General features: G+C 66.0%; 827 protein-coding genes, 9 tRNA genes, 3 rRNA genes, 5 pseudogenes and 2 riboswitches (1 of these 846 only partly in view). Of the genes and pseudogenes, 490 read left to right on the forward strand and 354 right to left on the reverse strand.

Annotated features, from left to right (window positions below; all coding sequences use genetic code 11):
* Positions 1-272: 272 nt before the first annotated feature.
* From ACNR9O_RS00005 to rrf, 5 genes are all read left to right on the forward strand, one after another.
* Positions 273-1,817, forward strand: a 16S ribosomal RNA gene (locus ACNR9O_RS00005).
* A 112-nt stretch (positions 1,818-1,929) separates the two neighbouring features.
* A tRNA-Ile gene (locus tag ACNR9O_RS00010) sits at positions 1,930-2,006 on the forward strand.
* Between the two features lie 6 nt (positions 2,007-2,012).
* Positions 2,013-2,088: transfer RNA gene (locus tag ACNR9O_RS00015), tRNA-Ala, on the forward strand.
* Positions 2,089-2,300: 212 nt separating this feature from the next.
* Positions 2,301-5,178, forward strand: a 23S ribosomal RNA gene (locus tag ACNR9O_RS00020).
* Positions 5,179-5,297: 119 nt separating this feature from the next.
* Positions 5,298-5,410 (forward strand): 5S ribosomal RNA (gene rrf, locus ACNR9O_RS00025).
* Together the 16S, 23S and 5S rRNA genes with 2 tRNA genes alongside form the textbook arrangement of a ribosomal RNA operon.
* A 358-nt stretch (positions 5,411-5,768) precedes the next feature.
* On the opposite strand, the gene ACNR9O_RS00030 is transcribed toward rrf, so the two are convergent.
* Positions 5,769-6,704 (reverse strand): carbohydrate kinase family protein, encoded by a 936-nt coding sequence (locus ACNR9O_RS00030; RefSeq protein ID WP_473684199.1) that lies wholly within the window; start codon positions 6,702-6,704, stop codon positions 5,769-5,771.
* A 274-nt stretch (positions 6,705-6,978) separates the two neighbouring features.
* Here ACNR9O_RS00030 and ACNR9O_RS00035 point away from each other — a divergent pair, with 274 nt between their 5' ends.
* The 14 genes from ACNR9O_RS00035 to ACNR9O_RS00100 all read left to right on the forward strand — a co-directional run bounded on the left by ACNR9O_RS00035 (position 6,979) and on the right by ACNR9O_RS00100 (position 22,175).
* Entirely contained in the window at positions 6,979-8,025 is a 1,047-nt protein-coding gene (locus ACNR9O_RS00035; RefSeq protein WP_311839986.1) for a rod shape-determining protein, read from the forward strand.
* 19 nt (positions 8,026-8,044) lie between these two features.
* The gene (gene mreC, locus ACNR9O_RS00040) at positions 8,045-9,028 is read left to right on the forward strand and encodes a rod shape-determining protein MreC (RefSeq protein WP_473684197.1); all 984 of its coding nucleotides are present in this window, start codon (positions 8,045-8,047) and stop codon (positions 9,026-9,028) included.
* A complete protein-coding gene (mreD, locus tag ACNR9O_RS00045; protein ID WP_473684195.1) occupies positions 9,025-9,513 on the forward strand; it encodes a rod shape-determining protein MreD in 489 nt (162 codons plus the stop codon). The genes mreC and mreD overlap by 4 nt, the downstream gene beginning before the upstream one ends.
* Before the next feature lie 4 nt (positions 9,514-9,517).
* Positions 9,518-11,536: a penicillin-binding protein 2 gene (gene mrdA, locus ACNR9O_RS00050; RefSeq protein ID WP_473684193.1), complete on the forward strand. Its 2,019-nt coding sequence runs from the start codon at positions 9,518-9,520 to the stop codon at positions 11,534-11,536.
* Complete coding sequence (gene rodA, locus ACNR9O_RS00055; protein WP_473684191.1) at positions 11,533-12,651, forward strand: rod shape-determining protein RodA; 1,119 nt, start codon at positions 11,533-11,535, stop codon at positions 12,649-12,651. The genes mrdA and rodA overlap by 4 nt, the downstream gene beginning before the upstream one ends.
* A 108-nt stretch (positions 12,652-12,759) precedes the next feature.
* Positions 12,760-13,770 (forward strand): lytic murein transglycosylase B, encoded by a 1,011-nt coding sequence (mltB, locus tag ACNR9O_RS00060; protein ID WP_473700690.1) that lies wholly within the window; start codon positions 12,760-12,762, stop codon positions 13,768-13,770.
* The gene (locus ACNR9O_RS00065; RefSeq protein ID WP_473684187.1) at positions 13,767-14,711 is read left to right on the forward strand and encodes a septal ring lytic transglycosylase RlpA family protein; all 945 of its coding nucleotides are present in this window, start codon (positions 13,767-13,769) and stop codon (positions 14,709-14,711) included. Before mltB ends, ACNR9O_RS00065 begins: the two co-directional genes overlap by 4 nt.
* Positions 14,712-14,769: 58 nt before the next feature.
* Complete coding sequence (locus ACNR9O_RS00070; RefSeq protein ID WP_473684185.1) at positions 14,770-16,008, forward strand: D-alanyl-D-alanine carboxypeptidase family protein; 1,239 nt, start codon at positions 14,770-14,772, stop codon at positions 16,006-16,008.
* Between the two features lie 9 nt (positions 16,009-16,017).
* Positions 16,018-16,308, forward strand: a complete 291-nt coding sequence (locus ACNR9O_RS00075; RefSeq protein ID WP_473684183.1) for a YbeD family protein — start codon at positions 16,018-16,020, stop codon at positions 16,306-16,308.
* A 144-nt stretch (positions 16,309-16,452) separates the two neighbouring features.
* The gene (lipB, locus tag ACNR9O_RS00080) at positions 16,453-17,121 is read left to right on the forward strand and encodes a lipoyl(octanoyl) transferase LipB (RefSeq protein ID WP_473684181.1); all 669 of its coding nucleotides are present in this window, start codon (positions 16,453-16,455) and stop codon (positions 17,119-17,121) included.
* A gap of 10 nt (positions 17,122-17,131) precedes the next feature.
* Entirely contained in the window at positions 17,132-18,136 is a 1,005-nt protein-coding gene (gene lipA, locus ACNR9O_RS00085) for a lipoyl synthase (protein ID WP_473684179.1), read from the forward strand.
* A 10-nt stretch (positions 18,137-18,146) separates the two neighbouring features.
* Positions 18,147-20,399, forward strand: a complete 2,253-nt coding sequence (locus ACNR9O_RS00090; protein ID WP_473684177.1) for a carboxy terminal-processing peptidase — start codon at positions 18,147-18,149, stop codon at positions 20,397-20,399.
* Between the two features lie 124 nt (positions 20,400-20,523).
* On the forward strand, positions 20,524-21,486 hold the full coding sequence (locus ACNR9O_RS00095; RefSeq protein WP_473684175.1) for a glutathione S-transferase family protein: 963 nt from the start codon (positions 20,524-20,526) through the stop codon (positions 21,484-21,486).
* 59 nt (positions 21,487-21,545) lie between these two features.
* Positions 21,546-22,175, forward strand: a complete 630-nt coding sequence (locus ACNR9O_RS00100) for a DUF4126 domain-containing protein (protein ID WP_473684174.1) — start codon at positions 21,546-21,548, stop codon at positions 22,173-22,175.
* A gap of 62 nt (positions 22,176-22,237) precedes the next feature.
* Here the strand turns inward: ACNR9O_RS00100 and ACNR9O_RS00105 are convergent, their stop codons facing one another.
* Complete coding sequence (locus tag ACNR9O_RS00105; protein ID WP_473684173.1) at positions 22,238-24,001, reverse strand: M1 family metallopeptidase; 1,764 nt, start codon at positions 23,999-24,001, stop codon at positions 22,238-22,240.
* A gap of 223 nt (positions 24,002-24,224) precedes the next feature.
* Here ACNR9O_RS00105 and ACNR9O_RS00110 point away from each other — a divergent pair, with 223 nt between their 5' ends.
* On the forward strand, positions 24,225-24,590 hold the full coding sequence (locus ACNR9O_RS00110) for a DUF559 domain-containing protein (protein ID WP_473684171.1): 366 nt from the start codon (positions 24,225-24,227) through the stop codon (positions 24,588-24,590).
* Between the two features lie 63 nt (positions 24,591-24,653).
* Here the strand turns inward: ACNR9O_RS00110 and ACNR9O_RS00115 are convergent, their stop codons facing one another.
* The 4 genes from ACNR9O_RS00115 to ACNR9O_RS00130 all read right to left on the reverse strand — a co-directional run bounded on the left by ACNR9O_RS00115 (position 24,654) and on the right by ACNR9O_RS00130 (position 30,145).
* Entirely contained in the window at positions 24,654-26,033 is a 1,380-nt protein-coding gene (locus ACNR9O_RS00115) for a leucyl aminopeptidase family protein (RefSeq protein ID WP_473684169.1), read from the reverse strand.
* 275 nt (positions 26,034-26,308) lie between these two features.
* On the reverse strand, positions 26,309-27,007 hold the full coding sequence (locus ACNR9O_RS00120) for an HAD family hydrolase (protein WP_473684167.1): 699 nt from the start codon (positions 27,005-27,007) through the stop codon (positions 26,309-26,311).
* Positions 27,008-27,012: 5 nt separating this feature from the next.
* Positions 27,013-28,290, reverse strand: coding sequence for a LysM peptidoglycan-binding domain-containing protein (locus tag ACNR9O_RS00125; protein ID WP_473684165.1), 1,278 nt, complete (start codon positions 28,288-28,290; stop codon positions 27,013-27,015).
* Positions 28,291-28,771: 481 nt separating this feature from the next.
* A complete protein-coding gene (locus ACNR9O_RS00130; protein WP_473684163.1) occupies positions 28,772-30,145 on the reverse strand; it encodes a DegQ family serine endoprotease in 1,374 nt (457 codons plus the stop codon).
* A gap of 504 nt (positions 30,146-30,649) precedes the next feature.
* On the opposite strand from ACNR9O_RS00130, the gene ACNR9O_RS00135 reads away from it, so the two are divergent.
* The 11 genes from ACNR9O_RS00135 to ACNR9O_RS00185 all read left to right on the forward strand — a co-directional run bounded on the left by ACNR9O_RS00135 (position 30,650) and on the right by ACNR9O_RS00185 (position 41,192).
* Entirely contained in the window at positions 30,650-32,812 is a 2,163-nt protein-coding gene (locus ACNR9O_RS00135) for an adenosylcobalamin-dependent ribonucleoside-diphosphate reductase (protein ID WP_473684161.1), read from the forward strand.
* A gap of 115 nt (positions 32,813-32,927) precedes the next feature.
* Positions 32,928-33,461, forward strand: a complete 534-nt coding sequence (locus tag ACNR9O_RS00140; RefSeq protein WP_473684159.1) for a hypothetical protein — start codon at positions 32,928-32,930, stop codon at positions 33,459-33,461.
* Positions 33,462-33,563: 102 nt separating this feature from the next.
* Entirely contained in the window at positions 33,564-34,340 is a 777-nt protein-coding gene (locus tag ACNR9O_RS00145) for a TSCPD domain-containing protein (protein WP_473684157.1), read from the forward strand.
* Between the two features lie 93 nt (positions 34,341-34,433).
* The gene (locus tag ACNR9O_RS00150; RefSeq protein WP_473684155.1) at positions 34,434-35,564 is read left to right on the forward strand and encodes a GmrSD restriction endonuclease domain-containing protein; all 1,131 of its coding nucleotides are present in this window, start codon (positions 34,434-34,436) and stop codon (positions 35,562-35,564) included.
* Positions 35,565-35,611: 47 nt separating this feature from the next.
* Positions 35,612-36,178, forward strand: a complete 567-nt coding sequence (locus ACNR9O_RS00155; protein ID WP_473684153.1) for a hypothetical protein — start codon at positions 35,612-35,614, stop codon at positions 36,176-36,178.
* A gap of 355 nt (positions 36,179-36,533) precedes the next feature.
* Positions 36,534-37,130, forward strand: coding sequence for a hypothetical protein (locus tag ACNR9O_RS00160; RefSeq protein ID WP_473684151.1), 597 nt, complete (start codon positions 36,534-36,536; stop codon positions 37,128-37,130).
* A 925-nt stretch (positions 37,131-38,055) separates the two neighbouring features.
* Entirely contained in the window at positions 38,056-38,976 is a 921-nt protein-coding gene (locus ACNR9O_RS00165) for an ADP-ribosylglycohydrolase family protein (protein WP_473700691.1), read from the forward strand.
* 73 nt (positions 38,977-39,049) lie between these two features.
* Positions 39,050-39,787: an ATP-grasp domain-containing protein gene (locus tag ACNR9O_RS00170; protein WP_473684147.1), complete on the forward strand. Its 738-nt coding sequence runs from the start codon at positions 39,050-39,052 to the stop codon at positions 39,785-39,787.
* A 114-nt stretch (positions 39,788-39,901) separates the two neighbouring features.
* Positions 39,902-40,357, forward strand: a complete 456-nt coding sequence (locus ACNR9O_RS00175) for a hypothetical protein (RefSeq protein WP_473684145.1) — start codon at positions 39,902-39,904, stop codon at positions 40,355-40,357.
* A 77-nt stretch (positions 40,358-40,434) separates the two neighbouring features.
* Positions 40,435-40,875, forward strand: coding sequence for a hypothetical protein (locus tag ACNR9O_RS00180; protein ID WP_473684143.1), 441 nt, complete (start codon positions 40,435-40,437; stop codon positions 40,873-40,875).
* An 80-nt stretch (positions 40,876-40,955) separates the two neighbouring features.
* A complete protein-coding gene (locus tag ACNR9O_RS00185; protein ID WP_473684141.1) occupies positions 40,956-41,192 on the forward strand; it encodes a hypothetical protein in 237 nt (78 codons plus the stop codon).
* A 77-nt stretch (positions 41,193-41,269) separates the two neighbouring features.
* Here ACNR9O_RS00185 and ACNR9O_RS00190 read toward each other — a convergent pair whose 3' ends face one another.
* Positions 41,270-41,575 carry a hypothetical protein gene (locus ACNR9O_RS00190; protein ID WP_473684139.1) on the reverse strand — a complete coding sequence of 102 codons (306 nt, stop codon included), beginning with the start codon at positions 41,573-41,575 and terminating at the stop codon, positions 41,270-41,272.
* A 1,449-nt stretch (positions 41,576-43,024) separates the two neighbouring features.
* Between ACNR9O_RS00190 and ACNR9O_RS00195 the strand changes: the two genes are divergently transcribed.
* The 9 genes from ACNR9O_RS00195 to ACNR9O_RS00235 all read left to right on the forward strand — a co-directional run bounded on the left by ACNR9O_RS00195 (position 43,025) and on the right by ACNR9O_RS00235 (position 53,302).
* Entirely contained in the window at positions 43,025-43,534 is a 510-nt protein-coding gene (locus ACNR9O_RS00195; protein ID WP_473684137.1) for a hypothetical protein, read from the forward strand.
* Positions 43,531-47,265, forward strand: a complete 3,735-nt coding sequence (locus ACNR9O_RS00200; protein ID WP_473684135.1) for a hypothetical protein — start codon at positions 43,531-43,533, stop codon at positions 47,263-47,265. Before ACNR9O_RS00195 ends, ACNR9O_RS00200 begins: the two co-directional genes overlap by 4 nt.
* A 22-nt stretch (positions 47,266-47,287) precedes the next feature.
* Positions 47,288-47,797 carry a hypothetical protein gene (locus tag ACNR9O_RS00205; protein WP_473684133.1) on the forward strand — a complete coding sequence of 170 codons (510 nt, stop codon included), beginning with the start codon at positions 47,288-47,290 and terminating at the stop codon, positions 47,795-47,797.
* A 192-nt stretch (positions 47,798-47,989) separates the two neighbouring features.
* Complete coding sequence (locus ACNR9O_RS00210; RefSeq protein WP_473684131.1) at positions 47,990-48,436, forward strand: lysozyme inhibitor LprI family protein; 447 nt, start codon at positions 47,990-47,992, stop codon at positions 48,434-48,436.
* A gap of 742 nt (positions 48,437-49,178) precedes the next feature.
* Positions 49,179-50,390, forward strand: coding sequence for a glycosyl hydrolase family 28-related protein (locus ACNR9O_RS00215; RefSeq protein WP_473684129.1), 1,212 nt, complete (start codon positions 49,179-49,181; stop codon positions 50,388-50,390).
* A 200-nt stretch (positions 50,391-50,590) separates the two neighbouring features.
* Entirely contained in the window at positions 50,591-51,322 is a 732-nt protein-coding gene (locus ACNR9O_RS00220) for a lysostaphin resistance A-like protein (protein WP_473684127.1), read from the forward strand.
* A 203-nt stretch (positions 51,323-51,525) separates the two neighbouring features.
* Positions 51,526-52,137 (forward strand): hypothetical protein, encoded by a 612-nt coding sequence (locus tag ACNR9O_RS00225; protein WP_473684125.1) that lies wholly within the window; start codon positions 51,526-51,528, stop codon positions 52,135-52,137.
* Between the two features lie 76 nt (positions 52,138-52,213).
* Positions 52,214-52,753, forward strand: a complete 540-nt coding sequence (locus tag ACNR9O_RS00230; protein WP_473684123.1) for a hypothetical protein — start codon at positions 52,214-52,216, stop codon at positions 52,751-52,753.
* Between the two features lie 96 nt (positions 52,754-52,849).
* Positions 52,850-53,302, forward strand: a complete 453-nt coding sequence (locus tag ACNR9O_RS00235) for a hypothetical protein (protein ID WP_473684121.1) — start codon at positions 52,850-52,852, stop codon at positions 53,300-53,302.
* A gap of 521 nt (positions 53,303-53,823) precedes the next feature.
* Here ACNR9O_RS00235 and ACNR9O_RS00240 read toward each other — a convergent pair.
* From ACNR9O_RS00240 to ACNR9O_RS00250, 3 genes are all read right to left on the reverse strand, one after another.
* Complete coding sequence (locus tag ACNR9O_RS00240) at positions 53,824-54,156, reverse strand: hypothetical protein (RefSeq protein WP_473684119.1); 333 nt, start codon at positions 54,154-54,156, stop codon at positions 53,824-53,826.
* Between the two features lie 21 nt (positions 54,157-54,177).
* On the reverse strand, positions 54,178-56,007 hold the full coding sequence (locus ACNR9O_RS00245) for a S53 family peptidase (protein ID WP_473684117.1): 1,830 nt from the start codon (positions 56,005-56,007) through the stop codon (positions 54,178-54,180).
* Between the two features lie 279 nt (positions 56,008-56,286).
* A complete protein-coding gene (locus ACNR9O_RS00250; RefSeq protein ID WP_473684115.1) occupies positions 56,287-56,472 on the reverse strand; it encodes a hypothetical protein in 186 nt (61 codons plus the stop codon).
* 332 nt (positions 56,473-56,804) lie between these two features.
* Here ACNR9O_RS00250 and ACNR9O_RS00255 point away from each other — a divergent pair, with 332 nt between their 5' ends.
* The 7 genes from ACNR9O_RS00255 (at position 56,805) to ACNR9O_RS00285 (ending at position 61,357) form a co-directional block, all read left to right on the forward strand.
* Complete coding sequence (locus tag ACNR9O_RS00255; RefSeq protein WP_473684113.1) at positions 56,805-57,602, forward strand: hypothetical protein; 798 nt, start codon at positions 56,805-56,807, stop codon at positions 57,600-57,602.
* A complete protein-coding gene (locus ACNR9O_RS00260) occupies positions 57,599-57,961 on the forward strand; it encodes a DHCW motif cupin fold protein (RefSeq protein WP_473684111.1) in 363 nt (120 codons plus the stop codon). Before ACNR9O_RS00255 ends, ACNR9O_RS00260 begins: the two co-directional genes overlap by 4 nt.
* A gap of 50 nt (positions 57,962-58,011) precedes the next feature.
* Complete coding sequence (locus ACNR9O_RS00265; RefSeq protein ID WP_473684109.1) at positions 58,012-58,491, forward strand: hypothetical protein; 480 nt, start codon at positions 58,012-58,014, stop codon at positions 58,489-58,491.
* Positions 58,492-58,548: 57 nt separating this feature from the next.
* Positions 58,549-58,866 carry a hypothetical protein gene (locus ACNR9O_RS00270; protein ID WP_473684107.1) on the forward strand — a complete coding sequence of 106 codons (318 nt, stop codon included), beginning with the start codon at positions 58,549-58,551 and terminating at the stop codon, positions 58,864-58,866.
* A 187-nt stretch (positions 58,867-59,053) separates the two neighbouring features.
* Entirely contained in the window at positions 59,054-60,376 is a 1,323-nt protein-coding gene (locus ACNR9O_RS00275) for a hypothetical protein (protein WP_473684105.1), read from the forward strand.
* A 31-nt stretch (positions 60,377-60,407) separates the two neighbouring features.
* Entirely contained in the window at positions 60,408-60,854 is a 447-nt protein-coding gene (locus ACNR9O_RS00280) for a hypothetical protein (protein ID WP_473684103.1), read from the forward strand.
* A 239-nt stretch (positions 60,855-61,093) separates the two neighbouring features.
* Positions 61,094-61,357, forward strand: a complete 264-nt coding sequence (locus ACNR9O_RS00285) for a hypothetical protein (protein ID WP_473684101.1) — start codon at positions 61,094-61,096, stop codon at positions 61,355-61,357.
* A gap of 128 nt (positions 61,358-61,485) precedes the next feature.
* Here the strand turns inward: ACNR9O_RS00285 and ACNR9O_RS00290 are convergent, their stop codons facing one another.
* Positions 61,486-63,609: a hypothetical protein gene (locus ACNR9O_RS00290; protein ID WP_473684099.1), complete on the reverse strand. Its 2,124-nt coding sequence runs from the start codon at positions 63,607-63,609 to the stop codon at positions 61,486-61,488.
* A gap of 193 nt (positions 63,610-63,802) precedes the next feature.
* Between ACNR9O_RS00290 and ACNR9O_RS00295 the strand changes: the two genes are divergently transcribed.
* On the forward strand, positions 63,803-64,969 hold the full coding sequence (locus ACNR9O_RS00295; RefSeq protein ID WP_473684097.1) for a M23 family metallopeptidase: 1,167 nt from the start codon (positions 63,803-63,805) through the stop codon (positions 64,967-64,969).
* Between the two features lie 152 nt (positions 64,970-65,121).
* Here the strand turns inward: ACNR9O_RS00295 and ACNR9O_RS00300 are convergent, their stop codons facing one another.
* Entirely contained in the window at positions 65,122-66,654 is a 1,533-nt protein-coding gene (locus ACNR9O_RS00300; RefSeq protein WP_473684095.1) for an MFS transporter, read from the reverse strand.
* 257 nt (positions 66,655-66,911) lie between these two features.
* Here ACNR9O_RS00300 and ACNR9O_RS00305 point away from each other — a divergent pair, with 257 nt between their 5' ends.
* Positions 66,912-67,781, forward strand: coding sequence for a LysR family transcriptional regulator (locus ACNR9O_RS00305; protein ID WP_473684093.1), 870 nt, complete (start codon positions 66,912-66,914; stop codon positions 67,779-67,781).
* 50 nt (positions 67,782-67,831) lie between these two features.
* Here the strand turns inward: ACNR9O_RS00305 and ACNR9O_RS00310 are convergent, their stop codons facing one another.
* Complete coding sequence (locus tag ACNR9O_RS00310; RefSeq protein WP_473684091.1) at positions 67,832-68,470, reverse strand: YceI family protein; 639 nt, start codon at positions 68,468-68,470, stop codon at positions 67,832-67,834.
* Positions 68,471-68,708: 238 nt separating this feature from the next.
* Here ACNR9O_RS00310 and ACNR9O_RS00315 point away from each other — a divergent pair, with 238 nt between their 5' ends.
* Both ACNR9O_RS00315 and ACNR9O_RS00320 read left to right on the forward strand, forming a co-directional pair.
* Entirely contained in the window at positions 68,709-69,620 is a 912-nt protein-coding gene (locus tag ACNR9O_RS00315; protein ID WP_473684089.1) for a winged helix-turn-helix domain-containing protein, read from the forward strand.
* 5 nt (positions 69,621-69,625) lie between these two features.
* Positions 69,626-70,207 carry a hypothetical protein gene (locus ACNR9O_RS00320; protein WP_473684087.1) on the forward strand — a complete coding sequence of 194 codons (582 nt, stop codon included), beginning with the start codon at positions 69,626-69,628 and terminating at the stop codon, positions 70,205-70,207.
* Between the two features lie 18 nt (positions 70,208-70,225).
* On the opposite strand, the gene ACNR9O_RS00325 is transcribed toward ACNR9O_RS00320, so the two are convergent.
* The 3 genes from ACNR9O_RS00325 to ACNR9O_RS00335 all read right to left on the reverse strand — a co-directional run bounded on the left by ACNR9O_RS00325 (position 70,226) and on the right by ACNR9O_RS00335 (position 73,118).
* A complete protein-coding gene (locus ACNR9O_RS00325; RefSeq protein ID WP_473684085.1) occupies positions 70,226-71,047 on the reverse strand; it encodes a hypothetical protein in 822 nt (273 codons plus the stop codon).
* Between the two features lie 83 nt (positions 71,048-71,130).
* Positions 71,131-72,603, reverse strand: a complete 1,473-nt coding sequence (locus ACNR9O_RS00330; RefSeq protein WP_473684082.1) for an XVIPCD domain-containing protein — start codon at positions 72,601-72,603, stop codon at positions 71,131-71,133.
* A gap of 11 nt (positions 72,604-72,614) precedes the next feature.
* Positions 72,615-73,118 carry a hypothetical protein gene (locus tag ACNR9O_RS00335; RefSeq protein WP_473684079.1) on the reverse strand — a complete coding sequence of 168 codons (504 nt, stop codon included), beginning with the start codon at positions 73,116-73,118 and terminating at the stop codon, positions 72,615-72,617.
* A 372-nt stretch (positions 73,119-73,490) separates the two neighbouring features.
* Between ACNR9O_RS00335 and ACNR9O_RS00340 the strand changes: the two genes are divergently transcribed.
* Positions 73,491-74,072, forward strand: coding sequence for a hypothetical protein (locus ACNR9O_RS00340; protein ID WP_473684077.1), 582 nt, complete (start codon positions 73,491-73,493; stop codon positions 74,070-74,072).
* Between the two features lie 68 nt (positions 74,073-74,140).
* A complete protein-coding gene (locus tag ACNR9O_RS00345) occupies positions 74,141-74,626 on the forward strand; it encodes a hypothetical protein (RefSeq protein ID WP_473684075.1) in 486 nt (161 codons plus the stop codon).
* 43 nt (positions 74,627-74,669) lie between these two features.
* Here ACNR9O_RS00345 and ACNR9O_RS00350 read toward each other — a convergent pair whose 3' ends face one another.
* Positions 74,670-76,823, reverse strand: a complete 2,154-nt coding sequence (locus tag ACNR9O_RS00350; protein ID WP_473684073.1) for a prolyl oligopeptidase family serine peptidase — start codon at positions 76,821-76,823, stop codon at positions 74,670-74,672.
* A 575-nt stretch (positions 76,824-77,398) separates the two neighbouring features.
* Between ACNR9O_RS00350 and ACNR9O_RS00355 the strand changes: the two genes are divergently transcribed.
* From ACNR9O_RS00355 to ACNR9O_RS00375, 5 genes and pseudogenes are all read left to right on the forward strand, one after another.
* Positions 77,399-77,587 carry a DUF6229 family protein gene (locus tag ACNR9O_RS00355; RefSeq protein ID WP_473684071.1) on the forward strand — a complete coding sequence of 63 codons (189 nt, stop codon included), beginning with the start codon at positions 77,399-77,401 and terminating at the stop codon, positions 77,585-77,587.
* 165 nt (positions 77,588-77,752) lie between these two features.
* Positions 77,753-80,389: pseudogene (locus ACNR9O_RS00360) on the forward strand (type 2 lanthipeptide synthetase LanM family protein); the annotation flags it as partial.
* Positions 80,390-80,549: 160 nt separating this feature from the next.
* Complete coding sequence (locus ACNR9O_RS00365; RefSeq protein WP_473684069.1) at positions 80,550-82,217, forward strand: cyclic peptide export ABC transporter; 1,668 nt, start codon at positions 80,550-80,552, stop codon at positions 82,215-82,217.
* 371 nt (positions 82,218-82,588) lie between these two features.
* Positions 82,589-83,203 (forward strand): porin family protein, encoded by a 615-nt coding sequence (locus ACNR9O_RS00370; protein ID WP_473684067.1) that lies wholly within the window; start codon positions 82,589-82,591, stop codon positions 83,201-83,203.
* A gap of 91 nt (positions 83,204-83,294) precedes the next feature.
* On the forward strand, positions 83,295-83,735 hold the full coding sequence (locus tag ACNR9O_RS00375) for a hypothetical protein (RefSeq protein ID WP_473684065.1): 441 nt from the start codon (positions 83,295-83,297) through the stop codon (positions 83,733-83,735).
* A gap of 7 nt (positions 83,736-83,742) precedes the next feature.
* Here the strand turns inward: ACNR9O_RS00375 and ACNR9O_RS00380 are convergent, their stop codons facing one another.
* Positions 83,743-84,663, reverse strand: coding sequence for a LysR family transcriptional regulator (locus tag ACNR9O_RS00380; protein ID WP_473684063.1), 921 nt, complete (start codon positions 84,661-84,663; stop codon positions 83,743-83,745).
* 144 nt (positions 84,664-84,807) lie between these two features.
* On the opposite strand from ACNR9O_RS00380, the gene ACNR9O_RS00385 reads away from it, so the two are divergent.
* From ACNR9O_RS00385 to ACNR9O_RS00415, 7 genes are all read left to right on the forward strand, one after another.
* Positions 84,808-86,187, forward strand: a complete 1,380-nt coding sequence (locus ACNR9O_RS00385) for an MFS transporter (protein ID WP_473684061.1) — start codon at positions 84,808-84,810, stop codon at positions 86,185-86,187.
* A 17-nt stretch (positions 86,188-86,204) separates the two neighbouring features.
* Positions 86,205-86,603, forward strand: a complete 399-nt coding sequence (locus ACNR9O_RS00390) for a hypothetical protein (protein ID WP_473684059.1) — start codon at positions 86,205-86,207, stop codon at positions 86,601-86,603.
* Positions 86,604-86,661: 58 nt separating this feature from the next.
* The gene (locus ACNR9O_RS00395; RefSeq protein ID WP_473684057.1) at positions 86,662-87,504 is read left to right on the forward strand and encodes a class I SAM-dependent methyltransferase; all 843 of its coding nucleotides are present in this window, start codon (positions 86,662-86,664) and stop codon (positions 87,502-87,504) included.
* A gap of 24 nt (positions 87,505-87,528) precedes the next feature.
* Complete coding sequence (locus tag ACNR9O_RS00400; RefSeq protein ID WP_473684055.1) at positions 87,529-87,894, forward strand: hypothetical protein; 366 nt, start codon at positions 87,529-87,531, stop codon at positions 87,892-87,894.
* Between the two features lie 195 nt (positions 87,895-88,089).
* Positions 88,090-89,010, forward strand: a complete 921-nt coding sequence (locus ACNR9O_RS00405; RefSeq protein ID WP_473684053.1) for a M14 family metallopeptidase — start codon at positions 88,090-88,092, stop codon at positions 89,008-89,010.
* A 38-nt stretch (positions 89,011-89,048) separates the two neighbouring features.
* Positions 89,049-89,399: a hypothetical protein gene (locus tag ACNR9O_RS00410; protein ID WP_473684051.1), complete on the forward strand. Its 351-nt coding sequence runs from the start codon at positions 89,049-89,051 to the stop codon at positions 89,397-89,399.
* Positions 89,400-89,514: 115 nt separating this feature from the next.
* Complete coding sequence (locus ACNR9O_RS00415; RefSeq protein ID WP_473684049.1) at positions 89,515-90,045, forward strand: hypothetical protein; 531 nt, start codon at positions 89,515-89,517, stop codon at positions 90,043-90,045.
* 106 nt (positions 90,046-90,151) lie between these two features.
* Here ACNR9O_RS00415 and ACNR9O_RS00420 read toward each other — a convergent pair whose 3' ends face one another.
* Positions 90,152-92,791, reverse strand: a complete 2,640-nt coding sequence (locus tag ACNR9O_RS00420; protein ID WP_473684047.1) for a TonB-dependent receptor — start codon at positions 92,789-92,791, stop codon at positions 90,152-90,154.
* A 578-nt stretch (positions 92,792-93,369) separates the two neighbouring features.
* The gene (locus ACNR9O_RS00425; protein WP_473684045.1) at positions 93,370-93,738 is read right to left on the reverse strand and encodes a nuclear transport factor 2 family protein; all 369 of its coding nucleotides are present in this window, start codon (positions 93,736-93,738) and stop codon (positions 93,370-93,372) included.
* 195 nt (positions 93,739-93,933) lie between these two features.
* On the opposite strand from ACNR9O_RS00425, the gene ACNR9O_RS00430 reads away from it, so the two are divergent.
* The 3 genes from ACNR9O_RS00430 to ACNR9O_RS00440 all read left to right on the forward strand — a co-directional run bounded on the left by ACNR9O_RS00430 (position 93,934) and on the right by ACNR9O_RS00440 (position 96,338).
* A complete protein-coding gene (locus ACNR9O_RS00430; RefSeq protein ID WP_473684043.1) occupies positions 93,934-94,680 on the forward strand; it encodes a suppressor of fused domain protein in 747 nt (248 codons plus the stop codon).
* A gap of 75 nt (positions 94,681-94,755) precedes the next feature.
* A complete protein-coding gene (locus tag ACNR9O_RS00435; protein ID WP_473684041.1) occupies positions 94,756-95,220 on the forward strand; it encodes a hypothetical protein in 465 nt (154 codons plus the stop codon).
* Between the two features lie 77 nt (positions 95,221-95,297).
* A complete protein-coding gene (locus ACNR9O_RS00440) occupies positions 95,298-96,338 on the forward strand; it encodes an alpha/beta hydrolase (protein ID WP_473684039.1) in 1,041 nt (346 codons plus the stop codon).
* Positions 96,339-96,411: 73 nt separating this feature from the next.
* On the opposite strand, the gene ACNR9O_RS00445 is transcribed toward ACNR9O_RS00440, so the two are convergent.
* From ACNR9O_RS00445 to ACNR9O_RS00455, 3 genes are all read right to left on the reverse strand, one after another.
* On the reverse strand, positions 96,412-97,980 hold the full coding sequence (locus ACNR9O_RS00445; protein WP_473684037.1) for an oleate hydratase: 1,569 nt from the start codon (positions 97,978-97,980) through the stop codon (positions 96,412-96,414).
* A 150-nt stretch (positions 97,981-98,130) separates the two neighbouring features.
* Positions 98,131-98,304, reverse strand: coding sequence for a hypothetical protein (locus ACNR9O_RS00450; protein WP_473684035.1), 174 nt, complete (start codon positions 98,302-98,304; stop codon positions 98,131-98,133).
* Between the two features lie 96 nt (positions 98,305-98,400).
* A complete protein-coding gene (locus tag ACNR9O_RS00455) occupies positions 98,401-99,015 on the reverse strand; it encodes a TetR/AcrR family transcriptional regulator (RefSeq protein WP_473684033.1) in 615 nt (204 codons plus the stop codon).
* Between the two features lie 88 nt (positions 99,016-99,103).
* Here ACNR9O_RS00455 and ACNR9O_RS00460 point away from each other — a divergent pair, with 88 nt between their 5' ends.
* Together ACNR9O_RS00460 and ACNR9O_RS00465 are read left to right on the forward strand one after the other, a co-directional pair.
* A complete protein-coding gene (locus tag ACNR9O_RS00460) occupies positions 99,104-100,222 on the forward strand; it encodes an MBL fold metallo-hydrolase (protein WP_473684030.1) in 1,119 nt (372 codons plus the stop codon).
* Positions 100,223-100,324: 102 nt separating this feature from the next.
* Complete coding sequence (locus ACNR9O_RS00465) at positions 100,325-100,798, forward strand: cupin domain-containing protein (protein WP_473684028.1); 474 nt, start codon at positions 100,325-100,327, stop codon at positions 100,796-100,798.
* Positions 100,799-100,810: 12 nt separating this feature from the next.
* On the opposite strand, the gene pgaD is transcribed toward ACNR9O_RS00465, so the two are convergent.
* From pgaD to ACNR9O_RS00490, 5 genes are all read right to left on the reverse strand, one after another.
* Positions 100,811-101,278, reverse strand: coding sequence for a poly-beta-1,6-N-acetyl-D-glucosamine biosynthesis protein PgaD (gene pgaD / locus ACNR9O_RS00470; RefSeq protein WP_473684027.1), 468 nt, complete (start codon positions 101,276-101,278; stop codon positions 100,811-100,813).
* The gene (gene pgaC, locus ACNR9O_RS00475; protein ID WP_473684025.1) at positions 101,275-102,522 is read right to left on the reverse strand and encodes a poly-beta-1,6-N-acetyl-D-glucosamine synthase; all 1,248 of its coding nucleotides are present in this window, start codon (positions 102,520-102,522) and stop codon (positions 101,275-101,277) included. The genes pgaD and pgaC overlap by 4 nt, the downstream gene beginning before the upstream one ends.
* Before the next feature lie 9 nt (positions 102,523-102,531).
* On the reverse strand, positions 102,532-104,394 hold the full coding sequence (pgaB, locus tag ACNR9O_RS00480) for a poly-beta-1,6-N-acetyl-D-glucosamine N-deacetylase PgaB (protein ID WP_473684023.1): 1,863 nt from the start codon (positions 104,392-104,394) through the stop codon (positions 102,532-102,534).
* Between the two features lie 43 nt (positions 104,395-104,437).
* Positions 104,438-106,573: a poly-beta-1,6 N-acetyl-D-glucosamine export porin PgaA gene (pgaA, locus tag ACNR9O_RS00485; protein WP_473688417.1), complete on the reverse strand. Its 2,136-nt coding sequence runs from the start codon at positions 106,571-106,573 to the stop codon at positions 104,438-104,440.
* Between the two features lie 346 nt (positions 106,574-106,919).
* Positions 106,920-107,351 (reverse strand): hypothetical protein, encoded by a 432-nt coding sequence (locus tag ACNR9O_RS00490; RefSeq protein WP_473684021.1) that lies wholly within the window; start codon positions 107,349-107,351, stop codon positions 106,920-106,922.
* Between the two features lie 263 nt (positions 107,352-107,614).
* Between ACNR9O_RS00490 and ACNR9O_RS00495 the strand changes: the two genes are divergently transcribed.
* Positions 107,615-108,295, forward strand: a complete 681-nt coding sequence (locus ACNR9O_RS00495) for a response regulator (RefSeq protein ID WP_473684019.1) — start codon at positions 107,615-107,617, stop codon at positions 108,293-108,295.
* A gap of 12 nt (positions 108,296-108,307) precedes the next feature.
* Entirely contained in the window at positions 108,308-109,348 is a 1,041-nt protein-coding gene (locus tag ACNR9O_RS00500; protein ID WP_473684017.1) for an Hpt domain-containing protein, read from the forward strand.
* On the opposite strand, the gene ACNR9O_RS00505 is transcribed toward ACNR9O_RS00500, so the two are convergent.
* Together ACNR9O_RS00505 and ACNR9O_RS00510 are read right to left on the reverse strand one after the other, a co-directional pair.
* Complete coding sequence (locus ACNR9O_RS00505) at positions 109,345-110,052, reverse strand: aspartyl/asparaginyl beta-hydroxylase domain-containing protein (protein WP_473684015.1); 708 nt, start codon at positions 110,050-110,052, stop codon at positions 109,345-109,347. The genes ACNR9O_RS00500 and ACNR9O_RS00505 overlap by 4 nt on opposite strands.
* Before the next feature lie 125 nt (positions 110,053-110,177).
* Positions 110,178-111,491, reverse strand: a complete 1,314-nt coding sequence (locus ACNR9O_RS00510; protein WP_473684013.1) for a carbohydrate-binding protein — start codon at positions 111,489-111,491, stop codon at positions 110,178-110,180.
* Between the two features lie 388 nt (positions 111,492-111,879).
* Here ACNR9O_RS00510 and ACNR9O_RS00515 point away from each other — a divergent pair, with 388 nt between their 5' ends.
* A complete protein-coding gene (locus tag ACNR9O_RS00515; protein WP_473684011.1) occupies positions 111,880-112,260 on the forward strand; it encodes a YciI family protein in 381 nt (126 codons plus the stop codon).
* Positions 112,261-112,327: 67 nt separating this feature from the next.
* Here the strand turns inward: ACNR9O_RS00515 and ACNR9O_RS00520 are convergent, their stop codons facing one another.
* A complete protein-coding gene (locus ACNR9O_RS00520; RefSeq protein WP_473684009.1) occupies positions 112,328-113,164 on the reverse strand; it encodes a DUF4377 domain-containing protein in 837 nt (278 codons plus the stop codon).
* Between the two features lie 221 nt (positions 113,165-113,385).
* On the opposite strand from ACNR9O_RS00520, the gene ACNR9O_RS00525 reads away from it, so the two are divergent.
* The gene (locus tag ACNR9O_RS00525) at positions 113,386-114,075 is read left to right on the forward strand and encodes an alpha/beta fold hydrolase (RefSeq protein ID WP_473684007.1); all 690 of its coding nucleotides are present in this window, start codon (positions 113,386-113,388) and stop codon (positions 114,073-114,075) included.
* A 10-nt stretch (positions 114,076-114,085) separates the two neighbouring features.
* Here the strand turns inward: ACNR9O_RS00525 and ACNR9O_RS00530 are convergent, their stop codons facing one another.
* Entirely contained in the window at positions 114,086-114,985 is a 900-nt protein-coding gene (locus ACNR9O_RS00530) for a sulfotransferase family protein (protein ID WP_473684005.1), read from the reverse strand.
* Between the two features lie 196 nt (positions 114,986-115,181).
* Between ACNR9O_RS00530 and ACNR9O_RS00535 the strand changes: the two genes are divergently transcribed.
* Entirely contained in the window at positions 115,182-115,649 is a 468-nt protein-coding gene (locus ACNR9O_RS00535) for a putative toxin-antitoxin system toxin component, PIN family (protein WP_473684003.1), read from the forward strand.
* Between the two features lie 9 nt (positions 115,650-115,658).
* Positions 115,659-115,847, forward strand: coding sequence for a CPXCG motif-containing cysteine-rich protein (locus tag ACNR9O_RS00540; RefSeq protein ID WP_473684001.1), 189 nt, complete (start codon positions 115,659-115,661; stop codon positions 115,845-115,847).
* A 6-nt stretch (positions 115,848-115,853) separates the two neighbouring features.
* Here ACNR9O_RS00540 and ACNR9O_RS00545 read toward each other — a convergent pair whose 3' ends face one another.
* On the reverse strand, positions 115,854-116,507 hold the full coding sequence (locus ACNR9O_RS00545; protein WP_473683999.1) for a nicotinamidase: 654 nt from the start codon (positions 116,505-116,507) through the stop codon (positions 115,854-115,856).
* Between the two features lie 186 nt (positions 116,508-116,693).
* Between ACNR9O_RS00545 and ACNR9O_RS00550 the strand changes: the two genes are divergently transcribed.
* Positions 116,694-117,080, forward strand: coding sequence for a hypothetical protein (locus ACNR9O_RS00550; protein WP_473683997.1), 387 nt, complete (start codon positions 116,694-116,696; stop codon positions 117,078-117,080).
* A gap of 84 nt (positions 117,081-117,164) precedes the next feature.
* Here ACNR9O_RS00550 and ACNR9O_RS00555 read toward each other — a convergent pair whose 3' ends face one another.
* Positions 117,165-118,097: a LysR family transcriptional regulator gene (locus tag ACNR9O_RS00555; protein WP_473683995.1), complete on the reverse strand. Its 933-nt coding sequence runs from the start codon at positions 118,095-118,097 to the stop codon at positions 117,165-117,167.
* Between the two features lie 96 nt (positions 118,098-118,193).
* On the opposite strand from ACNR9O_RS00555, the gene ACNR9O_RS00560 reads away from it, so the two are divergent.
* The 3 genes from ACNR9O_RS00560 to ACNR9O_RS00570 are packed head-to-tail and all read left to right on the forward strand — an operon-like array spanning position 118,194 to position 121,553.
* Complete coding sequence (locus tag ACNR9O_RS00560) at positions 118,194-119,435, forward strand: MFS transporter (protein WP_473683993.1); 1,242 nt, start codon at positions 118,194-118,196, stop codon at positions 119,433-119,435.
* A gap of 21 nt (positions 119,436-119,456) precedes the next feature.
* On the forward strand, positions 119,457-120,512 hold the full coding sequence (locus ACNR9O_RS00565) for an SDR family oxidoreductase (RefSeq protein ID WP_473683990.1): 1,056 nt from the start codon (positions 119,457-119,459) through the stop codon (positions 120,510-120,512).
* Between the two features lie 24 nt (positions 120,513-120,536).
* Positions 120,537-121,553: a zinc-binding alcohol dehydrogenase family protein gene (locus tag ACNR9O_RS00570; protein WP_473683988.1), complete on the forward strand. Its 1,017-nt coding sequence runs from the start codon at positions 120,537-120,539 to the stop codon at positions 121,551-121,553.
* Between the two features lie 51 nt (positions 121,554-121,604).
* Here ACNR9O_RS00570 and ACNR9O_RS00575 read toward each other — a convergent pair whose 3' ends face one another.
* On the reverse strand, positions 121,605-122,972 hold the full coding sequence (locus ACNR9O_RS00575) for an FAD/NAD(P)-binding protein (RefSeq protein WP_473683986.1): 1,368 nt from the start codon (positions 122,970-122,972) through the stop codon (positions 121,605-121,607).
* Positions 122,973-123,019: 47 nt separating this feature from the next.
* Positions 123,020-123,598, reverse strand: coding sequence for a cysteine dioxygenase (locus ACNR9O_RS00580; protein ID WP_473683984.1), 579 nt, complete (start codon positions 123,596-123,598; stop codon positions 123,020-123,022).
* A gap of 174 nt (positions 123,599-123,772) precedes the next feature.
* Here ACNR9O_RS00580 and ACNR9O_RS00585 point away from each other — a divergent pair, with 174 nt between their 5' ends.
* A complete protein-coding gene (locus ACNR9O_RS00585) occupies positions 123,773-124,060 on the forward strand; it encodes a hypothetical protein (RefSeq protein ID WP_473683982.1) in 288 nt (95 codons plus the stop codon).
* 111 nt (positions 124,061-124,171) lie between these two features.
* Here the strand turns inward: ACNR9O_RS00585 and ACNR9O_RS00590 are convergent, their stop codons facing one another.
* Both ACNR9O_RS00590 and ACNR9O_RS00595 read right to left on the reverse strand, forming a co-directional pair.
* On the reverse strand, positions 124,172-124,849 hold the full coding sequence (locus ACNR9O_RS00590; RefSeq protein ID WP_473683980.1) for an energy transducer TonB: 678 nt from the start codon (positions 124,847-124,849) through the stop codon (positions 124,172-124,174).
* 187 nt (positions 124,850-125,036) lie between these two features.
* Positions 125,037-125,867 carry a universal stress protein gene (locus ACNR9O_RS00595; protein ID WP_473683978.1) on the reverse strand — a complete coding sequence of 277 codons (831 nt, stop codon included), beginning with the start codon at positions 125,865-125,867 and terminating at the stop codon, positions 125,037-125,039.
* A gap of 273 nt (positions 125,868-126,140) precedes the next feature.
* Here ACNR9O_RS00595 and ACNR9O_RS00600 point away from each other — a divergent pair, with 273 nt between their 5' ends.
* From ACNR9O_RS00600 to ACNR9O_RS00610, 3 genes are all read left to right on the forward strand, one after another.
* On the forward strand, positions 126,141-126,572 hold the full coding sequence (locus ACNR9O_RS00600) for a hypothetical protein (RefSeq protein ID WP_473683976.1): 432 nt from the start codon (positions 126,141-126,143) through the stop codon (positions 126,570-126,572).
* A gap of 98 nt (positions 126,573-126,670) precedes the next feature.
* On the forward strand, positions 126,671-127,339 hold the full coding sequence (trhA, locus tag ACNR9O_RS00605; RefSeq protein WP_473683974.1) for a PAQR family membrane homeostasis protein TrhA: 669 nt from the start codon (positions 126,671-126,673) through the stop codon (positions 127,337-127,339).
* Entirely contained in the window at positions 127,336-127,692 is a 357-nt protein-coding gene (locus ACNR9O_RS00610; RefSeq protein ID WP_473683970.1) for a TfoX/Sxy family protein, read from the forward strand. The genes trhA and ACNR9O_RS00610 overlap by 4 nt, the downstream gene beginning before the upstream one ends.
* Positions 127,693-127,719: 27 nt before the next feature.
* On the opposite strand, the gene ACNR9O_RS00615 is transcribed toward ACNR9O_RS00610, so the two are convergent.
* Both ACNR9O_RS00615 and ACNR9O_RS00620 read right to left on the reverse strand, forming a co-directional pair.
* Positions 127,720-129,495 carry a DUF885 domain-containing protein gene (locus tag ACNR9O_RS00615; protein ID WP_473683968.1) on the reverse strand — a complete coding sequence of 592 codons (1,776 nt, stop codon included), beginning with the start codon at positions 129,493-129,495 and terminating at the stop codon, positions 127,720-127,722.
* Positions 129,496-129,619: 124 nt separating this feature from the next.
* Positions 129,620-130,102 carry a DUF456 domain-containing protein gene (locus tag ACNR9O_RS00620; protein WP_473683966.1) on the reverse strand — a complete coding sequence of 161 codons (483 nt, stop codon included), beginning with the start codon at positions 130,100-130,102 and terminating at the stop codon, positions 129,620-129,622.
* Positions 130,103-130,250: 148 nt separating this feature from the next.
* Between ACNR9O_RS00620 and ACNR9O_RS00625 the strand changes: the two genes are divergently transcribed.
* On the forward strand, positions 130,251-130,904 hold the full coding sequence (locus tag ACNR9O_RS00625) for a protein kinase family protein (protein ID WP_473683964.1): 654 nt from the start codon (positions 130,251-130,253) through the stop codon (positions 130,902-130,904).
* Between the two features lie 16 nt (positions 130,905-130,920).
* Here the strand turns inward: ACNR9O_RS00625 and ACNR9O_RS00630 are convergent, their stop codons facing one another.
* Entirely contained in the window at positions 130,921-131,697 is a 777-nt protein-coding gene (locus ACNR9O_RS00630; protein ID WP_473683962.1) for a ferredoxin--NADP reductase, read from the reverse strand.
* A 469-nt stretch (positions 131,698-132,166) separates the two neighbouring features.
* Between ACNR9O_RS00630 and ACNR9O_RS00635 the strand changes: the two genes are divergently transcribed.
* The 3 genes from ACNR9O_RS00635 to ACNR9O_RS00645 all read left to right on the forward strand — a co-directional run bounded on the left by ACNR9O_RS00635 (position 132,167) and on the right by ACNR9O_RS00645 (position 137,444).
* Positions 132,167-132,991, forward strand: a complete 825-nt coding sequence (locus ACNR9O_RS00635; RefSeq protein WP_473683960.1) for a response regulator — start codon at positions 132,167-132,169, stop codon at positions 132,989-132,991.
* Positions 132,992-133,134: 143 nt separating this feature from the next.
* On the forward strand, positions 133,135-133,386 hold the full coding sequence (locus ACNR9O_RS00640; RefSeq protein ID WP_473683958.1) for a hypothetical protein: 252 nt from the start codon (positions 133,135-133,137) through the stop codon (positions 133,384-133,386).
* A 161-nt stretch (positions 133,387-133,547) separates the two neighbouring features.
* Positions 133,548-137,444 (forward strand): transporter substrate-binding domain-containing protein, encoded by a 3,897-nt coding sequence (locus tag ACNR9O_RS00645; RefSeq protein WP_473683956.1) that lies wholly within the window; start codon positions 133,548-133,550, stop codon positions 137,442-137,444.
* Positions 137,445-137,453: 9 nt separating this feature from the next.
* Here ACNR9O_RS00645 and ACNR9O_RS00650 read toward each other — a convergent pair whose 3' ends face one another.
* The 5 genes from ACNR9O_RS00650 to ACNR9O_RS00670 form a co-directional block, all read right to left on the reverse strand.
* Positions 137,454-140,549: an error-prone DNA polymerase gene (locus tag ACNR9O_RS00650; protein WP_473683954.1), complete on the reverse strand. Its 3,096-nt coding sequence runs from the start codon at positions 140,547-140,549 to the stop codon at positions 137,454-137,456.
* A complete protein-coding gene (locus ACNR9O_RS00655) occupies positions 140,546-141,955 on the reverse strand; it encodes a Y-family DNA polymerase (protein WP_473683952.1) in 1,410 nt (469 codons plus the stop codon). The genes ACNR9O_RS00650 and ACNR9O_RS00655 overlap by 4 nt, the downstream gene beginning before the upstream one ends.
* A gap of 4 nt (positions 141,956-141,959) precedes the next feature.
* A complete protein-coding gene (gene imuA, locus ACNR9O_RS00660; RefSeq protein WP_473683950.1) occupies positions 141,960-142,607 on the reverse strand; it encodes a translesion DNA synthesis-associated protein ImuA in 648 nt (215 codons plus the stop codon).
* A 7-nt stretch (positions 142,608-142,614) separates the two neighbouring features.
* Positions 142,615-143,184 (reverse strand): LexA family protein, encoded by a 570-nt coding sequence (locus ACNR9O_RS00665; protein WP_473683948.1) that lies wholly within the window; start codon positions 143,182-143,184, stop codon positions 142,615-142,617.
* Between the two features lie 322 nt (positions 143,185-143,506).
* Positions 143,507-144,829 (reverse strand): alpha/beta fold hydrolase, encoded by a 1,323-nt coding sequence (locus ACNR9O_RS00670; protein WP_473683946.1) that lies wholly within the window; start codon positions 144,827-144,829, stop codon positions 143,507-143,509.
* A 441-nt stretch (positions 144,830-145,270) separates the two neighbouring features.
* On the opposite strand from ACNR9O_RS00670, the gene ACNR9O_RS00675 reads away from it, so the two are divergent.
* The 3 genes from ACNR9O_RS00675 (at position 145,271) to ACNR9O_RS00685 (ending at position 146,629) form a co-directional block, all read left to right on the forward strand.
* Positions 145,271-145,627, forward strand: a complete 357-nt coding sequence (locus ACNR9O_RS00675) for a DUF1428 domain-containing protein (protein WP_473683944.1) — start codon at positions 145,271-145,273, stop codon at positions 145,625-145,627.
* Between the two features lie 264 nt (positions 145,628-145,891).
* Positions 145,892-146,299 (forward strand): HIT family protein, encoded by a 408-nt coding sequence (locus ACNR9O_RS00680; protein WP_473700730.1) that lies wholly within the window; start codon positions 145,892-145,894, stop codon positions 146,297-146,299.
* A 72-nt stretch (positions 146,300-146,371) separates the two neighbouring features.
* Entirely contained in the window at positions 146,372-146,629 is a 258-nt protein-coding gene (locus ACNR9O_RS00685) for a hypothetical protein (protein WP_473683940.1), read from the forward strand.
* A gap of 162 nt (positions 146,630-146,791) precedes the next feature.
* On the opposite strand, the gene ACNR9O_RS00690 is transcribed toward ACNR9O_RS00685, so the two are convergent.
* Together ACNR9O_RS00690 and ACNR9O_RS00695 are read right to left on the reverse strand one after the other, a co-directional pair.
* Positions 146,792-147,232, reverse strand: a complete 441-nt coding sequence (locus ACNR9O_RS00690; RefSeq protein ID WP_473683938.1) for an alpha/beta fold hydrolase — start codon at positions 147,230-147,232, stop codon at positions 146,792-146,794.
* On the reverse strand, positions 147,202-147,618 hold the full coding sequence (locus ACNR9O_RS00695) for an alpha/beta fold hydrolase (RefSeq protein WP_473683936.1): 417 nt from the start codon (positions 147,616-147,618) through the stop codon (positions 147,202-147,204). Before ACNR9O_RS00695 ends, ACNR9O_RS00690 begins: the two co-directional genes overlap by 31 nt.
* Positions 147,619-148,170: 552 nt before the next feature.
* Here ACNR9O_RS00695 and dusA point away from each other — a divergent pair.
* From dusA to ACNR9O_RS00715, 4 genes are all read left to right on the forward strand, one after another.
* Positions 148,171-149,154 (forward strand): tRNA dihydrouridine(20/20a) synthase DusA, encoded by a 984-nt coding sequence (gene dusA / locus ACNR9O_RS00700; RefSeq protein WP_473683934.1) that lies wholly within the window; start codon positions 148,171-148,173, stop codon positions 149,152-149,154.
* Positions 149,155-149,241: 87 nt separating this feature from the next.
* Positions 149,242-149,556 carry a PepSY domain-containing protein gene (locus tag ACNR9O_RS00705; RefSeq protein WP_473683932.1) on the forward strand — a complete coding sequence of 105 codons (315 nt, stop codon included), beginning with the start codon at positions 149,242-149,244 and terminating at the stop codon, positions 149,554-149,556.
* Positions 149,556-150,248 (forward strand): response regulator transcription factor, encoded by a 693-nt coding sequence (locus ACNR9O_RS00710; RefSeq protein ID WP_473683930.1) that lies wholly within the window; start codon positions 149,556-149,558, stop codon positions 150,246-150,248. Before ACNR9O_RS00705 ends, ACNR9O_RS00710 begins: the two co-directional genes overlap by 1 nt.
* Complete coding sequence (locus tag ACNR9O_RS00715) at positions 150,214-151,632, forward strand: ATP-binding protein (RefSeq protein ID WP_473683928.1); 1,419 nt, start codon at positions 150,214-150,216, stop codon at positions 151,630-151,632. Before ACNR9O_RS00710 ends, ACNR9O_RS00715 begins: the two co-directional genes overlap by 35 nt.
* Position 151,633: 1 nt before the next feature.
* On the opposite strand, the gene ACNR9O_RS00720 is transcribed toward ACNR9O_RS00715, so the two are convergent.
* Together ACNR9O_RS00720 and ACNR9O_RS00725 are read right to left on the reverse strand one after the other, a co-directional pair.
* Entirely contained in the window at positions 151,634-152,401 is a 768-nt protein-coding gene (locus ACNR9O_RS00720) for a M90 family metallopeptidase (RefSeq protein ID WP_473683926.1), read from the reverse strand.
* Between the two features lie 9 nt (positions 152,402-152,410).
* The gene (locus ACNR9O_RS00725) at positions 152,411-152,722 is read right to left on the reverse strand and encodes a hypothetical protein (RefSeq protein ID WP_473683924.1); all 312 of its coding nucleotides are present in this window, start codon (positions 152,720-152,722) and stop codon (positions 152,411-152,413) included.
* Positions 152,723-152,962: 240 nt separating this feature from the next.
* Between ACNR9O_RS00725 and ACNR9O_RS00730 the strand changes: the two genes are divergently transcribed.
* From ACNR9O_RS00730 to ACNR9O_RS00775, 10 genes are all read left to right on the forward strand, one after another.
* Positions 152,963-153,934 carry a biotin--[acetyl-CoA-carboxylase] ligase gene (locus ACNR9O_RS00730; protein ID WP_473683922.1) on the forward strand — a complete coding sequence of 324 codons (972 nt, stop codon included), beginning with the start codon at positions 152,963-152,965 and terminating at the stop codon, positions 153,932-153,934.
* The gene (locus tag ACNR9O_RS00735) at positions 153,931-154,689 is read left to right on the forward strand and encodes a type III pantothenate kinase (RefSeq protein WP_473683920.1); all 759 of its coding nucleotides are present in this window, start codon (positions 153,931-153,933) and stop codon (positions 154,687-154,689) included. Before ACNR9O_RS00730 ends, ACNR9O_RS00735 begins: the two co-directional genes overlap by 4 nt.
* A 43-nt stretch (positions 154,690-154,732) precedes the next feature.
* A complete protein-coding gene (locus ACNR9O_RS00740) occupies positions 154,733-155,470 on the forward strand; it encodes an SPOR domain-containing protein (RefSeq protein WP_473683918.1) in 738 nt (245 codons plus the stop codon).
* Between the two features lie 57 nt (positions 155,471-155,527).
* Positions 155,528-155,603, forward strand: a tRNA-Thr gene (locus ACNR9O_RS00745).
* 202 nt (positions 155,604-155,805) lie between these two features.
* A complete protein-coding gene (locus ACNR9O_RS00750) occupies positions 155,806-157,938 on the forward strand; it encodes a diguanylate cyclase domain-containing protein (protein WP_473683916.1) in 2,133 nt (710 codons plus the stop codon).
* A gap of 52 nt (positions 157,939-157,990) precedes the next feature.
* Positions 157,991-159,013: a patatin-like phospholipase family protein gene (locus ACNR9O_RS00755; RefSeq protein ID WP_473683914.1), complete on the forward strand. Its 1,023-nt coding sequence runs from the start codon at positions 157,991-157,993 to the stop codon at positions 159,011-159,013.
* Between the two features lie 161 nt (positions 159,014-159,174).
* Positions 159,175-159,558, forward strand: coding sequence for a rhodanese-like domain-containing protein (locus ACNR9O_RS00760; RefSeq protein ID WP_473683912.1), 384 nt, complete (start codon positions 159,175-159,177; stop codon positions 159,556-159,558).
* A 26-nt stretch (positions 159,559-159,584) separates the two neighbouring features.
* Positions 159,585-160,499: an arginase gene (gene rocF / locus ACNR9O_RS00765; protein ID WP_473683910.1), complete on the forward strand. Its 915-nt coding sequence runs from the start codon at positions 159,585-159,587 to the stop codon at positions 160,497-160,499.
* 33 nt (positions 160,500-160,532) lie between these two features.
* The gene (locus ACNR9O_RS00770; RefSeq protein WP_473683908.1) at positions 160,533-161,897 is read left to right on the forward strand and encodes a tryptophan--tRNA ligase; all 1,365 of its coding nucleotides are present in this window, start codon (positions 160,533-160,535) and stop codon (positions 161,895-161,897) included.
* A 32-nt stretch (positions 161,898-161,929) separates the two neighbouring features.
* Positions 161,930-162,253, forward strand: coding sequence for a hypothetical protein (locus ACNR9O_RS00775; protein ID WP_473683906.1), 324 nt, complete (start codon positions 161,930-161,932; stop codon positions 162,251-162,253).
* Between the two features lie 19 nt (positions 162,254-162,272).
* Here ACNR9O_RS00775 and ACNR9O_RS00780 read toward each other — a convergent pair whose 3' ends face one another.
* Positions 162,273-162,656 carry a VOC family protein gene (locus ACNR9O_RS00780; RefSeq protein ID WP_473683904.1) on the reverse strand — a complete coding sequence of 128 codons (384 nt, stop codon included), beginning with the start codon at positions 162,654-162,656 and terminating at the stop codon, positions 162,273-162,275.
* Positions 162,657-162,806: 150 nt separating this feature from the next.
* Between ACNR9O_RS00780 and ACNR9O_RS00785 the strand changes: the two genes are divergently transcribed.
* The 5 genes from ACNR9O_RS00785 to ACNR9O_RS00805 all read left to right on the forward strand — a co-directional run bounded on the left by ACNR9O_RS00785 (position 162,807) and on the right by ACNR9O_RS00805 (position 168,702).
* Positions 162,807-164,285 carry a methyl-accepting chemotaxis protein gene (locus tag ACNR9O_RS00785; RefSeq protein WP_473683902.1) on the forward strand — a complete coding sequence of 493 codons (1,479 nt, stop codon included), beginning with the start codon at positions 162,807-162,809 and terminating at the stop codon, positions 164,283-164,285.
* A gap of 51 nt (positions 164,286-164,336) precedes the next feature.
* Positions 164,337-164,975 (forward strand): MHYT domain-containing protein, encoded by a 639-nt coding sequence (locus tag ACNR9O_RS00790; protein ID WP_473683900.1) that lies wholly within the window; start codon positions 164,337-164,339, stop codon positions 164,973-164,975.
* Positions 164,976-165,381: 406 nt separating this feature from the next.
* Positions 165,382-165,642 carry a hypothetical protein gene (locus tag ACNR9O_RS00795; RefSeq protein ID WP_473683898.1) on the forward strand — a complete coding sequence of 87 codons (261 nt, stop codon included), beginning with the start codon at positions 165,382-165,384 and terminating at the stop codon, positions 165,640-165,642.
* Between the two features lie 90 nt (positions 165,643-165,732).
* A complete protein-coding gene (locus tag ACNR9O_RS00800) occupies positions 165,733-167,679 on the forward strand; it encodes a hypothetical protein (protein WP_473683896.1) in 1,947 nt (648 codons plus the stop codon).
* 285 nt (positions 167,680-167,964) lie between these two features.
* Positions 167,965-168,702, forward strand: a complete 738-nt coding sequence (locus tag ACNR9O_RS00805; protein ID WP_473683894.1) for a fimbrial biogenesis chaperone — start codon at positions 167,965-167,967, stop codon at positions 168,700-168,702.
* Between the two features lie 68 nt (positions 168,703-168,770).
* Here the strand turns inward: ACNR9O_RS00805 and ACNR9O_RS00810 are convergent, their stop codons facing one another.
* The 3 genes from ACNR9O_RS00810 to pdhA are packed head-to-tail and all read right to left on the reverse strand — an operon-like array spanning position 168,771 to position 172,270.
* Positions 168,771-170,156 carry a dihydrolipoamide acetyltransferase family protein gene (locus tag ACNR9O_RS00810; RefSeq protein WP_473683892.1) on the reverse strand — a complete coding sequence of 462 codons (1,386 nt, stop codon included), beginning with the start codon at positions 170,154-170,156 and terminating at the stop codon, positions 168,771-168,773.
* A 44-nt stretch (positions 170,157-170,200) separates the two neighbouring features.
* Positions 170,201-171,181: an alpha-ketoacid dehydrogenase subunit beta gene (locus ACNR9O_RS00815; RefSeq protein WP_473683890.1), complete on the reverse strand. Its 981-nt coding sequence runs from the start codon at positions 171,179-171,181 to the stop codon at positions 170,201-170,203.
* Between the two features lie 3 nt (positions 171,182-171,184).
* A complete protein-coding gene (gene pdhA, locus ACNR9O_RS00820; RefSeq protein WP_473683888.1) occupies positions 171,185-172,270 on the reverse strand; it encodes a pyruvate dehydrogenase (acetyl-transferring) E1 component subunit alpha in 1,086 nt (361 codons plus the stop codon).
* Between the two features lie 218 nt (positions 172,271-172,488).
* Here pdhA and ACNR9O_RS00825 point away from each other — a divergent pair, with 218 nt between their 5' ends.
* Complete coding sequence (locus ACNR9O_RS00825; protein WP_473683886.1) at positions 172,489-173,337, forward strand: tryptophan 2,3-dioxygenase; 849 nt, start codon at positions 172,489-172,491, stop codon at positions 173,335-173,337.
* Positions 173,338-173,562: 225 nt separating this feature from the next.
* Positions 173,563-175,074: a peptide MFS transporter gene (locus ACNR9O_RS00830; protein WP_473683884.1), complete on the forward strand. Its 1,512-nt coding sequence runs from the start codon at positions 173,563-173,565 to the stop codon at positions 175,072-175,074.
* Between the two features lie 51 nt (positions 175,075-175,125).
* Here ACNR9O_RS00830 and ACNR9O_RS00835 read toward each other — a convergent pair whose 3' ends face one another.
* Positions 175,126-175,653 carry a MarR family winged helix-turn-helix transcriptional regulator gene (locus tag ACNR9O_RS00835; protein ID WP_473700692.1) on the reverse strand — a complete coding sequence of 176 codons (528 nt, stop codon included), beginning with the start codon at positions 175,651-175,653 and terminating at the stop codon, positions 175,126-175,128.
* Between the two features lie 97 nt (positions 175,654-175,750).
* Here ACNR9O_RS00835 and hppD point away from each other — a divergent pair, with 97 nt between their 5' ends.
* The 19 genes from hppD (at position 175,751) to ACNR9O_RS00930 (ending at position 198,196) form a co-directional block, all read left to right on the forward strand.
* Positions 175,751-176,845 (forward strand): 4-hydroxyphenylpyruvate dioxygenase, encoded by a 1,095-nt coding sequence (hppD, locus tag ACNR9O_RS00840; protein WP_473683880.1) that lies wholly within the window; start codon positions 175,751-175,753, stop codon positions 176,843-176,845.
* Positions 176,846-176,952: 107 nt separating this feature from the next.
* On the forward strand, positions 176,953-178,245 hold the full coding sequence (hmgA, locus tag ACNR9O_RS00845) for a homogentisate 1,2-dioxygenase (protein WP_473683878.1): 1,293 nt from the start codon (positions 176,953-176,955) through the stop codon (positions 178,243-178,245).
* Between the two features lie 4 nt (positions 178,246-178,249).
* Positions 178,250-178,846 (forward strand): hypothetical protein, encoded by a 597-nt coding sequence (locus ACNR9O_RS00850; protein ID WP_473683876.1) that lies wholly within the window; start codon positions 178,250-178,252, stop codon positions 178,844-178,846.
* Positions 178,847-178,868: 22 nt separating this feature from the next.
* Positions 178,869-179,855 carry a fumarylacetoacetate hydrolase family protein gene (locus ACNR9O_RS00855; protein ID WP_473683874.1) on the forward strand — a complete coding sequence of 329 codons (987 nt, stop codon included), beginning with the start codon at positions 178,869-178,871 and terminating at the stop codon, positions 179,853-179,855.
* Positions 179,856-180,140: 285 nt separating this feature from the next.
* Positions 180,141-180,605 (forward strand): low molecular weight protein-tyrosine-phosphatase, encoded by a 465-nt coding sequence (locus tag ACNR9O_RS00860; protein WP_473683872.1) that lies wholly within the window; start codon positions 180,141-180,143, stop codon positions 180,603-180,605.
* On the forward strand, positions 180,602-182,803 hold the full coding sequence (locus ACNR9O_RS00865; protein WP_473683870.1) for a polysaccharide biosynthesis tyrosine autokinase: 2,202 nt from the start codon (positions 180,602-180,604) through the stop codon (positions 182,801-182,803). Before ACNR9O_RS00860 ends, ACNR9O_RS00865 begins: the two co-directional genes overlap by 4 nt.
* Before the next feature lie 297 nt (positions 182,804-183,100).
* A complete protein-coding gene (tviB, locus tag ACNR9O_RS00870; protein WP_473683868.1) occupies positions 183,101-184,378 on the forward strand; it encodes a Vi polysaccharide biosynthesis UDP-N-acetylglucosamine C-6 dehydrogenase TviB in 1,278 nt (425 codons plus the stop codon).
* Positions 184,378-185,421 carry an NAD-dependent epimerase gene (locus tag ACNR9O_RS00875; protein WP_473683866.1) on the forward strand — a complete coding sequence of 348 codons (1,044 nt, stop codon included), beginning with the start codon at positions 184,378-184,380 and terminating at the stop codon, positions 185,419-185,421. The genes tviB and ACNR9O_RS00875 overlap by 1 nt, the downstream gene beginning before the upstream one ends.
* The gene (locus ACNR9O_RS00880; RefSeq protein ID WP_473683864.1) at positions 185,421-186,374 is read left to right on the forward strand and encodes a Gfo/Idh/MocA family oxidoreductase; all 954 of its coding nucleotides are present in this window, start codon (positions 185,421-185,423) and stop codon (positions 186,372-186,374) included. Before ACNR9O_RS00875 ends, ACNR9O_RS00880 begins: the two co-directional genes overlap by 1 nt.
* Before the next feature lie 7 nt (positions 186,375-186,381).
* Positions 186,382-186,555, forward strand: a complete 174-nt coding sequence (locus ACNR9O_RS00885) for a hypothetical protein (protein ID WP_473683862.1) — start codon at positions 186,382-186,384, stop codon at positions 186,553-186,555.
* The gene (locus tag ACNR9O_RS00890; RefSeq protein ID WP_473683860.1) at positions 186,552-187,043 is read left to right on the forward strand and encodes an acyltransferase; all 492 of its coding nucleotides are present in this window, start codon (positions 186,552-186,554) and stop codon (positions 187,041-187,043) included. Before ACNR9O_RS00885 ends, ACNR9O_RS00890 begins: the two co-directional genes overlap by 4 nt.
* A 4-nt stretch (positions 187,044-187,047) precedes the next feature.
* The gene (locus tag ACNR9O_RS00895) at positions 187,048-188,298 is read left to right on the forward strand and encodes a glycosyltransferase (RefSeq protein WP_473683858.1); all 1,251 of its coding nucleotides are present in this window, start codon (positions 187,048-187,050) and stop codon (positions 188,296-188,298) included.
* Positions 188,295-189,764, forward strand: a complete 1,470-nt coding sequence (locus ACNR9O_RS00900) for a lipopolysaccharide biosynthesis protein (protein ID WP_473683856.1) — start codon at positions 188,295-188,297, stop codon at positions 189,762-189,764. The genes ACNR9O_RS00895 and ACNR9O_RS00900 overlap by 4 nt, the downstream gene beginning before the upstream one ends.
* Complete coding sequence (locus ACNR9O_RS00905; protein WP_473683854.1) at positions 189,761-191,023, forward strand: glycosyltransferase; 1,263 nt, start codon at positions 189,761-189,763, stop codon at positions 191,021-191,023. The genes ACNR9O_RS00900 and ACNR9O_RS00905 overlap by 4 nt, the downstream gene beginning before the upstream one ends.
* A complete protein-coding gene (locus tag ACNR9O_RS00910; RefSeq protein WP_473683852.1) occupies positions 191,020-192,327 on the forward strand; it encodes a hypothetical protein in 1,308 nt (435 codons plus the stop codon). Before ACNR9O_RS00905 ends, ACNR9O_RS00910 begins: the two co-directional genes overlap by 4 nt.
* Positions 192,324-193,409, forward strand: a complete 1,086-nt coding sequence (locus tag ACNR9O_RS00915) for a glycosyltransferase family 4 protein (RefSeq protein ID WP_473683850.1) — start codon at positions 192,324-192,326, stop codon at positions 193,407-193,409. The genes ACNR9O_RS00910 and ACNR9O_RS00915 overlap by 4 nt, the downstream gene beginning before the upstream one ends.
* Complete coding sequence (asnB, locus tag ACNR9O_RS00920) at positions 193,409-195,376, forward strand: asparagine synthase (glutamine-hydrolyzing) (RefSeq protein WP_473683848.1); 1,968 nt, start codon at positions 193,409-193,411, stop codon at positions 195,374-195,376. Before ACNR9O_RS00915 ends, asnB begins: the two co-directional genes overlap by 1 nt.
* Before the next feature lie 84 nt (positions 195,377-195,460).
* Complete coding sequence (locus tag ACNR9O_RS00925; protein WP_473683846.1) at positions 195,461-196,615, forward strand: glycosyltransferase family 4 protein; 1,155 nt, start codon at positions 195,461-195,463, stop codon at positions 196,613-196,615.
* Positions 196,616-196,759: 144 nt separating this feature from the next.
* Entirely contained in the window at positions 196,760-198,196 is a 1,437-nt protein-coding gene (locus ACNR9O_RS00930) for a glycoside hydrolase family protein (RefSeq protein ID WP_473683844.1), read from the forward strand.
* Between the two features lie 13 nt (positions 198,197-198,209).
* Here ACNR9O_RS00930 and ACNR9O_RS00935 read toward each other — a convergent pair whose 3' ends face one another.
* The 3 genes from ACNR9O_RS00935 to ACNR9O_RS00945 form a co-directional block, all read right to left on the reverse strand.
* Positions 198,210-198,944, reverse strand: coding sequence for a YdcF family protein (locus ACNR9O_RS00935; RefSeq protein ID WP_473683842.1), 735 nt, complete (start codon positions 198,942-198,944; stop codon positions 198,210-198,212).
* Positions 198,945-198,981: 37 nt separating this feature from the next.
* Positions 198,982-200,034, reverse strand: a complete 1,053-nt coding sequence (locus ACNR9O_RS00940; RefSeq protein ID WP_473683840.1) for a hypothetical protein — start codon at positions 200,032-200,034, stop codon at positions 198,982-198,984.
* 126 nt (positions 200,035-200,160) lie between these two features.
* Positions 200,161-200,784, reverse strand: coding sequence for a hypothetical protein (locus ACNR9O_RS00945; RefSeq protein ID WP_473683838.1), 624 nt, complete (start codon positions 200,782-200,784; stop codon positions 200,161-200,163).
* A 149-nt stretch (positions 200,785-200,933) separates the two neighbouring features.
* On the opposite strand from ACNR9O_RS00945, the gene ACNR9O_RS00950 reads away from it, so the two are divergent.
* From ACNR9O_RS00950 to tpx, 5 genes are all read left to right on the forward strand, one after another.
* Positions 200,934-201,956 carry a polysaccharide biosynthesis/export family protein gene (locus ACNR9O_RS00950; protein ID WP_473683836.1) on the forward strand — a complete coding sequence of 341 codons (1,023 nt, stop codon included), beginning with the start codon at positions 200,934-200,936 and terminating at the stop codon, positions 201,954-201,956.
* A 98-nt stretch (positions 201,957-202,054) separates the two neighbouring features.
* Positions 202,055-202,639 (forward strand): YjbF family lipoprotein, encoded by a 585-nt coding sequence (locus tag ACNR9O_RS00955; protein WP_473683834.1) that lies wholly within the window; start codon positions 202,055-202,057, stop codon positions 202,637-202,639.
* Positions 202,636-203,415, forward strand: a complete 780-nt coding sequence (locus ACNR9O_RS00960; RefSeq protein WP_473683832.1) for a capsule biosynthesis GfcC family protein — start codon at positions 202,636-202,638, stop codon at positions 203,413-203,415. Before ACNR9O_RS00955 ends, ACNR9O_RS00960 begins: the two co-directional genes overlap by 4 nt.
* Positions 203,412-205,580, forward strand: a complete 2,169-nt coding sequence (locus tag ACNR9O_RS00965) for a YjbH domain-containing protein (protein ID WP_473683830.1) — start codon at positions 203,412-203,414, stop codon at positions 205,578-205,580. The genes ACNR9O_RS00960 and ACNR9O_RS00965 overlap by 4 nt, the downstream gene beginning before the upstream one ends.
* 64 nt (positions 205,581-205,644) lie before the next feature.
* The gene (gene tpx, locus ACNR9O_RS00970) at positions 205,645-206,145 is read left to right on the forward strand and encodes a thiol peroxidase (protein WP_473683828.1); all 501 of its coding nucleotides are present in this window, start codon (positions 205,645-205,647) and stop codon (positions 206,143-206,145) included.
* 18 nt (positions 206,146-206,163) lie between these two features.
* Here tpx and ACNR9O_RS00975 read toward each other — a convergent pair whose 3' ends face one another.
* Positions 206,164-206,571: a group III truncated hemoglobin gene (locus ACNR9O_RS00975; protein ID WP_473683826.1), complete on the reverse strand. Its 408-nt coding sequence runs from the start codon at positions 206,569-206,571 to the stop codon at positions 206,164-206,166.
* Between the two features lie 103 nt (positions 206,572-206,674).
* On the reverse strand, positions 206,675-207,688 hold the full coding sequence (gap, locus tag ACNR9O_RS00980; RefSeq protein WP_473683824.1) for a type I glyceraldehyde-3-phosphate dehydrogenase: 1,014 nt from the start codon (positions 207,686-207,688) through the stop codon (positions 206,675-206,677).
* A gap of 168 nt (positions 207,689-207,856) precedes the next feature.
* Here gap and ACNR9O_RS00985 point away from each other — a divergent pair, with 168 nt between their 5' ends.
* The 5 genes from ACNR9O_RS00985 (at position 207,857) to ACNR9O_RS01005 (ending at position 212,786) form a co-directional block, all read left to right on the forward strand.
* A complete protein-coding gene (locus ACNR9O_RS00985; RefSeq protein ID WP_473683822.1) occupies positions 207,857-208,327 on the forward strand; it encodes an OsmC family protein in 471 nt (156 codons plus the stop codon).
* A 109-nt stretch (positions 208,328-208,436) separates the two neighbouring features.
* Positions 208,437-209,246 (forward strand): S1/P1 nuclease, encoded by an 810-nt coding sequence (locus ACNR9O_RS00990; RefSeq protein WP_473683820.1) that lies wholly within the window; start codon positions 208,437-208,439, stop codon positions 209,244-209,246.
* Between the two features lie 340 nt (positions 209,247-209,586).
* Complete coding sequence (gene pyk, locus ACNR9O_RS00995) at positions 209,587-211,062, forward strand: pyruvate kinase (RefSeq protein ID WP_473683818.1); 1,476 nt, start codon at positions 209,587-209,589, stop codon at positions 211,060-211,062.
* Between the two features lie 86 nt (positions 211,063-211,148).
* Positions 211,149-211,610 (forward strand): hypothetical protein, encoded by a 462-nt coding sequence (locus ACNR9O_RS01000; protein WP_473683816.1) that lies wholly within the window; start codon positions 211,149-211,151, stop codon positions 211,608-211,610.
* A 171-nt stretch (positions 211,611-211,781) separates the two neighbouring features.
* Complete coding sequence (locus tag ACNR9O_RS01005; protein WP_473683814.1) at positions 211,782-212,786, forward strand: class I fructose-bisphosphate aldolase; 1,005 nt, start codon at positions 211,782-211,784, stop codon at positions 212,784-212,786.
* A gap of 147 nt (positions 212,787-212,933) precedes the next feature.
* On the opposite strand, the gene ACNR9O_RS01010 is transcribed toward ACNR9O_RS01005, so the two are convergent.
* Entirely contained in the window at positions 212,934-213,527 is a 594-nt protein-coding gene (locus ACNR9O_RS01010) for a porin family protein (RefSeq protein WP_473683812.1), read from the reverse strand.
* Between the two features lie 243 nt (positions 213,528-213,770).
* On the reverse strand, positions 213,771-214,508 hold the full coding sequence (locus ACNR9O_RS01015; protein WP_473683810.1) for an outer membrane protein: 738 nt from the start codon (positions 214,506-214,508) through the stop codon (positions 213,771-213,773).
* 257 nt (positions 214,509-214,765) lie between these two features.
* Here ACNR9O_RS01015 and tkt point away from each other — a divergent pair, with 257 nt between their 5' ends.
* Entirely contained in the window at positions 214,766-216,775 is a 2,010-nt protein-coding gene (tkt, locus tag ACNR9O_RS01020) for a transketolase (RefSeq protein ID WP_473683808.1), read from the forward strand.
* Positions 216,776-216,868: 93 nt separating this feature from the next.
* Here the strand turns inward: tkt and ACNR9O_RS01025 are convergent, their stop codons facing one another.
* Together ACNR9O_RS01025 and ACNR9O_RS01030 are read right to left on the reverse strand one after the other, a co-directional pair.
* The gene (locus ACNR9O_RS01025) at positions 216,869-217,501 is read right to left on the reverse strand and encodes an HAD hydrolase-like protein (protein WP_473700731.1); all 633 of its coding nucleotides are present in this window, start codon (positions 217,499-217,501) and stop codon (positions 216,869-216,871) included.
* A gap of 11 nt (positions 217,502-217,512) precedes the next feature.
* Positions 217,513-218,691 carry a phosphoglycerate kinase gene (locus ACNR9O_RS01030; protein ID WP_473683804.1) on the reverse strand — a complete coding sequence of 393 codons (1,179 nt, stop codon included), beginning with the start codon at positions 218,689-218,691 and terminating at the stop codon, positions 217,513-217,515.
* Between the two features lie 146 nt (positions 218,692-218,837).
* On the opposite strand from ACNR9O_RS01030, the gene maiA reads away from it, so the two are divergent.
* Positions 218,838-219,506: a maleylacetoacetate isomerase gene (maiA, locus tag ACNR9O_RS01035; RefSeq protein ID WP_473683802.1), complete on the forward strand. Its 669-nt coding sequence runs from the start codon at positions 218,838-218,840 to the stop codon at positions 219,504-219,506.
* Positions 219,507-219,571: 65 nt separating this feature from the next.
* Here the strand turns inward: maiA and ACNR9O_RS01040 are convergent, their stop codons facing one another.
* Complete coding sequence (locus tag ACNR9O_RS01040; RefSeq protein WP_473683800.1) at positions 219,572-220,687, reverse strand: PilT/PilU family type 4a pilus ATPase; 1,116 nt, start codon at positions 220,685-220,687, stop codon at positions 219,572-219,574.
* Between the two features lie 88 nt (positions 220,688-220,775).
* Between ACNR9O_RS01040 and ACNR9O_RS01045 the strand changes: the two genes are divergently transcribed.
* From ACNR9O_RS01045 to glmS, 5 genes are all read left to right on the forward strand, one after another.
* Positions 220,776-221,360, forward strand: a complete 585-nt coding sequence (locus ACNR9O_RS01045; protein ID WP_473683798.1) for a DUF4398 domain-containing protein — start codon at positions 220,776-220,778, stop codon at positions 221,358-221,360.
* Positions 221,357-221,983, forward strand: a complete 627-nt coding sequence (locus tag ACNR9O_RS01050; protein WP_473683796.1) for a hypothetical protein — start codon at positions 221,357-221,359, stop codon at positions 221,981-221,983. Before ACNR9O_RS01045 ends, ACNR9O_RS01050 begins: the two co-directional genes overlap by 4 nt.
* Positions 221,984-222,353: 370 nt before the next feature.
* On the forward strand, positions 222,354-222,584 hold the full coding sequence (locus ACNR9O_RS01055; RefSeq protein WP_473683794.1) for a YdcH family protein: 231 nt from the start codon (positions 222,354-222,356) through the stop codon (positions 222,582-222,584).
* A 154-nt stretch (positions 222,585-222,738) separates the two neighbouring features.
* A complete protein-coding gene (locus ACNR9O_RS01060; RefSeq protein ID WP_473683792.1) occupies positions 222,739-224,109 on the forward strand; it encodes a pyridoxal-phosphate dependent enzyme in 1,371 nt (456 codons plus the stop codon).
* Between the two features lie 196 nt (positions 224,110-224,305).
* Complete coding sequence (gene glmS, locus ACNR9O_RS01065; protein ID WP_473683790.1) at positions 224,306-226,135, forward strand: glutamine--fructose-6-phosphate transaminase (isomerizing); 1,830 nt, start codon at positions 224,306-224,308, stop codon at positions 226,133-226,135.
* A gap of 56 nt (positions 226,136-226,191) precedes the next feature.
* On the opposite strand, the gene ACNR9O_RS01070 is transcribed toward glmS, so the two are convergent.
* The 5 genes from ACNR9O_RS01070 to rfbB are packed head-to-tail and all read right to left on the reverse strand — an operon-like array spanning position 226,192 to position 231,030.
* Positions 226,192-227,604 carry a mannose-1-phosphate guanylyltransferase/mannose-6-phosphate isomerase gene (locus tag ACNR9O_RS01070; protein WP_473683788.1) on the reverse strand — a complete coding sequence of 471 codons (1,413 nt, stop codon included), beginning with the start codon at positions 227,602-227,604 and terminating at the stop codon, positions 226,192-226,194.
* Positions 227,605-227,607: 3 nt separating this feature from the next.
* Positions 227,608-228,543, reverse strand: coding sequence for a dTDP-4-dehydrorhamnose reductase (gene rfbD, locus ACNR9O_RS01075; RefSeq protein WP_473700693.1), 936 nt, complete (start codon positions 228,541-228,543; stop codon positions 227,608-227,610).
* Positions 228,540-229,097 carry a dTDP-4-dehydrorhamnose 3,5-epimerase gene (rfbC, locus tag ACNR9O_RS01080; protein WP_473683786.1) on the reverse strand — a complete coding sequence of 186 codons (558 nt, stop codon included), beginning with the start codon at positions 229,095-229,097 and terminating at the stop codon, positions 228,540-228,542. Before rfbC ends, rfbD begins: the two co-directional genes overlap by 4 nt.
* A complete protein-coding gene (rfbA, locus tag ACNR9O_RS01085; RefSeq protein ID WP_473683784.1) occupies positions 229,094-229,984 on the reverse strand; it encodes a glucose-1-phosphate thymidylyltransferase RfbA in 891 nt (296 codons plus the stop codon). Before rfbA ends, rfbC begins: the two co-directional genes overlap by 4 nt.
* Entirely contained in the window at positions 229,981-231,030 is a 1,050-nt protein-coding gene (gene rfbB / locus ACNR9O_RS01090; protein ID WP_473683782.1) for a dTDP-glucose 4,6-dehydratase, read from the reverse strand. The genes rfbA and rfbB overlap by 4 nt, the downstream gene beginning before the upstream one ends.
* A 314-nt stretch (positions 231,031-231,344) precedes the next feature.
* On the opposite strand from rfbB, the gene ACNR9O_RS01095 reads away from it, so the two are divergent.
* The 7 genes from ACNR9O_RS01095 (at position 231,345) to ACNR9O_RS01125 (ending at position 241,791) form a co-directional block, all read left to right on the forward strand.
* Positions 231,345-232,529: a cystathionine gamma-synthase gene (locus ACNR9O_RS01095; protein ID WP_473683780.1), complete on the forward strand. Its 1,185-nt coding sequence runs from the start codon at positions 231,345-231,347 to the stop codon at positions 232,527-232,529.
* Between the two features lie 36 nt (positions 232,530-232,565).
* Positions 232,566-233,351, forward strand: coding sequence for an ABC transporter permease (locus tag ACNR9O_RS01100; RefSeq protein WP_473683778.1), 786 nt, complete (start codon positions 232,566-232,568; stop codon positions 233,349-233,351).
* Between the two features lie 27 nt (positions 233,352-233,378).
* The gene (locus ACNR9O_RS01105) at positions 233,379-233,984 is read left to right on the forward strand and encodes an acyltransferase (RefSeq protein WP_473683776.1); all 606 of its coding nucleotides are present in this window, start codon (positions 233,379-233,381) and stop codon (positions 233,982-233,984) included.
* The gene (locus ACNR9O_RS01110; protein WP_473683774.1) at positions 233,985-235,247 is read left to right on the forward strand and encodes a glycosyltransferase; all 1,263 of its coding nucleotides are present in this window, start codon (positions 233,985-233,987) and stop codon (positions 235,245-235,247) included. It abuts the gene before it with no gap.
* Positions 235,240-236,574: an ABC transporter ATP-binding protein gene (locus ACNR9O_RS01115; protein WP_473683772.1), complete on the forward strand. Its 1,335-nt coding sequence runs from the start codon at positions 235,240-235,242 to the stop codon at positions 236,572-236,574. Before ACNR9O_RS01110 ends, ACNR9O_RS01115 begins: the two co-directional genes overlap by 8 nt.
* Positions 236,571-240,368 (forward strand): polysaccharide pyruvyl transferase family protein, encoded by a 3,798-nt coding sequence (locus tag ACNR9O_RS01120; RefSeq protein ID WP_473683770.1) that lies wholly within the window; start codon positions 236,571-236,573, stop codon positions 240,366-240,368. The genes ACNR9O_RS01115 and ACNR9O_RS01120 overlap by 4 nt, the downstream gene beginning before the upstream one ends.
* Positions 240,369-240,663: 295 nt before the next feature.
* The gene (locus tag ACNR9O_RS01125; protein WP_473688413.1) at positions 240,664-241,791 is read left to right on the forward strand and encodes a glycosyltransferase; all 1,128 of its coding nucleotides are present in this window, start codon (positions 240,664-240,666) and stop codon (positions 241,789-241,791) included.
* Between the two features lie 6 nt (positions 241,792-241,797).
* On the opposite strand, the pseudogene ACNR9O_RS01130 reads toward ACNR9O_RS01125, so the two are convergent.
* From ACNR9O_RS01130 to ACNR9O_RS01155, 6 genes and pseudogenes are all read right to left on the reverse strand, one after another.
* A pseudogene (locus ACNR9O_RS01130) lies at positions 241,798-241,998 on the reverse strand (hypothetical protein); the annotation flags it as partial.
* Positions 241,999-242,204: 206 nt separating this feature from the next.
* Positions 242,205-243,146 carry an electron transfer flavoprotein subunit alpha/FixB family protein gene (locus ACNR9O_RS01135; protein ID WP_473683768.1) on the reverse strand — a complete coding sequence of 314 codons (942 nt, stop codon included), beginning with the start codon at positions 243,144-243,146 and terminating at the stop codon, positions 242,205-242,207.
* A gap of 22 nt (positions 243,147-243,168) precedes the next feature.
* Positions 243,169-243,915, reverse strand: a complete 747-nt coding sequence (locus ACNR9O_RS01140; protein ID WP_473683766.1) for an electron transfer flavoprotein subunit beta/FixA family protein — start codon at positions 243,913-243,915, stop codon at positions 243,169-243,171.
* A gap of 202 nt (positions 243,916-244,117) precedes the next feature.
* Positions 244,118-246,127: a glycoside hydrolase family 99-like domain-containing protein gene (locus ACNR9O_RS01145; RefSeq protein WP_473683764.1), complete on the reverse strand. Its 2,010-nt coding sequence runs from the start codon at positions 246,125-246,127 to the stop codon at positions 244,118-244,120.
* A 27-nt stretch (positions 246,128-246,154) separates the two neighbouring features.
* Positions 246,155-248,188, reverse strand: a complete 2,034-nt coding sequence (locus tag ACNR9O_RS01150; RefSeq protein ID WP_473683762.1) for a glycosyltransferase — start codon at positions 248,186-248,188, stop codon at positions 246,155-246,157.
* 81 nt (positions 248,189-248,269) lie between these two features.
* Entirely contained in the window at positions 248,270-249,871 is a 1,602-nt protein-coding gene (locus ACNR9O_RS01155) for an electron transfer flavoprotein-ubiquinone oxidoreductase (RefSeq protein WP_473683760.1), read from the reverse strand.
* 213 nt (positions 249,872-250,084) lie between these two features.
* Here ACNR9O_RS01155 and ACNR9O_RS01160 point away from each other — a divergent pair, with 213 nt between their 5' ends.
* A complete protein-coding gene (locus ACNR9O_RS01160) occupies positions 250,085-251,494 on the forward strand; it encodes an amidase (RefSeq protein WP_473683758.1) in 1,410 nt (469 codons plus the stop codon).
* Positions 251,491-252,114 carry an alpha-ketoglutarate-dependent dioxygenase AlkB family protein gene (locus ACNR9O_RS01165; RefSeq protein ID WP_473683756.1) on the forward strand — a complete coding sequence of 208 codons (624 nt, stop codon included), beginning with the start codon at positions 251,491-251,493 and terminating at the stop codon, positions 252,112-252,114. The genes ACNR9O_RS01160 and ACNR9O_RS01165 overlap by 4 nt, the downstream gene beginning before the upstream one ends.
* Positions 252,115-252,127: 13 nt before the next feature.
* On the opposite strand, the gene ACNR9O_RS01170 is transcribed toward ACNR9O_RS01165, so the two are convergent.
* From ACNR9O_RS01170 to ACNR9O_RS01185, 4 genes are read right to left on the reverse strand one after another with little or no spacing between them, the layout of a single operon-like run.
* The gene (locus tag ACNR9O_RS01170) at positions 252,128-252,745 is read right to left on the reverse strand and encodes an ABC-type transport auxiliary lipoprotein family protein (protein WP_473683754.1); all 618 of its coding nucleotides are present in this window, start codon (positions 252,743-252,745) and stop codon (positions 252,128-252,130) included.
* Positions 252,742-253,680: an MlaD family protein gene (locus ACNR9O_RS01175; RefSeq protein WP_473683752.1), complete on the reverse strand. Its 939-nt coding sequence runs from the start codon at positions 253,678-253,680 to the stop codon at positions 252,742-252,744. Before ACNR9O_RS01175 ends, ACNR9O_RS01170 begins: the two co-directional genes overlap by 4 nt.
* A 1-nt stretch (position 253,681) precedes the next feature.
* Positions 253,682-254,491 (reverse strand): ABC transporter ATP-binding protein, encoded by an 810-nt coding sequence (locus ACNR9O_RS01180; RefSeq protein ID WP_473683750.1) that lies wholly within the window; start codon positions 254,489-254,491, stop codon positions 253,682-253,684.
* A complete protein-coding gene (locus ACNR9O_RS01185; protein WP_473683748.1) occupies positions 254,488-255,633 on the reverse strand; it encodes an ABC transporter permease in 1,146 nt (381 codons plus the stop codon). Before ACNR9O_RS01185 ends, ACNR9O_RS01180 begins: the two co-directional genes overlap by 4 nt.
* 135 nt (positions 255,634-255,768) lie before the next feature.
* Between ACNR9O_RS01185 and gcvT the strand changes: the two genes are divergently transcribed.
* From gcvT to ACNR9O_RS01205, 4 genes are all read left to right on the forward strand, one after another.
* Positions 255,769-256,869 carry a glycine cleavage system aminomethyltransferase GcvT gene (gene gcvT, locus ACNR9O_RS01190; protein ID WP_473683745.1) on the forward strand — a complete coding sequence of 367 codons (1,101 nt, stop codon included), beginning with the start codon at positions 255,769-255,771 and terminating at the stop codon, positions 256,867-256,869.
* 76 nt (positions 256,870-256,945) lie between these two features.
* Complete coding sequence (gene gcvH, locus ACNR9O_RS01195; RefSeq protein WP_473683743.1) at positions 256,946-257,341, forward strand: glycine cleavage system protein GcvH; 396 nt, start codon at positions 256,946-256,948, stop codon at positions 257,339-257,341.
* Between the two features lie 524 nt (positions 257,342-257,865).
* Complete coding sequence (gene metJ / locus ACNR9O_RS01200; RefSeq protein WP_473683741.1) at positions 257,866-258,420, forward strand: met regulon transcriptional regulator MetJ; 555 nt, start codon at positions 257,866-257,868, stop codon at positions 258,418-258,420.
* Positions 258,421-258,752: 332 nt separating this feature from the next.
* Positions 258,753-259,787: an energy transducer TonB gene (locus ACNR9O_RS01205; RefSeq protein WP_473683739.1), complete on the forward strand. Its 1,035-nt coding sequence runs from the start codon at positions 258,753-258,755 to the stop codon at positions 259,785-259,787.
* Positions 259,788-259,886: 99 nt separating this feature from the next.
* Here the strand turns inward: ACNR9O_RS01205 and ACNR9O_RS01210 are convergent, their stop codons facing one another.
* Positions 259,887-261,224, reverse strand: coding sequence for a serine hydrolase domain-containing protein (locus ACNR9O_RS01210; RefSeq protein WP_473683737.1), 1,338 nt, complete (start codon positions 261,222-261,224; stop codon positions 259,887-259,889).
* 55 nt (positions 261,225-261,279) lie between these two features.
* Between ACNR9O_RS01210 and ACNR9O_RS01215 the strand changes: the two genes are divergently transcribed.
* The gene (locus tag ACNR9O_RS01215; RefSeq protein WP_473683735.1) at positions 261,280-261,867 is read left to right on the forward strand and encodes a LemA family protein; all 588 of its coding nucleotides are present in this window, start codon (positions 261,280-261,282) and stop codon (positions 261,865-261,867) included.
* A gap of 41 nt (positions 261,868-261,908) precedes the next feature.
* Positions 261,909-263,831 (forward strand): M48 family metallopeptidase, encoded by a 1,923-nt coding sequence (locus ACNR9O_RS01220; RefSeq protein WP_473683733.1) that lies wholly within the window; start codon positions 261,909-261,911, stop codon positions 263,829-263,831.
* Here ACNR9O_RS01220 and ACNR9O_RS01225 read toward each other — a convergent pair whose 3' ends face one another.
* Positions 263,832-265,433 carry a GMC family oxidoreductase gene (locus tag ACNR9O_RS01225; RefSeq protein ID WP_473700732.1) on the reverse strand — a complete coding sequence of 534 codons (1,602 nt, stop codon included), beginning with the start codon at positions 265,431-265,433 and terminating at the stop codon, positions 263,832-263,834.
* Positions 265,434-265,518: 85 nt separating this feature from the next.
* Between ACNR9O_RS01225 and ACNR9O_RS01230 the strand changes: the two genes are divergently transcribed.
* The gene (locus ACNR9O_RS01230; protein ID WP_473683730.1) at positions 265,519-266,826 is read left to right on the forward strand and encodes an NTP/NDP exchange transporter; all 1,308 of its coding nucleotides are present in this window, start codon (positions 265,519-265,521) and stop codon (positions 266,824-266,826) included.
* Between the two features lie 19 nt (positions 266,827-266,845).
* Here ACNR9O_RS01230 and ACNR9O_RS01235 read toward each other — a convergent pair whose 3' ends face one another.
* The 3 genes from ACNR9O_RS01235 to mtgA all read right to left on the reverse strand — a co-directional run bounded on the left by ACNR9O_RS01235 (position 266,846) and on the right by mtgA (position 269,116).
* Positions 266,846-267,274 (reverse strand): CBS domain-containing protein, encoded by a 429-nt coding sequence (locus ACNR9O_RS01235; protein ID WP_473683728.1) that lies wholly within the window; start codon positions 267,272-267,274, stop codon positions 266,846-266,848.
* A gap of 101 nt (positions 267,275-267,375) precedes the next feature.
* Positions 267,376-268,311 (reverse strand): glycosyltransferase family 2 protein, encoded by a 936-nt coding sequence (locus ACNR9O_RS01240; RefSeq protein ID WP_473683726.1) that lies wholly within the window; start codon positions 268,309-268,311, stop codon positions 267,376-267,378.
* Positions 268,312-268,378: 67 nt separating this feature from the next.
* On the reverse strand, positions 268,379-269,116 hold the full coding sequence (mtgA, locus tag ACNR9O_RS01245) for a monofunctional biosynthetic peptidoglycan transglycosylase (protein WP_473683724.1): 738 nt from the start codon (positions 269,114-269,116) through the stop codon (positions 268,379-268,381).
* A gap of 192 nt (positions 269,117-269,308) precedes the next feature.
* On the opposite strand from mtgA, the gene hslO reads away from it, so the two are divergent.
* Positions 269,309-270,205 (forward strand): Hsp33 family molecular chaperone HslO, encoded by an 897-nt coding sequence (gene hslO / locus ACNR9O_RS01250; RefSeq protein WP_473683722.1) that lies wholly within the window; start codon positions 269,309-269,311, stop codon positions 270,203-270,205.
* 9 nt (positions 270,206-270,214) lie between these two features.
* Here hslO and ACNR9O_RS01255 read toward each other — a convergent pair whose 3' ends face one another.
* The gene (locus ACNR9O_RS01255) at positions 270,215-273,109 is read right to left on the reverse strand and encodes a bifunctional diguanylate cyclase/phosphodiesterase (protein WP_473683720.1); all 2,895 of its coding nucleotides are present in this window, start codon (positions 273,107-273,109) and stop codon (positions 270,215-270,217) included.
* 261 nt (positions 273,110-273,370) lie between these two features.
* Between ACNR9O_RS01255 and ACNR9O_RS01260 the strand changes: the two genes are divergently transcribed.
* Complete coding sequence (locus tag ACNR9O_RS01260; RefSeq protein WP_473683718.1) at positions 273,371-274,282, forward strand: hypothetical protein; 912 nt, start codon at positions 273,371-273,373, stop codon at positions 274,280-274,282.
* A gap of 80 nt (positions 274,283-274,362) precedes the next feature.
* Here ACNR9O_RS01260 and ACNR9O_RS01265 read toward each other — a convergent pair whose 3' ends face one another.
* The 5 genes from ACNR9O_RS01265 to ACNR9O_RS01285 form a co-directional block, all read right to left on the reverse strand.
* On the reverse strand, positions 274,363-275,265 hold the full coding sequence (locus ACNR9O_RS01265; protein ID WP_473683716.1) for a DUF4097 family beta strand repeat-containing protein: 903 nt from the start codon (positions 275,263-275,265) through the stop codon (positions 274,363-274,365).
* Positions 275,266-275,280: 15 nt separating this feature from the next.
* Entirely contained in the window at positions 275,281-275,706 is a 426-nt protein-coding gene (locus ACNR9O_RS01270; RefSeq protein ID WP_473683714.1) for a hypothetical protein, read from the reverse strand.
* A complete protein-coding gene (locus ACNR9O_RS01275; RefSeq protein ID WP_473683712.1) occupies positions 275,703-276,269 on the reverse strand; it encodes an RNA polymerase sigma factor in 567 nt (188 codons plus the stop codon). Before ACNR9O_RS01275 ends, ACNR9O_RS01270 begins: the two co-directional genes overlap by 4 nt.
* Positions 276,270-276,403: 134 nt before the next feature.
* Positions 276,404-278,179 (reverse strand): phosphoenolpyruvate carboxykinase (GTP), encoded by a 1,776-nt coding sequence (locus tag ACNR9O_RS01280; RefSeq protein ID WP_473683710.1) that lies wholly within the window; start codon positions 278,177-278,179, stop codon positions 276,404-276,406.
* A gap of 127 nt (positions 278,180-278,306) precedes the next feature.
* Positions 278,307-278,885 carry a TetR/AcrR family transcriptional regulator gene (locus ACNR9O_RS01285; RefSeq protein WP_473683708.1) on the reverse strand — a complete coding sequence of 193 codons (579 nt, stop codon included), beginning with the start codon at positions 278,883-278,885 and terminating at the stop codon, positions 278,307-278,309.
* A 152-nt stretch (positions 278,886-279,037) separates the two neighbouring features.
* Here ACNR9O_RS01285 and ACNR9O_RS01290 point away from each other — a divergent pair, with 152 nt between their 5' ends.
* The gene (locus ACNR9O_RS01290; RefSeq protein ID WP_473700733.1) at positions 279,038-279,916 is read left to right on the forward strand and encodes an alpha/beta fold hydrolase; all 879 of its coding nucleotides are present in this window, start codon (positions 279,038-279,040) and stop codon (positions 279,914-279,916) included.
* Positions 279,917-279,965: 49 nt separating this feature from the next.
* Positions 279,966-282,431 (forward strand): acyl-CoA dehydrogenase, encoded by a 2,466-nt coding sequence (locus ACNR9O_RS01295; RefSeq protein WP_473683704.1) that lies wholly within the window; start codon positions 279,966-279,968, stop codon positions 282,429-282,431.
* A gap of 75 nt (positions 282,432-282,506) precedes the next feature.
* On the opposite strand, the gene ACNR9O_RS01300 is transcribed toward ACNR9O_RS01295, so the two are convergent.
* The 10 genes from ACNR9O_RS01300 to ACNR9O_RS01345 form a co-directional block, all read right to left on the reverse strand.
* Positions 282,507-283,502, reverse strand: a complete 996-nt coding sequence (locus tag ACNR9O_RS01300; protein ID WP_473683702.1) for a diguanylate cyclase domain-containing protein — start codon at positions 283,500-283,502, stop codon at positions 282,507-282,509.
* Complete coding sequence (locus ACNR9O_RS01305) at positions 283,499-284,068, reverse strand: chemotaxis protein CheB (protein ID WP_473683700.1); 570 nt, start codon at positions 284,066-284,068, stop codon at positions 283,499-283,501. Before ACNR9O_RS01305 ends, ACNR9O_RS01300 begins: the two co-directional genes overlap by 4 nt.
* A gap of 1 nt (position 284,069) precedes the next feature.
* Positions 284,070-284,927 carry a CheR family methyltransferase gene (locus tag ACNR9O_RS01310; RefSeq protein WP_473683698.1) on the reverse strand — a complete coding sequence of 286 codons (858 nt, stop codon included), beginning with the start codon at positions 284,925-284,927 and terminating at the stop codon, positions 284,070-284,072.
* Positions 284,924-288,562 (reverse strand): response regulator, encoded by a 3,639-nt coding sequence (locus ACNR9O_RS01315; protein WP_473683696.1) that lies wholly within the window; start codon positions 288,560-288,562, stop codon positions 284,924-284,926. Before ACNR9O_RS01315 ends, ACNR9O_RS01310 begins: the two co-directional genes overlap by 4 nt.
* A gap of 73 nt (positions 288,563-288,635) precedes the next feature.
* Positions 288,636-289,574 carry a lysostaphin resistance A-like protein gene (locus ACNR9O_RS01320; RefSeq protein ID WP_473683694.1) on the reverse strand — a complete coding sequence of 313 codons (939 nt, stop codon included), beginning with the start codon at positions 289,572-289,574 and terminating at the stop codon, positions 288,636-288,638.
* A 49-nt stretch (positions 289,575-289,623) separates the two neighbouring features.
* On the reverse strand, positions 289,624-291,225 hold the full coding sequence (locus tag ACNR9O_RS01325) for a peptide chain release factor 3 (RefSeq protein WP_473683692.1): 1,602 nt from the start codon (positions 291,223-291,225) through the stop codon (positions 289,624-289,626).
* Positions 291,226-291,282: 57 nt separating this feature from the next.
* Positions 291,283-291,789: a GFA family protein gene (locus tag ACNR9O_RS01330; protein ID WP_473683690.1), complete on the reverse strand. Its 507-nt coding sequence runs from the start codon at positions 291,787-291,789 to the stop codon at positions 291,283-291,285.
* A gap of 31 nt (positions 291,790-291,820) precedes the next feature.
* Positions 291,821-292,492, reverse strand: coding sequence for a M24 family metallopeptidase (locus ACNR9O_RS01335; protein ID WP_473683688.1), 672 nt, complete (start codon positions 292,490-292,492; stop codon positions 291,821-291,823).
* 4 nt (positions 292,493-292,496) lie between these two features.
* The gene (locus ACNR9O_RS01340; protein ID WP_473683686.1) at positions 292,497-292,850 is read right to left on the reverse strand and encodes a DUF1304 domain-containing protein; all 354 of its coding nucleotides are present in this window, start codon (positions 292,848-292,850) and stop codon (positions 292,497-292,499) included.
* A gap of 44 nt (positions 292,851-292,894) precedes the next feature.
* Complete coding sequence (locus ACNR9O_RS01345) at positions 292,895-293,629, reverse strand: 2OG-Fe dioxygenase family protein (protein ID WP_473683684.1); 735 nt, start codon at positions 293,627-293,629, stop codon at positions 292,895-292,897.
* A 221-nt stretch (positions 293,630-293,850) separates the two neighbouring features.
* Positions 293,851-293,966, forward strand: a riboswitch (SAM riboswitch).
* A gap of 79 nt (positions 293,967-294,045) precedes the next feature.
* Between ACNR9O_RS01345 and metX the strand changes: the two genes are divergently transcribed.
* Genes metX through ACNR9O_RS01360 form a run of 3 tightly spaced genes read left to right on the forward strand, consistent with a single transcriptional unit; the run spans position 294,046 to position 297,404 of the window.
* Complete coding sequence (gene metX, locus ACNR9O_RS01350; RefSeq protein WP_473683682.1) at positions 294,046-295,065, forward strand: homoserine O-succinyltransferase MetX; 1,020 nt, start codon at positions 294,046-294,048, stop codon at positions 295,063-295,065.
* A gap of 54 nt (positions 295,066-295,119) precedes the next feature.
* Positions 295,120-296,319, forward strand: coding sequence for a cystathionine gamma-synthase (metB, locus tag ACNR9O_RS01355; protein WP_473683680.1), 1,200 nt, complete (start codon positions 295,120-295,122; stop codon positions 296,317-296,319).
* Positions 296,316-297,404, forward strand: a complete 1,089-nt coding sequence (locus ACNR9O_RS01360; RefSeq protein WP_473683677.1) for a homoserine dehydrogenase family protein — start codon at positions 296,316-296,318, stop codon at positions 297,402-297,404. The genes metB and ACNR9O_RS01360 overlap by 4 nt, the downstream gene beginning before the upstream one ends.
* Positions 297,405-297,525: 121 nt before the next feature.
* Here the strand turns inward: ACNR9O_RS01360 and ACNR9O_RS01365 are convergent, their stop codons facing one another.
* The 3 genes from ACNR9O_RS01365 to ACNR9O_RS01375 all read right to left on the reverse strand — a co-directional run bounded on the left by ACNR9O_RS01365 (position 297,526) and on the right by ACNR9O_RS01375 (position 303,788).
* On the reverse strand, positions 297,526-299,190 hold the full coding sequence (locus ACNR9O_RS01365) for an APC family permease (protein ID WP_473683675.1): 1,665 nt from the start codon (positions 299,188-299,190) through the stop codon (positions 297,526-297,528).
* A 262-nt stretch (positions 299,191-299,452) separates the two neighbouring features.
* On the reverse strand, positions 299,453-302,218 hold the full coding sequence (locus tag ACNR9O_RS01370) for a LysM peptidoglycan-binding domain-containing protein (protein ID WP_473683673.1): 2,766 nt from the start codon (positions 302,216-302,218) through the stop codon (positions 299,453-299,455).
* Between the two features lie 187 nt (positions 302,219-302,405).
* Positions 302,406-303,788, reverse strand: coding sequence for an L-serine ammonia-lyase (locus tag ACNR9O_RS01375; RefSeq protein WP_473683671.1), 1,383 nt, complete (start codon positions 303,786-303,788; stop codon positions 302,406-302,408).
* An 84-nt stretch (positions 303,789-303,872) separates the two neighbouring features.
* Between ACNR9O_RS01375 and ACNR9O_RS01380 the strand changes: the two genes are divergently transcribed.
* On the forward strand, positions 303,873-304,112 hold the full coding sequence (locus tag ACNR9O_RS01380; RefSeq protein WP_473683669.1) for a glutaredoxin family protein: 240 nt from the start codon (positions 303,873-303,875) through the stop codon (positions 304,110-304,112).
* Here ACNR9O_RS01380 and ACNR9O_RS01385 read toward each other — a convergent pair.
* From ACNR9O_RS01385 to ACNR9O_RS01405, 5 genes are all read right to left on the reverse strand, one after another.
* Positions 304,099-305,451 carry a DUF697 domain-containing protein gene (locus ACNR9O_RS01385; RefSeq protein WP_473683667.1) on the reverse strand — a complete coding sequence of 451 codons (1,353 nt, stop codon included), beginning with the start codon at positions 305,449-305,451 and terminating at the stop codon, positions 304,099-304,101. The two genes, ACNR9O_RS01380 and ACNR9O_RS01385, sit on opposite strands and share 14 nt — an antisense overlap.
* 4 nt (positions 305,452-305,455) lie before the next feature.
* On the reverse strand, positions 305,456-306,010 hold the full coding sequence (locus tag ACNR9O_RS01390) for a YceI family protein (RefSeq protein WP_473683665.1): 555 nt from the start codon (positions 306,008-306,010) through the stop codon (positions 305,456-305,458).
* Positions 306,007-306,588, reverse strand: coding sequence for a cytochrome b (locus ACNR9O_RS01395; protein WP_473683663.1), 582 nt, complete (start codon positions 306,586-306,588; stop codon positions 306,007-306,009). Before ACNR9O_RS01395 ends, ACNR9O_RS01390 begins: the two co-directional genes overlap by 4 nt.
* A complete protein-coding gene (locus ACNR9O_RS01400; protein WP_473683661.1) occupies positions 306,585-307,226 on the reverse strand; it encodes a YceI family protein in 642 nt (213 codons plus the stop codon). The genes ACNR9O_RS01395 and ACNR9O_RS01400 overlap by 4 nt, the downstream gene beginning before the upstream one ends.
* Positions 307,227-307,377: 151 nt before the next feature.
* On the reverse strand, positions 307,378-308,841 hold the full coding sequence (locus ACNR9O_RS01405) for a GTPase (RefSeq protein ID WP_473683659.1): 1,464 nt from the start codon (positions 308,839-308,841) through the stop codon (positions 307,378-307,380).
* 149 nt (positions 308,842-308,990) lie between these two features.
* Here ACNR9O_RS01405 and ACNR9O_RS01410 point away from each other — a divergent pair, with 149 nt between their 5' ends.
* Positions 308,991-312,545: a hybrid sensor histidine kinase/response regulator gene (locus ACNR9O_RS01410; protein ID WP_473683657.1), complete on the forward strand. Its 3,555-nt coding sequence runs from the start codon at positions 308,991-308,993 to the stop codon at positions 312,543-312,545.
* Positions 312,546-312,560: 15 nt separating this feature from the next.
* On the opposite strand, the gene ACNR9O_RS01415 is transcribed toward ACNR9O_RS01410, so the two are convergent.
* Positions 312,561-312,983 (reverse strand): DNA polymerase III subunit chi, encoded by a 423-nt coding sequence (locus tag ACNR9O_RS01415; protein WP_473683655.1) that lies wholly within the window; start codon positions 312,981-312,983, stop codon positions 312,561-312,563.
* 79 nt (positions 312,984-313,062) lie between these two features.
* A complete protein-coding gene (locus tag ACNR9O_RS01420) occupies positions 313,063-314,553 on the reverse strand; it encodes a leucyl aminopeptidase (RefSeq protein WP_473683653.1) in 1,491 nt (496 codons plus the stop codon).
* A 100-nt stretch (positions 314,554-314,653) separates the two neighbouring features.
* Here ACNR9O_RS01420 and lptF point away from each other — a divergent pair, with 100 nt between their 5' ends.
* Positions 314,654-315,763 carry an LPS export ABC transporter permease LptF gene (gene lptF, locus ACNR9O_RS01425; RefSeq protein WP_473683651.1) on the forward strand — a complete coding sequence of 370 codons (1,110 nt, stop codon included), beginning with the start codon at positions 314,654-314,656 and terminating at the stop codon, positions 315,761-315,763.
* Positions 315,763-316,866, forward strand: coding sequence for an LPS export ABC transporter permease LptG (gene lptG, locus ACNR9O_RS01430; protein ID WP_473683649.1), 1,104 nt, complete (start codon positions 315,763-315,765; stop codon positions 316,864-316,866). The genes lptF and lptG overlap by 1 nt, the downstream gene beginning before the upstream one ends.
* Before the next feature lie 456 nt (positions 316,867-317,322).
* Here lptG and ACNR9O_RS01435 read toward each other — a convergent pair whose 3' ends face one another.
* From ACNR9O_RS01435 to ACNR9O_RS01445, 3 genes are all read right to left on the reverse strand, one after another.
* Positions 317,323-319,077: a glucan ABC transporter ATP-binding protein/ permease gene (locus ACNR9O_RS01435; RefSeq protein ID WP_473683647.1), complete on the reverse strand. Its 1,755-nt coding sequence runs from the start codon at positions 319,075-319,077 to the stop codon at positions 317,323-317,325.
* Positions 319,078-319,172: 95 nt separating this feature from the next.
* Complete coding sequence (locus tag ACNR9O_RS01440) at positions 319,173-319,460, reverse strand: DUF3011 domain-containing protein (protein WP_473683645.1); 288 nt, start codon at positions 319,458-319,460, stop codon at positions 319,173-319,175.
* Between the two features lie 17 nt (positions 319,461-319,477).
* Entirely contained in the window at positions 319,478-320,299 is an 822-nt protein-coding gene (locus ACNR9O_RS01445; RefSeq protein WP_473683643.1) for a MipA/OmpV family protein, read from the reverse strand.
* Between the two features lie 198 nt (positions 320,300-320,497).
* Between ACNR9O_RS01445 and ACNR9O_RS01450 the strand changes: the two genes are divergently transcribed.
* The 6 genes from ACNR9O_RS01450 (at position 320,498) to ACNR9O_RS01475 (ending at position 340,697) form a co-directional block, all read left to right on the forward strand.
* Entirely contained in the window at positions 320,498-321,205 is a 708-nt protein-coding gene (locus tag ACNR9O_RS01450) for a response regulator (protein ID WP_473683641.1), read from the forward strand.
* Between the two features lie 7 nt (positions 321,206-321,212).
* Positions 321,213-322,520, forward strand: coding sequence for an ATP-binding protein (locus ACNR9O_RS01455; RefSeq protein ID WP_473683639.1), 1,308 nt, complete (start codon positions 321,213-321,215; stop codon positions 322,518-322,520).
* Positions 322,521-322,741: 221 nt separating this feature from the next.
* Positions 322,742-326,035 (forward strand): TonB-dependent receptor, encoded by a 3,294-nt coding sequence (locus ACNR9O_RS01460; RefSeq protein WP_473683637.1) that lies wholly within the window; start codon positions 322,742-322,744, stop codon positions 326,033-326,035.
* 432 nt (positions 326,036-326,467) lie between these two features.
* A complete protein-coding gene (locus ACNR9O_RS01465) occupies positions 326,468-328,129 on the forward strand; it encodes a ShlB/FhaC/HecB family hemolysin secretion/activation protein (RefSeq protein ID WP_473683635.1) in 1,662 nt (553 codons plus the stop codon).
* A gap of 59 nt (positions 328,130-328,188) precedes the next feature.
* On the forward strand, positions 328,189-340,272 hold the full coding sequence (locus ACNR9O_RS01470) for a hemagglutinin repeat-containing protein (protein ID WP_473683633.1): 12,084 nt from the start codon (positions 328,189-328,191) through the stop codon (positions 340,270-340,272).
* On the forward strand, positions 340,272-340,697 hold the full coding sequence (locus ACNR9O_RS01475; protein WP_473683631.1) for a hypothetical protein: 426 nt from the start codon (positions 340,272-340,274) through the stop codon (positions 340,695-340,697). Before ACNR9O_RS01470 ends, ACNR9O_RS01475 begins: the two co-directional genes overlap by 1 nt.
* Before the next feature lie 8 nt (positions 340,698-340,705).
* Here ACNR9O_RS01475 and ACNR9O_RS01480 read toward each other — a convergent pair whose 3' ends face one another.
* Both ACNR9O_RS01480 and ACNR9O_RS01485 read right to left on the reverse strand, forming a co-directional pair.
* Positions 340,706-341,260 carry an RNA 2'-phosphotransferase gene (locus ACNR9O_RS01480; RefSeq protein ID WP_473683629.1) on the reverse strand — a complete coding sequence of 185 codons (555 nt, stop codon included), beginning with the start codon at positions 341,258-341,260 and terminating at the stop codon, positions 340,706-340,708.
* A 215-nt stretch (positions 341,261-341,475) separates the two neighbouring features.
* The gene (locus ACNR9O_RS01485; protein ID WP_473683627.1) at positions 341,476-341,622 is read right to left on the reverse strand and encodes an integrase core domain-containing protein; all 147 of its coding nucleotides are present in this window, start codon (positions 341,620-341,622) and stop codon (positions 341,476-341,478) included.
* A gap of 424 nt (positions 341,623-342,046) precedes the next feature.
* On the opposite strand from ACNR9O_RS01485, the gene ACNR9O_RS01490 reads away from it, so the two are divergent.
* The 5 genes and pseudogenes from ACNR9O_RS01490 (at position 342,047) to ACNR9O_RS01510 (ending at position 345,630) form a co-directional block, all read left to right on the forward strand.
* Positions 342,047-342,448 (forward strand): hypothetical protein, encoded by a 402-nt coding sequence (locus ACNR9O_RS01490; RefSeq protein ID WP_473683625.1) that lies wholly within the window; start codon positions 342,047-342,049, stop codon positions 342,446-342,448.
* Between the two features lie 348 nt (positions 342,449-342,796).
* Positions 342,797-343,027 (forward strand): annotated as a pseudogene (locus ACNR9O_RS01495) (hypothetical protein); the annotation flags it as partial.
* A 668-nt stretch (positions 343,028-343,695) separates the two neighbouring features.
* Positions 343,696-344,421 carry a hypothetical protein gene (locus tag ACNR9O_RS01500; RefSeq protein WP_473683623.1) on the forward strand — a complete coding sequence of 242 codons (726 nt, stop codon included), beginning with the start codon at positions 343,696-343,698 and terminating at the stop codon, positions 344,419-344,421.
* Positions 344,422-344,885: 464 nt separating this feature from the next.
* The gene (locus tag ACNR9O_RS01505) at positions 344,886-345,344 is read left to right on the forward strand and encodes a hypothetical protein (protein ID WP_473683621.1); all 459 of its coding nucleotides are present in this window, start codon (positions 344,886-344,888) and stop codon (positions 345,342-345,344) included.
* Complete coding sequence (locus ACNR9O_RS01510) at positions 345,313-345,630, forward strand: hypothetical protein (RefSeq protein WP_473683619.1); 318 nt, start codon at positions 345,313-345,315, stop codon at positions 345,628-345,630. Before ACNR9O_RS01505 ends, ACNR9O_RS01510 begins: the two co-directional genes overlap by 32 nt.
* A gap of 141 nt (positions 345,631-345,771) precedes the next feature.
* Here the strand turns inward: ACNR9O_RS01510 and ACNR9O_RS01515 are convergent, their stop codons facing one another.
* Entirely contained in the window at positions 345,772-346,461 is a 690-nt protein-coding gene (locus tag ACNR9O_RS01515; protein ID WP_473683617.1) for a transposase, read from the reverse strand.
* A gap of 680 nt (positions 346,462-347,141) precedes the next feature.
* Complete coding sequence (locus ACNR9O_RS01520) at positions 347,142-347,468, reverse strand: transposase (protein ID WP_473683615.1); 327 nt, start codon at positions 347,466-347,468, stop codon at positions 347,142-347,144.
* Between the two features lie 116 nt (positions 347,469-347,584).
* On the opposite strand from ACNR9O_RS01520, the gene ACNR9O_RS01525 reads away from it, so the two are divergent.
* From ACNR9O_RS01525 to ACNR9O_RS01560, 8 genes are all read left to right on the forward strand, one after another.
* Entirely contained in the window at positions 347,585-348,112 is a 528-nt protein-coding gene (locus tag ACNR9O_RS01525) for a hypothetical protein (protein WP_473683613.1), read from the forward strand.
* Between the two features lie 252 nt (positions 348,113-348,364).
* Entirely contained in the window at positions 348,365-348,763 is a 399-nt protein-coding gene (locus tag ACNR9O_RS01530; protein WP_473683611.1) for a hypothetical protein, read from the forward strand.
* A gap of 242 nt (positions 348,764-349,005) precedes the next feature.
* Positions 349,006-349,446, forward strand: a complete 441-nt coding sequence (locus ACNR9O_RS01535; RefSeq protein WP_473683609.1) for a hypothetical protein — start codon at positions 349,006-349,008, stop codon at positions 349,444-349,446.
* 546 nt (positions 349,447-349,992) lie between these two features.
* Entirely contained in the window at positions 349,993-350,403 is a 411-nt protein-coding gene (locus ACNR9O_RS01540) for a hypothetical protein (RefSeq protein WP_473683607.1), read from the forward strand.
* A gap of 151 nt (positions 350,404-350,554) precedes the next feature.
* A complete protein-coding gene (locus ACNR9O_RS01545) occupies positions 350,555-350,758 on the forward strand; it encodes a DUF596 domain-containing protein (RefSeq protein WP_473700734.1) in 204 nt (67 codons plus the stop codon).
* Between the two features lie 171 nt (positions 350,759-350,929).
* The gene (locus ACNR9O_RS01550) at positions 350,930-351,520 is read left to right on the forward strand and encodes a hypothetical protein (RefSeq protein WP_473683602.1); all 591 of its coding nucleotides are present in this window, start codon (positions 350,930-350,932) and stop codon (positions 351,518-351,520) included.
* Positions 351,521-351,617: 97 nt separating this feature from the next.
* Positions 351,618-352,088, forward strand: a complete 471-nt coding sequence (locus ACNR9O_RS01555) for a hypothetical protein (RefSeq protein WP_473683600.1) — start codon at positions 351,618-351,620, stop codon at positions 352,086-352,088.
* 146 nt (positions 352,089-352,234) lie between these two features.
* Entirely contained in the window at positions 352,235-352,708 is a 474-nt protein-coding gene (locus ACNR9O_RS01560; protein WP_473683599.1) for an Imm6 family immunity protein, read from the forward strand.
* Between the two features lie 121 nt (positions 352,709-352,829).
* Here the strand turns inward: ACNR9O_RS01560 and ACNR9O_RS01565 are convergent, their stop codons facing one another.
* Positions 352,830-353,168, reverse strand: coding sequence for a hypothetical protein (locus tag ACNR9O_RS01565; RefSeq protein ID WP_473683597.1), 339 nt, complete (start codon positions 353,166-353,168; stop codon positions 352,830-352,832).
* A 727-nt stretch (positions 353,169-353,895) separates the two neighbouring features.
* Here ACNR9O_RS01565 and ACNR9O_RS01570 point away from each other — a divergent pair.
* The 5 genes from ACNR9O_RS01570 (at position 353,896) to ltaE (ending at position 361,317) form a co-directional block, all read left to right on the forward strand.
* Positions 353,896-355,065, forward strand: a complete 1,170-nt coding sequence (locus tag ACNR9O_RS01570; protein WP_473700735.1) for an efflux RND transporter periplasmic adaptor subunit — start codon at positions 353,896-353,898, stop codon at positions 355,063-355,065.
* A 12-nt stretch (positions 355,066-355,077) separates the two neighbouring features.
* Complete coding sequence (locus ACNR9O_RS01575; protein WP_473683593.1) at positions 355,078-358,221, forward strand: efflux RND transporter permease subunit; 3,144 nt, start codon at positions 355,078-355,080, stop codon at positions 358,219-358,221.
* Positions 358,214-359,614: an efflux transporter outer membrane subunit gene (locus ACNR9O_RS01580; RefSeq protein ID WP_473683591.1), complete on the forward strand. Its 1,401-nt coding sequence runs from the start codon at positions 358,214-358,216 to the stop codon at positions 359,612-359,614. Before ACNR9O_RS01575 ends, ACNR9O_RS01580 begins: the two co-directional genes overlap by 8 nt.
* Positions 359,611-360,234 carry a TetR/AcrR family transcriptional regulator gene (locus ACNR9O_RS01585; protein ID WP_473683589.1) on the forward strand — a complete coding sequence of 208 codons (624 nt, stop codon included), beginning with the start codon at positions 359,611-359,613 and terminating at the stop codon, positions 360,232-360,234. Before ACNR9O_RS01580 ends, ACNR9O_RS01585 begins: the two co-directional genes overlap by 4 nt.
* Positions 360,235-360,300: 66 nt before the next feature.
* Entirely contained in the window at positions 360,301-361,317 is a 1,017-nt protein-coding gene (ltaE, locus tag ACNR9O_RS01590; RefSeq protein ID WP_473683587.1) for a low-specificity L-threonine aldolase, read from the forward strand.
* 51 nt (positions 361,318-361,368) lie between these two features.
* On the opposite strand, the gene ACNR9O_RS01595 is transcribed toward ltaE, so the two are convergent.
* The 3 genes from ACNR9O_RS01595 to ACNR9O_RS01605 form a co-directional block, all read right to left on the reverse strand.
* Entirely contained in the window at positions 361,369-362,622 is a 1,254-nt protein-coding gene (locus ACNR9O_RS01595) for a polyhydroxyalkanoate depolymerase (protein WP_473683585.1), read from the reverse strand.
* Positions 362,623-362,744: 122 nt separating this feature from the next.
* Positions 362,745-363,494 carry a class I SAM-dependent methyltransferase gene (locus tag ACNR9O_RS01600; protein ID WP_473683583.1) on the reverse strand — a complete coding sequence of 250 codons (750 nt, stop codon included), beginning with the start codon at positions 363,492-363,494 and terminating at the stop codon, positions 362,745-362,747.
* 62 nt (positions 363,495-363,556) lie between these two features.
* The gene (locus tag ACNR9O_RS01605) at positions 363,557-364,066 is read right to left on the reverse strand and encodes an RDD family protein (protein WP_473683581.1); all 510 of its coding nucleotides are present in this window, start codon (positions 364,064-364,066) and stop codon (positions 363,557-363,559) included.
* A 44-nt stretch (positions 364,067-364,110) separates the two neighbouring features.
* Between ACNR9O_RS01605 and xerD the strand changes: the two genes are divergently transcribed.
* From xerD to ACNR9O_RS01645, 8 genes and pseudogenes are all read left to right on the forward strand, one after another.
* Positions 364,111-365,022 (forward strand): site-specific tyrosine recombinase XerD, encoded by a 912-nt coding sequence (gene xerD / locus ACNR9O_RS01610; protein ID WP_473683579.1) that lies wholly within the window; start codon positions 364,111-364,113, stop codon positions 365,020-365,022.
* A gap of 107 nt (positions 365,023-365,129) precedes the next feature.
* Positions 365,130-365,909, forward strand: coding sequence for a DsbC family protein (locus tag ACNR9O_RS01615; RefSeq protein ID WP_473683576.1), 780 nt, complete (start codon positions 365,130-365,132; stop codon positions 365,907-365,909).
* Between the two features lie 103 nt (positions 365,910-366,012).
* Complete coding sequence (gene purL / locus ACNR9O_RS01620) at positions 366,013-369,873, forward strand: phosphoribosylformylglycinamidine synthase (RefSeq protein WP_473683574.1); 3,861 nt, start codon at positions 366,013-366,015, stop codon at positions 369,871-369,873.
* A 37-nt stretch (positions 369,874-369,910) separates the two neighbouring features.
* On the forward strand, positions 369,911-370,672 hold the full coding sequence (locus ACNR9O_RS01625; RefSeq protein WP_473683572.1) for a hypothetical protein: 762 nt from the start codon (positions 369,911-369,913) through the stop codon (positions 370,670-370,672).
* Positions 370,673-370,742: 70 nt separating this feature from the next.
* Positions 370,743-371,648: a glycosyltransferase family 2 protein gene (locus ACNR9O_RS01630; RefSeq protein ID WP_473683570.1), complete on the forward strand. Its 906-nt coding sequence runs from the start codon at positions 370,743-370,745 to the stop codon at positions 371,646-371,648.
* The gene (locus tag ACNR9O_RS01635) at positions 371,645-372,547 is read left to right on the forward strand and encodes a DMT family transporter (protein ID WP_473683568.1); all 903 of its coding nucleotides are present in this window, start codon (positions 371,645-371,647) and stop codon (positions 372,545-372,547) included. The genes ACNR9O_RS01630 and ACNR9O_RS01635 overlap by 4 nt, the downstream gene beginning before the upstream one ends.
* A 278-nt stretch (positions 372,548-372,825) precedes the next feature.
* Positions 372,826-372,927 (forward strand): annotated as a pseudogene (locus ACNR9O_RS01640) (phosphatidate cytidylyltransferase); the annotation flags it as partial.
* A gap of 12 nt (positions 372,928-372,939) precedes the next feature.
* Positions 372,940-373,395 carry a hypothetical protein gene (locus ACNR9O_RS01645; RefSeq protein ID WP_473683564.1) on the forward strand — a complete coding sequence of 152 codons (456 nt, stop codon included), beginning with the start codon at positions 372,940-372,942 and terminating at the stop codon, positions 373,393-373,395.
* 7 nt (positions 373,396-373,402) lie between these two features.
* On the opposite strand, the gene ACNR9O_RS01650 is transcribed toward ACNR9O_RS01645, so the two are convergent.
* The 4 genes from ACNR9O_RS01650 to ACNR9O_RS01665 all read right to left on the reverse strand — a co-directional run bounded on the left by ACNR9O_RS01650 (position 373,403) and on the right by ACNR9O_RS01665 (position 380,060).
* On the reverse strand, positions 373,403-373,918 hold the full coding sequence (locus ACNR9O_RS01650) for a DUF2127 domain-containing protein (protein WP_473683562.1): 516 nt from the start codon (positions 373,916-373,918) through the stop codon (positions 373,403-373,405).
* Positions 373,919-374,069: 151 nt separating this feature from the next.
* Positions 374,070-374,264, reverse strand: a complete 195-nt coding sequence (locus ACNR9O_RS01655; protein WP_473683560.1) for a YbdD/YjiX family protein — start codon at positions 374,262-374,264, stop codon at positions 374,070-374,072.
* Between the two features lie 10 nt (positions 374,265-374,274).
* Complete coding sequence (locus ACNR9O_RS01660; protein ID WP_473683558.1) at positions 374,275-376,350, reverse strand: carbon starvation CstA family protein; 2,076 nt, start codon at positions 376,348-376,350, stop codon at positions 374,275-374,277.
* 143 nt (positions 376,351-376,493) lie between these two features.
* Entirely contained in the window at positions 376,494-380,060 is a 3,567-nt protein-coding gene (locus ACNR9O_RS01665; protein ID WP_473683555.1) for a hybrid sensor histidine kinase/response regulator, read from the reverse strand.
* Between the two features lie 231 nt (positions 380,061-380,291).
* On the opposite strand from ACNR9O_RS01665, the gene def reads away from it, so the two are divergent.
* Positions 380,292-380,831, forward strand: a complete 540-nt coding sequence (gene def, locus ACNR9O_RS01670) for a peptide deformylase (protein ID WP_473683553.1) — start codon at positions 380,292-380,294, stop codon at positions 380,829-380,831.
* A 72-nt stretch (positions 380,832-380,903) separates the two neighbouring features.
* Here def and ACNR9O_RS01675 read toward each other — a convergent pair whose 3' ends face one another.
* Complete coding sequence (locus ACNR9O_RS01675; protein ID WP_473683551.1) at positions 380,904-382,313, reverse strand: sensor histidine kinase; 1,410 nt, start codon at positions 382,311-382,313, stop codon at positions 380,904-380,906.
* Positions 382,314-382,667: 354 nt separating this feature from the next.
* Here ACNR9O_RS01675 and ACNR9O_RS01680 point away from each other — a divergent pair, with 354 nt between their 5' ends.
* On the forward strand, positions 382,668-383,192 hold the full coding sequence (locus ACNR9O_RS01680; protein WP_473683549.1) for a DUF3617 domain-containing protein: 525 nt from the start codon (positions 382,668-382,670) through the stop codon (positions 383,190-383,192).
* Positions 383,193-383,240: 48 nt separating this feature from the next.
* Here ACNR9O_RS01680 and phnD read toward each other — a convergent pair whose 3' ends face one another.
* The 7 genes from phnD to ACNR9O_RS01715 all read right to left on the reverse strand — a co-directional run bounded on the left by phnD (position 383,241) and on the right by ACNR9O_RS01715 (position 391,499).
* Complete coding sequence (phnD, locus tag ACNR9O_RS01685) at positions 383,241-384,299, reverse strand: phosphate/phosphite/phosphonate ABC transporter substrate-binding protein (RefSeq protein WP_473683547.1); 1,059 nt, start codon at positions 384,297-384,299, stop codon at positions 383,241-383,243.
* A gap of 140 nt (positions 384,300-384,439) precedes the next feature.
* Positions 384,440-385,105 carry a LuxR C-terminal-related transcriptional regulator gene (locus ACNR9O_RS01690; RefSeq protein WP_473683545.1) on the reverse strand — a complete coding sequence of 222 codons (666 nt, stop codon included), beginning with the start codon at positions 385,103-385,105 and terminating at the stop codon, positions 384,440-384,442.
* A gap of 139 nt (positions 385,106-385,244) precedes the next feature.
* Positions 385,245-387,092, reverse strand: a complete 1,848-nt coding sequence (locus tag ACNR9O_RS01695; RefSeq protein WP_473683543.1) for a sensor histidine kinase — start codon at positions 387,090-387,092, stop codon at positions 385,245-385,247.
* A 177-nt stretch (positions 387,093-387,269) separates the two neighbouring features.
* On the reverse strand, positions 387,270-387,995 hold the full coding sequence (locus tag ACNR9O_RS01700) for a TVP38/TMEM64 family protein (RefSeq protein WP_473683541.1): 726 nt from the start codon (positions 387,993-387,995) through the stop codon (positions 387,270-387,272).
* Positions 387,992-388,549: a nucleoside deaminase gene (locus ACNR9O_RS01705; protein WP_473683539.1), complete on the reverse strand. Its 558-nt coding sequence runs from the start codon at positions 388,547-388,549 to the stop codon at positions 387,992-387,994. The genes ACNR9O_RS01700 and ACNR9O_RS01705 overlap by 4 nt, the downstream gene beginning before the upstream one ends.
* Before the next feature lie 2 nt (positions 388,550-388,551).
* Entirely contained in the window at positions 388,552-390,318 is a 1,767-nt protein-coding gene (locus tag ACNR9O_RS01710) for a glutamine--tRNA ligase/YqeY domain fusion protein (RefSeq protein ID WP_473683537.1), read from the reverse strand.
* A 98-nt stretch (positions 390,319-390,416) separates the two neighbouring features.
* Positions 390,417-391,499, reverse strand: coding sequence for a diguanylate cyclase (locus ACNR9O_RS01715; protein WP_473683535.1), 1,083 nt, complete (start codon positions 391,497-391,499; stop codon positions 390,417-390,419).
* Between the two features lie 128 nt (positions 391,500-391,627).
* Between ACNR9O_RS01715 and ACNR9O_RS01720 the strand changes: the two genes are divergently transcribed.
* From ACNR9O_RS01720 to msrA, 3 genes are all read left to right on the forward strand, one after another.
* Positions 391,628-391,903, forward strand: coding sequence for a putative signal transducing protein (locus ACNR9O_RS01720; RefSeq protein ID WP_473683533.1), 276 nt, complete (start codon positions 391,628-391,630; stop codon positions 391,901-391,903).
* Between the two features lie 68 nt (positions 391,904-391,971).
* Positions 391,972-392,490 (forward strand): adenine phosphoribosyltransferase, encoded by a 519-nt coding sequence (locus ACNR9O_RS01725; RefSeq protein WP_473683531.1) that lies wholly within the window; start codon positions 391,972-391,974, stop codon positions 392,488-392,490.
* Between the two features lie 74 nt (positions 392,491-392,564).
* Complete coding sequence (msrA, locus tag ACNR9O_RS01730) at positions 392,565-393,215, forward strand: peptide-methionine (S)-S-oxide reductase MsrA (RefSeq protein ID WP_473683529.1); 651 nt, start codon at positions 392,565-392,567, stop codon at positions 393,213-393,215.
* Between the two features lie 36 nt (positions 393,216-393,251).
* Here msrA and ACNR9O_RS01735 read toward each other — a convergent pair whose 3' ends face one another.
* The 3 genes from ACNR9O_RS01735 to oxyR all read right to left on the reverse strand — a co-directional run bounded on the left by ACNR9O_RS01735 (position 393,252) and on the right by oxyR (position 396,205).
* Positions 393,252-394,022 (reverse strand): formyl transferase, encoded by a 771-nt coding sequence (locus ACNR9O_RS01735; RefSeq protein ID WP_473683527.1) that lies wholly within the window; start codon positions 394,020-394,022, stop codon positions 393,252-393,254.
* Positions 394,012-394,995 carry a polysaccharide deacetylase family protein gene (locus ACNR9O_RS01740; protein ID WP_473683524.1) on the reverse strand — a complete coding sequence of 328 codons (984 nt, stop codon included), beginning with the start codon at positions 394,993-394,995 and terminating at the stop codon, positions 394,012-394,014. The genes ACNR9O_RS01735 and ACNR9O_RS01740 overlap by 11 nt, the downstream gene beginning before the upstream one ends.
* A 256-nt stretch (positions 394,996-395,251) precedes the next feature.
* A complete protein-coding gene (gene oxyR, locus ACNR9O_RS01745) occupies positions 395,252-396,205 on the reverse strand; it encodes a DNA-binding transcriptional regulator OxyR (protein ID WP_473683522.1) in 954 nt (317 codons plus the stop codon).
* Between the two features lie 324 nt (positions 396,206-396,529).
* Here oxyR and ACNR9O_RS01750 point away from each other — a divergent pair, with 324 nt between their 5' ends.
* The 4 genes from ACNR9O_RS01750 (at position 396,530) to ACNR9O_RS01765 (ending at position 406,746) form a co-directional block, all read left to right on the forward strand.
* Positions 396,530-399,214 carry a M1 family metallopeptidase gene (locus ACNR9O_RS01750; RefSeq protein WP_473683520.1) on the forward strand — a complete coding sequence of 895 codons (2,685 nt, stop codon included), beginning with the start codon at positions 396,530-396,532 and terminating at the stop codon, positions 399,212-399,214.
* 183 nt (positions 399,215-399,397) lie between these two features.
* Positions 399,398-403,543, forward strand: coding sequence for a hypothetical protein (locus tag ACNR9O_RS01755; protein WP_473683518.1), 4,146 nt, complete (start codon positions 399,398-399,400; stop codon positions 403,541-403,543).
* Positions 403,536-404,357, forward strand: coding sequence for a peptide chain release factor N(5)-glutamine methyltransferase (gene prmC / locus ACNR9O_RS01760; protein ID WP_473683516.1), 822 nt, complete (start codon positions 403,536-403,538; stop codon positions 404,355-404,357). The genes ACNR9O_RS01755 and prmC overlap by 8 nt, the downstream gene beginning before the upstream one ends.
* Before the next feature lie 331 nt (positions 404,358-404,688).
* Entirely contained in the window at positions 404,689-406,746 is a 2,058-nt protein-coding gene (locus ACNR9O_RS01765) for a glycosyl hydrolase family 18 protein (RefSeq protein WP_473683514.1), read from the forward strand.
* 71 nt (positions 406,747-406,817) lie between these two features.
* Here the strand turns inward: ACNR9O_RS01765 and dxs are convergent, their stop codons facing one another.
* Entirely contained in the window at positions 406,818-408,701 is a 1,884-nt protein-coding gene (gene dxs, locus ACNR9O_RS01770; RefSeq protein WP_473683512.1) for a 1-deoxy-D-xylulose-5-phosphate synthase, read from the reverse strand.
* 156 nt (positions 408,702-408,857) lie between these two features.
* Here dxs and ACNR9O_RS01775 point away from each other — a divergent pair, with 156 nt between their 5' ends.
* Positions 408,858-409,286, forward strand: coding sequence for a low affinity iron permease family protein (locus tag ACNR9O_RS01775; RefSeq protein WP_473683510.1), 429 nt, complete (start codon positions 408,858-408,860; stop codon positions 409,284-409,286).
* A 4-nt stretch (positions 409,287-409,290) separates the two neighbouring features.
* Here ACNR9O_RS01775 and ACNR9O_RS01780 read toward each other — a convergent pair whose 3' ends face one another.
* Positions 409,291-409,914, reverse strand: coding sequence for an HNH endonuclease (locus tag ACNR9O_RS01780; protein ID WP_473700695.1), 624 nt, complete (start codon positions 409,912-409,914; stop codon positions 409,291-409,293).
* Between the two features lie 270 nt (positions 409,915-410,184).
* Between ACNR9O_RS01780 and ACNR9O_RS01785 the strand changes: the two genes are divergently transcribed.
* Positions 410,185-410,943 carry a SapC family protein gene (locus tag ACNR9O_RS01785; protein WP_473683506.1) on the forward strand — a complete coding sequence of 253 codons (759 nt, stop codon included), beginning with the start codon at positions 410,185-410,187 and terminating at the stop codon, positions 410,941-410,943.
* A 58-nt stretch (positions 410,944-411,001) separates the two neighbouring features.
* Here ACNR9O_RS01785 and ACNR9O_RS01790 read toward each other — a convergent pair whose 3' ends face one another.
* The 4 genes from ACNR9O_RS01790 to ACNR9O_RS01805 all read right to left on the reverse strand — a co-directional run bounded on the left by ACNR9O_RS01790 (position 411,002) and on the right by ACNR9O_RS01805 (position 416,051).
* Positions 411,002-411,499 (reverse strand): RidA family protein, encoded by a 498-nt coding sequence (locus ACNR9O_RS01790; RefSeq protein WP_473683504.1) that lies wholly within the window; start codon positions 411,497-411,499, stop codon positions 411,002-411,004.
* Between the two features lie 25 nt (positions 411,500-411,524).
* Positions 411,525-411,971, reverse strand: coding sequence for a c-type cytochrome (locus tag ACNR9O_RS01795; RefSeq protein ID WP_473683502.1), 447 nt, complete (start codon positions 411,969-411,971; stop codon positions 411,525-411,527).
* Positions 411,971-413,545, reverse strand: coding sequence for a flavin monoamine oxidase family protein (locus tag ACNR9O_RS01800; RefSeq protein WP_473683500.1), 1,575 nt, complete (start codon positions 413,543-413,545; stop codon positions 411,971-411,973). The genes ACNR9O_RS01795 and ACNR9O_RS01800 overlap by 1 nt, the downstream gene beginning before the upstream one ends.
* A gap of 133 nt (positions 413,546-413,678) precedes the next feature.
* Entirely contained in the window at positions 413,679-416,051 is a 2,373-nt protein-coding gene (locus ACNR9O_RS01805) for a TonB-dependent receptor plug domain-containing protein (protein WP_473700736.1), read from the reverse strand.
* 305 nt (positions 416,052-416,356) lie between these two features.
* On the opposite strand from ACNR9O_RS01805, the gene ACNR9O_RS01810 reads away from it, so the two are divergent.
* Genes ACNR9O_RS01810 through ACNR9O_RS01820 form a run of 3 tightly spaced genes read left to right on the forward strand, consistent with a single transcriptional unit; the run spans position 416,357 to position 421,869 of the window.
* A complete protein-coding gene (locus ACNR9O_RS01810; RefSeq protein ID WP_473683496.1) occupies positions 416,357-417,802 on the forward strand; it encodes a TolC family protein in 1,446 nt (481 codons plus the stop codon).
* A complete protein-coding gene (locus tag ACNR9O_RS01815; protein ID WP_473683494.1) occupies positions 417,799-418,740 on the forward strand; it encodes a hypothetical protein in 942 nt (313 codons plus the stop codon). Before ACNR9O_RS01810 ends, ACNR9O_RS01815 begins: the two co-directional genes overlap by 4 nt.
* A 3-nt stretch (positions 418,741-418,743) precedes the next feature.
* Entirely contained in the window at positions 418,744-421,869 is a 3,126-nt protein-coding gene (locus ACNR9O_RS01820; RefSeq protein ID WP_473683492.1) for an efflux RND transporter permease subunit, read from the forward strand.
* Here ACNR9O_RS01820 and ACNR9O_RS01825 read toward each other — a convergent pair.
* The 3 genes from ACNR9O_RS01825 to ACNR9O_RS01835 form a co-directional block, all read right to left on the reverse strand.
* Entirely contained in the window at positions 421,827-422,300 is a 474-nt protein-coding gene (locus tag ACNR9O_RS01825) for a GNAT family N-acetyltransferase (protein ID WP_473683490.1), read from the reverse strand. The genes ACNR9O_RS01820 and ACNR9O_RS01825 overlap by 43 nt on opposite strands.
* Before the next feature lie 138 nt (positions 422,301-422,438).
* Positions 422,439-424,214: an acyl-CoA dehydrogenase C-terminal domain-containing protein gene (locus ACNR9O_RS01830; protein WP_473683488.1), complete on the reverse strand. Its 1,776-nt coding sequence runs from the start codon at positions 424,212-424,214 to the stop codon at positions 422,439-422,441.
* 38 nt (positions 424,215-424,252) lie between these two features.
* A complete protein-coding gene (locus ACNR9O_RS01835) occupies positions 424,253-424,735 on the reverse strand; it encodes a hypothetical protein (RefSeq protein ID WP_473683486.1) in 483 nt (160 codons plus the stop codon).
* A gap of 172 nt (positions 424,736-424,907) precedes the next feature.
* Between ACNR9O_RS01835 and ACNR9O_RS01840 the strand changes: the two genes are divergently transcribed.
* From ACNR9O_RS01840 to ACNR9O_RS01875, 8 genes are all read left to right on the forward strand, one after another.
* Positions 424,908-425,375 (forward strand): SET domain-containing protein, encoded by a 468-nt coding sequence (locus ACNR9O_RS01840; RefSeq protein ID WP_473683484.1) that lies wholly within the window; start codon positions 424,908-424,910, stop codon positions 425,373-425,375.
* A 195-nt stretch (positions 425,376-425,570) separates the two neighbouring features.
* Positions 425,571-426,056 carry an RDD family protein gene (locus tag ACNR9O_RS01845; protein WP_473683482.1) on the forward strand — a complete coding sequence of 162 codons (486 nt, stop codon included), beginning with the start codon at positions 425,571-425,573 and terminating at the stop codon, positions 426,054-426,056.
* Positions 426,056-426,736 (forward strand): RDD family protein, encoded by a 681-nt coding sequence (locus tag ACNR9O_RS01850; RefSeq protein ID WP_473683480.1) that lies wholly within the window; start codon positions 426,056-426,058, stop codon positions 426,734-426,736. The genes ACNR9O_RS01845 and ACNR9O_RS01850 overlap by 1 nt, the downstream gene beginning before the upstream one ends.
* Complete coding sequence (locus tag ACNR9O_RS01855; protein WP_473683478.1) at positions 426,733-427,725, forward strand: stage II sporulation protein M; 993 nt, start codon at positions 426,733-426,735, stop codon at positions 427,723-427,725. The genes ACNR9O_RS01850 and ACNR9O_RS01855 overlap by 4 nt, the downstream gene beginning before the upstream one ends.
* The gene (locus ACNR9O_RS01860; protein ID WP_473683476.1) at positions 427,715-429,238 is read left to right on the forward strand and encodes a hypothetical protein; all 1,524 of its coding nucleotides are present in this window, start codon (positions 427,715-427,717) and stop codon (positions 429,236-429,238) included. Before ACNR9O_RS01855 ends, ACNR9O_RS01860 begins: the two co-directional genes overlap by 11 nt.
* The gene (locus ACNR9O_RS01865) at positions 429,235-430,350 is read left to right on the forward strand and encodes a hypothetical protein (RefSeq protein ID WP_473683474.1); all 1,116 of its coding nucleotides are present in this window, start codon (positions 429,235-429,237) and stop codon (positions 430,348-430,350) included. Before ACNR9O_RS01860 ends, ACNR9O_RS01865 begins: the two co-directional genes overlap by 4 nt.
* Positions 430,347-431,360 carry an AAA family ATPase gene (locus ACNR9O_RS01870; protein WP_473683472.1) on the forward strand — a complete coding sequence of 338 codons (1,014 nt, stop codon included), beginning with the start codon at positions 430,347-430,349 and terminating at the stop codon, positions 431,358-431,360. Before ACNR9O_RS01865 ends, ACNR9O_RS01870 begins: the two co-directional genes overlap by 4 nt.
* The gene (locus tag ACNR9O_RS01875; protein ID WP_473700737.1) at positions 431,360-432,667 is read left to right on the forward strand and encodes a DUF58 domain-containing protein; all 1,308 of its coding nucleotides are present in this window, start codon (positions 431,360-431,362) and stop codon (positions 432,665-432,667) included. Before ACNR9O_RS01870 ends, ACNR9O_RS01875 begins: the two co-directional genes overlap by 1 nt.
* A gap of 8 nt (positions 432,668-432,675) precedes the next feature.
* Here ACNR9O_RS01875 and ACNR9O_RS01880 read toward each other — a convergent pair whose 3' ends face one another.
* Both ACNR9O_RS01880 and fusA (ACNR9O_RS01885) read right to left on the reverse strand, forming a co-directional pair.
* Positions 432,676-433,182, reverse strand: coding sequence for a GreA/GreB family elongation factor (locus tag ACNR9O_RS01880; protein WP_473683468.1), 507 nt, complete (start codon positions 433,180-433,182; stop codon positions 432,676-432,678).
* 102 nt (positions 433,183-433,284) lie between these two features.
* Positions 433,285-435,324, reverse strand: coding sequence for an elongation factor G (gene fusA, locus ACNR9O_RS01885; RefSeq protein ID WP_473683465.1), 2,040 nt, complete (start codon positions 435,322-435,324; stop codon positions 433,285-433,287).
* A 238-nt stretch (positions 435,325-435,562) separates the two neighbouring features.
* Between fusA (ACNR9O_RS01885) and ACNR9O_RS01890 the strand changes: the two genes are divergently transcribed.
* Positions 435,563-436,606, forward strand: coding sequence for a hypothetical protein (locus ACNR9O_RS01890; RefSeq protein WP_473683463.1), 1,044 nt, complete (start codon positions 435,563-435,565; stop codon positions 436,604-436,606).
* Between the two features lie 63 nt (positions 436,607-436,669).
* On the forward strand, positions 436,670-438,613 hold the full coding sequence (locus tag ACNR9O_RS01895) for a hypothetical protein (protein WP_473683461.1): 1,944 nt from the start codon (positions 436,670-436,672) through the stop codon (positions 438,611-438,613).
* Positions 438,614-438,673: 60 nt separating this feature from the next.
* Here ACNR9O_RS01895 and ACNR9O_RS01900 read toward each other — a convergent pair whose 3' ends face one another.
* The 5 genes from ACNR9O_RS01900 to ACNR9O_RS01920 all read right to left on the reverse strand — a co-directional run bounded on the left by ACNR9O_RS01900 (position 438,674) and on the right by ACNR9O_RS01920 (position 447,618).
* Entirely contained in the window at positions 438,674-441,094 is a 2,421-nt protein-coding gene (locus ACNR9O_RS01900) for a TonB-dependent receptor plug domain-containing protein (RefSeq protein WP_473683459.1), read from the reverse strand.
* Between the two features lie 180 nt (positions 441,095-441,274).
* Entirely contained in the window at positions 441,275-443,554 is a 2,280-nt protein-coding gene (locus ACNR9O_RS01905) for a xanthine dehydrogenase family protein molybdopterin-binding subunit (RefSeq protein WP_473683457.1), read from the reverse strand.
* Positions 443,551-444,084 carry a (2Fe-2S)-binding protein gene (locus ACNR9O_RS01910; RefSeq protein WP_473683455.1) on the reverse strand — a complete coding sequence of 178 codons (534 nt, stop codon included), beginning with the start codon at positions 444,082-444,084 and terminating at the stop codon, positions 443,551-443,553. The genes ACNR9O_RS01905 and ACNR9O_RS01910 overlap by 4 nt, the downstream gene beginning before the upstream one ends.
* A 125-nt stretch (positions 444,085-444,209) precedes the next feature.
* On the reverse strand, positions 444,210-445,538 hold the full coding sequence (locus ACNR9O_RS01915) for an APC family permease (RefSeq protein ID WP_473683453.1): 1,329 nt from the start codon (positions 445,536-445,538) through the stop codon (positions 444,210-444,212).
* A 151-nt stretch (positions 445,539-445,689) separates the two neighbouring features.
* A complete protein-coding gene (locus ACNR9O_RS01920; protein ID WP_473683451.1) occupies positions 445,690-447,618 on the reverse strand; it encodes a S53 family peptidase in 1,929 nt (642 codons plus the stop codon).
* A gap of 381 nt (positions 447,619-447,999) precedes the next feature.
* Between ACNR9O_RS01920 and ACNR9O_RS01925 the strand changes: the two genes are divergently transcribed.
* The 7 genes from ACNR9O_RS01925 to ACNR9O_RS01955 all read left to right on the forward strand — a co-directional run bounded on the left by ACNR9O_RS01925 (position 448,000) and on the right by ACNR9O_RS01955 (position 457,036).
* A complete protein-coding gene (locus tag ACNR9O_RS01925; RefSeq protein ID WP_473683449.1) occupies positions 448,000-448,614 on the forward strand; it encodes an outer membrane protein in 615 nt (204 codons plus the stop codon).
* 199 nt (positions 448,615-448,813) lie between these two features.
* Positions 448,814-450,328, forward strand: coding sequence for a fumarate hydratase (locus tag ACNR9O_RS01930; protein ID WP_473683447.1), 1,515 nt, complete (start codon positions 448,814-448,816; stop codon positions 450,326-450,328).
* Positions 450,329-450,625: 297 nt separating this feature from the next.
* Entirely contained in the window at positions 450,626-453,238 is a 2,613-nt protein-coding gene (locus ACNR9O_RS01935) for a bifunctional aspartate kinase/diaminopimelate decarboxylase (RefSeq protein WP_473683445.1), read from the forward strand.
* 98 nt (positions 453,239-453,336) lie between these two features.
* Positions 453,337-453,813, forward strand: a complete 477-nt coding sequence (locus tag ACNR9O_RS01940; protein ID WP_473683443.1) for an endonuclease domain-containing protein — start codon at positions 453,337-453,339, stop codon at positions 453,811-453,813.
* The gene (gene murL / locus ACNR9O_RS01945; RefSeq protein ID WP_473683441.1) at positions 453,813-455,156 is read left to right on the forward strand and encodes a UDP-N-acetyl-alpha-D-muramoyl-L-alanyl-L-glutamate epimerase; all 1,344 of its coding nucleotides are present in this window, start codon (positions 453,813-453,815) and stop codon (positions 455,154-455,156) included. The genes ACNR9O_RS01940 and murL overlap by 1 nt, the downstream gene beginning before the upstream one ends.
* A 9-nt stretch (positions 455,157-455,165) precedes the next feature.
* On the forward strand, positions 455,166-456,524 hold the full coding sequence (gene murD, locus ACNR9O_RS01950; protein WP_473683439.1) for a UDP-N-acetylmuramoyl-L-alanine--D-glutamate ligase: 1,359 nt from the start codon (positions 455,166-455,168) through the stop codon (positions 456,522-456,524).
* Positions 456,525-456,631: 107 nt separating this feature from the next.
* Positions 456,632-457,036 (forward strand): OsmC family protein, encoded by a 405-nt coding sequence (locus ACNR9O_RS01955; protein ID WP_473683437.1) that lies wholly within the window; start codon positions 456,632-456,634, stop codon positions 457,034-457,036.
* A 6-nt stretch (positions 457,037-457,042) separates the two neighbouring features.
* On the opposite strand, the gene ACNR9O_RS01960 is transcribed toward ACNR9O_RS01955, so the two are convergent.
* Positions 457,043-457,819 (reverse strand): N-acetylmuramoyl-L-alanine amidase, encoded by a 777-nt coding sequence (locus tag ACNR9O_RS01960; protein WP_473683435.1) that lies wholly within the window; start codon positions 457,817-457,819, stop codon positions 457,043-457,045.
* 352 nt (positions 457,820-458,171) lie between these two features.
* Between ACNR9O_RS01960 and ACNR9O_RS01965 the strand changes: the two genes are divergently transcribed.
* The 7 genes from ACNR9O_RS01965 (at position 458,172) to ACNR9O_RS01995 (ending at position 462,522) form a co-directional block, all read left to right on the forward strand.
* Positions 458,172-458,630: a GNAT family N-acetyltransferase gene (locus ACNR9O_RS01965; RefSeq protein ID WP_473683433.1), complete on the forward strand. Its 459-nt coding sequence runs from the start codon at positions 458,172-458,174 to the stop codon at positions 458,628-458,630.
* A gap of 93 nt (positions 458,631-458,723) precedes the next feature.
* The gene (locus tag ACNR9O_RS01970) at positions 458,724-459,899 is read left to right on the forward strand and encodes a GGDEF domain-containing protein (protein ID WP_473683431.1); all 1,176 of its coding nucleotides are present in this window, start codon (positions 458,724-458,726) and stop codon (positions 459,897-459,899) included.
* 59 nt (positions 459,900-459,958) lie between these two features.
* A complete protein-coding gene (locus ACNR9O_RS01975) occupies positions 459,959-460,306 on the forward strand; it encodes an ArsR/SmtB family transcription factor (RefSeq protein WP_473683429.1) in 348 nt (115 codons plus the stop codon).
* Positions 460,303-460,758, forward strand: coding sequence for an ArsI/CadI family heavy metal resistance metalloenzyme (locus tag ACNR9O_RS01980; protein WP_473683427.1), 456 nt, complete (start codon positions 460,303-460,305; stop codon positions 460,756-460,758). Before ACNR9O_RS01975 ends, ACNR9O_RS01980 begins: the two co-directional genes overlap by 4 nt.
* A gap of 12 nt (positions 460,759-460,770) precedes the next feature.
* Positions 460,771-461,157: an arsenate reductase ArsC gene (locus ACNR9O_RS01985; RefSeq protein WP_473683425.1), complete on the forward strand. Its 387-nt coding sequence runs from the start codon at positions 460,771-460,773 to the stop codon at positions 461,155-461,157.
* Between the two features lie 89 nt (positions 461,158-461,246).
* Entirely contained in the window at positions 461,247-461,621 is a 375-nt protein-coding gene (locus tag ACNR9O_RS01990) for a nuclear transport factor 2 family protein (protein WP_473683423.1), read from the forward strand.
* Between the two features lie 88 nt (positions 461,622-461,709).
* On the forward strand, positions 461,710-462,522 hold the full coding sequence (locus ACNR9O_RS01995) for a helix-turn-helix domain-containing protein (RefSeq protein ID WP_473683421.1): 813 nt from the start codon (positions 461,710-461,712) through the stop codon (positions 462,520-462,522).
* A 56-nt stretch (positions 462,523-462,578) separates the two neighbouring features.
* On the opposite strand, the gene ACNR9O_RS02000 is transcribed toward ACNR9O_RS01995, so the two are convergent.
* The gene (locus tag ACNR9O_RS02000; protein WP_473688411.1) at positions 462,579-465,212 is read right to left on the reverse strand and encodes a glycoside hydrolase family 3 C-terminal domain-containing protein; all 2,634 of its coding nucleotides are present in this window, start codon (positions 465,210-465,212) and stop codon (positions 462,579-462,581) included.
* A gap of 187 nt (positions 465,213-465,399) precedes the next feature.
* Here ACNR9O_RS02000 and ACNR9O_RS02005 point away from each other — a divergent pair, with 187 nt between their 5' ends.
* Positions 465,400-465,750, forward strand: coding sequence for a DUF3147 family protein (locus ACNR9O_RS02005; protein ID WP_473683419.1), 351 nt, complete (start codon positions 465,400-465,402; stop codon positions 465,748-465,750).
* A gap of 21 nt (positions 465,751-465,771) precedes the next feature.
* On the opposite strand, the gene ACNR9O_RS02010 is transcribed toward ACNR9O_RS02005, so the two are convergent.
* The 3 genes from ACNR9O_RS02010 to ACNR9O_RS02020 form a co-directional block, all read right to left on the reverse strand.
* The gene (locus ACNR9O_RS02010) at positions 465,772-466,878 is read right to left on the reverse strand and encodes a serine hydrolase domain-containing protein (protein ID WP_473683417.1); all 1,107 of its coding nucleotides are present in this window, start codon (positions 466,876-466,878) and stop codon (positions 465,772-465,774) included.
* A gap of 88 nt (positions 466,879-466,966) precedes the next feature.
* Positions 466,967-467,110: a hypothetical protein gene (locus ACNR9O_RS02015; protein WP_473683408.1), complete on the reverse strand. Its 144-nt coding sequence runs from the start codon at positions 467,108-467,110 to the stop codon at positions 466,967-466,969.
* Between the two features lie 183 nt (positions 467,111-467,293).
* Positions 467,294-468,235 carry an alpha/beta fold hydrolase gene (locus ACNR9O_RS02020; protein ID WP_473683406.1) on the reverse strand — a complete coding sequence of 314 codons (942 nt, stop codon included), beginning with the start codon at positions 468,233-468,235 and terminating at the stop codon, positions 467,294-467,296.
* Between the two features lie 81 nt (positions 468,236-468,316).
* Here ACNR9O_RS02020 and ACNR9O_RS02025 point away from each other — a divergent pair, with 81 nt between their 5' ends.
* Positions 468,317-469,195 (forward strand): LysR substrate-binding domain-containing protein, encoded by an 879-nt coding sequence (locus ACNR9O_RS02025; protein ID WP_473700696.1) that lies wholly within the window; start codon positions 468,317-468,319, stop codon positions 469,193-469,195.
* A gap of 198 nt (positions 469,196-469,393) precedes the next feature.
* Positions 469,394-470,359 carry an MBL fold metallo-hydrolase gene (locus ACNR9O_RS02030; RefSeq protein WP_473683402.1) on the forward strand — a complete coding sequence of 322 codons (966 nt, stop codon included), beginning with the start codon at positions 469,394-469,396 and terminating at the stop codon, positions 470,357-470,359.
* A gap of 34 nt (positions 470,360-470,393) precedes the next feature.
* Here the strand turns inward: ACNR9O_RS02030 and ACNR9O_RS02035 are convergent, their stop codons facing one another.
* Both ACNR9O_RS02035 and ACNR9O_RS02040 read right to left on the reverse strand, forming a co-directional pair.
* Positions 470,394-471,776, reverse strand: coding sequence for an SH3 domain-containing protein (locus ACNR9O_RS02035; RefSeq protein ID WP_473683400.1), 1,383 nt, complete (start codon positions 471,774-471,776; stop codon positions 470,394-470,396).
* Between the two features lie 19 nt (positions 471,777-471,795).
* Positions 471,796-471,939 (reverse strand): hypothetical protein, encoded by a 144-nt coding sequence (locus tag ACNR9O_RS02040; RefSeq protein WP_473683398.1) that lies wholly within the window; start codon positions 471,937-471,939, stop codon positions 471,796-471,798.
* Positions 471,940-472,232: 293 nt separating this feature from the next.
* Here ACNR9O_RS02040 and ACNR9O_RS02045 point away from each other — a divergent pair, with 293 nt between their 5' ends.
* From ACNR9O_RS02045 to ACNR9O_RS02065, 5 genes are all read left to right on the forward strand, one after another.
* A complete protein-coding gene (locus tag ACNR9O_RS02045; RefSeq protein WP_473683396.1) occupies positions 472,233-473,015 on the forward strand; it encodes a suppressor of fused domain protein in 783 nt (260 codons plus the stop codon).
* Positions 473,016-473,030: 15 nt separating this feature from the next.
* The gene (locus tag ACNR9O_RS02050) at positions 473,031-473,378 is read left to right on the forward strand and encodes a hypothetical protein (RefSeq protein ID WP_473683394.1); all 348 of its coding nucleotides are present in this window, start codon (positions 473,031-473,033) and stop codon (positions 473,376-473,378) included.
* Positions 473,375-474,019 carry a DUF4272 domain-containing protein gene (locus ACNR9O_RS02055; RefSeq protein WP_473683392.1) on the forward strand — a complete coding sequence of 215 codons (645 nt, stop codon included), beginning with the start codon at positions 473,375-473,377 and terminating at the stop codon, positions 474,017-474,019. The genes ACNR9O_RS02050 and ACNR9O_RS02055 overlap by 4 nt, the downstream gene beginning before the upstream one ends.
* A 306-nt stretch (positions 474,020-474,325) precedes the next feature.
* The gene (locus tag ACNR9O_RS02060; protein WP_473683390.1) at positions 474,326-474,658 is read left to right on the forward strand and encodes an SMR family transporter; all 333 of its coding nucleotides are present in this window, start codon (positions 474,326-474,328) and stop codon (positions 474,656-474,658) included.
* A 97-nt stretch (positions 474,659-474,755) separates the two neighbouring features.
* Positions 474,756-475,457 carry a DUF1963 domain-containing protein gene (locus tag ACNR9O_RS02065; protein ID WP_473683388.1) on the forward strand — a complete coding sequence of 234 codons (702 nt, stop codon included), beginning with the start codon at positions 474,756-474,758 and terminating at the stop codon, positions 475,455-475,457.
* Positions 475,458-475,466: 9 nt separating this feature from the next.
* Here ACNR9O_RS02065 and ACNR9O_RS02070 read toward each other — a convergent pair whose 3' ends face one another.
* Positions 475,467-475,688: a hypothetical protein gene (locus ACNR9O_RS02070; protein ID WP_473683386.1), complete on the reverse strand. Its 222-nt coding sequence runs from the start codon at positions 475,686-475,688 to the stop codon at positions 475,467-475,469.
* Between the two features lie 58 nt (positions 475,689-475,746).
* The gene (locus tag ACNR9O_RS02075; RefSeq protein ID WP_473683384.1) at positions 475,747-476,739 is read right to left on the reverse strand and encodes an alpha/beta fold hydrolase; all 993 of its coding nucleotides are present in this window, start codon (positions 476,737-476,739) and stop codon (positions 475,747-475,749) included.
* A 162-nt stretch (positions 476,740-476,901) separates the two neighbouring features.
* Between ACNR9O_RS02075 and ACNR9O_RS02080 the strand changes: the two genes are divergently transcribed.
* Positions 476,902-477,702 carry a helix-turn-helix domain-containing protein gene (locus ACNR9O_RS02080; RefSeq protein ID WP_473683382.1) on the forward strand — a complete coding sequence of 267 codons (801 nt, stop codon included), beginning with the start codon at positions 476,902-476,904 and terminating at the stop codon, positions 477,700-477,702.
* A 6-nt stretch (positions 477,703-477,708) separates the two neighbouring features.
* Here ACNR9O_RS02080 and ACNR9O_RS02085 read toward each other — a convergent pair whose 3' ends face one another.
* Both ACNR9O_RS02085 and ACNR9O_RS02090 read right to left on the reverse strand, forming a co-directional pair.
* The gene (locus tag ACNR9O_RS02085; protein WP_473683380.1) at positions 477,709-478,140 is read right to left on the reverse strand and encodes a universal stress protein; all 432 of its coding nucleotides are present in this window, start codon (positions 478,138-478,140) and stop codon (positions 477,709-477,711) included.
* 205 nt (positions 478,141-478,345) lie between these two features.
* Positions 478,346-480,397 (reverse strand): M13 family metallopeptidase, encoded by a 2,052-nt coding sequence (locus ACNR9O_RS02090; RefSeq protein ID WP_473683378.1) that lies wholly within the window; start codon positions 480,395-480,397, stop codon positions 478,346-478,348.
* A gap of 251 nt (positions 480,398-480,648) precedes the next feature.
* On the opposite strand from ACNR9O_RS02090, the gene ACNR9O_RS02095 reads away from it, so the two are divergent.
* The 3 genes from ACNR9O_RS02095 to ACNR9O_RS02105 all read left to right on the forward strand — a co-directional run bounded on the left by ACNR9O_RS02095 (position 480,649) and on the right by ACNR9O_RS02105 (position 483,572).
* Entirely contained in the window at positions 480,649-481,794 is a 1,146-nt protein-coding gene (locus ACNR9O_RS02095; RefSeq protein WP_473683376.1) for an alpha/beta fold hydrolase, read from the forward strand.
* A gap of 35 nt (positions 481,795-481,829) precedes the next feature.
* Positions 481,830-482,432: a TetR/AcrR family transcriptional regulator gene (locus tag ACNR9O_RS02100; RefSeq protein WP_473683374.1), complete on the forward strand. Its 603-nt coding sequence runs from the start codon at positions 481,830-481,832 to the stop codon at positions 482,430-482,432.
* A gap of 105 nt (positions 482,433-482,537) precedes the next feature.
* Positions 482,538-483,572: an NADP-dependent oxidoreductase gene (locus tag ACNR9O_RS02105; RefSeq protein ID WP_473683372.1), complete on the forward strand. Its 1,035-nt coding sequence runs from the start codon at positions 482,538-482,540 to the stop codon at positions 483,570-483,572.
* Positions 483,573-483,633: 61 nt separating this feature from the next.
* On the opposite strand, the gene ACNR9O_RS02110 is transcribed toward ACNR9O_RS02105, so the two are convergent.
* Both ACNR9O_RS02110 and ACNR9O_RS02115 read right to left on the reverse strand, forming a co-directional pair.
* Positions 483,634-484,989, reverse strand: coding sequence for a serine hydrolase domain-containing protein (locus ACNR9O_RS02110; protein ID WP_473683370.1), 1,356 nt, complete (start codon positions 484,987-484,989; stop codon positions 483,634-483,636).
* Between the two features lie 56 nt (positions 484,990-485,045).
* Positions 485,046-488,393: a GH92 family glycosyl hydrolase gene (locus ACNR9O_RS02115; RefSeq protein ID WP_473683368.1), complete on the reverse strand. Its 3,348-nt coding sequence runs from the start codon at positions 488,391-488,393 to the stop codon at positions 485,046-485,048.
* 429 nt (positions 488,394-488,822) lie between these two features.
* On the opposite strand from ACNR9O_RS02115, the gene ACNR9O_RS02120 reads away from it, so the two are divergent.
* Both ACNR9O_RS02120 and ACNR9O_RS02125 read left to right on the forward strand, forming a co-directional pair.
* On the forward strand, positions 488,823-490,289 hold the full coding sequence (locus ACNR9O_RS02120; protein WP_473683366.1) for an MFS transporter: 1,467 nt from the start codon (positions 488,823-488,825) through the stop codon (positions 490,287-490,289).
* Positions 490,290-490,309: 20 nt separating this feature from the next.
* On the forward strand, positions 490,310-491,047 hold the full coding sequence (locus ACNR9O_RS02125) for a DUF899 domain-containing protein (RefSeq protein WP_473683364.1): 738 nt from the start codon (positions 490,310-490,312) through the stop codon (positions 491,045-491,047).
* 42 nt (positions 491,048-491,089) lie between these two features.
* Here the strand turns inward: ACNR9O_RS02125 and ACNR9O_RS02130 are convergent, their stop codons facing one another.
* From ACNR9O_RS02130 to ACNR9O_RS02145, 4 genes are all read right to left on the reverse strand, one after another.
* Positions 491,090-494,836: a translocation/assembly module TamB domain-containing protein gene (locus tag ACNR9O_RS02130; RefSeq protein ID WP_473683362.1), complete on the reverse strand. Its 3,747-nt coding sequence runs from the start codon at positions 494,834-494,836 to the stop codon at positions 491,090-491,092.
* A 10-nt stretch (positions 494,837-494,846) separates the two neighbouring features.
* Positions 494,847-496,613 carry an autotransporter assembly complex protein TamA gene (locus ACNR9O_RS02135; protein ID WP_473683360.1) on the reverse strand — a complete coding sequence of 589 codons (1,767 nt, stop codon included), beginning with the start codon at positions 496,611-496,613 and terminating at the stop codon, positions 494,847-494,849.
* Between the two features lie 149 nt (positions 496,614-496,762).
* Positions 496,763-499,363 carry a glycosyltransferase family 2 protein gene (locus ACNR9O_RS02140; protein ID WP_473683358.1) on the reverse strand — a complete coding sequence of 867 codons (2,601 nt, stop codon included), beginning with the start codon at positions 499,361-499,363 and terminating at the stop codon, positions 496,763-496,765.
* Between the two features lie 148 nt (positions 499,364-499,511).
* Entirely contained in the window at positions 499,512-499,979 is a 468-nt protein-coding gene (locus ACNR9O_RS02145; RefSeq protein WP_473683356.1) for a Dps family protein, read from the reverse strand.
* Between the two features lie 140 nt (positions 499,980-500,119).
* Between ACNR9O_RS02145 and hrpA the strand changes: the two genes are divergently transcribed.
* The 6 genes from hrpA to ACNR9O_RS02175 all read left to right on the forward strand — a co-directional run bounded on the left by hrpA (position 500,120) and on the right by ACNR9O_RS02175 (position 511,978).
* On the forward strand, positions 500,120-504,163 hold the full coding sequence (gene hrpA, locus ACNR9O_RS02150) for an ATP-dependent RNA helicase HrpA (RefSeq protein WP_473683354.1): 4,044 nt from the start codon (positions 500,120-500,122) through the stop codon (positions 504,161-504,163).
* A gap of 49 nt (positions 504,164-504,212) precedes the next feature.
* Positions 504,213-506,360 carry a RelA/SpoT family protein gene (locus ACNR9O_RS02155; RefSeq protein WP_473700697.1) on the forward strand — a complete coding sequence of 716 codons (2,148 nt, stop codon included), beginning with the start codon at positions 504,213-504,215 and terminating at the stop codon, positions 506,358-506,360.
* Positions 506,361-506,435: 75 nt separating this feature from the next.
* Entirely contained in the window at positions 506,436-508,130 is a 1,695-nt protein-coding gene (locus ACNR9O_RS02160; RefSeq protein WP_473683350.1) for a hypothetical protein, read from the forward strand.
* Positions 508,131-508,138: 8 nt separating this feature from the next.
* Positions 508,139-508,978 carry an SDR family oxidoreductase gene (locus ACNR9O_RS02165; protein ID WP_473683347.1) on the forward strand — a complete coding sequence of 280 codons (840 nt, stop codon included), beginning with the start codon at positions 508,139-508,141 and terminating at the stop codon, positions 508,976-508,978.
* A 136-nt stretch (positions 508,979-509,114) separates the two neighbouring features.
* Positions 509,115-511,442 carry a penicillin-binding protein 1B gene (gene mrcB / locus ACNR9O_RS02170; protein ID WP_473683345.1) on the forward strand — a complete coding sequence of 776 codons (2,328 nt, stop codon included), beginning with the start codon at positions 509,115-509,117 and terminating at the stop codon, positions 511,440-511,442.
* Positions 511,443-511,444: 2 nt separating this feature from the next.
* On the forward strand, positions 511,445-511,978 hold the full coding sequence (locus ACNR9O_RS02175) for a tetratricopeptide repeat protein (protein WP_473683343.1): 534 nt from the start codon (positions 511,445-511,447) through the stop codon (positions 511,976-511,978).
* 33 nt (positions 511,979-512,011) lie between these two features.
* Here the strand turns inward: ACNR9O_RS02175 and ACNR9O_RS02180 are convergent, their stop codons facing one another.
* Genes ACNR9O_RS02180 through ACNR9O_RS02190 form a run of 3 tightly spaced genes read right to left on the reverse strand, consistent with a single transcriptional unit; the run spans position 512,012 to position 513,850 of the window.
* Entirely contained in the window at positions 512,012-512,671 is a 660-nt protein-coding gene (locus tag ACNR9O_RS02180; protein ID WP_473683341.1) for a hypothetical protein, read from the reverse strand.
* Positions 512,658-513,623 (reverse strand): MbnB/TglH/ChrH family RiPP precursor modification enzyme, encoded by a 966-nt coding sequence (locus ACNR9O_RS02185; protein WP_473683339.1) that lies wholly within the window; start codon positions 513,621-513,623, stop codon positions 512,658-512,660. The genes ACNR9O_RS02180 and ACNR9O_RS02185 overlap by 14 nt, the downstream gene beginning before the upstream one ends.
* Before the next feature lie 8 nt (positions 513,624-513,631).
* On the reverse strand, positions 513,632-513,850 hold the full coding sequence (locus ACNR9O_RS02190) for a hypothetical protein (protein ID WP_473683337.1): 219 nt from the start codon (positions 513,848-513,850) through the stop codon (positions 513,632-513,634).
* Positions 513,851-514,151: 301 nt separating this feature from the next.
* Here ACNR9O_RS02190 and ACNR9O_RS02195 point away from each other — a divergent pair, with 301 nt between their 5' ends.
* Entirely contained in the window at positions 514,152-516,086 is a 1,935-nt protein-coding gene (locus ACNR9O_RS02195) for an ATP-dependent DNA helicase (RefSeq protein WP_473683335.1), read from the forward strand.
* A 10-nt stretch (positions 516,087-516,096) separates the two neighbouring features.
* Here the strand turns inward: ACNR9O_RS02195 and ACNR9O_RS02200 are convergent, their stop codons facing one another.
* From ACNR9O_RS02200 to ACNR9O_RS02210, 3 genes are all read right to left on the reverse strand, one after another.
* Entirely contained in the window at positions 516,097-517,365 is a 1,269-nt protein-coding gene (locus tag ACNR9O_RS02200; protein ID WP_473683333.1) for an RNA polymerase sigma factor, read from the reverse strand.
* A 161-nt stretch (positions 517,366-517,526) separates the two neighbouring features.
* Positions 517,527-517,946, reverse strand: a complete 420-nt coding sequence (locus ACNR9O_RS02205) for a VOC family protein (protein WP_473683331.1) — start codon at positions 517,944-517,946, stop codon at positions 517,527-517,529.
* A 34-nt stretch (positions 517,947-517,980) separates the two neighbouring features.
* Positions 517,981-518,412: a YciI family protein gene (locus ACNR9O_RS02210; protein WP_473683329.1), complete on the reverse strand. Its 432-nt coding sequence runs from the start codon at positions 518,410-518,412 to the stop codon at positions 517,981-517,983.
* 205 nt (positions 518,413-518,617) lie between these two features.
* Here ACNR9O_RS02210 and tsaB point away from each other — a divergent pair, with 205 nt between their 5' ends.
* Positions 518,618-519,307 carry a tRNA (adenosine(37)-N6)-threonylcarbamoyltransferase complex dimerization subunit type 1 TsaB gene (gene tsaB / locus ACNR9O_RS02215; RefSeq protein ID WP_473683327.1) on the forward strand — a complete coding sequence of 230 codons (690 nt, stop codon included), beginning with the start codon at positions 518,618-518,620 and terminating at the stop codon, positions 519,305-519,307.
* A 15-nt stretch (positions 519,308-519,322) separates the two neighbouring features.
* Here tsaB and ACNR9O_RS02220 read toward each other — a convergent pair whose 3' ends face one another.
* Entirely contained in the window at positions 519,323-520,348 is a 1,026-nt protein-coding gene (locus ACNR9O_RS02220; RefSeq protein ID WP_473683325.1) for a YeiH family protein, read from the reverse strand.
* Positions 520,349-520,436: 88 nt separating this feature from the next.
* Between ACNR9O_RS02220 and ACNR9O_RS02225 the strand changes: the two genes are divergently transcribed.
* On the forward strand, positions 520,437-521,330 hold the full coding sequence (locus tag ACNR9O_RS02225; RefSeq protein WP_473683323.1) for a LysR family transcriptional regulator: 894 nt from the start codon (positions 520,437-520,439) through the stop codon (positions 521,328-521,330).
* Here the strand turns inward: ACNR9O_RS02225 and ptsP are convergent.
* From ptsP to ACNR9O_RS02285, 12 genes are all read right to left on the reverse strand, one after another.
* Positions 521,320-523,050: a phosphoenolpyruvate--protein phosphotransferase gene (gene ptsP, locus ACNR9O_RS02230; RefSeq protein WP_473683321.1), complete on the reverse strand. Its 1,731-nt coding sequence runs from the start codon at positions 523,048-523,050 to the stop codon at positions 521,320-521,322. The two genes, ACNR9O_RS02225 and ptsP, sit on opposite strands and share 11 nt — an antisense overlap.
* Positions 523,051-523,170: 120 nt before the next feature.
* Positions 523,171-523,440 (reverse strand): HPr family phosphocarrier protein, encoded by a 270-nt coding sequence (locus ACNR9O_RS02235; protein WP_473683319.1) that lies wholly within the window; start codon positions 523,438-523,440, stop codon positions 523,171-523,173.
* Complete coding sequence (locus tag ACNR9O_RS02240; protein ID WP_473683317.1) at positions 523,433-523,825, reverse strand: PTS sugar transporter subunit IIA; 393 nt, start codon at positions 523,823-523,825, stop codon at positions 523,433-523,435. The genes ACNR9O_RS02235 and ACNR9O_RS02240 overlap by 8 nt, the downstream gene beginning before the upstream one ends.
* A gap of 43 nt (positions 523,826-523,868) precedes the next feature.
* A complete protein-coding gene (rapZ, locus tag ACNR9O_RS02245) occupies positions 523,869-524,771 on the reverse strand; it encodes an RNase adapter RapZ (protein ID WP_473683315.1) in 903 nt (300 codons plus the stop codon).
* A gap of 4 nt (positions 524,772-524,775) precedes the next feature.
* Positions 524,776-525,726 (reverse strand): HPr(Ser) kinase/phosphatase, encoded by a 951-nt coding sequence (gene hprK / locus ACNR9O_RS02250; protein WP_473683313.1) that lies wholly within the window; start codon positions 525,724-525,726, stop codon positions 524,776-524,778.
* Between the two features lie 152 nt (positions 525,727-525,878).
* Complete coding sequence (gene hpf / locus ACNR9O_RS02255; protein ID WP_473683311.1) at positions 525,879-526,205, reverse strand: ribosome hibernation-promoting factor, HPF/YfiA family; 327 nt, start codon at positions 526,203-526,205, stop codon at positions 525,879-525,881.
* Between the two features lie 159 nt (positions 526,206-526,364).
* Complete coding sequence (locus ACNR9O_RS02260) at positions 526,365-527,819, reverse strand: RNA polymerase factor sigma-54 (RefSeq protein ID WP_473683309.1); 1,455 nt, start codon at positions 527,817-527,819, stop codon at positions 526,365-526,367.
* Between the two features lie 136 nt (positions 527,820-527,955).
* Positions 527,956-528,675, reverse strand: a complete 720-nt coding sequence (gene lptB / locus ACNR9O_RS02265; protein WP_473683307.1) for an LPS export ABC transporter ATP-binding protein — start codon at positions 528,673-528,675, stop codon at positions 527,956-527,958.
* 3 nt (positions 528,676-528,678) lie between these two features.
* The gene (lptA, locus tag ACNR9O_RS02270; RefSeq protein ID WP_473683305.1) at positions 528,679-529,269 is read right to left on the reverse strand and encodes a lipopolysaccharide transport periplasmic protein LptA; all 591 of its coding nucleotides are present in this window, start codon (positions 529,267-529,269) and stop codon (positions 528,679-528,681) included.
* On the reverse strand, positions 529,226-529,828 hold the full coding sequence (gene lptC, locus ACNR9O_RS02275) for an LPS export ABC transporter periplasmic protein LptC (protein ID WP_473683303.1): 603 nt from the start codon (positions 529,826-529,828) through the stop codon (positions 529,226-529,228). The genes lptA and lptC overlap by 44 nt, the downstream gene beginning before the upstream one ends.
* A complete protein-coding gene (locus ACNR9O_RS02280) occupies positions 529,825-530,370 on the reverse strand; it encodes a KdsC family phosphatase (RefSeq protein ID WP_473683301.1) in 546 nt (181 codons plus the stop codon). Before ACNR9O_RS02280 ends, lptC begins: the two co-directional genes overlap by 4 nt.
* Before the next feature lie 130 nt (positions 530,371-530,500).
* Positions 530,501-531,514 carry a KpsF/GutQ family sugar-phosphate isomerase gene (locus tag ACNR9O_RS02285; protein ID WP_473683299.1) on the reverse strand — a complete coding sequence of 338 codons (1,014 nt, stop codon included), beginning with the start codon at positions 531,512-531,514 and terminating at the stop codon, positions 530,501-530,503.
* Between the two features lie 244 nt (positions 531,515-531,758).
* Here ACNR9O_RS02285 and ACNR9O_RS02290 point away from each other — a divergent pair, with 244 nt between their 5' ends.
* Together ACNR9O_RS02290 and murA are read left to right on the forward strand one after the other, a co-directional pair.
* Positions 531,759-531,998: a BolA family protein gene (locus ACNR9O_RS02290; RefSeq protein ID WP_473683297.1), complete on the forward strand. Its 240-nt coding sequence runs from the start codon at positions 531,759-531,761 to the stop codon at positions 531,996-531,998.
* A 37-nt stretch (positions 531,999-532,035) separates the two neighbouring features.
* Positions 532,036-533,295 (forward strand): UDP-N-acetylglucosamine 1-carboxyvinyltransferase, encoded by a 1,260-nt coding sequence (murA, locus tag ACNR9O_RS02295; protein ID WP_473683295.1) that lies wholly within the window; start codon positions 532,036-532,038, stop codon positions 533,293-533,295.
* Between the two features lie 82 nt (positions 533,296-533,377).
* Here murA and ACNR9O_RS02300 read toward each other — a convergent pair whose 3' ends face one another.
* From ACNR9O_RS02300 to purM, 3 genes are all read right to left on the reverse strand, one after another.
* Positions 533,378-534,091, reverse strand: coding sequence for a DUF3108 domain-containing protein (locus tag ACNR9O_RS02300; protein WP_473683293.1), 714 nt, complete (start codon positions 534,089-534,091; stop codon positions 533,378-533,380).
* A gap of 91 nt (positions 534,092-534,182) precedes the next feature.
* Entirely contained in the window at positions 534,183-534,848 is a 666-nt protein-coding gene (gene purN, locus ACNR9O_RS02305) for a phosphoribosylglycinamide formyltransferase (RefSeq protein ID WP_473683291.1), read from the reverse strand.
* Between the two features lie 76 nt (positions 534,849-534,924).
* Complete coding sequence (purM, locus tag ACNR9O_RS02310) at positions 534,925-535,953, reverse strand: phosphoribosylformylglycinamidine cyclo-ligase (protein WP_473683289.1); 1,029 nt, start codon at positions 535,951-535,953, stop codon at positions 534,925-534,927.
* Positions 535,954-536,046: 93 nt separating this feature from the next.
* On the opposite strand from purM, the gene ACNR9O_RS02315 reads away from it, so the two are divergent.
* From ACNR9O_RS02315 to hda, 4 genes are all read left to right on the forward strand, one after another.
* On the forward strand, positions 536,047-537,042 hold the full coding sequence (locus ACNR9O_RS02315) for a DUF2066 domain-containing protein (protein WP_473683287.1): 996 nt from the start codon (positions 536,047-536,049) through the stop codon (positions 537,040-537,042).
* A 25-nt stretch (positions 537,043-537,067) separates the two neighbouring features.
* Positions 537,068-537,646 carry a CDP-alcohol phosphatidyltransferase family protein gene (locus ACNR9O_RS02320; RefSeq protein WP_473683285.1) on the forward strand — a complete coding sequence of 193 codons (579 nt, stop codon included), beginning with the start codon at positions 537,068-537,070 and terminating at the stop codon, positions 537,644-537,646.
* 82 nt (positions 537,647-537,728) lie between these two features.
* Positions 537,729-538,898 carry an AI-2E family transporter gene (locus ACNR9O_RS02325; RefSeq protein WP_473683283.1) on the forward strand — a complete coding sequence of 390 codons (1,170 nt, stop codon included), beginning with the start codon at positions 537,729-537,731 and terminating at the stop codon, positions 538,896-538,898.
* Positions 538,899-538,903: 5 nt separating this feature from the next.
* Positions 538,904-539,614 carry a DnaA regulatory inactivator Hda gene (hda, locus tag ACNR9O_RS02330; protein WP_473683281.1) on the forward strand — a complete coding sequence of 237 codons (711 nt, stop codon included), beginning with the start codon at positions 538,904-538,906 and terminating at the stop codon, positions 539,612-539,614.
* A gap of 60 nt (positions 539,615-539,674) precedes the next feature.
* On the opposite strand, the gene ACNR9O_RS02335 is transcribed toward hda, so the two are convergent.
* Positions 539,675-540,478, reverse strand: coding sequence for an inositol monophosphatase family protein (locus tag ACNR9O_RS02335; RefSeq protein ID WP_473683279.1), 804 nt, complete (start codon positions 540,476-540,478; stop codon positions 539,675-539,677).
* A gap of 174 nt (positions 540,479-540,652) precedes the next feature.
* Between ACNR9O_RS02335 and ACNR9O_RS02340 the strand changes: the two genes are divergently transcribed.
* Positions 540,653-541,420, forward strand: coding sequence for an RNA methyltransferase (locus ACNR9O_RS02340; RefSeq protein ID WP_473683277.1), 768 nt, complete (start codon positions 540,653-540,655; stop codon positions 541,418-541,420).
* Positions 541,421-541,426: 6 nt separating this feature from the next.
* On the opposite strand, the gene ACNR9O_RS02345 is transcribed toward ACNR9O_RS02340, so the two are convergent.
* Positions 541,427-542,749, reverse strand: a complete 1,323-nt coding sequence (locus ACNR9O_RS02345) for a hemolysin family protein (RefSeq protein WP_473683275.1) — start codon at positions 542,747-542,749, stop codon at positions 541,427-541,429.
* Between the two features lie 146 nt (positions 542,750-542,895).
* Here ACNR9O_RS02345 and ACNR9O_RS02350 point away from each other — a divergent pair, with 146 nt between their 5' ends.
* Entirely contained in the window at positions 542,896-543,525 is a 630-nt protein-coding gene (locus ACNR9O_RS02350) for a DUF47 domain-containing protein (protein ID WP_473683273.1), read from the forward strand.
* A 10-nt stretch (positions 543,526-543,535) separates the two neighbouring features.
* A complete protein-coding gene (locus ACNR9O_RS02355) occupies positions 543,536-544,654 on the forward strand; it encodes an anion permease (RefSeq protein ID WP_473683271.1) in 1,119 nt (372 codons plus the stop codon).
* A 10-nt stretch (positions 544,655-544,664) separates the two neighbouring features.
* On the opposite strand, the gene ACNR9O_RS02360 is transcribed toward ACNR9O_RS02355, so the two are convergent.
* Positions 544,665-545,069: a hypothetical protein gene (locus tag ACNR9O_RS02360; protein ID WP_473683269.1), complete on the reverse strand. Its 405-nt coding sequence runs from the start codon at positions 545,067-545,069 to the stop codon at positions 544,665-544,667.
* Between the two features lie 121 nt (positions 545,070-545,190).
* On the opposite strand from ACNR9O_RS02360, the gene ACNR9O_RS02365 reads away from it, so the two are divergent.
* The 3 genes from ACNR9O_RS02365 (at position 545,191) to ACNR9O_RS02375 (ending at position 549,367) form a co-directional block, all read left to right on the forward strand.
* Positions 545,191-545,532: an MGMT family protein gene (locus ACNR9O_RS02365; RefSeq protein WP_473683267.1), complete on the forward strand. Its 342-nt coding sequence runs from the start codon at positions 545,191-545,193 to the stop codon at positions 545,530-545,532.
* A gap of 108 nt (positions 545,533-545,640) precedes the next feature.
* Positions 545,641-547,455, forward strand: a complete 1,815-nt coding sequence (recQ, locus tag ACNR9O_RS02370) for a DNA helicase RecQ (protein ID WP_473683265.1) — start codon at positions 545,641-545,643, stop codon at positions 547,453-547,455.
* 226 nt (positions 547,456-547,681) lie between these two features.
* Positions 547,682-549,367: a cation:proton antiporter domain-containing protein gene (locus ACNR9O_RS02375; RefSeq protein ID WP_473683262.1), complete on the forward strand. Its 1,686-nt coding sequence runs from the start codon at positions 547,682-547,684 to the stop codon at positions 549,365-549,367.
* A 22-nt stretch (positions 549,368-549,389) separates the two neighbouring features.
* Here ACNR9O_RS02375 and ACNR9O_RS02380 read toward each other — a convergent pair whose 3' ends face one another.
* The 4 genes from ACNR9O_RS02380 to betI form a co-directional block, all read right to left on the reverse strand.
* Positions 549,390-549,650 (reverse strand): hypothetical protein, encoded by a 261-nt coding sequence (locus ACNR9O_RS02380; RefSeq protein ID WP_473683260.1) that lies wholly within the window; start codon positions 549,648-549,650, stop codon positions 549,390-549,392.
* A 161-nt stretch (positions 549,651-549,811) separates the two neighbouring features.
* Positions 549,812-551,506 (reverse strand): choline dehydrogenase, encoded by a 1,695-nt coding sequence (gene betA, locus ACNR9O_RS02385; protein ID WP_473683258.1) that lies wholly within the window; start codon positions 551,504-551,506, stop codon positions 549,812-549,814.
* A gap of 77 nt (positions 551,507-551,583) precedes the next feature.
* On the reverse strand, positions 551,584-553,056 hold the full coding sequence (gene betB / locus ACNR9O_RS02390; protein ID WP_473683256.1) for a betaine-aldehyde dehydrogenase: 1,473 nt from the start codon (positions 553,054-553,056) through the stop codon (positions 551,584-551,586).
* 26 nt (positions 553,057-553,082) lie between these two features.
* Positions 553,083-553,673 (reverse strand): transcriptional regulator BetI, encoded by a 591-nt coding sequence (gene betI, locus ACNR9O_RS02395; protein WP_473683254.1) that lies wholly within the window; start codon positions 553,671-553,673, stop codon positions 553,083-553,085.
* Between the two features lie 302 nt (positions 553,674-553,975).
* Here betI and ACNR9O_RS02400 point away from each other — a divergent pair, with 302 nt between their 5' ends.
* Both ACNR9O_RS02400 and ACNR9O_RS02405 read left to right on the forward strand, forming a co-directional pair.
* On the forward strand, positions 553,976-555,514 hold the full coding sequence (locus tag ACNR9O_RS02400) for a BCCT family transporter (protein WP_473683252.1): 1,539 nt from the start codon (positions 553,976-553,978) through the stop codon (positions 555,512-555,514).
* Positions 555,511-556,299 (forward strand): TorF family putative porin, encoded by a 789-nt coding sequence (locus tag ACNR9O_RS02405; protein ID WP_473683250.1) that lies wholly within the window; start codon positions 555,511-555,513, stop codon positions 556,297-556,299. Before ACNR9O_RS02400 ends, ACNR9O_RS02405 begins: the two co-directional genes overlap by 4 nt.
* Before the next feature lie 76 nt (positions 556,300-556,375).
* Here the strand turns inward: ACNR9O_RS02405 and ACNR9O_RS02410 are convergent, their stop codons facing one another.
* The 10 genes from ACNR9O_RS02410 to ftsY form a co-directional block, all read right to left on the reverse strand.
* On the reverse strand, positions 556,376-558,028 hold the full coding sequence (locus ACNR9O_RS02410; RefSeq protein ID WP_473683248.1) for a M28 family metallopeptidase: 1,653 nt from the start codon (positions 558,026-558,028) through the stop codon (positions 556,376-556,378).
* Positions 558,029-558,329: 301 nt separating this feature from the next.
* Complete coding sequence (locus tag ACNR9O_RS02415; protein WP_473683246.1) at positions 558,330-558,746, reverse strand: PepSY domain-containing protein; 417 nt, start codon at positions 558,744-558,746, stop codon at positions 558,330-558,332.
* Positions 558,747-558,909: 163 nt separating this feature from the next.
* Entirely contained in the window at positions 558,910-559,611 is a 702-nt protein-coding gene (locus tag ACNR9O_RS02420; protein WP_473683244.1) for a class I SAM-dependent methyltransferase, read from the reverse strand.
* A gap of 482 nt (positions 559,612-560,093) precedes the next feature.
* A complete protein-coding gene (locus ACNR9O_RS02425; protein WP_473683242.1) occupies positions 560,094-560,462 on the reverse strand; it encodes a DUF4180 domain-containing protein in 369 nt (122 codons plus the stop codon).
* A 118-nt stretch (positions 560,463-560,580) separates the two neighbouring features.
* Entirely contained in the window at positions 560,581-560,826 is a 246-nt protein-coding gene (locus ACNR9O_RS02430) for a hypothetical protein (protein WP_473683241.1), read from the reverse strand.
* 71 nt (positions 560,827-560,897) lie between these two features.
* Positions 560,898-560,973: transfer RNA gene (locus ACNR9O_RS02435), tRNA-Phe, on the reverse strand.
* A 72-nt stretch (positions 560,974-561,045) separates the two neighbouring features.
* The gene (locus tag ACNR9O_RS02440; protein ID WP_473683239.1) at positions 561,046-561,324 is read right to left on the reverse strand and encodes an oxidative damage protection protein; all 279 of its coding nucleotides are present in this window, start codon (positions 561,322-561,324) and stop codon (positions 561,046-561,048) included.
* 10 nt (positions 561,325-561,334) lie between these two features.
* On the reverse strand, positions 561,335-562,381 hold the full coding sequence (mutY, locus tag ACNR9O_RS02445) for an A/G-specific adenine glycosylase (protein ID WP_473683237.1): 1,047 nt from the start codon (positions 562,379-562,381) through the stop codon (positions 561,335-561,337).
* Positions 562,378-563,457 carry an AsmA family protein gene (locus ACNR9O_RS02450; protein ID WP_473683235.1) on the reverse strand — a complete coding sequence of 360 codons (1,080 nt, stop codon included), beginning with the start codon at positions 563,455-563,457 and terminating at the stop codon, positions 562,378-562,380. The genes mutY and ACNR9O_RS02450 overlap by 4 nt, the downstream gene beginning before the upstream one ends.
* 4 nt (positions 563,458-563,461) lie before the next feature.
* The gene (gene ftsY / locus ACNR9O_RS02455; protein WP_473683233.1) at positions 563,462-564,595 is read right to left on the reverse strand and encodes a signal recognition particle-docking protein FtsY; all 1,134 of its coding nucleotides are present in this window, start codon (positions 564,593-564,595) and stop codon (positions 563,462-563,464) included.
* Positions 564,596-564,684: 89 nt separating this feature from the next.
* Here ftsY and rsmD point away from each other — a divergent pair, with 89 nt between their 5' ends.
* From rsmD to glpK, 10 genes are all read left to right on the forward strand, one after another.
* Positions 564,685-565,245 carry a 16S rRNA (guanine(966)-N(2))-methyltransferase RsmD gene (gene rsmD, locus ACNR9O_RS02460; protein WP_473683231.1) on the forward strand — a complete coding sequence of 187 codons (561 nt, stop codon included), beginning with the start codon at positions 564,685-564,687 and terminating at the stop codon, positions 565,243-565,245.
* Positions 565,246-565,321: 76 nt separating this feature from the next.
* The gene (gene coaD, locus ACNR9O_RS02465; protein WP_473683229.1) at positions 565,322-565,822 is read left to right on the forward strand and encodes a pantetheine-phosphate adenylyltransferase; all 501 of its coding nucleotides are present in this window, start codon (positions 565,322-565,324) and stop codon (positions 565,820-565,822) included.
* 186 nt (positions 565,823-566,008) lie between these two features.
* Positions 566,009-566,512: a hypothetical protein gene (locus tag ACNR9O_RS02470; RefSeq protein WP_473683227.1), complete on the forward strand. Its 504-nt coding sequence runs from the start codon at positions 566,009-566,011 to the stop codon at positions 566,510-566,512.
* A 177-nt stretch (positions 566,513-566,689) separates the two neighbouring features.
* The gene (locus ACNR9O_RS02475; protein ID WP_473683225.1) at positions 566,690-566,947 is read left to right on the forward strand and encodes a YfhL family 4Fe-4S dicluster ferredoxin; all 258 of its coding nucleotides are present in this window, start codon (positions 566,690-566,692) and stop codon (positions 566,945-566,947) included.
* Positions 566,944-568,680 carry a gamma-glutamyltransferase gene (gene ggt / locus ACNR9O_RS02480; protein WP_473683223.1) on the forward strand — a complete coding sequence of 579 codons (1,737 nt, stop codon included), beginning with the start codon at positions 566,944-566,946 and terminating at the stop codon, positions 568,678-568,680. The genes ACNR9O_RS02475 and ggt overlap by 4 nt, the downstream gene beginning before the upstream one ends.
* Positions 568,681-568,751: 71 nt before the next feature.
* Positions 568,752-569,606 carry an MBL fold metallo-hydrolase gene (locus ACNR9O_RS02485; RefSeq protein ID WP_473683221.1) on the forward strand — a complete coding sequence of 285 codons (855 nt, stop codon included), beginning with the start codon at positions 568,752-568,754 and terminating at the stop codon, positions 569,604-569,606.
* Positions 569,603-570,643: a TMEM43 family protein gene (locus ACNR9O_RS02490; protein ID WP_473683219.1), complete on the forward strand. Its 1,041-nt coding sequence runs from the start codon at positions 569,603-569,605 to the stop codon at positions 570,641-570,643. The genes ACNR9O_RS02485 and ACNR9O_RS02490 overlap by 4 nt, the downstream gene beginning before the upstream one ends.
* A gap of 50 nt (positions 570,644-570,693) precedes the next feature.
* Positions 570,694-572,199 carry a glycerol-3-phosphate dehydrogenase gene (gene glpD / locus ACNR9O_RS02495; protein ID WP_473683217.1) on the forward strand — a complete coding sequence of 502 codons (1,506 nt, stop codon included), beginning with the start codon at positions 570,694-570,696 and terminating at the stop codon, positions 572,197-572,199.
* Between the two features lie 56 nt (positions 572,200-572,255).
* Positions 572,256-573,104: an MIP/aquaporin family protein gene (locus ACNR9O_RS02500; RefSeq protein WP_473683215.1), complete on the forward strand. Its 849-nt coding sequence runs from the start codon at positions 572,256-572,258 to the stop codon at positions 573,102-573,104.
* A 12-nt stretch (positions 573,105-573,116) separates the two neighbouring features.
* Positions 573,117-574,619 carry a glycerol kinase GlpK gene (gene glpK, locus ACNR9O_RS02505; protein WP_473683213.1) on the forward strand — a complete coding sequence of 501 codons (1,503 nt, stop codon included), beginning with the start codon at positions 573,117-573,119 and terminating at the stop codon, positions 574,617-574,619.
* 116 nt (positions 574,620-574,735) lie between these two features.
* On the opposite strand, the gene ACNR9O_RS02510 is transcribed toward glpK, so the two are convergent.
* The 5 genes from ACNR9O_RS02510 to ACNR9O_RS02530 form a co-directional block, all read right to left on the reverse strand.
* Positions 574,736-576,007 (reverse strand): EAL and HDOD domain-containing protein, encoded by a 1,272-nt coding sequence (locus ACNR9O_RS02510; protein ID WP_473683210.1) that lies wholly within the window; start codon positions 576,005-576,007, stop codon positions 574,736-574,738.
* 95 nt (positions 576,008-576,102) lie between these two features.
* Complete coding sequence (locus ACNR9O_RS02515; RefSeq protein ID WP_473683208.1) at positions 576,103-576,546, reverse strand: flagella synthesis protein FlgN; 444 nt, start codon at positions 576,544-576,546, stop codon at positions 576,103-576,105.
* A complete protein-coding gene (gene flgM / locus ACNR9O_RS02520) occupies positions 576,543-576,851 on the reverse strand; it encodes a flagellar biosynthesis anti-sigma factor FlgM (protein WP_473683206.1) in 309 nt (102 codons plus the stop codon). The genes ACNR9O_RS02515 and flgM overlap by 4 nt, the downstream gene beginning before the upstream one ends.
* Positions 576,852-576,933: 82 nt before the next feature.
* On the reverse strand, positions 576,934-577,623 hold the full coding sequence (gene flgA, locus ACNR9O_RS02525; protein WP_473683204.1) for a flagellar basal body P-ring formation chaperone FlgA: 690 nt from the start codon (positions 577,621-577,623) through the stop codon (positions 576,934-576,936).
* Positions 577,620-578,930 carry a methyl-accepting chemotaxis protein gene (locus tag ACNR9O_RS02530; protein WP_473683202.1) on the reverse strand — a complete coding sequence of 437 codons (1,311 nt, stop codon included), beginning with the start codon at positions 578,928-578,930 and terminating at the stop codon, positions 577,620-577,622. Before ACNR9O_RS02530 ends, flgA begins: the two co-directional genes overlap by 4 nt.
* Before the next feature lie 717 nt (positions 578,931-579,647).
* On the opposite strand from ACNR9O_RS02530, the gene flgB reads away from it, so the two are divergent.
* The 24 genes from flgB to ACNR9O_RS02650 all read left to right on the forward strand — a co-directional run bounded on the left by flgB (position 579,648) and on the right by ACNR9O_RS02650 (position 604,011).
* Entirely contained in the window at positions 579,648-580,046 is a 399-nt protein-coding gene (gene flgB / locus ACNR9O_RS02535; protein WP_473683200.1) for a flagellar basal body rod protein FlgB, read from the forward strand.
* The gene (flgC, locus tag ACNR9O_RS02540; RefSeq protein ID WP_473683198.1) at positions 580,046-580,480 is read left to right on the forward strand and encodes a flagellar basal body rod protein FlgC; all 435 of its coding nucleotides are present in this window, start codon (positions 580,046-580,048) and stop codon (positions 580,478-580,480) included. The genes flgB and flgC overlap by 1 nt, the downstream gene beginning before the upstream one ends.
* 18 nt (positions 580,481-580,498) lie before the next feature.
* On the forward strand, positions 580,499-581,152 hold the full coding sequence (locus tag ACNR9O_RS02545; RefSeq protein WP_473683196.1) for a flagellar hook assembly protein FlgD: 654 nt from the start codon (positions 580,499-580,501) through the stop codon (positions 581,150-581,152).
* 52 nt (positions 581,153-581,204) lie between these two features.
* Positions 581,205-582,425, forward strand: coding sequence for a flagellar hook protein FlgE (gene flgE, locus ACNR9O_RS02550; RefSeq protein ID WP_473683194.1), 1,221 nt, complete (start codon positions 581,205-581,207; stop codon positions 582,423-582,425).
* A 68-nt stretch (positions 582,426-582,493) separates the two neighbouring features.
* A complete protein-coding gene (gene flgF / locus ACNR9O_RS02555; RefSeq protein ID WP_473683191.1) occupies positions 582,494-583,234 on the forward strand; it encodes a flagellar basal-body rod protein FlgF in 741 nt (246 codons plus the stop codon).
* Between the two features lie 38 nt (positions 583,235-583,272).
* The gene (gene flgG / locus ACNR9O_RS02560; protein ID WP_473683189.1) at positions 583,273-584,058 is read left to right on the forward strand and encodes a flagellar basal-body rod protein FlgG; all 786 of its coding nucleotides are present in this window, start codon (positions 583,273-583,275) and stop codon (positions 584,056-584,058) included.
* A gap of 8 nt (positions 584,059-584,066) precedes the next feature.
* Entirely contained in the window at positions 584,067-584,753 is a 687-nt protein-coding gene (flgH, locus tag ACNR9O_RS02565) for a flagellar basal body L-ring protein FlgH (protein ID WP_473683187.1), read from the forward strand.
* Positions 584,754-584,983: 230 nt separating this feature from the next.
* A complete protein-coding gene (locus tag ACNR9O_RS02570; protein ID WP_473683185.1) occupies positions 584,984-586,090 on the forward strand; it encodes a flagellar basal body P-ring protein FlgI in 1,107 nt (368 codons plus the stop codon).
* Position 586,091: 1 nt separating this feature from the next.
* Positions 586,092-587,057: a flagellar assembly peptidoglycan hydrolase FlgJ gene (gene flgJ, locus ACNR9O_RS02575; protein WP_473683183.1), complete on the forward strand. Its 966-nt coding sequence runs from the start codon at positions 586,092-586,094 to the stop codon at positions 587,055-587,057.
* Between the two features lie 48 nt (positions 587,058-587,105).
* Positions 587,106-588,983, forward strand: a complete 1,878-nt coding sequence (flgK, locus tag ACNR9O_RS02580) for a flagellar hook-associated protein FlgK (protein ID WP_473683181.1) — start codon at positions 587,106-587,108, stop codon at positions 588,981-588,983.
* A gap of 11 nt (positions 588,984-588,994) precedes the next feature.
* A complete protein-coding gene (gene flgL, locus ACNR9O_RS02585; protein ID WP_473683179.1) occupies positions 588,995-590,185 on the forward strand; it encodes a flagellar hook-associated protein FlgL in 1,191 nt (396 codons plus the stop codon).
* A gap of 132 nt (positions 590,186-590,317) precedes the next feature.
* Positions 590,318-591,454 (forward strand): flagellin, encoded by a 1,137-nt coding sequence (locus tag ACNR9O_RS02590; RefSeq protein WP_473683177.1) that lies wholly within the window; start codon positions 590,318-590,320, stop codon positions 591,452-591,454.
* Between the two features lie 62 nt (positions 591,455-591,516).
* Positions 591,517-592,902 carry a flagellar filament capping protein FliD gene (fliD, locus tag ACNR9O_RS02595; protein WP_473683175.1) on the forward strand — a complete coding sequence of 462 codons (1,386 nt, stop codon included), beginning with the start codon at positions 591,517-591,519 and terminating at the stop codon, positions 592,900-592,902.
* 15 nt (positions 592,903-592,917) lie between these two features.
* Entirely contained in the window at positions 592,918-593,337 is a 420-nt protein-coding gene (gene fliS, locus ACNR9O_RS02600) for a flagellar export chaperone FliS (RefSeq protein WP_473683173.1), read from the forward strand.
* The gene (locus tag ACNR9O_RS02605) at positions 593,334-593,615 is read left to right on the forward strand and encodes a flagellar protein FliT (protein WP_473683171.1); all 282 of its coding nucleotides are present in this window, start codon (positions 593,334-593,336) and stop codon (positions 593,613-593,615) included. The genes fliS and ACNR9O_RS02605 overlap by 4 nt, the downstream gene beginning before the upstream one ends.
* 144 nt (positions 593,616-593,759) lie before the next feature.
* Positions 593,760-594,323 (forward strand): PilZ domain-containing protein, encoded by a 564-nt coding sequence (locus tag ACNR9O_RS02610; RefSeq protein ID WP_473683169.1) that lies wholly within the window; start codon positions 593,760-593,762, stop codon positions 594,321-594,323.
* A 360-nt stretch (positions 594,324-594,683) separates the two neighbouring features.
* Positions 594,684-596,153 carry a sigma-54 dependent transcriptional regulator gene (locus tag ACNR9O_RS02615; protein ID WP_473683167.1) on the forward strand — a complete coding sequence of 490 codons (1,470 nt, stop codon included), beginning with the start codon at positions 594,684-594,686 and terminating at the stop codon, positions 596,151-596,153.
* Between the two features lie 1,027 nt (positions 596,154-597,180).
* Complete coding sequence (fliE, locus tag ACNR9O_RS02620; protein WP_473683165.1) at positions 597,181-597,513, forward strand: flagellar hook-basal body complex protein FliE; 333 nt, start codon at positions 597,181-597,183, stop codon at positions 597,511-597,513.
* A 57-nt stretch (positions 597,514-597,570) separates the two neighbouring features.
* Positions 597,571-599,265, forward strand: coding sequence for a flagellar basal-body MS-ring/collar protein FliF (fliF, locus tag ACNR9O_RS02625; RefSeq protein WP_473683163.1), 1,695 nt, complete (start codon positions 597,571-597,573; stop codon positions 599,263-599,265).
* Between the two features lie 272 nt (positions 599,266-599,537).
* On the forward strand, positions 599,538-600,527 hold the full coding sequence (fliG, locus tag ACNR9O_RS02630; protein ID WP_473700738.1) for a flagellar motor switch protein FliG: 990 nt from the start codon (positions 599,538-599,540) through the stop codon (positions 600,525-600,527).
* The gene (locus ACNR9O_RS02635; RefSeq protein WP_473683159.1) at positions 600,527-601,171 is read left to right on the forward strand and encodes a FliH/SctL family protein; all 645 of its coding nucleotides are present in this window, start codon (positions 600,527-600,529) and stop codon (positions 601,169-601,171) included. The genes fliG and ACNR9O_RS02635 overlap by 1 nt, the downstream gene beginning before the upstream one ends.
* Entirely contained in the window at positions 601,168-602,520 is a 1,353-nt protein-coding gene (gene fliI, locus ACNR9O_RS02640) for a flagellar protein export ATPase FliI (protein ID WP_473683157.1), read from the forward strand. Before ACNR9O_RS02635 ends, fliI begins: the two co-directional genes overlap by 4 nt.
* Positions 602,517-602,948 (forward strand): flagellar export protein FliJ, encoded by a 432-nt coding sequence (gene fliJ, locus ACNR9O_RS02645; RefSeq protein WP_473683155.1) that lies wholly within the window; start codon positions 602,517-602,519, stop codon positions 602,946-602,948. The genes fliI and fliJ overlap by 4 nt, the downstream gene beginning before the upstream one ends.
* Positions 602,949-602,961: 13 nt before the next feature.
* Positions 602,962-604,011 (forward strand): flagellar hook-length control protein FliK, encoded by a 1,050-nt coding sequence (locus ACNR9O_RS02650; protein ID WP_473683153.1) that lies wholly within the window; start codon positions 602,962-602,964, stop codon positions 604,009-604,011.
* Positions 604,012-604,047: 36 nt separating this feature from the next.
* Here ACNR9O_RS02650 and ACNR9O_RS02655 read toward each other — a convergent pair whose 3' ends face one another.
* Both ACNR9O_RS02655 and ACNR9O_RS02660 read right to left on the reverse strand, forming a co-directional pair.
* Positions 604,048-604,941, reverse strand: coding sequence for a hypothetical protein (locus tag ACNR9O_RS02655; RefSeq protein ID WP_473683151.1), 894 nt, complete (start codon positions 604,939-604,941; stop codon positions 604,048-604,050).
* Positions 604,942-605,153: 212 nt separating this feature from the next.
* A complete protein-coding gene (locus ACNR9O_RS02660; RefSeq protein ID WP_473683149.1) occupies positions 605,154-605,672 on the reverse strand; it encodes a hypothetical protein in 519 nt (172 codons plus the stop codon).
* A gap of 720 nt (positions 605,673-606,392) precedes the next feature.
* Between ACNR9O_RS02660 and ACNR9O_RS02665 the strand changes: the two genes are divergently transcribed.
* The 20 genes from ACNR9O_RS02665 to cls all read left to right on the forward strand — a co-directional run bounded on the left by ACNR9O_RS02665 (position 606,393) and on the right by cls (position 624,555).
* On the forward strand, positions 606,393-606,902 hold the full coding sequence (locus ACNR9O_RS02665) for a flagellar basal body-associated FliL family protein (RefSeq protein WP_473683147.1): 510 nt from the start codon (positions 606,393-606,395) through the stop codon (positions 606,900-606,902).
* A 7-nt stretch (positions 606,903-606,909) separates the two neighbouring features.
* Positions 606,910-607,926, forward strand: coding sequence for a flagellar motor switch protein FliM (gene fliM, locus ACNR9O_RS02670; RefSeq protein WP_473683145.1), 1,017 nt, complete (start codon positions 606,910-606,912; stop codon positions 607,924-607,926).
* 62 nt (positions 607,927-607,988) lie between these two features.
* Positions 607,989-608,276 (forward strand): flagellar motor switch protein FliN, encoded by a 288-nt coding sequence (gene fliN / locus ACNR9O_RS02675; RefSeq protein WP_311842349.1) that lies wholly within the window; start codon positions 607,989-607,991, stop codon positions 608,274-608,276.
* Between the two features lies 1 nt (position 608,277).
* The gene (locus ACNR9O_RS02680) at positions 608,278-608,649 is read left to right on the forward strand and encodes a FliO/MopB family protein (RefSeq protein ID WP_473683141.1); all 372 of its coding nucleotides are present in this window, start codon (positions 608,278-608,280) and stop codon (positions 608,647-608,649) included.
* Positions 608,649-609,389: a flagellar type III secretion system pore protein FliP gene (fliP, locus tag ACNR9O_RS02685; protein ID WP_473683139.1), complete on the forward strand. Its 741-nt coding sequence runs from the start codon at positions 608,649-608,651 to the stop codon at positions 609,387-609,389. The genes ACNR9O_RS02680 and fliP overlap by 1 nt, the downstream gene beginning before the upstream one ends.
* A 583-nt stretch (positions 609,390-609,972) precedes the next feature.
* On the forward strand, positions 609,973-610,242 hold the full coding sequence (gene fliQ, locus ACNR9O_RS02690; protein ID WP_473683137.1) for a flagellar biosynthesis protein FliQ: 270 nt from the start codon (positions 609,973-609,975) through the stop codon (positions 610,240-610,242).
* Positions 610,239-611,009 carry a flagellar biosynthetic protein FliR gene (gene fliR / locus ACNR9O_RS02695; RefSeq protein WP_473683135.1) on the forward strand — a complete coding sequence of 257 codons (771 nt, stop codon included), beginning with the start codon at positions 610,239-610,241 and terminating at the stop codon, positions 611,007-611,009. The genes fliQ and fliR overlap by 4 nt, the downstream gene beginning before the upstream one ends.
* Before the next feature lies 1 nt (position 611,010).
* Positions 611,011-612,144, forward strand: coding sequence for a flagellar biosynthesis protein FlhB (gene flhB, locus ACNR9O_RS02700; protein WP_473683133.1), 1,134 nt, complete (start codon positions 611,011-611,013; stop codon positions 612,142-612,144).
* 22 nt (positions 612,145-612,166) lie between these two features.
* A complete protein-coding gene (gene flhA, locus ACNR9O_RS02705) occupies positions 612,167-614,266 on the forward strand; it encodes a flagellar biosynthesis protein FlhA (protein WP_473683131.1) in 2,100 nt (699 codons plus the stop codon).
* Positions 614,267-614,299: 33 nt separating this feature from the next.
* On the forward strand, positions 614,300-615,568 hold the full coding sequence (gene flhF, locus ACNR9O_RS02710; protein WP_473683129.1) for a flagellar biosynthesis protein FlhF: 1,269 nt from the start codon (positions 614,300-614,302) through the stop codon (positions 615,566-615,568).
* Entirely contained in the window at positions 615,565-616,509 is a 945-nt protein-coding gene (locus ACNR9O_RS02715) for a MinD/ParA family protein (RefSeq protein ID WP_473683127.1), read from the forward strand. The genes flhF and ACNR9O_RS02715 overlap by 4 nt, the downstream gene beginning before the upstream one ends.
* 1 nt (position 616,510) lies before the next feature.
* Positions 616,511-617,305: an RNA polymerase sigma factor FliA gene (locus ACNR9O_RS02720; RefSeq protein ID WP_473683125.1), complete on the forward strand. Its 795-nt coding sequence runs from the start codon at positions 616,511-616,513 to the stop codon at positions 617,303-617,305.
* A 59-nt stretch (positions 617,306-617,364) separates the two neighbouring features.
* Entirely contained in the window at positions 617,365-617,772 is a 408-nt protein-coding gene (cheY, locus tag ACNR9O_RS02725; RefSeq protein WP_473700698.1) for a chemotaxis response regulator CheY, read from the forward strand.
* Complete coding sequence (locus tag ACNR9O_RS02730; protein WP_473683121.1) at positions 617,769-618,410, forward strand: protein phosphatase CheZ; 642 nt, start codon at positions 617,769-617,771, stop codon at positions 618,408-618,410. Before cheY ends, ACNR9O_RS02730 begins: the two co-directional genes overlap by 4 nt.
* A 13-nt stretch (positions 618,411-618,423) precedes the next feature.
* Positions 618,424-620,391 (forward strand): chemotaxis protein CheA, encoded by a 1,968-nt coding sequence (locus ACNR9O_RS02735; RefSeq protein WP_473683119.1) that lies wholly within the window; start codon positions 618,424-618,426, stop codon positions 620,389-620,391.
* A gap of 1 nt (position 620,392) precedes the next feature.
* Complete coding sequence (locus ACNR9O_RS02740) at positions 620,393-621,133, forward strand: flagellar motor protein (protein ID WP_473683117.1); 741 nt, start codon at positions 620,393-620,395, stop codon at positions 621,131-621,133.
* The gene (motD, locus tag ACNR9O_RS02745) at positions 621,130-622,116 is read left to right on the forward strand and encodes a flagellar motor protein MotD (protein WP_473683115.1); all 987 of its coding nucleotides are present in this window, start codon (positions 621,130-621,132) and stop codon (positions 622,114-622,116) included. The genes ACNR9O_RS02740 and motD overlap by 4 nt, the downstream gene beginning before the upstream one ends.
* A 37-nt stretch (positions 622,117-622,153) precedes the next feature.
* Positions 622,154-622,627: a chemotaxis protein CheW gene (locus tag ACNR9O_RS02750; RefSeq protein ID WP_473683113.1), complete on the forward strand. Its 474-nt coding sequence runs from the start codon at positions 622,154-622,156 to the stop codon at positions 622,625-622,627.
* Complete coding sequence (locus tag ACNR9O_RS02755) at positions 622,617-623,036, forward strand: DUF2802 domain-containing protein (protein WP_473683111.1); 420 nt, start codon at positions 622,617-622,619, stop codon at positions 623,034-623,036. The genes ACNR9O_RS02750 and ACNR9O_RS02755 overlap by 11 nt, the downstream gene beginning before the upstream one ends.
* Before the next feature lie 94 nt (positions 623,037-623,130).
* Positions 623,131-624,555 (forward strand): cardiolipin synthase, encoded by a 1,425-nt coding sequence (cls, locus tag ACNR9O_RS02760; RefSeq protein ID WP_473683109.1) that lies wholly within the window; start codon positions 623,131-623,133, stop codon positions 624,553-624,555.
* A 22-nt stretch (positions 624,556-624,577) separates the two neighbouring features.
* On the opposite strand, the gene ACNR9O_RS02765 is transcribed toward cls, so the two are convergent.
* The 4 genes from ACNR9O_RS02765 to fliK all read right to left on the reverse strand — a co-directional run bounded on the left by ACNR9O_RS02765 (position 624,578) and on the right by fliK (position 626,833).
* Positions 624,578-624,985, reverse strand: coding sequence for a helix-turn-helix domain-containing protein (locus tag ACNR9O_RS02765; protein ID WP_473683107.1), 408 nt, complete (start codon positions 624,983-624,985; stop codon positions 624,578-624,580).
* A complete protein-coding gene (locus tag ACNR9O_RS02770) occupies positions 624,982-625,266 on the reverse strand; it encodes a type II toxin-antitoxin system HigB family toxin (protein ID WP_473683105.1) in 285 nt (94 codons plus the stop codon). Before ACNR9O_RS02770 ends, ACNR9O_RS02765 begins: the two co-directional genes overlap by 4 nt.
* 167 nt (positions 625,267-625,433) lie before the next feature.
* Complete coding sequence (locus ACNR9O_RS02775) at positions 625,434-625,697, reverse strand: hypothetical protein (RefSeq protein ID WP_473683103.1); 264 nt, start codon at positions 625,695-625,697, stop codon at positions 625,434-625,436.
* Positions 625,694-626,833, reverse strand: coding sequence for a flagellar hook-length control protein FliK (gene fliK / locus ACNR9O_RS02780; RefSeq protein WP_473683101.1), 1,140 nt, complete (start codon positions 626,831-626,833; stop codon positions 625,694-625,696). Before fliK ends, ACNR9O_RS02775 begins: the two co-directional genes overlap by 4 nt.
* A 239-nt stretch (positions 626,834-627,072) precedes the next feature.
* Here fliK and ACNR9O_RS02785 point away from each other — a divergent pair, with 239 nt between their 5' ends.
* The 11 genes from ACNR9O_RS02785 to ACNR9O_RS02835 all read left to right on the forward strand — a co-directional run bounded on the left by ACNR9O_RS02785 (position 627,073) and on the right by ACNR9O_RS02835 (position 639,129).
* Entirely contained in the window at positions 627,073-627,384 is a 312-nt protein-coding gene (locus tag ACNR9O_RS02785) for an STAS domain-containing protein (protein ID WP_473683099.1), read from the forward strand.
* An 11-nt stretch (positions 627,385-627,395) separates the two neighbouring features.
* Complete coding sequence (locus ACNR9O_RS02790; protein WP_473683097.1) at positions 627,396-627,758, forward strand: response regulator; 363 nt, start codon at positions 627,396-627,398, stop codon at positions 627,756-627,758.
* A 14-nt stretch (positions 627,759-627,772) separates the two neighbouring features.
* Positions 627,773-629,743: a chemotaxis protein CheA gene (locus ACNR9O_RS02795; RefSeq protein ID WP_473683095.1), complete on the forward strand. Its 1,971-nt coding sequence runs from the start codon at positions 627,773-627,775 to the stop codon at positions 629,741-629,743.
* Positions 629,744-630,748: 1,005 nt separating this feature from the next.
* Positions 630,749-631,273, forward strand: coding sequence for a chemotaxis protein CheW (locus tag ACNR9O_RS02800; RefSeq protein WP_473683093.1), 525 nt, complete (start codon positions 630,749-630,751; stop codon positions 631,271-631,273).
* Between the two features lie 9 nt (positions 631,274-631,282).
* The gene (locus tag ACNR9O_RS02805; RefSeq protein ID WP_473683091.1) at positions 631,283-633,004 is read left to right on the forward strand and encodes a methyl-accepting chemotaxis protein; all 1,722 of its coding nucleotides are present in this window, start codon (positions 631,283-631,285) and stop codon (positions 633,002-633,004) included.
* Between the two features lie 129 nt (positions 633,005-633,133).
* Positions 633,134-634,828, forward strand: coding sequence for a methyl-accepting chemotaxis protein (locus ACNR9O_RS02810; protein ID WP_473683089.1), 1,695 nt, complete (start codon positions 633,134-633,136; stop codon positions 634,826-634,828).
* Between the two features lie 3 nt (positions 634,829-634,831).
* Positions 634,832-635,701 (forward strand): CheR family methyltransferase, encoded by an 870-nt coding sequence (locus tag ACNR9O_RS02815; RefSeq protein WP_473683087.1) that lies wholly within the window; start codon positions 634,832-634,834, stop codon positions 635,699-635,701.
* Positions 635,698-636,333: a chemoreceptor glutamine deamidase CheD gene (cheD, locus tag ACNR9O_RS02820; RefSeq protein WP_473683085.1), complete on the forward strand. Its 636-nt coding sequence runs from the start codon at positions 635,698-635,700 to the stop codon at positions 636,331-636,333. Before ACNR9O_RS02815 ends, cheD begins: the two co-directional genes overlap by 4 nt.
* Before the next feature lie 169 nt (positions 636,334-636,502).
* Complete coding sequence (locus ACNR9O_RS02825; protein WP_473683083.1) at positions 636,503-637,603, forward strand: protein-glutamate methylesterase/protein-glutamine glutaminase; 1,101 nt, start codon at positions 636,503-636,505, stop codon at positions 637,601-637,603.
* Positions 637,604-637,616: 13 nt separating this feature from the next.
* The gene (locus ACNR9O_RS02830; protein ID WP_473683081.1) at positions 637,617-638,798 is read left to right on the forward strand and encodes a methyl-accepting chemotaxis protein; all 1,182 of its coding nucleotides are present in this window, start codon (positions 637,617-637,619) and stop codon (positions 638,796-638,798) included.
* Positions 638,799-638,826: 28 nt separating this feature from the next.
* The gene (locus ACNR9O_RS02835; RefSeq protein WP_473683079.1) at positions 638,827-639,129 is read left to right on the forward strand and encodes an STAS domain-containing protein; all 303 of its coding nucleotides are present in this window, start codon (positions 638,827-638,829) and stop codon (positions 639,127-639,129) included.
* Between the two features lie 142 nt (positions 639,130-639,271).
* Here the strand turns inward: ACNR9O_RS02835 and ACNR9O_RS02840 are convergent, their stop codons facing one another.
* From ACNR9O_RS02840 to cdd, 7 genes are all read right to left on the reverse strand, one after another.
* Positions 639,272-639,634, reverse strand: coding sequence for a hypothetical protein (locus ACNR9O_RS02840; RefSeq protein ID WP_473683077.1), 363 nt, complete (start codon positions 639,632-639,634; stop codon positions 639,272-639,274).
* 276 nt (positions 639,635-639,910) lie between these two features.
* Entirely contained in the window at positions 639,911-640,480 is a 570-nt protein-coding gene (locus tag ACNR9O_RS02845; RefSeq protein WP_473683075.1) for an NUDIX hydrolase, read from the reverse strand.
* 52 nt (positions 640,481-640,532) lie between these two features.
* Positions 640,533-641,501 (reverse strand): DMT family transporter, encoded by a 969-nt coding sequence (locus tag ACNR9O_RS02850; RefSeq protein WP_473683073.1) that lies wholly within the window; start codon positions 641,499-641,501, stop codon positions 640,533-640,535.
* A gap of 46 nt (positions 641,502-641,547) precedes the next feature.
* The gene (locus tag ACNR9O_RS02855; protein ID WP_473683071.1) at positions 641,548-642,372 is read right to left on the reverse strand and encodes an AraC family transcriptional regulator; all 825 of its coding nucleotides are present in this window, start codon (positions 642,370-642,372) and stop codon (positions 641,548-641,550) included.
* A 26-nt stretch (positions 642,373-642,398) separates the two neighbouring features.
* Entirely contained in the window at positions 642,399-643,286 is an 888-nt protein-coding gene (locus ACNR9O_RS02860) for a 5'-3' exonuclease (protein WP_473683069.1), read from the reverse strand.
* The gene (locus ACNR9O_RS02865) at positions 643,283-643,852 is read right to left on the reverse strand and encodes a nitroreductase family protein (protein WP_473683067.1); all 570 of its coding nucleotides are present in this window, start codon (positions 643,850-643,852) and stop codon (positions 643,283-643,285) included. Before ACNR9O_RS02865 ends, ACNR9O_RS02860 begins: the two co-directional genes overlap by 4 nt.
* A gap of 66 nt (positions 643,853-643,918) precedes the next feature.
* Entirely contained in the window at positions 643,919-644,332 is a 414-nt protein-coding gene (gene cdd, locus ACNR9O_RS02870) for a cytidine deaminase (RefSeq protein WP_473683065.1), read from the reverse strand.
* A gap of 158 nt (positions 644,333-644,490) precedes the next feature.
* Here cdd and ACNR9O_RS02875 point away from each other — a divergent pair, with 158 nt between their 5' ends.
* The gene (locus ACNR9O_RS02875; protein WP_473683063.1) at positions 644,491-645,591 is read left to right on the forward strand and encodes an NAD(P) transhydrogenase subunit alpha; all 1,101 of its coding nucleotides are present in this window, start codon (positions 644,491-644,493) and stop codon (positions 645,589-645,591) included.
* A 63-nt stretch (positions 645,592-645,654) separates the two neighbouring features.
* On the opposite strand, the gene ACNR9O_RS02880 is transcribed toward ACNR9O_RS02875, so the two are convergent.
* From ACNR9O_RS02880 to ACNR9O_RS02890, 3 genes are read right to left on the reverse strand one after another with little or no spacing between them, the layout of a single operon-like run.
* Positions 645,655-646,215: a DUF3106 domain-containing protein gene (locus tag ACNR9O_RS02880; protein WP_473683061.1), complete on the reverse strand. Its 561-nt coding sequence runs from the start codon at positions 646,213-646,215 to the stop codon at positions 645,655-645,657.
* Between the two features lie 3 nt (positions 646,216-646,218).
* Positions 646,219-646,602 (reverse strand): hypothetical protein, encoded by a 384-nt coding sequence (locus ACNR9O_RS02885; RefSeq protein WP_473683059.1) that lies wholly within the window; start codon positions 646,600-646,602, stop codon positions 646,219-646,221.
* A complete protein-coding gene (locus ACNR9O_RS02890; protein WP_473683057.1) occupies positions 646,599-647,186 on the reverse strand; it encodes an RNA polymerase sigma factor in 588 nt (195 codons plus the stop codon). Before ACNR9O_RS02890 ends, ACNR9O_RS02885 begins: the two co-directional genes overlap by 4 nt.
* Positions 647,187-647,324: 138 nt before the next feature.
* On the opposite strand from ACNR9O_RS02890, the gene ACNR9O_RS02895 reads away from it, so the two are divergent.
* On the forward strand, positions 647,325-647,627 hold the full coding sequence (locus ACNR9O_RS02895) for an NAD(P) transhydrogenase subunit alpha part 2 (protein WP_473683055.1): 303 nt from the start codon (positions 647,325-647,327) through the stop codon (positions 647,625-647,627).
* Entirely contained in the window at positions 647,627-649,054 is a 1,428-nt protein-coding gene (locus ACNR9O_RS02900) for an NAD(P)(+) transhydrogenase (Re/Si-specific) subunit beta (RefSeq protein ID WP_473683053.1), read from the forward strand. Before ACNR9O_RS02895 ends, ACNR9O_RS02900 begins: the two co-directional genes overlap by 1 nt.
* A gap of 4 nt (positions 649,055-649,058) precedes the next feature.
* Here ACNR9O_RS02900 and ACNR9O_RS02905 read toward each other — a convergent pair whose 3' ends face one another.
* A complete protein-coding gene (locus tag ACNR9O_RS02905; protein ID WP_473683051.1) occupies positions 649,059-649,490 on the reverse strand; it encodes a hypothetical protein in 432 nt (143 codons plus the stop codon).
* A gap of 201 nt (positions 649,491-649,691) precedes the next feature.
* Here ACNR9O_RS02905 and sufT point away from each other — a divergent pair, with 201 nt between their 5' ends.
* Positions 649,692-650,246, forward strand: a complete 555-nt coding sequence (gene sufT, locus ACNR9O_RS02910; protein WP_473683048.1) for a putative Fe-S cluster assembly protein SufT — start codon at positions 649,692-649,694, stop codon at positions 650,244-650,246.
* Positions 650,247-650,894: 648 nt separating this feature from the next.
* A complete protein-coding gene (locus ACNR9O_RS02915) occupies positions 650,895-653,519 on the forward strand; it encodes a protease pro-enzyme activation domain-containing protein (RefSeq protein ID WP_473683046.1) in 2,625 nt (874 codons plus the stop codon).
* A 155-nt stretch (positions 653,520-653,674) separates the two neighbouring features.
* Here ACNR9O_RS02915 and ACNR9O_RS02920 read toward each other — a convergent pair whose 3' ends face one another.
* From ACNR9O_RS02920 to wrbA, 4 genes are all read right to left on the reverse strand, one after another.
* Complete coding sequence (locus ACNR9O_RS02920) at positions 653,675-654,166, reverse strand: asparaginase domain-containing protein (protein ID WP_473683044.1); 492 nt, start codon at positions 654,164-654,166, stop codon at positions 653,675-653,677.
* Positions 654,167-654,288: 122 nt separating this feature from the next.
* Entirely contained in the window at positions 654,289-655,929 is a 1,641-nt protein-coding gene (locus ACNR9O_RS02925; protein WP_473683042.1) for an acyl-CoA dehydrogenase family protein, read from the reverse strand.
* 76 nt (positions 655,930-656,005) lie between these two features.
* On the reverse strand, positions 656,006-656,359 hold the full coding sequence (locus ACNR9O_RS02930; RefSeq protein ID WP_473683040.1) for a DUF2069 domain-containing protein: 354 nt from the start codon (positions 656,357-656,359) through the stop codon (positions 656,006-656,008).
* The gene (wrbA, locus tag ACNR9O_RS02935; protein WP_473683038.1) at positions 656,356-656,958 is read right to left on the reverse strand and encodes an NAD(P)H:quinone oxidoreductase; all 603 of its coding nucleotides are present in this window, start codon (positions 656,956-656,958) and stop codon (positions 656,356-656,358) included. The genes ACNR9O_RS02930 and wrbA overlap by 4 nt, the downstream gene beginning before the upstream one ends.
* Positions 656,959-657,061: 103 nt before the next feature.
* Between wrbA and ACNR9O_RS02940 the strand changes: the two genes are divergently transcribed.
* The 3 genes from ACNR9O_RS02940 to ACNR9O_RS02950 are packed head-to-tail and all read left to right on the forward strand — an operon-like array spanning position 657,062 to position 659,089.
* A complete protein-coding gene (locus tag ACNR9O_RS02940) occupies positions 657,062-658,333 on the forward strand; it encodes a YihY family inner membrane protein (protein ID WP_473683036.1) in 1,272 nt (423 codons plus the stop codon).
* Positions 658,330-658,815 (forward strand): TlpA family protein disulfide reductase, encoded by a 486-nt coding sequence (locus ACNR9O_RS02945; RefSeq protein WP_473683034.1) that lies wholly within the window; start codon positions 658,330-658,332, stop codon positions 658,813-658,815. Before ACNR9O_RS02940 ends, ACNR9O_RS02945 begins: the two co-directional genes overlap by 4 nt.
* A 7-nt stretch (positions 658,816-658,822) precedes the next feature.
* Complete coding sequence (locus ACNR9O_RS02950; RefSeq protein ID WP_473683032.1) at positions 658,823-659,089, forward strand: acylphosphatase; 267 nt, start codon at positions 658,823-658,825, stop codon at positions 659,087-659,089.
* 9 nt (positions 659,090-659,098) lie between these two features.
* On the opposite strand, the gene ppk2 is transcribed toward ACNR9O_RS02950, so the two are convergent.
* The 4 genes from ppk2 to hemA all read right to left on the reverse strand — a co-directional run bounded on the left by ppk2 (position 659,099) and on the right by hemA (position 664,526).
* Positions 659,099-659,887 (reverse strand): polyphosphate kinase 2, encoded by a 789-nt coding sequence (ppk2, locus tag ACNR9O_RS02955; RefSeq protein WP_473683030.1) that lies wholly within the window; start codon positions 659,885-659,887, stop codon positions 659,099-659,101.
* Positions 659,888-659,898: 11 nt separating this feature from the next.
* Positions 659,899-662,007: an O-linked N-acetylglucosamine transferase family protein gene (locus ACNR9O_RS02960; RefSeq protein ID WP_473683028.1), complete on the reverse strand. Its 2,109-nt coding sequence runs from the start codon at positions 662,005-662,007 to the stop codon at positions 659,899-659,901.
* 101 nt (positions 662,008-662,108) lie between these two features.
* Entirely contained in the window at positions 662,109-663,182 is a 1,074-nt protein-coding gene (prfA, locus tag ACNR9O_RS02965) for a peptide chain release factor 1 (RefSeq protein WP_473683026.1), read from the reverse strand.
* A 69-nt stretch (positions 663,183-663,251) separates the two neighbouring features.
* On the reverse strand, positions 663,252-664,526 hold the full coding sequence (hemA, locus tag ACNR9O_RS02970) for a glutamyl-tRNA reductase (protein ID WP_473683024.1): 1,275 nt from the start codon (positions 664,524-664,526) through the stop codon (positions 663,252-663,254).
* 109 nt (positions 664,527-664,635) lie between these two features.
* Here hemA and ACNR9O_RS02975 point away from each other — a divergent pair, with 109 nt between their 5' ends.
* From ACNR9O_RS02975 to ACNR9O_RS03250, 56 genes are all read left to right on the forward strand, one after another.
* The gene (locus tag ACNR9O_RS02975) at positions 664,636-666,375 is read left to right on the forward strand and encodes a tetratricopeptide repeat protein (RefSeq protein ID WP_473683022.1); all 1,740 of its coding nucleotides are present in this window, start codon (positions 664,636-664,638) and stop codon (positions 666,373-666,375) included.
* Positions 666,372-666,980 (forward strand): lipoprotein insertase outer membrane protein LolB, encoded by a 609-nt coding sequence (gene lolB, locus ACNR9O_RS02980; RefSeq protein ID WP_473683020.1) that lies wholly within the window; start codon positions 666,372-666,374, stop codon positions 666,978-666,980. The genes ACNR9O_RS02975 and lolB overlap by 4 nt, the downstream gene beginning before the upstream one ends.
* Positions 666,981-667,049: 69 nt before the next feature.
* On the forward strand, positions 667,050-668,432 hold the full coding sequence (gene ispE, locus ACNR9O_RS02985) for a 4-(cytidine 5'-diphospho)-2-C-methyl-D-erythritol kinase (RefSeq protein ID WP_473683018.1): 1,383 nt from the start codon (positions 667,050-667,052) through the stop codon (positions 668,430-668,432).
* A gap of 29 nt (positions 668,433-668,461) precedes the next feature.
* A tRNA-Gln gene (locus tag ACNR9O_RS02990) sits at positions 668,462-668,538 on the forward strand.
* Between the two features lie 55 nt (positions 668,539-668,593).
* Complete coding sequence (locus ACNR9O_RS02995) at positions 668,594-669,532, forward strand: ribose-phosphate diphosphokinase (RefSeq protein WP_473700739.1); 939 nt, start codon at positions 668,594-668,596, stop codon at positions 669,530-669,532.
* Between the two features lie 102 nt (positions 669,533-669,634).
* On the forward strand, positions 669,635-670,288 hold the full coding sequence (locus ACNR9O_RS03000; RefSeq protein WP_473683014.1) for a 50S ribosomal protein L25/general stress protein Ctc: 654 nt from the start codon (positions 669,635-669,637) through the stop codon (positions 670,286-670,288).
* Between the two features lie 60 nt (positions 670,289-670,348).
* A complete protein-coding gene (pth, locus tag ACNR9O_RS03005; RefSeq protein ID WP_473683012.1) occupies positions 670,349-670,930 on the forward strand; it encodes an aminoacyl-tRNA hydrolase in 582 nt (193 codons plus the stop codon).
* Between the two features lie 70 nt (positions 670,931-671,000).
* Positions 671,001-672,092, forward strand: a complete 1,092-nt coding sequence (ychF, locus tag ACNR9O_RS03010; RefSeq protein ID WP_473683010.1) for a redox-regulated ATPase YchF — start codon at positions 671,001-671,003, stop codon at positions 672,090-672,092.
* 166 nt (positions 672,093-672,258) lie between these two features.
* Positions 672,259-672,729: a GNAT family N-acetyltransferase gene (locus tag ACNR9O_RS03015; protein ID WP_473683008.1), complete on the forward strand. Its 471-nt coding sequence runs from the start codon at positions 672,259-672,261 to the stop codon at positions 672,727-672,729.
* A 76-nt stretch (positions 672,730-672,805) separates the two neighbouring features.
* Positions 672,806-673,294 (forward strand): acyl-CoA thioesterase, encoded by a 489-nt coding sequence (locus ACNR9O_RS03020; RefSeq protein ID WP_473683006.1) that lies wholly within the window; start codon positions 672,806-672,808, stop codon positions 673,292-673,294.
* A gap of 105 nt (positions 673,295-673,399) precedes the next feature.
* Positions 673,400-673,485, forward strand: a tRNA-Tyr gene (locus tag ACNR9O_RS03025).
* Between the two features lie 17 nt (positions 673,486-673,502).
* Positions 673,503-673,576: transfer RNA gene (locus ACNR9O_RS03030), tRNA-Gly, on the forward strand.
* 24 nt (positions 673,577-673,600) lie between these two features.
* Positions 673,601-673,676, forward strand: a tRNA-Thr gene (locus ACNR9O_RS03035).
* Positions 673,677-673,747: 71 nt separating this feature from the next.
* Entirely contained in the window at positions 673,748-674,938 is a 1,191-nt protein-coding gene (tuf, locus tag ACNR9O_RS03040) for an elongation factor Tu (RefSeq protein ID WP_473682983.1), read from the forward strand.
* A 137-nt stretch (positions 674,939-675,075) separates the two neighbouring features.
* Positions 675,076-675,151, forward strand: a tRNA-Trp gene (locus ACNR9O_RS03045).
* A gap of 82 nt (positions 675,152-675,233) precedes the next feature.
* Positions 675,234-675,644 carry a preprotein translocase subunit SecE gene (gene secE, locus ACNR9O_RS03050; protein ID WP_473683004.1) on the forward strand — a complete coding sequence of 137 codons (411 nt, stop codon included), beginning with the start codon at positions 675,234-675,236 and terminating at the stop codon, positions 675,642-675,644.
* Between the two features lie 10 nt (positions 675,645-675,654).
* On the forward strand, positions 675,655-676,215 hold the full coding sequence (nusG, locus tag ACNR9O_RS03055; protein ID WP_473683002.1) for a transcription termination/antitermination protein NusG: 561 nt from the start codon (positions 675,655-675,657) through the stop codon (positions 676,213-676,215).
* Between the two features lie 182 nt (positions 676,216-676,397).
* Entirely contained in the window at positions 676,398-676,826 is a 429-nt protein-coding gene (gene rplK, locus ACNR9O_RS03060) for a 50S ribosomal protein L11 (RefSeq protein WP_115480003.1), read from the forward strand.
* Positions 676,827-676,829: 3 nt separating this feature from the next.
* Entirely contained in the window at positions 676,830-677,537 is a 708-nt protein-coding gene (gene rplA, locus ACNR9O_RS03065) for a 50S ribosomal protein L1 (protein ID WP_473682999.1), read from the forward strand.
* Positions 677,538-677,884: 347 nt separating this feature from the next.
* A complete protein-coding gene (gene rplJ / locus ACNR9O_RS03070) occupies positions 677,885-678,409 on the forward strand; it encodes a 50S ribosomal protein L10 (RefSeq protein ID WP_473700740.1) in 525 nt (174 codons plus the stop codon).
* Between the two features lie 52 nt (positions 678,410-678,461).
* Complete coding sequence (gene rplL, locus ACNR9O_RS03075; RefSeq protein WP_473682995.1) at positions 678,462-678,833, forward strand: 50S ribosomal protein L7/L12; 372 nt, start codon at positions 678,462-678,464, stop codon at positions 678,831-678,833.
* A 233-nt stretch (positions 678,834-679,066) separates the two neighbouring features.
* On the forward strand, positions 679,067-683,224 hold the full coding sequence (gene rpoB, locus ACNR9O_RS03080) for a DNA-directed RNA polymerase subunit beta (protein WP_473682993.1): 4,158 nt from the start codon (positions 679,067-679,069) through the stop codon (positions 683,222-683,224).
* Positions 683,225-683,249: 25 nt separating this feature from the next.
* Positions 683,250-687,464, forward strand: a complete 4,215-nt coding sequence (gene rpoC, locus ACNR9O_RS03085; protein ID WP_473682991.1) for a DNA-directed RNA polymerase subunit beta' — start codon at positions 683,250-683,252, stop codon at positions 687,462-687,464.
* Between the two features lie 179 nt (positions 687,465-687,643).
* On the forward strand, positions 687,644-688,018 hold the full coding sequence (gene rpsL / locus ACNR9O_RS03090) for a 30S ribosomal protein S12 (RefSeq protein WP_473682989.1): 375 nt from the start codon (positions 687,644-687,646) through the stop codon (positions 688,016-688,018).
* 20 nt (positions 688,019-688,038) lie between these two features.
* Positions 688,039-688,506: a 30S ribosomal protein S7 gene (gene rpsG, locus ACNR9O_RS03095; RefSeq protein WP_473682987.1), complete on the forward strand. Its 468-nt coding sequence runs from the start codon at positions 688,039-688,041 to the stop codon at positions 688,504-688,506.
* Between the two features lie 27 nt (positions 688,507-688,533).
* Positions 688,534-690,651, forward strand: coding sequence for an elongation factor G (fusA, locus tag ACNR9O_RS03100; RefSeq protein ID WP_473682985.1), 2,118 nt, complete (start codon positions 688,534-688,536; stop codon positions 690,649-690,651).
* Between the two features lie 46 nt (positions 690,652-690,697).
* Positions 690,698-691,888, forward strand: coding sequence for an elongation factor Tu (gene tuf, locus ACNR9O_RS03105; protein ID WP_473682983.1), 1,191 nt, complete (start codon positions 690,698-690,700; stop codon positions 691,886-691,888).
* A 437-nt stretch (positions 691,889-692,325) separates the two neighbouring features.
* Positions 692,326-692,637, forward strand: a complete 312-nt coding sequence (rpsJ, locus tag ACNR9O_RS03110) for a 30S ribosomal protein S10 (RefSeq protein WP_014402136.1) — start codon at positions 692,326-692,328, stop codon at positions 692,635-692,637.
* Between the two features lie 20 nt (positions 692,638-692,657).
* Positions 692,658-693,299, forward strand: a complete 642-nt coding sequence (gene rplC, locus ACNR9O_RS03115; RefSeq protein ID WP_243039444.1) for a 50S ribosomal protein L3 — start codon at positions 692,658-692,660, stop codon at positions 693,297-693,299.
* An 11-nt stretch (positions 693,300-693,310) separates the two neighbouring features.
* On the forward strand, positions 693,311-693,913 hold the full coding sequence (rplD, locus tag ACNR9O_RS03120; protein WP_473682979.1) for a 50S ribosomal protein L4: 603 nt from the start codon (positions 693,311-693,313) through the stop codon (positions 693,911-693,913).
* The gene (gene rplW / locus ACNR9O_RS03125) at positions 693,910-694,203 is read left to right on the forward strand and encodes a 50S ribosomal protein L23 (protein ID WP_473682977.1); all 294 of its coding nucleotides are present in this window, start codon (positions 693,910-693,912) and stop codon (positions 694,201-694,203) included. Before rplD ends, rplW begins: the two co-directional genes overlap by 4 nt.
* An 18-nt stretch (positions 694,204-694,221) precedes the next feature.
* Positions 694,222-695,043 carry a 50S ribosomal protein L2 gene (gene rplB, locus ACNR9O_RS03130; protein ID WP_473682975.1) on the forward strand — a complete coding sequence of 274 codons (822 nt, stop codon included), beginning with the start codon at positions 694,222-694,224 and terminating at the stop codon, positions 695,041-695,043.
* A 12-nt stretch (positions 695,044-695,055) separates the two neighbouring features.
* Entirely contained in the window at positions 695,056-695,328 is a 273-nt protein-coding gene (rpsS, locus tag ACNR9O_RS03135; protein WP_026635835.1) for a 30S ribosomal protein S19, read from the forward strand.
* Positions 695,328-695,663 carry a 50S ribosomal protein L22 gene (gene rplV, locus ACNR9O_RS03140; RefSeq protein ID WP_074547432.1) on the forward strand — a complete coding sequence of 112 codons (336 nt, stop codon included), beginning with the start codon at positions 695,328-695,330 and terminating at the stop codon, positions 695,661-695,663. The genes rpsS and rplV overlap by 1 nt, the downstream gene beginning before the upstream one ends.
* Before the next feature lie 15 nt (positions 695,664-695,678).
* The gene (gene rpsC, locus ACNR9O_RS03145) at positions 695,679-696,434 is read left to right on the forward strand and encodes a 30S ribosomal protein S3 (protein ID WP_473682973.1); all 756 of its coding nucleotides are present in this window, start codon (positions 695,679-695,681) and stop codon (positions 696,432-696,434) included.
* Positions 696,435-696,446: 12 nt separating this feature from the next.
* The gene (rplP, locus tag ACNR9O_RS03150; RefSeq protein WP_126673170.1) at positions 696,447-696,860 is read left to right on the forward strand and encodes a 50S ribosomal protein L16; all 414 of its coding nucleotides are present in this window, start codon (positions 696,447-696,449) and stop codon (positions 696,858-696,860) included.
* On the forward strand, positions 696,860-697,045 hold the full coding sequence (gene rpmC, locus ACNR9O_RS03155; protein WP_311841504.1) for a 50S ribosomal protein L29: 186 nt from the start codon (positions 696,860-696,862) through the stop codon (positions 697,043-697,045). The genes rplP and rpmC overlap by 1 nt, the downstream gene beginning before the upstream one ends.
* An 11-nt stretch (positions 697,046-697,056) precedes the next feature.
* Positions 697,057-697,317, forward strand: coding sequence for a 30S ribosomal protein S17 (rpsQ, locus tag ACNR9O_RS03160; protein WP_473682968.1), 261 nt, complete (start codon positions 697,057-697,059; stop codon positions 697,315-697,317).
* Between the two features lie 14 nt (positions 697,318-697,331).
* The gene (rplN, locus tag ACNR9O_RS03165; protein ID WP_007513359.1) at positions 697,332-697,700 is read left to right on the forward strand and encodes a 50S ribosomal protein L14; all 369 of its coding nucleotides are present in this window, start codon (positions 697,332-697,334) and stop codon (positions 697,698-697,700) included.
* A gap of 14 nt (positions 697,701-697,714) precedes the next feature.
* Positions 697,715-698,029: a 50S ribosomal protein L24 gene (gene rplX, locus ACNR9O_RS03170; RefSeq protein ID WP_473682965.1), complete on the forward strand. Its 315-nt coding sequence runs from the start codon at positions 697,715-697,717 to the stop codon at positions 698,027-698,029.
* Positions 698,030-698,041: 12 nt separating this feature from the next.
* Positions 698,042-698,584: a 50S ribosomal protein L5 gene (gene rplE / locus ACNR9O_RS03175; protein ID WP_038620419.1), complete on the forward strand. Its 543-nt coding sequence runs from the start codon at positions 698,042-698,044 to the stop codon at positions 698,582-698,584.
* 18 nt (positions 698,585-698,602) lie between these two features.
* Complete coding sequence (gene rpsN / locus ACNR9O_RS03180; protein WP_473682962.1) at positions 698,603-698,908, forward strand: 30S ribosomal protein S14; 306 nt, start codon at positions 698,603-698,605, stop codon at positions 698,906-698,908.
* A gap of 231 nt (positions 698,909-699,139) precedes the next feature.
* The gene (gene rpsH, locus ACNR9O_RS03185) at positions 699,140-699,535 is read left to right on the forward strand and encodes a 30S ribosomal protein S8 (protein WP_473682960.1); all 396 of its coding nucleotides are present in this window, start codon (positions 699,140-699,142) and stop codon (positions 699,533-699,535) included.
* 10 nt (positions 699,536-699,545) lie between these two features.
* Positions 699,546-700,073 (forward strand): 50S ribosomal protein L6, encoded by a 528-nt coding sequence (gene rplF, locus ACNR9O_RS03190; RefSeq protein WP_473682958.1) that lies wholly within the window; start codon positions 699,546-699,548, stop codon positions 700,071-700,073.
* A 44-nt stretch (positions 700,074-700,117) separates the two neighbouring features.
* Positions 700,118-700,471: a 50S ribosomal protein L18 gene (gene rplR / locus ACNR9O_RS03195; RefSeq protein ID WP_473682956.1), complete on the forward strand. Its 354-nt coding sequence runs from the start codon at positions 700,118-700,120 to the stop codon at positions 700,469-700,471.
* A 113-nt stretch (positions 700,472-700,584) separates the two neighbouring features.
* A complete protein-coding gene (rpsE, locus tag ACNR9O_RS03200) occupies positions 700,585-701,094 on the forward strand; it encodes a 30S ribosomal protein S5 (RefSeq protein ID WP_473682954.1) in 510 nt (169 codons plus the stop codon).
* Entirely contained in the window at positions 701,087-701,275 is a 189-nt protein-coding gene (gene rpmD / locus ACNR9O_RS03205) for a 50S ribosomal protein L30 (protein ID WP_026635849.1), read from the forward strand. The genes rpsE and rpmD overlap by 8 nt, the downstream gene beginning before the upstream one ends.
* 5 nt (positions 701,276-701,280) lie before the next feature.
* Positions 701,281-701,712: a 50S ribosomal protein L15 gene (gene rplO, locus ACNR9O_RS03210; RefSeq protein ID WP_473682952.1), complete on the forward strand. Its 432-nt coding sequence runs from the start codon at positions 701,281-701,283 to the stop codon at positions 701,710-701,712.
* A gap of 4 nt (positions 701,713-701,716) precedes the next feature.
* Positions 701,717-703,042 carry a preprotein translocase subunit SecY gene (secY, locus tag ACNR9O_RS03215; protein WP_473682950.1) on the forward strand — a complete coding sequence of 442 codons (1,326 nt, stop codon included), beginning with the start codon at positions 701,717-701,719 and terminating at the stop codon, positions 703,040-703,042.
* 131 nt (positions 703,043-703,173) lie between these two features.
* Entirely contained in the window at positions 703,174-703,530 is a 357-nt protein-coding gene (rpsM, locus tag ACNR9O_RS03220; RefSeq protein WP_167257911.1) for a 30S ribosomal protein S13, read from the forward strand.
* Between the two features lie 12 nt (positions 703,531-703,542).
* Entirely contained in the window at positions 703,543-703,929 is a 387-nt protein-coding gene (gene rpsK / locus ACNR9O_RS03225; protein WP_007513384.1) for a 30S ribosomal protein S11, read from the forward strand.
* Between the two features lie 13 nt (positions 703,930-703,942).
* Positions 703,943-704,569, forward strand: coding sequence for a 30S ribosomal protein S4 (gene rpsD, locus ACNR9O_RS03230; protein ID WP_026635853.1), 627 nt, complete (start codon positions 703,943-703,945; stop codon positions 704,567-704,569).
* A gap of 16 nt (positions 704,570-704,585) precedes the next feature.
* Positions 704,586-705,584 carry a DNA-directed RNA polymerase subunit alpha gene (locus ACNR9O_RS03235; protein ID WP_473682944.1) on the forward strand — a complete coding sequence of 333 codons (999 nt, stop codon included), beginning with the start codon at positions 704,586-704,588 and terminating at the stop codon, positions 705,582-705,584.
* Between the two features lie 210 nt (positions 705,585-705,794).
* Positions 705,795-706,181: a 50S ribosomal protein L17 gene (rplQ, locus tag ACNR9O_RS03240; protein ID WP_473682942.1), complete on the forward strand. Its 387-nt coding sequence runs from the start codon at positions 705,795-705,797 to the stop codon at positions 706,179-706,181.
* A 183-nt stretch (positions 706,182-706,364) separates the two neighbouring features.
* Positions 706,365-706,868 (forward strand): disulfide bond formation protein B, encoded by a 504-nt coding sequence (locus ACNR9O_RS03245; protein ID WP_473682940.1) that lies wholly within the window; start codon positions 706,365-706,367, stop codon positions 706,866-706,868.
* A gap of 43 nt (positions 706,869-706,911) precedes the next feature.
* Positions 706,912-708,282: a class II 3-deoxy-7-phosphoheptulonate synthase gene (locus ACNR9O_RS03250; protein ID WP_473682938.1), complete on the forward strand. Its 1,371-nt coding sequence runs from the start codon at positions 706,912-706,914 to the stop codon at positions 708,280-708,282.
* A gap of 82 nt (positions 708,283-708,364) precedes the next feature.
* Here ACNR9O_RS03250 and ACNR9O_RS03255 read toward each other — a convergent pair whose 3' ends face one another.
* On the reverse strand, positions 708,365-709,975 hold the full coding sequence (locus tag ACNR9O_RS03255; RefSeq protein WP_473682936.1) for an amidase: 1,611 nt from the start codon (positions 709,973-709,975) through the stop codon (positions 708,365-708,367).
* 91 nt (positions 709,976-710,066) lie between these two features.
* Between ACNR9O_RS03255 and ACNR9O_RS03260 the strand changes: the two genes are divergently transcribed.
* Both ACNR9O_RS03260 and ACNR9O_RS03265 read left to right on the forward strand, forming a co-directional pair.
* Positions 710,067-710,822 (forward strand): c-type cytochrome, encoded by a 756-nt coding sequence (locus ACNR9O_RS03260; protein ID WP_473682934.1) that lies wholly within the window; start codon positions 710,067-710,069, stop codon positions 710,820-710,822.
* Positions 710,819-712,108 carry a c-type cytochrome gene (locus tag ACNR9O_RS03265; protein ID WP_473682932.1) on the forward strand — a complete coding sequence of 430 codons (1,290 nt, stop codon included), beginning with the start codon at positions 710,819-710,821 and terminating at the stop codon, positions 712,106-712,108. Before ACNR9O_RS03260 ends, ACNR9O_RS03265 begins: the two co-directional genes overlap by 4 nt.
* 57 nt (positions 712,109-712,165) lie before the next feature.
* Here ACNR9O_RS03265 and ACNR9O_RS03270 read toward each other — a convergent pair whose 3' ends face one another.
* Genes ACNR9O_RS03270 through ACNR9O_RS03280 form a run of 3 tightly spaced genes read right to left on the reverse strand, consistent with a single transcriptional unit; the run spans position 712,166 to position 713,794 of the window.
* Positions 712,166-712,510, reverse strand: coding sequence for a GFA family protein (locus ACNR9O_RS03270; protein WP_473682930.1), 345 nt, complete (start codon positions 712,508-712,510; stop codon positions 712,166-712,168).
* A 44-nt stretch (positions 712,511-712,554) separates the two neighbouring features.
* The gene (locus ACNR9O_RS03275; protein ID WP_473682928.1) at positions 712,555-713,097 is read right to left on the reverse strand and encodes a mismatch-specific DNA-glycosylase; all 543 of its coding nucleotides are present in this window, start codon (positions 713,095-713,097) and stop codon (positions 712,555-712,557) included.
* Positions 713,084-713,794, reverse strand: coding sequence for a Dph6-related ATP pyrophosphatase (locus ACNR9O_RS03280; protein ID WP_473682926.1), 711 nt, complete (start codon positions 713,792-713,794; stop codon positions 713,084-713,086). Before ACNR9O_RS03280 ends, ACNR9O_RS03275 begins: the two co-directional genes overlap by 14 nt.
* 70 nt (positions 713,795-713,864) lie before the next feature.
* On the opposite strand from ACNR9O_RS03280, the gene ACNR9O_RS03285 reads away from it, so the two are divergent.
* Positions 713,865-714,947: a mechanosensitive ion channel family protein gene (locus tag ACNR9O_RS03285; protein ID WP_473682924.1), complete on the forward strand. Its 1,083-nt coding sequence runs from the start codon at positions 713,865-713,867 to the stop codon at positions 714,945-714,947.
* Here the strand turns inward: ACNR9O_RS03285 and ACNR9O_RS03290 are convergent.
* Both ACNR9O_RS03290 and ACNR9O_RS03295 read right to left on the reverse strand, forming a co-directional pair.
* On the reverse strand, positions 714,944-716,332 hold the full coding sequence (locus ACNR9O_RS03290; protein WP_473682922.1) for an ATP-binding protein: 1,389 nt from the start codon (positions 716,330-716,332) through the stop codon (positions 714,944-714,946). The two genes, ACNR9O_RS03285 and ACNR9O_RS03290, sit on opposite strands and share 4 nt — an antisense overlap.
* Positions 716,329-716,994, reverse strand: a complete 666-nt coding sequence (locus ACNR9O_RS03295; protein WP_473682920.1) for a response regulator transcription factor — start codon at positions 716,992-716,994, stop codon at positions 716,329-716,331. The genes ACNR9O_RS03290 and ACNR9O_RS03295 overlap by 4 nt, the downstream gene beginning before the upstream one ends.
* A gap of 139 nt (positions 716,995-717,133) precedes the next feature.
* Here ACNR9O_RS03295 and rng point away from each other — a divergent pair, with 139 nt between their 5' ends.
* Entirely contained in the window at positions 717,134-718,621 is a 1,488-nt protein-coding gene (gene rng / locus ACNR9O_RS03300; RefSeq protein ID WP_473682917.1) for a ribonuclease G, read from the forward strand.
* Between the two features lie 24 nt (positions 718,622-718,645).
* Complete coding sequence (locus ACNR9O_RS03305; protein WP_473682915.1) at positions 718,646-722,488, forward strand: YhdP family protein; 3,843 nt, start codon at positions 718,646-718,648, stop codon at positions 722,486-722,488.
* Between the two features lie 7 nt (positions 722,489-722,495).
* On the opposite strand, the gene ACNR9O_RS03310 is transcribed toward ACNR9O_RS03305, so the two are convergent.
* On the reverse strand, positions 722,496-723,707 hold the full coding sequence (locus tag ACNR9O_RS03310) for a sterol desaturase family protein (RefSeq protein ID WP_473682913.1): 1,212 nt from the start codon (positions 723,705-723,707) through the stop codon (positions 722,496-722,498).
* Between the two features lie 138 nt (positions 723,708-723,845).
* Here ACNR9O_RS03310 and tldD point away from each other — a divergent pair, with 138 nt between their 5' ends.
* Positions 723,846-725,285, forward strand: a complete 1,440-nt coding sequence (gene tldD / locus ACNR9O_RS03315) for a metalloprotease TldD (protein ID WP_473682911.1) — start codon at positions 723,846-723,848, stop codon at positions 725,283-725,285.
* Positions 725,286-725,358: 73 nt separating this feature from the next.
* Here tldD and yjgA read toward each other — a convergent pair whose 3' ends face one another.
* Positions 725,359-725,928, reverse strand: a complete 570-nt coding sequence (yjgA, locus tag ACNR9O_RS03320; protein WP_473682909.1) for a ribosome biogenesis factor YjgA — start codon at positions 725,926-725,928, stop codon at positions 725,359-725,361.
* Between the two features lie 20 nt (positions 725,929-725,948).
* Positions 725,949-726,203, reverse strand: coding sequence for a DUF1653 domain-containing protein (locus ACNR9O_RS03325; protein ID WP_473682907.1), 255 nt, complete (start codon positions 726,201-726,203; stop codon positions 725,949-725,951).
* Positions 726,204-726,312: 109 nt separating this feature from the next.
* Here ACNR9O_RS03325 and pmbA point away from each other — a divergent pair, with 109 nt between their 5' ends.
* Positions 726,313-727,680, forward strand: coding sequence for a metalloprotease PmbA (pmbA, locus tag ACNR9O_RS03330; RefSeq protein WP_473682905.1), 1,368 nt, complete (start codon positions 726,313-726,315; stop codon positions 727,678-727,680).
* A 108-nt stretch (positions 727,681-727,788) separates the two neighbouring features.
* Complete coding sequence (locus ACNR9O_RS03335; RefSeq protein ID WP_473682903.1) at positions 727,789-728,241, forward strand: DUF4870 domain-containing protein; 453 nt, start codon at positions 727,789-727,791, stop codon at positions 728,239-728,241.
* Positions 728,242-728,316: 75 nt separating this feature from the next.
* Here ACNR9O_RS03335 and ACNR9O_RS03340 read toward each other — a convergent pair whose 3' ends face one another.
* From ACNR9O_RS03340 to dnaE, 7 genes are all read right to left on the reverse strand, one after another.
* Entirely contained in the window at positions 728,317-729,207 is an 891-nt protein-coding gene (locus ACNR9O_RS03340) for a polyprenyl synthetase family protein (RefSeq protein WP_473682901.1), read from the reverse strand.
* Positions 729,191-729,448: an exodeoxyribonuclease VII small subunit gene (locus tag ACNR9O_RS03345; RefSeq protein ID WP_473682899.1), complete on the reverse strand. Its 258-nt coding sequence runs from the start codon at positions 729,446-729,448 to the stop codon at positions 729,191-729,193. The genes ACNR9O_RS03340 and ACNR9O_RS03345 overlap by 17 nt, the downstream gene beginning before the upstream one ends.
* A 75-nt stretch (positions 729,449-729,523) precedes the next feature.
* Entirely contained in the window at positions 729,524-729,973 is a 450-nt protein-coding gene (locus ACNR9O_RS03350) for a hypothetical protein (protein ID WP_473682897.1), read from the reverse strand.
* An 86-nt stretch (positions 729,974-730,059) separates the two neighbouring features.
* The gene (gene tilS / locus ACNR9O_RS03355; RefSeq protein ID WP_473682895.1) at positions 730,060-731,364 is read right to left on the reverse strand and encodes a tRNA lysidine(34) synthetase TilS; all 1,305 of its coding nucleotides are present in this window, start codon (positions 731,362-731,364) and stop codon (positions 730,060-730,062) included.
* The gene (locus ACNR9O_RS03360) at positions 731,357-732,109 is read right to left on the reverse strand and encodes an NYN domain-containing protein (RefSeq protein WP_473682893.1); all 753 of its coding nucleotides are present in this window, start codon (positions 732,107-732,109) and stop codon (positions 731,357-731,359) included. Before ACNR9O_RS03360 ends, tilS begins: the two co-directional genes overlap by 8 nt.
* Positions 732,110-732,200: 91 nt before the next feature.
* On the reverse strand, positions 732,201-733,157 hold the full coding sequence (locus tag ACNR9O_RS03365; RefSeq protein WP_473682891.1) for an acetyl-CoA carboxylase carboxyltransferase subunit alpha: 957 nt from the start codon (positions 733,155-733,157) through the stop codon (positions 732,201-732,203).
* Positions 733,158-733,275: 118 nt separating this feature from the next.
* Positions 733,276-736,830, reverse strand: a complete 3,555-nt coding sequence (dnaE, locus tag ACNR9O_RS03370; protein WP_473682889.1) for a DNA polymerase III subunit alpha — start codon at positions 736,828-736,830, stop codon at positions 733,276-733,278.
* A gap of 237 nt (positions 736,831-737,067) precedes the next feature.
* Between dnaE and ACNR9O_RS03375 the strand changes: the two genes are divergently transcribed.
* A complete protein-coding gene (locus ACNR9O_RS03375) occupies positions 737,068-738,507 on the forward strand; it encodes an amino acid permease (protein WP_473682887.1) in 1,440 nt (479 codons plus the stop codon).
* Positions 738,508-738,530: 23 nt separating this feature from the next.
* On the opposite strand, the gene ACNR9O_RS03380 is transcribed toward ACNR9O_RS03375, so the two are convergent.
* From ACNR9O_RS03380 to rpsB, 15 genes are all read right to left on the reverse strand, one after another.
* The gene (locus tag ACNR9O_RS03380) at positions 738,531-738,743 is read right to left on the reverse strand and encodes a hypothetical protein (RefSeq protein WP_473682885.1); all 213 of its coding nucleotides are present in this window, start codon (positions 738,741-738,743) and stop codon (positions 738,531-738,533) included.
* Positions 738,744-739,143: 400 nt separating this feature from the next.
* A complete protein-coding gene (gene rnhB / locus ACNR9O_RS03385; protein WP_473682884.1) occupies positions 739,144-739,743 on the reverse strand; it encodes a ribonuclease HII in 600 nt (199 codons plus the stop codon).
* Entirely contained in the window at positions 739,740-740,945 is a 1,206-nt protein-coding gene (gene lpxB, locus ACNR9O_RS03390; protein ID WP_473682882.1) for a lipid-A-disaccharide synthase, read from the reverse strand. Before lpxB ends, rnhB begins: the two co-directional genes overlap by 4 nt.
* A 57-nt stretch (positions 740,946-741,002) precedes the next feature.
* Positions 741,003-741,776, reverse strand: coding sequence for an acyl-ACP--UDP-N-acetylglucosamine O-acyltransferase (gene lpxA / locus ACNR9O_RS03395; RefSeq protein WP_473682880.1), 774 nt, complete (start codon positions 741,774-741,776; stop codon positions 741,003-741,005).
* Complete coding sequence (fabZ, locus tag ACNR9O_RS03400; protein ID WP_473682878.1) at positions 741,773-742,246, reverse strand: 3-hydroxyacyl-ACP dehydratase FabZ; 474 nt, start codon at positions 742,244-742,246, stop codon at positions 741,773-741,775. The genes lpxA and fabZ overlap by 4 nt, the downstream gene beginning before the upstream one ends.
* Entirely contained in the window at positions 742,239-743,267 is a 1,029-nt protein-coding gene (gene lpxD / locus ACNR9O_RS03405) for a UDP-3-O-(3-hydroxymyristoyl)glucosamine N-acyltransferase (RefSeq protein WP_473682876.1), read from the reverse strand. Before lpxD ends, fabZ begins: the two co-directional genes overlap by 8 nt.
* A gap of 119 nt (positions 743,268-743,386) precedes the next feature.
* Positions 743,387-745,828 (reverse strand): outer membrane protein assembly factor BamA, encoded by a 2,442-nt coding sequence (gene bamA / locus ACNR9O_RS03410; protein WP_473682874.1) that lies wholly within the window; start codon positions 745,826-745,828, stop codon positions 743,387-743,389.
* Between the two features lie 215 nt (positions 745,829-746,043).
* Complete coding sequence (gene rseP / locus ACNR9O_RS03415; protein ID WP_473682872.1) at positions 746,044-747,390, reverse strand: RIP metalloprotease RseP; 1,347 nt, start codon at positions 747,388-747,390, stop codon at positions 746,044-746,046.
* A 13-nt stretch (positions 747,391-747,403) separates the two neighbouring features.
* Positions 747,404-748,588, reverse strand: a complete 1,185-nt coding sequence (locus ACNR9O_RS03420) for a 1-deoxy-D-xylulose-5-phosphate reductoisomerase (RefSeq protein WP_473682870.1) — start codon at positions 748,586-748,588, stop codon at positions 747,404-747,406.
* Entirely contained in the window at positions 748,585-749,403 is an 819-nt protein-coding gene (locus ACNR9O_RS03425; protein WP_473682868.1) for a phosphatidate cytidylyltransferase, read from the reverse strand. The genes ACNR9O_RS03420 and ACNR9O_RS03425 overlap by 4 nt, the downstream gene beginning before the upstream one ends.
* A gap of 25 nt (positions 749,404-749,428) precedes the next feature.
* The gene (uppS, locus tag ACNR9O_RS03430; protein WP_473682866.1) at positions 749,429-750,163 is read right to left on the reverse strand and encodes a polyprenyl diphosphate synthase; all 735 of its coding nucleotides are present in this window, start codon (positions 750,161-750,163) and stop codon (positions 749,429-749,431) included.
* Between the two features lie 20 nt (positions 750,164-750,183).
* Positions 750,184-750,741 carry a ribosome recycling factor gene (gene frr, locus ACNR9O_RS03435; protein ID WP_473682864.1) on the reverse strand — a complete coding sequence of 186 codons (558 nt, stop codon included), beginning with the start codon at positions 750,739-750,741 and terminating at the stop codon, positions 750,184-750,186.
* Positions 750,742-750,885: 144 nt separating this feature from the next.
* Complete coding sequence (gene pyrH / locus ACNR9O_RS03440; RefSeq protein ID WP_473682862.1) at positions 750,886-751,608, reverse strand: UMP kinase; 723 nt, start codon at positions 751,606-751,608, stop codon at positions 750,886-750,888.
* A gap of 245 nt (positions 751,609-751,853) precedes the next feature.
* Positions 751,854-752,732 (reverse strand): translation elongation factor Ts, encoded by an 879-nt coding sequence (tsf, locus tag ACNR9O_RS03445; RefSeq protein WP_473682860.1) that lies wholly within the window; start codon positions 752,730-752,732, stop codon positions 751,854-751,856.
* Between the two features lie 59 nt (positions 752,733-752,791).
* Complete coding sequence (gene rpsB, locus ACNR9O_RS03450) at positions 752,792-753,679, reverse strand: 30S ribosomal protein S2 (RefSeq protein ID WP_473682858.1); 888 nt, start codon at positions 753,677-753,679, stop codon at positions 752,792-752,794.
* A gap of 330 nt (positions 753,680-754,009) precedes the next feature.
* Between rpsB and map the strand changes: the two genes are divergently transcribed.
* The 9 genes from map (at position 754,010) to ACNR9O_RS03495 (ending at position 764,194) form a co-directional block, all read left to right on the forward strand.
* On the forward strand, positions 754,010-754,774 hold the full coding sequence (map, locus tag ACNR9O_RS03455; protein ID WP_473682856.1) for a type I methionyl aminopeptidase: 765 nt from the start codon (positions 754,010-754,012) through the stop codon (positions 754,772-754,774).
* A gap of 99 nt (positions 754,775-754,873) precedes the next feature.
* Complete coding sequence (locus ACNR9O_RS03460; RefSeq protein ID WP_473682855.1) at positions 754,874-755,236, forward strand: hypothetical protein; 363 nt, start codon at positions 754,874-754,876, stop codon at positions 755,234-755,236.
* Between the two features lie 99 nt (positions 755,237-755,335).
* On the forward strand, positions 755,336-757,993 hold the full coding sequence (gene glnD / locus ACNR9O_RS03465) for a [protein-PII] uridylyltransferase (protein ID WP_473682853.1): 2,658 nt from the start codon (positions 755,336-755,338) through the stop codon (positions 757,991-757,993).
* Positions 757,994-758,095: 102 nt separating this feature from the next.
* Positions 758,096-758,923 carry a 2,3,4,5-tetrahydropyridine-2,6-dicarboxylate N-succinyltransferase gene (gene dapD, locus ACNR9O_RS03470; protein WP_473682851.1) on the forward strand — a complete coding sequence of 276 codons (828 nt, stop codon included), beginning with the start codon at positions 758,096-758,098 and terminating at the stop codon, positions 758,921-758,923.
* Complete coding sequence (locus ACNR9O_RS03475; RefSeq protein WP_473682849.1) at positions 758,920-759,276, forward strand: Spx/MgsR family RNA polymerase-binding regulatory protein; 357 nt, start codon at positions 758,920-758,922, stop codon at positions 759,274-759,276. Before dapD ends, ACNR9O_RS03475 begins: the two co-directional genes overlap by 4 nt.
* A 1-nt stretch (position 759,277) precedes the next feature.
* Positions 759,278-759,772 (forward strand): DUF2165 family protein, encoded by a 495-nt coding sequence (locus ACNR9O_RS03480; protein WP_473682848.1) that lies wholly within the window; start codon positions 759,278-759,280, stop codon positions 759,770-759,772.
* The gene (locus ACNR9O_RS03485) at positions 759,769-760,833 is read left to right on the forward strand and encodes a VIT1/CCC1 transporter family protein (RefSeq protein WP_473682846.1); all 1,065 of its coding nucleotides are present in this window, start codon (positions 759,769-759,771) and stop codon (positions 760,831-760,833) included. The genes ACNR9O_RS03480 and ACNR9O_RS03485 overlap by 4 nt, the downstream gene beginning before the upstream one ends.
* An 82-nt stretch (positions 760,834-760,915) precedes the next feature.
* Complete coding sequence (gene dapE / locus ACNR9O_RS03490; RefSeq protein ID WP_473682844.1) at positions 760,916-762,049, forward strand: succinyl-diaminopimelate desuccinylase; 1,134 nt, start codon at positions 760,916-760,918, stop codon at positions 762,047-762,049.
* A gap of 111 nt (positions 762,050-762,160) precedes the next feature.
* Positions 762,161-764,194 carry a S9 family peptidase gene (locus ACNR9O_RS03495; protein WP_473682842.1) on the forward strand — a complete coding sequence of 678 codons (2,034 nt, stop codon included), beginning with the start codon at positions 762,161-762,163 and terminating at the stop codon, positions 764,192-764,194.
* Between the two features lie 67 nt (positions 764,195-764,261).
* Here the strand turns inward: ACNR9O_RS03495 and ACNR9O_RS03500 are convergent, their stop codons facing one another.
* The 3 genes from ACNR9O_RS03500 to ACNR9O_RS03510 form a co-directional block, all read right to left on the reverse strand.
* Entirely contained in the window at positions 764,262-764,783 is a 522-nt protein-coding gene (locus ACNR9O_RS03500; protein ID WP_473682840.1) for a DUF4019 domain-containing protein, read from the reverse strand.
* Positions 764,784-764,954: 171 nt separating this feature from the next.
* Positions 764,955-767,375 carry a penicillin acylase family protein gene (locus tag ACNR9O_RS03505; RefSeq protein WP_473682838.1) on the reverse strand — a complete coding sequence of 807 codons (2,421 nt, stop codon included), beginning with the start codon at positions 767,373-767,375 and terminating at the stop codon, positions 764,955-764,957.
* Between the two features lie 80 nt (positions 767,376-767,455).
* Complete coding sequence (locus ACNR9O_RS03510; RefSeq protein ID WP_473682836.1) at positions 767,456-768,271, reverse strand: phosphodiester glycosidase family protein; 816 nt, start codon at positions 768,269-768,271, stop codon at positions 767,456-767,458.
* Positions 768,272-768,370: 99 nt separating this feature from the next.
* Between ACNR9O_RS03510 and ACNR9O_RS03515 the strand changes: the two genes are divergently transcribed.
* Together ACNR9O_RS03515 and ACNR9O_RS03520 are read left to right on the forward strand one after the other, a co-directional pair.
* Positions 768,371-768,859 (forward strand): NUDIX hydrolase, encoded by a 489-nt coding sequence (locus tag ACNR9O_RS03515; protein WP_473682834.1) that lies wholly within the window; start codon positions 768,371-768,373, stop codon positions 768,857-768,859.
* On the forward strand, positions 768,856-769,266 hold the full coding sequence (locus ACNR9O_RS03520) for an NUDIX hydrolase (RefSeq protein WP_473682832.1): 411 nt from the start codon (positions 768,856-768,858) through the stop codon (positions 769,264-769,266). Before ACNR9O_RS03515 ends, ACNR9O_RS03520 begins: the two co-directional genes overlap by 4 nt.
* Before the next feature lie 35 nt (positions 769,267-769,301).
* Here ACNR9O_RS03520 and ACNR9O_RS03525 read toward each other — a convergent pair whose 3' ends face one another.
* The 3 genes from ACNR9O_RS03525 to ACNR9O_RS03535 form a co-directional block, all read right to left on the reverse strand.
* On the reverse strand, positions 769,302-769,592 hold the full coding sequence (locus ACNR9O_RS03525) for a hypothetical protein (protein WP_473682830.1): 291 nt from the start codon (positions 769,590-769,592) through the stop codon (positions 769,302-769,304).
* A 131-nt stretch (positions 769,593-769,723) separates the two neighbouring features.
* Positions 769,724-770,938 carry a beta-ketoacyl-[acyl-carrier-protein] synthase family protein gene (locus ACNR9O_RS03530; RefSeq protein WP_473682828.1) on the reverse strand — a complete coding sequence of 405 codons (1,215 nt, stop codon included), beginning with the start codon at positions 770,936-770,938 and terminating at the stop codon, positions 769,724-769,726.
* 8 nt (positions 770,939-770,946) lie between these two features.
* Positions 770,947-771,198, reverse strand: coding sequence for an acyl carrier protein (locus ACNR9O_RS03535; protein WP_473682826.1), 252 nt, complete (start codon positions 771,196-771,198; stop codon positions 770,947-770,949).
* Between the two features lie 318 nt (positions 771,199-771,516).
* Between ACNR9O_RS03535 and ACNR9O_RS03540 the strand changes: the two genes are divergently transcribed.
* Entirely contained in the window at positions 771,517-772,581 is a 1,065-nt protein-coding gene (locus ACNR9O_RS03540; protein ID WP_473682824.1) for a GNAT family N-acetyltransferase, read from the forward strand.
* Positions 772,568-773,443 (forward strand): arginase family protein, encoded by an 876-nt coding sequence (locus tag ACNR9O_RS03545; RefSeq protein WP_473682822.1) that lies wholly within the window; start codon positions 772,568-772,570, stop codon positions 773,441-773,443. Before ACNR9O_RS03540 ends, ACNR9O_RS03545 begins: the two co-directional genes overlap by 14 nt.
* Before the next feature lie 98 nt (positions 773,444-773,541).
* Here ACNR9O_RS03545 and ACNR9O_RS03550 read toward each other — a convergent pair whose 3' ends face one another.
* The 6 genes from ACNR9O_RS03550 to ACNR9O_RS03575 are packed head-to-tail and all read right to left on the reverse strand — an operon-like array spanning position 773,542 to position 779,884.
* Positions 773,542-776,709 carry a pilus assembly protein gene (locus ACNR9O_RS03550; protein ID WP_473682820.1) on the reverse strand — a complete coding sequence of 1,056 codons (3,168 nt, stop codon included), beginning with the start codon at positions 776,707-776,709 and terminating at the stop codon, positions 773,542-773,544.
* A gap of 32 nt (positions 776,710-776,741) precedes the next feature.
* Entirely contained in the window at positions 776,742-777,296 is a 555-nt protein-coding gene (locus tag ACNR9O_RS03555) for a pilus assembly PilX family protein (RefSeq protein WP_473682818.1), read from the reverse strand.
* A 1-nt stretch (position 777,297) separates the two neighbouring features.
* Positions 777,298-778,332: a PilW family protein gene (locus ACNR9O_RS03560; protein WP_473682816.1), complete on the reverse strand. Its 1,035-nt coding sequence runs from the start codon at positions 778,330-778,332 to the stop codon at positions 777,298-777,300.
* A gap of 29 nt (positions 778,333-778,361) precedes the next feature.
* On the reverse strand, positions 778,362-778,916 hold the full coding sequence (gene pilV, locus ACNR9O_RS03565) for a type IV pilus modification protein PilV (protein ID WP_473682814.1): 555 nt from the start codon (positions 778,914-778,916) through the stop codon (positions 778,362-778,364).
* Positions 778,913-779,401: a GspH/FimT family pseudopilin gene (locus ACNR9O_RS03570; RefSeq protein ID WP_473682812.1), complete on the reverse strand. Its 489-nt coding sequence runs from the start codon at positions 779,399-779,401 to the stop codon at positions 778,913-778,915. Before ACNR9O_RS03570 ends, pilV begins: the two co-directional genes overlap by 4 nt.
* A 3-nt stretch (positions 779,402-779,404) precedes the next feature.
* On the reverse strand, positions 779,405-779,884 hold the full coding sequence (locus ACNR9O_RS03575) for a type IV pilin protein (RefSeq protein WP_473682810.1): 480 nt from the start codon (positions 779,882-779,884) through the stop codon (positions 779,405-779,407).
* 506 nt (positions 779,885-780,390) lie between these two features.
* On the opposite strand from ACNR9O_RS03575, the gene ACNR9O_RS03580 reads away from it, so the two are divergent.
* The 3 genes from ACNR9O_RS03580 to ACNR9O_RS03590 all read left to right on the forward strand — a co-directional run bounded on the left by ACNR9O_RS03580 (position 780,391) and on the right by ACNR9O_RS03590 (position 783,963).
* Positions 780,391-781,155, forward strand: a complete 765-nt coding sequence (locus ACNR9O_RS03580; RefSeq protein WP_473682808.1) for a hypothetical protein — start codon at positions 780,391-780,393, stop codon at positions 781,153-781,155.
* Positions 781,156-781,233: 78 nt separating this feature from the next.
* On the forward strand, positions 781,234-782,079 hold the full coding sequence (locus ACNR9O_RS03585; RefSeq protein WP_473682806.1) for a transporter: 846 nt from the start codon (positions 781,234-781,236) through the stop codon (positions 782,077-782,079).
* A gap of 291 nt (positions 782,080-782,370) precedes the next feature.
* Positions 782,371-783,963, forward strand: coding sequence for a hypothetical protein (locus ACNR9O_RS03590; protein WP_473682804.1), 1,593 nt, complete (start codon positions 782,371-782,373; stop codon positions 783,961-783,963).
* 78 nt (positions 783,964-784,041) lie between these two features.
* On the opposite strand, the gene ACNR9O_RS03595 is transcribed toward ACNR9O_RS03590, so the two are convergent.
* From ACNR9O_RS03595 to crcB, 13 genes are all read right to left on the reverse strand, one after another.
* On the reverse strand, positions 784,042-785,244 hold the full coding sequence (locus ACNR9O_RS03595) for a DegT/DnrJ/EryC1/StrS family aminotransferase (protein WP_473682802.1): 1,203 nt from the start codon (positions 785,242-785,244) through the stop codon (positions 784,042-784,044).
* A gap of 5 nt (positions 785,245-785,249) precedes the next feature.
* Positions 785,250-785,702, reverse strand: a complete 453-nt coding sequence (locus ACNR9O_RS03600) for a DMT family transporter (protein ID WP_473682800.1) — start codon at positions 785,700-785,702, stop codon at positions 785,250-785,252.
* Positions 785,703-785,706: 4 nt separating this feature from the next.
* A complete protein-coding gene (locus ACNR9O_RS03605) occupies positions 785,707-786,072 on the reverse strand; it encodes an EamA family transporter (protein ID WP_473682798.1) in 366 nt (121 codons plus the stop codon).
* 13 nt (positions 786,073-786,085) lie between these two features.
* Positions 786,086-786,928 (reverse strand): alpha/beta hydrolase, encoded by an 843-nt coding sequence (locus tag ACNR9O_RS03610; protein ID WP_473682795.1) that lies wholly within the window; start codon positions 786,926-786,928, stop codon positions 786,086-786,088.
* A 166-nt stretch (positions 786,929-787,094) separates the two neighbouring features.
* Entirely contained in the window at positions 787,095-787,580 is a 486-nt protein-coding gene (locus tag ACNR9O_RS03615) for a hypothetical protein (protein WP_473682793.1), read from the reverse strand.
* A 99-nt stretch (positions 787,581-787,679) separates the two neighbouring features.
* Complete coding sequence (locus tag ACNR9O_RS03620; protein ID WP_473700699.1) at positions 787,680-788,456, reverse strand: lipoate--protein ligase family protein; 777 nt, start codon at positions 788,454-788,456, stop codon at positions 787,680-787,682.
* Entirely contained in the window at positions 788,453-788,743 is a 291-nt protein-coding gene (locus ACNR9O_RS03625; RefSeq protein ID WP_473700700.1) for a biotin--protein ligase, read from the reverse strand. Before ACNR9O_RS03625 ends, ACNR9O_RS03620 begins: the two co-directional genes overlap by 4 nt.
* Before the next feature lie 58 nt (positions 788,744-788,801).
* Positions 788,802-791,042, reverse strand: a complete 2,241-nt coding sequence (parC, locus tag ACNR9O_RS03630) for a DNA topoisomerase IV subunit A (protein WP_473682790.1) — start codon at positions 791,040-791,042, stop codon at positions 788,802-788,804.
* A 118-nt stretch (positions 791,043-791,160) separates the two neighbouring features.
* Positions 791,161-792,030, reverse strand: coding sequence for a TraB/GumN family protein (locus ACNR9O_RS03635; RefSeq protein ID WP_473682788.1), 870 nt, complete (start codon positions 792,028-792,030; stop codon positions 791,161-791,163).
* Between the two features lie 62 nt (positions 792,031-792,092).
* The gene (locus ACNR9O_RS03640; protein WP_473682786.1) at positions 792,093-793,136 is read right to left on the reverse strand and encodes a proline iminopeptidase-family hydrolase; all 1,044 of its coding nucleotides are present in this window, start codon (positions 793,134-793,136) and stop codon (positions 792,093-792,095) included.
* Positions 793,137-793,198: 62 nt separating this feature from the next.
* Entirely contained in the window at positions 793,199-794,317 is a 1,119-nt protein-coding gene (gene cfa, locus ACNR9O_RS03645) for a cyclopropane fatty acyl phospholipid synthase (protein WP_473682784.1), read from the reverse strand.
* A gap of 32 nt (positions 794,318-794,349) precedes the next feature.
* Entirely contained in the window at positions 794,350-794,679 is a 330-nt protein-coding gene (locus ACNR9O_RS03650) for a DUF190 domain-containing protein (protein ID WP_473682782.1), read from the reverse strand.
* A gap of 11 nt (positions 794,680-794,690) precedes the next feature.
* The gene (gene crcB, locus ACNR9O_RS03655; protein ID WP_473682780.1) at positions 794,691-795,077 is read right to left on the reverse strand and encodes a fluoride efflux transporter CrcB; all 387 of its coding nucleotides are present in this window, start codon (positions 795,075-795,077) and stop codon (positions 794,691-794,693) included.
* Positions 795,078-795,139: 62 nt separating this feature from the next.
* Positions 795,140-795,235, reverse strand: a riboswitch (Fluoride riboswitch).
* Positions 795,236-795,349: 114 nt separating this feature from the next.
* Here crcB and ACNR9O_RS03660 point away from each other — a divergent pair.
* The gene (locus tag ACNR9O_RS03660; RefSeq protein ID WP_473682778.1) at positions 795,350-796,579 is read left to right on the forward strand and encodes a multidrug effflux MFS transporter; all 1,230 of its coding nucleotides are present in this window, start codon (positions 795,350-795,352) and stop codon (positions 796,577-796,579) included.
* Position 796,580: 1 nt separating this feature from the next.
* Here the strand turns inward: ACNR9O_RS03660 and ACNR9O_RS03665 are convergent, their stop codons facing one another.
* From ACNR9O_RS03665 to ACNR9O_RS03685, 5 genes are all read right to left on the reverse strand, one after another.
* Positions 796,581-797,096: a hypothetical protein gene (locus ACNR9O_RS03665; RefSeq protein ID WP_473682776.1), complete on the reverse strand. Its 516-nt coding sequence runs from the start codon at positions 797,094-797,096 to the stop codon at positions 796,581-796,583.
* A 90-nt stretch (positions 797,097-797,186) separates the two neighbouring features.
* Entirely contained in the window at positions 797,187-797,471 is a 285-nt protein-coding gene (gene minE / locus ACNR9O_RS03670; protein WP_473682774.1) for a cell division topological specificity factor MinE, read from the reverse strand.
* Positions 797,472-797,476: 5 nt separating this feature from the next.
* Positions 797,477-798,292, reverse strand: a complete 816-nt coding sequence (gene minD, locus ACNR9O_RS03675) for a septum site-determining protein MinD (protein ID WP_473682772.1) — start codon at positions 798,290-798,292, stop codon at positions 797,477-797,479.
* Between the two features lie 81 nt (positions 798,293-798,373).
* Positions 798,374-799,150 carry a septum site-determining protein MinC gene (gene minC, locus ACNR9O_RS03680; RefSeq protein ID WP_473682770.1) on the reverse strand — a complete coding sequence of 259 codons (777 nt, stop codon included), beginning with the start codon at positions 799,148-799,150 and terminating at the stop codon, positions 798,374-798,376.
* 8 nt (positions 799,151-799,158) lie between these two features.
* Positions 799,159-799,776, reverse strand: coding sequence for a GNAT family N-acetyltransferase (locus ACNR9O_RS03685; protein ID WP_473682768.1), 618 nt, complete (start codon positions 799,774-799,776; stop codon positions 799,159-799,161).
* A 212-nt stretch (positions 799,777-799,988) separates the two neighbouring features.
* Between ACNR9O_RS03685 and ACNR9O_RS03690 the strand changes: the two genes are divergently transcribed.
* From ACNR9O_RS03690 to ACNR9O_RS03720, 7 genes and pseudogenes are all read left to right on the forward strand, one after another.
* Entirely contained in the window at positions 799,989-801,218 is a 1,230-nt protein-coding gene (locus ACNR9O_RS03690) for a sensor histidine kinase (protein ID WP_473682766.1), read from the forward strand.
* A gap of 118 nt (positions 801,219-801,336) precedes the next feature.
* Positions 801,337-801,978 carry a response regulator gene (locus ACNR9O_RS03695; RefSeq protein WP_026635939.1) on the forward strand — a complete coding sequence of 214 codons (642 nt, stop codon included), beginning with the start codon at positions 801,337-801,339 and terminating at the stop codon, positions 801,976-801,978.
* Positions 801,979-802,204: 226 nt separating this feature from the next.
* The gene (locus ACNR9O_RS03700; protein ID WP_473682764.1) at positions 802,205-803,551 is read left to right on the forward strand and encodes a hypothetical protein; all 1,347 of its coding nucleotides are present in this window, start codon (positions 802,205-802,207) and stop codon (positions 803,549-803,551) included.
* Between the two features lie 246 nt (positions 803,552-803,797).
* A pseudogene (locus tag ACNR9O_RS03705) lies at positions 803,798-804,685 on the forward strand (ABC transporter ATP-binding protein); the annotation flags it as partial.
* Positions 804,682-805,416: an ABC transporter permease subunit gene (locus ACNR9O_RS03710; protein WP_473682762.1), complete on the forward strand. Its 735-nt coding sequence runs from the start codon at positions 804,682-804,684 to the stop codon at positions 805,414-805,416. The pseudogene ACNR9O_RS03705 and the gene ACNR9O_RS03710, both read left to right, overlap by 4 nt.
* A gap of 3 nt (positions 805,417-805,419) precedes the next feature.
* Positions 805,420-807,312 (forward strand): Gldg family protein, encoded by a 1,893-nt coding sequence (locus ACNR9O_RS03715; RefSeq protein ID WP_473682760.1) that lies wholly within the window; start codon positions 805,420-805,422, stop codon positions 807,310-807,312.
* 64 nt (positions 807,313-807,376) lie between these two features.
* Complete coding sequence (locus tag ACNR9O_RS03720) at positions 807,377-808,231, forward strand: cytochrome c oxidase assembly protein (protein ID WP_473682758.1); 855 nt, start codon at positions 807,377-807,379, stop codon at positions 808,229-808,231.
* Positions 808,232-808,243: 12 nt separating this feature from the next.
* Here ACNR9O_RS03720 and ACNR9O_RS03725 read toward each other — a convergent pair whose 3' ends face one another.
* Positions 808,244-808,711 (reverse strand): copper chaperone PCu(A)C, encoded by a 468-nt coding sequence (locus ACNR9O_RS03725; protein ID WP_473682756.1) that lies wholly within the window; start codon positions 808,709-808,711, stop codon positions 808,244-808,246.
* A complete protein-coding gene (locus ACNR9O_RS03730) occupies positions 808,708-809,343 on the reverse strand; it encodes an SCO family protein (protein ID WP_473682754.1) in 636 nt (211 codons plus the stop codon). The genes ACNR9O_RS03725 and ACNR9O_RS03730 overlap by 4 nt, the downstream gene beginning before the upstream one ends.
* Positions 809,344-809,415: 72 nt before the next feature.
* Here ACNR9O_RS03730 and ACNR9O_RS03735 point away from each other — a divergent pair, with 72 nt between their 5' ends.
* Positions 809,416-809,793, forward strand: coding sequence for a DUF423 domain-containing protein (locus tag ACNR9O_RS03735; protein WP_473682752.1), 378 nt, complete (start codon positions 809,416-809,418; stop codon positions 809,791-809,793).
* 6 nt (positions 809,794-809,799) lie between these two features.
* Here ACNR9O_RS03735 and ACNR9O_RS03740 read toward each other — a convergent pair whose 3' ends face one another.
* The 5 genes from ACNR9O_RS03740 to ACNR9O_RS03760 are packed head-to-tail and all read right to left on the reverse strand — an operon-like array spanning position 809,800 to position 813,668.
* A complete protein-coding gene (locus ACNR9O_RS03740; protein WP_473682750.1) occupies positions 809,800-810,579 on the reverse strand; it encodes a CPBP family intramembrane glutamic endopeptidase in 780 nt (259 codons plus the stop codon).
* A gap of 10 nt (positions 810,580-810,589) precedes the next feature.
* Positions 810,590-810,976, reverse strand: a complete 387-nt coding sequence (locus ACNR9O_RS03745; RefSeq protein WP_473682748.1) for a DUF3887 domain-containing protein — start codon at positions 810,974-810,976, stop codon at positions 810,590-810,592.
* A gap of 29 nt (positions 810,977-811,005) precedes the next feature.
* Positions 811,006-811,200 carry a type II toxin-antitoxin system antitoxin gene (locus ACNR9O_RS03750; RefSeq protein WP_473682746.1) on the reverse strand — a complete coding sequence of 65 codons (195 nt, stop codon included), beginning with the start codon at positions 811,198-811,200 and terminating at the stop codon, positions 811,006-811,008.
* Between the two features lie 11 nt (positions 811,201-811,211).
* On the reverse strand, positions 811,212-812,081 hold the full coding sequence (locus ACNR9O_RS03755) for an SPFH domain-containing protein (protein ID WP_473682744.1): 870 nt from the start codon (positions 812,079-812,081) through the stop codon (positions 811,212-811,214).
* A gap of 60 nt (positions 812,082-812,141) precedes the next feature.
* The gene (locus ACNR9O_RS03760) at positions 812,142-813,668 is read right to left on the reverse strand and encodes a transglutaminase domain-containing protein (protein ID WP_473682742.1); all 1,527 of its coding nucleotides are present in this window, start codon (positions 813,666-813,668) and stop codon (positions 812,142-812,144) included.
* A 149-nt stretch (positions 813,669-813,817) separates the two neighbouring features.
* Here ACNR9O_RS03760 and purT point away from each other — a divergent pair, with 149 nt between their 5' ends.
* The 3 genes from purT to ACNR9O_RS03775 all read left to right on the forward strand — a co-directional run bounded on the left by purT (position 813,818) and on the right by ACNR9O_RS03775 (position 816,953).
* Positions 813,818-814,999, forward strand: a complete 1,182-nt coding sequence (gene purT, locus ACNR9O_RS03765) for a formate-dependent phosphoribosylglycinamide formyltransferase (RefSeq protein ID WP_473682740.1) — start codon at positions 813,818-813,820, stop codon at positions 814,997-814,999.
* Positions 815,000-815,146: 147 nt separating this feature from the next.
* Positions 815,147-816,673, forward strand: a complete 1,527-nt coding sequence (locus ACNR9O_RS03770; RefSeq protein WP_473682738.1) for an FMN-binding glutamate synthase family protein — start codon at positions 815,147-815,149, stop codon at positions 816,671-816,673.
* A gap of 103 nt (positions 816,674-816,776) precedes the next feature.
* A complete protein-coding gene (locus tag ACNR9O_RS03775) occupies positions 816,777-816,953 on the forward strand; it encodes a hypothetical protein (protein WP_473682736.1) in 177 nt (58 codons plus the stop codon).
* Positions 816,954-817,090: 137 nt separating this feature from the next.
* Here the strand turns inward: ACNR9O_RS03775 and ACNR9O_RS03780 are convergent, their stop codons facing one another.
* The 4 genes from ACNR9O_RS03780 to ACNR9O_RS03795 all read right to left on the reverse strand — a co-directional run bounded on the left by ACNR9O_RS03780 (position 817,091) and on the right by ACNR9O_RS03795 (position 819,835).
* Positions 817,091-818,008 (reverse strand): arginyltransferase, encoded by a 918-nt coding sequence (locus tag ACNR9O_RS03780; RefSeq protein ID WP_473700741.1) that lies wholly within the window; start codon positions 818,006-818,008, stop codon positions 817,091-817,093.
* Entirely contained in the window at positions 817,905-818,297 is a 393-nt protein-coding gene (locus ACNR9O_RS03785; RefSeq protein ID WP_473682732.1) for a putative signal transducing protein, read from the reverse strand. The genes ACNR9O_RS03780 and ACNR9O_RS03785 overlap by 104 nt, the downstream gene beginning before the upstream one ends.
* A gap of 10 nt (positions 818,298-818,307) precedes the next feature.
* Positions 818,308-819,189 (reverse strand): acyl-CoA thioesterase II, encoded by an 882-nt coding sequence (gene tesB, locus ACNR9O_RS03790; RefSeq protein ID WP_473682730.1) that lies wholly within the window; start codon positions 819,187-819,189, stop codon positions 818,308-818,310.
* Between the two features lie 70 nt (positions 819,190-819,259).
* The gene (locus tag ACNR9O_RS03795) at positions 819,260-819,835 is read right to left on the reverse strand and encodes an N-acetylmuramoyl-L-alanine amidase (RefSeq protein ID WP_473682728.1); all 576 of its coding nucleotides are present in this window, start codon (positions 819,833-819,835) and stop codon (positions 819,260-819,262) included.
* 65 nt (positions 819,836-819,900) lie between these two features.
* Between ACNR9O_RS03795 and ACNR9O_RS03800 the strand changes: the two genes are divergently transcribed.
* The 3 genes from ACNR9O_RS03800 (at position 819,901) to ACNR9O_RS03810 (ending at position 823,092) form a co-directional block, all read left to right on the forward strand.
* Complete coding sequence (locus ACNR9O_RS03800) at positions 819,901-820,428, forward strand: alpha/beta fold hydrolase (RefSeq protein ID WP_473682726.1); 528 nt, start codon at positions 819,901-819,903, stop codon at positions 820,426-820,428.
* Entirely contained in the window at positions 820,425-822,620 is a 2,196-nt protein-coding gene (rlmKL, locus tag ACNR9O_RS03805; RefSeq protein WP_473682724.1) for a bifunctional 23S rRNA (guanine(2069)-N(7))-methyltransferase RlmK/23S rRNA (guanine(2445)-N(2))-methyltransferase RlmL, read from the forward strand. Before ACNR9O_RS03800 ends, rlmKL begins: the two co-directional genes overlap by 4 nt.
* A 112-nt stretch (positions 822,621-822,732) precedes the next feature.
* Positions 822,733-823,092, forward strand: a complete 360-nt coding sequence (locus ACNR9O_RS03810; protein WP_473682722.1) for a hypothetical protein — start codon at positions 822,733-822,735, stop codon at positions 823,090-823,092.
* 83 nt (positions 823,093-823,175) lie between these two features.
* Here the strand turns inward: ACNR9O_RS03810 and ACNR9O_RS03815 are convergent, their stop codons facing one another.
* Positions 823,176-823,622, reverse strand: coding sequence for a DUF6491 family protein (locus ACNR9O_RS03815; protein WP_473682720.1), 447 nt, complete (start codon positions 823,620-823,622; stop codon positions 823,176-823,178).
* Positions 823,623-823,852: 230 nt separating this feature from the next.
* On the opposite strand from ACNR9O_RS03815, the gene egtB reads away from it, so the two are divergent.
* Both egtB and egtD read left to right on the forward strand, forming a co-directional pair.
* Positions 823,853-825,106, forward strand: coding sequence for an ergothioneine biosynthesis protein EgtB (gene egtB, locus ACNR9O_RS03820; RefSeq protein WP_473682718.1), 1,254 nt, complete (start codon positions 823,853-823,855; stop codon positions 825,104-825,106).
* Between the two features lie 13 nt (positions 825,107-825,119).
* On the forward strand, positions 825,120-826,097 hold the full coding sequence (gene egtD, locus ACNR9O_RS03825; protein WP_473682716.1) for an L-histidine N(alpha)-methyltransferase: 978 nt from the start codon (positions 825,120-825,122) through the stop codon (positions 826,095-826,097).
* 119 nt (positions 826,098-826,216) lie between these two features.
* On the opposite strand, the gene mfd is transcribed toward egtD, so the two are convergent.
* Both mfd and ACNR9O_RS03835 read right to left on the reverse strand, forming a co-directional pair.
* Positions 826,217-829,675: a transcription-repair coupling factor gene (gene mfd / locus ACNR9O_RS03830; RefSeq protein WP_473682714.1), complete on the reverse strand. Its 3,459-nt coding sequence runs from the start codon at positions 829,673-829,675 to the stop codon at positions 826,217-826,219.
* 134 nt (positions 829,676-829,809) lie between these two features.
* Positions 829,810-830,403, reverse strand: coding sequence for a GNAT family N-acetyltransferase (locus tag ACNR9O_RS03835; protein WP_473682712.1), 594 nt, complete (start codon positions 830,401-830,403; stop codon positions 829,810-829,812).
* A 202-nt stretch (positions 830,404-830,605) separates the two neighbouring features.
* Between ACNR9O_RS03835 and ACNR9O_RS03840 the strand changes: the two genes are divergently transcribed.
* Entirely contained in the window at positions 830,606-830,992 is a 387-nt protein-coding gene (locus tag ACNR9O_RS03840) for an MmcQ/YjbR family DNA-binding protein (protein ID WP_473682710.1), read from the forward strand.
* Between the two features lie 16 nt (positions 830,993-831,008).
* Positions 831,009-831,398 carry a VOC family protein gene (locus ACNR9O_RS03845; protein WP_473682708.1) on the forward strand — a complete coding sequence of 130 codons (390 nt, stop codon included), beginning with the start codon at positions 831,009-831,011 and terminating at the stop codon, positions 831,396-831,398.
* 12 nt (positions 831,399-831,410) lie between these two features.
* On the opposite strand, the gene ACNR9O_RS03850 is transcribed toward ACNR9O_RS03845, so the two are convergent.
* The 3 genes from ACNR9O_RS03850 to ACNR9O_RS03860 form a co-directional block, all read right to left on the reverse strand.
* The gene (locus ACNR9O_RS03850; RefSeq protein ID WP_473682706.1) at positions 831,411-832,319 is read right to left on the reverse strand and encodes a cation diffusion facilitator family transporter; all 909 of its coding nucleotides are present in this window, start codon (positions 832,317-832,319) and stop codon (positions 831,411-831,413) included.
* A 57-nt stretch (positions 832,320-832,376) separates the two neighbouring features.
* The gene (locus tag ACNR9O_RS03855) at positions 832,377-832,889 is read right to left on the reverse strand and encodes a Slp family lipoprotein (protein WP_473682704.1); all 513 of its coding nucleotides are present in this window, start codon (positions 832,887-832,889) and stop codon (positions 832,377-832,379) included.
* Positions 832,890-832,977: 88 nt separating this feature from the next.
* Positions 832,978-833,856 carry a 23S rRNA (adenine(2030)-N(6))-methyltransferase RlmJ gene (locus tag ACNR9O_RS03860; RefSeq protein ID WP_473682702.1) on the reverse strand — a complete coding sequence of 293 codons (879 nt, stop codon included), beginning with the start codon at positions 833,854-833,856 and terminating at the stop codon, positions 832,978-832,980.
* Positions 833,857-833,948: 92 nt separating this feature from the next.
* Here ACNR9O_RS03860 and ACNR9O_RS03865 point away from each other — a divergent pair, with 92 nt between their 5' ends.
* The 4 genes from ACNR9O_RS03865 (at position 833,949) to ACNR9O_RS03880 (ending at position 837,711) form a co-directional block, all read left to right on the forward strand.
* On the forward strand, positions 833,949-834,332 hold the full coding sequence (locus ACNR9O_RS03865) for a hypothetical protein (protein ID WP_473682700.1): 384 nt from the start codon (positions 833,949-833,951) through the stop codon (positions 834,330-834,332).
* Positions 834,333-834,413: 81 nt separating this feature from the next.
* Positions 834,414-836,156: a copper resistance system multicopper oxidase gene (locus ACNR9O_RS03870; RefSeq protein WP_473682698.1), complete on the forward strand. Its 1,743-nt coding sequence runs from the start codon at positions 834,414-834,416 to the stop codon at positions 836,154-836,156.
* A complete protein-coding gene (locus ACNR9O_RS03875) occupies positions 836,153-837,106 on the forward strand; it encodes a copper resistance protein B (protein ID WP_473682696.1) in 954 nt (317 codons plus the stop codon). Before ACNR9O_RS03870 ends, ACNR9O_RS03875 begins: the two co-directional genes overlap by 4 nt.
* A 14-nt stretch (positions 837,107-837,120) precedes the next feature.
* On the forward strand, positions 837,121-837,711 hold the full coding sequence (locus ACNR9O_RS03880) for a c-type cytochrome (protein ID WP_473682694.1): 591 nt from the start codon (positions 837,121-837,123) through the stop codon (positions 837,709-837,711).
* An 86-nt stretch (positions 837,712-837,797) separates the two neighbouring features.
* Here ACNR9O_RS03880 and ACNR9O_RS03885 read toward each other — a convergent pair whose 3' ends face one another.
* Entirely contained in the window at positions 837,798-838,439 is a 642-nt protein-coding gene (locus tag ACNR9O_RS03885; protein WP_473682692.1) for an NAD(P)-dependent oxidoreductase, read from the reverse strand.
* A gap of 142 nt (positions 838,440-838,581) precedes the next feature.
* On the opposite strand from ACNR9O_RS03885, the gene ACNR9O_RS03890 reads away from it, so the two are divergent.
* Positions 838,582-839,481: a LysR family transcriptional regulator gene (locus ACNR9O_RS03890; protein ID WP_473682690.1), complete on the forward strand. Its 900-nt coding sequence runs from the start codon at positions 838,582-838,584 to the stop codon at positions 839,479-839,481.
* On the opposite strand, the gene ACNR9O_RS03895 is transcribed toward ACNR9O_RS03890, so the two are convergent.
* The 5 genes from ACNR9O_RS03895 to ACNR9O_RS03915 all read right to left on the reverse strand — a co-directional run bounded on the left by ACNR9O_RS03895 (position 839,471) and on the right by ACNR9O_RS03915 (position 844,687).
* The gene (locus ACNR9O_RS03895; RefSeq protein WP_473682688.1) at positions 839,471-840,394 is read right to left on the reverse strand and encodes a DMT family transporter; all 924 of its coding nucleotides are present in this window, start codon (positions 840,392-840,394) and stop codon (positions 839,471-839,473) included. The two genes, ACNR9O_RS03890 and ACNR9O_RS03895, sit on opposite strands and share 11 nt — an antisense overlap.
* Positions 840,395-840,482: 88 nt before the next feature.
* Entirely contained in the window at positions 840,483-841,274 is a 792-nt protein-coding gene (locus ACNR9O_RS03900) for a siderophore-interacting protein (protein WP_473682686.1), read from the reverse strand.
* 124 nt (positions 841,275-841,398) lie between these two features.
* On the reverse strand, positions 841,399-841,779 hold the full coding sequence (locus ACNR9O_RS03905) for a transcriptional repressor (protein WP_473682684.1): 381 nt from the start codon (positions 841,777-841,779) through the stop codon (positions 841,399-841,401).
* On the reverse strand, positions 841,772-842,476 hold the full coding sequence (locus ACNR9O_RS03910) for a PadR family transcriptional regulator (RefSeq protein WP_473682682.1): 705 nt from the start codon (positions 842,474-842,476) through the stop codon (positions 841,772-841,774). The genes ACNR9O_RS03905 and ACNR9O_RS03910 overlap by 8 nt, the downstream gene beginning before the upstream one ends.
* Positions 842,477-842,551: 75 nt before the next feature.
* On the reverse strand, positions 842,552-844,687 hold the full coding sequence (locus ACNR9O_RS03915; protein WP_473682680.1) for an AsmA family protein: 2,136 nt from the start codon (positions 844,685-844,687) through the stop codon (positions 842,552-842,554).
* Between the two features lie 194 nt (positions 844,688-844,881).
* Between ACNR9O_RS03915 and ACNR9O_RS03920 the strand changes: the two genes are divergently transcribed.
* Positions 844,882-845,316: a globin gene (locus ACNR9O_RS03920; RefSeq protein WP_473682678.1), complete on the forward strand. Its 435-nt coding sequence runs from the start codon at positions 844,882-844,884 to the stop codon at positions 845,314-845,316.
* Positions 845,317-845,371: 55 nt separating this feature from the next.
* Here the strand turns inward: ACNR9O_RS03920 and ACNR9O_RS03925 are convergent, their stop codons facing one another.
* From ACNR9O_RS03925 to ACNR9O_RS03935, 3 genes are all read right to left on the reverse strand, one after another.
* Complete coding sequence (locus tag ACNR9O_RS03925) at positions 845,372-846,307, reverse strand: peptidylprolyl isomerase (protein WP_473682676.1); 936 nt, start codon at positions 846,305-846,307, stop codon at positions 845,372-845,374.
* Between the two features lie 87 nt (positions 846,308-846,394).
* Complete coding sequence (locus ACNR9O_RS03930; RefSeq protein ID WP_473682674.1) at positions 846,395-847,498, reverse strand: alginate lyase family protein; 1,104 nt, start codon at positions 847,496-847,498, stop codon at positions 846,395-846,397.
* Positions 847,499-847,585: 87 nt separating this feature from the next.
* On the reverse strand, positions 847,586-847,951 hold the full coding sequence (locus ACNR9O_RS03935; protein WP_473682672.1) for a hypothetical protein: 366 nt from the start codon (positions 847,949-847,951) through the stop codon (positions 847,586-847,588).
* A 168-nt stretch (positions 847,952-848,119) separates the two neighbouring features.
* Here ACNR9O_RS03935 and ACNR9O_RS03940 point away from each other — a divergent pair, with 168 nt between their 5' ends.
* The 4 genes from ACNR9O_RS03940 to ACNR9O_RS03955 all read left to right on the forward strand — a co-directional run bounded on the left by ACNR9O_RS03940 (position 848,120) and on the right by ACNR9O_RS03955 (position 850,508).
* Positions 848,120-849,049, forward strand: coding sequence for a hypothetical protein (locus tag ACNR9O_RS03940; protein WP_473682670.1), 930 nt, complete (start codon positions 848,120-848,122; stop codon positions 849,047-849,049).
* A 62-nt stretch (positions 849,050-849,111) separates the two neighbouring features.
* Entirely contained in the window at positions 849,112-849,549 is a 438-nt protein-coding gene (locus tag ACNR9O_RS03945) for a tetratricopeptide repeat protein (protein WP_473682668.1), read from the forward strand.
* A gap of 24 nt (positions 849,550-849,573) precedes the next feature.
* Complete coding sequence (locus ACNR9O_RS03950; RefSeq protein ID WP_473682666.1) at positions 849,574-849,996, forward strand: hypothetical protein; 423 nt, start codon at positions 849,574-849,576, stop codon at positions 849,994-849,996.
* Between the two features lie 80 nt (positions 849,997-850,076).
* The gene (locus ACNR9O_RS03955) at positions 850,077-850,508 is read left to right on the forward strand and encodes a hypothetical protein (protein ID WP_473682664.1); all 432 of its coding nucleotides are present in this window, start codon (positions 850,077-850,079) and stop codon (positions 850,506-850,508) included.
* Positions 850,509-850,518: 10 nt separating this feature from the next.
* On the opposite strand, the gene ACNR9O_RS03960 is transcribed toward ACNR9O_RS03955, so the two are convergent.
* From ACNR9O_RS03960 to ACNR9O_RS03990, 7 genes are all read right to left on the reverse strand, one after another.
* On the reverse strand, positions 850,519-851,268 hold the full coding sequence (locus ACNR9O_RS03960) for an HvfC/BufC family peptide modification chaperone (RefSeq protein WP_473682662.1): 750 nt from the start codon (positions 851,266-851,268) through the stop codon (positions 850,519-850,521).
* Positions 851,265-852,110, reverse strand: a complete 846-nt coding sequence (bufB, locus tag ACNR9O_RS03965) for an MNIO family bufferin maturase (RefSeq protein ID WP_473682660.1) — start codon at positions 852,108-852,110, stop codon at positions 851,265-851,267. The genes ACNR9O_RS03960 and bufB overlap by 4 nt, the downstream gene beginning before the upstream one ends.
* 63 nt (positions 852,111-852,173) lie before the next feature.
* Entirely contained in the window at positions 852,174-852,458 is a 285-nt protein-coding gene (gene bufA2, locus ACNR9O_RS03970; protein ID WP_473682658.1) for a BufA2 family periplasmic bufferin-type metallophore, read from the reverse strand.
* A gap of 54 nt (positions 852,459-852,512) precedes the next feature.
* On the reverse strand, positions 852,513-853,268 hold the full coding sequence (locus ACNR9O_RS03975) for an alpha/beta hydrolase (protein ID WP_473682656.1): 756 nt from the start codon (positions 853,266-853,268) through the stop codon (positions 852,513-852,515).
* Between the two features lie 36 nt (positions 853,269-853,304).
* Entirely contained in the window at positions 853,305-853,736 is a 432-nt protein-coding gene (locus ACNR9O_RS03980; RefSeq protein ID WP_473682654.1) for a DoxX family protein, read from the reverse strand.
* Positions 853,733-854,011: a BufA1 family periplasmic bufferin-type metallophore gene (locus ACNR9O_RS03985; RefSeq protein ID WP_473682652.1), complete on the reverse strand. Its 279-nt coding sequence runs from the start codon at positions 854,009-854,011 to the stop codon at positions 853,733-853,735. Before ACNR9O_RS03985 ends, ACNR9O_RS03980 begins: the two co-directional genes overlap by 4 nt.
* A 43-nt stretch (positions 854,012-854,054) precedes the next feature.
* Positions 854,055-854,468, reverse strand: coding sequence for an organic hydroperoxide resistance protein (locus ACNR9O_RS03990; protein WP_473682650.1), 414 nt, complete (start codon positions 854,466-854,468; stop codon positions 854,055-854,057).
* Positions 854,469-854,887: 419 nt separating this feature from the next.
* On the opposite strand from ACNR9O_RS03990, the gene ACNR9O_RS03995 reads away from it, so the two are divergent.
* A complete protein-coding gene (locus tag ACNR9O_RS03995) occupies positions 854,888-855,331 on the forward strand; it encodes a lysozyme inhibitor LprI family protein (protein ID WP_473682648.1) in 444 nt (147 codons plus the stop codon).
* A gap of 34 nt (positions 855,332-855,365) precedes the next feature.
* Positions 855,366-856,910, forward strand: coding sequence for an XVIPCD domain-containing protein (locus ACNR9O_RS04000; protein ID WP_473682646.1), 1,545 nt, complete (start codon positions 855,366-855,368; stop codon positions 856,908-856,910).
* Positions 856,911-856,982: 72 nt separating this feature from the next.
* Here ACNR9O_RS04000 and ACNR9O_RS04005 read toward each other — a convergent pair whose 3' ends face one another.
* Both ACNR9O_RS04005 and ACNR9O_RS04010 read right to left on the reverse strand, forming a co-directional pair.
* Positions 856,983-857,315: a putative quinol monooxygenase gene (locus ACNR9O_RS04005; RefSeq protein ID WP_473682644.1), complete on the reverse strand. Its 333-nt coding sequence runs from the start codon at positions 857,313-857,315 to the stop codon at positions 856,983-856,985.
* 10 nt (positions 857,316-857,325) lie between these two features.
* Complete coding sequence (locus ACNR9O_RS04010; protein WP_473682642.1) at positions 857,326-857,967, reverse strand: GTP cyclohydrolase II; 642 nt, start codon at positions 857,965-857,967, stop codon at positions 857,326-857,328.
* 194 nt (positions 857,968-858,161) lie between these two features.
* Here ACNR9O_RS04010 and ACNR9O_RS04015 point away from each other — a divergent pair, with 194 nt between their 5' ends.
* The 3 genes from ACNR9O_RS04015 to ACNR9O_RS04025 all read left to right on the forward strand — a co-directional run bounded on the left by ACNR9O_RS04015 (position 858,162) and on the right by ACNR9O_RS04025 (position 860,968).
* On the forward strand, positions 858,162-858,791 hold the full coding sequence (locus ACNR9O_RS04015; protein WP_473682640.1) for a TetR/AcrR family transcriptional regulator: 630 nt from the start codon (positions 858,162-858,164) through the stop codon (positions 858,789-858,791).
* 241 nt (positions 858,792-859,032) lie between these two features.
* The gene (locus tag ACNR9O_RS04020) at positions 859,033-860,055 is read left to right on the forward strand and encodes a hypothetical protein (RefSeq protein ID WP_473682638.1); all 1,023 of its coding nucleotides are present in this window, start codon (positions 859,033-859,035) and stop codon (positions 860,053-860,055) included.
* Between the two features lie 103 nt (positions 860,056-860,158).
* Entirely contained in the window at positions 860,159-860,968 is an 810-nt protein-coding gene (locus ACNR9O_RS04025) for a hypothetical protein (RefSeq protein ID WP_473682636.1), read from the forward strand.
* 28 nt (positions 860,969-860,996) lie between these two features.
* Here ACNR9O_RS04025 and ACNR9O_RS04030 read toward each other — a convergent pair whose 3' ends face one another.
* On the reverse strand, positions 860,997-861,362 hold the full coding sequence (locus ACNR9O_RS04030; RefSeq protein WP_473682634.1) for a hypothetical protein: 366 nt from the start codon (positions 861,360-861,362) through the stop codon (positions 860,997-860,999).
* A 256-nt stretch (positions 861,363-861,618) separates the two neighbouring features.
* On the opposite strand from ACNR9O_RS04030, the gene ACNR9O_RS04035 reads away from it, so the two are divergent.
* The 3 genes from ACNR9O_RS04035 (at position 861,619) to ACNR9O_RS04045 (ending at position 864,077) form a co-directional block, all read left to right on the forward strand.
* Entirely contained in the window at positions 861,619-861,945 is a 327-nt protein-coding gene (locus ACNR9O_RS04035) for a carboxymuconolactone decarboxylase family protein (RefSeq protein WP_473682632.1), read from the forward strand.
* Between the two features lie 105 nt (positions 861,946-862,050).
* A complete protein-coding gene (locus ACNR9O_RS04040) occupies positions 862,051-862,716 on the forward strand; it encodes a response regulator (RefSeq protein ID WP_473682630.1) in 666 nt (221 codons plus the stop codon).
* A complete protein-coding gene (locus tag ACNR9O_RS04045) occupies positions 862,713-864,077 on the forward strand; it encodes an ATP-binding protein (protein ID WP_473682628.1) in 1,365 nt (454 codons plus the stop codon). Before ACNR9O_RS04040 ends, ACNR9O_RS04045 begins: the two co-directional genes overlap by 4 nt.
* A gap of 66 nt (positions 864,078-864,143) precedes the next feature.
* Here the strand turns inward: ACNR9O_RS04045 and ACNR9O_RS04050 are convergent, their stop codons facing one another.
* The 5 genes from ACNR9O_RS04050 to ACNR9O_RS04070 form a co-directional block, all read right to left on the reverse strand.
* Positions 864,144-864,881 (reverse strand): SDR family NAD(P)-dependent oxidoreductase, encoded by a 738-nt coding sequence (locus ACNR9O_RS04050; RefSeq protein ID WP_473682626.1) that lies wholly within the window; start codon positions 864,879-864,881, stop codon positions 864,144-864,146.
* A gap of 157 nt (positions 864,882-865,038) precedes the next feature.
* A complete protein-coding gene (locus tag ACNR9O_RS04055; RefSeq protein WP_473682624.1) occupies positions 865,039-866,292 on the reverse strand; it encodes a DUF4785 domain-containing protein in 1,254 nt (417 codons plus the stop codon).
* Between the two features lie 6 nt (positions 866,293-866,298).
* Entirely contained in the window at positions 866,299-867,156 is an 858-nt protein-coding gene (locus ACNR9O_RS04060; protein ID WP_473682622.1) for a hypothetical protein, read from the reverse strand.
* Positions 867,157-867,467: 311 nt separating this feature from the next.
* Positions 867,468-868,100, reverse strand: coding sequence for a DNA-3-methyladenine glycosylase (locus tag ACNR9O_RS04065; protein WP_473700742.1), 633 nt, complete (start codon positions 868,098-868,100; stop codon positions 867,468-867,470).
* Positions 868,101-868,243: 143 nt separating this feature from the next.
* Positions 868,244-869,590: a hypothetical protein gene (locus tag ACNR9O_RS04070; protein ID WP_473682618.1), complete on the reverse strand. Its 1,347-nt coding sequence runs from the start codon at positions 869,588-869,590 to the stop codon at positions 868,244-868,246.
* Positions 869,591-869,815: 225 nt separating this feature from the next.
* Here ACNR9O_RS04070 and ACNR9O_RS04075 point away from each other — a divergent pair, with 225 nt between their 5' ends.
* Positions 869,816-870,193, forward strand: coding sequence for a YciI family protein (locus tag ACNR9O_RS04075; RefSeq protein ID WP_473682616.1), 378 nt, complete (start codon positions 869,816-869,818; stop codon positions 870,191-870,193).
* A 17-nt stretch (positions 870,194-870,210) separates the two neighbouring features.
* Here ACNR9O_RS04075 and ACNR9O_RS04080 read toward each other — a convergent pair whose 3' ends face one another.
* The gene (locus ACNR9O_RS04080; protein ID WP_473682614.1) at positions 870,211-870,684 is read right to left on the reverse strand and encodes a CYTH domain-containing protein; all 474 of its coding nucleotides are present in this window, start codon (positions 870,682-870,684) and stop codon (positions 870,211-870,213) included.
* A gap of 221 nt (positions 870,685-870,905) precedes the next feature.
* On the opposite strand from ACNR9O_RS04080, the gene ACNR9O_RS04085 reads away from it, so the two are divergent.
* From ACNR9O_RS04085 to ACNR9O_RS04100, 4 genes are all read left to right on the forward strand, one after another.
* Positions 870,906-872,147: an autotransporter outer membrane beta-barrel domain-containing protein gene (locus ACNR9O_RS04085; RefSeq protein WP_473682612.1), complete on the forward strand. Its 1,242-nt coding sequence runs from the start codon at positions 870,906-870,908 to the stop codon at positions 872,145-872,147.
* A gap of 235 nt (positions 872,148-872,382) precedes the next feature.
* Complete coding sequence (locus ACNR9O_RS04090; RefSeq protein WP_473682610.1) at positions 872,383-872,526, forward strand: hypothetical protein; 144 nt, start codon at positions 872,383-872,385, stop codon at positions 872,524-872,526.
* 500 nt (positions 872,527-873,026) lie between these two features.
* The gene (locus ACNR9O_RS04095; RefSeq protein WP_473682608.1) at positions 873,027-876,188 is read left to right on the forward strand and encodes a TonB-dependent receptor; all 3,162 of its coding nucleotides are present in this window, start codon (positions 873,027-873,029) and stop codon (positions 876,186-876,188) included.
* Between the two features lie 62 nt (positions 876,189-876,250).
* Positions 876,251-878,620, forward strand: coding sequence for a GH92 family glycosyl hydrolase (locus tag ACNR9O_RS04100; protein ID WP_473682606.1), 2,370 nt, complete (start codon positions 876,251-876,253; stop codon positions 878,618-878,620).
* A 50-nt stretch (positions 878,621-878,670) separates the two neighbouring features.
* Here ACNR9O_RS04100 and ACNR9O_RS04105 read toward each other — a convergent pair whose 3' ends face one another.
* The 6 genes from ACNR9O_RS04105 to ACNR9O_RS04130 form a co-directional block, all read right to left on the reverse strand.
* Complete coding sequence (locus ACNR9O_RS04105) at positions 878,671-879,684, reverse strand: hypothetical protein (protein WP_473682604.1); 1,014 nt, start codon at positions 879,682-879,684, stop codon at positions 878,671-878,673.
* A 167-nt stretch (positions 879,685-879,851) separates the two neighbouring features.
* The gene (locus tag ACNR9O_RS04110) at positions 879,852-879,980 is read right to left on the reverse strand and encodes a hypothetical protein (protein ID WP_473682602.1); all 129 of its coding nucleotides are present in this window, start codon (positions 879,978-879,980) and stop codon (positions 879,852-879,854) included.
* A 190-nt stretch (positions 879,981-880,170) separates the two neighbouring features.
* The gene (locus ACNR9O_RS04115; protein ID WP_473682600.1) at positions 880,171-880,491 is read right to left on the reverse strand and encodes a YkgJ family cysteine cluster protein; all 321 of its coding nucleotides are present in this window, start codon (positions 880,489-880,491) and stop codon (positions 880,171-880,173) included.
* Positions 880,488-880,682, reverse strand: coding sequence for a hypothetical protein (locus ACNR9O_RS04120; protein WP_473682598.1), 195 nt, complete (start codon positions 880,680-880,682; stop codon positions 880,488-880,490). The genes ACNR9O_RS04115 and ACNR9O_RS04120 overlap by 4 nt, the downstream gene beginning before the upstream one ends.
* A gap of 244 nt (positions 880,683-880,926) precedes the next feature.
* A complete protein-coding gene (locus tag ACNR9O_RS04125) occupies positions 880,927-881,835 on the reverse strand; it encodes a DUF1259 domain-containing protein (RefSeq protein WP_473682596.1) in 909 nt (302 codons plus the stop codon).
* Positions 881,832-882,734 (reverse strand): chromate resistance protein ChrB domain-containing protein, encoded by a 903-nt coding sequence (locus ACNR9O_RS04130; RefSeq protein ID WP_473682594.1) that lies wholly within the window; start codon positions 882,732-882,734, stop codon positions 881,832-881,834. Before ACNR9O_RS04130 ends, ACNR9O_RS04125 begins: the two co-directional genes overlap by 4 nt.
* A 176-nt stretch (positions 882,735-882,910) precedes the next feature.
* Between ACNR9O_RS04130 and ACNR9O_RS04135 the strand changes: the two genes are divergently transcribed.
* The 6 genes from ACNR9O_RS04135 (at position 882,911) to ACNR9O_RS04160 (ending at position 890,180) form a co-directional block, all read left to right on the forward strand.
* Entirely contained in the window at positions 882,911-883,936 is a 1,026-nt protein-coding gene (locus ACNR9O_RS04135) for a YncE family protein (RefSeq protein ID WP_473682592.1), read from the forward strand.
* 241 nt (positions 883,937-884,177) lie between these two features.
* Entirely contained in the window at positions 884,178-884,705 is a 528-nt protein-coding gene (locus ACNR9O_RS04140; protein ID WP_473682590.1) for a YdeI/OmpD-associated family protein, read from the forward strand.
* A 232-nt stretch (positions 884,706-884,937) separates the two neighbouring features.
* Entirely contained in the window at positions 884,938-886,431 is a 1,494-nt protein-coding gene (locus ACNR9O_RS04145) for a DUF7125 family protein (protein WP_473700701.1), read from the forward strand.
* Positions 886,424-888,478 carry a hybrid sensor histidine kinase/response regulator gene (locus tag ACNR9O_RS04150; protein WP_473682586.1) on the forward strand — a complete coding sequence of 685 codons (2,055 nt, stop codon included), beginning with the start codon at positions 886,424-886,426 and terminating at the stop codon, positions 888,476-888,478. Before ACNR9O_RS04145 ends, ACNR9O_RS04150 begins: the two co-directional genes overlap by 8 nt.
* A gap of 176 nt (positions 888,479-888,654) precedes the next feature.
* The gene (locus ACNR9O_RS04155) at positions 888,655-888,840 is read left to right on the forward strand and encodes a hypothetical protein (protein ID WP_473682584.1); all 186 of its coding nucleotides are present in this window, start codon (positions 888,655-888,657) and stop codon (positions 888,838-888,840) included.
* 1,127 nt (positions 888,841-889,967) lie between these two features.
* Positions 889,968-890,180, forward strand: a complete 213-nt coding sequence (locus ACNR9O_RS04160) for a cold-shock protein (RefSeq protein WP_473682582.1) — start codon at positions 889,968-889,970, stop codon at positions 890,178-890,180.
* Between the two features lie 379 nt (positions 890,181-890,559).
* On the opposite strand, the gene ACNR9O_RS04165 is transcribed toward ACNR9O_RS04160, so the two are convergent.
* From ACNR9O_RS04165 to ACNR9O_RS04180, 4 genes are all read right to left on the reverse strand, one after another.
* A complete protein-coding gene (locus ACNR9O_RS04165; RefSeq protein WP_473682580.1) occupies positions 890,560-890,781 on the reverse strand; it encodes a hypothetical protein in 222 nt (73 codons plus the stop codon).
* 642 nt (positions 890,782-891,423) lie between these two features.
* Positions 891,424-892,101 carry an alkylmercury lyase family protein gene (locus ACNR9O_RS04170; RefSeq protein WP_473682578.1) on the reverse strand — a complete coding sequence of 226 codons (678 nt, stop codon included), beginning with the start codon at positions 892,099-892,101 and terminating at the stop codon, positions 891,424-891,426.
* 217 nt (positions 892,102-892,318) lie between these two features.
* Complete coding sequence (locus ACNR9O_RS04175) at positions 892,319-892,945, reverse strand: hypothetical protein (RefSeq protein WP_473682576.1); 627 nt, start codon at positions 892,943-892,945, stop codon at positions 892,319-892,321.
* Between the two features lie 189 nt (positions 892,946-893,134).
* Positions 893,135-893,854 carry a glutathione S-transferase family protein gene (locus ACNR9O_RS04180; protein ID WP_473682574.1) on the reverse strand — a complete coding sequence of 240 codons (720 nt, stop codon included), beginning with the start codon at positions 893,852-893,854 and terminating at the stop codon, positions 893,135-893,137.
* A 131-nt stretch (positions 893,855-893,985) separates the two neighbouring features.
* Between ACNR9O_RS04180 and ACNR9O_RS04185 the strand changes: the two genes are divergently transcribed.
* The 3 genes from ACNR9O_RS04185 (at position 893,986) to ACNR9O_RS04195 (ending at position 895,150) form a co-directional block, all read left to right on the forward strand.
* On the forward strand, positions 893,986-894,273 hold the full coding sequence (locus ACNR9O_RS04185) for a winged helix-turn-helix transcriptional regulator (RefSeq protein WP_473682572.1): 288 nt from the start codon (positions 893,986-893,988) through the stop codon (positions 894,271-894,273).
* Positions 894,274-894,605: 332 nt separating this feature from the next.
* Positions 894,606-894,878, forward strand: coding sequence for a barstar family protein (locus ACNR9O_RS04190; RefSeq protein ID WP_473682570.1), 273 nt, complete (start codon positions 894,606-894,608; stop codon positions 894,876-894,878).
* Between the two features lie 50 nt (positions 894,879-894,928).
* Positions 894,929-895,150, forward strand: coding sequence for a hypothetical protein (locus ACNR9O_RS04195; protein ID WP_473682568.1), 222 nt, complete (start codon positions 894,929-894,931; stop codon positions 895,148-895,150).
* Positions 895,151-895,414: 264 nt separating this feature from the next.
* Here ACNR9O_RS04195 and ACNR9O_RS04200 read toward each other — a convergent pair whose 3' ends face one another.
* Both ACNR9O_RS04200 and ACNR9O_RS04205 read right to left on the reverse strand, forming a co-directional pair.
* Positions 895,415-896,023 (reverse strand): pentapeptide repeat-containing protein, encoded by a 609-nt coding sequence (locus tag ACNR9O_RS04200; RefSeq protein WP_473682566.1) that lies wholly within the window; start codon positions 896,021-896,023, stop codon positions 895,415-895,417.
* Positions 896,024-896,388: 365 nt separating this feature from the next.
* Entirely contained in the window at positions 896,389-896,742 is a 354-nt protein-coding gene (locus ACNR9O_RS04205) for a hypothetical protein (RefSeq protein WP_473682564.1), read from the reverse strand.
* 627 nt (positions 896,743-897,369) lie between these two features.
* Between ACNR9O_RS04205 and ACNR9O_RS04210 the strand changes: the two genes are divergently transcribed.
* The 3 genes from ACNR9O_RS04210 to ACNR9O_RS04220 form a co-directional block, all read left to right on the forward strand.
* Positions 897,370-898,926 carry a HEAT repeat domain-containing protein gene (locus ACNR9O_RS04210; RefSeq protein ID WP_473682562.1) on the forward strand — a complete coding sequence of 519 codons (1,557 nt, stop codon included), beginning with the start codon at positions 897,370-897,372 and terminating at the stop codon, positions 898,924-898,926.
* Positions 898,927-899,645: 719 nt separating this feature from the next.
* Complete coding sequence (locus tag ACNR9O_RS04215; protein WP_473682560.1) at positions 899,646-900,407, forward strand: DUF1828 domain-containing protein; 762 nt, start codon at positions 899,646-899,648, stop codon at positions 900,405-900,407.
* A gap of 520 nt (positions 900,408-900,927) precedes the next feature.
* Positions 900,928-901,566, forward strand: partial view of a nitrilase-related carbon-nitrogen hydrolase gene (locus ACNR9O_RS04220; protein ID WP_473682558.1) — the 5' portion only. The gene runs 762 nt beyond the window's last position; the window shows 639 of its 1,401 coding nt (coding positions 1-639); the start codon lies at positions 900,928-900,930; the stop codon falls past the right edge of the window.

A 901,566-nucleotide genomic window follows, 5' to 3' on the forward strand; every position in this document is an offset into this window, starting at 1 on the left:
AAAATCTTCTTCGAAGGTGTTGACGGATAGGAAAGACGATGTATAGTAAGCGGCTCACCCGGGACGAAACGCCTCGGGGCGATCTGAAGAAAGGATCGCAAGTGATTGATCTTTGACAGTGTGCGCAGGTGACTTGTGTGGGCGCCTTGCGGTGGATGGGAAATCTGTCCATATATGCAAGCGTCTAACCTAAGAGTCAATTCAAAAGCTTGACGTTTTACGGTTAGGACAACGCTTCAGAAAGATAGATCGACTTCGGTTGATCGAAAACTTAAGTGAAGAGTTTGATCCTGGCTCAGATTGAACGCTGGCGGCATGCCTAACACATGCAAGTCGAACGGCAGCACAGTGGAGCTTGCTCCATGGGTGGCGAGTGGCGGACGGGTGAGGAATACATCGGGACCTGCCCAGACGTGGGGGATAACGTAGGGAAACTTACGCTAATACCGCATACGTCCTACGGGAGAAAGCGGGGGATCTTCGGACCTCGCGCGGTTGGATGGACCGATGTTCGATTAGCTAGTTGGTGAGGTAATGGCTCACCAAGGCGACGATCGATAGCTGGTCTGAGAGGATGATCAGCCACACTGGGACTGAGACACGGCCCAGACTCCTACGGGAGGCAGCAGTGGGGAATATTGGACAATGGGCGAAAGCCTGATCCAGCAATGCCGCGTGTGTGAAGAAGGCCTTCGGGTTGTAAAGCACTTTTATCAGGAGCGAAATGCCATTGGCTAATACCCGGTGGAGCTGACGGTACCTGAGGAATAAGCACCGGCTAACTTCGTGCCAGCAGCCGCGGTAATACGAAGGGTGCAAGCGTTAATCGGAATTACTGGGCGTAAAGCGTGCGTAGGCGGTTTCTTAAGTCTGCTGTGAAATCCCCGGGCTCAACCTGGGAATGGCAGTGGATACTGGGAAGCTAGAGTGTGATAGAGGATGGTGGAATTCCCGGTGTAGCGGTGAAATGCGTAGAGATCGGGAGGAACATCAGTGGCGAAGGCGGCCATCTGGATCAACACTGACGCTGAGGCACGAAAGCGTGGGGAGCAAACAGGATTAGATACCCTGGTAGTCCACGCCCTAAACGATGCGAACTGGATGTTGGTCTCAACTCGGAGATCAGTGTCGAAGCTAACGCGTTAAGTTCGCCGCCTGGGGAGTACGGTCGCAAGACTGAAACTCAAAGGAATTGACGGGGGCCCGCACAAGCGGTGGAGTATGTGGTTTAATTCGATGCAACGCGAAGAACCTTACCTGGCCTTGACATGTCTGGAATCCTGCAGAGATGCGGGAGTGCCTTCGGGAATCAGAACACAGGTGCTGCATGGCTGTCGTCAGCTCGTGTCGTGAGATGTTGGGTTAAGTCCCGCAACGAGCGCAACCCTTGTCCTTAGTTGCCAGCACGTAATGGTGGGAACTCTAAGGAGACTGCCGGTGACAAACCGGAGGAAGGTGGGGATGACGTCAAGTCATCATGGCCCTTACGGCCAGGGCTACACACGTACTACAATGGTCGGTACAGAGGGTTGCAATACCGCGAGGTGGAGCCAATCCCAGAAAGCCGATCCCAGTCCGGATCGAAGTCTGCAACTCGACTTCGTGAAGTCGGAATCGCTAGTAATCGCAGATCAGCTATGCTGCGGTGAATACGTTCCCGGGCCTTGTACACACCGCCCGTCACACCATGGGAGTGAGTTGCTCCAGAAGCCGTTAGCCTAACCGCAAGGAGGGCGACGACCACGGAGTGGTTCATGACTGGGGTGAAGTCGTAACAAGGTAGCCGTATCGGAAGGTGCGGCTGGATCACCTCCTTTCGAGAACGACAGATCCTCCTCCGCAAGACGTCCACACAAGACACCTGCACATCCCGCATGCCGACTGGCATGCCTGGCCCATCCCATCTGATGTGGGGGCCTATAGCTTTATGGGTCTGTAGCTCAGGTGGTTAGAGCGCACCCCTGATAAGGGTGAGGCCGGTGGTTCGAGTCCTCCCAGACCCACCACTTTATGGGGCCATAGCTCAGCTGGGAGAGCACCTGCTTTGCAAGCAGGGGGTCGTCGGTTCGATCCCGACTGGCTCCACCAGTGACCAGGCTGTAAGCGGATGTGTAGCGCACACGACAAGATTTGAAACGAGACGGCACTGTGGCCGGTCTTGTGTTCTTTGAAAATGTAAACGAGTGACAAGCGTCTTGGTTCGAAACCGAATCGAGATGTGTCGTTGAGGCAATTAAGCGAACGCGTTGTTTGGCATGCCATTCGAAAGAATGGAGCCCTGAGGCGACTTGGGGTTATATGGTCAAGCGACCAAGCGTATACGGTGGATGCCTTGGCGGTCAGAGGCGATGAAGGACGTGGCAGCCTGCGAAAAGTGTCGGGGAGCTGGCAACAAGCTTTGATCCGGCAATGTCCGAATGGGGAAACCCACTGCGTAAGCAGTATCCAGCACTGAATTCATAGGTGTTGGAAGCGAACCCGGGGAACTGAAATATCTAAGTACCCGGAGGAAAAGAAATCAACCGAGATTCCGTCAGTAGCGACGAGCGAACGCGGACTAGCCCAAAAGCACAGCATGTTTTAGCCGAACGGTTTGGAAAGGCCGGCCATAGCAGGTGATAGCCCTGTAGGCGAAAAGGCACGTTGTGTGAAATTGAGTAAGGCGGGGCACGTGAAACCCTGTCTGAACATGGGGGGACCATCCTCCAAGGCTAAATACTCCTGACCGACCGATAGCGAACAAGTACCGTGAGGGAAAGGCGAAAAGAACCCCGGAGAGGGGAGTGAAATAGACCCTGAAACCGTATACGTACAAGCAGTGGAAGCCCGCAAGGGTGACTGCGTACCTTTTGTATAATGGGTCAGCGACTTACTGTCAGTGGCGAGCTTAACCGTCTAGGGGAGGCGAAGGGAAACCGAGTCTGAATAGGGCGCATAGTCTCTGGCAGTAGACCCGAAACCGAGTGATCTATCCTTGGCCAGGTTGAAGGTGCGGTAACACGCACTGGAGGACCGAACCCACATCTGTTGCAATAGATGGGGATGAGCTGAGGATAGGAGTGAAAGGCTAAACAAACTCGGAGATAGCTGGTTCTCCTCGAAAGCTATTTAGGTAGCGCCTCGTATGTATCTTCCTGGGGGTAGAGCACTGTTATGGCTAGCGGGTCATCGCGACTTAGCAAACCATGGCAAACTCCGAATACCAGGACAGACTGTACGGGAGACACACGGCGGGTGCTAACGTCCGTCGTGAAAAGGGAAACAACCCAGACCCGCAGCTAAGGTCCCAAAGTTAGTGCTAAGTGGAAAACGATGTGGGAAGGCATAGACAGCCAGGAGGTTGGCTTAGAAGCAGCCACCCTTTAAAGAAAGCGTAATAGCTCACTGGTCGAGTCGGCCTGCGCGGAAGATTTAACGGGGCTAAGCACTACACCGAAGCTCGGGGTGCACACGCAAGTGTGCGCGGTAGAGGAGCGTTCCGTAAGCCTGTGAAGGTGGGTTGAGAAGCCTGCTGGAGGTATCGGAAGTGCGAATGCTGACATGAGTAACGATAATGCGGGTGAAAAGCCCGCACGCCGAAAGCCCAAGGTTTCCTCGCGCAACGTTCATCGGCGCAGGGTGAGTCGGCCCCTAAGGCGAGGCAGAAATGCGTAGTCGATGGGAAGCCGGTTAATATTCCGGCACTTGTCTGCAGTGCGATGTGGGGACGGAGAAAGTTAGGTCTACCGGGCGTTGGTTGTCCCGGGGAAAGGCGGTAGGTGGTGATCTTTGGCAAATCCGGGATCACATACACCGAGCACCGAGACGAGCCCTTTTGGGCGAAGTGACTGATACTACGCTTCCAGGAAAAGCCACTAAGCTTCAGCTGCAGAGAAACCGTACCGTAAACCGACACTGGTAGGCAGGGTGAGAATCCCAAGGCGCTTGAGAGAACTCGGGTGAAGGAACTAGGCAAAATGGCACCGTAACTTCGGGAGAAGGTGCGCCCTTTTTTGGCTACATGCGTAGCTGAGCTGAGAAGGGTCGCAGTAACCTGGCCGCTGCGACTGTTTATCAAAAACACAGCACTCTGCAAACACGAAAGTGGACGTATAGGGTGTGACGCCTGCCCGGTGCTGGAAGGTTAATTGATGGGGTCAGCCGCAAGGCGAAGCTCTTGATCGAAGCCCCAGTAAACGGCGGCCGTAACTATAACGGTCCTAAGGTAGCGAAATTCCTTGTCGGGTAAGTTCCGACCTGCACGAATGGCGTAACGACAGCGGCGCTGTCTCCACCCGAGACTCAGTGAAATTGAAATCGCTGTGAAGATGCAGCGTTCCCGCGGCAAGACGGAAAGACCCCGTGAACCTTTACTACAGCTTCACACTGAACGTTGAGTTCTTCTGTGTAGGATAGGTGGGAGGCTATGAAACCGAGACGCTAGTTTCGGTGGAGCCATCCTTGAAATACCACCCTGAAGTGCTTGACGTTCTAACCTAGGTCCGTAATCCGGATCAGGGACCGTGTGTGGTGGGTAGTTTGACTGGGGCGGTCTCCTCCCAAAGAGTAACGGAGGAGCACGAAGGTACGCTCAGCGCGGTCGGACATCGCGCACTGTGTGCAAAGGCATAAGCGTGCTTGACTGCGAGATCGACGGATCAAGCAGGTACGAAAGTAGGTCTTAGTGATCCGGTGGTTCTGTATGGAAGGGCCATCGCTCAACGGATAAAAGGTACTCCGGGGATAACAGGCTGATACCGCCCAAGAGTTCATATCGACGGCGGTGTTTGGCACCTCGATGTCGGCTCATCACATCCTGGGGCTGTAGTCGGTCCCAAGGGTATGGCTGTTCGCCATTTAAAGTGGTACGCGAGCTGGGTTCAGAACGTCGTGAGACAGTTCGGTCCCTATCTGTCGTGGGCGTTGGAGATTTGAGGGGGGCTGCTCCTAGTACGAGAGGACCGGAGTGGACGTTCCGCTGGTGTTCGGGTTGTCATGCCCATGGCATTGCCCGGTAGCTACGAACGGAAGTGATAACCGCTGAAAGCATCTAAGCGGGAAGCACGCCCCAAGATGAGATCTCCCGAGTCCCAGAGACTCCTTAAGGCCCCATCTAGACTAGGTGGTTGATAGGCGCGGTGTGGAAGTGCAGCAATGCATTGAGCTTACGCGTACTAATGAGCCGTGCGGCTTGACCATATAACCCCAAGACGCTTCGTGAGACGTCGCTTCAACTCACATCCCGATTCACCAGACGCTTGTCACTCGTTTACCCCTTCTGCCGGACCGGCGCTCATAGCGCTGTCCTGCACCCTTTCCCTGGCGACGATAGCGCTGTGGCCCCACCCGATCCCATCCCGAACTCGGAAGTGAAACGCAGCTGCGCCGATGGTAGTGTGGCTTGCCATGCAAGAGTAGGTCATCGCCAGGGGCTTTATCCTTAAAACCCTCACCTCATCGGTGAGGGTTTTTTCTTTTTGCTCAGCCTCTCTTGCCACCGCGCACTTTCTTGCCACAAGAAGCCAAGGGCGGCTCGAGCTTCGTTTGACATGCGCCGCTATGCGCATGGGACGGTATGCATCCTCGGTCACTCTGATTCCCAGAAGAGATCGTGGCCGACGCCTTCAAACATCGTGTTGGGAAGGTCTGTGTTTACGAGCTGGCGTCAATGCGTTGCGCTTTTGCGACAACGCTTGGAGAGAATTTCTCAGGCGAAGCTACCTGACATACCCAATAAAAAGGCCTCCGTAAGGAGGCCTTTCATGCAAAACCGGATTTGAGCAGAAAGCTCAATCGAGCCCGTATCCGAACTGCTCCTCGAACTCCGCCGCAAACTGCGCGTAATCGAAGCGCTGGTTCTGCGTCCCCGGATACTCGACCTTCAGCGCGCCCATCAGCGACGCCATGCGTCCGACCGTCGGCCAATCCTTGCCTCGCATGATGCCGAAAATCAGGCCCGCACGATAAGCATCGCCGCAACCCGTCGGGTCGACGATCTTGCGCTCGCGCGCAGGCGGAATCTCATGGACCGTCCCGTCAGTATGAATCAGCGAGCCGCGCGGACCGAGCGTGACGATATAGGCCTCCACGCGCTGGGCGATATCTTCCGCGCTCCAGCCCGTACGCGATTGCAGCAACTGGGATTCGTAGTCGTTGACGATCACATAGGTCGACTTGTCGATCATCGACCGGAACTCTTCGCCATTGAACAGCGGCATCGCCTGGCCGGGATCGAAGATGAAAGGCACGCCGCGCGAGGCGAATTCGTCCACGTGCTGAAGCATCGCCTCACGGCTGTCCGGTGCGACGATGGCGAAGCTGATTTCGGGAATATCGCGGACGTGATTCTCGTGCGCGCTCAACATCGCGCCCGGGTGGAAGGCAGTGATCTGGTTGTTATCCAGGTCTGTCGTGATGAAGCACTGCGGCGTGAACTGGTCACCGAACTCGCGTACATAATCCAGGCGGATCCCGCATTGCTGCATGTGCGCCCGGTAGGGGCCGAAATCCTGACCCACCGTGGCCACGGGCAGCGGATCGGCACCCAGCAGCTTGAGGTTGTATGCGATGTTGCCGGCGCAGCCGCCGAACTCGCGACGCATCCGAGGCACCAGGAACGACACGTTCAGGATGTGCACCTGGTCGGGCAGGATGTGATTTTTGAACTGGTCCTGGAAGACCATGATGGTGTCGTATGCCAACGAACCGCAGATGACGGCAGACATGGTGCGTGGTTGTCCCCGGGCTAGTGAACAGGCCGCGCGAGCGCGGTCGGACCGAACGGCCGGACAGGGCGTCCGGCCAAAGCTCCGAATTTTACCGATATCTGATCGTCAGGGCGACTTCTCTTCGGCGTTGCCAGCTCACGCGACCTGATCGAAAGTACGCATATCACCGCGTCCTACAAGGCTTTCTTAACGATATTGTCCTTGCGCGCAAGGTGCCGCCTCTTTAGACTGGCGCGCTTACTTTTTAGCCAGATCGACGCACGGCGGCCCCATGTTCAAGAAGTTTCGCGGGATTTTCTCCAACGACATCTCCATCGATCTCGGCACGGCCAATACCCTGATTTATGTACGCGGCCAGGGCATCGTCCTCAACGAGCCGTCGGTCGTCGCGATTCGCCAGGATCGCGGTCCGGGCGGTCCCCGCGCCGTTGCCGCCGTCGGCAGCGATGCGAAGAAGATGCTGGGCCGCACCCCAGGCAATATCGCGACCGTTCGTCCCATGAAGGATGGCGTGATCGCCAACTTTTCCATGACCGAAGCGATGCTGCAGCACTTCATCAAGCAGGTGCATCGCTCGCGTCTGCTGCGTCCCAGCCCCCGCGTGCTGGTCTGCGTGCCCTGCGGCTCCACTCAGGTCGAGCGCCGGGCCATCAAGGAATCGGCCGAAGGCGCCGGTGCCCGCGACGTGTTTCTGATCGAGGAGCCGATGGCCGCCGCGATCGGCGCCGGCATCCCGGTGCATGAAGCCCGCGGCTCGATGGTGCTGGATATCGGCGGCGGTACCTCCGAAGTGGCGGTCATCTCGCTCAACGGTATCGTCTATTCGCAGTCGGTCCGCGTCGGCGGCGATCGCTTCGACGAGGCGATCATCAACTACGTACGCCGCAACCACGGCACGCTGATCGGCGAATCCACGGCCGAGCGCATCAAGATGGAAATCGGCTGCGCGTTCCCGCAGACCGACGTACGCGAGATCGAAATCTCCGGCCGCAACCTGGCCGAGGGCGTGCCGCGCATGTTCACCATCAATTCCAACGAGGTGCTGGAAGCACTGCACGAGCCGCTCTCCGGCATCGTGGCCGCGGTGAAGTCAGCGCTCGAGCAGACCCCGCCGGAACTGTGCTCCGACGTCGCCGAGCGCGGCATCGTGCTCACCGGCGGCGGTGCGCTGCTGCGCGACCTGGATCGCCTGATCTCCGAGGAAACCGGCCTGCACGTGCAGGTGGCCGAGGAGCCGCTCACCTGCGTCGCGCGCGGTGGTGGCAAGGCGCTGGAGCTGATCGATCAGCACGGCAGCGACTTCTTCGCCGCCGAATAAGCACTGACGGGGGCAGGGGATGGCACTCGCTCGCGAGGACTCCTCGCCCCTGTTTGCCGGCACGGTAGCCGGCACCCTGCGGCTCATTCTCTATCTTGCCCTCGCCATGGTGCTGATGGTCCTGGACCATCGCAACGGCTGGATGTGGCGCGTCCGCTATGCCGCTTCCATCGTGGTGGAACCCGTCTACAAGCTCGCCGGCATGCCCGCTGCGGGCATGCGCACGCTCAGCGTCGCCTTCGCCGACCGCAAGCTGCTCACCGAGCAGAATCAGCGTCTGCGTGAAGACTTGCTGCTGGCCAACGCCAAGCTTAACCGCATGGCGGCCGTGGCCGAGCAGAACGAACGCCTGAAGGAACTCCTCGCCACCCAGCACAGCCTGGAGCTCAACGTGCAATTGGCGCGCGTCGTCGATGTGGACCTGGGCAGCTACCGCCACCGCATGCTGCTCAATGTCGGCGCGAACAATGGCGTGAAGAAGGGGCAGGTGGTGATCGACGCACACGGCGTGATGGGGCAGGTGGTGGAAGTGATGCCGCGCACGTCACTGGTGATGCTGATCACCGATCCCGACCATGCCATCCCGGTCGTCGTCGAGCGCACCGGCCTGCGCACGGTCGCCTATGGTTCGCGCGAGGGCGACCTGCTCAGCCTGCCCAATATTTCCATGGCCGCGGACGTGCGCCCCGGCGACAAGCTGCTGACTTCCGGCCTGGGCGGCCGCTTTCCGCCGGGATTCCCGGTTGGCGAGATTCAGCGCGTGGAACCGGCGGCTTCCGGCATGTTCCTGGAAGGACGCGCCCGCCCGACGGCGGACCTGGACCGTAGCGAAGATGTGCTCCTGCTGCACGACCAGGCTGAGCCGGTCGGTCCGCCCGAGCTGCCCGCGCCGGCCGGCCCGCCGGCGGACCTCGCCCCGGCGCCTGGTGCCAGCACCGCGCCGCCGCCGCGTCCGGCAGCGGTTCCTGCAGTCTCCGCGTCCTCGCCGGGAACGACGCCATGAGCAAGCAACGTGTCGGCACACTCTGGTTTGTGGGCTCGCTCGCCTTCGCCCTGCTGTCCATGCTCGTGCCGCTGCCTGGCGCGCTGCAGCCGTTCAAGCCGTACTGGCCGGCGCTGTTCCTGCTCTATTGGGCATTGGAGGCAGGCGACCAGCGTGTGAGCCTGGGGTTGGCTTTCTGCATCGGTCTGTGTGCGGATCTGCTCGACGGCGTGCTGCTCGGCGAGCAGGCCATGCGTCTGTGCGCCATGGTATTCATTGCCTTGCGCTTCCGCTCGCGGCTGCGCTTCTTCCCGATGTGGCAGCAGACCCTGGCGGTGCTGGCACTGCTGCTCAATGATCGCGTGGTGCTGCTGATCGTGCGCACGTTCGCGGGCGAATCGGTGCCGCCCGCCACCTGGTGGTTCTCGCCCTTCGTCGGCGCCGCGCTGTGGCCGTTCCTGTTCCTTCTCATGGACGACCTGCGCACGCGCTTGCGCCTGCAGTAGGGCCATGGCTCTCCGTCGCCGCTCGATCAAGGATTCCCGGGGCGAAAGCACCCTGTTCAGGGTGCGCGCGCTGGTCGGTTTCGCACTGATTCTGCTGGGCCTGAGCGCCCTGGTCAGCCGCTACTTCTATCTGCAGGTCCAGCGCCACGACGAGTTCGCCCTGCGCTCGGAGAACAATCGCGTGAAGCCGCGCGCGATTCCGCCGGCGCGTGGACTCATCTACGACCGCAGCGGCGTGCTGCTGGCCGACAACGTCCCGGCGTTCCGGCTGGAAGTGGTGCCCGAGCAGGTGCCCGACATGAAAGCAATGCTGGCCAGCATTCGCGACGTGGTGCCACTGGGCGACGACGATGTCGAGGCCTTCAAGAAGCAGCTCAAGCAGAACCGTCGTTTCGACAGCGTGCCGCTGAAGCTGCACCTGACCGAGGACGACATCGCGCGTTTTGCCGTCAACCGCTGGCGTTTCCCCGGGCTGGACGTGGTGCCGTACCTGACCCGCCGCTATCCGTACGGGCCGCTGTTCGCACACATCGTCGGCTACGTCGGCCGCATCGATGCCGATGACATGAACCGGCTCGACGCCGACCGCTACAAAGGCACCAGCCATGTGGGGCGCAGTGGCCTGGAGCGTTCCTACGAGGATGTGCTGCACGGCGAACCCGGCTACGAGCTGGTCGAGGTCAACGCCGACGGCCGCGTGCAGCGCGTGCTGGAAACGCACCCGCCCAAGCCCGGCAAGAACCTCTACCTGAGCATCGACCTGAAAGTGCAGAAGGCGGCGACCGACGCCTTCGACGGCCGGCCCGGTTCGGCCGTGGCGATCGATCCGCGCAACGGCCAGGTCATGGCGATGGTCAGCGTGCCGAGCTTCGATCCCAACCTGTTCGTCAACGGCATCAGCAAGGCCGACTACACCGCCTACACCACCGCCGAAGACAAGCCCCTGCTCAATCGCGCGCTGAAGAGCGCCTATCCGCCCGGCTCCACGGTCAAGCCGTTCCTGGCGCTGGGCGGCCTCGAGTACGGCATCCGCCGGCCCGAGGACACGGTGCTCTCCACCGGTGAGTTCTGCATTGCGGGCCAGCAGCGCTGCTATCGCGATGATGTACGCGGCGGCAATGGCGTGGTGAACATGGTCAGGGCGATCCAGCTATCTACCAACACCTACTTCTACAAACTAGCCCTGGACATGGGCATCGACCGCCTCAGCGCGTGGATGGGCAGCCTTGGTTTCGGCAGGAAGACCGGCATCGACCTGCTGGGCGAAGTGGAAGGCATCCTACCCTCGCGCGAGTGGAAGGCGACTCGCAGCAAGTACGGCTGGTTCCCGGGCGAGACCATCCTCGCGGGCATCGGCCAAGGCTACTGGAACGTGACGCCGCTGCAGCTCGCACATGCGACGGCCACATTCGCCGGTCACGGCATACCCTATGCACCGCGCCTGGTGATGGCCACCTCCGCGGTGAAGGAGCGCCCTGTGCCGCTACCCAACCCACCCACCGGTCCGAGCCTGATCCACAAGGACAGCCACTGGAACGTAGTGAATCAAGGCATGGAAGCAGTGGTGAGTGGCGGTACCGCAAAAACGCAGTTCATCGGCTTTCCGTATGTCGTAGCGGGCAAGAGCGGTACCGCCGAGCGCTTTTCCCGCCGAACCAATGATTACGACACCAACAAGAACAGCGCCTACCTGGCGTCGCGTCACCGCGCGTGGTTCATCGGCTATACCCCGGCCGACGCACCGCGCATCGCAGTAGCCGCGATGCTGGAGCAGGGCGCCTGGGGTGCCCAGGACGCTGGCCCTATCGTGCGTCGGATCATGGAAGCGTGGCTCGCCGCGCAGGGCGGTGCGGTGCCCGGCAAGACGGTGACGGAGCAGCTCTCTCCGATCACTTCCGGTACGACACCCCAAACACCGCCTGACGGCCCCGAAGACACGCCCATGGCCACGCCTGCCGACACCCCTGCCTCCATCCCGTCCGACAACGGCGGCGACAACCAGGACGACGGAGGCAACCCATGATCGACGAACTCCAGGTCCGCCTGCAGCGCTTCCTGCGCCGTGTCATGACGCGCCCGCGCATCGACTTGCCGCTCGCCTTCGGCCTGTTCCTGCTGGCCGTCACCGGCCTGGTGACGCTGTACAGCGCCAGCGGCGGCAGCATGCCGATGATCGTCGGACAGGCCGCCCGCTTCGTGATGGGCGGCATCCTGGTGCTGCTGATCTCGCGCATTCCTCCGCCGGTATTGCGCGGCTGGACGCCCTGGCTCTACTCCGGCAGCGTGTGCCTCTTGCTGGTAGTCGCGGCGGTGGGCGAGATCCGCAGCGGCTCCAAGCGCTGGCTGGATCTGGGCGTGGTGTCGTTCCAGCCTTCCGAACTGCTCAAGCTTACCGTGCCGATGATGGTGGCGTGGTATCTGCACCCGCGTCAGCTGCCGCCGTCGTGGAAGGACATCATCGCCGTCGGCATGATCATCGCCATCCCCGCCGGACTGATCGCCGAGCAGCCGGACCTTGGCACGGCCCTGCTGGTGTCCGGCGCCGGCGCCTTCGCGCTGTTCCTCTCGGGCATGGCCTGGTGGAAGATCGGCAGCCTGCTGGCCGCCGTCGGCGGCATGATTCCGGTCGCCTGGCATTTCCTGCACGAATACCAGCGCAATCGCGTGCGCACCCTGCTCGATCCGGAATCGGATCCGCTGGGCAACGGCTGGCACATCATCCAGTCGCAGATCGCGGTCGGTTCCGGTGGCGTGTTCGGCAAAGGCTGGCAGCACGGTACGCAGTCGCGCCTGGATTTCCTGCCCGAGCACACCACCGATTTCATCTTCGCCGTGTTCTCCGAAGAGTTCGGCCTGGTCGGCGTGATCGCCGTGATGGCGCTGTATGCCTTCATCATCGGCCGCTGCCTGTGGATCGCGATGGAGGCGCGCGACACCTATTCGCGTCTGCTCGCCGGCGCCATCGGCATGAGCTTCTTCGTCTACGTCTTCGTCAATGGCGGCATGGTCGCCGGCATGCTGCCGGTGGTCGGCGTGCCGATGCCGTTGGTGAGCTACGGCGGCACGTCTGCCGTGTCGCTGCTTACCGGCTTTGGCGTGCTCATGGCCATTCATGCCAACCGCAAGATGCACGACTGAACCACTGCCCCGGCGCGCCTCGATTCCGCCCGGGTTTGCGCCGCCATGCGTGCTAGGCTCTGCGCGCATGCCTTATGGCAATAAGTTTTTCGCCAGCGAAGTAGCCTGATGACCGAGATCGCCATGCCTCGTCCCCTGCAATGGATTGCCGCCCTGGGTTTCACTCTTGCCGCTGCCGCGATGCCGGCATGGGCCGATACTCATCCCGGACAGGCACAGCTGATCAATGAGGTGGCCAAGGAAACCGGCAAGGATCCCGCCGCGCTGAACCGCTTGCTGGATGGCGCGAAGAAGCAGCAGAGCATCCTCGATGCGATCAGCCGTCCGGCCGAGGCCAAGCCCTGGAAGGACTACCGGCCCATCTTTGTCACCGACAAGCGCATCAACGACGGCGTCGCGTTCTATCTGGAGCACCGCGACCTGCTCGAACGCATCGGCCGCCAATACGGCGTGGCGCCGGAATACATCGTGGCCATCGTCGGCGTCGAAACCTTCTACGGCCGCAATACCGGCAAGTACAAAGTGCTCGATGCGCTGGTCACGCTCGGTCTGTATTACCCGCCGCGCGCGACGTTTTTCCGCGAGCAGCTGAAGGTGCTGCTGAGTCTGCCGGACCGCATGCTCGGCGGTCCGCTGGATACGCTCACCGGCTCCTATGCCGGCGCGCAGGGCTGGGGTCAGTTCATGCCTTCGAGCGTCCGCGACTTCGGCGTGGACGAGGACGGCGACGGACACATCGATCTGCACGATTCGCTGCCGGATATCCTTGGCAGCGTCGCCAACTATTTCGCCAAGCACGGCTGGGTCACCGGCGCGCCGGTGGTGGCGCGCGCGCAACCCGATGCCGCGCCGCGGCCTATCCAGGTCAAGGACTCCAAGCCCCAGTGGCCGCTGGAGCAGCTCATGGCCTGGGGCTATGCACCATTGACGCCGCTGGATCCGGGTCTGCCCAGCAGCCTGCAGAGCCTGGAAGGGCCGGCGGGCACCGAATACTGGTTCACCTTCCAGAACTTCTACGTGATCACTCGCTACAACCGCAGTCCGCTCTACGCATTGGCCGTGCACCAGCTGGCGCAGGCCATCGCCGAGGGCGTGCGGGAGCATGAGGCCACGCGATGAGGCATCGCGCGCTAGCGCTGTCGCTGCTGGCGATCACCGCGTTGGCGCTGGTCGGGTGCAGCGGCAGCAAGCCGCGCCCAGCCAAGTCGGGAGGCGGCTACACGCCTGGCCGCAGTGCTGGCGGCGCGACTCGGTCGAGCGATGGCAGCCGCCGCGGCGGCATCAGCGACGATGTCACGCGTCCCCAGAGCAGTCGCTATCGCGATAACGCGGACAGCGTGCCGGATGGGCCGCCGCCGGACATCAGCAAGCTGGTTGAGCCCGTGCCCAAGGTCGAGCCGCGCGCACTCTATGGCAACAAGTCCCCGTACTCGGTGCTCGGCCAGACCTATACCGTGCTGCCCAGCGCCAGCGGCTACGTGGAGCGCGGCATCGCGTCGTTCTACGGCAACAAGTTCCACGGGTACAAGACCTCGAGCCTCGAGGAATACGACATGTACCAGTTCAGCGCCGCGCACAAGACGCTGCCGCTGCCCAGCTACGCGCGCGTCACCAACCTGGACAATGGCAAGAGCGTGATCGTGCGTATCAACGATCGCGGCCCGTTCCACGACAACCGCCTGATCGACCTCTCCTTCGCCGCCGCCGTGAAGATCGGCGTGTATCCCAAGGGCACTGGCCTGGTCGAGGTGCGTGCCATCACGCCAGGTGAGCCCTTGCAGGACCTGCCGCCGCCACCGCCGCCGGTCGCCGCCGGCGCGCCCAAGCCCGGCATCTACCTGCAGGTGGGCGCGTTTGCCGACGGCGCCAATGCCGAACGCGTGGCGCGCCAGCTGCGTTCGGCGAACTTTGCGCCGGTCCAGGTGGTCGATGCGCAGATCAACGGCCGCAGTGTGCGGCGCGTGCGCGTGGGGCCGCTTGCCGACGTCGACAGCGCCGACCAGGTGACCGCCAAGATCGAGAACATGGGCCTGCCGCGCCCGCAGGTCGCGGTAGACTGACACTTTTCCTTTTCGGCGCTCCGGCGCCAGCCACATCAAGACCGGATTGCACAGAACGATGAACCTTCTCCGCCGTACCCTCGCCCCGCTCGCCGTCGCCGCCCTGGTGATGGGCACCGCCGCTGTCGCCCAGCAGACCCCACCCAAGCCGGCGCCCGTGCCGCGGCCGGTGGTGGCCGAAGCGCCGGTGCCGCCGCCGCCGGATGTGGACGGCAAGAGCTGGGTGCTGATGGATTACGCCACCGGCCAGGTGCTCGCCGCCAAGGATCCGGACGTCCGCCTGGAGCCGGCCTCGATCACCAAAGTGATGACCGATTACGTGGTGTCCGCCGAGATCGCCAACGGCAAGATCCACATGAACGACCAGGTCACCATCAGCGAGAACGCCTGGCGCAGCGGCGGCGCCGGCACCGACGGCTCCACCAGCTTCCTCAAGCTCAACAGCCAGGTGCCGCTGAAGGATCTGCTGTCCGGCATGATCATCCAGTCCGGCAACGACGCCGCCATCGCCCTGGCCGAGCACACCGCCGGTTCCGAAGGCGCGTTCGCCAACCTGATGAATGCCTACGCCAAGCAGCTGGGCATGGTGAATTCCAACTTCCAGAACGCCTCCGGCTATCCCATCGCCAACCACTACACCACCGCCCGCGACATCGCGATCCTGTCGCGCGCGTTGATTCACGACTTCCCGGAGGACTACGCCATCTCCGCCGTGAAGGACTTCGAGTGGAACGGCATCAAGCAGCACAACCGCAACCTGCTGTTGTGGCGCGATCCCAGTGTCGACGGCATCAAGACCGGCCACACCGCGGCCGCCGGTTTCTGTCTGGCCGCCTCGGCCAAGCAGGGCGAGGCGCGCATGATCGCCATCGTGATGGGCGCCAGCAGCGAGAAGGCGCGCGCCGATGCCGCGCTGGCGCTGATGAACTACGGGTTCCGCTTCTACGAGACCCACAAGCTCTATGACGCCAACAAGCCGCTGGCGACGCCGCGTCTGTGGAAGGGCAAGCCGAGCGAGCTGCCGCTGGGCGTGGCCGAGAACGTGCTGGTCACCGTCAAGCGCGGCGACTACGAGAAGCTGAAGGCTGACGTGGACGTGCCCGCCACCCTGATCGCCCCGTTCACCAAGGGCCAGCAGGTCGGCACGCTGCGTATTACCCTGGACGGGCAGCCGGTCCAGAACCTGCCCCTGGTGGCGCTGGAGGACGCGCCCCAGGCCGGCTTCTTCGGCCGCCTGTGGGACAGCATCATGCTGTGGTTCCACAGCGACAAAAAGCCTGACGAAGCGAAGAAGTGAGGTAGCGCGATGCAGGACATAGATTCGATCCAGCCGCAGAACGAAGGCCAGGGCTTCCAGTTCCCGGGCGAGTTCGAGATCACCGCCATGGGCAACGCCGGCGCCGACCTGCCCAAGCGGGTCCCGGCGATCCTCGAAAGCATCGGGCTGCACGTGCTGCACGAGACCGTGAAGCATCGCCAGTCCCGCGAGGGCAATTTCCTCTCGGTGACGGTCAGCTTCCGCTGCGACACGCGTGAGCAGTACGACCTGGCCCACGCCACCCTGCGTGCGGATCCGGACATCCGCTTCACCCTCTGAACGCGCGCGGCGGGCCGGGTTTTCCGGCCCGCCGCCGTTTTGGGTCCGCACAGTATCCGCGCCGCGGAGACCGTGCTCCGGCACCTTGCAAGCCCGGGCCGCTGGCCGCACGTTCATCCAACCCCTCGTTTTTCCGGTTTCCCCATGTCCCAGCCGTTGAAAATCCGCCGCCTCGGCCGCCAGCCCTACGAGGCGACCTGGAAGGCCATGAGCGCCTTCACCGACCAGCGCGGCCCCGACACCATCGACGAGCTCTGGCTGCTGGAACACGACCCGGTATTCACCCTCGGCCAGGCCGGCAAGATGGAGCACGTGCTGACGCCGGGCGACATCCCGGTGGTGCCGGTGGATCGCGGCGGCCAGGTCACCTACCACGGCCCCGGCCAGATCGTGGGCTATCCGCTGATCGATCTGCGTCGTGCCGGCGTGGGCGTGCGCGAGATGGTCAACAAGATCGAGCAATCCATTATCGACACCCTGGGCCACTGGAATATCGGCGCCGAGCGCCTGGAAGGGGCCCCTGGCGTCTACGTGGCCGGCGCCAAGGTGGCCGCCCTGGGCCTGCGCGTGCGCCGCGGCTGCAGCTTCCACGGGCTGGCCTTCAACGTCGACATGGACCTGGAGCCTTACCACCGCATCAACCCTTGTGGCTACAAGGGTTTGGCCGTCACCCAGGTGCTAGACTTGGGCGGTCCGTCGCGGCTGGCGGAAGTGGAAGACGCATTGGTGGAAGAGTTCTGCCGCCAGTTCGATTTCACGGCCGAGCCCGCCGCTCCCGTCCTTCCCGAACTCCCCGCTCGCGTAGCGGTCTGAGCTTGCCTACATGAGCGAAATGTCTCCCTCCAAGGTCATCCCGATCAGCGTCGTCAGCGGCACGCCCGCGGTCGAGAAGCAACTGGGCAACGACAAGATCGCGCGCAACCGCGCCGGCTTCGACACCGATACGCCGGCCCTGCGCAAACCCAGCTGGATTCGCGTGCGCCTGCCGCAAGGCAACGCCGTGCAGCAGCTCAAGGCGCGTCTGCGCGAGAACGCGCTGGTCACGGTGTGCGAGGAAGCCTCCTGCCCGAACATCCACGAGTGCTTCAGCAAGGGCACGGCCACCTTCATGATCCTCGGCGAGGTGTGCACCCGCCGCTGCTCGTTCTGCGACGTGGCCCATGGTCGTCCGGCGGCACCGGATCCGCTCGAGCCCGCGCGTCTGGCCGAGACCATCCGCGACATGCGGCTGAAGTACGTGGTCATCACCTCGGTGGACCGCGACGACCTGCGCGACGGCGGTGCCGAGCATTTCGCCGCATGCATCCGCGCGACACGCCACGCCAGCCCGAACATCAAGATCGAGATCCTCACGCCCGACTTCCGCGGCAAGGGCCGCATGGAGCGCGCGCTCGAGGTGCTCAAGGACTTCCCGCCGGACGTGTTCAACCACAACCTGGAAACCGTCCCGCACCTCTATCGCGAGGTGCGCCCGGGCGCCGACTACCAGTGGTCGCTGGATCTGCTCAAGCGCTTCAAGGCGCAGCATCCGGACGTGCCGACCAAGTCCGGCATCATGCTGGGCCTGGGCGAGACCATGGACCAGGTGCTGGAAACGATGCGGGATCTACGCGCCCATGACGTGGACATGATCACCATCGGCCAGTACCTGCAGCCCACGCCACATCACCACCCCGTGGTGCGCTACTGGACGCCGGAAGAATTCGACGCGCTGCGCGAAGCTGGCGAGGCGATGGGCTTCGGCCACGTCGCCTCCGGCCCGCTGGTGCGTTCGTCCTACCACGCCGACCTTCAGGCCCACGCCGCCGGTGTCACCGAGCATGCCTAAAGAGAAACTCATGAAACTGCGTACCGTCTCGCTCGCGCTGCTGCTCGCCTTCACCGTCGGCGGCGCGCAAGCGCAGTCTGCCGCCGACCTCGGCGCGGGCACCACCGGCCGCAAGGCTTCCTCGCTGCCGCTCAAGCCTTCGCTCACGCAGGCGCAGGCCGCGCAGCTGTCCGCGCGCTTTCTCACGCGCTTCCACTACGACGCCCAGCCGCTCGACGACGCGATGTCGGCCAAGATCTACAAGGCCTACTTCGATTCGCTCGACAGCGAGAAGGTGTTCTTCACCCAGGCCGACATGGCCAAGTTCGCGCCGCTGAAGTCGCAGTTCGACGACGCGATCTGGAACCAGGACCTGTCCGGTCCGTTCTCGGTGTTCAACCTCTACATCCAGCGCGCGGTCGACCGCATGAGCTATGCGCGCGAGCTGCTGAAGAAGGGCGTGGATCTCAATACCAACGAGAGCTACACCTACGACCGCAAGAAGGCCGACTGGCCCAAGGACCAGGCCGAGCTCGACACCCTGTGGCGCCAGCGCACCACCAACGACTGGCTGCGCCTGAAGCTCGCCGGCAAGAGCGACGATGAAATCCGCAAGACGCTGGACAAGCGCTACGCCAGCTACATCGAGCGCGTGCGCCAGCTCGACGGCGAGGACGCGTTCCAGACCTTCATGAACGCCTATGCCGAGTCCACCGACCCGCACACCGACTACCTCGGCCCGCGTGCGGCGGAGAACTTCGACATCTCCATGAAGCTGTCGCTGGAAGGCATTGGCGCGGTGCTGCAGGCGCGCGACGAATACACCGCCATCCGCGAGGTCGTGCCCGCCGGTCCGGCCGCCAAGTCCGGCAAGGTCCACGTGGGCGACCGCATCGTGGCGATCGGCCAGGGCACCGACGGCCCGATGGTCGACGTGATCGGCTGGCGCCTGGACGATGTGGTCAACCGCATCCGCGGCAAGAAGGACACCACCGTGCGGCTGGAGATCCTTCCCTCCGATGCGGGCCTGGACGGCAAGCACGAGATCGTCACCCTGGTGCGCCAGAAGGTGAGCATCGAAGAGCAGGCCGCCAAGAAGAAGATCATCGACATCAAGGACGGCAACGTCAGCCGCAAGATCGGCGTGATCGAGCTGCCCACCTTCTATTCGGACTTCGGCGCGCGCCGCGACGGCGACAAGAACTTCAAGAGCGCCACGCGCGACGTCGCCAAGCTGCTGGGTGAGCTCAAGCAGGCCGGCGTGGAAGGCGTGATCATGGACCTGCGCAACAACGGCGGCGGTTCGCTCACCGAGGCCAACGAACTCACCGGCCTGTTCATCGACAAGGGCCCGGTCGTGCAGGTGCGCGACGCGCGCGGCCAGGTGGATGTGCAGGGCGACGACGATCCGGGCATGGCCTGGTCGGGCCCGATGGCGGTGCTGGTCAATCGCGGTTCCGCCTCGGCATCGGAGATCTTCGCCGCCGCCATCCAGGACTACGGCCGCGGCCTGATCGTCGGCCAGCCGACCTTCGGCAAGGGCACGGTGCAGAACCTGGTCGACCTCGACCGCTTCGCCAGCCGCACGAAGGAGAAGCCGCAGCTGGGCGAGCTGAAGATGACCATCGCCGAGTTCTTCCGCATCAACGGCGGCTCCACCCAGCTCAAGGGCGTGACGCCGGACATCAACTTCCCGAAGAACGGCGACGAGAAGGACTTCGGCGAATCCACCTACGACAACGCGCTGCAGTGGACGCAGATCGCGCCCGCGCCGGAGTACAAGCCGGTGGCGGACCTGAAGGCCTACCTGGGCCAGCTGCAAGCCAAGCACGATGCGCGCGTGGTCAAGTCGCCGTCGTGGAAGCTGATGCTCGACGAGCTGGCGCAGTACCGGAAGATGCGCGACAAGACCGCCATCTCGCTCAACCTTGCCCAGCGTCAGACCGAGCGCAAGGATCAGGACGCGCTTCAGGCCGATTTCCGCAACCGTCACAAGGCGATCGACGGCAATTCGGTCGACGATGATCGCGACAACCTGGACGACGGCCTCAACCCGAACGAGCGCAGCCTCAAGAGCGAGCTCAAGCAGGAGAAGGAAGCCAAGAAGGCCGCCGATCCGCAGCTCGACGAAACGGCGCACATCCTGTTCGACGCCGTGGGCCTGATCAAGAGCGATGCCAAGCTGGCCTCCGAAGTGCTGCCGTACGGTGGCCGCTTCTCCGCCAATGCCACGGCGGCGGCGGTCTCGCCGCCGGACCAGCCGGCGAGCCCTGGCGCCCACTGAGCGGCGTTCGACCGAAGACAGAAAGCGGCGCGCAAGCGCCGCTTTTTTTTTCGCGATCATCCCCGCCCTGGCTTGTAGTTCATACGGACGGTCCCCATCCCGGCGCAGTACAAAGGGAGGCGTCATGATCGAGCTCTACAAGCTGCACTGGTCGCACTACGTGGAAAAAGTGCGTTGGGCCTTGGACTTCAAACGGCTGCCCTGGCAGGGCATCGACATCGTTGCATTCACCAAGAAGGAAATGCGGCGGTTCGACTGCCCGCAAACGGTGCCGCTGATCCACGACACCGCCACGAGCGTGGCCATCAGCGATTCCTCGCCGATCATCCGCTACCTGGAGGACACCTATCCGGAGCCGCGGCTGTTTCCCGCCGAGCCGGCGGATCGCGACGAGGTGTGGCAGTGGATGCTCCGGCTCGATTCCACGCTTGGTCTCTACGCGCGCCGCCTCGGCTATACGCAGCTCATCATGGAATGCCCCCAGACGCTGGCGCAGCTGTTCATGCCCAACGTCTGCGGCGGCCTGTTCACTCGCCGCGGCTGGCGCCGGCTGGCCGCCCCGGTGCTGGGCATGATGCTGACCCTGCGCTTTCGCTTCCATCGCAATCGGCAAGATCGCATCTACGAAAAACTGGAAGCGCTGCTGCTTCCCATCGAACGTCAATTGGCACGCGAAGGTTTCCTGGCAGGCGGTCGCTTCACCGCGGCGGATCTCACGCTGGCCTCGCTGCTGCGCCCGTTGCGCATCGTTCCGCATTTCAGCCACCACCCGCGTTTGCAGGCGCTGTTCGTATGGCAGGAGCAGCTGTTCCGCGCCCATGGCCGCGACGTCACCTTCCCCTATGAAGACGCCATCCGCGAGGCACGGCAGCGCCGCGGCACCATGCGTGGCCTGGTGAGCTGGATGAAAACGCGCGCCGACGCGGGTCTCGATACGGCCGAGGCGATGCTGCAGGTCGCAAAGAACGACCAGCAGCCGGTCAGTCGCTGGACCCTGATCACCGGCCTGCCGGCCTATCTCAAGTTGCGCTGGTTCAACGGTATCGGCCGGATGCCCTACGCACCACCGGTGTATAGCGCCGGATGAGGTGGACTTGCCGCCCCGCCGGGCGTACATAGGCGCTGCCCCTTTCGCTTGAGGCCGCCATGGACACGTTATCGAACGTCGCGCTCGCCGGCGGCCTGGCCTGGGCCAGCGGCATCCGCCTCTACGCCACCGTGTTCCTGGCCGGCCTGCTCGGCCGCCTCGGCTATGTGCATCTGCCGCCGGGCCTGGACGTGCTCGCCGACAGCTGGATGCTCGGCATCTCCGGCGTGCTGATGGTCGGGGAATTCCTGGCCGACAAGGTGCCCGCCTTCGACAGCGTGTGGGATGCCATCCACACCTTCATTCGCATCCCCGCCGGCACGCTGCTGGCCTGGGGCGTCTTCAAGGATGCCTCGCCCGCGATGCAGACCGCCGCGGCCTTGCTCGGCGGCGCGCTGGTATCGGGCACACACCTGACCAAGGCCGGCGGCCGCGCGCTCATCAATACCTCGCCGGAGCCCTTCAGCAACTGGGGCGCCAGCGTGGGCGAAGACCTCACCTGGGCCGGCATGTTCTACCTGATGTGGCAGCACCCGATGGCGCTGCTGGTGGTGCTGGGTCTGTTCGTGCTGCTGATGCTGTGGCTGCTGCCGAAAATCGTGCGCGGCCTGCGCGCGGTATTCCGAACGTTGCGCCGCCTGTTCGGCGCAACGGAGCCAGTACCTCTGGAACGCCTGCCGCCCCCGTGAGTCCCGACGCCGGTTGGGGTGAGCCGCGCCGGCGACCCCCAACCCGCGCAAGGCAGCGAAGCTCAGCCCTTCTTCTCCGCCGCCTTCTTCTTGTCCTTCTCCATCTGCTCCTTCCGCCACTGCTGGAACTCCGGAATATGCGGCAGCTCGCGCAGCACCTTGCTGCGCGGATCGACGATCACCAGTGCGCCGGCTGGCGCCGCCAGCGTGCCGCTGCCGTTGGTCATCGGCAGCGTGTGCAAGGTGTCGCCCACCTGTACTTCCACGGGCAGCGGGAACGGCTTGTCGTGCGGCACTTTCCAGCGCACCGTCAGCGTGTCGCCCTCGTGCTTGACGTCCAGCGCCGGCAGCGCGGCTTCGTACAGGTACACGTCGAAGAACCAGCGCAGGTCCTTGCCCGTCACCTGATTCACGATGTCGATGTAGTCGCGCGTAGTCGCGTAATGCGGCGCGAAATTGCCGGGCTTCGGGTCCATCCGCCCGTACACCAGCTGGCGCACCGTCTCGAAGAACGCCTTGTCGCCGATCAGCTGCCGCAGCGTGTGCAGCATCAGCGAGCCCTTGTAGTAGATGTCGTTGCCCGGCCCGTGGTCGGCGTCGTACACCTCATGCTCGAACTGGCTGCGCCCCGCCACGACAGGGTAGGTGTTCATCACTGCCCTGCGCTCGGTCTGCAGCATCGCGAAGTAGGGCATGTCGCCGTAGAGGTATTGCCCGTACAGCGGCTGCATGTAGGTGCCGAAGCTCTCGTGGATCCACATGTCGTCCCAGTCGGCGTTGGTCACCTGGTTGCCGAACCACTCGTGGGAAAACTCGTGCTGCAGCAGCCAGTCGAAACCGAACTCGCTGCGCGGATAGCCATTGCCGTAGGCGTTGATGGTCTGGTGCTCCATGCCCAGGTGCGGCGTTTCCACCACGCCCATCTTTTCGTCGCCGAACGGATAGGGGCCGATCTGCTCCTCGAAGAAATCCAGCATGCGCGGGAACTCGCCGAACAGCTGCTTGGCTTGCGCCTCGTGGCCGCGCAGGTACCACATCTGCATCGGGATGGTGTTGCCGTAGCGGCTCTTGTAGTCGCCCTTGAGCACGTCGAACGGGCCGATGTTGAGCGAGATCGCGTACGTCGTCGGGTGCTTGGCCCGCCAGTGATAGATGTGGTTGGCGCCTTTGTCCTTGATGTCCACCAGCGTGCCGTTGCCCGGTGCGGCCAGCGACTTGGGCACGGTGATGTAGGTGTCCACCAGGTCCGGCTTGCCCATCGGATGGTCGATGCACGGCCAGAACAGATCGCAGCCTTCGCCTTCCACCGCGGTGGCGACCCACGGCTGGCCGTCCTCGGTCTTGGACCAGACGAAGCCGCCATCCCACGGCGCGCGCTTGGCCACATGCGGCTTGCCGCCGTAGCGAATGTCCACCGTGGCCTTGTCGCCCTTCGCCAGCGGCTTTGTCAGGGAAATCCGCAGACGGCCGTCAGGGTTGCTCCATGCCGTGCTGGCCAGCGCCTTGCCGTCCAGCGTGATGGCGCTGATCGTGAAGTTGGGGTCCAGGTCCAGCAGCAGCACGTCCGTCGCCTCGCGCGCGCTGAAGGTCAGGCGGGCGGTGGCGTCCAGCGTCTGCTTGGCGATGTCCGGCGCGAAATGCAGCTCGGCATGATCGAAGTTCAGCCGTTTCTGCTCGGCTGGCATCGGCCCGCCGGAGCGCTGCGTCTGTGCGCTGAGCGGCGGCTGCTCCGGCGCCTTGGCCGGCGTGTCGGCGGCCAGCGCGGCGTGCGTGCCGAGCAGGGTGGCCAGGCCCAGGGCGAGCAGGCGAGGGCGAAGGATCGGCATGGACGGCTCCCTATGGACAAAGCTCATAGCATGGCAGCGAACTCCCGGGGGCGACATCGCCGAAGGTCATACCCACGCGATGGCGGTCCGCGCCGTCGGCGGCGTGGCGTATCGCCCGCCCTGCCTGTCGGTGTGGGCTGACGCCGTGCGGCTCGTGCGGCCGATGGTGGGGCACGGCCCCGGGGCGGCTAACTCTCCTGCAGTCCATCGCAAGGAGCGACCCATGCACTACCTACGCCGCCAGATCGAACGCCGCCAGGATCACTACCTCCACGCCGAACGCCATCTGTGGCTGGCCCTGCAAGGCGAGATCAGCGTCCGTTACCGCTTCCGCCGCCATCACCTCATCGGGGGCTATCTGGTCGACATGGTGTGCATTCCCGGACGGCTGATCGTGGAGATCGACGACGGCCGCGTGAAGGCTGCACCGTCCTACCATTCCGCCCGCGCCGCGGTGCTGGAACAGCTCGGCTACCGCCTGCGCCGCTTCCAGAGCGAGGAAGTGCTGTTGCGCGAGCCGCGCGTGCTGGCCGAGATCTGGCGCGAGCTGGGGCGCGAGAAGCGGATGCCGCGGCTGGTCTCGATGTGATCCGCACCGCGCAAAAAAAATGGCCCGCCGATCGGCGGGCCATGTTCCCACGAGAGCCGGACTTCAGCGTGGTGCGTACCGTTGCTGCAGCAACGCGAACATCGCGCGCAGGCCCATCGCCTCGCCGCCGCGCGGGCGGCCCGGACGGTCGCCGTCGTTCCATGCGTAGGTATCCAGGTGCAGCCACGGCGTGCCGTCGGCCACGAAGCGCTCCAGGTACAGCGCCGCGGTGATCGCGCCGGCGTGCCGCGAGGCGCCGCTGTTGGCGAAGTCGGCGAGGTACGACTCCAGCATCTTCCGGTACGGCCGCCACAGCGGCAGGCGCCACAGCGGGTCGTTGGTCGCACGGCCGGCGGCCAGCGCCTGCTCGGCCAGCTCGTCACGGTTGGCGAACAGCGCCGGCAGGTCCGGGCCCAGCGCCACGCGCGCGGCGCCGGTCAGCGTGGCGAAGTCCACGATCAGGTCCGGCTGCTGCTCGCCGGCGTAGGCCAGCGCGTCGCACAGCACCAGGCGGCCCTCGGCGTCGGTGTTGTCGATCTCCACGCTGTGGCCGGCGCGCGTAACCACTACTTCGCCCGGACGCAGCGCGTTGCCGCTCACCGCGTTCTCCACCGCGGGGATCAGCAAGGTCAGGCGCACCGGCAGCTTCGCTTCCATGATCAGGCGCGCCAGCGCGATCGCGTGCGCGGCGCCGCCCATATCCTTCTTCATCCAGCGCATGCCGTCGGCCGGCTTCAGGTCCAGACCGCCGGTGTCGAAGCACACGCCCTTGCCGATCACCACCAGCTTCGGATCGCCGTTCTTGCCCCAGCTCAGCTCCACGAGGCGCGGCGAGCGGTGGCTGGCGCGGCCCACGGCGTGGATGGTGGGGAAGTTGTCCTTGAGCAGTTCGTCGCCCACCCACTCGCGCACCTTCGCCTTGTGCGCCTTGCCCAGCTGGTTCACCGCTTCGGCGAGCTGCTTGGGGCCCATGTCTTCGGTCGGGGTGTTGACCAGGTCGCGCACCTGCGCGGTCGCTTCCACCAGCGGCGTCAGCGTCTTCAGCTCGGCGGCCGGCACGGCCAGCGTCGCCGGCGCGCGCCTGGCCTTGCGGTAGCGGGTGAACTCGTAGGCGCCCAGCGCCCAGCCCAGCGCGGCCTGGCCCTTATCGGCCAGCACGCCCTCGTCGGCCAGGTAGTACGTGCCTTCAGGCAGCACGCGGGGCAGGTGAGCGATCGCATTCAGCGCATCGGCCGCATCCACACCCGCCAGCACGCGCGCCAGCTTGCCGTTGGCGTCGGCCAGCAGCGCGATCGTGCCCGGCGCACCCTCGAAGCCGGTCTGCTCCAGCCACCGCCGCTGCGCGGCGCTCAGTCGCTTCTTCGTCGCGGCGAGGCGGCTGGCATCGGTGGTTTCGATGGCGACGCTCTGGCGGTCGCCGGCTTTGCGTTCGATCAGGGACATGAGACTCCATTCGGCGCGCGGCGCGCGCCAGGATTGCGGGACATTAGCGCGCGATGATGCGCGCTTTTTGGTGGAGCGGCGACACCGCTTCGCATCCTCTCCCCTCAACGCCGCTCCCTCTCCCCTCTGGGGAGAGGGCTGGGGTGAGGGGCCGGGCGGAGCGTAGAAGCGGAGCCTCAAAAAGAGCAGCTAGTCGCTCCGTAGAACCTCTTTCTCGAGCACCCACCCCTCATCCGCCTGTCGGCACCTTCTCCCCGAAGGGGAGAAGGGAGGCACTAGGGGCCGCCTTGCAACGCCAGCCAATCCGCCAGCGCCGCCATATCGGCCAGATCCAGATCCGGCGCCGCCCCCAGCTCTTCCGGCCACGCCACGCGTGCACGATTGATCCATGCCGTCCGCAATCCCGCATCGCGCGCGCCGACCACGTCCAGCACCGGGTCGTCGCCCACGTGCAGGATCTCGCTGGGCGCCACGCCCAGCCGCTCCGCCGCCGTGGAAAAGATGCGCGGGTCGGGCTTGGCGACGCCGGCGTCGCGCGCGCAAATGTGATGCGCGAAATGCGCGCGGATGCCGATCATGTCCAGGTCCGCGTTGCCGTTGGTCAGGCTGGCCACGGGATGGGTCGTGGTGATGCGTTCGAGCGCCGGCAGGCTATCGGCGTACAACTCCACGCTGTTGCGCGCGGTGAAGTAGATGTCCCACAGCACATCCAGCGGCGCCTCGTCCATGCCGCAGGCGGCGAATGCGCGCTGCATGGTCAGGTGGCGCTGGGCGGTGAAATCGTGGGCGAGGTCCAGGCGTTCTTGCGCCACCTGGGCGCGCAGGGCGCGCATGGCCGGGATGGGCCATGCGCGCGCTACGTCGGGATAGTGCTGGCGCAGGTAGGCGTCCAGCTCGCGGTCGGCACGCTCCAGCGCGGGAAGTACTGGCCAGAGCGTGTCGTCCAGGTCCAGCGTGACAGCGCGGATGCGCAAGGGGGTCAGAGACCCACCTTCAGCACCTGGCCGATGCGGACGTTGTCGTTCTTCAGGCTGTTCCAGCTGCGCAGGTCGGCCACGGTCACCGAGTACTTCTTGGCGATCACCGACAGCGTGTCGCCCTTGGTCACGGTGTAGTTCTTGTCCGCGGCCGCCGAGGTGGCGGCGGCGGTCGCGTTCGCGGTGGCGGCGGCGCTGGCTTCGGCCTTCTTCTCGACGTTTTCGGCGTTGCGCGTCTGCATGTCCTGCTTGGACTGCTGGGTCAGCTCCGAGGTCGGCGAGATCGCGGCGCGCGAGGCATACATCGCGCCCGGTGCGGCGACAGGCGTCGGGGTCGGCTCGACCGGCATCGGGCGGGCGCCCACCTCGGCCAGGATCTTCGGACGGCGCGACGCATCCAGCTCGGCCAGCGCCGGGGCTTCGTCGTACGGCACCAGGTCGTGCTTGCGCGCCACGTCGCGCGCCGGCTCGGTCGCCAGGAAGTCCATGAAGTTCTTCAGCTGCTCAGCCTTCGGGCTGCTCTGGCTGGTGATCAGGTAGACCGGGATGAACAGCGGGTAGCTGCCGTCCTTCACCGTCGCCGGGCTCGGCGGCGTGCCGTTGATGCTGATCGCCTTCACCTTGCGGTTGCCGGTGACGCCGGCCAGCGTGGTCACGCCCAGCGCCTTCGGATCCAGCGTCACCGCCTCTTCGAGCTTGGCGGTATTCACGTACAGGCGCGGCGCGGCCACCGGCTGGCTGCCGCGGCCGAACAGCAGCTTGCGCAGGCTGTATTCCACACCGTCGCCCGGGCTGGCCACGGCGTACAGGTTGATCGGCTCGTCATTGCCGCCAACGTCCTTCCAGTTGGTGACCTTGCCGTAGTAGATATCGTGCACCTGCTTGAGCGTCAGGCTGTTCACCGGGTTGGACGGGTAGGTGATCATCACCAGCGCGTCCCACGCGACCGGCGTGAACACCAGGCTGGCTTCGCTGGAGCCGTCCGGGCCGCGGGCCGAGCCGGCGAAGTCCGCCGTGCCCTTGGCCACGGCATCCAGGCCCGAGGCGGTGTTGAATGGCTGCACTTCGATCTTGCCCTTCTTGGACTTCTCGAAGGCTTTGGCCACGTCCGTCACCAGACCGCGCGCGGTGGCGACGTCGCCGCGCCACACCAGCGTGGGGATGGCCGGCGCGGCGGCTTTCTTGGTGGAGGCCTTGGCCTTGGGGGCGGCGTGCACCGCGGTGACGGCGGCGACGCCGAACAGGGCGACGGAAAGGATGCGTGCGAGACGGAAGGACATATGTGTGGGAAACCCCAGGGTTCGACTTAAGAAGGACCGCGTACTGCCGTCATGGCGCGCATGCGTTGGATGAAGCTGCGGTATTTCATCCGGCTGCCTGAGAACAATCAAGCGAATCGATGCGTCATCGGGCCATAAAAAACGCCCGGAATCTCCCTCACCCGGCATCGTGGCGCAAGAAGGCGAAACGGTGGCTGACGGACGGGGTGCATATCAGGGGTTGTTGCGACGCGCGTCGCGGTTCCGTGGCGCGTCTTCACGGAAGTGTGAAAGCCCCACGCCAGCGCACCCTTTACCCCCTCTCCCCTCCGGGGAGAGGGCTGGGGTGAGGGGCCGGGCGGAGCGCGAGGCTGACGTTCGCGGGAAGCCAAAAAACCTCTTTGCTCGTCGCCCCGTCGAACCGCTACCGCGAGCACCCGCCCCTCATCCGCCTGCCGGCACCTTCTCCCCGACGGGGAGAAGGAACTCACGTTGGAATGTCTCAACGCACATCCACATACCGCACGCCATCGTCCCCTGACACCACCAGCACCAGCTGCCGCGGCTTCACCCCCGCCAGCCGCTTCAGCGTCGCCAGGTTCGGAATCCGCGCATTACCCACGCCGATCACGATATCCCCCTCGCTCAACCCCGCCTGCGCGGCGCGGCTGCCGGCCTTCACGCCCTGCACCGCGACGCCCGCCACGCCCTGGCTGCGCAGGTTCTGCGCCAGTTCGCTGAAGGTCACCCCGGCCAGGCGCGCGTCCAGCGTGGCGCCATCCACGCTGGCCAGCTTCTCCGGTGTGAGCTTGGCGGTGACTTCGCGGCTGGTGCCGTTGCGCTGCACGGTCAGCTTCACCGAGCTGCCCACCGGCAGCAGGCCCTCGGCGTTGCGCAGCTCCTGCGCGTTGCGCAGCGGCTTGCCGTCGATGGCGGTGATCACGTCGCCCACCTCGATCTCCGCACCCTCCGCGGCGGAGCCCGTACTCACCCGCGTCACCACCGCGCCGTTGGTGTTCTTCAGGTTCAGCACCTGGGCGATGCGCGGGGTGATGTCCTGCGTCTCCACGCCCAGGTTGCCGCGGCTCACCTTGCCGTGTGCGATCAGCTGCTGCATCACGTCGCGGCTGAGATTGGTGGGGATGGCGAAGCCGATGCCCACGTTGCCGCCCGAGGGCGAGAAGATCATCGTGTTGATGCCCACCAGCTCGCCGCGCAGATTTACCAGCGCGCCGCCGGAGTTGCCGGGATTGATCGAGGCATCGGTCTGGATGAAGTTCTGGTAGCCCGTACCGCCCAGCCCCGAGCGGCCCAGTGCCGACACGATGCCCGATGTCACCGTCTGGCTCAGTCCGAACGGGTCGCCCACCGCCACCACGAAATCGCCCACGCGCAGCTTGCTGGAATCGGCGATCGGCAGCGCCTGCAGCCCCGTGGCCTGGATCTGCACCACCGCCACGTCCGTATCCGGATCGGTACCGATCAGCTTGCCCTTGAAGTCGCGCCCGTCCTGCAGGCTCACCGTGATGTCATCCGCGCCGCCCACCACATGGTTGTTGGTGAGGATGTAGCCCTTGGCCGCATCCACGATCACACCCGACCCCAGGCTCTGCGCCACCCGCTCGCGCTGCTGGCCGGGCAGGCCGAAGAACTGGCGGAACATCGGGTCGTCGAAAAACGGATCGCGCACCTGCACGCGCGTCTTGGTCGAGATGTTCACCACCGCCGGCGTCACCTTCTCCAGCATCGGCGCCAGCGAAGGCAGCGGCTGGCCATCCACCGCGGGCGGCAGAGAGGCATGGCCGGCCAGCGGCACGGCGGCGCCCAGCAGGGCGGCGAACAGGGCAGCAAGCGGACGGATACGGCGATGCGACATGGAAAACGGCTCCCTATCGTTTGGATGTATCGAGATGAATGCGATGGTTCGTAACCAGCGCCAGGCGGCATCTTAAGCCGCTCGGCGCATCACTTTCCGGTGCTCTGCGTGAGGGCGCCGCACGTGTCAGGCAAGCCTGACTTAAGTCTCGGCACGCACCGACACGCCCGCCGAAAACACGCCCACACAGCCACCGGAAAGCCGCTCACTTCGACGCAGCACGACGCCGACAGTTCCGAATGTGATCCCCCTCAAAAATCTTTGACATCGGGCGACCACGGGGGTAACTTGCACCTCCGTTCGCACCACAACATCTTGTGTATAGGCGCCGGCGCTCTAACTAATGCTGGTGCCAAGCTGACAGCTCTAGGGGGAGCTGTCTCAGGACTCGGCAGGGGGACGTCAGGCACGGCCTCGCACAGAGCGACGTACGAGCGGGCGATCACACCAAGACAAGAAGAAACCAACGGGGCCGTGAGGCCAAACCGGGAGGTCAGGAAGCCGATGAGCACTGTGCGTGCACCAGCCGTGGGTCCGGAAATCAATCGAGATGGCGTCGCCATGATTCCGCTGCAGCCTGCGTCCTACGACATCTGGGACAAGAAGTACCGACTGAAGGCCAAGACCGGCGAGCCGGTCGACGGCAACGTCGATGAAACCTATCAGCGCATCGCGCGCGCGCTCGCCGAAGTGGAAGCCACGCCGGAGCTGCGCCAGCACTGGTTCGAGCGCTTCCTGTGGGCGCTGCGCCGCGGCGCCATTCCGGCCGGCCGCATCACCTCCAACGCGGGCGCGCTGGAGCACAAGCCGGCCACGTCCACGATCAACTGCACCGTGTCCGGCACCATCCACGACTCCATGGACGACATCCTGGAGAAGGTGCACGAAGCGGGCCTCACCCTGAAGGCCGGCTGCGGCATCGGCTACGAGTTCTCGACGCTGCGTCCGCGCGGCGCGTACGTCTCGGGCGCTGGCGCCTACACCAGCGGCCCGCTGTCCTTCATGGATATCTACGACAAGATGTGCTTCACCGTCTCGTCCGCCGGCGGTCGCCGCGGCGCGCAGATGGGCACGTTCGACGTCAGCCATCCGGACGTGAAGGAATTCATCCGCGCCAAGCGCGAAGACGGCCGCCTGCGCCAGTTCAACCTGAGCCTGCTCATCACCGACGGCTTCATGCAGGCGGTGGAGCACGACCAGGATTGGCCGCTGGTCTTCCCGGTGCACGTGAAGGAACAGACCGAGGTCGATCTCAACGATCCGGCCCAGGTCGTGTGGCGCGAGTGGCCCACCCACCAGAACTACGTGTCCCGCGAGGACGGCCTGGTCGCCTGCAAGATCTACGGCCACATCCGCGCCCGCCACCTGTGGGACATGATCATGGTCTCGACGTACGACTACGCCGAGCCCGGGTTCATCCTGATCGACAAGGTCAACGAGATGAACAACAACTGGTGGTGCGAGCACATCCGCGCCACCAACCCCTGCGGCGAGCAGCCCCTGCCGCCGTACGGCTCGTGCCTGCTCGGCTCGATCAACCTCACCACCTTCGTGCGCGATCCCTTCGGCCCCAAAGCCCGCTTCGACTGGGACGAATACCGCGAAGTGGTGAAGGTGTTCACCCGCATGCTCGACAACGTGGTGGAGATCAACGGCCTGCCGCTGGAACAGCAGCGCAACGAGATCCTCTCCAAGCGCCGCCACGGCATGGGCTTCCTGGGGCTGGGTTCCACCATCACCATGCTCAAGATGCGCTACGGCAACGCCGACGCGGTGGCCTTCACCGAGGACGTCTCGCGCGAAATGGCCGTGGCCGGCTGGGAAGTGGCGCTGGACCTGGCCAAGGAAAAGGGCCCCGCCCCGATCCTCGCCCAGGAGTTCACTGTCACCGGCGACATGCTGCGCAAGCGCCCGGAAATGGTCGCCGACGGCTGGAAAGTGGGCGACGCCATCCCCGGCCGCGTGCTGCACGCCAAGTACAGCCGCTACATGCAGCGCGTGGCCTCGGTGGCCCCCAACCTCGTGGCTGAGCTCGCCGAAGTCGGCGCCCGCTTCACCCACCACAGCTCGATCGCGCCCACCGGCACCATCTCGCTCTCGCTGGCCAACAATGCCAGCAACGGCATCGAGCCGAGCTTTGCCCACCACTATTCGCGCAATGTCATCCGCGAAGGCCGCAAGACCAAGGAAAAGGTCGAGGTGTACAGCTACGAGCTGCTCGCCTACCGCGGCCTGATCAACGCCGCCGCCATGCCGTTCACCGACGACCCCCTGGCCAAGCTGCCGGATTACTTCGTCGCCGCCGACGACATCACGCCCAAAGAGCACGTGGATATCCAGGCCGCCTCGCAGAAATGGATCGATTCCTCGATCTCCAAGACCGCGAACGTGCCGACCGACTATCCGTACGAAGATTTCAAGGACATCTACTTCTACGCCTATAAACAGGGCCTCAAAGGCTGCACCACCTTCCGTTTCAACCCTGCCGCATTCCAGGGTGTGCTCGTGAAGGAAGCCGATCTTGAGAGCACCCTCTACCGCTTCGAATTGGAAGACGGTAGCGTTATCGAACTGAAAGGCAACGAAGAAGTGGAATACGACGGGGAGCTGCATACCGCCGCAAACCTTTTTGATGCCTTGAAGGAAGGCTATTACGGCAAGTTCTGAGTAAAGGCCGGCGGTTGCTTTGCAACCGTCGGCCTGTGCCCGGTGAGCTGTTTTGACGCCTTGATACACGCAGGCCCACGCCAAGTACTGAACTCACGTCGGAGGGGAAACCCAGATGTCCATTGATACCGATTTCGATTCGATTGCCACCCCGGCCGCGCCGGAAGTCCCGGCTGCTGCCGAAGCCCCGGCCGCCCCCAAGAAGGCGCGCAAGACGGCCAAGAAGGCTGCCAAGAAGGCCGCTCCGGCCAAGAAGGCGGCTAAGAAGGCCGTCAAGAAGGCTGCGAAGAAAGCCGCAGGCAAGAAGACTGCCAAGAAAGCCGCCAAGAAGGCGGTGAAGAAGGCTGGCGCCAAGAAGACGGCCAAGAAGGCCGTCAAGAAAGCCGCTGCCAAGAAGGTCGCCAAGAAGGCGGTCAAGAAGGCCGGCGCCAAGAAGACCGCCAAGAAGGCCGTGAAGAAGACGGCCCGCAAGGCTGCAAAGAAGGTCAGCAGCAAGAAGACGGCCAAAAAGGCCGTGAAGAAGACGGCCAAGAAGGCCGCAGGTAAGAAGGTCGCCAAGAAGGCGGTCAAGAGGTCCACTGCCAGCAAGAAGGCAGCCGTCAAGTCCGCGCGCAAGCCGGCCAAGAAGGTCGCCCGCAAGAAGAAGTAAGCCGTACCGCGTACCGGCCCGGCGTTCGCGCCGGGCCGGTGCCGTTTCAAGGCTCCTGCGCGCCACCGTTCTCCCGCCAACACTGAAAAAAGAAGCATCCCCATGGCGATCAAGATCGAAAAGAAGATCAAGGGCTACAACGTCGTCAAGCCCGAGGACAAGGCCGCGCCCGCAGTAGCCGCCGCTCCCGCCGCGCCTAAAGAGGCGCCCAAGGCGGAAGTCATCCAGATGCACGAGAGCCTGGAGCGCCCCGACACGCTCGTCGGCTCCACCTACAAGATCAAGTCGCCGCTGTTCGAGCATGCGTTGTACGTCACCGTCAACGACATCGTGCTCAACGCCGGCACGCCCCACGAGCAGCGCCGCCCCTTCGAGATCTTCATCAACTCGAAGAACATGGACCACTTCCAGTGGATCGTCGCGCTCACCCGCATCATCTCCGCCGTGTTCCGCAAGGGCGGCGACGTCACCTTCCTGGTGGAAGAGATGAAAGCGGTGTTCGACCCCCGCGGCGGCTACTTCAAGCCCGGCGGCATCTACATGCCCAGCATCGTCGCCGAGATCGGCGCGGTGATCGAGCAGCATATGAAGACCATCGGCCTGATCCACGATCCGGAGATGGATGAGTCGACCAAGCGGTTGATTGCCGAGAAACGCGCTGCCTATGAGGCTGGCGCGGCAAAAAAAAACGGTGACGTGAGCCAGGTGGCGCCGGTGGGTGGCGCTGCGGCGTCCGCTGCCGCCGATACGGTCGCTAGCGATTCAAGCAATGGGTTCCCGCCGGGGGCGACCTTGTGCGCCAAGTGCAATACGAAGGCGCTGGTGCTGATGGATGGGTGTCAGACTTGTTTGAATTGTGGGTATAGCAAGTGTGGGTAACCACGCAATAAACAGGCACTCTTCATATTGTTAGGGCGACATATGGTCGCCCTTTGTTTTTAAGCTCGACTGGACCCAGGCTAAGGATAATGTATGAGCGATATGATCGAGATCATTCCCGACGATCAACAGGAAGATGAAAACGATCTTGGGCAACGTATTTCATTCAAAGATGCAGTTGTATTGAATGCCGACTGGACGATAGAAACAATCAATCTGCAGATTAAGAAAGGCAACATTGATCTCCAGCCAGGCTTTCAGCGAAGGGTCGCTTGGGATGACATTCGCAAGAGTAGGCTGTTGGAATCAATTATCGTAGGAATGCCTGTTCCTAATATCGTGTTGGCCGAAAACAAAGACCATCGTGGGCGCTTTATTGTAATTGATGGTAAGCAAAGGCTCGTCGCAATTAGCGAATTTATGAGTGGCGAGTATAAGCTAAAGGGTCTCGATATTAGGTCGGACCTAAATGATAAGCGTATCCAGGAACTTCCTACCGAAGACCGGGAGTATTTGGAGAATGCGACACTTCGATCCACGGTAATTAGAAATTGGAACGATCAGAATTTTTTGTATGCAATCTTCTATCGCTTGAATAGCGGTAGCTTGCCCCTTTCTCCCCAGGAGCTTCGTAAGGCTTTAATTGGCGGTAATCTGCTTGATACAATTGAAAAATACTTAGAGAGCAGTGCGCCGTTCAAGCGTATATTTGGCGAGGCTCTAGACAAGCGCATGCGTGACTCTGAACTCGTATTGCGCTTTATCGCTTATGATCGCGATTTGAAATCCTATCGAGGCGACTTTAAAGATTTTCTTGATGCCACTACCAAGTATTTCGAGTCTGATTGGACTGTTCGCGAAGATGATTTGGTTGGTGCATTAAAGGGCTTGGATCGCGCATTAGATCTCGCATTTTATATATTCGGCCCTGACGCCTTTAAGAAGTGGCTGGGTGATAAATATGAAAGAGTAATAAATAGAGCAATTTTTGATTGTATAGCCAGATTTTTCTCTAGTGAGATTGTTGCCGATGCGGCAAAAGAGAAGAAAGAGCAAGTTGTTGCTATTTACAAAAAGGTATGCCTAGAGCGTGATTTCAAGGATTCTATTGAGAAAACGCCAAAAACTGTACATGCGACCTTCACGCGGATTGATCGCTGGGGAGTAGAGCTGGCTGATTGCTTGGGTCTGAATTACGATCAAGAGAGTCATCGGATTATCTAAATATGGCGAACCAGTGTCCGCACTTTCGCTTGCTTAACGATCGATTCTTGGAGCTTTCAAAGAAGTTCGTTGATGACCAGGTTCTGGGCGAAAGTAACGATCCGGCGTCTTTCAAGCCGGATTTAGATAGGTTGGCTGCATACAGACTCTTAGTGCATGCCGAGATTGAAGACTTCCTTGAGCAAAAAGCGAGGGAGAATTTAATCGCAATGGAAGCAGAGTTGACGGCGGGGACTTCCTGGGTTGGGCGTTCAGAGGATTATGTTGTTATCCTTGCGATATTCAGAGAGTTGCGCGCAAATTATGATCAGCTGGATTCAGTCAATTTTGAAAAATTACTTCGTGAGCTAATCGCATTAGGCAAAGATGCGATAGCAAAGAATAATGGCGTAAAGTCGGCCTCCTTTCAGCTTCTTTCTTTCTTGTCAGGCAAAAAGCCCGATGAGATTGACACAGTGCTCAGTGCTGGGCTCAATAGTTACGGCAAAGATAGAGGGGACGTGGCGCATAAGAGCGTGACTAGATCTACTACATTGCTTGCCCCTTCTGCGGAATTCAATGCCGCCAAGAATCTCATTAGCGGAGTTGCTATTTATTTCGATGTCTGTCCCTGATTATCGGTGCAAATAACGGGGTCGCCAAAGAACGGAAAGAACGGGGTCAGGTTCACTTCCATGGGGCTGCGGTTAGAAAAAAAGACCGGAGATAGTTAAGAGAGCGGCACCAGTAACCTCCACCGGCAAGATTAAGCAGGGACGTCACATCAAACCACTTCGGTACGGAGACTGAAGACAAATGCTTGGATGGTTTCGTAGGGGAACACTTCTAGGCAGCGAGCTTACTCAGTGGCAGTTCGACTGCTTCGGCTGGCTGCTTCGACACACCGGTGGAATTGAGGCGCTCAAGCAGCGTCCATTGGTTCAACCCACGCCGCACTTTTTCCCAGAACGGGGCTTGCGAGGGCATGCCATGGCGGAAGCCGTCTTCGCCCGCGTGCGTGGATACGCCGGCATGGCTGAGTGGCCGTGCGAGCTGCAGGTGCAGGAGGCCGATCCCAACCCTGTCGTGGCACCAACGCTTTTGGTGAAGAACAGCCCATCGTCTCCGGCGGGCACCTTCCGTGCCACGGAAAGTGGGGCGCTCATCACTTACCATCCTGACCGTGTCGACGATCCGATGAGTTTGGTGGCTACATTCGCGCACGAACTGGCGCACTACAGGACGGTCGGTTTTTCCGAGCCGCCACCCGGCGGTTGGGAAGTGTGGGAGCATGCAACGGATCTCGCCGCCGTGTTCCTTGGGTTCGGTCTCTTCCTCGCCAACTCGCGATTCAACTTCTCCCAGTTCTCCGATGGACAAACGATGGGTTGGCGGTGGCAGCAGCAGGGTTACCTGTCCGAGCCGGAGATCCTTCATATGCATGCCATTCGTTGTGTGCTTCTAGGCACTCCGGAACGCGATACGCTGGGCCACCTTAAGCCAGCTTTGCGCGGCATCTATAAACGCGTACAACGCGAGGTTGCTGGATCAAAATTTGAAGTCGACCGCTTGAGTCGCACCGGATAGGGCGCTTTACGTCGTGAGGGGCGAACACACCAAGAACGGGGTCAGGTTGGACTACTCCCATGGGGTTGCAGCTAGCGTCGCTATGTCGAACGGCGACTCACGAAGAATGACCTTGGAGCGATCGGATGACGCTGGGAAGGATTCGAGAGCGACTACTAGATCAGGATGTATGTGAGTGGTGCTATGTACCTATCACACTCCTATTCCTCGCCTCTCTAGCGATCTTCTTCATATGTTCGTATCAGATCACCTGCGTGTATGCCGTCGAACGCAACGTGACCTTAAGTGAGCCATTCACGGTATGCGAGCAGCCCCTTGGCAATAGATGCAGGACGGAATATATGGCCGCCTCATCGGACGGACGAAGGTTGTTTTCGCCCTACCTATTCGAGTTCGGGCGTCACGTGCTCCACTATGGCCTCAAGATAGAAAAAGCTAAGTACAGCTTTAAATACCGACTGGATGGTAACGAACAAGTTTGGTCTAACCTGCCCAGGCTGGGTACGGCCTGGATAGTCAGTCTGATGGGAATCATCATGTGGTCTCTCCTGGCTGGCCCGAAGCATTTCGGTCGATTCATGCGCCGAGGAGAGGATTGAAAGGGGACACTTCAGGAGCTGGAGGTAGTTAAGAACGCGCGGCTACTTCCGTCCCCCGCAATCAAGGATCAAAGAACGGGGTCAGGTTCACTTCCATGGCGCTCGAAGGCCAACCTGACCCCGTCCTCGCCGTCCGCGTATTGCTATTCATCACTGACTGGATGGACGCAAATCTGTCGCGTTAAAGCGTTAGGGAAGAACGGGATCGGTTGACACCGACCCTGTCTGCACCTTGATAGAGTCCACTTCAATGCACGTGGACATCAGATTCGGGGAGCCAATCGGACATGGCGAGTCATGGGAGCGCAGATGAGCGGCGGAATCGAATGGCGGGAGGCCTTCAAGGATTGCTCATAGGTGATGCGCTTGGTGTTCCTTACGAGTTCCACGAGGCCTCAGGGCTGCCACCGCTGTCATTGATCGATTTCGATCCTCCGGCTGGTTTTCGGCGCTCTCATAATGGCGTTCCGCCCGGAACATGGTCTGACGATGGCGCCCAGGCGCTCTGCCTGCTGGCGTCGTTGCTTGATTGCGAAGGCCTGGACCTAGCTAATTTTGCGGGTCGCCTTCTCAATTGGGCCTATTGGGGATATCTGGCCGTGGATGGCCATGTCTTCGATGTGGGCGTACAGACTCAGCGTGCTCTCGATGCGCTCAGGGACGGAGAGGCACCTGAGCGGGCTGGGCCTGCGGGCGAATACGACAACGGCAATGGGGCTTTGATGCGCGTACTGCCGCTCGCCCTGTGGCATATCGGAGATGATCTGTCGCTGATCTCTATGGCCGCCAGGCAGTGCTTGCCAACTCACGGGCACCCGCGTTCGGCGGTAGCGTGCGCCATGCTCTGTCTCTGGGCTCGCGCTGAGCTGTCCTCGGTCCCGTCGAGCTGGGAATCGGCCGCTACGCGTCTGCGAGCGCTAGGGCCAAGCGCTGCTCTGCCTCCTGAGGAGATTGATCTTGTTCTCGACCCGGCTCATCTTGAGCGAGTGAAGGGGACCGGATACGTGTTGGACACCCTTTGGTCGGCGCGGTACGCCCTTGAAGGTGCAGGGGACTTCGCTGAGGCCGTCAGGCGAGCCATTGCGCTCGGAAACGATACGGACACCACGGCGGCGGTTGCCGGTGGTGTCGCAGGCATTCGCTATGGCCTTTCGGGCATTCCAAAAACGTGGCGTGACCGCCTAAGGGGACGAGAGATACTGAGCGGCCTAGAGGCAGAGCTGCTTTCGCGGGCAGCGAACGGCTAGTTCAAGATCTTCCCACACGATATGCCCGCCAGTAAGCAAGGCGGGCTAGGCCCAAGATAACCAGCGCACTCAAATGACAACACTGATCCTCACGCCTCGATACACGGATGATTCTCAAGCTCTGTGGAAAGCCGCAGCACAGTTGGGCTGGGCCGTCGAGAGGTTGACCGGATGGCGTGTGCCAGACCACCTTCGTGTCCTGGATGACGTCGCGCTCTATGTGGAGGCGCTCTTTGGGCAGACGATTGCCGATCAACTCGACGTCGAGCTCCTGAATCCACCTGAGGACTGGCTGGTAACGCTCCCGTTCGAGTACAAGTTGCGGAATATCCAGCTTACGACCCTTGGCATCGCGAGGCAGTCCGAGGCCATTGCCTTCGTCAAACCTCCCAATGACAAAAGTTTCCCTGCGCGCGTGTATGTGGGCAGTTCATTGCCCAGCGAATACGACGACGACATGCCGGTACTGGTATCGGATGTAGTGTCGTGGGAAACCGAGTTTCGGTGCTTCGTCCTGGACAGGGCGCTAGTCACCTATTCCATCTACTCAAGGAACGGAGAACTTCAAAGGGACTCTGAATTTCAGAGTGAGGCGGCGGAGGATCAAAGCCTTGAGGAGTTCATGGCGGGATTGCTGACCGACCCAAGGGTTGATCTTCCCGAGGCAGCGGTGGTTGATGTCGGCTACATCAAAGGTTTGGGCTGGGCATGCGTAGAGCAGAATGCCGCCTGGGGAGCGGGCATATATGGGTGTGACCCCAGGAAGGTACTTGAGGTTGTTCGTCGAGCGTCTGTTAGATCTGCCGGGTAGTTCTTCGGTCTTTCCAAGAACGGGGGCCGGTTCACTTTCCATGAGTTTGAAAGCCAACCTGCCCCCGACTGAAGTTGCCAGCCCCAAGCGTTGTGTTTCCCTAGAGTGCATGTCGTGACCGCCCCCATTCCTTCCGCCTACGCGCATCTCCTTGAAGTGCTGGAGCGCTCTGACGCCTCGGCATGCGTGGAATTGAATGAGCAGCTGCCGCCGAATATCGCCAGCCTGATCCTGTCGGCTGACGAGCCAACGAGGGGAGCGGCGGCGGCCGCGTCCCTGGCTTCGCTACTGAAGGCGCGCATAGCGGTCATGCAGGCGGCCTTCGATACCCGGTTGGTGGCTGATGAGCTACGCCGTTACCAGAAGTACGCCAAGCCGGGTAAACCGGAGCCTCATATCGTCCAGCTTCGGCGCAAGCAGGCCGCAGCGCGACAAGCCAGTAGCGTGGCGCGGCAGTCGTTGATCAGGGCGGCCACGGTGTTCGTGCGCGACGCCGGTCTGGATGTTCCTCCGCGGGTTGCGCTGGATGTATTCATCACGGACTGGATGGACGCACATCTGGCACGCTAAAGCGTCGGAGAGGAATGGGTCAGATTCCATGGGCTCGAAAGCCAGGTTGCCTCGCTATCGATAGATGGACGTTAGTCATGCATAGGCAAGATAGGGCGTGGTTCCTCCTCAATGTCGCGATCATTGCGAGCTGCGCAATCGTTGCGCCTTTGCAGGTGATCCTGTCAGGTGCGCCTCCCGGCTTTGACAAGGGCTCATGGTCGTTCCCATGGCTGATAGGGGGATTTAGCCTGTTTGCCGTGGTGATCCTCGTGGGGATGCAAGCGATCAATCCATGGAGTGAGGGGCGATGGATGCGTCCAACGCTTTATACGAGGCCCCTGCGATTCGATGAGCCACTTCAGACGTTCTACATGGGAGCGTTGTGCGCCATGGCGGCTGGTGTTGGCTACTTGGTGCTGGGGATATTTGACGCCTCGGTCCGGTGGCTCTGGGAACTGCCGCTGTCGGTTGGCGTTGGCGTGTGGCTAGGTGTTCGGTTGTGTATCTGGGGTTTCCCGAAGCGATTCGAGATGTAAAACAGAGTGGGTCAGGTTCACTGGCGGGCATTCCGATGGTTGAGAGCCCAGGGGCAAAAGGAATTCGTTCGGAGGGATTTGTGACGAGCTATCAACGGATTGCCATGCTGGCGCTGCGGCTGATTGGGGCTATCTGGACCGCATTCTTCGTATTCGTCTGGGGCATCTATCTCGTCGAGATGGTGTTTGGCATGGAAGTGCAGCGCTACCCGTTACACACCGTCATCGGCAACATGGCCTACGTGGTTTTTGGGTTGCTGCTGATGATCCTCTCCAGGCCGTTGGGGCGTTTGATCGCCCGAGGCTTGGACACGTAGTTGGAAACAAGGTGTGAGGGGACGGAGGTGAATATGGCGGCCTCCGTCCCGCGAATGGGAGGGCAAAGAGAGACCCGCTACGGCGCCACCACCGTGCGCTTGATGTCTTCCTGCACCCGCTCCCACTGCATCCGCAGATGCCCTTGCGCCGCACTGCGCGCGCCCATCTCGATAAACGCTCCAATACCTTCCAGCATGATCGTCAACCGACGCGCATCCGGGCTGCCGCGCTCGTGGGTCAGCTCCGTCAGCACGTGAACGGCGCAACGCGCGTACTGCAACCACTCGGTCGCGTCGTTCAACAGCGCCTCCGCGCCGGCGTCGGGATCGGAGAAGTAGGTGGTGTGCCGGACGATCCAGGGTTCGCCAAAAACGTGGTTCATAAGCAACTCCTTGCTAGCGCCGCCACCTCGCGCCGAGAACGGCACGCCGCCAACCGCACGACGTGCCGCGATCACACGGACTGGAGGTCTCACCGACAGCCCATGCCTGGGCGCCGGGCGGCTTGATGGAGGAAGTAGGGTGTGGCCTCAGTGCATGTCGCCGTCGCGCAGAGCGACGCGCCGGGTAGAACGGCTTGGGCTCATGCCTGCGAATGCACTTAGGTCGCGGTTCTTCAACCGTGTCCGCGAGGTCGTCGGACAACCCGGATAAGCGGTGAGGATGTCGCCGAGGGGATCGGTGGGCGTGCGGGTGCCGTATGATCTGGGGTAGCCATGATCAACTCTCGTCTAGTTGGTGATGGTCAGCGGGTCAGGGGTGTTGACGCACCCTTGGCCCGCGCTTCTCACAGCATTGCTGCCATGGTCACCCGCGACGCGCATTGCACCACCTCGCGGGTAACGCCATCGACACTAGCAAAACGATTTTTGATTGTCTGTAGGCGCCTGCACGCGCAACGCGTGCATGCCGCGCTTTGCGGAGATGTCCGATGGCTTTGCGTCCATCTACACGAAACATTGACGGTCTCAGGCTGCGTGCCTGCATCGCGAAGCGAATGAAAGCCGCCAACGAGCCGTCGAGCGCACTTCCTGTAAGGACTACAGATATGGGGCGCGTGAAGAGGGGTGCCTCCTACAGACACGCGCGCCCGAATCTGTGATTCTTTCGCCACCCCGAGGGGAGAGATCTATCGCTCTGTCACCGCGTTGGAAGCACGGCTGATACCGAGTGCGATACCGAAGAAGGCGAATATTCGCCCAGACGATCGGGCGCGGCATGGAAGTGAGGTATTCACTGCATGATGTTGCCGTTTGAACCCGAAGGGCCCATCGCGTTCAACGCGTTGCATGGCATCGAAATGCGTTAGCCACATATCATGTCTGGCACTTGTGCTTGCTCGATCGGTGGCGCCGAGAGAAAGAAGCAATGAAGCACACTGACTTGGCATGGCATTGAGATTCAAAATCAAGCATAGGAGAGGGCTGGATATGACATTGAAGTTCACCTTGAACGAATCGGTGGCCTCGGATCCGAAGCTTGGTATCGACATCTATAGCCCGCGTGTAGAGCCTGTTGGCAATACATCAGAGCGCGAGTACCAATACAGACTCGCGGAAGCCTTCCTGAAAAGGAAGTGATGGCGAAAAGGCTTGAGCGGTCTATGGTGACGCGTGGCGTTGAGGCACGGGAGAAGAACTACGTTGGTGCACTCGAAGACATCATATGGAACGCCGGCAGCGAGACCTACATGCGGAACGCGATAGCTTCCGATCGCCCCATTCGAGGCTTTGTCGAGAACGCCCCGCTCAATCGTGGTTTCACCAACTTCGAGCTGCCTACGGCGCTTAAATGGCGCCACGACACGGAAGTAATGAAATGGAGGCCGTAGCATGACATTGAAATTTGAAGCTAAAGGCTCTGTCGCGGTTGAGCCTAGGTACGGCGTGGAAATCCGGCGGCCGCGTATAGAGCCGGGCACAACGCCCGACGAAGTGGGGTATGAGTACTACTTTTTGATCCGAGGCGAACTCGACGGCTTAGGGTTCTTCGGGACTTACGCAAGGCGTGACGACCAGGGTGTGATGGTCGGTGTCTGGGAGCTTTATCTGGCGCCGGATCGTGTGTTGGAGCGGATTATTGGCTTGCAACGCAAGATTGGAGATGTAGATACACCATGGTGCTTCCTTTGTGCATTTGCCAAAGGGCTCATTACGGTCTTCGAGTCAGGAATTTTCAATTATGAAAACTCGCGCTACATCGTGTTGGCCGATGCGGATGCGCTGAGCCGTCAGGGCATCAATTTTCCTGCATCGGCCGTACGCGCTAACGACGGCAGGGTCATTCTCGCGGAACTTGATGTGCCTTATGAGGAGGAAGCATCGTCTGGGGCTCAGCCATGAGTATCAATTTCGATGCTTCCGTTCGTACAACCATGGGGGCAGCCATGGACTTAGCACGAGGAGCTCCTCTTGATGTGGCACAGAGACAGCAGGTAGCGGACTATTTGCGCTCGTCCGGTTCAGGTATCGACGCACATTCCAGCTTCGAAGACTTTGTTCGCCACCACATTGAGATCAACAGTCCAAGGCTGCCGGATGGAATGGATTACGTTGTTTACGCCGGTAAGGATAGCGCAGGAAGAAAGAACTTCGATAATGCGATGGACTACATCAACGCGCGAGGTGGCGCGGGTTTGATTGGTCATACCCCCTGGGGGCAGTTCATCGAAGGCTCGGCCAATGATCCGCAATACAAAATTATCAGCGACAAGCTAAAGGCCTTCATGGCGAAGGAAGGCTTCGAGCCCTATGGGAAAGACTATATAGGCGCGCTGAAGGACGTGATGTGGAATGCTGGCAGTGAGTCTTTTATCGACAATGCTATTGCTAGTGGGCGGCCCATACGCGGCTTTGTCGAAAATGCTACGCCGGATCGTGGTTTTACAAATTTTGAGCTGCCTACGGCGCTCGCCAGCCCCGATACCATCTTCAACGGCCATCCCATGCGCGCCTTCCATGGCGACGTCGTTGTGTACGCGAGTCAATCGGCCACTGAACTGCAGAACGTCGAAAATCGGTTGGTGGCTGTGACTGCACAGCACAGCGGCCACGCGGTTTCCCTGGACGACGTGCGCATGAGGGTCGATGTGCTCCGCGGCTACGATGGCGTGCAGAAGACGCTCTTTGGCCGTCCATTGGAAGCTTTTGACCAAGCCAGCCTCAACGAGCTGGCGAAGGTAAACGATGCTTGGCTGGCTTCGCGCCTCGCTCCTCCGGTTCCGGAAGGACGTGCCGCCGAGATCAAAGCTGCCGAAATCCGGTTGCATCCGCCGACAGGGCCACCCGCAACATCCCTTCCGGAAGCAGTCGCCGCCCCGCATACCATGAAGTTGTCCGCGCCGGGCGCCTCCGGGATGGCGACAGGCGCGCTTCACGTTGCCGGCACCGCGTTCATTGCATACGACTCCACGCACACGGTTCTCAAGACCTCAGACTTGCTGCACCAGGGCAGCCTGACGGGCGCCCAATCGGGCCTGGTGCACTTCGGTACTCGCACCCTCGGTTGGATCGGCGGCGCGCAGCTGGTGGGCGGAGCTCTAGCATTGGCTGGCTCGGAAACCGGGCCGGGTGCGTTCCTCTTCGGTACGGCCGGCGCCCTGGTTGGTGGCTGGGCCGGCGATAAAGTCGCCGACCGCATCGATCAGTATCAGATCACGCATCAGCGAGATGCCGAAGGCCAGCCTTGGCGCTATGAAGACGGCCGGGGTTGGGTCTCGGATCTGCCACCCCTGCCTGGTGTAGCGCCGCTCGTGGCCGACGCTGCGCTCCAGAACCAGCTGGATTACCAGGCGTCGACCAGAGCCGTCGAATTGCGCCTGGCCAACCCCGGCGAGCTTGCCGATCCCTATAAGCAGCCGCCTGGCGGCAGTGATACCCCGCGTCTGCAATCGAGCGATTGGACGCGCGATCCGCAAACCCATCAATGGTCGCGCCACTTTGTCAGCGATGTGGTCGATCGGGCGATCATTCGCGGATCGGAAGTGGCGTCCCCTGTGCGGGCCGCCGAACTCGAGCAGGCTGCGGCGCGGACTATGGCGCACAATCGTTTGATGTCGCCGGAGGGCGTTGCGCAGACCTACGCGAACTATCACCACGCGCGCGGCTGGGATGCCGTGGGTCCGATGCCCGATAGCGTGATCCATGCGCTGCGAGATCACGTCACCTTTGTGCGTGCCGCTTCGTCTTCATCCGACGGCTCGTCCAGTTCGAGCGATGCCGCACCTATGATCCAAGGAAAGGTGCTTACGCCAAGCCATACCCACCAGGCCCACGCGGCGCAGTGGGCCGCGATCGTAGGCGGCGATGCCGCGGCTCAACGGCAAGCCGCGAACATCTTGAGCGACGCTCAAAAGATCCATGCACCAGCACCCCATGAAGGGCATCTGTCGAACAGCGTGCCTGACGCAGGGCACGCGAGGGCAGCCATCGACCACGAAGCCGACAGGCACGCGCGTCATGCGGCGGAGAGGCAGGCGCTAGAGCCCTCGTTACGCGACGTCGAGCAGGATCACCTGCGGATCCAGATTCAAGAGCAAGCGCGGGTACACCAAGCGACCGAGCAGCGGCCTGAGGCCGAGCAAGCACGGGATGAGCGCTCTGCACAGGCCCGTGCTGCCGAACAACGAGTGGCGGATGGTCAGCGGCAAGAAGCGCACGCCCGCGAGCGCGAGCACCAGGTACAGCACGATCGCACGCAGGCGCAGGAAGAGCCCGACAAGGCGGACGCGCGAGCGGGTGAGGCTCGTAAGGTAAGCGCTGGCTCCTCGGCAGCGCCGGAGAGGGTGCAAGACGCCGGGCAGTTCGACGCCGCTCAACATGCGCCCCAGCCGAAGGTGCATGCCCAACCCCGTCTCGGGTCAGAACGGGCCGCTCCTGCCCTGACTGCGGCAGGGGCCAGCGCGCCTGAAGCTGGTCAAGTTATGGCGACGCGCCATGCGCAGGAGCTTCCCATGCCCGATGCCTCGGCATGGCCGGCTCAACGTGATGAGACCCATCCGGCAGCGGCGCAGAGAAGCGCGACCACACCGCAGCCGTTGGCCTATGCATCAGACCCCTCTGCCGTCCACTCCGATGGGGCGGCACTCCCTTCAGAGCCCGCTCAATCCGTGCGAGCGAACTCGGAAGAGCGCGTACAGGAGGCAACGCGCGAGCAAGTCGGCGCGGAGCCGTCCAAGGGCGAAGCGGACCGAGTGCGCTCGCAACCAGACGTGCCTGAAGAATCTCAGCGCGAAGAGCCGGCTCTCCGCCGTGCGGTATTCGAAGAGCGTATGCGGGAAAAAGCCCATGCTGAAGCCAGCCAGCAGGCTTCGGAACCTCCGCCAGCTGCGACCCGTGAAGAGCGCGGCCAGGAGGTCAGCCGACCTGAGCCCAAAGCGCCGACCATGATGGACTCGGCATCGCGACGTACCGGACCATCGTCACACGCGATGCACGCGGAGATAGCGCCGGCGGCGAGCGTGCAGCAGAAAAGATGGCATGACGAATCGATCAAGCCGGCAGCTTCCGCGCTCGAATCCACGTCACCGTTGCAGGAATCCCGCGAAGGTCGGGAGAAATCGATCGGGGCCACTGCCAATTCCATGGCACAACTGACCTCCCTTGCTAGGGCCTCGCAGATCGAGGTGACCCCGATGCCGCCGGGCACGCATCCCAGCGTGTCGGATCGGGAGTCGCGCAATCCCTTTGGACCCGGATCGGCGATGGAGGACAAAGAAATCGCTGATCTGTGGTTTGCGCTCCATGCCAAGAACCCACTGACGATCGACGCTGCCTGCGAGCGGCTAGGCGCACGGCCGGAAGCGCAGCAACTTCTCAAGCAGGCCGATGACTACATGGTGGCCATCGAAACCGAGCAGTTGAAACAGCGCATCGCGATGGCGCCGGATGACATGGCGCCAATGGTCGTGGCACAAGCTACCAGCAAAGCATCGCCCGAAGTCCAGCACGCTGCGCCGATGATGATCATGACCTTGCTCAACAACCCACCCGGCGCGGGCGGTGGTGCGGGGGGAGGTGATGGTGGCGGAGGCGGCTCAGGCGGGGGAGGGGGTGGTGGCGGAGGTGGTGGTTGAGGCAACGGAACGGAGACGATGCATGGAAGAGAACCGCACATCCGACGTGGCACGAGAAGCTATCGCGACGATCGCCATGCTTCGATCGTCCCTGAAAGAACAAGCCGCTGAAACGCGGAACACCTTGCGAGGAGAGGTGCGCCAGGCGGGCGCGGCGTTCAAGGGCGAGATGGATCTGGCCGGGCAGGCGCTTCAGCGCCGCATGGAGGCTGTTCTAGATAAGGCGGACCGTGCCGCTTCGGCGTTCGCCACGGCACAAGACGCGCTGGCCGCACAGCGACGAAAGAACTTCTGGATTCTCGGCATCGTCCTGGCGCTCTGCCTCGCCAGTTTGATCACCACGTACTTGTGCCTCTACGGGTTCTATCAAGCGCGCTACGACGAGTTGAGAGCGAAGGTGTCGTATCTCGATGCCATCAATCGCTCCGACGTCGTTCCCTGTGGTGATGGAAAACTATGTGCGCGCGTGGACGACAAGGCCCCCCGCTACGGCGATAAGAAGGACTACCGCGTAGTAGCGCCTCGGCCGTAGGTCTCATGGAAGTGGCCTCTGGACCTTTTCGAAGAATGGGGTCGGGTGAGCGTGGTCATGGAGGCGATCGCCTACAGACGCGGAAGTCTAAATGGGCAATCCTTGGGCTTCCTGTTAGCTGCAAGAGCGGCAGCCAAGGGACGCACCCTTCGCCAAGCCATGACTCTTCAGCGTTGAATCAAAGGAGGGGATATGAAGTTCTTGAGCCCATTGGCCCTGTTGTTTGTCTTCGCCATCGCTTTCCATAGCCCGGCGAGCGCTCAGGACACCGAGGCCAGCTACATCGAGAAACATGCCCCGCCGGGGATATCCGCGACGTTCTATGCCTGTGTCAACAAAGCCAACACGAACGTAGTCGCCGCCGGCGCATGCCTGACCACCGAGCACGACTATCAGGACAAGCGATTGAACGTCGCATACAAGAAGCTTCTTGGTGCGCTTAACCAGAAGGAGCGGCCAATGCTGGTGGCCGCTGAGCGGGCCTGGATCAGCCTGCAAGACAAGGATGGGGCGTTGGAAGCAGCCCTGTATGGCGACGATCAGATTTACAGCATGCAGCAGGACCAGAACGAGATATTTCGGATCTGCGAAAGGGCTAACGCCTTGGAACGGTATCTGGACATCGTAAAGAACAAGTAACGGGGTGCTTAGCGCCCCATTCTTTTGCACTGTGAGGTGTTGTAGTTAGGGAGGGGGGCTCACTTGGGTGTCCCGCCGTATTTCAGGGCCCATAACGACGTCGCTCTTGGTCGCAATAGATGAGATTGCCCCATGATCTCTTGAGAGTGTGCCGGTCCTGGCACGTTGCCTTTCGGTGGACATATGGTGCTAGTAGAACAATTGACTCCCGTCGCCAAGCTTCTTCTCGAGGCGTCAAGATCGCGAGACACGGTGCCCTTTAGAGAGTTTCACGAACTCTTTGATGTAAAGGCCTCCGAAAAGGACAAATATGACACGTTGGAAGCTGCTTCCCGAGCACTTTGCTCTACGGATGTCGCAGTTTACAGCGCAGTGTTGGCTAAGGTGAGGACTGGCTGCCCTGGCGATGGTTTTTTTGACATCTTCAAGAACCGGCGACCCGAAGAGTATCGAGAGATTGCAGGTCAGTCCCTGACGATAGAGTTGACCGTCGATCAAATGAGAGAGATTGCGTTACTCGAGCGGGAACGCGTATACGAGCATACGGAACGGAATTTCCTCTTGGACTAAATGGCAGATGCAACTGTTTCGAATGGATCCCGTCGTATTTGATCGAGTGAATTAGTTGCACGGCAGAGTGCGATGTCGTTTTGTGCAAGGAATCATCTTTGCATCTTCCTGTTATCCGAGGCGCTGGGATGGTCCAGCCAAATGTTTCATAGATGATCAGCGAGGAAAATTCATGGATAGGCGCAATTTTCTAGGTTCATTACCTGTGGCCTTCGCGGCCGGTACATCCCTATTTGGTGCAGCTCAGTCTTCCAGTGCACAAAGCGCAGCTACGTCGCAGGTGGCTAACGTCCTGGACTTCGGGGCTGTTGGTAATGGAGTCCACGACGATACAGGCGCGGTGCAATCTGCATTCACCTCGGTTGCCGGTGGCGGAACTGTTTTGTTTCCACCTGGCCGCTACCTGATAACCAGTGCGGTATCCGTCACCATGGACGCAGGCAAGGCATTGTTCATTCAAGGGTACGGACAAGATTCGACGGTGCTCTATTTTCCTTCGGGCGGCGGCATGGTCGTATCGTTCTCCAATCAGTTCTGTTCCGTGCATGTCAGAGACATGTCGTTTACGACCGGCAGAGCGGGCCCCGGGGATACCGCGCTAGCACTGAAGCAACTTGTGACGTGCGATTCCAATCCTGCGCTTAATCCGATTTCTGACCTTAGTTACGTTACTTTCCGCGGAGACGATGGTTACGGTGTATCTGACTACTGGGGTACGGGCGTTAACGTTATTGATGTTTCCAATATCAATTTTACCGGTGTTGGATATTTTGGCTCAGGTGTTCTTGGGAACGGGGTGATTCTTAGCGGCGTTGATAAATACGGCCCTTGCGGAGGTACCGTGGCGTACGGGGTTGTCTATAATTTCTACGGCTGTGTTTTCGAAAGCTTCAATGCGGGGATTGTTTATGGTACCGACATACAGGGTGTGGCGGTGGTTTCATGCAATTTCACACACGGTAACATGGGCGTGTACACCCCGGCAGGAGGTTTGAATCTCGATCAACTGACCATTGTGTCGAGCCAGTTTGGGAGCTTAAACAATGCGGTCAACATTCAAAGTAAGTTGAATTCGACTATTATTACTGGAAATTTATTCATTTTTTCCGCAAATCAAAATGGCATCGTCCTTAATAGCGACTCTTCGTGCATCACTGGTAACGTCTTTGCTGGTGACGGGGCAAGTAATAACAATGGAGTGTTTATTACGAGTTCGATTCAATGTATTGTCACGGGCAATTCATTCAGTGACTCTACGACAGGCGTGGCGTTGATGTCTGGGGCGTCTGGCGTCAACATTCAATCCAATAGCTACCGCAATATTCCAACGCCTGTTTTCAATAACGGCGGCGCCGGAAATACGGTTGGTGGCGGTTCGCCATAACAGCTGGTTCAAGAAGGAGACGGGTTGGTGAGATTAATCACCATTCCGTTTGTCTCCTTGCTTTCGACTAATCTCCGCCAGTGGATATCGTCCGGTATAAAGGGCCGGAGGTGATTAGCCTTGCGGATTCTTTGCAATCACGACGGCCTCATCAAAGGGCCGTCTCTCGTTAATAAGAAGAATGAACCCAGGTTCTTATCATGCGGCCTTTTCTTATACCGTCTTTGTGCCTTGCGATCATTGGCTGGGCCGTCCTACTGGTTGCCAAGGCGATAACCGGCCACAAATTGCCTCTTCGAAACAATGCCATTCTGGCGATGATGGCGCTGGTGGTGGAATGCCTTTGCCTGTATGCAGGGATGATGCTGGATCAGAGGTTCGGCACTCCTGGCATACCATGGGTCGGCAAGGTCTTTAGCATTCTCGGGCTACTTGTTTTCACCGGTGTTGTCTTTAAGAGGAGCTGGTCAAAAGAGATAGGCTTTTGCTTTCCTTTGCCTAAGAGTTGGGTGGCTACCTTAGCGTCACTGATTGCCTTGGGCTTGATGAACTGGGTTGTCGTGCATTACGCCTCGCTCCATCAGCCATTCTCAGCGAGTCGATTGCTCTTTATGATGCTTCTGTCTGGAGTCGATGAGGAGTTAGTGTTCAGAGGTCTTATGCCTTCACTATTGCTCAGATCTGGCGACGATGGATATAAGGGCGGGCGCTTTGAGACTTTCCTTGCTTTAGCAACGCCAACGCTTATCTTCGCTCTTATTCACGCGTGGCGCTTTCAGGGTGGATATTCTCATTTCAACATTCTCTTGTTCGTCTTTTCAGGTATCGGCGGATGCTTGCTTATGTACGTCAGGCGTCGGTCCGGAAGTCTGCTAAGCAGCGTACTAGTGCATAACGTTGCTAATGCAGCGACAGTAGCTTTTCTGGCATGAGGTTAGAGGCTGAGGTGCATCAATAGCTTGCCGGTCCCAGCGACGTCCCCCGCTACCGAAAGCGGGGGACGTCGCGCCTAGAGCCATTTGCCGGAACCTCCAGTTCCATGGCAAACATATCCCCCGACTTTCGATTAATCTTCGCAACGGATTTGATCCGGGGCTCTGCTGCCGCATAAGCCCCAACGCACAAGGAGGTTGCCATGGGCTTGAGTATTCAAGTGGGTGGGTTTGAGGACCCCGGGATGTACGAGGGGCTATCGGAAGCGCTGGTGCAGGCGGGCCTTTCTCCCCATAAGGAGCCGGATGGTCTTGGTGACGATCCGGCGTTTTCGTGCCAGATGCGGGGCTACTCGGGCTTGCACTATCTGCGGCGGCTAGCGGCCTATATCGGCCTGGGCCGGGGCGTTCCGGTGCCGGGAACGGGGGATGCGACCGAGGATCCAGTGCTGGAGGAGTACTACGACGAGCTGGCGCCCGGGTTTGAGCATCTTCTGCTGCACAGTGATGCCGAAGGCTTCTATGTGCCGCAGGATTTCGAGGACGTGGTCTTTCCGGACGATGCGCTGCGGATTCCGGGCGGCATGATCGGGTCCTCGCCGCGCCTCTTGGACGAGTGCAAGCGATTGGCCGAATGGCTGGAGCTGCCTCTCGATACAGACCCGGAAAGCGACGAAGTCTGGGACGCCGCCGACGCGCCGCCATCGGACGGCCCCAAGTGGAAGCGTTACGGCAACGAGTCGTTTAGTTGCATCCGCCTGATCAGGGCGGCGGAGGCTTCCATCGAGTCCGGCGCGGCCATCGTTTTCTGCTGATCTGCAGCGCTGCCGTTCCAGTACAAAGAGCATGAACATCTTGGGTTGGCTTGATCGCCAACGATCTGGGGGGTAAATGCATTCTTTGTGGCTGGCACTGATTGCCTTAGGTACGACAAACCCATCGGCCGACGCTTGCGCTTCTTTGGTACCGCCGGCGCTTGAGCGCAGGCTAGAGGAGAGCTTCCCCGATACCAGGCTCCCCACGACGACAGATTCGGATGGCGAACGTCGTCGATATGCGGCCACGCAAGGAAAGGCCTGTCTTCTGATCGCTCAGGCGGATGTCGACGGCGACGGGCGCCCTGACCTGGCCCTGATACTCCCCACCAGGAATGCGGATGGATACCGGCTGGTCGCGGCCCTCAACGAGCCGGCGGGATTCGAGATTCGCGAGCTTGGGGCCTGGAAAGGACCCGTGACGAACCTCTATGTCGACGTGGCGGCTGCCGGCACTTACTGGCATACGGAGGCCTACCCTTTTCGGCCATTACCTGGCGTCGTTGAGCAAATCAGCAGCAAGCAGCCGGGCTTCTATTTCGGAACCATCGAATCCGCTGCCGATGTTTACTTCCTCGATCACGGTCGATGGCTTCTCGTACACGTGATGGACTAGGGATTGGCGATCAGGTTCCGAGATGGCTATCTCGCTGATGGGTCTTTGACTTCACCAATGCGCTAAGCGCTGCCGAAATTTGCATAAGGAGATGCCATGAATTCCCCCAGACTGACTTCCATCGACATAGATGGCTGGATGGTTGACGACGGAGAGGTCGCGCACGCGGCATCGCCCGATACCTACTGGATCCCCTCATTGGCCGACCGCTTATCTCTTCGCCCCGGAGATATGGCGAAGCTGCGGTTCTATATCCGTGTCGTCGGCGAGGATGGCGACACCGCCGATGAGGGGAGCGCATGTGGGTCTGGATCACCGGGTGCCTTGGGCATTGGTATCGCGGCCAGCTTGATAACCAACCCTGTTGCACCGATGACATCGGCCCCGGACTCGAGGTCTGGTTCCAGGCCAGGCACGTCATTGACGTCATTCGTTTCGAAGAGATTCCCGAGGATTCTCGCCGCTTCATTTCCTGATGCCGACGGATCCGAAAGAGTTTCGATCCATGGCTATCGCGTGAACATGCATGGACAGATCGCTCTCAGTTAACGCTGCAGTTGATCAACTGCCTGTCAACGGGGGCAGGTGCATCGTCGTCCATGGCATTCTCCATTTTCGCTTTGAAGACGTATCGCTTCGGCACTACCCAGTCTCCGAGTGCCGCGATAACGAGTATGACTCCGCTATCTGGTTGAGCGAGGGCACCGGAAGTATCCGGTTCAACAGGCCTGTCCTCGCACGTTGGCGTGGGAAGAGAGTGGTTGTTGCAGGGACAGTTTACGGTCCGAGCAGGGGATTTCGTGGCTGCGGCCACATGTCTCTGTTCGCAGCGGAGATGCTGGTGACGTCCATCGATCGGATGTCGCCAGACATATGACAACAAGCCGCATCGAGAGGCTTCCCGGGCCAGCCCTGCTCCTCATGGCGACTATCAGGGAAGCGACCCCCTTGGCGTCTTTAGACGCGCAACAAAAGACCGGAGGCAGCGAATCACCTCCGGTCTGCTTTTCCCGATGAAAAGCCCGCAAGCAGGCAGCATTCCTGGGCTCCCGGCAAACCCTCATGCCCCCTCAGTTCTCCTGAAAATAATTCCAAAGCCCTTCATCGGTAATCCACCGGGCCTTGCTCCTGGCAAGGGACATGGTTTCGGCCTTCTTCCTCGCTTGCGCGATGGCCGCCAGGTCATGGCCGGCCATCGCCGCCTCCAGTGCCACGCTCGCCTGTGTCATGAAGTCCGCCAAACCGTCTTCGAGCAACCAGACCGCTTCATCGAATGGCTGTAGCTTCGACGTGGACGCGGAGAACCGGCCAAGCGCATCCTGCAGGCTGGCGATGTGCTCTGGATAGTCTTTGAGCAGCTCGCGGAGCTTCTCAGGAACCGGCGGTGCCGTGCGTTTCGACATGATGATTTCCCTGCGCGGGCATCAAAGCCCCCAGTGCGTCGTCACATAGCCATCGAACTTCCCGATATCCAGGCTTCCCCAGCCGGCGCAAGGCGTCCACCCGGTGTTGGTGCAGCTGGCGTTCTGCCACGGTTCGCCGTTGCCGAAGTTGTGCAGCGGACTGCGGTCGCTGGCGAAGTTCGCGTACATCTGCGGCGTCGGCAAGCCTAGCCGGTTGCCATGCGCCGATTCGATGCGCGCGAACAAGCCGGTAAAGATACTCGTTGCCAGTTCCGAGCCATTGAACAGATGCTGCTCGGCGCCGTTGACGATGATGCGCGCGCCGGTAGTGGCCGGCAGTACCTGGGTCGAATCCCAGTCGTCGGGTACGGTCTTGACCGCATCGAACACGAGGTCGGGAGCCAGCCGGCCTGTGACCGGCGGCTGCGGGCTGCCGGGCAGCGGATTGCCCAGCGGGGTCTGCCAGAACGGCACCGGTGCATAGGTGCTGGGGCCGGAAGGGCTGAGCCAGTAGTTGTAGTAGGTGCGGCTCCCTGGGAAGGCGGAGCTCGACATCTCGTACCAGGGCGATTCGGTCGACCAGTGGCCGGCACCGTCGGCACCCACCGAGGAGCCACCTACCGCCACCACGTTAGGCGACGTCGACGGCTCGAACGGCGGCGCGTAGATCGTGAAGTTCTGCACGTCCAGGAACAGGTTGCTGCCGGCGGTAGCCATCACCACCTGTCCTTGCGCGCGGGCCGCCAGGAAGATCGCATCGTCGATCACCTGCTGGCCGGTGCGGTGCGAGCTTTCCTCGTCCAATGACCACGAGGTCTGGATGATCTTCACCGCGTTGTCCGCCACCGCCCGGCTGTAAGCAGCCGTGACCTCCGCCTGGTTCGGCTTCGCGCCGATCGGTGCGATAGCGTAGAACACCATCTGCTTCAGCTGCCCGGCCGTGGCGGCGATGACCTGGCTCTCGTCCTGCGCGCCATCCGTGCCGAACGTGCCATGGCCGACCTGCACCACGCGCGTGTCTACGCGCGGCAGGGTTTCGCGATCGGTGAAGGTGTTCAAGTCGGCGATGGTTTGCGTCATGTCGCCGGCCGCGATGATGCCCACCGTGGTGTCATGCGCGGTGCTTACCGCGTCGGCGTTGTAGATCGTGCTGTACGCATGCGGGTTGCGGCCATAGCCGGCGATCGGGCCAGGCGGCGGCGGTTGATAGTCGCCATGATGGTTGTCCGGCGCCGACAGGGCATCGGTAAGTCCCAGCACGCCGACAACGATGCCGCCCAACGCGTCCGGCACCTGCGCCGGGCCCACATTGACCGTGTAGTGCTGCACTGGATTCGTGCTGCTGTCGGTCAACGTCGCCATGGTCAGGTTGAACGCGGAGGACACGCCGCCGGCGGTGCCATCGGCCGTGATGGTCAGGTGATTGGAGGCCACCTCGATCCCGCTGAAGCCATGCTGGGCGAGATAGGTGACGACGGCGGCCACCTGTGCATCCGTGGGCGCGTAGTCGCGCATGAACGCATCGCGGTCGAGGTACTGCGCATAGACCGGCGAGCCCGGCTGCGTCACGTCGTGCAGATAGGTTTCCAGCTGGGGCCGGTTGCGCAGCTGCAGGCCGAGGGTGATGTGCAACGGTGCCGTAGCGGTCATCGTCACGACGCTGGCCGGATCGAAGCAGCGTGGGGAGTAGAAGTTCAGTTCGTACTTGGCGCCGCAATCGGCATTGGGCGGCGGCGTGAGGACGGTCTGCGTCGCGGTGGTCGACCAGGTGGTATCGGCCCATGCCGGCGCCGCGCCAAACAGCGCCGCGCAGGCGGTGGCGAGGAGCAGGCTGATGCTTGACCGGCGCATGACATGCAAGCGAAAGGGATGTGGGACGGAGCAACGGCGCATGACTACCTCCGATGACGGGCAATCCGACTATGCGGCGTTTGCCCGCGCGTGGCGGTCATCCGGTCCCCGTGTCCGGCGGCGAGTCTAGGTCGGCCGTTCCGCCGCATTCTGAGCACTGGTTGGTGTTGGCTGGGAACGCTCGGTTCAGGTGGCGCGGGTGTCGGGTACCAGTCAGCATAAAAAGTGCCAGCGCGAAGACACTCGAACGTTGAGTGTCTTACTTGCGCTTCGCAGGATTCAGCGCCGTCGCACCGGGTAGCTGTCGCGCACCGCGTGCCAATCCCCGCCATGGGTCGCGAAAAACGCGTAGTGCGTGTCCAACGTCTCCCACAGGAAATCGACGTTCCGCAGCGAATCGCGGTCGGTGAGCTCGCCGGCGGTAGCGCAAACCTTGGGCAGTTGTTCGAGCCGATCGACGGTCATTCCGGACACGATGAGATGCCAGACCTGGCCGGACCTTGCTTCATCGGCGGCTCAATCGCCGAAGCTGCCTCCGTGGGAACCCTGGGATACCGCCGAACCGCGGGGAGTCCGGCAAGGTGGGCGAGCGGAGGGGAAGTGCTGCTCGTCCGTGTCTGGGGGCTATTGAGCGGTAGATGGCTCGTCTTGGTCGGATGGCATGGCATCTTGCGGCGAGCGAATGGGATGGCGGTTCAAGCTCTCGCTTTCGTCCAGACGCGAATGTTGGCAGGATTGCGGCCGAGAGGTCTGCCAATCCTGCTGGCCGTTCTTCACCTTAAGGATAAGGAAATCACATGTCGCTCTTCCGCCGCTTCAAGGCGAAGCCGCCCGCGGACCTCACGGTTCTCGTGAATGGTATGGAGCTGTGCACCTTTCACGCCGACGAGTTGCCGGTCGAGAAGAATCCGTCCGTGCGAATCGGCGTAGACGCGTCGGTTTCCTTCATCGACTCGAGCAATGTCGTCCACACGCACGTGCTAGGCCAGGCCTTTGGCTGGGCACATTTCTCGATACGATTGCACGCGAACAAAGGCTGTCAGGCCGATTGCGTCATCAGCGATTCGCCGACGTTTGATCCTGGCGCGCTGGGCCAGGGCAAGGCCATCGGCATTCGATTTCAGCCCTTTTTCCTGTCTGGCGCGGCCGTTGCCAACGCGGAATTTACGGGAAAGGGTCTCTTTGGCCGAGGCCTGCATTTCAGCGGATCGGTGACGCCGGGTAGCGTGCTTCTATCGTGTGAGTGCGACCGTTGCCATCGCAGTTTCCTGATTCGCTCATACCATGCGGGATTCAGCGAGTCGGGCTATTTCTACTCGGACTCCGGCAAGTACACGATTACCGTCAGCACGCGGGTGCCGGGCAGTCCTGTACCCCTGTCGACACCGGATCCTGAAGCACTCGCCAAGCTCGAGCAGTCGCTTCCCGAGGCGCCTGATGGGTCGCGCTATCGCTACCTCAATCCTTTTCGTTGCCCGCATTGTCGCGAGCCCTATATCAATTTTGCCGATAATCCCGGCATGCGCGAGAACGAGTATTACGGGAATTACTTCGCTCAGGCGCAGCTGCTGCGGTATGAGCCTGTAGAGGCGTGAAAGCGTTCGTTTATGCCAAAGGGGATGCGATGAAGATGTCAGATATTCCGTTCGGCACGACCGACTGGTCGTCGATTGCGCCGATAGAACATCGAGGCGAGTCAGGAGCGGCCTATTGGCGAACCCGGCATGTCGGCGAGATACGAGTGCGGATGGTCGACTACTCGCCGGGTTATGTCGCGGACCACTGGTGCACCAAAGGCCACATTCTGTTGTGTCTGGAAGGCGAGCTTCATACCGAGCTTGAGGATGGTCGCCGGTTCACTCTCAAGCCCGGCATGAGCTATCAGGTCGCCGATGGCGCCGAGCCGCATCGGTCCCATACGGAGATCGGCGCCAAGCTGTTCGTGGTCGACTAGCCTGCGAGGATGGCGAGTCATCGATACTTTCCATCAGAAACGAAATCATCATGCATGACGTCAAGGCGCTCATTGCCGACGAATCCCATCTACGCCAGACGATGGCGGCTCTTTCCAATGCCGTGATCTGCCCACTGGGGGACGGCTTCGCCTTGGTGCCCATCACGGATGGGCTGACTGCCGAACTGGCGCAATTCGCGCCGAGTGCCGAGGCTTCATGGCTACCGGACATGAAGCCTGGTGTGCGCCAGATAGCGCTGCGCATATCCAGCGATTCGCCGGTGGCCTATGTCTCCACCGAGTACTTCGGCGGCGACGGCGGCCAGGACGCCATGGCCTGGTCGCAAGGCGAAGTCATCTTCTCGCCCCAAAGCCAAGGCTACGGCGAGGCCTGGCCGAACACGTCCATCAGTCGTGCGCTGCGCGCCATCGGCGTCATTGCCGAGCAGGGCAAGGACGAATTCGACACGCTCGGGCTGGGGCGCCATCGTGAAACCCATCGCTGGGCAGAGGCCTACGCATCGACCTGATCTGTGCGAAGGGCATGCCGCTTGCCATCTCCCGAATCCATAAAGGACTACCGATTCATGCTTCCCAGCGACTACGCCGACCTGTCACGAATGGACAAGATCACCCACTGGGCCGGCGTCATCCAGCGCCATATGCGATGGATGGGTGAAAGCGGCAAGGACGAGATGCTGGTCTTCGGCCCCAAGTTGCTGGCCGATCTCCGGTCCGCCGATCTATCCATCGATGCGCTCATGCCGGCGATCCTGACTTACGTATCGCGCATGTGGCTCGAACCGCCGGCCACTTTCCTGAGCATGGTCAACTCGCGCATGGGCACGGACTACCCGGTTGACGAAGCGCTGGCCGTGATGACATTTGGAACGTCCGCCCATTAAGCGAGGCAGGGCTCAGATTTCAGGGGTGGCGTGGCGTAAAAGGTTTCTCGCACTCCACCGGCCCGCCCGATCCCTATATAGTGACGAACCAGCAACAGATCGCGCGCTTTCGGCATGAGTCGCCCGTCTCGCAGCGTCAGGCGGGCCCTTCCACTACCGCCATCCTGAAAAGAAAAAAGGGCTACCCATGCGCCATTCCCGCCTGTGCCTGCTCTGCGCTTGCCTCATCGCCGCTCATGCGCCGGTCCATGCCGAAGACAGCTTCGACGATATCTTCGACAAAGGGCACGTCGACGGCGAACTACGTCTCTACAACTTCAACCGGCTCTACGACACCGCCGGCACGCCCGATGCACGTGCGCTGTCGCTCGCAGCATTGATCAATGCCCAGACAGGTACGGTATTCGGCGGGCTGAGCGCGGGTGGTTCGTTCGTCACGGCCAATATGCTGGGCACGAAGCCGGACACCCTCGCCAAGACCGACACCTCGCTGATGGGCCCCCACAGTTCGCTGGGCGCCTGGAGCCAGGCCTACTTGCAGTTCCAGCGCGGCTGGTTCCTGTTTCGCGGCGGCTACCAGTACCTCAACACGCCGTGGATGGGCGGCAACGACTCGCGCGTGATTCCCTCCTCGTACAACGCCGCGCAGATCGCTCTGACGCCGGCAAAGGGATGGAACATCTATGCCATCCGCACGTTCAGCTGGAAGAGCCGCACGTCGCAGGGCATGTACAACGACAACCTGTACTACCCGTCGAAGTACGACGGCGACTCCATGTACGGCAACAACGGCGCGCTGCCCGGCACGGCACCGCAGGCCAATGGCGCCTGGGCGGCCGGCACCACCTACGCCGATGGCGGCCTGAAAGCCGAAGCCTGGTACTACAACTTCCTGCGCTTCGCGCGCATGGGCTACGTCGCCGGCAACTATGCGTTCAAGACCGGCACGGCATTCGATCCTTACGTGGCCGTGCAGTGGCTCAACGAGAACGGTGGCAGCGACAACATCCTGGTGGGTACGCATACCAAGCTGGTCGGTGTGGCGGGTAGCCGGGTGAAGGCCGAAGCGTGGGGTGCGCGTGTTGGCACGACTATCTACGAAGGCAGCATCGACGTCGCCTACAACAAGCTCGATGGCGAGGCCGGTGCGGTAGGCGAAGGGGCGTTGATCTCGCCGTACACCTCCAGCTACGCCACCGATCCGCTGTTCACCACGTCGATGATCCGCGGCCTGGTGGAAGAGGGGCCGGGCCATGCTTGGAAAGCGCGGGCGCAGTACAACTTCTTCGACAAGAAGCTGCAGATCGTCGCCGCTTACGCGAAGTACACCACGCTGGAACGCGGCAGCAGCCACGACATCTACGTCGACATCATCTACAACCTGGACAGCCTGCTCAAAGGCCTCCAGGTGCGCGACCGCTGGGAGCGCTCGGTAGGCGGCATCGCCAACCTCAATCCGGGCAATGAGCCTTTTACGTATAACCGCTTGATGATTGCGTACAAGTTCTGAGTAGCGTCGCCATCAGCGATGGATGCCCTGCATGAGCTCGAAGCGAAGCCAGGTCCCCGGCGCTAAGGAATGGGCCGGCTACGAAGCCGACCACGATATTCGCTATGCGCGCAAGCTTCTCGGCGGAAAGTCGATCTCCGAGGCCGTGGGGTACTTTGCGAGTGGACGAAGCATCGAGCGCGGCCACGAGCTGCGCCACATGCCTCGCGCTGCATTCCAGTACTACGTCTTCGCGTTCGTGGCGTATCTCCATTCCGCGGAAGCCGTGGGCGACGCGGATGCGGCGAGCGTATTCCTGAGGCTGCTGCTCGACCGGGAGGAAAGAGATCCCGGAAGTGTACGGTCGATCTATCCGGAACTTCGCCAGTGCGTCCGGTTTGCCTCGGGCGGCCAGGAGTACTTCGAGGCGTCGCCGGATATCTACGGCAGCTTTAGCGAACTGGGTAGGAAGATCGATGACGCATGCGCATCGGAGTGAGGGCGGCTTGCTGGTGTGTGAAATCGGGCAGCGATTGACTTGCATGCGAGATGCGGCCTCGACATGGCGCTGTCTTGATCCTGATGTCGAAAACTCTGGCAAAAATGGCAGGGTTTCCACCTCGGGTTGGCGCCACGGCGCTCTAGGTTGATGCCACGGTCGTCCTGTAGGCCGTCGTCGGTTTCCATCAGCAGCTTGTGGTGGAATCCATTCCATCGCACCCATCAAGGAGTGAAACTGTGTTCAATCCTTTCATCATCCGCATGTCATCCCGTCGTTCCGATCTCCGGCCGTGGCAGCACTTGATCATCGGGCTGGCGGCGCTCGTCAGTGCCTTCCTGGTATTCGTGTTCGAACTGGGGCTGAAAGATGCTGCCCGGGTTGCCGATACGCCCCTGAAGGTGAGCGCAGTGGTCATGCTCTTCTTCGTTTACTTCGGAGCCAAGCTCTACTACAGCCGTCAGATCGTGCGGAGCGCGCGGATGCTGATGGGGTGGTACTAGCCAGGCGATGCGCTTCGTTCGGGGAGCGGCTGACCGGCTTTCCGGACGAAGCGCGACTCGCCATGCCATCAAGAAATTGGCGTGGCGAGGCGTGCGTCCAGGTGTGCCTTTCGGTGTCCCGCCGCTCGCTAGGGACTCGTCGAAGAGCCACTCCTTTTCGTGGCCTTGCGCTCTTCCATCGCCTGCCGGCACGCGGCGTAGCCTTGATCAGGCTGCTCCGCGCCATGCTCGCGCAGCCATGCCGCGGCATGCTCCGCCTCATAGCAACGCGCCAGCGCCAGCATGCTGAAGCCGTTGGGATCGGTCAGTTTGAGGTTGAGCGGCTTGGCGCTCTGCATCGCGTCGAGCATGTCCGCGCGGTCGTCCATGATGGCGTAGGTGAAGTAGGGGAATTTCTCGTTATCGAGCGCATTGGGGTCGGCACCATAGCGCACCAGAACCTTCACCACGTCGGCGCTGTGAGGGCCGCTGTTGCCGAGCGCGATGCCGAGCGGGCTGTACTTGCAATCGGTGCAGGGCTTGCCGGTCGCGGCGTTGTTGTGCCGCTTGAGCATGGCTTCGACGACGTCGGCGCGCGGGCCTTCGGGCAGCCAGTTGATCCTGAGCGTCAAATAGCGGCTGAGCAACGCCTGGCCGCCGAGCGGATATGCCAGGTCGACGCGCAGGCCATGGTTCAATAGATCCAGGAAGCGATCCGGCGCGCTGCGCGCGAAGTAGGCGAGGGAGTCGCGGTCGTCGGTTACGCCCATGAAGCTGCGCGACAGGTCGCCACCTTGCTTGAGCAGCGGATCGAGCTTGCTCCAGTCGATCGCCTTCTCCCGGTCCTTGAACAGCGCCGCCTGAACCAGCGGATCGATGACTTCGGGACGCAGCTTGCCACCGCTGCCCTTGGCTTGCTTGAGGGCCGCTTCCTGGAGGAGCGCATAGACCTTGGGATAATCGCGCGCGCGCAGCAGCACGGTGGCGTCGCTCGGGTCCATGCCATGCCGGAGCAGGCGGTTGACGCTGGTCGTGTCGTCCTTGCCGAGGTGGAGGGCGGTGAGAAAAAGGTCGCGCGCATCCGCCTGCGGGGGCTTGGCGACGTTCCACAGGAACTCGAACACCGCGTCGGAGACCGTCGGCGAAAGTGCCCGTGTCACCCCGCCGCGTGCGACGCTGCTGCCGGCGACCCGTATGTCCAGCGCGCCTGTCGCCTGTAACCGGGTGAGCGCCTGAAGCGCCTGCGCCTCGGGCATTTCCAGCGTGTAGCGAACCACGTCCGACACGCTCTGCGTATCGTCGGCTGGCGCCTTGGGCAGATGCGGCAGGATGTCTTCGTTGAAGGTAGTGAAGTACTCGGCCTTGAGCGGCACCGGCGGGCTGTTGTCCAGCACCGGGGTGTTGCGCATCAGCCAATGGCGCGACGCACTCCACCAGGTGGCGCGGCCGTCCTCGTCGCGCGGCGTTTCGCCGGCCTTGAGCAGGATCTTTGCCTCGGCGAGCGTGGCGGCGCGATCCGCATCCAGGTCCACCGAGGTAAACGTATCGAGGCTGAGCAGATCGTTGAGCCGTTGCCCGCAGATCACTTCGGCCTGCGATGCCGGCTTCATGCCCTGGAAGCGCTTGCGGTAATCGGCAGGCAGCGCATCGAAGGCCGCCTGGCTCATCGCCGCCGCCGGACCGCCCGGGCAGGAGAAGCTGCTCGCCTCCTTGCCCGGTGCGGCCCTGGCCAGCGGCTTCGGAGGCGGCGGCGACGCGTCTTTGGCCGCCACCCGGTACAGATCCTGGCCATTGACCTGGAAGCCCTGCATCGCGAGCAAGAGCGAGTCGGTGCCCATATGGAACGTGCCGAAGTTCTGGCCGGTGATGGCGGTGGCCTGGTAGGCCGTGCCTTTCGGCGCCTTGATAAAGAGCGCGCCATCGCCGGCCAGCACGCAACCATGCTGTGCCATCGGCACGTCGAGCTCGGGTTCGTGCGTGACGTCCTTCAGCTCGACGGTTTGCGCGCTCCATTGGCCGTCTTCCTTGCCGCGAAGCACGAAGCCTTGCTTGCCGTGCTCGATGCGCAGCTGGGCGGGATCGGTCGCTTTGCCGGCGTAGTCGCCCACCCAGGCTTCGCAACCCTGCGAGGAGGTCGCGGCATGAAGGCCAAGGGGCATCAGTCCCAGTACGAACAGGCCGCATAGAGGCAGCCGCAGCGAGCGGTGCGAGGTGAAAAGACGACCGGCGCGGGCCGGGTGAGCGGGGCTTACGGCGGGATACGAGGTCTTCAAGACAACAGTCCTTTGTTCGATCGACTTGGCTTTCCTTGGTGCCGGGCATGGCCGGCGTGTCCATGGTAAACGACCAGCGCCAGGTTCCACGGATTTTCCCTGCCGGTGACGCGTACATGGGCGCAGAAGTGCTGGGTATTTCACGTACCATCCTGGCGGATGGCCTGACGTGTCTATCCACAGGGGATGCCGCATGAACCGCAAGTCTGTCGCCACGGTCGTACTCGCCCTGGCGTGTTGCCTGTCGTACTTGCACGCGGAGGAAGCGCTCGCTCCAGTCGAGGCCAGAGTGCCTTTCGCGCCGAGTCCATTTACCGGCAGCGACGGCCTGCTTCATCTGGCCTACGAGCTGCACGTCACCAATTTCTATGGCGACACCGGTCCGTTGAAGCCGAAGGGGTTGCAGGTCTTCGGCGACGACGCCACCACGCCGCTGCTCGCCCTGGACGGCGATAGCCTCTCCGGCATGGTTCGCCCGGCGCCGGCGGAACACGCCGCGGTATCGATTCTTCCGGGAAAGCGCGCCGTGATGTACGTCTGGATCACGTTGCCGTCGAACGCCGCCGTGCCGCATCGCCTGCGCCACCGCATCGTTTTCGATACGGACAAACAGGTCGCCGTGACGCTGGATGGCGCGACAGTCCAAGTCGATAGCCAGCAACTGATGACACTGGGGCCGCCCTTGCGTGGCGGACATTGGCTTGCGCACGAAGGGCCGGGCGCGGCGCAGTCGCACCATTGGGGCAGTCTGGTCGCCGTCAACGGCGCGCTGACGATTCCCCAGCGCTATGCGCTCGATCTGGTCGGGGTCGATGCGTCGGGACACGCGCTGCGTTCGGGCGTGAAGAACATTCAGCAGACCGCGTATGCGGACTGGATCGGCTACGGCGCAGACGTGCTCGCCGTGGCCGATGGCGTGGTGATCGATACCCGCGACGGCGAGCAGGAACACAAGCCGCTCAGTCCGCAGCCCGAGCCGGCGTCTTTGACGGCGCATGGCCTGTTCGGCAACTACGTCGTGCTGCAAGTGGCGCCCGGCGTCTTCGCCAGCTACGCCCATCTGCAGAAGGGCAGCGTGAAGGTGAAGCCGGGCGAGCACGTGCATCGCGGCCAGGTGCTGGCGCATCTAGGCCAGTCCGGCAATTCGGCGGCGCCGCATCTGCATTTCCAGCTCTCCAACGCGGCGACGTTCGAAGGCTCGGAGGGGCTGCCTTATGTGTTCGAGAGCTTCGATGTCCTCGGCCCTGAAACGGAGGCGCAGCTGTTCGGGCAGGGCGAGCCATGGAAAGCGACCGCGGCCGAACGGCGCCACCAGCAGCTACCCTTGAACGACGTGGTCATCCGCTTTGCGGAGCCTTGAGCCCGATCGGCGACGGCTTTGCATGGTGGGCGCCTAGGTCGGGGTGAGCGCAGCGAACCCCAACTGGCTTCTACGCTATCGCATCGTTCGGGTTCGCTGCGCTCACCCCAACCTACGCACGCCTCCGTGCAATGCGATACGGCAGCTGACCGTCAGTCGGACTGCACCTGACAGCTCAGCGGCATCGTCGCCGTGCGATGGGCTCCAAACGTCACGAAGCTCGCGATAGCCAACACCCAGGCGCCGGCGCCGCCGTACAGCATCACCCACTGAAAGCCATGGACCAGCGCCTCATGCGCCGCGGCCGCCACCTGTGCGGTCGTACCAGACGACGAGGGCAGGCTGCCTGATGCAATGCTGTTGGCCGCATCGCGCAGCGTCGCCGCATCGAATTGACCAGGCAAAGCCCGCCGGAGCGACGCCAAGATCCCCTCGATCAACAGAAACCCCATCAGCGCGATATTGATCGCCAAGGTAATCAGCCGCGCACTCATGTCGATCCCCGACGCCATCCCCGCGCGTGCGGTCGGCACGGCGCCGGTCGTGGTGTTGGTCACCGGCGTATTGGTCATGCCCAGCCCGATGCCTGCCAGCACGCAGCCGGCCAGCAGCGCGGACAAGCCGAATCCCGCGCCGTGCAGCAGCATCACGAAGAACCCCAGGCCGATGGTGAACAATCCTGCCGGGATGACGGCGCGCGGCTGATAGCGCACGGCCATGCGCTCGGCGAGTGGCGGTACGACCAGCGTCGGCAAGGTATAGGCGAGCAGGGCCAGCCCGGAGGTCACCACGTCGTAGCCGAGCACCGACTGGAAATAGATCGGCAGGTAAATCATGAAAGGCCAGAAGCTGAAGTTCATGCCCATCGAGCCGTACAGCGCACCTGAAAAGGCGCGGATGCGGAACACCGAGAAATCGAACATCGGATGTGCGCGGTGCTTCTCCACGTAGAGAAACGCCGCGAAGCTGATGGCCGTCACCAGCAACGCGCCATAGGCCAGCGGATGCCCCAGGCCGAGCGCGGGCCCCTGCGTGATGAAGAACGTCAGGCCGAACACGGCCAGCGACATCGACACGATGCCCGCCAGGTCCAGGTGCTTGGCGTCCGGATCGCGCGATTCGTCGACGCTCCACGCGATCAGCGCCAGCGTGAGCAGCGCCAGCGGCACCTGGATCAGGAACACCCAGGTCCAGTCGAGCAGCACCGCGATGGCGCTCCCGATCATCGGCCCGAAGCCCAGCCCCACGCCGAAGATGATGCCCCACGCGGCGAACGCGCGGCTGCGCGACGGCCCTTCCTGGAACTGGTGCGACAGCGCGGCGATCTGGCAGATCACCATCGCGCCGCCGGCCATGCCTTGCAGAAAGCGGCTGACGATCAGCACGGACGCGTCGCGCGCCAACCCGCAGGCAAGCGAGGTGATGCCGAAGGCGAGCACGCTCAGCAGAAGCACGCGCTTGCGCCCGTAGCGGTCGGCCAGCGTGCCGGCGGCCATCAGCACGGTGGTGCAGGCGATGGTGTAGGCGTTCATGATCCACTGCGCGCCGCTGAAGCCGGCATGCAGGACGTTCTCGACAGTGGGCAGCACGGCCGGCACGCTGGATATCTCCAGGCCGAACATCAATGCGGCGAGGCAGATGGCGACAGCGGCGACGCCGTTGCGATGGGAAGGGGAAAGAGACACGACGGAGGCTCCGGGCCGAAAGGGCGAATACGGCAGCGCGGCCAGGCAGGCGCCAGCCGGCGGTACGTATCCGCGTGACTCATTGATCGCAGGGAAACAGGCGATGCGCGCCGGATAGGCCGGCGCCAGCTCTTCGACGAGCCCTGCGCGTTGGTGTGCTTGGGCGGGTGCGGCCATTGTCGGCAGGCGCAGCCCATGATGGAAATGAATTGTTTTTGTGGTCACCATGATGGCCCGTCATCAATGCGGTCACCGCCATGGACTTCGATCCCGCCCTGCTGCGTGCCTTCGTCGCCGTCACCGAAGCCGGCGGCTTCACCCGCGCCGCCCAGCGGCTCAACCTCACGCAGTCCGCGATCAGCCATCAGATCCGGCGACTGGAGGAGCAGGTCGGCTGCCAGTTGCTCTACCGCACCACGCGCGCACTGACACTCACCGAAGACGGCCAGGATTTCCTGCAATACGCGCAGAAGATCCTCGACACGCTGGACACCATGGCGCGGCGCTTCCGCCCGTCGCCGATCTCCGGCGTGGTGCGCTTCGGCGTGCTGGAGAATTTCCTCGGCGATCGCCTGCCCACCTTGCTGTGCCAGTTCGGCCGTGCCTTTCCCTCGGTGCGGCTGGACGTGAGCGTGGGCATGAATCTCGACCTGATGCCGATGATCAAGGCAGGCGAACTGGACCTTGCCGTCGTCATGACCGCGCCAGGCGACAAGGAAGGCACGCCACTGCGCCGCACGCAGTTCGTATGGGTCGCGGCCGATACCTTCGATGCCGCCCCCGGCGCATCGCTGCCCTTCGCCTTCTTCCCTTCGCCGTGCATCAACCGCAAGGTCGGCATCGCCGCGCTGGAAGGCAAGGACGTCCCCTGGCACGTGGTGTTCACCTCGCAGAGCCAGCAAGGCATCCGCGCCGCCATCCTCGCCGGGCTCGCGGTCACCGTGCTCGCGCGCGACGACGTCGAACCCGGCATGAAGATCATCGACGGCCAGTACGGCCTGCCGTCGCTGTCCAAGGTGGACTTCACCCTGGTGTGGAGCGCCGGCGGCAAGACGCCGGCGGCGGTGGAGTTCGGGCGGATGATCGAGCAGATGACGGGAGCGGCGAAGGGGCCTGGGCGCGGCTGACCGGGCCGGCACCTGATGTCGCTGGCGGGCCGCCGCGCTTTCCGGGTGGATCATTTTCTCGCCTTGGCGGCTTCCGCGGCGGCCTCTTCGGCATCCGCCTTCAGATAGGCCGCATAGCCCTTGGCCTCATCCGCCTGCGTGGTGATGTGCAACGTCACCTCGTCGCTGACCTGCGGCACGAACTTGCCCAGGCCGAAGTCGGAGCGCTTGAGTGTCGTCGTGGCGTCGAAGCCGACCGCAGGCAGGTGCAGGCGCGGGTTCGTGCCGATCTTGTTGATCGTGACGTCGAGCGTGACGGGCCGGGTCACGCCGCGCAGGGTCAGCTCGCCGATGACTTTGAGGCGATGGGGCGTGCCGGTGGGTTCGACCCGGGTGCTCTTGAAGGTGGCCGTGGGGAAGCGGGCGAGGTCGAAGAATGCGGGCGAGCGGAAATCGTCGTCCAGGTCGGGGATGCCGCTGCTGAGCGTGGCCAGCGGGATGGTCACCAGCACGCTGGCCTTGCGCGGTTCGGCCGGATCGAACACCAGCGTCCCCTCGACCTGGCTGAACTGCGCGGTGGGGTAAGCGAAATCCAGATGGCTCCAGCGGACCGTGCCCACCGTGTGCCTGGGTTCCAGCGTGTACGTGGTGGCCCCCAGCGGACAGGTGGCGAGGGCGAGCGCAAGGGCGAAGGCAGTGCGGCGGATCATGGGCGGGGCTCCTGGTGAGATGGGCGGCACGCGGCAGGCGTGCCCCGGCAATCTGCGCGGAGCCTTGGCGGGAAGTCCTGAAAACAGCGCTGAAATAGCCTGAAAACTTCTGAGCGGACGCCCGCGGCCTTCGGTTGTCGCTCCTTGGCGTTGATGCCACCATCCGGAAGCTATCCACTGGCGGTGATGAACGATGGGGAACGGATCGTCTGATGCTGATCGCTCAATCCGGGGAACCTTGCGTGTCGGCGACTGGCGCGTCGATTCGGCGACGGACCAGCTGTCGCGCGACAGCACCACGGTTCGCGTGGAGGCCCGCACGATGCGGCTGTTGCTGTGCCTGGCCGATCGTGCCGGCGAGGTGGTCAGCATCGACGAGTTGCTGGGGGAGGTCTGGGCCGGTGTCATCGTCACGCCCGATTCGGTCTACCAGGCAGTGACGTCATTGCGCCGCTTGCTGGGGGACGACCCGAAACAGCCGACTTATATCGCTACCGTGCCGCGGCGCGGCTATCGGTTGATCGCACCGGTCGACCTGCAAGCGGACAAGGCGCAGTCGCCCGCGCAGATGCCTGTCGCCAGCACAGTCGAGGCTGTGCAGCCCGATGGCGGTGAAGCCCCGACGAAACGGCAGGCGCTGTCGATGCGCGCTTTGCTTGCCTTTGCGGTCCTTGTGCTCGCCTGCGGCGCGGTCTCGGCCTATTGGCTGGCGCGCGACCACTCCGGCACCGCGTCGACGGCCGCTCTCCCGGGCGCATCGAATCCGCGTTCCATCGCTGTGCTGCCCTTCCTCGATCTCACCGATGCGATGAGCGAGGAACCATTCGCCGACGGCATGACCGAGGAGCTGATCGACAAGCTCAGCACCTTCCCTGGCATGCAGGTATCGGCGCCGACGTCCTCGTTCTACTACAAGAACAAGCAGGTCCCGGTCGCCGACATCGCCCGCTCGCTCGGCGTCGCCTACATCCTCGACGGCAGCGTGCGCCGCTCCGGGACCACCATGCGTGTGGCGGCGCGCCTGGTGCGCGCGGCGGACGGTTTCGTGGTGTGGTCCGCGACGTACGACCGGCCGGCCGGCGACAAGCTCAAGGTGCAGGACGATATCGCGGGCGAGGCGGCGAAGGCATTGACGCCGGCGATAAGGTAGCGGTCATGCTGAAACGATGGATGCGTTATCTGGCGGGAAAGCAGCATGCGGGCGTCCCCATGGATTGCGAGGCTACGATCCGTTGGGTGGCTGCATCCATCCGCGACGAAGCCGAATTTCCCAAGCGGGCGTCTGTAGCGGCGCAGCGGCTGGGGCCGACAGCGATTCTCGAGCTGATGTACCTGTTCCATAGCGAAAGCACGCCGCCTGCGGAGCTCGCAGATCGCTTTCCAGGGCTTGGTGATTGGATGGCCGCGCGCCAGTTCGCCATCTTTGAAATCCTGTATGTCCTGGGAGAACCATCTCTGCCGGCGCTGCGCGAGGTCGCCTTCGGGGAGTACGACTGGACTCAGGGAAATGCCATCGAAATCCTCTGTCGCCTCGCCGCCGATGGCATGCAGCGCGAGGCCATCATCGAAGAGCTGAAGCGCGAACTGCCGCACTTGCGCGAAGAGGCGCTTCTCTACGCCTTCGGTCCGCTGCTGTGGCGAGCGAAGACGAACGCGTCATTGCTTGAAGTCATCGATGAGCTGTCGTCGGTCCCGGAAGTGGCTGATGCGCGGGAACGTCTTCTCAAGAGAAAGTGACCTTCGCAACGCGACTTATCAGCGTTGCTGGGCCGCTGGAACGCCTTTCGCCACTTGTGCCTCCGGCAGCGTGTCGTTCACTCGTCCATCGAAGTCGCGACTATCGACGACTTCGACGCCGACGCGATCATGCGGCAGAAAAACCAGCACGTAGGCTTTGTTCCAGCGCGATCCGTAATGCGGCAGAGTCACCCGCGCCTGCAGCAGTTCGCCGTCGCCGCCGCAATGCGTCACGACCGCAGCGCCACAGGGGGCGACGCGCTGCCATGACACCAGCACGGTCCGTTTGGCCGACCAGCCCGGCGTAACGGTTTCGCTGGGCTGCAGTTCGACCGGCAGATCCGGCGTGAAGTGCTGCCATGCGTAGCCGTCGGGTGCTTGGGTGGGATCCATGAAGAAGCTGATGCTGGAGATGTCGTCCGGTGACCGGTTGGCGATGGCCCAGTGCAGATGCCGGGCTTGCTGCAGTCGCTCATAGGCAGCGCGTCCGCCGAAATGCCAGAGACCGAAGCCCAGCGTGGCGGCGAGCGCCGCGACCGGCAGCAACGACAGCGGGAACCACAAGAACGTAAAGCGCCGGCGGCGCCGCTTGCGCAGCCAGCAACCGCCGAGCACGCCCCCTGCGAGGATCAGCAGCGGCGTGCCGATCGCAATGCCATAGAGCAGGGCCAGCGCGGCGCCCAGCGAGCTCCACGAACCTTGCTGATGGTGTACATCCTCATAGATCGAGACGCCGAAGAACGCCGCGATCGCCAGCAGCAACGCGAAGACCAGGCCGATGAGCAGGCCCAGCCCGATGGCGCGTGGAAGAGAGCGGGGCGAGTCGATCGGCATGGACATGATGGCGGTGAGCGGGATGAGGACTGGCGTGGCCGTTCGTTGCGCAGGTGTCCCGCGGGCCACCGGCCCGCGGGACCGCCCCGTCAGCGACCGCCGATCTGCTGCACCGGTGCCGAATGCTGCTGGCCCTGTGCCTGCGATGGCTGCTGTTGCTGCGCCTGAGCCTGTTGCTGCCCCTGCGCCTGTTCGTGCTGCTGGTACTTGTCCATCGCCTGCGGCCACTGCGCGGCGCTTTGCTCCATCGACGTGTTGGCGGCCGCGGTAGGCACGCTGGTCTGCTTGTCGAAGAAGTGGTCGCGCATGCCGGGCGGCGTCTGCACGGCGAACAGCTTGCTGCCGTCCTGGCTGAGAGCGACCTGGTCGATGCGGCTGAGCCCATCGGCGCGCGCGGAGACCGTGACCGCCGAAGCGAGGTTGTCGCTGTGCTGGTCCGGTGCGCGGCCCAGCTGGCGATCCAGCGCGTGCACGTGTTCGCGCGCCTGCTGGAACATGCCGTGGTCGGGGTGCGACGGATTATCCAGCCGGGTCGCCTTCTGCGGATCGGGCACGTACTTGTTGTCCTCGCGCGTGTCGTGGAAGTGCGACGGCGTCGGCGGGTTGGTGCTCTTGTCGAGGAAGGGCATGGGGCTGCGGTCGACGCCGAGCTGGAGGCCATTCTGCTCGAGCGTCTTGCGGTCCAGCCCGAGCTCGGCGAGGTTGATGCTCATCTGCGACTGTTGATCGGTCGGTCGACCCACGTTGTAGGCGCGTTCGGCCTTGACCGCCTCGCTCACCAGGTCGACACCGTACCAGTTGCCGTACTCCGATGTCCCGCTGGGACCCATCGCCAGACGGTTGTCGGTGAGGATGTTCTTGGTGATGCCTTCGACGTTGCGGTCGTCCAGCGGCATCGTCAGATCGGGGTTGAGGTGGATGTTGGGCTTGAGCGTGTAGGTGTACTTGCCGTTCTGATCGGGCGCGCGATCGATGAAGTTCTGGGCATCGTTGCCATTGCGCTGGTAGATGTCCTCCAGCGTCAGCGGCCCGCGCTTGGCTTCGGCGAACTCCTTGCGCGCCGCGCTCACGTCCGCGTTCCAGCCCGAGACCTGTCCGCTCGCTTCGTCGCGCAGATTCTCCTTGAGCATCTTGCCGATCGCCTGGGTGTAGTCGTGATCGCGCTGCGGAGAGCTGGCGACACGCTCCAGATCTTTCTCGAACGTCTGTCGGGCGCGCTCGATGCGCTCGGCATTCAAGGCGTGCTGCACCTCGTGCCCCAGCGTATTGGTCAGCCCTTCGCGGGCTTGCTGGTAGGCCGGATCGCTGGAGTTGGCGAGGGCGAAGGGCTGGACCTGGACGCTGCGCGTCGCAGGGTCGTACTGGCCGGCGGTTCCGGGATCGCGGCCGTCCATCAGCTGGAAGCTTTCCAGCCGGCCTTCCTTCACGGCGCGGTTGATCTCGTCCGTCATCGCCGGCGAGCGGTCGATCGCGCGACGCAGGTTCTGTTCGTGTTCCGGCAGCACGCCGGGTTGCCTGCCAAAGTCGTCGACGATGGCAAGGGCTTCGGGGGAAAGCGGCATGTGGGGTCTCCTTACCTCACCAGCACGCGGCGGACACAGCGCGTGCCCAGTGCGTTGGCGTCATCCTTGGCCTGGGCATACATGGGATACACCTCGACACGCATGCCCGGCTTGTCGAAGGAGTCGAACTTCCAGCGGCCGTGTTCACCGTACGCGGGATGGCGCATGAAACCCATGCTTTCCAGCGAGGTGGTGAATGCGGCGTAATCCGGATCGCAGCTTTCTACTTCTGTCGCGCCGGCATTCGGCACCGGATCGAAACCCAGTTCCATCTGTGGCACGTCGTGCGGCCGCTGCAGATACCACTGCAGGCCGACGGCCCAGTCGCCGGACAGGCGCTGGCCGAAGCCGAAGCTGCCTTCGCCGGTGTCGTGGACTTGTTTGCCCATCACCCGCGCCATCAGGTCCGGGGTCACGTCCTTCACGTGGTGAATGCCGCGGATCAGCTCCAGCATGCGCTGGAGCGCCTGCGTCGCAGTGAGTTCCTGGGCGGGAGGGGAATTCGGTGTGGTCATCGCGTCATGGTCCTTCACGTCTGCATGAAACATCGCCGGTGAGGCGTCGGGAAACGACAAGGTGCCCGCTACGACAAGGGCACCCATCACCAGCAAGCGTCGGCCTAACCCTGGCCTGGGCGGGTTCACGGGTGTCATGGTGGCACATTCTGGTTGGCATCGAATGGCGGGCGCAACACCTCAGGCCGATCGCGAGCAGGCGTGCGAGGGCCGAAAATGTGAATCAACGCACAGGCTTGCACCTGCTAAGGTTGCCACGAGCCGGCGCGCGCCGGCCGCCATCGGGGGGATGGATGACGTACTTCGAAGTGACGCTTTCGGGGCGCAGGCACGGTCGGCGGGCATCCGGCGCCGATGCGTAAGTGGGGCTTCTTGCTGCTCCTGGTCGTCGTCGGCTGGGGCGCATTGCACTGGTGGCGACATCGGCCGGTGGCCGCACCGCCCGGCGTGCTCGCGCCGGAAGCGCCTGAGCAGGTCGATCTCGATCACGGCGTCCGTTTGCAACGCGGCGATGTCACGCTCACCACGCGCGCGCACTTCGAATTGACCGCGCGCGTACTGTCGCGCGAAGACTATCGCTTCGACGCCGGCGCTTCGCTCGCGCCCGTCGATCTCGTGCTCGGCTGGGGGCGCATGTCCGACAGCGCGGTACTGGCGAAAATCGCCATCTCGCAGTCGAATCGTTTCTACTACTGGCGCGTCGAATCCTTTCCGATCCCGCAACGCGAGATCGAGATCTCCAGCGCCAACATGCACATGATTCCTGCCGACGAGACGGTGCGCCGCGCGCTGGAGCGAATCCGCTCAGGCCAAGTGATTCACCTGGGGGGGGTCCTCGTCGATGCCGACCGGCCGGACGGCTGGCGCTGGCGCACCTCGATGACGCGCGAGGACACGGGCAGCGGGGCGTGCGAGCTGGTGTACGTGGAGGAGATCGGTGCGGTAAGTCCGTGATCGAGACGGGCGTGCGCGCCTCACTTTGCCGTACCCTGCGGGGCACCCCGAACCCACGGAGCATCCCCATGAAAGCCCGGTTCGCCGTTCTGCCGTTCGTCCTCGCAATGCACAGCGCCACGGCGCTCGCGCAACCTCCGGCGGCCTCTCCGTTGCTGGGCCAGTGGGCGGTCGATGTCTCGCGCCTGCCGATGGCGCCGGAGGCGCGGCCCAAGAGCGTCACCTTCACCTTCGCTGACGCTGGCGAAGGCAAGTGGGCGGCGGAGGTCGCGATCGTCGATCCCGCCGGCGTGCAGCTGCGCTCCTTCGCCACCGTCGCTCTCGACGGAACGTCCGTGCCGATCAAGGGCGCCACTCTCGAAGCCGACACGGTGGCCTTGAAGCAGCCGGTGCCGAACGTGCTGATCATGGCGCTGGCCAAAGATGGCCATCCGGCATCGACGCGCATTTACTCAGTCGCCGCCGACGGCAAGACGCTGGTGGAAACCTCCGTCTATGCCGATGACAAAGGCGTACCGATCATGCGCACCTATGAACTGACGCGTATCCGCTAGGCATGCCAGTGGCGCCGCGCCGGAGCGCGGCGCCCGTGGTTGCTCAAGGCACCGGCAGCTGCGCATCCATGAAGGCGAAGATATCCGCATACTCGGCCGCTTCCGCGCCGAGCGAGGTCTGGATGCCGTGGCCGCCGTTCGCGTTGGTGCGAATCCAGATCGGCCGTCCGCTGGTATTGGCGGCGCGGAGTTTCGCGGCGAACTTGCCGGTCTCCCAGGGCGCGACCCGGCTGTCGTTGAGACCCACGTTCAGCATGACCGCGGGATACGCGGTATGCGGCTTGATCTGCTGGTACGGATCCATCGCCAGGATGAAGGGGAAATCCGTCGCTTGCCGCGGGTCGCCCATCTCGCCGATCTGGTTGGCACCGTTGGGTGCTTGCAACAGCCGCACCGGATTGAGCATGGCCACGCGCACCACCGCGGCGCCGAACGCTCCGGGATCATTCACCAGCGCGCCGCCGATCAACAGGCCGCCGGCGCTGCCGGCGCTCAGGCCGGTGCGCTGAGGGCGGCTGTAGCCCAGTTCGCTCAGGCGCGCCACGCCGGCGACGAAATCTTCCACGCCCTTGTGCTTGTTGGCGCCCTTGCCGGCCTGATGCCAGGCCTCGCCTTTCTCGCCGCCGCCGCGCACGTGCGCGATGGCCAGCACGTTGCCGTGCTTGACCCATTCCAGCCGCACGGGAAGAAACGCGGGCGTGATGGGCAGGCCATAGCTGCCGTAGCCGTAGAGGATGGCGCGGTGGCTGCCGTCCAGTGCGGCGTCCTTGCGATGCAGGATGGTCAGCGGCACATGCGTGCCGTCCTTGCTGATCAGCTCGGTCTCGGTCGCCTCGATCATGCTGTAGTCGGCTGGGCTGGCTTCGTCCTGGCCGAGGCTGGCGAACTTGCCGTTGGCCGGGTCGTAGCGCCACGACTTGGGAGGCGTTGTCCAGCCGCGCAGTTCGAGCAGGAAGCCGTCGTGGCGGCTGTCGCCCTGGAACAGCGAAGCGCTGCCGGGGAAAGGCAACGGTACGTTCTGCGCCTTGCCGCTGCGGTAATCGATGCGGCGGACGCCATCGATGCCGTTGCGCGCCACCTTCAGGTACAACGCGTCGCGCGCGGCGATGATGGCCTTGGTGTCGGTGAGCGTCATGCCGACGATGATGTCGTCGTCGTCGAGCGGGAGGACGGGACGCGCATCGGCGAGCGTGGCGTCCGGGCGCGAGAGGTCCAGCGCGAGGAGTTCGCCGTTGGAGTGCTTGCGGCTGGAGATCAGGTAGAGCGTGTCGCCATGCAGGGTGGCGGATTGCACCTGGTCGCTCAGTTGGGCCAGGCAGCGCCATGTCGCGCCGGGCTTGATCGCATCGGCCTGCGGCGCGACGCAATACTGGGTCTCCGGCTGCGCGCCCGTGGCCGTGGCGAGGGCCCAGCGCGAACCGGCAGGGAAATCGACGTCCGGAAAGCGGTTGGAAGGAATCGCGAATGAGGCATTGGCGCCTTCGCCCTTGCCCGCGCGCAGCAGGATGGGATCCTGTGCCGGTGGCGTGCCCAGGCGGTGGAAGCGCAGGCGCATGTCCTGCAGCGGATCGCCGCCGGTGCGCTGGTCGGGCGGTGCCATCTGGGTGTAGGCGAACCCGCTGCCGTCGGGCAGCCAGTCGGCGCCGAACTCGCCCCACACCGGTTCGAGCGCGTCGCCGGTGGGCTTGCCGCTCTTCACGTCGAACACTTCCAGGCGCGTGACCTCGTTGCCGCCCCGGTCGGTATTCACCGCCACTTTGCTGCCGTCCGGCGACGGCGCGTACAGCGTGATCGAGGCATGCGTGCCCTCGCCGAGCGTGGCCGGGTCGAGCAGCACGCGCTCTGTACCGTCGGCCTCGCGCACCATCAGCGCGCCGCTGCCCTGCGCGCTCTGACGGATGAAGAACAGCCGGCCGCTGACCTGGCGCTGAGCGCGATGGATGACGGTGGCGCCGTTGATCTTCTGCAGCGTTTCCTGCCATGCCTTCAGCGTCGGCAGCGCGTCGAGCTTCGCGCGCGTGTCGTCGCCCTGCGCGGCGAGCCATTGCTGGAACTCGGTGTTCTTCTCGCCTTCCATCCAGCGGTAGGGATCGCTCACGGTATGGCCGAACAGCGATTCGACGACATCGACCGTGCGCGCCTTGGGCGGCGCGCTCTCGTGTTGCGCCGCCAGGGCAGGAAGCGAGGCGGCGACCATGCACGTGGCGGCGGCAAGGCATCGGGGGAGGAGCCGGGACTGCGAGAGAGCGAAGCGCATGGCAGGTCCTTGGTGCGCGGAAAGAGTGGGCGAGCTTAGGCGCGGCGCGCGCCGGCACGACATCTGCCAAGCGTCATGTGACGCGTGCCGAATGTGATCGGGATCGCACTGCGCATGGCCGTGCGAACGGCCGCAGTATCGCCGAAGAGCGGGCCAGGCCAAGCGCCATGCGGGATCACATTCCTTTCACGGGGCTGGGTGATTGATAACCGCTCGGATATAACGCGCCTTAAGCACAGGGGTCGTGCTGGATGACCTCGCCTACGCATGCGGGGGGCATTGCGTGATGGAGCAGGCAGGGCAAGTCGGAACGCCGCGACAGGGGAAATCATGAGTACGCATGGGCAGCGAGGCGTGTCGCCTTGCGCTCGCGCGTGCGCGATCGATACAACGCCGCGCCGTTACGTCGCCCGGCGCAATGCACGGACCAGTTTCATCGCAGCCGCGCTCACTGCGATCAAAGCAGTGCGTTCGACCTGAGCGCTTACCCAAACCAAACGTAAGGAGTGACACCAATGCAGACCGACAACATTCTGGAAGGTTGGCTGAAGGGCTCCGATAGCGTGAACGGCTACGCCAATCCGGCGGGCCCGCTGTACACCGAAGGCCAGGCCGCGACGATCGCCGCCGTGACCAGCCCGGAAATCGCGCTGGATACTCGCTGCAGCGGCTGCACGGCTTCGCGCCCGGGCCTCTGCTGTTGATGTGACTTCGCCGCAGCCGTGGCTTGCCACGGCTGCGGACGAGCGATTTCTCATTTCTGCCGGGTGTTGAATATGGGCGACGCGCCGTCGAACGATACGTTCCTTGGGATCATCGATTACCTCACGGCCGACGCCAGGCAATCGATCGCCGAACGCCTCCGCGCGATGTCCGGGCTGAGCGACGACGAAAGCGCGTTGCTGGTGCGCGACGCACAGCAGGCGCTGCGCGACAACGCCGAACGCAAGCTCAATCGCATCCTGCTGCTGGAATTGCACGCCGCCAAGCTCGGCGGGCAGCTCACCGCTACCGACGAGCGGGGCAAGTTCGCGCAATTCGTCGAACTGGCGATGCAGGACGCATTCAAAGCCGCGTTGCGGCGCCGCTACCCGGTACTCGACGAACGGCTCGGCCGCGCGCTCGGCCAGCAGAGCCAGGCCATTGTGACGCTGGTGCAGCGCATGGTCGCCGATCGCGAGGCACTCGCCGAGCTGCTGGGCCAGCCTGCCGGCGCGCTGCGCGGCATCCGGCTCGGGCGTGGCGACGTGCACGAAGGCGGCCAGGCGGTAGCGCAGCTGACCTTCGATGGCGGCAAGGTGATGTACAAGCCGCGGTCGGTACGCATCGACCAGGCGCTGGAAACGTTCCTCGCCGATATCTTTTCCGAAGTGCCGGATCGTATCCGGGTGCCCGCCGCGCTCGATCGCGGAAGCTACGGCTGGACCACGTTCGTCGAGCACCGCTATTGCGCGGGCGAGGACGAACTGAAGACCTTCTATCGCAACATCGGCCATTGGCTTGCGGTGCTGCGCCTGCTCGGCGGCACCGATGTGCATCACGAGAACCTGATCGCCTGCGGTCCCGTGCCTTGCGTGGTGGATATGGAGAGCCTGTTCGTGCCCGAACCGCCGCCGCAAGCATCCGGCCTGGGGCAGGCGGTGGATCTGGCCGACGCGATGATCCGCTCGTCGGTGCTGCGCACGGGGCTGGTGCCGTTCCGCGCGCCGGCGCTGGGTCTGGACGGCGTGGACATCTCGGCGATCGGTGCGCTGCCGGGGCAGCAACCGAAGATCCGCGTGCCGGAAATTGTCAACCACGGCACCACCGAGGCGCGCGTGGGCCTGGTCAGTGTCGACATCGACATGGCCAGCAACCATCCTTGCGAAAACCCGGACATCTCGCGCTACTGGTCGGACATCGTGGCGGGGTTCCAGGCGCTCACCGGCCGTTTCCTCGCCATGCATCGCGAAGGCGCACTGGCGCCCAAGCTCGCGGGTTTCCTCGGCTGCCGCATCCGGCAGATCCAGCGGCCGACGCATATCTACGTCGAGATCATGCGCATGCTGTGGCATCCGGCATCGCTGCACGACGAGCCGGCTGCGATCGAGCGCGCGCGCGATTTGCTGGAAAAGAACTCGGCCGTCTCGCTGGTGGCGTCGAAGGACCCGGTGGTGATCGCGGCCGAGATCGACGATATGCGTTATGGCGACGTGCCAGTGTTCGTCAATGAACTGGACCAGGCGCAGCTCGACGAGATCTTTGGCGCGTGGCAGGCGATGCGGCTCGATCTGGAGGAACTCACCATCCGCGGCGCGCTGGTGACGGCGCATCTCAATGCGCGGCTGAATGACGACAAGCGCGCGCCGTACGACCTGCGCCCGCGTCATCCGAGCGCGAAGGATCTGGATCGCCGGCGGCGCACCATGGCGGCGCTGACCGTGAAGGAGCTGCTCGAACTGTCCGTGCGCGGCGGCGACGGCACGATCACCTGGATCAGCCCGATCCTGGGCCGCAGCGGCTGGGCCATGCGCAGCCTTCAGCCCAACCTGTACGTCGGCCTGTGCGGCGTGGCGACCACACTGGCGGCCTACCGCCGCGAGATGCGCGCGCAGCGCACCGATCCGGTCGAGGGCGTGCAGGAAGCACTCGATGGCGTGCTCAAGGTGCTGCGTGCCACCGAAGAAGCGCGTCCGGTGGAAGCGGTGGGCGGGTATATCGGGGTGGGTTCGCAGATCCTGTCCTGGCTCACCTTGCACGGTTTCCAGCCGCAGTCGGATTTCCTCGCCATGGCGATCCGCCAGGGTGTGGCGATGGCGCAGCGAGACTTCGGCGCGGACCGCAACTTCGACATTCTGGAAGGTGTCGCCGGCGCGATCGTACCGCTGCTGCATCTGGCCGACGCAACTGGCGAGGCCCGCTGGCTAGAGCTGGCGGCGAAGGCTGCGTGGCGGCTGGAAGAAACCGCCATCGTCGATGCGCGCGGCGCGCGCTGGCCAGCCGCCGTGCACGACGAGCCGCTGGGCGGGTTCGCCCACGGTTCCACCGGCATCGGCTGGGTATTGAGCCGCATCGGCCTGAGCCAGGCCGGCACGCGCGCGGATCGCGAGCGCTGGCTGGCGTTGGCCGAGCGCGCGTTCGATTTCGAGGAATCGCTGTATCTGCCCGAGTTCGGCAACTGGCTCGACGTGCGCAAACCCGAGAGCCGCGACTTCCCCAATACCTGGTGCCATGGCAGCGTCGGGATCGGCCTGGCGGCCTGCGATCTGTATGCGCGCACCGGCAGCGAGCGCCATCTGGATACGTTGCGCCGCGCGGTGCAGGCGGCCCGGCGCGGCGGCTGGGGCTACAGCCACACGCTGTGCCACGGCGATCTGAGCATGTGGGAGCTGATGATGCGCGCGAGCAAGCTCGCGCCGGAGCTGCTGCCACCGGAGGCGATGCCGGGCAGCGCGGTGATCCTGTCGAGCATCGAGGAGCACGGCATCGTCGGCGGCCTGGCCAGGGACGCGTTCACGCCGGGCCTGATGAGCGGCATTTCCGGTTCGATCCATCAGCTGCTGCGCATGCATCCGGATTGCGACATTCCTTCGCCCCTGCTGATGGAATGCCGTCCTGGCGAATACGCGCGCAACCGCGTGTTCGAAGCGGAACTGTTGACGGCCTGAATCCGGTGGCGACTTGCCCATGATCCTGCAGCGCTTTCTACGCCGGCACTACGGTGCGCTGATCGGCGCGGCGCTGCTCTCCTGCGCCAGCGCCGGCTGCACGGTGGCACTGCTGTCGCACATCAACCGGCTTGCTTCGCAGGGCCTGCGCGGCGAGGCGGCGCATCCGCTACTGGTGGGGCTGCTGTGGCTGGTGGCGCTGCTGGCCACCAACGCGCTGTCGCAAGTGCTGCTGGCGCGGCTGGGCGGCAACCTGGTGGCGCAGCTGCGCACGGAGCTGTCCCGGCGTTTCATCGAGCTGGAGTACGAGAAGCTCGCCGACCGCAAACACACGGTGTTCGGCTCGCTGATCGACGACGTCGCCAACATCGCGCCGTTGGCGCTGGTGGCGCCGCTGCTGGCCTACAACGCGCTGCTGGCGGTGCTGTACGCGTGCTACCTGGCGACGGTGTCGCCGGTACTGCTCGCCATCCTTGGCGCGTTCCTGGCGACAACGTTCGCCGCATCGCTGCTGCTGGCGCGCGTCATGCGCGGCCAGCTGGACGAGTTGCGCCGCGCCAACGAGAAGGTGTTCGAGTATTTCCGCTTCATCAGCGACGGCAAGAAGGAAATGACCCTCAATGCTGCGCGCGCCGCGCATTTCACGCACGAGCTGATGGACCCGGCGATTGTGCGCGCGCGGCGGCTGATGGTGCGCGCGCATGCCGGGCTCGGGCTCAACGAGGCGTGGTCGATGGCCGTGCTGTACGGCTCGATCTTCCTGATCGTGTATCTGGGCTATGCGGTGCTGGGTCTGACGCAGGACACGATCATCCACTTCGTGATCGGTGCGGTGTTCCTGGGCGGACCCGTGGGTTTTCTGGTGAGCGCGGGGCGGCAAGTGGCAGTGGGCGCGGCGAGCCTGCGCCATCTGGAGCGCATGGGGCTGGATACTGCCGGCGCGGCGGAGGAAGGCCGCGCGACACTGGTGCAGCAGAGCACGCCTTTGCGCTGGCACAGCATCCGCCTGGAAGGCGTGTGCTACAGCTATCCCGGCCGCGACGCGGCGAAGCCGACCGTCGGGCCGATCGATCTGGCCATCGCGCGCGGCGAGATGGTGTTCATCGTGGGCGGCAACGGTAGCGGCAAGTCGACGCTGCTGCTTCTGCTCAGTTCCTTGCTGACGCCGCGCAGGGGCACGCTCCGCATCGACGGCGCGCCAGTGGAAGCGGACTTGCGCGCGTATCGGGATCGCTTCACCGGCGTGTTCGGCGATTTCTTTCTGTTTCCGCACGTACTGGACGCGGCGGGCACGCCGCTATCCGACGAACGCATCGGGCAGCTGCTCGACGTGCTCGATCTCGATGCGCAGGTGGAAGCGCACGAGGGCGAGCTGTCGCGGCTGGCCTTGTCCACCGGGCAGCGCAAGCGGCTGGCGCTGCTGCAATGCTACGCGGAGGACCGCGACATCTTTTTCTTCGACGAGTGGGCGGCCGATCAGGACATCCATTTCCGCGACTACTTCTACCGCAGCCTGCTGCCGGCGCTGAAGGCGGGCGGGAAGACGGTGATCGCGATCAGCCACGACGACCGGTATTTCCATATGGCCGATCGGGTGATCACGTTGGAGGCGGGGCTGGTTGTTTCGGATGTGCGCCAAGGCCCATCCCTTTGCCCCTCCGGGGAGAAGGTGCCGCTAGGCGGATGAGGGGCGGGTGCTCGAGAAAGAGGTGCTATGTAGCGAGGCCTGCTTTGAAGCTCCCGCGTCTACGCTCCGCAGGTCCCCCTCACCCCAGCCCTCTCCCCGCAGGGGAGAGGGAGTCAAGTGCTTCGCTCGCGCCTGTGCCCGCTTGCTGCTAATGTCTTGCGCCGGACTGGCAAGCCGCCGGTCATGTCAGGGGAAGCAAGGATGCGCTCTCGGCCAGTGGGATGGCTGTTTCATGCCGTCAGGTCACGTCGCCAGGACGCCGTCCGCTACCGCGGAAACCGGTGCGCGTGCTCGCGCGTCTTCTCCGCGACCTGCCAAGGGATTTCACTCGCGCCGCAAGCGCACTTCAACCTCACTAGGGACAGGTACTCATGCGTCATTTGTTTCTGACCGCCTCGCTGGGCGTCGCCCTGGCCGCTTCCTCGTTCGCCGCGCATGCGGGCAATGCGGATCCGGACCATATGTTCGTCAATGTCGGCGCGGGCGTGTCGCACTCCAACGTCTCCGGCCTCACCGACAAGAACAGCTGGGGCTACAACCTCAACTTCGGCTACCGCTGGCAGGACACCTGGGGTATCGAAGGCGGCTACGTCGACCTGGGCAAGCCCAAGGTGCAGGCGTTCTACTTCGGCCCGCCCTTCAACGACCCCTACGGCGTGCCCTTCAAGTACGAGCTGCACGTCACCGGCTGGACGCTGGGCGCCAACGGCCGCTGGAGCTTCGGCGAAAACTGGCACGCCAGCGCGCGCCTGGGCGCGTTCTTCTCCAAGTCGAAGGTGACCGCCAACGGCGCCTTCATCGGCGAGGACTCGGCCACCGACACCAACCTGTACGTCGGCGCCGGCATCGGTTACGACTTCAGCCCGCAGCTGAGCCTGGGCCTGAACGTCGACCGCTACCGCGCCAAGGCCAAGGGCATCATCAACGGCACCAATAGCCCGTACATGGCGTCGGCGACGCTGGAGTATCGTTTCAACATTCATTGATCGATCGCTCCGTCCGGCATGCCTGCCGGCGGTCCCATGGCCAGGACGCTGCCGCGACTGGTCATGGGATGAGCGACGAAGGGGATGCGTCATGTGGCCGTTGCTGGTTTTTGCCGTGGCCTTGGTGTTGATCCCGATCTTCACGGGCGGGTTGTCATGGAGCAGCCGGGCCGAATCTCTGCTAGAGGCGTCTTTCGCCAGGCAGCGCCCCATCGTGCACGGCGCGGAGGTTCCGGCCACCAGCCTGCGCGTGCTGCATCGCTGGCGCACGCACGTGATGAGCGGGAACCAGGGCGGCCTGTACGAAATCGACGCCAACTGGCTGTGCCGAACCCCGGATGGCTTGTTCGTGGTCGCGATAGGGCAGGGAGAGCCCGATTGGAGCAAGGCGACCTTCCTTTCTCTGCGCAGGCCATTCGAGATCCGCTGGACCTGGCGCAGCCTTTCGAAGGAACGGGTGCGGCAGCTGCTGACTGCGACGCCCGATGTCTACCGGGATGTGTTCGGCGAGCATCCAGCCGCGCCGCACTGAACCGGCGCTATGGCGTGCCGGTGGCTCCCACGTAAGCCTTCATGAAATCCACCCACGTCCGCACCTTCCGCGGCACGTGCGGCTGCGACAGATACAGCGCGTAGATGCCCTGCGTGGGGAAGCGGTAACCCGGCAGCGCGTCGATCAGCGTGCCGTCGGCCAGGTCCTCGCGTACCAGCCAATCGGGCAACAGCGCCACGCCGGCGCCGCGGCGCGCGAGCAGGCGCAGTACGGACGCGTTGTCTACCGTGAGTGGCGGATTCGCGGAGGGTTCGTAGCGATGGGATGCGCCGCCGCGGTCTTGCAGTGTCCATGCCGCGATGTGTTCGAGACGGCTATGGCCCAGCTGCGGCAGGCGAGCCAGCGCTTCGGGCGATGCGATGCGACGTTTGCCGGTAGTGGCGAGCAATGCGGGAGCGATCACCGGACGGATGTCGTAGCTGCCCAGGCGCATGCCGCGATAGGGCAGATCGGCGAACTGCTCCGGGCGGCCCAGGCGGATGGCGACGTCGAACCGGTCGCGCATCAGGTCGGCCTGCGCGGTATGCGTCTCCAGGCGCACGCGCAGCGTGGGATGCGCCTGGGTGAATGCGTGCAACGCCGGCGCGACCACGGCCAGGCCGTACTCCACGGTGGTCGTTACGCGCAGCATGCCGTGCATGCCGCCATGCTCGCCGCGTGCTTCCTCGATGGCGTTCTCGGCTTCCTCGAGGACGCGCAGGCAGCGCCGATAGAAACGCTCGCCCGCTTCGGTGGGCTGCACGCGCCGCGTGGTGCGCGTGAGCAAGGCCACGCCCAGTTCCGCTTCGAGCTGCTTGATGTGAAAGCTCACCGCCGCACGTGCCTGGCCGAGAGCCGTGGCGGCGGCGGTGAACGAGCCGCTTTCCACCACGGCGCGAAAAACGATGAAGCGGTCCAGGCTCACCATGGCTGAGGGAGATCGTCCTGCTGGCATGAGGGAGTGGCCGGCATTGTCAAAAAATATCGACGGGTGAATTCGGCGGGCCGCGCTTATCCGTGTGCGACGCGAATTCTACACTGCCGCCCGTCGCTCGCTTCCCCCGTGCCTGCCATGTCCGCGCGTTCGCGTATCGCCATTGTCTACCTGCTTGGCTTCGGTATCGATCTGGCCAACATGTTCATGATCAATGCCGCGTATCCGGCGTTGCAGCGCGAGTTGCACGCGTCGGTGGCGCAGCTGGCGTGGATCGGCAACATGTACGTGCTGGGCCTCACCGTGGTGATTCCGCTGGGCGCCTGGCTGGCGCGCCGCTACGGCGAGCGGCGCGTGCTGGTGGCATCGTTGCTGTTGTTCGCCTTGGGCTGTCTCGGCGTCGGCGGTGCGCGCACGATCCAGGCCGTGCTTGGCTGGCGCCTGCTGCAAGGCCTGGGCGGCGGCCTGCTGATTCCAGTGGGACAGGCCATGGCGTATCGCGCTTACCCGCCGTCGGCACGGGCGCAGCTGACCTCGGTAGTGATGACGGTGGCGCTGCTGGTGCCGGCCTTGTCACCGGCGGTGGGCGGCCTGGTGGCCGATCACGCGTCGTGGCGCGCGATGTTCTTCGGTATGTTGCCGCTGGCGATGGTGACCGCGGTGCTCGCGCTGGCCTGGCTGCCGCGCGATGAAGCGGCGGACCAGCCGCGCACGCTCGATGCGCCGGGCCTGGCGCTCAGTGCCATCGCACTCGTGGCCTTGTTGCTGGGCCTGACCTGGGCCGGTGACACGGGCAAGGCAGCGGCGGCGGGTGTGGCGCTGACGCTGGCGGGCATTGCCGTCTGCGCTTACGTGTTTCACGCGCGACGCGTCCGCGCACCCGTGCTCGACTTGGGGTTGCTCACGCAGCCGCTGCTGCGTGCCGGGCTGGTGATCTACCTCTGCGTGCCTGGCGTATTTACCGGCGTGAATCTGGTCGCCTCGCTTTATCTGCAGAACCGGCTCGGGCTCAGCGCGACGCACGTCGGCGCGCTGATGCTGCCGTGGGCGCTGGCCTCGTTCGTGGCGATCGCGACCACGCGCCGCGGTTTTTCCCGGTGGGGCGCCCGCCCCCTGTTCGCCTGGGGTATCGCGGTGGAAGCCGCGGGGATCGCCGTGCTTGCCACGCCGCTGGCCGCCACGGAAGCCGGCCGGCTGCTGGCCTTCGCCGCGATGGGCTTCGGCGCGAGCCTGTGTACGAGCACCGCGCAGAGCGCCGCTTTTCTCGACGTGCCGGCCGAACGCATGGGCGACGCCAGCGCGCTGTGGAACATCAATCGCCAGCTGAGCTTCTGCCTCGGCGTGGCGGTGCTTGGCAGCGCGCTCAATCTGCTGTTGCCGCTCGCTGCGGATGGCGCGGCGACGCTGCCGTACCGGCAATGCTTCGGCCTGGCCGCGCTGCTGACGCTGGTGCCGCTGCCGATGATCCGGCGCCTGGCGGCGCACGGTGCGGCCGCGGCGCTTCCTCCTTCTCGTTGAATGCAAGGATGTCTTCCATGTCGCTATCCGATCCTTTCCTGCAGGAAGTCGTCGACGCTCATGTGGTGATCGAGCAATGGCTGTCGGGGCAGGCCGCGGCCGACCGGCTTGCGCCGCTGCTGCGGCGCTTCTCGCCGCGGTTTTCGATGATCGCGCTGTCCGGCGCACGGGTCGGCCATGCCGACGTGGAGGCCTTGTTCGCGCAGGGGCATGGCGCGCGTCCGGGCTTGCGCATCGCGATCGACGAACTGCACGGCATCGCCGCATGGCCGGACGGGGCCGTCGTCGGCTATCGCGAGATCCAGACCGACGCGGCCGGCCAGCGCACGGTACGGCGCTCGACCGCGGTGTTCGAGCGCGATGCCGGCGGCACCATCGCCTGGCGGCATCTGCACGAGACGCCCGTGGCGGCGTGAGGGCGCGGGCCTGGCGAGTCCGGTACTCTTCGCTTCCCTGTTTCCCGAGAAGTCCGCCGTGCCGCACTACACCGGCCCCTTGCTTACGCGTTCCGAAGCCGAAGCGCTGCTGGCGGCGCATCGTGCCGGCAAGACCGCCTGGAGCGGGTCGCTCGACCTGGGGCGTTCCACCGGCAACGCGGCTCTGCAAGCGGACGCGTGGACGTGGCAGGGCCACGCTTATCCCTATCCCGGCAAGATCAAGGACCGCACGATCTATTTCTGGGACGGCGAAGACTTCGCGCCGGTATCGCGCTTCTCCGGCTCGCTGATCAAGCTGGTGCCTACCGAGTGGGGCGCGCCGACCTTCGAGATCGACGGCATCAAGATGCTGCCCACCGCGAAGACTTCGCCGTTCGACGATGCGCGTCGAAAGGTGGCGCTGGTCGAGCCGCGCGGCAAAGTGGTGCTCGATACCTGCGGCGGCCTGGGTTACTTCGCCGCCTGCTGCCTCGAGGCCGGCGTAGCGCGCATCGTTTCGTTCGAAAAGAACCCCGACGTGCTGTGGCTGCGCACGCTCAATCCATGGTCGCCGGACCCGGACGCGCCGTCGGCGGGCGGCCGGCTGCAGCTGACGCATGCGGACGTATCGCAGGCGATCGCGGGCATCGCCGATGCCTCGGTGGATGCATTGCTGCACGATCCGCCGCGCTTCGGCATCGCCGGCGAGTTGTATTCGCAGGCGTTCTACGATCAGCTCGCGCGGGTCGTGCGCCGTGGCGGCCGGCTGTTCCACTACACCGGCAGCCCGAACAAGCTCACCAGCGACCGCGACGTGCCGCGCGAGGTATCGCGGCGGCTGGAGAAGGCGGGGTTCAGAGCGGAGCTGGCGCTGGACGGCGTGCTGGCGACGCGACGCTGAGACGCAACACGCAGGAGCGAGGCCATGGCTGATCCAGCGCGGTTCTACGTGCGGCCGGTGTACTACGGCACCGATCTGCTGGTCGAAATCGTCGACGATCATCGCGTCGAAGGTTTCCCCGATGTGGCCGGCATCCTGCGCGATGCGTTGGGCGCGCAACGCGTGGCGCATCCACAGGGCATGGATACCGCCGATGTGGCGCTACTGCACGACCGCTTCTTCAGCTACTGGCGCTACCCCGGCGGCGAGTACGAGATCGACGACGACATCTGGGCGTTGTTCGTGGCGGCGCCGGTCGGCAACGCAGCCGTGATCGCCGATGTCGAGCGGGCTCTGTCGGCCTCGGGCTTATTCGCCAAGAAGGATGTGGATTTCGCCAAGTATCGCTAGCGCCGTTCGGCTTGCCGCCGCGCGGCACCTTCGCAGCCTTATGCCGACCCGCGCGTGAGCACGCCGCTGGACAGGTGCCGCCGGCCTTGTCCAAGGCGCTGGAGCGCATCGGTCGTGCCGGCCGGCCGAAGTAGCCGCGGCCGGCGATGCTAAAGTGCGTCGCTTCAGCCATCCGCCCGTGGAGCGAACGACGCCATGACGACTCAAGCCTTCTATCCGATCGGTACCCCTGGCACCCCGTGGGGGCCAGCGGAAGTCGCCGCATGGCTGGCGCGTCAGGTGCGGCACCGCAGTTACGCGGTTGATGTGCTGAGCAAGATCGACGCCTTGCGTTCGCGCTTCGACGTGGTGACGTACGGCCGTATCGACTACGCCCCCGACAGCTATCCGCTGCTGGCGATCCGCAGCCGGGATTGGCGCGACGACCTGCCCGTGATGCTGGTGACCGGTGGCGTGCACGGCTACGAGACCAGTGGCGTGCATGGCGCGCTGGAGTTCGTCGATCGCCACGCGGCCGCTTACGAAGGCCGCGCCAACCTGCTGGTGGCACCGTGCGTCAGTCCCTGGGCCTATGAGCGCATCCATCGCTGGAATCCGCTCGCCATCGACCCGAACCGTTCTTTCCGCGCCAACAGCCCGGCGCAGGAATCGGCGGCACTGCTGGGCCTGGTGTCGCCGCTGCGCGGACGCGTGCTGATGCACATCGACCTGCATGAAACCACCGACAGCGACGAGAGCGAGTTCCGCCCCGCGCTGGCCGCACGCGACGGCAAGCCGTTCGAGCCGGGCGAGATCCCCGATGGCTTTTATCTCGTCGACGACACCGAGAATCCGCAGCCCGCATTCCAGCAGGCGGTGATCGCGGCCGTCGAGAAGGTCACTCATATCGCACCGGCCGACGCTCACGGCGAGATCATCGGCTCCCCGGTAGTGGCGCCGGGCGTAATCCGCTATCCGCTGCGCGAGCTCGGCCTGTGCGCCGGCATAACCGGCGCGCGCTTCACCACCACGACCGAAGTCTATCCGGACAGTCCGCGCGCCACGCCCGAGCAATGCAATGGAGCGCAGGCAGCGGCGGTTTGCGCGGCGATCGATTTCGCGCTGGCGCTGGCCTAGCGGCAGGCGACTGGCATGCATGCCGTCAGGGAGGCTTTATGGATCAGATGCAGCTGATCGGCCTGCTGGGCCTGGGTATCAGTATCGCAGCGCAGGTCACCTTGCTTGCACTGCAGCTGGATGCGTTGAGGGCGTACGGCCACGTGAGTTTTCTGCGACTGGGCATCGGCACCGCCTGCCTCCTGATCAGCGCTATCGTCTGGGGGCTTCCGATGGTCGTGCCAATGGCGACTGAACGGGTCGTGGCCTGCAACTGGGCAGGCTTGGCGCTTTCCACGCTCGGTATCGCGGTGAGCATCTGGGGAGCCGCAACGTTGTTCAGGCAGTACGGCAGGCTGCACCGCGCCGCCTCATCCGTGCCCGATTCAGGACAGCGGGAGCCCGCGTAACTGCATTCTTTGTGCGCCAGGCGAACCAAACGGCGCCCGCGGGCGACTACACTCCCGACGGCTGGCGAACGGAAGCCGTAACTTTCCGGCGCCACACACTAAGGAGAATGCATTCATGGAACCGAATCCGCCCGCCGCCGGCGAGCCGCTTCACCCCGCGGACATCATCCGCGAAACCACCTCCGCGCTCGGCCTGCTGCAGGCCTCGCTGCAAAGCCAGGTCAGCGAGTTCCGCCACGCCATCAAGACCGAGGTGCGCGAGGCCGGCCTGGATTTCCACCGCGAGAGCGAGCGCGCCCGGCTGGAACTGCAGAAGCATCTGTCGCATGCGATCGGCGAAGCGCAGCGCGCGGCCGATGGTTTCAAGCGCGCGCATGCGATCTATGCGCGACAGCGCAAGTGGGCGCTATGGGGCATGGGCGTGGTGACGGCGCTGTGCCTGATCACGCTGGTCTATGCATGGCAGGCGGTGCACGGCGGCTACCGCGAGCGGCTGGACCAGCTGCGCGCGCAGGTGGCTTATCTGGAGACGGTCAACCGTGCCAAAGTGGCGCCCTGCGGCGACCAGCAGCTGTGCGCGGAAATCGACCTGAAGGCGCCGCGCTATGGCGATCAGAAGCAGTACTACGTGGTGAAGCCGCGTTAGGGCGAGACATTGCACGGCGATGGCGAAGCCAGCCTGGCCACCAAACGAAACGGGCCCACGATAGTCGCAGGCCCGTTCGTCGCGTCCCCAGTGGATGGGAAGCGCTTTATAGCTTGAAGTTCATGCTCAGCGTATACGTGCGCCCGTTCTTGTATGCGTTGTACGGCTGGCTCGGCGTGCCGTTGTAGACGAAGTAGGTCTCGTCCAGCAGGTTGGTGCCGTCCAGCTGCACGCGCATGTGGTCGTTGACCTGGTACGACACCGAAGCATCGAGCTGGCGGAAGCGGCCGGTGATCTGCTGCGATTCCAGCGTGCCGATCTGCGTGAAGTACGGCGAGCGGCGGCTGAAGGTGACGCGGGCGCTCCAGGGACCCTGCTCGTAGTACGGCGTGAGCGTGAACGAGTTCTTGGAGTTATACGGCAGCGGGAAGTCGTTGCTGGTGCTGTCGTCGGAGTACGTGTAGTTCGCCGCCAGGCCGAAACCGTGGCCGAAGCTGGTCTGGTAGGTCAGCGACACGCCCTTGACCTTGGCCACACCTGCGTTGGTCGGGGTCACCATCTGGTAGACCGTGTTCCGTTGCTCGGTGAGGTTGTAGTACGTGCGCGCGACGGTGGTGTAGAGCACGTAGTCGCTGATGCGGCGGAAGAAGAACTCCGCCGACAGCAGGCTGTTCTCCGCGAAGTACCACTCGGCCGTGGCGTCGTAATTGGTGGCCTTGTAGGGCTTGAGGTTGACGTTGCCGGAAGAGCCCGTCTTGGTGCGGTCGTCCAGCGCCACGTACGGCGTCATGTCCTGGTAGCGCGGGCGGGCCAGGGTCTTGGCGGCGGCGAAGCGCAAGGTCAGGTCATCGCGCACGTCGTAGGCGATGTTGAACGACGGCAGCCACTCGTTGTAGCGGTTCTTCTGGTCCACCGGCTCGTACTGGTTGTTCGCCGCCACGTTGTAGCCGGTGATGCCGTTGCGCGTGTGCACGTAGCGCGCGCCGATGTTGCCGCGATAGTTGTCGCCGCCGAAATCGCCCTGGATATAGAAGGCGCGGTTCTGCTCGGTGATGGCGTAGGTCGCCTTCGGGTCCATCGGCGCATCGGTGTACAGCGTGTTGACGTACTGCTTCAGGCCGCCCTTGCTGATCTGCACCCAGCGGCCCATGTTGCCGGCCGGGCTCAGACCGTCGAGGTAGCCGCCGGGCGTCATGCCGCCTTGCAGGTCGGCCAGGGTCACGCCGCTGCCGTCCTGGACGGGAATGCTCGCCGCATAGTTGGTCTGGCCGTTGAAGTGGTTGCTGCTCTTGATGCCCAGCTCCACCGTGTTCAATGGCCCCAGCGTGACGTCGTGACTGAAGTCGGCCTGGAAGTAGCGCTCGCGGTCGTAGCTGGGCGCACGGCTGAAGCCGGCGCCGTGGGCGAACATCTGGCTGGTGTCGGTCGGGTCGGTGTTGTAGTTGATCTGCGGGTGCTGGCCGGCGAGGTTCCAGTTGTAGCCGCCGTAGCCGCGGAGCTGCAGGCTGTAGATGCCCTGCGAGCCGCCGGACGAATTGGTGTAGCCGATCTGGCTGGAGGCGTTCCAGCCTTCGCCGTGCCAGTCGGCGCGCAGCTGCAGGGCGCCGGTGTTGACCTTGGAGAAGCGCTCGTAGCCGTCCAGATAGGTCGGCGCGGCGGAGCCATAGGAGCCGCCGGTGGCGACGCCGTTCTGCACGTTGACCGACGTGGCCGCCGGCGCGCTGCCGGACCAGTCGCCATAGCGGCTCTGGTTGTAGTTGTCGAACTTCTCGGTGACGAACAGGCCGGTGAAGTTCAGCTCGAACGACTTGTTCGGCTTCCACTGCACGCCGGTTGCCACACCGTCACGCTTGCGGTGCTGCTGGAACAGCGCGGTGTTGATCGCGGTGGGGTAGGTGAAGCTGGTGCCCGGCGCCACGACGCTGGGCGGGAATTGATGGGTCGGATCGGTATCGGTCGGATCGTTGGCGCGCTGGTAGCCGAAGATCTCCGTGCCTTCGCGGTAGATCACCTTGTCCGAATGCATCAACGAACCGAGCACGCCGAAGGTCTCGTCGCTGTTCTTCCAGCTGTACAGCACCGAGGCATTGGGTTTGCCCTTGTCGGCGCGGTCGTTGTAGCCGTAGCTGACGGTGCCGGTGAGCGTGTTGGCCTTCAGGTCGAGCGGGCGGCGCGTATTGACGATGACGGTGCCGCCGATGCTGCCTTCGTCGATGCGCGCCTGCGGTGTCTTGTAGACCTCCGCGGTGCCGATGATCTCGGAGGTGAGCAGGCTGTAGTTGAAGGAGCGGCCGTCCGGATGATTCGGGTCGCTGGTCCAGTTGGTCGACGCCACCGTCTGGCCGTTGAGCAGCAGGCGGTTGAGCGCCGGGTCGGTGCCGAGGATGGACACCTTGTCGCCTTCGCCGAAGTTGCGGTCGACGCTGATGCCGGGCAGGTGCGAGAGCGATTCGGCGACGTTGGTGTCGGGGAACTTGCCCACGTCCTCGGCCGAGATGGCGTCGATGATCGAATCGGAGTTGCGCTTGAGGTCGAGCGACTTCTGCAGGCTCGCGCGGATGCCGCTGACGGTGACGCCTTCGAGCTGCTTGGCCTGGCCCTGGTCCGCCTGCGCCGGCGGCGTGCTCTTGTCGGTGCCGGCCTGCGGTTGCGGTGGCGTGGTGCCGGTGTCCTGCGCCATCGCGGTGCCGGCGCAGAACAGCGCGGCGAGGATGGCGGTAGAGAGCGTGCTTCTGCGGTGGTCCATGTCGATGCCTCCCATCGGGGGTGGTAGCCGGGCGGCTGAGCTGTCCGCCGCCCGTTCGTTTTCGTAGGGCGAACGACACCGCACGAGCAGTCAGCCCGTGTGCGTCCGTCCGGTGTTTGCTTGGGGTCCCGCGCCGCATTCATTCCGGCCGATCCGTCAGCCCCCCCTGCTGTCGGATCGTCCTGCGGCCTCTCCGTCGCCGGCGCTGTCGCCTGTATCCCGCCGCGCCGTCGCGCGGCGCCGATGCGGCCGCATCGGTCACCTGCCACGTAAGTCCTGCGAGGAAGAACCACTCCCTTTCGACGGAGGAGTGGGCGAAGTCTTAGGGTCGCCCGATAACGTTGTCAACGAATTTTTAGCTCGATCTAAAAACGCGGCCTACCCATCTAAGTAGCTGAGTCGGCGAGTCTTTATGGCGCATCGCAAAAAATTGTCGCGTCTAATTTGTATCGATCCAAGCGGAGCGCCAATGCGGTTTTTTTGCAGTGCACACATGACTCGTTCCTAAAGGCCCGCTAAGCGAAGGCTGGCTGCGTCGCGGAATGGCAGTGCTTTCGTTGTCATTGCCGGCGGCCGGCTCAGCCCGGCGGGGCGGTCGGCGTGCCCTGGTGGAAGACCATGCGCCAGGCGTCGCCGTCGCGCCGCCAGATCGAGCTGCGCAGGGCGTGGAACGGGAGCTCGCCGTGCCGGACGGTGCGATAGGTGAGCAGGGCCGCGTCGGCGCCGAGCGGGTGCAGGAGGAAGTCCAAGGCCGTGATCGTCACCGGCGTTTCGTCGCGCAACGCGGCGAGGATGTCGGCCCGGCGGAAGACGCGGCCGGAACTGCCGAACTCCACGAAATCCTCGGCCAGCAGCTGGCCGACGCGGTCCGACCGGCGCACCGAGGGCGATAGGAGTTCGCGCTCCAGAGATTGGAGCAGTTCGGCGAGGGTGTGCTGTGCGTGCATCGGTCTGCGTTCGCGAGGCGGGTGGCGTCGTTACGGTACCGCGTGTCTCGGGCGGGCACTCGACCGGCTCCCGCGCATCCGTATGATGGCGTTCGCTTCAGGAGGCTGGCCGATCGCCTGGGACGCATCGAGCCTGCCTTGGATGACGACGCGGGCCGCTGCCCGCCGGTTCGAACACCGCATGCAGGATGCAACATGAGCGACGAACGCAAACCCAAGGCCGCCGACGCGGTTTCTCTGAGCGGCAACCCGATCTACCACCACGTCGAAGAGCGCCCCTGGCAGGTGCCGCAGACCGAGGGGCGGATCGAAGAGATCTCCCGGCATATCGAAGCGCATCTCGGCCCGGTGGAAACGGTCTTTCACGAGCTGGTGTCCGATACCGTGCATATCGACGTCCACTTGGTGAAAGCCACGCCGGTGTTTCCATATCACCGCCTGGTGACCTCGGGCATGAGCGATCTGCCGATGGCTACGCCGGACATGCCGGATATTCCGCGCCGCATGGAGCTGATGATCACGCTGCCGGGATCGTGGCGGCTGGATCAGGAAGCGTTCCAGATCGAGGATGAGCGCTGGTATTGGCCGGTGCGGCTGCTCAAGTTCCTCGCGCGCCTGCCCCACAAGTACGACACCTGGCTCGGCTGGGGCCACACCGTGCCCCACGGCGACCCGGCCAAACCCTATGCGCCCACCACTGCGCTGTGCGGCGCCATCCTGCTACCTTCGGTCACCGTGCCGGAGGCCTTTCATCAACTGGAGACCGCCGACGGCGAGGGCATCGCCTTCCTGGCCGTGGTGCCGCTTTATCAGGCGGAGATGGACCTGAAGCTGCGCGAAGGGTCGGACGAGCTGCTGAAGCGCTTCGGCAAGAAGGACGTCAGCGATATCGTTGATGTGCAGCGCCCCGACGTCGCGGCCAGGCGCTTCCGGTTCTGGTAACTCGCACGTGTATCGCATGGCCCCGCATCTCCCTCTCATCCATCCCCGCATTCATCACATCAAGGACCGATAACCATGAAGTCATTTTTCCGCCGGCTCGCCATCCTGTTGATCTGCATGGCCGCGCTTCCCGCCCTGGCGGCGGCCGACGCGCAGGTCGAACAGAAGGTGCTCGGCAATCACCCACTGACGCTGCAGTGGCTGAGCTTCGAGAATGCGCCCACTGGCACGGCCAGGATCTATCGCGAGGGCGAAGACATTCTCGTCGACGGCGAGCAGCGCTACAGCGGCCGCGAAGGCAGCGGCTTCCTCACGCTGAAGGGCAAGCTGCGCATCCTCAACGAGCGCGAACTGGAGTTCGACGGCTCCATCGTCACCCAGTCGACCAGCGTCAACGGCGGCAAGCCGCATACGCGCGAAGGCAAGTACCTGCTCAAGGCCTGGGGCAAGCGGCAATACTGGCGCATGCAGAACATGACGCAACCGGACGGCGACTACATGATTACCGACTACATCGACATTTTCTTCGCCAAGCGCTGAGCGCGTGCGCCAACCGAAGGGTTGGCGCACCGGCGTTTCCGTGGTTGGATGCGTGGCTTATCCATCGGAAGCGCCTCGTGATCCTTCGCCCTGCCGCCATGCTGGCGGCCCTCGCATTGCTCGCCGCTTGCTCGAAAACACCGGCGTCCGTCGTTTCCGCTACGCCCGCCCCGGCGTCCGCCGGGCCGGCGGTGGCAGCGAGTGCCGCTCCGGCGCCCTATGTGCTGGAAGGTACCGAAGTGCGCGAGCTGCCTTCGAAGGCGCTCGGGCGCGACTACCAGCTCTACGTCAGCCTGCCGGCGGACTACGCAGCTGATCGGGCGCGCAGCTATCCGGTGGTGTTCGTCACCGACGCGCCGTATGCCTTTCCGCTGATCCGCAGTATCGCGCGGCGCGTGGGCGACCATGGACACGGGTTGCGCGATTTCATCCTGGTAGGGCTCTCCTATGCCAAGGGCGACACGCCCAAATTCAGCCGCAACCGCGACTACACCACGACGCCGCGCGGTCCGTCGGATGCCGAGTCGGACATGCCCGGACGCGCGCCGCTGTACGGCGAAGCGGAGGGCTATCGACGCTTCATCGCGGAAGAGGTGTTCCCGTTCGTCGCACGCGAGTATCGGGCCGACATGCGCGAGAAGATCTATGTTGGCCATTCGTACGGCGGTCTGCTCGGCGTGCACATGCTGCTCACCGAACCGGGCATGTTCGAGCACTACATTCTCGGCAGCCCGTCGCTGCAGTTCGATCACAAGGTGATGTTCGAACGCGAGAAGGCCTATGCGGCCGCGCACAAGGATCTGCCCGCGGATGTCTTCATGGCCCTGGGTGGCCTGGAGACCATCGACATGGCCTCCAGCGATCCGCGTTATCACAACACGGTGGACATGGTGCGCAACGCGCAGGCGTTCGAGCGGATACTGAAGTCCAGACACTATCCGGGACTGCATGTCCGCTCGGAAGTGATCGGCGGCGAAGACCATCTCAGTGTCTTCCCGATGCTCGTCACGCATGGCCTGCAAGCGATGCTGGAGCCGCCGCGCGAGAAGGGCGGCGACGCGACATCCACTGGGAGCGGCGCTACAGCGGCTGCGAAGGCAGCGGTTATCTCACGCTGAAGGGCAAGCTGTTTGTTCGCCAAGCGCTGAAAACAGCCGCCCGCCGGCGCGATGGCGCGAACGGGCGTTCCGGTCACCGGTGCAGCGTGCGCAACGCCTGCCATACGACCTCCGGGCTGAGCAGCCCCTTGTAGACCGCGGGCGGTTTCTTATCGAGGCCGAGCAGGGTGTACACGGCCGTGGCGGCGGTACGCACCGAGTATTCGACCGTGAACACCACATCGTCCGGCTGTTCGGCGAACTGGCCGAGGAAGGCGAGATTGGTGGAGCCGGGCGGCACGACCTGCGGCCGGTCGCCGCCATTGCGCACGAGGAACTGGCTGGTGATGTACGGCATCAGGCAGGGAATGCAATCGGCGTCGGCCATGATGCGCTCGCGCTGCGCGTCGAAATGCAGGTGGCCAAGTACTTCTTCCAGGATCTCCGCGCCGGTGCATGCGTTCATCGGCTTCTTTACGTAGTCGCCGGGCCGGTCGTGGAACAGGCCGTAGCCCCACCATACGTAGGTGCCTTCCGGCTGATCGCGGAAGAACGGCTGGTGATAGATCGACAGCGTGAGCAGCCAGCTGGAATCCTTGAACGTGATTAGTCCGCCCATCCCCGCCTCGCTGCCGCTGAAAGCCTCCATCAGCTCGAAGAACAACGGGTCCCTCATCGTGGCGGTGAAGGAGACCCAGGCCGATTCGCCGGTATGTTCGTCGAACACGGACGGGTTGCCGAACAGAGGGCGGCCGCGCGCCAGGTTCTCCCACAGCTGCCACGCGCCGGCTTTCTTGCCCTGCGCCAGCGAGGGCGCATGGTCCGTCGCGCCGAAGCGCTTGTCGGCCGTCATCGAACCCAGCGTGACGAACACCTTGTCGTTCTCTGCGATCGGCACGCGACCGGTCAGGCCGGCCTGTTCCCAATGGATGCCGCTGACGGTGATCCGGCGACCGGCGGGCAGGAAGTCCAGATCGTTCACGCGCGCGCCATGGCGGAACTCGACCCCGCGCGTGGCCAGCCAGCGCGCGAGGGGTTCGGCGATGGCGTCGTACTGGTTGTAGAGCGTGCGGTACACACCCTCCTGCGTATCGATGGTGGCGAAGTGATGCACGAAACGCAGGAGGTAGCGCTTGAACTCGATGGCGCTGTGCCACGGCTCGAACGCGAACAGCGTGCACCACTCGAACCAGAAGTTGGTCTGGAAGAAGTGCGGCTGGAAACAGTCGGCGATGGAACGGTCGTCCAGCAGATGTTCGGGCTTGGCCATGATCGCCAGGAGGTCCAGGCGGTCGCGCTCGTTGAAGCCCAGTTCGTGGAAGTCGGTGATGTTGCCGTCGCGGTCGACCAATCTGGCGTGGTTGAACCAGGGCACCTCGCGCGCGGCCAGATCGGTTTCTTCCTTGATGGAGATATTCGGGTTGCTCGCCGAAGGGATCGAGGAAAGCAGATCGAAGGTGCACCGGTACTTGGATTCGAACATCCGGCTGCCGCTCATGTAATAGCCATGCGCCGCGTCGCCGTGCGCATCGAAGGCGCCGCCGAGATGTTGCGATTCTTCGAAGATGACGATGTCCTGGCCCAGCACGCCGCCATCGCGGATGAGAAATGCCGCGCCGGCCAGCGAGGCGATGCCGCTGCCCACGAAATAGTACTTGCCCATCGGTGCCTCTCCATCCGGATCCATGAAGGAAAAGCCGCTCGCGCAGGCGCGGGCGGCAACTCGATGGAATCTAGATCCGCCGCGGCGAGCAGCTGTTGATGGAGATCAAGCGGGGGGAGCCGGCGCGGTCAGGCGCCGCCAGGAACGGGCTCAGCGCGGCGTGCGCAGGATCGAATGGCGCAGCGCGTCTTCACGTTGCAGTTCGTCCGATTCGGCCGTCTCCACCGTGTCCAGCACGCTGTGCCCGGGGCGGTGCATGCCGGTGGCGTCGCCATCGGCGGGATCGGGGTGGATGTTCGTCTCGGCAGGCGTCTTGTGAGTCATGGGAGCGATGGCATGCTGGCCCGACCGGGCGGGGAAGATCCGATGATGGGGGCGGGCAGGGCGGAAGTCACCTGGTGGCGCCGATCGGGCCGCCGGTCAGGCGTAGTAGGCCAGGAACATGTCCACCGCGCCTTCGGCCACGCGCTTGCGTTCTTTTGCACTCAAGGCGGGCTGGCCCAGGGTGATCTGTGGCCAGAAGGCGAAGGTTTTCACCAGGCCCTGCAGCTGGAGCGCGGCGAACGCGGGGTCCTTGAGCTTGAGGCGGCCGTCTTTCGCGGCCGCGCGCAGCCAGGTGACGATGTTCTCCTCGCGCTGTTCCATGCGCGCGACCATTTCCTGTGCGCGCTCGGGCGAATGGATGGTGGCGCCGATGGCCACGCGCGCCAGCGACACGAAGGCCTCGTCGTTGAGCAGGCGCAGTTTCTGCGCCACCAGCTCCAGCAATTGTTCGCGCAACGGGCGATCGGCGCGGTAGGCGAGATCTTCGCCGTCGCGGCTGGCCTCCCACAGCTGATGGAGGATCTCGGCGAACAGGGCTTCCTTGCTGGGGAAGTGGTTGTAGACGGTCCGCTTGGACACCTCCGCGCGTGCCGCGATGCGGTCCATGCTGGTGGTTTCGTAGCCCGCGGCGCGGAACTCATCGATGGCCGCATCGATGATGGCGGCGCGCTTGCGATCGGTGAGGCGGCGGGGGCGGGCAGACGTGGGCATTGGGGGAATTTTACACCGGGTGGTTTACTTTGGGTGGATCAATTAATTACACTGCTCGGTGTAGTTTCCTTTTCCCGGGGATTTTCCCATGAAAACCATGCTGGGCCTGATCGTCGCCGTTATCGTCGTGCTGGCTTGCCTGCGCCTGCTGTTCCGCCCCGCGCTAGGCGGCTACGAGGCGTCGCCGCAGCGTCGCGACGGGCGTTTCCGCAATGTCGTGCCGCGCCCGCGCGAGGGCCTGGGCAAGATGCTGGGCATCATGTGGAACATGCTGCTGCACAAGCCCAAGGACACCGCGCCCGCCGCGCCGCTGCCGGTGCAGCCCCTGACTCGCGCGCAGCTGGAGGCCGCGCCGGACCGAAGCCTGTATCGGCTGGGCCACTCCACCTTGCTGCTGAAGCTGCGCGGCGGCTTCTGGCTCACCGACCCGGTATTCGCCGAGCGCGCTTCGCCCTTCCGCTGGATGGGGCCGAAGCGTTTCCACGCGCCACCGATCGCGCTGGAAGACCTGCCGCCGATCCGCGGCGTGGTGCTGTCGCACGATCACTACGATCATCTGGATCGCGACACCATCGCCTATCTGGCCGATCGCGTGGATGTCTTCCTCACGCCGCTGGGCGTGGGTGACCGGCTGGCCGCCTGGGGCGTGGACCGCGCCAAAGTGCGTCAGCTCGACTGGTGGGAAAGCACCGATGTGGACGGCCTGCGCTTCACCGCTACGCCTGCCCAGCATTTCTCCGGCCGCGGCATGTTCGATGGCGACCGCACGCTGTGGGCTTCGTGGGTGATCGCCGATGAAGGCCTGCGCGTGTTCTTCAGCGGCGACACGGGTTACTTCGATGGCTTCAAGGCCATCGGCGAGCGCCTGGGTCCGTTCGACGTGACCTTCATGGAAACCGGCGCCTACGACCCGCAATGGCCTTACGTGCACATGCAGCCGGCCCAGACGGTGCAGGCGCACCTGGATCTGCGCGGGCGCTGGATGTTGCCGATCCACAACGGCACCTTCGACCTGGCCATGCATCGCTGGGAGGACCCGTTCGAACAGGTGAGTGCCTTGGCGCTGGCGCGCGACGTTGCACTGACGACGCCGCGCATGGGCGAGCGCCTGGATCTGGAGTCGCCGCACCAGGGTGAGCGCTGGTGGCGGGTGTCGCCGGCCGCGCAGCCGGCAGTCAGCGGCGAGCGAGCCGGCGCCGGCGCCTGATTCCGTGTGCGCGCAGCGCGAGCGGTGGACCGCTGCTCGCGTTTGTTTCACCGGCATTGCCCGTGGATACTCGATCTCTCGTTCGCCGCCGGGGTGCGCGCCATGAACACGCCACGCGAGCTGCTCAAGGCGATGGCCATCGAAGCCATGCCCGTGCAGCGCCATGTGCATAGCCTCAACCCGAATGCCGTGCGTCTGAAGAAATCGCTCGGCGATGCCACCGGCCTCACCCGCATGGGCTTTCACATGATCACTCTCATGCCCGGGCGCGAGTCGTCGGCGTACCACCGGCATCTGTACGAGGAAGAGTGTGTCTACGTGCTCTCGGGCAGCGGCGAGGCGGATATCGGCGAGGAGTGCTGCGCCATCGCGGCGGGCGACTTCCTCGGTTTTCCGTGCAAGGGTCCCGCGCACGTGCTGCGCAATACCGGCGACGATCCGCTGGTGCTGCTGGTGGCAGGGCTGCGACTGGAGCAGGACGTGTGCGACTACCCGCGACTGGGCAAGCGCCTGTACATCCATGGCGACCACGAAGATCTGGTCGACGAGCAGCACATCCGGCGCGAGCGCATCTGAAAGGCCCGCAGCTCAGCGGGCCGCGCACGGCAACGAGGCGTCTTCCCCGCGGTGCACGACTTCGCCACCGTCGGGGAACTCCAGCACCATGCGCGGCGCGCGCTGCATCCAGGCAGCGGTTTCCTGCTGCACGCCCAGCGTCGCGGCGATGGCGCGGCGCTCGACCGCACGGGTGCGCTGGCGACGGTCGCGATGGGCGAAGCGCAGGTAGTTGTAGGACGACCACACCATCATCAGCAGCCCGCAGCCCGCGGCAAGGGCGAGCAGCATCGCCAGGTCCTGGCCGCCGTGGCCGTGTTCGCGCACCGCCATCTCCACGTAACCGACATGGAAGCCCAGCGCCCATGCGACCAGCGTCACCAGCGGCAGCCATAGCGATGCCCAGGCCATCCAGGCCATGAGCGTGGCGGTCGTGAAGAAAAAACGCCGCGCGGGATGCTGGCGCTCAGGACGATGGATGAGAATGGCTTCGGCTTTCATCGGATACCTCGATCAGGGCTGGTCCACACGGCGCGCGTGCCTTTGCGCTTGAGCAAGGCCTTGGGCAAGGCCGCCACGGTGGTGGCTGTGCTCAAGATCCAGTAGGTGAGGGGATACCAGATCATCCAGTAGTAGTTGCGGCCCACGCGTGTCTCGTAGCGCCGGTCGATCAGCGTGCTGAGGCCGAACTGCAGCAGGCACACGATGCCAAGCACGACGCCGTGCCATTGCGGCAGCAAGGTGTCGATGTGCAATGCGGGCGGCAACGCGACGAACTTGCCCAGCAGCCACAGCGCGACGATGCCGGTCACCACGTAGGCCCAGGCCAGGCTGGCCATGTACTCCAGCGCCACCGGCCACATGCGCCGGCGGCGCCAGGAGAGCAGCTGGCGCGCATAGCGCAGGGTGACTTCCACGCCGCCCTGGGCCCAGCGCAGGCGTTGCTTCCACAGGCCGCGCAGCGTTTCGGGCATCAGAATCCAGCACAGGGCATTGGGCTCATAGCGGATGTCCCAGTGGCGCATCTGCAGGCGCCAGCTGATGTCGATGTCCTCGGTCACCATGTCGGTATTCCAGTAGCCGACGTCGTGCAGCGCGCTGCGGCGAAAGCAGGCGATCACACCCGATACGGTGAATACGCGGCCATACACGCGCTGCGCGCGCTTGATCAGGCCGATGATCGAGGAAAACTCGCCGACCTGCAGCTTGCCCAGCAAGGTGGAGCGATTGCGGATGCGCGGATTGCCGGTGACCGCGCCCACGCGCGGGCTGGCGATCATGTGGGAGACCAGCCAATGGGTGGCGTATTCGTCCAGCAGGGCATCGCCGTCGACGCAGACCAGGAAATCGCCGCGCGCGGCCATCGCCGCCATGCGCAGGCCCATTGCCTTACCCTGATTGCTGGCGAAATGGATCACGCGCAGGCGCGGATATTCCTTCAGCAACTGGTCCAGCTGTGCGCCGGTGTCGTCGGTGGAACCGTCATTGACGGCAATGATCTCGAAGTCCGGATAGCGCTGCGCATCCAGGTGCGCGATGGTCTCGCGCACCTGCTCGCCCTCGTTGTGGCAGGGCACGATCAAGGTCACGAACGGATAGCGCGGCAGTGGCCGCGGAGCGACGCGGCCGGGCCGGTTGCGCTCCCAGCGCAAGTAATAGATCAGGCCGCCGCTCATCCATACGAAGGACATCAGCAGCGGATAGTAGAAGGCATAGTCCATCAGCCATTCGACGAGCTCGCGCATGCCCTTGCCTCACGGTTCCTTGTACGGATGCCCGGCCGCCGAAATGTACGGTCGGATCGCTTCCAGCGATGGACGGTCCTCGACGAAGTTGTCGGGGTAATAGCCGAGGTGGCGCGCACCCTGCGCTTGCAGCAGCCGCAGCCGCGCGCCGAGCACCTGGACCGGCACCGGTTTGCCGCTGGCGCGCCAGTCCACCGCCGCCAGCTCGAACACGGTACGGTCCATGCCTTGCGGCTGCGCGGCGACCGCCGCGGCGAGCCGGCGGAACCACGCGTCGGTCGCCGGTTCGCGGTCCAGCTGCGGCATCGCCATCAGGCCGGTGTAGTCGTAGGCGGCGTTGAAGGCGGCGAGACTCTGCGCGAACCAGGCTTCCGCCGCCGGCTGCAGCAGCGGGCGTGCGTAGAGATTGCGCGCGGTCTTCAGTTGCGCGCGCCATTGCCGTGCGCGCTCGGCGAGTTCGCGGGTGAAGTCGATCAGGTACTGCGTGCGCTGCGCCGGCATGCTGCGGGCGAGCGGGCCGAGGCGGTCGGTGTCGCGCAGGTAGGCATCGTCGGAGAACAGCAGGCCGTTCATGCCGCCGTGCATGGCGAGGTCTTCGTAAACCTCGCCGATCAAGGCGCGTACGTGCGGGTCCCATGGTGCGAGGCGATAGTGATCGCCATCCCTGGGCGCGCCGTTGCCCAGGGTCGGCAGGTCGTATTCCTTGGGAAACCGGAACGCCAGCACCGGCATCCACGCATACACCTCGACTTCGCAGCGTGTTCGCAACTGCCACGCCACACGGCCGAACAGGTCGGCGCGCATCGGCAGGTGACGGTTGGGGAAGTACACCGCATCGGCCACGCCGTCGCCGTCCGGGTCGGCATAGGCCTGCAGCCATACCTGCGTGGGCTTCATGCGGCGGATGCGGTCCAGCAGGGCGGAGAGGTTCTTTTCCTGCTGTGCCGGATCCGGGTCGTAGACGTAGTCGAGGTCCACCTGCACCACGCGCTGCGGATCGATCGCGCGCTGGCGATAGATCAGCGCGGCGAGACCTTCGACGCCGATGTTGCCATCGATCAGCAGGCGCGGAAGGTTGGCGCCTTTGGCCAGCGTCGCCGGTTCGTCGTCCAGGCTGAGCGAGACGTTCATGCCGACGTCGGCGGCCTCGGCCTGTGCCACGCGGTTGTAGGCGCCGTATGGCCACACGATCGCGCGCGGACGATGACCGGTATGGCGCTCGATCTCGTCGGCGCTGTGGCGCAGGTCGGCGCGGATGCGCGCGCGGTAGGCGTCGGGGCTTTCATAACCGTGCGCAGGGTCGTAGGCGAGCGCGATCGCCGCGGGCATGGTGTTGCCCTGCGGATTGGCGATCACGCCCTTGTGCAAGTCGTAGGTGTGCGAAGCGATCTCCACCAGGCCGGAGTCGCGCATCTCGTTCACCTGTCGCCAGTCGACGAAGCAGTCGTGGCCGCAGGTCTCGCCGTTGTAGTCGAAGCGCTGTCCTTCAGGCAGATCCATCCATGAGCCTTCCAGCGCGAACAGCGCCGGGTAGCCGTAGGCGCGCAGCAGCGGAAACACGCGCGTATAGAAACTGACGAGGCCGTCGTCGAAGGTGAGCAGCACGGCTTTGGGCGGCAATGCGCGCGTGCCTCGGCGTGCGGCCAGCACGTCGTCCAGGCTCACCATGCGAAAACCGTTGGCACGCAGCCACTCAAGGTGGGCGATCAGATGATCGGTGCTGATCGCAGTGCTGTCGCTGCGGCCGGCGTCGCGGATGTCGTCGCGTACATCGTGATAGTTCAGTACGATCAGCGGCGGCAGCGGCGCGCGCGCAGGCAACGGCGCGGCGAGCACGGCGAGCCGGTCGGCGGCGCCGGCCACGGAAGCCATGGAGAGCAGCACAAGCACGAGAAGGCAGCGGCAGTACGTCATCTCATTCGCCCCAGTGCAGCGAGAGGTCGAGCGTCACGCGGTGGTCGCGCTTGCCGTCGTAAGGCTGGCTGGCCCAGCCCAGGCCCCAGCCGAAGGCGAGGCCGCCGCGTGGCGCATAGGTCTGGCCGTAGCGCATGCTGGCCATCCAGCCGCTGCCGTAGCGGCATTCGTCGTAGCTGCCGAACGAGAGATCGACATGCTGCCGCCACATGCGCTCGTAGCGTTGGTAGAGCATGTTCTCCAGCCGGCCGGTGGCCGCTGCCCAGCGCGCGCAGGCGGGGCTGTAGTACGCGACGTCGGTGCGAGAGTTGCGCGTGGCGCCCGCTTCCAGGCCGGCATCGAGGGTGAGCCACGGCGCCGTATAGGCGCGCTGCGTCCATGCCGCATCCAAGCCGTAGCGACGGTTGCCGTCGCTGAAACGGTCGGCGCTGGCGCTGAGCTTCACGGCACTTTGCTCGCTCGCCCGCCACTGCACGGAGGCGTCGAGCGCATGCGCGGTGACGCCGTAGTAGTGAGCGCGCAGCGGCACGTCCCGGTCGCCCGTGTTGCTCCAATCCAGTGCGTAAGCCCAGCGGTCGTTCGGCGACCAGCGCAGACCGGCTTCGTATGCAGTGCGCCGCGTGGCGCCGCCCAGGGCGGGCAGAGCCTGTACGTAAGCTTCCCATCCACGCGCATAGCGGCGCAGGCCCAGGCCGAGGCGTTCGCGCCGCGTGTCGCCTTCAGGCAGGCTGGCGTAGGCCAGGCGAGTGATGCCGTAGACGCGCCAGCGCCCGGCCAGCAGCGGGCTCTGCAGGGTGGCTTCGGTCTCGTGGTCGGCGTCGCCGAAGTTGACTGCGCCGCCGCGGCCGCGCGCATGGTCCACATCGAACTGCCAGCCGCGCTGGCGATCCCAGGACTGGCGCGCCAGGGCGACATGGAGATCGCGCGGCACCACGTTTTCGACCTCGCGCAGTGCCGGCTCGACGCGCGGGAAATCGCCCAGCTCACGCCAGGCTTCGATGGCGCCCAGGCGTGTGGCGGTGTCATCCGGATCGAGGCCGGCCGCGCCCATCAGCGTGTCTTCCGCGCGGCGCGGCCAGCCGCGCATGCGTTCGACTTCGGCCAGCGCGTGCCAGATCGCAGCGTTGGTCGGGCCCTCCGCGCGCAGTGCTTCGAGACGGCGCCAAGCATCGCGGTACAGCCAGGCTTCCTGGCGCACCTGCGCGGCGGTCAGCGCGGCGTCCACCTTGTGGTCGTTGTTCTGAGGGAGGTGGCTGCCGTGTATGGCGAGCCAGGCCGGTTCCGTGTCGGCGACCCGGTCGATCAGGCGCACGGCGTCGCGGTAACGATCGGCTTCGAGATACGCGTAGGCGAGGCCGATGCGCGGGTCCGTCTGCTCTTGCGCATAAGGGCCCGGATCGGCGCGCAACGCTTGTTCGTATAACGGGATCGCCTGCTCCGGCTGGCGCTGTTGCATCAGCGCATCGGCCAGCGCGGCGGCGGCATAGGGCGGCAAGGCCGCGCCTTGTGCGCGCAGGCTCTGCTCGTCGCGCAGCGCGGCGTCGCTCAACGCGGCGCGGTCGTGCGCGACGAGGCGGTCGGCGAGCACCGCGGCGGCATCGGCGGATGGTGGCCGTTGGCGTTCCAGGGCTGCGTTTTCCAGTGCGACGGCGCGATCGGCTTCGGTATAGGGCTGGCGCGTGTCGGCCGGCATGGCCTGGGTCCAGCGCGTCTGGTGCGCGGCGGCATCTGCTTCGAGGCGGGCCATGTCCGCGGGCGGCAGTGGTTCGGGCAGGACGCGGGCCAGCTCAAGCGCGCGTCCGGCGGCGCCCAGTTCGGATAGCAGGCGTACGCGCAGGATGAGCGCCTCGCCGTCGCCGGGCCAGCGCTGGAGCAGGGTTTCGCACAGGCTCAGGGCCTGCGCGCGGTGGCCGCCGACGTGTTCGGCGCGTGCCTGCGCCAGCAGCCGCTCGCGCGTTGGCGATGCGGTGGCGTGGACAGGGGCGATGCAGGCCAGGGCCAGCGCAGCGGCGAGCGCGGCGCGACAAGGCGCCGCGGAGAATGTGTCGCCGCGTCGTGCTCGCGACCCGGCGGGCGGCATCGCGGCAACGTCGCGTTGGAGGGCTGTGACTGACTGCATGGCTGCGCTGTTGCTGATCGCGCGTGCCGCCCGGCGTGGTGCCGGCCGACATTAGGAACACCCTCGCGTCGCCACGGCGGGCGGACAGGTTCTGAGGGGTTCCTCGCGTCGTGCTCCTTGGCGACGTGAGTAAGTTTCCAGACAGGCCGCGCCGGGGTAGAGCGCGGCCTGCCTTCGACACGTGGTCGACGCATGGCGTCCTTGGCATGCGGGAAGGCGGATGGCGATCCGTGTTGTTTGTCCTGGCCGGATGGGGGGTCAGGGCACGTCGCCGTTGCGCTTAGGATTCTTCTCAGATGGAGGGGGTGCTGGAATCAGAAAAGTCCTAGGGGCCCCATTTTTCCTTGGCGCGGTGCGCGGCGACTCAAGGCTGCTGGAACCAGGCTTCCAAGCGCTGGCGTGCCTGCGCGTCGCGCGGGCCGGTGCAGGTGACGCGGTAGTCGTTGCCGCCATCGGTGGCGACCTGGCAAGTCCACGCGAGAGCGGGACGCGTGTCGATGCGCACGGCGAGCTGCGCGATCCGATCGGGTCCGCAGCGTTCGAACCATGCGTCGCCCCGCGTCACGCGGCCTTCGGCCCGGCGCACGAGCGTGTAGTGCGTGTCACCGACGCTTAGCGTGAGCGTGCCGCTGTAGGCACGGCCCTCTGGTGTGACGCCGATGAGGCGATAGCGGCCGGCGAAACCGGCCGGCAGCTCCGGATCGATGCGCGCGTTGCGCTCGCAGGCATCGTGCGCTCGCGCGCTTCCGGCGAGCAGGCAGAGCATGCACAGCGCAAATCGTGCGTGGGGGGACATCCGTGCCTCCGTGGTGAAGTTTTGTTGAGTGTCCAGGATTGTCCACGGGCTTTCCGAGAAATCCCATGGATGGAGTGGGGCACGCATGCTGCAATCGCCGGATCGCCTTGCATTGCCTGGGCGATGCCGCCGGCGCCGGCGCCAGGCCAGCGATCCGCCAGCCATTGTTCCTCCGCGAACGCGGTATCCGGAATGACCTTATCGCGCCTGGCGTGATGTCCCGGCGCCGCCGGGCGGACCCAACCACCCGAGAGTGCTTCGCCATGTCGCTAACCCCCGCCCGCGGTCCCTATCTCACGAGCAAGAGCGCCACCCGCAATCCCATCCGCGTCGCCTTGCTGGACGATCACGAATTTATCCTCAAGGGCCTGGCCTCGCACCTGCGGCAGGTGGCGGGACTCACCGTGGTGGGCAGCCACAGCTGCAGCCGCGCCTTTCGCGCCATGCTGGCCGAAACCCCGGTGGACGTGGCGCTGGTCGATTACTCGCTCGGCACCGATGACCTCGACGGCATCGCGCTGGTGAAGGCGCTGCGCGCGCACTACCCGCGGCTGCGCATCCTGGTGGTCTCCGGACATGCGGAGGCCGTGACGGTGCGCATGCTGTTGCGCGAGGGCGCCGACGGCTTCTTCGCCAAGAGCCAGGACGCGAACGACATGGTGGAAGCGATCACCAAAGTCATGTCCGGCGAGACGTACTCGCCGCCGAGCCTGGGCGCGATTTCGCCGGCCAAGCCGCCGTCGCCGCTGTCGCCGCGCGAATGGGAGGTGATCCGCTGCTTCCTGGACGGCATGTCGGTAAGCCAGATCGCCGGCAAGTTCAATCGCAGCCTCAAGACGATCAGCACGCAGAAATCCACCGCCTTCAAGAAGCTCGGCATCCATACCGACGCAGAGTTGTTCAAGATGCGCGAGCAGGTCCTGCATTCGCAGGGCATGGCCTGAGGACGCGGCGTCATGACTGCGCGGCGCCGGCCGCCTGAGCCGGGCAATGCCGCGACTCCTTTCGCTGCCGATGATGCAGCCGGTGCCTTGCGCTGCGATGCGTTCGCCGTTGCGCGCGCATGCGTGGCGCTACGGGAGCCGCTGTTCGATGGTGGGGGTGCGCCGATGCGTATCGAGCTGCCCTGCGGCCCATTGCCCTGGCTATGGTTGGACCAAGACCGCCTGCACAGCGTGCTGGAGGGTGCTCTGGCGAGCATGGCCAAGGGCGCGGATCGGAGCGGGGCATCCATCGCGCTCTGGCTGGAGCCGCCGTGCGGCGAGGCCCGCTTGCACGTGGAGCTTTACGCGAACGACCCGGGTACGGGCCTGTTCTTTGATATCGCGCTCGAGGGCGTGCCGCCGATGCCTCGCGCAAGCGACACGCCGATGGGTCGCGCGCTGCTGATCGGAAGCCATCCGGCCCGTTGCCGCATCGTCGGCGCGCAGCTCGCCTGCCTGGGCCTGGGCAGCGACACTTGCGCCACCGGCGATGCGGCGCTCGCCGCCTTCGCCAGGACGCCTTATCGGCTGATCTGGCTGGATGATGTGCCTGACCTGGAGTCCGGAACGCTGGCCGGCACCCTGCGCGGACTCGAACGGAAGCACGGCGAAGGGGCATGCCGCCTGGTGTCGATGTGCGAGGGTGACGATGCGACGGTGCACGTCGAGGGTATCGACGCACGGCTGGACTGGCCCGTACCGCTCGAAGCATGGCGCGTGCTATGCGCCGGGCGTCCATGGCCTGAGCCGGACGGCGAGGCGGCCGCCTGTCGGCTGTTCTTCGAAGAGAGCCGACGTGACATGAAGACCATGCGCGCGGCGCTGGCCCGACAGGATTGGGCCGCGGTGGCGCGCCATGCGCATCGCATCAAGGGCGGCACGATCGTGCTCGGCGAAGAGGCCATCTGCGCACAGGCCGAATGCGTCGAGGAAGCCGCGCGCCGCGGCTCGCCACAGGCGGGCGAAGTGGCGCGCCTGCTGGCCGAACTCGAAGCCGCGCTGCGCGGACGCTAGGTGTTCCTGCCGCCCCGGATCATCGCCGGCAGCCGCCAGCGCGCGACCGCACCCACGCCGGCGATCAGCACGCGCGACAACAGGGCCAGATCCTTCGGCAAGTCGCGGCGGCGTACATCCAGCAGAAGTGCAATGCGCCACTGGTCGCTGGCGTTCCATACCTCGTGCGGATAGGTGTCGTCCCACAGCAGCGCTTCGCCGCTGCCGATGCGGTAATCGCGCCCGGCCAGGCGCAGGATCGATGCGGGCAGTCCGTTTGCGTCCAGCGGCACCGAGAGCCCGAGCTGGAAGCGCAGCACGCCCTTGAACGGGCCACGATGCTGCGGGATGTGCTTGCGCGGCGCGAGGAACGAGAGCGTGGCCGAAAGCACGTCGGGCGACGTGCGTACGAGTTCGCCCAGATACGGGCAGGCAGTCATGTGTTCGTCGACATCGTTGCCGTAGACCTTGAGCAGGTACATGCGCCAATCGTGGCCATCGTTGGCCGAAATGCCGGCCTGTTCGGCCATCAGCTCGTGGAAGCGCGGCACGGTGTGCAGGCGGTCGGTGAGTGCCAGCGCTTCGTCGCGCAACGCCGTCCAGGCATCGGCGAAGCGGTAGCCGTCGGCGAAGCGGTCGACCATGTCCAGTACCGGCGGATTGGCAACGCGAGCCTCGTACAGCGCGCGCAGCGCCTGCGACGAGAGATCGTAAAGACGGCTCATGACGGTTGGCAGCCCCCGGCCCTTGGAACGCGCCAGGAATACTAGCCCGCCTGTGAGCGCGCCGTCAGAGGTGGCACGGCCGCCGCAGGCGCGCGGAGCGGCATGGCCGCCCCGCGCTCGAGGCCTCAGCGGCCCAGGTCGGACAGGAAGCGCTTGGTGTATTGCAGTGGCGTCGTCGACGGCAGCGAGTTGCAGGTCGGCGAAGCCCAGCTGCTGCTGCACGGCGTGTCGCGGTCCAGCGACCAGAAGTGCAGGCCCGCCAGGCCATTGCTCACCGCATAGCTCACCACCGAGTCGGTATTGGCGACGGAGAACACCTCGCTGGTGTTGTCGTTCATGCCGATCATCGGCGTCAGTTCGATCTTGCCGAGCGGGATGCCGTAGGTGTGCTGCAGGTTCTTCGCCGCCTGGATCGCCGATTGCGCCATGTCGCACTGACCGTTGACCACGACGCAGATCGAGGGGCCGGCGGTGCCGTAATCCATCACCATCAGATTGATGGTGTAGTTGCTGAGCGAGGACGCCTTGATCGCCTTCACCACCATGTCGCCGGTGGCGTTGAGGCCGCCGTAGCTGCCGTCGGATGCAGCCAGCGTGGCGAGGGTGAACGAGAAGCGCAGGTTCGGATGCAGCGACTGGCCGTAGGCCGCCGCGGCAATGAGGCTGTTGATCTGTGCCTGGGTCTGGCCGGCTTCGATATCGAAGTCCACGCCCAGCATCTGCGACGTGTAATAGCGGGACAGGAAGCTGGCCATGCCCGCGGTGCTGGAGCAGGTAAAGCTGCCCGCCGCGCCGCCGGTGGAGACGACATAGGGCAGGCCCGCGCTCGCCAGCGCCGTGATGTTGGCGCTGGCAAAGGTGGCGCCGGGAATGCCGCCCCAATTCTCGCTGCCGCACTCGCCCGTGGCGAAAGCCAGCGTCACCGCACTGAGGTTATGCACGTAGTTGGCGTACAGGCTGCCGCTGCCGACCAGCGGGATCGGCGTACCGGTCGCGGCGGCCGTCTGCATCGTGTTGGTGTTCCAGTTGAGATTGATCGTGACGTCCTTGTAGGGACTGAACAGCAGATTGGCGCCGGTGCCCGGCGGAGGCGGGGGGGTACCTCCGCCACCGCCGCCACCGCCGCCGCCGCCATTCGAGCCGCTGCATGCGCCCTGCGACGTCCAAGGCTGGCCGGACCCGGCGCCGCCGTTGTTGGTCGCCGGGTCGTTGCCTTGGGTCCACCAGTTGGCCTTGTAGTTGACGCCGTTCTCGCTGGCGACGTCGCCGCCGACATAGACGGCGCCGGCGCTCCAGGCGGACGCGCAGGCCGGTGCGGTCTGCGCGATCGCCGAGGACGCGGGTGCGATGGCGAGCAAGCTGGCATAAGCGATGGTGCTGGCGATGCTGCCCAGCGCAGCGGACAACAGCTGCGGTCTCGCGGGTGACTTGGCACGCATGATCGATCTCCTCTCTTTTTGGAATGCGGCGAAGGTGGTTGACCGAGGCGCTGCGGTGCATCGCCCCCGAGGGAAGGGCGGTGCGCCATGCCGCTACCGGCAGGCGGTCGTGCGTGCGCGGAGCGGGCGGCAGACGCCTTGGCGATGACAACGTTGTCTTTTACCGGTCCGGCAAACTGTGATGCCTGACTTGAAAAGCGCTTTTGCGGCGCAGCAAGCGAGTTCCTGCGACATGGCTTGGATAGCGATCGCTGCCTGAGGGCGTGACAGACAGGTGAAGAATGACAACGTTATCCATCATGTACCGCCGGTGCTCGGCGTGCCGGTCTGGCGCGTCCGGGCGGATGTACTACCATCGCGTCCTCCCACCCGACGCGAGCGACCGACCATGAAGTTCCTGGTGATGATCTATTGCGACGATCAGCTGCTCGGCGATCTGCCGGACGGACAGTTCGACACGATGATGCGCGGTTGCCTGGACAAGGCCGATGCGCTCAAGCGCGAGGGCACGCTGATCGACAGCCAGAAACTGGAAGCGCCCAAGCAATCGCGCACCATGCGCATCCGCGATGGCAAGACCACCGTCGTGGATGGCCCCTTCGCGGAGACCAAGGAATATCTGGGCGGCTTCAATCTGATCGAAGCCAAGGACATGGACGAGGCGCTCGAGATCGCCAAGTCGTTCCCGTGGGCCAGCATCGGCAGTATCGAAGTGCGCCCCGTGGCCAGCCTGGACGACGAGCGCAAGCGCGTCAGCGTCGCGGCCTGAAGCGCCATGAATAACGCCCCGTCTTCCGGTGAGGAAGGCGGGGCGTCGTTGTTTCCGTGGTTCGTGTTTATTTCTTCGCGGTGACGGTTTCCGATTCCACCACCATGTCCAGCACATAGGCGCTGGACGGCGCATCGGCCGGCGGGTTCTTCAGCGTGAAACGTTTCAGGCGCAGTACGTTGCGGACACCTGGTTCGTGCGTATAGCCCTCGATGTCCTGGTACAGCGGCTGCCATTCGCCGGTGGAAGCGATCGTGCCGTTTTCGGCGTACTTGCGTTCCCGCACCTGCAGGCATTGCTTGTCGGGGATCAGGGGATGGCTGCACGGCTTGGTCTCGGCCGCCACTTCGAGGAACACCGTCTCGCCTTCGCCGCCGTAGCGCGTTTCGGCGGTGGGCTCGCCGGTGAAGACCAATGTGTCGCCCGCATCGGTGACCAGGCGCAGCGTCGGCGTGTCGCCACCGTGCAGGCTGAGCTTCGGGCCGCCTTCGAGGCGTTGGGAGATCGCGCCGTCCAGCGCGGCCAGGGCCGGGTCCGGGCAGGCCATCATGGTCGAGGCGAGGGGGCCGGCCTTGAGCCGGTCGCCCTCGATGCGGAAGCCGCCGCCGATGCGGTTGCAGGCGTTGGCGACAGCCAGGCGGTCGCGCACGAAATCCAGTTGCAGCGGCTTGTCCGGCCGTGCGAACAGCGCGTCGATACGCTTGCCGTCGGCTGTCGTCGCCTCGCTCAGGCGCCAGTGGTAGCGAGGCAGCGATGCGGTGTCCACGGCGGCCGTGGCCGCGGTCGGCGTGCTGGCGACGCTGGCCGCGGAAGCCGTCGGCGCGGGCGTGCCGGACGTCGCCGGCGGAGGCGTCTGCGAGCAGGCGGCCAGGGCGAGCGGAAGCAGCAGCAAGCGGTATTTCATGTTTTTCTCCTTGTTGACCTTCATTCAACGGATCGGCCCGCGGAACGGGGTCGAGCGGGCGGCCGGCGGTGGCCACGGCGTGAATTTCCCCGGCGCCGCATATGCCACAGCGCACGTTGCCCTTTCGTCATGACGGCGGATTCACACCGATTGCGTTCCCTTGGCGCGAGACCACCGCGCCGCGCTTTCCGGCGTCGCGCCAACAGACTGGGGGATCCGCCATGGGCAAGAAACCAAACGTCGTGCTGGTGCATGGAGCCTGGGGCGACGGCTCGCACTGGAGCAAGATGATCCCCGTGTTGCATGCCAAGGGTTTCCGCGTCAGTGCCGCGCAGAACCCGCTGACGTCGCTGGCCGATGACATCGAGTGGACGCGGCGCCTGGTCGAGGCGCAGGACGGGCCAGTGTTGCTGGTCGGGCACTCCTACGGCGGCGCGGTGATTTCCGGCGTCGGTCAGGCACCCAATGTGGCCGGTCTGGTGTACGTGGCGGCGTTCGCGCCAGACGAGGGCGAGACGGTACGAGGCCTGCTCGGGCGACGCGAGCCGCCGATCGGCGCGGCCGCGATCCGGCCCGACAAGTACGGATTCCTGTGGCTCGATCGGCGGCTGTACAAGGAGAGCTTCTGCCAGGATCTGGGTGACGACGCGGCCCTGGTCATGGCCGCCACGCAGAAGCCGACGGCTGCGCGCTGCTTCGATGAAAAGATGGGCGCGCCGGCATGGAAGCTGCGGCCGAGCTGGTACCAGGTATCGCTGGAAGACCACATGATCCCGCCGGAAACCCAGCAATGGATGGCCCAGCGAATCGGAGCCCGCAAGACCATCGAGCTGGCATCGAGCCACGCCTCGCTAGCGGTCTATCCACACGAACTGGCAACGCTGATCGAGGAGGCGGCCGGGCAGCTCTAGAGGCGTTCCGTCAGCCGCCGGACAAGGCAGCGAGCCGGCGGTCTGCGCGCCGCTGTTCCTGCGCCCCGCGCATGCGCAGGCATTGCGCGCGCAATGCGTCGTACGACGTCAGCCGGGTCTGCAGCCAGCGTTGTGCCTTGGCGCCGGGCATGGCGTCGGCCCTGCCTTTCGGCGCGAGCGGTTTCCATGGTGCCTGGTCGAGGTCGGCGATCGCCTGCGTGCAGTCCGCGTCGCCGGAGCGGGCCGGGTCCAGGCCCAGGAACTGGCATAGGCGCTTCCACTCCCGCTGGGGCTGTTCGATCAGATCTTCGAGGAACAGCAGGTAGTGCCGCGGGTGGCCCAGGTACTGACCGTGGATCTTCATGGCGCGGTTCCAGCGTCGCGACCACCGCACGGTGCCGCCGCCGAAGGCGTCGTCGCGCTCGGACAGCAGGCCGCCATCGAGCAGCGAGGCGATCACGTCCGCGCCAGGCCTGACCACATGGATGAAGTGCGCATCCGGTACCAGCGCTTCGATCTCCGGGAGGTAGAGCAGATGCCCGGGGCTCGGTTCCAGCCACATGTCGCAGCCGGCCGCCTCGCCGAGCAGGTCGAGCAGGCGTACGAAGCGTTGTTGCAGCCGTTGCCTGGACAGGGATGGGCGTACCAGCGTCGATGGCGTGGCGGGCGCGAGGCGTTGCAGGTCGCGCAGCAGCTGGCGCTCATGCTTGCGGCTCAGGCCAAGGCGCTGACGAAGACGTGGTGGCTGGCGGTTGGCGTGCGCGTCGCCCCAACGCGACGCGAGGTCACCGTGCATGTGCTCGAAGAACGCGGTCTCCGGCAGGGGGAGTACGGCCGGATGCCGGGCCAGCATGGCCTGGACGATCGTCGTGCCGGCGCGCGGACAGCCGACCACAAAAGTTTGTTTCATCGCGGGGGCTTCCCCTGGAGCGCACGGCCACGGACATCACGGCTAACGGATAGCGAGCAACGCAGGAAACCGCGATGGGTTGACGGTAGCGTGCCGAAACTGTGGGCACCGTCATGCAAAGGCGCCCCCCCGGCCGGTTCGACAGGCTGCGGCCGGCGCGCTAACGTCGCGCTCCACCGTGACTTGCCCGATCCGCATGAGCGATGTTCCCACCGGTGCCACGGAGCGCGTGGTGCTGGACACCAATGTCTGCCTCGATCTGTTCGTGTTCGCCGACCCGCGCGTGGCGCCGCTCGCCGAGGCGCTGGCCGCCGGCAAGCTGGAGGCGGTGACCGACGATCATTGCCGCGGAGAATGGTGCCGTGTGCTGGCCTACCCCGCGCTGGCGCTGGACGAGGCCGCACAGGCGACGGCATTGTCCGCCTATGATCGCGTGCTGCGCCGTCTGGACGCCGTGCCGCCGCCGGGCATCCGCCTGCCGCGTTGTGCCGATCCGGACGACCAGAAATTCCTCGAGCTCGCCCTGGCCGCACGGGCGCGCTGGCTGCTCAGCAAGGACAAGGAAGTGCTGCGCCTCGGGCGGCGCACGGCGCGCGAAGGGTGGTTCGCCATCGCCACGCCGGCGGCGTGGCTGCTGGCTTGCACGGGCGCTCCGGCGCGGTAGGCTTGCGCCATGCTCGAGCCGACCGTCATCCATTGCCCGTACTGCGGCGAGCCCATCGAGATCTTGCTCGACGGCTCCGCCGGCGAGCAGCAGTACGTGGAGGACTGCCAGGTGTGCTGCCAGCCGATCGTGCTCAGCGTGTGGCTGGACGACGACGGCGAGCCGAGCGTGCGCGCGGTGCGCGAAGACGGGGCCTGAGGCGCGTCAGGCCGCGATCGGCAGGGAGTCCTCGACCACATTCACGCCGGCCTGGTCGAAGCGGGCGCGCGTGGCGATGTCGGTCTCCGGCGTGACGGGGCGCGTGAGATCCCACAGCACGTGGGTCTTGAAGCCGAGGGTCGCCGCGTCCTGCGCCGTCCACAGCACGCAGACGTCGCGCGCCAGGCCGCACACGTAGACCTCGTCGACGCCGCGCAGGCGCAGCCATTCGGCCAGCTCGGTGCTCGGGCGCGTGCCGTTCGGGCCGAAGTTCTCGCGGAAGCCGCTGTAGGAATCGACCCGCGGATCGCTGCCTTTGCGCACGATCTTGTCCAGCGGGGACCAGTCGATGCCCGGATGCAGCGCCGCGCCTGGCGTGTCCTGCATGCAGTGCTCGGGCCACAGGGTCTGGGCGTGGCCGTACAGCGGGATGCGCTCGAACGGCTGGCGGCCCGGGTGGCTGGTGACGAAGGAGACATGACCGCGCGGATGCCAGTCCTGCGTGGCCACTACGTGGCGGAACACGCGGCTGTCCAGCAGGCGGCGAATGCCGGGCACGATGGCGTCGCCTTCATGACAGGCGAGGCTTCCCCCGGGCATGAAGTCCGGCTGCACGTCCACGAGGATGAGCGAGGCGCGTTGGCTGATGGGGAGTCGCATTGAGGTGTCGCGGTGTACGGTGTCTCGGTGCACCGAGTCTAGCGCTGCCGCGTCGCGCCGAGGTGTGACGCGGTGGGCGCCCGGCCGATGGCATCGGGGCGGCGACCGGCACTGCGTCACATCCCGGAAAGTGGGACACCGTACGGCATAATAATGCGCCGTCATACCCGGAGCAGTGGTAACCACATGCATTACGACCAATCGTGGATGGGCTACGGGCTTGTCGGCGCCCTGCAGGCGGGCGCGATTTCCGCGGCCGCGGGTTTTCTGCTCTATGCCCTGTTCCGTTGGATCGGCAACCGCAACGACTGGAAACACGGCCAGCGTACGGCCTGGGCTTTCCTGACCGCGTTGTTCCTTACCGGCAGCGGCGATCTGTGGGACATCGTGTATTTCAACTACGGCCGGGTCGAGTCGATCCAATTCCTCAAGGCCAAGCTGGCGGAAGTGCACGATCCCGATGGCCTGGGCTCGCGCGTATTCTTCGAGTTGCTAGGCGTATCGGTTGGCGTGTTCGTGGCTTGGCTGCTGTTGGAACACTGGCACCGCAGTACGGCGCGCGGTAAGCAGTGAACGGCGGACAGACGCGTCTGGACGTCCATTGGTCCGACAGTCTGATGATTTCGCGCTGCCTGCGCCTCCCGCAAGACGCGCCGCTCAGGTGTCCGCGGGCGCGCGGATCAGTGCCAGTACGTCCGCTTCCTGTGCTTGCATGCTTGCTTGCAGATGATCGACGAACAGGCGGATGCGCGCGGGCAAGTAATCGCGGCTGGGGTAGATGGCATAGATGTGCGCCTCCTGGATGGCGCAGTGGGTCAGCACCGGCACCAGGCGGCCGGCGCGCACGTCGGTCGCGATGTCCCAGATCGATTTGAACGCCAGACCATGGCCGGCAATGGCCAGCTCGCGCATCAGGTCCCCGCTGTCGGTGGTGAGGCTGGCGTCCAGGCGCAGGGGACGCGGGCCCTCCGGCGTCTGCAGCATCCACGGCAGGATGCCGCGGCCGGGACGATGCAGCATCAGGCAGGCGTGCCGCTCCAGATCGTCCGTGTTCCGCGGGCGGCCGTGTTTCTGCAGATAGGCCGGCGCCGCGCAGACCACGCGGTAGTTGAGGGCGACGCGCCGGGAGATGAGCCGCGAATCGGCCATGGCGCCGCTGCGCACGGCCACGTCCACGCCGTGCTCGAACAGGTCGAGCATGGCGTCGGAAGCGCTGATGCGCACGCGCAGTGCCGGATGCTGCGCAGCGAAATCGGCGGCCAGCGGGCCGACGTACTGGCGGCCCAGGTCCAGTGCGGTGGAGACGTGCAGGGCACCGCGCACTTCCAGCTGGCCCAGCCGCACAGTGGCATTGGCTTCGTCGAGATCGGCGAGGATGCTTACGCAGCGTTCGTAATAGCAATTGCCCTCACCGGTGAGGGCGAGGCGGCGCGAGCTGCGCTGGAGCAGGCGCACTCCCAGCGCCTGTTCCAGGCGGGACAGGCGCTTGCTGGCCACGGCAGGCGACAGATTCAGCTCACGCCCGGCGGCGGACAGGCTGCCGGCGATCACGGCGCGCACGAACAGACGGATGTCTTCGAGTTCTACCATCTTCAATATTCTGGAAAAGATGATTGCGCAGTTTCGGCAATTCTCATCGTCCAGGGCAAGTTGCACAGTGCCGCCTCCCTTCAAGGAGGCTCCCCCATGTCCGGTCCCACTCCGCCGCCGGCCGCGCCCACGCCGGGGCACGCAGGGCGGCATGACCACTCCCGCGCCGCACTGCTGGCGCTGTCGGTGGCGGCCTTCGCCATCGGCACCACCGAGTTCGTGATCATGGGCCTGCTGCCGGAAGTGGCGGCGGACCTGCGCGTGAGTATCCCCTCGGCCGGTCTGCTGGTGTCCGGCTATGCGCTAGGCGTGGCCGTCGGCGCGCCGCTGCTGGCCGCGCTGACGGCGAAGATGGAGCGGCGCAATGCGCTGCTGGCACTGCTGGGCCTGTTCATCCTGGGCAATGCGCTGTGCGCCATCTCGCCGAATTACACCGTGCTGATGCTGGCGCGCGTGGTGGCCGCGTTCTGCCATGGCTCGTTCTTCGGCATCGGCGCGGTGGTGGCCTCGCACGTGGTGCCGCGTGGCCAGGGCGCGCGGGCGATCGCGCTGATGTTTGCGGGGCTGACGCTGGCCAATGTGCTGGGCGTGCCGTTCGGCACCTTCCTGGGCCAGTGGGCGGGCTGGCGCTCGACCTTCGGCGCGGTGGCCGGGCTGGGCGTGGTCGCCGCGCTGGGCGTCTGGCGCCTGGTACCGCCGCTGCCGGAGCTGCACGCGCCGGACATGCGCCGCGAGATGGCCGTGCTGCGCCAGCCGCAGGTGCTGATCGCGCTGGCGATGACGGTGCTGGGCTTCGGCGGCGTGTTCACCGTATTCACTTACATCGCGCCGATCCTGCAGACGCAATCGCACGTGAGCGTCGGCGCCACCGGCTGGGTGCTGGTGCTGTTCGGCGCGGGCACCACGCTGGGTAATCTGCTCGGCGGACGCCTGGCCGACTGGCGGCTGATGCCCTCGCTGGCGGCGATCCTGGCGGCGCTCGCGCTGATCATGCTGGGCTTCGCCTGGACCATGCACGACACCATCGCCGCCATCGCCACCGTGTTCGTGTGGGGCGTGGCCGCGTTCGCCACCGTACCGCCGCTGCAGATGCGCGTGGTGCAGCAGGCGGTGGACGGGCCGCACCTGGCCTCCACGCTCAACATCGCCGCCTTCAATCTCGGCAATGCGATCGGCGCCTTCATCGGCGGCCTGGTGATCGATGCCGGCCTGGGCATGCCCGCGCTCGGCATCGCCGGTGCCGCCGTCACCGTGCTCGGCCTGATCGCCACGTGGTGGAGCATGGCGCTGGAGCGTCGCCGCGCATCGTCGGTCGTTTCGTGCGCCGCCGGCGCCTGATAACCCTCACGAGGAGCCACCATGGATACGCAGAAGACCGCCCTGGTCGTCGGCGCGCAGGGCGTGATCGGCCGCAACCTGATCGATCACCTGCGCACGCTGGAGGACTGGCGGACCATCGGGCTTTCCCGCCGCGGCGGCACTTCGGATGAGCGCGTGCGGCACATCGCGGTGGATCTGCTCGACGCGGCCGACGCGCAAGCGAAACTCGGCGCGCTGGCGGAGGTGACCCACGTGTTCTACGCCGCCTACCAGGATCGTCCGAGCTGGGCGGAGCTGGTGCCTCCCAACGTTGCCATGCTGCGTCACGTGCTCGATGCGATCGAGCCGGCGGCCACGCGGCTTGAGCACGTGAGCCTGATGCAGGGCTACAAGGTCTATGGCGGGCATCTGGGGCCGTTCAAGACGCCCGCGCGCGAGGACGATGCCTATTTCATGCCGCCGGAGTTCATGCACGACCAGCAGCGCCTGCTCGAAGCGCGGCAGCAGGGCAGGAGGTGGAGCTGGACGGCGATCCGCCCGGCGGTGGTCGGCGGCTTCGCTCTCGGCAATCCGATGAATCTCGCGCTGGCGATCGCCGTCTATGCGTCGATGTCCAAGGAACTGGCCATTCCGCTGCGTTTCCCCGGCAAACCCGGCGCCTATGACCGGCTGCTGGAGATGACCGACGCCGGGTTGCTCGCGCGGGCCACGGTATGGGCGGCCACCGACGTTCGCTGCGCCAACCAAGCGTTCAACATCACCAATGGCGACCTGTTCCGCTGGAGCGAGATGTGGCCGTTCATCGCCGACTACTTCGGCCTGGCGGTGGCGCCGCCGCTGCCGCTGGCGCTGGATGGCGTGATGGCCGACAAGGAGCCGTTGTGGCGCGACATGCAGGCGAGGCATGGTCTGGAGCCGCACCCGTATGCCGATGTCTCTTCCTGGCGCTTCGCCGACTTCGTGTTCTCTTGGGATTACGACATGTTCGGCGATGGTTCCAAGGCGCGCCGCTTCGGCTTTCACGAGTTCGTCGATACGCGCGCCATGTTCACGTCACTGTTTGACGATTTCCGCCGGCGCAGGATCATTCCCTGACGCCCCTTCACCGCTGGAGTTGCCATGAAAGCCGTTGCCTATCGCCACTCGCTCCCCGTCACGGATGCCGAGTGCCTGATCGACGTGAATCTGCCGGAGCCAAAGCCGGGCGGGCGCGACCTGCTGGTGCGCGTCGAGGCCGTATCGGTGAACCCGGTCGATACCAAGATCCGCCGGCGCGTCGATCCGCAGGGCGTGGACAAAGTGCTGGGCTGGGATGCTGCCGGCACGGTGGTGGCGGTGGGCGAGGAGGTCACGCTGTTCAAGCCGGGCGACCAAGTGTATTACTCCGGCGCGATCGACCGCCCCGGCAGCAACGCCGAATTGCAATTGGTCGACGAGCGCATTGTCGGTCGCAAGCCTTCCACGCTGGATATGTTCCAGGCCGCGGCGATGCCGCTGACCACGATCACCGCGTGGGAACTGTTGTTCGACCGTTTCGCGATTCCGCGCGGCACGGCGGCACATACCGGGTCGGTGCTGATCGTCGGCGCCGCCGGCGGGGTGGGGTCGATGGCGGTGCAACTGGCGCGCCGGCTCACCAATCTGACCGTGATCGGCACCGCGTCGAGACCGGAGACCCGGGACTGGGTGCACGAGCTGGGCGCGCATCATGTGGTTGACCATCGCGGCGACCTGAAAGCGCAGGTGCTGGCGGTGTCGCCGCAAGGCGTGGACTACGTGCTGAGCCTCACGCACACCGACCAGCATTACCCGGTACTGGTGGAGCTGATGAAGCCGCAGGGCAAGTTCGGGTTGATCGACGATCCGGACGGCGTGCTGGACATCAGCCTGCTCAAGCGCCGCAGCCTGTCGTTGCATTGGGAATTCATGTTCACTCGTCCGCTGTTCCAGACCGAGGATATGAAGGCCCAGCACCAGCTGTTGAACGAGGTAGCGGACCTGGTCGATGCCGGCGTGCTGCGCACGACGCTGCGCGAGCATCTTGGGCTTATCGATGCGGCGAACCTGCGGCGCGCGCACGAGCGGCTGGAAAGCGGCAGCGCGATCGGCAAGGTGGTGCTCGGCGGATTCGCCTGAGTCGCCCTTCCGTAATCGAAAAGAAAAAAGCGCGCCATGAGCGCGCTTTTTTTAGTCGGCCAGCAACCGATCGGCGAGCTGTCGCGCCTGCTGGCGTATCTCCGGCATCGCCGTGGATTCCCAGAAGGTGCCGCGCAACAGGCTGCCCATGGCATAGAGGTGCGGCCAGGTGTCGTCGTCGTGGCGGAGACGTCCTTCCGTCGTGGCGTTCCAGCCAAGCCCCAGCGGGTCGGGCGTGATATGGCCGTTGGTGGCCAGCTGGCGCACCAGTGTGTGACGCGTGCGGCGCACATCGGTGTTGAGGCCGACGGTCTGGATCACCAGGTCCGCTTCCTTCGGCTCGGGCGTGGTGCTGCCCGTGGGTGTGACGCTGAGGCGCAGGTGATCGCCTTCCACGTCCACGGCATGCAGCCTGGCGCGGCGCCGGCGCAGGCGGCCGGCCGCTTCCAGCGCAAGGATGGTCTCCATCACCTGCGGGGCCATGCGGTGGCGTGCCCGTTCCCAGGCCCAGCGTACGTGCCGCAGAAAGCGTGCGCGCTCTTCCTGCGGCAGCTCGCGCCACAGGCCGGGCGTGTGCGGCCGCATGCTGTCGATCACCACGCGCCAGTCGTCCGCGCCGCGTGCGGCGTCGCGCAGCAGCCGCATCCAGCTGCGGATCTCCGGTGCGGCGTGCATGGCTTCGATCAGATCGGCGCTGTCGTCGCTCGGCGCGGTGGCGGAAGCCAGGTGCGCTTCCGGCAGCAGGCCGTGGCGCGAGATCGCGGTGAAACTCGCGGTCGGCCACAGCTCGGCCAACTCCAGGATCACATCGACCGCGGTAAGGCCCAGGCCGACCAGTACGACCTTGCGTGGCGTCGGATCGGGTTTCGCCTGGGCCAGGAACGTCCAGGGATCGACCACGTACCGGCCTTGTTCGATTGCCGCGTCGCTCACGCCGCTCAGCGGCTGCGGCGGCAGCGCGCCGATGGCCAGCACGGCGGCATCGACCCGGGTACTTTCCTCGCCCTGGAAGATGGTGACCCCATCGTTCTCCGGGACTACCGCATCTACCGCGGACGAACGCACGCGCACGTCGTGGCCGAGCGTAGCGGCGCGCTCGAGCGCGCGTTCGATTTCCGCTTGCAGGTAGTCGCCATAAAGGCGACGCGGCAGGAAATCGGTGCCCGCGATGCTGTGATCGCCGCGCTGGGCGAAGTCCAGGAAGCCGCGCGGCTTGCTGGCGAACATGCTCATCGAGGCGGCGCGCACGTTGAGCAGATGCCGCTCCGAGCGCGTACCGTAGGCGATGCCGCGCCCGGGCGCAGCGCTCCCGGTGAACCAGTCCAGATGCAGCGGATGAGCCGGCTGGCGTTCCAGCAGCTCGCTCAGCAGCGTCGCCGCTGCCGCGCCGCCGCCGATGATGGCGACCCGTCGATACATGCCATTCCTTTTTTGGTGAGGTCGGCCGGGAGGAAGTGGTCGAACGCTCAGGCGCTGAGGCGGCCCGTGATCGCGGCGTGCTGCGGCCGGGCGAGCCACGGCTCGTCCTCGGCGGTGCGCTCATATGCGAGATACTTTGCCAGATCGCCGCCATACACGTGAAGCGTCAGCGCGGTGTCGTGCCGCGAGAGATTGCGGCAGCGGTGCGCGTAGCCGGCGTCGGCATCGAACCACGTCGCGTCGCCCGGGCCCAGCCAATCCTGGCCTTTCAGGCGTAGTTCGCCGTTGGTTTCGTCGCGCGACCATGCCTGCACTTCGAGCGCGCCATGCAGCGCCAGCTCGAGGCCCCACAGTCCGCCATGGTCGTGCACGGGCGTGGCGTGATTGGCCGGCCATGCCATTACCAGGATGCTGATGGCGGGTTTGCCGCGCTCGGCGAGCAGCCAGCGTTCGAAGCCTCGCTGTCGCGTACGCAGGTCATGAAGTCCTTCGTTCAGCGCCGTGCCGTCGCGATGCACCACACGACCCAGCTCGCGCGCCATGGCGGCGAGGTCGGGGTGCTTGCCGACACCGAGATCGAACGCGATGTCACGCAGCGCCTTGAGGGTGTGCATGGGTTGGCTCATGCGGTGGAACTCGGTTGGAACCGGCCGGCAGTGGACCATGGGCACCGTTAAAGACCCGTAACCCGCGCATGGCGAAGGCATGACTTCCGCACCATGTGCGCGCGCCGCGGCCGGAGGATGCTTCGCCCATGGCAAAACGGCTTGCGTATGCCGCGCCATTGCAAGGAGGACGCCATGTTCGTGTTGAGCGTGATCGTGATGACGGTGCTGGCGCTGTGGCTGGTCGGCTCGCTGATCGGCCTGCTGTTCAAATGCGTGTTCGCGGTGGTTGGCGGCGTATTCGGTCTGCTCGGCGCCGCGCTCGGCGTGCTGTTCGGTGGGCTCGCGCTGCTGATTGCGGCACCGGTGGTGTTGCTGGCCCTGCTGCCGCTGTGCCTGCCGGCGCTGCTACTCGTCGCGCTGGTATGGCTGGTGGTTCGCGCCGGACGCCGCGCGCCGGCCATCGCCGGTCCGGCGCACTGATCGATTCAGCAAGGTTGCCGTGGAAAGGGCCGGCCGGTCACGCAAGACCGGTCGGCCCTTACCTCAATCAGGCCTTCATTTCATACGTGCGGTTTGGCGTGGTTGTCTTCGCTATAGCTGCTGCAGTTCGAAGCTCACGGGCACGCGCGCCCATGCGGACACGGCGTGGCCCTGCACCATCGCCGGTTGGAAACGCCAGTTGGCCAGCACCTGATCGTGCGCGCTGCGATCCAGCAGCGAATGACCGCTCGTGTGTTCGATCTCCACTTGCAACGGCTTGCCTTCCGCATCGACGAGCACGCGCAGCATCACGGTGCCGTGCATCTTCTGGCGGATGGCCTGCGCGGGGAAAGTAAGCGGTGCAGAGCGGTAGGCGAGCGACGCTTCGATCGGTGCCGTGTCGACAGCGGCCTGCGGCGGCGTATCGGTAGCCGTTTCGATGCCGGGCGTGGTTACCGCCGGTGGCGCGACCATGCTGCCTTCGTCTGTAGGCGTGGCGACCGGTGGCGCCATCTTGGGCTGTACGCGCGTATGCGGCACGACGGGCGGCGGTGTCGGCTGCGGTTTCATGACGACCGGCGGTGGCGGGTCGGGTACCTTCGGCGGCGCGGTGACCCAGGTCAGGACCATCTCCCGAGTGTGATCGACAGTGGTGGCGATCTGCGGCGCCATTGGCCGCAGGGCAGCCAGCAGCATGGCGAGATTGACGGCGATGGCCGCGCTGAGCGCAGCGATGCGCACGCGGTCGGGATGGGGACGATGAGCGACAGCCAGGCTTGCGGACGGCATGAGCGACCTCCTGACGATGATGGCGATGTGGACGCGCCCTGGGCACGCTGCGTGGGGACGCAGGGGGATCGTGCGGAACGCGAATCCAGCCTATGCCTGCCGGAACCGCCTGTGCAAGAGGTGTATGGACGGCTAAACCGGAGTACGCTCCACGCGTTCTCTTCCCGCGTTTGCCGATCCCTTTTTTCTAGTGAGCCACCAGCATCGGCAAATCGCCGTGCATGAAAAGGTGGCGGGTCGTGCCGCCCAGGACCATTTGCGCGAGGCGCGAACGGCTCCAGGCGCCCATCACCAGCAGGTCGGCACCGTGGCCGCGTGCCGCGTCCAGGATCAAGGTGCCGGCAGCATGGGTGGGGCCGGCGTCGAGGGTCTGGATGCGTGCCTTGATGCCATGGCGTTCCAGCCAGTCGGCGAGGCCCGGCGGCGGCAGCACGGCGATGCTGTCGGCGTACATCTCGCTGCCGTCGAGCAGCAGGACCTCGTCGGCCTTCTGCAGCAGCGGCACGGCGGCGGCCAGCGCCAGGGCGGATTCGCGGCTGCCGTTCCAGGCCACCAGTACACGCGCACCGATCACCTCGCCCACCCGCGCGATATCGGGCACCACCAGCACCGGCCGGTCGCTGCCGAACACGCAGCGCGACACCGTACCGAAGCCCACCGGCGCATCGCTGCGCTGCTGGCTGCGTTCCATCACCAGGTAGTCGTAGCCAGCTGCCGCCTGACAGACGGTCTGCACCGTGTCGCCCTGGGCGACGCGCCATTGGCCGGCGAGCCCGCGCGAAGCGAGCAAGCCCTGCCACTCCGCCCCGTGCTCTTCCGCCTCCACGCAGCGGCGGCGCGTTTCTTCCAGCTGAACCGGCACGGCCTCCGGCAGGCTGAAGGCGGCGGCCGGGAGGTCGGCTACGTAGAGTCCGTCCAGCCGCGCGCCGAGTCGAGCTGCCAGGGCCAGCGCGGCGCGGGGGCCGGGGCTATGCAGGTCGGTTTCCTGGAGGTACAGCAGCAGGTCGGTGCAAGGCATGGGTCACTCCGTTCGCCAGTCCGGTTCGAGCTTAACGCGCGAGGATGGGTGAGGATTGATGCGGGACAAAAAAAGGCCCCGCACAGGAGGCGGGGCTCAATGAGCCGGGCATCGGGGGAGAGAGGGGGAGATGCCCGGACTGCGGACACTGCGCCTGGACAGCTTTGCAAGCCGTTCAAGCCGCGTGAACAACCCATTCACGGCGGTTCATGCACCTGCTTACACAATCGACGGCGCCCGGCGCCGCGCCGGTCCGCACGAAGGAGAACGGTCATGTGGAAGAAATGGTTGGGCTGCGTCGCGCTGGCGCTGGCCTGGGGGGGGATGCCGGCGCCGGCCAAGGCGGCGGATATATCCTGCAAGATGGACTTCCAGGTATCCGGCTGGTCGGTGTTCTACCAGACCGCCACCGGCAGCGGCGTGGTCCGCTGCGACAACGGACAGAGCATGCATGTGAGGATCCGCGTCAAGGGCGGCGGGCTCACCTTTGGCAAGACCAAGATCACCGACGGCGTGGGCAAGTTCACCGGGGTGCATGGCATCGGCGAGATCAAGGGGCATTACGCCAATGCGGAAGTGCATGCCGGCGCGGAGAAATCCGCCGCGGCGCAGGTGCTGACCAAGGGCAATGTATCGCTTGCCCTCAGCGGTACCGGGCAGGGATGGAATCTGGGTATTGCCTTCGGCGCCTTCATCATCGAATAGCCGCCGGCGCACCATGCGCCGCAGTATGCAAAGCCGTGCGGCGCGGGTAAGGTGAGCGGGAGCGCCGGCTGGCGCACCCTGCTCCAAGGACATCCCCCATGTCGGTCACCTCAAGCGCCGCAGTCCCGCGCTACGCCTTCGGCGATGAACTCGCCAGCAGCGTCATCCACGGCATCGGCATCCTGCTCAGCATCGCCGGCCTGGCGACGCTGGTGGCTTATGCGTCGCTGGTGGGCGATGCGCGCGCGGTGGTAGCCAGCGCGGTGTTCGGCAGCACGCTGATCCTTTGCTACACCGCTTCCACGCTGTACCACTCGATCCACGGTGAGCTGGCCAAGCGGGTACTGCGCACACTCGATCACATCGCGATCTTCCTGCTGATCGCCGGTACCTACACGCCTTTCACCCTGGTGGCCCTGCCGGGCGCCTGGGGCTGGAGCCTGTTCGCCTTGATCTGGACGCTGGCGCTCGCCGGCAGCGCGCTGGAGCTGGGCGTGCTCAAGCGCTACCGCAAGTTCGCCGTGCTGCTGTACGTGGCAATGGGCTGGGTGGGCGCGGTGGCGTTCAAGCCGCTGAGCGCGCACCTGGAAACCGGTGGGATGGTGCTGCTGATCGCCGGTGGCGTCGCCTATACGGCCGGCGTGCCGTTCTATCTGGCGCGGCGCATGCCTTACCATCACGCGGTATGGCACGGTTTCGTGCTGGCCGGCAGCGTGCTGCATTACCTTGCCGTGCTGCTCTACGTGATTCCCGACCCGGCGTCGTGAGCGCACGGGAAGCGATGCGCCGCGACCTGGAAGATGCGGCGACGCATCTAGGTATCGCGCACGAACTACGCTTCCATCCCATGTTCGGCGGCCTGATGGCCTACCTCTACGAGAAGCCCTGCGCGTGGCTGGGCGACGGCGGACTGGCACTCAAGCTGGCACCTGCGGATCAGCCCGAACTGCTCGCACTGGACGGTGTGACGCGCTTCATTCCCCGGGGTGTCGCAAAGGCCAGTCGCCAATACCTGATCCTGCCGCCGGCGCTTACCGGCGATACCCCTGTGTTCGCCATCTGGCTGGAAAAGAGCCTGCGCGCAGCGCAAAAAAGGCCGGCGCGCAAACGCCGGCCTTGACGGGAAACCTTTGTTGGACAGGCCGGCTCAGGGCTTCTTCTGGTATGGCGGAATGAACTGGCTATGCACTGCCTCGGCCAGCTGTTGCGGTGGCAGCAGGCCCTGATTGATCACGAAATCATTGAAGGCTTTGCGGTCGAAGCGCGAGCCGAGCGTCAACTCGGTCTCCAGCCGCAGCTGCTGCAGGCGCATGTAGCCGTAGAAATACGCCGTGGCCTGGCCAGGGCTGTTGAAGGTGTAGCGATCCAGCTCCTGGCGTGCCAGCGCCTCTGACAGGCCGACGTCGTGGGTGAGCACGTCATGGGCGCGCTCGCGCGTGATCAGGCCGAGGTTGAGCATCGGATCCAGGTAGGCGCGGGCCGCGCGCATCATGCGCATCTGCAGCGCGCCGAACTGGCCGGCCGGTGGCTCGTAGGGCAGCGTTTCGGCTTCGGCGTACAGCGCCCACCCCTCGACGTTGACGCTGTTGAAGGCGAACAGGCTGCGCGCCAGCGAGACGCCGCGCTCCACCATCGCCGCGAACTGCAGTTCGTGGCCCGGCCGTCCTTCGTGCGCCGTCAGCGTCCACGCGGCGGCCTTGAAGGTGAAGTCGTCATACGCATCCGAGCTGCCGGCCTTGGCCGAGGGGTTGCCCATGGTCAGCACGAATGTGCCCTGTTCGCCCTTGTTGTTGATGAAGGGCGGCGGGTCCATGTGCGGCGCCGGCACGGCCGCTGCCTCGGCTTCCGAGGCCAGACGCATGGCCATCTTGCGCTGGGGCAGGGTGACGATGCGCTCACGACGGATGATGTCCTCGATCTTGCCGATGATCTCGCCATACCAGGGCATCACCTGGTCCTTGGCAAGCTGCTGTTTCTTGAGCGCCTTGAGTACGTCGCGATAGTCGCTGGCCTGGATGTTCTCGGCCTTGGCCACCACCGGCGCCATCATCTGCATGGCCGAGCGCAGCTCGACGAATTCCAGTTCGGCCTGCTTGATCAGCTCCTGTGGCGGGATGTCGATGCCGACCTGGCGCAGGTTGTACGCGTACACAGGCTCGGGCAGGCGGAAATCGGCGCGCGCGCGCGGCAGCACCGTGCTGCGCACCCAGGCGTCGTAATCCTTCATCTGGCTGTCCAGCGCATCGAGCGCGGCCTTGCCTTCGGCGTTGTCCAGCTTGTACTTGGCGAAGAGCTGGCGTACGCCGTCGACGTAGCGCGGCGTATTGGACAGCTTCTGCTCGATCTCGCCCTTGTAAGGGCCGAGCAGCGACTTGTTGTCCAGACGCTCGGTGGTGCGTGTCTTCGCCAACTCGGTGAGCGGGGTGCAGCCCGGCGCCTTGCCGACGTAGCACTGCAGGCGATTGAGCGCGAGCGCGCGGCGCTTGGGGTCCACGTCATCCTTGAGCAGCGCGAACTCGCCGCCGAAGATCAGCTGGCCCACGTCCTGCACGGGCAGCATGTACTTGCGATTGAGATCGATGCCTTCGACCTGGTCGTCGATGCTCTTGAGCATGATCTGCAGGTCCTGCCGCACGTTCGAGTCCTTCTCCGTGGCGAGCAGTTTCTGCAGCTTGCCCTTGGCGTCCAGCAACGCGGCGCGGGAACGGTCGTCCACGCCCGGCTTGAGGTCGGCCACCTTGTCGTCGTAACCGGGCAAGCCGACCTGCGAGGCGAACTCGGGGGAGAAGCGGGCCATGACGTCCAGCAGCACCTTGGCGTCTTCGTTGCTGCGCGCGATCCAGGCCGGAGACGAAGCCTGGGCATGGACGGAGCCGGTCGCCGCCAGCGCGGCGGCAACGACAAAAGCGAGGCGTTTGCTCATGGAGGAAATCCCTGTAGTGGTCGCGCCAGCCTAAGAGGCCGACGCCGCGGCGCGCCTGTGCCGAAGGTCGCCCGGGCAGGTGGCGCAGGACGGCACGCCGCCGGCGAAGGTGGCGTGAAACGTCTCAGCCGACCAGCATGGCGAAGCCGAACAGGCCGATCATCACCAGCGAGATCACCAGCTTCACCAGCGTGCCGAACAGCAGGCCGAGCCAGGTGCCGATGCCGACGTGGGTGGAGCGCAGCACGCTGTTGCCGGCGGCCAGCTCGCCCGCGAGCGCGCCCACGAAGGGCCCGAGCGCCAGCCCGATCAGACCGAAGAACATACCGATCAACGTCCCCAGCGTCGCCCCCCATAAGGCCATCTTGCTGGCGCCCACGCGCTTGGCGCCGAGCACGCCGGCCATGAAATCCACCAGCACGCCAAATGCGCCCAACACCCCGATGGTCACCAGCCAGCCCGTGCCCACACGCTGGTAGCCGTCCACCGCGGCGGCCAGCCAGATGCCGCCGAAGATCATCGGAATGCCCGGCAGTGCGGGCAGGATGTTGCCGGCAAGGCCGCCGATCATCAGCAGGGCGGCGAGCAGGTACAGGGCGATGTCCATGTCGTTCCTTGGCGCGTGAGGCGGGCGTCGGCGGATGGCGCCGCGACGGGCGTACCGGGAGTGGATCGGCCACAATACGCCCTACTCGCGGTATGCGGACCAGTGTACGTGTGCCCCAGTTTGCCGGAATGTCCTTGAATCCACGCCCGTGAATCCCAGCGATACCACCCTGCTCAAGGCCGATGAACTGGGCCGCATCGAAGTGACCCATCGCGATGGCGCCGTGGTGATCCGCCGCGATGTGGCCGCGGCGCGCTGGTGGGCGCGTGGTTTCGCGCGCCGGGCCGCCGCCCGCGAGGCACGCGCGCTGGCCAGGCTGAGCGGCCTCGATGGGGTTCCTCCGCTGTTGCGATGGGATGGGCGGGAGCTGCTGCGCGGCTATATCGCCGGTGCGCCGATGCAGCAGGTCGGGCCGCGGGATCGTGCCTACTATCGCGATGCGCTGCGTCTGCTCGCTGCGCTGCACCGCCGCGGCATCGTGCACAACGATCTGGCGAAAGAACCCAACTGGCTGGTGCGCGAGGATGGCCGCCCGGCGCTGGTGGATTTCCAGATCGCCTGGACGCGCGGCCGCCGCGGACGGCTGTTCCGACTGCTTGCGCGCGAGGACCTGCGACACCTGTTGAAGCACAAGCGCACCTATTGCCCCGATGCCCTGAGCGCACGCCAGCGCGCGATCCTGTCGACGCCGGCGCCGCACGCACGGTTGTGGCGCGCCACATTCAAGCGGCTCTACAAGCTGGTGGCGCGGCGGATCTTCGGCTACTGGGACAACGAGGGGCAGGGGCGCATCCGCCAGTAGCGGTGCGCCCGCTCGGTCATTTCTCGACGAAGGCGCGCTCGACCACGTAATCGCCCGGTTCGCGCGTGCGCGGCGAGACCTGGAAGCCGCGGCCATCGAGCAATGCGCTGGTGTCCTCCAGCATGGAGGGGCTGCCGCAAAGCATCACGCGGTCGGTTTCCGGATTGAGCGGCGGCAGGCCGATGGCCTGGCTCATCATCCCGTCGGCGATCGCATCGGTAATGCGGCCGCGATGACGATAGGGTTCACGCGTCACGGTGGGGTAGTAGATGAGCTTTTCGCGCGCCATGTCGCCCAGGTATTCGTGCTGCGGCAGCTCGCGTTCCAGATAGTCAGCATAGGCCAGGTCGTTGACGTGGCGCACGCCATGGGCCACCACGATCTTGTCGAAGCGTTCGTAGGTTTCCGGGTCGCGGACGATGCTCATGAAGGGCGCCAGGCCGGTGCCGGTCCCGAGCAGGTAAAGATGCTTGCCCGGCTTCAGATCGTTGAGCACCAGCGTGCCGGTCGGTTTGCGGCTGACCGTGACCGGGTCGCCCGGCTTGAGGTGCTGCAGTCGCGAGGTAAGGGGGCCGTTTGGCACCTTGATGCTGAAAAACTCCAGGTGTTCTTCCCAGTTCGCGCTAGCGATCGAGTAGGCGCGCATGAGGGGGCGGCCGTCCACTTCCAGGCCGATCATCACGAACTGACCGCTGTCGAAGCGGAAGCCGGGGTCGCGCGTCGTGCGGAAGCTGAAAAGGGTGTCGTTCCAGTGGTGCACGTCGATCACGTGCTCCGTTGCCAATGCGACCATGCGATTACCGTGACTTAAGAGGATTCGAGTGGATTGCGCAGGGAGGCGGGCCGGCGCGGACCGGCTCGTCGACTCGTGTGGGTGGCGGGGCGCTGCCTGACGAGCGCTGCCCGATGGGCAGCCCAGGGTCGCCATTATGCCATCTGACGGGGAAAAGGGCCCGGAAGGGGCCGCTCGAGAGGCATCCGGGCGTCAAGCCGGCAAGGCTCGGGGCGGAGCGTGGAGGTGTGCGGGGGATAAGGAGGCGGTGGCGTAAGACGACTCTTAAATGGTCACGCCGTCTTAGTTCTTTAAGACAAATCCCATGCCACTTTTCGGCATTTTCAGACAACTTACCTGTCCGACGCGCTGCTCTTGGTCTCATTCATCTTTCGAGGGGCAGGCAGTTTGTAAATTCGGTCTTGACGTCCCGCAAAAAAAAGCATTTCGGGCATTTCGATTTCTTGGCATTTCCAACTTTGGCACTGACATGACTAAGATTAATCCTATCTCCTATGATGTTCGCGCCACGCACGGAACGGACTCAGGCCAGAGCGCCTACTGGCAGGCGGAAATGCCTGATAGTGGGCTGATCGCCGGGGCTCAGGGAAGCGGCATCAAGGATCGTGAAACACATGGGGGCAGCGTGCAGATACGAGTCATCGTTGCGGACGATCATCCCGTGGTGCTTGCCGGCGTCCAGGCCGTGCTGGAGCGTGCGGGCGACATCAAGGTCGTGGGCGAGGCCCAAAACGGGCATGAGCTCATCGAGTTGCTGAAGCGCTGTCCTTGCGATGTGATCGTCACGGACTTTTCCATGCCCCGCGCCGCCGGCAGCGGCGACGAAATGACCAGCGCCCGTCTGGACGATGGCCTGCCGTTGATCGTGGCGCTGGCGTCGCGTTTCCCCGGCATACCGGTGATCGTGCAGACCATGGTCAATAACGTCGGCGTGCTGCGCACCCTGCAGAACCAGGGTGTGCTCGGCCTGGCCGACAAGCGCGCTGGCATCGGCGAGCTGGTGCACGCGGTTCGCGCGGTCATCAACGGCAAATCCTTCGTCAGCAAGACGTTGCGCGAGCGCTTCGAGCAGACCGATATGGAGGTGCCGACGGAGACGACCAATGAGCCTTCGCCTCGTGAAATGGAGGTGCTGCGCAAGTTCATTGAAGGCGCCAAGGTGACCGACATCGCCAAGGACCTCAATCGCAGCGTGAAGACGGTCAGTACGCAGAAGCGACAGGCAATGAAGAAGCTCGGTCTGAAAAGCGATCAGGAAATCATGGCGTATGCCCTCGCGCATGGACTCAAATGAGCGAATGCCAAGGCGATCGGGGTATCCGGTTTCAGATGAATATTTCAGATCGATCCGATTTTTCCACGCGATTGGGCTGAATAAGGTGGTTGCTCCCTTGACGGGTCGCGTATGTCAGCGGCCCCTCGACACGAGAGCGCCAAATGATCACCCATGTGGAATACCAAGTGACCAGCAGCCCGGCCCGCGGGTGGGCGATTTTCCGTAACGACCAGCAGATCGGTTACCGCTACGACCTGTTCGATGCCGTCGCCTTCGCCACGCTTCTGGCCGAGCGGGAAGCGACCCTCCCCCGACATGCGACGCGCGTCGCGATCGAGGCGGGCAGGGAGCCGGCGCAGGTCGCGTTATGGTCCGCCTGGCGCTGCGGCGATCCGTTGGCCATGGTGTTGTAGTCAGCGGCATTGTTTGCGTCCCGCGGTGCTGACGTCGCGGCCCGGAACATGGAGCGGTCCCGTTTCGCTCTGTCGCATCGCCGGGTGGGGCCGTAGCTTCAGCAAAATCGGCAAGGGCCGGGGTGTACCGCCGGCTTTCCCTATCAAAGGAAAAAATCCGGATGGCCTGGTTGCGCTATTGTCTGCTCGCGATGCTTCTTGGCGTGATGCGCCTTGCCCAGGCTGAGCAAGTCCACCTGACGCAGGAAGAAGAGCAGTGGCTGCGCGCTCATCCGGTCGTGGTGGTCGGCACGTACACGGAAGGCTTCGCTCCTTTCGAAAGCGTGGTCAATGGCGACGTGCGCGGCATGGGGCCGGACTATCTGGCCGATTTTGCCGGCCGCCTCGGCGTGCAGGTGAAGTACCGGGTCTTTCCCAGCTGGCAGGCGCTTCTCGGTGCCGTGCGCACGGGTGCCGTGGATCTGGTCATGAACGTCTCGCCCACGCCGGAGCGTGAGAGCTACCTGGATTTCAGCCAGCCGTATTTCGAGGATTTTCCGTCCCTGGTCACGCGCGTCGACGACGACCGCATCAAAGATGTAGCAGAGCTGCGCAACGCTACTCTGGTGAGCCTGGTCGATGATGCCACCGCCAGCACGGCGCGGCAGTACCTCCCGGGCGTGAGGCTGCTGCAGGCTGAGAGCGCGCGCGAGGCGTTGCAGATGGTGGCCGACGGCCGCGCCGACGCCTACATCGAGGATCCTTATGCGGCGAGGCTTTCCATCGCCGCCGCGGGCCTGCAGAACCAGCTGCGCGTGGGCGCACCCGTCGCGCTGCCGATCTCGGCGCTGTGCTTCGGCGCGCCGCGCGACCGCACATTGCTGATCAATGCACTGGACAAGGCGCTGGAAGGGCTGGGCAACGACGATCATGCGCGCCTGCGTGCGCCATGGCTCAATGGCGACCTCCGCCATGTGCGCGGCGACGATTCCTCGGTGCCGCTCAGCGACGAGGAACGGGCCTGGCTGCGCCAGCTGCCGCCATTGAGGGTCTCCTTCGATCCCACCTCGCCGCCCTATACGCTGCTTGACCGCAACGGCCAACCCGCTGGCATCGCCAGCGACTATCTGCGGGAAGTCGCCAAAGCCCTGAACCTGAGCCTGACCTACGTGCCGGCGCGCAACTGGGCTGAGACGGTGCGGTTGGCGGAGGAAGGCAAGGTCGACCTGCTGCCGGCGATGTCGCCGCTCAGCAAGGAGCACGCCAAGTTCATGGATGCCAGCGTGGCCTACCTGGACTACCCGGTGATGATCATCACCCGTGCCGATGCCAACGCCATTCCGGGCATCCGGGATCTGGCCGGTCTGCGCGTCAGCGCGAACATCAGCAAGCAGTCGATCAAGTCCGTCGTCGAGCGCGCGCACGGCATGCAGGTCATCCCCGTGACGAGTACGGAAGAAGGTCTGGCGATGGTGGCGGACGGCAGGGCGGATGCATTCATCGGCGATCTGGCCAATGCGGACTTCGTGATGCGCGAACGTTTTCCGGGGCGGCTGAAGATCAACGCGCCGACGGATGAACACATCTTGCTGTCGATGGGCGTCGCCAAGCGGTACGCGCCGCTGGTGCCGCTGATCAACCGCGTCCTGGTGAACATGTCCGAGCGCAAGCAGCAGTCCATCCGCAATACCTGGCTTGCTTCGCACTACACCTATGGCGGCACCTGGAAGGAGATCACCCGCAAGACCCTGCCGCTGATCGCCGTGATCGTGTTGTTCCTGCTTACCGTGTCCTATGCCTACCTGCGGCTGCGCCGCGAGACGCGCGAGCGCCAGCGCAGCGAGCAGGAGCTCACGGATATCACGCGCAACTTGCCAGCGGTGGTCTACAAGTTTCGCTATGCGCCGGAAGACGGCGTGCAGTTCCTGTTCGTCGGCGGCAACCCGGAACCGGTGTTCGGCATCCCCGCACGGGTCTTCATCGACGACGAGCCTCGGGCCTTCGCGACGATCGTGGAGGAAGACCGGGAGCCGCTGATGGCCGACGTGGCCCGCGCGGCCGCCGCGATGACGCCGCTTCACGCCATCATGCGGGTGAAGGCCGGGGACGGCGTCCGCTGGGTATCGACCCGCGCCACGCCGCGCAAGCACGGAGCGGCGGTGCATTTTAGCGGCTACTGGATCGACGTGACCGAGCAGCATCTGCAGGCGGAGCAGCTGGCCAAGGCCAAGGAACAGGCGGAAACCGCCACGCAGGCCAAGACCGAATTCCTCGCCACCATGAGTCACGAGATCCGCACGCCAATGAATGGCGTGATCGGCATGCTCGAACTGCTCGGCCATACCCAGCTCAGCCAGGAGCAGCGCCAGATGCTCGGCACGGTGGAAGCTTCCGCCACCGCATTGCTGCAGATTCTCGATGACGTGCTGGACTTCTCCAAGATGGAAGCCGGCCGCCTCACTATCGAGTACGTACCGGTGGACGTGCGCGATCTGGTCGACAGTACCGTGAGCGTGCTTTCCGCGCAGGCGCACCGCAAAGGCCTGGCCATTGGCGTGGATATCGACGAGCGCCTGGCTGCGGAGGTCAGCGCCGAGAACGTGCGCCTGCGCCAGGTACTGCTCAACCTGCTCAGCAACGCCATCAAGTTCACCGTGCTCGGCTCCGTGAGCGTGCGGGTGGATATGCTGGAGGATCATGGCGACGCCCAGCGCGTGCGTTTCAGCGTCATCGATACGGGCATCGGCATGTCGCCCGATCAGGTGCAGCGCCTGTTCGAGCCATTCACGCAGGCGGAGTCGTCTACCACCCGCCGCTACGGTGGCACGGGGCTTGGCTTGTACATCTGTCGGCGTCTGGTCGAGATGATGGGCGGCGATATCTGGCTGGAAAGCGAGGTGAACAAGGGAACGCGGATGTACGTGGATCTGACCGTCCCCATCCATCGCCGCGAGCTATCCCATCACGTGCTGCGCGGCCGCGTGGCGCGCGTCGAGGTGGCGGACGCGGAAGTGGCGCATGCGCTTGAGCAGTATCTGCTGGCTCTTGGCATGACGGTGGATGCGCAGGGCAACTACGGACATCCCGACCTGCTGTTCGTCGACGAGGAGTTCGGCGGCAGCCGGCCGCGCGACGCGCGGGCTACGATTGCGGTCACGGGCATTCCCGATCCACATGGGTATGTCAGCGATGCCTCGGGTGTGACCATCACCAGCAATCCGCTCAAATGGAGCACCTTCGCCATCGCCTGCCAGCAGGCGCTCGGCCTGGATGCCGGCGAGGCCGGCCTTGCCGGCGAAGTCACGCGCCTTCCCAAGAGCGACCAGCGCGTGCTGGTCGCGGAAGACAATCCGATCAACCAGACCCTCATCGCCGCGCAGCTGGAGAAGCTCGGGTATCCCTGCGATGTAGTCGGCAACGGCAAGGACGCGCTTGACGCGCTCGAGCGCCAGACCTATGCGCTGCTGATTACCGACTGCCATATGCCATTGATGGATGGCTATGAGTTGGCGCGCGCGGTCCGCCGACGCGAAACCCACAGCGGTGAGCACCTGCGCATCCTGGCCATGACGGCGAACGCGATGCCGGGCGAACTGGAGCGCTGCACCGAGGCGGGCATGGACGATTTCCTGCCCAAGCCAGTGCGCATTCCGGAGCTGCGCGCCAAGCTGGAACGGGCCTTTGGTGGATCGATGCCGGCTGTTGTCGACGTGGCGCCCGCCGGCGCCGCGGAATTCGACGTGGATCTGGCGGCGCTGCGCGAAAGCTTCGGCGACGATCAGGTGATTCAGTCGCTGATGGTGCGCTTCGTGCGCGCCACCCGCGGCGACCTGGCCACCCTCGATATGCTGGTCGAGGGGCGCCGTCCGGCCGACGTGGCGCATTGGGTCCACCGGCTGCTCGGCGGCCTGCAGGTGTTCGGCAGCAATCCGCTCACCGCGGAGGGCGAGGCGCTGGAGCATGCCTTGAAGGCCGAATCCCGTTATGAGGCACTGGCGGATGCGCAGGCGTTCCGGCGCCGGGTGGAGGCGTATCTCGATCGTCTCGATGAAGTGGCGCGAGGCCTGGCGGAAGCCTGATCGCGCCGCTCAGTGGAAGTCGCGCGAGCGCGCGTCGAGCGCGCCGAGCAGCGGGCTGAGATCCAGCAATCGCCGCGCGATCAGGTGGTTGACGCCATCGACGGTCTCCCAATGACCCTCCACGCCGAGCAGGCGTGATTCCAGATAAGGGCGCCGCTGACGTTCGGCTACGTGTCGCCACACCACCACATTGACTGGCCCGTGCTCGTCTTCGAGCGTGATGAAAGTGACGCCGCTGGCGGTCTGCGGTTGTTGGCGCTGGGTGACGAGGCCGGCGACGCGCGCCGGCGCCTCATGTGGCAACTGGCCGAGCTGTTTCGAATCCAGGAAGCGGTGCGCCCGCAGGCGAGCGCGCAATAGGCGCAGCGGATGCGGCCCCAGGCTGAGGCCCGTGTGCGCGTAGTCGGCCAGCAGGTTTTCCGCCTGCGTCGGCGGCGGAAGCACGATGTCGTCCTCGACGGGACTGGCCCGGCCGAACAACGGCAACTGCGCCTCCACGCCGCTGACCGCCCATTTCGCGCGATGGCGATGTCCGGCAAGCCCGCGCAGCGCGCCGGCATCGGCGAGCAGATCCTGGTGGCGCCGATCCAGGTTGGCGCGCGTGCAGAGGTCGACGATATCGGCGAACGGAGCGCGCTCGCGTGCCTGCGCGAGGCGTCGCGTCACGGTTTCCGAGCAGCCGCGCACCTGGCGCAGGCCCAGGCGCAGGGCGAGACCGCCACCGCTGCGCGTGTGGCGTTCGAGCGTGCAATCCCAATCGCTGTAGCGGACATCCGCCGGCAGCACGGCAACCTTATGCCGCCGCGCGTCCTGCACGATCTGGCTGGCACTGTAGAAGCCCATCGGCTGCGCGTTGAGCAGGGCGCAGGCGAAAGCCGCCGGGTGGTGGCATTTGAGCCAGGCGCTGACATAGGCGACCTTGGCGAAACCGGCGGCATGACTTTCAGGAAAGCCGTAGCTGCCGAAGCCTTTGATCTGCTCGAAGAGGCGGGCGGCGAAGTCGGCGCTGTAGCCGTTATCCGCCATGCCCTTCATCAATCGCTCGCGATGGCGCTCCATGCCGCCGTGGCGTTTCCAGGCGGCCATCGCGCGACGCAGGTCATCGGCCTCGGCACCGCTGTAGCCGGCCGCTTCCATCGCCAGCTGCATGACCTGTTCCTGGAACAGCGGCACGCCGAGTGTCCGCTGCAGCACTTTTTCGAATGCAGGTGAGGGATAGGTCACTGGCTCTTCGCCGCGTCTTCGTCGCAAATAGGGATGCACCATGTCGCCCTGGATCGGTCCCGGACGCACGATGGCCACCTGGATCACCAGGTCGTAGTAATCCTTCGGCCGCAGGCGCGGCAGCATCGACATCTGCGCGCGGCTTTCGATCTGGAACACGCCGATGGTGTCGGCCTTCTGGATCATCTCGTAGGTGGCATCGTCGTCATGCGGGATCGACGCCATGGTGTGCGATACGCCGTCATGGCGCGCCATCAGATCCAGGCACTTGCGCACGCACGTGAGCATCCCCAGCGCCAGGCAATCCACTTTCAGCAGATTCATCCGGTCCAGGTCATCCTTGTCCCACTGGATGATGGTGCGGTCGGCCATGGCCGCGTTTTCCACCGGCACCAGTTGGGACAGTGGTGCGTCGGAGATCACGAAGCCGCCCACGTGCTGCGAGAGATGACGCGGAAAATCCAATAGCTCGTAGGCGAGAACCAGCACGCGCTTGAGCAGCGGGCTTTCCGGATCCAGGCCGGCCTCGCGCAGGTGCTGGTCCAGCGAACCGCCGTTGCGCCAGGCGAACACGTCGCTCAGCGCCGCTACCTGGTCGGTGGACAGGCCTAGCGCCTTGCCCACGTCGCGCGCGGCGCTGCGGCCGCGGTAGCTGATCACCGTGGCGGCCAGTGCGGTGCGTTCGCGGCCGTACTTGCGGTAGATGTACTGAATGACCTCCTCGCGCCGCTCATGCTCGAAATCGATGTCGATGTCGGGCGGCTCGGGGCGGCCGAACTTGCTGTCCTTGCGGCTCTCCGACATGAAGCGTTCGGTGAGCAGGTTGGCTTCGTCGGGGCTGACGCTGGTGACACCGAGCGCGTAGCACACCACGGAGTTGGCGGCCGAGCCGCGGCCCTGACAGAGAATGCCCTGGCTGCGCGCATAGCGGACGATGTCTTCGACAGTGAGGAAGTAGTGCTCGTATTCCAGTTGTTGAACGAGCGCGAGTTCCTTCTCGATCTTGGCCCGGTTCTCCGGACTGATGCCGTCTGCCCAGCGCTCGCGGATGCCTTGCTCGGTGAGCTCGCGCAACCATGATGTGGCGGTGTATCCGGCCGGCACCAGCTCCGCCGGATAGCGGTAGCGGAGCTGGTCCATGGAGAACTGGCACCGGTCCGCGATGCGCACGGTCTCGTCCAGCAGATGCACCGGATAGATCTGCGCCAGCGCCTCACGTTTGCGCAGATGCCGTTCGCCGTTCTTGAATAGCACCGCGCCCGCCTGCGCCACGGTCAGGCCGTGGCGGATCGCGGTAAGCGTGTCCTGCAACGCGCGCCGGCCACGTACGTGCATATGCACATCGCCCGTGGCGACCGCAGGGATATCCAGGTCGGCGGCGAGGCTTTCGAGCTGGCGCAGGCGGGCGTCGTCGTCCGGTCCGCGATGCAATTCGATCGCCAGCCATAGCCGCTGTGCAAAGCGCTCGGCCAGCCAGCGCCCATCCTCGGCGTTCGGTGCGGGCTGCGGCAGCCACAGCGCCAGCGTGCCTGGCAGGCCATCGGCGAGATCGGCGCGGGCGAGGTGATACGTGCCCTTGGTCGAGGCGCGCCGGCCGCGCGTGATGAGCCCGCACAACGAGGCATAGCCTTCGCGGTTCTCGCACAGCAGGACGAAGCGCAGGCCATCGTCCAGCGTGAACTCCGCGCCGACGATCAGCTTCAAGCCGGTTTCCAGCGAAGCCTCGTACGCGCGCACGATGCCCGCCAGCGAGCATTCGTCGGTGATGGCCAGCGCCTCGTAGCCGCACGCCTTCGCCCGCTCGAACAACTCGGCAGCGCTCGATGCTCCGCGCTGGAACGAGAAGTTCGACAGGCAATGCAGCTCCGCGTAGCCGCTCATGCGAACCACCCATGCAGCATCCATGGCCCCTGTTCGCCGATGCCGCAGAACACCCAGGCACGTTGCCCCTGCGCGGTTTCCACCATGTAGTAGTCGCGGCGCAGGTCGCCGTCCCACCAGCCGGTTTCCAGGCGTTCGGGTCCGGCGAGGATGCGCGGCGCTGGGCCGCGCAGCGGAATGGGCGTTTCCAGCAGCCAGGTGGGGCGCGGCAGCGGTGCGGGCGTGCCGACGAATTCGGCGTGCATATCGCGCGTCTGCGCGTGCTCCGGGCGCGGGTCGGTGCTGGCGCGCCATTGATGGATGGCGCCATCGCCCAGCCTGGCGCGCAGGCGTTCGCGCAGCTGGTCCAGCGGCAGTGCGTTCGCGGGGCGCGTGTCGAACAGGTCGCGGCCGGCTGGTACGAACGGTGGCAGTTCGTGCGCGACCAGCCGCATCGCCACTACCGGCTGCGGCAGCGTGGTGCGTTCCAGTCGTCCGCGTGCGTGTTCGAACAGCATGGCCGCGTCGCGCTCCGGCGCGAGCAGGCCGATGCTCACGTCGGTGGAACTGCCATCGCGATGGATCAGCCGCACCATGAAGCGCTGCACGCCGCCATCGCGCCCGGCCAGATACGCGGCCAGATCGCCCGCGAGGCGGCGCAGCGGGAACACCAGCGCCTCCACGTGCTCGATCTCGTGCGTCCATTCCATGCCCAGGTCCAGTCGATCCGGCGGGCGGTAGAACGGCAGCACTTCCTGCGTGGCACCGGTGAGGTGATCCAGGTGCTCGATCAGCGCGTCGCCGAAGCGCCGGCGCAGGCCGTCGCGCGGCGTACGCAGTACCTGGCCGAGCGTGCGCAGGCCCATGCCGGCGAGGCTGTCGGCGGCTTGCGCGGGCAGGCGCGCCTTGCTCACGGGAATGGGCAGCAGCGCACCGCGCAACGTATCCGGTGTCGTCACCGCCAGGCCATCATGCACGCCGGCCAGTACGTGGGCGCCGCGCGCCGTGGGTGCGAGAGCGATGCGATGGCGGAAGCCCAGCTCGACGAGGTCGCAGCGCAGCCGGCGCTCGAACTCGGGCCACGGCCCGAACAGGCCGAGGCTCTTGCTGATCTCCAGCACGATCGCGCGCGGCCATAGCGCCACCTCGGCGCTGTAGCGATAGGCCCAGGCGGCGAGCAGGCGATGCCAGCGCTCGGCCGCGGCCGGGTCGTATTCGACGGATTCGAAGCGCGCCAGCAGCGCCTGCGCCGCGGCCAGCCGCTGCCCCGGCCGCAAGCCCGCGGCGCGCGCGGCGTCGTTCACCGCATAGAGGCTGCGTGCCTGCGCATGGCCGGTGACCAGCGCCAGCGGCTCGTCCGAGGGCGGCCTGCGGCGCAGCACGCCGTCCAGTGCCAGATGCGGAAGAAGAATGCAGGCCCACAGCATGGCGTCACCGCGCACCGTCGGCGTGGGAGGGATGGACGGGGAAGGGAATGGCTTGCGCGGGCGGCTGCCCGCCGCGGCATTTGCGGATGCGCAGCTGACGCGCCGGCGCGGTTTCCACTTCCAGGCGCAACGCAGCCGGCGACGCCTGCGCGGCATGCCGGCGATCGCGGAACAGGAAGCCGAGCGCGCGTCCGCCATCGGCCGCCACCTGCAAGCGACGGAGGGCGCGATCGTCGGCCTCGCGCGGCCAAGCGAGCACGGCCGCGCAGCTGGCCGAGCGCAGGCATTGCTCGGCAGCCCACAGTGCATCGCGCGGCGTGGCGGTTTGCACGATATCCACCCGCGACATCGTCACGCCGAGGTTTTCCCAGCCGGCGACGCAAGGCGCATAAGGCGGCGCGATCACGGCGACGATGCCGCCGGCGCGCGTCAGTCGCGCCAGGGTCGGCAGCACCAGTTGCAGTTCGCCCACACCGTCGGCGGGCAGCAGGATTTCGCTCAACGCGTGTTCCGGCCAGCCGCCCGCAGGCAGGGCGGCATCCAACGCTGCCCAGCCTGTGGGTTGGTTGCCAGGCGCCGGCGCGGGCTGGGCGCGGCCGTGCCAGACTTGGCGGCCGGCGAACAGTGCATCGAGAGTGAGCACCCGGCCCATGGCGCGCTCAACGCAGGTTGCGCAGGCAGCGGGTGACCACGCCCCACAGCTCCAGCGTTTCGCCTTCCTTGAACACGATGGGCTTGAAGTGCGCGTTCTCCGGCAGCAGCGCCACCTTGCCGTCGACCTGGCCCAGTCGCTTGATCGACAGCTCGCCGTTGACGATGGCCACCACGATGTCGCCCTGGCGCGCCTTGAGTGCGCGATCCACCAGCACTTCGTCGCCGTCGAAGATGCCCGCGCCGATCATCGACCAGCCGGACACGCGCACGATGAAGGTGCTCGGCTCGTGGCCATGAATGACGAGGTGGCGGTTCAGATCCACCACGTCGGCCACGTCGTCGTCCGCAGGACTGGGCAGGCCCGCCGGCACCCGGCTGCTGAAGGCGGTGAGCGCCACCGTCGAAGGCAGCAGCGACAGCGGCCGCGGCGCCCCGAGCGAGGCGCCCTGGCGATATGCTTCCAGATAGGCCAGCACCGTCGGCACCTGGCTTTCCGGCACGCGCAAGCGCTGGGTGGGTTCGCTGGCGGGGCGACCGGCGCCGGGACGGGCGCCGCCGTGCGGAGGGGGCGACATGACGGGCATCTTGAAAATCGGGACGGTATTCAAGATACCACCGACAGGGTCTCAATGGATGAGATATCGGACCTGCGGCATGACGGAAAGGACAGTGGCCGCCAGCAGCCTGATCCCTCGAGCGTGCCTGCCGCGGCCGGCGGGCGAGTCGCCGTGGCCGATGAGCTTGCGCGCTGGGTGTGCGCACTCGCTAACGGCCGCGTGCCCACCCCGCAAAGCTTCCGTGAGATGTCGACGCCGGCGCCGCTTCCCGGCATGTCGCCAACACGGCGTTATGGGTCGAGCTCACACCTGCGGCTAGAGCATTGGGCCACGGGTGAGTTCATGGACGGCTAACTGCCGCCGTCCCTGATCCGGCGCCTCCCCTAATCTGTTCCGTTACCTCTTCAACAGCCTCGATAACGATCCGGGGCTTGATTTGCTGGATGTAATGCGTGGTATCCGGAACGACGATATCGCGTCCTCGCGACGATAACGCCGCGAGGCGCTGATGTCCCTTGATATGTTCAGCCCATTTCGAGCCTGCTTCGGCAGAGGTCAGGGACGGCGTGGACGTCCAAACCGTCCCGGCAGATAGCACGATGAGCGGCATGGCGCGCAGGCTGTGCCAGTGCGCCAGCAACTCCCGGTCATTTTCCGATTGGCCATGGTCATCCCTGAGATGGAGATTTTCGGCTTCCGAAAGCCGTGCCGCGTTGTTCTGGACGCGTGACCACTGCCGATTCAGTTCGTCGTGGAGAGCGGCATCGCTATTGGGAGGGGAATCCAGGCAATGCTGGAGCGAGTCCTGGACGTCATGGCCCAACAGGTTGGCCTGAGCCGCGCGCAAGCAGGAGCGATTGTTGGCGAGCTGCTCCACCTCGTCTCCTGTCTGTGGCTGGCCGGGATATGCGGGATCGACCAGGACCATGCCGGCAACGGCGTCGGGTTTCTCCAGCGCGAAAAGCAAGGCTTGCTCGCCACCCAGGGAATGGGCGACGAGAACGACTTTCGGTCCCAGGGAGGCCCGGTCGACCAGCGCGGCCATGTCGTCGACCGCCGCTTGTGCCGTGGATGGCCTGGTGGCTTCGTCGCTGAAACCGTAACCGGCGCGGTCGAATGCGCAGACCCGGGTTCGCTTCGCCAGCGCTGCCTGTACCTCGCGCCATGTCAGCGACGAGTCGCCAAGGCCCGAATCCAGTAAGACAGTAGGCGATCCGCGGCCGATGCAGAGGAGATTCAATCGGCGCCCGCGCTCCACTTCGACCAGCGTTTGCGGATGCAGGTAGTTTGCGGCTGATAAGGAGTCTTTCTCGGACGCGCTTGCTTGATGCGTCGCTAGAGTCAGCAAGGAGCCCAAGAGTGTGACGAATACGGAGTATCGTCCGCGGCGATGCCTGTCGTTGCCCATGGTGAACACGCTTAGCCGATCGTTGAGCTGGATGGCATCGCCCTGGAGCGAGCCGGCACATTCGGGAACGCCGTTCGTTCTCTCGGGATCGATGCGGTAAGACACGGTCTCGAACTCCCTGTAGGCATACGTCGACTGACGGATGATCGCCGTGCGATCCGCGAGCGGATGAAGACCTTTCAGGCAACCGCGATCGCAGTCGGCCGGGGTTTGGGATTCGAACAGCGGGAGACGGCATTCGATGGAGGGGGGCATGGCTGGATTTTTGCAGAAGCGGACGGGGCCGATAAGGAGTCGAAAGTCACGGCGAAGGGTGCAGTGTCCGTTCTCGTCGGGCAGGGGGATGCCTGGGGACGCCGAGGCAAAGGGCTCGCTTCTAACAGCGCTTCGTTACCCCGTGATCTGTGCCTTTCTACAGGTGCATTGCGAGGCGAACAGCGGAGACGCTTTGCCCGTCAGCTCGTACCGTTCTCGCATGGCACGCTACTTCATCTGGTTGTGCGCCCGGTTGTCAGCTGGTTACGAAGGCGCCGCGCTGGAAGAGCGGATGAAACCTCGGACATGTTGCATCGCGAGCAGGGCGGCGATCCATGGCGGAAGGTTTCTCCGGAGGTCCGTGTCGATCCTGCCGTCGCTCATTCGTCGCCTGCGTAGAGGTGACCATCCCGGGTCACCCTTCACGTCAAGGAAACAAACATGTCCTATATCGACGGTTTCGTGATCGCCGTACCCAATGCCAACCGCGAGAAATTCATCGCGCACGCCAGTACCTTCGACGCCATTTTCGTGGAGTATGGCGCCACCCGAGTGGTGGAGTGCTGGGGCGACGATGTGCCCGACGGCAAGCTCACCGATTTCAGCCGCGCCGTGCAGGCGAAGCAGGATGAATCCGTGGTTTTCTCGTGGGTGGAATGGCCCGACAAGGCCACTCGCGACGCCGGCATGGCGAAATTCATGAAAGATCCACGCATGGAGGCCGCGGCCGATTGTCCTTTCGATGGCAAGCGCATGATCTTTGGCGGCTTCAGGCCGGTGGTCAGCTTGCCGGGCTAATGAGGTTGTGAGCTGCGCGCTTTCAGGCAACGCCCGCATACCCAGAATCAGCGAGCAGCGAGGCGGGCTAAGGTTGATCTCCGATCCATGGGAAGCGAACCTTAGCCCGTTCTTATTCCTGCTCGGCATTGAGCCGCATGCGGCATGATGGAGGCGTCCGCTTTTTGAGCCAAGGTGGCTATGGCTGGGATGATGCGGCGGTTTTTTAAGGGGATTGGCGTAATGAAAAATGCTCCACCCGGGTACGAGTGCCCGTTCTGCGGTATTGCTGGAACGCTTCCATCGCCAGCTCCAGAGTCAGCCGTTGTCCTGATGGACGCCAACGTGTTCGCCCTGGTTCCGACTCATCACTACGGCGGCATAAAAGGCAACTGCCTGGTCGTACCTCGGAGCCACTATGAGAATGTGCTGGACATCCCTGACGATCTCGGCAGCGACTTCTTTCGTGCCACGCGTCGCTTGGCGCACGCTATGCGGAATGCCTTTGGGTGCGAGGGAATCTCCACTCGCCAACACAACGGTCCGGCCGGTAATCAGGATGTGTGGCACTACCATCTTCATGTATTTCCGCGCTACTCGAATGACGGGCTGTATGCGGGACAGAAGATGCCTTACGCCCCTGAAGAGCGAGTAGCGTTGGCAACCAGTCTCCGGGCGGCTTTGCAAAGCTGAGGAGCGTCCAATTCTCTCGGACGTGAGCCGGAACCCCTCCTTAGGCGTAGACAGAGCGGACGGAGAGACTTGATGATCGATGAAGACTTCGATTTGAAGATCATCTTCACCGATAAAGGTTTCCTCGGCGTGCGCATCGGTATCGTTGGCTTTGCGATGGCTGGAGCCGGCTTTGCTCTCGCTCTCCTTGGTGCGCACAAGCTTGGATATGCAGTCACGTTGCTTGGATGGATCATCGCCGCTGTCGGGTTCTTTACCCCCATTTCGGGGATGAAAAAGGCGGGGGCGGCGACCAAGCCGCCAATGAAGTCGGAGTCGCGAGAAGGCTAGCCGCGCCAGACTAAAAGCCCCAGTCTTGGCGTGAAACGGGACCAGTGGCGTTAAGTCGGGACGGGGCGTCAAGCGTGAGCGCCTTGCCGAGATCTCAGCCTTAAGCAACATCACCTCGTTCGGCGAGGGAGTGGCAAAGAAGCCCTGCTCCAAGGGGAGAGCTCAACCATGTTCCCGAATGTGAGACAAGAGCCTGCATCCGACGACATCTGCCGCTTCGCGTGTCGGGAAATGGCCGATGCCGTCCAATACGATGCGCTGATAGCCGCGGCTGAACCATTTCTCCTGGCCTTCGGGGCTTGACGCCAGGACAGTGCCATCGGCTGCCCCCTGGATCAGGAGTGTCGGCACGCCGAGTTGTTCCACTGCCGCGATCCGGCGCGAAAGTTCGAGGTATCGCGAATCCCGCACTTCATCATCTCGCCAACGACTGCGATAGCCGTTCAAGGTAATGGCGAGCCAGTCCGGGTTTTCGAAGCTCCGCGCGGTCGCTTCGAATTCGGCCTCGTCGAACCATCCCGGCGGACTCCAAGTCTCCCACTGCAGTTTCGCGAATTCTTTGGGGTCCTTCGCTACAGCTTCAGCCCCCTTATCGACCGACATGAACCACTGATACCACCACGCACGCGATTGCCGAAATGCCGAAATGCCGGAACGACGAACGCGCCGCGTGGTGCGTAGGCCAACGAAATCGAGGCGATCGAGAGGAGGCGGTGGGGAATCAACGCGGCGAGTGCATATGCGGCGCGTGCACCCCAGTCGTGTCCTATCACGGAGAAGCGCTCGATGCCCAGGCTATCCATAAGGTCAATCGCATCTTGCGCCAGGGCCTCGGTTCGACCATCGCGCAGGGTCGTATCCGAAAGAAAGCGAGTCGGTCCGCATCCTCTGAGCCAGGGCGCGATCCACCAACAATCGTCACTTTCAAGCACCGGCGTGATGCCTCTCCAGCCACGCACATCGTCAGGCCATCCGTGCAGCAGCAACACCGCTGAAGTCGTCGGATCACCTCCGGTTTCGTAGTGGATCTCGAGAAGTCTGTTCTGGCGAAGGGCATGGTAACGAACTCACGATGCGTGCCATCTGTGTTCAGTCAACATCAGCCTCGACACGCCACTATCTTGAGAACCGCTTCAGCAAAAGCCTGTGGCGCTTCGCGAGGCACGAAATGACCGGCGCCTGGAAAGCCATATATGCAAACACGATAGGTCCGGTCAGCTGAACTCTCCACCGATCAGGTCGCTGCCGACATCCTGCAGATTATTGGTGTTTGCACGTCCGCGGAATAATTACGAAGCGTTGTGTGAGTGCTGCTCACCGTTGCTATTGCATGCGGTGACAATGATCACAGGGATCGATGGCATTGGCTCTTTAGCCACATGCCGCAGTTGATATGTGCGCTCAGCGAGCGACCAAGTGGATTTCCGCCCTACGTCGCCTACGCGAAATGGGGGCGTGAGTCATTAAGTTACTGGCGAAGGCGGACTCACTAGATGGGCGGTCCGAAAACGACCAGCACACGGGGCAGCTAGAATATCCCCATGCAAACCCTCGCCCCCTCCGATTTCCGCCTCTCGGTCGCCCCCATGATGGACTGGACCGACCGTCACTGTCGGTACTTCCATCGCCTGCTTTCCCCTCACGCCCGTCTGTACACCGAGATGGTGACCAGCGCTGCGTTGGTGCGCGGCAAGCAGTTGCGGTTGCTGGAGCACAGCCAGCAGGAGCATCCGGTGGCGTTGCAGTTGGGTGGCAGCGATCCGGTGGAGCTGGCGCAGGCCGCGCGTCATGGCGCGGAGGCGGGGTATGACGAGATCAACCTCAACGTGGGCTGTCCGTCCGATCGGGTGCAATCGGGCAAGTTCGGTGCCTGCCTGATGCGTGAGCCAGTGCTGGTGGGCGATTGCGTGAAGGCCATGCGCGATGCGGTGGACGTGCCGGTGACGGTGAAGTGCCGCATCGGCGTGGACGACCAGGACGAGTACGCCGACCTGCAGCATTTCACCGAGACCATGATCGGCGCGGGCGTGGAGATACTGGTGGTGCATGCGCGCAAGGCGTGGCTGCAGGGGCTGAGCCCGAAGGAAAACCGCGAGATCCCGCCGCTGGACTACGAGCGCGTCTACCGACTGAAGCGCGAATTCCCTCAACTTGCCATCGTCATCAATGGCGGTATCACCACCGCCGAGCAGGTGCAGGCCCATCTGGTCCATGTCGATGGCGTGATGCTCGGCCGCGCGGCTTACCACGATCCCTACGTGCTGGCCCGGGTGGAGGCAGCGCTTTACGGCGAGCCGCTGCCAGAGCGCGAGGACGTGCTGCGGCACATGCGCCCCTACATCGAGGCGGAACTGGCCCGCGGCACCGCGCTCAAGCACATCACCCGCCACCTGCTCGGGCTCTACCAGGGCGAGCCGGGTGCGCGCGGATTCCGCCGCCTCCTCAGCGAGGAGGCCCATCTGCCGGGAGCGGGCTGGGCCTTGCTGGAGCGGGCCATGCTGTCCAGGCGGCCTGTAGCGGCGTGACAGCCGGGGGCGATCGGGTCAGTATTCAGGCCCGGTTCCATAGTCTGAACGAGGATAGCCTCCGTTCCCCGGGGTTTTGTTGGCGAAATGAAGACAATTTTGCGCATATCGGCTCTTTTGTTGCTCCTGACGACCATTTCGGTGGCCGCGCAGGCGCTGGAGCCGGCCATGACGCTCGAGCAGGCGGTCAACAAGGTGCAGCAGGAGACCGGGGGCAAAGTGCTGTCGGCCAGTACCGTGCAGCGCGGCCGTAATGCGTTCGAGCACCGCATCAAGGTGCTCACCCCCTCCGGGCACGTACGCGTGATTACCCTGAACACGGAAGCGGGCAAGGCTCCGGCTTCCTCGGATTCAACCAAGAGCCCGGCCGGCAATGGCGAGGGCAATAAGGAGAAACACTGATGCGCATCCTTCTGGTAGAGGACGAGGCGCCGCTGCGCGAGACGCTCGCCGCACGCCTGAAGCGCGACGGCTTTGCTGTCGATGCGGCGCAGGACGGCGAAGAGGGCATGTACCTTGGCCGTGAAGTGCCGTTTGATCTGGCCATCATCGACCTGGGGCTGCCCAAGATGTCGGGCATGGACCTGGTCAAGGCGCTGCGCGAAGCCGGGCAGCGCTACCCCATCCTGATCCTTACCGCGCGCGGCAGCTGGCAGGACAAGGTCGAAGGCCTCAAGCACGGAGCCGACGACTATCTGGTCAAGCCGTTCCACGTCGAGGAGCTGCTGGCGCGCATCAACGCGCTGGTGCGCCGCGCCAGCGGCTGGTCCAAGCCGGTGCTGGCCTGTGGCCCGATCAAGCTGGACACCACCGCGCAGACCGTGTCGGTGGAAGGCAAGCTCGTGGACCTCACCAGCTATGAGTACAAAGTGCTGGAATACCTGATGTTGCACGCGGGTGAGCTGGTCTCCAAGGCGGACCTGACCGAGCACATCTACCAGCAGGACTTCGACCGCGACTCCAATGTGCTGGAGGTCTTCATCGGCCGTCTGCGCAGGAAGCTCGACCCGGAAGGCACCCTCAAGCCCATCGAGACGGTACGTGGACGCGGATACCGCTTTGCCATCCCCCGCAGCGAAAACGAAGGCGAATGATCCCGACCAGCCGCGCCGCCCGTTCTCGCTGGCGGCGCGAGCGGCGCTGGCCACCGGCTTCGTGCTGGCAGCCTTCCTGGGTGTCGTAGGCCTCACGCTCTCCCGCACCAGCGCCGAAACCGCGCAGAAGGAACTGCAGGACCGCCTGACGAATTTCCTCGTCGCCTACCTTGCCGGCACCGAAGTCGGGCGCAACGGCAAAGTGCTGCTGCCCGATACTCCGCCTGACCCGCGCTTTTCCCAGCCGGGCTCGGGCCTGTATGCGCTCGCGCTGGGCGAGAATGGCGCGACGCTGAAATCGCCTTCGGCGATCGGCCGCGATTTCCCCTTCCTCAAGCATCTCGATCCCGGCCAGGGCCAGTTCGTCGGGCCGATCGACACGCGCATGGGGCGACTCTACTACTACGCCTACGGCGTGGTGCTGGATACCTCGGAAAGGAAATCGGTGAAAGTCACCTTCATGGTGGCGCAGGCGGAGGACCAGCTCGAAGGCCAGAACGCGGTGTTCCGGCGCAGCCTGATCTTCTGGCTGGCCTCGCTGGGCGTGATGCTGATCCTGCTGCAATTGCTGCTGCTGCGCTGGAGCCTCACCCCGTTGCGCAAGGTGGCGCACGACATGAGCCGCGTGGAGCGCGGCGACGCCGAGCAACTCGACAGTCGCTATCCGCTGGAACTGACCGGCCTCACCGAGCGCATCAATGCCTTCATCGACAGCGAGCGCGAGCAGCGCACGCGTTACCGCAACACGCTGGCGGATCTCGCGCATAGCCTGAAGACGCCGCTGGCGGTGATTCGCTCGCGGTTGGAATCCACCGACGGCAGCCTCTCGCCGCTGCGTAACGACGTGCTCGACCAGGTGCGCCGCATGGACGAGCTGGTGGCCTACCAGCTGGCCCGTGCCGCCACCACCGGACGCCAGACGTTCGCGAGCGCGATCCCGATCGCCGGCCACGCGGAAGACCTGGTGCAGAGCCTGGAAAAGGTCTACGCGGCGAAGAACGTGCTGTGCGAGTTCGACATCGAAGAGGGCGCCGCTTTTTACGGCGAGCAGGGCGACCTGCTCGAACTGCTGGGCAACCTGCTGGAGAACGCCTTCAAGTGGGCAGGCCACCGCGTGCTGCTGGTGGTGAAGATGGAACCGGTCGCCGGCCGTCAGCGCCCGGGGCTGTGGATCAGCGTGGAAGACGACGGCCCGGGCATCGACGACGACAAGATCGAGAAGGTCCTGCAGCGCGGCGTACGCGGCGACGAGCGCGTGCAGGGGCACGGCATCGGCCTGTCGATCGTGCAGGACATCATCAAGGCCTACCGCGGTGAGTTGAGCGTGGATCATTCGCCGGAATTCGGCGGCGCCCGCTTCAGCGTGCGCTTGCCGCCGGGCTGAGTCACAGCGGTGCGGGCGAGGGGCCGTAATAGGCGTCGAGCAGCGCCGCCACGGGGGCGTCGGCCCGGCGCAGCACGCCTGGCTGCGACCAGTGCAGCTCGCTCGTCACCGCGAAGAATTCGTCAGGGCCTTCGGCCGCGTAGGCGTCGATCAGCGTGTCGCGCCCGCGCGCCACTTCGTCCGACAGGTTGTCGTAGGCGCGCTGGAAGGCCACGATCCAGTCGCGCCGGCGGATGTATTCGGGCAGCGGCGGCACGCCGTCCGGCGCGCCGTCGAGCATGTCGAACTTGTGCGCCATTTCGTGCACGACCACGTTATAGCCATCCCACGGTTGCTCGAGGTCCAGCTGCACGTCGGCCAGGGACAGGATCAGCGGGCCGCGCTCCCAGGCTTCGCCGATCAGTACGTCATCTGCCTCGCTGACCACGCCGCTGTGTTCATCGTGGTGGCTGCGACGCACCTTGAATTCGCCTGGATAGACCAGGATTTCGCGCCAGCCGCGCAGCCCGCCGGCCCCCTGCTGCAGCGCCGGCAGGCAGGCTTGCAAAGCGATCAGCAGGCGCAGACGGTCGTCCAGCTCCGCCCCGGCGAGCGGGTGGAAGCGCTTGCGCGCGAGGAATTGGGCGGCGAGGCGGCGCAGCAGGTTCTGGCGGTCTTCATCGAGACGGCGCGCCAGCGGACATACGGCCAGGGCGCGGCGCCAGAGCGGGTCGGGAACCGGCGGCGGGTCAAAGCGCGACAGCCACTGTCGCCACCACGCCCCCACCACGAGAACGGCTTACTGGATGGAGCCCGGCAGCAACGACTGCCAGCCCAGGCTGATGCGGCGGCTGCGTTGCGTGGCGGAGGAACCGCCGCCGCCGGGCGGGCAGTTCTCGCTGGAGGAGCCGGAGGCCGGAGCGCTCTGCGTGCTGTTGTCGTGCGGAACGCCGAGCGCATCGCTGCCGTTGCCGCTGACGTCATGGCTGACGGCGCCGTCGGCGCCGCGCTGCAGGGAGCCCAATTCCTGGGTATCGGCCTCCATGGCCGATGCGGCACCGATGCCGCCGACGCAGAGAACACACGCGAACAGGAACTGCCTGATGCCCATGGCGGCTCAACCCCTTGATCCGCAAGCCAAGGGTCCGATCCTCTCAGAATCGTGAACGTGACGCCAGTGCCAGGACCGGCAAGGGTGCCCTGCACCAGTCCCACAAGTACTAGGCCGGGCGGTGCGTCGGCCGCTACTCGACGTCAGGCGCAGGCTCTAAGATGGCCCAATGCATGCGATTTCTTCCTCCCCGGCGGCCGTTTCCGCCCGCCGGGCGCCATTCGTCGACGGTCCGCGCTGATGCAGGCGCAGCAACTGCTTGCCCTGTTGGCGTCGGGGGAGCCGCTCTCCGGCGAGCGCCTGGCCGAACAGGGCGGCGTGACGCGTGCGGCCATCTGGAAACAGATTCAGGCCCTGCGTGCCCGTGGCGTGCCGATCGAGGCGCGCGGCGCGGCCGGCTACCGGCTGCCCTGGCCTTTGCAGATGCTCGACGCCCGGCCTATCCGGGCTGGCGTGCCAGAGCCGCTGCGCAAGCGCCTTGGCGAGCTGGAGGTGCATTGGGAGCTCGACTCCACCTCCAGCGAACTGCAACGGCGCAGCGCCACGCTGCCGGACCTGAGCGTGGTGATCGCCGAGACCCAGAGCGCCGGCCGCGGGCGCCGTGGGCGTAGCTGGCTGTCGCCGCCGGGACTCAATCTGTACCTGTCCTGCTTCAAGCGCTTCGATGCGGGTTTTGCCGCGTTGTCGGGCCTGTCGCTGGCGGTCGGCGTGATCCTGCTCCATGCGCTCGAATCGCTGTGCATCGCCGACGCCGGGCTCAAGTGGCCCAATGACGTATTGGCGCGCGGCGGCAAGCTGGCCGGCATCCTGGTCGAGCTCAGCGGGGAGTATCAGGGGCCTTGCGCGGCAGTGATCGGCATCGGCCTCAACCTGTGCCTGACCGATGCCCTGCGCGAACAGGCCGGGCAGCCCAGCTGCGACTTGTCGTCGCTGACCGACGGCACGCCGCCCGATCGCAACGCCGTGGCGGCGGCGCTGATCGCCGCGCTTGTCGATGGGCTCGATCGCTTCGAGCGCGAAGGCTTCGCCGGCTTCGTCGAGGATTACGCCCGCCACGACCTGCTCAAGAACGCGCCGCTGCGCGTGCAGGGCGCGCAAGGGACACTCGAAGGCATCGGAGCCGGCGTGGACGAGCGCGGCGCGCTGCTGGTGACTGCCGCCGACGGACTGCACCGGATCGATAGCGCCGATGTCACGGTGCGCCGCGCATGAAGCTGCTGCTGGACCTGGGTAATACGCGCCTGAAGTGGGCGATGCGTCAGGGCGATGCATGGCACGCGCGTGGTGCGGTGGCCTGGGACGAAGACGTCCGTGCGGTCTTGCGCGATGCCTGGCGCGGCATGCCGGCGCCGGAAGCTGTATTGGGCGCTTCGGTGGTCGACCTCGCGCGCGAATCGCACGTGGCCGGCGCGGTGCAGGAAGCTTGGACGCATGCCACCTTCTGGTTGCGCACGCCGGCCGAGGGCTGCGGTGTGCGCAGCGCTTACGCGGAACCGCAGCGGCTGGGCGTGGATCGTTTTCTCGCCATGGTTGCCGCGTACGCGGCAGGGCATGCGCCCTGCGTGCTCGCCGGTGTCGGCACTGCGCTGACGCTCGACGCGCTCGCCGCCGATGGCCGCCATCTGGGCGGCTTGATCGCGCCGGGGCCGCAGCTCATGCAGCAATCGCTGGTGGGCGCCACGGCGCGGGTCCGGCCGGAGCGGGCCGGCGAAGTGCTCGACGTGGCGGACAACACGGCCGATGCCGTGGCCTCCGGTTGCTGGCAGGCGGCCGCAGCGCTCATCGAGCGCTTCGCCCGGCGTATGGCGCCCGCGCTGGGTGGCGCGCCGTCGCTGCGTCTGGGCGGCGGCGATGCGCAGGCCCTGCTGCCGCTGCTGGACCTGCCGGCGCAATTGGCCGAGGACGGCGTGCTGCACGGGCTGGCGGTGTGGGCTGATACGCATCCCGCGCCCACCCGCTCTCTCTAGAATGGCGCGTTTCCTTCGTCCCTCGTGCCCGTGTAGGTCTTGAATGGTTCTGCGCCTGTTGTTGGTCTTGCTGGTCGCGCTCAACATTGCCGTCGGTGCGTGGCTATGGCTGGGTCAGGACGATGCGCACGGCCGCAGCGCCAGCGATCCGGACGTACCGACGCTGCACCTGCTGACCGAACGACCCGCACCGCCGGCCAGCGTGCCGGCCAGTGTGGGCACGGCACCCGCTCCCGCCCCGGTGGCCTCCGCGCCATCCCGCCAGGAAGCGCCGGCAACGAAGGCGGCCGTGCCGGAGGCCGCCAATCCTTCGCGTCCCACCAGCTACACCTGCATTTCCATCGGTCCTTTCGCCACGCCGGTGGATCTGCACAGCGCGCGCAACGCGCTTTCGGCGCAGGCCACACGCATGCGCTCGCGCCAGGAACAGACCACGCAGACCCGTGGCTGGTGGGTTTATCTGCCGGCCAGCGCCAGTCGCGAGCAGGCGCTGGCGCAGGCGCGGCGGCTCAGTGCGGCGAACATCGGCGACTATTTCGTGGTTGGCTCCGGCGGGCAGCCGAATACCATCTCCCTGGGCCTGTTCAAGGACCCGGCGAATGCGCGCAAGCGGCGCGATGAAGTGGTGGCCGCCGGTTTCCCCGCGCAGATGATCGAGCGCACCGAGACCGTGCCCGAGTACTGGCTGGATCTGGCCGTCGCCGACGGCGCGCGCTTCGACTGGCGCAGCCGCCTGCGCAACAGCGCCGGCGTGGGCTCGCACAGCACTGGATGCTTCTGATCGCCGCGCCTTGCGCCTGCAGGCGGCGGGGGTGACCTGCTAGACTGCGCGTCCCTCGCCGGCATAGCTCAGTTGGTAGAGCAACCGCCTTGTAAGCGGTAGGTCGTCTGTTCGAGTCAGACTGTCGGCACCAGCCGTTTCCCGAAATCCCGCTCCGGCGGGATTTTGCGTTTCCATGGCACAGTGTTTCGCGCGCTGCCTGCAACGGCGAACAGTCCACATTTTTTTCAGCGGCTGCTGGCTATAAGCATCGGCATGCAGTGAGGAAAGCACGCCCTGGTTCGACGGGAGCCGTGATGCCGCAGGCAGAGCAAGGACGACGGGAGCCGCGTTGGATGCGCTGGGGGGAGGCCTCGGCGCTGCTCGTCGCCGTGCTCGTGGCTACGGCTTATTCGCTGCTGCTCACGCGCCAGACCGGCAGCACGGTGACCATGTGGATCGCCAATGGCGTGGTGGTGGGGACGCTGCTGCGCGTGGCCAGCGATCGCTGGCCGCTCTATCTGGCGACGGCCTACCTGGGTTACCTGATCGGCAGGCTGTTGCTGTTGCGCGATCCGCTGGTCTCCAGTGTCCTGCTCGGCCTGGTGAACGGCATCGAGGTGGTGATCGTTGCCCACGGCGTGCGGCGATTCTTTCCGCGCATCCAGGACGACACACCCTTCCTGCGCCTCGGGCAAGTGGCGATGGCTTCCACTTTGGTGGCTTCGCTGGTTTCCGCGCTGCTTGCCGCCTTCGTGCTCTACGCCGCGACCGATACGCCGTTCTGGGAGACCGCCGACTGGTGGTTCCGCGCGCACCTGCTGGGCATGGTGATCATCGCCACGCTTACCCTGGTGGTGCTCATCCAGCGTTCGCGCATGCTTGGTCCTCCACGCCGGAGGCTGGTGTTCCTGCGCGACATGGTCCTGCTGGGCGCGATCACCATCGCGGTGTTCATGCAGTCGCGCTATCCGTTGCTGTTCGTGGTGTTCGCACCGCTGCTGTATGTGGTGATGCGTCACCGTTTTCCCGGGCTGGTGCTTGGCGTGGCGGCGGTCACCCTGATCGCGAACGTCGCCATGTCGACCGGCCAGGGCCCGCTGAATCTCATTCCCGGCGCCGGCTCGGTCGAGCGCGCCGTCCTGGGACAGGTATTCCTTGGCGTGGTGTGCCTGGTCGCGGTGCCGGTGGCGCTGGGGCAGGCCGATCGCCGGCGCTTCGCGCGGCGCATGCGTGAAAGTGAGGTGCGCTATCGCCTGCTGGCCGACTATGCCGGCGATCTGGTGATGCGCATCGCACGGGATGGTGCACGGCGCTACGTTTCGCCGTCCATCAAGGATCTGCTCGGCTGGGAGCCGGGCGAGTTCATGCTGCCGCGCCCCGACCTGGTCCATCCGGACGACCGCGCGCGCGTGGCTACGGCCATGGACCTGATGTGGAGCACCGGCAAGGTGTCGACTACGCGTTATCGCCTGCAGCACCGCAAGGGCCACTACGTATGGATCGAGGCGCTGGTGCGCGTCGCCCCCAGTCCCGACCACGCCGGTGAGATGGAGCTGATCTATACCGGCCGCGACATCACCGAAAGCGTGCTCGCTGAGGAAGCGCTCGCCGACACCGAAAAGCGGCTGCGCACCATCACTGACCGGGTGCCGGCCCTGATCGCGCATGTCGACGCAGACGAGCACTACCTGTTCGTCAACGGCTATGCACGGGAAATCACCGGCCAGGCACCGGAGGTGATGGCCGGGCGTTCGGTGCGCGAGGTGCACGGACCGCAGTTGTATGGCTTGCTCAAGCCGCACATCGCCGCGGCGTTGCAGGGCAGGGAGACGACCTTCGAGTATGAACTGGATCGCGACGGCCGCCACTTTCATTTGCAGGCCACGTACCTGCCGGCGACCTCCGCGATGGGCGAGAGCACGGGCTTCTACGCCTTCACCACCGATGTCACGCGAATCAAGCTGGCCGAGCAGAAGCTGTCCTTCCTGGCCCATTACGACACGCTCACCAATCTGGCCAATCGCCGCTACTTCACCGAGTGCGCGCAGGCGGCGCTCGAACGCGCATCCATCACGCGTTCGCCGATGTTGCTGATGTTGGTGGACGTGGACTACTTCAAGCAGATCAACGACGGGCACGGGCACGCCGCGGGCGACGCCGTGTTGCGCGAAGTGGCGCGGCGACTCAAATCTTCGGTGCGCAAGTCGGATCTGGTCGCGCGGCTGGGCGGCGACGAGTTCGTCATCCTCTGCGACGACGTGGATGCCACCTATGCCGCCGAAGCGCTGGCGGGCAAGGTGGTCGAAGCGATGAGCGCCTCGATCGCGCTGGACGCGACCCGTATCCAGGCGAGTCTCAGCGTCGGCGCCGCGCTGTGTCGCGATCCGGCTTCGTTGGACGAGTTGATGCAATGCGCGGACGAAGCGCTGTACAAAGCCAAGGAGGACGGCAGGGACCGCTATCGCCTCAGCGTGCACGGGCTATGAGACGTTCACGCCGCCCTTGACGGTTTACGAGCGCTCCTTCGAAGATCGGGTGGTGCAACGCACCAATGCCGCCGATACGGTCACGCTCAAGCTCGCCCTGCAAGGGGGCGGAGCCCATGGCGCTTTTACGTGGGGCGCGCTGGATCGCCTGCTGCAATGGCCGGGACTGAACGTCGAGGCCGTGTGCGGCACCAGCAGTGGTGCCATGAACGCAGCGGCCTTGGCGCAAGGCTGGGCCCGTGGCGGTGCCGAAGGCGCGCGGGCATCGCTGGATGCGTTCTGGCAAGGATTGGGCGGACGCAACGCGATCGCCGACTGGTGGCAGGCGCAATCGCGGCTGTTCGGCGATGCCCTGCCATGGCCTCCCGCGGCCGCGGGAGCCCATGGCGGCGTCAATCCGCTGCGTCCAGTGGTGGAGGAGTTCTTCGATATCGAGACCTTGCGGCACGGACCGGTCGCGCTGCATGTGGCGGCCACGCGCATGCGTGACGGCGCCCTCGTCGTGTTCGATGGCGCGCGCCTCAGCCACGACGCCTTGCTCGCCTCGGCGAGCCTGCCACCGTGGTTTCCGCCGACGGATATCGACGGCGAGGCGTACTGGGACGGTGGTTTCGCCGGCAATCCGGCGCTCGAACCGCTGCTGGGCGAAGGTGGTGACGATCTGCTGTGCGTGCTGCTGCAGCCGCTGCAACGCCGCGCGATGCCGCGCAACGCGCGCGAGGCGGCGATGCTGTCGGCGGAGCTTTCTTTTGGCGCGGCGTTCTCACGCGAGCTGCGCGACCTCGCCCTGGCCCGCGAACGCGCTGCGCGCCACCTGTGGCCCTCGCCAGCGGAGCGTCGGCTGCGCGACTTGCGGCTGCATCTGCTCGCGCCTGACGAAGGGCTCGCCGCGCTGGGGCATTCCGCCGCCGATACGCGCTCCAACCAGCTTCGGGCCCTGCACGACCTCGGCTGGGATACCGCCGAGCGCTGGCTGGCGCAGCATGCCGCGGCGCTGGGCCGGCGGGCCAGCTTCGCGCTGGAAGCCTGGTTCGCCCAATCCGGGCAGCCGTGGCGGCCGTGGGCCGGATCCTGAGTCATCCCCCTTTCGTCGCGGGGAACGCCAGGGAGCCTTCTTGTAGACTTGGCCGAACCATCACGTTCATCTTCACGCTTTCGCGAAACGCCATGACTCGCCATGACCATCGTTCGCCTCGTCTCGCCATGCCTTTGATCGGAAGGACATGGGCTTGGCGCGTGGCATTCGCCGCCGCCGGCCTTGCCGCCGGTCCGGTCATGGCGGGCGATGCGCCACTGCTTCCTGCCCGTCTGGTGGCATTGCAGCAGACGGGCCAGGCCCCGCTGCTGGTGGACGTGCGCCACGCGGACGAATACCGCGAAGGCCATATCGTCGGCGCGCTCAACATCCCGGTGGAGCAGCTGGCCGAGCGCTACACCGCGCTGGGCGTGCCCCGCGACCGCGAGATCGTGCTCTATTGCGCCTCCGGGCGCCGCGCGGCGAAGGCGCAGGCACTGCTCGAGGAGCGCGGCTACGGCCACGTGCGTCTCCTGGACGGCAGCATCAAAGCCTGGCGAGAACAGCAGCTGCCGCTGGTGCGCGAAGGCGCATCCCATCCCTGAAAAAATCAAGCAACGACCGAGGAAGCATGGGTAATCAGGCTGTATCGCTGATCGGTGCGCCCACCGATATCGGAGCGGGGCACCGCGGTGCCTCGATGGGGCCGGAGGCCCTGCGCGTGGCTAATCTGGTAGCGCGCCTGGCCGCGCGCGGATTGGACGTCGTCGACCGCGGCAATCTGCAGGGGCCGCTCAATCCGTGGCAACCGCCGCACGCGGGTTATCGACACCTCGCCGGTGTGGTGGAGTGGAATCGCGCCGTGTACGAGGCCACCTACGCCGAGCTGCAAGCCGGCCGCCTGCCGGTGATGCTCGGCGGCGATCACTGCCTGGCGATCGGCTCGATCACCGCGGTAGCCCGTCATTGCCGCGAGCGGGGCAAGGAGCTGCGCGTGCTGTGGCTGGATGCGCACGCCGATTTCAACACCGCGCAGATCACCCCTTCGGGCAACATCCACGGCATGCCAGTGGCCTGCCTGTGCGGCATGGGGCCGGATGAGCTCACCCATCTCGGCGGTACGTCGCCCGCCGCCACGCCGCAGGCGTTTCGCCAGATCGGCATCCGCTCGGTGGACGATGGCGAAAAGCGCCTCGTGCGCGAGGCCAAGGTGCATATCTACGACATGCGCCGCATCGACGAGCTGGGGATGAAGCGGGTGATGGAGGAAGCACTCGAGGGCGTGGACGACAACACGCACCTGCATGTGAGCTTCGACGTCGATTTCCTCGATCCGAGCATTGCGCCTGGCGTCGGCACCACGGTGCGCGGCGGCCCGAATTACCGCGAAGCGCAGCTGTGCATGGAGATGATCGCCGACACCGGCCGCCTCGCCTCGCTGGACATCGTCGAGCTCAACCCGGCCTTCGACAAGCGCAACCAGACCGCCAAACTGGCGGTGGACCTGGTGGAATCGATGTTCGGCAAGTCGACCTTGATCCGCTGAGCCACGTCAAAAACCAGAACAAGCAGAAGACTCATGCAAACCCGTGTACTGACCGGCATCACCACCACCGGCACGCCGCACCTTGGCAACTACGTCGGCGCGATCCGACCGGCGGTGGCCGCCAGCCTGCGTCCGGACGTGGATGCGTTCTACTTCATGGCCGACTACCACGCGCTGATCAAGAGCGACGATCCGGCACGCATCGAACGCTCGCGCCTGGAGATCGCCGCCACGTGGCTGGCCGCCGGCCTCGATCCGGATCGCGTGACCTTCTATCGGCAGTCGGACATCCCGGAAATTCCGGAACTGACCTGGTTCCTCACCTGCGTCACCGCCAAAGGCCTACTCAACCGCGCGCATGCCTACAAGGCCGCCGTGGACAAGAACACCGAAGCGGGAGAAGACGCCGACGCGGGCGTCACGGCCGGCCTGTACATGTATCCGGTGCTGATGGCGGCGGACATCCTCGCCTTCAATGCGCACAAGGTGCCGGTGGGGCGCGATCAGATCCAGCACATCGAAATGGCGCGCGATATCGCGCAGCGTTTCAACCACATCTACGGCAACGACTACTTCGTGCTGCCGGAAGTGGTGATCGAGGAACAGGTGGCCACCTTGCCGGGCCTGGACGGCCGCAAGATGTCCAAGAGCTACGACAACACCATTCCCTTGTTCGCCGGCGGGCAGAAGCATCTGCGCGACAGCATCATGCGCATCGTCACCGACTCGCGCCTGCCGGGCGAGCCGAAGGATCCGGATAGCTCCTCCCTGTTCACCATCTTCCGCGCCTTCGCCACCGAGACGGAGGCCGGCGCGTTCCGTCAGGCGCTGCTGGACGGCATCGGCTGGGGCGAGGCCAAGCAGGTGCTGTTCGAACGCATCGAGGCGGACGTCGCGCCGATGCGCGAGCGCTACGACGAGCTGATTGCGCGGCCGGACCGGATCGAGGCGATCCTGCGGGAAGGTGCGCGCAAGGCGCGCCTGATCGCCGCGCCGAAGATAGCCGAGCTGCGCGATGCCATCGGCCTGCGTTCGGGCGCTGTGGCCGCCGCCTCGCCGGCGGCCGCCAAGCCGGAGAGCAAGGCGGGCAAATTGCCGCGCTTCGCCAGTTTCCGCGAGACGGATGGTAGCTTCCGCTTCCGCCTGCTCGCCGCCGATGGCGAAGAGCTGTTGTTGTCCAAACCGTTCGCCGACCCCAAGGCGGCCGGCGTGTTCCAGAAGCGTCTGAAGGGGCCGGGGGCCACGGCCGCCGTGCTGCAGGTGCAGCCGCGCGCACTGAACCTGGAACTGGACGGTGAGTACGTCGGCAGCACGCCGGAATACCGCGACGAACAGGCACGTGACGAAGCCCTGGCGCGTCTGCGCGAGGCACTGGACCAGCTCGCCGCGCAGGAGTGATCGCGCGGCCAGCCACCTGGAGTGACTGACCGATGCGTTACCTCGCCATCCTGCTGCTGGCTCCCTGGCTGCTGATCCTGGCCTGGGCCTACTGGACCTATCCCAAGAGCCTGCCGCGCACGCGCGGCAGGCGCGTGTTCGACGTGGTCGCGCTGCTGCTGGCCGCGTTGCTGGCGGTGCAGGCGGCGGTGCTGGGCTTCGAGGCGGCGACGGTACCGGCGGTCGGCCAGTTCGGCCCGTCCAGCGGCGCCATCTGGCAGCAGGTACTGCCGGCTCTTTACGGCTATGGCGCCTGCGTCGTGGCGCTGGTGGTCGCGCTGTTCGTGCGCGCTGCCGTCTGGGGCCGCAGACGCTGAGTCGCGCTGGCGCGACAGCTCAATCCCATTTATTCAGATGCGGGCCGAACTGCTCGCGCTGCTTCTTCACCACGCAGAAGCGGTGCCCGCTCGGCGCCTGCATGACCCACCAGCGTCCATGCACGCATTGCAGGCGTTTGGCGCCGAGCTTTTCCAGGCGCGAGGCTTCGGCTTCGATATCGTCGGTCTCGATGTCCAGGTGCACGCGGCTCTCATGTTCGACGCGCTGCAGCAGGATGATCGGCTCGTCGGCCAGCGTAGCCAGCTCGGCATATTTGCCGTCGCCGTCCTGATCGTAGGAGACGATGGGCTTGCCCAGGGCCTGACTCCAGAAATCGGCAGCCTGCTTGAGATCGACGGACTGGCAATCGATGACCAGGGTGCTTAGGCGGCTGTGGTGCATGGCGCTCTCCGGTGAAACGTGAAGGACATGTGTGTGGACGCAAGCATCGTGTGATTGCAATCACACTATAGGCGGCGCCATGTCGAGCTTCCCTCAAGTCCAGCTGTCGCGGTGCCGATAGCCCCACGTCGATTCAGGAGTGGGGAGCTCATGATTCGCTACACCATCAAACTGCGCATGGGCGCGAGGTTGGCCTTGCTGTTGTTGTTCCTGATCGCCATCGGGCTGGTCGGAATCTACGGGATTGAACAGGCCAACGGTGGCGCGGAGCACCAATACCGCGAAGACGTCCTGGCCCTGGGCGAGCTCGGCCGTGTGCAGGATGCATTGAACCGGCGCGAGGCCGCCTGGCTGGCAGCGGCAGCAGGATCGCCGGGCGAAGCGGTCGAAGGTGCCGTGGCATCGCCAACGCCATCGCCGTTCGACGCGTTCGCCAAGCCTCTCGATGCCCTGGAACAACGTCTCGCCACCGCGCGCGGCAAGGGTGACCGCGCGGCCCAGGTGGGCCTGGCGGTCGAGGCGTTGCCACTGCTGCGGGCATGGCGCGAGGCCGTGCGGAACGCGCTGGATCATCGCTTGTCAGTGGCCGATGCACGTCACGTCGCCGTGGCCGCGCAAGGCAATCGCATCCGCAATATCGCGTTGGGCGTGGTGCTCGCGGGCCTGCTGCTGGCGGTGATCAGCGACGGCGTGTTCGTGCGTTCGGTGACGGCGCGTATTCGCTCCGCGCTCGAACTGGCGCGCACCGTGGCGAGCGGCCGGCTCGACAATCGCATTCCAACGCTCTACGGCGACGAGATCGGTGACCTGCGCACGGCATTTCGCGAGATGGACGAGCATCTATCAAGCGTGATCCGGCGCGTGCGCGGAAGCGCCGAAGCCGTCAACACCACATCGCACGAACTGGCCGCCGGCAACGGTGAGCTGGCGGCCCTGATGCAGGAGCAGGTCGTTTCGCTGGGCGAGACCGCTGCCAGCATGGAGCAGATGGCGCAGCATGTGCGGCGTACCGCCGACAACGCAGGCGAGGCGGACCGCCTGGCCGCGTCCGCCCGCGAGCAGGCCGAGCGTGGCGGCGAATCCGTGGCGCGCATGATCGGCGCGATGGCGGCGATCGATGCCTCCAGCCGCCATATCGCCGACATCACCGGCGAGATCGATGGCATTGCGTTCCAGACCAATCTGCTTGCACTCAACGCAGCGGTCGAAGCGGCGCGTGCCGGTGAGCAGGGGCGCGGTTTCGCGGTGGTGGCCGGCGAGGTGCGGGCGCTCGCGCAGCGCAGCGCCGCAGCCGCGCGCGAAGTACGTCGCCTGATCGACGAGAGTCAGGCCACCGTGGCGGAAGGGACGCAGCTGGTGGCGAACTCCTGCGAGGATTTCCGCCGCATCTCGCTGAGCGTACGCAAGCTCAGCGACGTGATGGCCGAGATCGCCGCCGCCAGCGAACATCAAGCGGCCGACGTCGGCCAGGTCAGCGCCACCGTGACGCGCATGGACGCCAGCACGCGGCGCCATCACGCCCAGGTGCAGGGCGTACGGCAGGCCAGCCAGGCCTTGCTCGAACAGTCCAGGATGCTGGCCGGTGAAGTGGAGTACTTCCGCTTCGCCGACAGCGAAGCTGGCGCCTGATTCAAGCGCTCTGTCGACCGGCATCCCCACTCCAGCCAAAGGAATCCGCGCATGGACAAGCACTATGACCTCCTGCTGGTGGCCTACTCGTTCGTGATCGCTTCGCTCACCGGCTATTGCGGCATCGAGATGACCTCGCGTGTGCGGCGCGCACTGGATAACCAGTGGGCCTGGATCGCCGCAGCTGCACTGGCCTTCGGCACCGGCGTGTGGGGCATGCATTTCATGGGCATGGTGGCGCTGGTGCTGACCGTGCCGGTGACCTTCGATGCATGGATCACCTTTGGCTCGTGGGCCGTGGCCGTGCTGGTGAGCGGCATCGGCTTCTACGTGATTCGGAACGGCGTGCGCGTCGGTTCGTGGCTTCTGGCCTCGGCGCTGATGGCCGCAGGCGTGTGCCTGATGCATTACGGCGGCATGTACGCGATGCGCATGGGCGACGGACTGACGTATCGGCCCGTGCTGTTCTGGGTCTCGGTGGGGATCGCTTTCGGCGCGAGCGCGGCGGCTTTGCTGATCATGACCTGGCTGCGCGATAGCGAACGCTGGCCAGGCATCCTCGCGCGCCTGGGCGCGGCCCTGGTGATGGGATTAGCGGTGACCGGCATGCACTACACCGGCATGGCGGCAGCAATGTTCTCGCCCGGAGCGTTCTGTCGCCGGCCAACGCGCTCAGCGAGGCCTGGGTGATTCTCGGACTGGTGATCGCTGCCACTGCGGTGGTGAGCCTGTCGCAGTGGTCGGCCTTGCTGCGGTAGATCGATAGCACGACAGCGCAGGTAGAAAATTTCCTAACCATGGCGCCGACATCGGGCGGGATGGATAGGACATAAGACTTATCTGATGATTTACCCCGCTACTGGCACGCCGGCCGATGCGACGGCGGTGGGGCGCTACGCCATCAACCTGCCCAACGGCGGCACGGTATGGGCGATCGAGGACCCCAACCTGACGGCGCCTGCGCTGAGCGTGCTGGCGGCGTGCATGGTGCCGCTGGACGATGGTCGCATCACCAAGCCGGTGCTGTTCCATGGTTACACCAACTACCCCAGCTTCATCGACAAGCTGCAGGTGAGCGTGGCGCGATACCGACCTGGTGACGCCGCTGGCCACGTTCGACTTGCCGGTGGCCAACACCACCGACTACACCTGGGACGGCACGTTGCCCGAGGGCCTGAACCTCAAGCCCGGCGACGAGCTGATCTATGTCGCACGCGCCTATGGCGCGGGCGGCGTCTACGGCGAGACCTTCATCCAGCGCCTGAAGCTGGTGACGCCGGCCGATTACGAGCGCGGCCTGACCGGCACGCAAGACGACATGCAGCGGCGGCTCGGCCAGCAGCTGGGCGCGGACTAGGCGCGGTCGCTGGCGATCCAGGACAGCATCCAGGGCGAAAGCGGCCTGCGGCTGCGGAACATCCCCGTCTATGGTTCGCGCGTCCGCTTGATGGGGCGCGGCCTGGGACCCAACGCGCAGCTCACGGTCAACGGCCAGTCGGTGCTGGTCGATCGCGAGCGCAAGTTCACTGCCGAATTTCTCGAGCCGGTGGGCGAGCACCGCTATGGCGTGCAGCTGCAGTCGGCGGACGGCCAAGGGCAGCCGCAGTACCTTGATGTCAACGTGACGGGCAAGTACGACTTCCTTGTCGCGATCGCGGACGTGACGCTGTCCAAGAATGCGGCCCAGGGTAACGTCGCGCCGCTGGCGGACAACCACCAGTACGAGGACGGCTTTCTCGGCGAGGGCCGCCTGGCCTTCTATCTGAAGAAGAAATTCCAGGGCAAGTACCTGCTCACCGCGCAGGCGGATACGCACCAGAATCCGCTCGACCGTGAGTTCACCGGCTTCCTCAAGGCCAGTCCGCGCGACGTGTTCTGGCGCCTGGATCCGAACAACTACTATCCGGTGTACGGCGACGATTCGGTCGCCTGCCGCGACGTAGATACGCAAGGCCGCCTGTACCTGCGGCTGGACTGGGATCAGAACCAGGCGCTGTGGGGCAACTTCAACACCGGCCTGACAGGCACGGAGTTCAGCCAGTACAGCCGCTCGCTGTACGGCGCGGCGGTGAGCTGGCGCAGCCGCGAGACGACCCAGCTGGGCGATCCGTCGAGCGAACTGAGGAGCTTCGCCTCGCAGGCGCAGACGGCGCCGGGCCACAGCGAGTTCCTGGGCACCGGCGGCAGCCTGTACTACCTGCGCCATACCGGCATCCTGCCGGGCTCGGACAAGCTGGTGCTCGAAGTGCGCGACCGCACCACCGGCCGCACGGAAGCGCGAGTGGAACTGGCGCGGGGCGCGGATTACCAGATCAACGAACTGCAGGGCCGCGTGATCCTGACCCGCCCGCTGGCGCAGATGACGCGCAAGAACGTGCGCACGATCACCAGCGACACGCCGCTGGACGGCTACGACCAGATCCTGATGGCGGATTACGAGTACGTGCCGGGCAGCTTCAACCCGGCCAAGCTCAGCGGCGGCGTGCGCGGCAAACACTGGTTCGGTGACCATGTCGGCGTGGGCGGCACCGTCGTCGAGGAAAACCGCGATGGCGAAGATTACGCGCTCACAGGCGCGGACGTGACCTTCCAGGCCGGACGCGGCACCTACCTGAAGCTGGAGCAGAGCCACTCCGAATCTGTAGCGACGCCGATCTTCTACTGTCAACCGCCACGCCTACAGCGCCAGCGGCGGGCCGGTGAACGAGATCCTGCAATGGAGCAGCAAACTCGAGTACCGCGAGGACCGCGGCGCGGAACGGCGCCGGCAGTGGGTGGCGACCAATCGCGCATCCTACAAGGTCAACGACGACTGGCGTCTGGCGGCGCGCATCAATTACGCCGACACCAAGGACCTGATCAATCGCGTGGGCAGCGCCAGGACGATGGACAGCAACATCGGCTTCGCCTGACGTGCGCACGACAACACGCGCTGGGCCGCCTTCGGCAAGTACACGTATCTCTACAACATGGCGTCGGCGGGGCAGGAGGGCGCGCTGAACATCTACGAGCAGCGCTCGCACGTGCTGGCGTTCGAAGGGATCACCCAGCTGGGCAAGCGCTGGGAAGTCGGCGGCAAATGGGCTTCGCGCTGGGGCGAATACCGCACCGGGCGCGGCGCCGGCAGCTGGCTGGACAGCCGTGCGGATTTCCTCGCCGGGCAGCTGCGTTACCGGCTCGGCGGCAAATGGGAAGCGCTTGGCGAGCATCGCTGGCTGAAGGTGCGCGACGGCGGCATCCGCAAGGGCTGGCTGCTTGGCGTGGATCGCCAGATCGGCGAGAACTTCAAGCTGGGCGCCGGCTACAACTTCACCAAGTTCAGCGACCTGACCAATCTGCGCTACGACAACCATGGCTTGTTCCTCAACCTGGTGGGCTACTACTGACAACGTGACCATCCATGTCTGCTGACGGAAGAGCGCCCATTCCGGGCGCTCTTTTCTTGACGAGGCGCCGATGGCCTGGGCGGCGAAGCTGAGGCAGGGGCCCGGGGTTTTTTAGTACCTGTCCTATATCGAGTGCCCCGTAGGCACCGAATAATCCTTGGGATCGACGCCGGCGGGGTCTCGTCGCCGCCTCAAGTCGCCGGCACGCGGCGGATCTCGCCGCCGACACGCCGTCCACCGCTCGTTCCACGCGTCACATGCGCCGCGTATTCAGCAGCGGCATCGGAGCCGACATGTCCCGTCCCAAGCTTGCGTTTCCGTCGATGGCTTTCGCGTGGGCCGGCATGGCGTTGATGTCGCTGCCGGCAGCGGCGCTCGCCAGTGCGGCGCCGGGCGGATCGCCGCTGATCTACGAGGGCAATGCCACCGGCGTGCAGCTGGAGGTGCGCAACGACAGCGCCGAACGGCGCGCCGTGCAGGTGTGGGTAAGCGCGACGGCCTGCGAGGACGGCCAGGCGTTGGCGCCCATCGCCGCCAATCCCCCCGTGTTCCGCCTCGAGGCGCACGGTTCGCGCGAGATCCGGTTGACGCGTATCCCCGGCTATTTGCCGGACGATCGCGAATCGATGTTATTCGTCAGCGCGAAACAGAGCCCGTTGGCGGGTGAGGATGGCGACGTTGCGAAAGGCGAGGCTTTCTGCCGGCGGACGCGGCTGTTCTATCGGCCGGCCGGGCTGGATGGGCGCGCAGGCGACGCGCCGGGAGCCTTGCGCTGGGACGTGGCGGGGCAGGGCGGGCGGCCGATGCTGCACGTGGCCAATCCGACGCCTTTCCATGTGCGTTTCCGCAGCCTGCTGGCGACGGTGGCGGGAGACGAGCGCGAAGTCGGCCAGCCGGAGACGGTGCTGCCGTATGCGGAGCGGTGGTACGCGATCGGCGACATCGGCGAAGCCGCCGAGGTGAAAGTCGCCTACGTGCCGATCTGCGACGATGGAAGCGATGGCGAGCCGCTGATCATCGTCGTGCACTGAAGCCCGCGAGGGACGCAAAGAAAAAGGCGCCGCAAGGCGCCTTTTTCATGCCGTACGCGGATGCGTGCTCAGTTCGGCTGCGCCAGATCGTCGAGCAGCGCCTTGAGGAAGCGCGCGGCTTCGCCGCCGGTGGCGGCGCGGTGATCGAAGGTCAGGCTGATCGGCATGCGGCGATGCACTTCGATGCCGCCCATCACTGCCACCACGTCGTGGCACAGCTTGCCGGCGCCGATGATGGCGACGGTCGGGGGCACCACGACCGGCGTGGCGTAGCGACCCGCGAACATGCCGAAGTTGGACAGGCTGATGGTGTAGCCCGACAGCTCCGACGCGGGGATCGAACGGTCTTCAACTTGTGAGCGCAGGCGCTTGATCGCGGCGCGCACGCCGGCGCCGTCCAGCACGTCGGCATTGCGCAGGGCCGGCACGAACAGACCGTCCTCGGTGTCCACGGCGATGCCGATGTCCACGTGCGGATGCAGGGTGCGGGTGAGGTTCTTGCCGTCGAACCAGGCATTGAGCGCCGGCACGGCCTTGCACGCGGCCACGATCGCGCGGATCAGGCGGGCGGTGATGTCCTGCTTGCCGATCCAGGCGTGCAGGTCGGCGTCGTCCACCAGGGTGGTGGGCACCACGTTGGCGTGGGCTTCGGCCATGACGCGCGCCATGTTGCGACGCACGCCCTTGAGCTGTTCCGGCTGGCCGCTGGCCTGCACGCTCGGCGGCGCGGTGCGTACCGGCTTGCCCGACAGCGAGACGGCCGTGCGCGACGGCGCCGGGCCCGGCTCCGGCAGTTCCGGCGCCAGGTGGCGGCCGGCCGAGGCGGAGACTGCGCGCGCCGGCGCGGCACCGAGCGGAGCGGAACCGTCGGCGGCGGCATTCTTCACGTCCTGCATGGTGATCACGCCGTCGGCGCCGGTCGGGCGGACGCGGGCCAGATCGACCTTCATCTTCTTGGCGAGCGCGCGCACCGCGGGCACGGCCTTCACGCCGCCGGCGCTGCTGACCTGCTCGACGTGCACGGCATTGCCGCTGACCATGGCGCCGACCACGGTGCCTTCGTCTTCGCGATCGCCCTTGGTCTCGACTTCGCCGCCTTCGTCGGAGGCGACCACCTTGCCGGCGTTGTCCGGCGTGGGGCTGCCCACGCTCTTCTTCGGGCCGTGGTGATGGCCGGTGGCTTCGGCCTCGGCGCGCTGCTTGGCATTCGGATCGGGTTCGAAGTCGGCCAGCGCGGCGCCGGTCTCGATGATGTCGCCCGGCGCGCCGTACAGCTTCTTCACCGTGCCGGTGTAGGGCGACGGCACGTCGACCACTGCCTTGGCGGTTTCCATCGAGGCCAGCGGCGCGTCGAGCTTGATGTAGTCGCCTTCCTTCACGTGCCACTCGACGATGGTGGCGTCGGGCAGGCCTTCGCCGAGGTCGGGGAGGTGGAATGTCTTGATATCGGCCATGGGTGTGTTCCGGTAATCAGGCTTTGGATGATTCGGCGCGTCGCTCAGGAGGCAGCCAGTGTGCGCTTGGCCGCTTCGACCACGCGCTCGGTGCTGGGCAGGTACTTCATCTCCAGGCGGAACAGCGGAATGTGCGTGTCGAAGCCGGTGACGCGCTCGACCGGCGCGAGCAGGTCGTACATGCATTCCTCGGCCAGGCGCGCGGCGATCTCGGCGCCGAAGCCAGCGGTCTTGGGGGCTTCGTGCACAATCACGCAGCGGCCGGTCTTCTGCACGGACTCGGCGATGGTGTCGAAGTCCAGCGGAGTCAGCGTGGCCACGTCGATCACTTCGGCGCTGATGCCCTGGGCGGCCAGCTCGTCGGCGGCCTCCAGGGCCTCCTTCACCTGCGCGCCCCAGGTCACGATGGTGACGTCGGTGCCGTCGCGCAGCACGAAGCACACGTCCAGCGGCAGCGCCTCGCCGTCATCCGGCACTTCTTCCTTGTACTGGCGGTAGATGCGCTTGGGCTCGAAGAACATCACCGGATCCGGGTCGCGAATGGCGGCGAGCAGCAGGCCGTAGGCGCGCGCGGGCGACGACGGCATCACCACGCGCAAGCCGGGGATGTTGGTGAACAGGTGTTCGTTCGCTTCCGAATGATGCTCCGGCGCGCGGATGCCGCCGCCCCACGGGGCACGCCACACGGCCGGCACGGTAATGCGGCCGCGGGTGCGGTTGCGCAGGCGCGCGGCGTGGCAGGCGATCTGCTCCATCATCGGATAGATGAAGCCTTCGAACTGCGCCTCGGCCACCGGCTTCATGCCTTGGGCAGCAAGGCCCACGGTGACGCCGGCGATGGTGGTTTCGTCGAGCGGGGTATCCAGCACGCGCAGCTCGCCGAACTTTTCCTGCAGGCCCTGGGTGGCGCGGAACACGCCGCCGTTGACGCCGACGTCCTCGCCCAGCACCACGACGCTCGGGTCGTGTGCCATTTCATAAGCAAGCGCCTGGGTGACGGCTTCGATAAGGGTGATCTGTGCCATGGCTTAGTGGGCCTTCTTGTCGAGCGAGAGAGCGAGGTCGCGTTGCTTGGCGAGGTCCGCCGGCACTTCGGCGAAGGTGTAGTCGAACATCGCGGTGACCGGCTGCGTCTTGGTCTCGAGGTAGGCGTTTACCTCGTTGTCCATCCACTCGTCGCACTCGGCCTTCCAGGCTTCTTCCCTGGCGTCGTCCCACACGCCCTTGGCCACCAGCCAGGCGCGCAGGCGCTTCATCGGCTCCTTCGCCCACGCGTCCTTCACTTCCTGCTCGCCGCGGTAGCGGCGGGCGTCGTCGGCGGTGGTGTGGTCGGAGAGGCGGTAGGTGACCAGCTCCAGCACGCTGCCGCCCTGGCCGTTGCGGGCGCGCTCGAGCGCGTCCTCCATCGCCTTGCGCACGGCGATGATGTCGTTGCCGTCCACCTGGATCGAGAACAGGCCAGCGGCGATGCCCTTCTGCGCCAGCGTCGGCGCGCCTGACTGGATCTTGCGCGGCACCGAGATCGCCCACTGGTTGTTGACGATCACCGCCACCAGCGGCAGGTTCTGCGCGCCGGCGATGTTGATGGCGCCGTAGAAGTCGCCCTTGGACGAGCCGCCGTCGCCGATGGTGCACACGGCCACGCGCTTTTCGTTGCGGATCTTGAAGGCCAGAGCGGAACCGGCCGCATGCAGGCACTGCGTGGCGATCGGCACGGACCAGGCGAAGTCGTGGCGCGCCGGTTCCTTCTGGTAATCGTTGCCGCGCTCGTCGCCGCCCCAGTACATGTACACCTCGCGCGGCTGCACGCCGCGGTACAGCTGCGCGCCGTATTCGCGGTAGCTGGGCGCGAACACGTCCTCCGGCTTCATTGCGCTGCCGATGCCTACGTGCGCGGCCTCGTGGCCCAGGCAGCTGGCGTAGGTGCCGAGCTTGCCGGTGCGCTGCAGGGCCACGGACTTCGCGTCGAACACGCGGGTGGACATCATCAGCTTGTACAGCTCGACCATGTGGTCGAGGTCCTTGGCGAAGGCAGGCAGGTCGTCACGGACCTGTTTGCCTTCGGCATCGAGATACTGCAGGTATTCGATTTCGAACTTGGCGGCGATGGACACGACTCGCTCCGGGAGTGAGTGAAGGCGAAAACGGGTGAGGGAGTGGAGCCGGCGGCGACCCATCCAGTGGGGTCAAGCACGCACGTAGGGCCCTGACAAGACGGCAATTGAAGCAGGGGCGGATGTTGCGCCGCAAGGCACGGTGCAGCATGCGCAAGGGTTAGGGGGCTTGCGTTAAAGGCAGGTAATATGGCTGCTTTTCCCGCCTTCGGAATGCCATGACGGACAATCGGCGCGACCTGGAAGCCGGCATCGAGACCGACCTGCAGGGCCGGCTCACCTACGGGGGCTATCTGCGGCTGGATGCATTGCTGTCCGCTCAGCAGCCGCTGAGCCAGCCGCCGCACCACGACGAGATGCTGTTCATCGTGCAGCACCAGGTGGCGGAGCTGTGGATGAAGCTGATCATTCACGAATTGAAGTCGGCCATCGATCATCTGCGAAGAGATGACATCGATCCGTGCCTGAAGATCCTCGCCCGGGTCAAACAGGTGCAGCGGCAGCTGTACGAGCAGTGGGGCGTGCTGGAAACGCTGACCCCGTCGGAATACCTGGAATTCCGCGACATTCTCGGTTCGTCCTCGGGCTTCCAGTCGCTGCAATACCGGCAGATCGAGTTCCTGCTGGGCAACAAGAACGAGCAGATGCTGGCGGTGTTCGCCTATGACCCGGCCGCGCAGGCGGCGCTGCGCGGGGTGCTCGAAGCGCCCAGCCTCTACGACGAATTCCTCGCCTATCTTGCGCGGCGCGGTCACGCGGTGCCGGCCGAACTGCTGGCGCGCGACTGGAGCCAGCCGCACCGGCGTCACGAAGGCCTGCTGCCGGTGTTCAAGCGCATCTACGAGAATCGCGCGGAATTCTGGCCCGAGTACCACATGTGCGAGCAGCTGGTGGATGTCGAGGGTCAATTCCAGCAGTGGCGTTTCCGCCACATGAAGACGGTCGAGCGCATCATCGGCCATCGCCGCGGCACCGGCGGCTCGTCCGGCGTGGCCTTTCTCAAGAAGGCGCTGGAACTGGAGTTTTTCCCGGAGCTGCTGGACGTGCGGACGGTGCTGGGCACCTGATGCCGCCGAAGGGCGCCACCTTAAGCAAGGCAGCCTGGAACAAATTCGCCGGAAGACCGCTTTTTTTGCGCCGCCCGCCTTCGGCTGCCTTGTCGCCCCGGATCCGCAGAATATTGCGCCGCATTTGACGCCCATGGCCCCGGCCGGTTACATGTCTGCCGTTTTGTATCCCGATCCGCACGCGACGTGCCGATCAGCCTCCACCCAGCACGACAAGGGGAACGCATGACCGACACCACCACCACGACCACGGCGCCCGCGGTGCCGGATTACCCGCAAACGATGGGCCACCCGCGTCCCCTGTGGATGCTGTTCATGACCGAGTTCTGGGAGCGCTTCGCCTTCTATGGCATGCGCTGGGCGCTCACGCTGTACATCGTGGCGGAGTTCTTCGGCGGCAGTCCCACCGGCCAGGCTTTCGCGAGCCGCACTTACGGCGCCTACCTGGCGCTGGTCTACGCGGCGGCAGTATTCGGCGGCTACGTGGCCGATAAGGTGATCGGCTACCAGCGCTCGATCCTGGTCGGCGCGGTGGTGATGTCGGCCGGCCTGTTCATGATCATGCTGCCGAACGAGCAGATTTTCTTGCTGGGCCTGTCCACGGTGATCGTCGGCAACGGCCTGTTCAAGCCGAATATCTCTTCGATGGTGGGCCAGCTCTACGGCGTCGGTGATCCGCGCCGCGACCGCGGCTTCACGCTGTTCTATATGGGCATCAACGCCGGCGCGCTGGCGTCGCCCTTGCTCACCGGCTGGCTGGCCAGCTACTTCACCGATACCCCGATGCAGCAGAACTACAAGCTGGTGTTCCTGGCATCGGGCATCGGCATGCTGATCAGCCTGCTGTGGTTCTGGGTCGGCCGCCGCCAGCTCAAGGGCGTGGGCCGCCCGCTGCCGGAGCAGGCCAATCGCATGCGCGTGGTCTACGTGCTGATCGGTTGCCTGGTGGCCATCCCGCTGGTGTACCTGGTGATGGCCAAGGCCGGCGCGGTGGTGCTGCAGTGGCTGCTGAGCATCCTGTTCGTGGGCCTGTGCGTGATGTTGATGATCGATGGCATCCGCGAGGGCAAGGTACAGCGAGACCGCGTGATCGCGATGCTGGTGATCTTCGTATTCAACGTGCTGTTCTGGATGTTCTACGAACAGGCCGGCAGCTCGTTCAACTTCCTCGCCGAAAACATCGTGGACCGCAAGATGTTCGGCGGCTGGGAGTTCCCGGTGGGCTGGTTCCAGTCCGTCGCGCCGCTGGCTCTCGTGCTGCTGGCGCCGCTGATGTCGCTGGTGTGGGGCTGGCTGGACAAGCGCAAGCTGGAGCCGTCCATCCCGCGCAAGTTCGGCTTCGGCCTGCTGGGCAACGCGCTGGCCTTCATCGTGCTGATGTATGCGCTGTCGAGCCTGGTCGACAGCAGCGGGCTGATCCCGTTCTGGCCGCTGGTGCTGGTCTATGTGCTGCAGACCGTGGGCGAGCTGTGCTTGTCGCCGATCGGCCTGTCGATGGTGACCAAGCTGGCGCCCAGCCGGCTGGTCGGCCTGGCGATGGGCGGCTGGTTCCTGTCCACCGGTATTGGCAACAACCTGTCGGGCATCTTCGCCAGCCACGTCAGCGGCGAGACTGGCATGACCGTGGCCTCGGCCCTGAGCGGCTTCACCTTCAGCTTCTGGCTGCTCGCCGGCGCGGCGCTGATCCTGCTGGGGGTGGCGCCACTGATCAACCGGCTGATGCACGGCGTGAAGTAAGCGGCCGGCAATGCAGGCGGGAAGAGGCGGCGCAAGCCGCCTTTTCCTTGTTCAGGCCACGCTGGCCTGTTCCTCGGATGTCGCGCTGCGCGGCGGTACCGGCGGCCCGAGCAGCTTGTCCAGGATCCGCGCCAGCCAGACCCGTTCCTCGGCATCCAGCTTCTCCAGCACTTCGCGCTCGCGCGCCCGCGCCATGGGAGCGACCACGTCGTGCACCTGCCAGCCGGCCTCGCTGAGACTGAGTACGGAGCGGCGCTTGTCGCCCTCATAGGTGCCGCGATGGACCCGGCCGGCATCGACCAGCCGCGCCAGTGCGCGGCTCACGGCCACCTTGTCCATCGCCGTGCGCTCGGCCACTTCGCGGGCGGACAGGCCATCGAACCGGGCCAGCACCGCCATCACCCGCCATTCCGTGACGCTGAGGTCAAAGCGCTGCTGGTAGTCGTTGGCAATGGCCTGGCTGACCGTGTTGGACAGGATCGACAGGCGATAGGGCAGGAAGCGTTCCAGTTCCAGCGGGGCGTGGTCGGGTTTGGATTCGGCGGGCACTGCTGCACCACTCCTTGCAAATGGTTTCATGTGTAACTATAACGCTGGACTTATGCGGCCCGTCGCAGGCTAGGCGGCCGGCAGAACCCGTTCGCACCCCCAGGCATCGACCCAGGAGATTCCCCGTATGAGCGCGCAGCCCAATCTTGGCATGCAGGTGACCACTTTCGAGAACCCGATGGGCATCGATGGCTTCGAATTCGTCGAATTCGCCGCCCCGGCCGGTCGAGGTAGCGAGCTGCACGACCTGTTTGGCCGCATGGGCTTCAGCGCGGTGCTCAAGCACAAGAGCCGCCCGATCACGGTGTACCGCCAGGGCGGCGTGAACTTCCTGGTCAACGAAGACCCGGCTTCCTTCGCCGCCGACTTCGCCGCCAAGCACGGCCCCTGCGCCGCGGGTTTCGCCATCCGCTTCAAGAAGCCGGCCGGCGAGGTGTACGACAAAGTGCTGGCCAATGGCGGCGAGGCAGTGGGCGACAAGGAAGCGACCAAGGCGGTGAACGCGCCGGTGGTCAAGGGCATCGGCGACTGCATGCTGTACCTGGTCGACCGCTACGGCGACAAGGGCGGCATCTATGATGGCGACTTCGCGCCGATCCCGGGCGCCGAGCAGAACCCGGTCGGCTTCGGTCTGACCTTCATCGACCACCTCACGCACAACCTCTACTTCGGCAACATGCAGAAGTGGTCCGATTACTACGAGCGCCTGTTCAACTTCCGCGAGATCCGCTACTTCGACATCAAGGGCGCCAAGACCGGCCTGGTGTCCAAGGCGATGACCGCGCCGGACGGCATCGTGCGCATCCCACTCAACGAATCGAGCGATCCGAAGTCGCAGATCAACGAGTACCTCGACGCTTACCACGGCGAAGGCATCCAGCACATCGCCTGCTTCACCGACAACATCTACGACACCGTCGAAGCGATGCGTGCGAAGGGCGTGGCCTTTCTCGATACGCCGGATACCTATTTCGACGTGATCGACCTGCGTATCCCCAACCACGGCGAGGATGTGCCGCGCCTGGCGAAGAACAAGATCCTGATCGACGCCGATCCGGAGACCAAGCAGCGCAAGCTGCTGCAGATCTTCACCGAAAACAACATCGGCCCGATCTTCTTCGAGATCATCCAGCGCAAGGGCAACGAAGGCTTCGGCGAAGGCAACTTCCAGGCCCTGTTCGAGTCGATCGAGCGCGATCAGATGCGCCGCGGCGTGCTGTAAGCCGCACTCCGCTCGTCACGGCCCGAGGCCCCACCGCCCCGGGCGTTCCATACTCGTCCTGGCCCCCTCCGCGTGGGAGGGGGAGGATCCGCCAAGAGTGAAGCGCAATGGAAACCAACGGCTACCAGTCCGGCTTCGGCAACGAATTCGCCACGGAGGCGGTCCCCGGCGTGCTGCCCGAAGGGCAGAACTCGCCCCAGCGCGTGGCGCATGGCCTGTATGCCGAACAGCTTTCAGGCACGGCCTTCACTGCGCCGCGGCATAGCAATCGGCGCAGCTGGCTGTACCGCATCCGGCCGGCGGCGGTGCATCAGCCGTTCGAGCCGCACGCGCATGCCCGGTTCCACAACCGCTTCGACGAAGCGCCCGTCACGCCGAATCAGCTGCGCTGGGACCCCTGGCCGCTGCCGGCGGCGCCGGTCGACTTCGTCGAGGGGCTGGTCACTCTTGCGGGCAACGGCGGCCCGGCCGAGCAGGCCGGCTGCGGCATACATATATATGCGGCGAACCGCTCCATGCAGGGCCGCTTCTTCTACGACGCCGACGGCGAACTGCTGATCGTTCCCCAGCAGGGGCGCCTGCGCTTGTGCACCGAGCTGGGCGTGCTCGAGGTGAGCCCGCTGGAGGTCGCGGTGATTCCCCGCGGCGTGCGCTTCCGGGTCGAACTTCCCGACGGCGCGGCGCGTGGCTATGTCTGCGAGAACTTCGGCGCGCTGCTGCGCCTGCCGGACCTGGGGCCGATCGGCGCCAACTCGATGGCCCTGCCGCGAGATTTCCTGACGCCGCATGCGTCCTATGAGGAAGACGAAGGCCAGTTCGAGCTGATCGCCAAGTTCCAGGGTTCGCTATGGACTGCCAGGATCGATCACTCCCCGCTCGACGTGGTGGCCTGGCACGGCAACTACGCGCCGTACAAGTACGACCTCACCAGATACAACACGGTCGGCTCGATCAGCGTCGACCACCCGGACCCGTCGATCTTCACCGTGCTCACGTCGCCCAGCGACACCCCGGGCACGGCCAACATCGATTTCGTGATTTTCCCGCCGCGCTGGCTGGTGGCCGAGCACACATTCCGCCCGCCGTACTTCCACCGCAACGTGGCCAGCGAGTTCATGGGGCTGATCGAAGGCGCCTACGACGCGAAGGAAGGCGGCTTCGTGCCGGGCGGCGCCAGCCTGCACAATTGCATGAGTGGGCATGGTCCCGATGCGGCGAGTTTCGAGAAAGCGACGAACGCGGCATTGGACAAGCCCGATCACCTGACCGGCACCATGGCCTTCATGTTCGAGACGCGCAAGGTGATTCGCCCGACCCGCCAGGCGCTCGAGGCGCCGCAGTTGCAGCGCGGTTACTACGAGTGCTGGCAAGGTATACGGAAGCACTTCCACAAGGACTGACGCCATGAGCCTGCATCGTCCCCTGTTCGCCGTTCTCCTGGCCGCCGGACTGACGGCCTGCGGCGGCAACGAGCCCGCCGCTCCGGTTGCCCAGGCTCCGGCAGCGTCCACTGCGGCTCCGGCCATTCCGGCCGCGCCAGCACCCGCGGCACCAGCAGGGCAGGCCGCGTTCGCCGGGTTCGGCGACATGCGTTTCGGCATGGACGAGGCGGCGTTCCGGCAGGCCTGGGGCGGTGAGCTGAAGACGCAGCGTCCGGCGACGGGTTCCACCTGCGCCTATTTCTACCCGGCATGGGTGAAGACCCCGCCCGACCTCGGCTTCATGTTCGAGGAGGGCAAGTTCGTCCGCTACGACGTCGCTACGGCGAAAGAGACCGCGCCGGGCGGCGGCAAGGTCGGCATGGACAAGAGCGAGCTGGTTCGTCTCTACGGCGACAAGGGCGAAACGTTCCCGGACAAGTACGATCCCGCTGCAAGCACCTTCCGCGTGCGCGGCGAGGGGGGAGCGGCCGCCGTCTTCGCGATCGGCGCCGACGGCAAGGTAAGCAAATGGCGCGTGGGCGTACCCCCGCAGGTCGATTACGTCGAAGGCTGCGGCTGACGCGCAGCACACGGAGCAGAGAATGAAGCTTGGCAGTCTGAAGGAAGGCGGTCGCGACGGCACCCTGGTCGTGGTGAGCCGCGATCTGGGCGTGGCGGTGAAGGCCACGGGCATCGCGGCGACCATGCAGGCCGCACTGGACGATTGGTCCCGCGTTGCGCCGCGGCTCAATGCGCTCTACGAACAACTCAATGCCGACCAGGCCGAAGGCGCCTTCGCGCTGGATATGGATGCGCTGGCCGCGCCGCTGCCGCGCGCGTACGAGTTCGTCGACGGCAGTGCCTACCTGCCGCACGTCGAGCGCGTACGCAAGGCGCGCGGCGCCGACGTGCCGGAGTCGTTCTACGTCGATCCGCTGATGTATCAGGCGACCAGCGCGGGCTTCCTTGCGCCGCGCGATCCGGTGGTGGTGCCGAGCGAGGACTATGGCATCGACCTGGAAGCCGAAGTGGTCGTCATTACCGACGACGTGCCGATGGCGGCGACGCCCGCGCAGGCCGCCGGTCACATCCAACTGGTCGGTCTGGTCAATGATGTCTCGCTGCGCGGCCTGATTCCTGCCGAGCTGGCCAAGGGCTTCGGCTTCCTGCAATCCAAGCCGCGTTCGGCCTTGTCGCCGGTGTTCGTCACGCCCGATGAGCTGGGCGATGCATGGCGCGACGAGAAGCTGCATCTGCCGATGCGTACATGGATCAACGGTACATGGTTCGGTGCCGCCGAATGCGGCGTCGACATGCAGTTCAACTTCGCGCAGCTGGTCGCCCACGCGGCGAAGACGCGACCGCTGGTCGCCGGCACCATCGTCGGTTCCGGCACCATCGCCAACGAAGATACCGGCAAGGGGGCTTCGTGCCTGGCCGAGCAGCGCACGGTCGAGACACTGCGCGATGGCAAGCCGAGCACGCCGTTCCTCAAGTACGGCGACACGGTGCGCATCGATGTCACCGATCATGCCGGCGCATCGATCTTCGGCGCGATCGAACAGCGCATTGCGCCACAGAAGACGTGAGACATTCGACGCGTTCTACACGAAACCGTCACGCAAGAGCTCGCTAACGCGGGCTCTTGTCGTATTTAGACATGTAAAAAAATGTCGATGCGTACAGCTCGTCCCCGAACGCGGGCTGTACGGCTATGCAACATTCGCGACGCGATTCTCGCCATCGAGCCGGAATATTCTCTAGGATAGGTCTGGTTTTCGTCCGGCAACGTTGGTTAGACGAAACAGGGGGATGTCGGTGTCAGGCTCGCTTGGATGCGGCCTCCACATTCTTTTGTAGAGTCGGGCAACGCTGTGTTCGAACGCATCTTGCTTGTGTGTGTGGGCAATATTTGCCGCAGCCCCACCGCCGAATATCTCTTGCGGCATCGCCTGGACACTGCTCAGGCGACCATCTCGAGCGCCGGTCTCGGCGCGCTCGAAGACCATCCCATGGATGCCACCGCGGCGGCGTTGCTGCGCGAGAAAGGCATCGACGGCAGTGCGCACCGCGGCCGCCAGCTGCAGCCTTCGATGCTGCGCGAGGCCGATCTCGTGCTGGTGATGGAAAAGACCCACGCGGCGCGCATCGCGCGCATCGCGCCGGAAGTCAGCGGCAAGGTGATGCTCCTCGGCAAATGGCTGGGGGAAAGGGAAATTCCTGATCCGTACGGGCAGTCGCGGCCGGCCTTCGAACATGTCTACGGACTGATCGATCAGGCCATCGCGCGCTGGCTGCCGTACCTCGCTCCCTCTTTCTCCAAAGCGGCGTCCTCATGACCGATCCCCGACCTGTCACCCAGCGCAACGACGACGAACTCGACTTAGGTGCGATTCTCGGCACGATCGTCGACAACAAATGGCTGATCGCCTCGATCACCGGCCTGTTCCTGGCCTGCAGCCTCGCCTATGCGCTGCTCGCCACACCGATCTACCAGGCCGACGCGATGGTGCAGGTGGAGCAGAAGGTGCCCGAACTGCCGGGTATCAGTGCGCTCAGCCAGACGCTGGGCGCCTCCAACTCGCAGGCCAACACCGAGATCGCGCTGATCACTTCGCGCGCGGTGATCGGCAAGGCGGTGGATGACCTGAAGCTCGACATCATGGTGTCGCCGCGCCACTTTCCGCTGGTCGGCACCGGCATCGCGAGGCGCTTCGCCACGTCGCACCCGGGTGAGATAGCGACACCGTGGCTTGGCTTCGCGCGCTACGACTGGGGCGGTTCGAAGCTGGATCTGCAGCGCATCGAAGTGCCCGATCACCTGCTCGGCAAGACCATGAGCCTAGTCGCCGGGGACAATGGCAACTACACGCTGTTCGATCCGGATGGCGATGAGCTGTTGCAAGGCGCGGCCGGGCAGATCGCGACCGGCAAGGGCGTGACCTTGCAGGTCGGTTCGCTCAAGGCCAATCCGGGCACGCGCTTCGATGTGCGGCGCGAGCGTGCGCTGACCACCATCAATCAACTGCAGCAGGCCATCCAGGCCACTGAGAAAGGCAAGGACTCCGGCATCATCGGCCTGTCCTACCAGGACGCCAGTCCCAAGCTCGCCGCCGCGCTGCTGGATCGCGTCAGCGAGTGGTATGTGCGCCAGAACGTGGAGTGGAACGCCGCCGAGGCCGCCAACAGCCTGAAGTTCGTGCAGGAACAGCTGCCCAAGGTGCGGCAGGATCTGGATCGCGCGCAGGCCGCGCTCAATGCCTTCCAGATCCAGGCCAAATCGGTCGACATCACCATGCAGACCAAAGCCTTGCTCGACCAGAGCGTCGCGGTCGAGACCAACATCCAGCAGTTGCGGATGCAGCAGGCGGACATCGAGCGCCGCTTCACGCCGCAGCATCCGGCATATCGCGCACTGATGCAGCAGATCGGCCAGCTGGAACAGCAGAAAGCCGACATGAACAAGCAGGTCGGCGACTTGCCCGACACTCAGCAAGAACTGCTCAAGCTCACCCGCGACGTCGAGGTGAGCAACCAGACCTATACGGGCCTGCTCAACCAGGCGCAGCAGCTGGACATCGCGCGCGCCGGCAAGGTCGGCAACGTGCATATCGTCGACAACGCCGAAGTGGACGTCACCAGCCCGGTGAAGCCGAAGAAGGTGATAGTGGTATTCGGCGGCACCTTCGTCGGCGCCTTCCTCGCGCTGGGCCTGGTGTTCGTGCGCCAGATGCTCAATCGCGGCGTCGAGGAGCCGGCCGCCATCGAGCAGCTCGGCCTGCCGGTCTACGCCTCGGTTCCGGTCAGTCCGACCGAGCGCGAGATCGGCCTCACTGATCGCGCGCGCGGCGACGGCAGGCATCACCTGCTGGCGGTCAGCTCGCCGACCGACCTGGCGACCGAAGCGTTGCGCAGCCTGCGCACCAGCCTGCATTTCGCCCGGATGGAGGCCAAGAACAACGTCTTGATGATCTCCGGCTCAAGTCCGGAGGCGGGCAAGACCTTCGTATCCGCCAACCTCGCTGCGGTAATCGCGCAGGCCGGTCAACGCGTGTTGGTGATCGATGGCGACATGCGCAAGGGTTCGCTGCATAAAGTCATGGGCGGCCGACCCAATAATGGCTTGTCCGAGCTGATCTCCGGCCAGATCGACATTGATGCCGCCGTGCGTCCGCTGCTGGCGCTGGAAAACCTGCACTACATCGCGCGCGGCAAGGTGCCGCCCAACCCGTCGGAGCTGCTGATGAATCCGCGCTTCGCCGAGTTGATGGAAAAGTTGATCCCGCGCTACGACCTGGTGTTGATCGATACGCCGCCGATCCTGGCGGTGACCGACGCCTCGATCATCGGCCATATGGCCGGCACCAGTCTGCTGGTCGTGCGCTTCGGTCTGAACCAGGCGCGCGAGATCGCGCTGGCGCGGCAACGGTTCGCGCAGAACGGCGTGGAGATCAAGGGCGCGATCTTCAATGCCGTCGAGCGCCGCAGCAGCGGCTACTACTCGTACGGCTATTACGAGTACAAGAACGGCACGTGAGTGAATGCCGCGTGATGTTCGTTGGACGGAATTTGCGATACGCGTCGTGAATTCCGCCAGCCAGCTTCATGATCCTGTCAAGAGCATGGGCGAATATTTGGACGTTTGGACGGCTAAACGTTGACGCGTTTCGCTCTATTGAGAATGCGCATCGGCAAGTTGTTTCGCTTCAGGCCGCAGTAAAGAAATACTTGCCACATTAGCCGACTCGACGTGCATCGAAGGCCGCAAGGCTCCCCCTCGTTCACGGTCCTTTGACAAGGCGAACCGCCGGACCGTCACCAACTGGAAGATCGGATGCAGCAAGTGATCAATGCCAAGATCGCCGTGATCGGCCTGGGCTATGTAGGCCTTCCGCTGGCCGTGGAATTCGGCAAGAAGTACGACACGGTGGGTTTCGACATCCGCGGTGCGCGGGTGGAGGAGTTGCGCGCGGGGAAGGACGCGACGCTGGAAGTGGAGGCGTCGGAGCTGGCCTCGGCGACGCGGCTGCGTTATAGCGCTGCGCTGGAGGATCTGCGCGACCGCAACGTGTACATCGTGACGGTGCCCACGCCGATCGACGCGGCCAAGCGGCCGGACCTGACGCCGCTGGTGCGGGCGAGCGAGATGCTGGCCAAGGTGCTCAAGCGCGGCGACGTGGTGGTGTACGAATCGACGGTGTATCCGGGCTGCACGGAAGAAGTGTGCGTGCCGCTGCTGGAGGCGGGCTCGGGCCTGACGTTCAACCAGGATTTCTTCGCCGGCTACAGCCCGGAACGGATCAACCCGGGCGACAAGCAGCACCGGGTGACGAGCATCCTGAAGGTGACCTCCGGTTCGACGCCGGAGGCGGCCAGCTACGTGGATGCGCTGTACTCGAGCATCATCGCGGCCGGCACGCACAGGGCCAGCAGCATCAAGGTGGCCGAGGCGGCGAAGGTGATCGAGAACACGCAGCGGGATCTGAACATCGCGCTGGTGAACGACTTGGCGATGCTGTTCAACAAGCTGGGCATCGACACGCTGGAAGTGCTGGAGGCGGCGGGAACGAAGTGGAACTTCCTGCCGTTCCGCCCGGGCCTGGTGGGCGGCCACTGCATCAGCGTGGACCCGTACTACCTGACCCATAAGGCGCAGGAGGTGGGCCACCACCCGGACGTGATCCTGGCGGGGCGGCGCACCAACGACGGCATGGGCCCGTACGTGGCCGGCGAGGTGGTGCGGCTGATGGTGCGCAAGGGCATCAACCCGGTGCGGGCGAAGGTGCTGGTGCTGGGCCTGGCGTTCAAGGAGAACTGCCCGGACCTGCGCAACACGCGAGTGATCGACATCGTGCAGGCGCTGCGCGGCTACAACGCGCAGGTGGACGTGCACGACCCGTGGGTGGACGCGGCCGAGGCGGCGCACGAGTACGGGCTCGAACCGATCGGCGCGCCGGCGCAGGGCGCGTACGACGCGGTGATCGTGGCGGTGGGCCACCGCGAGTTCACCGCGCTGGGCGGGGCGGGCATCCGCGCGCTGGGCAAGCCCGCCTCGGTGGTCTACGACGTGAAGTACGTGCTGCCGCGCGAGGCGGTGGACGGGAGGCTGTGATGAAAGTGCTGGTGACCGGCACGGCCGGCTTCATCGGATCGCACGTGGCGCTGAAGCTGCTGGCGCGCGGCGACGAGGTGATCGGGCTGGACAACCTCAACGACTACTACGACGTGTCGTTGAAGCAGGCGCGGCTGGCGCGGGTGCAGGCGCACGCGGGCTACACCCACGTGCACGCCGACCTGGCCGACCGCGACGCGATCGAGCGGTTGTTCGCGCAGCACCGGCCCGAGCGCGTGGTGCACCTGGCCGCGCAGGCGGGCGTGCGCTACGCGGCGACCAACCCGCATGTGTACGTGAGCAGCAACGTCACCGGCTTCCTGCACGTGCTGGAGGGCTGCCGCCATCACGGCGTGCAGCACCTGGTGTTCGCCTCGACCAGCTCGGTGTACGGCGCCAACACGGACCTGCCGTTCTCCGAGCACCGCTCGGCCGAGCATCCGCTGACGCTGTACGCGGCGACCAAGAAAGCCAACGAGCAGATGGCGCACAGCTACGCGCATCTGTACGGGCTGCCGTGCACGGGGCTGCGCTTCTTCACGGTGTACGGCCCATGGGGTCGGCCGGACATGGCGCTGTTCCTGTTCACCAAGGCGATCCTTGCCGGCGAGCCGATCCCGGTGTTCAACGAGGGGCGGCACAAGCGCAGCTTCACCTACATCGACGACATCGTCGAAGGAGTGGTGCGCACGCTGGACCAGGTGCCGAGCAAGGATGCGTCGTGGGACGGCCGTCATCCGGACCCGGCCACCAGCGGGGTGGCGCCGTACCGGCTGTACAACATCGGCAACGAGCGTCCGGTGGAACTGCTGCGCTACATCGAGGTGCTGGAGCAATGCCTGGGCCGCAAGGCGACGCTGCAACTGCTGCCGCTGCAGGCCGGCGACGTGCCGGCGACGGAGGCGGATGTGTCCAGCCTCGCCGCCGCGGTGGGTTACCGGCCGACGGTGTCGGTGGAAGAGGGCGTGGCCGCTTTCGTGAAGTGGTATCTGACCTATGATGCCGTCGCGGCTCCGGTCGCGGCGATCGCAGGAGCCGCTTGATGAAGAACTTCGCTTTGATCGGCGCCGCCGGTTATATCGCTCCGCGCCATATGCAGGCCATCCGCGACACCGGCAACAAGCTGGTAGCAGCCTACGATCCGAACAACGCGGTTGGCGTGATCGACAGCTATTTCCCCGAGGCCGATTTTTTTACCGAGTTCGAGCGCTTCGACCGTCACGTGGATAAGCTGCGCCGCGCCCGCCATCCGCAGCGCGCGGACTACGTGTCGATCTGCTCGCCCAACTATCTGCATGACTCGCACATGCGTTTCGCCCTGCGCTCCGGCGCCGATGCGATCTGCGAGAAGCCGCTGGTGCTCAATCCGTGGAATATCGACGGCCTGCAGGAGCTCGAGCGGGACAGCGGCCACCGGATCCATACCATCCTGCAGCTTCGATTGCATCCGCCGATCGTCGCGCTGCGCGAAAAGGTGCGCAGTTCCAGGCGGGCCGTCCGCCACGAGGTGGACCTGGCCTACGTCACCTCGCGCGGCCACTGGTACCTGCAGTCCTGGAATGGCGACACCAAGCAGTTCGGCGGCATCGCCACCAGTATCGGCGTGCATCTCTTCGACATGCTGCATTTCATTTTCGGCGAGCTGCAGCAGAACGTGGTGCACCAGCTGACCGAGACCAAGGCCGGCGGCTATCTCGAATACGAGCACGCCCGCGTACGCTGGTTCCTCTCGGCGGAGGTGGGAGACATGCCGGCCGCGCAACGCCTGGCCGGCCAGCGCAGCTATCGCTCGATCACGGTGGACGGCGAGGAGATCGAGTTCTCCGGTGGCTTCACCGACCTGCATACACGCAGCTACCAGGAAATCCTGGCTGGTCGCGGTTTCGGGCTGGAAGAGAACCGTTGCGCCATCGCCACCGTACTGGATATCCGCCACGCCGCCCCGATCGGCCGGCGCGGCGAATACCACCCATTCTTCAAACGCAAGGCCGGCTGAGGCAATCATGGCCTACTACCAACATCCCAGCGCGAAAGTCGACGAAGGCCCCCGGGTCGACGAAGGCTCGCATGTTGGCAAGGGCGTATCGCTCCATGCCGAGCGCACGTACCTGTCCGACGCGCAGACCGCCATGATGGCCGACGATCTTGCCGCAGTGCCGGCGAGGTGGACACCGTGATCGACCTGTTCGCCCGATGCATTAGCGGTTCGGTGGACTGGGCCCAGCGCCGCAGCCATGCGCGGCGGCTGCGCGGTTATCCGGGAGTGGCGGCGTCGGCCACGGTAGGGCTGGGCAGCAAGCTGATCGGACCGCCGGAGAACTTCCACATCGGCGAGCACAGCTATCTCAACCAGGCGCACCTGTCCTGCGGACCGGGTTCGCACGTGGTGATCGGGTCCGGCTGCGCGATCGGCTACAACGTGTCGATCAAGGCGCTGACCCACGATCCGGCCAAGCCCACCAACAATGCCGAGGGTCCGTTGCGCCATCTGGAGCGCGACATCGTGATCGGCGACGACTGCTGGATCGGTGACAACGTGTTCATCCGCGATGGCGTGGTGCTGGGCGACCGCGTCATCGTTGGCGCCAATTCGGTGGTGACGAAATCGTTCGCCGGCAACCAGGTCATCGCCGGGATCCCGGCGCGGGTCATTCGGGAGCGCTGACGACATGTACGCATCCGCCGTCCGCGACGACTTCCACGTGCTGGTGATTCCGTCCTGGTATCTGGCCCGTCCGGGTGACATCAACGGCAGTTTCTTCCGCGAGCAGGCGCTGGCTTTGCATCGGCACGGCTGCAAGCTGGGCGTGATCTATCCGCAGTTGCGCTCGATGCGTCAATGGCGCGGGCTGACCGGCAGCCAGAACGGTCCGCGGCGCGAGTTCGACCAGGGCATGCCGGTGCTGCGCTCGCCGGGCCTCAATCCGTTCCCGCTGCTGCATCACGCCGCCTGCGCGTGGTGGGTGCGCCATGGCCTGAAGCTGTACCGGCAGTACGTCGCCGAGTTCGGCCGCCCGGACGTGATTCACGCCCACTCCGCTCTGTACGGCGGCGCGCTGGCGCGGCAGCTATGGCTGCGCGAGGGAGTGCCCTACGTGCTGACCGAGCACAGCTCCATGTATCCGCGCGGCCGGGTGAGTGCTGCCCAGGCGCGCATTGCGCGCGAAGTGGCCCGCGACGCGCGGCGGCGTTTCGCGGTGAGTGCCTCGTTCGGCGGCTTTCTCGAAGGCTATTTCGGCGCGGACGTTGGATCGTGGGAAGTGATGCCCAACATTGTCGATGCCTCGTTCGGCGAGCGCCCGCTGGGCGATGCGGCGGTCGAGGACCGCTTTGCCTTTCTTACCGTGGGCGGGCTCAACGAGAACAAAGGCATCCACAAGCTGTTCGAAGCCTTCGCACGCGGCTTCGCCAGCGCGCCGCAAGTGCACCTGCGCATCGGCGGCCACGGCCCGGAACGCGCGCGGCTGGAGAAGCTGGCCGTGCAACTGGGCATCGCCGACCGCGTGAGCTTCCTCGGCGCGCTGACGCGTCAGCAGGTGGCCGAGGAACTGGCGCGTGCGCAGGCGCTGGTGCATCCCAGCCGCTACGAAACCTTCGGCGTGGCCATCGTGGAGGCGCTGGCGATGGGCCGGCCGGTGGTGGCCACCCGCTGCGGCGGCCCGGAAGGCATCATCACGGCGCGCGACGGCCTGCTCGTACCGGTCGACGATGTGGATGCCCTGGCCGATGCCATGCGCGAGCTGCGCGAGCGAATCGACCGCTACGACGCGGCGGCGATCCGTCAGGGCTGCCTGGAACGTTTCGGCGAAAGTGCAATGGTGGCGCGTCTGCGTGGGGTCTATGACGCGGTGACGGGTCGCGAGCCGGGCCAGTGGCGCGAATACGCCGAGCCGTCGCCGGGCAAGGTGGCCGGGCAATGAACCGGAGCAAGCTGCTCGGTTTCGCGCTCGGTCCGCTCGGTTCGGCGGCGGTCGGCTTCGTCACACTGCCGATGCTGGCCTGGTTCTTCAGCGCCGAGGACATCGGCCGCATCGCCATGCTGCAGGTGGCGACCAATTTCGCGGTGATCCTGTTCACCTTCGGGCTGGATCAGAGCTATGCGCGCGAATATCACGAGTCGGCCGACAAGCCGGCGCTGCTGAAATCTGCAGCGCTGCCGGGCCTGCTTATCCTGGGCTTGCTGCTGGTGGCGATGATGGTCATCGCGCGAGGTTCGCTGTCGCAGGCGCTGTTCGCGGTCGACGACAGCGCGCTGAGCGCGATCGCGGCGGTGTCGATCCTGGCCACCTTCGTCTCGCGCTTCCTGTCGGTCATCCTGCGCATGGAAGAGAAGGGTCTGGCTTTCTCCATGAGCCAGGTGCTGCCGAAGCTGCTTTTCCTGGCGCTGGTGGTTGTCTATGCGCTCGCGGTGCCGGGGCGGACTTTCTTCATGCTGCTGGCGGCGTACACGCTCTCGATCGTGGCGGTGATGTTCGCCTACGCCTGGAACACCCGCCACGCCTGGGTACCGGCGCTGGCGGCGCGGGTGGACCGGCAGCGTCTGCGCGCGCTGGTCGCGTTCGGCTTTCCGCTGATCTTCGGTGGCGTGGCCTCCTGGGCGCTGATGGCCATGGACCGGGTGTTCCTGCGCCAGTTGTCGACGTTGACGGAGCTGGGCGTGTTCTCGGTGGCGGCGAGCATTGCCGCGGCGGCCGGCATCGTGTCCAGCATCTTCTCCACCGTGTGGGCGCCGACCGTGTATCGCTGGGCCGCCGAGGGCGATGCGCAGGCGAAAATCGATGCGGTCACCGATCACCTGCTGGCAGCGGTGGTGCTGATCTTCGTTGCCACCGGCCTGCTGTCCTGGGTGCTGGCGCTGGTGCTGCCGGCGACCTACGACCGCGTGCAATACCTGGTGGCTGCCAGTCTGGCGCCGCCGCTGCTGTATGCGCTGTCCGAATGCGCGGCGGTGGGCATCAGTCTCGCGCGCCGCAGCATGTATTCGATGCTGGCCTCGTTCCTGGCCGCGGTGGCCAACGTGGTCGGCAACTACCTGCTGGTGCCGCGGCTGGGCGCGGGCGGCGCGGCAATCTCCACCGCGGTGTCGTTCCTGTTGTTTCTGGTCGCGCGCACCGAGTTCTCGTGCCGCGTATGGCGGATCGTACCGCGCGCGCGGCTGTATTCGGCCACCGCGGCGGTGACCGCGCTGGCAGTGGCTGTCGTGCTGTTCGGCGAACACCACCGCGGCGCCTTCCTGTGGCTGTGGGCCGGGTTGGGGCTGGTGTCGCTGGCGTGGTTCCGTACTTCGCTTTCGTTGGCCGTGCGGGCCTGTGCGAAAGCCGTGCAGAACGTGCGGTTGCGCGCGGCAAGTGCGCCGGCTGAGCTACGTGGAAATGGAGCGCAATGAGCAAGATCAATCTCTTCCTGTTCGCCGCCCATCACGCCACCGGCAACATCGCCGCGCTGCGCTTCAAGGGCCTTATGAAGTACCTGGACGAGAAGCGTTACCGGGTGCATGTATTGGCGCGCGAACAGGGCGCGGTGCCGACGGTGTCGGGCCCGTCGGCGGTGGAAGTGATCCGGCTGCCGGGACACTGCGTGGGCAGCGAGTCGTCGCTGGTCTCGTCGCTGCTGAGCATGGCTTCGGCCTTCGTGCCCGCGCTGCCGTTCGTTGCGGCCCGCGGTGGCGATGCCGCCAGCCGCCCCTGGCTGGTCAATGCGCTGGCCGAGGCGGATCGGCGTTGCAGCGAACGGCTGGCGGCCGGCGAGCGCTGCGTCGTGATCGGCACCTATTCGCCGATCGACGCACTGATCGCCGCGGCGAGCCTGGCTTCGCGCCACGGTTTGCCATGCATCCAGGATTTCCGCGACGGGCTGGTGTTCGAACCGCTGGGCCGGCCGGGCATCGCCGCCGATGCCGCACGTCGCCTGATCGAAGCGCGGGTGATTGCCGCGGCGAGTCTGGTCACCTCGGTCAGTCCGGCGCTGGTGGAGGATTTCGCGCGCCGCTATCCGGGCAAGCGCACCGGCCTGCTGCCGAATGGCTTCGATCCCGACGACTTCGCGGAACATCTCGAAGAAGATGTCGAGGAGGCGGCAGCCCTGCTGGAGCGGGAGACTCCCCAGGGTGCCATGCTGATCGGCCACTTTGGCCGTGTGGGCGCGAGCGACGCTTCGGCCTCGCAGAGCATGGAGCACTTCATCTCGCTGATGAACGCGCTCGAGGACGGCCATGCTCGTCGTCACGTGCTGTTCGTCGGCGAGTTGACCGAGGGCGAACAGCGGTCGCTACAGCGCGCGCGCTTCGGCGTCACCACCATTAAGCCCGTGCGGCGGGGGCTGGCCTTGCAGCTGATGAAGCGCTGCGACCGCCTGCTGCTGCTTACCGGCAACCGCGCGGGCTGCATTCCTGGCAAGGTGTTCGAGTACCTGGCTTCCGGCTTGCCGGTGGTGTGCGTGTCTCGTGTGGAGAGCGCGGCCTCGTCGATCCTGGCCCAGACTGGCGCCGGACGAACCCTGGTGACGCAAGGCGGCGGCGAGAGCGCCGAAGCCTTGCGCCGCATCCTGGCCGTGCCGGCCGAGAGGCGCCGCGATATCGACGCCTACAGCAAGGTGGTGCAGGCCGGCGTACTGGATCGGTGGATCGCCGACATGGTGGCCTTATGAATCCGTCTCTCTCGCCTTCGATGCGCGGCATGCCCGGCCCCGTGCCGATGAGCGAGCGCAGCATCACGCGCCGGCACCTGTTCCTGCTGTCGGCGATCGGCCTGCTGCTGCTGGCGGTGGTGGTGCCCAATTCGCTGCCGGTACCCACCGCGGCGTTGCTGGGCCTGACCGCGGTGCTGGCGCTGCCCGGTTTCCGCCTGGGCCTGGGTTTCAAGAAGCTGCTGGCGCTGTACGTGTGCACGGCGCTGATTACGGTGATCTACACCGCCGTCGGCTATCTCAACGACGCGCCGCCGGAAGCGGCCGCGCAGATGCTGGTGATCTATCTCCTGTCGCCGTTGCTGTGGATGCTGGTGGCGGCGGGCCTGATGCGCGCGCCGGGGCCCGAGCGGCTGGTCGACTGGTTCGTCGTGCTGACCGTGTTCGCCTGCGCCAGCGTGGCCGTGTATTTCTACCTGTACTTCCATTACGGCGCGGATGCCGTGTCGTTCTTCTTCAAGGGGCAGGCCAACATCAACCTGCAGGGCGGCTTCGCCGGCGCGATCATGCATGTGTACGGTTCGCTGATCTTCCTGGCCGGCGGCTTCTACAGCTCGCCGGAACTGATCCGCAACCGCCTGCTGCGAATGGCCGTTTTGGCGATGATCTTCGTGAGCGCGGTCACCTCCGGCCGTTCGGCGCTGATCCTGGCCATTCCGGTGGGCTGGGTTCTGGGGCGCCTGCTCGGCTCGCGCACGCTGGGGTTCCGGCGCAGCATACGTTCGCCGCTGGCGCGGCTGGTCAAGGTAGGCCTGCCGATGGTGGTGGGCATGGTGGCGGTGGTGGTGTTGCTGCAGACTTACACCAGCATCCGCCTTGAAGTGATCTACGACAGCTTCGCCGACAAGCTCAGCTCCGGCGGCGGCAGCTCTCGCGTGGGCATGGCCGGCTCGCTGTTCGAGGGTATCCTCGACAACGGCGGCATCGGCGCCGGCCACGGCAAGGGCGTGAGCTTCGTCAGCAGCACGGAATATCCGTGGCGTTACGAGCTGGTCTGGCTGGCCACGATCTACCGTGTCGGACTGCTCGGCGCGGCCGTATATGCGCTACCGTTCGTGGTCTACATCTGGCGCGTGCTGATGCTGGCCAAGGCCAGGAAGCTGCCGCCGCACCACAAGTTTCTGTTCAGCGCCTTCGTGGCCGCGTTCATCGCTTCCAACACGAATCCCTACATCGAGGCGTTCGCGTTCCAGTGGATGTACACCATCCCGCTGGTGGCGCTGTTCGTGGAATACCCGAGAGGGACCGAGCGAGCGCCTGCATGAAGCGACTGAAAGTAGCCCTGTTCTCCCGTTATTCCCGTCTGGGTCCGAGCACGCGACTGCGCAGCTTGCAGTACCTGGACGAGCTGGAGCGGCAGGGCATCGACGTGGACGTGCACGAGCTGTTTCCCGATTCCTATCTGGAAGGCCTGTATGGCGCGCGGCCGCAGGCGGCGAAGTTCACTGCGTGGCGCTACTACGGTCGGCGCATCGCCGAACTGTTCCGTGGCGCCGGGCACGACCTGGCCTGGATCGAGGGCGAGCTGTTTCCGTACCTGCCGTATGGTTTGGAGGCTGCGCTTTCGCGGGGCGCGCGCCCTTACGTGGTGGATTACGACGACGCGCTGTTCCACAAGTACGACCTCTCGCCCAGCCCGGTGGTACGCCGCGTGCTCGGGCGCAAGATCGACCGCGTGATGGCGCGCTCGGCCTGCGTGATCGCCGGCAATCCCTATCTCGCCGCGCGCGCCGAGCAGGCGAAGGCCGGACGCGTGGAGATCATCCCCACCGTGGTGGACGAGCAGCGCTACGCCACGGTGAGCCACGGCCAGCGCGCGCAGCCGGCGATCGGCTGGATTGGCTCGCCGGCGACCGAGCATTACGCGCTGGACATCCGCGATGTGCTGCTGCGTGCCTGCGCCGGCGGCGCAGCGCGCCTGCTGCTGGTCGGCGCGCGGCCGGAGACGGCAGCGCAGTTCGAAGGGATCGACGTCGAAGTGGCGTCGTGGTCTGAAGAGACCGAGGCCGAGCAGATCGCCCGCATGGACATCGGCATCATGCCGTTGCGCGACGGTCCGTGGGAGCGCGGCAAGTGCGGCTACAAGATCATCCAGTACATGGCTTGTGGCCTGCCGGTGGTGGCCTCGCCGGTCGGCGTCAATGCCGACATCGTGCGCCACGGCGACAACGGTTTTCTCGCTGCGAACGACGATGACTGGCAGCGCAGCCTGTGCCGCCTGATCGAAAGCCCGCTGCTGCGCGAGCGCCAGGGCCGTGCCGGCCGCCGCCGGGTGGAAGACGATTACAGCCTCGCCTCGCAGGCCCCGCGCCTGGCTGACGTGCTGCGCACCGTGGAGGCCGGCTGATGTGCGGCATCGCTGGACTGTGGACACCGGCCGGCGCGCCGCGCGAGCGGCTGGAGCGCACCGCGCTCGCCATGACGGCACAACTGCTGCATCGTGGCCCGGACGATGGTGGCGTGTGGAGCGACGAGGGCGCCGGCATCGCGCTGGCGCAGCGGCGCCTGGCCATCATCGATCTGTCGCCGGCGGGCCATCAGCCGATGCATTCGGCTTGTGGCCGCTATGTGGCGGTGTTCAATGGCGAGATCTACAACCATCTCGAACTGCGCGCGCATCTCGCCGTGGAAGGCAGCGCGCCGGCGTGGCGCGGCCACTCCGACACCGAGACGCTGGTGGCGTGCATCGCGGCGTGGGGGCTTGAGCGCAGCCTGCAGGCGTGCATCGGCATGTTCGCCGTGGCGCTGTGGGACCGGCACGAGCGCAGCCTCGCGCTGGCGCGCGACCGCCTCGGCGAGAAGCCGCTCTATTACGGCTGGCAGAGCGGCAGCCTGCTGTTCGGGTCCGAACTGAAGGCGTTGAAGGCGCACGAGGGCTTTCGCGCCGACATCGACCGCGACGCACTGGCTCTGCTGCTGCGGCACAACTGTGTGCCCGCGCCGTACAGCATCTATCGTGGCATCTTCAAGTTGCGCCCTGGCCACGTGCTGCGCTATCACGCGGACGGTCCGCGCGAAGTCGAGCCGCGGCCGTACTGGCGCTACAACGACGTGGTCGCCGCTGGCATGGCCGAGCCGTTCTTCGGTAGCGAGCAGGAAGCGGTGGACGCGCTGGAGACGCAGTTGGCCGAAAGTGTGCGCGCGCAGATGCTGGCCGATGTGCCGCTGGGCGCCTTCCTCAGCGGCGGCGTGGACAGCAGCACCATCGTCGCGCTGATGCAGAAGCAGAGTAGCCGGCCGGTGAAGACCTTCACCATCGGCTTCGGCGAGGACGGCTATGACGAGGCCGCGCACGCCAAGGCGGTCGCGGCGCATCTTGGCACCGACCACACCGAGCTGTACGTGCGACCGGACGATGCACTGGCGGTGATTCCGAAGCTGCCGTCGATGTACTGCGAACCGTTCGCCGACAGTTCGCAGATCCCGACCTATCTGGTCAGCCAGCTTGCTCGTCGTCATGTCACCGTTGCGCTCAGCGGCGATGCCGGCGACGAACTGTTCGGCGGCTACAACCGTTACCTCGCCGTGCGGCGGGTGTGGGAACGCATGCAACGCCTGCCGTCGTTCGTGCGCCACGCCGCCGCCGGCGCTCTGCGCGCCGTGCCGCCGGCCACCTGGGACCGCTGGTACGAGCATGCCCGCGTGCTGCTGCCGCGGCGCTTGCACGTGTCCACCCCGGGCGACAAGGCGCAGAAGCTGGCTGGCGTGCTGACACTCTCCAGCGGCCAGCAGTTTTTTCATCAGCTCACCAGCCAGTGGAGCGATCCGGAAAGCCTGGTGCACGGCGCCGCCGAGCCGCCGACGCTGCTGACCGACCCGCAGGCCTGGCCGCAGACCGACAGCCTCGAGCACTGGATGATGGCGATGGACGCGCAGGCGTACATGGCCGACGACATCCTGGTGAAGGTGGACCGCGCGGCGATGGCCAACAGCCTGGAGACGCGCGTGCCGCTGCTCGATCCGCGCGTGGTCGCGCTGGCCTGGCGCATGCCGCTGCACTTGAAGATCCGCGACGGCCAGGGCAAATGGCTGCTGCGCCAGGTGCTGTACCGGCACGTGCCGCAGGCCATGATCGAACGTCCGAAGCAAGGCTTCGGCGTGCCGCTTGACAGCTGGCTGCGCGGTCCGCTGCGCGACTGGGCCGAGAGCCTGCTCGACGAACAACGCTTGCGCCGCGAAGGCTATCTGCGTCCCGCGCCGATCCGGCGTGTGTGGGCCGAGCATCTGAGCGGCAAACGCAATTGGCAGCACCAGCTGTGGAACGTGCTCATGTTCCAGGCCTGGCTGGGCGCCGAACAGGGGAAACCGGCATGAACGCGCTCCACGCAGACCGGCGCATGCGCCGTCTGTGGCGGAACCGCGCGAGCGATCCCCACCCCCGATGCGGTACGTGCTTCCATGAAGATCGTCCTGTTCGCCAATACCGACTGGTATTTCTACAACTTCCGTCGCTCGCTGGCGCTGACCCTGCATAGGGCAGGGCACGAACTGCTGCTGCTGTCGCCGCCCGGGCCCTACGGCGAAAAGCTGCAGGCCCTGGGACTGCGCTGGGAGGCGTTGCCGATGGAGCGGCGAAGCCTCAACCCGCTGCGCGAGGTGGCTTTGCTGCGCCATCTCGCCGCGCTGCTGCGGCGTGAGCAGCCGGCACTGGTGCACGGCTTCACCATCAAGTGCGCGGTGTACGGTTCGCTCGCCGCGCGCCTGGCCGGCGTGCCGGCGCGGGTCAACGCGGTGGCGGGCATGGGCTACGTGTTCACCAGCGATGACCTGAAGGCGCGCGCGTTGCGTCCGGTGGTGCGCGCCTTGCTGCGCCTGGCGCTGGACGGCGAGGGCGCCAGGCTCATCCTGCAGAACAACGACGACGTCGCGCTGTTCGAGCGCGCGGGGCTGATCGATCCGTCGCGCATTCGGCTGGTGCGCGGTTCCGGCGTGGACTGTTCGCGCTTTACCAAGCGCACGGGCGAGCGCTCGTCCGGGCCGCTGCGCGTGCTGGTGGCGGCACGCCTGCTGTGGGACAAAGGTCTGGAGGAGTACGTCGCGGCGGCGCGCGAGCTGCTGGCCGAGGGACGGCGCATCGAGTTCCTGCTCGCCGGCACCCCCGACCCGGGCAATCCCGCCGCGGTGCCGGAGGAAACCGTCCGTGGCTGGGTCAGCGAAGGCGTGGTGAACTGGCTCGGTCATGTCGACGACATGGCGACCTTGCTGGGTGCGGTCGATGTCGTCGCGCTGCCCAGCTATCGCGAAGGCCTGCCCAAGACGCTGATCGAAGCGGCGGCCTGCGCGCAGCCGTTGATTACGACCGACGTGCCCGGTTGCCGCGAAGTGGTCACCGACGGCGTGGACGGACTGCTGGTGCCGGTGCGCGATGCGAAGGCGCTGGCGCACGCCATCCGCCGCCTGGATGACGACCCCGTGCTGGCACGGCGCCTGGGCGAAGCCGCGTGGGCGAAGGCGCATGCGGAGTTCGACGAGCGCATCGTGATTCGCCGTACCGTGGACGTCTATCGCGAACTGTGCGGCGAAGTCGAGGTGCCTCTGAAGCAGGCGGCGTAGAAGTTCTTGCGCGGGATCGCAAGGAATGGGTTCATGCGCGGGTAAACCACGGGACGCCGCATCTGCCTAGACTCGCCGCTTCAGGGGAAAGCATGTCGCGCGAACCGTCGCGCGATCGGATCCGCACACACACGAGGAGCGGCCATGCCCGATACCCCGGTCAACGTACTGGACTTCCTGCCCGCGGCCGAGCGCGCCGCGATCCGCGCCGGCCGCAGCCGCTACGACTGCACGGCTGGTATCCAGAAGGCGATCGACGGCGGCAGCCGTGTGCTCGTGCCGACCGGCGTCTACCTGGTCAAGCAGCTCAACCTGCGCTCCGGCCTGGAGCTGTATGGCGAGGGCGCGGGCAGCGTGCTGCGTTCATTCGACGATTCGCTGGCCTGCGAATTCATGCTGGCCACCTACCTCAAGGACGGCGGCACGTCGCGCGTGGCCGACAACATGCGCAACATCCGCGTGCACGATCTGCGGCTGGAGGGGCGCGTGGAGGAGTTCGGCTACTCGCAGTACTACTACCTGCTGGCGGCGAACGCGACGTCGGACTTGACCGTCGAGCGCGTGACCTTCCACGGCTTCCGCGGTGACGGGATGTACGTGGGCTCGGGAACGCTGCATAGCACCGAGCGCCACAACGAACGGGTCGCCGTACGCGACTGCGTATTCGATGGCGCGGTGAAGGACAACCGCAACGGCCTGTCGATCATCGACTGCGACGGGCTCGTGGTGGAGAACTGCATTTTTCGCAATATCGGCAACGCCAAACTGTCTCATTCGGTGGGCGGCATCGACTTCGAGCCGGACCACGACTTCAGCGTGTATCGCAACGTGACGATCCGCCATTGCAGCTTCATCGATATCGATACGGTGAACACTGCGGGCATCACGTTCTTCAACGGGCACCAGAAGGGCGGGAACATCGGCAATTGGCAGGTGATCGATTGCCAGTTCCGCAACTGCTACTGGGGCATCGACAGTTCGACCCGGCCGAAAACCGCAGCGGACACGCCCGACAACCTGACCGTGCGCAACTGCCATTTTCTCAATTCGGTGCGCACGGACCTGGCGATCAAGGGCCTGAGCGGTGCGCGTGTGATGGGCTGCACTTTCGAGCGCTCGCCGCCGGGCGCCGGTGCCGGGGGCGATGCGATACGCCTGGGCGACATGGCCTCGGCGCGCAGCCGCAATGCGGTCAACGCGGTGATCACCGGCAACACGTTCATCGGGATCCGCCCGCAGATGGGCGCGATCGGCGTGCTCGGCGTCAGCGGCCTGGTGTGCGCCGGCAATACCTTCATCGACATCTACGGCACCTGCATCAACTTCTCCGAGGACGAGGCGGCCGACAGCGCGCGACACATCGACTCGGTAGTGATCTCGGGCAATACGGTGAGGCGCAGTCGTGCCGCAGCCGGCGCTAGGCCGGTGCCGATGGCCTTCCTCAGCACGGGCAAGCAGTTCCGGATCAGCAAGGGCGACGTGCGCCTGGATGCTGCCTCGTTCGAATACGACAATCGCGTCGATACCGACGTGCCGCATGTGGCCAACGGCGCGACGGTGGAATTTGGCGGCAAGCGCTAAGGACGCGCCGCGACTAAGCCCAGCCGCGCAGGCGATAAACCCACAGGCCGATGTATTCGTGCAGCGTGTGCGAGGCGTCCCACAGCACGGCGCGGCGCGGCTTCCATGCGTTGCCGCGCGGTTCCGGCGGGGGCAGGGCAGGTGCGGGTATCACGTGCAGGCCTTGTTTCTCGAAGCTCGCTGCGGCCCGCGGCATGTGCGCGGGCGAGGTCACCAGCAGGATGGTATGCATGCCTTCGCGGTGCAGCAGCGCCGCGCTGTTGCGTGCGTTCTCGTAGGTGGTGCGGCTGGCCGTCTCCAGGCGCAGCGCGGCCGGATCCACGCCTTCACGTTCCAGGATGGTTGCCATGCGTCGTGCGTCGTTGTCGCCGGAGAGCAGCACGACGGGCGCGCGGCCGGCGCGATAGAGCAGGTAACCGAAGCCTTCGCGACTGTTGGCCAAGCCACCGGGCTCGCCGCGCCAGGCGGACTCGGCATCGCGTATGGCCTCACCGCCCAATATCACAATGGCATCGCTCCTGGGATAGGCCGATGGCGGACGTGCCTCGTACTGGCCTTCCAGCAGTCGCTGAAGGCCATGTGCAAAGGCCGGTGTCGCACACAGCAGCAGCCACACCGGAATGAACGCGGCGATGCCGAGCCCTGCGCGGAGACGGCGTGCCAGCAGGCACAGCACCGCCAGACCGGCTAGCAGCCAGGCCTGCGTGATCGGATGGCTGATGCTCAGGTTGACGAGGTAGTCGAGCATGGCGCTGACACCCCGGCGCGGGCGTTGCCGCCCGCGCTCACTGTCCCCGCTGCTGCACGGCCTGGTTCGCCGCGATGTTGGCGCGGCGGGTGGTACCGAGGATGTAGGCCAGCAGCAGAAAACCGAACAGGCCAAGGCTCGCCAGCTGGCCGTAGTCGCGCACGATATGGCCGATGAAGGACAGCAGGATCGCGGTGATCACCAGCACCAGCAGCGTGATGCGCGGACTGAGACCGAGGCGCAGCAGCATGTGGTGGATATGTCCACGGTCGGGTTTGAATGGCGACTGATGGTTGCGCATGCGCCGGCACATCACCGCGAGGGTGTCGAGCGCGGGCAGGGCGACGCACCACAGCACGTCGGTCGGCCGCAGGTCGGACGACGGGCTCTGACTGAGTTCGATCAGCGTCCAGCCGAGCAGATAGCCCAGCGCGGTGCTGCCCGCGTCGCCCATGAAGATCTTCTTGCCGAAGAAGCCGAGGTTCGCGGCGAGGTAAGGCAGCATCGCCGCGCCCAGCAGAGCGATCAGAAGCGTGACGCCCGGCGTGACGCCGCCGTGATGAAACAGGAAGACCGAGCCGATGCCGACCAGGCCCATGCTGCCGGCGAGGCCGTCGATGCCGTCCATCATGTTGAACGCGTTCAAGAGGCCGATCACGGCGATCAGGGTGAGCGGGATGCCGAGCGGACCCAGTTGGAGCTGAACGCCGTTGAGCGTGCCGAGCGAACGGATATAGACGTCTGTACTTCCAATCATCAGCAGCACGGCGCCGGTCTGCACGAGAAGGCGGGTGCGCACGCTCAGTTCATGGCGATCGTCCAGCGCGCCTATGATGGTCAATCCGGCGGCCGTGGTGAGCAGCATGCGGCTGAATTGCGTAGCGTCGCCGCCGTACCACCAGGCGCCGATGAGCACGCCGCAGAACATCGCCAGGCCGCCGACCAGAGGCACGCTGCCCAGGTGCTGTTTGCGATCGTTGGGCCGGTCGAGCAGGCCCAGCGGCTCCGCGAGGCGGCGAAGAACAACGATCGCCACGGCCGAAGTGAACAAAGCCGCGGCGCAGGCAAGCATCGTTCTGGTGTCGAGCATTTCGTGGCTTCCTCGGGGCAATCCTGGTGGGACAGCTTGCAACGATGGACAGGTCACGCGTTGCGTATCGTTGCTCGCTTCTACGAAGAAGTGATGACAGCGACCTGTACCGGCGATGCCGCAACGCTAAAAAGGTTGCGCGACATCACGATCCCGCGACATAGATGTGCCATGCGTGTTGAAGGCGATCGCGGTGAACGGCAACTCTAAGCGATGTGAGTGAATGTCTTGTGGAATTCTCTTATGTCGGGTTGGTGTTGGTTCAGTCATGTCCGAACGAACGACGCTACATTCCACTAGCTCCACGTTACGCATCTCCTCCTCCCATGCGATGAATCCAAGAGGATGCATATGAAACTTCTCGCCGCTACCACGCTTGCTCTGCTCCTCACTGGCACGGGCGCTGCTTTCGCTCAGAACGCGCAGAGTCCGTCGCAACAGCCCACAACTGTGAACCAGCTCATAGAACAGCAGCAGGCGAAGCCTGCGAACCCCGCGCAGCTGGTGACGCCTGCGCGTGCGAAAGCCGCTGCGCACGGCAGCATGAAAGCTGCACATGCTGGCCCTGGTGCAGCGGCCGCCGCGGCGGTAGCCGGTACGGGCGGCACCGGAGGTACGGGTGGCACCGGAGGAACCGGCGGCACCACGGGTACGACAGGTACGCATTGATCTGGTCTTAACGACGCGCTTCACAAAAAGCGCGTCGATCGGCTCGCCGGCCAGCGTGGTCGCGCTGGCCGGGTACGTCATACGTCATCGGTAGGGGGCCGAGGATCCAATCGCCGCTTCGCGGCGTTAGCGATAATCGAAGGGCTCTACGGATGAACAAGCGACGGGCATTGTTGTTGGCGTGTGCCGCCCTGACCCTGCATGGCTGTATCTGGGCACCTGGTCAGCACATGAGCACGTACGACTTCTCGCGCCAGGGCTCGATCGACGCGGCACGCTATCAACTGGTGCCGATCACGCCCAAGCTGCTGGCGATGGACAAGGCGACCAATCCGCCGTCCAGCATTCCCGCGGAACTGCGTGACTATCAGCCGGAGCCTTACCGCATCGGTATTGGCGACTCGCTCTACATCACGGTGTGGGACCACCCGGAACTGACCTCGCCGGCGGGCTCGCAGCAGTTGCCCAGCGCTAATGGTCGCGTGGTGCGTGCCGACGGCACGCTGTTCTATCCCTATGTCGGCGTGGTGAAGGCCGCGGGCAAGACCGTGGAGGAACTGCGCACGGAGATCACACGGCGACTGGCTTCGTTCGTGCGCGATCCGCAGGTGGATATGAGCGTGATCAGCTACGGCGCGCAGCGCATCGTGATGCGCGGCGCATTCGTGAAGACCGAGCCGCTGCCGGTGACAGTCACGCCGATCAGCCTCGCGCAGGCGATCGGCACGGCACAGATCAATACCGACCAGGCGGATCTTTCCGGCCTGGTGCTTTCGCGCGAAGGACACGATTACCACCTCGATCTCGATGCGCTGACGCGCAGCAGCCAGCTGGGCGATATCTGGCTCAAGCCCGGCGACCAGATCTTCCTTCCCTATGCCGACCGCAAGGAGGTCTACGTGGTGGGTGAGGTGCTCCGTCCGGCGGCATTCCCGTTCAAGACCAGCGACATGAGTTTGTCGCAGGCGCTGGGCAAGGCCGGTGGACTCAATGAGACGACCTCCAAGGGCAATGCGGTGTACGTGATCCGTGGTGTGGAAGACATGGAGAAGTCACCGGCCACGATCTACCAGCTCGATGCGAAGTCGCCCGCCGCCTTCGCGATGGCGTCACAGTTTTCGGTGCGACCGGGCGACGTGGTGTTCGTCGGTCCTGCCGGCGTGACGCGCTGGAACCGCTTCCTCTCTCAGTTGCTGCCTCTGTCGGGCATCGTCAGCAACGCGGCTTCGGCTAAGAACGACCTGACCAATTGATGCGTGCGCGCATGATGAATCTACCGTGGCGAGCTTGGCTCCGCCTCGCGGCCATCGCGGCTGCGGGCTGCGCGGCCACCGCCTGCACCGATGTCTCCATGGGCAGCATGGAGAGCGTGCGGCAGGCGATCGGCGGCGGCACCTCGGTGCGGCCGACGGCGGCGTCTGTCGCGGCCGAGCCCTATTACCAGCTCGAAGTGACGGCGCCGGGCGGCGAGGCCGTCTTGTTGCTGGCCAGCGTGCGCGGGGACGTGCAGGGTTGGTACGGGCAAGATGGCCAGGCGCTGTTTCTGCGTCACGGCGTGCTGATGCGCACGGTGGGTCTCGAGCAGAACCTCGACGGCGTCGCGTTCGATGGTGCCGATCCATTCGCCGACGGTCTGCAACACGTGCAGGCGCCGGTTGCTTACCGGCGGGTGCTCGACTGGTCGCCGGGCTACCGTTACGGCGTTGTCGCCACGGCGACGCTGGAACCCCGTGACATCGAGGATGTGAACATCCTCGGCCAGGTGCATCGCCTGCGCCGCTATGACGAGCGCATACGCGCCGACGGCTTCGACGTGGTCAATCGCTACTGGGCCGATCCCGCCGACGGCTTCATCTGGAAGAGCCGCCAGCATGCCGCGCCGGGCCAGGCGCTGGAGCTGGTGCAGCTGCGTCCCTACCGGGAGCCGCGAACGTGAGGCTCGTCCGCCTGCTCGGATGGCTGGCCTGTCTTTGCTGGCCGATCCACGCGGTAGCGGCGGTTTCGGTCACCGTTTCCGGCGACGTCGAAAAGCCGGGCACGCAGACACTGCAAGGCAATGCGAGGCTGGCCGATGCCGCGGCGGCGGCGCAGGTGCGCACCACTGCCTATGCGCTGGGCGCGAGCTGGACGCAGCAAGCGCTGATTTTGCCGCAACGACGCCTGCAAGCTGGCCTGCTCTATGAGCTCGGGGCGGTCGCCAACCGTGCGCGGGACGAGGGCGATACACCGCTGGCGGAGCTGAGCGGAAGACTGCGAACCTGGTTGCAGGCGATGCCGGTGACCGGGCGACGCGTGGCGCGAACGCTCGATCCGGGCGCGCTCGCGGCGACCAGCGCGGATAACCTTCCGCTGCAAGATGGCGACGCGCTGGCCTATCCGTTGCGACCGCATACGGTGCGCGTCGTGGGTGCCGTGGAGCAGCCGTGCGAGCTGCCGCACGTGGCGCTGCAGGACGCTCGGCGCTACCTGAAGGATTGTCCCGTGCGCATGGCCGATCGCGATGCGCTGTTCGTGATCCAGCCTGACGGACAGGTGTTCGCGTTGGGTGTCGCGTTGTGGAACGAAAGCTCGCCGATCGTGCTGGCGCCCGGTGCGATCATCTATGTGCCCCTGGATCAGCGGCGCATCGCTGGCGCAGCGGACGCCGTGTTCAATCGCGAAATGGCCGATTTCATCGCCACGCAGCCGCTCGCTGGCGGAGCGGAGCGATGAGCAGCGCGCGCCGCCGTTACTACGTGCAGGCCGCGCTTCCCGCCGGCCTGTTGCTGGCGCAGTGCATTGCCGGCGTGCTGCACGCGCAGGATGCGCCCGGCTATACGCGCAACGACTTCGGCGAAGTGGGTCTGATGCAGACGCCCACGGCGCGCATGGCCGACGAAGGCGACCTCGCGTTGACGGCGTCACGCACGTATCCATACACGCATTACAACCTGTCCATGCAGCCGCTGCCCTGGATCGAGGGCACGTTCCGTTATTCGGCGGTGAGCAACCGCTTGTATGGGCCCGTCGGTCTGAGCGGCCATCAGAGTTACAAGGACAAATCGATCGACCTGAAGGTGCGCCTCTGGGATGAAACGCGCTGGCGTCCGGCGGTGGCAGTGGGCGGGCGCGACATCGGCGGTACCGGCCTGTTCGGCAGCGAGTACGTGGTGGCGAGCAAGCGCTTCGGGCCGGTGGACGTCACGGCGGGTCTGGCCTGGGGCAACATGGGCTCGCGCGGCGACATCAAGAGCCCGCTGGGATGGGCCTGGAGCGGCTTCGACAACCGCGCCGGCAATACCAACCAGCAGGGTGGCGAGTTCAACACACTGCGCTACTTCCGCGGACCGGCGGCGGTCATCGGCGGCATCGAGTACCAGACGCCGCTGGACAAGCTGCGCCTGAAAGTCGAGCTGGACGGCAACAACTACAAGCACGAAGGGTTGGGCAACCGCTTCAAGCAGCGTTCGCCGATCAATGTGGCGGCGCTGTATCGCGTCAACGACAACGTCGATTTCTCGATCGGATTCGAGCGCGGCGACAAGGTGATGGCGACGCTGACGCTGCATTCCAACCTCGCGCGTCACGCAGAGCCGCGCAAGACTGCCGATCCGCCGCCGGAGCCGGTGCGTGGCCTTGCCGCCACGCTGGATCCGCCGGAGGGACCGGCGGCGCTGCCGCAGAAGCCGCCGGAGCAGGTCGACTGGCAGGCGCTGAGCAAGGCGCTCGGCGACAACGCGGGTATCGACGTGAGCAGCATCGGCCGGCGCGGGTCGGAGCTGGTGGTGCATGGCGAGCCGCGTGCGTATTTCTATCCAAGTCGCTCGCTGGGGCGCACGGCGCGCATCCTGGACAACCGGGTCGACCACAGCATCGACTGGTTCACCCTGGCCGACGAAAGCTATGGCATGCCCGTGGCCGAGCAGAGCGTGCACCGGCCGCGCTTCATCGATGCGCTCGACCATCGCATCGACATGCAGGAGTTCCGCCGCAGCGCAGAGCAGAACCCGCCGGCGACCCAGCAGGAAGAAACGCTCTACACGCAGCCTCCGAAGAAATTCGATGGCGGCGTGGCGCTGTCCTACCAGCAGAGCCTGGGCGGACCTAACGCGTTCGTGCTTTACCAGTTCGCGGTCAACGGCAGCGCGACCTACCGTTTCAACCGCAACCTGTGGTGGGACGGCGTGGTGAGCGTCAACCTGCTCAACAACTACGACAAGTTCACTTACACCGCACCCAGTCTGCTGCCGCGCGTGCGCACCAATATCCGGCAGTACATGACCACGTCCGACGTGACCATGCCGAACTTCCAGCTCACCGGCACCAAGGTCCTTGCGCCGGATGTGTTCGGGATGGCCTATGCCGGCATGCTGGAGCCGATGTACGCCGGTGTGGGTGGCGAAGTGCTGTACCGGCCCTATGGCGAGCGCTGGGCCTTCGGGGTGGACCTCAATTGGGTGCGCCAGCGCGGCTACCGCCAGGATTTCGCGCTGCGTCCGTACCACACCGTGGTGGGCAACGCGACGGTGTACTTCAACACCGGCTTCCACGATGTCACCGTCGCCGCCAGCGTGGGGCGCTACCTGGCCAAGGACTATGGCGTGACGGTGGACGTGTCGCGCGAGTTCGACAACGGCGTACGCATGGGCGCGTATGCCACGCTGACCAACAAGTCCGGCACGCAGACGGGCGAGGGCAGTTTCGACAAGGGCATCTACTTCTCGATTCCGTTCGACCTGCTGCTGCCGCACTCCAGCCGCGCCCGTGCCACCTTCAACTGGGAACCGCTGCTGCGCGACGGTGGCGCGCGCCTGAATCGGCGCTACAACCTTTACGACATGACCAGCGACCGCGACAGCGACCTGTTCGAGAAGAACCTGGAAAAGGCCCTGGACTGAGCCACATGGATGCCGCCATCGTGGCGTGGTTTACTTGGCGGCCATTCCCAATCAGGAGATTCGCATGTCTACGGTTACGCTCAAAGGCAACCCGGTGCAGGTCGACGGCCGCTTCCCCGTCGCCGGCGACAAGGCGCCGGCGTTCAAGCTGGTCGCCAAGGATCTGTCGGACAAGGCGCTGTCGTCGTTCGACGGCAAGCGCAAGGTCCTCAACATCTTCCCCAGCATCGATACGCCGACCTGCGCTACGTCGGTGCGCCGCTTCAACGAGAAGGCCGCTGCGCTCGATAACGCCGTGGTGCTGTGCATTTCTGCCGACCTGCCGTTCGCGCAGGCACGCTTCTGCGGCGCCGAGGGTCTGGACAACGTGGTGACGCTGTCGACGCTGCGCGGCGGGGAGTTCCTGCGTGACTACGGCGTGGCGCTCGCTTCCGGCCCGCTGGCCGGCCTGGCCGCGCGCGCGGTGGTCGTGCTCGACGCGAATGACAAGGTGCTGCATGCGGAACTGGTGGGCGAGATCGCCGACGAGCCGAATTACGATGCGGCGCTGAAGGTGCTGGCGTAAGGCGCCAATCGCGCGAGCTCAGCCGTTGACGATAGGAATGCCGAGCGGCCGCGCCCCTCGGCGTTCCGACAGGCCAAGCCCCATGCGCAGGCTGTTGCCGATGCGTTCGGCGTATTCGACCATTCGCGCGGCGGCCGCTTCATCGAACACTTCCGACGCCGTTTCGCGCCACAGCGTCAGCCAGCGGTCGAAGTGCTCGGTGCGGATCGGCAGGCGCCGGTGCGCCGACATCGGCGAACCACGATAACGCTGCGTGCCCTGTGCCACGGACGACCAGAACGAGACCAGCGTGCGCTTGTGCTCGTCCCAGTCGTGCACGGCGGCGTCGAATACCGGTCCGAGCATCGGGTCGGTGCGGACCTTGTCGTAGAAGCGGTCGACCAGGGCCGCCAGGCCGGTTTCGTCAATGATCGGGGAGCGTGCCATGTGCTCATGATAGGCGCGGTGCACGCGCAAGCTGTGCGGCAAGAGGACGCAATGAAAAAGGCCGGGCATGGCCCGGCCTTTTCGTCCATCCGGCGGAGGCCTCTTACTTGGCGGCCATCAGCGCCTTGGTGATGTCGAGCATGCGGTTGGAGAAACCCCACTCGTTGTCGTACCAGCTGAGCACCTTCACCAGCGTACCGCCCATCACGCGGGTCTGGGTCGCGTCGTAGGTGGAGGAGGCCGGGTTGTGGTTGAAGTCCACCGACACCAGTGGCTTGGTGTTCACCGCCAGGATGCCCTTGAGCTTGCCGTTGGCGGCTTCGTTGATGATTGCGTCGATCTCTTCGTGGCTGGTGGCGCGGGCGGCGACGAAGCTCAGGTCCACCACGGACACGTTGATGGTCGGCACGCGCATGGCGAAGCCGTCCAGCTTGCCGTTCAGCTCCGGCAGCACCAGGCCCACCGCGGCGGCGGCGCCGGTCTTGGTCGGGATCTGGCTCATGGTGGCCGAGCGGGCGCGGCGCAGGTCCTTGTGATAGACGTCGGTGAGGACCTGGTCGTTGGTGTAGGCGTGGATGGTGGTCATCAGGCCGTGCACGATGCCGACCTTCTCGTGCAGCACCTTGGCCAGCGGCGCCAGGCAATTGGTGGTACACGAGGCGTTGGAGATGACCTGATGCGCGGCGGTGAGCTTGTCGTCGTTGACGCCGAACACGAAGGTGCCGTCCACGTCCTTTTCGCCCGGGGCGGAGATGATCACCTTCTTGGCGCCCGCGGTGATGTGCGCGCCGGCCTTGGCCTTTGAGGTGAACAGGCCGGTGCACTCAAGCACCACGTCCACGCCCAGTTCGCCCCACGGCAGCTTGGACGGGTCGCGTTCGGCACAGACCTTGATGCGGTCGCCATTGACGATCAAATCGCCGCCGTCCACCGACACGGTGCCCGGGAACTTGCCGTGCGCGGTGTCGTACTGAGTCAGGTGGGCATTGGTCTCGGCGTCGCCGAGGTCGTTGATCGCAACGATCTGGAATTCGTTGGTGCGACCGGACTCGTACAGCGCGCGCAGAACATTGCGGCCGATGCGACCGTAACCGTTGATGGCGACCTTGATGGCCATGAGACAGCGTCCTCCGGAGTGATGACGGGACAGCGGCGGCCGGACCCGGCCGCCAACGAACGCTTATGGTAGCCGGAACGCGGGTCCATCTCATCCGGCACGGTTCAGCAGGGGCGCATGTGGGGTAGGCTCCCGCCTTTATCCGCGAGCGATCACCAGAGGGAAGCCATGAGCGACGAACAACAGACCATCGAGGTCAGTCTCGAGCAGGTCGCCGCTTACGAATTCCGCGTGCGCTTCGACGATACGGCCATCCCGGATCTGCTCACCGACGAGAACCCGCCGCTAGGCATGGGCGAGGGCCCCAATCCCTCGCGCATGCTGGCCGTCGCCGTGGCCAACTGCCTGTCGGCCAGCCTGTTGTTCGCCCTGCGCAAGTACAAGAACGAACCGGAGCGGCTTGCCGCCAAGGCCCGCGCCACGATCGCCCGCAACGCGCAGGGTCGCTGGCGTGTTGCGCGCATTGCGGTGGATCTGCAGCTGGGCAGCCAGGAGGCCGATCTGGCCCATACGGACCGCGCGCTGGCGCAGTTCGAAGAGTTCTGCACGGTGACGCAGAGCGTGCGCCAGGGCATTCCGGTCGACGTGAGCGTACGCGACGCTGCCGGCACGCTGCTGCACAAGGCTGCCACCGGCTGAGTCCGGCCATGGCAGACTGCGCGCTTCGCGCGGCCGCTCGCCGTGCTTCGTCGCGCCGCGGGCCTTGGCGGGCCCGTGTTTTTCCCCTCCCGCATCATCGGTTTCGCTCATGTTCTCTTCTCGCCGTTTCTTCGCCGGCCTGCTGGCCGCGCTCGCCGTCGCACCTTCCGTCCATGCCTGGGGCCGCCAGGGCCATGCCATTGTCGCCGCGCTGGCCCAGCGTCAGCTGAGCCCGGCCGCCGAGGCCGAAGTGGAGCGCCTGCTCGCCCCGGAGCACACCACTGCGCTGGCGGATGTTGCCAGCTGGCCCGACGAACTGCGCGACGATGCGACGCGCCAGGATCTGTCCAAGGCGACGGCCCGGCTGCACTACATCAATTTTCGCGCCGACGATTGCATCTATGTGCCGCCGCGCGATTGCCAGGACGGGCAGTGCGTGGTCGACGGGCTGGCGCGCTACGTGGCGATTCTCGCCGACCGCGGCCAGCCGGATGCCGCACGCCTGGAGGCGCTGAAATTCGTGGTGCATTTCGTCGGCGACGTGCATCAGCCGCTGCACGCCGGTTATCGCGACGACAAGGGCGGCAATGCGTACCAGGTGCAGTTCCAGGGCAAGGGCAGCAACCTGCACAGCGTGTGGGATTCCGGCCTGCTCTCGACGCACGGCAAGGATTGGAGCGCCTACGCGCAGGAGCTGCAGGCGCGGCCGGCGGAAACCATGCCGGCACCGATCGCGCCGCTGGATAACCCTTATGCCCAGTGGGCCGAGCAGTCCTGTGCGGCGACCCGCGACATCTACCCGGATGGGCACAAGATCGACGATGCCTATGTCGCTGCCGAACTGCAGGTGGCCGAGCGGCAACTGCGCGTGGCCGGCGTGCGCTTGGCCGACGTATTGAATCGCGCGCTGGCGCCTTGATTGCCGCCTGCTGCATTGGCTTTTTGTTGCGGTGCAGGATGTGTTTTTCGGGACGATGGCGGGCCTTCGATGGCCCTGGACGGACGCCTGCACGGCGAATCGGAGCGATCGCGCGAATGGGTTTGCGGGACGCCTGGGTGGGGATCTGGCGAAGGACGTCTGGACGTCCTTATGGCATACCAGTTTGATGGCTGGTGACTCATGTGGTCTTCGGTCAGTGATACCACTTCGAACAGTGGTAGACCGCTTGGCAGTCGTCCCGGCCATGGCATGGAACGGCACCGGAAAAGGTCTGCCCAGACCCTCTGGCGCGGCGGAGAAGTTCTGCTAGCCTCGAAGGATGACTAACGAAACTACGCTGCGCCGCACCAAGATCGTCGCCACCCTTGGCCCCGCCACCGATGTGCCGGGCATGCTCGAGAAAATCATCGCCGAAGGCGTGGACGTCGTCCGCCTCAACCTGTCGCACGGTCAGCCCGACGACCACCGCGCCCGCGCCAATGCCGTCCGCGTGGCGGCCGAGAAGCTAGGGCGCGAAGTGGGCGTGCTGGCCGACCTGCAAGGTCCGAAGATCCGTATCGAGAAGTTCGCCAACGGGCCAGTGGAGCTGCGCGTCGGCGATAGCTTCGTGCTGGACTGCAGCCCGGGCGCAGCCCCCGGTGACGCCACCCGCGTGGGCGTGAGCTATCACGATCTGCCCCGGGATGTGAGCGCCGGTGACGTGCTGCTGCTGGACGACGGCCTGGTCGCGCTGACGGTCGAGAGCGTAGTCGGTGCCGAAGTGCGCTGCCGCGTGCTGGTGGCCGGGCGCTTGTCCGACCGCAAGGGCCTAAACCGCCAGGGCGGCGGCCTTTCCGTATCGGCGCTGTCGGAGAAGGACAAGTCGGACATCAAGCTCGCTGCCGAGATCGGCGCGGATTTCCTGGCGGTGTCGTTCGTGCGTTCCGCCGCGGACATGGAGCTGGCGCGCCGCCTGCTGGAAGAAGCCGGCGGCAAGGCGTCACTGGTGGCGAAGATCGAGCGCGCCGACGCGATCCCTCTGCTGGGCGAGATCATCGATGCGTCCGACGTGGTGATGGTGGCGCGCGGCGACCTGGGCGTGGAGATCGGCGACGCCGAGCTGCCGGGCCTGCAGAAGAAGATCATCCGCGAGTCGGTGCAGCGCAACCGCGCAGTGATCACCGCCACGCAGATGCTGCAATCGATGGTGCGTTCGCCGATCCCGACCCGCGCGGAAGTGCTGGACGTCGCCAATGCGGTGATCGACGGCACTGATGCGGTGATGCTGTCAGAGGAGTCGGCCGCCGGCGCGCATCCTGACAAGGCGGTGGCGGCGCTGCGCCGCATCTGTCTGGGTGCCGAGCGCCAGTTCGAGCCCAAGGAAGACTTGGCCACCGCGGGGCACCGCCTGGACCGTACCGACCAAGCCATTGCGCTGGCCGCGATGGTGCTGGCCAGTCAGGTCGGCGTGCGCGCACTGGTGGCGCTGACCGAGTCCGGCGCCACGGCTCAGTGGCTGTCGCGCTACCGCAGCGCGGTACCGATCTATGCGCTGTCGCCATTCGCCGACGCGCGCCGCCGCATGCTGATGTTGCGCGACGTGCAGCCGGTGGAGTTCACCCACGCCAGTTCGCACACCACCGCGGCCTCGGCGCGCGAAGCAGTGCGCCTGCTGTTCGCCCAGGGCAAGCTCGCCGAGGGCGACCGCGTGGTGATGACCCATGGCGACCATATCGGTCGCGGCGGCGGCACCAATACGCTGAAGCTGCTCTCGGTGGGGCCGGAGGGCGTGGTGGAAAGCCTGCAGGACCTGTAAGCGGGTCTCGCGTGTCGGCTTGCGCCGCGACGCGGCGCCAGGACTACACTGCTTTCCACATCCCCACGTTCCAAGGAGTCGGCTACATGAACACGATGCTTCGTTCTCCGTCGCTGGCCGCCGCAGCGGCGCTGGCGGTAGCCGTCGCCGCGCCGGCGATGGCTCAGTCGCAGGCGCGCAAGGTCGGCCCCGAACATCTTTCGTCGTACTGGATCCTGCTCAATACCAAGGTGGACGCGGACGTCCCCAACAGCGGGCAGAACCTCAACAAGCCGGTATGCGTGGCGGTGGCGTACGACATCGGCGTGGTCGGGGAGGTCGGCAAGGCCTTGAATCCGGTGGTGGCCAAGGTCGTGCCGCAGAGCGATCTCAGCTCCGCGGCGTTAAGCATGGTCAAGCGTTTCGAGTACGGCCCGGCGCTCAACAACAGCGGCAAGAAGGAACCCGTCTCCACCTACTACGTGATGGGCTTCAACCTGCCCGACGACAAGGCTGAGGCCAAGAAGATCACCGACGCCTGCAAGTTGCCCGGCTACGATCAGGCCTGACCCGCTCCCGCGAAGCTCCGCGGCCTGCCTGCACCCTGCCTCCTTCTGGAGGCGGGGCGTTCCCTTGCGTCGATCCGGCTATAATCGCGCTTTTAGGCTTGGCCGCCCGGCGACGGGATGGTCTCCATTTCAACGCGGCCAAGGGCCGTCCCGCGTTTCTACGGAGTCGTCATGAGCATCGAAGATCTTGAAAGCATCGCGCTGGCGATGGTCGCGCCCGGCAAGGGCATCATCGCCATCGACGAGTCGACCAACACCATCAAGAAGCGATTCGAGGCCGTCGGCATCGAGAACACCGAGGAGAACCGCCGCGCCTACCGCGAGCTGCTGCTCACCACGCCGAACCTGAGCGAGCACATCTCCGGCGCCATCCTGTACGACGAAACCATCCGCCAGTCCACCAAGGATGGCGTGCCCTTCACCGAGGTGATGAAGAAGAACGGCATCATCCCGGGCATCAAGGTCGACAAGGGCCCGGTGCCGCTGGCCGGCTTTCCGGGTGACGTGGTGACCGAAGGCCTGGACGGCCTGCGCGAGCGCCTGCAGGAATACGTGAAGCTTGGCGCGCAGTTCGCCAAGTGGCGCGCGGTGATCAACATCAGCGAAGACAACCCCAGCTCCACCGCGATTGAAGCCAACTGCCACGCGCTGGCCCGTTACGCCGCGTTGTGCCAGGAAGCCGGTCTGGTGCCGATGGTCGAGCCGGAAGTGATCATGGACGGCGACCACAGCATCGAGGTCAGCTACGAGGTGCACGAGGCCGTGCTGCGCAGCCTGTTCAACGCGCTGTACGAGCAGAACGTGCTGCTGGAAGGCACCATCCTGAAGGTCAGCATGGTGATCCCGGGCAAGGATTCGGACGAGCAGGCCAGCGTCGAGGAAGTGGCCGAGGCCACGGTGCGCGTACTCAAGACCACCGTGCCGGCCACGCTGCCGGGCATCGTGTTCCTGTCCGGCGGCCAGACCGACGAACAGTCGACCGCGCATTTGAATGCGATGAACCGCATGGGTCCGCATCCGTGGCCGCTGTCCTTCTCCTACGGCCGCGCCATGCAGCAGGCTGCGCTGAAGCTGTGGGCCAAGGACATCAAGGCCAATGTCGCGGAAGCGCAGAAGACCGTCCACGCTCGCGCGAAGGACAACGGCTTGGCTGCCCTGGGGCAGTGGAACGGCTGAAGCCCGGTTCCATCGAGGCAAAGAAAAAAGGCGCCTGAGGGCGCCTTTTTTCTTTGCCGGACAAGCGGGAGGGCATCCTTCGGCGCCCTCCCGCGTTCATGCTCGCTTGCTTGCCATGACGCATGGCAGCCTGCGACTTGCCTTATCTCAGAAGCGGTATTCCGCGCTCACCGACACCATGTCCGTGCTCAGGTCCACCTTGTTCTTCTTCGCGTCGAAGTAGTCGTAGTTCAGACCGACGCTCATGTTGTTACTGAAGTTGTAACCGAAGCCTGCACCCGCATACCAGCTGGTGTCGTCCAGGCTCTTGCGCACCGGATTGACATCGTTGCTCAGGCCGTGACCCTTCCAGCTGTACACGCCGGCGCGCGCGCCGACATACCAGTTCTGATCGATGTTGAAGCGGCCGTTGACGCCGGCGGTCCAGCCATGCAGCTGGGTCTTGCCCTTATCGACGACCGGATTGCTGTTGAAGATGTTCTTCGGGTGGATATTACCCAGGTCGTTGTAGCCGACTTCGGCACCCAGCGCGAAGTTAGGAGCCAGCGACCAACGGTAGCCGCCGTTGAGGGCGTAGCCGGTGTCGTGGTCGTCGTACGGGCCCTTGTTGATCGAAGTGCGACCCACATTGCCGTTGATGAACCAGCCGCCGTTGTCGGACGGCGCGTTCTGCGCGAAAGCGGCAGGGATGGCCATCAGGCCGGCGGTGGCGAAAGCGAGGGCAAGCAGCGTCTTCTTCATGGAGAGTCTCCTGTTATGGAAAGACGGTCGCCAGCCACATGACGGGGATGGGGGAGGGGCTGACGCCGTGTGGGCCGACGGGGATCGGCTTCACGTCTCTTAGATGGGTCTTAGCTAGGAAGTTTCAATACTGATTAGTACAGAATTAAGCAAAAGTTAATCTTTCTGACAAGGTTCTGACCACCAAAAGAAAAACGGGCGCCAGAGGCGCCCGTTTTCACCCGGCTTGCTGTTTCCCAGATATCAGAAGCGGTATTCGCCGCTCAGCGACACGATGCCAGTGGAACGCTTCAGGCCTTGGGTGACCTCGCCGGTGGTCGTGTTCTTGATCTTGCCGGCGTTGGCGTGGAAGTAGTCGTAGTTCACGCCCAGGCTGACGTTCTCGTTGATGTCCCAGCCCGTGCCGATGCCGGCATACCAGCTGCCGCGACCGGAACGGCCGCCGCTGGTCAGGCCAAGGTCCTGGCCGAGGCTGTTGTTGTAGTTGTTGTTGTTGTCATTGGCGTGGAAATAGCCGCCATGGGCGCTGATGTACCACTGCGGCACCAGGTTGATGCGGCCGTTCACGCCCAGCAGCCAGCCGCGCAGGGCGTTGGTGGTGCTGCGCTGGTTCACGTCGTTGTCGTTGAAGGCGTTCTTGACGCGGTAGTTGCCCAGGTCGGTGTAGCCGGCCTCAAGGCCCAGGCCCAGGTCCTGGCCGACCTTCCAGCGATAGCCGCCGAGCAGGCCGTAACCGGTACGGCGACCCTTCTCGCCTTTGAGGAAATTGAAACCGCTGCCGTTACCGCTGCCGAAGCCGCCGGTATCGCTGCCATTGGTGCGGCCCACGTTGGCACCGATGAACCAGTTGCCGTTGCCCACCGGCTGGCTGGGCAGGTAGTTGCCGCCCGCCTGGGCGGTCGAAGCCGTGTCCTGAGCCAGGACGGGGGCGCCAATGACGCTGGCGCTGGTGAAAGCGAGGGCAAGTAGGGACTTTTTCATGGGGGAATACTCCTCTTCTTCCTTAACTGGGGAGCGATCGCGGCCGACAGGGAGGGGAAAATGACGCGCGATCGCACATGGCTTCGTAAGCCATGCGAAGGATTAGAGCGATCCAGGCCTGAAGGGTTTCCGTATTGCGATCGCAAAAATTAAGGCCAAGTTAAGGCCCGGCTAACGGGGTGAAGCGCGGCGACAGCTTCGGGCGGATCGGCGACAATGCACGTTTTTCGCCGCCGCCTGCCCCCGGAGACTCCCAGATGACCACCCGCCGCGAACTCGCCAACGCCGTCCGCGCCCTTGCCATGGACGCCGTCGAGGCCGCCAAATCCGGCCACCCCGGCATGCCGATGGGCATGGCCGACATTGCCGAGGTGTTGTGGAACGATTTCCTCAGCCACAACCCGGCGAACCCCAAGTGGTTCAACCGCGACCGCTTCGTGCTCTCCAATGGCCACGGCTCGATGCTGCAGTACGCGTTGCTGCATCTGACCGGCTACGACCTGCCGATGGATGAACTCAAGCGCTTCCGCCAGCTGCACTCGAAGACTGCCGGCCATCCGGAAGCCAGCGAAACCCCTGGCGTGGAAACCACCACCGGTCCGCTGGGCCAGGGCTTGGCCAATGCGGTCGGTTTCGCGCTGGCCGAGAAGGTGCTGGCCGCGCATTTCAACCGTCCGGGTCATGAGATCGTCAATCACCACACTTACGTGTTCCTCGGCGACGGTTGCCTCATGGAAGGCATCTCCCACGAGGTCGCCGCGCTCGCCGGTACCTGGGGACTTGGCAAGCTGGTGGCGATCTACGACGACAACGGCATCTCCATCGACGGCGAAGTGCACGGCTGGTTCACCGACGACACGCCCAAGCGTTTCGAGGCCTACGGCTGGAACGTGGTCCGCGGCGTGGACGGTCACGATGCGGAATCCATCAAGCAGGCCATCGCCAAGGCGGTTGCACAGAGCGAGAAGCCGACGCTGATCTGCGCCAAGACCATCATCGGTTTCGGCGCGCCACACAAACAGGGCAAGGAAGAGAGCCACGGCGCGCCGCTGGGCAAAGACGAGATCGCCGCCGCCCGCGATCAGCTGGACTGGCATTACGCGCCGTTCGAGATTCCGGCCGAGATCTATGCCGGCTGGGACCACAAGGCGGCCGGCGCGAAGCGTGAGCAGGCCTGGGATCAGGTGTTCAATGCCTACGCCGCAGCACACCCCGAGCTCGCCGCCGAATTCAAGCGCCGCGTAGCCGGGCAGCTGCCGGCCGATTGGGCCGAGAAATCCAGCGCCTACATTGCCAAGTTGCAGGCGGAAGGTCCGGAAGTCGCCACGCGCAAGGCTTCGCAGATGACGCTCGACGCGTTTGGTCCGCTGCTGCCTGAGCTGATCGGCGGGTCCGCCGACCTGGCCGGCTCCAACCTCACCAAGTGGAAGGGCAGCTTCGACGCCGGCAATGGCAACAGCGCCGATGGCAAGGGCAACTACGTCTATTACGGCGTGCGCGAGTTCGGCATGACCGCGATCGCCAATGGCCTGGCGCTGCATGGCGGCTTCATTCCGTACGACGCCACCTTCCTGGTGTTTTCCGACTATGCACGTAACGCCGTGCGCATGAGTGCACTGATTCCGGCACACGCCATTCACGTCTATACCCACGACTCCATCGGCCTGGGCGAGGATGGCCCGACGCACCAGCCGGTGGAGCATCTGGCCAGCCTGCGCTACATCCCGAACAACCAGGTATGGCGCCCGTGCGATGCGGTGGAGTCTGCGGTGTCGTGGAAGGCCGCGATCGAGCGCAAGGGTGCTCCGGCCTGCCTGATCTTCTCGCGCCAGAATCTCAAGCATCAGCAGCGCAGCGAGCAGCAGGTCGCTGCGATCGCGCGTGGCGGCTACGTGCTGTCGGATCCGCAGGACACCAAGTTCAAGGCCATCCTGATCGCTACCGGTTCGGAAGTGGAGCTGGCGATGGAAGCGGCACGTGCGCTGGCGCAGCAGGGCATTCCGGTGCGTGTGGTGTCGATGCCGTGTACCGAGGTGTTCGACGAGCAGCCGCTGGAGTATCGCGAGGGCGTGCTCCCGGGCTGGTGCCGCGCGCGCGTAGCGGTGGAAGCGGCGACGGCCGATTTCTGGCGCAAATATGTCGGTCTGGACGGCGAAGTGGTCGGCATGACTACCTTCGGTGCGTCCGCGCCCGCGGGCCAGCTGTTCGAGCACTTCGGCTTCACCGTGCCGCATGTGATCGACGCCGTGAAGCGCGTAGTGGGCTGATATCCACTCGTCATCGAGGGAGGAGGATCTCCCTCGACCCTATAAGAAACGCCGCGTCATGCGGCGTTTTTTTTATAGGTGGGTTTTACCGGGTCAGGCGACGAGCAATTCGCCCAGATGCGCCGGATCGCTTGCCAGTGCGCTGGCGCCGGCCTGCTCCAGTTCTTCGCGCGAACCGAAACCCCACAACACACCGATGCCGCGCACGCGGTTGGCAACGGCACCATCGATATCGAAGTGCCTGTCGCCGATCATTACCGTCCGCTCCGGCGCTGCGCCGAAATCGGCGAGTGCCGCGGCGATCATCGAAGCTTTTTCGCTGTGCGGGCTGCTCGGATCTGGGCCATAGACCCGGCTGAAAGCCTGGCTGAACGGGAAGGATTCGATGATCGGCGCGGCATGCCGATGGGGCTTGCTGGTCACGATGGCCAATTCGTGGCCCGCATCGAGCAGGCGCTGAATCATGGCCTCGATGCCTGGATACACCGTGTGCTCGCGCCAGCCCACGGTATGAAAGCGCTCGTGGTAATGCTCGACCGCCGCCTCGACGCGCACCGGGTCGTGATCAAGCAGCGGTGCGAAGCTATAGCGCAGCGGCGGACCAATCCAGTGGCGCAGCTCGGCGGGCGCCGGCACGCCAAGCCGATCGAAGGCGTGCCGGATACAGGACAGAATGCCCAATTCCGAGTCGATCAGCGTTCCGTCGAGGTCGAACAGGCAAAGCATCGGTGTGCGGTTCACTTCGCCGCGCGTGCCTTGAGTGCCGCCACTGCCGGCAGCTCCTTGCCTTCCAGGAACTCCAGGAAGGCACCGCCGCCGGTGGAGATATAGGAGACATCATTCTCGATGCCGTACTTGTCCACCGCGGCCAGCGTGTCGCCGCCGCCGGCGATGGAGAAGGCGCTGGAAGCGGCGATCGCCCGAGCCAGCGTCTCGGTACCTTTGCCGAAGGCGTCGAATTCGAACACGCCCACGGGGCCGTTCCACACCACCGTGCCGGCCTTGGCGATCAGATCGGCATAGTTCTTTGCGGTCTGCGGGCCGATATCCAGGATCAGCTCGCCGTCCTTGACCTGGTCCACGGGTTTCACCGTGGCCGGCGCATGCGCTGAGAACTCGGGCGCCACCACCACGTCCACCGGCATTGGCACTTCGGCGCCGCGGCGCTTGGCGTCGGCGATCACCTTCTTGGCGGCGCCCAGCAGATCGGGTTCGTACAACGAATTGCCGACGCCATAGCCGGCAGCGGCGATGAAAGTATTGGCGATGCCGCCGCCGACGATCAGCTGATCGACCTTGCCGATCAGGTTCTCCAACAGGGTCAGCTTGGTGGATACCTTGGAGCCGGCGACGATCGCCAGCAACGGTTTCGCCGGGTGTTCCAGCGCCTTGCCCAGCGCGTCCAGTTCGGCCGACAGCAGCGGGCCGGCGGCGGCGACGGGGGCGTACTTGATCACCCCGTGGGTGGAGGCCTGAGCGCGGTGTGCGGTGCCAAAAGCGTCCATTACGAAGATGTCGCACAGCGAGGCATACTTCCTGGACAGGGTCTCGTCATCCTTGCCCTCGCCGACGTTCATGCGGCAGTTCTCGAGTACCACTACCTCGCCGGCAGCGACGTCCACGCCGTCGAGGTAGTCGGCCACGAGGCGCACCGGGGAGCCGAGCTTGTCGCCCAGCCACTTCGCCACCGGCGCGAGCGAGGATTCGGCATCGAACTGCCCTTCCTTCGGGCGGCCCAGATGGGACATGACCATCACCTTGGCGCCGGCATCGCGCGCGGCCTTGATGGTGGGCAGGGACGCGTCGAGGCGCTGGGTGGAAGTGATCCGGCCCTCCTCGATCGGCACGTTCAAGTCTTCGCGGATCAGCACGCGCTTGCCGCGCAGATCAAGATCGCTCATGCGGAGGAAGGACACGGCGCTACTCCTGGTTGGATGTCGTGGATGCAAGTTGATGGCGCCCGGAGGGCGCGAACCCGGTATTGTCCCGCCCGCCCCATGGGGATGCAAACCGCACCGCGGGTATCCTAGGCGGCCTCGAAGACACGGCTTGAGGGCGACCCATGACCCAGGATCTGGTGCTGTACGGTTATTGGCGTTCCAGCGCCGCGTACCGCGTGCGCATCGCGTTGAACCTCAAGGGTCTTGCCTACGAAAGCCATCCGGTGCACCTGGTGCGCGACGGCGGCGAGCAGCACCAGCCGGACTACCGGGCGCTCAATCCGCAGGAGCTGGTGCCCTGTCTGGTGGATGGCGGCCGGGTGCTCACCCAGTCCATGGCGATCATGGAATACCTGGACGAAACCCGTCCGGCTCCGCCCCTGTTGCCGCGGGATGCGATGGGCCGTGCCCGGGTCCGCGCGCTGGCACAGCTGCTGGCGTGCGATGTGCATCCGATCGGCAATCTGCGCGTGTTGCAGTACCTGGGCTGCGAATTCCACGCGGACGATGCAGTGCGCGGCACATGGTCGCGGCATTGGATCGGCGAGGGCTTCCGTGCGTTGGAAGCCATGCTGGCGGGCAGTACGGCGACCGGGCGTTTCTGCCATGGCGAGGTGCCGACAATGGCCGACGCCTGCCTGGTGCCGCAGTACTACAACGCGGTGCGCTGGAAACTGCCGTTAGAGACTTATCCGACGATTCGCCGCATCGTCGAAGCCTGCCAGGAGTTGGACGCGTTCGCGCGAGCGGCGCCGGAGGTTCAGCCTGATGCAGTGTCGGCCACAGGCTGAATCTGATGTGGGCTGGCTTGGGGCCGGCCTGAACCAGGCCGGCGTCGCGTCCATTCGTCGGTTGTTTAGAAGCCCAGCCCGTAAGGGTCGTTGCCGACCAGCTCGGCATTGTCGGTGCCGCCGCCTTCGGAAAGGCGGATCTTCAGTGCCAGGCCGTCGCGCGAATCGGCCTTGGCCAGCGCCTCTTCCAGTTCGATGCGGCCTTCCTTGTAGAGGCGATACAGCGACTGGTCGAAGGTCTGCATGCCTTCCTGCAGGCTGCGATCCATGGCTTCCTTCACCTCGTGGATCTGGCCGCGGCGGATCATGTCGCGGATGAACGGGGTGTTGAGCAGCACCTCGGTCGCGGGCAGACGGCGGCCATCCTTGCCGATCACCAGGCGCTGGCTGATCACCGCGCGCAGGTTCAGCGCAAGGTTCATCAGCACGTTCTTGTGCGCCGATTCCGGGAAGAAGTTGAGGATGCGCTCAAGAGTCTGGTCGGCGTTGTTGGAGTGCAGCGTGGCCAGGCAGAGATGACCGGTTTCCGAGAAGGCAATGGCCGCCTCCATGGTGTCGGTGTCGCGGATCTCACCGATCATGATCACGTCCGGCGCCTCGCGCATCGCGTTCTTCAGCGCCTCGTGATAGCTGTGCGTGTCCAGGCCGACTTCACGCTGGTTCACGATCGACTTCTTGTGGCGGTGCAGGTACTCGATCGGATCCTCGATGGTGAGGATATGGCCGGAGGAATTCTGGTTGCGGTGGTCCAGCATGGCTGCCAGAGTGGTGGACTTGCCGGAACCGGTCGCGCCCACCACGAGGATCAGGCCGCGCGGCTCCATGATCAGGTCGCGGAAGATGCCGGGGAGCTGGAGCTGGTCGATGCTGGGGATTTCGCTCTTGATCGCGCGGATCACCATGCCCACTTCGCCGCGCTGCTTGAACACGTTGATGCGGAAACGGCCGGCTTCCTTCACCGCCAGCGCCATGTTGAGCTCGAGGTCGCGCTCGAACTGGGGTACCTGGCCTTCGTCCATCAGCGAATAGGCGATCTTCTTGACCATACCGCCAGGCAGGCCGGTGTTGCCCAGCGGGTACAACTTGCCCTCTACCTTGATGTTCACAGGGGCGCCGGTCGTCAGGAACATGTCCGACGCGCCCTTGTCCACCATCAGCTTGAGGAAGTAACCAATGTCCACTCGTGTCCCCTGAAAATGACGCTCACGCGTTGCAAACAACGATTATGCCCGCCCACAATACGCTGCGACACTCTTAGAGGAATGAGTGATGGTGCACATCTTCTCCGCGCCGGATGGCCGTCTACAAGGCGTCCGCACGGTACTTTTCACCCTGATGCTGGCCCTTGTGCTGGGGGCTCTCGGCGGCTGCGCCAGCGTGCCTCCGCCGGACGGTTCCATGAACCAGGCACAGATGCAGCTGCAGGCCGCGCGTGACGCCGGGGCGGCCGACTACGCGCCGGTTGACCTCGATTTCGCGCAGAACAAGTTCCAGCAGGCCCAGGCCGCCATGGCCAGCCGCAAGTACGAGGATGCGGCCACGCTGGCGGAAGAGGCCCAGGCCGACGCCGAGCTGGCGCGCGCCAAGGCCCGCCTCGGTGCCGCGCGTGCCCAGATTCAGCAGAAATCCCAGGGCAACCGGGACCTGCGAGAGCAGATCGAGCAATCCCTGCACGCCCAGGAAGTTCAGCAGCAGCAACAGCAGCAGCAACTGCAGGACCAGCAGCAGGGCCTGCCAGCGCAGGAGCAGAGCGCCGACATGCCGGCGCCGCCGTCATCCGTGCTTCAGCCGGTGCCGTCGGGCCAAGGTTTCCAGACCCTGCCTCAGTCGAACGATCAGGGAGGCCACCCGTGAAATCGCTGAAACCCGCCTTGTCGGCGCTCTTCCTGGCCCTCGCCATCATTGGCAGCGCGCATGCGGCCAAGGATGACCTGGACATCGCCCGCCTGACCAACAGTCTCGACCAGCTGTCCCGCGATCCGGCCCTGGGCGGTTACGCCCAGAGCGAGCAGGCCCGTGCCCGCGACGCCATCTCCCGGCTCGCCCAGGCTCGTTCGCGCGATCGTGCCCATGCGCTTTACGTCGCCGAGCGCCGCGTCGACCTGGCCAAAGCGGTCGCGCAATTGCAGGACGCCCAGCTCAAGATCAACCAGCTCGATCGCGAGCACGATCAGATCCAGCTGGACGGCTCCCGTCGCGAGGCCGAGGCCGCCCGCCGCGAACTGGAACGGCAGCGCCTGCAGTACCAGCTGGCCCAGGAAGAGGCCGCCCGCCTCCAGGAGGAGGGCGCCGCTGCCCAGGCCCAGGCCCAGCAGGCCCAGGCTCAGGCCGACCAGGCGCGCAAGCTGGCGGCAGCCCAGGCCAAGGTCGCCAATGCGGCCAAGCGCCAAGCCGAGCTGGCCACGCAGGCCGCCAAGGCCATGCGCTCGCAGATGCAGGATGGTTCCGACAATCCTGCTCCGCGGAAGGGAAAGTAAGGCCAGATCGATCGCAGGTCGGGCTTGGAAACACCCGGTGGCCCAATGCCCGCCGGGTGTTTTTCTTTGCGTGACAGGGTGCGCTATCCAGGGGAATAAGCCTGTCCAGGCAGTTGTTGCCGTCTGCGGACCGCGTCGTGACAGGGGGTCCTCACGGCGCTTGCACGTCCCGAAAGGCGGGAGTAGGGTCGGATACCCATGGGGCATTCAAGCGCCATGGGTCACTGACCTGAATCATGCGCATATCCGTCCTTCACTCGATCACCTGCGTCCCGGCAAGCCGGCGCGGGTCGTTGGCATGCGCATGTTTCCCCACCGTTAGCGGGCGCACCGATCCCGCGTCCGCAGTCATTCGCGAGGAGGTCGGATCATGTTCGAAAACCAGCAGCGTGACGATGTCGAAGCCCTGATGAAGTCCGACGCGGAATTCCGCCGGCTTTATCAGCATCACCAGGAGCTCGACAGCAAGGTACACGACGCCGAGATCGGCGTTCTTCCCATCGACGACATGACCCTGTCGGGCATGAAGAAGGAAAAGCTCCACGCCAAGGAACGGTTGCAGCGCATGTGGGATGAGCGCAAGCAGCGCCGCGTCAACTGACCTGCGGTTTTCGCCCGCCAAGCGGCCCCGGAGCCCCCCGCAAGGGATCGGCTACCGGGGCCGCTTCGTGTTCCGGGATGGCTTGGCCGCTCGGTTATGATCGCTTTCCCTGACGGGCCGGCCGGCTCGTCCTGACGCAAACCCAGGAGTTTCCATGTCGGTCCACCAGAGTGTCCTCGAACTGATCGGTCGCACCCCGATGGTGCGCGCGCAGCACCTGGATACCGGCTCGTGTGAACTCTTCCTCAAACTGGAAAGCGCCAACCCGGGCGGTTCCATCAAGGACCGCATCGGCCTGTCGATGATCGAAGGCGCCGAGCGCGCCGGAAAGATCAAGCCTGGCGCGACCTTGGTCGAAGGCACCGCGGGCAACACCGGCCTGGGTCTGGCCCTGGTGGCGCAGCAGAAGGGCTATCGGCTGGTGCTGGTGGTGCCCGACAAGATGAGCAGGGAGAAGATCTTCAACCTCAAGGCGATGGGGGCGGAGGTCGTACTGACGCGCTCAGATGTCGCCAAGGGCCATCCCGAGTATTACCAGGACATGGCCGAGCGTATCGCGCGCGAAACGCCTGGGGCTTATTTCATCAATCAGTTCGGCAATCCCGATAACCCCGCGGCGCATGTCGCCACGACGGGGCCGGAGATCTACGAGCAGATGGACGGCAAGGTGGACGCGATCGTGGTCGGCTGTGGCTCTTCCGGCACCATGAGCGGCCTGTCGCGGTATTTCGCCGAGGTCTCCCCGAACACGGAAATCGTACTGGCCGACCCGGTCGGCTCGATCCTGGCCCAGTACATCAATGAAGGTGTGCTTTCGACCAAATCGGGCAGCTGGATGGTCGAGGGTATCGGCGAAGATTTCCTGCCGAGCATCAGCGACTTCAGCCGGGTCAAGAAGGCCTACGCCATCAGCGACAAGGAAAGCTTCCTGGCCGCGCGCGAGCTGCTGGCGAAGGAAGGAGTGTTGGGCGGTTCGTCCACCGGCACCTTGCTGGCTGCTGCGCTCAAGTATTGCCGCGAACAGACCGCGCACAAGCGCGTGGTGACGTTGGTGTGCGATACCGGCAACAAATACCTGTCGAAGATGTACAACGACTACTGGATGCTGGACAACGGCTTCATCGACCGCCAGCAGCATGGTGACCTGCGTGACTTATTGTTGCGTCCCTTCACCCAGCGCGACACGGTGGTGGTCGGCCCGGGCGAGTTGCTGATGACGGCCTACACGCGCATGAAACTCTACGACGTGTCGCAGCTGCCGGTGATGGACGGCAACCGGCTGGTCGGCATCCTCGACGAATCGGACGTGCTGATGCACGTGCATGCGGACGAGAGCCGGTTCCGCGACCCGGTCTCCACGGCCATGATCAGCAACCTGCAGATTCTCGACATGCACGAACCGATCACCTCGCTGCTGCCGGTGTTCGAACGCGGCCATGTGGCCATCGTGATGGACGGCGAGCAGTTCATGGGGCTGATCACTCGTATCGACCTGCTGAATTACCTACGCCGTAAGGTGCACTAGGCGTCAACTCGGGGTTGGCGGATGCTTGACTCCGCGATCCCGGCTGGCGGATGAACGGGCAGGAGGATCGGGCGCACGAAACGGGATGCGCACGGTCCGGTGTGTCACGAAAGTCTGTTGAAATGGGTGACCGACAAAGTCCCGGCTCCTGGAAGTGATCTTCCGGCTCCTGTCTATCCCCAAGAGGACTCTGCCTATGTGTGGAATCGTCGCCGCAGCCGCCCAGCGTGACGTGGCCCCCCTGTTGATCGCCGGCCTGAAGGCGCTGGAATACCGTGGTTACGATTCCGCCGGTCTGGCGGTGTTACAGGCTGGCGAGATCCGTCGCGTGCGCGAGAAGGGTAAGGTGCGCGAGATGGAAGCGTTGTACCAGGCCGATCCGTTTCCTGGCGGTACTGGCATTGCACACACGCGTTGGGCCACACATGGCGTGCCGAACAAGGTCAATGCGCATCCGCACGTGGCCGGTCATGTGGCGATCGTGCACAACGGCATCATCGAGAACTACGCGACGTTGCGTGAAGAGTTGGCTTCGCGTGGGCATGTCTTTACTTCGGAGACCGATACCGAGGTGATGGCCGCTTTGATCAGCGAGCGACTGTCTTCCGACAAGTCCTTGTTGGATGCCGTGTCTTCGGTAGTGCATGAGTTGGAAGGCGCGTACGCCATCGCCGTGATCAGCGACAAGGAACCTGGACGAGTCATTGGCGCCCGTCGCGGCGCGCCGCTGCTGGTCGGTGTGGGCATCGGCGAGAATTTCCTCGGCTCCGATGCGCAGGCGCTGATCCAGGTCACCAACCGGATGATCTACCTCGAAGAACACGACGTGGTGGAAATCACTCGTGATCAGGTGCGCATCTTCGGCCAGGACGGGCAGCAGGTGGAGCGTGCGATCCACGAGAGCGAGCTGTCTACCGACGCAGTCGAGCGCGGCGAATACCGCCACTACATGCAGAAGGAGATCTTCGAGCAGCCGCGCGCGGTGGCCGATACGCTGGAAGCGCGCATCGGTCCGCATGGTGTGCTGCCGAATATCTTTGGCGTCAATGGCGACGAGCTGCTGAGCAAGGCCAAGGGCCTGCACATCATCGCCTGCGGCACTAGCTATCACGCCGGCCTGGTCGCTAAGTACTGGATCGAGGATTACGCGCGCCTGCCGGTCAACGTCGAAGTGGCCAGCGAATATCGCTACCGTGAAGCAGTGGTGCCGGAAGGCACGTTGTTCGTGGCGATTTCCCAGTCCGGCGAAACCGCCGATACCCTGGCAGCGATGCGCGAATCGCGCCGCCGCGGCTATCTCGGTACGTTGGCGATCTGCAACGTGCCGGAATCCTCGGTAGTGCGCGAAGCGGACCTCAAGCTGATGACGCGCGCGGGTCCGGAAATCGGCGTGGCTTCCACCAAAGCCTTCACCACGCAGCTGGCCGCTCTGGGCTTGCTGACACTTCAGCTTGCTCGCCACCGTGGCCTGGACGATGTTCGTTATGCGGATCTGGTGGCGCAGCTACAGAGCTTGCCGAGCATGCTCCAAGAAGCGCTGCAGCTAGAGCCGAAGGTTCTCGAGCTTGCTGAGCATCTGATCCAGCGACAGCACGCTTTGTTCCTGGGTCGAGGTGTGCAATACCCGGTTGCAATGGAAGGGGCCTTAAAGCTTAAAGAGATTTCCTACATCCATGCCGAAGCTTATGCCGCCGGAGAGCTCAAGCATGGTCCGCTCGCGTTAGTGGACGAGGATATGCCGGTGATTGCGGTCGCGCCCAATGGCCCACTACTGGATAAGCTGAAATCAAACCTGCAAGAGGTGCGCGCTCGGGGAGGCGAGTTGCTGGTATTTGCCGATGGCTCGGCGAGTATGGATGGCAATGCGGCGAGAGGCGCCATCGTTCGCATTGATGGAGGCGGCGAATTTATAGCCCCAGCGGTATTCACGGTGCCGTTGCAGCTGCTGGCCTACCACGTAGCGGTATTGCGAGGAACCGACGTGGATCAGCCGCGTAACTTGGCTAAGTCTGTCACGGTTGAGTAAGCGAATGGCCATATGGAAGGCCGCGCGAAAGCACGGCCTTTAGGGGCTACTGTAGTTCAGGATCGACCGTAGACATCCTCTAGGCGAACGATATCGTCCTCACCTAGATAACTGCCGGATTGAACCTCGATGATCTCAAGCGGCACTTTGCCGGGATTGCGTAGACGGTGAACGCTTCCAAGTGGAATATAGGTGCTCTGGTTCTCGCCCATCAGAAACACATGATCATCGCAAGTCACTTCGGCCGTACCCGATACGACGATCCAATGTTCCGCACGATGATGATGCTTCTGCAGGCTTAATGCTGCACCGGGCTTGACCACGATGCGCTTGACCTGAAAGCGGTCGCCTGATTCCAGGGAGTCGTAGCTTCCCCATGGGCGGCGCACAATTCGATGTAGCGAGTGTTCGGTTCGGCCGGCAGCTTTAAGCTCGTCTACGATGCGTTTGACGTCTTGGGCTGCGTCACGGTGGGCCACCAGCGTGGCATCCGGAGTGGTAACGACAACAATGTTCTCAATGCCTACCGTCGCGAGTAGATGGCGATCATGTGAGCGGAGTAGGGAGTTGCTGGTGTTTATGGCGATGGTGTCGCCCTCCCGAAGGTTACCTTGCGTGTCTCGCTCTCCCGCAAGCCACAGTGCGGACCATGAGCCGATATCACTCCAGTTGCAGGCCACTGGTATCACGGCCGCGCGTTGGGTCTTCTCCATTACGGCATAGTCAATGGAGTCATCCCTTACCTTGGCGAAGGCTTCACTGTCCACGCGTACGAAGTCGAGATCCGATATCGCCAGCGCGTGAGCAGCGCGGACGCTCTCCAGGATATCTGGCGCATGTTCGCTTAGCTCCTCGAGATATCGGGCAGCCTTGAAGAGAAACATACCGGAGTTCCAGTCATACTGGCCATTGGCTAGATACGCTTCGGCTGTCACCAAAGCTGGCTTTTCCACGAAGTGGTCCACGCGAAACGCTCCGTCGCCGATCGACGCGCCCCGATGGATGTACCCGAAGCCCGTTTCCGGTCGATCGGGGCGTATGCCGAAAGTAACCAGCCAGCCATCCTTTGCTGCGGATAGGGAAGTCTGAACTCCCAGCAGAAAGCTTTCGGTATCGCCGATCAAATGGTCCGCAGGCAATACCAGGAGGAGCGCTTCCGGATCGCGTTCCATGGCTTGCAGTGCGCCGAGCGCGATCGCTGGCGCGGTGTTTCGGGCCATCGGCTCCAGAACAATGGTGGCCCCCTGGATCCCCACTTCCAGAAGTTGTTCGGCTGCAAGGAACCGATGGTCGTCACTGGCTACGATGATGGGGGGGGCAACGTCCGGGAGCAATCGGGTGCGCGTAATCGTCTGCTGGAACAAAGTACCCTGCCCACTGAGCGAAAGGAATTGCTTGGGTAGATTCTTACGCGACACCGGCCATAGCCGCGTGCCGCTACCGCCACTGAGAACGAGAGGGACCAACATGTTTCAATTTCCTTGGGGAGCGAGTTCGCGCATGACCTCGGCAAGGCCTGCGGTCCAGTGCGGCAGGACGATACCAAACCGTTCCTGAAACATCATGTTATCAAGGACCGAGTAAGTCGGTCGGCGGGCAGGGGTAGGGTAGTCGGCGGTCGTTATAGCTTCGATTTGGGGCATTTTGGTCAGAACGCCCAGGGATCGTGCTTGCTCGAGCGAGGCTGTGGCGAATCCGTGCCAGGTGGTTGCCCCACTGGCAACCAAATGGTAAGTGCCTTCAAGGGACGGGCGCACTGATCCGGGAGCGTTCACCCATTGCCGCAAGGCCGCGGCGGTAGCCTCGACCAGCAGGTTCGTCGATGTGGGCGCCCCATATTGGTCCGCCACTACCCTTACATGATCGCGTTCTTTTCCAAGGCGGAGCATGGTCAGAAGGAAATTATGCCCGCGGGATGCATATACCCAGGATGTGCGAAACACCATGTGTGGCGCAGTGCTGGCACGTAAGGCTTCCTCGCCGGCGAGCTTGCTCTGGCCATATACGCTGACCGGTCCGGTTGGGGCGCAGATGGGATAGGGCGATGTCGCCCTGCCATCGAATACGTAGTCGGTCGAAAAATGCACCACCAGTGCACCATGTCGTTCGGCCCACTTGGCAAGCAAAGCGACAGCCTCGGCGTTAATGCGAAAGGCCATGGCGGAGTCCTTCTCCGCACGGTCGACGGCCGTGTAAGCCGCAGCGTTGACAATTATATCGGGCGAGGTTCGTTCAAGTAGCGCCAGAAATTCCTCCGGCTCAGCCATGTCTGCGGCTTCACCGCGACCACCCTCCACCAAGACTCCATCTCGGGAGACTGCTGTGATGGAGCCTAAATGCGTCAACGCATCGTGTCGTAGATATGTGCGCCCGAGTTGTCCGTTCGCGCCAAGCAAGAGGACTTTCAAGGAAGAAGCCTCGGCAGACGCTCAGGACTTACTTCGCGAAGATAAGGCGCCCGCTCGTCCTTCTCGGAAAGAATGGGCTGCGCAAGCGGCCAGTCAATGCCGATATCGGCATCATTCCAGCGGACCCCTGCGTCAGCAGCACGGTTATAGGGCGCGCTGCACTGATAGGTGAATGTGGCGGATTCCGAAAGGACGCAGAACCCATGTGCAAAGCCCTCTGGAATCCAAAAGTGCCTATGGTTGTCGGCTGTCAGCATGACGCCGGTCCATTGGCCGAAAGTCGGTGAGTTGCGGCGTATGTCGACGGCGACGTCGAATACTTCGCCTTCGAGGACGCTTACAAGCTTCCCCTGAGGATCTGGCCACTGGTAATGGAGGCCACGCAGAACGCCCTTGGAAGAGCGCGATACGTTGGATTGCACAAACTCAGCGGTGAGTCCTGCCGCGCGATACTTGTCTTTGTTGTAGCTTTCATAAAAAAAACCGCGCGCGTCCTCGAAGACTTGAGGTTCGATAACCAAGGCGCCTGGCAATGAAGTCTGCACAATTCTCATTTGGGGCGTCCCTGCTCGCTGAGCTGGCGAAGATACTGGCCGTAACCGGTTTTCGACAGCGGTGCGGCCAGACGAGAAAGCTCATTGGCGTCAATCCAGCCATTGATGAAGGCGATTTCCTCGGGACAGCACACTTTCAATCCCTGGCGATGCTCGATGGTCTGAATGAAGTTGCCGGCTTCCATGAGGGATTGGTGGGTACCAGTATCAAGCCATGCGTAACCACGCCCAAGCTGCTCCAGATGCAAAGACCCGTCCCCAAGGTATCGTCTGTTGAGGTCAGTGATTTCCAGTTCTCCGCGTGCGGAGGGTTTAAGCTCCGCGGCGAAGCGGCATGCTCTCTCATCGTAGAAGTAGAGGCCCGTTACCGCGTATTGGGACTTTGGTGCCGTGGGTTTTTCCTCTAGCCCAATGACTTTGCCTTGTTCATCGAATTCTGCGACGCCGTAGCGCTCCGGGTCGCGTACCCAGTATCCAAAGACGGTAGCACCATGCTCCCGGGAGGCGGCCCGCCGTAGACGTTCGGTAAGGCCTACACCGTAAAAAATATTGTCACCCAACACCAGGCAGCTACGGTGACCTTCGACGAAATCGCGGCCGATTAGATAGGCCTGTGCGAGCCCCTCGGGATAGGGTTGCACGGCATATTCGATCTGAATACCCCATTGAGATCCATCTCCAAGCAGTCGTTGGAACAAGATCTGTTCATGCGGCGTGTTGATTATCAGTATTTGTCTAATACCCGCAAGCATCAATGTGGCGAGCGGATAATAGATCATCGGTTTGTCGTAAACAGGCAGTAATTGCTTACTCACTCCTTGGGTGATGGGATGCAGACGTGTGCCAGCGCCGCCCGCCAGAATAATGCCCTTCGTTACCCTGCTCATACGCCAAGACGCTCCATGCGGTAGCTACCGTCCAGGACCCGCTCAACCCAGTCCCGGTGCGAGAGATACCAATCGACAGTGTGGGCAATGCCACTCTCAAACGTCTGACTTGGCTTCCAGTTGGTTTCCCGGTTGAGTTTGCTGGCATCGATGGCGTAGCGGCGGTCATGTCCGGGCCGGTCCTGCACGAAGCGAATAAGCGATCGATACTTGCGGCCGCCAGACAGGGGGACTCGTTCATCGAGAAGTTCGCAGATAGTCTGTACAACCGCAATATTCTCTTTCTCTGCATTGCCGCCTACGTTGTAACTTTCGCCGATGCTGCCTTTATAAAGAACTTGCTCGATGGCGGAGCAATGATCCTCTACATACAACCAATCGCGGACATTCCTTCCGTCACCATAGACCGGAATAGGTTGTTCCGCGAGCGCTTTCTGAATTACCAAAGGAATGAGCTTTTCAGGAAATTGATAGGGGCCATAGTTATTGGAGCAATTGGTTACCAGGGTCGGCAGTCCATAGGTGTGGTGAAACGCGCGCACCAAATGGTCGGAGGCCGCTTTCGAGGCAGAATACGGCGAATTCGGCGCATAAGGAGTGGACTCCGTGAAGGCGCCGGTTCCGCCCAGGGTGCCATATACCTCATCGGTCGACACGTGAAGAAATCGAAACCCCGTGCGCGCACGGTCGCTGAGTTCACGCCAGTAGTTGCGAGCGCTTTCAAGCAGAGTCAGCGTGCCCATGACATTCGTGTCTGCGAACAAGCCCGGTTGATCTATGGAACGGTCCACGTGAGATTCTGCGGCGAAATTGATCACGGCATCTGGTTGGTGATCCTTGAGTAATTGGGATACCAGCGCGCGGTCACGGATGTCGCCATGCACAAAAAAATGCCGACCATCATCACCCAGCGAACTGAGCGTATCGAGGTTGCCGGCGTAGGTGAGCAAATCTAGGTTGACAACGCGGTATCCGTTAGCGACGGCTTTCAACACGAAGTTCCCGCCGATGAAGCCCGCGCCACCCGTGACTAGCAGTGTTTTCATAGAAATCAATACCATAGCTAAAGTCTTTGGGCATTTTCGCATGCTGATCCGTGCAGGCATAGTGATTAAGCCCGATAGGATTAAGCGGGGCCTCAGTAGGGCTTCAAACTGCGACGTAGTTGGTGTCGCTGAGAAGTTTGCCTATCCCGAAGATCTAGCTAAGCGAGATGCTGCGATGTTTTTTGCGATCCCGGTGTGTGAGGGGCGCTCATGCTGCTCCGCAATATTCTGACCACTCATCCCTGGATGGCCATTCCTCCGGTTCAGCCCGACGGCTGATAGAATCACGACAATTTTTCAGAGCGAGTAGCGTGATGTCGGAACCCCGCGATCAGAGCCCCGAAGGTGAGCGGCCGTACGCCCTCGAGACCCTGGCAATTCATGGTGGCCAAGCTCCGGATCCCAGTACGGGCGCGGTAATGCCGCCGATCTACGCCACCTCGACCTATGCGCAATCGAGCCCGGGGCAGCATCTGGGATTCGAATACTCCCGCACGCAAAATCCAACGCGTTTCGCCTATGAGCGCTGTGTGGCAGCGTTGGAGGGAGGGGCGCGTGGATTCGCCTTTGCATCTGGTATGGCAGCGACGGCTACTATCTTGGAGTTGCTCGATAGTGGGGATCATGTCATTGCCATGGACGATTTGTACGGCGGCAGCTTTCGGCTGTTCGAACGCGTACGCCGCCGGAGTGCGGGGCTCGAGTTTGGTTTCGTCGATCTGACAGATCTGGCGGCGTTCAAGGCGGCGATACAGCCTCGAACAAAAATGGTATGGGTCGAGACGCCGACCAATCCGATGCTCAAGATCGTCGATATTGAAGCGATATCGCGCATCGCCCACGAACATAATCTGATCGTTGTAGTAGATAACACGTTCGCATCGCCCTTCCTGCAGCGCCCCTTATCGCTCGGAGCGGATATCGTGGTGCATTCGGCAACCAAATATCTCAATGGCCATTCCGATATGGTCGGTGGTGTGGCCGTTGTTGGCCAGAGGGCAGATTTGGTCGAAAGCCTGGCGTTTCTCCAGAATTCCGTCGGAGCGGTGCAAGGACCTTTCGACAGTTTCCTGGCGCTCCGTGGGCTTAAGACTCTGCACCTGCGCATGAAAGCGCACTGCGATAATGCGCTGATCATCGCACAATGGCTTGAAAACCAGCCAAGCATTGCAAGGGTCATATACCCGGGGCTGGATTCACATCCGCAAAGGGAGCTCGCCGCACGGCAAATGAAGGGGTTCGGCGGCATTGTCTCTATTGTTCTCAAGGGCGGGCTCCCCGCCGCCAAGCGTTTCTGCGAGCGCTGTGAGATATTCACTTTGGCCGAGTCGCTCGGCGGCGTAGAAAGCCTAGTTAATCACCCTGCTACCATGACGCATGCCTCGGTGCCGGTTGAGCGCCGCGAGCTGCTGGGGATTAGTGAAGGCTTGGTGCGGCTAAGCGTTGGTGTGGAAGCGGTGGATGATCTGATCGCAGATATCGCTCGCGCGCTGGGTTGAACAATCTGATCGCTTACATGCCGGGCTTTTGAGTGAATGAAAACAGCAGCGAATTATTTTGGACTGATTTATCAGCTGACCAAGCGAGAAGTTACCGGTCGCTACAAGGGCTCGGTACTTGGGATCCTCTGGTCCTTTGTTAACCCATTGCTGATGCTTACGGTATACACGGTCTTCTTTTCCGTGATCCTTAAGGTGAGGTGGGGAAGCGATGGAGAGAGTCAATCGGATTTCGCCTTGCTTCTATTCGTGGGGCTAGTCATGTACGGCTTCATCGCCGAATGCATTACCCGTGCGCCAGGACTGATTACGGGGAATGTCAACTACGTGAAAAAGGTGGTGTTCCCGATTGAGGTGTTGCCGATCGTGTCCTGCAGCTCTGCGTTGTTTCATTGGTTGATCGGCATGATCGTGCTGCTGCTCGCTTTGATCGTGACGGGGCATGGTATTCCCTGGACATCTTTGCTTATTGTCCCGGTGATGGTGCCACTCGTTTTCTACGGTCTTGGTGTTGGCTGGATTCTCGCTTCAATTGGTGTTTTTCTGCGCGACCTAAACCAGGTTGTCGGTGTGATTGCGCAGGTGCTGATGTTCATGTCGCCGGTTTTTTTTTCGGCGGCCAGGATTCCCGAGTCTTATCGCGGTTTTTTCCTCGCCAATCCGCTTACTACTATTATTGAGCAGGCGCGGGCGGTATTGATCTTTGGGCGCCCGCTGGACTGGGGGGCCATTGCGTTTCAGTTGATGATTGGATTTGCGATCTGCATTGCTGGCTATGCCTGGTTTCGATTCACCAGGCGTGGCTTCGCCGACGTTCTTTAATGATTATTAATTGTTGCGGGGAGTCGTGTGGGAGCACTCAAGCATTGGTTGGCCCGGCGGAGCTTCTTCTATCTGCTGATGGGATGGAAATATTATCTTGGAAATAATTTCATCGCTCATTTTCCGAATGAGCGGATAAGGAATTTCTATCTAACGCGAATCATGCGGGTTTCGATTGGCAAGGATACGCACATTAGTATGCGTGTGTTCGTGACTGGCTATCCGAGCCGAGCCAACGTTAGGATCGGGGATAATTGCGTCATTAATCGTGAGGCTTATCTGGACGGCCGTGTGGGTGTGACTATAGGGAACAACGTAAATGTCTCGTTCCAGGCGTGCATCCTGAGCCTTCATCATGATCATAACGACGCAGCTTTTCCGGCCGTCGGAGGTGCCGTGACTATTTGCGATCACGCTTGGATCGGCGCACGCGCCATTCTGCTGCCAGGAGTCACCGTGGGTGAAGGAGCGGTGGTGGCCGCCGGTGCGGTGGTGACACGCGATGTTGGTCCCTACGAAGTGGTGGGGGGCGTGCCTGCCAGGAAAATCGGCGAGCGAAAGCGCGAGATTGGCTACAAGACGAAATTTTCGCCGTATTTCGATACAGATATTTTTGACGAAACTGCTGTTTGAATGAAAATGAATGTTCAGAAAAAGAAAAGGCAGGTGCTGGTATTCATGCTCGCTCCGCCTTTGCCGGCGGTGGCGGGCGGCGATATCTATGCCGTCAATGCGCTGATTCCGTTTGCAGCAGACATTGATTTTCATCTGTTCTGCTACGTGGGCGGGGAAGAGGACATTCGTAAGGTCGATAGGCATCGTAGAGCGTACGATGAGGTCTTCAGAAGCGTTCATCTGGAACAGCGCCCGACCATGCCGTTCCAGATGCCGCGGGTGAGGCGCGCATTTACCCTTGCATGGCAGGCCATCCGCGGCATGCCGTTCATCGATGCGAGCTACTATAGTCACTCGGCGATCGCGTCAGCTCGTAGGCTCGTGCGGAAGCACAGAATCGATGCCATGGAGATCAATTCGGCGCACTTGGCATTCTTCAAGAAATTTTTCCCTGGAATTCCGGCGATGTTAGTCGGGCACAACATCGAATCTGACATCTTTCCTTTCTGGATGCCGACTGGATTGCGGGGTTGGAAGCTTCGTTTTATGGAATGGGTGGCGCAGTGCAGTCGTCGCGCAGCTCATGCCGTGGAAATCGAGAATAGCCTGGGTTTTGAGGTCATGACGTTCATTTCGAGTCGTGACATGTCCAGGGTGACAGCAGGTGCGCCCAAACTATTGATGCCACTTTCGTTTGCACGGCGAGAGCGTAAACGTGAAGGTCGAAACGGAGGCACGTTCAATGTGCTTTGGATGGGGGGCTTCGGTTGGTACCCAAATGCAGAGGGGGTGACATGGTTCGCAAGAGAGATATTCCCTCTTCTCGGTGAGAAGCTGAAGAGAAATAACATCGTACTGCATTTCTGCGGAAGCAATCCCCCTGAAGAGCTCAGGGCCCTGCACGATGGCGTTAACGTTCTGGTTCATGGCTTCGTCGAAGACATAAACGCCATGTTGGATCAGGCCCATCTATTGATGGTCCCGCTTCTCTCCGGTGCCGGGATTCGTGTGAAGATCATTGAGGCCATGTCGGCGGGCCTGCCGGTGTTGAGCACCAGCAAAGGCTGCGAGGGTGTCGGTGCGGAGGATGGACTGAACATCATTATCCGAGACGAAGCTGCTGAGTTCGCCAAGGCGATCATCCAGGCATCTCACGAGCCCGAGCGCCTGGAAAATCTATCGAGAGAAGCGCTACAGCTGATGGAAGATCAATATTCCATAGAGGCCAGCCTACGAGCAAAGCGTATGGCCTATGGCTATGTGGGCGTGCCTCATGACTAATCAAGAATTGGTTACAGAAGATACCCGGGCCGCAAAAGGCGCGGTGGTATCTGCGCGTTCCATTGGCAAAACGTTCCGCATCTATTCTCGACCAGCGGATCGTCTGTTGACTCCTTTAAGGAATCGCTTACGTCGACTGTTCGGTGCAGCGGCGCTCCCCCCGCGGCTCTTTCACGCTTTGCAGGGCGTAAGCTTCGATATAGCGCGGGGAGAAACTGTGGGCATTATCGGGCGCAATGGCAGCGGCAAATCGACTCTATTGCAGATTGTGGTGGGTACGCTCAGGCCGAGCGAAGGCTCAGTTGAGGTCAATGGCCGTATTTCCGCATTGTTGGAGCTTGGCGCCGGCTTCAACCCAGAGTTCACAGGGCGGGAGAATGTCTATTTGGCGGGTGCGATCATCGGCATGGGGGCTGCGGAGATGTCGGCGCTGATGCCGGTAATCGAGAAATTCGCCGATATCGGGGAGTACATTGATCAGCCAGTGAAGACTTATTCATCAGGCATGTACGTACGGCTTGCATTCTCCGTGGCGATACATGTTGCGCCGGATATTCTGGTCGTGGATGAGGCGCTTGCGGTCGGCGACACCGCTTTTCAGACCAAATGTCTCACCCGCATCCGCAAGATGCAGGCCGAGGGCGTTAGCATCATTCTTGTCACCCATTCGACCAATACCCTGCTCGAATATTGCGATCGCGGCATCTATTTGCGTCACGGGCAGGTCGTGCTGGACGGGGCTTGTCGGGATGTGGTCAAGCGCTATGCCGATGATCTCGTCGACGAGGAAGGCGGCGCAGTTATCTATGCCGAGTCCGATGCGGCGGGAGAAACGGTTGCAGCGAAAGAGCCAGTCAAGATTGAGGGAAGGCTCGCTGATGGTGATCATGGCGCGGCCAGTGAGATCGTTTCTATCGAGATGTGCGATGAAGCTGGAAAGAGTCGTACTACCTTTACCTATGGCGAGCGCCTGATCGTCAAAGTGCGCATTCGAGTACATCGCCCTATCGAGACTCCATGCTACGGAATTCAATTCAAGAGCGTGGACGATATCGCGTTATGGGCCGGCACGACACAGAACATGCAGAGAGCTGTTCCTCCAACCAAGCCGGGTCTGCATGAATTCAGCTGGGAACTTACATTGCATGTCACAGGTAACCGCTATGTCATCGCGGTGGGTGTCGGCGATATCGATAGCGGCGAATATCACAGGCACTCACGTGTCCCATATGCCGGGCATATCGACGTGCTTCCTCAGCCACACTCGGGGCACGGGTGGCTAGCACTGCAGCCCGTTTTTAGTTCGATACCTGAGGCAAACCGATGAACGACATGTCCCGCCCCTCCTTTAGGGCGCTCGTAGTCGGATGGTACGGTGCGCCAAATGTCGGTGACGAGCTGCTGCTTGAAATTCTAAAGACATCGATCGAAGCCAGGGGGGGGGCCATAACAGTGGCCAGCGTGGATCCAGCGCTTACGCGCGCGATGCACGGTGTAGATAGCGTGGACTTCCATAATGTCGGCGAGCTGGCGCGCGCATTGCTTTGGGCAGATATTCTGATCATGGGCGGTGGGGGCATTTTTCAAGACCATCATCCCTTCCATATCCATGCAGTCTACGACCCTGTCCTTAATGACATCTCGGCCTACGCGCGGCCAATCCTGATGGCCCGCCAATTCGGAGTGCCGGTGGTCATCTGGGGGCACGGCGTTGGGCCACTGGCGGGGACCGAGGCGCGCGAGCTCGTCCAGGACATTTTCAATAACGCCAATGCGGTCTCGATCAGGGACGATAAGTCGCTCGGATTGCTCCGGGAGATTGGCGTGGATCGCCCCATCGACCTGGGGGCCGATCCCGGTTGGCTGTACAAGCAATGCTGCATGCGTGGTACTGCGTTGCAGGGTGTGGCATCGCAGGGCAAGAAGACGCTTGCGGTTGTTATCCGAGAATGGCCTGGGGGGCATGGGGCCTGGCGGCAAAGACTCGTATCGGCACTTGAGTTGCTTATTAACGAAGATTGGCAAGTGAAATGGGTGGCTTTCCAAGCAAACACCCGCGTTAGCGGTGCAACATCCGATCTAAGTCTTCTGGAGGAGATTCGCGCGAATCTCCCAGAGCACGTCAAGGGCGAGATATTCCTGCCAAGTACGCCGCGCGAAGCGTGGGACCTGCTTGCGTCGGCGGATGCGATCTTCTCCATGCGGTTACATGCAAGCATCATGGGATTGCTTGCCAGGCGGCCGCTGGTGGGCCTCGAGTATGATGACAAGATGACCCAGGCGCATGCGATGGCCGGCTTGCCCGCGGACCAGTGCCTGAGGTTGGAAGATTCGCAGGAACGGTTTGTGGAGGCGCTCAGGGCCGCCATGGGGTATGCGGGCGTGCCTTGGGTAACGGACGTTGCCACGATACGTCGACTGGAGGATAGCGCGAGTGTTCATCTGGCGCTTCTTGATGGTGTGCACGCATACGTGCCTGGCAAGAAGCATTGGGTAGGAGGGCGGTTTGACTGGTTAGCTACCTGGTTGCAGCAGACGCTGGCTGATTTGCGGGAAACCAAGGAAAGAAGCCGTGCAGCGCACGAACTCCTTCAGTACCGCGATTACATGCTTAGCGAACGGGATGCAAACTTGGAATCTCTCCGCGGCTCGCTTAAGGACTTGCAAGAGATGACTGATCTTGCGAATCAGCGAGCGGAGATCCTGGCGGCGCAAGACATTAGTTCAAATAACGCAATCAAGGAACTGCAGCTTAAGGTCGCTGGGTTGGATGAGCAGCTTGCTGCCTCTCAGGCGGAAGCGTTGCGCTTGCTCGAAGAGGTTGCCCAGAAGAACGAAGAATTGGTGCGACTCTCTGTCAGATGGGGGCGTGTCCAGGATGCGGTTGCAGAGATGCTGATCGGCTTTGGCGGGCGTAGTAATGGGACGGATAGTACGGCAGGTAGTTTGGAAATAGAAAATATGCAGGGACAGAGACAGCAGGATACTTTGGCATCGCCGGAGAGCATCTCACTGGGCGGAGCGAATGGCATCGAAGACCTTGATGGACAACTTCGGACGCTTCGCTTGGAGTGGCGGGAAGTTGTTGACGAGGTAGAGAAAAAAGACGCCTACATCGCCGACAAGGAGATCTATATAGCGCAGCTGCTCGGTCGTCTGGGTGAGCTTGAGGAGCGGATGGCCATCACCGAGCGCCAGTTACGCGAAGCGCAAGACAACTGGCTCAAAGTTCGCCATCTTGCTGCTGCGGTATATCGGCGTGGAGTACGCTTGGTGAAACTGCCATTCAAATTTCTGCTGGTATGGCGGAGGCAAGGTCTTCGTTCCGCGATGCGGCAGGCTGTCCGGCGTATTGCTTTAGCAGAAACCGACATGGAGTCGCCCGTGCGTGGCGACGCGACACCGGTCATGATCGTGCCGAAGCCGGTTCGTAGCGAGCGGTTGCTTGTCATATGCGCTGATCTTTGTGCGAATGATTGGCCCACGCGCGCGGCGTCCCTGATCAAGGGCGCGACGAGGGCGGGCTATTTTGTGCGCTGGGTTAGTTCCACGTCAGGTGGTGAACAGATGCTTCCGGAGCTCGCTTTGCTGGAAACTAGCGGAGCCGGTTTGCTCGATGAAATTCGGGCCGGTGTCACTCGGGTCCTCCTCACGGACATCTCTCCGTTTGCTCTGGAGCTCGCTTTGCTGGCCAAAGAGCGTGGGGCGGAGATTATTTTCGATTTTGGTTCAGTCAATGCCGAAACGATTTCTGATGAGCAACAAAAAGCTCTCGAATCATGTGTTTCCCGCGCGGTATCGTTCGATGGCAGGGCGAATGCACGTTTTTCGGCATGGGATATCGATTGCTTGCCTGCCGGCGCGGACAACGAGGAATTCGACTCCTACAAGACTTATCCCTTTCCAGAGGGCTTCAGAAAGAGGCGGCGAAACATCCTCTTCTTCGCTGAAGGTGACATGGCGCGCAGCATGCTGGCTGATCTACTGGCCGCTCACCCGCATGACCTGATTCACACAGTAGACCCATCGATATGCGATAACGATCGTGTTCGCTTGGCCTCATGGGATTACACTACTCGGGCGTCGATTCTTGCTGCGGTAGACGCAGTTGTTGTTATTGGCGATGAGTCCGCCACGCACGGGTTAATTGAAACAGTTCGTTCCGCGCTGATCATGGAGCGGCCGGTAATAAGCAATGTAGCTCTGGGATTCGAATCGGCCAGGAACTTTCATTTGCTTGGGAAAAGGGTGCTGGCGGAAGTCATCCAGGGGGTCGGCCCGCTCGAAGATTTCGGCTTTGTTTCCGCCAACAGCTGGCTGGGCCGAGCTGAACAATTCATGCGGGCCGCGTTTCCGCGCTCAGTAAGCGTGGTCGTACTGATCCACAACAACCGTAAGATCATTGATCGTTGCATATCGACGATTCTTTTGCACTGCCGCGAATGGCTTCAGGAGATCGTGGTAGTTGACAACCAATCGGCTGATGGCGGGGCCGAACTGGTAGAGCAGTTATATGCTGGTCATCCCAAGGTCAAGCTGGTGCGCAACAGCGAGAATGGATGCTCTTCGGGGCGCAATCTTGGCGTGAAGGCATCGACAGGCGAGTACATTGCCTTCTTCGATTCTGACCAGTGGCTCACGTCGCCTTCGTGCTTCGCGGAAGCCATTCATATCCTAGAGCAGAATCCGAGAGTCGGCACCATCGGGTGGAATGCCGGTTGGTTCGATGCCCAGCGCGCCGACCTTGGCGGCGCGATTTCCGACTACGTGCCACGCCGGGGTATGAATGCCAATGCTTTGCTGCAGGGCTATCGTGACGACGTTGGTTTCCTGGGTACAAGCGGGATGTTCATCAAGCGCGAACTGTTTGAGAAGATCGAAGGTTTCGATACCTATTACGACCCGACATGTTTCGAGGACACGGATATATGCTTCCAGGTCAAGAAGGCTGGCTATGCAGTGGCGTTTCGCGATCTAGCCGGTATCCGTCATCAGCCTCATCAGACCACGGGTGCGAGCGAGGGCAGCGAGCGATATAAAAAATTGTTCAATCGAAACGCCGAATACTTTCGCAAGAAGTGGAAGGATCACCCAGAGTTCTTTGTCGATTACACGCCTTGACGTGCAGAGCAAAGGCGACAGGTGTTGCTAATGGCCAGGGAAGTATCTTCGCGATCGAGGATGCATTGCCTGGTAGGGGGCTCGGTCCGCATGGCGCATTGATCATATTGTCATTGGAGTTCTGCAATTGCATCTGGCGGCTATCAAGCATAGGTTGTTACGGCTAATACTGGCCTATGCCCCTTGGCTGTATGTTTCGCGGGCAAGACGTTTGCGGTGGTTCGTTCGAGGGAAGGGCGGCTTGCCAAGGAAGGGAGCGCAGTCGACTGGTCGGGCTTGGAAGCCATGTGTCTTGGTGGTGGATCATGACTTTCCCGAGCTTGGTCGAGACGCAGGCTCCAAGGCGATTTACCACTTGGTGGGATTGCTGCAGGATCGTGCGAAAGTTGTCTTTTGGTCGGCTTCTTCCATGCCATCAGTCGCGGGTGCAGATTTGCTGCGATCGCTGGGGGTGGAGGTTGCCGCAAAGGAAGCTGGCGCAGATCTGGATCAATGGCTTGGTCAGCGTGAACGTGATGGCTGCTCGTTCGATGCGATGGTGCTCAGTCGCCCCATTATCGCTGCGATATATATGCCGCTGGCGCGCAGGTACATCAGGGGGATAACGGCCTACTACGGGCACGATATCCATCATGTCAGACTGGCTGACATGAAGATGTTTGAATCGGTCCCGGGGCTTGAAGCTGAGCAAAGGGAGATTGGACGAATCGAACGCCGTCTCTGGAAAGCGGCGGACGTCGTTTTCTATCCCTCCGACAATGAAGTTGACACCGTCAACGAATATCGCCGTAGGCAAAGGCTGGGGCCTAATGCCTTAGTGCTGCCGCTCTGGGAAGCACCTGATGTTCCTGGGCGAGAGATGTCGGCGGGTTCTCGAAGTGGTTTGCTGTTTGTAGGAAGTCATGCTCATGCTCCGAATACTGATGGGTTGAATTGGTTCTTCGAGCAGATTCTTCCTGTTATTCGCCGGCATGGATGCGATGACATCGTATACATCGTAGGTTCGGGCATGGATCGGTACCGGCCGCCTTCGGACGACTCTTTCGTTGACGTATTAGGGCAAATCGACGATCAAGCTCTGGATGCGTTATACGCAAAAGTGCGTGTCGCCCTCGTTCCGTTGCGATACGGTGGGGGGGTCAAAGGCAAGGTGATTGAAGCCATGGGCAAGGGTGTTCCATGTGTCACCACGTCGGTTGGCGCACAAGGTCTCGCCTGGGCTTCAGAGGTGCTGGAGCCGATTGACAGCCCTGACGCATTCGCGAACGCGGTTGCAAGGTTGACTGTGAGCGATGCGCTCTGGGAGGAAAAATCTTCGAGAGGTCAGGGCCTGCTGTCAGCGGCCTATGCGCGAACAGTCATTTCCGGCCGTTTATTCAATGCGCTGCATTTGGATGCCGGCTGTGCGGGCTCCCCATCGTAGAGAGTCTTAGACGAGCAGTTTGTGCTGCAGCAGAGGTGAATCACCGCGCGTTTCAATGTTGATGAAGCGTTCTCGTACTTTCGAGTCATCCGGAAGTAGCGGTGTTTGATGATGCCATGGCATAACGGATGGGCGACAGGCCGCCGGAGAGCGATGCGGTCGGTCATGGTTGTAGCGGTGTTGCCAGTCCTCGGTCATGCGTCGGACTTCGGCTGGCGTTTACGCCCACGGCAAGAGCCTCCTGTCGCGATGGGCTGCTCAAGCGGACCTCCCTGGCCCAATACGACCGGGCCAGGGAGAAGCAGCTGCGTTATCGCGTTGCCGATTTGCCAGATGAGCTCCTCGTTAAGCTTGTCTGGAACGCGGCCGCGGATATCGCATGCCTTGAAGCGGTTAGGTTCATGTCGCGTGAATCAGATGGCTTGTTCGAGCTCTGGAATAATCTTGAACAGATCGCCGACAAGACCGATATCCGCGATCTCGAAAATCGGCGCTTCGCTATCCTTATTGATTGCTACGATGGTTCCTGCGTCCTTTATGCCCGTGAGATGCTGGATGGCGCCGGAAATACCAATGGCCATGTACAACTCCGGGGCGATGATCTTGCCGGTCTGGCCCACCTGCAGATCGCTCGGTACGTAGCCGGCATCAACTGCTGCCCGCGAGGCCCCCACGGCGGCGCCAAGCTTGTCAGCAAGTTTGTAAACAATATCGAAGTTCTCTTTCGATCCCACGCCTCGGCCACCCGAAACAACTTTGCTGGCGCTCTGCAGGTCGGGGCGATCGCTCTTGCCCTGGTGCAGCGCTACAAAGTGCGTATGCGAGGGAAGTGCGACGTCGATATCGAGCGTCTCCACCGGGGCCAGTACGGCGTTCAAGGTTGCGGCAGGCCACGACGCATTTCGGATGGTTGCAACCACCTTTGAGTCTGGGTCCACTTCCACCGTGATGATCGCGTTGCCAGCGTAGATCGGGCGTTTGAAAGTGTGAGATCCCTCCACGCTCATCACATCGCTCACCTGCGACACGCCGAGGAGTGCCGCCACGCGTGGCATGACATCCTTGCCGAAGGTCGTTGACGGAGCGAACACATGGCTATAGCTCGCCGCAACGCACGCGATTTGGGGGGCGAGCACTGCTGCCAACGGATGCGCGTTCTCAGGGCGCATGATGGTCAGCACGCGGCTGACGCCTTGAATCATGGCGGCATCGGTCGCGACGGCATCGGTTTGGTTGGTCAGCACCAGTACGTCGATCGCTTCGGGCGCAACGGCAGCGGCTGCGCTGACGGCACGTGCCGTCGAAGGGTTTAGTTTGCCGTCCAGGTGTTCGGCAACGACGAGAATCTTGCTCATGTCATTATCTCCTAGAGGTTGCTTAGAGCAGACCCTTCTGTTTCAGCGTGGCGACTAGTTCGGCCGCATCCTTCACCATGACGCCTTTGCTACGCTTCGCAGGTGCAGCGTAGTGGATCGTCTTGACATGCATGGCGGCTTCGATGCCCAGTGAGCCCAGATCGATGGTGTCAATGGGCTTGGACTTAGCCTTCATGATGTCAGGCAGTTTGATGAAGCGCGGTTCATTCAAACGCAGATCGGTAGTGATCACCGCAGGCAGTTCCGCCTCAATCACCTCGAGGCCGGCATCCACTTCGCGCGTCACCGTAGCCTTACCTCCAGCAATTTCTAGCTTGCTGGCAAAGGTGGCTTGTGGGCGGTCCCACAGCGACGCCAGCATCTGGCCAGTCTGGTTAGCGTCGTCGTCGATCGCCTGTTTGCCCAGAATCACCAGTCCGGGCCGCTCCTTCTCGACCAACTTCTGGAACACGCGGGCGGCTGTTAATGGTTGGACCGTATCAGTCGCGACTATATGGATGGCGCGATTGGCGCCCATGGCCAATCCGTTGCGCAGGTGCGCGGTGAGGTCGGCTGGTCCGATGCCTACGATCACGACTTCTTCGGCGAACCCCTTTTCCCTCAGCCGCAGGGCTTCTTCCAGCGCGATATCGTCAAAGGGATTGGCGGAGAGCTTTACCCCGTCGGTGATGACGCCCGTACCATCGGGTTTGACTTGAATGCGGACGTTATAGTCCACGACGCGCTTGTAGCCGACCAGAATTTTCATCAGCGAATTTCCTCGGGTTGCGGACGCCTGGGGACATCCGGAGGTTTACTCAGTCGGCCATTCTAATCGGATTTACCCAACCATGCGGATGCGCACGGTGGTGCGCCGCAGCGTACTGGAGGAGGGCTGTGCCCTCGTCGGCCAAGCGTCTTTTTGTCCAGGGATGAGATTGGCCCGGCTGTGCGAGGGGTAGTGAGTAGAGCTATGTTTGGCCGGCGAGGGGCTCGCACGCCGTGGCAGCATCCAGGGTCTCGAGTTTCGCGCTGGCGGCGGCCAAGACGAAAGCATGCTCAATGGCGCGTGCCATGGGGCTAAACCCTGCGATGTCCCCTTCGAAGTCAGCGAGGTCGAAGTTCGCATCCAGTAGTGGGCGAATGGCGGTAAGGCGGGCCCAAAACATAGGGCCAGTAAGGAAGCAGGGCTGCGGGGCCGGCGGGATGCCCAGGCGTCGGTAAGCATAGGCGGCCACCGGATCCCTATCCGGATGCTCGCCAGGATCCGTCCGCTGGATGTGCCCTTCCGGCACTACGAGTCCGAGTCCGGAGCGCTGCTCGAAGGCATTCAGGATGCGGGCAGCGCGTTCCTGTGAAAGCAGCAGATCGATTGGCGGATGGCCTGCGCCATGATCGATGCACCCGGCGTCCAGCCTAAGCACATACGTCGTGCCCTCGTCCAGAAGCCGGTCAGCGACTTGCAAGAATGGCCATGTGTCGCCTTGCCGGCTCTCGAATAATTCGATCTGTGCGTCTAAACGGTGCTCGAGTAAGCGGGTGCGTATCCATGACTCATGGTCTGCCGTCGTTGCCACGACGATGCGCCATGAAATGCCGCTGTGGCGCAGTGCCTGCATGATCGTGTCAAAACCGTCGATGCGTCGCGCATGAATAACAGCACACGGATAATGACCCTGCCCAAGGAACGCGTTGGGCTGCAGGGCCTGCCTGGTAGCCTCAAGCCACGCATAACCAAGGCGAGAATCTGGTTCGAGTACGGCTCCCTCCGCCCACTCATTCCATGCATTGACGAAAACCATGGGCGACGTCGGGGTGCGCCGCTTAGTGGTCTCAATAGCACTCCGCAGCCAATCGCGATACCCGCGTGGCGATGCATGCAGAAATACACGCCCGCGACCGCTACGTCGTGGCTCATTGTCCCACCCTGGGTTGACGCCGGGATACAGGGGATAAGCAGGCTCATGTTTGCCTGATATCTGGGCGAGTTCCCGCCAGTCAAAGACGTCGCCGCGGAACGCCGGGTTGATCAACTGCTGCTGCGCAGTAATGGGCGCCATAGAGGTGTTGTTAGGGGGGAACTCCACGGCGGCATCGAATCCGATCGTGTAAGGATCGACGCGATCGAAGCTCTGCACGTAGGCCAGATATATTTCACCGATACCATTGGTTCGGCACCATGAGCGCCATCGCTCAGCGGTGGCTTTCGGGTCTGGAAGCAGGCCAGGGCGATAGACCAGCAGCAGCGGTTTGCCCATGACGCGTAAATAACGCCCGTCTTTGAGATAGCGCGATACATGCGCGATAAAGGCCAAATCGTCGTCGTCGCTGTGCGCTTGGCTGATAAGGATCTCATCGGCGCGCCCATCCCAGCGCCGGGACCAGTTCTCGTTGGCCCAGCAAAGGCAGAGCGGCAGGCTTAGCGAGGGATCGTTGAGCCATTGCTGCAGGGGCGATTCCAGGAGCGTCTTGCCGGCGAACCAGTAGAAATAAGTGCAGAAGGCGCTGATGCCATATTCGCTAGCCAACTGCATCTGACGGCGCATGACATGGATGCAGCGTAGGTCGTAGAACCCTAGTTCCCCTGGGAGGCGCGGCTGCATATGCCCCTCAAACTGGGGTAGGGCTCGGCTGACATTGTTCCATTCGGTAAATCCATTGCCCCACCAGGCGTCGTTCTCCGGAATCGGGTGGAACTGCGGGAGATAAAACGCTATGACCTGGGCCGGAGGCGGGTTCGGTAGATCGCTTGCTCGATAAGTTCGGTAGCCGATGGCGCGTGCGCCAGCCGCTCGGCGGGGGCGGCAGGACAAATATCCCGAAGGTGGCTGGCCCCGCGGGCCTTCGGGAATCCATGCGGCGTACTGCCTAATGAACCGTTGGCGCAACTGGTCACGCAGGATCTGCGGCATGGGCATCAGCTGGAAGCCAGCGCGCAGGATTTGGAATACGTAGCGGCGTGCGAGGTCGGCGACTGGCATAGATCAATGGTCTGGCATTTTGTTGGGCTAGACGGAGGCGACCAGTAACGCAAGTGATCTGCGCAGAGTTTCCGCGGCCGCCTCTCTAGAGAAATGACGCCTTACATTGTCCTGTCCGCCGAGCGATAGGCGCATCCAAAGGCGGTCGTCATGTCGCAAGCGCCACACTGCTTCGGCGAAGGCTGGTGCGTTATCTGCGATGAGCACATTGTCACCGTCGACCAACTGCATGCCTTCAGCAGCGATAGTGGTCGCGATGACGGGAACACCATAACTCATCGCCATATTGATCTTGCCTTTCACACCAGCGCCGAAGCGCAATGGAGCCAGAGATGCCAGCGAGGTCCCAAGCCATGGAGATAGGTCAGGGACGCGGCCGTGTAGTTCTAAGCCCGGCGTGGCCAGTTCCTGCCTGATAGCATCCGTCATGTCTCCCAGCACGTGGATCCGCAAGTCGGGATGATGCTTGCGTATAAGGGGCAGGATCTCCGCCGCGATCCATCGCAATGCATCTACATTCGGAGGATGGCTGCAGCCGCCGATAAACACGAGGTCATTTCGCTCGGCGGGAAGGGCTTGGCTGCCATGCACATCATGAATATTCGAGAGCAGCTCCACACGGGCGTGAGGTAGCTCGGCGCGCAACAGCGTCTGTTCGTGCGGACTGACGACGAAGGTAACGTCGGCTTTCTTGACCAGAGTTAGCTCGCTGCGCCGCGAAGCCCTGGCCTGCCTTGCCATGCTAGGACTGCCGCTCAGCTCGGCGGCACGCTGCTCGCGCAAGTAGTGCAGATCCACCGTGTCGAACAGAAGCAGGGCCTGGGGAGCGTGTTTCCTTACCAAATCGGCGTACTGGCCGGCCACTGCGTGGCGGCAGAGGACAACCGCGTGCAGCGTACGACCATGCTCCTGTAGCCATTGCAGCGGATTCTTTGTCCATGGCAGGCAGTGCACTTCGGTTCCTAGCGCGCCTAGTGCCTGGATCTCGGATTGGCTGGCGCGGCCATCGTCCGGTAGCAGGCTGACTTGCCAGCCTTGCTCATCCAGGAGGCCTAGAATCGCGGAAAGCCGGAGCGAACCCGAGTCGCGAGTTGGATCGGGCGTCATGCTGTCCACCACGAGGATGTGGCCGTTACGGCGCCAGGGGATCGCGCGACTCAGAGGAGTCCCGGCCGGTGGATGGCTCGATAGGGTTGTGCGCCATTTCTCTCGAAACTTGTCCTGGTTGATGACTTGATGACGCTTCATGCCCGAGTGCAGATCGGTGCCGGCACTGATGCCTTCGCAATGGATGATCGTGCTGGCGGGTTCGTAATAAACGCGCAGTCCGATCTTTCGCACGGCAAACGCGATGTCCGTATCCTCGAAATAAGCGGGTGAGTAGCGAGTATCGAAGCCGCCAATCCGAGTAAAGGTCTCGCGGCGGATCATCAACGCCGCTCCACTGACATAATCGACCTCGCGTCGGTAGCGCCATGCGGGGGCATCGCGCTCTTCGAAGCGGCCGACGTTCCAGCTCGTGCCATCGGCGAACACCAGGCCTCCGGCTTCTTGCAAGCGGCCATCGGGGTAGACCAGTCGGCTACCGGCGATCCCGCAGTCGGCACGATCCGAGAAACAGGACAAGAGGCCATCGAGCCAGTTTGGCGTTACCTGGGTGTCGTTGTTGAGGAAGAACAGGTATTCGCCCTTGGCTACGCTGGCACCTGCGTTGCAGCTTCCGACGAAGCCAAGGTTTCTGACGTTGTTGACGAGGTGTATCCCCCCCAGTTGCTTGAGAGTCTTCAAGTCGTCATTGGGCGAGGCATCATTGACGACAATCACTTCAAACGGAGCGTCGGGCACATGACGAACTAGCGAACGCAGGCAAGCCAGCGTGTAATCCAGCTTGCCATACACGGGGATGACGACTGATACAAGCGGCTGCGTATGGGTAGGCAGCACGAATGGTTTGAAGGGTACGTCAAGTGGCGCTATCGAAAGATCGTCATCGATAGCTGAGCGTGATTGGAACTCTTGGCGCACGCGCGCCCAGGTGCCGCGCAAGCCACGCAGTGCCATGCTGCCGCGTACCCGCTGCAGCGTGTAGTGCAGGCGCCTGAGGCGCCAAGTCAATCGAGCGGACAGCGCCTGATCCTCGATTTACAAATTCTGATAATTCGGCCCCGACCCACCCTCTGGCGTCACCCAGTTGATGATCTGATACGGGTCCTTGATATCGCACGTCTTGCAATGCACGCAGTTGGCGGCATTGATCTGCAGGCGCTTGCCGGCCTCGTCCTGCACCATCTCATAGACGTTGGCCGGGCAGAAGCGCTGGCAGGGATTGCCGTATTCCTCGGCGCACTGGGTGACGCAGATGGAGGTGTCGGCCACATGCAGGTGCACGGGCTGGTCCTCGTCGTGCTCGGTGGCGGCGAAGTACACGCCGGCCAGGCGGTCGCGTGGCGGGAGTTCGCGCTGCACGTAGTCGCGCTTGGGTTCCTCTTGCTGGCCAACCTTGTGCAGCGAGGACCAGTCCGCCTTGTTCTTGAGCGTCCATGGCGAGGCGCCGCCGGTAACGGTCTCCCAGGCGGCGTTGAGCATGCCGAACCACAGGCCCTTCTTGAAGGCGGGCTTGATGTTGCGGACGCTCTTCAGTTCAGCCATGACGTCTGAGCCGCGCAGCTTGGCGTCGAAACCGGCAGGGTCGAGGCCGGAGGTGGCCAGGTGCTCGGCGGCGAGCATGCCGCTCTTGATGGCCTGATGGGTGCCTTTGACCTTGGGCACGTTGAGCAGGCCGGCGGTATCGCCGATCAGCAGGGCGCCGGGCATTTCCGTCTTCGGCAGCGACTGGTAGCCGCCGGTGACGATGGCGCGCGCGCCGGCGGAGAGAATGCTGCCGCCTTCTAGCAACGCCTTCACCGACGGATGGTTCTTCCACTGCTGAAAGGCTTCCCACGGCTGGTAGTTCGGGTCGCTGTAATCCAGGCCGCTGACGTAGCCGAGCGCGATGCGGTCCTTGTCCAGGTGGTACAGGAAGCTGCCGCCGTACGTGTGGCTGTCGGCCGGCCAGCCGAAACTGTGCACGATCTTGCCGGGGCTCACCCGGCCCGCCGGCACCTGCCACAGTTCCTTGATGCCGATGGAGTAGCCCTGCGGGTCGCTGTCCTTGTCGAGGGCGAAACGCTTGATCAGCTGCTTGGTCAGGCTGCCGCGCGCGCCTTCGGCGAGCACAGTGACCTTGGCCTTGATGTCGATGCCCTGGGTGTAACCCGCCTTGTGCGAACCGTCCTTCGCCACGCCCATGTCGCCGATACGCACGCCGGCGACGGCACCGTTCTCGTCATAGATGTTGTCGGCGGCGGCGAAGCCAGGGAATACGTCTACGCCCAGCGCTTCGGCCTGCGGCGCCAGCCAGGCGCACATGGCGCCGAGCGAGACGATGAAGTTGCCATGGTTGTTCATGCCCGGAGGCACTGGCAGCTTGCGCGCGCCGGTCTTGCTGAGCAGCCAGAACTCGTCCTCGGTCGCGGGCACGCAGATCGGCGGCGGATTGTCGCGCCAGCCTGGCAGCAGGGCATCCAGCGGCTGCGGTTCGATCACGGCACCGGACAGGATCTGCGCGCCGATGGTGGAGGCTTTCTCGATCACGCACACGGTGACGTCCGGCTTCAACTGCTTCAGCCGGATCGCGAACGACAGGCCGGCGGGGCCTGCGCCCACGACGACGACGTCGTATTCCATGATTTCGCGTTCGCTCATCGGGTGCTCCAGAGGCTATCAGCTGGCTGTCGTTGGCTGGCATCGCCTGCGCCTCACCGGTACGTAGCCGGTGCGTGCGGCGAAGGGCGGCCGTGGCCGCCCCAGCGGGACATTGTCCGTTTTCAGGCACCGTGCGGCAACGCATGGTGCGATACCGCTTGCAATCGCTTCACGGCTGCCATTGATAATCGAACCCGCTGAAAGGGAGTTTTCATGAGTTCATTGCCGCCGATCTCCGACCGCGACCTGCGCCGCGCCACCGTTTGTCAACTGCTGCACTGGCTGGCGGCGGGGAGGGTCCAGCCGCAAGGGCTGGCCGACGTGTACCAGGCGGCGATCGATCGGTTGAATCCCCAGCTCAATGCGTTCGTCGGCCTGAGCCCGAGCCTGCTCCAGGAACAGGCGCAGGCGGCGCAGCATCGCCGGCGCGATGGCGTGCTGGGCCGGCTGGACGGTATCCCCATCGCCGTCAAGGACAACTTCGACGTGGCTGGCTGGGTCACGCGGGCGGGCTTGCCCGGGCGCCGGCAGCCGGCTCAGGAGGACGCCCACGTCGTGGCGCGTCTGCGCGCCTCTGGCGCGGTGCTGGTGGGCAAGACCAACATGGACGAGGGCGCTCTGGGCGCGTCCACCGACAACCCGCATTTCGGCCCCACGCATAACCCCCACCGCCTTGGCTACACGGCCGGTGGTTCGTCAGGTGGCGCAGCCGCGGCAGTGGCTGCCGGCATGGCAGTGGCTGCGGTCGGTTCGGACAGTCTTGGCTCGATCCGCATTCCGGCCAGTTACTGCGGTCTGTTCGCGCTCAAGCCGACCCATGGCGAGATTTCCGCGCGCGGCCTGGTGCCGGCGGCCCGCCGTCTCGATGCGATCGGCCTGATCGCCCGCGGCGCCAACGACCTGACCGTCTTGTTGCAGGTTCTGGCCGGTTACGACGCCGACGACGCGCGCTCGCGCCGCCGGCGAGTCGCTTTCGCGCCGCCGGACTGGGAGCCGGGCAACCTGCGCTGCGGCCTGTTGCCCGATCTGGCCGCGGTGGGCGTCGAGCCGGCGGTGATCGAGGTATTCGAAGCCGCGCTCGCCAAGCTTCCACGCGAACTGGGTGAACGCCGTGCCGTGGATTTCACCGACTGGGATTTCGCACGTACCCGCCGCGCCGGTCTGTTCCTGATGGAGGCGGAGATGCTCAGTACCTTCGCCGACGACCTGGCCGATACCGAGCGCCCCGTGTCCGATCGTTTCCGCCGCATGCTGTCGTATGCCTCGGCCAAGAGCGCGGCCGACTATGCGGTGGCCGACCGTGTGCTGGATGCGGCCACGTTGAAGATGCGCCGTCTGTTCGCGCAGGTGGACGTGCTGATCATGCCCACCACGCCGCAAGGCGCCTTCCCGTTGGGTGGCGCAGTGCCGGATTCGCAAGCGGATCTGACCAGCTTTGCCAGCCTCGCCGGTTGCCCGGCCGTCAGCATCCCCATGGGAACCCTGCCGGACGGCATGCCGGTCGGCATGCAACTGGTCGGCGCGCGCGGCTCCGACCTGCGCCTGCTGGAGCTCGCCGAGGTCTGCGCGGCTACGCTGGATGCGGAGCCGGTCTACCCCGTGGAGCCGCTTTCCGGCGCATGAGCCTGTTCGGCGGCGACGTGGGCGCGGCGTGGCAGGCCATTCCACTGCCCGGTGCGGATCTGCGCCTGATGCCGCACTGGCTGGGTCGCGACGAGGCCGATGCCCTGTTCGCGGCGCTGCATGGCTCGATTCCCTGGGAGGTGCATCGCATCCGTATCTTCGGACGCGAAGTGGATTCGCCACGCCTGAGCTGCTGGATCGGCGATCCGGATGCCACCTACGTATACTCGCGCACGCGATTCGAGCCACACCCCTGGAGCGACGAGCTGGCCAGCCTGCGCCAGCGGGTGGAGGCCGCTTGCCAGGCTCGTTTCAACAGCGTGCTGGCCAATCTCTACCGCGACGGCCGGCATGCGATGGGCTGGCACAGCGACGACGAGCCCGAGCTGGGCGCGCGTCCGGTGATCGCTTCGCTAAGCCTCGGCGCAGAGCGCCGTTTTTGTCTGCGCGGGCGCGATCCGGCGCGGCGAGAGGTGCGCGGACTGGAACTCCCGCACGGCAGCCTGCTGCGCATGGCGGGCGAGACGCAGCGGCTTTATCAGCATGCCTTGCCGCGCACCAGCGCAGGGGCAGGGCCACGGATCAACCTCACGTTCCGCTGGATAGACCGGCGCCGTTGAGGCGGCGGACGGCTCAGGGGGCGGTCGTATCCGCGTGCTGCGCCAGCGTCCAGCCCACCACCTGCGCGGCGAGCGCGTCGCTGGCCTGGCCGAACGCGGCAACCACCTGCGGCACGGCGGTGCCGCTGACCGGCTGGGTCACTTCGAAGCGGCGTGAAGCGACAATCTTCAGCCCGCTGTTGCGAACCAGCCGGGCGTCGTAGCGCACCACGACCACCGGCTGCTTGTCGCGGTACTCGGACTGGAAGGCGGTCAGGTCCCCGCTCAGCACGTAATCGGCCTGGAGGTTGGTGTCGTCGCTGCTCAGCGCGCCGATACGGCCGTCATTGCGGAAGCCTTCGATCAAACGGTTGCGCAGCAGTACCGGGACGCGGTCGCTCCATCGCGCGCCCTTGTACACGCTGACCACATCGCCCTCCGGAAAGACGGCGATGCGTGCACTGTCAAGCATGCGTTCGGCCTGCGGCGCATCCACTCGCAGCGACCAGTTCACCGTGTTCGCCTGCGCCCGCGGCAGCGGGGCGGCAGGCAGACGGTAGATATCCGGCGATTCGGCTTTGGGCAGCACGGAACAGCCGGACAGGGCGAGCAAGGCCGCCGCGAACAGGACAGGGCGGACGATGGTCCTCATGGCACGAACTCCTTGCTGCGGTCGCGGCCGAGCAGGAAGCCGGCCGGGTTGTCGTCGAGTTTGCGGGTGATGCCGCGCAGCGAGCCGGCCGCGTCGCGCAGCTCGCGCACGGCGGGGCCCAGTTCGCCCAAGCCCTGCATGCCTCCGTTGAGCGCAGCGCGATTGTCGTTGAGCAGGCGGTCGATCGCGGCGGTGGAGCGCTCCAGCGAAGCCATCGCGTTGCGCGCGCTTTCCAGCGTGGCGCGTGCCTGCTGGTCGACGAGGCCGTTGGCGCTACGGGCCAACTGCTCGGTCTGCTCCAGGGTGGCGGTCGCCTGCTTGCTCGCTATCGCGAGCTGGCTAAGGAGGGCACGGATATCGTCGCGCTGGTCGGCTACCGCGCCGGTGGCCTTGTCCAGGTGATCCAGGGTGCGGCTGATGCGCGCGACGTTCTCTTCGGACATCAGCTGGCTGGCGCGCGAAACGACATCGTTGATATTGGTCATCACGTCCTCGCCATTGGCCAGCAACTTGCTCAAGGGCGATGGGTCGGCCACGATCACCGGCAGCTCGCCGCCGTCGGCGGTGAGCCGCGGGCTGTTCGGCGAACCGCCGCTCAGCTGGATGACCGCCATGCCGGTGACGCCGGTCAGCGCGAGCTTGGCGTGCGTGTCCTGCCGGATCGGCGTGTCGGCGCCGACGCGGATGCGCGCGAGGACCCGCCGCGGATCCTGCGGATCGAGCTTGAGTTGCGTGACGTCGCCGACTTTGATGCCGTTGTATTGCACGGCTCCGCCTTGCGACAGGCCGGTGACGGCTTCGTTGAAGATCACCTGGTATTCGGCGAACTGCCGGTCCGTGCTGGATTTGGCCAGCCACAGCCCGAACAGCAGGGCAGCCGCCACCACGATCACGGTGAACAGGCCGATCAATACATGATGGGCGCGGGTTTCCATCTCACTTCACCTCTCGCGTTGCTTCCGCAGCCAGCGCTGCGCGGCCGCGGGGGCCGTGGAAATACGATTGAACCCAGGCATCGTCCGTTTCCGCGACCACGTCCAGGCGGTCGCACACCAGCACCTTCTTCTGCGAGAGCACGGCCACGCGGTCGCAGATGGTGTAGAGCGTGTCCAGGTCGTGGGTCACCAGGAACACGGTCAGTCCGAGCGCGTCGCGCAGGGTCAGGATGAGCTGATCGAACGCGGCCGCGCTGATCGGGTCCAGGCCGGCGGTGGGTTCGTCGAGGAACAGGATCTCCGGATCCAGGGCCAGCGCGCGCGCCAGCGCGGCGCGCTTGACCATGCCGCCGGAGAGCTCGGAGGGGTACTTGGTGCCCGTGCCCTGCGGCAAACCGGCCAGCGCGAGCTTGACCTCCGCCAGCCCCTCCGCATCGGGCCGCTTGAGGCTGGCGTATTCGATCAACGGCATCGCGACGTTCTCTACCACGTTCTGCGAGGAGAACAGCGCACCGTTCTGGAACAGCACGCCGAAGCGGCGCTCGATGCGCGAGCGCTGTTCGGGGGGGAGGCTGAGCAGATCCTGCCCGAACACCCGGACCTGTCCGGCCGTGGGGCGGCGCAGGCCGACGATGGTGCGAAGCAGGACCGACTTGCCGGTGCCCGACCCGCCCACCACGCCGAGAATCTCGCCCCGGCGCACGTCGAGGTCCAGGTGTTCGTGCACCGCCTGCGTGCCGAAGCGGTTGATGAGGCCGCGGACCTGGATCACATCCTCTATCGACGTCTGTTTGGCGGGAACGGCGTTCACCAGCCCATCTCCATGAAGAACAGTGCGGCCAGCGCATCGATCAGGATGACCACGAAGATCGACTGGACCACGCTGGAAGTCGTGTGCTCGCCTACCGACTGTGCGCTACCGCTGACCTTGAAACCCTCCAGGCAGCCAATGACCGCGATCAGGAAGGCGAACACCGGCGCCTTGACGAGGCCGACCAGAAAATGGCGCACGCCGATGTCGGCCTTGAACAAGGTCATGAACATGGTCGGCGAGATATCCAGCGTCAGGGCACAGACCACGGCGCCACCCACCAGGCCGGAGAGCATGGCCAGGAAGGTAAGCAAGGGCAGGGACACCAGCAGAGCCAGGACGCGCGGCAGCACCAGCAGTTCGACCGGATCCAGACCCAGCGCGCGGATGGCGTCGATCTCCTCGTTGGCTTTCATCGAGCCGATCTGCGCGGTGAAAGCGCTGGCAGTGCGACCGGCCATCAGGATGGCCGTGAGCAGCACGCCGAACTCGCGCAGGAAGGAGAACGCGATCAGATCCACCGTATAGATGGTGGCGCCGAAATCGGCTAGCACGGTGGAGCCGAGGAACGCCACCACCGCGCCGACCATGAAGGTCAGCAGCGCCACGATCGGTACCGCGTCCAGGCCGGTCTGCTCGATGTGCGCCACCAGCGAGGTGATCCGCCAGCGGCGCGGACGCAGCATGCCGCGGGCCAATGTCTCCAGCGTCATGCCGATGAAGCCGAGCAGTTGCAGTTGCTGGCGCCACACGCTCTCCATGGTGCGGCCGATGCGCGACAGCACTTCGATCGCCGTGGAGGTGCGCCGTTCGCGCTTGGGCCTCTGGTAGGCGTCAAGCGCCTTGCCTACGGTTTCGAGCAAGGCGCGCCGGGCCGGCGGAAGTTCGGTGCCGCCGCCGGCCAGTTCGGCGATCCGGCCCGGGCCGAGCAGGCGCACCAGGAGCGAGGCGCCCGCCGTATCCAGCTCGGCCAGCCCGTCCAGGTCTATGCGGGCGCCATCGGGCAGCGTTGGGGCCAGGGTATCGACGCGGCGTTCGAGCACGACATAGTGGGCCAACGTCCAATCGCCCGCGATGCGCAGCCTGGGCGGCTGTGCGCTGGCATCGAGTTCTGCGCTTCCTGTCGCGGTCGATGGACTCATGGTGGGCGATCTTATCGACATGCGTGGCCTTTGTATGCGTGACAGCCGCGTGGACGCCGCAACGCAGCACGGATGCGGCTTGGAATGCCAGGGGACGAGCGGCGATAATCCGGTTTTTCCCCCAGGCCCAAAGCGATGACCGAGAAGACCGTACTCAACGCCACCCACCGCGCGCTCGGCGCGCGCATGGTCGATTTCGGTGGCTGGGACATGCCGATCAACTACGGCTCGCAGATCGAGGAGCACCACGCCGTGCGCCGCGATGCCGGCATGTTCGACGTCTCGCACATGACGGTGGTCGATCTGCACGGCGACCGCACGCGGGAGTTCCTGCGGTACCTGGTGGCCAACAATGTCGACAAGCTGAAGGTCCAGGGCAAGGCGCTCTATACCTGCATGCTCGACGAGCAGGGTGGCGTGATCGATGACCTGATCGTCTACTTCTTCGACGACCAGCATTTCCGTCTGGTGGTAAATGCCGCCACCCGTGCCAAGGACCTGGCCTGGATCGGCAAGCAGGCGGCGCCGTTCGGGGTGGAAGTGAAGGAGCGGCCCGATTTCGCGATGATCGCCGTGCAGGGCCCGAACGCCCGTGACAAGGTAATCGGCCTGCTGCACGAGGTGGACCGCGAGCGCATCCGCAAACTCGGCAAATTCGTCGCCGCTGCCGCGCAGGGGCCGCATGGCATGCCGCTGTTCATCGCCCGCACCGGCTACACCGGTGAGGACGGCTTCGAGATCATCGTGCCGGAAGAACATGCCGTCGCCCTGTGGGAAGCACTGGCCGCCACTGGCGTGAAGCCGGCGGGCCTGGGCGCGCGCGACACCTTGCGCCTCGAGGCCGGCATGAACCTCTACGGCCAGGACATGGACGAGACCGTCAGCCCGTGGGAGGCGAACCTCGGCTGGACGATCGCTCTCGACGAAGGCCGCGACTTCATCGGCCGCAAGGCGCTGGAAGCCCAGAAGGCGGCTGGCGTAAAGCGCGTGATGGTCGGCCTGGTGATGGACGAGAAGGGCGTGCTGCGCCACGGGCAGAAGGTCCTCACTGCCAACGGCGAAGGCGAGATTCTTTCCGGCGGTTTCGCGCCGACCCTCGAGAAGTCGGTGGCGTTCGCGCGCATTCCGGCGGGCGATCCGGGTGCGGTGCGGGTAGACATCCGTGGCCGCGAGATGCCGGTGCGCGTGGTGAAGTACCCGTTCGTGCGCGACGGCAAGCCTTGCGAAGGCATCTGACGACGGGCACGTGTTGCCCGTTTCGTGAAGCGGCTAGAATGCCGCGCATCTTCCAACCCCAAGACTGGATCCGATCATGAGCGAGATTCCCGGCGATCTGAAATTCCTCAAGTCCCATGAATGGGCTCGCCCCGAAGACAGCGGCCTGGTCCGCGTAGGCATTTCCGATCACGCTCAGGAAGCGCTCGGCGACCTGGTCTACGTCGAGCTGCCGGAGATCGGCGCGGCGGTGACCAAGGGCAACAGCGCGGCGACCGTGGAGTCGGTGAAAGCCGCTTCCGACGTCTATTCGCCGGTGTCCGGCGAGATCGTCGAGGTCAACGAAGCCCTGGCGGACAAGCCCGAAACGATCAACGAGGACGCCTTCGGCGAAGGCTGGCTGTTCGTGGTCAAGCCCAGCGATCGCGCCGAGCTCGATGACCTGCTCGACGCAGACGCGTATGCCGAGCAGGTGGAGAACGAAGACCACTGATCGACTGGCCGCGCAGCGGTCCGAACGCATCGAACGACGGCCGCGCAAGCGGCCGTCCGTTTGTCGGAGGCAGCTCGAGCGACTCGCGCGGGCGAGGCAAGGCAGTCGCTCGTCGAGACCGTCGACGAGGGGCTGAAGGCGCCTTCGGGAGGGTCGAGGGAGGTGCTGAAGGGGCTCCGGTCGAATTTCGTTCATCCGCCCGAAAAGGGTGCCTGACGGCCCTGTAAGCCCTTGCCAGGCAAGGGCTTACGCGCTGGCGCATTTAGTGCGAACGATTATGTGCGAATGAAGCGGAATAGCGGGTTTTACGCGGGATTTAGGCGGTTTTTTGTTTTTCGACGATTTTCTTGGATGGACGTATGGACGTCCAAACGGATAATCCCATCCAAGCCCGTGGAGCCTTGTGGGACAGGGCTTCCGGGGTGGAAGGGCCGGGTCGGGCGGATTGATTTTCTGGTTGAAATCAATTGACAGCCGAAATAATCGGGAATAGTTTTCGCACCAGATAACGGGGAACAGGCGTTATGGCATCACAGAAGTACATCAAGCCGTATGTCGAGCACGGCGAGAAGGCCGGAGCAGTACGCAAGATCACGGTCTCCATTCCAGTGCACGTACTGCGGCTTCTGTCGGACGAGCGCACCCGTCGTCAAGTGAACAATTTGAGGCACGCCACGAACAGCGACCTGCTGGTCGAGGCGTTCCTCCACGCTTTTACTGGGCAACCACTGCCAACTGATGAGGAGCTGAGACGAACTATGGCCACTGCCAAGAAAGCTGCTAAGAAACCCGCCGCCAAGAAGGCTGCCAAGAAGACCACCGCGAAGAAGGCCGCTACCAAGCGTCCGGTCGCCAAGAAGCCGGCCGCCAAGAAGGCCGTGAGGAAGACCGCGAAGAAGGCCGCCGCCCGCAAGCGTCCGGCCGCCGCCAAGAAGGCGTCCGTCAAGAAGGTCGCCGTCAAGAAGGTTGCCAAGAAGGCCGCCAAGAAGGTTGCCAAGAAGCGCACCGTGAAGAAGGCTGCTGCTGCCAAGGTGGTCAAGGCCACCAAGACGGCCAAGGCCAAGACTGCCAAGAAGTAAGAACTACTAGAACACGTCGTACATCGATTTTCTCTCCCTGCGGTGCCCAGCGCAGGGAGGGGCACTTCGAAAAGCGTTTCGTCCCGGCCCATGCCGGGACGCTTCGTTTCCGGGGTACGGAAACGAACTCCTCTGCGCGCTGGCGTGTCGCCGCCCGTGCGACGCGTTAACGCATTCCCTCCCGCCACACCGTGAAGCTACGCGCGATTTGCCGTAGTGCTGCATTGCGGTTACCTTTCGCGTATCCGCGCCGCGGCAGGCCGGGGGGTCCGCCGCTCCTGGGTGTACAGGGGGAAAAAGCGCGGGTATCTGATGACACTCAGCGAGAGACCATGGATACCCGATATATCCGTCATGCGCGCACGCACGCGCAGGGGGCGATCCAGCCCGTTGTCATAGCCATTGTGGTCGTGATCGCCGTACTGGCGGCGGCCGCATGGTTCCTCATCATCAAACCCCATCAGGATCTGGTGCAGGCCGACAATGGCGGGCATCCGTCCACGCCGGTCGCGGCAGGCCATGAGGCGCCACCGCCGCCGGCCAATGTGGAAGCGATGAGCCTCAACCAGCTGCTTTCCGAGGCGCGCCGCGCGATGAACGAGCAGCGTCTGCTGGCGCCTGCCGGCAACAACGCGTTCGAGTTCTACTTGAAGGTGCTGCAGAAGCAGCCTGGCAACCAGGTGGCCACCGATGCGCTACGCGAGACCTTCCCGTTCGCCGCGACCGCGGCGGAGCAGGCGATCAATCAGCGCGATTTCAACGATGCCCAGCGCCAGATCGAATTGCTCGCCAAGGCCGACCCCGCGAATTACACGCTGACCATCCTGCGCTCCAAGCTCGACGCCCAACGCAAGCTGGCCGACCGCGAGCAGCAGCTGGCGGCGGACAAAGAGAAGCAGGCACAGCTCGCGGCGCAGAAGGCGGCAGCGGATAAGGTCGAAGCCGATCGCCAGGCAGAGCTCAAGGTACAGCAGGCAGCCGCCGAACAGCAGCGTCTCGCGCAGCAGGCGCGCCAGGCCCAGCAGCAACAGCAGGCGGCCGAGGCGGCTCGACAGCAGGCGGCCGCGAGCAATACCGCGGCACCAGCCGGTGACGCAGGTACGCATGCTGCCGTGCTGGTCAAGAACACCGCGCCGCGCTATCCCACCGCGGCCATGCGCGCCAACCAGGAAGGTTGGGTGGAGTTGTCCTTCACGATCTCCGCGACCGGAGACGTGGGCGACGTGAAGGTGGTCGATGCGCAGCCGCGCCACGTTTTCGACCGCGCCGCGATCGACGCGGTGAGCCGCTGGAAGTACCAGCCGGCGACCCAGGACGGCACGCCGGTGGCGACCACCAAGCGTCAGCGCATCGAGTTCAAGCTCTGAACCGGAGCGCCTGGCGCGCTCCCTGACATGCAAGAGGCGCCGCACGAAAGTGCGGCGCCTCTTTTGTTTGCCTGGGAAATGCGGGACGCCGGAGGTACGTCAGCGCTTGCGGCCGTGCTTGCTGGATGCGGCCTTGCCACCGCTGCGTGATTTGCCCTTGGCCTTGCCCTTGGCGGCAGGCTTGGCGCTGGCCACGGCGGGTGCGTCGCTTTCCACGCCGGCCCAGTCCACGTGCTCCAGGCCCAGCATGCTGTCGAACACCATCGGCATCAGGCCGGAAGGCATCGGACTGGCCGAATTCCACATGGTCACCACACCCGCGTGATACTTGGGGAAGAAGCCGATCATGGTGCGATAGCCCTCCACCGCGCCGGCATGGAAGATCAGGGTTTCGCCCCCGTACTGGAAGACGCGCCAACCGAGTGCGTAGGAGGCCGCGCTGAGGCGCTCGCGGCGCCAGGGCGTCGAGCGCAGCTCCACCGGCGTGGTCACTTCCGGCGCGTGCAGGGTTTCCAGCAGCGCCGGCGAGAGCACGTCAGGCCGGCCGCCCATTTGCGCGATCAGCCATTGCTCCATGTCGCGCAGGCTGGCGTTGACGCCGGCGGCGGGCGCGACCCGGTAGTAGGCCTCCTTCGGTTCGAACGGACGCCAGTTGCCCGGTCCGGCGGGGCGATGCGGGCGTGCCCAGCTCGCGCTCGCCTCCAGCGCTTCGCGGCCGTAGCTCGCCGTCTTCATGCCCAGCGGGAGGAAGACGCGTTTGTCGACCTGTCGATAGAAGAAGTCGCCCGTCATGGCATAGACCACGTCGCCGATCATGCTGAAGGCGACGTTCTGGTAGCCGTAGCACTGGCCGACCGCGCAGGTCATGTTGACCTCGTCGAGTTTGCGCACCAGCTCCTCGTAGGAAACGTCGCCCTCGAGCATGTTGTCGTAGGTGTTGCGCGGAAGGCCCAGGCGCTGGCCGAGGATGTCGCGCACGGTGGCCTTCTCGGCGGCGGCGGCGTCCTTGAGCTTGAAGAACGGCAGTACGTCGGCGAGCTTGGTATCCCAATCGAAGCGGCCGTCGCTGATCAGCAGGCCGGCCACTGCCGTGGCGAACGCTTTGGACAGGGAGGCCAGGCGGAACACCGTTTCCGGCGTGACCGGCTCCTGCGTGGTGGCGTTGGCATAGCCCAGGGTGTGCTCGAAGACGACCTTGTCGTCGACCACCACCGCGGTGGCGAGACCGGCGACCGCGTGGCGCTGGTCGAGCTTCTCCAGCCATTCCTTATAGGCGGCCAGCGTCGTCTTGACGCGTTCTTCAGGGAGACGTTGCGGCGCGGCAGTCGCGCTCTGCATGGAAACTTGCGCCGGCGCAGCCGCGGGCTCGGCGAGCAGCGGGCCGCTGGCGAGGCCGAGGATGCCGGCGATCGACAAGAAAAGGTTGCGAAACTGCATGCTACTCTGGCGTGGTGTCAGCGCGGAACGCGCCGGAAACTTTGGGGGAAAAGCAATGGGATGGCTGGTCGTGCTGGCGATCGTCGCCGTGATTGTCGTGTACTTCGTGTCGGTCTACAACGGACTGGTGGCCGCGCGCAACGGCTACAAGAACGCCTTCGCGCAGATCGACGTGCAGCTCAACCGTCGCCATGACCTGATTCCCAACCTGGTCGAAACGGCCAAGGCGTACCTCGCGCATGAACGCGAGACGCTGGAGTCGGTGATCCGCGCCCGCCAGGCCGCGATCAGCGGATTGGCGGGCGCCAAGGCCAACCCGGGCGATACCGTCGCCATGCAGCAGTTGGCGGGCGCCGAGAACGCCCTGAGCGCGAGTCTGGGCCGCCTGTTCGCGGTCAGCGAGTCCTATCCGGAGCTGAAAGCCAACCAGACGATGGCGCAACTGGCCGAGGAGCTGAGTTCCAGCGAGAACCGCGTCGCCTTTGCCCGCCAGGCGTTCAACGACGCCGTGATGGCCTACAACAACAAGCGCGAAATGTTCCCGGGCTCGCTGCTCGCCGACCGCTACGGCTTCAGGCCGGCCGGTCAGCTCGAGCTGGATAATCCGGCGGCACGCGACGTGCCCAAGGTCTCGTTCGCCTGAGGCAGCGTCGCCGCGATGGCGCGGCGTACACAGGGGCGTCGATGGATTTCTTAGCGCAGCAGACTCGACAGCGCGCCGCCAGCCGGCGGTTGGTGGTGCTGTTCGCGCTGGCGGTGGCGGTCATCGTCGCGCTGGTCGATGCCGTGGCGTGGGTGGCATGGGGGCTGTGCTCGCTGTTTTTCATGCGTTCGCCGTTCCCGACGGGAAAAGTGCTCGCGCTGATGACCGCCGTCGTGGCGGGCGGCATTCTTGCCTGTTCGTTCTATCGCATGCGCCGCCTGGCGGCCGGTGGCCGGGTCGTGGCCGACTCGGTGCTGGCTGACGAGGTGACGTCGGCGCCCGACGACCCACGGCTCCATCGCTTGCGCAATGTGGTCGAGGAAATGGCGATCGCTGCCGGCGTGCCGACGCCGGGCATCTATGTCCTGCCCGATGAGTCCGGCATCAATGCCTTCGCCGCGGGCCGCGAGCCGCGCGACGCGGTGATCTGCGTGACCCAGGGCTGCCTGGACCATCTGTCCCGTGACGAGCTGCAGGGCGTGGTCGCCCACGAGTTCAGCCACGTGCTCAACGGCGACATGCGCCTGAACATTCGCATCATGGGTCTGCTTTACGGCATCCAGGCCATCGGCTTCCTGGGCCGCCGCCTGCTCGACCAGAGCGATGACAATGGTCATTACGACCGGCGCCAGGCCCTCGGCATCCATATAGTCACCCTCGGCGTGGCCTTTATGGTGATCGGCTATGTCGGCGTGTATGCCGGCCGGATGATTCAGGCGGCGCTGAGCCGGTCGCGCGAGTCCCTCGCCGACGCTTCGGCGGTGCAGTTCACGCGGCAGACCGATGGTCTGGTCGGCGCACTCAAGAAAGTGGGCGCGATCGCGGAGGGTTCATATCTGTGCACGGGTCGCCGCGGCGAGCTCGCGCATATGCTGTTTGCCGAAGGCGACGAATTCCAGCGCCGGTTCTCCACGCATCCTCCGCTGCTGGAGCGTGTCCGTGCGCTCGACCCCGCCTGCAGCGCCACCGAGCTGAAGTTGTTCGCCGCCAAGTATGCAGCGTCGCTGGGGCGAGAAGATGAGGACGTCACGGCACGCGAAACACCCACCGCGCCATTGCCGACGATCTTCGAACCGCCGCCGGAAAGCCTGAGTCTCTACACGCAGTTCGGCGCTGCGCCTGCCAAGGGGGCTGTGCCATCGTTGTCGGCCGAGGTGCCAGGTCAGCTGTCCGGCGAACTGGTCGGCATGGCGCGCGAACCCGAAAGTGCAGCCGGCTTGGTGCTGGCCTACGCCTTGTCACCGGAATGGGCGGTGCGCGATGGTCAGCGCCGCACCATCGGTTCGGTCCTGGGCGAGGCGGTCGCGGCAACGGCTGCGGTGACGGCCGACGCGGTCGACGGCTTGCCGCTGAAGCAACGGCACCTGCTGCTGGCGCTGGCCGTACCCGCGCTCAAGCGCCTTGGGCCGGCCCGCCGTGGCGCGCTGTTGCATGCGGTCGACCAGCTCGTTCGGGCCGACGGACGCATGGAGCTGCGGGAATATGCGCTGTTGCGGCTGTTGCGGGCGCAACTGCGCGAAGCGCCATCGGCGGCGGCGGAACCCACGGCGTCCGGCAAGTTGTCCGCTTGCCGCGAGAGTTATTCCCTGGTGTGCGCCGTGCTGGCGTGCCACGGCAGCGCCAGCGAAGATGAGGCGAAGCGTGCCTGGTGGCTGGCGCTGCAGGAAGCGCTCCCTGGCGAGGCACTGCGCTGGCCTTCGTTGCCGGCGCTGTGGCAGGACGATTTCGATCGTGCCCTGGACGAGCTGGACCGGCTCGGTGCGATGGGCAAGGAACTGGCCCTGCGCGGATGGATGCGCGCGATCATGGCGGACGGCAAAGTCACCGGCGATGAAGCGCAGCTGCTGCGGCTGATCTGCGCGAGCCTGCATTGCATGCCGCCGGCGGAGCTGGCGGCGGCCTGATCAGGCTACGCCGAGCATCAGGGCGCTGGCACGCTCGGCAATCATGATCGTCGGGGCATTGGTGTTGCCGGTCACCAGCGAAGGCATCACCGACGCGTCGACCACGCGTAATCCCTGAATGCCCCATACGCGCAGCTCGCTGTCCACGACCGCGTCCTCCTCGCGTCCCATGCGGCAGGTGCCCACCGGGTGGTAGATGGTCTCCGCGCGCCGCCGGACGAACTCGAGGTATGCCGCATCGGTGTTCAGTGCGTGAGGCGGCTGCACCGGCGCCCCCCGGTAGGCGTCGAACGAAGACTGCGCGAGGATCTCACGGGAGATTTTCGCGGCCTCGACCATCATCTTCAGGTCGTGTCCCTCAGGATCGGTGAGATAGCCGGCCCGGATGCCGATATGCGCTGCCGGATCGGCTGAGCGCAGGCGCAGCTGGCCGCGGCTGCGTGGATGCAGGTAGCAGGCGTGGACGGTGTAGCCGCGCCCCGGTAGCGCCTGTGCGCCATGGTCGTCCAGTTGCGCCGGGATGAAATGGAACTGGATGTCGCAACGCTCATCCGTCGCGAAGCGGCTGCGCACAAAACCGCCGGCCTCCGCTGCGTTGGACGTGCCAACGCCGCCGCGCGTGCGCAGGTAGCGCCAGGCGACGGCGGCATCGTTGAGGTGATCGAGCGTTGCGCGGCTGGTGGTGCCGACGACGGTGCAGATATCCAGGTGATCCTGCAGATGGGCGCCCACATGCGGCTGGGCCAGCACCACCGGCAGGCCATGCTCACGCAGATGGTCCGCCGGCCCTACGCCGGACAGCATGAGCAACTGCGGGGTGTTGATGGCGCCGGCGGCAAGGATTACTTCGCCCGCCTCGATACGCGAACCACCCACCTGCACGCCGATGGCCTGTCCACCTTCGATCAGTACCCGGTCTACCTGCGCACCGGTACGCACGTGCAGGTTGGGACGATCTTTGACGGGGAGGAGATAGGCGACGGCCGCCGAGCAGCGTGCGCCATCTCGCTGGGTGACCTGGTAGAGGCCGAAGCCGTCCTGGCGTTCGCCGTTGAAATCGTCGTTGCGGGCGAAGCCCGCTTCGGTGCCGGCGGCGACGAACGCGTCCGACAGCTCGCTGTGGCAGCGCAGGTCGTCCACCCCCAGCGGGCCGCCTGCGCCGTGCCAGGGACCCGCGCCGCGGCGATTGTCTTCGCTGCGCAGGAACCAGGGCAGCACCTCGCGCCAGCGCCAGCGCGCGTCGCCAGTGACTTGGGCCCAGCCGTCGTAGTCCGCGGCGGCGCCGCGGATGTAGCACATCGCATTGATCGAGCTGGATCCGCCCAGGGTCTTGCCGCGCGGCCACCACAGGCGGCGGTCCAGCAACTGGGGCTCCGGCTCCGTGCGGTATCCCCAGTTGATCCGGTGACCGCCATATAGCCGCGCCAGGCCGTGATGGTCGCCTACCAGCTTGGCGATGCCGGCGGGCATGTGGATCAGCGGATTCCAGTCGCGCGGACCGGCTTCCAGCAGCAAGACGCGTTTATCCGGACGGGCGCTCAGCCGGTTGGCCAGCACGCAGCCGGCCGAACCGCCGCCGACGATCACATAGTCGTAGCTCATCGATCCCCTCATCGATCCCTCCTGGCCGGATGGGCCGTCACACGCCCATGCTAGTCTTCGCGCGACCCACGCAGGATGTCCCCCGGTGAATTCACCCCGTCCTATCGCGACCGGCCAGGCTTATGCGCCCGTGCTGTCCGCGTTGGCGTTTTTCTTCTTGATGGCGGCCTACTACATCATCCGCCCAGTGCGCGACCAGCTCAGCGGTGCGGTGGGCTCGCAGTCGCTGCCGCTGTTCTACCTGGCGGTATTCGTGGTGATGCTGCTGCTCACGCCGGTATTCGGCATGCTGGTGGCGCGTTTCCCGCGCAAGCGGCTGCTGGCCTGGAGCTATAGCTTCTTTGCGTTGTGCCTGCTCGCCTTCGTGCCGGCGTTCATGGCGCAGGATCGCATCGGCGCACGTGGACTGGGGGTGGTGTTCTACGTCTGGGTCAGCGTGTTCAACCTGTTCGTGGTGTCGCTGTTCTGGAGCTTCATGGCGGACATCTTCGACAGCCAGCAGGCGCGGAAAGTCTTTTCGCTGATCGCGCTGGGCGGCATGGCGGGCGCGGTGGCCGGTCCGGTGCTGACCAAGCTGCTGGTAACCATGATCGGGGTAGCGCCACTGCTGGTGGTGTCTGCCCTGGCGCTGCTGCTGTCGTTGTCGTTGCTGCTATTCCTCTCGGGGCAGCAGGAACGGCAACAGGGCGGGAGCGAGCCGGTGGGCGGCTCGCTATGGGCGGGTATCCGCGAACTCTGGTCGCGGCCCTTCCTGCGCTACATGGCCATCCTGATGCTGCTGGGCGACGGCATCGGTACGCTGGCCTATGCGCTGATGGCCGATTACACCAAGGCGCACTTTGCGGACAAAGTGGCGCGCACCGCGTTCTACAACGATATCGACCTGTATACGAACGTCCTCGGCGCGATCTTGCAGCTGACCGTGACACGCTGGCTGATGGCGCGCCACGGCGCCGGTTGGGGCCTGGTGGTGCCGGCGCTGGTGAATCTGGTGCTGCTGCTGGGGCTGACGGTTGTGGGGAGCGGGCAGATCGCATGGTTCGGATACGCCGTACCGATGCTCGCCGTGACCATGGTCGGCTCGCGCGCTTTCGCCTATGGCATGACCAAGCCAGCGCAGGATGCCCTGTACACCCGCGTGCCGCGGGAGACGCGCTACAAAGGCAAGAATTTCGTGGAAACCGCCGTCTGGCGCTTCGGCGACGTGGTGGTGACGCTCGGCGTGAATCTGTTCGCCGCACTGGGCGTGACGCTGGCCGGCATGGCCTCGGTGGGAGTAGGTATTTCGGCGCTCGCCGCGTGGATCGCACGCCGCGCGGGGCACGCGCCGGACCTGGCGCCGGAGACGCCGCTGCCGCCGGCCGCGGGGCGCGATCCGGCGGTCAAGGCCTGAAGCCCCGGGCGCGTCAGCGCTATCCGGAGATGTACTTCTCGAGGTGGTCGATCTGCTCGGCCTGCTCCTCGATCACTGCTTTCACCAGGTCGCCGATGGAGATCACGCCGACGACGTGGTTGTTGTCCACCACCGGCAGATGACGGATGCGGCTGTCGGTACACAGACGCATGCAGTAATTGACATCGTTATCCGGGCTGACGGTGAGCGCAGGGGTGCTCATGATGTCCGCCACCTGGGTTTGTGCCGAGGAGCGGCCCATGAGGATCACCTTGCGTGCGTAGTCGCGCTCGGAAACCATGCCGACCAGTTGCTCGCCGCGCATCACCAGCAGCGCACCGACCTGGCGTTCGGCCATGTGCTTGATCGCGTCCAGCACCTGCGCATCCTCCGCAATGCTGAAGATCTGGTGCCCCTTGCTGTCCAACAGATGCTTGACCTTGCGCATGCCTAGCCTCCGGTGTCGCCGTGGACGTTCGCCGGAAACCAGTCTAGCGCCGCCGCGCGACGGAGGTGTAGCGCAGACGTGAATCCGGCCGGTGCAAGTTTTCAGCCCTCGCGGGAGCGGCGCCGCTCCTCGATGAAATACAACGGCCGTTGCTTGCTTTCCGCGTAGCTGCGGCCCAGGTATTCGCCGATCACGCCCAGTGCCAGCAGCTGTATGCCGCCCAGGAAGAGGATCACCAGCATCAGCGTGGGGTAGCCGCGCACCGGGTCGCCGTAGAACAGCGCCTTGCCGAGCACCCACAGTCCGTAGGTAAAGGCCAGGACGGACGCGCTCAGGCCGGTCCAAGTGGCCAGGCGCAGCGGTGCGGTGGAGAACGAGGTGATGCCTTCCACCGCCAGCTGGGTGAGTCGCCAGTAGTTCCACTTGGTGTCGCCGGCGTGGCGCGGATCGCGCTCGTAATGCACCGCCGTCTGCCGGTAGCCGATCCAGGCGAACAGGCCCTTCATGAAACGTTGGCGCTCGCGCAGCTGCCGCAGCGCATCGAGCGCGCGGCGGGACATCAGGCGGAAATCGCCGGTGTCGCGCGGCACCGGCGTATCGGAGAGCCGTTCCATCGTGCGGTAGAAGGCCGCGGAGGTGAAGCGCTTGAATCCCGTCTCGCCCGCGCGGGCGCTGCGAGTGGCGTACACCACGTCGTAGCCGGCGCGCCATTGGTCGACCAGGGCGGGGATCAGCTCGGGCGGATCCTGGAGGTCCGCGTCGATCACCACCACGGCCTCGGCATCCGCCTCGTCGAGTCCGGCGGTCATTGCCGCCTCCTTGCCGAAATTGCGGGAGAGCTTGAGTGCGCCGGCGCGCGGATCGCGCGCCGCCAGCGCTTCGGCAATCGCCCAGGTGGCGTCGCTGCTGCCGTCGTCCACATACAACACGCTGCTGCTCAGCGGCAGCTGATCGAGAACCAGCGCCAGACGCTGGTGGAACGCCTCCAGCACGGCCGCTTCGTTGTAGGCCGGGACGATGACGGTGAGCTGCGGCATGCGCGGATCCATGCGGGAAATGCGCGCATGCTAGCGGAGGGCGTGCGGGCGGGCGAGGCCGGTGCGGTCAGCGGCGCCGTACTTGCGGCGGATCATCGCTCTGCAGATAACCCGGTCCGCCGAGCTGGCCCATCTGCTGCTGAATCCATGTGGCTCGGCTCAGTACGTAGGGGCTGGGCTGGTCGGCTTTGAAGCGGCGCGGGCTGGGCAATACCGCGGCCAGCCGCGCGGCCTGGGCTGGCCCGAGGCGCGCAGGCGGCGTGCGGAAGAATGCATCGCTGGCCGCGCCCACGCCGTAGATGCCATCGCCCAGCTCGGCGATGTTCGCGTAGACCTCCAGAATGCGCTGCTTGGGCCACGTCAGTTCGATCAGCACGGTGAAGTAAGCCTCCAGTCCCTTGCGCACGAAGCTGCGGCCGTTCCACAGGAACAGATTCTTGGCCGTCTGCTGGCTGATCGTGCTGGCGCCGCGCAGGCGCTTGCCATCCTCGGCGGCATCCATGGCGTCCTGGATGGAGTCGAAATCGAAGCCGTGATGGAACGGGAATTTCTGGTCCTCGCCCGCCACCATGGCCAGCGGGACGTAGGGTGACATCTGCGACCACGGCACCCAGCGATAGCGCAGGCGGAAGTCCCTCTCGCCGTGGACCGCGGCAGAGACGCGCCGCTCCATCATTACCGCCGAGGTCCAGGGTGGTACGAAACGCAGAACCAACACCATGAGCCAGCTGAGCGCAAGCCATGCGACAGCAAGGATGAGGAGCGCGCGCAACAGTCGGGCGGGCAGAAAGCGGCGTGGCGGCATGGCGGCAGATCGGGAAGGTCGCGGCAGTATAAGAGCCTGTCGGCGCTCTGCGATGGCGGGTTTCGCGAGGCGCCTGGCTTACACTCGGCTTATCCGGTCGGTGGCGCGCGACGGATGCCCACCGCTCGCGGTCGCTTGCGTGGGCAGCCGCCGCCCCCATCTACCGGGGCTTGCCCTGAGAGGTCCGAATTCGTGGAAACCGTTCTTGTCGAAGATGTGCTGCACCGCTTCCTGCTCGAACGCGCGGGCGTGCGGGGCGTGCTGGTGCGCCTGGGCGCCGCATGGCGTGAAGTGGCCGGGCGCGCCGATTACCCTCCGGCACTGCGCTCGATGCTGGGTGAGGCGCTGGCGGCCAGCGCCCTGATGACCGGCAATATCAAGCTGGAAGGCCATCTGTCCGTGGAACTCAAAAGCAGCGGCGCGCTGCGTTTGCTGTTTGCCGAGTGCTCCGATCAGGGCCGGCTGCGCGGCCTGGCGCGCTGGAATGCCCCACTGCCAGCGGCTCTGGCATTGAATGAGCTGTCTGACGCGGTGATGGCCATCACCATCGGCAACGTGGAGCGCGGCCAGCGCTATCAAGGTCTGGTGGAACTGAGGGAGCCGGAGCTGGCTGGCGCGTTGGAAAGTTATTTCAGCCATTCGGAACAGCTGCCGGCGAGGATCCTGCTTGCCGCCGATGGCGAGCACGCGGTAGGCCTGATGCTGCAGCGCCTGCCTGGCGAAGGCGGCCATGACAGCGTGCAGGACGAGGATGCCTGGCCGCGCATTCTCCACCTGGCCGCAACTCTGGGGCGCGACGAACTGCTGACGACCGCGCCGGAGGAATTGCTGTACCGCCTCTTCCATGAAGAGGCCGTGCGGTTGTTCGAGCCGCGGCCGCTGGCTTTCGGCTGCAACTGCACGCGCGAGCGCGTGGAGTCGATGCTGCGTTCCCTCGGCCGTGAGGAGGTGGAGGCGGCGCTAGAGGCGCGTGATGGCGAAATCGAGGTCATCTGCGAATTCTGCGCACGCCGCTACACCTTCGATCGCATCGACGCCGAGCATCTGCTCAGCCATGCCGCCGCGAGCGCGCCGGATACGGCGCAATAACGGCGATGCTCAGGGCAGCGCGAAGTGGTACTCGCGCTGCAGCCATACGTCGGCGGCGCGTGGCGTGGCGAACAGGAAGCCCTGTCCGTAGCGGCAGCCGACGCGCAGCAGCGCGTCTCGCTGGCTTTCCTGCTCGATGCCCTCGGCGATCACCTGCATTTGCAGCGAATCGGCCAGCACCTGGATGGCGCGCACCACGGCGAGGCTGTGGCCGCCCTCGCGGGGCAGTTCGGTAATGAAGGAGCGGTCCACCTTCAGTGTGCTGATCGGGTACTGGTGCAGGTAGCTCAGCGAGGAATAGCCGGTACCGAAGTCGTCCAGCGCAATGCCCACACCGTGGCCGCGAAGGTTGTCCAGGATCCGCTTCACCTGCGAGGCGTTTTCCAGCAGCGCGCGTTCGGTGACCTCGATGCGCAAGCAGCGCGGCGGCACGCGGTGGGCGGCCAGCAGATCCAGTAGCCGTCTGTCCAGGTCCGGCGAGCGGAAATGCCGTCCTGAGACGTTGATGCTGACGAAGCCGTCGCTGCCGGTAAGCGCCTCCGTTTGAGCGCAGACCTGTTCGAATATCTGCCAATCGATGCTTTCCGAACAGCCGCTTTCCTCGGCTACCGCGAGGAAATCGCTCGGCGTGAGCAGGCCGCGGTCCGGGTGGCGCCAGCGCAGCAGGGCTTCGTAGCCGACGGTACGGCCGTCCTCGAGCGAGACGATGGGCTGGTAGAACGGCACGAACTCGTTGCGGCTGAGCGCGCGGCGCAGGTCGCCCTCCATCTCCAGCAGCGAGAGTGCTTCGCGGCGCAGCCGGTCGTCGAAGACGGCGGCGCGGTGGCGGCCCTCGTCCTTGGCGCGGTACATGGCCGCGTCGGCGTCGCGCAGCAGTTCCTCGGGGCGCTGATAGTGCGGGCCGGGCAGGGCGATGCCGATCGAGGCAGAGGTGAAGATCTCCTTCGCGCCGAGACGAAATGGCGTCTGCAGCTCGGCGATGATGCGCTCGGCGATGACCAGGGCCATCTTGTAGTCGGTAATGCCTTCGGCCAGCACGGCAAATTCGTCGCCGCCCAGGCGCGCGACCACGTCGCGGGTCTTCAGACAGGCGCGGATGCGTCCACCGACCTGGAACAGCAGGTCGTCGCCGACCAGGTGACCCACGGAGTCGTTGATGACCTTGAAGCGGTCCAGATCGATGAACAGCACCGCGAAGGTGTCCTGCGGATTGCCGTGGTAGCGCTGTAACGCCTGTTCCAGGCGCTGCAGCAGCAAGGTGCGGTTGGGCAGGCCGGTCAGCGAATCGTGCAGGGTTTCGTACTTGAGACGGCGCTCCACGCGTTCGCGTTCAGCGATCTGCTCACGCAGGTCGCGGTTGGCCAGGGCCAGCGCGCGCGTACGCTCGGTGACGCGCCGTTCCAGGCCGGCATAGGCTTGCTTCAGCGATTCGGTGGTGTGCTTGCGCTGCAGCGCGTTGGCGACGTGGTAGCTCACGAACGTGAGCAACTCCTGGTCGCGCACATCGTAGGTGTGCTCGGGCGAGTAGCTCTGCACCGCCAGTACGCCCATCGCCCGTTCGCCCCAGATCAGCGGTACGCCCAGCCAGCATACGGAGCGCGAACCGTGGTGGCCGATTTCGCCCTGGCGCACCAGACGGTCGATATCATCCGGCGCGGCCAGGAGTGGCTTGCCGTGGCGCAGCACATACTCGGTGAGACCGCGGCCATGCGAGCGCGGCAGGCGCACGGTGTCGAACTCGTCGATCGAATAGGGAAAGGTGAGCTGATTGGGTTCTTCGTCCAGCAGCGCGATATAGAAATTGCGCGCGTAGAGCAGGCCGCCGATCACGCGATGTACCGCAGCGTAGAAGTTGTCCAGGCTTTCGGAGGCATTGGCCAGTTCGGCGATGCGGAACAGCGCTGCTTGCAGGCGCTCCCCGCGCTGGCGCTGCAGGACCTGCTGGCGCAGCACGCGATTGGCTTCGCGCAGCGCGGCGGTGCGGCTCGCTACGCGGCGTTCCAGCTCGGCATGCGCTTCGCGGCGTTCAAGCGCGGTCTGTACGTGCTTGGCTACGTAGCTGAGAAGCTCGCGGTCGTGGTCGGTGTAATGCGTGTCCTCGCGGTAGCTCTGCACGACCAGGCCGCCGACCACGCGGCCGTCGCGTTGCAGCGGCACGCCCAGCCAATGCTCGCAGACCGGACCCAGCAGCACGAACTGGCCGGCGAACTGGCGCGACAGTTCGTCCACCGAGCCCATGATCGGCTGGCCGCCCTGCAGCAGATTCCAGGTGAGGCTGTGGCGCATGTCCTGCAGGGGCACGCTCTGGTCGGGCGAGGGCGGGTCCTTGTCCATCGTGTCCACGTAATACGGGAAGCGCACGCTGTCCGTGGCCGCGTCGTAGAGCGCGATGTAGAAGTTCTCCGCATACATCAGGCTGCCAAGGATGCCGTGCAGGGCATGCATCATGTCGGCCATGTTGTGTTCGGTACTGGCCTGGTCGGCGATGGCGTACAGCGCGCGCTGCAGGCGCTCGGCCATGGCCAGCTTGGAAATGGCCTCGTACAGACGGGAGGTCTCGGCCAGCTGGCGCAGCCGCGAGGCCGCCACCCGGCCCAGCCAGGCGATCTGGTCGCAGAGCTCGCCGCTCAGAGGTGCTTCCGGCCGCAGCGCCAACATGCGCTGGCCTTGCGGGTCCTCGGCCAGATCCAGCTGGTCGGGCAGGGTCGCCGGGGCCGGCATGTCGAGCGGCCGCCAATCCAGTCCGCCCCGGATGCCTAGCGCACGGACCATGCCGGTGCAGACCTCGGCCACGCCGGCCGCGTCGGTCGTCCGGAACAGGCCTTCCACAGCGGCATGCATCGCCGCGGAACCGGGCTCCGCAGACGGCAGGACAGGAATGGGATTGGTCGGTACTGAACTCATCCGGCGTGGACCGGTCCATGCTAGGTCACATGCTCTTTATATCGTCTCTGTTCAGCGTTGTCGCTGACGGGACGCCAGGGCGTACGCAGTGCTGGATGGGTCCGATTGTCCCTCGGATTATGCGGTCCTGGTCACCAAAAAAACGGGGGCAAAAAGGGTGTAAGCAAAAGTTAAATTGTGGTAAGCTCGGTCTGCCCGCACTCTCTGGGAGGGGAGTGCCGGTTACCCATGACGGAATGTCCTGATCCTCGGTCGAACTCCATGCGCCGCCTGTTGCTGTCCTTGCCAATCCTGCTGATGCCGCTCGCCGCGGCAGGGCAGTCGCTGGCCGGCGATACGCACGAGCTGGCGAACCGGCTGCTCGCTCAGAAGCCGGATCAGGTGGTCGAGCTGGGATCGGGTACGGCCGTGCCGCTATGGCGTGGCAGCGATGGCCGCTGGCTTGCGCTCAAGGCCGACAGCGGCATGTCCGGTGGCGGCCAGCACAACGATGGTCCGCTGCAGTTCAGCGTCGTCGACGCTTCGCGCGCCATGTCCACCGACCTCACCTATGGGCTTGGCAACAATCTGCAGGCCCACGTCGGTGTCAGCGAACAGACTTGGATGAACAATCGCGCGCCGCGCGTGATCGGCAGCGAGATCGGCGCCACCTACAGCAGCGGTCGCTACAGCGTGGGCCTCAGCCTTGGCGCCAACAGCACGCCGAACACGTCGGTGCTGCCGCGCCTGCTGCCGGGCGCGGCGCCGGGCGTCAACGGGTTGAGCGCGTTCGACAGCAGCGCGCAGCTCAATGCGCGCGGCCGGGTCGCGCTGGACAACAAGAGCGGCATTGATCTCGGCGCCAGCGTGGGCCGCGTCCGCCTGCTGCCGGGCAATCTGCTGGGCATCAATACGCTGGACCAGAAGGCGCTGAGCTTCGGCGTCGATCACGGCCCGCTGAGCGGCGGGGTGGTCGGCCGCGTGATGCAGCCTGCGTTGCCGGGTTCCGGCTACAACAGCGAGCGCCGCTGGAGCAGCATCGACCTGGGCGTGACCCTGCGCCTGCCATGGCAGGGCGAACTGAGCATCGGTGCCCAGAACGTCTGGTCGTCCGGCAATGCGGTGAATACGCCTGTGGGTCCGGAGCCGGACCAGTCGCGCACACCCTACGTGCAATATCATCAGGATCTCTGAGCGGCCAGTCCGCCGGATCATCGTCAAAAGAAAAACGCCGTCGCCAGAGCGACGGCGTTTTCGTTTACGAAGCCTCGGCGTCAGTCTTGCCGGCGAATGCGCAGGTCGCCGCTGAATGTCTCGATCTTGATCTTCGCGCCGCCGCTGCCGGCCGTGGTCTCCAGCTCGGTGCCGGGCCCGTGCTCGACCTTGCGTGGCGTGCCGAAGTCGCTGCGCAGGTCGCCGCTGAACGTATTGGCGTGGATGGCTGCGGACAGGTTGCCCGGTGTCTGCAACTGCACGTCGCCGCTCATGCTGTCCACGCTCATGTCGCCCTCCGGCGCCATGCCGCCGTTGAGCTGGACGTCGCCAGAGACCGTGCTCAGATTGAGCCGCTTCCAGGGACCGCCGCCCACGCGGATGCGACCCGACACGGTCTGCAGCTCGGCCTCGCGCTGCACGGAAGGGGCGAGGATGTCGCCGCTCACCGTCTGCAGATTCACCTTGTCCGCGCGTCCGGCCAGTTCGATGCTGCCGCTGACGCTTTCGGCTTCCACCGAGGGAGCGCGCGCATTCACGCGCACCTTGCCGCTCACCGAATTGACCCGGATGGGGCCGCCGTCGATGCCGTCGATGCTCGCCGAGGCGCTCACCACCTCCACGTCGAGCGTGGCTGCCCTCGGTACGCGCACGTCCAGGGCGGTGTCACTCATCGACGTATCGTTGTTCCAGTTGAACCAGCCGGATTTGCCCTGCGAGGTGACCTTGAGCGAAAGGTGACCGTTGTCGCCCTCGAGGGTCAGCGGCCGGGCGCCGTCGCCGAGCCGCCCGCCCACCTGTACCTGGTTACGGTCCCAGGCGGTGATGTTGACCGAGCCTTTGACGTTGCTGATCTCCAGGCGCACGGTGGGGGTGGCGTCGTGGGTGAGATTGATCGGGGTATCGGCCAGGGCCTGGCCGATCGACAGCGCCAGCAGGAGGGGGAGATAGCGTGCGGTTTTCATGGGTGTCTCCTTGGCTCAGCCCGCCTGTTGTTCCAGCAGACGCAGTTGCGATTGTCGTTTCTGAGTGAGATCCAGCAGCCGCTGCAGGGCAGGGGAATGCGGAGCCTGCTGGATGGCCTGTTGCAGTTCCATGCGTGCCGCATCGAGTTCCACCGCGGCGCCGGCCAGGCGCGGATCGGCGGGCTTCCACGCTTCGACTTTGTGCGCCTCGGGCACGGCCGGTGCGTCGACGCGCAGGCGCTGGTTGACGCCGATCGCCAGCAGGGACAGCCCGGCGAAGCTGGCGGCGAGCAGCCAGCCCTGGCGGCGCGGCGCGCGTGCCGGAGTGGCCGCGGCCGCGGGGACATCGAGCTTCGCTTCGATGTCCGCCCACAGGTCGCGCCGCGGGGACGCGGGTTCGCGCAGGGCGCGCATCTGGCGATGCCATTCGAATTCGTTCATGACGCTTCTCCAAGAACCTTTCGCAGCAGTCCGCGGGCGCGGTGCAACTGCGCTTTCGACGAGCCGACGGCCATGCCCAGCTCGGCGCTGATTTCTTCGTGTCGCCAACCTTCGACATCGTGCAGCACCAGCACGGCGCGGGCACGCGGCGGCAGGCGGCCAATGGCCCGTTCCAGCTCTTCGCGCTCGGCTGCGCAGAACGGCGTTTCGCCGTGGTCGGGCAGGTCGTCCTCGTCCATCGTGCTCACGGGGTCGGAGCCGCGCGAGCGGATATCCATCAGCGCGACGTTGACCGCCAGGCGATACAGCCAGGTACCGAAGGCGCTTTCGTGGCGAAAGCCGTCGAGCTTCTGCCAGGCGCGCACGAAGGCATCCTGAGTGATGTCCTCGGCACGGGCATGGTCGTAGCCGGCCAGGCGATATACCGCGCCGTACACGCGATCCACATGCCGCCGGTAGAGCCGCTGGAACGCGACGCGATCGCCGGCCGCGGCCGCGCGCACGTCGTCGGCGTCGTCGGCGGCGTCGTCGTCGTCGGGCGCTGCGACGATGGCAGGCGGCATGGAGCTTCCGGTAGCGGGGCAGGCGCTGATCATCTTGCTAGCTTGGATGCGCCCGCAAGCGGCAAGGTTTAGAGGCCTGGGAGTGACTGCAGGAGAAAGTGGCGGCCGGCCGAACGGCGGGCCGCCACGGGCGGTCAGGAAGCGACGGCCTGAGAGCGCGACGCGCCGGCCAGCGCGTCGCCGACGCGGCGCAGCTCGTCATGGAGCTGCTGCGGCATGCGGGGGCCGAACTCGCGCAGGTAGTCGCCGATGGCGCCGACTTCGGCCTGCCAGCCTTCCTGGTCGACATGCAGCAGTTCGTCCAGCGCGGCGCCATCGATGGCGAGGCCGTCCATGCGCAGCTCATGGCGCGCGGGCAGGGTGCCGATCGGCGTCGCGACTCCCTGAGCCTTGCCTTCCACGCGCGCGATCATCCATTCGAGTACGCGCAGGTTGTCGCCGAAGCCCGGCCACAGGAACTTGCCGTCCTTGCCCTTGCGGAACCAGTTGACGTGGAAGACCTTCGGCAGCTTCGCGCCGGGCTGGTCGAACGACAGCCAATGTTGGAAATAGTCGCCATAGTGGTAGCCGCAGAAGGGCTTCATCGCCATGGAGTCGCGGCGCAGCACGCCGACCGCGCCGGTCGCGGCGGCCGTGGTTTCCGAGCCCATCGCGCCACCGACCAGGACGCCGTGCGCCCAGTCGCGCGCCTCGAACACCAGCGGCACCAGCGAAGGCCGGCGGCCGCCGAACACGATCGCGCTGATCGGCACGCCTTGCGCATCCTCGGCCTTGGGCGACCAGGTGGGGCATTGCCTGGCGCTCACCGTGAAGCGCGAGTTCGGGTGCGCCGCGGGGCCGTTGGCCGGGTCGTAGGGACGGCCCTGCCAGTCGCGCGCCGGCTCGCCCGGCAGACCTTCCCACCAGGGCTGGTTGTCGGCGGTCACAGCGACGTTGGTGAAAATCGTGTCGCGCGCGATGCTGGCCAGCGCATTCGGATTGCTGTTCGCGCTGGTGCCCGGCGCCACGCCGAAGAAGCCGGCTTCCGGATTGATCGCGTACAGGCGGCCGTCCGCGCCCGTGCGCATCCAGCAGATATCATCGCCCACGGTCCATACCTTCCAGCCGTCACGGCGATAGCCCTCAGGCGGAATCAGCATGGCGAGGTTGGTCTTGCCGCAGGCCGACGGGAAGGCGGCCGCGACGTAATGCGTCTGGCCCTGCGGGTTTTCTATGCCCACGATCAGCATGTGCTCGGCGAGCCAGCCCTCGGACTTGGCTTGCCAGCTGGCGATGCGCAGCGCGTGGCACTTCTTGCCAAGCAGCGCATTGCCGCCGTAGCCGGAGCCGTACGACTTGATGGTCAGCTCCTCGGGGAAATGCATGATGAAGCGGCGTTCCGGATCCAGCTCGCCGGTGGAATGCAGGCCCTTCACGAAGCTTCCTTCCCACTCGATGCGCGACTGCGCCGCGGCGCCCATGCGCGTCATGGTGCGCATATTGGCCACCACGTAGGGGCTGTCGGTGATTTCGACGCCGCAGCGGGCCAGCGGGGAATCGATCGGGCCCATGCAGTACGGGATGACGTACATGGTGCGGCCTTCCATGCAGCCGGCAAACAGGCCGTCCATCTTGGCGTGAGCCTCGGCCGGCGCCATCCAATGGTTGTTGGGGCCGGCGTCCTCGCGGTCCTCCGTACAGACGAAGGTGAGGTGTTCGACGCGGGCTACATCGGAGGGGTTCGAGCGGTGCAGGTAGCAGCCCGGGTGGGTCTCCTGGTTCAGCTCGATCAGGTCGCCGGTCTGCAGCATCTGCTGCACCAGTTCCTGATATTCGGCGTCAGAGCCATCGCACCAATGGATGCGGGCGGGGCGGGTCAGCGCCGCCACCTCGTCAACCCAGCGCTGCAGCGCCTCCAGCTTGCTCGCCATGCGTTCCTCACTCTGGTCTTAGGACAAAAAAGAGTAGAAACGGTAGTTTGCGTGAACTGGCATTTGCAAGGCGGAGTGCAGCAAAGCGGCCCCGAAATGCCGGCAAGCCGCTGATGCGGCTTGCCTTTCAGGCCGGCGTGAGCGTGCGGATCATGTGCTCGACGTAGGCGTCGAACTCTTCATGGCTGATGCGCGGTAGACCCAGCGTGAAGTTGAGCTGCAGGAAGCCGACATAGGCCGCGTACGTCAGGCGAGCCCGGTTGAGCGCCTCCGACGGCGGCAAGCCGGCCTCGCGGTAGATGGTGGTGAGGAATTCCATGCGCCGCTGCGACACGCGAGCCATCACCGGCACCACCTGCGGGTGGTCCAGCGCCTTGAGCAGGGCGGCATAGACGCGGTGCGGGGCAATTTCGTGGGCGACGCGGCGGAACAGTTCCGGCAGGCGCGCGCGCGGATCGGGCATGGCCTCGATCTGGCTGATGACTTCGCGCTCGCCGTACTGCTCCCAGCGCTCCAGGGCGGCCTGAAGCAGGGCTTCGCGGGTACGGAAATGCCAATAGAAGCTGCCCTTGGTCACGCCCAGCTGGCGGGCCAGGGCTTCTACGGCGAGGGCGCCGACACCTTGGTCGGCGATCAGCTTGAGGGCGGCATCTTCCCAATCCTCGGCGGAGAGGCGGGTACGTTCGGGTTTGGCGCTCACATTCATGTGCGCATGGTAGCCCCAGTGCCGAGGTTTGTAATCCGCGCCAGCCGGACGGAAGGGCGCGCAGATCGGCGTCAACTGCCGGTTGACGGCGGCTCGGACAGCAATCCATACTCGTCCGTATGGTCACCTACCAGGCTTCCGCTGCCGCATCGATGATTCCGTTCGTCGCCGAAGACGGCGTGCGCCTCGCCGTCGAGGTGCGCCAGCCCGAGGGTGACCCCACCTTGCTGTTCGCCCACGGTTTCGGGCAGACCCGCCACGCCTGGACCGCGACCGCCGCTGCGCTCGCGGCCGAGGGTTTCCGCTGTGTCACCTTCGATAGCCGTGGCCACGGCGAAAGCGAGCGCGTGCCGGATGGCGGCTACCACATGGAACAGTTCGCATCCGACCTGGTGCAGCTCGCCCGCGCGCAGCCCGCGCCGCCGGTGCTGGTCGGCGCGTCGATGGGCGGCCTGCTTGGGCTGGTGGTGGCGGGAGAGATCGATCCCTCGCTGTTTCGTGCGCTCGTCCTGGTCGACATCACGCCGCGCTGGGAGACGGCCGGCGTCGAACGCATCCTCGCCTTCATGCAGGCCCATCCCGACGGCTTCGCCGATTACGCCGAAGCCGCCGAACAGATCGCCGCGTACCTGCCGCACCGCGCCGGTCGCAAGAGCGAGGAGCAGCTGCGTCCGTTGCTGCGCGAGGGCGCCGATGGCCGCCTGCGCTGGCATTGGGATCCGGCCCTGCTCGGCGGCGACCTCGTGCGTGAGAGCGAGCGCTACCAGCCGCGCCTCATGAGCGCCGCCGCCAACGTGCGCGTTCCGGTGCTGCTGCTCTCGGGCGGTCGCAGCGACGTGGTCTCACGCGACACCGTCGACGAATTTCTCCGGCTCGTGCCTCAGGCCGAGCATGTGGAACTGCCTCGTGCCACGCATATGGTGGCCGGGGACGCCAACGACGCTTTCACCCGGCAGATCGCACGATTTCTGCGCAAGCCGGGCGATGAAACGCAGCATCGCACCCGCACGGACGCGGACCTGATCGAGTAGTGCTCATGCCAGTCTTCCGCAACAACGCCATTCGCGACGAGGTGTTCTCATGTCCGTGATCCTCACCCTGCTGGCGGCGCTCATCGCCACCGGCGTCTGTGCCTACCATCGCAGCAGCCTGCGGACCTGGGCGATCGTCACCGTCGCTGCCACGCTGGTGGTTGGCCTGATCGTCGGCGCGCCGGTCACCACTATCGTGCTGCTGGCGATCGAATTGCTGATCGCGGTGCCGCTGCTGATGGTGGACTTCCGCCGCAAGAAAATCAGCGCGCCGCTGTTGAAGATGTTCGCCAGGGTCACGCCCAAGCTGTCGGAGACCGAGCAGACCGCGCTGGAAGCCGGCACGGTCGGCTTCGAGGGCCAGCTGTTCTCCGGCAAGCCGGACTGGCATGAACTGACCAGGCAGCCGAAGCCCGAGCTGAGCACCGAAGAGCAGGCCTACATGGACGGCCCGGTCGAGCAGCTGTGCGGCATGCTCAACGACTGGCAGATCACGCATGAGCTGGCCGACCTGCCGCCGGAAGTCTGGGCCTTCATCAAGAAGCACAAGTTCTTCGGCATGATCATCCCGAAGCAGTACGGCGGCCTGGGCTTCTCCGCGCTCGCGCATTCGGCGGTACTGCAGAAGCTGGCGACCATGTCGGCGACCGTGGCCTCGACCGTCGCCGTGCCCAACTCGCTCGGTCCGGCGGAACTGCTGCTGCACTACGGCAGCGACGAACAGAAGAACTATTACCTGCCGCGCCTCGCGGTAGGCGAGGAAATTCCCTGTTTCGCGCTCACCGGCCCGTACGCGGGCTCCGACGCCACCTCGATCACCGACTACGGCATCGTCTGCAAGCAGCTGGTCGATGGCGTCGAGACGCTGGGCATCCGCCTCACCTTCGACAAGCGCTACATCACGCTGGCGCCGATCGCTACCGTGGTCGGCCTGGCTTTCCGCATGTATGACCCGGACAAGCTGCTGGGCGACAAGCAAGACCTCGGCATCACCCTCGCGCTGATTCCGCGCTCGACCCCGGGCCTGGAGATCGGTCGCCGCCACTTCCCGCTGAACATCCCGTTCCAGAACGGCCCGGTGCATGGCAAGGACATGTTCGTGCCGATGTCGGTGCTGATCGGCGGTCCTGACATGGCCGGCCACGGCTGGCGCATGCTGGTGGAATGCCTCTCGGTCGGCCGCGCCATTTCGCTGCCCTCCAACGCCACCGGCGGCGTGCGCGCCGCGGTCGCGGCCACCGGCGCCTATGCGCGCATGCGCAAGCAGTTCGGCCTGTCCATCGCCCGCTTCGAGGGCGTGGAGGAAGCGCTCGCCCGCATCGGCGGCCTGACCTACGCCACCGCGGCGCTGTCGCGCGCCACCGCCGCCGCGGTCGATCGCGGCGAGAAGCCGGCAGTTCCTTCGGCGATCGCCAAGTACCACGCCACCGAATGGGGCCGTGTGATCGCCGGCGACGCGATGGACGTGCACGGCGGCAAGGCGGTGCAGCTGGGGCCGAAGAACTATGCCGGCCGCGCCTGGCAGGGCGTGCCGATCGCCATCACGGTGGAAGGCGCCAACATCATGACGCGCAGCCTGATGATCTTCGGTCAGGGCGCGATCCGCTGCCATCCCTATGTGCTGAAGGAAATGCAGGCGCTGTCCATCGCCGATTACGGCGAGCGCCTGAAGACCTTCGACCGCCTGCTGTTCAGCCATATCGGCTTCGGCATCTCCAACGCGGTGCGCTCGTTCGCCTTCGGCATCACGGGCGCGCGCATCGGTGAGACGGCGGGCGATGCCTATACGCACCGCTACTACCGCAAGCTCGACCGCTACTCGGCGGCGCTGGCGCTGTGCGCAGACACCTTCATGGGTGTGCTCGGCGGCAAGCTGAAGTTCAAGGAAAAGCTATCCGCGCGCCTGGGCGACGTGCTCAGCTATCTGTACATCGCCAGCGCCATGCTCAAGCGCTACGAAGACACCGGTCGCCCGGAAGCGGACCGGCCGCTGCTCGCCTGGGCGTTCCACGAGTGCATGTGGCGCACGCAGATGGCGCTGGACGGCGCGATCCGCAATTTCCCGGTCCGCCCGGTTGCCTGGCTGATCCGTGCCCTCGTGTTTCCGTTCGGTCGCCGCGAAGTACCGCCGTCCGACCGCCTGGGTCGACGCGTCGCCGCCATCATCACCGCGCCGGGCGAAGCGCGCGATCGCCTGATGGAGTGGGTGTACCTCACCCCGACGGCGAACAACACCGTCGGCCGCATGAATGCGCTGCTGCCCGACGTGATCGCCGCCGAGCCGGTGGAGCGCAAGTTCCTCAAGGCGCAGAAGGCCGGTCAGTTCAAGTCGCACGACTACGTGGGCCAGCTGGCGGAAGCCGAGAAGGCCGGCGTGATCGACAGCGCCGAAGCCGCTTTGCTCAAGCGCGTACGCGAGGGCGTGTTCGAGTTCATCTCGGTCGACGATTTCGATCCGGCCGAGCTGGGCGCCGCCAAGGCGAAGGACGAGAAGAAGCTCGCCGACGCGGCCTGAAAGCGATGACGAACGGCGGGATCCGGTCGACCCGGGTCCCGCCGTTTTTGTTTGCGGTGCCGATATGGGTGGGCTTTACGGCGCGACCACGCAGCGGTTCTTGCCGTCTTCTTTCGCGCGATACAGTGCACGGTCGGCTGCCAGGATCAGGTCCTCGTCGTTGCGCGCGTCACCGTTCCACACGGCGATGCCGATGCTGGCGCTCACGTCGGCGACAAACGGGCCGTGACGGCCGTCCAGCGGATAGGGTTCGGCCAATCCGGCACCGATGCCATGGCAGCGCTCGACCAGAGCGGAAAGATCGGTGACGTCTTCCAGAATCAGGGCGAACTCGTCGCCGCCCAGGCGCGCCACCGTGTCGTTGGCGCGCAGCGAGTCGTGCAGGCGCTGTGCGATCGCACGCAGCAGCGCATCGCCCGCGGGATGGCCGTGGTTGTCGTTCACAGCCTTGAAGCCATCGATGTCCAGCATGACCAGCGCGAACGGCTGGCCGTGCCGCGGCACGCGTTGCATGGCGGTAGACAGGCGGTCATGGAACAGCATGCGGTTGGGCAGGCCGGTGAGGAGGTCGTGCGTGGCCTGGTGGCGGATCTGCGCTTCGATGCGCTTGCGTTCGGCGATCTCCTCGCCCAGCTGCCGGTTGCGCGCGGCCAGCTCCGTCAGCGCAGCCTTGATCTGCGCGCGCGCCGCGTACAGTTCGAGGAACACGCGCACCTTCGACTGCAGAATCGCGTCGTTGACCGGCTTGGCGAGGTAGTCCACCGCGCCGAAGCGGTAGCCCTTGAGGCGGTTGATGTCGTCGGCGTAGGCCGCGGTGACGAAGATGATCGGCGTTTCGTGCAACTGCCCGGATTCGCCAAGCAGCGAAGCCACTTCGAAACCGTCCATGTCGGGCATGTTCACGTCGAGCAGGATCAGCGCGTACTCGTGATCCAGGCACATCGCCAGAGCGTCATTGCCGCTGCCGGCCTCGTGCAGTTCGGCGCCGCAGTCGGCCAGCAGCCGGCGCATCGCCACCAGGTTGGCGTGAGTGTCGTCGACGACGAGGATCTTTGGGCGTTCGGGAGTCATGACAGGCAGATCCGGTTGAGCAGCGGCGCGATCGCCGCGAGGGGTACGCAATAGTCCGCGCCGGCGAGTTCCAGTGCGGCTCGCGGCATGGCCGGGGAATCGGCCTCGTCCGGCCGCTGCACGATGGCGATGCCGCCGCGCTCGCGCACTGCGGCCAGCCCTGCGGCGCCATCGCTGTTGGCGCCGGTGAGGATCACCCCGATCAGGCCATCGCCGTAGGTTTCGGCAGCGGAGGCGAACAGCACGTCGATCGAAGGGCGCGCGAAGCTCACGCGCGGGTCCACGCTGAGCGCGAAGCGGCCATCGGTCTCCACCAGCAGGTGATAGCCGCTGGGCGCCACGTACACCGTGCCGCCGCGCGGCAGCTCGCGTTCGCGCGCTTCTTCCACCGGCATGGCCGCATGGCGCGCCAGCAGGTCGCACATCAGGTCCACGTTGGGCGAACCGGTATGGCAGCACACCAGAAACGGCGGTGGCAGTGCCGGCAGCAGGGCGCCGAACAGCTGCTCCAGCGCAACGAGCCCTCCGGCCGAACAGCCGATGACGACGGCCAGCGGCGCGCCCATCTCAGTCCGCCGCCTTCGGCGCCAGCCGGTAGATGCGCAAGGCCGCATCCACCGGCTGGAAGTCGGCCGCGGACGGCGCGAAGTCCAGGCTCTCGCGCGTGCCCAGGCAGAGGAAGCCACCGCGTACCAGGCTGTCGCGGAACAGCGCGAGGGTGCGGTCCTGCAGCGGGTCGGAGAAATAGATCAGCACATTGCGGCACAGCACCAGGTGCGCCTCGCAGAACACCTCATCGGCGACCAGGTTGTGGTTGGCGAAGATCACATTGCGGCGCAGCCGGCTGTCCAGCTTGAGCAACTCGTAGCGCGCACTGTAGTAGTCGGCCAGCGAGTGGCTGCCGCCGGCGGCAAGGTAGTTGCGCGACCACAGTTGCGCCTCCTTGGCCGGATAGATGCCTTCCTGCGCATGGCGCAGCGCGGCTTCGTTGAAGTCGGTGGCGTAGATCTGCGTGCGCTCGTACAGCCCGGCCTCTTCGAGCAGAATGGCCAGCGAGTACACCTCCTGCCCGTGCGCGCAGCCGGCCTGCCAGATGTTGATCTGCGGATACGAGGCCAGCATCGGGAACACCTGTTCGCGCAGGGCGCGGAACACCTCCGGGTCGCGGAACATCTCGGAAACCGGCACCGACAGCCCTTCCAGCACCTTCGGCAGGAACGCCGGTTCGTGCAGCACGCGTGCCGTGAGCGCGCTGATCGTGTCGGTCTGATGGGCCAGCACGAGCTGCTTCACGCGCCGCTTCAGCGACGCCGGCGCGTACTGGCTGAAGTCGTAGCCATGGCGAAGTTGCAGCGCACGCACGAACAACTCGACCTCGATGTCCTCGAGCCCCGTCTCGCCCGCGCTGCCGCTGCGCTCGCTCATCGGTGCAGCCATACGCGCAGCATCGACGAGAGCTTGTCGACGTCGATCGGCTTGGAGAGGTAGTCGTTGGCGCCGGCCTCGAGGCACTTCTCGCGATCGCCGCGCATGGCCTTGGCGGTGAGGGCGATGATCGGCAGCTTGGCGAAGCGCGACTGCGCGCGGACCGCGCGCATGGTGTCGTAGCCATCCATCACGGGCATCATGATGTCCATCAATATCAGCTCGATGCCATCCTGTTCGGCCAGCGCCTTGAGCGCCTTCTGCCCGTCCTGCGCCATGCTTACCTGCATGCCCCAGCCGCGCAGCACCTTGGACAGGGCGAACAGATTGCGCATGTCGTCGTCCACCAGCAGCAACTTGCGCCCGGCCAGCTCGCCTACGTCGTCGGCGACGGGCGCAGCGACGGCCGCTGCGGCGGCGCTCTTGCGGATGCTGTGCAGGAACAGGCTGACTTCATCCATCAGGCGCTCCGGCGAGCGCGCGCCCTTGATCACGATGCTGTCGGTGTACTGGCGCAGCTTCAGGCTTTCCTCGCGACTCAGTTCGCGTCCGGAGTAGATCACCACCGGCGGAATGCGCCCTTCGCCCGCGAGGCGTTCTAGCAGTTCGATACCGGACATGCCGGGCAGGCCGAGGTCGAGCACGATGCAGTCGTAGTCGGTATCGGCCATCCGGGCCAGCGCGTCTTCCGCGCTGCCGGCCTCGTCGATGGAGACGTCGTCGTTGCGCAGCAGCGTGCGTAGCGCCGCGCGCGCATCGGCATCGTCGTCCACCAGCAGCAGATGCCGCGCCTGGCCTTCGGCGAAATGCAGCAGGCGATCGAACGCGCCGTTGATCGCCTCGCGGCTGACCGGCTTGGTGAGAAAGCCCACCGCGCCCAGTTCACGGCCGCGTCCGGCGTCATCCACCGCGGAGATGAAGTGAACAGGGATGTGCCGCGTGGCTGGGTTCTCCTTGAGCCGGGAGATCACGGTCCAGCCGTCCATGCCCGGCAGCATGACGTCCAGCAGGATGCCGGTGGGGCGGTAGCGCTGCGCGAGCTGCAGGCCCGATTCGCCATCGGCGGCGGCCAGCACGCGGTAGCCCTTGCGATGCACCATGTCGGCGAGGATGCGCGCGAACACCGGATCGTCCTCCACGATCAGGATCGCCGTGGCGCCTGCTTCCAGCTGGTCGCGGTCGTCCTCGATGGTTTCGGGCAGCAGAGCGCTGGTCGTGGCCGGCCGCGTTTCCGCGAGTGCCGGCGCGGATGGCTCCGGCACCGGGTTTTCGCCGACATCGAGGCGCTCCGGCAGCAGCAGGGTGAACACGCTGCCCTGGCCTTCCTCGCTATGCAGCGCGATGTCGCCGCCCAGCAGCTCCACCAGGCGGCGCGAGATCGCCAGCCCGAGGCCGGTACCGCCGTACTGCCGGCTGGTGCTGGCATCGACCTGCTCGAAGGCGTGGAAGACCTTGTCCAGCTTGGCCGGTGGAATGCCGATGCCGGTGTCGCGTACCGCGATAGCGACGACGGCGCGCCCCTGCAGCTTTTCCGGCAGGGGCGCGCCTGCCGGTGGCCGCGTGATCTGCACGGTCACGCCGCCCTGATGAGTGAACTTGAAGGCGTTGCCGACCAGGTTGTTGACCACCTGCTCCAGCTTGGCCGCGTCGGTGAGGATGCCGACTGGCAGGTCGGGCGCGGTCTCCACGCGGAACGCCAGCTGCTTCTCCTGCGCCACATGGGCGAAGGTGCGCGTGAGCGCGCGTTGCAGGTCGGCCAGCGGCAGTTCGCCGACCACCAGCTCCATCTTGCCGGCTTCCACCTTGGACAGGTCCAGGATGTCGTTGATCAGGCGCAGCAGGCTGCTGCCGGAGTCGTGGATGATGCGCGCCGATTCCACTTGTTCGCCGTCGAGATTGCCCTCGCGGTTCTCGGCCAGGCTGCGCGACAGGATGAGCAGGCTGTTGAGCGGCGTGCGCAACTCGTGCGACATGTTGGCCAGGAACTCCGACTTGTACTGGCTGGCCCGGGCCAGCTCGTCGGCCTTGTCCGCCGTCTCGCGCTGCAATGCCTCCAGCATGCGTTTCTGCTCGTTGAGCGTGTCGGTCTTCTGACGCAGTTCTTCATTGCTGGCCTGCAACTCTTCGGTCTGCACGCGCAGTTCTTCTTCGGATGCGAGCAGCCGCTGCGACTGCTCCTGCAACTCCTGCGTCTTGAGGCTGAGTTCTTCGTTGCTGGCCTGCAGCTCGTGCTGCTGGTTGCGCAGGGTTTCCTCGGAAGCGCGCAATTCGTCGGCCTGCTCACGCGTGCGGTTCAACAGATCCTTCGTGCGCTGGGCGCGGCCAAGGTTTTCCAGCGAAAGCGCGGCGATCGGCAGCAGCTCGTCGAGCAGGTGCTGCTGCGACGCGGTGAGATGCTGGAAACTGGCCAGCTCCAGCACGCCCAGCAGCTTGTCGCGCGACAGCAGCGGCAGCACGGCGATGCTGCGCGGCGGCGCCTCGCCTGTGCCCGAATGGATGCGCACGTAGTCTTCGGGAACGTCCTGCAGGACGATAGGCTTGCGCTCCAGCGCGCATTGGCCGACCAGGCCTTCGCCCAGCGCATAGCCGGTGCTCAGATGGCGACGCTCGCGGTAGCCATAGCTGCCGTGCAGTTCGAGCCGTCCGCTGTCTTCGTCGTGCGCGTAGAAGACGCCGACGCCGCCTTGCAGCAGCGGCACCAGCGTGCTGGTGAGGCGTTCGCCGAATTCGCGCCGGCCGTCCACTTTCTGCAGCTCGCCGGCGATCTCCGAGACGTTGCTCTTGACCCAGGTCTGCGCTGCCGTCTCGATCGCCATTTGCTTGAACACCTGCAAGGCGCGGGCGATCTCGCCGATCTCGTCGCGGCGCTCGATCTGGCGGATCTCCACCGTATGGTCGTGCTGGGCCAGGCGAGTCATCAGGTCCGTCATGCGGCGGATCGGCCGGGTGATCAGGCGGAAGGTCATGGTGACCACCGAGATACCCAGCAGGATGGCGATCACCATGCCGCTCCAGGTCACCGCCCGCACCTCGATCTCGTCGCGGCGCTGCGACGCTTCGCGTTCGTTGAGCAGGCCGGCCTCGGTGGCATCCATCTGATTGAGCAGGGCCAGGATGTCGGTCGGCGTCACGGATCGGTGATCCATGTAGCTGCTCTGGATGCGGCTGCGCTCCAAGGCCATCTCGGCCGGGTCGGTGGACTTGATCGCGGCCACGGCATCGACGCCGTTGCGGGTGACCTCCTGCTGCCACTGCCGGGCCATCACCTGCACGCGGTCCAGGCGGGTCTGTTGCAACGGGTTGTCGGCGATCAGGCCACGCAAGGCGTCAATGGCCGCCTGCGACTTGCGGTTGGCTTCTCCGTAGCTGTCCAGCTCCTTGCGGTCCTGCGTCAGCAGATAACCACGCACGGCGTACTGGCCGTCCTGCATGGCCTCGATCACGTCATCCAGCGCGGCACGGACCTCGTAGGTGTGGCGCGACCACCGCCAGCTTTCGTCCTGGCGGGACAGCGAGATGAGGGTGACCGACCCGCAGATGACGAACAGCAGCGTGAGGATGCCGATCGCGAACAGAATCTTGCGCTGGATCGGCTGGTGCGCGAGCCAGGAGTAGCGTCGGTTGGCGGTGGCCATGCGGGGTTCCCTGTAGCGAAGGCCGCGGCGCCGCCACGGCCGAATGTTTCGGCGCAGGGTAGCGCAGCAGGCTTCAGCTGCGTGTGGCCTGCGCGAGGGGCGCGCGCCGTTTCCAGGCCGGCGGCACGATCGAGCGGCGCCGCAGGGCGATGCCCAGCAGCACCGCGCTGAGGCTGGTGCATACCAGCAGGGCGACCACCGAGGCCTCGGCGCCGAAGGCGCCTCCGCTGAGCCATTCGGGGCCGCTCAGGCGCGCCACCAGGAAGCCGTCCGCCGGGTGGCCGGAGACGGCGATGCCGAACACCGTGCCTTGCATGACGTTCCACGCCAGATGCATGCCGGAGCAGACCCACAGCGAGCGGGTGACGTGATAGAGCAGGCCGAGCAGGATGCCGGCCTCGATGGCGATCGCCGCCGAGCTCCACAGCGTCGCGGCGGGATTGCCGATGTGCATCGCGCCGAAGAACAGCGCCGAGATGGCCAGCGCCCACCAGGTGCCGAGCCCTTCCTCGACGATGCGGAACAGCACGCCGCGCGAGATGATTTCCTCGCCCAGCCCCGCGCCCAGACCGACCACCAGCACGGCGGAGATCCAGTCGGGCGATGAGTTGGTGCCGGTGACGCGGTAGCTGCCCAGCAGCCATAGCACGGAGACCGTCGTACCCATCAGCAGTGTGCCGATCAGCAGTCCCAGGCCGGCCTGCCGAGGCAGTGCGCGCAGCGCCAGCTCGTTGAGCGGGCGCCGTTCCACGCCGCGCACCAGGGCGAGGTAGGCGAACAGGGCGGGCACCAGCTGGAGCAGCAGCATGGCCAACGCCCGGTACAGCGGATCGGCGCCCTTGTCGCGCCAGCCCAGGAGGTGGGTCAGCGATCCGGCCAGGAAGCTCAGCGCAAGCATCGTCACCGCGAAGTTGGCGATGCGCGCCCCGGGCGAGAACACCAGCCAGCGTTGCCACGGCGTGGCAGCGCGTGGCGTCGTGAAGGCGGGGACGGTCGTGTCGGCGTGGCGCATGCGGACCTCGAGGTTGTCGTTGTGGGAGCGCAGGCCCGCGCCGCCGGGATCAGACGTCCACGGAAGCCGCGTGCTCGCGGGTGGCCGAGAAGCGCACCTGCGGCCAGCGCTCCTGCGCCAGCTGCAGGTTCACCCGCGACGGCGCCAGATAGACCAGCTCGCCGGCGGCGTCCACGGCCAGATTCATCGCGTTCTTCTCGCGGAACTCTTCCAGCTTCTTCGCGTCGTCGCAATGGATCCAGCGCGCGGTGACCACGCCGACCGGTTCGAACGCCGCGTCGACGCCGTATTCGTCCTTCAGGCGATAAGCCACCACATCGAACTGCAGCACGCCCACCGCGCCGAGCACCAGGTCGTTGCTCATCAGCGGACGGAAGAACTGCGTTGCGCCTTCCTCGGACAGTTGCGCCAGGCCCTTCTGCAGCGCTTTCATCTTCAGCGGGTCGCGCAGGCGCGCGCGGCGGAACAGTTCCGGCGCGAAGTTCGGGATACCGGTGAACGAAATCGCCTCACCTTCGGTGAAGGTGTCGCCGATGCTGATCGTGCCGTGGTTGTGCAGGCCGATCACATCGCCGGGATAGGCGCTTTCGACGATCTCGCGATCGCTGGCCATGAAGGTCAGCGCGTTGGCGATGCGCACTTCCTTGCCGGTGCGCGTCTGGATCATCTTCATGCCGGCGGTGTAGGTGCCCGAGCACACGCGCATGAACGCCACGCGGTCCCGGTGCGCCGGGTCCATGTTCGCCTGGATCTTGAACACGAAGCCGGTGAGCTTCTCCTCGTCCGGCTCGATCTCGCGGGTGAGTGTGGCGCGCGGCTTGGGCGAGGGTGCGTGCTCGACGAAGAAGTCCAGCAACAGCTGCACGCCGAAGTTGTTCACCGCCGAGCCGAAGAACACCGGCGTCAGCTTGCCGGCCAGGTATTGCTCCAGGTCGAATGGATGCGAGGCGCCCTGCACCAGCTCCAGCTCCTCGCGCAGCTCGGCCATGGCTTCGGCGCCGATGGCCTCTTCCACGCCCGGCGCATCCAGGCCCTTGAAGATGGTCGAGTCCTGGCGCGTAAAGTTCTTGCCCGGTTCGAACACGTGCACTTCGTCCAGCAGCAGGTGGTACACGCCCTTCAGGCGCTTGCCCATGCCGATCGGCCAGGTCAGCGGCGCGCAGGCGATGCCCAGCACCGATTCCACTTCGTCGAGCAATTCGATCGGCGAGCGGCCCTCGCGGTCGAGCTTGTTGATGAAGGTCATGATCGGCGTGTCGCGCAGGCGGCACACCTCCATCAGCTTGATCGTGCGCTCCTCCACGCCCTTGGCGCAGTCGATCACCATCAGCGCGGAGTCCACCGCGGTGAGCACGCGGTAGGTGTCTTCCGAGAAGTCCGCATGGCCGGGCGTGTCGAGCAGGTTGACGATCTTGCCTTCGTACGGGAACTGCATCACCGACGAGGTCACCGAGATGCCGCGTTCCTTTTCCAGCGCCATCCAGTCCGAGGTGGCGTGGCGAGCCGCCTTGCGGCCCTTCACCGAGCCGGCCATCTGGATCGCGCCGCCGAACAGCAGCAGCTTTTCCGTGAGCGTGGTCTTGCCTGCGTCAGGGTGGCTGACGATGGCGAAGGTGCGGCGGCGGCGGGTTTCGTCGAGATGGGTGGACATGCGGGCGGGCCGGACAGTCAATGGCGAACCCGCGATTGTACCGTGGCCTGGGCCCGGTCACCCCGCCGAGCGGCCCGAAACCGCCCCTTCGACAGCGATTCGCCGCCGCTCCAGGCTCTCCGGTGACCACACCTCGCTGCGCCGGTAGAACTCCGGTACCGCCCGTGCGTCCGGGGGGATCACTACCCAGGGTTGCTTGCTGGCGGTGAAGACATGGATATCCGGCGGCAGCCGGTCCGGGTCGTCCAGCGTGCCCACCCGCACGTAGGCGAAGGTGGCGCCGCCGCCGGCGTAGTGGCTCCACAGGGCGATCATGCAGTCCGGGCAGCGCGCCACCTGCTGGCCCTTGCCGCTGAAGCTGGGAATGGTCTCCAGCAGCGGACGGCCGCGCAGCAGCTTGATCCGGCTGGTCTCGATCATGGCGTTGAGGGCGAAGGCGCCGCCGCTCTCGCGTTGGCACCAGCGGCAATGGCAGCACTGCACGATCAGCGGTCCGCTGGCCAGGCGATAGCGGACGCCGCCGCAGGTGCAGCCGCCGTCCAGGGGCAGACTTTCGACGGCCATCGCGAGGCTCCGGCAGTTCGGAGCCGCCAGCCTACTCCTGGACCAGCAGGTCCTCGTAGAAGGCGCCGTAGGGTTCGGTGGGGTGGGCGATCTGGATCTCCAGGATCCACAGGCCGCTGGCCGGCGGGCGTTCCAGCGTGCCCAGGTCGCCGGCCTTGTAGATCGCGTGAGGGAAGTCGCTCACCCGATGGCCCTTGATCGCGTGATTCAGGCGCCAGCCCATGGCTTGCGCCCGCTCGCCGGCAAAGGCGTAGAGCGCCTCGCCGCTCAAGCCTTGCGAGCGCCAGGCTGAGGCCACCTGGTCGAACAGCGTACGCGCGGCGGCGGCGCAAGCGCGCCGGCCGGGGTCGCTGCCGGTCACGAAGGCCTCGCCGACATCGCCCTCGTGGCCATCGAACACCAGCCCCAGGTCGATGAAATAGATGTCGTCCTCGCCCAGGCGCACGTCCGGGTTGGAGCGTTCGCGGAAGGTCTTGGTGGTGTTCTCGCCGATGCGGATCACCACCGGATGCCAAAGCCGCTCCATGCCCAGCGAGGCGAACACCTGCGCGGCTTCGGCCCGGGCCTCATCCTCGCTGATGCCCGGGCGCATGCGCTCGCGGATGCCGCGCAGCGCGGCCCAGCTGCGCTCGCGGGCGCGCAGCATCAGGGTCGGATCGAAGGCCTGGCCTACCGCTTCGCGCGGGTGATCGGTGGTACCCATGCGCTCACAGCCACAGCAGGAGCAGGCCGATCGCCGCCGGCGCCGCCTGGAACAGCAGGATCCGCCGCGACGCCGTGAAACCGCCATAAAGGCCGGCCACCAGCACGCAGCCCAGGAAGAAGCGCGCGATGGCCATGCCATCTCCGCCCAGCCACAGCGACCACAGCAGTCCGGCGGCGAGGAAGCCGTTGTACAGGCCCTGGTTGGCGGCCAGTACCTTCGACTGCGCGGCAAACTCGGCCGTGGTGCCGAACGCGCGGCGGCCCGCCGGCCTGGTCCACAGGAACATTTCCAGCACCAGGAACCACAGGTGCAGCAGGGCGACCACGGCGATGACGATCTGGGCGGCTAGGGACACGGCGGTTCCTCGAGGCAATGGCGCATTGTAGGGGTGGCGGGTGCTCAGGCGGCCTTGCGGAATGTCACCACCAGCACGTCGCGATGCGCCGGCCGCGCGGGATCGTGCGGCGTCACCGGCGTCACGCCGTGGTAGACGCGAGCATCGTCCACCAGCGCGGCGTCCAGCGGGTGGGTGAGGGTGAAGTGGCCCAGCTCCGTGCCGTCGGCGGTATGGATGGTGGTGGTGCCGCTCTCGATATTCTCGCGGTCCACCAGCAGTACCAGGACATAGTCCACGCCGTCGCGATGTACCCCCTCGGGGGTCGGCTCGCCGGCCTGGCCCGCGCGGGCTTCGATGCGGAACTGATGGACTTCGATATGCCAGCGCCCGGTGGCCGGCGCCAGCGGGCCGAAGAAGTCGCGGCTGAAACCGAGGATGGCCTGCAGGCTTGCGCCCTGCGCAATGTCCGGCCGCACCGGTTCGAACCAGCGCTCGATGCCCCCCTGCAACGCGTTGTAGTCCACGCTCTGGTAGTGAGGCTGGCGTTCGCGCAGCTCGAACGGGCCGCTGGCGCCGGCCGCGAATACCGCATGGCGCCGCTGCCGGTGGCGGCCCTTGGCTGCCAGGTAATCGTCCGGCCCCAGGTCGTTCCAGCTGTCGGCGAAGGCCGCCCAGTCCGCCATCCCTTCGCCCAGCAGACGCTCCATGGCGTGGTGGGTGGCGAAGGCGAAGCCGTCGCGGCGCAGCTGGTCGCGCAGGGTGGAGGCGGATGTATCCGGGTGGTCGGGGGCGGTCATCGGGCAATCCCGGGGAGGGGGAAAGCGGCCAAGCATAGCGCTGTCGCGGGCGCGCCGTATGGCGGGGGGATGCGGGTCGGGCGGAGGATCGCATGCGGCCGGAAGCGTGATGGCGGCGTGTTTTCCGCGACTTCCGCAAGACATTTGGATTCTATGGATGTTTAGACGTTTGGACGTCCAAACTGTTGACACGGTTGTCCGCCGGTCGATAGAGTGTCGGCCACTCATCGAGACCGGCTGAGGGACAGGCCCTTTGAAGCCGGGGCAACCTGCGGGATCCGCCCGCGACGGTGCCAACTCCTGCGGAGGCGCGTACAGCGCCACCGAGAGATGGGCGAGCTTCGTGCCGGCAGCCATGCCGGCGGCGTGGCGACCTCTCCGGATCCGCAGGGCGATGCCCGAACCGGAGAGCGAAGATGTCCAGCCAGCCTCAGCCCGCCACCGCCGCTATCGCACCCTGTACCGTGGCGGGCGCCGTTCGCGTGGATCTCACGACGCAGCGCAGCTCCCGCCGCATCCGCCTTTCGCCGAAATACGGCAGCCATGGCTGCGAAGTCGACGTGCGCTACCTGTGGTGCGGCGCTCCCGATGCGCCGACCGTGATCGTACAGGGCGGCATCTCCGCCCACCGCGACGTGGTGGCGCTGGACGACGATGCCGCGCCGGGCTGGTGGCAAGAAGCGATCGGCGCCGGCCGGCCGATCGACCTCGACCGTTATCGCGTGCTGTCCATCGACTGGCTCGCGCCGACCGACCTCGACGGCGTCACCGCCATTTCGAGCGAAGACCAGGCGGATGCCCTGGCCGCGTTGGTCGAGGCGCTGGGCATCGGTCGCGTGCATGCCTTCGTCGGTTCTTCCTATGGCGCCATGGCCGGCCTGGCCTTCGCCGCGCGTCATCCCTACGCGCTGGATCGCCTGGTGCTGCTGGCCGGCGCGCACCGACCGCATCCGCTGGCTACCGCGCAACGCGCCGTGCAACGCGGCATCGTGCGCCTGGGTCTGCAGACCGGCCAGCCCGAGCAGGCGCTGTCGCTGGCGCGCCAGCTGGCCATGACCACCTATCGCGGCAGCGAGGAATTCTCGCGCCGCTTCACCGCCGCGCCGGAGTTTCGCGAAGGGCGCTTCCATTTCCCGGTCGAGGATTACCTCGAGCATGCCGGCCGCCGCTTCGTCGAGCGCTTCGACGTGGAGCGCTTCCTGGCCCTGTCCGAATCCATCGACCTGCACGACGTGACGCCCGAGCAGGTTGCCGCGCCTGCCACGCTCATCGGCTTTCCGTCCGACCGGCTGGTGCCGCTGTCTGACCTGTGCGAATTGCAGCGTCGCCTGCATGGCCCGGCCACGCTCGAGGTACTCGAGTCGCCGTACGGCCACGACGCCTTCCTCAAGGAAACCCATCGCCTCGCGCCGCTGCTGCGCGATGCGCTGGCTTGAACCGATCACATCCCACGCCATCGCCGCACGACGCAAGAGACACGGAGATCCACCATGAGCGACACCACCGCCCCCTGTAGCAGCACCACCCGCGCGGTGCGCGCCGGCATCGAGTCCGACACCCAGCACGGCGCCGTGGTGCCGCCGCTGCATCTGTCGACCAACTATGCCTTCGAAGGCCTTGGCGGCAAGCGCGCCTACGACTACTCGCGCAGCGGCAATCCCACGCGCGACCAGCTGGGCAGCGCGCTGGCCGAACTGGAGCAGGGCGCCGGCGCGGTGGTGACGGCCAGCGGCATGGCGGCCGTGGCGCTGGCACTGGAGCTGGTGCCGGCAGGCGGCCGCGTGCTGGCGGCGCACGATTGCTACGGCGGCACCTGGCGCCTGCTCGATGCATGGGCGAAGAAGGGCCGTTTCAGCATCGAATTCGCAGATCTCACCGATAGCGTCGCGCTGGCCGCGGCCCTCGCGTCCAAGCCTTCGCTGGTGTGGGTGGAAACGCCGTCGAACCCACTGCTGCGCATCACCGACATCCGTCACGTGGCACAGGCTTCACATGCTGCGGGCGCGCTGGTGGTGGTCGACAACACCTTCCTGTCGCCCGCGTTGCAGCAGCCGCTGCTGCTGGGCGCCGACGTGGTGGTGCACTCCACCACCAAGTACATCAATGGTCACAGCGATGTGGTGGGCGGCGCGGTGGTGGCGCGCGAGGCGGCGGTGGCCGAGCAGCTCAAGTGGTGGGGCAATTGCAACGGCCTTACCGGCGCGCCGTTCGACAGCTTCCTCACCCTGCGCGGCCTGCGCACGCTCAGCGTGCGCCTGCGCCAGCATCAAGAGAATGCGCAGCGCATCGCCACGCTGCTGGACGGCCATGCGGCCGTGCGCAAGGTCTATTACCCGGGGCTGGAAAGCCATGCCGGCCATGCGCTGGCCGCGCGCCAGCAGTCCGGTTTCGGCGCCATGCTGAGTTTCGAGCTGGAAGGCGATGTGCCGCAGATCGAAGCCTTCGTCGACGGCCTGAAGTATTTCTCGCTGGCCGAGTCGCTGGGCGGCGTGGAGAGCCTGGTCGCACACCCGGCCTCGATGACGCATGCCTCCATGGCGCCGGAAGCGCGCCGCAACGCCGGCATCGCCGATAGCCTGCTGCGCCTTTCGGTCGGCATCGAAGATGGCGACGATCTGTTGCGTGACGTCGAGGCCGCGCTGGCTCGCTCGCTGGCCTCGCAGTCCGCCAAACGCCGGGTGACCGCATGAGCGCGGTGCTGGCCGAAACGGCCGTCCAGACGGCTGCCCCGGCATCCACCGCCCGCGGTACGGCCGCGGTGCTGCTGGGCACCGGCGTGGTCGGCGGCGCGCTGCTCAAGCTGCTCAACACCCCCGCTGCCGCGTCGCTGCGCCTGGTCGGCGCGGCCAATTCGCGCCGCCAGCAGACCGATCCGGAGAAGCTGGCGGACCGTGCCCTGCGCGAGAAGCTCAAGAGCCATGGCGATCCGCGCGACGATGCCACGCTGCTGCGCGCGCTCGACGCCAGCGGCGCGGCGGTGAAAGTGATCATCGACGCCACCGCCAATGCCGGCCTCGCTGCGCGCCACGCGGACTGGCTGGCACGCGGCTACCACGTCGTCACCGCCAACAAGGCGCTGGCCGGTGGGGAATTGCCGGGCTGGCGCGCCTTGCAGGCGGCCGTGGCCGAGGGCGGCCGTTATGGCGATTCGGCCACGGTCGGCGCCGGCCTGCCGGTGCTGTCCACCTTGCGCCGTCTGCGCGCTTGCGGCGATGCGCTGCTCACCCTGGAAGGCGTGTTCTCCGGTTCGCTCTCCTACCTGTTCAACCAGTACGACGGCAGCCAGCCGTTTTCCGCCCTGCTGCGCGAAGCGCGCAAGCTCGGCTATACCGAGCCGGACCCGCGCTCGGATCTCTCCGGCGAAGACGTGGCGCGCAAGCTGCTGATCATCGCGCGCAACGCCGGCTTCGCGCTGGGCACGGACGAAGTGGACGTGGAAAGCCTGGTGCCCGAGGCCTTGCGTACGGTGGATACCGATACCTTCCTCGCCCGCCTCGAGGAACTGGACGAGCCGCTCGCGCGCCGGCACGCCGAAGCGAAGGCGCGCGGCGGCGTGTTGCGTTTCCTTGCGCGGCTCAATCAGCGCGGCAAGGCCCGCGTCGGCTTGGTCGAGGTGCCCGCCACGCATCCGGCGGCGCGCCTGTACGGCACCGACAACCAGTTCGCCCTCACCACCACGCGCTACCACTCGCAGCCGCTGGTGATCCAGGGTCCTGGCGCAGGTCCGGAAGTCACGGCACAAGCGCTGCTGGGCGACGTACTCGCCCTGTCCTGACGCAGGTCGGGTTGAGCTGCAGGCGAACCACAACGGCACGGCGGCACATCGAGTCGAAGTGGAAGGCATAAAAAAACGCGCGGCTCGCACCGCGCGTTTTTTGTTTGGATGTTCGCGAAGCTCAATGCCGCGCGATGCGCTCCGATTCGAACTCATCCGGCGGCACCAGCGGCGCACCCGGGTGCGCCTGCGCTTCCAGCTCGGCGGCTTCCACCGACGGCGTACGCCAGCCGGACTTCACGCCCCACACGTAGAACACCAGTCCGACCACGGCGACCACTACCAGGTCGGTGCCATAGGTGAGGTAGCCGTTGCCGCCGAACATCGTGCTGCCAGCCCACGACACCAGGGCGAGGGTGGGCAGGTAGAAGATCAGCCACCATGCGCCTTTGAGCTGACGGCCGAAGTCCTGCCAGCCGTTCTTCGCCTGGTAGTAGAAGTACACCGGCAACGCCACGACCATCAGCAGGATGATCTCGCCGGTCAGTGGCCACTTGGCCCAGTACAGCAGCTCGGTCGCCATGATGAAGGCGACGCCGGCCAGTACCGGCAGACCGACGATGCGCAGCGGGCGGTGCAGGCTGGGCGCGGTGCGACGCAGGGTCATCGCGCTGACCGGGCCGGTCAGGTAGGAAATGATCGTCGCCACCGAGATCACCGCCGCCAGCGTGCCCCAGCCGCGGAAGCAGAACAGGAACACGAACGACACCGCCAGGTTGAACCACATCGCCGGACGCGGGATGCCCCACTTCGGATGGATACGGCCCATGATCGCCGGCAGCGTGCCGTTGCGCTCCATGCCGTAGATCATGCGCGCGGTGGTGGCGGTATAGGTGATGCCGGTGCCGGAGGGGCTGATGAAGGCATCGGCGTACAGCAGGATCGCCAGCCAGTTGAGGTTGACGATCACCGCCAGCTGCGCGAACGGCGAGCTGAAGTCGATGCCGTGCCAGCCGGCCTTGGCCAGCATGTCCGGCGGCACCGCGCCCAGGTAGGCCACCTGCAGGATCACGTAGACGACAGTGGCCAGCGCGATCGAGCCGATCACCGCGAACGGGATGCTCTTGCCCGGGTTGTGCGCTTCACCGGCCAAGTTCACCGGGCTCTGGAAGCCGTTGAAGCTGAAGACGATGCCGGCGGTAGCCACGGCGGTCAGTACGGCGGCGAAATCGATCGCGTGCGAATCGCCGTGCACGCCCACCGAGAAATTCTCGCTGTGGAAGCCGCTGGCGATCAGGGCCAGGCCGGTGGCGGCCGGTACCACCAGCTTGAACACCGTGATGGTGGTATTGGAGCGCGCGAACAGCTTCACGCTCCAGAAGTTGAGCAGGAAGTAGAGGATGACCAGCACGGCGGCGATGGCCAGACCCGGCGGCGTCAGCTCGCCGTGGCCGCCCGGGGCGTGCATGTACAGGTCCTGCGCCCACTGCCACTTCCAGCCGGCCATGTACTGCACCGAGGCTTCGGCTTCGACCGGGATCACCGACACGATGGCGATCCAGTTCGCCCATGCGCCGATGAAGCCCACCAGCGAGCCGTGCGAGTAGTGGCTGTAGCGCACCATGCCGCCGGACTCGGGGAACATCGAACCGAGTTCCGCGTAAGTCAGTGCGATGGTGGTGATGATCGCCGCGCCGAGCACCCACGCCCAGATCGCGCCGGGGCCTGCCAGGCCTGCCGCCTTCCATGCGCCGAACAGCCAGCCGGAGCCGATGATGGAGCCCAGGCCGGTAAGCATGAGCGCGAAAGGACCGACTTCGCGCCGGATGGAGCTCGAAGAGGACATGCAGACTCCCGCAGATTTGGATCTCGAACGGCCGCCCCCTCGGACGGCATAAGGGCGGGATCATGACAGCCCCTCGCGCCGCTGTCAGCCTGCACAAGTCACGGCGGCGCCTCTGCTGGAGCACCGGCAATTGCATGTCGCGGCGCAACATTCGCCCGCGCGGCGCGGACTTCGCCATCCCTTCAGCGGCGTATGGAGCGCCTTGTGGCGATCGCCGCGGCCGGGTGCGTGCGCCTCGTGCGCAGGCCCCGGCCGCGCGCCGTCAATGGCTGTCCAGCCAGGCCGCGGCCTGGTTCAAGGCCTGCGCTCGCGCGGCGGTGTCCGGATCGCCGTCGGCCGAGCTCTGGATCTCCTTGGCGCTGGCGCGCAGATCATTGGCCAGGTCCGCCTTGCTCGGCGCACCGCTTTCCTGCGGGAAGAAATTCGGATGGCCGAGCACGTACATGACCTCGCTCACGCCGGTGCCCGGCCGCAGCCCCTGGTCGGATGCCATCAGCATGTCGTACAGGCCGTTGCCATCGAGTCCGGTGCGTTTCTGCAGGGTGAGCAGCGAATCGAGGGCCGGGCCGTAGCCGTGTTCGCTCTGCAGCAGCTGCGGATAGAGCGGTGCCAGGTGCTGCAGCTGGTCCGGCGTCATGCCGGTGGCGAGCAACTGCTTGACCTGATCTGGATCGCTGTTCGCCATCGCCTTGCGGGTGTCCTCGTCCAGACCCACGCCGCCGTCGCCGAGGTATTTCTCGACCTGCTCGTGCAGCTCCTTCGCCTCCCGGTTGCCGTCGATCAGGCCGCCGACGAACTGGAACGGCGCCGAGATCAGGAAGCCGATGCCGTTGACGAACGCGCCAGGCACTTCGCCCACACCGGTGGTTTCCAGCGCGCTGCCGATCACCGAGAACATGTCGCCCACCAGCGCGCCGGCATAGACCGGGTTGTTCTTGAGCTTGTCGAAATCGGTGGCGAACGCCGCCGTGCTGGCGATCACCGCCAGGCCGGGCACGAAGCGCGCGCTGAACTTGGCGAAGGCCTCGGCGCCCTCGGTATAGCGGCCGAACTTGCCCGCATCGGCCAGATACTGCACGGCGCCGCTGGCCAGTCCGGCCGCGTTGCCGCCAGCGGTGCTGTAGGCGCTGATCATCGAGGAGATGCTCTCGGCCTGCTGGCCGTTGTAGGCGCTGACCATCACCGAGGCCAGGGCAAGGCCCTTGCCGGCCGGGCCCATCTTGGCGAACTGCTCGCCGAGTGTCTTGGAATCGAAGGCTTTGTCTTCGTTTGCGCCGAGCCGCTCGTAGTTCTCCTTCAGCGATTCCCAGCCTTCCTTGCCTTTGAACAGCGGCTCGACCATTTCCATCAGCTTGTCGGTCGCGGTCTTGCTGTCGCCCTTGGCTTCCACCAGCAACTGGCCTTGGGCCGAGGCGATGGCCTTGGGCAGGAAGTCGCTCTGATAGTCGGAGAAGCTGCCGAAGGCCTTGGACGCGGCGCTGTCGGACTGGATGGCATCGGCGAACGCGACGGCGGTTTCGCCCTGGCCGGATTGCGCCAGGTCCTTCATGCACTGATACAGCTGGCTGGCCGAATCCGGACTGCGCCCGGCGGCAGCCACCAGATCGTTCTTGTTGGCGTTCATGTACGCCGCGAGGTTCTTCGCGGCATCCGCGTCGGCCTGGTACACCTTCGCGTTGTCCGGATCCTTGGTATAGGCCTGGATGAAGGCCTTCTTCTGCTCGTCGCTGAGCGGCCCCGCGTTGGCGAGCAGCTCGGACAGGCGTTCGTCCTTCTTTTCCGCCGCGCCATGCGCGTCTTCATAGGCCTTCAGCGGGTTGTCCTTGCCGTAGGCCAGGTAGTCATGCAGGCCCTGGGTCGCCATGTTGGTGACGCCATCGGCCTGTTCGCCCTTGCCGTCCTGGCGCAGCGCATCGGCCAAGGCCAGTGCGAGTTTCGGGCTGGCGCCATCGGAGACGGCCAGCTTGGTGGACTGGGTCGTGAAGCCGTCCCAGCGTTCGGCCTGGTGCACGTAGGCGCCAGCGATCTGGTTGGCGAGGTCTTGCGCCTGCGGGGCATCGCCCAGGGCACTGACCACGTGCTGCATGGTGCCGTACGCGCCCTGGCCGCCGGAGACCATTTCGCACTGCGCGATCTTCTGGATGGTGGGCATGCTCTGCTGCACCACGGCCGCGGCCAGCGGCGGGGGCAGGCCCTTCACCGTGTCGAGCAGGCGCTGCGCGGCGTCGGGCGCCTGCGTTTCGGCGTTGGCATAGTCGCTGACGCCGTTGTACGGCTGGCCGACCTGGTTGGCCGCATCCTTGATCCAGCCCTGCACGCGCGGATCGGCGAGTACTGCATCGACCACCTCCTGCGGCTGGCCGTCGAGCGTGATGCCCTTGAGCTTGTCCGCCGGACTCCAGTCGCCGTAGTAATCGGGAATCAGTGCATTGGCCTTGGCCTGCACCTGATCGGCGTGGATGCTGTCGTTGAGCGTCGCGGTGAGCGTCGGATCGCCCTGATGGCGCGCGAGGATCGCGTCGCCGGCGCTGGCGATCAGCTGATCGGTCGGCGCGCGGAATTCCGCCGGCACGCCCTGGTTGCGCGCGGCCACCTGGCCGTTGACCTCGTCCTTGATCGCCTGGTCCATGGCGGTCTTGGCGGCGGCGACCTTGGTCGACTCGTCGCCATAGATCTCCGAGCGCAGGCCCATGTTGTGCGGCGCGTTGTGCATCGCGTCGTCGCGCTCTTTCACCGCGGCCTGATAGGCGGCGATCGCCGCATCGGTCTTTTGCGCGGGCGTCTGCGGCGCCGGTGCGGACTGCGCGGTGGCGGGCGCCACCGCGTGGGCCGGCAGCGTCAGCACCTGGCCGGGCGACAGCGTGCTGTCCACGCTGATGTGATTGGTGCGCGCGAGCTCTTCGGGCGTCACGCTGTATTGCTGCGCCACCTGCGTCACCGTTTCCTTGCCGGTGGCGCTGTAGGTCTGCGGAGGCGGAGCCGGCGGCGGGGTGTAGCCGAGGGGTGAGCGCGAGTCGACGTAAGTCATGGCGGATCGTCCATGCCGTGGGGATATCGCCCGGCATTTAGAACCGCTGTCATCGCCCGGCAATACGGGCTTTCCCTAGGCTCAGGTTCTTGCGTCGCGGCATGTGGCGGACATACCGCTTTTGAAGCGCGCCGACGGCGCCCGCCGCGAAATCCTGCGGCTGACGCGGCGGCGGATCACCGCCCGCTCAGCATTCGATGACGTTGACCGCCAGGCCGCCGCGCGAGGTTTCTTTGTACTTGTCTTTCATGTCGCGGCCGGTGTCGCGCATGGTGGCGATCACCTTGTCCAGCGACACGCGATGCTTGCCGTCGCTCTTGAGCGCCATGCGGCTGGCGTTGATCGCCTTGACCGAGCCCATCGCGTTGCGCTCGATGCAAGGGATCTGCACCAGGCCGCCGATCGGATCGCAGGTCAGGCCGAGGTTGTGCTCCATGCCGATCTCGGCGGCGTTCTCCACCTGCAGCACGTTGCCGCCCAGCGCGGCGGTGAGGCCGCCGGCGGCCATCGAGCAAGCCACGCCCACTTCGCCCTGGCAGCCGACCTCGGCGCCGGAGATCGACGCGTTCTCCTTGTAGAGAATGCCGATCGCCGCGGCAGTGAGCAGGAACTCGATCACGCCGTCGTCGTTCGATTTGGGGCAGAAGCGGTGGTAGTAGTGCAGCACCGCCGGCACGATGCCGGCCGCGCCGTTGGTCGGCGCGGTGACCACGCGGCCGCCGGCGGCGTTCTCTTCGTTCACCGCCAGCGCGTAGAGATTCACCCAATCGAGAATGGTCAGCGGATCCTTCAGCGCCGCTTCGGGCTGGTTGCGCAGCTCGGTCGCCATCGCCGGCGCGCGTCGCGTCACCTTGAGGCCGCCGGGCAGGGTGCCGGGCGAGCGCAGACCGCGATTGACGCAATCTTGCATGGCCTTCCAGATGGTGAGCAGGCCGGCGCGCGTTTCTTCTTCGCTGCGCCAGACTTTTTCGTTGGCCATCATCAGCTGCGCGATGGTCATGCCGTGCTGCTGGCACAGCGCGAGCATCTCGTCGCCGGTGGAGAACGGATAAGGCAGCGCGGTGGTGTCGGCCACGATGCGGTCTTCGGCCGCTTCGTCCTGGTTGACCACGAAGCCGCCGCCGACCGAGTAGTAGTCGCGCGTGCCCAGCTCGTTGCCGTCCGCGTCGTAGGCGGTGAAGCGCATGCCGTTGGTGTGGAACGGCAGCTTCTGGCGCTTGTTGAAGACCAGATCGCGCTTCTCGTCGAATTCGATCTCGTGCTTGCCCAGCACGCGCAGCCGCTTGGTGTGGCGGATGCGCTCGAGCATCTCGCAGATGCGGTCCGGATCGATCGTGTCCGGATGCTCGCCTTCGAAGCCCAGCAGCACCGCCTTGTCGGTGCCATGGCCGCGGCCGGTCATGGCCAGCGAGCCGTACAGTTCCGCGCGCAGGCGCGTGACGCGGTCCAGCACGCCTTTTTCCTCCAGCCAGCGTTCCGCGAAGCGGGCGGCGGCACGCATCGGACCGACCGTGTGCGAGGAGGACGGACCGATGCCGATCTTGAAGAGGTCGAATACGCTGACGGCCATGATGCGCTGCAGGGATGGGGAAAGAACCCGCTATTCTACGCGCGCCCTTTCTTCCCCGCAGTCCGTACGCAACCGTCTGTTGGCATGGCCGACCTGATCCTTTACCAGCGCGATTACTGCCACCTGTGCGACCAGGCCCTCGCGGTGATGGCCGAGGCGCGCGCGCCGGACTTCGACAGCCTGTGGGTGGATGACGATACGGCGCTGGAAGCGCGCTACGGCACGCGGGTGCCGGTGCTGCGCGATACCCGCGACGGGCGCGAACTGGACTGGCCGTTCGACGCCGCGGCGGTGCGCGCCTTCCTGGCCGTCAGCGCGACTTGAGTCGCCGCAGGATCTCTTCGCGCGCCTCGCGCAGGATCGACTCGCGGTCCAGGCTGGCCACGATGTCGGCGACGACGCGCTTGGCACCCAGTTCGCCCCAGGACTTGCCGGCCATCAGGTAACGCTCGGCCGCGCGGCCGATCAGCACCGTGGCATACCAGGCCAGCGCGCCCTGCGCTGCCGCGGTGACCACGACGGAAAGGCCGGCGCTGATGCCCTTGAGCGCCGACGCGACCAGCTGCATGCCCCACACCGCGCCCATCAGCGCGATCAGCTGGGCCGAGATCACCGTCACCAGCCGGCCGGATTCGGCACGGGTCAGCGGCAGGCCGTAGACGCGCGACAGCTGCAGCACCATGGCCGCATCCATGCCGGCCGCGGCGAGCAGATCGGCCACCGGGATCGGATTGAGCGCCACCGCCACGCCCTTGGCCAGGCAGTAGTTGCGGATCAGCCGGTCGGCCAGGCGCCGGCGGCTTTCGACGATGCGCGCGTTGACCTGGTCGGTGAGCCGGCTGGCATACAGCCCGGCATTGAGCGCGGACAGCGTCTTGCCCTCGCGCCGCGCGATGGCGAGCAGGCGTTCGCGCAGTGCGGCCACATCGGGCGGCACCGGCTGCTCGCGCATGCGTTCGTCGTGCTCTACCACGCGCCTGGGCGCCGGCCGCGCGGCCACCGCCACCACGTCTTCCTCGCGCACCAGCCCGCGTGTGCGTTCGCGCAGCTGCGTCAGCAGCGCATCGCGTTCGAGGTCGGCGTAGCGATCGGCCTTGTTGAGCGCGAGCAGCACCGGACGCTGGGTGGCGGCCAGCGTCTTCAGCGCATCGAGTTCGTCGCGGGTGAGATCGCCGTCGGCGACGAACACCACCAGATCGCTGACTTCGGCCACCTCGAAGGCGAGGCGCTCGCGCGCCTCGCCGTCCAGTTCATTGATGCCGGGCGTATCGATCAGCACCAGCCCGTCCTGATTGGCTTCGTCCAGCGCGGCCTGTTCGGCCTGCGTGGTCGTGCCGTGCAGGACGCCGACGGTAAACGCCTCGCGCCCGAGCAGGGCATTGCCCAGCGCCGACTTGCCGGCGGACACGCGGCCGAACACCGCCACATGCAGTTCGCCGCGCTGCAGCCGGTCGAGCATGTGCTCGACGCGGCCGAAGTCGGCGGCCAGCTCTTCGCGGATCGCCGGCGGGATGCCGGGATCGTCCAGCAGGCGGCGCAGGCTGTCGGCCATGCGCGCCTGGGCCGGCGCAGCCTCGGCCGGCCGGGTTGCCGTGTCGGCGTGCGCGGCGCCTGGCTTCTTCAGCCAGCCGCGCAGGCGCGCCCACAGCGGGGTCTCGCTCATGCGCTCACTTCGCGGCGAGCACGAGGTGCGCGTTCACCTTCACGTCGCCGCCGATCACCGAGGTGTCCGCGTAGTCGCCGCTACCCACGCCGAAGTCCAGGCGCTTGATGGTGCCGGCGACGTCCAGTGTGGCGCCCGCGCCGGCCGGCTTGAAGGTGACGTTGAGGCTCACCGGCTTGGTCACGCCGCGCAGGGTGAGGTTGCCGTCGGCGATCACCTGCGTACCGTTCTGGCGGAAGCCGGTGGTGACGAAGTGCGCCTTGGGGAATTTGGCGACGTTGAAGAAATCGGCGCCGGGCAGCGCGCCGTCGCGATCCTTGTCGCCGGTCTTCACGCTGGCCAGGTCCACTTCCACGTCGAACTTCGAGGTGGCGAGCTTGGCGGCGTCATAGCTGATCGCGGCCGTCCATTTGCCGAACGTGCCGTCGAAAGACGCGCCCTGGAAGCTGCCAGTGAAACCGAGCTTGCTGCCGGCAGGCTGCACCGTGTAGTCGGCGGCGCCGGCGAGGCCGGGCAGGGCCAGGGCGAGCAGCAGCGGGGCGAAAGCGTAGCGTTTCATCGACGGTCTCCTTGAGCAGGGGTATCGCCGCGCAGGCGGCGGAAGGGAAGCATGCGCAGCAGGGTGTTGTCGCGGTCGGCGAAGTGGTGCTTCAGCGCGCCGCCGACGTGTGCCACCAGCAGCAGCACCAGGAACCAGAACAGATACTCGTGCACCTCGCCGGCGAACCCGCGCAGATCGGGATTGGCGTCGGCCAGTGCCGGCAGATTGAACATCTTGAAGAACTGCAGCGGTTTGCCCGCGATCGAGTTGAACCACCAGCCGGTCAGCGGCAGGGCCAGGATCAGCAGGTACAGCAGGCCATGCACCACGTGCGCGGCCACTTGCTGCCAGCGCGGTGCGGCGTCTTCGCGCGGACGCCCGTCGCGCCAGCGCCACAGCACGCGCAGTACGAACAGCGCCAACACCGTCAGGCCGATCGACTTGTGCAGCGCCAGCCAGTTGATCTTCTGCATCGGGTTGGAGGCCAGGTCCATGGACAGGCCGAAAATGCCGTTGCCGATGATCAGCAGGGCCACGGTCCAGTGGAAGAACTTGGCGACCGCGCCCCAGCGGCGGTCGTTACTGAGCAGGCTCATGGTTTCTCCTTGTCGGCCTTGGTGTTGTCGGGGGTCGCGTCGGCGGGACCGGCGCCGTCGTCGAGAATGGCTTCCAGCTCCAGCCATACCGTGACGGTGCGGCCGATGGAATTGGGCGTGGCGGTAATGCCGTAGTCGTTGCGGTCCAGCGTGGTACGGGCGGAGAACCCGGCCACCGTATGCAGGCCGTAGATGGTCTTGCCCACGCGGTTGACGGTGAACGGCAGCTCTACGTCGCGCGTCACGCCACGCAAGGTCAGCTTGCCGTGCAGCACGCCGCTGTGGTCGTCCTTGCGCTCTACCGAGGTGGAAACGAAATGCGCATAGCGCGCACCGCTGCTGTCGAGGTACGACCCGCCCAGCACCGCCTTGTTCCACTCGGCATCGCCCATGTCCAGTGAAGCCAGGTCGATGTCCGCCTTGGTGGCCGACGTCGACCAGTCGTCCGGGTCGAAGCGCAGCCAGCCCTTGGCGACGTGCAGGCGGCCGAACGGTCGCGAGAAGCCGTTGTGGTCGATGCTGAAAAGGATCTGGCTGTGGGTGGTGTCGTAGCGGTAGGTCGCCGGCGCGGCCACGGCCGTGCCGGCAAAGGCGGCAGCGAGAAAGAACGTGAGGGCGATGGTGCGTGCGAAGGGCATGGCGGGAAAGTCTGGACGAAGGTGAAAGGGTGCGCCAGCGGCCGGCGTGGAACGGATTGTTTCCCTGGCCGTCATGCGCGCGACGATGGCAAGGAGTGAGTGCACCGCACCGATGCGATGGTTCTACCGCATCACTAAGTACCATTCCTACCTAAGATTGAGCTTTGTCCTTCCAGGCCTCCATCGTCAGCGCCGCCAGGTCCTTCATGCGCGCGCCGCTGCCATCGGCGAGCAAGGCCCTGAGCTTGCCGGCGGCATCCACCTGGTCCAGCGACTGGCGCTCGGCCAGCGAGGCGGCCAGGGCGTGGCCCAGGCTGTCGAAGATCAGCGCATAGGCGAAGGCATGCAGCACGCCGCCGCCCAGCGTGCCCAGGCCGGGGAAGGCCTTCAGCGCGTTGCCGGCGATGGCCAGCACCAGCGAGCTGCCGGTGCGCAGGGTCAGCCGCGCCTGGCGTACGAAGTCGTCGATCTGCACGTCGCTGACGCGCACGCCGTAGAGCTGCGCCAGTTCCCGGGTGAGTGCGGTGGCGAGCGCGCCCTGGATGACCAGATCGCTGCCCGGCGCGATCGCCGCCAGCGCACCGACGACCGCGCGACGCGCGTAACGACGCACGATACGTTCGGCCTCAGCGGCGCGCGTGCGCGTTTCGAGCGTGCCGACCCGTTCGTGCAATCCAGCCAGCACGGCGTTCTCGCGTTGCGCCTCCAGGCCGTCCGCGCCTGGCGCGGTGAGGCGCGTCAGGGCCTTGAGCAGCGGTTCGATCGCCGGCTTGCGCTGGCGCTCGACCTGCTCCACGCCGCCATCGGGCAGCTGGCGCGCAAAGCGTTCGCTGCCGCCCGCGCTCACCGCCACCACCTCCGCCGCGGCATCGCCGCACTGGCGACGCAGGCGCTCCAGCAGTTGCGTGCGCTCGGCGTCGCTCCATTGGTCGGCTTTGTTGAGCACCACCAGCAGCGGTTTGCCGAACGTCGCCAGCCAGCGCACTTCGTCGGCCTGCGTGCGAGTGAGATCGCCCGCGCAGACATAGACCACCACGTGCGCGCGCAGCGCCTCCTCGCGCGCCATCGCTTCGCGCGCATCGCCGCCGGCCTCGCGGCTGCCTGGTACATCGGCGAGCACCAGCGTGCGGCCATCGGGCAGCTGGCCGTCCACATGCAGCACCTGGCGCGTGGTGCCGCCGCGCGCGTCGCTGGCCGCGGCCGCGTGCGGCGAAAGCGCGCGGATCAAAGTGGATTTGCCGGTAGAGATCTCGCCGAACAGGGCGGCGTACACGCGCGCCGATGCGCGGCGGCGGTCCAGTTCGCCCAGTTCGGCGGTCAGGGCGTCGGTATCGGCGCCGCGCGTCTGCAACTGATCGATGCGTTGTTCCAGGCTGCCGCGGTCGGGCGCGGCCACCGGGCGGCGCCGACGGCGTGGGCCGAACAGCCACCACAGCACCGCCAGGCCGGCCAGCGCGAACACGCTCAGGCCAGCACCCAGCGTCCATTGCAGCCAGGTCGGCAATTGCAGGAAGCGCTGCGCCAGCGCGAGCGCGCGCTCGGCGGCGGCGAACAGCAGCCAGGCCAGGGCGGCGAAGGCGAGGGCGGCCAACAACAGGCGGAAGCGTCTGGGCATGGCGGAATGTTAGAGGCGGCTGGAGGCGGTATTTCGGCGGCTCATGAGAGGCTTCGGAACGAAAGTTCTGTGTGAAGACGATCTTCACACTTCTGCGCTCGTACTGACTTGGGCTATTTGGCATGATCCCCGGTCTCGGGGGGAGATTCATGTTTTCTTCACTGCTGCTGAGCGTTGCGCTGCTCGCGTCATCGGCTTCTGCCGATGCCGTCGCCCAGCCGCAGGCGAAAGCCGCGGGCGTGATGCCCACCCCTCAGTTCCGCCGCTATGGCACCGCCAACGGTCTGCCCAGCAGCAGCGTCTATGCCGTGGTGCAGGCGCCCGATGGCGCGATGTGGTTCGGCACCAAGGGCGGCATCGCGCGCTACGACGGCGTGTCCTCCTTCAAGGTCTACCGCCACGTAGCGGACGATCCGCGCTCGCTGCACGACAACGGCATCGCCACGCTGCTGTTCGATCGTCATGGGCAGCTGTGGGCAGCGGGATTGGAGGCCGGGCTCAATCGCTTCGAACCGGCCACGCAGACTTTCGAACACTGGTCGCACGACCCGGCCAATCCCGACAGCATCAGCAGCGACAAGGTCTGGGCCGCGGTAGAAGGCCCCGACGGCGCGCTGTGGATCGGCACCCAGCACGGTCTCGATCGCATGCGTCCGGACGGCAGCGGCTTCGATCACATCGTCGCGCCGCCACCGAGCAACGATCCGGCCGGGTTCGGCGCGGTCGGCGCGCTGTATTTCGATCCGAAAGGCCGCCTGTGGATCGGCACCGACGATTCCGTCTACGTGCGCGAGACGGACGGGCGCATCCGCAAGGTGCCGCGCGATAGCCCTGGTGGAACGATGTCCCCTTGGAGCATCGACGGCGAAGGCGACGAGGTACGCATCGCCGACGCGCACGGCTTGCTGGTGGTCGGCGAAGACGGCATCGCGCACAAGTTCTGCGATGACATCGCCGACTTCAATGTCCTCAGCAGCGTGCGCGATCGGGCCGGCCGCCTCTGGATCGGCACGCAGCGCGGCCTGTATCTGCAGATGAAACCCGGTGCGCCGGTGAAGGCGGTGCTCAACCAGCCGCTGCTCTACGGCAACCTGCCGGGCACCTGGGTGTGGCGCATCCTGCAGGACCGCGAGGGTGGTCTGTGGATCACGCTGTTCGATGGCGGCGTCGGTTATCTGGCGCCAGGCTGGAACAGCATCAGCCGCTTCACCTACATCCCCGAAGACAAGGACAGCCTGCGCGACCCGGTCGCCACCACCATGGCACGTGGTCGCAGCGATGGCCGCGTCTGGGTGGGGCAGCGCGGCGGGCGCGTGGACAAGCTCGATCCGACGACCGGCAAGGCCGAACACGTCATCACCGGCATGCGCGGCGATGTGATCGGCATGACTGAGGACGACCAGGGACGGTTATGGATCGCCACCCAGGGCAGCCTTTATCGCTACGCCGCCGGCAAGCTCGATCGCGTTACGCCGGACGGCAACGGCATGGTGCACCCTCTGGAGGTGGAGCTGGGGCCAGACCGCAAGCTCTATGCGCGCAGCTTCGCCGAGGGCCTGTTCCAGGTGGATCAGGACACGCTGAAGGTGACGCCGGTGAGTTTCCTGCCCACCGAAGAGAAGGCGCGCTGGGGTGCGCAGCTCACTCTGGTCGGCGACATGTTCCTGTATGCCAGCGATGCCGGCCTGTGGCGGCTGGATGCCACGCGCGACCACTTCGAGCCGGTACCCGGCGTGCGCAACGACCGCAAGGTCGACACCTTCATGTTCTCCGCCGACGGCAAGGTCGCCTGGATGGCGCGCCCGGATGGCCTGGAGCGTTATCGCCGCGAGGGCGACCGCCTGGTGCTCGAGCGCAAGGTGGATGCGCGCCATGGCTGGCCGTCGGTCAATGTGACGGATCTGGCGATCGACAAGCGCGGGCGCGTGTGGATGCTCGGCCGCGACGGCATGTGGCGTTTCGATCCGGACAAGGGCACCTTCCGCCAGTTCGGCCTCAAGGACGGTCTGAGCAACAGTGAGTTCATGCGCGGCTACGCGATCATGCCGGACGGCTACATCTACGCGGCCACCATGGGCGGCGTGATGGCCTTCAATCCCGACCAGGACGAACCGGAATCGCCGGCGCCGCAGGTCGCCATCACCGGCGTAAGCGTGCGCGGACGCAACGGGCTGCAGGCCGTGACGCTGGGGCAGGGGCCGCTGGAGCTGGACTGGCATGTGCGCGGCCTCAACATCGAGGCGCGTGTGTTTTCGTACATCGATCCGGCGGCCAATCGCTACCGCTTCCACCTCGACGGCCTGGACACCGAGTGGGTGGATACGGATACGCGCGGCGAACGCGAGTTCGCCAGCCTGCCACCGGGCGACTACACGCTCAGCGTGATGGGCGCGGGCGCCGACGGCGTGTGGGGGCGCGTGGCGACGCCGCTGCACATCCACGTACAGGCGCCGCCGTGGCAGCGCTGGTGGGCCTGGGGGTTGTACGCGCTGGTCGTCATCGCGTTCGTGTGGATCGGCTTGCAGGCGTGGCGCCGCCGTCTCGCGCATCGGCACCAGATGCAGCTGGCCGAGCAGCGCCGCATGCTTGCCGAGCAGGCCAGCGCGGCCAAGACACAGTTCCTCGCCACACTGAGCCACGAGATCCGCACGCCGATGACCGGCGTGATGGGCATGACCGAACTGCTGCTCAACAGCGAACTGGGCGCGCAGCAGCACGAATACGCCGAAGCGATCCAGCGTTCCGGGCGGATGCTGCTGAAGCTGCTCAACGATGCGCTCGATCTGGCGCGCATCGAGGCGGGCAAGTTCACGCTGGATCTGGCGCCGTTCGATCCTCGCGCGCTGCTGCGCGACATCGCCGCGCTGGAACTGGGGCAGGCGCGCGCGAAAGGATTGGCCTTCCATCTGGATATCGCCGACGACCTGCCGGCGCGCGTGCTGGGGGATGCGCTGCGCGTGCAGCAGATCCTGCTCAACCTGGCCAACAATGCGCTGAAGTTCACCGAGCACGGCAGCGTCACCTTGCGCGCCACGCGCGAGGGCAGCGAGCTGCGCTTCAGCGTGATCGACACCGGCCCCGGCATTTCGGAGGCGAGCCAGACCCGTCTGTTCCAGCGCTATCAGCAGCTGGACGGCCCGCAGCGGCGCGCCGGCAGCGGCCTGGGCCTGGCGATCTGCCGGGAGCTGGTGGGGCTGATGGGCGGCCACATCGAACTGGAATCGAAAGTCGCGCACGGCAGCAGCTTCCACGTGCACCTGCCGCTGGAAGTGGTGCAGGACGACATCGCCGCGCCGGCGCCGGCGCGTGCACCGGATGCCGAAGGGCTGCGCATCCTGCTGGTGGAAGACGACACCATCGTTGCCGCGGTGGTGCGGGGGCTGCTGGAACGGCAAGGCCATCACGTGCACTACGTGGGCAACGGCCTCGCCGCGATGACCGAACTGACCCAGGGCGGCTGGGATGCCATGTTGCTGGATCTGGACCTGCCGGGCGTGGACGGTTTCCAGATCGCCCGCCTGATCCGCCAGCGCGAAGATGCCAGCGCGCACCTGCCGATCATCGCCATCACGGCACGTTCCGGCGGCGACGAAGAGGAGCGGGCCAAGGCGGCCGGCATGGATGGCTTCCTGCGCAAGCCGCTGACCGGCGAAGAACTGGCCGAGGCACTGGCGGGTCTCGCCGCGATCGAGCACGCGGCGTAAGCGCGAAACGAGCGCTTACATGTCGTGCTTGGCGACGTCGATGCCCAGGCGCTTGTATTCGCCCCAGCGCGTGCGCGAGCCATCGCGCTCGGCCGGATCGGCGGCCACCACTTCCAGCACGCGTTCGAAGCTTCCGGCGGGGCAGGTCTCGCGCAGATTGATCAGCATCGGGCGGTCCGGCGTTTCCACGCCCGGCGGCACGATGAGCACGGCGGTGCTCGCATCGTCGTCGTCGCCGGCGATCTGATGCGGGATCCACGCGTCCTCGTCGAAATCCCACAACAGCTGATCGATCGCCTCGGCCTGCTCGAAATCGCGCGCGAGGATCAGTGTCGGCTGCTGCGCCGCATACGCGCGCTTGGCCAGCTCGCACACCAGCAGCAGAGGCTGTTCGCGGAAGCGTGGCTTGTCGATCAGATAGAAGTCGGCGCGGGGCATGGCTCGGAGGCAGGGAACGGGGAAAGGGAAACAGGGACCGACAAGGAGCGGCGACGAGGCGCCCCTTGCCGTCTCGTTCTTACTCCGCGACGCGGTCGATCAGCCATTGCGCGAGCAGCGGCACCGGGCGGCCGGTGGCCATGCCTTTGCGGCCTTCGTCCCAGGCGGTGCCGGCGATGTCCAGATGGGCCCAGCGCTGGCCGTCGGTGAAGCGCGCAAGGAAGCAGCCGGCGGTGATCGCGCCGGCGTTCTTGCCGCCGATGTTGGCGACGTCGGCGAAGCCGGAATCCAGCTGCACCTGGTAGTCATCCCACAGCGGCAGGCGCCAGGCGCGGTCGAGCGAAGCCTCGCCGGCGGCGAGCAGCTCGGCGGCCAGGTCATCGTGCTTGCTCATCAGGCCGCTGGCATGCTTGCCCAGCGCGACCACGCAGGCGCCGGTCAGCGTGGCTGCATCGATCAGCACCTTGGGCTGGAAGGTCTGCGCCGTGTACGTCAGCGCGTCGCACAGGATCAGGCGACCTTCCGCATCGGTGTTGAGCACTTCGATGGTGAGGCCGGAGAGACTGGTGAGCACGTCACTGGGACGATAGGCGTCGCCGTCGGGCATGTTCTCCACCGCCGGCACCACGCAGGCGAGATTCACCGGCAGGCCCATCTTCACCGCGGCGACGAAGGCGCCGAGCACGCCGGCCGCGCCGCCCATGTCGTACTTCATTTCCTCCATGCCTGCGCCGGGCTTGAGGCTGATGCCGCCGGTGTCGAAGGTGATGCCCTTGCCGACGAAGGCGTAGGGCTTGTCGCCCTCGGTGCCGCCCTTGTACTCCAGCACCACTAGCTTGGGCTTGTTGGCCGAGCCGCGGCCCACCGCCAGCAGCGAGCCGAAGCCGAGCTTTTCCATCTCCTCGTGGTCGAGCACGCGGCATTCGACCTTGTCGTTCGCCTCCGCGAAGGCCTGGGCCTGGCTGGCGATATAGGCGGGGTTGCAGATGTTCGGCGGCAGGTTGGCCAGCTCACGGGCGAAGCGCACGCCCTCGGCGATGGCCGCGGCCTGTGCCAGGCCGACCTTGCCGTCGTCGCCGCCGGCGAAGGCCAGCGTGCTCAGTTCGGGCTGAGCGCTCTTCTCGCGCGGCTTGAAGGTGGCGGTATAGCGGTAGGCGGCATGGTCGGCGGCCAGCGCGGCGGTGCGCACGCGCCAGGCGGCATCGCGGCCGGGCACATCGATCTCGGTCAGGCAGGACACGGCTGCATCGATCGGCAGCCGGCCCAGGGCGCGCGCGGCTTCCACGCACACTTTCTGGAAGCGCGCGCCGTCGAAGGATTTCTGGCCGCCCAGCCCCACCACCAGCACGCGCCGGGCGGTGACGCCCTCCGGCCCGAACAGCACGTTGACGCTGCCGGCCTTGCCGCTGATGTCGCCGCTCTCCACCTGGCGCTTGATCGCGCCGTTGGCCGCCGTGTCCACGCGGGCGGCAGCACTGGTGAAGACGCCGTTCTCGTAGACGCCGACCACCACGCAGGGGGTGTCGACGGATTCGGGAGCGACGGGGCCGAGACTGAACTGGAGCGTCATCGATAAGATCCTGCGGAGGTCCTGCCCGAGGGGCGGACAGGCTAGACTTGGGGTTTGCCGGCCCCTTGGGGGCGAGGCACGGAGCCTTTCACTTTACCTCATGCTGAGCATCCTCGACCGATACTTCCTGCGCGAGCTGGCCCAGACTGTCGCCGCCGTAGCGGTGGTGCTGCTGGTGATCATGGCCGGCTCGGCCTTTGCGCGCGTGCTGCAGCAGGTGGCCAACGGCAGCTTCCCGGCGAGTGTGATGTTCCAGGTGCTGGGCCTGAACATGCTCGACGGCCTCGCCAACCTGCTGCCGCTGGCCGGCTTCCTCGGCGTGTTCTGGGCGCTGGGCCGCATGTACCGCGAAAGCGAGATGCACGTGCTCGCGTCCTCCGGCATGGGCCCGATGGGCTTGCTGCGTCCGGTGGGCATCCTGGCCGTGGCGCTGGCCGTACTGGTGGGCATCGTGTCGATGTGGCTGGGCCCGTGGGCGGCGCGCACGTCCGACGCGCTGGTCGCCGACGCCAATCGTTCGGTGATCGCCGCCGGTCTCGATGCCGGCCGTTTCACCCCCTTGCCGGGCAAGGGCGGCATCATCTTCGTCGACAGCCTCAGCCGTGACGGCAGCGTGCTTGGCCACACCCTGATGGTCACCGAGCGCCCCGGCAAGGAAGGCGGCCTGCCGGTGATCAAGCTGGTTACCGGCAACAGCGGGCAGCTCTACCAGGACACCAGCGGCGATGGCCGTTACCTGTCGCTGCGCGACGGCTGGCAGTACGAGGTTCCGCTGGGCGGGGACAACTGGCGCAAGATGCAGTACGCGCGCAACGACGCGGCGCTGTCCAACGTGCAGAACGACGACAGCGACGAGGATCCGGCGCACACGCTGGACACCTTCGCGCTGGCACACGCCACCACCGCCGACGCGCGCGCCGAGTTCGCCTGGCGCATCACCGTGCCGCTGATGGCGATCGTGCTGATGATGATGTCGCTGCCGATGTCGCGACAGAGCCCGCGCGAACCGCGTTACGGACGCATGCTGCTAGCGGTGGCGGCGTTCTTTCTCTACTTCAATCTGCTGGCGTTGTGCCGCGGCCAGATCATCAAGGGCCATTGGCACAACGCCGGTCCGATGTGGCTGGTCAGCCTGCTGATCCTGGCCGGCGCCGCGTGGATGTTCCGCAACCAGTACGTGGCGCGTGCCCCGCGTCGGGGTAAAGCCTGATGGCCATCTCGCTCCGGCTCAAGCGTGTCGATTGGCTGATCGGCACCACGGTGCTCGGCTCGATGCTGACCGTGTGGCTGCTGCTCACCGGTCTGGACGCGGTACTGCAGTTCCTGCGCCAGCTCGGCTCGGTGGGCAAGAACGGCTACACGCTCACCAACGCGGTGGTGTACATCCTCGTCACCTTCCCGCGCCGCATGTACGAGATGTTCGGCCACTCGGCGCTGATCGGCGGCCTGCTCGGTCTTGGCGGCCTGGCCGCCAGCGGCGAGCTGACCGCGCTGCGCGCCGCGGGCATGTCCAAGCTGCGCATCGGCGCATCGGCGGTCGGCGTGGTGGCGGCGCTGATCGTCGGCGTGGTGATCCTCGGCGAGACGGCCGCGCCGTGGGGCGACCGCCAGGCGCAGGCGATGCAGCTGCGCATGAAGACCAACAACCTCGGCATGAGCGGCAACACGGGCCTGTGGGCGCGCGATGGCGATCGCGTGATCAATGCCAAGGCGGCGCTGGCCAAGCAGACCGGCGTGCGCAGCACGGTGCAGCTGGCCGACGTGCGCGTATTTACCCTCACCAAGGATGGCCAGCTCAGTCGTTTCGATTGGGCCAAGACGGCCGAGCACGACGGGCGCCACTGGGTCATGAGCGGCGTGCGCAGCACGACGCTCGACGATACCGGCACGCACAGCAAGGTCAGCGATACCGAGCAGTGGGATTCGAGTCTGAATCCGCAGGTGCTGGAGCAGTCGGTGATCCAGCCGCAGTATCTGCCGATGCGCGATCTGCAGCGCAATATTCATTACCTGGAAGCGAATAACCAGAATCCCGGTGTGTACGCGGTGGCGTTCTGGACGCGCGCGCTGTATCCGCTGAACGTGCTGGTGCTGGTGTTGTGCGCGATGCCGTTCGCGTTTGGCACGTTGCGTTCGGGTGGTCTGGGCAAGCGCATGTTCATCGGTATTCTGCTGGCGATCGGCTGGTATTTCCTGCAGAAGGCGATGGTGAATTTCGGCACGGTGTATGGGGTGCCGCCGATGATGGCGAATCTGTTGCCGGCGGTGATTCTGGCGCTGGCGGCTTGGTTGTATTTCCGCAAGCACGGATGAGGTTCTGCGGCACACGTGTCTCGCCCTCTGGGCGAGGGTTTCGGACTGCTGCCGCAGCCCGAGTTACTTTTCTCTGCTTGCCCAGAGAAAAGTAACCAACCCCCCGAGGGGGCCTCGAAGAGAGGGCACCCCGGCACGTCGCCCTGCGGTGGCTGCGCCACCTCCGGGTGCGTGAGGGCAGGCCGGGCTTTTCGACATGACATCCATGTCATGTCGAAAAGGAGCCGACGTCCTGTCGGCTCCCCCTTCGGGGCCTGATCGTCCAGCCCTCACCGACGCACAGGGGGCCCTGGTAGATCAAGAGCCAAGTCAAAAGCGGCCGCGTCGCGGCCACGCCGTGTGCTCGTAGCAGGTTGTCGCGACATGACCGCACTTCTCCCTCTCCCCACCGGGGAGAGGGCGGGGTGAGGGGCGGGTGCTCGCGGGAACGTGGCTACTGAAGCCGAGCGAGAAACCTCACTCCTGCCCAGCCTCCACCGCATCCGGCGCGAATTTCCCTTCCTCCGCCAGTCGCGCGAACAACCCGCCGCGCCGAACCAGCTCGTCGAACCTTCCCTGTTCCACCAGCCGCCCCTGATCCAGCACCAGGATCAGATCTGCATTGCGCACGGTGGAAAGCCGATGCGCGATCACGAACGTGGTGCGTCCGCGCGTAAGCGCATCGAGTGCCCGCTGGATGCGCGCCTCGGTGGCGTTGTCCAGCGCACTGGTGGCTTCGTCCAGCACCAGGATCGGCGCGTTCTTCAGCATCGCGCGGGCGATCGCCAGGCGCTGGCGTTCGCCGCCGGATAGCGAGCGGCCGCGTTCGGCGACCATGGTTTCGTAGCCTTCCGGCTTGCGCGCGATGAAAGCGGCCGCTTCGGCCGCGACCACCGCGGCTTCGATCTCGGCCTGCTCCGCATCGGGCTTGCCCACGCGCAGGTTGTCGAGGATCGAGCGATAGAACATGCCGGGGTCCTGGAACACCACGCCCACGTTCCAGCGCAGCGATTCCAGCGTGACCGCCCGAATGTCGTGCCCGTCGATGGTGATGCGCCCGGCGCTGGGATCATAGGCGCGATAGAGCAGGCTTAGCGCCGTGGTCTTGCCCGCGCCGGTCGGGCCGACCAGGGCGATCGTGCTGCCGGGCTCGGCGCGGAAATTCAGATCGTGCAGGGCCGGCTGCACCGGGTCGTAACCGAAGCTCACATGCTCGAAGGCCACCTCGCCGCGCACCGCGGGCAGATCCTTCGCACCGGGTGCATCGACGATCGCCGTCCGCTCGTCCAGGACGGCGAAGAAATCGCGCAGCGACTGGCTCTGGAAGAACAGGCCGGAAATGAAGTTCGCCAGCTGCTCCAGCCGCCCGATCAGCATCATCGAGAATCCCACGAAGCTGACGATGCCGCCCACCGTCACCTCACCGCGTGCATGCAGTGCGCTGCCCAGCGCGAAGATCGCCACGATGGTCAGCGTGCTGGCCGCGCGATTGAGTACCGAAAGGATCGCCCAGCCGCGCAGCACCGGATATTGCGCATCCAGCACGCGCCGCATCATGTCGCGCAGCGCGGCGGACTCGGCGGCCAGGCGGGTGAAGCTCTGCACCACGGTGACGTTGCCGAACACGTCGCCTGCGCGCGTGGCGATCTCGTGGTGCAGCTCCTCCACCTCGCCCTGCGCGTGCTGCGTGCGGCGCACCGCCACCGCGTTGAAGGTCGCGAAGCTGAGCATCAGCGCGACCATCAGGAGGCCCAGCTTCCAGTTCATCCACAGCGCCAGCGGCACCATCACAAGGATCGCCAGCAAGGTGGCCAGCTGTTCCCGGAAGAAGCCCAGCCACAATCCGAACAGGTTGCCCACGCCGTTGTTCATGATGCGCGCGAGCCGGCCGGTGTGATGTTCGCTGTGGAAGCCGAGCGAAAGCGCCGAGGCATGCTCGAAGAACAGCGCGATCGCCGCCAGCCGCCGGCGATGCGCGAGGCGGTCCGCATGCAGCGACACCCACACCCCGGCCAGCACGCCGCCGAAGCCCACCGCCGCCCACCATCCGATCAACCGCGGCGCCGCGGCGGAGGACGGCGCTGCCAGCGCGTCCACCACGCGGCCGAACAGCACCGGCTCCAGGAAGAACACGCCGGCCAGCGCGAGGTTGGCCAGCCCCAGCGTGATGGCGAGGTTGCGCTCGGGGGCGAGCAGGCCAAGCACGCGCATGTACAGGCGTAAGAACGACAAGGCGACGGCTTCCCGTAAGGCGCGGTATCGCGTAGCGCTTAGCATCGCACGGCGTGTCACGCGCCCGGAATCCAGCCGCGCCGGCAGGGCCGGAGCTAGCGTGTGATCACTTCGAACTCCGCCCGGCAGCCCCGGTCGACCCAGACACCATCGCGGTTCCAGCCCCAGCTTTCACGGTAGTCGCAGTCGGCCTCGGACAGCCGCCGCCACAGACGAACACGCAACACGCGTCCGTCCGCCGCGCAATGCCGCATGCCGTAGGCTTCGCTGCTGCAGGTGAGAATGTCACGCCGCCCCTCGTGCATAGGCGGATGCTCGGCGCAGCCGGCGAGCAGGGCGAGGGCGGCCAGCAGACCGCTACGCCAGGTGTTTGCAGATGTCATCGACGCTCTCCCTCGACTCAGAAGCGGTAGGCCAGGGACAGGGCTGCCACGTAGTTGGTGCGCTCCTGAACGATGGGGCTGCGGCCGGCATTGCGCATATAGCGGGTGGCGGCGAGCGATGCGCGGGTGAACCAGTGCGCGTCGAACTGATGGGTCCAGGTTGCGCTGGCCGAGGCCGCGTACAGGCCGCTGCCAGGTTTGAATGCCGCGAAGCGGCTGCGCGCGGCCTGTGCGGCGCTGATGCCGAAGTAGGTCTGGTTGTATTGGCGATTGCCCGCATCCAGCGCGCCGCTCAGATCGATGCTGTCGCGCCCGCCGCGCCATGCGACCACGCTGCCGACCAGGTGCGCGCTCATGCCGTACTCGGCATGGCCCAGTGGCTTGCTGGCCAGTACGACAAGATCGGCGCGGTCACCGAAGCGGTAGCCCAGCCCGACGTTCGCCAGCGCGGTGGCCTTGATCTCGCCCATGCCGCGTAGATAGTCGGCACCGGGTCGCGCCACATCGTCCTTGTCCTTGCGTCCGGGGTCCATGCCCAAAGCCGCGGTGGCGTAGAAGCTCTCGGAGAATTTCAGCCGGTAACCGAAGCCTTGCCTGGTATCGGCGAAGATGCCGTTCTGGAACAGTACCGAGGCCTCGATCAGCGGCATGGGACGATAGTCCTTGCTGCCTGCATAGCGCGGCGCATACGCGGCGCCGCCGCCGACATAGGCTGATTCGGAGGCAAAGCGCGAAGCCGGCTCAATGTCGGCTTGTTTCGTCTCGGCGTGCGTGGCGCAGCTCAGCGCGGCGAGGAACGCGGGAAGGGTGGCCAGAGCAATGGAACGGTTCTTCTTCATGGGGCACTCCGAGTGGGGAGCGGCGATCCTAAGAAGCGCAGGCGGTCCAAGGCTGTGGAAGATGTGCGCGAGATTGTGCATTTGTGTAACCGGCGTTCCGCCGCTGCACAAATATGCACAAATCACCTGGCGCCATTGCGTTGTCGGGGGGGCGGCGCCGGTGCTACGTTGCGCCGTTCTTTTTTGCCCGGCCCCGCCATGCACAAGCTTTTGCTCATCGAGGACGACAGACGCCTGGCGCTGCTGATCCAGGAGTTTCTCTCCGGCTACGAATTCGATGTGCACGTCACGGGGCGCGGCGATACCGCCGTGGCCAGCTTTCGCCAGATCGATCCGGACGTGGTCGTGCTGGATCTGATGCTGCCGGGTATGGATGGCGTGGAGGTATGCCGCCTGCTGCGCCAGTTCACCGATCGGCCGATCCTGATGCTCACCGCGCGTGCCGACACCATCGACCAGGTAGCGGGCCTGGAGATCGGCGCGGACGATTATGTGCTCAAGCCGGTCGAGCCGCGCCTTCTGCTGGCGCGGCTGCGCGCGATCATGCGCCGCGGTGCCGAGCGTCCATCGCCGAAGGAAGAGACTAGGTTTTCGAGACTCGTCTTCGGCCATCTGTCGATCGACGAGCTAGCGCGCGATGTGCGCTGGAAGGAGCTCCCGGTCGATCTGAAAACCAGCGAGTACAACCTGCTTCTGGCCTTCGCTCATGCCCCCGGCCAGGTGCTGAGCCGCGACGACCTGATGAAGCGCCTGCGCGGCATCGAATTCGACGGCCTGGACCGTAGCATCGACGCGGGCGTGTCTCGCCTGCGGCGCCGTTTCGACGACCTGGCGCAGGAGCCGCAGAAGTTCAAGACCGTGTGGGGTCGCGGCTACCTGTTCAACCCGTATGCGTGGGAGGACTGAGGCTGCCATGTTGCGCAGTTTCTACAAGTTGTACCTGCTGGTGGTGCTGGCGGTGCTGGTGTGCGCGCTGGCGGTCGTGCCGGGCATGCAGCGGCTGTTCGTGTTCGGCGACAGCGGGACGGACGCAGACAACGTCCGCACCTCGCTGTACCTGGCGCGCGAGCAGTTGCTGGCCTTGCCGCAGGACCGGCGCGAGAACGGCCTGCTGGCGCGACGTGCACCACTGCCGCTGATCGATTTCAAGCTGGTGCCGCGCGGGACCTGGGCGCCGGACGCCGAAGAAGCGCTGGTGCTGGATCGCGGCCTGGTAGTGACGCGCGCTTCGGGCGAAGTGGCGGCCGCGCTGCCGCCCAGCCGGATGCTGCTCATCGGCAAGCCGGCGCCGTCGGAGCTGGTGGTGACCCTGTTTCAGGCGATCGCCTGGCTGATGATCGCCGGCGTTCTGTTCGGCGGCCTGTTCCTGTGGCTGCGGCCGCACTGGCTCGACCTGGAGCGGCTGCGCGCCGCCGCGGATCGTTTCGGCCAGGGCCAGCTGCAGGTGCGCGCAGGTCTGTCTGAGCGTTCCAGCATTGCGCCGCTGGCGCGTCGCTTCGACAGCATGGCCGCGCGCATCCAGATACTGGTGTCTACCCAGAACGACATGATCCATGCGATCTCGCACGAGCTGCGCACGCCGATCGCGCGCTTCGGTTTCGGGTTGGCGCTGCTGCGCGGCGCGCGCACCGACGAAGAGCGACAGCGCCATTCCGACGCGCTGGCACGCGACGTGGCGGAGCTGGACCAGCTCGTGGCCGAACTGCTCTCCTACGGTGCGCTCGAACAGCCTGGCCGCACACCTGAGCGCAGCCTGGTGCACCTGGGCGAGTTGATCGACAGTGTGGTCGGCGGGCTGGCGCTGGAAATGGAATTGCTGGACGCGCAGTGCGCGGTGAGGCTGGACCTTCCTTCGCCGCAAGTGATCTGCGACCCGCGCCTTACCGCGCGCGCACTGATCAATCTGGTGAAGAACGCCATGCGCTATGGGCACGGGCACATCGTCATTGCGGCCGACCTTGTAGGCGCCGCGTTGCGGATCCGCGTAGACGACAACGGCCTCGGCATCGCGCCGGACGATCGCAAGGCGATCTTCGAACCCTTTCATCGCCTGGACCGCAGTCGCGATCGCGATACCGGCGGCGTCGGCCTTGGGCTGGCGATCGCCCTGCGTGCCGTCCGCGCGCAGGGTGGCGAACTGCAGGCTGGCGACTCGCCGCTGGGTGGAGCGCGGTTCGAGCTGCGATTGCCGTCGGCTATGAGTGGTAGCTCGCTGGCCTGATCGACAGTCTCCATGCGAGGGGCTTTTCTTCCGGACGGGGAAGGCAGTGGCGCCCTTCATCCCCCCTCCCGAAGGGGACGGCGCCTGTATTCCGCCGTGTGACCGGCGCATCACTGCGCCGTCACAAAGCCGTTCTAATCTGCGCCGCTTTCGCCGCCCGTTTTTGGGGCGGCCTTCTGGGGTGGCGGGCGCAGGTCCGCCCAAGGAAAAAGGGAAACGACATGAAAGTCAGTCCGCGCGCGCGGCTGTTGCCGCTCGTCATTGCTTCGCTGCTGGCCGCTCCGGCCTTCGCGCAGAACACATCCTCCTCGCTGAGCGGCCGCGTGCTCGACGCCGGCGGCCAGCCCGTCGCCGGTGCCCGCGTGCAGATCGTGCACGTGCCCTCCGGCACCACGCAGGCGGTCGTCACCGACGGCGACGGCCGCTACAAGGCGCAGGGCTTGCGCGTGGGCGGTCCGTTCGACATCACGGTGAGCAAGGACGGCCAGGCCTCCGGCGAGAAGGACGGCGTTTACCTGCAGCTGGCGCAGGAGACCTCGCTGGACCTGAGCATGGGTGCCGCCGCGGCCAACGCCACCAATCTGCAGGGTGTGCAGGTCAGCGCCAACAGCGACGCCGTGGCGATGGCGCAGATCTTTCAGCCGGACGCCAAGGGCATCAGCACCAACGTGTCGCAGCGCGAGCTGAAGGTACTGCCCATCCCCAACCGCTCGATCCAGGACATCGCGCGGATGGACCCGATGATCACGGTCACCAACAAGAGCAAGGGCGAGATTTCCGCGCTCGGCCAGAACAGCCGCTACAACAACATCAGCATCGACGCGGTGCCGACCAACGACTCGTTCGGCCTGGAAGACAACGGCCTGCCGGCGCTCAACCAGCCGGTGGCGCTGGATGCGATCGAGGAATACAACATCTCCACCGCCAACTACGACGTGGCGAACAAGCGCGCCGTCGGCGCGGCGATCAACATCGTCACCAAGAGCGGCACCAACGATTTCCACGGCTCGGCCTACTACGCCTACCGCAATGCGGACGGCTGGGTCGGCGAGGACCGTGCCGGCAACCAGTTCACCGGCTTCAAGCGCCAGTGGACCGGCGGCGCCACCTTCGGCGGCCCGATCATCAAGGACAAGCTGTTCTTCTTCGCCAATGTCGAAGAGTCCAAGACGATTGCGGCGGCGCCGAACTTCGGCCCGCTCGGTTCCGGCAAGGGCAATATCGTGCCGATCGCGCAGGCGGATATCGACCGCATCGCGCAGATCGCCGGCCAACTGGGCATGAAGCCCGGCGTGGTCAACGCCGCCGGCGCCGATCAGGACGAGAAGCGCGCCTTGTTCAAGCTGGACTGGAACGTCGCCGACGGCCACCGCCTGAGTTTCCGCTTCGACCGGGTCAAGAGCACCCAGCCCAATCTCAACGGCTACAGCACCTCATCCACGACGCCGAGCCTGAGCCTCTCCAGCTACTGGTTCACCAAGCACCGCGAAAGCAAGCAGTACGTGCTCAATGCGTACGACGCCTGGACCGACAGCTTTTCCACCGAGGCGGCGGTGTCGTACACCACCTATGACGCCACGCCGGTGCCGTTCGCGCAGCAGCCGCAGGTGCGCGTGTTCACCAATGGCAGCATCAGCGGCAGCACCATCACCGGCCCGAGCGTGTACCTGGGCGAGGAGGAGTTCCGTCACTACAACGTGCTGAACATCAAGAGCCTCAACACTTTCTTCGCCGGTACCTGGGCGCTGGGCGACCACAGCGTGAAGGTGGGCTTCGATTTCCAGCGCGACAAGTTCTACAACCTGTTCGGCCGCACCGAGTTCGGTGCCTATACCTTCCCCAGCATCGACGCGTTCGCCGCCGGCAACTGGTTCCAGTACAGCGTGTTCCGCCCGACCAACGGCGACCTGCAGAGCATCGCGGCGCGCTGGACGCTCAACCAGTGGGGCTTCTTCGCCCAGGACACCTGGCAGATCGGGAACCTCTCGCTGCAGTACGGCTTCCGCTATGACCTGCCGAAGGTCAGCAGCACACCGCTGGCGAACCCGACATTCAATGCGTCCTATCCGGGGACGCCGAACAACGCTACCTTCGACGGCAACGGCCTGTTCGAGCCGCGCATCTCGTTCAACTACAACTTCGACGGCGAGCGCGCGATGCAGCTGCGCGGCGGCGTGGGCCTGTCCGAAGGTGCGCCTCCGGGCGTGTGGCTGTCCAATCCGTACACCAACAACGGCGTGGCGCTGACCAGCTATTCGGCGTCCAACGGCACGGGCTTCTCGGCCGATCCGAACAATCCGCTGATCCCCGCCGGCGCGCGCAAGGGCGGCTCGCCGGAGGTGGATGTGACCGACGCGCGCTTCCGCATGCCGTCGGTGTGGAAGATGAGCCTGGGCTTCGATCGCCAGCTGCCGTGGTGGAGCACCGTGTTCACCGCCGAGGTCGAGCACCTGTCCACGCGCGACGGCGTGTACTTCCAGGACATCAATCTGGGCCGCGCCAACGGCGTGCTGCCGGACGGCCGTTCGAGCTACTGGAACACCACCGACCCGAACGCCTTCCTGGTCACCGGCAAGAACCCCACCGGCCAGTCGCTGTGCGCCACGCCGGACCGCAGCTGCGCGGCTGCGCGCGCCAACCGCGATCCGCGCTTCGGCAACGTGATCTATCTGAGCAACACTCGCAACGGCTCGGCCGACTACCTCACGCTCAAGCTGAGCCGCCCGTTCACCGCCGACTCCGACTGGTCCGGCTCGCTCGGCGTGGTGTTCGGCCGCTCCACGGATGTCAGCTCCGGCAACGAGAAGGTGGCCGCGAGCACCTGGGCCAACGATGCCGTCTATAACCCCAACGCGGACAAGGCCAGCCACAGCAACTTCGAGATCGCGCGCCGCGTGATCGCCTCGCTGACCTGGCAGCACCGCTTCTTCGGCGACTACGCCACCAGCATCAGCGCGTTCTACGACGGCCATACCGGCCAGCCGTACAGCTGGGTGTTCGGCAATGACGTCAGCGGCATCAAGCCGGCGGGCCTGTCCGCGCCGCCGGGGCTGATGTACATCCCGAACGTGGGCGACGTGCAGTTCCAGAAGGGCACTACGCAGAAGGCGATTGATCAGTTCTATGCCTTCATCCAGCGCGACGATTACCTGCGCGAGCACCAGGGCAAGGTGGCCGGCCGCAATGGCGCGCGCTCGCCGTGGGTGAACGAGCTGGACCTGGCCTTCCGCCAGGAAATCCCTGGCCTGTTCAAGGGCAACAAGGGCGAGGTGCGGCTGGATCTGTTCAACGTGCTGAACATGGTCAACAAGCGCTGGGGCCAGGTGCGCGACGTGGGCTATCCCTACATGCGCAGCCTCGCCAACTTCGCCGGTGTCGATCCGGCCACCGGCAAGTACGTCTATGCCTTGCCCACCGACAAGAACGGCAACTTCAACAGCGGCGGCTATGTGCTGGAAGACGACCGCGCCCAATCGCGCTGGTCGGTGCAGGCGACGCTGCGCTATACGTTCTGATGGGATGTAGCCGGCCTCCCCGCGGGGCCTGATCATCCGATGCGCCAGGGCTCCCGGAAGATCGGGAGCCCTCTCGAAAGCGGCGGCATCCGGCAGCGCGACATGCTCCTGGCTGCTTGCGGGGATCCCCGCACTTCTCCCTCTCCCCGCCGGGAGAGGGCGGGGTGAGGGGCGGGTGCTCGAGAAAGCGCCACCGGAACCCCGCACTGAGGCGAGCCCCTTGCTCGCACCCCTAAAGTTTTCCCCCTCCCTGCCGACCCTGTGGACGAACCAGGCGCCCATCTACCCGGATGGAATGCGTCGATTCCCAGCTGCTACTATTTTGCGCATGCCTGCGGTTCCCTCTCGCCGCCGGCACGTCTACAGGGGACTTCTTCCATGGATGGGAACGCATCAAGCCGCGCCGGCTTACGGCGCTTGCGGGCAAGCTGCATGCTTGCGCTGGCCATGTGTGCGCCAGCGCACGTGCTGGCCCAGAACGCCGCCACACTTTCACCCGACCAGCAGCAGGAACAGCGCGAGCGCGCCCAGCGCGAAGCGCGAGAGCGCGAGCAGCGGCGCGAGGCGCCGGACGTGCGCCTGCAGCCGGAACTGGCCACCGATTTCCGCCATACGGACTTGCCGGACGAAACGCCGTGTTTCCGGCTGGAGAAGCTGACGCTCGACGGTCCGCGCAGCGATGCCTTCGGCTTCGTGCAGGATTACCTCGACCGCTACGCGGGGCAGTGCGTCGGCCAGCAGGGGCTACAGCTGATCGTGCGTCGCGCCTCGGACCTGCTCCTGTCGCGCGGCTACGTCACCACCAAGCTGGTGACGCCGGAGCAGAACCTCGCCCAGGGCACCTTCCGCGTGATCCTGGTTGCCGGCACGGTCGGCAAGGTGCGCTTCGCCGACGGCTCGGCCAAGGCGAACTGGCGCAGCGCGCTGCCGCTGCGTCCCGGCGACCTGCTCAACCTGCGCGCGATCGAGCAGGGCCTGGAGCAGATGAAGCGCGTGCCGTCGCAGGACGTGAAGATCGACATCGCACCCGGCGACGCACCGGGCACCTCGGACCTGGTGCTTTCGGTGACGCGCGGCAAGCCCTGGCGCGTCACGCTCAACCAGGACGACAGCGGTTCGCGTTCCACCGGTCGCGAGCAGGGCGGCGTGAATCTCGCACTGGATCAGCCCTTCGGCTTCAACGACATGTTCGTCGCCGGCGCCACGCATTCGGTCGGCCGCGACCGCGGCGAGCGCGGCACGCACGGCGCCAACTTCAACTACAGCTTTCCGTGGGACTACTGGACCGTCAGCGCGTCCACCAATGCCTACGGCTATCGCCAGCCGGTCACCGGCGCGCTGCAGACCTTCAGTTTCACCGGCAAGTCGCGCACCAACACGCTCAGCGTCACCCGCCTGATCCAGCGCGACGCCAGCAGCAAGACCGCCGTGCAGGTCACCCTCAGCGGCCGCCAGGCGCACAGCTATGTCGACGGCACCGAGATCGAGACGCAGCGCCGGCAGACCCGCGCCGCCGAACTGGCGGTGACGCATCGCCGCTATATCGGCAACGGCCAGCTCGACCTGCGCCTGGGCTACCGCCGCAACGTGCCGTGGTTCGACGGCCAATGGGAGCGCGGCGGCCAGGGCACGCCGACCTTCCGCGCGCGCATCCTCACGCTGGACGCCAGCTTCAACCTGCCGTTCCACGCGGTCGGCCAGCAGTGGCTATGGACCTCCGAACTGCGCGCGCAGGCTACCGGCGACACTGTGTACGCCGAGGACTACCTCACCATCGCCAGCCGCTACACCGTGCGCGGTTTCGATGGCGAGAACACGATCGGCGGCCCTCACGGTTACTACTGGCGCAACACCGTGGCCTGGCCGCTCGGCGGCAGCGGCGCCTCGCTGTACGGCGGCGTGGATGTCGGCCGCGCGGGCGGCGCACCCACGCCGGGCCTGGATAGCCACGTCGTCAGCGGCGCCGTGCTCGGCCTGCGCGGCGAGCGCTGGGGCCTGAGCTGGGACCTGTTTGCGGGCTGGGCCATGCAGCATCCCGATGGGCTGAAGTCGCGGCGGCCCGCCGCCGGCATGCAGTGGATCTACTCGTTCTGATCGAAGCGTAGTGTGCCGGCGCATTGCGCGCGGGCAGGGAAATCACAAGGACCGACACCATGATGGACGTCTCTTTCCGTTCCTCCCGCGCCGACCGTTCGCGCGCCTTCCGTCGCCAGGCCCTGTGGGCGGCGCTGACCATGGCGATGGGGCTGCCCTACGCCCACGCGCAGAGCGCGCCGCCGCAGCATCCGGACGGCAGCACATCCACGGGCGTCGTACAGGCGGCCAACGGCGTGCCGGTGGTGAACATCGCCGCGCCAAACGCTTCGGGCCTCTCGCACAACCGCTTCCAGCAGTTCGACGTCGACAATCGCGGCGTGGTGCTCAACAACAGCGGCGGCGTGGTCAGCACGCAGCTGGCCGGCTTCATCTACGGCAATCCGAACCTCGCCAACGGCCAGTCCGCACGGCTGATCCTCAACGAAGTCACCTCCACGCTGCCCAGCCAGCTCAACGGCGCCATCGAAGTAGGCGGGCGCGCGGCCGACGTGATCGTGGCCAACCCCAACGGCATCAGCTGCACCGGTTGCGGCTTCATCAACACGCCGCGCGGCGTACTCACCACCGGCACGCCGATCCTCGGTGCAGATGGCTCGCTGCAAGGCCTGCACGTGACCGGCGGCAGCATCGCCATCAACGGCACGGGCCTCGACGGCAGCACGATCGACCGCGTCGACCTGATCGCGCGCGCCGTCGCCGTCAATGCAGGCGTGTGGGCGAAGCAGCTCAACGTCATCACCGGCGCCAACGATGTCGACTACGCGACGCTCGCCGCGCACAACCTGAGCAACGCGGGCGCTTCGCCCGCCGTGGCGCTGGACGTGTCGGCCATCGGCGGCATGTACGCGGGCGTGATCCGCCTGGTCGGCACCGACGCGGGCCTGGGCGTGAACAACCAGGGCCAGATCGCAGCGCAGAGCGGCGACCTGGTGCTCAATAGCGCAGGCCAGGTGACGCTGGCCGGCAAGACCACCGCGGCGGGCAATCTTTCCATCCAGGCCGCGCAGGCATTGAGCAACAGCGGGACGCTGGCGGCGGGTGGCGCGTTGAATGCGAACGCCAACGGCATCGCCAACAGCGGCGTGGTCTATGGCGGCAATGGCATCTCGCTGAGCAGCGGCGGCGCATGGAGCAACAGCGGTCAGGTGCAGGCGCAAGGCGGTGGCCTGACGCTGCAAGCCAACGGCGCGCTGAGCAACGCTGTCGGCGGCGATATCTACGGCACGGGCGCGGTGAACCTGCAAGGCGCCTCGATCGCCAATGCCGGTGCACTGGAAGCGGGCCAGACGCTGACGCTCACCAGCAGCGGCGCGCTGCTCAACAGCGGCAAGATGCAGGCGGACGCCGGCCATCTCACCGCCAACGCAGGCGCCACCTTCGATAACGGCGGCACGCTGAGCGCGACTGGCGGCATCGGCGTGAACGCCGTGCAGGCATTGGGCAACACCGGTTCGATCGTCGCCAACGGCGCGATCAGCTTGAACGGCGCCAGCCTCACCAACGCTGGCACCGTGCAGGGCGGGCAAGGCCTGACGCTCAACGCGCAGGGCGATCTCGTCAATCGCGGCAAGCTCTATGCGCTGGGCGGCGGCTGGACGGCGCAAGCAGGCGGTGCCTTCACCAACGAGAGCGCCGGCGATATCTACGGTGCCGGTGCCGTGAACTTGCAGGCCGAGTCCATCGCCAACGCCGGTGCGCTCGAAGCGGGGCAAGCGCTGACGCTCACCAGCAACGGCGCGCTGCTCAACAGCGGCAAGGCCCAGGCCGACGCTGGCGATCTCACCGCCAAGGCCGGTGCCACTTTCGACAACAGCGGCACGCTGAGCGCGACCGGCGGGGTACGCCTGAGCGCCGCGCAGGCGCTGGGCAATACCGGTTCGATCGTCGCCAATGGCGCGCTCTCGTTGAGCGGTGCCAGTCTTACCAATGCAGGCACGGCGCAGGGCGGACAGGGCCTCGCTCTGACCACGCCGGGTGCGCTCGTCAACCGCGGCAAGCTCTATGCGCTGGGTGGCGGCTGGACCGCGCAGGCAGGGGGCGCCTTTACCAACGAAAGCGGCGGCGACATCTACGGTGCCGGTGCCGTGAATCTGCAGGCCGCGTCCATCGCCAACGCCGGCGCGCTCGAAGCCGGGCAAGCGCTCACGCTCAACAGCAGCGGAGCGCTGCTCAACAGCGGCAAGGCGCAGGCCGACGCCGGCGATCTCACCGCGAAGGCCGGCAGCAAGATCGACAACAGCGGCACCTTGAGCGCGACCGGCCAGCTCGGGCTGACCGCCATACAGGCGCTGGGCAATACCGGTGCCGTGGTGGCCAACGGCGCGGTGACATTGAACGGCGCGAGCCTGACCAACGCGGGCACGGTGCAGGGCGGGCAGGGCCTGGCGCTGACCGCGCAAGGCGATCTCGCCAACCGCGGCAAGCTCTATGCGCTGGGCGGCGGCTGGACCGCGCAGGTGAGCGGCGCCTTCACCAACGAGAGCACCGGCGATATCTATGGCGCGACTAACGTGGATCTTCACGCGGGCTCGCTGAGCAATGCCGGCGGCGTGGAAGCGAAGCAGGGCGCGAATCTGCGCATCGACGGCGCCTTCGCCAACACCGGCAAGGCGCAGGCGGATCAGTCGGACTTGATCGTCGCCGCCGGCTCGCTCGACAACGGCGGTGTGCTCAGCGCGATCCGTCATCTGCAACTGCAGGCGGCTCAGACCGCGCGCAACGGCGGTGTGATGGTCAGCGGGCAGAATCTATCGCTCTCCGCTGCCTCGTTCGATAACCGCGGCGGCGGCCAGGTGCAGAGCGGTGCGGATCTCATGCTCAGCGCCGGCAGCATCACCAACGCCGGCAGCCTCTATGCGAAGGGCCAGGGCAATGTCGCCGGCGCCGACCTGAGCAATGCCGCGGGCGCGCAGCTGCTCGCCGATGGCGCGCTGACGCTGGCGCAGACCGGCACCGTGTCCAATGCCGGCGTACTGCAGGCGGGCGCCGATCTGGATCTGAGCCATGCCTCCGCATTGAGCAACCTGGCGAACGCCACACTCTATGCCGCGGGCAACCTGCATGTCGCGATCGGCCAGGCGTTCACCAACGCGGGCATGGCCTACGGCGGCGCATCCGCAACGCTGACCGCGGCAGACATCAACAACACCGGCGTGCTGCGCAGCGGTGGCGATCTGAGCGCGAGCGCGAGCGGCAGCCTCACCAGCAGCGGCGCGATCCAGGCGCAGCATGACCTGGCGCTGCGTGGCGACGGCACGCTCAGCAACAGCGGCAAGCTCTACGCCATCGACGGCAAGCTCGGTCTGCAGGCCGGCACCTTGCAGGCGCTCGCCGGCGGAGACATCTACGCGGGCCAGGACATCGCGATCGGTGCGACCCGCTTCACCCATGCGGGCACGCTGGAGGCCAAGCGCGGCGTGGCCATCACGGTACAGGGCGACGTCAGCAACAGCGGCGCGATGCAGGCCGATGCCGGCGATGTCGTCATCGGAGCGACTACGCTGAGCAATCTCGGCTCGCTGAGCGCTACCGGCAACACCGCGCTCACCGCCGGCCAGAGCCTGGCCAACAGCGGCCAGATCGTCACCGGTCAAGCCTTGACGCTCGCCAGCGCCAGCATCGACAACAGCGGCCAGACGCAAAGCGGCACGGATACCTTCGTGCAGGCGGCCAGCGTGGCCAACCGCGGCCGCGTGCAGGCCGGTGGCGCGTTGTCTTTCAGCGGCAATGCGCAGTTGAACAATCAATCCGGCGGTCAGCTGCTCGCTGCGGGCGACGTGACGAGCGACACCTCCGGCCAGCTGAGCAATGCCGGCGTGATCCAGGCCGGCGCGAATCTCTCCATCGCCGGCGCGGGCGGCATCGACAATCAGGCGAGCGGCACACTGTACGGCACGAAGCAGAGCACGCTTCGCCTCGGCGGCGCATTGAGCAACGCCGGCACGCTTTACGGCGGACAGGGCGTGGCGGTGGATGCGGCCAGTCTGACCAGCGGCGGCAGCCTGCGCAGCGGCGCCGACCTCGGCGTGACCGTGCGCGGCGACGCGGCCAACAGCGGCAGCATCTACGCGCTCGGTAGCGCTACGTGGAATGTCAGCGGCGCGCTGCGCAACGATGGCGTGCTAGCCGCTGCCGGCAATACCACGCTCAGTGCAGCCAGCTTTGCCGGTGCAGGCACGCTCGCCGCGGGCTTGCAGGGTGACGGCAATCTCGGCAGCAGCGGCCTCCTCACGTTGAGCGCCAGCGGCGCGCTTGGTGCGCATGGCCGCAATCTGGCCGGCGGCGACATCACGCTCAATGGCGCATCCATCGATCTCTCTGGCAGTCAGACGCGCGCGGGCGGCAACGCGACCCTCACGGCCACGCAGGGCGATATCAGTAACGCGGGTGGCGATCTGGCCGCCAATGGCGCGCTCAACGTGACCACGCCTGGAGCGTTGATCAATGGCGGTGGCACGAGCGCGCAGGGCGGCAAGCTTAGCGCGCAGACGCTGGCATTCCAGATGAGCAACCTGGTCAACCGTTACGGCAGCATCAGCCAGAGCGGCGCTGGCGATCTGACGTGGCGTCTGGCTGGCGCTATCGATAACGCGTACGGCCGCCTCGCCGTGAATGCGGGCAATCTCACCCTGGGCGCCACCACGCTGGACAACACCGGCGGCTCGATCCTGCATGCTGGCAGCGGCTTGCTGAGCATCGCCACCACCGGCGACCTCAATGGCAATGGCGGGCAGATCGCCGGCAACGGCGCATTGAACCTGCAAGCCGACGGCACGCTGCGCAATGCCGGCGGCAGCCTGGGCGCGAGCGGCGACGCCACGGTGCGCGCGGGGGCGTTCGACAACACGCAGGGCACACTCGCCGGGCGCAACGTCAGCCTCACCGTCAATCAGGCGCTGACCAACCGCAGCGGCACGGTGCAAGGCGCGAGCTTGGGCGTGAGCGCCGGATCGCTCGACAACACCGGTGGCTTCCTCAAAGGCACCGGCGTCGGCGCGATGAACGTGGCCGTGGGCGGCGCGCTGGTCAATGGCACCGGCGGTTTCATCGGCGGTAATGGCGCGGTAACCGTGCGTGGCGCCAGCCTCGCGAACGCGGGGCAGATCTACGCGGGCAGTGCATTGTCGGTGCGCGGGGACGGCTCGCTGGTCAACGATGGCGGCGCCTTGCAGGCGCTGTCGTCGCTCAGCGCGACCAGCGCCGGTGGCTTGAGCAACCGCGGCGGCCGCATCGAAGCAGGCGCCGGCGATGGCAATGCCACGCTGACGATCAACGGCTCGGGCCTGGACAACACCGGCGGCCGACTCGCCAATGCGGGCGCCGGCAGCACCACGTTCGGCATCGGCGGCAATATCGGCAACCAGGGCGGCACGCTCGGCGGCCAAGGCGACGTCACGCTCAACGCCAACTGGCTTGACAACGGCGGCAGCGGCCATCTCGTCGCCGGCCGCAATCTCGCGCTCGGCCTTGGCAGCATGAGCAACGCCGGCGGCACCACCTATGCGGCGGGCAATCTTGATTGGAACAACGGTGGCGCCACGCTGGGCAATGCCAGCGGCGCGTTCAGCGCGGGCGGCAGCGTCGGCCTGGCGCTGGCGTCGATCGACAACAACGGCGGCGATCTCGCCGCGCAGTACAACCTCAGCCTCAACCTGGGCAGCTTCGGCGGCAACGGCCGCGCCGTGGCGGGGCAGGACCTCACCCTCACCCTGCCGGGCGACTACAACAACAACGGCGGTACGCTGAAAGCCAACCGCGACCTCACGCTCAACCTCGGCGGCAGCTTCGCCAACCCCTACGGCGCCGCCTTGCAGGCGGTGCGCAACCTCACCGTCAACGCCTACAACATCGACAACGCCGCCGGCGCCGGCATCAACAGCGCCGGCACCACGCTCAACGCGCGCGGCACGTTGAGCAACGAAGGGCGCATCGAAGGCGACAGCATCACGCTGAGCGCGCCGACGCTGACCAATACCGGCACGATCATCGGCGGCGCGATCACGGCCACCGCGGGCAATCTGACGAATGGCGCCGATCTGGGCGCCGGCGGCCCCCTGGCCGCCGATGGCAGCAATCCAGCCGGCTCGTACCAGACCGCCTTGATCGCGGCGACCAACAGCATCGATCTGTTCGTGAGCGACACGCTGCTCAACCGCGATGCATCGATCTTCACGCTCGGCAACCTGCGCATCGCCGCCGACGCCAGCAACAATCGCAGCCGCGCGGTGACCAACCTCTCCGGCGATATCGAAGCCGACGGCAGCATCAGCGTGGCGGCGGATCAGCTGACCAATCGCCGCCGTGTATTCCAGACTGAGCAGTACACGCTCAACGCCGGCGAGCAAGCTGCCAACACCACGCAGCAGACAGCGGTGCGCTACGCCTACAACGATAGTAACCCGCAGCATCGGCCACCGTACGTGGATGCAAGCCAGGTGATTGACGCGTCCGAGTTCGCGGTGGCGCAGGCCTACTGCGATTCGCATAGCTTCAGTTCCGACCGTTGCATTGGCTATCCGCAAGGCCGCGGTTCGCCGAACACCTTTCAGGGCACCACCACGTATCAAGTGGTGTCGGTGACGCGCCTGGCCTCGGCCAGCGCGCGCGGCCAGCTGCTGGCCGGCGGCGACATCACACTGTCCGGCTCGGTAACGAACGACAACTCCACCATCGCCGCTGGCCGCAACCTCACCATCAATGGGCAGGACGGCAACGGTGGTGGCGGCAGCGGTAACGGCTTCACCGTGCAGAATCTCGCCTTCGTGCCGACGGCGCACGTGCAGGCGACCATGGAGCAGCAGGTGCGCTCGCAGCACCTGGTAACCAGTCCCAGCCGCACCTGGCTCGACGCGGCGTACTGGACTTACGGGACTTCGAACAGCGAGTCCGATATTTCGCTTGCGCCCGGTGCGGCGCCGGCCTGGGTGACCTTCAACCCCGGCACGGGCGGCGGCGCGATCATGAGCGCGGGTCAGACCGTCTCGATCACCGCGCACACCATCGACAACAGCAATGTCGGTGCCGATGGACAGCCCGTGCGCAATGCCATCGGCCTCGGCCAGAACGTCGGCGGACAAGCTGTGGGCGGCAATGGGCCCGGCACAGTGAGCCAGGTCGGTGCTGGGTCAGGCGGCGCCGGCAATGTGGCGCTGGGCAGCGGCCCGCAGGCGACGGCAGGCGGCGCGCTCGGTGTCGCGCAGGGGCGCGGTGGCGTGGATGCGGGCCATGCGCCGCAACAAGGCAGTGCCGCAGGCACCTCGACCTCGCAGCAGGGCAACCCCAAAGGTACGACAACGGCGCAGCAGGGCAGCCCGTCGGATGTGGCGACGGCGCCGCCGCAGGTGGTGAGCTGGTTCGGCGGCCCCAACCCGACCGTCACCTTGCCGCAGTCCGGCCTCTACACCGTGCACAGCGAACCAGGCAGCCGCTACCTGGTCGAGACCGACCCGCGCTTCACCTCGTACACGCAGTTCACCAGCAGCGACTACATGATGCAGAAGCTGGGCTTCGACCCCAGCGGCATCCGCAAGCGCCTGGGTGACGGCTTCTACGAACAGCGCAGCGTGCTCGACCAGATCACCTCGCTGACCGGCCGCCGCTACCTCGACGACAACACCGACGCCATGTCGCAGTACCGCTCACTGATGGACGCGGGCGTGCAAGTGGCGCAGCAGTATCAGCTCAGCGTGGGTGTGGCGCTCACCCCGGCGCAGGTGGCCAACCTGACGCAGGACATGGTGTGGATGGTCAACGCCACCGTGGATGGCCAGCAGGTGCTGGTGCCGGTGGTGTATCTCTCCGCCGAGCATGCGCGCGAGCTGGCCGCGGGCGGCGCGACCATCGCCGGCAAGAACGTGATCCTCACCGCCGATGGCGACATCACCAACCGCGGCACCATCGCCGCCAGCCAGAACGCGCAGCTCACCGCGGCCAATCTGCTCAACAGCGGCAGCATCCAGGCCGGCGGCAATCTCAGCGTCAACGCCGCGCAGAACATCCTCAACGGCGGCACGCTCAAGGCTGGCGGAAACGTCAGTCTCGTAGCGGGCAACGACGTGCGCTCCGGCTTCAACGTGGCGCAGGAGCTGGGCGCGATCAACCTGGGCAATCCGGGCGCGCCGGTGAGCACCGTGGCGTTGCAGGGCTTGCAGCCCGGTGCGATCAGCGCGGGCGGCAACCTGTCGATCGGTGCAGGGCGCGATCTATCGCTCGATGCCGCACCAGTGGCCGCTGGCGGCAACCTGAGCTTGTCAGCGGGCCGCGACCTTACCGCGACCGCCACGTCGATCAGCGCTGGCCGCGATGCGCAGCTGCTGGCCGGACGCGACCTCAATCTGGAGGCCACCGGCCGCACCACGCGTCAGACTACGGCGACCGGCTACGTCGAAACCACCACGCACACCGTCAGCAGCATCACGGCCGGCGGCGCACTCAGCGTGGCGGCCAACCGCGATATCAACAGCCAAGGCACGCAGCTGAAGGCCGGCGACGTACTGGCCGTCTCCGCTGGTCGCGATGTCAATCTCGCCGCCGTTACCGACTCGAAGACCACGCACGACCAGACCTTCGAAGGCCGCACCGTCGTCAAGACCAACACTTACGACGAAACGCTGCGCGGCAGCAGCCTGAGCGGCAGCAGCGGCGTGGCCGTGAGCGCCGGCCGCGACATCAACGCCACCGCCGCCAGCCTCACCAGCGACAAGGGCAACCTCGCGCTGGCCGCTGGCCACGATCTCAATCTGATGGCCGGCACGGAGAACCACGACAGCAGTCGCGACACCAAGACCACCAGCGGCAACCTGATCTCCAGCAAGACCACCCGCACGCACGATGCGACCCACGACAGCCTCGTGGTGGGGAGCAACCTCAGCGGCAACAACGTGAGCCTGGTGGCGGGGAACGACCTCACCGCGCAGGCGGCGCAGGTGCATGCCGATGGCGCGTTGAATCTGGCAGCGGGGCATGACGTGAACCTCACGGATGCACACGACGTGCATAGCGAGGAGCACGACCGGAGCGTCAAGTCGACCAGCTACATCAACACCAGCAGCAAGCGCTTCGGCTCCATCGACCCGGAATGGCGCAGCCGTACCGACAGCAACAGCAGCACGCAGAGCACCAGCGTCGGCACGCTGCTCAGCGGCGACACGGTGACCATCGGCGCCGGTCACGACATCAATGCCACGGCGGCGCAGATCGCCGGCACGCACGACGTGGTGCTGGCGGCGGGCAATGATCTCAACATCAAGGCGGGCGAGAACACCTATACCGAAAGCCATGGCTCGCGCACCAGTCACACCGGGCTGATGAACAACGGCGGCTTCAGTGTGCTCATCGGCAACCGCACGCTCGAGACCACCAACACCGTCAGCGACACCAGCTACACCGGCAGCATCGTGGGCAGCACCAACGGCAAGGTGACGTTGAGCGCCGGCAACAACGTGCATATCACCGGCAGCGATGTCATCAGCCAGGCCGGCACGGCCATCGTCGGCAAGAACGTCACCATCGATGCGGCCGTGGGCGCAACGGATGCGCGGCAGACGCAGAAGATGAGCCAGGGCGGTATTAACGTCGGTATCGGCGGTGCGCTGTCTGAGACGTTGCAGGGCGCCTATAACTCGGCCAAGCGCGGAAGCGAGGTCAAGGACGACAGGCTGAAGGCGTTGTATGCGGCGCAGGCGGCGTATCAGGTATCCGACGCTCTCAAGATGGGCGGCGGCAACGAAGGCCAGATGGCAAGCAAGCCCGACAAGGATGGCAAGGGCGGCAACGCGAATGGCATCAACCTTCAGGTCGGCATCGGCGGTAGCAGTGCCAGCGCCAAGGCCGAGACGCATGATGAGCAGGCCTATGGCAGCCATATTCGCAGCCAGGGCGATGTCACCATCGCCGCTACCGGCGGCGACTTGACCATCGTCGGCAGCCAGGTCAGCGGCCAGAACGTGGCTCTTGCCGCGAAGAACAACCTCAATCTGCTCAGTCAGGCCGAGCAGCACACCGACACCAGCACGAACAAGAACGCCAGCGGCGGTATCGGCCTGCAGATCGGCAGTGATGGTGTCGGTATTTACGCGCAAGCTGCCATGGGTCAAGGCAAGGCCCACGGCAATGGAACGACGCATGCCGAGACCGTGATCGACGCCAAGGACACGTTGACCCTGATCAGCGGCAACGACACCAACATCATCGGTGCTCAAGCCAAGGGCAACACCGTCCTCGCCAACATCGGCGGCAATCTCAATATCGCCAGTCAGCAGGACACGGACGATTACGCCAGCAAGCAGTGGCAGGCCGCCGGCAAGGTCGTCATCGGCTATGGCTCCGGTGCGCAGGGCAGCTATAGCCAGGGCAAGATCGAGAGCCACTATGCGAGCGTCAACGAAGTCAGCGGAATTGGGGCTGGAAGTGGCGGGTATCAGATCAGCGTGGGTGGCAATACCGACCTGAAGGGGGCGGTGATTGCGAGTGCGGCGGACCCGAGCCGGAATCTCTTGAGTACGGGGTCGTTGACGTTTAGTGACATCCAGAACAAGGCGAGCTATAGCGCCAGTCAGGTGGGTATCAGTGGTGGTTATAGCGCGGGTGGTGGCGGCAGTTTTAGTGCCATGCCGAGTATGAGTGTTCCGCAGCACGACAAAGAAAGCAGTACGACGAAGGCTGGCATTGCTCAAGGAACGATAGATGTTCGGAGCGGGGTGAAAGATCTATCTGGTCTGGATAGAAATCCGAGCCTGGACAACCAGGCGCTGAAACACATCTTTGACCAGGAAAAGGTACAGGAGAAGCAGGAGCTCGGGCAGGTCGCTGGACTCGTGGGTTTCCGCGCTGCGGGTGATCTTGCAGGCAAGATGGGGTGGGATGAAGGCAGCAAAGAACGCACGGTGTTGCATGGCGTTGTAGGAGCAGGCGTAGCCGCTCTTGGTGGCGGCAATGCACTCACAGGCGCGATTGGTGCGGCGGCCAATCAGGCGGCTATTCCGGCGATGGAGCAATACCTGCTCGATCACGGGTATACAAAGGGATCACCCGAGTTTGCGACGATGATGCAGCTGGGGAGTGCCGCGATCGGCGACGCAGTGGGCGGGGCGACGGGCGCTGCGACTGCGTTGAACGGAACGAAGTACAACTATCTAACTCACGCACAAGTTGATGATCTCAACAAGGAACTAGAGAAATGTGGTGCTGATCAAGGATGTCGCCAGGACAAGTTAGATGCTGCGGAGCAGCTGTCTGCGATACAAGACCTTGCGCTGCGTACGGCCTGTATGGCCGGTGATGCATCGTGCGCGAAAGGGATGGGTTCTCTCGAGCAATATATTGAGAACTCGGATGTTCCCTCTGGTTTGCGGACAGATCAGAAAACTGATCGACGCATTGAGCAAGAAGGATACTTTGGCGAGACGAGTTTGTGGACGGACTTCAAGGTCATGTGGTACGCCCACATGCCTGAATCGGAAAATCAAAATCGACTGCAGCAGCTTGGCACAGTTCTAGGGTTCGGCCGCTCCTTCCTCCCCTGGTCCGGAGGCTACGAAGGGCCTCTCAGTCCTGGACAGAAGCCGCCCTCTCCATTTGATCAGACAGCTGGATTGCCGGATGGCATGCGTCTTGGTCACGGCGTTGGTCAAGAGCTGGGAAATCTTGTGTGGGCTGGTTTGGGTGAAGGGGCTCTAGGACAGGGTGTCTCACCGAAAGATCCCCCAAATGCTGTGACTCCTTCCGCCGTTCCTCAGGCAAAAGCGGGCTTAGTGGCAGATGCGAATTTTGCCCAGTCAAAAATTCGAGCAAATGAAACGTTTAGCCCAGAAGGCGTTTATAAGTACAGTCAGTTAGCTGGGCGCCCGATTAAAACTGTGGATGACCTCGCGCAGGCCATCAGAGATGGTGCGATACGGCCGAGCGAATTGCCTGTTGATTACGTAGAGATGAATGGAACCAAGCTCATTCTTAACACGAGGACATCCGTAGCATTGGATCGAGCCGGGGTTCCTAAATCTGACTGGTATGGTAATAATCAAACGGGTCTGCTCGTTCCAGGAAGAGACGGGGAGACTTTCGAAGATTTAGCAAGGCAACAGTTGAAAAAGAATAAGTTGCCTCCTGCAGGCTCACCAGATATGCCAAAGGGGCGTAAATAATGAAAGCGGGTCAAGCATTTGAAATACTTAATCCTTATGACTGGCTTCCGCCATACGGTGAAAGCGCGGTATCCCTGGCCACTGAGGGTGGGGATCTTATTATTTCGATTTCGTATGATGGAGAAGATGGTTCAGTTTTACAGAGGAATATGCGCTTTCAAGAGGCGCACAGCTTCTTTAAGGCATCTTTCCCCGGGCCATATCTCCTTGGTATTAAAAAAGAGCCAATTGTTAAAGAGGAAAATTTAGGTGCATTATTTGAGTATCCGAACTCGGACGGGGCGCGTGCCTGGATGAGCCATTTCAACGATGGGCGGATTGTCAAGCATTTTGGCATAATTTTCCTATCAGAAAATATCGCCGTGGAAGTCTTTTCCAAAAATGTCATTTTGGGGGATGTTTTTAGAGAAGTTGTAGGTTCTTGATCTGATTTTCAGTATTCTGTCCGGAGGATGAATGATGCGGGCACATGCTCTGTAAGCCACACTCCGTTCTCCGCCTGAAAAAATGCGAAGCCCTGATGGTGCATTTGTAAAGCTTCAATTTTTAAGATAACTGATTTGCCGTGACGTTGACCAACCGACGTGGCAATTGAAATATCCTCTGATAGATGCACATGGTGGCGCTGACCTGGAAGCAGCCCCTTTATGAGGATCGAGTCAAGAAAGCGCGAAGCAGTGCCATGATAAAGAGATTCTGGCGGCACTCTCTTGATGTACTTGATAGCAACCGTGTCAGTCGAATGGCCTTGCACGGCGCGGATGCGAAGGCCATCTTCTGAGATTGCAAATCGCTTCTTGTCGCTGCTGTTGACTACGGCTCGGATTTGTTCCAGATCGAGCTCTTTGCCAGCAGTCTTGGCTCCTGCAATCAGCGCCGCGATGGCTCCCCATCCTTCGCGATCTAACTGCAGGCCAACGGTATGGGGTTCGTGGCGTAGCACATAGCTGAGAAACTTGCTTACCTCAATCAGTTGCTGATTTTTCACGAGTTCAATCTCTAAAAAAGGGCATGGAGCGCAATAAGCGTTGGTGGTTGGCGGCACGGAGGCAAATTAGTGATCGAATAAATAATGATTGAAAAAAATATTCTGTGCCAGTGTCACCTTCTGGTAAATCAGTGCCACGTAAACCTAGCGGTCTTCGGTTCGTTTTGAAGGCGGAATTCGGCGGAAGTTGGCCCACCGAGGCTGTCGTGGGGAATCTAACGCTCGGTGTGCTCGCGAGCTTCGTTCAAGGCGTGGAACAGGCGCATGTCGAGCACGCCGTGCCGATAGCTGCCGTTGAAGCGTTCAGTGAAGTCGTTTTGCATAGGGCTAATTTTCTTGTGTACGAAGAGTTCAAGATTCAAACAACAGGGGTTGTATATGGGCGAGTTGGAGAACGGCCTTGCTTACAAGGTCGAACGGAGTGCGGTCAGTTGTAATGATGTGGTGACAAGGCGGGTGCGTTCTAAAACGGGGTCAGGTTCACTTATTGCGGGCCGGCTAATGGGCTGGAGAGATATTTGCGAAGTGTCGTGTCGAGTCTTGCTTCAACCATAGCCCTGAAAGAGTCGCAGGCCAGCTGCGCGTTGCTGCTGCAAGTAGACACGTGTGGCATGGAGGTCGTCATCCAAGCCTCCTTGAGTATGTTGCGATAGTTGGCAGGCGTTGGAGAATGTCATCGAATGACGGTGTGGCGCGTCAGTATCAGTCACTGCATCGATTGAAAGTGAACCAGCCCCCTTTGGTCGAAAAATGTTGATTTTGCGCGCAAGTGGTTCCGGCGCGGGCATGGGGGCCAACAATCCGGTGTGGTCCCATGTTGAGAGCGAATTGGAACGTGCTTATAAGCTTGGCGGAATTGTTGAACTGATCGCAGGAACCGCAAGTGATCGGGGAGTTAGGCTTGGCGTTACCCTCACGATGGACGCTCATCCTGGTAATTTTAGAATCGTGTACTACCGCCCAACTCCGCTCACCGAGAGGAGCGATAGACGGGAATGGTGGGAGCCCGGTGATGAGTCCTTCCGCGGAACAGCCAATTTTAGTGATCATGAGTGGGACGACCGAACAGTGTGCAAGGATCTGAATGTGGCGATCGAGATGTTCCGCGACTTCTTTGCAAACCAGGATCTAACTGAGGTTAGCCTGCGTCAGCTGCGCTCGGAATGGGAGCGCAAGCCTCGTCACTAGATCGCATTCAGAACGGGGTTAGGTTCACTTATCGCGGGCCGGTCGGTGGGCTGGGCGGATAATTGCGAAGCGTCGAGTCTTTGCTTCAACCATGGCTCTGAAAGAGTCACGACGCAGGGCGCGTTGCTGCTGCAGCTAGGCTCGTATGGCATGGAGATAGTCGTCCGATAACGCCTCCTTGAGCATGCCGCGATAGATGGACGCTCGCTCGTCAGCAGTGGTTCCTAGGGCGATATACGTTGGATGGGGTGTCAATAGAGAAGATGTCATCGGTTCGCGATGTGGCGTGTCAGCATCTGACACTGCATTGCTTGGAAGTGAACCTGACCCCGTTCTTTCGCAGGGAAAACCATTGATTTCATGTTAACTCCGGATAATATGGCCAGGGCGGAGAACACGAACCGTTTTTTTGAAACCAATTTGAGTAATTTTCGAAACGTATTGAATGATCACTTGGACAAGGCTGATATTGTGTCAATGGATATGCGCTTTCTAACTGAGGGGAATAAGTCTCTCTTGATGGATGTAATAAGTAAAATTCCGCCGGATAAGCAGGCAAGAATCGTTTTGATAAGGTGATATCATGGCTGGCTCAATACTGATATCGAAGGACTTGATTGTTTCGTCAGGCGGTCTTGTCTTTGATTATTTGGTGGAAAGAGTTCGGAGGTCATTTAAGCCTTCGGATTTCGATTGCATGCAAGAGATCTATAAAAGTTTGGACGATCAGGGCATGGATTTTATTGCCCTCGTTGATGTTGATCGTTCATGTTTTATGACATTCTCAAGCTCGGTTGATGCCGCAATTGAGTCCGCAAGACTGGACGGCTCTTACGATAAGTACAAGGTTTGGTGGGATGAGTTGTCTTTGAAGTTGCGGTCCGATTCGAGATGGGGTGTGTAGAAAGAAAAGGACTCTCTGAGAACGGCACGCCGCAATCGGCGTGCCGTGAGCAACATCAACCAGCCTCACCCAGCTGGCAAAACGGGGTCGGGTTCACTTATCGCGGGCCGGTCGGTGAGCTAGGCGGATATTTGCGAAACGTCGGGCAAAACGGGGTCAGGTTCACTTATGGCGAAATGGCCGGTGAGCTGGGTGGATGTTTACGAACCGGCGCGTCTTCGCTTCAACCATGGCCTTGAACGCATCGGGTCTCTGAGCGCGCTGCTGCAAACTGAGATCATGCCCAGGTCGGATTCATTTGTGGGTCGAAAGGAACGTGGGACGCAAACAACAGGGGTTGTATATGGACGATTTGGAGAACGGCCTTTCTTACAAGGTCGGACGGAGTGCGATCAGTTGTAATGATGTAGTGACAAGGCGAGTGCGTTGGATTGCTCTTCCGGCAGCGCTTCTGCTTTCCGCATGTGGCCCGGAGATGCTCAAGTCGGCAATTCCACTGGACGTGTCGCTGACGCCCACGGCGATCTATCTATTGCCCTGTGCTGAGGACAAGAAGGGATTCCTCGGCTTCCTGGGGGCCGCGGATCGCGCGCCCGGTGAGGCGACGTGTTCGCTTATGTGGATGGCTCTGCAAAGGCAGGTTGCTGGGATGACGGGACGCCACGTTCTGCTGCATGTTGAGAAAGAGAGTGATGCATCGAACTTCGAGCCCGATCTTGCTGCCGAGAAGGACATCGGGGCTGCTTATCGGGTAATCCTGACTCCGCCCAAGTCCTACAGGACGGGGCAGTCCGACGGCGGCGGCGGTCGCATGGAATGGGTTCAGACATCGATGCAGGCCCGTTTCGTTTCTATCGCGGACGGCAAGGACCTGGGGAGGGTGTGGCTGAATGGTCGCAGCAGTCCGGTCGACATGGCTAATGATTTTTCGAGTCGAATCGTGAAGGGCATTGAGGGGCCTCGTTGCCAGCCAGTCAATGGCTATTCGATCAAGGCGACATTCAAGAACGCCTTTTCCAAGGGCGGTTGTGATTCGCTGACATTGCGCGCAGCCAACGAAGATGACTGATCGGCACGGTATGTTGACAGTTGGTTAGCTTGGCGTGATTGGTCGATTCGGATCAGGGTCGTTTAACGCCACCGACAGCAGATCCAGCGCACACCCTCTCAAACGGCAAGCCGTGATCGGCGTGCCGTGAGCCACGTGAGGTGGTTTCCTCGAGCCGGTAGCTGAGCGGATCCGCATACAAGCTCAGGAAATGTAAAACGGGGTCAGGCTCACTTATTGCTAGCTGGCCGGTAGGCCGGCGGACATTCGCGAAGCGTCGAGTCTTTGCTTCCAGGCGTCTTTTCAAAAACGGGGCCAGGTCATCTTGTCGCGGGTCGGTCAATGGGTCGGGCGGATCAGCAATTGCCACTGCACTGCTTGGAAGTGAACCTGACCCCGTTCTTGGTTGCAGATGCTGCACGAACATACATTCGATCAACGCAGTATCGAGATGCAGTGACTGTCCGCGTCAGGAGCGGGAACTAATGAGTGCTTCAGATATCGAGTTGTGGGTGTATGCGAGAGCGATCAAGGCGCAAAGCATTGAATCTCGGCACCAGGAGGTTATGGGCAGAATGCTCGCGGTGCCGGGTCCCCTGGGCTTTGAGGGGTTGGCGCCTCCGCCTGCGCCAGATTGTGGGGACAGATTGGTTGCAGCGTATGGACTGAAATTATCTGTTCGTGGATTGCAGTTTATTGGAGAGTATATTTATCGTGGTGACGATTTTATTAACAGTGACAGTGCTCGATTCGATGATTATCTGAGCTATCGTTTTAAGGCTAATAGCAAGGGTGTAGATTATTCAGATGTGTTGATGAGTAATTTTCCAGAGGTGATAGAGGCATTTGATGGCTATCGTGCTGTTGTTAGTTATGGATATCACGCGCTCCACTACGAGGCCGGGGGGAATAATGGATATGATATCCAATGGATACCCGATTGAAAATAATGTGATTTTCAATCAGCTTCGGGCAGACCCATCCGTGGATATGGATGGCCGTCGATTCATTTATACGCTTGGTCCTGCGCAGTATTGGGATGCTGAGCTATGTAAGAGTGCGCTGGGGTACGGGGCGGACGAGGTTGTTTCGCGATTGCAGGGGCTTGTTCCAAAGGTCAAGCGGCTGATGGATGGGGTTTATTTGGTTCTCAATAATGACCCGAATCTCAGCTATGAGGACTTTGTTGCTATGAATGAGCGGTTCAAGGCGATCTTGGGATTGCGGTGAATAGGCGGGAGCGATAAGGGGCCGGAGACTGAGGTATCCCCACGTTTTTCACGCCGCCACCCGCATCAGCTGGATAAAGGGCCGGAGGTAGTTAAGCTGGTTGATCTCCAAGCATCCGCGAACCATAAAACGGGGTCAGGTTCACTTATCGCGGGCCGGTCGGTGAGCTGGGCGGATATTTGCGAAGCGTCGAGTCTTTGCTTCAACCATGGCTCTGAAAGAGTCACGACCCAGGGCGCGTTGCTGCTGCAAGTAGGCCCGTATGGCATGGAGATCGTCGTCCGATAACGCCTCCTTGAGCATGCCGCGATAGATGGACGCACGCGCGTCAGCGGTGGTTCCTAGGGCGATATACGCTGGATGGGGTGTCAATAGAGAATCGGTACGGTGCCCGCAATTCGCAGCGGCGCTGGACCAAGAGAACGACAGAGGATCCTCTGTGATGCGAGCCCGGACAGGATTCAGATCTATATATCGATAGCAATGCAGGAGATAACTTTCGCTATCGACCAGGCAAGATTTATATCGGCCCTCCCAAAGGGTTCCTGTGCGGCGATGCCGCGCGTTGAACTGTCCAACATACTGACGCCCAAGCTTTTGCATCAAGCGAGCAACCATGCCGGTTGCCGGTGGTGTAAGCAGTAGATGGACGTGATTGTCCATGAGCACGTAGGCGTGAAGATGGCAGCCGGTATGCAGTAGAGATTCCCGCAGGAGTTGCAGGTATCTGAGCCGATCGCCGTCGTCGAGAAAGCACGGGAGCCGATTATTTCCCCGCTGCACGACGTGCTGTGGGATGTGCGGTAGATCGAGACGAGGGGAGCGCGCCATGGCTCCAGTGTGATGTCCGGCTGGCGCTGGAGGATGTCATCGGTTCGCGATGTGGCGTGTCAGCATCTGCCGCTGCATTGCTTGGAAGTGAACCTGATCCAGTTCTTGCAGAGACAAAGGCGGCGGCATTAAACGTTTGGAGGGCTACCAGGTGATTAATTTTCTATTGAAGAGAAAGATGGCCGCGAATGAGCTCGGAACGTTCGTTGCACATGCTGCGCGTATCGATCCGCGCAATGTTATCTGTATCTCCTTAGATGAATTTAATTCCTCTGGTCCAATTGACGGGTTTGAATGCATATGCGTTTTTAGTCAAGCCCATGGAGATGCGGAGCAAATGGTTCAGCTTTATAGGTATGGGGTTGGGGATGAGGTGATTATTGGTGGAGTAATTGAGGCCTGTGCGACTTTTGGGGTCGGCTGTTATATACCCACGAACGGGTTTGATGAGTGGCTGTACGTAGAGGGTGCGCTTAGGGCTATCGTTGTACGAAGGGATTCTCCAGAGGAGGATTTCTTTTTTAGCCGAAAGCCAGCGGGGCACGGGTGATACAAACGAGCGGAGATGCGAGCCACTTCTGACGATCTCCACCAAACACCTCTGTGTGGGGTTGTCCTCGTTTTCTCGCTTTTAGGTGTCCGTGAAATAAGGGGTAGTCCGCCAGCCTGACTCCCTTTTTCTAAAACGGGGTCAGTTCACTTATTGCTAGCTGGCCGGTGGGCCGTCGGACATTCGCGAAGCGTCGAGTCTTTGCTTCCAGACGTCTTTTCAAAAACGGGGCCGGGTCATCTTGTCGCGGGTCGGTCAATGGGCCGGGCGGATCAGCAATTGCCACTGCATTGCTTGGAAGTGAACCTGGCCCCCTTCTTCGACCCCCTTCTTCGTAGAGCCGGTTGCGTGGAATGCCAAGTTCGCGCGCCACCACCGCTGCTGGCTTGCCGCTCGTCGTCAGCAAACGAACAGCCTCGCGTTTCAATTCAGGACTGAGCTTCTGGCGCTTCTCCATCGAACACCTCCGTGCGAGGATTGTCCCCACTTTTAGGTGTCCGTTAAATCAGGGGTAGTCCAACCTGACCCCGTTCTTTCGAGATAAGGGCATGACTGAGGATGGGGAGCGAAGTTATGAAGAAATTTGTGAGTCGAATTTATCCATTTGCGATTGTGCTGTTTGGAGTTCTGTCTGGCGGGTATGCAATTTATAGAAATCCTGGGGCGCAAGTATCTCATCAGAAATACCTGGTTATGCAGAAAGATATGGGGGAGTTGCTTTCCTTGGGGGGAATGGTCGCTTTCAAGAAGAGTTCCGATAAGTACGGAGGTTCATCTTTACTATATGGAATTTTTGCGAGCTCCTTGTCTGAGAAAGTGCGTGTCGAACAGTACATGGCACTGGAACGCTTAGGATGGATGGCTCAAAATGCCAGCCATAATAGATATTGCAAGAATGGAATTTTGTTTTATTCAAAATTGTCTGAAGAGCACTACGAGAGCAAATCCGTGTTAATAGTGGCAATGATCTACGGGCCGGATTCGATTGACGAGTGTGGCGCATTACCGCAAAACGGGGTCAGGTTCGCTTATCGCGGGCCGGTCGGTGGGCTAGGCGGATATTTGCGAAGCGTCGAGTCTTCGCTTCAACCATGGCTCTGAAAGAGTCACGACCCAGGGCGCGTTGCTGCTGCAAGTAGGCCCGTATGGCATGGAGATCGTCGTCCGATAACGCCTCCTTGAGCATGCCGCGATAAATGGACGCACGCGCGTCAGAGTGGTTCCTAGGGCGATATACGTCGGATGGGGTGTCAATAGAGAAGATGTCATCGGTTCGCGATGTGGCGTGTCAGCATCTGACACTGCATTGCTTGGAAGTGAACCTGACCCCGTTCTTTCAAAAGGAAAGAACTAATGTTTACATATGTATTGGTGGCGAGCCTTTCATCAAGGCCAAGCACTTTTTCCCTGATTAAAGGGATGGGGGAAGCGCATGCGGAGGTTGGTGATCGATACGCTGTTCATGCCCATGGAGGGATGGATGACGGATGGATGGCTGTGGAGTATTTGGGGGCGGAGGTAATTGGTTACGAGGAGGATGAGCTTGCCGATATAAAGAGGTTGATAAGTGATCCATGTTTTTTTTTGGTGGAGGGGCGAGACGGCGTTGTGAATTATTCGGATAATTTTATTATGCAGATGGATGGCGCTTTGGGGTTACTGGTAGATAATGATCATGGAGTAATTGATTCGCTTGTAGGCATTAAAGAAAAGATCATGAATGGTGTTCAGTGGAAATATCTAAGACGTTAACGAAGTTGGTGGGTTCAATAAAACGGCAATAAAACGGGGTCAGGTTCACTTATTGCTAGCTGGCCGGTGGGCCGGCGGACATTCGCGAAGCGTCGAGTCTTTGCTTCCAGGCGTCTTCTCAAAAACGGGGCCAGGTCATCTTGTCGCGGGTCGATCAATGGGCCGGGCGGATCAGCAATTGCCACTGCACTGCTTGGAAGTGAACCTGTCCCCATTCTTGGAATTATTATGGGTATTTCAAAGTGAAGAAGGTTCTACTTCTACGTGTTAGTGCGGGGCTTGGTGCGGGCGCAGATGATCCGGTGTGGCCGCATGTCGAGGATGAAATAGATGCCGCTTTCAAGCTCGGTGGAAGAGTTCGACTGATACAGGGCGTCCTGCGTGACGAAAGGATGATGCTCGGAACTACCTTGTCCATGGATGCACAGCCGGGTGCTTTCAGAATCATCTATTCGCCGGTTACTCCCTCGTCGGAAAGAAGCAACATGCTCGAATGGTGGGAGCCGGGTGATCTACCGTTTCGTGGCACAACGAATTTTAGTCACCACGAATGGGATGATCGAACTGTATGCAGAGATGTAAGCGTGGCCAAGCAGATATTCAATGATTTTTTTGAAAACCAAGACTTGACGAAGGTTAGTTTGGATCAGATGCGATCGGAGTGGGATCCAAAGCCTTGTTAACGTGATTTTTTATTGGTGGAGCACATTTTTCACTGTGATCTAGGTTGGTGTTGGAAGTCGCGCAGAACGGTGTCAGGTTCACTTATTGCGGGCCGGTCGGTGCGCTGGACGGATATTTGCGAAGCGTCGAGTCTTCGCTTCAACCATGGCTCTGAAAGAGTCACGACCCAGAGCGGGTTGCTGCTGCTAGTAGGCCCGTATGGCATGGAGATCGTCGTCCGATAACGCCTCCTTGAGCATGCCGCGATAAATGGACGCTCGCGCGTCAGCGGTGATTCCTAGGGCGATATGTGTTGGATGGGGTGTCAATAGAGAATCGGTACGGTGCCCGCAGTTCGCGGCGGCGCTGGGCCAAGAAAATGGCAGGAGGTTCTCTGTCATGCGAGCCCGGACAGGATTCAGATCGGAACCATCAGATAAGGGGCCGGAGGTGGTTAAGCGGCTTACCAATGAAGATGACGCTGTCCGTAGCCGGCGTCGTTGCAACAGGGCATGTAAGTCTGTTGTTTCAACGCGACCGTCGACAAGCTACGTGAGGTGGAGTTAATGCTGTTCAAGTTCTCGTACGTCAACGGCGGCAGGCACTCTGTCATGGGTGATGTTTTGTATTGGAGGATGGAGGTCACCGGCGGCGCGGATGTCGGGCGATATCGCCGATATATCTGTGAAGTCTTGGGCGCGGTTGCGCAGACTGTGGGCGATTGTGTCCGTCTTTTGGCATGCATAGGGATCGTGGAGCGCGGCGAGGAGAGCGCTATAGAGGCTGGCGGCAATGACGTTACCTTGACGATGGATCCTTCCGGCGTGCAAGTGGACATTGACATTAATGATGAGTGGATTGGACAGCCGGAGGGGAAATTCCGTCTTGAGGAGTGGCGCCTTGTTCTCGAGAAGTGGAAGTGCTTCTTGAAGATGCCTGCGTCTTTGCATTCGGCCGTCCAGTTTGAGCTTCGATAGCGCCATGAACATTGACCGGCTCGCTGAGTCCATATCACGGAGCGCATACGGCTTCTCTCTGGCGGCTGTGTGGCAGCACCTGGCTATGGCACTTGCTTCGCAAGTTGCCTATGAAGAGAGGGTTTCGATCTTCTTTTCCATGCTGGCTGTGATGCTACGGTCCGGCCGGCTCAAATTCGCTGCGCGCGGAGAGTTATGTACCGCTGATATCGCGTCTCAATTGAATGCACTTGGGGCGGCTTGGCCCGCTAGCCCGGAGGAAGACCAGCTGGATGGCTTCGGGCTTTGGTTTCTTATCGATTGCCCCGTCGGCGCCGTGTGGGTTGGCGAGGACGGTGACCTTACCTGGACTTAGTGAAGAATGGCCCCAAGAGCACGGCTTACCTGGGCCAGACTGAACGGGCTGGCCATCGCCCGTGTGTCGGTAGAGAGAACGGCGGGCCTTCACTAAAGATGGCCTCTATTCGGTCGTTACAGTGTTGAGTCAGAAGGTGATGTTTTCTATCCACAAGGAAGTCTTTGAAATATGCAGAAGCTCTTCATTTTCGCCGCGCTGGCATTGCTCGTGAGTGGCTGCACCACGCTCAAGAGCACGGCACGTCAACCTACGGAAGGCCCACGCGCACGCATTCGCCTTGCTTCGTTCGCCGATGAGTTGGAGGTCGAAGTGCGCGAGCCCGGGGGCAGCAAGGGCACCCTTTACACCCGGAGCGGGTTCTATCCGGGCAAGGTCGCTGATCTGGGCATGCCAGTGGGGCCGGCAGGCCGGAGCGGATACAACGAGTACTACGTGGTAGCGGATCAAGATCCCATTGTGACGCTGCATGTGACGCACGTGGTGTCGAACAGCCCGACCATGCAGTGGCAGTCGTACTGCGCAGCCAAGGGTACGTTTCACGTCGATGCCGGCAAGGATTATGAACTGGATGCCGTGATTCTTCCCGGCGCGAAAAAGGGGGAAATCTCCATGTGTGCCATCCGCGCTACGGAGATCGCCCGGGATGCGAATGGGAGCGTTATGTTCCACCCCATCCGTGTAACGCGAGTCGCAGGCGCATATAAGGACTCGAGCTGGTTCATCCCCTTCAAGAAGTCGAAGGAGGGCAGCGACTCGTAATGTCGACGCTTATGCTTTCCTTGGCAAGGAGCGAAGCGATCAATTCGTTAGTGCGCGTGATAACGTCCCCTGCATGGGCGCTAAAGGACACGGTCGCATGGAAGTTCAAAGAATCACGGATGGAGAGGGCGAGCTACTGAACGTTCTGCAAGATGTCAGTCCTCTGGCTTGGCGGCGCTACCAGGCAAGGCGTCTGCGCGTATGGAAGGAAGGGCGGTTTGTCGACGAAGACGGCTCGATATATCCACCCTTTGTTTGTTTCAGATTCATCGAAGAGGACGTCTTGCTGATAGGCGAACTTCGTCGCGTCATTGAGAGCTATGTCGGTACGGTGAAATGGGCGATCAAAGCGCGGCAGCGCGAATACCTGCCGGGCACGAACTGGATGGTGGCGCCGGCGCTGCTCATGGAGATCAGGGACGCTGCGCTGGCTGAAGGTGTTTCTCCCAGTCAGTATCTGGCAGAGCGCGATCCGGTCTTTGGCCCTGGTGCTCACGATGACTTTCTGCGTCTGACCCACTACATCAAGCATGAGTTGGCTGGTCTGTTCCATCGAGATGATCGCTAATTTCCGACCATGTCGAACAGCTCCCCCGGCCGTGCTGCCTGCCATCCGCCATGTGCGATCAGGAGCAATGGTATGAAAAGGAAAGTTGAAGCGGGCGACTACGCCATTGCTTTGAGTTCCGACGTTGAATCACTGGGTCTGCGTGGATGACATTCGATGTCCAGCAATTTCGCCGCTTGACCACGCATTCCAAGGTCGCTTTTGCCATAGCTATCGCGAGCCCCTTTGTGGCAGAGCTGGAGGGCGATGCAAGAGCCTTGGCTGAAAGGGGGCTGGCTCTGGCGTCCGCCTGGCAAGCTGGAGAGGCGGTGTCAGCGGAAGAGGTCTACTTCATCCTCATGAACGATCGTGATGAAGGCTTGCTGGTCTATTCGGATAATCGACAAAGCCGGCCAAGCGACATGGCAATTGGCGTCATCAGTGGCGTCATTTGCTACGTGTCGAACCATATCTATGGATCGACTGGTGAGCATCCTCCCGATGGCATTGACGGAGCGGATGACGATTTCCTGTTTGGGTGGCTGATCGACGAAGTCGCCCGGTCGCCGCATTTTGATCAAGAAGCATGGGCTGGCTTGTATCAGCACTTGTCGGCTAGGGACGAGAAGACGCTGTCGTAGTTCTCTTCGGGTAGGAGGCGAGCAGCTCCGGTTTCTCTTGTGGCTATCCGAGCTATGGCGCATGGCCTTTCGACACATCCTTTAAATACGGCACGCCGAGACCGGCGTGCCGTGAGCCACGTCAGGCGGCTTCCTCGAGGCGGTAGCTGAGCGTCTCCGCATACAAGCTCAGGAAATGCACCGCCGCGAATATCCCTTCGACACACGTCGGCGGCAGTGGCCATTCCCCTTCGCCAGCGGGCATGCCGCATGCCTGGGTATCACGAAAACTCTCGCTGTTGGCGAGCAGCCCGTTGAGCACGTTGATGGCCATGCTGATGCCGGCGAGGCGGCCTTGCAGGCGTTGCCGCGGGTCGGCGTCTTCGTCGGAAAGGTAAAAGGGGCGCCCCAGGGGGCTGGTGCGGGGTTCCTCGTTAGGAACCTTCGGGCAAACGACTGCCGTATCATCGCTGATAGCCATGACTAACTCCCGTTTAGTTGGTTGTGGTTAGCGGGTCGTGTGGGCTCCACCCCATGCGATCCGCGCTTTTCTCTTACTACGTTGCTGCGTTGTCGCCGGCCGATATCTCGAACAGGAAACACCGGCCACAAAGCAACCTAACCCAACGCCCTTCGGCCTGTATGTAGGTGATCGCCTTTTCTTTGTAGGCATCGACAGGCGGATGCACGCTCTCAAAAACAGGCAGTGTGGCGTTCCTCTTGAGTCATCCGCGGCGCGCCGAAGCGTCACTCCTATCCGCCCCCTGTCGAAATCGGACCCGCCCGTTCGTCGCCATGACGAAAGCCGGCCATCGGGCCGTCTGAGCTGATCGAGGAGGCGCCGACATGTCGCGACAACGCGTATCGCCATCTATCGCGCCGTTGGCGATTACACCGTTTCGCTGCCGGCATCGCGGACGGGCTTTGCGCCTCGGCCTGTCGGGGGCATTCGCAAGAAATTACAATCACCGTCTTTGTAACGGCAACACCACATTGCGCAGGGACGGGCACGCGGCTGCACGGTCTCGGCGGCACGCTAAGCCAGGGCCAACGCGCCCTCATCGGCTGTCTGTGGCCATTTCGCCCCCCTGTCTTCAGTCTCGTTGACTAATCCTAAAGATTGGTTCAATAATGAGAATGATCGTTCACTCTTGTTCTGTCGCCTTCCCCTGCGACAGCGGCCGAGGTCTCCCATGATTTCCAAGCGTATGTTCTTGCGCCGGCTGGTGGCCGGTGTGCTGGCCGTTTTGGCGTTGTCCCTGGCTGCCTGCAAGGGACAGCACGGCGAGCAGCAAGCGGGCGGCGGGCCGGCCGAGGTCACGGTGGTCACGCTCAAGCCGCAGCCGGTGACTGTCACGCGCGAATTGCCCGGTCGCACCAGTGCCTTCCTTATTGCCGAGGTGCGGCCGCAGGTGAACGGCATCGTCAAGCAGCGCCTGTTCGAGGAGGGCGCGCTGGTGAAGGCGGGGCAGCCGCTGTACCAGCTGGACGACGCGATGTATCGCGCGGAAAACAGCAATGCCAAGGCGACGCTGGCCAAGGCCAAGGCCTCGCTGTATTCGGCGCAGCTCAATGCCAAGCGCACCAGCGAGCTGGCACGCATCGACGCGGTCAGCAAGCAGGACGACGAGGCGGCGACGGCCGCATGGCGTCAGGCGGAAGCCGACGTGGCGGCGGGTCAGGCACAAGTGGAGAGCACCGGCGTGACGCTCGCCTTCGCGCGCATCGTGGCGCCGATCAGCGGACGCATCGGCAAATCCGCCGTGACGCCGGGTGCGCTGGTGACGGCCAATCAGGCCGAGCCGATGGCGCGCGTGCAGCAGCTCGATCCGATCTTCGTGGACGTCACCCAATCCAGCGGCGAGCTGCTGGCGCTGCGCAAGCAGATCGCCACCGGCACGCTGAAAGAGGCCGACAGCACGCCGGTAAAGATCCTGCTGGAAGACGGCAGCACGTATGCGCACGAGGGCAAGCTGCAGTTCGCCGACGTCAGCGTGGACCCGACCACCGGCAGCTTCGCGCTGCGCGTGATCGTGCCCAACCCGGAGCACGTGCTGCTGCCCGGCATGTACGTGCGCGCGGTGCTCGACAAGGGCACCAGCCCGAGTGCGCTACTGGTGCCGCAGGCGGGCATCTCGCGCGATCCCAAGGGCGGCGCCACCGCGATGGTGGTGGACAAGGACGGAAAGGCCGCGCTGCGCGAAGTGCAGGTCAGCCGCACCGTCGGCGACAAGTGGCTGGTCGAGAGCGGCCTGGCCGCCGGCGACAAGGTGATCGTGGAAGGCCTGCAGATGATCCAGCCCGGCATGCCGGTGCACGCCAGCGAGGCCGGCGCGCCGGGCGCGGCGGCGGCAGGACACGCGGCAGCGGCCCACTGAGGACATAGACCCATGGCACGGTTCTTTATCGATCGCCCCATCTTCGCGTGGGTGATCGCCATCATCGTGATGCTGGCCGGCGCGCTGTCCATGCTGCGCCTGCCGGTATCGCAATACCCGGTGATCGCGCCGCCGCAGGTGACGATCAACGCCAACTATCCCGGCGCGTCCGCGCAGGCGGCGGAAGACTCGGTGACGCAGATCATCGAGCAGAACATGAAGGGCCTGGACGGCCTGATCTACATGTCCGCCACCAGCGATTCGGACGGCCAGGTGCAGGTGACGCTCACCTTCGAGAACGGCACCAACCCCGACATCGCCCAGGTGCAGGTGCAGAACAAGCTGCAGCTGGCGACGCCGCTGCTGCCGCAGATCGTGCAGCAGCAGGGCATCAACGTGGTCAAGTCCAACTCGGGCTTCCTGATGGTGGTGGGTTTCGTCTCCGAAGATGGCCGCCTGGATGGCGATGACATCTCCGACTTCGTCACCGCGCAGCTGGTGGATCCGCTCAGCCGTGTGGCGGGCGTGGGCAATATCGAAGTATTCGGTTCCAAGTACGCCATGCGCGTGTGGCTGGATCCGAACAAGCTCGATACCTACAAGCTGACGCCGACCGAAGTGGTGGCGGCGCTGCGTGCGCAGAACCAGCAGGTGGCGGTCGGCCAGATCGGCGGCAACCCGGCGGTGAAGGGCCAGCAGATCAATGCCTCGGTGATTGCGCAGCAGCGCCTGCAGACGCCGGAGCAGTTCCGCAACATCGTGGTCCGCAGCAACACCGATGGCTCGGTGCTGACGCTGGGCGATGTGGCGCGCGTGGAACTTGGCCTGCAGGACTACGGCTTCACCAGCAAGTACAACGGCAAGTCGGCCACCGGCATCGCCATCTCGCTGACCTCCGGCGCGAACGCGCTGGCCACGGCCGAGCGCGTGAAGGCGGCGCTCAAGCAGATGGAGCCGTCGTTCCCGCGCGGCGTGAAGTCGGTGATCGCGTTCGACACCACGCCGTTCGTGAAGGTGTCGATCGAGGGCGTGATCAAGACGCTGCTCGAAGCGATCGCGCTGGTGTTCCTGGTGATGTATCTGTTCCTGCAGAACTTCCGCGCCACGCTGATCCCCACGATCGCGGTGCCGGTGGTGCTGCTGGGTACGTTCGGCGTGCTCGGCGCGATGGGCTACTCGATCAATATGCTGACCATGTTCGCCATGGTGCTGGCGATCGGCCTGCTGGTGGACGACGCCATCGTGGTGGTGGAGAACGTCGAACGCGTGATGAGCGAAGAAGGCTTGTCGCCGCTGGAGGCCACGCGCAAGTCGATGTCACAGATCACCGGCGCATTGGTGGGCATCGCGCTGGTGCTGTCGGCGGTGTTTGTGCCGATGGCGTTCCTGAGCGGTTCCACGGGTGTGATCTACCGGCAGTTTTCGGTGACCATCGTCTCGTCGATGGCCTTGTCGGTGATGGTGGCGATCGTGCTGACGCCGGCGCTGTGCGCCACCTTGCTCAAGCCGATCGCCAAGGGCCATCACGCCTCCGATCGCGGTTTCTTCGGCTGGTTCAACCGCCGCTTCGACCAGGGCACGCGCAAGTATCAGGGCGCGGTGGGTGCGATCATCGCGCGCGGCCGGCGCTTCCTGCTGGTGTTCCTGGCGATGAGCGCGGCGATGGTGGTGGTGTTCCTGCGCTTGCCGACCTCGTTCCTGCCGATGGAAGACCAGGGCTTCGTGTTTGCCATGGTGCAGGCGCCGGTGGGTGCGACGACGGAACGCACCAGCCACGTGATGGATCGCGTGGAGAAGCAGTTCCTGGATGATCCGGCGGTGGAGTCGTTGTTCTCCGTGCAGGGCTTCAGCTTCGCCGGCGGCGGTCAGAATGCGGCGATGGCCTTCGTGCAGCTGAAGGACTGGAGCGTGCGCCACGCCAGCGACCTCAGCCTGGATGCCGTCACCGGCCGAGCGATGGGCGCCTTCAGCCAGTACAAGGATGCGATGGTGTTCGCCTTCGCGCCGCCGGCGGTGCCGGAGCTGGGCAATTCGGCGGGCTTCGACTTCTATCTGAAGGACAACGCCGGCCTGGGTCACGAAGCGCTGGTGAAAGCGCGCAATCAGTTCCTGCAGGCGGCAGGTCAAAGCAAGCTGCTGGCGAATGTGCGCGCCAATGGCCAGGACGATACGCCGCAGTTCCGCATCGACGTGGATTACAAGAAAGCCGCGGCGCAGGGTCTTTCCATTGGCGATCTCAACGACACGCTGACCATGGCCTGGGGCGGGCAGTACATCGACGACTTCATGGACCGCGGCCGCGTGAAGCGCGTGTTCGTGCAGGCCGATGCGCCGTTCCGCATGGCGCCGGAAGATTTCGAGAAGTGGTCGGTGCGCAACGCGGCCGGCGCGATGGTGCCTTTCCGCGCCTTCGCCAGCACGCGCTGGGATTTCGGTTCGCCGCGCCTGGAGCGCTACAACGGCGTCTCCGCCATGCAGATCAACGGCGAAGCCGCGCCAGGCGTGAGTTCGGGCGATGCCATGGCCGAAGTGGAGAAGCTGGTGGCGCAGCTGCCGGCCGGCGTCGGCCTGGAATGGACCGGCCAGTCGTACCAGGAGCGCGAAGCCGGCGCGCAGGCGCCGATGCTCTACACGCTGTCGGTGCTGGTGGTGTTCCTGTGCCTGGCGGCGCTGTACGAGAGCTGGTCGATTCCTACCGCCGTGTTGCTGGTGGCGCCGCTGGGCATTCTCGGCACGGTGCTGGCGGCGACCTTCCGCGGGCTGGATCGCGACGTGTACTTCCAGGTGGCGATGCTCACCACGGTGGGCTTGTCGAGCAAGAACGCGATCCTGATCGTGGAGTTTGCCAAGGAGAACATCGAGAAAGGCATGGCCGTGCTCGATGCCACCTTGCTGGCGGTGCGCATGCGTTTGCGCCCCATCCTGATGACCTCGCTGGCGTTCGGCCTGGGCGTGTTGCCGCTGGCGCTGGCCAGCGGCGCGGGATCCGGCGCGCAGCGCGCGATCGGCACCGGCGTGCTCGGCGGTATGGTCGCCGGCACGGCGCTGGGACTGTTCTTCGTGCCGCTGTTCTTCGTGGTGGTGCGGCGTTGGTTCGGGAAGCAGAAGACCGTGGGCGAGCTGACGCCGGCATTCGGAGAGACGACTCATGAGTAAGGCCATCCTCACCGCATGCGGCGCGGCACTCGCGCTTGCCCTGGGCGGGTGCGTGAACATGGCGCCGAAACTGCCGGCGGCGCAGCCGGCGATTGCCGCGACGTGGCCGCTGCCGGCGGACGGCGCCGGGCAGGGCAACGCGGCGGAGATCGGCTGGCGCCAGTTCTATACGGACGCGCGGCTGGTCCAGCTGATCGAACTGGCGCTGCAGAACAACCGCGACCTGCGCGTGGCGGTGCTCAATGTGGAGAAGGCGCGCGCGCTGTACCGCGTGCAGCGCGCCGATCGCCTGCCGTCGGTCGGCGTCACCGCGCAGCAGCAGCGCGTCGGCGGTAGCGGCGGCGCGCAGCAGGTGGGGCCGGAGTACAGCGTGAACCTGGGCGTCACCGACTTCGAGCTCGATCTGTTCGGTCGCGTGCGCTCGCTCAGTACCAGCGCGTTGGAACGGTATCTCGCCGAAGGCGAGGCCAGCCGCAGCACGCAGCTGAGCCTGATCGCCGAGGTGGCCAATGCCTGGCTGACGCTGGCAGCGGATCAGGAATCGCTCAAAGTGGCCAAGGCCACGCGCGATAACCAGGAGGCGTCGTTCAAACTCACCCAGCAGCGCCATGCGCTGGGCGGCGCGTCCAGTCTCGACGTGAGCCAGGCGCAGACCACGGTGGAAACCGCGCGAGCGGACATGGCACGCTATACCGGGCAGGTGGCGCAGGACACCAACGCGCTGCGCCTGCTGATCGGCGGGCCATTCGACGAGGCGTTGCTTCCCGCGGGGCTGGACGACCGCGTGACCATGCTCGGCGGCCTGCCGGCGGGCTTGCCGTCGGACGTGCTGCTGCGCCGGCCGGATATCCGCCAGGCCGAACATCTGTTGCGCGCCGCCAACGCGGACATCGGTGCGGCGCGCGCGGCGTTCTTCCCGTCGATCCGCCTCACCGGCAGCATCGGTACGGCGAGCAATGAGTTGTCCGGCTTGTTCGACAGCGGTACGCGGGTGTGGAGCTTCACGCCGCAGATCAACCTGCCGATCTTCCAGGGCGGTCGCCTGCGCGCGCAGCTGGCGGGCGCCAAGGCCGACCAGCAGATTGCCCTGGCGCAGTACGAGAAAGCGATCCAGGCCGGCTTCCGCGAAGTGGCCGATGCGCTGGCCCTCACCGGCACCCTGGGCGAGCAGCGCCAGGCGCAGGAAGCCTTGGTGGGCGCGGCATCGCGTGCGGACGAGCTTTCCCGCGCGCGCTACAGGGCCGGCAGGGACAGCTATCTGGTGGCGCTGGATGCGCAGCGCGCGCTGTACGCCGCGCAGCAGCAGCTGATCGCCACGCGGCTGGCCGAGCAGACCAATCGGGTCACTTTGTATAAAGTGCTGGGCGGTGGTTGGAACGAACGTAGCCCATGACCCGAGCAGAGAAACCCGACGAAGCAGCCCTCAGCCCGCGCGTGCGGGAGCAACGCGAGCGCATCCTGGTCGCCGCGCAGCATTGTTTCGTCAAGTACGGTTTCCACGCCGCCAGCATGGCCAACATCGCCGAGGCGGCCGGCATGAGCGCCGGGCTGATCTATCGCTACTTTCCGAACAAGAGCGCCATCGTGCTGGCGATCATCGAGCGCCAGAGCGAGATCGAGCTGGAGGACATCCGCGCGCTCAGCGCTTCGATGGATCCGGTCGAGGCGCTGATGGAGTGTTTCGTGGAGTGGAGCCGGCCGCGGCCGGACATGCGCATCATGAACGCGGCGCTGTTCCTGGAGACCAGCGCCGAGGCCACCCGCGACAAGCAGGTAGCCAAGGCGATCCATCATGCGGACGAACTGGCCTGTGCCGAGTTCGTGCAATGGCTCGAGAAGCCTGCGGACGAGGGCGGCATCGGGATGTCGTCCTCGATCAGCGAGCGCCGCTCGCTGGCGCTGATGCTGCTGATCGAGGGCCTGGCCGTGCGGGCCGCGCGCGATCCGAAGCTGGACGTGCAGCGCCTGCGCGAGGCGCTGGCGGAGATGGTGCCGCGCCTGATGGGCGAGTAGGGCACAGGTGCTTGCCGGCCCGGCCGGCGCGGCTCAAGCTTGGTTTTTCCATCGAGGAGCCATGCCGTGGATTGGGTCGACCTGCGCAGCGATACCGTGACCAAACCTACCCGCGCGATGCGCGAGGCCATGCTGCTGGCCGAGGTGGGCGACGACGTCTACGGGGAAGATCCCACGGTCAATGCCTTGCAGGCGAAGCTGGCGGCGGAGCTCGGTTTCGAAGCGGGGCTGTTCGTCCCCACAGGTACCCAGTCGAACCTGCTGGCGTTGATGGCGCATTGCGAGCGCGGCGACGAGTACCTGGTCGGTGCCGATGCGCACACTTACAAGTTCGAAGGCGGCGGGGCCGCCGTGCTCGGTTCGATCCAACCGCAGCCGATTCCGCACGACGCGGACGGCAGCCTGCCGCTGGACAAGCTGGCGGCGGCGATCAAGCCGATCGATCCGCACTTCGCTCGTACCCGGCTGCTGGCGCTGGAAAACACCTGGCATGGACGCGTGCTGCCGCTCGATTACCTGCATGCCGCGCAGAAATTCGCGCGCGAGCGAGGCTTGGGTTTCCACCTCGATGGTGCGCGCCTGTTCAACGCCGCCATCGCGAGCGGCGTGCACGCGCGCGAGATCGCGAGCCTGTTCGATACCGTGTCGGTCTGCCTGTCGAAGGGCCTGGGCGCGCCGGTCGGCTCGGTACTGCTCGGTCCTGGCGCGTTGATCGAGAAAGCGCGACGCTGGCGCAAGGTCGCCGGCGGCGGCTGGCGCCAGGCGGGCATGCTTGCGGCGGCGGGCATGTATGCGCTGGAGCACCACGTCGCGCGATTGGCCGACGACCATGCGCGCGCCGCGACGCTGGCAGCGCGGCTTGGCGACATTCATGGCGTGAAACTGCTGGGCCATCACACCAACATGGTGTTCGTCGATGTGCCGGCGGATCGGTTGTGCGAACTGGATGCGCACCTGCGCGGGCGACAGGTGCGCATCAGCATCGGCTATCTGCCGACGCTGCGCCTGGTAACGCATCTGGACATCGACGACGAGGGTGTCGAGCGCACGGTGGAAGCCTTGCGCAGCTTTTTCGCGCGTTGAAGTCCGTCAGGCCGGGGCGAGCCGCAGGCGTCCCCGCCCTGTGCGCGGGCGTCAGGCCACGGGTTTATCGAAGCGCTTGATGAAGTCGCGCACCTGCGGATACACCACCTCGCGCCAACGACGGCCGCTGAAGATGCCGTAGTGGCCGGCGCCTTCGATCACCTTGTGTGCGCGGCGATCGTCCGGGATGCCGCTGCACAGCGTATGCGCAGCCTCGGTCTGGCCCAGGCCGGAGATGTCGTCCAGCTCGCCTTCCACGGTGAGAAGCGCGCTCTGCGTGATGGCCGAGGGCGTGACGCGTTCGCCGCGCACGTCCCACAGGCCGCGCGGCAGCAGGGCCTGCTGGAACACGGTGTGGATGGTGTCGAGGTAGTACTCGGCCGGCATGTCCAGCACGGCGTTGTACTCGTCGTAGAACTTGCGATGCGCTTCGGCGTCGTCGAGGTCGCCGCGCAGCAGGTTGAGGTAGAAGTCCCAGTGCGAGCTGAGGTGGCGGCCCGGGTTCATCGCCACGAAGCCGGCGTGCTGCAGGAAGCCCGGATACACCTCGCGGCCGCGGCCGGGGTAGTTCGGCGGCACGGTGTGGATCACGTTGCCCTTGAACCAGCTCAGCGGCTGCGTGGTGGCGAGGTTGTTCACGCCGGTGGGGTTGCTGCGCGGCTCGATCGGGCCGCCCATCATGGTGAGGCTGCGCGGCGTGGTCTCGCCGCGCGCGGCCATCAGGGAGACCGCGGCCAGCACGGGCACGGTCGGCTGACAGACCGAGACCACGTGCACGCGGTGCGCACCGATGTGGCGGATGAAGTCCTCGATGTACGCGACGTAGTCGTCCAGGTGGAACGCACCTTCGCTCGCCGGCACCATGCGCGCGTCGACCCAGTCGGTGATGTACACCTTGTGGTCGCGCAGCAGCGTGCGCACGGTATCGCGCAGCAGCGTGGCGTGATGGCCCGAGAGCGGTGCCACCACGAGTACGGACGGTTCGTTCTTCAGGCGCTCGATGGTGTCCGGATCGTCGCTGAAGCGCTTGAAGCGTTTCAGTTCGCAGAACGGCTTGGCCAGCACGGTGCGTTCGACGATGGCGATCTCCTGCCCGTGCGACTCCACCTTGTGGATGTCGAAGGCGGGCTTCTCGTATTCCTTGCCCAGGCGATGCATCAGCTCGTAGCCGGCCGCCATGCGCTGTGCGCCGGGCACTTGCGCGAACGGACCCGACGGATCGGTCAGCATCTTCGCGCTGGCATCGGCGTAGTGGCTGAGCGGGCCGAGGATGGCGCGTTGCCATTCGTGGATCTGATAGAGCATGGGCGAGGCCGGGGGACGGAAAGCGCGCATTCTACTCGCTCGCGCGCTTGCCTGCTGCATTGCCGCACAAATGTTATGTGAGCGTAATCATGTGGTTAGGCTCAGTGGTATGCGAGATGCGCTTACGCGTGGCGGCAAACGAGCAGGATTTCGTCCACGCCGGCCGTATCGCCCAGGCCATCGCGCCATTGCAGCGGCTTCTGCATGCGCACGGCGATCGGCATGAAGACGCGGTTGTACCACCACATCGCGCGTTCGCGCTGATGGGTGAGGTACCACTGGCCCAGTTCGAGCAGGCGCGAGGATTTGGGCTGCATGCCGTAGATCGCGCTGCGCTCGATGCGGAAGCCGTGGTGCGCGAGGCGCGCTTCGATCTCTGCCGGCTCGTAACGGCGGCAATGGCCGACGAAGGCGTCGAATGCGGTCCACGCGGCAGCATGCAGCGGCACGGAGAGCAGCAACGTGGCGCCGGGCGCGGCTACGCGCGCGAGTTCGGCCAGGGCGCTTTCGTCGTCGGCGACATGTTCAAGGATGTCGAAGGCGCAGACGAGGTCGAACTGCGCGGTCGGGCAGGGCAGCGCGCCAATCATGCCGTTGACCGCGTTGGCGCCGTGCTCGCTCAGCTTGCGCAGGGCGGTCGCGCTCAGGTCGACGAAGCAGGTGTCCTGCAGCGGCAGGCGCGGGCGCAGGCCCGGAGCGATTTCCAGGCGCCGCGGCGCGGCCGCGGCCAGTTCGCGTACCAGCGGCCAGGTATTGAAGCGCTCCGGCGGCACCAGCCGCGCCTCGGCCCAGAGTGGTTCGTAAAAGCTGCGGTTGGCTTGCAGCAGGTCGGCATCGGTGGGAGCTGTGGCGGGCGCGGATGGGCTGTGCATCGCTTAGTCTCGCTCCGCTGTGAATGAGGACGGTGTGAATCGCGCCGCGATTTCCTGCGGCATCAACCGATCCGGCGCAGTTCGGTGCCGGCGATCACGTCGTGCAACGCGCGCCGACGCGCGTCGACCAACGCCCAGGCGAACCATGCGGCCCAGAACAGCAGCACCGCCCACAGCGCCGCCGATACGCCGAACCAGGGCGCCAACCCGAGCAGCAGCAGTGGCGCGGCAGCGGCGAGCAGGCGAACCACTGCCTGGGCGAAACGCACCGGGCCGCCGTCGGCACGCACCAGGCGCAGACGCCATGGACGCATGCCCAGCGTCTGTCCGCCGCGCAGCCACGAAATGATGAAATACGCCGCCAGCACCAGTCCCTGCAGCGGCTGGTACCACCAGGCGGTGTGCACGTGGCCGGCGGTGGCGATCAGCTCGCCGCCGGTCGCGCGCTGGCAGATGTAGCCCACCGTCGCGACGATCGCGATCACCGCCCACAAGTCGTAGAACACCGCCAGCATGCGGCGGACGAAGGTGGCTGGCATGGCCTGAGTGGTGGCTTGGGGAGCGGCATTCATGCGGCGGCTTGCGTCCTGCGCGCGCTATGCCCAGCATCTCGCGCATGTCAGAGAAAGCCGCAAGTATCGCCGAAGCCGACCAGCACAGCATCGCCGCCTTTCTGGAGCGCGTATGGTCGGAGGATGGCCTGTCCGACCGTACCCTCGACGCCTACCGCCGCGACCTCGAAGGCCTGGCGCGCTGGCTCGCCGGTCGTGGCCTGAGCCTGCGCGAGGCACGACGGCAGCACCTTTCCGAGTATCACGGCGCGGAACCGGTGGCGGTGCGCTCGATGGCGCGGCGGCAGTCATCGTTCCGGCGGTACTACGGCTTCATGGCGCGCAACGAGCCAGGCTTCGAAGATCCCACCTTGCTGATCGAGCGTCCGCGCATGCCGCGCAGCCTGCCCAAGGCGCTGGCCGAGCGCGAAGTCGAGGCGCTGCTCGGCGCGCCGGACGTGGAGACGCCGCTAGGGCTGCGCGATCGCGCCATGCTGGAACTGATGTATGCCTCGGGCCTGCGTGTGTCCGAGCTGGTGGAGCTGCCGCTGGCCGCGCTCAATCCGCGCCAGGGCGTGCTGCGCGTCACCGGTAAGGGCGGCAAGGACCGGCTGGTGCCGGTGGGCGAAATGGCGCTGGAGCGGATCGAGGTCTATCTGACTACGGTGCGTCCCGTGCTGGCCAAGGGCCGGCAGCCGGCGGCGCTGTTTCTCAGCAAGCGCGGCGAGGGCATGACGCGGCAGATGTTCTGGACTCTGGTCAAGCGCTATGCGCAGCGGGTAGGCATCGTGCCCAAGCGCATCTCGCCGCACGTGCTGCGGCACTCCTTCGCCACGCATCTGCTCAACCACGGCGCCGACCTGCGCGCGCTGCAGATGCTGCTGGGCCATAGCGCACTGAGCACCACGCAGATCTATACGCTGGTGGCGAAGGAAGGCCTCAAGCGCCTGCATGCGCAGCACCATCCGCGCGGCTGATATGAGATTCGTCCGACGGAGCCGTTAAGTCCGCTGTGCGAGAATCGGAGCGGTCCGACCCACTTCCACCCCCATCCGTGCCCCACGGAAGCCAGAGAGGATTTGCGATGCTGAAGAAAGGATGGCTGGCGCTCGGCGCCAGCGCGGTATGCGCGGTGGCGTTCGCCCACGCCGCGTTCGCCGCCGACGACGCGGCCAAGGCAGGCCCCGAGGCCACCGTGCGCCAGGCCGTGCTGGGGCTGGCCAAGGTGCAGATCGACTCGGTCAAGCCGGCGCCGATCCCGGGCTTCTACCAGGTGATCGCGTCCGGCCAGATGGTCTACGTCAGCGCCGACGGCAAGTACATGCTCACCGGCAACCTGATCGACCTGGCCAGCAAGAAGAACCTCAGCGACGACGTCTGGGCCGATTTTCGCAAGGCCGAGCTGGCCAAGGTGCCTGCCGCCGAGCGCATCGTGTTCGCGCCGGCCAAGCCGCGCTATACGGTGAGCGTCTTCACGGACGTCAACTGCGGTTACTGCCGCGCGCTGCACGAGCACGTGGCCGACTTCAACAAGGCTGGCATCGCGCTGGAATACATCGCCTGGCCGCGCGAAGGCGTGACCACCACGAGCGGCAGCCCGACGCCGACCTATACCGAAATGGTCTCGGTGTGGTGCGCGGCCGACCGCAAGGCCGCCTTCACCGCCGCGAAGGCCGGCAAGCAGCCCAAGAGCGCCTCCTGCACCAACCCGGTGAAGGACGAGTTCGACCTGGGCGTGCGCCTGGGTGTGACCGGCACTCCCACCATCGTGGCCGAGGACGGCACTGTGCTGGGCGGCTACATGACGCCGGACCAGCTGCTGAAGGCCCTGGAAAAGCGCGGCATCAAGCCGGCCGGGGGCTGATCGCCCGGCCAGGCGGGCGGCGGGCCTCCGGCCCCCGTCCGCGATGTTGTCCTGCAGCATGGGGTAGAATGGGCGTTTTCTCCGCATAGCTCCCGTTCCCCGCATGATCGCACTCGACGGGCAGGCCGCCCTTTCGCCGTTCCGCCTCGAACGTCTCAACGCTCGCCTGGATGCCCTGCATCGTGGCGCTCGCGTGCAGGCCTCGTGGTTCGTCTACTTCATCGATGCCGACAGCGCCCCGGAGGGCGAAGCGCGCCGGCGCCTGCTCGAGGTGCTGGAAGCCAAGGACACGGCCGCCGAGACCGCCTCCCTGTGGGTTGTGCCCCGGCTGGGCACGATCTCGCCCTGGTCGAGCAAGGCCACCGACATCCTGCATGGCGCCGGTTTCGCGGTGCGCCGGGTGGAACGCGGCGTGGCCTACCAGATCGCCGGCCTTCCGGAGCCGGGCGCGCCCGAATACGACGCGATGATGGCGGTGCTGTGCGATGCCATGACGCAGTCGGTGCTCCATCGCATCGACGACGCCAAGGGCCTGTTCCTCTACGGCACGCCGGGCGACCTCGTGCACATCGCGCTGGGCGCCGATCCGCGCGCCGCGTTGGCCAAGGCCAACGCGGAGCTGGGCCTGGCGCTGGCCGAGGACGAGATCGAGTACCTCGCCGAGCGCTACGCCGAGCTGGGTCGCGATCCCACCGACGCCGAACTCTTCATGTTCGCGCAGGCCAATTCCGAGCACTGCCGCCACAAGGTGTTCAACGCCAGCTGGACGCTGGACGGCCAGCCGCAGGACAAGAGCCTGTTCGGCATGATCAAGAACACCCACCAGCACTCGCCCGCCTACACGCTGTCCGCCTACAAGGACAACGCGGCGGTGATCGAGGGCAGCACGGGCAAGCGCTTCTTCGCCGACGCCGACGGCGTGTGGCGCAAGCACGGCGAGCGCATCGACTACGCGATCAAGGTGGAGACGCACAACCATCCCACCGCGATCGCGCCCTGGCCGGGCGCGGCCACCGGCGCCGGCGGCGAGATCCGCGACGAGGGCGCCACCGGCCGCGGTGCCAAGCCGAAGGCGGGCCTCACCGGTTTCTCCGTGTCCGACCTGCGCATCCCCGGCCATCCGCAGCCGTGGGAAGTGGAGCGCCCGCTGCCGCCGCGCATGGCCAGCGCGTTCGAGATCATGCGCGACGGCCCGCTGGGCGCCGCCGCGTTCAACAACGAATTCGGCCGTCCGTGCCTGGGCGGCTATTTCCGTACCTACGAGCACGAGACCGGCGAAGCCGGCGTGCGCCGCGGCTACGACAAGCCGATCATGATTGCCGGCGGCCTGGCCAACATCCGCGCCGACCATGTGCAGAAGCGTGAGCTGGAACCGGGCCACAAAGTGATCGTGCTGGGCGGCCCGGCGATGCTGATCGGCCTGGGCGGCGGCGCTGCCTCGTCGGTGGCTTCGGGTACGTCCAGCGCCGAGCTGGATTTCGCTTCCGTGCAGCGCGACAACGCCGAGATGGAGCGCCGCTGCCAGCAGGTCATCGACAGCTGCTGGGCGCTGGGCGACAAGAACCCGATCGTCAGCGTCCACGACGTGGGCGCGGGCGGTCTTTCCAACGCGATTCCCGAGATCCTCAACGACGCCGGCGTGGGCGGCGCGATCGACCTGTCCAAGGTGCCGTGCGACGACCCGTCGCTATCACCGATGCAGGTGTGGAGCAACGAATCGCAGGAGCGCTACGTGCTCGGCATCGCGCCGGAGAACCTCGCCGAATTCGAGGCTTTCTGCGCACGCGAGCGTTGTCCCTATGCGGTGGTCGGCGACGCCACCGAGGAGCGCCGCCTGCTGGTGCGCGATCCGCGCCGCGACCTCACCGTGATCGACCTGCCGATGGATGTGCTGTTCGGCAAGCCCCCGCGCATGCATCGTGACGCCAAGCGCCTGAAACCGCGCATCGACCTGGTGCCTGACCTGGGCGGCATCGGCATGGACGAGGCTCTGCTGCGCGTGCTGCGCCTGCCCACCGTGGGCAGCAAGAGCTTCCTGGTCACCATCGGCGATCGCACCGTGGGCGGCCTCAACCACCGCGACCCGATGGTCGGCCCGTGGCAGGTGCCGGTGGCCGACTGCGCGGTGACCATCGCCGATTTCGATGGCTACGCGGGCGAAGCGATGGCGATGGCCGAACGCGCGCCGGTGGCCCTGCTCAGCAGCGCGGATGCCGCGCGCCTGGCGGTGGGCGAGGCGATCACCAATCTCGCCGCCGCGCCGATCGACTCGCTGGGCGAGGTGCGCCTTTCCGCCAACTGGATGGCCGCGGTCAACCATGCCGGCGAAGACGCCGCGCTGTTCGACGCGGTGAAGGCGGTGGGCATGGAGCTGTGCCCCGAGCTGGATATCTCCATTCCGGTAGGCAAGGACTCGCTGTCCATGCAGACGGTGTGGAAGGACGGCGATCAGCCGCAGCGCACGATCGCGCCGGTGTCGCTGGTGATCACGGGGTTCGCGCGCGTTACCGACGTGCGGCGCACGCTGACTCCGCAGCTGCGCCTGGACCGCGGCGATACCGACCTGTGGCTGCTCGACCTCGGCGATGGCCGGGACCGCCTCGGCGGTTCCGCGCTGACCCAGGTGTTCAACCGCGGCGGTGGCGTGCCGCCGGACCTGGACGACGCCAAGCGCTTGAAGGGCCTGTTCGAGCTGGTGCAGGAGGCCAACGCGGCCGGCCTGATTCTTGCCTACCACGATCGCTCCGACGGCGGCGCTATCGTCACGCTGCTGGAAATGGCTTTCGCCGGACGCTGCGGCCTGGAGATCCAGCTGGAAGGCTGGGCCGAGGCCGCGATGCGCGCGCTGTTCAACGAAGAGCTGGGTGCGGTGGTGCAGGTGGCGCAGGCCAATCGCGAAGCCTTCGAAGCGCTGCTGGTCAAGCACGGCCTGGCCAGCATGAGCCATCGCATCGGTCATCCGAAGGAAAAGCTCGGCATCAAGCTGTTCCATGGCGGCGAAAAGCAGTTCGCGTGGAAGTGGACCGAGCTGTTCGCCGCGTGGAACGAAACCAGCCACCACATGCAGCGTCTGCGCGACAACCCGCTCAGTGCCGACGCCGAACTGGAATGGCGCCTGGACGATGCCGACCCGGGCATCAGCCCCAAGCTCAGCTTCGATCCGGCCGACGACGTGGCCGCGCCGCTGATCGCCAAGGACGCGCGTCCGCGCGTGGCGATCCTGCGCGAGCAGGGCGTGAACGGCCAGGTGGAAATGGCCGCCGCGTTCGAGCGCGCCGGTTTCGAAGCCGTCGACGTGCACATGACCGACCTGGCTAGCGGGCGCGTCAAGCTGGCGGACTTCCGCGGCTTCGCGGCATGCGGCGGCTTCTCCTACGGCGACGTGCTCGGCGCGGGCCGCGGCTGGGCCACGTCGATCATGTACAACGACATGCTGCGCGCTGAATTCACGGCGTTTTTCGCCGATACCACCAAGTTCGCGCTGGGCGTGTGCAACGGCTGCCAGATGCTGTCGCAACTGAAGGACATCATCCCGGGCGCGCAGCATTGGCCGAAGTTCCTGCGCAACGCGTCCGAGCAATACGAGGGGCGCCTGGCCACGCTGGAAGTGCTCGATTCACCGAGCATCTTCTTCAAGGGCATGGCCGGTTCGCGCATTCCGGTGGCGGTAGCGCATGGCGAAGGTCGCGTGAGCTTCCCGCAGGCGTGCAGCCCGTCGAAGTCGGGCGGCGCGGTGCGCTTCGTCGACAACCGCGGCCGACCCACCGAGCACTACCCGCTCAACCCGAACGGTTCGCCCGGCGGCCTGGCGGGTTTCACCGCGGCCGACGGCCGTGTGACGATCATGATGCCTCACCCCGAGCGCGTGTTCCGCACCGCGCAGATGAGCTGGCATCCGGACCACTGGGGCGAGGACTCGCCGTGGATGCGCATGTTCCGCAACGCGCGGGTGTGGTGCGGCTGAGCGCCGCCGGCATCCGGCTTCGGCCCGGGCGCGCGGCGTGAGAGCGCCGCCCGGGCAGCGCATGGTCAGGAGCCTGCTGCTCGCAGGCTGGATCGTTCTGCTCGCGCTGTGTCCCTGGTGGCTGGGGCTGCTCCTGCTGATGCTGGCTGCGGCAGGCGCGCTGTTTCATGCGCGCCGCTCCAGGCCGCTGAGCGACGCCTGCCGTCTTGCGGCCAAATGGGGCCTGCCCGGTGTGCTGTTCGCCGTGCAGCGTGCGCTCGGCGGCGATCTGGTGGCCTGGGGGGCGGCATTGCTGGGCGCACTGGTCGGCTTCTCGCTGATCGCATTGCTCGAATCGCTGCTGCCGCGCGATGTGCGTCCGCGTACGGCGGTGTCGCCCGTATCGCCGGAATGGCGCGAGATCGCGCTGGCGTCGGTCGGGCCGCCGGCGTGCATCATCGAACTGACGCCGCCGGTCTGGGGTGAGGCGGGGGATGTCCGCGACCCGCGTGGCCAGTTGCAGTACCAGGCGACGGCGTCAGGCGAAGGGCGTTACCGCCTCGCTGACGGAATGGCGCTCGAGCGGCTGGACGCGCGCTGCGCTTTCAGTCCGACCGGGCGCTGGTTTGCCGCCGGCCTGGCTGGTGGGCGTGGTCTGGTCTTGCTCGACCGCGACCGTGGCAGAACCAAACCGCATCGGTTGCGCGGCTGGGAACTATGCGGCTGGGACGAAGGCGAGAGGCCCTGGCTGTCGCGCGAGGCCGATGGCGTGCCTGTGCCTTTACACGAAGCACTCGGCCAGGACGTATCGCACGCATGAACGAACCGCGCATCATGCCGTCACGCGCCGTCTATGCCGCCGCCATCCGCCTCCTCCATACTTGCCGGCCATGAACGCCTCCGTCTTCCAGACCACACCCAGTGTCAGCGTGATCGTGGTGGCCGCCGACAGCGGCCCCACGCTGCGCGAGTGTGTACGTCGCGTGATGGCGTGCAGCCTGCCGCTGGAACTGATCCTGGTGGACAACGGTTCCACCGACGGCGTGCCGCAGGCGATCGAGCGCGCGATGCAGCAGGAGTGGCGGCTGCGCCTGGTCTACAACCGCGCCAATCTCGGCTTCGGTCCTGCGGTGAACCGCGGCGCTGCGCAGGCGCGCGCAGACGTGCTGCTGATCCTCAACCCGGATTGCATGCTCGACGAAGAAAACCTGCACCGCCTGCTCGACCTGCTGAAAGCGCACCCGAAAGCCGGTGTGATCGGCGCGGTGGTGTGCGACGAAAGCGGCGTGCCGGATCCAGCCTCATACCGCCGCGATCCTTACATGGCGCGCGCGCTGCGCAGCCTGTTCGGCGGCGCGGGCGAGCGCGTGACCATCGACGGCGCGATGCCCGCCGAGCCGGTGCGCGCCGAGGCGGTGTCGGGTGCGCTGATGGTGATGCCGCGCGTGGTGTTCGAGAACCTCAAGGGTTTCGACGAAGACTACTTCCTGCATTGCGAAGATCTCGATCTGTGTCGCCGCGCGCGCGACGCCGGTTATCAGGTCTGGCTGGCCGGCGACGTGCATGTGCTGCACGGCAAGGGCGGCTCCAGTCGTCATCGCCCCGTGTTCGTCAGCTGGCACAAGCATCGCGGCATGTGGCGCTGGTTCCGCAAGTTCGATCCGGCCGCGCGCAATCCGCTGACGTCGGCCATGGTGTGGCTGGGCTTGTGGGGGCACTTTCTGCTGAAGATCCCGGGGCAGTGGCTCCGCCTGCTGAAGAAGCGCCGCCCGGCACTGGCGACGGATCAGGAATGAGCGCCCCGCATGGGCGCGTCGCCGCATGGGCGACGCTGGGCCTGGTTGCGGTCACCACGATCTGGGGCTCCACGTTCTTCCTGATCAAGGATCTGGTGGGGCGCATGCCGCCGGCCGACTTCCTGGCGGTGCGCTTCGTCATCGCAGGGGTGTCGATGCTGGTGCTGTTCCATCGGCCGCTGCTGCGACTGTCGCGTCGCAAGTGGGCGCAGGGCATCGCGCTCGGTGCGGTCTACGGCGTGGCGCAGCTGCTGCAGACGCATGGTCTCGAACACACCTCCGCGAGCATCAGCGGCTTCGCCACCGGCATGTATGTGGTCTTTACGCCGCTGCTGGGCACGATGCTGCTGCGCCAGCGCCTTCCGCCGGTGACCTGGATCGCGGTGCTGCTGGCGGCGGGCGGCCTCGCTCTGCTGGCGCTGCGCGGTTTCAGCCTGGGCTACGGCGTGGTGCTCACGTTGGCGTCGGCGCTGCTCTATGCGTTGCATATCGTCGGTCTTGGCGCATGGTCGCGGCCGGGGCATGCCTTCGCGCTGTCCACGGTGCAGATGCTGGTGATCGCAATCGTGTGCCTGCTGGCGACGGCACCGCATGGCCCGATGTTGCCGCCCGACCCGAAAGCGTGGGTCGCGGTGGTGTACATGGCGCTGGCCGCCGGTGCCGGCGCGATGCTGGTGCAGACCTGGGCGCAGGCGCACTTGAGCGCGACGCGCGCGGCGATCGTGATGACCACCGAACCGGTCTTCGCCGCAGGCTTCGCGGTGGCGTTCGGCGGCGAGGCCCCGACCTGGCGCATGCTTGCCGGCGGCGCGCTGGTGCTGGCGGCGATGTATCTGGTGGAGCTGGCGCCGCGGCGCGCGGGCGCGCTGCCGGCGGAGGCCGTACACCACGACGTCTGATCCGGATGGCCCGAACTTGAGCGGTCGCGCGTTTGGCCTATGATGCGGCCATGACAGGAAGTCCCGATCGACGGCCCATTGCCGCCCGAGCCACCGGATGGGCGCGCTCCTTGAGTTCGGCCCTTGCGCGTTCGCGCATCACGCCGAACCAGATTTCCGTGGCGAGCATGTTCTTCGCCGGCGCTGGCGCCAGCGTGCTGGCCTGGGCGTTTTCCGCGCCGGCGCTGCTGCTGGTCGCGCTCGGCTGTGCCTGCGGCCAGCCGTGGCTGGGCTGGCTGGGTGCGCTGATCGAAGGCCACGGCGGATTCCTGGACCGGCTCGATTCGGTGGTCTTCGCCGCGCCGGTGTTTTTTCACGTGGTCCGATATGGATTCCAGTAACGTCGAGGCATCGTGTCTACCCGAGAATGGCGAAGCGCCGCCAGGCGCGTATGCGGCAACCTGTTCCTGTTCGGCATCGTCGGACCGGTCCTGGGGGCACTGACGCTGTCGCTAGCCATGTTCGGTCTGTCCGTTTCCCACGCCGCGTCGCCGGGCGCCTGGTGGCAGGCGGCGTGGGGTGCGGTACTGCTGCTGATCGCCGCCATCGTTTCCGGGGGCGCCTTTCTTCTGGGCGGGCCGCCCGCGTTGGCGACGGCGGTGGCGATGGGGTTGCTGCAGCGCCGGATCACGCGCCGGCGGCATTGTCTCTGGATCGCGCTGATCGGCCTGGCCGCGGGCGCGCTCTACGGGTGGTGCCTTCTGGGCGAGCTGCGCCTGATCAGCTTCTGCAGCGGTCCGGCGGCACTGGGCTGCGCTCTGATCAGCCGCAAGGCCTATGCGCGCGAGCCGAACCGCGCGCCGCCGTGACGCGGCCTCAGTGCGCGCGGGCCTTGCCCGGCCGCGGTTGCAGCGCGATGCGCACCAGGTAGACCACGATCGCGATATTTCCCAGCAGCACCGCCAGCTTCAGCCAGGTGAAGTGGACGATCGTCTCGTACAGCTCCACCGGAATCAGCGAACCGGTGGCGATCACGGTGAACCATTCGGCCCAGTGCTTGCGCAGCCACAAGCCGATGCCCTCGGTCGCGAAGATTGCAGCATAAGCGAGCGCCACGATGCCGACCGCCACCAGCTTGCTGGGCCCTTGTTCGGTCAGCAGGTTCACCAGCTGCCAGCGCATATGGTTGCTGTCGGTCAGCGACAGGTGCTCGAGCCAGTGCACGAAGTGCTCGAAGTTAGCCTGCTGGTTGAGCCGGAACGCGGCGATGGCGACCAGGATCAAGCCGACCGTCTTCACCGCCTTGTAGATCGCGATCACGCGCAGGCCAACGCTGTGCTGCGCTTCGACCGCGGAGCTTGGCTCGGTAAGGTGATGGTCTCGGTGGCTCATGGTGGGCTGGGGGTGTGGGCCGCGCATTGTCGCTCAGGGGGAGCATCCCTGAAATATGGCCAGGTGCCGCGCCGGGCAAGGCGGCAAGGTCTGCCAAAAGAAAAGGCCACGCTCAGAAAGCGTGGCCTTGCGAGAGCAGGAGCTGCTTGGATCAGCAGCACCGTCCCCCCGTCCCCTTGTACCGCGCCACCTGCCGCTCCCTGAAGAACTCCGCATACGTGGGCACCTTGCGTTCGGGATGGTGCTCGCGCAGATGCTTCACGTAGACGTCGTAGTCGGGGACGCCACAGCAGAGGCGGGCGGTCTGCACCGCCCATTTCCGGAATGCCTGCAGTTGAGCTTTCATGGCAACGCCCTCAGCGGGTGGGCACGCTGTTCAAAGCCACGTACGGTTCTTCGTGCGCGGTCGGATGGTTGGCGCGCCAGGCTTTCAGGATGGCACGGATGGCGAAGCCGGCCATCGCCACCACCAGCAGCATGAACAGGCCGGTGAGCGCGGCGTCGACATAGTTGTTGGTGACGATGCGCTGCATCTCCGCCGCGGTCTTGGCCGGTGCCAGCAGCTTGCCGTCCGCGGCGGCCTGCGCGTACTTCTGCGCGGCGGCGCTGAAGCTGATCGAGCCGACCAGCTTGTAGTAGCCGGCGGTGAGCGTGCACACCACCAGCCAGATCGCGGGAATCCCCGGCACCCACACGTAGCGTTCGCGCTTGAGCTTCACCGTCACGACCGTGGCCAGCATCAGCGCTACCGCGGCGAGCATCTGGTTGGCGATGCCGAACAGCGGCCACAGGGTGTTGATGCCGCCCAGCGGATCTACCGCGCCCTGGTACAGGAAGTAGCCCCACAGGCCCACGCAGATCGCGGTGGCGACCAGGTTGCCGGTCCACGATTCGGTGTGTTTCAGCGGCTCGTGGATGAGGCCGGCGATCTCCTGGATCATGAAGCGGCCTACGCGCGTGCCTGCATCCACCGTGGTGAGGATGAACAGCGCTTCGAACAGGATGGCGTAGTGGTACCAGAACGCCATCATGCCTTCGCCGGGGATGATCCCGTGCAGCAGCTGGGCCATGCCTACCGCCAGCGTCGGCGCGCCGCCGGCGCGGCTGAGAATGCTGCCTTCGCCGATGTTCTTGGCGGTGGTGAGCAGCTCGTCGGGCGTGACCACGAAGCCCCACTGGCTGATCGCCGTGGCCGCGCTCTCGGCGGTGGTGCCGATCAGGGCGCCGGGCGAGTTCATCGCGAAGTACACGCCCGGATGCAGCGAGGCGGCGGCGATCAGGGCCATGATCGCGACGAAGGCCTCCATCAGCATGCCGCCGTAGCCGACCATGCGCGCCTCGCCTTCATTGCTCAGCAGTTTGGGCGTGGTGCCGGAGGCGATGATCGAATGCCAGCCGGACACCGCGCCGCAGGCGATCGTGATGAACAGGAACGGGAACAGGTTGCCCTGGAACACCGGGCCGGTGCCGTCGACGAACTTGGTCAGTGCGGGCATCTGCAGCGTGGGCGCGGCAAGGACGATGGCGAGCGCGAGCAACGCGATGGTGCCGATCTTGAGGAAGGTACTGAGGTAATCGCGCGGTGCCAGCAGCAGCCAGACCGGCAGCACCGACGCGCAGAAGCCGTAGGCGATCAGCAGCCAGGCCAGCGCCTTGGCGTCGAAGTCGAAGGCGGCCGACCAGGTCGGCGAAGCGGCGACGTGGGCGCCGAACCAGATCGAGGCCAGCAGCAGGATCAGGCCGATGATCGACACCTCGAGGATCCGGCCCGGACGGATCCAGCGCAGATACACGCCCATCAGCAGCGCGATCGGAATGGTGCAGGCCACGGTGAACGTGCCCCAGGGGCTGTGCGTGAGCGCCTTGACCACTACCAGCGCCAGCACCGCCAGCACGATCATCATCAGCACCAGCACGCCGAACATCGCGACCACGCCGGCCACCGGGCCCAGTTCATCGCGCAGCATGTTGCCGAGCGAGCGGCCGTCGCGACGCACCGAGAGGCCGAGGATCATGAAATCCTGCACCGCGCCGGCGAACACCACGCCGAACAGAATCCACAGGGTGCCTGGCAGATAGCCCATCTGCGCGGCGAGCACGGGGCCGACCAGCGGGCCGGCGCCGGCGATCGCGGCGAAGTGGTGGCCGAACACCACCCACTTGTCGGTGGGGACGTAATCGAGGCCGTCGTTACGCAGCACCGCGGGCGTGGCCCGGCTGGAGTCCATGCGCAGCACGCGTTCGGCGATGAATTTGCTGTAGAAGCGGTAGCCGATGACGAACACGGCGATCGCCGCGGCGACCAGCCAGATCGCGTTGATCGGCTCGCCGCGGCGCAAGGCGACGACGCCCAGGCACCATGCGCCCACGATGGCGATGGCGACCCACAGGATCTTTCCCGCGGGACTCGGTTTGGTGACGGCGGTGTGCATGAAGGGACTCCCACTGGCGTGCTGAGGCAAGGGTCGTCCCCGCCGTCCCGGGGGTCAATGGCGGGGTGCCCGTCGGGGCATTAGCCATTGGTCGAATAGGCGGGGACCGGATTCGCCGTCTCAGGCGCGCAGCATGTTTCCCTTCACCCGGCGGCCTCGGCCGGCGCCGGGGCCAGCAGCGCGGCCAGTGCCCGCGCCAGCTGTTCGCCCTGCAGCGGCTTGCGCAGGAAGCCGTCCATGCCGGCGGCGTAGGCACGAGTCTCTTCGTCGCCGCCGGAGCGCGCGGTGACGGCGATCATCGGCAGGCGGGCGCCGTGTTCGCGCGAGCGCACCAGGCGGGCCCACTGGAAGCCGTCCAGGCCGGGCAGGTCCAGGTCGACGAAGGCGGCGTCGAAACGGGCGCGTTCCAGTGCTTCCATGGCGTGCAGCGCGTTGGGCACGTGCTCGACCGTGTGGCCCTGCACTTCCAGCAGGCCAATGATCACCGCCGCCACGGTGGGGTCGTCTTCCAGCAACAGCAGATGCCAGCGCGGACCTTCGGCAGCGTGAGGTACGGCGACCCGTTCGCGTGGCGCGGCGACCGCAGGCAGCGGCAGGTAGACACGGAAGCGGCTGCCTTGTCCGGGGGTCGATTCCAGCGCGATGTCGCCACCCATCAGCGTGGTCAGCTCGCGGCAGATCGCCAGGCCCAGGCCGCTGCCGGAACTGCGCTGCGGGCCTTCCAGCTGCTGGTAGCGCTGGAATAGCTTGGCCTGGTCGGCCGGCGCGATGCCCGGGCCGGTATCGCTGACGACGAAACGCAACGCGTCACCTTCCGTGTCCAGGGTGAGAAGCACTTCGCCGCGCTCGGTAAATTTGAGCGCGTTGTTGCTGAGGTTGAGCAGGATCTGCCGTACGCGCACCGCATCGCCGAGCACCAGCGCCGGCACCGCCGGTTCGATGGCGACGCGCAGGGCAAGGTTCTTGGCGGCAGCCTTGGCCCGCTGCAGCTCGACCACGTCGTGCAGCAATGCACGCGGATCGAACGGTGCCGGGGTCAGCTGCAGCCGCCCTGCCTCGATGCGAGCGAGATCCAGCGTGTCGTTCACCAGGGTCAGCAGCACTTCGCCGGAATTGCGGATGGTCTGTGCATAGCGCTTTTCGGTGGTGCCCAGCGGGCGGCTCAGCAGCAGTTCGGCCATGCCCAGCACGCCGGTCATCGGCGTGCGGATCTCGTGGCCCAGTTCGGCCAGGAATTGCGTCTTGGCCCGGCTGGCGGCCTGTGCGAGCTGGTGCTCCTGGGTGATCAGCTCCAGCCGATGCCGTTGTGCCTGGCGACGGCGCATGGCGGCCAGCAGCGCGGTGAACAGCAGCACCAGTAGCCCGATATAGGCCAGCCATGCCCACCAGCGCAGCCACGGCGGGCTGTCCACCTGGATAGACAGGGGCGCGGCCAGCTCGCCCCACACGCCATCCGGGCCGGCGGCCTGTGCGTGCAAGGTGTAGTCGCCGCCGGAGAGCTGAGTGAAGGTGCGGTCGCCGCGCGCGCCGGTGTCGACCCATCCGGTGTCCAGCCCATCGAGGCGGAAGCGGTAGCGCGTACGCTCCGGCGCCATGTAGGTCAGCGCGCGCACGGTCAGGGTGAGGTCGCGATCGTTCCACGCCAGTTGCCATGGCTGTTGCGGCGTGAAGCGCAGCGTCGTATCGCGTCGTCGTGCCGTGCCGCCTTCGAGGCGCACGATCGGTTCGCGGGCCCGCTCTTTGATGGTGTCCGGGACGAAGGCGGCGACTCCGCCGCCGGTCGCGGCGAACACATGGCCGTCCGGCGTTTCGGCGAAGGACGAATTGGTGAATTCGCCTTCGGGCAGGCCTTGTTCCAGGCCGAGTTCGCGCACATTGCCGCTGGCCGGATCGAAACGCCACAGGCCGCTGCGCGAGAAGAACCAGACGCGGCCCAGGTTGTCGCCACGCATGGCCAGGATGTCGTTGAGCGCGTGCTGGCGATACAGCGCGTAGCTGCCCGCCGCAACCCCGTGGCCGCCTTCCAGCTGGTAGGCGTAGAGATTTTCGCCGTCGAGCAACCACAGCCGGTTGCCGCGCAGGTCCAGCGCGTCATAGCGGATCGGCTTCACACCATCGACGAACGTGGCCCGTGCGTCGCCGGGCTTCCAGCGCAGCACCCCCATGGTGGTGGTGAACCACAGCGCGCCGTCGCGCAGGCGCATGTCGGTGATGGTGGCCTTGACGGCGCGCGGATCGAACGCGATGACGCGCGCCTTGAGCGTATCGGGGTCGTAGGCGAATACACCGTCTTCGAGCTGCAGATACACGGTGCCGTCGTCGCCGGCGACGATGCGTTCGGCCATCGACGCCTCCAGCGGGGTGACCTTGTCGCCATCGACGACGAACGCGCCGCTGACCGAGCACACCCACAGCCGGCCGCGCGCGTCCTCGGCCATGCTGTAGACCGCGCGGCCCTGCGGCACCTGGAAGCGCAGATGGCTGGCCTTGCCGGTGGCAAGATCCAGGCGATCGATGCGGCCGTTCTTGCCGGCGATCCACACATGGCCATCGCCGCGCGCGGCCACGGCGGAGTAGTAGCCGGGCACGAGGCTGTCGGGATCTTCCGGCGTATGGGTGAGATAGCGGATGTTGGACCAGTCCGGCGGCAGATACGCCAGGCCATGGATGCCGCCGGCCCACAGGCCACCCTCGTGGTCGAGCAGCAGGTTGTCGATGAAGCCATCCGGCAGGCCGTGGCGCAGCAGCGGCTGAGCCGCGATGCGGCGGTAGTCGCCGCCGACATCGCGCACGTAGATGCCGTCGCTGGTGCCGATCCAGAGCCGGCCCTCGGTATCGGCGGCCAGCGAGAACGCGGCCTTGGCCGGCACGGCGCCAGGCATTTCCGGCACGGCCTCGGCGGCGCCGGGCTTGAGCGCGTACAGCCCGAAGTTGGTGCCGATGTAAAGCACGCCATTCAGCCGCAAGGCTCGATGCGCGCGCAGCGGCTTGTCGCGCAACGCATCGTCGGGGCGCGCGAAGGCGATGTGTTCTATCTTCCCGTCGGGCCGGATTCGATCGAGGCCGCGCACCGTGCAGACCCACACTGTCCCGTCGTCCTCGGCGAGCAGCGAATAGACCTGGTCGGCCACCAGCGCATCGGGATCGGCGGGATTCTGGCGAAAATGATCGAAGCCGCGTCCGTCCGCGCGCAGGCGGTCGAGGCCGGCATCGAAGTGCGCGACCCACAGCGGCCCCTTGCCGGCGCGTGCTATCGCCGTCACGTCATCGCTGCCCAGCGACGCCGGATCGGCTGAATCGTGGCGCCAGTGCGTGAAGTTCTCGCGGGCTGGGTCGTAGCGCACCATGCCGTCGCGGCCGCCGCCCCATAGATGTCCGTCCGCATCCACCAGCAGCGTGGCCAGCGGGAAGGCGGACAGGGAGCGCGGATCGCGCGGGTCGTTGCGCCAGATGCGGAACGTGCTGCCGTCGTAGCGCGCCAGGCCCGATTCGGTCGCGAACCACAGATAGCCGTCGCGGTCCTGCGCCATCGCATCGATGCTGCTGCTGGGCAGGCCCTGGGCCATGCCGTAATTGCGGAAGCTGGGCTCGGTCCACGCCGCCGGGGCGGCGGTAGCGGCGCCGGCGGCCAGCAGCGTTTGCAGCGTCAGGGCGGATAGCAACGTACGGTCTCCTCTCTGGCCGAACGCCGCCGGGGCGGCGTTCGACATCCGGGCAATCGCGGGGCGGGAGGTGCGGGACCCCGCGCGCCAATCCGCGGATGATGCCGTATTGCCCGTGGGTATGCTGTTGGGCCATTCACGCCGCCTGCACCCCTGCACGCCTGCGCACCGGTTTTTGGGTCTGGTTCCGCGCCAGCCAGCCTGCCGCGGGCTGGCGCCCTTGCAAAGGCGCCGCGTGGCCCTCAGTCACAAGGCAACGATTCCACCGCCGAGGCTTCCATGATCCGCGACATCCTGAAAATGGGCGACCCGCGCCTGCTGCGCGTGGCGCCTCCCGTGCCTGATGCGATGATCGGGAGCGCCGACCTGGACGCGCTGATCCAGGACATGTTCGACACCATGCACCACGCCGGCGGCGTGGGCCTGGCCGCCCCGCAGATCGGCGTGGACCTGCAACTGGTGATTTTCGGCTTCGACAGTTCCGAGCGTTATCCGGACGCGCCGGCAGTACCTCGCACGATCCTGCTCAATCCGGTGATCACGCCGCTGTCGCAGGACATGGAAGAGGGCTGGGAGGGCTGCCTGTCGGTGCCCGGCCTGCGTGGCGCGGTCAATCGCTACACCTTGATCCGCTACGAGGGTGTGGACCCGCAGGGCGCGCGCATCGACCGCCGCGCGGAAGGCTTCCATGCACGCGTGGTGCAGCACGAATGCGATCATCTGATCGGCCGGCTGTATCCGTCGCGCATCACGGATTTCAGCAAGTTCGGCTTTACCGAGGTACTGTTTCCGGGGCTCGATCCCGGCGCGGACGAGTAATTCAGGCGATCGAGGCCCGCCCGGGGCCTTGGCGCGGGCAATGCTTCGCGCATGGCGCGGCTCGAGGTCGGCTCAGCCGGCGCGACGCCATGCCGACCAGGGGCCATGCCGGCCATGCGGCGCGCGCCGCTCGGCCAGCGGTGCCTCCGGCAGATCGAACCAGAACGTGCTGCCGCGGCCCGGTGCCGAGCGCAGGCCGATATGCGTGCCCAGCAGCCGCGCCAGGCGATCGCCGATGGTGAGGCCCAGGCCGTAGCCATCGCGGCGTGAGGCTTCGCTGCCGGGCAGCTGTACGAATTCCTCGAAGATGTGCTGCTGGTGGTCTTCCGGGATACCGGCGCCGTTGTCGCGCACTTCGATGCGGATGGCGTCGCCGCGCCGTCTTGCGGCAATCAGCACGCGGCCCATCGGCGCATTGGCGATTGCGTTGCTGACCAGTTGCAGCAGCAGGTTCGCGGCCAGGTCGGCGTCAGCGTGCAGGCGGTGGTGGCTGCCGCGCCAGATCAGCGTCACACCTCGTCGTGCGGCTTCTTCGGCCAGTGCCGCGCGGTCGTGCAGGAACAGTTCCGCAGCGCTGAACTCGACGGGCTTCACCGCGACCACGCCGGCATCCAGCCGCGAGATTTCCAGCAGCGCATCGAGCAGCCGCGTCATCGAAGCGACGCTGGCGCGCATGTGCGCCAGCAGCGCCTGCTGGTCCGGGTCGGGGCCGGGCTGGAAATTCGCGACGAACAGCTGCAAGGCCTGCAGCGGCTGGCGGAAATGGTGATTGACCAGTGCGATGAAGCGCGATTTGCCGCGCGCGGCCACCTGGGTCTGGCGAGCGCTCTCCGGTGCGCCGGGCGCCTGTGCGGTGCGCCAGGCGCGCGGCCAGCCTTCGGCCATGCAGTACTCGAGGGCGCGTTCCAGTTCGTCGAATTCGCGCGTGGTGGCCGTCACCCCGAGCGGCAGCAGGCGCCCCTCCGCGAGGGCCTGGCGCATCTCGCCGAGCGGCCGCAGCACGTGGCGCCGCAGCGACCACCGAGCCATCCAGGCCAGCAGCACGATGCCGCCGGCGCACAGGGCGCCAAGCAGCCAGGTCATGGCCTGGGCGCGGTGCAGCGGGCCCAGGTCGGCCTGGGCGGTGAGACGGGGCCGGTTGCCGGCCAGGCCGGGCAGCTCGCGCTGGTAGTTGCCGGCCTGCTGGCCGGGCAATGCCGAGCCGCTGGTCCAGGCTGGGCCGTCCGGATAACGCAGCGCGACCTGGCGTAGCACACCGTCGCGGCGCGCCTCCTCCAGCACGGCCTGTGGCGCATTGAGCCCGCCGCCGCCAAGCGCGCCGGCCAACTGCTCCACGCGCAGCATGGCGCGGTCGTCCAGGCGCTCGGCCTGCATGCTGCTCACTCGCACGGTCAGCGCGACGGTGAGCGCCAGCGCGGCGAGCGTGGCAGGGAGTACCGCATCGATGAACAGCCGGCGCAGCAGGGTCTCGCGTGGCGCCATGGCGTCAGCCTTGTGCGTCGCGGTGGAGGCCGTGCGCGTCGGCGGGCCTGACGGGGTCGATACAGCGCGCGGCGGATAGGTTCGGCATGGACACGACATGGCGATGGTTGGAGACGGGGCGCGTGGACGCTGTCGGCCGTGATCCCTGGCATACGGGTCACTCTAGGCGAGACGCAGAAGGCGTTCGATACGCTGTTCGACCTAGCTAGGTCGGCTATCCCGCGCGGAGAAACGCCCGGGCACAAGCGCGTCCCGCATCCCGGGCATGACGCAGCAGCGTTTTGCCGCTACCTTGCGCCAGCCGGCGGCCCGGGTTGGCCGTCCATTCATCGACCAAGGCCAGGGAGCACCCGTATGTCCATCCGTATCCGTCCGTTGTTCGCGCTGTCCTTGCTGTGCCTCGCCGGTACCGCCGTGGCGGTGGACGTGCCCGCCAACTTGCCCAAGCGCAAGGCCGGCCTGTGGGAAATGCAGATGGGCGCCGTCGGTGGCCAGGCGCAGAGCATGAAAGTCTGCCTGGACGAGGCCACCGACAAGGCCATGTACCAGATGGGCGCGCAGATGAGCGGCTCGCTCTGCAGCAAGTTCGCGCTGAACGTGAAAGACGGCGTGGTGGTCGCCGAAGGCGTATGCAACATCCCGGGCCCGCAGGGCAACATCACCATGACGAGCCATAGCGAGACCCGCTTCCAGGGCGACAGCGCCTACCAGACCGCCGGCCACGTGAAGTACGACCCGGCAGTGATGGGCCGCAGCGAAGCCGACGTGTCGAGCAGCGGCCGCTGGACGGGGCCGTGCGCGGCCGGGCAGAAGCCGGGCGACATGATTCTGCCGAATGGGCAGAAGGTGAATCTCAACGACATGGCGGCTGCCAAGTAACCGGATATCCGGCAGAGGAACGGTACGAGCTTCCGTTCCTCCAGTCGCTCAGGGCGAAGCGGGTGTGCTCAGGGTGCGCACCATCGCCTCGTGATCTGCGTCGATCTTCTTCAGCCGCGTCTCCAGTGCGGCCTTGTTCACCCATTGCGCGCTCAGTGCGCGCTTGCGTTCCAGCGTGTAGGCCATGTCCGCGAATGGCACCAGCGTCGCATTGCCGGCCGGCGCGAAACCGCTGATGTCATGGATCAGCTTGAGCTTGGCCAGTTCGCTGGCCCCGTTCTTGCCTTTGGCGTAGCCGGTGAAGAAGGCCGCGATGCGCTGGCGCAGATCCGTCGGCAGGTCGGTGCGCATGATCATGACCGCGTGGGGAATCAGGGTGGACCGCCACAGGATGCGCACGCGCGCGTACTGCTCGGGGAAGCGCGTGGCGAAACGTTCCAGGTCGGCGGTGTTGTTGGTGGCGACATCGGCTTCGCGGTTGGCCACGGCGAGCGCATTGTTCTGGTGGTTGTCCACCGCGACGCTGGCGAAGAACGTGTCCGAATCCAGTCCGCGCGCGGCGAACAGCTGCGCCTCCGGCACCACGTAGCCGGACATGGAAAGCGCCTCGCCGCGCGCATAGCGCCAATGACCGGGGCGGCGGAAGATATCTTCCACGTCGCGTAGCGGCGCGTTTTTCTCGACCAGCAACAGCGAGTAGTAGCCGTGCGAGCCGTCGCCGCGCGTGAGCTGGGCGAAAACCTGCATGCGCTCGCGTCCCACCGCGTTCAGGGCGAGGCGGCCGGATACGAAGGCCACGTCGATGCGGTCTTCGGCCAAGGCTTGCGCGAGGCCTTCGTAGGTGCTGACCGACAACGGCCGGACCTTGCGATGCAGGGCGCGTTCCATGTCGTCGAGCAGCGGGCGCCACGCTTCCAGTGATTCAGACGGGCCGCCGATGGGCAAAATGCCGAAAGTGAGCGGCCGCTCGTCGGCGCGCGGCGCGGCAGGAGCGATGCACAGGCATAGCAGGAGCGCCAGCAGCGTGGCCCAGCGCGAGGCAGAAAACGCCGCCGCGGCCGGGCGTGGCCGGTCATCCCGTGAGCCTGCGATCCGTCCCTCGCGCAACGCTGCGTCTCCCCGGCGGTCGGTGAGCGAGTCACCGTGTCGGAGCGTCTCCGCGCCCCCGATGGCGGGCAAGCATACGCCAAGCGCAGCGGACCGAAAGTAGGCTGGCCGCACGCTGTCGGAAGAATGTCGTTGCGTGCCTAGAGGCCGCTGATGCGCCGCGAGGCGACGACGGCTTCGACCCGGTTGCGCACGTTCAGGGCACGAAAAATCGCGGCGAGATGGATCTTCACCGTGCCTTCGCTGATGCCCAGGTCACGCGCGATCAGCTTGTTCGGCTTGCCTTGCGACAGCAGCCGCAGCACGTCGATCTGCCGCTCGGTGAGCAGCTTGCGCAGTCGCTCCTCCAGCGTGCGCGCATTCTCGGCGGACGCGCCGGGCAGGGCAGGCGGGGCGACGTGGTGTTCGTCCAGCATCATCGGCGGTACATAGGTGCCGCCGGACAGCACCAGGCGCACGGCCGACAGCATCACTTCCGGCGAATAGGCTTTCGGGATGAAGCCGCGCGCGCCCATCGCGAGCAGCTCTTTCATCAACGCAGGATCTTCCGAGCCGGACAGCACGATGACCGGCAGCCCGGGCAGGGTCTGGATGGTTTCGGCCAGGTGAGCGGTGCCGTGCGCACCGGGCATGGCCAGGTCGACCAGGGCAAGATGGAAGCCGCGGGCTTGTTCGCCGTGGATGATCCGGCGCAGTTCGTCCACGTCCACGGCTTCGGCGAAGGTGGTGTCCGGCCCCAGCTCGGCGAGCTTGAGCTTCACGCCCTCAACGATCAGCCGATGATCGTCCGCAATGAGTATCCGCATAGCTCCCCCGCGCCAGCCCTGTCATCCCTATGGCGCACGCGCGCAACATAGACCCCCGTGCGGTCCGGCGGCAACTACGGCCCGCGTTGCCATAAGAACTAGGCTCTAGGTGATAGGGCCGTGAATGGCCAGGCCCGCGTCAGGTCGCGTGGCGGGCGGCGGTGCGCAGCGCCACCATCGCCTCGCGCAGTTGCTCAGGCGAGACCGGCTTGTAGAGCACATGGATCTTGGCGGCCATGATCTCGCGCAGGCGGTCGCTGCGCGTCTCGCCGGTAATGAGCAGGCGCGGAAACGGTTCGAAGCCCATGTCCGCGTAGCGCCGTTCGAGTTCGGCCAGCACGTCCAGACCGCTTTCGTTCTCGCGCAGGCGCAGGTCGGAGATCACCAGATCCGGCGGCATGGCCCAGGTGTCCATCGCCTCCAGCGCCTGCACGCGGTCTTCGGCCACGGCTACTTCGCAGCCCCAGCTGCGCAGCAGGTAGCGGATGCCGGAGAGGATGGCCGGCTCGTCGTCGATCACCAGCACGCGCATGCCCGACACGTCCAGCGCGGCGGCGTTCACTTCCTTGCGTGGCGGGAGCTGCGGCGGCACTTCCGGCAGATGGAAGCTGAAGACGCTGCCGCGGCCGGGCGTCGACTTCAGCTGCACGCGCGTATCCAGCAGTTCGGCCAGGCGTTGCACCGTGGCCAGGCCCAGGCCGAGGCCGCGGCGCGGGCCGGCATCGTGCTCGCCGTTGCCGTGATGATCGATGCGGTAGAACTCGTCGAACACGCGCGCCTGGTGCTCCGGCTCGATGCCGCTGCCGGTGTCCCACACATCGACCCGCACGGTGCCGTCGCAGCGGCGCCGCGCCACCACCAGCACGCCGCCTTCGCGCGTATAGCGCAGCGCGTTGCTCACCAGGTTGTTGAGGATGCGCGCGAGCATGGTGCGGTCGCTGCGCACCCACAAATGCGTGGTGCGCATGACCAGGCGCAGGTCGTGCTGCTCGGCGATCATGCGGAAGTTGCGGCTGACCTCCTCGAACACCAGGTCGAGCGGAAACTCGCTGATCTCGATCTGCATCGCGCCGGTTTCCAGTCGCGACAGGTCGAGCAGCTCACTGAACAGGTGATCCAGCGCCTCGACGCATTCCTGGATGTGCGCGATGCGGTCCAGTCGCACCGGATCGCGTTCGTCCACCGCGAGCGACGAGGAGAACAGCGTCAGCGCGTACAGCGGCTGGCGCAGGTCGTGCGAAGCGGCCGCGAGGAAGCGCGCCTTGGCCACGCTGGCCGCTTCCAGCGCGGCGTTCTTGCGCGCCAGCTCCACCGTGGCGTGTTCGATCTCCTGCTCCATGCCGCGCTGCACGTCGTACAGCGCGGCGGCGGCACTGTTGAAACCGCGCTGCAATTCGCCGATCTCATTCTCGTCGGTCAATTCCACCTCGACCCGGCGGTCGCCGCGGCCGAGCTGATGCACTGCGCCGGCGAGGCGTCGCAGCGGTGCGCTGATCCAGCGCGCGGTCTGCCAGCCGAGCACGCCGGCGATGAACAGGCTCAGCGCCAGCGCGATCAGCGCATTGCGCAGGCTGGCGCGCTGCGCGGCGATCGCCTCGCCCAGGCTCAGGTCGATCAGCACCGAGCCCAGTGCCGGCTCCAGCGATTGCTCGCCGGTCTTTACGTCGCGCACGACGGTGAGCACGTCGCCCGGTCGCGCGTCGCTGTTGCCGCGCGTATCGGCAAGGATCTCGCCATCGGCGGCGCGAATCTGCACATGCGCCACGTGCGGCAGTTCGCCGATCGATTCGGCGATGCGCTTGAGGTCGCGACGCCGCATGGCAAGGATGGGCTCAGCCGAGATCGAAGCAGCCTGCGTGGCGATGGCGTCGGCCGTGCTCTGCGCCATGCCGCGCAGGGTGTTGAGCTGGTATCGCGTGAGCATCACCACCAGGATCGCCGCGGTAACCAGGGTAGGCACCAGCGCGACGAAGGCCAGTCGCTGCATCAGCGACGTCCGCCTCCATAAGCGCACCGCCCAGTTTGCCCCTGCAGCCATCGGCTGTCCCCGTGCGGCGCGCGCGGCGCCAGCGCCGAGAGCCTAGCGCGAAACAGGGGGATGGGAGGTAGTCGGCCGGATGGACGGGGAAGGGGGGCGGAACCAGCGCCGCAAGCTTGCGACGGGCTATCGTTCCTCGTTCACTGCCATGCGTTCCCTGCGCTTGCGCAGGATGCGTTCGACGGTAAGCGGAAGCAAAGCAAGCAGCGCGATGCACCCCAGCGAGGCGAGGATCTGCGGCTGCAGGAGGATCGATGTGTCGAAGTGCCCGTGCGTGCGCTGCAGCGCTTCGCCCAGGCCGGCACCGATCGACGTTTCGAAAATCAGCGACACGGTACCGCCGAGCCAGCTGGCGCCGAGGAACAGCCACAGTGGACAGCGCAGCCAGGCCAGGCAGACCGTGATCAGCCCGAACGGCGCCACCGGCACGAAACGCAGGAACAGCGTGTAGGCCACCGGGTGCCGTTCGAAGCCGTGATGGATGCGCTCGATGAGGGCCGGCGGATGGCGGCTGCCGCTGCCGAAGGCGTAGCGGCTGGCCAGGTACAGGATGAGCGTGCCCAGGGTGAGCCCGATCGATGCGTAGGCGGTGCCTTCGAGCGTACCGAACACGAAGCCGCCGGCCATGATGATCAGCACCGTGCCCGGCACGCCGGTGGACATGGCCAGGGTGAGCAGGCCGATGAAGGTGATGCGGCTGAGCCAGGGGCTATCGGCGACCTGCGCGCGCAGCTGGTCCTGGTGCGCGACCAGCCGCTCGGGATGCAACTGGTCGAGCGCGCCGGAGGCGAACAGGACGATGCCGGCCAGCACCAGCAGCACCAGCGGCAGTGCGGCGCGTAGACGACTCAATAGCTTTGTCCGCGGGAGCCGTAGGCGGCCAGCACGGCGCACGCTTCATTGCGCAGGATGTCGCGGCGCACCGCGATGCCGCGGCGCTCCAGCTCGCCCGCCCAGTCGGCAGGCAGCGGGCCTTCGTCGAACGCGGTCAGTTCCATCACGTCCTCCGCCCGCGCACCGATCAGCAGCTCGTCGACGCCGGCCCATACGGTGGCGCCATAGCATTGGCAGCACGGCTGCGCACTGGTGGCCAGCGTGTACCGGTTGCCGTCGGCATTGAGACGGAAGCTGGCCATGCGCTGCTGCGCGGCCATGTAGGCCATCATCTCGGCGTGGGCTACCGAGCAGGTCTGCGGGACCACGCGGTTGACGCCGACCGAGATGACACGCCCCTGCGCATCGAACACGGCCGCGCCGAACGGGCCGCCGAGGCCGTGCTCGATGTTGTGGCTGGACAGCTGGATGGCCAGGCCGACGCGTTCCTCGTCAGTGAGGTAGCGCTTGCCGGTATCGACCAGCTCGCCCAGCCACGGCGGCAGGGTCAGGTGGATCTGCAACGGCAGCATGCTCACGCTCCCTGCTTGGCCCAGGTATCGCGCAGCGTCACCGTGCGGTTGAACACCGGCTTGTCCGCGCGATGCTCGACGCGGTCGGCGACGAAGTAGCCCAGGCGCTCGAACTGGAAGCGCTGCTCCGGCGCGGCAACGGCCGCGGCAGGCTCCACCCAGGCCTGCACGATGCGCTTGGCGTCGGGGTTGATGTGTTCGATCCAGGTCTTGCCGTCGCTCTCGTCGTCCGGCGCGGCCACATTGAACAGGCGATCGTAGATGCGTACTTCGGCGGCCACCGCGTGGCGCGCGCTCACCCAGTGGATGGTGCCCTTCACCTTGCGGTCCGCGCCGGGCATGCCGTGGCGCGATTCGAGATCGAGCGTGCAGCGCAGCTCGATCACGTTGCCGGCGGCATCCTTCACCAGTTCGTCGCACTTGACGATACCCACGCCGCGCAGGCGTACCTCGCCCTCGGGCTTGAGGCGGTGGAAGCCCTTCGGCGGCACCTCGGCGAAATCTTCGCGCTCGATCCACAGCTCGCGCGAAAACGGCACTTCGCGCGTGCCGAAGCTTTCGTCTTTGGGATGGTTGGCGAAGCTCAGCGTTTCTTCGTGGTCTTCGGGCAGGTTGGCGATCACCAGCTTGAGCGGATCGAGCACGGCCATGCGGCGCGGCGCGGCGGCGTCGAGGTCTTCGCGTACGCAGTTCTCGAAGATGGCGTAATCGATCACGCTGTTCTGCTTGCTCACGCCCAGGCGCTCGATCAGCAGGCGAATGCCGCCCGGCGTGAAGCCGCGGCGGCGCAGGCCGCGCAAAGTGTTCATGCGCGGGTCGTCCCAACCGTCCACGAGGCCTTCGTTCACCAGCTGGGCGAGCTTGCGCTTGCTGGTGATGCAATAGCTGAGGTTGAGGCGCGAGAACTCGATCTGACGCGGCTTGGCCGGCTCGGTCTTGAAGCCTTCCTCGCGCAGATGAGTCCACAGTTCCGGATGGTTGACCAGGTCCACCTTGTCGACGAACCAGTCGTACAGCGGGCGATGATCCTCGAACTCCAGCGTGCACAGCGAATGGGTGATGCCTTCGAGCGCGTCCGACAGGCAGTGTGCGTAGTCGTACATCGGGTAGATCGGCCAGGCATCGCCGGTGTTCTGGTGCGCAATGCGGCGGATGCGGTAGATCGCCGGATCGCGCATGTTGATGTTGCCCGAGGCCATGTCGATCTTAGCGCGCAGCGTCTTGGCGCCGTCGGCGAACTCGCCCGCGCGCATGCGGCGGAACAGGTCCAGGTTCTCTTCCACGCTGCGCTCGCGATACGGCGAGTTGCGGCCCGGCGCGGTGAGCGTGCCGCGGTATTCGCGCATCTCCTCGGCATTGAGGTCGTCGACGTAGGCGTGGCCGTCCTCGATCAGCTTGAGCGCGGCGCGGTAGAACACCTCGAAGTAGTCGGAGGCATGGCGCAGGTCGTGCCAGTCGTAGCCTAGCCAGCGCACGTCATCCTTGATGCCTTCGACGAATTCGGGGTCTTCCTTGCCCGGATTGGTGTCGTCCAGGCGCAGGTTGCACCAGCCGGCGAATTCGCCGGCAATGCCGAAGTTCAGGCAGATCGCCTTGGCATGGCCGATGTGCAGGTAGCCGTTGGGCTCGGGCGGGAAGCGCGTGCGGATGGCGTGGTGCTTGCCGGTCGCCAGGTCGTCGCGAATGATCTGGCGCACGAAGTCACGTTGCCCCTCGGCCGGCGCGGCGCTGGTGGTCGTGGTTTCGGCGGCGTGATTTTCGTTCGACATCGGAGCGGGCTCGCGGGTGATTGGCTGAAACAGCCAAGTTTACCCTTTCCTCCGCGTCTTCTCCCCCCGGCCGCCCGCAGACGGGCCGGAGCCGGGTTTCACGCCGGCGTCGCCGTCACCGGATGGCCGCCGCCGCGACTGGCGGCCACGCAGACGCGGTTGCGACCTTGGGCCTTGGCCCGGTAGAGCGCGAGGTCGGCCTGGCGCATCCAGACGCCGACGTCGGTGGACTCCTCGGAGATCGCCGCCACGCCGAGGCTGATCGTCCACGGAATGGGCGTGCCGGCACGGTCGGGCCGGCTGTTCTCCGCCAGCAGGCGGATCCGCTCGGCCACGGCGCTGGCGCGCTCCAGGTCGGTTTCCGGCAGCACGATGCCGAACTCGTCGCCGCCGATGCGTCCAGGCGTGTCCACGTCGCGCAAGCCGCGCTGCAGCAGGCGCGCCAGATCGCCCAGCAGCTGATCGCCAGCGGCATGGCCGTAGCGATCGTTGATCTGCTTGAAGCCGTCCACGTCCAGCAGGATCAGTGCGGCGGGGCGCTGATTGCGCTGGTAGCGCAGCCATTCGACGGCGGCGGCCTCCAGCCATTGGTTGCGGTTGTTCAGGCCGGTGAGCGCGTCGGTGCGGCTGAGCTGGTCCAGTTGGCGGTTCTGCTGGCGCACGCGTTGTGCCAGGGTGAAATTCACCAGGCTCAACCATATCGGGTAGATCATCAGCATCGGGATGCTGGTAGCGACGTTGAGCATGCTGCTCGCCGGCTGCAGGCGGAACCCGTTCAGCCACCACGTCGCCAGGCACACGGCTGCCTGCAGCGCGAGCGCCTTGAGCACCAGCCGCCAGCCGCCGGCGGAGATCCGGTCCATCGCCATCATGGAGATCAGCAGCGCGCTGGGCAGCAGGTTGAACTGCATCAGCGCCACCCAGACGCCGCCCATCGCGCCATCGACCATCATGTTGGCGTGCTCGGCATCGATCGGACGCGCCGCGCGCGAAGCCAGCAGATAGGCCGCGTGCGGCCAAAGCAGCGCATTGACGGCGAGCAGCGCCATGGTCCACCACGCGGCGTGCAGCTGGTACAGCACGCTGGCCACGGGCAGGGCGCCCAGGGCAAGACCCACCAGGCGCATCCGGTAGACCCGCCTGACGAATCTCAGGTGTCCTTCCTGCGCCGCCTTCGCCATTCCTGCCGCTTCCCCCGAAGTGCCATCTCGGGGCCGACCTTAGTGCAGCGTGCCCCCGCCTCGCCACTGGCCGGACGGCCGGCGCGGCGCTCTTGAACGCGCTCTACGGGCGGGGTAGCGTGCGGCCCATGCGCATCGCCTACCGAGCCGAGACCCTGATCGACGCCCACCTGGTGAAGGATGCGCTGGAACGAGCAGATATCCCCGCCTTCGTGTCCGGCGAGTACCTCACCGGCGCGGTCGGCAATCTGCCGGCGCTCGATTACGTTGCGGTGCTGGTGCCGGAAGCGAGCCTTCCCGCCGCCGAAGCGGTGGTACGCGAAGTGGAGCGCCAGCTGGCCGATGCGCGGCACGCCATCGACGAAGTCGCGGACGACGATTCGCCGGCATTCGTCCTGGCCTGACACCGCCCGCCGGCGCGCTATCCTTGCGCGTTCCTTCCCCTGCTGGCCGGCTTTCCATGGCATCGAGCATGCAACTGATCGAGGCGCTGATCCGCGCCGTCCCCGACTTTCCGCAACCGGGCGTGGTGTTTCGCGACATCACGCCGCTGCTGGCCGATGCCGGCGGTTTCGCGCGCTGCATTGACGCGCTGGCCGAGCCGTGGCAGGGCAGCGGCGTGCAGGCGGTATGCGGCATCGAGTCGCGTGGCTTCATCTTCGGCGCCGCGCTGGCGCAGAAGCTGCACGCGGGCTTCGTGCCGCTGCGCAAGCCGAACAAGCTGCCGCCACCGGTGGTGTCAGTGGATTACGCGCTTGAATACGGCAAGGACCGCCTCGAGGCGCGTAACGATGCACTGCGTCCGGGCGAAAGAGTGCTGATCGTCGACGACGTGCTGGCGACCGGTGGCACCCTGGACGCGGCCTGCCGATTGGTGGAAACCCTCGGCGCGGTGCGCGTGGGCGCCAGCGTGGTGATCGAGCTGGAGGGCCTGAGCGGACGCCACCGGCTTCCCGGCGACACGCCGCTGCACGCCTTGTTGCGTTACTGAACGCCGCGCGGAGGCGTTGAGAAGCGCACCGGTCGACGCCACTTCGTATGTCTCTCGAAAAGCAGGAGAATGTCATGCTCGGTATCGGCGCCTGGAAACAACGCATGCCACGCCGCGAAGACGCTTTGCCCGGTCGCGCGCAGCCGATCGCGCCACCCGCGGCGCACCACGTGCACGGCCGTCCGCTGACGCCCGACGCATTCGCGGACAGTGACGTGCTGCAGTTCGGCATGGGTTGCTTCTGGGGTGCGGAGCGCAAGTTCTGGAATCTGCCCGGCGTGCTGACCACGGCGGTCGGTTACGCCGGCGGCTATACGCCCAATCCCACCTATCGCGAAGTGTGCTCCGGCGAAACGGGGCACGCGGAAGTGGTGCAGGTGGTGTACGACCCGCGGCAGATCGACATCGACACCTTGTTGCGCATGTTCTGGGAAAGTCACGACCCGACCCAGGGCATGCGCCAGGGCAACGACACTGGCACGCAATACCGTTCGGCCATCTATACGTCCACGCCGGCGCAACGCGAGGCGGCCGAAGCCTCGCTGCGGCGCTATCAGGCCGAACTCGATCGCGCTGGCCATGGCCGCATCACCACCGAGATCGCGAATGCCGGCCCGTTCTACTACGCCGAGGAAGACCACCAGCAGTATCTGTCCAAGCATCCGCAAGGCTATTGCGGACTGGGCGGCACGGGCGTGAGCTGTCCGATCGGTCTGGCGACCTGACCGCGAATGGGAGCGCCTTCCAGGGCGCTCTCCATTTCACTTCACGCCGCGCGACAGTCGCGTTTTCCAGTAGCCCCAGAGCGTGGGGTGATACCACTGCTGCGACGGCCCCTCGCCCGCGCGTGGCGAGAGCCGGTCTTCGGCAGCGTCGACCAGCGCGGCCTTCATCGATGGCACCGCCGCCGCCAGCTGCAGCACGGGATAGGTGGCGAAGCTGTCTTTCTCTGTCACCTCGATGCGCGCCTGGTAGAGGATGCCGCCGGTATCCACGCCTTCGTCCACCAGATGCACCGTGACGCCGCAGCGCGCGCGGTCGTCGCTGGCCAGCGCCCAATAGCCGCCGTGCACGCCGCGATACGCCGGCGTGATGCCCATGTGGGTGTTGATGAACGGGGCGCGCACCGCGGCGAGCAGCTTCTTCGACAGGATGCGCGTGCCGTTCACTACTACCGCTTGCGGTGCCAGTTCGCGGAGCAGCTTCGTCACGCGGTGGTCGTTGACGCTTTCCACGCGGGTGATCGCCGCCTCGGGAATGGGCGCGTCCGACAGGCCATATCGTCCCAACAGGGCTTCGATGCGCGGCTGCGCGGCACGGGCCAGCAGGCGGCTGTAAAGAATGAAAGCGAACTGCCCGGCGGTTTCCACGAGGCCGAGCTTGCGCACGCGATGGCGCAGCATCTTCCGTGCCGACGGCTTGTTCTCCAGGATGACCGCCACGATGTCGAAGTCGTCGCGCAGGCTGTGATACATCGCGCGAGTCGACCAGCCATCGCCGGCAAGCAAGGCGATCCTTGGCCTAGGCGGCATGCAGTTCCTCCAGCAGACAGGCCACTTCGCCCATGTTGAGCGATTGCATGCCGTAGCGCTCCCTCAGATAGCCGAAGTAGCCGAGGATCTCACCCAGGCAGGCAAGGTTGTGTTCGGTATTCGCGCCGAAATTGTGCGGGTGCCACCAGAGGTGGAACAGCCGGTCGCCGGTCGCCGCGTCGTGCATGGCGCGCTTGATGCGCCGCAGACGCAGGCCTTCGAGCGGGGCAAGCGTGCGCGAATAGGGGCGCAGAAAGCGGCTCGACGGGATATTGAACGGCTTGCTGCGCGCGCAATCGGCCAGCGTGTGGGTGTTGTAGCCGCTCATGTTGAGGTACGCATCGAGCAGCCGCGAGGCGCGCACGAACAGATTCTGCTCGCGCTGGTTGCGCGGCGTGTAGAACGGGGCGTCCTCGTTGCCGCGATAGCAGGTGATGCCCAGTTCCTCGAGCACGTCGAGGTAAGCCGGATTGCTCTGGTTGCGCGGAAAAACCAGGCTGGCGATCGGGATGCCCCATGCCTGGGCCGCGGCGAGCGCAGCGCGCAGGTCGGCGCGGAACGCTTCGATCGTCTGGCCTTCTTCCAGGCAGTAGTAGTGGGAAAAGGTGTGTGTGCCGATTTCCTGGCCGTCGTAGCGGCGGATCAGTTCGATCATCTCGGGCGCGAAGTGATAGCCGTCGTGCTTGCCGTCCCAGGCGTGATCCCGCAGGTAGTGATACGACGACAACTGTCCGTGGCGATAGTCGGGCAAGACCTCGGGAAGATGCTGCTTGAGTTCGTCAGCGTCCTTGTAGAACAGAAAACCCAGCGTCGCCCAGGTGGCATGGACATCGTGCTCTTCGAAGAGGTCCAGCATGCCCTGGATGGCATCGCGTTCGCCGCGCAGGTTCGCCTCGTAGCTCTCGATGCTGCGCGCATCGCGCACGCCCCAGTAGAGCTCAAGATCCAGCGAGACCGTAAAGATGCCAGGCATAGTCCGCACTCACCTCTGACTGAAAGGATCCACCGCCGATGACCGCAGGCGCCGGGCGCTATGCCGCTTCCGCGGCATGGCGATCAATGGCGGTCCTTCTGCCCCCCTTTGTTTTGTTCAGACTCGAAGCAACGTGAGCGAACAATCTCGCGGATTGTTTGCGTAGAAATCTGAAGGGCGGATGAGGGGCAGGCCCGCGGGCGGGCCTGCCGTTTAACGTGCGGATGATGTGCGGTTGCACATCCCCTTCACGGCGTCAGGCCGGGGTGTGTGCGCGTTTTGCGGCTTTGCTCTCGCTTAGCTGCGGCTGCAGCAAATCGGCGGGAATGCCGCGCACGACCTCGGCGAATCGCTTCAGGAACGAACCCATGGACGAGCTCTTGCGCCATACCAGCGCGATGCGCCGGCTGGGTGCATGGCCGGCGAATTCGATCAGGTGCACGTTGTCGGTGCGCGCCACCGGCGGCTTGATCGCCAGCGTCGGCAAAAGCGTGATACCGACATTGGCGGCCACCATCTGCCGCAGCGTCTCGAGACTGGTGGCGCGGAAGCCCGACTTCTCGCCCGCGCCGGCCAGCTGGCACACCTCCAGCGCCTGATCGCGCATGCAATGGCCGTCTTCCAGCAGCAGCAGGCTTTCGTCTTCCAGATCGCCCAGCTTCAGGCGCTGCTTCTTGCCATGCGCGAGCGGGTGGCTTTCCGGCACCGCCAGCACGAAGGGTTCCTCGAACAGAAATTCGGTATGCAGGCTGTCTTCGTGCAAGGGCAGGGCAAGCACGCCCACGTCCAGCGAGCCTTCGCGCAGCATGCGGATCACCTGCTCGGTCTTTTCTTCGACCAGCAGCAATTCCAGTCGCGGGAAGCGCGTGCGCACCAGCGGCACCAGATGCGGCAGCAGGTAGGGACCAAGCGTCGGGAAGATGCCCAGGCGCAATGTGCCGGATTCCGGATCGCGGGTGCGCTGCGCGATCGCCTTGATCTCATCGACTTCCGCCAGCACGCCACGTGCGCGGCGGGCGATCTCGCGGCCGGTCTCGGTCAGCAGCACCTTGCGCGGCGTGCGTTCGACCAGCGGCACGCCCAGCTCGTCCTCCAGCTTCTTGATCTGGGTGGACAGGGTGGGCTGGCTGACGAAGCTGGCCTCGGCCGCGCGGCCGAAGTGGCGATGTTCGGCCAGGGCCACCAGGTATTGGAGATCGCGCAGATTCATGGACTTGCCGCCGGAAAGAACTTCAATAGCTTCAATCTATCATGATCATGAGAACAATCAATTGGAGCAATATGAAGCGACGGCCTAGGCTTCGTCCATCGCAAGTTGCTCCACCCGCGCGCCAACCTCTCCCTCCCCCGCAGGCGCGCGGCGCTCCCACCGGTGGCGAATCCCCCTTTCGCCACCGGTTTTTTTGTGCCCGCCGAGGTCTGCCGCCGTGTCGTGCTGCGCGGCAGCGAGGATGGGCATGCCTTCTGGCACTGTGTCCGAAGTCACGCCTCCACCTAGCGTGAATGGCTCTTTGTGTCCCCTGGGGAAAATCTCATGCGTCGTCTCGTCCGCCCGCTCGTGCTGAGCGTCCTTGCCGCGTCCTGCGGCGCAGCCCTGGCTGCCACGCCCGCCAACGACCAGCCGCAAGGCAAGCTGCCGCGCTGGGCAATGCCGGAGTCCTACCAGCTGGCGTTCAAGGTGGACCCGAAGCAGCAGGATTTCTCCGGCGCCACGACCATCAAGCTCAAGCTGACTCAGGCTGCTGATCACATCTGGATGCACGGCCGCGAGCTGAAGGTGAGCAAGGTCACCGTCACCGACGCCAAGGGCAAGACGCACGCCGCCAAATACGTGGACGTCGCGCCGAAGGAAGGCGTGGTGCGCATCGACTTCGGCACCACCCTGCAGCCGCAGGAACTGAGCGTGGCGATCGAGTACACCGCGCCGCTCAATCAGCAGCTGCAGGGCCTGTACAAGGTCAGTCACGAAGGCCAGCCGTACGCGATGACGCAGATGGAGCCGATCAGCGCGCGCTTCGCCTTCCCGGGCTTCGACGAGCCGTCGTTCAAGACGCCGTTCGACCTGAAGCTGACCATCCCGAACGACGAGGTCGGCATTGCCAACACCAAGCAGATGAAGGAAGAGAAGGCTGGCGACGGCTGGAAGACCCTCACCTTCGCCACCACCCAGCCGCTGCCGACCTATCTGGTCGCATTCGGCGTGGGTCCGTGGGACGTGGTCAACGGCCCGACCATTCCCGCTTCCGAATACCGCAAGCAGGCCACCGATCTGCGCGGCATCGCTGCCAAGGGCGAAGGCCACCGCATGGAGCATGTGCTGGGCGAGACGCCCAGCATCATCAAGGCACTCGAGGACTACTACGGCTTCGGCTATCCGTTCGACAAGCTCGATCTGCTCGCCGCGCCCGACTTCTCCGCCGGCGCGATGGAAAACCCTGGCCTGGTCACCTTCCGCGACTGGCTGTTGCTGCTGGACAAGGATTCGGCCGCCCAGTACGTGCGTGGTTCTTTCAACGTCACCGCGCATGAGCTGGCTCACCAGTGGACCGGCGACACCGTGACCATGGGCTGGTGGGATGACCTGTGGCTCAACGAAGCCTTCGCCACCTGGATGCAGCAGAAGGTCACCCAGAAGGTGCATCCGGAATACCGCGCCGACCTCGATCGCGTGCGCGGCGCGCAGGGGGCGATGAACGGCGACAGCCTCGTTTCCACGCGCAAGATCCGCCAGCCGATCACTGGCAACGGCGACATCGAGACCGCGTTCGACGGCATCACCTACCAGAAGGGTGCCGCGGTGCTGGGCATGTTCGAAGGCTATGTGAGCGAGCCGGTGTTCCAGAAGGGCATGCGCGCCTATATCCAGGATCACAAGTTCAGCAACGCCACCGCGGACGACCTGGTCGACTCCATCGCCAAGGCCGCCGACAAGGGCAACGATTTCAAGGAGGCCTTCAAGAGCTTCCTCAACCAGCCGGGCGTGCCGTATGTACAGACCAAGCTGGCGCAGGAAGGCGGCAAGACCGTGCTGCACCTGAGCCAGAGCCGCTACCTGCCCGCCGGCAGCACCGGCGACGCCAACCATCTGTGGGGCGTGCCGGTGTGCGTGCGCTACAGCACCGCCGACGGCAGCAAGGTCAGCTGCGAACTGCTGAACAAGGCGCAGGGCACGATGGCCCTGCCGGGCGCCACCGCGCAGAGCTGGGTGATGCCCAACGCCAACGGCACCGGCTACTACCGCTTCAGCATGGACAAGGGCGACCTGGCCAACCTCGGCAAGCAGATCGGCAAGCTCGACGACGCCGAGCAGCTGGCCTATGCCGATGCGATCAATGCCGCGTTCAAGCGCGGCGACGTCGACGCCGGCGCCGCGCTGGCCGCGTTGAAGCCGCTCACCGGCTCCAAGACCCGCGAGGTGTCCACCGCACCGCTGAGCACCTTCAACTGGATCTATAACCAGCTGGCCACTACCGATGCGCAGCGCGCCAAGCTGGTGGCCTGGGCGAAGTCGTCCTACCTGCCGGAGATGCAGCGCCTGGGCTACAAGCGCAAGGACGGCGAGCCGGACGGCGATTCGCTGCAGCGCGCGACCCTGGCCAATTTCCTCGGCCTGGACGTGAAGCTGCCGGAAGTACGTGCGGAACTGCTCAAGCAGGGCGACTCCGTGCTCAAGCCGAATGCCGACGGTCGCCTGAACTTCGCCGCCGCCGACTCCAACCTGCTTGGTGCCGCCCTCGGCGTGGCCGTGCAGCAGCACGGCAAGAGCGCTGTGGATACGCTGATGGCCGAGCTGCCCAAGACCAGCGATCCGGCGCAGCGCAATGCGATCCTCGCCGGCCTGGCACAGGCCGAGGATGCGGCGCTGTCCAAGCAGGTGCGCGACTTCTCGCTCGACAAGCAGGTGAAGGTCGGCGAGATGGCCGCCCTGTTGATGGGTAACCGCGATACCCAGGCCGGTCGCGATGCGATGTGGAACTGGTCGGTAGCCAACTACGACAAGATCGTGGCCCGCACCGGCAGCTTCGCTGGCGGTCGTCTGCCGGGCCTGATGGGCGGTGGCGGTTGCTCGAAGGCCGAGGCCGATCGCCTGCAGGAGTTCTTCAAGACCCGCGCGAAGGAAGTCACCGGCGCCGAGCGCGGCCTGGCCCAGAACACCGAGGCCACGCTGCTGTGCTCCGCGCTGAAGGCCAAGCAGGATCCGGCCGCGATCCTGCGCTGAGCAACAGGCAGTGCATCGATGAAACCGGGCGGCGCGAGCCGCCCGGTTTTTTTGCGTCCCCTGCAAACCCCACCGCGCCATCGGCGCCGTTGCATCTATCCAGGCGCTGCCCGGACCTTGTCCCCGGCGGCGCCGTTCCACCTACACTGCGTCGCGGCCACCGCTGGCCACAGGGAGACAGGTATGCGTCGAAGGGGATGGTTGTTGGGTCTGTGGGCGCTTGCCGCGCCGCTGCTGGCGCAGGACGTGCCGCCGCCGCTGCGTGACTGGCAGGCATGGGTGCTGCACGACGTGCCGCAGCATGCCTGTCCGTTCCTTGCCAACCAGGGGCCCGGCAATGTGCAGTGCGCCTGGCCGGGCCGTCTGGACGTGGAGGCTGGCAAGGATGGCGGCCGCTTCGCGCTCGACGTGCACGTCGACGCGCCCAGCTGGGTGAGCCTTCCGGGTGACGCGCGCAGCTGGCCTCAGCAGGTGAGCGCCGGCGCGAAGGGGCTGGCGGTGCTCGACCGCGGCGGCGAGCCGGCCGTATGGCTGGAGCCGGGCGATTACAGCCTGCGTGGCGCGCTGCCGTGGTCGGCGCGTCCGGCACGCCTGCGCGTGCCGGCGTCGATCGGGCTGGTCGCTCTCCAGGTGGACGGCGCGGCGGTGAGCCGCATCGAGCGCAATGGCGACCAGCTCACCCTGGGCGAGGCGGCCGAGGCGCAGCGCGCGGCCGACGCTATCGCTCTGCACGTGTATCGACGCCTGGAGGATGGCCTCCCGTCATCGCTGGAGACGCGTCTGCAGATCAACGTCACCGGTAGCGCGCGCGAGCAACTGCTGGGGCCGGCGCTGCCGCAGGGTTTCGTGGCGACGGCATTGTCCGGCGATCTGCCGGCGCGGCTGGAAAGCGACGGCCGGTTGCGCATCCAGCTGCGTCCCGGCCAGTGGACCCTGAACCTCATGGCGCGCGGCACCGACGTGCTCAAGCAGGTCGCGCTGAAGTTGCCGGCCGAGCCATGGCCGCGCCAGGAAATCTGGAGTTACCAGGATGACACCGCGCTGCGCAGCACGCGCATCGAAGGCCAGTCCACCGATGCGGCGCAGGCCGGCGTGCCCGGCGAGTGGCGCGAACTGCCCGCATTCGCGCTGGACGACGGCCAGGGCCTGGCGATCGAACAGGGCACCCGCGGCAGCGAAGGCGGGCAGGGCGATCAGGTCAAGGTGGCGCGCGAGATCTGGCTGGACTTCGACGGACGTGGACTGAACGTCAGCGATCACCTCATCGGCACGCTGCGCAGAACCCAGCGCCTGGATGCGGGCGCGCCATGGCAGCTGCAACGTGCCATGCAGGGCGAAACGCCATTGCTGGTGACCGAAGGCGGCAGCGGCCGCAGCGGCGTGGAGCTGCGCGACAGCGAGCTGGATCTCCACGCGGGGCTGCGTGTGCCGCAGGGCGGCCGGCTGCCCAGTGGCGGCTGGCAGCTGCCACTGGAAAACATCGATGCGACCCTGCACCTGCCGTATGGCTACCGCTTGCTCGGCGCGCCGGGCGCGGACCGTTCACCGGATTCGTGGATTGCGCAGTGGAGTCTGCTCGATCTGTTCATCGTGGCACTGATCGCGTTGCTCGCCGGCCGCCTGCTCGGCTGGCCGTGGGCGCTGCTCGCGGTGGGTTTCCTCGCCTTGTCGCAGCATGAACTCGGCGCGCCGCGCTGGACACTGGGCGTGGCCCTGGCACTGGCGCTGCTGGCGCGCGCGCTGCCGGAGGGCAAGCTGCGCCTCGGCGCGCGCATCGGCACCGGCGCGGCGCTGGCATTGGCGGTGCTGTGGTCGCTGCCGTTCGCGGCGAGGCAGATGGACGAGGTGCTGCATCCGCAGCTCGAGGGCACCGAGCTGATTGCCCGTTCGGCGACCGCGGTCGAGGAGGCCAGCACGGCGCCGGTACCCGCCGCGGCTCCCGAACCGACGCAGGACGAAGTCGCCGCGGTCGCACCGGCGGAACCGGCGCCGAAGCTAATGGCCAGACGTGCGCCCCCGCCCCCGCCGGCGCCGGCCGCCCCGCCGTCGGACGCCAATGCATCGTCTTCCGGTGGCGAAGCCGGCGCGCTGTCGAGCGTCACGGTGATGGCCTCGGTGCTGCAGGGCCCGCGTCTGCGCGACCAGACCGATACGCACAGCATTATCCAGGCCGGCCATGGCGAAGCGTCATGGGACGTCGGCAACAACTACAGCCTGGGCTGGTCCGGTCCGGTCACAGCTGAGCAGACCACGCGCCTGGTGATCGCTCCCGCGTGGCTGGTGCGCCTGCTGCGCTTCGCCATGCTGGTGCTGCTGGCGGCGCTGCTCGCGCGCGTCGTGCTGCGCGTGTTCCGTTCGACGGACAGCACGGCCCCGCGCTGGCCATTCGGCCGCGCGAGCGCCGCGCTGGTGCTGCTCGCGCTGGCGCCGCACGTCACGCACGCCCAGGATGCGTTGCCTAACGATGCGCTCTTGCAGCAGCTGCGTCAGCGCCTAACCGAGGCGCCGAAATGCGTGCCGAACTGCGCGGCGTTCGCCTCCGTCCAGGTACAGGCGAACGGCGACCAGATCGACGTCGATCTCGAAGTGCACGCGGGCGCGCCGGTGGCGGTGCCGCTGCCGCAGGTCGATGCGGCCTTGTCATTGCAAAGCGTGGGCGTGGACGGTCGCGGGGACGCGGCGTTGGCGCGGCGTGGCGAGCAACCTTTCGTACGCATCGATCGCGGCGTGCATCGCGTTGCACTGCGCTATCGCGCCGTGGCGGCCGATACGGTAAGCCTGCGGTTCGCCCTGCATCCGCAGCGCGTCGGCTTCGCGGGCCAGGGCTGGGCGATCGATGGCGTGGACGAAGGGCGGGCGCTGGGCGACAGCCTTTCGCTGCACCGCGTGCGTGCCGGCGCGGACGGCAAGGAAGTGGCTGCCACGGAGCAGGCTTTCCCGCCGTTCGTGCGTGTGCGTCGCAATCTGGTGCTTGGCGTAGATTGGACGGTGGAAACCACGGTCGAGCGCATCGCGCCGGAGAGCGGCGGCTTCAGCCTCGACTTGCCGCTGCTGCCTGGTGAGCATCCGCTGGGCGACGGCGCGCGCGTGCGCGACGGCCGCATCGGCGTGACTTTCAATGGCGGCCAGGAATCGGTGAGCTGGACCAGCCGACTCGATCGCTCCGACAAGCTGACGCTGAACGCGCCCGCGCTCGGCGAGCGTGCCGAGCAATGGGTCGTGCAGGCGGCTCCGATGTGGCACGTGCAGGGCGATGGCGTGCCGGCGGAACAGACTGACGACGGTCTTTCCTATCAGCCGCTGCCGGGCGAGACGCTGCAGCTGGTGTTGACCCAGCCGAAAGCGATCGCCGGCGACAGCCTCGCATTCGACGAAGTGAGCATCGAAAGCGCGGTGGGCGACCGCGCCACCGAGACGAGCATGAAGCTGCTCGCCCGCAGCACGCGCGGCGGTGAGCACGCCATCGCGCTGCCTGCCGGCGCGGAGCTGCTGGAGGCGCGGCGCGACGGCCAGCCGCTGAGCCTCGCGGTGCGCGACGGCAAGCTGAGCCTGCCGCTGCTGCCGGGCACGCACAGTTTCGAGCTGCGCCTGCGCGAGCCGCGCGGCATCGCCACCGCCACGCGCAGCGCGCAGCTGGCACTGGGTGCGCCTGCGGCGAACCTGTACCTGGGCCTGAACCTGCCGGAGGATCGCTGGGTGCTGTGGACCTGGGGGCCGACCGCGGGACCGGCAGTGCTGTACTGGTCGCAGCTGGTCGTGCTGCTGCTGGCCGCCTGGCTGCTCGCGCGCTATGCGCCCACGCCGTTGCGCTTCCATCACTGGCTGCTGCTGGGGCTGGGTTTCTCGGCCTTTGCCTGGAGCGCGTATGCGCTGGTGGTCGCATGGCTGATCGTGCTGGGCCTGCGTGCGCGCCATGCGCCATCGCAACGGCTGGGCGCCACGGGCTTCAACCTGCTGCAGATTGGCCTGGCGCTGTTCACCGCGATCGCGCTGGCCGTGCTGGTCTCGGCCGTGCCGAAGGGACTGCTCGGTCTGCCGGACATGCATGTCGCGGGCAACGGTTCCAGCGCATGGCAGCTACGCTGGTTCGCCGACCAGACCACCGACGCACTGCCGCGCGGCGGCGTGCTCAGCGTGTCTCTATGGGCCTACAAGATCGCCATGCTGCTGTGGGCGCTGTGGCTGGCCAACGCGCTGATCGGCTGGCTGCGCTGGGGCTTCGAGGCGTGGACGCGCGGGGGCTACTGGCGCAAGCGTGAGCCGAAGGTGGCGATGCCTCCGGAGCTGCCGCCGCAGGCGCCGTCGGAAGAGCCGCGCCAGGATGGCTGACGTACGCAGCATGCTGGCCGCGGCGACGCGACGCCTTGGCGACCGGATCGATGCCGAGGCGCTGCTGCTGCATGCGCTGGACAAGCCACGCAGCTGGCTGATCGCACACGACACCGACGTGCTGGACGAAACCACGCGCGCGTTGTTCGAGGCCATGGTGACCCGACGCGAAGCCGGCGAGCCGGTGGCTTACATCACCGGCCGCCGCGGCTTCTGGTCGCTGGAGCTGGAGGTCACGCCGGCGACGCTGATCCCGCGGCCGGAAACCGAGCTGCTGGTCGAGCTGGCGTTGGAGCGTCTGCCGGCCGGCGATGCGCGACGCGTCGTGGATCTGGGTACCGGCAGCGGTGCGATCGCGCTGGCCATCGCGCACGAACGCCCGCTGGCCAGCGTGAGCGCGGTGGACCTGAGCGCGGAAGCGCTCGCGGTCGCGCGCGGCAATGCGCAGCGCCTGGGTCTGACGCGCGTGCGGTTCCTGCAGGGAACCTGGATGACACCGTTGTCCGGCGAGCGCTTCGACCTGATCGTGTCCAATCCGCCCTATATCGAAGCGGCCGATCCTCATCTCGAGCAGGGCGACCTGCGTTTCGAGCCGGCCGCCGCGCTGGCCTCCGGCGCCGATGGCCTGGATGCGATCCGCAAGATCGTCGCCGGCGCGCCGGCTCATCTCGAAGCGGGTGGCTGGCTGCTGATGGAGCATGGCTGGAACCAGGGCGGCGCGGTGCGCGCGCTGCTGAAGCGCGCCGGCTATGCCGAGGTGTTCACCGCCACCGACCTCGAAGGCCGCGACCGCGTCAGCGGCGGGCGCCGATAGCTCGCTCTTGATGGCCTCTTCACCTCGCCGCGACGTGCGCGGCGGCGTGGTCATGTGCATCCGCCGCAAAAGCGTGCGCGCCGCCGCAGTCTTGCGCGAGACATGATTGACAACGTTGTCAGACAGGAGTCCAGTGGCTCGGCTGGCGTCTGGGCGCCAGTGCTGATGGGGAGCCGGGGAGGGCGCCACATCGTCGGGAGGGAAGCGGGCGTCCGGTGGGGGCCGGGCATCGTTTTTCGGGCGGCGCGCCACGGCGTGGCCGTGCCAGCGCATCCGGCGTTCCACGCGTCAGGTCCGGCGTTCGACATCCTTTCGATCACGGAGTCGTGTCATGCGCAACCTGTTGAGGGTTCTCCTGCTGCTGGCCATGCTGCCGGCGGCGCTGTGGAGCGGAGCGGTCGCCGCGCAAAGCGCCAGCTGTGCGGGCGTGGCGGCGTGGAACGCCACCACCATCTACAACGCGGGCGACAAGATGGTCTACAACAACCATCTGTATCAGGCCTCCACGCAGATCTGGAACACGCCGCCGGATTACTGTCCGAGCTGCGGCTGGTACCAGGATCTGGGGCAATGCGGCGCCAGCGGCAATCAACCGCCTTCAGTCAGCCTTACGTCGCCGGCCAACGGCGCCACGTTCAGCGCCGGTGCCAACATCACGCTCAGCGCCAATGCGAGCGACAGCGACGGCACCGTCAGCAAGGTGGAGTTTTTCAGCGGTTCCACCTCGCTGGGCGTGAAGACTGCGACGCCCTACGCCGTGACCTGGAGCAATGTCGCCGCCGGCAGCTACACGCTCAAGGCGGTGGCGACCGACAACGGCGGCCTCAGCACCACATCGTCGACCGTCAGCATCACCGTCAATCCGGCCGGCGGTGGCGACACCACGCCGCCCAGCGTGCCGCAGGGCCTGGCTTCGCCGTCGCAGACCGCCAGCTCCGTATCGCTGAGCTGGAGCGCGTCCACCGACAACAGTGGTGGCAGCGGCGTGGCGGGCTATGACGTATACCGCAACGGTGCGCTGGCTGGGTCCACTTCCGCGACCAGCTATACCGACACGGGTCTCGCGGCGAGCACCAGCTACAGCTACACCGTGCGCGCACGCGACAACGCAGGCAACGCCTCCGCGCAGAGCGCGGCGATCAGCGCCAAGACCAGCGCGGGCGGCGGCGGTGGCGGCAAGCGCGTGATCGGCTACTTCACCCAGTGGGGCATCTACGGCCGCAATTACCAGGTGAAGAACATCGACACCAGCGGCTCGGCTGCGGTGCTCACGCATATCAACTACGCCTTCGGCAATGTGCGCAACAACGTGTGCGAAGTGGGCGTGACGCAAGCTTCCGATCCGAACACCGGCGTCGGTGGCGATGCCTATGCCGACTACACCAAGTCCTACGATGCGGCCAGCAGCGTCAGCGGCGTGGGCGACACCTGGAACCAGCCGCTGCGCGGCAATTGGAACCAGCTCAAGCAGCTGAAGGCCAAGTACCCCAACCTGAAAGTGCTGATCTCGCTCGGCGGCTGGACCTGGTCGCGCGGTTTCGCCAGTGCCGCGCAACCGGCGAATCGCCAGGCCTTCGTCGCGTCCTGCATCGATGCCTACATCAAGGGCAACCTGCCGGTGACGGACAGCGCCGGCGGCGCAGGCGCCGCGGCGGGCGTGTTCGATGGCATCGACATCGACTGGGAGTATCCGGCCGCATGCGGCCTGTCCTGCGGGACCAGCGAGGACACCGCCAACTTCACCGCGCTGCTGGCCGAGTTCCGTCGCCAGCTCGATGCGGTGCGTCCGGGGCTGCTGCTGACCATCGCCGGTGGCGCCGGCGTGGACAAGATCCGCGTGACGCAGCCGAGTCAGTACGCAGCGTCCGTCGACTTCGTGAACCTGATGACGTACGACTTCCACGGCGCCTGGGAGAGCCCGACCAATTTCCATTCCGCGCTGTACCACCCGTCGGGCGATCCCTCCACCGGCGACGCGGCCAAGTACGACACCAACGATGCCATCCAGGCGCTGATCGCCGCGGGCATGCCCGCGTCCAAGATCAACCTCGGCATCGGCTTCTACGGCCGCGGCTGGACCAACGTGCCCAATGCCAACAACGGCTTGTTCCAGCCGAGCACCACCGCCGCGCCAGGCACCTACGAGGCAGGCATCGAGGACTACAAGGTGCTCAAGAACCTCGGCTACCCGTCCTTCGATGACACCGCGGCCGGCGCGCACTGGATCTTCAATGGCAGCACGTTCTGGAGCTTCGACGATCCGGCCAATATCCAGCGCAAGATGAACTACGTGAAGGCGCAATCGCTAGGCGGCGCATTCTCGTGGGAGTTCAGCGGCGACGATGCCGGCGGCACATTGATCAAGGCGATGGCGAACGGGTTGAAGTAAGCGCGATGCATGAAACGAAGAAGGCCGCCCGAAGAGGCGGCCTTCTTTCTTGTCATCTTCCGTTGAGCGGATCAGGCCGAAGCGGCGGCCGCGAACTGGGGAAATCGCGCGCGGATCGCGTGGCGGATGCCGGGCAGATCCAGGCCGGCCATGGTCAGCACTTCCTCGCGGCTGCCGTGTTCCAGGTAGGTGTCGGGCAGGCCCAGATGCAGGATCGGCAACGTGACGCCGTGCGCGGCAAGGCATTCGGCCACGCCCGAGCCGGCGCCGCCGGCGACTGCATTGTCTTCGAGAGTGACGAAGGCTTCGTGCGTCTTCGCCAGCTCCAGGATCATCGCTTCGTCCAGCGGCTTCACGAAGCGCATGTTGACCAGCGTGGCGTCCAGCTCGGCGGCGATCACGGCGGCGGGCGCCAGCATCGCGCCGAAGCTCAGCAAGGCCAGGCGGCGGCCGCGGCGACGCAGGTCGGCCTTGCCCATGGGCAGGGTGTCCAGTTCCTTGCGCAAAGGCACGCCAGGGCCGGTGCCGCGCGGATAGCGCACCGCGGCGGGGCCCTGATACTGGAAGCCGGTGCTGAGCATCATGCGGCATTCGTTCTCGTCCGCCGGTGCCATGATCACCATGTTCGGCAGACAGCGCAGGAAGGAGAGATCGAAACTGCCCGCATGGGTGGCGCCGTCCGGGCCGACCACGCCGGCGCGGTCGATGGCGAAGGTCACGTCCAGGTTCTGCAGGGCCACGTCGTGGATGGCCTGGTCATAGGCTCGCTGCAGGAAGGTGGAATAAATCGCCACCACCGGCTTGGCGCCTTCGCAGGCCATGCCAGCGGCCAGCGTCACGGCGTGCTGCTCGGCGATCGCCACGTCGAAATAGCGCTGCGGATACTCCTTGGAGAAGCGCACCAGGCCCGAGCCTTCGCGCATCGCCGGGGTGATGCCGAGCAAGCGCTCGTCGGCGGCAGCCTGGTCGCACAGCCAGTCGCTGAAGACGTCGGTATAGGTCGGCTTGGCGGGGCCGGCCTTCTTCACCAGGCCGGCCTGCGGATCGAACGGGCCGACCGCGTGGTACTCGATCTGCGCCTGCTCGGCCGGGGCGTAGCCCTTGCCCTTGGTGGTGATCACGTGCAGCAGCTGCGGGCCGGGCAGGTCCTTCACCATGCGCAGCGCATGCAGCAGCTGTGGGATGTTGTGGCCGTCGATGGGGCCGGTGTAGTGGAAGCCCAGTTCCTCAAACAGCGTGCTGGGCACGAACATGCCCTTGGCGTGCTCTTCCCAGCGCTTGAAGAAGCGGCCGAAGAACGACTGCTTCGGGATCGCCCGCTTGGCGCGCTCGCGCCACGCGTTGAGCGTGTGGCTAGCCATGGCCCGGGCCATCATCTTGGTCAGGGCGCCGACGTTTTCGCTGATCGACATGCCGTTGTCGTTGAACACGACCAGCATGTTCGGCTCCACGTCGCCGCCGTGGTTGAGCGCCTCGAAGGCCATGCCGGCGGTCATCGCGCCGTCGCCGATCACGGCGACGACCTTGCGGTTGTCGCCCTTGCGCTGCGCGGCGATGGCCATGCCCAGCGCGGCCGAGATCGAGGTGGAGGAATGGCCGACGCCGAAGGTGTCGTACTCGCTTTCCTCGCGCCGCGGGAACGGTGCCAGGCCGTCCTTCTTCTTGATGGTGGTGATGCGGTCGCGTCGGCCCGTGAGGATCTTGTGCGGGTAGCACTGATGACCCACGTCCCACACCAGGCGGTCGCGCGGCGTGTCGAACACGTGGTGCAGCGCCACCGTGAGTTCGACCACGCCCAGGCCGGCCCCGAAATGGCCGCCGGAGCTGGCCACAGATTCGATCAGGTACTGGCGCAGCTCGTCGGCGACGGCCGGCAGCTCTTCGTCGGCGACGCGGCGCAGGTCGACCGGCGTCTCGATGGTCGCCAGGTGGGGAAAGCGGGAGAGGTCGTTCATTCGCATATTGTTGGCCCAGCGGGAGGGCGGGGCAAGGGCAGGACCGTGAAGGAACGCTGTCCGCGGGTTTCCGTCCGGACCGATCTCACGCTACGCCGACATCGCGCCCACACGGCGCCGGCCAGTGTGGCCGTACCGAACCCAAGGGAGCGTGTCATGAAAGGGCAGACCGCATTCCGGCGCTTCGCCGAAGCCACGGCGCACTACGCGGGCAAGCCGATGGCCTTCCTGCTGGCCGTGCTGCTGATCCTCGGCTGGGCGGTCACCGGGCCGATCTTTCACTTCAATGACACTTGGCAGCTGGTGATCAACACCGGCACGACCATCATTACCTTCCTGATGGTGTTCCTGATCCAGAACACGCAGAACCGCGACACGGCCGCCCTGCAGATCAAGCTGGACGAACTCATCTGCAGCAGCCAGGCGCACAACGCACTGCTTGACCTGGAGAACCTGGACGATGAACAGCTCGAGCGCATCCGCCGCCACTACGTGGGCCTGGCGGAGGCGGCGCGCAGCGACCTGGACCGGTTCGAGGAGGTGGTCGAGGGCCTGCGCCAGCGCGAGGAAGAAGCGCCCCCCTGAGCCCTCAACCCATCAGGTGCCGCCGGTCGCGCGGCAGGTGGCTGACCAGGAATTCCATCTGGTCGGCCAGGATGTTGCGGTTGGACAGGATCAGGTGCTCGACCCAGCTGGGGCGGTACGGCACCGCCAGCAGCGGCATGTTGGCCTGCTGCGGCGTGCGGTTGCTCTTGCGCAGGTTGCAGGCCACGCAAGCGCTGACCACGTTCTCCCATTCGTCCTTGCCCTTCTTGGAGATCGGCAGGACATGGTCGCGGGTCAGCTCGCCGCGGCTGAAATGCTCGCCGCAGTAGAGGCACAGATAGCGGTCGCGGGCGAACAGGGCGGTATTGGTCAGGGTGGGCGCCGGATCGACGGCGTGTTCGCGGCAATGCCCGGTGCTGGCCACGATGGGGTGCAGTTGCAGGGAGCTGCGCCGGCCCAGGTCGCGATTGTGCCCGCCGTAGACGGTCAGGCACGGATCGCCCAGGGTCCAAGCCACGGCTTCGCGGACATAGAGGCAAACGGCGTCCTGCCAGCTGATCCAGTCGAGAATGCGGCCCGCCGCATCCAGCGAGAGGATGCGGGCGGCGTGCAGATCGGCGACCTTTCCGGGCCCGTCGATCAGCCGCATGGGGGTTTCCATCGGCATGAAAGTTCGTCCTTCAGGCGAAACAACAAAAGCGTTCAGACGATGCAACGGCGCTGGTTCGGCCGAGCATAAACCATCTCTCATTGCAAAATGCATGCACAAAAACGCACGCAACTACCTGTCGGGACTGGCGGAAGCCGCAGATCGGCAGGTATTTCCGCATTGCCGGGGGGCTGCGATATAGTGACCGTTCATCTGTAGACCCGACGCCGGGTTTGGGAGGGGAAGCCTGGGTGGCGACCCCGGCACGGCGGGGCAGAGGTAAACGACGTGGCTGAAGTTCTTTTCTACGAGCGCCCGGTACCGCTCAATCGTACCGTTCACAAGGATCTGCGCCTGAAGGGCATGCCCAGCCTGCGCTTCGCCGCCGGTGTGCACTCGGTGCCGCTGACCGGGGTGGAGTTCCCCGCTGCCGCGCGCGATCTGCCGATCCTGTTCGCCGGCTCCAGCATGGAGGAGGCCGGTCCCATGGCGCTGCTGGGCCTGCGCCAGAACGAAAACCTGTTCGTCGACGCCGACGGCCAGTGGGCGGCCAATACCTACATCCCGGCGTTCGTGCGCCGCTATCCGTTCGTGCTGGCCGAGAAGCCGGCCGATCAGGAAGGCGACGACTTCACCGTGTTCCTGGATGAGGCCTACGAAGGCTTCGGCAGCGACGAAGGTGAGCGCCTGTTCATGGAAGACGGCACCGACAGCGAGATGCTGAAGAACGCCGTGAACTTCCTCGGCGAATTCCAGCAGCACGTGGGCCGCACCCAGTGGTTCATGGCGCAGCTGCGCAAGCACGACCTGCTCGAGCCGCGCAACATCCGCCTGGAGAAGGACGGCAAGGCGATCAACCTCAACGGCCTGTATGTGGTCAGCGAGGAGAAGCTGCGCAATCTCGACGAGAAGACCGCGCACGAATTCCTCAAGGAAGGCGTGTTCGGCTGGATCTACGCGCACCTGCTGTCGCTGGCCAACATCGACCGCGTGGCGCAGCGCCTGGACCAGCTGGAACAGGTCGAAGGCAAGGCCACCAGGAACTGAGCGTCCCGGCCATGCAGAAAAAACGGCGCCCCGGGGGCGCCGTTTTTTTGTGCGCTGCTCAAGGCCGCACCGCGATCACCTCGATCTCCACCCGATAGCCGGGATTGCCCAGCGCCGCGATCTGGAATGCCGAGCGCGCCGGCAGGTTGGGCTGTTCCTTGGTGCCGAAGAACTGGCGGTAACCGGTCATGAAGCCCGCGAAGTCCATGCGGCCGCCATGGGCCTCGTCGCCCACCAGGAACACCTGCATCTTCACCACGTCGCCCATGCCAAGGCCCATGCCCTTGAGCTGTTTTTCGATGGCGGTGAGTACGCCGACGGTCTGCGTCTTGGTGTCGCCGTAGGCCGCGGCCGAATCCTTCGGCGCCGACGTATCGATGACCGGCGGCACGTTGCCGCTGACATAAATGGTGGCCTTGCCCGCGGGGACCTCGACGGCAGCGGAAATGGGGAAGTCGCTGTCCGGGATCTTGTAGCGCTTTACCGCCTGCGCCTGCGTCGCCGACGCGGCGGCGAGAAAGAGAAGGGCGAGGGCATAACGGCTCTTCTGCTGCATGGAATGCTCCTGTGGGGAAGGGGTGTCAGCGATGCATCGCGGCGACGTCGTCGGCGGTGATGCGGTCGGTGTACTGGTTGCCGAAATGGGTGCGGATGAAGTTGATCACGCCGGCGATCTGCGCGTCACTGAGCTTCGCATCGCGCAGGAAACGATCCTCGTCCTCCGGCGCGGGTTTGAAAGCAGGCATGTCGCGCCGGCCATGCAGAATGACCGCAGCCATGTACTGCGGCGACGCCAGCCGCGGATTGCCCGTGAGGGCCGGGTAAGCGCCGGCGCCCTGTGCGCCCCTGGCGTCGGGCATGTGGCAGCCCTGGCAGATGCTGCGGAATACCGTTTCGCCATCGGCGGTGGCGAGTTTGCTGCCGCGACGCCCGGCGTTGTCCGAAGACTGGGCGCATACCACGCTTGCCATCAGCATCGATGCCGCGCAAGACAGCGTCAGCCGCCCGAATACCGTTCGCCATGTCATCACGCACCTCCCGTCGCGCGCCGGTGGATGCGTTCGATGGCGTCCAGCGCGGACGTCACCGCACCTTCCTGCCATGCCGGCAGGTAGGAAGCGTGTTCGCCCGCCAGCACGATGCGACCGTCCACCTGGCACAAGTTGTCGTAATGGCGCTCGCGCGCCTCGTCGGACCACACGCCAAAACAGCCGAGCGTGAACGGTGAGCGGTGCCAGCCGACCGCGATGCCATGCTCGAATTCCTCGCGGTACTGCGGATGGATGCGGCTGCCGTATTCCACAGCCATGCGGACGCGTTCATCGGGCGACTTGGCGGTGAATTCGTACGCATTCATGCCCCAGATGTACGCGCCCAGCAGCACGCCCTTGCCGCCGCTGTGAAAGCCCGTGCTCGGATAGCTGATGTTTGCGATGGGCAGATCGGTGTAGCTGATGCCGCCGTAGATGTGCTCGTCTTCTTCCCAGAAGCGCCGCTTGAACTGCAGGCCCACTTTCACCGAGGCGGCATAAGGCACCGCGGCGATCGCCTCGGCCATGGACGGCGATACGTCCATCGGCAGCTGGCCGAGAATCGACAGCGGGATCGTGCATACGCACCAGTCCGCGCTGGCGGTGAGCGTGTGGCCGGGGGCGGCAGCGTCTTCGTACGCCACCGTGACGCCGTGTCCGTCCTGTCGGATCGCGGTGACTTTGGCGCCGTAGCGGATCAGCTCTTTCAACTCGCGCCCGAATGCTTCGCCGATCCGACCCATCCCGCCCACCGGCTGGAACAGCGTGGTCTGAAACTCGTAGATCTCGCCGGCGACGAGATGCTGCCATAACCGCGAACCGAGCACGTCCGACAGGCCCAGAGGCGTCGAGGTCACCGGACGTGCGGACAGGCCGCCGCCGGCGTCGCGTTCGTAGCCTCGCCGGTTGCTGCTGGCCTGGCCGCGGACGTAGGCGAACTTCTTGTCCAGCGCGCCCCATTCGCGCAGCGATTCGAGCAGCTGCTCCTGGTCTTCTTTCGTGACCGCCTGATCGAGCTTGCCCTGCTGGGTAGTCTTGGCCAGCAGTTCGGCGACATGGCCGCGATAATCGGCATGGACGGCGTGGTAGCGCTGCGGCTTGCCGTCGAAGGCATCGGCGCTGTGCAGATAGGCGTTGTGGTTGACCTGCACGAAGGGTTCCAGCGCCACGCCCAGCTTGCGGCAGTAATGCAGGATCCCGTGGTGGTGGTAAGGCAGGCGCCACGGACCGGGATTGAGGTACAGGCCGTCATCGAACCGGCACTGCTGGGTGAAGCCGCCCAGCTCGGTGAAGCAATCGCCGCCGCGCAGCGACCAGTTGCGGCCGCCGGGACGCTGGTTGTACTCGAGCACCTGCACCTGATAGCCGGCGGCGCGCAGTTCGTACGCCGCGACCATCCCGGCGATGCCTGCGCCGAGCACCAGCACGGATGCGCCGCGCGGCGCGCCCTGCAGGCGTGGCTGCTCGCGAAACGGCGACTCGGCCGCGAGCCCCAGGCTGCTCATCGCCTGATACATCGCGCCGCCGCCGGCCGCGATGCCGATCATGCGCAGCAGGTCGCGGCGTTTCATGGAGCGCGGATCGTCGTCCGCGCGCTGAAGAACTTCCTCGTGCATCGATCACCTCTGACGTGGGGGGACGGGAGCGCGCCATGCGACGCGGGTCATGCCACCCCTCCGCGCCGCCGGCGCGGAGGGGATGCCGTCAGAAGCGATACGCGACCTTGCCGTACCAGTAGCGGCCGTTGAAGCCGAACGGCGACAGCGACGAATACTGCAAGCCGTCGGCCCGGTCTTCGTACACGTTCGCCAGCGAGGCCTTGGTCGGGTATTGATTGGTGAGGTTGTCGACGCCGGCGGTGAAGGTCCATTCGCGCCAGGCGTAGCTGGCGGACAGATCCAGCAGCCAGCGCGCGGCGAAGCTCTGGTCCTGACTGCCATCCTCCGCATCGCCGCGCCGGATCACCGAGCCGTAGCGCGTGAGGTTGGCGTGCAGCCCGAAAGCCTGCAGCTGCCAGTCGCCCGCGAACACGTACTTGGTGCGCGGCGTGGATGACGTCAGCAGGCCTTCGCTGGCGCGGCCGAACGCCGGCGTGGAGATGCTCAGCACCTTGGTCTTGTTGTAGTTGCCGCTGGCGGTGAAGTTGAGCTTGCCCCACGCATCCAGATCCATGCGGTAGTTGGCGATCAGATCCGCGCCGCGCGTGCGCGTGGTGGCGCCGTTGACGAAGAACTGGGCGCCGGTGACCTGGCTGTTCGGGATGCTGACCGCGATCTGGTCGGAATAGAGAATCGCGTTGCCTACGCGGATCTGGTACAGGTCCAGCGTCGCGCTGAAATCGCTCCAGGGTTGCCATACCGCGCCCAGGCCGTAGTTGGTCGACTTTTCCGGCTTCAGCGGTCTGGCGCCCAACGCGATCGCGACCGGATCGGAGGTGCGGTAGGTGCCGATCTGCGCGAGCTGGCCGTTCTGGATCAGCGTCACCACCGACTCGTAGTTCTGCTGCGCCAGCGACGGTGCGCGGAAGCCGTTGGAGGCCGTGCCGCGCAAGGCGAACGTGTCGGTGAACTGGTAACGCGTCGAGAGCTTGCCCGAGCGCGTCGAACCGGCATCGCTGTAGTGCTCGTAGCGGCCGGCCAGGCCTGCTGAAAGCTTGCTGGTCACATCGGTTTCCAGGTCCACGTAGGCCGCCTGGCTATGCCGGCCGAAACTGCCGGCGACTTGCGGCGTCAGGCCCGGAAACACCTGCGAGCCGCCCGCGTACGGCGTGCTGGTGCCGGGGATGAGCGTCGTGGGATCGAAGAAATAGGAATCCGGATCGCCCGCGTCGATCACGTACGTTTCCTTGCGGTATTCGGCGCCGAACGCGACCGTCACCGGATTGGGCAGGAAGCCGACGTGCACGTCCTTGCTCAGGTCCAGGTTGGCGACACTCTGCTTGTTGCGGAACGTGCCGGCGTTGAAGTACGTCGGCGAATAGCCGAGCGTGTGATACAGATTTGTGTTGACGCTGTTGGCGATATCGAAGGCCAGATTGTTCTCGCCATGGTCGGCCGAGAAGTCCCAGTGCCAGCCGCCCGCGGTGGTGCCGCGCACGCCGAGCACCGCAGCGATGTCGTTGCTGTGGTTGACGATGCGCGGCAGAAAGCCGTTGGGATAGATAGCCGGCACATTGCGTGCGGAATCGTACGCGCGGTAGTAGCCGTTGGAGGTGACGTCGCGCTTGCTGCCGTTGATATAGCCATACAGCTCCACACCTGGCGTGATGTCGTAGCCGAAGTTCAGCAGCAGCTGGTACGTCTTCACCGCCGGATCGCCGTAGCGTTCGTACGGGATACCGCTGGGATTGGCCGCGCCGGCGATGGTAGTGGCCTTGTCGCGGTTTTCCGCGCGGTTGGTGTTCATGGCGTTCTGGTAGTTCCACGCCACGCGCAGCCAGCCCGGTGCGCTGCCGTTGGGGCCGCCGAGCGGAATGCCCATGCTGCCCTGCACGCCGTTCTGCGCACCGTCGCCCTTGTCCATGACGCCGCCGCTGGCGGTGATGCTGTTGCCGCCTTCGACACTGCCGCGCTTGAGCACCACGTTGATCACGCCTGCAATGGCGTCCGAGCCGTACTGCGCCGCGGCGCCGTCGCGCAGTACCTCGATGTGATCGATGGCCGCGATCGGGATGGAGTTGAGATCCACCGGGGCCGAGCCCCGGCCGACGGACGAGTTGTAGTTGACCAGGCTGGTGGTGTGGTACCGCTTGCCATCGACCAGTACGAGCACCTGGTCCGGCGACATGCCGCGCAGGCTGGCGGGCCGGATCGCGTCGTTGCCGTCGTTGATGGCGGGGCGGGGGAAGTCCAGCGAGGGGAGCAGGGTGCTCAGGGCGCTGGCCAGATCGGTACTGCCGGTGGCGTTGAGATCCGCGGGGGTCAGTACGTCGATGGGTGCGAGGGATTCGGAGGCGGTACGGTCGGTGCTGCGCGTACCGGTGACGACGACTTGCTGGAGCTGCTTGGCTTTCTCGGGTGAGGCTGCCGGATCGGCGGGTTTATCGTCGGCCCAGGCCGTGGCGGCCAGGGCATTCATACAGCAAAGGGGTAGCAGCGCGGCCGCCGGCAGGCGCCGCTTGAGTCGTTTGGTCATGAGTGGTTTTTCCCCGGTCAGGCAGTCAGTGGACGGCTCCTTGCCTGCATCTTGCGTCGCAGCAAATCCTCCCCAGGGCTGCGACGGTTCGAGGCTAAGCGCGCATGTTGCGTCGCGTCAATATCTGGTCATTTCGCTGTCATTGCGCTGTAATTGGCGGCCCGGTCGGTTTTTGCGGTGCGGCAGAACTCGCTGCCATCGACGAAGCTCTAAGGTCCGTCTAAGACCGGGCCGGGATGATCTGCGAGATGCGATACGTTTTCCCGCACCATTCCTGGTCGGCCCGCTTCCACGCCATGGGCATGACCTTCCTCGCCACGCTGGCCGGCTGTGCGCACTACCAGCCGCGACCGATCGACCCCGCCGCCACCGCCGCGCAATGGCAGGCCCGCCGCCTGGACGATCCCGCGCTGGCCGAACGTCTGCGTCCTCTGCTGCGCGACACGCAGCTGGCTTGGCCGCCCTCGCGCTACGGGCGTGGCGAACTGCTGCTGGTCGCGTTCGCCTTGAATCCCGACCTGGCCGAGGCGCGCGCGCATCTTGCCGAGGCCGATGCCGCGGTGCGTACGGCCAAGGCGCTGCCCAATCCTTCGGTAAGCCTCGCGCTGGAGCGCTACGCGCAGGACCAGGCCGGCAGCAGCCCGTGGCTGTGGGGTGTGACCACTAACTGGCTGCTCGATACGGCCTTGCGCCGGCGCTTGCGTACGGACCTGGCCGATGCCGGCGTGCGCACCGCACGCCTGGACTACGCCGAGAAAGTATGGGAGGTGCGCCGCACGCTGCGTGCCGCGCTGGCCGACGTGCTGCTGGGCGAGCGCCAGCGCGTCCTGGCAGATGACACGGTAAGCAAGGCGGGTGCGTTGCAGGCCGCGCTTGAGCAGCGCCGTGCGCTGGGCGAGGCGATGCCCGCGGAGGTACTGCAGGCGGGTTCGACACTCGCGCAGGCACGCCAGGCTTCCGCCGCGGCGGCGCAGCGCGTGGCCGATGCGCGCGCACGACTGGCGCGCGCGGTGGGCGTGCCGATGCATGCCTTGGATGGCGTCGCGTTCGCCTGGGACGATCTGGAATCTCCGGTGTCCGTGGAGCCGGCGCGCATCGACGATCTCGCCGCGCGAGCGCGGCTTTCGCGCCCCGATCTGGATCGCGCGCTCACCGACTACGCCAGCCGCGAGACGGAGCTGCGCCAGCAGGTGCGCATGCAATATCCGCAGCTCAGCCTCGGGCCGGGCTACACCTACGATCACGGTGTCCGCAAACTGCAATTCAACCTGGGCGCGACCTTGCCGCTGTTCGACCAGAACCAGGGCCCGATCGCCGAAGCCGAAGCGCGCCGCGCCGCGGCAGGCCGCCACGTGGAAGCCGTGCAGGCCGGCATCGACAGCGAGATCGCCGGCGCCACCGCGAAACTCGCCGCTGCGCGCGACGCGCTGACAGCGGCCGATCACGGGCGTGACACGGCCGAGCGCCTGCAGCGGCAGGTCGAAGCCGGACATGCGCAGGGCGAGGACGATCGCGTCGCCGTGCTCAATGCGCAACTTGTTTCCATCGCCGCCGCGCAGGCCCGGCTGGCGGCGGCGGACCAGGCCCAGCAGGCGTTCGGCGCGCTGGAGGACGCCGTGCGCGCTCCCCTGGAAGGCAACGAGGCCGAGCTGCTGCACGCCGCCGGTCCGTCACACCTTGGAGATACGAAGTGATCGCTCGTCTTTGTTCGCGCCGCATGGCGCGCATCCTGTTCGCGGCGGCGCCGCTGCTGATCGCGACGCATGCCGCTGCGACGGAAGTGGACGCCGGCGCGCAGTCGCGCCTGGGCCTCGCCTTGGTGGAGCTTCATGCCGCGCAGGCGCCGGCCGGCGTGGCCGCGAGCGCTGAAGTGCTGGATCCGGCGGCGCTGGCCAAGACCGCCGACGACATCGCCGCGCTGCAGGCAGCGGCCGATGCCTCCGGTGCCGAAGCGCGTCGTGTGCAGGCGCTGTTTGCGGCAGATGGCAACATGTCGCGCAAGGCGCTGGACGCGGCGCGCGCGCAGGCGGCGGCCGACCAGGCGAAGCTGCGCCAGGCGCGCACGCAACTGCGCGTGGACTGGGGTCCTGCCATCGCCGCGCTCGATGCGCCGGCGCTGCATGCGCGCGCAGAGGCGCTGCTGGATGGGCGCGTGGCGTGGCTGAAGGCCGAGCCGCTCGCTACGCCTGCACCCAGATTCCAGGCCGCAGGCGCGACGCTGCGACAAGGCGATGGGCCAGAAGCGGCTGCGCGCGTGCTCGGGCCATTGCCGCGCAGCACCTCCGGCCTTGCCGGCGGCTGGCTGCTGGAAGCGCCGGGTGCCGGCCTGGCGCCAGGCATGCTGCTCACCGCGCGCCTGCAGGGGGCGGGCGCGGGCGCGACGGGCGTGCTGCTGCCGCGCGGCGCCGTGGTGCGCTGGAATGGCGTGGCCTGGGCGTACGTTGCGATCGATGCGACGCATTTCGAGCGCCGCGCCGTGAACGCGCTCGCGCTCACCGCCGATGGCTGGATCGTCGGCGCGCCGTTCAAGGTCGGCGAGAAAGTCGTGGCTCGCGGTGCGCAGACGTTGATCGCGCTCGACGCCGCGCCGGTTCCGGCGCAGGCGGACAATGCCGCCGCGAATGACGACTGAGCCATGCTGACTTTCATCGTCCGCGGCGCCTTGCGCCATCCGTGGTGGATCGCGTTGTTTGCCGCGCTGCTCCTGACCGTCGGCATCGTCCAGCTGCGCAGCGCGCGCTATGACGTCTTCCCCGAATTCGTTCCGGCCCAGCTCACCATCCAGGTCGAAGCGCCTGGGTTCACCGCGCTGCAGGTGGAGCAGCGCGTGACGCAGTCCATCGAGAACGCCGTCAACGGCGGCACCGATGTGGACACGGTGCGGTCGCAATCCATCCAGGGCCTGGCGGTGGTCACGGTGGTGTTCAAGGAAGGCAGTGATCCCTTCCGCGATCGCCAGCTGCTGGCCGAGCGCGTCACCGAAGCCGCCGCGCGCCTGCCGCAGGGCGTGCAGGCACCGGTGCTCAGTCCCATGGTGTCGTCCACCATGGACCTGCTGAAGTTCGGCCTGGTCAGCGACCGGCTCGATCCGCTGGCGCTGCGTTCGCTCGCCGACTGGACGGTGAAGCCGCGCCTGCTCGCGGTGGCTGGCGTGGCCGATGTCACCGTGTTCGGCGGTGGCGTGCGCGAGTGGCAGGTGCGCGTGCATCCGGACCGCCTCGCCGCGTTCGGGCTCACGCTGGAAGACGTGCGCGCGGCCGCCGCTGCGGCCAGTGGCGTGCGCGGCGCCGGCTACGTCGACACACCCGCGCAGCGCGTGGTGCTGGAGGCCGACGGCACGCTCGCCGATCCGGCCCAGCTCGGCCGCGCCATCATCACGCAGCACGCTGGTCGCAATGTCACGCTGGCTGACGTGGCGGAGGTGGCCGAGCATGCGGCACCGGCGTTCGGCGATGCGCGCATCATGGGCCGCCCCGGCGTGCTGGTGGCGCTCAACAGCCAGTACGGCGCCAATACGCTGGAAGTGACCCGCGCGGTCGAAGCCGCGCTGGCCGGGCTCAAGCCCATGCTCGATACGCAGGGCGTGACGCTGGTGTCGTCGCTGCACCGGCCGGCGACCTTCGTCGAGGTCGCGCTGGCGAACATGCGTGGCGCGCTGTTGCTCGGCGCGGCGCTGGTGCTGGCGGTGCTGGTGCTGTTCCTGCGCGACTGGCGCACCGCGCTGATCTCGTTCCTGAGCATTCCGCTGTCGCTCGCGGTGGCGGTGCTGGCGTTTCCCTGGTTCGGCTGGACCATCAACACGATGACCCTGGGCGGCCTCGCCGTGGCACTGGGCGTGGTCGTGGACGACGCGATCATCGACGTGGAGAACATCACGCGCCGGTTGCGCCGCGCCGACGCTGCGGCATCGCGGGCGGAGGTCGTCCTCGACGCCTCGCTGGAAGTGCGCCGGCCGGTGGTGCTGGCCACGCTGGTGGTTGGCCTGGTGTTCCTGCCGATCCTGTTGTTGCCCGGTTTGCAGGGCAGCTTCTTCGCGCCGCTGGCGGGGGCTTTCCTGCTGGCGACTTTCGCCTCGCTGCTGGTGGCGCTGACGGTGACGCCCGCCTTGTGCTGGCTGCTGCTGCGCAGCGGCGGCGGCCATCGCGAGCCGCGCTGGCTCAAGCGCGTGAAGCGAATGCAGCATCGGTTGCTCGAACGCGTCCTGCTGCACGGTCGCGCATTGCTGATCGGCGCCTTGTTGCTCGGTGCGATGGCGGTGGCGGCATTGCCGTTCTTCGGCGCGTCGCTGCTGCCGGAGTTCCGCGAAGGTCATTTCGTGATCCAGCTGCTTGGGCCCAGCGGCACCTCCATCGGCGAGATGACGCGCATCGGCGAGCACATCAGTAAGGACGTGCTGGCCGTGCGGGGGGTGGCGACGGTGTCGCAGCAGGTCGGTCGCGCCGAGATGGTGCAGGATACCTGGCCGCCCAATCAGAGCGAGTTGCACGTTGAGCTGAAACCGGGGCTGGGGGCGGCCGATCAGGCACGCGTCGAGGAAGCGCTCAAACGCGTGATCGACGGCTATCCCGGCTTCAGCGGCGAGGTGGTGACCTTCCTGGGCGACCGCATCGGCGAATCGCTGTCGGGCGAAACGGCACCGGTGACGATCAGCATCTACGGCAACGACCTGGACACGCTCGACCAGCTCGCGACGCGGGTTGCCCAGACGGTGCGGCAGGTGCCTGGCGCGGGCAGCGTGCGCTTGTCGGATGCGCCGACGGTGCCGACGCTACGCATTGCGCCGCGCGCGGATCGCCTCGCGGCCTACGGCCTGCGCATGACCGACGTGCTGGATGCGGTGGCCGCCGCGCATCAGGGCGTAGTCGCGGGCGAGGTTTTCGACGGCATGCAGCCGATCGCTATCCGCCTGCAGCTCGATCCGTCCACGCAGCAGGACCCCGAGGCCGCAGGCGAGCTTCTGCTGCGCAGCCAGGCCGGCCGCAGCGTGCCGTTGTCCGCCGTAGCCGATACCGATCTGCTGGAGGGCCGCGCCAATGTGCTGCATGAAGGCGGGCGCCGACGGCTGGTGCTGGCGGTGCATCCGGTGGCCGCCGACGTGGTCGGTTTCGTCGCTCAGGCGCAGGCGGCCCTGACCAGGGACGTGGCACTGCCGGCGGGCTATTACCTGGAATTCGGCGGCGCAGCCGCCGGCGCCACCCAGGCACGGCACGACCTGCTGCTGCATAGCAGCCTGGCCGGCATCGGCATCATCGCCTTGCTGCTGGCGGCCTTCCCCGAGCGTCGCAGCGTGGCGCTGATCCTTGCCAACGTGCCGTTCGCCCTGGTCGGCGGCGTGATCGCGGCGGGTCTGGCAGGCGGCGTGCTGTCGATCGGCGCACTCGTAGGATTCGTCACGCTGTTCGGCATTTCTGCGCGCAACACCATCATGCTGATTTCCCACTACGAACACCTGGTGCATGCGGAAGGTGCGCACTGGAACCGTTTCACCGTACTGCGCGGTGCGCGCGAGCGACTCACGCCGATCGTGATGACCGCGCTGGTGACCGCGCTTGGCCTGTTGCCGCTGGCGCTGGGCAACGGCGAGCCTGGACGCGAGGTGGAAGGGCCGATGGCGATCGTGATCCTGGGCGGCCTGGCCAGTTCCACGCTGCTCAATCTGCTGGTGCTGCCGGCGCTGGCCGGACGCTATCTGCGCCTGGGCCAGGCACCTGGCGACGCTCAGCGCACCGGCTTGGCCAGGCGCAGCAGATCGGCGCCGTAGCCTGCTTCCTCGTAGATCTTCCGCGCGCGCTCGTTGCCGGGAAACACCGCCATCGTGACCAGGTGGCAGCGATGCTCGCGCGCCCACGCCTCGGCGTGATCGAGCAGCGCGCGGCCCACGCCTTTGCCTTCGTGCGATTGCGCCACGGCGAGGTCGGAGATGTGGCAATTGATACGCCCGGTGAAGTAGTCCTGCGTCTTCTGCAGGTGGATGAACCCCACGGCCGCGCCATCGTCGTCCTCGGCGACGAACAGGAAGCTGTTGGCGGGTTGTTCCTCCAGATGCCGCGACAGGTCTTTGCGGATGCCGTCGATGCACTCGTGACGCTTGCGCCACGCGGGCAGATGGAAGTCGACGAAGCGGGGTACCAGGCCGAGGATGAAGTCGTCGTCGTCTTCGGCGAGACGGATCAGGAACGTCGGGTCGCTCATGCGAGTGGGTGTGCTTGGGAACCGGCTTCCGGTTCTACACCCGCGGCGAGGGGCAGGGAAGTCCCGCCGGGCTCGGGCGAATCCAAAAAAGAAAAGCCCGGCCGTCGAGCCGGGCTTTTCCCTTTGCGAGAGCATGGCTCAGGCGATGGCCGGCAACGTCTCCACACCCGCTTCGATCGCCGCCTTGTGCATCAGGCAGCGCGGCAGCATGCGGGCGAAGTAGAACGCCGCGGTGTCGCGCTTGGCCTGCTTGAACGCTTCGGACTGGCTGCTGGCGTTGGCGGCGGCGACACTGCGTGCCCACAGATAGGCCAGGGTGGCGTAGCCGGAGTAGTAGAGGTAATCGTTGGCGGCACCGCCCAGCTCCTCGGGATGGCCGGCCACGCGCGCGGCAAGCTTCTGGGTCAGTTCGCCCCACTCCTTGGCGACGTTCGCCAACGGCGCGAGCAACGAAGCCAGCGCGGCATCCTGTGCGTGCTGCTGGCAGAACGCCTGGATTTCCTTGAGGAACAGCTTGAGGCCCGCGCCCTGCAGCTGGAGGATCTTGCGGCCCAGCAGATCAGCCGCCTGGATGCCGGTGGTGCCTTCGTACAGGGTGATGATGCGGGCATCGCGCACGAACTGCTCCACACCGCTCTCCACGATGTAGCCGTGGCCGCCGTACACCTGCAGGGCTTCCTTGGTCGCTTCCTGGGCCAGCTCGGTGACCAGGCCCTTGGCGATCGGAATCAGGAAAGCGACGAGGTCGCTGGCGTTCTTGCGCGCGGCTTCGTCGGTGGCGCGGGCTTCCACGTCGGTCTGCAGCGAGGTGTACAGCAGCAGTGCGCGCGAGCCTTCCACGATGGCGCGCTGGGTCAGCAGCATGCGGCGCACGTCCGGCTGCACCAGCAGGTTGTCGGCCGGCTTGTCGGGGAATTTCGGGCCCGACAGCGAGCGACCCTGCAGGCGCTCGCGCGCATAGTTGGCGCTGTTCTGCAGCGCGCGCTCGGACAGCGCCAGACCCTGCACACCCACGCCCAGGCGCGCCGCGTTCATCATGGTGAACATCGCGGCCAGGCCCTTGTGCGGCTGGCCGATCAGATAGCCCTCGGCGCCGTCGAAATTCATCACGCAGGTGGCCGAACCGCGCAGGCCCATCTTGTGTTCGATGTTGCTGGCCACGACGGTATTGCGCGCGCCCAGGGAGCCGTCCGCGTTCACCTTGAACTTCGGCACGATGAACATCGAGATGCCGCGGCTGCCGGCCGGCGCGTCGGGCAGGCGAGCCAGCACGAGGTGGATGATGTTGTCGGCCAGGTCGTGCTCGCCGGCGCTGATGAAGATCTTGGTGCCGGTGATCTTCCAGGCACCGTTCTCGCCCGGCTCGGCGCGGGTCTTGAGCAGGCCAAGGTCGGAGCCGGCCTGCGGTTCGGTCAGGCACATGGTGCCGGTCCAGCGACCTTCCACGATGGGCTTGAGGTAGGTGTCCTGCTGTTCCTTGGTGCCGTGCAACTCCATCGCGTGGCAGGCGCCTTCAGACAGCAGCGGATACAGGCTCCACGACAGGTTGCCGGCCTGGAAGATCTCGGTGGTGGCCGTGCCGATCGTGTTGGGCAGGGCCTGGCCGCCGAAGTGCTCGGCCTGGGTGAGCCCGGTCCAGCCGCCCTCGGCGAAGGCCTTGAAGGCCTCCTTGAAGCCCTTCGGCGTGGTGACCGTCTGAGTGGCCTTGTCGTACTTGCAGCCTTCTTCGTCGCCGCTGGCGTTGAACGGAGCCAGCAGCGCCTCGCTGAGGCGACCGGCTTCTTCGAGTACCGCGTCGAGCAGATCGCGCGTATGGCCTTCGCCGCCCTGCAGCTGGGTCAGGATCGCTTCCGCGCCCAGCACGTCGTAGAGGGCGAAGCGCAGATCGTCGAGGGGAGCCTTGTAGATGGTCATATGCGAAATTCCTGCTGAGAAGGATGAAAGGCGCGGGTTCAGCGCCAGGTGTTGGGGATGCCCGGCACCGGCGAGAGCCAGTCGTTGCCGTGGAATTCGAAGTCGCGTGGCTGGTCTTCCTGCTCCGGCTTGGCGCTGGCGCGGCCGGTGATGCCGTATGGCACCGAGCCGCTGCTGCCCTTGGCGGCGGCCGCGGCCAGGGCCTGGCTCATCTCCCGCGTGGGCAGCACGTTGATCCGGGTGATGTCGCCGGCAAAGGCGGGGATATCCAGGTCGAAGCTGGCGTGCAGGCGCACCGGCACCAGCTCGGCCAGCTTCAGTTCGCCGTCGATCGCGCGGAAATTCATGCCGCCATAGCTGTTGTTCTGGATGCGCACGGTCAGCTGCCACTGCCCGTCGGGGCGCACGGCCATCTCCTGGATGCTGACCGAAGGCGGGAACACGCTCTTGCGCGGTGGCCCGCAGGCGACCAGGCCAAGGGCGAGCACGACAGGGATCAAGCGGCACAGCCGACGGAACATGGCTCCTCCAAACGATCGTTTGAATGACGATTCTAACCACGGGAAAGGGGGAACGGGGAAGCGGGGGCGCACCATGGTGGAAAAAGCCGGAAAGGGCGCGGCCGCTCCCCCGCGATTCCACCGTCACGCGGAAAGAGGCATCATCGACGTTTTACCCAAGGCAGGTCCCCGCATGTCACGTCGTTTCGTCGCGCGCCGCTCCCCCATCCACGGCAATGGCGTGTTCGCCACCGCGCCGATCAAGAAGGGCGAGGAGATCATCGAGTACAAGGGCACGCTGATGACCCACGGGGAAGCCGACGTGATGTACGGCGACGGCGGCGAGACGGGCCACACCTTCCTGTTCACGCTCAACGACGATTACCTGATCGACGCCAACCGCAAGGGCAACACCGCGCGCTGGATCAATCACAGCTGCGATCCGAACTGCCAGGCGCTGGTGATCGAGGCCGAGGACGGCAACCCGCGCAAGGACAAGGTGGTGATCGAGGCCATCCGCAACATCAAGCCGGGCGAAGAGCTGACCTACGACTACGGCATCACCCTCGACGTGCCCCACACCGCCCGCCTGAAAAAGGTGTGGAAGTGCTTGTGCGGCTCGCCCAAGTGCATCGGTACGCTGCTCAAGCCCAAGCGCTGAACCGGCGGCGGGCGGAGATGCCGCCGCTGTCATGAAACCTCCATGTAACGACATGCGGCCGCTCCGTCAGAAGCGGCCGCATGCGTTTGCGCGCCTGTTTCCCGGCAGGGCCTGCCCCATTCCGTAAGAATCGCCCCTATACTCCAGACTCGGTGCCCGTCATGGGGGCCGGCACCTTTTCACAAGGACGAGAAGATGGAAAAGGAACAAAACTGGTACGCCGCGCCTCAAGCGGCGGTGGCCGACGTCGGGGGGATGTCGGCGGACGATCTGGAAGCGCGCAAGGCGTCGCGCGGACAGCGGCTCGGCGCCGCCATCCTCGATGGCCTGATCGTGGGCATCGGCGCGGGTATCGCCGGCTACGGGGTCGACAACAACAAGCTGGTCGTCGTCATCGGCGTGCTGATCTTCCTGGCGGCGGTGGTGGGCAACTGCGTCTTGCTGCATCAAAACGGCCAGACCATCGGCAAGCGTACGCTGGGCATCAAGATCGTGCGTTCCAACGGCGACCGCATCGGGCTGGGCCGCATCATCGGCATGCGCATCATCCCCGTGGGCATCCTCGGCGCGATCCCTTACATCGGTGGCCTGGTCTCGCTGGTCGACTCGTTGCTGATCTTCAACAACGAGCGCCGCTGCCTCCACGACATGATCGCGGACACCATCGTCATCAACGACTGATGCTGGACACCATCCGGCAGATCGAAACGCCCGAAGGCGTGTTCCTGCGCCTGCGCGCGGCCGGTGCGTTGCCGCGTGCGCAGGCGTGGACGATCGACCTGGTGCTGCGCATGGTGGTGTTCTGGCTGGCGATGATCCCGCTGACGTTCCTGGGACGGGCCGGCATGGGCGTCGGCGCGCTGCTGATGTTCGTGCTGATGTGGGCCTATGCGGTGGTGTGCGAGGTGTGGTTCGGCGGACAGACCCTGGGCAAGCGCGCGATGGGGCTGCGCGTGGTCAGCGCCGATGGCGCGCCGATCACCCTGGTGCCGTCGGTGCTGCGCAACCTGCTGCGCGTGGTGGACATGCTGCCGGGCGTCTATGCGGTAGGACTGGCCAGCACGCTGATCGATCCCTATGCGCGGCGCCTCGGCGACATCATCGCGGGGACCCTGGTGATCCATGGCGGCGAACTGCCCGCCGGCAGCATGGTGCCCGCGGCGCCGGCGCTCGCGCCGCCGCCGGGCCTGGCGGCGGAAGAGCAGGCGCTGATCGTGGAGTTCGCCGAGCGTTGCCCGCAGCTCACCCCGCAGCGCCAGCAGGAGCTGGCCGACCTGCTGCAGCCGTTGACCGGTTGCCGCGGCGAAGAAGGCGTCAGGCGCCTGCTCGGTTATGCCAACTGGCTGCTGGGGCGTCCATGAAACAGGAACGCTTCGTTGCCCTTCATCGCGCATCCTGGGACGAGCTGCAGCACTGGCTCGATCGCGCCGACAAGCAGCCAGGCCGGTTCATGCGCGATGCGCAGGCGGCCACGTTTCCGGTGGCGTACCGGCGTCTGTGCCATCACCTGGCGCTGGCCCGGGCGCGTGGCTACAGCCGCGAAGTCACCGATCGGCTGCAGCGGATGGTGCAGCAAGGCCATCGCCTGCTGTACCGGCCGCCGGCACCGCGCTGGCATCGCGCGCTGGCATTCCTGGTTTCCGGTTTTCCGCGGCTGGTGCGCGCCGAATGGCGCTGCATGGCGGCAGCTGCGGCGCTGTTCCTGTTGCCGGCGCTGATCTGCCTGATCGCCCTGCAGCTGCGCCCGGAGTGGGCGCATTCGCTGTTCGGCAGCGCCAAGCTGGCGGAGTTCGAGCAGATGTACGACCCGGCCAACGACCGCATCGGCCGCAGCAGCGGCACCGACCTGGCGATGTTCGGCCACTACGTGTTCAACAACGTCACCATCGCGTTCCGCACATTCGCTTCCGGCCTGGTGTTCGGGGTCGGCGCGATCTATGTGCTCGCCGCCAACGGCGTGATCATCGGCGGCATCGCCGGGCATCTGACCCAGATGGGTTATGGCGGCCCGTTCTGGCGCTTCGTCGCGGCGCATGCCGCGTTCGAGCTGACCGCGCTGGTGATCGCCGGCGGCGCAGGGCTCAAGTTGGGTCTTACGTTGCTGGCGCCCGGCCGGCAACGACGCGGGCCGGCCATGGTCGCCGCCGGCTGGGTCGGCGCGCAGCTTGCGCTGGGGGCGTTCGCGATGCTGGTGATCGCCGCGGCGATCGAAGCGTTCTGGTCGTCGATCGCATCGTTTTCCGACTCGCTGAAGTTCGGCAGCGCGGCTCTGCTGTGGCTGCTCGTGCTGGTGTGGCTGTGGCGCGGCGGCGCGCGCGTCCCGGTGGCGGAGGGCGGCGATGGAACTTGAAAGCATCACCGTCGCCCTGCGCCCGCGCACCGCGCGCGAGGCGATGGATCTCGGCGCGGCCATGCTGCGCGCGCATGCGCGCGCAGTGTGGACGGCGTGGTTCGTGTTCAGTCTGCCGGTCGCGGTCGTGTGCATCGGCGCCGGCTGGCTGCTGGACCTGCCATGGCTGAGCACGCTGCTGATCTGGTGGCTGCTGCCACTGTTCGATCGCGTGCCGCTGTACGTGCTCGCACGCGCGGTGTTCGAGCGCGCGCCAAGCTGGCGCGAGACGCTGCGAGGCCAGCGGCAATGGCCGTGGGCTGGCACGCTGGCCTCGATCACCTGGCGTCGTATCGACAGCCATCGTGCGCTGCGCTTGCCGATGGAACTGCTCGAAGGCCTGCCGCGCGCGCAGCGCGGCGAGCGCTGGCGCGTGCTGCGGCGGCCGATCGGCTCCGATGCCTCGGTGCTCGCGTTCGGCTGCTTGGAGCTGTCCGTGGTGCTGTTCGCCAGCGTGTTCCTGTTCGCGCTGCTGTTCATTCCGCGCGAGCTGATGCCCGACTGGCTGAGCGATGGCCCGCTGCCCTCGGGCGTGCGCCGCTCGCTGGCGCTCAGCGGCACGCTATGCGCCAGCGTGGCCTATCTGGCCTGGAGCGTGATCGAGCCGCTGCATGTCGCCGCGGGTTTCGCGCTGTACCTCAATCGGCGCACCCAGCTCGAAGCCTGGGACGTGGATCTGGGTTTTCGCCGCCTGCGCAGCCGCTGGCTCGGCGCTGGCCGAATGACGGCGCTGTGGCTGGCGCTGCTGGTCTGCGCGCTGCCGCCGCAGGCATCGGCGCAGCAGGCCAAGGATGAGCCGGTGCGCGTCGAGCATGTATTCGATGCGCCGGTCTCGGCCGAGGACAAGCGTTTCGCCGAAGCGGCTGCCGAGGCTTATCGCGACCCGCGTTTCGGCGGCGAGCACAAGGAGCGCAGCTGGGCCTTGCGTGAGCGCTTCCAGCCCAAGGAGCCGCCGGTGACCCGGGGGAGCATGCCGCTGGAAGGCATCGGCAATGGCGTCGCGATCGGCGTGAAGGGCTTGCTCGTGCTGTTGCTGATCGGCCTGGCCATCGTGATCGGTCTCTACATCTACCGGCACGTGCGCCTCCCGGTACGCGCCCCGCGCGAACGCCACGAGGCCAAGCTGCAAACCCATCTGGAAACCATCGATACGGAAGAGCGCCTTCCCGACGATCTGGCCGCGGCCACGCGTCGCCTGTGGCAGGGCGGGCGTCCTCGCGAGGCGTTGGCGCTGCTGTACCGCGGTTGCGTGGAACAGGTGGCCGCCGCGTTGCAGATCGAACTGCCGCCGGATGCCACCGAGGCCGACTGCCTGCGCGGTGCGCGCCGCCTGGACGATGCGCAGCGGCAACGTCGCGCCGTGGCCATCGTGCGCGCCTGGCAGTACGCGGCCTACGCGGACCGCTATCCGCGCGAGGAAGAATTCGAACAGCTGCTGGCCGGCTGGCCCGCGCAGCGCGAGAGCGTCGCATGAGCCGCGTACCTGCCAGCGTGCTGGTCTTGCTGGGATTGGCGCTGCTGGCGGTGGCGGGCTTCTTCGTGCTGTTCGAGCGCAAGGACGTCACGGTGCAGCAGCCGGCGCGCGGCGAGGCTCGCTACAACCGCTTCCTCGCGCTGCAGCGCACGCTGCAGAAGCTGGACGTCCCGGCCAGTTCGATCGCCACGCTGACGCCGGAGCGCGTGCCGCTGGGCAGCAGCGACACGCTGGTACTCGGCGCTGGCCTGGAGCGTATCGATACCGATACCGCCGCGCGCATTGCCGAGTGGGTCGGCGGCGGCGGTCATCTGGTGTTGTCGCCGGGCACCGCCGATGACGCGGCGCATACGCCGCTGCTCGAAGCGCTCGATCTCCTGCAGCCGCGCAGCGTCGATGGTCACGGTTGTACGCGGGTGTCCACCGAAGGCAGCAAGCCCGACGATTTCGAGCTGTGCGGCGCGCGCTTCCTGCTCAAGGATGAAGCGGCCGAAACCCTCGACGCATGGATCGGCGATGCCCGTGAGGGTTATGCCTTCGCTCGCCTCACCTATGGCGATGGCCAGGTCAGCCTGCTGTCCGATCTCACGCCGCTGTCGTACGGCGAGCTGAAAGACACGACGGCGCAGCGATTCGTGCTGCGCCTGCTTGCGCCGCACGAACGGGAAGGGCATGTCTGGCTGTTGTATGCGCTGGACGGACCGTCGTTCTGGCTGGCGCTGTTCACTCGCGGCTGGCCCGCGCTGCTGGCGTTCGCCGTATTGCTGCTGGCCTGGATGGCGCGGCGCGGCGAGCGGCTGGGGCCGCTGATGCCGGCGCCGCCGCTGCAACGTCGCGCGCTGCTCGAACACGTGCAGGCCGCCGGCGAATTCCTTTACCGCCGCGACGGCGGGCTCGGCCTGCACGGGCTCGCCTGCCGCGCCACGCTGGCACGCGCGCGCCGCCAGGACCCGGCCTGCGCCGGGCTGGACGACGAGGCGCTGCATCAGCGCCTGGCCGAGCGGCATGGCCTCGATCCCGCGCAGGTGGCGCGGGCCTTCCAGTTACCCGCCAACGCGACCGCGTTCCGCGACAGCATCGCCACTCTGGCCCGACTCAGGAGCCGCCCATGACGACCGATTCTCCCTCTCCCGCCCTCGCACCCGAGCCGGCCGCGCCCGTGCCGCCGTTTCCCGAGCTGGTAGCGCGCATCGCCGCGCTGCGCGAACAGGTCGCGCGTGCCTTCATCGGCCAGGAGCAGGTGTTCGACGACGTGCTGCTGGCCTTCCTCGCCGGTGGCCACGTGCTGATCGAAGGCGTGCCCGGCCTGGGCAAGACCCTGCTGGTACGCGCGCTCGCCGCGGCGGTGAGCTGCAGCTTCGGCCGCGTGCAGTTCACGCCGGACCTGATGCCCACCGACGTCACCGGCCACGCGATCTACGACCCCAAGGCCGAGCGCTTCCAGATCCGCCGCGGCCCGGTGTTCGCCAACCTGCTGCTGGCCGACGAGATCAACCGCGCGCCGGCCAAGACCCAGGCGGCGCTGCTCGAATGCATGCAGGAAGGGCAGGTGACCATCGAAGGCCGCCGCTTCGCGCTGCCGGCCCCGTTCATGGTGGTCGCCACGCAGAACCCGATCGAGCAGGAGGGCACCTACCCGCTGCCGGAGGCGCAGCTGGATCGCTTCCTGATCAAGGTACTGATCGACTATCCGTCCCTGGACGACGAGACGCGCATGGTCGGCGAGGTACTGAACGGGCGCGTCGCGGCTGACCTGGACGTATCGCGCGTGCATCCCGTGCTCAGCCAGCCGGAACTGCTGGCTCTGCAGCAGGGTGTGGCGGAGTTGCGCGTGGACGCGGCGGTGATCGATTACGCGGTGCGCATCGCCCGCGCCACGCGGGAGTGGGCGGGCGTGCTCAGCGGCGCCGGTCCACGCGGCGGCCTGGCGCTGGTGCGCCTGGCACGCGCGCAGGCGGTGCTGGAACAGCGCGACTTCGTGACGCCCGATGACGTGCGTGCGGTCGCGCTGCCGGCCTTGCGCCATCGCCTGATGCTGGCGCCGGAGGCATTGATCGAGCGCCAGCGCGCGGACGACGTGCTCAAGGCGCTGCTGCACAAGGTGGCCGCGCCGCGCCAATGATGCGTCCCGCTCCCGCGCTGTTATGGCTGCTGCTCGGCTGGACCGGGCTGGGCGCGCTGGTCGCGTTCGGCTGGCTGCCGCTGCCGGCGTGGCTGGCGTTCGCGCTGCTACTCGTCGCGCTGGTCATGTTCGATGCGTGGCGGCTGCGCGCCGAGCCCAGTCCGGGCATCGCGCGCGAACTGCCGCCGGTGGTGCCGCTGGGGCCGGAGCTGGTCGTGGCGTTGCGCCTGCGTCCGCAGGGGCGGCGCACGCTGTCGTTCGAATTGCACGACCTGCATCCGGGCGGCTGGCCGGTGCGGGGCATGCCGCGCCGGCTGGCGCTGCCGCCTGGCCGGGAACTGGCGCTGGACTACGCGCTCACTCCCACGGGCCGCGGCCAGTTCGATTTCGCCGGCAGCCATCTGCGCTTGCTCTCGCCGTGGCGGTTGTGGACGCAGCGGCGCACGGCCGGCGAACCGGCCAGCTTGCGCGTCTATCCCAACTTCGCGCCGCTGGCCCGTATGGCCGGGCTCAGCGTGGAACTGGCTTCGCGTAGCGTCGGTGCGCGCCTGCAGCGGCGACGCGGCGAGGGCACCGAGTTCCAGGAACTGCGCGATTACCGCATCGGCGACAGCCTGCGCAAGATCGACTGGAAGGCCACCGCGCGCGTGTCGCGCCTGGTCTCGCGCGAGTACCGCGATGAGCGCAACCAGCAGGTGGTGCTGCTGCTCGACTGCGGCCGCCGCATGCTGGCCCAGGATGATCGCCTGGCGCATTTCGATCACGTGCTCAACGCGTCGCTCGCGCTGGCCTACATCGCGCTGCGCCAGGGCGACGCCGTAGGCATGCTGGCCTGCGCCGGCGAAGACCGGCGCTGGTTGCCGCCGCACCAGGGCAGCGGCGGCATGGACATGCTGCTGGGCGCCGGCTACGACCTGCAGCCGCGGGCGGTCGCCACCGACTTTCTCGCCGCCGCCAGCGCGCTGCAGGAGCGGCAGCGCCGCCGCGCCTTCGTGGTGCTGGTCACCAACGTGCGTGATGAAGACGACGAAGAATTGCGCATGGCCGTGCGACTGCTGTCGCGTCGCCACCTGGTGCTGGTGGTGAGCCTGCGCGAACTGGCGCTGGACCAGGCCGCCGCCAGCGTGGACATGGAAGTGGACAGCGCGATCCGCGCCGCCGCCGCGATGGATTACCTGGCGCAGCGCGATGCCATGCACGAGGCGCTGCGCCGCGAAGGCGTGGCGATGCTGGACGTGAGCTGCCACGAACTGTCGGGCGTGCTGGTGGAGCGGTATCTGGCGGTGAAGCGGGCAGGGCGGCTCTGAAGCCCGGGTTACGTGTCGTCCTCGTAATCGATTGCCACGACCTCGACGGTCAGGTCGCCAGCCGGCCGCCGCCACGTCACCTCATCGCCCACCCGCGCGCCGATCAGCGCCTGCGCCAGCGGCGAGACGTAGCTCACCAGCCCGCGTTCCGCATCCGCTTCGTCCTCGCCGACGATGCGGTAGCGGTGCTCGCCTTCTTCGCTCGACTCCACCGTCACGCCGGCGCCGAAAGCCACGCGATCGCGCGGCTGTTGCGCGAGATCGATCTCGATCGCGGTGGTCGCGCGCGCCTTCAGCCAGCGCAACTCGCGCTCAACCGCGGCCAGCTCGCTCTGCTGCGCCAGTGCCTGGTCGCCCGCCTTGAGTTCGTCGCGCCGTCGCTGCACGGTATCGAGGCGATCGCGCAGCTGCGCCAGACCACGTGGCGTCACATAGTTCGGATGCTCGCTCAGCGGGATTTCCGGCAGCGCGTCGCCCGCGTTGTCGTCGCCATCTTTCACGAAGGCACGGCTCATGGATGTCCTCCTGCGCCCTTGGCGCGGATCATCTCCCGATGTACATGGCGATGCCGGCCGCGCGACTCAAGCCGGCGGCGCGGCCTTGGGCATCTGCGGCCGTCAGTCCTCTTCCGCCTTCGGTTTCCACGCTTCGCTGAGTTGCCGCTGCACTGGCGGCGGCACTGGCTCGTAGTGGCTGAGGTCCAGGCTGTAGCGGCCGCGACCGCCGGTGACGGCCTTCAGCTCGGTGGGATAGTCGATCAGTTCCGCCAGCGGCGCCTGGGCCTTGATCACCAGCTCGCCGCCGCGTTGCGTGTCGGTACCCAGAATGCGCGCGCGCTTGCCGGCGAGCCCGCCAGTGACATCGCCCACATTGGCTTCGGGGATGGCCACCTCCACGTCGACGATCGGCTCCAGCACGATCGGCCGCGCCTTGCCCACCGCCTCGAGGAAGGCCTTCTTGCCGGCGGCGATGAAGGCCACTTCCTTGGAGTCCACCGGATGGTACTTGCCGTCGTACACGATCACGCGCAGATCCTGCATCGGATAGCCGGCGACCGCGCCGTTCTCCATCGCCTGGCGCACGCCTTTTTCGATCGCGGGCAAGAACTGGTTGGGAATCACGCCGCCCTTCACTTCGTCGACGAATTCGAAGCCGGCGCCGCGGTCGAGCGGCTCCACGCGCAGGAAGACTTCGCCGAACTGGCCGGCGCCGCCGGTCTGCTTCTTGTGGCGGTGATGGCCGTCCGCGCGGCTGGCGATGGTTTCGCGGTAGGCCACGCGCGGCGGATGCGTCACCACCTCCACGCCGTAGCGTTCCTTCATGCGTTCGAGCATCACCTTCAGGTGCAGGTCGGAGAGGCCGCGCACCACCGTCTCGTTGAGTTCCTTGTGGTGCTCGACGCGAAAGCAGGGGTCTTCTTCGGCCAGCCGCGCCAGCGCCTGCGACAGTTTCTGTTCCTGACCCTTGTGCCTGGGCTCCAGCGCCAGGCCGAACATCGGTTGCGGGAAGCGCAGCGGCGCGAGATGGATGCGGTCTTCGTCGTGCGAGTCGTGCAGCACGGCGTCGAAATGGATCTCCTCGACCTTTGCCACTGCCGCGATGTCGCCGGGAATGGCCTGCTCGATTTCCACATGTTGCTTGCCGTTGAGGCGGAACAGGTGGCCCACTTTGAACGGCTTGCGGCCGGCATCGATGAACAGCTGCGTGTCGCGGCGGATCGTGCCTTGCCACACGCGGAACACGCCCAGTTTGCCCACGAACGGGTCGTTGACGATCTTGAAGACGTCGGCGATCGCGTGCCTGGACGGATCGGCGCTCACTTCCACCGGTTCGTCCCTCGCATTGAGGAAGGGCGGCGGATTGCCCTCGGCGGGATTCGGCAGCAGTCGTTCGGCCAGTTCCAGGAATTCGGCGATGCCCGCGCCGGTGCGCGCGCTGACGAAGCAGATCGGCACCAGGTGGCCCTCGCGCAGGCATTGCTCGAAGGCGTCGTGCAGCTGCTGCGGCGTGAGCGCGTCTTCGCCGGCGTCGAGGTAGGAGCCCATCACCGTCTCGTTGATCTCCACGACCTGGTCGAGAATGCGCTGGTGCGCGTCGGCGAGCGAGGAGATATCGGTGGCGCCATCGCGGTGAAAAAAGCAGTCGAGCACTTTCGCGCCGTCTTCCGCGGGCAGGTTGACGGGCAGGCATTCGGCGCCGAATTCTTCGCGCAGCGCGTCGACCAGGGTGTCCAGGCGCGCGACATCGGTATCGATCTTGTTGATCAGCAGTACGCGCGCGAGGCCGCGCTCTTTCGCACGCTCCATCATGCGGCGCGTACCGTATTCGATGCCGTTGGCGGCGTTGACCACGATGGCGACGGTCTCGACCGCGGTGAACGCCGACAGCGTGGCGCCGCGGAAATCCGCGTAGCCGGCGGTATCGATCAGGTTGATGTGGCAACTGGGGCGATCGATGGTGGCGACGCAGCTATCGATGGAGTGGCCGCGCGCCTTTTCCTGGCTGTCGGTATCCGATTGCGTGGTGCCGCGCTCCACCGAGCCCTGGGTCTGGATGACGCCGCCGGCGTGCAGCAAGGCCTCGAACAGGGTGGTCTTGCCGGCGCCGGCATGGCCAGCGAGCGCGATGTTGCGGATGGTTTCCGTGTTGTACGACACGATGCGACCCTCCTCTGACGGAGTGCGGTCGTCGACCTGCGGCGCCGCACGACGCCGCGCGAAGCGGCGGGCGATGGCGGGCCGTCATGGCGAGTCCGGGCGTACGGGACGCGGGGGCGGTCATGGCGGGGTACGGCGCGGGGCGCCGTGCGCATAGCCTTGAGCGAGGGGGCGGCAGGGTCAAGCTGCACCGCACGGGAAGGCCGTGCCGGGGAACCTGGAGGCGGGTGGATTTGTCTTGGATGTTCCCGCGCGGCCCATTCGCGCTCTCTGCTGCCAGGCCGTTGCCATCGAACACGCACCGCAGGTCGAACATCACCGCTGGAACGCGCCGGACGGACGCGACCGTGGCCTGGCCCCGCTGGACGGCGAAACGCGTGCGCTGCTGCATGAGCTGCGCTGGCGCCGGCCGCCGCGCGACCGGCGGCGGTTCTGGGTGGGCGCGTCACTGGCCCTGGCGGTACATCTGGTGTTCGTGGGGGTGACCTGGCGGGAGATGCTGCCGCGGCCCGGCGAGCCGCCGCCGCCGCGCCGCTCGGGCGACGCCCTGCAGGTGCGCTTCATTCCACGCAGCGTCCCGCGAGCGGCGCCGCCGCCGGTGGAGGCCGTGCCGCCTGCGCCGCCCGCACCACCGGTACCCCCGGCACGCGAGGCGCCGGCGAAGAACGCGATGACGGCCAGCCTGCCCACGTCGCAGGCCGCGCCGGCGCCGGCCACCAGCACCGCCACGGCGGCGCCGCGCCTGTTCGACGCCGACGGGCGTCCGCTGCTGCCGGAGAACCGGCCTGCGCCAGCCTCCACGGCGGGCTATGTGGAACGGGGCGTGGTCGGCGATGCGCAGGTGATGCGTCACGACAGCCCGGTGAAGTACCAGGCGACGCGCTTCGACGAGGCATGGGACAAGAGCAACTCGCTGGACAGCGCACTCAAACACGCGGTGGACAAGACCACCGTCAAGCGGACCATCACGCTCGCACCGGGCCTGCGCCTGCATTGCGGCGTCGCGTTCGCCGCGCTTTCGGGCGGCTGCGGCCTCGGCGACCCACCGTCGCCGCCATCGGCGAAGGACGGCGACGAACGCCTCAGCATGGCGCCGGCTCGTTCGCTCGCGCCACCGCCGGACCCGCCCAAGCCGCCTGGCGAAGACGAGTGCATCAAGATCTATCGCGACGGCAAGCCGTTGCCGCATGGCTGCCCGGTGGACACGCCCACCCGCGCGGTGGATGCGGAACTGCGCGAGCGCGCCGCGAAGGAAGCGAAGCAGGGCGACAGCGGCCACTGAGGCAGCCGCACCGGACTGGTCCATGGCAGCGGAACGGCGGGCCCGCCGGCTACACTGCGCGGCATGTCGTCACCTCCCCAGGAACCCTCCCGCGCGGCTCGTGCCACCGTATCGCTGCCCTCGCCGCGCGAGGCGGCTTCGCGCGCATCGGTCTACCGCAATCGCCGCAAGGAGCGTCCGCGCGACCGGCTGCTGCGCGTGCTCGGGCTGGTGGGCGCATTGCTGGTGCATCTGCTGGTGCTGTTCGGCGCGATCCTGGGGCCGGCCTATGAGCCGGTCGAGTCGGAGGCACCGAGCAGCCCACCGCTGCAGGTGCGCCTGATCGAAAAGAAAAAGGAGGAACCGCCGCCGCCGCCACCCGTGCGCGGCACGCCGCCGAAGGAAGTGGGGCCCGTGCGCAAGGCCGGCGCCGCGCCGTCGGTGGTGCGCACGCAGCGCGCCAGCAGCAGCTCGACCCGCACCGATGCGGACATTGCACCGGTGCCGGTGCCGGCGCTGGAAACGCCGGTGGTCGTGGTGAAGGCACATCCGGCCGCGCCTAAACCTGAGCCGGTCGCCGCACCGCGACCGGCCGTGACCTTGCCCAAGCCGTCGCCCGCGCCGGAGCTGCAACCGGTGCCGACCAGTGCCGAGCCGCCGCAGGTCAGCCTCGATACGCCACCCACGCCGCAGCCGGTGCCGCCGAAGTTCCAGCCCGAGCCGGTGCGCAAGGCGCAGATGGAAGGCACGCAGCCGATGCCGCCGCCGGCTTCGCTGGCGCTGCCGGACGTGCCGGCCCAGTCCGCGCCGCAGGTGAGCGCACCGACCATTGCGATGGAGCACGCCGTACCCAAGCCCACGCCGCCCAGTCCGCCGCAGGCGATCCGTGCCGAGACCGTCGCCGCGCCAAGCGAGCCGGAGCTGCAAGCCGTGCCGCTGCCGGCACAGGCGGCACCGACGGTGAATCTGCAGGCACAGTCGAGCACCAGCACGGCGGTCGTGCCGCGCGACCAGCCGCGCATCCAGGCACCGTCGATCCGCGTCGCCGAGGCCGAGCTCGAAGCCGTGCCGCTGCCGGAGAACGCGCGTCCGAGCCTGGACAAGCCGCAAGCGCCGCGCCTGGAGACGGCCGCGCCCAAGGCCGTGGCGGTCGATCAGAAACCGTCACTGGAGCGTCCGCAGCTCCAGCCCGAACCCGCCGCGGCCGAGGCGGCCAAGGCAGCCAGCCAGCAGGCCGCCGCGAATGCGGCGAGCCAGGCCGCGAGCACCGTGGCCGGCCCGAAGAGCAGCGCGTCCGCCAACGAATCGACCAGCGCCGAAAGCGGCAGAAGCAGCGCGCCGAACGCGACGCCGCAAGGCAGCGAACCGGGTACGCCGGGCGCCTCGCCCAACGGCGTGGCTTCTTCGCCGGGCGGTCCGGGCAAGAGCGGTCTCAATCTTTCGCTGCCGCCGGGCCAGGGCAACGGTCCGGGCGGCGGTTCGAGCGGCCAGGGGCAGAAGGAAGGCCTCGCGGGGGATTACGTGCAGCTGCAGCCGCGCGGCAACACCGAGATCATGGAGCACCGCGCGCCCAACATCGGCTACAAGTCCACACGCTTCGAGAAGGATTGGACGCCCGAGGGCGAAAGCTCGCTGGATACCGCGTTGCGTCACGCGGTGGAGAAGACCACCGTGCGCCACACCTTCCACCTGCCGCGCGGCGTGCGCGTGGAATGCGTGGTGATGCCGTTGTTCCCGGTGGGCCTGTTCGGCTGCGGCAACGGCGATCCGCCGCCGAAACCGGTCGACGACAAAGTCTACGAGCGCATGAAGCTGGCGCCCGCCAATCCGCTGGTGCCGCCGGCGCCGGCGGCTTCCGCGGCACCGTCCGCGCCGATCAAGCTCGACAACGCCGCGCAGTGCGCGACGGCAAAGGTGAGCGGTGGCCCGCTGCCGCCGGGCTGCGTGGACGATCGCCTGCCGGCGGGCAGTGCCGCGCCGGCGAAGGCGTCCAGCTCGTGGGTGCCGGCGAGCGATCAATTCCACTGACGGCTTCCACGAGATCCCGCATGGCTCCCTCTCTCCACCAGGGAGAGGGAGCCAGCGGGCTTACTTGAAGTTCACCGCCAGGCGAGCAAACCACGATGCGCCGTTCAAGCCGAACTGCACGGCTTCGTACTTGAAGCCGTTGTCGGTTTCGTTAGGGTCTTGCCTGGTCGGGAACTTGTCGAAGATGTTCGCGCCGCCGACGGTGAGTTTGACCTGATCATTGAAGTGATAGGTCAGGCTGACGTCGGCGGACGTCTTGTCGGCGTAGTGCTGGTTCGGCACCGGCGGACCGTCGAAGGTGCCCAGGGTCATCGGGCCGAAGTAGATGAACTTCCAGCTCGCTTCCCACGGGCCGCGCGCGTAGTCGAAGCCCAGGATGGCTTTGGAGCTGGGCGCACCGTCTTCCAGGAACAGGCGCTCGCGATCGGAGAGCAATACGTCTTCGCGGCCCTGCAGCGCGGGCGGCGCGTGGATGCGTTCGACGCGGGTGAAGCTGCGGTTGAAGCCGAAGTTGGTGCGCAGGGTGCCGCCGCCCAGGTCCATGCGGTGGCTGGCGGTAAAGTCCAGGCCCTTGGTGCGCGTGTCCACCGAGTTGACGAAGAACTGCGCCTGGCCCACGCCGAGGCGATCGAGGATCGCGCCGATATTCGGGTCGCTGGTATCGAAGCGGCCGCTCAGCACGATGCGGTCGTCGATATCGATGCGATAGCCATCCAATGTGAACTGCAGATCGTCGCGCGGCGACCAGGTGGCGCCCAGTGTGTAACTCTTCGACTTCTCTTCCTTCAGTGGCGGAATACCCGCGGCGTTGGCGATGGCGCCGCCGTTAGGCGCCAGCACCACATCCACCGGCTTGCCGCTGACGAAGTCGGTGAAGGTGGAAGAGAACCAGCGCTGCTGCAGCGACGGTGCGCGGAAGCCGGTGGAGAACGAACCGCGCAGCAGCAGCTTGTCGGTGGCGTGGAACGCCGCCGCGAGCTTGCCGGTGGTGGTGGAGCCGAAGTCGCTGTAGTGCTCGTAGCGCACCGCCGCGTCGGTGAGGAAGCGCTCGGTCCAATCCGTTTCCACGTCGGCGTAGGCGGCGTAGCTGTGGCGGCTTTGGTTGGTTTCATCGCCTGGCTGGAAGCCGGGGAAGCCCTGGCTGCCGGCGTTGCCGCCGCCAGGACCGTCGGCGTCGATGTACGAACCGGGTTCGCCGGGCTTGATGCGGTAGTTCTCGCGGCGGTATTCCGCGCCGAAGGCGACGTTGAGGCCGGCGAGGATGTCGCCGTAGTAGCGCGACAGGTCGAGGTTGGTGGTTTCCTGCTCGAACGAGAAGCCGCCGGCATGGAACCGGTTGGGGCTGATGCCGAGGCCGCCGGCGAGCAGGTCGGCATTGGCGATGGATGCGTTGAGTGTGTGGCTGATGATGTCCTGCAGCGAATTGTAGCCATAGGTCTGCGACAGGTCGGCGCGCCAGTCGCCGAAGTTGTTCCACACGCCGAGGATCGCGTAGCGGTCCTTGATCGAGCCGTTGATGTACGGCACGAAGCCGTCCGGATACATCGCGGCCGAGTTGCGCGAGGGAATATCATCCGAACCGATGCCGCCGCGCGCGAACGCGGCGGACGAGGCGGAGCGGTTCTGCACACCGCCGGTGAAATACAGGTGCGCGGATTCGGCTACCGGTACTTCGCCGTTGACGTAGAGCGTTTCGTTGTCGACCTTGGTGTCGCCGATGGTGCGCGGATCGCCCGGATCGGAGCGGTTGGAACGCCCGCGCTTCTGCCACTCGGCGGTGACGCCGACGCTGCCACCATTGTCGAAGCGGAAACCGCAATAGGCCGAGGTGAGGTAATTCTTGCCGTCGCCGCGGGTGTATTCGCCAAAGCCGGCTACGCCTTCGCAACCAGGGCTCTTCTTCAGCACGATGTTCATCACGCCGGCGATGGCGTCGGAGCCGTACTGCGCCGCGGCGCCGTCGCGCAGCACTTCCACGCGCTCGATCGCCAGCGCGGGAATCGCGTTGAGGTCGGTGCCGGTATTGCCGCGGTTGCGCGCGCCGAACAGGTTCACCAGCGCCACGCTATGGCGGCGCTTGCCGTTCTCCAGCACCAGTGTCTGGTCGGAGCCCAGCCCGCGCAGGGCGGCCGAGTCGACCAGGTCCGCATTGTCCGAACCGGTCTGCCGCACCGAAGTGAACGAAGGCACGGAGTACTGCAGGTTCTGCGCCAGATCGAACTGCGGGCTTTGCTCGGCGAGCTTCTGCATGGGAATGACGTCGACCGGCACGGGCGTTTCCGTTTCCGAGCCGCCGACGCGGCGCGAGCCGAGTACGGTGACACCTTCGAGATTGGTGGCTTTCTTTTGTTCCGCCGGCGCCGTAGCGGATGTCTGTGCCGTATCGGCAGTCTTGGCATCCTGTGCCGCCGCGGGTGCGACGAAGCCGGCCATGGCCAGCGCGATGGCCGCGCACAGCACGGTCTTGCGTGAGTAATGCATTTCACCCTCCCCGGTGAATGACGTTCCCCCCGGGAGGCGAGACTAAGCGACGGGCGTGGTAGCTGAAAACCGGTGTCGCGCACATTGTCGCGATGTCAGCTGTGCGCAAGCCTCGACGCTATTTTCACGTGCTTCATGCCGCAGCGGCGAAGCGTTTCAAACGCGCCGCCGCCACGGGACTCACAGCAGCCGCAGCAGTTCCTTCATCAGCGGCAGGCGGCGCACGCGCACCGCGCTCACGCGGAACACCGCGTTGGCCAGTGCCGGCGCCGCGGTGGGCATGGCCAGGAAGCTGGCGCCGGCCGGGTCGCGGTCGCCTGGCACGACGATGACATCCACGCTATCGGGCAACTGCGCCATGGTGGCCAGCGGGTAGTCCTTGTAGCTGCGCTGCTGCGGCTGGCCATCCTTGAAGGTGACGGCGAGGTTGAGCGCGGCGGAGAGCGCGTCCAGCGTGGCGCCGGCCACCTGGCCCTCCAGGCCGAGCGGATTGATCACGCGGCCCACGTCCACCGCGCACACGACGCGCTCGATGTTGAGCTTCGTGCCCTGCAGCGAAGTCTCTACGGCATGCGCGACGTAGGCGCCGTCCATGTGCCAGCAGGCGATGCCCAGGCCGTTCACCGTGCGCAGCCAGTTCTTCCACTCGATGCGGTCGGCGACCAGCTTGAGCACGTTGATCAGGCGGCCGGTGTCGAAGCTTCCACCTCCCTGTAGCGGCACTTCGCGCGCGTCGCCGAGCAGGCGCAGGCGCGTGTCCAGCGGGTTCTCTTTCAGCGCGTTGGCGATCTCGTCGATGAAGCTCTCCACCGCGAAGGCATTGCTCAGGTGCGGCATGCCGCGGTGCGGGCCGCGCGGCAGCGCGGACTGCAGGCCGTACCAATCGCTGCGGTAGTTCGGCACCAGGCCGGCGGGTAGCTGGTTGACGTCCACTTCGGAGGTCCACAAGCGCTGCTCGGGCGTGCCGCGGCGCGCCAGCACCGAAGCGCTGGCCATGCGCTGGTTCCAGCCGACGATCTCGCGCTTGCGGTCGAGCGTGGCGCTGAGCTTGTGCACGGTCGCGGAGCGGTAGAAATCGGTGCCCAGATCCTCGTCGCGGGTCCACAGCAGGCGCACGGGGCGATCGGCGAGCTTGGCCAGCATGACGGCCTCGGCGACGAAGTCGTGGTCCAGCCGGCGGCCGTAACCGCCGCCGACGCGGGGCACGCGGATCTCGATCTGGTCCGGCTTGAAGCCGGTGAGGCGCTGCACCACCGACCACGCGCGCTGTGGCGCCTGGGTGGGCACCACCAGCACGGCGCGATCTTTATCCACGCGGGCCAGGCAGTTCATCGGCTCGGACGTGGCGTGTGCGAGCCAGGGCTGCACATAGACCGCGTCCACGCGGCGCGCGGCCTTCTTGTCGGCGCTGTCGACATCGCCATCGTTGCGCACGCGCGTGGTGGGCGCGGCGTCCTTGTCGTTGAGCAGCTCATTGGCGTGCTGCTCCAGCGCGGCGCTGGTCTCGCTGCCGCTGGGGCCGGCCTTCCACTCCAGCTTGAGCTTGGCGCGGCCCTGCAGCGCGGCCCAGGTGTCCTCGGCCAGCACCGCCACCGACGGCGCCAGCGGCGTTTCGCCGGGCAGCAGGCCAGGTTCGGGCTTGAGCTCGACCACCTTCACCACGCCCTTGACCGCCTCGGCGGCGCTGAAGTCTTTGCTGGCCAACGTGCCATCCGCCCAGGGGCAGTGCAGCAGGACCGCGACGAGCGAATCGCCGAAGTGACTGTCGCTGGCGAACTGGGCCTGGCCGGTGACGATCGCGCGTGCGTCGACGTCACCGGCGGGCTGGCCGACCAGGGTGTAGCGGTCCGGCGTCTTCACCGCCACGGGCGTCTGCGGCGGGGCCACCTTGGCGGCGGCTTCGGCCAGCGTGCCGTAGTCGAAACGGCGCCCGTCCGGCGAGATCACCGCACCGCCCTGGGTGCGCAGGCGATCGGCCGGCACGCCCAGGCGGCGCGCCGCCGCTTGCAGCAGCAGCCAGCGCGCGAGTGCGCCGGCCTGGCGCAGATCGGCCCAGGCGGCGGGAATCGAGCTGCCGGTGCCGCCAAGCTGATGGCCGTAGATCCAGCGCGGCTCGCCGTTGCCGTTTTCCACGCCAAGCCCCAGCGGGATCACGCTCACGCGCGACCAGTCGGCGTCCAGTTCCTCGGCGATGATGCGCGGCAGCGCGGTAGACGTGCCGGTGCCCGTGTCCGGATCGCGCGCGCCGATCAGCACATTGCCGTCGGCGTCGATGCGCACGTAGGCGCCCAGGCCGTACAACGTGTCGCCGAGCATGGCCGGCGGCAGCGGCGGTTCGCCGGCTTCGGCGATGCGTACGCCGACGATCAGCGCGCCGGCCGTGCCGGCCAGCACCTGCAGGAAGCGGCGGCGGGAAGGAAGGATGGGGCGGGGTGTCGTCATCGTTTCGTCGCGGCTCATGCGCGGCCTCCAGCCATCGCGGCCGCGGCGCGCTTGATCGCGCGGCGCACGCGGGTCTGGCAGCCGCAGCGGCACAGGTTCGGCAGCTGGTCGATGTCGCTGTCGCCCGGCTGCGGGTGGCGGTTGAGCAGGTCCAGCGAAGCGATCAGCCAGCCCGGCGTGCAATAGCCGCAGCCGATCGCGTCTTCATCGACGAAGGCCTGCTGCAGCGGGTGCAGCTTGCCGTCCGCGGCCGCCAGGCCCTCCACCGTGGTGACCTTCTTGCCGGCCAGCTCGTGCATGGGCACGGTCGAGGCGGATACCGGCTTGTTGTTGACCAGCACCAGGTCGGCGCCGCCGAGGCCGTGCTCGCTCGCGTACTTGGTGCCGGTCAGGCGCAGCACGTCGCGCAGGTACCACAGCAGGGGCATGTCCGGATCGCCGGTATGGCTGAACTGCCGCCCGTTGATTTCCAGGGTGACGCCTTCACGCACCTTCTCGGGCGTGATGCTGCTGGTGGGATTGCCTGCCGGAACCTGGGCTCGCGCCATCGTGGAACTCTCCTTGCCGATCCTTGCCATTGTGGCATCGCGGCGCCTCGCTGGGGACAGCACGGACCGTGCGAGGCCGCCCCGCGTTCATGCAGAAGCGCCGGGCAGCAGGGAAAAATTGCCGGTTATGCGCTGGAGGCGGAGAGCGGGAAGAGCTTGCGCCAGATGTAGTACACGGGCACGCCGGCAGCCATGATCAGCACGCCGATACCGGCGTTGACCGGATTGCTGCGCATGGTCTCGATCACCACCCAGGCCACCACGCCGACGAAGATCAGCGGTAGCAACGGATAGCCGGGCACGCGGAAGCTCGCTTCCGCACCCTGGCGACGCCGGTACCAGAACAGCGTGGCGACGCCTAGCGCACATGCAAGCCAGTCGCCGAAGGTGGCGTAGTCCAGCAACTGGCCGTAGCTGCCCGAGAGCGCCAGCAGCACGGCCCAGCCCGAGAGCAGCAGCAGCGCCACGTTCGGCGTGTGGTGCCGTGGGTGCAGTCTGGCGACGCTGCGGAAAAACAGACCGTCTTCGCCCATCACCTGCAGCACGCGCGCGCCGGCGACCAGGGTGATGTTGCAGAAGCCCAGCGTGGAAATGGCGATGCCGATCGCGATCAGCTTGGCGCCGACCGGGCCGAACACACGATTCATCACGTCCGCCGCAGGCGTGGTGCTGGCCGCGAGGCCCGCATGGCCCAGCACCGCCAGATAAGCCACGTTGACCAGCGCATAGACGGCGATGACCAGTAGCATGCCAAGGAACAGCGCCCGCGGCAGCGTCCGCTGCGGCTCGCGCACTTCGCCGGCGAGATTATTGAGATAGGTGAAGCCCGAGTACGCGAACAGCACCGGCAGCGCCGCGCCGATGAAGCCCACCTCGCCGCGCGCCGGATCGGTGGCCAGCACGCCCGCGCCATTGGCGCCGGCCAGGAACAACCCGCACACCACCAGCACTGCGACCGCCAGCAGCTTCAGCAGGGTGAACAGGTTCTGCACTTGCGCGCCCAGCTTCAGGCCGAACAGATTGATGCCCGCGACGAACACCAGGGCGCCGGCGGCGAGCGGCTTGATCGTGCCCGGCGGCAGGCCGAACACGCCGGACGCGTAGCTGGCGAAGATCGTCGCCACCGCCGCCGCCGAGCCGGAATAGATCACCAGCAACATGGTCCAGCCGAACAGGAAGCCGGCCAGCGAGCCGAACGCCTCGCGCAGGTACACATAGCTGCCGCCGGCATGCGGCCGCCGCGCGCCGAGCTCGGCGTAGCACAGCGCGCCGATCAGGGTGAGCAGGCCCGCGCCGACCCATACCAGCAGCAGAGCCAGCCCCGACTCCGTGCGTTGCGCGGCGATGCCGGGATTCAAGAAGATCCCGCCTCCGATGATCCCGCCCACCACGATCATGGCGGCATCCCACGAACTCAGTCGCCGCACGTAGCCGGATGCCGGGGTATCGCTCATGGAGGGGCCGCCCTGTGGGAAAAAAACTGGCGGCGAGCATGGCCGGTTATGGGGGAGGGGGCAAGGGTGTGGCGCGCGGCGGAGGGGGCGCGAAAAAAACCGGCCCCTCGCGGGGCCGGCCAAAGTCCTGTACCGCTATAGACGTTTCAGGTCAGAACGCGCGCAGGAACAAATCGAAGTTCGCCACGTTGAGCGTGCCGATGCCCGAACCCGGCTCGTAACCGCCCTTGCCCTGGTAGTACCAGTTGTCGCCCTGGCGGATGTCATTGAAGCTGCTCCAGCTGCCGTAGCCGAAGATGTTCTGCAGCGCATACACCTGCGGATTCCAGAAGCCCACGCGGCGGCCCGCGCTCTGGGTCAGCAGCGCGCTGATGCCGTTGAGCTGCGGCGCGACGAAGCTGGTGCCGCCGTTGCCCGCGGTAACGCCGCCGTCGACGGTGGAGACCACCAGGTAGCCGGTCTCCGGATCCGCGTTGAGCGAGATGTCCGGCAGGTTGCGGCCGTGGAAGTTGCCCGGCAGCTTCAACAGCACCTGCGGACCGGTGGTGTCGTTGTAGGTCAGCGTCTGGTTCTTCTCGCTGGCGCGGACGCCCTGGGTGAACAGCTGATAGAACGGCCGCTTCCAGTACACGCTCACGCCGCCGCCCGCACCGACCGAGTACAGGTCGATCACGCCCTGGCCGACGTACTTGTCGAAGTAGTTCTGGATGTAGTCCCAGCCCCAGACCTGTTCCTTGGTGATCGACTCCACCGGGCCGGTGCGGAACTTGTAGCTGAAAGGCGTGGTGGTGCCGCCCGCCGCGGTCATCAGCGGATCGGAAGCCGGCGAATCCACCGTCAGCGGCGCGTTGTAGGTGCCGGGCGTGGTGCCATGGCCCAGGCCGCGGACCGTGTCGTACGCGCCCGAATCGCCCGTGGCCGCGAAGAACGACTGACCCTGCACGGCCGCTTCAAGCAGGATCTGGTGCCAGATCTGCAGGTCGCCCACGTCGGTGGTGTCGGTGTTCTTGGCGCCGTCGACGTTGAGCGCGGCGAAGTTGTAGATCTCAGGCAGGCCCCAGCTGGTGGAGATGGTGTCGGCCACGTTGTCCGATACCGCCTGCAGCGCGGCATTGGTGAAGCTGTTGCCGGCGTTGGGCGCGTGATAGACCAGGATGTTCGCCTGGGGCGCCAGGCCGCCGGCCTGTTCCACGTCCAGCGAGGTCTCGCCGCTGCCGCCGTCGATCGCGGCGCCGCCGTCCACGGCGATCTTGGTGATGCGGTTGGCCTTGGTGGTCAGACCAATGCCGTCCCAGTAGGCCTGTGCGTCCTCCGTGTAGAAGTCCGACAGCGTGACGATGGCGACCGTAGTGCCGTCGCCGGTGATGCCGCGCGCATACAGCGGATTGATGTTGTAGAAGTTGGCCGCGTCGCCCACGGTGTACTCGCCCGGCACGCCCGTCGCGGTCGGATTGCTGCTGGCCGGCGTGGTGGCGGTCGCGAGCTTGGCTTCGGTCCTGGCCGTGGCCGGCAGCGTGGCTTTGGCCGCGTCCGGCGTGGTGATGCGGTGCGAGAGCAGCTTGTGCTCATTGCTCAGGCTGGAACCGAGCAGCACGGTGTCGGCGATCGAAGCGGGCAGCGTGGGCGCCTTGGCGGGACGGTGGAAGACGTCGCCGCCCTTCTTCGACACGTAGTTGTGGATCGGCGTCTGGAAAGCCGTGGCGAACTGGCTGATGGTGCCGCTGGTGCGGATCGCCATGCGGTTGGGCAGCAAGGTGCCGGTCAGCCCGTTCTGGCGGAGGAAGTCCTGCACCCGCTTGATCTCCTGGTCCGTCGCGCCGTACTTCTCGGCGAACTGCGCGGTGGTCAGGAAGCGGCGGAAGTTCGGCCGGCCGGGTGTCACGGTGTCCTGGACGTATTGCTCCAGCTGTTCCTGGTTGTGCAGCTTCAGCACCAGGGTGACGTTGATCTGCTGATTGGCATTGGCCGCGCCCAGATCGGCGGCGGGCTTGGTCCCGGCGGCGAACGAAGCGGTGGAAACAGTGGCTAACAGGAGCGTCAGGGACGCGGCGAGGGTCTTGCGCTGAAGCGTGGCGAGCATGTGCGTTCCTCCGTGGATGGACCCGGATGCGCGGAACCGCGACGGCGCGACAGGACGCCGCCGCGCTTCCCGGCCCGGGCCGGCAAAGCGCTGCTAAAGGTCATGCGAATGAACTTCCCCGCCGATGCCTGCGCTCCCCTGTACGCGCCGTGCACCGGTCCGGCAAAGCTAGCGCGAGGAAAGGCGGTCGCAAAGGGTTTAATAAGCGAAAATTCTTGCGGAATAGTTCTTATGGCTGCGGTAAATAGTCAGATTTTTGCGCCAAAGTGTTTGATTTGAACGCGAAATTGCGCAGGCTCGCCGATCCGGCTTCCCCGCGCCTCCGCCTTTGGTTGGGTGCAGCACGGCCGGACGCTCTGTCCCCAAGCAAGGATCAAATCAATGCGCAATTCATTCTCCAAGGCCGCCGCCCTGGCGCTTTGCCTCGCCGCCGCTCCCGCCTTCGCCGACGACGGCAACTTCTTCATCAACGGCAGTCTCGGCCAGTCCGACTATCACCTGCCCAGCTCCGCCCGCACGAACCTGTCCAAAGTGGATCGCCAGGACAACGCCGCCGCCCTGCGCCTGGGCTATCGCTGGAACAGCGTGGTCGACTATGGCGTCGAGCTCGGCTATGCCTACCTGGGCAAGGCCAAGGGCCGCTACGAAACGGATTCGGCCAGCTATCACGACCGCACCAAGATGCACGGCTGGACGCTGGGCGGAAAGCTCAACTACGACATCACGCCGAACTGGTTCGTGTCGGCCCGCGCCGGCTGGATCCGCGCCCACAACAACGTCAAGGTGAGCTACGACACGCCGGTCGTCGACGGCGCCGTGTCGCGCAGTACCACCCGCACCGGCGAGTACTTCGGCGCCGGCGTCGGCTACAACGTCAACGAGCACGTCAGCGTTGGCCTGGCCTATGACAACTACCACCTGCGTTTCGGCGACAAGGGTCGCGGCGACAACTGGAACGTGGGCATGTACTCGCTGACGGGCGAATACCGCTTCTGATCGGCGCCACAGGTTCGAGGCAAGGCAGCCGTCCCGCAGGGCGGCTGCCTTTCTTTTTGGCCTCGGCGGCCAGGCGAAAAGCCGAGCAGGGCCAGGAGTTTGGGCGCTCCCGCCCGCTTGCGGCACAATAAGCGGCTTATGCGCCGCGGAAAAACCGCATCGCGGCGCGATCGCTTCCCACGAGTCCCAAGCCGCCGCCATGACCACCATCAAGCAAGACGATCTGATCCAGTCCGTCGCCGACGCCCTGCAGTACATCAGCTACTACCACCCGGTCGACTACATCACCAACCTCGCCAAGGCCTACGAGCGCGAGGAGTCGCCGGCGGCGCGCGATGCGATGGCGCAGATCCTGATCAACTCGCGCATGGCGGCCGAAGGCCATCGTCCGCTGTGCCAGGACACCGGCATCGTCACCGTGTTCCTCAAGGTGGGCATGCACGTGCGCTGGGACGCCACGATGTCGCTGGAGGACATGGTCAACGAAGGCGTGCGCCGCGCCTACAACCATCCGGACAACAAGCTGCGCGCCAGCGTGCTGGCCGATCCGGCCGGCAAGCGCCTCAACACCAGGGACAACACGCCGGCGGTGATCAACGTCTCGATCGTGCCGGGCGATGCCGTCGAGGTGATCGTGGCGGCCAAGGGCGGCGGTTCCGAAGCCAAGTCGAAGTTCGCCATGCTCAACCCGTCCGATTCGATCGTCGACTGGGTGCTCAAGACCGTGCCGACCATGGGCGCCGGCTGGTGCCCGCCGGGCATGCTCGGCATCGGCATCGGCGGTACCGCCGAGAAGGCGATGCTGCTGGCGAAGGAATCGCTGATGGAGCACATCGACATCCAGGAGCTGATCGCGCGCGGCCCGCAGAATCGCATCGAGGAATTGCGCATCGAGCTGTACGAGAAGGTCAACGCGCTGGGCATCGGCGCGCAGGGCCTGGGTGGCCTCACCACGGTGCTCGACGTGAAGATCAAGGACTATCCGACCCACGCCGCCAACCTGCCGGTGGCGATGATCCCGAACTGCGCCGCCACCCGCCACGCGCACTTCACGCTTGATGGCTCCGGTCCGGTCGCGCTCGATCCGCCGTCGCTGGAGCACTGGCCCAAGCTCACCTACGACGCCTCCAAGGGCCGCCGCGTGAACCTCGATACGGTCACGCGCGAAGAAGTCGCCAGCTGGAAGCCGGGCGAGGTGCTGCTGCTCAACGGCAAGCTGCTGACCGGCCGCGACGCTGCGCACAAGCGCATGGTCGACATGCTCAACAAGGGCGAACCGCTGCCGGTCGACTTCAAGGGCCGCTTCATCTATTACGTCGGCCCGGTCGATCCGGTACGCGACGAAGTGGTCGGCCCCGCCGGTCCCACCACCGCCACGCGCATGGACAAGTTCACCGAGCAGGTGCTCGCGCAGACCGGCCTGCTGGGCATGGTCGGCAAGGCCGAGCGCGGCCCGGCGGCGATCGAGGCGATCAAGAAGCACCAGTCGGTGTACCTGATGGCCGTGGGCGGTGCCGCCTACCTCGTCTCCAAGGCGATCAAATCCTCGCGCGTGGTTGGCTTCGCCGATCTCGGCATGGAAGCGATCTACGAGTTCGAGGTGCAGGACATGCCGGTCACCGTCGCGGTCGACTCGGCCGGCACCTCCGTGCACCAGACCGGCCCGAAGGAATGGCAGGCGCGGATCGGCAAGATCCCCGTCGTCGTCGCATAAGCGCTTTTTTTCCCCCTCTCCCCTCCGGGGAGAGGGTTGGGGTGAGGGGCCGGGCGGAGCGTAGAAGCGGGAGCCTTAAAGCAAGTTTCGCTTCGTAGAGCCTCTTCCTCGAGCACCCGCCCCTCATCCGCCTGCCGGCACCTTCTCCCCGGAGGGGAGAAGGGTCTCATCCTGGAAAGGCTTCTACCTACGCCAACGTTCGGTCCCGATGCACCCGCAACATCCATTGCATTTCCACCTTTTGCAGCGCAACACTGGCCGAATCCCTTTTCTCCAACCACGCAACCGAAGGTACCCGTGAACCCGCAAAGCCCCGCGTCGCTTCCTGCTGACGCATCCTGGATCGTGATGAAGTTCGGCGGCACCAGTGTCGCCACCCTGCCGCGCTGGCAGAACATCCGTGAGCTGGTCGCCAGCCGCCGCGCCGAAAGCGCCCGCGTGCTGGTGGTCGTGTCCGCGCTCACCGGCATCACCGACGCACTCAAACAACTGTGCGCGCAGGAAGACAAGGGCAAACGCATCGAGGCTGCACGGGCGATCGCCCAGCGTCATTACGACCTGCTCGATCACATGCAGCTGGCAGTCCCGCAGACGCTCGCCGAGCGCCTCTCCGAACTGGCGAAGCTTGCCGAGGAAGGGCCGGGCGCGATGGGCGAACTGGCCTGGGCGGCGCTGGTGCAGGCGCACGGCGAGCTGATGTCCAGCGCGCTGGGCGCCGCGTTTCTCACGCATACGGGATTGACCACGCAATGGGTGGACGCGCGCGATTGCCTCGCGGCGGTCGCGCTGCCCAACCAGAACGAACGCACCAAGCTGCTCTCGGCGATGGTCGAGGCGCGGCCGGATCCGGCGCTCAACGCGCGCCTCGCGCAACTCGGCGAGGTGTTCATCACGCAAGGCTTCATCGCGCGCGAAGCGCAGGGCCGCACCGTGCTGCTGGGCCGTGGCGGCTCCGACACCTCGGCGTCGTACTTCGGCGCGTTGCTGAAAGCGCAACGCGTGGAAATCTGGACCGACGTAGCCGGCATGTTCACCGCCAATCCGCGTCAGGTGCCGGGCGCGCGCCTGCTGCAGCGCCTGGATTACGAAGAAGCCCAGGAAATCGCCTCCACCGGCGCGAAGGTGCTCCATCCGCGCTGCTTGTCGCCGCTGCGTGAGCCGCGCGTGCCGATGCTGATCAAGGACACCAACCGACCCGAGCTGGAAGGCACCGTGATCGGTCCGGAAGTGCGCGAGCACGCACCGAGCGTCAAAGCGATCAGCGCGCGCAAGGGCCTCACCCTGGTGTCGATGGAGTCGGTGGGCATGTGGCAGCAGGTCGGCTTCCTCGCCGACGTGTTCGCGCAGTTCAAGCAGCACGGTTTATCGGTGGACTTGATCGGTTCGGCCGAGACCAACGTCACCGTGTCGCTCGATCCCACCGAGAACCTGCTCGATTCCGACGCCGTCGCCGCACTGGCCAGCGATCTGGCCAAGGTGTGCCGGGTGAAGGTGATCGCGCCGTGCGCGGCGATCACCCTGGTCGGCCGCGGCATGCGCTCGATGCTGCATACGCTGTCGGGCGTGCTGGCGGAGTTCGGCCAGATCCGTGTGCACCTGATTTCGCAGTCGTCCAACAATCTCAACCTCACCTTCGTGGTGGACGAGAACGTGGTGGACGACCTGCTGCCGCACCTGCACGAACTGCTGATCGCCGCGGGCGCGCTGCGCACCGACGACAGCGCCCTGTTCGGTCCCAGCTGGCAGGCGCTGTACGGCAGCGGCGAAGTGGTCGCGCCGGCCGCCTCGTGGTGGCGCACCACCGAGCGTGAGCGGCTGCTCAAGCTCGGCACGGAGCGCACGCCGCGTTACGTCTACCACCTGCCCACCGTGCGCCAGCAGGCGCGCGAGCTGAAGTCGCTGGGCGCGGTCGATCGCCTGCACTACGCGGTGAAAGCCAACACGCATCCGGCCATCCTCAAGGCGCTGGCCGAAGAGGGTTTCGGTTTCGAGTGCGTGTCGCCGGGCGAACTCAAGGCCGTGATGGCCGTGGTGCCCGAGTCGGCGCCGTTGCTGTTCACGCCCAATTTCGCGCCGCGCGCCGACTACGAGTGGGCATTGACGACACGGGCGACGATCTCGCTCGATTCGCTCTACCAGCTCGAACACTGGGGCGAGATCTTCCGCGGCCGGGAGATCGTGCTGCGCGTGGACCTTGGGCGCGGCCTGGGCCACCACGAGAAGGTGCGTACCGGCGGCAGCGGCAGCAAGTTCGGCCTGCCGGTCGAACTGGTGGATCAGTTCCTGCGCCAGGCCGACACGCATGGCGTGATCGTGCGCGGCCTGCATGCGCACCTGGGCTCGGGCATCCTCGACGAGGGCCACTGGGGCGAGGTGTACGGCCAATTGGCCAGCCTGGCCGAACGCATCGGCAGCGTGGCTTTCCTCGATATCGGCGGCGGCCTGGGCGTGCCCTCGCATCCGGGCGAGGCGCGGCTGGATATCGCCGCGCTGGATCGCGTGCTGCGCGGCGTCAAGGCGGCCTATCCGCATTACCAGCTGTGGATGGAACCCGGCCGCTACCTGGTGGCCGATGCCGGCGTGCTGCTCACCCGCGTCACCCAGCAGAAAGGCAAAGGCTCCTGGCGCTACCTCGGCGTGGACACGGGCATGAACAGCCTGATCCGCCCCGCGCTGTACGAAGCCTGGCACGAGATCGTCAACCTCACCCGCCTGGACGAGCCGGCCACCGGCCTGTTCCAGGTGGTCGGCCCGATCTGCGAAAGCGGCGATGTGCTCGGCACCGACCGCCGCATGCCGGAGGCGCAGGAGGGCGACGTGGTGCTGGTCGCCCAGGCCGGCGCCTACGGCAAGGTGATGTCGTCGCCGTACAACATGCGGGATGAGGCGGAAGAGGTGATCCTCGAGTAAGTCCTTGCCTCGGTACTTCACTTCTCCCTCTCCCCTCCGGGGAGAGGGCGGGGTGAGGGGCCGGGGCTCGCCACAACGTTTCAACGGAGCGTTCAAGGATGAAACGCTTAAACGTAAACAGGGCGCGCAGTCTTCGCCAGAAGCAAACCGACGCCGAGCAAATGCTCTGGCGTTATTTACGAGCCAGGCAACTACAAGGATGGAAGTTCCGCCGGCAGCATCAAGTTGGCAGTTACATCGTCGACTTCGTTTGCACGGATGCGTGGTTGATCGTTGAGCTTGATGGCGGCCAGCATGCCGATCAGGTGGTCTACGACGAGCGCCGGACTCTGGAACTGCAAGCCATGGGCTACCGCGTCCTGCGTTTCTGGAACAATGATGTCCTGGCCAGCCTGGAAAGCGTGCTTGAGGTTCTGTCGGAGGCTCTCGCAAGCCCCGGCCCCTCACCCCAACCCTCTCCCCGGAGGGGAGAGGGGGCAGGAAGAGGCAAGCACCAGGCGTCGCTGCACGAAAAGAATTCAGCCACCCTGCCGCCAGCACGGATAGGCAAGGTGACAACCCGGAGCCACTCATAGTGACCACCCCCATCCAACCCCGCCTCACCCAGGTCTTCCGCTTCGTTCGCTGCAGCTACGCCGACGGCGTGGCCGAGCTGGCCTATGCCTTCGACAACGGCGAGGAACTGGTCGAGCGTGTGCGCTTTCCGCATGCACCCGCCGTGCCGCCCGCGCATGCCGCCGCCTTCGAGCGCGCGCTCAAGCTGCTGCATCTGGTCGCCGGTGTCAGCTACTACAAGGCCGGCGTGCCGCCTCGCATCGAGGTGGCCGGCGGTCCGCTGGACGACGCTACCGCCGACCTGCTCGACACGCTGTACCTCAACGGCCTTGCCGAGTTCGCCTACCGTAACGGACTGGACTTGCGCGGCCGCATCGCCTTCCCGCGCGGCGGCGCGGCGCCTGCGGCGGCTCCGTCGATCCAACTGCCCAAGCGCACGCTCGTGCCGATCGGCGGCGGCAAGGATTCGCTCGTCGCCGTGGAAGCCATCAAGTCCGCCGGCGGCGACGCTACGGCGGTGTGGGTGGGCAATTCGGAGCTGATCGCCGCCTGCGCCGCGCGCACCGGCCTGCCCACGCTCAACATCCAGCGCGAACTGGCGCCGCAGTTGTTCGACCTCAACCGCCTCGGCGCGTGGAACGGCCATATCCCGGTGACCGCGGTGAATTCGGCGATCCTGGCGCTGGCCGCCATTCTCTACGGCTTTGACAGCATTGCTTTCGCCAATGAGCGTTCGGCTTCGGCTGCGACGCTCGAATACGAAGGCCAGCAGGTCAATCACCAATGGAGCAAGGGTTACGCCTTCGAGCAATTGCTTGGCGACTGGCTGCATGCGCAGGTCGCGGCGGACCTGGATTACTTCTCGCTGCTGCGCCCCTATTCGGAGCTGGCGGTGACCCGTGCCTTCGCCAAGCTCACGCCGTACTTCGATGCGTTTTCCAGCTGCAATCGCAACTTCCGCATCCTCGGTCCCAAGCCGGCGGATCGCTGGTGCGGGCAGTGTCCGAAATGCCATTTCGTGTTCCTCGCGCTGGCGCCGTTCCTGTCCAAGCCGCGGCTGCTGCAGATCTTCGGCCGCAACCTGCTGGACGATGAAAGCCAGGCCGCCGGCTTCGACGCGTTGCTGGAATACCAGGACCACAAGCCGTTCGAATGCGTGGGCGAGGGTGCCGAGGCGCGTGCGGCGATGTATGCGCTGAGTCAGCGTCCGGAATGGCAGGAAGACGCTCTGGTCGCGCGCTTCCGCAGCGAGATCCTGCCGCAGCTGGATGTTTCCGGGCTGGCGCTGGAGCCGTGGCTGCAGCCCGCTGCTGAACACCGCATCCCCGCGCGCCTGCGTGGCGCGCTCGACTTCTTCGCCTGAGCGACCCGCATGCGCATCGCTGATCTGGCCGGCCGGCGCGTCGCCATCTGGGGCTTCGGCCGCGAGGGGCGCGCCGCCATCGCCGCCTTGCGCCAACGGCTGCCGGCTCTGCCGCTGACGCTGTTCTGTGGCGAGGCGGAAGCGGCATCGGCCAAGGCCTTCGACGCCACGCTCGATGTGCGCGGCCGAGAACCCGACGCGATCGATCTCGCTCCGTTCGAGGTGGTGGTGAAATCGCCTGGTGTTTCCGCCTATAAGCCCGTGCTGCTGGCCGCGCAAGAAGCCGGCCTGCGCGTGACCTCCGGCACGGCGTTGTGGTTCGGCGAGAACCCGGACGCCAAGGTGATTGCCGTCACCGGCACCAAGGGCAAGAGCACCACCACCGCCTTGCTGGCGCATCTGGCGCGTGCGCTGGGTGTGCGCACCGCGCTGGCCGGCAACATCGGCATGCCGCTGCTGGAGCTGCTCGGGCAGTCCGCCGAGCTGTGGGCGATAGAGCTGTCCAGTTTCCAGACGGGCGAGGCCGGCCCGCTGGCGCTGGGCGTGATCACCAGCCTGTACGAGGAACATCTCGACTGGCACGGTTCGCGCGAACGCTACGTGGCCGACAAGCTCAAGCTCGCCGATGTATCGCGGCGCCTGCTGGTCAATGCATGGCAGCCGTCGCTGCTGGAAAAGACGGCTGGCCATCCCGCGCGGCTGCTGTTCGGCGAAGCGCATGGCTGGCATGTCGCCGATGGTTTCATTCGTCGTGGCGGCGACAACATTTTCGAAGCGAAGCGTCTCGCCGCGCCCGGCGCGCACAACGCACTCAATGCCTGCGCGGCGCTCGCCGCGCTGGAAGCGATGGGTTATGACGCCGTCGCCGCCGCGCCGGCGCTCGCCAGCTTCGTGCCGCTGCCGCATCGCCTGCAGCCGCTGGGCGAGCGCGATGGCGTCGACTGGATCAACGATTCGATCAGCACCACGCCGCAAGCCACGCTCGCGGCGCTGGAAAGCTTGCATGGCCACGCGGTCACCGTACTGGCCGGCGGCCATGACCGCGGCCTCGACTGGTCGGACTTCGTCGCCGCCGCCGTCGCGCAGCCGCCGCACGCCATCGTGTGCAGCGGCGCCAACGGTCCGCGCATCGCCGCCGCGCTGCGCGAGGCGAAGGTCGCCACCACGCTGGTCGAGACGGCCAATCTGGACGCGGCAGTGGTGCAGGCGCGACAGCTCACGCCGCCTGGCGGATGCATCCTGCTGTCACCTGGTGCTCCAAGCTTCGACCAGTTTCACGATTACGCCGAACGCGGTCGCCACTTCGCCGATCTCGCCGGCTTCGATGGTCGCGCCATCACCGGCATTACCGGTTTGGGCATCGCCTGAAGGAAGCGAATGTCGTAGGTTGGGGTGAGCCGCAGGCGAACCCCAACGTCGCGAGGCCGTGTTGTTGGGGTTCGCCTGCGGTTCACCCCAACCTACGAAGGACTTCCATGAGCCGCGTCGCCTCCGCCTCCATCGTCTCCTCAGACGTCGACTACCTGCACCACATCCAGGCCGGTCACTACGCACTGGATACCGACGAACCCAAGGCGCTGGGCGGGCAGGGAGCGGCGCCGGCGCCGTTCGATCTCTATCTCTCGTCGCTCGCGGCGTGCACCGCGATCACGCTGCGCATGTATGCGCAGCGCAAAGGATGGAATCTTGGCGAGTTTCGCGCGGAGCTCAGCCTCACGCGCGACGACGACGGCAAGCTGCACATCCACCGCGTGCTGCATTCGGACCAGCCGCTGAGCGATGACCAGTGGAAGCGCCTGCTGGAGATCGTCGCCAATACGCCGGTGACCAAGGCGATGCGCGAGGGCGCCGAAATTACCAGCGAGCGGGGCGCGGCGTAATCGCGTTCAGGGCGCCTTCGTCGCGCTCATTTGCCTGGCCAGCGCATACAACACACGCAGATCGTCCGCGTCGAGCGTATCGCCATCCATGCCACGGAAATGGTGGTGGAACGAGCGCACCGCGGCGGGCCGGTTGTCGAGGGCGTAGCCGATCAGGCCAAGCGCCATCCACGGATCGAAATCCGCCGGCGGATCGGCCAGCGGCCCCTGTGGCCACAGGCCATAGCCCGCGTCGGCCAGGCGATTCCATGGAAACAGCGGGCCGGGGTCGTCCTTGCGGCCAGGGGCGAGGTCTTCGTGGCCGATGATCTGCGTACGCGGAATGCGCAGCCGCGTCGTGAGGTCGGCCAGCAGGCGCAGCAGGCTGTCGATCTGTGCCTGGGCGAACGGCGAGTGGCCGTCGTTGTCCAGCTCGATGCCGATCGACGCGGAGTTCACGTCAGTGATGGTGCCCCAGCGTCCCGGACCGGCATGCCACGCGCGCTGCTCGTCCGCCACCAGCTGGTAGATGCCGCCGTCGGCGCCGATCAGGTAATGCGCGCTCACCGGTCCGCCGCTGTTGGCGGTACGCAGCGTATGCAGGCTCTCCTGCACCGAATGCTGATCGGTGAAATGCAACACGATCAGCACCGGTCGACGGATGTCGTGATTGGGCGAGGGCACCCAGGTGGCCATGGGGTTGCGCGCCGGCAGGGGCGCACAGCCGGCCAGCCAGGCCAGTGGCAGCAGCAACAAGACGTGGCGCGCGGCGCGGCGCGGGGAGACGCAAGCGGAAAGGGACAAGGCGGTCACTCGCGGCTGAAATCCGCCGCAAGCTGCCGCAGCGCCGGCGTGGCGTCAAGCGGCACCGGCGGTTTCGGCGCGCGCCAGCGTGTCCGCGATGACTTGCTCGAGCGGGCTGGCCGCCACGCCGAGCGCGGCCTGCGTCGCCGCCGCATCCAGATGCTGCGTGCGCTCGGATGCGCTGCCCGCCAGCGGTGGCCTTGCTGGCGGGCTTCGCCCACCAGAGCCACATGGCGCGCTGGATGCGCCGGCTGCTAGGCGTGACGCCGCGGCAGCTTTGAGCGCAAAAGGGCTGGGCCGGCGGGCGAGGCGCGGCTAGCATGCGACGAGGTTCACTTGCGCAACGCCCGCCATGGACATCTGCCTCGACCGCGACCTCACCGACCCGCGCATCATCGACCTGTTGAGTGAACACCTGCGCGACATGGCGCGGCATTCGCCGCCGGAAAGCATCCACGCGCTGGACCTGGACGGGCTGCGCCGGCCCGAGATCAGCTTCTGGACGCTGTGGGATGGCGAGGATCTGCTCGGCTGCGGCGCGCTCAAACAGCTCGATCCGACGCACGGCGAAATCAAGTCCATGCGCACCGCCCAGGCGCATCGGCGGCGCGGCGTGGCGGCGGCGATGCTGCGGCATCTGGTGGATGAGGCCGGTCGCCGTGCTTATCGCACGCTTAGCCTGGAGACGGGTTCGATGGCGGCGTTCGAGCCGGCCAGGCAGCTCTATGTTCGATTCGGCTTCACGTACTGCGCTCCGTTCGCCGACTACGTGGACGATCCCAACAGCGTGTTCATGACGCGGACGCTGTAACCGCCGTCCGCAGCGAAGGCCGCGCACGGCGCGGCGCCCTGGGAGATAATGCGGCCGTCTGCACAGGGGCGCCGGCCAGGCGCGGGGGCGGCGATGCATCTGGATCTTTTCACGCTCGGCGTCATGGGGCTTGCCGTCGGAGCGACCATCTCTCTGAGTTTCACCTTGCTTGGCCTGGTGCTGCGCGGCATGCCCGCGCTGCGCATCTGGACGGCTGCGTTCTGGATCATCACGTTTGCCGGCGTTGCGCAGGGGCTGGACGAACGCGAGACGTTTCTGTCGGTGATCGTCGGCAATGCGCTGATCGCGATCGGCAACGCGCTGATGCTGATGGGCATTGCCGTGCACGTGCGCTATCCGCTGCGCTGGCGCTGGCCGCTGCTGTTGTCGGCGGCGTTCTTCGCGGTGCAGGTGGTGTTCCTGCTCGCGCCGCCGTCGCAACGGCTCGAGGCGATGGTGTTCGGCGCCAAGAGCATCGTGTGGGATGCGTGGATGATCTGGGTGCTGCTGCGTCGCGCGCCCGGCGACCTGCGCGTGAGTTGCGGTTTCACCGCGCTGGTGTTCGGCTGTGATGCGGCGTTCTACCTGTTGCGATCGGTGGTGATGCTGGCACCGGATACCAAGTCGCAGATGCTGCTCGCCACGCAGCTGATGACCGCCAACTACCTGTTCGCGATCATCTGCACCTTCCTGGTCAGTACCGGCTTCACGCTGATGCTGGCCCAGCGCCTCACGCTGGACCTGCGCAGCATGGCGCGCACCGACGGCCTGACCGGCCTGCGCAACCGCAACGCGGTGATCGAGGACGGCCGCCGTGCCGTCGAACTGTGCCGTGCGCGCGGCCAGACGTCATCGGTGCTGTTGATCGACCTCGATCGCTTCAAAGGCATCAACGACAACTGGGGTCATGACGCCGGTGACGAAGTGCTGCGCCACTTCGTACGCACGGTGCAGGCCGTGCATCTGCCGGACGGTGCGCTGTTAGGCCGTTACGGCGGCGAGGAATTCCTGCTCGTGCTGCCAGGCATCGACGCCGCCCAGGCCATCGTCGCCGCCGAGGACGTGCGCGCGCGTCTCGCCGCCGCGCCCGCGGTGCACGGCGACCAGCCGATTCCCGCGACCACCAGCGTCGGCGTGGCTGGCGCGGCCGACCTGGACTTTCAGGCCCTCATCAGTGCCGCTGACGCGGCGCTGTATCGCGCCAAGCATCTGGGACGGAACCGGGTGGAGTGGGCCGGGCTCCGCGAGGCGGGGGCGATTCCGGCCTGATTCGCAGGTTTCGCCAACCGCCAGTTGACAGCATTATTTATTTCCATAATTCTGGAAATATGGAATCCAATGATGCGCTCGCCTGTCTTTCCGCTCTCGCCCAGGAGCACCGCCTGAACCTGTTCCGCCTGCTGGTGCAGGCGGGCGACGCGGGCATGGCGGTGGGTGAACTGGCGGCGGCGACCGGGCTGGCCGGCGCCACGCTGACGAATCACCTGCACATCCTGCGCCGGGCCGGCATGGTCTCCGACGAACGGCAGGGGCGGATCATCCGCTGCCGCGCCGACTACGCGCGCATGAACGCGTTGCTGGATTACCTCACCGAGAACTGTTGCGCGGGAACGGCCCAGGCCGACTGTTGCCCGCCGGCTATCTGCGCACCCGCGAAAACCAGGAGCAAGCGATGAAACGCTTCCACGTGCACGTCAACGTCGACCGGCTCGATAGCAGCATCCGTTTCTACACGACGCTGTTCGGCGTCGAGCCGAGCGTCATCAAGTCCGATTACGCCAAGTGGATGCTGGAGGACCCGCGCATCAATTTCGCGATCTCCCAGCGCGGCCGCCAGGCCGGTATCGATCACCTGGGCCTGCAGGCGGAGAACGAGGCGGAACTGACCGCGATCGGCGATCGCCTGCGTGCGGCGGACGCGGTGGCGCTGGCCGAGCAGGGCACCACCTGCTGTTATGCGCGCTCCGACAAGTTCTGGGCCGAAGATCCTCAGGGCGTGCGCTGGGAGAGCTTCCACAGCCTGGGTGAGGCCACCACGTATACCAGTGCCGAGGAGCCGAGCGGCCCGGCCTGCTGCGGACCCGCGCCGGTGCGCAAGGCCTGCGATACCGCCTCCGGCTGCTGCTGAGAGGGATGTCGGATGAAGCGCGTCCTGTTCGTGTGCGTCGAGAACGCCAATCGCAGTCAGATGGCCGAAGCCTTCGCGCATATCTACGGTGGCGACGGCGTCGAGGCCTTGAGCGCCGGTTCGCGCCCTTCGGGCCGGATCAATCCCAAGGCGATCCGCTTCATGGGCGAACTGGGGTACGACCTGAGTCGCCATGCTTCCAAATCGCTCGATGACGTCGAGGGCGAATTCGACGCCGTCATCACCATGGGCTGCGGCGACGCCTGCCCGTGGGTGCCGGCGAAACGGCGCGAGGATTGGGCATTGCCGGACCCTCGCGACATGGACGACGACGCCTACCGCGCCGTGCGCGACGACATTGCCGCGCGCGTGCGCGCCTTGCTGGGTTCGCTCGCATGAGGCTGCCGCGCAGGTCATTACCTCCGAGGTAATCGTCGCCGCGCGGGACGGGCGGCAAGCTGGCGGCACACCCACCAAGGAGAACCGCCATGAACGATATCGCCACCCCCGCCCTGGTCGAACGCTACTTGCAGGGCTGGAACGAAACCGATCCGCTGCGCCGGCGTGTGCTGATCGAAGAGCTCTATGCCGAGCACGCCGTCTACACCGATCCGATGGTCCAGGCGCGTGGATGGGAAGCGATCGACGCGACCATCGCCGCGGTGCAGTCGATGTTCCCGGGTCACGTGTTCCGCCTCGGCGGGCCGGTCGATGCCCATCACGACATGGTGCGTTTCCATTGGCACCTCGCCGCTCCGGGTGCGGACGAGCCGCTGGTGATCGGCTTCGACGTCGCGCAGCTGGACGACGGCCGCATCCGCCAAGTGCTGGGTTTCCTCGACAAGGTCCCGCAGGCGGCCTGAGCGACAGCGCGGGCGGCCGCGTGCCGCCCGCGCCGTCGTGCCGCATGGGATCATCGCCGCCCTTGGCCTGCTTCGACGAGGACAACGCATGCCGCCAGCCGCCCGTTCTTCGCGCCCCGTCGGCGACCTCCTGCGCGAGTGGCGTCGCCACCGCCGCCTGAGCCAGCTGGAGCTGGCTTCGGAAGCGGAGATCTCGACGCGCCACCTCAGCTTCGTCGAATCCGGCCGCGCCATGCCCAGCCGCGACATGATCCTGCACCTGGCCGACTATCTGGACATTCCGTTGCGCGAACGCAATGCGCTGCTGGTGGCCGCGGGCTTCGCGCCGGTCTATGCCGAGCGCGCGCTGGACGATCCCGCGTTCGATACCGTGCGGCACACCATCGAGCGGCTGCTCAAGGGCATGGAGCCGTATCCCGCGCTGGCGGTGGATCGCTACTGGCAGCTGGTGACCGCCAACCAGGCGGCGCTGCGCCTGATGGCGGGCCTGCCCGCGGCCTTGCTTGCGCCGCCGGCCAACGTGCTGCGCGCCAGCCTGCATCCTTCCGGCCTCGCGCCGCGCATCCGCAATCTCGCGCAGTGGCGGACGCATCTGCTGGAACGCCTGCGCCGCCAGGTCGATAGCAGCCAGGATCCGCGATTGATGGAACTCCTGCGCGAGCTGCAGAGCTATCCGGCGCCGGCGCTCGAAGACGGCTGTGCGGTGGATGCCGCCGGCCACATTGCGGTGCCGATGGCGCTGGAAGTGGATGGAGCGGTGCTATCGATGCTCAGCACCACGACTGTGTTCGGCACGCCGACGGACGTAATGCTGCAGGAGCTGGCGATCGAGGCGTTCGTGCCGGCGGACGAAGGGACGGCGGAGCGGTTGCGCGCGATGGCGCTCGCAACGGCGACCTGATGTCGGCACCCGCGCTCCCCTCCAGACAACGGTGAGGAGAGCGCGTTGGAACGCAACTAGCGGGGCAGCGCTTGCGTCCCGTCGATGCGCAAGATCATGCCCGCCGCATCTGCGCCAGGCTGCCCGCCGCCGACATACAAGGCATAGGCGCCGGCTTTCACCGCGCGCTGCCCCTGCGCATCCACCACGCTCAACTGCCGCGGATCGATGTCGAAGTGCACGGTCTTCGCTTCGCCCGCCTTGAACGCGACGCGGCGGAACGCCACCAGGCTGTGGCGCGCTGCACCGGCCGCCGCATCCTGCGGGCGCAGGTAGACCTGCACCACTTCGTCGCCGTCGCGGTCACCGGTATTGCGCACCAGGACGTCCACACCGAGCTTGTCGCCTGCCTTCACGGTGGTCGCCGATAGTTTCGGCGGCTCGTAGGCGAAGCGCGTGTAGCTCAGCCCTTCGCCGAACGCGAACAGCGGCGTGCCGCGGAAGTAGCGGTAGGTGCGCCCCTCCATGCGGTAGTCGTCGAACTTGGGAAGATCGTCCGCCGACGCATAGAACGTGATCGGCAGACGTCCCGCGGGGTTGTAGCGACCGCTCAGTACATCGGCGATCGCGGTGCCGCCTTCTTCGCCCGGATACCAGGCGGCCACGATGGCGTCCGCGTGCTCTCTGGCCCAGTTCAGCGCCACGGCGCTGCCGCTGGTGAGCACGACGATCAGCGGCTTGCCGCTGGCGGCTGCGGCTTCCAGCAAACGCTGCTGCGGCGCAGGCAGGGCGAGGTCGGTGCGGTCGCCACCGGCGAAGCCGGGCACGGTCACCTGCAATTCCTCGCCTTCGACATCGGGCGACAGGCCGACCACGGCGACGACGGCATCGGCCTTGGCGATCGCCTGCGTCGCCTCGCGCAGCTGCGCATCGGCCGGCGCGCTCCATTGCAGGCGGATGCCCTGATCCTCGCCGGTGTGGCGCAGTTCCAGCCGCAAGGAGCGCGGGCGCGTGTCGGCGACATGCAGCGGCACGTTGAGGTCGTAGTCCTTGCCGTGATCGTCCAGCACCTGCTTGCCATCCAGGTACAGGCGCACGGCATCGTGCCCCTTGCAGTCGAAGCAGCGATCGATGTGCACGTTGAGCGTGTAGTCGCCGGGGCCCGGCGGCAGCAACTGGCCGGTCCAGCGCACGGCGTAGCGGCTCGCGTCGAAGCCCTTCGCGGGTGGCACTTCATCCCAGTCGAAATCGATGCGGCGGTCGGTGCGGACCAGCGCGGGCTTGCCCTTGACGGCGTCGTCCTTGAAGTACTCGGCGCGCAATCCGGGTTCTGCCTGTGTGCCACCCGTGCGCAGCGCGCTCGAGGGAATCGGCACCGTCACGCCCGGCGCGAGCGTCGAGCCCTGGGCGTAAGCCACGCGCTCGGCGCCGAATTGCCGGACGAGTCCCGCCAGGGGCGTCACCGGGGCAATGGCGGTGCCGTGGTAATTCGCTTCGAGGATGTTCAGCGCATCGGCATTGGGCCCGATCACCGCGAGGCGCGTGCCGTCCTTCAGCGGCAGGGTGCCGCGTGCGTTCTTCAGCAACACGATCGATTCGCGTGCCGCCCGCAGCGCGAGCGCGCGGTGCGCCGGCGAGCCGATGTCGTCCGCGCCGAGCTTCGCGTAAGGCCCGTTCGTCGCGTCCAGCATGCCCATGCGGTAGCGCGCGGCGAACAGGCGGCGTGCGGCCTGGTCGAGCACCGCTTCGCCGACCTGGCCGCTGCGTACCGCGTCGCCCAGCGCGGCATAGGCGATGCCGCAATCCAGGTCCGTGCCGGCGGCGACGGCGGCGGCCGAGGAACCGGCGTTGTCCGGCTTGTAGTGGTGGAACTGCGTCATGTCGTCCACGGCGTCGCAGTCGGAGACGACATAACCGGCGAAGTTCCAGTCATGGCGCAGGCGCTCCTGCAACAACAGCGGCGACGCGCAGGCGGGCGTTCCGTCCAGCGCGTTGTACGCGCACATCACCGATGCCGCGTGGCCCTGCGTCACGGCCATGCGGAAGGCGGGCAGGTAGGTGTCCTCCAGGTCGTGCGGCGACACGCGCGAGTCGAAACCGTGACGCCCCTTTTCGGGGCCGCTGTGCACGGCGAAGTGCTTGGGTGTGGCCGCGGCTTTCAGTACGTCCGCGTCGTCGCCCTGGATGCCGCGCACGAAGGCGGTCGCCAAGGTGCCGGTCAGCAGCGGATCTTCGCCGTAGGTCTCCTGGCCGCGTCCCCAGCGCGGATCGCGGAAGATATTGATGTTCGGCGACCAGATGCTCAGGCCGTGGTAACGCGGATGATCGCCCTTGTCGACAAGGTTGTACTTGGCGCGCGCCTCGGTGGATACCGCGTCGCCCACCTGGTGCAGCAGCGCATCGTTCCAGCTTGCCGCCAAGCCGATCGCCTGCGGGAACACGGTGGCATAGCCGGCGCGGGCAGAGCCGTGCAGGCCCTCGTTCCACCAGTCGTAAGCCGGCACGCCCAGGCGCGGGATGGCCGGCGCCGAGCTTTGCAGCTGGGTGATCTTTTCCTCCAGCGTCATGCGCGCGACCAGCTGCGCGGCGCGCTGGTCGGCCTGGGCGGCGTCCATGGCGCCGGCATGTCCGGCCAGCAGCAGGCTCAGCGCGAAGGCGAGGCGGCGCGTGGTGCGCGTCGGGCGGGACGGGGAAACGCGGGCGTGCTGCATGGACTTCACGAAGACTCCTCGACCGTGGCGCAGGCGGTGGCGCCGATGTCTGCCATGGCACAGGGCGGGGCAGGGAAGCCCCGAATATGCCACGGTCGCGCGTTTTGACGGGGCAAGATGGCGCGGCGCTTGCGGATGTCCAGACCGGGCGGCAAGGTGGCCGTCTCCATCGCGAGGAAGACCGCCCATGCCCTGGCTGATCGTGAAGTACCTGGTGACTGCCGGCGTGGTGGTGGCGGTATCGGAGCTGGCCAAGCGCAGCGACCGGCTCGGAGCGCTGATCGCGTCGCTGCCACTGGTGACGTTCCTGGCGCTGATCTGGCTCTACGTGGAGAAGCAGCCGGCGACGAAGATCGCCAACCACGCCTGGTACACCTTCTGGTACGTCGTCCCGACGCTGCCGATGTTCCTGCTGTTTCCCCGGCTGTTCGCCCGGTTCGGATTCTGGCCGGCCCTGGGTCTGAGCGCGGTGATCACCTTCGTCTGCTTCGTGCTGTTCGCGGTGGCGCTGAAGCCGCTGGGCGTGAAGCTGCTGTAGCCGCGTGGCCTGTCGCCACGGTCAGCGGTAGCTGGCTTCCATCAGCGCCGTCGCCAGCTCGCCGATCTTCAGATGATCGAAGCTGGTGTTGTTCATCACGATCACGCAGTGGCCGTCGTCCAGCGTGCGCCAGGCGAGCACGCGATAGGCGCCATCGGAGCCGTACTCCCACGCGATCGGATGGTCCTTGCCGGCGAAGGGCAAGGTCTTGGTGCGCCCGCCAAGGGCGTATTGCTGGGGCGCACGCTCCACGGCCATGAGCGTGCGCGTGCTCTCCGGCGACAGCAGCTTGCCGGCGAACAGGCCATCCATGAGCGCGAACAGATCACTGGCGCTCGCATAGAAGCCACCGGCGAGCACCATGAAGTCCGGCAGCGGCTTGTCGAGCGGCGCCGGATCGGGCGCGAGCACTTTGTACCCCGCCGCCATGCCCGGTACGGCAGCGGCGTTCCCGGCGTAGACGCCGCTGCGGTGCAGGCCGAGCGGCCGGACCAGATAGCCATCCACCAGGGAGGCATAGCTCTGTCCGGTGACTTTCTCCACGATGGCTTTCACCAACAGCCAGTTGGCGTGCGAGTAGTCCCAGTCCGTGCCCGGTTCGAAGCGCAGGTCGCCGCTGGCGAAGCGGCGCACGGCCTCGGCATTGCCCAGCGACAGGCGGCGTATCGACGGATCGCGCTTGATGGCCTCGTCGATGGCGTTGGGCACGCCGCTGGCGTGGCTCAGCAGTTGGCGGAGCGTGAGCCTGGCGCCGTTGTCGCGGCGATAGTCCGGCAGATAGGTCGAGATCGGTTCGTCGAGGGCGAGCTGGCCTTGCTGGACCAGCCGCATCACCACCATCGACGCGATCCATTTGGAAATCGAGCCGGTGACGAAAGGCGTGTCGGCCGTCAGTGGCTGATGCGTCGCGGCATTGGCCACGCCGAAACTCTCGCTGTAATCCACCTGTGCGCCGTGGCCGACCAGCACGACGCCATTGAAATGCTGGTCCACCGCGAAGCGCCGGGTGATGGCGGCGCAATCGCCGCAGTCCGCCAGGACCGGAGCGGTGGCGAGCAGGGCGATGACCGCCAGTGCACACCGCCATCCCGCGCTTCGATACTTCCGCCACATCGACCAGCTATCCATCGGGCACCTTGCGATCGGGAGACTCCCGGTCCGATGCCCTGCGGCGCGATAAGGTTTAAGCGCACCGCGATCCGTTGCCTTCAAACGATCAACGGCTGGCCGACACCGCGGCGTTGCTGGCGACCGACTCCGGTGCCGATGCATGGGTGGTCAGCATGCCGCCCAGGACCAGGGCGCAGACCAGCAGGCCGGCGGCGAAGAAGCCTTGCAGCATCAGGTTCTCGAATTTCATGGTGTCTCTCCTTGCGTAGTGATTGAGGCTTTCGAGGTAGATATGGCAAGGGGCGTGCCAAGCGCGGCGATGCCTCGCAGACCGCGCGGTTGAGCCATTTCTCGAAACCTTCACCGCGCGGGAGCGATGTCCGCGGACACGTGGACACGGCCATCCGGACAGCGCGGACAGCGGACATCGCGCCTATCGCAGCGCTTCCCGATGGCGCTCCAGGAAATCGCCCACCAGCGTCGCCACCTCGTCCGGCGCATCCAGCGTCGCGAAGTGAGTGGAATCCAGGATGTGTACTTCGGCCTGTGGCGCCTCGCGCCGGTAGGCCCAGGCGCCGGGCACGGTGAAGTAGTCGTCGCGCTTGCCCCACAGCACCAGCACGGGGACATGCAAGTCGCGCAGCAGCGCCTGCCATGCCGGATAGCGTGCGATGTTGCTGCCGTAGTCGAACCACAGGTCGTTGCGCGCCTCGACCACGCCGGAACGCTGCACCGCGGCGCGCATCAGCGCCCAAACATCGGGGCCGGCATGATCCTCGTCGTCCCAGCCGTCGGCGCCCGGGTAGGGCAGGCTCGCCGCATACGCGGCGCGACGGCGATCGAGTGCGGCATCGCGCTCGCGCCAGTGCCGCCGCAGTTCGCCTTGCGGATCCTGCGCGGCGGGAAAGCCATCCAGGTGGATCACGCCGTTCTGCACCATCACGCCGGTCACGGCCGACGGGTCGGCCGCGATCAGGCGGAAGCCGACCGGGACGCCGTAATCCTGCATGTACAGGCTGTAGCGCCGGATGCCGCGCGCGGCGAGAAAGTGCGCCACGGTCTGCGCCAAGTGGTCGAAGGTGTAGCGATAGCTGCGGCGGTCCGGCGCATCGGAATAACCGAATGAGGGGTAGTCCATCGCGATCACGTGGAAGTGCCGATCGGCCAGCTGCGCCATCACCTGCGCGTACTGGATCGACGACAGCGGATAGCCGTGCAGGAACACCACCGTGGGGTCGTCCGCCGAGCCGCCTTCGCGATAGAACAGGCGCAGGCCGTCCACCGCCTGCCAGCCTTCCTTCAGCGTGGCCGCATTGGCCGACGGGACGGTGCAGGCAAGTACGCACAGCCACAGGAGGGACACGAGCGTCTTCATGGGTTCTCCGGCAAGATTCGCGAGGTGCCGAATAGTCGGCGCACCGACAAGGCCGGTGAAGCGACGAATCTTCATCGCGCCATGAACACCCTTCATGCCACCGGACTTGCGATGCGATACACGCTGCCGCCCATGCACACGCTGCGCGCCTTCGAGGCGGCCGCGCGTCTGCGCAATTTCACCCTGGCCGGCGAGGAACTGCACCTGACAGCCAGCGCGATAAGCCACCAGATCCGCGCACTGGAGGCGTTCTACGCCACGGCGCTGTTCCGGCGTCAGCGCCACGAGGTCGTGCTGACACCGGCGGGCGAACGCCTGCTCGAAGCGACGCAACCGTGGCTGGAGCGGCTGTCGGCCGTGGGCGAGGCGTTGCGCGTCCGCGATGCGCAGCGCCTGTCGCTCACCGCACCGCCATCGCTGGTGAGCCGTTGGCTGATGTCCCGGCTCGGCGGCTTTCTCGCCGCGCATCCGGACGTGGATTTCAAGCTGCATGCCACGACGGCATTGCTGGAACTGGATACCGAGCAGGCCGACCTGGCGATCCGCTATGGCGACGGCCGCTGGCCGGGGCTGCGCGCGGACAAGCTGTTCGACGAGTCGATCTTTCCGGTGGCGGCGCCCGCCTATGCACGAAAGCTCGGCGGCGACAGCATGCAGGCCGCCACGCTGTTGCGCGATGACTTCCATGCGTGGGAGCGCTGGTTCGGCGAGCGGCATCCGGCCCCGGCCGGCCCCGTGTACAGCGACTCCGCCCTGCTGCTGCAGGCCGCCGAAGCGGGGCATGGCGTGGCGCTCGGCCGCAGCGTGCTGGTGGCCGACGCCCTCGCGTCCGGCGCTCTCGTGCGCCTGGGCGAGCGAAGCATCGCCGCGCCGGGCGCCTACTATCTGGTGTCGCCGCGCGACGCCACGGACACGCCGGCGGTCGCAGCGTTCCGGCAGTGGCTGGCGACGCAGGCCTGACGAGGCGTTGCCGCAGGCGCGGGGCGCAAGAACTGGCGATCGGCGTGCGCCCGCGCACATCGTTCGCGCGCGAATGCGCCCATACCCATCCGGGGAGTTGAAGCGGCGGCAAACGTGCCCATGTCGCAGCGACCCGGCCGCGGGTCTCGCGGCGCGCGGCCGGCTCTACTCCCTCACGACCAGGAACGAACGATGAGCATGAGTTCCACTTTCGCCCGCACCGCCTTGGCCGCCGCCGTGCTGTTCGGCGGCACGCTGGCCGTGCCGGCCGCGCAGGCTGCCGCGCCGATGGCCAAGACCAGCGCGCCGGGCTACTACCGCATGATGCTGGGCGACTTCGAAGTGACCGCACTGTCCGACGGCACGCACGCCATGGACGCCACCCAGCTGCTCGACCCGGGCAAGGCGCAGGTCGCCGGGCAGGCGATGAAGGCGGCGGACCAGCCGGCGTCGTACGAATGGAGCTTCAACGCCTACCTGGTCAACACCGGCAGCAAGCTGGTGCTGATCGACACCGGCGGCGGGGCCTTCATGGGCAGCGACCTGGGCAAGCTGGTCGCGCGCATCAAGGCCGCCGGCTATTCGCCGGAGCAGATCGACGAGATCTACATCACCCACATGCATCTGGACCACGTCGGTGGCCTGGTGGCCGACGGCAAGCCGGTGTTCCCCAAGGCCATCGTGCGCGCGGGCAAGGCCGATGCGGATTTCTGGCTGAGCAAGGCGCAGCAGGAGAAGGCGCCGGCCGACGCGCGCGAATTCTTCGATATCGCGCAGAAGGCGCTGGGGCCATATGTGACGTCGGGTCATTTCAAGCCGATCGCTGGCGATGTCGAACTCGTGCCGGGCATCCGTTCGGTGAATCTGAGCGGACACACGCCGGGTCACACCGGCTACGCCATCGAGAGCAAGGGACAGAAGCTGCTGGTGTGGGGCGACACGCTGCACGTGCAGACGGTGCAGTTCCCGCATCCGGACATCTCCATCAAGTTCGACGGCGACGCCGCCACGGCGGAGAAGGTGCGTGAGCGCATCCTCGCCGACGCGGCGAAGAGCGGCTATCTGGTCGCCGGCGCGCACATCGCGTTCCCGGGCATCGGCCATGTGGCCGCTGACGGCAATGGGTACCGCTGGCTGCCGGTGAGCTACGCGGAGATTCACTGATCGACTGAAGGGCCCGCGCAAGCGGGCCCTTCTTTCATGGGCGGATACTTACCAGGCTCGTCATCGCGTCGACGTAGGAAAGCTTTTCGTCCACCAGCAACGGCAGCAGCGGCGTGACCGAGACTTCATTGGTCTTGGTCCAGCGCATGCGGCCCTCGCCGTCGCGGAAGACCAGCCCGCCGACGTCCTGGATCACATACGGTTCGCCATCCACGCGGCCGAGAAACATCATCACGTGACCGGGGATATAGATCAGGTCACCCACCTGTGCATCGGCCAGCGCGCGCATGCGTGCCTCGTGACTGTCTTGCTGGCCGAACAGGCGATGCTTCAGCGCCGGGCTCCTGGCCTGGTCACCCGAGTTGCGCGGCAGTTGCACGCCCATGCTGCGATACACGTCGGAGACGAAGCCGCTGCAATCGCGGCCGTTGTAGAGATGCCCCCAGCCATAGCGTTCGCCGAGGAACTTGAATGCCTGGCGGATCAGGTTGGCGCGGGTGAGCGGAAGATAATCCGGCGCGCTGTCGCCCTTGCGCTGGAGCAACGCCGGTTGCAGATGCAGCGAACCGTCCGCGGCGCGAGTGGGCAGAGACAGCGTCCAGGCTTCGTAAGGCCCCTGGCCGTTGACCGGTTGATCCGGCGGCAGATCCGCCAGCGGCAAGCGCAGGCCCATGTCGAGCTGGATCTCCGACACCTCCGGCGCTTCCGGCGTGTAGACCGTGCGCAGCTTGTCGCCGGTGATGACGCGGTATGACCCGTGGGTCACATAGGCCAGTACTTCCTCGCGCGTACTTGTCGCGATGGCGTCCGCTTGTACCCAGGCCGCGTAGCGCGGGCTGACCACGAAGAACCAGCGGCTATCGGCGCTGGTGTGGACGATGGCGACCGGATCGCCGGGGAACAGCGTGCTTTCCTGGAACTGTTCGAAGTCCTGCAGGCCTTTGCCGGGAAAAACGCGCAGGTTGCTCGGGAAGTTGCGCATCGACACGCGATGCACGATCAGGCCGTAGCGCGGCGTCACGTTCGCGGGGATCTTGTCCAGCGCCTGGTTGGCGACGACCGCGTCGATGGCGGCCTTGGGCACCGGCTGGTCTTTGGCGTCGAACAATGGCTTGGACGGCCATCTGGCGATCTTGCCGATCCAGCCTGCAATCTGCGACTGCGGTAGCGTCGCGCCGATCTTCGACAGGTCGTACATGCTCGGGTCGCTGGCGACGAGGCGCGCATTCAGTGCGTCGACCGTGGTCTTGTCCAGGACGATCCGGTCGGGCGCATCGACGAGAGTGATCCAATAATCCGGCGAGAGCATCGCATCGTTGGTGCCGATCACTCCCGAGGGCGGTATCGGCAGCACGTTCCCGGCGAAGGCCGGTGCGCAGGTGAGTGACAGCAGCGCACCGGCGAGGCGGGTGGTCATTCGCATCGCTTGCCTCTGCTCAGCGGCTGGCGACGACGGCGGCGTGGGCAGCGACCGCTGCCGGCGCGGAGGCGTGGGTGGTCAGCATGCCGCCCAGGACCAGGGCGCAGACCAGCAGGCCGGCGGCGAAGAAGCCTTGCAGCATCAGGTTCTCGAATTTCATGGTGTCTCTCCTTGCGTCGGTGATTGAGGCTTTCGAGGTAGATATGGCAAGGGGCGTGCCAAGCGCGGCGATGCCTCGCAGGCCGCGCGGTTGAGCCATTTCTCGAAACCTTCACCGTGCGGCAGAGATGTCCGCGGACAGGTGGACACGGCCATCCGGACAGCGGACACGCACTTGATGCGATGCCTCTGATGCCATCGCCGATGCCACGGGCTGCGCCGCGAAACCCATGCCAATCGGCAGGTGCGCTTGCCGCTACACTCGTGCGCTCGGTCGACGAAAAGGAGTTTCGTATGAGCTGGAAAGACAAGCTGAGCCGCCTGTTCGGCGGCGGCACACCGCCCACCGGTGACGGCCCGGGCGATCCGGCGCAACGCACGCACAAGTGCCTGGATCGGCATTGGTCATCGATCGGTGTCTTGGAGCCGGACGTGCTGGGACATCTGATCAGCCCCGGCCTGACGGGCGGGCCGTCCTGGCCGACCACACGGCAGGCTTATCGCGTCGTGCGCCGTGCAAGCGGCGTCTTGCTCGCCACCGACGGCATGAGCGATCCATTCGAAGGCGACGGCGCGCCGGTTGCCAACGGCTTCGGCATGGAGCTGTTCCTGGAGACGCCCGACATTCCCGCCGAGCTGTGCGGCGCGCCGGGCGATATCGCGCGCCTCTCGCAGAGCTGGGCGTTCGAGCTGCTCAGCCACGTGGCAGGCATCGTCGCGGACGCCGGCGGCATCGTGGACCGGCTAGAACAGTACGGCGCACTGTCGATGGAGCTGCCCGGCGTAAGCCATTCGCACGCGATCGGTGGGCAACTGCCTGCGCACTACATCACCGCCGACGACAGTGTCGGCGTGCTGCTTGGCGCGCCTGCGCCGGATTTTCCCCATCTCATCGAAGACATGCCGTTATCGCCGGTGCGACTGGTGCCGCTGGTACTGCTCACCGCCGACGAGCTGGAATACCTGCGTCAGGGCGGTGGGGCCGCTCGGCGCGACGTGGCGCAGCGCCTGGCCGAGGGGCCGCACGGCCATCGTTCCGTGTTGGCGAGGGAAAGCGTGGCGGTTGTTGCCCGGTAGCGGGGTGAGTCCGGGATGCCCATCGAAACGATCGACGACTTGAAGGAGCATTTGCGAGTGCTTCTGGACGAGCCATCTCTGCGCTTTGAGGATATTTTCGAGTATGGCGTGGGCTTCAACGTGCCAAGCAAGGTCAAGTCGCTCGTGCACAGCCTTCATGCGCGCACGGACGCATCGCGATGGAGTGGCGAAGGCGGCAAGTGGTTCTACGTATGCGCTGAGGAAGGATGGGCGCTTCACCTGCGACCGATGTCGCACACGGTGTTCGGCCGCGCTCTGGTGTTGTCGCTGCATGAAAAGCACATCGGGCCGTTTCGGCCGATCGCTTACGATCCGTTGTCCACCGCCAAGGAGTTGCCATGAGCCAGGAAGCCTTTCAGCGCAAAGCCCGTTCCGAAGCCCGCCTTGAGCACGAGGCCGTACCGATCAATCGCCATCTGCCGGTGATCGAAGCGGAGTCCGAGACCATGGGGCGCGCGCAAGAAGCGATCGCTTGGCGCGCGATGTGCCTGCTGATCGTCGCGGTGAAAGGCGAGGGCCTGGAGCAGGATATCGTCGAGCGGATCGTCGATGACTATGGTCTTGGCGCGCACTTCACGCCAAAGGAAAGCGCTTTCATCGCTGACCTGGCGCCGTCGGAGCACAATCGCAACCAATTCTCCTGGCGCTACGAGGCGGCGTGGGTGCTGTTATGGGCGCTGGGCTACGTGGATGCGTTGGGCAAGCCGACGCATGCCTGCGATGTCGGCTACGCGGTGGAGCAGATGCAACGGCGCAGCGCTGAGGCATTCATTGCCGCCGCGAAGGTCCGCCCGCGCGCCGAGATCCTCGACGAAGCCGACCTGATCTACCGCTATCACTGGGCCGTGGTGGATGCCCGGCTCAAGCGCAACCCGGCGCCAGCAGGGCTCGAGCCTGGCGTGACCATGGAGCGGCATTACGCGCTCAACTGGCTGGTCGGGTATATGGACCAGGCCTGGGACGATATTTCGACGGATACCTGAGCGCGCAGAGCTTCGGAGTCCCGTGTCGGTGCGGCGTTCCTACCTGACGTAGTAGTCGCACGCGTTACGGCCGGAGATCAGGAATCCGAGGTCGGTCGCTGCGCCGACAATTCTGTTGTCCCGTGGTCGCATGCCGGCGGAATGACCGGATGCGACCGAGGAAGGCGGGTGACTTCCAACGACGTAAAGTCAGTTGAATCAGCGCGAGATTTCTCACGTGGCTTGCCCACAGACATCGGGTTGCATGCAAGACCATCGAGTGCGCTAGCGTAGCCCTTTCAACGCTGTCGGCGGAGCCCGGATGCCATGAAGAACTGGCTGTTTCTAGCGATCGCGATCTGCGCGGAGGTGGTGGCGACCACTGCGTTGAAGTCGAGCGACGGCTTCACTCGTCTCGGCGCTTCGGCGCTGACGATCGCGGGCTATGGCGTCGCCTTTTTCTTTCTTTCGCTCACACTGCGCGCCATTCCGGTCGGCGTGGCCTATGCGATCTGGTCGGGCGTGGGCATCGTGCTGGTATCGCTGATCGCGTGGCTGGCTTACGGACAGAAGCTGGATTTGCCGGCGATGATCGGCATGGGCTTGATCATGGCGGGCGCAGTGGTGATCAATGTGTTCTCCAGAGCAATGGCGCATTGATCTGCGCCGGCAGGCAGGCGCGTGAGGGCGACGCGGCGGATCGCCGCTATGCCAAACACTCCTGTTGATCGAATGTCAGGGCAAGGAAGTAGCGTTCATGGTTGACGAACACAAAAGATCCATTACGCCGGAAGCGGCGCAGACGCTGGAGAAACTGCGGGCTATGTTGCGACCCGCGTCAGTGGCCGAAGTCGGTGGCTTCCGTCCGCCGGAGAATCCGTTGACGTCGTGGTTTCTTCGCGGCGTGGGCCTGCCGGGAGAGGCGCTGCCCGTATGGCGCGGGGAGCCCATGTTTCCGCTGCTGCAGATACGCGTGGACGAGTTGCCGTTCGTTCCCCCGTCACTCGAAGGTATCGCACTGCTGGTGCTATTCCATAACACGCGCGAACTCCCGTTCGATCTGCCGCACGGCGAGGGATGGCTGATTCGGGAGTATCCGAGCCTCGATGGGCTGGTGCCCTTGCCGCAGGTGGACGTCCCCTATCGGCCTTTTCCCGTGCGCTGGCATGAAGCCGGCGACGACGCGCCCGGTTGGGAGGATGCGTGGGAATTGCTGGATATGTCGCCAGTCAACGAGGACGAGGCGGCGTGCGACGTGTTCTTTCGCGACTTTCCCCGTCACCGGCATACCAAGGTCGGCGGCTTCCCGACCGATATCCAGCATGCGGTGGGCATCGAGGATTTTGTGTTCCAGGTCGACTCGGAGGAAAAGGTGCGCTGGATGTGGGCCGACAACGGCGTCGGCTATTTCCATCGTTCGAGCGAAGGCGTGTGGCGGTTTTCCTGCCAGTTCTACTAGCTTGCCAGTTCAAGCCTCAGGCGGCGTCACGCCGCACGCTTCCAGCATTTCGGTAATCCGCGCGCTCACCCAATCGAAATCCTCCGGACCCGCCGCGGCCAGCGGCGGGTCGGTGAGGGTGGCGAAGGCAGACCAGAACTCATCGCGGTCACCGGTTTCTCGCAGCAGATGCGGGACCTTCTGCGCAATGGCGTCGAGCATGCTCTGGAGCTGGTCGCGGGGCGTGGTCATGGGCGCAGGCTACGCTCCGGATTGCTACGGCGGCGTGTAGAACCGCTGCCCGTGCCGGTCAGGAGACACTCCAGAGTTTCCTGGCTTCCTCCGCGATCACGTCCGGAAACTCCTCCGGGAAAAACAGATTCGCCCCTTCGATCTTCCGCACACCCTTCGAGTTACCGAGCGTCTTGTCCAGATACCCCGGATCGCTGGCGGCGAAAATCTTGTCGCCGGTGCCCCAGAGGATCCGCGTGGGGATCGTGCTCTTCTTCAGCAGCGGCTCGACGCCGGCCAGCGGGTTGGGCGTCAGGCCGAGCGCGTAGGCATCGGCGAGCGCCTTGCGCGCCGGCGTGGCGATGATCGGCTGGAGATACATGTCGAAGGTCTCGTCGGCCATGCGTTCGGGGTAGGTGAACGTGGCGCCGCCGAGGCCCTTGGGTGAGCGGGCGAAGATCTTGTCGGCCACGTTGGGGGCCAGCCATTCGTCGGCGAAGCGGCCGCGGCGGGCGGCTTCGATCACCGGCAGCACGGCGGGCGGCGGACTGTCCGGTTCCACGTCGCAGTTGGTCAGCAGCACGCTGCGTACGCGGTCCGGGTGCGTGGTCATGAAGAGCTGCGCGACGGCGCCGCCGCTGTCGTTGGCGACGATGTCCACGGTGTCGATGCCGAGCTGGTCGAGCAGCGTGTCGAGCATGCGCACCTGATCGGCCGGTGCCACGCCCTGACCTTGCGCCGGGCGGGTGTAACCCAGCCCCATCGAGTCGGGCGCCACGCAGCGGCGGTACGGCGAGAGGCGGTCGATGGCGCCGCGCCACTGGTAGCCATTGAGCGGAAAGCCATGCAGGAACAGCGCGGCCGGGCCGCTGCCGCGTTCGACGTAGGCGATCTCGCCGAAGCGGTTGCTGGCGAAGCGCCGCGCCGCGTTGAAGGCGGCAACGCTGTCGAGTTTGCCGCGGTCGCTCGCCGTGGCGGCGAGAACCTTTTGCGCGGCGCGGGGCGCGCAGGCGGCCAGTGCGCCGACGGCCAGGGTGCCGGCGGTCAGGCCGAGGAACTGTCTGCGATGCATGGCGGTGCTCTCCGGATGCGGTGGCGATGAGGAAGTCGATGGGTGGCGATCATTCGCCGCGGACGGCATGGCGGCAATGACCTGGGAGGTCATGGTTTCGGCGCGGGTGCCGCCGTATGCTCGGCCTCCGTGAACCGAGCCCACGCCCCGCTGCCGAACACCATGCCCGCCTCCGCCGTAGGCGGCCTGCTGCGCGAATGGCGCGCGGCGCGCCGTCTGAGCCAGCTGGACCTGGCGCTGGAGGCCGGCATCTCAGCCCGTCACTTGAGCTGTGTCGAAACCGGCAAAGCACAGGCGAGCCGCGAACTGCTGGCGCGTCTGGCCGACACGCTGGGCATGCCGCTGCGCGAGCGCAACGGCCTGCTGGTGGCGGCGGGCTTCGCGCCGCGCTACCCGGAGAGCGCCCTGGCCACGCCGGCGATGGCGCGCATCCGTGGCGCCATCGATGCGATCCTGCAGCAGCAGGAGCCGTATCCGGCCTTCCTGCTCAACCGCCACTGGGATGTGCTCGCCGCCAACCGCGCCGCCGCGCGGGTGAGCGACTATGTGATGCACGGCAAGCCGAGCCGGCACACCAACATGCTGCGCCAGATGTTCGACCCGGACGACTTCCGCCAGGCGGTGGTCAACTGGGAGGAGATCGCCGAAAGCATCGTGCGCCACCTGCACAACGAAGTGGCCGCAGCGCCCTCGGATAGCAAGGCGCGCGAACTGCTGGACGAAGTGCTCGGCTACCCGGGTGTTCCGGCCAGCTGGCGCACGCGCGACCTCGCGAGCGCGCCATCGCCGCTGATGACGACGGTGCTGCAGGGCGACGGCGAACAGCTCAATTTCTTCTCCACCATCACCACTTTCGGCACGCCGCGCGACGTGACGCTCGACGAACTGCACATCGAGTGCTGCTTTCCGATGGACGAGGTCACCACGGCGCGCTGCCGCCAGCTCGCGGCGCACTATCCCTAGTCGTTTTCAGTGGCAGACCAGCACCGGCACGTCGCAGCACAGGATCACCTTGTGCGTGACGTTGCCGAGCATCAGCCGCTCGATGCCATTGTGGATGTGCGCGTCCATCACGATCAGGTCGCAATGGTGCTTGCTGGCGGCACCGGCGATGGCGGCGTAGGGGCGGTTGTCGAAGACGTATTCCGCATCGCAGGGCACGCCGGCCGCCTGCGCTTTCTCACGCACTTCGTCGAGGCAGTGTTCCGCACGCTCCACCGAGCGCCGCTTGCAGGTGTCGCCCTGGACGACATCGGCGATGAAGCTGACCGCCGGCAGCGGCGGCAGCACATGCAAGGCGTGCACGCGCGCATGCATTTGCGCAGCGAGACGGATGCCCGTATCGATGGCATGCGAAGCGGCGTCCGTACCGTCGGTAGGAATGAGGATATGGGTGTACATGGTGTCCCCCTTCTGGCGAGCCCGTCCTGCCGGCTGGCGTCAGGGGCGGTCGGCGGCGAGGCGGGCCACGATTTCTCTATCCGCCGATTGGGCGTGAGTTGCAAGAAGGCCATTGGTGGGATGGGCCTTTCTCTTCCGCATGTCATAGCCAAAAAGAAAGCCGCGCCCTTGCGGGCACGGCTTTGCGGACGGACAACCGCAGGTCTTACCAGATCTTCACGCGCTGCTTCGGATCCAGGTAGAGCTTCTCTCCCTGCTTCACCTTGAACGCGTCGTACCACTCGTCCAGGTTACGCACCGTCTGCGCGCGGTACGGCCCCGGCGAATGGACATCGCCGATCAGCCGCGCGCGCAGGGCGGCATCGCGAGTCTTGCTGCGCCAGGACTGCGCGAAGGCGAGGAAGAAGCGCTGGTCGCCGCTGAGGCCGTCGATCACGGGCGCCGGCTTGCCGCCGAGGGACTTCACATAGGCGGCATGCGCGATGGCTAGGCCGGCGACGTCGGCGATGTTCTCGCCCAGGGTCTGCTGGCCGTTGATGTGCTGGCCCGGCAGCGGTTCATAGGCGTTGTACTGCTCGACCAGTTTCTGGCCGGCGGCCTTGAAGTGGGCCTGGTCTTCCGGCGTCCACCAGTTGGCGAGGCGGCCCTCGGCGTCGAATTCGGCACCGGTATTGTCGAAGCTGTGGCTGATCTCGTGGCCGATCACCGAGCCGATCGAACCGTAGTTGGCGGCATCGTCGGCCTTGGGATCGAAGAACGGCGCTTCCAGGATGGCGGCCGGGAAGTTCAGCGCATTCTGCAGGGGCAGATTCACTGCGTTGACGGTCTGCGGCGTCATCCACCATTCGCCCTTGTCGACCGGCTGGCCGAGCTTGGCGAGCTGATGCTTGTACTCGTACGCCTCGGCGCGCAGATGGTTGCCGACCGGATCGTCGGCGCGCACCTCGAGCGGACCGTAGTCGCGCCAAGTTTCCGGATAGCCCACGCCGACCTTGAGCGTGGCGATCTTGGCCTTGGCCTTCTGCTTGGTCGCCGCGCTCATCCAGTCCAGCGTATCGACGTGGTCGTTGAAGGCGGCCTTGATGTTGTCGACCATCTGCGCCACTTGCGCCTTGGACGAGGCGGGAAAGTAGCGCTGCACATAGATCTGGCCGACCGCGTCGCCCAGTCCGTCGTTGGTGGCGACGATCGCGCGCTTCCAGCGGTCGCGCTGCTTGGGCGTGCCGTTGAGGGTGTGGCCGTAGAACTCGAACTGCGCGTCGGCGTAGGCCTTGGGCAGCAGGTCGGCGCTGTGATTGAGGGTGTGGAAGGTCATCCAGTCCTTCCAGGTGTCGAGGGACTCGCTGCCGACCAGCGCCGAGATCTGGCGGATGGCTTCGGGCTGCCACACGATCACCTGTTTCTGGCCGGACAGGCCGGCGGCGGCGAAGTAGGCGTTCCAGTCCAGGCCGGGCGCCTTCTTGGCGAAGTCGGCCATGGCCCAGGGGTTGTTCGCCTTATGCACGTCTTCGCTCTCGACCAGGCTTTCCTGCGCCTTGGCGATCTTGGTTTCCAGCGCGAGGATGGCCTTGGCTTTCTCGTCCGCGTTCTTGTCGCCGCTGAGCTTGAGCAGGCTGGCGATATAGGCCTGATACTTCTCGCGGTAGCCCTTCATCTGGGCATCGTCGGCGAGGTAGTAGTCGCGGTTAGGCATCCCGAGGCCGCCCTGCAGCAGGTAGGGCACGTTATGCGAGGGATCTTCCAGGCCCTGCGTGACGAACAGGCCGAACAGATGCTCGGTGCTCCAGTTCGTAGCGTTGATCGGGTCGACGTCGGCGCGCAGCGTGCCGCCGAGCGCGCTGGAGAGGGCGGCCTTGTCCTTGATCGCGTCGATCTTCGCCAATTCAGGCTTGAGCGGATTCAGGCCGTTCTTCTCGATCGCGGCCTCGTTCATGAAGGCCGCGTAGTAATCGGCGATCTTGCGTTCGTTGCTGCCGGCCTTGGGGTTGTTCTTGCCGACGTCGCGGATCAGTTCGGCGGTGCGCTGCTCGGCCTTCTCGAACACCTTGAGGAAGATGCCGGTGCTGGAGCGGTCGGCGGGAATCTGTGCCGTCTTCGCCCAGGTGCCGTTGGCGTAGCCGTTGAAGTCGTCGCCCGGCTTCACCGCGTGGTCGATGCCGGCGAGGTCCACGCCCGCGTCGGTAGCAGCGGGGGCGGCATGCAGGCTGCCGCAGGCGGCCGCGATGGCGGCGGCGAGGATCCAGCGTTTGGACGTCATGGTGAGACTCCTGGCGAAAAGGTGGCTCACGATACCGCCGGGCCGGCGTGGCAGGGGCATGACCTATGGGCTAGCGGGTCGGTCACCGGATTCGACTCCGGACACCCGTGCGGCCGTCCGCGGACAGCACGCGCCGGCGACGCACTACGGCTTGGCGAGCGGATAGCTGCGCCGTAGCGCGGTTGGCGGCGCATGGCACGCCGCTTGCTCGCAAGGTTGATCCGCCGCGCACCATCACCCGAGGATCGTCCATGCGTTTTCCAGGATTGCCGTTCGCTGCCGCGCTCGCGTTGTGCGCCGCCTTTGCGCCCTTGCACGCGGACGAGCCGCCCGGTCCGTCGAACCGCGCCGAGGCGATCAAGATCGTCGCTGACATGCGCCGCATCGTGACCCCCGAAGGCATCGAGCGTCACGAGAAGGTGCGTATCGGCGGCATCGACCAGTGGGTGAGCATTCGCGGCACGGACCTGCGCCATCCGATCCTGTTGATGATCCATGGCGGGCCCGGCTGGGTGGCGATGCCGACCAGCTGGTATTTCCAGCGTGGCTGGGAGGAGTACTTCACCGTGGTGCAGTGGGACCAGCGTGGTGCGGGCAGCACCTACGCCGCCAACGATCCGGTGGCGGTGGCGCCGACCATGACGCCGGAACGGATGATCGCCGACGCCGAGGAAATGGTGGCCTGGCTGCGCAAGACCTACGGCCGCGACAAGATCTTTGTGCTCGGGCACTCGTGGGGTTCGTATCTCGGCCTGGAAGTCGCGCGGCGGCATCCTGGCTGGCTGTATGCCTACATCGGCATTGGCCAGGCTACCGACATGCCGGCGAGCGAACGCGAAGGCTGGCGCTTCGCCATGGACGAAGCGCGCAAGGCCGGCGATGCGCAAGCCGTCAAGGAGCTGCAATCCATCGCGCCCTACGCCGAAGGCGATCATCCGGTGCCGTTGAAGGACCTGATGGTTCAGCGCAAATGGCTCAATCGTTATGGCGGCATGGTGTATGGCCGCACCGGTGGCGACGCCGAAGGCGCGGCGATGGCGCTGTCGCCCGAATACACCGACCGCGACTTGAGCGCGGTGGGCGAAGCCAGCGGGTACTCGCTCGACAAGTTGCTGAGCAAGGTGCTGACGCTCGACCTGAGCAGGATCGACCGGCTCGACTGCCCGCTGATCCTGCTGGAGGGGCGACACGACCATAACGTTTCTTCGCACCTGGCGGCGGTGTGGTTCAAGAAAGTGCATGCACCGTCGAAGCGGCTGGTGTGGTTCGAGCATTCGGCCCACGAGGTCATGAACGAGGAACCGGGGAAGACGCTGGTGGCGCTGGTGCAGTACGCGCTGCCGCTGGCGGAGCAGGGCGCCGACGGCGCGGCAAAGCAGGCCTCCGTGGAGCACTAGACGACTGGTCTAATGGTCGCTAGAGTGCGCGTCCCATGACCGCCTCCGCTCCAACGACCGACGTCCGCCGGCACATCCTCGAGGTGGCCCGCCCGCTATTGCTGCGCAAGGGTTTTACCGCGGTGGGGCTGGCCGAGGTGCTGGCGGCGGCGCGGGTGCCGAAGGGGTCGTTCTATCACTACTTCGGCTCCAAGGAAGCGTTCGGCGAGGCCATGCTGGACGGCTATTTCACTGACTATCTGGCGCGCATCGACATCCTGTTCGCTCAGCCCGGCAGTGCGGCGCAGCGTTTGCTGGCCTTCTTCGACGACTGGCTGGATTCGCAGACCGGCGACGAAGCGCAGCGCCGCTGCCTGGCGGTGAAGCTGGGCGCCGAGGTGTCCGATCTCTCCGAGAGCATGCGCACGGCACTGGATCGCGGCACACGCGCAGTGATGGCGAAGCTGGCGCATTGCATCGAGGAAGGCCACGCCGATGGTTCGCTCGCGGCGCTGCCGGATGCGCAGCTGGCGGCGGCGATGCTTTACCAGAGCTGGTTCGGCGCAAGCCTGCTGGCCAAGATCGCGCGCGACCGCGCACCGCTGGATACGGCGATGGCCGGCACGCGGCAATTGCTCGGCCTGCACGAAGAAGCCTGAGGCGGGATATGCGAAGGCATGCCCGCTTTTTTTGCACCCTGTTACTAGACGACTGGTCTAGCCTCCGCGCCCCGGCGCTTCCCGCTTCCCTCATGGAGTGAACCCATGCCCCAGAACGACACCGTCAACCGCCGCATCGTGCTCGCGGCGCATCCCAAGGGCGCGCCGACGCCGCAGGACCTTCGTCTCGAGGAAGCGCCAGTGCCGGTCCCCGGCGAAGGGCAGGTGCTGCTGCGCACGCTGTATCTCTCGCTCGATCCGTACATGCGCAACCTGATGGATGTGGTCGGTCCGAGCTACGCGGAAGCGGTGAAGCTGGGCGCGCCGATGGCCGGCGGTACGGTAAGCCGCGTCGCGACGTCGAAGCATCCGGGCTTCAAGGTGGGCGACCTGGTGCTGAGCAATGCCGGCTGGCAGGACTACGCCTTGTCGGACGGCAAGGACCTGATGCCGCTCGGCGAGATGCCGCATCCGTCGCTCGCGCTCGGCGGCCTGGGCATGCCGGCGTTCACCGCGCATGTCGGCCTGCTGGACATCGGCCAGCCCAAGCCGGGCGAGACGGTCGTGGTGGCCGCTGCCACCGGCGCCGTCGGCGCGGTGGTGGGGCAGATCGCCAAGTTGAAGGGCGCGCGCGTGGTGGGCATCGCCGGCGGCGCGGACAAATGCCGCTATGCGGTGGACGAGCTGGGCTTCGACGTGTGCCTGGATCGTCGCGATCCGGATCTGGCGAAGCGCCTGGCCGAGGCCTGCCCCGGCGGTATCGACGTCTATTTCGAGAATGTCGGCGGCGAGGTGTTTGACGCGGTGCTGCCGCTGCTCAACAACCATGCGCGCGTGCCGGTGTGCGGCATCATCGCTCACTACAACGACAAGTCCCTGCCGCCGGGCCCGAACCGCCTGCCGCAGGCGATGTCCACCGTGCTGCAGAAGCGCGTGCGCATGGAAGGCTTCATCATTCTCGACCATTACGGCGAGCGCTTCGAGCGATTCCGCCGCGAGATGGGCGAGTGGATCGCGGCAGGGAAGGTGAAGCTGCGCGAGGATGTGGTCGATGGGCTGGAGAGCGCGCCGCAGGCTTTCATCGGGCTGCTCGAGGGGAAGAATTTCGGGAAGGTGGTAGTGCGCGTCGCCGACGCGTGATCGCACGATTGCCGTTGCAGGTCGGAGCGAGCCAAGTGCTATGCCGGCCTGCGCGGCGTGCTCAGGGCAGTCGCTCCTCCCGGCGCGCAGCGGGCATGCCATCAGCATGAAATTCCAGTGCCGTGGGGCGTCCCTTCGTATCGCGCACGATATGGATGTAATCGGTACCGTCGCCGGAGTAGTACAGAACGTCGCCTTCCGCCGCGACGAGTTCGCGATCGGGGCCGCCATCGCGCCGGATGGTGAGCCTGCCGTCGCGGGCGCTCAGCGTATGCGCGCTGTCGGCCGAGATACGGTAGTTGCCGGCCAATGCCTGTGCATCCTGTACGGAGAGTGCGTGAGGGACCCATGCGGTGTATGGGTCGCCGATGGCCAGCGCCCCAAGCCGGTGGGCAAGCGAGCGTGGGTTGGGGTGGCCGCCGTCGGTATTGGCGAGCACCACGACGGTGACATCTTGTGCGGGGAAATAGGTGAACTGCGTGGCGAAGCCCGAGATGCCACCGTTGTGCTCCAGCACCGGCCTGCCACGCACCGTGCCCAGGGCGATGCCGTAGCCATAAGGCACGGGCTGGCCATCGGAGGTCGCTTTCGGCGTCGTCATCGCTTCGCGCAGCGCGCCCGGCAACAGGGTGCCGTGCAGCGCGCGAAGGAATTTGAACAGGTCATCCACGGTGGACGTCAGCGCGCCGGCGGCACCGGGGCCGGTCATGCTGGCATAGGGCGCGCGCACGGTTTCGCCCTGAGCGTCGATGCCGTAACCATCCACCTGCCCGGGCACGATGCGTTCGTCGCCGCCATAGATGGTGTGATCCATGCCCGCAGGCGCGAGGACGAGTTCGCGCATCGCGCGATGCCATGGCTGGCCGGTCGCGCGCTCGATCACCGCACCCAGCAGCATGTAGCCGGCATTGCTGTAGCGCCATGCGGTACCCGGCGCGAAATCGGGCGCCTTGGCCGCGATGCGCTTGATCAGCGCCTGGGTATCGAGCGCCTCGGCCGGATCGGCTTCCCATTCGTCGCTGATGCCCGAAGTGTGATCGAGCAACTGCGCCAGGGTGATGTGCGCGCCGTTGGGAAAATCCGGCAGGTAGCGGGATAGCGGATCGCCAGGCGAAAGCCTGCCCATCGCCACGAGCTTCAGCACCGTGGCGGCGGTCAGTGTCTTGGTGAGGGACCCGATGTGGAAGCGTTGGTCGGCGGACAGCGGCACGGCCAACTCCATGCTGGCCATGCCTGCCGCGTCTCGGTAAAGCACCCGATCGCCCTTTGCCACCAGCACGGCGGCGCCCGGATGCCCGGCAGCCACCTCGACGGCGAGCATGGACCGCGCCTGCGCCGCAAGATCTTCCGCGGCGGTGGCCGGCAGGGCGAGGGCGTATAGAAGGCCGAACAAACGAACGAGGCGCACCTGGTTCATGGCATCCCTGCATGCGTTGGCATGGTGGCCGACTATACGCGAAGCCTCGGGCCGGTTCAGTGCGGTGACGTCTCTCCATTGCCCAGCCACTCCAGCTCGGCCAGCGCCGCCGGCGCGGCGTTGCCGAACCTCAACCGATACCACGAGTGGCTGCCCGGCTGCCGGATGCCGAATACACGCGTCTGGCCGGGCCATGGGAAGCGCTCGTCATGGCGGCGATCCAGCACGGTCCATCGTTTGCCGTCGTTCGATCCCTCCAGCGTCCAGTCGGCGGGGGCGTCGCCGCTCATCGCCGAGGTCAACGTGTACATCGCCACGCGCGCCGGAGCGGAGCCATGCCAGCTGACGGACGCGTTCGGTGCGAGCGCGCTTTGGGTGCTGCCGTCGTTGTCGAACAGCGCATCGACGTTGGCGATGCCTTTCGCTTCGCGCTCGCCCTTGCTGCCGTCAGTCAGATCGCGCAGCGGCTGCGGTCCCGCCGCGCCGCTGAGCGATGCTGGTAGCGCCGCCTCGTCGCTGGCCCAGCGCGAGGGCTGCGGGCCCATCTCGAAGCTCAGCGTGGCGCCATTGGCGAGTATCTCGTGCGGCAGGGTCAGCCGGTTCCACGGCTGTCCGTTGACGCGAACGCTCTGCACGTAGCGGTTGCGATCGCTCACCTGCGGCGCGTCGATCACGATATGCCGCCCGTTATCCAGACGGATGTCCATGTGCGGGAAGTACGGGGCGCCGATCACATATTCGGGTGAGCCCATGCGCAGCGGATAGAAGCCGGCGGCGCCGAACACGTACCACGCCGACATCTCGCCGTTGTCTTCGTCGCCGGGATAACCCTGGCCGATTTCGCTGCCGGCGTACAGGCGCGAGAGCGCGTCGCGCACTTTGTCCTGCGTCTTCCATGGCTGTCCGGCATAGGCATACATGTAGAGGATGTGGTGCGAGGGTTGGTTGCTGTGGCCGTACTGGCCCATGCGCACGTCGCGCGCTTCCAGCATTTCGTGGATCGGCTCGCCATAGCCGCCGACGTGGAACTCGCCGGGCGTGGCGAAGAACTGGTCGAGCTTGGCCGCGAGCTTGTCGCGTCCGCCGTACAGCGCAGCCAGGCCGGCGCCGTCGTGGGGCGCATGGAACGCCATGTTCCATGCATTGGTCTCGGTGTAGTCGTCGCCCCAGCGCAGCGGATCGAACTGCGCCTTGGTGTAGCGCCACTGGCCCTTGGCATCACGGCCGACGAAGAAGCCGATGTCCGGATTGAACAGGTGGGTGTAATCCTGCGCGCGCGAATGGAAGTACGCCGCGTCGTCGGCATAGTGCGCGCGATACGGATCGGCGGCGTCGCCTTGCGCGGCGAGTGCCGCGGCGAGATTGCCGATGGCGAAATCGTTGATATAGCCGTCCATCGACCAGGACAGGCCTTCCTTCACGCCGGTGTCGACATAGCCGTTGAAGTTGGAGCGTTGCAGGCCCTTGCGTCCCGCGCCGGCGACCGGGCTGGTCACGGTCGCGTCCTTCAGCGCGGCCTGGTAGAAGCCGCGCACGTCGAAGTTGCGCACGCCCTTGAGCCAGGCGTCCGCGAAAGCGACGTCGGCGCTGGTGCCGACCATCAGGTCGGCATAGCCGGGCGAGGACCAGCGTGCGATCCAGCCGGCATCGCGGTACTCCTGCACGAAGCCATCGATCATCTCGCCGGCCTGCCTGGGCACGAGCAGGGTGTAGGCGGGCCACGCCGTGCGGTAGGTGTCCCAGAAACCGTTGTTGACGTAGACCTTGCCATCGACGATGCGCGCACCGGTCTGCGTGGGCGTGTTGCTGCCGGCCGGCGCAGAGAACGGACTGGCATAGCGATACACCGGCTGCTCTTTGCTGCCGGTGTTCTCGAAGGCCGAGTTCGGATACAGGAACAGGCGGTAAAGGCTCGAATACAGCGTGGTGAGTTCGTCGCGGCCGGCGCCTTGCACAGCGACGATGCCGAGCTGGTCGTCCCAGCGCTGGCGCGCGCGCTCGCGCACGTTGTCGAAGCTGTCGTCCGATGCGATTTCCAGCGCGAGGTTGTGCTTGGCCTGTTCGATGCTGATCAGCGAAGTGGCGATGCGCAGGTTGACGGTCTTGTGCCTGGATGTGTCGAAACCGATCCATGCCGTGACGCTGTCGCGGCCTTCGCCGCTGAGGCGGCCGCTATGGGTGATCGGTTGATCGGCCTCGGCGTAGAAGAACAGGCGGGTGGCGCCGGTGGAGAGGCGGCTCTTCACGTCGGAATAGCCGCTGAAGCCGCGTCCGGCGGGATCGAGCGTGATACCGCCTTCGCTGGTGCGGTTGTCGAAGACCAGCTGGCCGCGCTTGCCGGGGAAGGTGAAGCGGAACATCGCCGCGTGATCGGTCGGCGTGACTTCGCCGACGATGCCGTTGTCGAACGTCACCTTGTAATAGTCGGCGCGCGCGACTTCGTGGTGGTGATCGAAGCTCAGCGCACGTACCTTGCGGTTGGCGCTGGGCGCGCCATCCGCCGCGGCCGGCATCAGTTGGAAGGTCTGGCGGTCGCCCATCCACGGGCTGGGTTCGTGCGAGAGCGCGAAGGCTTCCAGGCGCGGGCGATTGTCGTCGCCGTTGCGCTGCTGGTACTGGTACATCCAGTCGGAGCCGGCATCGGTCACCGGCGTCCAGAAATTGAAGCCGTGGGGCACGGCGACCGCGGGAAAATTGTTGCCGCGCGAGAAGTCGGCATTGGAGTTCGTGCCACGAGTGGTAATGACGTAATCGCTGGGATGCGTCGCGGTATCGGCCGGTGCATCGGCGATGCGCAGGTCATCCAGAAAGCCCTCGACCGCGCCGGCCGGACCATCCTGCACCAGCAGAATGCGCGTGATGGTGCGGCCCTTGGCCACCGCGCCCAGGTCGATGGCCAGCCGGTTCCACTGATTGGGATAGAGCGTGCGGCTTTCGCCTTGCGCGCGGGCGCTGGCGGCGATGCGGCGCTGGTCGCGCGCGGGCAGCGCGGACAGGCGCGTGCCGTCGTCGAAGATCAGGTCGACCGCGGCGTAGGTCGACGGATTGGCGAGGTCGTCGCCATGCGTGACGGGGAACAGCAGATAGGACAGCTGTGTTCTGGCGCCGACCGGAATCTTCACGTCGAACAGGGATGCTTCCTGCACCTTGCCGCCGGGACCGCGGTAATGCAGCGAGCGCAGTCCGGTGAAGCCGACGCCGGGTTTTGCGGTGAGCACGACGGTTTTATCCGGGCCGCCGGTCACGTCGGTGGCGAGCGTGCCCTTGGCCGCCAGCGGGGCGGGTTCGCCTCGTTCGAAAGAGCGATAGAAGCCGTCGTCGGACGCGGCGTGGGCCAGCGGCAGAGCTAGCAGCAGAGCCCATGACAGACGGCGCGTGGCGAAGGTGCGGACCCGATGGCGCATGCGTGTGTTTCCCCTCTGGAGGCGCCTGGCGCTGGGGTGTGGCCTGGCGCGGAAGCCCGATTTGAATCGTTCTAAATGAGATGTGTCAAACCGCGGCGCAGCAATGCCCTTTACTCCCTCTCCCCGGGGGGGAGAGGGTTGGGGTGAGGGGGACCTACGGAGCGTAGAAGCGGGAGCCTTCGAGCGTGCCCTGCTTCGTAGAGCTTCTTCCGCGAGCACCGGCCCCCGTCTGCTTGCCGCCATCTTCCTCGCTCCTCCACCCGGCTTTCATGAGCGAGAAAAGCGGAGCACATCCATGTGCTCTTCCCGCGTGCTCTCCGGAGGAGAGAAGAGTTCTTTCGAAATTGTCGATTCCAACCTTCGACATTCGTCGTTCCCACAAACCCGGCGCAAGATGCACCGGTCATCTCTCTCACAAGCGAGCCGAACATGACGAACGAGGTTTCCCCCGGGATGCACGCCGAACACCACGAGCGACGCCGCTGGATCGCGTTGCTGGTGCTGTGCATGGGTGTGCTGATGATCGTGCTGGACACCACCATCGTGAACGTGGCGCTGCCTTCGATCAAAACCGACCTGAAGTTCACCGACACCGAACTGGCCTGGGTGGTGAACGCGTACATGCTGACCTATGGCGGCTTTCTGCTGCTGGGCGGACGGCTGGGCGATCTGTATGGCCATCTGCGCTTCTTTCTGCTCGGCATCGCGCTGTTCACGCTGGCATCGCTGGCCTGCGGCCTGGCGCAGACGCAGGGCTTCCTGATCGCCTCGCGGGCGGTGCAGGGCCTGGGCGGCGCGGTGGTCACGGCGGTGGCGCTGTCGTTGATCATGGATCTGTTCACCGAGGCGGGCGACCGCGCCAAGGCGATGGGCATCTACGGCTTCGTATGCGCTGGCGGCGGCAGCCTGGGCGCGATGCTGGGCGGTGTGCTGACCAGCACGCTGACCTGGCACTGGGTGTTCCTGGTGAATCTGCCGATCGGTATCGCGGTGATCGTGTTCGCGCCGCGGCTGCTGCCGGCCACCAGGGGCGCGAGCGATACGCGTCATCTCGACGTGAGCGGCGCGATCACGGTGACCGGCGCGCTGATGCTGGCGGTGTACGCCATCGTCAATGGCAACGAGCGCGGCTGGACATCCGCGCGCACGCTGGGCGAGCTGGGCTGCGCGGCGGCGTTGCTGGCGCTGTTCTTCGCGATCGAGGCACGCGTTCGCAAGCCGCTGATGCCGCTGCGCCTGTTCGTCCGGCGCAACATCGCCGTGTCGAACACGGTGGGTGTGCTGTGGGCGGCGGCGATGTTCGCGTGGTTTTTTCTTTCCGCGCTCTATATGCAGCTGGTGCTTGGCTATGGACCGATGGAAGTGGGCCTGGCCTTTCTGCCGGCCAATCTGATCATGGCGCTGTTCTCGCTGGGCATCTCCGCGAAGCTGGTGATGCGCTTCGGTATCCGCAAGCCGCTGGCGGTGGGGCTGGCGCTGGCGGCGGCCGGCCTGCTGCTGTTCGCGCGCGTGCCGCTCGATGGGCACTACGTGCTCGACATCATGCCGGGGATGATCCTGCTGGGACTGGGTGCCGGCATCGCGTTGAACCCGGTGTTGCTGGCGGCGATGAACGACGTGGAGCCGTCGGAATCGGGCCTAGCCTCGGGGCTGGTGAATACCGCTTTCATGATGGGCGGCGCGCTGGGGCTGGCAGTGCTGGCGAGCCTGGCCGCTTCGCAGACCGGCGCGGCGCTGGCCGATGGAGCGGAGCGCGGTGCGGCCTTGCTGGCCGGTTATCGAGCGGCGTTTCTCGCCGGCGCCTGCTTCGCGGCGCTCGGCGCAACGCTTGGCGCGACGTTGCTCCGTCCGCGCGACATGGATGCCGCATCCGACGCGCCGGTGTCGGCGCACTGACTTGCACAGGAGACATCGTCATGACTCATCGCGTGGTATCCCGCGACGCATGGACCAGAGAACGGGTGGCGTTGCTGGCGAAGGAAAAGGAGTTCACCCGCCTGAAGGACGAGCTCAGCGCCGCGCGGCGCGAGCTGCCCTGGGTGGAGGTGACCGAGCCGTACGTGTTCGATGGCCCCGAGGGCGAGTTGACGCTGACGGATCTGTTCCGTGGACGCAGCCAGCTGTTCGTGAAGCACTTCATGCTGGCGCCGGGCCAGCGCAATCCTTGCATCGGCTGCTCGTTCGAAGTGGACCATCTGCAAGGCATCCAGGTGCATCTGGAAAACCACGACGTGTCGTATGTCGCCATCGCGCGTGCGCCGATCGAGGAAATCGAGGCGGTGCGTCGGCGCATGGGCTGGACGTTCCCGTTCGTGTCCGCATACCGCAGCAACTTCAACTATGACTTCCAGGTCTCGTTCACGCCCGAACAGATGGCGGCCGGCAAGGCGATCTACAACTATCGCGAAGAGCGTCCCGAGATGGCCGACTACTCGGGCGACAGCGTGTTCCTCAAAGATGAGGAAGGCCGCATCTTCCACACCTATTCCACGTTCGGGCGTGGCGGCGAACAGTTTCTCGGTGCGTACGGATTTCTCGACGTCATGCCGAAAGGGCGCGACGAGAACGGGCCGCATCACTCGTTGGGCGATTGGGTACGGCTGCGCGACGCGTATGGGCACGCCGGCGGGTGCTGCCACGCGCACCAGGCCTAGCCGTCGCGGGTTCCAGGCTCCGCTCCGGAATGGAGCGGAGCCTTACTTCTCGATGCGGTAATTGAGGCTGGCGCGATTGAAATCGGTCGCGTTCTGCGCCTCGAAGTTCCAGCGGTGGCTGAGGCGGTAGCGCATGGTGATCACCTGTCCCGGTTCGAACAGGCCCACGCCGTAGCTCAGATACAGGCGCGGCGAGAGGTACTTGCCGACGGTGAAGGCGGAGGTGCCACCGAGCGCTTCGTTGCTGGACACGCCCACATCGTCGATGCCCAGCTTGCTGCCCACGCTCTTGGCCAGCAGGTCGCCCGCCGCCGAACCCAGCGCCTGCGCGGCGGCGCCCACCATGTCGCCTTCGCCCCCCTTCACCTGCGACAGCGGTTTGCCGGTGATCAGGTAGGAGAGGGCATCGGACTGCTCCATCACGGGGTTGGAGAACACGGTGAGGATCGGGCGCTGTGCGGTGCCGCTGACCATCAGGCCGACCTTCTGGCCTTCGTCGATGGTGGCGTTGGGATTGAGCTTGCGGGAGGCGCGGATGTCCAGGCCGGGGTTGTCTACCGGCGTGCTGGCGAACAGGAGGCGGCCCTGTTCGATCTGCAGGTTCTGTCCGTAGGCTTTGTAGATGCCGTCCACGGTGATCTGGCCCTGGCCCGTGGTGGTGCGGCCGGGGCGTTCGCTGATGGTGAGCGTGCCGCCGAGTCGGCCATCCAGGCCGAGGCCGACCAGGTGCGTCTTGCGCCCGAGATCCACCTTTACTTGCGCGGTGATGGGCATGGCGGCGGCTTTCTCTGCCTGCTTTTCCTGGTCGACCACCACGACATCGGGCGAGGCCTTGGTGGCGCCGGCGCCGGGCAGCTTGGAGACGTCGATATCGGCCAGATCGAGCGTGACGGCGCCGCCGACGTTGATGCCTTTCGCGTCCTGGGTGATCTGCAGGTCGGGCGAGACGATCACTTTGACGGACGGGATGTCGGCCGCGGTGAACTCGCTGCCCTTCACGCCGATCGCGGCGGTCGCGCCCTCGCCGAGCCCGGCATGGCCGTCGATGCGCAGCGTGCCCTTGCCCGAGCGCACACTGCCGCCGATCAGGAACTGCTTCGCATCGGCGGTGCTGACGGTGAGCTGGCCCTGGTCGAGCTTGAGGCCGGCGGAGGGCACTTCGGCGGCGAAGCCGGTGACCGCGGCCTGGCCGATCACCTGCGGTTGCGCCAGCGTGCCGCCGAAACGGAAGTTGCCGTTGGCGGCGCCCTTCACGCTGGCCAGTTCGCTGGTGAACAGCTCCAGCACTGCGAGATTGCGCAGCTGCAGTTCGAGCTGGCCACTCAGTGCCTGCTGTGCGCCGTTGACGGCGATCTGGCCGTCCAGACGGCCGCCGTCGCTGAGGCTGGCGCGCAGGGTCGCGCTCTGGCTGCCGGGGCTGAGCTGTGCCTGCACGGCGAGATCGCTGTAGGCCAGCAGCGGATGCTCGGGATGCTCCAGGTAGGTGACGCTGCCGCGCGAGGAGGTGATCGACGCGGAGCCGTTGAGCGCCCCGGCCGCGTTGCGGCGGATATTGCCGCTGCCGCCGAGCGTACCGTCGGCGCGCATCGGCATGTCGGGTCCGGCGAAGGTCATCAGCAAGGCCAACGGCAGATCGCGCAGGCGGTAGCTGGCGTCGAGGTTGCCGGCCTTGTCCTGCCTGGCGGCGAGGCACAGCTGCGGCTCGCCGGCGCTGAGGCACAGCTCGGACAGGCTCATCGAGCCGTCGTTATAGGCCAGCTGCGAAGACTGCAGCAGGTGCCAGCGGGGCAGGCCCTTGGGCTCCAGGTCGAGCGTGGACAGCGTGCCGTTCCATGCGCTGCCCTTCATGCCGCCGTTCAACGCGACGCGGGTGGATAGCTGCTCGCCGGTCGCCTGCAGGGTCAGCCCATGGCGCTCGGCGGTGCCGTCGCCGCGCAGATCGATGCGGTTGAATGCCAGGCCGCCCACGGTGGCGCGGCCGGTTTCCAGATCGAGCTTGCCGCCGGGATGGCTCAGATCCGGCACGCTGGCGGTGAGGCGAAGACTATCGATCGCCTGGTCCGCATAGACGATGCCATGTCCCTGCAGGTCGCCTTCCAGCGAGAAGGTCGGCTGGCGTCCGCGCAGGCGGAAATCGCCCTGCAGGCGGCCCTGTGCATCGGGCAGCCAGTCGCCGAGCGAGGCGATGGCGAGGTCGAGCTGGATGTCGTTGCTGCTGCCGGGCCGGGCCTGAAGCTTGATGGTGCTGCCGCCGGAGGCGAGGTCCAGCGTGCCGTCCACGACCTGTTCGGGCGTGAGATGCAGCTTGCCCTGGCCGCGTACGGCGCGGTCGCGCAGCGTGCCGGCGAGCTTGCGGATCTCGAGCGTGGCATCCGGCTGGTCCTTGGGCAGGGTGCCGGTGGTGGCGATGTCGAAATCCAGCGCGCCGTTCCAGCCGGCGAGCAGCTGGCCGGGATCGAGCCTGTTCGCGGTGGCGTCCAGCTGCCAGGCCAGCGCCGGCTTCAGGGTGAGCGTGCCCTTGGCCTGCATGCCGCCCTGCGGCTGCTTGAGCTCCAGCGTGTGCAGGCTGATCGCCTTCGGCGTGCCGTCCAGATTGAGCGCGAGCTTGGCCAGCTTGCCGGGCGGTCCGACATCCACGTCGCCCTCGGCATGGAAAGCGTCGGCGCTGCCGCGCGCCTTGAGGCTGCCGTGGCTGGCCAGGTCCTGGCCGACCAGCGAGGCGGGCAGCAGCAGATCCTTCCAGCTGATGGCCAGGTCGCCGCTGACAGGCTGCGCGCCGAGCTGCACGGTGCCGCTGGCTTCTAGTTGTCCCTTGATCTGCGGCGAGCCCAGCGCGAGCTGCTCGAGCGCGAGCGTCTTGAAGTCGTCGCTGAAGCGTGCGCGCAGGGGCTGCAGCAGCAACTGGTAGTCGTTGAGTTCCACCTTGCCTTGCAGTGCGCCACCGTGGCGGTCGCCACTGCCCTGCACGGCGAGCCCGAGCGCGCTGAGCGAGCTGTCGCCGAGCAGCGGCTTGGGATTAAAGCGTGGTGCATCCAGGCGTGCATTCCAGGCGTAGTCACCGCTTTGCGCGGCGTCCACGGTCAGCTGCAGTGCCGTCGGCTGGGTGAGCTTGAGGTCGGCCTTGATGCGCTTGCCGTCGCCTTGCGCTTCGATGGTGCCGGCGTAGTCCACGCCGGCGACCTTCCAGGCAAAGCCGGCGCTGCCGTCGCCCTTCTCGCCGGTCTCGATCACCAGCGCGCCGTTGAGATCGGCATGGCCATCCGGCGCGAGCAGGGAAAGCTTGCGCAACTCGACGCCCTTGCCGGTCCACTGGCCGGCGAGGTCGAGGCGGCTGGATTGGAACAGCGGCTCGCCGGCCTGGGTGATGCGCACGCTGCCGACGTGCACGTTGTCCAGCACGATGTCGAGCGGCGGCTGTAGCGAGAAGCTGCTTTCGCTGGGCGGCTGCTCTTCTTTCGGCTTGGGCAGCGCGACGTCCACACCGTCCACTTGCAGGTCCAGCACGTGCACGCGCTTGCGCAGCAGCGGCCAGACGCGCAGGTCCAGCGCGACGTCGGCGACCTTCACGTCCATGCCCTGGCCGTCGTCGTAGCGCACGCCCTTGAGTCGCAGAGGCCCGACGAGGCGGCCATCGGCCTGCTGCACGGTGAGTGCGCCGTTGGTAGCCGCCTGGGCGCGCGCCAGCGCGAAACGCAGGCCGGAGGCGCTACCCAGCAGCCACCACAGCGCGACGGCGAGTACGAGCAGCAGCACGCCGAAGGCGAGGGCGATGCGCTTGAGCCATTTCATCGTGCGCTCCTCACAGATCCGGGCCGATCACGAGGTGCAGTTCCACCCCGTGCTCGCGCTTGTCATGGACGGGAGTACCGAGATCGACGCGGATCATGCCCACCGGCGAGAGCCAGCGCAGGCCCAGGCCCGCGCCGATGCGCGGGCGGTAGTCGGTACCGTTGAAGGCGTTGCCCGCGTCGACGAAGGCGGCCATGCCCCAGTTGCGCGTGAAGTAATGCTCGACCTCGGTGCTGGCGACCAGCAGGTTGTGACCGCCGATCACGCGGTCGTAGCTGTTGCGCGGGCCGATCGACTCGAAGCCGTAGCCGCGCACCGAGCGGTCGCCGCCGGCAAAGAAGCGCAGCTGCGGCGGCAGCGCATTGAAGTCGTTGGTCCAGGTGTAACCGGCGCTGCCGCGCAGGATCAGGCGGTCGCGGCGGGTGAAGGCGCGGATCCATTTCGCGTTCGCGGCGATCTGGCTGAAGCTGGTGTCGGAGAGCAGCGTGCCGACGGTGCTGCGCGCGTAGACGTCGATGGACCAGCCGTTGCGCACGAAGGTCGGGTTATCGGCCTTCTTCTTCGACAGCGAGGCCTCCGGATAGAACAGCGTGCTGCGGCCGCGCTCGATGCCTTCGGCGTCGTTGTTCTCGCCGGCGCGCTTGCCCACGGTGAAAGTGCCGGACAGCGCGTGCAGGCCGATGGTGCGCGTCCAGCCATGCCACAGGCGGCTTTCGTTGGCGACCAGTTCGAGCGTGCGCTCCTTGGAGGTCGTGGTGTCGGCATCGCGGAAGTTGGCGCCGAAATTGAAGGCGCGCTGGTTGTCGCCGGGCATGGGGATGGAGTACAGCGTGGACAGCGTCTTCAGGCGTTGCGCCAGCACCAGCTCGTTCTTCCACTTGTGGCCGCGGCGATTGATCCAGCGCCGTTCCATGCCGGCGCGCACGCCGGCGCCGGTATCGGTGCCGATGAACGGACCGCCGGTGTAGATGGTGCGCTTGGCCGGCGCCAGCTGCACGGTGATGTCGATGACGCCGTCCTTGGCCTCGTCCACGTCGGGCAGCACGTTGACCACGGAGAAGTAGTCGGCGCCATTGAGCGCCTGCTGCAACTGGAGCAGCTGGTCCTGCTGGAAATAATCGCCGCGCTTGAACGGCACGTAGCGATCGAGGAAGCCTTCGTTGAACTGCGAGCCCTCGAAATGCACTTCGCCATAGCGGTAACGCTTGCCCGCCTCCCAGGCGAGTTTGATCTGCGCGCTGCGGTTGGCGCGGTTGACCTCGACGGTGTGGGTGACCAGTCGCGCGCCCAGGAAGCCATTGGCGGTGAGCGCGGCGCCGAGCGCGTCGCGCGCGCTGTCGTAGGTGCCGTGATTGAGCTGCTGTCCCTTGAGTCGCTCGATCGCGCGCCTGGCGCGGCGGATCGCGGGGATGTCGTCGGCGTCCTTATCCAGCCGGACCTCGGACGAGGTAACCATGACCGGCTCGCCGGGCTTCACGTGCAGCGTGACGCGCCAGTCGGCGCCGACCTGCAGGATCTCGCCATCCGCGCTCGCCTCGTAATAGCCGTATGGCTCCAGCGCGGCGCGCACCTGCTGCGGTGCGCGATCGAACAGGCGGCGCACCTGGGCGTCGCTCACGTCGCGATTGGCGTATTGGGAAAGCTCGACGCCGGCGATCACCGGGCCTTTGAGCGTGTCGTCCACGCCGTCCACCACCAGTTGCACGCCCGCCTGCGCGAGCGGGCAGAACAGCAGAAGGGACAGGGCGGCCAGGCCCAGGCGTCGGTTTCGGCGCATGCGGTGGTTCCATCCGATGGGGCGGCAGGCGAACGCGTCGCCAGCACGCAGCTTAATAGGTGGAAGCTTGACCGCAAATGGACAGGGCGGGTTTCTCGGATTGAAACGAAGCGTTGCGGGAGAGCCTCACGCAGGCTCTCCCGTGACGATCAGCCGGCCTTGTCGCCGGCCTTGTGCGCGATCCAGGCGCCGACGACGGCCGATACGTAGGGAATGGACTGCGCGGCGAGGATGAACATCCACAGCGTGCTTTCCACGTAGTACGTGCCGTAGGCCTTGCCCATGCCGACCACGCACAGCAGCAGGGCGATCGCCATCAGCATTTCCTCGCGCACCGGCGCGAACGCGGCGAAGTTGCTGCCGCCGAGGCGGCGGCTCTTGGCGGTCACCACGAAGGAGGTCTTTTCGCGGGTCAGGCCGTGCAGGATGCCGCGCGCGATCGCATGCGACAGACCCATGCTGGCCAGCGACGCCATCAGCGTGTCGTACCAGCCGCAGGGCACGCGGGCGCGGTACAGCACGATGCCGAAGATCGCCTTGGCGAAGAAGAAGCCGATCACCGGGATCAGGAACAACTGCATTGGCAGGGTGAACAGCTTCGGCGCGGCCACCATGCCGGCGGTCCAGAAGATCGCCATCAGGGTGAAGATCAGGTGCAGCGCATCGGCGAACCAGCTGAACCAGCCGGTGAGGAAGTGGAAGCGCTGGCCGGCGGAGAGCGGACCCTTCTTGGTCATCCAGTCCCAGCGACCCTTGAGGATCTGCATGGCGCCGAAGGCCCAGCGGTAGCGCTGGCTCTTGTAGGCCTTGAAGTCCGCCGGGGTGAGGCCCTTGCCCATCAGTTCGTCGACGTAGACCAGCTCGTAACCGGCGTGCATCAGGCGCAGGCCCAGCTCCGCGTCTTCGCAGATGGTCCACTCGGACCAGCCGCCGGTGCCTTCCAAGGCCGAGCGGCGCACCATCGTCATGGTGCCGTGCTGGATGATCGCGTTGCGCTCGTTGCGGTGGTGCATGCCGATGCGGAAGAAGCCGTCGTATTCCCACGCGGTCATGCGGCGGAAGCGGTTGTGCTCGAAGTCGCGATGCGCCTGCGGGCACTGCACCACCGCCACCTTCGGATCGTGGAAATGGCCGGTGAGCGTGGCGAGCCAGTCCTGGCGCACCACGTAGTCGGCATCGATCACCGCCACGACGTCGGCTTGCGGATCGGTTTCCTTGAGGCCGAAGTTCAGCGCGCCCGCCTTGAAGCCGGGCCACGGCTCCAGATGGAAGAAGCGGAAGCGGCTGCCGAGTTTTTCGCAGTACTCCTGCACCGGCTTCCAGATCGCCGGATCCTTGGTGTTGTTGTCGATCACCAGGACTTCGTAGTTCTCGTAGTCCAGCTCGGCCAGCGAATCGAGGGTGACGATCACCATCTCCGGCGGCTCGTTGTAGCAGGCCAGGTGGATCGACACGAACGGCTGCTTCGCCGGCGGATCGGGGCGCAGCATGCCGGCGTGGCGTACCCACGAGCGGCGCCACAGCACTTCGGTGAACTCGAAGCCGTTGATCAGCAGGATGGCCAGGATGGCGATCTGCGCCGGGAACAGCAGGACCAGCATGGTCCAGTCGATCCAGCTCAGGTAGAAATTGAAGGGCAGGGTGGCCGACCACACCACCAGGCCGCAGGCCAGCTGGATCAGCGCGGCGAAGAAGAACCGCCCGGTCAGCTTGAAGCGCGCGAAGCGGCGCCCGAACCAGACCATCGGCAGCAGTGCCAGCAGGCTGGCGGCCAGCGCCTTCCACGGCCAGCCGGTGTCCTCGGTCACCGGGCCGGTGAACGGGAACTTGGGCTGGCGGTCGGCATTGAACATGCCCCAGTAAGCCTCAGTGCGGCCGGCCAGCTTTTCCTTCCAGGGCTGGTCGAAGGCTTCCATCACGTAATAGTCGATGTTGTCCTTCTTGGCCTGGTTGAACCAGGTGCGCAGGAAGATTGCTTCGTCGGAGACGGAGGGCTGGGCGTACTTGAAGCGGTCGCCGTTGGACGGCCAGCCGATTTCGCCGATCACGATGTGCTTGTTGGGGAACAGCTGCTGCAAGGCTTTATAGCTGTCCTCTGCGTCCTTGACCGCATCGGCGCGCGGGATGCCGTTCCAGTACGGAAACAGGTGGACGGTGATGAAGTCCACATGCTCGGCCAGCTCCGGATATCGGGCCCAGATGTGCCAGGGCTCGGCGATCGACACCGGCTGCTTGATCGCCGCACGCACGCGATCGGCGTAGGCCATGAGCTGCTCAGGCGTGAGGTCGCCGCGGAACAGCACCTCGTTGCCCACGATCACGCGGGTGATCGAATTGGGATAGCGGCGCGCCTGGGCGATCAGCGCTTCCAGCTCCAGCTCGTTGTTGTCCAGGCGGCGGTCCATCCACGCGCCGGCCAGCACATCCAGCCCCTCGTGCTCGGCCAGGCGAAAGACCTGGGGATTCTGCAGGGTGGAATAGGTGCGCACGCGCGAGGTGTAGCGACTGAGCAGCTTCAGATCGCCTTCGATTTCCTCGTCGCTGGGGAAATCGTTCTTCAACGGATTCTGGTAGCGCTGGAAGGCGGACAGGGCAAAGCCGCCGATCGGGCCTTTCCAGTCTTCGGGACCGTGGGGAAGGTTGCTCCACCACCACAGGCCGATATTCATGGCCGCCACGATCAGCGCGAGCACGATGGCTGCAAGTAGTGGATGCCGGCTGTGGCGGGTGGCTGACGCGGTGGCGCTCAAGAACGATCCCCGTGGTTGCCTCTCACACGAGGCGCTAAAGCCCCGGGAGCTTACCGAGCCGGGGCGGCCGGCTCAATAAAGGCTTGCCCCAGGTGGTCAGCGCGAGGTCAGGGGGAAGGCGAGGGGAGCGCCCCTCGCCCCGGGATCATCACTTGAGCAAGGAGCGCAGCATCCAGGCGGTCTTCTCGTGCTCCTTCAGGCGGCCGGTGACCATGTCGGCCGTGCCTTCGTCGCCGGCCTGGTCGGCCACCTTGATGGCCTGCCGGGCGGTGTGGGCGGCGATTTCGTGGCCCTCGACCAGCTGGGAGACCATCTCCTTCCAATCCGGCACGCCGGATTCTTCCTTGATGGTGGTGAGCTTGCCGAACTGGCTGTAGGAGCCGGGGGCGAACACATCCAGGGTGCGGATGCGCTCGGCCACCTCGTCCGCGGCCAGCCACAGCTCGTTGTACTGGGTCTCGAACATGGCGTGCAGGCTGTTGAACTGCGGGCCGGTGACGTTCCAGTGGAAGCTGTGGGTCTTCAGGTAAAGGGAATAGGTGTCGGCGAGCAGCTTGGACAGATGCTTGGCGACCTCTTCGCGGTCCTTCTTGGCGATGCCGATGTCGATGGCCATGGGGCTCCTCCTTCCGGATGTCTTTGCGGAAAACCTGGAGATCGAGCTTAGCCGCCGGGTGCGTAGCGAAGAAATGAATCCTTCCGATGCCGCCGATAGCCGCGAGCTATGGCGCGCCAGCCGTTATCATGTGCGGTCCGATGAGCGATACACCTGCCTCCCCCACCGTACCCGGTCCTTCGCCCGACACACGCCTGCGCGCGTTGCGCAAGGCGCTGGACGGGGTTTCCAGCCGCGATTTCGGCCGCCTGCTGGGGCGCTGGCGCGGTCTTTCACGCCGCGCCGACGAAACCCGGCTGACGGCGCTGGCGGCCGACATCGAGCGCTCCGCGGCGAAACGCCGCGCCCGCGCCGAGGCCAAGCCGGCGATCCGGCTGGACGAATCGCTGCCGATCACGGCGCGCGCCGACGACATCATCAAGCTGATCCGCGAGCACCAGGTGGTGGTGATCGCCGGCGAGACGGGGTCGGGCAAGACCACCCAGCTGCCCAAGCTGTGCCTGGCCGCCGGCCGTGGCGAAGCCGGCATGATCGGCTGCACCCAGCCGCGCCGGCTGGCCGCGCGCTCGGTGGCGCGCCGCGTCGCCGAGGAATTGGGCACCCAGCTCGGCGACCAGGTCGGTTTCCAGGTGCGCTTCACCGACCAGGTCTCCGAGCGCAGCCTGGTCAAGTTCATGACCGACGGCATTCTGCTGGCCGAGACGCAGGGCGATCCTTGGCTGTCGGCTTATGACACGCTGATCATCGACGAGGCGCACGAGCGCAGCCTCAACATCGACTTCCTGCTCGGCTACCTCCGGCGCCTGGCGGCGAAGCGGCCGGACCTGAAGATCATCGTCACCTCCGCCACCATCGACACCGAACGCTTCGCCGAGCATTTCGGCGGTGCGCCGGTGGTGTCGGTGGAAGGGCGCACATATCCGGTGGAAGTGCGCTGGCGCTCGCTCGACGAACTGGGCGAGCGCCGCGCTGGCCGCGACATGCAGCAGGGCAGCGCCGAGCACATCGGCGCGGTGCTGGACGAAATCACCCATGCCGATCCGCGCGGCGACGTGCTGGTGTTCCTGCCGGGCGAGCGCGAGATCCGCGACGCGCATCTGCTGCTGTCGCGGCGGCAATACCGCGAGACCGAGATCCTGCCGCTGTACGCGCGCCTCTCCGCTGGCGACCAGGATCGCGTGTTCAAGCCGGGTCCGAAGCGCCGTGTGGTGCTGGCGACCAATGTGGCCGAAACCTCACTGACCGTGCCGCGCATCCGCTATGTGATCGACTCCGGCCAGGCCCGCGTGAAGCGCTACAGCCAGCGCAGCCAGCTCGAGCGCCTGCACGTGGAGCCGATCTCGCGTGCCGCGGCCGACCAGCGCAAGGGGCGCTGCGGCCGCGTGGGCCCGGGTATCTGCTACCGCCTCTACGACGAGGCCGACTATGCCAGCCGCGCCGCCTATACCGACCCGGAACTGCTGCGTTCTTCGCTGGCCAACGTCATCCTGCGCATGCTGTCGCTGCAGCTGGGCGAAGTGGACGATTTTCCGTTCCTGGAAGCGCCGGATCCGCGCGTCGTCGCCGACGGCTATCGCCGTCTGGCCGAAATTTCGGCGATCGACGACCAGCGCAAGCTGACGGCCATCGGCCGCACGCTGGCCAGGCTGCCGATCGACGTGCAGCTGGCGCGCATGCTGGTCGAAGCGCAGCAGCTGGGCAGTCTGCGCGAGCTGCTGCTGCTGGTTGCCTTCCTGAGCATCCAGGATCCGCGCGAACGCCCGGCCGACGCGCGCCAGCAGGCCGACGCGGCGCATGCGCAGTTCGCCGACCCGAAGTCGGATTTCGCCGGTGTGCTGAATCTGTGGCACGCGTACGACGAGGCGCATCAGGAACTGACGCAATCCAAGTTGCGCGACTGGTGCGCGCGGCATTTCCTCAGCTTCATGCGGATGCGCGAATGGCGGGAGCTGCATCGGCAGTTGTTGCTCGTCGCCGAGGAGCTGGGGTGGAACCCTGCGTCGCTATCGCTCTCTTCTCCCAAGGGAGACGGTCGTGGCGAGGTGCCGCGGGCGCGAAAGAGCCAGCCGGTGCCCCAGGCCAGAAAAGGCGCTCCGAACAAACCTTTCCGCGAGCCCCGACCTCATAACGCCGAGGGGAGTGAGGGTGACGAGCAGCGCTTGTATGAGGCCGTTCATCGCAGCCTCCTGGCCGGTCTTCCCACCCAGGTCGGCCACAAGGACGAAAAAGGCCTCTACCGCGGCACCCGCGAACGCCGCTTCCAGGTCTTCCCAGGCTCGGCGCTGGCGAAGGTACCGCCGAACTGGATCTTCGCCGCGCAAATCCTCGACGTCGGCGGCAAGGTGTGGGGCATGATGTGCGCCCGCGTGGAGCCGGCATGGGTAGAGCAGCAGGCGGCGCATTTGCTGAAGGCCAGCTGCCGCGATGCGCATTGGTCGCGCAAGCGTGGCACCGTGGTGGCTTACGAGCAGGTGAGCCTGTTCGGCCTCACCCTGGTCGAGCGCCGGCCGGTGACGTTCCAGCAGCAGGATCCTGCGCTCGCGCACGAGATCTTCGTGCGCGAGGCGCTGGCCCGCGGCGACATCGATGCGCGGGCGGATTTCGTGCGCGCCAACCAGCGCGTGCTGGAAGACGCGCGCGGCATCGAGGCCAAGCAGCGCCGCGAAGGCCTGATCCGGCACGAAGACGAGCTGGCCGGTTTCTTCGAAGGCAAGCTGCCGCAGGACATCGCCAGCAGCCGCGCGCTGGATGCCTGGTACGGCCGCGCGCGGCCGGCCGAGCAGGCGGCGCTGCGCTGGTCGCTGGACGACGTGATGGTCGGCGGCGCGGGACTGGACCCGAAGGCGTTCCCGGCTTCGCTGGACACGGGGCCGCAACGCTACCGGCTGGAATACCGCTTCGTGCCTGGCGATGAGGCTGACGGTGTCACGCTGCATTTGCCGCTGGCGATGCTCAACGCATTGCCCGCGGCGCGCTGCGAGTGGCTGGTGCCTGGCCTGGTGGGCGACAAGGTGGCGGAACTGATCCGTGGCCTGCCCAAGGCGCTGCGGCGCAATTTCGTGCCAGCGCCGGATTTCGCGCGCGCTTTCGTCGAGGCCGAGGCGCCGCGCGATGAGCCGTTGGCGCGGGCGCTGGCGGGGTTTCTCAAGCGCACCACCGGCGTCGACATCGCGGCGACGGAATTCGACGCCGCCGCGCTGCCGGCGCATTTCCACATGCGCTTCCGCCTGCATGACGAAAAGGGCCGCACGCTGGCCACGGGCCGCGACCTGGGCGCCCTGCGCGGGCAATGGGAAGGGCAGGCGCGTGAGGCGTTCTCGCGCAAGACCGACCTGGAACTGACCCGCGAGGATGTGACCAGCTGGGATTTCGAAGACATCCCCGCGCAGGTGCGCTCCGAAGGCGGCCTGATGGCGTTCCCCGCGCTGGTCGATCTGGGCGACGCGGTCGCGCTGCGCGTGTTCGAGCGCGGCGACGAAGCGCGCGAGGCGCATCGCGGTGGCGTGGTGCGCCTGCTGCGCAACGCGCTGGCCAGCGACATGAAGCAGGCGCGCCGCCGCCTGCCGATCGCCAATCCGCTGGCGCTGAAGTACGCGCCGCTGGGCAGCGTGGACAGCCTGCGCGAAGACCTGGTGGAGGGCGGCTTCGACGATCTGCTGGCGCGCCATGCGCTGGACGTACGCACGGCCGGCACGTTCGAGGCGCTGCGCACGCAGTTCTCGCGTGACCTGTTCGGCGCGGCGGTGGAGCGGCTGAAGCTGGCCGAACCGATCATCGAGGCACAGGCCGACATGAAACCGTGGCTGGAGCCACCCCTGATCGGTTTCGCGCGCGCCAGCTACGACGACCTGCGCGAGCAGCTGCCGAATTTGCTGGAGCCTGGCTTCCTGCGCGAACTGCCGACCGCGCGGCTCGCGCACCTGCCGCGCTACCTCAAGGCGATGCGCCTGCGTGCCGAGCGCCTGCGCCAGGACCCGGCCAAGGACCAGCAGCGCATGCTGCAGGTGCTGCCGTACTGGCGCGAGTACCTCAAGCATCGCGCCGGCGGCGCCGATGCCGCCGAGCTGGCCGAGCTGCGCTGGCTGATCGAGGAGTGGCGCGTATCGCTGTTCGCGCAGGAGCTGAAGACGGCCGAGCCGGTCTCGGCCAAGCGGCTGGCGCGGGCGCTGGAAGCCTTGGGCTGAGCGGCGGAGAGCCGGCCGCCAGGTACTAGAATGGCGACGTTCCCAAAGGATGTTCAGAGTGGTCCAAGCCGCCTCCTCCGCATCGTCCAGCCTGGCCCCGTGGCGCGAACGCGTCGATACCCTGCCGCCTGCCTTCGCGCAGGCGCTGGAGGCGTGCGCCACGCGTGACGTGCACGCGGCCGAGTGCGCGGATGTGCTCGAGTTGCTGGGCATGCTCGGCTGCGATGCGCAGACCCAGGCCTCGGCCCTGTGGTTCGAGCTGGCGCGGATCGACCCGTCGTTCTGGGCCGAGCGCGAATCGACATTGCCGCCGGACCTGCAGCGGCTGGTACAGGGGCAGCTGGCGGCGGAGAAGGTATGGGCGCTGCATGCGCAGCAGTCCGCGCAGAGCGGTTCGGAAGGACTGCGCCGCCTGCTGCTGGCGATCATCCGCGATCTGCGCGTCGTGTTCGTGCTGCTGGCGCGGCAACTGGCGCGCATGCGCGCGGCCAGCGCGCTGCCGGAGGCCGAGCGCATGGAACTGGCGCGCCTGACCCGCGACATTCACGCGCCGCTGGCCAACCGCCTCGGTATCTGGCAGTTGAAGTGGGAGCTGGAAGATCTGGCCTTCCGCTATCTGCAGCCGGAAACCTACCGCCGTATCGCCAAGCTGCTGGACGAGCGCCGCACCGATCGCGAAGCCTTCATCGGCGAATCGCTGGATGTGCTGCGTCGCGCGCTCGATGCCGCCGGCATCCGCGCCGACCTGGCCGGCCGGCCCAAGCACATCTATTCCATCTGGAAGAAGATGCAGCGCAAGTCGCTGGAGTTCTCCGACCTGTACGACATCCGCGCGATCCGCGTGCTGGTCGACAGCATCGCCGACTGCTATGCGGCGCTCGGCGTGGTGCATACGCTGTGGCCGCACCTGCCGGGCGAGTTCGACGATTACATCGCGCGCCCGAAGGGCAACGACTATCGCTCGCTGCATACGGCGGTGATCGGCCCGCGCGGCAAGACGCTGGAAGTGCAGATCCGCACGCACGAGATGCACCGCGTCAACGAGCTGGGCGTGGCCGCGCACTGGCGCTACAAGGAAGGCGGCGGCGCCGACAGCGAATTCGAGGCGAAGATCGCCTGGATGCGCCGCCTGCTCGAGCCCAAGGCGGAAAGCGAGGGCGACCTCGCCGCGGAACTCCACACCGAGCTGATGGAAGACCGCGTCTATGTGCTCACGCCGCGTGGCGAAGTGGTGGACATGCCGCGCGGCGCCACCGTGCTGGATTTCGCCTATCACGTGCATACGGAAGTGGGCCACCGTTGCCGCGGCGCCAAGGTGAACGGGCGCATCGTGCCGCTGACCTATCAGCCGCACAGCGGCGACCGCGTGGAAATCCTCACCGCGAAAGTCGCCGAGCCGAGCCGCGACTGGCTGTCCGCGCATCATGGCTATCTGCACACGGCGCGTGCGCGGGAGAAGGTGCGCGCCTGGTTCCGACGCAGTGCGCACGACGCCAATCTCGCGGCGGGGCGTGCCATGTTCGAGCGCGAGTTGAAGCGCCTGGCCTTGTCATCGCCGGATCTGACCAAGTTGCCTGCGCATTTCCATCTGAAGCAGATGGATGACGTATTGGTCGCGCTGGCCCTCGGCGAGATCTCGCCAGGCCAGATCGCGCGCGCGTTGCAGGAAGCGGAGGCGCCGCCACCCGCGGAGACGACCCAATCGTCGTTGCCGGTGGCCTCTCGCCACCACACGCTCGATCACACGGCATTGAGCATCGAGGGCGTGGGCAACCTGCTCACCACGCTGGCGCGGTGCTGCCAGCCATTGCCGGGCGATCCGGTACGCGGCTTCGTCACGCGCGGCCGCGGCGTGTCGGTGCATCGCACCGATTGCGCCAGCCTGGCGCGGCTGGCCAAGCGCGACCCGGATCGGGTGATCGAGGTGGAGTGGGGCAAGGCGTCGGCGCAGGCGTACGAGGTGGACGTCGAGCTGCGTGGCTACGATCGCAAGGGCTTGCAGAAAGACGTTACCAGCGTGATCAGCAACTCGGGGACGCACATCATCGCCTCGTCCAGTCGGGTATTCGTGCGTACCGGCGAAGTGGAGATGCGCTTCACGCTGCGCGTGCGCGACTTCGAGCAGCTGTCCACCCTGCTTGGGCGCCTGGCGGTACTGCCGAACGTGGTGGACGCGCGGCGCGTTCGCGGCGGCTGACGGCAAGCCTTTGCGGCAGATAGCAACGTCATGGCGCAGTGCTAAGCTCGCGCGGTCAACTCCGATGCGTGGACCATGAACGGACGCAAAGACCAGCACGAACACGATCCGCAGGGGCGCACGGAACCCACCCTGGGCGATCTCGATCACCTGGACGACTCGCCCCGGCCGAAGGCCGACGACGGCCTTCCCCGGGTCACCCTGGATGCCGGGCAGCGCCGGTCGGCGCCATCCGCCGGTACCGGCGGGCATGCGCGTCCTTCCCGGCGCGGCTGGCTTTGGCCGGTGCTGCTGCTGGTCGCGATCGGGCTGGGCGTGACGTTCTGGCAGCAGCAGGATCGCCTGCGCGGCCTGCTGCCCACCACGGAACTCAACGACGTGCTCGGCCGCGCCGAGCAGGCGTTGCGCGATGGCCGCCTGGATGGCAACGACGGCACCAGCGCGCGCGAACTGTTCGAGGCGGCGCGCGCGCTTGAACCCGACAACGACCGCGCGCGCGACGGTCTGCGCAAGGTCGGCTTGGCCGAGGTGGGCAAGGCGGATGCCGCGCTCGCCGCCGGCAAGCTGGATGAAGCCGAGCAGGCCATGAATGCGGCACGCGAGCTGCTCGGCGGGGGCAGCGACGTGGACCGTCTGGCGCAGTCCATCGCCAAGGCGCGCGGGGCCACGTTCCAGGCCGGGACACTGGTCGACCAGGCGCAGCAGGCGATGGCGGACGGCAAGCCGGAGGAAGCCGGGGCGCTTTATAAGCGCATCCTCGCCGCCGAACCCGGCAACGCGGTAGCGGCGCATGGACTGGACAAGGTGGGTGATGCGCTCGCCGCGCAGGTGCGCAAAGCCGTGGAAGAGGGCAATCGCGAGGCTGCCAGCGCCAGCGTCGACCGCCTCGCCGCGCTGCTGCCCAACTATGGCGAGCTGCCTTCGCTGCGCGCCGCCCTGGTGCAGGACCAGAAGGAAGACGACGGTCAGCTCTCGGAGGCAATCCGCCAGGGCCAGGCGGCGCTGCGCGCCGGCCGCATCACCGGCGAAGGCAGCGACACCGCGCTGGCGCATTTCAAGCAGGCGCTGACGCTCGATCCGGACAATGCGCAGGCCAAAGCGGGCCTGGGCCAGGTGGCGCAGGCGCTGGTGGTGCAGGCGAATGCGGCGCTGGACAGTGGCGACAGCGCGCAGGCGTCGCGCCTGCTCGACCAGGCGGCCGAGCTGGCGCCGAAGTCCGCTGAACTGGCCGCGGCCCGTGCGCACCTGTCCGACGCGGCTCGCTCCGCCGGCGCCGTGACGGCAGCCGGCGAACCGCCGCAGGCCGACATGCACGCCGCGCTGACGCCGCAGCAAAGCGCGGAACTGGCCCGCCTGGTGCGTCAGGCCGAGGGCGCCGCGCGGCGCGGCAATGTCATGTTGCCGCCGGGCGAGAGCGCCTACGACTTGTACCGGCAAGCGCTGGCCATCGACGGCAACAATGAAGCGGCCCGTCATGGCCTGCAGAAGCTGCCGGCGCTGGTGGTGCAGCAGTTCAACCAGGCCCTGGCCAACGGCAATCTGCAGCAGGCCGGCGAACGTCTTTCTGATCTGGGCGATCTCGCGCCCGGCGAAGCGGGACAAGCCGAACTGCGCCAGCGACTGGCGAACGCCTGGATGGACCAGGCCGAGGAACGCTTGTCCGGCGGCGATCGACCGGGCGCCGCGCAGGCGCTCGACCACGCGCGCAAGCTGGCGCCGGCGAATCCGCGGGTCTCCAGCATCGCGGCTCGCCTGCAGGCAGGCGGCTGAGGCGGTCCGTGCGCGTACTCGTCTTCGGCGCCAGCAGCCAGATCGGTCATTTTCTGTTGCCTCGCCTGCGCGAGCGCGGCGCGGAGGTCGTCGCGGTCAGCCGGCGCCCGCGCGAAAGCGCGGAGGCGACCTGGCTTTGCGGCGACTTGCCGGACGCGGTGCCGGCAACAGGCGCGTTTTCGGCGATCGTCAGCTTTGGCCCCTTGCTGGGCATGGCCGACTGGCTGCGCACGGCGCCGATCGACGCGCCGCGGGTGATCGCCACCAGTTCCATGAGCGCGGAGAGCAAGCGCGAGTCCGAGGTGCCGGCGGAACGCGCCTTGGCCAGGCAGCTGCGCGATGCCGAGGCCGCCCTGGCCGAGGTCTGCGCGCAACGCGGTTATGCGTGGACGGTCTTCCGGCCCACCCTGGTTTATGGCGCGGGCCTGGACAAAAGCCTCACTCCGATCGCGCGCCGTGCGATGCGGACACGGGTCTTTCCGCTGCCCGCCGGAAGCGGCATGCGCCAGCCGGTGCATGCCGACGACATCGCGCAGGCCGTGCTGGCGGCGCTGGACGCACCGGAGGCGGCGGGCAAGGTGATTCCGCTGGGCGGCGGCGAGCGGCTGCGCGCAGGCGAGATGTTCGCGCGCGTGCGCCGCAGCCTTCCGGTGGCGACCGTGCCGGTACCGTTGCCTGCCTGGCTGTTGCGGCTGGGCCGCCATGCGTTGCCGCGGCTGCGCGGTCCGCTGAGCCGCCTGGAAGGCGATCTGATCGCCGACAACGGTGCTCTGCAGGCGCTGCTGGGCTTGTCGCCAAGGCCGTTCCGGCCGGATGCGGCCTGCTGGGGGCTCGACGCGAGGCGCTGAATCCCGGTTCCGCGACTTCTCATCCCGGGATCGTTGGCGTGGCGCCATCTTTCCGCCTCAAACCGCGCTCTGCGTTCATATGCGCGCCGGGAAGCAGGCCCTATGATCGCTCCCTTATCGTTCAGGATTCTCCGCGTTGGCCTTTCTGTCCCGACTTCGCTCGTTCGCAAGCGCCATCTGGCCCTGGGTGCGCATTCCCTTCTGGATCGGCCTGGGTCTGTTCTTCGGATTCGTGCTGCCGTACACCCTGGTGTTGAACAAGCGGGTGCAAGACCGCTTCAACGACCTGGTGTTCGCCGTGCCCACTCGCGTCTATGCCCGCCCGCTGCCGCTCGAGGCCGGCGCGCCGATGACGCCGGCCGCGCTGGAGCTGGAGCTGACGTTCGCCGGCTATGGCAACGACGGCCACGGCCAGGTGGCCGGTACCTGGGCCAAGGACGGTTCGACCTACATCATTTCCTCGCGCGGTTACGCCGGCCCGGATGGCGGCGAGCTGCCGCGACGCATCCGCCTGGCGCTGGGCAAGGGCAGCGTGGCCTCGGTGAAGGACGCGGCCAGCGGCAAGACGGTGGAAACGGCGCATCTGGATCCGGCGCGCATCGCCACCGTATATGGCTCGCAGCAGGAAGAACGCCGCATCGTGCGCCTGGCCGACGTGCCGCCGCTGCTGGTGGCAGGCCTGCAGGCGGTCGAGGATCGCGACTTCAAGCATCATATCGGCATCGATTTCTCGGCCATCCTGCGCGCCAGCTTCGCCAATCTGCGTGCCGGGCATACCGTGCAGGGCGGTTCCACGCTGACCCAGCAGCTGGTGCGCAACTTGTTCCTGGATCGCGATCAGAACTTCACGCGCAAGTTCAACGAAGCGCTGATGTCGATCCTGATCGAAGCGCATTACGACAAGGGCCGCATCCTGGAGGCTTACGTCAACCAGGTGTTCCTGGGTCAGCAGGGCAGCCAGGCCGTGCACGGCTTTGCCGCTGCCTCCGAGTTCTACTTCGGCCGTCGCATGGAAGACCTGCGTCCGCAGGAGATGGCGCTGCTGATCGGCATGGTGAAGGGTCCCAGCTATTACGATCCACGGCGCTACCCGGACCGCGCGCTGTCGCGCCGCAACCTGGTGCTCGAACAGTTCGCCACCACAGGCCTGATAACGGCCGCGGAAGCGAAGGCCGCCGAAGCTACCCCGCTGGGCATCGTCAGCAACGGCTCGCTGCCGCACAACCGCTTCCCGGCGTTCATGCAGCTGGTGCGCGCACAGATCACCAACGATTTCGACGACGCCACGCTCAGCGCCGGCAACCTGAGCATCTTCACCACGCTCGATCCCGCCGCGCAGCTGTACGCCGAGCAAGGCATCACCACGGCGATGAGCGGCCTGGGCAAGCGCGGTGAGGCAGCGCAGGCGGCGGCGGTGGTCACCGACGCGCAAACTGGCAGTGTGCTTGCGATCGTCGGCAGCAAGGATCCGGGCGACCAGGGTTTCAATCGTGCCATCGATGCCCGTCGTTCGATCGGCTCGCTGATCAAGCCACTGGTCTATCTGGTGGCGCTGGCGCAGCCGGAGCGCTGGAACCTCGGCTCGCCGGTGGAAGACACGCCGATCAGCATGCGCCAGCCCGACGGCACGCAGTGGACGCCGAAGAACGACGAAGGCGACGTGCATGGCTCGGTGCCGATGGTCGATGCGCTGGTGCATTCGTGGAACCTGGCGACGATCCATCTCGGCCTGGAAGTGGGACTGCCGCGCATCAAGGCATTCCTGGAGTCGTTCGGCCTGACCGACGTCAACCCCAGTCCTTCGCTGCTGCTCGGCGCGCAGGGCATCCCGCCGCTGCAGGTGGCCCAGCTGTACCAGTACATTGCCGCGGACGGCCATGCACTGCCGCTGGTAGCGGTGCGTGGGGTGGTCGATGCCAACGGCAAGACCATCAAGCGTTATGAAGTGAAGACCGGCAACGGCGAATATCAGCTGGCCGTGCGCCAGGTGACCTGGGCCATGCAGCAGGTCGTGCGCTCGGGCACCGCGGCGGCCATCGGCAAGACCCTGCCCAACCTCAACGCCGCTGGCAAGACCGGTACCAGCAACGAGATGCGCGACAGCTGGTTCGCGGGTTTCACCGCCGACCACCTGGCGGTGTTCTGGATGGGGCGCGACGACAACAAGCCCAGCGGCCTGTATGGCGCTACCGGCAGCCTGCGCGCATGGCAGGAATTGTTCCGCAAGCTGCCGTCGAGGCCGCTGCCGGCCGCGCCGGGCGAAGGCCTGGAGATGGCCTGGATCAATCCGGCCGACGGCAAGCGCACCGATCCGTCCTGCGAAGGCGCGCGCCAGATCCCCGTCGTTGCAGGTACCCTTGCGCAGGATTCCGAAGGCTGCTTCTGGCAGCGCGTACAGAACTGGTTCGGCGGCAGCGACAGCAATGCGCCGGCGCCGGCATCCACCGCACCTATCCGAGATTGATCATGTCGTACCGTCGTTTCCGCCGTCCGCTCCTTGCCTGCACCGTGCTGGGCACGCTCGTGCTCGCCGCCTGCAACCAGCCCAGCGCGCCGTCGCAAGCGACGCGCCCGACGCGTTCGGACAGCGACATCCTGGCCGCGATCCAGGCCGCGGGCGACAAGGAAAAGTCGGTGATCGACGTCAATCCGCTGCGCGATCCGGGCGTGGCCTCGCTGCAGGATGCCGCGCAGGCGGAAGTGCGCACCGGCCAGATCGACGCCGCCGCGGCCAAGCTCGACCAGGCGATGAAGCTCAGCCCGAATTCGCCCGATCTGATGCAGGACCGCGCCGAACTGGCGATCCGCCTGAAGGACTACAACACCGCGGAGCAATTGGCGCGCAAGTCGTGGGAGATCGGTCCGCGCCTGGGCCCGCTGTGCGCGCGCAACTGGCAGACCATCGCGGAGCTGCGCCAGCGCGCCGGCGACGAGACGGCTGCCGCCACCGCGGGCAAGTGGGTGAAGCAGTGCCACGTGGAAGGCGTGCCGCGTTACTGAAGGGGGCTTGAGGCGCCAGGGACCGGTGCCGCATCAACAGTCGGGGCCGATCGCCTCGATGATGCCAGCATCAAGCATGTCGGCAACGGTGATGCCTGGCGCGTAACGCGATGCGACCGTCAGGGTCATGGGAGCGATCAGTGCTGCCCACAGTTCCTGTTCGGCGGTGTCGGCATCACGACATAGCCGAGGCAGGCCCGGCGCGAAGAACATCACTGGCTCCGAATCGGCGAGCGTCAGCAGGGTCGCCCAGGCACCGCGTCCCACGAGCGTGCCGGGCGCCAGCCTGGTCGGCGGCCGGAACGTAGGCATACCGTTCGTTGCCAGGCGAATTGCCCGTTCGATGCGGCAAAGCTCCGCGACCTGCGGGTCGTCCGCCAAGTGCTCGGCCAGGTAGTCGAGAAAGCGCAGGGCTTCATCCGGCGCGAAACTGTCGCGCCCGCCGCCACGATCGATCCACTCCCGCAGCAGTTCCTGCACCCGGGACGCCGGCAAGGTCCCCAGCGTTGCCCGCGCCATCGCCGCAGCGCGGCCTTCGCACCATGAGCGCCGGATCGTGCGAGTGAAGGCGAAGCCCGGGCTGTCCAGCAAGGCAGCGATGGGAATGTCCCGCTCTGGCGCCGGTTCGCCTGCAGCGTCCGCCGGATCGCGCAGCGCATGGCCCAGCCGGTTCTGGAAGTCACGCAGCCGCATGGTCGCGCCGCAACTGTGCGACATCACGACGATTCCAGGCGCGGCGAAGCCGCTCCAGCGTATCGACGATCGTGGCGACATCCATGCGCAGCGCGTGCATCTCCAAGAGCTCGAAAACCACACCGGCCAGGTTGGGGCAACGCGGCAAGGTATGTTCGAGCAAGTCCCATACCGGTTCTGGCGGAACGCCATCGTGCGCGTCCATCCAGTAGCCGGCATGCCACGATCCGCCGGCAATGTGGATCTCCACAACGCGCGACAGGTCGAAGCGTTCGACAGCGGCGAATGCATCGAAGCGCCGATTGAGCGCATTGCAGTACAGGTTATGCAGGTCGAGCAGCTGGCCGCAGCCGCTCGATGACGTGATCCGGTTCATCAGCGCGAACTCGTCGTCGATGCCGTCGTCGCACGGCAGGCAATCGAGGTAGTGCGCGGGATTCTCCAGCAGGAACGGCACGCGGTAGCGCTCCAGCAGTTCGCTGGCGCGCGTGGCGACCAGATCCGCTGCTTCGCGCGTCATGGGGAGTGGCAATGGCGTGCCGATGGCGACCTCTGCGCCGCTGGCGTCGGCGAACGTCTGGAAGGAAAGGTGTTCGCTGTGCCACAAGAACGGCCACTCGGTCTGCAGTGCATCGAGCATCGGCACATAAGCGGCATTCCAACCGTGTGCCGAGCCGATCGACAGTTCGACGCCATGCACCGTCATGGGCAGGTTCGCGCAGGTGCGGCGGGCGCGTTCCAGGCGAGCGGGGATCAACGCCAGGTGCGTCCCCTGCGCGTCGCGCCGCTGGCCACATAGCATCTCCGGCGAGACTTCGACGAAGTCCAGCAAGCCTGTGTCGTACACCGATTCCGGGAGGCTCGCGAAATAGTTGAAGCCGATACCGAGCGGGCGCGGAAACGCCCCGGCGTGCCGGGGCGTGGTGATGCATGCATCCGCGGCCGCTGGCATGGCGGCGATCAGAAGCCTTGCAGGTGGATCGAAGCCACGCCCTGCTTGGCCAGATCCGGCGGCGGGTCGGTGACGAAGTCGATCTGGAAGATGGCGGCGCGACCGCAGTTCGGGCAACCGCCCAGCTTCAGGATCTGATCGACGATGGCATGGACGCGTTCGGCACTCTGGTGCTGCGTTTCCAGCACTGCATGGGCGAACTTTGAGGAACGGGTCAAAGTGTTCATGGCGTTTCCCTCCGAAGGTCCGGCAATGAGCTTGAGTCGGGCCGTCCGCACCGCCGGAACCTGCGGTACGACCCGGGACGAAAGCGAGCGACATGCGCTCGATGGCATGGGCGGTCTCGCGGCGCTATGGGAAGCGCACAGCGGCGGCGATCATGGCGCCGTTACACACATGCGCGCGATCCACCATTCGCTCAGTACAGGCCGTCTTTGCGTCGTAGGGAATCCCTTACGCCCTACGGCTGCGGTCGTTTCACGGCGTCTCCACTCGCCGGGGCAGGCCCGGCTCGGCCATACTTTGCTCATGACCGATTCCGATGTTTCCGCGCTGCTCGGCGCGGAGGGCCCCTTCGCCCGTGAACTGCCCAATTTCGCGCCGCGCGCCGCCCAGCAGGCGATGGCGCGCGCCGTGCAGCACGCCATCGCCGAGCGCGAGACACTGATCGCCGAGGCGGGCACCGGCACCGGCAAGACATATGCGTATCTTGTGCCGGCCCTGCTGTCGGGCGAACGGGTGATCGTGTCCACCGGCACCAAGGCGCTGCAGGATCAGCTTTATTTCCGCGACCTGCCCAAAGTGCGTTCGGTGCTGGGCGCGCGCCTGAAGATGGCGTTGCTGAAAGGGCGGGCCAACTACCTGTGCCTTTATCGGCTCGACCAGACGGTGCGCGAAGGCGCCACGTTCGATCGCGTGCAGGCGTCGCAGCTGGCGGCGATCCGTACCTGGTCGGCACGCACGCGCCATGGCGACCGCATGGAGCTGGCGGAGGTGCCGGAGGAGTCGCCGATGTGGCCGCGCGTCACCTCCACGCCGGAAAATTGCCTCGGTGCCGAATGCCCCTTCTTCGACGACTGCCATGTGGTGAAAGCGCGGCGCGAGGCGCAGGAAGCCGATCTGGTCGTGGTCAACCATCATCTGCTGTTCGCCGACTTGGCGCTGAAGCAGGAAGGGTTCGGCGAGATTCTGCCCGGCGCGCAGGCTTTCATCCTGGACGAGGCGCATCAGGTGCCGGAGCTGGCCGGCCAGTTCTTCTCGCAAAGCATCAGCGCGCGCCAGCTCACCGAGCTGGCGCAGGATGCGCTGGGCGAATGCAATGGCATCACCGGTGCGATCAGCGTGGTGCTGGAGCCGGTGGAGGCGCTGCAGGATGCCGTGCGCAAGCTGCGCCTGGCGATGGATCCCCTGCCGGATCGCGGACCGTTCCATCTGCTGGAAAACGCCGCGGCGGTGCGCGTGGCGATGCACGATGTGCGCGAACTGCTCGCCGCGCTCGCCGATGTGCTGGCGTCGCAGGCGGAGCGCTCACGCGGTTTCGCCAACGCGCACGAGCGCGCGGCGCTGTACAGCGAGCGGCTGGACCGCATCGCCGAACAGGCGGACGAGCAGGATGTGCGCTGGTACGAAACGTTCCCGCGCGGCTTCGCGTTGCACGCGACACCGCTGGATCTGGCGGCGCCCATGCGTGCCTTGCGCGAGCAAACACAAGCGGCATGGATCCATACCTCGGCGACGTTGTCGGTGGCGGGGCGGTTCGATCACTTCGAGCGGCAATTGGGCCTGGACGATCCGCAGACGCTGAGCCTGGAAAGCCCCTTCGACTACGAGCGCCAGGCGCTCTGCTACCTCCCTGCGGGCCTGCCCGATCCGGCGGCGCGCGATTACACGGAGCAGGTGGTCGAAGCGGTGTTGCCGGTGCTGCATGCCTCGAATGGCCGCGCCTTCCTGCTGTTCACGTCGCATCGCGCGTTGCGACGTGCGGCCGAACTGCTGGAAGGGCGCACGCCCTGGCCGCTGTTCGTGCAGGGCACGGCGCCGCGCCATCGCCTGCTGGAGGATTTCCGCGCCAGCGGGCACGGTGTGCTGCTCGGTGCGGCCAGTTTCTGGGAGGGCGTGGATGTGGCGGGTGAAGCGCTGAGCGTGGTGGTGATCGACAAGCTGCCGTTCGCCGCGCCGGACGATCCGGTGCTGCAGGCGCGCCTGGATGCGCTGGAGCAGGCCGGCATCAATCCCTTCATGGGCTGGCAGGTACCCAGTGCGGTGATCGCGCTGAAACAGGGGGTGGGGCGGCTGATCCGTGACGTGCATGACCGCGGTGTGCTGGTGCTGTGCGATCCGCGTCTGACCACCAAAGGCTACGGTCGACTGTTCATGGCCAGCCTGCCGCCGATGCCGCGAACGAAGGCATTCACGGACGTGCAGGCCTTCTTCGGTGAAGCCGCGGAAGCGGTGACGGGTTAGCGCAACCTGCTCAGGACGCCTCTCCGCACGCGCGGGCGCGCTCCAGCAGCAGCTCTTTTTCGCGCGCGTTGCGCGTCAGCGAGGCGGCGCGCTCGAACTCGCGCTTTGCTTCTTCCGTGCGGCCGAGCTTGCGCAGCAGGTCGCCACGCACGCTCGGCAGCAGGTGATAGCTCTTCAGCGACGGCTCGTTGACCAGCCCCTCCACGATGACCAGTGCGGCCGCCGGCCCCGCCGCCATCGACACGGCCACCGCGCGGTTGAGCTCGACGACCGGCGAAGGCGCGATCTGCGCGAGCTCGGCATACAGGGTGGCGATGCGCCGCCAGTCGGTGGCTTCGGGCGTGCGCGCGCGTGCGTGGCAGGCCGCGATCGCGGCCTGGCTGGTGTAGATACCGCGCTGTTCGGATAGCCGTTCGGCACGTTCGAGCGAGGCGAGGCCGCGGCGGATCAGCAGGCGATCCCATTGCGCGCGGTTCTGGTCGAGCAGCAGGATCGGCTCGCCGGTGGGGCCGGTGCGGGCCTTGGCGCGCGAGGCCTGGATCTCCATCAGCGCGGCCAGTCCGTGGGCCTCCGGTTCGCGTGGCATCAATTCCGCCAGTACGCGGCCCAGGCGCAATGCCTCGTCGCACAGCGCCGGGCGCATCCAGTCGTCGCCGGCAGTGGCCGAGTAACCCTCGTTGAAGATCAGGTAGATGACGCCGAGCACCGCGGTGAGGCGTTCGGTCAGCTCGTCGCCGCGCGGCACTTCGAAGGGCACCTTCGCTTCGGCCAGCGTGCGCTTGGCGCGAACGATGCGCTGGGCGACGGTGGGTTCGGGTACCAGGAACGCGCGCGCGATTTCATCGGTGGTGAGGCCACCGAGCAGGCGCAGCGTGAGTGCGACGCGCGCCTCCATCGACAGCACCGGGTGACAGGCGGTGAAGACCAGGCGCAGCATGTCGTCGCCGATATGGTCGTCGGCGGCCAGTTCCACCTCGGAATAGGCCGGCTCCTGATCCAGCTCCAGGTCGCGGCCGATTTCCTCGTATTTGCGCTCCTGCAGCTTGTGGCGGCGCAGGCGGTCGATCGCGCGGTGCTTGGCGGTGGTCATCAGCCAGGCGCCGGGGTTGTCCGGCACGCCGCCCGTGGGCCACTGCTCCAGCGCCGCGACCAGAGCGTCCTGGGCCAATTCTTCTGCCAGGCCGACGTCGCGCACCATGCGGGCGAGGCCGGCGATCAGCTTGGCCGATTCGATGCGCCAGACGGCATCGATGGTGCGATGGATATCGGAGGCGGTCATGGGCGCCGATCAGAGCACCCTGGCGTCTCAGGAAGCAAGACGACGAGCGAAAGCTTTCTTCCTTCGGATGGGAGGGACGGACGGCATCGTTCCGGCCGTACCCTCACATCCCCCCGTGCTCTCTGCAATATTCTGGAGGGCAAGGGGCCCATCCTGGGCTCTTACTGCTGCATCGTCAGGACCATCCAGTTCACGCCGAACTTGTCGGTCAGCATGCCGAAGCTGGAGGTGAAGAAGGTCTTGCCTAGCGGCATGGTCACCTGGCCTCCGTCGGCCAGTGCGTCGAAGCGCTTCTTCGCCTCGGCGTCGTTGGCGCAGGTGAGCGACAGGGAGAAGCCGCTGAAGTTGGTCTTGCCGGTGTTGAAGCCGTCGGTGGCCATCACCATGGTCTCGCCGATGCGGAAGGCCGAGTGCATGACCTTGTCCTCGAAGCCGGCCTGCGGTGTGCAGCCTTCCATCGGCTCCACCGGGCTGTCCTTGTAGCGCATCAGCATGTCGACCTTGGCGTCGACCGCCTGCTTGTAGAACTCGATCGCTTCATCGCAACGACCTTCGAAATGGAGGTAAGGCTGGACGATCATGGACGTAGGCCCCTGGCAGGTGGGTGGACGGAAGTCAGTTCGCGGCGCGAGCGGCGACTTCGGCACGCAGGCGTTCTTCCTGCTCGCGCAATGCCGGCGTGAATTCGGCGCCGAAGTCCTCGGCTTCGAAGACGCGGCGGATTTCGATGTCCGATGTTTCGTTCATCGGATTGGGACAGCGCTTGACCCATTCGATCGCTTCTTCTAGCGACTTCACCTGGATCAGCCAGAACCCGGCGATCAGCTCCTTGGTCTCGGTGAAGGGGCCGTCGATCACGGTGCGCTGGTTGCCGGAAAAGCGCACGCGGGCGCCGCGCGAGCTCGGATGCAGACCCTCGGCGGCAAGCAGGATGCCGGCCTTGACCAGCTCCTCGTTGTACTTGCCCATCGCGGTGAGCAGTTCTTCGCTGGGCAGCACGCCAGCTTCGGACTCCTTGGTGGCACGGACGATCAGCATGAAGCGCATGGGTATCTCCTGTCTGGTCGGTGGTTTCTTGCCTAGGCGACGAACGGCGCGGAAGGAAATCGACACAGACAACGAGAAAGGGGCGCGGGCGCCCCAAGGCGCCGCCGTCGTGCCCCGAACCGGCCGCTCGGCGCCCGCCGCCGGCCTTGCGCCGGCGCTCTGATGGGCGACCTGGCATGACGCCAGCCGTTACTATGGTGCCCCTATGAATCTGCTTGCCATCGAAACCTCCACCGAAGCCTGCTCCGTTGCCCTGGTTCACGGCGACCAGGTGGCGGCCCGCAGCGACATCGCTCCCCGCCGTCATGCCGAACTGGTTCTGCCCATGGCCGACAGCCTGTTGGCTGAGGCCGGTCTGGGGCGCCACGCGCTGGATGCGATCGCCGTCGGCCGCGGGCCCGGTGCGTTCACTGGCGTGCGACTGGGCATTTCGCTGGCGCAAGGCATGGCGCTGGCGCTGGACCGGCCGGTGGTGACGGTGTCGTCGCTGGCGGCGCTGGCACTCGAGGCGCCGGAAGGCGAGGGGGCGATGCTGGCCGTGATCGATGCACGCATGGGCGAGGTCTACGCGGCCTGCTATGCGCGCGACGACCAGGGCGGGCTGGTCGCGCTGGACGAGGAACGGGTTTGTGCACCGGAACAGCTCGTGCTGCCGGCGGTCTCGGGCTGGCACGTGGTCGGCACGGGCTGGGCGACATATGGCGGAGTACTGCGCGGGCGGATCGCCGCGCCGGTGCTGTCCGAGCGCGGCCATGCCTATCCGCAGGCACGGCACGTGGCGGAACTGGCCGTGCGCGAGTTCCGCGCCGGTCATGCCCTCGCGCCGGACCTGGCGCTGCCGGTCTATCTGCGCGACAAGGTCGCGCTGACACTGGTCGAACAGGGCAAGGCCTGAGGCCTCGCCCCGTTCTTACAACTGACCGATCGCCAGCTGTACCAGCAGACTGCTCACCGACACCGCCGCCCATACGCCCAGGCCCAGCAGGATCGGGCGCGCGCCGGTGGCGGCCATCTTGCGCAGGTTGGCGGACAGGCCGATCGCTGTCAGCGCCACGATGATCAGGAATTCCGCGGCCATGTGGATGGCCGGCTGGATTGCCACCGGCACCAGGCCTGCGGTGCGTACCGCGGAGGCGACCAGGAACCACAAGATGAACCAGGGGAAGATCTTGCGCAGGCTGAAGTCGGTCGCGCCCTGTTTTTTCTCTCGCCACGCCACCAGCAGCGCCAGCACCAGGCAGACCGGGATGATCAGGGTGGCGCGGGTGAGTTTGACGATGGTGGCGTAGTCGCCCGCGGCCTTGCTGAAGCTATAGCCGGCGGCCACCACCGACGAGGTGTCGTTGATCGCCGTGCCGGCCCACAGGCCAAAACCCAGATCCGACAGGTGCAACAGGTGCCCCAGCAAGGGAAACAGCAGTACCGCGACCAGGTTGAACAGGAAAATGGTCGAGATGGCGAAGGCGGTGTCGTGTTCGTCCGGTTTGAGGATCGGCGTCACCGCGGCGATGGCTGAGCCGCCGCAGATCGCGGTGCCCACGCCGATCAGGATCTTCAGCTTGTCATGCACCTTGAGCGCGCGGCCAAGACCCCACGCAGCGAGGAAGGCCACCGTGATCGTCACCAGGGTGACCGACAGCGATTCGAGGCCCGTGCGCGCCACCTGATCCAGACTGAGGCCGAAGCCCAGGGCGATGATCGACCATTGCAGCACCTGCTTGCCGGCGAACTGGATGCCGGGGGTGAAGCGGCCGGACGGCGAGAACAGGTTGCGCACCAGAATGCCCAGCACGATGCCGAACACCGGACCGCCGATCAGGGGCGCCAGGCGGCCCAGCCCCAGCGCCAGCAAGGCGATGGCGATGGCGAGCAGCAGGCCGGGGGCGCGCTGACCGAACGTGGGCGTAGCGAGAGGTGGAACGGTGGTGGCGCTCATGGGGCGATTCCTCGGGGACGAGGTATTGTCCGAGCGCTCGTCGATCAGGAAAATTTTAAATAACTGATCGGTGATATAAATATATCTGATGATTAATATCAGCCCCCGCCAGCTCGATGTGTTCGTCCAGGTGGCTCGCCTGGGCAGCGTGCGCGCGGCGGCGGAAGCGCTGCACCTGACCCAGCCGGCCGCGAGCATGGCGCTGGCCGAGATGGAGCGGCAGCTGGATGTCACCGTGTTCGCGCGCGAGCGCGGACGGCTACGCCTCAATGCGCGAGGGCGCGAACTGCTGCCCCTCGCGCAAGAGCTGCTGGAGCGTTATGCGGAGTTCGGCCGGCTGGCGCGTGGCGCCCCGGCGACGCTGGCAGGCGAGTTGAGAATCGGCGCCAGCAATACGGTGGGCAATTACCTGGTAGGCGACCTGCTGGGCGAGTTCGTCCGGGCGCAGCCACAGGTGGCCATTCGCCTGCGCGTGGCCAATACGGATGCGATCGCCGCCGCGCTGCTGGCACACGAACTGGACGTGGGCTGCGTGGAAGGACCCGTGGCGCATCCGCTGCTGGAAATGGAGGCTTGGCGCGATGACGCGCTGGTGGTCTGCGCGCGGCCCGACCACCCTTTGGCGCGGCGACGCGGGCTGCGGCCCGACGATTTCGCCGGTGTTCGCTGGGTCATGCGCGAGCCCGGTTCGGCCACGCGCGCCTCCAGCGAACGCGTACTGGCCCAGCTGCCGCCCGGCGAGACGGCGCTGGAGCTGGATCAGATCGAGGCGATCAAGCAAGCGGTGGTCGCCGGCCTGGGGATCGCCCTCCTGCCCGCCGTGGCGGTTACCGATGCCTTGGCGGCCGGCCGCCTGAAGGCGCTCGTCACGCCGTTCCTGGATCTGCGCCGCAAGCTGTTCCTGCTGATGCATCGTGAGAAGTACCGCGGGGCGCTGCTGGATGCCTTCCTGGCCAATGCCAGGCAACCGCTCAGCAAGTGATTCGCGTCAGCAATTCTTCCGCTTCTTCGTGGGTACGGCAGCGCAGGATGCTCGTAGCGAGGCGGCGCAACGCCTGGTGGTCCAGCGAGGCGATGCGGTCGCGCACGTGCAGCAGCTGGCTGGAGTGCATGCTGAACTCGCACAGGCCCAGCGCCAGCAGCAGGGCGGTGAACCGGGTGTCGCCACCGATTTCGCCGCACAGGCTCACCGGCTTGTTCGCGCGGCGGCCGCTGGAGATCACGAAGGCGATCAGGCGCAGCAGCGCCGGCTGCAGCGGATTGTAGATATTGTCCAGTGCGTCGTTGCCGCGGTCGGAGGCCAGCACGTACTGCGCCAGGTCGTTGGTGCCGATGGCGAGGAAGTCGGCATGCTCCAGCAGCGCGCGCACGTTGATGGCGGCGGCGGGCACTTCGATCATCGCGCCAAGCGGCAGTTTTTCCGGCAGATCTACGCTTTCGCGCTTGAGATCCTGGCGCGCCAGCTTGAACAGCGTACGCACGGCGATCAGCTCATCCGGCTGCGTCACCATCGGCACCAGCACGCGCACCGGTCCGTAGCAGGCAGCGCGCAGAATCGCGCGGATCTGCGTGGTGAACACCGCCGGATAGCGCAGCGACAGGCGCACGCCACGCACGCCGAGTGCGGGATTCTCTTCGCCGCGCAGCGCGAGGCCGGCGGCGTCGGCCTTGTCCGCGCCCAGGTCGAGGGTGCGAATGGTCACCGGCAGGCCGCCCATGCCCAGCACGAGGTCGCGGTAGGCGATGAACTGTTCGTCTTCCGAAGGCAGGCCCTTGTGGCGCAGGAACAGGAACTCGGTGCGATACAGGCCCACGCCATCGGCGCCGCGTGCACGGGCCACGGCGATATCGGCGGAGGTTTCGGCGTTGGCCAGCAGGCGAATGTCGACGCCGTCGCGCGTGCGCGTGGGGGCATTGGCCAGTGAGGCCAGGCGCCGTCCCTCCTGCTGCGCCTCGCGCTGCCAGGCACGGTAGCGGGCCAGGTCCTGCGCGGTGGGATGCACCACCGCCTCGCCGCGCTCGGCGTCGAGCAGAATCAGGTCGTCATCGTGGATGGTGGCCAGCGCGTCGCGCACACCCACCATCATGGGCAGGTCGAGGCTGCGTGCCAGGATCGCACTGTGCGAATAGGGGCTGCCGGAGCTGGCCACCACGCCCAGCAGGCCGTTACCGGCCAGGTGGGCCATATCGGCCGGAGCGATGGTGTCGGCGATCAGGATCTCGCCCACGCGAGCGGCCAGCTTGCGCTCTTCGCGGCTGGTCTGGCGTTGCAGGGCAGAGATGACGCGATTGATGACCTGGTCGACGTCTTCCTTGCGGCTGCGCAGATAGGGGTCGTCCATCGCCTCGAACACCGCCGCGAGGCGGTCGCGCTGTTTCTTCAGCGCGGCGCCGGGACGGTAATGACCGACGCGGACCAGATCGTCCAGTCCGCGCAGCAGTTCCTGGTCGTCCAGCAGCAGGCTGTGCGCATCGATGAATTCATTGACTTCGCGGGCCAGTGCGCCGTGCAGCTTGCCGCGGAGTTCGCGCAGCTCCTGGCGGGCGGTATCCAGGGCGCGATGGAGCTTGCCGAGTTCGACGTCGACTTCTTCCTCGGCGAGCGGGCGCGTGTCGACCAGGTAGCGGCTCGGCTGGACTAGCCGGGCGCGGCCCAGGGCCATGCCGCGGGACGCGTTGGCGCCAGGCAGGACATGCCTCATGCGCAGCCCTCCACGCAGGACGGCATCGCAGCTGGCGCGTGGCGACGCGGAGCATCCGATACGCCATACGGCATACGGCTGTTCAAGCTCCGGTTCGCGTGCGCCATGGCTACTTCCACATCAAGCTCCTTCGTCGAACTTCCGATCGAACAGCTCCACCACCGCATCCAGCGCCTGCCGCTCGTCCGGCCCTTCGGCGCGGACGGTGAGCGGCGTGCCGATGCCGGCGGCCAGCATCATCACGCCCATGATGCTCTGCGCATTGACCTCGCGGCCCTTGCTGACCAGCCACACGGTGGATTTGAAACCCTGCACCAGCTGCACCAGCTTGGCCGATGCGCGTGCGTGCAGGCCTAGCTTGTTGGTTACGACAATCTCTTTTTCAAGCATGGTCGATGAAAATTCCTCCGCGCCCGCCGCTGGCGGCGATCTCGGCCAGTTCGTCGAGCGGCTTTTCCGCGTAGTTGAGCACGCGCAGCAGCATCGGCAGATTCAGGCCGGAGACGCAACGCAGATGGACGCCCAGCTTGCCCAGGGACAGGCCGATGTTGCAGGGCGTGGCGCCGTACAGATCCGCGAGCACCAGGACGCCATCGCCGGTGTCCAGCTCGCGTGCATGCTTGGCGGTGAGAGAGCGCATCACGTCCGGATCGGCGGACGGCGGCACTTCGACCGCGTCGACCTGGAGCGGGAGCTTCGGCAGCACGTGATGGGCGGCCGAAATCAGCGCCTGGCCGACCGATTCGTGGGTCATCAGCAGAACGCCGACGCTCATGACCGCCGGCCGCCGCAGGAGAACGGGAACGCTTGCATCGGCATCACTCGAGCTCGCGATGGAAGGTGAGCGCGCCCTCGTGGCGGGCGCGATAGTGAGCCGCCAGGCGCTCCACCAGGTAGACGGAGCGATGGCGGCCGCCGGTACAGCCGATGGCGACGGTGACGTAGCTGCGGTCGTCGGAGGCGAAGCGGGGCAGCCAGGCATCCAGCCAGCGCACCGTGTCGTCAAAATACTCCTCGACCAGCGGCTGTGATTCGAGATACTCGCGCACCGGCGCGTCCTTGCCCGACAGCGGACGCAGGCGCGGCTCCCAGTGCGGGTTCGGCAGGCAGCGCGCATCGAACACGAAATCCGCGTCGAGCGGCAGGCCGCGGCGGTAGGCGAAGGACGTGAACATCAGGGTGAGGCCATCGGTGGCCTGCGCGTAGCCAGTGGCGATCAGACGCCGCAGCTGATGCACGTTGAGTTCGCTGGAGTCGATCACTTTCTCGGCGATGGCGATCAGCGGACGCAGCAGCTTGCGTTCTTCGGCGATCGCATCGGAGAGAGACAGCCCCAAAGCGGAAAGCGGATGGCGCCGCCGCGTTTCCGAATAGCGCTTGATCAGCACTTCATCGCGGCAGTCGATGAAGATCAGGTGCACCTGCACGCCTGCCGCGGCCAGCTCGGAGAGCACGGTGGGCATGCGCAGGAAATCTTCGCCGCGGTTGCGCACGTCCACGCCCACCGCGATGTTCTGGCGCTTGCCCGCCACCGCGCCGTGGCTCACCGCCGCCACCAGTTCGGGCAGCAGGGCGGTAGGCAGGTTGTCCACGCAGTAGAACTCGAGGTCCTCCAGGGCGCGCAAGGCCACGGTCTTGCCGCCGCCGGACATGCCGGTGAGCACGATCAGGTGGATCGTGTCGGGCTGGTGGATGTCTGAAGTCAGGAAAGCGTTGCTCATCGGGTCACCACGGAGGCAGGCGCCGCATCTGGTGGGCCTGTCGGTCGATGAAGGTCTGGGCCGGGTCGATGCCCTTGCTCTTCAACATATGGTTGCGCACCGCCGCTTCCACCAGTACCGCGAGGTTGCGTCCGGGGGCCACGGGAATCGTGATCATCGGCACCTGCACCTCGAAAATGTCGCGGCGGCCCACGTCGCCGGTGAGGCGGGTAAGGCCGTCGGTGTCCTCGCCGTCGCGCATGGGCTTGAGGTGGATCACCAGGCGCAGGTACTTCGACTGTTTGACCGCCGTGTGGCCAAACATCTCGCGTACGTTGAGCACGCCCAGTCCGCGCACTTCGAGCAGGTCCTGCAGCAGCTCGGGGCAGGTGCCGTCGATGACATCGGGCGCGATCAGGGTGAATTCGGTAGCGTCGTCGGCGACCAGGCGGTGGCCGCGGCTGATCAGTTCAAGCGCCAGCTCGCTCTTGCCGGAGCCGGATTCGCCAGTGATCAGCACGCCGATGGAGAACACTTCGAGGAACACGCCGTGCAGCGTGACCTTGGGCGCGAGCATGCGCGCGAGGTAGTACTGCATCCAGGTCAGCAACTCGTGGCCGCGCTTGGAGCTGATCCACAGGGGCGTGTTGGTTTCCTCGGCGACCTCGCGCAGGTCGGCCGGGATGGCCTGGTCCTTGGTGACAATGATCGCCACCGGCTGGTAGGCGGCGATCTTGTTGATCGCTTCCCAGCGCTGGCGCGAATCGAGGCCGTCGAGGAAGTTGAGCTCCTCGGTGCCGATGATCTGGATCTTGTTCGGATAGATGACGTTGAGATAGCCGATCAACGAGGGCCGGCGCGAGGTGGTCGCGCCGCGCTCCAGTGCACGGGATTCGCCGCGCATGCCCGCGACCCAGCGCAGCACCATGCGTTCGTGCACGCCATCGTAAAGTTGTCGGGCGGTAAGCCGATCCAAGCCGCATCCTTTGCGCCGGGTGGTGGCAAGGCTAAGGATGGCCCGGCGGCGAATGGCGGACATTGTGCCAGTTCGAGCGGCTGGCTGCCCTGCCTGGGACGGGGAGGATGAATCGGAAAGGCCCGCCCCCGGGGAGGAGCGGGCCTTGAGGATCAGCCGTATTGGCGTTCCTCGCGCACTTCGCGCTGATGCTTGTCGCATACCTTGTCGCGGTGTTTGCGTAGCTGAGCGACCAGCTTGTCGAACATGGTGTCGATCGAGACGTACATGTCCGACTCGGTAGCCTCCGCGTGCAGCGGCACGGCACCAGGGACCTTGAGGGTTCCCTCGCAGCGTTGCTGGAGCTTGTCGACGGAGAGGACGACGGACAATTCGAGGAGTCTGCTTTCGAGGCGGGTAAGTCGTTCACAGTGGCCGTTCACGCGTTCGCGAAGGGCCGGGGTGATCTCGATCTTCTGGCCGCTGAGCTGGACTTGCATGGTGCGCCTCCTCTGGTACTGCCGCATGCTGCGGCGTGGGTCGATGCGCCGGTGCCGGTAGGTCGCCGACACATCACTGTCATCTCTTGGTATGGGGACGCTTTCCGTCCCGCCAAGTTCCCGTATCCAGCACAAAAGCGCGCGGCAGGGTGACTTGCGTCAACCGGCGCGCTGGCGCTCGCTGGAGCTGGGGATTCGCATGGCCTCCCTATATTTGGCGACGGTGCGGCGGGCCACCTGGATGCCCTTGCGGTGCAATTCCTCGGCGATGGCCTGGTCGGACAGGGGTTTGCGCGGGTCCTCCGCGTCGATGAGCTTGCGCAGCATGGCCTGGATGGCGGTTGCCGAGGCACTGCCGCCGTCCTCGGTGGACACGCCGCTGGAGAAGAAATGCTTCAGTTCGAAGGTGCCCCGCGGCGTATGGATGTACTTGCGGGTGGTGACGCGCGAAATGGTCGATTCATGCATGCCCACTTCCTCGGCGACCTCGCGCAGCACCAGCGGGTGCATGGCTTCCGGGCCGTAGTCGAGGAAGGCGCTCTGCCGCCGCACGATGGCCTCGGCCACCTTGAGCAGGGTTTCGGCACGCGATTCCAGGCTCTTGATCAGCCACCGCGCCTCTTGCAACTGGCCGCGCATCCAGCTGGCATCCTCGCCGCGCGCCTGCGCGATGAGGTTGCAGTAATGCTGGTTGAGGCCCAGGCGGGGCTGGCAATCCGGATTGAGGCTCACGCGCCAGCGGCCGCCGTCCTTGCGGGCGTAGACATCGGGAGCGACATATTCCACCGGCGTCACGTCGAGCGCCGCGCCGGGGCGCGGATCGAGACTGCGGATGAGCACGGCCGCGGCGTGGGTGTCGTCTTCACTTGCGCGCAAGCGTCGCGACAGTCGGGCGATGTCGTTGCGTGCGAGCAGTTCCAGTTCGCCGTCGACGATGCGCAGCGCCAGTTCGCGCTGCGGAGTGTCGGGATCGAACTGCTCCAGCTGTACGCGCAGGCAGTCGCGCAGGTCCAGGCTGGCCACGCCGGTGGGGTCGAAGCGCTGCACCTGGCGGCGCACGGCATCGACTTCCTCGACGCCGGCTTTCAGATCCGCCGGCACGGCCGCGGTGACCGATTCCAGCGTTTCGCCGAGGTAGCCGTCGGCGTTGAGCGCATCGATGATGATGGCCGCGATGGTGCGTTCACGCAGGCTCAGGTGAGTGAGGTTGAGCTGCCACAGGAGATGCTCCTGCAGCGTCTCGGGTGCAGCGTTCTGCGGCTCGAAACCGTCGTCGTCGGATGCGCCGCTGGCACGACTGCCGCCGACGGAGGAAAAATCGATGGGCTCCTCGGCGACGCCGCCGGCTTCGCTCCATTCGGAGGGGTCGTCGCCATCTGTGTCGCTGCTGGCGCTGGACGTTTCGGCGGCAGTTTCGAAACTGGCGCTCTCGCCTTCGGCGTCGTTCTCGGCGGACGCGTCTTCGGAGAACTCCAGCAGCGGGTTGCTTTCGGCGATCTGGCGCAGCTCAGCCTCCAGCTCCAGCTGCGAGAGCTGCAAGAGGCGGATCGCCTGCTGCAACTGCGGCGTCAGGGTGAGCTGTTGGTTGAGGCGAAACTGCAGTCCGGGCTTCATACCAGCGGTTCGGATGAACGTCGGGTCATCCTAACCCCTAGGGGGAACAGCGGCCATAGCTTCCCGCTGGTGGCCGCGTAGGTCATATGGCCGAATGTGACGGCGAGCGCGTGGCGGGCATCCGCCGCTGAAACGGCTACAGCCTGAACTCGCGGCCGAGATATACCTCGCGGACTTTCTCGTCCGCCAGGATGTGCGCCGGCGTGCCGCGGGAGAGCACCTCGCCATCGTTGAGGATATAGGCGCGATCACAGATGCCCAGTGTCTCACGCACATTGTGATCGGTGATCAACACCCCGATGCCGCGTTCCTTGAGATGGCGCACGATGCGCTGAATCTCGCCCACGGAAATCGGGTCCACGCCGGCGAACGGCTCGTCCAGCAGCATGTAGCGCGGTTCGGCGGCCAGCGCGCGGGCGATCTCCACGCGACGGCGCTCACCGCCAGACAGGCTGATACCCCGCTGGTCGGCGATGTGGGCGATCTTCAGCTCGTCCAGCAGGTTTTCCAGTTCGGTGGCGCGCTGCTTGGCGTCGAGGTTTTCGCGCAGCTCCAGCACGGCCATGATGTTGTCGGCGACGGTGAGGCGACGGAACACCGAGGGTTCCTGCGGCAGGTAGCCGATGCCCAGCTTGGCGCGCGCGTGCATGGGCAAGCCGGTGATGTCGTACTTATCGAGCTTGATCGTGCCGGCATCGGCCTCGATCAGGCCTACGACCATGTAGAAGCAGGTGGTCTTGCCGGCGCCGTTGGGGCCGAGCAGGCCGACCACTTCGCCTTCGCGGATGGAAAAGGCGAAGTCGCGCACCACTTGGCGCGCGCGGAAACGCTTTTGCAGGCCTTCAGCGGACAGCATCGATTACTTGCCCTCGGCCGGCTTGGCCGCAGCCGGAGCGGCTGGCTTGGGCTTGGGCAGGAAGGTGCCGTGGACCAGGCCGTCGCCGCCCGCTTCGCCGGTGATCAGGCTGGTATCGGTGTTGTAGGTGAGCTTGTCGCCGTGGAACTCGCCGCGGCCCTGCTGGGTCACCTTGGCGTTGCCGGTAAGTACGGCGATGCCGTTGATGTTGTCGTAGTCCAGCGTGGCGGCGTCGCCCTGCATGAGGTTGTTGCTCTCATCCAGCTGCTGGATGTGCGCCGGGCTGCCGGTGACCACGACGCGCGCGATCTGCGTGTCCTTGTCCAGGTACACCTTGGCTTCGCTGCCGGTGATCAGCAGCGTGCCCTGGGTGAGTTTCACGTTGCCGGTCAGCGTGGTGACCGTGTTCGGCGCGTCGTAGGCGTTGGTGGTCTTGGACGTGAAGTCCATCGGCTGGTTGCGGTCGTCTTTCTTGGCGACGGCGAGCGCCGGCAGCAGGGCGAGCGCGGCCAGGACGAGCAGGCCGGCAACGGGCAGACCCCGCGCGAGATCAGGACTTCCGTTTGCGCGGCGGGAACGAGCCGTGGCTGTCATCGAGCAGCTCCAGGTGATTGTCAGTGAGATTGGCACGCATGCCGACGCCGCTCATTCTACTGGCGCCTTGGGTCAACTGTGCCGGCTCGGCCGTCTCCATGCGGTTCTCCTTGGGCCAGGCTGTGACCTCGGAGGTGTGCAGGTCGGCTTGCGGGGTATCGCCATAGGCCGGGCGGTGCATGTAGACCGGGCCTTGCAGTTTCAGCAGGGTGCCGCTTTTGTCCACCCAGCCGTAGCGGGATTCGCCGAGCCAGTCGGGAACACCGTCCTTCTTGGCAGGAATCTCGAACTTGGGCGAGTCGATATACAGCGAATCGTCGCCCTCGCGGCGATCCAGGCGGGGGCCGGTGACGCGAAAGGTCGGGCGGCCGTCTTCCCCGTAGACGTAGCCCTTGAAGTCCATCAGCGAATAGCCTGAACGTGGCGGGCCGACGAAGTCGTTGGTCTTGACGGCCGGCGCCAGCCACCACAGCAGCAGCTGGCTCAGCACCGCGGCGCCGCCGATCAGGACGATCGCGACCGTCAGGCGACGGTCGCGGAAATATTCGCGCAGGCTCACTGCCAGCGCTCCCGTTCCGGGTCGGCCTGGCCCTGGGCCAGCAGGATCAGGTCGCACACCTCGCGCGCGGCGCCGAGGCCACCGTCCTTGCTGGTGCGCCAGTGAGCCCGTTCGGCGACCCAGGGGTGGGCGTTGGCCACCGCCACGGCAAGGCCGGCCTGGCCCATCGGGCGCAGGTCAGGCAGATCGTCGCCGATGAAGGCCGCCTGCTCGGGAGTCAGGCCGAGCGCTTCGAGCAGCTCGAGGAAGCAGGCCAGCTTGTCGCTCTGGCCCTGGTAGACGTGGGCGATCTTCAGCTCCTCGGCACGCAGCGCAACGGGGTGACTGATGCGCGCCGTGATGAGCGCGACCTGGACGCCGTGGGTCTGCAGGAGCTTCAGCCCCAGGCCGTCGTGCACGTGGAACACCTTGGTTTCGCGGCCATCTTCGCCGTACCACAGGCGGCCGTCGGTCAGGGTGCCGTCCACGTCGAACACCGCCAGACGGATCTTGGCGGCGCGGGCGAGCAGGTCGGCAGGCAGGTGGTCGAGATAGTGGGCCACGGAAAAAGGTCTAGTTGCGTAAGAGATCAGGCCGGGCGATGGCCGGCCACGGCCGGCAGAACGCACGGCGGGGCGAGCGGTTGTCGTGCGGTGGGACGGCAGCCGTCAAGCCACCGCCCACGGCCCGCCATCACACCACGCGGGCACGGAGCAGATCGTGAATGTTCAGGGCGCCAACCACCCGTTGCCGCTTGTCGACCACCAGCAGGGCATGAATCTGGTGTTTTTCCATCACCTGGGCTGCTTCGATGGCGAGCTTGTCGGCGCCGATCGTCTTGGGGCCGCGGGTCATCAGCTCGGCCACGGTGGCGCCGCGCAGGTCTATGCCTTCGTCGTCCAGGGCACGGCGAAGGTCACCGTCGGTGAACACGCCGAGCAGGCGCTGGTCGGCATCGACCACGGCGGTCATGCCCAGATGCTTGCGGGTCATTTCCATCAATGCCTCGGTCAGGGTGGCGTCCGGCGAGACGGCCGGGATGCCCTCGCCGGTATGCATCACATCGCTGATGTGCAGCAGCAGCCGGCGGCCGAGGCTGCCGGCCGGGTGCGAGCGCGCGAAATCCTCGGACGTGAAGCCGCGCGCCTCCAGCAGCGCGATGGCCAGGGCGTCGCCCATGACCAGGGCAGCCGTGGTGCTGGCGGTCGGGGCCAGGCCCAGGGGGCAGGCCTCGGCCGAGATGCTGGCGTCCAGGTGCACGTTGGCCTGTTCAGCAAGAGAAGAGCGCTCGTTGCCGGTGATGGCGATCAGCGGGATGCCTTGGCGCTTGAGCACCGGCAGGATGAACAGCACCTCGTCGGTTTCGCCGGAATTGGAGAGTGCCAGCACCACGTCCTGCGGCAGGATCATGCCCAGGTCGCCATGGCTGGCCTCGCCCGGATGCACGAAGAACGCCGGCGTCCCGGTGGAAGCCAGCGTGGCGGCGATCTTGCGGCCGACATGGCCGGACTTGCCCATGCCCGTCACGACCACGCGGCCGGCACAGCCCAGGATCACCCGGCACGCTTCCACGAAGGCGGAGCCGATGCGCGGTTCCAGCGCACGGATCGTGGCCGCCTCGGTGGCGATCACCGTACGGGCACTGCGCACCAGGGCATCGGCATCGAGCATGGCGGGTTTGGCAGGGGGGGCGACGTGGGCGTTCATGCGTCCTCGGAGTTGGCTGCCGCGGGCGCGGCGAACGGGATTCCTCGGGTTTCCCGTTCAAGAGTTAGCTGCCGCGGAAGCGTGGCGGGCGGGCATCCCGGCCCTGGCGCATCGTTTCTGTGACAGCGGATTTCCATTACCATGGCATATTCGCATTTTATCGTCACGGTCGGCGCCGATGGAGCCCGTTTGGTTCCTTCTACCGGCACCGTCTATGGCAAGTGAATTCCCGACTGGACCCCTGATGGACGCTGCCACTATCCAGGCAATGATCGAACAAGGCCTGCCTGGTGCGCAGGCGCAAGTCTCCGGCGACGACGGCGTGCATTTCGAGGCGCAAGTGGTGGCGACGCAGTTCGCCGGCAAGCTGCCGCTGGCGCGCCACCGGCTGGTCTACGCCACGCTGGGCGACCTGATGGGCGGCGCGATCCACGCGCTTGCGCTCAAGACCCTGACTCCCGAAGAAGCCGCCGCGCGCCGCTGACGTCGGCGCCCCGGTTTCTGAATACCCAAGGAAAAGAATGGCCAAGATCCTGATCAGCGGCGGCGTGCCGCTCCATGGCGAGGTCGGCATTTCCGGCGCCAAGAACGCGGTGCTGCCGATCCTCGCCTCCTGCCTGCTGGCCGACGAGCCGGTGACCATCAGCAATGTGCCGCACCTGCACGATGTCACCACCTTCATCGAGCTGCTCGGCCAGATGGGCGTCCAGCTGGTGCTCGACGACCGCATGAAGATGCACGTCGATCCGCGCTCCACCGACCGCCATGTGGCGCCGTACGACCTGGTGCGCACCATGCGCGCTTCGATCCTGGTGCTGGGTCCGCTGGTGGCGCGCTTCGGCCAGGCCGAGGTCTCGCTGCCAGGCGGCTGCGCGATCGGTTCGCGCCCGGTGGATCAGCACATCCGTGGCCTGCAGGCGCTGGGCGCCGACGTGAGCGTGGAGAACGGTTACATCAAGGCCAAGGCGGACCGCCTCAAGGGCGCGCGCATCGCCATGGACATGGTCACCGTCACCGGTACCGAAAACATCATGATGGCCGCCGCCCTCGCGCAGGGCACCAGCATCATCGAGAACGCGGCACAAGAACCCGAAGTGGTCGACTTGGCCAATTGCCTGATCGCCATGGGCGCGCAGATCGAGGGCGCTGGCACGTCCACGCTCACCATCCACGGTGTCGAGCGTCTGCACGGCGCCCAGTACGAAGTGCTGCCGGACCGCATCGAGACCGGCACCTTCCTGGTCGGCGCGGCGATGACCGGTGGCAAGGTGCGCGCCCGCAACGCGCGCGCCAATACGCTGGATTCGGTGCTGGCCAAGCTCGAAGAAGCCGGCGCGCACATCAATACCGGGCCGGACTGGATCGAGCTGGACATGCAGGGCCGTCGACCGAAGGCCGTCAACATCACCACCGCTCCGTATCCCGCGTTTCCCACGGACATGCAGGCGCAGTTCACCGCGCTCAACTGCGTAGCCGAAGGCGTGGGCGTGATTACCGAGACGGTGTTCGAGAACCGCTTCATGCACGCGCATGAGCTGCAGCGCCTGGGCGCGGATATCCGCCTGGAAGGCAACACCGCGATCATCAAGGGCGTGGATAAGATGAGCGGCGCGCCGATCATGGCGACCGACCTGCGCGCCTCTGCCTGCCTGGTGCTGGCCGGCCTGGTGGCCGATGGCGACACCACGGTGGATCGCGTGTATCACATCGATCGCGGCTACGAGAACATCGAGGAAAAGCTCGGCGTGCTGGGCGCCAGGATCCGGCGCCTGCCGTCCTGAGCGGCAACGAAAAAGCCGGCGCTTGCGCCGGTCTTTTTTATCGAAAGGCGTGCATGTCGCACGCCTTTTCTTTTTTTTGCGATTACCGGCCAGCCTTATAGCTGACCAGCTGCAAGGTAAGGTTGCCGCCATCGCTCTGGGTGAGCTTCACCGGCACCGGATATTTCTGCGGCACGTACCAGGCGCTGAAGCTCTGATCCTTGTCGGTTCGCTCCACGCGTTGCGCCGTGAAGCTGCCCGCTGGCACCTTCACGGCATCGTTGCCGGCCACCTTGAACTGCTGATTCTCCACATTGCGCTTAACCGCCACCGGGAGCGTGATCGTCTGCTTGCCGTCATGCAGCGCCAGACCGATCGCATAAGGCGCGGTGTTGCGGTCGACCAGGCCGGGCGCGGCAGGATACGTTTCCGCGCCCTTGCCGTCGTCGACGCTCACCTGTCCGGCGTCCCAATCCACTCGCGTCGTGCGCTGCTTGCTCTTGATCGCCGCGTTCATGCGGTAGTCGTAAGCCACGGTTTCCGGTGCGCCATGGTTCCAGCGGAAGCGCGTGGTTTCACTGGAATTGGCCCCCAGCGCAGCGGCGAGGCCACCAGTGCCGCGCGTCTGGTTGCTGTATTCCCATCCGGTGATAGTGGATTTGAGACTGATCGTGGCCTCGCCGATCACCTGATCGCCTTGCAGCACCTGGTATGTGGCGGTGAACGGCGCGGGCGTCGTCGCGGCGAATACCGTGGTGACGGAAGCCGCCAGCACGAGGCCGGCGAAGAACTTGCGGGTGAGGGGGAGGGTAGCCATGGCCGGGCAGTCTACGCCCGCTGGCTGAACGCGGGGAGGGCGCATGGATGTGCCCGGCGTTGAAGCGCGAGGCGCGTCTTGTACGACGTGCTCAGCGAACCAGCTCGTCGCCCAGCAGCTTCAGTGGAGCGGACAGACGTTCGCCATCCAAAGCCACGCCATCCGGCGCGACATAAGCCAGCCGGCCCGCGGCGATCATCCGCACCACCGCCGGCAGCAGGCGATGTTCGTAGGCGAGCAGCCGCTGCGCGAGCCGTTCTTCGTGATCGCCAGCTTCGATGCCGATCCGCGCCTGGGCGATCACTGGACCGCCATCGAGCTCTGCCGTCACGTAGTGCACGCTGGCGCCATGTTCGAGGTCGCCGGCCTCCAGGGCACGCCGGTGGGTATGCAGGCCGCGGTACTTGGGCAGCAGCGACGGGTGGATATTGATCATCCGGCCGACCCAGGGCTTGAGTGCTTCGCCATCGAGGATGCGCATGAAGCCCGCCAATACCAGCAGATCCGCGCCGGTGTCCTGCAGGCGGGCGAACAGATCGACGTCGAAATCGCGGCGTGAGGGGTAATCCTTCGGGCTCAGCACGATGCGCGGTATGCCCGCGGCCCGGGCCAGGTCGAGCGCCCCGGCGGTCGCCTTGTCGGTGCCCACGGCGACGAACTCGACCGGCAGTGCACCCGCGTCGCGCGCGGCGATCAGGGCTTGCAGGTTGCTGCCGCGTCCCGAGGCGAGGACAGCGATGCGAAGAGGAGAGGACATGCTCGGGCCGGGCGTTCGGGCCGCGCGGTCGGAGCCGGCGCGGCAATGGAAAACGAAGAAAAAGGGTGGCGCCGGCTCAGCCGATGTGCACGCGTTCGTCGCCCTTGGCCGCGACGACCTTGCCGATCACCGCGCTGGCAAGGCCATGCCTGGCAAGCAATGCCGAGGCGCCGGCCACGCCATCGGGCGGCAGAATCACGGTGAAGCCGATGCCGCAGTTGAACGTGCGCCACATTTCTTCGCGCGCCACCTTGCCTTCGCGCATCAGCCAGTCGAACACCGGCGGCAGCACGATGGCGGAGGCGTCGATGGCCAGACCCAGCGCGTCGGGCACCACGCGGATGATGTTTTCCTTCAGGCCGCCGCCCGTGATGTGGGCCATGCCATGGACCGGTGCGGAGCGCAGCAGCTCCAGCATCGGCTTGACGTAGATGGTAGTGGGTGCCATCAGGGCATCGGCCAGCGTCACGCCGCCGAGATCGAGGTCCATGGGGCTGCCGGCGCGCTCGACGATCTTGCGGATCAGCGAGTAGCCGTTGGAATGCGGGCCGGAGGAGGCTACGCCCAGAATCACGTCGCCGGCCACGATGGCCTCGCCGGTCATCAGTGCCGACTTCTCGACCGCGCCGACGGTGAAGCCGGCCAGGTCGTACTCGCCCGGCGGATACATGTCCGGCATCTCGGCGGTTTCGCCGCCGATCAGCGCGCAGCCGGCCAGCTCGCAGCCTTTGGCGATGCCGCCGACCACGGCGACCGTGGTGTCCACATCCAGCTTGCCGGTGGCGAAATAGTCGAGGAAGAACAGCGGCTCGGCACCCTGTACCAGCACGTCGTTGACGCACATGCCGACCAGGTCGATGCCGATGCTGTCGTGGCGGCCCAACTGCTGGGCGAGCTTGAGCTTGGTGCCCACACCGTCCGTGCCGGAGACCAGCACCGGTTCCTTGTAGCGACCGGACAGGTCGAACAGGCCGCCGAAACCGCCCAGGCCGCCCATCACTTCCGGACGGAAAGTGCGCTTGACCAGGGGCTTGATGCGTTCGACCACGGCATTGCCCGCGTCGATATCGACACCGGCGGCGCGGTAAGTGAGAGCGTCGGACATGGCAGGAACCGGCGTGGAGAAACGCCCAATGATAGACGCTGGGGGGCGGATTGGGCAGACTTCGGGGCGTTTTCCCGCCGCCTCTTCGAGCTTATGCGCCTGTCACGACTGCTGTTCGTCGGCCTCCTGCTGGCCTTGCTGGTTCCCGTCGCGCACGTCCCCGTTGCGCATGCCCAAGGCCAGATATCGCCCTACACCGTAGTGGTGCCGATCGCCGATACCAGCGAAGCCAAGCGCGACGAGGCCTTCGGGGTGGCGCTCAGCCAGGTGCTGGCGCGCACCGCCGGCGGCCAGGACCTTCGCGGCAAGCCGGGTTACGACGATGCGCTCAAGGCAGCGCCGGGCATCGTGCAGCAGTATCAGTACCAGCGCGCCCCGGGCGGGGGGCTGGCGCTGCAGGTGAGCTTCGACCAGGGCGCGGTGCAGCGTGCGATCGGCCAGATGGGCGTGGCCAGCACATCCGGCAAGCCGCCAGTGCTGCTGCTGGTGCGTGACGCGAACGGCAGCGTGCTGGACAAGGAGGCGCTTGCGCCGCTGTCCCAGGCCGTGGCCCAGCGCGGCTACAACGTGGTTCTCGCCGATCCGGCCAAGACGGGAGAAGGCCCGTCCGTGGCCACCGCCGAGCCTGAGCAGATCTTCAGCCTTGCGCGCCAGTACAAGACCGGCCTGGTCCTGCTGGGTCAGCTGCGCGCCGATGGCGCCGACTGGAACCTGGTCTCGGGCGGCCCGCAGCAGAAGTGGGCCAGCACCGGCGCGGTGAGCCAGCAGACTCTGACCGATGCCGGCAATGCACTGTCCGACCGCCTGGGCAAGCAGCTCAATGTGATCGGCTCCGGCAATATCGATGGGAAACTGTGGGTCAGCGGTATCGCCTCGGCGATGGATTACGCCAATCTGCTGGCCACCCTGCGCGCCGACCCGATGGTGCGACAGGTGGTCACGCTGAGTGCGCAGGGCGACGGCATGCTGTTCGCCATCAAGACCGGGCTGCCGCTCAATGCGATGGCCGGCAACCTGACCGCGGGCGGCCGTCTGCTGGAGGCCGACGCTCATCCTGGCGCCGACGCCAGCCTCCGCTGGGTCCACTGAGGCCTGGCCGGCCGGGAGCGGGGCGATGCCTGACCGGCCGCTTTCGCCCTGGCGCCATCTGCCGAACGCCATCACGGTCCTGCGCATGCTGCTGGTCCTGCCGATCGCCTGGGCCATCCTGGCGCGCGAGCCGCGCCTGGCTCTGGGCTTGAGCGCCGTGGCGGGTTTCACCGATGGACTGGACGGCTTCCTGGCCCGGCGCTATGGCTGGCGGAGCCGCCTTGGCGGTGTGCTCGATGCCGCGGCGGACAAGTGGCTGCTGGTCACCTGCTTTCTGCTGCTGGCCTGGGAGGGACAGTTGCCCTGGTGGCTGGCCGTGCTGGTGTGCGGACGTGACGCCGTCATCGCGGCCGGTGCGCTGGCCTGGCGGCTGCTGATCGGGCGGATCCAGCCCGAACCCAGTCTGCTGTCCAAGGCCTGCACGCTGATGCAGATCCTCTACGTGCTGGCGGTACTGGCGGCCGCTGCGGCCTGGCTGCCGGCGCCGGTGGCGCCGCTGGCCTGGCTGGTGGCAGCGCTGTGCGTGACCAGCGGCTCGGACTATGTGCTGCGCTGGTCGTTGCGCGCCCGGCTTGCGCTGGGCGGAAGCCGCGCCTCGCGCTGACAGCGCCGCCCGCATCAGTCACACTTGCGCGCAGGCCATGCCGCCCGGCAAGCCGCCTCGCCCCCTCGACGAGCCGCGACGAATGACCCAAGAGACCTCCCACCGCTGGCAGATGCTGGCGATCACCGCAGTCCTCCTCTACCTGTTCTGGCTGCTGGCGCCGGTGCTGATGCCGTTCGCGGTCGCGGCCATGATGGCCTACATGGGCGACCCGCTGGCCGACCGGCTGGAGCGGCTGGGGCTGGGGCGGACGCTGGCGGTGACCGTGGTGTTCATCGTGCTGGCGCTGGTCGCGGTCGGCGCGCTGCTGTTGCTGATTCCGCTGATTTCGCGTCAGGTGGACAACCTCGTGCAGAGCCTGCCGCACTACGTGGACTGGGTGCGCAACACCGCGCTGCCCTGGCTGCAGACCAAGCTGCGGCTGGACCCGAGCGCCTTCGATACCGATCGCCTGATCAGCGAGATCAAGGATCACCTGGGTTCGATCGGCGGCGTTGCCTCGGCCTTGCTCGGCAAGCTCACCCGTTCGGGCGTGGGTGTGATCGCGTGGCTGACCAATCTGGTGCTGATTCCGGTGGTGGCGTTTTACCTGCTGCGCGATTGGGACCGCCTGGTGGCGTGGATCGACAACATGCTGCCGCGCTCGATCGAACCGACGGTCGCGCACCTGGCACGCGAATCGGATCTGGTGCTCGGCGCCTTCGTGCGCGGCCAGCTGCTGGTGATGCTGGCGCTGGGCATCTTCTATGGCGCGGGCCTGTCCATCGTCGGTCTCTCGGTGGGGCCGCTGATCGGCATGGTCGCGGGACTGCTGAGCTTCGTTCCCTACCTGGGCTTCATCGTGGGCTTCGGCTCGGCGGTGATCGCGGTGCTGGTGCAGTATGGCGACTGGAGCCATCTGCTGATGGTGGTCGGCGTGTTCACCGTGGGCCAGCTGCTGGAAGGCTATGTGCTGGTGCCCCGCCTGGTCGGCGAGAAGATCGGCCTGCACCCGGTGGCGGTGATCTTCGCGGTGCTGGCCGGCGGTTATCTGTTCGGTTTCCTCGGCATCCTGCTGGCCTTGCCGGCGGCTTCGGTGATCCTGGTGGTGCTGCGCTATCTCAGCCAGCGATACCGGCATAGCGGACTGTATACGGAAGAAGGGCGCCAGGACCCGGTGATCGCGGAGATGGATATCGCCGCGCAGGCGGGCGGCGAATCCGTCGAAGTAGACGTGAAAGTGGACCGCGCGGCGGACCAGGACGACAAGTAGCACCCATGATTCCCCAACTTCCCCTGGCGCTGCGCTGGCCGCGCCGCCAGCGTTTCGAGCATTTTTACGCTGGTTCCAACGATGTCACCGTCGCGGCAGTGCGGGAGCTCGCCGCCGTACCGCAGGCGCCGTGGCTGTATCTGAGCGGGCCTGCCGGCAGCGGTAAGAGTCATCTGCTGATGGCCGCCTGCCAGGCGGCCAGCGAGACCGGGCGTACGGTGCAGTACCTGCCGCTCGCCAGCATCGGCCAGCGTGCGACGGCGATCCGCGGCGTCGCTGGAAGCGAGTTGCTGGCTCTGGACGATCTGGGCGCGATTGCCGGCGATCGCGAAGCCGAGCATGCGCTGTTCGATGTCTACAACCAGGCCAAGGCCGACGGGCTGGCCATGCTGTTCGCCGCCGAGGCGATCCCGCAGCAACTGGGGCTGGGGCTGCCGGATCTGCGGTCGCGTCTTGGCGCCTGCCAGCAGGCCGTGTTGCGGCCACTGGACGACGAGGAACGGCGCGCGGTGCTGAAGAAGGAGGCGGGCGGCCGCGGCATCGAATTGGACGCCGCCGTGCTGGATTGGCTGTTTACCCGCTACGCACGCGACCTCGGTGCGCTGCTCGATCTGCTGGAGCAACTGGACAAGGCCTCGCTCGCCGCCCGGCGACGCATCACGGTGCCGTTCCTGCGCGGGCTTCTGCGCGACGCGGGCGAACCCTCCGCATCGTGAGATGAGGGATACGAAAAAGGCGCCGTGAGGCGCCTTTTTCTGGCCCGCAAGCGGTGCGGCTCAGGCTTTGAGCAACGCCGGCGTGGCCTGCGCGCCGATCGCATCCACCATGGCCTGCGCCACGTGCAGGTTGCCGGCGATGATGTTGCCGCTGGCGGGGATGCCGTCGCGGCCGGCGAAGTCGCAGTAGCGGCCGCCGGCCTCACGCACCAGCAGCACGCCGGCAGCCATATCCCACGGCTTCAGGCCGATCTCGAAATAGCCGTCGTAGCGGCCGGCCGCCACGTAGGCCAGGTCCAGTGCGGCCGAGCCGGAGCGGCGGATATCCTCGGCCTGGCCGAGCAGGGCGCGGGTCATGTTGAGCTGCGGTTCGAGGTGCTGGCGCTGACGGTAGGGAAAACCCGTGGCGAGCATCGCGCCGCCGAGATTCTCGCGCTTGCTGACGCGGATGCGCCGGTCGTTGAGGTAGGCGCCGTCGCCCTTGCTGGCGGTGAACAGCTCGCCGCGCAGCGGATCGAACACCACGCCGTAGACCGGCTCGCCCTTTTCCAGCATGGCGATCGAGACGGAGAAGTGCGGAATGCCGCGCAGGTAGTTGTGCGTGCCGTCCAGCGGATCGATCACCCACTGCAGCGGACCCTTGCCGATCGCGCCGCTTTCTTCGGCGAGGATCGCGTGAGTGGGGTAGGCGCGGCGCAGTTCCTTGACGATCTCGGCTTCGGCCAGGCGGTCGACTTCGGACGCGAAGTCCATGCGCTGCTTCTCGACGACATTGAGCCCGTCGATGCGGTTCATGTAGCGCAGGATCACGTTTCCAGCGGCGCGAGCGGCGCGCACCGCGACGTTGACGGCGGGTCTTGGCATGGCTTCGGCTTTCGAAAGAACGGGTTGCGGCCGCGTAGTCTAGCAGGGGCAGGGAACGGGGAACAGGGAAGCGGCCCCGCCGCCATGCGGGGAAGGGGCATTCGGCGGGCCTTCCGGCTAGCGGCCGCCGTTCCCGGTATCCTTGCGCCCCCTTTGGTCACCCCTCTCCCCGTCATGCCGTCGACCGATCTGGCCAGCTTCATCCGCTTCGTCCTGGTGCGGACCTCGCATCCGGGCAACATCGGCAGTTCGGCGCGCGCGATGCGGACCATGGGCTTCCATCGGATGACCCTGGTGGCACCTCACCGCTTCCCTCACGCGGAGGCTTCGGCGCTGGCAGCCGGCGCCGACGACGTGCTGGCGGAGGCGGGCGTGCACGAAGCGCTGATCGACGGGCTGGCCGGCTGCAGCCTGGCGCTGGGTCTGTCGGCGCGCCGGCGCGGAGTGGATCTGGAAGAACTGTCGCCGCGCGAAGCGGCCGCGCGCGTGCTGGCTGCCGCCTCGCGCGGCGAACAGGTGGCGCTGGTGTTCGGCAACGAGCGCACCGGGCTGGAGAACGAGGAACTGGCACGCTGCCATGCGATGGTGCGGATCCCCAGCGTGGATGATTTCAGCTCGCTGAATCTCTCGCAGGCCGTGCAAGTAATGGCGTACGAATTGCGCGTGGCCCTGCTGGGCGGCGAAGTGCCCGCAGCACCCGTGCGAGACGATGCCGAACCGCCGGCGGATGCGGCGCGGATGGAGCGCTTCTACGAACATCTCGCGCAGACCCTGGACGACATCGATTTCCATAAGGGACGCGCGCCGACCACGATCATGCTCAGGCTGCGCAAGCTGTTCCAGCGTGCGCAGATGGACGAGCGGGAGCTGCGCATCCTGCACGGCATCTTCGCCGACGCGCAGCGCATGGCGCGTCTGGCCGGCGACAAGGACGATCAGTAAGCCGGACTATTGTTCGTCGTCGGCCGGCTCGTCGCGCCGCGCAGGGGTGATGAGCAGCTTATCGATGCGCGCGCCGTCGAGGTCGACCACTTCGAAGCGGATGCCCTGCCATGCGAAGACTTCGCCCGTCTGCGGGATGTGCCCGAGCACGGCCATCACCATGCCGGCCGCGGTGCGGTACTCGTGTTCCTGCTCGCCGGGCAGATGGTCCACGTGCAGCAGTTCGCGCAGATCGTCGGTGGAGATGGATCCGTCGACCAGCCAGCTGCCGTCCTCGCGCGGCACGATCGGCGCGGTTTCCTCGCCGCCTTGCGAGCCGCGCTGACTGGCGCCGACCACCGCCGAGAGCAGGTCGTTGAGCGTGACCAGCCCTTCGATGTCGCCGTATTCGTCCACGACAAGGGCGAGCTGGCTTTCCGCGTCGCGGAATTCTTCCAGGAGGTCCAGCGCACGCGCCGTGGCGGGCACGAATAATGGCTTGGCCATGCGGCCAAACAGGTCTGGCGAGCCGTGGCGAAAATTGCGCAGCAGGTGCTTCACTTCGACCACGCCCACCACATCGCTTTCGTCGCCGCGATAGACGGGATAGCGGGAATAGGGCGTGTCGCGCAGGACTTCGTCGTTTTCCTCGGGCGTGGCGGCGACATCCAGCCAGGCGATCCGCGTGCGCGGGGTCATCACGCTATCCACCGTGCGGTCGCCCAGGCGCAGGACGCGGTTGACCATGTTGTGCTCGTCCGCGTCCAGCACGCCCTGCTCGGCGCTCTCGGCGACCAGTAGGCGGATCTCTTCTTCGGTCACCGCGTCGCTGCTGCGCTGGGCCACGCGCAGCACACGCAACAGTTGGGTGCTGGAAAAATTGAGCAGCCACACGAATGGCGCGGCGATGCGCGAGAGCACCAGCATCGGCATGGCCACGAGGCCGGAGACCTTCTCTGGCGCGGACAAGGCCAGCCGCTTGGGCACCAGTTCGCCGATCACGATCTGGATGAAGGAGATCAGCGCGAAGCCGAGCACCAGGCCGATCACCTTGGCATATGGCTCCAGCCAGGCAGCGCGGCCGCCGTGCAGGGCCTCGGCGATGTGATCGCCCAGGGCATCGCCGGCCATGGCACCGGTGATCAGGATCACCAGGGTCATGCCCACCTGTACGGTAGACAGGAAGTGTTCCGGAGCTTCGGCATGGCGCAGCGCCACACGGGCGCGGCGGCTGGTCCGGGCCATCTGCTTGAGGCGGCTCTTGCGGGAGGCGACCAGCGCCATTTCCGAGAGGGCGAAGAAGCCATTGGCCAGCGCGAGCACGAAAACGGTCGCGATCTCGGTCAGCATCGGGGGGCGGCGGGTCGGGGCATGTCGCCCAGTGTAAGGCCTGCCGGGGCAGGGCCGGCAGCGTCCGCTTGGTGCGGCGCCGCAGGGGTGTCCTGTAACATATCGGTCACTTCCTTCCGTTCCCTTTACTTCCAGGCACTTCCCGCATGTTTTCACTGCAGACGATCTTCGGCAAAGGCGACAAGTTCTATGGCCTGCTCGAACAAAGCGCGGAGGCTGCCCGGGAAAGCGCCCGAGCCCTGCACGAACTGGTGACCCACACCGACCGCGCCCCCGTGATGGCGGCGTTCGCCTCGGCGCGGGCGCGCGAAAAAGCGCTGGCCGCGCAGATCAGCGAAGAACTGGTGAATACCTTCGTGACCGCGCTCGACCGCGAGGACATCGAGGCGCTCAATTCGGCGCTGTACAAGATCCCCAAGACGGTGGAGAAGTTCGCCGAGCGCTACGAGATCGTCGCGCCGCGCGTCGCCGAAGTGGATTTCGCCCAGCGCGCCCAGGTGCTGGAGCAAGCCAGCGGCGTGGTCTCGGAGATGATCGGCGAGCTGCGCCGCGGCCTGCGCATCGATCCGGTCAAGAAGCTGCAGGATCGCCTGCAGACGCTCGAATCCGAGGGCGACCGCATGCTGCTGTCGCCATATCGCACGCTGTACGTGGAAGGCAACGATGCGATGCGCGCGATGCTGGCCAAGGATCTGTTCGAGCTGATCGAGAAAGCCATCGACAAGTGCCGCGACGTCGGCAACATCGTCTATTCCATCGTGCTCAAGAACTCCTGAGGCCGCCGCGATGAGCCTCGTTCTCGCGGTGGTGCTGATCGCACTCGTCTTCACTTACATCAACGGCTTCCACGACACCGCCAACTCCATCGCCACGGTGGTGGCGACCAAGGTGCTCACGCCCGGCCAGGCGGTGCTGCTGGCGGCCGTCACCAACCTGATCGGCGCGTTGTGGGGCACGGCAGTGGCCAAGACCATCGCCGCAGGGCTGCTGGATACCAACGTGGTCGCCGCCGGCTCGCAACTGCTGATCTGCGCGCTCGCCGCGGCCACGGCGTGGAACCTGCTCACCTGGTGGTGGGGCCTGCCGTCCAGCTCCAGCCATGCCCTGGTCGGTGCGCTGGTGGGCGCGGCGATCGCGGCCTCGGGCGACAATTTCGGCGCCATCATCTGGTCGCAGGGCGGCGAGCACTGGTGGCAGGGCAAGGGCGTGATTCCCAAGGTGGTGGTACCGATGGTGGTGTCGCCGCTGCTCGGCTTCGTGATGGGCTTCCTGCTGATGGGCGCGCTCTATGCGCTGCTCAGCTGGTTCTCCAATCGCCAGGGCTTTTTGCGCCGGTTCGGCCGCACGCCATTCGTCAACAGCTTCTTCGGCAAGGCGCAGATCTTCTCGGCCAGCGCGATGGGCCTGGCCCATGGCATGAACGACGCGCAGAAGAGCATGGGCATCATCGCGCTGGCGCTGGCCGGCGCCACTGCCGCCGGTCAGTTCGACAGTCTGCCGTCGTGGCTGGGCTTTCTGCGTATCCACGGCTCGGCCACCGGCGGTTTCGACGTACCGGCGTGGGTGGCGGTGGTGTGCGCGCTGACCATGGCCGGCGGTACCGCCGGCGGCGGCTGGCGCATCATCAAGACGCTCGGCCACAAGATGGTGAAGCTGCATCCGATCAACGGTTTCGCCGCGGAGGGCAGCTCGGCTGCGGTGATCCTCACCGCCTCGGCGCTGGGCGTGCCGGTGTCCACCACGCACAACGTATCGGCTTCGATCATGGGCGTAGGCGCGGCCAAGCGCTGGAATGCCATCCGTTGGTCCGTCGTGGAGCGCATGGTGTGGGCATGGATCCTGACCCTGCCGATCACGGCCCTGCTGGCTTACGGCGCGGTGCGGCTGGCGCAGCTGCTGTCCTGATCCTTCTTCGTCAGAAGTCGTCGCCGCCGTCGGCGACGACTTGCTCGAGCTGGTCGCCCAGGGTGCCAAGCTCCTCGATCACCCTGACCAGTTCCTCGGCGGACAGCAGTTCGTAGGGGCGGTTCTCGCACAGGTGCAGGAAGGGCGAGCCGTCCAGGTCGGCGACAGCCAGGAAGCCGACGCGCTGCTCCCAATTGAAACGCAGGCAGCGGCGGGCGTCCGAGCCGGCCAGGGGACCGATCGGCGTGGAGATGCGCAGGAAGCGCCGCCCCGCTTCGTCCTCCAGTTCCGCCAGGTAGATGCCCTGGTGCCGTCCGCGCGGCAGCGGCAGGTCGAAACTGATCAGGTAGGGGTCGTTATGGCGCAGCTCATGCCGGCTGCCGATCTGGGAACGCACGGCTTCGAAGTGGCGCATGATGCGGCTCCCGGCGGAAGAACGGGTTGGGCTACTCTGCCACGACTTTATGACGCCGCGCCGTAAGACTTACTGCTATGTCCGATGGCAGTGCTTCCGGCCGTTTCCTTTCCGATACGCCATGAACGAAGCCCACGCCCGCATCTTTGCCGCCATCGCCGCCATTCCGCCAGGACGCGTCGCCAGCTACGGCGCGATCGCCGCCCGGGCGGGCCTGCCGGGACGCGCCCGGCTGGTCGGTCGCGTCCTGGGCGAGGTGCCCGATGGCATGACCCTGCCGTGGTTCCGCGTGCTGCGCTCCAGTGGCCAGATCGCCTTTCCGCCGGGCAGCCGCGGCTTCCGCGAGCAGTCGCGCCGGCTGCGCGCAGAAGGGGTGGAAGTGAAGAACGGGCGGGTGCCGCTGTCGCGCTTCGGTCTGGATGCGGACATCGATCGCATGCTGTGGGGCATGCCGGGCGATTGATCTTTTCGGGCGCCGGTGCTTCGCCTACAAGCATGGCTGAAGTTTCCGACCCATCGGCGCGGCGCTAAACGCCGGGACGCGCAAGCCGCATTTGTTAGCATTCCCCTGATGCCTCCCACGCCCCTCGACATCCTTCATAGCGTTTTCGGCTACACCAGCTTCCGCGGTCAGCAGCAAGCCATCGTCGAACAGGTGGCCGAAGGCGGCGACGCTCTGGTGCTGATGCCTACCGGCGGCGGCAAATCGCTGTGCTATCAGATCCCGGCGCTGCTGCGGCAAGGCACCGGCATCGTGGTATCGCCGCTGATCGCGTTGATGCAGGATCAGGTGGACGCGCTGCGCGAGGCCGGCGTGGCGGCGGCCTATCTCAATTCCAGCCTGGGCGCGGAGGAGCAGCGCGAGGTGGAACGCCAGCTGCTCGCCGGCGAGCTGAATCTGCTCTACGTTGCGCCGGAACGTCTGTTGACGGCGCGCTTCCTGAGCCTGCTCGAGCGCACGGAAGTCGCGCTGTTCGCCATCGACGAGGCGCATTGCGTATCGCAATGGGGGCACGACTTCCGCCCGGAGTATCGCGAACTCGCGGTATTGCACCAGCGCTTTCCCCACGTACCGCGCATCGCGCTCACGGCGACGGCCGACCCGCGCACGCGCGACGAGATCGTGGAGCGCCTGGCCTTGCAGGACGCGCGGCAGTTCGTGTCCAGCTTCGACCGGCCCAACATCGGTTATCGCGTGGGTTTGCGGCACAACGCGCGCCGGCAGCTGACCGATTTTCTCGAAGGGCATCGCGGTGAAGCCGGCATCGTGTACTGCCTCAGCCGCCGCAAGGTGGACGAGACCGCCGCGTGGCTGGCCGAGGCGGGCGTGGAGGCACTGCCTTACCACGCGGGCCTGGACGCGGCCACGCGCGCCGGCAACCAGCAGCGCTTCCTGCGCGAGGATGGCGTCGTAATGGTGGCGACGGTAGCGTTCGGCATGGGTATCGACAAGCCGGATGTGCGCTTCGTGGCGCATCTGGATCTGCCGCGCAGCATGGAAGGCTATTACCAGGAGACCGGACGCGCCGGACGCGACGGCCTGCCGGCCGAAGCCTGGATGATTTACGGGCTGTCCGACGTGGTCACCATGAGCCAGATGATCGCGCAGTCCGAGTCGGCGGATGAGCGCAAGCGTGTCGAGCGGCAGAAGCTCGAATCGCTGCTCGCTTATGCCGAGGCGACGGAATGCCGGCGCGAGCGCCTGCTTGCCGCGTTCGGCGAGACATATCACGGCCCCTGTGGCCATTGCGACAACTGCCTCGAGCCGCCCAAGACCTGGGATGCCACCGTGCCGGCGCAGAAGGCGCTGTCGGCGGTATATCGCAGCGGACAGCGCTTCGGCTCGGGACACGTGATCGACATCCTGCGCGGCATCGATGGCGAGCGCATGGGGCAGCTAGGGCACGATCGGCTCAGCACTTTCGGCATCGGCGCCGACATGGACGAAAAGCAATGGCGCTCGATCTTCCGGCAGCTGCTGGCGGCCGGCCTGCTCGAGGCCGACGCCGACGGTTTCGGTACGTTGCGCCTCACCCGCGCCAGCCGCGATGTCCTGGTGGGAAATCGACAGGTACGCCTGCGCGAAGATACGCGCCCGGAGCGTCGTTCGCGACATCGCCGCGACAGCCAGCTGGTGACCGGCGGGAGCCTGGGGATCGAAGCCTACGAGCAGCCGATGTGGGATGCGTTGCGCGCGTTGCGCTCGAAGCTGGCCAAGCAGCACGGCGTGCCCGCCTACGTGATCTTCCATGATGCGACTTTGCTCGCGATGCTGCGCGCGCTGCCTTCCGATGAGGAGGAGATGGCGTCGATCAGCGGCGTCGGTGAGGCGAAACTCAAGCGCTATGGGCGCGATTTCCTGGCGGTGATCAACGCGCAGGAATGACGGTGAGCTTCGGTCGGTAGCGGCCGCAGAGGCGCTGCGCCGTTGCGATTTCGGTCAAGATCGCTTCGTTGCGCTTGTGCCGGGCGTATATAGCCCTTACAACTTAACGATACGCCAAGGCGGGCTTGCGTCCTTCAGGACGGCGGCCCGGCGGCGCCCCCGCGCTTAAGGCGACACGGATAAAGCAGCGCCCGGGTTTCCGCTCATCACTTCAAGGACCGCCGCCATGCATGACGCCCCTCTCATAGGCACGATCGTCGGTGGCATCGTGCTCGCGTTTTTCTTCGCCGCGATCGCGCATCGCCTCAAGCTGCCTGCGCTCGCCGGCTATCTGCTGGCTGGCGTAGTGTGCGGGCCGTTCACGCCCGGCTTCGTGGCGGACGGTCATCTCGCCCATCAGCTCGCCGAGATCGGCGTGGTGCTGCTGATGTTCGGGGTGGGTCTTCACTTCTCGCTGAAGGACCTGCTTTCGGTCAAGGCCATCGCCATTCCCGGCGCACTGGGCCAGATGACCGTGGCGACCGTACTCGGCATGCTGCTTGGCTGGGCGCTGGGCTGGCCGGTGGCGCAGAGCTTCGTCTTCGGCCTGGCGCTGTCGGTGGCAAGCACCGTGGTGTTGTTGCGCGCGATGGAAGAGCGCCGGTTGATGGAGACCGAGCGCGGCCGCATCGCCGTGGGCTGGCTGATCGTCGAGGATCTGGCGATGGTGCTTGCGCTGGTGCTGTTGCCGGCGATGGGCGCATCGCTGAGTTCGGGGCAGTCGATGTCCTTCGGCGAGATCGCCTCGACAGTCGGCGTCACCGTGGGCAAGGTGGTGGCGTTCGTGGCGGTGATGCTGATCGTTGGCCGTCGCCTGATTCCCTGGCTGCTGCAAGTGATCGCCCAGACCGGGTCGCGCGAGCTGTTCCGCCTGGCCGTGCTGGCGATCGCGTTGGGCGTGGCGTTCGGCGCGGCGGGCCTGTTTGGCGTGTCTTTCGAACTGGGCGCGTTCTTCGCGGGCATGATGATGGGCGAATCCAAGCTCGCCCACGATGCCGCCGAAGAAACGCTGCCGTTGCGCGATGCGTTCGCCGTGCTTTTCTTCGTCTCCATCGGCATGCTGTTCAACTATCAGGTGCTGCTGACCGAGCCGCTGGTGGTGCTGGCTGCGCTGGCCATCATCGTGGTGGGCAAGTCGCTCGCGGCGCTGGGCATCGTGCTGGCATTCCGCAAACCGCTGAGCACGGCGCTGACCATTGCCACCAGCTTGTCGCAGATCGGCGAATTCTCTTTCATCCTGATCGGCGTAGGCGTGGCGCAGAACCTGGTGTCCAAAGAGGCGCAGGACGTGCTGCTCGCCGCCGCGATCCTGTCCATCCTGATCAATCCCCTGTTGTTCAAACTGCTTGATCGCGCCAAGGCTCGCCTGGATGCGCGGGACGCGCAGGAGCAAAGTGCACCCGAGGGCATCAAGGCCGACGACGCCGGCACGCCGCTGCAACCCACCACCTTGCATGGCCATGTGGTGATCGCCGGCTACGGCCAGCTGGGTCGCCTGCTTGGCGAGGCGGTGCACGAACAGGGGGGAGCACTGCTGGTGCTGGAAGAAGAAAAGGATCATGTCGAAACCCTGCGTCAGCGTGGCATCGACACGATCGTCGGCAACGCATCGAGCGACGAGGTGCTGGAAGCGGCCAACCTGCCGCAGGCGCGAGCGCTGCTGGTGACCTTGCCGCAGGCGTTCGAAAGCGGCGAGGTCGTGCGTGCCGCCCGCCATTTGAATCCCTCTCTGCGCATCGTGGCGCGCGCCGATTCGGAGGCGTGCAGCGAACATCTGCGCAAGCAGGGCGCCGATCTGGTGGTGCTGGGCGAGCGCGAGCTGGCCCGCGCGATGGTGGACGGCATGAAGCCGGCATCCGCGTCGGCCGCTTGAGCGCGCTGTCCCCGTTCTTATTTCAGCCGGCCAGTCGCCAGCGGATCACCGGCTCGCCGGAAGCGCGCTCGTGCGCCAGCGCAAGCTGGGGGATATGGCGCCAGTCATCCAGCGCGGCGGGCAGGCGCGCCTGCGGCCACTGGTCGCGCAACGCTCGCAAAGCGGCTTCGGCGCTGTCGTGGCGGCCGGTTTCCTGCATGTCGAGCAGGCTCCGCCAACGACGTCCGTGACGGACGATGCGGAACAGGCCTGCCTTGGTCGGATAGACGTACTGGGCCAGCATGATGCGGTCTTGCCGTGGGGACGGTGCGGACAGAGTTTGCCGGCGGCAAATGACCGGTTCGTGATCCGCCGAAGACGGCTTCGTGGCTTTTCCGTGAGAGGGACGTCAACGCGTGCAACGTGCGACGTGCCGGCACCTCCATGTGCCGGCGGGGGGAGCGGTCAGGCTGTGACGAGCGTGCGCTCGTCGCGGCGCAACGGGGCGCCGTTGGCGACGTAGTACGAGGCTTTGGCGCGCGGTAGCGGCTGACGGCCGCGGATCATGTCGGCGATCTTCTCGGCCATCATGATGGTCGGAGCATTGAGGTTGCCGGTGGTGACCTGCGGCATGATCGAAGCATCCACTACGCGCAGGCCATCCATGCCATGCACGCGGCCCTGGCCATCGACCACGCACATGTCGCCTTCGCCCATCTGGTTGGAACAGGACGGGTGATAAGCGGTCTCGCCATGCTCGCGGACGAACGCATCGAGCTGCGCGTCGGTCTTGACGTCGGCGGTCGGCGAGATCTCGCGGCCGCGGTAAGGGTCCATCGCCTTCTGCTGCATGATTTCGCGGGTGATGCGAATGGCCGCACGGAACTCGCGCCAGTCCTGTTCGTGCGACATGTAATTGAACAGGATGCTCGGATGCTGGCGCGGATCGCGCGAGCGCAGATGGATGCGACCGCGACTGGGCGAGCGCATCGAGCCGACGTGCGCCTGGAAACTGTGCACCTTGATCGGGTTGCTGCCGTTGTAATTGATGGCGACCGGCAGGAAGTGATACTGCAGGTTGGGCCACTCGAATTCTTCGTGGCTGCGGATGAAGCCGCCGGCTTCGAATTCGTTGCTGGCGCCGATGCCGGTGCCGCAGAACAGCCATTCCGCGCCGATCTTCGGCTTGTTGTACCACTCCAGTGCAGGCGCCAGTGACACTGGCTGCTTGCATTCCCACTGCATGTACATCTCCAGGTGGTCCTGCAGATTGGCGCCGACGCCGGGCAGGTGATGCACCACCGGGATGTCCAGGCCACGCAGCAGATCCGCCGGACCGACACCCGAGCGCTGCAGGATCTGCGGCGAGGCGATCGCGCCTCCGCACAGCAGCACCTCACGCCGGGCATGCGCCTGCATGGATTCATCGCCGCGCAGCCACGCCACGCCAATCGCGCGCTTGCCGGAGAACAGGATGCGGTCGGTCAGCGCGTGCGTGACGATGGTGAGGTTGGGACGCCCGCGCGCCTGGTCGAGATAGCCGCGCGCGGTGCTGGCGCGGCGTCCCTGCGGCGTCACTGTACGGTCCATCGGACCGAAACCTTCCTGCTGGTAGCCGTTGAGGTCGTCGGTGCGTGGATAGCCCGCCTGCACGCCGGCCTCGACCATCGCGTGAAACAGAACGTTGTTGCCCGGCTTGGGCGTGGTCACGCTGACCGGGCCTTCGCCGCCGTGATAGTCGTTAGGGCCGATGTCGCGCGTTTCTGCCTTGCGGAAGTAGGGCAGGCAATCGAGATAGGTCCAGTTTTCCAGACCCGGGCGCTTGGCCCAGTGGTCGTAATCCAGCGCGTTCCCGCGGATGTAGCACATGCCGTTGATCAGCGAGGAACCGCCCAGGCCCTTGCCGCGGCCGCATTCCATGCGGCGGTTGTTCATATGCGGCTCCGGATCCGTCAGATACGCCCAGTTGTAGCGGCGGCCCTGCAGCGGATAGGCGAGGGCGGCCGGCATCTGCGTACGGAAGTCGAGACGGTAATCCGGGCCGCCGGCCTCGAGCAGCAGCACGCTGACGTCCGCGTCCTCGGTGAGACGGGTGGCCAGCACGTTACCGGCCGAACCGGCGCCGATGATGATGTAGTCGTAGGCCTTGATAGCGCTCATGGGGAACTCCTTGCGAGAGAAGCGGGTGGCGCCGCGGGCGGCCGCCCACCTTTGAAGCGGGTCGGAAATGCGTGGGATCAGAACACCGAGGCGTAGGGCCCCAGTTCCACCTGCACCGACTTGATCCGCGTGTAATGGGCGAGCGTGCTGATGCCGTTCTCGCGGCCCACGCCGGATTGCTTGTAGCCGCCGACCGGCATTTCCGCGGGCGATTCGCCCCAGGTGTTGATCCAGCAGATACCTGCCTGAAGCTGATGGATGACGCGGTGCGCGCGCGACAGGTCGGGCGTGACCACGCCGGCGGCAAGGCCGAAGTGGGTGTCGTTGGCTCGTGCCACCACTTCGCTCTCGTCGCGCCACGCCAGGATGCTCATCACCGGCCCGAAGATTTCCTCGCGCACGATGGTCATGTCGTCGCGGCAATCGGTGAATACGGTCGGCTGCACGTACGCGCCCTTGGCAAATGCACCGTCCTGGGCGCGGCCGCCGCCGGTCAGCAGGCGCGCGCCTTCGCGCTTGCCGCTCTCGATCAGCGACAACACCTTCTCCATGTGCGGGAAGCTTGCCAGCGGGCCGAAGTTGGTCCGGGCGTCGGTGGGGTCGCCCATGCGGATGCGTTGCACGCGCTCCAGTACGGCAGCTTCGAATGCATCCTTGATCGACTGGTGCACGAATACGCGCGTGCCGTTGGTGCAGACCTGGCCGGAGCTGAAGAAATTGGCCATCACCGCAATGTCGGCCGCACGTGCGATATCCGCGTCGGGGAACACGATCAGCGGCGACTTGCCGCCCAGCTCCATGGTCACTTCCTTCAGCGAGGACGAAGCCGCGCTGGCCATCACCTTCTTGCCCGTCTCCACGCCACCGGTGAAGGAAATCTTCTCGATGCGCGGATGTTCGGTGAGCCATTGGCCGACCTCGCGGCCGGCGCCCTGCACGACGTTGAACACACCCGCCGGTACGCCGGCCTCGGTATAGATTTCGGCCAGCTTCAGCGCGGTGAGCGGAGTCACTTCGCTGGGCTTGAAGATCATCGCGTTGCCGGCGGCGAGCGCGGGCGCGGATTTCCACAACGCGATCTGGATGGGATAGTTCCAGGCTCCGATGCCGGCGACCACGCCCAGCGGCTCGCGGCGGGTATAGAAGAAACTGGACTCGCGCAGCGGCATCTGTTCGCCCTCGATGGCGCAGGCGAGACCGGCGTAGTACTCCAGCACGTCGGCGCCCGTGACGATGTCGACAGTCGAGGTCTCGGCGTAGGGCTTGCCGGTGTCCTCGGTTTCCAGGCACGCCAGTTCGTCGTTGCGCTCGCGCAGGATGTCCACGGCGCGTCGCAGGATGCGTGAACGCTGTACGGCGGTCAGCGCCGCCCACTCGCGCTGGCCGGTTTCGGCGCTTTCGACCGCGCGCTCCACGTCGGCCTGGGTGGCGCGCTGGACCTGCGCCAGCACCTCGCCGTTGGCGGGGTTGATGGTGTCGAACGTTTCGCTGCCGCTGGCGTCCACCGGCGCGCCGTGGATGTACTGCTTCTGGATTCCGTACTTGCTCATGTCATGGGTTCCGTCGGACCGTCGCGTCAGTGCGTGCGGGTGGGCAGGAGGTGATCGAGGTAGTCGTAGGCGAGGCGGCGCGCTTGCGCCACGTCGAATTCGCCGCCGACCAGGCTGCCGCGCAGCCACAGGCCGTCGATCAGCGCCGCGAGGCCGCGTGCGGCGTGGCGAGCGCGGTCCGCCGGCATCGTGCGGCGGAACTGATGGCACAGATTGGAGTAGAGGCGGCGGTCGTTGGCCCGCTGCAGCCTGCGCAGTTCCGGGTGGTGCATGCTGGCCGCCCAGAAGGTGAGCCAGACGCGCATCGCGGTGGCGTTGACCTGTGTCTCGTCGAAGTTCCCATCGACGATGGCGCGCAGCTGCGCGAGCGCATCGGTGTCGGCCTCGGTACGGCGCCGGGCCACCGCGTCGCGCAGCTGACGCAGGATGTGGCGCATGGCGGCATTGATCAGGCCGTCCTTGTCGCCGAAGTAATGGCTGACGATGCCGGTGGAGAGCCCGGCGCTGCGCGCGACCTGCGCCATGGTCGTATCGGCCAGGCCGACGCGTTCGATGGTTTCGAAGGTGGCGCGGATCAGCTGCTCGCGCCGGATGGGTTGCATGCCGAGTTTGGGCATCGGAGTCGTCCCAAGTAGTTGGCGAAGAAGGGGAAGACGCCGCTGCCAAGAGCGTCGTCAACTGCTCGAGCCTACGTTATTTTGATTGATCGTTCAATAAAAAATGCGTAGGCTGCGACGGCTTGGCTCCTGCCGCCCGGTTCGGACCACGCCACGAGACAGACCGGAAAAAGCGGCTCCTCAGGACGCCGGCCCGCTCGTGCAGCTATCGCGCGAAGCAGCTTGCCCGCGCGGTCTGGATTGGCAATCGCCGACACGGAACACCGCTGGTGCCCGTGCATGCGGCATCCGAGGGTCGAAAGATGGATCAGGCGGTAAAGCAGCCGGTCACGCATGCGCCGGCGCGGCTCAACAAGGTGGTGTTCTTCAGCTCGGCGGCGGTGATCCTGCTGCTGGGCACGCTCACCGTGGTTTACCCGCAGGCAAGCCAGGCCTGGCTGCTCCTTGCGCAGGCCTGGGTGTCGAAGGCGTTCGGCGGGTACTACATGCTGGTGATGGTGGCTTGCATGGTCTTCGTGCTGTGGCTGGGCGCGTCGCGCTACGGCGCGATCCGGCTGGGGAAGGACGACGAGAGGCCGGCTTTCAGCTATGCCTCGTGGACGTCCATGCTGTTTTCCTCCGGTATCGGCATCGCGCTGCTCTACTACGGCGCCTACGAGCCGCTAGATCATTTTCTCGCGCCACCGGCGGGCGAGGGCGGCACCGCGCATGCCGCGCGAGAGGCGATGGCGATCACCTTCCTGCACTGGGGCCTGCACGGCTGGGCGCTGTATGCGTTGATCGCGGCCGCGCTGGGCTATTTCGCCTATCGACGGGGACTGCCACTGGCGTTGCGTTCCGCGTTGTACCCGCTGTTCGGAGAACGCATCCATGGCTGGATCGGTCACCTGGTCGATGGTTTCGGCATTCTGGTCACTCTGGTCTCGATGGTCACCAACCTGGGCATCGGGGCACTTCTGCTCAATTCGGGCCTGCATTACCTGTTCGGCGTGCCGGCCACGCCGCAGGTGCTGGTGGGCTTGGTGATCGTGATGATGGTGGTGGCGACGCTGGCGGCCGTCTCCGGCGTGGAGAAGGGCATCGCGGTGCTGTCCAACCTCAACATCCGCCTGCTCTGCCTGCTGCTGCTGTTCGTGCTGGTCTGCGGCCCGACGCTGCATCTGTTCGACGGCATGGTGCAGAACGTCGGCGACTATCTGGTCGCGATCGTTCCCAAGAGCTTCGACCTCTATCTCTACGGCAGCTCGCGCAAATGGCTCGGCGAGTGGACGCTGTTCTACTGGGCATGGTGGATTGCCTGGGCGCCGTTCGTCGGCATGTTCATCGCGCGCATTTCGCGCGGTCGCACCATCCGCGAGCTGGTGTTCGGCGTGCTGCTGATCCCGCTGGGTTTCACCCTGGCCTGGCTGTCGATCTTCGGCAATACGGCGATCGACCTAGTGCTCAATCATGGGGCGACGGAACTGGGCAAGGTGGCGGTGTCCGATCCGCCCATGGCGCTGTTCAAGCTGTTCGAATACCTGCCATGGACCAAGCTCGTGGCGGGCATCACCGTGGTGATCGGCTTCGTGCTGTTCCTCACGCCAGTCGACTCCGGCACGTTGATGATCGCCAACCTGTCGATGCGCGAGGGCTCCGGCAGCGAGGATGCACCGGTGTGGATTCGCGTGTTCTGGGCCGCAGCGACCACGGTGGTAAGCATCGGACTGCTGCTCGGCGGCAGTTTCGATGCCATGCAGACCGCGGTGGTGCTTTGCGGCCTGCCGTTCTCGGCGGTGCTTCTGCTGTACATGCTCAGTCTGCGTCGCGCGTTGGCCGCCGATATCCGCGGTGACGCATGAAGTGGCGCGGCGCGCTCGTCGCCGTGGCGCTTTGCGCGGCAGCAACCGAGGTCCGCGCGGATGAAGCGGACAGCGCATGGAGCGGCAACGTCGCGGTAGCGTCGCAGTATGTCTCTCGCGGATTCCAGCAGAGCTGGGGACAGCCCGCGCTGCAGGGCGGCATGGATTACGCCACGCCCTCGGGCTGGTTCGCGGGAACCTGGCTATCGACGGTCAGCCCGTACTTCGTCGAGGGCGGTCACCTCGAGTGGGATCTCTACGCCGGCTACGCAGGTAGCCGTGGCGAACTGAACTACCGCGCAGGCCTCTACTACTATCGCTATCCCGGCGCGAAGGTCAGCGCCACCGGTACGCCGCTGGACTATGGCGAAATCGTGCTGAGCCTCGACTGGCGGCATTGGTCGCTGGCGTATTCCATCACAGCCACGCGGGACTACTTCGGTTTCAACAGCCAGACGCTGGGCATCGGCCGGCGCGCACATTCACGTGGCTCCGCCTATCTGGATCTCGGGCGGCGCTTCGCGCTTCCCGGCGGCTATGTGCTGGCGCTGCACTATGGCTGGCAGCGCGTGAATCATTTCGCCGACTACAGCTGGCGCGATGCCAGCGTCGCGCTATCGCGCGGCATCGCCGGGTTCGATGTCGAAGCAGGGTACGCGAGGGCATGGAATGGCGCCGGCGTGTACGCGCGCTACAGCACCGGGGCGCTGGACGGGCGCGGACGCGTGCATGTATCCAATCCGATCGATGGCACCTGGTTTCTCAAAGTCGCGCGCACGTTCTGATATCGCCGAGCCGCGGCGGATGCGCAAAAAGGAAACGGCCCGCCAGGCGGGCCGTTTTTTTTGCTTCTGAAGCGAGTTATTTGCGCTGCGCCGCCGTCTCGTCGCGCGCGGCCCGGAACTCCGAATCCTTGCTCCAATCCGGCCACTGGTTCGAGTTGGCCAGGTCGCTGCCCAGCGTGTAGAGGATCTGCAGGTCGCGCGCCAAGCCGGTGAACGGCCAGGCCGCTTCCCACTCGTCCGACGGCTGGTGGTAGTGCTTGTCGGTGTACTCGTCCTCGGCCTTCTTGCCGGCCGCGAGGCCGCCATCCACCCAGTCGTTGCCCGAGCCGAAGGAAATCGCCGGCACACCGCGCTTGGCGAACGAGAAATGATCGGAGCGGAAGAAGTGGCCGGCTTCCGGCTTGGGATCCGGCGAATAGGTGAGGTTCCAGTGCTTGGCGGTGGCGATCAGATCGTCGAGCAGATCCAGCTTCGCGCTGCCGGAGATGGTGAAATTGCGCGCGGGGCCGTGCGGGTCCAGCGCATCGAGATTGATCACACCGACCGTCTTGCCCAGCGGATAGAGCGGATTGGCGGCGTAGTACTCGGAACCGAGCAGGCCCTTCTCCTCGGCCGTCACGTCGAGAAACACGATGGAACGTTCCGGCTTGGGCGCATTCTTGAACGCCCGCGCCAGCTCGATCAGCGCCGCGGCGCCGGTGGCGTTATCCACCGCGCCGTTGTAGATGCGATCGCCCTTGGCATCCGGCGCGCCCACGCCCAGGTGGTCCCAATGAGCGCTGTAGATCACCGTTTCGTCCGGGCGCTTAGTGCCTTCGATGCGCCCCACTACGTTGTGTGAGGTGATTACCTTGTTGTCGACCTTGTAGCTGGCCGAGAAGGTCTCGCCCTTGAGCGTCACCGGCTTGAAGTCGCGCGACTGTGCCTGCTTCTTGAGCGCGTCGAAATCCAGGCCGGCGCGCTTGAACAGATCCACCGCCAGATCGCGCTGGATCCAGGCCTCTACCTGCGGATGAACGGCAGCCGGCTTGTCGCGCACGATGTCGAACATCGCATTGGTGTTGGAATTCTTCACCGTGTTCCAGCCATAGGACGCCGGCTCGGTCTCGTGCACGATCAGCACGCCCGCGGCGCCCTGGCGCGCGGCTTCTTCGTACTTGTAGGTCCAGCGGCCGTAGTAGGTCATGGCCTTGCCGCCGAAGTCGCCGACGCCGGTCTCGAAGTCCGGGTCGTTGATCAGCACCACGGCGATCTTGCCCTTGAGATCCACACCCTTGAAGTCGTCCCAGCGGCGCTCGGGCGCCTTCACGCCGTAGCCGACGAATACCAGCGGCGCATCCTTGATCGCGACCTGCCTGGAGCCATCCATCGCGGCGCGCACGGCGATCTGCTCGCCTTGGGTCAAGGGCTGCGCCTTGCCGTCGACCTTGATCGACAGCGATGGCGTGCCGACGATCTCGGCGCGTTGCAGCGGCACCGCCTGCGTCCACTCGCGCTTGCCATTCTTTAGGTCGCCGCCCGGCTGCAGGCCGGCTTCCTTGTACTGCGCGATGAGGTAGTCGATGGTCTTGGTCTCGCCGGCCGTGGCCGGGCCGCGGCCTTCGAAGGCATCGGAAGAAAGTGTCTTCACGTCGGCCGACAGGCGGTGCGGGTCGAAGCTGGGGGCCTCCGCCGCGAACAGGGCGGTGGAGACGGACAGGGCAAGGAACGAAAGGGCGAGTCGTTTCACGGGCGTTACCTGTGGGGAACCGTCGCCGATAGTAGATAGCTGGCGGCGGGCCGGTCCACCCATGCGGTCCCCCGGCGCCGGTGAGCAGCACTGGTTGCGCCGACTGGATCGGTCGGGAATCGCGCGACAGATCGCAAGTGCGCGCTCGTTCCGCATCTGTATTCGGGAGGCGGCGTTCGGCCTCTTGCGGCGTGTTAACCGGGGTATCCCTCATGGCTCGGCGCAACAGCGGAGGGTCGCGAGCGCCGGCCCGCCGGCCGCGATGCCTTCCGGCAGGGGTGCGGCCGGCGGAGACGCAAGGTCAGTTGCTGCCGATCACCTTGCCGGTCTGCGGATCGATCTGCAGCTTCACGTCGGCACCGGCCGGGTTCTCCGCCTTGGCTTGCCACACGCCATCCTTGAAATCCACGTCATGCACGTGTGTGTAGCCGGCGGTGGACAGCGATGCGCGCACGTCAGTCTCGCTGAGGCGGGACACCTGTTCGTCCGGATAGGCTTCGCCCGTACGCGGATCGATTTTCACCGATACGCGCTTTCCATCGGCGCTCTTCGCGCGGGCCCGCCACATGCCGTCGCGGAATTTCACGTCATGGATCTTGGTGTAACCCTGCTGCTCGAGCTGGGTATGGATCTGCCGCTCTGTGAGCGCATCCTGCGCCATCGCGGCGGAGGCCCCGAAAACCAGGGCAAGGACCAATGAAGCGAGACGAATCTTCATGGACGACTCCTCTTTGCGGTGGGATTTGGGAGTCTTGCCCCGGTTGCGCAACCTGAGGTGAACGCGGGGAAGGGCGGCCAGCCCTCGGCAAAAACGAGCGTATCTACGTTTGGCCGTCTATTCGGCGCGCATCCGATTCATCGCCGCGCCGCGACGATCACCATCATGGGGCGATGCCGTTCGTCTTCCAGGCCGGGCTGTGCGGCCAGCTGCTGCTCGGTCGGCCCCATTCGTCGAGGCCGTTGAGCGTGAAGCCGCAGCGGATGAGCGTATTGATCAACGTACCCAGCGTGCGGTGCTGCTTGACCACGCCATCGGCGAGCCAGTCGGTCACGCGCGCGCCCTCGACCTGGTAATGGTCGACAGGCCATGCGCGATCACCACCGGCGTTGGTCAACCAGTCCGGATGCCGCGACGCCATGTAGATCGGATGCTCCATCGAGAACACCAGATGGCCGCCAGGCACCAAAGCCCGATGAAGCGTACGCAACAGCGGCTCGAGGTGTTCGACGTAATGGAAGGCGAGTGAGCTGTAGGCGAGATCAAAGGCAGCTTCCGGGAGTTCGAGTGTTTCCAGGTCGGCCGTTTCGTAGCGGATGCCATCGTCGTGCGTCAGCGAACGTGCCCGCTCGAGCATTCGCCGCGAGACGTCGAGTCCCAGCACGCTTGCCGCGCCACGCTCGCACGCCCAGCGGCAGAACCAGCCATAGCCGCAACCCAGATCGACCACGCGCAAGTCCTGCATCCGCGGCAGGCGCGCCTGGATTGCCGCCCATTCGGGAGCGCCTTCCAGGCGGCGCATCGAACGGTCGAGGCGGCTGTAGCCTTCGAAGAACGAAGGATCGTCGTAGATGTTCTGCGCCACGGTTATCGCCCATCAAAAATTGCGGACAGGGCGGAGGAGTGTGCATCAAAGGCGTCGTGACCTTCGACTCATCATGACTGGCGTCGCACCAAAGAAAGGTCGCAAGACGCGGGGAAGATCCCGGCGGCGAGTCGCTCCGACGCCTCGCCGCCGCTGGCGTGCTCGCCAGTACAGGCCATCCCCGGCTGGTAGGAAAGATGGCCCACGGTGAGGGTCAAGCTGGCAAGGGGGCACGTGCAACAAGCCTCGCCGCGGGCACGGGAGGCATCGTGCCGGCAGCCGTATGGTCGGGGAATCAGAAAAGTCCTACTCAAACGCTGCCGCAAGGCTGTCTATCAGCTCGCTGGAAGCGACCTTTTTCACAAGGGCGGCCTGGCGGATCCACCGGTGTTGGGAAAGCTCCAGCTTGCGGGGCGCGCAAGGGGAGAAGCCATCAATGATGCGCACGTCTTGCAGTCTTGGCCGACTGCACCGCCTCGCGATTACACGCGCGACAGGCGCGCCACCAGTTGCGACAGATCTTCGACGAACCAGAAGTCCTTTCCCTGATTGGTCTCAAGCGCGAAATCGCGCAAGGCCTTGCTCCGCGCCAGCCATGGCGTGATGTCGCCGATGACCGCCAGCTTCACGCCATAGTTGACCAGCTTCTGCAGGACGGATCCCGCCAGTCGCGTCTCCAGGCGGAAGAAATCCTCGTGCAGGCGGCTCACCGGCAGCACTACCCAGGACGCATCCTGGCCGGCCGCTTCGCCGATCAGGTCGAGGGCGTCGGATTCCTTTGCGAGCAAGGCGCCCTGCGGCGCGTAGACGAGCACGCGCTCGTTGCCGATAAGCGTGAGTCCTGCGGTCATCTTCCAATCCTTGCGTTCATGCCTGCACGGTCGATCAGCCGCCGAGTATAGGCTTGCGCGAGGGCCGGATGATGGCGTGGACGCATGCCGTGCGTGCACGGCATGGCGAACGCATTGCCTAATGCATCAGCCCCTGCAGGTACGCGACGACTTCTTCTTCGGGCAGGAACGTAAGCACGTCGTCCACTTTCAGGCGGTATTTGCGCTTGAGGTCGAGGAATTCGGTTCTGGCAAGCAGGAGCTTCTGCTCCGGCGTCAGCCTGGCCAGTTCTTCCTGGTCCAGTGGTGCCGACGGTTTCCGGTCGGCGGCGGCCAGCTCTTCCTGGAATTGGCGCCAGACATCGTCAGGAATGCGAGCGGGCATCTCAGTGGCGTTTCTGGGGAAGGAGGGGATGGGTGGTTGCGTCAGCATAGTGCTGGAAAACCGCCATGAAATGGTGGCCGGGGACGGAATCGAACCGCCGACACGGGGATTTTCAATCCCCTGCTCTACCAACTGAGCTACCCGGCCGAAGCGTTGATGACCGTGGCGGTCATCCGTACTGCGTGGAGCCGCGCATTAAACCGGAGTCGGGGCGATCCGTCAAGATTCCGTATCCGGCGTCACATAGCCTTCCGGGCGTTCGGCGCCGCCGCCGAACAGGAATTTCTCCATTTCCGCGCCGAGGAACTGGCGCGCCTTGGGATCCAGCGGATTGAGGCGGTATTCGTTGATGAGCATGGTCTGGTGCGCCAGCCATTCCTGCCATGCCGGCTTGGAGATCTCCGCATAGATGCGCTGGCCGAGCGGGCCGGGCCAGGGGGCGAAATCCAGGCCTTCGGCATCGATGCCGAGCTTGGCGCAGTGAACGGTACGGCTCATGGCGTTTCCTTCAGAGACTTTGCAGCAGCGTGCGTACGGGTGCGGGCAGGCCCAGCGCGGCGATGTCGCCGGCATCGCACCAGCGCAGCGCCGGATTATCGGCGATGGCCCCGTGCGCTGTCGCGCCGTCGAACAGCAAGGGCTCGACCTGCAGACGGTAATGGCTGAATACATGCACGAACGGCGCGAGTGCCTGCGCGTCGTCGATGCGGGCGAATTGCTGCGCCTTGCGCCATGCATCTTCGTGTCCTGCCGCCTCGGGCAGGCTCCACAGACCGGCCCACACGCCTTGCGGGCCACGCCGTTCCAGCAGGACGCGTCGGCCGCCGTCGCGCAGCAGCAGCATGACGGTCGCGCGGGTCGGGATGGTTTTCGTCGGTTTCGCACTGGGCAGCTGCGCGGTAAGGCCGTCGCGCAAAGCGATGCAATCGGCGGCGACGGGACACGACTCGCAGAGCGGACGCGAACGGACGCAGACCGTTGCGCCCAGATCCATGATGGCCTGGGTGTAGTCGGCCAGGCGCGCATCCGGCGTGCGTTCCTCGGCGTGGCGCCACAGTTCCTTCTCCACGGCGCTCTGGCCAGGATGACCGTGGATGCCGAGATGGCGCGTCAGCACGCGCTTCACATTGCCGTCCAGGATGGGAAAGCGCAGCCCGTACGCCTGCGCGAGGATCGCACCGGCGGTGGAACGGCCGATGCCGGGCAGCGCGGCCAGTGCGTCGAAATCGCGCGGCAGTTCGCCGCCGTGGCGCGCCACGCACAGCTGCGCGGCATGGTGCAAGAAGCGGGCGCGACGGTAATAGCCCAGGCCCGACCACAGCGCCAGCACGGTGTCTTCGTCCGCTGCCGCCAGATCGCGTAGGGCAGGCAAGGCGGCGATGAAGCGCTGGAAGTACGGAATCACCGTGCTCACCTGCGTCTGCTGCAGCATCACCTCGGACAGCCACACGCGGTACGCATCGCGTGGATGCTGCCAGGGCAGGTCGTGGCGGCCATGCCGGTCGAACCACGCGAGCAGCCGCGTGGCGAAACGGTTCGGGTCGGAAGCGGTCATTTCGTCTTGCGCGCGGGTGTCGCTTTGTCCTTGCCGCCGGCGGGCGAGGAGGTCGAGCTGGCGGACGCCGGCGCGACTCCGGCCTGGATGCTGAGACCTTCGATGCTGATGCCGCCGGTTTCCAGTTTGTCCATCTGCGCGGTGCCGGTGCCGGGCGGAACGCTCAGGCGCGGGTCCTGCGGATGGTTGAGCTGCGACCACCAGTCGGCGAGAGCCAGCGGCGGCAAGCGCAGGTCGGCATGGTTGCCCGGGCCGTCGAACTTGATCGCCAGCAGCAGCGGATCGACCTGGTTGGCCGGCGTCAGCACCAGCGACGTGTCGTAGGCGCCCATGTCGGCATGGTCCAGCTTGCCGTGCAGGCGCAGCGATGCATCGGCCGCGCCGTGCCAGTGCGCGTCACCGGCGAGCTGCAAGGTAGTGCGGCTGCCCTGCGAAAAGCGCACGTCGATATCGTCCAGCTGCAGGGTGTCGCCTTTCAGGCGGGGTGTGGCCGAGAGGCGCAGTTGCAGTGGCTCGCCGCCTCCGTCCTTGGCGGTGATTTCGAGCGGAAAGGGCTGGCCGGAGATCAGGCTGCCGGCATCCAGCGACACGTCGCCCAGCAACGTCTCGTTGCCGCGCACCAGGCTGCCGCGGGTGATGTGCACGCCTGCGTCGATGCGCGGGATTTCCGGCGGCGTGCTCTCCGGGCGTGGCGGCAGGCTGGCCAGCCACGCCTGCAGTGCATCGAGGTCGACGCGGGGAGAATCGATCTCCAGCCGCGAGATCACCGTCTCCTTGCCCAGCAGCGCGCGCCACGGCAACTGCAGGCGGCCGCGCGCGGCGAGCAGGATCGGCATGCTTGCGCCCTTGGCGCTGAGCGTGAGCCCCTGCAGTTCGAGGGCGGGGCGGGGAAACAGCGTGGGGCTGGCCGGGCTGGCGAGATTGAGATCGAGCCCGGCGCGACCGGCTTCGTTCTGCAGCATCGACGTGAAGCGCGCCGGCTGCAGCAGCAGATACAGCGAGACCACCAGAGTCACCAGCGCGATCGCGATCACGCCGCCGATGCTCCACAAAGTAATGCGCAGCCAGCGCGGCATTCGCTCAGCCCTGGCCAAGGCTGGCCGGCAGCAGGCCGTCGACATAGGCCTGGGCATCGAACGTGCGCAGGTCGGTGGCGCTCTCGCCCAGGCCGACGTAGCGGATTGGCAGGCCGAATTCGCGCGCCAGCGCGAACACCACGCCACCCTTGGCCGTGCCGTCCAGCTTGGTCACCACTAGGCCGCTCACGCCGACGATCTGGCGGAACTGGCGTACCTGGCTCACGGCGTTCTGGCCGGTAGTGCCGTCGATCACCATCAGCACTTCGTGCGGCGCTTCGGCGTCGAGCTTCTTGAGTACGCGTGCGATCTTGCCCAGCTCGTCCATCAGGCCACCCTGGGTATGCAAGCGGCCGGCGGTATCGGCGATCAGCACGTCGGCGCCGCGCGAGCGGGCGGCCTGCAGCGCATCGAAGATGACGCTTGCCGAATCCGCATCCTGGCCCTGCGAAATCACCGGCACGCCGTTGCGCGCGCCCCAGGTCTTGAGCTGCTCGACGGCGGCGGCGCGGAAGGTGTCGCCGGCCGCGAGCAGCACCGTGCGGCCTTCGTCGCTGTAGCGGCGCGCCAGCTTGCCGATGGTGGTGGTCTTGCCCACGCCGTTGATGCCCACGGTGAGCACCACGAACGGCTTGCGGCCCGCGACGTCGAGCGGACGCTGCACCGGCTCGAGCAGCGCCACCAGTTCGCCGCGCAGCGCCGCCAGCAGCGCCGTGGCATCGGCGAATTCGCGCTTGTGCATGCGCTTGCGCAGGTTCTCGACCAGGTTGGTGCTGGCTTCAATGCCGACGTCGGCCGTGATCAGGGTGGTTTCCAGCTCGTCCAGCAACGCGTCGTCCAGCTTGGGATTGCGGCTGAACAGGGAGCTGAGGCCACGCGCGAAGGCGCTGCCGGAAAGGCGCTCGCGCCAGCTGCGCCTGGCCGGGGCGACCTCCTCGGCAGGTACCTGGAACGGCTGTTCCTCGCCGGGCGCTTCGGCCGGCGGGGAGGCCTCGGACAGCGCTTCGCCAAGCGAGGGGGTATCCAGGGAAGCGGCATCCGCGTCGTGCGGCATGGCCGAGGCGTCCGTCTCCGGCGCGCCGGCCGGCGGCGGAGGCGTCTGCGTCTCGGCGGGTTTCTTCTTCCAGAACTTGAGCATTGCGGGGGGGATTCGAAGACAATGACGCGCATGCTATCACCCCTGCCTTTTCCGCCCCGGCCGGTGCGGCGTGCACCATGCCGACCCGCATGAGCGCTGCTCCCGGCCGCATCCGCATCATCGGCGGCAGCCTGCGCAACTCCCGCCTGGATGTGCCCGGGCTGCCAGGCCTGCGCCCCACCGCCGAGCGGGTGCGCGAGACGCTGTTCAACTGGCTGGCGCCGATGATTGCCGGCGCCAGCTGCCTCGACCTGTGCGCCGGCACCGGCGCGCTGGGCATCGAAGCCTTGTCGCGCGGCGCCGCCCGGGTGCAGTTCGTCGAACGCGACCCGCGCGCCGCCCAGGCCCTGCGCGACAACCTGGTGCGACTGAAGGCCGCTGGCGGTGAAGTGGCCGCAGCGGATGCGGCCGCGTATCTGCACGGTACGGCGCGGCCGTTCGATATCGCCTTTCTCGATCCGCCGTTCGCCCTGGACCTGTGGGAGCTGCTGGCACGCCGGCTCGAAGAGGGCGGATGGCTCGCGCCGTCGGCCTGGATCTACGTCGAATCGCCGCGCGGCAAGGCCATCGTCTTGCCGTCTTCGTGGCGGCCGCACCGCGAAGGGCAGGCCGGCGAAGTGCGCTACGCGCTCTACCGGCGAGCCCCCTGACGGCCTGCGGGCTACGCAGAGACCGCGAACTGGTTCTAAGCTACCGGTCCTTTTCGCCGTAGCGCCGAAGCTCAACGTGAATCAGCCGGTCAATCCGCGTCTCGCCGTCTACCCTGGCACTTTCGATCCCATTACCAACGGGCACGCCGACTTGGTCGCGCGCGCCGCGCCACTGTTCGAACGCATCGTGGTGGCCGTGGCCGAGAGCCCCAACAAGGGCAAGGGTCCGGGCTTCAGCCTCAACGAGCGCATCGCGTTGGCCCGGCTGGCTCTGGCCGACCTGCGCAATGTGGAAGTGCGCGGTTTCGACTGCCTGCTGGCGGACTTCGTGCGCGAGCTCCATGCCGGCGTGATCATCCGCGGCCTGCGCGCGGTGTCGGATTTCGAATACGAATTCCAGCTCGCCAGCATGAACCGTCATCTGATCCCGGGTGTGGAGACGCTGTTCCTCACCCCCGCCGAGCAGTACAGCTTCATCTCTTCCTCGCTGGTGCGCGAGATCGGCCGCCTCGGCGGCGATATCTCCGGCTTCGTGCATCCGGCCGTGCAGCAGGCGATGCGCCAGCGTCGCCAGTAGCGTTTGGCCCGCATGGCCCGCTGTGGTTGCACCGGGGCCGCTCGTGTATCCTCGCCGCCATCCTGCGGACAGGACAGGCAAGCCATTGCGCCGGGCGCCGCCACGACGGTTTGGACAGCGGCGCCAAGGGGTTCCGACTTCCGGGGGATCCTCACGTCCCGCAATCCACCACTCAGGGTGACCACCATGTACAAGTACGCTCTCCTCGCCGCCATCGCGCTCGGCTCGCTGGCTCTCACCGGCTGCAACAAGGGTGGCGAAGAAAACGCCAGCCAGGCGACCGAGCAGGCCGCCAAGGTCTCCAAGCCGACCGATCCGAACGACTCCAAGGCGTGGAACGCGTACCTGGGCCAGATCGTGCAGCAGAACATGCAGGGCATGACGGCCGACCGCCCGTATCCGTACCTGGTGCCGGCCGGCGACGGCGACGATGCCAACGGCCTGCGCCAGCGCCAGCTCGAGCAGGTTCAGGACACGGTCGCGCGCGGCGTTCTGCCGGGCAACATGCTGGTGTTCGCCGGCCCGGATTCGGCCAAGACCGCCGAGTTCGTGACGGAAGCGTTCAAGGACGCCAAGCCCGGTTCGTTCAAGGACGTGATCGTGCTGGTGATCGGCGATGCCGCCGACAAGGACAAGGTCACCACCGCGCTGCAGCCGACCGGCGCCACGGTCCGCTACGTGAACATGTAATTCCGCTTTTCAGTACTGCTCGAAACCCGCGGTGCGCGAGCGCCGCGGGTTTTCTTTTTGGGCTCGCGCGGCGCGCGGCCGAAGCGATGGCTGTTCTCATCGGCAGCGCATTCGACATGTCCCCGTTGCCCGTCTTGTTGCGCCGCAGCAGGCGACGCTACCGTGTACACTCGTCCGATGTCCCTGAAGATCCTAGACACCTGCGTCAACTGCGACGTGTGCGAACCGGTTTGTCCGAACAAGGCTATCTCGCTCGGCGAGGAGTACTACGTGATCGACCCGGCGTTGTGCACGGAATGCGTGGGGCATCATGACGAACCGCAGTGCGTGGAGGTCTGCCCGGTCGAATGCATCATCGTCGACCCCGAGCACACCGAGACGAACGATCAACTCGAACTGAAATATCACCAGTTGATGAAAAAGGGTCAGGCATGAGGTTTTCCACGAAGTGGCCGGCGCTGCGCGTCCGCGCCGTGCTGTTGGGCCTGCTGCTGGTCGGCGGTCCCGCTTGCGCCGATGTTTCCCGTACCGATACCGCGCCCCACAAGGGGCCGGTCGCCCTGCGCGGACCGGGCAAGGCGGCGATCGCCAGCGCGAATTTCCACGCCACCGAAGCCGGCCTGGAGGTGATCGCCAAGGGCGGCAACGCCTTCGACGCCGCCATCGCGGTCGCGGCCACGCTCTCCGTGGTCGAACCGGAAAGCTCCGGCATCGGCGGCGGCTTCATGGCGGTGCTGCATCGCGCTTCCGATGGCAAACAATTCTTCATCGACGCGCGCGAAACCGCGCCAGCCGCGGTGAACCCGAAGGACTATCTCGACAAGGACGGCTCGCCCAACCGCGATACCGCCCTCAACGGTCCGCTCTCCGCCGGTATCCCCGGCGAGCCGGGGGGGCTGGCATACCTGGCCGAGCACTACGGCAAGTTGCCGCTGAAGGATTCGCTGGCGCCCGCCGTGCGCATCGCGCGCGACGGCTTCACCCCGGACAGCCGTCTGCTCGGCGCCATCGCCGAGCGCCAGCAGGATCTGCGCCGCTGGCCCGCCTCCGCCGCCAAATTCCTGCCCGGCGGCCAGCCGCCGGCGGCGGGACAGACCTGGCGCGATCCGGACCAGGCGCGCACGCTGGAAACACTCGGCGAGAAGGGGCACGACGGTTTCTACCGCGGCGAGGTCGCGCAGAAGCTGGTCGCCGCCGTGCGCGCCGCCGGCGGCAACTGGACGGCGAAGGATCTTGAGAGCTACCAGGTCAAGGAACGCGAGCCGATCGTGGTGAACTACCGCGGCTATCGCATCGTCACCGCGCCGCCGCCGTCTTCCGGCGGTGTGGCGGTGGCCGAGATTCTCAACATCCTGTCCGGCTTCGACCTGAGCAAGCTGGACGACGCGCACCGCACGCATCTGGTGATCGAGGCGATGCGCCGCGCCTTCCGCGACCACAACGATTACCTGGGCGATCCGGATTTCGTAAAGATGCCGCTGGACATGCTGCTGTCGCCGTACTACGCCGACGGCCTGCGCCAGACCATCCTGCCGGACAAGGCCACGCCCTCGGCGATGCTGCCGGCCAGCACCGGCGTCGAGCCGGGCATGCACACCACGCATTTCTCGGTGATCGACCGCGAAGGCAACATCGCCTCGATCACCCTGACGGTGAACTACGTGCTCGGCTCCACCTTCGTCGCGCAGGGCACTGGCGTGCTGCTCAACGACGAGATGGACGATTTCGCGCTGGTGCCCAACCAGCCCAACGTGTACGGCCTGCTCGGCAGCAAGGCCAACGCGCCGGAACCCGGCAAGCGCATGCTGTCGTCGATGACGCCCAGCATCGTGTTCGGCGCCGATCGCATCGGCGTGATCGGCTCGCCCGGCGGCTCGACCATCATCACGCAGGTGCTGGAAGGCATCCTCGCTTTCATCGACGGCAAGGATGCGCTTGGCATCGCCGGGCAGAAGCGTTTCCACCACCAGTTCATGCCCGATCGCGTGGACGTGGAAGACGGCGTGTTCGACGCCGCCACCGCCGAGGCGCTGACCCGCATGGGTCATACGCTCAAGCCGCGCCAGCCCTGGGGCTACATGAACGTGGTCACCTGGGATCTCAAGAGCGGCAAGCTCGATGCGGCCAGTGATCCGCGCCGCCCCTCGGGGCTCGGCAAGGTGCAGTAATGACGATCGCCGGCGCGCTGCGGGGGCGCGCGTCGGTCATACACGACAGGTTGTAGGGCAGGGGAAGTTTCATGCAGTTGTGGTCGATCACCGGCAATTCCCAGCAACTCGACGGCGGCGCCATGTTCGGCAACGCCCCCAAGGCGCTCTGGTCACGCTGGATCGCACCGGATGCGCAAAACCGCATCCCGCTGGCCTGCCGCTGCCTGCTGGCGAAGGACCTGGGCGGCCGCAACGTCCTGTTCGAGGCCGGCATCGGCGCGTTCTTCGAACCTGCGCTGCGCGAGCGCTACGGCGTGGTGGAAGAGCGTCACGTGCTGCTCGACTCGCTCGCCGCCGCCGGCCTGTCGCACGAGGACATCGATGTCGTGGTGCTCTCGCACCTGCACTTCGATCATGCCGGCGGCCTGCTCGCCGCGTGGGAAGAAGGCGAGCCGCCGCGCTTGCTGTTCCCCAAGGCCACCTTCGTGGTCGGTGCCGAGCATTGGCGCCGTGCGCAGCAGCCGCATCCGCGCGATCGCGCGTCGTTCATTCCCGAGCTGCAGCAGCTGCTTGCCGACAGCGGCCGCCTGGAGCTGGTCGAGGGCGAACATGCCCAGGTGCTCGGCGATGCCGTGCGCTTCAGCTATTCGGACGGCCACACGCCGGGGCTCATGCTCTCCGAGGTCGGCGGCGTGGTGTTCTGCGCCGATCTCATTCCCGGTCGCTTCTGGGTGCACCTGCCCATCACCATGGGCTACGACCGTTACCCCGAGGCGCTGATCGACGAGAAGCGCGTGTTCCTCGAGGACAAGCTCGCACGCGGCATCGAACTGTTCTTCACTCACGATCACGATTGCGCGTTGGCTCGCGTGGTCCGCGATGAGCGCGGCCGCTACGGCACGGCGGACGAGCGCCGCGAGCTCGCCGGGCTGGTGCGTCCATGAGCGCGCGCAATGCGGGCGCGCGTCAGTGGATCGCCGGCATCGCCGGCGCGCTGCTGGTCCTGGCGGGGCTGGGCGTGGTGGCCATGACCGAGCAGGCCGTGATCGAGCATCGCGTCGCCGCGGAGCGCCATGGCGGGCAGGTGCTCGAGGTGCAGGGCGACGCGCGGCCGGAGACCGGCAAGGACCGCTACATGGTTCGCGTCGCCGGGCGCCTCAACGTGGTCGACGCGCCGCTCGATCCGGAATTCAATCAGCATGTGGATACGCCCGTACTGATCCGCCACGTGGAAATGTTCCAGTGGCGCGAAGTGCGGGTCGGTACCGACGTGCATTACGAACAGGACTGGGTCGATCGTCCGCTCGATGCCGGACGTTTCGAAAAGCCTGCCGGACATGCCAATCCCGGCCCGTTTCCGATCCAGGGCAAGCAGTTCGACGCCGGGCTGGTGAAGCTCGGTGCCTATGCCTTGTCGCCTGCGCTGGTACACGCGCTGCCGGGTGGCGACCGCATCGCGCCGGATCTGAAAAGCTTGCCCGCCAATCTTGCGGCCAGCTTTTCGCCGCAGGGCGATTACCTGCTCACCAGCACCAATCCCGCGCACCCCCGCCTGGGCGATCTGCGCATCAGCTGGGAGGCGGTGCCAGTCCAGGTGGTGACCGTCTTCGCGCGCCCACAGGGCGACCTGCTGGTGCCGGCCAGCGATGCGCCGGACGGCAAGGGCTACGACGTGCAGGTCGGCGACCGCCGCCTGATCGACGTGCTGCCCGACGTGCCGGAGCCGCCGGGCTTCGCCATGGCGCGGCGCGTGCTCGCCGTCCTGCTGGCCGGCTTCGGCGTGCTGCTGTTGTTGAGCGGGCGCATGTCCGCCGGCCATGCGCTGCCGGTAGCGCTGGGCGCGGGCGTGCTGCTCGCCGGCGCGGTGGGTGGCGTGATGTGGCTGGGCAAGGATCTGCAGGCCAGTGCGTACTGGTTCGTGCTGGCCGTGGCCGGTCTGGCCGCGGTGGTGTGGCGCCTGCACGCGAGAGCGGCGCATTAACAGGGCAGTTTCTCGAGAACATTGATCCACACCGCGGACAGGAACGAGGCATGGCGGAGCAAGTCGATGTTCTGGTGGTCGGCGGCGGCATCAACGGCACGGGCATCGCGCGCGACGCGGCCGGGCGCGGACTGAGCGTCTGGCTGTGCGAGCAGGACGATCTGGCCTCGCACACCTCCAGTGCCAGCACCAAGCTGATCCATGGCGGCCTGCGCTACCTGGAGCAGTTCGAGTTCGCCCTGGTCGGCAAGGCCCTGGCCGAGCGCGAGGTGCTTCTGCGGGTCGCGCCGCACATCATCTGGCCGCTGCGCTTCGTGCTGCCGCATCAGTCGCACCTGCGGCCGGCCTGGATGATCCGCCTCGGCTTGTTTCTCTACGACCACCTGCAACGCGGCCGCCGCAGCCTGCCCGGCTCGCGGCGCGTGCGCCTGGACCGGCATGCCGTGGGGCAGCCGCTGCGCGAGGAATTCCAGACTGGCTTCGTCTACTCCGACGCCTGGGTGCAGGACGCACGGCTGGTGGTGCTCAACGCGATGGACGCGGTGCAGCGCGGCGCGCGCGTGACCACGCACACGCGCTGTGTCAGCGCGCGGCGCAGCGGCGACCGCTGGCTGGCTCGCCTGCAGCATGCGGACGGCCGGGTCACCGAGGTGGCGGCGCGCGCCCTGGTCAATGCCACCGGTCCATGGGCCGTCGAATTCCTCGATGAGGTCGCCGCCGAAGACCACGACCACGGCCTGCGCCTGGTCAAGGGCAGCCATATCGTCGTGCCCAGGCTGTACGACCATCGCTATGCGTACATCTTCCAGCAACCGGACCGGCGCATCGTGTTCGCCATCCCCTACGAACGCGAGTTCACCTTGATCGGGACCACCGACGTCGACTATCGCGCCGACCCTTCGCACCCGCGCATGGACGCGGCGGAGGTGACGTATCTGTGCGATGCCGTCAATCGCTACTTTAAGCGCGGCATCACTCCCGCGGACGTCGTGTGGAGCTACAGCGGCGTGCGCCCGCTGCTCGACGACGAAAGCGGCAACGCCTCGGAAGTCACGCGCGACTACCTGCTCGAGATCGAGCCCGCGAGGGGTGCGCCGCTGCTCAACGTGTTCGGCGGCAAGCTGACCACCTATCGCAAGCTGGCCGAAGAGGCGGTGGACAAGCTCGCGCCCCTGCTCGGCAACAAGGAGCCGGCGTGGACGGGCAAAGGCCATCCCCTGCCGGGCGGCGATATCCAGGATGCCGAACGGCTCGCCCGGCAATTGCGCGCGACCCGTCCCTGGCTGGGCGAGGCGACGGCTTGGCGCCTGGCACACACCTACGGCAGCCAGGCGGTCCGCGTCATCGGCGAGGCCGCCTCGCTGGTCGAGCTCGGCGAGCATTTCGGCGCCGATCTTTACGCCAGCGAAGTGGAATACCTGCGCCGCTACGAATGGGCGGTCAGCGCCGAGGACGTGCTGTGGCGGCGCACCAAGCTGGGCCTGCACGTCGACGCGGAGGGCGTGTCGCGCCTGGCTGCATGGTTCGCGCGGTGCGAGACGCCCGGCGCGGCGTGATGTTCCGATTCATAGGCCGGGCGCGCGTCGCCCGGTGTATCCAAGGAGAGCGGTGAATGCGGCAGTCGATCGGTGAGTTGATTTCGGAAGCGCTGGCGATGTTCATCATCATCGGCCTGGGCGATTCGGTGGCGTGCATGTATGTGCTGTACGACCCCAGCCCCTATCAGAACGCGTACTGGGGCGTGTGCATCGCCTGGGGCCTGGCGGTGACCATCGCGATCTACGCGACCGCGTCGGTCTCCGGCACGCATGCCAACCCTGCCGTGACGTTGGCGCTGGCGCTGTTCCGCGGCTTTCCGTGGAAGAAGGTCGTGCCTTACGTGATCGCGCAGGTGATCGGCGCCTTCCTGGGCGCGGCCATCGTCTACGTGCTGTTCGGCCCGGTGATCGATCACTACAACCAGACCCATGGCCTGACCCGCGAAGCCGGCGGCGCGGCCGGGGTGTTCTTCACGCATCCGGGTCTGGCGGTCACGCCGATGCATGCGCTGCTGGACCAGGTCATCCTCACCGCGTTCCTGCTGTTCGGCATCTTCGCCATCACCGAGCGGTTCAACGAGATGGCGCCCGGCGCCAATTCCGGCGCATTGATGATCGGCCTGCTGGTCGCGACGATCGGTGCCTCGATGGGCTACCTCGAAGCCTGGGCGATCAATCCGGCGCGCGACTTCGGCCCGCGGCTGTTCGCGTTCTTCGCCGGCTGGGGCCAGTCCGCCTTGCCCAGTCCCGACAACTACTGGTGGGTGCCCATCGTCGGCCCGTTGATCGGCGGCGTGGTCGGCGCCGGCGCGTATCAGCTGCTGGTGCATCCGTTCCTGCCCGCGCGGATGCGCGAGCTGGAAGCGGCGCGCGAGGCAGCTGCCGAAGGCAAGCCGGTTTCTTCTTCCCGTCCTTCGGCCTGAGCGGAGCGAGACATGGACAAGACCTACATCATGGCGATCGACCAGGGCACGACCAGCTCGCGCGCCATCCTGTTCGATCACGACGGCCATATCGCCGGCACGGCGCAGCGCGAGTTCCCGCAGGTGTTCCCCCAGCCGGGCTGGGTGGAGCACAACCCGCGCGAGATCATGACCAGCGTGCTGGTGACGATGACGGAGGCGATCAACCAGGCCGGCATCGATCCGGCGCGCATCGCGGGCATCGGCATCACCAACCAGCGCGAGACGACGGTGGTGTGGGACAAGGCCACCGGTCAACCGATCCACAACGCCATCGTGTGGCAGTCGCGCCAGACCGCCGATATCTGCGAACGGCTGAAGCGGGAAGGCTACGACGAACTCGTGCGCGGCAAGACCGGCCTGCTGATCGATGCGTATTTCTCCGGCACCAAGGCGCGCTGGATCCTCGATCGCGTCGATGGCGCGCAGGCGCGCGCGGAACGGGGCGAGCTGCTGTTCGGCACCATCGACACCTGGCTGATCTGGAACCTCACCGGCGGCAAGGCGCACGTCACCGACTACACCAATGCCTCGCGCACGCTGCTCTACGACATCTATCGCCGGCAGTGGGACGAGGAGCTGCTGAAGATGCTCGACATCCCGCGTGCGATGTTGCCGGAGGTGAAGTCCTCCAGCGAGATCTACGGCCAGACGTTGCCGAAGCATTTCTTCGGCCGCGAAGTGCCGATCGCCGGCATTGCCGGCGACCAGCAGGCGGCGCTGTTCGGCCAGGCCTGCTTCGAACCGGGGCTGGCGAAGAACACTTACGGGACCGGCTGCTTCATGCTGATGAACACCGGCGAGAAAGCGGTGCCGTCGAAAAACGGCCTGCTCACTACCATCGCCTGGGGCGTCGACGGCAAGGTCGAGTACGCGCTCGAAGGCAGCATCTTCGTGGCCGGCTCGGTGATCCAGTGGCTGCGCGACGGCTTGCGCATGCTCGGCAAGGCCAGCGATTCGCAGGACTATGCCGAACGCGCGCGCGACAGCGAGGGCGTGTATTTCGTGCCGGCCTTCGTCGGCCTCGGCGCGCCGTACTGGCGCAGCGACGTGCGCGGCGCGGTGTTCGGCCTGTCGCGCGGCACGACCAAAGAACAGTTCATCCGCGCCGCATTGGAATCGATGGCCTACCAGACGCGCGACGTGCTCGAGGCGATGCAGAGCGACTCGGGCATCGAGCTGAAGGAGCTGCGCGCCGACGGTGGCGCGATCGCCAACGACTTCATGGCGCAGTTCCAGGCCGACATCCTCGACGTGACCCTGCTGCGGCCCAAGGTGCAGGAGACGACGGCGCAGGGCGCGGCCTACCTGGCGGGGTTGGCGGTGGGATTCTGGAAAAACCGCGACGATATCGCCCGACGCTGGGCGGTGGACCGGGAGTTCAAGCCGTCGATGTCCGTCGACAAGCGCGAAAAGCTCTACGGCGGCTGGAAGCGGGCCGTGCAGGCGACGATGCAGTTCGCACCGGATGAATAGCCAAAGGTCGGGGTTCGCTTCGCGCACCCCAACCTGCGTGGCTCACGCAGCCGTCTGGCCCAAGCTCTCTCCCCAGGCTCTCTCCCAGGTCCCCTCCCGAATGGAGGGGGCTTTTTTCAATGCGGCTTCTGCTCCGCAAACGCATGCACATGGTCCGCCCAGCGGATCGCTTCCAGATAGGCCGCCGCCATGCGCCGGATATGCTGCGGCGATGCTTCGCCGCCGCGCAGCTCGCCGGCTTCCCAGCGCTGCACCTGTTCCAGCAGCGGGGCGTACGGGCCCTGCTGATCCAGCAAGGCGGAGCGGATGTCCGGCGCCAGCGGCAGATGCTGCAGCAGCAGTTCCATCGGCGCGCACATCAGGCTTTCGAGCAACGAGAACAGGCCGGTCGTGAAGGCCGTCTCGCGCTGCTCGCGCGACATGTGCTGGGCCAGCTGCTCGCACATGTGCGCGCGGATCAGCGCTGCGCGCAGCAGTTCCGGCGGGCGGTCGTCCATGCCGCTGAGCGCCATGGTGCTGATCCAGTTGCGCATGCGGGTGAGGCCGAAGAAGATCGCCGCCTGCTCCACCGACTTCAGCTGGCGCGGCAGCGCGAAGTAGGCCGAGTTCACGCAGCCCAGCAGCTTGTAGCTGAGGATCACATCGTTGCGGATGATCTGGCCCAGCTCCACCGGGCCGGTGCCGTCTTCCTCCATCGCGCGCAGCAGGCGCAGCACGCTCAGGCGATTGGCGGTGAGCACCGGCATGTCCACTTTTTCCGGGCGCAGCAGATACGGGCCCTGGATGCCGGCGAAGGGCAGGCCCATGCAACGGTGGCAGGTGTCGTGATCGTTGACGTGCCCGGCCACCACGTGCAGGCCGCGCGCGTGCAGTGCCTCGCAGCGTTCGCGTAGCGCCGCTTCATCGAGGCGGCTCGCATCCAGGCGCACGTAGCGCGCAAGGTCCAATAGCTGGCGCAACTCGTCGTCGCCGTGCGCGTCGCCGGCAGGGCCTTCCAGGTCCAGCAGCAGCGCGCAGCCGCGCGAGGAGATCTGGCGCAGGCGCTCCATCAGCAATACGTCGTGCATGGCGGCGGGCGACACCACCAGGCCGATGCGCGGATGGCGCAGCACCTGGTCGGCTTGCTCCAGCACGAGCTCGCGCGGCAGGCGCAGGAACACGCGATTGCCGCGCGCCCACTGGGTGACCGAGCCGTCGATGATGGTGGTGAGCAGGCGATGGCCGAGCGCGGCCTCGCTTTCGCCGTCTTCCTGCAGCAGCAGTTCGTACGCCACCAGCTGGCGGTCGCGGTCGAGAATCGGGATGCGTACGACCGGCAGCGGCGTGCTGGCGGCGGTGGCGGCGGTCACGGCGGCGGCTTGCGCGGCCTGTACAGCGGTATCGGTCATGGGAACATCACGGCCAGCGGAGGGCGCGCGCATCGATGGCGCCCGGTTGTTTCGCCCGCCGTTTCCCGCGACGGGTCCCTATTGCTTCCTGCCGTTCACGCTTCTGCCAGCGACAGCGAGCGGTGATCGACGCGCAGCGTGCCTTCGGGGCCGTACACGCCCGTGTCGCTGCTGCCGGTCAGCACGGAGAGGGCCTGGCGCACCTGGCGCAGGCGTTGTCCGACGAGCTGCCCGTTGGATTGATTGGTTTGCCGGCAGTCGGCCAGCGCCGCCAGGACATCCTCCCAGGCCGCGCGCTGCGCGGGCGTGGTGGCGGCGACGGCGCGGGTCAGTTGCTGGCGCTCGGCATCGAGCTGTTCGAGTTTTTCCAGTTGCGCCTGCTTGTTCGAGCCGGCGAGGTGCAGCGCGTCGGCGTCGGCCTGCTCCAGCGCGCCGCGTTCGGCGGCGAGGGCGGTGGCCAGTCCGGCGACGGCCGCGCGCATGTCGCCGAGCACGGCGTCCAGGGCGCTGGCCATCTCGTCGCGCAGGTCCGGGCTCATGGCTTGCCGCTGATCTGGCCTTCCAGGGAGAGCAGGCGGTCGGCGATCTTGCCGGCGTCGACGCGGTAGCTGCCGTCGGCCAGCGCCTGGCGGATCTGCTCCACGCGCTTGGTATCGATGGCCGGCGCCTGATCCTTGGCCGCGGCGGCGAGCGCGCGGGCCGATTCGGTGAGCTTCACGCTGTCCTCGGGCTTGGCCGCGGGCGCGGTCTCGGCGGCGGCCTGGCTCGACTGGGCCGGGGCGTTCTGATTGCCCTTGGCCTGGGGGAGTACCGGCAATCCGTTGGAGGTGATGGTGGTGTTCATGGAGGCATGTCCTAGGGGGTTCACGACCCTTCAGGCAGTTTATCGGCGACGTATGACGGAACTTTAGAGGTGCGAAGGCCCATCAGGGGAGGGCCTCCACTACGCCCGGGTCGCGCACCAGCGCGTCCACGGTGCGGCCGGAGCTTTCGTTGCGCACGCGCAGGCGCGCGCCGGTATCGCCGCCGCCCAGCGCCACGCCATTGGCGCGCACTTCGATGCCGTCCAGGCGGGCGATCAGTTGCACGCGGTCGCCCGCGCGCACCGCCTGGCGGGCGCCGAACACGCCCGGGGTGAGCACGCCGCCGGCGCCCAGCGGGCGTGCCAGCTGGCGGCCTTCGAGCTGGTCGAGCCGGTCGATGTAGCCATAACCCAGGCGGGCGACGTCGCGTTCCTCGCCATGCACGTCGGCGGCGGTGACGCCGTCGCCACGCTGCAGGGGGCGGCTGGCTACCAGCACGGTGCGGAACAGTTGCAGCTTCACCGGCACCTGCAGGCGCGCGCCGCTGGCGGCGCAACGCATTTCCACGCTCATGCGCGGCGCCGGCCGCGCGTTGACGGGCAGGGCGGCCTGCCACGGCTGCGGACAGGCCGGCGGCTGCAGGCGGGAGTTCAAGGTGTCGGCCTCGGCGACCACGCGGTTGCCGGGCTGGTCGTAATGCTGGCGCAGCCATGCTTCGGCGGCATGGCCCAGCTCCTGCACCGAGCCGGCATGCGCCGCGCCCGCCGCGAACAGCGGCAGGCCGAGCAGCCAGCGGGCGCAGGCGAAGGTCATGCGGTGGCCTGGTTCAGCAGCTCGCCGAGCTGCTGATGGATGGCTTCGCGTTCGCGCTCGACCATATCGGGCAGCTGCGCAGCCTGGCCGGTCTGTCCTTCGCCGACCAGTCTGACGAAGCTCTCGGCGTGCGAGGACAAGCGCCGGCCCGCTTCCAGCAGCGCGGCCACCGCCGGGCTGGCGGCATGCTGCTCGCCCAGCCGGACCAGCGCATGGTCGAAGGCGGCCGTATCGAACCAGCGGCGGTCGAGCGCGGCCGGTTCGTGCAGTGCCAGTTCCATCGCCTGGCGCAGGCCCTGGATGGATTCGCGCAGAGACAGGCTGAGGCTGGCCACCGATGGCGTATCGGCATGGTCCAGCCAGCTCAGGCACAGGCGGTGCGCGAGCACCGCCGCGCGGTCCAGCGACTCGGCCTGGCGCATCGCCTCGCTGCTGCGCCGCTGCAGCGCGCCGAGCGTGGCCTGCGCCGCTGCGATGCGCGCATTCTGCGCATCGCAGCCTTGTTGCGCTGTCTGCACGCGCGCGGCGATGCCGCGCAGCGAAGTACCGCCGTTGCCGAGCGCGCCGACAGTGTGGTCGATGCGTTCCTGCGCGCGTTCCAGGCGCTGCATGCCCTGGCGCACGTCGCCATCGAGCTGCTGCGAGAACGCACCGATGGAACTGGTCACCGCTTCGATCTCGTCGGTGGCCTGGGTGGTCTTCTCCGCCAGCTGTTTCACCTCGTCGGCGACGATGGCGAAGCCGCGGCCCGCTTCGCCGGCGCGGGCCGCTTCGATGGCGGCATTGAGTGCGACCAGGTTGGTCTGGTGCGCGATCTCCTGCACGGTGGCGGTGAGCTTGCGGATCTGCGCCACCTGTTCGGCCAGCTTGCTCTGATTGCGGTTCATTGCCGACAGCGCGCTGCGCAGCAGGCGCAGCTGGCCATCCAGCTCGTTGACCGTGTCCGCGCCCTGGCGATTGTGTTCGCTGGCCTGCGCCACCTCGCCGGCGGTCTGCTGCAGGGCCGTCGAGATCCCGGCGCCATGCTCCGTCAAGCGGCCGACGCCATCGCGTGCTTCGCCGGTAGCCTGGTGCAGGGCGTCCTGCGCGCGCAGCAGCGTCTGTGCGCTGCCCATGACCAGGCTCTGCTGCTCCACGGCCTGCAGCGCGACGGCCGCCGGCTCGCGCGGCGCGGCGCGGGCGATCAGCGGCGCGAGGGCCTGGGCCAGGCGCGGGTACTGGCGCGAGAGCCGTTCGACCTGACGAGCGTCGCCGTCGGCGGCGGCCTGCGCTAGCGCGGCGAGGGGTTTGCTCGGGAGCAGGGGCATGGATCGGGTGGTCCTTAGGTTTACGGGTGTTGCGTAGTGATCGTCCGGGTGTGGCGGAACTTGAGGAAGCAAGGGGTGTGCCATGGGTTGTCGTCGCGCTGATCGACGGCGAATGAGGTGGTGTTATCGCACTTGGGTCTCGCCCTACGGGCGAGGGTTTCGCTCTCCTGCCGGAGAGCGAGTTACTTCTTCTTTGCGTGCCCAAAGAAGAAGTAACCAAGAAGAAAGGGCACCCCGGCACGTCGCCCTGCGCAGCTGCGCTGCTCCGGGTGCGTGAGGGCTGGCCGGGCTTTTCGACATGACATCCCTGTCATGTCGAAAAGGCAGCGACATCCCCGTCGCTGCCCTCTTCGGGGCCTGATCGTCCAGCCCTCACCGACGCACAGGGGACCCTGGTAGGTCAAAAGCCAAGAGCAAAAGCTAAAAGCAAAAGCTGCAGCTTCGCGGCTGCGCCGCTTGCTCGTGGCTGCTTGCGGGGTGCACTGCACTTCGCCCTCTCCCCGTCGGGGAGAGGGCGGGGTGAGGGGCGGGTGCTCGCGGAGGCGTGGCTGGTGTGCGGATGTCATGCGCGCTACCGCGTCGGAATTCCGACTCTCGCGGCACGCGGCTTTTCCGCGCTCTCCTGCAAACCCAGGCACCACAAGGCCTCGCGCCACCCTGGCACGCGTTTTGCCACTCGACATTCCGCGGACTCTCCGCGTGGAGCTTCGAAGGCCCATGAGCCAGATCAACGACAACCTGTTCGGCATTCACACGCAGGCGCTGGGCCTGTGGCAGCGGCGCGCGGAAGTGCTCGCCGGAAATCTGGCGAATGCCGATACGCCCAACTATCTCGCGCGCGATGTGGATTTCCGCAAGGCGCTCGCCGACGCCGGTGCGGATGGCAAGTTGCCGATGGCCGCGACCGAGACGGGTCACCTCGACCCTGCCGCGCAGGCGAACGACCGCCTCGCCTATCGCACGCCCATGCAGCCGACGATGGACGGCAACACCGTGGACACGCAGGTGGAGCAGGCGAACTTCGCCGCCAACAGCGTGCATTACCAGGCGAGTCTTTCCTTCATCACCGCGCAGATCCGCATGCTGCGCACCGCCATCACAGGGGGCCAAGGCTGATGTCGCTCTTCAAGATCTTCGACGTCGCCGGGTCCGGCATGGCCGCGCAGTCGATGCGCCTCAACACCGTGGCCAGCAACATCGCCAATGCCGACAGTGTGGCCAGTTCGCCCGAAGCGGCTTATCGCGCCAAGGAGCCCTTGTTCGCCACCGTGCAGCGCAACCTCGCCGAGCGTGGTTCGGGCGGCAAGGAGCAAGAGGGCGCGCAAGGTGTGCAGGTACTCGGCGTCGCCGAAAGCCAGGCCGCGGTGGAAAGTCGCTATGAGCCGGGCAATCCGCTCGCCGACGGCAACGGCTACGTCTACGCCAGCAACGTCAATCCCGTGGACGAGCTGGTCAACATGATTTCCGCCTCGCGTTCGTACCAGAACAACGTCGAGGTGATGAACAGCACGCGCCAGCTCATGCAGAAGACGCTGGACCTGGGCAAGTAAGGCGCCGCGGAGACGACCATGGCCGATATCGCGATCAACAATACCACCGGCTCTGCCGCTTCCGGCGCCGTGCAGAAGACCAAGGGCAGCACGCTGTCGCAGGCGGATTTCCTCAGCCTGCTTACGCAGCAGATGCGCAACCAGGACCCGACCCAGCCGATGGACTCCTCGCAGATGGTCAGCCAGCTCGCGCAGATCGCGCAGGTCTCGGCCACCCAGTCGCTGCAGACCTCCTTCGACACGCTGAGCACCGCGCTGCAGGGCAACCAGCTGCTGCAGGCCAGCGACCTGGTCGGACGCAACGTCACCGTGCCTTCGAATGCCGCGAAGCTGGAAGGCAGCGCCGGTGTCGACGGCGCAATCAATGTATCGACCGGCGGCCAGACCGCTTCGGTACAGATCCTCGATACCGCGGGCAACGTGGTGCGCACGATCGATCTGGGCAAGCCCGACGTGGGCCTGGCCGATTTCCACTGGGACGGCAAGGACGAGAACGGCCAGCCATTGCCGGCCGGCAACTACGGCATCAAGGCGCAGGTCGGCACCGCGGCGGTGCAGGCCTACGTCACCGGCAAGGTCGACAGCGTCGGCATGGCCGGCGAGCAGGGCGCCTACCTGCAGGTCGCCGGTTTCGGCGGCGTCCTGCTGGGCCAGGTCGCACGCATCGACTGACACACGAGGGCCGGGCGGCCCGCACACACAGCCTCCACAGGGGAGCAGCAGCATGGCATTCAACATCGCACTGAGCGGACTGAAGGCGGCTTCGTCGGATCTCGAAGTCACCGCCAACAACATCGCCAATACCTCCACCACCGGCTTCAAGGGTTCGCGCGCCGAGTTCGCCGAGCTCTACAGCGTGGCCGGCAAGAACCTCAGCTCCACCCAGGTCGGCAGCGGCGTGCGCCTGACCAACGTGGCGCAGCAGTTCACCGCCGGCAACATCGAAAACACCAACAACAGTCTGGATTTCGCCATCAGCGGCGACGGCTTCTTCACGGTGAAGGACGGCAAGGGCCTGTCCTACACCCGCGCCGGCGCGTTCCGCCAGGATCCCAACGGCTACGTGGTGAACGCCGCCGGACAGAACCTGCAGGTGTTTCCGCCCAACAATGCCGGCGGCTTCGACACCAGCACCATGACCGACCTGCGCCTGATCACGTCGCAGAACGCGGCGAAGGCCACCAGCAGCGTGCAGCTGGCGCTGAACCTGCCGTCCAACGCCACGGCGCCGGCCAACGCGTTCGATCCCAAGGACGCCACCAGCTACAACCAGGCCACGCCGTTCACTGCCTACGATTCGCTCGGCGCCACTCACAACGGCACCGTGTATTTCGTGCGCGACGCCGCCGCCAACACCTGGAACGCGCACCTGTTCATCGACGGCAAGGACACGGGCGCCGTGCAGCAGCTGAGCTTCAGCAGCACCGGCGCGCTGTCGGCGCCGGTGGGCGGCAAGCTGACCTTCCCGGCGATCAGCGCCAGCCCTGGCGCGGATCCGATGCAGATCAATCTGGACGTGACCAAGGCTACGCAGTTCGGCAACAACTACGCGGTCACCTCGATCAGCCAGGACGGTTATCCGACCGGCACGCTGTCGAGCATCGACGTGTCCAGCGACGGCGTGGTGCAGGCGAAGTATTCCAACGGCCAGTCGCAGGCGCTGGGCCAGCTGGCGCTGGCCAACTTCGCCAACCCGCAGGGCCTGCGCCAGCTGGACAACACCAACTGGGCCGCCTCGTACGACTCCGGCACGCCGGTGATGGGTGCGGCCGGCAGCGGCAACTTCGGCGGCGTGCAGTCCGGCGCGCTGGAGGCCTCCAACACGGCCGACCTCACCGCGCAGCTGGTGAACATGATCAAGGCGCAGCGCAACTACCAGGCGAACGCGCAGGTGATCTCCACCGACGACAAGCTCACCCAGACCATCATCAACATCCGCAACTGATGAAGCGCCACGGACGGGGCGCACTGCACGCGCCCCATCCCTCGAACCTCGCTGCCCTGAGATAAGCCATGGATCGCTCCGTCTACGTAGCCATGACCGGCGCCACGCAAATGATGCGTGCGCAGACCGAAGTGGCGCACAACCTCGCCAACGCCGACACGGTCGGCTTCAAGACGCAGCTGTCCGCGTTCCAGCCGCTGCCGGTGCAAGGCCAGGGCCTGGGCACGCGCGTCAACGGCGTGGCGCAGGGCATCGGCTGGGATCTGCGCGCCGGCGCGCAGACCGATACCGGCCGTCCGCTCGACGTCGCCGTGCAGGGCGAGGGCTGGCTGGCGGTGCAGACCGCCGATGGCGGCGAGGGCTATACCCGTGCCGGTCAGCTGCAGCTCGATGCCGATGGCCTGCTCACCGACGTGCGCGGCAATCCGGTGATGGGCGACGGTGGCCCGATCACCGTGCCCGACGCTACGCAGATCAGCATCGGTACCGACGGCACCGTTTCAGTGGTGCCGAAAGGGCAGGGGCCGGAGACCTCTTCGGTGATCGGCAAGCTCAAGCTGGTCAATCCCGCTCCGGATCAATTGCAGCTGGGCGAGGACGGGCTGATGCACCTGTCCGGCGGCGGCGTCGCGCAGGTCGATCCGGCAGTGACGCTCAAGGCCGGCGCGCTCGAGGCGAGCAACGTCAACCCGTCGCAGACGCTGGTGCAGATGATCCAGCTGTCGCGCCAATACGAATTGCAGGTGCGTGCGATCCGCACCGCCGACGACAACGCGCAGTCGGCCACGCGCCTGCTGCAGGTGACCTGATTTTTTTCTAGCGGCTGCGGCCGCACGGAGAGCCAAGCATGTTTTCTTCCCTGTGGGTCGCCAAGACCGGTCTCGATGCGCAGCAGACGCGCATGGACGTGGTCTCCAACAACCTCGCCAACGCCAATACCACCGGCTTCAAGAGTTCGCGCGCGTCGTTCCAGGATCTGATGTACCAGAACGTGCGCCAGCCCGGCGGCCAGACCACCGAGCAGACGCAGGCGCCGTCCGGCCTGATGCTCGGCACCGGCGTGCGCGTGGTCGGCAGCGAGAAGCTGTTCACCCAGGGCAATCTCCAGCAGACCGGCAACTCGCTGGACCTGGCGATCGAGGGTCGCGGCTTCCTGCAGGTGACCATGCCCGACGGCACCGTGGCCTACACCCGCGACGGTTCGCTGCACCTGGATCAGAACGGCCAGATCGTCACCGCCTCCGGTTACCAGCTGGACCCGGCCATCATCGTTCCGCAGAACGCGCAGAGCGTGACCATCGGCACCGACGGCACGGTCAGCGCCAAGCTGCAGGGCCAGGCCGCGCCGCAGCAGATCGGCACCATCCAGCTGGCGGATTTCATCAATCCGGCCGGCCTGCAGCCCAGCGGCGACAACCTGTATCTGGAAACCGCTTCCAGCGGCACGCCGCAGATCGGCCAGCCGGGCCTCAACGGCCTGGGCACGGTGGCGCAGGGTTCACTGGAAAGCTCGAACGTCAACGTGGTCGAGCAGATGGTGGACATGATCGAAACGCAGCGCACCTACGAGATGAATTCCAAGGCGATCTCCGCCGCCGATTCGATGCTGCAGTTCCTCACCAACAAGACCTGAGCACGACCATGTCGAACCTCCGTCGCCTGCGCCTGTGCGGCGCGCTCCTCGTCCTGGCCCAGCTGGCCGGTTGCGCCATGCCCATGCCGCGCGGCGACGAAGCGGCATGGGCCGCCACGCCGCCGCAGGAGCCGGTCGCGCCGCCGCCGGCCGACGGGGCGATCTATCACGAAGCGCAGAACATGGAGCTGTTCAACGATCCGCGCGCGCATCGCGTGGGCGACATCCTCACCATTGCGCTGGTGGAGAGCACGCAGGCGAGCAAGAAAGCGTCGACCAGCACGAGCAAGAAGGACAAGAGCAACCTGGCCGCACCGACTATCCTGGGCCGGCCGGTCAGCATCGGCGGCAAGGATGTGAGCTTCGGCACCAGCGGCGACCGCAGCTTCGACGGCAGCGGCAACAGCAGCCAGAGCAACCAGCTCACCGGCTCGATCACGGTGACCGTGGCACAGCGGCTGTCCAACGGCAATCTGCTGGTGCGCGGCGAAAAGTGGCTGACCATCAACCAGGGCCAGGAGCTGGTGCGCATCTCCGGCATCGTGCGTCCGCAGGACATCGGCCAGGACAACAGCGTGCCGTCGACACGCGTGGCCGACGCACGCATCGGCTACACCGGACGCGGCACCCTGGCCGATGCCAACACGCAGGGCTGGCTGTCGCGCTTCTTCGGTTCGAAGTGGATGCCGTTCTGATGAATGCCTTTGCATATTCGCCGCGGTCCCGAACTTCTCCCTCTCCCCACCAGGGAGAGGGCCGGGGTGAGGGGCGGGTGCTCGAGAAGGTGTCGCATGGTGCGGGCGTTTCGCGCCTGAGGTTCTGGCAAGCCTTCAACCTCTCGCTCCGCCCGGCCCCTCACCCCAACCCTCTCCCCGGAGGGGAGAGGGAGCGGTCCTCGTTCTTCCAGACGTTACGGGTAAGTCGTATGCGCTCATGCGTCATTACTTTCTTCTCCATGTTGCTGCTGGTCGCGACTTCGGCCCACGCCGACAAGATCCGCGACCTCGCCCAGGTCGCCGGCGTGCGCAGCAACCAGTTGATCGGCTATGGCCTGGTGGTCGGCCTCGACGGTAGCGGCGACCAGACCACGCAGGCGCCGTTCACCACGCAGAGCCTGGAAAACATGCTGCAGCAGTTCGGCATCACGGTGCCGGCGAACGTGCGGCCGCAGCTGAAGAACGCCGCGGCAGTGACGGTCACGGCCGAGTTGCCGCCGTTCGCCAAGCCGGGGCAGGCGATCGACGTCACCGTGGCCTCGATCGGCAATGCCAAGAGCATCCGCGGCGGCGAACTGCTGATGACGCCGCTGCGCGGCGCCGACGGCAACGTCTATGCGATGGCGCAGGGCAGCGTGGTGGTCGGAGGCATCAGCGCGCAGGGCAAGAGCGGTTCCAGCGTGCAGGTGAACATTTCCGCCAGCGGCCGTGTGCCGAACGGCGCGACCGTGGAGCGCAGCGTCGCTTCGTCGTTCGGCAACGGCGGCGACCTGGTGCTCAATCTCAACACGCCGGATTTCACCACCGCGGCGCGCGTCGCCGAGGCGGTCAACCGCGCTTACGGCGCAGGCACCGCGCAACCGGTGGACGGCGGCTCGGTGGCGGTGCGCGGGCCGGCCGATCCGGCGCAGCGCGTGTCCTGGCTGGGCATGATCCAGTCGCTGGATGTGCAGCCTGGCGACGCGCCGGCGCGCGTGGTGGTCAATTCGCGCACCGGCACGGTGGTGATCGGTGCGGACGTGAAAGTCAGCGCCGCCGCGGTGGCGCATGGTTCCATCCAGGTCACCATCAGCGAGCAGCCGCAGGTCAGCCAGCCGGCGCCGTTCAGCCGCGGCGGACAGACCGCGGTCGTGCCCAGCAGCAGCGTGCAGGTCAGCGAAGACGGCGCGCACATGTTCAAGTTCGGTCCCGGCGTGAGCCTGGACGCGATCGTGCGGGCGGTGAACCAGGTGGGCGCCTCGCCGACCGATCTCATTTCCATCCTGCAAGCGCTCAAGCAGGCCGGCGCGCTGCATGCCGAACTGGTGGTGATCTGACATGGCGACCGGCGATGGCATCGTGGGCGCGGCGACCGGTGCGCTCAACACCTGGACCGAGCTTTCCGGTTTCCAGCAGTTGCGCGCGCAGGCGCAGGGTGACGGCAAGGCCGCGCTGCCGGCCGTGGCCAGGCAGTTCGAGGCGATCTTCACCCAGATGATGCTCAAGTCCATGCGCGAAGCCAGCCCAGGCGGCGGCATGGGCGAGAGCGAGCAGGGCAACGCTTACCGCGACCTGTTCGATCACCAGCTCTCGCTGAGCCTGTCCAATGGCGGCCGTGGGCTGGGTATCGCGCAGATGCTGATGCGCCAGCTCGGCGGCAAGGACGGCGCGGCCTCCGCCGATGCGTCGGCCGATACCGCGTCGGCGTGGCAGAGCACGCTGGACAAACTGACCCACGGCGCGGCGAGTGCCGCCGGCAAGGTGGCCGAGTGGATGCCCGGCACCGGCGACGCGGTGAATTTCGTGCAGGCGCTGGCGCCGCATGCGCAGGCTGCGGCCGAGAAGCTGGGCGTGTCGGTGCGCGCGCTGCTCGCCCAGGCCGCGCTGGAAACCGGCTGGGGCAAGCATCTGCCGTCGCATCACGACGGCAGCACCAGCAACAACCTGTTCGGCATGAAGGCCGGCCGCAGCTGGGATGGCGACAAGGTCAGCGTGCCCACGCTGGAATACGAGGATGGCGTGGCGGTGCGCCGGCGTGACCAGTTCCGCGCCTACGACTCGCCCGGCCAGTCGTTCTCCGACTACGCCGAGGTGATCGCCAACAACCCGCGCTACGCCAACGCCCTCGGCAAGGGCGAAGACATCAAGGGTTTCGCCAGGGCGCTGGCACACGGCGGCTATGCCACCGATCCGGCTTATGCGGCCAAGCTCGAAGCGATCGCCAACAGTCCGGAAATGCGCAAGGGCCTGGAGGCGCTGGCCTCGCTCAAGTCCGGCGACGGCGTGCCGTCACAGATGCCATGACGCGCCTCTCCCTCCCCATGACACACCACGCGACAAGGACCGCCACCCATGGCTGACCTGCTTTCCACCGGCGTCTCGGGCCTGCTGGCCTCGCAGATCGGCCTCAGCACCGTCAGCCACAACGTGGCCAACGTCAACACCGACGGCTACAGCCGCCAGACCGTGCAGTTCAATGCGCGCCAGGCGCAGCAGCTGGGCAACTTCTACGTCGGCACCGGCGTGAACACGGTCGCGGTGCAGCGCGCCTACAGCCAGTACCTCAACACCGCGCTGTGGACCGCCTCGTCGAACCAGAGCCGCGCGGCGACATACCAGAGCCTCACCGGGCAGCTCAATAACCAGCTTTCCGGCAGCACCAACCTGCAGACCTCGCTGGACGCGTTCTACGGCGCGCTGGGCGATGTGGCCAACGCGCCGGCCGATTCGGCCGCGCGCGGTGTGCTGCTGGCGCGCGCCAACGCGCTGGGCAGCACCTTCCAGGCGCTGTCCAGCCAGTTCAACCAGTTGAGCGGACAGGTGCAGCGACAGATCGGCGACACGGTCGATTCGATTAACAGCGACAGCGCGTCCATCGCCAAGCTCAACGAGCAGATCCGCACCGCCTACGCCAGCGGCAAGGGCGAGCCGTCGGACCTGCTCGATCAGCGCGACGCGCTGGTGAAGAAGCTCTCCGGCGAAGTCGGCGTCACGGTGGTGCAGCAGAACGATCACACGGTGAGCCTGTTCGTCGGCAACGGCCAGGCGCTGGTCAACGGTTCCAATGCCTTTGAGCTGGGTGCCGCGCCGAATCAGTACGACCCGACCCGGCTGGAGATCACCGGCAAGGACAGCGGCATCGTGCTCACCGGTCAGGTGGGCGGCGGTTCGCTGGGCGCGCTGCTGGATTTTCGCAGCAACGTGCTGGACCCGGCGCAGAATCAGCTCGGCCGCGCCGCGGTGGCGATGGCCAGCGCGTTCAACGCGCAGCACGCGCAAGGCATGGACCTCAATGGCGCCATGGGCGGCACGTTCTTCAACGTGGGCGCGCCGCTGGTGCAGACCGGCTCGGGCAACCAAGGCACCGGCACGGTGAGCGCCAGCATCGCCAATGTCGGCGCAGTGACTGCCAAGGACTACGTCATGCGCTACGACGGCAGCGCGTGGAGCCTGCGCGATACGGCCGGCAATGCCGTTGCCATGACCGGCAGCGGCACCGCCGCCGATCCGTTCAAGGCCGATGGCCTGAGCCTGGTGGTGGGTGGTACGGCGAGTGCGGGCGACAGCTTCCAGGTCCGGCCGACGGCGGGCGCCGCCGCGGGCTTCAGCGCAGCCATCACCGACCCGAACAAGATCGCCGCATCCGCGCCGCTGGTGGGATCGGCTGGCGCGGCCAACAAGGGCACGGCCAGCGTCGGCGGCATCGGCGTGACCGATCCGTCCAACGCGAGTCTGCTCGGCACGGCGAATATCGTATTCACCTCGGCCACCACGTACACCATCAACGGTGGCGCGCCGCAGACCTACACCGCCGGCCAGCCGATCAGCTACAACGGCTGGAGCCTGACCCTCAACGGCACACCGGCGGCCAACGACACCTTCACCCTCAAGGCCAACACCAATGCACGCGGCGACAACGGCAACGCGCTCGCCCTGGGCAAGGTCGCCAACCTCGGCGTGCTCGACAACGGCGCCACCAGCGTGGGCCGCGCCTACGGCCTGCTGACCAGCCAGGTGGGCAGCGCAGGTTCGCTGGCCAAGGACGCGCTGAGCACGCAGAACGCGGTGTACCAGCAGGCGCTGCAATCGCAGCAGGGCGTATCGGGCGTGAACATCGACGAGGAGGCGGCCAGCCTGGTGCGCTACCAGCAGGCCTATCAGGCTTCCGCGCAGGTGATCTCCACCGCCAGCCAGATCTTCAACGCGCTGCTCAGCGCCGTGCAGAACTGAGGGAGAGCACGATGAGAGTTTCCACCAGCTGGATGGCCCAGCAGTCGGTCAACAGCATGCTCGACGGGCAGGCCAGCCTGTCCGACCTGCAGAACCGCATCAACAGCGGCAAGCGCATCAACCAGCCGTCGGACGATCCGGTCGGCGCGGCACGTGCGCTGGAACTGACGCACATGACCGCCGACACCGCGCAATATCAGCGCAACATCACCTCGGCCAACGCGCGGCTCGGGCTGGAGGACCAGGCCCTGTCCACCACGTCCGACGCGCTGACCCGCGTGCGCACGCTGGTGCTGCAAGCCATCAATGGTTCGCAGACCGACGAGACGCGCGCCGATATCGCCGCCGAGCTGACCCAGATCCGCACTCAGCTGATGGGCCTGGCCAATGGCAAGGACGGCAATGGCGATTATCTGTTCGCCGGCAACCAGGTCGGCGCGCAGCCGTTTGCCATGCAGGGCGCAACGGTGACCTACAGCGGCGACGACGGTCAGCGCATGGTCGCGGCCGGACCGGGCATGCAGGTGGCCACCGGTGATCCGGGCTCGGCGGTCTTCATGAACATCCCCACCGGCAACGGCACCTTCCAGGTGGCCGCCGGCGCGGGCAACACCGGCACCGCTGTGGCCGGCAGCCTCAGCGTGGCCGATCGCACGCAGTGGGACGGCGGCAACTACACCATCGCCTTCACCTCGGCCACCGCGTACGAGGTGCGCGATGCGTCCAACAACGTGGTGAGCAGCGGCAGCTACAGCAACGACGGCAATGCCGTGGTGGCATTCCGCGGCGTGCAGGTGGCCATGAGCGGCAAGCCCGCGGCGGGCGACAGCTTCAGCGTGGGGCCTTCGGGCAAGCAGGATATTTTCTCCACCATGAGCAACATCATCGACGCGCTGCACACGGTCGGTGGCGGCACGGCCATGCAGAACACGCTCAACCAGCAGTTCTCCAACCTTGATCAGGCGATCGGCACGCTCACCCAGACGCGCGCCGCGATCGGTGGCCGCATGAACGCGCTGGATCAGCAGCAGTCGCTCAACGGCGACCTCACCCTGCAATACCAGAGCTCGCTGTCGGACGTGCAGGACCTCGATTACTACGACGCGATCAGCAAGCTCAATCTGCAGAACACCGCGTTGCAGGCGGCGCAGATGACCTACACCAAGGTGCAGTCGTCGACCCTGTTCGACTACCTGCGATAAGGAGGGGCTCAAGTAACCGGTCTTGATGCCGAAACAGTGACTGAGGCGGCGATGTTCCAGCAGGAATTCCCGCTGAGTCCACAACCGCCGGCCTAACTGTCGGCTTCAAGACCCGAAACGGAGCAAATTCCCATGGTCATGAGCGTTACCACCAACATCAGCTCGCTGAATGCCCAGAACAACCTGGCCAAGACGCAGAGCAAGCTGAGCACCGCCATCGAGCGCCTGTCCTCCGGTATGCGCATCAACAGCGCCAAGGACGATGCCGCCGGCCTGGCCATCTCGACCCGCTTCACCACCCAGATCAACGGCCTGAACCAGGCCGTGCGCAACGCCAACGACGGTATCTCGATGGCGCAGACCACCGAGTCGGCGCTGGACGAAGTGACCAACAACCTGCAGCGCATCCGCGAGCTGGCCGTGCAGTCGGCCACCGGTTCGAACTCCACCACCGACCGCGCCGCGCTGGACAAGGAAGTGCAGCAGCGTCTGGCCGAAGTGACCCGTATCGCGCAGCAGACCAACTTCAACGGCACCAAGGTGCTGGACGGCTCGGCCGGTTCGGTGTCCTTCCAGGTCGGCGCCAACGTCGGCGAGACCATCAGCGTCGACTTCAGCGTCGGCATGAAGACCAACCAGGTCGGCCAGGTCGATACCGCCGCGGTGACCGCCAGCGGCACGGCCCCGACCTACCCGCTGACCCTCGCCGCCGACCAGACGGTGAAGATCGGCACGTCGAACATCACGCTCAAGAGCGGCACGGTGTTCAACACCGCGGCGGACGTGACCAATGCCCTGAACGCGGGCTTCAAGGACGCCGGCGTGGACGCGCAGGCCTCGGCCGATGCCACCGGCAAGATCTCGATCGCCGCCTTCGGCGCCGACGTCGATGCCTCCGGCGCCACCGCCCTGGGCTTCGCCGCCACCGACAAGGCCACGCACGCTCTCGACGCCAAGCATCTGTCCGACGCTTCGGTGTCCACCGTGTCCGGCGCCAACGATGCCATCCGCCGCGTCGATTCCGCCCTGCAGGCGGTGAGCGACCTGCGCTCCAACCTCGGTGCGGTGCAGAACCGCTTCGAGTCCACCATCTCCAACCTGCAGACGATCTCGCAGAACCTGTCCTCGTCGCGCAGCCAGATCCAGGATGCGGACTTCGCTTCGGAGACGGCCAACATGTCCAGCGCGAACATCCTGCAGCAGGCCGGCGTGTCGGTGCTGGCCCAGGCCAACTCCAGCCAGCAGAGCGTGCTCAAGCTCCTGCAGTAACCGTGAACCGGACGGCCGCGCGCAGCGCGGCCGTCCCTTTTTCATAAGGACCACGAAAGACCATGGCGATCACGACTTCTTCCACCTCTTCGGGGGGCACGCTCACCGCCGCCGGCATCGGTTCGGGACTGGACGTGAACGGCCTGGTCAGCCAGCTGGTGGCGGCCAAGAAGAAGCCGCTGCAAGACCAGATCGATTCCCAGACCAGCACGGCGAAGACGCAGATCTCGGCGCTCGGGCAGGTCAGCTCGGCGCTGTCAGCGTTGCAGACGGCCTTGAAGGGCCTCAGCGACGGCACCGCCTTCCAGACACGCAAGGCAGCGACCAGCGACGCCAGCGTGTTCAGCGTCACCTCCACCACGGGGGCGATGAACGGCAGCTACAACATCAACGTGAGCCAGCTGGCGACGGCGCTGAAGGCGCAGTCCGGTGCGTTCGCCAGCAGCGACGCGACCGTGGGCACAGGCACGCTGACCATCGCGGTGGGTTCGAAGTCGATGAGCATCGACATCGGCAGCGACGGCGATTCGCTGGCGCAGGTCCGCGACGCGATCAACAAGAACAGCAACAACCCCGGCGTTACCGCCACCATCGTGACCGGCAGCGACGGCGCGCACCTGGTGCTCAGCAGTACCGCGACCGGCCAGGCCAATGCGTTCACGGTATCCAGCAGCGGCGGCGACGGCGGCCTGGCCAAGCTCAACTATGACCCGGCCTCCAGCAGCAACGGCCTGGCCGTGACCACCGCCGCGCAGGACGCGAAGTTCACCATCGACGGCATGGCCGCGACCAGCGCCAGCAATACGGTGACCGGCGCCATCGACGGCATCACGCTGAACCTGTGGAAGCAGGGTACGGCGACCTTGTCGGTGAGCAGCGATACCTCCGCCGCCTCGACGGCGGTGAGCAATCTCGTCACGGCGTACAACAATTTCGTCGGCGTGTACCAGTCGCTGACCGCCTACGATCCGAGCGGCGCCAACACCGGCGCGCTGATCGGCGACGCCACGCTCAACAGCATCAAAAGCACGCTGTCGCAGATCATGAGCGGCCCGGGCGGCAACGGCGCGATGCTCAATTCGATCGGCATCACTCTGCAGGTGGACGGCACGCTCAAGCTTGACGCCGGCGCGCTCACCACCGCGCTCAGCGACGGCGGCACCAAGGTCAGCGGCATCTTCGCCGGCAGCAACGGCATGGCCACCAAGCTCACCAGCCCCCTGAGCGACTGGACGTCCACCAGCGGCGTGCTGACCACGCGCACCAAGAATCTCAACCAGCAGCTGAAGGACCTGAGCACCCGCCAGGATGCCCTGAACGCCAGCATGGACGCGCTCACCACGCGCTACACCAAGCAATTCACCGCGCTGGACACCATGCTGACCAAGCTCAACAACACCAGCAGCTACCTGACGCAGCAGTTCGACGCGTTGAACAAGAAACAGTAAGCGAGGAGCCACACCATGGGATTCGGATATGGCGCCGGCGCCTACCAGCAAGTGCGTTCGCATGGCGCGGCGGAGACCGCCGACGCGCATGGACTGATCACCATGCTGATGGACGGCGTGCTCGAGCGCCTCACCCAGGCCCGCGGCCACATGTTGCGCGGCGAAGTAGCGGCGAAGGGCGAGTTGATCACGCGTTGCATGGACATCGTCAGCGAGCTTCGCGGCAGCCTCGACACCAAGGTGGAAACGCCGCTGGTCGAGCGGCTCGGCGCGCTCTACGACTACATGGGTCTGCGCCTGCTGCAGGCCAATCTCCATAACGATCCGGACGCGCTGGACGAAGTGTCCCGCCTGTTGCAGCCCGTGCGCGACGCCTGGGTCCGCATTCCGCTGGACGCGCGCCATCCGCCGCGCCCGGTCCAGGCCGTCCCGTGAACGATCCGCTGAACCAGGCGGTGGCGACCAGCCAGGCCATGCTGGCGGCGGCGAGGGAAGGCGACTGGGAAGGTTTCGCCAGCTTGCAGGAAGCGCGCGAACGCCTGCTCGAACAGGCCTTGCCCGCCGGGCAGCAGGATGGTCCGCTGCTGCGCGCGCTGATCGACTGCAACCGCCAGTTGTGCGAGGTGGTGCAGCGCGAACGCGACAGCGTGGCACGCGAGTGGAGTGCAGCGCAGGGGCGCTCGCAGGCGATCGCCGCCTACTTGAGCCACTGAGGCATGCCGATCGTGTCGATGGGGGACGCGCCGCAGGCAAACCCCAAGCGGGTCGGGTTGCCATAGCATCCGGCTTCCGGAACGTCCGTCGAGATTTGCCCGCGGCGCATCCGGCACATGCCGCCAGACAAGAGGAACCCCGCCATGACCGCCAGCCCCTGGGACGAGTTTCAGCAGCTTCTGGCCTGCGAAGGCGACTGGCTGGCCGAGGCGGAGCCGCTGACTCTGCCGCTGGACGAGCGCATCGCCGCCGGCTACGCCGCGCGCAACCTGTCCGCCTTGTCCATGCTCGATGCCCTGGAAGACCGGGCGCCGGAGCCGGCCGACGAGGACGATCCCCTGCGCCAGGAACTGGCGCGGATGGATGCCAAGCTCAATGCGCTGATCCACATCATCAATCGCGTGCTGCTGCCGGACGCCCTGAGCCGGCCGCGCCAGCCGCTGCGTTTCAACGCCTTGGGCGCCCTGTTGCCACCAGCACTCGTCCCCGCTGGCGAGTCGATGCTGCTCAGGATTCGCTTAGACGGCTGCCCGAGCTTGCCGCTGGAACTGCCTGGGCGCGTGGAGCGCCGCTTCGCCGACGGCCACGCATTCGTCACGTTCGAAACCATTCCTGACGCACTGCGCGAGGGACTGGAACGGATGGTTTTTCGCCATCACCGACGCAGAGTGGCAGTGACGCGTTTGGCACATGCGCCGAATTCGTGAATGGGCACGGTTTTCGAGTGTGATTGATCTCACAAAACGAAGGGCTCGCGAGTTCAGATTTTGACGCGCCTGGCACTTGGCATGTGCGCTGGCACAAACCTGGCTCGCCTCAGCTGCCATTCATTTTGGCCCGCTCTCTCAACGGTTTGCGTCGCTTCGTCGACACCTTGGCCGGCCCGTCGCGACACGCGCGGGGACGAAAAACCGACCCCACCCTTATCGCGTGTCGTATCCCCGCCACCGCGTTGGCCTCGATCTTGCGTATGGCCTCGAGGCGTCAGCGTCGAAGCGTTGACGCAGGTGAAAACGCGTGACCCGGAAGGAAAGCCGGGCACGGCCAATGCAGTAAAGGGGGTTTGCGTGCTAAACGAAGTCCAAGACATCGAGATACTGGTCATCGAAGCAGATGCCGTCCGTGCGGAAACGGTCAAATCGGCGCTGCAGTTTCTGGGATATCGCCCGCGAACGGCCGGACAGGATGTCCCGGCTGGCGCGAGCCGCGGCGACTGGTGCGCGATCTATATCGGCGACGTGGTGGACCTCGACGACTTTCAGCGCCAGCTCGACACGCTGGGCGAACAGGCGCTGCATCTTCCGCTGCTGGTGGCGGCCGATTCCCCGCTCGCTTCGCAGTTGCCCGGCGCGCTGCCGGGCTCGCGTTCGCGGCCGGTGGAACGGCTGACCTTCCCGCTGCGCTACGAACAGGTGCTGGAGGCGCTGCGCCGTTTTGCCGGCCCCGGGCAGCTGGGCTTCAAGAGCGGGCAGGGGCCGTCTTCCATGCATCGCATCGTCGGCGGCTCCAGCGCGCTGGGTCGCGTGAATGCGCTGGTCCGCCAGGTGGCGCCGTTCGATTCCACCGTGCTGGTGCTGGGCGAATCCGGTACGGGCAAGGAAATGGTGGCGCGCGCGATCCACGAATCCTCGCAGCGCCGCGACAAGCCGTTCATCGCGATCAACTGCGGTGCGATCCCCGCCGAGCTGCTCGAGAGCGAGCTGTTCGGCCATGAGAAGGGTGCCTTCACCGGCGCGATCAGTTCGCGCAAGGGCCGCTTCGAGCTGGCCGAGGGCGGCACGCTGTTCCTCGACGAGATCGGCGACATGAGCCTGCCGATGCAGGTGAAGCTGCTGCGCGTGCTGCAGGAGCGTGTGTTCGAGCGCGTGGGCGGCAGCAAGACCCAGCGCTGCGACGTGCGCATCATCGCCGCCACGCACCGCAATCTCGAGCAGGCCATCGCGGATGGCCGCTTCCGCGAGGATCTGTTCTACCGTCTCAGCGTGTTTCCACTGGAGATGCCGCCGCTGCGCGAGCACCTGGAAGATCTGCCGGAGCTGATCGCCGAGTTCAATCAGCGCCTGCTGCGCCGCGGCCTCGGCGGCGTGCGTTTCAGCGCCAGCGCGATGGGCGCGCTGCGCGCGCACGCATGGCCGGGCAATGTGCGCGAGCTGTGCAATCTGGTCGAACGCATGGCGATTCTTTATCCCTCCTGCGAGGTGCGCGCGAGCGACCTGCCGGACAAGTATCGCGGCGTGCCGGTGGGTGAGGAGGTGACGGGCGCGGCGCTGCTGGCGGTGATGGAAGGCCGCGCACCGGCGATGCCTGCGCCGGTGGCTGCGGTGACGGTGCATGAGGCGTCGCCGGTGATCCTGCCGGAGGGTGGGTTGGATCTGAAGGATCATCTGTCGGATATCGAGGTGGGTTTGATCCGGCAGGCGCTGGATGCGACGGGCGGGGTGGTGGCGCATGCGGCGAAGTTGTTGCGCATGCAGCGCACGACGCTGGTGGAGAAGTTGCGCAAGTATGGGTTGCAGGCGGGGTTGCAGGTGCCGTGAGTGGGTTGCCCTGGCGGGATTTTTTTTGCACGCCAGGGTTTGGATCGTTTTTATTTCGCTTGGGTGTCGCGCTGGTGGTTGGGTTACCGCGACCTGGCCGCTTATGCAGCGGGCATTCCGGACGACTGCCGTCGCCCGGGTCACTTTCTCTTTGCTGGCCCAAAGAGAAAGTAACCAAAGAGAAATGGCCTCAGAGCCAGAGCTCGTGGCTGGACTAAGGAGAGCAGGGATAGGTCATGGCAACGGATTAACCTGAGTCGACGCGAGGCTGCACTGCGGTTTCGGAGCGGTGACTTCGAGGCATCCGTAGTGGAGAGGACACAGGGAGATAGATAAGGGATGTTTGCCTTGGCGTCTTGGCACGCTGCTGCATGACGCTCTCCGAGCCACGTTGCGGCGATCCCGCACTTCTCCCTCTCCCCGCCGGGGAGAGGGCCGGGGTGAGGGGCCCTACGAAGCGCACCGCTTCCATCCCCTCAGTCGAAAGCACAGGCGACACGCTCACCTATCCGCGTAACGCACGAAGCAACCAGGCGCGGAAAACCACCCAGCCCCACCTACCTCCCTGCGTCCTCTCCACTACGGATGCCTCGAAGTCCCCGCTCCGAAACCGCACTGTGGCCTCGGATCGCCCCAGGTTAATCCGTTGCCATGACCTATCCCTGCTCTGCTTAGTCCAGCCACGAGCCTTGGCTCTGAGGCCATTTCTCTTTGGTTACTTTCTCTTTGGGCCAGCAAAGAGAAAGTGACCCGGGCGACGGCAGTCGTCCGGAATGCCCGCTGCATAAGCGGCCAGGTCGCGATAACCCAAACAACAGCGCGACCCACAGAAACGCCCGCTGCATAAGCGACCAGTTCGCAATAACCCCGCCAACAAAGCAATCACCAAAAAGCACACCCCAGCGACACAGCCCAAGCTCACCGATCCCCATCGGCAACAACGCAGCACACGCGCCCCCCTTCCCATCGATGGCACACCTTGTGCATCCACCCCTCCAGTCACCACACCCCGCGTTGGAAAACCGTCATGAGTCAGATCGACGTCAACAGCCTTCTGTCCCAGATGCGCCAGATGAGCACGAAGATGCCGACCCCCGAAATCGGCATGAGCAACCTCAAGCCGACCACGGCGCAAGGCGGCGACTTCGGCGCGCTGCTCAAGCAATCCATCGCCGCCGTCGGCCAGAACCAGATGGAAGCCGGAAAACTGGCGACCGCCTTCGAGCGCGGCGACAGCGGCGCCGATCTCGGGCGCACCATGGTGGCGGTACAGAAAGCCGACCTCTCGCTGCGCGCCATGACCGAAGTGCGCAACAAACTGGTCGACGCCTACAAAGACATCATGAACATGCCCGTGTAAGGCGCGCACGTCACCGCCCGCTGACACCGCCCACCCACCACGACACGAGCAGTTTTCATGGCAGAGAACGCCATCGCGACGGCCGACACCGACAAGTCGGGCAAGCGCCTGGACCCCTTCAAGCAACTCGCGCAGAGCCCGGCGACGCGGCAGCTGCTGCTGCTCGTCGCCGTCGCGGCAGCCGTCGCGTTCGGCGTCGCGGTGGTGCTGTGGTCGCGCGGACCTAACTTCGCGCTGCTGTACGCGGGGCTGGATTCGAAGGACGCCGCGGCGGTCACGCAGGCGCTGCAGGCTTCCAACACGCCCTATCAGCTAGGCCCTGACGGAGCATCCATCTCGGTGCCGGCCTCCGATCTGGCCGCGGTGCGCCTCAAGCTCGCCGCGCAAGGGTTGCCGCAGGGCAGCGCGGGCACGGCCGCAAGCATGCCGGGGGCGGACTCGCCGTTCGGCATGAGCGACCTGGCCGAGCGCACCCGCTACCAGCAGATGCTGGAAACCGACTTGGGCAACACCATCGCGGGCCTGCAATCGGTGCGTGCCGCGCGCGTGCACCTGGCGCTGCCCAAACCATCGGCGTTCATCCGCGACAACCGCCAGGCCAGCGCTTCGGTGTTGGTCACGCTGTTCCCCGGACGCCAGCTTGACGCTTCGCAGGTAGCGGCGATCGTGCACCTGGTCGCCTCCAGCGTGCCGGAACTCGACCCGCGCCAGGTTTCCGTCGTGGATCAGCAGGGACAGCTGCTCACCGTCAACGATCCGGACAGCGCCGGCGCGGTGGGCGACAGTCGCCTGCGCCTGGCGACGCGCATGGAGAACACCTACGCGCAGCGCATCGAGGAGCTGCTCACGCCGCTGGTCGGCCCGGGCAAGGTGCGCGCGCAGGTGTATGCGGATCTGGATTTCAGCCAGACCGAGAAAGCCACCGAGACCTACAACCACGAGAACCCCGCGCTGCGCAGCGAGCAGACCAGCAGCGAAACGCGTCGCGACGGCACCGCCGGCGCCGTGCCGGGCGCGCTGAGCAACCAGCCGCCGACTACGGTGGCGCAGCCGACCGCGGCCAAGCCCAACGCGGGCAACGGCGCGACGGCAGCCACGACGAATGCCAGTGCCGGCGGCGACAGCTCCAGCAGCGCCACGCGCAACTACGAACTGGACCGCACCATCAGTCATGTGAGCGATCCGGCCGGCCGCCTCGCGCGCCTCACCGTCGCGGTGGCGGTGGACAACAAGGTGGTCGTCGACGACAAGGGCGGCAGCAAGAGCGTGCCGTTCACCGCGCAGGAGCTGGAGCACCTTTCCGATCTGGCCAAGAACGCGGTGGGTTTCAGCCAGCAGCGCGGCGACAGCGTCACAGTGATCAACCAGCCGTTCCACAAGGCGCCGGGCAACGACGCGCTGCCGGAAACGCCATTCTGGCAGCGCCCCGGCGTGATGGACCTGATCAAGCAGGGCGGCGGCGTGCTGGTCGCGCTGATCATCGCCTTCGGCTTGTTGCGCCCGCTGCTGCGCGGCGTCTTCAAGGCACCAGGCACCGGCTTGCAGGCATTGCCGGCAGGCGCGGGTGCCGTGCCGACCGTCTCGGTGCGCATCGATGACATCGACGACGACGACGGACCCGGGCGTCTGGCTGCACCGGCGCCCGGCTTGAACTACGAGGCGCGCGTGGCTATGGCCAAGCGCATGGTCACCGAGAACCCCAAGCAGGTAGCGCAGGTGGTCAGGAGCTGGGTGGGCGAAGATGGCGGCTAATAGGGAGTCTGTAGTCATGTTCCGCATGGCTCGCGCCGGGCCTGTGCGCACGCAAGTCGAGGAAGAGCGAGGGCGTGTATGTCGATACACAACCAAGCGATGACGAAGGATTGCGTGCGCACAGGCCCGGCCCGGAGGGTTGTCCAGCCATGGCCGCCAGCTGGCGGGCCACGGCTTGACCAGGGCGCCACCCTGGCCTGCGCCGCGCCCCACCACCTGGCGGCCATGGCTGGACAACGCGAGCTATGCGGAACATGACTACAGACTCCTTAATCACCGGCGCGCAGCGCGCGGCCATTCTGCTGCTCACGCTCGGCGAGCAGGACGCGGCCGAAGTGCTCAAGCACCTGAACGCGCGCGACGTGCAGGCGGTCGGCCAGGCCATGGCCGGCCTGAGCAATGTCTCGCGCGATCAGGTCGAACAGGTGCTGGCCCGCCTCACTGAGGACATGGGCCGTCACACCTCGCTGGGCGTGGGCACCGAGGAATACATCCGCAAGATCCTGGTCAACGCGCTGGGCGAGAGCAAGGCGGGCGGCCTGATCGACCGCATCCTGCTCGGCCGCAGCAGCAAGGGGCTGGAATCGCTCAAGTGGATGGAGAGCCGCGCCATCGCCGAGATGATCGGCCAGGAACATCCGCAGATCATCGCGCTGGTGCTGGCGCATCTGGAACCCGACCAGGCGGCCGAAGTCATCGGCTACCTGCCGCCGCGCGTGCGTAGCGATTCGGTGATGCGCATCGCCACGCTCGACGGCGTGCAGCCGCATGCGCTCAACGAGCTGGACGAGATCATGGAGCGCCAGTTCTCCGGCAATACCAACAAGCTCAAGTCCGCCACCGTGGGCGGACTGAAGGCGGCAGCGGACATCCTCAACGCGATGGAATCCAGTCGCGAGGCCGAGCTGATGTCCGCCATCCGCGGCCACGATGCGTCGCTGAGCGGGCGCATCGAGGAGCTGATGTTCGTGTTCGAGGATCTGGGCGAGCTGGACGACCGCAGCATGCAGATGCTGCTGCGCGAAGTACCGTCGGCCCGTCTGGTGACCGCATTGAAGGGCGCGGAGCCGGCGGTGCGCGAGCGCATCTTCGCCAATATGTCCAAGCGCGCGTCCGACATGTTGCGCGACGACCTGGAAGTGAAGGGGCCGGTGCGCCTGAGCGAGGTGGATGCCGCGCAGAAGGAAGTGCTGCAGATCGCCCGCCGGCTGGCTGACAGCGGACAGATCAGCCTCACCGGCGGCGGTGACGAATTCGTCTGATGGCCGCCGCGATCCTTTCCCGCGAACAGCTCGGCGGCTTTCAGCGCTGGGAACTGCCCGAGATGGGGCAGCCAAAGACGCCCGAGCCGGCGGCGGAGCCTGCGGCCATGCCGACCGTGGCCGATCTGGAAGGTCTCGAGCGCGAGGCACGCGAAGCCGGCTACGCCTCAGGGCTGGCCGAGGGCCGTGCTGCCGCGCGCGCCGAGCTGGACGAGCGGCTGGCGCGGCTGGACGGCATCCTGCAAGCCGCGGCGCGCCCGCTGGACAAACTCGATGACGCGGCCGAACAGGAACTGGCGCGCCTGGCGCTGGTGATCGCGCGGCAGGTGATCGCCCATGAATTGAAAACCGCGCCGGCGCTGATCGTGCAGACCGTGCGCCAGGCCGCGCTGGCATTGCCCGCCGCGACACGCGCGCTGCGCGTGCATCTGCATCCGGACGATCTGGCGCTGCTGCGCGAGCTGGATGCGACCGAGCCGCATTGGACGCTACTGCCCGACCCCGCCATGCAGCGCGGCGATTGCCGCCTGGAGAGCGAGAGTTCGCGCCTGGATGCGCGCGTGGAAACGCGCCTTGCGGCCATCGCGGAGGCGGTGTTCGGCGATGACGCCGACAACGACGACCCCGAGGCGGAGATGGCATGAGCGTCGGCACCGCGCAGCGCTGGCAACACCGTTTCGCGCGTCGCATACGACGCGCCGAAGCTGCAGTACCGCTGGTGGTGGAGGGGCGCCTGCGCCGCGTGGTCGGCCTGACGCTGGAAGCAGAGGGCTGCGAAGCGCCGCTGGGCGCACGCTGCCTGGTCGCCACGGCCGGCGATGCGCAACTGGAAACCGAAGTGGTCGGCTTCGCCGACGATCGCCTGCTGCTGATGCCGGTGACCGAAATGCACGGCGTGCTGCCGAACGCGCGCGTGCGCCCGTGCGCGCAGGCCGGTGGCTTGCCTGTGGGCACGGCGCTGCTCGGCCGCGTGATCGGTGCCGACGGCGTGCCGCTGGACGGGCTGGGGCCGCTCGACGTGGACGAACACGCCTCGCTCAAGCGCGAGCCGATCAACCCGATGGCGCGCAAGCCCATCGACGCGCCGCTGGATACCGGCGTGCGCGCGATCAATGCGCTGCTCACCGTCGGCCGCGGCCAGCGCCTGGGCCTGTTCGCCGGTTCCGGCGTCGGCAAATCGACGCTGCTGGGCATGATGACCCGCTACACCGACGCCGACGTGGTGGTGGTGGGCCTGATCGGCGAGCGCGGCCGCGAAGTGAAGGAGTTCGTCGAGCACACACTGGGCGAGGAGGGGCGCGCCCGCGCGGTGATCGTTGCCGCGCCGGCCGACGCGCCGCCGCTCAAGCGGCTGCGGGGGGCCCAGTACGCCACCGCCATCGCCGAATGGTTCCGTGACCGCGGCCAGCGCGTGCTGTTGCTGATGGATTCGATTACCCGTTACGCGCAGGCGCAGCGCGAGATCGCTCTGGCGATCGGCGAACCGCCGGCGACCAAGGGCTATCCGCCGTCCGTGTTCGCGCTGCTGCCGGCGCTGGTCGAACGCGCCGGCAACGATGCCGAAGGGCGCGGATCGATCACCGCGTTCTACACCGTGCTCACCGAGGGCGACGATTACCGTCACGATCCCATCGCCGATGCGGCGCGGGCGATCCTGGACGGCCATATCGTGTTGTCGCGCGACCTGGCCGAGGCAGGGCATTACCCGGCGATCGACATCGAGGCGTCGATCAGCCGCGTCATGCCAGCGGTGGTCGAGCGCGCGCACTTGCGCGCCGCGCAGCAGTTCCGTCAGGTCTATTCGGCCTATCGCCAGCAGCGCGACCTGATCGCGGTGGGTGCCTACCAGAAAGGCTCCGATCCCCAGGTGGACAAGGCCATCGCCATGTGGCCGCAACTGCGCGCCTTCCTGCAGCAGGAGGTCGACGACCCCACGGCGCTGGCTCAGGCCATCGCCGCGCTGGAAACCATCGCCGCCGAGGCCGTCGCATGAAGCCGCGCTCCGCCCGCCTGGCACCGGCCGCCGATCACGCGCGCGAAAAACGCGAAACCGCGGCGCAGCGGCTGGCCGAGCAGCAAGACAAGCTGCGCGCCGCCGAACACCAGCTCTCCGAGCTGCGCCGCTACCGCGCCGAGTACGCGCTCGATGGCGCGGCGGTGTCGGTGGCCGCGCTGCTCAATCGGCAGCAGTTCGTGGAGCGCATCGATCGCGCCATCGCCCAGCAGTTGCTCGACGTGGAACGCCAGCGCCGCCTGCTCGAGCAGGCCGGCGCGAACTGGCGCGATGCGCACGCGCGCGAACGCGCGCTGGAAAGCGTGATCGGACAGGCGCGCGAGCAGGAGCGCAAGAGCGAAGAGCGCCGCGAGCAGAACGACATCGACGAACGCATGCAGCATCGCCGCCCCCGAAACCGGGGCTAGCAGGTACCTCTCCATGACGCCCAACGTAGCCATGCCCACGCCCTCCGCCCCCAAGCCCGCCGGCGCCGCACGCGCCGCGACCGGCCGCGATGCCGCTCATGCTGCCGCGCCGGCGGGGCAGGAGCGCTTCGGCCATCAGTTCGATCACGCGATGAAGCAACAGCAAGGCGAGGGCGCCGTGGCGGCCGAGACCGCGCCGCCGCTGATGCTGCCCAAGGCGGCGCTGCCATCGACCGAAACGGGCCAGGCGTTGGCCGGCAAGGACGGCGACACTTCCACCGATCCTGCCGAACGCGACGGCAACGTGCTGGCCGCCGCCGTGCTGGCCCTGCTGGGGCAGGGCGTGGCGGCGCCGGCGAACGCGGTCGTGGCGGCGGCAAAGGGACAAAGCGTGTCGTTGGACGCGGGCAAAGGCGGCACGCCGCATGGCGGTGCTGCGGCGCTGCTGGCGGCGGCGAAGGGCGGCGAAGCAGCCCCCGCCCCGGCGACCGCGCCTTCCGCCGGTGTCGATGCGGGCGCACTGCTCGCCATCGCGACGCAACCCACTGCGCTGGAAACCCGCAAGAGCGAGCCGCCGACCATGATCGATGCACTGGCGGCGCCAATGGCTCCACATGCCGCCGGTTCCGGCGCGCCTACCGCCGCGCATGCGCTGAAGATGGACGCGCCCGCCGGCAGCCCGGCGTTCGCAGAGGAGCTGGGCCAGCAGGTGGCCTGGCTGGGCGGACAGGAGATCAAGCAGGCCCGTATCCGCCTGCGTCCGGAAGAGCTCGGCCAGCTCGACGTGAAAGTGAGTGTGGCCGAACACGGCCGCGTGGATGTCAGCTTCACCGCACAGCATCCCTCCGCCGTCACCGCAGTCCAGCAGACCCTCGGTCAGTTGGACCTGATGCTGGCGGGGCAGGGCTTGTCGTTGGGGCAGGCGCAGGTAGGGCAACACGGAAGACAGGGGGACGGGCATGCGCAAGGGGCGCAGGCCAGCGCCGTCTTCGGCGATGAGGCAGAGGCATCCGAGCTGGCGGTTCAGCGAGTGGCTGTTGGCTTGCTCGACACTTTCGCGTAAATGCCAAATGGGCAGCTCATCATTTCCATGGTCGGCCTATTTGATCAGGCCAATTTTCTTTAGATTTTCGCGCAAAGTCGCCACGCCCTCCTCGTCGGATCTCCAGCCCGCCAACTGAGCTACCACCTGTCCGTCTTTGAAAAAATAGAAAGTCGGCGTCCCCCATTCCGAAAGCATTGACCAGTGCTCCTTTTTATATGCATAAACCATCGACTGCCGAGGGTGTTCCATATTCCATTTCTTTACGGCAGCGACGTCCAGATTCCCTTCTACGGGCATTAACCAGAGCGCCCGCCCCTTCAGCGCCTGAGCCACGTCCGAGTGCGATTCGATGGCACGAATGCCGTTACGAGCAAAATGACACCACGGGGTGGCTACCACCACTACATGCAAAGTATCGACATTCACTTGGTGGACCCCAAGTGATTTTCCATCGAGATCCAGTTCAAGCACGGCTGGCAAATCCTGAAGAACCATTCCCGGGTCTCGCATGATTGGTGCATGATCCTTTTCCGGAATGCTGTACAGATGAGTATATCGGTCGGCCTCGGCGAACTTTCGCTCGGCAATTAACGATCTATAATAATCGACCCGGTTGTTTTCCGAGGCGATATGCCGCGCCTCCATGGCTGCCAAATATTTCGCCATCTCACTTCCGTACTTCGGTTCGTGGGTATAGAAATGAATGCGCTGCGCAGCCCTGAACAAGAAGGTTAAGTCGCTGTCGGTAACGTGGCGCCAATCGATCGTCTTGTCTTCAAAGAGCCTGATGTAAACGTCTTCCAGTGATTTAAATCTTTCCGTATCAGGTCTTTCGAAGCTGGCATTGTCGGCCTCTACCAACTGGTTATATCGCCTTTCAATGATTCCTTGTGACTCCTGCGCTTCAATCCATGGCGGAACAAAAGAGAGTGCCAAGAGAACTAACATCCTCACCATCATTCTTATCCCTTTCACTTTCTACATGCGAAGCCCTGTGGCGCTGCATTGCCGGAGCGCTCACCCATTTAAGACATAAGCTGGACCGGCGGTAATCGACGGAATTTGAGTGCCGCCCCGTCTTGCCGCCCTGAGTTGTTCGCAATTATTGCAACCAGGCGAAACCTGCTGCATTGGGCGGCAGGTCCCGCCTATATCAAATGTCAGCACCCGCTCATGCAGATATAGCCTGCCCGTACATTGCAGGTGGCTCGCCCGATGCAAGCATAGCCATCATGGTCATCTATTGGTGGCATCTGAGTCGGCAGTGTGTCCGAAAAATTCTGAATCCTGATGCCTTTAATGAGCGCGGTATCATGCTGTGCACCGAAGAGTGACAAGACCTTGTAAATTTCGATAGCCGTCAATTCGATCTTCAAGTCTTCATAGCTAAATCCGGTCACCCCATTTTCATTGAACGTCAAGCTTGCCAAGAAGCGATCTCTCGCGCCCGGCGAAAGTTTGGAAAGTGGTGAAAGCGGAGCGGCCACGCCATGAATGTAAGCGAATAGATCTGCGCGACTTTTAATTGGAGCTGCAGCCAGATTCAGCTGTGCTTGTCGAGCCTGCGCCTGCTCAATTGAGTCCTGAGAAAAATGCGCAGAAGGTGTTTGTGCAGATGCAGTGGAGGCGGTGGAGATGAGAATAGAGAACGCAACAATCCGTGCATTTAAGATGGGCATGACTTTATTACTCCTTGTTCGGCGCCTAGATGATTTTTTGAGTGCCCGCGAAAATTTGCGAGCGTTTTGACGCTATCGCAAATTTCGCAAAGTGACTGTCAATTTGTATGCAAGACAAATCCGATGCACGGATTCCGTATCGCCGTTATGACCGAGTACATCTGTCGAGACCCGCTTGATTTTAATCGTCTGACGAAAGTTCAGGTCGGCGGGTCCGTGGGGCCGGCTTTAACGTGAGGCCGGGGAGCAAGCTGGCCCGAGAGCTCAATCACCGCCAGCGAGCCTTGCTGCTTAATGCGTTGAAACACCCCGACAAGCACTTCACCATCGAGAAGCACAGGCAAACCCACGACACCGCTTACCGGACGGCCCGTGCGGATCTACTTGGCCTGGTCAGGGCCGGACTCGTCTAGCAGCATCGCCTGGACAAGGCGTTTGTGTTTGTGGCGCGGCCAGACCCCGATAAGAAGCTGCGCCATTAGAGACGCCGCTGCGTGACGATAGCCCGAGGCAGAGATGGCGGCCGGTCGAAGCCGCCATGACGGCGACGCGTCGCCTCATCGCCACGCGTCAATAAAACGCCGCCGCCTTTGCTCGACGGCTCGCCACCCGCGCCGTTAAGCCATTTCTATCGATGGCATGCCGATTGCTACAAGACCTTCGCCCGGCCTCGCCCGATGCGCGCGGCCGGCAAGGAACCGTGTCAATCCGAGGTCATGCATGTCGAACGCCGAACCTACTCCCGCCGTTGCCGCACCCGCCCCGAAAGCGAGCGGAGGGCGGGGCACCATCCTGATTCTGGCCGTGGCGCTGCTGGTGGTATCGGCGGTGTGCGGCTATGCGCTGTACACGCTGCGCGGCCGTGGCGAGGCGGCGGCTGCCGGCGAGGCCAAGAGCGAGAAGAAGAAGGGGCCGGAGGTCTATCTCGCGATGGATCCGGCGTTCGTGGTCAATTTCCAGAAGGCCGACGGCCTCAGCTACCTGCAGGTCGGCGTCACGCTGATGTCGCACGATCCGGCCGCGCTGCAGGCCGCCAAGGAAGCCGATCCGGTCATCCGCAATGCGCTGGTGATGCTGTTCTCCAGCCAGGACTACGCCGCGCTGTCGGATACCGCCGGCAAGCAGAAGCTGCAGGCCAAGGCGCTGGCAGCGGTGCAGAAGATCGTCGAGGAGCGCACCGGCCACAGCGGCGTGGAAGCGCTGTACTTCACCAGCTTCGTGATGCAGTGAGGCGGCCGTGAGCGACCTGCTCTCCCAGGAAGAAATCGACGCGCTGCTCAATGGCGTCAACGGCGGCGACGTGCCCACCGGCGGCGACGAGCCGCCGCCGAAAGACTCGGTGCTGTCGTACGACTTCACCCAGCAGGACCGCATCGTGCGCGGCCGCCTGCCCACGCTGGAGATGGTCAACGATCGCTTCGCGCGCTATTTCCGCACCGGCATCTTCGGCGTGCTGCGCAAGACCTGCGAGGTCTCGGTGCTGGGCGTGAAGATGTCCAAGTTCAACGAATACGTGCACGGGCTGGCGGTGCCGAGCAATCTCAACCTCGTGCGCGTGAAACCGCTGCGCGGCACGGCGCTGATCGTGATGGAGCCGCGCCTGGTCTTCAGCGTGATCGACAATTTCTTCGGCGGCGACGGGCGCTATCACGCGCGCATCGAAGGCCGCGACTTCACGCCGACCGAGACGCGGGTGATCCAGATCGTGCTGGCGGAGATCTTCACCGCCATGGTCGAAGCGTGGGCGCCGGTATTGCCGCTCACGTTCGAATTCCTCAACTCGGAGATCAATCCGCAGTTCGCCAATATCGTCAGCCCCACCGAGACGGTGGTGGTGTCGCGCTTCCACGTCGAAGTGGATGGTGGCGGCGGCGAGATCCATCTCACCTTGCCGTACTCGATGGTCGAGCCGATCCGCGTGCTGCTCGACGCCGGCGTGCAGAGCGACCGCGTCGAGCGCGACGAGCGCTGGCTGCAGAGCCTGCATCAGGAAGTGCTGGACGCCGAAGTGGAACTGAGTTCACTGCTGCTGGAGGCGGACATGAGTATCGGCGACTTCCTCAAGCTGCGTCCCGGCGACGTGATCCCGGTGAACCTGCCTGATCTGTGCACGGTGTTCGCCGAAGACGTACCCATCTTCCGCGGCCAGATCGGCCGCACCGGCGGCCACAAGGCCGTGCGCTTCCAGACCCCCGCCGGCAGGCGTGAATCGCGCCAGTCCACTGAGTTCTCCACCGGGAATCCCACTGCATGAGCACCACCACCAACGATTCGGCCACCCTGCTCGATCCCACCGGCCGCCCCGAGTACGAAACCATGCTCGGCGTGGCGGGCGAGAGCGGCGACGTCAACCTGGACCTGATCCTGGACGTGCCGGTCACGCTGGCGATGGAAGTCGGCCGCACGCGCATCAGCATCCGCAACCTGCTGCAGCTCAACCAGGGCTCGGTGGTGGAACTGGACCGCGCCGCCGGCGAACCGCTGGATGTGTTCGTCAATGGCACCCTGGTGGCGCATGGCGAAGTGGTGGTGATCAACGAGAAGTTCGGTATCCGCCTGACCGACGTGATCAGCCCCGCCGAACGCGTGCGGAAGCTGCGCTGACATGAGTCTGCTGCTTGCCTTCGCCGCCATACCGGCGGCCGAGCCCGGTGCGGGCGCGGAACTGCTGCGCGTGATCCTGAGCCTGGCCGGGATCATGGCGCTGATCTTTGCCGCCGGCTGGTTCGGCCGTCGCGTGCAAGGGCGTGTGCATCCGGGCGGGCGGCGCATCCGCTGCGTCGAATCGTTCGCGGTGGGGGCGCGCGATCGCGTGCTGCTGCTGGAGGCCGACGGCAAGCGGCTGCTGGTCGGCGTGGGGCAGGGCGGCCTGCGCACGCTGCACATCTACGAGGGCGAGGCACCGGCGGCCGAAACGCCGCCGACGCCGCCGACGCCCGCCTTCGCTGAGCTGCTCGGCTTCTGGAAGCGCAAGTGATGAAGTACCTCGTTCTCCTCCTTCTGCTGCTCGCACCGCTGCCGCTGCTGGCCGAACCGGCCACGGGCATTCCCGTGCTGACCGTGCAGAACGCCGCCGGCGGCGGCCAGAGCTGGACACTGTCGCTGCAGCTGCTGGCACTGATGACGGTGCTGACGCTGCTGCCGGCGATTTTGCTGATGATGACCTCGTTCACGCGGATCATCATCGTGCTGGGTTTCCTGCGCCAGGCGCTGGGCACGCAATCCACGCCGCCGAACCAGGTGTTGCTGGGCCTGGCGCTGTTCATCACGCTGTTCGTGATGTCGCCGGTGCTGGAGCGGGCCTACGCCGACGGCGTCAAACCCTATATGGATGGCCAGCTCACGGCCGAACAGGCGATTCCCGCCGCCGCCGCGCCGTTCAAGCGCTTCATGCTGGATCAGACGCGCGATCCGGACCTGCAGCTGTTCACGCGGCTGGCGAAAGAGCAGCCGTACGCGAGCAAGGACGATGTGCCGTTCCGCGTGGCGATGCCGGCGTTCGTGACCAGCGAGCTGAAGACCGCATTCCAGATGGGCTTCCTGCTGTTCATACCGTTCCTGATCATCGATCTGGTGGTGGCCAGCGTGCTGATGTCGATGGGCATGATGATGGTGTCGCCGATGATCATCTCGCTGCCGTTCAAGATCATGTTGTTCGTGCTGGTGGACGGGTGGTCATTGCTGCTGGGGACGCTGGCGGGGAGTTTTTTTTCGTGAGCGTGGATTTCTTCGTGCGAGGCCATCGCTCTTCTCCCTCTCCCCTCCGGGGAGAGGGTTGGGGTGAGGGGCGGGTGCTCGAGAAGGCGTCGCATCGTGCGGGTGTTTCGCGCATGAGGTCTTGGCAAGCCTTCAACTTCTCGCTCCGCCCGGCCCATCGCCCCAACCCTCTCCCCGAAGGGGAGAGGGGGCTGGAGGTTTTCGCGAGTGCACAGCACTTCTCCCTCTCCCCATCGGGGAGAGGGAGGGGTGAGGGGCGGGTGCTCGAGAAGGCGTCGCATGGTGCGGGCGTTTCGCGCCTGAGGTTCTGGCGAGCCCTCAACTTCTCGCTCCGCCCGGCCCCTCACCCCAACCCTCTCCCCGGAGGGGAGAGGGGGCTGGAGGTTTTCGCGAGTGCACAGCACTTCTCCCTCTCCCCATCGGGGAGAGGGAGGGGTGAGGGGCGGGTGCTCGAGAAGGCGTCGCATGGTGCGGGCGTTTCGCGCCTGAGGTTCTGGCGAGCCCTCAACTTCTCGCTCCGCCCGGCCCCTCACCCCAACCCTCTTCCCGGAGGGGAGAGGGGGCAGAAGATGGAGGGTTTCGCATGACGCCCGAATCCGTCATCGAATTCGGCCAGCACGCGCTCTATGTCGCCATGCTGGTCGCCGCGCCGCTGCTGCTCACCGCGCTGGCGGTGGGCGTGCTGATCGGCGTGATCCAGGCGGCGACGCAGATCAACGAAATGACGCTGAGCTTCATCCCCAAGCTGATCGCGATGGCGCTGGTGGCGCTGATCGCAGGGCCGTGGATGCTGCGTACGCTGGTGCTGTTCACGCGGCAGCTGATCGAGAGCCTGCCGGGAGCAGTGCGGTGAACACTGTCGATCTCGCCCAGCTGCCGGTATGGCTCGGCGGCCTGCTGTGGGCGATGGGACGCGTGGCGGGGTTGTTCCTGGTCGCGCCGGTCTACAGCGCGACGGTGCTGCCGGCGCGCGTCCGCGTGGCGCTGATCGTGTTGCTCACCGTGGTGCTGGCGCCGCTCGCGCCGGCGCGCATCGATCCGATGACGGCTGCGGGCATCGCCACCATGGCGGGGCAGGTGCTGATCGGCGCCGCGGTGGGTTTCGTGCTGCGGCTGACCTTCGAGGCGGTGGCGTTCGGCGGGCAGTTGGTGGCGCAGAGCATGAGCCTGGGTTTCGCCGAAGTGGTGAACCCGCAGGGCGGCGGCAGTTCGCCGGTGCTCAATCAGTTCTATCTGCTGCTGGTGACGCTGCTGTTCCTGGCGATGGACGGACACCTTCGCCTGATCGGCCTGCTGGCCGAAAGCTTCCGCACGCTGCCGCCGGGCGTCGACGCGATCTCGCCCGATGGCCTGCATGCGGTGGCCGCGTTCGGCAGCCAGCTGTTTGCCGGCGCGGTGCGCGTCGCCTTGCCGGCGATGACGGCACTGCTGGTGGTCAACATGGGCTTCGCGGCGATCAGCCGCGCGGCGCCGGCGATGAATCTGTTCGCGGTGGGCTTTCCGATCACCTTGTGCCTGGGCTTCGTCGCCTTGTGGCTGGCGCTGCGCGCGCTGCCGGGCGCATTCGGTGCGCTGGAAGAAAGCGCGTGGTCGTTGATGCGCGAGCTGCTGGGAGCCTGAGATGTCCGAGCATGACGATCAGGAACGCACCGAAAAACCATCAGAGAAGCGCCTGCGCGAGGCGCGCGAGAAGGGCGACGTTCCGCGTTCGCGCGATCTGTCCGGTGCCCTGGTGGTGCTGGCCGGCGTCGCCGCGCTGATGAGCGGCAGCGAGCGCGCGTTCGCGCATGCGCGTCGTATCTACGAACTGGGTTTCGGCTACGGGCGCGAGGCGCTGTTCTCCGGCGAGCTGCCCGGGCGCGTGCTGGGCGCCGCGCTGCGCGAGGCGATGGCCCTGCTGATGCCGGTGGCCGTGGCGACCTTGCTGGCGACGTTCGCCGCACCGATCCTGCTGGGCGGCCTGAGCTTCAGCGCGCAGGTGCTGCAGCCAAAGTTCGAGCGGCTCGACCCGATCGCCGGGCTGGGCCGCCTGGTCTCGCTGCGCGGGCTGGTCGAGCTGGCCAAGTCGCTGCTCAAGCTGCTCTTCATCGGCGCGGCGCTGGCCTGGTTTCTGTGGCATGCGCAGGAGGCGATGCAGGCGAGCGGGCGAGGCACCGTCGTGGCCGGTATCGCGCAGTCGCTGTCCCAGCTGGGCCGCGCGGCGCTGCTGTTCGGCACGATGCTGTTGCTGATCGGCGGCATCGATGCGGCCTACCAGCGCTTCGACTACGGCCGTCGCTTGCGCATGACCAAGCAGGAACTGCGCGACGAAGCCAAAGAAAGCGACGGCAATCCCGAGCTCAAGGGCCGTATCCGCCAGGTGCAGCACCAGCTCGCCCGCCGCCGCATGATGCAGGAGCTGCCCAAGGCTGACGTGGTGGTGACCAACCCCACGCACTTCGCGGTGGCGCTGAAGTACGACGAAGACCGCATGCGCGCGCCGCGCGTGATCGCCAAGGGCGTGGACGTGATCGCCATGCAGATCCGCCAGGTCGCCGCCGGCCACCGTATTCCCATGGTGGAAGCGCCGCCGCTAGCGCGCGCCTTGTATGCCACCACCGAACTCGGCCGGGAGATCCCCGCCTCGTTGTACGTCGCCGTGGCGCAGGTGCTGGCTTACGTATTCCAGCTGCGCCAGGCCGTCGCGCACGGCGACGTACCGCCCGCGCCACCTTCGCCACAGGTCGATCCGGACCTGCTTGGCCCCTATCGCTGATTCTGTACAGGACACCCGCTAGATGGCTGCCGCAAGCGCGAGCGCGTTCGAAACCTTCAAGCAGATAAGCCGCCGCGGCGCCGGCGCGCCCATTGTCATGCTGGCTGCGCTGGCAATGGTGATGTTGCCGCTGCCGCCGTTCTTGCTGGATATCCTCTTCAGCTTCAACATCGCGCTGTCGCTGGTGATCCTGCTGGCGGTGGTCTACGTGCTGCGGCCGCTGGAATTCGCCGCGTTTCCCACCGTCGTGCTGATGGCCACGCTGCTGCGCCTGGCGCTGAACATCGCCTCGACCCGCGTGGTGCTGCTGCACGGTCACAACGGTCCCGGTGCGGCAGGCAAGGTGATCGAGGCATTCGGCGAGTTCGTGATCGGCGGCAATTTCGCAGTGGGCCTGGTGGTGTTCGCCATCCTCACCATCATCAACTTCGTGGTGGTGACCAAGGGCGCCACGCGCGTGTCCGAGGTGACCGCGCGCTTCACCCTGGATGCGATGCCCGGCAAGCAGATGGCGATCGACGCCGACCTCAACGCCGGCCTGCTCACCCAGGAACAGGCGCGCGAGCGCCGCCAGGAAGTGCGCGAGGAAGCGGACTTCTACGGCTCGATGGACGGCGCTTCCAAATTCGTGCGCGGCGACGCCACGGCCGGCATTCTGATCCTGATCATCAATATCGTCGGCGGTTTCTTCGTCGGCGTGATGCAGCATGGCCTCTCGGCCGGCGAGGCGGCCAAGACCTACACGCTGCTGACCATCGGCGACGGCCTGGTGGCGCAGGTGCCGGCGTTGATGCTGTCGATCTCCACCGCGGTGATCGTCACCCGCGTATCGCGCGCGCAGGACATGGGCAAGCAGGTGCTCGGCCAGGTGTTCGGCCAGCCGCGCGCGCTGGCCGTGGCGGGCGTGGTGCTGGGCGTGATGGGCCTGGTGCCGGGCATGCCGAACATCGCCTTCCTGCTGCTGGGCGCGATCTGCGGTGGCGCGGCCTGGCTGATGCTCAAGCGCGAACGCGAGACGCGCGAGCGACTGGCCGAAGAGGCCGCCGTGGAAGCCGCGCCCGCGGCGGCGCCGGCCGAACGCCTGGAGCTGGGTTGGGAAGATGTCGCCGGCGTCGATCCGGTTGGCCTCGAGGTGGGTTATCGACTGATCCCGCTGGTGGACAAGAACCAGGGCGGCGAGCTGATGGGGCGGATCAAGTCGGTGCGCCGCAAGCTGTCGCAGGAGCTGGGCTTCCTGGTGCCGCCGGTGCACATCCGCGACAACCTCGATCTTGGCCCCAATACCTATCGCATCACCTTGATGGGCGTGCCGATGGGCGAAGCCGAGGTGCACAACGAGCGCCTGCTGGCGATCAATCCCGGCCGCGTGCACGGGCCGCTGCAGGGCATCGCCACGCAAGATCCGGCGTTCGGCCTGGAAGCGGTGTGGATCGAATCCGGCCAGCGCGACAACGCACAGGCGCTGGGCTACACCGTAGTCGATCCGGCCACCGTGGTGGCCACGCATCTGTCGCATATCCTGCAGGGCCACGCGCACGAACTGCTCAGTCACCAGGACGTGCAGCAGCTGCTCGATCGCCTGGCCGCCGTCGCGCCGAAGCTGGTGGAAGACCTGGTGCCCAAGCGCATGTCGCTGGGCGTGGTGGTGAAGGTGCTGCAGAACCTGCTGGCCGAGCGCGTGCCGATCCGCAACATGCGTTCCATCGTCGAATCCTTGGCGGAGCACGCGGGCCAGAGTCAGGATCCCGGCGCGCTCACCGCCGCCGTGCGCGTCGCGCTGGGCCGGCAGATCGTGCAGGAGATCGCGGGCCTTGGCACCGAGATTCCGGTCATCACGCTGGCGCCGGAGCTGGAGCAGATCCTGCTCGCCTCGCTCGGAAACGGCGGCGTGGCGGGCGCCGCGGTGGAACCGGGCCTGGCCGACCGCCTGCAGAGCGGCGTCGCCGACGCGGCGCGCCGCCAGGAAATGGGTGGCGAACCGGCCGTGTTGCTGGTCGCGCCGCAGCTGCGTCCGTGGCTCGCGCGCTTCACGCGCCACGTGGCACAGAACCTGCACGTACTGGCCTACAACGAGGTGCCCGACAACCGTCGGGTGCGTTTGGTGCAGGCGCTTGGCCGGTAATCCGGCGCGCCGCGACAGGGGTTGAACCGACCGATGAAGATCAAGCGTTTCGTAGCCGCGGACATGCGCCAGGCCATGCGCGAAGTGCGCGAGGAGCAGGGTCCGGACGCGGTGATCCTCTCCACCCGCCGCCTGGACGAGGGCGTGGAGATCATCGCGGCCGTCGATTACGACGAGTCGCTGGTACGCGAAGCGGCACGCTCGGGCGAGCCGCTGCCGACCGAAGTGCGTGTGGCGCGCAGCGAAGCGCCGGCACCGCCGCCGCCGCTGCCGTCCAGGCGCGCACCGGCCGCGGTCGAAGCCGTGGCGACGATGCCCGCTGCGCCGGCTGCGCCCACGGAGCCGCCGCCGCTGCATCCGATGATGGAGCAGGCCGCGCTGGATACCGCGCGCATGCGCGCCGAGCTGGGCAGCCTGCGCGAAATGCTCGAAGCGCAGATGGCCTCGCTCGCATGGAACGACTTGCAGCGACGCCATCCGCTGCGCGGCCGCGTGTTGCGCGACATGGCGCGCCTGGGGATCGAACCCGATGTGGCTCGCCGGCTCGCCGATGAACTGCCCGACCAGCTCAGCCCCGATCAGGCGCGCTATCTGCCGCTGGGCGTGCTGAGCCGCAGTCTCGCGATCACGGGTCATGACGTGGCGGGCAGCGGCGGCGTGGTAGCGCTGGTCGGGCCGACCGGCGTGGGCAAGACCACCACCATCGCCAAGCTCGCCGCGCGCGCCGTGCTGCGCCATGGGGCGTCGCAGGTCGCACTGGTATGCACCGACAACTACCGCATCGGCGCCGCCGCGCAGCTGGAGCATTACGGCCGCCTGCTCGGCACCCGCGTGTTCTCGGCGCACGATGCCGAAAGCCTGCGCGAAGTGCTGGATGTCCTGCGTGGCCGCCGCCTGGTGCTGGTCGATACCGCCGGCGTAGCGGGCAGCGATCCGCGCCTGCAAGAGCAGATGGATCTCCTGCGTGCCGCCGGCGAGCTGCGCACCTGCCTGGTGCTGGCCGCCAACGCGCAGGCGCAGGCCCTGGACGAAATGTTGCGCGCGTTCCTGCCGCAAGGCCCGCAGGCCTGCATCCTCACCAAGCTGGACGAGGCGCCCAGCCTTGGCGGCGCGCTATCCGCGCTGATCCGCCATCGCCTCCCGCTGGACTACACCACCGACGGCCAGCGTGTGCCCGAGGACATCACCGCCGCGGACGCGCGCGTGCTGGTATGCCGGGCCGCGCAGGTGCTCAAGAGTGGCGGCGCGGTGGACGAGAGCTATATGGCCGAACGCTTCGGCCTCGCCGTGGCGAATGCATGATGAGTACTTTGGCGATGAATCAGGCATGGGGCCTGACGAACCTGTTCGCCGCGCTCAACCCGGGCGCGGGCGACGCTGAATCCGCGCCCGGCGCGGCGAAGGACCAGACGCGCGAACCTGCTCCGCGACGCTGCCGCGCGATCGCGGTGGCCGGCGGCAAGGGCGGCGTGGGCAAGTCCACCGTGGCGGTGAATCTGGGCATGTCGCTGGCGATGGCCGGGCGCGACGTGGCCTTGCTCGATGCCGACATGGGGCTGGCCAACCTGGACGTGCTGCTCGGCCTGCAGCCCGCGCGGCACATCGGTCACCTGCTCGACGGCAGCTGCACGTTGAGCGAACTGATGCTGCCGGCACCGCACGGGCTCAAGGTGATTCCCGCCGGTTCCGGCGCACGCCGCCTGGCGCAGCTGGACACCCGCGAGTACGCCGCGGTGATTCGCGCTTTCGACGAGCTGCCCGATCCGCCGGAGTTCCTGGTGGTCGATACCGCCGCGGGCGTGTCCGACAACGTGGTGATGTTCGCCGCGGCCGCCGACGATGTAGTGCTGGTGGTCTGCGACGAGCCGGCTTCGCTCACCGACGCCTATGCGTTGACCAAGGTGCTCAGCCGCGACTTCCGCGTACGGCGCTTCCACGTGGTGGCCAACATGGTGCGCCATGCCGGCGAGGCCCGGCAGCTCTACGAGAAGCTGGCGCGCGTGTGCGATCGCTTCCTGGATGTGGCGCTCGATTTTCTCGGCTCGGTGCCCTACGACGAGCACCTGCGCCAGGCCATCCGCCGCCAGGGCGCGGTGGTGGATCTGTGGCCGGCCAGCCGCGCCGCGCGGGGATTCAAGCAAATGGCCGGTGCGGTCGATACATGGGGGGAACCCCAGCGGACAAGTCGTGACCGTATCGCCTTCTTCGGCGGGCGGGCCGCATCGGCATCGACGGGGTGGTGAGATGAGCGTGGCTTCCGAATACCTGCAACTGCAACGCGAGAGCACAGAAGAGATGGTGCGCCGGCACGCTCCGCTGGTGCGGCGCATCGCCTATCACCTGATGGGCCGCCTCCCGCCGAGCGTGGACGTCGATGACCTGGTGCAGGCCGGGATGATCGGCCTGCTGGAAGCGGCGCGCAATTACGCCACCGACCGTATGGCCAGTTTCGAGACCTATGCGGGGATCCGTATCCGCGGGGCGATGCTGGACGAGTTGCGCAAGACCGATTGGACGCCGCGCTCGGTGCATCGCAAGTTGCGCGAGGTCACCGAGGTGGTGCGCCAGATCGAAAACGAAACGGGCGCCGATGCCGCCGATGCCGAGGTGATCCGGCGCCTGGGCATCAGCGCGCAGGAGTACCACCAGATCCTGGCCGACGCCGCGAGCGCGCGCCTGCTCAGTCTGTCCGCGCCGGAGGACGACGAAGAGGGCGCCGCGCTGGACGTGGCCGACCAGGAAGGACTGGGCCCGCAGGACCGCTTCGAGCAGGAAGGCATGCGCGAAGCCCTGGTCGAGGCGATCGGCGGCCTGCCGGAACGCGAGCAGCTGGTGATGTCGCTGTATTACGAGCAGGAACTGAACTTGAAGGAGATCGGCGCAGTGCTCGGCGTGACCGAGTCGCGCGTGTGCCAGATCCACGGACAGGCGCTGATCCGCTTGCGGGCGCGCATGACCGGGTGGCGCGAAGGCGAGGGCGCCAAGGGGGCGGGAGGCCGGCGCGGCAGCGCGAAGCCAGCCGCCGCCGCGTCGCGCTGAGCATCCCGCTTCCGGTTCTTCCACCCACACAAACCCCACAAGGACCCCTGGAGCCAACGTTGGACAAGAACATGAAAATCCTCGTGGTGGATGACTTCTCCACCATGCGGCGCATCGTCCGCAACCTGCTGGTGGAGCTGGGCTTCACCAATGCGCTGATCCAGGAGGCCGACGACGGCGTGAACGCCATGGCGATGCTCAAGCAGCAATCGTTCGACATGGTCGTGACCGACTGGAACATGCCCAACATGACCGGCATCGACCTGCTGCGCGCGATCCGTGCCGAGGCCGCGCTCAAGGCGTTGCCGGTGCTGATGGTCACCGCCGAAAACAATCGCGACCAGATCATCGCCGCCGCCCAGGCCGGCGTGAACGGTTACATCGTCAAGCCTTTCACCGCGGCCACGCTGAAGGAAAAGCTGGACAAGATCTTCGAGCGGCTTGCCGCGCAAGGAGCAGGCGCATGAGCGCTGTGATGGTCACCCCGATGAGCGCGGCGCTGCCGCAGGAAGTGCAGGAACTGCTGGCCAGCCCCGACGGCGCCACCTTCGAAATGGCGCTGGACGCGATGGTGCGCCAGCGCGAGCAGCACCTGTTCCGCGCGCTGGGCCTGCTGGCCCGCGACCTGCACGAAGCCGTGCGCCGCCTCGGCGGCGAGCTGGCGCAGGAAGGCGTGCCCGACAGCGTGGCCGATGCGCGCCAGAACCTGCACGACGTGCTGGAGATGAGCGCCAAGGCCGCGCATCGCAGCATCGATTTCGCCGAGCGCATGCGGCCGAAGGCCACCGCGCTGGAAGCCGACGCCAGTGCCTTGCTCGGCGCCGATGCCGGTGCGCCGCCAGTGTCCGCGTTCGCCGTGCAGGCGCGCGACTTCGCCGCGCAGTGCCGTGAGGGTCTGTCGGACATGGTGATGGCGCAGTCCTGGCAGGATCTGTCCGGCCAGCGCATCAAGAAGGTCGCCACCTTCATCGGCAGCGTGGAGTCGTCGTTGCTGGAGCTGGTGCGTCTGACCGGCGCACTGGCCGGCGGCGAGGCACCGGTGGCCGCGGCCAAGGTGTCCAGCCAGGACGAGGCCGATCGCCTGCTCAGCGAATTCGGTTTCTGAGCGCGGGGGCCTGATGGATCCCTCCCTGGACAGCGAGCTGCGCGACGATTTCCTGGTCGAGGCCGGGGAACTGGTGCAGCGCCTGGGCGAACAGCTCGTGGCGCTGGAGGCCGCGCCGCGCGATGCCGACCTGCTCAATGCCGTGTTCCGCGCCTTCCATACGGTGAAGGGCGGCGCGGGTTTCCTCGGCGTCGAGCCGATGGTGCAGCTGTGCCATCACGCCGAGGATCTGCTCAACGAAGCGCGCGCGAGCCGCTTCGTGCTGGATTCGGTGCAGATGGATGCGCTGCTGGAAGCGCTCGACCTGCTTAACGACATGATGGCCGCGCTGGCCGCGTCCGCCGACATGCCGCAGGCACCGGCCGCGTTGCTGCGGCGGCTGCAGCCGCCGGCGGCCGCGCGCGCACCGGCGCCCGTGCCTGCACCCGCACCGGCGCCCGCACCGGTGGCGGAAGACAGCGCAAGCATCGACGACAGCGAATTCGAAGCCTTGCTCGACAACCTCTACGGCAAGGGCGGCGCGCCCGGTGCGCCGGTAGTGGAATCCTCGTCCGGCACGATCGACGACGCGGAGTTCGAAAAGCTGCTCGATGACTTGCACGGCAGGGGCAAGGCGCCCGGTGCCGATGAAGCGATGACCAAGGCATCTGGCGCGATCGACGACAGCGAATTCGAAGCCTTGCTCGACAGTCTGCACGGCAAGGGAGGCGCGCCCGGCGTCGCCGCGGCGCCTGTCGCGCCGGTTCCGCCGAAGGTCGCGGCCAAGGCCGCGCCGCCGCCGGAAGCCACCGTGCGCGTGGATACCGGCCGTCTCGACGCGCTGGTCAATCGCGCCGGCGAGCTGGTGCTGGTGCGCAACCGCTTGCTGAGCCTCGCCGCGAGCAGCGGCGACGAACCCTTGAGCGTTGCCGCCGGTGAACTCGATCGCGTCGCCGACGAACTGCAGGGCGCCGTGCTCGGCATGCGCATGCAGCCGATCGGGCGCCTGTTCCAGCGCTATCCGCGCATCGTGCGCGATCTCGCCCGTCAGTTGGGCAAGGAGATCGAGCTGGTGCTGGAAGGCGAGGACACCGACCTGGATCGCAGCCTGGTCGAGGCCCTGGCCGATCCGTTGATTCACCTGTTGCGCAATGCCGTCGACCATGGTCTGGAAACGCCGGACCTGCGTGAAGCCGCCGGCAAGCCGCGTAAGGGCCGCGTGCGCCTGGCCGCGAGCCAGCGCGGCGAGCGCATCGTGATCGTGGTGGCCGACGATGGCCGCGGCATGGATCCCGATGTCCTGCGCCGCAAGGCGGTGGAGAAGGGCGTGATCGATCAGGCGCAGGCGGCGCGCCTGTCCGAGACCGAATGCCTGGAACTGATTTTCCGCCCCGGCTTCAGCACCGCCGCGCAGGTCTCCGACATCTCCGGCCGCGGCGTTGGCATGGACGTGGTGAAGACGCGCGTGGCCGAGCTGGGCGGCACCTTGCAGGTGCGCTCGAAGCTGGGGCAGGGCAGCGAGCTGGAACTGACCGTGCCGCTGACCCTGGCGATCGTGCGCGTGCTGATGGTGCGCGTGGGCGAGCGCCTGTTCGCGATGCCGCTGAGCAATGTGGACGAAGTCTTCGAACTCGCGCCCGGCCAGGACCGCCTGCTCGATGGCAGCCTGGTCGCGGCGCATCGCGACCGCGCATTGCCGCTGGGCGACCTCGCCGGCTGGTCCCGGACCGGCATCGATGCGGGTCGTCACGTGGTGGTGCTGCATATCGGCCATCAGCGCCTGGGTTGCCTGGTGCACGCGGTGCTCGGCCGCGAGGACGTGATGGTCAAGCCGCTGGGTCCGTTGTTCGCCGGTGTGCCCGGCGTGGCCGGCGCCACCATCACCGGCGACGGACGCCTCGCCCTGGTGCTGGACCTGGCGGGGCTGGCTGGCGCAGGCGGTCCGTGGCAGCCCGCGGGCATGTCGGCGGCGCTTTCATCTTCTGCAGAGGCAGTGGTCTGACATGGATCTGGTTAGTCTCATTGGAACGATCCTGGCCTTCGTGGTCGTGATCGTCGGCACCATCCTCAAGGGTTCGAGCGTCGAGGCCCTGTGGAACCCGGCCGCCTTCGTGATCGTGTTCGTCGGCACCATCGCCGCGCTTCTGGTGCAGACCCAGGGCAAGGTGCTCAAGCACGCGCTGGGCATGCTGCCGATGATCTACAAGCCGCCGCGGCACCAGCCCAACGATCTGATCAGCCGCGTGATCGGCTGGAGCGAGATCTCGCGCCGCCAGGGCCTGCTGGGCCTGGAGCCGCAGATCGAATCCGAACAGGATCCGTTCGTGCGCAAGGGCCTGCAGCTGCTGGTCGACGGCAGCGAGCCGGAGCAGATCCGCGGCGTGCTGGAAGTGGAGCAGGACACGCGTGAGCACGCCGATCTCGCCGGCGCGAAAGTGTTCGAGCAGGCCGGCATCTATTCGCCGACCATGGGCATCATCGGCGCAGTGATGGGCCTGATGGCGGTGATGCAGAACCTGGCCGATCCGAGCAAGCTCGGCCACGGCATCGCCGCGGCCTTTGTCGCCACCATCTACGGCGTGGCGCTGGCCAACCTGCTGATGCTGCCGATGTCCTCGCGCCTGAAGGGGATGATCCACAAGCAGGGCAAGATGCGCGAAATCATCATCGAGGGGCTGGTCTCCATCGCGCGCGGCGACAACCCGCGCCAGATCGAGAGCCGCTTGCAGGGCTACCTCGGATGAAAAAGCACAAGCACGAGGATCACGTCAATCACGAGGCCTGGGCGATTCCCTACGCCGACCTGATGACGCTGCTGCTCGCGTTCTTCGTGGTGATGTACGCGGTGTCGGTGGTCAACGAGGGCAAGTACCGTGTGATGTCCGAATCGATCATCGAAGCGTTCAACGGCAACAACAAGCAGATCCAGCCGGTGCACAGCAACAACGCTACGCCGACCGCGCCGGTGCCGGCCAAGCGCTCCACCTCCACCACGCCGCCTTCGCTGCGCCCGCGTCTGGCGGTGCCGTTGCCCACGCAGGCGCTGCCGCCGCAGATGACGCAGGGCGCGCTGACCACGCGCGAGGCCGCGCAGCGCAACCTGCAGCAGATTCAGGACGAAGTGCAGAAAGCGCTGCAGCCGCTGATCGACCAGAGCCTGGTGGTGGTGCGTCGTACGCAGAGCTGGCTGGAGATCGAGATCCGCACCGACATTCTGTTTCCCAGCGGCGTGGCGCGCCTGTCGCCGGAGGCCGACACCACGCTGCGCAGCGTGGCCGGCATCCTGGCGCCGTTCCCGAATCCGCTGCGCGTGGAAGGCTATACGGACGACAAGCCGATCAACACGACGGTGTTCCCTTCCAACTGGGAGTTGTCCGCCGCGCGCGCGGCCAGCGTGGCGCGCCTGTTCGCCGACAACGGCGTGGACCCCAACCGCATGGGCATCATCGGCTGGGGCGAATACCGCCCGGCGGCCGACAACGCCAGCATCGAAGGCCGCAACCGCAACCGCCGCGTGCTGGTAGTGGTGCTCAGCGACCAGCAAGCCCCGGCGCGTTTCTACAGCGACGCCGACCGCGCCGCGCCAGCGGACGAAACGGTCGAAGCCGTCCCCGCGCAGGCGCCTGCGAAGTCGGCTCCCGTGCTCCCTGCCACGACCTTGCCGATCGCGGCCAAGCTCGAGGTGCTGCGGGTGCCGCCGCCCGCTTCACCGCGCGGCGCGCCGTGACCGGCGCGTTTCTTATCCGAATGCCCAGAGCCTACGCATGAGTCAGGACCACGCCATCGCGATGCCCGCCGAACGCGGCTGGCTGATTTTCCATCTCGCCGGGCAGTCGTATGCCGCGCCGCTCACCCGGGTGAGCGAAGTGGTTCGCGACGGCGACGTCACGCCGGTACCCGGCGCGGCGAGCGACGTGCTCGGCATTCGCCAGCTGCGCGGACGCATCGTGCCGGTGCTGGATGGCCGCCGTCGCCTCGGCCTGACCGGCGCGCCGGCGGATGCCGCACACTCGCGCATCGTGGTGCTGTCGCACCAGGGGCATCTGGTCGGGCTGCGTGTGGACACGGTGGGCGACCTGCTCGACGTCGGCGCGGAAACCCTGGCGCCGCCGCCGGGCCGCACCTCGCGCGAGGACGATCCGGTCGACGCCGTGGCGCCATGGCAGGGCGGCTTCGTCGCGTTGCTGGACGTGCGCCGCCTGTGCCGCCTGCCGGAGGAGCTCGAGCATGCTGCCTGAGCTGGTGCAAGGCGTGCTGATCCTGGCCATCGCCGGGCAAGGCCTGTTGCTGTGGCGCATGCGCAGCGAGCTGCGCAGCCTGCGCGCGGCGTGCGAAGCGGTGGCGCAGACCGATGTGCCTACCTCGATGCTGGTGACGTTGCTGGCGCGGGTGGAACGCAGGTTGGGGCAGGCCGCTGTCGTGCCTGCCGTCGCCGCGCCTTCGGCCCCGGTGGCGCAGCCCGCCATCGCCGACCTGCCGCCCACGCCCGCGCGCGCCTCCAGCTACGACATGGCTCGCCGCCTTGCCAGCGAAGGCGTGGGCACGCGTCAGCTGGTGGAAGACTGCGGCCTGTCGGTTGGCGAGGCGGAGTTGCTGCGCAGCTTGCAGGCGGCGCGGGAGCGAATGTCGGAAGGCTACGACGCCTGAGGGGTCTTTCCCAGGTTCAGACTTGTCGGTCCAGGGCGCCCCTTTCTGCCACGGCGGCCTCCCGGCAGAATCGGGCGACTTCCGATGCAAGGACATGGCGGTGTCGCTGGACTGGATACAAGGCACCTGGCTGCTGGGCGTGGACTGGCTGATCCGGCTGGCCGCGCTGCTATGGATTCCCTCGCGCACGACGCCGGCGGCGGCGCGCAGCTGGCTGCTGCTGGTGGGATTCGTGCCGCTGCTCGGCTTGCCGCTGTACCTGCTGTTCGGGCACCCGTGGCTGTCGCGCGAACGGGTGCGCCGCCAGACCAACGCGTCGGAGGTGATCCGCGACGAGCAGGCCCGCCTTGTCGCGCTGCGCTGGACGCCGCCGGCAGGCTCGGTGGCGGCGGAGATGGTGCCGCTGACGCAGCGGCTGGGCGATTTCATGCCCACGCATGGCAACAGCGTGCAGCTCTGCGGCGATTACGACGAATCGCTGCGCATGCTGATCGCCGATATCGACGCCGCGCGCGAGCGCGTGCATCTGCTGTATTACCTGATGTTCGACGACGCGGTCGGCGATGCGGTGGTGGCCGCGCTGACGCGCGCCGCGGCGCGTGGCGTGCAGTGCCGCGTGCTGCTGGATGCGGTGGGCGCCAAGCGTGGCCTGCGGCGCTACGCGGGGCCGCTGCGCGAGGCGGGCGTGATGGTGCACGACATGTTGCCCGGCGGATTGCGCTGGCGTCGCAGCGGGCGCATGGATCTGCGCAATCACCGCAAGATCGCCGTGTTCGACACCCACGCCGCGTACGTGGGTTCGCAGAACCTGGCCGCGCCGCAGTTCGTGCCCGGCTTTCCCAATCGCGAGCTGGTGGCGCGGGTGGAGGGTCCTGTCGTCGCGCACCTGCAGGCGGTGTTCGCCAGTGACTGGTACATCGAGACCGGCGCCCGGCTGGAGGTGGCGGTGACCTATCCGATGCGCGACGCGGACGTCTGCACGCAGCTGCTGCCCAGCGGGCCGGCCTATCCGTTCGAGAATGCGCGCGACGTGGTGGTGTCGCTCATCCACCTGGCACGGCACCGGCTGGTGCTGACCACGCCGTACTTCGTGCCGGACGACGCCACGCTCAGCGCACTGCGCGTCGCCGCGCTGTCGGGCGTGGACGTGCAGCTGATCCTGTCGGAGAGCAACAACCAGCGCCTGACCGAATGGGCGCAGGAGTCGTACTACGACGAGCTGCTGGGCTGCGGCGTGCGGATCGCGCTGTATCGTCCGCACTTCCTGCACGCCAAGCACCTGAGCATCGACGACGACGTCGCCTTGATCGGCTCGATCAACCTGGACATCCGCTCGTTCGCGCTGAACGCCGAGATCGGCATGTTGTGCTACGACCGCGAGGTGGTGGCGCGTATCCGCGAAGTAGAGGCGAGCTACCTGGCCGATGCCACCGTGCTGTCGCTGGACGCGTGGCGCGCGCGGCGAAGCTGGCGACGCGTGCGCGAAGGCGTGGCGCGGCTGGCGGATTCGTTCATGTAGGCGGCGGCGCCGCTGCGGAATATCAGAAGAACGCAGCGGGGCTCACGCCGAATCGTTCGGCCAGACCACGGATATGGTTGACGTTGAGTTCGCGGCGCCCGGAGAGGATCTCCGATACCACGCTCTGCGTGCCGATTTCCGGCAACTGGTTCTGACGCAGGTCGTGCTGCTCCATCAGGAAGCGCAGCATTTCCACGCCACTCACCGAAGGCTGCGGGTAATGCGTCTGGTCGTAGGCGTAGATCAGGTCGCTGAGCACCATCAGCAGCGAATGCTGTGGATGCGCCTCGTCCATGGCGCCGTCGTCGAGAAGGGCGTCGGCCAGGTCGGTCGCTTCCGTGTAGTCGGCATCGGTCTCGATGTGGCGAATGCCGGAGAGTTCCTGGAAGGTTTCCCAGGCGTCGAAGACAGGGGCGAGTCGCGCGTTCATCTCCAGGCTCCTTGGTCGTATTCGGCGTGCGTGAGCACGGCCTTGATGTAGCAGGTCTGCGCCTGGAAGCTGATGAACGTGATCAGGCGATATCGATTGCCGCGGATATCGAAGACACACTTGTCGCCCACGACGTCCACCGAACCGAAAGTTCGCTTGAGGTCGGCGAAGCGGCCGAACTCGGTGGATTCCATCAATTTGCGCCAAGCCTGCATGGCCGTGCCGGCGTCGGGATATCGGGTCGAGAACTCGACCAGCCGCTTGTTGGATATCACTCGCATCCTGTTGCCATCCCTTGGCCGGCTCGATCAGATTATCGCAAAATGCGATATTGTCAATGCGCCGGCGACACGGTCGATTTTGTGCGGCTAGAACAGGAGGGCCCATCGGCCAAAGGCGTCGAACCGGGTAGGAGGAGGCCTTGCTCCTGCGCCGGCGCGGAAGCGGGTCAGCCTTCCTCGGACGCCCTGTACACGCAGCTGAGCACCGCCGCCGCGGCGGCATACAGCTCTTGCGGGATATCGGTGCGCAGGCGCAGTGCGGCGAGCAGTGCCGCAACCTGGGCGTCGTGGTGCAGCGGAATGCCGAGCGCGCGGGCGCGGGCCAGCAACTGGTCGAGCGCTTCAGGCGGCAGCGCAGGTGGCGTGGCGCCGCCAGGGGCGGCCAGGCGCAGGGCCACCTTGCGGCTGGGCGGGGGCAGCGCGGCGGTCATGCGGTCGCCTTGAGCAGGACGGCGGTGCGCGAGCCGGGCGGATGCGGCAGGCCGGTCTGGCAGGTGAGCTGATCGAGCAACAGGCCGCTGGCGGTGAGCTGCCGGCCCAGATCGGCGAAGCGCCGCTCGAGCCGTTCGGCGGTGTCGGTGCGTTGGGCCCACAGCCGCACCGACAGGCGCAGGCCGCGCAGCTGCAGCTCGCCCTGCACGGGGCCGAGGCGCGGCAGGTCGATGGCGAAGCCGAGCACCCACGCGGTGGGTTGATCCGGATCGTCCTCGGGTGGCGCGATCTGCAACTGCAGCACGTCCTGGCCACCTTCGCCCTGCAGCGGGATCTCGATCATCCAGGCGCCGCTGGCCTGCGCTTCCAGCTGCGCCACTTCCAGGCGGGCGAGCGCGGCATGTACCTCGCCGTGCAGGCGGACCAGCAGACTTTCCACCTCGCCCGGCTGGGATGGCTCGGGCAGCGGCGCGCGCGGCTGCGCGAGCAGGCCGCGCTGGGCCAGCGGCGGTGCGGTCTCGGTATCGCTCGCCGGCGGTGGCGAGCCGTGATGTTCCAGCGTGGCAGCCAGGCGCAGCAGCGCGGCTTTCCAGTCGTCCTCGCCAAGCAGGCCGAGATCGGTCTGCGGTTGCAGCAGCTGAGCCTCGAGGAACAGGCCGCTGCGCTTCACCGCTTCCTTGAGGCCGGGGCCCTGCGCAATCTCGACGGGAGCGCGGATGCTGTGCTCGAGCAGGGCCAGCGCGGTGCGCAGCGGCGCCGGCAGCTGGCGCAGCAGCGGGCGCTGGGCCAGCGCGCCGAGCGTGGCCAGCAGTGGCGCATAACCGTTCTGCTGCGGCAGGCGCTCGCGCATGGCGCGGCTCAGGGCCGGATCCAGCGCGGCGGCGGCGCCGAGTACCTCCAGTTTGGGCTCGGCGCCGAGGCTGAGCACGCGCACCTGGAATTGCGAGGGCAACTGCGTGCCGGGCGGGTCGGTCTCCACCGTCAGCGCGCCGATCTGCAGCACCAGCTTGCTCTGTTCGTTGTAGCCGAGCGTGCGCGCGGCCAGCACCGCGCCGACGCGCCAGCTCTCCGCGCTGGCGCCTGAGGCGGCGCCGGCCCAGGTCAAGGCGGCAAGGCTGGTTGGCTGAATGATCACGCGGGCTCCTTGGCTTGGCGTCTACCGGTTCGACGCCCCATGCCATCTCTTCAAGCATGTCTTCGGCAGGACGCGCAGGAACTTGAGCGACGTTTTTTTGGCGCGCGCCGGGTCCATGCCGCCGCCGCCCGGCAGTGCGAGCACGTTCCGTGCCGCCGACAAAAAAGCGTTGGCGTTGGCCTAAAGCGATGCGTCCTTCCGCCGATAACCGCCCTGAAAGCCAATAGCAGGGGCGCGAGATGGGCAAGGCGAAAACGGCGGACAAAGTGGACGGGCGCGTGGCGCTGCCGGCGGATTGCCGCATCGCGGAAGCCCCGGCGCTCAAGGCCGTGCTGCAGGCTGCGCTGGACACGCCGGCGGTGACGCTGGAAGCCGCCGCGGTCGAACGCATCGACACCGCGGCGCTGCAACTGCTGGCCGTGTTCCGTCGTGAGGCGACGGCGCGCGGCGTGGCGGTGGCCTGGTCCGGCGCGGGCAATGCGCTGCGCGACGGAGCGGCCCGGCTGGGCCTGGTACAGACACTGGAACTGCCGGCAGCGACGCCGGCCTGACGAGGTAGACGATGGCAAAGATCCTGGCGGTAGACGATTCGGCTTCGATGCGCGGCATGGTGGCCTTCACCCTGCGTGGCGCGGGCCATGATGTGAGCGAAGCCGAGAACGGCCAGCTGGCGGTGGACGCGGCCAAGGGCGCGCGCTTCGACCTGGTGCTGGCCGACGTGAACATGCCGGTGATGGACGGCATCAGCATGGTCAAGGAGCTTCGCACGCTGCCCGAATACAAAGGCGTGCCGATCCTGATGCTCACCACCGAGTCGCACACCGACCGGAAGATGGAAGGCAAGGCGGCCGGCGCGACCGGCTGGCTGGTCAAGCCGTTCGATCCGGAGCAGTTGCTGGCCACGGTCAAGCGCGTTCTCGGCTGACGGCGGAATCCCCTATGAGCACGGTGAGCCTGGCGCAGTTCCATCAGACCTTCTTCGACGAGAGCCACGAAGGCCTCGACGCCATGGAAACGGCGCTGCTCGCGCTGGACGGCGGTGGCGACAAGGAACTGGTCCACGGCATTTTCCGCGCGGCGCATTCGATCAAGGGCGGCGCGGCCACGTTCGGTTTTCCGGACATGGCGGCGTTCACGCATGAGGCGGAATCGCTGCTCGATGAACTGCGCGACGGCCGCCGGGCCATCGACGCGGGCATCGTCGAGCTGTTGCTGCGCTCGGTGGATTGCCTGCGCGGCATGTTCGCCCGTGCACAGGCCGGCGAAGCGCTGGCCGATGCCGCCAGCGAAGCGCTGCGCCATGAACTGGCCGCGGCGGTCGGGCGCAGCCTCGCGCCGGCGACCGTGCAGGCGCGGCGCGGCGATGACGCTTCCACCGGCTGGGCCATCGCTTTCCGCCCCCACGCGGGCATGCTCGCTGGCGGCAACGACCCGTTGCGTCTGCTGCGCGAGCTTGGGGAGCTGGGTGACCTGACGGTCACGGCCGAGCTGGACAAGCTGCCTGGCCTGGACGCGCTCGATCCGGGCGAATGCCATCTGGGCTGGCGCCTGGAGCTGCGCGGCGATGCGACCCGCGCGGCGATCAAGAGCGTATTCGACTGGGTCGAAGACGAATGCGATCTGGCGATCGAGCCCTTGCCGGGCGCCGAGGTGCATGTCGCGCACGCGCCGGCTGCGGCCGCGCCCGCGGCGCCCGTGGCCAAGGCGGCGCCGCGCGAAAGTGCGTCGAACGAGTCTGGTTCGGTGCGCGTGGCGATCGACAAGATCGACGGCCTGATCGACCTGGTCGGCGAGCTGGTGATCACGCAGTCGATGCTCGATACCTTCCGCGAGGACTTCGATCCGGCGCGCCTGGAAGCGTTGCAGCAGGGCCTGGCGCAACTGGCGCGCCACACGCGCCTGCTGCAGGAAAGCGTGATGGGCATCCGCATGCTGCCCATCGCCTCGGTGTTCAACCGCTTCCCGCGCATGGTGCGCGACCTGAGCCAGAAGCTCGGCAAGCAAGTGAAGCTGGAGCTGGTCGGCGAGCAGACCGAGCTGGACAAGACCGTGCTGGAGAAGATCGGCGACCCGCTGGTGCATCTGGTGCGCAACGCGATCGACCACGGCCTGGAGATCCCGGAGCGCCGTCGCGCGGCCGGCAAGGGCGACATCGGCACGCTGCGTCTGGAAGCGTCGCATCGCAATGGTTCCATCGTGGTGGAAATCAGCGACGACGGCGCGGGACTGAATCGCGAGGCGATCGTCGCTAAGGCGCTGCAACGTGGCCTCATCGCCAGCGGCGAGGGTCTGAGCGACGACGCTGTCGCGGAGCTGATCTTCCAGCCGGGCTTTTCCACCGCAGCGGTGACCACCGACCTGTCTGGCCGCGGCGTGGGCATGGACGTGGTCCGCCGTAACGTGGTGGATCTGGGCGGCAGCATCGGCATCCGCAGCGTGGCCGGGCAGGGCTCGGTATTCACCATCACCTTGCCGCTGACGCTGGCGATCATCGATGGCCTGACCGCGGTGGTGGCCGGCGAGAACTACATCGTGCCGCTGGCATCGATTGTGGAGACCGTGCAGTTGCGCGGCGAGCAGCTGCGCACGGTGACCGGCGGCGGCGAGCTGTTCCATTTCCGCGACGCGTGGCTGCCGGTGCTGCGGTTGCAGGACGCGTTCGGCTGCGAGGGCGGTCGCCGCGCGGTGGAGCAAGGGTTGGTGATCGTGGTGGAGGGTGACGGTACTCGCGTGGGGTTGTTCGTGGATGAGTTGATCGGGCAGCAGCAGGCGGTGGTGAAGTCGCTGGAGGCGAATTACCGCAGGGTGGTGGGGATTTCCGGGGCTACGATCCTGGCGGATGGTTCTGTGGCGCTGATTGTGGATGTGGCGGGGTTGTCGCGGCAGATGGGGCGCCGGCGGGCGGCTTGATGGTGCTGGTGGTTGGGGTGTCTTCGCCTGGCTTTGGTTGGTGTTTGGGGATGTTGTTGCTTGATCGTATGTGTGTGGGTCGCGCTGTTGTTTGGGTTGTCGCGACCTGGCCGCTTATGCAGCGGGCATTCCGGACGGCTGCCGCCGCCCGGGTCACTTTCTCTTTGCTGGCCCAAAGAGAAAGTAACCAAAGAGAAATGGCCTGAGAGCCAAGGCTCGTGGCTGGACTAAGCAGAGCGGTGGACGGTCATGGCAACGGATTAACCTGGGGCGATTCGAGGCCGCACTGCGGTTTCGGAACGGGGACTTCGAGGCATCCGTAGTGGAGAGGACGCAGGGAGGTAGGTGGGGCTGGGTGGTTTTCCGCGCCTGGTTGCTTCGTGCGTTACGCGGATAGGTGAGCGTGTCGCCTGTGCTTTCGACTGAGGGGATGGAAGCGGTGCGCTTCGTAGGGCCCCTCACCCCGGCCCTCTCCCCGGCGGGGAGAGGGAGAAGTGCGGGACCGGCGCAACGTGGCTCGGAGAGCGTCATGCAGCAGCGTGCCAAGACGCCAAGGCAAACATCCCTTATCTATCTCCCTGTGTCCTCTCCACCACGGATGCCTCGAAGTCCCCGTTCCGAAACCGCAGTGCAGCCTCGAATCGCCCCAGGTTAATCCGTTGCCATGACCGTCCACTGCTCTGCTTAGTCCAGCCACGAGCCTTGGCTCTCAGGCCATTTCTCTTTGGTTACTTTCTCTTTGGGCCAGCAAAGAGAAAGTGACCCGGGCGGCGGCAGCCGTCCGGAATGCCCGCTGCATAAGCGGCCAGGTCGCGATAACCCATCATCAGCGCGACACACAGAAACACCCACTGGATAAGCGGCCAGATCGCGGTAACCCCACCACCAGCGCGACACCCAAAAAGCGAAACCCACCGCCACAGCCCCACAAAACCCCTCAAGCCCCGCCTTCACCTGCCGATAACGCCGATACAGGGGCGGGGAATTCCCGCGTAAGAGAAACGCATGAGCCAGCCATCGACCGGTGCCCGGGCACCCGCCGCCGAAGCGGCAACCACGCAATACCTCATCGTCGGCCTCGGTCGCGAGGAATACGGCATGGACATCCTCGCCGTGCGCGAAATCCGCGGCTGGACACCCGTGACGCGCATCCCCCAGGCGCCTCACTACGTACTGGGCGTGCTCAACCTGCGCGGCGCCATCGTGCCCGTGCTCGACCTGCGCCTGCGCTTCGGCCTGCCGCGCGAGGAATACACGCCCACCACCGTCACGGTGATCGTCACCGTCGCCGGACGCCTCTTCGGCGTCGTCGTGGACGGCGTCTCCGACGTGCTCGACGTCAAAGCCGACGCGGTCGACCCGGTGCCGGACATGGGCACCACCGTGGACACCGAATACCTCAAGGGACTCACCTCCGCCGCGGAACGCATGGTGCTGCTGCTGGACGTGGACAAACTGCTGCAGCCGCAGGACGCGCAGATGCTGGAGGCCGCCTTGCCCGCGGCCATCGACGAGAAGGCCGTGGCCTAAGGAATCCCCATGAAGATCCCCGCAATCAAGTTCAAGCTCCCCGCGATGACCGTCCGCAACCGCCTGCGCGGCGTGCTCGGCCTGCTCGGCCTGATGCTGCTGGCCGGCGCCGCCATCGGCCTCGGTGCGATGCAGCTGCAGAACGAAGGCATGCGCAAGATGTACGACGAAGAGCTGGTGCCGACCGAGATCATCAGCCGCATCAACACGCGCTCGCTGATGTCCTTCATCGTCATGGGCGAAGCCAGCAATCTGCTCGAAAAGCCCGACCAGCTGAAGCAGAAGCTGGGCGAGTTCGAGAAGTTCCAGGCCGAGATGGCGGAACTCAAGAAAGAGTACGCCGCGCTGCCGAAGTCGCCGGCGCTGGTCGAGCTGTACAACAAGTGGCGCTCCACCGACGAGGAGTACACGCAGGCCAAGAAGGACATGATCGACGCGCTCAACCAGAAGGACCCGGGCGCGACCGATGTGCTGGAAATGCAGGTGCGTCCGCTGCTGATGGAGCGCCAGGACGCGCTGGCCAAACTGATCGAGGCGCAGCGTGTGGAGGCCAAGCAGATCTACGACGGTCAGCTGAGTCGTTACCAGTGGATCCGCGCAATGTGCCTGATCGCCCTGGTCGGCGGCCTGCTGGTGGCGCTGGTGGCTGCGATCCTGCTGATCCGTTCGATCATCGGCACGCTGACGCATGCGGTGCGCGTCGCCAACGAGATCGCGCAGGGCCGGCTCGGCCATGGCATCAAGGTCGACCGCACCGACGAGCTGGGCCAGCTGCTGGAAGCGTTCCGCAGCATGGATGAGCGCCTGGCGGCGATCGTGGGCGAGGTGCGTCATGGTTCCGGCGCGGTGAGCACGGCGGCGCAGCAGATCGCCCGCGGCAACGACGACCTGAGCCAGCGTACGCAGGAACAGGCATCCAGCCTCGAAGAGACCGCTTCGTCGATGGAGGAAATGACCTCCACCGTGAAGCAGAACGCCGAGAACGCCAGCCACGCCAATCAGCTGGCCCGCGGTGCGCGCGAGCAAGCCGAGCGCGGCGGCGAGGTGGTGACGCAGGCGGTGGGCGCCATGCGTGAGATCAATGATTCCAGCCGCAAGATTTCCGACATCGTCAGCCTGATTGACGAGATCGCCTTCCAGACCAACCTGCTCGCGCTCAATGCGGCGGTGGAGGCGGCGCGCGCCGGCGAGCAGGGCCGCGGCTTCGCGGTGGTGGCGACGGAGGTGCGCAACCTCGCGCAGCGCAGCGCGGGCGCGGCCAAGGAGATCAAGGGCCTGATCGCCGACAGTGCGGAGAAGGTGCGTACCGGCACCTCGCTGGTCGATCAGTCCGGCAAGGCGCTGGCCGAGATCGTCGACAGCGTGAAGAAGGTGACCGACATCGTGGCTGAGATCGCCGCGGCCAGCCAGGAGCAGTCGGCCGGCATCGATCAGGTCAACAACGCCGTCACCCAGATGGACGAGATGACCCAGCAGAACGCCGCGCTGGTGGAGGAAGCGGCCGCCGCCGCGCGTGCCATGCAGGAGCAGGCCGGCGAGCTGGCGCGCCAGGTGGGCTTCTTCCGCCTGGGCGACGAAGCCGCTGCGGCCGCGCCGGTGCGCAAGGCCGCCGAGACGGTCAGCGCGGAAACCGAGGCGGTGTTCGCCGCGGTGCGGAGCTCCGCGCCCGCGCCGGTTCGCGCGCAGCGTCCCGTGGAGACCGCCGACGCTGGCGTGTGGAAGGAGTTCTGAGGCAGTTGCCGTGCCGATAGGCGCGGCACCTCCGGACGGTAGGGACGCTGTGGCGAGACCGCCGCCCTTCGAGCGGCGGATCAGGGGAGGGGGCGACCCCGGTGTTTCCTAACCATAAGAGGTACGAGTGTGAAGCTCGGCAAGTGGACCATTTCGCGAAAGTTGCTCTTCGCGCTTTCCCTTTGCGCGCTGGCGATGATCGCCATCGGCGCCGTCGGCATCCAGGCCCTGCGGGCCAGCAACGGGGCGCTGGCTGACATCTACAACACCAACATGCTGCCCGTGATGAACATCTCGCGGGTGATCGACCTGCAGAACGACTGGCGTACGCGCCTGGACCTGGCGGTGATCAAGCGCGACGCGGCAATGGCGTCTCGTCTGAAGACCGAATGGCCGGCGGTGAAGCGCTCGCTGGATCAGGCGTGGTCTTCCTATTACCCGGCCTTCATCTCCTCCGACGTGGAGGCGCGTGAGGCCGGGCGCTACGCGCCACTGCGCCAGCGCTACGACGCGCAGGTGGACGAAGCGCTGGGCAAGCTCGAGCACAACGATGTCGCCGGCGCCGCCGACCTGGTCGACACCGGTTTCGCCGCCACGGCCGGCGAACTGCGCGAGGTGATGAGCAATCTTTTGAAGATCAACGCCGACCAGGTGCGCGAACACTATGACGCGGCGCATGAGCGTTTCAGCTACGTGCTGGCATTGGTCGGCGCTTGCCTGCTGGGCGGCCTGGCAGTGATGGCGGCGATCGTGGTCTACCTGCAGCGCACGATTGCGCGGCCGTTGCGCGCGGCGGCCGACGTGGCGGGCCTGATCACGCAGGGACAGCTCGGCCACAAGCTGGCGGTGCGCGGCGACGACGAACTGGGCCTGCTGCAGCACGCGCTGCAATCGATGAGCGACAAGCTGGTGGAGATCGTCAGCGCGGTGCGCGACAACGCGGTCGCGGTCAGCGGCGCCGCGCAGCAGATCTCGCGCGGCAATGACGACCTGAGCCAGCGCACGCAGGAGCAGGCGTCCAGCCTGGAGGAAACCGCCGCCTCGATGGAAGAAATGACGGCCACGGTGAAGCAGAACGCCGACAACGCCAGCCAAGCCGACAGCCTCGCCCGTGGCGCGCGCGATCGAGCCGAGCAGGGCGGACGCGTGGTGCAGGAAGCGGTGGCGGCGATGACCCAGATCGACGCATCCAGCCGTCGCATGGCCGACATTGTCGGGCTGATCGACGAGATCGCGTTCCAGACCAATCTGCTCGCGCTCAATGCGGCGGTGGAGGCCGCGCGGGCCGGCGAGCAAGGCCGCGGCTTCGCGGTGGTGGCGACGGAAGTGCGCAACCTGGCCCAGCGCAGCGCCAGCGCGGCGAAGGAAATCAAGGGGCTGATCGGCGAGGCCGGCGAGCGTGTGCGCATCGGTTCCGAACTGGTCGATCGTTCTGGGCGCGCGTTGGCGGACATCGTCGACGGCGTGAAGAAAGTGACCGACATCGTGGCCGAGATCGCCGCGGCCAGCCAGGAACAATCGGCCGGCATCACGCAGGTCAACAACGCAGTGACCCAGATGGATGAAGCCACCCAGCAGAACGCGGCGCTGGTGGAAGAGGCCGCGGCTGCCGCACGTGCCATGCAGGAACAGGCGCGCGAGCTGACCCGCCAGGTAGCGTTCTTCCGCATCGAGGGCGAGGCCGGGCAGGTCGCGGGCGGTGCCGCGAAGCCGCAGCACGACGAGGCCGCTTCCGCCACGGCGGCGATCCTGGCCGCGGCCGCGCGGACGCCGATAACGCCGCGCGCACAGCCGGTCGCCGCGGGCGAGTGGGCGGAGTTCTGAGCCATGGCCTCCGTCGGCGCCGATACCGCGCAAGCTCCGGGCGGGCCCGTGCTGGGCGACCGCGAGTTCGCGTTCCTGCGCGAATTCGTGCTCCAGCACTGTGGCATCGCGCTGGGTGAGCAGAAGCGCCAGCTGGTGCAGGGGCGCCTGCTGCGCCGCCTGCGCGCGCTGGGGTTGAAGGAGTTCGCCGGCTACTGCGAGCTGCTGCGCAGCGATCCGGAGGCCGAGCTGGGCGACCTGGCCAGCGCGATCAGCACCAATGTCACGTCGTTCTTCCGCGAGTCGCACCACTACGACCTGCTCGAACAGGCCTTGCTGCCGCAGTGGCTGGCCGAGAAGCGGCGCAGCGGCGAACGGCTGCGCATCTGGTCGGCGGGCTGTTCGACCGGCGAGGAGCCCTATGCCTTGGCGATGGTGCTGGCCGAAGCGCTGGAGAAACACGGCGGCGGCGTGGATGCCCGGATCCTCGCCACCGATCTTTCGCCGCAGGCCCTGGCCGGCGCGCGCGAAGGCGTGTATGCGATCGACAAGCTGGGCGGGGTGAGCGCCGAGCGGCGCCGGCGCTGGTTCCTGCGTGGCGAGGGCAGCTATGCCGGTCTCGCCTGCGTGCATCCGCGGCTGCGCGAGCTGGTGACGATCCAGCCGCTGAATCTGTTGCACGAGTGGCCGATGAGCGGGCCGTTCGACGCGATCTTCTGTCGCAACGTGGTGATCTACTTCGACAAGCCGACCAAGGAGCGTCTGTTCCGGCGCTATGCCGGCATGCTGGTGCCCGAGGGCTATCTGTTCCTCGGTCATTCGGAATCGATGCACGGCTTGAACGACGATTTCGCCCTGGTCGGCCGCACCGTCTACCGGAAGAAGCCCGCATGAACGCGCAGACACAGGCCGCGGGGGCCGACGAGGTGCTGCCGGGCTTCGAGCACGTGCGGCGCTACTGGGATCCGACCCAGGGCAGCATGACGGCCAAGGTGCTGCCCGGCGAGTACTACGTCAGCCGCCAGGAAGAGCTGATCGCCACCGTGCTGGGTTCCTGCGTGTCCGCCTGCATTCGCGATCGCCGCCGCGGCATCGGCGGCATGAATCACTTCATGCTGCCCGAGCCGATGGGCGAGCGCGACGCGTGGTCCGCCACGGTGGGCCGCGCCGCGCGCTACGGCAACGATGCGATGGAGCAGCTGATCAACGCCATCCTCAAGGCGGGCGGCCGGCGTGAGGATCTGGAAGTGAAGATCTTCGGCGGCGGCCGCGTGCTCACCCAGATGACCGACATCGGCGAACGCAACATCGCCTTCGTGCGGCGTTACCTGGCTGCCGAACATCTGGAGCTGGTGGCCGAAGACGTCGGCGACGTGTATCCGCGCCAGGTGCAGTTCTTCCCGCGCAGCGGCAAGGCCCGCGTGCGCCAGCTGCGCGGCCAGCAGGCCGTGCTGGTGGACGGCGAGCGGAATTACCTCAAGCGTTTGGCCAACGATCCGATAAAGGGAGAGGTGGAGCTGTTCTGAAGGAACGAAAGATGAGCAGCGAGGGCGCGCGGCCGATCGTCGCGCGACAGCGCAGATTCGCCGGAGACGGCCAGGAACAGGGGGCTGCCGCGCGTGCCGGCGCTGCGCCCTCGCTGCTCATCCTTCATTCCGCGACGCCGCCTCAAGCGCAACCGAAGAGAAGCGAAGAATGTCCCGAGTCCGTGTCCTGGTGATCGACGATTCCGCGCTGGTGCGGAAACTGCTGACGACCATGCTCTCCTGCGATCCGATGATCGAGGTGGTGGGCACGGCGGCCGATCCCTTCATTGCGCGCGAAAAGATCAAGCAGCTGGAGCCGGACGTGCTCACGCTCGACGTGGAGATGCCGCGCATGGACGGCCTCACCTTCCTCGAGAACCTGATGCGCCTTCGCCCGATGCCGGTGGTGATGGTGTCCTCGCTGACCCAGCAGGGCGCGGAAGTGACGCTGCGGGCGCTGGAGCTGGGCGCGGTGGATTTCTTCACCAAGCCGAGCAGCGACCTGGCCAGCACCTTCGCCGAAGGTGCGCAGGACATCTGCGCCAAAGTGAAGTTGGCCGCGCTGGCGCGTCCGCGCGTGCGCACCGCGGTGCGCAAGCTGGAAGTGGCGCCGCGCCTCTCCGCCGATGCGGTGCTGCCGCGCGCGCAGACGCCGGATACGCGCGGCGGCAGCCCGATCATCGCCATCGGCGCCTCCACCGGCGGTACCGAGGCGATCCGCGTGGTGCTGGAGGCGATGCCGCCGGACGCGCCGCCGATCGTGATCACCCAGCACATCCCGGCCGCCTTCAGCGGCCCGTTCGCCGCGCGCATGGATAACTGCTCGGCCATGCGCGTATGCGAGGCCCGCGACGGCCAGCCGATCCAGCCCGGTCACGCTTATATCGCGCCGGGCAGCCAACATCTGCTGGTGATGTGGGATGGCGCCAGGCATGTGTGCCGCCTGCACGACGGCCCGCCGGTGAACCGGCACAAGCCGAGCGTGGACGTGCTGTTCCGCTCGATGGCCGCCACCGTGGGCCGCACCACCATCGCCGCGCTGCTCACCGGCATGGGCGACGACGGCGCGCGCGGCCTGCTGGAACTGAAGGAGGCCGGCGCCGCCACGGTGGTGCAGGACGAGGCCACCTCGGTCGTGTGGGGTATGCCGGGCGCTGCCTGGAAGCTCGGCGCCGCGCCCGACATGCTGCCGCTGGAACATATCGCTGCGCGCCTGCTGGAGCTGGCGCGCCAACCTTCCGTCGGCGCGCCGCGCGTCGCCATCCGTTGACCTGGACGCTGTCATGTCTGCCATCCCCGCCCCGTCGTTTCCCCGCCTGCCGCTGGGCCTGACCGCCAGCGCCTTGGCGCTGGTGCTATGCCTGCTGTGGCAGCCCGCATGGCTGGCGCCGCTGGCGATCGCCGGCGTCACCGTGGCATGGCTCGTCGAGCAGCGCCGCGCACCGGCGCCCATCGTCACGATCGCGCCGCCGGCGCAGGATCCGGCGCCGGTACGCGAAGCGCTGGAAGACGTGCGCGAAGCGCTGGTGGACGAACTGGGCCACGCCGCGCGCGAACTGCACCAGGCGCTGGACCTGTTGCGCGACGCGGTGTCCGAACTCGGTGGCGGTTTCGACGGCCTGTCGCACAAGACCGGCCTGCAGCAGTCGCTGCTCAAGCAGATCATCGACGCGCAGAAAGACGGCGTGTCGGTGCAGGATTTCGCCGCGCGCACCAGCGACCTGCTGGAGCACTTCGTCGGCCTGATCGTGCAGCTCTCGCGCGACAGCCTGCGCATCGTCTATCGCATCGACGGCATGGCCAAGGAAATGGACGCGGTGTTCGGCCTGCTGAAGAACGTCAACACCATCGCTGAGGAAACTAACCTTCTGGCGCTCAATGCCTCGATCGAGGCGGCGCGCGCGGGCGAGGCGGGCCGCGGCTTCGCGGTGGTGGCCGGTGAGATCCGCAACCTGGCCAGTCATTCCAATCAGTTCAACGAGCAGATCGGCAGCCACGTCGAGCGCGCGCGCACGGCGATGGAGCAGCTGCGCGGCCTGGTCGGCGCGATGGCGTCGCAGGACCTCAACATGGCGCTGTCCACCAAGGGCGGCATCGACGCGATGCTGGCGCACGTCACCGAAAGCGACGCGCGCACCAGCCAGGTCGCCGACCAGGTGGTGGAGATCAACCGCGGCCTGGGCAGCGACGTGTCCACCACGATCCGCTCGCTGCAGTTCGAAGACATCCTGAGCCAGCTGATCAACCAGACGCGCACGCGCCTGGTGGAGCTGCAGGAAGTGACCGCCGAGTGCACGCGCGATATCGAGGAGCTGGCCTGCACCGACGTGGACGCCACGGCGTTGGCCGAGCATGCGCAGCGCGTGCGCGTGCGCCTGTCGATGCAGCGCGAGAAGGCCCGCCTGCGCTCGCGCGGCCCCGCTTTGCAGAATTCGATGGACGCCGGCGAGATCGAGCTGTTCTGACGCGACGGACCCGCCCGAGGAAAACATCATGAGCCTGACCATCCACCACGATACCGAACAGGATTGCCTCACCCTGCAGCTGGGCGAGCGCTTCGATTTCACCGTGCACCGCGATTTCCACGACGCCTGCCTGGGCGGACGCCCGGCGCGCAGCTACGTGATCGATCTGGGCGAAGTGAACCGCATGGACAGTTCCGCGCTAGGCATGCTGCTGTTGCTGCGCGAGCATGCCGGCGGCGAGCGTTCGGAGATCCGCATCGTCAACGCCGGAAGCGAGCTGCGCGGAACTCTTCGCGTGGCGGGATTCGACAAGCTGTTCGTGCTGCACTGAGCGGTCATCGAGGTCTGGCGGAAGAACGGCCCCGCAGGGGCCGTTCTTCGTTGCGGAGCCAGAGGCCATGCAGGTTTTCGCAGCCGAAAAAAAGGCCCCCGAAGGGGCCGAAAGCCTTGCAGTTTCGGTTAGCGGTAAAGCGTTACCAAGTCTTCACTTCGGAGACGCTGACGGTGTAGTCCTGCATGTCCGACTCGTAACGGAACAGGCGGCCGAGGTCGAAGCTGACCGACTGGCCGGGGCCGATGTTGGCGGTGCCGGCGGGCCAGCCCTGCTTGCTCTGCAGCACCTTGCCGGAAGCGTCCTTCGCTTCGATACGGACCTGGGCGGCAGAGGCCTCGGCGCAATGGTTGGTGAGCTGGCCGCTGAGGCTCAGGCGCATGCCGGCGCCCGAACCGTTGGACTTCATCTTGAAATCGGAGATGGCGAAGTCGGTCGGGGAGCAGGCGGCGTGCGAGACGACAGGAGCCAGCAGGAGCGCGGCGGCGACGAAGAGGGTCTTCATGGGCGTATATCCGATCGATTGGGAAATCTGAGAACGACGTTCCAAGGATCGGCAGGGACGGGGATAACTTTAGGGAAACTGCAAATGAGGGAGTCCTTCTCCCCTTCGGGAAGAAGGTGGCGGTCCACGGGGATTCCTTTCGGTCACACCGGACGAGGGGTGGGTGCTCGCGAAGATGTTTCGACGAAGCGAGGCCAGCTCTGCCTTTCCCGCTTCTACGCTCCGCCCGGCCCCTCACCCCGGCCCTCTCCCCGCAGGGGAGAGGGAGCAAAAGCATCAGCCGATCACGCGGCCGTGTTCGATGAACCAAAGGCCGGCGAACAGCTTCGGATCGATCGAATAGCCTTCCGCCGCGCGCGCGAACAGCCACGCGCCGGCTTCGCGGCGGGGTACCTCATGCACCACGATGTTCTCGCTCTCGTCGCCGCCGCCGGGGCCGACCTTCTCGAGGTCCCAGGCCCGCACGAAGGCGATCATCTCGGTGCTCATGCCGGAGGACGACGGGCCCTCGTGCACGAATTCCACGCGCTGGCAGCGGTAGCCGGTTTCTTCTTCCAGTTCGCGCTGGGCGGCGAGCAGAGCGCTTTCGTCGTGGTGGCCGGCCTCGTCGCCGATCAGGCCGGCGGGCATCTCGATGGTCTTCTGCAAAATCGATACGCGGTACTGCTCGACGAACAGCACGTTGTCCTCCGGCGTGACCGCCAGAATGATCACCGCGCCGGCGGGGTTGTTGCGCTCGGCGTACTCCCAGCGGCCGCGCTTGCGCAGGCTGAGCCAGCGGCCTTCGTACAGGGTTTCGACGGGAGCGTTGGCGTCGTGCGGGACGTGCTGGGCGGGTGATGTCATGGATGGCGCGCGCGGAAAGGGAAAAGCCGATGGTGCCCCGCGTGCATGACGGCTACAACCGTTCCGGTTCCAGCTCCACCGGTACCGGCTTCACCCGCGTGGCCCAGGCCACGCCGGCGACCAGCAGGCACACGCCGAGCACGGTCTGCGGCCCCGGCCACTGGCCGCGCAGGGCGAAGGCGTAGCTGAGCGCGGCCAGCGTTTCGAACACGATCAGCTGTCCGGCCAGCGCAGTGGGCAGGCGCTGGCTGGCTTCGTTCCAGCACAAGGTGCCCAGCCAGGAAGCGAACAGGCCGATGGCCGCCATCAGCGCGACGAACACCGCCGGGCGCGGCCCGAGCGGCATCGGGAAGGCGTCGCCGCGGATGCCCATCACGGCCCACAGCAGCGCATAGCCGGCGAGCGCCAGCGGCAGCGTGGCCACGCCTTGCGCGGTGGCCCAGGTGCGCGGGCTGCGCTCGCGGTGCTGACGCAGCCAGTCGGCATTGCGCAGCGGGTACCAGGTCCAGCAGGCCACCGCGCCGAAGGCGAGCAGGGCGCCGGTGGCATAGCGGCCGAGGTCGGCATGCGCGTCGGCGCGCAGCGCGGCCAGTTCGGCCTGATTGACGCAGGCGATGCCGGCCCCGATCAGCAGTAGCGAGGGCGCCAGCTGCGCCCACGGCAGGCGGCCGTCGCGGCGCGCGTTGCGCAGGTTGGCGCTGATCGCGATCACCACCGGCAGCGTGCCGATGATCATGGTGGGCAGCGGGCCGCCCGCGCGCTGGATCGCGCTGGCCAGGCACAGGTAATAGAGCAGGTTGCCGATCGCGGCGAGCTTGAGCGCTTCCAGCCAGTCGGCGCGGCGCAGCTGGCGCAGCGCGGCGCGGTCCAGCCAGGCCAGCGGCAGGGCGATCAGCCCGAAGGCGAGATAGCGGCCCACCGATTGCAGCGCGGCGGGGTATTCGGGCACCAGCAGGGGGCCGACGAACACCAGGCCCCACATCAGGCCGGCGGCGAGCGCGTAGAGAGATCCGATCCACATGCCCGGAGCATCGCACCACGGGCAGGGGCGGTCTTGTACGAGCTTGCTATCGCTGCAGCTGGCGCTGGTAGCGCGCCGGCGTGACGCCGTAGCGGCGCGCGAACGCGCGGGTGAGATGGGCCTGGTCGGCCAGCCCGGTGGCGGCGGCGACTTGTGCCGGTGCCTCGCCGGCGGTGAGCTGGCGCTTGGCGGCCGACAGGCGCAGGGCCATCAGCATTTGCTGGGGCGTGACGTGATGGCGCGCCTGGAATTGGCGCAGGAAGTGGAACGGGCTGAGCCCGGCGACGGCGGCCAGTTCGTCCAGCGAAAGCCGGCCGGACAGGTGCTCGCGCATGTACTCGATGACCGGCTCGAAGCGCGAGAGCGCTTCGGCTCGCAGCGGATGCGGCGCGCGTGCATGGCGGCGGAAGGCTTGCAGCAGCTGCAGCAACAGGCTGTCGAAGGCCAGCGGTTCGCGGGCCTGCCACAGCGCGTCGAGCAGGCTGGTGACGCGACGCGCGCCGGCGGCGTCGGCGCCCACTACGTCGCCGAACCACCAGCCGGGTTCGCCGGTGATCTCGTCCACCGCCGAGGGCTCGATGTAGACCATGCGGTAATGCCAGCCGCCTTCGGTCTCGGCGCGACCGGTGTGGGGCTCGTCCGGATTCATCATCACCAGCGAGTCCGGCGGCGCGAGATGGTCGACGCCGCGGTAGCGGAATCGTTCCACGCCGGTTTCGATCGCGCCGAGGCCGAAGCCGTCGTGCACATGCGGCTCGAAGGCATGGCGCACGATGTGCGCGCGGTAGAGCTCGATGCCCGCGCGGTGGGACGGGAGGCGGAACCGCGCCTCGTCCGCGGGGTGGTCGAAGTGGTGGGGAACGCCTTGCATGGGGCGTGATGGTACGCCCGGAGAAGTCAGGCGAACGCTTTCAGCCGCTGCCGCGTCAGCGGCCCGAAGCGCAGCAGCTCGCACAGCTCGTCCAGCAGCGGCGCCTTCGCGCCGCTCCATGCCAGTGCATCGGCCGCGGCCGAAACCGGCGCGTCCAGCGCGATGCGCGTGAGGCGGCGATACAGCAGCGCGGCGTCCTTGTGCTCGCGCAGTTTCTGCGCGCAGCTGGCGGCGCCGCGGATGCGCAGGAACGGGACTTCGTCCACGCGTTCGAGCAAGGCATCGAGGCTGCCGAAGTGGGCAAGCAAGGCGGCGGCGGTCTTGGCGCCGATGCCGGGGACGCCGGGGATGTTGTCCACCGCGTCGCCGCACAGCGCGAGGTAATCGGCTACCTGGTGCGGATGCACGCCCAGACGCTCGTGCACGCCGGCCGGGCCCCAGCGCAGGTTGCGCGCGTAGTCCCATTGCTCGTCGTGTTCGCCCAGCAGCTGGCCGAAATCCTTGTCGGCGGACACGATCACGCCGCGGAAGCCATGCGCGCGAAGGCTCCACAGCGAGCTGCCGATCAGATCGTCGGCTTCGTAGCTGTGGTCGATCAGCACGACCAGGCCCAGCGCTTCGGCGATCCGGCGGCACAGTACGAACTGGCGCTCCAGATCCGGCGGCGGCAACTCGCGGTTGGCCTTGTACGCCGGATAGATGGCGTTGCGGAACGAGGTGGTGAGCGAGGCGTCGAAAGCCACCGCGATGTGCGCGGGTTTCGCGCGCTCCAGCAGTTCGCACAGGAAGCGCGTGAAGCCGTGCACCGCATTGGCCGGATGGCCTTCGGCATCGGTGAATTCGTCCGGCATGGAATGCCAGGCGCGGAAGACGTACAGGCTTCCGTCGACGAGGTGAGCGGACAGCGCGCTCATGCCCGCCACGTGCTCAGCAGATCGTCCAGGGCGGGACGGTCGCGATCGGGCACGTCCAGCTGTGGCGTACCTAGGTGCACGAAGCCGACCACGTGTTCGTGCGTCGACAGGCCGAGCATGCCGGCGACCTCGCGGTCGTAGGCGGCCCACCCGGTCAGCCACTGCGCGCCATAGCCGAGCTGCGAGGCGCCCAGCAGCAGGTTGTAGGCGACGCAGCCGGCGCTGAGCTTCTGCTCGATCTCCGGCACCTTGCTGTCCGGATCGATGCGCGCGATCACCGCCACCACCAGCGGGGCGAAGGTATAGCGGCGGCGCTCCTTCTCGCGCTTGGAATCGGGCAGGGCCGGATCGCGCGACTCGGCCAGTGCGGCGAGGCGCTCGCCGAAGCGCAGCTTGTCTTCGCCGCGCAGCAAAATGAGGCGGAACGGCACCAGCTTGCCGTGGTCCGGCACGCGGATGGCGGCCTCCAGCAGTGCGCGCAGCGTGGCCTCATCCGGCGCCGGCCCGCCCAGCTGGGCGACGGGCGCGGAATGGCGGTGCAGCAGCGGCTGGAGCGGGGAAGACATGGGCGGATCCTGGCGATGCAAAGCGTCCATGCTAACCGCCGCTCGCCAGCGAGGCGACTCGCGCTCTCATGCCATCAGCGGCAGGCGGAACGAGCCGGGCAGCAGCGCGTTCACGGTGGTCTCCTGCACTTTGCCGTGCAGGTTGGCCAGCAGTACGGGCATGCCGGCGTCGCACAGCTCGGACATCACCTGGCGGCAGGCGCCGCAGGGGCTGATCGGGCCCTCGGTGTCGCCGATCACGGCAAGGCGGGTGAAATCGCCCGGGCGGCAGCCGGCGGCGACGGCGGCGAACAGCGCGGTGCGTTCGGCGCAGTTGCACAGGCCATAGGCCGCGTTCTCCACGTTGCAGCCGAGGAAGCGGCGGCCGTCGCGCGTTTCCAGCGCGGCGCCGACGAGGAAGCGGGAGTAGGGAGCGTAGGCCTGCTCGCGGGCCTGGCGGGCGAGGTCGAGCAGGGTATCGGTCACGGATTGCACGGACACTTGGGATCTCCATGTGGGATCCCCGCGGCAGCCCGGCGCGGGCGCCGGGTTGCCGGCGGTGGGCCAGTCTAGCGCCATCGGGCCGGCTGCGGGCAACCGCCCCAACCCGCGCAAGGGCTCGCGTAAGATGCGGAAACCTTTGTCGCCGGGGATGCACGATGCCGATCACCGTGGCCGCTTTGCGAGAGACCGCCGCCGGCGAACGCCGGGTAGCGATCACGCCCGAGGTGGCGAAGAAGCTGCGGAGCAAGGGCCTGCGCGTATTGCTGGAGCACGATGCGGGCGCGGCGGCGGGTTTCCCCGATGCCAGCTATGCCGACACGGAGTTCGCCGATGCCGCCACGGTGCGTGCACAGGCGGACTTGCTCGCCTGCGTACTGCCGCCGGACGACGCGGTATGGGGGCAGTTGCGCGAAGGCGCCATCGTGGTCGGCCAGCTGCGGCCTTACGGCGCCGCGGCGCGCGTCGCGGCGATGGGCGCGCGCAGGCTGACCGCATTCGCGCTGGAACTGCTTCCGCGCACCACGCGCGCGCAGGCGATGGACGTGCTCAGTTCGCAGGCCGCCGTGGCCGGCTACCGCGCGATGCTGATCGCCGCCGAAGCCGCGCCGAAGTTCTTCCCGATGCTCACCACCGCGGCCGGGACGATCCGGCCCTCGCGCGTGCTGGTGATTGGCGCCGGCGTGGCCGGCCTGCAGGCGATCGCCACCGCGCGCCGGCTGGGCGCGCAGACCGAGGGTTACGACGTACGTCCGGAAACCCGCGAGCAGGTGGAATCGCTGGGCGCGAAATTCCTCGATCTCGGCGTGAGCGCCGCCGGCAGCGGCGGCTATGCGCGCGAGCTGTCGGCCGACGAGCGTGCGGCGCAGCAGCAGGCGCTGGCCGAACACCTCAAGTCGGTCGACGTGATCGTCACGACGGCGGCGGTACCTGGGCGGCCCGCGCCGAAGATCCTCAGCGCCGCGATGGTCGAGGGCATGAAGCCGGGCGCGCTGATCGTGGATCTCGCCGCCGAGGGTGGCGGCAACTGCGAGCTGACCCGCCCGGGCGAACGCGTCGAGCACGGCGGCGTGGTCGTGCTCGGTCCGCTCAACCTGCCCGCGGGCGCGCCGCTGCATGCGTCGGAGATGTATGCGCGCAACGTGTACAACTTCGTCGAGCTGCTGGTGAAGGACGGTGCGCTGGTGCCGGACTTCGGCGACGAACTGGTCGCGAAGAGCTGCGTGGTGCGCGACGGCGAGGCGCAGTTCAACGGCTGAATGCGCGTGTGCCGTTGCGGCGGCGCAGGCATGAAAAAAGCCCCGCTTTCGCGGGGCTTTTCGTCAGTGGCCGTTGCGCGGTCCGGCTCCGTGCGGCGGCGAGCCGAAGCCGCCCATCGGACGCGGCATGCCCGGAGGCGGCGGCATGTGCGGCGGGATGCCGTGCTGCTGGCGGAACTGGTGCATCAGCTGCTGGCGCTGTTCGGGAGGCAGCTGCTGGTAACGCTTGAAGGCGTCGTGCAGCTGATCGCGCTGCGCCGGCGTGAGCTGCTGGAACTTGCGCATGTTCTCGCGCGCCTGCTCGCGTTGCTCGGGCGTCATCTTCTGCCATTGCTCGATGCGCTGGCGGATTTCCTGGCGCTTGTCCGCGGGCAGCGAATCCCACTGGTGCACGCGTTCGAGCATGCGCGCCTGGCGCTGCGGCGGGATGGTGTCCCACTCGCCGCGCATCGGGCCGAGCATGTCGCGTTCGGATGGCGATAGGCTGTCCCACGAACGCGGCGGCGGCCCCGGCGGCGCACCGGTCGGAGGCGGCGGGCCTTGCTGCGCCCACACGGGCGCGGCCAGACCGCCGAACAGCAGCGTCAGCAAGAACAGGAGCGAAGCGATACGACCTGGATGCATGGATCAGCGGCTCGCCTGGCTGGCATCGTTGGTGGCGAGCCAGCCGTAGAAGTCGAGGTTCTGCACCATCGATGGGTCGGTATTGCTCAGGTCCGGCGGCAGCACGTCGGCCTCGGTCTCGGTCGCCTGTTCGATGCCGGCGGCCTGCGTCGGCGCGTTGTCGCGCGATACCGGCGAGGACACCATCAGCACCGCCAGCGCGATTGCGGCGAAGGCACCGGCAGGCACCAGCCGGCGTGCGAAGCGTGCGTGCGCCGGCTCCGCGGCGGCGGCCAGGGCCTCGCGCCGGGCGGCGCGCAGCCGGCCGGCCGTGGCCGGATCGATACGCTGGCCTGCCTCGCGGTACAGCGCGCGGGCGCGGCGTTCCAGGTTGTCGGGCGCATTCATCGCCAGTCCTCCAATTGGTCTCGCAGGTTGTGCATGGCACGCGACAGATGGGTTTTCACGCTTCCCTCGGAGCAGCCCATGGCCTGGGCGGTCTCCGCTACGTCCAGCCCTTCCAGCACGCGCAGCATGAACGCTTCGCGCTGGCGCTGCGGCAGCTTGCGCACGGCCTCGGCCATGTCGGCGTAGGACTGCGCATCCTGCAGGCGGTCCAGCGGGCCGGGTCCGTTGTCGGCGGGCTCCCAGGCGGGCAATTCCTCGCCGTCGTCGTCGCGGCCGCCGCCGAGCCAGCCCACCACGATCGAGCGCACCTTGCGGCGGCGCTGCAGGTCCACGATGCGGCGGCGCAGGATGCCCCAGAACAGCGGCGTCCATTCCTGCGCGGGTTTGTCGCGGTAGTTGCGGACCAGACGCAGCATGGCGTCCTGCACGGCATCCATCGCGTCCTCGCGATGGCCGAGATTCATCTCGGCCAGGCGAAAGGCGCGTCGCTCCACCTGTGCCAGGAAGGCATCCAGGGAGGTGGGCACCGCCTGGACGTCTTCGGCCAGCAGTTCCGTTTCGAGCGTGGAGACGGCGCTGTTCATGGCGCTGTCGTCCGCATCGTCGGATCGGACATCCGGGGACTCCATCGGTTCGACTCCACGCCTCAACGCGGCACGCTCGCACGGGTTGACCTGCAACCGTATGATGCGCTGACAACCGCGGGTTGGCAGGGAGGGGTCATGATCGACGGGTTCCTGGCGCTTTACATCTTCATGCTGGCCGCGTTCACCGGCTACGAGATCATTGCGAGGGTGCCGGTGATCCTGCATACCCCGTTGATGTCCGGATCGAACTTCGTACACGGCATTGTGCTGGTTGGCGCCATGGTCGCGCTAGGGCATGCGCAGACATCGTTTGAACTTGCGATCGGCTTCCTCGGCGTGCTGCTGGGCGCAGGCAACGCGGCCGGCGGCTACGTGGTGACCGAGCGCATGCTGGAGATGTTCAAGTCCAGCAAGCCCGGCGGCAAGGAGGTCAAGTGATGGCTTGGCTGCCGACCCTGATCAAAGCCTGTTACTTCGTCGCGGCATTGCTGTTCATTCTCGGCCTCAAGCGCATGAGCTCGCCGCGCACCGCGCGCGGCGGCATCGTGTGGGCCGGCGCGGGCATGCTGGTGGCGGTGCTGGCGACCTTCGCCCTGCCGGACATGCACAACCGCGGGCTGATCCTGGTGGCTGTACTGCTGGGCGTATCGGCGGCTTGGTGGTCCGGCCGCAAGGTGGCGATGACGGCGATGCCGCAGATGGTGGCGCTGTACAACGGCATGGGCGGCGGCGCCGCGGCGGCGATCGGCGCGGCGGAACTGACCGGCTACGCCGCGCGCAGCGTAGCCTTGCTGGATGGTGGTCGCTTCACCGCCGACGGCGCCGGACCCGGCGCCGCGCAGCTGGTGCTGGCCGTGCTTGGCGCGCTGATCGGTGCGGTGAGTTTTTCCGGTTCGCTGATCGCCTTCGCCAAATTGCAGGGCTGGCTGGACCGGCGTTTCGTGTTTCCCGGCCAACGCGTGGTGAACCTGCTGATGCTGGCCGGCGCGGTAGTGCTGGGCGCGCTGCTGGTAAGCGGCCAGCTCAGCCAGGGCGTGATCGCCGGGTTCTTCGTGCTGGCGTTGCTGTTCGGCCTGATGATGACGCTGCCGATCGGCGGCGCCGACATGCCGGTGGTGATCTCGCTGTACAACGCCTTCACCGGCCTGGCCGTGGCGTTCGAGGGTTTCGTGCTGCAGAACGAAGCGATGATCATCGCCGGCACCGTGGTCGGCGCGGCCGGCACGCTGCTCACCCAGCTGATGGCCAAGGCGATGAATCGCTCGCTGGGCAATGTGCTGTTCGGAAATTTTGGCGCGGGCGGTGCAGCCGCGCAGGCGATCGACGGTGCGCAGAAACCGATCGAGGCGGCGGACGCGGCGGTGATGATGGCCTACGCCGAGCGCGTGGTGATCGTGCCCGGCTACGGCATGGCCGTGGCGCAGGCGCAGCACAAGGTGTGGGAATTCGCGCAGCTGCTGATCGCACGTGGGGTCAAGGTGAAGTTCGCCATCCACCCGGTGGCGGGGCGCATGCCTGGCCATATGAACGTGCTGCTGGCGGAGGCCGGCGTGCCGTATGACCTGATCGCCGACATGGACGATATCAATCCGGAATTCCCCGCCACCGATGTGGCGCTGGTGATCGGCGCCAACGACGTGGTGAATCCGCTGGCCAAGACCGATCCGGCGTCGCCGATCTACGGCATGCCGATCCTCGACGTGGCCGAGGCCAGGCAGGTCATCGTGGTCAAGCGTGGCAAGGGCACGGGGTTTGCCGGCATCGAGAACGCGCTGTTCTACGCGGACAACGCGCGCATGCTCTACGGCGACGGCCAGGCCGCGGCCGGGCAGCTGGTGGCCGAGCTGAAGACGCTCGACACCTGAAGGCTCATGCCCGGCGCGGGACAGTGCGCCAGGCCACCCACGCCGACAGCGCGGTACCGGCGGCGAACCAGGCGAGGTCCGTGGCGGTGGTGTTGAGGCGGGCCAGGTCCATGAGCAGGCCGGTACCGGCGGTGCGCATCGCCTCCACCAGCCCCATGCCCATCAGCCCGGCCACGCGTGCCGCGGCGGTGAGCACGCATACATAAGCGCTGGCCAGCGCCGTGGCCATGGCGGCCAGCAGGGCCGCGCCGCGCGGCTCGGGGCGGACCCAGCCGCGCATCATCCGGCCCAGGACCCAGCCTATCGGCAACGAGAGCCAGGGCAGCACACGGGCGAGGAACAGCGTCGGCAACATCCATACCGCGCCGAAGGCCAGGCCAAGCATCACCGCGCTGAACAGCGCGAACAGAAAGGAAAACAGCACACGCGCGCTCATGAGGGGCGGTGTCCGGAAAACGGGGCTGGCACGCAGGCTCTTCCCTGAGGGTGAAAGCCCTGGATGATACCGCGACCGCCCGGGCCGGCCCGGGATCGGCCTTGAGATCGACTCCGGCCGACCTGATCTGAGGGTCGGGCTGCATAATAGGCAGCTTGGGTCCGGCGCCTTGCCGCACCTTCGACATTTCGCAGGATCGGCATGAGCGGTTTCAGTCTTAGCAGTGAACCTTTCACCCTCGAGCGCGATTGCGACGCCGTGATGGTGCCGCAGGGAGAAACGGTGACCCTGCCGGCAGGGCAGATCGGCTATATCACCCAGGCGCTGGGCGGCAGCTTCACGGTGTACGTGGAGGGCAACCTGTTCCGCGTTGCCGGCAAAGACGCCGATGCGCTGGGCAAGGAGCCGCCGCCGCCGATCGAGCTGCCGGACGACGCGACCGACGCCGACGTCGAGAAACTGGTGTGGCAGCAGCTGCGCACCGTGTTCGATCCGGAGATTCCAGTGAACGTGGTGGAGCTGGGCCTGGTGTACGACGTGAGCCTGGAAGCGCTGGATAGCGGCCGCAAGGTGTACGTCAAGATGACCCTGACCGCGCCCGGCTGCGGCATGGGCGACATTCTGATCGACGATGCGCGTACCAAACTGGAGCTGATCCCTACCGTGAAGGAAGCGGACGTGGATCTGGTGTTCGACCCGCCGTGGAATCACTCGATGATGTCGGAGATCGCCAAGCTTGAGACCGGCATGCTCTGAGTGCCGTTTTTGCGCACTGCGCTAGGAAAAGCACCTAGGAAAAAAGCGCCCCTTGCGGCGCTTTTTTTGTGGTTTGCGACACGGTACGTGCCGGCGTTTCCTGCACGCGAAACGGCATGGATAGTCGCCGCTGAAACCATTATTCAGTCGTCGTTTATCTATGACGGAAGTCATGCCTGGAGCGGCTTCGTTTCAAACGCAAGAAATCGAGGCGGCTATGTCCTCATGCTGCGGAAGCATGTGTTGACGCTGTCGCGAGCGCGCAGCCGGGCGTCATCGCAACTACGCGCGTGGTCGGGCCCGCTTCGCAAAAAATTGCTGGCGGAAGGTGTCGAAAAGCACGCTTTTTGCCGGCTTTTCGTGCGGATTGACGAAGTCCTAGGTGACGCTTAGCGTCGATGAATCCGTCGACGTGGAAGTTGACGGATGACCCGAGGCGGCGGTCTGCGCGGTAGCGGCGCCGCTCAACAAGCGAGTCTGGCAGGGCTGGGTCAGGGACTGACCGGGGGACAGCAGGCCGGGCGTTCAACACGGATCGCAGGGCAAACACACCAAAAGGGCGCCGTGCCCAAGCACGGCAATTCACATGGGGCCACGTGGCCGCATCGGGCTCGTTCGTCCCGAAAAAATATCTGGGGAGTTTACGGAATGACCAGTCGTAAGCATTCGTGGGGCACCAAGGGTTATCGCAAGGCACTTCTGCCGGTCGCCGTTTCGATGGCGATGCTGGCCGGTTCGGCGCACGCCGCCGACAACTGGGTGGGCACCCGCACGCACGCCGCCATGCAGAAGAACGCCGCCGGCGTTTCGACCATGGCAACCGGCGCTTCGCACGCGGCATGGACGCTCACCATGCGCGGCAATCCCACTGTCGACGACGCGCTGGTGGCGCCGCTGGAGCAGAGCAAGCCGCTGCATGTAGCCGTGAGCCTGAAGCTGCGTAACGCCGCGCAGCTGCAGCAGTTCTTGCATGAGTTGGCCACGCCCGGCAGCGCGCACTACGGCAAGTACCTCACGCCCGAGCAGTTCAAGGCGGCCTATGCGCCGACCGAGCAGCAGGTGCAGGCGGTGGTGGCGCATCTGCGTGCCGCGGGCTTCAGCAACATCGCGGTGTCGCCGAACAACCTGCTGGTCGAGGCCGACGGCAATGCCGGTCATGTGCAGGCAGCTTTCCGCACCAGCATGAAGACCTTCCAGTTCCGCGGTCGCCAACGCATCGCCAACGACGGCGAGGTGCAGGTGCCGGCGTCGCTGGCCGATACCGTCGATGCGGTGCTCGGTCTGCAGGACGTGAGCGTGAAGCACACCATGCACCATGTGCTGAAGCAGCTGACGCCGGCCGAGATCCATCCCGACGCGACCACCGCCAGCGTCACCAGCCACAACCCGAAGGACTTCCCGGCGATCTATGACGTCGGCACCGTGCCGGCGGCGACCAACACCACGGTCGGCATCATCACCTGGGGCGACACCAGCACCACCATCAACGACCTCAACACCTTCACCACCAATGCCGGTCTGCCGACCACCAACGTGCAGACGGTGAAAGTGGGCACGGCCGCGCTGTGGGACGACACCAACGGCGACGGCGAGTGGAACCTGGACAGCCAGACCATCGTCGGCACCACCGGTGGCGTGCAAAAGCTGATCTTCTACACCGCCGCCAACGGCACCAATAACGCCTCGCTGACCGACGCCGGCATCACCGCGGCGTACAACAAAGCGGTGACCGACAACGTCGCCAAGATCGTCAACGTGTCGCTGGGCGAAGACGAAACCGCTTCGCACAACGCCGGCACCCAGGCGGCCGACGACAACGTGTTCCAGCAGGCCGTCGCGCAAGGCCAGACCTTCTCGGTCTCCTCCGGCGACGAAGGCGTGTACGAGTCGCAGGGCGGCATCCTGACGAACTCGTCCGGCACCGTCACGGCCAATCTCAGCTCGTACTCGGTAAGCGAGCCGGCGGCGTCTCCGTATGTCGTGGCGGTGGGCGGCACCACGCTGTCGACCAACGGCACCACCTGGGCCGGCGAGACGGTGTGGAACGAGGGTCTGGCGACGGTCAGCTCCACCGACACGCGCAAGCGTCTGTGGGCGACCGGCGGCGGGGTCAGCTCGTTCGAGACCGCACCGACCTGGCAGACCACGGCCCTGGGTTCCTCGGTGACCAAGCGTGTACTGCCCGACGTGGCGTTCGACGCGGCGCAGTCCAGCGGCGCGCAGATCGTCTATCAGGGCGGCACCTACGCCATCGGCGGCACTAGCCTGGCCTCGCCGATCTTCGTGGGCGTGTGGGCGCGCCTGCAGTCGAACAACGGCAATTCGCTGCCGTTCCCGACCTCGAAGTTCTACGGCGACTTCCCGAATCATCCCGAGCTGCTGCATGACGTGACCTCGGGCAACAACGGCTACAACGGCTACGGCTATAACGCCGCCGCCGGCTGGGATTACACCACCGGCTTCGGCAGCCTGGACATCGCCAAGGTCAACACCTTCGCGGCGGCCAACTGGGCTTCCGGCGGCAGCACTGGCGGCACGCCCACGGCGAACTTCAGCTTCGTGACGAGCGGGCTGACTGCCACCTTCACCGACAGCTCCACCGATAGCGGCGGCACCATCTCGTCGCACTCCTGGACTTTCGGCGACGGCGCTACCTCCACCGCTACCAGTCCGAGCCACACTTACGCAGCGGCCGGTACCTACACCGTGACCGAGACGGTGACCGACAGCGCCAGCGGCAAGACCAGCTCCAAGAGCTCGTCGGTCACGGTGTCCAGCGGCGGTGGCGGCGGTGCGACGCAGCTGCTGGGCAACCCGGGCTTCGAGACCGGCACGGCTTCGCCGTGGTCGATCAGTTCCGGCGCGCTGTGCAGTAACAGCGGCTGCAGCGGTGAAACGGCGCATGGCGGCAGCTGGTTCACCTGGCTGGACGGTTATGGCAGCAGCCATACCGATACCGTCTCGCAGAGCGTGGCCATTCCCAGCGGCAAGACCAGCGCGACGCTGACGTTCTACCTGCATATCGACACGGCCGAGACCACCACCACGACCGCGTACGACAAGCTCAACGTGCAGGTGCTCAACAGCAGCGGCACGGTGCTCAAGACGCTGGCGACGTACTCCAACCTCAATGCGGGGTCGGGCTACGCGCAGAAGTCGTTCGACCTGAGCGCGTACATCGGCCAGACCGTGACCATCAAGTTCACGGGCACCGAGGACAGCTCGCTGCAGACCTCGTTCGTGCTGGATGATGTGAACCTCAACGTGCAGTGAGAAAAACGAAACGGGGCCCGGTCTTCAGACCGGGCCCCGTTTCTTTTTCCACGCAGGTTGGGGTGAGCCGGAGGCGAACCCCAACGGGCGTTTCCACAGGTTGCCGCGACGTTCGGGCTTGCCTTTGGGCCACCCCGACCGACGCCAACGTTTTCTTAGCCCGCCGATTCCTCGAAGCGGTTTGCCTCGCGGTTCTTGCGCACCTTCAGCGGATCCCAGATGCGGCCGTTCATGGCGATGTACACGCCGTCCGGCAGCGTCTGCACGGCGCCGACGGCGCAGCCGATGTTGAATACCGCGTCCGAGCCCTGGAAGCGCGCAGGATTGAGCGCGCCGGTGAGCACGATCACTTTGCCCTTGAGGCTGGCCAGCTCACGCGCGGTCTCCACCATGGTGTCCGTGCCGTGCGTGACCAGCACGTGGCGATGCGGCTGCGCCTCGATGGTGGAGCGCACCAGCGCGCGGTCCTCCGCCCCCATGTGCAGGCTGTCCTTGCGCAGGATCGGGATCACGTCGAACTGGAAGGCGACGCCGAGCTGGCCGAGGATCTCGCCGATCTGCGGGGCGCCGATCTTGTAGTCCGACTTGTCGTCGAAATAGATCTTGTCAATGGTGCCGCCGGTGGTGACGATGGTCAGGTGCTGCATGGGAAGGGCCGTGATGGAGGAAAGAGCCATAGTGTAGGTTGGGGTGAGCCGCAGGCGAACCCCAACGATGCGCGGCGCGTGAAGGTGACGCCTGCCGGGGTTCAACTGCGGCTTGCCCCGAGCTACGCCAGCAGGATCGTGTCCGCCGGATCGATCGTATCCAGCCGGTCCAGTCCATGGGCGACGAAGCGGCGCAGCGCCGCACCGGGGCGCAGGTCGCCGCGCTGGCGCTTGGACCATGCCGCCTGCCGCGCCAGCAGCGCCGCTGCCGTGCAGCGGGCCAAGGTGAGGGCGAGGCCGCGGGCGCCGGCTTCCAGTGCGTCGCGCTGGGCGGTGTGCGCGTCGAGCCAGCGCATCGCCGCGTCCAGCGTGTGCTGCACGGCGCTGGCGGCGTGCAGGTCGTCGCTGTCGGCCAGCCAGTGGCCGATGCATTCGCGCAAGGCGCCGGGCGCGTTGCCGGCGAGGGCGCGCAGGCTGTCCAGCGACAGCACGTTGGTGGTGCCTTCCCAGATCGCATAGACCTGCGCATCGCGCAGCAGCTGGGGCAGGCCGGTGTCCTCGATATAGCCGGCACCGCCGAAGCACTCCAGCGCTTCGGAGCACAGCTGGATCGAAAGTTTGCCGGTCCACAGCTTGGCCAGGGGCGTGAGCAGGCGCAGCAGCGCGGCTTCCTGCGGCGTGGCGGCATGCTGCTCGACCCGGCCGAGCAGGTGCGCCACTTCGAACGCCAGCGCAAAAGCCGCCTCGAACTCGGCCTGCATGCCGGCCAGGGTGTGGGCATGCAGCGGCTGCTCGATCAGCGCTCGGCCGAAGGCCTGGCGGCGGCGGGCGTAGTCGCGCGCCAGGTGCAGCGCACGCGCCATGCTGGCGACCGCGCAGATGGCGTTCCAGGTGCGCGTGACGTTGAGCATCGGCGCGACCTGACGCACGCCGTGCTCGAGCTCGCCCAAGGGCCAGGCGGGCAGGCCTTCCAGGTGGATCTCGGCGGTGGGCAGTTCGTGGGTGCCGAGCTTGTCCTTCAGACGATCGATGACCAGCTCGGGCTTGCGCTGTCCGTCGTCCATGGTCTCCACATAGAACAGCGCCAGCGCGGCGGGGCCGCTGCCAGCGCCCTCGGGGCGAGCCAGCGCCAGTGCTGCCTCGCCCACCACGGCGGAACTGAACCATTTGCGCCCGTAGAGACGCCATTGGCCATCCGCATCCTGCCTGGCCACCGTCTGGGTGTTGCCGACGTCGGAACCGCCGGCGTTCTCGGTCATCCACTGGCCGCTGAGCCAGAACGCGGCCGGATCGCGGCTCAGGAAGTGCGGCAGCGCGCGGTCGATGAGCGCTGCGTTGCCGGAAGCTTTGAGTGCGGTGGCCGCGCCGTCGGTCATCGCCAGCGGGCACGTATAGAACTCGCTGGCCAGGTGATAGAGGTAGACGCGGGCGAATTCCTCCAGGCGAGCATCGGCGTGCGGCTCGTGACCGGCGGCCAGCACCGCGTGGCGCGTGGTCAGCAGCGGGCCTTCCTGCCAGGCCGGGGTCAGCTCGATGCGGTCGACGCGGCGACCCCAGGCATCCCATTGGGTCAGCACCGGCTTGCGCCGCGTCGTGGTGCAGACGCGCCGCCAGGCCAGGCGCGCGTAGTCGCCGAGTGCATCGAGGTCGGGTTCGATCGCGGCGCGACGGTCCGGCGGCAGCGCGCGGTCGAGCAGGTCGACCAGCAGGCGGTCGTCGCGGTACGGATGCGCCAGCTGCGGCGCTTCTTGCAGGAATCCCATGCGGCCCTCCCTGGGCAGAGAAGTGTTGCCCTGAGGAGTATAGGCGGGTGCTTGTTCGGCCTTCGTGCAGCGTCGCTCAACGTGCCGGCTTGCGCTGCACCCCCGCGCCCAGCGCGCCGATCAGCAGCAACGTGAGCACGATCTCCGCCAGGGCCAGCCAGCGCTCGCTGGAAGAACTCCAGCCCTCGGCGATGCCGTGGCAGAAATAGAACAGGCTCAGGATGCCCACCCACAGCAGCGCACGGCGCACATCGCGGCGCAGCGCGAGCAGCGGCAGCAGCAGCGGGACCACGGTGATCAGCAGCACCGCCGACACCGGCAGCCGCTGGGCGGGAAACCACAGGCCATGCCACAGCACCTGCAGCAGCACGAGGCCGGCCCATGCGGCCAGACCGAGGCGATAGGCGCGAGGCAGAGCCTGCGCGGTCATGGCGCGGCGTCCAGCCTGCGCGCGACGTCCGCGAGGCGCCGGCCAAGTGCACGCGCCAGATCACGCTCGTGCTCGCTGATGGCGTTGTCGCCGTGCGGGCCGGCGACATGGCTGGCGCCGTAGGGCGTGCCGCCGCTCTGCGTGGCGGTGAGCGCGGCCTCCGTATACGGCACGCCGACGAGCAACATGCCATGGTGCAGCAACGGCAGCGCCATGCTCAGCAGCGTGGACTCCTGCCCGCCGTGCATCGTGCTCGTCGAGGTGAACACCGCCGCCGGCTTGCCCGCGAGCGTGCCGCTGGCCCATTCGGCACCGGTGCTGTCGAGGAAATGCTTGAGCGGCGCCGCCATGTTGCCGAAGCGGGTAGGGCTGCCCAGCGCGAGGCCGGCGCATTCGGCCAGGTCCTGGCGGGTCGCGTAGGGCGCGCCTTCTTCCGGTTCCGGCGGCTGCGCCACCTCGGTGACCGGCGCCACCGGCGGCACCTGGCGCAGGCGCGCCTGCATGCCGGGGACTTCCTCCACGCCGCGTGCGATCAGCCGTGCGAGCCTGGCCGTGTGGCCGGTGCGGCTGTAGTAGAGGACTAGGATGTCTCGGCTCATGCGCGCGGCTCGCGGGTTGGGGCGTTCGGTGCGGATCGGGTAGTGTACCGTCCGACCCGCCCATGTAGCCGCCGCCGCGCGGCGGCACGCTTAGAGGATTCGCATGGCCTGGCGCATCGATCGCGACCGCACCACCAGCTTCAGCCGCTTCCTGTGGCAGCGCTTCATTGACGACAAGTGCTTCGAGACCGCGGGCGCACTGTCGTACACGACACTGGTATCGCTGGTGCCCCTGGTAGTGGCGGTACTGGCGATGTTCTCCGCCTTCCCCGTATTTGCCGAATGGCGCAATACGCTGATCGATTTCGTCTTCAATTTGATGCCGGCCGCGGCGGATACGGTGAAGGGCGCGCTGCTGGCGTTCGCCGACAACGCCAGCAAGCTCACCGGCATCAGTGTGCTGGTGATGCTGTTCAGCGCCATCTCGATGATGGTCAGCATCGAAGATCGCCTCAACCGCATCTGGCGCGTGCACCGGCCACGCAGCTGGGGCTCGCGCCTGCTGCTGTACTGGGCCGCGCTGACGCTGGGGCCGATCCTGGTGGTCGGCGGCCTGGTGGCCAGTTCGTACGTGACGGCACTGCCGCTGATCAAAAGCGCCGCCGGCATGGGCTTCGGTGCCTATCTGTTGAATGCGTTGCCGTTCGTGGTCACGTTCATCACGCTGTGGCTGCTCTACGTGGTGGTGCCGAACCGGCCGGTGTCGTTCAAGCACGCCGCGATCGGCGCGGTGCTCGGCGCGCTGCTGTTCGAGATCGCGCGGTGGGGTTTCTCGCTGTTCGTGCGCCATGCGCAGACCTATCAGCAGATCTACGGCGCGGCGCTGGCGGCGCTGCCGATCTTCCTGCTGTGGATCTATCTGTCGTGGATCATCGTGATCCTCGGCGCGTCGATCGCCGCCTCCGTCTCCGCCTACGAATACCAGGCGCCGTCCGAATGCTTGCCCGAGGGTTCGGAATTCCTCGGCCTGATGGTGGTGCTGCGGCATTTCGTCGATGCCCAGCGCAAGGGCTACAGCGTGGATCCGGCCATGGTGCGCCTCAGCGAGCCGTACCTGCGCAGCGGCGCGATCAGCGCGTTTTTCGAAGACCTGCAGCGCGCGGACCTGGTCCAGCGCAGTGAATCCGGCGGCTGGCTGCTCAGCCGCAGCCTCGACGCCACCGACTTGCTGCGCGTGTACCGGCATGCGGGGTATCGTCTGCCGCTGGACCCTGCCGGCGAAGCGCAGGCGCTGGGCATCCGCCTGCCGGACGAGCTGCTGCAATTGCTCTGCACGGCCGCGCGGATGCTGAGCGAAACCCTGGACGCAAAGCTGGACCGGGTCTTTCCCCACACGCCCGACGCAGCGCCAACCTCGAAGGAAATGGCTGTATGAAGTGGTTCCCCAGCATCGTTTTCGGCGCGGCCGCCGCGTTTGGCCTGCCGGCGGCACAGGCCGCCATGCCCGCGCAGCCCACCCTCAAGGTGACCACGCTCGACGGCAAGCCGTACGACCTCGCGCAGCAGCGCGGCAAGTACGTGATCGTCAATTACTGGGCCACCTGGTGCGTGCCGTGCATCAAGGAGATGCCGGACATCTCTCGCTTCGTCAGCGCGCACAAGGACAAGGTGGCGGCGATCGGCCTGGCCTACGAGGACACGGACAAGGCCGACATCCAGGCCTTTCTCGCCAAACATCCGGTGAGCTACCCGATCGCACAGGTCACCCTCGACAAGCCGGTGCAGGATTTCGACGAGCCGCGCGGCCTGCCCACTACCTGGCTGATCGGTCCCGATGGAAAGGTGGTCAAGCGTTTCGTCGGCCCGGTGACCGAAGCCTCGCTGGGCGATGCGATCGGCCTGGGCAAGGGTAAGTAAGCACACGATGGCCGCCGCGCTGTTCATCGTCAGCGGGCGCGTGCAGGGTGTGTTCTATCGCGCCAGTGCGCGTGAGCAGGCGCGGGACCTGGCGCTGACCGGCCATGCCAGGAATCTAGCGGATGGCTCGGTCGAAGTACTCGCCTGCGGCGACGCCGCGGCCGTGGACGCGCTGGAGCGCTGGCTGTGGGAAGGGCCGCCCGCTGCGCGGGTGGAGCGCGTGCTGCGGGAGGCGTGGAGCGGCGAACCGCCGGAGGATTTCCGCACCGGCTAGCCGGCAGGATCAGGCGTCGTCGGACCCGATGGTATCGGGCACCCATAGCGCCTTGTCGGTGACGTCCTCGCGGCGCGGCTTGCCCTTGAGCTTGGGCAGCTTCACTTCCGGAATGGTCTCCTCCTTGCGCGGGAGGTGTTCGAGCAGGTGCCGGATCAGATTGATGCGGCCGCGCTTCTGGTCGTTGTAATCGACCACGAACCAGGGCGCGTTCGGCCGGTGCGTGCGCTCGATCATTTCGTCGCGCAGCTGGCCGACTTCCTCGTACTTGTCGCGCGAGGCCAGATCCACCGGCGACAGCTTCCAGCGCTTGAGCGGGTCTTGCGCGCGTTCGGCGAAGCGTTCTTCCTGTTCCTTCTGGTCGACGGCGAGCCAGTACTTCACCAGCAGGATGCCGTCGTCGGTGAGCAGCTTTTCGAAGTGCGGCGCGGCGCGCAGGAACGCTTCCTGCTGCTTGCGCGTACAGAAACCCATGGCCGGTTCCACCACCGCGCGGTTGTACCAGCTGCGGTCGAACAGCACGAGTTCGCCGGCCGCAGGCAGATGCGGCACGTAGCGCTGGAAGTACCACTGCGAGGCCTCGGTCTCGCTGGGCTTGCCCAGCGCCACGACGCGGTAGCCGCGCGTATCCATCGATTGAGTGATCGCCTTGATGGTGCCGCCCTTGCCGGCCGCGTCGCGTCCTTCGAAGATCACCGCCACGCGATGTCCGGTGCGCTTGAGCCAGCGGTGCATGCCGGCCAGCTCGATCTGCAACGACTCCATGGTCTTGCGGTAGTGCTTGTCCGACTTGCTCATGGTGGTGCTCCTCAGGCGGCAGGCAGGTCCAGATCGATCGGCGGGCGCCCGATGCGGTGGCGCGCGCTCATCGCATGCACGGCGCGGCGGAAGTCCGCCGCGAAGCCTTGCATATCGAACAGCGGGTGGTGCTTGCGGTTTTCGCGCAGGTGGCGGCGCAGTGTTGCAAGCGCGTCGCCATCGTTACCCAGATGCACCGCCATGGTGATGAACGATTCCTCGTCCTCGGCGACCAGTTCCGGCAGCCCGGCGTGATAGAGCAGGCTGGCGCACTGGCGACCGGCCAGCGTCTGGCCCAGGCCGGTAAGCACCGGGCAGCCGGCCAGCAGCGCATCGACCGCGGTGGACTGGGCGTTGCAGGGCAGGGTATCGAGGAACAGGTCGGCGTGAGCCAGACGCGCCAGATGCTCCGCGTGCGGCAGGCGCGGCATGAAGACCAGGCGCGACGGATCGACCTCCATGGCGCCAGCCGCGGCACGCAGCCGGTCCTCGATGCCGTGTCCGCCGCCGAGCAGCCACAGCACGCTGCCGGGCACTTGCTGCAGGATCAGCATGAACCGCGCGAACGCGGCCGGGTTGAGCTTGTGGTGGCCATTAAAGCTGGCGAACACGGTGCCTTGCTCCGGCAGGCCGCAGGCGGCGCGCGGCGGTGGTGCGCCGGGTATCAGCGTGTCGTCCATGGGCAGGGCGCAGCGCGGCAGGCGCACGATTTTTTCGCTGAAATCCTGCCGCAGCGGCGACGGCATGGCGATCGCGTCGGTGAGCAGATAGTCCGTCCACGATGCGCCGGACGTCGCCGGATAGGCGAGCCAGTTCACCTGCACCGGCGCCGGCCGGAATTCGAACAGGTCGCTGTTCGCGCCGCCACCGTAGCTGCGCAGGTCGAACAGCACCTCGATGCCGGCCTGGTGAATATGCCGGGCCAGTTCCGGCGGCTGCAGGCGGGACACGTCGTGCACGGTGGCCGCGGCGGCGAGCCGGCGGCGGATGCGGCCGCCATCGTCCGGCATCATGCAGAACAGGTGCACGTCCAGCAGACGGCCCAGGTGCTCCAGCATGGCGACAGTGAGTTCGCCGATCGGGCGCTCGCCGAAGCCGTTGGAAACGAAGCCCACGCGTACGGGTTCGCCTGCTGCGCCTTGTGCCTGGGCGAGATCCAGCGTCTCTCGCAGCGCCGCGGCTTGCGGGGCCACGCTGGCGGCGAAGGTCGTCGCGCAGCGGCGCTGTTCGGCGGCGCTGGCGTCTTCGGCAAGGAAGGCGAACGGCATGACGCCGTCGCGGCCTTCGGCCACCGCGCGATGCAGGCGTGCGGTCAATTCGTCCAGATCGCGCCAGTCGCATAGACGGCGCCGCGCGAATACCAGCATGGCGAGCGCGGCGCCGGAGGCGGCGTCCAGGCGCAGGGCACGCTCGAACGCGGCAGCCGCCTGAGGCAGATCGCCGGCATCGTCCAGCAGCATGCCGGCATGGAAGGGATAGAGCGGATTTTCCGGCGCCAGCTGCTCCGCTTGCAGCCAGTCCCGGGCGGCTTCCTGGAAACGGCCCTGCGCCTGCAGCGCGCGGGCGCGCAGGGCGAACGCGCCGTCGAAATCGGGCGCCAGCTGCAACGCTTCTTCGGTGTGCGCGAGGGCCTGATCCAGATTGCCCAGCTCCAGTTCCGCCGCGGCCAGGTTGAGGCGCAGGCCAGCGTGCTGAGGGGCGCCGTGGGTGGCCATGGCGTAGGACTCGCGCGCCTGCGCATAGCGCGCCGCCGCCATCAGCGCATTGCCGAGCGTAAGGAGAATGGCGGCGTGGCCGGGATGGTTGCGCAGCGCGGCGCGCAAGCGTCCGATCGCACCCTCCACCTCGCCTTGTTCGAGCTGCAGGCTGGCGAGGTTGCAGGGGATTTCCACGCTCTCGGGCGCGAGGCGAGCGGCAGCCTCCAGCGCCTCGCGTGCCTCGGCATGGCGGCCCAGCTGGATCAGCGCGATGCCGTGCAGGCGGGCGGTCTCCGCATCCTCGGGGGAGTCGGCGCGCGCGCGCGCCGCCAGCGCTTCGGCCTCGACGGCATCACCGCGGTCGAGCAATCGGGCCAACTGGTGGTAATGGGCGAGGAGTTCGGAGCGTGAGACCTGCTTCATCCCGCGCAAGCTAACTCACGCTGTCTTTACTGCCAATCGGCGCGTGCGTGATCCGGTGCGCAGCGCCAGATTGCAGGCAGGCGTCGACGGGAGGCGGGAGCTCAGGCGAGCGCCTTGAGCTGGTCGGCCTGATGCTCGCGCAGCAAGGTGCCGACCAGTTCGTCCAGGTCGCCTTGCATGATTTCCGGCAGGCGGTACAGGTCCAGCCCGATGCGGTGATCGGTCACCAGGTTGTCCTTGTAGCGATAGGTGCGGATGCGCTGGCTGCGATCGCCGCTGCCCACCTGCAGGCGGCGCGACTGGGCCTGCTCGGCGACCTGCTTGGACTGCGCTTCGTCGAGCAGTCGCGCCTTGAGCAGGCTCATCGCCCGCGCGCGGTTCTTGTGCTGGCTGCGCTCGTCCTGGCATTCCACCACCAGGCCGCTGGGCAGATGGGTGATGCGGATGGCCGAGTCGGTTTTGTTGACGTGCTGGCCGCCGGCGCCGGAGGCACGGAAGGTGTCGATCTTCAGGTCCGCCGGGGCGATCTCCACGTCCTGGATGTCGTCCAGTTCCGGCAGCACCGCCACGGTCGCGGTGGAGGTGTGCACGCGGCCCTGTGATTCGGTGGCCGGCACGCGCTTCACGCAATGCACGCCGGATTCGAACTTGAGCCGGGAGAAGGCGCCGCGGCCTTCGATGCGCGCGACGATCTCTTTGTAGCCGCCGTGCTCGCCGGCATGTTCGCTGAGGATTTCCACGTGCCAGCCTTGCCGCTCGGCATAGCGCGTGTACATGCGGAAGACGTCGCCGGCGAAGATCGCCGCCTCGTCGCCGCCCGCGCCGGCGCGGACCTCGAGGAACAGATTGGCCTCGTCGCGCGGATCCTTCGGCAGCAGCAGGATCTGCAATTCGCCGTCGAGTTCGGCGAGGCGGGCCTCCAGCCGCGCCACGTCGTCTGCGGCCAGTTCGCGCATGTCCGGGTCGGCCAGCATCGTGCGCGATTCGGCCAGCTCGCGTTCCGCCTGGCGGTGTTCGCGCAGCGCGGCAGTCACCGGCTCTAGCTGCGCGTACTCACGCGAGAGCTCGCGGAAGCGCGTGCCATCGGCCAGCACATCGGGCTGCGCCAGCAGCATGCCTACTTCTTCGTGGCGTTCGGCGAGGGATTCGAGTTTGCGGAGGATGGATGGCGTCATCGGAGCGGGAAGGGTGAGAGCGGGGCGCGGCCTGCGTCGGCCATGGGCGAGCGGTGTCTGGCTGGCCCGCTAGGCTCCCGGCTCCGGTTCGTTCCCGTCCAGTCCGTACAGGCGTCCGGCCGCGTGCAGCAGGTCCATGTCGCCGGCCAGCGCGGCTTCGCGCAGGCGAGCGCTGGGGTGATGCAGCAGCTTGTTGGTGAGCGTGTTGGCGAGAAAAGCCAGAGCCTCGTCCGGCGACTTGCCGCGCGCGAGCATGGCGCGCGCCTTCTCCAGCACTTCGTCGCGATAGAGCTCGGCGTGCTGGCGCATGTCCACCGCGGGGTTGCGCAGGGTGAGCGCGCGGCGCCAGGCCATGTAGCGTTCCACCTGCAGGTCGATGATGGCGTCGGCTTCGCGCGCGGCGGCTTCGCGCGAGCGGCGATTGTCGTCGATCACCTGGCGCAGGTCGTCGATGCCATAGAGGAAGACATCTTCGAGTTCGCCCACGGTCGGCTCGATGTCGCGCGGCACCGCGATGTCCACCATGAACATCGGGCGACGCCGGCGCGCGCCGATGGCTTTTTCCACCATCGGTCGGGTCACGATCGGCTGTCGCGCCGCCGTGGAGGAAATCACGATATCCGCCTCGGCCAGGTGCTGCGGCAGATCGTGCAGGCCGATCGCGTAGCCACCATGGCGGCTGGCAAGTTCCTGCGCATTCTCCAGCGTGCGGTTGGCCACGATCAGGCGGCGCACCTGCTTGTCGGCGAGATGGCGCGCGGCCAGTTCGATGGTGTCGCCGGCGCCGATCAGCAGCACGCAGGCTTGCTTGAGGTCGGCGAACACCTGCTCGGCCAGGCGCACGGCGGTAAACGCGACGGACACGGTATGCGCGCCGATGCGCGTATCGGTGCGTACCCGCTTGGCCACGGCGAAGGTGTGTTGCAGGAGGCGGTCCATCGGCGCGCGCAGCGCCTGCGCGTCGCGCGCGAGCTGATAGGCGTCCTTCACCTGGCCGAGGATCTGCGGTTCACCCAGCACCATGGAGTCCAGTCCCGTGGCGACGCGGAACATGTGACGCACGGCCGCGTCTTCGTCGTGGCGGTAGAGGAACTCATCGAGCTTGCCGGGAGTCAGCTGATGGTGCCGGCTGAGCCAGGTCTCCGGTACGGCCTCGGCACCCGGTGCCACGCTGACGTAAAGCTCGGTGCGGTTGCAGGTGGAGAGGATCATCGCCTCTTCCACGCCGGGCTCGCGGGCCAGCTCCAGCAATGCCGAGCCGGTGTTCGATTCGTCGAACGCCACTTGCTCGCGCAGCTGGACCGGTGCGGTGAGGTGATTGAGCCCTAGGGCGATCAGCGGCATGGTGGGAGTTGTTTGGAGGCGGCAGGCATCCGGCGGCGTAAACTAGACCGTGGCACCGGCCGTTCCCCTCGCGACGACGGCTGTCAATGGCGGATGAACGGAGAATAGTGTGCTGAGCAGGTTGGCCAAGTTCAAGCAACTGCGGCATTTTGCGGCGAGCGGCGTGCTGCTGGCGGTCGTCACCGGCTGCGCTACCGCGCCCGGGCGTCCGGCCTCGAGGCCGGCGGCGCCGACGCAGCCGCTGGACCACCTCACGGTGGTCACCCCGGACCTCGATCACGATCTGATGGCGCAATTGCTCGCCGGCGAGATGGCGCTGGTGCGGACGGACCTCAAGTCCGCCGCCGCGGCCTACGGCAAGGCGATGCGCCTGAGCGCCGACCCGCGCATTGCCGAACAGGCTGCCGGGCTGGCCACGGCCACCCACGATGGCGATCTGGCCGCCAGCGCGATCGAGCGCTGGCAACAGCTCGGCGCCAAGCCCGCCGAGCTGTCCATGGCCCGCGCCCAGCTTGCACTCGATCGAGGCGACGCCGACGAGGCCCGCCGTCAGCTGGAAATCCTCGTCTCCAGCGGTGATCCGGACGCCTGGCGCCAGTTCGGCCGCGCCTTGCTGGGCAGCCGCGACGCCGCGCTGGCCGCGCGCCTGCTGGAATCGCTGGCGACGCCGCAGCGCCTGCCGGCAGATGCGCAGGCTTGGCTGGCGATGAGCGAACTGGGCGACAAGCTCGGGCGCCACGCGTATGCGCAGCAGATCGCCGACGCCGCGATCAAGCGCTTCAACAGCGCGGAGACGTACGCCTGGGCAGGCCAGCTCAAATACCGCAACGGCGATCGCGCCGGCGCGCAGGGGCTGTTCCAGAAAGCGCTGGCGCGCGAGCCGAAGAACACCGGGCTGCGCCTGGCCTACGCGACGCTGCTGGGGCAGAGCGGGGACTACGCCGCAGCCAGCCGGTTGCTCGAAAACGGACCGCAGAACGCCGATACCTACAGTCTGCGCGCGACCCTCGCCGCGCGCGCCGGTGACACCAAGGCCATCGGCCGCCTGTACAGCCAACTGCAGCGTGCGCCCCAGGACGCGCGTGATAGCAATGTGTTCTTGCTGGGCACGCTGGCCGAAATGCTCGAGAAGAACGATGAGGCGCTGGACTGGTACAGCCAGGTGCCGGACGAGGACGAACACGCGTTCGACGCCGATCTGCGCAGCGCCGTGCTGCTGCACAAGATGGCGCGTCACACCGAGTCGCACGAACTGCTGACGCAGATGCAGACCGACTACCTCGACCAGCCGGCACAGTTGCGCCGGGCCTACGAGGTGGACGCCGGCCTGTACATGCGCGAGCAGAAATTCACCCAGGCGGAGGCGGCCTTCAGTCGCGCCCTGCAGGTGGTGCCGGACGATCCGGAGCTTTTGTACGGCCGCGGTCTCGCGTATGCCGAGACGGGGGATACCGACAAGGCAGTGGCGGATTTTCGCCGGCTGTTGCAGCTCAAGCCGGATGACATCGACGCGACCAATGCGCTGGGCTACACGCTCGCCGATGCCAACCGCGACCTCCCGGAAGCCGAGCAGCTGATCCAGACCGCGCGCTCGGCCAAGCCCGACGACCCGGCGATCGCCGATTCCTGGGGTTGGCTGCAGTACCGCCTGGGCCATCTGGACCAGGCCGAGAAGACGCTGCGCACCGCCTGGCAGACGCGCAAGGACGCCGACGTCGGCGTGCACCTGGGCGAAGTGTTGTGGAAGCAAGGGCGGCAGGAGGATGCGCGGCGCGTGTTCGACGAAGTGCGCCGCATCGATCCGCAGAGCGCCTCCCTCCACGAGACCCTGAAGCGACTCAATCCATGAAGCGCACTCTTCGCATCCTGGCGGCGGCGCTGCCGCTGCTGCTCGCCGCCTGTGTGCCTCCGCCTGCTGTGCGGATGAAGGGCGACGCGGCCCTGCTCATGGAGCAGGAGGCGCGTGAACGCGCGCTCGGCGGGACGGACCATTGGGTCCTGCAGGGCAAGCTGGGCGTATCCGATGGCAAGGACGGCGGCAGCGGTACCCTCAACTGGTCGCAGAACGGCGAGCACTATGAATTCACGGTGCGTTCGCCGGTGATCGGCAAGAGCTTCCGCCTGAGCGGTGGCCCGGACGGCGCCTTGCTGGAAGGTCTGGACGGCGGGCCGCTGCGCGGGCCGGACGCGGAGTCGCTGATGCTCAAGGCGCTAGGCTGGGACGTGCCGCTGCGCGATCTGCGTGCCTGGGTGCTCGGCCTGCGCGCAGACGGCGGCCCGGCCGAGCTGAGCTTCGGCGCCGATCGGCTGCCGTCGCTGTTGCAGCAGGACGGCTGGAACGTGGACTACCGCGAGTGGGACGCCGCGCGGCAACCGCCGGTACCGAAGAAGGTGTTCGCGGAGAAGCCGCCTTACCGCGTAAGGCTCTCCATCGAGTCCTGGACATTCCAGTAGGCATCGCACGCGGCGACGTGAGGTAGGCTTTGCGCCCCGCGGCGGGTCCCGCCGCCAGCTGGAATCGACATGAACTACCACATCGCGCGTGCCGTGCCCGCGCAGGTCGAGGCCTTGTGCGCCATCGAGCGCGCGGCCATGGAACTGTTCCGCGGGCATCGCGCCTGGCCTTTCTATGCGCACGTGACCATGCCGCCGGACCTGCTGCGGATGGGTATCGAGCGCGGCCTGGTATGGGTGGCTCTGGCCGACGGTTCCGGCGAGCCGGTGGGCTTCATCTGGCTGGATACCGAAGAGGGCGGCGACGCCATCGGCGTGGCCGAAATCGACGTGCTGCCGGACTGGGGCCGGCGCGGCATCGGCGCGGCCCTGCTCGAACAGGCCTGTGCCTGGGCGCGTGCCGCGGGTTACCGCCGGATCACGCTGGGCACCCTGGCGGACGTGCCGTGGAACGCGCCGTTCTATGCCAGACACGGTTTCGTCGAGGTGGACAAACAGGATCCGGCGTTCGCCTTCGCGTGGGAACGGGACCGGGAGAACGGTTTTCCGGACGATCTGCGCGTGTTCATGAGCCGCCGCCTGGATCGACCGGGACCCGATGACTGGTCGGCCTGGCCCGCTCCGGCCAAGCTCAACCTGTTCTTGCGCATCACTGGTCGGCGTGCAGATGGCTACCACGAGTTGCAGACGGTGTTCCGGCTGCTGGACTGGGGCGACGAGATCCGCCTGCGGCCGCGCCGGGATGGCGACATCCGGCGCCTCACCGAGGTGCCGGGCGTGCCCGAAGCAGATGACCTGGTCGTGCGCGCCGCGCGCCTGCTGCAGCCGTACGCGCCGGCGGGCGCAGGGGCGGACATCGAGCTCGACAAGCGGATTCCCATGGGCGGCGGTCTCGGCGGCGGCAGCTCGGATGCCGCCACGGCGCTGGTCGCGCTCAACCACCTGTGGGGCACCGGGCTGGACGAGGACGCGCTGGCCGAGCTGGGACGGAAGCTCGGGGCCGATGTGCCGGTATTCGTGCGTGGCCGGTCAGCCTGGGCCGAGGGCGTAGGCGAGAAGCTGACGCCGCTGACCCTGCGGGCGCGCTGGTATGTGGTGCTGGACCCGCATGAGCACGTGCCCACTGCGGCGCTTTTTCAAGCGTCTGAATTGACACGAAATGCTCCGCCGGCCACAATTTCATCCTTTGCTTCGGGCGAAACCGCTGGAAACGCGTTCGAGCCGGTCGTACGCGCGCGCCATCCCAAGGTGGCCGCGGCGCTGGACTGGTTGGGTGCCTTCGGCAGAGCGAGGCTTTCCGGCAGCGGTGGTTGCGTGTTCCTGGAGACGAAGTCGCAGGAGCGCGCGGAAGCCGTCGCCGCGCAATGCCCGCCGGCATTCACGGCACGTGTGGCCTTGGGTGTCGAGGTTTCCCCGTTGCGCGAGGCATTGGCGCGCCACGGTGGCGCCTGAGCTTCGCGCGGTAACGAACAACGAAATACTGGGGCGTCGCCAAGTCGGTTAAGGCACGGGATTTTGATTCCCGCATGCGTAGGTTCGAATCCTACCGCCCCAGCCATTGAATCGTAGATGGCCAAAGGCTCACCGCAATGACCGTGGACACGTCCACCCCGATGCTCTTCACCGGCAACGCGCACCGCGCCCTGGCCGAGGATGTCGCCGCGCGACTGGGCGTGCCGTTGGGCAAGGCGCTGGTCGGCCGTTTCAGCGATGGCGAGACGCAGATCGAGATCGAGGAGAACGTCCGTCGCCAGGAAGTGTTCGTGATCCAGCCGACGGGCGCGCCGAGCGCGGAGAACCTGTTCGAGCTGCTCACCCTGGTGGATGCGCTCAAGCGTGCTTCGGCCGCCAGCGTGACCGCGGTGATGCCGTACTTCGGCTACGCCCGCCAGGATCGCCGCCCGCGCTCCGCGCGCGTGCCGATCACGGCGAAGATGGTGGCCAAGATGATCGGTACCGTCGGCGTGGACCGCGTACTCACCGTGGACCTGCATGCGGACCAGATCCAGGGCTTCTTCGACATCCCGGTGGACAACGTCTATGCCTCGCCGCTGCTGCTGGCGGACATCTGGCGCAACCACTCGATGGACAACCTGATCGTGGTGAGCCCCGACGTCGGTGGCGTAGTGCGCGCCCGCGCGCTGGCCAAGCGCCTGGACGACGCCGACCTGGCGATCATCGACAAGCGCCGTCCGAAGGCGAACGTGGCGACGGTGATGAACATCATCGGCGACGTCGACGGCAAGACCTGCGTGCTGGTCGACGACATCGTCGACACCGCCGGCACCCTGTGCGCGGCCGCCGCGGCGCTGAAGGAGCGCGGCGCCCGCAAGGTGGTGGCGTACTGCGTGCACCCGGTGCTGTCGGGCGCCGCGATCAGCAACGTCGAGAACTCCCAGCTCGATCAGCTGGTGGTGACTAATACCCTGCCGCTGCGCCCGGAAGCCCAGGCCTGCGCCAAGATCCGCCAGCTTTCGGTCGCCGAGCTGCTGGCGGAGACCATCCGCCGTATTGCGTTCGGCGAATCGGTCAGCTCGCTTTACGTGGATTGAGGGCGGGGCCGATGAGGCCTCGCTCCGCACCCGGCTCCCTTGGTCGCGAGGGAGTCACCAAACCGCCGCGAGGCGGATCACAACTGAAGTAGGAATGCCAACATGGCACAGATTCATGAAATCAAGGCCCAGAGCCGCAAGGACGAGGGGAAAGGTGCGAGCCGCCGCCTGCGTCGTGCGGACTTCGTGCCGGCCGTCGTCTACGGTGCGGGTCAGCCCGCCGAAAGCATCCAGATCGAGCACAACACCATCCTGCTCGCTGCCCGTCACGAGTGGTTCTTCTCCTCCGTGCTCGACCTGAACGTCGACGGCAAGGTGCAGAAGGTGCTGGTGCGCGACTGGCAGAAGCATCCGTTCAAGCAGCAGATGCTGCACATGGACTTCCTGCGCATCAACGAGAACGAGGCCGTGCGCGTGAACGTGCCGGTGCACTTCCTGAATCAGGAGAAGTCTCCGGCCGGCAAGACCTCCGGCGTGGTGATCTCGCACAACCTGACCGAAGTGGAAGTGTCCTGCTTGCCGAAGGATCTGCCGGAGTTCATCGAGCTGGATCTGGCCGGCCTGAAGCCGGGCGAGATCGTCCACCTGTCGCAGCTCAAGCTGCCGAAGGGCGTGGAAATCCCGGCCCTGCACCTGGGCGCCGACCACGACATCGCCGTCGTCACCGCCAACACGGTGAAGGAAGAGGTCGAGGAAGCGCCGGCTGCCGAGGGCGAGGCCGCTCCGGCCGACGCCAACAAGGACGCCAAGAAGTAAGCCGCCCGTCGGCCCGTGCCTTTCCGGTGCGGGCCGACGTCGCGTACTTGCTGGCGCTCCATGGCGGGTCTTCGCCTCATCGTCGGGCTGGGTAATCCCGGTGCCGAATATCTCCGAACCCGGCACAACGCCGGGTTCTGGTTTGTGGACGCCCTCGCAGCGGGGCAGGGCGAGCGCTGGGGTTTCGACGGCAAGCTGCACGGCGAGACTTGCAAGGTGCGCATCGGCGGAGAGCCGGTGTGGCTGCTCAAGCCCGCCACCTTCATGAATAAGAGCGGCATCGCCGTGGCTTCGGCGCTGCGCTACTACAAGATCGAGCCGGCCGAGTGCCTGGTCGCCCATGACGAGCTGGATCTGGACCCCGGCACGGTGCGCCTGAAGTTCGACGGCGGCCACGGTGGCCAGAACGGCCTGCGCGACATCATCGCCCACCTGGGTCATGCCAAGTTTCACCGCCTGCGCGTCGGTATCGGTCACCCGGGCCACAAGGACAAGGTGACGCCATGGGTGCTCGGGCGTCCGTCCGCCAAGGATGAGGACGCCATCGTGGACGGTATCGGCCGTGCGCTGGACGTGCTGCCGCTGGTGGTGGACGGCCAGTTCGACAAAGCCATGCAGCAGCTGCACACGCCGCCCAAGTGAGCCCGGGCGGCAGGTCGCCGCCGGCCGTACAATCACCGGTTCTCCATTTTCCAATTCGCGGATCCACCCCATGGGTATCAAATGCGGCATCGTCGGACTGCCTAACGTCGGCAAGTCCACTCTGTTCAATGCGCTGACCAAGGCGGGCATCGCCGCCGCCAACTTCCCGTTCTGCACGATCGAGCCGAATGTGGGCGTGGTGCCCGTGCCGGATCCGCGCCTGCAGGCGCTGTCGGACATCGTCAACCCGCAGAAGGTGATTCCGACGGCCGTCGAATTCGTCGATATCGCAGGCCTGGTGGCCGGCGCGTCGAAGGGCGAGGGGCTGGGTAACAAGTTCCTCGCCCACATTCGTGAGGTGGATGCGATCGCGCACGTGGTGCGCTGCTTCGAGCACAGCGACATTGTGCACGTGGCCGGCAAAGTCGATCCGATCGCGGATATCGAAACCATCGACACCGAGCTGGCGCTGGCTGACCTGGACTCGGTGGAGAAGGCGCTGAACCGTGCCGAGCGTGCGGCCAAGGCCAACGACAAGGAGGCCATCGCCAAGCGCCCGGTGCTGCAGAAGCTGGCCGCCGGCCTCAACGAGGGCAAGACGGCGCGCAGCCTGGGCCTGGATGACGAGGAGAAGGCGCTGGTGCGCGATCTTTTCCTGCTGACGCTCAAGCCGCTGATGTACATCGCCAACGTGCGCGAGGACGGTTTCGAGAATAATCCGCATCTCGACGCCGTGCGCACCCGCGCCGAAGCCGAGGGCGCGGAAGTAGTTCCCGTGTGCGCTGCCATCGAAGAAGAGCTTTCGCAGCTCGACGACGCTGACCGCGACGAGTTCCTCAAGGATCTGGGTCTGGAAGAGCCGGGCCTCAATCGCGTGATCCGCGCCGGCTACAAGCTGCTCAACCTGCAGACCTACTTCACTGCCGGCGTGAAGGAAGTGCGCGCCTGGACGATCAAGCGCGGCTTCACCGCGCCGCAGGCGGCGGGCGTGATCCATACCGATTTCGAGCGTGGCTTCATCCGTGCCGAGACCGTTTCGTACGACGACTTCATCCAGTTCAAGGGTGAGTCGGGTGCGGCGGCAGCGGGTCGTCTGCGCAAGGAAGGCAAGGACTACGTCGTCAAGGATGGTGACGTGCTGCATTTTCTGTTCAACGTCTGAGCGGAGCTTCGATCCGCTTCGACAAAGCCCCGCCGATGCGGGGCTTTTTTTTGCGTAGCCGTGGGGTGTTCCGACATGGATGGAATGCATTCGGGACTATCCTTCACGGCGGGGGAGGGCACGGCGGAAGCCGATACAGTTGGAGCAGGTGGCTCGGGAGGGCGATGTGGAGCAACTGCGCATGCGCATGGGGCGTCCCGAAGACGCGGCGGCGATCGGCGTCCTGGTGCGTCGCGTTGCGCGTCGCTGGGTGGTTCCCGATCAGCCGCGAGAGGCTGGGTTGGCGATGCTGAGGCGTTTCGGCGCGCGGGGGATCCGGAAGCGGATGAAGGAAGGGCAGCGTTTTCATCTGGCGTATCTGGATGGGGTGTTGGCTGGTGTGGCCGCGATGCGTGATGACGCCCATCTGGTGCAGCTTTTTGTCGGCACCCGATATCAACGGCGGGGTATCGCACGCCGGTTGTGGCGCCGGGCCATGGCCGATGCCGTTCGTCGTGCCGGCACGCGGCGATTCACCTTGAATGCGTCGCGATGCGCGCTGCCCTTCTATCTGCGCCTGGGTTTCATGCCGACTGGTCCCGAGGGGCGTTCGCCCATGGGAGTGGTCAGCACGCCCATGGTGCTGGAGCTGGAATAAGCAGAACGGCGGGGTCGAATGACGGGCGCCAGCGGGCATAATGGCCGCCCTTTCCGTTCGGCCAGCCGGAGCCGCCATGCCAGGCAAGCAGCACGAAGTCAGTTTCCGTTTTCTCGCCCAGCCGACCGACGTGAATTTCGGTGGCAAAGTGCACGGCGGCATGGTGATGAAGTGGATCGACCAGGCCGGCTATGCCTGTGCGGTGGCGTGGAGCGGCGCGTATTGCGTTACCGCGTCGGTGAGCGGCATTCAGTTCGTCGCGCCGATCCTGATCGGGGATCTGGTGACGGTGAGGGCGCGGCTGATTCATACCGGGCGCTCCAGCATGCACCTGGCGGTAGATGTGCTGGCGCGTGATCTGCGCAAAGGCGAACACCGCCTGGCGACCAGCTGCGTGATGGTGTTCGTCGCGCTGGACAGCCCGGAGGGCAAACCCACGCCGGTGCCTGCGTGGGAGCCCCGCGACGAAGCCGAGCGTCAGCTTCAGGCGCAGGCAAAGCGGCTGATGGATCTGTCCAAGGAGATGGAGCAGCTGATCGACACGCGAGCGATCGGCGAAGGCTGATCGCAGGCGTGCGAGAACGTAAAATGCGCGCTTTCGGCGTGTAGATTTTCCGTGTTCAGGTGTTGACAGAACCGGGGCTGATACACACAATAGCCGTTCTTTGTTGGAGGGATACCCAAGCGGCCAACGGGGGCAGACTGTAAATCTGCTGGCTTACGCCTTCGGTGGTTCGAATCCACCTCCCTCCACCAGACGAGTTCCGCGCAGGGCGGGAGTAGTTCAATGGTAGAACCTCAGCCTTCCAAGCTGATGGTGCGGGTTCGATTCCCGTCTCCCGCTCCATTGATCTCGTTCTGGGTGTTTCGTGCTCATGTAGCTCAGTCGGTAGAGCACTTCCTTGGTAAGGAAGAGGTCGCTGGTTCGATTCCAGTCATGAGCACCACTTCGCTGGTCGCTGCGGTTATCGCATTCCACTTTTTTCTTTGAATCTGACTCCATCGGGGTTTAGCGCGTATGGCAAAGGGTAAATTCGAACGCACCAAGCCGCACGTCAACGTCGGCACGATCGGTCACGTGGACCACGGCAAGACGACGCTGACGGCTGCGCTGACGAAGGTGGGTGCGGAGCGTTTTGGCGGCGAGTTCAAGGCGTATGACGCGATCGACGCGGCGCCGGAAGAGAAGGCTCGCGGTATCACGATTTCGACGGCGCACGTGGAATACGAATCGCCGACCCGCCATTACGCGCACGTGGACTGCCCGGGCCACGCCGACTACGTGAAGAACATGATCACGGGTGCGGCGCAGATGGACGGCGCGATCCTGGTGTGCTCGGCCGCAGACGGCCCGATGCCGCAGACGCGCGAGCACATTCTGCTGTCGCGCCAGGTGGGCGTGCCGTACATCGTGGTCTTCCTGAACAAGGCGGACATGGTGGACGACAAGGAGCTGCTCGAGCTGGTCGAGATGGAAGTGCGCGAGCTGCTGTCGAAGTACGAGTTCCCGGGCGACGACACCCCGATCATCATCGGTTCGGCCCGTGCGGCGCTGGAAGGCGACCAGTCGGAGATCGGCGTGCCGGCGATCATCAAGCTGGTGGATGCGCTGGACACGTACATTCCGGAGCCGGTGCGTGCGATCGACAAGTCGTTCCTGATGCCGGTGGAAGACGTGTTCTCGATCTCGGGTCGCGGCACGGTGGTGACCGGTCGTATCGAGCGCGGCATCATCAAGGTGGGCGACGAAGTGGAAGTGGTCGGTATCCGTCCGACCCAGAAGACCACCGTGACCGGCGTGGAAATGTTCCGCAAGCTGCTGGACCAGGGCCAGGCGGGCGACAATGCGGGCCTGCTGCTGCGCGGTCTGAAGCGTGACGACGTGGAGCGTGGCCAGGTGCTGGCCAAGCCGGGCACGATCACGCCGCACACCGAGTTCGAGGGCGAGATCTACGTGCTGTCGAAGGACGAAGGTGGTCGTCACACGCCGTTCTTCAAGGGCTACCGTCCGCAGTTCTACTTCCGTACGACGGACGTGACGGGTGCCATCGAGCTGCCGGAAGGCGTGGAGATGGTGATGCCGGGCGACAACATTAAGATCAAGGCGACCCTGATCCATCCGATTGCGATGGACGAAGGTCTGCGCTTCGCGATCCGCGAAGGTGGCCGCACCGTCGGCGCCGGCGTCGTCGCCAAGATCATCAAGTAAGTAGTACTATGGGAAGTCGCCCGCCTCGCGGGCTGTGAAGGGAGGGGCTGGCAACGCAATCGTTGCCGTCCCCGATGCCGCCGCAGGGCGATCCCCTTACAGCGAGCCTGACGAGCGGCTTCTCTGATTTCAAACGTACGCCAGTAGCTCAATTGGCAGAGCAGCGGTCTCCAAAACCGCAGGTTGGGGGTTCGAGTCCCTCCTGGCGTGCCACCTTCCCGAGGAATGAAGACGGGTGGCGAGTGGCAGCAGGGGCTTCGGGGCCCGGTTGCCTGCTCTTATCCGATCGCTGCGCATGAATACCAAGGCAGAACAGCCCAAGGGCGCGAACGTCAAAGAAGCGGGCGCCGCCGACATCGCTAAGCTGGTGCTGGCCGTGCTGGTGCTGGCTGCCGGTATCTTCGCCTATTCCTGGTTCAGTAACGACGCCAATATTTCCCCGTCCGTACGCCTGATTGGCGTGCTGGCGGCGCTGGTGGTGGCTCTGGCCATCGCGGCGACCACGGCGCTCGGTCGCCGTGTGCGTCATTTCCTGGGCGAGTCCCAGTTCGAAATGCGTAAGGTCGTCTGGCCGACGCGCGACGAAACGCTGAAGACCACTGGCATCATCATCATCGTGGTGATCGTTCTTTCGCTGCTGCTGGGCGTGATCGATCTCATCCTTAAGTCGGTCGTGCTCGACTGGCTGCTCAAGCTGGGTTCGTGAGGTAAAGGGCATGAGCAAGCGTTGGTATGTGGTGCACGCCTATTCGGGTTTCGAGAACCAGGTCCGCAAGGCTCTCGAGGAGCGCATCAAGCGCGCCGGCATGGAAGAGAAGTTCGGCGAGGTGCTGGTGCCGACCGAGGAAGTGATCGAGATGCGCGGCGGGCAGAAGCGCCGCAGCGATCGCAAATTCTTTCCTGGCTATGTGCTGGTGCAGATCGAGACCGATACCGAGGGCAAGGCCCCGCGTATCGATGACGAATGCTGGCACTTGGTCAAGGAAACGCCGAAGGTGATGGGTTTCATCGGCGGCACTGCCGATCGCCCGCTCCCGATCCGAGACAGCGAAGCCGACACCATCCTGAGCCGTGTGCGCGAGGGTGTGGAGAAGCCCAAGCCGAAGGTCTTGTTTGAACCGGGTGAAATGGTTCGCGTGACCGACGGTCCATTCAACGACTTCAACGGCGTAGTCGAAGAGGTCAATTACGAGAAGAGTCGCCTGCGTGTCGCGGTGCTGATCTTCGGCCGCTCGACCCCGGTCGAGCTGGAATTCGGACAGGTCGAGAAGGCCTGACCCCGAGCCCCGGCATGGGGCTTGCTTAAAACTTGATCACTCCTTAAACTACGCGGTTCACGCCGAGGCATCTGGCTCGGCGTGCCCGTTTTTCAGGGTCCGCAGGAGCGCGGGCCGTCCTTCATCCAGGGAAAGTGCACTGCGAGGAGCCGCAAGGCGCCCGAACTCGCGAGGAAAATCCAATGGCAAAGAAAGTCGTCGGTTACATCAAGCTGCAGGTCAAGGCCGGTCAGGCCAACCCGTCGCCGCCGGTGGGTCCCGCCCTCGGTCAGCGCGGCCTGAACATCATGGAATTCTGCAAGGCCTTCAACGCCGCCACGCAGAAGATGGAGCCGGGTCTTCCGATCCCGGTAATCATCACGGCCTACTCCGACCGTAGCTTCACCTTTATCACCAAGACCCCGCCTGCCAGCGTGCTGATCAAGAAGGTCACCGGCGTTGCCAAGGGTTCGTCCAAGCCGAACACCGACAAGGTCGGCAAGATCACCCGCAAGCAGCTGGAAGACGTTGCGAAGCAGAAGGAGCCGGATCTCACGGCTGCTGATCTGGACGCTGCGGTGCGCACCATTGCTGGTAGCGCGCGCAGCATGGGCCTGGTGGTGGAGGGCTAAGACATGACAAAGCTCACGAAGCGTATGAAGGCCGCCCAGGCGGCAGTGCAGCCGGGCAAGCTCTATGGCCTGGAAGAAGCCTTGACCATCGTCAAGAACAACGCCAAGGCCAAGTTCGCCGAGTCCGTGGACGTCGCCGTCCGCCTCGGCATCGATGCCAAGAAGTCCGATCAGGGCGTGCGCGGTTCCTCGCTGCTGCCGCACGGCACCGGCAAGACCATCAAGGTCGCCGTGTTCGTTCCGGCTGGCGAGAAGGCTGAGGCCGCCAAGGCCGCCGGCGCCGATGCCGTCGGTATGGACGATCTGGCCGAGCGCATGCAAGCGGGCGAGCTCGACTTCGGTCGCGTGATCGCCACGCCGGACGCGATGCGTGTGGTCGGTAAGCTCGGCCAGCTGCTCGGTCCCCGCGGCCTGATGCCGAACCCGAAAGACGGCTCGGTCACCGCCGACGTCGCCACGGCCGTCAAGAACGCCAAGGCTGGCCAGGTGAAGTTCCGCAACGACAAGGCGGGCATCATCCACGCCACCATCGGCAAGGCCTCTTTCGAGGCTTCGCAGCTCGCGGACAACCTGAACGCGCTGGTCGCCGATCTGCTCAAGGCCAAGCCGGCCACGGCCAAGGGTCAGTATCTGCAGAAGATCGCCCTGTCCAGCACGATGGGCGTCGGCGTTCCGGTCGATACCTCCAGCGTGGCGGCTTCGGCCAAGTAAGCGAATGAAGACCCGTGCCGGATCCAATCCGGCACGGGCACGTTTTTGAGGGCAGGCCCGGCCAGGTGCCGATGCCGCCGTCAAAGACCGCAGGCGCGATCAGCGCGCGACGACGACGAGCAGGGAGCTCGTATTGGCAGGGAACCGCCGTCGTCGCCAGCGGGATCGCTTAATCGGGTTCCAATGCGAATCCGGCCTGCGTAGATGGTGCTGCCCCTTCTGGAATGGTTCTGTTTTGTTCTGGAAAGGCCACCACCCGGGGCAATCGTGCCCCCGACGTCAAGGAGGGCGTCGCTCAGGACCGCCGGCGGCAGGAGCCGCAAGCGGAGTTCAATTGGAGGAGTGCAATGGCTCTCAATCTGTCTCAGAAGCAAGAAGTAGTCGCCGAGCTGGCAGAGATCGCCGCCAAGGCCCACTCCTTGGTCGCCGCCGAGTACGCGGGCACCACGGTCGAGCAAATGACCGCGATGCGCAAGAAGGCCCGCGAGACCGGTGTGTTCTTGAAAGTCGTCAAGAACACGCTCGCTTCGCGCGCCGTGGCGGGTACCGAGTTCGAGGTCGTCAAGGACGCCCTGACCGGTCCGCTGCTGTACGCGTTCTCGACCGAGGAACCCGGCGCTGCCGGGCGCCTGATCAAGGAATTCGCCAAGAGCAACGACAAGCTGAAGGCGAAGGTCGTTTCCGTGGAAGGCAAGCTGCTGCCGGCCGCCCACGTCGATGTCCTGGCCTCGCTGCCGACCCGCGAAGAAGCCCTCGCCATGCTGGCCCGCGTGCTGGCCGAGCCGGCCGCCATGTTCGCCCGTGCCGTCAAGGCCGTGGCAGACAAGCAGGGTGGTGGCGAAGCGGTTGCCTCGGCCCCGGCCGAAGCTTGATCGCTCAGCTCGACGCTTTTTCAACCGAATCAATTTCCAGAGGTAAATCAACATGTCCCTGACCAACGAACAGATCGTTGAAGCCGTCGCCGCGAAGTCGCTGATGGAAGTGATGGAGCTGGTGAAGGCCATCGAAGAGAAGTTTGGCGTGTCCGCCGCCGCCCCGGTCATGATGGCCGCTGGCCCGGCTGCCGCCGGCCCGGCTGCCGAAGCGCAGACCGAGTTCGACGTGATCCTGAAGAGCGCCGGCGAGAAGAAGGTCGACGTGATCAAGGCCGTCCGCGCCATCACCGGCCTGGGCCTGAAGGAAGCCAAGGACCTCACCGAGGCCGGTGGCGTTCTGAAGGAGCAGGTCTCGAAGGAAGACGCCGAGAAGTTCAAGAAGGACCTCGAAGCTGTCGGCGCCACGGTCGAACTGAAGTAATCGGCGCTCTTGCGCGCCGTCAGTTTGATCTAGCGTCAAGCGAGCCTGGGAGCGAAAGCTCCCGGGCTTTGCCTGCTTTGAAAGGAGCGGGATGGGGGAATGGAGACTGGGGAATCGGAGAGCCCGGCAGAGAACCTGCCGATTGACGATTCCCTAATCTCGATTCCCTGCAATTTTCCATTCAGCCGGTGTGTGCACCACCGGCGTCACTGCGAACCGAGGCGGTACCCACCATGACCTACTCGTTTACCGAGAAGAAGCGCATCCGCAAGGATTTCGGCAAGCGTCCCCCCGTACTGGGCGTGCCGAACCTGCTGACCATCCAGACCGATTCCTACCGCGAGTTCCTGCAGGAGCACGTCGCGTCTAAACAGCGCGAAGACAAGGGTCTGCACGCCGCGCTGAAGTCGGTGTTCCCGATCGTGAGCTATTCGGGCAATGCGGCGCTTGAGTACGTCGACTATCGCCTGGGCGAGCCTGCGTTCGACGAGCGCGAGTGCCGCAACCGCGGCATGACCTTCGGCGCGCCGCTGCGTGTGACCGTGCGTCTGGTCATCTACGACAAGGACAGTCCGGCCTCCAAGAAGGCCGTGAAGTACGTCAAGGAGCAGGAAGTCTACATGGGCGAAATTCCGCTCATGACGGACACCGGCACCTTCATCATCAACGGCACCGAGCGCGTGATCGTCTCGCAGCTGCATCGTTCGCCGGGCGTGTTCTTCGATCACGACCGCGGCAAGACGCACAGCTCGGGCAAGCTGCTGTTCTCGGCGCGCGTGATTCCTTATCGCGGTTCGTGGCTCGATTTCGAGTTCGATCCGAAGGATGCGCTGTTCACCCGTATCGATCGTCGCCGCAAGCTGCCGGTGACGGTGCTGCTGCGCGCGCTCGGCTACAACAACGAGGAGATGCTGAGCATCTTCTTCGAACACAACGTGTTCCACCTGGGCAAGAAGGGCGGCACCACGTTGGAGCTGGTCGCCGAGCGTCTGCGCGGCGAGACCCTGAGTTTCGATCTGGTGGTGGGCGACAAGGTGCTGGTCGAGGCCGGCAAGCGCATCACCGCGCGCCACGTGCGTCAGCTGGCCGCCGAAAATATCACTGCGCTGGAAGTGCCGGACGACTATCCGGTCGGCCGCATCCTGGCCATCGACATCGTCGACTCGAAGACTGGCGAGCTGCTGGCCTCGGCTAACGATGAGATCACGGCCGAACAGCTGGAGAACTTCCGCAAGGCCGGCATCGAGACGGTACCGACCCTGTACGTGAACGACCTCGACCGCGGTGCGTATGTCTCGCACACCCTGCGGATCGACAACACCAAGACGCAGCTCGAGGCGCTGGTGGAAATCTACCGCATGATGCGTCCGGGCGAGCCGCCGACGAAGGACGCCGCGCAGAACCTGTTCTACAACCTGTTCTTCACCTTCGATCGCTACGACCTGTCGGCCGTCGGCCGCATGAAGTTCAACCGCCGCGTGGGCCGCAAGGAGATCGTCGGCCCGGGCGTGCTGTACGACTTCAAGTACTTCGGCGAGCGCAAGGAAGAAGAAGCGCAGTCGCTGGTGCAGTCGCAGGGCGACAGCTCCGACATCCTCGACGTGCTGAAGGTGCTGATCGACATCAAGAACGGCCATGGCACCGTGGACGACATCGATCACCTCGGCAACCGCCGCGTGCGTTCGGTGGGCGAGATGGCCGAGAACACCTTCCGCATCGGCCTGGTGCGCGTCGAGCGCGCCGTGCGCGAACGTCTGTCGCTGGCCGAATCCGAGGGTCTGACCCCGCAGGAACTGATCAACGCCAAGCCGGTGGCAGCCGCGGTGAAGGAGTTCTTCGGCTCGTCGCAGCTCAGTCAGTTCATGGACCAGAACAACCCGCTGTCCGAAGTGACGCACAAGCGTCGCGTTTCGGCCCTGGGTCCGGGCGGCCTGACGCGCGAGCGCGCGGGCTTCGAAGTGCGTGACGTGCATCCGACCCATTACGGCCGCGTCTGCACCATCGAAACGCCGGAGGGTCCGAATATCGGCCTGATCAACTCGCTGGCCGTGTACGCGCGCACCAACGAGTACGGCTTCCTCGAGACCCCGTACCGCAAGGTCGAGAACGGCAAGGTCACCGACAAGGTGGACTACCTGTCGGCGATCGAGGAGGGCGACCATGTGATCGCCCAGGCGAACTCGCCGCTGAAGGATGGCCGCTTCATCGAAGATTTCGTGTCCTGCCGCTTCCGCGGCGAGTCCGAGCTGCGCCCGGCTTCCGAGGTGGGCTACATGGACGTGTCGCCGATGCAGACCGTCTCGGTCGCGGCGGCGCTCGTGCCGTTCCTCGAGCATGACGACGCGAACCGCGCGCTGATGGGCGCGAACATGCAGCGTCAGGCCGTGCCGACCCTGCGTTCGCAGACCCCGCTGGTGGGTACCGGCATCGAGCGCGCCGTGGCGCGCGACTCGGGCGTCATCGTCACCGCCAAGCGCGGCGGCGTGATCGACCAGGTCGACGCCGGCCGAATCGTGGTGCGCGTGAACGAGAGCGAGGTCGGCGATAACGATGCCGGCGTCGATATCTACACCCTGACCAAGTACACCCGTTCCAACCAGAACACCAACCTCAATCAGCGTCCGCTGGTGAATGTGGGCGATGTGGTGGCGAAGGGCGACACGCTGGCCGACGGTTCGTCGACCGATCTGGGCGAGCTCGCGCTCGGCCAGAACATGCTGATCGCCTTCATGCCGTGGAACGGTTACAACTTCGAAGACTCGATCCTGCTCTCCGAACGCGTCGTGCAGGAAGACCGTTACACCTCGATCCACATCGAGGAGCTAGCCTGCATTGCGCGCGACACCAAGCTGGGTGCGGAGGAAATCACCGCCGACATCCCGAACGTGGGCGAGCAAGCGCTGGCGCGCCTGGACGAATCCGGCATCGTGTACATCGGTGCCGAGGTGAAGGCGGGCGACATCCTGGTCGGCAAGGTCACGCCGAAGGGCGAGAGCCAGCTGACGCCGGAAGAGAAGCTGCTGCGTGCCATCTTCGGCGAGAAGGCGTCGGACGTGAAGGACAGCTCGCTGCGCGTGCCGCCGGGCATGGACGGCACCGTCATCGACGTGCAGGTGTTCACCCGCGATGGCATCGAGAAGGACAAGCGCGCGAAGCAGATCGAGGAAATGGAAGTCAAGCGCATCCGTAAGGACCTTGACGACCAGTTCCGCATCCTCGAGGGCGCGATCTACAACCGTATGCGCACGCAGTTGGTCGGCAAAGTCGCCAACAGCGGTCCGGGCGGCCTGAAGCGTGGCACGGAAATCACCGATGCCTACCTCGATGGCCTGAAAAAGGACGACTGGTTCAAAGTCAACGTCAAGGACGAGGACGTCACCGAGTTCCTCGAGCGCGCGGCCGACCAGATCAAGCGCCACAAGGAAGAGTTCGACAAGCGCTTCAAGGAGAAGCAGGGCAAGATCACCCAGGGCGACGACCTCGCGCCGGGCGTGCTGAAGATGGTCAAGGTGTTCCTGGCCGTGAAGCGTCGCATCCAGCCGGGCGACAAAATGGCCGGTCGCCACGGCAACAAGGGCGTGGTTTCCAACGTGGTGCCTGTCGAGGACATGCCCTTCATGGCGGATGGCACCTCGGTCGACATCGTGCTGAACCCGCTGGGCGTGCCGTCGCGTATGAACATCGGCCAGATTCTGGAAGTGCATCTCGGCTGGGCCGCGAAGGGCCTGGGCAAGAAGATCCAGAAGATGCTCGAAGCGCAGGAGAAGGTGGCGAAGATCCGCGAGTTCCTCGATCAGATCTACAACCATCACGTCGCCGGCGCCGTGCAGCACGTCGACCTGAAGTCGCTGACGGACGAAGAGATTCTGACTCTGGCGGACAACCTCCAGGAAGGCGTGCCGATGGCTACCCCGGTGTTCGACGGTGCCGAGGAGGCCGAGCTGAAGGCGATGCTCAGGCTGGCGGAGCTGCCCGAGTCGGGTCAGACCACGCTGTTCGACGGCCGTACCGGCGAAGCGTTCGATCGCCCGGTCACCGTCGGCTACATGCACTACCTGAAGCTGAACCACCTGGTCGACGACAAGATGCACGCGCGCTCCACCGGTCCGTACTCGCTCGTCACCCAGCAGCCGCTGGGCGGCAAGGCGCAGTTCGGTGGCCAGCGCTTCGGCGAAATGGAAGTCTGGGCGCTCGAGGCGTACGGCGCGGCTTACACCCTGCAGGAAATGCTGACGGTGAAGTCCGACGACGTGCAGGGCCGCAACCAGATGTACAAGAACATCGTCGACGGCAACCACGAGATGGCCGCCGGCATGCCGGAGTCCTTCAACGTGCTTGTGAAGGAAATCCGCTCGCTCGGCATCGACATCGACCTGGAAGAGATTAAGTAACCCACGGGTTACAGGAGCTTATGCAATGAAAGATTTGCTCAATCTGTTCAACCAGCAGCGTACGGCGCCGGATTTTGACTCGATCAAGATCGCGCTGGCCTCGCCGGAGCTGATCCGTTCCTGGTCGTACGGCGAAGTGAAGAAGCCGGAGACCATCAACTACCGCACCTTCAAGCCGGAGCGCGACGGCCTGTTCTGCGCCGCGATCTTCGGTCCGGTGAAGGACTACGAGTGCCTGTGCGGCAAGTACAAGCGCATGAAGCACCGCGGCGTGGTGTGCGAGAAGTGCGGCACCGAGGTCACGCTGGCCAAGGTGCGTCGCGAGCGCATGGGCCACATCGAGCTGGCCAGCCCGACCGCGCACATCTGGTTCCTGAAGTCGCTGCCGTCTCGTATCGGCCTGATGCTGGACATGACCCTGCGCGACATTGAGCGCATCCTGTACTTCGAGGCCTTCGTGGTGATCGATCCGGGTCTGACCGCGCTCGAGCGCGGTCAGCTGCTCAGCGAAGATCAGTACCTCGAGGCAGTGGAAGAGCACGGTGACGAGTTCGACGCACGCATGGGCGCCGAGGCGGTGTACGAGTTGCTGAAGTCGCTCGACCTGCCAGGCGAAGTCGTGCGCCTGAAGGAAGAGATCGCCTCCACCAATTCGGAGACCAAGCTCAAGCGCCTCACCAAGCGCGTGAAGCTGATCGAGGCGTTCCTCGAGTCCGGCAACCGTCCCGAGTGGATGGTGCTGACCGTGCTGCCGGTGCTGCCGCCGGACCTGCGCCCGCTGGTCCCGCTGGACGGCGGTCGCTTCGCGACCTCCGACCTCAACGATCTGTATCGTCGTGTCATCAACCGCAACAACCGATTGAAGCGCCTGCTGGAGCTCAACGCGCCCGACATCATCGTGCGCAACGAGAAGCGCATGCTGCAGGAATCGGTTGACGCGTTGCTCGACAACGGCCGCCGCGGCCGTGCCATCACGGGCACGAACAAGCGTGCGCTCAAGTCGCTTGCCGACATGATCAAGGGCAAGCAGGGTCGCTTCCGCCAGAATCTGCTCGGCAAGCGTGTGGACTACTCCGGTCGTTCGGTGATCGTGGTGGGTCCGACCCTGCGCCTGCACCAGTGTGGCCTGCCCAAGAAGATGGCGCTGGAGCTGTTCAAGCCCTTCATCTTCGCGAAGCTGCAGGCTCGCGGCGAGGCGACCACGATCAAGGCCGCCAAGAAGCTGGTCGAGCGCGAAGAGTCGCAGGTGTGGGACATCCTCGAGGACGTGATCCGCGAGCATCCCGTGCTGCTCAACCGTGCGCCGACGCTGCATCGCCTGGGTATTCAGGCGTTCGAGCCGGTGCTGATCGAAGGCAAGGCGATCCAGCTGCATCCGCTGGTGTGTACCGCGTTCAACGCGGACTTCGACGGTGACCAGATGGCCGTGCACGTGCCGTTGTCGATCGAGGCGCAGCTCGAAGCCCGCGCCCTGATGATGTCGTCGAACAACATCCTGTCGCCCGCCAACGGTGAGCCGATCATCGTGCCGACCCAGGACGTGGTGCTGGGCCTGTACTACATGACGCGCGAGCTGGTGAATGCGAAGGGCACCGGCATGGTGTTTTCCAGCATTTCCGAAGTGCGCCGCGCCTACGACAATCGCGTGGTGGAGCTGCATGCGAAGGTCAAGGTGCGCATGCGCCAGGCGCATATCGCCGAGGACGGCACGCGTAGCAGCGGCATCTCGCTGGTCGAGACGACGGTCGGCCGCGCCTTGCTGGCGGAGATCCTGCCAGAAGGCCTGCCGTTCACGCTCGCCAATACCGAGCTCACCAAGAAGGCGATCTCGCGTCTGATCAACTCCAGCTATCGCCTGCTGGGCCTCAAGGACACCGTGGTCTTCGCGGACAAGCTGATGTACACCGGCTTCCGTTTCGCGACCCGTGCCGGCATCTCGATCGGTATCGATGACATGATCATCCCCGATCAGAAGAAGCCGATCCTGGAAGAGGCCGAGAAGGAAGTGGTCGAGATTCAGGAGCAGTACCAGTCAGGTCTCGTTACCGCCGGCGAACGCTACAACAAGGTGGTCGACATCTGGTCGCGCACCAACGAACTGGTCGCCAAGGCGATGATCGACGGCATCGGTACCGAGAAGGTCACCAATGCCAAGGGCGAGGTCGTCGCTCAGAAGTCGATGAACTCGCTGTACATCATGGCCGACTCCGGCGCGCGTGGTTCGGTGGCGCAGATTCGTCAGCTGGCCGGTATGCGCGGCCTGATGGCTCGACCGGACGGCTCGATCATCGAGACGCCGATCAAGGCGAACTTCCGCGAAGGCCTGAACGTGCTGCAGTACTTCAACTCCACCCACGGTGCCCGTAAGGGTCTCGCGGATACGGCGTTGAAGACCGCTAACTCGGGTTACCTGACCCGCCGATTGGTGGACGTGGCGCAGGACGTGGTGATTACCTCTGTGGATTGCGGTACCGAAGAGGGCCTGATCATGCAGCCGATCGTGGAAGGCGGCGACGTGGTCGAGCCGCTGCGCGATCGCGTGCTCGGCCGCGTGGTGGTCGAGGACGTCTACGGCCCGGGCGAGGACAACGAGCCGATCGTCACCCGCGACACCCTGCTGGACGAAGCCCTCGTCGAGAAGCTCGACAAGGCTGGCGTGCAGTCGATCAAGGTGCGTTCGCCGATCACCTGCCAGGCTTCGCACGGCGTTTGCGCTCTCTGCTACGGCCGTGATCTGGCCCGTGGCCATCTGGTCAACATGGGAGAGGCCGTCGGTGTGGTCGCCGCGCAGTCGATCGGCGAGCCAGGTACCCAGCTGACCATGCGTACGTTCCACATCGGTGGTGCGGCTTCGCGTGCGGCGGCGGTGGACAACGTGACGGTGAAGACCACCGGTACGCTGAAGTTCAACAACCTCAAGACCGTACAGCACGCCCAGGGCCATCTGGTGGCGGTGTCGCGCTCGGGCGAAGTGTCGGTCATCGACGCGAACGGCCGCGAGCGTGAGCGCTACAAGGTGCCTTACGGCGCCACGATCACCGTCAAGGACGGCGATCCGGTCAAGGCTGGCCAGACCGTAGCCAACTGGGATCCGCACACTCATCCGATCGTCTCGGAAGTGGCCGGTACCGTGCGCTTCATCGACTTCATCGATGGCGTCACCGTGCAGAGCCAGACCGACGAGCTGACCGGCCTGGAGTCGGCGGTAGTGACGGATCCGAAGCGTCGCGGTACCGCTGCGAAGGATCTGCGCCCGATCGTGCGCCTGGAAGACAGCAAGGGTCGCGAGCTCAAGCTGCCGGGTACCGACGTGCCGGCGCAGTACATGCTGCCGGCCGGCGCGATCGTATCCATCCAGAATGGCGCCGAAGTGGGCGTGGGTGACGTCGTCGCCCGTATCCCGCAGGAAACCTCGAAGACTCGTGACATTACGGGTGGTCTGCCGCGCGTGGCCGACTTGTTCGAAGCTCGCAAGCCGAAGGAGCCGGCGATCCTGGCCGAGCGTTCGGGCGTGGTCAGCTTCGGCAAGGACACCAAGGGCAAGCAGCGCCTGATCATCAAGGACGTGGATGGCAACGAGCACGAAGAGCTGATTCCGAAGTGGCGTCAGGTCATCGTGTTCGAGGGTGAGCACGTGGAGAAGGGTGAAACCGTGGTGGACGGCGAGCCGAATCCGCACGACATCCTGCGCTTGCTGGGTGTCGAGCCGCTGGCCTCGTACCTGGTCAAGGAAATCCAGGACGTCTATCGCCTGCAGGGCGTTAAGATCAACGACAAGCACATCGAAACGATCATTCGCCAGATGTTGCGCAAGGTTGAGATCACCGAGCCGGGCGAAAGCCACTATCTGCGCGGCGAGCAAGTGGAGCGTGTTCGCATCAATGCGGAAAACGGCCGCGCCGTGGCCCGCGACGAGCGTCCGTCGGAGTACCAGCCGGTGCTGCTGGGCATCACCAAGGCATCGTTGGCCACCGAGTCGTTCATTTCGGCGGCTTCGTTCCAGGAGACCACTCGCGTCCTTACCGAGGCAGCGGTCCGTGGCACGCGCGACACCTTGCGTGGCCTGAAGGAAAATGTTATTGTCGGCCGTCTCATCCCGGCAGGTACGGGTCTGGCATATCACGCGCAGCGTCGACGCCAGGGCGGTCTGACCGCCGCGGAACTGGATACTCTTTCCGGCTCCGCTTCCCCGGTCTCCTTCGCGGAAGCCACCGTCGGTAGCGACAATGGTGTGGAGTAAGCCCCGTCGGGGACTTGCTCGCTAACATACGAAATGAGGCGCAAGGATGGCGCCTCGTGTTCGGGTCATGGAGGACAGGGCGTCGGCTTGTCTGTGACAAGCCGCCCATGTTAAATTCCCGCTTCTTGGCAGACCGAGCAGGTTCGGTCTGCCTTTATGTTTCTCAGGAAAAGTTACGCATGTCGACTATCAACCAGTTGGTGCGCAAGTCCCGCAGCCCGAAGAGCTACAAGAGCGCCTCTCCGGCTCTGCAGAACAGCCCGCAGCGCCGCGGCGTGTGCACGCGCGTTTACACGACCACCCCGAAGAAGCCGAACTCGGCCCTGCGTAAGGTTGCCAAGGTGCGCCTGACCAACGGTTACGAGGTCATCAGCTACATCGGCGGCGAAGGTCATAATCTGCAGGAGCACTCGGTAGTGCTCATCCGCGGCGGCCGCGTCAAGGATCTGCCGGGTGTGCGTTACCACACGGTGCGCGGCAGTCTCGACTGCGCCGGCGTCGCCAAGCGCCGCCAGGCGCGCTCCAAGTACGGCGCCAAGCGCCCGAAGAGCTAAGAAGCTAGAGGACACGAGATATGTCGCGTAAAGGTTCCCATCCCGCCCGTCTGATCCTGCCGGATCCCAAGCACGGCAGCCAGCTGATCGCTCGTTTCATCAATATGGTGATGAAGAGCGGCAAGAAGTCTGTGGCCGAGAGCATCGTTTACGGTGCGCTGGACCACCTGGGCGAAAAGCACGCCGAGCCAGTGTCGCTGGTCGAGAAGGCGTTGAACAACATTGCTCCGGCGGTCGAGGTGAAGTCTCGCCGCGTGGGCGGTGCCACTTACCAGGTGCCTGTCGAAGTTCGTGCCGGTCGCCGCATGGCGCTCGCAATGCGCTGGGCTATCGAATCCGCCCGCAAGCGTGGCGAGACGTCGATGCCCCGCAAGCTTGCCGCCGAGCTGCTCGAGGCTTCCGAAAATCGCGGTGGCGCGATCAAGAAGCGCGAAGAGACGCACCGCATGGCGGAGGCTAACAAGGCCTTCTCGCACTACCGCTGGTAAGCAAAGTACAGATTCGAGGTTACTACCGTGGCACGCACCACCCCCATCGAGCGCTACCGCAACTTCGGCATCATGGCTCACATCGATGCCGGCAAGACCACCACCACGGAGCGCATCCTGTTCTACACCGGCGTCAGTCATAAGATTGGCGAGGTGCATGACGGTGCGGCAACCATGGACTGGATGGAGCAGGAGCAGGAGCGCGGCATCACCATTACGTCGGCGGCAACGACGGCGTTCTGGAAGGGCATGGATCGTTCCCTGCCTGAGCATCGCTTCAACATCATCGATACCCCCGGGCACGTGGACTTCACCATTGAGGTGGAGCGTTCGTTGCGCGTGCTCGATGGTGCGGTATTCGTGCTCTGCGCTGTGGGTGGCGTGCAGCCGCAGTCCGAGACTGTCTGGCGTCAGGCCAACAAGTACAAGGTGCCGCGCCTTGCGTTCGTCAACAAGATGGATCGCACAGGCGCGAACTTCTACAAGGTGGTCGAACAGCTGAAGGCTCGCCTGGGGGCCAATCCGGTGCCGATGCAGGTGCCGATCGGTGCCGAGGACAACTTCGAGGGCGTGGTCGACCTGCTGAAGATGAAGTCGATCATCTGGGACATGGATTCCCAGGGCATGAAATTCGAATATCAGGACATCCCGGCTAACCTGAAGGAAAAGGCCGAAGAGGCTCGCAACTTCATGGTCGAGGCAGCCGCTGAGGCGTCGGAGGACCTGATGAACAAGTACTTGGAAGGGGGCGACCTCTCCGAGGAAGAGATCGTTGGTGGCCTGCGTGCGCGGACGCTGAAGAGCGAGATCATCCCGGTTTATTGCGGTACCGCCTTCAAGAACAAGGGCGTGCAGGCGATGCTCGATGCTGTGATCAATTTGCTGCCGTCGCCTTCCGATCGTCCGCCGGTGGCGGGTATCGATGAGGACGAGAAGGAGGCTACGCGCGAGGCTAGCGACGCCGCACCGTTCTCCGCGCTCGCGTTCAAGATCATGACGGATCCATTCGTCGGCGCGCTGACCTTCTTCCGTGTGTACTCGGGCACGCTCAACGCGGGCGATCAGGTGTACAACCCGGTCAAGTCCAAGAAAGAGCGCATTGGCCGCATCTTGCAGATGCATGCGAACGAGCGTCAGGAGCTGAAGGAAGTCCGCGCTGGCGATATCGCAGCAGCGGTCGGCCTGAAGGATGTGACGACGGGCGACACGCTGTGCTCGCAGGATCATGTGATCACCCTGGAGCGCATGACGTTCCCGGAGCCGGTGATCTCGATGGCGGTTGAGCCGAAAACCAAGTCCGATCAGGAGAAGATGGGTATCGCTCTTGGCCGACTGGCAGCGGAAGATCCCTCGTTCCGCGTTCGTACGGACGAAGAATCGGGGCAGACGATCATCTCGGGCATGGGCGAACTTCACCTGGACATCCTGGTGGATCGCATGAAGCGCGAGTTCAACGTCGAGGCCAACGTCGGCAAGCCGCAGGTGGCTTACCGCGAGACCATTCGCAAGAGCGACGTCAAGTCGGATTACAAGCACGCCAAGCAGTCCGGCGGTAAGGGGCAGTACGGTCACGTCGTGATCGAATTGTCGCCGATGACGGACGAAGACAAGGCCAACAAGGACGTCAAGGACGATTTCCTCTTCGTCAATGAAATCAGTGGCGGCGTGATTCCGAAGGAATTCATTCCGTCGGTCGAGAAGGGTCTGCGCGAAACCATCACCAGCGGTCCGCTGGCTGGCTTCCCGGTCGTGAACGTGAAGGTCAAGCTGGTCTTCGGTTCGTACCACGACGTCGACTCGTCGGAAATGGCGTTCAAGCTCGCCGCTTCGATGGCCTTCAAAGAGGGCTTCCGCAAGGCGGATCCGGTCCTGCTTGAGCCGATCATGAAGGTCGAGATCGTGACGCCGGAGGATTACGTCGGCGACGTGATGGGCGATATCAGCCGTCGTCGCGGTCTGCTCCAGGGCCAGGACGACACGCCGTCGGGCAAGACCATTAACGCGATGGTGCCGCTTGGCGAGATGTTTGGCTACGCGACCACCATTCGTTCGCTGACCCAGGGTCGCGCGACGTTCACGATGGAGTTCGACCACTACGCTGAGGCGCCGAACAACATCGCCGAGCAGGTCATCAAGAAGGCCTGATAAGGCCTTCCTCCCTTACAACACAGTTCTTTCAGAGGTTTGAGACATGGCAAAGGGTAAGTTCGAACGCACCAAGCCGCACGTCAACGTCGGCACGATCGGTCACGTGGACCACGGCAAGACGACGCTGACGGCTGCGCTGACGAAGGTGGGTGCGGAGCGTTTTGGCGGCGAGTTCAAGGCGTATGACGCGATCGACGCGGCGCCGGAAGAGAAGGCTCGCGGTATCACGATTTCGACGGCGCACGTGGAATACGAATCGCCGACCCGCCATTACGCGCACGTGGACTGCCCGGGCCACGCCGACTACGTGAAGAACATGATCACGGGTGCGGCGCAGATGGACGGCGCGATCCTGGTGTGCTCGGCCGCAGACGGCCCGATGCCGCAGACGCGCGAGCACATTCTGCTGTCGCGCCAGGTGGGCGTGCCGTACATCGTGGTCTTCCTGAACAAGGCGGACATGGTGGACGACAAGGAGCTGCTCGAGCTGGTCGAGATGGAAGTGCGCGAGCTGCTGTCGAAGTACGAGTTCCCGGGCGACGACACCCCGATCATCATCGGTTCGGCCCGTGCGGCGCTGGAAGGCGACCAGTCGGAGATCGGCGTGCCGGCGATCATCAAGCTGGTGGATGCGCTGGACACGTACATTCCGGAGCCGGTGCGTGCGATCGACAAGTCGTTCCTGATGCCGGTGGAAGACGTGTTCTCGATCTCGGGTCGCGGCACGGTGGTGACCGGTCGTATCGAGCGCGGCATCATCAAGGTGGGCGACGAAGTGGAAGTGGTCGGTATCCGTCCGACCCAGAAGACCACCGTGACCGGCGTGGAAATGTTCCGCAAGCTGCTGGACCAGGGCCAGGCGGGCGACAATGCGGGCCTGCTGCTGCGCGGTCTGAAGCGTGACGACGTGGAGCGTGGCCAGGTGCTGGCCAAGCCGGGCACGATCACGCCGCACACCGAGTTCGAGGGCGAGATCTACGTGCTGTCGAAGGACGAAGGTGGTCGTCACACGCCGTTCTTCAAGGGCTACCGTCCGCAGTTCTACTTCCGTACGACGGACGTGACGGGTGCCATCGAGCTGCCGGAAGGCGTGGAGATGGTGATGCCGGGCGACAACATTAAGATCAAGGCGACCCTGATCCATCCGATTGCGATGGACGAAGGTCTGCGCTTCGCGATCCGCGAAGGTGGCCGCACCGTCGGCGCCGGCGTCGTCGCCAAGATCATCAAGTAAGTAGCGAGCCTTCGGGCAAGTGAAAACTGGATCTGAAGAAGGGCGGAGCGAAAGCTTCGCCCTTTTTTTGTCCGAGGCCTTCCTTTTTTTGAGGGAATGGGGTACAGTTGACAAGTTATCCCTTTGCGCTCAAGTCAAAAGCTCGGCGCACACAGCGAAATGAGGCGCAGGAAGTGCTTCGAGTTCGCACACAAGGATGTTGCGGGGTCGCATGACGGCAGAGTGACCACTCTGTTGCCATTTGCGTTTTCGCGTTCTATACTTTTTTGTCTGGGCAGGCCGATATCTCGGCCTGCCCGGTCTTTTAGGGGTCGAGGTGCCGAGTCAATTTCGGCGTTATCGGGCCTGGCGGTAGCAGTAACATCAAAGGGTTGTGCGGGATGGTGAGAAGCCATTCCGAATCACAGAATCGTTCTTTAGATAACAGGACACGGTTTATGGCGAACCAAAAGATTCGCATCCGGCTCAAGGCGTTCGATCATCGTCTGATCGACCGTTCGGCCAGCGAAATCGTCGAGACGGCCAAGCGCACCGGCGCTACGGTTCTCGGCCCGATTCCGCTCCCGACCAAGATCGAGCGCTACACCATTCTGGTGTCGCCGCACGTCGACAAAGATGCCCGCGACCAGTACGAGACCCGTACTCACAAGCGTGTGCTCGATATCGTTGACCCCAACGACAAGACCGTGGACGCGCTCATGAAGCTTGATCTCGCCGCTGGCGTCGATGTTCAGATCAAGCTCGGCTGAGCGATAGACAGGATACGAAGATGAGTATCGGACTGGTTGGCCGCAAGTGCGGCATGAGCCGACTCTTCACTGAAGACGGACGCTCGATTCCGGTGACGCTGATTGAAGCCACCCCGAATCGCGTCACGCAGCTGAAGACGGAAGATAACGATGGTTACAGCGCTGTGCAGGTCGCGGCGGGCGTCAAGCGCGCCAGCCTGCTGACCCAGCCGCTGAAGGGTCACTACGCCAAGGCGAAGGTCGAGCCGGGTCGTGGTCTGTGGGAGTTCCGCGTGTCCGCCGAAGACCTCGGCAAGTACAGCGTGGGCGCCGAGATCAAGGCTGACGACGTGTTCCAGGTGGGTCAGATCGTTGACGTCGCCGGCGTGTCGAAGGGCAAGGGCTTCCAGGGCACCATCAAGCGCCACAACTTCACCATGGGCGATGCTACCCACGGTAACTCGCTGTCGCATCGCGCGCCGGGTTCTATCGGTCAGCGCCAGACGCCGGGTCGCGTGTTCCCGGGCAAGAAGATGGCCGGCCATATGGGTGCGGTGAACCGTACGCAGCAGGGTTTGGAAGTGGTCAAGGTCGACGCCGAGCGTCATCTGATCGCGGTCAAGGGCGCGGTGCCGGGTGCTACCGGTGGCGACGTCGTGATCCGCCCGACGACCAAGGGTTGAGGAGAGACGCCATGGAACTGAATGTCATTGGCGCCAAGCCGCTCAACGTGTCGGACGAAGTGTTCGGCGGTGAGTTCAAGCAGGCCCTGATCCACCAGGTGGTCGTTGCCTACCAGGCAGGCGGCCGCGCCGGTACCAAGGCGCAGCTGTCGCGTGGCGAGCTGTCAGGTACCACCAAGAAGTTCAAGAAGCAGAAGGGCGGCGGCGCCCGTCACGGCGACTACCGCGCTCCCATCTTCGTGGGCGGTGGTGTCACGTTCGCGGCCAAGCCCCGCAGTTACGAGCAGAAGGTCAACCGCAAGGCTTATCGCGTTGCAATTCGCTCCATCCTGTCGGAACTCATTCGCCAGGATCGTCTGAAGGTGGTCGAGAGCTTCGGCATCGACACCCCGAAGACCAAGGCGATGGTCGCGAAGCTGGCCGAGCTGCAGGTGTCCGGTCGTGTGCTGCTGGTGTCGGAAGACGCCAACGAGGCGACCTTCCTGGCTGCGCGCAACATCCCGTACATCCACGTCGTTGACGTGCTGGCCCTGAATCCGGTCAGCCTGGTCGGTTCCGACCACATCGTCATGACCGTCGATGCGGTGAAGAAGATCGAGGAGTGGCTGGCATGAGCAACGAACGCATTCTCAATACGCTGCGCGCGCCGCACATTTCCGAGAAGGCCGCCCGTCTCGCCGAGGGTAACCAGTACGTTTTCGTGGTCGCTCCCGAGGCGACCAAGGCCGATGTCCGCGCTGCGGTGGAACAGATGTTCGACGTCAAGGTCGAGCAGGTGAACCTCGTCAACGCCAAGGGCAAGGTCAAGTCCTTCCGTTTCCGCGCTGGCAGCCGCCAGGGCAAGCGCAAGGCCTATGTGCGCCTGGCCGATGGGCAAACCATCGACGTGGCGGCCAAGGCCTGAGCCAGGAGTTGAATTGAGATGGCACTGATCACTCACAAGCCCACCTCCGCCGGACGCCGCGACGCAGTCAGCGTGCGCACGCCGGGCCTGCACAAGGGCGCGCCGTACGCGGCGTTGACCGAGTCGCAGACCAAGACCGGCGGCCGTAACCACTTCGGCCGTATCACCACGCGTCATCGCGGCGGTGGTCACAAGCAGCATTACCGCATCATCGACTTCAAGCGCGACAAGGAGGGCATTGCCGCCCGTGTCGAGCGCATCGAGTACGATCCGAACCGCACCGCGCACATTGCGCTGCTGTGCTACGCCGACGGCGAACGCCGTTACATCATCGCGCCGAAGGGCGTGCAGGTAGGCGACCGACTGGTGTCGGGTACGGACGCGCCGATCAAGGCCGGCAACAGCCTGCCGCTGCGCAACATCCCGGTCGGTTCGACTGTGCACTGCATCGAGATGAAGCCGGGCAAGGGCGCTCAGATCGCACGCAGCGCTGGCGCCTCGGTCCAGCTGGTCGCCCGTGAGTCCGGTTACGCGACGCTTCGTCTGCGCTCCGGTGAAATGCGCCGCGTGCCGGTGGACTGCCGCGCCACCATCGGTGAAGTCGGTAACAGCGAGCACAGCCTGAAGAAGCTCGGTAAGGCCGGCGCCAAGCGTTGGCAGGGTATTCGCCCGACCGTTCGCGGTGTGGCGATGAACCCGGTCGACCATCCGCACGGCGGTGGTGAAGGCCGTACCTCCGGTGGCCGTCACCCGGTTAGCCCGTGGGGCACGCCGACCAAGGGCTACAAGACCCGTAACAACAAGCGCACGCAGCAGTTCATCGTGCGTCGTCGCAAGTAATAGGAAACCGACATGCCGCGTTCTTTGAAGAAAGGTCCGTTTGTCGACCTTCACCTCGTCAAGAAGGTGGAAGCTGCGGTTTCCACTAACAACAAGCGTCCGATCAAGACCTGGTCGCGTCGCTCCATGATCCTGCCGGAAATGGTGGGATTGACCATCGCCATCCACAACGGTCGCCAGCACGTGCCGGTGCTCGTCAACGAGAACATGGTCGGGCACAAGCTCGGCGAGTTCGCGGTGACCCGCACCTTCAAGGGCCATGGCGGCGATAAGAAGGGCAAGTGATGAGCACTGAAGCCAAAGCGATCCTGCGCAGCGCCCGCATTTCGGCGCAGAAGGCACGCCTGGTGGCTGACCTGGTCCGCGGCATGCCCGTTGGCCGAGCCAGCGACGTGCTCCAGTTCACCAACAAGAAGGCTGCGCACATTGTCCGCAAGGTGTTGCTGTCGGCCGTCGCCAACGCCGAGAACAACCTCGGTGCCGATGTCGACGAGCTGAAAGTCTCGCGCATTTTCGTGGACGAAGGTCCGGCGATGAAGCGTATGTACGCCCGCGCCAAAGGTCGCGGCTCTCGCATCCTGAAGCGCACGAGCCACATCACTGTGGTCGTTGGCAACTGATTGGGGATATAGACGATGGGTCATAAAGTTCATCCCACCGGTATCCGCCTCGGCATTGCCAAGGACTGGAACTCGAAGTGGTACGCCAATAAGGGCGAATACGCTCAGTACCTCGCTGCCGACCTGAAGGTCCGCGAGATGCTGCGCAAGAAGCTGGCCCAGGCTGGCATCTCGAAGATCCAGATCGAGCGCCCGGCCAAGACCGCGCGCGTGACGATCCACACCGCCCGTCCGGGCGTGGTGATCGGCAAGAAGGGCGAGGATATCGAGAAGCTGCGCAAGGAAGTCAGTCAGCTGATGGGCGTTCCCGCGCACATCAATGTGAGCGAAGTGCGCAAGCCTGAGATCGACGCCCAGCTGGTCGCCGAGTCGATTGCGCAGCAGCTCGAGCGCCGCATCATGTTCCGTCGCGCCATGAAGCGCGCCGTCGGCAACGCGATGCGCCTCGGTGCCCTGGGTATCAAGATCAACGTGTCCGGCCGTCTGAACGGCGCCGAGATCGCTCGCTCCGAGTGGGCCCGCGAAGGTCGCGTTCCGCTGCACACCCTGCGTGCGGACATCGACTACGGCTTCGCCGAAGCGCACACCACCTACGGTGTCATCGGCATCAAGGTGTGGGTCTACAAGGGCGAGATCTTCGACCTGGCCCAGATCGGTCAGGAGTCGAAGGAAGAGCAGTCTTCGCAGCCGCGCCGTGAGGGTGGCGAAGGTCGTCGTGATCGTGAATCGCGTCGTGATGGCGAAGGCCGTCGCGAGCGGACGGCGAAGTAAGGGAGAGTTGCCATGTTGCAACCCAAGCGAACCAAATACCGCAAGCAGTTCAAGGGCCGTAATGACGGCCTGGCCTTCAGCTCCAATCTCGTGAGCTTCGGCGAGTACGGCCTCAAGGCCACGACCCACGGCGCGCTCACCGCGCGCCAGATCGAGGCGGCTCGTCGCTGCATTACGCGTTTCGTGAAGCGTGGCGGCAAACTGTGGATCCGCGTGTTCCCGGACAAGCCGATCACCAAGAAGCCGATCGAAGTCCGAATGGGCGCCGGTAAGGGTGGTGTGGAGTACTGGGTCGCCCCGATCCAGCCCGGCCGCATGCTCTATGAAATCGAGGGCGTCGACGAAGCCACGGCCCGCGAGGCGTTCCGCCTGGCCGCCGCCAAGCTGTCGGTGCAGACCCAGTTCGTATCCCGAGCGGTGATGTGATGGCCATGAAAGATCTGATTAACAAATCGGCCGACGAGCTGAAGCAGCACCTGCTGGACCTGCGCAAGGAGCAGTTCAACTTGCGCATGCAGAAGGGCACCGGCCAGCTCAACCAGCCGCACCAGCTGCGCCGTGTACGGCGCGACATCGCCCGCGCGAAGTTCGCGCTCGGCGGCAAGAAGTAAGGACGGCGGACATGAGCGATAACCAGAAGCAGACGCGCACCCTCGAGGGCCGCGTCATCAGCAACAAGATGAACAAGACGGTGACCGTCCTGATCGAGCGCCAGGTGCAGCACGGCCTGCTGGGCAAGATCATCCGCCGGTCGACCAAGCTGCATGCGCAGGACGACCTCGGTGCCAACGAGGGTGACCTGGTGCGCATCGCGGAGTGCCGTCCGTTGTCCAAGACCAAGCATCATCGCGTGGTCGAAATCGTTTCGCGCGCTGTCGTCTAAGGGAGGGTGCAGACATGATCCAGATGCAAAGCACGCTTTCCGCGGCCGACAACAGCGGCGCCAAGGAACTGATGTGCATCAAAGTGCTCGGCGGCTCCAAGCGCCGTTACGCCGCGATCGGTGACGTAATCAAGGTCACCGTGAAGGATGCCATTCCGCGCGGCAAGGTGAAGAAGGGCGAGGTCTACAATGCCGTGGTGGTGCGTACCGCCAAGGGTGTACGTCGTCCCGATGGCTCGCTGATCCGTTTCGACGGCAACGCAGCGGTGCTCCTCAACAACAAGCTCGAGCCGATCGGCACCCGTATCTTCGGGCCGGTCACCCGCGAGCTGCGCAGCGAGAAGTTCATGAAGATCGTCTCGCTCGCGCCCGAAGTGCTCTGAGCGGAGACAAGACCATGAACCGTATCCGCAAGGGTGATCAGGTCCTCGTGATCACCGGCAAGAACAAGGGTCAGCGCGGCGACGTGCTGCGCGTTGACGGCGACCGCGTGTTCGTCTCCAACGTGAACCTGATCAAGCGTCACACCAAGCCGAATCCCCAGGCCAACCAGGCTGGCGGCATCGTCGAGCGTGAGGCTTCGATCCACATCTCCAACGTCCAGCTGTTCAACTCCGCCACAGGCAAGGGTGAACGCGTTGGCGCCAAGACGCTCTCTGACGGGCGTAAGGTGCGCGTGTTCAAGTCCAGCGGCGAAGTTGTGGACGCGTAAGGAATCTACGTTATGACGACGCGTCTCGAAACGTTTTACAAAGACCAGGTCATCAAGAAGCTCACCGAGCGTTTTGGTTACCAGAACGTGATGCAGGTTCCCCGCATCACCAAGATCACGCTGAACATGGGCGTGGGCGAAGCTGCGGGCAACAAGAAGGTGCTCGAGAACGCCGTGGCCGACATGGCCAAGATCTCCGGCCAGAAGCCGATCCAGACCAAGGCGCGCGTGTCCGTTGCCTCGTTCAAGATCCGCGACGGCTGGCCGATCGGCTGCAAGGTGACCCTGCGTCGCGCCCAGATGTGGGAGTTCCTGGATCGCCTGATCAACATCTCGCTGCCCCGTACCCGCGACTTCCGCGGCGTGTCGGGCCGCGCCTTCGATGGCCGTGGCAATTACAACTTCGGCATCAAGGAACAGATCATCTTCCCGGAAATCGACTTCGACGCCGTCGACGCGATGCGTGGTATGGATATCTCCATCACGACCACCGCCAAGACCGACGAAGAAGCCAAGGCGCTGCTGGAAGCCTTCAGCTTCCCGTTCCGCAACTAAGAGAGTCGCGAGAAATTTATGGCCAAGACCTCCATGATTAACCGCGATCTCAAGCGGACCAAGCTCGTCAAGAAGTACGCCGCCAAGCGCGCCGAACTGAAGGCGGTCGTGCTGAGCCCGTCGGCCTCTTACGAGGACAAGATGGAAGCTCAGAGCAAGCTGCAGAAGCTGCCGCGTGACGCCAGCCCGGTTCGCCAGCGCACCCGTTGCGCGCTGACCGGTCGTCCCCGCGCCGTGTACAGCAAGTTCGGCCTCGGCCGCAACAAGCTGCGCGAAGCCACCATGCGTGGCGACGTGCCGGGCCTGCGCAAGGCCAGCTGGTAACCAAGGGTAGCAAGGAGTCTGCCAGGCGTTGGCCTGGCGGGCTCATCCCGTCCCAGGGGGAGGCAGGGCAGCCTGCCGCCCCGATGCGAAACGCGTGCCGTTATTCGCAAAATCGGAAAAAAGCTGCTATAGTCGTTTTTCTGCGCAACGCAGACCGGCGACTATGCCGGCTTACAACTCAAAATTGATTTCCGGTTTTTCGGATATCGGTGCACTCTGAAGGATGTTTTCATGAGCATGACTGATCCCATCGCCGATCTGTTTACGCGCGTCCGCAATGCCCAGCTCACGGGCAAGCAGGCCGTAAGCATGCCGTCGTCGAAGCTGAAGGTTGCCATTGCCAATCTTCTCAAGAACGAGGGCTATATCCTCGACGCCAAGACCTCCACCCAGGAGGGCAAGCCGGTGCTCGAGATCAAGCTCAAGTATTTCGAAGGCCGCCCGGCCATCGAGAGCATTTCCCGCGTCAGCCGTTCCGGTCTCCGCGTCTACCGCGGCAAGGACGAGCTGCCCAAGGTCATGGGTGGCCTTGGTATCTCGATCATCTCGACGTCCGCTGGCCTGCTGACCGACGCGCAAGCGCGCGCCAAGGGTCTGGGCGGCGAAGTCATCGGCCAGGTGGCATAAGGAGCCGACGATGTCCCGTGTAGCCAAGAAGATCATCAATCTGCCCAAGGGCGTCGAGCTGAAGGCTGGCGCTGAAGGCATCTCCGTCAAGGGGCCGAAGGGCACCCTGTCCACGCACAACCTGCCGGGCGTGTCCGTGGCCATCGACAATGGCAACGTGAGCATCCAGCTCGCCGAAGGTGCCGATCACAAGTTCGGCGGCACCGCACGTGCGCTGCTGGCCAACATGGTCAAGGGCGTGTCCGAGGGTTATGAGCGCAAGCTTGAGCTGGTTGGCGTGGGTTATCGCGCCGCCATGCAGGGCAAGGCGCTGAATCTGAGCCTAGGCTTCTCCCATCCGGTCGTGTTCAACGCGCCCGAAGGCATCACGCTGGAAACCCCGTCGCAGACCGAGATCCTGATCAAGGGTTCGGACAAGCAGCTGGTCGGCGAAGTGGCGGCCAAGATCCGCGGCTATCGTCCGCCGGAACCCTATAAGGGCAAGGGCGTGCGCTATGCCGGCGAGAAGATCACCCTGAAGGAAGCCAAGAAGGCGTAAAGCGCTGACAAGCGTTTGCCTATCCGCTTCCTGGAGAGAACACGATGAACAAGAACGAATCCCGCCTGCGCCGCGCCAAGGCCACCCGCGCTCACATCCGCAAGCTTGGCGTGGCACGCCTGTCGGTGCATCGCACCGGCCAGCATCTTTACGCCCAGGTTTTCGACGCTTCGGGCGAAAAGGTGGTTGCCGCCGCCTCGACCGTGCAGAAGTCGGTTGCCGAGGGCCTGAAGGGCACCAAGAATCTCGAGGCCGCTGCCGCGGTCGGCAAGGCCGTCGCGGAGCGCGCAAAGGCCGCTGGTATCGAGTCCGTGGCTTTCGACCGCTCGGGTTTCCGCTACCACGGCCGCATCAAGGCGCTGGCCGAAGCTGCCCGCGAAGCTGGCCTGAAGTTCTAAGTCTGTAGGGACCGTTGCCGACCTGGCGACGGTCCCGCTCGCTGCAACTACAACTCCAAGCGGCTTCGCCGCAAGCAAAAGTCCCGGACAATCCGGGCATGACGGAAAAGAATATGTCTTCTACCGATCGCGAAAATTCGGACGGCCTGCTCGAGAAGCTGATTGCCGTCAACCGCGTGGCCAAGACCGTGAAGGGTGGCCGCCAGATGAGCTTCACCGCACTGACCGTGGTCGGTGACGGTGAAGGTCGCGTGGGCTTTGGCTATGGCAAGGCCCGTGAGGTGCCGGTGGCCATTTCCAAGGCCATGGATCGCGCCCGCCGCAACATGGTCTCCATCGATCTGAACAACGGCACGCTCTGGTACGCCGTGAAGGCCAACCATGGCGCGGCTCGCGTGTTCATGCAGCCGGCCTCCGAAGGTACCGGCGTGATCGCCGGCGGTGCGATGCGCGCCGTGCTGGAAGTGGTCGGTGTGAAGAACGTGCTGGCCAAGGCCGTCGGTTCGCGCAACCCGATCAACCTGGTGCGCGCCACCATCAAGGGCCTGCAGGCCGTGGCCTCGCCGAAGCAGATCGCTGCCAAGCGTGGCAAGACCGTGGAAGAGGTGCTGGGCAATGGCTAACAACGAAAAGACCGTCCGCGTCCGCCTGGTGAAGGGCCTGCGCGGTGTGCAGAGCCGTCATCGCCTGAGCGTCAAGGCGCTCGGCCTGAACAAGCTCAACGACGTCCGTGAATTGAAGGACAGCCCGCAAGTGCGTGGCCTGATCAACACGGTCTATTACCTGGTCCGGGTCGAGGAGTAAGCAACATGCGTCTGAATGACATCAAGCCGGCCGCTGGTGCCCGCAAGACCCGCCTGCGCGTGGGTCGCGGTATCGGTTCGGGCCTGGGCAAGACCGCCGGCCGCGGTCACAAGGGTCAGCATGCTCGCGCTGGCGGCACGCACAAATTCGGTTTCGAAGGCGGCCAGATGCCGTTGCAGCGTCGTCTGCCCAAGGTGGGCTTCCGCTCGAAGCTCAAGGCTGAGAGCCAGGAAGTTTTCCTGTATCAGCTGGCGAACCTCAAGTCGGACGTGATCGACGTGGTCGTGCTGCATCAGGCTGGCCTTATCGACAGCCGCGCCAAGAAGGTCAAGGTCGTGGCCAAGGGCGAGATCGGTCGCGCGGTGAAGCTGTCAGGCGTGCTGGCCACGGCCGGCGCTAAGGCAGCCATCGAGGCTGCCGGCGGCAGCGTGGAGTAATCACGTGGCGGCAGCCCAGGGCTCTTCGCTCGGATCGCTCGGCAAGCTGACTGAACTGCGTCAGCGCATCTTCTTTGTAATCGGTGCGCTGATCGTTTTCCGTCTCGGCTCCTTCATCCCCGTTCCGGGTGTAAATCCGGAGGCGATGACCAGCTTGATTGAGTCGGGTGGCGGCCTGATGAACATGTTCAACATGTTTTCCGGCGGCTCTCTGGCCCGTTTCTCGGTGTTCGCATTGGGCGTGGTCCCGTACATCTCCGCATCCATCGTGGTGCAGATGATGGGCGCCGTGATTCCCAGCCTGCAGGCGCTGCGCAAGGAAGGGGAGGCTGGTCGCCGCAAGATGACCACCTACACCCGCTTCGGTACCGTCGGCCTGGCCGCTTTTCAGGCCTTCGGCATTGCCGTTGCTCTGCAGAAGCAGGTTGCACAGGGCGGTGCGCCGGTGGTCTATACGCCGGGCATGGGCTTCATCCTGGCATCGATCGTCGGCCTCACTGCCGGCACGATGTTCCTGATGTGGCTGGGCGAGCAGATCACGGAGCGTGGCATCGGCAACGGCATCTCCCTGTTGATCTTCGCCGGCATCGTGGCGGGTCTTCCGGGTGCGGTGGCGCATACGTTGACCATGGCGAGTAATGGCGAGCTGTCGGTCATCAAGATGATCCTCGTGGTCGTGGTAATCCTCGGCGTGACGGCGGTCGTGGTGTTCATGGAGCGCGCTCAACGGCGTATTACCGTGAACTATGCAAGGCGATCCGGTGGGCAGCGTGCCTACATGAACCAGACGTCGCATCTTCCGTTGAAGATCAACATGGCTGGTGTGATCCCGCCGATCTTCGCGTCGAGCTTGCTGATGTTCCCGGCGACTGCCGCTACTTGGTTCACCGCTGGCAATCAGTCGCGCTGGCTGCAGGAGCTCACTCAGGCGCTTACGCCGGGCGAGCCGCTGTACGACATCGTGTTTGCGGTCCTGGTGATCACCTTCGCCTTCTTCTATACGGCGATCGTGTTCAATTCCCAGGAAACCGCCGACAACCTCAAGCGGTCGGGTGCGCTCATTCCGGGCATCCGTCCTGGTCGTTCGACGGCCGACTACATCGATAACGTCATGACCCGGTTGACCGGTGTCGGCGCGTTGTACCTGGTGCTGGTCTGTCTGGTGCCGTCGTTCATGCAAAAGGCTTGGCATGTCCCGTTCTACTTCGGCGGCACCTCTCTGCTGATCGTGGTGGTCGTGGTGATGGACTTTACTGCCCAGGTGCAAGCGCATTTGGTCAGTCACCAATATGAAAGTCTGCTCAAGAAGGCCAATCTCCGCCGCAACTGAGGCTGCTGGGGTGGTGGAGAAGGGCCTAAATCGGAGAGTGGCGGCCTCGGGCCGCAGGGCTTTCCTGTCGGGTTAATTCAGGTTAGAATTGCGCGTTTACCGCGCACGAAACGCATCGGAGAAAGTACATCATGGCGCGCATCGCGGGTGTCAATTTGCCGGTCCACAAGCACGTGTGGGTTGGCCTGCAAAGCATTTACGGCATCGGCCGCAGCCGGGCCAAGAAGGTCTGCGCGGACGCTGGCGTGGTTCCCACCACGCCGATCAAGTCCCTCAGCGAGGGCGAGGTGGAGAAGCTCCGCCAGGAAATCGGCAAGTACGTCGTCGAAGGCGACCTGCGCCGCGAAGTCGGTATCGCCATCAAGCGCTTGATGGACCTGGGTTGCTACCGCGGTCTGCGTCATCGCCGTGGTCTGCCGGTGCGCGGCCAGCGCACGCGTACCAACGCTCGCACCCGCAAGGGCCCGCGTCGCGCGATCAAGAAGTAACGGATTCCTATTATGGCTAAGCCCGTCAAGACCAAGAAGAAGATCAAGCGCGTTGTCACGGATGCCGTGGCCCACGTGCAGGCCTCCTTCAACAACACCATCGTCACCATCACCGACCGCCAGGGCAACGCTCTGTCGTGGGCCACTGCCGGCGGCGCGGGTTTCCGCGGCTCCCGCAAGTCCACGCCGTTCGCCGCCCAGGTGGCCGCCGAGAAGGCCGGCCGCGCCGCTGGCGACTACGGCGTGAAGACGGTCGAGGTGCGCATCAAGGGCCCCGGCCCGGGCCGCGAGTCGGCCGTGCGTTCGCTGAACGCGCTGGGCTACAAGGTCCTGAACATCATCGACGTCACGCCGATTCCGCATAACGGCTGCCGTCCCCCCAAGAAGCGTCGCGTCTAAGGAGCTATAGACCATGGCACGTTATCGTGGAGCTACCTGCAAACTCGCGCGTCGTGAGGGTTCGGACCTGAGCCTGAAGAGCCCGGCGCGCGCTATCGACTCCAAGTGCAAGCTGGAGAACAAGCCCGGCCAGCATGGCGCCAACAAGCGCATGCGCATGTCGGATTACGCCCTGCAGCTGCGTGAGAAGCAGAAGGTCAAGCGCATCTATGGTGTGCTCGAGCGTCAGTTCAGCAACTACTACAGCAAGGCATCGACCCTGAAGGGCAACACGGGTGAGAACCTGCTGCGCCTGCTGGAGAGCCGTCTGGACAACGTCGTTTACCGCATGGGTTTTGCAGTCACCCGCGCGCAGGCTCGTCAGCTGGTCAGCCATAAGGCTGTGCTGGTCAACGGCAAGAAGGTGAACATCCCGTCCTACCAGGTCCGTCCGGGCGATCAGGTTGCGCTGACCGAGCGCGCGCGCACTCAGCTGCGCGTCCAGGAAGCGGCGACCGTTTTCGACACCATGGACTTGCGTCCGCAGTGGGTCGAAGTGGACGCCAAGAAGTTCGAGGGAACCTTCAAGGCTGTGCCGGATCGTGGCGATCTGCCGTCCGACATCAACGAAAGCCTGATCGTCGAGCTTTATTCGAAGTAATTTACCGGAGCCCTGCATGGCAGTTTCGTCAACTAGCGTGTTGCGGCCTCGCGGCCTCAGCGTCGAGCAGCTCGGACCGAACCGCGCCAAGGTGGTGGTTGAGCCGCTCGAGCGTGGTTTCGGCCACACCCTGGGCAACGCGCTGCGCCGCGTGTTGCTCTCTTCGATCCCCGGCAGCGCCATTGTCGAGGTCGAGATCGACGGCGTGCTTCATGAGTACACCACCCTCGAGGGTCTGCAGGAGGACGTGATCGAAGTCCTGCTGAACCTCAAGGAAGTGGCCATTCGCCAGCATACGGGCGACGAAGTCACGCTGACCCTGTCCAAGAAGGGACGGGGCGTGGTCACCGCCGGCGACATCGCCGTCGACCACACGGTGGAAATCGTCAACCCCGAGCACGTGATCTGCCACCTGACCAAGGACATCGCGCTCAACATGCGCCTGAAGGTGCGTCGTGGCGTCGGTTACCAGCCGGCCAGCGCGCGCCAGCATCCCGATGAGGAGGCCCGTCCTATCGGCCGCCTGCAGCTGGATGCTTCGTTCGCACCGGTGCTGCGCGTGGCTTACGAAGTGGATGCCGCTCGCGTCGAGCAGCGTACCAACCTCGACAAGCTCGTGCTGGACATCGAGACCAACGGCACCATTGGCGCCGAGGATGCGGTCCGCAAGGCGGCGGAGATCCTCAACGACCAGCTGTCGGTGTTCGGTGACTTCTCGCGTCGCGAGAGCGCGACGGACAAGGCGGAGAAGGGCGGTTTTGACCCGCTGCTGCTGCGTCCGATCGACGATCTGGAGCTCACCGTGCGTTCGGCGAACTGCCTGAAGGCCGAGAGCATCTACTACATCGGCGATCTGGTGCAGAAGACCGAGGTCGAACTGCTCAAGACCCCGAACCTCGGCAAGAAGTCGCTGACCGAGATCAAGGACGTCCTGGGCGGCCGTGGCCTCGCGCTCGGCATGAAGCTCGAGAACTGGCCGCCGCCGGGCCTGTCGCACGGCATGCAGCTGGGCTGATGCAATCCGGGGCGATCGGTATTCGATCGCCCCGCGCAGTTGGAAGATCCGGTGGATGCCGCCGCGCAGTTCTGCCGGAAGCTGGAAGCGGTCCATAGAGGCCGCGCTCTTATAACAAGGCGTTCTTAGAGCCTTGAATAGCGGGTAACCGCGGGAAGTCGGACCATCCTGGCCGGCTTTTCATAACAACAGACCAAGAGAGTAATCACCATGCGCCACCAGAAATCCGGTCGCAAGCTCAATCGTACGAGCAGCCATCGCGAAGCGATGTTCAAGAACATGGCCGCGTCGCTGATCAAGCACGAGCTGATCCGCACCACGCTTCCCAAGGCGAAAGAACTCCGTCGCATTGCCGAGCCGCTCATCACGCTCGCCAAGACCGATGGCGTCGCCAACCGCCGCCTGGCTTTCGCGCGTCTGCGCGACAAGCAAGCCGTGGGCAAGCTGTTCGTCGAGCTCGGCCCGCGCTACCGCCAGCGTCCCGGCGGCTACCTGCGTATCCTCAAGTGCGGCTTCCGCGCTGGCGACAACGCGCCGATGGCCTACGTCGAGCTGGTTGATCGGCCGCGTGTCGAGGCGGCTGCCGACGCCGAGTAAGCGTCAGCTCGTATAGCAAGTACTGAAGCCCCGGCAGGGATTCCCGCCGGGGCTTTTTCTTTTGGCCCTGGGGAAGTCGCAGCTGCTGCCAGCAACGGCAAAAAGCTATGGGACGGAAGCGTGCTGACAGCGTCACGGCGAGCGGGTAATGTCGCCGTTCCGCACCGCAGCAGCCCCAAGCACATGAACCCATTCCGCTGGTCGTACCGCGTCACCTACCTGGTCGGCTTCCTTATCTGCGCCGGGCTGCTCGGTTTCGCGCTTTATGCCGAACATGTTCTGCACATGGAGCCTTGCCCGCTGTGCATCTTTCAGCGTATCGCCTTCATGGTGATGGGCGTATTTTTCCTGATAGGCGCCATTCACGGGCCCACGGGCAAAGGAGCGCGTTGGGTCTATGCGGCGGGCGTCATCCTCGGCGGCCTGGGCGGTATCGTGACGGCGGCACGCCACCTTTGGATTCAGACGTTGCCCGCAGATCAGGTGCCCGCCTGCGGCCCCAATCTGACCTACATGATGGATGCGTTCCCCATGGCCAAGGTCCTGAAGATGGTGTTCACCGGCTCCGGCGAATGCGCCAAGGTCGAGCCCATTCTCGGCCTGCCGATGCCGGCCTGGACGCTGTTCTGGTACGTCGTGCTGCTCGCGCTCGCCATTCGCGCCGCGGCCAGCCGCAGCCGCGCGTGAATCGTACGGCTGATTGTTTCGAGCAAGAGGAAAGCGCTTCGCCATGAACGCCAATATGCAGATGTCATCCGCGTCCGTCTCGTGGGCGCCGGATTCTTGGCAGCGCCGTACTGCCTTGCAGCAGCCACTCTACGAGAATCCCGAAGAGTTGGCGCGGGCCACCGGGCACCTCGCGCGCCTGCCGCCGCTAGTGACTTCCTGGGAGGTGCTGGCGTTGAAGCAAGCCATCGCCGAAGCGCAGGAAGGCGAGCGTTTTCTCCTGCAAGGTGGCGATTGCGCGGAAAGCTTCGCCGACTGCACCAGCCCGGTGATCTCCAATCGGCTCAAGGTGCTGCTGCAGATGAGCCTGGTGATGGTCCACGGCCTAAGGAAGCCGGTGCTGCGCGTGGGGCGGTTCGCCGGCCAGTACGCCAAACCGCGCTCGACGGACACCGAGACCCGTGACGGCATCACGCTGCCTAGTTTTCGCGGCGATCTGGTCAACAGCCCCGACTTCACCCCCGCCGCTCGCCGCGCCGATCCGCAGCGCCTGATCCAGGCCCATGCGCATTCCGCGCTCACCATGAACTTCGTGCGTGCGCTGATCGATGGCGGCTTCGCGGACCTGCACCACCCGGAGTACTGGGATCTCGCCTGGGTCGAGCATTCGCCGCTGGCCACAGAGTACCGCCGCATGGTGGCCGGTATCGGCGACTCGCTGCGCTTCATGGAAACGCTGGCCGGGCCGATCGCCAGCTTCACCCGTGTCGATTTCTTTACTTCGCATGAGGCGCTGCTGCTGCATTACGAGCAAGCGCTGACCCGCCAGGTACCGCGCCACAGCGGATGGTTCAACCTGTCCACGCACTTCCCCTGGATCGGCATGCGCACGGCCGCTCTGGACGGCGCGCATGTGGAGTACTTCCGTGGCATCCGCAACCCGGTCGCGGTGAAAGTGGGGCCTTCGGTCACGCCAGACCAGCTGTTGCCGCTGATCGATGCTCTAAACCCGGACGACGAGCCCGGCCGGCTCACCCTGATCCATCGCATGGGCAACGCGAAGATCGCCGAAGCACTGCCGCCGCTGCTGGAAGCGGTGAAGCGTGCCGGACGTCGTGTGCTATGGGTCGCCGACCCGATGCACGGCAATACCGAGAGCACGTCCAACGGCTACAAGACGCGCCGCTTCGACAATATCCGGGGAGAGCTCGACCAGTCCTTCGACATTCACGCGGCCGCCGGCACACGCCTGGGCGGCGTACATCTGGAGCTGACCGGCGAAGATGTCACCGAATGCATGGGCGGCGCGCGCGACTTGAGCGAAGCGGACCTCGATCGCGCCTACAAGTCCACGGTGGATCCGCGTCTGAACTACGAGCAGTCGCTGGAACTGGCCATGCTCATCGTGCGCAAGTCGCAGAAAGGCAACAGCTGAGTCCGACCACGACGGCCAGCTCGCGTTCGAACGAAGGGGCGCGACGGCGCCCCTTCGCTGTTTCCGGCAAGCCGGCTTTCGCTTATCGACCCGCCTCGTCCGCGAGCACCGGCTTGCCGCCCACCGTGTCGAGGAACTTCGGCGGCTGCCACGCCTTGGCGTGTTGCTCGAAGCCATAAGCAACGGCGATCAGCGTCGGTTCGCTCCACCTGGCGCCGAACAGCACGATGCCTACCGGCAAGTCATGAGCGAAGCCGGCCGGCACAGTGATGGACGGATAGCCGGCCACCGCCGCGGGCTGTGAGGCGCCGCCGACGGTCGGGTCGCCGCTGACCACGTGATCGCCGAGCACCGGGTCCGTCACGAAAGTGGGCCCCCAGGACGGCGCGAGCAGTGCATCCAGGTGATCCTTGGCCAGCGCCGCATCGATACCCTCAGGGCCGGCCAGCCGCCGTGCCTTCGCCTGGGCTTCGACGTAGGTCCGATCGGTCAGCGGCCCCTTCGCCTGCGCCTGTTCGAACAGTTCCTGGCCGAACCAGGGCATCTCGCGATCGGCCTCGTGTTTGTTGAAGGCGATCAGGTCTTCCAGCGTTTTCATCTTCGTGCCGGTGCGCGTGGCGAGATAGGCCTGCATGTCGTGCTTCAGGTCGTAAAGCAGCACGGTCATCTCCGCGTCGCCCAGCTCCTTCAGGTGCGGGATTTCCACCGGGTCCACGATCACCGCGCCCTGCGCTTTCATCAGCGCGATGGATTGCTCGAGAACGCGATCGGCGTTCGGTTCCGCACCGGCGAGCTGGCGCACCACACCGATGCGCTTGCCTTTGAGGCCATCGGGATCGAGGAAGCGCGTGTAGTCGGTGGCATGTCGATCGGCCTCGACCGTGGCCGGATCGCGCGGGTCGCTGCCGGCGATCGCGCCGAGTACGGCGGCGGCATCGGCCACGCTGCGCGCCATCGGGCCTGCCGTGTCCTGGTTGTGGCTGATCGGGATGATGCCGCTGCGGCTGACCAGGCCGACGGTCGGCTTGATGCCGACGATGCCGTTGGCCGCAGCAGGGCAGATGATCGAGCCGTCCGTTTCGGAGCCGATCGCCACCGTCGCCAGGCCAGCGGCCACCGCAGCGCCGGAGCCCGCGCTGGAGCCGCATGGGTTCCGGTCCAGCGCATACGGATTGCGTGTCTGTCCGCCACGTGCGCTCCAGCCGCTGCTGGCATGGCTTGAGCGCATGTTGGCCCACTCGCTGAGGTTGGTCTTGCCGAGAATCAGGGCGCCGCTCTTGCGCAGCCGTGCCACCAGGCCCGCATCGTGCGAGGCCGGCGGTGCGTCGGCCAATGCCAGAGAGCCGGCGGTGGTGAGCATGCGGTCGCCGGTATCGATGTTGTCTTTCAGCAGCACGGGGATGCCGTGCAACGCGCCCTTCGATGGCTGTCTGTCGAGTTGGGTGGCCAGTTGCAGGGCATCCGGATTGGTCTGCAGCACCGACTTCAGCGCGGGGCCGTCCTGATCGATGCGGCGGATCCGGTCCAGGAACAGGCGCGTGAGCGCTTCGCTGCGCAACTGGCCAGTATCCATGCGCTGATGCAAATCCTTGATCGACGCCCAGGCCAATGAGGGTTCGGCCTCCTGGGCGGTCAGCGCGGAGCTGGCGAAAAGGGTCGCGGCGAGCGATAGCGAAAGCGGCAGGCGGGGCACGGCGGTCTCCTGGGCGCGGCATGATGTCGCGAGGCGGCAGCTTAGCGGCTTCCGCGCCGGCGAAGCGCAGGGCGGCGCCTATAATCCAGCGATGGATACGAGAGCCCTGCTGTGCCAGGCCCGGCGTGTGTGCACCGCCGTCCTGTTGCTCGCCGTCGCCGGCTTTGCCGGTACCGCGCATGCCCAGGCGACGGAAGCGGCACCCGCCGTGCCCGACACGCTCAAGCAGCGCATCGCCAGCTGCACCGCTTGCCACGGCGCGCATGGCGAGGGCACCCCGGAGAGCGGGTTCTTCCCGCGCCTCGCCGGCAAGCCGGCGGGTTATCTCGCTCGCCAGCTGAAGGATTTTCAGGACGGCCTGCGCAAATACGGTCCGATGGAATACACGGTGCGCCATCTGTCGCCCGAGTACATGCACGAGATCGCCGAGTACTTCGCCACGCAGGAGGTGCCTTATGTGCGCTCGCCCTTGCCGCGTCTGTCGCCGGAGCAGCTCAAGCGCGGCGAAGCTCTGGCCACGCAGGGCGATGCGTCACGCCAGATTCCGCCATGCGCCGCCTGCCACGGCACGCAGCTCACCGGCGTGCAGCCGGATGTGCCCGGCCTGGTCGGCCTGCCTTATGACTACGTGAGTTCCCAGCTCGGTTCCTGGCGCACCAAGACACGGGCCACCGTGGCGCCGGACTGCATGGCGCAGATCGCCAACCGCCTGAGCGCCGACGACATCAGCGCGGTCTCCGCATGGCTGGCCAGCCGCGAGCTGCCGTCGGACATGCATGCGCAGCCGGCCGGCACGATCAAGCCGCCGCTACGTTGTGGCGTGCTCGGCGAAGGGGATGGCGCATGAAGGTTTTCCGTATCGGTCTGATCGCGGTGGTGCTCGTCGGCCTCGGGCTGACGGGGTGGCTGTTCCTGCGCGGCGGCGGGCAGCCGGTGTCGCGCGAGGCGAGCAAGCTGGACGCGGCCGCGCTCAAGGATCCCGCGCTGATCGCCAAGGGCGAATACCTCACCGTCGCGGGCGATTGCGCGTCCTGCCATACCGAACAGGGCGGCACCCGCTTCGCCGGCGGCCGCGTGGTCGGCACGCCGTTCGGCGACGTGCCGGCGCCCAACCTCACACCCGATCGCGCGACCGGCCTGGGCGACTGGAGCTTCGAGGCGTTCTGGCGCGCCTTGCACAGCGGCGTGAACCGGCAGGGCGAATTCCTCTATCCGGCCTTCCCCTATACCTCCTACACCAAGGTGTCGCGCGACGACGCGCTGGCGATCTTCGCCTACCTGCAGTCGCTGCCGCCGGTGCGCCAGGAGGCCAGACCGCTGGGACTGGGTTTCCCCTACAGCGTGCGCAACACGTTGAAGGCTTGGCGCGCGCTGTACTTCCAGGAAGGCGAGTACACGACCGATGCCACGAAATCCGCGGCATGGAATCGCGGCGCCTACCTCGTGCAGGGCCTGGGGCATTGCAACGAGTGCCACGTGGCGCGCGACGCGCTCGGCGGCATGCGCAACGATCAGGCGCTGTCCGGCGGCCAGATCCCGGTGCAGAACTGGTACGCACCAGACCTCAGCACGCAGGCCAACGGCGGCCTCGAGGGTTGGAGCGGAAAGGACATCGTCGACCTGCTGAAGACCGGCCAGTCTGCCAAGGGCACCGCGTTCGGCCCGATGGCCGAGGTCGTGGCACGCAGTACGCAGCACATGAGCAACGAAGACCTGCAGGCCATCGCGACGTATCTGCAATCGCTGCCGGCGCGCCCGCGCGTGTCGTATGAGCCTTCTCCGCTCGATACCACGGCCATGCTTGCCGAGGGCTCGAAGATATACGAGCAGCGTTGTGCCAGTTGCCACGGCAAGGACGGCAACGGCGTCGCAGGCGTGTATCCGCCGCTCAGCGGCAACTCCTCGGTCAACGAGCCGACCGGCATCAACGCGATCCGCGTGGTTCTGCTGGGCGGCTTCCCGCCAGCCACCCGGGACAACCCGCGCCCGTATTCGATGCCGCCGTTCGCGCAGCAGCTGAAAGACAGCGAGGTCGCATCGGTGGTCACCTACATCCGCCAGGCCTGGAACAACAAGGCGCCGCTGGTGCAGGAGCGCGACGTGATCAAGTACCGGCACACGCCGATCGATTGAATGTCGTCGTTCGTTTTGCACCGCCCCGGTCCGCCGGGGCGATGCGTTTTTCGGGTTTCAGTAACGGCGGCCGTCGACCGGGATGCGCTTGAGCGCGGCCAGGTCGATGTCTTCGAGGCAGCGCGCGTTGATTGCGATCATCGCCTTGCCGTCCGGCGCTGTGCCCATCGCATACGGCGCGCAGCCGCAGCGAAGGCAGAAGTGGTGGTCGATCGCATGCTTGTTGAAGTGGTAGGTGCCGAGGGCGCCTTCCTCGGCCTGCACGCGCGCTTCGTCGCGTGGCACGAACCACAACAGATAGCCCTTGCGGCTGCAGTGCGAACAATTGCACTCCATGACCTGCGCGGGAGTGCCTTCGACCTGCAGGGTGACCGCGCCGCAGTGACAACTTCCTTTGAGCATGGCGAATCCTTGTGTGGAGAAGTTATGCGCGAGTGCCGCGCACCCTAGGCACGGCGGCTCTCTTCGGCCATGCCGTCCGGGCGCACTCCGATAAGCACCGACAGCGCCAGCCATGGCGCGAGATCCCAATGCCCGCGCGCCTGACCGGAGGGCGAAGGCAGTACGAACAGGCGGCTGGCGCCGATGCGTTCCGGTTGCAGCCCATAATCCGCCGCGCGTCCCAGCGCGGCGCGTGCGGCGGCTTTGCTGGTGAAGGCTAGGACGCCGGGCGTATAGCGCTCGATCTTCGCGCACAGCGCGGGCAGGTCGAAGGCATCGCGCGGCAGTTCGTCGTCGTTGCCGACATGCTGCTTGGACAGGTCGGTCAGCCCGATGCCATAGCCGGACAGCAAAGGGTATTCCGCGGGTGCGAGCAAGCGAGGCGTCAATCCGGCCATGAACAGTGCGCGCCAGAACATGTTGCCGGGATGCGCGTAATAGGCCTGCTCGTCGGCCGAACGCCGGCCGGCCGCGGTGCCGCAGAACACCAGCGAGAGGCCCGGCTGCAGCACGTCGGGCAGGATGTGCGCGCGTTCAAGCGGATGCATTGGCGAGCAGGAAATCGGTGTACTGGAAACGTCCGTCGCGCAGCGTGGATTCACCGCGGCGCAAGGCGAGCGGACGCCGGAACAGCGGGCCGTCATGGCATAGCGTGTGGAACTCGCCACGCTCGCCGCAGGGATCGACGCCGGCCGGCAGCGCATCCAGCAGCGCGTTGTCGAACGGCCGTCCGCAGAACGCGGCGTCCAGCTGCTGCGTGTCGACACAGCACAGCATGGCGCGATGGCCCGCGCCGACGAAATGACGCGCCAGCGCCGCGGTGTCTTCGCCCCACAACGGAAAGATGGCCCGCCATCCTTCGCGTCCGAGCTGTCGCACGCGGTAATCGCGCACGTCGGCGAGAAACAGATCGCCGAACGCACAATGCCGGATGCCTGGCCAACGCCTACGCGCCTCGGCCAGGGCTTTGGCGTGCGCTTCTTCGTAGGCCTCATTGCTGCCAGGCCAATCCAGTTCCACTTCAAGCAGGGGCAGGCCGATGGCCTCCGCCTGCGCGCGCAGTACGTCGCGCCGCGTGCCGTGCATGGCGACGCGCTGGTAGGTGCGATTGACCGTGGCGAGCAGGCCGGCTGGCTGCCAGCGGGGCTCGCGCCGCAGGCGGTCCAAGGCCATCAGGCAGTCCTTGCCGCCGCTCCAGGCCAGCAGAATGGGATCCGGTTGCATGGCGGCTACTTTAGCGTTCATGCGTGTGACGTTCATGCGCCGACCACGCGCCATGGACATGGCCTGCGGCAGGGTAGGCACCGTTGTGGCCATGGCTATCGATCTCGCCAGCTTCTGGAACGACCATCCGCTGGGCCGCCTCGGCATCACGGTGGCGGTGGCGCTGGCGATCGCCTTCGTGCTGCGCCGCGTGGCGTACGCGCTGTTGCGACGGCTGGCGCATCGGCACCCTGCCGCCTACGGCATGGTCAGCCGCGCCACCGGGCCGATGGAATGGCTGGTGCCGCTGCTCACCATGGCGGTCGCGCTGCGCATTACGCCCGATCTGGACTTGCTGCGCTGGCTGGACGGCGTCAATCACCTGTTGCTGGTGGCGCTGATTGCCAATACGACCTGGTTGATCGTGCGCTGCATCGGCGCGCTGGAAGACCTGACCATCCGCCTGCATCCGATCGACTACGCCGACAACCTGCATGCACGCCGCGTGGTCACCCAGGTGCGCGTGGTCGGGCGGGCGGCCATGGTGCTGGTGGTTCTGGCGGGGATATCCACCGTACTGATGACGATTCCCGGCGTGCGCCAGTTCGGCGCCAGCCTGCTGGCATCTGCCGGCCTGGCCGGGCTGGCGCTGGGCATTGCGGCCAAGCCGGTGCTGAGCAATCTGATCGCCGGCCTGCAGATTGCGCTGACGCAGCCGATCCGCCTCGACGATGTGGTGATCGTCAAAGGCGAGTGGGGCCGCATCGAAGAGATCACCGGTACCTATGTCGTGGTGCGGATCTGGGACGAGCGCCGCCTGGTGGTGCCGCTGAACTACTTCATCGAGAACCCGTTCGAGAACTGGACCCGCCGCACCGCGCAACTGATCGGCACGGTGTTTCTATGGGTCGACTATCGTCTGCCGGTCGCGCCGCTGCGCAACGAGCTGCAGCGCTTGTGTCGCGAAGCGCCGGAATGGGACGGGCGCGTGTGCGTGCTGCAAGTGGTAGAGGCCGGCGAACGTGCGATGCAACTGCGCGCCCTGGTCAGCTCCGCCGATTCCGGGCAAGGCTGGGACCTGCGCTGCCGCATCCGCGAAGGGCTGGTCGCCTTCGTGCAGCGGGAGTTTCCCGATTGCCTGCCGACCACGCGTCTTTCCCGGCAGCGCGCGGAGGTAGCGCGAAAAGCGCCTTAATCCCAGTCCAATCTCGCGTGCAGCCGTTGGGCGCCGTCCAGGTCGAAGCTAAGGCGCAGCTCCAGGGCATGGGCCGCCGCCAGGGCCAGCGCTACGCCGAGGCCGGCATGCCCGGTGTGCTCGGGCTGCTTGCGCCAGAAGCGCTGGCCGAGGCTGGGCAGGTCAGCCGGCTGCAGCGTGGGGGCGGCATTGTCGATCTGGATGGCGTGGGGTTCCGCGCGCAGGTGGACGGTATCGCCCTCCGGGGCATAGGCACAGGCATTGCCGAGCAGGTTGCCGACGACCAGTTCGAGCAAGCCGGGGTCGGTGTCCAGGACGCCGCTCTGCTCCAGCCGCAGTTCCAGAGTCACGCCGCGAGCCGCAGCCGCGTGGCGATGGCGCAGCGCCAGCCGCTCCAGCCAGGGACCGAGCGCCAGCGGCTGGGGGTGCGGGTGCTCCAGGCCGCCTTGCAGGCGGGTGAGCAGCAGCAGCGCGGTGACGGTGGCTTCCAGTTCCGCGCTGATCTGGCCGACTTCGCCGAGCAGTTCCGGCAGGCTGCGGCCGCTGGGGTAGCGCGCTTCCACTTCGGTCAGCGCGCGCAGCTCGGCCAGGCGGGTGCGGGTCTCGTGGGCCAGGCCGCTGGCGAACTGGCGCTCGCGGGCGAGGCCTTCATCCATGCGGTCCAGCACTTCGTTGAAGCGGGCGATCAGCGGGTCCAGCTCGCGCAGGCCGCTGGGGTCGAGGCGTTCGCCGGGCGCGCTGGGGCCGATCGCGGCCATGCGCGCGACAAGGGCGCGTACCGGCCGCAGGCCGCGCCGCACGACCAACGGCACCGCCACCAGAGCGATGCCTAGCGCCAGCGCCGGGCCCAGCGCCAGGATCCAGTCCAGTGCCAGCAGGATCTGCTCGAAAGGCTCGCGGTCCTGCTGGTAGACCAGGGCGCAGCTACGCTCGGTTGCGGCAGCGCGGCGGCCGGTGCCGCTGGCCGCGTCGCGGGCCACGCTGACCGGCATGTTGAAGGTGAACATCACGCCGCCCAGGCGCAGGCCGTGGGCTTCCAGGCGGCTGTACTGCGGCTGCCGCGCGGCCGCCGCGGGCCAGCCCGCCGGCACGGTGGGCGGCGGCGGCTCGCTGCGCAGGGGCGGCAGGCCCTCGCAGCGCAGCTCGTAGAAGGCCGGACCTTCGCCGGCTAGCAGATTGGCGCGGGAGTAGCTGTCGGGCGCGTCCTGCTCCAGCTCGATCATGGCGGCCAGAGCGCGAGCCTGGGCCAGCAAGGCCTGCCGGTAGCGCACCTCCATTTCCATATCCATCTGCCAATCCATCACCAGCGCGCCCCCGCCCATGACGGCCAGGCTCGACGCCAGGAGCAGCAGGGTGACGCGGTTGGAGAGGGAGCCCAGGATCATGGAATCAGGTAGCCAGCTCCCCGGCGGGTTTCGATCAGGCCCTTGAGGCCCGCCGCGTCCAGCTTCCGGCGCAGGCCGAATACCAGCACCTCCACGCTGCGGTCGGACACGTCGGTGTCGCTGCCGGCGGTGCGCTCGAGGATTTCCTGGCGGGTGAAGGCCCGTCCCCGATGGCGCAGCAGCAGGCCCAGCACGGCGAACTCGCGCGGGGTCAGCACAAGCGGCTCCCCATTGACACTGGCACCGTGCGAGCGCGGGTCCCAGGACAGGGGGCCGTGCGTCAGCACTGCCGGCTGCGCCTCCTGCGGCCGGCGGGACAACGCGTGCAGGCGCGCCACCAGCTCGTCGAAGGAGAACGGCTTGATCATGTAGTCGTCGGCGCCGGCGTTGAGCGCTTCGATGCGATCGGCCACCTGGTCGCGCGCCGATAGCACCAGCACGCGGGGACGCTGGCCGCCGCTGGGAAGACTGTTCAGTACAGCAATGCCGTCCATGCGCGGCAGCATCAGATCCAGCACGACCAGGTCGAAGTCGAAGCTATCCAGGTAGTTCTTGGCCTCCACCCCGTCCTGGGCCGCATCCACCGTGAAACCTGCGCCCTGTAAACCATGTCTGAGGGTGGCGCGCAGGCGCTCGGAGTCCTCGACCAGCAGCAGCTTCATGTTCCCCCCGTGTAGTGGCTGAACCGGATCTGGGGCGCAGCTTAGCGGACCGAAGCGGTCGCGTATCTTTCGTGCGTACTGGCGCATCGACGCCCGTCCGCCCAGCCGCTATAAAGGCCCTCCGAGAGGGGAGTGTTCGGTGAGTGAAGAGATCCTGATCAATGTGACGCCGCGCGAGACGCGCGTCGGCGTCGTGGAAAACGGCATGCTCCAGGAAGTGCATGTCGAGCGAGCCTCCCGTCGCGGCTACGTGGGCAACGTGTACAAGGGCCGGGTGCAGCGGGTCATGCCCGGCATGCAGGCCGTATTCGTGGACATCGGCCTGGAGCGCGCGGCATTCCTGCATGCCTCGGACATCGTGCGCCCGCCGCTGCCGCCGAACGCCGAGGGCGCCGAGGTGACGCCGGCCGGCAACGGCCATACGCCATCGATCAGCGAGCTGGTGCACGAGGGCCAGGAGATCGTGGTGCAGGTGGTCAAGGACCCGATCGGCACCAAGGGCGCACGCCTGTCCACCCATCTGTCGATTCCCTCGCGCTACCTGGTGCTGCTGCCGCACGCGCGCACGCTGGGCATCTCCGCGCGCATCGAGGACGAGGCCGAACGCCAGCGCCTGAAAGAGGTGATGACCTCGCTGATCGGCGAAAACCCGCTCGGCTACATCGTGCGCACCAACGCCGAAGAGCAGACCGCCGAGTCGCTCGCCTTCGACGTCACCTACCTGGGCAAGGTGTGGCGCGTAGTGCAGGAGAACATCGCCAAGGCCAAGGTCGGCGACCGCGTGTACGAAGAGCTCTCGCTGCCGCTGCGCAGCTTGCGCGACATGCTCAACGACGACATCGAGAAGGTGCGCGTGGACTCGCGCGAGACCTACGAGAAGGTCGTCAAGTTCGTGCACAAGTTCATGCCCAGCCTGGATGATCGCGTCGAGCATTACTCGGGCGAGCGGCCGATCTTCGACCTGTACGGCGTGGAGGACGAGATCCAGCGCGCGCTGAGGAAGGAGGTGCCGCTCAAATCCGGCGGCTACCTCATCGTCGACCAGACCGAGGCGATGACCACCATCGACGTCAATACCGGCGGCTACCTCGGCACGCGCAACCTGGAGGAAACGGTCTACCGCACCAATCTGGAGGCCGCGCAGGCGGCCGCGCGGCAGCTGCGGCTGCGCAACCTCGGCGGCATCATCATCATCGATTTCATCGATATGACCGACGAGGAGCACAAGCGCCAGGTGCTGCGCATGCTGGAGAAAGGCCTGCAGCGCGATCACGCCAAGACCACGGTGTATCCGATGTCCGCGCTGGGCCTGGTGGAAATGACCCGCAAGCGCACCACCGAGAGTCTCGAGCGCCAGCTGTGCGAGCCGTGCCCGGCCTGCGGCGGGCGCGGCACGGTGAAGACTTCGGAGACGGTGACCTACGAAATCTTCCGCGAAATCACCCGCGCGGTACGCCAGTTCAACGCCGAGAAACTGCTGGTGATGGCGAGCCCGAAAGTGGTCGGGCGCATCCTCGAAGAGGAATCCGTGGCCGTGGCGGAATTGGAAGAGTTCATCTCCAAAAGCATACGCTTCCAGGCCGAAGAGCATTATTCGCAGGAACAGTTCGATGTGGTTCTCTTGTAATTCGCCGCGTGGCGTGAGCCCGCGGTGAATGTTGTCGCGCGCCAGCGGCTGCATCTGATCGCCCGCGCCGCAGGTTGGGTCGCGGGCGTGGCCGTGATCGGCCTGGCGGTGCTGGCCGGCCTGATCCAGCTGGTGCTGCCGACGCTCGCCAGCCATCCGCAATGGGTGGCGGCGCAGCTCAGCAAGCAGTTGCAGCGGCAGGTCACATTCGCTTCGCTGGAAGGGCGCTGGGAACCCTCGGGCCCGCTGTTCGTGATGCGCGACGTGGTGGTGGCGGGCGAGGGCGAGAGCCCGCTGCGCATTCCGGAGACCGAACTCAAGCTCGACCTCGGCGGCTGGCTGATGCCGTCGCGCCATCTGCTCAACATGCGCGTGCGCGGCTTGCAGCTGGATCTGTCGCGCGGCAAGGACGGCAGCTGGCACGTCAACGGCATCGGCCTGGCCGGCGGTGGCGAGCGGCAGAATCCAGCCTTCGGCCGCCTGTCGGTGGAACTGTGGCTGCGCGATCTGCGCCTGGACATGGCCGACGAAAGCACCGGCAAACACTACGCGCTGCTGGCCAGGCAATTGCGTGTGAGTCGCCAGGGCGGCCGGGTGCGCGTGGGCGCGATCCTGCAGCGCGAGGGCGTGGCTGGCGAACTGCGCGGCGCCGGCAGTTTCCGCGACGACGGCGCGGATGGCCGTCTGTGGATCGCCGGACGCGACGTCGACCTGCACGCGTTCGCCGCCGGCGTCGATCTGGGCGGTTATACCGTGGACGACGGTCGCGGCACGTTTGCCAGCTGGCTGGACTGGCGCGATGCCAAAGTGGTGCGCAACCTCACCCGCTTCGATCTCGACGGATTGGCATTGACCAGTCCGGACGGCCACCAGACGCGCGTGGCTTCGCTGCATGCGCTGGGCGATATGAACAAGACGGAGCAGGGCTTCCGTGTGCGCTGGGGGGCCGACGACGGCGGCGCGCTGGCGTTGGACGTACGCAATGGCAGCGATGGCCACGCCGAGGAGGCGCTGATTGCCGCGCGCCATCTGCAGCTCGGCGCGCTGCTGCCTTGGGCGGCGCTGAAGCCGGGGCTGTCTCCGGGCATGGCGCAATGGCTGGGTACCGGCAAGCCGCGCGGCAAGCTCGATCATGCGGCTTTGCGCTGGACCCGCGCCGATGGTCTGGCGAGCGCGAATGTCGTTTTCACCGGCCTGGGCATCGATGCGGTCGGCAAGCTGCCAGGCATCGATCAGCTCGATGGGACCGTGCGCGGCGACGCGGGCGCGCTGTCCGTGGAAGTGCCTGCACAGGCCACCGTGCTGCGCTTCCCGCATACCTTCCGCAAGCCCTTCGTGCTGTCACGCCTGGCCGGCAGCTTTGCGCTGTGGCACGAGGACGGCGACTGGCATGTCGGCATCGAGCCGCTGGCGTTCGACGGTGCCGGTTTCGGCGGCCACGCACGCGGCGAGATCCGCCTGCACGACGCCGGCGGGCGCCCCTTCCTGGATCTTTATGCGACGCTCGACCATGCGGATATGGACGCGGCGAAGCTGTTCTGGCCGATCGACTCCATGTCGCCTTCGGCCATCGAATGGCTGGACCGCGCGCTGGTCGCCGGCCGGGTCGACCATGGCGACATACTGGTGCGGGGCGACCTGGCCGACTGGCCGTTCCATCACAACGAAGGCCGCTTCGAGGCACGTGCCGAGCTCAGCGATCTCTCCCTGGACTATGGCAAGGACTGGCCGCGCGCCGAAGGCGTCACCGCGGTCGCCAGCTTCGTCAACAACGGCATGCTGGTGGAAGCCAGCGGCGGCCAGTCGCTGGGGGTGAAGGCCGAGCGTGCGGTGGCGCTGATCCCCGACTTCGCCAACACCACGCTCGATCTCAACGTCAACGGCAGTGGCAGCGGCGCGAGCCTGATCGACTTCGTGCGCCGCAGCCCGATCGGCAGCCGGCAGGCCGATGCGCTGGGCAAGCTCAGCCTCGGCGGCAGTGGCACGTTCGATTTCCATTTGTCGCTGCCGGTAAAGGACGCGAAGAACTTCCTCCTGACCGGCAATGCGGCGTTGAAGGACGTCGATCTCAACGCGCCGGACTGGAACCTCAAGCTCGACAAGATCAATGGTTCGGCCACGTTCGATGGGCATGGCTTTCATGCCGGGCCGCTCGACACGAGCTTCCGCGGCCAGCCGTCCAAACTGGACATTGCCATCGCGGCGGCGACCGGCCGGCCGGAAACGGAGTTCTCCGCCCGCCTCAGCGGCCGCTATGGCATGGGCGAACTGGTGCAGGGCATGCCGCAGCTCGACTGGCTGAAGGGTGTGTCGAACGGGCGCAGTGACACCACGGTGGGTTTCGACATCGTGCGTCCAGCCTCGGTCGCCAACGCCGCACAGATTCTCACGCTCGACACGAACCTGGCCGGCATGTCGCTGGACCTGCCCACGCCGCTGAAGAAATCCGCGGACGGCAGCTTGCCGCTGCACCTGTCGCTGAGCCTGCCGGTGCAGGGCGGCGACCTGCAGATCGCGGTCGGGCAGGTGATGCGCCAGCGCTTCCGCCTGCCCGACGACAAGCACCCGCTCGCCGCCACCTTCATGTTCGGCACGCGCATGCCCGATACGGTGCCGGACAAAGGCATCCGCGTGCGCGGACGCGCCGCCAGGCTGGATGTGACCGGCTGGGTGCAGCAGGCGGTCGGCGGCAGCGGCGGCGAAGGGCCGGGCCTGGAGAGCATCGACGTCACGGCGGATCAGGCGGAGGTGTTCGGCCATCCCTTCCCGTCCATGCGCGTGCAGGCGACGCCTCAGCCGGGGCAGTTGACGGTCGACGTGGACAGTGCCGACATCGCCGGCCGCTTCACGGTGCCTTCGGAAGATCTCAACAAGCGCGGCGTCACTGCGCGTCTGCAGCGCCTGTACTGGCCCAAGACCGGCGGCGATGCCAAGCCTGGCGGGGATACCCAGGTCAATGCGCCGAAGCCGGATCCGGCCAATACCGGCATCACGCCGTCGGCGCTGCCGCCGTTCCATCTGTGGGTGGGCGACCTGCGTTTCGGGGAGTCCAAGCTCGGCGAAGCGCGCCTGGAAACCTGGCCGACCGATCGCGGCATGCATATCGACCAGCTGCGCGCGCTGTCGCGCAGCGTGCAGATCAGCGGCAGCGGCGACTGGGACGGCACTGCCACCAGCAGTCGCAGCCACCTGCGCATCGACTTCGCGGCGGAGAACCTCGGCGACATGCTCGCCGCGTTCGGCTTCGCCGGGCTGTTCAACGGCGGCAAGACGCGCGCGCACCTGGACGCGAGCTGGCCCGGTGCGCCGTCGGCGATGGAGCTGGCCAACATGGACGGCAAGCTGAGCATGCAGGTGACCGACGGCAGCATTCCCGAGGTCGCTCCCGGCGTGGGCCGCCTGTTCGGCCTGGTCTCGGTGGTGGAGCTGCCGCGCCGTCTCACGCTGGATTTCGGCGACGTGTTCAGCAAAGGACTCGCCTTCGATTCGATCCAGGGCGATTTCGTGCTCGCCGACGGCAACGCCACGACCGACAACCTGCAGATGCGCGGCCCGGCCGTGGAGATCACCATCAAGGGACGCACCGGCTTGCGCACCAAGGACTACGACCAGCAGGTGCTGGTGATTCCGCACGTGGGCAACAGCTTGCCCATCGTGGGCGCCGTGGTGGCCGGCCCGCTCGGCGCCGCCGCGGGCTTCGTGGCGCAGGGGCTGCTCGGGCGCGGCATCAACCGCGTCGCCAGCGCGCGCTATCACATCGGCGGCAGCTGGGATAAGCCGGACATTTCGCTGGTGGAAAAGAAGAACCTGCCGGCTGCGCCGACCGAGACGGAGGCGCCCGCGCCCGCATCGAGCGCGGGACGCTGAGGTCGGCTCAGGTTTCGGCCGTCGGCTCCGCGGGCTTGGTACTTCCGCGGAACGGGAACAGCTGCTGGCGCACGAAGCCGTCCGGCATGTAGTCGCCGACCACGCCGTACTTCTCCGGGAATTTCTTGTCCGACTTCACCGCGGTGCCGAAGACGTAATCGAGGAACGCGTAGTGCGCGGCGTAGTTCTTGTCGATCGCCTCGTCGTCTGAGGCGTGGTGCCAATGGTGGAAGTCCGGCGTGACCACCAGGTACTTCAGCGGCCCCCACGGCAGATGCACGTTGGCGTGATTGAACACCGCCTGGAAGCCGACCACGATGATGTAGGCGTTCATCACGCCCTCGCTGAAGCCCAGGATGTACAGCGGCGCCAGCACGCATACGCGCGTGAAGATCAGCTCGAGCATGTGCTGGCGCGAGCCGGCCAGCCAGTCCATGGTCTTCACGCTGTGATGCACGGCGTGGAATTTCCACAGGAACGGCACCTCGTGGTACGCCCGGTGCGTCCAGTACTGCGCGAGGTCGGCAATCAAGATGCACAGCAGCAGCTGCGGCACGAACGGAATATCGCGTACGGCCTGCTGGAAGCCGCTGCTGACCAGCCAGGCGAACAGGTGGTGCAGCAGGAAGTTCACCACGAGCAGCACCAGACCGACGATGAAGTGGTTCACCGCGAAATGCTTCAGATCCGTCTGCCATTCCTTGCGGAACAGCGTCTGGCCTTTGTACAGCGGGAACAGCTTCTCGATGACCACGAAGATCAGGGTGGAGCCGAGCAGGTCCAGGATGAACCAGTCCAGGCCGATGTAGGGCGTGTGCTCAGGGAAGTTGCCGACCGGTACGCGCGAGCCGCCCAGTGCGGTGGCGATCACCACCAGCGCAAACGCCACGATATTGATGTTGCGCATGCGGCCGAGGATGACGTTGCCCAGCGAGATGCCGCCGGCGATCAGCAACGCGCCCAGCAGCAGCTGGCGCAGCAGGTCCACCGAGTAGCGATGGCGCAGGTCCGGGGTGGTCAGGTACTGGGGGAAATGGAACGCCAGCACGCCCAGCAGGCTGAGGAAGCCCAGCGACAGGGCGATCATGCTGCTGATCTTGCCCAGGCCTGGCTTCAGCTCGCCGTCGCGGTGCAGCCATTCGCGGGTGTCGTCGACCGGCGCCTTGACGGTGCGGTCGATCACCTTCTTGGCCAGCTCGCGCTTGGAGAAATCGCTCATCGGTGGTCCTTCACGTTCGTCGCAGGGCCGGCTCCCGGCCCGGTCGGGGCATGGTAACGGTTCCGTCACAGCTTTAAATGGGTGCCAGCGGGCCCCACTTGCTAGAGTTGATCCCCCGCATACATGGCACACCACCTCATGGATTCACTCATCGCTCTGGCCGAGCGCCGGCTGCTGGCGCCGGGCGGCCTGGCCGCCACCGACCTCGACCGCGTGTTCAACCAGCTGATGGGCCCCTCCATCGACGCGGCGGACCTGTATTTCCAGCATTCGCGCAGCGAGTCGTGGGTGCTGGAAGAGGGCATCGTCAAGGACGGCAGCCATTCGATCGAGCAAGGCGTGGGCGTGCGCGCGATCGCCGGCGAGAAGACCGGCTTCGCCTATTCGGACGAGATCGTGCTGCCGCAGCTGCTGGAGGCCTCGCGCGCGGCGCGCGCCATCGCCCATGGCGGCAACGGCGCCGGCAAGCCGCTGGCGCTGCACGGTGCCCGCCAGCTGTATCCGGCGATCGACCCGGTGGAAAGCCTGCCTAATCCCGACAAGATCGCCCTGCTGCGCGAAGTGGATGCCTATGCCCGTTCGCGCGACCCGCGCGTGAAGCAGGTGATCGTCAGCCTCGCCGCCACCATGGATACCGTGCTGGTGGCCTCGTCCGACGGCACGCTCGCCGCCGATGTGCGCCCGCTGGTGCGCCTGAGCATTCACGTGATCGCCGAGCAGAATGGCCGCCGCGAACAGGCGCACACTGGCGGTGGCGGACGTTACGGCTATCGCGAGTTGCTCGAGAACGGCCGTGCGCTGGCCTTCGCCGACGAGGCGGTGCGGCAGGCGCTGGTCAATCTGGAAGCCGTCGACGCGCCGGCCGGCAGCATGACCGTGGTGCTGGGCCCGGGCTGGCCGGGCGTGCTGCTGCACGAGGCCATCGGCCATGGCCTGGAGGGTGACTTCAACCGCAAGGGCAGCTCGGCGTTCGCCGGCCGCATCGGCCAGCGCGTGGCCGCGCCCGGTGTCACCGTCGTGGACGACGGCACGCTGCCCGGCCGCCGCGGCTCGCTGAGCATCGACGACGAGGGCACGCCGACCGAATGCACCACGCTGATCGAGGACGGCATCCTCAAGGGCTACATGCAGGACAAACTCAACGCGCGCCTGATGGGCATGCAGCCGACCGGCAACGGCCGCCGCGAGTCGTTCGCGCAGCTGCCGATGCCGCGCATGACCAACACCTACATGCTGGCCGGCCAGCACGATCCGCAAGAAATCATCCGCTCGGTCAAGCGTGGCCTGTACGCGGTGAATTTCGGCGGTGGCCAGGTGGATATCACCAACGGCAAGTTCGTGTTCTCCGCCAGTGAGGCTTATCTGATCGAGGACGGCAGGATCACCACGCCGGTGAAGGGCGCCACGCTGATCGGTTCCGGTCCGGAAGTGCTTACGCGCGTGTCGATGATCGGCAACGACCTGGCGCTCGACGAAGGCGTCGGCGTGTGCGGCAAGGACGGGCAGAGCGTGCCGGTGGGCGTGGGTCAGCCGACGCTGCGTGTGGATGGCATGACGGTGGGCGGTACGGCGTCCTGAGATGCCGGCGGCTGGCGGTCATTCAACGAAAAGGGCGCCGCTGGCGCCCTTTTTTTCGTGATGCGAACGGTTTTCAGCCTTCGTCGCCGCTGCCCTCGGCGGTCTGAGCCGTATCGCTTTCGCTCCCCGCCGCCAGATCTTTCAGCAACTGGAAGATCTCGCGATACGCGCGCGGCGGCTTGTTCTTCTCGCGTTCCAGGCGCGCCTGGCGCAGCAGCGAGCGCACGTGCTGGCGGTCCAGCTGCGGGTACGCCGCAATCAGCTCGGGCAGCGCGTTTTCCTCATCGGCGAGCAGGCGGTCGCGCGTGGCTTCCAGGCGGTGCATCGCCGCGGTTTCCTGGCGCTGCCGTTCGCGGTTCTCGCCGAGCGCGGCGCGCACGCCGTCGAACACGTCGCTGTCGTGCTTGCGCATCACCTTGGCGAGGAAGCCGAGCTGGCGCTTGCGCGCGATGTGCGAAGTGATCTTGCGCGTGTTGGCGATCTCGCGCAGCACGTCCTCGGGGAGGTCGAGCTTGGCGAGGCGGCTAGGCGGCAGCTCCACCAGCTGGCCGGCGAGCTCGAGCACGGCCAGCGCGTCGCGCCGCTGTTGCGTGCGCGTGGGGCCGTAGTCGTGATCGGGATCGTCGGTGTAGGTACGGTTCACGGCTTCAATCTCTTCGTAGGTCAGGGGGCCGCGGCGGCGACCGGACCGATGGCGATGCCGGGTTCCGCGCGCTCCAGGGCGAAGCGCGGCACGGTACGGCCGTCCACTTCGACCGTCTCGCAGAACATCGCGGCGGGTCGCACCCACAGGCCGTACTCGCCATACAGCGCCTGGTAGACCACCAGCGGCTCCATCGTCTCGCTATGGCGGGCGGTGCCGAGGACGCGGTAGGGCTGACCCTTGTAGTGACGATAAAGGCCGGTCTCCGGCACCATGGCGCTCTTCTCCGCGGCGAAAGGCTTTGCATCGGCCGCGGCGCCCCCATCTTGGGAGGCTGCGCGGTTCGGGCCGCGTATTCTACCCGTCAGCCTTCAGGAAACCCACGTGAGCGCAACCCCCGTCACCGCCGACCGCAGCCAGCAGGACCTGGATCGCCTTGCCGATCTGGCGCAGGACGTGATCCGTCGCGCCCGCGCCGCCGGCGCCAGCCAGGCCGAAGTGGCCGCCAGCATCGACACCGGGCTGAACGTGAACGTGCGGCTGGGCGAGGTCGAGACGGTGGAGCACACCCGCGACCGTGGCTTCGGCCTGACCGTGTATTTCGGACAGCGCAAGGGTTCGGCCAGCACCGCCGACCTCAATCCCGATTCCATCCAGGCCACCCTGGACCAGGCCTGCGCGATCGCCCGCTATACCGAGGAAGATCCCGCCGCCGGCCTCGCCGATCCCGCGCGCATGGCCACCGTGTTCCCCGACCTCGACGTGTGGCATCCCTGGGATATCGATACGCCTCGCGCGATCGAGCTGGGCCGGCGCATCGAAGACGCCGGCCGGGCGCACGCCGGCATCACCAACTCGGACGGCGCCAGTGTGCAGATGGGCGAGAGCCTGTCGGTGTACGCCAATTCGCATGGCTTCGTGGGGCGCGAGCGCGGCACGCGGCATTCGCTGTCGTTGTCGCTCATCGCCGGCGACGACGATGGCATGCAGCGCGATTACTGGTACGACAGCGTGCGCAGCGCGGGCGACTTCATAAGTGCCGAGGCGCTGGGCGAGAAAGCCGCGCAGCGCACCCTTGCGCGGCTGGGCGCGCGTCGGCTGTCCACGCGGCAGAGCCCGGTGCTGTTCGCGCCGGAAATCGCCCGCGGATTGATCGGCCACCTGATCGGCGCGGTCAGCGGCGGTGCGCTGTATCGCCGCGCGAGCTTCCTGCTGGATCACGCCGGCAAGACGGTCATGCCCTCCTGGATACGCATCGTCGAGCATCCGTTGCTGCCGCGCGGGCAGGGCTCGGGCGCGTTCGACGCCGAGGGCGTGGCCACGCGCGACAGCGTTCTGGTGGAGGACGGCGTGCTGGTGCGCTACGTGCTGGGCAGTTACTCGGCGCGCAAGCTGGGCCTGGAATCCACCGGCAACGCCGGCGGCATCCATAACCTGGTGGTGGACGCCGGTGCCGCCGACGGCGGCAAGGACGATTTCCAAGGCATGCTGGCCCGCCTCGGCACAGGCCTGCTGGTCACCGAAGTGATGGGGCAGGGCGTGAACACGATCACGGGCGACTACTCCCGCGGCGCCGCCGGTTTCTGGGTGGAAAACGGCCGCATCGCCTACCCGGTGGAAGAGATCACCATCGCCGCCAACCTGCGTGACATGTATATGGGTATCCAGGCGGTGGGCAGCGACGTGGATCCCCGTTCGCACCTCCTGACCGGGTCCATTCTGGTCGACCGGATGACCATCGCGGGCGAGTGACGCAGCGCCGTGGCATAGGCCGCCGGTTGGCTCGGCAAACGGGCCTGCCGCTTGCTAGCATCGGCGCCACCGCCGCCCGCCGGCGTCCGCACGACCAGGAGAGCACGCATGAGCGTTCCACCCGAGTCCGTTGAGCCCTCATCCGGCAAAGAGCCGTCATCCAGCGAACCCACGCCGCCGTCGGACGTACCCAGCCCGGAAGAGCGCCAGTGGGCCATGCTCGCCCACATTTCGGCGTTGCTGGGCACCTTGCTCACCGGCCACTGGTTCGGCATCGGCTGCTTCATCGGGCCGCTGGTGATCTGGCTGATCAAGCGCGAGACCATGCCCTTCGTCGATGACCAGGCCAAGGAAGCGCTGAACTTCAACATCACCATGGCGATCATCGCCGTCGTGCTGCTGCTGATCACCATCCTCACCCTGGGCATCGGTGCGATCCTGGCGATTCCTGCCGGCATCGTGATCGGCATCGCCTGGCTGGTGCTGGTGATCATGGCGACGATCAAGGCGAACGAGGGCGAGCGCTATCGCTATCCGTTCTGCCTGCGCCTGATCAAATAAGCCGGCGACGCCGGAATGAAAAGAGGCAGCCTCGGGCTGCCTCTTTTTTTGTGCGTGCCAGTGTCGGTGGCGCCGTCAGTGGTGCCGGCGGGCGGCGTAGAGCGCAAGGCGCTCGAGCAGTGCGGCGCGTTCGCCGAGCGGGGCGATTGCTTCCAGCGCAATGGCGGTGAGTGCTTCCAGCCGGGCGCGCGAGGCATCCAGGCCGATGATCGACGGGAAAGTGGGCTTGTCGGCGGCGGCATCCTTGCCGGCGGTCTTGCCGATCACGGCCGACTCGCCTTCCACATCGAGGATGTCATCGCGCACCTGGAAGGCCAGGCCCACCGCGTGCGCGTAGCGATCCAGCGCGGCGAGTGTCGCGTCGTCGGCGCCGGCGGCGAGCGCGCCCAGGCCGACCGAGGCGCGGATCAGTGCACCGGTCTTGCAGGCGTGCATGTGTTCCAGTTCGGCCAGGCTCAACGTGCGACCAACGGCGGCCAGATCCAGCGCCTGGCCGCCAGCCATCCCTTCGGCGCCGCAGGCACGGCCAAGCATGCGCAGCATCGCCAGCCCGCGGCCGGCGACGTGCTCGTCATTGGCCAGCCATTCGAAAGCGAGCGCCTGCAGCGCGTCGCCGGCAAGGATCGCCATCGCCTCGCCGAACACGATGTGGCAGGTGGGGCGGCCGCGGCGCAGATCGTCGTCGTCCATCGCCGGCAGATCGTCGTGCACCAGCGAATAGGCGTGGATCAGTTCCACCGCGCAAGCCGGCGCGTCCAGTACGGGGCCGTCTTCGCCCAGCGCATGGCCGGCGGCGTACACCAGCAGCGGACGCAGGCGCTTGCCGCCGCCCAGTACGGCATAGCGCATGGCGCGATGCAGCTCGGCGGGCGGGAGGTCTTCGGCGGGAAGGGCCCGGGACAGGGCCTGGTCGGCGCGGACGATCAGCGCCTGCAGGGCAGGGCCAAGATCAAAGTTCGGGTTCAAACGGTTCTGCGCTGTCGGGGGCTTCGGGATCGAGCAGCAGCCTCACGCGCAATTCGGCCTGTTCCAGGGCCTGCTGGCAATGCCGATACAGACCGATGCCGCGCTCGAACGAGGCCAGTGAATCGTCGAGGCTCAGGTTGCCTCCCTCCATGCGCGCGACCAGCTGCTCGAGTTCGTCCAGCGAGTGTTCGAAATCGGCGGGAGACGCGGGTTCGGCAGGGACGGGAGCGGGCTTGGCCATGGCCGGCAAAACTAACTCAGCCCCCGCGCGGAATCAATCCGCGCGGGGCTCGGCACATGCTTGCACGGGCGCGTTTCAGTGGCCGTCATGGTCATGGTCGCGATCACGATCATGACCACGGTCGCGATCATGGTCTCGATCATGACCCCAGCCGCGATCATCACGATCGTCGCGATCGCGACCATGGCGCGGCGGATGGCCGCCGTAGTGTTCGACGACGTAGTCATGACGGGCATAGGGGCGATCGGCATCCAGCTCGATGCTCACGCCACCGCTGCGCACGTAACCCTGGAAATCGATCGGCAGGCTGACGCCGCTGCGCCAGTTGCCGCCGTCGAGCCAGAACCACACGCGGGATTCCGGCGCGTAGTAGATCTCGCCTTCCGGGTAGTAGGTGTAGTGGTGCTTGGCGCGCCAGCCGTGCGCCGGCGCCCATGGCGGCGGGCCGCCAGCCCAGGCAGGCAGGGTAGCGCAGGCGGTGACCAGGGCGATCAGGGCAGTGCTGAGCAGAGTCTTGCAGACCATGGTGTGGCCTCCGCGTGTCGAATACGCCTGAAAGCTAGGCCCGGTCGGAGAAATTCCTGCTGAACACTGCCCGTTTCTCCTAAGGCTCAGTCAGCCGGCCGCCAGCGTGGCTGCCCATGGGCTTGCCTGAAGCTTGCGTCGCCCTCGTTGCTGCGCCACAGGTCGGCCACGCCGAGCAACGTGTCGCCAGCGTAGATCAGCGGGCAGGTCGTGCGTCGCCAAGGTGGCACGGCTGCCTGCTGGAACAGGTCGCGCAGTTCCCGCGTGTGGCGATCGCCGTGCGGGCGGATTCGTTCGCCACCCTGGCGCAGTCGCACGGTAAACGGCTCGCGCAGCGGCGCGCCGCTCCACTCCAGCCGGCCGCCATCCGGCAGCGCCAGTGGCTCTCCGGTCCATGCGACCTGCCATGCACCAGGCAGCGCTGGTGCCGGGGGCAGTGCCCACAGGCGGTGTTTCCAGATGTGCAGATCGGTCTGTGGCCAGTGGATGCACGGCACGCGGCCTTCGCGCAGGCCGCGCAGCTGGCGCTCGATCTGCGCACGTTGCGCCACGGTCGGAACGCTGCGTCCGCGCAGGCGCAGCCAGTGGTCGAGCAGCGGATCGCGCAGCGCTGCGGGCAAGGCGAGCCAGGCCGTGGCGTCGAGACTGCCGGTCGCTTCGTCGTGGATACGCGCGAATGCCGCCAGCCATTGCGTGCGCAGCACGTCCGCCGCGGCGCGGTGATGCGCGGCGCTGTGCAAGATAGCGTCGGTCGCGTGCGGCCAATGCGTCAGCAGACGCGGCATGATCTCGCTGCGCAGATAATTGCGCGAGAGCCGTGTGTCGGCGTTGGAAGGATCGTCGACAGCTGGCAGCCGGTGCCGTTGCGTGTACTCGCGCAGCATGGCGCGCGGCGCCTGCAGCAGTGGGCGCCACAGCATCCCCGCGCCAAGCGGACGCATCGCGCGCATGCCGCCCATGCCTTCCGGGCCGCTGCCGCGCAGCAGCTTGAGCAGCACGGTTTCCGCCTGGTCGTCGCGGTGGTGGCCAAGCAGCAGCCATTCGCCGCCGCGCAGCATGCCTTCGAAGGCAGCGTAGCGCGCCTGCCGCGCTGCCGCTTCGAGGCCTTCGCCGCGATCCCGATTCACCTGCACGCGCAGCACCGCGCAATCGATCTCAAGCACCGAGCAGAACTGCCGCGCATGCTCGGCCCATTCCGAGCTGTGCGGGTGCAGGCCATGATCGATGTGGATGGCGCGCAATCCGCGCGCACGTGCTTCGCGCAGTTGGGCGAGCGCATGGAGCAGGGCGGTGGAATCGGGACCGCCGCTGTAGGCGACGCACAGAGGACCGTCCGGATGCTCGCGCAGCGCATCGCGCAGCAAGCGGACGAGCGGTTCCGCGCTATTCACGGGCGACGGGCTTCTTCGATTTGTTGCGCACGTAGATCACTTTCGGGCGTCCCTCGCCAGGGCTGCGGCGATCCATCTCGAACAGCGTGGTGGCGGAGATCAGTTCGCTGAGCTTGTTGTAGCCATAGCTGCGCGCGTCGAAGTTCGGGCGTTGCTTGGTGATGATCGAACCGACGCCGCCCAGGCCTGCCCAGCCGTCGTCGTCCGATGCCGCTTCGACCGCATTGCGCAGCAGGTTCACCAGGCCGCTGTCCTGTTTGAGCTGCGCTGCGGTGCGCGGCTTGAGCGGCGCCTCTTCATCCGGCTTGCTGACCAGGATGTCGGTGTAGATGAACTTGTCGCAGGCGGCGACGAAGGGGTCGGGCGTCTTGCGTTCGCCGAAGCCATAGACGATCAGGCCGGACTCGCGGATGCGGGCGGCCAGGCGCGTGAAGTCGCTGTCGCTGGACACGATGCAGAAACCATCGAAGCGTCCGGAATACAGCAGATCCATCGCATCGATGATCATCGCCGAGTCGGTGGCGTTCTTGCCGCTGGTATAGCCGAATTGCTGGATGGGCTGGATCGACTGCGTGAGCAGCTGTTCCTTCCAGGTCTTCAGGTGATGGCTGGTCCAGTCGCCATAAGCGCGCTTCACGTGCGCGGTACCGTACTTGGCCACTTCGGCGAGCAGGGCTTCGGCGAGATTCGGTTGCGCGTTGTCGGCATCGATCAGGACGGCGAGCTTGATGCTATCGCTGGCCATGGCGGCCTCCGGCGGAAGGGTCGGGCCGATGATAGCGCGTCACCCGAGCCGGGCCGGATAAGGCAAGGGCCGCTTGCGCGGCCCTTGCATGTCACTCGGCGTAAGCGCCGTAGCCGCGCAGGCGCCGGTAGCGCAGCTCGAGCAGCTGATCCGTCGGCAGCGCCTCAAGCTCGTCGAGCTGATTCAGCAGCACCGCCTTCAGGCGCACGGCCATGGCGTGCGGATTGCGATGCGCACCGCCCAGCGGCTCTCGCACCACTTTGTCGATCAGGCCCAGCTCCAGCAGGCGCGGTGCGGTCAGGCCGAGCGCCTCGGCGGCATCCTTGGCCTTCTCGGCGCTCTTCCACAGGATCGAGGCGCAGCCTTCGGGTGAAATCACCGAGTAGGTCGAATACTGCAACATCACGGTGCGGTCGCCCACGCCGATGGCCAGCGCGCCGCCGGAGCCGCCTTCGCCGATCACGGTGCACACGATCGGCACGCGCAGGTCGGCCATCTCCAGCAGGTTGCGCGCGATCGCCTCGCTCTGGCCACGCTCCTCGGCGCCGACACCGGGATAGGCGCCGGGCGTATCGATGAGGGTGAGCAGGGGCAGCTTGAAGCGTTCGGCCAGCTTCATCAGGCGCAGCGCCTTGCGGTAGCCCTCCGGACGCGGCATGCCGAAGTTGCGGCGTACCTTGCCCTTGGTGTCACGCGCCTTCTGGTGGCCGATGATCATCACCGGACGACCGTTGATGCGACCGATGCCGCCCACGATGGCGGCATCGTCCGCATACGCACGATCGCCGGCCAGCTCGTGGAATTCCTCGCAGATCACGCCGATGTAATCGAGCGTGTAGGGCCGGGCGGGATGGCGCGACAGCTGGGTGACCTGCCAGGAGCTGAGGTTGCGGAAGATCTCCGCCGTCTTGACCTTCAGCTTCTCGCGCAGGCGCCCCACTTCCTCGTCGATGTTGAACGCCTGCCCGTGGCTGGCATGGCGAAGCTCTTCGATCTTCGCATCCAGCTCGGCAATCGGTTGTTCGAAATCGAGGAAGTTCGGGTTCATTCGGCGCTAGTCGAGACACGGAAGCCGGGCAGTATACCGGGCCGGCGGGAAAGGCGAGAACGGAGCCGTATGGGGTGCCAGGCCCGTCGGCGCCGTCTGGTGATCCCGGTCGGGGAGGCTAATCCCGCGACGGAGCCTGCTGTTCGCGCACGATCCGCAGCTTCGCTGCCAGCACGCCCGGTACCGCGCGCACGGCGCGCAGCAGTTCGGGGATGGCTTCCACCCGCCAGTCCTCGCCCAGCTCCAGGTCGGCCTGGGCGATCCGGTTGTGATAGCCGTGAAGCACCACGGTGGTGCGGCCGTTGCGGTAGCCGGCGAGGGTATGGCGCAGCTGGTCGACGAAGCCGGCCTCGACCCCGTTCAGCTTCACATGAAGTACACGGGCGAAACGCCGGCAGGCGTCGCCCAGCGAGTAGGCGCTGCGTGCGCGCAGCGCGAAGCCGCCGCCGGAGAAATCGTCGATGCGCAGGCCGCCCTCGACCACGATGATGGCGTCGCGGGTAAGCAGGGGCGCGACCTGCTGGTACAGCTCGCCGAAGAAGCTGACCTCGATGATGCCGGTGCCGTCTTCCAGGCGGACGAAGGCGTCGCTCTCGCCACGCTTGCGGATGGCGGTGACCATGCCGGCCACCGTCCAGGGTGTATCCGGGCCACGACGGAAGCGGTTGTCGTCGCCGTCGTTCTTGCGCGGCTTGGGCGGCTGGTAGCGGTCGGCGATTTCGCCTAGCGGGCAGGTGGACAGCTGCGCCAGCTCTTCGCGCCACGGATCGGTGGGATGGCCGGAGAGATAGTGGCCGAGCGTGTCGCGTTCGCCCTGCAGTTTCTGCTCCAGCGGCCATTCCGGCGCGGTAGGCAGGTCGATCTGCACGACCGGGGCGGCTGCTCCCATCATGGCGCCGAACATGTCGTTCTGGCCGGATTGACGGTCGCGCAGGTGCTGCTCGGCCGCCTTCATGGCGTTGGGCAGCTGCAGCATCAGGCTGGCGCGGTTGGGCGCGAGCGCGTCGAGCGCGCCGGAGAGGATCAACGCTTCCAGCACGCGGCGGTTGAGCTTGGTCGAATCGACGCGGCGGCAGAAGTCGGCCAGATCCTTGTAGGCGCCACCGCGCTTGCGCTCGTCCGCAATCGCTTCGCACGCGCCCTGGCCCACGCCCTTGATGGCGCCCAGGCCATAGCGGATCACCTTCGGCTCCACCGCGACGAACATGAATTCCGAGGCATTGACGTCCGGCGGCAGCACCGTGAGGCCAATGGCCTTGGACTCGTCGATGAAGGTCACCGCCTTGTCGGTGTTGTCCATGTCCGACGAGATCGTCGCGGCCATGAACTCCGCGGGGTAGTGCGCTTTCAGCCACGCGGTCTGATACGAGACCAGCGCGTAGGCGGCCGCGTGCGACTTGTTGAAGCCGTAGCCGGCGAACTTCTCCATCAGGTCGAAGATTTCGTCGGCTTTCTCGCCGGACAGTCCGTCCTTGGCGGCGCCTTCGCGGAACTTGGCGCGCTCCTTCGCCATTTCCTCGACTTTCTTCTTGCCCATCGCGCGGCGCAACAGGTCGGCGCCGCCGAGCGAGTATCCGCCGACGATCTGCGCCATCTGCATCACCTGCTCCTGGTAGACCATGATGCCGTAGGTCTCTTTCAGGATCGGCTCGACGCGCGGGTCGGGGTACTGCACTTCCTCGCGGCCATGCTTGCGCGCGACGAAGCTGGGGATCAGGTCCATCGGGCCCGGACGATAAAGCGCCACCAGCGCCACGATGTCCTCGAAGCGGTCGGCGCGCGCGTCCTTGAGCATGCGCTGCATGCCCGAGGATTCGAGCTGGAACACGGCCACGGTCTTGGCCTGCTGCAACAGCTTGTAGGTGTCCGGGTCGTCCAGCGGCAGCGTGGAGATATCCAGCGGTTCGGTGCCTTCCTTCGCGCGGCGCGCGTTGATGGCCTTCACCGCCCAGTCGATGATCGTGAGCGTGCGCAGGCCGAGGAAGTCGAACTTCACCAGGCCGACGGCTTCGACGTCGTCCTTGTCGTATTGCGTCACCACGCCGCCGCCGCCCGGTTCGCAGTACAGCGGCGCGAACTCGGTCAGCGGCTTGGGGCCGATCACCACGCCACCGGCGTGCTTGCCGGCGTTGCGGGTGAGGCTTTCCAGGCTCAGCGCCAGGTCGATCAGTGTCTTCGCTTCCTCGTCCTGCTCGTACAGGTCGCAGAACTCCCGGACGATGCGCTCGGGTTCCTTCTTCGCCTTTTCCGAGCGGCCCAGCGCGCAGGACAGCGTCAGGTCGAGCGGGCGCGCGGGAATCAGCTTGGCGATCTTGTCGACCGCGTTGTAGCCCATGCCGAGCACGCGGCCGGAATCGCGCAGCACCGCCTTCGCGGCCATCGAGCCGTAGGTGATGATCTGGCTGACGTGGTCGCGGCCGTACTTGCGCGCGACGTAGTCGATCACCTCGTCGCGGCGGTCCATGCAGAAGTCGATGTCGAAGTCCGGCATCGACACGCGTTCGGGGTTGAGGAAGCGCTCGAACAGCAGGTTGAACGGCAGCGGATCCAGGTCGGTGATCTTCAGCACCCAGGCCACCAGCGAGCCTGCGCCCGAACCGCGACCCGGGCCCACCGGGATGCCGTTCTGCTTACCCCAGTTGATGAAGTCCGCCACGATCAGGAAGTAGCCGGGGAAGCCCATCTTGATGATGACGTCCAGTTCGCGGTCCAGGCGGGCGATGTAGTCGTCCAGCGTGTAGCCGGGCGCCAGCGGATTGGTCGCCAGGCGCTCCTTCAGACCTTCATGCGCGAGCTCGCGGATGTAGCTGGCCAGGTCGTGACCTTCCGGCACCGGGAAGTTCGGCAGGTAATAGGTGCCGAAGCTCAATTCCAGCGTGCAGCGCTTGGCCAGCTCGATGGTGTTCTCGAGCGCCTCGGGGATGTCCGCGAACAGCTCGGCCATCTGCGTCGGCGTCTTCAGGTACTGCTGGTCGCTGTAGTCGCGCGGACGCTTGGGATCGGCCAGCACGCGACCCTGGTGGATGCACACGCGCGCTTCGTGCGACTCGAAGTCGCTCTGGCGCAGGAAGCGCACGTCGTTGCTGGCGATCACCGGCAGGTCGAGTTCCGCGGCGAGGCCGAGCGCGGCCGTATTCCAGGTTTCTTCGCCCTCGCGTCCGCAGCGGGTCAGCTCCAGGTACAGGCGATCCTGGAACAGCCGCGCGAACGGCCGCAGACGTGCGGCGGCGACAGCGGTGCCCTGGTTGACGGCCAGGCGCGCCACTTCGTTGTCGCGTCCCACCAGCGCGATCAGGCCCTCGGTCGCTTCAGGCGTCAGCCAGGCGGCATCCGCCAGCGGGCGGCCCGTGCCCTGGCCTTCGCGCCACACGCGCGAGACCAGGCGGGACAGATTGAGGTAACCGTCGCGGTTCTGGCACAGCAGAGTGACGCGCGACGGGCGTGGATCGTCCGGCAGGCTGAGCCACAGGTCGCAGCCGCCGATCGGCTTGATGCCGGCCGCGTTGCAGGCCTTGTAGAACTTGACCAGCGCGAACATGTTCGTCTCGTCGGTCAGCGCGACGGCGGGAATGCCTTCGCGCACACAGGCATCGACCAGCGCCTTGATGCGGATGGTCGAGTCGACCAGCGAGTATTCGCTGTGCAGGTGGAGATGGGCGAAGCGGACGGACATGCGGACTCACGCGGTGAGTGCGGGAAGGCTAACCGGCACCCCCATGAGGGGCAAGATTGACTTCCATGGTTTTTACGCGGTGCTCGCATAGGTTGGGGCGAGCATCGTGAACACCAGCGGGGGCGAGTCGCTGCGGTGCCGAGGTTGGCTGTCGCTTGGCCTGACCTCCGTCCAGTTGCCACGGGGGGCCGTGACTGGCATGGTTCCGGGCTTTCCGTCGCGCTCCGGAGCGCTCCGATGTCGTTGATCCGTTCGCTGTTCGCCGTGAAGCCGGTCGAAGCTTCCCTCTCTGCCGACGACGCGCTGCGGCGTACGCTGGGGCTCAAGGAGCTGATCGTGCTGGGCGTGGGCGCGGTCATCGGCGCGGGCATCTTCGTCATCACCGGCCAGGCGGCGGCAGAACACGCGGGTCCGGCATTGACCCTGTCGTTCGTGCTGGCCGGCCTGGCGGCGGCGCTGGCGGCGCTGAGCTACGCGGAGTTCGCCGCGATGCTGCCGGTTTCCGGCAGCGCCTATGTGTACGCCTATGCCACCTTCGGCGAGCTGCTGGCGTGGTTTATCGGCTGGAACGTGGTGGCCGAATATCTGCTGGCGGTGTCTTCGGTGGCGGTGGGCTGGTCCGGCTACGGCGTGGGGTTGCTCAAGAGCATCGGTATCCACGTGCCGCAGGCCCTGTCCAGTGCGCCACTGAGCTTCAAGGACGGGCATCTGCAGCTGACCGGTGCGCTGCTCAACCTGCCGGCGCTGCTGATCGTCGCGGCGCTCACAGCGCTGCTGTACCGGGGCACGCGTCAGTCCACCATGTTCGCCAGTGTGGTGGTGGCGCTGAAGGTGATCGTGGTGGTGCTGTTCGTCGTCTGCGGCTTGCAGTACGTGGACCCGTCGCTGTGGCATCCCTACGTGCCGGAAAACCAGGGCGGCGACCATTACGGCTGGGCTGGCGTATTCCGCGCGGCGACCAGCGTGTTTTATGCCTATATCGGCTTCGATGCGGTCGCCACGGCGGCGCAGGAAACGCGCAACCCGCAGCGCAACGTGCCCGCGGGCATCCTGATCTCGCTGGCGATCTGCACGGTGCTGTACATCATTGTCGCCGCGGTGCTGACCGGCCTGGTGCCATACCCGCAGCTGGGCACTGCCGAGCCGGTAGCCACCGCGCTGGCGGCCCATCCGCCGCTGGCGTGGCTGAAGCTGCTGACCCAGGTGGGCGCGGTGGCGGGCCTGACCTCGGTGATCCTGGTCATGCACCTTGGCCTGTCGCGCATCCTCTACACCATGGCCAGCGACGGCCTGCTGCCGACGTTCTTTGGCGCGGTGCACGAGCGCCATCACACGCCGCACCGCACGACGCTGCTGGTGGGCGCGGTGGGCGGCATCCTGGCCGCGGTCTTTCCGCTCAGCCTCCTGGGCGATCTGCTGTCGATGGGCACCTTGCTGGCCTTCGCCACGGTCTGCGTCGGCGTGCTGGTGCTGCGGCGCTCGCACCCGGACCTCCCGCGCGGCTTCCGTGTGCCGGCGGCGCCCGTGGTGTGCAGCCTGGGCGTGTTGGTGTGCGCATTCCTGTTGGCTCAGATGAATCTGGCCAACTGGGTGCTGCTGGGCGCCTGGACCTTGCTGGGCATGCTCATCTACGCCGTCTACGGCTATCGCCACAGCCTGATGCGCGGACGCGGCTAAACGCCCGCGCACGCAGTGCGCGCTCAGGAGATGTGGAAACGTTCGTCGCCGTTGGGTTGCTCGGTGTAGTGATCGAGGCTCTTCACCTTCAGCGGGTGCAGGTTGTAGTCGAGATGAGGCGCCTCGGCGCCCATGGGCATCTGGGCATCCGGCGTGGCGGCCACGGCCTGTTCGGTCGACAACGGAGAGCCGACGTCGCTCGTGGCTGCGATCGATGGCGTATTGGGAAGTGTCATGGCTGGACTCCTGCGGCCGTCATAGGCGCCGCGAAGTATTCCGCGCAGCCTGGAGGAGCAACGCGGAGGGTTGCGCCACGCATCCTTGCCTGAAGTGGGACCGCGCCTGGTGAACGGGTGATTCGGCGGTCGACGAGGGCGATCTGCCTGCTTCGTCCTGATGGTCTGTTCGATGCGCCTGGACCGGCGAAGGTTGCACGGTCCGCGCCCGGCGACGATCGGACGGGCTTCCTTGTCCGGCGCGACGGAGCGGCGGCCGCGCCTCCCGATCGTTGGGTGGATTTTAAGTCTTTCTCACCCACCCGGCGCCTGCCGAAGGACATGCACGAAAGCCCGCGCGAGTGCGGAGCGTTGGCCTTGTTGATGCTTGGGTCGGCGGCCCGTCGGCACGCCGTGCGAATCAGAACAGCGTGCCCTGATCCAGCATGATCTTCACGGGGGCGAAGCTGCGGCGGTGTTCCGCACAGGGACCGAGGCGATTGAGCGCTTCGACGTGGCCCGGCGTGCCATAGCCCTTGTGGGCGGCGAATCCATAGCCCGGATAACGCTCCTCCATCGCCACCATGAGGCGGTCGCGCGTGACCTTGGCCAGGATGGAGGCGGCGCTGATCGCCGGTTCCAGCGCATCGCCGCCGACGATGGCGCGGCCGGGGCAGGGCAGGTCCTTGGGCAGGGCGTTGCCGTCGATCCAGGCCTCGTGCGCGCCGGGCGCAAGCCCCGCGACCGCGCGGCTCATGCCCGCCATGGTGGCCTGGAAAATATTGAGCTGGTCGATTTCGGCCACGCTCATCGCCACGACGCTGTAGGCAATGGCGTGGGCTACGACCAATTCGTACAGCGCTTCGCGTTTCGCTTCGCTGAGCTTCTTGGAGTCGTCCAGTCCGTCGATCGGACGGGCGGGATCGAGGATCACCGCCGCGACCACCACCGGTCCCGCGAGCGGGCCGCGGCCGGCTTCGTCGACGCCGGCGATGTAGCGCAGCGGTTTCTTCGCTCTCATCGCGGGCGTTCGATCAGCTCGATGACCGCATCGGCGGCGTGGTCGCCGGCGTCGCCTTCGAGCTCGCCGCGCAACGCGCGGTGCAGCTGTTCGAAGGCCGCCACGATTTCTCCGCGGCGCTGGCTGTCGCGAAACAGCGCGAGGACGGCGGTGGAGAGCTTGTCCGGCGTGCAGTCGTCCTGCATGAGTTCCGGGACGAGGAGAGCCTTGTCGCCCAGGCCGCACGCGCGCGCCAGGATGTTCGGCAGCGCGTAGACGTCGGTCTTGAGCATCTTCAGCGCGCGTGCGATGCGATAGCTCATGGGCGAGACGCGGTAGCCCACCACCATCGGGCGCTTCGCCAGCATGGCCTCGAGGGTAGCGGTGCCGGATGCCAGCAGTACGACATCCGCGGCGAGCATGGCCTCGTGCGCGCGGCCGTCCAGCAGGAGCGGCGTGTCGTCGTTCGCCGGTCCGTCGCCGATCAGCGCCTTCAGCGAGGCGTGCACGCGCGCGTTTGCGGCGGGAACGATGATGCGCAGACCGGGCAGCTGCGCGGCCACCTGGCGCGCGGCATCGAGGAAGATGCAGCCCAGACGCGACACTTCGGAAGCACGACTGCCGGGCAGTACGGCCAATACCGGCGCGTTCTGCGGCAGGCCGAGGAAATCGCGCGCGCCGATGCGATCGGAGACCAGGGCGAAGCGGTCGGCCAGCGGATGGCCCACGAAACGCGCATCCACCCCGTGGCGAGCGTAGATGGCCGGCTCCATCGGGAACAGACACAGCACGCGGTCGGCGCTGCGGCCGATCTTCGCGGCGCGCTTCTCGCGCCAGGCCCACACGGATGGACTGACGTAGTGCACGGTACGCAGCCCGGCGGCACGCACGCGCTGCTCGACACCGAGATTGAAGTCCGGCGCATCGATGCCCACCACCACGGCGGGCTTCGCAGCGATCAGCCGCTCGACGAGCGCCTTGCGCAGACGCAGCAGGCGGGGCAGGTGGCTGACCACTTCGGCGAGGCCGAACAGCGACAGCTCGCGGATGTCGTACCAGGATTCGAAACCCTGCGCCTGCATGCGCGCGCCGCCGATGCCGACGAAGCGGGCGTCGGGGTAGCGCCGGCGCAGCGCTACGATCAGATCGGCTCCGAGCTGGTCACCGGAGTCTTCGCCGGCGATGAGGGCGATGCAGCGTGAGGTGTCGGTTGTCGACGACATGGTGCAGTTCAGAGCAAGAGCTCGTGCCGGATTTGACGATATGCGGGTCGCATATCGTCAGCGCGCCAGCGCGCGGTCGCTGCGTTCGAGGAATTCGAGCATGGCACGCACATCGTCGCTCTCCTGCGCCAGTGTCACGAGTTGTTCGCGCGCGTCTGATAGCGTGAGGCCAGCCATGTACAGCGTCCGGTACGCGCGCTTGATCGCGGCGATGCGCGACGGCTCGAAACCACGTCGCTTGAGGCCCTCGCTGTTGATGCCGCGGGGGCGGCCGCGCTGCTCGTTTGCCATCATGACGAATGGCGGCACATCGGATCCGACCAGGCAACCCATGCCGATGAAGGCGTGCGCGCCGACCTTGCAGAACTGATGCACGCCAGAGAAGCCGGACATGATCACGTAGTCGCCGATCTCCACGTGCCCGGCCAGCGCCGAGTAGTTGGAGAACACGGTGTGGTTGCCGATCTGGCAGTCATGCGCGACGTGGACGTACGCAAGCAGCCAGTTATCGTTGCCAACGCGGGTGATGCCGCCGCCGTCGCCAGTGCCGCGGTTGATCGTGACGAATTCGCGGATCAGATTGCGGTCGCCGATCACCAGTTCAGTGCGCTCGCCTTGGAATTTCTTGTCCTGCGGCGCGCCACCCAGCGAGGCGAACTGGCTGATGCGATTGTCGCGGCCGATCCGCGTCGGGCCCTCGATCACGACATGCGGACCGACCACCGTACCGTCGCCGATCTCCACCTCGGCGCCGATCACGCTGTAGGCGCCGACGCTGACGTTGGCACCCAGCCTGGCGGACGGGTCGATCTGAGCGGTGGGATGGATCATTTGTCGGACCTCGCCGCACAGACCAGCTGGCAGGAGGCGACTTTCTTGCCGTTGACGCGGCTCTCCGCTTCGAACATGCCCATGCCGCGCAGCAGGCGCAGCAGCTTCACTTCCATGAGCAGCTGATCGCCCGGCACGACGGGGCTGTAGAAGCGCGCGTCGTCGATCTTGGCCAGATAGAACAGCGGGCTGCCGGTGTCGCCCTTGAGGCGGCTGCTGATCTGCGTGAGCAGACCGGCGGTCTGCGCCATGGCCTCCACGATCAGCACACCAGGCATCACCGGATGGCCGGGGAAGTGACCCTGGAAGAACGGCTCGTTGATGGTCACGTTCTTCAGGCCCACCACGCGCTGATCCGGTTCGAGTTCGACCACCCGGTCCACCAGCAGAAACGGATAGCGATGCGGCAGCAGGTGCTGGATCTGCTCCACGTTCACCGGCAGGTGGAAGGGCACGGTTTTCTCACTCATTGTTGCTGTCCTTCTCCAGCGCCGAAAGGCGGCGCACGTATTCATCCAGGTGCTTGAAACGGGCCGCGTTGCGCCGCCACTGGCGGTTTTCCTGCAACGGAACCCCCGAGGAATACTCGCCGGGCTCGCGGATCGAATGCGTCACCAGGCTTTTCGCGGTAATGGTAACCCGGTCGGCCAGCTCCAGATGGCCCAGCACGCCGGCGTTGCCGCCGATCATGCAGTAGCGGCCGATCCGGGCACTGCCGGCCACTGCGGCGCAGCCGGCCATGGCAGTGTGGGCGCCGACGTGGACGTTGTGGGCGATCTGGATCTGGTTGTCCAGGCGCACGTCCTCTTCCAGCACGGTGTCTTCCAGTGCGCCGCGGTCGATGGTGGTGTTGGCGCCGATCTCGCAATCGTCGCCGATGCGCACGCCGCCGAGCTGCGGCAGCTTGATCCAATGATCGCGATCGAATGCGAGGCCGAAGCCGTCCGAGCCGATCACCGCACCCGGGTGGATCAGCACGCGCTTGCCCAGCGTCACGCGGGTGACCAGGGTGACGCGCGCGACCAGCCTCGATTGCGCGCCGACCACGCAGCCTGCGCCGACGATGCAATGCGGGCCGAGCACCGCGCCGTCCTCGATCACCGCATCTTCATCGACCACGCAGCAGGGGCCGATGCTGGCGGTGGGCGCCACGCGCGCGCTGGGTGAAACCACGGCGCTCACGTGGATGCCCGCCGGCGAGGCCGGCAAGCGCTCGAACAGGGCGGCGATTTTCGCGTAGGCGACGTAAGGGTCCTTGGCGACCAGCGCGGCGGTGGGGCAGTCGGCGAGGTTTTCCTCGCGCAGCACCACCACGCCGGCCTGGGTGGCCACCATCTGGGCGCCGTACTTGCTGTTGGACAGAAAGCTCAACTGGCTGGGGCCGGCGCCGGCCAGCGTGCCGACGCCGTCGATGACGCGCCGGCCGTCGCCCTGGAAGGCGAGGCCGAAGCGCTCGGCCAGCTCGGCCACGGTGTATTGGATGGTGCTCATGCGGGCTCCCTGAAGCTGCGTGCATTGTAGGGCTTGGGGCCCTTGGCGTCTTTCCGGCCGGACAAAAAGAAAGCGCGGCTTGCGCCGCGCTTCTTTTCGATCCGCCCTGACAGCGCGGTTTAGAACTGGCTGCCGAAGGTGAACTGGATGCGTTCTTCGTAGTGGCGATCTTCCTGCTTGGAGCGGATCGGCACGGCAAAGTTGATGATCAGCGGACCGATCGGCGCCTGCCATTGCAGCGACAGGCCGGTCGAGGCACGCAGTTCGCTGGCCTTGAAGCTGCTGTAGTCCTTGTAGACGTTGCCGACGTCCACGAACCACGACACGCGGGCGGTGTTGACGTCCTTCAGGAACGGCAGCGGCAGGAACACTTGGGCGGTGCCCAGCACCTTGAACGCGCCGCCGACCGGCTGGGCGTAGGTGTAGTAGCCGCCATTGCATCGGCCGTTCGAATCGGGCGTGAGCGCCTTGCCGTTGGCATCGGTGCCCACGCAGAGCTTCGGACCCAGCGTGTTGTCCTGGAAGCCGCGTACGTCGCGCACGCCGCCGGAGTAGTAGTTCTCCCAGAACGGGAAGTCGATCTTCTGGCCCTTCACGTAGTCGCCGAAGGTGTTGTCGTACTCCTGGCCGTAGGTCTTGCCGTAGCCGACCTGACCGTCCAGGTACAACACGAAGCCAGCGCCGATCGGCCAGTAATGGTTGGCCTCGCCGAAGATCTTGTAGTACTGCACGGTCGAGCCGGGCAGGGCGATGTCGGTCGACAGCGACATCAGGCCGCCGCGGGTCGGCGCCCAGTAGCCGTTGCGCGTATCGTGCGTCCAGCCCAGCTGGCCGGTCCACGAGTGGATGGTCTTGTGACCGATCGCGTTCTGGTAGTCGATCAGCTGCTGCGGCGACAGGCTCTGCGACACCAGCTGGCCGGTGGAGTCGTAGTACTTGTAGTCCAGGTTGATCTTGTTGCTGCTCAGGCCAAGGCCCGCGCGCACGTTGTCGAAGTCGGTGATCGGGATGCTGAGGAAGGCCGAGAAGGACTTCTGGCTGCTGGTGAAGTTGACGAAGTCGCTGTTAGCGTCGCCGTAGTCGCTCTTGCTGTAGGCGGCGTTGTAGCCGATGCCGATGTTGTTGTCGGTGAGGTACGGGTTGAAGTACGTCGCGCTGATGCTGGTGACGTAGTCGCTGCGCTGTGCGGCCACCGAGAAGCTGTCACCGGTGCCGAGGAAGTTGTTCTGCGACACCGAGGCCGACAGGATGATGCCCGAGTACTGCGAGTAGCCCACGCCGAACATCAGGCTGCCGGCGGACTGTTCCTCCACCTTCACCGTCAGGTCGACCTGGTCCTCGGTGCCCGGCACCAGCGCCTTGTCGATGTCCACCTTCTTGAAGTAGCCCAGGTGCTGCAGGCGGATCTTCGAGCGATCGATCGCCGGCTGCGAATACCAGCTGCCTTCCAGCTGGCGCATTTCGCGGCGCATCACGTCGTCTTCGGTGCGGGTATTGCCCTGGAAGACCACGCGGCGCACGTACACGCGCTTGCCCGGCTCGATATAGAAGGTGAGGTCGACGGTGCGCTTGTCCTTGTCCAGCTTCGGCACCGGCGTGACCTTGGCGAAGGCGTAGCCGATACTGGCCAGGATGCTTTTGATCGCATCCGAGCTGGCCTCGATCGCCTTGCGGTTGAAGGTCTGATCCTTCTTCTGGAAGATCAGCTGGCGCAGCGTCTCTTCGGGCAGCACCAGGTCACCGAGCAGGTGGATGTCGGAGACGCTGTAGATCTCGCCTTCCTTCACGCTGGCGGCGATGTACATCTCGCGCTTGTCGGGAGCGATAGTGACCTGGGTGGAGTCGACGCCGAAGTCGGCGTAGCCGCGATCCATGTAATAGGACTGCAGCTTCTCCAGATCGCCGGAGAGCTTCTCGCGCGAGTACTGGTCGTCCTTCGAGTACCACGACATCCAGTTGGTGGTGTCGGATTCGAAGTCCTTGCGGATCGCCTTGTCGGTGAAAGCCTTGTTGCCGACGATGTTGATCTGCTTGATCTTGGCGACCTTGCCTTCGCGGATCTCGATGTCGATCGCCACGCGGTTGCGGTCCAGGTTGGTCACGTGCGGATCGACCGACACGTTGTACTTGCCGCGGTTGTAGTACTGGCGGATCAGTTCCTGCTGCACGCGGTCCAGCGAGAGGCGGTCGAAGGTTTCGCCCTCGGACAAGCCGATTTCCTTCAGGCCCTTGCGCAGGTCATCTTCCTTGATGTCCTTGTTGCCGCGCAGCGTGAGTTTGGCGATGGAGGGGCGTTCGACCACCTTGATCACCAGGATGTCGCCCTCGCGATCCACTTCCACGTCACTGAAGAACTTGGTCTGGTAAAGGGCGCGGATCGCGCGCTGGGCGGCGTCGGTGGTGATCCGGTCGCCCTTGTTGACCGGCAGGTAGTTGAGCACCGTACCAGCAGAGATGCGGCTTAGGCCGTCGATGCGGATGTCGGAAGCGATGAAGGGCTCGAACGCGAGCGCCTTGGCGGAGAGTGAGGCAAGCAGGATCAGGGCGGCGATACGCTTCATCGTCGATTCCGTTGATTATTCCGACGAGGCAGCCGCCATGGCCGCCCCGAGCATGGTTTGAAGCGGGAGGGTTCCCTGCCTCGAAAGAAAACGCGCGCCAGCCGCGGGCGCGGCGGGAGACAGCTCAACGCATGGTGCCGCGACCGGGACGACAGAGGATGTCGTCTCGCCACGGCAAACCGGCCGCCCCCCGACGCTGGCGTTTGGCGCGCACGTCACAAGGGCAGGCTGCGATGGATGTCGTTGTAGAACGCCAGGCCCATCAGCGTGAACAGCAGGACGATGCCGATGTACTGCCCGGCCATCATCGTGCGCTCACTCAATGGGCTGCCCTTGACCAACTCGATAAGGTAATACAGCAGGTGACCCCCGTCCAAGACGGGAATCGGCAGCAGGTTCAACACCGCCAGGCTGAGCGACACCAGCGCGAGGAAGCGCAGGAACCAGGCCGGCCCCATGTTCGCCGAGGCATTGGCGACCTGGGCGATGCCGATCACGCCGGACAAGTTCTTGGTAGAGGCCTGGCCGGTCACCATCTTGCCGATCATGTTGAAGATCGAAACTGCGTTGTCCCAGGTGGTCGACAGCGCGGCCGGTACCGCGGCGAGCGGGCTGAAGCGGCGCAGCACCTGTTCGGCCGGCGGCGGCTGCACGCCGACCAGCCAGCGGGCCGGCTGGCCTTCGACGGACTCCATGCGCGACACGACCTTGAACGACAGCGGCTGGCCGCCGCGCTCGACCGCGATGTCCAGCGTCGGCGACTTGGGCGCATCGGCCGCGACCAGGCGAGAGAACGCTTCGAAATCGGTCACCGGCTGCCCATTGACGCTAAGCAGGCGATCGCCGCCCTGGAGGCCGGCCTCGGCCGCGGGGAAGCCGGGCTTGACGACCGCGGCGACCGCCGGGGCGGCGGCGGGCCGCATGCCCAGCTTGTCCAGGTACTGGCCGATGTCCTGGCCGGCGGGCAGCTGATTGAGCGGCAACGTGACCAGGCGCTCCGCGCCGTCGGCGCCGCGTACCTTGAGCGGCAGCGGCTCGCGTCCCAGCAGCGCGTTGGCGATCGCGTCGTAGGCGTCGCTCCATGTATCCACGGCCTTGCCGTCCACGGCCAGCACGCGGTCGCCCTGACGGATGCCCGCATCGGCGGCCATGGTGTGCGGGGCGGCGCTGACGGTGGGCGCGTAGTCGGGCATGCCGACCACGAACATGGCCCAGAAGGCGACCAGGGTGAAGACGAGATTGAAGGCCGGGCCGGCCGCGACGATGGCGATGCGCTGCCAGACCGGCTTGCCGGTGAACTCGCGACCGCGATCGGCCGGGTCCACCTCGCCCTCGCGGGCATCCAGCATTTTCACGTAGCCGCCCAGCGGAATCGCGGCGACCTGGTACTCGGTGCCGTCCTTGCCGATGCGCTTCCAGACGGCCTTGCCGAAGCCCACGGAGAAACGCAGGACTTTCACGCCGCAACGGCGCGCGACCCAGTAATGGCCGAATTCGTGAAAGGTCACCAGCACGCCGAGCGTGACCAGCAGCCAGAACACCGAGCCGAAGAAGGAATTCATCTCACAGAGCTTATCAGCATGCGTTGCGGAGAATGCGGCGGGCGGCCTCGCGGGCCGCCCGGTCGCGTTCAGTCAGGGACTGGACATCGACCACGGCTTGCGGCGGCAGTTCCATGAGTACGCTTTCCACGACGTCGGCGATCGAGAGGAAGGGCAGAGCCCCGGCCAGAAAGGCCTCCACGGCGACTTCGTTGGCCGCATTCAGGATTGCTGTGGCGTCTCCGCCCGCGCGAAGTGCCTGGAATGCCAAGGCGAGGCAGCGGAAGGTATCGAGGTCCGGCTGCTCGAACTGCAGGGTGGCATGGGCGGCGAGATCGAGCGGTGCCACGCCGGAGGCGACCCGATCCGGCCAGGCCAGCGCATGGGCGATCGCAGTGCGCATGTCGGGATTGCCCAGCTGGGCAAGCACCGAGCCGTCGATATAGTCGACCAGCGAGTGCACCAGGCTTTGCGGATGGACCAGCACCTCGATGCGGTCCGGCGCGGCCTCGAACAGGTGATGGGCTTCGATGACTTCCAGGCCTTTGTTCATCAGCGTGGCCGAGTCGACGGAGATTTTCCGTCCCATCGACCACTTGGGATGCCGGCAGGCCTCGTCGGGAGTGATCGCGGCCAGTTCCGCCCGTGTGCGGCCACGGAACGGGCCGCCGGAGGCGGTCAGGATCAGGCGTCGCACGCCGCCTGCGCCCAGGTTCGGGCGGCCGCCCGGCAGGCACTGGAAGATCGCGTTGTGTTCGGAATCGATCGGAATGAGTTCACCGCCGCCATCACGCAGTGCAGCCAGCAGCAGCGGGCCGGCCATGACGATGGATTCCTTGTTGGCCAGCAGCAGGCGCTTGCCAGCGCGGGCGGCGGCCAGGGTCGAGTCCAGGCCTGCGGCGCCGACGATGGCGGCCATCACGGTGTCGCACAGGCTGCCGGCCGCCGCGGCGGTGATCGCGGCGGGGCCGGCGGCCACGTCGCAACGTACGCCGGCGGCGGACAGGCGGCGGGCCAGTTCGCCTTCGAGCGCCGGATCACCGATCACGGCCAGGTCCGGCCGGTGGCGCACGCACAGCGCGACGAGTGGCTCCACCTGGCGGTGGGCGGCCAGCACACTGGCGCGGAAACGGTCGGGATGACGTGCGACAACGTCCAGCGTGCTGCCGCCGATGGAGCCGGTGGCTCCAAGCACCGCGATCTGGCGAGGCGAACTCATAGGCCCAGCAGCAGCTTGCCGGCGGCGAACACGGGCAGGGCGGCAAATACGCTGTCCAGGCGGTCGAGCAGGCCGCCGTGGCCGGGAAAGAGATTGCCGGAGTCCTTCACGGCGGCATGGCGCTTCATGAGGCTTTCCAGCAGATCGCCTACCACCGACGCGCATACAGTGACGATGGCCAGCACGATCAGTCCCGCCAGGCTGCCGCCGCGCACGCCCAGCAGCCAGCCGCCAATGCCCGCGACCAGCGCACCGGCGGCGAAGGCACCATAGACGCCGGCCCAGGTCTTGCCGGGACTGATGGTGGGAGCGAGTTTGCGCCGGCCGAACATGCGACCGCTGAAGTACGCGCCGATATCGGCGGCCCAGACGATCGCGAGCGCCAGGAAGGTCCACCAGTGACCATGGGGCTGTGCGGAGTGAATGGTCATTGCGGCGACCCAGGCCGGAACGATCACCAGCGCACCGGCGCCGAGTTTGATCAGCCGATTTTCGCGCGTCGGCGCGGCGCCGAACGCGAAGTGGTTGAGCCACACGCAGACCACCGCCCACCACACGACGCCGGCGGCGATCAGCACGCCCCACAGGGCGGAGTCGCGCAACCACCACAGCAGGGCGAACAACACGGTCGCGGCGGCCAGCAGGCCGCCGCGCAGGGCATGATCCTTGAAACCCGACAGGCGGGTCCATTCCCACAGGGCGGCGAGGAAGGCCGCCGTCACGATCGGTGCGAACACCGTCGTCGGCGGCCACAGGATCAGCAGGATCGCAAGCGGCGCGAGCAGCAGTGCGGTAAGAGTGCGCTGGAGCAGCATGCGATTCCTTGGGTTACCTACGGCCTTACGCCTTGGCGGCGACTTGCTCGCCGGTGCGGCCGAAACGGCGCTCACGGCGTGCATATTCCTCGATCGCCCGCGCGAGGCAAGCCTGATCGAAGTCCGGCCATAGCGTGTCGGTGAAGTACAGCTCCGCGTAAGCGGCCTGCCAGAGCAGGAAGTTGCTGATGCGCAACTCGCCGCCGGTGCGGATGAACAGGTCCAGTGGCGGGAGCTCGGCCAGACTCATCCAGTGGCCAAGCAGCTTTTCGTCGATTTCGTCGGCGCGGAACTCGCCGCGGGCCACCGCCTCGGCCGCCTTGCGCGCCGCCTGCGCGATGTCCCAACGCCCGCCGTAGTTCACGGCCACGTTGAGGTGCAGCTTGTCGTTGCCGGCGGTATGCGCCATGGCCTGGTTCATGCGCTGACGGAGCGAGGCGTCGAAGGCGCCGAGATCGCCGACGAAGCGCATGCGCACGCCATGACCGTGCAGCTCGCCTACTTCCTTGTCGAGCGCGCGCAGAAACAGCTCCATCAACGCGCCGACCTCGTCCTGCGGGCGCTGCCAGTTCTCGCTGGAGAAGGCGAATACCGTGAGCGCTTCGACGCCCTGCCGCAGGCAACCCTCGACCACTTCGCGCAGAGCCTTGCGGCCGGCGTTGTGGCCGAAGCTGCGGGGGCGATGACGTGCCTTGGCCCAGCGGCCGTTGCCATCCATGACGATGGCGATGTGGCGCGGCGTGCGCGCGGCGTCGGTCATGCGGGCCGGAGTGACGGCGCTCAGAGCGCCATCAGCTCCTCTTCCTTGGCCTTGACCACACCGTCCACGTCCTTGACGAAGCGATCCGTCAGCTTCTGGATCTCGTCCTCGGTGCGGCGCTCGTCGTCCTCGGAGATCTGTTTGTCCTTAAGGAGGTCCTTGACCTTCTGCATGGCGTCGCGACGGACGTTGCGGATGGCGATCTTGGCGTCCTCGCCTTCATGCGCCACGTGCTTGGCCAGCTCACGGCGCCGCTCCTCGGTGAGCGGCGGCATGTTGAGGCGGATCACCTGGCCGGCCGTGGTCGGCGTGATGCCGATGTCGGAGGACAGCAGGGCCTTCTCGACCGCGGCCACGTGGCTCTTGTCGTAGGGCGTGATGACGATCGAGCGGGCATCGCCCAGCGAGATCGTGGCGACCTGATTCAGCGGCATGTCGGAACCGTAGGCGGACACCTTGATGTGTTCCACCAGTGCGGTGCTGGCGCGGCCGGTGCGCAGGCGGGTCAAGCTGTGCTTGAGCGCGTCGATGCTCTTTCCCATGCGGGTCTGGGCATCGGTCTTGATGTCGTTGAGCATGGGCAAACCCCTTGAACGTGCAAGCGAGGAAGTATAACAGGGGGTGGCCGGCGTAAAGAGGTGCGGTCCGGCCGGTTTCCGCTTCCTCGCGGAGGATGGCGCATAGGGTGGGTCGCGGCGCCGGGCGGCGCCACGGCCGTCCCGTCAGCGATCGGAGACCAGGGTGCCGATTGCCTCGCCGTGCATGATGCGCATGAGATTGCCGGGCACGGTCATGTCGTAGATGCGCAGCGGCATACCGTGATCGCGGCACAGCGCGATGGCGGCGGTGTCCATCACCGCCAGCTTGCGCTCGATGACTTGGTCGTAGGTGAGCTGATCGTAGCGGGTGGCGTCGGCATGGCGGGCCGGGTCCGCGGTATACACGCCATCCACCTTGGTGGCCTTCAGCAGCAGGTCCGCGCCGATTTCCACGGCGCGCAGGGCAGCGGCCGAGTCGGTGGTGAAGAACGGATTGCCGGTGCCGGCGGCGAACAGTGCTATGCGGCCCTTCTCGATATGGCGGATGGCGCGACGACGGATGAAGTCTTCGGCCACGTCGTGGATCTGGATCGCGCTCATCACGCGGGCGAAACCGCCGCGGCGCTCGATCGCGTCCTGCATCGCCAATGCGTTCATCACGGTGGCGAGCATGCCCATATGGTCGCCGGTGACGCGGTCCATGCCCGCGGCGGCGAGTCCGGCGCCGCGAAAGATGTTGCCGCCGCCGATGACGACGCCGATCTGGATGCCGGCTTTCTGGATCTCGATGATTTCGTCGGCCAGGCGGCCGATCACTTTGGGGTCGATGCCGTAGTCGGCCTCGCCCATCAGAGCTTCACCGGAGAGTTTGAGCAGGATGCGGCGATATTTAAGCGTGTCGCTCATGAGGGCTCCGGTTGTAAGTGGCAAAACGCGCGTATTGTAGCGGCAGCGGCGCGAGTCGTTAAGTTGCGCATGCGGCTGCGCATGGCGATGCGATGCATTCGTTCATGGATCGTGCCTGCATTTTCGTGCGCATCGCGATGGCGCGTGCTTTCGGCGGCGCGGCCGTCTTTACCGCCAGGCATCGCACCAGACATGAAAAAAGCCGCGGTTTCCCGCGGCTTTTTCGTGAGCGGACTGCAGTCGGATCAGACCTGCATCGCCTTCTGCACTTCGGCGAGATAGTCTTCCTGGACCTTCTCGATGCCTTCGCCGACCTTCATGTAGATGACCTTGACCACGTCGGCGCCTTCCTTCTTCAGCGCGTCGCCGACGGTGACGTTGGTGTCCAGCACGTACGGCTGGCCGACCAGGGTCACTTCCGACACGATCTTGTTGATCTTGCCGGAGATGATCTTGTCCAGAATGTCGGCGGGCTTGTTCTTTTCCTTATCCGACATGGCGGCCAGCGCGATGTCCTTTTCCTTCTGCACGAACTCGGCCGGCACGTCTTCCGCCTTCACGTAGGGCGGGTTCATGGCGGCGACGTGCATGGCGATGCCCTTGGCCAGCTCTTCCGAGCCGCCCTTGAGCGCAACGATCACGCCGATCTTGCCGCCGTGCGAGTAGACGGCCAGCGGGCCGTCATTCTCGACGCGCGCCACGCGGCGGACTTCGATCTTCTCGCCGATGGTCGCGGTCTTGGCCTTGGAGGCTTCGTCGATGCTGGTGTAGCCCGGGATTGCCGCGGCCTTTACGGCCTCGATCTCGGTCACGCCGGCCTGCAGCACGGCCTGGGCGACGGCGTTGGTGAAGTCGACGAATTCGGCGTTCTTGGCGGCGAAATCGGTCTCGCTGTTCACTTCGGCCAGCACGGCCTTGCCGTTCTCGCTGGCGACGGCGACGCGGCCCTCGGCGGCGACGCGGTCGGCCTTCTTGTCGGCCTTGGCCAGGCCGGTCTTGCGCAGGTGCTCGATGGCGGCTTCGATGTCGCCGTTGGTCTCGGTGAGCGCCTTCTTGCAGTCCATCATGCCGGCGCCAGAGCGCTCGCGCAGTTCGCTAACCAGTTTTGCGGTAATGGCAGTCATCTGGGGTCCTCGAAATCTTTGAAACGTCCCGGCCCGCGAAGGGCCGGGACGGGGAAGGCTTACTCGCCGTCCGCCTCGTCGCTCTGGCGGCCACGGCCACCGCGACCACCGTCACGACGACCGGCGCCAGCGCCAGCGCCCTTGCGGGCCGGGCCACGGTTGTCACGGCGCGCCGGAGCGGCCTTGCGCTCGTCCTTGGCGACCGGGTTGCCTTCCTCGTCGAGCTCGACGAAGTCGTTGGCGTCGCCCTGGGCGGCGGCCGGAGCGGCTGCGCGGCCTTCGAGGATCGAGTCGGCGGCGGCGCGGGCGTACAGCTGGATCGCGCGGATCGCGTCGTCGTTGCCCGGGATGGCGTAGTCCACCAGCTCGGGGTTGTAGTTGGTGTCGACGACCGCGACCACCGGGATGCCGAGCTTCTTGGCTTCCTGCACGGCGATGTCTTCGTGGCCGATGTCCACCACGAACAGCGCGTCAGGCAGGCGGTTCATATCCTTGATGCCGCCCAGCGAGTTCTCGAGCTTCTCGCGCTCGCGGCGGCGGGCCAGCACTTCGTGCTTGACCAGGCGGTCGAAGCTGCCGTCGGTCTCGGCCGCTTCCAGCTCCTTCAGGCGGGCAACCGACTGCTTGACGGTGCGGAAGTTGGTCAGCATGCCGCCGAGCCAGCGGGCGGTCACGAACGGCATGCCGGCGCGACCGGCTTCCTCGGCCAGGGCTTCGCGGGCCGAGCGCTTGGTGCCGACGAACAGCACGGTGCCGCGCTTCTGCGCCACGCCCGACAGGAAGTTCATCGCGTCGGTGAAGAGGGGGAGGGTCTTTTCCAGATTGATGATGTGGATCTTGCCGCGGGCACCGAAGATGTACGGCGCCATCTTGGGGTTCCAGTAGCGGGTCTGGTGACCGAAATGCACACCAGCTTCAAGCATCTGGCGCATGGTGACTTGTGCCATGGGAATAACTCCTTCATTGGGCCTTTTCGTGTGGCCCGGGGGTTGGGACCTCCACGCATCCCCGGCTTCGACCGCGGTCCCGGCGGGGCCGCGGCACCCCGAAGGCGGTGCCGATGCGTGTGTGGCGTTGACTTGTCCGATCAAGGACTTAAGTGATCATGCCGCAGCGCGGTTACAATCTCTTTTCGCTTTGCGGCCGTTGAAAAAACGCTCTAGGTAGAGCCCGTTGGCGGCAGCAAAACTCCAAAATTATAGCCGGCGCGCCGGCACTGCGGCAAGCCGGCCGGTTCGGTTGAACCCGGGGGCTTGCGGCGCCATGTGAGTGGACCTATGGCCGTTACCCTGAAAACCCCCGCCGACATCCAAGCCATGCGTGAGGCAGGCAAGCTGGCCGCCGAAGTGCTGGCCATGCTCAAGGAGCACGTGAAGCCGGGCGTCACCACCGAGGATCTGGACCGTCTCGCCTACGAGCACATCGTGAACGTGCAGAAGGCCGTTCCGGCCAATGTGGGCTACAACGGGTTCCCCAAGACCCTGTGCACCTCGGTCAACCACGTCATCTGCCACGGCATCCCCAGCCCGGGCAAGGTGCTCAAGGACGGCGACATCATCAATCTCGACGTCACCGTCATCAAGGACGGCTGGCATGGCGATACCAGCCGCATGTATTTCGTGGGCACGCCTTCGGTGCTGGCCAGGCGACTGGTCGATACCGCCCATGAGGCCATGATGCTGGGCATCCAGACCGTGCGCCCCGGCGCCACGCTGGGCGATGTCGGCCATGCCATCCAGAAGCATGCCGAGGCCGCCGGCTTCTCGGTGGTGCGCGAGTATTGCGGTCATGGCATCGGCAAGGTCTACCACGACGAGCCTCAGGTCCTGCACTACGGCAAGCCCGGCGCAGGATTGGAGCTGAAGCAGGGCATGACCTTCACGGTCGAGCCCATGATCAACGCCGGCAAGCCTCAGACGCGGCAGCTGCCTGACGGCTGGACGGTGGTGACCAAGGACCACTCGCTGTCCGCTCAGTGGGAGCACACCATCGCCGTGACCGACGACGGCTTCGAGATACTCACACCCTGGCCGGACCTCTAAGAGCTGGCCTCTGCGTGTTTCACGCTGCCTGGACATCGCGGCGCGGGGCTCATGCCACCCTCCGCACCTCGGGGTGATCGTGAAAACCAACGGAGGGTAGTGAAAGTGCGCAAATTCGTGAACGTGCTTGTTGCCGTTTCGTTCGCCGCCGGCCTGGCGTCGTCGCCGGCTCCCGCCCATGCCCAGACTGCTTCGGTGACGCTGGATTGTTCCGGCAGCGATCTGTGCGAGGTTTCCGTGTCCAACGCGGGCGCCCAGCCGCCGCTGCACTACGCGTGGTCGTTCAATAGCAACGGGACGGATGCCATCTATCCGCAGAACTGCACCGACAAGACCACCTGCATGTTCTATTGCCCGAAGCGCCCCGGCCGTATCCAGGCCTCGGTGACCGTGACCGACGCCAACTACCAATTCGTGGGTTCGGCCTCGTCGATGGCCCAGTGCACGGCTGAACCGCTGTAAGCAGTGGCGGTCCACCCGGGGCTGCCGGGCGGACCGTTTTTTCGCTCGTCCGCTTGTTATCGTAGGCGCTTCGGCTCCGTTCCTTCGCCGGTGTTCCGCGTGACCGATACGCCTTCTCCCATTCGCCTTCCCGCCTTGCCCCGCCTGCCCGTTGCGGTGCCCCGCTCGGGTGTCTCGCGCGAGGCACGCCAGGCATTGCGCCAGCTGCTGGGCGACGTCGACCGCGCTCTCGCCACCGCTTTCCGCGACGGCGCGGATGCCACGGCGCTGGCGCGCCGACGCAGCGAATCGGTGCAGCGCATCGTGGTTCACGTATGGACGGCCTGCCTCGGCGAGGTGAACGACGCGGCGCTGTTCGCGGTCGGCGGCTTCGGGCGCGGGTTGCTGTTTCCCTTCTCGGATGTCGACCTGCTGGTTCTGGTCGGGCCTTCGGACCCGTCGCGCCTGCGCGCCCTGGAGCAGTGCTTTGCCACGCTGTGGGATATCGGCCTGAAGGTCGGCCACGCCGTGCGCGATCTGGCCCAATGCCGGGCCTTGGCCGAGCACGACGCCAGCGTGTTCACCAGCCTGCTCGACGCGCGACGGCTGGCCGGGGACCCGGCGCTGGAGCCGCGCCTGCAAGCCATCGTCGACGATCCGGCCCTGTGGCCGCCGGCGGCCTATCTGGCCGTGCGCCTGGCCGAGCGAGATACCCGCCACGCGCGCTACCACGACACCGCCTATAACCTCGAGCCGAACCTCAAGGACGGCCCTGGCGGCCTGCGCACGCTCGATTCGCTGCGCTGGCTCGGGCGCCGCCTTGCACATGCCGATGACTTCGAGGACATGGTTCACGAAGGTCTGCTCGATCCGGCCGAGCGCGCCACGCTGGAAGAGGCCGAGGCCACGCTGCGCCGCTACCGCTTCGCGCTGCACCTGGAAGCGGGCCGGGCCGAGGAACGCCTGCTGTTCGATTACCAGCGTGCGCTCGCGGCATGCCTGGGTTTTCGCGACGAACACGAGAAGAACCTGGGCGTCGAGCAATTCATGCAGGGCTATTACCGCGCCGCCAGCCAGGTGGAGCGCCTGGGCGTGCAGATCGCCGAGCGTTTCGAGGAAATGCTCGAGCCGCCGGCGGAGCCGCGGCCGGTGGGCGAGGATTTCCTGCGCTACGGCTCTCGCATCGCGGTGCGCGATCCGGACCTCTTCGTGCGGCGCCCCGCCGCGCTGGTCGAGGTCTTCATCCTGCGCCTGGGCGAGTCCGGCATCGTGGGATTCACCGCCGAAACGATGCGGCGCATTCACCAGGCCACCGCGTTCTTCGGCACGTCGCTGGCGGACGACCCGCAGGTGCTGGCCGCCTTCCTGCGCCTGCTGCGCCTGGGCGCGCCGGCGGTGGAGGCACTGTGGCGCATGAACCGGCACGGCCTGCTGGCATGCGTGCTGCCGGCGTTCGGCAAAGTGTTCGGGCGCATGCAATACGACCTGTTCCATGTCTATACCGTGGACGAGCACACGCTGCGCGTGCTGCGCAACGTCGCTCGTTTCGCCGATCCGGGCGCGCGCCAGGAATTCCCGGTGGCCTGCGGCATCTGGCCCACGCTGGAGAAACCCGAACGCCTGCTGCTCGCGGCGTTGTTCCATGACATCGCGAAAGGGCGTGGTGGCGACCATTCCGTGCTGGGCGAAGAGGACGCGCGCGCTTTCTGCCTGCGCCTGGGCCTGCCGGCGGAAGACATCGAGCTGGTCGCATGGCTGGTGCGCTGGCATCTGCTGATGAGCGTGACCGCGCAGCGACAGGACATCACCGATCCGGAGGTCGTGCAGCGCTTCGCCGAGGCGGTGGGCGAGCGCGAACGCCTGGACCTGCTGTATCTGCTCACCATCGCGGACATCATCGGCACCAGTCCCAAGCTGTGGAACGCGTGGAAGGATCGCCTGCTGGCCGATCTCTACACCGCCACTCGCTACGCGCTGGCCAGCGACGACGAATTGCCCCGCGACGCCGCCGCCCGCGTGCGCGAATGCCGCGATGCGGCGCTCGCTCTGCTGCTCGCGGAAGGTTTCGCCGAGGACGCGTGCCAGCGCGTCTGGCACGATTTTCCCGAGCAGAGTTTCCTGCGCCACCGTCCCGAGCAGATCGCGTGGCAGACCGCCGCGATCCTGCGCTCCGGTGGCGCCACGCCGTTGGTCGAAGTGCATCCGCAGTCGGTGCGCGGCACCACGGAACTGTTCGTCTACACGCCCGACCGCGATGGTTTGTTCGCCGCTGTGACCGCCATGCTCGACCGATTGCATTTCTCGGTGATGGAGGCGCGCATTCTCAACAGCCGCAATGGCATGGCGCTGGATACGTTCCTGCTGCTGGAGTCAGACAGCCAGCAGCCGGCCAGTGCGGAGCGCGCGGAAGAACTCAAGCAGCGCATGCTGCGCGCGCTGTCGCAGCCCGGCCATACGCACCAGCCTTCGCGCCGGAACATGTCGCGCCATCTGAAGCACTTTCAGGTCGCGCCCAAGATCGCCTTCAGCGCCGCCGGCGATCGCACCCGGCTCGCGCTGGTGTGCAGCGACCGCCCCGGCCTGCTGGCCGCCGTGTCGCAGGCGATGGTGGATGCGGAGGTGCGCGTGCACGATGCGCGCATTGCCACCTTCGGCGAGCGCGTGGAGGACTTCTTCCTGATCAGCGACCGCCGCAATGCACCGCTGGGCGTGGTGCAGCAGGATCGCTTGCTGCACGCGCTGCTGGAGCGTCTGGGTGCGGCCAGGCGCGCGGGCTAGGGTAGGGTCGGCCGGGCCGGACGGACGGCCAAATCAGGCTCGCCGGCCACGACCAATCCCGCTAGCATGCCCAGGTTGTTTCCCTTTAGCTGACGGCACGCCATGCAAAGCATCGAATCCCTGATCAACGACGCCTTCGAGCGCCGCAACGACCTCACCCAGTCAGACATCGACACGCACCTGCGTCCCGCCGTGGAACAGGTCATCGACCTGCTCGAATCCGGCGAGCGCCGCGTGGCCGAGCCGGACGGCAAGGGCGGCTGGACGGTGAACCAGTGGATCAAGAAAGCGGTGCTGTTGTACTTCCGCATCAACGGCAATCGCGTGATGGATGGCGGTTCCGCGCTGGCCTTCGACAAGGTGCCGCTGCGTTTCGCGCACGGCAACGATGCCGAGCTGCAGGGCCTGGGCGCGCGCGTCGTGCCCGGGGCGCTGGTGCGCCGCGGCGCTCACGTGGCCAGGGACGCCGTGCTGATGCCCAGCTACGTCAACATCGGCGCCTACGTCGGTACCGGCACCATGGTCGACACGTGGGCCACCGTGGGTTCCTGTGCGCAGATCGGCGCCAACGTGCATCTCTCCGGCGGCGTCGGCATCGGCGGCGTGCTCGAGCCGCTGCAGGCCAACCCCACCATCATCGAAGACAACTGCTTCATCGGCGCGCGTTCTGAAGTCGTCGAAGGCGTGGTGGTGGAGAAGGGCAGCGTGATCGGCATGGGTGTGTTCCTAGGCCAGTCCACGCGCATCTACAACCGCGCCACCGGCGAGATCAGCTACGGGCGCGTGCCGGCCGGCAGCGTGGTGGTAGCCGGCAGCCTGCCGGCCAAGGACGGCTCGCACAGCCTGTATGCCGCGATCATCGTCAAGCAGGTGGACGAGAAGACGCGCAGCAAGACCGGCATCAACGAACTGCTGCGGAGCGCCGAATGAGCCTTACGCTTTACGGCCTGCCCCATTGCGATACCTGCAAAAAAGCGCGCAACTGGCTCAACCGGTTCGAGGTGGAGCACAGCTTCGTCGACTATCGCGCCAACCCGGTGCCGCCTGAGACGCTGAAGGACTGGGCGCGCCAGCTCGGCGGCTGGGAGAAGCTGATCAACAAGGCCGGCACGACGTGGCGCAATCTGCTGCCGCAGCGCAAGAACCCCGGCAGCGATCCGGAGTGGACCTTGCTGTTGAAGGAATACCCGGCGCTGGTCCGCCGTCCGGTAGTGGTGCAGGCGGACGGCACGGTGAGCGTCGGCTTCACCGACAACGGCTTCAAGAAGCTGTTCGCACGCTGACATGCCGCTGCGCCTGTCGAAGATGCTGCTGGTGGCCGGGCTCGCCCTGCTGGTGAGCCTGGTAGCTTTCGGCAACCTCACCGACTACGGCAGCAATTTCGCCTTCGTGCGGCATGTGCTGGCGATGGACACGATCTTCCCCGGCGCGACGATCCGCTACCGCGCCATCACCGCACCATGGCTGCAGCACGCGGCCTATGCATCGATCATCGCCACCCAGGTGGCCATCGCCGCGCTGCTGTGGGCGGGCGCCTGGCGTATGTGGCTGCGCCGCCGCGCGCCAGCGGCGCTGTTCGGGCGGGCGAAAGGGTTGGCGATTGCGGGCCTGAGCCTGGGCGTGCTGCTATGGCTGGTCGGGTTCATGGCGATCGGTGGCGAATGGTTCGGCATGTGGATGTCCTCGCAGTGGAACGGCATCGAGACTTCGTTCCGGCTGGTGGCCTTGTTGCTGGGGGCGCTGATCTACCTCGGGCAGAACGAGATGGAACCGGCGTGAGCGAGCGCAGCGCGCGACGGTTCCTCGCCAACCTGCGGATCGAGCGGGACAACGCCGCGCTGTACGAGCGCCTGGCCGATCTGGCCGGCGACGAACGCAAGCGCCGCGCCTACCGGCGCATCGCGGTGGCGGAGACGGCGAATGCCGCGTTCTGGGAATCGCAGCTGCGCGCCATGAACGTCTCGGTTCCATCACATGACGTTGGTCTTCGCGTGCGCGTGCTCACCTGGTTCGCGCGCCGTTTCGGTACCGACTTCGTCATGCCTACCGTGATGCGCCTCGAGCATGCCGATCACGTGGAACCCTCGGTCGACCGCAAGGAGCTGCGCAATCATTTCGCGGAAGGCGCGCCAGCGCGCAGCGACCAGCGCCGCCGGCGCGGACAGAGCGGCAACACGCTGCGCGCCGCGGTGCTCGGTGCCAACGACGGACTGGTCTCCAACGTCAGCCTGGTGATGGGCATGGCCGGCGCCGCCAGCAACGACAAGGCCGTGCTGATGGCCGGCATCGCCGGCTTGGTCGCGGGAGCCTGCTCGATGGCGCTGGGCGAGTGGCTGTCGGTGAACAGCTCGCGCGAGTTCTACCAGGCACAGATCGCGATGCGCGCAGAGCGCCTGGCGGTGGCACCGGAAGATGGCGCGCGCAGTATCGCCGGCATCTATCGCGACAAAGGCCTCGAGACGAAGGTCGCCGACACGGTGGCCGCACGCCTGTCGGAAACGCCCCGCGCGGCGCTCGACACGCTGGTGCGCGAAGATCTCGGCATCGATCCGGAGGACCTGGGCGGTTCGGCCTACAGCGCCGCCATCTCCTCGTTCTGCATGTTCGCGCTGGGCGCCGCGTTTCCGGTCGCGCCCTATCTGTTCCTGGGCGGCGGCGCGGCGATGTTCGGCAGCGTGGCGGCGACTGCATTTGCGCTGGCGCTGATCGGTATCGGCACGTCGTTGTTCACCGGCCGCAGCGTGGTGTTCTCGATCGCGCGGCAGCTGGGCATCACCGCGGCAGCCGCTTCGATTACCTATGCCGTTGGACACGTGATCGGCGGTGCGCTGATCGGTTAGCTTCGACGGCACGAAGCGGCGGATACGTCCGCCGAAGTCCGTGCCGCATCTCCTCGTCCAAGCTTTTCCACCAGGGAACCGCATGTCCGCCGTCTTCGATCTCACCGCCGACCTGATCCGCCGCCGCTCGGTCACGCCCGACGATGCGGGCTGCCAGGCGCTGCTGGCGGAGCGTCTGGCGCGCGTGGGCTTCAATGTGGAGCACCTGCGCTACGGCGAGGTGGACAATCTGTGGGCCACGCATGGCCAAGGCGGTCCGTTGCTGGTCTTCCTTGGTCATACCGACGTGGTGCCCACGGGACCGGTGGAAAGCTGGCGCAGCGATCCATTTGAGCCCTCGATGCGCGACGGCCACCTCTACGGCCGCGGCGCGGCGGACATGAAGGGATCGGTGGCGGCGATGGCCGTGGCGCTGGAGGCGTTCGTTGCCGCGCATCCGGATCATCGCGGCCGCGTGGGTTTCCTGATGACCAGCGACGAAGAAGGGCCGACCAATCTCGATGGCGTGCGCAAGGTGGCCGAACATTTCCGCGCGATCGGCGAGCGCATCGATTGGTGCGTGGTGGGTGAACCTTCGTCGAAGACGCGCCTGGGCGACCTGATCCGCGTGGGCCGCCGCGGCTCGCTGTCGGCCACGCTGACAGTGCACGGTGTGCAAGGGCATGTGGCCTATCCGGAGAAGGCGAAGAACCCGATCCATGCCTTCGCGCCTGCGCTGGCCGCGCTGGCCGCCGAGCGCTGGGACGACGGCAACGCGGATTTTCCGCCCACGTCGTTCCAGGTCTCCAACCTCAACGCGGGTACCGGTGCCACCAATGTGATCCCGGGCACGCTCACTGCGCTGATCAATTTTCGCTACAGCACCGCGAGCCGAGCGGACGATCTGCGCGCGCGCGTCGAGGCGATTCTTGCGCGGCACGGCGTGGATTACCGGATCGAGTGGAATCTCTCCGGCGAGCCGTTTCTGAGCCCCTCCGGCGGTTCGCTGCGCAGCGCGGTGGTGGCCGTCTGCCGCGATCTGTGCGGCGTGGAGCCGGAACAGAGCACCGGCGGCGGCACGTCGGATGGCCGTTTCATCGCGCCGCTCGGCGCGGAAGTGGTCGAGCTGGGGCCGGTCAACGCGACCATCCACAAAGTGGACGAGTGCGTCGCCGTCGCGGACCTCGAGCGGCTGCCGTCGCTTTACCAGGCCATCTGCGAGCGCTTGCTGGGCTGAGCGCTCGCGATTCGGGCCCGGACGTTCGCGGCTATCGCGCCGCGTGCAACACCGAAGTGCGTTTTGCCTGCACCAAGCAAGCACCATGAGCTCGTACACAAGGAGGAAGGTATGCGCAAGCTGTTGCTCGTCGCGGCCATCGCGGCCGCCGGTCTGTCCGCCGTCGCGTGGGCGGATGACGTCGCCATTTCCAGCGCTCCGCTGATCGAACGCGCCAAGCTGTTCGGCAATCCCAGTCGCGTCGCTGGCAAGCTCAGTCCCGACGGCCAGTGGCTGGCCTGGATTGCACCGCGCGACGGCGTGCTCAATGTCTGGGTGGCGCCGGTCGGCGATCCGGCCAAGGCCAAGACGCTCACTGCGGAGAAGCAGCGCCCGATCCGCCAGTATTTCTGGGCGCCGGATTCGTCCTCCGTGCTGTACGTCAACGACCACGGCGGCGACGAGAACTTCCTGCTCTACAAGGTCGACGTGCAGGGCGGCGAACCGCGGTCGCTGACGCCGTTCCAGAAGACGCGAGTGCAGATCGTCGGCACCAGCGAGCACATCAAGGACCGCATCCTGATCGGTGTGAACAACCGCGATCCGCGCTGGCATGACGTCTATAGCCTGGACCTGAAGAGCGGCAAGCTCACGGAGGTGTTCGAGAACAAGGGCGAGTACGCCGGCTTCACCGCCGACGACAACCTGGTGCTGCGCCTGGCGGAGAAGTCCCGTCCCGATGGCGGCACCGACTACTACCGCATGGAGCAAGGCAAGGTCGACGCCAAGCCGTTCGCCAGCGTCGGGCTGGACGATTCGTTGACGACGGGGCCCGCCGGCTTCACCGTCGACGGCAAGACGCTCTATTGGCTCGATTCGCGCGGCCGCGATACCGCGGCGCTGATCGCACAGGACGTCGCCAGCGGCGGGACTACCGTGCTGGCGCAGAACGCCAAGGCCGATATCGACCAGACGCTCACCGATCCGGCGACCGGCAAGGTGCAGGCTTACTCCGTGCAATACCTCAAGCCGGAATGGGTCGCATTGGATCCGGCGGTGAAGGGCGATCTGGATTTCCTCGCGCGGCAACTCAAGGGCAACTTCGGCATCACCTCGCGCACGGATGCTGACGATGCCTGGACGGTGACGGTCGATCCCGTGGTCAAGCCGAGCGCCACCTATCTGTACGACCGCAAGGCGAAAAAGCTCACCCAGCTGTTCGTCAGCCGGCCGGAACTGGAGAGCGCGACGCTGTCGCCGATGTATCCGGAAGAGATCCGCACGCGCGACGGTCTGACCGAGGTGTCGTACCTCACCTTGCCCGCCGGCAGCGACAGGGCGCATCCGGGGCGTCCCGACAAGCCGTTGCCGCTGGTGCTGTTCGTGCACGGCGGGCCGTGGGCGCGCGATACCTATGGCTACAACAGCTACCACCAGTGGCTGGCCAACCGCGGCTACGCGGTGCTGTCGGTGAATTACCGAGGCTCCACCGGCTTCGGCAAGAAGTACATCTCCGCGGGCGACCTGCAGTGGGGCCGCAAGATGCACGACGACCTGATCGACGCCGTGCAGTGGGCGGTGAAGAACCGCATCACCGAAGCCGGCAAGGTGGCCATCATGGGTGGCTCGTACGGCGGCTACGCCACCCTGGCGGGCCTCACCTTCACGCCCGATACCTTCGCCTGCGGCGTCGATATCGTGGGCCCGTCCAACCTGGCCACCTTGCTGAAAACCATCCCGCCGTACTGGGAAGCCGGCAAGCAGCAGTTCTACAAGCGCATGGGCGACCCCACCACTGAAGATGGCCGCAAGCTGCTGCACGAGCGTTCGCCGTTGTTCAAGGCCGATGCGATCAAGCGGCCGCTGTTGATCGGGCAGGGCGCCAACGATCCGCGCGTGAATCAGGCCGAGTCGGACCAGATCGTGAAGGCGATGCAGGCCAAGGACATCCCGGTCACCTATGTGCTTTTTCCCGACGAGGGCCATGGCTTCGCGCGGCCGGAGAACAGCATCGCGTTCAATGCGGTGGCCGAGCAGTTCCTGGGCAAGTGCCTGAGTGGGCGCGTGGAACCGATCGGCGGCGCGCTCAAAGACTCCAGCGCCACCGTGCCGCACGGCGAGGAGTACGTGCCGGGCTTGCCGCAGGCGCTTGGCGCCGGCGGCTGAACGTCGCCGGACACGAGCAAAAAAAGAGCCGCCTTCGGGCGGCTCTTTTCGTTACCGGCGGCAAGGCTTACTTGGCCGGCTTCGCCGGTGGCGCGGCCGGTGTACCGGCCGCCGCCGGCTGCTGCTGTTGCTGTACCGGACGCACGATGTAGCCCACCGGCACCCAGCTGCTGCCCGCCTGCGTCAGCGAAACGGTTTCCACCGCCGGCGCATTGGCATGCTTGGCCACGAACACCACGTTGATGTACTGACCGGCGGGCAGGCCCTGCGGATTCTCCACCCGGCCGACCTGCACCCAGTCGCGGCCCTGCGTGGCGCCGAGCTGCTTCTTCACGCCATCGAGGTACTTGCTCCAGTCGGCCTTGCTCACGCTCTTCTGCATGACCGGGCTGCTTGCCTGCCACATGGCGTCAGCCTGGTTGGCATCGGCTTGCGCGGCCCAGCGCGTGGCCACCGAAATGGCGCTGTCCAGCGAGGGCATCTGCTGCGCCCGGGCCGGACCCACCGCCAGCAGCGCGGCGAAGGCGCCGGCGTAAGCGAAGCGCAGGGCGGCGGCCTGGATGGAGTGGCGGTGCGGATTGCGTTGCATGTCGTTCTCCTTTGCGGATGTTGGTAAACCACGCCGCGGGCGGCGCGTCGTTCAATCCCATCATCGAACGGGTACGGTTGAATACCTTTATCGCAACAGCGGCGGCGTTCTCGCGCGAAAATCCGGCGATTCCAAGCGAACCTTCCGAACCGGGCCGGATGGTAGCGCCGCTCAGCCGCTCTTGGCCGGCTTCAACGTGAGCATGTAGCGGTCCGGACCTGGCAGCAGCGGCGTCGGCCGACCGTTTACCCAGTCTGCCTGTCCGCTGCCGTAGAAGGGCGACAAGGGGTTGTCGCTCTGTCCGCCAGGCAAATGCAGGATGCTCTGTGCCTCGTGTCCAGGCATCACGTCTAGGCGTTCGGAGGCGCCGAAGCCGGGGCGCGCGACGCGCGGCATGTTGTCGTCGCCGGCCAGCGGTTCGTCCGGCATGTCCAGCCAACGGCCCGCGAAGGCAGGCAGTGCGCGCGACAGCGGATGCCGGATGCTCGTGCGGTTGACCTCGCCCCAGCGGCGCGCGGCCAGTCCGCCCGGTGGCGCACCCAGTTCGTCGGCGACCTGGCGCGCGGCGTCGAGCAGCAGCGCATTCCAATCGGCGTAGCGCGGATCGAGCAGATGCGGCGGGCGATCGCGCAGCAGCGTCCAGACCGCCGCCTCCATGTTGCCGGGGCGCGGCCAGGCGAAATCCTTGTGCTGCTCGATCACCGCGGCGGCGAACGGCGCCAGCACCGCCTCGTGCACCTTCTCGCGGAACGCGCGCACCAGGCGGTAATCCACGCTGTCAGCCGCGGCACGTCCGCGCCAGCTCGCAGTGAGCTGGCGCAGCTGGGCCAGGGCGGGCTCGTCGGCACCGGCCAGCGTGTCCTGCAGCAGGCGCTGCCAGCGCACCAGGAACAGGGCGCGATGGTCGAGCTGGATATCGAGCAGGTTGCCGGGCGCGAAGCTGTTGCGCGTGCGCAGGCCATCGCGGATCTGCTGCGCGCGGGCGCCGACGTCGTGGCCGCCCTCGCCGAGCAAGGCCAGGTCGGCGCCATCTACGGTACGGTTGTTGGCGGTCCACAGGCGCCCATCGGCGGGATTCTCGATGCGCGGGTATTGCGCGGGCGTGGCCCAGCCCGTCCAGCCGGTACCCGGTTCGGACCAGTCCGCCGGCAGTTGCGGGTCGAACCCCTGGCGCAACGGGATGCTGTTGCCCGTGATGGTCCAGCCGATATTGCCGGCGCTGTCGGCGGTCAGCAGATTCTGCGGCGGCATGCCCATCGATGGCGCCAGATTCAGCGCGGCGTTGGCGCTGGCGGCGTGCTCCAGCTGCATCACGCCGAGGTTGTAGGCGCGCGGCAGGTCGCCGATCCAGGCCAGCGCCAGCGGCGTGCCGTCGGCGTCCTGGGCGAGGATCGGGCCCCAGCGCGTGTCTTCCACCTTGATGGTGCGGCTGGCCGCGTCCTTGATGCGGATGGCCTCTTCGTGCGTCTGCAGCGTGGCCCAGCCCTCGGGCACCTTGTAGCGCGAGGCGTCCTTGGGATCGCGCTGCACGCGCACCCAGTCCAGCCAATCGCCGTAGCTGTTGGTGAAGCCCCAGGCCACCTGGCCATTGGAGCCGGCGACCAGCGCGGGCGTGCCGGGCAGGGTGACGCCGCTGGCGTCACGCTGCCCGTTCGGCGCGGCCGGTTCGGCGTAGCGCAGCCGCGTACGGAACCAGATGTCCGGCACGCGCAGGCCCAGGTGCATGTCATTGGCGAGAATAGCCGCGCCGTTCTCGGTGAGGCGTCCGGCCACGGCGAAGTTGTTGCTGCCCGGCCGCGCGTCGTCCAGCGCCGGAAGCAGTGCGGCGAGCGCCGCAGCATTGGCGCGGGAAGTCACCGGCCGGTCGCGCAGGTCGAACACGTCCGGACCGGGAATCACCGGCGGTCTGGATAGATCGCCTTTCAGTGGCGCTTCCCAGTCCGGGTCGGGCGCGAGCAGGAAATCCACCAGCAGCTTGGGCAGCACCGAGCGCATCTGCGCCGTGGCCAGCTCGCGCTGGTTCTGGCCGTCGCCGTTGAGATCCAGATACATCGCGCCGATGACCAGAAAGCTGTCTTCCGGCCGCCACGGTTGCGGTTGCGTGCCCAGCAGAAAATATTCCCACGGCTTGACGCGCAGATCGGCGAGGCCGCGATTCACGCCGGCGGCATACAGCTCCAGCGTGTGCCGGTCTGCTGGCGGCAGCCGGGCCAGCGCGGCCTCGGCGGTGGCGCGCAGGCGATGGCGACGATGGGCTTCGTCGGTATCCGCCGCGGCGGCGCCGACCAGTTCGGCCAGTTCGCCGGCGGCGACGCGGCGCATCAGGTCCATCGGGAAGAACCGTTCCTGCGCGTGCACATAGCCCAGCGCGAAAGTCACGTCGTCGCGGCTCTTGCCCTGGATGGTGGCGGTGCCCAGTTCGTCGCGGGCGATGCTCACGCTGTCGCGCAGTTGGTGGGCGGCGACTTCGCCGTCGAGTTTCGCGCGGCCGCCGGCCAGCAGGAACCACGCGGCGGCCAGCACGCCGAGCACGAGGATGAGCAGTGACAGCAGCAGGGCGCGCAGCCAGCGGAAGCGTCGGGCACGGGGCATCGGGCGGCTGACCTCCATGACGGTGAGTGCCGAGTGTAGCGGTGCGGACCGGCGAAGGCGCGGACGCGGGGCGCCAGGGATCAGGGCTTGTCGGCAGTGAACACCGCGAAGATGCCCGCGTAGGGCTTGACCATGAAGGTGGGCGCGCCGGCGTAGCCGCTGCCGTCCACGTAGAACTGCGAGATCGTGCCGTCCAGGTACAGCGCGTCGCGGCAGCCGAGCTGGTCGCGGAACAGGCGTGCGAAGGTATGGAAGTTCACCGGCGATTCGCTGACCGCGAAGACCACTTTGTGTGGCGTCTTCGCGCATACCCCGCTGCGCCATTTCAGGCTGGACGAATCGTCGACGAAACGCTCGTTGATCTGGCCGTCCACCAGCAGCATCGGTCCGGATTGCGTGGCCCATTGCGCAGGTTTGGCATCGGCCTTGAAGTCGGTGCTGGTGCGCACTGCGGCGTGGCCGTCCGGATAGATCGCGAAGACGCCATTGGGCGGCAGCGAGAAATTGCCCGCGGCCGGATTGCCCCTGATCAGATTCAGCGGAACCAGCGTGCGGCCGTTCTCCACATACATGCCCAGCGGCGCGTACTGGCGGTCGTAGATGCCCGCGTTGGCGGCGAACAGGAGGCGGCGGTCATGCGCCATGCCCCATTGGCGCAGCGTCTCGATGGTGCCGTAGGGCTGGCCGCTCTCGGGATCTTTCCAGTGCAGGCTAAGCGGCTCGCGCTGCAGATCCACGGTGACGACGCGGAAGGTCTGACTTTCGAACACCACATCATCGCTGTCCACCGCCTGCGCCTGCCGCGCGCAGCCGCTGGCGGCGGCGAGCAGGGACAGCGCCGCCAGCCAGCCCAGCGGCCGGCGGCAGGAGAGGCGTGGGGCCACGGACACCGTCATGCGACGATGGTCGCCGGCCCGGCGCCCCGGACGCAAGCCCGGGCGCTGCGGCGACGGAGCGCTGCGCGTAAACTGCCTTTTTTTCGCCCGTGCCGGATCATGCCCTACACGCCTATCGTTGCCACGCTCGGCTATGTGCTGTCTCCCGATCGCCGCCGGGTGCTGATGATTCACCGCAATGCGCGCCACGACGATCAGCATCTGGGCAAGTACAACGGCCTGGGCGGCAAGATGGAGCCCGGCGAGGACATTGCCGCGTGCATGCGGCGCGAGATCCAGGAAGAAGCCGGCATCGCCTGCGAGTCGATGCAGCTGCGCGGCACGCTCAACTGGCCGGGCTTCGGCAAGCATGGCGAGGACTGGCTCGGTTTCATCTTCGTGATCGATCGCTACAGCGGCACGCCGTTGACGTCCAATCACGAAGGCACGCTGGAGTGGGTCGAGCTGGAGCGGTTGATGGAGTTGCCGATGTGGGAGGGCGACCGTCACTTCCTGCCGCTGGTGTTCGATAGCGATCCGCGTCCGTTCCATGGCGTGATGCCATACAAGGACGGACGCATGCAGTCCTGGGCATTCTCGCGGCTGTGAGCGGCGGCGAGCGGATACATCACATAGAGATCGTCGCCGCGGTGATCCGCGATGCGGCGGGTCGCGTGCTGCTGGTGCGCAAGCGTGGCGCCGAGGTATTCCAGCAGCCGGGTGGCAAGCGCGATGCGCATGATCGCGACGATCTGCATACGCTCGAGCGCGAACTGGAAGAAGAACTGGGTTGCGCGATGCGGCGCGATGGCGCCCGCCTGCTCGGATGCTTCAGCGCACCGGCCGCGAACGAGCCGGGCTGCGTAGTGGAAGCGGTGGTGTACGAAGTGGCGGCCGAAGGGCCGTATGAGGCGCGGGCGGAAATCGAAGCGTTGTGCTGGGTCGATCCGGCGGCGCCAGGAGATCTGCCGATCGCTCGCCTGAGCCGGGAGCAGCTGTTGCCGCTGCTGACCTGAGCCTGGAAGAGGCCGTCCCTGGCCTCGATCGACGTTCAGTGGCCGTGGCTCTTGGCGTGGCCCTTCGCTTCGTGCTTGCCCTTGTTCTTGTCGTTGGCGACATCGCTTACCGCGGTGCCGACCTTGGTGTCGCTGGCGCGCGCATCGGCGGCGGCCTGGGAGACGGCATCGCCGTGCGCATCACGATCCATGTGCGTCGTCGGCGCCGTCGGCATGGAGTGCATGGAACCGCCATGGCCGCCGCCGCCGTGCTGCGCGAACGCATAGGAAACCGGCAACGCGAACACGCCCAGCACCAGCGCGGTGGAAAGAAGCTTCTTCGACATGATCGAACCCTCGGATGAAGCCGTGCCCGCTGCACGGTGACTTCACCCTACGCAGCGAGGCTTGCGCGGAAATGAACCTGAGGCCGCGCAGAAACTTGCGTACAGCCGCGGTATGGCTCTCTAGCGTTGCCTTACGGCGCGCGGCGCAGCGCCACCACCGCGTTGAGGCCGCCGAAGGCGAAGGAGTTGCTGATCGCCGCATGCACCGGCATCCGTCGCGCCTGGAGCGGAACGTAGTCCAGGTCGCAGGCCGGATCGGGTTCGAGGTAAGCCAGCGTCGGCGGCACGATGCTATCGCGCAGGGCACCGATCACGGCGATCAGTTCCAGTGCGCCGGAAGCGCCGAGCGCGTGGCCGTGCATCGGCTTGGTGGAGGAGATCGCGAGCGCGCGCGCATGTTCGCCGAATACGCGGTGCAAGGCCGCTGTTTCGGTGCTGTCGTTGGCCAGGGTGCCGGTGCCGTGGGCGCTGACATAGTCCACCTCGGAAGGGGACATGCCGCTGTTCTGCAATGCGTTGGCGATGGCGGCGGCCGCGCCTATCTCGGACGGAGCGGCGATATCGCCCGCATCCGAGCTCATGCCGGCGCCTGCCAGCTCGGCGAGGATGGTCGCGCCACGCGCCTGCGCCTGTTCCAGCGTTTCCACCACGAACATCGCCGAGCCCTCGCCGAGCACGATGCCGCGGCGACCCTTGCTGAAGGGCCGGCAGGTATCCGGCGCCAGCACGCGCATCGCTTCCCAGGCGAGCAGGGTGCCCAGGTTGAGGCATGCTTCGGTGCCGCCGACCACGGCGGCATCGACCAGGCCGGAACGGATCATCATCGCGGCTTGTGCGAAGGCGTGGTTCGACGACGCGCAGGCGCTCGCCACCACGAAAGCCGGGCCGGTGATGCCGTGCGCCATGCTGATCTGGCTGGCCGGCGCGTTCATCATCATGCGAATGATGCCTAGCGGATGGACGCGTTGCGCCTTCTCGGCGTAGATCCTGTGGTACTGCGTGTCGCGCGTCGCTTCGCCGGCGACGCCGCTGCCGATCACCACCGCCGTGCGCGAGGCGCGTTCGCCCTCGAACGAAATCCCCGCCTGGGTGATCGCTTCCTTCGCGGCGACCAGGGCGTACTGCGTGGCCAGGTCCAGCTGGGTGAGCTTGGCCTCGTCGAAATGCCGGGTCGGGTCGAAGCCCTTCACCTCGGCCACCACACCTGCCGCGCGCACACGCTCGGGATCGACGCGGGAGACGGGGGCGATACCTGTGCGGCCCGCGGTCATGGCCTGCCAGACCGAGGCTGCGTCGTTACCGAGCGCACAGATGGCGCCCATGCCGGTGATGACGAGACGTTGCATGGAGGGTTTCAGTCGTTCTTCTTGGCGGCGAGCTGGCGCTCGATCGCCTCCACCAGGTGGCTCACGGTGCCGTTGTCGAAATCCGTGTCCTCGTTGGGGAGGTTGATGCCGAAGTGTTCTTCGATGTCGAAGATCACTTCGATCGCATCGAGCGAGGCGACGCCCAGGTCCTTGAGCGTGGACTCGGGCTTGATGGTGTCGAGTTCGATCTTTGCCTGCTTGGCGATGATCTCGAAGGTTTCCTGCTGCACATTGCTCATGTTCGCTGTCCTGGAAGCCATGGCGTTTGCTATCCGACCGCGGCGCGGTCGAACCGCGCAAGCCTGACCAACCGCGGGGAGCTTGTCCAGACGCGCAGGTCCCGCTTTGGCAAGGATTCTGGGCGGCGCGCCTTTCGCCAATCTTATGGTCCCGGAACGAGGATTGCCCAGCGGGGGAACGGGCGGCGATAGGGATATGGCAACACGGGTAAGGCGCGCGAAAGTCGCTCCGCCGATGCTTTCGCGGCTGGGCTGGGGCATCATCGCCCCCCGCGCCGTCCTGGAGGCGGCAGCCCGCTCCATCTGCGGAAACCTTGCGTGCGCTACCTCAACCAACTCGAACCCGATGCTCTGGTCGCCGGCTTCGTCCAGCATCCGCCGATCGACTTCCGCGTGGTCGAGGCCGGCGGCACGCCGGCCTTCGTCGCGCCGTTCGATCTGCTGACCACCGCGGACGACGAGCTGCGCCGCCGCGCCGCGCGCGCGCCGGGCTATCGCTGGTGGGGGCGCCTGCTGCGCTGGCGGACGGCTTTCGTGGGCACCACCGTCTCCGAGTACGCGCTGTTTCCGCGCGAGGCCGATCCCGCGCGCCTGCCTGGCGAGCTGCGCCGCCGCCTGGGCGGCGGGCAGCGCCTGCTGGTGGTCAAGGACATCCCGCTCGATTCCCCGTTGTGCGATGCGGCGAGCCGCGACTGGTGCGCACGCTTCGCCGCCGCCTGCGCGGACGAGGGCTTCCTGCTGCTGGAAGGGCAGGCGCTGGCTTACGTGCCGATCGATTTCGCCAGCGAGGACGACTACCTCGCGCGGCTTTCCGCCTCGCGCCGCAAGGACATCCGCCGCAAGCTGCGCAAGCGCGACGAGGTCACGGTGGAGACGGTGGCCTGCGGCGACGCGCGCTTCGCCGACGAGGCCGTGATCGACGCGTTCTATGCGCTGTACGAGAACGTGTACGCGCAGAGCGAGATCCATTTCGACAAGCTCAGCCGCACGTTCTTCGCGCAGGTGCTGCGCGATGCGGGCAACGGCGGCTTCGCCTTCGTGTACCGGCATCAGGGCGAGATGATCGGCTGGAACCTGTGCTTCGTCGCCGCCGGCAAGCTCATCGACAAGTATGTCGGTTTCGCCTATCCGCAGGCCCGCGAGCAGAATCTGTACTTCACCAGCTGGTTCCACAACCTGGCCTGGGCGCGCGAGCGTGGCCTCACTCACTACGTGGCCGGCTGGACCGACCCTCAGGTGAAGTCCTACCTTGGCGCCAGCTTCACCCTGACCCGCCACGCGATCTGGCTGCGCAACCCGCTGCTGCGCGCGGTTGCCCGGAAGCTGGGACATTTGTTCGAAAGCGACAGCCAATGGGCGACGCCTGACGATGCGCAGACTTGATCCGCTGATCCTCGATTTCGACGACACCGCCGGCACCATTGAAGGTGCCACCGTGGTGCCGCTTGGCAACTGGCAGGAAGCGATCCGCTTCGGCTGCACGCTGCGCACCTTCGCGCGCCTGCGCCGCCATCTCGACGACGCGCTGCCGGCCAACTACGGCACCGTGCTGATGGGCTCGGGCGACTACCACCACCTCACCTGGCCGCTGGTGGAACGGCAGCGCGCACGCGGGCCATTCCAGCTGGTGGTGTTCGACAACCACCCGGACAACATGCGCTTTCCCTGGGGCATCCACTGCGGCTCGTGGGTGCGCAAGGTGGCGATGCTGCCGTACGTCAACCACGTGCACGTGGTGGGCATCACCTCCGGCGACATCGGCGCGAAGCACGCGTGGGAGAACTACCAGCGCCCGCTGCGCGCCGGCAAGCTCAGCTACTGGTGCATGGACGTGGATGTGAGCTGGGCCTCGCGCCTTGGACTGGCCGGCGCGTTCCATCGTTTTGCCGATCCGGATGAGCTGACCTGCGCCTTCATCGGCCAGCTGCGCCAGGCGCCACAGCCCACCTACCTGTCGATCGACAAGGACGCCTTTAGCGTCGCCACCGCACGCACCAACTGGGATCAGGGGCGGCTGGAAGAACATCATGCGATGGCCATCATCGAAGCCTTGCGCGGGCGCATCGTGGCCAGCGACATCAACGGCGAGGTGTCCGCCTACCGTTATCGCACCTGGTGGAAGCGGCTGCTCAGCGGCATGGATGGCCAGGCGCCGGTGCCGCAGAGCGAGCTGGACGCCTGGCAGGACCAGCAGCGCGCGTTGAACGCCCGGCTGCTGGCAGCGATCGCCGACAGCAGCGTATAAGCCGGCGTTCGGCGGTCTGAGACAGCCGTATCGGGACACTCAAGAAAAAAGCCGCCGCGGGTTGCCCAGCGGCGGCTCTTGAGCGACGCGGCGTGGAATCACTTCACGCCATCGATGTACCAATACGTGCGCTTGCGCTTGCCGGTGCCCGGCGGCACCACCTTCTGCGAACCCAGGCTGGAGGTGTTGTTGCCGCCCACCAGGCCCAGCTGGTTGCCCGCGCCGATCAGCACCGGGGTAAGCAGTGAGCCGCCACTGGCGGTCGGCAGGTTGACCATGCCGAAGATGGGCGAGGGGGGCATGCCGCCGCCGTCGAACTGCACGAAGCGGTTCGAGTTCATGCCGGTGCCGTCCATGAAGTTGATGGCGTAGCCGCGCGCGATACCCAGGTTCGGATAGCACATGTTCGGGTTGTTCTTCGGATTGGCTGGCTCGTTGGTGCCGAAGTAGGTGTAGCCGGCCACCGTCAGCGGCGCGTTCACCGCCTTCTCGCCGCCGTTCTGCAAGGTGACGTAGAAGCCGCTGCCGCCACCGGAGTACACCGCATTGGTGGCATCGACCAGGCCGCTCTCAGTGATCGGCGTCCACGTGCCGGTCACGCTGGTGCCGGTATTGGTGTCGCGCAGGCTGTAGAAGCGGTTGACCACATTAGAGGCCGCATTGGATGCCAGCGGATGCTCGCGATCACCCGACGCGGCCATCACCGCGTCGAAGGTCGACATGGGAACCACATCCGGCGGATAGAAGAATTTGCGCGGATTCTTGGTGGCACTCAGGCTGGCCAATTCGGTAACGACCCATTTCGAGGGCGACTTGTCGGCGACGTCGACGCGCCAGATGTTGCCGCCGAGGTCGCCCACATAAAGCCGATCGATATTGCCGTCGCCATCGCGGTCCAGCATGGTGACGTCGGACGGGATCGCGTAGGTCATGCTGGACACCTGCAGGCAGGTGCCGGAGACGCCCGTGCAATTCGGCGCGGCGGTCCACAGCGTCTTGCCCGTGATCGCGTCGAGCACCACGATGGCGCGCCCCATGGTGTCGCTGCCGGAGACCGGATCGACATCTTCGGCCGTATCGTAGCCGCCGCCCATGATCAGTACGGGATTGGTGCTGGCGGCGACCTGCGCCACCTTCGGCTGCGACCAGGTCTGGCCGAGTTCGGGAATGTTGGTGTTCGACGTGGACCAGAGGAACTGCGGACTGGTCGGCGTCGTCACGTCCATGGCGTAGATCGCGCGCCCGCCGCGCCGCATGGTCATGTAGATGTAGGTGCGGGTGCTGCCGGTGCGCTGGTCCTGGAAGACGGTGGTGGTGCCGTCGAAGAAGTAATCCTTCGGGCGAGCCGTGGTGTCGGTGATGCCGTACAGCTGCACGATGGGGCTGTTGTCGCGCAGGCGCTTGAGCTTGCCGAAGAATTCCGGCGCGACGAACGACCAGAGTTCGCCACCGGGCCGCACCTTGCCGATATAGGCGGTCTGGTTGCCGTTGATCGCGTGGAAGTGGCCATCGTTGGAGCCGTAGTACACGACCACGCCGGTGCCGGTGCCGTAGTTGACGGTCGCCGGGCGCGAGTGCAGTACGTCGCCGTGGATCGACGGGCGAACCGTCACGCTGCCGCCGGGGCCTGGCTCGACTTCATTATTGGGGCTGGTGTCGTCGGTGCCGCGCACCCAGTTGATCAGGGCGTTAGGATCCGTGGAGGCGGTCGTGCCCAGCACGGTGGCGGTCAAGTACGAATTCTTCGTGTCGAAGGTGGGCAGCTTGGTGGCGGTTGGGCAGTTGCCCACGCCGTTGCAGGTGTAGACGGTGCGCACGCTCTGGTCGGTCAGGTAGTCGGCACGCATCATTTCGCCAACGCCGCCTTTCTCCACGACCTCGCCGTCGACGGCGTCGTATGCCAATGAGACGCCCGATGGCTTCTGCACCCAGAAACCGGTGGTGGGCCAATTCGCCACGACATTGCCCGCGGAATCGAGCGGGCCGCGGCGAGGCGTGTTGGTCTGCGTGTCCGCCGTCCAGAAACTGAGCGCATTGGGCGAAATGAAGCCCGAACCGTTGTTGCTGATCGCCGATGCGCCGGTCGAATCTTCGGTCAACACATTGCCGTTGCTGTCCAGGCCCAGCTGGTACTGCTTGAGGTTGCCCGCCCAGCGCGGCAGCGCGGTCGGATCGGGGCGGAACATGCCCACGTAGACCTGGTTCAGCGAGACACCCTGGCTGTTCACGCTCAACGGCAGGCTGACCGAAGCGAACACGCTGTTGATCGACTGCACTTCGTTGAAGATCTGCGTCAGGTCGGCGATGAGCTGATTCAGCGCGTTCGGATCATTGATGTTGACGATGAACGCCTTGCCGCCGCCGTGGCTGGCCATGCTCTGCAGGAAAGCCACGTAGTCCGCCGATTGCGTCGATCCGTCGGTGACCGCGATGGTGTACGTGATGATGTTCTGCGGATTGGTCGAAGAGGTTTTCGACAGATCCGTCTGGTACATGAACTGGGCCCACTCGTCGCCCCAGTTGGCCGAAACCTGCGAATAGTTCGGGATATTGATCTGCGTAGGCGTCTGGCCGAGCGCCGAAGCCAGGGTGGTATAGGAGTTGGGCTTGCTGGATCCGTCCTGCGGTTTGCCGTTCTTGTTCGCGTTGGCGATGTAGATGACAAAGTTGCGGGTACACGGATTGGTCAGCCACTTGGAGTACGCGACGCCCGAAAGGCCGGTTCCGGCGGAGTAGTACGCCCAGATCTCCTGCATGCCGCCGCCCACGGCCGAACCACCCGCCTGATCCTTCTGACGATCGATGCTCTTGATCGCGGTCTGGAACTTGGCGACGCCGTTGGCATCCATCAGCGGCAAGGCGCCGGGGTCGGCCTTGTTGACGTTGGGGAATCGCCACACGCCGCCGTTGGTAGGATTGGAGTTGTAGTCGAACAGCATCAGGCCCATGTTGATCTTGCCGAGCAGCTGCGAGTTGCTGCTGATCGCCGTCAGCGCCTGATACAGCGCGCACTGCTCGAAGCCCGCGTCCTTGCCGCTGTTGTTCGTACTGACGTAGCTGGTGGTCGGGCAGTTGAACGTCACGGCGCCATTCCAGGCAGCCGCGTTGTCCAGCAGCACCATCAGATTCGGCGAGCCCCCATTCACCGGCGCGCCGGTGTACAGGTCGATGTCCTCGCCAAGGGCAAGACCCGGCAGGGCCAGGACGGCGGCGGCGACGGCTAGCCGGCGCAGGCAGTGGGTCAGCGATATGCGCTTGTGGGACATGGCGGCATCTCCGCGATAGCGGCAAAAGAGGTTCATGGGCAGGCGGTTCCGGAGGGCACGCGAACGGCGACGCCCTGGTGCACGGTGACCGAGGTCGCGGAGTTGTTGGGATCGGTGACGGCGGACTGGATTTCCCACTGCGTGTCCGCGCACATCGACAATTGATCCACCGAGCCGGACGACCCGATGATCAGGTCGCCGCTGCTGCTGGTCGGCGTACGGCAGGTATCGCCCGGCGGCAGGTCGGCATTGAGTACCGGCTTCGTATCCAGGCAGATCGGCGCCGCGACGCTGGCGGTGAAATCGCTCTTGCTGTCGCCGTTGACGTCGATCGGCACCGAACTGGCAGGCACGGGGTTGAGCGTGAATGCCTTGTTCATCACCGACTCCACGCCCTGCTGCGCCACCGACTTGGCTTCCACCCGGTACTGCTGGTTGGAAGCCACTTTGGTGTTGACCAGGCTGGAGCTGGCCATGGAGATGGCGAACAGCAGGAAGATGACCAGGAAGATCAGCGTCATCATCAGCGTGAAGCCGCGCTGGCGCGTCGCGGCCGATGGCGGCATGGAGGAGGGCCGATTGCTCATGTCAGTTCTCCCGCACGCCGCCGACGTTCCACACGCGGGCCACCGCGCTGTAGACGTGGCGCTTGTAGGTGTCGTTGTAGGGGCCGTCCTGCGCGGCGCGGCCCAGGTCGTAGGTGCGCGTGTCGTTCCAGCCCACCGTGGGGTCGAGGTTGCGCGCCAGCACGGTGATGCGTACGGCGGTCACGTTGGACCAGTTGGTAGTGGCGTTGGTCCACGCATAGCTGCCGCTGTTCTTGCACAGCGCGGTGTTGTCGGCGGAAGGGTCGTCGACATAGCAATCGGGCGAGCCGTTGTTGTCGGTGTCCACGCCATAGCTGAAGTGGACGTCCTGCACGCCGGCGACCAGCGAGGACACCTGTATCGAGCCATTGACGAACTCCGCCACTTTCAACGTAGGCGTACTGTCGCCACCGGTGCCGCCAGAGCCGCAGTTGTCGCAGTTGGAAAGGTAATAGGTGCGCACCACGTACTTGCGCAGCTCGGCGGACTTGGTCGAGACGCAGGTCTTGTCGTGCAGCGTGAAGCTCGCCGCCTTGTTGTCATAGACCAGCAGCGTAGTGTCGGTGCTGCAGCTGGATTGCTGAAGATAAAACTCGGAACCGGAAGCGGATGGCGTGGTATTGCCTGACGCGTAGCGCACCGTGAGCGCCTCGGTGCCGGCCACCATGTTGGTCAGGCAGGTGGGCGAGGTGCCGGTGGTGGCTACGCCGGAGACCGCGACGGGCACGGTGATCGGCGAGGTGGTTCCGTCGAAGCCCATGGCGGTCTTGGCTACGGCGCAGATGCTCGAAGCGCTGTATTGCAGCTTGACCGGCAGGCCGGGGCGGCCGAAGAAGCCGGCCATTTCCACGTCGCGGGCGATCGACTCGAGCGCATAGCGGCCGTTTTCCACCTGCTCGCCGGTCTTGTTGAATTCCGCGCGTGCCTTCGAGGTGGCGACGTACAGCGAGCCGAGCGCGGCCAGCAGCGCCAGGCCGATGGTCACGCCGATCATCAGTTCCACCAGCGACAGGCCGCGCTGGCGGTGGGGACGCATAGCTGGGCGGTGAAGGCGCATCATGGTCTTCAGGAGAGATTGGCGATCCGGACCTGCACGCTGACCGCGCGACGCAGGCTGTCATCAGTGCCGAACTTGCTCTGGCCACAAGTGAGGCTGGAGGCGGCCGTGGGCAGCAAGCCTTGCCATGCCACGGTGATGCGGTAGACGTTGTTGGTCGCGTCGATCTGGTCGATGCAGCCGATCGCGCCGATCATTGCGCCGACCTTGTTGCCGCCGGACACCTCGCTCGCGCCGAGCAGCGCGTTCTGCCACGCGGCGAGATCGGCGTTCGCGGTGGCCGACTGGGCGGCCGATCCCAGGGCGCAGGTGGCCGCGGCCTTGGCGCCGGTGCCGGCGACGATGCCGGTAGCGCCATTGGAGTAGCACGACGCGACCTGCCGGTTGGCATTGATGCGCGCGGCCATGTCCTGCACCAGGGTCAGTGCCTGTACGCGCTGGTACGACTCCATCTCGCTGCGCGTGGAGCGCGCCATCAGGCTCACGGTGCCCAGCAGTGCGATCGCCGCGATCAGCAGCGAGACCAGCACCTCGATCAGCATGACGCCGCGCTGCGCTTTCATGAGCAGGCTCCCTTGGTGGTCTGCACGCGACCGGTGGCGCCCGCGGCGACACACAACGGCTGCTGGCCGCTTGAGGTCACCGTGGGCTTGACGCTGAAGGACATGCCTGTGCCGGACATGCGCCCGTCGCCGCCGAAATTGAACGAGGTGTTGCCGCCGCTCTCGGTGATGCTCAGCCCGGTCAGCGCGGTCTGCGCGCGGATGGTGCTGGCGGCGGAAACGGTTGCTGCGGTACTCACGGTCCACCCCTTGCTCCAGTCGGTCGTGTCGGTAGCCACCACGAAGACGGTCGCGTTGCGCTTGATCGCCTCGCTGCGGGCGAACACCACGGTGGAAGCCAGATCCATGGTGGCGTTCTTCAAGCGTTGGCGTTGCAAGAACGGGGCCATCTGGGGCACGGCGAGGATCAATAGAATGAGAAGCACGGAGAGCGTGACCAGCAGCTCGACCATGGTGAAGCCTCTGCCGAAAGACCTAGGGCGCATGGCCTACTTCCAGCAGCGTGTAGAGGAGGGCGACGGCGACTTGCTGCCGTCACTGCCGAGGGTGAGGGTGCCGCAATCGGTATCGCGGGCCTGCAAGGTGCCGGTTATGGGCGTCGCGGTGATGGTGTAGGTCGGCGGCGGCCCGGCGCTGCTGGACACGGCGATGGTGTAGCTGGAAGCGACTGCATTGGGCATCGTCGTCGAGCTGTAGCCGAGCTGGGCGTTGCTGGTGGTGTATTGCCGCGCGTCGATCATGTAGCGCTCCTGCGCGTTGGCCATGTCGAGCATGACGTCCTCGGCCGCGGCGCGATTGGCGCGGATGGTGTAACGCAGGTAGCTGGGGATCGCGATCGCCGCAAGGATGGCGATGACCACCACCACGATCATCAACTCGATCAAGGTGAAGCCGCGCGCCTGCGATGCGCGTGCGGGCGCCTGGACGGTCGACGGTGCGTTGGCGAGCTGCGATGCAGGCGTGACCATGGAAATGGCCCCTCCCCCTGGGTCCATATGGTGTTATTTAAAACCGGCCGCTAAGCATTTTCTAAGCTTTTGCGGGCGCGCTAATTCGAATGCGTTTGAAGCGTAGGTCTGGCTATTTAGGCTGTCAATTTGCTGAATAGCCGTAAGTCGAACTGCCGCACGCTTTTTCCAGGGGCAAGCTGAACGCCGTGAAATATTTTTGGTTGACGGTGAATGCTTCATGCAGGCTGCATGAAAGCACTGCGAAAGTTTTGGTGAATGGTTTTGTTATCGCCAGCACGACATACCGGGTTTTCTTAGCCAGTCCTTTGTTCTTTCTCGCGCTAAAAGCTGAATAAGCGCGTTTACTCCCCCTTTCCGTATTTCTTTTTGTCGGCAAGCATCCGCGCCGAGGCCATCGACAGGGGAGTTTGGCGATGGCAGATGCGGAGTTCATCTGACGGCCTGGCTGGGACGGCGCCTCGAAACGAACGAACTCCAATCCTCAAGTGTTGCAAGGGTGAATCATGAAAAAGCATCTCCTCGCATTCTCCGTGCTGAGCGCCGCGATCAGCATGAGCATCGCCGGGCTGGCCACTGCCCAGACGACGACTACGACGACCACGACGACGACCACCACCACGGTCGAGACCACGCGCCTCACCACCTCGTACACGACGCTGGCCGGTTCGGCCGATAACGCACAGGCGCTGGTTACCGGCTTGCGCGGCGGTACCTCGGTGGTGCTGGTGACACCGGCCACGGCGACGACGCCGGCGGTGCAGACCACCTTCACGCCGGCTACCGGCCCGATGGGCTGGGGCAACGTCAACATCGCGCTGTCGCTCGCCCAGGCCGAGCTGACCAAGGCGGGTATCGCCAATCCCACCGCGGCGGACCTGCAGGCCGCGCTCAATGGCGGCACCATCGTCACTTCCACCGGCACGGTGCAGCTCTCGGGCGTGCTCGCCGAGCGCGCAGCCGGCGAGGGTTGGGGCCAGATTGCCAAGTCGCTCGGCTTCAAGCTCGGCGACATCATGGGCCAGGCCAAGGGCCGCGGCCCGCTGCCTTCGCGCGAAGACATCGCGCATGGCCCGAAGAGCGACAAGGCCGAGAAGGCCGAAAAGGCAGAGAAGGCAGAGAAGGCAGAGAAGGCAGAGAAGGCAGAGAAGGCGGACAAGCCCGACAAGGTCAGCAAGCCCGACCGCCCGGACAAGCCCGAGCGCGCCGACAAGCCCGATCGCCCGGAGAAGCCCGAGCGTCCGGACAAGCCGGAACACGGCGGCCGCTGAGCCTTTCGATCGAATAGATAAAAACAGGGAGGCCCCATGCAGGGCCTCCCTTTGCTGCTGCTCTCAAGGACAAGAACCATGAAGCTGAAGAACGCAAGCACGCTGGCCGCTCTGGGCGTGCTGGGCCTGATGGCCCAGGCGGCGCATGCCGACGACTCGACCGTGAAGGTCGGCGCCGGCGTGGACTACACCTCCGGCAAGTACGGCACGTCCCAGACCACCGACATCACGCAGGTGCCGGTGTCGCTCGGTTATGACACCGGCGACTGGTCGCTGAAACTGGTGGTGCCGTATATCCGCGTGTCGGGCCCGGCCAACGTGATCCCGGGCGTGGGCCCGGTCAACAACGGCAACCCGAACGGGCGCGGCAAGGGCAAAGGCAAGGGCCAGGCCTCGACGGGCGGTACGGCGACCGTCGCCGATACCACCACGACCGGTTCGGCCTCCGGCCTGGGCGACATCATCGCTTCGGCGACGTATTCGGCCTACCACAACGAGGCTTCCAACTTCGGCATCGATCTCACCGGCAAGGTGAAGTTCGGCACCGCCGACGAGAACAAGGGCCTGGGCACGGGCAAGAACGACTACACGTTCGCCGTGGATCTGTACAAGGGCTTCGGCCAGTGGACCGTGTTCGGCGGCGGCAGCTACACCTGGCTGGGCAGCTCCCAGTACATCCGCTTGAACAACGTGTTCGGCGCGAACATCGGCGCCAGCTACAAGATCGATCAGCAGAGCACCATCGGCGCCTACTACGACTACCGCGAGAAGGCGGCCAGCACCAGCTTCTCGCGCAGCGAGCTGACCGGTTACTACTCGTACAAGTTCGCCAGCCAGTGGAAAGCCCAGGTCTACGCGAGCAAGGGCTTCAGCGATGGCAGCGCGGACTGGGGCGTCGGCGCCTCTGTCGTCTACGCGTTCTAAGCGTCGGCTAAGACAACGCGTCATCGGAAAGACGGCCATCTGGCCGTCTTTCTTTTTGCGGCATGCGGATGCATAACCAGCGCACACGTTTGCGTTCTGCCGTTGCGCGCGAAAGACGGCGGCAAGGAAACGGGCGCAGCGTTCGTGCACCTCGCGCTGATGGGGGCGCCGCGTATCGCGGCGATGGTGAGGTACGGCGGGTAGCGTCCTGCTCTGCGACGCGCAGCGTAAGGCGTGATCCGGCGATGAGAGAGCGTGATCCATTCACTGACTCATCCATGGAGGCTCATCATGTTCTGCAAGCCGAGTGGTGCCATGAGCACCGCGTTGTGTGTCGCCATCGGGCTGGCGTTTGCCGGTGGCGCGCGCGCCGAAGATCAGACCGGAGCGGAAGTCAGCCCGGCATCGCATGACGTACTGCATTCCTTGCGCGGTGTGATGCCGCGACCCGACGATTTCTCCAAGAGCCCACGCAACCATCCGGCCACGCCCTTGCCGTGGCTGGACGGACCCGGCTCGCCTCCCGACGGTGCAGTGCAGGGCAGCGCCAGCGGCGCGACGCCCGTGGCCGGCAGCGGCGTGGATGGCGTGGGCCAGGGTTTCAGCGGACCGCAGGGCACCTTTACGGTGAACAGCGCGCCGCCGGATACGAATGGCGCGGTGGGTGCGACGCAGTACGTGCAGATCGTCAACACCGGTTTCGCGGTGTTCGACAAGGCGACCAAGAACGTGGTGTACGGACCGGTGCAGAGCAACACCTTGTGGTCCGGTTTCGGCGGCCCTTGCGAAAACGACAACGACGGCGACGCCGTCGTGGTGTACGACAAGGCGGCCAACCGCTGGATCATTTCGCAGTTTGCGGTGACGGCCGCGCCGTACTACCAGTGCGTGGCGGTGTCCGCCACCAGCGATGCGACCGGTGCCTATTACCGCTATGCGTTCAATTACGGCAGCGTGTTCCCCGACTATCCGAAGCTGGGTGTGTGGCCGGATGCCTACTACGTGACCTTCAACATGTTCAGCGGCAACAGTTTCTCCGGCGCCAAGGTATGCGCCTACGACCGCAACGCGATGTTGAACGGGCAGGCGGCGACACAGCAGTGCTTCCAGTTGTCCAGCAGTTACGGCAGCCTGCTTCCGGCGGACCTCGATGGCGCCACGGCGCCGCCGGCCGGCTCACCGAACTACCTCATGAACTTCACCGCCGGCCAGTTGAATCTGTGGAAATTCCACGTCGACTGGACCAATGGCGCCAACAGTACGCTCAGCGGCCCCACGGCAATTCCAGTGGCATCGTTCGCCACCGCCTGCGGCGGCGGCACCTGCGTGCCGCAGTCGGGCACGAAGCAGAAGCTCGACTCGTTGGCCGACCGCCTGATGTTCCGTCTGGCCTACCGCAATTTCGGCGATCACGAGTCGCTGGTGGTGAGCCATGCGGTGAAGGTCGGCACGAGCAGGCAGAACCCGTTCACCGGCGTGCGCTGGTATGAAGTCCGTAGCCCCGGCACCACGCCGGTGGTGTATCAGCAGTCGACCTATTCGCCGGATACCACGTATCGCTGGCTGAGTTCGGCGGCGATGGACAAGCAAGGCAACATGGCGCTGGGCTACAGCGCATCGAGCAGCACTATCCATCCGGCCATTCGCTACACCGGCCGCCTGGCGACCGATCCGCTCAGCACGATGGAATCCGAGGTCAGCATCATCGAAGGCACCGGTTCGCAGAGCGGCAACAACCTGTCGCGCTGGGGCGACTACAGCGCGATGACTGTCGACCCGGTGGACGATTGCACGTTCTGGTACACCAACGAGTATCTGAAGACGACCGGTTCGTTCAATTGGAATACGCGCCTGGCGTCGTTCAAGTTTCCGACCTGCCAGTAAACGCGTGCGTCGTGCATGAAGCGAAACCCCGCTCGCCAGAGTGGGGTTTCGTTTTTCCGTTCGGTATTGGTGGCGCCGTCAGCCGCGCAGTACGCGGTGCAGTGCATCGACGATGCGTGCGAACTCGTCGTCGCTCAGCCAGGGGCTATTGGTGATGGTGAGCGAGCGCGCGGCGAAGTCGCGCGCGTTCGGCAGCGCCACGGCCGGCACGATGTCGCGCAGATAGCCGTAGTCGGGCAGCGCGTGGATGAACAGGCGGCTGACGCCGAGGCCAGCCGTCCACAGCGTGGTCAGCGCCGCATCGCGTGATGCCGTATCCGGCAGCGTGAGAAGGAGGAACGGCCACGCGCCCTGCGTGCCGGGCGCATCGGCGAAGACGGTGACGCCGGGGAGCGCGCGCAGTTGCTCCAGCCGCAGCAGCGCCTGCCGGCGCGTGGCGTCGAGGAAGGCTGGCAGGCGTTCCAGAGCGGCCGTGCCGACGCCCTGGCGCCAACGGCCCAGCGGATGCAGCGGGATGTCCGGTCCGAAGTCGTCGCCGACGGCGGCGACCGGATCGCCTTCGGCCAGCGCCTTGCGCAGCGGCTTGCCGTAGACGGCATAGAGCAGCGAAGGGCGATAGGCGGCGGCGTAACCGAGCAGCTCCACCGCGCGCTGCAGGCTCCAGCGCAGGCTGGGGCGGATCACTTCGCGGTGGCTTTCGGTGAAGGCGCGCCGCAGTTCGGCGTCGCGCGAGATCAGCACGCCGCCTTCGTAGAGCGTGAGCCCTTTGCCCACGGCGAGGCTGAAGAAGCCCGCATCGCCGAGCAGCCCGACGCTGTCGCCATCGCGCCGCGCGCCGAGTGCCTGCGCGGCATCCTCCAGCACGTAGGCGCCGACGGCTCGCGCGATCGCCATCGCACGCGGCACATCGGCGACGCGGCCGGCCAGGTGAGTTGGCACCACGGCTAGCGTGCGCGGGCCGCAGAGCGCGGCCAGACCGGTAGCGTCCATGTCGATGCTGTCGGGCGCCAGGTCGCACAGCACGGGCTTGAGGCCGGCGCGATGGATGGCCAGTGCGACCAGCGGGCAGGTCCAGGCCGGCACCACCACTTCGTCGCGTTGCGGACGCAACCGATGCATCGCATGCAACGCCACCACCATCGCGGCGGTACCGGAGCATTCCAATTGCACCTGCGGCACGCCGAGCCATGCGGCGAGATCCGCGCCGAAGGTGGCGCGGCGCGGTAGCAGATCCGACAGGCGCAGCGGCAGGCCAGCGGTGGGCGGCAGCTCGCGGCGCATGCGCGTCAGTCTCCGGCGGAGATGCCCAGCGCGCCCTTCGCTTCGGTGGGCGCGTCGCCTTCCGGATGCGCGCCGCTTTCGGCGAAGGCCAGGCACACGATGCCGGCGACGATGACCAGTGCGCCGATGACGCGCGCCCAGGTCAGCGGCTCGTTGAACAGCCAGATCGAAAACAGCATCACACTGACCACTTCCAGATGCGTCACGGCGAAGGCCGGACCGATCGGCGCATGCTTGAGCAGGGTCATCCAGGTGAAGAAGTTGCCGATGTAGCCGACCACCGCCAGGTAGATCCACGGATGGCCGAACACGCGCACGATCCAGGCCCAGTTGGCCTCGGGCGGAAACGCGTGATTGCCGGCGTACTTGAAGCTCAGCTGCACCACGGTGTCGAACGCAACCAGGATGAGGAAGCCGAAGAAATAGAAGCGCCCGAGTCGCTTCGGTGCGCTCTGCATGCGCTCAGCCTCCACCGGCCACCCCCACGATGCACACGCCGGCGGTGACCAGCAGAATGCCGGTGACGCGCAGCGGGGTGAGCTTTTCGCGGAACAGGATGCGTCCGGCGATCATGATCACCACGATGTTGATGGAGCCGAGCAGCACGCCTTCGGACAGATCGACCAGCGAGAGGAAGGCGATCCACACCAGGAACTCGGCGACGTACGAGCCGATGCCCAGCCATAGCCATGGCCGCGCGGCCATGTAGCGCCAGCGCGCCACGCCGTCGCCGGCAAGGGGATCGCCGGCGGCGGCCTTGAAGGCCAGCTGGCCTACCGTGTCGAGGGTGACGTTGAGCAGCCACAGCGTGACGGCGAGCGGGCTCATCGGCTCGCTCCCGTCAAGCCGCGGCGCGTGCGGCGGCGGCCGCGGCCGGATCGGCGACGCGGCTGAAGAAATCGGCAGAACGGTCGATCAGCAGGCGGCGTTCGCGGTCGATGGTGATCATGTGATAGCTGTCTTCCAGCAGCAGCATCTCCACCGGGCCGGACACCGAGCGCTCGACCAGACGCGCGTTCTCGACGCTGGCGATATCGTCTTCGGTCGCGTGGGCGATCAGGCAGGGCGCGGTCACCTTGGGCAGGTCGCGCTTCACCACCGCAGCCATCTTGTACATCTCCGCCAGCGACGGCCACGGATTGCCGGGCAGGCCGGCCGCCGCGCTGTCGCCGCCGAGCATCAGCGAGCTGATCTGGGCACGGATGCGCTCGTCGCGCAGGCCGTAGGGCTCGTTCTCGTGCACCATGCGGTGCTTGCCGATACCGAAGCGGCCGATCAGCGGCAACAGGAAGGACAGCTTGCTGTACCACGGCGTGGCCCAGCCATCGTAGCGGAAGGTGGCGCCGTAGACGCCCACGCCCTTGACGAGGTCGGGACGGTCGGCGGCGAGCTTCAGCGCCAGCACGGCGCCCATGGAGAGGCCGGCGACGAACAGATGGTCCAGCCCCTGCGCATAGCGCTCGGCCGCAGCCTGCACGCTGGCGTACCAATCCTTCCAGCCAGTGGCGATGAGATCGTCCGCGTCGCCGCAATGGCCGGCCAGCTGCATGCCATAGACATCGAAGCCGGCACGGTTGAGGCCGCGGCCGACCAGGCGCATCTCGGCCGGTGTGCCGGTCAAGCCATGAATCAGCAGCACGCCGGCGCTGCCGCCTTCCATACGGAACTCGACGTTCTCGATCACGGCTGACGGCCCAAGCGGAGGGAAGGGTGAAGCGTAACGGCTGGGCGCATGTTTTCGCGGAGGGTGGGACAGAGGGCGACAGTCTGGCGAGAGGCTCTTTCTAAAAACTTTCGACCCCTTTTGATCCGGGGGTTTAGGCCATTCCGGGGCCCTCGGGGCGGCGGCCTCAGCGCCCGTTGAAACGGCTGACGCCGATGGAGAGGCCGATGCTGCCGGTCGGGTGCGAGCAGTCGCCCAGACGCTGCGTGAGGTTCACGGCGCCGCTGTTGTAGGTGCCAGAGCCCCAGTGATTGCCGGTCACCACGCCCATCCCGACGCTGCCGTGCATCTGCGGCTGGTTGTAGGTGGCGTCGTCGCAATGCGGACGGGCCGCCTCGGCCTCGGCTTCGTCCTGGGCAGCGGTGCGGCCGCTGGTATCGCCGTAATAGACACCGGGGGCAGGGCGCGTGTTGGTGGCAGCGCTGGCTGGGCGGGTATTCACCGCATCCATGGTCGGCGGGGCGTCGCGGGGAGTGGCTGGTGCCGGCGCACTGCTCGCGCTGGCCGGCACGCTGCCGGGCGGGAGTTTGAGGTTGAGGCCGCCGGTTTGCGCGTGGGCGGCGGTAGCGAACAGGGCGATGGCGAGCGCGGCGGGGATGAGCTTGGTGTTCATGGGGGAAACTCCGGGTGCGCTGCCGATAACGGTTGAGACGGAGCAGGCGTGCACAACGGATGTTGGACGGCAGCGCCACCAGGGAAGTTCCAGCCGCGGTTACGGCACTTCGGCCGTCCATTCGTGCTTGTGGAACTTGTTCGCCGCCAGTTCGCGCGCCCGTGCCAGTTCGTCCGGCCGCAGCGCGTCGTCGCGCAGGCCGTGCAGGCGGCGGAAGGTGTCGGCCATGCGCTGGATCACCGCCTCGCGCGGCAGGCCGGTCTGGCTGCGCAGCGGGTCTACGCGCTTGGCCGCGCTGGCGATGCCTTTGTCCGATAGCTTCTCGCGCCCGATGCGCAGGACATCGAGCATCTTGGCCGCGTCGATGTCGTAGGCCATGGTCACGTGGTGCAGCACGGCGCCGGCATGGCGCATCTGCGCGGCGCCGCCGATCTTGCCGCCGGCCGAAGCAATGTCGTTGAGCGGCTGGTACCAGGCTTCGATGCCCAGTTCGCCCAGCGCCGCGATCACCCAGGCGTCCATCAGCGCGTACGACTCCTGGAAGGTCAACCCGTGGACCAGGCTTAGCGGCGCATAGATGGAATAGGTGATGGTGTTCCCCGGCTCGATGAACATCGCGCCGCCGCCGCTTATCCGACGCACCACTTCGATGCCATGTCGATGCGCGGCGTCCATATCGACTTCGTTGCGCAGCGACTGGAAGCGTCCGATCACCACTGCGGGCGAGGCCCATTCCCACAGGCGCAGCGTGGGACCGCGTCGGCCGCTGGCGACTTCATCGGTGAGCACCTGATCCAGCGCCATGTGCAGCGCGGGCGGCTGCGGTGCCTCGTGGATGAGATGCCAGTCGTGGTCGTTCCAATGGCTGCGGCTCATGCCTGCATCCCTTCGTGCAGGGCGCGGCGCACGGCCGCCGCGATCGCCTCCGGCGAAATGCCGTACATGAGCACGTCGGCGGCCAGCGCGTTCTGGATGGCGAAGGCGAGCTCGGCTTCGCCCAGCGCCGCGCCCAGTCCTTCGAGCGCAGCATTGATGTCGCGCAGCGCGCTGTCCGGTTCCAGGAAGAAGTCGCCGCTGACCTGCACCCGGCTCAGCCGGCCGGCATGCACGTCGAGATCGACGACCACCAGCTTGCCGCCGGGCATCTTGTACTCGCCGTGCATGCGCTTGCCTCCGGCAGAAGTGTGCGCCGTCCCGGTGAACGGGACGGCGGTGCTTGCATCAACCCGTGGTTTCGATCCGCTCCACGCGGCGCAGGCCGCGCGGCAGCACGCCGCCGCGGGTGGCGCGGTTGCCGCCGAATTCCACCAGGTCCGACCAGCGCAGGGTGAGCTTGCGCTGGCCGGCGTACAGGGTGACCTCGCCCTTGCCTTCGGTCACCACCGCCACGCCGGCGACGCGCTCGTCGCCCGAGGTCAGCTTGCTCTTGGGGATTTCGATCAGCTTGTTGCCCTTGCCCTTGTCCAGTTCCGGCAGCTCGGCCACCGAGAACATCAACAGGTGACCTTCGGTGGTCACCACCACGATGCGGTCGCGCGAAGGATCGGCGCTGACCTGCGGCGTCAGCACGCGCGCGCCATCGCCCAGCGTGAGCATCTGCTTGCCGGCCTTGTTGCGGCCGGTGAGCGCCTCGAAGCGGGTGACGAAGCCGTAGCCGAAATCGGTGGCCAGGATCAGGCGCGTGTCGTTGTCGCCCGCGCATAGCGCATCGAAGCTGGCGCCGGCCGGCGGACTGAAGCGGCCGGTGAGCGGTTCGCCGTTGCCGCGCGCCGAGGGCAGGGTATGCGCCGGCGTGGAGTAGCTGCGGCCCGTGGAGTCGATGACCGCGATCTGCTGCGTGGTGCGCGCCTTCACCGCGGCGAGCAGGCTGTCGCCCTCGCGGTAGGAGAGCCCCTCGGCATCCACGTCATGGCCCTTGGCCGCGCGGATCCAGCCCTTCTGGCTGAGCACCACGGTGACCGGCTCGCTGGCCACCAGCGCGCTTTCGTCCAGTGCCTGCGCGGCATCGCGCTGCACCAGCGGCGAGCGGCGGTCGTCGCCGTACTTGGCGGCGTCGGCGCGCAGCTCTTCCTTGATCAGCCCCTTGAGCTTGGCCGGCGACTTCAGCAGGACATTGATGCGCGCGCGCTCTTCTTCCAGCTGATCGCGCTCGGCATTGATCTTCATTTCCTCGAGGCGGGCCAGCTGGCGCAGCTTGGTCTCGAGAATGTAGTCGGTCTGGTCTTCGCTGAGCTTGAAGCGCGCCATGAGCACCGGCTTGGGCTCGTCCTCGGTGCGGACGATGCGGATCACTTCGTCCAGGTTGAGGTAGGCGATGCGCAGGCCTTCCAACAGGTGCAGGCGGCGCTCGACCTTGGCCAGGCGATGCTCCAGGCGGCGCGTCACGGTGGTGGTGCGGAAGCTCAGCCACTCGGTGAGGATGCGCTTGAGGTCCTTGACCTGCGGGCGGCCGTCCAGCCCGATCATGTTGAGATTGACGCGGTAGCTCTTTTCCAGGTCCGTCGTGGCGAACAGGTGCTGCATCACCTCGTCCGGATCGATGCGGTTGGAGCGCGGCACCACCACCAGGCGGATCGGATTCTCGTGATCGGACTCGTCGCGCAGGTCTTCGATCATCGGCAGCTTCTTCGCGCGCATCTGCGCGGCGATCTGCTCGAGGACCTTGGACGGGCTGACCTGGTGCGGCAGCGCGGTGATCACGATGTTGCTGTCTTCGCGCTGGTACACAGCGCGGGCGCGCAGCGAGCCGGTGCCGCCCTGGTAGATCGCCAGCAACTCGTTGCGCGGGGTGATGATCTCCGCCTCGGTCGGATAGTCCGGACCCTGGATGTGCTCGCACAGGTCGGCGACGGTGGCGTCCGGGTCGTCGAGCAGGCGGATGCAGGCGCTGGTCACCTCGCGCAGATTGTGCGGCGGGATGTCGGTGGCCATGCCTACCGCGATGCCCATCGAGCCGTTGAGCAGCACATGCGGCACGCGCGCGGGCAGCCAGCTGGGTTCTTCCAGGGTGCCGTCGAAGTTCGGCACCCAGTCGACCGTACCCTGGCCCAGCTCGCCCAGCAGTGCCTCGGCGATCGGGCTGAGCTTGGACTCGGTGTAGCGCATCGCCGCGAAGCTCTTCGGATCGTCCGGCGAGCCGAAGTTGCCCTGGCCGTCCACCAGCGGGTAGCGGTAGGAGAACGGCTGCGCCATCAGCACCATCGCCTCGTAGCACGAGGTGTCGCCGTGCGGATGGAACTTGCCGATCACGTCGCCGATGGTGCGGGCGGATTTCTTGGGCTTGGCCGTGGCGGCCAGGCTCAGCTCGCTCATGGCGTAGATGATGCGGCGCTGTACTGGCTTCAGGCCGTCGCCCACGAAGGGCAGGGCACGGTCCAGCACCACGTACATGGAGTAATCGAGGTACGCGCGCTCGGCGTATTCCTTGAGCGGGATCTGTTCGAAATTGGCTTGCAGATTCATGCAGTTACATGCGAGGGGCGCGCCTGGCGCGCGGGTAAGGAGGGGGATGGTGCCAGATCGGAGGGGCGAGGAGCCAGATCAAAGGAGCACGAAGCCAGGGTTTGCACCGCTGGCGCCGTCACTGGCGCCGCACGTCGATGCCGAGCTTCTCCAATTGCTTCTGCAGGCTGTCGGGCCCGGCCAGGTGGCCGGCGCCCACCGCTACGAAGATGGTACCGGGCTCGCGCATGTGCTCGGCGATGGTCTTGGCCCAGGCCTGGTTGCGCCGGACCAGCATGCGCTCATACAACTCGGGCGAGTCCTTGCGCAGGTCCTCGTCCTCGATGCGGGCGATGGTGTCGGTGTCGCCTCGGCGCCAGGCATCGATCAGCTCGCGCAGGCGTGCGGGGCCTTCGGCGACCTGGTCCAGGCTCTGGCGCAGGAAATCGATCTGCATGACCTCGGGCATGTCGGCGAGCATGCGCAGCTGCTGCTCGGCGGTCTCCAGGCCTTCGACAGGCTTGCCGGCTTTTTCCATGCGGGCGCGCAGGCGCTTGTCCACGCCAGCCTCCGGATCCAACCCGGCCTTGACCAGAGGCGCCATCGCCAAGGTCACGGCCGCCAGCCAGGGACGCATCGGCTGCAGCGTGGCGATGCCGCCGGGCAGTTGCGCGTCGTCGGCGGCGCGTTGGAGCCGGCCGCGGTCGCGGGGGCTGAGCTTGTCTGCGAGCGGACGCGCCATGTCCAGGCCGTACTTGAGCACCTGCGCCTGCATGTTCGCCGGGTTGTCGTCGATCAGTTCGATCACCAGGCGGTCACTGGCTTCCAGCGCGCGGTCGAGTTCGGGCGAGGACCAGTTGGCGTCGCTGGGCAGCAGGTGCACCGTGCCGAACAGATAGACCGTGGCCTGATCTTTCTTGATGACCCACAGGGCGGGCCGTGCGGCGACGGGGGCGGCGAGCAGCAGGCTCAGCGCGAGCAGGGCGCAGATACGGCCAAACGACTTCAAGGCTTGGAACTCCGGAAAAAAGCGAAAACCGCGGGCCAGGGGAACGCCCGCGGCGGGTGGCATCAGTGGGCGGCGCGTCCCGCCTCGACGTCGTGCAGGAAATGCACAAGTCCGTCGAAGTAAGTGCGCTGGTCATCGTACATCGCCATGTGGCTGCCGGCGGGGCAAAGCAGGAAACGGCCATGTGGCAGCTTCTTCGCCATCGACGCCATGTAGGCGGGATCCATGGTGTCGTGCTGTGCGCCGATGACCAGGGTGGGTACCTGGATGCGGTGCAGATCCTTGCTGCGATCCCAATGCTCCAGCCGACCACTGGCACCCAGTTCGCTCGGGCCCTGCATCAGCGTATAGACGCGCTCGTTCAAATGCGCGAATGCGCGCTGCACGGGATCAGGCCATTGCGCCTCAGGCATGCGCAGGACGTGCTGTTCGTAGTGCATCGGGGTGAGGATCTGCATGTAGCGCGGGTCGGCGGTGCGGCCGCTGGCTTCCAACTGCTTGGCCTCGGCCAGCAGCTTCGGGTCCATCGCCGGCTCCAGCACTTTGCGGGCGTAATCGTTGTAGGCCGGGACCGAATCCATCATGTTGGAAATCACCAGGCACTTGAGGTGCTGCTGGTATTTCAGCGCGTACTCCATGGCCAGGATGCCGCCCCAGGAATGGCCGAGCAGGCAGAAGTCGTCCTTGTCCAGATGCAGCGCCTGGCGCACCTGCTCCACTTCGTCGACGAAGCGCTCGGTGGTCCACAGCGAGTCGTCCTTGGGCTGGTCGCTGTAGGCCGAGCCGAGCTGGTCGTAGTAGTAGTACTCGACGCCGGCGGCGGGCAGGTAGCTGTCGAAGGCCTCGAAGTATTCGTGCGTGGCGCCGGGGCCGCCGTGCAGCAGCAACAGCTTCAGCTTCGGGTTGTTGCCCACGCGCTTGGTCCATACGCGGAACTTGCCCTTGGGCGTATCGATCACGATGGTCTTCACGCCGCCGCTCAGCACGTCGTCGCGGCCCGCATTGTCGAAATAGGAGGAAGGCCTGGCGGGCGCGTCGGCCGCGCCCGCGGCGCAGGCGATGCACAAGCCCAGCAGGGCGAGCAGGCTGGCCAGCATGCGCTTCATCGCGTCTTCCCCTCGTCGGACGGTGCGCGCACTATCCCGCGCCAGCCGGGCAGCGGCAAGACTCAGCGCGGCACGCGATATCCGCCAGGAACGCCCTCCGGGCTGAGCGTCAGCTGCCAGAGCTGATCGCGGCGGCTGCGGAACACCGCCGCCGACACGGACAGGTAGAAATGCCACATGCGGCGGAAGCGGTCGTCGTAGCTCTGGGACAGCCGCGGCCATGCCGCGTCGAAATTGGCGCGCCAGGCGCCGAGCGTGCGGTCGTAGTCGGCGCCGAAGTTGTGCCAGTCCTCGATCACGAACAGGTCTTGCAGTGCCTCGGCGACCTGCTGTGCCGAGGGGATCATCGAATTGGGGAAGATGTATTTTTCGATCCACGGATCGGGCCGCGACGGCGGGCCATTGCTGCCGATGGAATGCAGCAGGAACAGGCCTTCCTCCTTCAGGCAGCGTCGCGCCACTTCGAAATACGTGCGGTAGTTGAGCGCCCCGACATGCTCGAACATGCCGATGGAAAAGATCGCGTCGAAGCGCTCGTCCAGCTCGCGGTAGTCCTGCAGCCGGATGTCCACCGGCAGTCCGGCGCACAGCTCGCGGGCGAATTCGGCCTGCTCCTGCGAGACGGTGACGCCGACGCCTTCGACGCCGTAGTGTTCGGCCGCGAACTTGAGCGCCTCGCCCCAGCCGCAGCCGATGTCCAGCACGCGCTGGCCCGGTTTCAGGCGCAGCTTGCGGCAGACCAGGTCGAGCTTGGCGGCCTGGGCGTCGTCGAGGTTGTCGGCCCGGGCCCAATAGCCGCAGGAGTACACCAGCCGCTTGCCCAGCATGGCCTGGAACAGATCGTTGCCCAGGTCGTAGTGGGCGCGGCCGATCTCATAGGCGTGCTCGCCGCGCTGCAGATTGATGAAGCGGGCCTTGAGATGTGCCAGCAGCGTGTCCAGCGTCTTCAGTTCGCGGTCCACATGCGAGCGCAGCAGGCGGGTGAACATGCCGGGCAGGTCCTCGGCATCCCACCAGCCATCCATGTAGGCCTCGCCCAGGCCCAGCGAGCCGTGGGCGAAGACACGGGCGTAGAGGTTGTCGTCGTGCACGCGCAGGTCGGTGGGGGCACCGCCATCGATATGGATGCCGGCGTGTTCCAGCAGTGCGGTGGCGCGTTGCTTCAGCGAATCCCGGCTCATGCGTACCCCTTTGGTTCCCAGGAAGGCGGCCTCTACTTGCGGCCCAGGATCTCGAACGTTGCCGGCGCCGATGCATACACGGCGTCGACGCCCGCGGCGCGTACGGCTGCCAGCAAGGTATCGGCCTGGGCGTCGTCCAGGAGGAACTCGACCTTCACCGGCAGATCGTCGGCCAGGTCGAAGAACTGCTCCTCGTGCAGCACGCCATGGCGGCCATAGCCGGCCACGGCGCGGAAGGCCGAGCCGCCGCCGATGCCCTGGCGCTTGGCCAGTTCCAGCAGCCATTCGTACACCAGCACGCCGTCGTGGCGCGCGCGCTGGTGGCAGTAGAAGCTGAGCAGTCGCCCTTCGCGGAGGGTCATCGTCGTCTCCTTCAGCCGCGCACCAGCAGGCGTATCAGGGCGATGCCGGTGACGGTCATCGCGATGGAGCCGGCCAGGTGGACCGTCACGTGGCCGGCGAACCAAAGATACTGCTGGCGCAGCAGCAGCGTGGCCGCCTCGGCGGAGAAGGTGGAGAACGTGGTCAGGCCGCCGAGGAAGCCGGTGGCGGCGAACAGGCGCAGCTCCGGCGGCAGCGTCTGGTAGTGGTCGAACACACCCAGCACGCAGCCCATCAGCAGGCCGCCCAGCAGGTTCGCAGCCAGCGTGCCCAGCGGCAGGGTGGGAAAGAGGTGGTTGAGCATGACGCCAAGCGCCCAGCGCAGCCAGCAGCCAAACGCGCCGCCGATGCCTACGAGCAGAAATCCGGTGTAACCCACGTGCCAATCTCCTGAGGGGCGGTCCCAGGGACACCGGCACGCGCCTGCGCCCCGGCGAGCGCCGGTGTGCAGGCATCATCAGCGCCCGGGTCCTGCGGACCGGGGCGCGGTTCGCCCGCGCGGTGCGGGGCGGGAGGCATGCCATCTCCCTCGAGCACGGGCATGCTAGCCGATGGCCGCGTCGCCATGCCAACCCGGCGTGGCATGCGGGACATGCCGTCTCCATGGCCGCGTCCGTATACTCGCCGCTCTCGCGCCCATCGTTCCCCGCCATGAACGCTACCCCACGCTCCGTGCAGCGCAGCCTGCCGGTGCTGCTCGCCGGCCTGTCGATGATCGGTCCATTCTCGATCGACGCGGTGTTTCCCGCGTTCCCGCTGATCGGCGCGCAGTTCGGCGTGAACGGCGCGCAGCTGCAGCAGATGATCAGCGTGTACCTGCTGACTTACGCGGCGATGAGCTTGTTTCACGGCGCCATCTCCGACGCGATCGGTCGCAAGCCGGTGCTGGTGACGGGCATCGTGGTGTACTCGCTGGCCTCGGCGGGCGCGGCGCTGTCCACGTCCTACCCGATGTTGCTGGCCTGCCGAGCGCTGCAGGGCATGTGCGCGGGCGCCGGCCTGGTGGTGGGGCGCGCGATCGTGCGCGACTGCTACGAAGGGGCAGCCGCGCAGCAGTTGATGTCGCGCGTGATGATGATTTTCAGCGTGGCGCCGGTAATCGCCCCGATGGTCGGCGCCCAGATGCTTTACCTGGGCGGCTGGCACGGCATCTTCTGGGTGCTGATGGGCTTCACGGCAATGCTGGCGACGGCCTTGGTCCTGCGGCTGCAGGAAAGCCATCCGGTCGAGGCGCGTACCCGCTTCGCGCCGCGCGCGCTCCTGGCCGGCTACCTGGGCTTCGCGCAGGACATGCCGTTCCGGCCGCTGCTGCTGTCATGTACGGTGAACTTCGCCGGGCTGTTCCTGTACATCGCGTCGGCGCCGCACATCGTCCGCGACCTGCTGCATCTTTCGGCGCAAGGCTTTCCCTGGCTGTTCCTGCCGGTGGTGGCGGGGCTGATGGGCGGCGCCTGGTTGTCGGGTCGGCTGGCAGTGCGGCGCAGCCAGGCGTACACGGTGAACCTAGGCTACGGCGCGATGCTGGTCGCCTGCGCCCTGCATCTGCTGCTGGCGTTGCTGCTGCCCCGGCCGATGCTGCCCTGGTCGATGCTGCCGCTGATCGTGCATGGCGTAGGCGTGCAGCTGGCTTTCCCCACCTTGACCTTGCTGCTGCTGGATCGCTTTCCGCATCACCGCGGTGGAGCGTCCTCGGTGCAGGCGTTCGCCAGCCTGATGTTGTGCGCGATCGTCGCGGGCGTGCTTTCGCCGCTGCTGGCGGAACGGATGCTTTACCTGGCGCTGGGGGCGTCGGTGCTGACGGTGATCGGCTGGGTATCGTGGCGCTGGTATCGGCGCGTGGCCGAGTCGTCGTCCCAGGTGGCGATCGGCGAAACCGCTTAGGTCACGGACGGGGAAAGATTGGCCGCCCTTGCTCATCGAGCAAGCCGCGCTCGACCAGCCACTGGCGCGCGTTCTCCGCATCCTCGGCGAACCACGCGGCGGCGGAGCCGAGCCGGAAGCTGTAGCCCCATGCGTCCATATCCGCCAGCAGGCGGGCGCGCCCCACGCCGGGCAGCTCGTCGGCCAGGACGATCTGCAGATAGCAGGTGGCGTCTTCCTCGTCGATGGAGTCGGTGGCGTCGGTATGGACCTGGGCGCGGCGCTCCGGCGACAGCACGATCAGGTGCCCGGCTTCGTGCAGCATCGAATGCACGGGCGTATCGCCGCGGGCGTAGACCGTCGTGCCGATGATGCCGGCTTCCTCGTCGCCCCAGAAACTGCCCGGGATGGGTTGCGCGAGGGCGACGCGCTCCAGGCGCAGACCATGGCGCGCGAGCAGGGCGCGGGCGTCGTTCTCGTCGATGTCGGCCAGGCGCATGACTTGCGCGGGCTCGGCGGAATGGGAAGGAGCTTGCATGATCTGGCGGCATTCACGGACGGCGCAGCCCTTTCGAGACGAAAGGGCTGCGCTGGCGGACCGGGATGGCGGGCGCGAAAGCGCCGAGGCTCAGCCGGCGGCCGGTGCGGTGGAGCCCGGCTTCTCGTTCTCGGGCAGGGCGACGGAGAGCTCTAGCACCTCGTGGCCGCTGTCGCGCTCCACGTTGATGTTGATCGCCTCGATGTCGACGTGCACGTATTTCTTGATCACTTCGAGCAGCTCGTTGCGCAGCAGCGGCAGGTAGTCCGGCCCGCCGCGGGTGGAGCGCTCCTGCGCCACGATGATGCGCAGGCGTTCCTTGGCCACGACGGCGGAGGGCTCCGGCCTGCGCTTCAGGAAATCAAGAATACCCATCGCGTTCAGCCTCCGAATACGCGCTGGAAGAAGCCCTTCTTTTGCACTTCAAGGAAGCGCAGCGGGCGCTCTTCGCCAAGCAGGCGGGCCACGGTGTCGCTGTACGCCTGGCCGGCGTGCGAGTTCTCGTCGAGGATCACCGGCACGCCCGAGTTGGAGGCGGCCAGCACGTTTTCCGATTCCGGGATGACGCCGACTACGCTGATGCCGAGGATATCCTCGACGTCCTTGACGCTGAGCATCTCGCCCACCGCCACGCGCGCCGGGTTGTAGCGGGTCAGCAGCAGGTGCTGCTTGATCGCGCCTTCGCCCTTCTCGGCACGGCGGGTCTTGCTGGAGAGCAGGCCCAGGATGCGATCGGAGTCGCGCACCGAGGACACCTCGGGGTTGACCACCACCACGGCGTGATCGGCGAAGTACATCGCCAGGTGGGCGCCTTTCTCGATACCGGCGGGCGAGTCGCAGACCACGTAGTCGAAGCCCTCGTCGGAGAGGTCCTTGAGCACCTTTTCCACGCCTTCCTGGGTCAGGGCGTCCTTGTCGCGCGTCTGGCTGGCGGCCAGCACGTAGAGGGTCTCGTAGCGCTTGTCCTTGATCAGGGCCTGCTTGAGCGCAGCCTCGCCGTGCACGACGTTGACGAAGTCGTACACCACGCGGCGCTCGCAGCCCATGATCAGGTCCAGGTTGCGCAGGCCGACGTCGAAGTCGATCACGGCGACCTTCTTGCCCTGGATGGCCAGGCCCGTGGCGAGCGAGGCGCTGGTCGTGGTTTTGCCCACGCCGCCTTTGCCCGAGGTGACAACGATGATCTCAGCAGTCAAGGGCTCATCTCCCAGAATATGTTCTTGTAATGGTGTGGCGATTATGTGGTGTTGCGATCGTTGCAGGCGGACGAATCCGCGTCAAAGTTTCGCGATCAGCAATTTTTCCCCGTCGAGCCAGCATTGCACAGACTGACCCTCGAGATCCTTTGGCAACTGTTCAAAGACGCGATAGTGGCCAGCGATGGCTACCAGCTCCGCGCGGAAGTCGGAAACGTAGATGCGCGCCTTGGCGTCGCCCTGCGCGCCGGCCATCGCGCGGCCGCGCAGGCCGCCGTAGATGTGGATGCTGCCGTCGGCGATCACCTCCGCGCCGTTGGCGACGCCGCCGGTGACGATCAGGTCGCGCTCGCGTGCGTAGATCTGCTGACCGGAGCGCACCGTGCCGTCGTGATACTGGCCGCCCACGGGCGCGGAAGACGGCTCCGCATCCGCCTCGCGTGCTTTCGGCGCGGGTGCCGGAGCGGGAGCGGGGGGCTGCACCGGTGCCGGCGCCGGGGCGGGCGGCGCGATGCTGCCGCCGTCGGCGGGCTCGTAAGCTGCGCGGAACTTGGCGATCAGGGGCAGGCCCATGCGGCGCGACATCGCCTCGGTCTCGCTGGTGCCATAGGCGAAGCCCACGGGCAGCATGCCCGCGCTGCGCACGGCTTCGAGCAGGGCATCGACGGTGCCGTCGTCCGGCAGGTTGAGCAGATGGCTCAGGTCGAGGATGACGGCGGCGCGGGAGAACAGCTGAGGCGCGGCGCGCACGCGGCGCTCCAGCTCCTCGTACAGCGCGGCGGCGTCGGGACGGCGCACGCGCACGCTGGCAATACCGACCTGGCCGAAGCGCAGGTCGCAGACATCGGTGGTATCCATGCGGGCATTCACGGACGCCGCTCTCCAGCGAGGCGGCGCTTGTCATTGTTGTGTAGGGGGCGGGGACGCTCGGCCAACCACGGTACGTCGGGCAGGCCGTCGCGTTCGAGATAGGTTTCGCGTACGTAAGGATAGCTGGGCAGTTCCTTCGCCAGAAGACTGACCTGCGGACCGCTATCGCCCATGCGCTGCTGGCCCACTTCCTGGAAACCGTAGGTGCCGTGAAACAGCAGGACCTTGTCGTCGCGCGGCTCCAGAAACACTTCGCAGGTGAGCAGCGGGGCGCGCACCTCGGCATAGCTGGTCGCATCGCAATAGAAGATGCGGCCCAGGCCATGCCGGCGGTAGGCGTTGGCGATGACGATGCGGTCGATGTAGACGAACTGCGGGTAGCGCTCGCCGAACCAGCGGTAATTGGGGCTGTCGTAGTTGCCGCCCTCGCGCAGGGCGATCAGAAAGCCGGCGATATGGCCATCGATCTCGGCGACGCGGAAATAGTCGGCGTGCTCGTAGAAGTAGCGCAGTTGACCGGCGTCCAGGGCGAGGATGGTGCGCCCGGCGGCGTTGTTGAGCGCCAGCACGGCATCCAGGTCGTGCTCGCGCACGTCGCGGATGGCAAGGGCCATTCGTTGCTCCGCAATGATGTTTCGGGAAATCTGGCAGACCGCTGACGGCCCCGCGTAATGGCGCGCATTATGGCACGGGGGCGGGGAGCGCACATATCACGGCGCACCATGTAAAACCTTTGTAAAGCCTGCGGTGGCATGGCTTCCGGCAGGGGGCGGGCAGTGACTTCTCGCGCATTGCACCACGCCCCCGCCGAGCCGATGATGCGCCTATGGTCTGGTCCAACATCAATCACATCCGGCTGCTGCGCTATGCCGGCCTGACGACGTACCTGTGCGTCGCCTTGCCCCTGCTGCCGGGCAGCTGGAGCCTGGCGCGGGTCAGCTCGTGGTGGAGCAATCCCGATATCTCCGGCTGGATCGTCTCCTATCTCCTGTTCGGCGCCACCTACCTGCTGCTGACCCGGCGTTCGACCGTCAATCGCAAGGACGGGCTGCCCACCGTCAGCCGGCTGATCGGCCTGGTGGTGCTCACCGGCTCGGCGATCGCCATGGGCTGGTTCAGCCAGAGCGGCCTGTCGGCCATGCTGATGCTGGTGATCGCGGTCGTGCTGCCCTGGCAGCTGCCGGTCGGCGCGGGGCTGGTGTGGATGCTGCTGCAGAACCTGATGCTCATCCCGATCATTTCCAGCTACAAGGGCTGGACCACGGTCCAGGCGGTGCTGCAGGTGTGCATGTACCTGGCCATTTCCGCGCTGGTGTTCTTCACCTCGATGATCGCCAACCTGCAGGCCGAAGAACGGGAGGTACAGCGCCGCCTCAATTCGGAGCTGCGCGCGACCCGCGCGCTGCTGGCCGAATCCACCCGCATCGCCGAGCGCATGCGCATCGCGCGCGATCTGCATGACCTGGTCGGCCACCACCTGACGGCGCTGAGCCTGAATCTGGAAGTGGCCAGCCACCTGAGCAATCCCGCCGCGGCCGAGCACGTACTGAAGGCCCAGGCCACCGCCAAGCACCTGTTGCGCGATGTGCGCGAAGTGGTCAGCGAGTTGCGTCAGGACGACGCGATCGACCTGACCCAAGCCCTGCGCAGCCTGGTCGAGGGCGTGCCCGGCCTGAACGTTCACGTGGAAATGCCGCCACGCTTCAGTGTGGAGGACCCGCGCCGGGCTCAGGTGCTGCTGCGCTGCGCGCAGGAGATCATCACCAATACGGCACGGCACGCCGGAGCACGCAACCTGTGGCTCACCTTTACTTATGACGAGACAGGCCAGCTGGAGCTGCACGCCCGCGACGACGGTCGTGGCGCCGATCAGTTCCGGCCCGGCAACGGCTTGTCGGGCATGCGCGAGCGCCTGGCGGAGTTCGGCGGCACGGTGAACGTGGATACCGCCGCCGGCCAGGGCTTCGCGCTCAACGTGAACCTGCCGCTGGGCGAGGAGCCCGCGCTGGCTCATGCGCCGTCCCGTTTCGAGCCGCCCGCACTGAGCGTGTCGTGAGTCCGTTTCACAGGCGCGCAGCCATGCCAGAATGCGCGGCCGGCCTGGATGGCCGTGTCGCTTTATCCGTCGTCCCCGGCGATGGCGCCGGGGACCGCTATCGCTCCGAGGAACCGCGATGATTTCCGTGTGTCTTGTCGACGACCAGAACCTGGTACGCCAGGGCGTCCGTTCCCTGCTGGATCTGGCTGAGGACATCCGCGTAGTGGCCGAATGCGCCGACGGCGCGCAGGCGGTGCAGGACATCCCCCGCATCAAGCCCGATGTGGTGCTGCTGGATCTGCGCATGCCCAACATGAGCGGCCTGGAAGTATTGCAGGCCCTGTCGGCGCGCAACGAACTGCCGCCCACCATCATTCTCACCACCTTCGACGACGACCAGCTGGTCCTGCAGGGCCTGAAGGCTGGCGCCCGCGGTTACCTGCTCAAGGATGTGTCGCTGGAGCAACTGGTCGAAGCCGTGCGCACCGTCGCCGCGGGCGGCTCGTTGGTCGCGCCGATGGTGACCCAGCGCCTGCTCGCCGGCGTCGGGCGCATGCAGAACCAGTTCACCAGCCTCGAGCAGCCCGATCCGCTGACCGAGCGCGAGACGGAGATCCTGCGCCTGCTGTCGGGTGGCTACAGCAACAAGGAGATCGCCAACTCCCTGAAAGTGGCAGAGGGCACCGTGAAGAACCACGTGTCCAACATCCTCTCCAAACTCGGCGTGCGCGACCGCACCCGCGCGGTGCTCAAGGCTCTCGAGCTGGGCATCGTCTAAGGCCGTTCCGGCCTCCGGGAAGGCCTCGCCGAGGGCCTTCCCGGGCGCTTTCCGGGGCGGATAGCGTTCCTGCCCGTGAACCAGTACCATCGGTGGCTTCGGCGCTGGCCGACCCCTGTCACGATGCGATTTCCTTCGGCCTTCTCAAAGGGAGCGCATCCCCGTGGCGGACCGGTCTCCGGCGACGCACTCGTGCCGCCAAGAGAGATGTTCGGAGAGCCCTGGAATGATGCGTGTTCTTGAATTCATTGTTGCCCTGATCATCGTCGCCGTCGTCGGCGTCGTGGTGGGCGTGATCATGCCTGGCAGTGGCCATGTGGAGAGGTCGCTGGTGGTCGGCAAGGACATGCGTCAGGTGTACGACGTGCTCGCCAATTTCCGCCGCTTCCCCGATTACACGGTGCAGCGCAAGTACGACCGCAATACCCAGTTCACCTTCTCCGGCAAGGCCTACGGCCCCGGTGCCGAGATGAGCTGGAGCAGCAACGACGACAAAGTGGGCAAGGGCAAGCTGACCATCGCGTCGGCCGAGCCGCAGTTCGACAAGGTCGACTCCACCGCCAAGCAGGCGAAGGTCGTCTGGAACGTGGACAACGACTGGCGCGGCCAGGACAAGCACTTCACCCTGGATCTCGAGCGCCAGGGCAGCCGCGGCCAGCTGACCAAGATCACCTGGTCGTATGACGTGGCCTACGGGTTCAACCTGGTCGACCGCTACTCCAACCTGTACATCCATGGCGATCCGGATGCCTTCATCCAGTTCAGCCTGAGCGATCTGCAGAATGTGCTGGCCTCGGTGCAGAACATCGACTACAGCAAGCTGATCCCGTACATCGAGCAGACCCAGCCGACGCCTGTGCTGCTGGTGTCCAGCTCGATCGAGCGCAAGGGTGGTCTCGAGGCGCTGAATGAAGCGACCGACAAGGCCGAGGCGCAGATCCAGGCCGCCGCCAAGAAGCTGGGCGTGACCGTCACCGGTCCGCGCATCATCTACACCACCAACTACGGCGACCAGACCTACACCTTCGACGTCGCCCTGCCGATCAGCGCGACCAGCCTGACCATCAACGGTCAGAGCCACGAGCTGGCCGCCGCCAAGGCGCCGGATCTGACCAGCGCCCCGGCCAGCAGCAGCACGTCTGCCGCTCCGGCGCAGGACACCACGCCGGGCGGCACCGACCGCTTCGGTCGCCTGATCGTCGACAACGACGTGCGCGGCATGCTGGCCTTCGGCGGCCCGGCGCTGAAGGGCATCTGGAACGGCACCGCGGCCGGCGTCCCGCAGACCCGCGACATGCTCAAGGCCTACTCGCAGACCCACGGCTACAAGTTCGACGAGGTGGTGAACCGCCCGTACGACATCCTGGTGAAGCCGGAAGTGAAGGAAGGCGACGAGGTGAAGAGCTACGCCCAGTTCGCCGTGTACCTTCCGCTGACCGACGCGCCGGAGAAGACGCCGGAACAGGAAGCCGGCCTGCAGCCGCCGTCGCTGGATGACGGCACCCAGCAGCAGGCGCCGGCCTCGTCCGGTACCGCTGCCGCGCCGGCCTCTGCGGCCAGCGCCGGCCAGTAAGCCGGACATCCCGCTCGACTTGAAAGGCCCTTCCTTCGCGAAGGGCCTTTCTTTTTGCGCCGCTCTTTTTCGCGCATAGCGGAGGCACTTCCCGCGGATGGCGCGGTCCGACTTTTCCGCCTCGTTGAGTTACATTGCTTCGTCGCCCGTCGAGCCGCTCGGGCTTCGCGCCCATCCCGCTGCTTTGTATCTGCCCCGGACATGATCGAAACCGAACAGCTCACCCGGCGCTACGGTCCGCTCACCGCCGTCGACTCGCTCAGTATTCGCGCCGAGCCCGGCCAGGTGCTGGGCTTGCTCGGTCCGAACGGTGCAGGCAAATCCACCGCCATGCGCATGATCGCGGGCTTTCTGCGTCCGACTGCCGGCACCGCGCGCGTGTGCGGCCACGACGTGCTGAAAGAGCCGCTGAAGGCCAAGCGCGCGCTGGGCTACCTGCCTGAAGGCGCGCCCAGCTACGGCGAGTTGACCGTGCGCGAATTCCTCACTTTCATCGTGCGCTCGCGCGGCCTGTCGGCCGATCAGGGCTTCCGGCGCTTCGAAGAAGTGATCGGCCATCTGCAGCTGGAAGACATGCTCGACCGCTGCATCGATACCCTGTCCAAGGGGTTGCGCCGCCGCGTGGGTCTGGCCCAGGCGATCGTGCACAATCCGCCGGTGCTTATGCTGGACGAGCCGACCGACGGCCTGGATCCGAATCAGAAGCACACCGTGCGTCAGCTGATCGATGCGATGGCGCGCGAGCGCACCATCCTCATCTCCACGCATCTGTTGGAGGAGGTGCACGCACTGTGCAATCGCGTGGTAATCATCGCCAACGGCCGTCTGCTTGCCGACGCCACGCCGGCCGAACTCGAGGCACGTTCGCGCTATCACGGCGCGGTGTCCTTCAGCGCGCCGGGCAGCGGCGTATCGCAGGAAATGCTCGGCCGTCTGCCGCAGGTGGCCTCGATCGAAGTCGATCCGCTGGACGGTCGCATCACCGTTTTCCCGCGGCCGGGCGAGCGCATTCTCGAACCTGTCGAATTGCTGCTGCGCCAGCAGGGGCTGGAGGTGTCGGAGATCCAGCTTGAGCGTGGCCGCCTCGACGAAGTGTTCCGCCAGATCACCATCGGACAGGAGGGCAGGGCATGAGTCCGGTGATGGCCGTTGCGCGGCGCGAGCTGCGCAGCTACTTCGTGACGCCGGTGGCCTATGTGTTCCTGGTGATCTTCCTGGTGCTGGCCGGCATCCTCACGTTCTACGCGGGTGATTTCTACGATCGCGGACAGGCCGATCTGCAGCCGTTTTTCGTGATGCATCCATGGCTGTACCTGCTGCTGGCGCCGGCCGTATCGATGCGCATGTGGGCCGAGGAGGCCAAGGGCGGCACGCTGGAACTGCTGCTCAGCCTGCCGATCACGCTCGCCCAGGCCATGCTGGGCAAGTTCCTCGCGGCGTGGCTGTTCATGGGCGTAGGGTTGCTGCTGACGTTCCCGATCTGGATCACCGTCAATTACCTCGGTTCACCCGACAACGGCGTGATCCTGGCCGGCTACCTGGGCAGCTGGCTCATGGCTGGCGCCTTCCTGGCCATCGGCGCCTGCCTTTCGGCGCTTACGCAGAGCCAGGTGGTGGCCTTCATCCTCACCATGGTGGTGTGCTTCCTGCTCCTGCTGGCCGGGCAGCCGCAGGTGCTGGATTTCATGCAGGGATCGATGCCGCGCAAGCTGCTCAACGGCGTCGCGCATCTGAGCCTGCTGCGCCATTTCGAAGCGATCGCGCGCGGCGTGCTGGACGTGCGCGATGTTCTTTACTTCGTACTGTGCATCGCCTCCTGGCTCACCGCCGGCGTGCTGGTGCTCGATCTGAAGCGGACCCCCTGAGCGATGGCCCGCCTGACTTTCACACGCCGTACCCGCCTGATCAGCGCGCTCATCCTGCTGGTGGTCGTATCCATCGCGCTTGCCTTGGCCGGCAGCCGCTGGATGCGCGCGACGCGTTTCGATCTCACTTCCGACCGGCTCTACACGCTGACGCCTGGCACCGTCCGTATCGTGGACAAGCTGCGCGCGCCGCTGAAGCTCACGCTCTATTTCTCCGAACACTCCACTCGCGACCTGCCGCAGCTGCGCAGCTATGAGCAGCGCGTGCGCGACCTGCTGCAGGAAATGGTGGCGCGATCGCACGGCCGCCTGCGCCTGCAGGTCGTGGACCCCGTGCCCTATTCGGATGACGAGGCCGCCGCCGAAGGCAACGGCCTGAGTCCGATCACCGGCGGCACCAATGGCGAGCGCGTGTTCTTCGGCCTGGTCGGATCGACCTTGCCGGCTACCCCGGATGGCGACGAGGGCGAGTTGCATCCTGGCGCCAAGGCGCTGGCCATTCCGCTGTTCGATCCCGGCCGCGAGACTTTTCTCGAATACGACATCGCCAAGCTGCTTTACGAGCTCAATGAGCCGACCAAGCCACACATCGGCGTGATCAGCAGCCTGCCGGTGCAGGGCAATCCGGTGCTGGGCGAAGAACCGTGGACCGTGATTCGCCAGCTCGGGCAGCTGTTCGAGGTGAAGACGCTGGATCCGTCCAAGCTCGACCGCATCGGCGACGACATCCAGGTGCTTTTGCTGATCCACCCCAAGCATCTTTCCGACGCGACGCTCTATGCGATCGACCAGTACGTCCTGCGCGGTGGCCACCTGGTGGTCTTCGTCGATCCCTACTCGGAGCTGGACACCACGCCCTTCGTCGACAGCAACGGTGTGATCGACGACCACAATTCGGATCTCCCGCGTCTGTTCGAAGCCTGGGGCGTACAGTACGACGCGCAGAAAGTGGTACTGGATCGTTCACGTGCGCTGCGCATCGAACTGGCCGACAACAGCGCGACCAACCACCCGGCGATGCTTGGCCTGACCAGCCAGGAGCTCAATCACGGTGACGTGACCACCGCCAGCCTGCAGCGCGTCAACCTGTCCAGCGTCGGCTATCTCGATCTGGCGCCGAAGACCACGTCGCGCCTGATTCCGCTGATGCAGACCACCAGCGAAGCGGAAGTGGTGCCGGCGCAGCGCGTGCGCGAAGCCACGACCGATCCCAATGCGCTGCTGGATGGGTACAAGCCTGACAACACGCGTTACGTAGTGGCGGCGCGGGTGCGCGGCGCGTTCCCGTCGGCGTTCCCGGAACTGGCCAAGCGCCCGGGGCATATCGCGCAGGCCCACGACAACGCCGAAGTGATCTTGGTGGCGGACACCGACCTGCTCACCGATCGCCTGTGGGTGTCGTACTCGCAGAGTCTGCTCGGTCCGCTGCAACTGAGCGCGCTGGCCAACAACGGCGATTTCGTCACCAACGTCACCGACAACCTCAGCGGCTCGTCCGAATTGCTGTCGATTCGCGGCCGCGTCAGTTCGCAGCGCCCGTTCACGCGGGTGCAGGCGCTGCAGGCGGCGGCTGATCAGAAGTTCCTGGCGAAGAAGCAGGAGCTGCAGCGCGAGCTGGCCGTCACGCGCAGCCGCCTGTCGGAGCTGCAGCCGGCCAAGCCGGGGCGCGGCGACGCGGCCAACGCGGAGCAGAAGGCTGAGATCGAGCAGTTTCTGCAGCGCCAGCTGGCGATCAACAAGGAGCTGCGCGACGTGCAGCACCAGCTCAACGCGGAGATCGATGCGCTGGGCATGCGCCTTAAGTTCATCGATATCGTGCTGGTGCCGGCGCTGGTGACGCTGTTCGGGCTTGCCTATGGCTGGCGGCGCTCGCGCCGCAACCGGCGCCACGCATGAGTGCGGCGGCGCGGCCTGGGTCGCTGGACTATGCTTGGCGGCTGCGGCTGAAACGACCGGAACGATGATGGCGAGCCTGCTCAAGTGGATCGTGCCCTGGGAGTTCTCCTGGGTGTTCCTGATCGTTTTCGCGGCGACCTGCGTGCTGTATGTGCGCGGCTGCCGGCGATGGCGCGTGAGCGCCGGGCGCAAGCTGGGGTTCTGGCTTGGCATGGTCATCGTCTACGTGTCGTTGCACACGTACTTCGATTACTACGCCGAGCACGAATTCTTCATGCACCGCATCCAGCAGGTGCTGCTGCATCATCTGGCGCCGCTGCTGATCATCGCCTCGTATCCGGGCACCGTGCTGCGGGCAGGTTTGCCGCTGACCTGGCGCGTGCGGCTGCTGCGGCCATTTCTGCGCTCATGGCCATGGCGCGCGGTGAGCGGCGTGCTGCTGAATCCGGCGCTCGTCACGGTCCTGTTCATCGGCTTCATTCTGATCTGGCTGATCCCGGCCATGCAGACACTGGCGATGCTGGACTGGCGCATCTACCGCTTCATGAACTGGTCGATGATGGTGAGCGGCCTGACGTACTGGTGGCTGGTCCTGGATCACCGTCCGCGTCCGCCCGGCCGGATGACGCCGGGACTGCGCGTGCTGTCGCCGGGCATCACGATGAGCCCGCAGATTCTGGCCGGCGCGATCGTGACGTTCTCCAAGAGCGATCTCTATCCGATCTTCGAGATCTGCGGTCGCGCCTTCACCTTCAACGTGCTCACCGGCCAGCTGGTGGGGGGCGTGATCATGTGGGTGCCGGCGGCGTTGATCGAGGCGATCGGCGGCTTGTTGGCGATGCGCCAATGGGTGCGCCTGTCGCGCAACGGACGAATCCGCTCGAAGCGGCAGGCGAGGCTCGTCGCGCGCAATACCTGACGCCGGCAGGCGTCAGTGCTGGTGGTGATCCGGTGCGGCGCCGTCCACCGTGTTGGCCGGCTTCGCTTCGAAGTCGGTGGCCAGCGCGCTGCCATCGGCGAAACGAAGGTCGATGCGCACCTTGTCGCCGATCTTTACCGGCTGCTTCGCCTTCATCAGCATCAGGTGATAGCCGCCAGGAGAGAGTGCCGCGTTGCCATGCGCGGGAATGGACAGGCTGTCCACCATTTCCATGCGGCCCATGCCGGTCTCGGTACTGCTCTTGTGCAGCATCACTTCGCCATAAGCGGGACTGCTGGCCGAGCGGAGCATGACCGGGTGATCGCCATGATTCTCCAGCATCACATAGGCGCCGGACGGCAGGCTGCCGGGCATGACGCGGATCCAGGCCTGACTGGCGGCGACCTGGTCGGCATCGCCGGCGCAGGCGATGCCCGACAGCAGCAGTCCGCTCAGCAGCAGCGCGAGGCGATGGCTCATGGCTTGGCTCCGGCGGGCGCGGTTGCGGTCGGGTCGAGCAACAGGTGCAGGTCGTGCACCAGGTCGTCCTGGGGATTGGCAGGCGTGGACAGCAGGCGCGCCTTGCCGTCGCGGTCGAAGATATAGATGGCCGAGCTGTGGCTCACTTCATATTGGCCATCGCCTTTGTCCGGCTCGCGGGTGAAGGCGGAGCGGTAGCGCTTGCTCAAGGCCTCGATTGCGCGCGGTTCGCCGCTCAGGCCCACCGCACGCGGGTCGAAGGCATTGACGTAGGCATGCATCACATCCGGCGTATCGCGCGCGGGATCGACACTGACGAAGAGGATGCGCGCACCGTCGGCGAGCGGGCCCAGGCGCTGCATGACCACGTGCAGCTGGGCCAGGGTGAGCGGGCAGACATCGGGGCAATGCGTATAGCCGAAGTACATCAGCACCACCTTGCCACGGTAGTCCGCGCCGGTCACCGGCTTGCCCTGGTCGTCGACCAGCTTGAAGTCCAGATCCGGCATATGGCCGGTGACGTTGGTGAGCTTCCAAGGCAGATCGCCACCGCGCTGGCAGGCGGCGAGCAGCGCGGCGCCAAGCAGCAACGACAGCAGGGGCAGGGCGCGGACGAGGCGGCGAGGCTTCATGCGAGAATCCCGGATCGATATCGCGCCAGCATACGACACCGGCGTGGCTGCTTGCCCGAGGACCGCTTTCCCATGCGACAACCTGTCAGCCCCGCGGCCGGTCTGCTGGCCGGACTCGCTGGCGCCAGCGCGGTGGCGCTGGGAGCCTTCGGCGCGCACGCGCTGCGCGGCATGCTCGACGAACGCGGCATCGAGCTGTGGCGTACCGCAGTGAACTACCACTTCTGGCATGCCCTCGCGTGGTGCCTGGCATGGTGCTTCCTGGATCGGCCACATCGGCGCCGCGCCGGCGTCGCGTTCGGTCTGGGCATCATGCTGTTCAGCGGCAGCCTTTACGCATTGGCCTTGGGCGCGCCACGCTGGTTCGGCGCGATCACACCGCTGGGTGGTCTGGCGTTCATCGCTGGGTGGCTTCTGCTTGGTTGGGGCATCAGCCGGCGAGGCGGCTGACGCTGCTCAGGCGAGCGCCGCCAGGATGAGCTGTGCGCCGACATGCAGCACGAAATCGGCGCTGAAGTGCGCGACCATTGCATGCTCCAGCCCGTACTTCCAGAACAGCCAGCCGCAGGGCAGCGCGACGAATAGATTAGGGAGCATGATGCGGGCAATGGCCTGCGGGCTGTTAGCCATGCCGGCACTCATGGCGGCGGGTAGGTGCAGGAGGCCGAACAGCAGGGCGGCGAGCACGATCGCGACAACGAACATCCATGTCCGCACCTCGCCGCACAGGCGGGCCATCAACCAGACCAGCAGACTGACGATAAACAGGCGTGACATGATTTCTTCGGTCACGCCACCTTGGAACATGGCCAGCGCGCCGCGCCATGCCCAGTCGAGCATCTGCGCCGCGGATGGATGACCGAGCCGCTGCCAGTCCGTGGAAATGAGCAGGGCGGGCAGCGACGACAGGATGCCGAGCAGGATCGCCCACCGCCACCGGTGCGGTGACTGCGGGGACGGCTGGCGATACACCCAGGCTCGCAACCAGGGCACGGTAAGGCCATATCGTTCGCCGAACCACAGTCCGAGCCACGCAAAGATAAAGCTGCCCAAACCGGACTGCAGCACCAGCGACGCCGCTATGGCGATCGATGACATCCGTGGCTTGACGGTCTGCATCGGCATGATGACGCCGAAGAAGTAAGGGAGCATCGCTACTGTTGCGATCAGTGCCGCCAACCCGAGCAGCAAGGCTAGTTTGAGGCGCGGCAGCGGCGCGGAGGACAGCGCGGTCATGGTCTTGTCCTCAGTGATGAGGCTGGATGAAGAAGTTGGTCACCTTGCCTTGCGCATCGCAGGTGACTTTCGAGTCGATCGTGCTCTGGCCGTAGTGCAGCGGCGTGAGTACGACCGTGTTCTCGCCGACGGCGCTTACCGAAGGCGTGTCGCGCGCGCCGCGCTCGCCGAACTGCTGCAGCACCGCCGGCCAGATCTGGCCCAGCTTGTCGGGTGTGAGCTTGGCCTTCATGGTGGTATCGAAATCCGTGGTGGCGGCGGTGTAGTCGCTCTGGTCCAGCGCGTCCAGCAGATGCGCCGACGCGGTTTCGCAAGCCGATTCCGCACGTGCCGCGGCTGCGGCGGAGAGTGCGCAGATCGCGACGCAGACCAGCGCCGCCGCCCGTTTCGTGTTCATGGTTGTCCCCCTTGTGTTCCGTGAAGTCGTCAGGTCGCGTCGTCGTCGTCCGCGACCGGCTTGGCCTGCCCTGGCTTCAGCCGGCCGTTCTTGCGCAAGGCGTCGCGCAACACGTATTCGATCTGCGCGTTGACGCTGCGCAAATCGTCGTCGGCCCAGCGTTGCATCGCCTCCAGCACGGCAGGGCTGATGCGCAGCGGATAAGCTTTTTTCTCAGCCGGCACGCGCGCCTCGCTCAGCCGCTGTAGAGCGTGCCGGCGTTGACCACGGGCTGCGTGGCGCGGTCGCCGCACAGCACGACCAGCAGGTTGCTGACCATGGAGGCCTTGCGCTCCTCGTCCAACTCCACCACGCCCTGCTCGCGCAGACGATCCAGCGCCATCGCCACCATGCCGACCGCGCCTTCGACGATGCGCTCGCGCGCGGCGACAATGGCGCTGGCCTGTTGGCGCTGCAGCATGGCCTGGGCGATTTCCTGCGCGTAGGCGAGGTGGCTGATGCGTGCTTCGATGACGCTGACGCCGGCCTTGTCCAGGCGCGCCTGGATCTCGTCGCGCAGATGGTTGTTGATCACTTCGCCATGGCTGCGCAGCGACGGCTTGCCGTCATCGTGCGCGTCGTAGGGGTAGTTCTGCGCCATCTGGCGCAGCGCCGACTCGCTCTGGATGTGCACGAAGTTCTCGTAGTCGTCGACCTGGAACACCGCTTCGGCGGTGTCCACTACCTGCCACACCACCACCGCGGCGATCTCGATGGGGTTGCCGTCGCTGTCGTTGACCTTGAGCTTGCCGCTCTCGAAGTTGCGCACGCGCAGCGACACGCGGCGGCGCGTGTAGAACGGATTGGTCCAGCGCAGGCCTTCCGTGCGCACCGTGCCGGCGTACTTGCCGAACAGCTGCAACACTTGGCCTTCGTTCGGCGCGACCTGGAAGAAGCCTTTCACCAGGAAGAGGGTGAAGGCGAGCAGCAGCGCGCCGCCGAAGGCCTGGCTGGCTGCCGGATGCGCCGCAGCGTAGAGGATCAATGCGACGCTGGCCGCACCGAGCAACAGGCAGAACAGCACGAACGGAATACCGGCAACCGAAAAGCCTTGACGCTCATTCATGGCGATACCTCCCTTGGATGGGAGATATCTGATATCAAAATGATGTCATTGTGCAAGTGCCTATGGGCTGCCGCCATGGCCGCCGCCGCCGCCGACGGGGCCGGCCGGCGCCACCGGCGGCGGGCCGGGCGTCATGAACTCCCAGGAGGGCATGACGTCGTTGATCTGCATCGTGTTGAACATGTTGGCGGCGGCAAAAAAATGCCAGGGATCGCCGTCACCGGTGTCCAGTGCGATATGCGTGCTGTCGAAATGGCGCAGCGCCGCGTCGTAGCTCTGCCAGCGGCCGCCTATCCAGGCCTGCACCCACGCGTGCGGCACGAACACGCGCGAGGCGCTGGCGAAGCGGTCGGCATAGACCATGCCGGTGACCACTCGTGCCGGGATGCCCTCGGCCCGCGCCATTGCGGCCAGCAGCACGGCGTACTCGGTGCAGTCGCCCTGGCGCGTGTCGACCACTTCCAGGGCGGAGGCGTAGCCCACGTCCAGTCCGTGCTGGGTGATGTAGTGACTGACGAAGCTGCGCAGACGGCGCATCTTGTGCCGATCGTCCACCGCACTGCCCACGGCCTGCGCGGCCAGTTCGCGGATGGCCGGCGCGTCGGACTGCAGCCACGCGTTGGCGTGCAGGTCGTCCGGCTGCGGCGGCGCCTCGCCGCCGGGGTAGGGGTTGCCGATGTCGATCTGCCACTCGCGCCCGCCCAGGTGCACCACGCGCTGTTCGTCGGTGTTGATGAGCGGCACGTCGCTGTTGCCCTGGATGGTCACGCGGTAGCGCAGGAACGACTCGCGCAGGTTGGGTGTGAGCGGGCGCGGCGAATCGACCATCGCCGCGCGGAACATGTCCACGTCCTGTTCCGGCGCCAGCGCGCAGGTCTGGTCGCAGGCGATCATCTCCAACTGGCGGCCAAGCATGGAGATCACACCCTTGCGCGCGCGACCCTGGCCGTCCAGCCACAAGTCGAGGATCTGGTCGCCGCGGTCCTGGTGCAGGCGCTGTCGCTGGTGGCTGAGCGTCTCGATGCCGCCGGGCAAGTTCACTGGCTCGTTGCCCAGCACGTCCACGCCGACGTTCATCACCTGCTGGCTGGCGGGGTCGAACATCTGCAGGCTGTAGTGCAGCCCGGGCTGCTTGCTGGCAGCGAGCATGGCCTTGCGCTGGGCGTCGTTGAGCAGCGCCTGGCCAGGCCAGGCGATATAGCTGTAACGGGTGGCGCCGCCCACCGTGATGGCCACGCGGAAGTTGCCATCCGCCTGGCGCTGGCCGTCCACCGTGCTGTCCATGGACGACATCGAGGTGCGCGAGGCGAAAGCGAGCGGCTCACCATCGGTGCTCTCTACGCTGCGGATCATGTTGCTGAGCGGGATGCTCTTGCCATTGCGGTTGAGCAGGATGGACAGGGCCTGGGTGGTCGTGATCGTGCCTTGGGAGGTTTCCCGGTCGATCTTCAGGTGGCCGATCTTGCGCCCCCCGAGCATGACGCTCATCCAGGTGGTATCGGTGGAAGGCGCGCTGTCGGCGGCCCAGGCCCAGGGGGCGGGACACAGCAACAGCACCAACAGCAGAGTGGCGGTGGTCGGGCGCATGTGCGTATCCGTTGGGGGACGGTGTGGCAACAGTGAATGCCGACTTAAGGCCGTCGTCAATCCGCAATGCAGCGAGACTTGCGGCCGGCCGTCGGGCAGCCTTGCGGCCCGCTTACAATGCTCCGCTTTCCCGCCTCCGGAGACCGCAGATGAAGCCGTTCGGCACCCCTCACACCGACCGCGCGCTGCGCGTGCTCCTGCTTGGCTCTGGCGAGCTGGGCAAGGAGGTGGCCATCGAATTGCAGCGCTATGCCGTGGAGGTCATCGCGGTGGACCGCTACGCCCATGCCCCGGCCATGCAGGTGGCGCATCGCAGCCATGTGATCGACATGCTGGACGGCCAGGCGCTGCGCGCCGTGATCGCTGAGGAACGTCCCGATCTGGTGGTGCCCGAGATCGAGGCCATCCACACGCCCACGCTGTTGGAACTGGAGCAGGCCGGCCTGAAAGTGATCCCGACCGCGCGCGCGGCGTGGCTGACCATGGACCGCGAGGGCATCCGCCGCCTGGCCGCCGAGGAGCTGGGTCTGCCCACCTCGAACTACCGCTTCTGCGACGACGAAGCGCAGTACCGCGAGGCCGCCGCGGCGATCGGACTGCCGTTCGTGATCAAGCCGGTGATGAGTTCCTCCGGCAAAGGCCAGAGTGTCGTGCGCAGCAACGACGAATTGCCGGCCGCGTGGGAATACGCGCAGTCGGGCGGTCGTGCCGGCAAGGGCCGGGTGATCGTCGAAGGCTTCGTCGATTTCGACTACGAGATCACCCTGCTCACGGTGCGCCACAAGGACGGCACCAGCTTCTGCGCACCGATCGGGCATCGGCAGGAAGATGGCGATTACCGTGAGTCCTGGCAGCCGCAGCCGATGAGCGACAAGGCACTGGTCGAGGCACAGCGCCAGGCCGCCGCGATTACCGGCGCGCTGGGCGGCTGGGGTGTGTTCGGCGTGGAGTTCTTCATCAAGGGCGACAGCGTGGTTTTCTCGGAAGTCAGCCCGCGTCCGCACGACACCGGCCTGGTCACGCTGATCTCGCAGGACCTGTCCGAATTCGCCTTGCATGCGCGCGCCATTCTCGGCTTGCCGATCCCGGCCATTCGTCAGCTCGGCCCGGCCGCCTCCTGTGCGGTGCTGGTGGAGGGCGAGGGCGTGGCGCCGCGCTACGCCGGCGTGGCCGATGCGCTGGCCGAGCCGGACACCCAGCTGCGCATCTTCGGCAAGCCGGCGGTGCATGGCCGTCGCCGCATGGCGGTGACGCTGGCGCGCGACGAAAACATCGGTGCGGCCAAGGCCAAGGCGATCCGCGCGGCGGGCAGGCTGCGCGTCGAGCTGTAATCGAGTTGGCGAGCTGCGCGCCCGCCAGCGGCGCGCAGCTTCTTTCGATATCGCGCGCCGGCGCGGCGAGACGCATCCCCGCTACCCGCTCCAGGCCCCCTGTGCGAGCATCCGCTACCGGACTTACACCCACGCAGGGAACAAGGCATGCAGACTTCGGCATTCGCGCACTGGCTGGTGGTACTGGTCGAGACCCTCGCAGCGCTGTTCATGCTGCTGTTGCTGGTCGGCGTCATGGTGCTGCTGGTGGTGTGGCTGGTGGACCGCAACCAGACCGCCAACTCGGTGCTGCGCAACTTTCCGGTCATCGGCCACTTCCGCTACTGGTTCCTGCACCTGGGCGAATTCTTCCGCCAGTACCTTTATTCCAGCGACCGCGAAGAAATGCCGTTCAACCGCGCGCAGCGCACCTGGGTGTATCGCGCGGCAAAGAACGTGGAGAACACCAACTCCTTCGGTTCCACCCGCGACCTGCGCGCCGAGGGCGTGCCGTTCTTCGTCAACGCACCGTTCCCGTCGCTGGCCCAGCGGCACGTCGTGCCCAAGCCGATCACGATGGGGCCGTATGCGCGCGAGCCCTACAGCCATTCGGCGTTCTTCAACATCTCGGCGATGAGTTTCGGCGCGCTGTCGGCGCCGGCCGTGCGCGCACTGTCGATCGGCGCGGCCAAGGCGGGGATCTGGATGGACACCGGCGAGGGCGGCCTGGCGCCGTATCACCTGGAAGGCGGCTGCGACATCGTGTTCGAGATCGGCACCGCCAAATACGGCGTGCGCACGCCCGAGGGCAAGCTGGACGACCAGAAGCTGCTGGACATCTGCAAGCACCCGCAGGTGAAGATGGTGAGCATCAAGCTCGGCCAGGGCGCCAAGCCCGGCCTCGGCGGCTTGCTGCCAGGGGCGAAGGTGACGCCGGAGATCGCGGCGATCCGCGGCATTCCGGTGGGCGAGGATTCGCAGAGTCCCAATCGTCACCTCGATATCGGCAGCGTGTCCGAACTGATGGATGCGATAGCGCACATCCGCGACCTCACCGGCAAGCCCACCGGCTTCAAGGCCGTGTTCGGCGACATGGATTGGATCGACGATCTGTGTGCCGAAGTACGTCGTCGCGGCATCGAGACAGCGCCGGATTTCATCATCGTCGACGGTTCCGAGGGCGGTACCGGTGCAGCGCCGCAGACCTTGATGGAAGGTGTTGGCCTGCCGCTGCGCGAAGCGCTGCCGGCACTGGTCAACACGCTGATCCGCCAGGGCCTGCGCGACCGCATCAAAGTGATCTGTTCGGGCAAATGCATCACCGCCTACGACGTGGCGTGGGCGCTCTCGATGGGCGCGGACTTCGTCAATTCCGCGCGCGGCTTCATGCTGGCGCTGGGCTGCATCCAGTCGCTGCAGTGCAGCCGCAATACCTGTCCCACCGGCATCACTACGCAGAATCCCAAGCTTCAGCGCGGCCTGGTGGTCACCGACAAGAGCGAGCGCGTGTACCACTACGCCACCAACGTGATGCGCGAAGTGGGCATCATCGCGCACAGCTGCGGCGTGGACGATCCGCGCGAGCTCGACCGCGCGCATTGCCGCGTGATGGGTGACGACGGCATTTCGGTGCCGTTGGTCAAGCTGTTCCCGTATCCAGCCAACGTGAATAGCACTGTGTCGTCATCGTCCTAAACGAGACTCGCCGACACGTTCGATCTGACAGGCTGGGTTGCCATCGTCGCCGGTGGCACCCGCGGCTGGACGCAGCAGGAACTGGTGCAATACCTGCACACGGGTGGCGGGCAAGGGACAGGCCGCCGGCGGCATGGCCGAGGCGATCCAGGACAGCCTGCAGTACCTGAGCGATGACGATCTCCAGGCCATCGCCACCTATCTGAAGAACTCCAAGCCCCTCGGCAACCCCGCTGACAAACAGCCGGCCTATAGCTTCGGTGGAGAGGCCGAGCCTTAGAGGCCGCGCTGCGCGCCGACAATCCGGGCATCGGTTTCCGCCAGCCGGGACGCGGCTATCTGCTGGTCGTGCTGGCGGCGTTCGTGGCGCTGCGGAGGTTACGGCGCTGGCGTCGCGGCCGCTGACGTGGCTGCGCCCTAGCCTGATGCCATGTCCACCCAGCCTTCCGCCGTGCGGATCTGCAACGGCTGGAAGCGGCGCTTGTAATCCATCTTCGGGTGGCCCTCGATCCAGAAACCCAGGTAGATCCAGGGAATCGCCCGGCGCCTTGCCAGTTCCACCTGCTGCAGGATGGCGAAAGTGCCCAGGCCGCGTTCGGTCTCTTCGGGATCGAAGAAGGTGTAGACCGCTGACAAGCCGTGCAGCGATATGTCGGTCACCGCCACGCCCAGCAGGCGCGGCCCCTGCCGGAGTTCGAGGAACAGCGTGGGGCTCCACGGGGCGGTGAGGAAGCGGCGGAAATCGCTGGCGTCCGCCTCGTCCATGCCGCCGCCCGGGTGGCGGTGGCGCAGGTAACGCTCGTACAAGGCGTGGCGCTCGCTGTTGTAGCCGGCCATCGACTCGATCACCTGCAGGTCGGCGTTGCGCTTCAGGCAGCGCCGCTGCGAGCGGCTGGGCCGGAAGCGTTCCACGTCGATGCGACAGGGTGTACAGGCCCGGCAGCTGCTGCAGTAGGGGAAATACAGGTGCCCGCCGGCCCGGCGGAAGCCGCGCTCCAGGGCCGGCCCGTAGAGCTGGTCCAGGTGCGGGGCCGCCGGGTCGATCACCAGGTTCTGCGCCGTGCGGTCGGGAAAATAGCCGCAAGCGTGGGGCAGGGTCTGGAAGAGGCGGACGCGGTCGGAGCGCATGGCAGATTCTATGTCCGACGCGGCTTGCCGTGACAAGCGTCTCAGTTCCAGGGGGATGGCCTGGCCCCCGGCGCCTGCCTGGCCCCGGGAAACCGGCAAAGCGTCAGATGACGCCCATGTAGCGCAGCATGACCAGCACGAACGCACCGGCCACCGCGAGCATGACGATCCGCCGCACCCGGTTGGCCACGCTGCGGCGACGCAGATCCGGGGTGGGATTGCGGGCGAGGGCCAGCTCCTCGCCATGGCGGATCACCGGCTCGATGCCCAGCTCACGCAGCAGGGTACGGGCCTGCGTGTAGTCGTCGGCCTTCTTCACCCACACCTGTTCCCAGCGGTCGCGGTTTTCCTTGCGCTGGGAGTAACTGAAGCGCTCGTAGCTGCGCTTGTTCCAGTTGGAGCGATTCTCGATCGAGCATTCGATGCCGTGTTCGGTCAGCAGGGCCGCGACGCGATCGATGTTTTCCGGACGTGGGGAGGTATAGAGCTGACGCATGGCCGTGAGTTTACTCCGCGCGCCCGTCGCCTTCGCGCAGGCGTATCAGCCCTTCCTGCGCGGTCGAGGCCACCAGCCGCCCGTCGCGGCTGAAGATCTGGCCGCGAGCCAATCCGCGCGCGCCTTGCGCGGTCGGACTGTCGAACGAGTACAGCAGCCACTCGTCCACGCGGAACGGGCGGTGGAACCACAGCGCGTGGTCGAGACTGGCCATCTGCACGTTGTGTGTGTAGTACGAAATGCCGTGCGGCAGGGTGGCGGTGCCGATCAGGTTGAAATCCGAGGCATAGGCCAGCAACGCGCGATGCAGGTCAGGCGCATCGCCCACCGGCGCGGCCACGCGGAACCAGATGTGCTGGTAAGGAGGCCGCTTGCTCGGGTGCAACTTGTCCTGCGGCCACACATGGCGGAACTCGATCGGCGCGTCCACGCCCAGCCAGCGCTGCAGTTTTTCCGGCAGCTTGGCCAGCTTTTCCGGCGGCAGCGGCTGCATCGGCTCGATATCTTCCGGCGCGGGCACCTCGGGCATGGCGGTCTGGTGCTCGAAGCCCTTTTCCTCGATCTGGAAGGAGATCGAGCCGTTGAGGATCGGCTGGCCGTGCTGGATCGCCACCACCCGGCGCGAGGAGAAGGTGCCGCCGTCGCGCGTGCGTTCCACGCTATAGACGATCGGCGCGTTGATGTCGCCGGCACGCAGGAAATAGGCATGCAGCGAATGGGCCGAGCGCGATGCATCCACCGTCTGCTGGGCCGCGGCCAGCGCCTGGCCCAGCACCTGGCCGCCGAACACGAAGTGCGTGCCGATGTCGCGGCTCTGGCCGCGAAACAGGTTGTCTTCCAGGCGCTCGAGCTGCAGCAGGTCGACCAGCTCGCGGACGTGGTTTTCCGTCATGGCTTTAAGGGATCTGAGGAGAGGAGAGGGCGGTCGTGCCGCGGCGCGCAGTATAGCCGCGGCGATGTCCTCACCCTTGCGCCGGACGAGGCGGCAGGCGGTTCAGCCCGCTGCCGGCCAGCACCTCGGCCCAGGGGAACAGCGGGCCGGGATCGAGCTTGCGCGGCACCTCCAGGGACGGATCGTCGCTGGCCGGCAGGCGGGCCAGGTCCAGGTCTTCGTGGCCGGCGATGCCGCGCAGCTTGGGGAATGCCTCGCGCAGGTGCGCCAGCAGGGCGCGCAGCGCGGCGATCTGGGGCGCCGGGTAGGGCTCGGTCATGGTCTGCTTCGCCGAGTGCCACCACTCCGGGTAGCGCCCCAGGTTGACCAGCTCGATGCCGATCGAATGCGGGTTGAAGCCGCGCACGTGATGGGCCACCCGCGTCCCCGGCACGTAGCGGTATACCGAGCCGTCGCGGTCGATGTAGTAATGCCCGCTGTTGCCGGTGCCGCTGTCGTGCACGATGCGCTCGCCGTACTCGCGCGCGGTGGCCAGGTCCGGCAGTTCGGTGCAGTGGATCACCACCAGCTCCACTGCCGTGGCCGGGCGTTCGGGCAGGCGTTCGACGTAGGGCAGGAACTGGTCGCGGACGTTCAAATCGGTCATCCGGCGAGTCTCGCATGCGGGCCGGTATCATAGGCAACCTGCCTATGACGCTTTTGGAGACCGCGATGCGCGGCCAGATCATCCTTTCCCACGGCTCGGATTCCGGCCCGGACGCCACCAAGGTCAGTGCGCTGGCCACCATCGCCGAATCGCTGGGCTGGTCCACGCAGCGACCCGACCATCGCGAGGAAGACCAGCGCGGCTACGCCGGCTCGGTGGCGCCGCGGGTGGCGCGCTTGCGGGCGGCGATCGACGCGCTGGATGCACCGCCGGTGCTGGTAGGTTCGAGCATGGGCGCGTTCGCCGCGGGTCTGGCATCGCTGGAGCGGCCCGTCGCCGGCCTGTTCCTGCTGGCCACGCCCGCCGCCATCCCCGGCTACGCCGCCGCCTTCGACCTGCGCCAGGACGTGCCCACGCTGCTGGTGCACGGCTGGCACGACGACCTGTGCCCGCTCGACGATATCTATGACTTCGCCCGCCGCCGGAGCCTGCCACTGCTGGTGCTGGACGACGACCACCGGCTGAGCGCCAGCGTCGATGCCATCGGCACGCAGTTCCGCCTGTTCCTCGACACGCTGGCGAGCGGCCAATGAGCGCCTACTTCGCCACCTGCCCGAAGGGGCTCGAATACTTGCTGCGTGACGAACTGGCCGCGCTGGGCGCGGAAGAGGCGCGCGAGGCGCTGGCCGGCGTGCACTTCTCCGGCTCGCTGGAGATCGCCTACCGCGCCTGCCTGTGGTCGCGCCTGGCCAGCCGCGTGCTGCTGCCGCTGGCCGAATTCGAAGCGCCCGACGACGACGCGCTGTATGCCGGCGTGCAATCGATCGACTGGTCCGCGCACCTGGCCGCGCACGGCACGCTCGCGGTGGAAGCCGTCACCGCGCAAAGCAAGCTGACCCATAGCCAGTTCATCGCGCAGCGCGTGAAGGACGCGGTGGTCGATCAGTTCCGCCAGCGCGATGGCTCGCGCCCGGACGTGGACACGGAAGAACCGGACGTGCGCATCCACCTGCGCCTGCGCCGCGACCGCGCCACCGTGTCGCTGGACCTGGCCGGCACGCCACTGCATCGTCGCGGCTGGCGCGAGCTGCAGGGCGAGGCGCCACTGAAGGAAAACCTCGCTGCCGCCATGCTGCTGCGCGCCGGCTGGCCGGCGATCTATGCGCAGGGCGGGGCGCTGCTCGATCCCATGTGCGGCTCCGGCACGCTGCTGATCGAAGGCGCGCTGATGGCGGCCGACGTGGCGCCGGGCCTGCGCCGCGAATACTTCGGCTTTCTCGGCTGGCAGCGCCATGACATTGCGCTGTGGCGCCGTCTGCTGGACGAGGCGCGCGATCGTGCCGAGGCCGGCCTGCGCGCGCTCCGTCCCTGTTTCTTCGGCAGCGACGCGGACGCACGCATGGTGCAGACGGCCAAGCGCAACGCGCAGGAGGCCGGCGTGGCCGGTTTCCTCACCCTGGACAAGCACGACGCGCTGCACGTGTCGCCGCCGCCGGGCTTCGACCGCGGTCTGGTGATCACCAATCCGCCTTATGGCGAACGCCTGGGCGAGCGCGACGCGATGCCTCGGTTGTACCGCGCGCTCGGCGAAACGCTCAAGCAGCGCTTCGCCGGCTGGCATGCCGCTGTGCTCGCCGGCGACGCGGAACTGGGGCATGCGATTCCGCTGCGCGCGAACAAGAAGTACGCGCTGTACAACGGTGCGCTGGAAACCGTGCTGCTGCTGTTCGAACTGCGCGCGGCAGACGACACGCCGCGCGAACCCAAGCCGCTGTCGCCCGGCGCGCAGATGCTCAAGAACCGGCTGGAAAAGAATCTCCGCCATCTGCGCAAGCGCCTCGAGCGCGAAGGTATCCATTGCTGGCGCGCCTACGACCAGGACCTGCCGGAGTACGCGGCCGCGATCGACGTCTACGCCAATGCGGCGGGCGGACAGTGGCTGCATGTGCAGGAGTACCGCGCTCCGGCGGACATTCCGGCCGAGACGGCACGGGCGCGCCTGCGCGAGATCGTGCGCGTGGCCGGCGAAGTGTTCGGCGTGCCGCGCGAACGCATCGCGCTGAAGACACGCGAACGCGGCAAGGGTGGTTCCAAGTACGGCCAGTTCGACCAGCGCGGCGAGTTCGTGGAAGTGGCGGAGGGCGGCCTGCGCTTCCTGGTCAACCTTACCGATTACCTGGACACGGGCCTCTTCCTCGACCATCGCCTGGTGCGTGCGCGCCTGCGCGAACTGGCCCAGGGACGGCGCTTCCTCAACCTGTTCGCCTACACCGCCACCGCGAGCGTCTACGCCGCGGCGGGCGGCGCGCGCGACACCACCAGCGTGGACCTGTCCGGCACCTACCTGGACTGGGCTTCCCGCAATCTCGCGCTGAACGGTTTTACCGGGACGAAACACCGCCTGATGCAGGCGGACGCGCTGGAATTCCTGAAGCATGAGCGCGACCGCTACGGTCTCATTTATGTTGATCCGCCGACCTTCTCCAATTCCAAGCGGGCGGAGGATTTCGACGTGCAGCGGGACCACGTACGCCTGCTGCTGGCCTGCGCGGACCGGCTGACCGGCGATGGCGTGATCCTGTTCTCCAACAATTTCAGGCGCTTCGCCCTGGATCGGGGGGCGCTGGAAGAACGCTTCACGATCGAGGACTGGAGCGCGGCCAGCATCCCGTTCGATTTCGCCCGCCGTGCGGACATCCATGGTTGCTGGCTGCTGCGCCCGAAGGCGGAGGATTCGCCGTGGGAAACGAGTGTGCGGCACGTCCTGAAACAAGCTAAACGGTAGGAAAAATCCAGCAGATTACTCAGTGCGGATTCAGCCCTTCAGCCCGAGCATGCACATCGACGGACAACGGCAGAAAACCCCGTTGCCGCCGCCCTCTCGGAGACCGCAAGCCATGAACAAGTCGAAGCGTTCCAGCCTCAAGCGCGTGGTCCTGGCCGCCGCCGTGCTGCTGGGGTGCGCCGCCGTCGCACCGGCCTTTGCCCGCAGCCACGTGAGTGTGGGTATCGGCGTCAACCTGCCGGGCGTGAGCGTCGGCTACAGCGACGGCTACTACAGGCCGTACTACCGCCCGGCGTATTACGCCGGTCCGGTCTACTACCGTCCGGCACCGCGTGTCGTGTACTACGACGAGCCGGTGGTGGTGGAGCGTCCGGTCTACGTGCGCCGCGTCTACGAAGAGCGCGGCTACTACGGCGACGGCTACCGTGATGGCTACCGCCATCGTCACTACCACGACGACGACGGCGACTGATCCTCGGCGACTGATTTCTCGCCGCATGGCAACAAAAAAGAGCCCGGCCTAGGCCGGGCTCTTTGCTTGCAATGATGCGATGCTTACGGCTTCGTCGGCGGGGTACCGCCGTTGCTGATGAAGCCATGTTGCGTCGCATGTTTCTCCAAGTCCTCGAATCGCGCCTTGTCGATCTTGCTCACCGACTGGATCGCGCAGGGCGGCTGGTCGCGGGAGACCACGGTCTCGCCGACCTCGCCGCAGATGGCGCCCATGCCAGCCGCGCGGTTGGAATCGTTGGCGCGGAACAGCAGCTGCTGGCCGATGCCCAGGCGCGGACAGTCGGCGCTGAGCTTGACCAGATAGCGATCCGGCCCGGTGCGCGCGATCACGGTGCGCTTGTCCACGACATACCACTCGTTGATGCGGTCCGGGCGCAGGCATTCGCTGACCGGGCGCATCGGTTGGCGTTCGGCCGCCGGGCCGTCGGCGTGGGCCAATCCGCTGGCGGCGGCCATCGCGAGCACCAGCATGGCGGTGACGGTTTTCATGGGTATACCTCTTCGGTTGGATGGAACTCCCTGTGCCCGTTGCCGGGACGCCTGGCTAAGCGTGCGCGCGCATTTGAGCGCTTCCTCGGCGTCGCCTGTCAAGCCGCTGCCATCCCCGGATCACACTCTGTGAACGGGTGCTGCGGCATGGTGGCGGGTATGCGGGTCCATGAGTCGCCAAGCCCTTGCTATAACGTTCGAGAGGGCATTTCGTTGCAGCGGAGGTGCCGGTGAGTTCGCCCGTGCTTGCTGCACGCGCCGAAACCCTGGCGCAGCGTTTCCGCAGGGTGCGTTCCCGCACGCTCAGCCTGTGCGCCGGCCTGAGCGCCGAGGACATGATGATTCAGTCCATGCCCGACGCCAGCCCGGCCAAGTGGCATCTGGCGCACACCACGTGGTTCTTCGAGCAGTTCGTACTGGGACGCGATCCGACGTACCGGCCGCGCCATCCCGAATGGCATTACCTGTTCAATTCCTATTACCAGACGGTGGGGCCGATGCATGCGCGTCCGCGCCGCGGCCTGTTGTCGCGGCCCGGCCTGGACGAGGTGCTCGATTACCGCCGCCGCGTGGAAGATGCGCTGGAAGCGCGGCTCGCCGCCGGCGTCGAGCCGGCGCTCGGGTCGATCGTCGAACTGGGCCTGCAGCATGAGCAGCAACACCAGGAGCTGTTGCTCACCGATATCCAGCACGCATTGTGGTGCAACCCGCTGCAACCTGCCTACGATCCGGCCCTCGCCGCTGCCGAGCCGATGCCGCCGGCCGCGCCGCTGGCCTATGTCGACGGAAAAGACGGCATCGTGGAGATCGGCCATGCCGGCGACGGTTTCGCGTTCGACAACGAGGGGCCGCGCCATCGCGCGCTGCTGCAGCCGCATGCGCTGGCCAATCGCCCGGTGAGCAACGGCGAGTACAAACTGTTCGTGCAGGACGGCGGTTATCGCGAACCCACGCTGTGGCTCTCCGACGGCTGGGCCACCGTGCAGGCCGAACGCTGGGAGCATCCGCTGTACTGGCGCGACGATCTGGACAGCGCCTACACGCTGGGTGGCGTGCGTCCATTGGACCCCTCCGCGCCGGTGGCGCACCTGAGTTATTTCGAAGCCGATGCTTTCGCCCGCTGGTCGGGCGCGCGACTGCCTACCGAGGCCGAATGGGAAAGCGCCGCGGCAGCGCAGCCGGTGCACGGCAATCTGCTGGACGAGCGCGCGAGCCTGCCGCGGTCGTCCGCTGGCGACGGCCTGCTTCAGATGTATGGCGACGTGTGGGAATGGACCGCCTCGCCTTACGTCAGCTATCCCGGCTTCCAGCCGTTGCCCGGTGCGCTGGGCGAATACAACGGCAAATTCATGAACGCGCAATGGGTACTGCGTGGCGGCTCCTGCGCCACGCCGCGCGACCACATCCGCGCCAGCTACCGCAACTTTTTCCCCGCGCAGGCACGCTGGCAATTCGCCGGCCTGCGCCTCGCCCGCGACAGGTAAGAGACCGCCCATCATGAGCCTGCAAGCCCTGGAACCCCGCGACGACGATCGTCGCCCACCCGCCAGCGAATTGCTCGAAATCGTCCAGCGCGGATTGCGCGCCAGTCCCAAGCGCCTGCCGTCCTGGCTGTTCTACGACGAGCGCGGCAGCGAGCTGTTCGAAGCGATCTGCGAGCAGCCGGAGTACTACCTGACCCGGGCGGAAATCGCCCTGCTGGATGTGCATGCGGGTGAGATCGCCCAGGTCCTCGGGCCCGATGTGCGCCTGGTGGAATACGGCAGCGGCAACGCGGTGAAGACTCGCCTGCTGCTCAGTCATCTCGTCGATCCGGTCTGCTACGTCCCCGTGGAGATCGCCGCCGAGGCGCTGGGCGAAAGCGTGCTGCGACTCTACGACCAGTTTCCTTCGCTGCCGATGCAGCCGCTGCTGGCCGATTTCACCCGTCCGCTGCGCCTGCCGATTCCGCCGCGTGCTCCGCGTCGCACGGTGATCTACTTCCCCGGCTCGACCATCGGCAACTTCGAGCAGCGCGAAGCGATCCAGCTCATGCGCACGATGCGCGACGAGATGGGCATGGGCGGCGGTGTGCTGATCGGCGTGGACCTGAAGAAGGACGCCGCGCGCATCGAAGCCGCGTACAACGACCGTGCCGGCGTCACCGCCGAATTCACGCTCAACATGCTGGCGCGGCTCAACCGCGAGCTGGGCTGCGATTTCCGCCTCGACGCCTTCCGCCATCGCGCGCATTACAACGCGATGGCCGGCCGCATCGAGACGCACATCATCAGCACCCGCGAGCAGAAGGTCAGGGTGGGGCGCATGCTCGCCGGTTTCGCCGAGGACGAGGCGATGCTGGTGGAATACAGCTGCAAGTATTCGCCGGAAGATTTCGCCGCGATGGCGCACAAGGCAGGGCTCGAGGTGGCGAAGGTGTGGCTCGATCCGCAGGAGCTGTTCTCCGTGCAGTATCTCGTTCGCCGCGCCGGGTGAGCTTGCCGTACCTTCTCCAAGTCAAGCCGCGCAGGCCGGGGTGAGCTGAGGGCGAACCCCAAGGTTGCGGCTACGCTGTCGGGGTTCGCTACGCTCCCCCCGACCTGCGCCGGTCGTATTTATGCTGGCCGCCGCGCACCAAGTTGCACCAGGATCTCCTGCGCGCTGCGGATCCGCTCCGTCGCGCCCGGCAGCTCCAGGATCACGCGCAGCTTGTCCTGTCCGTCCAGCTTGTACACACGCGGCTGCCCCTGGACCAGGCGGATGATCGCCATCGGATCCACCTCGGGCTTCTCGCGGAACGTGATGCGCCCGCCGTTCGGCCCGAAATCCAGCTTGCGGATGCCCAGCGGCGTGGCCATCAGCTTCAGGCCGGCGATGGCGAACAGGGTCTTGGTCGGCTCCGGCAACAGGCCGAAGCGGTCGATCATTTCCACCTGCAGGTCGCGCAGTGCGTCGTCGTTGCGCGCGCTGGCGATGCGCTTGTACAAGGTCAGGCGCGTGTGTACGTCGGGCAGGTAATCGTCGGGAATCAGCGCCGGCAGGTGCAGTTCCACTTCGGTCTCATGTTCGGAGCTGAGATCGAAGTCCGGCACCTTGCCGGATTTCAGCGCGCGCACCGCGCGCTCCAGCAGTTCGGTGTACAGGCCGAAGCCGATTTCCTGGATCTGTCCGGACTGCTCGTCGCCCAGCAGCTCGCCTGCGCCGCGGATCTCCAGGTCGTGCGTCGCCAGGGTGAAGCCGGCACCCAGCTCTTCCAGCGAAGCCAGCGCTTCCAGGCGCTTTTCCGCATCCGCCGTCATCGCCTTGCGGTCCGGCACGACCAGGTAGGCATAGGCGCGATGGTGCGAGCGGCCGACGCGGCCGCGCAGCTGGTGCAGCTGCGCAAGGCCGAAGCGATCGGCGCGGTCGATGATGATGGTGTTGGCGGTCGGGATGTCGATGCCGGTCTCGATGATGGTGGTGCACACCAGCACGTTGAAACGCTGGCGGTGGAAGTCCGCCATCACCTGTTCGAGCTCGCGCTCGGCCATCTGGCCGTGGGCGATGCCGATGCGCGCTTCCGGGATCAGCTCCTGCAGTTCGCGCGCAGTGCGCTCGATGCTGTCCACTTCGTTATGCAGGAAGTACACCTGACCGCCACGCGCCAGCTCGCGCTGGAAAGCCTCGCGGATGGTGGCCGGATCCCACGCGCTGATGAAGGTGCGCACCGCCATGCGATGCGCCGGCGGCGTGGCGATCAGCGACAGGTCGCGCAGGCCGCTCATTGCCATGTTCAGCGTGCGCGGGATCGGCGTGGCGGTCATGGTCAGCAGATCCACTTCGGCGCGCAGCTTCTTGAGCTGTTCCTTCTGGCGCACGCCGAAGCGCTGTTCCTCATCCACGATCACCAGGCCGAGGTTCTTGAAGCGGATATCCGGCTGCAGCAGCTTGTGCGTGCCCACGATCACGTCGATCTGGCCGTCGGCGAGACGCTTGAGCGCTTCGTTCACTTCCTTGGTGGATTTGAAGCGCGACAGCACATCCACGCGCACTGGCCAGTCGGCGAAACGATCGGCGAAGTTGCGATAGTGCTGTTGCGCCAGGAGCGTGGTGGGCACCAATACCGCCACCTGCTTGCCGGCGGTGGCGGCGGCGAAGGCGGCGCGCAGCGCCACCTCGGTCTTGCCGAAGCCTACGTCGCCGCAGATCACGCGGTCCATCGCGCGCGGTGCGGCGAGATCGCGCAGCACGGCGTCGATGGCCTGCTCCTGATCCGGCGTTTCCTCGAACGGGAAGCTGGCGCCGAATTCCTCCACCAGCTGGCGGTCGATCGGCAGCGACTCGCCGCCACGCGCCTCGCGCTGCGCATAGATGGCCAGCAGCTCGGCCGCCACGTCGCGTACCTTCTCCGCGGCCTTGCGGCGCGCGCGTTCCCACGCATCGCCGCCGAGCGAATGCAGCGGCGCCAGTTCCGGCGCCGTGCCGGTATAGCGGCTGACCAGGCCCAGCTGGGCCACAGGGACGTAAAGCTTGTCGCCCTTGGCGTATTCGATGGTGAGGAATTCGCCTTCGGTGCCGCCCAGCTCCATCGAGACCAAGCCCTGATAGCGGCCCACGCCGTGGTCGACGTGCACGATCGGCGCGCCGATGGTCAGTTCGGTGAGGTCGCGGATGATCGCGTCCGGATCGCGCGCCGAGCCGCGGCGGCGCTTGCGTTCGGTGCGCACGCGCTCGCCGTACAGTTCGCGCTCGGTGAGCACGGTGACCGCCGGCTGCTTCAGCGCGAAGCCTTGTTCCAGGCCCGCGATGGCGATGGCGAACTTCGGGCCGGCACCGTCGGTGGACATGAAGCGCGGCCAGCCATCGATGCTCTCCGGCTTCAGTCCGGCGGCGGCCAGCGTTTCGATCAGCGCCTCGCGCCGGCCCGCCGAATCGGCGGCGACCAGCACGCGTCCGGGATAGCTGGCGAGGAAGTGCCGCAGCGACGTGCCCGGTTCCTCGCCCTTGCGATTGAGCGGCAATTCCGGCGCCGGCTGCGTGCCTATATCCACCGCGTGCTCGTGGCCGCTCTCGACCACTTCGACGCGCAGGCGCCGGTTGAGCAGCTCGCGCAGGTCGGCCGGCGGCAGGTACAGCTCGGTCGGCGGCAGCACCGGGCGTTCGATGTCGTGTGCGCGCTGGTCGTAGCGTTCGCCGGTCTGTTGCCAGAACTGCTCGGCCGATTCGAGCGCGCCTTCGCCCAGCACGAATACCGAACCGTCGGCCAGGTAGTCGAACAACGTGGCGGTCTGCGCGAAGAACAGCGGCAGGTAGTACTCGATGCCGCCGGGCGTCACGCCTTCCTTCATGTCCTGGTAGAGCGGACAGCGGCGGACATCGATCGGGAAGCGCTCGCGCAGCTTGCCACGGAAATCCTTGGCGGCCTGTTCGGTGAGCGGGAACTCGCGCGCGGGCAGCAGCTCGACTTTCTCCACCGTGTGCTGCGAGCGCTGGGTTTCCGGATCGAAGCTGCGGATCGACTCCACTTCGTCGTCGAACAGCTCGATGCGGTACGGCTCGGCCGTGCCCATCGGGAAAATGTCGATCAGTGCACCGCGCACGGCGAAATCGCCGGGTTCCGCCACCTGCGGCACGTTGCGGTAACCGGCCGCTTCCAGCCGGCGCTGCTCGGCGGACAAGTCCAGCTTCTGGCCCTTCTTCAAGACGAGGCCCGAGCCGGTGATGTGGCTGTGCGGCGCGATGCGTTGCATCAACGTCGCCACCGGCACCACCAGCACGCCGCGCCGCGTGGCCGGCAGGCTGTACAGGGTGGCGATGCGCTGGGAGACGATCTCCGGGTGCGGGCTGAAGATGTCGTAGGGCAGGGTTTCCCAGTCGGGGAAATGCAGCACCGGCAGGTCGCCGGCGAATAGCCTCAGCTCGTCCTCCAGCGCATGGGCGCGCTGCGTGTCGCGCGTCACCGCGACCAGCAGGCCTTCGTGCGCGCGTGCGGCTTCGGCCACCAGCAATGCGCGGGCCGAGCCGTGAGGCGGCGTCCAGAAGCGTCGGTGCTTGGGCGTAGTGGGAAGGGGCGGGAGCAGGATCGGACTGGGCATGAGGCGCTGGCGTTCCGTGGCGCCGGCCGGGAGGGCCGCGTCGGTGAAAGCGGGCAAGTGTAACGCGGACGCCCCGGCAAGCCGGGGCGTCGGAAGTCATGGCATGCCCGCGTGATGCGGGCGTGCGAACTGGATCAGAGGCGCAGCGAGATCTGCGTGGTGCCGGGTTCTTCCGGGGTAAGGCGGCGGACGAAGCCCAGCTCGCGGCACAGGTCGAGCATGGGACGGTTCTCCAGCAGCACATAACCCCAGATTTCGTCCAGGCCACGGCTGCGGCAGTCGTCGACCAGACGCTGCATCAGCAGCGCGCCCAGGCCCTGGCGGCTCCAGTCGTGCTCGACCAGCACGGAGAACTCGGCGCTGTTGGCCGACTCGTCCACGAAGATGCGACCGACGCCGCGCATTTCCGCGGGCTGGACCGACTCGTCCATCAGCACGAAAGCGGTCTCGAAGCGCGGATCCGTGCGCGCCAGGCGCTGCGCCATCGGCGCAGGCAGCTCGGACATGGCGTGCAGGAAGCGACGGCGGATGTCTTCCGGCGACAGGCGCGTGAAGCAACGCTGCAGCGCGGCCACGTCGCCTGGCTCGATCGCCCGCAGGCGCAACTCGCGGCCGTCGCGGGTGCTCACCAGTTCACCCTTGGCAGGTGCGCTGGCCTCGACCAGCCGGGGGCGGGCGAAGCGTTCGCTGCTGGGCGGGGGAAGGGGGCGCCGAGTGACGGGGGACATATCGGTAAGAATATTCGCGGCCATATCCATACTTTACCGTATTGTTTGCATTGCAACATGAACAAAACATAGCTGTGGTGCGGCTTTGCGACGCACGTGAGCAGACTCATGTTGCGGTCCGGCAGAAGCCGGGGCGACAGGATCGGGCTGTCAAGCCAGAATGTCTGGCTCGGACAGCAGCGACGTGGGCAGGGATAAAGGCATGATCAAGACCGGCAAGGGCCTCAGCGCAGGTCAACTGGAAGCCTTGTGCAGCGCCTGGCCCGGCGTGACACGCGACGTCAAATGGGGCGAGGACCTGGTCTTCAGTGTCGGCGGCAAGATGTTCGCGATCACGCTGGCCGAGCCGTCGGCCCACGGTCAGCGCCTCGCCGTGAAAGTCGCCGACGATCGCTTCCTCGAACTGACCGATCAGCCCGGCATCGTCCCCTCGCCGTATCTGGCCCGCGCACATTGGGTGGCCGTGGTCGAACCGCAGCGCTTCGCCACCGGCGAACTGGAAGCGATGGTGCGCGACTCCTACACGCTGGTGCGCGCCAAGCTCACCAGGAAGCTGCAGAAGGAACTGGGCCCGCTGCCGTGGGCCTGACCAAGTTGGAGAATCGATGAAACAGCATCTCGGCGCCCTGGCGCTGCTCGTGGCCGATTACGACCAGGCCATCGCCTGGTACACCCGCGTGCTCAACTTCGAGCTGATCGAAGACACTCGCCTGGACGAGGAAAAGCGCTGGGTGATCCTGGCGCCGCGCGGCTCCGCCGAAACCCGCCTGCTGCTGGCCCGGGCTTCCAATGAGGAACAGCGCGCGTCGATCGGCCACCAGGCCGGCGGCCGCGTGTTCCTGCTGCTCAATACCGACGACTTCTGGCGCGATTACACGCACATGAAGGCCGCCGGTTGCACGTTCTGCGAAGCGCCGCGCGAAGAAGCCTACGGTACCGTGGTGGTCTTCCAGGATCTGTACGGCAACAAGTGGGACCTGCTGCAGCGCAAGTGAGTCCGGGCGCGCTCAGTCGGCGATATCGGGCTCGAAGAAGCTCCACGCCACGTCGGGGAACTGCGCCTTCATGGCGCGCTCCACAGCGTTGATGTTCTGCACCAGGGTGAGGTTGTCCGGCGCCGGCGCCATGCGCGCCTTCACCGACACCATCACTTCGGGGCCGAGCTGCAGGGTGATCAGGTTGAGCACCACGTCGACCTCGGGTCGCGCGTTGAGAAACGCGAGCAGTTCGTCGCGCCGGCGCGGCTCCACGCCCTGGCCGATCAGCAGCGCCTTGACCTCGATCGCCACCGCGACGGCCACCACGATCAGCAGCACGCCGATGGCGATGGTGCCCAGGGCGTCGAACATCAAGTTGCCGGTCAGCATGGTGGCCATGATCGCCAGCAGCGCGAGCACCAGGCCGAGCAGGGCGGCCAGGTCTTCGCCGAAGATCACCAGCAGTTCGCTCGAACGGGTCTGGCGGAACCACTGCCACAGGCCCATGCCGTCGCGGGCTTTGTTTACTTCCTGCATGCAGCCGCGCATCGAGATGCCTTCCATCACGATGCCGAACACCAGCACGCCCACCGCCAGCCAGGGACGCTGCAGCGGTTCGGGCGAGCCGAGTTTATGCACGCCTTCGTAGACCGAAAACATGCCGCCGACGCTGAACAGCAGGATCGCCACCAGGAACGACCAGAAGTACAGCGCGCGGCCCCAGCCCAGCGGGTATTCGTCGCTCGGCGCGCGGCGCGCCTGGCGCATGCCCAGCAGGAGCAGGCCCTGGTTGCCGCAGTCGGCCAGCGAATGGATCGCCTCGGCAAGCATCGCGCCGGAGCCGGTGAAGACCGCCGCGGCGAGCTTGCTGAGAAAGATGGCGAAGTTGGCGCCAAGCGCCAGGAAGATCGCCTTAGACGAATTCGCATGACCGGACATCGGGTTCTTCCCTGAAACGCTCTAATGAAGGGTGGAATGAAGCGAACAGGCGGCGCGTCAGCGGATGCCGACACCCAGTCCCACGCCGAAGTGCACGTTGTTCTTGCCGCTGCTCAGCTCGCTGGCGGTCCACACGTGCGACTGGTTGACCTTCACCAGCGGGAACACGTATGGCGCCTCGCCGACCTTGCCGGCGCGGCTGCCGCTGATGCGGCCATCGATGGTCATCAGCGCGCCCGGCGGATAGTCCATCGATTCGACGTAGCCGGGCATGGTGGCGATGAAGCGGCCGATGCCGCTGTCATTCGCCTTGGGCCGCTGTGACCCGTCCAGCGGATAGGCCAGCACTTCGATTTCGCTGTGGTCGGCCAGGTTGCGCACTTCGACCACGCGTCCGCCCCAGACCACCGGCGCATCGCTGAAGCGTTCCGGCGTTTCGGCCACGCGGTACGGCTCGGTGGCGATGGTGCCGGTGGCCTTGTAGATCGGGGCCGGCGCGCACGCCGCCAGTCCCAGCAGCGGGGCGGCGGCCAGCAGGCGGAGCAACGGGCGGGCGATGGCGGTGCGCATGGTCGGTCTCCTGTTCGCGTGCGAGATACGCGAAACCCCGACAAGCTTAGCCGCCGTCAAGTTCTTGCGGTAGCGAGCCGGGCGGTGCTCAGCCGGCGCTTTCCTCGATCAGCCAATCCAGGCGCCAGGTGGCCGGCCGTTCCTGCGAGAGCAGGCGGCTCATCGCCTTGAGCGGCTCGCGCAGCGCTTCGTCCAGCTTCCACGGCGCATTGATGATCACCATGCCCGAGCCGTTGAGGCGCAGCGGCGAGTCGTCCGGATGCACCAGCAGCTCCGCGCGCAGCGCGCGCCGGGCGCCGCAATGCTGCACCCAGCGCAGGAAGGGCTGCACCTGGCTGCGCAGCTTGATCGGATACCACACCGCGTAGACGCCGGTCGGCCAGCGTTGCAGCGCGGCTTTCAGCGCCTGCTCGATCACCCGGTACTCGGTTTCCTGCGCCTCGTACGGCGGATCGATCAGCACCAGGCCGCGTTTTTCCTTTGGCGGCAGCAACGCCTTCAAGGCCTCGTAGCCGTTGCGCTCGTGCACGTGCACGCGGCGATCGTGGCGGAACAGTTCGCGCAGGCGCGCGGCTTCTTCCGGATGCAGCTCGCACAGCTGGGCGCTGTCGGTGTCGCGCAGCGCCTGGGCGGCCTGCAGCGGCGAGCCGGGGTAGAGCTTGAGGCCGTCTTCATTGCCGGGCAGGTCGAGGATGGCGTCCAGCCAACGGCGCAACAAAGGCGGCAGCGGACCGGCATTGGCGCCCTGGTGCAGATCGGGGAACAGCAGGCGTGCGATGCCGTCCTTGTATTCTCCGGTCTTGCCGGCTTCCGCGCTGTCCAGCGCGTAGCAGCCGCTGCCGGCGTGCGTGTCGATCACGCAGAACGGCGTGGGCTTGGCCTCGAGCGCTTCGATCAGCGCGAACAGCACGGCGTGCTTGAGGACGTCGGCGAAGTTGCCGGCGTGATAGGCGTGGCGATAATTCATGGCGGCGATTGTACGGGTTCCTCGCGGCTTACCCCGCATGAAGCCAACTCCAGAGTTGTCACTTTCCGCAACCGGCTGGCATGCTGGCCCGCATGTTCCGTCGCCTCCTGCCCTCGCTGCGCCGCTCCCGCGCCTTGTTCGCGCTGGCGCTGTGCGCGTGGCTGCTGATGACGGGCATGGCCTGGGCTTCGGGCGGCTGCTGCGACGCCATGCAACCGGGGCCGGCCAAGGCGATGGCGATGGATGGGCATGCCGGCATGCACGCCATGCATGATGCGCAACCCCAGCCCCCGCATGCACATGGCGATGGCCATTGGGCGCCGGACTGCACGTGCGCTCACGTTCCGGCCAACCTCGCCGGCGTAGCTTTGGTGAACGCCGCTCATCCGCTGCCGCTCCGGCTCGCCCTGCCATGGGCGGACGTCGACGCGCCGCAACCGCCGTCCAGGCCTCCCTTGAGGCCACCCTCGGCCTGAACTCCGTGCGTCGCGCGGCCGCCTGGTGGCCGCTCTTTTCCTTGCCTGCCCGGCAGGCATGAGCATTGACGGAGTGATTCGATGAACAAGCAGGACCCACGCGGCATCCATCTGCCGCGGCGGCGCTTCGTGCAGGGTCTGGCCCTGGGCGGCGTCGCCGCCGGCCTCGGCCTGTGGCGCGGCGACGCGCTGGCGCAACTGGCGGCGAGCGCGCCGCGCGCCGAACTCAGCGGCACGCATTTCGAACTGGAGATCGGCGAGCTGCCGGTCGATTTCACCGGGCGGCGGCGCGTCGCTACGGTGGTCAACGGCCAGCTGCCCGCGCCGCTGCTGCGCTGGCGCCAGGGCGACACCGTCACGCTGCGCGTGCGCAACCGCCTGCCGGTGACCAGCTCCATCCACTGGCACGGCATCGTGCTTCCCGCGGACATGGATGGCGTGCCGGGCATCAGCTACGACGGCATTCCGCCGGGCGGCGAATACCTCTACCGCTTCACCGTGAACCAGGCCGGCACCTACTGGTACCACAGCCATTCGCGCTTCCAGGAACAGACCGGGCTGTATGGCCCGATCGTGATCGAGCCGCGCGCCGGCGAACGCCATCCCGCGCAGCGCGACTACACCATCCTGTTGAGCGAGTGGACCGACACCGATCCCGAGCGCATCTACGCCAACCTCAAGAAGCAGAGCGACTACTACAACATCGGCAAGCGCACCGCCGGCGACTTCCTGCGCGACGTCGGCCAGCAAGGTCTGTCGCGTGCCTTGGCCGAACGCCGCATGTGGCAGCAGATGCGCATGGACCCCACGGATCTGGCCGACGTCTCGGCCATGGCCTACACCTATCTCGCCAACGGCCGCACGCCGGCGGGCAACTGGACCGGGCTGTTCGAGGCCGGCGACAAGCTGCGCCTGCGCTTCATCAACGGCTCGTCGATGACCTTCTTCGACGTGCGCATTCCCGGCCTCAAGATGACCGTGGTCGCCGCCGATGGCCAGCCGGTCGAGCCCGTCACGGTCGATGAGTTCCGCATCGGCACGGCCGAGACCTACGACGTGATCGTCGAACCTTCCGCCGATCGCGCCTGGACCATCTTCGCGCAGAGCATGGACCGCACGGGCTATGCGCGCGCCACGCTGGCGCCGCGCGCGGGCATGACCGCCGACGTGCCGCCGCTCGATCCGCGCCCGCTGCTGAGCATGGGCGACATGATGGGTGCGATGGATCACGGCGGCATGGCGCACGGCATGGGCGGCATGGACATGGGCGGCATGGACATGAGCGGCATGGACCATGCAGGCCACGATATGGCCGCGATGCCCGCGCTCAAGACCGGCGTCGAAGTGGATATGCGCGTGCCGCAGCCCCGCCGCAACCTGGACGATCCCGGCGTGGGCCTGCGCAACACCGGCCGCCGCGCGCTCACCTATGCCGACCTGCATGCGGTGGATGCGCCGATCTCACCCGAGGTGGACCGCGAACTCACCTTGCGCCTCACCGGCAACATGGAACGCTATCTGTGGTCGTTCGACGGCACGCGCTTCTCCAACGCCGAACCGCTGCGCCTGAAGCACGGCGAACGCGTGCGCATCACCCTGGTCAACGACACCATGATGACCCACCCGATCCACTTGCACGGCATGTGGAGCGAGCTGGAGAACGAGCAGGGCCAGTTCCAGGTGCGCAAGCACACCGTGGTGGTGCAGCCGGCGCAGCAGCTCAGTTACCGCGTCAACGCCGATGCGCTCGGGCGCTGGGCTTATCACTGCCATCTGCTCTATCACATGGAAGCGGGCATGTTCCGCGAAGTGGTGGTGGCATGAACCCGACACGCAACGTTTTCGCCGCCGTGCTGCTCGCCTTGCCGCTGGCGGCCGCCGCCCAGGACGGCATGGACATGGCCGGCCATGAGCATCACCACCAGGCGCCCGCGAAACCAGCCAAGCCCAAGGAAGACACGATGCATGGCATGCATCACATGTCGTCTGCCGATGCTCCCGCGCAGCCCGCGCCGCAACAGACGCACGCCGGCCACGACATGGCCATGCCCATGCCGGCGGCGCTGTCGCCGAACGACCACGTCCCGCCGACGCCGCCGCAGCACCAGCCCGCGCCGATGCCACCGGAACACATGGTCGAGATGATGCAGATGGACGACATGGCCAAGCGCGGCATGTGGCTGTTCGATCGCCTCGAACGCACGCGCGGTATCCATGGCGACTACGCCACCGCGTGGGAAGCGGAGGGCTGGTGGGGCAGTGACATCAACCGCGTATGGCTGCGCACGGAAGGCGAGCGCGGCGCGGAAAGCACGCAGGATGCGCGTGCCGAGGTGCTGTGGGGCCACGCCTTTAGTACGTTCTGGGACTGGCAGCTGGGCGTGCGCCACGATTTCGGCCATGGACCGGATCGTCAGTGGCTGGCCGCGGGCGTCCAGGGCCTGGCGCCGTACTGGTTCGAAATGCAGGCAACGTTCTACGCCGGCCCGCAAGGCCGTACCGCGCTGCGCCTGCAGACCAGCTATGACCTGCGCTTCACCCAGCGGTTGATATTGGCTCCCGAGCTGGAGCTGAATTTCTACGGCAAGGACGATCCGCGCCGCGGCATTCGCGCCGGCCTGTCCGAGGCGGAAGCGGGGCTGCGCCTGCGCTACGAGTTCAGCCGGCGCTTCGCGCCGTACCTGGGCGTGGAGCACACGCGCCGCTTCGGCGATCCCACCGGCTTCCCGCGGCGCGAGACCGTGTGGCTGGCCGGTGTCCGGCTCTGGTTCTGACGGAGATACCTGCGATGAGAATCCTGCTGCTTTTCCTGCTGCTCGCGGCAATCGCCGCCGCCGCATTCGTTTACTCAGGCACCTATCCCATCGGCGCGGACCAGCCGCACTGGCCGGCGACCGAGCAGGTCGTCGGCGTGCTGCGCGACCGCTCGATCGCCAAGCATGCGGCGGGCATCGCCGTACCCGCGCTGGACGATCCGGCGCGCATCCGTCGCGGCGCCATGCATTACGCCGAGATGTGCACCGCCTGCCATCTCACGCCGGGCATGCGCGACACCGAGATGCGCAAGGGGCTGTACCCGCAGCCGCCCGACCTGGCGCGCCATGGCATCGACGATCCGGCCCAGGCGTTCTGGACCATCAAGCACGGCATCAAGATGAGCGCGATGCCGGCGTGGGGCCGCAGCCACGACGATGTCGCGATCTGGGACATGGTGGCTTTCCTGCAGGTGCTGCCGAAGCAGGACGAGGCAACGTTCGAGGCGATGGCAGGATCGAAAGGGGACGATGGGCATGGTGGCGGTGGACACCACCATGAGGAAGGCGAAGAGCACGATGAGGATGCGCCTGCTCCAGCATCCAGCGCCGAACATCACCACTGACCTCTGAATCGACGCACGGCAGCGCAGGTTGGGGTTCGCTTCGCTCACCCCAACCTGCGCGTTGCCCGCGAAGCTACGCGGGAAGATCAGTAAGCGACCGTGATGCGCTTGTTCGCCGCGTCCTGCTTCTCGACGCGATCCAGCAATGCCACCGCATAGTCGGCGATGGAGATGCGGCTGTTGCCTTCGCCATCCACCAGCAGCTGCTCGCCGCCGACGCGGTACTTGCCGGTGCGCTCGCCGGGTTCGATCAGCGCGGCAGGGCTGATGTACGTCCACACCGGGTTGCCCGCGCTGGCGCGGAACACATCCAGCGCTTTGCCCTGCGCCTCGGCTTCCGGTTTCCATGCGGCGGGGAAGTGAGGGTCGTCGATCACGCGCTTGCCCGGCGCCACTTCCAGCGTGCCTGCGCCACCCACCCAGAACAGACGCGGCACGCCGGCCTTGGGCAGGTTGTCGAGCAGGACGCGGGCATTGCCGGGCACCAGGTCCGGATCGCCGTCGCGGCGTGCCGACAGGCTGGCCACTGCCGCGTCGGCGCCGCGCATGGCCTCGATCCAGCTTTCCGGCTTGGCGACGTCGCCGGTGACAACGGTGAGCTTCGCGTGTTTCTGCGGCAGGCGCGCCGCATCGCGTACCACTGCGACCACGTCGTAGCCACGCGCGAGTGCTTCGTCGAGGATGCCCTGGCCGATATGGCCGGTGGCGCCGAACAGTGCGATTTTCATGAGCGATCTCCTATGGAAAACATGGAAAGCCGGGTCGGGGTGGCCCGTCGACCGGCACAGGATGCGCCAAACATTGGTACCGATATACGTATCAACGGGTAATTCACTGTAAAGTTTGAATTGACAGTGATGGAGCGCCCGCATGGCGAACGAGGTCAATCTCAACCGGCTGGCGGTATTCGCCGCGCTGGTGCGTGCCGGTTCCTTCACCCGCGCAGCGGAGGAGCTGGGCATGACCAAGGCCATGGTCAGCCAGCATCTGGCGCGGCTGGAGCAGGAACTGGGCGTGACGCTGCTGGTGCGCAGCACCCGGCGCATGTCGCTTACCGAAGCCGGTGTCACGTTCCACGCCGATTGTGTGCGCATCCTGGCCGACGCCGAGGCGGCGATCGAGCGCGCGGGCGAAAATCGCGATGCGCCGCGCGGCACGTTGCGGCTCACCGCCTCGCTCGACTACGGCATCGCGGTCGTCGTACCCCGGCTGGCCAGCTTCATGCGGCGCTATCCGGCCGTGCAGGTCGACCTGGTCCTCAGCGATCACATCAGCGACGTCATCGCCGAGCGCTTCGACCTGGCCATCCGCGGTGGCTGGCTGCGCGATTCGACCTTGCGTGCCGCGCGCATCGGCGGCTTCCGCCAGCTGCTGGTCGCCGCGCCGGCTTACCTGACCGAACACGGCACGCCGCGGCGCCTGGACGACCTTGCCGCGCACGGCGCCATCGCGATGTCCGCGTTGCCTTCACCGCTGCGCTGGGTGTTCACCGCGGCGGGTGGCGCGCGCCGCACCATCCGGCTGCGCCAGGCCGCGCAGGCCAACAGTGCCGCCGCCGTCCGCGGCCTGGTGCTGGCCGGTACCGGTATCGCGGTGTTGCCGGACTACCTGGTGGAAGAGGACATCCGCGCCGGGCGGCTGGTGGCGCTGCTCGCGCAATACCGCCTGCCGGAGGGCGGCGTGCATGCGGTGTATCCGGGGCGCAAGGCTCCAGCCAAGGTGCGTGCCTTCATCGACCACCTGCTGGGCGAGCTGGAACTCACTCGATGACGTTGTGGCTCTCGGCGGTGCCGAGCAGTTCGGGTTGCGCCGGCTCCGCGCGGCGGCGATGCAGCAGCGGATGGACGAAGACCGCGGCCAGGATGATCGCCACGCCCAGATAGAACTTGCCGTCCAGCTCGCGCTGCTCGCCCAGCAGCAGGATCGCCAGCACGATGGCGTATACCGGCTCCAGGTTGGTCACCATCTGCGTGCCGAACGCGCTCATGTGGCGCAGCGCCACCAGCGCCAGCGCGAACGGCAGCAGCGTGCAGCCGAAGGCCAGCAGCAGGAGCAGCGCCGCGTCGTGCAGGTCAGGCACCGCGAACGCAGGCCCGGGCAGCAGCGGGGCGAGCAGGGTGAGGAACAGCGCGCCGGTACCCAGTTCGATACAGGTCACCGTGAGCGGATCGGCGCGGTCGACGAAGCGCTTGTTGAGCGCGCCGAACAGCGCCACCAGCAGCGCGGACAAGGTGCCCACCGCAATGCCTATGCGCATGTCCGCCGGCACGCCGCCGGCAACCAGCGCTACGCCCGGCACCACCATCGCGCCGATCAGCAGCTCGCGCGGATCGAATCGGCGCCCGGCGATCCACGGCTCGACCAGGGCGAGAAAGACCGGCCCCAATGCGATGCATGTTGCGGCGACCGAGGCGTTGGCCAACTTGATGGCCGCATAGAACGTCAGCCAATGCAGCGCTACCAGCGCGCCGATGCCCGCATAGGCCCAGCGCAGCCGCGCCGGCATCGCCTTGAGGCCGCGCCGCACCCTGGCGATCAGCAGCAGCGCCGCGGCCACCAGCCACATGCGCCACCACACCAGCGGCAGCGCCGGCAAGGTGATGAGCTTGCCGAGGATGGCGGTGAAGCCCCACAGCAGGACGCAGAAGTGGATCTGCAGGCGGGCGCGGTTGACGGCTTGCATGGAGATGGACGGCTAAAAGAGACGCGCCATTCTAGCCGTGAACCCCGCTTCTCCCTCTCCCCGCCGGGAAGAGGGAGAAGCGAACCGATTACTCGTCCTCGTCGTCCGTGCCGTCGGCCTTCCAATAACCGGTCGCCCGCACCCACTCTTTGGGCACGCCGCGGCCGGCGAGGAACAGCCGCATGTTGCGGGCACGTCGGGACTCGGCGGCGATCCAGTAGAACGCATCGCCGCGGACCGACAAGCGACGCAGCGCATCCTCCAGCAAGGTACTCGCCGCGCCATCCGTGCCGTCGCGCTCCAGCCAGTGCACCTCGCAGGTCGCTTCGGTGAAGAGCATCTGGCGATCGGAGGCATCGGGGATTTCCACCAGCACGGTGGCGAATGCCGAGGCCGGCATTTCCTCCAGCCAGCGTCCGATCGCCGGCAGGCCGGTTTCGTCGGCCGCCAGTACGTAGTGATCGAAGTCGTCGGCCACCACGAAGGACCCGCGCGGCCCGCCGGCTCCGAGCACGTCGCCTGCCTTGGCCGAGGCGGCCCAGTTGGATGCGGGGCCATCGCCATGCAGCACGAAGTCGACGGTCAGTTCGCCCCGCGCGGCGTCGTGGTGGCGCGGGGTGTAATCGCGCATGGGGGAGGGATCGGCGCCGGGCGGGAATTCGATGCCGTTGGGCCCGCGCGTGGGAAACACCAGCTCGCCGGCATCATTGGGAAAGAACAGCTTGACGTGATCGTCCGGTGCGCCGCTATGGAAACCTTCCAGCTGCGCGCCGCCCAGGACGATGCGCTGCATGTGCGGCGTGAGCCGTTCGACGTGCAACACCTCGAGCCGGCGGAAGCGGACCTCGTGCATCACCCTGCGGGATTCGTGCTTGTTCATGCATACCTCGGAACGGAAAGAAGGCACCGCCGCGTGGGCGGTCGGAAACCGGGTGGCTGGCCGAGGGGCGTGGCGCCGGAGCGATGTTGTCATGCGCGGCGCGAACGTGCCGCCTGAGGCTCGATCAGCCGCGATGGACGATGTGGGCGGCGGCGGCGAGCGTTTCAAGCCGGATCAAAAATTCGCGCAGCTGACCGAGCAGCGGCGCCAGTTCAGTGGCCAGATCGGGCGCGTGCGCCGCCATGGCATGCCAGCGCATGCGGCCGTGCGCCTGCGCCTGGGCATGTACCAGACCCGCGCGTTCCAGTTCGCGCATGAAGCGGTACACGGTGCCGATACTGGTGCCCGCATGGCGCAGGCGTGCCCGTTGCAACAGCGCGACGGCGTCCGCGCCGTCGTGTTCCAGCAACGCCTGGAGTACCGCGCGGCGAGGGGCCGTCAGCGACAGCCCCAGCGTCCCGCAGCGCGCCTGCCAGGCATCCATGCCGGCGGGCGCTTCACTCACGGCGCGATCCCGCGGCGATATCGGCGGCGGCCTTTTCCAGGATCGAGGCGACGCGTTGCGTCTCGGCTTTGGTCCACTCGGTGCTGCGCATCAGCAGGGCATGCTTGAGCGCGTGCATCGCGCCGCGCACGCTCATCGGCAGTGCCATCTTGGCCGCCATCTTCGCGCTGGCCTCGGTACGGCTCATCACCGCGTCGACCGCTTCGCGGTTCTCCTGCAGGAAGGCGCGTCCGGCGTCGGTAATGGCGTACAGCTTGCGTCCGCCCTGCTCATTCTCGACCTGGGCATGGCCCAGTTCCTCGAGCATGGTCAGGGTGGGGTAGATCGCACCGGGGCTGGGTGTGTACTGGCCGTGGAACATCTCCTCGATGATGCGGATCAGTTCGTAGCCATGGCGCGGCTGCTGTTCGATCAGCGCCAGCAGCAGGAGCTTCAGGTCGCCATGGCCGAACATGCGCCCGCCGCCGCGGCGACCGCCACCGCGCAGACCGGCCCATTCGGCAAAGAAGTCGCCGCCGCCCATGCGATCGCGGAAGTGGTCGCCGCGGCCGGCGTGGCGTTCGTGGTGGCCGCCGTCCCAGTCGGCATCCTCGAAGCCAAAGGGACGGAAGCGCTCGTGGAAATGCCCGTGGAAGCGGTGGTGATGCCAGTAGTGCTGCTGGCGGAGGGCATGGAAGAAATCGCGCGGACTACGCATGATGTATCTCCGATATATCGTAAGTTGGCGAAAACGATATATCGGAAGAATGTCGGATGCAAGTGCCCGGCAGGCTTACTTCTTGCTCCCCGGCGCTTTCCCTGCCTTGAGCTCCTGCAGCACCTGCTGGCAGGTATTGGGCGTGCCGCCCTGGCTGGCCACCACCAGCGGCAGCAGCGCCGCCGCCGGTGCGGCGAACACGCCCAGGGCCACCGCACCGCCGCCACGCAACAGCAGCGGGCCGGCGTGCACGCCGACATCGGGGTTCTTCAGCGTGCCGCGCACGTACAGCGGCGAGCGCAGGGTGAACACGCGCAGGCCCTTGCTGTGCGGCTTCACATCCAGGTCGAGCTGCTCGGTAGCGAAGTTCACCTTGCCGTCCACGTTGATCAGCGCATCTTCGGTATCGAAGACGAACAGGCGCGTGTTGAATACGCCGTTGTCCGCAGCGAGGTCGGAGGCGGCGCAGTTGATCTTCACCACCTTGTCGCCGAACAGCTTGCCGATGACGATGTTGCCCACGTTGAGACCGGCGGTTTCGAGCAGGTTCTTGCTGATCGCGCCGTCGTTCATCAGCAGCTTCAGTTCGCCGTTGGCGCTGCCGAGCAAAGCCGCGACAGAGTTGCCGCGCGCATTGAGGTTGGCGTCGCCGTTGATCTCGCCGAAGCTGGCGTTCATGGCCTGGACGGTGGGGAGCAGCTGCTTGAGCTTGAGCCCGCGCAGACGCAGGTTCAGCGCGCCACGCAGCGGTGCCTGGCTGCCGTCGAGGCGGATGGTGCTGCCGATGCGCCCGCCGGCCACGCCGAAATCCAGCGGATCGAGCAGCAGCACGCCGTTGTCGAGCATCACATGGGTATCGAGCGAATCGATCGGCAGCGATTCGCCGCGCACGATGCGCGCGCCGGTGAAGCGCACGTCGGCATCCATCGCCTTCCAGCGATCGGTGCGGAACGGCTCGACCGGCAACGCCTTGTCCGCCGGCTGCGGCGTCGCATCGCCACGGCGCTGTTTCTCGGCATTGGAGTCGGCGCCGATCAGCGGGGCCAGATCGGCGAATTGCAGCAACTGCGAGCGCAGCGTGCCGGAGAGCTTGGGCCGAGCGCCGCCGGTGACGACATCCAGGTCGCCGGCCAGGTCGCTGCCGCCCACGCGGCCGCGGAAATGGCGATAAGTGAAATGGCTGCCGCTGCGGGCCAGCTGCGCGGTGAGATGGCCCTCGGTGGCGTAGGGCGGCGTGTCGGGCAGGGTCAGGCCGGTGATCGGATAGAGCTTGGCCATGCTGGTGCCGGAGAACCACAGCTTGAGGTCCAGCGCGCCCAGGTGCAGCGGATCGGTAAGCGTGCCCACCAGCGCGATATGGCTGTCGCCGATATGCACGTCCGCCTGTATGGGGAACGGGCGGTCGGTGTCCTGCAACGCGATGACGCCGCCAATCTTGCCGCCGCCCTTGAGCGGCGCGCCCTGATAACTGCCGTCGGCCTGCCAGGCGAACAGATAGGCCGTGTTCGAAGCTTTCGCACCGACTTTGTCTTCATCCTTTTCTTTTGCGTTGGCCAGTGCCTTGCGTGCCGCGCCGCCGGCGGTGCGGCCGGCCTGCTCGCGCGCATCGTCTGACTGCTGCTTGAGGATCTGATCGAACGGGATTGCCTGCTGCAATGGCTCCAGCTGCACGGCGAGTTTCACCTTGCTCACCGCATCGTCGTATCCGATCTGGCCGCGATCGAAGCCGATCGCGCGCAAGTCCAGCTGCCAGGAAGACGGCTGGTCGCTGTTGCCGAACACGAAGTTCCAGTTCGCCTTGTCCGGCGCCTGCCGCTCCAGATCCACCAGCGGATGCTCCAGCTGTACGCTGGGAATGACGATGCGCCGCGCCAGCAGCGGCAGCGGCGCCACGCGCACGCGTACCGCATCCAGCTGCGCGAACTGCGGCTGCTTCGCCCATTCGGGGTTGGCGATGCGGATGTCGCGGGCGATCAGCTCGGGCCAGGGCAGCAGCCCGCCCAGGCCGCTTTCTCCCGGCTCGCGCCGCCATGCCACGCTGAGGTCGCCATCGATCGCGAAGGTCCGCCCGATGGCCTGGCTCACCTTGTCGTTGATGTCCGGCTTCAGGCGGTTCCAGTCGTAGGTGGCCAGCACCACCACCGCGACCGCGACCAGCAGCACCGGCAATGCGACCAGGCTCCACAGCAATACTTTGCGGCTTCGCTTCAATGCCTTTCTCCCGCGCGCAGGGCGGAGCGCGCTCCTTCCGTCGGCGACAGATAACCGCTGGCGCGAAAAATTTGTGTATGCGCGGCCTCCGGCGCTTAGAGCCTGTTCACCCTCAAGCGCCGAGCTGATCCAGGTCAATGCACGGTCCGGTGGCCCTGGGCACACTGCGCCGCCTCGCACTGCAAGGCCTCCCCATGCTCAAGCCCGCGCTCAAGCCTCCTGGCGCTCCCTCGAACTACGATGACCTGCAAGTGAGCTTCGGCCGCTGCCTGCGTCGCCACGGCTTCATCGAGCGCTTCTACGAGATCCTGCTGGCCAGCGATCCGGCCATCCCGCCGATGTTCGAGCGCACCGATTTCCGCGGTCAGCGCCTGGCGCTGCGTCGCGGCATCAGCATGGCGATCTCGTGGGCTTCCGGCAGCGCGATGGTGGCGCGGCCGATGCGCCACATGATCGACGTGCATTCGCGCGGCGGCCGCGCGCCGGTGGAACCGCGGCTTTACCGCTGCTGGGTGGAGAGCCTGCTTGCCGCCATCGACGAGTACGAGACCGAGCTGACGCCGGTGTTGCGCGCACGCTGGCGCGAGGCGATGGAGCGGGTGGTGCAGGCGTTCGCGCAGCAGTATTGAAGCGCGGGCGCAAGCTGGAACGGATAGCGCGCGTCCCAGCCTGCGCTCGGCGTTTTCAGTGCTTGGCGTCGCGCACCGGGATGTTGATGCTGCACAGATCGATCTTCCCCGCCGGCATGCGGTAGAAGTCGTCGCGGCGATTGCGCTTGGCCTCGATCAGTGCGGCGAAGGTTGCGCTGTCCGTGCGCAGTACTTCGATGTTCGGACGTTCGGCCGCAGGCATGTCCGCCGCCAGCTTCACCGACTGGATGGCGGTGCGTTGCCCGGGCTTTTCATAGAAGCCCAGCGGCCCGGTACCGCGCGGCAGTGCCGAAAGGTATTCCATGCCCTGCAGTACGCGGCCGGCGACGGCGAGGTTGCGGTCCAGGCCGCGCGGCGCCTGGCCGATGATCGCGTACAGCGAACTGCCGCTGCCGGTTTCCGGCCCGACGTCGCGCGCCACGCCGACCGCGCCATAGCAATGCGTCAGCCATTCCTGCCCGGTGGCCTTGTCGCGCGCGGCGGGGAAGCCTTCGACGAAGCCCACCTCCGGCGCGTATACGTCGCCGTCCGGCAACGCGGTCCAAGGCAGCTTGGCATCGATCGGACGCGTGTATTCCGACGGCACGGTCTTCTTCGCCTTGCCGAGCGGGCGCAGCTTGCTCTTGTCGCCCTTGTCGTCGTCCTCGGGGTCGCCCCACTGGGTGACGAAATTATCCTGGACGCGGATCACCGCCAGTCCATCGAAGTAATGACCGCGCACCAGCGTGCGGATGTTGTCCGCGTGCAGCGGCGTGAAATCCGGGGCCAGCTCGATCAGCACCTTGCCCTGCGGCAGGCGCATCTCCAACAGGTTGTTCGGATCGGGCTTGCGCCATTCCTCCGGCCTGGATTTCTCCAGCAGCTCCTTCGGCGTGGCCGACTTGGTCGCCGGCGGCGTATCGGCCAGGGCGGGCAGGGCCAGGATGCAGATCAGGGAGAGGCCGAGCAGGCGCGGAACGGGTCGGAACATGGCGGACCTTGGCGTTGGGGTGGAAACCCGCCGGAAGGTAGCAGAGTGCGGGGCGGCCGACGCGCCCCGCAGGTCACGCCCTTCGTGTCACTGGCCGTAGGAGCAGGCGCCGATCCAGTCCGGCGGCTCGGGCGACAGCCGCTGCGCGATGGGCAGGTAGACCGGGTCCAGTTGTGCCGCCAGCCAATACAACGCGGTGGCGGTCTTCGGGTCCCACAGGCCGCTGTAGCCTTTCTCACCGGCTTGCTCGCGCTCTCGATCGAACTTGACGTGCGTGTGCACGAACTCCTCGTGAGTCCTGGTGCCCTCCGCGTACGGCCGCAACCAGTCCAGCGCCTTGGCCAGCGATGCGCCCTGCGGCGTCGCATGGCGCAGCCAGTCGCCGTCGCCGAACGGCTTGGCGGCCAGTGCCGCGCTCACCAGGGGCTGCAGGTCGTAGACGACGTAATGCAGTGCGTCGCGATCGGCGAAGTCGGTCACTTCGCCCGTGGGTTCGATGTTGTCCGCCACCTGCCGTTCGAACAGCTCGCGCGCCGTCGTCAGCATGGCCTGATCGCCCAGGGCCGCCGCAGCCAGCGTCACCAGTTTCACGCGATGGCTCTGCCAGTTGTTGGTGGCGGTGCCCGGTTTGTTCCGTTCGGGAAAGGCGCGGATGCGTTCGATATAGCCCGCGCCGAGCTTGCGCAGCAGAGCGCGCACCGCATCGCGGGTATCCGCGGGGAGCGCGGCGGAGGTGAGCACGTAGGCGTCGATCAATCCATCGAGGTTGGTTTCGTCGATCGGATTGAAATCCGGCTGGTAGGTCGTGGCCCACGCGGCAAGATAGTCATTGACCTGGCGCAGATAGCGCGCATCCGCGCTGAGCCGCCAGGCCAGCGCTGCCTGCCGCATCAGCGGCCAGTCGCGTTCGGCCTCGATGCTTTCGTCGCGGATGCCCTGGTGCGGCAGCGTGCCTTCGGTATGCACGTGGGCGAGCGGGTGCGGCTTGTCGCCCAGGTGTTTTTCGGCCGCCGCGAGTACGCGTCTGGCCGAAGCATTGGGCTCGCCCGCGCCGGGCGCTTTGGGCTGGCACAGCGTGATCGCGCGAGGCGGAGTCATCGCGTGGCGGACGTCCGCCGGCGCCGCCGCGGCGGCGAGCAGCGATGCCACGGTCATGGCGAGCAGGGTGAATCGGCGTCCAGACAGCGGCATGTTCCGGCTCCTTTGTCGGCGAGGAGCGCAGTGTGCCAAGCATGCCGGCCGCGCGGCATACGGCAATTTTCTGCGGTCAGGGAGCGCTCATCGCTGCAGGCCTGCGTACACGCCCCAGGAGCCGGCATAGTTCAGCACACCCGAGAGCAAGAACATCAGCAGCGCGCCGCCCGTAGCCAGGAAGCCGCCCTTGGCGCCGCGGCTCTTGAAGAGATACCAGGGCAGCGCCACCGCCGTGAGGCCGACGATGCCGATGTTGAGCATGCTGCTGCGGCGATAGTCGCGTTCGGTGGCATCCAGGCGATACCAGAGATAAGTCAGCAGCAGAAAGACCGGCATGCTGGCGTAGTCGAACACGGTGGTATCCCGGCCCGGGTAGACGTACTGGCTGGCGGCGCCTACCACCAGCGACAGCGCTGCATAAGCGACCAGCGTCCATGTCTTCGGCTTCATGCATTCCTCCTTGAAGGCGCCAGTATTGGCGGATCGCGGCAAGGCAGGCAACGGCCATGGCCCGTCGCCGTGATCTCTGGCGTCGCGCGTGTTCTTTCCCAGGAGCGCGCATGCCCGGAGCGGCGCAATGCACTAGGCTTGCGGCGGGAACCGCCACGGTGAGAGACGATGTTTCGCGCCACCAATATCCATTCCGGGCTGGATGTGGATGCCGAGGATCTGTGGTCGATGGAGCCGATCGATACGGACGGCTTCGTATGCCCCGATTGCGGCTCCAAGGTCTATCCCACTTCGTACCGGCCGGAGAACCTGCGCCGCGCGCATTTCGCCGCGAAGCCGAAATGCCCGCCCTGGTGCCCGAGCAACGGCGAGGCGGATTTGCTGAAAAAGGCACGCACCGAATCGCTGACCGCAGCGGACGGCAGTTTTCCCGGCTACATGCCCTCAGCGTTCCGCCTGCCGGTGGAGCCGGCACCCGCCGAGCACGCTGCGGCGAGCGATCCCGCCGTGGAACGCGGGGAAGGCCGACGCGCGCCGGTGGCTGCGCCGGAGCCGGGGCTGCGCCAGCGTCCGCGCATCACTACCAGCTTCCGCGACATCTGCCGCGCCTATCTCAACTTTCCCAACGACCGCCAGCGCGAGCTGCATTTTCTCGACCTGTATGGCGCCACCTATGACGAAGTGATCTGGCGCCTGCGCGCCAGGCAGGATCGTCTGATCCGCTATCCCATCCCGCACCTTTTCTATGGCCCGATCGGCTGGCGCGCGCCGGAAACGAACGACGACCACGCACTGATCGAGATGGACGTGAAGGTGTGGCAGGACGGCAAGCCGGGCCAGGCCTACCGGGTGAAGCTGCCTTGGCGCGACTGGACGCAGCGTCAACGCAATGCGCTGCTCAGGGAAGTGCAGACGGCGAGCGAAGAGGCGCGCGAGCTGAAGAAGAACGGCAGTAAGGAGCGCAGCCTGCTGTTCTTCGTGGGTAGGCAGGAGCCGGGTGACGACGCGACGTTCGTGGTGGCGGAGCGCAAGCTGATCTGCTGCCTGACCGGGTTCGACGGGCGGCCGTCGGCGGCCAGGGGCAAGCCCGAGGCGTGAACCGCCGCGTCGTGCTCTAATCGCGCGCAGACCGGAACCGCAACATACGCACGGAGGCAATCATGAGCATCCCCGACCACACCATGGCAGACATCGAGCGCCTGTGCGCCGAAGGCGACCGCCACATGGAGCAGGGCGGCCTCGCCGAGGCCTATCAGAGCTACATCGCGGCGCTTCAGCTCGTGCCCGAACCCGTCGAGGAGCACGAAGCGTCCACCTGGATCCTCGCCGCGCTGGGCGATGTCTACTTCCAGGCAAAGGATTACCGCCAGGCCGTCACCGTGCTGACCGACGCGATGCATTGCCCCGATGCCATCGGCAATCCGTTCCTGCATCTGCGCCTGGGCCAGGCGCAACTGGAAACGGGTAACGAAGAGCGCGCCGCCGATGAGCTGTGCCGTGCCTACATGGGCGGCGGCAGCGACATCTTCGACGAGGACGATCCGAAGTATTTCGCATTCCTCAAGACCAAGATCGCGCCGCCGGCCGGAGGCTGGTGAGCCGAGGAGCCAGGACGCCCTGCGATGGATATCCCGCAGCTGATGTATGAAACCGTGGCGTCTCTGGCCCGCTCGATGTTCGAGGCCAGCGAATCGGGAAAGACGGTTACTTATTGGCGCAGCTACAACGCGCTGCGAGCGTACTGCGAGGAGCAGGAGGCGCAAGGCGTGCGCCACCCGTTTCCATGGGAAACGCTGGCCGATTTTACCCGTGACGATCTGGCCGCGGTGCCGCTTTACCTGCGTGCGCTGGAGCAGGCCGAACAGGCCGATAGTTATCGCGCGTCGATTCTGCTGGAGCTGGCACGGCGCTATCGAGGCTGTGAACGGCATGCGGAAGCGTGGAAGTGCGTTGCGGAAGCGAACCTGCGCGCGGCCACGGTGGATGATCTCGATCTGCGGCGGGATATCAGTCGGTTCATGCTGGAGCTGTCAGCTCCGCGCTGAACAAAGTTCATACATTTGCGCCGCTCCCGCCGGGTAAGCTCGGGCCAGGCATATCGCGCAAGCCACCTGGAGAAAGGCTTATGGGCAGCGAGAAGCACAGCGGCGACAAGGTGGATCTGAAGGGTTTGAGCATCGATGGGCGTCCGGTGACGCGGCGCCGTCCTGAAGACCTCAACACCATGACGCTCGACGAACGCGACAACGGTCTGTATCGCGACCAGTTGCATGCGATCCGCGCCACTTACGATCCGTTCGAGTCCGCCTTCGGCGAGGCCTGGCTGGCGGACGGGCTGGCGTCCAGGCGAGCGAGGCGGCTTCGCTGGCAGGCATGGGTGTTTCTGGTGATCCCGTCAGCGCTGCTGGGCGGCCTCGGCACGCTGATGGCTTGGGACAATGTCGATGCCTCGTCGAGAATGGGTGACTACGCGATGGCTGTCCTGACCACCATACTCTGGTGGCTGCCCGCGGGTTACTGGCTCTACGCCATCCACCGCCGCCGTCCGGCGCGCTGACGCGCCGCCGTCAGCTGGTCACGCCGGTGACGATGCCGGCTTCGATCCATTCGGCCAGCAACTGGCCCGCGCGTGCAATGCCGGGCTCTTCGCCAAGGTGTTCGACCAGCGCATCGCACAAGACGCTGAAACGCGCATCGTCACGCAGCGAAAGCAGGGCGGCGTGCTCGATCGCATCGACTTGTCGCAGGCGCGACGTGAAGCCCTGGCGCCACACAAGAAGGCCGGCCGTGACATCGAGCATCTGCGCCTCCGGCGGCGTCGCGCCATCCTGCAGCGCCGACCAGACGGCCAGCGCATTCGTGGACGCCACGCGCTGACGGAAGCTCGGACTCAGATGCAAGGTCGCTTCGTCCCAATCGATCGATGCGAGATCGTCGGCCGCGAGCGGCGCGGTATCGGTCGACACGAAGACTTCCGCCAGCGTCCACTCGATCCACGCCAGCTCCTGCAAGTCGGGGTGTCGCGGATACAGCGCGCGGAGGCTTTCGTCGAGATCGGCGCCGTACGCATCCAGCGTCCACGAGGAAGGCGGGCGATGCTGGATATGGTGGATCGCCAGTTCCAGGAAGGCCTCGTCGCCGAGCCGTGCGCGCAGTTGCGGATAGCTGGCGCGCAGTACGTTGACCAGCTGCGTGCGGTAATTGTTCTGGTAAGCCGCCAGCCCACGCGTCGCGGTGAGGGTGCCGCGCAGGCTGTCGCCGCCGCCGGCTTTCGCCAGCCAGTCGCTGAAATCCTGTTGCATCTCCGCCAGCATCATGCGGCCTCCTGCGCCGATGAGCGGCCGTCGCGCAGCCTTCGGGCGAAATCCAGTTCGGCGAGCAGGTCCGGCAACGGCGGAATCGCATCGTCGCGTTCGATCATGGTGGCCACCGGGCCGAGTATCGCCGTGGCCGCCGCATAGAGTGCCCATACGTCGTCGCTGACCGGCTGGTCGTGCGTGTCGATCAGCAGGTCTTCGCCTTCGGTGTGGCCGGCCAGATGGATCTGGCGCACGCGATCGGCGGGTATGCCGCGCAGATAGGCGTGGGCGTCCCAGCCGTGATTGCGTGCGCTGACGTAGATGTTGTTGACGTCCAGCAACAGGCCGCACCCGGTGCGCTTCGCCATCGCGGCGAGAAACTCCCATTCGGTCATGGTCGAGGCCGCGAAGCTCACATAGCTCGACGGATTTTCGAACAGCATCGGCCGGCCGACCGCTTCCTGCGCCGCATCGATGTTGCGGCAGACCACGGCGAGGGTTTCCTCGGTATAGGGCAGGGGCAGCAGGTCATGCGAGTTGACGTGGGCGAAACGCGACCAGCTCAGATGATCGGAGACGTACAGCGGTTCGATCGCATCGACCAGCTTGCGCAGACGCTTGAGATAGTCGCCGCGCAGACCATCCGCCGAGCCGATCGACATCGACACGCCATGCAGGATCACCGGATGCCGCTCGCGCACGCGACGCAGGATATCCATCGGCTGCCCGCCGTCGATCATGAAGTTCTCGGAGATCACCTCGACGAAATCGACGGGCACGTCGCTGTCGAGGAAATCGCGGTAATGCTCGCGACGCAAGCCCAGGCCGTAGCCGTCGAAGGTGGGGATGGGGCGGGACATGATGGGATTCCTGTCGGCAGGGCGAGACTGACCGGGCCTGTCATGCAGGCCCGGTCGCGACGATCACTTCGGCTCGGTCAGCGTGCCGCCCGCTGCGAGGCATTCGCTCTTGGTCTTCACGACCACGCCCTGGCCCTTGCAGTCGTTGAGGCCTTTGCAGTCGTGCTTGGCGGTGGCGCACAGGCTTTCGCCCTTGCAGCTGTTGACGCCGTAGCAGCGCACCGGTTCACGCTGCTGCGTGCCCTGGTCGGCGGCTTTGGCGGGCGAGACGATGGACGCCGCGGCGATGGCGACGAGGGCGGCTGCGGCGGCGAGACCGCTACGAGACTTGGTGGCAATAAGGTTCATGAGTGTTCTCCGGGTCGAGTGTCGATTCGGGTGATGAGTGGAAATGGGCGTGGTTCAGCGCACGCCGTTGGCGGCGTTCTCGATGACCTTGGCCACGGCCTCGGGCTGCGAGATGTAGACGGCGTGGCTGGCCTTGATTTCGGTGACCGCCGAGCCGGCGCGCTTGTACATCCAGCGCTGCAGGTCCGGGCTCAGCGCGTGATCGTCGGTGGTGACCACCGCCCAGCTTGGCTTGTTGCGCCAGGCGGCGACCTGCATGGTCGCGCCGAAGGCGGCCGTGCTCGCCGGCACCTGCGAGACGGCCATGAAGTCGGTGCGGTTGCGGCCAAGGTCGCCAGCGAAGTCGTCGCCGAACTTCTTCGGGTCGAGATAGAGATGGCCGTCGCGGGTGGCCACGACGTCGTTGTTGGGCGACGGCATCGAACCGACCACCTGCGAGAGGCTCTCGCCCACGTCCGGCTGCACGCCGGCGACGTAGACCAGCGCCTTCACCTTGTCGCGATTGCCGGCCTGGGTGATCACGGCGCCGCCGTAGCTGTGGCCGACCAGCACCACAGGGCCGTCCTGTTCGCGGATCAGTTCGCGCACCTGTTCGGTGTCGTTGGCCAGCGTGTCGATGCGCGGCTGGGCCACGGTGACGCGATAGCCCTTGTGGATGAGGATGTCGTGCACGACGCGCCAGCCCGAACCGTCGACGAACGCGCCGGGCACGATCACGACGTTCTTGATGGCCGGGGCAGGCGCCTCGGCAGCGGTGGCGGTGCCGGTGGCGATGGCAAGTGCTATGGCGATGCCTGTCAAGCTACGCATGATTGGATTCCTGTTGAAAGTGATGGAAAGAAGCGGTCAGCGCCGGCTTTGCACGAGATGGTCGAGCGACCAGCGGCCGCCGCCGTGCACGATCAGCGGGAGCAGCAAGCCGGCCCAGGTCAGGTGCGTGGGCAAGGCCAGCGGGTACACGAAGATCTCGATCACCGCGGTCATGCCCAGCAGCGCCAGCGCGGCGCCGCGGGTGAACAAGCCGGCCACCAGCAGCACGGGGAACAGATGCTCCGCTCCGGTGGCGAGCCGGGCCGCCCATTCCGGCGGAATCACCGGCAGGGCGTACTCGGCGACGAACAGGTCATAGGTCGACGGCTTGATTGTCATGAAACCCTCGACCTTGGTGCGCCCGGACTGGAAGAACACCGCGGCGATACCCAGTCGCGCGACCAGCAGCAGGGCGGCATCGGGCACGAAGCGCGTCAGCCGTGCCCGGATCGGCAACGCCGCGTTCACGGCGAGGATTCCAGCGAACCGTGGCCCTTGGGCGTCTTGATCGTGATGCAGGTGCCTTTGTCGACCAGCACCCAGGCATTGCCCTGGTAATCGGTCTTGGACGTGCCGGCGCAAGTGGTGCCTGCGCCGGCGGCGCAGTCGTTCTTGCCGGCCAGGGCGACGCCGTAGCACTTCTCCATGGGCTTCTTCTTGGCGTCGTCGGCATGAGCCGATGACGCGAGACAGGCGAGGCCGAGGGCGAGGGTAGCGGCGAGCGAGGCGTGCGTGCGGTGCATGGGCGATGTTCCTTGAAGGAGGGGGGGCGTTGGGTGGGCTGGTTCAGCGCAAGGTGATCGCGACGTCGATGTTTCCGCGCGTGGCCTTGGAGTACGGGCAGGTCTGGTGCGCGCCATCGACGATGGCTTGGGCGGTGTCGCGGTCGATGCCCGGCAGGTTCACCGCGAGCCGCGCCTGCAGGAAGTAACCGCGCTCGGCGGTGTTCGCCAGATCCACTTCGGCGTTGACGGTGGTGTCGGCCGGAAGACGCACACCCAGCGACTGCGCGGCGAAACCCATCGCGCCGATGAAGCAGGCAGACCAGCCCGCGCCGAACAACTGCTCGGGATTCGTGCCCGCACCCGGTGCGCCCGGCGGCGTCAGCGTGATCGCCAGGCGACCGTCGTCGCTGCGCGACTGGCCGTTGCGGCCGCCGGTGGTGGTGGTCTTGCCGGTATAGAGGATGGCGTTGCTCATGGTGGTCTCCGAGAGAAGGCCGGTCGCGACATGCGACCCGGCCGGTGTGCAAAGGAGACCGCGGCGGCGTATCCCGGGTGTGTCCCGGGGCGCGCGCAAAGGCAACGGAATGTGTAAAGGCGGGGGCTTGTTACGTTGCGATACAAAAAAGCTGCTGGGATCACCGCCGTCACGAATCGGTCATGCCCGTTCGCGCGTACGGGCGCCAAATTGTGTCCCGGTTGGAAAAGCCGGCAAGAAAGCCGCGCCACTCACTTGAGCGCGGAAAAGCCATCCCCTAAGGTGTCTCCCGCAGTGCGCCTCGCTGAAGGAAATCTTCACATTTCCCCTGGCGTGGACAGGTCCGTGGCACAGGGCGGGCATGGAAACGGCATGGAGCCGGCGCAGTGGCCATCGCAAGGACTCAAGGAGTTGTATCCATGAAAACGGTCAGGACGCTCGCCGTCACCCTCGCGCTCTTCGCTGGCGGCACCGCCGCCTTCGCCGCGGACAGCACCAGCGACTACATCAGGCACGATGCGCCCAAGGGCATCACTGAGGCGTTCTACGCCTGCATCGACAAGGCCGGTTCCGACACCGTCGCCATGGCCGCCTGCCAGACCACCGAAAAGCAGAAGCAGGACGCCCGCCTCAACAAGGCGTACAAGGCGCTGCTCGCCAAGCTCGACAGCAAGGCGAAGGAGGACCTGAAGGTCGCCCAGCGCGAGTGGCTGGTCCTGAAGGACAAGGACGGTCGGCTGGAGACCGCGCTCTACGGCCATGAAACCGTGGACGACCTGCAGATGGGGCAGAACGACATGTTCCGCCTGTGCGAACGCGCCAATACGCTGGAAAAGTACCTCGCCGTCATGGATCTCAAGTAATCCCACCCCTTAATTTCTTCACGGAGGAAGACCCATGCCCAACCCCAACACGCACGACGTCGACGCGCTCGCCGGCTCCATGTATTTCGTGGTCGGCCGCGGCACCGAAGGCGGCCCGTCCTCGTACCACCTGTCCATCGCCGGCGTGACCGCCGGCACCTCCGATCCGCACTGGGGCCACGCCAACAAGATCGTGGCCGACAGCGGCTACTCGCTCGGCACCATCCAGGTGGACCTGGGCAAGCGCGGCACCTGGGCGCTCGGCTCGATCGATGGCGCCAAGCTCAAGCCCGGCGAAACCACCTACGTGGACGGCATCATCGACCAGGCCGGCAAGTACGCGAAGGAACACGGCCTGAAGTTTCCCGAGGACACCAGGCAGCTGCGCCATGACCTGCTCACGCACGGCAACGGCAAGGAAGGCCGCAGCACGCTCGCCTTCGTCGACAAGGACACGCGCGACAGCATCAATGCATGGGCATCGTCCGAGCAGGGACAGCAGTGGATTCACAAGAACATCGACTATCCGCAGATCAAGAACGCCACCCAGTCGGCGATGGAGATGGTCGACACGTACGGCAAGAACATCCCTGAAGACCGCCGTCTGGAAACCATCGCCCTGCTGGCCAAGACGGAGAACCAGATCCCGTCGCAGATGAAGCATTTCAAGGAAGTGCTGCAGAACGGCGGCGACTACGACGCCGTGCTCAAGCAGGCCGACAAGATCAAGCACAAGTATCCCTACTACGATGGCCCGAAGGCGGCCGCCATCGCCGAGGAATACAAGAATGCGTACAAGGATCCGGAAAAGGCGGCCGCGCTGGATCGCGCGCAGGCCAAGGTCGCCGACAAGAGTTTCGATCCTTCCAAGGCCGGCGGCGACCAGGATGTAAAGGAAGCCCTCAAGGCCATCGGCCATGGCGGGCGTTCGCATGGCGGCCACGGCGGCGCGTTGCAGCTGGGCGCGCACGGCGACAAGGTCACCGCCTTGCAGAACGACCTGATCAAGGCGGGCTACGACAAGGACGCGCACGGCAAACCGCTGCGACCGGACGGCGATTTCGGCCCGGGCACCAAAGCCGCGCTGGAGAAGTTCCAGGCCGAGCATGGTCTGAAGCATGACGGCGTGGCCGGCCCGAAAACGCTCGAAGCGCTGCAGAAGGCTGCACACCCGCAGCCACCGGGTCTGGCCGACAGCCACAACCCGGGCAACGCCATGTACAACCAGGCGCTGCAGAACGTCCGCGCGATCGACGCGGCACGCGGGCGGGCCTCGGATCAGCTGACCCAGAACTTCGCCGGCTCGCTCGTCACCGCGGCGCACGCCAAGGGCCTGGATCGCATCGACCACGTCGTGCTGAGCGACGACGGCAAGCGCGCCTATGCGGTGCAGGGCGAATTCAACTCGCCGCTCAAGAAGATCGCCGAAGTGGACGTGGCCCAGGCCGTGCACAAGCCGCTGGAGCAGAGCAGCGCCGAGTTCCAGAAGGTCGACCAGCAGAAGCAGCAGGCGAATCCGCAGCCGCAACAGCAGCCGCAACCGCAGCAGTCGCCGCAGCCTGCGCCGATGCATCACTGAGGCGGCGTTTGGCGGTGCGTACTTCGACGGCAGCCCGCAAGGCTGCCGTTTTTATTGGCGATATCCGCGCGGTCAGCGCTCGACGCGCTGCCAGACCTGGTACGCCAGGGTGCTGCCGGTGACGTTGATGAAATCGATGAAGGCGCGCGTGTAAGGCGCCTTCGCGTGGGCTTCGAACGCCGCCTGGTCGGCGAACACTTCGTGCATGGCGAACTTGCCCGGATCCGTGGCGTGCGCGTGCAGCTGGAACATCAGGCAGCCGGGTTCGGCGCGGCTATGCCTGGCCAGTTCGTCGAAGGCCGCGAGGAAACGCTCGCGCCAGTCCGGTGCCACCGTGGGGAAGGCAAATACCGTTACCGGCTGGGCCGGGCGGTTATCCGAGCGGTTCGCGTCGATGCCGCTCATCCCGGCGAGGTCAGCTTTCCGGCAACGCGTCGGGCAGGGCGATGGTGTGCCCGGTGTGGCGCACCTTGGCTTCGAGATAACGCAGGTTGTGGCGGCCGGAGAACACGCCGGTGGGCTGCGTCGCGGCCACCTCGATGCCGAGCGACTCCAGTTGCGCACGCTTGTCGGGGTTGTTGGACAGCAGCGTGATGCGCGCCACGCCCAGCGCCTTGAGCATTTCGGCCGCGGCCGTGTAGTCGCGTTCGTCATCGCCATGGCCGAGGGCACGGTTGGCGGCGTAGGTGTCGTGGCCCTGTTCCTGCAGGCGGTAGGCGTCGAGCTTGGCGTACAGGCCGATGCCGCGGCCTTCCTGGCGCAGGTAGAGGAGATAGCCGCCTTCCTCGTGCAGGCGCCGCAGCGACTCCTTGAGCTGGGGGCCGCAGTCGCAGCGTGCCGAGCCGAGCACGTCGCCGGTCATGCACTCCGAATGCACGCGCACCAGCGGGGCATCGACAGCGCCGTCGCCGAAACGCAACGCGAAGTGTTCCTTGCCGTCGGCCAGGCCGTGGAAGCTGTAGATCGTGCTGGCGGCCTCGCGGCCGTCGGCGAGATGGATGGGGAGCTGCGCGGCCGTGCGGATGCCAGGGGCGTCCGCGACGGGAACCGCTTGCAAACAGGAGGAGGCCATAAGCGTGGGATCTCGGTGTGCTGCTCTTGGGGGAGTGAGCGCCAGCCCCGGTCCCGGCTGCCGGCGAACGGTGAGTGCCTTCCGGGCGGCGGCGGGTTGCGGGTCTGGCGATGTCAGGGTGCATACGATACGATAATCTACATTATCGTTTCAAGCCGGAGCGTCGGCGGGTCCAGCGAATGAGGCAGTGGTCGGACAACCATCCCAAGGTAAAGCTCCTGGCGCGCAAGCGCGCCTCCATCCTGGAGGCGGCGCAGGAAGCGTTCCTCCAGCACGGCTACGAAGGGGCGAGCATGGAGGCCATCGCCAAGGCGGCGGATGTCTCGATCATGACGCTGTATCGTCATGCGCAACGCAAGGAAGACCTGTTCGCCGCGGTCATCGCCAGTGCCTGCGACCACTCCAGCGAGGACAAGCAGGCCGAGATGGAGGCGATGTTGCGCATGCCGCTGCGCGATGTTCTGGTGAAGCTCGGCGTGATGTTCCAGGACAAGCTGACCTGCGACCGCACCATCGCGCTGCTGCGCGTGGTGATCACCGAGATCAAGCGCTTTCCCCAGCTGGCCGATGCGGCCCACGAAGCATTCTTCGCCACCTGGGCGGCGAATCTCGACGCACTCCTCGTACAGAAAGACGCGTGCAAGAGCATCGATGCGAAACAGCGCAGGAAGCTTTGCGATGCGTTCTTCAGCCGTCAGGTCGGTACCGACGTTTTCCGCGTGCTGCTGGGCATGAAAGGCATCGCGGCCAGTGAGCGTAGCGAGCGGGCTCGCGCCGCGGCCGATGAACTGATCGCCGCACTGGGCTGAGCTGCGGCCACGCCACGCTGTGGCAGCATGGGCTTTTTCTCGCCGCATTGAGCTCCTTGGCGTTCTCTTGCCGTCGAAAACACGGTCTCTTAAGCCATCGATGTGTTATCCGGCATCGACTGCCGCGGAGGGGATGCGCGGCAGCCGATGCCCGGCGCGATGACCTGTGCGTGCGCTCCTCTCCGGTGAGGCGGCGCCGCGTTGCGCGGGCCCACGCCATCCAGCCAGGGAGCCATGCGCCATGACAGCCGAACACGAGGCGTTGCTGCATCAACTGCGGCACATGCAGACGCAGATCGATGATTTGCAGCATCAACTGCGGCATGCCCGGACTCGTCGTCTTCCCTGGCGAATGGCGTTATGCGTCGCCGCGCTCGCGCTGCTGTACAGCTGGTCCGCCTATAGCCAGAGCGACAGCACGGAATTCCTCTTGATGAAACAGGTGGCCAGCCTGGAAACCCGCATGGAGACGATCGAGAAACAATTGGCGTCCGGCAAGTTCAAGGCGCCTTTCAGCGTGGTCGACGAAAAAGGTGCGCCCGTCATGTCGGTGTTCGCCGGAAATAATCGCGGCATTTACGTGCTGAACGACGCTACCAAGCCTGGCGCGAAGGCCACCGGCGTGTCGATCGAGGCGGGCGAACGCGCGGGCGTACGCGTGCGCGGCGATGAGCAGCAGGCCTGGCTGGGCAACATGAAGGAAGGCGTCGGTGTGTACATTTCAGGCGACACGGGCGAGGACAACGTCTTGACGCTGATGAACGCAGAGAGTGGCTTCGAGGTACGCCGCGAAAACAAGCGCCTGGCCACGCTGGGTGTCACCTCGAAGGAGAACATCGCGCTGCGACTGTTCTCGCCGACCGTCGGGCCGGTCCACGAGCTGGCCGCCATGGGCATCGACACGGAGGACAACGCAGCTGGCGTCGAGGTAAGGGATCCGCACGGCAATCTTCTGGCGACGCTGACGACGCCGGACAATAAGAACGGCATCGTCAAGGTCTATTCGTCCGACAAGCAGGCCAATGCCGCAGCTTCCATGGAAGTCACAGAAGAAGGTGGTTTGCTGGCCGTGTATGACGAGAAGGGGAACTCGATCGGCAGCCTTTCGCACGGCAACTATGGCGGCTTGCTGGAACTGACGGACTTCAACGGCGATGTCATGGTCAAGGGCGGCGTGACCGACAAGCACACCGGGGGCGTATTTGCCGGTCCGGCCAGCAGCGCCGCGGGGAGTTTCATTCTCGGCCGCCCCGCTAATCCTTAGTACTTGCTTCGATTTCCCTTGGCAGTGAAGACTCGGCACCGCATGCGCGTGCATTGGCGCGCTGCCGTATGAATCGTGTCACTCAACAGGGGGAATGCCGAGCATGAACGCGTACAAATCATGGCGTGGATCGGTGTTGGGGCTACTGCTGGCCGGTGGCGCAGCCATGGCCGCGCCACCGGTCAATCCATTCGATCCGCATGCAACGGCCGAGCAGGCGGCGGCGGAGTTCCTTTCTCGCAAGCTGGAGCCGGCGCGTTATCTGTCCGCCCGCTGCGACGAACCGCCGATCACCGATTGGCCCGGCTACGAGGGACGCAAGGTGATGCGCTGCCAGTACAGCTTTACCAGCGAGCGGGTCACGTTGTCCGCGCTGGTCTATCTGCTCAATCCGTCGGCGGCGAATCTCGCCGCGCGCATCGGCAAGGCCTGCGCGTCGATCGGCCTGGCCGATCGCGGCGGCTGCGGACGCCTGCTGGCGACTTATATCGTCGGGCAGAACGGCGGGCAGTTTCCGGTGGCGGGCTTCGTGGTCGAGCGCAAGAGCGATGCTGGCGGTACGACCGGCAGCCGCCTCCCGGTGTATCTCGAATTCCGCAACGGCAACACCATTGTCAGCGGCGACCGGCTCAATTTCACCGACCGGCAGCTGAGCATTCAGGCGATGGAGCATGCGGCGCGCGCACCGGTGCTGGAAACGCGCAGCATCGCGCGCATCGCCAACGCGACACGCGACGACTATCGCCTCGCCGGCGGTACCAAGGCGGTCGGCAGTGCGCCGGACAGCGATCCGCAGCACCTGTGGCTGGAGGTCATCCGCGAGAATGAGCTGCGCGCGCAGGACACCGGTGAAGACCAGCTGTTGAATGGCGTCGCCGAACGCATGCGCCCCGTGCTGGAGAAGGCGTTCTAGCCCTTCTGTGCGCAAGCGGGCTTGCTGGTCATCCGCTGCCGATGACCAGCAGTGCGCCGATCAGCCCCAGGTTGGTCTGCCACGCGCGGATGGCCGCTTCCCGCGCGACGTCTTCGCGCCGCCAGAAGTCGAAGAACAGCAGCGATGCCAGCAGGGTGAACAGCGCCAGGCCGAACGCCGGCCAGCGCCATGGCACCTGCGCGGCGAGCAATGCGCCGGCCACCGTCTGGAAAACCGAGCCGGCTGCGAGCGTGGCCGCGGGAAATGGCGCGCCGCGTGCCGCCAGCGCACCGGTCAATTCGCGGAAATGCCTGAAGTGAAGCAGGCCGCTGATCGCATAGAACGAGCCAAGCAGGATATAGCCGGCGGCGGCCAGCCAGGAAAGAAACCACACGTCGAAGACCTCGCAGCGGGAACGGACCCGCAGTGTCGGCGCCGCGTGCTCCGTTCGCGGTGCATACATTGCTTTTTTTCGGCAGCGATCTATCGGCCGCCGCGGTAACGCGGCGCATCAGCCATGATCCGCAAGGCCGATGCGGGCGGCCGCCAGCTGAGGCAAACGCCGAATGGATGGAGCTGGTGGCCGCCGAGCACTATCTTTCGATCCCGGTAATTACCGATAGATCGCCACCACTCAGGAGCAGCTTTTCATGTCCGACAAGCCTTCACTCGCACGCCAGGCCTTCGGCGATGTCGCGCCAGCGCTCGCCGCCTACACCGACGACGTGTTGTTCGGCGACGTGTGGGAGCGCCCCGGCCTCAGCCCGCGCGAGCGCAGCCTGATCACAGTCGCCAGCCTGGTCTCGCAGTACCGCCACAACGAGCTGCCGTTCCATCTGAAGAAGGCGCTCGCCAACGGCATCACGCGCGAGGAACTGGCCGAGGTGATCACTCACCTGGCCTTCTACGCCGGCTGGCCGTGCGCGAGCACCGCGGTGGCGGTGGCGCGCAAGGTATTCGACGAAACGCCGGCCTGAGGCCGTCCGGCAGCCGCTCGCGCCGGACCGCCTTGGTAATCTATTTCGAAGCTTCCCGCGCCATGCTTCGCGGCGTGGCTATGGCATTCGAAAAGAGGACCGTGCATGCACATCGTTCTGGTTGAGGACGACCTTCAACTGGGGGCCATGATCCAGCAGGCGCTGGAGCGCCTGTCCTACGCCGTGACGTGGCTGCGCAACGGCCGCGAGGCGATCGCGGCGATGGCCGACGATACCGCCGACCTGGTCCTGCTCGACCTGGGCCTGCCGGGCTGCGACGGGCTGGACGTCCTGCGCGAAGCCCGCCGCCAGCGGGTCAGCACGCCGGTGATCGTGATGACCGCGCGCGACGGCGTGCAGGCCCGCATCGGCGGCCTGGATGCCGGCGCCGACGACTATCTGGTCAAGCCCTTCCACCTGGACGAACTGGCCGCGCGCATCCGCTCGGTGACGCGCCGCCATCGCGGCGCCGCGGCGAATCGCCTGGAGGCGGGCGCGATCAGCATGGATCTGGGCTCGGCCGAAGTTACCTACCGCGGCGAGCGGGTGGAGCTGACCCGGCGCGAGTTCGCCCTGCTGCAAGCCTTGATGGAGCGCGCCGGCCACATCGTGCGGCGCGAGGCTCTGGAGAATTCGATCTACGGCCTGGACAACGTGGTCAGCCGCGGCGCCCTGGAAGTGCTGATGCACTCGCTGCGACGCAAGTTCGACGCCGACACCATCCGCACCGTGCGCGGCTTCGGCTACATGATCGCCCGGGAACCGGCGTGAAGCCGGTCAGCCTGCGCTGGCGCCTGCGCTGGCTGGTCATCGGCGCGCTGGCCGCGGTGCTGGTGCCGCTGGGCCTCTATAGCTTCGCGGTCACCCGGCACGAACTGGGCGAGCTGACCGACGGCCGCCTGGCGCAATCGGCGCATACGCTGCAGTTGATGCTCGGCGCGCAGGGCGACGCCTTCCGGCCGGCCGACGCGATCGCCACGGCGACGATACAGCCGGGCAAGCACACCTTCGAATCCGAAGTGGCGTTCCAGGTCGTCGACCGCGACGGGCGCGTGCGCATGGCGACGGAAAACTTCGCCGCGCTGGGCGCGCCGGATGCGGACGACCGCGGTTTCCGCGACATCCGCCTCGGGCGCTACCAATGGCGCACGTACACGCTGGCGGATGCGGCGCACGGCGCCGTCATCCGCGTCGGCGAGCGTTACGACAGCCGCCACGACATCGTGCGCGCGCTGCTGCTGGACCATGCGCTGCCCGTGCTGGTCGGCTTGCCGCTGATCGCGCTGCTGATCGGGCTGGCGGTGAAGCGTGGGCTCAAGCCCCTGGCCCGGCTTGCCCGCGTCCTGCAGGCACGTACGCCGGGCAATCGCGCTCCGGTGGTGCTCGATCCGCTGCCGGACGAACTGCGGCCGGTGATCGATGCGCTCAACGCACAGCTGTCCCGCATGGAAGATGCGCTCGAACGCGAGCGCCGCTTCAGCGCCGATGTCGCGCATGAACTGCGCACGCCGCTGACCACCAGCCTGATCGGCCTGGAGGGCGCGATGGCGGCGGCAGGCCCGGCCGCCGCCGGACTTGGCCTCGAACAGACGCATCAGGCCTTGAACGTGCTCGCCCGCCGGGTCGAGCAGCTGCTGGTGCTTGCACGGCTGGAATCCGGTGCGGTCGACGATGCGCGCGGCACCGTCGATCTGGTCGAGGTGGTGCAAAAAGTCATCGAAGAACTGGCCCAGACCATCGCCGACAGTCAGGTCGACATCGCCCTGCATGTGCCCGAGCAGCACGTGTACGTGAAAGGTTTCACTGCCGGCCTGCAGGCGATGATCCGCAACCTGGTCGAGAACGCGCTGCGCCATGTTGCCGACGATGGACACGTGCTGCTGAGCGTCGCTCGTACGGAGCGTCACGCGATCATCGAAGTCACCGACGACGGTCCGGGCATTCCGGTTGAGCGCCGCACCGAAGTGTTCGCGCGCTTCCACCGGGAAAAGAGCGGCCGCGGCGACGGCTACGGACTTGGACTGTCCATCGTGCAGCGCGTGGCCGAGCTGCACGGCGCGCGGATCGAGTTGCTCGATGCCGCGTGGGGGCGAGGGCTGTGCGTCAGGATCACCCTGGAGGCGATCGGCTGACGGAGGAAAGAAGCGTGAGCGTTACAGCCGGTGGCCGAGCGCTCCGTTTTTCGCCGGCGCGGATCGTCAAGCTGGCGGCAAGAGCACGCCCGTCACCTGCGCCAGCTTGTCCAGCAGCGCGTCCTGGAATGCCACGTCGCGTGCCGCGGCATGCGGCTCCACGCGTCGCTGGTGATGCCAGTATCCGCCCGAGACGAGCGCCTCGGCATCGGTGCTGGTGGCCAGCCACTCCTGTGTCAGGTGTCCCAGGCGCAGATCGTCGGGCGCGTTCGGGCCGCCCATCCTGGTGGGTACCCAGCCCGGGTCGACGGCGCTGCTCACCACGTCGGGCCAACGGCGGGCCACGGTCATGGCGAGCGTCGTCACGAAGAGCTTGCTGTCGGAGTACGACCCCGCGGTGCGCTGCCCCGTCCAATCCTGCTTGTCGAGCACCGCGCGGCCGCTCTCGTGCAGGCCGCTGCTCAGGTACACCAGACGATGCGGCCGGGTGACGAGGGCGGTGAGCAGATAAGGCGCGACGATGTTGACCGGCATGACGTGGCGGTCCTGGTACACGCCGGCGTTGTGAATCACTGCATCCATCCGGCCGAGGCGGTTCACCTGCCGGGCGACGTCCTTGGTCTGTTCCATGTCCGACAGATCACCCACGACCGCCTGCGCGCCTTCGCGCAGAAGATCCTGCACGGCATCGAGTCGCGGCTTGGCGCGGACATGGACTACGACCTGATGCCCGGCGGCCTGCAAGGTTTTCGCGGCCGCCAGACCCAGTCCGTCGGCCGAGCCTGTAATGAATATGCGTGACACGAGCCTCTCCGTTCTGATCCTGTGGGGCAGGCCAGAGTATGGCGATGTCGATGTGAAAACCGGGATGCCATGTCAGGGGCAGCAGCACTGGTGTCTTGCTGCGTTCTTCAACGACGCGCAGCCGGGAATGGACGCGCCATTCCCGGCCTTCCGCAGATTACAGCGAGAATCGCAGCGCCGTCGCACGCCGCTCGACCAGCCCCATGGCGGGCTGATCCTGCAAGCGCAGGTCGCGCAGTTCGTACGGCGGTGCCAGGCCCTGCACGCTGGACGGGTCGAAGCGCAGGTGCAGTTCGCCGTTGCCCCTCTCCAGCCAGGCGGCCGATTGGGCGTATGCCGCGGGGAGAACCTGCCCATCGGCGTTGCGGCCATACAGCACGCCGGACACCGCGTAGCGGCTGGCGCTCTGCACGTCGACGCCCAGCGCGATGTCGATGCCGCCATCGGTGGCGCGCTTCGCTTCGGCGCCGCCGATGAAGCGGGCGTCCGGCACGGCGACGGCGAACGCGGTGGTGACGTTGCGCCGCACTTCGCGTCCGCTGGCATCGGTGCCGCTGACGGTGCTCTGCACTTCCCACAGTCCCGGGGCGCTAGCCTGTCTGGCCGGACTGGCGATGGCGACGAAGCCGCCGTCGGGTTTGCGCGAGAAGGCCAGCGGCGTGTTCTCGCCATCCGGCGAGCGCAGCACGCCGGTGGCCTGGCCCAGCGCCTGCGGCTGCGCACCGTCGCGCAGATCCAGTGAGACCTGCAGGCTGCTGCCGAGCAGCAGCTCGGGCCGGTCGGCGCGGGCTTCGGCGACCAGCGGGCTCTGCGGTTCGTACACGAAGACCACGTAGCGTCCGCGCGCCTTGGGCGCTTGCAACGTGGTGCGGCCGGCGCCCAGATCGGAGCGAAGCTGCAAGGCCAGCGAAGCATCGGTGGCTTCCATGCCCGCGGCTTTCAGCTGCGCCGCATCGGCGACGTGGCGGGTGGCCGCGTTGCCGTCGAACTGCCTGCCGCCGACTTGCAGGCGCAGATCGGCCGGCTGGATTTTCGCGCTGCCCTTGCCGGGGCTCAGACGGATGATCGCGCCGGGCGCGGTGGTGGCGAGGTCCACGCCGCGCTGCAGTTCGGTGTCGCTCACTTCGCGCCAGTATTCGCGGCTTTCGCGGCGCGACGGTTCCGGCGCGGCGTCCAGCGGCTGTCCAGGGCTGAGCGCCCAGCTCACCTGGATAGGCTGGCGCTCCTCATGCACCTGCGGCGCGGACGGCGCGATACGGCTCGTCACCGCGACAGCGGGAGTGGCCATGCGCGCATGGACGAGGGTCGGGACCAGGTCGCCCGATTGCGGCGGCAGCAGGCTCTGCGTCGCGGCGAGGGCGGATAGCGGAAGGGCGCTTGCGAGCGCCAGCGTCAACAGTCGAATGCGCATGGCGGCTTACCCCTTGATGTCGTTGGCGAGGATGGTCTGCAGCCCGAAGCAGGCGCGACGGCTCTGGTTGTGGTTGAGTACCGCGCCGCCGCCGGTGCGCTGCGTATCGCGGAACCACACGCTGCCGGCGGCCGAGGCGCTGGTGCATTCGATGAAGCCGTCGGAGCAGCTGTCCAGCCAGTTCTGGGTGATCTCCAGGCCCACGCTCTGCGCATAGCCGCCGCAGTAGCTGTCGCCGTTCCAGATCGCCGAGGTGACGTCGGTGCCCACCACACTGCGGAACGCGACCGGCAGCGCTGGCCGGCCCGACGTGCCCAGGAGGTTCTGCTGATTGTACGTGGCCATCCAGCCGACCTGCTGCATGCGCACCGCATCGTTCTGGTAGCCGAGCAGCCAGCCCAGCGAGGACTCGAACACGTTGCCGTTGATCACCGCGTCGGCCAGCGGCGTGCCGGCGCTGGATGGCGCGATGGCGTTCACCCGCACGATGCGGCGGATGATGTTCGGATAGCGCGCGTCGTAGGTAGGGTTGGAGAGAATCCAGCGCATCACGTTGCCGCCATTGGAATGCGTGATGACGATGAGGCGGTCGATGTTGCGGCTGTTGATGAAGTCGGTGAGCTGCTGGGCGAGGCAACCGGCGGCGCGGTTGTCCCACATGTATTGGGTGAAGTCGCAGTTGACCACCAGCAGGTTCTGGCTGTCGGCGAGGCCGCTGCGTACGCCGTCGACCATCGCCGATTGCCAGTAATCGTTCGCCGCATCGGTCTGCTGGCCGGTGCCGTGCACCAAGGCCACGCCGGTGGCCGCATGGGCCGTGGCACAAGCCAGGCCGAGGATCAGGGTTCCTATCAAACGTCGCACGTGCTCTCCCTCCTTAGTGGGCGCACGACGCTATGGCCATGCGCGGGTGAGGCGACCGTGCGAGAACGAGCAGGCTCGTCGGAACGGTGCGCCCATGAGCGGCGCCGCATGGCGGATGACGCGAACGATGACCGGCATCCTTGCGGCCGAAAGCTTTGCCTGTTGAATCTAGCGGCGCGGCCGCAACGGGTTCTGTGAAGTCGTGCGCCTATCCTGGTTGCAGGACGGTGTCACGCGCGCAGAGTGTGATGAAGCCGTGAGCGTGTCGCTCGCATCGCTTCGAACGTTTTGAACGTATCGCCGTCGTCGCGTCACGCTTCGTCATCGCGTATGCGCAAAGGCGAGCGCGACGCCGCCGTGCCGGAGACATAGCGATTGCCGGGCACGCTCCACCGCCACGGGAAATCCTTGCCCACGCTGATGCCGATGCGCGGACCGATGACAGGATCGGCGGGCGGCGCCGTGCCGTCGTCGGTCACGGTGAAGCCATCGAGGCCCAGGACGAGATCGATCCCGTTCTGCGCGCCCTGGATGCCCAGCGCCTGCGTCAATCGCGCAGGGCCGCGGCACAGGTCGCGATCGGCGGCGATGCGCGGTCGCGCCGTGCGCATCCGGGCCAGTCCATGCAGCGGTTCCAGCGCGCGGATGAGCACCGCGCGGCCGCTGCCTTCCGGTCCGCAGACGCAGTTGGCGCACCAGTGCATGCCGTAGGTGAAGTAGACATACAGGTGCCCAGGCGGCCCGAACATCACCGCGTTGCGCGGCGTCTTTCCTCGATAGGTGTGCGCCGCCGGGTCGATGGCGCCCATGTACGCTTCGACTTCCACGATGCGGCCGGCGCGCCCATCCGCCGCCGCGAAGATCTTGTTGAGCAGCAGCGGCGCCACCTCGATGGCGGGGCGGTCGAAGAACGCGCGTGGCAACGGCGTGCCGGGCCAATCCATCAGCAATGTCTTGCCACGAGCCACTGCGCTCTCCCGATCCGGTGTGGCAGGCATTGTGCCGGATGGCGATGGCGCCGATGCGAAAACGCACCCGGGCGTGGTCCGGGTGCGTCGCAGGCGGAATCGGCGATCGTGCGGCGCGTTTACTGCGCGTGGCCGCCGAGATTCACGTTGAGGTTCTGTTGCAGGTTGAGCAGTTCGGCCGAGTAGGCGGAGTCGAAGGCGATGCGTGGTATCTCGCTGTGCACCTGGTTGCTCACCGACTCGGTCTGCCCGGCGTAGCTGTCGTACAACGCGCCGGCCAGCGCCGCGTCGGGTCGCTCAGGCGCCTTGTTCATCGCATCGAACAGCTTGTTGGCCAGCGCCTCCACGATCTTGTCGCCCTGGCCCAGCGGGACCTTGTCGACAGCCGTGCCCAGCGGCGTCTTGCCGACTACCTGGCCGATCAGGTCGGCGAATTCCTTCTTCGATTCTTCGTTGGCATTGATCTGCGCGTCGTAGTTGGTCAGCGCCACCGCGGCGCCGCCGGAGACCGCAGCGGTGAGACGGCCGTACTGCTGCATGGCGCGCTGCTGGTCCTGCTCGCTGACGCCAGGCTGCTGGGCGCGGTCCATGAAGGTCTGCGCGGTGCTGCCCAGCGCCGAACGGATCGCCGGCACCAGGTCGCGTGAGCGGTCGAGCCAGATGCCCTGAGCGCTCGGGTTGAACACCGTCTGGCTCATGAACTTGGCCAGCACCTCGGTGTTCACCGGCGCGCCATTGGCGCCGGTGTAGCGGTCGGTCAGCTCCTGGCTGTAGCTGGTGAACAGCTTGCCTTCGGCGGTCAGTGCGCGATCGCGCCAGATCGTATTGACGGGGCTGTCCGGCAGCTTGCCGTAGGGGTCTTTTTCGTTGAGTCCGACCAGCGCCTCGAACGCCTGCGCGCGCGCATCCGGCGTACTGAGATTGCGCGACAGCATGCTCGGATCGCTGGTGAAGAACATCGCCGCGCTGGCGCGATCCAGCCCGTCGTTGCCGTTACGCGCCCACAAGCCTTCGGCCAGCACCTCGCACACGCCATTCGGTTCGCGCGTGCTGGTGCCTTGCTCGAGGATGGACATGAAGCGCTGTCCGCCATTGCCCGCGCCGTTGGCATCGGCGATGCGCAGCAGATCGTCCTTGTTGAGCGCGCCGTCGCTGTAGGCTTTCTGGACGGAGTCGGCGATGGTCTGCTGATCGGTCGTCAGTGCGGCGTAGTCGCCGTTGCCCGCGCGCGTGGCGTCATTGGCGAAGAAGCGCAGCTGCTGCCCGTCCTCGCGCGCCAGCGTCTGCATGATCTGGTTGCGCTCGGCCTGGTTGAGGTTGGGATTGCGCAGGGCGTCGGCCAGTTGCGACTGGTTGATCGGCACGTCCGCGCGGATCATGCGCAGCGCGGTATCCACCTTGGTCTGGTCGACCTGGTTGCCGGCACCAAGGGCAACGTAGCGGGCGGAGATGGCATCGACGGACATGGCTGGACTCCTCAGGAATTTGCGAATCCCACAGTAGGTCTCGTGCCAGGGCCGGAAAACTAGGGCGTTCCCCAGGTGTATGCATGACTTCGCCTTGCTCCGGCTATCGCTCTGGCGCGACGCTGGCAAAAGGGGCGGACCGGGCCGCGCTGTCGATGGGCGGCCTGCTCGTTCGTCGTTTCAGCAAGAGGCCGCCACCTGCGGCCGCCATCGAGGAGAAAGACGATGCGTGTGATGGTGCTCGTGAAAGCAACCAAGGACAGCGAACAGGGCTTCGACCCGACGCCGGAATGGATGGAGATGTTCGAGGCGATGGAGAAATACAACGACGAGCTGACCGCGGCCGGCATCCTGCTCGCCGCCGAAGGCCTCACGCCGTCCTCACAAGGCAAGCGCATCGCATTCGACGGGCCCGGCCGGATGGTCATCGACGGACCGTTCGCCGAGACCAAGGAGCTGGTCGCCGGTTACTGGCTGTGGCAGGTGAAAGACATGGACGAGGCGGTGGCCTGGGTGAAGCGCTGCCCCAATCCCATGCCGGGGCCAAGCGAGATCGAGATCCGGCCGCTGTACGAAATGGCGGAATTGCTGCCTGGCGCGTGATCGCTGGGGCAGGGGCCTCAGATTCGCCGTGCTGCGAGCGCCGCGCCCGAGTAGGCGACGTCGTCGGTGACCTCCTTGCCAACGAAGGATGGCGGGACGTATTCCCTGGCGCGCTGTTCGTCATCGAACTCGATGTCGAACAGCGCGAGCGAAACCGGCGAAAGATAGACGTCGACGCTCCCTCCCTCCACGGCGTAGCGATGCTTGCGTGCCTGAGCACCGCCCAGCGCGCGCAGGAGGCGATACTCGTGCTCGGACAGGTAGATGTTGGTCATGGGGTTGGCCAGCGTGTCGCGCCGGCCATACTTCTTGCATAGCTTGTAGACCGTGTCGCCGTCGGGTCCGTGGACGGCCCGGAGCCGCAGCAGCGTGCCCTCGATATAGGTGTCTTCGATGAGGCGGCAGGGTTGGCCCGCGAGCACGGCCAGATATGCCTCCGGTACCAGCCAACGCCGCTCTATTTCCGCCAGGGCGTATTTGGGCAGGTTCATGGGAGCGCTTCGATCCGGTGTGGCGGCGGGACCGCGATGATAGTGGGGTGGCGCGCCTGTACCGCGATGCCTGCCGGTCGCATGCATGAACGGTTCCCATAGATGAAATGTGTGCCACCGCACGCATTGGCGCAGATCACGTGCGGCGCACACATAAATTTGCAGCGCGCTGAAGATACTCCGCGGTCGCCACGCCCGGTGGCGGTCATCGAGAGCCAAGCATGCCTACCCGCAACCGCAATTTCGGCGCGCCGGGAGCTGGCGCTTCGCAGGATCCGTCATCGATGCGCCGTGCGGGGCGGCGCATCGGTCCTCTGCTTGTCATGGCCGCGGTGTCGGCAGTCGCCGCGCCATTTTCCGCGGCGATCGCGCAGAGCCAGCCTTTCACCGCCGCCAGTTCGTCCAACCAGGTGGCGGTGGCCGCCGCCTTGCAGTCGCTGCCGGCGCGCAGCTCGCTGCGGACGTCCTTGCAAAGCCAGTGGCCCACCGATCCGGCCGCCGCACGTGCCGGCTATGACCGTCTGTCCGGCGAGATTCACGCGGCGGTCGCCACGCAGATGATCGAGGACAGCCACTTCGCGCGCGACGCAGCCTTCGCCAGGCTGTCCTGTGCGGCGGGCTGCGCCGATGGCAGTCACCTATGGGCGCACGCCGTCGGTGGCTGGAGCCATCAGGGCAACAACGGCAATGCCGGCGCGGTCACGCGCGACCTGGGCGGCGTGATGGGCGGCATCGATACGCATCTGTTCGACAGCTGGCGCGCGGGCCTGCTCTTCGGCTACGACCATGCCTCGCTCGATGCCGATAGCCGTTACTCCACCGCCAGCGCGCACAGCACCACCTATGGCGGCTACGCGGGTGCGCAGTGGGGCGATCTCACGCTCAAGCTGGGCGCGGCCTATGTACGCCATCACATCGTCACCGGCCGTTCCGTGGAAGTACCTGGCCTGGCTGCCGCCTCTCTCGGCGCGGATTACTACGGCCATACCGCTCAGGTCTTCGGCGAACTCGGCTACGCCATGCGCTGGGGTACGACGAGCTGGCAGCCGTATCTGCAACTGGCCCACGCACGGCAGAGCATCGAAGCGTTCCGCGAAGCCGGCGGCGCGGCGGCGCTGGCGGGGAGCAGCCACGATGCCGACGTGACGTACTCCACCTTGGGCGTGCACTTCGTCGCCGACAGCTTCCAGCTCGGCACGGTGGCCGTGAACGCGCGCGCCGGTCTCGGCTGGCGTCACGCCATGGGCGATGTGGACGTCCCGCATGCGCTGGCGTTCCGCGCGGGCGGCAACGCCTTCGATGTGCGTGGCCTGGTGGTCAGCCGCAACGTGGGCGTACTCGATGCGGGCCTGGATTTCACCCTGGCGCCCGATGCGGTGTTCTCGCTGAGCTATACCGGGCAAGCCGGCAGCCAGCGTTTCGTCGACCAGGATCTGACGGCGGCGATGTCGGTGCGGTTCTGAGCCATGCCGGCGCTCGATCCACACGCGAAGAAGGGTTGAGCGCCGGCTTGATGCTCGATGGCCGTCGCCTCTGTTCTGGATACAGGGGCGATGGTTCGGGCGAACATTCAAGCGGATCGGGCGGCGTCCGGTTACGCGTTCACTTGCGCAGGCCTTCATCGAACAGACGTCCAAACGGAGGCTCGAAGGGCGTCCGTTCGTCTGTGCCGTTCGTCATGGATGAACGTGTGCATCCATGAATTTCATGCTCGCTAATGAGCACGGCGCAGCATTCACTCAACGAAATCAACGACTCCACGCGGACGTGTTCATCTCGTTGGCGATCGATTCGGTGCAGAACGACGTCATGCGTTCACCGCATTTTTGCGTCGCAGCGTGACAGCGTGCGTCGACAGCGCCTTAATTTGGCGTCAGGGAGTTTAGATCGATTTAAATAGGTCATCCGGGCCAAGTCGCGAAGACGAGGCCTGGATGGTTGGTATGGGCGGGAAGAGGCAAGGGCATGCGCATCGAGCGTGCTCCGGCCATGGCAGTTCGACCTGCCGACGTGGTGAGGGATTTGGGAGGCCGTTGCATGAAAGCAGAAATCGCCCGCAGTCGACGCGTCGCGTCCACTGGCCCGCATGGCATGCGCCTGTCGGCAGCGACGTGTCGCGTGAGCGAGACCGGAGCCTCACCTTCGCCGTAATGCATCCGAAACGTTGAAGCGCGCCGACGACGAGCGGCCGCTGCCTCGACGCCACAGATTTTGATCGATCCAATTCGAGAAAAACGGAGGACGCCCGCCGCCATCGCGCATCCGCAGCATGTGATCAAACGGGGGATTACCGCGCCGACATCAAAACAAGGCGCGCACATCACGTAGGGGAATCGAGAGACATGAATTACCTGCCACACATGTATACGCGCAAGCCGTTGTACGCCGCGCTCGCCATCGCGACCTTGTCGCTGGGCGGCGGTCTGGCCATGCCGGCGACGGCTTTTGCCGCGCAACCGTCCACGTCGCCTGCCGCCAGTCCGGCGCCGCAGGCGCAGAGTTCCGAAGACGCACAGGCCAAGGCCGACAAGGAAAAGAAACCCACCACCTTGCAGACGGTCGTGGTGACCAGCTATCGCCAGTCGATCGACCAGAACGTCCAGGACAAGCGCGATTCCAACTCCATCGTCGAAGTGATCAATGCGCAGAACATCGCGCAATTCCCCGCCAAGAATATTGCCGACGCACTGGCGCACGTGCCGGGTGTGGTCATCAGCCGCGAGTCGGGCGAGGGCAAGACGGTCAGCATCCGCGGCCTCGCGCCCGAACTGACGCTGACCCAGTTGAACGGCAACTACGTGGCGTCGGCCGATACATCGGCGGGCCTCTCGCGCTCGTTCAACTACACCTTGTTCCCGGCCAACATGTTCTCAGACATCAAGCTCTACAAGAGTCTTGAAGCGCGCCTGGACGAAGGCGGCATCGGCGGCAACGTCGATCTGCGCACGCGCCGTCCGCTCGAGATGGCCGCGAACGAGGGCTTCATCTCCGGCACGGCCGCGAGTTCCGACACCAGCTCGAAGACGGAGCCGCAGGCCTCGGCGCTGTGGTCGTGGAAGAACAAAGACGAAACCTTCGGTGTCCTGGTCGCCGGCTCGTATCAGAAGCGTCAGGCCACCACGTACGAAGCCGATGCCTCGAGCTGGCATTGGTGGTCGGATAACTGCACGGACCACGTCACCTGCACCCAGCCGCCGGTGAACGTCAACGGCGGGGGCTACCCTTCCGCGGTCAACAACAACATCGACCTGTGGGGCAATGGCGTCGTCGATCAGGCCGGGCATGTCTCCAATGGCTTCTGGATGCCGCAGCAGTTCGCCACCAGCCGCAACGACCTGACCCTGAAGACCAAGGGCGCTCAGGCCACGATGCAGTTCAAGCCGAGCGACCACTTCCTGCTGACCGGCAACTACTTCCGCTTCCAGCGTGAGCAGACCCAGATCACCAACACGCTTGAAATCCCCGAGTGGGGCCTGCCGAACAACAGCAACTACGCCGACCAGAACGGCCGCCTGCTTGCACCCAACGGCCTGACCTTCGACAAATCCGGCACCATCGTCACGGGCGCGAATTACGTGCTGCCGCCCAAGGGCGTCGGTTGCAACGCCGCGGTGAATCCGGTCACGGGCGCTGCTCGCCAGGCGGTGGACGTGTGCTCGACGGAAATCCCGTGGCTCAACGGCAACTACTCCGTCGAGAAAGCCACCTCGCAGACTCTCAACCTGGAAGGCGAGTGGGATAACGGTGGCGCTCTGAGCGGTTCGTTCAACGTCGGCCGCACCTGGGCGAAGGGCGGCCCCTCGATCGAACTGGGCATGGCCGCCAAGCCGCGCAACTTCGTCAATGGCCAATGGGTGGACGGCAGCACCGGCGCGGCATGGACCTTCAACGGCAAGCCGGGCATCGTCGCCGATCAGTCGGTGCTGCAGAACATGCTCGCCGGCGCCGGCCAGGTCGACCTGGGCTCGACCGGCTCCAACATGGTGAACACCCGTACCTCGCAGAACTTCGCGCAGGCCGACTTCACCTGGGCGTTCGAATCCTCGTGGCTGCAGTCGCTGCAGTTCGGCGCGAAGTACAGCGATGCCAATGCCGAGCAGCAGAGCAACGAAGTGCGCTGGTACTGCAAAGGCACCACCTCTCAGTTCCAGACCTGCGATCCGAACGCGGGCCAGCTGCCGGCCAGCTTCCTGCTGCCCAATTACCTCAATGGCGCCAACCACGCCTACGAGGACAGCATCTTCCCGGCGATCAACTTCCCGGCGTACTACAACCACCTCAACTCGACCTACGACCGGGTGATCTACAACAAGCCGCAGAACAAGTCGTCGATCGGGGAGAAGATCGCTGCTGCCTATGTGCAGGCGAATTTCGACACGGGCACCGTGCGCGGCAACGTGGGTTTGCGCTTCGTCTCCACCAAGCAAGACCTTACCGTCGCCAACCAGGTCACCACCAACAATGCGGTGTATTACCACGACGCGTCCGGCAACATCCTGATCTGCCCGGCCTCTGGCGTGAACGCGGGTGGCGGCAAGTGCGCTCCGGGTGACTTCCAGTACCTGCCGCGCGAAGTGTCGGTGGTGGAGAACTTCACCAACTCGACCACCAACAAGCGCTACAACAAGTTTCTGCCGAGCTTCAACGTCGCCTGGACCATCGCCGACCAATTCGTGCTGCGCGCCGCAGGCTCGCAGGCGTTGGCCCGCGCCAACTACACCGACCTGGCCCAGCTCGGTCAGCTGACCAACAACACGCAGGACTACTACAACGACCGCAAGCAGTTCGGCGCGCCGCTGCCGGGTTGGTACGGTTCCGGCGCCAATGCGGACCTGAAGCCCTTCACCGCCACCCAGTTCGACCTCGCCGGTGAGTGGTACTACGCGCCTCACGGCGTGGTCGGTATCGACCTGTTCCAGAAGAAGGTGAAGAACTTCGTCGTCCCGGTGACCGTCAACAACATCGACGTGAACGTGGGCGGTACCCAGACGAACTTCCGCCAGTACAGCACCAATGCCAACGGCCGCTCCGGCACGTCCAAGGGCATTGAGCTCTACGCGCAGCACACCTGGGACTCGGGCTTCGGCTACATCGTCAACTACACGCTCAACAAGACCAACGAAACCGCGGTGTCATTGGGCGATACGCAGGTGGGCAAGGCCGAGTTGATCGGCAGCGCGAAGTACGCGGCGAACGTCTCGCTGTTCTATGAAAAGAACGGCCTGCTGCTGCGTGCCAGCGAGAACTGGACCGGCCGCACGATGCAGGGCCTGGCCGCGGGCTTGCCGATCTATGCGCAGCCGTATCACCAGATCGATCTGAACGGTGACTACGAGATCAACAAGCACTTCATGGTCACGGCGTCGATCATCAACTTCAACAAGGCGACGCCGCACACCTACCTGGGTGGCGACACGCGTGCCCGCCTGGTCCAGTTGATGTATCCAGGCCGCCAGTACTACCTGGGCGTGACCTACAAGTTCGGTGGAGACAGCAACAAGTAAAAAGAAGCGACGGGGCCGGGTAGATCACCGGCCCCGTTTTCTTTTCGAGAAGGAAAAACCGCATGAATACACTCATGGCACGCTTTCCCCATCGTGCCGTCGCTGTCGCGTTGTCGGTGCTCGTCGTGACTTCCGCGACGGCTGTCCTGGCTAAGGACGATACGCGTGCGGCGCCCGCCACGGCGCCGGTCGACCTCGCCAACCCTCTGGTGGGAACCGCTCCGCTGGACCAGCAGATCCTGCTCGGCAATGCGCCGCCACCCGGCGAGCCCGCCTACACCGGCATGACCACGCCAGGCGCCAGCTTGCCGCAGAGCGCCACCGAGGCCGCTCCGGTCAACATCAACGCCGACCTGAGCTTCGCCACCGGCGTGCCCGTGGCCTACGACTACCGGCGTCCGACCATGTTCGGCTTCAGCGGCGGCGGCTCGACTTACGGCGCGCGCGGCGCACCGATCGTCATGCCGGTCGTGGGCGACTGGACAGTGCCGCCGGACTACATGGCGTCGTACTACGACAAGGCCACCGAGAAGGCATCGCCCGGCTATTACGCCGTGGACCTGGCTACGTTCCGCACCAAGGCGGAGCTGACGGCCACGCAGTGGACCAGCCTGATGCGCTTCACCTTCCCGGAAAGCCATCGATCGAACGTGGTACTGAACCTGCGTCGCGCCGGTGGCGACGTGGAAGTGGTGGACGACCACACGATCCGAGGTGTCGCCGCGGCGGGCCGGCGCGACCGGGACACCGACGGCCCTTACTTCGTCGCCGAGTTCTCGCGGCCGTTCACGGCATTCGGCACGTTCCACAGCGAAGTCACCATGAAAGGCGAGGGCCTGGGCCGCGAAGACGTGAAGGCAGAGCGCCGAAACGTTTCCGGCGACTATGCCGGCGCCTACGTTACCTACGACACGAAAGCGGGCGACCAGGTGGTCGTGCGCATCGCTCACGGCCACAGCGCCGAGGAAGCGCAGCGGAGGCTTCGCGCCAACGACAGCGATACCGACTTCGATCGCGTGCGCGCGAAGGCACGCGCGCGCTGGGCGGAACTGTTCGATCGCGTGGAGGTGACCGGCGGCACGCCGAAGCAGCGCATGCTGTTCTATTCGACGCTGTACCACTCCTTCGCCAGCCCGCGCATGATCGCCCGCAAGGGCGAGCACTACACCGACGCCGACGGGCGCGACCGGGTGGCGGACTACGATCATTATGGACCGGTGCCATTCTGGGACACGGGCCGCAACCAGATCGTCCTGTTGATGTTGCTGCAGCCGAAGGTAGTGCAGGACATCATGCGCTCCGAGCTCGATCGCGCCCGCGAGAGCGGCTACATGAATACGTCGTTCCACGGCGACCATGCGGTCTTTCTTTATGACGGCGCGTGGCGGCGCGGCATCGATTTCGATTACGCGGCGGCCTACGAATACTTGCGCAAGAACGCCACCGAGCCGAAGGGGCCCCGCGGTTACCTGGCCGAGTACATGCAGAAGGGCTGGATTTCCGACCTCGTTCCCGACCACGACCTCAGTCCGCCGTACGCGGACGGCAAGGCCGGCGTCGCCACGACGCTCGAATATGCCTGGGACGACTACGCGCTGGCGGATGTCGCGCGACGGCTCGGCAAGACGGACGATGTCCAGCTGTTCTCGCGCCGCGCCGCGAACTACCGCCATCTGTTCGATCCCTCCGTGGGCTTCTTCCGCGGCAAGACCGACGACGGCAAGTGGATCGCTCCGTTCGACCCTGGCGAGCCTTACTACAACTTCATGATGAAGGAGGCCTCCGGCTGGTCGACGCTGTGGCTGGTGCCGCACGACGTACAGGGCCTCATCAACCTGTTCGGCGGCCGCGACGCTTTCAATGCGAAGCTCGATGCCTTCTTCTCCACTCCCTACACGGCCAAGGGCATCTGCCGCGATTGCACCGGTCTGATCGGGCAGTACGTGCAGGGCAACCAGCCGGACCAGCAAGCCGCCTATCTCTATGCATGGAGCGGTCAGCCCTGGAAGACGCAGGCGCTCGTGCGACGCATCCTCGACGAGCTGTACGGCAGCGACGCCAGCGGTTATGGCTTTCCGGGCATGGATGACCAGGGTTCGACCTCATCGTGGTACGTGCTCAGCGCGATGGGCTTCTATCCGGTCGACCCTTCGACGCCCGACTACATCCTGGGCAGCCCGATCTTCGACAAGGTCCGGCTGCGCATGGGCAACGGCAAGGTGTTCGAGATTGTCGCGCGCAACAACTCGGCGACGAATATGTACGTCCAGTCCGCCACGCTCGACGGCAAGCCATGGAACAAACCGTGGTTCAGCCATGCCGATATCGCGAAGGGCGGCACGCTGGTGCTGACGATGGGGCCGGCGCCGAACAAGGCGTGGGGGACGGATCCGCAGGATGCGCCGCCGTCGATGTCGAAGGGTCGGCCGTAACGCGTGCGGACTACGGCTGGCCGGTCGTATCCCGGCCAGCCGTGACGCGATTACTTGGAAGGCGCGGGCGTGCAGCCTTTGAAGCAGCGGAAATAGGCGGTCTCGCGGGGATAGTCGATCGTCATCGCGAAGTGCTGGAAGACGTTGCCGCCCACGGCGCCTTCGGGCGGCTTGTCCATCATCTGCGCCATGAATTCGTGGAAGTTCTTGTCGGGCCGTTCGGTGAACCAGACCGGCCCGACTGACCAGCCCGCGATCTGTACCTTGGGCACTTCGATGATGCGCTGGAGCGATGGGCCGACCGGAGCCGTGTCGGCGTGTTCCAGCACGCGCCAGTCCGGATGTTTCCTGTGCCACTCATCGAGCTTTGCGGTGGTGATGTAGCTCGTCACGCCTTGCCCTTGGACCATCGGTGTTCCGCTGAGCTTGGCCGCCGCCGGCGTCTGGAAGGACGTGGCGCCCGTGTCCAGCAACATGTCCAGCGGTTCGCCGTCGACGACGATGGCGATGCGCGGGAAGCCGTCCGTCTGCTTGCCGGCCTCGTCGTGCTGGAAGCCGAGCTTGGTTTCGCGTGCGGCGGCATCGGGCCGCCAGGTCGACGATTCCAGCGTCAGGCGTTGCGCCGGATAGTCGAAGGTCCAGATGCGGCCGGACAGATAGGTGCCACCAAGCTGGCCTTCCAGGCGCTTGTCGTCCATGGGGAAGACGAGCAGCGCAGCACCGCAGGGACCGTCACTCGGCGAAGGAAGCCCGCGTTGAGGTTTGTAGTCGGGAAGGCGCGCGGTCGGCAGGGGTTTCCCGCCGAGCTGGCAGTCGACCGCGGCCAGATGCAACTTCTCCGCCGTTGCCTTGGTAAGCCAGTACATGCCCGCGCGACCACCGCCACCCGTATCCACCAGCAACTTCAGCCGCTGCCCGTCGCGGGTTTCCGGCACGGCGAAGAAATGGCCCGCCTCGTAGACGGTGGGTATGACCTGCGCCTTGTCGGACGGCGCATCGGCGGCGTGCAGTTGCGCCGAGCAAGCCGCGGCGAGAGCGAGAACGGAAACAGCCAGGCGCTTCATGGGGCCTTCCCTGTGGTGACGTGGCCGCAGAGAATCCGCGCGTCCCATGGGCGGTGCCAGTAACGAAGGTCATGCGGTTCGACGCGTGCGTTCTTCACCCTGGCATCACGCGGCGCAAAAAAATGCGCGCCCGCAAGGGGCGCGCAAGAGCATCTCGATAGGCGGCTTTACGGCGACAGCCAGTGGAAGAACAGCCCGAAAAACTGCTTCAGATCATCGGTATTGACCATGGCGCACCTCCGAAGAAGAACATCGAAAGCCTGCAAGCCCGACGCAGGGGGGAGCTGCAGGTGCATGGTTCGCGTCCTCGACCGGCCAATGGATGCGAACGCGGCCGGAATCTAGCGCAGGCACGGCGCCGGCAATGCGATGGGCGTCCCATGCCGAGTTGCGCCGTGGTTCAGGCCGGCTCGTCTCGCGCGATCAGAAGCGTCGCGCTTCACCCGAAAGGTCAAGCAAGTCCCTGGCCGGAATCTCGCTTGCCGCTCATGCAGCCGCTTCCGGCTTGAGGTAATCGGCGCGAACCGCCCTGCAGTAAGGCCCATCCATCACGAAGCGGCGGCATTCCGCCGGCCGGCTCTCATAGATGCCGCAATTCATGCGCGTACCGTTCAAGGCGACGCACCATCCCTCTTCGTCCTGTCGCATGACGCGCAAGCCATTGGCGAGGCGGGTGGTGAGGTGGGACGGTACGGCGTCGTCCGGATGCAGCACCACCGTCAGGCGGCAGCACACGGCATCGCATGAGGAGCAATGTGCCCGCGGCTTGGCGGAGGCTGCCGGCTCCGCGTGGATGGTGCTACTCATTTCCGGCGCGGACCGCGGGTGAGCGTCGGCAACAGCGGCTGCTTGCCCGCGTGTTCCGGGTCGCGCTTGAAATGGGGCGAGCGGCTGTACGTGGGCGTTTCGTGATCGCCTTCGACCCGCTTCGTAGCGGACGGATTGGCATAGACGGCATGGATATCTGCCACCGTAAAGGGCTTGGGAGGCTGTGTCATGGTGCTCTCTGAGCGAAGAAGAATGGCCGGCAACGGGGGGCATGCCGGTGACAGATCGCCGAGCCTGGATGGCTACTCGGATGAACCAGGCGAAGTCTGCGTCTCAGAGGGAGGGCCGCCCGATGCGGGCGCGACGATGCAAAAGTCTCTGACAGGCTGAGTGGCGCTTGTGCCGCAGCATAGCGGATCGGCGGTCCGCGTGCGGGCGCAGGCCGCCCTCGACATCAGCGTGAGCGCGGCGGTATCAGTGCGTGGCCCTGGCCGATGGCGCATCCAGCGCGGCGCGGAAGCCGCGCGCAAGATCTGCGGGCTTGCCCTTGCCCCAGAAGTGCGTGAAGTAAAGGTTGGGCGTCTCGTCCATCATGTGATTGTGCAGCGCGACCACGTGGATGCCGGCCTTGCGCAGGGCCATGAGCACCGGGCGCACTTGGTCCGCGCTCATGATGAAGTCGCCATCGATGGCGGCCAGCTCGTCGCTGCCGCTGAAGGCGGCCCAGGTCGTCAGCCCCATGGAGGCGCCGATGGTCTGGCCATGCATCTGGCCCTTGCGGCCAATGGTGATCTTGGCGACGCCGTCGGTGACCGGCGCCGGCTGGCCGACGATGGCGGCCAGGGCGTCGGCGCTCAGCTTTCCCGGCGCGGGCGTGGCGCCGCCAAAACCGTCCGCCGGCTGCGGATGCGCCGCCCGCACGGCCTTGATCGCATCCCAGACGGCTTTGACGCCGGCCGCCAGTTCGGCCGGCGCGCCTTCGCCGCCGATGTGCATGAACAGCACTTTGGGCTGATCGTAGAAAAAATGATTGTGCAGACCGGTGACATGCAATCCGTGCGCGAACGCCGCATCCATCGCGGCATCGACTTCGTCCTGAAAAACCACCGTGTCGCCCATCACCATGGCGCGATCGCCCATGGCGCTGAAGGCCGCCCAGGAGCCGAGGCCCGCCGCGGGCGGCAGACGCATGCCATCGACGGTGACCGGCACGTCCGTGCGGCTCCAGCCGATCTTCACCGCGCCATCGGCCTGGGCCTTGGCTTCCACGCCGGCGGCTTTGCCGATGACGGCCGGGTCCAGTGTCGCGGCGGCTGCGGGCAGGGCGGCCAGCAGGCCGACAGCGAGCAGGGGAGCGAAAATATGGGGCAGGCGCAGATTCATGTCGGTTCTCCGGGGGATTCGAGGTAGGCGGCGTACAAGCAGTCGAGCACGATGGTCATGTCCTGCAACAAGCCGTCATCGTCATCGCCGCGACGGGCGCGGGCACCGGCCATGACGCTGGCGAAACCGGCGGCGTCCGCCACCGGTACGCCGCCGATGTCCAGGTAGTGAATCAATCGGCCGAGGCGAAGCAGGCCCGCGTCGCGATCCAGGCCGAAGCTGGCTGCCAGGACCTCGAAGCTCACGCGTGCGCCGACATGCGTGAACGCCGCGCCGTCGAAATCGAAGCCCAGCGCGTGCGCCGGGCAATCGGCGGGTTTTTCCAGCCAGAGGAAGCGCGCGTCCGGATCGATGAAACGGCGGATCAGCCACGCCGAAGCGACGCGATCGACCCAGAGGCGTTGGCGCGTGGCCCACACGCGGCCGCGATGCTCGGCGGCCGCACGCAGCGGTACGGCACCGCGGGCGGCGTGAGGTTCATCGGGCACGAACTGGCTGTTGAGAATTTGCTCGGCGTCGCGCAACGCCGTTTCGGCGTGATCGCGCGCGGCGCCGGGAAAGAAATCGATCGCCACGATGCTTTCCAGTTCGCGTCGCATCGCCGCCAGGCGGCGGCGCGCGTCGATCTCGGACAGCCGGGGCAGCTCAGCGGTCAGGCCGGCGAGGCGCTGCAGCCCTTCGGTATAGAGAGCGGAGCGGTCGAAAGCGGCGCGCAGTTCGGTGTCCTGCTGCTCGTCGGTGGCCTGGAAGGGCACCACGTGCGCGGACCCGCCGGCGCGGATGGCTTCCCGGGCCTGGGCGTGGAAGAGGCTTCGGGCCGCCTCGTTGTCCGGCAGCACGTACACCCCGTCGCGCAGGGCTTCCGCACCCGCCGCTTTCAGGGCGCGCCACAGGCGCATGCGAGGTGCCTGGCTGCGCCCGGCGAGGGAGGCTATGAGCATGAGCCAGCTAAGGTTTTCGGAAAGCATGTAATGAATGCTACGTCTGCGTGATATTCACTACAACCTATCGATGATGCGGGTATGTCCCTATCCAGGATCTGCCCGGAGATGCTTGCCAGCACGGAGACTTCACCATGACGCTCCAGTCCGCTTCGCCCCGCTTTCAGTCCGCCGCTGTCGCTCTGCTGGCCGGCCTGCTCGCCGCGACATCCGCCGCGTGCAGCGAACCGGCCACCGGTTCGATCCCGCTCAAAACCGTGGCCGAGATCCCGCTGAGCGGGCACGCGACGCGCTGGGACTACGCCAGCCTCGATCCCGCCGCTCACCGGCTCTATCTGGCGCACATGGGGGATGGCGTGATCACGGTGGTCGACACGCAACGCCGGGCGGTCGTCGCCGACATCGCCGATGCCGACGATGTGCACGGCGTGCTGTTCGTGCCGGAACTCGATCGTGTCTATGCCTCCGCCACGGGAAAGGACCAAGTCATCGCCATCGATCCGAAGACGTTGAAGATCGTCGCCCGCATCCCGGGCGGCGATTACCCCGATGGCATGGCCTACGCGCCCGAGGCGCACAAGCTTTACGTATCCGACGAACACGGCGGCACCGATACGGTGATCGACGTGCGCAGCAACGCCCGGATCGCCACCATCCCGTTGGGCGGCGACGTGGGCAACACGCAATACGACCCGGTGATGAAGCACATCTTTGCGAACGTGCAGACGCGCGGGCAGCTGGTGGAGATCGACCCTGCCACCGACAAGGTCATCCGCCGCATCGACCTGCCCGGCGCGAAAGGCAACCACGGCTTGTCCATCGATGCCGCGTCCCGACTCGCCTTCATCGCGTGCGAAGGCAACGACAAGCTGCTTGTGCTCGACCTGGAGAGCGGGCAGGTGCTGGCGCGTTTCGATGTCGCCGGCGATCCGGACGTGCTCGCCTTCGATCCCGCGCTCGGCCGGCTTTACGTGGCTGGCGAATCGGGCGAAGTCTCGGTGTTCGAGGTCAAGGCGCGAACCGTGAAAGCGCTTGGCACGGCGCCATATGGCCCCAACGCCCACGTTGTCGCCGTGGACCCGACGTCACACGAGACCTATTTCCCGCTCAAATCGGTGCAGGGCCGGCCGCGCTTGCGTATCGCGCAGCCGGCCGGGTGAGGGGGGCGATGCGGCCTGCCTGGCCGGTGGCGCGTCAGCGGATGCATCATATCGGTGCTTGATGCCATGGCTTCGCTTAGGTCGATCCGCTGCGATCGTGCCTGTGCCAGCGTCATGCAGCGCAAGGGCCTGGACCGCGCGATCTGTCGGAGCGGAGCCCTTCGATCATCGGCGTATGCTCTGGAGCGATCACACCAGCCATGGCGCCGCTTCAATGTAGGGCCGCGTTCGGGGATGTGCAGTGACGAATCAGGTGAGCGCTCTTTGCTTTCGATCCACGATCGAGATCAACAACATCAATCCTTATGTGCTGGTCAGCGCCAAGGATGCGAGCCGGCTGCAACAAGGGTGGCGCAAGCCGATGCCCGTGCGAACACGGGTGAACGGCAAGCCGGAAGCGTGGTGGCGCATCAACATGATGCCGGTCGGCGATGGGTCGTTTTATCTGTACTTGCACGCCGAGGTACGCAAAGCGGCAGCGTGCAAGGTGGGCGATGTCGTCGAAGTGGAGCTGGCGTTCGATAAGGACTATCGAAGCGGACCTGCCCATCCGATGCCGGCGTCCTTCGCTGCGGCGCTGGAAAGCCACCCCGTCGCGCGTGAAGCCTGGGAGGCGTTGACGCCCAGTTTGAAGAAAGAAATCCTGCGCTATTTCGAGCAGGTGAAATCTGCCGACGCGAAGGCACGCCATCTCGAGCGCGCCATGTTTGTGCTGGCGGGCGGCAAGGGGCGATTCATGGCGCGGTCGTGGAATGGCCAGAGCGATTGAGGGTCACGCCGGATAGCGTGTCTGGCGACTGGGTGGCGCGTGACGCGGCTCGTCACGATGAGTTCGCTTAGCTCTTCCCCGAGATATTCGTCGAACCAGGTGCGAGGCGGCTGGGCGGCTTCCTGCGCTCGGCCGCCGATGCCATATGTGCAAAGGCGATTCACGCCATATCAACGTGGTTGTTAACTCGTTTCCCAAAAATACAAGGCTTTCCTGCAGAACGGGCCTTCCTATGCCGTCATCCCCTCGCTGCAGTTTTGGTGTTCCCGGTTTGGACGCCGTGTTGCTAGGTGGACTTCCCCCAGGCCACCTTTACCTGCTCGAAGGTCAGCCGGGTTCCGGAAAAACCACGCTTTCGCTGCAGTTTTTGCGAGAGGGCGTAAAGGCAGGCGACCGGTGCCTCTATATCACGCTGTCGGAGACCTCGGAGGAGCTCAGGGAGGTGGCCGCTTCGCACGGCTGGGATCTGACCGGCATCGACCTCATCGAGCTTTCGTCGGTCGACGAGGTACTCGGTGAGGAACGCAACCAATCCGTGTTTCATTCGTGGGAAGTCGAACTCGGCGAAACCATCGCGCTGATCAAGCAGGAAGTCGAGCGGCTCGAACCCAGGCGCGTCGTATTCGACAGCCTGTCTGAGCTTCGACTGCTCGCCCAGGATCCCTTGCGCTACCGTCGCCAGGTCCTGGCGCTCAAGCAGTTCTTCTCGCCGCGTAATGCGACGGTGCTTTTCATCGACGACCTGACCAGCGAGGGAAGGGATCGCGACACGCATCTGCACAGCATCAGCCATGGCGTCATTTCATTGGAACGCTTCGCCTTGGAATTCGGCGCGGCCCGGCGGCGCCTGCAAGTGCAGAAAATGCGCGGCCAGCCCTTCATGGCCGGTTATCACGATCTGAGCATCCGGACGGGAGGCGTGGAGGTCTATCCCCGGCTCATCGCGGCCGATCATCACGCCGATTTCAGCAATGGGCCGGTCCTCAGCGGTGTCGCGCATCTCGACGACCTGAGTGGAGGCGGCTTCCTGCGCGGCACCAGCACGTTGCTCACCGGCCCGGCCGGCACGGGAAAAACTACGCTCGCCATGCAATACGTCGGCGCGGCTTGCTCCCGTGGCGAGCATTGCCAGGTGTACGAGTTCGATGAGCGCATCGGCACGTTGCTCAACCGAGCGGAGGCCATGGGTATCCCGCTGGCCCGCTACATCGAGGAGGGGCTGCTCCAGATTACGCAGGTCGATCCGGCGGAGATGCCGCCGGGCGAGTTCGCATGGCGGGTTTTCAGCGCGGTCCAGGAGCGGCGGTGTTCCATGGTGGTGATCGATAGCCTGAGCGGTTACCTCTCCGCCATGCCGCAGGAGAAGCATCTTCTGCTGCAGATGCATGAGCTGCTGGCGTTTCTCAATCAATCCGGCGTGACGACCTTCCTGATCAACCCGCTCTTCGGGCTGGTTGGCTCGTTGGATACCGGCCAGCTCAATGTGTCCTATATCGCCGACACGGTAGTCCTGTTTCGGTTCTTCGAGGCAGCGGGCCGCATCCGGAAAGCCATCTCCGTCGTCAAGAACCGCGCAGGCAAGCACGAGGACACCATTCGCGAGCTGCACATCGACAGCCGCGGCCTGCGGGTAGGCGAGCCGCTGGCGGATTTTCGTGGAGTGCTCACGGGCACGCCCGAATTCCTCGGGGAGGCCGGCCCGCTGCTGGAAAACCGGGATGGTTAGCGACGCCGCGCGCGGCCATCGGGTGGATGTCGTCGCGCCCTGGCAGCGCGACGGCGAAAGCCTCGTCGAGGTTTTGAGGAAGAACGGCTACCAGGCCGCGCTTTATCCGGACCAGATAACCTTGGCCGCGCATATCGACCAGCAGACCGGCATCGTCATCCTGACTCAGGAAGCGCTGCAGAGCGGTACGGACGCGGTCCAGCGGTCTCTCGCCACCCAGCCGGCGTGGTCGGACATTCCGTTCATCGTTCTCCAGTCCGCGCGGACCGGACGGGAAATCCATGTGTCGCCTCTGCCGCACACCATTCTCAATGTCATCGAGCTGGAGCGCCCGGTCGGATCGGCCTCGTTGCTGAGCGCCGTCGAGACCGCCATGCGATCCCGCCAGAAACAGTTCGAGATCAAGGATCGGATGGAGGACCTGGCGGCCAGCCGCAAGGCGCTGGCCGAGAGCGAAGCGGAACTGCGGCGCATCACTAATGCCTTGCCTGTGCTGATCGCCCTGCTCGATACGGCGTGTCGTTATCGTTTCGCCAATCAGGCATACCGGGAATGGTTCGGCATCGACCCGGCGGATATGCTGGGGCGGACGGTCGAGCAGGTCTTCGGCAAGGCCGCGTGGGATGCGCAGGAAGACGCCATGCGTCGCGCGCTGGCAGGTGAAGTCGCGCAGATCGAGTTGAGTTTGTCGCTCCCCGGCGGCAGGCGGCGCGAAACCGAACTTCGCTGTCTGCCGCGGACCATCGAGGACGGCCGTATCGATGGCGTGCATCTGTTCGCGGCCGATGTCACCGAGCGAAAGCAGGCGCTGGAAACGATCAGCCAGGCGGCCGTGAGGCTGGAAAAGCGGGTCGAAGAGCGCACCGCGGCGCTGCGCGCGGAAATGCAGGCGCGCTTGGAAAGCGAAGCGGCGCTCCGGCAAGCGCAGAAGATGGAGGCCGTCGGGCAACTGACCGGAGGCATCGCGCACGATTTCAACAATATGCTCACCAGCATCATTGGCGCGCTCGATATCGTCGCCATCCGCATGCACGATGAGCGAACCACCAGGGTGGTGCGGGCGGCGACGGAATCCGCGCGCCGTGCCGCAGCGCTGACGCAACGCCTGTTGGCGTTCTCCAGGCGGCAATCGCTCGATCCGAGCCCAGTCGATGTGAATGCGCTGGTGCAGTCGATGCATATGCTGCTGTCGCAGACGCTGGGCGAGCGCATACGGATCGAGATCGACCTGGCACCGCGCCTGGATCTGGCCTTGGTTGATGCCAACCAGCTCGAGAGCGCACTTTTGAATCTATGCCTCAACGCCAGGGATGCCATGCCCGATGGCGGACGGCTCAGGATCGCCACCCGGTTCGCGCCGTCCATGCCGTTTCTCCGCGATGATCGCGAGGCGAACGCCGATGGATACGTAGTGGTCGAAGTCGCGGACACCGGTGTCGGCATGGAGCCGGCCGTCAAGGAGCGCGTCTTCGAACCCTTCTTCACGACCAAGCCTATCGGGCATGGCACGGGACTGGGGTTGTCGATGATCTATGGCTTCGTGCAGCAATCGAAGGGCTGCATCGACTTGCAATCCTCGCCAGGCGAGGGGACCACGCTTTCGCTCTATCTTCCGGTCTCGCCAGTCACCGCAGAAGCCGCGTCGCGCGGGGAGGCGGCGACTGCGGTGGCGGGTCATGGTCAGCTCGTGCTGGTGGTCGAGGACGATGGCCAGGTGAGGCTGCTGGTCAACTTCCTGCTGGAGGAGCTCGGCTACGAGGTCGTGGTCGCGCGCGATGCCACCGAAGCGATATCGCACATTGCTTCGCTGAGCCATGTCGATCTGCTGGTGACCGATGTCGGCCTTCCGGGCATGAATGGGCGGCAGCTCGCCGAGCTGTTCCGCGAGAAGTATCCGTCCGTCCCGGTGCTTTTCATGACCGGCTATGCGGAAAGCGCAGCCGTGCGATCGGAATTCCTGGGGCCGAACATGACCATGATCGCCAAGCCCTTCGCGCTGGACGGTTTCAGCCAAGCCGTCACCCACGCACTGACCGGCGTGGCGTGATGTGCCGCGTGGCCTGCCTGGTCATGAGTTCGCTTTCGAAACAGCGAGGCTGTGAATGATTCCTTGAGGCGAAGCCCACGCGGCCTAGAGGGACGACACCCTAATGTCCGCCCCTAGGCGCTGAGCGCACAGGCGCCTCGATCCCGAACCGTGCGCGATCACTGGAGGTACGTTTCATGCCTGAGTCGAACAAAAACCAAGGCGGCGACCACGCCACACATGAGCAGCACGTCAAGGCTGGCGAGCAGAGCCACAAGAACCAGAGCAACACCGACACCAAGCAGGCCGATGCCGGCGGGCAGCGTGGCGGAAGCCACGAGCAGCACGTGAAGGCCGGCGAGCAAAGCCACAAGAACCGTTGATCTTCCGGGCGGCTTCACGGAGCCGCCTCGCCTTTCCAATCGGTGCGTGTCGCGTCGACTCGACCATGGCGCTGGCTGCGCTGGACAGGTTCGCTCGTGTCGTTCGATCGATGATCATGGAGTACTCATGGGCATCGCCCTGAAGCGCCTCGCTGGGATGATCGCGGCTGCGTCCGGTGCTCTCAGCGGCACATTATTGACTATCAGTACTACAAAGTTAGATCTCCTTGACGGTCTTTCAGCTGTGTTGTCGACGACCCAGTAGCACAAAATCCTTGCTTATTGCCCATGCGATTGGGCCGGACTCCGTGACAATGGAAAATCCCTGGAGCCCAAGGCGAGAAGCAAATGCAGTTGCTTCGGCTGGACTAGTGGGAAGTCGCCCAGGCCAGAGCCCCGATCGATCAGCAAAAGTGATCTGTTCCCAATCCTGATTGATAAGATCACGCAGAGGCACGCGACAAATTGAAGCGATGACATCGAAATTAGTATCCCGAAAGAGATACGCAGCAACTTCAGTGAAAGCCACACTGAATTCAAACCCGCCGTCTGGTGGAGCGAGCGTGAGTGAAAATCGTCGATGTCTCGAGCTATATGTAGTGCCGACGATGCGGCAACCACTCGAATCGTTAAACATGATCACTCCAGCACACACTCAGATCGCAAGGAAAAAACGTGGTTAGGTCTGCTTTCGGTTTCTCTGGAAGTAAACCCGCCCCCGTTTTGGCACTCCTCCGAGCAACCGGGGGAGGGCAACTGGCCGGGCTGGTTTCTTGAGGCGGGCTACAGGGTTTGATGCGGCGGGAGCTGGCAGCATCGCGGGAGAAGGAATCTTGCTCAGGTCTGATCGGTTACCGCGCTTCATCCGCTTGATGCTGTCGACCCCACCTCCTCCAGACCTGTGCTGTGATGAGCGCGATAGAGCACCCCCCTGAACAGGATTCGCCGCGCTGTTTGCTCTTGGGCGTAATGACCTGTAATGTGATGGGGCTGAGTTTCGAGGGTCACCATGAATTGTGGCCCGATGCTGTAGATGGCTTTTCACTACACCGTTGTTCCCCTTCTTCCTCCTTGCGACCAGCTTTTCCGCCGCTATGCGGCTTTATCCGTTCCAAGGAGAAATAAGCATGTCCCAGACTGAAACCGGTTCCGTCAAGTGGTTCAACGACGCCAAGGGTTTTGGCTTTATCAGTCGAGATAAGGGTGGCGACGACGTGTTCGTTCACTTCCGCTCGATCCAGTCCTCAGGCTTCAAGAGCCTGGCTGAGGGTCAGAAGGTGTCCTTCACCGTGACTCAAGGCCAGCGAGGCCTGCAGGCGGAACAAGTGCAGACGATCTAAGGATCCTTGCCCGTACGAAAAGAGCCCGGCCTTGTGCCGGGCTTTTTTTGCTTCAAGCGCACTTGACCGGTGCCTTTTTTGGCTAGGGTGCGACTCGAGTGCTCTTGGCGGCTGTTGCTCCAGCCGCAGGCTCCGTTTGGGCGCCATCGCGCGATGCGACCTTCCTGGCCTGCTTGTCGTCCTGCTTCTTCTTCTTTGCAATTTCCCGCTGGCGTTTTTCGAAAGAGTAGTTTGTCTTTGCCAATGAAGCGTTCCTGGGTGTGGTAGTGGGGATGGGGGGCGGTTGAGCCATCGCCTTGTCTCTGCGCCGAGGAGAAGCGATGGATCCGAAGCCTGATAATCAGGCCCGATTGGGCGACCATCGCACGAGGCCATGCGGTCAGCCGGGTGAATTCCATGCAAATTCGATGTCGTCCATCACGGCCTGTTGAACCTCTTCCGGCGACACGTCCAGAAGTTCATTGATGCCGCCATGGCGCATCCCAAAGAAGATTCCATCACGCCGGTAGGGGGCGCTCCACCTGACACGATCCGAGCGGATGAGCTCGTACTCGCCTTCGTACGTAAAGCCATTGGTGGTCTTGCCGGATATGTTGGTCATGACAGCTTCCTTGGCGAGGGAGCATCGATGCAGTGATGGTCTCTCGAAGACCGCGGAGCACAAAGGCAGGCAAGGCTTGGTGGCATGGGTGCTCAATGAGCCGTCTGGCATGAACATGCATCAGCCGCACCATGCCTGTCGTGTCGGAGGCACACCCATCCGAGCCGCGATGCGTGCTCAACATGCGCTTTCCTCTGTTACGCCACCGTAACACGTCGGCAAGCCCTTGGGCTGCGCCGGATATCATGTCCGCTCCGTTCCCCCGCGTTACCCCCGCCTAACAACCACGTGCGCATGCTGCGTGGGCGCCTTGAGGGCAGCTTCGCCGACAAGCGCCTCAGTCACGCGGTTCTGTTCCTGACGCCACCTGAGCACTTCTCCGATGCTTATCGGGGGTGCGGATATGGGTTGCCCAAGATTCGTCATTTGCCCTAACCAAAAGACGCCGCCGTGCTGAAATCCACAGAGCGTGGTCAGGTTTGCTTTCGGTTCCTCTGGAAGTGAACCCACTCCCGTTCTGGCCGAACGATTCCAGCAATGTGTTGCGTTGACCGGCTGAAGTCGCAATTCGAAGCGGACTTTGAGGGAGCGCAGGAACGTCGACTCCAAGCGGAGATGTCACGGCTGCTTGGTGCTCGTAATTCAAAAGCGCTCCAATTCCTCTGGTAACGCCCAGACTGGCCCAGTCAATCCATGGCGCTGGAACAGATCGCTGGCTTCTCGTATCGACCATTTCTTCCAATCGGGGTCTGCGTGGTGCGCATACCATTCGGCGGCAAAACGCGATACCTGCTCGATAGAGCGTACGTCGCCTTTCGGGATGCCACGCGAGGCACACCATTGGTCTACCTCTGCCTCGTTCTGAAACATCAGCATGACGGAACAGGTATAGATTACGTTGTCCCATGCATGCCGCATCGGGATGGGGAAGTGAACAACGTAATCAGTGTCGATCACCTTTCCGCCCTCGATTCGGATCGAGGCGTTCCGGTCTAGTGCCCCTGTTCGAGTCTCGATAGTTGCCGTACCGCCGGCCAGGTGGGCCAAGCCCAAAGAGCACCACGCACAGTTTCCCCACCAGGTGTGGGGGCCGGAGCGAACCACGAATGTCGTGGGTGCTGCGGAGAAGGGGTGGGCAACCCAGATTTCATCCGAATGGGGATGCAATACGACACCGTGATATTCCGCCAACGCTCGCAGACCAATTCGTACATCCATTGGGTCACAGGCGAAACGCTTGGCAATCTCGCGTACGGTAGGAGCGCGCTGGTGTTCGAGAAAGAACGAGATGATGGATTCGTGCAGCATGGAGTTATTCATGGCAATGGATCCAGTGGTAGCCCAGTATGAAGTTCGATCCCATTGATGCATCAACTGCCAGGGCAGCATTCCACGGCATCGTGAATAAGGCTGTGCGTCACCCCCGATGCCAGTCGGTCCGACAAAAAACGGGGCAGATTTGCTTTGGGTTCCTCTGGAAGTAAACCCGGCCCCGTTTTGCCTGGCCGCTTCCGACCCGGCGCGGACCTTCGGCAAATCAGCTGCTGCTCGAAAAGTCGAACGCCCACCGTCCGTTCTCACACGTGAGATCAACGTCGACTGTTTGAGCGCGGGGCGGGATCACATATCGGGTCATGGGGGAGAAATCCTTGACTGAGTAGGTCTGGCCGGCGGTGGGTGGTTTGGCAACCGTGAAATACAAGTGGTTGAGATACTCGAAGCTCACCGTCATGTTCGTGTCTACGTGCGGCATGGTGACTACCGGTCGGTTATCGACGAACCAGTGGCAATCGAGCTCCATGAATGGAGTGACCGCGTTCATGACGCCGCATTGTCCAGGGGACAGCTTGGACTGGGTCAACGACGGCGGGCAAAGGCGCAGTACGAACGCGCGTCCATCCATGGATACGGCTTGATACAGTTGGCCCGGCGCGATGCTGACCGTATTGGGGGTGAGCGGAGTACTTGGCTCGCTACGTATGGGCGTCACATTGACGTCAACATGGTTTTCGTAGTGGAAGAACTCCGGCAATCCTTCCGTCCCGGTCAATACTTGCCAGGCATGGATACGGCTGTTCCGCTGAGGCGACTCTGGCTTGATAAAAACGAGAACAGCCTTTCCGTCCATATCGGCAGCGTTGAAATGAACATGGAACTTGGTCATGGATTCCCCCTTTGAGTCGATCGTGGCATTGGGCCCTGTCACCACGCCACGCGATTGAATGCCGTACCAGTCTATCTGCCGATGATTGGCTGGATACTGTCGCGGGCATCTGCCGGTTCTGCAGCAGGATTCTGCGGTCGCCGTGGCCCCAAGCCAGGTAAGCCCGATCGAGGGTTGGGAAGGCCGCTGTCAGTTGCCCTGGCCGCGATGCGTCTCGATCCAGTACGTGTCCGCTTCCGAGGGCCAAGGGGCTCCGCCGAGATATTCGTCGTACCAGATATGCGGTAGCTGGTCGGCTTCCTGCATCCACTCGTCCACCAGGGGATGGGCGAGCAGTGTTTGCGTCCACTGCGCCGCGCGCGGCCACCGTTCCCTATCCAGGCGGTGTCGGGTCAGCCGGATCACAGCTGGGACGTGCATGAGGTCCGCCAGGGACAGTGACCCGAACAGATAGGGGCCCTGGTAACGCGCCAGCAGTTCCTCGTAGTGCGCAAACAGTCTTGCGCATTCGGCAAGCTCGCCTGGGGTAAGGCGGCGCTTGATGGGATAGAAAGCGCTTTCGAACGAAATGCTTCGGCAGATCGAGGAAAGCCCCGCGTGCTGCCAGGCGACGATGGACCGGGCATGCGCGCGCGCTTCGATGTCGGTTGGCAGCAACGCGCCGTGGCAGACATCGTTGGCGAATTCCATGATCGCCAAGGAGTCGTAGATCACCGTATGGCCGGTATCGAGCAAGGGCACGGTGGCCGAGGGGGAGAGGGCGGCGATGCGGGCCAGGTTGGGAAAGCGCTGCGGCCTGCGGATATCGATTAGCTCCGTTTCGAACGCATAGCCCGAAGACTTCAGGGCGAGCCACGCGCGCATGGCCCAGCTGGAAGCGTTCTTCGTGCCTATGTAGAGCTTCGCCACCGCCTGCCTCCGATAGTATGCTATGAAAAACATAGCATCCGCTCCGAGGCGGGTACAAGCGAGGTAGCAACATGGCAAGGATTCCCGCACCCGGTACCTCGGTTCGCGGCTCGCGAAGCGGCAGCGCGATCATGGCGCTGTTCGATCTTCTCGGCCGGCGCTGGGCGATGGGCGTGCTATGGACGCTCAGTAAGCAAGGGGTGAGCACCTTCCGCGAACTGGAAGCCGCGTGCGAATCCATTTCTCCCGCGGTGCTCAATACCCGGCTTCGGGAGCTCAGGGAGGCGGGATTGGTCGAGAAGGTGGAGGGCGGTTATGCGGCGACCCCGATCGGTCAAGAGGTCTATCAAGGCCTTCTGCCGCTATCGAACACCTCCAAGAAGTGGGCTCGGTTGTTGCGGGATGCCTCTGCGCGCTGAAGGGGGGTACTGTCTCGCGCCCTGGCGATCGGTCAGGTGCCCGTCCTCTGCCGCTTCATTGACTGCCGCGATGGCTCAGTCTTGCTCAATACCCCAGATACATACGCCGGCGAGATGTGCGCTTAGGGTCCCGAGCTACATACTTGGAATGTCCGCTTTCGACGGCGACTTCAGCCGGTCGTTGCAATACTCCTTCCGCCTGCGCGTCTATAGTGTGTTGCAACGACCGGCTGAAGTCGCAACCTATAGCGGACCTTCTTCGACAAGTGCCACGCATTTCCTGATCTAGCCAGGAGTCCGCCAGTTTGAGTAAGTCAGAGGAAAGGCCAGGCTTGATTGTTCTGGATCTCTCCGGTGTTGCAACACCGGAGGAGCTGCAGGTTCTTCTGAGGGATTCCCTGGGTTTTCCTGGGTGGTATGGCCGAAACTGGAATGCTTTCTGGGACGCGATTACGGTCCTGATCGAGATGCCGGAGAAGCTTCAGTTCATCGGCTGGAAGGGGTTTGCCGAGCTACTCCCGGAGGATGCCAGCATCATGAAACAGTGTCTGGACGAGATGTCCAAGAAGTACCCGAGTCTCGCGTCGAGCGTCGAGTATCGCTAAAGCTCGCCAAGGTCCATAGGCGCCCAGCAGACTGGGTAAATGGGGAATATATGATCGGCAATCAACAAGTGGCCAGGCAGATCAGCGAGCTAATGCTTGAATTCGGTGCGAACTTGGACGAATCGATTGCTCTGGTCATGAAGAGCTGTCCAGAAGACGAATTCAAACGCTATCGCTTGGCGGTTGGGAGAGTCATGGGCGAGATGCTTCTTGAAATCATGAATCCGCTGTATGCGCAGCATCCCGATTTGAAGCCGGCCGAGTTCAGCTAATCGCTCGAGGCGAAGTTTCCCTTCGCCCAGGAGCGCATCGGCCGCAAGGCATACCAAGGATGGCCACTGGATACGCGAGATCTCGTAGTACTTTCGATAACGGACCGGAGATAGTTAAGCGTGTTGGTCCAGCGCGTGGCCCCCGCCACCTTAACTGCCTCCAGCCCCTGTTTCGCCGAATGATATCCACGGGGACTTTCTGACGATAAAGGTCGAGTGCCCTGCAAACCCGCGGACGTCTATGCAGCACATCGATACATACCCTTAGTCGTCCGCTTCGGTGGGGCCTATACGCACCTTGGGTAGCCGGGTGGGGCGGTCGTAATCCGCCAGGCTCTTCAAATAGTCAAGAAAGATCTGGCTCACGTGGGTGCCTTCCATATTCGCTTCCTTGACCTGCGGATACCGACGAAAAACGACTGAGCTCATGGTGCAATTGTGGAGCGTGGCACGCCGAAAATCAGCGTCATCGATAATGGCTTTGTCAAAGAAGCACCTTTGCAGGCGCGTTTGTGTCATCACGGTGCGGTCAAGCGTCGCGCCTGTGAAATTGCTGTGGTCAAACTGAGATAACGTGAAGTCGACCTGGGTCAGATCCGCGCCCTGGAACCATGCGGTGTCCAGACGGCAGCGAATGGGTTCCCTATAGCCGTTGAGGTTGATGCCAGTAAGGTCGAGATGAGACAGGTACGGGGAGGTGGCGTAGAACTTGTTCAATTGCTCCGCCAGGGCTTTTTGACTTACGCGCAGCTCTTGCTGATGGCCTGACTTCGCGGCCTGACGATTTGCCTCAGCCAAGGCGTGCAGCTGCTCTCTCATCTTCTTCTCTTCATTACTCATGACGGCGGCCGTCCTCCCCTGCGTGGATGCCATGGCTCGACCTTGTCGATCGCGGATGGCGAGACAAAGGTCGATCCGTTCCTCTTCCCCGGACCATCGCAACATCTTCAAGAACGTTGTCCAAAAAATGGGGCGGGTTTGCTTTTGGTGACCCTGGAAATAAACCTGACCCTGTTTTGGTTAAGCGTCTTGGTCCCATACGTGGCCCCGCTACTTTAACTGCCTCCGGCCCTTTTTTCGGGGAGCGCTCCGCCGGCCGCGACTGACCGCGCATCCGGCGCTCCTTGCGAGCGCCGGGGGGGGGCTGCGGATTGCTGGCCGGGTTGGTTGCCTGGGGGCGGGAACACAGGCTTTGATGCGGCGGGAGCTGGCGGCCCTCGCAAGAGAGGCGATCCTGTTCAATCCTGATCGGATGCCGCGTTTCCTCCGCTCGGTGGCGTCTCGGGCGGATGCGCGTCGCCGGGCGCGGACTTCATGGCCTCTTTGAGTTCTATCCACTGCAGCCGACCCTGCGCAAGCGCTGCGCAGCGGATACCCATGGCGGTCATCGCGGCGATGCCTTCCAAGGAGATGGACAGACGGTGGGTGTCCAGTTCATCCGATTCGTCGACAAGGTCGGCAAGCAATCGAATGGTGTGTCGCGCGTACTGCAACCACTCGGTGGCATCGCTCAGCAAGTCGTGCGGCGAGGCATTCGGGTCGGCGTAATAGTCGGCGTTGCGCGCCAGCCAGCGTTCTCCAAACAGGTTCATGTCCTTAAGCTCCTGAAGTGATGCCTCGCCTCGGTCCAGGTGCGGCACGCCGATACAGTCGGGCGTGCCGCGATCACACGGACTCGAAGGTTCACCGACGGCCCTTGACTGGGCGCCGGGCGGCTTGATTGAGAAGTGGGGTAGGGCGCCAGTGCGTTTCGTCGTTGCGCAAGGCAACGTGCCGGGTTTCACGGCTAGGAAGAAAGTCCACGAAAAACACTTAAGCCCGGTGCTTCAACCGTGTCCGCGAAGGGTGCGAACGGCCCGGATGGAGGGTGAGGATGTCGCCGAGGGGATCGGCGGGCGCGCGGGTGCCGTATGATCTGGGTCAGCCATGATCAACTCCATGCTAGTTGGTGATGGTTAGCGGGTCGTAGGAGCTGCTACTCCTGCGGCCCGCGCTTCTCGCAGCATTGCTGCCATGGTTGCCCGCAACGCGTCTTGCGATACAGCGCGGACAACGTCTACGAAGCTAACAAAAAGCGGTTCGGGTTGTCTGTAGGGCATGGACTGGGGGATATGTCGGAGTCGAGCACGACGGAGGCTAATATCCGTGCTTCAAACGGCGTATCACGGTTCTTATAAAGTCCCGGATACAGCGCTCATCCGATATCAAGGAACGACGTCGTGTCGAAAGATTGGAAGCAATTCTTCAAGCCTCTCTGGATGCATCGTTCAGATGGTCGAGAGCCTCAGGGGTTCTTGCCCGACTCCTTTTTGAGCTCGCAGCTTCAACATGCGCGGCCGCTTGGCAGCCATGCCGCGACGGCGCCCATGGCGACGTTCCTCGAGACGCAGCCGATTGAACGCCTGTTCGACATCGATGAACGGCTTAGGTCCTATTACGGTGTAGCCTTTCGAGATTGGCCTGAAAACATAGTTGCGGATATTGCGACATCGGCAATGAGTTCCTCGGTGCGCCAATCTTTGCTGTTCCTGGTTGCCGGGCATCACAACGGACGTATCCGGGAGAGGGCGCTCACTTTACTTCCCGATTTTCCTGGGAAGTTGACTCTCGCCGCTGCGCTGATCCGATGCGCGGATTGGGTTCCCATGGTCAGGCAAGTGGCCCAGAAAACAGCGGCGAGGCTTCTGGAACTTTGTCACGATAGTGATCTCGTCGATATTTGGCCGCTCGCCATTCGGTTGACGTCACGGGAGCGAGTGGATCGCGAATGGTTTAGTCGTTGCGTAGAAGGCCGGATATTGCGCGGCGAGCCACCGCAGCTTCTGCTGAACTTTTTGCAAAGCCAAAACGTCGCCGTTCGCACCTGGGCGTACGAAAAGGCACTCGATGTGAGTGTGTCGCTTGGCTTCGATCTTTTGGAATTGGCGATCAGAGACGCCAGCCCGAGGATTGCCCTTTCCGCGCTTCGATATTCGGGACATCGGGACGGCGAGGCACGCGCACGCGAGTTGGCGAGTTTCGGCGTAAAAGCACGTCACCCCGTCATCAGGCGTGAATCGCTTCGCATGCTGGCGAAGTTGGATGCATCACTGCCCCGCGAAGTGATCTATCGGATGCTGGGAGATAAGTCGGCGGGGGTGCGGTCTCTGGCTGCTTTTCTATTGAAAGAGAGATATTCGGAAGAAGCGATCGAATACTGGCGCGAAGTCATCGATAGCGACGTGCATCGGCCGACCTTGGGCGCTTTGATATCGTTGGTTGACCGTGCGCGCGAGGAGGACATTCCCCGCTTCAAGCGATGGTTGCCATACCCGAGAGGGCTTGTTCGTCTTTGGTGTATGCGAGGCGTGCTGCGTGCAGGTGGTGAGTTCTCCGATGAAGAGTTTCTTGGGCTACTTTCTACGCCGTCGGAAAAGGCGCACATGGAGGTGGCCGACTCGATAAGGAAGGGGATGGTCCGTTTCGACACGCGGCGTCTTATGGCCGCGCTGACGGCCGAGACGGCCACCTCAACGACTCGGAAGCATTTGAGAGCGCTGATGCGAGAGCTCGGCCATTGGGACAGGCTCGCTTTGATACTGAGTATCCGGCCGAGCGGCGAGCAGGAGCTCCTTTGGCGTGCGGCGGCTCTGGGCGACTGGATTGCCGATAGCGGTCGCTATGCGCCGCTAGGAGAGGCTCGGCGGTCGAGCCTTTTGGCGCTTTTGGAAGATCGTCGCGGCGAGATGGATGAGATGGCGTATCGAGAGATCGGGCGGGCGATCAGTCGTCACTGATGGTTGGTGAGGGCTTAAGGTCGCGCCAAGCCTGCCAGTCAAGGCGATTATGCCTTGGCACGCAACGGACTCGACTAGTTGGGTACGGTTCGATTTCCAGCCAATGACTCTGATCCCGTTCTTTCTTTTTGTCCGCCGGTTGAGGCCCGGGGGGGGGCGCCCTTTCCGATCCGCTCGTTTGTGTCGATACTAGGCTAGCGGGTCTGACAAAATGGGGGGCGCATGGAAGGCTGGTTGGATCAATGCCGGGTTTGGTGTAAGCAGGCCAAGTTCCTGGCTGAGGAGCTCGATTGGAACGAGCGCCAGAACCACGCAGGCGCCTTGCGTGGGACTAGCCCGTTGTTGGATCAAAATCGCGTAAGCATTCCTGGTCTCGTTTTTGAGGGAGAGTTGCAGCGCGGGAACTTCGGCCTCTACCAGAAATATGCAGTAATGCACCGTGCCGCTGGAAGGGTTCACCGGGTGTTTACCCTGGAAGTGTATCCATTCCACAAGCGCTCCCACCGAGATGAGTCCGGGGAGATTTTTGGCCCCCATTTGCACCTAGGAGACGATCGCATTGAGGGACTGTCTCACGCGGTGCGGCGGGTCCTGTGCAACCTAGACCCAAGCTCCCTTGCGGGATGGATAGCTCGATTCCGTCGGCATACGAAGATCAGCGAGGACAACGACAGACGATTGGCACCGCCGTATAGCGATGATCTGTTCGGATTAGAGTAATGAGCATTCCGACCTGCGCTACATACATTCGGGAATTGGGCTGGCATTGCGCACCTGTTGAAGCCCAGGGGAATCACGCGTTGTACGTTAGTACGCCCGTTCTTCTGCCGAACGGAACGCCGCTCGACTTTTATTTGATCAGTTACGGCGATCACATTATCGTGACGGATGATGGTCTGTGGCTCTTCGCACTACGCGGCCTTGGTTACGCCTTGGAGGATCGGCGTAATTGGCGCGGACTTGGCGACCTGGCAGAAAGGCATGGCTTCGCACTGCGCGATGATGGTTCGTTTGAATACAGTGTCACCGTTGGCGACCTGCGCATGGCTGGAGGTCGAATACTTCAGATGATATGTTCGATCGCCAGTTGGGAGTTGGAGCACTACGCGTCAGCCGACTCGGACCTAAGTCTTAACCGAGAGGTGGAGCGCTTGATGAGGCGAAAGGCTCCGACGTGGGAGATCGAGAAGAGCCCAATCGTCCGCTTGTCGAACGGCGACGAGCTCCGATTCGATTTTCGCTGGGGCGGCAAACTGGTAGACGCAATCGCACCGGTTGCTTTATCCGTGTCGGCACGCCTTCGCAAGATTCTCCAGATGCAGCGAGAGGCGTTCGATACCGATCGCCTGCTATTTATCATTGACGACAGAGCTGCGCCCGAAAAGGCCACCCACGAGCTTGCACTTCTGTCGCAAATGGCTAGGGCCATTCGATTCACGGACTTTGAGGAGCGGTTTGACGCATCCACTGAATCGACCTGACTCGCGCCTGCCGCGATCATCGCCGGAACTTCCGCCCCGACAACCGCGCACTTCATCACTAACGCAGAGCGATCACCCGCTAAGCAGTGGGTGGTCGCTATGTGCGAAAAAACGGGGTCAGGTTTGCTTTTGATTTCTCTGGAAGTAAACCTGACCCCGTTTTTGAGCGTTCGTTCCTGGGGGTTCCGACCGATAACGGGACGGAGGTAGTTAACCGTGTGGATCTATTGCATGGCACCGGTGCCTTAACTTCCTCCGGCCCCTTTTTCGGACACCAATGTTTGTGCAACACGCACATACATTGGTGCCATGCCCACACGCCTGTCGGAAGTCACCCCCCCCTGACTTCCAGCGCATACGCTATCCATAACTTCGCACTATGGTTCACTCATGGCTAATAGCCCAAGGGTGAGCCGGCTGTGCGCCGGGCGTTTCGCGAGCGACAAACCGTTCAAGGCGCTATGCCGCGTGGCGTAGCGGCAGTTCCTCGACTCCTTCAAACCGTCCGGGAAGAAAACGAATGATTACCCTGCTCGCCGCCGTGTTGAGCGGCATCATGTTTTATCTCTCCCAGGGATATGACCACGTGTGGTCTCTGGTCTGGTTCGCGCCCGTGCCGCTGTTGTGGCTGGCCTATGGGCGGGCGCGTACCTGGCAAGTCATCGGGGCAAGCGCCATCGCGCTACTCGCCGGCGCGGGCTATATATTGCAGTCTCCCTACCTGCACCTCATACCGCCGCTCGTCCTCGCGTCGGTTCTGGTGGTCGATGTCGGGTTGTTTTGCGTCGCGATCGGATTTGCGCGCTTCGTGCAGCGCAGAGCGTCGCCGCTGCTCACGCTGTTGGCGTTTCCGGCGTGTTGGACCGTCTTCGAGTTCCTGCTGGAATTGACGTCGCCGAACGGCACCTACGGATCGCTCGCCTACAGCACGATGTCTGCGCCCGTCCTGATTCAGAGTGCGTCGCTCCTGGGGATGTACGTCGTGACGTTCCTGATCTGTCTCTTTGCCAACACCCTCGCCATGGCGCTGCGGCCGCGGGGGAACATGGTGGCGGTCGGCCTCGGGCTGGCGATCTGTGCGGCCAATGGGGTGTTCGGCGTCGTGCGGCTCGCGCAAGCGCAGCCCGACGTGCTGCGAGTGGCGGCGATCGTCGACGAG

Source organism: Dyella sp. CR10 (genome assembly GCF_055814425.1).

Excerpts from the sequence above, each read along its gene's own strand:
- ACNR9O_RS00030 (WP_473684199.1), bottom strand. The coding sequence starts at position 6,704 with ATGTCTGCCGTCATCTGCGGTTCGTTGGCATACGACACCATCATGGTC.
- ACNR9O_RS00035 (WP_311839986.1), top strand. The coding sequence starts at position 6,979 with ATGTTCAAGAAGTTTCGCGGGATTTTCTCCAACGACATCTCCATCGAT.
- mreC (WP_473684197.1), top strand. The coding sequence starts at position 8,045 with ATGGCACTCGCTCGCGAGGACTCCTCGCCCCTGTTTGCCGGCACGGTA.
- mreD (WP_473684195.1), top strand. The coding sequence starts at position 9,025 with ATGAGCAAGCAACGTGTCGGCACACTCTGGTTTGTGGGCTCGCTCGCC.
- mrdA (WP_473684193.1), top strand. The coding sequence starts at position 9,518 with ATGGCTCTCCGTCGCCGCTCGATCAAGGATTCCCGGGGCGAAAGCACC.
- rodA (WP_473684191.1), top strand. The coding sequence starts at position 11,533 with ATGATCGACGAACTCCAGGTCCGCCTGCAGCGCTTCCTGCGCCGTGTC.
- mltB (WP_473700690.1), top strand. The coding sequence starts at position 12,760 with ATGACCGAGATCGCCATGCCTCGTCCCCTGCAATGGATTGCCGCCCTG.
- ACNR9O_RS00065 (WP_473684187.1), top strand. The coding sequence starts at position 13,767 with ATGAGGCATCGCGCGCTAGCGCTGTCGCTGCTGGCGATCACCGCGTTG.
- ACNR9O_RS00070 (WP_473684185.1), top strand. The coding sequence starts at position 14,770 with ATGAACCTTCTCCGCCGTACCCTCGCCCCGCTCGCCGTCGCCGCCCTG.
- ACNR9O_RS00075 (WP_473684183.1), top strand. The coding sequence starts at position 16,018 with ATGCAGGACATAGATTCGATCCAGCCGCAGAACGAAGGCCAGGGCTTC.
- lipB (WP_473684181.1), top strand. The coding sequence starts at position 16,453 with ATGTCCCAGCCGTTGAAAATCCGCCGCCTCGGCCGCCAGCCCTACGAG.
- lipA (WP_473684179.1), top strand. The coding sequence starts at position 17,132 with ATGAGCGAAATGTCTCCCTCCAAGGTCATCCCGATCAGCGTCGTCAGC.
- ACNR9O_RS00090 (WP_473684177.1), top strand. The coding sequence starts at position 18,147 with ATGAAACTGCGTACCGTCTCGCTCGCGCTGCTGCTCGCCTTCACCGTC.
- ACNR9O_RS00095 (WP_473684175.1), top strand. The coding sequence starts at position 20,524 with ATGATCGAGCTCTACAAGCTGCACTGGTCGCACTACGTGGAAAAAGTG.
- ACNR9O_RS00100 (WP_473684174.1), top strand. The coding sequence starts at position 21,546 with ATGGACACGTTATCGAACGTCGCGCTCGCCGGCGGCCTGGCCTGGGCC.
- ACNR9O_RS00105 (WP_473684173.1), bottom strand. The coding sequence starts at position 24,001 with ATGCCGATCCTTCGCCCTCGCCTGCTCGCCCTGGGCCTGGCCACCCTG.
- ACNR9O_RS00110 (WP_473684171.1), top strand. The coding sequence starts at position 24,225 with ATGCACTACCTACGCCGCCAGATCGAACGCCGCCAGGATCACTACCTC.
- ACNR9O_RS00115 (WP_473684169.1), bottom strand. The coding sequence starts at position 26,033 with ATGTCCCTGATCGAACGCAAAGCCGGCGACCGCCAGAGCGTCGCCATC.
- ACNR9O_RS00125 (WP_473684165.1), bottom strand. The coding sequence starts at position 28,290 with ATGTCCTTCCGTCTCGCACGCATCCTTTCCGTCGCCCTGTTCGGCGTC.
- ACNR9O_RS00130 (WP_473684163.1), bottom strand. The coding sequence starts at position 30,145 with ATGTCGCATCGCCGTATCCGTCCGCTTGCTGCCCTGTTCGCCGCCCTG.
- ACNR9O_RS00135 (WP_473684161.1), top strand. The coding sequence starts at position 30,650 with ATGAGCACTGTGCGTGCACCAGCCGTGGGTCCGGAAATCAATCGAGAT.
- ACNR9O_RS00140 (WP_473684159.1), top strand. The coding sequence starts at position 32,928 with ATGTCCATTGATACCGATTTCGATTCGATTGCCACCCCGGCCGCGCCG.
- ACNR9O_RS00145 (WP_473684157.1), top strand. The coding sequence starts at position 33,564 with ATGGCGATCAAGATCGAAAAGAAGATCAAGGGCTACAACGTCGTCAAG.
- ACNR9O_RS00150 (WP_473684155.1), top strand. The coding sequence starts at position 34,434 with ATGAGCGATATGATCGAGATCATTCCCGACGATCAACAGGAAGATGAA.
- ACNR9O_RS00160 (WP_473684151.1), top strand. The coding sequence starts at position 36,534 with ATGGCGGAAGCCGTCTTCGCCCGCGTGCGTGGATACGCCGGCATGGCT.
- ACNR9O_RS00165 (WP_473700691.1), top strand. The coding sequence starts at position 38,056 with ATGGCGGGAGGCCTTCAAGGATTGCTCATAGGTGATGCGCTTGGTGTT.
- ACNR9O_RS00170 (WP_473684147.1), top strand. The coding sequence starts at position 39,050 with ATGACAACACTGATCCTCACGCCTCGATACACGGATGATTCTCAAGCT.
- ACNR9O_RS00180 (WP_473684143.1), top strand. The coding sequence starts at position 40,435 with ATGCATAGGCAAGATAGGGCGTGGTTCCTCCTCAATGTCGCGATCATT.
- ACNR9O_RS00190 (WP_473684139.1), bottom strand. The coding sequence starts at position 41,575 with ATGAACCACGTTTTTGGCGAACCCTGGATCGTCCGGCACACCACCTAC.
- ACNR9O_RS00195 (WP_473684137.1), top strand. The coding sequence starts at position 43,025 with ATGACATTGAAATTTGAAGCTAAAGGCTCTGTCGCGGTTGAGCCTAGG.
- ACNR9O_RS00200 (WP_473684135.1), top strand. The coding sequence starts at position 43,531 with ATGAGTATCAATTTCGATGCTTCCGTTCGTACAACCATGGGGGCAGCC.
- ACNR9O_RS00205 (WP_473684133.1), top strand. The coding sequence starts at position 47,288 with ATGGAAGAGAACCGCACATCCGACGTGGCACGAGAAGCTATCGCGACG.
- ACNR9O_RS00210 (WP_473684131.1), top strand. The coding sequence starts at position 47,990 with ATGAAGTTCTTGAGCCCATTGGCCCTGTTGTTTGTCTTCGCCATCGCT.
- ACNR9O_RS00215 (WP_473684129.1), top strand. The coding sequence starts at position 49,179 with ATGGATAGGCGCAATTTTCTAGGTTCATTACCTGTGGCCTTCGCGGCC.
- ACNR9O_RS00220 (WP_473684127.1), top strand. The coding sequence starts at position 50,591 with ATGCGGCCTTTTCTTATACCGTCTTTGTGCCTTGCGATCATTGGCTGG.
- ACNR9O_RS00225 (WP_473684125.1), top strand. The coding sequence starts at position 51,526 with ATGGGCTTGAGTATTCAAGTGGGTGGGTTTGAGGACCCCGGGATGTAC.
- ACNR9O_RS00230 (WP_473684123.1), top strand. The coding sequence starts at position 52,214 with ATGCATTCTTTGTGGCTGGCACTGATTGCCTTAGGTACGACAAACCCA.
- ACNR9O_RS00235 (WP_473684121.1), top strand. The coding sequence starts at position 52,850 with ATGAATTCCCCCAGACTGACTTCCATCGACATAGATGGCTGGATGGTT.
- ACNR9O_RS00240 (WP_473684119.1), bottom strand. The coding sequence starts at position 54,156 with ATGTCGAAACGCACGGCACCGCCGGTTCCTGAGAAGCTCCGCGAGCTG.
- ACNR9O_RS00245 (WP_473684117.1), bottom strand. The coding sequence starts at position 56,007 with ATGCGCCGGTCAAGCATCAGCCTGCTCCTCGCCACCGCCTGCGCGGCG.
- ACNR9O_RS00250 (WP_473684115.1), bottom strand. The coding sequence starts at position 56,472 with ATGACCGTCGATCGGCTCGAACAACTGCCCAAGGTTTGCGCTACCGCC.
- ACNR9O_RS00255 (WP_473684113.1), top strand. The coding sequence starts at position 56,805 with ATGTCGCTCTTCCGCCGCTTCAAGGCGAAGCCGCCCGCGGACCTCACG.
- ACNR9O_RS00265 (WP_473684109.1), top strand. The coding sequence starts at position 58,012 with ATGCATGACGTCAAGGCGCTCATTGCCGACGAATCCCATCTACGCCAG.
- ACNR9O_RS00270 (WP_473684107.1), top strand. The coding sequence starts at position 58,549 with ATGCTTCCCAGCGACTACGCCGACCTGTCACGAATGGACAAGATCACC.
- ACNR9O_RS00275 (WP_473684105.1), top strand. The coding sequence starts at position 59,054 with ATGCGCCATTCCCGCCTGTGCCTGCTCTGCGCTTGCCTCATCGCCGCT.
- ACNR9O_RS00280 (WP_473684103.1), top strand. The coding sequence starts at position 60,408 with ATGAGCTCGAAGCGAAGCCAGGTCCCCGGCGCTAAGGAATGGGCCGGC.
- ACNR9O_RS00295 (WP_473684097.1), top strand. The coding sequence starts at position 63,803 with ATGAACCGCAAGTCTGTCGCCACGGTCGTACTCGCCCTGGCGTGTTGC.
- ACNR9O_RS00305 (WP_473684093.1), top strand. The coding sequence starts at position 66,912 with ATGGACTTCGATCCCGCCCTGCTGCGTGCCTTCGTCGCCGTCACCGAA.
- ACNR9O_RS00310 (WP_473684091.1), bottom strand. The coding sequence starts at position 68,470 with ATGATCCGCCGCACTGCCTTCGCCCTTGCGCTCGCCCTCGCCACCTGT.
- ACNR9O_RS00320 (WP_473684087.1), top strand. The coding sequence starts at position 69,626 with ATGCTGAAACGATGGATGCGTTATCTGGCGGGAAAGCAGCATGCGGGC.
- ACNR9O_RS00325 (WP_473684085.1), bottom strand. The coding sequence starts at position 71,047 with ATGTCCATGCCGATCGACTCGCCCCGCTCTCTTCCACGCGCCATCGGG.
- ACNR9O_RS00330 (WP_473684082.1), bottom strand. The coding sequence starts at position 72,603 with ATGCCGCTTTCCCCCGAAGCCCTTGCCATCGTCGACGACTTTGGCAGG.
- ACNR9O_RS00335 (WP_473684079.1), bottom strand. The coding sequence starts at position 73,118 with ATGACCACACCGAATTCCCCTCCCGCCCAGGAACTCACTGCGACGCAG.
- ACNR9O_RS00345 (WP_473684075.1), top strand. The coding sequence starts at position 74,141 with ATGAAAGCCCGGTTCGCCGTTCTGCCGTTCGTCCTCGCAATGCACAGC.
- ACNR9O_RS00350 (WP_473684073.1), bottom strand. The coding sequence starts at position 76,823 with ATGGTCGCCGCCTCGCTTCCTGCCCTGGCGGCGCAACACGAGAGCGCG.
- ACNR9O_RS00355 (WP_473684071.1), top strand. The coding sequence starts at position 77,399 with ATGCAGACCGACAACATTCTGGAAGGTTGGCTGAAGGGCTCCGATAGC.
- ACNR9O_RS00365 (WP_473684069.1), top strand. The coding sequence starts at position 80,550 with ATGATCCTGCAGCGCTTTCTACGCCGGCACTACGGTGCGCTGATCGGC.
- ACNR9O_RS00370 (WP_473684067.1), top strand. The coding sequence starts at position 82,589 with ATGCGTCATTTGTTTCTGACCGCCTCGCTGGGCGTCGCCCTGGCCGCT.
- ACNR9O_RS00375 (WP_473684065.1), top strand. The coding sequence starts at position 83,295 with ATGTGGCCGTTGCTGGTTTTTGCCGTGGCCTTGGTGTTGATCCCGATC.
- ACNR9O_RS00380 (WP_473684063.1), bottom strand. The coding sequence starts at position 84,663 with ATGGTGAGCCTGGACCGCTTCATCGTTTTTCGCGCCGTGGTGGAAAGC.
- ACNR9O_RS00385 (WP_473684061.1), top strand. The coding sequence starts at position 84,808 with ATGTCCGCGCGTTCGCGTATCGCCATTGTCTACCTGCTTGGCTTCGGT.
- ACNR9O_RS00390 (WP_473684059.1), top strand. The coding sequence starts at position 86,205 with ATGTCGCTATCCGATCCTTTCCTGCAGGAAGTCGTCGACGCTCATGTG.
- ACNR9O_RS00400 (WP_473684055.1), top strand. The coding sequence starts at position 87,529 with ATGGCTGATCCAGCGCGGTTCTACGTGCGGCCGGTGTACTACGGCACC.
- ACNR9O_RS00405 (WP_473684053.1), top strand. The coding sequence starts at position 88,090 with ATGACGACTCAAGCCTTCTATCCGATCGGTACCCCTGGCACCCCGTGG.
- ACNR9O_RS00410 (WP_473684051.1), top strand. The coding sequence starts at position 89,049 with ATGGATCAGATGCAGCTGATCGGCCTGCTGGGCCTGGGTATCAGTATC.
- ACNR9O_RS00415 (WP_473684049.1), top strand. The coding sequence starts at position 89,515 with ATGGAACCGAATCCGCCCGCCGCCGGCGAGCCGCTTCACCCCGCGGAC.
- ACNR9O_RS00420 (WP_473684047.1), bottom strand. The coding sequence starts at position 92,791 with ATGGACCACCGCAGAAGCACGCTCTCTACCGCCATCCTCGCCGCGCTG.
- ACNR9O_RS00425 (WP_473684045.1), bottom strand. The coding sequence starts at position 93,738 with ATGCACGCACAGCACACCCTCGCCGAACTGCTCCAATCTCTGGAGCGC.
- ACNR9O_RS00430 (WP_473684043.1), top strand. The coding sequence starts at position 93,934 with ATGAGCGACGAACGCAAACCCAAGGCCGCCGACGCGGTTTCTCTGAGC.
- ACNR9O_RS00435 (WP_473684041.1), top strand. The coding sequence starts at position 94,756 with ATGAAGTCATTTTTCCGCCGGCTCGCCATCCTGTTGATCTGCATGGCC.
- ACNR9O_RS00445 (WP_473684037.1), bottom strand. The coding sequence starts at position 97,980 with ATGGGCAAGTACTATTTCGTGGGCAGCGGCATCGCCTCGCTGGCCGGC.
- ACNR9O_RS00450 (WP_473684035.1), bottom strand. The coding sequence starts at position 98,304 with ATGACTCACAAGACGCCTGCCGAGACGAACATCCACCCCGATCCCGCC.
- ACNR9O_RS00455 (WP_473684033.1), bottom strand. The coding sequence starts at position 99,015 with ATGCCCACGTCTGCCCGCCCCCGCCGCCTCACCGATCGCAAGCGCGCC.
- ACNR9O_RS00460 (WP_473684030.1), top strand. The coding sequence starts at position 99,104 with ATGAAAACCATGCTGGGCCTGATCGTCGCCGTTATCGTCGTGCTGGCT.
- ACNR9O_RS00465 (WP_473684028.1), top strand. The coding sequence starts at position 100,325 with ATGAACACGCCACGCGAGCTGCTCAAGGCGATGGCCATCGAAGCCATG.
- pgaD (WP_473684027.1), bottom strand. The coding sequence starts at position 101,278 with ATGAAAGCCGAAGCCATTCTCATCCATCGTCCTGAGCGCCAGCATCCC.
- pgaC (WP_473684025.1), bottom strand. The coding sequence starts at position 102,522 with ATGCGCGAGCTCGTCGAATGGCTGATGGACTATGCCTTCTACTATCCG.
- pgaB (WP_473684023.1), bottom strand. The coding sequence starts at position 104,394 with ATGGCTTCCGTGGCCGGCGCCGCCGACCGGCTCGCCGTGCTCGCCGCG.
- ACNR9O_RS00490 (WP_473684021.1), bottom strand. The coding sequence starts at position 107,351 with ATGTCCCCCCACGCACGATTTGCGCTGTGCATGCTCTGCCTGCTCGCC.
- ACNR9O_RS00495 (WP_473684019.1), top strand. The coding sequence starts at position 107,615 with ATGTCGCTAACCCCCGCCCGCGGTCCCTATCTCACGAGCAAGAGCGCC.
- ACNR9O_RS00500 (WP_473684017.1), top strand. The coding sequence starts at position 108,308 with ATGACTGCGCGGCGCCGGCCGCCTGAGCCGGGCAATGCCGCGACTCCT.
- ACNR9O_RS00505 (WP_473684015.1), bottom strand. The coding sequence starts at position 110,052 with ATGAGCCGTCTTTACGATCTCTCGTCGCAGGCGCTGCGCGCGCTGTAC.
- ACNR9O_RS00510 (WP_473684013.1), bottom strand. The coding sequence starts at position 111,491 with ATGCGTGCCAAGTCACCCGCGAGACCGCAGCTGTTGTCCGCTGCGCTG.
- ACNR9O_RS00515 (WP_473684011.1), top strand. The coding sequence starts at position 111,880 with ATGAAGTTCCTGGTGATGATCTATTGCGACGATCAGCTGCTCGGCGAT.
- ACNR9O_RS00520 (WP_473684009.1), bottom strand. The coding sequence starts at position 113,164 with ATGAAATACCGCTTGCTGCTGCTTCCGCTCGCCCTGGCCGCCTGCTCG.
- ACNR9O_RS00525 (WP_473684007.1), top strand. The coding sequence starts at position 113,386 with ATGGGCAAGAAACCAAACGTCGTGCTGGTGCATGGAGCCTGGGGCGAC.
- ACNR9O_RS00530 (WP_473684005.1), bottom strand. The coding sequence starts at position 114,985 with ATGAAACAAACTTTTGTGGTCGGCTGTCCGCGCGCCGGCACGACGATC.
- ACNR9O_RS00535 (WP_473684003.1), top strand. The coding sequence starts at position 115,182 with ATGAGCGATGTTCCCACCGGTGCCACGGAGCGCGTGGTGCTGGACACC.
- ACNR9O_RS00540 (WP_473684001.1), top strand. The coding sequence starts at position 115,659 with ATGCTCGAGCCGACCGTCATCCATTGCCCGTACTGCGGCGAGCCCATC.
- ACNR9O_RS00545 (WP_473683999.1), bottom strand. The coding sequence starts at position 116,507 with ATGCGACTCCCCATCAGCCAACGCGCCTCGCTCATCCTCGTGGACGTG.
- ACNR9O_RS00550 (WP_473683997.1), top strand. The coding sequence starts at position 116,694 with ATGCATTACGACCAATCGTGGATGGGCTACGGGCTTGTCGGCGCCCTG.
- ACNR9O_RS00555 (WP_473683995.1), bottom strand. The coding sequence starts at position 118,097 with ATGGTAGAACTCGAAGACATCCGTCTGTTCGTGCGCGCCGTGATCGCC.
- ACNR9O_RS00560 (WP_473683993.1), top strand. The coding sequence starts at position 118,194 with ATGTCCGGTCCCACTCCGCCGCCGGCCGCGCCCACGCCGGGGCACGCA.
- ACNR9O_RS00565 (WP_473683990.1), top strand. The coding sequence starts at position 119,457 with ATGGATACGCAGAAGACCGCCCTGGTCGTCGGCGCGCAGGGCGTGATC.
- ACNR9O_RS00570 (WP_473683988.1), top strand. The coding sequence starts at position 120,537 with ATGAAAGCCGTTGCCTATCGCCACTCGCTCCCCGTCACGGATGCCGAG.
- ACNR9O_RS00575 (WP_473683986.1), bottom strand. The coding sequence starts at position 122,972 with ATGTATCGACGGGTCGCCATCATCGGCGGCGGCGCGGCAGCGGCGACG.
- ACNR9O_RS00580 (WP_473683984.1), bottom strand. The coding sequence starts at position 123,598 with ATGAGCCAACCCATGCACACCCTCAAGGCGCTGCGTGACATCGCGTTC.
- ACNR9O_RS00585 (WP_473683982.1), top strand. The coding sequence starts at position 123,773 with ATGTTCGTGTTGAGCGTGATCGTGATGACGGTGCTGGCGCTGTGGCTG.
- ACNR9O_RS00590 (WP_473683980.1), bottom strand. The coding sequence starts at position 124,849 with ATGCCGTCCGCAAGCCTGGCTGTCGCTCATCGTCCCCATCCCGACCGC.
- ACNR9O_RS00595 (WP_473683978.1), bottom strand. The coding sequence starts at position 125,867 with ATGCCTTGCACCGACCTGCTGCTGTACCTCCAGGAAACCGACCTGCAT.
- ACNR9O_RS00600 (WP_473683976.1), top strand. The coding sequence starts at position 126,141 with ATGTGGAAGAAATGGTTGGGCTGCGTCGCGCTGGCGCTGGCCTGGGGG.
- trhA (WP_473683974.1), top strand. The coding sequence starts at position 126,671 with ATGTCGGTCACCTCAAGCGCCGCAGTCCCGCGCTACGCCTTCGGCGAT.
- ACNR9O_RS00615 (WP_473683968.1), bottom strand. The coding sequence starts at position 129,495 with ATGAGCAAACGCCTCGCTTTTGTCGTTGCCGCCGCGCTGGCGGCGACC.
- ACNR9O_RS00620 (WP_473683966.1), bottom strand. The coding sequence starts at position 130,102 with ATGGACATCGCCCTGTACCTGCTCGCCGCCCTGCTGATGATCGGCGGC.
- ACNR9O_RS00630 (WP_473683962.1), bottom strand. The coding sequence starts at position 131,697 with ATGGTCGCATTGGCAACGGAGCACGTGATCGACGTGCACCACTGGAAC.
- ACNR9O_RS00635 (WP_473683960.1), top strand. The coding sequence starts at position 132,167 with ATGACTAAGATTAATCCTATCTCCTATGATGTTCGCGCCACGCACGGA.
- ACNR9O_RS00640 (WP_473683958.1), top strand. The coding sequence starts at position 133,135 with ATGATCACCCATGTGGAATACCAAGTGACCAGCAGCCCGGCCCGCGGG.
- ACNR9O_RS00645 (WP_473683956.1), top strand. The coding sequence starts at position 133,548 with ATGGCCTGGTTGCGCTATTGTCTGCTCGCGATGCTTCTTGGCGTGATG.
- ACNR9O_RS00650 (WP_473683954.1), bottom strand. The coding sequence starts at position 140,549 with ATGAGCGGCTACGCGGAGCTGCATTGCCTGTCGAACTTCTCGTTCCAG.
- ACNR9O_RS00655 (WP_473683952.1), bottom strand. The coding sequence starts at position 141,955 with ATGCTGTGGGCCTGCATTCTTCTTCCGCATCTGGCACTGGACGGCGTG.
- imuA (WP_473683950.1), bottom strand. The coding sequence starts at position 142,607 with ATGGGCCGGGTGCTCACTCTCGATGCACTGTTCGCCGGCCGCCAAGTC.
- ACNR9O_RS00665 (WP_473683948.1), bottom strand. The coding sequence starts at position 143,184 with ATGTCGCCCCCTCCGCACGGCGGCGCCCGTCCCGGCGCCGGTCGCCCC.
- ACNR9O_RS00670 (WP_473683946.1), bottom strand. The coding sequence starts at position 144,829 with ATGCCCCCCTCCATCGAATGCCGTCTCCCGCTGTTCGAATCCCAAACC.
- ACNR9O_RS00675 (WP_473683944.1), top strand. The coding sequence starts at position 145,271 with ATGTCCTATATCGACGGTTTCGTGATCGCCGTACCCAATGCCAACCGC.
- ACNR9O_RS00685 (WP_473683940.1), top strand. The coding sequence starts at position 146,372 with ATGATCGATGAAGACTTCGATTTGAAGATCATCTTCACCGATAAAGGT.
- ACNR9O_RS00690 (WP_473683938.1), bottom strand. The coding sequence starts at position 147,232 with ATGTCGGTCGATAAGGGGGCTGAAGCTGTAGCGAAGGACCCCAAAGAA.
- dusA (WP_473683934.1), top strand. The coding sequence starts at position 148,171 with ATGCAAACCCTCGCCCCCTCCGATTTCCGCCTCTCGGTCGCCCCCATG.
- ACNR9O_RS00705 (WP_473683932.1), top strand. The coding sequence starts at position 149,242 with ATGAAGACAATTTTGCGCATATCGGCTCTTTTGTTGCTCCTGACGACC.
- ACNR9O_RS00710 (WP_473683930.1), top strand. The coding sequence starts at position 149,556 with ATGCGCATCCTTCTGGTAGAGGACGAGGCGCCGCTGCGCGAGACGCTC.
- ACNR9O_RS00725 (WP_473683924.1), bottom strand. The coding sequence starts at position 152,722 with ATGGGCATCAGGCAGTTCCTGTTCGCGTGTGTTCTCTGCGTCGGCGGC.
- ACNR9O_RS00730 (WP_473683922.1), top strand. The coding sequence starts at position 152,963 with ATGCAGGCGCAGCAACTGCTTGCCCTGTTGGCGTCGGGGGAGCCGCTC.
- ACNR9O_RS00735 (WP_473683920.1), top strand. The coding sequence starts at position 153,931 with ATGAAGCTGCTGCTGGACCTGGGTAATACGCGCCTGAAGTGGGCGATG.
- ACNR9O_RS00740 (WP_473683918.1), top strand. The coding sequence starts at position 154,733 with ATGGTTCTGCGCCTGTTGTTGGTCTTGCTGGTCGCGCTCAACATTGCC.
- ACNR9O_RS00750 (WP_473683916.1), top strand. The coding sequence starts at position 155,806 with ATGCGCTGGGGGGAGGCCTCGGCGCTGCTCGTCGCCGTGCTCGTGGCT.
- rocF (WP_473683910.1), top strand. The coding sequence starts at position 159,585 with ATGGGTAATCAGGCTGTATCGCTGATCGGTGCGCCCACCGATATCGGA.
- ACNR9O_RS00770 (WP_473683908.1), top strand. The coding sequence starts at position 160,533 with ATGCAAACCCGTGTACTGACCGGCATCACCACCACCGGCACGCCGCAC.
- ACNR9O_RS00775 (WP_473683906.1), top strand. The coding sequence starts at position 161,930 with ATGCGTTACCTCGCCATCCTGCTGCTGGCTCCCTGGCTGCTGATCCTG.
- ACNR9O_RS00780 (WP_473683904.1), bottom strand. The coding sequence starts at position 162,656 with ATGCACCACAGCCGCCTAAGCACCCTGGTCATCGATTGCCAGTCCGTC.
- ACNR9O_RS00785 (WP_473683902.1), top strand. The coding sequence starts at position 162,807 with ATGATTCGCTACACCATCAAACTGCGCATGGGCGCGAGGTTGGCCTTG.
- ACNR9O_RS00790 (WP_473683900.1), top strand. The coding sequence starts at position 164,337 with ATGGACAAGCACTATGACCTCCTGCTGGTGGCCTACTCGTTCGTGATC.
- ACNR9O_RS00800 (WP_473683896.1), top strand. The coding sequence starts at position 165,733 with ATGGGGCGCGGCCTGGGACCCAACGCGCAGCTCACGGTCAACGGCCAG.
- ACNR9O_RS00805 (WP_473683894.1), top strand. The coding sequence starts at position 167,965 with ATGTCCCGTCCCAAGCTTGCGTTTCCGTCGATGGCTTTCGCGTGGGCC.
- ACNR9O_RS00810 (WP_473683892.1), bottom strand. The coding sequence starts at position 170,156 with ATGGCCGATATCAAGACATTCCACCTCCCCGACCTCGGCGAAGGCCTG.
- ACNR9O_RS00815 (WP_473683890.1), bottom strand. The coding sequence starts at position 171,181 with ATGGCACAGATCACCCTTATCGAAGCCGTCACCCAGGCGCTTGCTTAT.
- ACNR9O_RS00825 (WP_473683886.1), top strand. The coding sequence starts at position 172,489 with ATGACGGACAATCGGCGCGACCTGGAAGCCGGCATCGAGACCGACCTG.
- ACNR9O_RS00830 (WP_473683884.1), top strand. The coding sequence starts at position 173,563 with ATGACCGACACCACCACCACGACCACGGCGCCCGCGGTGCCGGATTAC.
- ACNR9O_RS00835 (WP_473700692.1), bottom strand. The coding sequence starts at position 175,653 with ATGAAACCATTTGCAAGGAGTGGTGCAGCAGTGCCCGCCGAATCCAAA.
- hppD (WP_473683880.1), top strand. The coding sequence starts at position 175,751 with ATGAGCGCGCAGCCCAATCTTGGCATGCAGGTGACCACTTTCGAGAAC.
- hmgA (WP_473683878.1), top strand. The coding sequence starts at position 176,953 with ATGGAAACCAACGGCTACCAGTCCGGCTTCGGCAACGAATTCGCCACG.
- ACNR9O_RS00850 (WP_473683876.1), top strand. The coding sequence starts at position 178,250 with ATGAGCCTGCATCGTCCCCTGTTCGCCGTTCTCCTGGCCGCCGGACTG.
- ACNR9O_RS00855 (WP_473683874.1), top strand. The coding sequence starts at position 178,869 with ATGAAGCTTGGCAGTCTGAAGGAAGGCGGTCGCGACGGCACCCTGGTC.
- ACNR9O_RS00865 (WP_473683870.1), top strand. The coding sequence starts at position 180,602 with ATGACCGATCCCCGACCTGTCACCCAGCGCAACGACGACGAACTCGAC.
- tviB (WP_473683868.1), top strand. The coding sequence starts at position 183,101 with ATGCAGCAAGTGATCAATGCCAAGATCGCCGTGATCGGCCTGGGCTAT.
- ACNR9O_RS00875 (WP_473683866.1), top strand. The coding sequence starts at position 184,378 with ATGAAAGTGCTGGTGACCGGCACGGCCGGCTTCATCGGATCGCACGTG.
- ACNR9O_RS00880 (WP_473683864.1), top strand. The coding sequence starts at position 185,421 with ATGAAGAACTTCGCTTTGATCGGCGCCGCCGGTTATATCGCTCCGCGC.
- ACNR9O_RS00885 (WP_473683862.1), top strand. The coding sequence starts at position 186,382 with ATGGCCTACTACCAACATCCCAGCGCGAAAGTCGACGAAGGCCCCCGG.
- ACNR9O_RS00895 (WP_473683858.1), top strand. The coding sequence starts at position 187,048 with ATGTACGCATCCGCCGTCCGCGACGACTTCCACGTGCTGGTGATTCCG.
- ACNR9O_RS00900 (WP_473683856.1), top strand. The coding sequence starts at position 188,295 with ATGAACCGGAGCAAGCTGCTCGGTTTCGCGCTCGGTCCGCTCGGTTCG.
- ACNR9O_RS00905 (WP_473683854.1), top strand. The coding sequence starts at position 189,761 with ATGAGCAAGATCAATCTCTTCCTGTTCGCCGCCCATCACGCCACCGGC.
- ACNR9O_RS00910 (WP_473683852.1), top strand. The coding sequence starts at position 191,020 with ATGAATCCGTCTCTCTCGCCTTCGATGCGCGGCATGCCCGGCCCCGTG.
- ACNR9O_RS00915 (WP_473683850.1), top strand. The coding sequence starts at position 192,324 with ATGAAGCGACTGAAAGTAGCCCTGTTCTCCCGTTATTCCCGTCTGGGT.
- asnB (WP_473683848.1), top strand. The coding sequence starts at position 193,409 with ATGTGCGGCATCGCTGGACTGTGGACACCGGCCGGCGCGCCGCGCGAG.
- ACNR9O_RS00925 (WP_473683846.1), top strand. The coding sequence starts at position 195,461 with ATGAAGATCGTCCTGTTCGCCAATACCGACTGGTATTTCTACAACTTC.
- ACNR9O_RS00930 (WP_473683844.1), top strand. The coding sequence starts at position 196,760 with ATGCCCGATACCCCGGTCAACGTACTGGACTTCCTGCCCGCGGCCGAG.
- ACNR9O_RS00935 (WP_473683842.1), bottom strand. The coding sequence starts at position 198,944 with ATGCTCGACTACCTCGTCAACCTGAGCATCAGCCATCCGATCACGCAG.
- ACNR9O_RS00940 (WP_473683840.1), bottom strand. The coding sequence starts at position 200,034 with ATGCTCGACACCAGAACGATGCTTGCCTGCGCCGCGGCTTTGTTCACT.
- ACNR9O_RS00945 (WP_473683838.1), bottom strand. The coding sequence starts at position 200,784 with ATGACGTACCCGGCCAGCGCGACCACGCTGGCCGGCGAGCCGATCGAC.
- ACNR9O_RS00950 (WP_473683836.1), top strand. The coding sequence starts at position 200,934 with ATGAGCACGTACGACTTCTCGCGCCAGGGCTCGATCGACGCGGCACGC.
- ACNR9O_RS00955 (WP_473683834.1), top strand. The coding sequence starts at position 202,055 with ATGGGCAGCATGGAGAGCGTGCGGCAGGCGATCGGCGGCGGCACCTCG.
- ACNR9O_RS00965 (WP_473683830.1), top strand. The coding sequence starts at position 203,412 with ATGAGCAGCGCGCGCCGCCGTTACTACGTGCAGGCCGCGCTTCCCGCC.
- tpx (WP_473683828.1), top strand. The coding sequence starts at position 205,645 with ATGTCTACGGTTACGCTCAAAGGCAACCCGGTGCAGGTCGACGGCCGC.
- ACNR9O_RS00975 (WP_473683826.1), bottom strand. The coding sequence starts at position 206,571 with ATGGCACGCTCCCCGATCATTGACGAAACCGGCCTGGCGGCCCTGGTC.
- gap (WP_473683824.1), bottom strand. The coding sequence starts at position 207,688 with ATGGCCATCAAGGTCGCCATCAACGGTTACGGTCGCATCGGCCGCAAT.
- ACNR9O_RS00985 (WP_473683822.1), top strand. The coding sequence starts at position 207,857 with ATGAGCGACGAACAACAGACCATCGAGGTCAGTCTCGAGCAGGTCGCC.
- ACNR9O_RS00990 (WP_473683820.1), top strand. The coding sequence starts at position 208,437 with ATGTTCTCTTCTCGCCGTTTCTTCGCCGGCCTGCTGGCCGCGCTCGCC.
- pyk (WP_473683818.1), top strand. The coding sequence starts at position 209,587 with ATGACTAACGAAACTACGCTGCGCCGCACCAAGATCGTCGCCACCCTT.
- ACNR9O_RS01000 (WP_473683816.1), top strand. The coding sequence starts at position 211,149 with ATGAACACGATGCTTCGTTCTCCGTCGCTGGCCGCCGCAGCGGCGCTG.
- ACNR9O_RS01005 (WP_473683814.1), top strand. The coding sequence starts at position 211,782 with ATGAGCATCGAAGATCTTGAAAGCATCGCGCTGGCGATGGTCGCGCCC.
- ACNR9O_RS01010 (WP_473683812.1), bottom strand. The coding sequence starts at position 213,527 with ATGAAGAAGACGCTGCTTGCCCTCGCTTTCGCCACCGCCGGCCTGATG.
- ACNR9O_RS01015 (WP_473683810.1), bottom strand. The coding sequence starts at position 214,508 with ATGAAAAAGTCCCTACTTGCCCTCGCTTTCACCAGCGCCAGCGTCATT.
- tkt (WP_473683808.1), top strand. The coding sequence starts at position 214,766 with ATGACCACCCGCCGCGAACTCGCCAACGCCGTCCGCGCCCTTGCCATG.
- ACNR9O_RS01025 (WP_473700731.1), bottom strand. The coding sequence starts at position 217,501 with ATGCTTTGCCTGTTCGACCTCGACGGAACGCTGATCGACTCGGAATTG.
- maiA (WP_473683802.1), top strand. The coding sequence starts at position 218,838 with ATGACCCAGGATCTGGTGCTGTACGGTTATTGGCGTTCCAGCGCCGCG.
- ACNR9O_RS01045 (WP_473683798.1), top strand. The coding sequence starts at position 220,776 with ATGGTGCACATCTTCTCCGCGCCGGATGGCCGTCTACAAGGCGTCCGC.
- ACNR9O_RS01055 (WP_473683794.1), top strand. The coding sequence starts at position 222,354 with ATGTTCGAAAACCAGCAGCGTGACGATGTCGAAGCCCTGATGAAGTCC.
- ACNR9O_RS01060 (WP_473683792.1), top strand. The coding sequence starts at position 222,739 with ATGTCGGTCCACCAGAGTGTCCTCGAACTGATCGGTCGCACCCCGATG.
- glmS (WP_473683790.1), top strand. The coding sequence starts at position 224,306 with ATGTGTGGAATCGTCGCCGCAGCCGCCCAGCGTGACGTGGCCCCCCTG.
- ACNR9O_RS01070 (WP_473683788.1), bottom strand. The coding sequence starts at position 227,604 with ATGTTGGTCCCTCTCGTTCTCAGTGGCGGTAGCGGCACGCGGCTATGG.
- rfbC (WP_473683786.1), bottom strand. The coding sequence starts at position 229,097 with ATGAGAATTGTGCAGACTTCATTGCCAGGCGCCTTGGTTATCGAACCT.
- rfbA (WP_473683784.1), bottom strand. The coding sequence starts at position 229,984 with ATGAGCAGGGTAACGAAGGGCATTATTCTGGCGGGCGGCGCTGGCACA.
- rfbB (WP_473683782.1), bottom strand. The coding sequence starts at position 231,030 with ATGAAAACACTGCTAGTCACGGGTGGCGCGGGCTTCATCGGCGGGAAC.
- ACNR9O_RS01095 (WP_473683780.1), top strand. The coding sequence starts at position 231,345 with ATGTCGGAACCCCGCGATCAGAGCCCCGAAGGTGAGCGGCCGTACGCC.
- ACNR9O_RS01100 (WP_473683778.1), top strand. The coding sequence starts at position 232,566 with ATGAAAACAGCAGCGAATTATTTTGGACTGATTTATCAGCTGACCAAG.
- ACNR9O_RS01110 (WP_473683774.1), top strand. The coding sequence starts at position 233,985 with ATGAAAATGAATGTTCAGAAAAAGAAAAGGCAGGTGCTGGTATTCATG.
- ACNR9O_RS01115 (WP_473683772.1), top strand. The coding sequence starts at position 235,240 with ATGACTAATCAAGAATTGGTTACAGAAGATACCCGGGCCGCAAAAGGC.
- ACNR9O_RS01120 (WP_473683770.1), top strand. The coding sequence starts at position 236,571 with ATGAACGACATGTCCCGCCCCTCCTTTAGGGCGCTCGTAGTCGGATGG.
- ACNR9O_RS01135 (WP_473683768.1), bottom strand. The coding sequence starts at position 243,146 with ATGAGCAAGATTCTCGTCGTTGCCGAACACCTGGACGGCAAACTAAAC.
- ACNR9O_RS01140 (WP_473683766.1), bottom strand. The coding sequence starts at position 243,915 with ATGAAAATTCTGGTCGGCTACAAGCGCGTCGTGGACTATAACGTCCGC.
- ACNR9O_RS01145 (WP_473683764.1), bottom strand. The coding sequence starts at position 246,127 with ATGCCAGTCGCCGACCTCGCACGCCGCTACGTATTCCAAATCCTGCGC.
- ACNR9O_RS01150 (WP_473683762.1), bottom strand. The coding sequence starts at position 248,188 with ATGGCACTGCGTGGCTTGCGCGGCACCTGGGCGCGCGTGCGCCAAGAG.
- ACNR9O_RS01155 (WP_473683760.1), bottom strand. The coding sequence starts at position 249,871 with ATGAGCGAACGCGAAATCATGGAATACGACGTCGTCGTCGTGGGCGCA.
- ACNR9O_RS01160 (WP_473683758.1), top strand. The coding sequence starts at position 250,085 with ATGAGTTCATTGCCGCCGATCTCCGACCGCGACCTGCGCCGCGCCACC.
- ACNR9O_RS01165 (WP_473683756.1), top strand. The coding sequence starts at position 251,491 with ATGAGCCTGTTCGGCGGCGACGTGGGCGCGGCGTGGCAGGCCATTCCA.
- ACNR9O_RS01170 (WP_473683754.1), bottom strand. The coding sequence starts at position 252,745 with ATGAGGACCATCGTCCGCCCTGTCCTGTTCGCGGCGGCCTTGCTCGCC.
- ACNR9O_RS01175 (WP_473683752.1), bottom strand. The coding sequence starts at position 253,680 with ATGGAAACCCGCGCCCATCATGTATTGATCGGCCTGTTCACCGTGATC.
- ACNR9O_RS01185 (WP_473683748.1), bottom strand. The coding sequence starts at position 255,633 with ATGAGTCCATCGACCGCGACAGGAAGCGCAGAACTCGATGCCAGCGCA.
- gcvT (WP_473683745.1), top strand. The coding sequence starts at position 255,769 with ATGACCGAGAAGACCGTACTCAACGCCACCCACCGCGCGCTCGGCGCG.
- gcvH (WP_473683743.1), top strand. The coding sequence starts at position 256,946 with ATGAGCGAGATTCCCGGCGATCTGAAATTCCTCAAGTCCCATGAATGG.
- metJ (WP_473683741.1), top strand. The coding sequence starts at position 257,866 with ATGGCATCACAGAAGTACATCAAGCCGTATGTCGAGCACGGCGAGAAG.
- ACNR9O_RS01205 (WP_473683739.1), top strand. The coding sequence starts at position 258,753 with ATGGATACCCGATATATCCGTCATGCGCGCACGCACGCGCAGGGGGCG.
- ACNR9O_RS01210 (WP_473683737.1), bottom strand. The coding sequence starts at position 261,224 with ATGCAGTTTCGCAACCTTTTCTTGTCGATCGCCGGCATCCTCGGCCTC.
- ACNR9O_RS01215 (WP_473683735.1), top strand. The coding sequence starts at position 261,280 with ATGGGATGGCTGGTCGTGCTGGCGATCGTCGCCGTGATTGTCGTGTAC.
- ACNR9O_RS01220 (WP_473683733.1), top strand. The coding sequence starts at position 261,909 with ATGGATTTCTTAGCGCAGCAGACTCGACAGCGCGCCGCCAGCCGGCGG.
- ACNR9O_RS01225 (WP_473700732.1), bottom strand. The coding sequence starts at position 265,433 with ATGAGCTACGACTATGTGATCGTCGGCGGCGGTTCGGCCGGCTGCGTG.
- ACNR9O_RS01235 (WP_473683728.1), bottom strand. The coding sequence starts at position 267,274 with ATGCGCAAGGTCAAGCATCTGTTGGACAGCAAGGGGCACCAGATCTTC.
- ACNR9O_RS01240 (WP_473683726.1), bottom strand. The coding sequence starts at position 268,311 with ATGCCGCAGCTCACCGTCATCGTCCCGGCCTACAACGAAGCGGCCGTG.
- mtgA (WP_473683724.1), bottom strand. The coding sequence starts at position 269,116 with ATGCCGCCACGCCGCTTTCTGCCCGCCCGACTGTTGCGCGCGCTCCTC.
- ACNR9O_RS01255 (WP_473683720.1), bottom strand. The coding sequence starts at position 273,109 with ATGAGTTCAGTACCGACCAATCCCATTCCTGTCCTGCCGTCTGCGGAG.
- ACNR9O_RS01260 (WP_473683718.1), top strand. The coding sequence starts at position 273,371 with ATGCGCCGCCTGTTGCTGTCCTTGCCAATCCTGCTGATGCCGCTCGCC.
- ACNR9O_RS01265 (WP_473683716.1), bottom strand. The coding sequence starts at position 275,265 with ATGAAAACCGCACGCTATCTCCCCCTCCTGCTGGCGCTGTCGATCGGC.
- ACNR9O_RS01270 (WP_473683714.1), bottom strand. The coding sequence starts at position 275,706 with ATGAACGAATTCGAATGGCATCGCCAGATGCGCGCCCTGCGCGAACCC.
- ACNR9O_RS01275 (WP_473683712.1), bottom strand. The coding sequence starts at position 276,269 with ATGCCGCCTGCCATCGTCGCAGCGCCCGACGACGACGACGCCGCCGAC.
- ACNR9O_RS01280 (WP_473683710.1), bottom strand. The coding sequence starts at position 278,179 with ATGGCGAGCAAGCTGGAGGCGCTGCAGCGCTGGGTTGACGAGGTGGCG.
- ACNR9O_RS01285 (WP_473683708.1), bottom strand. The coding sequence starts at position 278,885 with ATGAATGTGAGCGCCAAACCCGAACGTACCCGCCTCTCCGCCGAGGAT.
- ACNR9O_RS01290 (WP_473700733.1), top strand. The coding sequence starts at position 279,038 with ATGATTCCGTTCGTCGCCGAAGACGGCGTGCGCCTCGCCGTCGAGGTG.
- ACNR9O_RS01295 (WP_473683704.1), top strand. The coding sequence starts at position 279,966 with ATGTCCGTGATCCTCACCCTGCTGGCGGCGCTCATCGCCACCGGCGTC.
- ACNR9O_RS01300 (WP_473683702.1), bottom strand. The coding sequence starts at position 283,502 with ATGACTCCCGAACGCCCAAAGATCCTCGTCGTCGACGACACTCACGCC.
- ACNR9O_RS01305 (WP_473683700.1), bottom strand. The coding sequence starts at position 284,068 with ATGGGCGCGCCGCTGGCCGTCGTCATCGGCTGTTCGGCCGGAGGGCTC.
- ACNR9O_RS01310 (WP_473683698.1), bottom strand. The coding sequence starts at position 284,927 with ATGAGCGAGCGCAGCGGCAGCGCGGGCGAGACGGGGCTCGAGGACATC.
- ACNR9O_RS01315 (WP_473683696.1), bottom strand. The coding sequence starts at position 288,562 with ATGGCCACCGCCAACCGACGCTACTCCTGGCTCGCGCACCAGCCGATC.
- ACNR9O_RS01320 (WP_473683694.1), bottom strand. The coding sequence starts at position 289,574 with ATGCGCCACGCCGACACGACCGTCCCCGCCTTCACGACGCCACGCGCT.
- ACNR9O_RS01325 (WP_473683692.1), bottom strand. The coding sequence starts at position 291,225 with ATGTCCACCCATCTCGACGAAACCCGCCGCCGCCGCACCTTCGCCATC.
- ACNR9O_RS01330 (WP_473683690.1), bottom strand. The coding sequence starts at position 291,789 with ATGGCCGTCGAAAGTCTGCCCCTGGACGGCGGCTGCACCTGCGGCGGC.
- ACNR9O_RS01335 (WP_473683688.1), bottom strand. The coding sequence starts at position 292,492 with ATGGGTACCACCGATCACCCGCGCGAAGCGGTAGGCCAGGCCTTCGAT.
- ACNR9O_RS01345 (WP_473683684.1), bottom strand. The coding sequence starts at position 293,629 with ATGACCGCCCCCGACCACCCGGATACATCCGCCTCCACCCTGCGCGAC.
- metX (WP_473683682.1), top strand. The coding sequence starts at position 294,046 with ATGTCCAGCCAGCCTCAGCCCGCCACCGCCGCTATCGCACCCTGTACC.
- metB (WP_473683680.1), top strand. The coding sequence starts at position 295,120 with ATGAGCGACACCACCGCCCCCTGTAGCAGCACCACCCGCGCGGTGCGC.
- ACNR9O_RS01360 (WP_473683677.1), top strand. The coding sequence starts at position 296,316 with ATGAGCGCGGTGCTGGCCGAAACGGCCGTCCAGACGGCTGCCCCGGCA.
- ACNR9O_RS01365 (WP_473683675.1), bottom strand. The coding sequence starts at position 299,190 with ATGTCCTCTTCGAGCTCCATCCGGCGCGAAGTCGGTCCTTTCGCGCTC.
- ACNR9O_RS01370 (WP_473683673.1), bottom strand. The coding sequence starts at position 302,218 with ATGACTTACGTCGACTCGCGCTCACCCCTCGGCTACACCCCGCCGCCG.
- ACNR9O_RS01375 (WP_473683671.1), bottom strand. The coding sequence starts at position 303,788 with ATGGCCGTCAGCGTATTCGACCTCTTCAAGATCGGCATCGGTCCGTCC.
- ACNR9O_RS01380 (WP_473683669.1), top strand. The coding sequence starts at position 303,873 with ATGGCCGACCTGATCCTTTACCAGCGCGATTACTGCCACCTGTGCGAC.
- ACNR9O_RS01385 (WP_473683667.1), bottom strand. The coding sequence starts at position 305,451 with ATGAGCGAGACCCCGCTGTGGGCGCGCCTGCGCGGCTGGCTGAAGAAG.
- ACNR9O_RS01390 (WP_473683665.1), bottom strand. The coding sequence starts at position 306,010 with ATGAAACGCTACGCTTTCGCCCCGCTGCTGCTCGCCCTGGCCCTGCCC.
- ACNR9O_RS01395 (WP_473683663.1), bottom strand. The coding sequence starts at position 306,588 with ATGAGCCTGCTCAGTAACGACCGCCGCTGGGGCGCGGTCGCCAAGTTC.
- ACNR9O_RS01400 (WP_473683661.1), bottom strand. The coding sequence starts at position 307,226 with ATGCCCTTCGCACGCACCATCGCCCTCACGTTCTTTCTCGCTGCCGCC.
- ACNR9O_RS01405 (WP_473683659.1), bottom strand. The coding sequence starts at position 308,841 with ATGCCCAGACGCTTCCGCCTGTTGTTGGCCGCCCTCGCCTTCGCCGCC.
- ACNR9O_RS01410 (WP_473683657.1), top strand. The coding sequence starts at position 308,991 with ATGTTTTCTTCACTGCTGCTGAGCGTTGCGCTGCTCGCGTCATCGGCT.
- ACNR9O_RS01415 (WP_473683655.1), bottom strand. The coding sequence starts at position 312,983 with ATGCCCCGCGCCGACTTCTATCTGATCGACAAGCCACGCTTCCGCGAA.
- ACNR9O_RS01420 (WP_473683653.1), bottom strand. The coding sequence starts at position 314,553 with ATGACGCTCCAGTTCAGTCTCGGCCCCGTCGCTCCCGAATCCGTCGAC.
- lptF (WP_473683651.1), top strand. The coding sequence starts at position 314,654 with ATGCTGAGCATCCTCGACCGATACTTCCTGCGCGAGCTGGCCCAGACT.
- lptG (WP_473683649.1), top strand. The coding sequence starts at position 315,763 with ATGGCCATCTCGCTCCGGCTCAAGCGTGTCGATTGGCTGATCGGCACC.
- ACNR9O_RS01440 (WP_473683645.1), bottom strand. The coding sequence starts at position 319,460 with ATGACATCTGCAAACACCTGGCGTAGCGGTCTGCTGGCCGCCCTCGCC.
- ACNR9O_RS01445 (WP_473683643.1), bottom strand. The coding sequence starts at position 320,299 with ATGAAGAAGAACCGTTCCATTGCTCTGGCCACCCTTCCCGCGTTCCTC.
- ACNR9O_RS01450 (WP_473683641.1), top strand. The coding sequence starts at position 320,498 with ATGCACAAGCTTTTGCTCATCGAGGACGACAGACGCCTGGCGCTGCTG.
- ACNR9O_RS01455 (WP_473683639.1), top strand. The coding sequence starts at position 321,213 with ATGTTGCGCAGTTTCTACAAGTTGTACCTGCTGGTGGTGCTGGCGGTG.
- ACNR9O_RS01460 (WP_473683637.1), top strand. The coding sequence starts at position 322,742 with ATGAAAGTCAGTCCGCGCGCGCGGCTGTTGCCGCTCGTCATTGCTTCG.
- ACNR9O_RS01465 (WP_473683635.1), top strand. The coding sequence starts at position 326,468 with ATGCTTGCGCTGGCCATGTGTGCGCCAGCGCACGTGCTGGCCCAGAAC.
- ACNR9O_RS01470 (WP_473683633.1), top strand. The coding sequence starts at position 328,189 with ATGATGGACGTCTCTTTCCGTTCCTCCCGCGCCGACCGTTCGCGCGCC.
- ACNR9O_RS01475 (WP_473683631.1), top strand. The coding sequence starts at position 340,272 with ATGAAAGCGGGTCAAGCATTTGAAATACTTAATCCTTATGACTGGCTT.
- ACNR9O_RS01490 (WP_473683625.1), top strand. The coding sequence starts at position 342,047 with ATGGGGGCCAACAATCCGGTGTGGTCCCATGTTGAGAGCGAATTGGAA.
- ACNR9O_RS01500 (WP_473683623.1), top strand. The coding sequence starts at position 343,696 with ATGGACGATTTGGAGAACGGCCTTTCTTACAAGGTCGGACGGAGTGCG.
- ACNR9O_RS01505 (WP_473683621.1), top strand. The coding sequence starts at position 344,886 with ATGAGTGCTTCAGATATCGAGTTGTGGGTGTATGCGAGAGCGATCAAG.
- ACNR9O_RS01510 (WP_473683619.1), top strand. The coding sequence starts at position 345,313 with ATGGATATGATATCCAATGGATACCCGATTGAAAATAATGTGATTTTC.
- ACNR9O_RS01515 (WP_473683617.1), bottom strand. The coding sequence starts at position 346,461 with ATGGCGCGCTCCCCTCGTCTCGATCTACCGCACATCCCACAGCACGTC.
- ACNR9O_RS01520 (WP_473683615.1), bottom strand. The coding sequence starts at position 347,468 with ATGGAGAAGCGCCAGAAGCTCAGTCCTGAATTGAAACGCGAGGCTGTT.
- ACNR9O_RS01525 (WP_473683613.1), top strand. The coding sequence starts at position 347,585 with ATGAAGAAATTTGTGAGTCGAATTTATCCATTTGCGATTGTGCTGTTT.
- ACNR9O_RS01530 (WP_473683611.1), top strand. The coding sequence starts at position 348,365 with ATGTTTACATATGTATTGGTGGCGAGCCTTTCATCAAGGCCAAGCACT.
- ACNR9O_RS01540 (WP_473683607.1), top strand. The coding sequence starts at position 349,993 with ATGCTGTTCAAGTTCTCGTACGTCAACGGCGGCAGGCACTCTGTCATG.
- ACNR9O_RS01545 (WP_473700734.1), top strand. The coding sequence starts at position 350,555 with ATGCTACGGTCCGGCCGGCTCAAATTCGCTGCGCGCGGAGAGTTATGT.
- ACNR9O_RS01550 (WP_473683602.1), top strand. The coding sequence starts at position 350,930 with ATGCAGAAGCTCTTCATTTTCGCCGCGCTGGCATTGCTCGTGAGTGGC.
- ACNR9O_RS01555 (WP_473683600.1), top strand. The coding sequence starts at position 351,618 with ATGGAAGTTCAAAGAATCACGGATGGAGAGGGCGAGCTACTGAACGTT.
- ACNR9O_RS01560 (WP_473683599.1), top strand. The coding sequence starts at position 352,235 with ATGACATTCGATGTCCAGCAATTTCGCCGCTTGACCACGCATTCCAAG.
- ACNR9O_RS01565 (WP_473683597.1), bottom strand. The coding sequence starts at position 353,168 with ATGGCTATCAGCGATGATACGGCAGTCGTTTGCCCGAAGGTTCCTAAC.
- ACNR9O_RS01570 (WP_473700735.1), top strand. The coding sequence starts at position 353,896 with ATGTTCTTGCGCCGGCTGGTGGCCGGTGTGCTGGCCGTTTTGGCGTTG.
- ACNR9O_RS01575 (WP_473683593.1), top strand. The coding sequence starts at position 355,078 with ATGGCACGGTTCTTTATCGATCGCCCCATCTTCGCGTGGGTGATCGCC.
- ACNR9O_RS01580 (WP_473683591.1), top strand. The coding sequence starts at position 358,214 with ATGAGTAAGGCCATCCTCACCGCATGCGGCGCGGCACTCGCGCTTGCC.
- ACNR9O_RS01585 (WP_473683589.1), top strand. The coding sequence starts at position 359,611 with ATGACCCGAGCAGAGAAACCCGACGAAGCAGCCCTCAGCCCGCGCGTG.
- ACNR9O_RS01595 (WP_473683585.1), bottom strand. The coding sequence starts at position 362,622 with ATGCTCTATCAGATCCACGAATGGCAACGCGCCATCCTCGGCCCGCTC.
- ACNR9O_RS01600 (WP_473683583.1), bottom strand. The coding sequence starts at position 363,494 with ATGCACAGCCCATCCGCGCCCGCCACAGCTCCCACCGATGCCGACCTG.
- ACNR9O_RS01605 (WP_473683581.1), bottom strand. The coding sequence starts at position 364,066 with ATGAATGCCGCTCCCCAAGCCACCACTCAGGCCATGCCAGCCACCTTC.
- xerD (WP_473683579.1), top strand. The coding sequence starts at position 364,111 with ATGTCAGAGAAAGCCGCAAGTATCGCCGAAGCCGACCAGCACAGCATC.
- ACNR9O_RS01615 (WP_473683576.1), top strand. The coding sequence starts at position 365,130 with ATGCTGAAGAAAGGATGGCTGGCGCTCGGCGCCAGCGCGGTATGCGCG.
- purL (WP_473683574.1), top strand. The coding sequence starts at position 366,013 with ATGATCGCACTCGACGGGCAGGCCGCCCTTTCGCCGTTCCGCCTCGAA.
- ACNR9O_RS01630 (WP_473683570.1), top strand. The coding sequence starts at position 370,743 with ATGAACGCCTCCGTCTTCCAGACCACACCCAGTGTCAGCGTGATCGTG.
- ACNR9O_RS01635 (WP_473683568.1), top strand. The coding sequence starts at position 371,645 with ATGAGCGCCCCGCATGGGCGCGTCGCCGCATGGGCGACGCTGGGCCTG.
- ACNR9O_RS01650 (WP_473683562.1), bottom strand. The coding sequence starts at position 373,918 with ATGAGCCACCGAGACCATCACCTTACCGAGCCAAGCTCCGCGGTCGAA.
- ACNR9O_RS01655 (WP_473683560.1), bottom strand. The coding sequence starts at position 374,264 with ATGAAAGCTCAACTGCAGGCATTCCGGAAATGGGCGGTGCAGACCGCC.
- ACNR9O_RS01660 (WP_473683558.1), bottom strand. The coding sequence starts at position 376,350 with ATGCACACCGCCGTCACCAAACCGAGTCCCGCGGGAAAGATCCTGTGG.
- ACNR9O_RS01665 (WP_473683555.1), bottom strand. The coding sequence starts at position 380,060 with ATGTCGAACGCCGCCCCGGCGGCGTTCGGCCAGAGAGGAGACCGTACG.
- def (WP_473683553.1), top strand. The coding sequence starts at position 380,292 with ATGATCCGCGACATCCTGAAAATGGGCGACCCGCGCCTGCTGCGCGTG.
- ACNR9O_RS01675 (WP_473683551.1), bottom strand. The coding sequence starts at position 382,313 with ATGGCGCCACGCGAGACCCTGCTGCGCCGGCTGTTCATCGATGCGGTA.
- ACNR9O_RS01680 (WP_473683549.1), top strand. The coding sequence starts at position 382,668 with ATGTCCATCCGTATCCGTCCGTTGTTCGCGCTGTCCTTGCTGTGCCTC.
- ACNR9O_RS01690 (WP_473683545.1), bottom strand. The coding sequence starts at position 385,105 with ATGCGGATACTCATTGCGGACGATCATCGGCTGATCGTTGAGGGCGTG.
- ACNR9O_RS01695 (WP_473683543.1), bottom strand. The coding sequence starts at position 387,092 with ATGCAGCGACTGGCCTTCGTCGCGCTGGTGCCTACCCTGGTTACCGCG.
- ACNR9O_RS01705 (WP_473683539.1), bottom strand. The coding sequence starts at position 388,549 with ATGCTGCCGTTGCAGATCCACCTGACCCTGCCGCCGTGGCTGGGCGAG.
- ACNR9O_RS01710 (WP_473683537.1), bottom strand. The coding sequence starts at position 390,318 with ATGTCGAACGAAAATCACGCCGCCGAAACCACGACCACCAGCGCCGCG.
- ACNR9O_RS01715 (WP_473683535.1), bottom strand. The coding sequence starts at position 391,499 with ATGGCGAAGGCGGCGCAGGAAGGACACCTGAGATTCGTCAGGCGGGTC.
- ACNR9O_RS01720 (WP_473683533.1), top strand. The coding sequence starts at position 391,628 with ATGCGCATCGCCTACCGAGCCGAGACCCTGATCGACGCCCACCTGGTG.
- ACNR9O_RS01725 (WP_473683531.1), top strand. The coding sequence starts at position 391,972 with ATGCAACTGATCGAGGCGCTGATCCGCGCCGTCCCCGACTTTCCGCAA.
- msrA (WP_473683529.1), top strand. The coding sequence starts at position 392,565 with ATGCTCGGTATCGGCGCCTGGAAACAACGCATGCCACGCCGCGAAGAC.
- ACNR9O_RS01735 (WP_473683527.1), bottom strand. The coding sequence starts at position 394,022 with ATGCCGCCTAGGCCAAGGATCGCCTTGCTTGCCGGCGATGGCTGGTCG.
- ACNR9O_RS01740 (WP_473683524.1), bottom strand. The coding sequence starts at position 394,995 with ATGCCTGGCATCTTTACGGTCTCGCTGGATCTTGAGCTCTACTGGGGC.
- oxyR (WP_473683522.1), bottom strand. The coding sequence starts at position 396,205 with ATGAATCTGCGCGATCTCCAATACCTGGTGGCCCTGGCCGAACATCGC.
- ACNR9O_RS01750 (WP_473683520.1), top strand. The coding sequence starts at position 396,530 with ATGCGTCGTCTCGTCCGCCCGCTCGTGCTGAGCGTCCTTGCCGCGTCC.
- ACNR9O_RS01755 (WP_473683518.1), top strand. The coding sequence starts at position 399,398 with ATGCGTCGAAGGGGATGGTTGTTGGGTCTGTGGGCGCTTGCCGCGCCG.
- prmC (WP_473683516.1), top strand. The coding sequence starts at position 403,536 with ATGGCTGACGTACGCAGCATGCTGGCCGCGGCGACGCGACGCCTTGGC.
- ACNR9O_RS01765 (WP_473683514.1), top strand. The coding sequence starts at position 404,689 with ATGCGCAACCTGTTGAGGGTTCTCCTGCTGCTGGCCATGCTGCCGGCG.
- dxs (WP_473683512.1), bottom strand. The coding sequence starts at position 408,701 with ATGAACGACCTCTCCCGCTTTCCCCACCTGGCGACCATCGAGACGCCG.
- ACNR9O_RS01775 (WP_473683510.1), top strand. The coding sequence starts at position 408,858 with ATGAAAGGGCAGACCGCATTCCGGCGCTTCGCCGAAGCCACGGCGCAC.
- ACNR9O_RS01780 (WP_473700695.1), bottom strand. The coding sequence starts at position 409,914 with ATGCCGATGGAAACCCCCATGCGGCTGATCGACGGGCCCGGAAAGGTC.
- ACNR9O_RS01790 (WP_473683504.1), bottom strand. The coding sequence starts at position 411,499 with ATGCAGCAGAAGAGCCGTTATGCCCTCGCCCTTCTCTTTCTCGCCGCC.
- ACNR9O_RS01795 (WP_473683502.1), bottom strand. The coding sequence starts at position 411,971 with ATGACATGGCGAACGGTATTCGGGCGGCTGACGCTGTCTTGCGCGGCA.
- ACNR9O_RS01800 (WP_473683500.1), bottom strand. The coding sequence starts at position 413,545 with ATGAAACGCCGCGACCTGCTGCGCATGATCGGCATCGCGGCCGGCGGC.
- ACNR9O_RS01805 (WP_473700736.1), bottom strand. The coding sequence starts at position 416,051 with ATGAATGCCCTGGCCGCCACGGCCTGGGCCGACGATAAACCCGCCGAT.
- ACNR9O_RS01810 (WP_473683496.1), top strand. The coding sequence starts at position 416,357 with ATGCGATACGTTTTCCCGCACCATTCCTGGTCGGCCCGCTTCCACGCC.
- ACNR9O_RS01820 (WP_473683492.1), top strand. The coding sequence starts at position 418,744 with ATGCTGACTTTCATCGTCCGCGGCGCCTTGCGCCATCCGTGGTGGATC.
- ACNR9O_RS01825 (WP_473683490.1), bottom strand. The coding sequence starts at position 422,300 with ATGAGCGACCCGACGTTCCTGATCCGTCTCGCCGAAGACGACGACGAC.
- ACNR9O_RS01830 (WP_473683488.1), bottom strand. The coding sequence starts at position 424,214 with ATGACCATCTACAAGGCTCCCCTCGACGATCTGCGCTTCGCCCTCTAC.
- ACNR9O_RS01835 (WP_473683486.1), bottom strand. The coding sequence starts at position 424,735 with ATGTTCCGTCGGCTGTGCCGCTTGATCCCTGTCGTGCTCGCCCTTGGC.
- ACNR9O_RS01840 (WP_473683484.1), top strand. The coding sequence starts at position 424,908 with ATGTCACGTCGTTTCGTCGCGCGCCGCTCCCCCATCCACGGCAATGGC.
- ACNR9O_RS01845 (WP_473683482.1), top strand. The coding sequence starts at position 425,571 with ATGGAAAAGGAACAAAACTGGTACGCCGCGCCTCAAGCGGCGGTGGCC.
- ACNR9O_RS01850 (WP_473683480.1), top strand. The coding sequence starts at position 426,056 with ATGCTGGACACCATCCGGCAGATCGAAACGCCCGAAGGCGTGTTCCTG.
- ACNR9O_RS01855 (WP_473683478.1), top strand. The coding sequence starts at position 426,733 with ATGAAACAGGAACGCTTCGTTGCCCTTCATCGCGCATCCTGGGACGAG.
- ACNR9O_RS01860 (WP_473683476.1), top strand. The coding sequence starts at position 427,715 with ATGGAACTTGAAAGCATCACCGTCGCCCTGCGCCCGCGCACCGCGCGC.
- ACNR9O_RS01865 (WP_473683474.1), top strand. The coding sequence starts at position 429,235 with ATGAGCCGCGTACCTGCCAGCGTGCTGGTCTTGCTGGGATTGGCGCTG.
- ACNR9O_RS01870 (WP_473683472.1), top strand. The coding sequence starts at position 430,347 with ATGACGACCGATTCTCCCTCTCCCGCCCTCGCACCCGAGCCGGCCGCG.
- ACNR9O_RS01875 (WP_473700737.1), top strand. The coding sequence starts at position 431,360 with ATGCGTCCCGCTCCCGCGCTGTTATGGCTGCTGCTCGGCTGGACCGGG.
- ACNR9O_RS01880 (WP_473683468.1), bottom strand. The coding sequence starts at position 433,182 with ATGAGCCGTGCCTTCGTGAAAGATGGCGACGACAACGCGGGCGACGCG.
- ACNR9O_RS01895 (WP_473683461.1), top strand. The coding sequence starts at position 436,670 with ATGTCGTCACCTCCCCAGGAACCCTCCCGCGCGGCTCGTGCCACCGTA.
- ACNR9O_RS01900 (WP_473683459.1), bottom strand. The coding sequence starts at position 441,094 with ATGCATTACTCACGCAAGACCGTGCTGTGCGCGGCCATCGCGCTGGCC.
- ACNR9O_RS01905 (WP_473683457.1), bottom strand. The coding sequence starts at position 443,554 with ATGAGCCGCGACGAAACGATGACGACACCCCGCCCCATCCTTCCTTCC.
- ACNR9O_RS01910 (WP_473683455.1), bottom strand. The coding sequence starts at position 444,084 with ATGGCGCGAGCCCAGGTTCCGGCAGGCAATCCCACCAGCAGCATCACG.
- ACNR9O_RS01915 (WP_473683453.1), bottom strand. The coding sequence starts at position 445,538 with ATGAGCGATACCCCGGCATCCGGCTACGTGCGGCGACTGAGTTCGTGG.
- ACNR9O_RS01920 (WP_473683451.1), bottom strand. The coding sequence starts at position 447,618 with ATGCTCGCCACGCTTCAGCGCAAGACCCTCGCCGCGTCCCTGACGCTC.
- ACNR9O_RS01925 (WP_473683449.1), top strand. The coding sequence starts at position 448,000 with ATGCGCAATTCATTCTCCAAGGCCGCCGCCCTGGCGCTTTGCCTCGCC.
- ACNR9O_RS01930 (WP_473683447.1), top strand. The coding sequence starts at position 448,814 with ATGACCACCATCAAGCAAGACGATCTGATCCAGTCCGTCGCCGACGCC.
- ACNR9O_RS01940 (WP_473683443.1), top strand. The coding sequence starts at position 453,337 with ATGAAACGCTTAAACGTAAACAGGGCGCGCAGTCTTCGCCAGAAGCAA.
- murD (WP_473683439.1), top strand. The coding sequence starts at position 455,166 with ATGCGCATCGCTGATCTGGCCGGCCGGCGCGTCGCCATCTGGGGCTTC.
- ACNR9O_RS01955 (WP_473683437.1), top strand. The coding sequence starts at position 456,632 with ATGAGCCGCGTCGCCTCCGCCTCCATCGTCTCCTCAGACGTCGACTAC.
- ACNR9O_RS01965 (WP_473683433.1), top strand. The coding sequence starts at position 458,172 with ATGGACATCTGCCTCGACCGCGACCTCACCGACCCGCGCATCATCGAC.
- ACNR9O_RS01970 (WP_473683431.1), top strand. The coding sequence starts at position 458,724 with ATGCATCTGGATCTTTTCACGCTCGGCGTCATGGGGCTTGCCGTCGGA.
- ACNR9O_RS01975 (WP_473683429.1), top strand. The coding sequence starts at position 459,959 with ATGGAATCCAATGATGCGCTCGCCTGTCTTTCCGCTCTCGCCCAGGAG.
- ACNR9O_RS01980 (WP_473683427.1), top strand. The coding sequence starts at position 460,303 with ATGAAACGCTTCCACGTGCACGTCAACGTCGACCGGCTCGATAGCAGC.
- ACNR9O_RS01985 (WP_473683425.1), top strand. The coding sequence starts at position 460,771 with ATGAAGCGCGTCCTGTTCGTGTGCGTCGAGAACGCCAATCGCAGTCAG.
- ACNR9O_RS01990 (WP_473683423.1), top strand. The coding sequence starts at position 461,247 with ATGAACGATATCGCCACCCCCGCCCTGGTCGAACGCTACTTGCAGGGC.
- ACNR9O_RS01995 (WP_473683421.1), top strand. The coding sequence starts at position 461,710 with ATGCCGCCAGCCGCCCGTTCTTCGCGCCCCGTCGGCGACCTCCTGCGC.
- ACNR9O_RS02000 (WP_473688411.1), bottom strand. The coding sequence starts at position 465,212 with ATGCAGCACGCCCGCGTTTCCCCGTCCCGCCCGACGCGCACCACGCGC.
- ACNR9O_RS02005 (WP_473683419.1), top strand. The coding sequence starts at position 465,400 with ATGCCCTGGCTGATCGTGAAGTACCTGGTGACTGCCGGCGTGGTGGTG.
- ACNR9O_RS02010 (WP_473683417.1), bottom strand. The coding sequence starts at position 466,878 with ATGGATAGCTGGTCGATGTGGCGGAAGTATCGAAGCGCGGGATGGCGG.
- ACNR9O_RS02015 (WP_473683408.1), bottom strand. The coding sequence starts at position 467,110 with ATGAAATTCGAGAACCTGATGCTGCAAGGCTTCTTCGCCGCCGGCCTG.
- ACNR9O_RS02020 (WP_473683406.1), bottom strand. The coding sequence starts at position 468,235 with ATGAAGACGCTCGTGTCCCTCCTGTGGCTGTGCGTACTTGCCTGCACC.
- ACNR9O_RS02025 (WP_473700696.1), top strand. The coding sequence starts at position 468,317 with ATGAACACCCTTCATGCCACCGGACTTGCGATGCGATACACGCTGCCG.
- ACNR9O_RS02030 (WP_473683402.1), top strand. The coding sequence starts at position 469,394 with ATGAGTTCCACTTTCGCCCGCACCGCCTTGGCCGCCGCCGTGCTGTTC.
- ACNR9O_RS02035 (WP_473683400.1), bottom strand. The coding sequence starts at position 471,776 with ATGACCACCCGCCTCGCCGGTGCGCTGCTGTCACTCACCTGCGCACCG.
- ACNR9O_RS02040 (WP_473683398.1), bottom strand. The coding sequence starts at position 471,939 with ATGAAATTCGAGAACCTGATGCTGCAAGGCTTCTTCGCCGCCGGCCTG.
- ACNR9O_RS02045 (WP_473683396.1), top strand. The coding sequence starts at position 472,233 with ATGAGCTGGAAAGACAAGCTGAGCCGCCTGTTCGGCGGCGGCACACCG.
- ACNR9O_RS02050 (WP_473683394.1), top strand. The coding sequence starts at position 473,031 with ATGCCCATCGAAACGATCGACGACTTGAAGGAGCATTTGCGAGTGCTT.
- ACNR9O_RS02055 (WP_473683392.1), top strand. The coding sequence starts at position 473,375 with ATGAGCCAGGAAGCCTTTCAGCGCAAAGCCCGTTCCGAAGCCCGCCTT.
- ACNR9O_RS02060 (WP_473683390.1), top strand. The coding sequence starts at position 474,326 with ATGAAGAACTGGCTGTTTCTAGCGATCGCGATCTGCGCGGAGGTGGTG.
- ACNR9O_RS02065 (WP_473683388.1), top strand. The coding sequence starts at position 474,756 with ATGGTTGACGAACACAAAAGATCCATTACGCCGGAAGCGGCGCAGACG.
- ACNR9O_RS02070 (WP_473683386.1), bottom strand. The coding sequence starts at position 475,688 with ATGACCACGCCCCGCGACCAGCTCCAGAGCATGCTCGACGCCATTGCG.
- ACNR9O_RS02075 (WP_473683384.1), bottom strand. The coding sequence starts at position 476,739 with ATGCATCGCAGACAGTTCCTCGGCCTGACCGCCGGCACCCTGGCCGTC.
- ACNR9O_RS02080 (WP_473683382.1), top strand. The coding sequence starts at position 476,902 with ATGCCCGCCTCCGCCGTAGGCGGCCTGCTGCGCGAATGGCGCGCGGCG.
- ACNR9O_RS02085 (WP_473683380.1), bottom strand. The coding sequence starts at position 478,140 with ATGTACACCCATATCCTCATTCCTACCGACGGTACGGACGCCGCTTCG.
- ACNR9O_RS02090 (WP_473683378.1), bottom strand. The coding sequence starts at position 480,397 with ATGACGTCCAAACGCTGGATCCTCGCCGCCGCCATCGCGGCCGCCTGC.
- ACNR9O_RS02095 (WP_473683376.1), top strand. The coding sequence starts at position 480,649 with ATGCGTTTTCCAGGATTGCCGTTCGCTGCCGCGCTCGCGTTGTGCGCC.
- ACNR9O_RS02100 (WP_473683374.1), top strand. The coding sequence starts at position 481,830 with ATGACCGCCTCCGCTCCAACGACCGACGTCCGCCGGCACATCCTCGAG.
- ACNR9O_RS02105 (WP_473683372.1), top strand. The coding sequence starts at position 482,538 with ATGCCCCAGAACGACACCGTCAACCGCCGCATCGTGCTCGCGGCGCAT.
- ACNR9O_RS02110 (WP_473683370.1), bottom strand. The coding sequence starts at position 484,989 with ATGAACCAGGTGCGCCTCGTTCGTTTGTTCGGCCTTCTATACGCCCTC.
- ACNR9O_RS02115 (WP_473683368.1), bottom strand. The coding sequence starts at position 488,393 with ATGCGCCATCGGGTCCGCACCTTCGCCACGCGCCGTCTGTCATGGGCT.
- ACNR9O_RS02120 (WP_473683366.1), top strand. The coding sequence starts at position 488,823 with ATGACGAACGAGGTTTCCCCCGGGATGCACGCCGAACACCACGAGCGA.
- ACNR9O_RS02125 (WP_473683364.1), top strand. The coding sequence starts at position 490,310 with ATGACTCATCGCGTGGTATCCCGCGACGCATGGACCAGAGAACGGGTG.
- ACNR9O_RS02130 (WP_473683362.1), bottom strand. The coding sequence starts at position 494,836 with ATGAAATGGCTCAAGCGCATCGCCCTCGCCTTCGGCGTGCTGCTGCTC.
- ACNR9O_RS02135 (WP_473683360.1), bottom strand. The coding sequence starts at position 496,613 with ATGCGCCGAAACCGACGCCTGGGCCTGGCCGCCCTGTCCCTTCTGCTG.
- ACNR9O_RS02145 (WP_473683356.1), bottom strand. The coding sequence starts at position 499,979 with ATGGCCATCGACATCGGCATCGCCAAGAAGGACCGCGAAGAGGTCGCC.
- hrpA (WP_473683354.1), top strand. The coding sequence starts at position 500,120 with ATGAGCGATACACCTGCCTCCCCCACCGTACCCGGTCCTTCGCCCGAC.
- ACNR9O_RS02155 (WP_473700697.1), top strand. The coding sequence starts at position 504,213 with ATGTTCAGAGTGGTCCAAGCCGCCTCCTCCGCATCGTCCAGCCTGGCC.
- ACNR9O_RS02160 (WP_473683350.1), top strand. The coding sequence starts at position 506,436 with ATGAACGGACGCAAAGACCAGCACGAACACGATCCGCAGGGGCGCACG.
- ACNR9O_RS02175 (WP_473683343.1), top strand. The coding sequence starts at position 511,445 with ATGTCGTACCGTCGTTTCCGCCGTCCGCTCCTTGCCTGCACCGTGCTG.
- ACNR9O_RS02180 (WP_473683341.1), bottom strand. The coding sequence starts at position 512,671 with ATGCGGCTGCGTGACTTCCAGAACCGGCTGGGCCATGCGCTGCGCGAT.
- ACNR9O_RS02185 (WP_473683339.1), bottom strand. The coding sequence starts at position 513,623 with ATGCCAGCGGCCGCGGATGCATGCATCACCACGCCCCGGCACGCCGGG.
- ACNR9O_RS02190 (WP_473683337.1), bottom strand. The coding sequence starts at position 513,850 with ATGAACACTTTGACCCGTTCCTCAAAGTTCGCCCATGCAGTGCTGGAA.
- ACNR9O_RS02195 (WP_473683335.1), top strand. The coding sequence starts at position 514,152 with ATGACCGATTCCGATGTTTCCGCGCTGCTCGGCGCGGAGGGCCCCTTC.
- ACNR9O_RS02200 (WP_473683333.1), bottom strand. The coding sequence starts at position 517,365 with ATGACCGCCTCCGATATCCATCGCACCATCGATGCCGTCTGGCGCATC.
- ACNR9O_RS02205 (WP_473683331.1), bottom strand. The coding sequence starts at position 517,946 with ATGATCGTCCAGCCTTACCTCCATTTCGAAGGTCGTTGCGATGAAGCG.
- ACNR9O_RS02210 (WP_473683329.1), bottom strand. The coding sequence starts at position 518,412 with ATGCGCTTCATGCTGATCGTCCGTGCCACCAAGGAGTCCGAAGCTGGC.
- tsaB (WP_473683327.1), top strand. The coding sequence starts at position 518,618 with ATGAATCTGCTTGCCATCGAAACCTCCACCGAAGCCTGCTCCGTTGCC.
- ACNR9O_RS02220 (WP_473683325.1), bottom strand. The coding sequence starts at position 520,348 with ATGAGCGCCACCACCGTTCCACCTCTCGCTACGCCCACGTTCGGTCAG.
- ACNR9O_RS02225 (WP_473683323.1), top strand. The coding sequence starts at position 520,437 with ATGATTAATATCAGCCCCCGCCAGCTCGATGTGTTCGTCCAGGTGGCT.
- ptsP (WP_473683321.1), bottom strand. The coding sequence starts at position 523,050 with ATGAGGCATGTCCTGCCTGGCGCCAACGCGTCCCGCGGCATGGCCCTG.
- ACNR9O_RS02235 (WP_473683319.1), bottom strand. The coding sequence starts at position 523,440 with ATGCTTGAAAAAGAGATTGTCGTAACCAACAAGCTAGGCCTGCACGCA.
- ACNR9O_RS02240 (WP_473683317.1), bottom strand. The coding sequence starts at position 523,825 with ATGAGCGTCGGCGTTCTGCTGATGACCCACGAATCGGTCGGCCAGGCG.
- rapZ (WP_473683315.1), bottom strand. The coding sequence starts at position 524,771 with ATGAGCAACGCTTTCCTGACTTCAGACATCCACCAGCCCGACACGATC.
- hpf (WP_473683311.1), bottom strand. The coding sequence starts at position 526,205 with ATGCAAGTCCAGCTCAGCGGCCAGAAGATCGAGATCACCCCGGCCCTT.
- ACNR9O_RS02260 (WP_473683309.1), bottom strand. The coding sequence starts at position 527,819 with ATGAAGCCCGGACTGCAGTTTCGCCTCAACCAACAGCTCACCCTGACG.
- lptB (WP_473683307.1), bottom strand. The coding sequence starts at position 528,675 with ATGCTGTCCGCTGAAGGCCTGCAAAAGCGTTTCCGCGCGCGCCAAGTG.
- lptA (WP_473683305.1), bottom strand. The coding sequence starts at position 529,269 with ATGACAGCCACGGCTCGTTCCCGCCGCGCAAACGGAAGTCCTGATCTC.
- ACNR9O_RS02285 (WP_473683299.1), bottom strand. The coding sequence starts at position 531,514 with ATGAACGCCCACGTCGCCCCCCCTGCCAAACCCGCCATGCTCGATGCC.
- ACNR9O_RS02290 (WP_473683297.1), top strand. The coding sequence starts at position 531,759 with ATGGACGCTGCCACTATCCAGGCAATGATCGAACAAGGCCTGCCTGGT.
- murA (WP_473683295.1), top strand. The coding sequence starts at position 532,036 with ATGGCCAAGATCCTGATCAGCGGCGGCGTGCCGCTCCATGGCGAGGTC.
- ACNR9O_RS02300 (WP_473683293.1), bottom strand. The coding sequence starts at position 534,091 with ATGGCTACCCTCCCCCTCACCCGCAAGTTCTTCGCCGGCCTCGTGCTG.
- purN (WP_473683291.1), bottom strand. The coding sequence starts at position 534,848 with ATGTCCTCTCCTCTTCGCATCGCTGTCCTCGCCTCGGGACGCGGCAGC.
- purM (WP_473683289.1), bottom strand. The coding sequence starts at position 535,953 with ATGTCCGACGCTCTCACTTACCGCGCCGCCGGTGTCGATATCGACGCG.
- ACNR9O_RS02315 (WP_473683287.1), top strand. The coding sequence starts at position 536,047 with ATGCGCCTGTCACGACTGCTGTTCGTCGGCCTCCTGCTGGCCTTGCTG.
- ACNR9O_RS02320 (WP_473683285.1), top strand. The coding sequence starts at position 537,068 with ATGCCTGACCGGCCGCTTTCGCCCTGGCGCCATCTGCCGAACGCCATC.
- ACNR9O_RS02325 (WP_473683283.1), top strand. The coding sequence starts at position 537,729 with ATGACCCAAGAGACCTCCCACCGCTGGCAGATGCTGGCGATCACCGCA.
- hda (WP_473683281.1), top strand. The coding sequence starts at position 538,904 with ATGATTCCCCAACTTCCCCTGGCGCTGCGCTGGCCGCGCCGCCAGCGT.
- ACNR9O_RS02335 (WP_473683279.1), bottom strand. The coding sequence starts at position 540,478 with ATGCCAAGACCCGCCGTCAACGTCGCGGTGCGCGCCGCTCGCGCCGCT.
- ACNR9O_RS02340 (WP_473683277.1), top strand. The coding sequence starts at position 540,653 with ATGCCGTCGACCGATCTGGCCAGCTTCATCCGCTTCGTCCTGGTGCGG.
- ACNR9O_RS02345 (WP_473683275.1), bottom strand. The coding sequence starts at position 542,749 with ATGCTGACCGAGATCGCGACCGTTTTCGTGCTCGCGCTGGCCAATGGC.
- ACNR9O_RS02350 (WP_473683273.1), top strand. The coding sequence starts at position 542,896 with ATGTTTTCACTGCAGACGATCTTCGGCAAAGGCGACAAGTTCTATGGC.
- ACNR9O_RS02355 (WP_473683271.1), top strand. The coding sequence starts at position 543,536 with ATGAGCCTCGTTCTCGCGGTGGTGCTGATCGCACTCGTCTTCACTTAC.
- ACNR9O_RS02360 (WP_473683269.1), bottom strand. The coding sequence starts at position 545,069 with ATGCGCCACTTCGAAGCCGTGCGTTCCCAGATCGGCAGCCGGCATGAG.
- ACNR9O_RS02365 (WP_473683267.1), top strand. The coding sequence starts at position 545,191 with ATGAACGAAGCCCACGCCCGCATCTTTGCCGCCATCGCCGCCATTCCG.
- recQ (WP_473683265.1), top strand. The coding sequence starts at position 545,641 with ATGCCTCCCACGCCCCTCGACATCCTTCATAGCGTTTTCGGCTACACC.
- ACNR9O_RS02375 (WP_473683262.1), top strand. The coding sequence starts at position 547,682 with ATGCATGACGCCCCTCTCATAGGCACGATCGTCGGTGGCATCGTGCTC.
- ACNR9O_RS02380 (WP_473683260.1), bottom strand. The coding sequence starts at position 549,650 with ATGCTGGCCCAGTACGTCTATCCGACCAAGGCAGGCCTGTTCCGCATC.
- betA (WP_473683258.1), bottom strand. The coding sequence starts at position 551,506 with ATGAGCGCTATCAAGGCCTACGACTACATCATCATCGGCGCCGGTTCG.
- betB (WP_473683256.1), bottom strand. The coding sequence starts at position 553,056 with ATGAGCAAGTACGGAATCCAGAAGCAGTACATCCACGGCGCGCCGGTG.
- betI (WP_473683254.1), bottom strand. The coding sequence starts at position 553,673 with ATGCCCAAACTCGGCATGCAACCCATCCGGCGCGAGCAGCTGATCCGC.
- ACNR9O_RS02400 (WP_473683252.1), top strand. The coding sequence starts at position 553,976 with ATGGATCAGGCGGTAAAGCAGCCGGTCACGCATGCGCCGGCGCGGCTC.
- ACNR9O_RS02405 (WP_473683250.1), top strand. The coding sequence starts at position 555,511 with ATGAAGTGGCGCGGCGCGCTCGTCGCCGTGGCGCTTTGCGCGGCAGCA.
- ACNR9O_RS02415 (WP_473683246.1), bottom strand. The coding sequence starts at position 558,746 with ATGAAGATTCGTCTCGCTTCATTGGTCCTTGCCCTGGTTTTCGGGGCC.
- ACNR9O_RS02425 (WP_473683242.1), bottom strand. The coding sequence starts at position 560,462 with ATGACCGCAGGACTCACGCTTATCGGCAACGAGCGCGTGCTCGTCTAC.
- ACNR9O_RS02430 (WP_473683241.1), bottom strand. The coding sequence starts at position 560,826 with ATGCCCGCTCGCATTCCTGACGATGTCTGGCGCCAATTCCAGGAAGAG.
- ACNR9O_RS02440 (WP_473683239.1), bottom strand. The coding sequence starts at position 561,324 with ATGAGCCGTACCGTTCACTGCGCCAAGCTCGGCATCGATGCCGAAGGC.
- mutY (WP_473683237.1), bottom strand. The coding sequence starts at position 562,381 with ATGACCGCTTCCGACCCGAACCGTTTCGCCACGCGGCTGCTCGCGTGG.
- ACNR9O_RS02450 (WP_473683235.1), bottom strand. The coding sequence starts at position 563,457 with ATGCCGCGCTGGCTGCGCATTACTTTGTGGAGCATCGGCGGCGTGATC.
- ftsY (WP_473683233.1), bottom strand. The coding sequence starts at position 564,595 with ATGCTCAAGTTCTGGAAGAAGAAACCCGCCGAGACGCAGACGCCTCCG.
- rsmD (WP_473683231.1), top strand. The coding sequence starts at position 564,685 with ATGAGCGCTGCTCCCGGCCGCATCCGCATCATCGGCGGCAGCCTGCGC.
- ACNR9O_RS02470 (WP_473683227.1), top strand. The coding sequence starts at position 566,009 with ATGTACAAGTACGCTCTCCTCGCCGCCATCGCGCTCGGCTCGCTGGCT.
- ACNR9O_RS02475 (WP_473683225.1), top strand. The coding sequence starts at position 566,690 with ATGTCCCTGAAGATCCTAGACACCTGCGTCAACTGCGACGTGTGCGAA.
- ggt (WP_473683223.1), top strand. The coding sequence starts at position 566,944 with ATGAGGTTTTCCACGAAGTGGCCGGCGCTGCGCGTCCGCGCCGTGCTG.
- ACNR9O_RS02485 (WP_473683221.1), top strand. The coding sequence starts at position 568,752 with ATGCAGTTGTGGTCGATCACCGGCAATTCCCAGCAACTCGACGGCGGC.
- ACNR9O_RS02490 (WP_473683219.1), top strand. The coding sequence starts at position 569,603 with ATGAGCGCGCGCAATGCGGGCGCGCGTCAGTGGATCGCCGGCATCGCC.
- glpD (WP_473683217.1), top strand. The coding sequence starts at position 570,694 with ATGGCGGAGCAAGTCGATGTTCTGGTGGTCGGCGGCGGCATCAACGGC.
- ACNR9O_RS02500 (WP_473683215.1), top strand. The coding sequence starts at position 572,256 with ATGCGGCAGTCGATCGGTGAGTTGATTTCGGAAGCGCTGGCGATGTTC.
- glpK (WP_473683213.1), top strand. The coding sequence starts at position 573,117 with ATGGACAAGACCTACATCATGGCGATCGACCAGGGCACGACCAGCTCG.
- ACNR9O_RS02510 (WP_473683210.1), bottom strand. The coding sequence starts at position 576,007 with ATGACCGATACCGCTGTACAGGCCGCGCAAGCCGCCGCCGTGACCGCC.
- ACNR9O_RS02515 (WP_473683208.1), bottom strand. The coding sequence starts at position 576,546 with ATGAGCCCGGACCTGCGCGACGAGATGGCCAGCGCCCTGGACGCCGTG.
- flgM (WP_473683206.1), bottom strand. The coding sequence starts at position 576,851 with ATGAACACCACCATCACCTCCAACGGATTGCCGGTACTCCCCCAGGCC.
- flgA (WP_473683204.1), bottom strand. The coding sequence starts at position 577,623 with ATGACCTTCGCCTGCGCCCGCTGGCTGCTCGGCCTGCCGCTGTTCGCG.
- ACNR9O_RS02530 (WP_473683202.1), bottom strand. The coding sequence starts at position 578,930 with ATGCCCCTGCTCCCGAGCAAACCCCTCGCCGCGCTAGCGCAGGCCGCC.
- flgB (WP_473683200.1), top strand. The coding sequence starts at position 579,648 with ATGAGCCAGATCAACGACAACCTGTTCGGCATTCACACGCAGGCGCTG.
- flgC (WP_473683198.1), top strand. The coding sequence starts at position 580,046 with ATGTCGCTCTTCAAGATCTTCGACGTCGCCGGGTCCGGCATGGCCGCG.
- ACNR9O_RS02545 (WP_473683196.1), top strand. The coding sequence starts at position 580,499 with ATGGCCGATATCGCGATCAACAATACCACCGGCTCTGCCGCTTCCGGC.
- flgE (WP_473683194.1), top strand. The coding sequence starts at position 581,205 with ATGGCATTCAACATCGCACTGAGCGGACTGAAGGCGGCTTCGTCGGAT.
- flgF (WP_473683191.1), top strand. The coding sequence starts at position 582,494 with ATGGATCGCTCCGTCTACGTAGCCATGACCGGCGCCACGCAAATGATG.
- flgG (WP_473683189.1), top strand. The coding sequence starts at position 583,273 with ATGTTTTCTTCCCTGTGGGTCGCCAAGACCGGTCTCGATGCGCAGCAG.
- flgH (WP_473683187.1), top strand. The coding sequence starts at position 584,067 with ATGTCGAACCTCCGTCGCCTGCGCCTGTGCGGCGCGCTCCTCGTCCTG.
- ACNR9O_RS02570 (WP_473683185.1), top strand. The coding sequence starts at position 584,984 with ATGCGCTCATGCGTCATTACTTTCTTCTCCATGTTGCTGCTGGTCGCG.
- flgJ (WP_473683183.1), top strand. The coding sequence starts at position 586,092 with ATGGCGACCGGCGATGGCATCGTGGGCGCGGCGACCGGTGCGCTCAAC.
- flgK (WP_473683181.1), top strand. The coding sequence starts at position 587,106 with ATGGCTGACCTGCTTTCCACCGGCGTCTCGGGCCTGCTGGCCTCGCAG.
- flgL (WP_473683179.1), top strand. The coding sequence starts at position 588,995 with ATGAGAGTTTCCACCAGCTGGATGGCCCAGCAGTCGGTCAACAGCATG.
- ACNR9O_RS02590 (WP_473683177.1), top strand. The coding sequence starts at position 590,318 with ATGGTCATGAGCGTTACCACCAACATCAGCTCGCTGAATGCCCAGAAC.
- fliD (WP_473683175.1), top strand. The coding sequence starts at position 591,517 with ATGGCGATCACGACTTCTTCCACCTCTTCGGGGGGCACGCTCACCGCC.
- fliS (WP_473683173.1), top strand. The coding sequence starts at position 592,918 with ATGGGATTCGGATATGGCGCCGGCGCCTACCAGCAAGTGCGTTCGCAT.
- ACNR9O_RS02610 (WP_473683169.1), top strand. The coding sequence starts at position 593,760 with ATGACCGCCAGCCCCTGGGACGAGTTTCAGCAGCTTCTGGCCTGCGAA.
- fliE (WP_473683165.1), top strand. The coding sequence starts at position 597,181 with ATGAGTCAGATCGACGTCAACAGCCTTCTGTCCCAGATGCGCCAGATG.
- fliF (WP_473683163.1), top strand. The coding sequence starts at position 597,571 with ATGGCAGAGAACGCCATCGCGACGGCCGACACCGACAAGTCGGGCAAG.
- ACNR9O_RS02635 (WP_473683159.1), top strand. The coding sequence starts at position 600,527 with ATGGCCGCCGCGATCCTTTCCCGCGAACAGCTCGGCGGCTTTCAGCGC.
- fliI (WP_473683157.1), top strand. The coding sequence starts at position 601,168 with ATGAGCGTCGGCACCGCGCAGCGCTGGCAACACCGTTTCGCGCGTCGC.
- fliJ (WP_473683155.1), top strand. The coding sequence starts at position 602,517 with ATGAAGCCGCGCTCCGCCCGCCTGGCACCGGCCGCCGATCACGCGCGC.
- ACNR9O_RS02650 (WP_473683153.1), top strand. The coding sequence starts at position 602,962 with ATGACGCCCAACGTAGCCATGCCCACGCCCTCCGCCCCCAAGCCCGCC.
- ACNR9O_RS02655 (WP_473683151.1), bottom strand. The coding sequence starts at position 604,941 with ATGTTAGTTCTCTTGGCACTCTCTTTTGTTCCGCCATGGATTGAAGCG.
- ACNR9O_RS02660 (WP_473683149.1), bottom strand. The coding sequence starts at position 605,672 with ATGCCCATCTTAAATGCACGGATTGTTGCGTTCTCTATTCTCATCTCC.
- ACNR9O_RS02665 (WP_473683147.1), top strand. The coding sequence starts at position 606,393 with ATGTCGAACGCCGAACCTACTCCCGCCGTTGCCGCACCCGCCCCGAAA.
- fliN (WP_311842349.1), top strand. The coding sequence starts at position 607,989 with ATGCTCGGCGTGGCGGGCGAGAGCGGCGACGTCAACCTGGACCTGATC.
- ACNR9O_RS02680 (WP_473683141.1), top strand. The coding sequence starts at position 608,278 with ATGAGTCTGCTGCTTGCCTTCGCCGCCATACCGGCGGCCGAGCCCGGT.
- fliP (WP_473683139.1), top strand. The coding sequence starts at position 608,649 with ATGAAGTACCTCGTTCTCCTCCTTCTGCTGCTCGCACCGCTGCCGCTG.
- fliQ (WP_473683137.1), top strand. The coding sequence starts at position 609,973 with ATGACGCCCGAATCCGTCATCGAATTCGGCCAGCACGCGCTCTATGTC.
- flhB (WP_473683133.1), top strand. The coding sequence starts at position 611,011 with ATGTCCGAGCATGACGATCAGGAACGCACCGAAAAACCATCAGAGAAG.
- flhA (WP_473683131.1), top strand. The coding sequence starts at position 612,167 with ATGGCTGCCGCAAGCGCGAGCGCGTTCGAAACCTTCAAGCAGATAAGC.
- flhF (WP_473683129.1), top strand. The coding sequence starts at position 614,300 with ATGAAGATCAAGCGTTTCGTAGCCGCGGACATGCGCCAGGCCATGCGC.
- ACNR9O_RS02715 (WP_473683127.1), top strand. The coding sequence starts at position 615,565 with ATGATGAGTACTTTGGCGATGAATCAGGCATGGGGCCTGACGAACCTG.
- ACNR9O_RS02720 (WP_473683125.1), top strand. The coding sequence starts at position 616,511 with ATGAGCGTGGCTTCCGAATACCTGCAACTGCAACGCGAGAGCACAGAA.
- ACNR9O_RS02730 (WP_473683121.1), top strand. The coding sequence starts at position 617,769 with ATGAGCGCTGTGATGGTCACCCCGATGAGCGCGGCGCTGCCGCAGGAA.
- ACNR9O_RS02735 (WP_473683119.1), top strand. The coding sequence starts at position 618,424 with ATGGATCCCTCCCTGGACAGCGAGCTGCGCGACGATTTCCTGGTCGAG.
- ACNR9O_RS02740 (WP_473683117.1), top strand. The coding sequence starts at position 620,393 with ATGGATCTGGTTAGTCTCATTGGAACGATCCTGGCCTTCGTGGTCGTG.
- motD (WP_473683115.1), top strand. The coding sequence starts at position 621,130 with ATGAAAAAGCACAAGCACGAGGATCACGTCAATCACGAGGCCTGGGCG.
- ACNR9O_RS02750 (WP_473683113.1), top strand. The coding sequence starts at position 622,154 with ATGAGTCAGGACCACGCCATCGCGATGCCCGCCGAACGCGGCTGGCTG.
- ACNR9O_RS02755 (WP_473683111.1), top strand. The coding sequence starts at position 622,617 with ATGCTGCCTGAGCTGGTGCAAGGCGTGCTGATCCTGGCCATCGCCGGG.
- cls (WP_473683109.1), top strand. The coding sequence starts at position 623,131 with ATGGCGGTGTCGCTGGACTGGATACAAGGCACCTGGCTGCTGGGCGTG.
- ACNR9O_RS02765 (WP_473683107.1), bottom strand. The coding sequence starts at position 624,985 with ATGAACGCGCGACTCGCCCCTGTCTTCGACGCCTGGGAAACCTTCCAG.
- ACNR9O_RS02770 (WP_473683105.1), bottom strand. The coding sequence starts at position 625,266 with ATGCGAGTGATATCCAACAAGCGGCTGGTCGAGTTCTCGACCCGATAT.
- ACNR9O_RS02775 (WP_473683103.1), bottom strand. The coding sequence starts at position 625,697 with ATGACCGCCGCGCTGCCCCCGCCCAGCCGCAAGGTGGCCCTGCGCCTG.
- ACNR9O_RS02785 (WP_473683099.1), top strand. The coding sequence starts at position 627,073 with ATGGGCAAGGCGAAAACGGCGGACAAAGTGGACGGGCGCGTGGCGCTG.
- ACNR9O_RS02790 (WP_473683097.1), top strand. The coding sequence starts at position 627,396 with ATGGCAAAGATCCTGGCGGTAGACGATTCGGCTTCGATGCGCGGCATG.
- ACNR9O_RS02795 (WP_473683095.1), top strand. The coding sequence starts at position 627,773 with ATGAGCACGGTGAGCCTGGCGCAGTTCCATCAGACCTTCTTCGACGAG.
- ACNR9O_RS02800 (WP_473683093.1), top strand. The coding sequence starts at position 630,749 with ATGAGCCAGCCATCGACCGGTGCCCGGGCACCCGCCGCCGAAGCGGCA.
- ACNR9O_RS02805 (WP_473683091.1), top strand. The coding sequence starts at position 631,283 with ATGAAGATCCCCGCAATCAAGTTCAAGCTCCCCGCGATGACCGTCCGC.
- ACNR9O_RS02815 (WP_473683087.1), top strand. The coding sequence starts at position 634,832 with ATGGCCTCCGTCGGCGCCGATACCGCGCAAGCTCCGGGCGGGCCCGTG.
- cheD (WP_473683085.1), top strand. The coding sequence starts at position 635,698 with ATGAACGCGCAGACACAGGCCGCGGGGGCCGACGAGGTGCTGCCGGGC.
- ACNR9O_RS02825 (WP_473683083.1), top strand. The coding sequence starts at position 636,503 with ATGTCCCGAGTCCGTGTCCTGGTGATCGACGATTCCGCGCTGGTGCGG.
- ACNR9O_RS02830 (WP_473683081.1), top strand. The coding sequence starts at position 637,617 with ATGTCTGCCATCCCCGCCCCGTCGTTTCCCCGCCTGCCGCTGGGCCTG.
- ACNR9O_RS02835 (WP_473683079.1), top strand. The coding sequence starts at position 638,827 with ATGAGCCTGACCATCCACCACGATACCGAACAGGATTGCCTCACCCTG.
- ACNR9O_RS02840 (WP_473683077.1), bottom strand. The coding sequence starts at position 639,634 with ATGAAGACCCTCTTCGTCGCCGCCGCGCTCCTGCTGGCTCCTGTCGTC.
- ACNR9O_RS02845 (WP_473683075.1), bottom strand. The coding sequence starts at position 640,480 with ATGACATCACCCGCCCAGCACGTCCCGCACGACGCCAACGCTCCCGTC.
- ACNR9O_RS02850 (WP_473683073.1), bottom strand. The coding sequence starts at position 641,501 with ATGTGGATCGGATCTCTCTACGCGCTCGCCGCCGGCCTGATGTGGGGC.
- ACNR9O_RS02855 (WP_473683071.1), bottom strand. The coding sequence starts at position 642,372 with ATGCAAGGCGTTCCCCACCACTTCGACCACCCCGCGGACGAGGCGCGG.
- ACNR9O_RS02860 (WP_473683069.1), bottom strand. The coding sequence starts at position 643,286 with ATGAGCGCGCTGTCCGCTCACCTCGTCGACGGAAGCCTGTACGTCTTC.
- ACNR9O_RS02865 (WP_473683067.1), bottom strand. The coding sequence starts at position 643,852 with ATGTCTTCCCCGCTCCAGCCGCTGCTGCACCGCCATTCCGCGCCCGTC.
- ACNR9O_RS02875 (WP_473683063.1), top strand. The coding sequence starts at position 644,491 with ATGCCGATCACCGTGGCCGCTTTGCGAGAGACCGCCGCCGGCGAACGC.
- ACNR9O_RS02880 (WP_473683061.1), bottom strand. The coding sequence starts at position 646,215 with ATGCATCCAGGTCGTATCGCTTCGCTCCTGTTCTTGCTGACGCTGCTG.
- ACNR9O_RS02885 (WP_473683059.1), bottom strand. The coding sequence starts at position 646,602 with ATGAATGCGCCCGACAACCTGGAACGCCGCGCCCGCGCGCTGTACCGC.
- ACNR9O_RS02890 (WP_473683057.1), bottom strand. The coding sequence starts at position 647,186 with ATGAACAGCGCCGTCTCCACGCTCGAAACGGAACTGCTGGCCGAAGAC.
- ACNR9O_RS02895 (WP_473683055.1), top strand. The coding sequence starts at position 647,325 with ATGATCGACGGGTTCCTGGCGCTTTACATCTTCATGCTGGCCGCGTTC.
- ACNR9O_RS02900 (WP_473683053.1), top strand. The coding sequence starts at position 647,627 with ATGGCTTGGCTGCCGACCCTGATCAAAGCCTGTTACTTCGTCGCGGCA.
- ACNR9O_RS02905 (WP_473683051.1), bottom strand. The coding sequence starts at position 649,490 with ATGAGCGCGCGTGTGCTGTTTTCCTTTCTGTTCGCGCTGTTCAGCGCG.
- sufT (WP_473683048.1), top strand. The coding sequence starts at position 649,692 with ATGAGCGGTTTCAGTCTTAGCAGTGAACCTTTCACCCTCGAGCGCGAT.
- ACNR9O_RS02915 (WP_473683046.1), top strand. The coding sequence starts at position 650,895 with ATGACCAGTCGTAAGCATTCGTGGGGCACCAAGGGTTATCGCAAGGCA.
- ACNR9O_RS02920 (WP_473683044.1), bottom strand. The coding sequence starts at position 654,166 with ATGCAGCACCTGACCATCGTCACCACCGGCGGCACCATTGACAAGATC.
- ACNR9O_RS02925 (WP_473683042.1), bottom strand. The coding sequence starts at position 655,929 with ATGGGATTCCTGCAAGAAGCGCCGCAGCTGGCGCATCCGTACCGCGAC.
- ACNR9O_RS02930 (WP_473683040.1), bottom strand. The coding sequence starts at position 656,359 with ATGACCGCGCAGGCTCTGCCTCGCGCCTATCGCCTCGGTCTGGCCGCA.
- wrbA (WP_473683038.1), bottom strand. The coding sequence starts at position 656,958 with ATGAGCCGAGACATCCTAGTCCTCTACTACAGCCGCACCGGCCACACG.
- ACNR9O_RS02940 (WP_473683036.1), top strand. The coding sequence starts at position 657,062 with ATGGCCTGGCGCATCGATCGCGACCGCACCACCAGCTTCAGCCGCTTC.
- ACNR9O_RS02945 (WP_473683034.1), top strand. The coding sequence starts at position 658,330 with ATGAAGTGGTTCCCCAGCATCGTTTTCGGCGCGGCCGCCGCGTTTGGC.
- ACNR9O_RS02950 (WP_473683032.1), top strand. The coding sequence starts at position 658,823 with ATGGCCGCCGCGCTGTTCATCGTCAGCGGGCGCGTGCAGGGTGTGTTC.
- ppk2 (WP_473683030.1), bottom strand. The coding sequence starts at position 659,887 with ATGAGCAAGTCGGACAAGCACTACCGCAAGACCATGGAGTCGTTGCAG.
- ACNR9O_RS02960 (WP_473683028.1), bottom strand. The coding sequence starts at position 662,007 with ATGAAGCAGGTCTCACGCTCCGAACTCCTCGCCCATTACCACCAGTTG.
- prfA (WP_473683026.1), bottom strand. The coding sequence starts at position 663,182 with ATGACGCCATCCATCCTCCGCAAACTCGAATCCCTCGCCGAACGCCAC.
- hemA (WP_473683024.1), bottom strand. The coding sequence starts at position 664,526 with ATGCCGCTGATCGCCCTAGGGCTCAATCACCTCACCGCACCGGTCCAG.
- lolB (WP_473683020.1), top strand. The coding sequence starts at position 666,372 with ATGAAGCGCACTCTTCGCATCCTGGCGGCGGCGCTGCCGCTGCTGCTC.
- ispE (WP_473683018.1), top strand. The coding sequence starts at position 667,050 with ATGAACTACCACATCGCGCGTGCCGTGCCCGCGCAGGTCGAGGCCTTG.
- ACNR9O_RS02995 (WP_473700739.1), top strand. The coding sequence starts at position 668,594 with ATGCTCTTCACCGGCAACGCGCACCGCGCCCTGGCCGAGGATGTCGCC.
- ACNR9O_RS03000 (WP_473683014.1), top strand. The coding sequence starts at position 669,635 with ATGGCACAGATTCATGAAATCAAGGCCCAGAGCCGCAAGGACGAGGGG.
- pth (WP_473683012.1), top strand. The coding sequence starts at position 670,349 with ATGGCGGGTCTTCGCCTCATCGTCGGGCTGGGTAATCCCGGTGCCGAA.
- ychF (WP_473683010.1), top strand. The coding sequence starts at position 671,001 with ATGGGTATCAAATGCGGCATCGTCGGACTGCCTAACGTCGGCAAGTCC.
- ACNR9O_RS03020 (WP_473683006.1), top strand. The coding sequence starts at position 672,806 with ATGCCAGGCAAGCAGCACGAAGTCAGTTTCCGTTTTCTCGCCCAGCCG.
- tuf (WP_473682983.1), top strand. The coding sequence starts at position 673,748 with ATGGCAAAGGGTAAATTCGAACGCACCAAGCCGCACGTCAACGTCGGC.
- secE (WP_473683004.1), top strand. The coding sequence starts at position 675,234 with ATGAATACCAAGGCAGAACAGCCCAAGGGCGCGAACGTCAAAGAAGCG.
- nusG (WP_473683002.1), top strand. The coding sequence starts at position 675,655 with ATGAGCAAGCGTTGGTATGTGGTGCACGCCTATTCGGGTTTCGAGAAC.
- rplK (WP_115480003.1), top strand. The coding sequence starts at position 676,398 with ATGGCAAAGAAAGTCGTCGGTTACATCAAGCTGCAGGTCAAGGCCGGT.
- rplA (WP_473682999.1), top strand. The coding sequence starts at position 676,830 with ATGACAAAGCTCACGAAGCGTATGAAGGCCGCCCAGGCGGCAGTGCAG.
- rplJ (WP_473700740.1), top strand. The coding sequence starts at position 677,885 with ATGGCTCTCAATCTGTCTCAGAAGCAAGAAGTAGTCGCCGAGCTGGCA.
- rplL (WP_473682995.1), top strand. The coding sequence starts at position 678,462 with ATGTCCCTGACCAACGAACAGATCGTTGAAGCCGTCGCCGCGAAGTCG.
- rpoB (WP_473682993.1), top strand. The coding sequence starts at position 679,067 with ATGACCTACTCGTTTACCGAGAAGAAGCGCATCCGCAAGGATTTCGGC.
- rpoC (WP_473682991.1), top strand. The coding sequence starts at position 683,250 with ATGAAAGATTTGCTCAATCTGTTCAACCAGCAGCGTACGGCGCCGGAT.
- rpsL (WP_473682989.1), top strand. The coding sequence starts at position 687,644 with ATGTCGACTATCAACCAGTTGGTGCGCAAGTCCCGCAGCCCGAAGAGC.
- rpsG (WP_473682987.1), top strand. The coding sequence starts at position 688,039 with ATGTCGCGTAAAGGTTCCCATCCCGCCCGTCTGATCCTGCCGGATCCC.
- tuf (WP_473682983.1), top strand. The coding sequence starts at position 690,698 with ATGGCAAAGGGTAAGTTCGAACGCACCAAGCCGCACGTCAACGTCGGC.
- rpsJ (WP_014402136.1), top strand. The coding sequence starts at position 692,326 with ATGGCGAACCAAAAGATTCGCATCCGGCTCAAGGCGTTCGATCATCGT.
- rplC (WP_243039444.1), top strand. The coding sequence starts at position 692,658 with ATGAGTATCGGACTGGTTGGCCGCAAGTGCGGCATGAGCCGACTCTTC.
- rplD (WP_473682979.1), top strand. The coding sequence starts at position 693,311 with ATGGAACTGAATGTCATTGGCGCCAAGCCGCTCAACGTGTCGGACGAA.
- rplW (WP_473682977.1), top strand. The coding sequence starts at position 693,910 with ATGAGCAACGAACGCATTCTCAATACGCTGCGCGCGCCGCACATTTCC.
- rplB (WP_473682975.1), top strand. The coding sequence starts at position 694,222 with ATGGCACTGATCACTCACAAGCCCACCTCCGCCGGACGCCGCGACGCA.
- rpsS (WP_026635835.1), top strand. The coding sequence starts at position 695,056 with ATGCCGCGTTCTTTGAAGAAAGGTCCGTTTGTCGACCTTCACCTCGTC.
- rplV (WP_074547432.1), top strand. The coding sequence starts at position 695,328 with ATGAGCACTGAAGCCAAAGCGATCCTGCGCAGCGCCCGCATTTCGGCG.
- rpsC (WP_473682973.1), top strand. The coding sequence starts at position 695,679 with ATGGGTCATAAAGTTCATCCCACCGGTATCCGCCTCGGCATTGCCAAG.
- rplP (WP_126673170.1), top strand. The coding sequence starts at position 696,447 with ATGTTGCAACCCAAGCGAACCAAATACCGCAAGCAGTTCAAGGGCCGT.
- rpmC (WP_311841504.1), top strand. The coding sequence starts at position 696,860 with ATGGCCATGAAAGATCTGATTAACAAATCGGCCGACGAGCTGAAGCAG.
- rpsQ (WP_473682968.1), top strand. The coding sequence starts at position 697,057 with ATGAGCGATAACCAGAAGCAGACGCGCACCCTCGAGGGCCGCGTCATC.
- rplN (WP_007513359.1), top strand. The coding sequence starts at position 697,332 with ATGATCCAGATGCAAAGCACGCTTTCCGCGGCCGACAACAGCGGCGCC.
- rplX (WP_473682965.1), top strand. The coding sequence starts at position 697,715 with ATGAACCGTATCCGCAAGGGTGATCAGGTCCTCGTGATCACCGGCAAG.
- rplE (WP_038620419.1), top strand. The coding sequence starts at position 698,042 with ATGACGACGCGTCTCGAAACGTTTTACAAAGACCAGGTCATCAAGAAG.
- rpsN (WP_473682962.1), top strand. The coding sequence starts at position 698,603 with ATGGCCAAGACCTCCATGATTAACCGCGATCTCAAGCGGACCAAGCTC.
- rpsH (WP_473682960.1), top strand. The coding sequence starts at position 699,140 with ATGAGCATGACTGATCCCATCGCCGATCTGTTTACGCGCGTCCGCAAT.
- rplF (WP_473682958.1), top strand. The coding sequence starts at position 699,546 with ATGTCCCGTGTAGCCAAGAAGATCATCAATCTGCCCAAGGGCGTCGAG.
- rplR (WP_473682956.1), top strand. The coding sequence starts at position 700,118 with ATGAACAAGAACGAATCCCGCCTGCGCCGCGCCAAGGCCACCCGCGCT.
- rpsE (WP_473682954.1), top strand. The coding sequence starts at position 700,585 with ATGTCTTCTACCGATCGCGAAAATTCGGACGGCCTGCTCGAGAAGCTG.
- rpmD (WP_026635849.1), top strand. The coding sequence starts at position 701,087 with ATGGCTAACAACGAAAAGACCGTCCGCGTCCGCCTGGTGAAGGGCCTG.
- rplO (WP_473682952.1), top strand. The coding sequence starts at position 701,281 with ATGCGTCTGAATGACATCAAGCCGGCCGCTGGTGCCCGCAAGACCCGC.
- rpsM (WP_167257911.1), top strand. The coding sequence starts at position 703,174 with ATGGCGCGCATCGCGGGTGTCAATTTGCCGGTCCACAAGCACGTGTGG.
- rpsK (WP_007513384.1), top strand. The coding sequence starts at position 703,543 with ATGGCTAAGCCCGTCAAGACCAAGAAGAAGATCAAGCGCGTTGTCACG.
- rpsD (WP_026635853.1), top strand. The coding sequence starts at position 703,943 with ATGGCACGTTATCGTGGAGCTACCTGCAAACTCGCGCGTCGTGAGGGT.
- ACNR9O_RS03235 (WP_473682944.1), top strand. The coding sequence starts at position 704,586 with ATGGCAGTTTCGTCAACTAGCGTGTTGCGGCCTCGCGGCCTCAGCGTC.
- rplQ (WP_473682942.1), top strand. The coding sequence starts at position 705,795 with ATGCGCCACCAGAAATCCGGTCGCAAGCTCAATCGTACGAGCAGCCAT.
- ACNR9O_RS03245 (WP_473682940.1), top strand. The coding sequence starts at position 706,365 with ATGAACCCATTCCGCTGGTCGTACCGCGTCACCTACCTGGTCGGCTTC.
- ACNR9O_RS03250 (WP_473682938.1), top strand. The coding sequence starts at position 706,912 with ATGAACGCCAATATGCAGATGTCATCCGCGTCCGTCTCGTGGGCGCCG.
- ACNR9O_RS03260 (WP_473682934.1), top strand. The coding sequence starts at position 710,067 with ATGGATACGAGAGCCCTGCTGTGCCAGGCCCGGCGTGTGTGCACCGCC.
- ACNR9O_RS03265 (WP_473682932.1), top strand. The coding sequence starts at position 710,819 with ATGAAGGTTTTCCGTATCGGTCTGATCGCGGTGGTGCTCGTCGGCCTC.
- ACNR9O_RS03270 (WP_473682930.1), bottom strand. The coding sequence starts at position 712,510 with ATGCTCAAAGGAAGTTGTCACTGCGGCGCGGTCACCCTGCAGGTCGAA.
- ACNR9O_RS03275 (WP_473682928.1), bottom strand. The coding sequence starts at position 713,097 with ATGCATCCGCTTGAACGCGCGCACATCCTGCCCGACGTGCTGCAGCCG.
- ACNR9O_RS03280 (WP_473682926.1), bottom strand. The coding sequence starts at position 713,794 with ATGAACGCTAAAGTAGCCGCCATGCAACCGGATCCCATTCTGCTGGCC.
- ACNR9O_RS03285 (WP_473682924.1), top strand. The coding sequence starts at position 713,865 with ATGGCTATCGATCTCGCCAGCTTCTGGAACGACCATCCGCTGGGCCGC.
- ACNR9O_RS03290 (WP_473682922.1), bottom strand. The coding sequence starts at position 716,332 with ATGATCCTGGGCTCCCTCTCCAACCGCGTCACCCTGCTGCTCCTGGCG.
- ACNR9O_RS03295 (WP_473682920.1), bottom strand. The coding sequence starts at position 716,994 with ATGAAGCTGCTGCTGGTCGAGGACTCCGAGCGCCTGCGCGCCACCCTC.
- ACNR9O_RS03310 (WP_473682913.1), bottom strand. The coding sequence starts at position 723,707 with ATGAGCGATTTCTCCAAGCGCGAGCTGGCCAAGAAGGTGATCGACCGC.
- tldD (WP_473682911.1), top strand. The coding sequence starts at position 723,846 with ATGGATTCACTCATCGCTCTGGCCGAGCGCCGGCTGCTGGCGCCGGGC.
- ACNR9O_RS03325 (WP_473682907.1), bottom strand. The coding sequence starts at position 726,203 with ATGGTGCCGGAGACCGGCCTTTATCGTCACTACAAGGGTCAGCCCTAC.
- ACNR9O_RS03335 (WP_473682903.1), top strand. The coding sequence starts at position 727,789 with ATGAGCGTTCCACCCGAGTCCGTTGAGCCCTCATCCGGCAAAGAGCCG.
- ACNR9O_RS03345 (WP_473682899.1), bottom strand. The coding sequence starts at position 729,448 with ATGGCCAAGCCCGCTCCCGTCCCTGCCGAACCCGCGTCTCCCGCCGAT.
- ACNR9O_RS03350 (WP_473682897.1), bottom strand. The coding sequence starts at position 729,973 with ATGGTCTGCAAGACTCTGCTCAGCACTGCCCTGATCGCCCTGGTCACC.
- ACNR9O_RS03360 (WP_473682893.1), bottom strand. The coding sequence starts at position 732,109 with ATGGCCAGCGATAGCATCAAGCTCGCCGTCCTGATCGATGCCGACAAC.
- ACNR9O_RS03365 (WP_473682891.1), bottom strand. The coding sequence starts at position 733,157 with ATGAACCCGAACTTCCTCGATTTCGAACAACCGATTGCCGAGCTGGAT.
- dnaE (WP_473682889.1), bottom strand. The coding sequence starts at position 736,830 with ATGTCCGTCCGCTTCGCCCATCTCCACCTGCACAGCGAATACTCGCTG.
- ACNR9O_RS03375 (WP_473682887.1), top strand. The coding sequence starts at position 737,068 with ATGTCGTTGATCCGTTCGCTGTTCGCCGTGAAGCCGGTCGAAGCTTCC.
- ACNR9O_RS03380 (WP_473682885.1), bottom strand. The coding sequence starts at position 738,743 with ATGACACTTCCCAATACGCCATCGATCGCAGCCACGAGCGACGTCGGC.
- rnhB (WP_473682884.1), bottom strand. The coding sequence starts at position 739,743 with ATGAGAGCGAAGAAACCGCTGCGCTACATCGCCGGCGTCGACGAAGCC.
- lpxB (WP_473682882.1), bottom strand. The coding sequence starts at position 740,945 with ATGTCGTCGACAACCGACACCTCACGCTGCATCGCCCTCATCGCCGGC.
- lpxA (WP_473682880.1), bottom strand. The coding sequence starts at position 741,776 with ATGATCCATCCCACCGCTCAGATCGACCCGTCCGCCAGGCTGGGTGCC.
- fabZ (WP_473682878.1), bottom strand. The coding sequence starts at position 742,246 with ATGAGTGAGAAAACCGTGCCCTTCCACCTGCCGGTGAACGTGGAGCAG.
- lpxD (WP_473682876.1), bottom strand. The coding sequence starts at position 743,267 with ATGAGCACCATCCAATACACCGTGGCCGAGCTGGCCGAGCGCTTCGGC.
- bamA (WP_473682874.1), bottom strand. The coding sequence starts at position 745,828 with ATGAAGCGTATCGCCGCCCTGATCCTGCTTGCCTCACTCTCCGCCAAG.
- rseP (WP_473682872.1), bottom strand. The coding sequence starts at position 747,390 with ATGAATTCCTTCTTCGGCTCGGTGTTCTGGCTGCTGGTCACGCTCGGC.
- ACNR9O_RS03420 (WP_473682870.1), bottom strand. The coding sequence starts at position 748,588 with ATGAGTTCGCCTCGCCAGATCGCGGTGCTTGGAGCCACCGGCTCCATC.
- ACNR9O_RS03425 (WP_473682868.1), bottom strand. The coding sequence starts at position 749,403 with ATGCTGCTCCAGCGCACTCTTACCGCACTGCTGCTCGCGCCGCTTGCG.
- uppS (WP_473682866.1), bottom strand. The coding sequence starts at position 750,163 with ATGACCGACGCCGCGCGCACGCCGCGCCACATCGCCATCGTCATGGAT.
- frr (WP_473682864.1), bottom strand. The coding sequence starts at position 750,741 with ATGCTCAACGACATCAAGACCGATGCCCAGACCCGCATGGGAAAGAGC.
- pyrH (WP_473682862.1), bottom strand. The coding sequence starts at position 751,608 with ATGAGCGACACGCTTAAATATCGCCGCATCCTGCTCAAACTCTCCGGT.
- tsf (WP_473682860.1), bottom strand. The coding sequence starts at position 752,732 with ATGACTGCCATTACCGCAAAACTGGTTAGCGAACTGCGCGAGCGCTCT.
- rpsB (WP_473682858.1), bottom strand. The coding sequence starts at position 753,679 with ATGGCACAAGTCACCATGCGCCAGATGCTTGAAGCTGGTGTGCATTTC.
- map (WP_473682856.1), top strand. The coding sequence starts at position 754,010 with ATGGCCGTTACCCTGAAAACCCCCGCCGACATCCAAGCCATGCGTGAG.
- dapD (WP_473682851.1), top strand. The coding sequence starts at position 758,096 with ATGCAAAGCATCGAATCCCTGATCAACGACGCCTTCGAGCGCCGCAAC.
- ACNR9O_RS03475 (WP_473682849.1), top strand. The coding sequence starts at position 758,920 with ATGAGCCTTACGCTTTACGGCCTGCCCCATTGCGATACCTGCAAAAAA.
- ACNR9O_RS03480 (WP_473682848.1), top strand. The coding sequence starts at position 759,278 with ATGCCGCTGCGCCTGTCGAAGATGCTGCTGGTGGCCGGGCTCGCCCTG.
- dapE (WP_473682844.1), top strand. The coding sequence starts at position 760,916 with ATGTCCGCCGTCTTCGATCTCACCGCCGACCTGATCCGCCGCCGCTCG.
- ACNR9O_RS03495 (WP_473682842.1), top strand. The coding sequence starts at position 762,161 with ATGCGCAAGCTGTTGCTCGTCGCGGCCATCGCGGCCGCCGGTCTGTCC.
- ACNR9O_RS03500 (WP_473682840.1), bottom strand. The coding sequence starts at position 764,783 with ATGCAACGCAATCCGCACCGCCACTCCATCCAGGCCGCCGCCCTGCGC.
- ACNR9O_RS03505 (WP_473682838.1), bottom strand. The coding sequence starts at position 767,375 with ATGCCCCGTGCCCGACGCTTCCGCTGGCTGCGCGCCCTGCTGCTGTCA.
- ACNR9O_RS03510 (WP_473682836.1), bottom strand. The coding sequence starts at position 768,271 with ATGACGGTGTCCGTGGCCCCACGCCTCTCCTGCCGCCGGCCGCTGGGC.
- ACNR9O_RS03515 (WP_473682834.1), top strand. The coding sequence starts at position 768,371 with ATGCCCTACACGCCTATCGTTGCCACGCTCGGCTATGTGCTGTCTCCC.
- ACNR9O_RS03525 (WP_473682830.1), bottom strand. The coding sequence starts at position 769,592 with ATGTCGAAGAAGCTTCTTTCCACCGCGCTGGTGCTGGGCGTGTTCGCG.
- ACNR9O_RS03530 (WP_473682828.1), bottom strand. The coding sequence starts at position 770,938 with ATGCAACGTCTCGTCATCACCGGCATGGGCGCCATCTGTGCGCTCGGT.
- ACNR9O_RS03535 (WP_473682826.1), bottom strand. The coding sequence starts at position 771,198 with ATGAGCAATGTGCAGCAGGAAACCTTCGAGATCATCGCCAAGCAGGCA.
- ACNR9O_RS03545 (WP_473682822.1), top strand. The coding sequence starts at position 772,568 with ATGCGCAGACTTGATCCGCTGATCCTCGATTTCGACGACACCGCCGGC.
- ACNR9O_RS03550 (WP_473682820.1), bottom strand. The coding sequence starts at position 776,709 with ATGTCCCACAAGCGCATATCGCTGACCCACTGCCTGCGCCGGCTAGCC.
- ACNR9O_RS03555 (WP_473682818.1), bottom strand. The coding sequence starts at position 777,296 with ATGAGCAATCGGCCCTCCTCCATGCCGCCATCGGCCGCGACGCGCCAG.
- ACNR9O_RS03560 (WP_473682816.1), bottom strand. The coding sequence starts at position 778,332 with ATGCGTCCCCACCGCCAGCGCGGCCTGTCGCTGGTGGAACTGATGATC.
- pilV (WP_473682814.1), bottom strand. The coding sequence starts at position 778,916 with ATGAAAGCGCAGCGCGGCGTCATGCTGATCGAGGTGCTGGTCTCGCTG.
- ACNR9O_RS03570 (WP_473682812.1), bottom strand. The coding sequence starts at position 779,401 with ATGCGCCCTAGGTCTTTCGGCAGAGGCTTCACCATGGTCGAGCTGCTG.
- ACNR9O_RS03575 (WP_473682810.1), bottom strand. The coding sequence starts at position 779,884 with ATGGTCACGCCTGCATCGCAGCTCGCCAACGCACCGTCGACCGTCCAG.
- ACNR9O_RS03580 (WP_473682808.1), top strand. The coding sequence starts at position 780,391 with ATGAAAAAGCATCTCCTCGCATTCTCCGTGCTGAGCGCCGCGATCAGC.
- ACNR9O_RS03585 (WP_473682806.1), top strand. The coding sequence starts at position 781,234 with ATGAAGCTGAAGAACGCAAGCACGCTGGCCGCTCTGGGCGTGCTGGGC.
- ACNR9O_RS03590 (WP_473682804.1), top strand. The coding sequence starts at position 782,371 with ATGTTCTGCAAGCCGAGTGGTGCCATGAGCACCGCGTTGTGTGTCGCC.
- ACNR9O_RS03595 (WP_473682802.1), bottom strand. The coding sequence starts at position 785,244 with ATGCGCCGCGAGCTGCCGCCCACCGCTGGCCTGCCGCTGCGCCTGTCG.
- ACNR9O_RS03600 (WP_473682800.1), bottom strand. The coding sequence starts at position 785,702 with ATGCAGAGCGCACCGAAGCGACTCGGGCGCTTCTATTTCTTCGGCTTC.
- ACNR9O_RS03605 (WP_473682798.1), bottom strand. The coding sequence starts at position 786,072 with ATGAGCCCGCTCGCCGTCACGCTGTGGCTGCTCAACGTCACCCTCGAC.
- ACNR9O_RS03615 (WP_473682793.1), bottom strand. The coding sequence starts at position 787,580 with ATGAACACCAAGCTCATCCCCGCCGCGCTCGCCATCGCCCTGTTCGCT.
- ACNR9O_RS03620 (WP_473700699.1), bottom strand. The coding sequence starts at position 788,456 with ATGAGCCGCAGCCATTGGAACGACCACGACTGGCATCTCATCCACGAG.
- ACNR9O_RS03625 (WP_473700700.1), bottom strand. The coding sequence starts at position 788,743 with ATGCACGGCGAGTACAAGATGCCCGGCGGCAAGCTGGTGGTCGTCGAT.
- parC (WP_473682790.1), bottom strand. The coding sequence starts at position 791,042 with ATGAATCTGCAAGCCAATTTCGAACAGATCCCGCTCAAGGAATACGCC.
- ACNR9O_RS03640 (WP_473682786.1), bottom strand. The coding sequence starts at position 793,136 with ATGAAGCGCATGCTGGCCAGCCTGCTCGCCCTGCTGGGCTTGTGCATC.
- cfa (WP_473682784.1), bottom strand. The coding sequence starts at position 794,317 with ATGAGCCGGGATTCGCTGAAGCAACGCGCCACCGCACTGCTGGAACAC.
- ACNR9O_RS03650 (WP_473682782.1), bottom strand. The coding sequence starts at position 794,679 with ATGACCCTCCGCGAAGGGCGACTGCTCAGCTTCTACTGCCACCAGCGC.
- ACNR9O_RS03660 (WP_473682778.1), top strand. The coding sequence starts at position 795,350 with ATGAACGCTACCCCACGCTCCGTGCAGCGCAGCCTGCCGGTGCTGCTC.
- ACNR9O_RS03665 (WP_473682776.1), bottom strand. The coding sequence starts at position 797,096 with ATGCAAGCTCCTTCCCATTCCGCCGAGCCCGCGCAAGTCATGCGCCTG.
- minE (WP_473682774.1), bottom strand. The coding sequence starts at position 797,471 with ATGGGTATTCTTGATTTCCTGAAGCGCAGGCCGGAGCCCTCCGCCGTC.
- minC (WP_473682770.1), bottom strand. The coding sequence starts at position 799,150 with ATGGATACCACCGATGTCTGCGACCTGCGCTTCGGCCAGGTCGGTATT.
- ACNR9O_RS03685 (WP_473682768.1), bottom strand. The coding sequence starts at position 799,776 with ATGGCCCTTGCCATCCGCGACGTGCGCGAGCACGACCTGGATGCCGTG.
- ACNR9O_RS03690 (WP_473682766.1), top strand. The coding sequence starts at position 799,989 with ATGGTCTGGTCCAACATCAATCACATCCGGCTGCTGCGCTATGCCGGC.
- ACNR9O_RS03695 (WP_026635939.1), top strand. The coding sequence starts at position 801,337 with ATGATTTCCGTGTGTCTTGTCGACGACCAGAACCTGGTACGCCAGGGC.
- ACNR9O_RS03700 (WP_473682764.1), top strand. The coding sequence starts at position 802,205 with ATGATGCGTGTTCTTGAATTCATTGTTGCCCTGATCATCGTCGCCGTC.
- ACNR9O_RS03710 (WP_473682762.1), top strand. The coding sequence starts at position 804,682 with ATGAGTCCGGTGATGGCCGTTGCGCGGCGCGAGCTGCGCAGCTACTTC.
- ACNR9O_RS03715 (WP_473682760.1), top strand. The coding sequence starts at position 805,420 with ATGGCCCGCCTGACTTTCACACGCCGTACCCGCCTGATCAGCGCGCTC.
- ACNR9O_RS03720 (WP_473682758.1), top strand. The coding sequence starts at position 807,377 with ATGATGGCGAGCCTGCTCAAGTGGATCGTGCCCTGGGAGTTCTCCTGG.
- ACNR9O_RS03725 (WP_473682756.1), bottom strand. The coding sequence starts at position 808,711 with ATGAGCCATCGCCTCGCGCTGCTGCTGAGCGGACTGCTGCTGTCGGGC.
- ACNR9O_RS03730 (WP_473682754.1), bottom strand. The coding sequence starts at position 809,343 with ATGAAGCCTCGCCGCCTCGTCCGCGCCCTGCCCCTGCTGTCGTTGCTG.
- ACNR9O_RS03735 (WP_473682752.1), top strand. The coding sequence starts at position 809,416 with ATGCGACAACCTGTCAGCCCCGCGGCCGGTCTGCTGGCCGGACTCGCT.
- ACNR9O_RS03740 (WP_473682750.1), bottom strand. The coding sequence starts at position 810,579 with ATGACCGCGCTGTCCTCCGCGCCGCTGCCGCGCCTCAAACTAGCCTTG.
- ACNR9O_RS03745 (WP_473682748.1), bottom strand. The coding sequence starts at position 810,976 with ATGAACACGAAACGGGCGGCGGCGCTGGTCTGCGTCGCGATCTGCGCA.
- ACNR9O_RS03755 (WP_473682744.1), bottom strand. The coding sequence starts at position 812,081 with ATGAATGAGCGTCAAGGCTTTTCGGTTGCCGGTATTCCGTTCGTGCTG.
- ACNR9O_RS03760 (WP_473682742.1), bottom strand. The coding sequence starts at position 813,668 with ATGCGCCCGACCACCGCCACTCTGCTGTTGGTGCTGTTGCTGTGTCCC.
- purT (WP_473682740.1), top strand. The coding sequence starts at position 813,818 with ATGAAGCCGTTCGGCACCCCTCACACCGACCGCGCGCTGCGCGTGCTC.
- ACNR9O_RS03770 (WP_473682738.1), top strand. The coding sequence starts at position 815,147 with ATGCAGACTTCGGCATTCGCGCACTGGCTGGTGGTACTGGTCGAGACC.
- ACNR9O_RS03785 (WP_473682732.1), bottom strand. The coding sequence starts at position 818,297 with ATGCGTCAGCTCTATACCTCCCCACGTCCGGAAAACATCGATCGCGTC.
- tesB (WP_473682730.1), bottom strand. The coding sequence starts at position 819,189 with ATGACGGAAAACCACGTCCGCGAGCTGGTCGACCTGCTGCAGCTCGAG.
- ACNR9O_RS03795 (WP_473682728.1), bottom strand. The coding sequence starts at position 819,835 with ATGACCGATTTGAACGTCCGCGACCAGTTCCTGCCCTACGTCGAACGC.
- ACNR9O_RS03800 (WP_473682726.1), top strand. The coding sequence starts at position 819,901 with ATGCGCGGCCAGATCATCCTTTCCCACGGCTCGGATTCCGGCCCGGAC.
- rlmKL (WP_473682724.1), top strand. The coding sequence starts at position 820,425 with ATGAGCGCCTACTTCGCCACCTGCCCGAAGGGGCTCGAATACTTGCTG.
- ACNR9O_RS03810 (WP_473682722.1), top strand. The coding sequence starts at position 822,733 with ATGAACAAGTCGAAGCGTTCCAGCCTCAAGCGCGTGGTCCTGGCCGCC.
- ACNR9O_RS03815 (WP_473682720.1), bottom strand. The coding sequence starts at position 823,622 with ATGAAAACCGTCACCGCCATGCTGGTGCTCGCGATGGCCGCCGCCAGC.
- egtD (WP_473682716.1), top strand. The coding sequence starts at position 825,120 with ATGAGCCTGCAAGCCCTGGAACCCCGCGACGACGATCGTCGCCCACCC.
- mfd (WP_473682714.1), bottom strand. The coding sequence starts at position 829,675 with ATGCCCAGTCCGATCCTGCTCCCGCCCCTTCCCACTACGCCCAAGCAC.
- ACNR9O_RS03835 (WP_473682712.1), bottom strand. The coding sequence starts at position 830,403 with ATGTCCCCCGTCACTCGGCGCCCCCTTCCCCCGCCCAGCAGCGAACGC.
- ACNR9O_RS03840 (WP_473682710.1), top strand. The coding sequence starts at position 830,606 with ATGATCAAGACCGGCAAGGGCCTCAGCGCAGGTCAACTGGAAGCCTTG.
- ACNR9O_RS03845 (WP_473682708.1), top strand. The coding sequence starts at position 831,009 with ATGAAACAGCATCTCGGCGCCCTGGCGCTGCTCGTGGCCGATTACGAC.
- ACNR9O_RS03850 (WP_473682706.1), bottom strand. The coding sequence starts at position 832,319 with ATGTCCGGTCATGCGAATTCGTCTAAGGCGATCTTCCTGGCGCTTGGC.
- ACNR9O_RS03855 (WP_473682704.1), bottom strand. The coding sequence starts at position 832,889 with ATGCGCACCGCCATCGCCCGCCCGTTGCTCCGCCTGCTGGCCGCCGCC.
- ACNR9O_RS03860 (WP_473682702.1), bottom strand. The coding sequence starts at position 833,856 with ATGAATTATCGCCACGCCTATCACGCCGGCAACTTCGCCGACGTCCTC.
- ACNR9O_RS03865 (WP_473682700.1), top strand. The coding sequence starts at position 833,949 with ATGTTCCGTCGCCTCCTGCCCTCGCTGCGCCGCTCCCGCGCCTTGTTC.
- ACNR9O_RS03870 (WP_473682698.1), top strand. The coding sequence starts at position 834,414 with ATGAACAAGCAGGACCCACGCGGCATCCATCTGCCGCGGCGGCGCTTC.
- ACNR9O_RS03875 (WP_473682696.1), top strand. The coding sequence starts at position 836,153 with ATGAACCCGACACGCAACGTTTTCGCCGCCGTGCTGCTCGCCTTGCCG.
- ACNR9O_RS03880 (WP_473682694.1), top strand. The coding sequence starts at position 837,121 with ATGAGAATCCTGCTGCTTTTCCTGCTGCTCGCGGCAATCGCCGCCGCC.
- ACNR9O_RS03885 (WP_473682692.1), bottom strand. The coding sequence starts at position 838,439 with ATGAAAATCGCACTGTTCGGCGCCACCGGCCATATCGGCCAGGGCATC.
- ACNR9O_RS03890 (WP_473682690.1), top strand. The coding sequence starts at position 838,582 with ATGGCGAACGAGGTCAATCTCAACCGGCTGGCGGTATTCGCCGCGCTG.
- ACNR9O_RS03895 (WP_473682688.1), bottom strand. The coding sequence starts at position 840,394 with ATGCAAGCCGTCAACCGCGCCCGCCTGCAGATCCACTTCTGCGTCCTG.
- ACNR9O_RS03900 (WP_473682686.1), bottom strand. The coding sequence starts at position 841,274 with ATGAACAAGCACGAATCCCGCAGGGTGATGCACGAGGTCCGCTTCCGC.
- ACNR9O_RS03910 (WP_473682682.1), bottom strand. The coding sequence starts at position 842,476 with ATGCGTAGTCCGCGCGATTTCTTCCATGCCCTCCGCCAGCAGCACTAC.
- ACNR9O_RS03920 (WP_473682678.1), top strand. The coding sequence starts at position 844,882 with ATGCTCAAGCCCGCGCTCAAGCCTCCTGGCGCTCCCTCGAACTACGAT.
- ACNR9O_RS03925 (WP_473682676.1), bottom strand. The coding sequence starts at position 846,307 with ATGTTCCGACCCGTTCCGCGCCTGCTCGGCCTCTCCCTGATCTGCATC.
- ACNR9O_RS03930 (WP_473682674.1), bottom strand. The coding sequence starts at position 847,498 with ATGCCGCTGTCTGGACGCCGATTCACCCTGCTCGCCATGACCGTGGCA.
- ACNR9O_RS03935 (WP_473682672.1), bottom strand. The coding sequence starts at position 847,951 with ATGAAGCCGAAGACATGGACGCTGGTCGCTTATGCAGCGCTGTCGCTG.
- ACNR9O_RS03940 (WP_473682670.1), top strand. The coding sequence starts at position 848,120 with ATGTTTCGCGCCACCAATATCCATTCCGGGCTGGATGTGGATGCCGAG.
- ACNR9O_RS03945 (WP_473682668.1), top strand. The coding sequence starts at position 849,112 with ATGAGCATCCCCGACCACACCATGGCAGACATCGAGCGCCTGTGCGCC.
- ACNR9O_RS03950 (WP_473682666.1), top strand. The coding sequence starts at position 849,574 with ATGGATATCCCGCAGCTGATGTATGAAACCGTGGCGTCTCTGGCCCGC.
- ACNR9O_RS03955 (WP_473682664.1), top strand. The coding sequence starts at position 850,077 with ATGGGCAGCGAGAAGCACAGCGGCGACAAGGTGGATCTGAAGGGTTTG.
- ACNR9O_RS03960 (WP_473682662.1), bottom strand. The coding sequence starts at position 851,268 with ATGATGCTGGCGGAGATGCAACAGGATTTCAGCGACTGGCTGGCGAAA.
- bufB (WP_473682660.1), bottom strand. The coding sequence starts at position 852,110 with ATGTCCCGCCCCATCCCCACCTTCGACGGCTACGGCCTGGGCTTGCGT.
- bufA2 (WP_473682658.1), bottom strand. The coding sequence starts at position 852,458 with ATGAACCTTATTGCCACCAAGTCTCGTAGCGGTCTCGCCGCCGCAGCC.
- ACNR9O_RS03975 (WP_473682656.1), bottom strand. The coding sequence starts at position 853,268 with ATGCGTAGCTTGACAGGCATCGCCATAGCACTTGCCATCGCCACCGGC.
- ACNR9O_RS03985 (WP_473682652.1), bottom strand. The coding sequence starts at position 854,011 with ATGCACCGCACGCACGCCTCGCTCGCCGCTACCCTCGCCCTCGGCCTC.
- ACNR9O_RS03990 (WP_473682650.1), bottom strand. The coding sequence starts at position 854,468 with ATGAGCAACGCCATCCTCTATACCGGCAAGACCACCACCACCGGCGGC.
- ACNR9O_RS03995 (WP_473682648.1), top strand. The coding sequence starts at position 854,888 with ATGAAAACGGTCAGGACGCTCGCCGTCACCCTCGCGCTCTTCGCTGGC.
- ACNR9O_RS04000 (WP_473682646.1), top strand. The coding sequence starts at position 855,366 with ATGCCCAACCCCAACACGCACGACGTCGACGCGCTCGCCGGCTCCATG.
- ACNR9O_RS04005 (WP_473682644.1), bottom strand. The coding sequence starts at position 857,315 with ATGAGCGGCATCGACGCGAACCGCTCGGATAACCGCCCGGCCCAGCCG.
- ACNR9O_RS04015 (WP_473682640.1), top strand. The coding sequence starts at position 858,162 with ATGAGGCAGTGGTCGGACAACCATCCCAAGGTAAAGCTCCTGGCGCGC.
- ACNR9O_RS04020 (WP_473682638.1), top strand. The coding sequence starts at position 859,033 with ATGACAGCCGAACACGAGGCGTTGCTGCATCAACTGCGGCACATGCAG.
- ACNR9O_RS04025 (WP_473682636.1), top strand. The coding sequence starts at position 860,159 with ATGAACGCGTACAAATCATGGCGTGGATCGGTGTTGGGGCTACTGCTG.
- ACNR9O_RS04035 (WP_473682632.1), top strand. The coding sequence starts at position 861,619 with ATGTCCGACAAGCCTTCACTCGCACGCCAGGCCTTCGGCGATGTCGCG.
- ACNR9O_RS04040 (WP_473682630.1), top strand. The coding sequence starts at position 862,051 with ATGCACATCGTTCTGGTTGAGGACGACCTTCAACTGGGGGCCATGATC.
- ACNR9O_RS04055 (WP_473682624.1), bottom strand. The coding sequence starts at position 866,292 with ATGCGCATTCGACTGTTGACGCTGGCGCTCGCAAGCGCCCTTCCGCTA.
- ACNR9O_RS04065 (WP_473700742.1), bottom strand. The coding sequence starts at position 868,100 with ATGGATTGGCCCGGCACGCCGTTGCCACGCGCGTTCTTCGACCGCCCC.
- ACNR9O_RS04070 (WP_473682618.1), bottom strand. The coding sequence starts at position 869,590 with ATGTCCGTCGATGCCATCTCCGCCCGCTACGTTGCCCTTGGTGCCGGC.
- ACNR9O_RS04075 (WP_473682616.1), top strand. The coding sequence starts at position 869,816 with ATGCGTGTGATGGTGCTCGTGAAAGCAACCAAGGACAGCGAACAGGGC.
- ACNR9O_RS04080 (WP_473682614.1), bottom strand. The coding sequence starts at position 870,684 with ATGAACCTGCCCAAATACGCCCTGGCGGAAATAGAGCGGCGTTGGCTG.
- ACNR9O_RS04085 (WP_473682612.1), top strand. The coding sequence starts at position 870,906 with ATGCCTACCCGCAACCGCAATTTCGGCGCGCCGGGAGCTGGCGCTTCG.
- ACNR9O_RS04090 (WP_473682610.1), top strand. The coding sequence starts at position 872,383 with ATGAATTTCATGCTCGCTAATGAGCACGGCGCAGCATTCACTCAACGA.
- ACNR9O_RS04095 (WP_473682608.1), top strand. The coding sequence starts at position 873,027 with ATGAATTACCTGCCACACATGTATACGCGCAAGCCGTTGTACGCCGCG.
- ACNR9O_RS04100 (WP_473682606.1), top strand. The coding sequence starts at position 876,251 with ATGAATACACTCATGGCACGCTTTCCCCATCGTGCCGTCGCTGTCGCG.
- ACNR9O_RS04105 (WP_473682604.1), bottom strand. The coding sequence starts at position 879,684 with ATGAAGCGCCTGGCTGTTTCCGTTCTCGCTCTCGCCGCGGCTTGCTCG.
- ACNR9O_RS04110 (WP_473682602.1), bottom strand. The coding sequence starts at position 879,980 with ATGCACCTGCAGCTCCCCCCTGCGTCGGGCTTGCAGGCTTTCGATGTT.
- ACNR9O_RS04115 (WP_473682600.1), bottom strand. The coding sequence starts at position 880,491 with ATGAGTAGCACCATCCACGCGGAGCCGGCAGCCTCCGCCAAGCCGCGG.
- ACNR9O_RS04120 (WP_473682598.1), bottom strand. The coding sequence starts at position 880,682 with ATGACACAGCCTCCCAAGCCCTTTACGGTGGCAGATATCCATGCCGTC.
- ACNR9O_RS04125 (WP_473682596.1), bottom strand. The coding sequence starts at position 881,835 with ATGAATCTGCGCCTGCCCCATATTTTCGCTCCCCTGCTCGCTGTCGGC.
- ACNR9O_RS04130 (WP_473682594.1), bottom strand. The coding sequence starts at position 882,734 with ATGCGCCTGTGGCGCGCCCTGAAAGCGGCGGGTGCGGAAGCCCTGCGC.
- ACNR9O_RS04135 (WP_473682592.1), top strand. The coding sequence starts at position 882,911 with ATGACGCTCCAGTCCGCTTCGCCCCGCTTTCAGTCCGCCGCTGTCGCT.
- ACNR9O_RS04145 (WP_473700701.1), top strand. The coding sequence starts at position 884,938 with ATGCCGTCATCCCCTCGCTGCAGTTTTGGTGTTCCCGGTTTGGACGCC.
- ACNR9O_RS04150 (WP_473682586.1), top strand. The coding sequence starts at position 886,424 with ATGGTTAGCGACGCCGCGCGCGGCCATCGGGTGGATGTCGTCGCGCCC.
- ACNR9O_RS04155 (WP_473682584.1), top strand. The coding sequence starts at position 888,655 with ATGCCTGAGTCGAACAAAAACCAAGGCGGCGACCACGCCACACATGAG.
- ACNR9O_RS04160 (WP_473682582.1), top strand. The coding sequence starts at position 889,968 with ATGTCCCAGACTGAAACCGGTTCCGTCAAGTGGTTCAACGACGCCAAG.
- ACNR9O_RS04165 (WP_473682580.1), bottom strand. The coding sequence starts at position 890,781 with ATGACCAACATATCCGGCAAGACCACCAATGGCTTTACGTACGAAGGC.
- ACNR9O_RS04170 (WP_473682578.1), bottom strand. The coding sequence starts at position 892,101 with ATGAATAACTCCATGCTGCACGAATCCATCATCTCGTTCTTTCTCGAA.
- ACNR9O_RS04175 (WP_473682576.1), bottom strand. The coding sequence starts at position 892,945 with ATGACCAAGTTCCATGTTCATTTCAACGCTGCCGATATGGACGGAAAG.
- ACNR9O_RS04185 (WP_473682572.1), top strand. The coding sequence starts at position 893,986 with ATGGCGCTGTTCGATCTTCTCGGCCGGCGCTGGGCGATGGGCGTGCTA.
- ACNR9O_RS04195 (WP_473682568.1), top strand. The coding sequence starts at position 894,929 with ATGATCGGCAATCAACAAGTGGCCAGGCAGATCAGCGAGCTAATGCTT.
- ACNR9O_RS04200 (WP_473682566.1), bottom strand. The coding sequence starts at position 896,023 with ATGGCATCCACGCAGGGGAGGACGGCCGCCGTCATGAGTAATGAAGAG.
- ACNR9O_RS04205 (WP_473682564.1), bottom strand. The coding sequence starts at position 896,742 with ATGAACCTGTTTGGAGAACGCTGGCTGGCGCGCAACGCCGACTATTAC.
- ACNR9O_RS04215 (WP_473682560.1), top strand. The coding sequence starts at position 899,646 with ATGAGCATTCCGACCTGCGCTACATACATTCGGGAATTGGGCTGGCAT.